The sequence below is a fragment of the Pseudomonas putida genome, from assembly GCF_050989985.1.
Classification (GTDB): Bacteria; Pseudomonadota; Gammaproteobacteria; order Pseudomonadales; family Pseudomonadaceae; genus Aquipseudomonas; species Aquipseudomonas putida_AI.
On sequence record NZ_CP158815.1, the window covers coordinates 57,672 to 905,000 of the forward strand.

The following is an 847,329-nucleotide window of genomic DNA, read 5'->3' on the forward strand; positions in this document are numbered from 1 at the left end:
CTCATTTTCTTGGCGATGGTCTGCATCGGCTTGCTGTCGCCGTCGTTGGTCCGGCCGCCTTCTTCCTTGCGGAATTCGGTCAGTTGCTTGGCGACGTATTGAGCGTGCTGGCCGCCCAGATGCGGGAAGCCGGCAGCGGCGTTACCCGCGCCGTTTGGCGAGTGGCAACCGGTGCAGGCGGGCATGCCCTTGGCCAGGTCGCCGCCACGGAACAGCGCTTCACCGCGTGTGACGACTTTAGGATCGGCGGCGCCGACACTGCCTTTCTGGCTGGCGAAGTAGGCGGCGATGTCCGCCAGGTCCTGATCGCTCAGGTTGGTCAGCAGGCCGGTCATTTCCAGAACGGTGCGCTTGCCCGACTTGATGTCGTGCAGTTGCTTGGTCAGGTAGCGTTCACCCTGGCCCGCCAGTTTTGGAAAGTTTGGCGCCATGCTGTTGCCATCCGGGCCATGACAGGCGCCACATACGGCGGCTTTTGCCTGGCCTGCGGCGGCGTCACCAGGTTTTACTGGCTCACCTGCGGCATAGGCAGCGCCGGAGATCCCCACGGTCAACAGCAGACTCACGATCAGTTTGTTCATCAGCTAATCCAACTACGGCTAAGGGTTAAGAGTTATGGACCGGGCTTACTCGCTCATCCACTGGATGATGGCTCGGTAATCCTCGGCACTGCAGTCCATGCACAAACCACGCGGCGGCATCGCCTTGAAACCCTGGGTCACGTGTTGCACCAGCGTCTCCATACCTTTCGCCAACCTCGGCGTCCAAGCTTCCTGATCGCCCTTTTGAGGCGCCATGGGGAGTTGGCCGGAATGACAGGCACCACAAACACGGTTGTACACAGCTTCCGGATTCTGTGTAGCCTGAGCGCTGTAAAGCGGTATCAGGACACCGGCAGCTAGCAGCCATTTCGTCATAAAACGACCTTTTCAGGGTTGAGAGCGTGCTGCGTTCTAGTGCGCAATCTAGGTCTGTCGCTCTCGTGAACTTCGTCCTACGCTGGGACAAAGCGCACACAAAATCTGCGGCATTATATACTGGCGTCACTGAAACGGAAGCGACACCGCTTGCCGGGCCCATTCCAGGCGCCGCCCACATCGGAAATCCCATGCAACTCAAGAATCCCATCCTCGGTCTGTGCCAACAGTCTACCTTCATGCTCAGCGCCGCCAAAGTCGACCAATGTCCGGATGACGAAGGTTTTGAAGTCGCCTTCGCCGGGCGTTCCAACGCCGGCAAGTCCAGTGCTCTCAACACCCTGACCCATGCCAGTCTGGCGCGAACCTCGAAAACGCCGGGGCGCACGCAACTGTTGAATTTCTTCAAGCTAGACGATGAACGCCGTCTGGTCGACCTGCCGGGCTACGGTTATGCAAAAGTCCCTATCCCGCTCAAGCAACACTGGCAGCGTCACCTCGAGGCGTACCTGGGCAGCCGCGAGAGTTTGAAGGGTCTGATTCTGATGATGGATATCCGTCACCCGATGACCGACTTCGACCTGTTGATGCTTGATTGGGCCATCGCCAGCGGTATGCCGATGCACATTCTGCTGACCAAGGCGGACAAGCTGACCTATGGCGCGGCCAAGAACACGCTGCTCAAGGTTCAGTCGGAAATCCGCAAGGGTTGGGGCGACGCTGTGACGATCCAGTTGTTCTCGGCGCCAAAACGCATGGGGCTGGAAGAGGCCTACACCGTGCTGGCGGGCTGGATGGAACTGGCGGATAAAGGCGCCGAAGCAGAGGCGCAGTAAGGCTCGGGAACTGCCTGCGGTGCGCCCCGGGCAGTTTTCTACGGGCAAAAAAAACCCCGGACTTCTATGGGGAGGGGGAAGTTCCGGGGTTCAAGTTCTAGACCGCTAGGGCGGGGTCCAGATATCTGCCAACACTTAACACAACATAGGAGCATCGAAGGGCTTCACCAGCCATTCAGTATCTCTGAGTGGTGCTTCTTCAGATTAGTTCAGATTTTTTTTCAATGTCTTTGGAATTGACAGACGGATTTTCCGGACTAAGGACCTTTTGGCGGTCCGGCGCGGCACTATGCCGCAGCCAAACTCAAGGATTTCGGGCCTTCCGAGGGTGTGTCGGGCGCTTTGACTACGACTGACACACCGCTGAGAGCAAGCTCACGCCTGAAAATTAGCCGACAGACGGCTTAGTGAGCCTCATCCCAATTGTTTCCCACGCCGACTTCGACCAGCAGTGGAACATCCAGTTTCGCCGCGCCACTCATGTGAACGCGAATTTCATCGCGAACCTGATCGACCAGATCCTCACGCACCTCCAGCACCAATTCATCGTGCACCTGCAGGATCACCTTGGCGTCGAGCCCGGACGACGTCAGCCAGTTATCCACAGCCACCATGGCTTTCTTGATGATGTCAGCCGCGGTGCCCTGCATCGGCGCATTGATCGCCGTGCGTTCGGCGGCGGCGCGTTCCTGTGGTTTGTTTGAGTTGATGTCCGGCAGGTACAACCGGCGGCCGAAGAAGGTCTCCACATAACCTTGGTCCGCCGCCTGGGCGCGGGTGCGGTCCATGTACTCGCGCACACCCGGATAGCGGGCGAAGTAGGTATCGATGTAGGCCTTGGCGGTCTTGGTATCGACGCCGATGTCCTTGCCGAGCTTTTGCGCGCCCATGCCGTAGATCAGGCCAAAGTTGATCGCCTTGGCGCTGCGGCGCTGATCGGAGGTCACGTCGGCCAGTTCGACCTTGAACACCTCGGCAGCGGTCGCAGTGTGCACGTCCAGATTGTGGCGGAAGGCATTCATCAGGCCTTCGTCCCGGGACAGGTGCGCCATGATCCGCAGTTCGATCTGCGAATAGTCCGCCGCCAGCAGCTTGTAGCCGGCCGGAGCCACGAAAGCCTGGCGGATGCGCCGGCCTTCAGCGGTGCGCACCGGAATGTTCTGCAGGTTCGGATCGCTGGACGACAGGCGCCCGGTAGACGCCACCGCCTGGTGGTACGAGGTGTGAATCCGCCCGGTGCGCGGGTTGATCTGCTCCGGCAGGCGGTCGGTGTAGGTGCTTTTGAGCTTGCTCATGGAACGGTATTCCATCAGCACCTTGGGCAGCCGATAGTCTTCCTCGGCCAGCTTGGCCAACACTTCTTCGGCGGTGGACGGCTGGCCCTTGGCGGTTTTCTTCAGCACCGGCAGGCCGAGTTTCTCGTAGAGGATCACGCCCAGTTGCTTGGGCGAACCGAGGTTGAACTCTTCGCCGGCAATTTCGAAGGCTTCACGTTCCAGCGCGACCATCTTGTCGCCCAGCTCGATGCTCTGCACCCCGAGCAGCGCGGCATCGACGAACGCACCCTGGCGTTCGATGCGCGCCAGCACCGGCACCAGCGGGATTTCGATGTCGGTCAGTACGCTGGCCAGGCTCGGAATGGCGCTGAGCTTTTCGAACAGTGCTTCATGCAGGCGCAGCGTGATGTCGGCGTCTTCGGCGGCGTAGGGGCCGGCCTGTTCCAGCGCGATTTGATCGAACGTCAGTTGCTTCACACCTTTGCCGGCAATGTCCTGGAAACTCACGGTGGTGTGGTGCAGATATTTCAGCGCCAGGCTGTCCATGTCATGGCGAGTGGCCGTGGAGTTGAGCACATAGGATTCGAGCATGGTGTCGAAGGCGATGCCGCGTACGGTGATGCCGTTCGCCTGATCGCCGCCGATGGCGCAGTTGGCCAGGATGTTCATGTCGAACTTGGCGTGCTGGCCGACCTTGAGTTTGTTCGGGTCTTCCAGAATCGGCTTGAGGGCGCGCAGGACGGTGTCCCGATCCAGTTGCTCAGGCACGCCGATGTAGGAATGGGTCAGGGGAATGTAGGCCGCTTCGTTGGCCTGCACCGCAAACGAAACGCCCACCAGCTGCGCCTGTTGCGCGTCGATGCCGGTGGTTTCGGTGTCGAAGGCGAACAGTTTGGCGTTGTTCAGCTTCTCCAGCCAGACGTCGAAACGCGCCTGGTCGAGGATGGTCTCGTAGCGGGTTTCAGACGTTGCCGCCGGCGCTTCGGCCTCAACGGCGCTGAACAGGTCGACCACTGGCTCCGGCTCGGCAGCCGTGCTCAGCTCGACGCGCTTGGCATCGCGTTGCAAGTCGTTCAGCCAGCTCTTGAATTCCAGCAGGTTGTAGAGCTCGGTGAGTTTGACCGGGTCTTCCGGACCCATTTGCAGGTCATCGAGGCCGATCTCCAGCGGCACATCGACCTTGATCGTCGCCAGCTGATAGGAGAGGAACGCCATCTCCTTGTGTTCTTTGAGCTTGGCCGGCAGGGTCTTGGCACCGCGGATCGGCAGGGTTGGAACGATATCGAGCTGCGCGTAGAGTTCGGTCAGGCCGCCATTCACGCCCACCAGCAGGCCGGAAGCGGTCTTTGGGCCAATGCCCGGAACGCCCGGGATGTTGTCGGAAGAATCGCCCATGAGCGCCAGATAATCGATGATCTGCTCGGGAGCGACGCCGAATTTCTCCTTCACGCCCTCCACGTCCATGCTGCTACCGGTCATGGTGTTGACCAAGGTAATGTGCCCGTCGACCAGTTGCGCCATGTCCTTGTCGCCGGTGGAGATGATCACCGGGCGATTGGCCGCGGCGCTGCTGCGGGCCAGGGTACCGATCACGTCGTCGGCTTCGACGCCTTCGACGCACAGTAGCGGAAAGCCCAGGGCGATCACGCTCTGGTGCAGGGGCTCGATCTGAACGCGCATGTCGTCAGGCATGCTCGGACGGTTGGCCTTGTATTCGGCGTACATCTCATCGCGAAATGTCCCACCCTTGGCGTCGAAAACCACGGCGAACGGGCTGTCCGGGTACTGCTTGCGCAGACTCTTGAGCATGTTCAACACGCCCTTGACCGCACCGGTCGGCAGGCCTTTGGAGGTGGTCAGCGGTGGCAGCGCGTGAAAGGCGCGGTACAGGTAAGAAGAACCGTCCACCAGGACGAGGGGGGCTTGGCTCATGAGCAGGATCAACCTTTTCGGCGGGTCCGGCGCTAGAATAGCGGGACCGTTGACGACAAAGGGACAAGGTTATCATGCGCACACTAAATCGCCTGTTGCTGGCTGGGTTGTTTGCAATCGCACCATTGGCCGTGATGGCGGCAGACGATGCGCCAACACCGGAACCGGATGTAACCATTCGCACGGAAGGCGACAATACGATCAAGGAATATCGCCAGAATGGCTTTCTGTATGCCATTCAGGTCACGCCGAAAGGCGGCAAGCCGTACTTTCTGGTGCGCGCCGATGGATCGGACGGTAACTTCATCCGCTCGGATCAGCCGGATATGCTGATTCCGTCGTGGAAGATTTTTGAGTGGAAATAGTTTCCTAATTTCAATTGGCGCTGGCTCGCAAGCGGCGCCCGTACTGGCAGCTTAAACATGTCTGTGTTCACCCCCCTGGCTCGGCCCGAGCTGGAAACCTTTCTCGCCCCTTATGGCCTTGGCCGCCTGCTTGATTTCCAGGGGATTGCCGCCGGTAGTGAAAACACCAATTTCTTTATCAGCCTGGAGCAGGGCGAATTTGTCCTGACACTGGTCGAGCGCGGCCCGGTCCAGGAGATGCCGTTCTTCATCGAACTGCTCGATGTCCTGCATGAAGCCGACCTGCCGGTGCCTTACGCACTGCGCACCACCGATGGCGTGGCGTTGCGCGAACTGGCGGGCAAGCCGGCGCTCCTGCAACCGCGCCTGGCCGGCAAGCACATCAAGCAAGCCAACGCGCAGCACTGCTCTCAGGTGGGGGAGTTGCTGGCGCATCTGCACCTGGCGACCCAGGCCGACAACATGATCAAGCGCAAGACCGATCGTGGCCTGGACTGGATGCTGGAGGAGGGCACGCAGTTCCTGTCGCACCTCGATGCGGAGCAGAAAGCGCTGCTGGAGCGAGCGCTGGATGAAATCACCCTGCAGAAAGAGAAAATCCTGGCCCTGCCTCGCGCCAACATCCACGCGGATCTGTTCCGCGATAACGCGATGTTCGAAGGCACGCACCTCACCGGGTTGATCGACTTCTACAACGCCTGCTCGGGGCCGATGCTCTACGATGTGGCGATTGCCTTGAATGACTGGTGTTCGGACGACGACGGCTTGATCGACGGACCTCGGGCGCGGGCATTGCTGGGTGCCTATGCCGCGCTGCGTCCGTTTACCGCCGCTGAAGCCGAGCTGTGGCCGACCATGCTGCGGGTGGCGTGCGTGCGGTTCTGGTTGTCGCGCTTGATCGCGGCGGAATCCTTCGCCGGGCAGGATGTGTTGATTCACGATCCGATGGAGTTCCAGCTGCGGTTGGCGCAGCGGCAGGCTGTTAGCATCCTGTTGCCTTTCGCCCTTTAAATTGTGGCGAGGGAGCTTGCTCCCGCTGGACTGCACAGCAGGCCCTTTTTTGGGGCCGCTTCGCTGCCCAGCGGGAGCAAGCTCCCTCGCCACAGTGTTATTGCGTTAACTAAAGCGACTCCAGGCACCCCGCCAGATCATTCCCCAACTTCTCCAGCACCTGCTCATACCCCTGGGCAGTCGCCGGCGTGTACCCGCCCAGCGCATCCAGCTCCGCCAGTTTCACCGGCAGCCCGGCCACCAGGGTTTCCGCCAGGCGCGGGCGCAATGGTGGTTCGCTGAACACACAGGTCTTGCCGACTTCCTGCAACCGCGCGCGCATTGCCGCGACGTGCTGGGCTCCTGGCTGCACTTCCGCGGCCACGCTGAACACGCCGGTGTGCTTGAGGCCATAGGCATCTTCGAAGTAGTCGAAGGCTTCGTGGAAGACGAAGTAGGGTTTGCCTTCAATACCGGCCAGACGTTTCTTCAGGCGCAGGTCGAGGGCGTCGAGGCGATCATCAAAGGCCTTGAGGTTGCTTTCATAACGTGTCGCGTTGGCAGGATCGGCTGCGCTGAGGTCGGCAGCCATTTTCGCCGCGATCACCCGGGCGTTGACTGGCGACAGCCACAAATGCGCATCCAGGCTGCCTGGACGGTGATCGTGGTCGTGTTCGTCGGCTTCTTCGGCGTGGGAGTGACTGTCTTCGGCGAAACGGCGCAGTTTCATACCGGGCAAGTCCTGCACGGCGACGCTGGGCAGCGAACGACCGTTGAGCACGCGAGGCAGGAAGCCTTCCATGTCCTGCCCAATCCAGTACAGCAGATCCACCGACTGCACCTTGCGCACATCGGAAGGCCTCAAGGCATAGTTATGCGGCGAAGCGCCGGGTGGCAGCAAGACCTCCGGAATCGCCACGCCATCCTGTACGGCGGCGGCGATCAACTGCAGCGGCTTGATGCTGGTGAGGACCCTGACCTCGGCTTGCGCCTGACCGATCAGCAGAAAACTTGCGATAAATGCGACAAAGATAGAAAAAAGTCGGGGCACGATGAACACTCGGAGAGGCGAGAACGGGTAACATAATAACGTCTCTCACCAAACTCGTCGCCGCTCATGCCTAAAACTCCGATTGCCAGTCGCCCCCATGACCACTCTCATTGCGTGCACAGCGCTTTGTCCGAGGCCGATGCTCTGTGCGAACGACAGGGCCTGCGGCTGACGGCCTTGCGCCGGCGGGTGCTGGAATTGGTGTGGCAAAGCCACAAGCCGCTGGGCGCCTACGACATTCTCGCGGTGCTCAGCGAACAGGACGGCCGACGCGCCGCGCCGCCGACGGTGTACCGCGCGCTGGATTTCCTCCTGGAAAACGGCCTGGTGCACCGTATCGCCTCGCTCAACGCCTTCATCGGCTGCAATCACCCGGAGCACGCGCACCAGGGCCAGTTCCTGATCTGCCGCGACTGCCACGCCGCCATTGAACTCGAACAGAAATCCATCAGCGACGCGATCATCGCCAGCGCCGCCGATGTCGGGTTCGTCGTCGAAGGTCAGACCGTCGAAGTGGTCGGTCTCTGCTCGGGTTGCCAGGGGGCTTGATGAGCAATGCGTTGATCCGTCTGCAGCAGGTCGCTGTCACGTTCGCCGGGCAGCCCGTGCTGGATAACATCGAACTGAGCGTCGAGCCCGGGCAGATTGTCACCCTGATCGGCCCCAACGGTGCCGGCAAGACCACGCTGGTACGTGCCGTGCTGGGGCTGTTGAAGCCCGACAGCGGTACGGTCTGGCGCAAGCCGAAACTGCGTGTCGGCTACATGCCGCAAAAACTGCATGTCGACCCGACCCTGCCGCTCTCGGTCCTGCGTTTCTTGCGCCTGGTGCCGGGTGTCGACCGTGCCATGGCCCTGTCCGCGCTCAAGGAAGTGGGTGCCGAGCACGTCATCGACAGCCCGGTGCAAAGCGTCTCCGGCGGCGAAATGCAACGTGTCCTGCTGGCTCGTGCGCTGTTGCGCGAACCGGAACTGCTGGTGCTCGATGAGCCGGTACAAGGCGTCGATGTGGCCGGCCAGGCCGAGCTCTACAGCCTGATCACTCGCCTGCGCGACCGTCACGGCTGCGGCGTGTTGATGGTTTCCCACGATCTGCATCTGGTGATGAGCACAACCGATCAAGTGGTGTGCCTCAATCGCCACGTCTGCTGCTCCGGCCACCCCGAGCAGGTCAGCGGTGATCCGGCATTCGTCGAACTGTTCGGAAAAAACGCACCCAGCCTGGCGATCTATCACCACCATCACGACCACGCCCACGATCTGCACGGCTCGGTGGTCAAGGCGCCCGCGTCGGGCCATAACCATGTGCACGGAGACAACTGCAAGCATGGCTGATTTCTTGCTCTACGCCCTGCTTGCAGGTCTGGCCTTGGCTGTGGTCGCAGGCCCCTTGGGGTCTTTCGTGGTCTGGCGGCGCATGGCCTATTTTGGTGACACCCTGTCCCACGCGGCGCTGCTGGGGGTGGCGTTGGGCTTCTTGCTGGATGTCAGCCCAACCGTTGCGGTCACCGTGGGCTGTCTGCTGCTGGCGGTGCTGCTGGTGACGTTGCAACAGCGCCAACCGCTGGCGTCCGACACGCTTTTGGGAATTCTCGCACCGAGCACCCTCTCTCTCGGTCTGGTCGTACTAAGCTTCATGCACGAAGTACGGATCGACCTGATGGCCTATCTGTTCGGCGACCTGCTTGCGATCAGCCCGACCGATCTGGCCTGGATCCTCGGTGGCAGCGCGGCGGTGCTGGTGTTGCTGGTGACCTTGTGGCGGCCATTGCTGGCCATCACCGTGCATGAAGAACTGGCCAGGGTCGAAGGCCTGCCCGTGGCGGGGTTGCGCATGGCGCTGATGTTGCTGATCGCCGTAGTGATTGCCGTGGCGATGAAAATCGTCGGTGTCTTGCTGATCACCTCGTTGCTGATCATCCCGGCGGCTGCGGCACAACGTCACGCCCGCTCGCCGGAGCAGATGGCGCTGGGTGCGAGCCTGCTGGGTATACTGGCCGTGTGTGGCGGGCTTGCATTGTCATGGTTCAAGGACACCCCGGCCGGTCCGTCCATAGTTGTGACGGCCGCCGCACTGTTTCTGCTGAGTTTTGTTCTGCCCCGTCGAGGGGTGTAGACTTGCTCGCTTTTTGCGCAATTAGAGAGTCGCAGGAATGAAGCTGTTCACCTCCCGTTATGTGCTCCTTGTCGCATTTTCCCTGCTGCTGGGTGCATGCCAAAGCACGCCACCGGCCGCCGAGACCCCGGACGCGCGGGCCACGGCCATTGCCCAGCTTGAGCAAAGCCTGGCCAGTAGCGAACTGGCGACGGCCGAAGATCAACTGGCCGCTTTGCAGGCTGAATCGCCCAACGATCAATCCCTGGAGCAATACCAGCGGCAATTGGCCGAAGCGTATTTGATGCGCAGCCAGATCGTGCTGCAAAAAGGCGACGTCAACGCCGCTGCCACGGCCCTGGCCCGTGCCCGCGCACTGATGCCCAAGGCGCCCGCGCTGACCGGAGGCGTCAACGGCGCCGTCGCGCAAGCGCGCAAAGCCGAACTGGATAAAGCCGAAGCGGACCTGAAGTCTGCCGAAGCCAAGCGCAAGGCCAAGGTCATCGACCCGGAAGCCGAGAGCACCACGGTGAAGCTGAAAATCACCGATATGGGCAAAATGCGTCGTCAATTGGATGCTATTGCCGCCGATGTGGTGAATTTCCAGTGCGATGTGAGCATCCAGGTGCCGCGTACCGATGATTATCCATGGTTGGCTAACTTGCTGACCAAGCGGGTGAACAAGCTGGATCCGCAGTTCGATTTGAAGCTGGAGCGACAGATTGATCGCAGCGTTCCGGCGCAGATGGTTCTCAGCCCCCGTAAACAACCTTAAAAGCTTCGCGAGCAGGCTCGCTCCCACAGGTTTATGTAGACCTTGTGGGAGCGAGCCTGCTCGCGATGGCGTCCGCCCGGATAACAATATTCTCAGGCCGGAATCCCCTTGGCCTTCGGCTCCCTCTCCCAAACCCGATGCTGCCCGATCGCGGCAAAAAACGCCTTGAACACCTTGGCGTCTACCCCGACAAGCAACCCGGCATCCACCTCCAGCTTCAACACATCCAGCAACTGCTTCGCCTCACCATGCAAGGCGATCGCTTTCAGGTGCTTGTAAGCCTCCAGCAGGTAATGCAACGCCACGCCGTCACCGCTCAATGCCTTGATCGATGCAGCGCCCCCGGGCACGAACACCGCATCGAACGCCACTGACGGCAAACCTTCCATCGACGCATCCACCGGCAACGACTTGCCGTCGGCGGTTTTCACCGGCGCTGAGGTCGGGCCGAGCAATTTTACGTGGGCACCTTCGGCCTTCAGCGCTTTCTTCATTGCCTCAATCGCTGCCCCGTCGACGCCATCGGCCGCCAGGATCGCGACTTTGCGGGTCTTGATATCGGCGGGCAGCAAATTGGCCTGGCTCAGGGCCGGCGAGCGTTCGAGGGAAGTTTTCGCAACCTTGACCGTCCCGGCCTTTGGCACCGGCAAGCCCAGGTTCTGCGCGACTCGCCTGGCCAGTTCCAGATCAATGTTGGCGAGGATTTCATTGACCTGCCTCGCCCGGATGGACTCGCGCTCGACCTTGCCCAGCTCAAAGCTGTAGGCGGCAATGATGTGTTCCCGTTCATGCTCGCTCATGCTGTGGAAAAACAGACGCGCCTGGGAGAAGTGGTCGCTGAACGATTCGCTGCGTTGACGGATTTTGTTGGCGTCGATGCGCTCGTGGTAACTCTCGAAACCGCCGTCGGCCGCCGCAGGCGGGGTCTCTTTCGGCCAGCCGTTATCGATGGAGTTCGGCTCGTAGGCCGCGCGTCCCTTGTCGATTGTGCTGCGGTGCTGTGCGTCGCGCTGGCCATTGTGGACAGGGATCACCGGACGGTTGATGGGGATCTCGTGAAAGTTCGGCCCACCAAGTCGGCTGATTTGCGTGTCGGTGTAGGAAAACAACCGACCCTGCAGCAACGGATCGTTGGAGAAGTCGATTCCCGGGACGATATGCCCCGGGCAGAACGCAACCTGTTCGGTCTCGGCAAAGAAATTGTCCGGGTTACGGTTGAGGATCATTTTGCCCAAGGGCGTGATCGGCACCAGTTCTTCCGGAATCAGCTTGGTCGGATCGAGGATGTCGAAATCGAAAGCGTGTTCGTTCTCTTCCTCCACCACCTGAACGCCCAACTCCCACTCCGGGTAATCGCCCATCTCGATGGATTCCCAGAGATCGCGGCGGTGATAGTCGGTGTCCTTGCCCGCCAGCTTCTGGGCTTCATCCCACACCAGCGAACAGGTCCCGGCGGTGGGGCGCCAGTGGAATTTGACGAAGCGCGATTTGCCTTCGGCATTGATCATGCGAAAGGTATGAACGCCAAAGCCCTGCATGCTGCGCAGGCTTTTCGGGATCGCCCGGTCGGACATGGCCCAGATCACCATGTGCGCCGACTCCGGCTGCAATGAAACAAAGTCCCAGAAGGTGTCGTGGGCCGAACCGCCGGTGGGCATTTCGTTGTGCGGTTCGGGTTTCACCGCGTGGACGAAATCGGGAAACTTGATGGCGTCCTGAATGAAAAACACCGGCATGTTGTTGCCCACCAGATCGTAGACACCTTCGTCGGTGAAGAACTTCACGGCGAAACCTCGTACATCGCGCACGGTATCGCCTGACCCGCGCGGCCCCTGCACCGTCGAAAAGCGCACGAACACCGGGGTTTTTTTACCCGGGTCCTGCAGGAAGCCGGCCTTGGTCAGCGCGCTATGGTTTTCGTAGGCCTGGAAGTACCCGTGGGCCCCGGTGCCGCGGGCATGCACGATGCGTTCGGGGATGCGTTCATGGTCAAAATGCGTGATCTTTTCACGCATGATGAAGTCTTCCAGCAGCGAAGGCCCGCGAGCGCCGGCCTTCAGCGTGTTCTGATTGTCTGCCACCTTCACGCCTTGATTGGTGCGCAGGGCCTGGCCTGTGGCATCGCAGCGGAATGTTTCCAGGCTGTCGAGCTTGGTGTTGGTGTTGCTGCGGTCCAGGGTATCGGTCCCGGCCAGTTCGCTCTTGGGTGCGGCAGGCTTTTTGGTACTCATCGGGCATGACTCCTCAGGCTGATTCGAGTTGCCTAAGTAGTGACTGATGAGGTTTTTTGGCGTTCCTTTTATCTGACCTTTGATCGCGTTATTGCCAAAACGCTGGATGAAAGCGAAATAAATGCTAAGAACCTCTATACGGACAGGCTAAAATGCGCGCCCGGCTAACCGCTGATCCTTTTCCAACGCGCCCCACAAGGTTCGCTACGTGATCGAGTTTCAAAACGTCCATAAAACCTACCGCGTCGCCGGTAAGGATATCCCCGCCCTGCACCCGACCAATCTGACGATTGAGAACGGCCAGGTCTTCGGCCTGATCGGCCATTCCGGTGCGGGAAAAAGCACCCTGCTGCGTCTGATCAACCGCCTGGAAAACTCCAGCGGCGGCAAGATCATCGTCGACGGCGAGGAAATCACCGCGCTCGACGCCAACGGCCTGCGCCGTTTCCGTCAACAGGTCGGGATGATTTTCCAGCACTTCAACCTGCTGGCTTCCAAGACCGTGGCCGACAACGTCGCGCTGCCGCTGACGCTGGCCGGTGAAATGTCCCGCAGCGACATCGACCGGCGCGTTGCCGAGTTGTTGGCGCGGGTTGGACTGTCCGATCACGCCAACAAGTACCCGGCACAGTTGTCCGGTGGGCAGAAGCAGCGCGTCGGCATTGCCCGCGCCCTGGCCACCAAGCCGAAAATCCTGCTGTGCGACGAGGCCACCAGTGCCCTGGACCCGCAGACCACCGCGTCGGTCCTGCAATTGCTGGCCGAGATCAACCGCGAACTGAAACTGACCATCGTGTTGATCACCCATGAAATGGACGTGATCCGCCGGGTCTGCGATCAGGTCGGCGTGATGGACGCTGGCGTGATCGTCGAGCAGGGTTCGGTGGCCGATGTGTTCCTGCATCCGAAGCATCCGACCACCAAGCGCTTCGTACAGGAAGACGAGCAGATCGACGAAAGCGAACAGCGTGACGACTTCGCCCATGTGCCCGGTCGCATCGTGCGTCTGACCTTCCAGGGCGAAGCGACCTACGCGCCATTGCTGGGTACCGTCGCCCGCGAAACCGGCGTGGACTACAGCATCCTCGCCGGTCGCATCGATCGCATCAAAGACATCCCTTACGGGCAACTGACCCTGGCCGTGACCGGCGGTGACATGGAAGCGGCTTTCGCCCGCTTCACCGCGGCCGACGTCCACATGGAGGTGCTGCGCTAATGGAAGCCCTGATGAGTTTCTTCTCCAACATCGACTGGTTCGAAATCTGGCTGGCCACCGGCGACACCCTGCTGATGCTCGGCGGCTCGCTGCTGTTCACCGTATTGCTCGGCCTGCCGCTGGGTGTGCTGCTGTTCCTGTGCAGCCCGCGCCAGTTGCTGGAAGCCAAAGGCGTCTACGCGATGCTGTCGCTGGTGGTGAACATCCTGCGTTCGCTGCCGTTCATCATTCTGCTGATCGTGATGATTCCGTTCACCGTGCTGATTACCGGCACCTCGCTGGGTGTCGCCGGTGCGATTCCGCCGCTGGTGGTCGGCGCCACGCCTTTCTTCGCGCGACTGGTGGAAACCGCGCTGCGTGAAGTGGATCGCGGCATCATCGAAGCGACCCAGGCTATGGGCGCGACCACCCGGCAGATCATCACCAACGCGTTGTTGCCGGAAGCCCGTCCGGGTATCTTCGCGGCGATTACGGTGACAGCTATTACACTGGTTTCCTACACGGCGATGGCCGGTGTGGTGGGCGCCGGTGGCCTGGGTGACCTGGCGATCCGTTTCGGCTACCAGCGTTTCCAGACTGACGTGATGGTGGTCACTGTGGTCCTGCTGCTGGTGCTGGTACAGGTCCTGCAAACCGTCGGCGACAAGCTGGTGGTGCACTTCTCTCGTAAATGATTGTTTTCGTACATTGCAAATGAGCCGGCCATTCGCTGGCAGGCGCCGAGACGGGCGCCTCACATGGAGTTAGCTGAATGAAAAAACTACTCGTCGCGTTCGCTGCCGCAGCAGCCTTTTCCGCCCACGCCGACACCCTGACCGTAGCCGCCACCCCGGTACCGCACGCCGAGATCCTCGAGTTCGTGAAGCCGGCCCTGGCCAAAGAAGGCGTCGACCTGAAGGTCAAGGTCTTCACCGACTACATCCAGCCGAACGTGCAGGTGGCCGAGAAGCGTCTGGACGCCAACTTCTTCCAGCACCAGCCGTACCTCGATGAGTTCAACAAGGCCAAGGGCACCAACCTGGTATCGGTTGCCGGCGTACACCTGGAGCCGCTGGGCGCTTACTCCAGCAAGTACAAGAAGCTGGACGAGCTGCCAAGCACCGCCACCGTGGTGATCCCGAACGATGCCACCAACGGCGGCCGCGCGCTGTTGCTGCTGGACAAGGCTGGCGTGATCAAGTTGAAGGATGCGAACAACATCCTGTCGACCGTCAAGGACATCACCGAGAACCCGAAGAACCTGAAGTTCCGTGAACTGGAAGCCGCGACCATCCCGCGCGTGCTGACCCAGGTCGACCTGGCGCTGATCAACACCAACTACGCGCTGGAAGCCAAGCTCGATCCGGCCAAGGACGCACTGGTCATCGAAGGCAGCGACTCGCCGTACGTGAACATCCTCGTTGCCCGTCCGGACGACAAGGACAGCGAAGCGATGAAGAAACTGGTTGCTGCACTGCACAGCCCGGAAGTGAAGGCATTCATCGTCGAGAAGTACAAAGGCGCGGTGGTGCCGGCGTTCTGATCTGCTGATGTAACGAAAAAGGGGACGCCATGAGCGTCCCCTTTTTATTGCCTGAAATACGGACCCTGTGGGAGCGAGCTTGCTCGCGATGGCGGTGTGTCAGACAACAAATATGCCGGATGTGCGGGCCTCATCGCGGGCAAGCCCGCTCCCACAGGTTCGGCGGTGTTTTTACGGCCGTTTGAGCATCACCGGCAACTGCGCCACCAGCTTCACGTTGTTCAACGGTGCCCGGATAAATCCGCGCTGCGTCCCGTCCGGGCCGATCACCGCGAGGTTACCGCTGTGATCCACCGTGTAGTTCGGCTTGCTGGTATCGGCTGGAATGAACGGAATGCTCACCGCATTGGCGACTTTCTGCAGTTCATCGGTGGAAGCAGGTGTCAGTCCGATGAACTGCGGATCGAAGTAGCCCAGGTACTGCTTGAGCTGCTTGGGCGTGTCGCGATTGGGGTCGACGCTGACCAGGATGATCTGCAACTTGTCCACAGCCTCCGGCGGCAGTTCGCTCTTGATCTGGCGTAGCTGGGCGAGGGTGGTCGGGCAGATGTCCGGGCAGAAGGTGTAGCCGAAGAACAGCAGGCTCCACTTGCCCTTGAGCTCGTTGATCGCCACCGGCTTGCCGTCCTGGTCGGTCATGCTCACATCCGGCAGATTGCGGCTTTGCGGCAGCAGGATGATGCCGGCATCGATCAATGCCGTCGGGTCGCCCTGGCCTTTGCCCGAGAGCACTTTGTTGATGGTCAGGCCCAGGACCAGTGCAATCAGGGCGACAAGGATGAAGACGGTTTTCTGGGTACGAGTCATAGGTTCAACATCAGGTAGTGGTCTACGAGCAGGGCGATAAACAGCAGGAACAAGTAATAAATAGAGTACTTGAAGGTGTTGATCGCCGCGTGCGGCCGAGTGCCACGGTACAGCACCACGGCCCATTGCAGAAACCTTGCGCCAAGGCCGGCGGCACAAATCAGGTAGAGCAGGCCGCTCATGTGGATCGCGTAGGGCATCATGCTCACGGCCAGCAGCGCGCCGGTGTAAAGCAGGATGTGCACCTTGGTGTAATGCTCGCCGTGGGTGACCGGCAGCATCGGGATGTCGGCCTTGGCGTATTCCTCTTTGCGATGGATCGCCAGCGCCCAGAAATGCGGTGGGGTCCAGGCGAAGATGATCAACACCAGCAACAGCGGTTCGGCGCTGACGTGGCCGGTGGCGGCAGTCCAGCCGAGCAGTGGCGGGGCGGCGCCGGCGAGGCCGCCGATGACGATGTTCTGTGGTGTCGCGCGTTTCAGGAAGCCGGTGTAGATCACCGCGTAACCGAGCAGGGACGCCAGGGTCAGCCATGCCGTCAGTGTGTTGGTGAACGCCAGCAGCAACGCCTGGCCCAGCACCGCCAGCACCAGGGCGAACGTCAGTGCCGCCGCCGGTGAAACCCGCCCTTCGGCCAATGGCCGCTTGTGGGTGCGGGCCATCACCGCATCGATTCGCCGATCCACCACATGGTTCACCGCCGCCGCACCCCCGGCACACAAGGCGATGCCCAGGTTGCCGAACACCAGCACGGTCCAGGGCACGCCGGCGCGGGTTGCCAGGAACATCCCGACCAGCGAGGTGATGAGCATCAGCACCACCACCTTGGGCTTGGTCAGCTCCAGGTAGTCCCGCCAGATCGCCTGGCTGGGGCGCTCGCCAATCAGAATCGCCATGGCATCTCTCCTTTTATTGTTATGGGCCCGGCTGAATGTTTACGCGGGCGCAAGCGCCAGCGTGTCGGCTGCGTGACCCGCACCAGGCTGGTTCGCGCGTGATAATTGACCAGCACCATCGTCAGCAGCAGCGCCGCGCCGCCGGCGTTGTGCGCCACGGCCACGGGCAGCGGCAGATGAAACAGCACGTTGCTGATGCCCAGGGTGATCTGCGCGGTCAACGCGACCAGCACCAACCCCGCAAGCCGCGTCATGCCGACGACTTTCAGCTGCCAGGCAAGGCCCAGCAGCACCAGCGTCACCAGCAATGCACCGATGCGATGGGTCAGGTGAATCGCCGTGCGGGCATCGCTGTCCAGCTGGCCGCCGAGGTAATTCGGGCCGATGTGTTGGGTCAGGTGGAAGCCGTTGGCGAAGTCGGCCGGGGGCAGCCATTGGCCGTGGCAGGTGGGGAAGTCGATGCACGCCACGGCGGCATAGTTGGAGCTGACCCAGCCGCCGAGGGCGATCTGCCCGATCACCAGCAACAGCCCGGCGGTGGCCCAGTACTGCAAGCGGCGTGGCACCGTCAGCGCCGGCAGCACCCCGGACAGCCGCAACGTCAGCAGGAACAAAAGACTCAAGGTGGCGAATCCACCGAGCAAATGCCCGGTCACCACCTGCGGCCAGAGTTTGAGCGTCACCGTCCACATGCCGAAGGCTGCCTGGGCGAACACCACCCCCAGCAGAAACAACGGCAGCTTCACCGGTTGCCCCGGATGCCGCCGATGCACCCAGGCGCGACCGGCCAACACGGAAATCAGCAGGCCGAGGGTGCCGGCGAAGTAGCGATGGATCATCTCGTTCCAGCCCTTGTGGGCTTCCACCGGTGCCTCCGGGAAATGCAGTTCGGCATGGGCCAGCTGGGCTTCGCTTTTCGGCACGCTGATGAAGCCGTAGCAGCCGGGCCAGTCCGGACAGCCCAGGCCAGCATGGGTCAGGCGGGTGTAGGCGCCGAGCAACACCACAATCAGCGCCAGCAGGGTGGCAAACAGCGCGAGGCGAAATCCAGGTTTGGCCATGACGATGCCCTTATCCGATGTTCGACAGTTTCAGCAGGTGGCGCAGGTCGTTGAGCAGGTCCTTGCCCTTGACCGAGGGGTCGTAGCGCAGCACCAGGTTGCCGTGGGGGTCGACGATCCACAGGTGCGGCAGGGTCTGCTCCGTCGAGGTTTTGCGGTACGTGCCCAAATCCAGCGGATAACGCTGCAACTGTGGGTACTCGCGGGTCAGCTTGGCGTCGTAGTCGCCGCTCAGTGGCTGGGCCGTGGCGATGGCGTGGCTGGCGCGCGAGGCATCCTTGCCCAGGCCGATCTGAATCTGCCGGGCCAGATACACCAGTTGCTGACAGTCCACGGCGCACTCCTGCGGCGCGGTCACCAACAGCTGCCAGCGCTGCTCATCGGCTTGCACGCCAAGGTCGGCGCGGGACTGGCCGTTGCCGATCAGCTCGCCGTGATAGCTGCGGCCCTCCGGCACCCAGAACTGCAATTTGTACATGCCGGTGGCGAGGATCATCGGGCCGATCACCCCGAGCAGGATCAGCAGCAGTTGGATGCGTCCCTTGCGCCGGGTCGCCGGCGTTTTGGCCTCAGACATGCTGGGTGGATTCATGGCCGCTCCCATGGTGTTTCTCCTTTGCGTTGTGCCAGCCGAGGTACAGATAAAGGCCGAGCAGGGCGATCGACATGGCGAACCACTGCACGGCATAAGCGATATGTTTTTCCGGGCCCATGGCGACCACCGGCCAATCGGCCTGGTAAGTCGCGGGGCCGGTTTCTGCGCGTAATTCGTAGGTAAAGCCGTCGCGGTCCAGGGCGGTCCAGAGTGCTTTCGGATCAACTGCCGTCAGCAGTTTTGGCCAGGTGCTGGTGCTCGGGTCGGCGTGAAGCTGGAAGGCTGCACCGGGGGATACGTAGACCCAGGCGTCGAGGCTCAGGACTTCAGTGGGTGTGGTGAATTGCGGCGGGGTACGGCGGTCCGGCCAGGGTAGCCAGCCGCGATTGACCAGCAGCCATAACCCCGTTGCCTGATCCTGAAACGGTTGCAGCAACTCGACCCCGACCTTGCCGCCACGCTGGCGGTTATCCAGCAACAGGCTGTGGGCGGCGTCGAATTGGCCGTGCAGGCGTACTCGACGGAAAGCCGGGTCTGCGCTGTGTTGCAGTTCGGTGCTGGCCATCGGCTCGGCGGCCCGGCGTTCGGCGTAGCTTTGCAGCAGCGCGCTTTTCTCCGCGCCCCGGCTCAATTGCCAGAACCCGAGCGACACCAGGAGCGGCAGCAAAAGGGCGACCACCAGCGTCGGCACAATGCCCGGCCGAAAGCGCTTCATGGCGTGGCCAGAAAGTCGGTCAGCGCGATAGCTATACTCAAATGCATCGCTTGTCCCCCGGAGTTTCCCCATGCTCAAAGCAGCTATCGTCCTGATGCTGATTGCCACGGTTGTCAGCCTGTTCAGCGGCCTGTTTTTTCTGGTCAAGGACGACAGCCGTTCGAACCGCCTCGTCATTGCCTTGAGTGTCCGTGTTGCCCTGGCCGCCGTTACCGTGGGCTTGATTGCCTGGGGTTTTTTCAGCGGCCAGCTTGTCTCTCACGCGCCGTGGTAACTGTAGGAGCGAGCAAGCTCGCTCCTACAGCACGTAAACGAAAACGAACAACCCGATCCACACCACGTCCACGAAGTGCCAATACCAACTCGCCGCCTCGAAGCCGAACTGATGCTCGTTGTCGAAGTGCCCGCGCATGATCCGCATCAACATCACGAACAGGATGATGGTGCCGATGGTCACGTGGGCGCCGTGGAACCCGGTGAGCATGAAGAACGTGGCGCCGTAGATGCCCGAGCCCAGGGTCAGGCCCAGTTCGCGGTAGGCGTGCATGTATTCTTCGGCCTGGAAGCCGAGGAACGCGCAGCCCAGCAGCACGGTGATCGCCAGCCACAGTTTCAACGCGCCGCGATGGCCTTTTTTCAAGGCGTGGTGGGCGATGGTCACGGTGACGCTGGAGCTGACCAGCAACACGGTGTTGAGCAGCGGCAGGCCCCAGGGGCTGATGACTTCCTTGGGCGGCGGGAAGAGTTTGGAGTCGGGGTTGTCCAGCAGCGGCCAGGTCCACTGGAAGTTCGGCCACAGCATATGGGCAATGCCCTTGGTGCCTTCACCGCCAAGCGCGGGCCCGGCAATGTGGCGCACATAAAACAGGGCGCCGAAGAAGGCGATGAAGAACATGACCTCCGAGAAAATGAACCAGCTCATGCCCCAGCGGAACGAGCGGTCCATCTGCGCGCTGTACAACCCGCTGCGGCTTTCCTTGATCACCGTGCCGAACCAGCCGAACAGGATGTAGGCCAGCATCAGGCCGCCAACGAAAAAGATCAGCGGACCGTGGGATTCCGGCCGCGCGGCCTTCAGATCGTTGAACCAGGTGCCCAGGCCGAACATGGTGACGAACATCCCGACGGTGGCGATGATCGGCCATTTGCTCTGGGCCGGAACGTAATAGTGCTCATGAGTTGCCATTTATTGTTCTCCTTATCGGGCACGCTCAACCGCCAGTGTTTACTGCGACCGGTGGATGTCGGGCGGTGATATCGAACAGCGTGTAGGACAGCGTCAAATGCTTCACATCCTTGGGCATGTCACGGTCAACAATGAAACGCACCGGCATTTCTATTCGTTCACCGGGCTGCAGCACTTGCTGGGTAAAGCAGAAGCATTCGGTCTTGTGGAAGTACGCCGCCGCAGCGCTCGGTGCGATGCTCGGCACGGCCTGAGCACTCATCGGGCGATCGGTGGGGTTGTGTGCGATGAAGATCATCTCGTTCACTGCCCCCGGGTTGGTCGTCAACTCTTCGCCCTTGGGGTAGAAATCCCAGGGCATGTCGGCGGAGTTGGTCGACAGGAACTGCACGCGGACCTGCCGCGAAGCGTCCACCGTCTGCTCGCCCTCGTACTGCCCGGCAGTCTTGCCGTTGATGCCGAACGCCTTGCACATCACGTCGTAGATCGGCACCAGGGCAAACCCGAAGACAAACATCGCCACCACCACCAGCAACAGGCGGGTGACGAGTTTTTTCAGTGAAATCGAGTCAGCCATGATTTCAGATCTCCGCGCCAAACCCTGTAGGAGCGAGCATGCTCGCGATGGTCGTTAACGATGACGCTGGGGGCCTGAAACCCCACGGCGCTCTCGGGTTTTTCGCGAGCATGCTCGCTCCTACAGGGGTGGCGACAGCCAAGGTGTTCATTTCACTTCCGGCGGCGTAGTAAAGGTGTGGTAAGGCGCCGGTGACGGAATGCTCCACTCCAGACCTTCAGCCCCATCCCAGGGCTTGGCCGGTGCAGGCTCGCCGCCGCGGATGGTCTTGATCACGATGAACAGGAAGAAGATCTGCGTGGAGCCGAACAGGAACGCGCCGATCGACGACACCATGTTGAAGTCGGCGAATTGCAGGTTGTAGTCCGGAATCCGTCGCGGCATGCCCGCCAGCCCTACGAAGTGCATCGGGAAGAAGGCCATGTTCATGCCGATGAACGACAGCCAGAAATGCAGCTTGCCGAGGGTTTCGTCGTACATGTGGCCGGTCCATTTCGGCAGCCAGTAGTACGCCGAGGCGAAGATGCCGAAGATCGCCCCAGGTACCAGTACGTAGTGGAAGTGCGCGACCACGAAGTAAGTGTCCTGGTACTGGAAGTCCGCCGGGGCGATGGCCAGCATCAGGCCGGAGAAACCGCCGATGGAGAACAGGATCACGAACGCCACCGCGAACAGCATCGGCGTCTCGAACGTCAGCGAGCCCTGCCACATGGTGCTGGCCCAGTTGAACACCTTCACCCCGGTCGGCACCGCGATCAGCATGGTGGCGTACATGAAGAACAGCTCGCCCACCAGCGGAATGCCCACCACGAACATGTGGTGCGCCCAGACGATGAACGACAGGAACGCGATGCTCGCCGTGGCGTAGACCATTGAGGTGTAGCCGAACAGCGGCTTGCGCGAGAACGCCGGGATGATCGAGCTGACGGCGCCGAAGGCCGGCAGGATCATGATGTACACCTCGGGGTGGCCGAAGAACCAGAACACGTGCTGGAACAGTACGGGGTCACCGCCACCGGCCGCGCTGAAGAAGCTGGTGTGGAAGTGGATGTCCATCAGCATCATCGTCACGCACCCGGCCAGCACCGGCATTACCGCGATCAGCAGGAACGCGGTGATCAGCCAGGTCCAGACGAACAGCGGCATTTTCATCAGCGTCATGCCGGGGGCACGCAGGTTGAGGATGGTGGCGATCACGTTGATCGCCCCCATGATCGAACTGATCCCCATCATGTGGATGGCGAAAATGAAGAAGGTCACGCTTTCCGGCGCATAGGTGGTCGACAGGGGGGCGTAGAAGGTCCAGCCGAAGTTGGGACCGCCTCCGGGCATGAACAGCGTCGACACCAACAGCAGGAAGGCTGCCGGCAACAGCCAGAAGCTGAAGTTGTTCATGCGTGGCAGGGCCATGTCCGGCGCACCGATCATCAGCGGCACCATCCAGTTGGCTAGGCCGACGAAGGCTGGCATCACCGCACCGAAGACCATCACCAGGCCGTGCATGGTGGTCATCTGATTGAAGAATTCCGGCTGGACGATTTGCAGCCCGGGCTGGAACAGCTCGGCGCGAATCACCATCGCGAACGAGCCGCCGAGCAGGAACATGCAGAATGCAAACCACAGGTACAGCGTGCCGATATCCTTGTGGTTGGTGGTCAGCACCCAGCGCATCAGGCCTTTGGCGGGGCCGTGGGCGTGGTCGGCATGACCATGGTCATCGATGACGGCGCTCATGGCCTGTCTCCTGTCAACGAATGGGCTGGGCGGGCCGGGGCGCGTAGCCCCGACCGGTTGCTTGTGTGCGCAATGGACCGGGTCATTTGCTTTCCGCCTGTTTCAGCTCCAGCACTTCTTTCGGCGTGACCATGTCGCCCTTGTTGTTGCCCCAGGCGTTACGTTCGTAGGTCACGACGGCCGCGATATCGACTTCCGACAACTGCTTGCCGAACGCCGCCATGGCGGTGCCGGGCTTGCCGTGGAAGACCAGGCTCAGGTGGGCTTCTTTCGGTCCGGTGGCGATTTTCGAGCCCTTGAGTGCCGGGAACATCGGCGGCAGGCCCTGGCCTTCAGCCTGGTGACAGGCCACGCAGGTGGTGTGATAGACCTTGTCGCCACGATCCTTGAGCTCGTCGAGCGTCCATTCCTTGCTGGTCAGCTCTTTGAGTTGCGCGGCTTCAGCCTTGCGATCGGCCAGCCATTTTTCGTAGTCGGTCTTTTCCTTGACGTCGACCACGATCGGCATGAACCCGTGATCCTTGCCGCACAGCTCGGCGCACTGGCCACGGTAGAGGCCGGGTTTTTCGATGCGGGTCCAGGCTTCGTTGACGAACCCGGGGATCGCATCGCGCTTGACCGCGAAAGCCGGGACCCACCAGGAGTGGATCACGTCCGCGGACGTCACGAGGAATCGCACTTTGGCGCCAACAGGCAGCACCAGTGGCTTGTCGACCTCGAGCAAGTAGTGCTCGCCCTTGGTTTCCTTGTTGTGGATCTGATCGGCGGGGGTAGTCAGGTTGCTGAAGAACTCGACGTCCTGGCCCAGGTATTTGTAGTGCCACTTCCACTGATAGCCAGTGACCTGGATATCGATATCCGGCTCACTGGCGTCGTACATCTTGATCAGGGTCGCAGTCGCGGGAATGGCCATGACCACCAGAATCACAAAGGGCACGACGGTCCAGAGGATTTCGACGGTTGTACTTTCATGAAATTTTGCGGCGACCTGCCCGGTCGAGCGGCGATGCAGAATCATCGACCAGAACATGGCGCCGAAGACGATGATGCCGATCACTACACAGATCCAGAAAATGGTCATGTGCAGGTCAAATACAGCGTGACTGATTTCAGTCGCTCCAGGCGCCATATTCACAGTCCAGGCCGCTTGCGCCGGGCTGAAAATCGACCACAACAGGAGGCCCATCCAGACATGTGGATGTCGCATCATTGCGGGTTCCCCTTATCGTTCTTGTTATCCCGCCGGCTTTCACCTGCGGCAAGGGAGCGGCTGCATCAGACTACGAACTTGAATTGCCGGGCCTTGCTGCAGTTGCAGTCGGGCGTCATCAGCTAACTCCATTCATGAGCGAGTATAGACAGCGACTCTCACCTCGCAATGTGAAGGCGTAAATCATCTGAAACAGCATTAACTTGCTTTGCAGGCCAAGATAGGAGAAGGATGCAGACGAGTGGTGGCAAACCGATATAACGGGGGCGTCTCAAGGATGAAACAATTATGACAAATGCGTCTTAGCATTTTTCGTAAGCCAGCTAAGTTATGTCTTCCCTATTTCATTGCCTTGTTTCCTGGAGTTTTCATGAACACCGCCGCATTGCGCGAGCAGATCCAAAAAGCCCAACAACACGAAGCCGAAACCGGCCTGCTGACCCGTCAACTGGAAAGCAAACTGCCTCATCTACACCCGGCGATCCAATTGCCGGAAGCCGATGCCAACGGCGTGCTGACGCGTTTTGTCGCCGCCTACATCGACGAAGTGCCTGATCTGCTGGAAGCAGCCAATGAAGTCGCTAGGGAAGCGGGTATCGAGTCGCAGATCAAACCGGTGCTGAAAATTGCCGAGCAGTATTTCCTCCAGCCGCCAGCCATCATGGCCGGCCACGTGGGGCTCGACAGCCTGCTGGATGAAGCTTATCTGGCGCACCGATTCGTCGAAGAGGTCAACGACCTGTACATCAAGCATTTCGGCCAGCCATTGATCCCCCTGGACATGACGGTCGCCAATTTGATTGCGCACCAATTGATCGGTGAGGAATTTGCCAACCAACTGGACGAGGCGGTGCATCACGCCGTGGACGAGATGCTCAACGACGACAGCTTTGCGCTGGAGTCGGTAGAGGCCTACCGCGAGAAACTCAGCAGCCCGGACACCGGTGCGGCGTGGAAGCGCTGGCCGTGCATGTCCCGCCGTTTGGGCGTGGGCCTGGAGCTGGATCAGACCGTGGCTTGATCTACCTCTGAACCTGTGGGAGCGAGCCTGCTCGCGATTCAGACGACGCGATTTGTCAGGCAGACCGCGTTATCGTTCATCGCGAGCAGGCTCGCTCCCACAAGGAGACTTAGCCCGCCGCGCCGATACCGATGTTAGTCCGCACCCGCCCCTCCAGCCTGCGCTTCAACCCTCGCGATTCGATCAACAGCTTCGAGCCCTTGGCCGCATTCGCCCGACCCCATTCCTCCAGCAACTCCAGGCACGAGTGATCGATGTAGCTCAGGTTATTGAGCGGCACGTGCACTGTTGCACCTGGGGGAATGCTGCCCAGCACCTGGGTCAGCGCCGGTACTTTGAGGAAGGTTGCCGCGCCCGTCAGACGCAGTTCCATTTCACCGGCCTGGGGCAAGTCGATCAGGCTGATTTTCAACCGTGAAGCCTTCAGCGCCAGTTTCACCAGGGTCAGGCCGAAACCGATCAGAACGCCGGTCAGCAAGTCGGTGAAGATGATCGCCAATGCCGTCGCGGCGTAAGTGAACATCGGCATCCGGCCATAGCGACCCAAACCGCGGAAGGCCTTGAGATCCACCAGTTTGAAACCGGTGTAGACCAATACGCCCGCGAGGCTCGCCACCGGAATGCTTTGCAACACGCTCGACAGCAGCAACACGAACCCCAGCAGCCACAGGCTGTGGAAGATCGTCGAGTAGCGGGTCGTGGCGCCGGCCTGCACGTTGGCCGAGCTGCGCACGATGACTCCGGTCATCGGCAAAGCGCCGAGCATCCCGCACAGCATGTTGCCCACCCCTTGCGCCGACAGTTCACGGTCGAAGTCCGCACGCTGACCGCTGTGCATGCGATCCACGGCCGCTGCGGAGAGCAGGGTTTCAGCGCTGGCGATGAAGGCCACGGCGAAAGCGGCGATCAGCAGGGCGGGATCGGCCAGGTTGAGCAGATCGGCCGGTTTGAGCCAATCGATGGCTTGCGCCAGATTGGCTGGAACTTCGACCCGTTTCACCGGCAATGCCAGAAGCAGACTGGCGATCGTCGCCAGGCCCACCCCGAGCAACGCCCCGGGAATGAAGCGCAGCGAATGCGGACGCAGTTTTTCCCATAGCCACATCACGGCGATGGTCGACAGCCCCAGCAGTCCGGCCTGCCAGCCAAACGACGGCAGCGCCTGGGCCACTGCACCGGGGAAGGCCGTGAGGTTATCCAGGCCAGAGGGCTTCGGCGCGGCGTCGAGCATCACATGCACCTGTGATAGCACGATCAGCACGCCAATCCCGGCGAGCATGCCGTACACCACCGCAGGCGCCGTCACCCGGAACCAGCAGCCGAGCTTGAATCGCCCGGCCAGCAATTGCAGAAAGCCGGCCAGGAGCAGGATCGGCCCGAGCATGGCCACACCATGCTGGCGCACCAGTTCGAACACCAGCACCGCCAGACCCGCCGCCGGGCCGCTGACTTGCAACGGAGAACCCGCCAGCCAGCCCACGACCAGGCCACCGATGATCCCGGTGATCAGGCCTTTGGCAGGGGGCAGCCCCGAGGCGATGGCAATGCCCATGCACAAGGGCAGGGCGACCAGAAACACAACCACCGAAGCCAGCAGCTCCCGTGGCAGAACAGCTTTGAGTTGAGCAGCACGCATGGTGATTCTCCCGAAGTTTTCTTCAGGCGTGGCAAGGCCGGACCGCTGAATCAGCGGCCGGCATCAAACCACACGGATTTTTTAGGAGGACTTAGAAGCGCGCTTTGGGCGTCGCCATCGGAATCGGCAGGCTGCCATCAAGCGGCAGGAAACGACCCTGATCCGCGTCGTAGGCTTTGATCTTGCTGGATTCGATGTCGTAGACCCAGCCGTGGATGAACAGTTGACCGTTCGCGATGCGCGAGGCTACCGAGGGGTGGGTGCGCAAGTGTTGCAGTTGAGCGATGACATTTTCCTCGGTGAGGACATGCATGGTCTCGTTTTCGTCGGCGCAGTTGCAGTTGTCGTGCACCATGGTTTTCGCCACTTCCGCATGCTGCAGCCAGGCTTTGACCGTGGGCATTTTTTCCAGGGTGTGAGGGTTGAGCACTGCCCGCATCGCACCGCAATCGGAATGGCCGCAAATGATGATGTGCTGCACGCCCAGTGCCAGTACCGCGTACTCGATGGCCGTGGAAACGCCGCCATTCATCTGCCCGTAAGGCGGGACGACGTTGCCGACGTTACGGGTGACGAACAGATCGCCGGGAGAGCTGTGGGTGATAAGTTCGGGAACGATGCGCGAGTCAGCGCAGGTAATGAACATCGCCCGAGGCGTTTGGGCCGTGGCGAGTTTCTTGAAGAGCTCTTCCTGCTGCGGAAAGACCTCATGATGAAAATGCAAAAAGCCGTCAACGATATGCTTCAACGCTGCATCGGCGGTTTCCACCTCGGGCTGGGTGGAGGCCGACGCAGCCAACGGCTGTTTATCCTTGTCACTCATGATTCATCCTCTTTGGCGGGCTCAGGGAATTGTCCCGTTTGTCCGGCGTGAAGCCAGTGGCTGGTTAAAAAACATCCAGGTCATGGATCTCGACCCGTCAGTCACTCGATGAACAAGGTAGCGGCCGAATCTTAACTCAAACTGAATCAAAGGCTCTAGAACGTGTGTTCCAGGTCACAAAAAACGTGACCAGCCTAGCGATGGCGCCTGTTCCCCCGTACTCAAACATAGGCCAATTGTCCTCAAATCAGTGACATTTGGCGACCGGGCGGACAGAAGGCGTCGCAGTCCAGATTGAAACCTTCCCGTTGATTGAGTCCCAGGCGCTTGATGGTCTTGGCAAAACGTTGCGCCAGCAAGTCGGCAAACGGGCCTTCGCCACGCATCCGCGCACCAAAGCGACTGTCGTACAGTTCACCGCCCCGGCTCTGGCGAATCAGGCTCAGCACGTGCGCGGCCCGTTGCGGGTAGTGGGCCGCCAGCCATTCTTCAAATAGCGGAGCCACTTCCAGCGGCAGGCGCAGCATCATGTAGGCGGCGCTTTGCGCTCCGGCGGCATGGGCTTCGGTGAGCAGGCTTTCGAGCTCACTGTCGTTGATCATTGGAATCATCGGTGAGCACAGCACACCCACCGGGATCCCCGCGTCGCGCATGACCCGGATCGCCCGCAGCCGGGCCTTTGGCGCCGCGGCGCGAGGTTCGAGGATGCGTTTGAGTTCGTCATTGAGGCTGGTCAGGCTGATCATCACCGCCACCAGCCTGTGCCGGGCCAGTTCGGTGAGCAAATCCAGATCACGCAGAATCAGCGAACCCTTGGTGACGATGGTCACCGGATGGCGGTATCGCAGCAGCACTTCGAGGGTTTGCCGGGTGAGTTTGTATTCGCGTTCGATCGGTTGATAAGGATCGGTATTGGAGCCGAGGTTGATCGGCGCGCATTGATAACCGCGTTTGGACAGCTGTTGTTCGAGCACGTCCACGGCGTTGGTCTTGGCGATCAGCCTGGTTTCGAAATCCAGCCCTGGCGACATGTCCCAATAGGCATGGCTGGGGCGCGCATAACAGTAAATGCAGCCATGCTCGCAACCACGGTAAGGATTGATCGAGCGATCGAAGGGCAGGTCCGGCGAGTTGTTGCGGGTGATGATGGTCTTCGCCGTCTCGATTTGCACCTCGGTGCCCTGGGTCATCGGCACTTCCTGATACCAGCCGTCGTCCTCGGCCACCGAGCGGTTGGGGGCGAAGCGGTTGTGCGGATTGGTCGCGGTGCCGCGACCGCGAGGAGGCAGTGGGGTAGCCATCGGAGCGATCCTTTAACTGTATGCGCATACAGTATCCGAGGTTCGGCAGACAGGCCAGTGCCGTTCGGCACCCGAGGCATTTGCGATTGCGCTCATGTCACGACGGGAAACATAAGACTCGTAGTGTTCTGTTATTTCATCGTTACTCTTTTCAACGCACGAATTGGTCGTGCACTCATTATTAAAAGGATTTAAATAATGTCGACTTACAATCAGCGCGGTGTGTTTCTGCAGTTATTACGCCCTACTGTTAACAATCCAAAGGAAGTCAGGGTTTCCATGCAATTCGCACTCAAGGAAGAAGGCTACGACCCGGTAAACCGTGATGTCACCAGTACCTTGCTCGACTCGACCTTGCGCGAGGCCGTGTCGAACGATGGCGGCGTCACCTTTACGATAAGGGCCAACACCGATGTGGACGCCGATGGCGTTATCGACTTGCAGGACAAGGCGGTATTGGTGGGGTTGGCGAAGGCTTATACGAAGATCATTAATCCCTGATTCACCAAAAGTACCGTGCACTTTCAAGTGAATGAAACTGCATAAGCTGGAACATAAGAACGGCACGAACACTTCGTGCCGTTCTTGCATTTGATGGATATGTTTTTCAAATAAGCACAGATTAGGAATCCAGAAATTCACGATTCTTTGACAGTCACCTCACAGGCCCTTAACCAGCAAACCGTGAAACTGTACTCACTCATCCACATTTGCCAGGGTCGTCCGAGCATGCGCTTACCGCGTCTTTCATCTGCGGCGTTACTGCTGTCACTGTTTGCGTTTTTCAATCTGTCTGTGGTCCATGCCGACGACGCCACGGTGACCCGTCCAGCGGAGTGGGCGCAGCCCGTCGAAGCGCAATACAACCTGTTCCAGATGTCGCCAACGCTCTACCGAAGCGCGCTGCCGGACAGTGCCGCGGTGCCATTGCTGGAAAAGCTCAAGGTCGCCACCGTCATCAACTTTTTGCCCGAATCGGATTCGCGCTGGTTGTCCAACCCTGGCATCAACCAGGTGCAATTGCCTTATCGCACCAACCATGTGGATGACGCCGATGTACTCAAGGCGCTGCGTGCCATTCAGGAGGCCGAAACCAAAGGCCCGGTGCTGATGCATTGCAAGCACGGCTCTGACCGGACTGGCCTGATGGCGGCGATGTATCGGGTTGTGGTGCAGGGGTGGAGCAAGGAAGAGGCGCTGAGCGAGATGACCCGGGGTGGCTTTGGTGACAACGGTCACTTCAAGGATGGTGTGCGTTACATGATGCAGGCCGATGTCGAAAAGCTTCGCACGGCGTTGGTCAAAGGCGATTGCAGCACCAGCCCGTTCGCGGCGTGTTCAATGAAGAGCTGGTTCCAGTCGGCCCACGTGCAGTAATGACAGCGCAGTAATGACACCTTCCACTGCATTGCGCAGTGGAAGGTGGTTCTGACGGATTACTGCTGTTCGTCAGGCTTCTTTTTCAGCTTCGGGTTCGGGAAAAACTGCACCGCCTGAACCTTGGCATCCGCCACTTTCACCGCAGGTGTATTGACCCGCGTGCCCAATTCCTTGGGCACGGACAAACCTTGTTCATTCAGCGTGTCGGAGTAACCGCAGGCCACGCACTCGCGATGGGGCACGCTGTCTTCGCTCCACATCATCAGTTTGTCCGGCTCGCTGCAGGCCGGGCACACCGCGCCGGCGATAAAGCGTCGTTTGGTAATCACAGTACTCTCACTCATGCTGCGGCGCCTTCGCTCAGGCCGCTGTGGCGCAAGAGTGCGTCAATCGACGGCTCACGGCCACGGAAGTCGACGAACAGCACCATCGGCTCCTGGGAGCCACCACGCGCCAGGATCGCCTCGCGGAACGCGCGACCGGTGTCGGCGTTGAGCACGCCTTCTTCCTCGAACTTCGAGAACGCATCGGCCGACAGCACTTCGGCCCATTTGTAGCTGTAGTAACCGGCCGCATAACCGCCGGCGAAAATGTGCGCGAAGCTGTTGGGGAAACGGTTGTAGGCCGGTGGACGCATCACCGACACCTCGTCGCGTACACCTTCGAGCACTTGCAGCACGCTGCGGCCGTCGCCGTGGGTGGCGTGCAGTTCAAAGTCGAACAGCGAGAACTCCAGCTGGCGCACCATCATCAGGCCGGACTGGAAGTTTTTCGCCGCGAGCATTTTTTGCAGCAGGTCCTGAGGCAGAGGCTCACCGGTTTCGTAGTGACCGGAAATCAGGGCCAGGCCTTCCGGCTCCCAGCACCAGTTCTCCATGAACTGGCTCGGCAGTTCGACCGCATCCCAGGCCACGCCGTTGATGCCGGAGACGCCGGCATGTTCGACACGGGTCAGCAGGTGATGCAGGCCGTGGCCGAACTCGTGGAACAGGGTGGTGACTTCGTCGTGGGTCAGCAGCGCGGGCTTGCCGCTGTCGGCCGGGGTGAAGTTGCACACCAGGTTGGCCACCGGGCTTTGCAGTGCGCCTTGCGCGGTGCGACGACGGTCGCGGGCGCCGTCCATCCAGGCGCCGCCGCGCTTGTTGGCGCGGGCATAGAGGTCGAAGAAGAAGCGGCCGACGTGCTGGCCGTTTTCCTTGATTTCGAACAGGCGGACATCCGGGTGCCAGGTGTCGAAACCTTTTTGCTCGGCGATCTCGATGCCATAAAGGCGCTGGACGATGGCGAACAGGCCGCCCAGTACTTTATCGATCGGGAAGTAGGCACGCAGGGCTTCCTGGGCAACGCTGTAACGTTGTTCACGGAGTTTTTCGCCGTAGAAACCGCTGTCCCAGCTTTGCAGGTCCGGGCAGCCCTGTTCGGCAGCGTAAGCCTTGAGCTGTTGCAGGTCCTGAGCGGCGAACGGCTTGCTGCGCTTGGCCAGGTCGCGCAGGAAACTCAGCACCTGATCGCTGGATTCGGCCATTTTGGTCGCCAGGCTCAGCTCGGAGAAACTGCTGAAGCCCAGCAGCTTGGCAAGCTCCTGACGCAGGTCGAGGATTTCCTCCATGACCGGGCCGTTGTCGTTCTGACCGGCATTCGGGCCTTGATCCGACGCGCGGGTGCAGTAGGCGGCGTAGACTTCCTCGCGCAGCGCACGATCCTGGGCGTAGGTCATCACCGCGTAGTAGCTGGGGAATTCCAGGGTGATCAGCCAGCCGTCGAGGTCTTTGGCCTGGGCCGCGGCAGCCATTTGCGCCTTGGCCGAGTCGGTCAGGCCGGTGAGGGCTGCTTCATCGGTGATGTGTTTGGTCCAGGCCTGGGTCGCGTCCAGCAACTGGTTGGAGAAGCGGCTACCCAGCTCGGACAGCTTGCTTTGCACTTCGGCGTAACGCTTCTGTTCGGCTTCCGGCAGGTCGATACCCGACAGGCGGAAATCGCGCAGGGCATGTTCCAGGATGGTTTTCTGCGCCACGTCGAAACCGGCGGCTTCCGGGCTGCTGGCCAGGGCTTCATAGGCCTGGAACAGCTCGCGGTTCTGGCCCATCTCGGTGGAGTAGGCGCTCAGGGCCGGCAGGCAGGATTCATAAGCTTCGCGCAACTCGGCGCTGTTGCACACGGCATTCAGGTGGCTGACCGGGCTCCACGCAGCGCCCAGGCGATCATTGAGTTCGTCCATCGCCAGCACCAGGCCGGCCCAGGTCGGTTGTTTGCCCTGGGTCTTGAGGATCTCGATAATGGCGGCGCGGTTGTCAGCCAGGATCTGTTCAATGGCCGGTTGCACATGTTCGGCACGGATCGCGGAGAACGGCGGCAGGTCGTAGGACTGCAAAAGAGGGTTGTTCACGCTCACGGTTGACACCTTGGCTGGAAGAAACATGCAGCCATCTTAATTACAATCGACGTTCACCGCAGCTATCAGCGACAGAGAGAAACCCTATCGTGAACCTTCGCAAGTACCAGAACCACACGCCGTTGCTCGGCAAAGGCGCTTTTGTCGACCGCTCGGCCGTGGTGATCGGCGACGTCGAAATCGGCGAAGACAGCTCGGTCTGGCCATTGACGGTGATTCGTGGCGACATGCACCGCATCCGCATAGGTGCGCGCACCAGCGTGCAGGACGGTTGCGTGCTGCACATCACCCACGCCGGGCCGTTCAACCCCGATGGTTTCCCGCTGCTGATCGGTGATGATGTGACCATCGCCCATAAAGTCATGCTGCATGGCTGCACCGTGGGCAGCCGGGTGTTGATCGGCATGGGCAGCATCGTCATGGACGGTGCGGTGGTCGCCGATGATGTGATCATCGGCGCCGGCAGCCTGGTGCCACCGGGCAAGCGCCTGGAAAGCGGTTTTCTGTACGTGGGCAGCCCGGTGAAGCAGATCCGGCCGCTGACGGACAAGGAACAGGCATTTTTCACCTACAGCGCGGCGAACTACGTGAAGCTCAAGGACCTGCATCTGGCCGAAGGCTACGACCAGGCCTGACTTCGACGCACTTATTCAGGATTCAACATGCATTACCAAACCATTCTGTTCGACCTCGATGGCACCCTGACCGACCCGCGTGAAGGCATCACCCGTTCGATTCAGTTCGCCTTGAGCAAGCTGGGCATCGAAGAGCCCGACCTGACCAAACTCGAACACTTCATCGGGCCGCCGTTGTTGCAGGCCTTCATGCAGTTCTACGACTTTGACGAGGCCAAGGCCTGGGAAGCGGTGAATTTCTACCGTGAACGCTTCAAGGTTACGGGCCTTTACGAAAACCGCGTGTTCGACGGTGTCATGCCACTGCTGGAAACCCTTGGCGGGCAAGGTCGGCAGCTGTACATCGCGACGTCCAAGCCATGGGTCTTCGCCCGGGAAATCGCCCGTCATTTCGACTTCGCCAAGCACTTCAAAGTGATCTACGGCAGCGAACTGGATGGCACCCGTACCAACAAGGTCGAGCTGATTGCCCATTTGATGGCCGAAGAAGGCCTGGACCCGACTGACACCCTGATGATCGGCGACCGCAAACACGACCTTATCGGCGCGCGCAGCAACGGGCTGGATGCGGCGGCGGTGGGCTACGGGTTTGGCAGTCGGGAAGAACTCAGCGCTGAAGCGCCGGCCTGGCATTTCGAAACGCTGGAGGAGATGCATCAGGCGTTTTTGCGGCGGTAGTTAAATCGCTATCGCGAGCAGGCTCGCTCCCACAATGGACTTATGTTCACAAACCTGATGTGGGAGCGAGCCTGCTCGCGATGACGGCCTGTCAGCCATTGGTACTCTTTGATTCCGACAGTACTTTCAGTTCTTCCTTGCGCTTATCTGCCGACAATGCCCCAAGCTTTTGCGCTGCCGCATAAAACCTCACCCAATCCCCATCCATCTGCCTGAACAACGCCGCAAACGCCGGTACCCATTGGTCATAAAGCCCAAAGGGCAGAAGCCGCGCATTGTTCATCGGCGCATTGATCCACGCGTCATAACGTTTGTCGCCGGCCCATTGGCTATCGCGCAGTTGCCGGTACTCGCCGCGCAGGCGCTCGAACTCCGCCGCCTTGCGCTGGCGCATCTGGTCGGGTGGCAGTGGCAGGGTGTACAGCTGTTCCAGTCGGGAACGGGTGTCCAGGACCAGCTGGGTGAACTGGTCTCGCCGCTTCGCCTGGTCACCGTTGTCCGGCGGCAACCCGCGATAAGCACGCCATTGGCGGGTGCCTTCCTGCTCGACGAACGTGGCAAACGACTCGTTGAACTCGGTGTCGTCCTTCACATAAACACGCTGATGCGCCAGCTCATGAAAAATCAGCGTGGCCAGGCGCTCATCGCCCCAGTTCATCATCGAACTCATGATCGGATCGTTGAACCAGCCCAGGGTCGAATAGGCCTCGACGCCACCGATGGTCACATCCATGCCCTGCAGGCGTTGCAGCGCCGCTTCACCCCGCGCGGCACTCTGGCTGTAGTAGCCGCGATAGGCCACGCAGCCGGCGATCGGGAAGCAATGGTTCTGGGGCTTCAGGGAAAATTCCGGGGTGACGAACACGTTCCAGACCACATAGGGCCGGCCAATATCCACGTAGAACCGGTAGCTCTGGTTGTCCGGCAGATGCAGCTGCTGGCTGGCGAAGGTCCTGGCTTTTTGCGATTGGGCCAGGTGAGCGCGCAGTTTCTCATCCCGATGGTCGTCGGCGATGACCTCGGAAACCGGCTCCCTGGCCCGCAACAATTGCACCTGGCCACTGACCAATTGGCTGTAGTAGCTGACGGTGGAACAACCGTTGAGTAACAAAAGCAAAGCAGCCGGAAACAAAACGCGCAAAACGCGATCAAGTAACCCAAGGCTTGGACACGGCCTCATCAAAATAAAAAATCCCTGGAAAGTCTGCTCGCAAGACTATCCCGCCTGACTGGAGCTCCGCTATGCGCAAATTGATGCTCACGGGAGGCCTGCTGACGCTGGCCGGTTGTGCCGGGTTCGGCTTGCCTCATCATGATCCGACGCAAGCCTGGATTGATCTGGAATCCCATCAGGAAGATACGGCGCTGCTGGCGCTGGGGGTGGATAACAAGGCGACTACCGATAAACGCTACTTCCAGGTGCAGCCCGGTAGTCACGAGTTGAGGGTTCGTTATCAGTTTCCCGTGCAGCCGACCAATATCGGCCCGGACGCCAAGCCGCTGTGGCGTGATTGTCAGATGAACGTGAAATTCAGCGAATTCAACGCCGGGGAGCGCTATCAGTTACAGGCGGGGAATATCGGTTTTCGGCCTTGGGCCAAGCTATACGATCAGCAGCGAAGGGTGATTGGCCAAGGCACACCGGCAGGCTGCCAACGCACCTGATCGGCGCTATTCTGAATACTCGGTATTCAGGACATTCATCATGCGCAGGTTGATGCTGTTGCTCAGTGCAATCGCGGTTACCGGTTGTTCGGCGCCGATGCCCGCGGCCAATCCACAAAAGGCGTGGGTCGATTTTTCCACGCCATTTCCCAATGACAAATTGCTGATGGCCGAGCGGCTGGACGGCCAGCGAATGAGAGACGGGCGATATTTTGAGGTGGCCCCCGGTAGCCACGAATTGACCGTCCGCTTCGATTTCGAAGTGCCCAGTGGCGGCACTGACATGTTCGGCGGTTCAACGGAAAGGCTGTGCTACATGATCATCAAATATGACCATTTCGAGGCCGGCCAACGTTATCTGCTGCAAGCGCGCTCCATGGCGTTCACCCCCGAAGCCCGCCTGTATAACGCCAAGCATGAAATCGTCGCCGAAGATCGCCAGACCAACTGTGTGCCGTAAGGCAGTCAGCGGTCGTTTTTCTGGTAGATGATTTTCTTGGTGCCGTTTTCGCACGACCCCACGACCATGTTCTGATCGTGTACTTCACTGTTGGTGACAATCTCCAGGGTGTAGGACGTGACCCCACGGGCCTGGATCTTTGCTTCGATTTCGGCCTTGAGTTCTTCGCAGGGTTTCGGAGCCGCCATGGCCGAGGTAGCCAGTGCGCAGCAGATAACCGTCAAGGCAAAACGTTTCATGGTTGCAGCTCCCTTGAAGCAGCACGCAGGGTTTTGCGTTTTGGCTGCTGTCACTTATTCGACAACAAATTTGTAAACGCTGTTTTGCCTCAACGCAAAAAAAGATCGCAGCAGGCAGCAGTTCCTACGTGGGATCGCGTTTCCATGTAGGAGCTGCCGAAGGCTGCGATCTGTTCATTTCAACGCTTAACTGAGCAAAGTCGCTTCCAGGCTGATTTTCGCATTCAGCACCTTGGACACCGGGCAGCCTTCCTTGGCTTTTTTGCTCAACTCATCGAACTGTGCCTGGCTGGCGCCGGGGATCTTCGCCTTGAGGATCAGTTTTACCGCGGTGATCGCAAAGCCGCCTTCCACCTGGTCGAGGGTGACTTCGGCGTTGGTATCGATACTGTCGGCCTTGAGGCCTGCCTCGCCAAGGATCATGGAGAAGGCCATGGAGAAGCACCCGGCGTGGGCCGCGCCGATCAGTTCTTCCGGATTGGTGCCCTTGCCGCCTTCGAATCGTGCCTTGAAGCCGTAGGGCGCTTCCCTGAGCACGCCGGTTTCGGTGGAAATCGAGCCGATGCCGGTTTTCAGATCACCGGCCCAATGCGCCGATGCCTTCTTGATGATAGCCATGCCTGTCTCCTCGGGTTCCGGCGCAAAGTGTTGCGCCCGTGTGGTTGTCGGTTACAGGTTTCTGAGGATAGACCGTGGCGCAAAGTTCACTTGATCCGATTGACCTACTTCTTTGGTAGGAAATTTTCCCTGTGCTATTGAAACTCGGGTATATGCCCACATTGCATGAAACACGCTTTTGGATTCGGCAGGTTTTCGTTCGCAAGAAAAAACCTGCGCCCTCAATTGGAGAAGCAGGTTTATGAAACGACTGTCCGACATCAAGTTCTCGACCCTCGACCTGGTGCCCGTGAGAGAAAACGGCAGCGCGGCACAGTCGCTGCGCAATTCGCTGGACCTGGCGCAACACGTCGAGAAATTCGGCTACAACCGGTTCTGGGTCGCCGAACACCACAACATGGATGGCATCGCCAGTTCTGCGACATCGGTGTTGTTGGGGTATCTGGCTGGCGGCACGTCGACGATTCGCGTGGGGTCGGGCGGGGTGATGCTGCCCAACCACGCGCCACTAGTCATCGCTGAACAATTCGGCACGCTTGAAAGCCTTTATCCGGGGCGTATCGACCTGGGCCTGGGCCGTGCGCCGGGTTCCGATCAGCTGACCGCCCGTGCATTGCGCCGCGAGCGCTCCGGCAGCGCTGACGACTTCCCGGAGGATGTGGCCGAGCTGGTGCGCTACCTTGGCCCGCGTACGCCGGAGCAGCGTGTCATCGCGATGCCGGGGACCAATACCAACGTTCCGATCTGGCTGCTGGGCTCGAGCCTGTTCAGTGCGCAACTGGCGGGCGAGCGCGGCTTGCCCTACGCCTTTGCCTCGCATTTCGCACCGCGCTATATGCATGAAGCGATTCGCGTCTACCGCAATCACTTCAAGCCTTCAGCGGTTCTGGACAAGCCTTACGTGATGCTTGGTGTGCCATTGGTGGCCGCCGATACCGATGAGCGGGCCGACTACCTGGCGACCTCGGTGTTCCAGCGCATCCTCGCCCTGATGCGCGGCCAGAGCCTGGTGCAGCGTCCACCGGTGGAAACCATGAACGGCCTGTGGTTGCCCCATGAGAGAGAGGCGGTCATGGATTTCCTGGGCCTGGCGATGATCGGCAGCCCGCAGAAAATCCGCGCCAAGCTTGAAGTGCTGATCGAGCAGACCCAGGCCGATGAGCTGATTTTCACCTGCGACCTGTATGAACACGCTGATCGCCTGCATTCCTACGAGCTGTTGGCGCAGGTCATGAAAGGCTGAGGTTTTGCACGACTCATCACTGTGGGAGCGAGCCTGCTCGCGATGAGCCTGAGACCCTCGCGGGGTGTCAGGCCTCCAGCGTTATCGTTGGCGACCATCGCGAGCGAGCTCGCTCCTACAGGAGATTGTGAACTAGTGTTTGTAGACGATTTCCTTGGTGCCTTTCTCACAGGTACCGACGACTTTTCCGCCAGCTCCGGCGCCTTTGTCGACAATTTCCAGCGAATAATTGGAAACGCCCTTGGCATCGAGCTTTGCGGCAATCTCGGCTTTGAGTTCTTCGCAGGACTTGCCCTCAGCCAAGGCAGTGCCCGCCAGGCTTAACAAACCTATCGCCAAAATAAACTTCTTCATCAGTGGCATTCTCTGGTCGGATCAAAAGGGAGCATCCATCCTTCGGCCGGATTTGCTCATCTAGCGCTTCGCCATTCCCTACGGCACTCGGCCACCGCGCAAGTTCAGAAGACTAGACCAGCATCAGCTGCTGGCAATCCGGAACCCGACCTTGAGTGTCACCTGGAAATGCGCCGCCTTGCCGTCCTTGATATGTCCGCGAGTCTCGGTCACTTCAAACCATTCCATGTACTTGAGGCTTTTGCTGGCTTCGGCCAGTGCATTGTTGATCGCGTCTTCAATGCTGCTGGTGGACGAACCAACCAGCTCGACTTTCTTGTAGGTGTGATGGTCAGACATGGCGTTCTCCTTAGGGTGTGAAATACAGCCTAGCAGTGATTTTCTGACTTACTTCTGTCGGTCAGTCCCACAGGCAAGTTCACATTTACTGCACTTTCTCGAACCCCCGAAGTCCCAACCAACACACGCCACTCATCAACAATGCAGGAGAGCCACCATGGCCAACAGCTCGTTACGCAAAGCCTCATTGCAAAGCATGGAAGCGGAGATCGAGAGTCTGCTCAAGTCCCTGGAAAGCCTGAAGGACGACGCCTCGGACGAGTCGCGTAGAACCCTCAAGGTACTCAAAGGCAACGCCGAGAACGCGCTGAGGCATTCGCGCCACCTGCTCTCGGATGCTTATGAAGAAGTCAAAGTGAAGACCCGGGAAACCGGAATTGCCACCCGGGACTACGCCCAGGAGCATCCTTGGACGACGGCGGGTGTTGCCGTCGGTGCGCTGGGCCTGCTGGCGGCTTACCTGATGTGCAGACGCGGTAACTAATCCGTCTGGCGCAGCTCGTTCTTGAGCCACTGCGCCAGTTGCCGGGCGCGTCCGTCCGCGGCGCGCTTGGGCAACCACAGCGCCAATTGCGCCGGGGTTTCGCTGAAACCCCAGGGCGCCACCAGTCGACCGGCCTTCAAGTCCTCTGTCACCAGCGGCTCGGGGGCGATTGCCACGCCCAGTCCGGCCACGGCTGCCTCCAGCAAGTAATACAAATGCTCGAAACCCTGACCGTACTTCAACGCCTTGGCATCAAGGCCGCTTTGCTGTGCCCAGCTTGGCCAGGCTTGCGGGCGCGAAGTGGTGTGCAGCAATGATTCACCGAGCAGGGCGGTCGGCGGCGCGGTTTTGAGCCTGTCGTAGCCGACGAACCGGGGACTCATCACCGGGCCGATGCGTTCGCTGGCCAGTTCGAACACCTGCATGTCCGCCGGCCAGGGTGGCTCGGCGAACACCAGCAAGGCATCCAGCCCCGGACGCCGGGGATCGAGATCGCCTTCTCCGGCGGACAGATGCAGGCGCAAATCCGGCAGGTCAGCGTTCAGTCGGCCCAGGCGCGGAATGAACCAGCGGGCCAGCAGGCTGCCCGAACAGCCCAGCACGAAGGGCGCATCGGCGGTGCTGCGGGAAATGTCGGCGCATGCCGCGCGCAGGCGCTCGAAGGCTTCGGCGCTGGCATCCCGCAGGCGCATGCCGGCATCTGTGAGTTTGAGGCCGCGACCCTCCTTGGTGAACAGGCTCACTCCGAGGTGTTCTTCCAGCACCTTCAATTGCCGGCTCACTGCCCCATGGGTAACGTGCAGCTGTTCGGCGGCCTGACTGACGCTGTTCAATCGGGCAGTGGCTTCGAAGGCGCGCAAGGCGTTCAGCGGTGGCAGTTCATGGCTCATGGGATCTGTGAGTTTTCCTGACAGGTTGCAGCGATCTTATCGGTTTTCACCGTGCAGCGTCAGGGGTAGAGTGAAGCCCACTCTCTCTTCAAAAGCTGCATTTCACGCATTCAACTGGAGCGCCCCATGACCCAGACTAATCTGCGCAACGGCCCAGATGCCAACGGCCTGTTCGGCGCGTTCGGCGGCCGTTACGTCGCTGAAACCCTGATGCCGCTGATTCTCGACCTGGCCCGCGAATACGAAGCGGCCAAGGAAGATCCTGCATTCAAGGAAGAATTGGCCTACTTCCAGCGCGACTATGTCGGTCGTCCGAGCCCGCTCTATTTCGCTGAACGCCTGACCGAGTTCTGCGGCGGCGCGAAGATCTACCTCAAGCGCGAAGAGCTGAACCACACCGGCGCGCACAAGATCAACAACTGCATCGGCCAGATCCTGCTGGCGCGGCGCATGGGCAAGAAACGCATCATCGCCGAGACTGGCGCCGGCATGCACGGCGTGGCCACTGCAACCGTGGCTGCGCGTTTCGGTCTGCAGTGCGTGATCTACATGGGCACCACTGACATCGAGCGCCAGCAGGCCAACGTGTTCCGCATGAAGCTTTTGGGCGCTGAAGTGATCCCGGTGGTTGCCGGCACCGGCACCCTGAAGGATGCGATGAACGAAGCCCTGCGCGACTGGGTGACCAACGTCGACAACACTTTCTACCTGATCGGCACCGTGGCCGGTCCGCACCCGTATCCTGCAATGGTCCGCGACTTCCAGGCCGTCATCGGCAAGGAAACCCGCGACCAGCTGCAAGCCCAGGAAGGTCGCCTGCCGGACAGCCTGGTGGCGTGCATCGGCGGTGGTTCCAACGCCATGGGCCTGTTCCACCCGTTCCTCGACGACAAGAGCGTCGAGATCATCGGCGTTGAAGCGGCCGGCTACGGCATCGAAACCGGCAAGCACGCGGCGAGCCTCAACGGCGGTGTTCCGGGCGTGCTGCACGGTAACCGCACCTTCCTGTTGCAGGACGAAGATGGCCAAATCATCGACGCCCACTCGATCTCCGCAGGCCTGGACTACCCGGGCATCGGCCCGGAACACGCCTGGTTGCATGACATCGGCCGCGTTCAGTACACCTCGGTGACGGACGACGAAGCGCTCGCCGCCTTCCACCAGTGCTGCCGCCTGGAAGGGATCATCCCTGCGCTGGAAAGCGCCCACGCCCTGGCCGAAGTGTTCAAGCGTGCCCCAGCTCTGCCGAAGGATCACCTGATGGTGGTCAACCTGTCCGGTCGTGGTGATAAAGACATGCAGACCGTAATGCACCATATGGAACAGTCCCAGCAGGAGAAACACTGATGAGCCGCCTGCAAACGCGTTTTGCCGAACTCAAGGAACAGAACCGCGCCGCCCTGGTGACCTTCGTCACCGCTGGCGACCCGGGCTACGACACTTCCCTGGCAATCCTCAAGGGCCTGCCCGCCGCTGGCGCCGACGTCATCGAACTGGGCATGCCCTTTACCGATCCGATGGCCGATGGCCCGGCGATCCAGCTCGCCAACATCCGTGCCCTGGGTGCCAAGCAGAATCTGGCGAAAACCCTGCAGATGGTTCGTGAGTTCCGCAAGGACAACAACGAAACGCCGCTGGTGCTGATGGGTTACTTCAACCCGATCCACAAGTACGGCGTGCCACGTTTCATTGCCGAAGCGAAGGAAGCCGGTGTCGATGGCCTGATCGTGGTCGACATGCCGCCCGAGCATAACGGCGAGCTGTGCGACCCGGCCCAGGCTGCCGGTCTGGACTTCATCCGCCTGACCACCCCGACCACTGACGACGTGCGTCTGCCAACCGTGCTCAACGGCAGTTCCGGCTTTGTTTACTACGTGTCCGTGGCCGGTGTGACCGGTGCTGGCGCGGCGACGCTGGAGCACGTCGAAGAGGCGGTGGCTCGTCTGCGTCGCCATACCGATCTGCCGATCAGCATCGGTTTCGGGATCCGTACACCGGAGCAAGCGGCGAACATCGCGCGTCTGGCCGATGGTGTGGTGGTGGGTTCTGCGCTGATCGACCAGATCGCCAACGCAGCCACTCCAGAGCAGGCGGTGGACGGTGTTCTGAGCCTGTGCTCGGCACTGGCCGACGGCGTACGTAAGGCCCGTGTCAGCTGAGAGTAAAGTTCCTGATACAGAGGAATTAGAGCCTCCAGACACAGACTAAGCAGCAAGACCGAGGGCTTCAGGACTACGTTCTGAAGCCCTTTTTGCTGTAAGTGTTGCGAGGAAAGTCCGAATGAAAATGCCGAAACGTCTGATTGCCAGCCTGGGCGTGCTGATGCTCAGTGCGACCCCGTTGCTGCACGCCAGTGCCGATCAACGCGACGATCACGACCACGGCGGCCCGCAGGGCCATTACGAACACCACGATGACGATCACCGAGATGGGCAGGACCATCATCGCGGCGGGCCACCGCCACGGGACTTCGGACCGGTCCGTCAGACCATTCACGATCACCGCGACTACTTCGTGCGCGGCGCACCTCCACCGCCCGGTATCTACGTGGTCCGGGGTCAACCCTTGCCTCATGGTTACTACGGCGAACGCCTGGATAATCGCGCCTTGAGCCGGCTGCCGTATTACCAGGGCTATGAGTGGCGACGTGCGGGCAGCGATATCGTTCTGATCGCGGTCGGCACCGGGATCGTCTATGAGGTGTTGCAGGGCGTTTTGTACTGAGCAGGAATTGAACCGATGGATGTATTCCTACGCGAGTGTAGGAATGCTTAGGTGTAAATTCGTGACTTGGTAGTCATCAGCGTCAAAAAGCAGTCCATCTTCCGCTAAGTAAACGCGATAGTGGCTTTATTGCCTTCGCTCGCTACAATGCGCCGGCCGTTCATTTTTCTCTTGAGGCTTGCGCATGAAATTTCGTTTTCTGCTGTGGATGCTGGGTTTGTTGATGGGCAAGGCGAGTCGCACCAATCCTGCGTTTCAGCAGCAGTTGGGTGACAAGGAGCTGGTGTTCCAATTGCAGACCCTGGACGGGAAGGTGGCACGACATTTCCGGGTGAAGGATCAGCGCATCACCAGCAAGGGCGGGGTGTATGCCGAGCCTGCGTTTGCCATTGCCTTCAAGGACGCGGCCTATGGCTTTGCCACGATGCAGGCGAAGAACAAGCAACTGGCGTTCATGACGGGGATTCAGGACAAGTCGATTCAGATCAAGGGCAACCCGGCGCTGGTGATCTGGTTCCAGGGGTTGACCAAGTACTTGAAGCCGAAGAAGGCCAAGCCCAAGGCTTGAGACAGTCAGTTAGACCGGGGTGAATTCATCGCGAGCAGGCTCGCTCCTACAGGTTCCAGATGGTCCTTGTGGGAGCGAGCCTGCTCGCGATTGTTTTTAGCTCTGGGAAAACTGCGAAGCCAGTTCGCGCAACAGCACCTCGGCTTCGAGGACTTTGCTGACCACGTCGTTGGCTTTTTCGCGGCTCAGGCCCAGACGTTCCAGCAGGGCGTCGGGGATGTCCTCGTCCGGGCCCGACCCGATGCCACGGCTGCGCAGCAGGCGCACCGACAGGCACACCAGGTTCGGGTACTCGGCGAAAGCGCCGTCGTAAAGAGGGTCGTGCTGGAAGCGCAGCGCGGTGGCCAGTTCTTCGGGCATGTCCCAGAAACGCATCAGCCACGAACCGATCTGCTCACGGCTGATACCCAGCAGGTGCTGCTCGATATAGCTGTGGCACAGGTGTGGGTTGACCTCCAGATGGCGACAGATCAGCGAGAAGTGCGGCGGGAACACATGGGCCAGCAGCAGGTAACCGAAGTTGTGCAGCAGACCTGCCAGGTAGGTCAGGCCGGCTTCCGGGCGCTGGGTGCGCGGCATGGCGCGGGTCAGGCCTTCGATGACGGCGGCGGTGTAGATCGATTGCTGCCAGTACGGCGTGCTGTGTTGCGGGTGGTCCTTGGGCAGGCTCAGGGTTTTACCCAGGGCCAGGCCCAGCGCCAGATTGATCACCAAGTCGAAACCCAGCACCCGCACGATGGCGTCTTCCACCGAGCGGATCTTGCCCGGCGAGGCGTAGTACGGCGACGCGGCCCAGCTCACCACTTGGGCTGCGAGCGCCGGGTCGGTTTCGACCACGCCGGTGATGTCGTCGATGGTCGCGTTGGGGTCGACACGCAGCTTGATGATCTTCTGTGCGGTTTCGGCCAGCGGCGGAATTTCGATGGTCGCTTCCAGGCGTTGCTGAATGCGCCGTGCGGTGAACGCCTGAACCGCCTGGGTGATTTCCTCGCGGTCATCATCGGGGCGATCCAGGTTCGGGCGAATACTGCTCAGCGGCTCACCGAAATTGGCGGCGCTGGCCTTGTTGAGCATGGACTTGAAGGCTTCGCTGGAGATCTCCAGCAGTACTTCCGGCTCCCCCGAATTGACCAGCACTTTCGGCTCGCGCAGCAGGCTTTCTTCGTACAGGCACGGGGCGCTGGTGAGGGCCGGCATGCCCGGCAGCAGGCTCAGGTTGTGCTTGCCGAGCATCTTGATCAGGCGCTCGGTCGAGACGGCAGTCAGGCGACGGCCAGTGAGTTCGGTCAACCGGTTGAGGTCGAGCAACTGGCTCTGCGGGAACAGCACCATCAGCGAGCCGACGGCGTCGTCGAGGAGCACAGCCTGGACCTTGCGCGCCGGATTCAATCCGTGATGGTCGAGCACTTCTTCATAGGCAATGCCCAGCTTGTCCAGCAGCATCCGAATGACCGACGGAGTGTGCGGGGTAGCGGGTGCAAGGGCAGCTTCGGTCATGGTCTGTATCCGTACTAAAACAATTGCAGGAGTATAACCAGCTTGCTCATGCCCATCCTCCAGAAACTGAGACGGTGCTCACACTTGTCCATATTGCTGCCCGTGGCGCAGCCAGCGGTCGAGTAATGGGCTCACGTGATCCGGCCAGCGTTCGAGCAAGGCTTGGGCTGCGTCGCGTACCGCGGGCAGCAGGTCGGCGTCGCGCATCAGGTCGGCGACCTTGAATTGAAGCAGACCTGTCTGCCGCGTGCCGAGCATTTCACCCGGGCCGCGCAGTTCGAGGTCTTTTTCGGCGATGACAAAGCCATCGTTGGTTTCACGCATGATACCCAGGCGCTGACGGCCGATCTGCGACAGCGGTGGATGGTAGAGCAGTACGCAATGGCTGATCGCGCTGCCTCGCCCGACGCGGCCGCGCAACTGGTGCAGCTGCGCCAGCCCCAGGCGTTCCGGGTTTTCGATGATCATCAGGCTGGCGTTGGGCACGTCCACGCCGACCTCGATCACGGTGGTCGCCACCAGCAGCTGCAAGTTGCCGGCCTTGAATTCGGCCATGACTGCGGCCTTCTCGGCGGGCTTCATGCGACCGTGGATCAGCCCGACCTTCAACTCGCCCAGCGCGGCGGTCAGGTCTTCATGGGTGCTTTCGGCGGCCTGGCAGGTCAGCTCTTCCGATTCTTCGATCAGTGTGCACACCCAGTAGGCCTGGCGCCCTTCGGCACAGGCGCTGCGCACCCGCTCGATGACTTCGACGCGGCGGGTGTCGGTGATCAGCACGGTGTTGACCGGGGTCCGGCCAGGGGGGAGTTCGTCGAGGATCGAAGTATCGAGGTCGGCGTAGGCGCTCATGGCCAGCGTGCGCGGGATTGGCGTGGCCGTCATGATCAACTGGTGCGGGCACATGCGTCCGCCGACACCTTTCTGGCGCAGAGCCAGCCGCTGCTGCACGCCGAAGCGGTGCTGCTCGTCGATGATCACCAGCGCCAGATTCTTGAATTGCACCTCGTCCTGAAACAGCGCGTGGGTGCCCACCACCATCGGTGTGCCGCCAGCGATCTGCTCCAGCGCGGCGGCGCGGTTCTTGCCCTTGAGCTTGCCGGCCAGCCACGCCACTTCAATGCCCAGTGGTTCGAGCCAGCGCTTGAAGGTGATGAAGTGCTGCTCGGCGAGAATCTCGGTGGGCGCCATCAGCGCCACTTGATAGCCAGCTTCCAGTGCCTGCAATGCGGCGAGGGCAGCGACTACGGTTTTACCCGCGCCGACGTCGCCCTGAATCAGCCGCAGCATGGGCTCGCGCTGACTCAGGTCGTAGGCAATTTCATTGCCCACCCGTTGCTGGGCGCCGGTGGGGTTGAACCCCAGGTTGGCCAGGTATTTGGGCGGCAACTGCGTGGCTTTGGGCATGGCCGGTGCGCGCAGCGAACGCATGCTTTCGCGCAGGCGTTGCTGGGACAATTGATGAGTGAGCAATTCTTCAAAGGCCAGGCGGTGCTGGGCCCAGTGATGCCCGAGGGCCAATTCGTCGACATCGGCATCGGCGGGCGGGTGGTGCAGATAACGGATCGCATCGGCCAGCGGTGCCAATTGGTAATCGCGGGCCAGTTCGGTCGGCAGCCAGTCGGGCAGGCTGGTGGGGCCGAGCATGGTCAGGGTCTGCATGCACAACTGACGAAGGCGTTGCTGGGTCAGGCCTTCGGTGAGCGGATATACCGGGGTCAGGGTTTCATCCACGGGCGGCGGTTCGTCGCCGGAGATGGCGCGATATTCCGGGTGGTAGATTTCCAGCCCCGAGGCGCCAGGTCGTGCTTCGCCATAGCAGCGAATCCGAGTGCCGCGCTTGAGGCCTTCCTTCTGCGCGTTGCTGAAATGGTAAAAGCGCAGGCTCAGCCCGCCGGTGCCATCCTGCAGGCGCACCACCAGGCTGCGGCGACGGCCCATCACCACGTCGGCACCGCTGACGGTGCCTTCGATCACGGCGTCCTGCCCAGGGCGCAGCGCACCGATCGGCACCACGCGGGTGCGGTCCTGATAACGCAGGGGCAAGTGAAACAGCACGTCCTGGAGATTCTCCAGGCCGACCCTGGCCAGTTTTTCGGCCATGGCTTCGCCGACGCCCTTGAGCGCCGTCACCGACACTTGCGACAACTCGGTCATGACGCTTGCTTAGCCCGCCACCACCTGCGCGGACGGCTTGGCCACCGAGCACAGGCGAATGGAGTCAGCGAGGATTTCAATGGCCTTGGGGCGCGGGAAGCTGGCGCGCCAGGCGATCGCCACCGTGCGATAGGGCGTTGGTGCCGACAGCGGCCGGACTTCGATCACGCCAGGGGCATAGTGATGACTGTCGACCGCCGACAACGGCAGGATCGACACGCCCAGGCCGGAGGCAACCATGTGGCGAATGGTCTCCAGCGAGCTGGATTCCACCGTGGTGTGCTTGGCACCGTCGTTGCCCTTGGTCAGGGTCGGGCAGGCTTCCAGGACCTGATCGCGGAAGCAGTGGCCTTCGCCCAGCAACAGCAGGCTCTTGTCGTTGAGCAGGCTGGCGTCGATGGATTCCTTCTGGGTCCACGGATGCTGGGCCGGCATCAGGACATAGAACGGCTCGTCGTAGAGTTGCAGCGTCAACACGTCGGCTTCGTTGAACGGCAGGGCGATGATGATCGCGTCGAGTTCGCCGTTGCGCAGCTTGTCGCGCAGCACGTGGGTGAAGTTTTCTTCGATATACAACGGCATCTGTGGGGCGACCCGGTGCAGTTGCGGAATCAGGTGGGGAAACAGATAGGGGCCGACGGTATAGATCGCGCCGACTTTCAGCGGTGCGGTCAGCTGGTTCTTGCCGGCCTGGGCCAGTTCGCGAATGCCCTGGGCCTGTTCCAGCACCTTTTGGGCCTGGGCAACAATGCCTTCGCCGACCGGGGTCAGGCGCACGGCGCTTTTGCTGCGCTCGAAAATCAGCACACCGAGTTCGTCTTCAAGCTTTTTCACACCCACCGACAGGGTCGGTTGGCTGACGTGGCAACGCTCGGCCGCGTGGCCGAAGTGCTGCTCTTGGGCGAGGGTAACGATGTAGCGTAATTCTGTAAGAGTCATAGCAAGCGTCCATGAAGTTGCGGGCCAAGCATACCGGCTGCAATCGATAGACGCACGTTATCAGAAGGTATGTGTCGGGTGACACCGGGCAATGCTTGTTTGCCGCTGGCAGATAGGTAAAAGGCACCTTTCGGTGCCTTTTGGGGATTCTGTATACGCCGCAAAACTCTGTAGGAGCTGAGCTTGCTCGCGATGGCGGTGATCAGTCAACGATAATGCTGAATGATATGGCCTCATCGCGAGCAGGCTCAGCTCCTACCGGGTCATGCGTTTATGTTTAACGCCGGTGTTTGTCTATCGAGTAGACAAAGGGTGCAACAATCTCAATCGAGCCGTTGGTAAGCATGTGTGCCGGTGGTTTTGGCAGCGGCTGGGCGCGGCGGATCATGTCCAGGGTGGCCCGGTCCAGATCGGCAGTGCCTGAGGCGCCCACCAGCTCGAATGACAAGACATTGCCTTCGGCATCCACTACGAAACGCAGGCGGTTCATGCCTTCCTTGCCCCGGGCCTGAGCGCTGGCCGGGTACTTCTTGTACTTCTGCAGGTGCGCGAGCAGAGTGCCTTCCCAACTGGCCTTGGCGGCGACTTGAGCAGCTGAAGGACCCGGCGCAGGTGCGGCGGATTTTTCAGTCGGTGCCGGCGTCGGTGGCGCTTCGCTCGGTTTGGCTTCGGAAGGTTTTTCCTTCGGCGGCTCCGGCTTCTTCTCCACCGGCTTGGGCGGTTGCGGCTTGGGCTTTGGCTTGACCGGTTTCGGAACGGCGATCTCGGCCTTCGGCGCTTCGGCGAGTTTCGGGATCGGCAATTCTTCAACCGGAGCCGGTGGCTGCGGTGGGGTGACGACCTTCGGCGGTGCAGGCGGTGGCGGGGCCGGGACCGGTGCCAGCTCGACCATCATTGCCTGGGGCGGCAATTCGATGGGCGGGCGGGCGGTCCAGTTCACGGCCAGCGCGATGGCCAGCGCGTGAACGCCCAGCACAATGGCCAGGCTACCGCTGTAACGCGTCAGCTTATGGCGCGTTGTGATCATTTCTTGACTGCCGACTCGAGCCCAACCAAACCAACCTTCAGGTAACCGGCCGAGCGCAGGTTGTCCATCACGCTCATCAGGTCGCCGTAATCCACGCCTTTATCGGCCTGGAAGAAGATCGTCGTGTCTTTCTTGCCCTGGGTCTTGGCGTCGAGCGTGGCGCCGAGTGCTTCGGCCTTCACTTCGTCGTCGCCCAGATACAGGCGCTGGTCAGCCTTGACGCTGAGGAACACCGGTTTCTCGGGCCGCGGCGCCGGTTTGGCGGTAGAGGCGGGCAGGTCGACCTTGATGTCCACGGTGGCCAAGGGTGCCGCCACCATGAAGATGATCAGCAGCACCAGCATCACGTCAATGAACGGCGTGACGTTGATTTCGTGGTTTTCGGACAGATCGTCGTCTGCCCCTTCTTTCAAATGCAGGCCCATGGCCGATTACCCCACTTTCACCATGTGCGGTTGCGAGCTGCGCTCAGGCTGGTGATCGAGGTCACGGCTGACCAGCAGCAGGACTTCTGCCGACGCGTCGGACACCTGCGCCTTGTAACCGGCGATTGAGCGGGCAAACACGTTGTAGATCACCACCGCAGGAATCGCTGCGACCAGGCCCAGCGCGGTCGCCAGCAGGGCTTCGGCGATGCCTGGAGCCACGACGGCGAGGTTGGTGGTCTGGGTTTTGGCGATGCCGATGAAGCTGTTCATGATGCCCCACACGGTACCGAACAGACCGACGAACGGCGCGGTGGAACCAATGGTGGCGAGCACGCCGGTGCCGCTGCTCATGTTGCGACCGCAGGCTGCTACCAGGCGCTCAAGACGGAAGCTGACGCGTTCCTTGATGCCTTCTTTTTCCCGGGCGCTGGCCGACAGGTGCATTTCTTCCAGAGCGTCGTGCACCAGCAGATTGGCGAGGGTGCCTGGCTTGGTGGCGGTAGCGCTGGCTTCCTTGAGGGTGGCGGCTTTTTTCAGGTGTACGATCTCGGTGCGCAGGCGACGCTTGGCGCCCATGAGCTCGAGGCCTTTGGCGATCCAGATGGTCCAGGTGATGATCGAGGCGATGGCCAGGCCGATCATCACGGTTTTCACGACGACATCGGCATTCTGGTACATGCCCCACGGCGACAGGTCATGGGCCATGCCCAAGGTGTTGTCGGCTTCGAGGACTTCAGGCGCGTTTTCACCGAGGGCTTCTTGAGCCGGTGCGGCCTGGGTCGGGTCGGTTGCGGCGGGAGCGGCAGGGGTGGCATGGTCGGCTGGCGCCGCAGCGGTGGCCTGCGTGGCCGGTGCCTGAGCGTCAGCGAAAGCGGCAACCGGTGCCAGCATCAGGCTGAGAAGCAGGGCGGCCATGGCGCTCCAGGCGCGAGGTCGTTTGGTTGGCGAAGCGAAGGTTTGGTTGCGTGTCATGCTGGCCGGACCTGAGATAGAAAAACGATGGTGCTCTTCCAGGCCTCGTAAGGCCGAGAACAAAAGTGGCGCGTATTATTGCAAGTAATTCTTGTTAACAAAAGTAATAGAGTCTCTTTTTTTCCTGTACTGCTAGCCGCTCGTCCAGTGCCAGCGCTAGTCTGTCCGTTTCCAAGGGGAGTTTTCTGATGTCCGTGCCTTCTGTTTTGATCGCCGGTTGCGGTGATGTCGGCAGCCGTCTTGCCACGCAATTGCTGGCCGGTGGCTGGGAGGTTCATGGCTTGCGGCGCGATGTTTCACGCCTGCCTGACGGGGTGATCGGCGTAGCCGGCGACCTGTTCAACAAGGATTGCCCGGCGACCTGGCCGATTGGCGCGGTGGATTACCTGGTGTATTGCGCGGCCGCCACCGATCACGATGAGGCGGGCTACCGCGCCGCTTACATTCAAGGCTTGCAGCATGTACTGGAGTGGCTGGACGACTACGGACAAGTGCCCAATCGGCTGTTGTTCGTTTCCAGCAGCAGCGTCTACGGCCAGCAGCAGGGCGAGTGGGTCGACGAGACGTCGCCGGCAGTCGCGTCCGGCTATTCAGGGCGGGTGATGCTGGAAGCCGAGCAGATTGCACTGGATAGCGACATCCCGGCCAGCATCGTGCGGTTGACCGGTATCTACGGTCCGGGGCGTGAGTGGTTGCTGACCCAGGTGCGCCGGGGTTATCGCGTGGCGGTAGATCCGCCGTTGTATGCCAATCGAATCCATGCCGACGACGCCGCCGGCCTGTTGGCGTGCCTGCTTGAAGCGGATCGACGTGGCGTGGCGCTGGATGATGTCTATATCGGTGTCGATGACGCGCCGGCCGCGCTGGCGGATGTGGTGGGCTGGTTGCGCGAATACCTGGGTGTGACGGAGTGGGCGGAGGACGCCAGTGTGCGTCGCACCGGGAGCAAGCGTTGCAGCAATGCGCGAGCGAAGGCGTTGGGGTGGGAGCCGAAGTATCCGAGTTTCCGCGAGGGGTATGCGGCGATCCTTGAGGGGCGCTGCTGACTTCTATTCTCCCCATAACAACTGTGGGAGCGAGCCTGCTCGCGATAGGTCTTAACATTCAACATCATCGTTGACTGTTACACCGCCATCGCGAGCAAGCTCGCTCCCACATGGGGTCTACTTTGCAGTTAGATCCGGGTTATTGCTTCTCGAGCAACCACTTGCGATCACCCGGCGTGAACTGCGGCTGCTCATCCGCCAAGGCGGTGTTCACGGCCTGGAAAATTTCCAGCTCCTTGCCTTTGCGCGCAAAGATCCATGGGTTTCCCTGGCCATTGAGTTGCAGCCACATGTTGTCGTTGCCGCCGCTCATCGAGGCGCAATCACCGGCCAGGCACAACGCATAGCGATCAGCCCCTTGCAGGCCAGTCACCTGGCCGTCGGCCAGGAACTGCACGGTTGCCCCTTCACCGGGGCCGCTGATGATTTTCCAGCTGCCGCCCATGTAGGCCGAGTACAGCGCGCGTTCAAAGCTGGCACCGATCGGTGCGCCATCGGGCACCGGGATCAGCGCGCGATCGAAGACCTGGGCAGGTTCGTTTTCAGTCGCGGCCTGGCTCAATTGCTTGCCGTCGCGCTTCAGTTCACTGCCGGAACTGCCATAAAAGTCGATTTTCCAGGCGCCGGACTCTTCGCCCGACAGCTTGCCGTCGACATTCTCAAAACCATTGGTATAGCGGGCCTGACCGGCCTTGGTGTTGACGTCCCATTCCAGGTTAGGACCATAGGCCTGGAGCGCTTCGCGCAGGGGAACGCCCTTGGAGGCTGCATCGATCGCCACCTGATTGATCCAAGTGCCGCTGATATCACGGTCGGCAGGGTCGCTGGCACAACCGCCCAAAAGCAGGGCGAGCAGCGAGAGAGCAAGCGCTTTGCGCATGGTGGAATCCTTTCAAGCTTTACTTTACAGCAGAGCGGTGGCGCAGCCCGGGGCTGCGCCGGACACATTATTCGATGACCAGGATGGCATCCATTTCAACCTGTGAACCCTTTGGCAGGGCTGCGACGCCGATGGCGGCGCGGGCTGGGTATGGCTGTTCGAAGTATTTGCCCATGATCTCATTGACCTTGGCGAAGTGGCTCAGGTCGGTGAGGAAGATGTTCAGTTTGACGATGTCCTTGAACGAGCCACCGGCAGCTTCAGCCACGGCCTTGAGGTTCTCGAACACCTGGACGGTCTGGGCTTCGAAGCCTTCGACCAATTCCATGGTTTTTGGGTCCAGAGGAATCTGACCCGACATGTAAACGGTGTTGCCAGCCTTGATCGCCTGGGAGTAAGTACCGATGGCGGCCGGGGCCTTGTCGCTGGTGATAACAGTCTTGGTCATGTATGACTCCTTGTAATGGATGGATGGCTACGCACGCATGCGGGTGATGCGAATCACCCCGGTCAGGGCGCGCAGTTTCTTGATCACGCGAGCCAGGTGCACGCGGTCGTGCACGCTGACCACCAGTTGGACGACGCTGATGCGACCATCACGCTCGTCCATGCTGATTTTCTCGATATTACCGTCTGCCGCGTTGACGCTGCTGGCCAGCAGGGCGATCAGGCCGCGCTGGTGTTCCAGCTCGACGCGCAGTTCGACATTGAATTCGCCGGTGACATCCTTGGCCCACGAGAGCTGGATGCATTTTTCCGGGTTGTGGCGGATTTCACTGATGTTGCGGCAATTGTCCAGGTGCACAACCATGCCCTTGCCGGCGGACAGATGGCCGACAATCGGGTCGCCCGGGATCGGCGTGCAGCACTTGGCGTAACTGAGCACCAGGCCTTCGGTACCGCGAATCGCCAGCGGGCCTTCCGGGCTCGGCAGCTGTTCGCCTTCGCCGAGCAGCCGGCGCGCCACGACATAGGCCATGCGATTGCCCAGGCCAATGTCTTCCAGCAGGTCTTCAGCCAGTTCGAGGCGATATTCGGCGAGAATGGCCTTGATTCGCTCGGCCGGGATTTTTTCCAGCGAGCTGTCGAAGCCGTTGAGGACTTTGTTCAGCAGGCGTTCGCCCAGGCTGATGGACTCGGAGCGGCGTTGCAGTTTCAGCGCGTGACGGATGTGCGTGCGCGCCTTGCCGGTCACCACGAAATTGAGCCACGCCGGGTTCGGACGTGCGCCCGGAGCGCTGACGATCTCGACCGTGGAGCCACTTTGCAGCGGCTCGGACAGCGGTGCGAGACGACGATTGATCCGGCACGCGATGCAGCTGTTGCCCACGTCGGTGTGCACCGCGTAAGCGAAGTCGACCGCCGTGGAGCCTTTGGGCAGCTCCATGATTCGGCCTTTGGGCGTGAACACGTAGACCTCGTCCGGGAACAGGTCGATCTTCACGCTTTCAATGAATTCCAGCGAGTTGCCGGCGCGTTGCTGCATCTCCAGCACACCCTTGACCCACTGGCGGGCGCGGGCGTGAGTGCCTTTTGGCTGCTCGTCGCCACTGGATTTGTACAGCCAGTGGGCGGCGATGCCGTTGTTGGCCATCTCTTCCATTTCGCGGGTGCGGATCTGGATCTCGATCGGAACGCCGTGCATGCCGAACAGCGTGGTGTGCAGCGACTGATAGCCGTTGGCCTTGGGGATCGCGATGTAATCCTTGAAGCGACCCGGCAGCGGTTTGTACAAATTATGAACAGCACCAAGCACGCGGTAGCAGGTATCGACCTTGTCGACGATGATCCGGAACGCGTAGACGTCCATGATTTCGTTGAAGGCCCGACGCTTGCCGCGCATCTTCTTGTAGATGCCGTAGAGGTGTTTCTGGCGACCGCTGACCTCGCCCTGGATGCCGTCGACGGCCAGGCAGTGGCTGAGGGATTCTTCGATCTTGTTGACGATTTCCTTGCGATTGCCCCGGGCGCGCTTGACGGCCTGGTAGATACGCGCGGAACGCATCGGGTGCATGGCCTTGAAGCCGAGGTCTTCGAACTCTATGCGGATGGCGTGCATGCCCAGCCGGTTGGCGATGGGCGCATAGATTTCCAGGGTTTCCTTGGCGATGCGTCGGCGTTTTTCGCCAGACAGCACTTCCAGTGTGCGCATGTTGTGCAGGCGGTCGGCCAGCTTGACCAGGATCACGCGAATATCGCGGGCCATGGCCATGGCCATTTTCTGGAAGTTTTCGGCTTGTGCCTCGGCCTTGGTCTCGAAGTTCATCTGGGTCAGTTTGCTGACCCCGTCGACCAGTTCGGCCACGGTTTCACCGAACTGCGCTTGCAGCGCTTCCTTGGCGATACCGGTGTCTTCGATCACGTCATGCAGCATGGCCGCCATCAGGCTCTGATGGTCCATATGCATGTCGGCAAGAATATTCGCAACCGCGAGTGGGTGCGTGACGTACGCCTCACCGCTACGACGGCGTTGACCGTCGTGGGCTTGTTCGGCGTAGAAATACGCTCGGCGGACCAGGTTGACCTGGTCTTTGCCGAGGTAGGTCGATAAGCGATCGGCGAGGGCGTCTATGCTCGGCATGATGTCTCCTGCCAAAAGCTGTGATCCCGCGCCGTGCTACGTCGACCAGGCATAGGCTTAGACGGCCTCGTTGGACTCGTCCTCGAATGCAGCAAAAAGCGGTTCATCTTCAACGATTTCGGCTTCGGCGATAGCGGCGTAGTCGATCAGGCCTTCAGCGATTTCACGCAGGGCGACAACGGTAGGCTTGTCGTTTTCCCATGCTACTTTCGGCTCTTTGCCGCCGGTGGCCAGTTGACGGGCACGCTTGGTAGAGAGCATGACCAGCTCAAAGCGGTTATCCACGTGTTCTAGGCAGTCTTCAACGGTTACGCGGGCCATGGTCTTCCTCGTAGCAAATGCAATATGCGCGCTGCCCGGATGGGCGAGCGGACTCGACAGTTTAAAAAATCACCAGCGATTAGGGAAGCGCTGATTTTTTGATCAAGCCCTTCAACGCGCTGCAAGTGCCAATGTAAAGCCCTCGCAGCGGTTTTGGGAAGAGCGGATCAGCCCAACAATTCAGCCAGCAATTTGCCGTGGCGCTGCTGTTGACGCTTCTGCTGCAGCTGATTGGCACGGAAAATCGCTTTCAAATCGTGCAGTGCGTGGGCGAAATCGTCGTTGATGATCAGGTAGTCGTAATCGACGTAGTGGCTCATTTCGCTGACGGCTTCACGCATCCGGCCATCGATGATCTCGTCGCTGTCCTGGCCACGGTTGGTCAGGCGCTGGTGCAAGGCCTGCAACGACGGCGGCAGAATGAAGATCGAGCGGGCCTGAGGCATCAGCTTGCGCACTTGCTCGGCGCCCTGCCAGTCGATTTCCAGAATCAGGTCATGGCCTTCATCCAGTGTCTGCTGCAGGTGGCTTTGCGAGGTGCCGTAGAGATTGCCGAAGACTTCGGCGCGCTCGAGGAAGTCCCCGTGCTCGATCATCTTCACGAATTCGCTGCGGTCGACGAAGTGATAGTTCACGCCGTTCACTTCACCGGGGCGCATGGCGCGGGTGGTGTGGGAGATCGAGACGCGGATCTCCGGATTGGCGTCGGTCAGGGCCTTGACCAGGCTGCTTTTGCCCGCGCCGGAGGGGGCGGAAATGATGTACAGGGTGCCGGTGCTGTGGGTCATGTCAGGTATGCCTTACTCAATATTCTGCACTTGTTCGCGCATCTGCTCGATCAACACCTTGAGGTTGACCGCTGCCTGGGTGCTGCGCGGATCGAAGGCCTTGGAGCCCAGTGTGTTGGCCTCGCGGTTGAGCTCCTGCATCAGGAAGTCCAGGCGCCGCCCGGCCGCGCCGCCGGATTTGAGCACCCGGCGAACTTCGATGATGTGAGTGCTCAGGCGGTCCAGTTCTTCGGCGACGTCGCTTTTTTGCGCGAGCATGACCATTTCCTGCTCCAGGCGCTGCGGGTCCATCTCGGCCTTCATGTCGGCGAAACGGTCGAGCACTTTCTGGCGCTGGGTGGCGAGCATCTGCGGAACCAGTTCCCGCAGGGTTACCACGTCTTCTTCGATGGATGTCAGGCGATCGTCGATCAGCCGTGCCAGCTCCGCGCCTTCGCGCTCGCGGCCGGCCTTGAGCTCCTTGAGTCCCTGGTTGAAGAGTGCCAGCGCTTCAGCGTTCAAGGCTTGCGGGTCGGTTGCGTCGCCCACGAGCACGCCGGGCCAGGCCAGCACTTCCAGGGGGTTCAGCGCTGCCGGATTCTTGATCAGGCTGGCGACGGTCTCGGCAGCTGCGACGAGTTGCGCGGCGCGTGCCTGATCCACTTGCAATGGTTTACCGGTATTTTCTTCAGTGAAGCGCAGGGTGCATTCGAGCTTGCCTCGGGACACGCCCTGGCGCAGCGCTTCGCGGACGGCGCCCTCGAGATCGCGAAAGGACTCCGGCAGGCGCACGTGGGGTTCCAGGTAGCGGCTGTTGACCGAGCGCAGCTCCCAGCTCAGGGTGCCCTGGACGCCGGCTTTCTCGACGCGGGCAAAGGCGGTCATGCTGTGCACCATGGAGGCACCTCGCAATGCAGATCGGCCAGAATCTGGCGTTCCGGGGATCCGATATGAATGAATTAAAGCCGACTGGCAGCAAAGGCGCAGGATTGTAGCGCAGTGCGGCAGGTGCGCCCAAACACAGGTAGTGACAAAGAGCTGCAGGTCGTCGGCGACAGGCTGTTCAGAGCCTTTGCTCGTCGGAGGATTTTTTTAGAAGTGCCCACGGGTGGCTGGCGGCTCTATAATGCTCCGCAGTTTTCCGTCCCCGTACAGGTATCCCTTATGAAACGTCCAAGTGGTCGCGCTGCCGATCAGCTCCGCTCGATCCGCATTACCCGCAACTACACCAAACACGCCGAGGGATCTGTACTGGTCGAGTTCGGTGATACCAAGGTCATCTGCACCGTCAGCGTCGAAAACGGCGTGCCGCGGTTCCTCAAGGGCCAGGGCCAGGGCTGGTTGACCGCCGAGTACGGCATGCTGCCGCGTGCCACCGGCGAGCGTAACCAGCGTGAAGCGAGTCGCGGCAAGCAAGGTGGCCGTACCCTGGAAATCCAGCGCCTGATCGGCCGCTCCCTGCGGGCTGCGCTGGATATGTCAAAGCTGGGCGACGTTACCCTGTACGTCGACTGCGACGTGATCCAGGCCGACGGTGGAACGCGTACCGCGTCCATCACCGGTGCCATGGTTGCCCTGGTCGATGCGTTGAAAGTGATCAAGAAGCGCGGCGGCCTGAAAGGCGGCGACCCGCTCAAGCAAATGATCGGTGCGGTTTCCGTCGGCATGTACCAGGGCGAACCCGTACTCGACCTCGACTATCTTGAAGACTCGGCCGCCGAGACCGACCTGAACGTGGTGATGACCAGCACTGGCGGCTTCATCGAGGTTCAGGGTACCGCCGAAGGCGCGCCGTTCCAGCCTGAAGAGCTGAACGCCATGCTGGAACTGGCGAAAAAAGGCATGAACGAAATCTTCGATCTGCAAAAGGCTGCACTGGCTGACTGATCGGATGGCCACAGGCAAGGAGGACGCCATGAGTGACGAGCAACAACTGCTTCCCACCCCGAGTAAAGAAGTCCGGCAGTGGGCGATGTTTTGTCACTTGTCCGCCTTGCTGGGGATCTGGATTCCGTTCGGCACTTTGATCGGCCCGCTGGTCCTGTGGCAAATGAAGCGCGAGATGGACCCGTTCATCGATGCCCAGGGCAAGGAAGCGCTGAATTTTCAGATTACCGTGGCTATCGCTTCCGCCATCAGCTTCCTACTGATGGTGGTGATCATCGGGTTCTTCCTGTTTGGCTTGATCGCCATTGGCGCGCTGGTGCTGACGATCATTGCCGGGGTGAAGGCCAATGACGGGTTGCCTTACCGGTATCCGTTCACCTGGCGGTTGATCAAATAACGAGCAATCGTCACCCACAAAAAAGCCGACATCGCTGTCGGCTTTTTTGTGTCTGTCGCTTAAATGGTCAGCGTCCAGTCGTAGTCCACGATCAACGGCGCGTGCTGCGAGAACCGTGGCTGACGTGGCAGGCGTGCGCTGCGTACGAAGCGGCGCAGGCCCGGCGTCAGGATCTGGTAGTCGAACCGCCAACCGAGGTTGAGCATTTCGGCCTGCTCGGTGTCCGGCCACCAGCTGTACTGGTCGCCTTCGCGGCTGACTTCGCGCAAGGCATCGACGTAGCCCATGTTGCCGACAATTTCGTCCATCCAGGCACGTTCAGGTGCCAGGAAGCCCGGAGATTGCTGGCTGTCGCGCCAGTTCTTGATGTCGAGCTTCTGTTGCGCCACGTACAGCGAGCCACAATAAATGTACTCGCGGCGTTTGCGCCGTTGCTTGTCCAGGTACTTGGCGAAGTCGTCCATGAGCTTGAACTTCTGGTTCAAGTCCTCATCGCCGTTCATACCCGATGGAAGCAACAAGGTTGCAATACTGACTTTGTCGAAATCGGCTTGCAGGTAGCGCCCGTAGCGGTCGGCCGTCTCGAAACCGAGACCGCTGATGACAGCCTTCGGCTGCAACCGCGAGTACAAAGCCACGCCACCTTGGGCGGGGACTTCGGCGTCGCAGGCATAAAGGAAGTATCCATCCAGTTGGAAGGCTGGATCGTCCAGTTCAAAGGCGGAGGCACGGGTGTCCTGCAGGCAGATGACGTCGGCATTCTGTGCCTGCAGCCAACTGAGCAAACCTCGCTCGACTGCAGCCTGAATACCATTGACGTTCACACTGATGATCCGCATAAATGGCCCCAAAAATCGCGTGCGTGTATGATACACGGCGTCAAGCTAATTAGCTAAATCCGTGGTATTTGGGGTTTTTTTCATGCAAGCGTATCAGCGCGATTTCATTCGTTTTGCCATCGATCGCGGCGTTTTGCGCTTCGGTGAGTTCACCCTGAAGTCCGGGCGTACCAGTCCCTACTTCTTTAACGCCGGGCTGTTCAACTCGGGTTCGGCCCTGGCGCAACTGGGGCGTTTCTACGCTGCAGCCATTGCCGAAAGCGGCATTCCCTTCGACGTTCTGTTCGGTCCGGCCTACAAGGGTATTCCCTTGGCGGCGACCACCGCCGTGGCGTTGGCCGAGCATCACAACCGTGACTTGCCGTGGTGTTTCAACCGCAAGGAAGCCAAGGCCCACGGCGAAGGCGGGAGCCTGGTGGGTGCTCCGCTGACCGGCGACGTGCTGATCATCGACGACGTGATCACGGCTGGCACCGCTATCCGTGAAGTGATGCAGATCATCGCTTCGCAGGATGGTGCCAAGGCAGCGGGCGTATTGATCGCCCTGAACCGTCAGGAGCGTGGCAACGGCGAGCTGTCGGCGATCCAGGAAGTGGAGCGCGACTTCGGCATTCCGGTGATCAGCATTGTTTCGTTGAACCAGGTGCTTGAGTTCCTGGCTGACGATCCACAGCTCAAGCAGCATTTGCCGGCCGTCGAAGCCTACCGCGCTCAGTTCGGCGTTTAGCACACGCGGCCCCTGTAGGAGCGAGCATGCTCGCGATGGAAATCGGGGCACCGCGGGTTGTCAGGCAGCCCGCATTATCGTTCACGACCATCGCGAGCATGCTCGCTCCTACAGGGGAGTGCAGGCAAAAAAAGACCCCGCTCAGCCAGGCTGAGCGGGGTCTTTTTGCATCCGCTATCGCTTAGTGACGCTTGCGATTACTGATCAGGGTGCCCACGCCGGTATCGGTGAAGATCTCCAGCAGGATCGCATTCGGCACGCGACCGTCGATGATAAGCGAGCTGCCCACGCCACCCTGAACCGCTTCCAGCGCGCAACGGATCTTCGGCAGCATGCCGCCGTAGATGGTGCCGTCGGCGATCAGATCGTCGACCTGTTGCGTGCTCAGACCGGTCAGGACCTTGCCCGACTTGTCCATCAGGCCGGCGATGTTGGTCAGCAGCATCAGCTTCTCGGCTTTCAGCGCCTCGGCCACTTTACCGGCGACCAGGTCAGCGTTGATGTTGTACGACTCGCCGTTTTCGCCAACGCCGATCGGCGCGATCACCGGAATGAAATCGCCTTTGACCAGCAGGTTCAGCAGGTCGGTGTTGATCCCGACCACTTCGCCGACGTGACCGATGTCGATGATTTCCGGCTGGGTCATCTCCGGGGTCTGGCGGGTGACGGTGAGCTTTTTCGCGCGAATCAGCTCGGCGTCTTTACCGGTCAGGCCGATGGCGCTGCCGCCATGACGGTTGATCAGGTTGACGATGTCCTTGTTGACCTGGCCGCCGAGGACCATTTCCACCACGTCCATGGTTGCGGCGTCGGTGACGCGCATGCCATCGACAAAATGGCTCTCGATCGACAGGCGCTTGAGCAGATCACCGATTTGCGGACCGCCACCGTGAACCACCACCGGGTTGATGCCGACGGCCTTCATCAGCACGATGTCGCGGGCGAAGCCGGTTTTCAGCTCCTCGCTTTCCATCGCGTTGCCGCCGTATTTGATCACCAGTGTCTTGCCGACATAACGGCGAATGTAAGGCAGCGCTTCGGACAGGACCTTGGCGGTGTTGGCGGCGGCTTCGCGTTCGAGGGTCATTCAGGGCTCCGGGTGAATCAGAACGGTAGTTGGAGATCAGGTGCAACACGCTTCAACTGGACGTGGAAGACGTCCTTGATGCGCGAAAGTTCTGCCTCGTCATCGGCCTCGAAGCGCAGTACCAGCACCGGAGTGGTGTTGGATGCGCGAACCAGGCCCCAGCCTTTGGCATAGTCGACTCGCACGCCGTCAATGGTGGTCAGGTCGGCGCCTGCGCCCCACTGCGCGTCATGCAGTGCATCAATGATGCTGAATTTGCTCTCTTCGGTCACATGGATATTGATTTCCGGCGTAGAAATATCGTTCGGGAAGGTGGCGAACAGCTCTTCCGCGGTGGATTTTTCCTTGCTGAGGATCTCCAGCAACCGTGCGGCGCTATAAATGCCGTCGTCGAAACCGAACCAGCGCTCCTTGAAGAAGATGTGCCCGCTCATTTCGCCGGCCAGCAGGGCGCCGGATTGCTTCATTTTCTTTTTGATCAACGAATGACCGGTCTTCCACATTAACGACCGGCCACCGTATTCCTTGATCAGCGGTGTCAGGCGGCGGGTGCATTTGACGTCGAAGATGATCTCGGCGCCCGGGTTGCGCGCCACCACGTCGCGGGCGAACAGCATCAGCAGGCGGTCGGGATAGACAATGCTGCCAGTGTTGGTCACCACACCGACGCGGTCGCCGTCGCCGTCGAAAGCCAGGCCGATGTCAGCTTTGGTTTCCTTGACCTTGGCGATCAGGTCGACGAGGTTCTCGGGCTTGCCCGGGTCCGGGTGGTGGTTCGGGAAGTTGCCGTCGACTTCGCAGTACAGCGGGATGACTTCGCAGTTCAGTGCTTCGATCAGTTGCGGAGCAATCACCCCGGCAGCGCCGTTGCCGCAGTCCACCACGACTTTCAGGCGGCGGGCCAGCTTGATGTCCTGAACGATTGTGGTGGTGTAGCCGTCGAGAATTTCGACTTTGGTGATGCTGCCTTTGCCGCTGCTCAGGTTGTTGCTCTTGAGGCGGTCGTGCAGGGCCTGGATCTGTTCGTTGGCCAGGGTGTCACCAGCGATGACGATCTTGAAGCCGTTGTAGTTCGACGGGTTGTGGCTGCCGGTCAGCATCACGCCGGACTTGCCGGCCAGTACGTTGGCGGCGTAGTACAACGCAGGCGTCGGCACCAGGCCAACATCGCTGACATGGCAACCGCTGTCGGCCAGGCCCTGGATCAATTGCTCCACCAGCTCCGGGCCGGAAAGGCGACCGTCGCGGCCGACGGACACATTGGGCTCGTCCTGGGCCAGACTCTGGGCACCGATGGCGCGACCGAGCCAGTAAGCCGTCTCAGCGTTCAGAAATTCCGGGACGGTGCCACGAATGTCGTAGGCGCGAAAAATACTGTCGGGGAACTTGGGGGCGACGCGGGCGGGGGTGCTCATCTGCGGAAATGCTCCATCTTGAAAGTGGCTGGACCTGCCATCGAATCATTCGCTGGCAGGTTCAAACTGAAGGTATGACGGCGTTTTTCACAGAGAGTTCGTGGTGCGAAAAGGCCATGCCACCACCACAGTGCAGAAATCAGCACAAATTTTGTGGCGAGGGAGCTTGCTCCCGCTTGAGCGCGCAACGCTCACAAAATTATTGGGCCGCTGCGCAGCCCTGCGGGAGCAAGCTCCCTCGCCACAGTCAGATCAATGGCTGCCGGAATGGCCGAAACCACCGGTGCCGCGCTGGGTCTCGACGAACTCTTCGACCATCTCGAAATGGGCCTGAACCACCGGCACCAGCACCAGCTGTGCCAGGCGTTCGCCTACGGCCATGGTGAAGTCGGTCTGGCCACGGTTCCAGCAGGACACCATCAGCGGCCCTTGGTAGTCCGAGTCGATCAGGCCGACCAGGTTGCCCAGCACGATGCCGTGCTTATGGCCCAGGCCGGAGCGCGGCAGGATCAGGGCGGCGAGGCTCGGGTCGCCGATGTAGACCGACAACCCGGTCGGGATCAGCACGGTCTCGCCCGGCTTGATCACAATGTCTTTTTCCAGCATGGCGCGCAGGTCCAGGCCGGCGGAGCCTGGGGTGGCGTATTGCGGCAGCGGGAATTCGGTACCGATGCGAGGGTCGAGGATCTTGGCTTGCAAAGCGTGCATGTAAATTAAACCTGGTTCAGTCGTTCAGCGATGAAAGTGATCAGCTGGCGAGCAATCTTGCTCTTGCTGGTCTGGGCGAAAAGTGTGGCGTGAAGGTCGCGGTCGATCACGCTGCAGGCGTTCTCTTCGCTATTGAAGCCAATGCTCGGGTTGGCGACGTCGTTGGCGACGATCAAATCGAGATTCTTGTCCTTCAACTTGCGGGCAGCGTAGTCGAGCAGGTGTTCGGTTTCGGCGGCGAAGCCGACACTGAATGGGCGGTCTGGGCGTGTGGCGATGCTGGCCAGAATGTCCGGGTTGCGCACCATTTGCAGCAACAAGCCGTCGCCGTTCGTAGGATCTTTCTTGAGTTTCTGTGGCGCGACGACTTCCGGGCGGTAATCCGCAACCGCTGCCGAGGCGATGAACAGGTCGCAAGGGATCGCGGCTTCGCAGGCGGCGAGCATGTCGCGGGCGCTGACCACGTCGATACGGGTGACGCGATCCGGGGTCGGAAGGTGCACCGGGCCAGTGATCAGGGTCACCCGGGCACCGGCTTCCACCGCGGCTTCGGCCAGGGCGAAGCCCATTTTTCCGGAGCTGTGGTTGGTGATGTAGCGCACCGGGTCGATGTTTTCCTGGGTCGGGCCAGCGGTGATCAGCACATGCTTGCCGGTCAGCGCCTGGCGCTTGAAGCAATCCGCGGCGAGCTGCGCCAGGTCGGTGGCCTCGAGCATGCGACCCAGGCCGACATCGCCGCAGGCCTGGCTGCCGGAAGCGGGGCCGAAGACTTTCAGGTCGCGGCTTTCAAGGGTTTGCAGGTTGGCCTGGGTGGCCGGGTCGCGCCACATGGCCTGGTTCATCGCCGGAGCCACGGCGACCACCGCATCGGTGGCCAGCACCAGCGTGGTCAGCAAGTCGTCGGCAATGCCTTGGGCCAGCCGGGCGATCAGATCGGCGGTGGCCGGGGCGATCAGTACCAGATCAGCCCATTTGGCCAGCTCGATGTGGCCCATGGCCGCTTCAGCGGCCGGGTCCAGCAGGTCCAGGTGCACGGGGTGCCCGGACAGAGCCTGCATGGTCAGCGGGGTAATGAATTCGGCGCCGCCACGGGTCATGACCACGCGCACTTCCGCGCCCTGGTCCATCAGGCGGCGAACCAGGTCGGCGCTCTTGTAGGCGGCAATGCCGCCGCCGACGCCCAGAACAATGCGTTTCCGATACAGCCGCTGCATAGGCCTGCCTTTCAATTCGTTGGTGACAAGCGTGGCGAAACCCCCTCCCCAGGGTGAATTCGCCCGCAAAAAAGATGGGCTACGATATCACAGCGACCGCTATGGAACAGCGGGGCCCACAGACAGGGAGGTGCTATGAGTATTCGCGATTGGCCGGCGGCGGAACGGCCGCGGGAGAGGTTGTTGAAGTTGGGATCGGCCAGTCTTTCGGATGCGGAGTTGCTGGCGATTTTTTTACGAACCGGCGTGTCCGGCAAAAGCGCCGTTGATCTGGCGCGCTACCTGTTGACGGAGTTTGGCAGCCTGCGCGCGCTGCTCGAGGCTGATCAAGCAGCCTTCAGCACACATTTGGGGCTTGGGCCGGCAAAGTTTGCTCAATTGCAGGCCGCTCAGGAAATGAGTCGCCGACATTTGGCCGAGCGTGCACGGAAAAAGCCGACGCTGGAGAATCCGCACACGGTTCGTGAATACCTGAAATCGATGCTGCGTCACGAGCGTCATGAGGTGTTCGGCTGCCTGTTTCTGGACTCCAAACACCAGGTCCTGACCTTTGAGGCGCTGTTTCGCGGCTCCATCGACAACACCAGCGTTCATCCACGCGAGGTGGTCAAGCGCGCTTTGGCACACAATGCCGCGGCCCTGATCCTCTGCCACAACCATCCGTCGGGCAATTCCACCCCCAGCCAAGCCGATCGGGTGCTGACCAAGCGCCTGCAAAAGGCGCTTGAGCTGATCGATGTGCGGGTGCTTGACCATTTCATCATCGGTGACGGTGATCCGCTTTCGATGGCTGAGTACGGGTGGATGTAGGTCTGGCGGGGGGAATGCAGAACCCTGTGGGAGCGAGCCCGCTCCCACAGGTTTGGTGGTGGCGCTGTTATTTGATGTTGACCTTCGAATAGTCCTGCCGCCCGAACGGGCTGACCGAATAACCCTCGACATCCTTGCGCGTCAGGGCGAATGCCGTCGGGTGTGCCAGGGGCAGCCACAACGCCTGTTGCTGGATCTGCGCCTGGGCCTGTTCGTAGAGCTTGGTGCGCACACCTTGCTCGCCGGTGGTCTTGCCGGCACTGATCAGCTTGTCCAGGTCCTGGTTGCAGTAGCGGGCGAAGTTGGTACCCGACTTGACCGCGGCGCAGGAAAACTGCGGTGTGAGGAAGTTGTCCGGGTCGCCGTTGTCGCCAGCCCAGCCCATGAACAGCAAATCGTGCTCACCGGCCTTGGCGCGGCGGATCAGTTCGCCCCATTCGATCACGCGAATCTCGGCCTGAATGCCGATTTCCGCGAGGTCCGACTGCAACAGCTGTGCGCCAAGGCTCGGATTGGGGTTCAGCAAGCTGCCCGACGGACGCGTCCAGATGGTGGTCTGGAAACCGTCCTTCAGCCCGGCCTTGGCCATCAATGCCTTGGCTTTCTGCACGTCATGGGAGTAGCCAGGCAGGTTTTTGGCGTAGCTCCAGGTGTTCGGCGGATAAGGACCGTTGGCAGGCTCTGCGGTGTCTTCGAACACGGCTTTGACGTAGTTGGCCTTGTCGAAAGCGAGGTTGATCGCCTGGCGTACTTCAGGCTTGTCCAGCGGTGGGTGCTGACTGTTGATGCCGACGAACGCGGTCATGAACGCGTCAGTCTTTTCCACCTTCAGTGTCGGTTCTTTCATCGCAGCCTGTACGTCCAGGGGCTTGGGCGACAGGGCGATCTGGCATTCATTGCGGCGCAGCTTCTGCAGGCGCACGTTGGCGTCCGGCGTGATGGCGAAGATCAGCGGGTCCACCGACGGCTTGCCGCCGAAGTAGTCCGGGTTGGCCTTGTAGCGAACCGAGGCGTCCTTCTGGAAGCGCGTGAAAACAAACGGACCAGTGCCGATTGGCTGGCTGTTGAGCTTGTCCGTCGCGCCGGCCTTCAACAGTTTGTCGGCGTACTCGGCCGAATAGATCGAGGCAAAACCCATGCTCAGGGTCGCCAGGAAGGTCGAGTCGGCGTGATCGAGGGTGAAACGCACGGTCAGCGGGTCAAGAGCGTCGATCTTCTTGATGAGCGCCGGCAATTGCATCGATTGCGCGTGGGGGAAGCCGCTCTGGGCGACTTGGTGCCACGGGTTGGCCGGGTCGAGCATGCGGTCGAAGCTGAACTTCACATCTTCGGCGGTCAGTTCGCGGGTCGGGCTGAAGTAGTCGGTGCGGTGGAATTTCACCTGCGGGTGCAGCTTGAATACATACGTCAGGCCATCGGGACTGATTTCCCAGCTGTCGGCAAGACTGGGGACCACTTTGCCGCTGGCTGTGTCGAAGTCCACCAGACGGTTCATCAGTACGTCGGCAGAGGCATTGGTGGTGGTCAGCGAGTTGTACTGCACCACATCGAATCCTTCCGGACTGGCCTCGGTGCAGACACTCAAGGCAGCTGCCTGGGCCAAAGGGCTCAGCAGAAGAGGGGCGAGCAACAGGGGTAGAGCAGCGAGGCGCATGGTCGGATTCCTTTACAGATCGAAGGCCCATCTGCAAGTGCAGTCTGGAAAAGGCTTACCCTAGTGGGCTGCCTTGCAAATGACTATCCCCTTTTTCATTTTGAGTGGACTATAGGCGCCTGTTTTTGCTGTGCCCGGTTGGGAAACCCGCGATTACGGTGTCGAGTGGATTTTCTGCGACGAGCGGTCGAAATCCCCCATAGCCCTTATCCAAAGCGCTTGAGGCGGGAAAAACCGGGTTTTTATCGATTCATGGCACAGCGAATGTTGTTGCTCTCCAGTCTTTCTGGTATAAAGCAGCGCTCTTTTCTAGGGGCCCGGTTCCTTCACTGTAGGTGTAGCCGGTAAGACCTCTAAAGAATCGCGGCGCCTGGCGCCACAATGACTAGAGATTAAGCGGCCAACCCATGCCGGGTTGGGCATGTGGTTTTAGAGGGCTGAGGCATGTCTAGAGTATGTCAAGTTACCGGTAAGGGTCCGGTGACTGGGAACAACATTTCCCACGCAAACAACAAAACCCGTCGTCGTTTCCTGCCGAACCTGCAGCATCACCGCTTCTGGGTTGAAGAAGAGAAACGTTTTGTGCGTCTGCGCGTATCTGCCAAAGGCATGCGTATCATCGACAAGCGTGGCATCAGTGTCGTGCTGGCCGAACTTCGTCGCGATGGCAAGGTTTAAGGGAGCTAATCATGCGTGAATTGATTCGTTTGATTTCGAGCGCCGGTACTGGTCACTTCTACACTACCGACAAGAACAAGCGCACTACTCCGGACAAAATCGAGATCAAGAAATATGATCCGGTTGTTCGCAAGCACGTGATCTACAAGGAAGGCAAAATCAAGTAATTGATTTTTCCCGACTTACGAAAAAGGCCCGTATCGCAAGATACGGGCCTTTTTTGTTGCCTTCTGGTTATGCATTGCCTGTCAGTACCTCATCGCGAGCAGGCTCGCTCCCACAATGTCCGGGTTCACTCTGATCCCCTGTGGGAGCGAGCCTGCTCGCGATAGCGCCGGGTCAATCAACGCAAATGCTCAGGCCTTCTGCTCAAACGCCACATAGACCTTGCGGCAAGGCTCCAGCACTTCCCAGGTGCCCCGGAAGCCTGCCGGGATGACGAAGCGATCACCGACCCGCAGCGTCTTGGCGTTGCCATCGAGGTCGCGCAGTACGGAAACACCCTGCAGGATTTCGCAGTATTCGTGTTCGGTGAAGTTCACTGTCCAGTGGCCGACGGCTCCTTCCCACACGCCGGTGTTCAACTGGCCGCAAGGGCTGTTGTAGTGGTTGTACACCGCTTGCTCGGGATCACCCTTGAGCACTTTCGCCGGGTCGGGGCGATAGCGTTCGGCGGCGGTGGTGGCCTGGCTGAAGTCGACGATGTTCTGGATGCTCATTGTTGTATTCCCCCGTCATTGCGGTGCGAGTGGTAAGTGTCCGGTCATGCCAATACTGTTCCTTTTTGACGGCATCTGTTGCTGTCATGCTGCGTTGCCGCTCCTCGCCATAGCGGGCTATGACTCGTCGCGGCGCCTTGCCTGACATCAACAGCTGCTCGTCAAAAGAGGAACGTATTGGCAAGACCGGACACGGATAGATCCAAAGTCTATGTTTATTAAATTGAACGTCGCAAGGCCGTTTGCCGGCCTTATGTCAAATATATTGAAACTTTACCGGCCGCTGGTTTAGGGTGGCGGTTGCCCTGGGCCGAAGACAGGCTGGCCGGGCGGAATTCCTGACAGCACCCGCGAAGAGCGCGGGTGTCGTATTCAATAAGAGGAGGACACTCGTATGACCACCCTGACTCGTGCCGACTGGGAACAAAAGGCTCGCGACCTGAAGATCGAAGGCCGCGCTTACCTCAATGGCGAGTACACCGATGCCGTTTCCGGCGAGACTTTCGAGTGCATCAGCCCGGTCGATGGCCGCCTGCTGGGCAAGATTGCCAGCTGCGACGCCGCCGATGCCCAGCGCGCTGTGGAAAACGCTCGCGCCACTTTCAATTCCGGCGTCTGGTCTCGCCTGGCGCCGACCAAGCGCAAAGCCACCATGATCCGTTTCGCCGGCCTGCTCAAAAAGCACGCCGAGGAGCTGGCCCTGCTTGAAACCCTGGACATGGGCAAGCCGATCAGCGACTCCCTGTACATCGACGTTCCCGGCGCGGCGCAAGCCTTGAGCTGGAGCGGCGAAGCCATCGACAAGATCTACGACGAAGTGGCAGCCACACCGCACGACCAACTGGGTCTGGTGACCCGTGAGCCGGTGGGTGTAGTTGCCGCCATCGTGCCGTGGAACTTCCCGCTGATGATGGCTTGCTGGAAGCTGGGCCCGGCACTGTCCACCGGTAACTCGGTGATCCTCAAGCCTTCGGAAAAATCCCCGCTGACCGCCATCCGCATCGCGGCACTGGCTGTCGAGGCCGGCATTCCGAAAGGCGTGCTGAACGTGTTGCCGGGCTACGGCCACACCGTCGGCAAGGCCCTGGGCCTGCACAACGACGTCGACACCCTGGTATTCACCGGTTCGACCAAGATCGCCAAGCAACTGATGATTTACGCTGGCGAGTCGAACATGAAGCGCATCTGGCTGGAAGCCGGTGGCAAGAGCCCGAACATCGTGTTCGCCGATGCCCCGAACCTGCAAGAAGCCGCCGAAGCCGCTGCGGGCGCCATCGCCTTCAACCAGGGCGAAGTGTGCACCGCCGGTTCGCGTCTACTGGTGGAGCGCTCCATCAAGGACAAATTCCTGCCGCTGGTGATCGAGGCCCTGAAAGCCTGGAAGCCGGGCAACCCGCTGGACCCGGCGACCAACGTCGGTGCGCTGGTCGACACCCAGCAGATGAACACCGTGTTGTCCTACATCGAATCCGGTCACGCCGACGGTGCCAAGCTGGTGGCCGGTGGCAAGCGTACCCTGCAGGAATCCGGCGGTACCTACGTTGAACCGACGATTTTCGATGGCGTGAGCAACGCGATGAAAATCGCCCAGGAAGAAATCTTCGGGCCAGTCCTGTCGGTCATCGAATTCGACAATGCCGAAGAAGCCGTCGCCATCGCCAACGACACGCCATACGGCCTGGCCGCTGCGGTGTGGACCGCCGACATCTCCAAGGCTCACCTGACCGCCCGGGCGTTGCGTGCCGGTAGCGTCTGGGTGAACCAGTACGACGGCGGCGACATGACGGCACCGTTCGGTGGCTTCAAGCAGTCCGGCAACGGTCGCGACAAGTCGCTGCACGCGTTCGACAAGTACACCGAACTGAAGGCGACCTGGATCAAGTTGTAAGCTCGTGAGGGAGTCCGGTGGTAAGCCGGACTCCTGAACGACGCAGATCCCTTGTGGGAGCGGGCTTGCTCGCGAAGGCGCCATGACAGTCAACATTGATGTTGGATGTAATGGCCTCTTCGCGAGCAAGCCCGCTCCCACATTTGCTTTGTGTCGCCTGTAAAAAATCAATATCCACAGGAGCGTGGAACATGCGTTGGGCGACGTATTTCGCCGTGTTGGCGTCTGTCTTGAGTGTCGGCCTGGCCCTGGGTGTCAGCATGCCGCTGGTGTCGTTTCGCCTGGAAAGCTGGGGATATGGCTCGTTTGCAATCGGTGTGATGGCGGCGATGCCTGCCATCGGCGTGCTATTGGGCGCGAAAATTTCCAGTCATCTGGCGGCGCGCCTCGGCACGGCCAACCTGATGCGCCTGTGCTTGTGGGGTGGGGCTTTATCCATTGGTTTGCTGGCGCTGTTGCCAAGCTATCCGGTGTGGCTGGCGCTGCGCTTGATGATTGGCGTGGTCCTGACTCTGGTGTTCATCCTGGGCGAGAGCTGGATCAACCAGCTGGTGGTCGAGGAGTGGCGCGGCCGACTGGTGGCGCTGTATGGCAGCAGCTACGCGCTGAGCCAGCTGGCCGGGCCGATTCTGCTGGGCGTGCTGGGCACCGAACATGATTACGGTTTCTGGGTTGGCGTTGGTTTGCTGGTGGCGGCTCCCTTCCTGTTACTGGGGCGCAGCGGTGCGCCCAGCAGTGAATCCTGCAGCGTGACCTTTGGTGATTTGCTGACGTTCTGCCGCGGTTTGCCGGCGATCGCCTGGGGGGTATCGCTGTTCGCAGCGTTCGAAGCCATGATCCTGACGCTGTTGCCGGTCTACTGCCTGCGCCAGGGCTTCACCACGGAAATCGCCCTGGCGATGGTCAGTACGGTAGTGGTGGGCGATGCCTTGCTGCAGTTGCCCATTGGCGCGCTGGCGGATCGCGTGTCGCGGCGTACGTTGTTTACTGGCTGCGCGATGGTCCTGCTGGTATCGAGCCTGGCCATCCCGTTGCTGATCGACACACTGCTGATCTGGCCGTTGTGGGTGCTGTTCGGTGCCAGTGCCGGCGGCTTGTTCACCCTGTCGCTGATCCTCATTGGCGAGCGCTATCGCGACGACGCGCTGGTTCGGGCCAATGCGCACATTGCGCAGCTGTGGGGAATCGGTTGCCTGCTCGGGCCGTTGATCGCCGGAGCCGGCAGCCAATGGATCAGCGGGCATGCCTTGCCGTTGCTGATGGCGGCGGGGGCGTTCGGGTTGGTGATTCTGGTGTCGCGCCAGGGGGCTTTTGGCGCGGCTCCAGAGCCGGCTTAAAAACAAACATCAAAAGATCGCAGCCTTCGGCAGCTCCTATAGTTGAAATGCGATCTTCTGTAGGAGTTGCCGAAGGCTGCGATCCTTTAAAGCATCCGCTCAAGCCCGACGGTATTGCTGAACCAGGCATTGAAGCGGCGCCACCAGTTGCCGGGCTCCCTGGTCAGTGTGTGCATTTTGCCGTCGTCTTCGGTGACCCAGACAACCTGGCCGTTTTCCAGTTTCACTTGATAACTCAGGGCTGGCGCCATGCCCTGTAGTGCCAGTTCGCGGACGCGGGCTGCGAGCTCGGGGCTGTCCACCAGCACGCCCACTTCGGTGTTCCACAGCGTCGAGCGCGGATCGAAGTTGAACGAGCCGATGAAGGATTTTTGCTCATCGAAGACGATCGCCTTGCTGTGCAGGCTGGAGTCGGATTCGCCATAGGATCTGCTGGAAAACAGGCGCGGTCCGCTACCGCCTTCATCACCGGGTTGGCGGCGCAACTCGAACAACTGCACGCCGTGCTCCAGCAGCGCCTTGCGGTACGGCGCATAGCCGCCATGCACCGCGGGTACGTCCGTGGCTTCCAGGGCATTGGTCAGCAGTCGCACCGAGACCCCGGCATCGGCGCGCCCGGTCAGGTAGACCAGTCCGGGTTGGCCGGGTACGAAATAGGCCGAGACCATGACCAGCTCTTTGCTGACGCGATTGAGCTCAGGCGCCAGTTGGGTGGTCAGCAGTAATTGCGAATCGGGCTCGTCCTTGGCCAGCACCTTGCTCGGCGCATCCCACAGCGCCTGGTTCCAGGCCCAGATCAGCTCCTTGCGCCAGGCCTCCAGGCGCGGGTCGGTGGCGAACTTAATCAGCTGTTGATAGAGCGCGTGGTTCTGCTTGCGGGACTCCTCCAGGGATTGCTCCAGCCGGGTCCGGGTGTTTTCCAGGTCCCTGGCCGTCGGCTTGCTGGATACGAACGCGTCGATCGGTTTGCTCAGGGCGCTGTTCCAGTATTGGTCGAAGCTGTGCCCCAACTGCTCGGCGACCGGGCCGACGCCCAATATGTCGATGTCGGTGAAGTTCAGCTTGGGTTCCGCGTCGAAGTACTCATCCCCCAGATTGCGCCCGCCGACGATGGCCATGCTGTTGTCGGCCAGCCACAACTTGTTGTGCATGCGCCGGTGCTGTTGCGAGAGGTTGAACAATCGCCCCATGGTGCGCGTCACACCGGTGCTGCGCCCAAGATGCAGGGGGTTGAACACGCGAATCTGGATTTTTGGATGCGCGGCCAGGGTGGCGATGGTGACGTCCTGGCCATCACTGGTGGTGTCGTCGAGCAGGATGCGCACGCGCACGCCGCGATCGGCGGCCTTGAGCAGTTCTTCCACCAGCATTCGCGTACTGATGCCGTCATGGACGATGTAGTACTGCAAATCGAGGCTGCGCTGGGCGTTGCGAATCAGCTCGGCGCGGGCGGTGAAGGCCTCGGTGCTGTCCGACAGCAGGCGAAAGCCTGATTTGCCTTCGTGGGTCGCGGCCTGGGCCTGGACCGAACGGCCAAAGGCCGAAGCGCTCGCCGGCAACGCCTGGCTCGGCTCGCGCTGCACGTCATGGCTGGCGCAACCACCAAGGAACGAAGCAATTAACAACAGAGTGATCAGGGGCTGTCTGACTCTCACGTAGGATCGTTCCGATTGGCGGATGTTGGCATATGGATGCTGGTCTTCGCAGAAAGGTCAGTCGGTCAGCCCATCGGTCTCCGCCAGCAGTCTGATGGCTGCGGCGCCGACCTTGCGCACGGCTTCTTCAATCTGTGCCGTTGGTTTGGCAGCGTAGTTCATGCGCAGGCAATTGCGGTATTTGCCCGAGGCGGAAAAGATACTGCCGACGGCAATCTGTACGCCTTGGTCGTGCAAGTCACGATTCAGTTTCAGGGTGTCGAAGCCTTCCGGCAGTTCAACCCAGAGCATGAAGCTGCCCTGCGGACGGCTGGCGCGGGTGCCGGCGGGAAAGTAGCGGGTGACCCAATCGATCATCATGTCGCGATTGCGCTGGTATTGCGTACGCATCCGCCGCAAATGCGGCTCGAAGTGGCCGCCTTTGATGAATTCGGCGATGGCAATCTGCGGCTGCGGCGCGGTGGAGCCGGTGCTGATGTATTTCATGTGCAGCACCCGTTCCAGATAGCGACCAGGCGCCACCCAGCCAATGCGCAGGCCGGGTGCGAGGGTCTTGGAAAATGAACTGCACAGCAGGACGCGACCATCCTCGTCGAAGGATTTGATCGTGCGTGGGCGCGGATAGGTGTAGGACAGTTCGCCATACACATCGTCTTCGATGATAGCCACGTCAAAACGCTGGGCGAGCGTCAACAACGCGCGTTTGCGCGACTCCGGCATGATGTAGCCCAGTGGATTGTTGCAGTTGGGAGTCAACTGTATGGCCTTTATCGGCCACTGCTCCAATGCCAGTTCCAATGCATCCAGGCTGATCCCGGTGAGCGGGTCGGTGGGGATTTCCAGGGCCTTCATGCCCAGCCCCTTGAGGGTCTGCATGGCGCCATGAAAGCTGGGCGAGTCCACGGCCACGATGTCTCCCGGCTCGCAGATCGCGCGGATGCTGGTGGACAGCGCCTCGTGGCAACCGGTGGTCACCACCAGGTCGCCGGGGCCCAGTTGGCATCCGGAATCGAGCATCAACCGGGCGATCTGTTCGCGCAGTTCCAGGTGCCCGTGAATGTTGTCGTAATACAGGCCGGGCATGTCCTGCCGCCGGCTCAGTTGCGCCAGCCCGCGCAATAGAGGCTTGAGGGTCGGCGTGGTGATGTCGGGCATGCCCCGGCCCAGTTGCACCACATCCTTGCGTGGTACCGCGCGGATCAGCTCCAGCACCTGGTCCCATTGCGAAATGTCCACCGGCCGCTGGGCCGGACGACCCACCGCCGGCAGTTCCGGCAGCTCGCGCCCCACCGGTACGAAATAGCCCGACTTGGGTTTTGGCGTGGCCAGCCCGCTGTCTTCCAGCATGCGGTAGGCCTGCTGCACCGTACTGAGGCTGACCCCATGCTCCACGCTTAACGCCCGTACGGACGGCAGCCGGTCACCGGGGCGATAGAAGCCCTGTTCGATACGCGTGCCGAGCAATTCGGCGAGGTTGACGTAGAGGGTCATGGCGCAGCCTCGATAAAGGTGGTTCGGCTAACCAGTACAGATGGGGCAGAAAATCAGGATTCAGAGCCGGAATCGGCAAATCTGTATGGAAATAATACAGTTTCGTTGGATCTGTAATGCTTTTCGCCGTCCGCGCATCATGAAACCTCTGGCTACCCAAGTAAACAGGAGCATTCAAGATGAACGGTTTGAGCGATGTGCGGCTGACGTTACGCAGTCAGGAACTGGAGATCGGGCAAAGGGACAACGCTCGCCATGCGCCAATGCGCAATGCGCCGTCCGGCCTGAGTCGCTGGGACCTGTTCTGGCAACGCCTGCACACGCGCAAGGCGTTGCTGGCCCTGACACCCGAACAGCTCAAGGATATCGGGCTGACTCGTGAGCAGGCGCGGGAGGAGGGGCTCAAGCCGTTCTGGAGGATTTGATCTTTGTGGTGATCATTAGATCCATTCGCGAGCAGGCTCGCTCCCACAGGAGATCAATTGTGGGAGCGGGCTTGCCCGCGATGAGGTCCTGGAGGACACCGCCAAATTTTCAGACCAACTCTTTAAACCGATGCCACAACATCCCCAACGCCAACAGCGGCGAACGGAAATGCCGGCCACCCGGGAATGTCATGTGTGGGACCTTGGCAAACAGATCGAACCCGCCGCTTTGCTGCCCGCTGATGGCCTCGGCCAGCAACTGTCCGGCCAGATGCGTGGCATTCACTCCATGACCGGAATAGGCCTGGGCGTAATACACGTTTGGCTGATCCTTGAGCCGGCCGATTTGCGGCAGGCGGTTGGCACCGATACCGATCATGCCGCCCCACTGGTAATCGATCCGCACATCGCCCAGCTGCGGGAAGACCTCCAGCATCTTCGGGCGCATGTAGGCCGCGATGTCTTTCGGGTCGCGCCCTGAGTAATGGCAGGCGCCCCCGAACAGCAAGCGGCGGTCGGCCGAGAGTCGGTAGTAGTCCAGCGCCACCCGTTGATCGCAGACCGCCATGTTCTGCGGCAGCAGCGAGTGCGCCAGTTCCTCGCTCAGGGGCTCGGTGGCGATGATGTAGCTGCCGGCGGGCAGCACTTTGCCGCTCAGTTCCGGGTTGAGTTCGTTGAGGTAGGCGTTGCAGCCCAGCACCAGCGTCCTGGCGCGGACCGAGCCTTGCGCGGCATGCACCCGGATCTCGGGGCCGTAATCGATTCGGGTGACCGCCGATTGTTCAAATAACATCACACCCAATTGCTGCGCAGCGGCCGCTTCGCCCAACGCCAGGTTCAGCGGGTGCAGATGCCCGGAGCCCATGTCGATCAAGCCACCCACATAGCGATCGGAGCCCACCACCGTGCGCATCTCGTTGGGTTGCAGCAGCCGGGTTTCGTAGCGATAGCCGAGGCTGCGCAGTTCTTCGGCGTCTTCGGCGAAGCCTTCGAGGTCGCGGGGTTTGTTGGCCAGGTCGCAGTAACCCCAGGTCAGGTCGCAGGGGATCTGAAAACGCTCGACCCGTCGTCGAACGATTTCCACCGCTTCCAGGCCCATGAGTTTCATCTGGCGTACACCTTCGGTGCCGATGACGTTGGCAAACTGATCGAGGCCGTGACCAACCCCGCGAATCAGCTGCCCGCCATTGCGCCCGCTGGCGCCCCAGCCGATTTTCCGGGCTTCTAGCAGCACCACGCTGAGCCCGCGCTCGGCCAGTTCCAGCGCCGTGTTCAGCCCCGAAAACCCGCCGCCGACCACGCACACATCGGCCACCACATCGCCCTTGAGCGTCGGGTAATCCGGCTGCGGCAGGCTACTGGCGGCGTAGTAGGAGGCAGCGTGCTGGGCACCGGGATTCATGGGCGTCATCCTGATTCTTGTGTTTAGAAAACTTGACGGAGAATAAGCCGGACCTTTGCGGGCGGGCAACATTGGTCGGTTGCCGCTGTCTGGATCGCGGCTTTTGCCGCAGAATCACAGGCTGTTCCGATACCGGTCGATGTCTCGATGAGCTGCAACAGTCAGAAAATCCGTACGCTGCGCCAGCAGATCCCTTCGTTTGAGTGCGTGCCCGGCTGCCACGATTGCTGCGGGCCGGTGACTACTTCTCCGGAAGAAATGTCGCGCCTGCCGCGCAAGACCCGGGCCGAGCAGGAAGCGGCCATGGAAGAACTCAATTGCGTGCACCTGGGACCCAATGGCTGCACAGTGTATGACGAGCGACCGTTGATCTGCCGGCTGTTTGGAACCACTCAGACCTTGCCGTGCCCCAATGGGCGGCGGCCGGTGGAGTTGATTCATCCGCGGGTCGAGAAGCAGATATTCGAGTACATGGCTTCGAACCGGCAGGTGCTCGTTTAAGCGTCAGACCGAGTCGCCTGCCTTCGCGAGCAGGCTCGCTCCCACAGTTGATCTTCGGTGGCCACAAATCCCGTGCGCGACACGAACCCATTGTGGGAGCGAGCCTGCTCGCGAAGAGGGCCGAACAGGCGCCATAAAAACTCAATCCGGAATCGGCAAACTCAAGCTCTCCTTCACCTCTTCCATCACGATGTAGCTCTTGGATTCGCGCACATGGGGCAGCTTGAGCAGGATGTCCCCCAGCAGCTTGCGGTAGGACGCCATCTCGGAAATCCGAGCTTTCACCAGGTAGTCGAAATCCCCTGATACCAGGTGGCACTCCAGCACATGGGGCAACTTCAGCACCGCGCGTCGGAACTCCTCGAAAGTATCGCCGGATTTGTAGTCGAGGCTGATCTCGACGAACACCAGCAGACTACCCTTGAGGTGCTGCGGATTGAGCCGCGCGTTGTAGCCCATGATGATCCCTTCGCGCTCCAGGCGCCGGACCCGCTCGGTGCAGGGCGTGGTCGACAGCCCGACCTTTTCCCCAAGCTCCGTAAAGGAAATACGCCCGTCCGCTTGCAGGATCCGCAGGATGCTGCGGTCGATCTTGTCCAGTTCCCGCTTGGTTTGCGTGTTGGTACGCATAGGGGATGCGCCTCCGTGAAAAGGGTTTTTGCCGAGAATTGTCGCCAAATATAGGCGCTTATATAGTGAAAATCACTGCTGAATCTTTTTTAAACTGCGCGCATCTAAAGCTTTGTATTACACACGTCAGCGGTCAGCCGCGATGAGGATATGAAAATGCGCGTTATGGTCTTGGGTAGCGGCGTCATCGGTGTCACCAGTGCCTATTACCTGGCCCGTGCCGGGTTTGAAGTGGTGGTGGTCGACCGGCAGCCGGCTGCTGCCATGGAGACCAGTTTCGCCAACGCCGGGCAGGTATCGCCGGGTTATGCCTCGCCGTGGGCCGCGCCAGGCGTGCCGCTCAAGGCCATCAAGTGGCTGTTGCAGCGCCACGCACCGCTGGCGATCAAGGCCACTGGCGACATCGACCAGTACCTGTGGATGGCGCAGATGCTGCGCAACTGCACCGCCAGCCGTTATGCGGTGAACAAGGAGCGCATGGTCCGCCTGTCCGAGTACAGCCGTGACTGCCTCGACGAACTGCGCGCCGAAACCGGCATCGCCTACGAAGGCCGCAGCCTCGGCACCACCCAACTGTTCCGCACCCAGGCCCAACTGGACGGCGCCGCGAAAGACATCGCCGTGCTGAAAGAGTCCGGTGTGCCATTCGAATTGCTCGACCGCGAAGGCATTGCCCGCGTTGAGCCGGCCCTGGCCAGCGTCACCAATATTCTCTCTGGCGCCTTGCGTCTGCCGAACGACCAGACCGGCGACTGCCAGATGTTCACCACCAAGCTCGCGCAAATGGCTGCGAAACTGGGTGTGCAATTCCGTTTTGGCCAGGATATTCAACGCCTGGACTTCGCCGGCGACCGCATCAATGGCGTGTGGATCGATGGCAAGCTGGAAACCGCCGACCGCTACGTGCTGGCCCTGGGCAGCTACTCGCCGCAACTGCTCAAGCCGCTGGGCATCAAGGCACCGGTGTATCCGCTCAAGGGTTACTCCATGACCGTGCCGATCACCAACCCGGCCATGGCTCCGACCTCGACCATTCTCGACGAGACCTACAAGGTCGCGATCACCCGTTTCGACAACCGCATCCGTGTCGGCGGCATGGCGGAGATCGCCGGTTTTGACCTGTCGCTGAACCCGCGTCGCCGTGAAACCCTGGAGATGATCGTCAATGATCTTTATCCTCAGGGCGGCAACCTGGCTGAAGCCAGCTTCTGGACCGGCCTGCGTCCGACCACTCCGGATGGCACGCCAATCGTCGGTGCCACACCGTTCAAGAACCTGTTCCTGAACACCGGTCACGGTACGCTCGGCTGGACCATGGCTTGTGGTTCCGGTCGCCTGCTGGCGGATCTGATGGCGAAGAAAAAGCCGCAGATCAGCGCCGAAGGCCTCGATATTTCCCGCTATGGCAGCAAGAGCCCGGAAGCTGCCAAGCATGTCAGCCCGGCACCGGCTCACCAGTAATTGCACAAGCGGTCGGCTGTGGCCGCTTTACCCCAAGCCAGTCAGATAGATCCCTCTCCCGGCGCTACTGGCGGTTCATCGCCGCCAGCCAGTGCCGGTTTTTCTTCCCAACGACCGACCAGAAGTCTGCCGCCATGCGTCCTGCCCGTGCCCTGATCGACCTTCAAGCCCTGCGTCACAACTACCAGATCGCCCGTGAAGTCACGGGTGCCCGCGCCCTCGCGGTGATCAAGGCCGATGCCTATGGTCATGGCGCGGTGCGTTGCGCCCAGGCGCTCGAAGCCGAGGCCGATGGTTTTGCCGTGGCCTGCATCGAAGAGGCCTTGGAGCTGCGTGCCGCGGGCATTCGCGCTCCGGTGTTGCTGCTGGAAGGTTTCTTTGAAGCCGATGAGCTGTCGCTGATCGTCGAGCATGATTTCTGGTGCGTGGTGCATTCGCTGTGGCAGCTCGAAGCCATCGAGAAGGCGGCATTGAGCAAACCGATTGTGGTCTGGCTCAAGCTCGATTCGGGCATGCATCGGGTGGGGCTGCATCCGAAGGATTATCAGGCCGCATATCAGCGCCTGCTGGCGAGCGGCAAAGTGGCGAAGATCGTGCTGATGAGCCACTTCGCCCGCGCCGACGAACTGAACTCCCAGGCCAGCGCTGAGCAGGTCGCAGTGTTCGAAGCGGCACGCCAGGGGCTGTCGGCCGAGGTCAGCCTGCGCAACTCGCCAGCGGTGCTGGGTTGGCCGCAGATTCCGAGCGACTGGGTGCGTCCGGGCATCATGCTCTACGGCGCTACCCCGTTCGAAGAAGCCAACGCCGTGGCTTCGCGCCTGCAACCGGTAATGACCCTCGAATCGAAAGTGATCAGCGTGCGTGAGCTGCCGGCCGGCGAGCCGATCGGCTATGGCGCGCGCTTCATCACGCCCAAACCGATGCGCGTAGGTGTGGTGGCCATGGGTTACGCCGATGGCTACCCGCGGCTGGCGCCTACCGGTACGCCGGTACTGGTGGCCGGGCAGCGCAGCCAGCTGATCGGTCGGGTATCGATGGACATGCTGTGCGTCGATTTGACCGATATCCCCCAAGCCGGCCTGGGTTCCACCGTCGAGTTGTGGGGCAAAAACATCCTGGCCAGCGACGTCGCGATCGCGGCCGGCACGATCCCCTACCAGATCTTTTGCAACCTGCGCCGTGTGCCAATGCTCTATTCCGGGGACTGACGCCGGGCGGTACGAACCGGAAGTCGCCTGACCGCACAGGATTCAGGTCGAGGTGTTGTAAATACTGAACGCTGTCGCCATGATAACGATCAATATTTCAACAACCCTGATTCCTGGAGGCGCAAGCTTTGGACGTCGGTGAACGACTGCAATCGATCCGTAAGCTCAAAGGGCTTTCCCAGCGTGAACTCGCCAAACGTGCGGGCGTGACCAACAGCACCATTTCGATGATCGAAAAGAACAGCGTCAGCCCCTCGATCAGTTCGCTGCGCAAAGTGTTGGGCGGGATTCCCATGTCCATGGTCGAGTTCTTTTCCGAAGAAATCCTCCAGGAAAAACCGACCCAGATCGTCTACAAGGCCAACGAGCTGATCGACATTTCCGATGGCGCCGTGACCATGAAGCTGGTCGGCCGGGCTCACCCGAGCCGGGCAATCGCATTCCTCAATGAAATCTACCCGCCTGGCGCCGACACCGGTGACGAGATGCTCACCCACGAAGGCGAAGAGACCGGCATTTTGGTGGAAGGTCGGCTTGAGCTGGTGGTCGGGCTTGAAACTTTTGTGCTCGAAGCCGGCGATAGCTACTACTTTGAAAGTACCAAGCCGCATCGTTTCCGTAATCCGTTCGATGCGCCGGCGCGACTAATCAGCGCAGCTACACCCGCGAATTTTTAAGAAAAGAGGCGCCCTGCCAGTATGGCCGAGGCCCCGAGCCGTTTTACCGTTGCGCAACAAAACCCCTTCGACTTTGGGGTTGTTTCAGTGTCGCGGGCTAACCGCTATACTTGCGCCCGCCTGCGAACCGTGGCCGTAGGCGTGACTAGCCACCATTGAGGGTGAACGCGTGAACCTAATTATGAAAATGCTGGCCGCACCAGCAACCGTATTGGCCCTCTGGGCTGTCAGCGCTCAAGCTGCGACGAATGACGACATTGCCAAACGCCTTGAGCCAGTCGGCCAGGTTTGTGTACAGGGCAAGGAATGCAAGGGGATGGAAGTGGCTGCCGCCGCAGGTGGCGGTGGTGCGAAAACCCCGGATGAAGTGATTGCCAAACACTGCAACGCTTGCCACGGCTCCGGCCTGCTGGGTGCACCGAAAATCGGTGATGCCGCAGCCTGGAAAGAACGTGCCGATCACCAGGGCGGCCTCGACGGCATCCTGGCCAAAGCCATTACCGGTATCAATTCGATGCCGCCTAAAGGCACTTGCGCCGACTGCTCCGATGCAGAGCTCAAAGGCGCTATCCAGAAGATGTCCGGCCTGAAATAAGCCGATACCTTCAGCCAAAAAGCCGCTTTCGAGCGGCTTTTTTGTGCCTGCGATGTCGATGAACGCCGCGGCCCCATGTAGGAGCGAGCTCGCTCGCGATGGTCGTCAACGATGACGCAGGGAAGCCTGACACCCCGCGGTGCCTTCTGATTCTTCGCGAGCAAGCTCGCTCCTACAGGGGGCATTGGCGGCCAAATGGTTTTAAGGCTATTCAATGCAGCAAAGACCCGGCAAGCTCGGTCCAACCCTACGTCATGGAATGCAAGGGAGGTCCCGATGGTGCAGCTGTGTTCTATCGAGCAGGCGGTCGATGAGGTGTTGGCGCGTTTGCCGGCACATATCCACATGGGCCTGCCCCTGGGGCTGGGCAAGCCCAACCCTTTCGTCAACGCGCTGTATCGGCGAGTCGCGCAGTTGCCGCAGCGGCAGCTGACGGTCTATACCGCACTGTGCCTGGGGCGCCCGGCCTTGGGCGATGGCTTGCAGAAGCGCTTTCTCGAACCTTTCCTGGAGCGGGTTTTCGGTGATTATCCGGAGCTGGATTTCCTCGCCGACCTGCGCCGCGATCAGTTGCCGGGCAACATTCATATCCAGCAATTCTTCATGCAGCCCGGCAGCCTGCTCAACAGCGCCACGGCCCAGCAGGACTATGTCAGCAGCAACTACAGCCACGCCGCGCGGGATATCAATGCCGCCGGTTTGAACCTGGTGGCGCAAATGGTCGCCAGCCATGCCGATCATCCCGATCGCCTGAGCCTGAGTTGCAACCCGGACATCACCCTAGATCTGTTGCCGATGATCGCCAGGCGCCGGACCGCCGGGGAGACGATCCTGATGGTCGGCCAGGTGCACAACGACTTGCCCTATATGCCCGGCGATGCCGAGGTGGGCATCGACACCTTCGACCTGCTGATCGATGAAAAGGACAACAGCACGCTGTTTTCCACGCCGAACATGCCGGTGGGCTTCCAGGACCACTTCATCGGTTTGCACGCCAGTACGCTGGTGCGCGATGGCGGCACCCTGCAGATCGGCATCGGCTCCATGGGCGATGCGCTGACCGCAGCATTGCTGGCGCGTCAGGCGGATAACGATGGCTACAAGTCGCTGCTGGCGCAGGTGAACCTGAGCCCGTGGGCGCAGTTGATCGAGCGCGAGGGCGGCCTCGAACCCTTCGCCCGGGGCCTGTACGGTTGCAGCGAAATGTTCGTCAACGGCCTGCTGGTGCTGGCCGATGCCGGCATTGTACGGCGCAAGGTCTACCCGGATGTGGCGACGCAACATCAGGCGAATGCCGGCACCCTGGATGAAGCGGCGCAGACCGATGGCATCTCGGTACACGGCGGCTTCTTCCTCGGGCCGCGCAGTTTCTATGAACGGCTGCGCGACTTGCCGCACGGCAAGCACCGCGAATTCAACATGACCCGCATCAGCTTCATCAACGAACTCTACGGCCAGGAAGAACTCAAGCGCTTGCAGCGCCTGGATGCACGGTTCATCAACACCGCGTTCACCATGACCCTGCTGGGCGCCGGCGTGGCGGACCAACTGGAGGACGGGCGGGTGCTCAGCGGCGTCGGGGGGCAATACAACTTCGTGGTGCAGGGGCACGCGCTGCAAGGCGCGCGCTCGGTGTTGCTGCTGCGCAGCTGGCGCGAGTCGGGCGGCGACGTCAGTTCCAACATCGTCTGGGAATACGGCCACTGCACGATCCCACGGCACCTGCGGGACATCGTGGTCACCGAATATGGCATCGCCGATCTGCGCGGCAAGACCGATGCGGCGGTGATCGAAGCGCTGCTGAACATCACGGATTCACGGTTTCAACCGGGGCTGACCGAGCAGGCGCAGAAGGTCGGCAAGCTGCCCGGGGATTTTCGTCTCGATCCGCGCTTCACGGACAACCACCCGCAGCGATTGCAGGGCATTCAGGCGCGGCATGCGCATCTGTTTCCCGAGTATCCGTTGGGGAGTGATTTCAGTGAGGTGGAGAAGGATTTGTTGCGGGCGCTGAACTGGCTCAAGAGCAAGTTCAAGCTGAGCGAGATGTTGGAGCTGGGTAAAGCTGCGCTGGATGCACCGCCGGCTTCGGAGTTTCCCGGGCATCTGGAGCGGATGCAGCTGAGCAGTCCGGATGGCCTGAAAGAGGACCTGTATCAGCGATTGCTGCTGACGGGCCTGAAGGCCACCGCGCAATAACGGGCTACCCAAAACCTGTAGGAGCCGAGCTTGCTCGCGATGAGGCCATAACATTCAACGTCAATGTCGGCTGCCCGGCCGCCATCGCGAGCAAGCTCGGCTCCTACAGGGATCGAGGCGTTATTCGATGAAAGTCACAACGCCACCGGCCAGCGACTTCACGCGTGCCAACGACTCAACGCGATAACCCTGCGAATCCAGCTCTGCACGGCCGCCCTGGAACGACTTCTCGATCACGATGCCCAGGCCCGCCACGGTGGCGCCGGCCTGCTTGATGATCGAGATCAGCGCCTGGGACGCCTTACCGTTGGCCAGGAAGTCGTCGATGATCAGCACGCGGTCGCTGCTGGTCAGGTGGCGCGGGGAGATGGCCACGGTGCTTTCGGTCTTCTTGGTGAACGAGTACACGGTCGCCGACAGCAGGTTTTCAGTCAGGGTCAGGGACTGTTGCTTGCGGGCGAAGATCACTGGCACGCCGAGGTTCAGACCGGTCATGATCGCCGGGGCGATGCCCGAAGCTTCGATGGTGACGATCTTGGTGATGCCCGAATCCTTGAACAGCGTGGCGAATTCGTCGCCGATCAGCTTCATCAGGGCCGGGTCGATCTGGTGGTTCAGGAAGGCGTCGACCTTCAGGACCTGGTCGGAAAGCACGATGCCTAGTTCGCGGATTTTCTGGTGCAATGCTTCCATGAAGCTGTCCTCATTTGGCGCTTTTTGCGCCGAAGGTCTAGTAAAAAGTGGTCAATTCTAGCGCTTTAACATCGCGCGTATATCTGCCAATGCGTTATTACCGCGAACGGCTTTAACCTCGGTCGGGGTGTCGTCATTGCCTTCCCAGGCCAGGTCGTCCGGTGGCAGCTCATCGAGGAAGCGGCTGGGCGCGCAGTCGATGATTTCGCCGTATTGCTTGCGTTTGGCAGCGAAGGTGAAGGCCAGGGTCTGGCGCGCGCGGGTAATGCCCACATAGGCCAGGCGGCGTTCCTCTTCGATGGTGTCGGCTTCGATGCTGGAGCGGTGCGGGAGGATTTCCTCTTCCATGCCCATGATGAACACGTAGGGGAATTCCAGGCCCTTGGAGGCATGCAGGGTCATCATCTGCACGCCTTCGGCACCGTCTTCCTCTTCCTGCTGGCGCTCCAGCATATCGCGCAGCACCAGCTTGCCGATGGCGTCTTCGACGGTCATCTCGCCGTCTTCGTCTTTTTCCAGGGTGTTCTTCAAGGCTTCGATCAGGAACCAGACGTTGCTCATCCGGTAGTCCGCGGCCTTGTCGCTGGAGCTGTTGGTGCGCAGCCAGTTCTCGTAGTCGATGTCCATGACCATGCTGCGCAGGGCGGAGATCGGGTCTTCGCCGGCGCATTGCTCGCGGACCCTGTCCATGAAGCGCTTGAAGCGCGACAGGCGATCGGTGAAGCGGCTGTCCAGGTGCTCGCCCAGGCCGATCTCGTCGGTGGCGGCGTACATCGAGATCTTGCGTTCGGTGGCGTAGTTGCCGAGCTTTTCCAGGGTCGTCGAGCCGATTTCCCGGCGCGGGACGTTGATCACCCGCAGGAAGGCGTTGTCGTCGTCCGGGTTCACGATCAGGCGGAAGTAGGCCATCAGGTCCTTCACTTCCTGGCGTCCGAAGAAGCTGCTGCCGCCGGACAGGCGATACGGCACCTGGTGGTGCTGCAGCTTCAGTTCGATCAGCTTGGCCTGGTAGTTGCCGCGATAGAGGATCGCGAAATCGCTGTAGGGGCGATCGGTGCGCAGGTGCAGGCTGAGGATCTCCATGGCCACGCGCTCGGCTTCGGCGTCTTCGTTGCGGCAGCGGATCACGCGGATCTCGTCGCCGTGGCCCATTTCACTCCACAGCTGCTTTTCGAATTCGTGGGGGTTGTTGGATATCAGCACGTTGGCGCAGCGCAGGATGCGGCTTGTGGAGCGGTAGTTCTGCTCCAGCATCACCACTTTCAAGGACGGATAGTCTTCCTTGAGCAGCATCAGGTTTTCCGGGCGTGCGCCGCGCCAGGCGTAGATCGACTGGTCGTCGTCGCCCACCACGGTGAACTGGTTGCGCGTGCCGATGAGCATTTTTACCAGCAGGTACTGGCTGGCGTTGGTGTCCTGGTATTCGTCCACCAGCAGGTAGCGCACCTTGTTCTGCCACTTTTCCAGGATGTCGGCATGGTCTTCGAACAGCTTTACCGGCAGCAGAATCAGGTCGTCGAAGTCCACGGCGTTGAACGCCTTGAGCGTGCGCTGGTAGTGGGTGTAGACGATGGCGGCGGTCTGTTCCTTGGGGTTGCGCGCGTTTTCCAGGGCCTGGGCCGGCAGGATCAGGTCGTTCTTCCAGGCGCCGATCATGTTCTTGATCTCGTCGACGCCGTCGTCGCCCGAGTATTCCTTCTGCATGATGTCGGTCATCAGGGCCTTGACGTCGGTCTCGTCGAAGATCGAGAAGCCCGGCTTGTAGCCCAGTCGCGCGTGTTCCTTGCGGATGATGTTCAGGCCCAGGTTGTGGAAGGTGCAGACCGTCAGGCCACGGCCTTCGCCGGCTCGCAGCAGCGTCCCGACCCGTTCCTTCATCTCGCGCGCGGCCTTGTTGGTGAAGGTCATGGCGACGATGTACTGGGCGCGGATGCCGCAGTTCTGGATCAGGTGCGCAATCTTGCGGGTGATCACGCTGGTCTTGCCGGAGCCTGCACCGGCGAGCACCAAAAGAGGGCCGCCGACGTAGCTCACGGCCTCTTGCTGCCGGGGATTGAGTCGGGACATAGGTAAATTCAGGGGTCAGTCACGAAATGGGCCGGCATTTTAACAGGCTCAGAGAATTGTGCTGCTCTCTCCGACTTGTGACGCATAACGCGATCTCTAATTGCCGGTTTTGATACTTTCACGCAGGATGCGCAAGGAATTTAGGGCTAATGTTCGTAATTCCGGATACAAAGGCCTCGTTTGATAAGTGATGTCATTTGGTCATTGCCTATCAGATCGGCATAATGCCTGTCGCCTACATCTTTGCAGAGTCTAGGGAGCTAGCTTGTCTACGCCTGTCGAACCCTTGCGTTTGCTGCTATTGGCCGAAGAGCCAGCGTGGGCAGCGTTGTTGCGCGAGTGTCTGGCTCCGATGGGGAGCTCGGCCGTGCTCATCAGCGCGCCGAGTTGGGAGTCGGTCAGCAGTCTGTTCGATGACAACCGCAGCGCGGTGTTGTTGACGATCCCGGCCCTTCAGCCGGCGCCGGGCCGTTGCTGTCTGCCAACGGTGCTGCTGCTCGAACACGAGCCCCTGACCCCGCCCGACGGTGTAAGCGACTGGCTGGTACGCGACCATCTCGACCCTGTCATGTTGCGCCGGTGCCTGCGCCATGTGCGTGAGCGCGGCGTACTGGAAACCACGCTGCAGCGTCTGGCCGAACAGGACCCGCTGACCGGCATCGCCAATCGCCAGGGCTTCCAGACCTTGCTCACCGCGCGCCTGGCGGAAAACGACGGCCGCGGCCTGGCACTGGGTCACCTCGATCTCGACAACTTCCGTTATGCCAACGATGCCCTCGGCCACCAGGCCGGTGACCGGCTGATCCTGCAAGTGGTCGCGCGGCTCAAGAGCCAGCTCGAGGCTGGCGATCAGCTGGCGCGGTTGGGCAGCGACGAATTCGCCTTGCTTATCGACACCCGCCGCGCGCCGCAGCGTGCCGAATGGATGGCCGAGCGCATCACCGAAGCGCTGGCCGAGCCCTATTGGGTCGATGGCGAAAGCCTGTTGATCGGCTCCAGCCTGGGCATCGCCCACGCCCGTGCCCAGGCCGGTGCCGACCCGCTGATGTGGCACGCCCACATCGCCATGCAGCAGGCCAAGAGCACCCAGGGCTGCACCTTTCACATATTCAACGAGCGCATCAACCGCAACGCCCGCAGCATCGCCGACCTCGAAACCGAGCTGCGCCGGGCGTTGCGCCGCGATGAGCTGGAACTGCATTACCAGCCACGGCTGAACCTTGAGGACGGCCAGATCGTCGGCCTCGAAGCCCTGGTGCGCTGGCGCCATGCCGAGCGTGGCCTGCTGCCACCGAGCGAGTTCGTGCCGCTGGCCGAGCAGAGCGGTTTGATCGTGCCGTTGGGTTACTGGGTGATTTCCCGGGCCTTGCGCGACATGCAGGCTCTGTTGGAACTGGGACTGCCACCGTTGCACATGGCGATCAACCTGTCGTTCCGCCAGTTCCAGGACAGCCAGCTGCTGTCGACCCTGAGCCGGCTGATTGCCGAGCGCGGTGTCGAAGCGCAATGGCTGGAATTCGAACTGACGGAAACCGCGGTCATGCGCCGCAGCGATCTGGTCAAGCAGACCATGGACGCCCTCGGGCGCCTGGGTGTGCGCTTCTCCCTCGACGATTTCGGCACCGGGTTCTCCTCGTTCGTGCACCTCAACAGCCTGCCGATCACCTTGCTGAAGATCGACAAGAGCTTTGTCGGCGGTATGGAACAGCGCGAAGAGAACCGCAAGCTGGTCCACGCCATGATCAACCTGGCGCACAACCTCAACCTCGAAGTGGTTGCCGAGGGTGTGGAAACGCCTGAGCAAATGGAGTTGTTGCGCGGGTTTGAGTGCGATCAGGTGCAGGGATACCTGATCAGCAAGCCGCTGGCGCTGGCCGAACTGGTGGAATACCTGATGTTTGGCAGCAACCAGCAGCCGGCCCTGGAAGTAGTTGTTTAAGCCAAAACCTGTGGGAGCGAGCCTGCTCGCGATAGCGGAGTATCAGTCGATATCAATGCTGACTGACACGGCCTCATCGCGAGCAGGCTCGCTCCCACAGTGATCTCAGTCAGGCTGGGCGACCTCGAAGCGCTGCTCTGACGTCGTGTCGCGCTTGATCATCCGCTTCATCTTCCACTCAAACGCCAGCGTCAGGCTCACCGCCGAACACGCCAGTCCCAGCGCCAGTCCCCACCAGACGCCCGTCGGCCCCCAGTGCAGGTGGAACGCCATCCACCACGCCGCTGGCGCGCCAATCAGCCAGTAACAGGCCAGGCCCACCAGGAACGTGGTCTTGGCATCCTTGAGCCCGCGGATGCAGCCCATGGCGATGGTTTGCGTGCCGTCGAACAGTTCGAACCACGCCGCCACCGCCAGCAGGCTCACGGCCAGGTTGATGACCTCGCGAAACGCCGGGTCGTTGTGGTCCAGGAACAGGCCGATCAACTGGTTCGGCAACAACCAGAACACCATCGCAAAACACAGCATCGCCGCCGCACCGAACGCGATGCCGACCCGCCCGGACAGTCGCGCATCCTGCAGTTGCCCGGCGCCGTAGTGCTGGCCGATGCGCATGGTGATCGCATAGGAAATCCCCGCCGGCACCATGAACGCCACCGATACGATTTGCAGGGCGATCTGGTGCGCCGCCAGTTGCGTACTGCCCATGGTGCCCATGCACAGCGCCGCGAAAGCAAACAACCCGACCTCCACGGCGTAAGTGCCACCAATGGGCAGGCCCAGGCGCCACAGTTCCTTCAGGTACTGACGGTTGAGTTTCAGCAGCCCATGCCGCAGCGGATAGGCGTCGTAAGCTGGGTGCCGGCGAATGTGCCACGCCAGCGCCAGCGCCATGAGGTTGGCGACAATCGCGGTGACCAGGCCGATACCCGTCAAGCCCAGCTTCGGCAGGCCGAACATCCCGGTAATCAACGCGTAGTTGAGCAGGAAGTTGGCCGCCGTGCCGCCCAGGCTGATGACCATCACCGGCGTCGCCCGGCCGATGGCGCTGGTGAAGCCGCGCAAGGCCATGAAGGTCAGGTAGCCGGGCAGGGCGAAGGGCAGGAACACCAGGAATTGCCCGGCGGCCTGAACGTTGCTTTCGGTCTGGCCGAACAGCAGCAGGACCGGCTTGAGGTTCCACAGCAGCAACCCGCCGCCCAGCGCCATCAGCCACGCCAGCCACACCCCGGCCTGGGTCAGCCGGGCTGCGCCGAGAATATCGCCCGCGCCCTGACGGATCGCCACCAGGGTGCCGACCGCGGCAATCACGCCAATGCAGAAAATCGACACGAACGAATAGCTGGCCGCACCCAGCGAACCACCGGCCAGCGCCTCGGGACTCAGGCGCGCCATCATCAGGGTGTCGGTGAGGACCATCAGCATGTGCGCCAACTGCGAGGCGATCAGCGGCCCCGACAACCGCAAAATGGCCCAGAGTTCAATACGTGCTGGATGTTGCATAGTCATCACGCTCTGTAGGAAAAGTCGACAGGAAAGGGTCGATTCTCGGCGCTCTGCGGGGTTTGCACAAAGGGATAAAAAGGATGGATGGCATGATTCAAACTCATGCTGGAAAGTTTCTGCTAGGGTGGCCGAACCCCGGTGCAGGAGCTTTTCCCTATGTCACGTCGTCTTCCTCCCCTGTATGCCCTACGCGCATTCGAAGCGGCGGCTCGGCACAGTTCGTTCACCCGCGCCGCCGAAGAGCTGTCGATTACGCAAAGTGCGGTCAGTCGGCATATTCGTACCCTCGAAGAACATTTCGCCTGCCGCTTGTTTCACCGCAGTGGCCGCCACCTGCAGTTGACCGAATCGGCCCGCTTGCTGTTGCCGGGAATTCGCGAGGGCTTTACCGCTCTGGAGCGTGCTTGCAACACCTTGCGCGCCGAGGACGACATCCTGCGCATGAAAGCCCCGTCGACCCTGACCATGCGCTGGTTGCTGGCGCGCTTGAGTCGCTTCCGCCATTTGCAGCCGGGCAACGAGGTGCAACTGACCAGCGCCTGGATGGATGTCGATTCGGTGGACTTCAACGATGAGCCGTTCGATTGCGCGGTGCTGCTGAGCAACGGCCATTTCCCGCCGGACTGGGAGGCGAGCTACCTGTTTCCCGAGGAGTTGATCCCGGTGGGCGCCCCGAACCTGCCGAGCGATCAGCCGTGGGATGCCACGCGCCTGGCCAACACCGAGCTGCTGCACCCGACGCCGGACCGGCGCGACTGGCGCAACTGGCTGGAGCGCATGGGCCTGGCCGAGCAGGTGTCGCTCAAGGGCGGGCAGGTGTTCGATACGCTGGAGCTGGGGATGATCGCCGCCGCGCGGGGCTACGGGGTGTCCATGGGCGATTTGCTGATGGTGGCCGAGGATGTCGCCCAGGGGCGATTGAGCCTGCCGTGGCCAACGGCGGTCGCCAGTGGCGAAAAGTATTACCTGGTCTGGCCGAAAACCCGCCCTGGCGGTGAGCGCATGCGCCGGCTCAGCGACTTCCTGCAAAGTGAAGTCCGGGCCATGGAATTGCCGGATGTCGTGCACCTGAGCTGAATCGATAGAGCCGCCGCAACGGCGGCCTTTCGCTATATCCCGGTCAATTACTCAAGTATTGCCGTGAGCCGCCGAAAATCTGCTCGTGGGACCATCGTGCAGGTCCGACGCTTCACCCTAATTATTAGAAATTTTGCTGAGTGCGCGCTGCGATCAGGATGATCCGGCTGCTCGGCCAGGAGCCGTCATGTCTCAACCCCGTGCCCGGATCGCTTCACAGCTTGGCCTTGCGCTTGCCGTGATACTGGCGATTGTCATCACCGGCAGTACCCTGTTCGCCCTGCGCTCGCTGGACACTGCCAACCTCGCCACCCGCGAAGAGCACCTGGCCAGTGAAGCCCGGTTGCTGGCCGATCAGCTGAGCACCTTCCACGGTACGTTGCGTGAAAGCACCCAGCGTCTGGCGGGGCTGTTCGAGAAGCGCTTCACGGGTGGGCTGAGCGTGCATCCGGATGAGCCGGTGACCGTGGCGGGCGTGCAGACACCGGGCCTGCACCTGGGCAGCGAAGTGCTGAACAACAACTTCAAGGAAGTGGACGAGTTCAAGCAAATGACCGCAGGCGTGGCCACGGTATTCGTGCGCAGCGGCGAAGACTTCATTCGGGTCAGTACCAACGTCAGCAAGCAGGACGGCAGTCGTGCAATCGGCACCGTTCTGGACCATGCGAACCCGGCTTACGCGCGCTTGATGGCGGGGCAGAGTTTCGTGGGCCGGTCCCTGCTTTTTGAGCGCCTCTACATGTCGCAATACACCCCGGTGCGGGACAGCAGCGGCAAGGTCATTGCGGTGCTGTATGTCGGCTTCGATTACACCGACGCGCAGAAAGCCCAGTTCGAAAACCTCAAGCGGTTCCGCATCGGCCAGACCGGTTCCCTGGCGCTGCTCGACGAGCAGAACAAATGGCTGGTGCCAATTGCCGGTGTTGAGGCGCTGGATCAAGCGGTCCCGACCGTTGTGGCACTGGCGAAAACTCCTGGCAAGGGTGACTTCTGGAGCGACAAGGCCGAAGACTTCTACAGCATCGTGGTGCCGTTCGAAGGTGGGCCGTGGTCGGTCGTGGCGAGCATGCCAAAAAGCGAAATCAGCGCCGTGACCTGGAGCGTGGGCCTGCGCCTGGCCATTGGCAGTTTGCTGGCGATGCTGCTGGCGGTTGGTGCGGCGGTCTGGCTGTTGCGCAGCAAACTCGCGCCGCTGGGGGATCTGGTGCGTCAGGCCGAAGCCTTGGGCGCCGGTGACCTGAGCGTGCGTCTTGGCGTATCGAGCAACGACGAAATCGGCCAGTTGGCCCGGGCTTTCAACCAGATGAGCCAGGCGCTGTCGACCATGGTCGAGCACATCCGCAATGCCTCGCTGGAGGTCAACAGCCGCGCCCAGGCGTTGTCTGGTTTGTCCGGTGGCGCCTATGAAGGGATGGAGCAGCAGTCCGGCGAAATCACCAGCATGGCCGGGGCCGTGGAAGAGTTCAGCGCGACGTCTTTGAACATCGCCGACAACATGGGCAACACCCAACGCCTGGCCCAGGACAACGCCCGACAAACGCAGATCGGACGCACCTCCATGGACGAAGCCTCTTCGTCGCTGGAGCAGATCGCGGGCGCCTTGAACAGCACGGCGACGGTGATCAATACCCTGGGGCAGCGCTCTCAGGAAATCGGCGGCATCGTGGGGGTGATTACCGCGATTGCCGATCAGACCAACCTGCTGGCGCTCAATGCTGCGATCGAAGCAGCCCGTGCCGGTGAGCAGGGCCGTGGTTTCGCGGTGGTTGCCGATGAGGTTCGTAACCTGGCTTCCCGTACCCGTGAAGCCACCGACGAAATCTCCGGCATGATTCAAAGCATTCAGCATGAGACCGGCAACGCCATCAGCACCATGGAGCAGGGCAATGTGTTGATGCAGGAGGGCCTGTCGCGCAATGCCAACGTCGCCGCAGCGTTGGCGCGCATCGACGAACAGAGCCGCTCGGCCGGCCAGCAGTTCGCCGCGATCACCACCGCCACCCAGGAGCAGAGCAGCACCGCGACCTTGCTCAGCAGCAACTTGCAGAGCATTGCGCTGGCCAACAGTGAGCAGCGTGAGGTGGTTTCCAACCTGGCGGTGACGGCCAAGGAACTGGAGAAGCTGGCGGCGGACTTGCGGTCCGAGGTTGACCGGTTTCGGTGAGGCATCCTTGAAATAGCGTTCGCGAGCAGGCTCGCTCCCACAGAAGATCTTTGGCGATGCCGAGTTCCATTGTGGGAGCGAGCCTGCTCGCGATTGGGGCAACTCGGTCTCCATCTACTGAGTGGCCGGCCGATACTGCAACGCCTCGGCCAGATGCTCCCGGCTGATGTTGTCGACCTTCTCAAGATCCGCCAGCGTCCGCGCCACCTTGAGCAACCGATGCGCCGAACGCAACGACAGGGTCAGTCGCTCACAGGCGGATTCCAGCCAATGCTCATCGGCTGTGGATAACTTGCAGTGTCTTTTTAACCCCGGCAGATCGAGGAAGGCATTCGCGCAACGCTGGCGTTTCTGCTGGCGTTCGCGCGCGTCGCAGACCAGTGCCGCAGCGCTGTGGCTGTCGTCTCCGGCCTTGGGGGCAGGGTTCAATGCTGTGGCTTCCCGGGCAACCGTCAGGTGCAGGTCGATGCGATCGAGCAGCGGCCCCGACAGCTTGTTGCGATAGCGCTGAACCATGTCTGGTGTACACGAACAGCGGCCAGTCGGCTCGCCAAGATATCCACAGGGGCAGGGATTCATCGCCGCCACCAGTTGAAAGCGCGCCGGAAAACGCACGCGCTCCCTGGCCCGGGAAATCACGATATGACCCGACTCCAGTGGCTCTCTTAAAACCTCCAGCACCTTGCGATCAAATTCCGGAAGCTCATCCAGAAACAGCACGCCGTGGTGGGCAAGGGTGATTTCACCGGGTTGCGGTTTTGAACTGCCGCCGACCAGCGCCGGACCGGACGCGGAATGATGGGGCTGGCGGAACGGTCGCTGCGGCCAATGGGTCAGCGGCGCACCACTGGCGACCGACTGAATCGCCGCCACCTCCAGGGCTTCACCCTCGGTCAGCGGCGGCAGCAAACCCGGCAATCGACTGGCCAGCAAGGTTTTGCCCGTTCCCGGCGGCCCACTGAACAGCAGGTTATGCGCCCCCGCCGCCGCAATCAGCAGCGCGCGCTTGGCCGCCATTTGGCCCTGTACCTCATTGAGATCGGGATAGGGTTTGGCGGCGTGGATCAAGCCGTCCGAGACATAGGGCTCGACCGGCGTATGCCCGTTGAAATGCGCCACCGCTTGCAGCAAGTGATCCACTGCAATCACCTTCAGCCCCGACGCCAGGCACGCCTCCTCGGCATTCGCCCGGGGCACCACCAGCGTGCGTCCGGCCTTGCGCGCCGCCAGCGCCGCCGGCAATACCCCGCGCACCGGTCGTACCTCGCCGGACAATGCCAGCTCGCCAAGGCATTCCACATCATCGAGCGTCAACGTTGGCACCTGCACACTCGCCGACAGAATCCCCAAGGCAATGGCCAGATCGAACCGTCCGCCATCCTTGGGCAAATCCGCCGGCGCCAGATTCAACGTGATGCGCCGCGCCGGAAACTGCAGTCCCGAATTGATGATCGCGCTACGCACCCGATCCTTGCTCTCCTTCACCGCCGTTTCGGGCAAGCCGACCATGGTCAGTGACGGCAAGCCATTGGCCAGGTGGACTTCGACGGTAACAGCGGGAGCATCCACGCCAATCTGGGCGCGGCTGTGGACGATGGAGAGAGACATGGTCGTTCCTTGAAATGACGAGGGGCCGCTTCCTGCGGTTTTTCAAGGGTAGTCGGGGGAGGGGATGCTGGCGGGGAGGTTGCGCAGGCAGACTTTCACTGGATGTAACTGCCACCCGCGGGAGCGAGTTCGCTCCCACAGGGACTGTGGTGTTATTCGGTGGGCGGGTTCAGCTTCGCTTCCATTTCCGCCACTTTCGCTTCGAGGCTTTCCAGGCGAGCGCGAGTGCGGGCCAGCACCACCATCTGACTATCGAACTCTTCACGACTGACCAGATCCAGTTTGCTGAAAGCGCTTTGCAGCAGCATTTTGAACTGGCTTTCGATTTCGGCTTTCGGCAGTGGAGTGTCGCCGCTGAAAAGGCGGGAGGCGGTGCCGGTCAGGGCGTCGAGGAAGTCTTTGGGCGCGAGCATGGGGAAAGGTCCTGGAAACAATGGCGAGCAGTGTATCACGCACTGTCTATAGTCAATTTCGCGGGCAAGGGATGCACGCTTTTCGCGCATGCGGATGGACGGCGTCGCACCGTTGTTGTGCGTATCGTGTTGGCTGTTGTGGCGAAGTGGTAGCCATCAACCGACAAAGGCTTGAAAACTATGAATTTTGTAGAGATGGCAAGCTTTCTGCTTAGACACAGGTAACCCATGCACTGATGCAGTCGCTGTGACGAATGCAGTGCGCCAGGCGCAACGCGGGGAGCGTTTCGCAAGGAGCGGTTAGCTGGCGTCGGATGGGCGGGTAAGGCCGACGATGCGTTACAAAGCCAGGCACTGCGCTTAGACTTGAGACGGGTTTGTTTTCCTGGGGCAAGTCCACCAATTCGGGAGAGAGTTTTCATGAAGCTAGTCACTGCCATCATCAAGCCGTTCAAGCTGGACGACGTACGCGAGTCGCTGTCCGAGATCGGCGTGCAGGGCATTACCGTCACTGAAGTCAAAGGCTTTGGTCGGCAGAAGGGTCACACCGAGCTGTATCGCGGCGCGGAATACGTGGTCGATTTCCTGCCCAAGGTGAAGATCGACGTCGCCATCGACGACAAGGATCTGGACCGGGTAATCGAGGCCATCACCAAGGCTGCCAACACCGGCAAGATCGGTGACGGCAAGATCTTCGTGGTCAATCTGGAACAGGCGATTCGCATCCGTACCGGCGAAACCGATACCGACGCCATCTAAGCCGCCACAAACCCAACGCCCCAGGAGAAAACAATATGACTCTGCGTAAATTCGCAGGGCTAGGAGCCCTGTTGTCCATCGTAATGCCCGGCCTTGCTCTGGCGGCAGACGAAGTGGCGGCCCCAGTCCTCAACTCCGGCGACACCGCCTGGATGTTGACCTCGACAGCTCTCGTGCTGTTCATGACCATTCCCGGCCTTGCGCTGTTCTACGGCGGCATGGTTCGGTCGAAAAACATTCTTTCCGTGATGATGCAGTGCTTCGCCATTACCGGTCTGATCAGCATCCTGTGGGTCATTTATGGCTACAGCATCGCGTTCGACACCACCGGCATGGAGCAGGGCGTCGTCAACTTCAACTCCTTCTTCGGCGGCATGGGCAAGGCCTTCCTCGCCGGCGTCACGCCAGCCAGCCTGACCGGCCCCGCGGCGCTGTTCCCTGAAGCGGTGTTCATCACCTTCCAGATGACGTTCGCCATCATCACCCCGGCGCTGATCGTCGGTGCCTTCGCCGAGCGCATGAAGTTCTCCGCGATGCTGGTGTTCATGGGCATCTGGTTCACCGTGGTGTATGCACCGATTGCGCACATGGTCTGGTCCGGCAACGGCGGCCTGATGTGGGACTGGGGCGTGCTCGATTTCGCTGGCGGCACCGTGGTGCACATCAACGCCGGTGTGGCCGGCCTGATCGCCTGCCTGGTACTGGGCAAGCGTAAAGGCTTCCCGACCACCCCGATGGCCCCGCATAACCTGGGCTACACCCTGATGGGCGCCGCGATGCTGTGGATCGGCTGGTTCGGTTTCAACGCAGGCTCGGCAGCTGCCGCCAACGGCACCGCCGGCATGGCGATGCTGGTGACTCAGATCGCAACGGCCGCTGCGGCACTGGGCTGGATGTTCGCCGAGTGGATCACCCACGGCAAACCGAGCGCACTGGGCATCGCCTCGGGTGTGGTTGCCGGCCTGGTCGCCATCACTCCGGCGGCTGGCACCGTAGGCCCGATGGGCGCTCTGGTGATCGGCCTTGCGGCGGGCGTGGTGTGCTTCTTCTGCGCGACTACCCTGAAACGCAAAATGGGCTATGACGACTCGCTGGATGCCTTCGGCGTGCACGGTATCGGCGGTATCCTCGGCGCGATCCTGACCGGTGTTTTCGCTGCACCGTCCCTGGGTGGCTTCGGCACCGTGACCGACATCGCGGCACAAGTCTGGATTCAGTGCAAAGGCGTTGGCTTCACCGTTATCTACACCGCGATCGCCACCTTTATCATCCTCAAAGTGCTGGATGCAGTGATGGGCCTGCGGGTTACCGAAGAAGAAGAGGCAGTCGGCATCGATCTGGCGCTTCATAACGAACGCGGCTACAACTTGTAAGCACGCGCATGTAAAAACTTGCCCGGCTTGCCGGGCATTTTTTTGTCTGCGATTTGTCATTGCGGGTGCAGCTGAAAGGTTTTTTCCGACAGCTTTTTGAACGTTTACGCGGGGTGATTTTCTACGGTCAAAGGCTTGAGCGTTCCAAGGGATATTAGGGCCTTTGTTTTTTCCCAGAGCGCGCTAGAATGCGCCCCGAACGTGCGGAGAACTGTATGTGGCAACAGACTCTGATAACCCTGCGGGCGAGGCCCCGGGGCTTTCATCTGGTAACGGACGAGTTACTCGCCGGCCTGCCCGAACTCAAGGCATGTCGGGTCGGTCTGTTGCATTTGTGGCTACAGCATACCTCGGCGTCGTTGACCATCAACGAGAACGCCGATCCGGCGGTACGTCGCGACTTCGAACGATTTTTCAATCGTCTGATCCCACAAGGAACAGTCGGCTATGAGCATAACGACGAAGGCCTGGACGACCTCCCGGCGCACTTCAAGGCCAGCGTGCTTGGCTGTCAGATCAGTCTGCCGATTTCGGCGGGCCGACTGGCGTTAGGGACCTGGCAAGGCGTTTACCTGGGCGAGCACCGTGATTTCGGCGGTGCCCGTAAAGTCCTCGCCACCTTGCACGGTGAGGAGGCATGAACCGCTGGTCACCAGCGGTTATTGAATTTTTCCGGCGGCCTTCGACAGATAGCTAAGCTGGGCTATAACTAATCTGCTTTTCGCAAGTCATGAGGTAGAACATGAGCGACGATGATCTGGAAAACGACGACCTCGAAGTAGGCGACGACGACGAAACCGAAGAAGGTCTGGAAGCAGCGGCGGAAGACGTCGCTGAAGATGATGGCGGTGATGCACCCGTCCCGACCGCCAAAGGCAAGGCCAAGGCTGCGGTATCGGTCGATGAGCTGCCGAGTGTCGAGGCCAAGAACAAAGAGCGTGACGCTCTGGCCAAGGCTATGGAAGAGTTCCTGGCCCGTGGTGGCAAGGTGCAGGAAGTGGAGGCCAATGTGGTCGCCGATCCGCCCAAGAAGCCTGACAACAAGTACGGCAGCCGGCCTATCTGAGCCTGCTGCGCGCTGACTGAAAAAGCCCGCCGTCGCTGCGGGCTTTTTCATGCCTGTCACAAAATTCTGAATTCGACACGATCCTGTGGGAGCGAGCCTGCTCGCGATGAGGCAGGCACATCCATCATCGATGGCGCCTGGCCCACCGCCATCGCGAGCAGGCTCGCTCCTACAGGGTTTTGTGTCAGGCGGACATGGAGTTCCACAATGCCAACAACGCCGGCAACTCGGTCAGGCTGCGAATCTCGGCATCCGGCAAGCGTTCGGCTTCCCAGACCTTTCCCGCCGGGTTGAACCAGATTGCCCGCAGCCCCGCTTGCTGGGCGCCGGCAATGTCATCGCCCGGATGATCGCCGATATGCACTGCGGTCTCAGCGGTTGCACCACCGCGCTGCAAGGCCTCATGGAACAGTCGCGCATCGGGCTTGGCGATGCCGATGTCTTCGGCACACAAGGCAAACTTGAAGTAATCCGCCAGGCCCAACCGGCGTACATCGGCGTTGCCGTTGGTGACGACGCCCAGGGCGTAATGGTTGGCCAGCACTCGCAGCGTCGGTTGCACCTCCGGGAAGATCTCCAGCTGATGCCGGGCATGCAGAAACACTTCGAAGCTGCGCTCGGCCAGGTCCGATGCTTCGGCCTGGGTATAACCGGCTTCTTCCAGGGCCAGGAACAGGACGCGCCGGCGCAGGGCACTGATGCGGTACTTGAGGCCGGGTTCGCGGCTCAGGATGCGCTCGCGAATGGCCCACAGGTGTTCCACCGGAACCGCGCCCAGGTTGGGTGCATGCTCGGTCAGCCATTCACGCAATACGGCTTCGGCGCTGACGATCACCGGGGCGGTGTCCCACAGGGTGTCGTCGAGGTCAAAGGTGATGAGTTGGATCGTCATGAATCGTCGCCTTTAATGCGTTTGGCCCGTGGATGGGCACTGTCGTAGACCGAAGCCAGGTGCTGGAAGTCCAGGTGGGTATAGATCTGCGTGGTCTTTATATCCGAGTGGCCGAGCAGTTCCTGCACCGCCCGCAGGTCCTGGGAGGACTCAAGCAAATGGCTGGCGAAGGAATGTCGCAGCATGTGCGGGTGCAGGTTTTGCCCCAGTTCGCGCTCTCCCGCCGCCTTGACTCGCACCTGTATCGCCCGTGGGCCGAGTCGTCGGCCTTGCTGGCTGACAAACACCGCGTCGTCCGCCGGGTTGGCCAGTGCACGCAAGGGCAACCATAACTCCAGCGCTTCGCGCGCCTTCTTGCCCACTGGCAGCAGGCGGGTCTTGCTGCCCTTGCCGAGTACTTGAACCATGCCATCAGCCAGATCGAGCTGATCCAGGTTCAACCCGGTCAGCTCCGACAGGCGCAACCCGGAGGAGTAAAACAGCTCGAGAATCGCTTGGTCGCGGCGCGCGAGGAAATCATCTTCGACCCCGCCTTCCAGCAGTTGCAGCGCACGGTCGGTGTCGAGGGTTTTCGGCAGCCGGCGTTCGCCCTTGGGCGGCGCCAGGCCATTGGCCGGGTCGTGATCGCACAGGCCTTCGCGGTTCAGATAGTGATAGAGCCCGCGTACCGCCGACAGCAGGCGCGCCAGGCTGCGGGATGATTGGCCCTGGGCATGCAGGCGGGCGATCAGGCTGCGCAGGCGCTGGATGTCCAGGGCTGCCCAGCTGCCGATGTTCTGTTTGACACACCAGCCCAGGACTTTATCGAGATCGCGACGGTAGGCCGACAGCGTATGCGGCGACACCTGCCGCTCACTGCGCAGGTGTTCGCAGTAAGCGTCCAGTTGCCGTTCCATGATCAGCGTACCGAGCGCAGGGAGCTGTTGATCCGTGGCAGCACGCGGCCCATGACTTCGGCGATGTAGCTCAGGAACAGCGTGCCCACCGAACTCTTGTAGTGCTGCGGGTCACGGCTGGCGATGGCCAGGATGCCGTGGACGCCCTGATGGGTAATGGCGACGACGGCGGTGGAGCCGATCTGCTTGCGCTGTTCTTCGCCGAACAGGAAGTCCAGTTCGTGCTCGCGCAGGCTGCCGCTGACGCTCTTGTCTTCCTGCAACAGGCCGCCAATGGCCACCTGTGCTTCGGCGTGAGTCACCCAGCGGCCCACCGGCATGGCGTTGTCGCCGAGCAGGATGAGGCTGACGAAGGGGACCTGGAAGTCCTGGCGCAGGCTGTCTTCGACGCTCATCACCACGTCTTCCAGGGTGTTGGCGTCCATCAGTGCGAGGATCAGGCGGCGGGTCTTTTCGAAGAGTCGATCGTTGTCCCGGGCCACGTCCATCAAGTGCGAAAGACGGTGGCGCAACTCGATGTTGCGGTCGCGCAGAATGGTCAACTGCCGTTCCACCAGGGACACGGTATCGCCGCGTCGGTGGGGAATGCGCAGAGCCGGGAGCAGTTCTTCGTGTTCGACGAAGAAGTCCGGATGAGCCTCCAGGTACGCGGCAATCGCCGCCGCCTCCAGGCTTTCGGACGCTGATTCGTCGGGCTGTCGGGCGGGTACCTGAGGCTTATCGGTCATGGCTTTGGCTCACTCAAAGACGCACTTGTCCTTCGTATACACGCACTGCCGGGCCGGTCATCAAGACCGGTTGGCCGGGGCCTGCCCATTCAATGGACAGGCGCCCGCCTGGCAGGTCGATCAATAGCGGCGAATCCATCCACCCCTGGCTGATCGCGGCTACCGCGGCGGCGCAGGCGCCAGTCCCGCAGGCCTGGGTTTCCCCGGCACCGCGCTCCCAGACGCGCAATTGCGCACGATTGCGGTCGATGACCTGGATGAAGCCGACATTGACCCGTGCCGGGAAGCGCGGGTGATGTTCGATCTTCGGTCCCAGTTCATGCACCGGTGCATTGTTGATATCGCTGACGCGCAGCACGGCATGGGGGTTGCCCATCGACACTGCGGCCAGATCGACCGGCGTACCGTCGACGTCAACCTGATAACTCAGGGCCTGTTCGGCGGCCTGGAACGGAATGTCCGCAGGCACTAGGCGCGGGGCGCCCATGTTGACGCCAATCTGCCCGTCGTTGCGCACATCCAGTTCGATGATGCCGCTTTTGGTTTCAACGCGGATCTGCTTCTTGGCGGTCAGGCGCTTGTCGAGCACAAAGCGGGCGAAACAGCGGGCACCATTGCCGCACTGTTCCACTTCGGAACCGTCGGAGTTGAAGATCCGATAACGGAAATCCACGTCCGGGTTGCTCGGTGCCTCGACGATCAGCAACTGGTCGAAACCGATACCGGTATGCCGGTCGCCCCACAGCTTGGCGTGCTTGGGCAGAATGTGCGCGTGCTGGCTGACCAGGTCGAGAACCATGAAGTCATTGCCCAGGCCGTGCATCTTGGTAAAACGCAGCAGCATGGTTTTACTCCGGCAGCAGGCTTTCGCCAGCAAACAACTCGGCTACCGTTTCACGGCGACGCACTTCAAATGCCTGATCACCGTCCACCAACACTTCGGCGGTACGGCCGCGGGTGTTGTAGTTGGAGCTCATGACAAACCCATAGGCGCCCGCCGAGTGCACGGCCAGCAGGTCGCCTTCTTCCAGGGCCAGCTCACGCTCCTTGGCCAGGAAGTCACCGGTCTCGCAGATCGGGCCGACGATGTCGTAGGTGCGGGCAGCGGCGTTGCGCGGGCGCACGGCAGTGACGTCCATCCAGGCCTGGTACAGCGCCGGGCGGATCAGGTCGTTCATGGCCGCGTCGACGATGGCGAAGTCCTTGTGTTCGGTGTGCTTGAGGTACTCGACCTGGGTCAGCAGCACGCCGGCGTTGGCCACGATGAAGCGGCCCGGTTCGAATACCAGCGCCAGGTCACGACCGTCGAGACGCTCGCGCACAGCCTTGATGTAGTCGCCGGCCAATGGCGGCTCTTCATCGCGATAACGCACGCCCAGGCCGCCACCGAGATCGATGTGGCGCAGGTAGATGCCGCAATCGCTCAGGCGATCGACCAGGCCCAGCAGGCGGTCGAGGGCATCGATGAATGGCGGCAGGGTGGTCAGTTGCGAACCGATGTGGCAGTCGACGCCGACCACTTCCAGGTTCGGCAGCTGCGCGGCACGCACGTACACGTCTTCGGCGTCGGCGATGGCGATGCCGAACTTGTTCTCTTTGAGACCGGTGGAGATGTACGGGTGAGTGCCGGCATCGACGTCCGGGTTCACGCGCAGCGAGATCGGTGCGCGAACGCCCAGCTCGGCGGCCACTACTTGCAGGCGTTCCAGCTCGTCGGTGGATTCGACGTTGAAGCAGTGCACGCCGACTTCCAGTGCGCGACGCATGTCGTCACGGGTCTTGCCGACGCCGGAGAACACGATCTTGTCGGCGCTGCCGCCAGCGGCTAGTACGCGTTCCAGCTCGCCACGGGAAACGATGTCGAAACCGGCGCCCAGACGCGCCAGGACATTCAGTACGCCCAGGTTGGAGTTGGCCTTGACTGCGAAGCAGACCAGGTGCGGCATGCCGGCCAGCGCATCGGCGTAAGCCAGGTATTGGGCTTCGATGTGGGCACGGGAGTAAACGTAGGTCGGTGTACCAAAGCGATCGGCGATAGCAGACAGGGCAACACCTTCCGCGAACAGTTCACCGTCACGGTAGTTAAAAGCGTCCATGATGTTCCCTTATTGGTAGACGTCGTGCTTGTGCTTGGACGACTGCTTCTGCGAAGACTGGGCCTGCTGTGCAGGGTCCTGGTCTTCGTCGGGCAGGTACAGCGGGCCTTTTTGACCGCAGGCCGACACAAGGCAGGCAACCGCGACGAGCGCAGCAAGGGAAGAGATCAGGCGCTTCATGGCGAAATCCTTGAAAATGCATTAATTGGGCCGGAGTATACCGGCCACCCGGCAGATTGCCTATGCGAGGGGGCTCCCGTCCGGCGGGGCTCGCCAATGCCGGTCGGTATCGTCCAGGCCCTGTGGGAGCGAGCCTGCTCGCCAAAGCGGTGGATCAGTCAGCCATAATGTTGAATGGACTGGCGCCTTCGCGAGCAGGCTCGCTCCCACAGGTAGAGCTTCCTGGGCGTTATTCTTTGCAATCGACGGGGCTCGGCCGTATCTTGCGGCGCTTGAACCTGATCAGACACTTTTTGAGGTTGCCGTAATGAGTTTGTCCGAAGCGCGTTTCCACGATCTGGTCGATTCCACCCAGCAAACCCTGGAAGACATCTTCGAGGACAGCGACCTGGATATCGATCTGGAGAGCTCGGCCGGTGTGCTGACCGTCAAGTTCGAAAACGGCACTCAGTTGATCTTCAGCCGCCAGGAACCTCTGCGGCAGTTGTGGCTGGCGGCGGTATCCGGTGGCTTCCACTTCGATTACAACGAAGAGAGCGAGCGCTGGATGTGCGACAAGAGCGAAGAGCAGCTGGGTGAAATGCTTGAGCGCATCGTCCAGCAGCAGGCCGGTGTCGAGTTCGATTTCGAAGGCCTGTAACACGTGACTCAGCCAGCTCCGGTCCGCCCGCCCAAGCCGCTCTACAGCAATGTCAGCCCGGCAGTACCCTCGCCCTGTTGCGGTGTGTGTCGCCTGGACGAACACAAGGTCTGCCTGGGATGTTTCCGCCATGTCGAAGACATCCGCGAATGGCGTTCGGCGGATGACGAGCGGCGGCGGGTGATTTGCCTCCAGGCTTCAGATCGCAAGCACGCCGCCGATCCGCTGTAGGAGCCGCCGGGTGGCAGCTTGTATATTTTTTGAGCTGTGATAGTGTCCGGATATGCCTCAACCCATCGAGGCTTGTGAAAACCCCGCCTTGTTTTTGGCGGGGTTTTGCTTTTTTCGCGCAGAAGAAAGGAGTCTGCCCTGATCATGACCGCACCTTCCATCACCCTTACCCGTCTGGACGTTCAGCGTCTGGAGCGTCTGATCGACACGCTGGATGAAACACTGCCGGGCGTTATTGCACTGCAAACCGAGCTGGATCGCGCCGATACGCTGGTGGGCCACGATGAAGTGCCGCCTGACGTCGTCACCATGAATTCCCGCGTTCACTGCCGTGAGGAAAGCAGCGGCAAGGACTATCACCTGACTCTGGTTTACCCGAAGGACGCCAATGCCGACGAAGGCAAGGTCTCGATCCTGGCACCGGTGGGCAGCGCGTTGCTGGGCCTGAAAGTCGGTCAGCACATCGACTGGCCGGCACCCGGCGGCAAGACCCTGAAACTGACTCTGCTCGCAGTCGAATCGCAACCGTCCAATGGTGGCGATTACAACGTTTGACCACGCCTCACACCTGATCGAGCGCCTCGTTCAATGCGCGCTCCAGGTCCGCCTTGTAACGCAGATACAAATTGCTGGATCCCTGACCGTCACCGAGCAGACCCGACAGGTCCAGATCGGTGATGTAGCAGCGGTAGCGTTTGGTCTCGCGGCGTTGTTCGACGATTTCCCTGGCGACCACGCTGAACAGCTGGTCGCCATGCTCCAGCTCTGAAAACTCCCGCTGATTGCAATACAAGGTGACCTGCACCTCGCCGGGCGCGGCCTTGCCGACGATCGCCTGCACGTCATAGAAGGGTTTGTTGGCCGGCGTGTGCGGCGCCGGCCGCGCTTCAACGCGGCGCGCCCGGGCGGAACCTGAAGGCAGGAGCTGGTAATACAAGGTTTCCAGGCTGCGGGGCTGAGCTGACTCCATGGGCAGCAAGGCGTCGCGCCGGTACTGGATCGATTGCAGGAACCGCTGCAGCGGCACCAGCAGGCTTTGCTCGTCATGCCATGGCAACCGTTGCTGCCACAACGCATTGAATTCATCGAGCACGTACAGCTCGGCCTGATCTTCGTTGATCCGGTAGAACACCTGAATGCTGTCTGGTTGGCCCATGGGCAGCAACAGGGCGAGGTCGTGGTCTTCCAGGGCCATCGGATCCAGGTGCAGCGGGCTGTAACTGGCCAGTTCCTCGCTCAGGTAATCGACCAGCGCCGGCAGCGTCGGCAAGGCGACATGGTTGACCTGGCCCGGCACCAGCTCCAGCACGTGATAATGCTGCTGGACCTGGATCAGGTAGCGGTGATTGAGCTTGCTCAGCAACAGGTTCTGCGCCGTATCGAGGATGCCTTCCACGCGCTGCGCGATGAATTGCGCGCGGTTGTGGCAGAAGCAGCGCACGCGCAGTCGGGGTTGCTGCGGACCGTCGGGCAGGTTGTTGAGGTAATCGCGCAGGCAGTCGAGAAGAGCGTGGGGGCCATCGAAGCGATTGACCAGCACTTCGTTCCAACTGTTGAGCGTGACCTGATCCAGGGTCAGCACCAGATTTTCCCGGACCCCCGCATAGCTCAGGGAGTCGGTGCGCTCGGTGGTCATCAGAATGTTCAGATCGCGGTGGTGTTTGAGCGGGTCGACACCGACGTTCACCAGAATCAGCACTTCGCTGGGGACGCTGGCCCGCAGCAGGGGCTCTTCGTCCACGGTCGGCATCGGCAGGGGGATGCTCTGTTGCAGGCTGCCGAGCAGGTTGAACAGTTCGAACTCGCTCAAATCGCTGCTGCCCGGATGCAGGGCCAGGCGGGTGCTGCTGTCGATCACGCCGTTGCGGTGACACCAGCTGAGTAGCTCGAGCAACTGGCGGCTGCGCTTGATCGGCGCGAAGTGCTCCCACTCAAGGGCGGTCAGGCTGCCGTTGTACAGGCCCCACTGAGATTGTCCCTCTTCACGTTTGTTCGGCGCATGCACCAGCGTCAGGGTGTCTTCCGCCAGATCCGGGGCAATGCCGGGATTGATGAACTCGACCTTGTCCGCCTTGCGCTCGAAAGCGGCATACAGACGCCGACCGAGTACGCTGAGGTCGCGTTTATTGATCAGGCTGACGGTTTGTTCCTGGCGGGCGAACTGGGTCAGGAAGCGGTAGCTGTAATTGAGTTCGTTGACCAACGCCCGCCGCTCGGAACTGACCTGGCGGACTTTCCACTGGCTGCGGCTGTCGAGCAGGGCCAGTTGCCGATGATCCCAGTGCCATTCATGGGCCAGGCGCTCCAGCAGCGAGCGCTGCCAGCTCTGGGTGCGCGTGCTGCCGGTGAGCTTGCGATTGACCTTCAGGTACAGCGCGCGGCGTACCAGTTCCAGACGCTCCGGTTCGTTGCGGGCAATGAGGTATTCCTCGATACGCCGGTAAACGACAACGTACGGGTCCAGTTCATCGAGGTCGAGCCGGTTGGCGAACACCGCCTGTTTGAAACGCAGGCTCAGGCATTGGACCCTCGGGTGTTCGCTGGCGTACACCTCGGTCAACAGCAGCTTGAGCACCGACTTGTAGGGTGACTCGATCCCCTTGAACAGCTGCCACAGGCCCGCGCCGATGAATTCCCCGGGCGGGATGAAGGCCAGGTTGCCCAGGTCGAGGGTTTCGTCGGCACGGATGAAGCGCTTGGAAATCAGCGTATGGGTGTAGCGGTCATAGCTGGACTCTTCATAGACCGGTACCAGCCACCAGATCGGAGTGCGCCCGGCCAGCCAGATCGCGGTGCGATAGAACTCGTCGAGCAGCAGGTAGTGTTGCGTGGTGCCGCAATTCTCGGAGCTGAGTTGATTGTCGCGCTCACCCCGTACGAATCGGACCGGGTCGATCAGGAAGAAATGCGCCTCGGCGCCCTGACTGGCCGCCCAGGCTTCCAGCAGCTGGCATTTCTTGCGCAGTTCGTTGAGTTCGTTCTCGCTCAAGTCCGGGCTGTGGCACACCCACACGTCCATATCGCTCTGGTCGGCCTGGGCCAGGGTGCCGAGGCTGCCCATCAGGAACAGGCCGTGAATCGGGCGCGGCGGGTTGCTGCCGTGGCGAGGCTTATAGGTAAACGAACGGGTCAGGCGCTGGGCTTCGGCCAGGAGGTTGGCGTCAGGTTCGAAATTCGACAGTCCGGCCGGGGTGCTGCCCGAAACATAGCCTGGCAACAGCGGATGATTGACGTGGAAAAACAGCGGCAGAAGGCTCAGTACGCCTTGCTGGCGAGTCGACAAACCCTCCATGGCGCGGGCCATGCGGCCTTCGTTGAGCTTCAGGAAGCGGGCGCGCAGCTGGCTCAGGACCTTGCGGTCGATGCCCTCGTCCAGGTCGGGGCGGATTTCATGGTTGCGGGTCATGTCAGCTCAAACCGGCTCGCAGGGCTCGGACGTGGGGCTCTCGGGTGGTGGCAGTTTAGCCTCTCGGCCCGGGGACATTTAAGCTGATTCTGTTTTTTTGACGTCAGATTTATAACGTTGGAAAAGGTCAGCCAGCTGAGTAGGCCCACGGATATCCCATGTCGGGCTTTCCGTGGGCGATACAGCGAAATTCAGGCCGTTTCCTGAGCGCGAAGAATGGTCAGGACGGTTTGTACGTTTTGCGCGGCATCACGCCCCAGGCTGGTCAGGTAACCACCATCGGGCTGGCTGGTAAGTTCTTTTTCGTACAGGCGCTGGGCAGCCGCAATGGCTTTGGGGGCGGCAGTGTGATGAATTTTCAAACCTTCCTGGGAACTGTCCAGGTTGAAGAGTGCGAGGATTTCCAGTTCGGCAACCAACTCAGGGGTAAGCGACATAAGGACTCCAGACTTTCTAGGAATTAGACGACAGCGCCCCTAAGGTGAACCCGCTTGTGCGGCATGTCCAGTGCTCGCAGCAGCCTTTTTTCTCACTTGTAGGAGCGAGCTTGCTCGCGATGGTCGTGAACGATGACGCTGGAGCCCTGACAGCCCACGGCGGTCTCAGGTTTTTCGCGAGCGAGCTCGCTCCTACAGGTTCGGGACTTTGGTTTACTTCTTCTCAGGTGGCAATTCTGGCAAGGCGCGCAACGCGGCTTCATACCATTCGGTGTTGAACGCGCGGTCTTCTTCGAGGATCGCGTCGATTTCTACCGCCAAAACGTGGGCCATCAGGTTGAGGATTTCCTCCCGCTCGTAACCCACCAGCGTCAACTTGTTGAACGTTGCCTTGGCCGCTGGCGGATTGTCGCTTTCGATCTGGTTCTCGATAGCTTCGATCAGCGTGTTCTCGGCGAACTCTTCTTCGTCGATGTCGTCTTGATTGTTATCGGGGGTTGGCTCGCTCATGGCAGGCTCCTCAAGGAAAGGTGGCCAGTTTACCTGCATTCAAGTCCGTGATGCTGCTGGCAAGAAAGGCTCGAGCGATCTATAAACAGGCACCGCCCACCCCGCACGGCCTGGAGGCTTTGTGATGATTCAGCTTTACGGATTCTCCGTCAGCAACTACTACAACATGGTCAAGCTGGCGCTGTTGGAAAAAGGACTGCCTTTCGAAGAAGTGCCGTTTTACGCCGGCCAGTCCCCAGAGGCTCTGGCCATCAGCCCTCGCGGCAAGGTCCCGGTGCTGAAAACAGAGCAGGGCTTCATCAATGAAACCATGGTGATCCTCGAATACATCGAGCAGAGCCAGAAAGGCACGCCGCTGCTGCCGAGCGATGCGTTCGAGCGCGCACAAGTGTTGGCGCTGGCCAAGGAAATCGAGCTGTACATCGAACTGCCCGCGCGCGCCTGCTATCCCGAAGCGTTTTTCGGCGCAAAACTGCCGGATGCAATCAAGGAAAAGACCAAGGCCGAGTTGCTGCTGGGCATCGCGTCCCTGGGCCGGCACGGCAAGTTCAGCCCCTATGTGGCGGGCGAGCGCTTGAGCGTGGCGGACCTGTATTTCCTGTACAGCGTGCCGCTGGCCTGTGGGGTGGCGAAAAAGCTGTTTGATATCGACCTGTTGGCAGAGCTGCCAGCGGCCAAGGCGCTGCTGGAGCGTCTGGGGGACAATCCGAACGTTCAGCGGATTGCGGCGGACAAGGAAGCGGCGATGCCGGCGTTCATGGCGATGATTGCGGCCAAGAAGTAAGGCTTTCAGTGCACTTGAAACAGTAATCGCGAGCGGGCTCGCTCCCACAGGGTTTATACCTCAACCCTGTGGGAGCGAGCCCGCTCGCGATGCTTTTAGCGGCTGGCGAGCAACGCCTGGCCACGCACGACGGCAGCTTTCACCTGGGTCGGTGCAGTGCCGCCAATGTGGTTGCGGGCATTGACCGAACCTTCCAGGGTCAGCACGGCGAATACGTCCTGATCGATCTGGTCGCTGAACTTGCGCAGCTCTTCGAGGCTCATTTCCGCCAGGTCCTTGCCGCTTTCCACGCCGTATTTCACGGCATGGCCAACGATTTCGTGGCAATCACGGAACGGCAGGCCACGACGCACCAGGTAGTCGGCAAGGTCGGTGGCGGTGGAGAAACCGCGCAGGGCCGCTTCGCGCATGATGGCGTGCTTGGGCTTGATCGCCGGGATCATGTCGGCAAAGGCTCGCAGGGAATCGCGCAGGGTGTCGGCGGCGTCGAACAGCGGTTCCTTGTCTTCCTGGTTGTCCTTGTTGTAGGCCAGGGGTTGGCCTTTCATCAGGGTCAGCAGGCCCATCACCGCGCCGAATACACGACCCGTCTTGCCACGCACCAGCTCTGGCACGTCCGGGTTTTTCTTTTGCGGCATGATCGAGCTGCCGGTGCAGAAGCGGTCTGGCAGATCGATGAACTGGAATTGCGCGCTGGTCCACAGCACCAGCTCTTCGGAGAAGCGGGACAGGTGCATCATCGCGATGCTCGCGGCCGAGCAGAATTCGATAGCGAAGTCACGATCGGACACGTTGTCCAGGGAGTTGCCGCCGACGGCTTCGAAGCCCAGCAGCTGAGCGGTGTATTCGCGGTCGATCGGGTAGGTGGTGCCGGCCAGTGCGGCGCTGCCCAGCGGCATGCGGTTGGTGCGCTTGCGGCAGTCGACCAGGCGCTCGTAGTCGCGGCTGAGCATTTCGAACCAGGCCAGCATGTGGTGCCCGAAGGTCACCGGCTGCGCGGTCTGCAGGTGGGTGAAGCCCGGCATGATGCTGCCGGCTTCGCGCTCGGCCTGCTCCAGCAGGCCTTTTTGCAGGCGGGTGATTTCGCCCAGGATCAGGTCGATTTCGTCGCGCAGCCACAGGCGGATGTCGGTGGCGACCTGGTCGTTACGGCTGCGGCCGGTGTGCAGCTTTTTACCGGTTACGCCGATGCGGTCGGTCAGGCGCGCCTCGATGTTCATGTGCACGTCTTCGAGGTCAATGCGCCAGTCGAACTGGCCGGCCTCGATTTCACCCTGGATGGTCTTCAGGCCATCGATGATGCTGTCGCGCTCGGCATCGGTCAGCACGCCGACCTTGGCCAGCATGGTGGCGTGGGCGATCGAGCCCATGATGTCGTGGCGATACAGGCGCTGGTCGAAGGTGACGGAGGCGGTGAAGCGGGCGACGAAGGCGTCGACGGGTTCACTGAAGCGGCCGCCCCAGGACTGATTGGTCTTGTCAGTGCTCATGAATTCGCTCGTATCGGCTGTAGAAAGATGGCGTTGAAAGCTGCGGCGGATAATAACAGGGTTGCCAGGGCTGTCGTTGACACTGGTCGACTGGTTTTCACCCCGCGCTCCTGCGGTTTTCCCTGTTGGCGCAACGATATTTTCCGATTGAGCAATATCGTCCCGGCAACCGTCTACAGTTGGACAGTAGGATCAGCGCACTTCTCGGTGCGGATACTGACTATAAGAAGAGGGGGTGTTCATATTGCGTAACAGCAAACCCTGTGGCGATCCATCGCCAAAGCGGGCCTGGACCGTCAATTGCCCGGCATTTGAAAATTTTGCTGCCGGACGAGCGGCACTTTTTGACGCTCGCGCTAGTCTTAGCGTGGATCGCGGTGACGGACGTCACTTCACCTGTCTACGCTATCCTTGTGCGAGACTCACGCAGGAATCCAGCGCAATATGAATGTCCTGATCGTTGATGACGACCCTATTGCCCGCGAGCGCCTGAGCCGAATGGTTGGCGAACTCGAGGGATACAGTGTCCTGGAGCCTAGCGCCACGAATGGCGAAGAAGCGTTGGCACTGATCGACAGCCACAAGCCGGATATCGTTTTACTCGATATCCGCATGCCCGGCCTCGATGGCCTGCAGGTGGCCGCGCGATTGTGCGAGCGCGAAACCCCGCCCGCCGTGGTGTTCTGCGCAGGAACCGATGAATATTCCGAGGGAGCCTTACAGGCCAGCGCCGTAGGCTATCTGGTGAAGCCGGTGAGAACTGAACAGTTAAATGACGCGTTGAAAAAAGCCGAACGCCCCAATCGCGTTCAACTCTCCGCCCTGACCCGGCCGGCGGCCGAAAGTGGCAGTGGCCCTCGCAGCCATATCAGTGCGCGCACCCGCAAGGGGATCGAGCTGATTCCCATCGATCAGGTGGTCTACTTCATCGCCGACCACAAATACGTGACCTTGCGCCACGAGTCGGGCGAAGTGCTGCTGGATGAACCGCTCAAGGCCCTGGAGGACGAGTTCGGCGAACGTTTCGTGCGTATACACCGAAATGCCCTGGTCGCCCGCGACCGCATTGAACGCCTGCAGCGCACGCCTTTGGGACATTTCCAACTGTTCCTCAAGGGCTTGAACGGCGATGCATTGATCGTCAGCCGGCGCCATGTGGCTGGCGTGCGGAAAATGATGCAACAGCTTTGATTCGCGGGTTGCATGTGAATCCCACACCCGATTCCCGGACATCCGGGGCCCGGGAGGCCGAGTAGTTTCTGATACAAGTCAAAGTGGATTTGGCTGAGCTGTTATCATCTGCCGTATCTATTCAGTACGGATTGATCCATGTCCACTCGCCAAATCCGCATCGCCACCCGTAAAAGCGCTCTTGCCCTGTGGCAGGCCGAATACGTCAAAGCCCGTCTGGAAGAGGCCCATCCGGGCCTGCTCGTGACCCTGGTTCCGATGGTCAGTCGCGGCGACAAGCTGCTCGACTCGCCGTTGTCGAAAATCGGCGGCAAGGGCCTGTTCGTCAAGGAACTGGAAACCGCGCTGCTGGAAAACGAAGCCGACATCGCCGTGCACTCCATGAAGGACGTGCCGATGGATTTCCCCCAGGGCCTGGGCCTGTTCTGCATCTGCGAGCGCGAAGACCCGCGTGACGCCTTTGTCTCCAATACCTTTTCCAGCCTCGATGCGTTGCCTCCAGGCAGCATCGTCGGCACCTCGAGCCTGCGTCGCCAGGCGCAATTGCTGACCCGTCGCCCGGACCTGGAAATCCGCTTCCTGCGTGGCAACGTCAACACACGCCTGGCCAAGCTGGATGCGGGCGAGTACGACGCGATCATCCTGGCGTCCGCCGGTTTGATCCGCCTGGGTTTCGAAGATCGCATCACCTCGGCCATCAGCGTCGACGACAGCCTGCCGGCCGGTGGCCAGGGCGCGGTAGGTATCGAGTGCCGCAGCGCCGACAGCGAAATCCACGCCCTGCTTGCACCGCTGCATCACCAGGACACCGCCACCCGCGTGACTGCCGAGCGCGCCCTCAACAAACACCTCAATGGCGGCTGCCAGGTGCCGATCGCCTGCTACGCCGTGCTGGAGGGCGAGCAGGTCTGGTTGCGCGGACTGGTGGGCGATCCGAATGGCGGCCTGCTGCTCAGTGCCCAGGCGCGTGCGCCCCGTGGCGATGCTGAGGCCCTGGGCGTGCAAGTGGCCGAAGACCTGTTGAATCAGGGCGCCGCCGACATTCTCAAGGCGGTATATGGCGAGGCAGGTCACGAGTGACGGGCTGGCGCCTGCTGCTGACGCGTCCGGCGGATGAGTCGGCGGCGCTGAGCACTGTTCTGGCGGAGCAGGGGATTTTCAGCAGTAGCTTGCCGCTTTTGGACATCGTGCCAATCCCTGCCTCTGACAAAATGCGCGAAGTGGTCCAGGGACTGGATCGCTACTGTGCGGTGATCGTGGTCAGCAAGTCTGCTGCGCGGATCGGCGTCGAACTGCTCAATCGGTTTTACCCGCAGACGCCACCCGTGAAGTGGTTCAGCGTTGGCGCGGCGACGGCGCAGATTCTTGAGGATCGCGGCCTGGATGTGAGCTTTCCCAAGGATGCCGATGACAGCGAAGCCTTGCTTGAGCTGGCGAACCTGCGCAGTGCCATCGCCCGGCCTGATCCTCGAGTGCTGATCATGCGTGGGGAGGGCGGTCGCGAACTGCTGGCTGAGCGCTTGCGCGAGCAAGGTGCTAGTGTCGATTATCTGGAGCTGTACCGCCGCGAGCTGCCGCAATACCCGGCGGCGGCACTGCCGGAACGGATCCGCGCGGAACGCCTGAATGCACTGGTGGTCAGCAGTGGACAGGGTTTTGAGCACCTGCATCAATTGGCTGGCGATGCCTGGCCGCAATTGGCGCGGTTGCCGTTGTTTGTACCGAGTCCCAGGGTTGCCGAGCTGGCACGTGCCGCCGGTGCCCTGACAGTTGTGGATTGTCGTGGCGCCAGTGCCGCGGCTTTGCTGACGGCGTTACGGGAGCATCCCGTACCCGTTTCCTAATGCAAAGGATGGATACGTGAGCGAAACAGCCTTGCCTAAAGAAGACGTCCGGCCAGTGCTTGATGCGCCGATTGAAACTCCACCACCTGCCGTAGAGCCGCGCCGAGGCAATGGGCTGGCCGTCGTCGCCCTGTTGCTGGGTGCTGCCGGTGTTGCGGTGGGCGGTTGGGGAGTCTGGCAGGTGCGCCACTTGCAGGCGACCAATCAGCAGCAGTTGAGTCAGGTGCAGGCTTTGAGCGATGAGGCGCAAAGCCTGAAACTCAATGATCAGCGCCTGAGCGCGCGTCTTGAGCAACTGCCCGCTGCCGATGTGCTGGAAGAGCGCAGCCGCCTGGTCGTCCAGTTGCAGGGCGATCAGCAACGACTCAATCAACGCCTGGAAACCGTCCTTGGCGCCAGCCGCAAGGACTGGCGCTTGGCCGAGGCCGAGCACTTGCTGCGCCTGGCCAGCCTGCGCCTGTCTGCGTTGCAGGACATCAGCAGCGCCCAGGCCCTGGTGCAGGGGGCTGACGATATTCTTCGCGAGCAAAACGACCCGGGCTCCTTCGCCGCGCGCGAACAGGTGGCCAAAACCCTGGTGGCGTTGCGCAGCACCGATCAGCCGGACCGCACCGGGTTGTTCCTGCGCCTGGGCGCGCTGCGCGAGCAGGTGGTTGGCCTTACCGAGCTGGCTCCCGAATACAAGGACCGGGGTGAATCCCTGCTGGGCCTGACCGCCGACGGTGACGGCGCCAGTCGCTGGGCGCAATGGTGGGATCAGATCTCGCGCTACATCCGCATCGATTTCAACGCCGATAAAAACGTCCGACCGTTGCTCGCCGGGCAGAGTTTGAGCCAGGTACGCCTGGCCTTGAGCCTGGCGCTGGAACAGGCGCAATGGGCCGCGCTCAACGGCCAGGCCGCGGTTTACAGCCAGGCCCTGGACGAGGCGCGTGACGTGCTCGCGAACAACTTCAATCCGGACAACCAACAGAGCAAAGTGATGCTTGAACAGGTGGCAGAACTGAGCAAGCAACCCGTCACCGTGGTCACCCCTGACATGACCGGCACCCTGAGCGCGGTGCAGGGCTACCTGGAGCGTCGCAACGTCAACGCCGAGGACTCGGTCAAACCGCTGGCCAAGCCTGCCACGAGCACCGTGCAGGAGGCCACGCCATGAAGCGCCTGTATGTGATCCTGTTTCTGGTCATCGCCGCCGCCGCGGCGCTGGGGTTGGCGATTGCCGAGCATTCCGGTTACGTGCTGATCGCCTATAAAAGCTTCCGTTACGAGTCGAGTCTGTGGGCGACATTGGCCCTGGTGGCGGTGCTGTGGCTGGTGTTCTGGGGCATCAAGACGTTGATCGAGCTGGTGCTGACTTCCGGCGGTGTGGTCAATCCCTGGTCGCGGCGCAACCGCAGTCGCCGGGTGCAGGTGGCGATCGAACACGGCCAACTGGACCTGGCGGAAGGTCGCTGGGCCAGTGCGCAACGTCACTTGCATCGGGCCGCAGAAGCCGAACGCCAGCCGCTGCTCTATTACCTCGGCGCTGCCCGCGCCGCGAACGAACAGGGACACTACGAAGAGAGCGACAACCTGCTGGAGCGTGCGCTGGAGCGCCAGCCGCAGGCCGAGCTGGCGATTGCCTTGAACCATGCGCAATTGCAGACCGATCGTGGCGATACCGACGGGGCGCTGACGACACTGCAAGCCATGCGTGAGCGTCACCCGCATAACGCGCAGGTGTTGCGCCAGCTGCAGCGTTTGCATCAGCAGCGCGGCGAATGGTCGGCGGTAATTCGCCTGTTGCCGGAATTGCGCAAGGACAAGGTCCTGCCCGCGGCTGAATTGGCGGAGCTTGAGCGCCGTGCCTGGGGCAAGAATCTGTCCCTGGCGGCGCAGCGGGAAGAGGACGGGACCGTCGGCCTGCAATCGCTCAAGGATGCCTGGCAGCAACTGACGTCTGCTCAACGCCAGGAACCGCAGCTGGTGCTCGCCTACGCCGAGCAACTGCGACAACTGGGGGCACAGGTCGAGGCTGAAGAGGTCTTGCGCACAGCCCTCAAGCGCCACTATGACAGTCATCTGGCGCGCCTCTACGGGTTGGTTCGCGGCAGCGACCCGGCGCGTCAGTTGCACCTTGCCGAGGGCTGGCTCAAGGAGCATCCCGCCGATTCCGGCCTGCTGCTGACCCTGGGTCGTCTGTGCCTGCAAAGCAGCCTGTGGGGCAAGGCCCGTGACTATCTCGAAAGCAGCCTGCGCATGGAACGCAACCCGGAGGCCTGCGCCGAGCTGGCGCGGCTGTTGGCGCAAATGGGTGATACCGAGCGCAGCAACCAACTGTTCCAGGAAGGTCTGGGCTTGCTGGATGAGCGCTTGCTCGCGGCGCCGTTGCCGGTACCCGTACGCGCGTGATTGTTGGTCCTTGTAGTCGCGGGTTACGCCAGCGGCTACAAGGAAATGTGTGGTTTTGAGTGGTGAAATTCGCTCTGTTTTTACCTTCCTACAGCGTCTTCAGCAGAGTCCTACAAAGGGCTGCACCAAATCCTTCAGCGTGCGTTGGGAATTCCCTACATCTCTGCTGAAGTGTCCCAGGCAGGCCGCCTTGAAACGCCAGATCGCTTTCCTCTACCGTAGCCGTCGGTCTTAATTGTTACGGAAAAGCCATGTCTTTGGCCTGCACACGCTCCTTGTTTTTCACGGTCTTCGTTGCGGGCGCCCTGGTCCTGGGCGTGTCCTACTATCTGGAATATTCCGTCGGCCTCAACCCCTGTGGCTTGTGTCTGTTGCAACGGGTTTGCCTGGCGCTGTTGACTGGCACCTGCCTGATGGCGGCGGTGCAGGGGCCCGGTCGACTCGGCTCTTCTCTCTATTGGTTGCTTGGTCTTCTCTGCAGTCTTGCGGGTACGGTCACCGCAGGGCGGCAGGTGTTGTTGCAAGGCAATCCGGCGCATCAGTTGGCAGCCTGTGCTTCAGATCTCTCGGACCTGTTCGCCGGCAAGTCATGGTTCTGCGTTGTGCAGCAGATGTTCAAAGGCTCTTTCGACTGCACCCAGCGCTCCTGGACTCTGCTGGATCTGAGCATCCCCGAATGGAGTTTGCTGTTCTTCGTCGCGATGTCGATTCTTGGTGTTTATCAGCTATTGCGCCTTGTCTGGATCGCCATGCGGTGACCGCTCAGCGGCGAGTCGTCGCACCCGGCCCTGTTGAATGATTAAACACTTGTATGAACATTATCTCCTGCGTACCTTGAAGCCTCAGTCGTGCGGGCATAATCTGGCCCGCACGTGTCATTGGAAATATGTCGCTCGATGACGCTCTGCCCCGAACGCCCATGACAAGAGGCAAACGGGCATAGAGCAGCTGACCCACAAGGGAAGAGAGATCACCATGCTCGAAAGTTGTCAGAATGCACAGGAACGCTGGGGTGGAGTGCACCTGCTGATCGATCGCTGGTTGCAGGAGCGTCGAGAACTGATCGGGGCCTATGATGCGCTTGGCGCAGAGCCTGCGGCTCTGAGTGAAAGCCGCAAACCCCTGCAGGAGTTCTGCGGCGTGCTGGTCGATTACGTATCGGCCGGTCACTTCGAAATCTACGAACAGCTGACGGGAGAGGCCAAGGCCTTCAACGACAAGCGCGGCCTGGAGCTCGCCGAGACGATCTATCCGCGCATCGATGTCATCACCGAGAAGCTCCTGGCGTTCAATGACCTGTGTGATGAAGGCAAGTGCGTCGCGGAGAAATTCAAGGAGCTCGGCGGCCTGTTGCACGAACGCTTCGAACTGGAAGACTGCCTGATCGAAGTGCTGCACACCGCCCACAAGGAAGCAGACTCGGTTCAGGTCTGAAGCACTTCCCGCAAGACACGAAAACGGTGCGCCATGGCGCACCGTTTTTCATTTGTGCGATCAGCCGGTCGCGCCGCGCAATTCGACTTCAAATACCAGGGGCGTGAACGGTGCGATCAGGTCCCCTGCACCGTCGGCGCCATAGGCCTGCGCCGATGGAATCACCAGGCGCCATTTCGCGCCGACCGGCATTTGCTGCAGCGCACTGCGCCAGCCACTGATGACGCTGTCGAGACTGAACCACTGCGGCTGATTGTTCTGATCGAACACGGTGCCGTCAGGCAGGCGTCCGATGTACAGCACCTGCACCTTTCCGTTCGGTCCGGCCTTGGCACCATTACCCGGTGCCAATTCCGTCAGCAGTATTCCATCTGCCAGTTCACGAACGCCGGGCTTGGCTTTTTCCTCGGCCAGAAAACGTTTTTCGTTTTCCACCGCCAGTTCGTTTTCCGGTGCCGGTGCCTGCATTGCAACCCGGGCTTCGTGCTCGGACAGAATCTGTTCGATCTGCTCGTCTTTCAATGCCAGTGGCTTGCCTTGATAGGCCTGCTGCAACCCTTCGACCAGAGCCTTGAGTTGCAGATCCGGAACCTCCTGGCGCAAGCGTTCGCCGAGGCTTGCACCGAGACTGTAAGCGAGATCGTGAGCGTCATTTTCCTGGGTTTTTTCGGCGGCCTGGGCCGCGGAAAAAATCACGCACAGCGATAAAAAAAGATAGCGCGACATGGGCACTCTCCGACCTGAAGTGCGGGCGATTATGCCAGTGTGAATGTGCTTAACGGTGAACTGCTTTTGCGCAAGCGCAGAAGTTTTTCACTCCTTTGCAACAGGACGCTTTCGATAGTGTCAACATGCCCTAGCGGCGGTTGCAGCAGAGGTCTAGTATGAGCCGCACTCACTTCAGCCAGGAGGTAAACCATGTCGGCCACCAAGAAGCCAGTAAACACTCCGTTGCATCTTCTCCAACAACTGTCAGGCAGCTTGCTCGAGCACCTCGAAACTGCCTGTTCCGAAGCCTTGGCTGATGCTGAAAAACTGCTCGCCAAGCTGGAAAAACAACGCGGCAAAGCACAGGAAAAATTGCACAAATCCCGCACCAAATTGCAGGACGCGGCAGCGGCCGGCAAGGCCAAGGCGCAAGCCAAGGCCAAGGATGCAGTGAAGCAACTCGAAGACCTGCTTGATGCTCTGAAAGAACGTCAGTCGGACACTCGCGGCTACATCCTGCAACTCAAGCGTGACGCTCAGGAAAGCCTGAAACTGGCCCAGGGCGTTGGTCGTGTTCAAGAGGCTGTCGGCAAGGCACTGTCCCTGCGTGCGGCCAAGTCTGCTGCGGCTCCTGCGAAGAAAGCCGCTGCCAAACCGGCTGCTGCAAAAGCACCGGCCAAGCCTGCCGCCAAACCGGTTGCCAAAGCACCGGTGAAAGCCGCAGCGAAACCTGCTGCCAAACCAGCGGCGAAAAAACCGGTTGCTGCCAGCGCTGCCAAACCAGCTGCTACTGCAGCGGCCAAGCCGGCTGCCAGGCCAGCCGCAGCTAGAACTGCTACCGCCAAGCCTGCTGCAAGAACCGCTGCCGCGAAACCCGCCGTGGCAAAAACTGCAGCGGCCAAACCAGCTGCAAAACCAGCCGCCAAACCAGCTGCAAAACCAGCTGCAAAACCTGCAGCTAAAACAGCTGCTGCGAAGCCGGCTGCCAAGCCTGCCGCGGCTAAAACCGCCGCCAAGCCAGCTGCAAAACCGGCCGCTAAACCGGCAGCGAAAACAGCTGCGGCCAAACCAGCAGCCAAGCCAGCCACTGCGGCAAAACCTGCTGCGGCCAAACCAGCAGCCAAGCCAGCCACTGCGGCAAAACCTGCTGCGGCAAAACCAGCAGCCAAGCCAGCCGCTGCCGCAAAACCAGCCGCTGCCAAACCGGCTGCCAAGCCAGTTGCAGCGAAGCCTGCAGCCAAGCCAGCTGCGAAACCTGCCGCCGCAAAACCTGCAGTGAAAAAACCGGTCGCTGCCGCCAAGCCGGCCCCGGCCCCGACAGCTGCTGCCAAGCCAGCAACGCCTGCGACGCCAGCACCTGCTGCTCCGGCCGCAGCTGCGCCAGCCGTCACCACCTCGACAGCCACCACTGCTCCAACGCCAGTGGCACCGTCGAGCGCCACCACCCCAACCAGCGCTTCCTAAGTGCCGGTTACCGCGACGCGCAGCTGATGCAGCGCGTCGCGGTGCAGGTGTGCGGCGTCTGTCGCCACACCTTCAAGCCAAGGCGATAAATCGCTCGCTTCATCCTGCTGCCAGCCCCGCGTCGACTGCTCCAGTCGCACGATCAAATGCCGTTCGGCTTCCAGTTCCAGTGCCTTCACTTTTTCGCGCAGTGCATGAAGATCGCCATCGCCCGTGGCGGCGGATTTCCATTGCATGCGCAATTCCCGCAACGGCTGCACCACAGTGGCGTCCCAGGGCTCCGTCACGCTGCGCAGTTGCTGCAAGCGTTGCGCATTGCAGGCAACGCCTCGCCGGCCCAGCCACGCCGCACACAGCAGCAGGCACACATTGACCCCCGCCGATTGCAATTGCAGGCAGGCCTGTTCAACGCCCGGGCGGGCGTAGACGGAAAGGGAAAAGCTCCACAGGTCAGAGGACATAGTGCTACTCGCGCCAGTTGCGAGCGAAGCTGGTAGACTCCGCCGCCATTATGATTCGACTTCAGAACCTGACTTTACAGCGTGGTCCGCAACGTCTGCTAGAAGACGCCGAGCTGACCCTGCACGCCGGCCAGAAAGCCGGCCTCATCGGTGCCAACGGCGCCGGCAAATCGAGCCTGTTCGCCTTGCTTCGCGGTGAACTGCATCCGGACTCGGGTGATTGCTTCCTGCCGGCCGACTGGCGTATCGCCCACATGCGCCAGGAGGTCGATACCCTCGAACGCCTGGCGGTCGACTACGTGCTCGATGGCGACCTGCGCCTTCGCCAGGTGCAACGCGACCTGGCGGCCGCCGAAGCGGCCCATGACGGTGCCGCACAGGCCCGCCTGCACTCGGAACTCGACAGCGCCGACGGTTATACCGCCGATGCCCGGGCACGCAAGCTGCTGGCCGGCCTTGGGTTCACCAACGAGCAGATGGATCGCCAGGTCGGCGATTTCTCCGGTGGCTGGCGGATGCGCCTGAACCTGGCGCAGGCCCTGATGTGCCCTTCGGACCTGCTGCTGCTCGATGAGCCGACCAACCACCTGGACCTCGACGCCATCATCTGGCTCGAAGAGTGGCTCAAAACCTATCCCGGCACCTTGATGCTGATCTCCCACGACCGGGATTTCCTCGATGCCGTGGTCGATCACGTGGCCCACGTCGATCAGCGCAAGATCACCCTGTACCGCGGTGGCTACAGCGCTTTCGAGCGTGCCCGTGCCGAGCGTCTGGCCCAGCAACAGCAGGCCTACGAGAAGCAGCAGGCGCAGCGCGCGCACATGGAAAGCTACATCGCCCGCTTCAAGGCCCAGGCCACCAAGGCCCGCCAGGCCCAGAGCCGGATCAAGGCGCTGGAGCGGATGGAAGAGCTGACTGCCGCCCATGTCGATTCGCCGTTCGACTTCGTCTTCCGCGAATCGCAGAAAATCTCCAGCCCGCTGATCGATCTGTCCGATGCCCGCCTGGGCTACGGCGAGAAGACCGTGCTGGAAAAGGTCAAATTGCAACTCACCCCCGGCGCGCGGATCGGTTTGCTCGGTCCGAACGGCGCGGGTAAGTCGACCCTGATCAAGAACCTGGCGGGCGAACTGTCGCCGCTGGCCGGCCGGCTGAGCCGTGGCGAAAACACCGTCGTCGGTTACTTCGCCCAGCATCAGCTCGATTCCCTCGATTCCAAGGCCAGCCCGTTGCTGCACTTGCAGCGCCTGGCGCCGACCGAACGTGAACAGACCCTGCGCGATTTCCTCGGCGGGTTCGACTTCCGTGGCGCGCGCATCGACGAGCCGGTACTGAATTTCTCCGGTGGCGAGAAAGCGCGCCTGGCCCTGGCGTTGATCGCCTGGGACCGACCGAACCTGTTGCTGCTCGACGAACCGACCAACCACCTGGACCTGGAAATGCGCCTGGCGCTGACCATGGCGCTGCAGGAATTCAGCGGTGCGGTACTGGTGGTCTCCCACGACCGTCATCTGCTCAAGAGCACCACCGATAATTTCTTCCTGGTGGCCGACGGCAAGGTCGAAGAGTTCGATGGTGACCTGGAGGATTACACCCGTTGGCTGGTGGATTACCGTCAGCGCAACGCGCCGGTCAGCAACACGCCGGTCAACCCGGACAAGACCGACAAGAAGGCCCAGCGTCAGGCCGCGGCCGCCTTGCGTCAGCAGTTGGCACCGCACAAGCGTGAGGCCGACAAGCTCGAAGCCGAGCTGGGCAAGCTTCACGAGAAGCTGGCGAAAATCGATGCCAGCCTCGGCGACAGCGATATCTACGAGCCGCTGCGCAAGAACGAGTTGCGTGACCTGCTGGCAGAACAGGCCAAGCTGAAGGTGCGCGAAGCGGAGCTGGAAGAAGCCTGGATGGAAGCCCTGGAACTGCTGGAAAGCATGCAGGCGGAGCTGGAGTCGCTGTCCTGATGGACGCGTTCAGGCTGCCGTTGCCGGCGGTGTGGGTCGAGCCGATCTGGCTCGGCGTGCAAATCCTGCTGATTCTGCTGGCCGGCTACCTGACCCAGCGTTTCGTGGCCCGGGTCCTGACTCGCCTGGGCGAGCGCTACCCGTTCCCGCCGCAATTGCTCATGCCCCTGCGTGGCGGCCTGCGCTGGCTGATCATGGGCAGTGCGCTGATCTTCGTGCTCGAACGCCTCGGGGTTTCAGCCACGGTGCTGTGGACGGCGCTTTCTGGTTTTGTCGCGGTCGCTGCAGTGGCTTTTTTCGCCATGTGGAGCGTGCTCTCGAACCTGCTGTGCTCGGTCCTGATCTTCACCGTTGGCCCGTTCCGCCTCGGCGATGTGGTCGAACTGGTGGACACCACCGACAAGCCTGGCGTGAAGGGGCGGGTGGTGGCGATCAATCTGCTGTACACCACGCTGATCGAGGCTGAAGAGCTTGGTACCGGCAGTGCCATGGTGCAGGTGCCCAATAGCCTGTTCTTCCAGCGCTCGGTGCGGCGCTGGCGTGGGACCGATGTATTTCCTTCCAGCGGGTTTGAGAAATAAGCCTTCTGTTTTCTGATCGATCGCCATCGCGAGCAGGCTCGCTCCCACAAGGTTTCTGCATTCACTGAAGATCTACTGTGGGAGCGAGCCTGCTCGCGATGGGGCCCGGAAGCTGCAAACGCTGGTCGGCAACCGCAACATCCTGCAAAAAATCGGTAGTCATCCGCCCAAAGCCGCATTAGCTTAGGTGTTTGTCACGAGTCTGAGTCGAGGTGTGCAATGGAGCTTCAAACATGGCTGGCGTTTTTTGCCGCCTGCTGGGTGATCAGTCTTTCTCCCGGTGCCGGCGCCATTGCGTCGATGTCCAGCGGTCTGCAATACGGTTTCTGGCGTGGCTACTGGAACGCCCTGGGCCTGCAATTGGGCCTGGCGCTGCAAATCGCCATTGTCGGCGCCGGTGTGGGCGCGATTCTTACCGCGTCGGCCACCGCCTTCTATGCGATCAAATGGTTCGGTGTGGCGTACCTGGTTTACCTCGCCATCAAGCAATGGCGCGCACTGCCCAGCGACATGAGCGATGAGGCGGCCATCCGCCCGATCGGCAAGCCGCTGGTGCTGGTGTTCCGTGGTTTTCTGGTGAACATCAGCAACCCGAAAGCCCTGGTGTTCATGCTCGCGGTATTGCCTCAGTTCATCGACCCGCACGCGCCACTGCTGATCCAGTACCTGATCATCGGCGCGACCATGATTTGCGTCGACCTGATCGTCATGGCCGGCTACACCGGGCTGGCGTCCAAGGTGTTGCGCCTGCTGCGCACGCCCAAGCAGCAAAAGCGCATGAACCGTACCTTCGCCGGGCTGTTCATTGGCGCGGCAGCGTTCATGGCGACACTGCGCAAAGCAGCGGTCTGAATCGTCAGGCACAAAAAAGGCGACCCTTCGAGGTCGCCTTTTTTTTGCTCACCGCAGGATGACCGGTGCCTCGTCCGCCGGCAGGTTGTCGCGCAATGGCGCCTGCGCAGGCTGTTCGTTACCACTGCCGAGCTGCTGGCTCAACTGCGCCGCCACGTCTTCGCCCAGTGCCTTGTAGACCTTGCGAACCACGTGTGGACGGCTCAGCGATACCTGATGTCCCGGCGCTGACGAGCGCGGGTGTAGACAAAGCTTGAGTGAAAATCATTGAGAGGGAACAATATGTTACTTCGTGTTTCCAAATGAGATTCATTCATGATTGCCCGCTCCCGTTTCCTGGCCTGGCTGGTCGCGCCGGTGTTCGCCCTATGCAGTCTCAACCTGCTGGCCGACACCGTGGAAGGCGCACCGCAAGCCCTGCATTTACTCGACTACATCGGTGCGGACTACCCGCAAGCGGTGCAGGCAGGCAAGGTCGTCAACGAGTCCGAATACCGCGAGCAACTGGAGTTCGTCCAGGCGGTGCAAGGCCTGGTGGGCGCCATGCCGGCCAAGCCGGAAAAAGCCGGGCTGGAGCAGGGCATCGACACACTGCGCGGTGCGATCACTGACCGCCAGGGCGGCGCGGATGTCGCCCGCCAGGCACGGCAGCTGGGGGCGAAACTGGCCGTGGCCTATGAAGTGAGCCAGGCGCCGATCATCACCCCGGACCCGACCCGTGGCGCGCCGCTTTACGCGCAGAACTGTTCGGTGTGCCACGGCGATACCGGCGCGGGTGACGGCCCGGCGGGCGTGGGCATGACGCCGCCACCGGCCAATCTGCGCGACAACGCGCGGCTGGATCACCTGAGCCTGTACGCGATCTACAGCACCCTGGGGCTGGGTGTTGAAGGCACTGACATGCCGGCCTTCGCCGATCAGCTGGACGATCGTCAGCGTTGGGACCTGGCCACTTACATCGCCAGCTTCAGCGCCGGTCCGGCGCCTGCCGGCAGTGACAAGGTCTACAACATTGCCGATCTGGCCCGCCAGACCCCGGCCGAGGTGCAGGCTGTCGACGGCCCGCAAGCCGCCGCGATCTTCCGCGCACAGCGGGCGCAACCGCCGCAGGTCAAACGTGGCCCGGCGCAGTTGCTCGACTACACCGCAGCGACCCTGGACAAGAGCATCGCCGCCTACCGTGCCGGTGACCACGATCAGGCCTACGACCTGTCGGTGGCGGCGTACCTCGAAGGGTTCGAACTGGTCGAGAGTTCCCTCGATAACGTCGACACCAACGTGCGCAAGGACACTGAGAAATCACTGATGGCCTACCGGCAGTCGTTGCAGGACGGCCTGCCGATGGAACAGGTCGAACAGCGCCTGGACGCGGCCAAGGCCAAGCTGAAGACCTCTGCCGGTTTGCTCGGCAGCGATGGCTTGAGCTGGTCTCTGAGCTACATTTCCGGCTTGTTGATTCTGCTGCGCGAAGGCCTGGAAGCGATTCTGGTGCTGGCGGCGATCCTCGCCTTCCTGCGTAACACCGGCCAGCAATCGGCGGTGCGCAGCGTCAACGCCGGCTGGGGCCTGGCGCTGTTGGCGGGCCTGGGCACCTGGGCGTTGGCGGCGTATGTGATCGATGTCAGCGGTTCGCAGCGTGAACTGCTTGAAGGCGCGACGGCGTTGTTCGCCAGCGTCATGGTGCTGTGGCTGGGCGTGTGGATGCACGACCGTCGTCATGCCGCAGCCTGGCAGGACTACATCAAGAGCAGCCTGGTGGGCGGCGGCGGGCGTTTCGGCTTTGCGATCCTGGCGTTCTTCTCGGTGTATCGCGAACTGTTCGAAGTGATCCTGTTCTACGAAACCCTGTGGCTGCAGGCAGGCCCTGCTGGCCACGACGCGGTACTGGCCGGCGGTGCGACGGCGCTGGTGCTGCTGGTCGGCCTGGCCTGGGTGATCCTGCGCGGCTCGGCGAAACTGCCGTTGGCGCTGTTCTTCAGCATCAACGCCGGCTTGCTCTGCGCCTTGTCGGTGGTGTTCGCCGGGCATGGCGTGAAGGCGTTGCAGGAAGCGGGGATCTTCGGCACGCGGCCGGTGCCGTTCTTTGAGTTCGATTGGCTGGGGATTCATGCCGATGCCTATTCGCTGAGTGCGCAGGCGGTGGCGATCATTGCGATTGTGGTGCTGTATGGCCGCAGTCGGGTGGCTGAGAAGCGGCGGGTGCAGGTTTCTTAAGAGCATTCGCTTCGCTCATATTCGCGGGCAAGCCACGCTCCCACAGGTTTAGCGTTAACCTTGTGGGAGCGAGGCTTGCCCGCGATGCTTTTTAGAAGAGGAAAACCTGATGCGCGTATGGATCGATGCCGACGCCTGCCCCCGGGCGGCCAGGGATCTGGTGGTGAAGTTCGCCCTCAAGCGCCAGTTCGAAGTGGTGATGGTGGCCGGTCAACCGCAGAACAAACCGGGCCTGGCCCTGGTGAAACTGATCGTGGTGCCGAGCGGTCCGGATGCGGCCGACGACTACCTGGTGGAGCACGCGGTGCCGGGCGAACTGGTGATCTGCAGCGATGTGCCGCTGGCTGATCGCCTGGTGAAAAAGGGCGTTGCTGCGCTGGACCCACGGGGCAAGGAGTTCGATGCGCAGAACATGGGTGACCGGCTGGCGGTGCGTAACCTGTTTACCGACTTGCGCGAGCAGGGGCAGATGAGCGGCGGACCGGCGCCGTTCGGGGAGCGTGAGAAGCAGGCGTTTGCCAATGCGCTGGATCGGATTCTTACCAGGCTGACCCGCAAAGCCTGAACCTTGCAACGAATCCTGTGGGAGCGAGCCTGCTCGCGATGGGGTCGGCACATCCAACATCAGCGTTGACTGTCAGGCCGCCGTCGCGAGCAGGCTCGCTCCCACAGGGAGGGGTGTCAGGCGTCGTTTTCGTGGGTCAGTTCGAGTACGCGGTCGACCAGTTTGTTGATGCCTGACGCGGCTTCGCTGATCGATTGGGCCAGCATGTAGGCCGGGGTGCTTACCAGTTTGCGCGCCTTGTCTTCGACGATGTCGCTCACGGCACAGTCCTTGTGGGTAGCCCCCATCTTGTTCAGGGCGGCGGCGGTGTCGGCGTCGTTGCCGATGGTGCAGGTCACGCCCGGGCCGTAGATCTTCGCCGCCAGGGCTGGCGAAATGCAGATCAGGCCGACGGGCTTGCCGGCTTCGGCGAAGGCTTCGGTCAAGGCCAGCACGTCCGGTTGTACGGTGCAGCCGGTGCCTTCGACGGCGAAGTTGGAAAGGTTCTTGGCTGATCCGAAACCGCCGGGAATGATCAGCGCATCGAACTCTTCGACATCTGCCTCACGGATATCCATGACCTGGCCCCGGGCAATGCGCGCCGATTCCACCAGTACATTGCGCGACTCGGGCATTTCTTCGCCGGTCAGGTGATTGATGACATGCAGCTGCGCGATGTTCGGTGCGAAACACTGCACCTGGGCACCACGCTGGTCCAGGCGCAGCAGCGTTATCACGCTCTCGTAGATCTCGGCGCCGTCGTACACGCCACAACCGGAAAGGATCACTGCAACTTTTTTGCTCATGGGCTTTTCTCCAGATTCATGGCGTTAAATGTCCACTAATTTGTCACTCGTTGCCATAGGGTTATTTCGCGACTACACATAGCATCTGTCCCTAAAAATTCCGTTCAGGACGCCTTATGGACTTCATTCTGTACGCGGTGCCGTTTTTCTTTGTGCTGATTGCCGTCGAACTGCTGGCCGACCGTTGGCGCGGGGTCAGCAACTATCGAGTGGCGGACGCGATCAACAGCATCAGCACCGGCGTGCTGTCGACCACCACGGGCCTCTTGACCAAGGGCGTGGGGCTGCTGACCTATGGGTTTGCCCTCAAGCATCTGGCGCTGTTCGAGCTCTCGGCGGACAGCGTCTGGGTCTGGATCTTTGCCTTCGTCTTCTATGATTTCTGCTACTACTGGCTGCATCGCATGGGCCACGAACGCAACATTCTCTGGGCAGCGCATTCGGTGCATCACCAGAGCGAGGACTACAACCTCTCCACCGCCCTGCGCCAGACCAGCACCGGGTTTTTGTTGAGCTGGATCTTCTACCTGCCCATGGCCGTGGCTGGCGTGCCGCTGCTGGTGTTTGTCAGTGTTGCCGCGCTGAACCTGCTGTACCAGTTCTGGGTGCACACCCGGCATATTCCCAAGCTCGGCTGGTTCGAATGGTTCTTCGTTACGCCGTCCAATCATCGGGCTCACCATGCACAGAACGCTCTCTACATGGATCGCAACTACGGCGGCGTGTTCATTATTTGGGACCGTCTGTTCGGCTCGTTCCAGGAAGAAGACGACAACGAACCGGTGATTTTCGGCGTGACCACGCCGCTGGCGAGCTGGAACCCGATCTGGGCGAATGTGCAGTTCTACGCGCAGTTGTGGGCCGATGCGCGACGCACCGAAAGCACCTGGGACAAGCTGCGGATCTGGTTCATGCGTACCGGCTGGCGGCCGGCGGATGTGGCGGCCAGGTACCCGATCCACAAACCGGACCTGAGTCAGTTCCACAAATTCGAAGTGCCGCTGGACGGGCGCCAGCAGATTTACGTGCTGCTGCAGTTCTGCGTGTACATCGCCCTGGGCAGCTATCTGATGAACCTGGAGCCGCACCTGTCGACGCCGGCCCTGGTACTGGGCTGGGGAGCGGTGGCGCTGGGGTTGTTCGTGTTGGGCGTGGCCCTGGAAAATCGCCCGTGGGCGTTGAAGCTGGAGTTGCTGCGGCTGGTGTCGAACGTGCCGCTGGTCTGGCTGGCGCCGGTGGTGGGGCTATGGCCGGCCAGCGCGGTGGGCTGGGTCGGCCTGCTCAGCTATAGCCTGCTCAGCGGCATCGGTCTCTATTGCTGCAGAAACCGTTTCACTCGGCTGGCGTCTTAGGTTCGCCGACCTGACTGGCCTTCTGCTCGTCGGCATAGACCTGTTTGGCCAGGCGCGCATTCTTGAAGCGGCGGCGCAGCCACAGGCCGACGCCCAGGATCAGCAGGGCACCCAGCACCCACAGCTCGTACTTCTTGATGCTGCCGAGCATGCCTTCCAGTACCGCACCGAAGTGATAGGCGGCCGCCGCCAGCGCGGCCGCCCAGATCGCCGCACCAATGCCGTTGAGCAGCAGATAACGTCCCGGTGGGTAGCCCGACAGGCCGATCGCCACCGGCATCACCGTGCGCAGGCCGTAAACGAAACGGAAGCTCAGGACCCAGATGTCCGGGTGTTTGCGGATATGCTCCAGCGCCCGGTCGCCCATCATTTGCCAGCGCGGTTTGCGCGCCAGCAGCTTGCGCCCGTGCTTGCGTCCCAGGAAGTACCACAGCTGATCGCCGGCATAGCTGCCGAAGAACGCCACGACCACCACTAGGTTGATGTCCATGTATCCACGGAACGCGAGGAAGCCTGCGAGTACCAGGATGGTTTCGCCTTCGAAGAATGTGCCGAGGAACAGGGCAAAGTAGCCGAAGTCATGCAGAAATTGTTGGAGCATTGTCTGGGTGCTGGCGAAATGAACGCGCAGCCTAACCCTTCGTACACATTCAGGAAAGTGTCCAAATGTGTCTCGACGTGAACATTTCCTACAACGACAATGGAATGCGGCTACGTGTCACAGGATGCACACAACTGTAATACCTTCGTCATAATGGCCGCTTATAACTGTCACGCTCGCCCGTACGCGCGGGCTCAGGAGTCTGCCGTGAGCTTTACCCCCGCCAACCGTCTGTTCCCCGCAACCCGCCTGCGCCGCAACCGCCGTGACGATTTCTCGCGTCGCCTGGTCCGTGAAAACGTCCTGACCGTCGATGACCTGATTCTGCCGGTGTTCGTGCTGGATGGTGAAAACCGCCGTGAAGCGGTGGCCTCGATGCCGGGCGTCGAACGCCTGACCATCGATCTGTTGCTGGAAGAGGCGGCCAAGTGGGTCGAGCTGGGGATCCCGGCGCTGGCGCTGTTCCCGGTGACGCCGTCGGAACTCAAGTCGCTGGACGCCGCCGAAGCCTGGAACCCGCAAGGCATCGCCCAGCGCGCCACCCGTGCCCTGCGCGCGCAATTCCCTGAGCTGGGGGTGATCACCGACGTCGCGCTGGACCCGTTCACCACTCACGGTCAGGACGGCATTCTCGACGAAGAAGGCTATGTGCAGAACGACATCACCGTCGATGCACTGGTCCGGCAGGCCCTGTCCCACGCTGAAGCCGGCGCGCAGGTGGTGGCGCCGTCGGACATGATGGACGGTCGCATCCAGGCGATTCGCGAAGCCCTCGAAGTGGCCGGACACGTCAATGTGCGGATCATGGCCTACTCGGCGAAGTACGCCAGCGCCTACTACGGCCCGTTCCGTGATGCGGTCGGTTCGGCGCTGAACCTGGGCAAGGCCAACAAGGCCTCCTATCAGATGGACCCGGCCAACAGCAACGAAGCCCTGCACGAAGTGGCGGCGGACTTGTCTGAAGGCGCAGACATGGTCATGGTCAAGCCAGGCATGCCGTATCTGGACATCCTTTGCCGGGTCAAAGAAGAATTCAAAGTGCCGACTTTTGTTTATCAAGTCAGCGGCGAATACGCCATGCACATGGCCGCGATCCAGAATGGCTGGTTGAGCGAAGGGGTTATTCTCGAATCCCTGACCGCTTTTAAACGCGCAGGCGCTGATGGCATCCTGACGTACTTTGCCGTTCGCGCAGCTCAATTGTTACGAGAGCAAAAATAGCCCTCCCAGGAACATTCGATGAATACCGAAGGACTCACTGAAGTTGCCGTAAAAGATGCTCAACCGATTGTGGAGCAAATCGACGAAACCCCGCCGGAGCTCGAGCCCGCTCCGCCCGCGGCGGTAGCCGAGGTCGCTGCGGCGACACCGGCGGCGATTGCCATTCCCGGCCTGGATGACAGCAGCCTGTACATCCATCGCGAGCTGTCTCAACTGCAGTTCAACATCCGCGTGCTGGAACAGGCGCTGGACGAGTCCTATCCGTTGCTGGAACGGCTGAAGTTCCTGCTGATCTTCTCCAGCAACCTGGACGAGTTCTTCGAAATTCGCGTCGCCGGCCTGAAGAAGCAGATCACCTTCGCCCGTGAACAGGCCGGTGCCGACGGCCTGCAACCGCATCAGGCCCTGGCCCGCATCAGCGAACTGGTGCACGGTCACGTCGACCGTCAGTACGCGATCCTCAACGACATTCTGTTGCCGGAGCTGGAAAAACATCAGGTCCGCTTCATCCGTCGCCGTCAATGGACGACCAAGCTGAAAACCTGGGTCCGCCGCTATTTCCGCGACGAGATCGCGCCGATCATCACCCCGATCGGCCTCGACCCGACTCACCCGTTCCCGTTGCTGGTGAACAAGAGCCTGAACTTCATCGTCGAGCTCGAAGGCATCGACGCCTTCGGTCGCGATTCCGGCCTGGCGATCATCCCGGCGCCCCGCCTGCTGCCGCGCATCATCAAGGTTCCGGAAGAGGTCGGCGGCCCTGGCGACAACTATGTATTCCTGTCGTCGATGATCCACGCTCACGCCGATGACCTGTTCCAGGGCATGAAGGTCAAGGGCTGCTACCAGTTCCGTCTGACTCGTAACGCCGACCTGGCGCTGGACTCCGAAGACGTCGAAGACTTGGCCCGTGCGCTGCGCGGCGAGTTGTTCTCCCGTCGCTACGGTGATGCGGTGCGTCTGGAAGTGGCCGACACCTGCCCGAAACACCTGTCCGATTACCTGCTCAAGCAGTTCAACTTGAGCGAGACCGAGCTGTATCAGGTCAACGGTCCGGTGAACCTGACGCGTCTGTTCAGCATCACGGGCCTGGACAGTCAGCGCGAACTGCAGCACCTGCCGTTCACCCCGCAGATTCCGAAGCTTTTGCAGAACAGCGAAAACATTTTCAGCGTGATCAGCAAGCAGGACATTCTGCTGCTGCACCCGTTCGAATCCTTTACCCCGGTGGTCGACCTGTTGCGCCAGGCCGCCAAGGACCCGCACGTGCTCGCGGTGCGCCAGACGCTGTATCGCTCCGGCGCTAACTCGGAAATCGTCGATGCGCTGGTGGATGCCGCGCGTAACGGCAAGGAAGTCACCGCGGTGATCGAGTTGCGGGCACGGTTCGACGAAGAGTCCAACCTGCAACTGGCCAGCCGCCTGCAAGCGGCCGGTGCGGTGGTGATCTACGGCGTGGTCGGCTTCAAGACCCACGCCAAGATGATGCTGATCCTGCGCCGCGAGGCCGGTGAGATCGTGCGTTACGCGCACTTGGGCACGGGTAACTACCACGCCGGCAACGCCCGCCTGTACACCGACTACAGCTTGCTGACTTCCGACGATGCCTTGTGTGAAGACGTCGGCAAGCTGTTCAGCCAGTTGATCGGTATGGGCAAGACGCTGCGCATGAAGAAGCTGCTGCATGCGCCGTTCACCCTGAAGAAGGGCATGCTCGACATGATTGCCCGCGAAACCCAGTTCGCCCTCGACGGCAAGCCGGCGCACATCATCGCCAAGTTCAACTCGCTGACCGATCCGAAGATCATCCGCGCGTTGTACAAGGCCAGCCAGTCGGGCGTGCGCATCGACCTCGTCGTACGGGGCATGTGCTGCCTGCGGCCGGGCATCGCCGGGGTCTCCCACAATATCCACGTGCGCTCGATCATCGGCCGATTCCTGGAGCACACCCGGGTCTTCTATTTCCTCAACGGCGGCGAAGAGCAGATGTTCCTGTCCAGTGCCGACTGGATGGAACGCAACCTCGACAAGCGCGTCGAGACTTGCTTCCCGGTAGAAGGCAAGAAGCTGATCATGCGGGTCAAGAAGGAGCTGGAGCTGTATCTGACCGATAACACCCACAGCTGGAGCCTGCAGTCGGACGGCCGTTACATCCGCAACACGCCAACCGGCAACCAGAACCCGCGCAGCGCCCAGGCGACCCTGCTCGAGCGTTTGGGCAGCCCGATCCTGCCGGTCAGCAGCTGACCTGCGGATTTGCGGCAATGAAAAAGGCGATCCCGAGGGATCGCCTTTTTTGATTCCACACTATCCATTGTGGGAGCGAGCTTGCTCGCGATGGGCGTGAACGATGACGCGTGTTGCTTGGATAAACGCGGCACCTGCAGGTTTTTCGCGAGCGATCGAGCGTCGACCGGCTGCTCCTACAGGGGGAGTCAGCGTACGTTCAAGACGATATCCACGCGGGTCAGCCATTCCGCTTCGATGGCGAAGTCGGCCTGGGTCAGCTGGTTGTCCTCCAGCCAGTGTTCCGGAAATACCACTTCCAGGCTGTTGCCTTTGGCGTTGAGTTCCACCTGAGGCATGGCTTGAGTGCCGCGGATGTGATGGAACAGGATCGCGAAGCGCAGCAGCACGCACAGGCGAATCAGCTTGGTGCCCTCGTCGCCGAAATCGGCAAACCTGTCCTTGGGAATGTTGCGGCGATGGCCACGCACCAGCAGCGCGAGCATCAACTGGTCTTCACGGGAGAATCCGGCGAGGTCCGAGTGTTCGATCAGGTAGGAACCGTGCTTGTGGTACTGATAGTGGGCGATGTCCAGGCCCACTTCATGGACCTTGGCCGCCCAGCCGAGCAGTTCGCGCCAGACGCCGTCTTCCAGGTCCCAGTCCTTGGCCACCTGGTCGAAGGCATGCAGGGCCTTGCGTTCGACTCGCGCGGCCTGTTCCAGGTCGACGTGGTAGCGCTCCATCAGCGAGCTCAGGGTGCGTTCGCGCACGTCCTCATGATGATGGCGGCCCAGCAGATCGTAGAGCACGCCTTCACGAAGCGCGCCTTCGCAGTGGTCCATGCGTTGCAATTCAAGGGAGTCGAAGATGGCTTCAAGAATCGCCAAACCGGCGGGGAAAATCGCGCGGCGGTCAGGCTTGACGCCTTCGAAGTCGATTTTCTCCACATCGCCGAGCTTGATCAGTTTGCGCTTGAGCCAGGCCAGGCCTTCGGCATTGACCTCGCCTGAACCTTGACCGCCAGCCTTCAGTGCCAGGCCGATGGCGCGGATGGTGCCCGAGGAGCCGATGGCTTCATCCCAGGTCAGGCGGTGCAGGGCGTGTTCGATGCTCATGATCTCCAGGCGCGCCGCGGTATACGCCTGGGCATAGCGGGCCGGGGTGATCTTGCCGTCCTTGAAGTAGCGCTGGGTGAAGCTCACGCAGCCCATTTGCAGGCTTTCGCGCAGCAGCGGTTCGAAGCGCTGGCCGATGATGAACTCGGTACTGCCGCCGCCGATGTCGGCGACCAGGCGTTTGCCCGGCGTGTCGGCGAGGGTATGGGACACGCCGAGGTAAATCAGACGCGCTTCTTCACGACCGGAGATGACTTCCACCGGATGGCCGAGGATCTCTTCGGCTCGATGGATGAATTCGGCGCGGTTGCGGGCTTCACGCAGGGCGTTGGTCCCCACGATTCGCACGGCGCCGGGCGGCATGCCGTTGATCAGTTGGGAGAAACGCTTCAGGCAATCGAGCCCGCGCTGCATGGATTCTTCGCTGAGATGGCGTTCTTCGTCGATGCCGGCGGCCAGCTGAACCTTTTCCCCGAGACGTTCGAGAATGCGGATTTCGCCGTTCTGGGCCTTGGCCACGACCATGTGAAAACTGTTGGAGCCCAGGTCGATCGCGGCGATCAGGGACAGATTCTTGGCTTGGGATTGCGGCATGGTCAGGGTCTCGGTCGATAACCCTGACATCGTGCCACGATCAAAGGCTGGCGCCAACGCGCAGTGTACAAAGCCTTGATCCTGAGCAGTCTCTCGGTGACCGTTGCCCGGTCAATCGTGGACAGGCTCGCTCGCACAGGCTTTTGTGCGGTCCTGGGCAAGAAACCGCTGGCCGATCCAGCTGAGCAACTGACGGGTCATCAAGGCCATGCACAGGTACATCAGCGTGGTCAGCGCGTAGGTTTCAAAGGCGTGCAGGTTGCGCGACTGAATGATGTTGGCGGCGAAGCTCAACTCTTGCGTGGCGATCTGCGAACACACCGCGGAGCCGAGCATAACGATGACGATCTGGTTGCTTAAAGCAGGCCAGGCGTTGTTCAGCGCGGGAAGTAGCATGCCATGGCGCCAGGCTTCGGAGCGAGTCATCGCCAGGGGCGCGCCGGCTTTCAGTGGTGCCCGGGGAAGTGCCTGGATGCTGGTGTGGATAATTTCGCTGGCATGCGCGCCCAGGTTGATCACCATGGCCAGTACTGCAGCCTGCCACCCGGAGATCGGCACGCCGAGTGACGGCAGGCCAAAAAAGATGCACAACAACTGCATCAGGAACGGCGTATTGCGGATCAGCTCGTCATAAACGCCAAAAATGGCCGCGAAGGGGCGAATGTTCCACGCGCGGATCAACGCGCCGATGATGCCGATGCTCACCCCGAGTACTGCGCCGATGACCGTCAGTTCGAGGGTGGACAGCGCACCGCGCAACAGCAGATCGGTGTTGTCCGCTATCGGCAGGAAACCGGATGGATTAGCCATAGCGTGTCCTCGAATCGGCCAGGAGTGATCTCTGCGATTCGATAGAGCACGTGCCATGCCAGCGTGCGTGCGGCCGCGTGGCTTGGGCTCTTCGCTTATTGAATGGTCACGGGATTGCACCGCAATGGCGCATCGATTGTCCGTATCGAGCGCCTTTGGGGCCGGGATACGGAATCGACCGTTCATCCGGACCGAGCGGTCATGATGAGCCGCCAAAGCGCCTCATTGCACGACCTGGGCTATACACAGACTCATGAAACACCATAGCGAGACTCAATCAACTGCACCTTCCTGAACGAGGGAAGGGCGGCTATGATGGGCCACGTTTTTTTGCTTACAACCCTGGAGAATTCCATGAGCAGCGATCTTATCAAACACGTTAGCGACGCTAGCTTCGAGGCCGACGTACTCAAGGCTGAAGGCGCTGTACTGGTCGACTACTGGGCTGAATGGTGCGGCCCTTGCAAAATGATCGCTCCTGTTCTGGACGAAATTGCAGAGACTTACAAAGGCAAGCTGACCGTTGCCAAACTGAACATCGACGAAAACCAGGAAACCCCTGCCAAGCACGGCGTACGTGGTATCCCGACCCTGATGCTGTTCAAGAACGGCAACGTTGAAGCGACCAAGGTCGGCGCACTGTCGAAATCGCAACTGGCAGCTTTCCTCGACGCCAACATCTAAGCGTCGTTGTAGCCTGTCATGCAAAAGGCCCCGCATATTGCGGGGCCTTTTCGTTATAGAGGGCTAGACGCTCCCAAACTCAAGTGATACATTCGGCCCCGCACTGGTTTCTCCATTGCCCCCTGCTAGCCGTCGCCGACGCTCTCCTTTTCGAATAAGTACGCGATCCTGTCGCCTTCTCCGCGGCGCGGCCTCATTAAGCCAAAAGCTTAATTTCCCCCCTCCATAAATGATTACGTCATTCCTATATGAATCTGACTGAACTCAAGCAAAAGCCGATTACCGAACTGCTCGAATTGGCCGAACAGATGGGCATAGAAAATATGGCCCGTTCGCGCAAGCAGGACGTGATTTTCTCCCTGCTCAAGAAGCACGCGAAAAGCGGTGAGGAAATCTCCGGTGATGGCGTGCTGGAGATTCTCCAGGACGGCTTCGGCTTCCTCCGCTCTGCAGACGCCTCCTATCTCGCCGGCCCAGACGACATTTACGTCTCGCCGAGCCAGATCCGTCGCTTCAACTTGCGCACCGGTGACACCATCGTTGGCAAGATCCGCCCTCCAAAGGAAGGCGAGCGTTATTTCGCGCTGCTCAAGGTCGACACCATCAACTTCGACCGCCCGGAAAACGCGAAAAACAAGATTCTCTTCGAGAACCTGACCCCGCTGTTCCCGACTGTGCGCATGAAGATGGAAGCCGGCAACGGTTCCACCGAAGACTTGACCGGTCGTGTGATCGACCTGTGCGCCCCGATCGGTAAAGGCCAGCGCGGTCTGATCGTTGCACCGCCGAAAGCGGGCAAGACGATCATGCTGCAGAACATCGCCGCGAACATCGCGCGTAACAACCCTGAAGTTCATCTGATCGTGCTGCTGATCGACGAGCGTCCGGAAGAAGTAACCGAAATGCAGCGCACTGTGCGCGGCGAAGTGGTTGCCTCGACGTTCGACGAGCCGCCAACCCGTCACGTGCAGGTTGCCGAAATGGTGATCGAGAAGGCCAAGCGCCTGGTCGAACACAAGAAAGACGTCGTGATCCTGCTCGACTCCATCACCCGTCTGGCACGCGCCTACAACACCGTGATCCCGAGCTCCGGCAAGGTGCTGACTGGTGGTGTCGATGCCCACGCCCTGGAGAAGCCGAAGCGTTTCTTCGGCGCCGCGCGCAACATCGAAGAAGGCGGCTCGCTGACCATCATCGCCACCGCGCTGGTTGAAACCGGCTCGAAGATGGACGAAGTGATCTACGAAGAGTTCAAGGGCACCGGCAACATGGAGCTGCCTCTGGACCGCCGTATCGCTGAAAAACGCGTCTTCCCGGCCATCAACATCAACCGTTCCGGTACTCGCCGCGAAGAGTTGCTGACCGCCGACGACGAGCTGCAGCGCATGTGGATTCTGCGCAAGCTGCTGCACCCGATGGACGAAGTGGCTGCCATCGAGTTCCTGGTCGACAAGCTGAAAACGACCAAGACCAACGATGAGTTCTTCCTGTCGATGAAGCGCAAGTAAGTCGATAGCTCAGCAAAAAGCCGGGGAAACCCGGCTTTTTGCTATCTGATTTTTGATCAACAGGCAGTTCGTGGTTCTGATGCGTCAGGTTCGGCGCTAAACTGCCTGCCCCCGAACGCCACGGCCAACACGAGGCTCACGCATGCAGTATCGCGACTTGCGCGACTTTATCAGCGGGCTGGAACAGCGCGGTGAACTCAAGCGCATCCAGGTTCCGGTGTCCCCAGTGCTCGAAATGACCGAGGTCTGCGACCGCACCTTGCGCGCCAAGGGCCCGGCCCTGCTTTTCGAGAAACCGACCGGTTTCGACATCCCCGTCCTCGGCAACCTGTTCGGCACCCCCGAGCGCGTCGCACTGGGCATGGGCGCCGAAGCGGTGAGCGAACTGCGCGAGATCGGCAAGTTGCTGGCGTTCCTCAAGGAACCTGAGCCTCCGAAGGGTTTGAAGGACGCCTGGTCCAAGCTGCCGATCTTCCGCAAGATCATCTCGATGGCACCCAAGGTCGTCAAAGACGCGATCTGCCAGGAAGTGGTCATCGAGGGCGAAGATGTCGATCTCTCGAAGCTGCCGGTGCAAACCTGCTGGCCGGGCGATGTCGCCCCCCTGATCACCTGGGGCCTGACCGTCACCAAAGGTCCAAACAAGGACCGCCAGAACCTTGGTATCTACCGTCAGCAGGTGATTGGCCGCAACAAGGTCATCATGCGCTGGTTGAGCCATCGTGGCGGCGCGCTGGATTATCGTGAGTGGTGCGAGAAGCATCCAGGTCAGCCGTTCCCGGTGTCCGTGGCGCTGGGCGCCGACCCCGCGACCATCCTCGGCGCGGTGACCCCGGTGCCCGATAGCCTCTCCGAGTACGCCTTCGCCGGCCTGCTGCGCGGCAATCGAACCGAACTGGTGAAATGCCGCGGCAACGACCTGCAAGTGCCTGCCACGGCCGAGATCATCCTCGAAGGCGTGATCCATCCGGGCGAGATGGCCGATGAAGGTCCGTACGGTGACCACACCGGTTACTACAACGAAGTCGACAGCTTCCCGGTGTTCACGGTCGAGCGCATCACCCACCGTACCAAGCCGATCTATCACAGCACCTACACCGGCCGGCCGCCGGATGAGCCGGCGATTCTCGGCGTGGCGCTCAATGAAGTGTTCGTGCCGATCCTGCAGAAGCAGTTCCCGGAAATCACCGATTTCTACCTGCCGCCCGAAGGCTGTTCGTACCGCATGGCCGTCGTGACCATGAAGAAGTCGTATCCGGGGCACGCCAAGCGGGTAATGCTCGGTGTCTGGTCGTTTTTGCGACAGTTCATGTACACCAAGTTCGTTATCGTCACCGACGACGATATCAACGCCCGGGACTGGAACGACGTGATCTGGGCCATCACCACGCGCATGGACCCCAAGCGCGACACGGTGATGATCGAAAACACGCCGATCGACTACCTGGACTTCGCTTCGCCGGTGTCCGGCCTGGGCTCGAAGATGGGCCTGGACGCCACCCATAAGTGGCCAGGGGAAACCACGCGCGAGTGGGGCCGGGTGATCGTCAAGGACGACGCCGTGACCCAGCGGATCGATGCCATCTGGAATCAGTTAGGAATAGATTGATGCGTGTAACCTTGCAGCCCTCCGGTGCAGTGCTGGACATTCAGCCCGGTGAGCGAATCCTCGATGGCGCACGCCGCCTGGGCTATGAATGCCCGCAAAGCTGTCGTAACGGCAATTGCCACGTATGCGCTGCACTTCTGGTGGAGGGTCGGGTTCAGCAGGCCGGCCTCGTGCGTGACCATGGCGAGTTCTACACTTGCATAGCAGAGCCGCTGGAAGACTGCATCGTGCTGTGGGATGGCGTGCTCGCGCTGGGAGAATTGCCGGTGCGCACCCTGTCGTGTCAGGTCACCAGTTGCACCGAAGTCGGCGGTGATACCTGGCGCGTACGTCTGCGGGCGCCGGCGGGCAAGCCACCCCGTTATCACGCTGGCCAGTACCTGATGATTCATCGGGACAACGGCGACAAATCGTCCTTTTCCCTGGCCTCGGCACCTTCCGCCGGGCGGGATCTGGAAATCCACGTGCTGGCGCGTGAAGCCAGTGCACTGAATTTGATTGAGCAATTGCAACGCGACTCGATGGTGCGGATCGATATGCCATTTGGCGATGCTCACCTGGCCGAGTTGCCGGAAGGCCCGTTGGTGCTGATTGCCGCAGGCACCGGCATGGGCCAGATCCATGGCCTGATCGAGCATTGCCGTGCCGAAGGTTTCAAGCATCCGGTGCATTTGTATTGGGGCGTGCGTCGTCCGGAAGACTTTTATGAAGTCGAACACTGGGATGAATGGCTGAAACTGCCGAATCTGTTTCTGCACAAAGTTGTCAGCGATCAATGCGGCTGGCAGGGGCGTTGCGGCATGTTGCACGAAGCGGTGTGCGAAGACTTCCCCGATCTCAAGGCCTTGCACGTATACGCCAGCGGCTCGCCGGCGATGGTCTACGGCACGCTGGATGCGCTGGTCGAGGCGGGGATGGATGCTCATCAGATGCGCGCCGATGTGTTTGCGTACGCACCCAGGTCCTGATACTGCCCCGCCCCCTGTAGGAGCGAGCTTGCTCGCGATGGACTCAAAAACACCGCGGGCACCCTGACTGCCCGCGTAATCGTTAACGACCATCGCGAGCAAGCTCGCTCCTACAGGTTTATAACCCCCTATATAGCCCATCGGTATTTATGAAATCTTATAAATGTCGGTAAGTTATATATCGTTCAAGTAATTAATTAAGAACTGCGCCAAGGCACTTAAATTACTTGAAATCAATGTGCCTTATTGTTTCGGCAGTGCGTTCTATTTAGTAACTGTTTACTCGCGGGGAGCTGAACGCTATTCGCCATGAGCGCCATCGAATCTTCATTTCTGAACCTGGCTTACCCTCCGCGCCTCGATCTGGGGCCGCAGCTCACGCACGAACAATTGCTCAGCTCGATGCAATCGACCATGGCTCGTCACAAGGGCGGGCCGGTGTGGCTGTTCGCCTATGGGTCACTGATCTGGCGCCCTGAATGCACGGCGGTTGAACGCGTTCGCGGACGCGTGCATGGCTACCATCGCGGTTTGTACCTGTGGTCGCATGAGCATCGTGGCACCCCGGAAATGCCCGGGCTGGTGTTCGGTCTGGATCGTGGCGGCTCTTGCAGCGGTTTCGCTTACCGTCTGCCGGAAGAACAACTGGATGCTTCGCTGTATGCGCTATGGAAGCGTGAGATGCCGTTCCCGTCGTATCGCCCGCACTGGCTCAATTGCCGGCTTGAAGACGGCAACCAGGTTCAGGCATTGGGATTCGTTCTGGAGCGACACTTGCCCAGCTACGCAGGCAACCTGCCGGATCACGTGTTGAGCCACGTGTTCGAAAACGCTTGCGGGCGCTACGGCACGACGCGCGACTATGTCGAGCAGACCGCCCAGGCCCTGCGGAGCCACGCCATGCCAGACCGGAATCTGGAGGCGCGGCTCAAGCGCTGCAAATCAAAAGCTGATCAGGCGAGCGCTTCGCGGGTCTGACTGGCCGCTTGCTTGTGCCACAGGGTTGGCGCAAGGAAGGCCATCGACAGCAGGCAGGCGCCGATGAGCAGGACGAAACCGCCGTCCCAGCCGAAATGGTCCACGGTGTAGCCCATCGCTGCACTGGCCGCGACCGAACCTCCCAGATAACCGAACAGACCGGTGAAGCCCGCGGCGGTGCCGGCGGCTTTCTTCGGTGCCAGTTCCAGTGCCTGCAGGCCGATCAACATGACCGGGCCATAGATCAGGAAGCCGATGGAGATCAGCGCGATCATATCGACCGTCGGGTTGCCGGCAGGATTGAGCCAGTACACCAGGGTCGCCACGGTTACCAGCGCCATGAACACCATGCCGGTTAGGCCGCGGTTGCCACGGAAGATCTTGTCCGACATCCAGCCGCACAGCAGCGTGCCCGGAATACCGGCCCACTCGTAGAAGAAGTAGGCCCAGGATGTCTTGTCCACGGTGAAGCCCTTGGCTTCCTTCAAGTAGGTCGGCGCCCAGTCCAGCACGCCATAGCGCAGCAGGTAGACAAAGACGTTGGCCATGGCGATGTACCAGAGCATCTTGTTGCGCAGCACGTACTTGACGAAGATTTCCTTGGCGCTGAATTCCTTCTCGTGGCTGGCGTCGTAGCCTTCCGGATAGTCATTCTTGTACTTCTCGATGGGCGGCAGGCCGACCGATTGCGGCGTGTCGCGCATGGTGATGAAGGCAAAAATCGCCACCGCCATAGCTACCGCCGCCGGCACGTAGAACGCCGCGTGCCAGTCGTTGAACAGGCCCATGCCGATCAGGAACAGCGGGCCGATCAGGCCGCCACCAACGTTGTGCGCCACGTTCCACAGCGACACCACGCCGCCGCGTTCCTTCTGCGACCACCAGTGCACCATGGTCCGGCCACTGGGCGGCCAGCCCATGCCCTGTGCCCAGCCATTGATGAACAGCAGGACGAACATGATGGTCACGCTGGACGTTGCCCAATGCGCAAAACCGAAAATGAACATCACCGCAGCGGAGACCATCAGGCCGAACGGCAGGAAAAAGCGCGGATTGGAGCGGTCGGACACGATCCCCATGAGGAACTTGGACAGGCCGTAGGCAATGGCGATCGCCGACAACGCCACGCCCAGCTCGCCACGGGTGTAACCCTCTTCGATCAGGTAGGGCATGGCCAGGGAGAAGTTTTTGCGCAGCAGGTAGTAACCGGCGTAGCCGATGAAGATGCCGGCGAAGATCTGCCAGCGCAGGCGTCGATAAGTGCTGTCTATTTTTTCTTCAGGCATGGGCGCCTGATGTGCAGCAGGGCGAAAGAAAGCAAACATTCAAGAGCTCCAAATTTCTTGTTTTTACTGCGGATGCGAATATTACAGTTTCGTTACCGAAAATAGCAGCGGTTCGCATTGCTGAAAATGCGGAAATGTTGGAAAGCGAGCGTTGCTTTACGAACATGTCGCACAGGCATAAATGGGGGGCGTGTAGGAAGAGTTACCCATGACCGCAGTAAGCGTCTGGTCCTTCCGGAGTAAGTCAGAATTTTGGGAAATGTCCTGCGCGGTTACAGGAAGTCATGATCTTCAGCCCATTGCCATTGATCTCTAGCCTTTTGTGCTGTTGCCAGGCCTGGCAATTCAGGTGCGAAAGGGAGGTGTTATGCGGTGGGTCGTTTGTGTGGTTTTGCTGATTTTGTTGTCTGTGGAAAGCAGGGCAGGAGATGTGTTTTTGATTCCGGAAAACAATCCCAAACCGGTTTATCCGCCGGCACTGCAACGAGCCGGGATCATCGGCGAAGTTCGGGTCGGGTTTACGGTCCATGCCAATGGCACGATCAGCAAAGTGAAAATTCTGAAAAGTGACCATCCTGATCTGACGGAGGCAGCCCGGGTTGCCATGGAGCAATGGCGGTTCAAGCCGTGGGCGGTTGAGGGGGGCAAGCCTTCTGAGCAGGACGTGACTGCGCCAATGATCTTTGGATTCGACGTGTATCTGCCGATGGACGTCAATCAGTCGCTCAAGAAACTGAAGTGTCGCGACGTTAATGAAACCTTCGTTCGTCTTCCGGAGCACAAGTGGGCCGACTCCGCACCGTTTCACTACACCCGAGCCTATCTGTCGAATTCGTTCTCCTCAGCGACATTGTCGCAGGAGCGGCGTCTGGGGCTGATAGCGAAGATGAACCGGATGGTGCCCACCATCGTCAGGCAATGCCTGAGCAGCCCGGGCTCCAGGTATGCGAGGTTTTTACCGAAGGATATTCGCGAGTTGCTTTAGTTTTGCTCGGGTCTGGACCGCGTTGAATGAAGTCCAGACCCTCAGGTTGGCTTAGCGAACCTGCACCACCACTTTCCCGACCGCCTTGCGCTGGCCAAGATCATTGATGGCTTGTGCTGCATTGCTCAACGGATACACCTGCGACACCAGCGGCTTCAACTTGCCTTCGGCAAACCAGCCAAACAATTGCTGGAAGTTCGCCGCGTTGTCCTGTGGCTGACGCTGGGCGAACGATCCCCAGAACACGCCGACCACGGCAGCGCCTTTGAGCAGGGCGAGGTTCACTGGAAGCTCGGGGATGCGACCGCTGGCGAAACCGACCACCAGCAGGCGGCCATTCCAGGCAATGGCGCGGACGGCCTGGTCGAACAGGTCGCCGCCCACCGGATCGTAAATGACGTCGGCACCCTGGCCATCGGTCAGGCGCTTGATTTCATCCTTGAGGCTGGTTTCGCTGTAGTTGATCAACTCGTCCGCGCCGGCGGCCTTGGCCACGGCCAGTTTTTCGGCGCTGCTGGCGGCGGCGATCACCCGGGCACCCATTGCCTTGCCGATTTCCACCGCCGCAAGGCCCACACCACCGGAGGCACCGAGCACCAACAGGGTTTCACCCGGTTGCAGGTTGCCGCGCTGCTTCAGGGCGTGCATCGAGGTGCCATAGGTCATGCTGAAGGCGGCTGCGGTGTTGAAGTCCATCGAGGACGGGATCGGCAGTACGTTGTAGCCCGGTACCGCGACCTGTTCGGCAAAGCTGCCCCAGCCCGTCAGGGCCATTACCCGGTCGCCGACTTTCAGATGACTGACTTTTTCACCCACCGCACTGACCACGCCGGCCGCTTCGCCACCCGGGGAAAACGGGAAGGGCGGCTTGAACTGGTACTTGCCCTCGATGATCAGCGTGTCGGGGAAATTCACCCCGGCGGCGTGCACGTCCAGCAGGATTTCATTCTTCTTCGCGACAGGACTGGCGACGTCTTCCAGCACCAGCGATTCGGCAGAACCGAAGGCTTTGCACAGCACGGCTTTCATCAGGGCTATTCCTTTGGGAGAGATGGCCGATAAGTGTAGGTGTGTGAGTCGACGGGTCAACGAGCATACCCGCCCCTGATAGCCAGCCATAAGCTTGTGCTTGAGCAGCGGGTCGTTATGCTAGGCCGCAAACCGGATGAGGAACGAACAGTGAAAGCGTGGATTGTGTTGATGATGGCCCTGTCTCTGCCTGCGGCAGCGATGGCCGAGGAAGCGGCGGAAAATGCAGCGCCGAAGGTCAATTACATCACCCTGAGCCCGCCATTCGTGGGCAACTATGGGCTCGATGGCACACCCAAGCTCAAGGTGTACAAGGCTGATGTGGCGCTGCGGGTCACCGGCGACGAAGCGACCAAGGCGGTTAAGGCCAACGAGCCCTTGATTCGTAATCAGCTGGTGGCGCTGTTTGCCCAACAGACCACCGAGACGATGAACAACGTCGAGGCCAAGGAAAAATTGCGTCAGGAAGCGCTGAAGCAAACCCAGCAGGTCATGAATGACGAAACCGGCAAGCCGGTGGTTGAGGACTTGTTGTTCAACAACCTCATCATTCAATAAGAATTCTGTTGTCCGGGCGGGCCCTATCGCGAGCAGGCTCGCTCCCACAGGGGATCTTCAGTGAATGCAGATCCAGTGTGGGAGCGAGCCTGCTCGCGAAAGCATTCTGAAAGTCGCCGAAGGTCTCACGGTTTAAGCGCAATCACCGCCGCCCACTGCTCCGCCGTCACCGGCATCACCGACAGCCGCGAGCCCTTCTGCACCAGTGGCATCTCCGCCAGCGCGGTTTGCTGCTTCAGATAATCCAGCTTCAACACCCTGGAAAACGTCTCGACATGCGCGACATCAATCGCGCTCCAGGCGTTTTTCTCGAGGCTTGCCTTTGGATCGAAGTAGTGGCTTTCAGGCTCCAGCGCAGTTGGGTCCGGGTATGCGGCTTCGACGATCTTGCCGATCCCGGCAATCCCGGGCTCCGGGCAGCTTGAGTGATAGAAGAAGAACTCGTCCCCCACTGCCATGGCCCGCAGAAAATTACGCGCCTGATAGTTGCGAACCCCGTCCCAGCGCGCTTTGCCGAGCTTTTCCAGGCCCTTGATCGAGAGCTCGTCGGGCTCGGATTTCATCAGCCAATAGGCCATGGTTTGGCTCCTTGCGAGGTGTGTGGACAGGTTGTCCGGCAATTTTATGACAAACCGACAGTCGGTTGACGCCAGCATTTGCGTGCAGGTTCACGTTGTCGCAAAATGCCGGCCTTCAATGCTTGACGCTGCTGCACGGCCTACAAATGGAAACCGCTGCTGTCATCGTATAGATATGCCTTTGGGGGGCAGTCGATGAAACGCAAACCGGATTTACTATGGATTTTGGTTATTTTGTTTGGCCTGGGCGTCGTGACCACTGGCTATGCCCAGAGCCTGTGGAACAGCAAGACCGATGCACCGGTTGAAGTCTCGCAGCTGCAGCAACAATCGACTGCCTTCAAGCGCTGATCCCTGCCTTCGACGCTGCTGACCCGCAGTGGTGTCTAGTCTGCGAAGTACCAGGCCTTGTCCGTGACCGTTCCCTGCAGCGGCACATCCCAGCTCGCCTGAGCCAATCGTTCTACCTTCTGACATTCATGAGCCAGTCCCAGTAGCGTCGGTTTGCGCCAGTCATTGCGGCGCGCCAGATACGCCAGGCTGCGATCATAGAAACCGCCGCCCATCCCCAGGCGCCCACCGACGTCGTCAAATCCCACCAAGGGTAAAAGCACCAGGTCCAGCGCCCAGACTTTGCGTTGCCGGGCGAGGTTGTGCCGGGGTTCCAGGATGCGGAAACGGTTGGGTTTGAGTTTTTCGCCGGGGCGAATGCGCTGGAACACCATTTTGGTCCGTGGCCACGCACTGAGCACCGGCAGATAGGTGGCCTTGCCCCGACGCTGGGCGGCGCGCAGCAGCAGGCGCGGATCGATTTCACCGTCGGTGGGCAGATAAAGAGAGATGTGGCGGGCGCGGCGGAACAGCGGTTGCTGGGCCAATTGCTTGTACAGCCCGCGAGCGGCCTGGCGCTGCTGACTGGCTGTCAGTGCGCGGCGGGCCTTGCGCAGCATGCGTCGAAGTTGCGGGCGGGGAAGCAGCGCAGGTTCGTTCATGGATTCAGGGCTTCGGCAGTGTGGATACACGAAGCGTATCCGTAAAAAAGCCGATGCCGGTATAAAAACCGGCATCGGCTTGGAATCAGGCTCCCCGAATGTGCCGCTGTCGACTTAGCCCTTGAACCCGAGAGTTCAAGGTGGAAGACGCAGTAGGCTTTAAGGCTTTCCGTCTAGCGGACATGCACACCAGCCCAACGTGCAACTTCCAGGGTATAGCAAATCGGCTCAGGGACGTCGTCAACTGGCAAGCACCCCAGGGAGTGATGGGAGTATACCCCATGCGCAACAGTGAATCAGCCTTTGGTGACGTCCGGATCGGTAGAGAGCACCAGATCGACGCGATCGAGCAGGTCACGCACCTGTTCGCGGGTCGAGCCGCTGACCTGAATATCGGGGCTGTCCTGCTTGTGCAGCAGATCATGGGTGATGTTCAGCGCGGCCATGACGGCAATGCGATCGGCGCCGATGACTTTGCCGCTGCTGCGGATCTCGCGCATCTTGCCGTCCAGGTAACGGGCGGCGCTCACCAGGTTACTGCGTTCTTCCTGGGGACAGATGATTGAATATTCTTTGTCGAGGATCTGCACGGTGACGCTATTGCTTGAACTCATGAGTCTTGCTCCAGGGCCTTGAGGCGCGAAATCATCGATTCGACCTTACGCCGGGCGATTTCGTTTTTTTCAATGAGGTGAGCGCGTTCCTCGCGCCAGGTTTTTTCCTGTGCCAGTAAGAGTCCGTTTTGGCTCTTAAGTTGCTCGACTCGGGTAATCAGCAGTTCGAGTCTGGCCATCAGCGCTTGCAGGTCGGTGTCTTCCATTGTGTCCACTGTTCGTCTGATGGGTGGTAGCGGGCAGTCCATCGTAGGAGCGAGCATGCTCGCGATGGTCGTCAACGATAACACTGGGCCTCTGACACACCGCTGCGTTATCGGGCTCATCGCGAGCAAGCTCGCTCCTACAGGGGTAGTCGATGTAGGATACAAGGCCTTCATTCTAGACATAGCGCCGTCTGGCGCCTAGCTGCCCATGCCCATGCCCATTCAGAATTCTCCGTACCAAGCCTTCGCCACCCTGCTGACTTCCAGCGGCCACAATGTTTCGCCCGCCGAATTGCACGGCCTCCTGCTCGGACGCAGCTGCGCCGGTGCGGGTTTCGATCACGAGAGCTGGCTGGTTGATGCCGCCGAGCTGCTGGAAACCGAACCGCAGGACAACGTTCGCGCGGCGCTGATCGGCCTGCAAGAGATGGTCAAGGGCGAACTCACCGGCGAAGACGTCACCGTCGTCCTGTTGCTGCCAACCGACGATGCCCCGCTTGCCGACCGCGCCGCTGCACTGGGCCAATGGTGCCAGGGTTTCCTCAGCGGTTTCGGCCTGAACTGCCGTGACAGCAGCATGCTGAGTACAGAGGCCACCGAAGTGCTGCAGGATCTGGCAGCCATTTCCCAGGTGCAGGACGCCCTTGAAGAATCCGAAGACGGCGAAACCGACTATATGGAAGTGATGGAATATCTGCGTGTCGCGCCGCTGTTGCTGTTCTCCGAAACCCGAAAAGCGGAAGAACCGGCGGCCGCCAAGCCGTCGCTGCATTAATCAACGCCAGGGAACGCCATCTGCCCATGATTCATATCCCGAAATCGGAATACGGCCGTCGCCGCAAGGCCCTGATGGCGCAGATGGAACCCAACAGCATTGCCATCCTGCCCGCCGCCGCGGTGGCCATCCGCAATCGTGATGTCGAGCACGTCTACCGCCAGGACAGCGATTTCCAGTACCTCAGCGGCTTTCCCGAGCCACAGGCTGTCCTGGTCCTGATCCCGGGGCGCGTACATGGCGAATACATCCTGTTCTGCCGCGAACGCAACGCCGAGCGAGAGTTGTGGGACGGCCTGCGCGCCGGGCAGGAGGGCGCGATCCGCGATTTCGGCGCCGACGACGCGTTCCCGATTACCGACATCGATGACATCCTGCCGGGCCTGATCGAGGGCAGGGATCGGGTGTATTCGGCCATGGGCAGCAACCCGGAGTTCGATCGCCACTTGATGGAATGGATCAACGTGATCCGCTCCAAGGCGAACCTCGGCGCCCAGCCGCCGAACGAATTCGTTGCCCTGGATCACCTGCTGCATGACATGCGCCTGTATAAATCGGCGGCAGAAGTGAAGGTGATGCGCGAAGCCGCGCGGATATCCGCCCAGGCCCACGTGCGTGCGATGCAGGCCAGCCGGGTCGGGTTGCATGAATTCAGCCTGGAAGCCGAGCTCGATTACGAGTTCCGCAAGGGCGGGGCGAAGATGCCGGCCTATGGCTCGATCGTCGCGGCGGGGCGCAACAGCTGCATCCTGCATTACCAGCAGAATGACGCCGTGCTCAAGGACGGCGACCTGGTACTGATCGATGCCGGTTGCGAAATCGACTGCTACGCCAGCGACATCACCCGTACCTGGCCGGTCAACGGCAAGTTTTCCGCCGAACAGAAGGCGATCTACGAACTGGTGCTCGCCGCCCAGGAAGCGGCGTTTGCCGAGATTGCCCCGAACAAACACTGGAACCAGGCCCACGAAGCCACGGTTCGAGTGATCACCACCGGTCTGGTGGAGTTGGGTTTATTGCAGGGTGAGGTCGATGAGTTGATCGCCAGCGAAGCCTACAAAGCGTTTTACATGCACCGCGCCGGTCACTGGCTGGGCATGGACGTGCATGACGTTGGCGAATACCGGGTCGGCGGCGAATGGCGGGTGCTGGAAGTCGGCATGGCGCTGACCGTGGAACCGGGTATCTACATCGCGCCGAACAACCAGAACGTGGCGAAGAAATGGCGCGGCATTGGTGTGCGCATCGAGGACGACGTAGTGGTCACCAAAAGCGGCTGTGAAATCCTGACCAATGGCGTGCCGAAAACGGTCGCCGAGATCGAGGCCCTGATGGCCCAGGCAAGGACGCAAGCAGCATGAGTCGATTCAACCTGGCAATCATCGGCGGCGGTCTGGTAGGCGCGAGCCTGGCAATGGCATTGCAGGCCGGGGCGAAAGCCCGTGGCTGGAAGATCGTGCTGATCGAGCCATTTGCCCCGGGCGAAAGCTATCAGCCCAGCTACGACGCACGCTCCACCGCCTTGTCCTTTGGCTCCCGGCAGATCTATCAGCGGTTGGGCATCTGGCAGGAAATCTCCCGCCGCGCCGAACCGATCAAGCAGATTCACGTCTCCGACCGGGGGCGTTTTTCCACGGCGCGACTGTCGGCGATGGAAGAAGGCGTCCCGGCGCTGGGCTACGTGGTGGAAAACGCCTGGCTCGGCCAATGCCTGTGGCAAGGCCTGGACAAGGACGTGATCCATTGGCATTGCCCGGCAGAAGTCACGCGCATGGAGCCGCTCACCGACGGCTACCGGCTGACGCTCAATGATGAAACCACCCTCGATTGCGACCTCGCGGTGCTCGCCGATGGCGGCCGCTCGGGCCTGCGCGAGCAGCTGGGCATCGGCATCAAGAAGCGCTCGTACAACCAGAGCGCCTTGATCGCCAACATCACCCCGAGCGAAGCCCACGACGGCATGGCGTTCGAGCGTTTCACCGACGATGGCCCGATGGCGCTGCTGCCTTTGCCGGACAACCGCTGTGCCCTGGTCTGGACCCGCCTGGGTATGGACGCGCAACGTTTGGCCGCGCTCGATGAACGCAGTTTTCTCAGCGAGTTGCAGGGCGTATTCGGTTATCGACTGGGCAGCTTGAAGCAGGTCGGCGCGCGCCACCTGTACCCGCTATCGCTGGTGGAAGCCGAAGAACAGGTGCGCCCGCATCTGGCGATTCTCGGCAACGCCGCGCACAGCCTGCACCCGATTGCCGGCCAGGGTTTCAACCTGTCCCTGCGCGATGCCCAGGCCCTGGCCGATGCGTTGCTCGCCAGCGGACAGCCGTTGGGCGACTTCGCGACCCTGCAGGCCTATCGTGAGCATCAGCGTCTGGATCAGAACCTGACCGTCGGCTTCTCCGATCAGGTCACGCGCCTGTTCGGCAGCAAACAGCCACTGGTTTCCCTGGGACGCAATCTCGGGCTGCTGGGCCTTGATCTGTTGCCGCCGGCCAAGCGCTGGTTCGCCCGGCAGGCCATGGGACTGGGTACGCGTCCCAATGTCTAAGTGGTTGATCAATACGCTTGGCAAGGCAAGATTGCTCCGCTGGATGACGAACATTTACCCCCCGTACTTTGGCGCCGGGGTTCGGGTGCGGCATATCAGCGATGACTTTCGCGACATCCAGGTCTCCATGGGCCTGGGTTGGTACAACCGCAATTACGTCGGCACGCAGTTCGGTGGCAGCCTGTATTCGATGGTCGATCCGTTTTTCATGCTGATGCTCATGGAGAACCTGGGGCGTAACTACATCGTCTGGGACAAGGCCGCCGACATCGATTTCATCGCACCGGGCAAGGGGCCGGTGTACGCCCGCTTCAATATTGACGACACCTTGCTCGACGAAATCCGCCGGCAGACGGCCGATGGCCAGAAGTACCTGCCGCAATTGCAGGTCGATATTCACGACGGCGCCGGCCACCTGGTGGCGCGTGTTGGAAAAACCCTTTACGTGCGGCTCAAGCCGCAAGCGAGACAGGCTTAAAGCATGGAAATGCGCGCAGATCTGCTGATTGTCGGAGCCGGAATGGTCGGCAGCGCCCTGGCGCTGGCGTTGCAGGGCAGCGGGCTGGACGTCCTGCTGCTGGACGGCAGCCCCCTGAGCGTCAAACCCTTCGATGCCCAGGCCCCGTTCGAGCCGCGCGTGAGCGCGTTGTCTATCGCCAGCCAGCGGATTCTCCAGCGCCTGGGTGTCTGGGATGGCATCGCCGGCCGGCGTAGCAGTCCCTACAGCGACATGCAGGTCTGGGACGGCAGCGGCACCGGGCAAATCCACTTTTCGGCGGCCAGCGTGCATGCCGATGTGTTGGGCCACATCGTCGAAAATCGCGTGGTCCAGGACGCCTTGCTCGATCGTTTGCACGACTGCGACCTCGGGTTGCTGGCCAATGCCCGCCTTGAACAGATGCGCCGCTCCGGCGACGACTGGCTGCTGACCCTGGCCGATGGCCGCACCTTGCGCGCGCCGCTGGTGATCGCGGCCGATGGTGCCAATTCAGCGGTCCGGCGCCTGACCGGCATGGCGACGCGGGAATGGGATTACCTGCATCACGCGATCGTCACCAGCGTGCGTTGCTCGAAACCTCATCAAATGACCGCCTGGCAACGCTTTACCGATAACGGCCCGCTGGCATTCCTGCCGCTGCAGCGAGACGGCCAACACGACTGGTGTTCGATCGTCTGGTCGACCACGCCGAGCGAGGCCGAACACCTGATGGCGCTGGATGAAGAGGGATTCTGCAAGGCACTGGAGCGGGCCTTCGAAGGCCAGTTGGGCAGTGTGCTCAGCGCCGACCCGCGTCTTTGCGTGCCACTGCGCCAGCGCCACGCCAAGCGCTACGTGGCCGAAGGCCTGGCACTGATCGGCGACGCGGCACACACCATTCACCCGTTGGCCGGGCAGGGCGTGAACCTGGGTTTCCTCGATGCCGCGGTGTTGGCCGAAGTGCTGTTGCAGGCGGCCGGTCGAGGTGAGCGTCTGGCGGATGTGAAGGTGCTCAGCCGCTACGAGCGTCGCCGCATGCCCCACAACCTGGCGCTGATGGCGGCAATGGAAGGTTTCGAGCGGCTGTTCCAGGCCGATCCGCTGGCCGTGCGCTGGCTGCGCAATACCGGGCTGAAGCTGGTCGACCGGATACCCGAGGCGAAGGCGCTGTTCGTACGCGAGGCGCTGGGGCTGACCGGGGAATTGCCGGCGCTGGCCAAGGCCTGAGATCTTCATTGAAGCAAATGCCCTCTTCGCGAGCAGGCTCGCTCCCACATTGGAATAATTACAACTGTGGGAGCGAGCCTGCTCGCGAAGGCGTCGGTACAGTCACCATACATCCCTTACCATGCAACATCTGGTAACTCCTCCGCGAACTGTTCGATTGAGAACGTAAATGTGAGTCCTTATCATTTGGCCTCATTTTTTCAATCGAGAGACCGCTCCCATGTTGGTACCGAAGCGTCTGCTGACCGCACTGGCCCTCACCTTGATCGGCAGTACCGCCGCCCAGGCAGCCGACGAGGTGGTGGTCTACTCCTCGCGTATCGACGAGCTGATCAAGCCGGTCTTCGATGCGTACACCGCCAAGACCGGCGTGAAGGTGAAGTTCATCACCGACAAGGAAGCGCCGCTGATGCAGCGCATCAAGGCCGAGGGCGAGAACGCCACCGCCGACCTGCTGCTCACGGTTGACGCCGGTAACCTCTGGCAAGCCGAACAAATGGGCATCCTCCAGCCGTTCACCTCGAAAACCATCGACGCCAACATTCCGCTGCAATACCGCGCCGCTTCCCACGCCTGGACCGGCCTGAGCCTGCGGGCGCGCACCATCGCCTACTCCACCGACCGGGTGAAGCCGGGCGAACTGACCACCTACGAAGCGCTGGCCGACAAGAACTGGGAAGGCCGCCTGTGCCTGCGCACGGCCAAGAAGGTCTACAACCAGTCCCTGACCGCCACCATGATCGAAACCCACGGTGCCGAGAAAACCGAGAAAATCCTCAAGGGCTGGGTCAACAACCTGTCCACCGATGTGTTCTCCGATGACGTCGCGGTACTGGAAGCGATCAATGCCGGGCAGTGCGACGTCGGCATCGTCAACACCTACTACTACGGTCGCCTGCACAAAGAGAAACCGGACCTGCCGGTGAAGCTGTTCTGGCCGAACCAGGCGGATCGTGGCGTGCACGTGAACCTGTCGGGCATCGGCCTGACCAAACACGCCCCGCATCCGGAGGCGGCCAAGGCCCTGGTGGAGTGGATGACCACGCCTGAGGCGCAAAAGATCTTCGCTGACGTCAACCAGGAATTCCCGGCCAACCCGACCGTGAAACCCTCTGCGGAAGTCGCTGCCTGGGGCGAATTCATCGCCGATACCTTGCCTGTTGAAGTGGCGGGTAAGCGCCAGGCCGAGGCAATTCGCATGATGGATCGGGCTGGCTGGAACTGAGTCGCCCGCTATACTGCGCCCCGCCTATGCGGGGCGTTTTGTTTCCGACCCTGTAGGAGCGAGCCTGCTCGCGAAAAACGCCAACGTTAACGCGGGGTGCCTGATCGTCCGCGGTGTCGCGACGTTCATCGCGAGCAGGCTCGCTCCTACAAGGGTTTCTGTCGTAATTTCTATCCGTTAGAGAGCTTTCCCTTGGCCCACCCCGCCCAACGCCGCTGGTACCCCCTGGTCTTCGCCATCGCTGCGCTGGTCCTGCTGCCCCTGAGTGTCCTGCTGCTGTCCTGGCAATCGGTCGATCACCAGATCTGGTCACACCTGTGGGAGACGCAGATGCCGCGCCTGCTGGGCAACACCCTGACCCTGGTGCTGGGCGTTGGTGTCGGTGTGACGGTCCTCGGGGTGAGCCTGGCGTGGCTCACCAGCCTCTGCGAATTCCCCGGTCGGCGCTGGCTGGACTGGGCGTTGATGCTGCCCTTCGCGATTCCGGCCTATGTGCTGGCTTTTGTCTTCGTCGGCCTGCTGGATTTCGCCGGTCCCGTGCAAACGCTGCTGCGTGAATGGTTCGGCACTGGCCTGCGCTTACCGCGTGTGCGTTCCACGGGCGGGGTGATTCTGGTCCTGGTGCTGGTGTTCTATCCCTACGTTTACCTGCTGGCGCGCACCGCGTTCCTGGCCCAGGGCAAAGGCCTGATGGAAGCGGCGCGGGTGCTGGGGCAGTCGCCATGGCAAGCGTTCTGGCGGGTGGCGATGCCGATGGCGCGGCCCGCCATCGGTGCCGGCGTGGCATTGGCGTTGATGGAAACCCTCGCGGATTTCGGTGCGGTCTCGGTGTTCAATTTCGACACCTTCACCACGGCTATCTACAAGACCTGGTACGGGTTTTTCAGCCTTTCCACCGCCGCGCAACTGGCCAGCCTGTTGCTGTTGGTGGTGATGGTGGTGCTGTACGGCGAGCGTCGCGCCCGGGGTGCCAATCGGGCGAGCAACGAGCGACCACGGGTCAAGGCGCTGTATCACCTGCGGGGCATCAAGGCATTGTTGGCCACGGCCTGGTGCGGTCTGGTGTTCGCCTGCGCGTTCGTGATTCCAATACTGCAATTGCTGGCGTGGTTCTGGCAGCGCGGGCGCTTCGACCTGGATGAGCGGTACACCGGCCTGATCGTCCACACCCTTTACCTGGGTGCGATGGCCGCGTTGATCACTGTCAGTGTCGCCCTGGTCCTGGCATTCGCCAGGCGGCTGGCACCGACCCGGGGAATCCATGCCGGGGTCAGTCTGGCGAACCTTGGTTATGCCTTGCCCGGTTCGGTGCTGGCGGTGTCGATCATGCTGGCGTTCAGTTATCTGGATCGCGAACTGGTGATTCCGCTGTCCGGCTGGCTCGGTGGCGCCGGCAAGCCATTGCTGCTGGGCAGCTTGTCGGCATTGCTGCTGGCCTATCTGGTGCGCTTTGTCGCCGTGGCATACGGACCGTTGGAAAGCAGTCTGGCGCGTATACGGCCATCTTTGCCCGAAGCGGCACGTAGCCTGGGTGTCAGTGGGCCGCGACTGTTTTTCAAAGTGTATCTTCCGTTGCTGCTGCCCGGCTCGCTGAGCGCCGCGTTGCTGGTGTTTGTCGACGTGCTCAAGGAAATGCCCGCGACCCTTCTGATGCGGCCGTTTGGCTGGGATACGCTGGCGGTGCGGATTTTCGAAATGACCAGCGAAGGGGAGTGGGCGAGGGCCTCTTTGCCGGCACTGACCCTGGTCCTGGTCGGGCTGTTACCGGTCATCGGATTGATCCGGCGTTCAGCGCATCAAAACAGCTAGGTGCCAGTCCTACACCTTGCGGCTACAATGCGCGGCATTCGGTGCGGTACGTCTGACAGAAGAAGTAGTAAAAATCGGCTGTAAGCCCTTTGTTTCAAGGCTTTCACTCGATAGAGCTCTCGCCCGCACCTTCGCCACGCCCGGAAGGAGAAACCCATGGGACAGCGTACGCCTCTGTATGACCTTCATCTCGCCCTCGGCGCGAAGATGGTCGATTTTGGCGGTTGGGATATGCCCCTGCATTACGGATCGCAGGTCGAGGAACACCATGCGGTGCGCCGCGATTGCGGTGTTTTCGATGTATCCCACATGACCGTGATCGACGTCGATGGCTCCCATGCCAAGGTCTGGCTCCAGCACCTGCTGGCCAATGACGTCGAGCGCCTGCACAGCCCTGGCCGTGCCTTGTACAGCACCATGCTCAATGAGCGCGGCGGCATCGTCGACGACATGATCGTCTACCGCCTGGACGAGGGTTATCGTCTGGTGGTCAACGCCTCCACCCGCGATCAGGACCTGGCGTGGATGCAGGCCCATCTCGCCGGCTTCGATGTGCGGCTCAGCGAGCGCTCCGAGCTGGCGATGCTGGCCATTCAAGGTCCCCACGCCCGGCAGAAGGTCGCCGAACTGGTGAACCAGTGCCGGGGCAATCTGATTCAGCTGCTCAAGCCCTTCGAAGGCCTGCCTGACGGCGACTGGTTCTTCGCGCGCACCGGCTACACCGGGGAAGACGGCCTGGAAATCATCCTGCCGGCCGATCAGGCGCCGGGATTCTTCAATGATCTGGTAGGTGCGGGTATTTCCCCGATCGGCCTTGGCGCGCGGGATACCCTGCGGGTGGAAGCCGGCATGAACCTGTACGGCCAGGACATCGATCAGCAGGTGTCACCGCTGGTCTCCAACATGGCCTGGAGCATTGCCTGGGAACCGGCTTCCCGCCAGTTCATCGGGCGCACCGCATTGGAAGCGGAGCAGAGCGGTGGCGTACAGCACAAACTGGTGGGTCTGGTCCTTGAAGAGCGCGGGGTTTTGCGCGCTCATCAAGTGGTCCGTATCGCCGATGTTGGCGAAGGGGAGATCACCAGTGGTAGTTTCTCTCCTACGCTTAGCAAGTCGATTGCGCTGGCGCGCGTGCCAATGGCAACTGCCGACCGCGCGGAAGTGGAAATCCGTGGCAAGTGGTACCCGGTCCGAGTGGTCAAACCGACCTTCGTCCGCCATGGCAAAACCCTGATCTAATCTTTCTGGCGGACCTTGTCCGCTGACCATTTTCCTGAGGACACAGAACATGAGCGATATCCCTGCCGACCTGCGTTTTGCCGAAAGTCACGAATGGGCGCGCCTGGAAGCCGACGGCACCGTTACCGTGGGCATTAGCGATCACGCACAGGAAGCGCTGGGCGATGTGGTGTTCGTCGAGTTGACCGAAGTAGGAAAAGTCTTCGCGGCCGGTGATCAATCCGGAGTGGTGGAGTCGGTTAAAGCGGCATCCGACATCTATTCCCCGGTATCCGGTGAAGTGATCGCGATCAACGAAGCGCTGGGCGGCTCGCCGGAGCTGCTGAACTCCGACCCGTACGGCGCGTGGATCTTCAAGCTCAAGCCAAGCAACACCGCTGAGCTGGACAAGCTGCTGGATGCGGCCGGTTACAAGGCTGCCATCGGCGAATAAGCCTTGAGCGTCACCCCAAAGCCCCGACCTGTCGGGGCTTTTTTGTGGGCGACGCACCGCCGCTGCCACGGGTTCTTATGGATTTAGAACGGCCTTCACCGCGGCCACCGACCGCTCGACATCCGCTTTGCTCATGGCCGAAAACATCGGCAAGGAAACGATCAGGCGTCCCACGCGTTCGGCTGTCGGGAACATGCCCTCCTTGAAACCGCGCTCGCGGTAAAGGCTCAACAGATGAATCGGCGGGTAGTGATAGCCGATACCCACACCCAATGCCTGCATCTGCTCCATGAAGGTCGCTCGTGCCGGCTTGCCATCGTGGCGTTCCGGCAATACCAGCTGGAACAAATGCCAGTTGCTGTTCTCGAAATCCGCCGGGGGCAGTTGTGCTCCGTACCGGGCCTGGAAGTCCTCGCCAAAGCAGCTGAAGTAATGTTTGGCCAATTCGCGCCGATGAGCGGTGATCGCTTCGATATGGGCAAATTGCCCCAGGCCAATGGCCGCTGCAACATCGGTCATGTTGAACTTGCCGCCCAGCACATCGACGTCCAGGCCATCGAAGCCGCTGCGGGTTACGCCTTGCAGTCGGTACTTTTCCGCCAGCTTTGCTTCTTCGGCATTGTTCAGAACAAGGCAGCCGCCCTCCGACGAGGTGACGTTCTTGTTTGCCTGGAAACTGAACGACACGAAATCACCGGTAGAGCCAATGCGCTGACCGTTCCAGCTTGAACCCAGCGCCTGGGCCGCATCTTCCAGTACCCGCAGCCCGTGCTTGTGCGCCAGGGCATACAGGCGCGTCATGTCCACGGGCAGGCCGGCCAGGAACACCGGAATGATGGCTTTGGTGCGCGGGGTGATGGCGGCTTCTAGCTGCGCCAGGTCGATATTGCGGGTCACGGGATCGATGTCGGCAAATACCGGCGTGGCCCCGACTTCGAGAATGACGTTGGCGGTCGCCACCCAGGAAATCGGCGTGGTGATCACTTCGTCCCCCGGCCCGATGCCGGCGATGCGCAGGGCGATTTCCATGGTGCAGGTGCCGGAGTTGAACGTGCGCACCGGGCGTCCGCCAAAGTACTCCGACAGTTGTGCTTCAAAGGCCTGAACCTTGGGTCCGCTGGTGATCCAGCCGGAGCGCAGCACCTCGCCGACGGCCGAAATGGTGGCTTCATCGATGGTGGGTTTGGAAAAAGGCAGGAACGGCAGTTGGCTCATAAATCTGGACACCCGATCAGCGGAGATTAAGTAGGCGCGAGCATGATGGGCCCGATTGCCTGGCGGTGCCAAGCCATCCGTATCGGCACCGGCTGCTATGCTGGTTTGACCGTGTTGCATCGACGCTGAGCGCCAGTCAAGAGAGAGCCCGTCATGTCCCAGTTGCCGTCCTTGAGCCAGTTACGCGACCCCAATGCCTTTCTTCGCCGTCACCTCGGGCCGGATGCCGCCGAGCAGCAGGCGATGCTCGACAGCCTTGGTCTGGGCAGCCGGGTCGAGTTGATCGAACAGACGGTACCGCCGGGCATTCGCCTGAACCGGGCACTGGATCTGCCACCGGCCCTCGACGAGGAAGCCGCGCTGGCCAAGCTGCGAGGTTATGCCGAGCAGAACCAGATCTGGACCAGTCTGATCGGCATGGGCTATCACGGCACCCTCACTCCGGCCGTCATTCTGCGTAACGTGCTGGAAAATCCCGGCTGGTACACCGCTTACACGCCCTATCAACCGGAAATCGCCCAGGGTCGGCTCGAAGCCCTGCTGAATTTCCAGCAATTGACCATCGACCTCACCGGACTGGAACTGGCCAACGCCTCGCTGCTGGACGAAGCCACCGCAGCGGCGGAAGCCATGGCCTTGGCCAAGCGGGTCGCCAAGTCGAAAAGCAATCTGTTCTTCGTCGATGAAAACTGCCATCCGCAAACCATTTCCGTGGTGCAGACCCGCGCCGAAGGTTTCGGTTTCGAGCTGATCATCGACGCTGTGGATAACTTGAAACAGCACCAGGTGTTTGGCGCGCTGCTGCAGTATCCCGACACCCATGGTGAGATTCGCGACCTGCGCCCCTTGATCGATCACCTGCATGCCCAGCAGGCGCTGGCGTGTGTCGCCGCCGATCTGCTGAGCCTGCTGCTGCTGACTCCGCCCGGGGAGCTGGGGGCCGATGTGGTATTCGGTTCCTCCCAGCGCTTTGGTGTGCCGATGGGCTACGGAGGGCCGCACGCGGCCTTTTTCGCCAGCCGCGAGGAGTTCAAGCGAGCGATCCCCGGCAGGATCATCGGTGTGTCGAAAGACGCCCGTGGCAACGTTGCCCTGCGCATGGCCCTGCAAACCCGCGAGCAACATATCCGTCGGGAAAAGGCCAACTCGAACATCTGTACCGCGCAAGTGCTGCTGGCCAACATCGCCAGTTTCTATGCGGTGTACCACGGGCCGGAAGGGCTCAAGCGCATTGCCCAGCGGGTGCACCGGCTGACCTGCATCCTCGCCGCAGGCCTTGAGCGCAAAGGCATCAAGCGCCTGAACCAGCATTTCTTCGACACCCTGACCCTGGAAGTCGGCGGCACCCAGACCGCGATCATCGACAGCGCCCAGTCCGCACAGATCAACTTGCGCATCCTGGGCCGCGGGCAGTTGGGCCTGAGCCTCGACGAAACCTGCGACGAAACCACAGTGGCCCGGTTGTTCGATGTGTTCCTCGGTGCCGATCATGGGCTCAAGGTCGAAGAACTGGACGCTGAAACCCTGGTTGGGGGCATCCCCGCTGCGCTGGCGCGAACTTCGCCTTATTTGCGGCATCCAGTGTTCAGCGCCCACCACAGCGAAACCGAGATGCTGCGCTACCTCAAGCAGCTGGAAAACAAGGACCTGGCGCTCAATCAATCGATGATCCCGCTGGGCTCTTGCACCATGAAGCTCAACGCCACCAGCGAGATGATTCCCATCACCTGGCCGCAGTTCGCCAACCTGCATCCGTTTGCCCCGAAAGAGCAGGCCGTCGGTTATGCGTTGATGATCGAGGAACTGGAGCGCTGGCTCTGCGCGATCACCGGTTTCGACGCGATCTGCATGCAGCCCAACTCCGGTGCCCAGGGTGAGTACGCGGGGTTGCTGGCGATACGCAAATACCACGAGAGTCGCCACGAGGGCGGGCGTGATGTCTGCCTGATTCCATCCTCGGCCCACGGCACCAATCCGGCATCGGCGCAGATGGCCGGGATGCGTGTGGTAATCGTCGAATGCGACGAGGCCGGCAACGTCGATCTGGATGACCTGAAAGACAAGGCCGCGCAAGCTGGCGACAAGCTCGCCTGCCTGATGGCGACCTATCCGTCGACCCATGGCGTGTACGAAGAAGGCATCAGCGAAATCTGCGAGGTTATCCACAGCCATGGCGGCCAGGTGTACATGGATGGCGCCAACCTCAACGCTCAGGTCGGGCTGGCGCGGCCAGCGGACATTGGCGCCGATGTGTCCCACATGAACCTGCACAAGACCTTCTGCATTCCCCATGGCGGTGGCGGACCGGGCATGGGACCGATTGGCGTGCGCGCGCATCTGGCGCCGTTCGTGGCCAATCACCCGGTGGTGCCGATCGATGGGCCGCTGGCGCAGAACGGTGCGGTCAGCGCTGCGCCTTGGGGCAGCGCTAGCATCCTGCTGATCAGTTGGATGTACATCGCCATGATGGGCCCGCAACTGGCCGACGCCAGCGAGGTGGCGATCCTCGCGGCAAATTATCTGGCGCGGCATTTGTCCGGCGCCTTTCCGGTGCTCTACACCGGGCGCAACGAGCGGGTGGCGCATGAGTGCATTCTCGATCTGCGTCCGCTCAAGACGCTGACCGGCATCAGCGAGGAGGACGTTGCCAAGCGCCTGATGGACTATGGCTTCCATGCGCCGACCATGTCGTTCCCCGTGCCGGGAACGCTGATGGTCGAACCTACCGAAAGTGAGTCCAAGGCCGAGCTGGACCGGTTTATCGGCGCGATGCTGAGCATCCGCGCGGAGATCACCGAAGTGCAAAACGGCAACTGGCCCGCCGAGGACAATCCGCTCAAGCGCGCACCGCATACCCTGGCTGATATCACCGGGATCTGGGAGCGGCCTTACAGCGTCGAGCAGGCCGTCACGCCGGATGCACACACCAGGGCCCACAAGTATTGGCCGGCGGTGAACCGGGTGGACAATGTTTATGGGGACCGGAATCTGTTCTGTGCGTGTGTGCCGCTGGATGAGTACCGCTGATCCTTCAGGCAGCACAAAACAATGTGGGAGCGAGCCTGCTCGCGAAAGCGGTAGGTCAGTCGACGAATCTGTTGACTGTTAAACCGCATTCGCGAGCAGGCTCGCTCCCACAGGGGATTTTCGTAAACCATGAAAAAATGCCGCTCATGTGAGCGGCATTTTCGTTCAGCAAGAAGGCTTATTCCGAAGCCACGGCATTCTTCGCCAGGATCGCGTTCGCCAGTTCCATGTCCGTCGCCTGCAGGCCCGGGTTGTCGGCGCGGACTTTCTGCATCGCCGCTTCCAGGTACGGACCGCGGATGCCGCCATCGCTGGCGACGTAGCTGCTGGCATCATCCTGGGCGGCGACGATCAGCTTGTGGTCCTTGAACGTCAGGTAGGTCGATCCGGTGGTCGCACCGGAGGTAAGAACGTTACGCCAAAAGCTATCAGCCATCGCCGAACCGACAGGCAGGGACAACAGGGCGATGGTGGCGACAGCAAGTTTGAAACGCATGATGGGTGACTCCACTATTTAATCTACGCCCTTGGATTGTCTGCCCCTTACCGAGTTCCGTCCCCCCGCGTCTACTTCTGCTCGCTCTGCGGCGTGACGCGCAGCACCTCTTCGACCGTGGTCAAACCGGCCGCCACTTTCTGCGCACCGGACAGTCGCAAGCTGCGCATGCCCTCCTTGAACGCCTGGCGCCTCAGCGCCGTCAGATCGGTGTCGGGACTGATCAGGGCTTTCACGCCGTCGGTCAATTGCATGATTTCGTACACCCCGGCGCGGCCGTGGTAGCCGGTGTCGCGGCATTCCAGGCACCCGATGGCCCGTTGCGCGTTGGTGGGCAATGGTGCCTGCCAAGGCCGGGTCAGGGTCTGCCAGTCTTCCTCGCCCAGGGTTTGCGGGGCCTTGCAGTGTGGACACAAGGTTCGCACCAGCCGCTGGGCCATGACGCCAAGTACCGTGGCCTTGATCAGGTAATGCGGCACGCCCAGTTCCAGCAGGCGGCTGATGGCGCTCGGGGCGTCGTTGGTGTGCAGGGTCGACAGCACCAGGTGGCCGGTGAGGGCCGCCTGGATCGCCATCTCGGCGGTTTCGAGGTCGCGGATCTCGCCGATCATGATGATGTCCGGGTCTTGCCGCATCAGCGCGCGTACCCCGGAAGCAAAGGTCAGGTCGATGTTGTGCTGGACCTGCATCTGGTTGAAGGCTGGCTCGACCATTTCAATCGGATCTTCGATGGTGCAGAGGTTGACCTCCGGCGTCGCCAGTTTTTTCAGCGTGGTGTACAGCGTGGTGGTCTTGCCGGAACCGGTCGGCCCGGTGACCAGGATGATGCCGTTGGGCTGGCGGGTCATGTCCTGCCAGCGGCGCAGGTCGTCGGTGGAAAACCCGAGCTGGTCGAAATCCTTGAGCAGCACCTCGGGGTCGAAAATTCGCATGACCATTTTTTCGCCAAAGGCGGTCGGCAAGGTCGACAGCCGCAACTCCACTTCACCGCCGTCCGGGGTCTTGGTCTTGACCCGGCCGTCCTGGGGTTTGCGCTTTTCCGCGACGTTCATCCGGCCCAGGGTTTTCAGGCGGCTGACGATGGCCATGCTCACCTGCGGCGGGAATTGATAGACGTTGTGCAATACACCGTCGATGCGAAAGCGCACCGTGCCCTGCTCGCGCCGGGGTTCGATGTGGATATCGCTGGCGCGCTGTTGAAAGGCGTACTGGAACAGCCAGTCGACGATGTTGACGATATGCGCGTCGTTGGCGTCCGGCTCCTGGTCGCTGGCGCCCAGGTTGAGCAACTGTTCGAAGTTGCCCAGGGTGTTGATCTGCTGCTCACCGTTGCTGGCCCCGGTGACCGATTTGGCCAGGCGGAAAAACTCCACGCTGAAGCGCTGGATGTCCACCGGATTGGCCACCACACGTTTGATCGGCAATTTCAGCACGTGGGTCAGGTCCGCCTCCCAACTGCTGACATAGGGCTGGGCGCTGGCCACGGTCACGGCTTCGCGGTCGATGGATACCGCAAGAATCTTGTGGCGTTGGGCGAAGGCGTAGGACATCAGCGGCATGACGGCCGCGACGTTGATTTTCAGCGGGTCGATACGCAGGTAAGGCTGGCCCGCCTGCTGGGACAGCCACAGGGTCAGATTTTCCAGGTCGTGGTGTTTGCCGGGGCGGCTGAGGTCGTCCAGCTGTTGGCTGGCGATGAACTCCAGAGGATGCATCTGGCCGTGGGCGGCGTGGCGGCGACGGGCATTGAGCGCGTGTTCGGCCGAGTCCTGGCTGATGTAGCCCTGGGTGACCAGTTCACGCAGTACATCATTGAGATCCAGCCAGCGGTCCTGAATGGCGAGTTGAACGGACATGCGGGCTCCTTTTAGACACAAGTGCGCAAAGGATAGTCGTGGCGCTACAGACCGTTGGGCCACTACCCGATGAAGCCGTATCGATATTTTTCAGCCAGCAGCCTGAGCCGCTTCAACCCAGTCGACGTCTGCGGCTTGCAGTTCAACCGAACAGACGCTGATCAGGTTGCGCAGTTTCTGCGCAATCACCTGGGCGCGATGCCAGCTCAATCCGTCGATGACCACCTCGATGCTCAGGCTGTCTGCCTGGCGTTGCACGTTCACGTGTTGCGGCGTCAGGAACTGCAAGGCGAACAGGTTGAGTGCGCGACACAGCAGATCGGGTTCGGCATCGGCCAGCATTTGATAGCGAACGCGACAGTGCGCGTTGCTGGCATTCCAGACATCGACGCGGGTGGGTGGGGTATTCACGGCTTCCAGGTGCGGCATGTTTGCTCTCCAAAATCACTGGAGAAATATTTACATTCGGCGGCGGGTATTTCTTATCTAAGATAAGCGCTTTCAGGGCTCCATCGAATCAATCAATTCCTTAAATCATCAGTCGAAGGTTTTTTTATGCAAAGCGAGCTGGACGGTTACGACCGCAAGATCCTGGCGTTGCTGCAGGAGGACGCTTCGCTCTCCAGTGCGCAGATCGCCGAGCAGGTGGGACTTTCGCAGTCGCCGTGCTGGCGGCGGATTCAACGGATGAAAGAAGAGGGGATCATTCGCGCTCAGGTGACTTTGCTCGATCGCAAGAAAATCGGCCTGAACACGCAGATTTTCGCCCAGGTCAAACTCAACGCCCACGGGCGTTCGAACTTCACCGAATTTACCGAAGCGATTCGCGGCTTTCCCGAAGTGCTGGAATGCTACGTGTTGATGGGGGCGGTGGACTTCATGCTGCGGATCGTCGCGGCGGACATCGAGGCGTATGAGCGATTCTTTTTCGAGAAGCTGTCGCTGGTGCCGGGGATTCAGGAGGTGAATTCGATTGTGGCGTTGTCGGAGATCAAGTCGACCACCAGTTTGCCGGTTTGAAGCATTGCGGTGAATTTGCGGGCCTCATCGCGGGCAAGCCTTGCTCCCACAGGTTTGAGTCGATCGCCAGATTTTGGCTCGACACCGACACTGTGGGAGCAAAGCTTGCTCGCGATAGCGGTATTACAGGCGCAGTAGGGTTTTCCAGGCACGGTTCTGATACACCGCAATCGCCTGCTGCTTGCGCGCATCGAGCAATTCGTCAGTGATCGTCGGTTCGTTGGCCAGTTGCGCCAGTTTGTTCAGTTCGCCGTACAGACGATCCATTTCCGGAATGTCCAGCACGTTGCGCGCGTGGTGCAGCCAGACCTGGATGCGTTCGATACGCGGCAGTTGCTCGGCCAGGTCTTCAGGTTGCTGCTGGTAGCGTTGCAATTGCAGCGAAGTGGCTTCCTCGCTCAACAGGCGCGGCAGCCAGCTGCTCAGTTGCGCAGCGCCCTGGCGATTGCCACGGGTGTTGCGGTCGGCGGCCCAGGTACGGGCGAGCAACCAGCGCGAGGTGTTCAGCGAGAACTGGCCCCAGCGCGGGTCTTCGAGTTCTTCGAGGAATTGTTCCGGCGCGGCCTTGCGCACGTCTTCATCGTCCACACCGGCCTGGACCAGCGGGCGCCAGTCTTCCAGCAGGGCGTCCAGGGCGACGCGCAAGTCGTGGGTCGCTTGACGCGGCGCGGCTTGACCCAGGCTGCTGAGCAGCGCACGCAATTCGGCCAGGCTTTCGACCCAGTCCTGCAGCAGGCGCCAGTGACCGTTGAAGCGATACTGCTCGGCCAGACGCTGGCTGCTACCCAGCAAATGCCAGCTCAGCGCGGCGAATGCCTCGTCCAGCGGGGTTTCGGCGGTGAGTTGCGGGGCTGGCAGGCTCAGCGAATAGCTGTTGGCGTCGTACAGGCGATAGCCGCGTTCGGCCTTGCTGATATCGCAAGGCATCAGGGCCAGTTTCTCTGCCAGTTCGGCGGCCAGTTCCAGCAGCGCGGCGGGCTCGCCTTCGCGCAGTTCCAGTTCCAGTTCGCAGATCTCTTCTTTCTGCTTGCCGACCACTACGTGGCCCAGGTCCAGTGCGGCTTCGATGACCACTTTGGCCTTGCCACGGCCCCAGGCGATTTCGGCGCGTTCGCGGACGAAGTCGGTGGTGAAGATGGGCTTGAGGGTTTTCTTGTCCAGCTCGGCCAGCGCTTCGGGCCAGCATTCGCCGTCGAGCTTCTTCAGGTCGAGCTTGGCTTTTGGCAGGTGCCAGTCGTATTCGTTACGCACCGACAGGCCCGCGACGCTCTGGCCGCGAGTCTTGAGGGTCTGGATCACTTCTTCGCCATCCTTGCGCAGGCGCAGGGCGACTTTGGCGTGGGCCAGGTCGCGATCGGGCGTGTCGAAGTATTGATTCATCAGTTCGCGGCGTTCCCAGCCCGACTTGATGCGTTTTTTCAGGAGGGGGTGCTCGCGCAGGGCGGCGAGGGTTTCGCGGCTGACGCGGAGTTTGATTTCGGTTTCTTTCTGCATGGCCGGAAAATCCAGGATCGGGAGCGCAGCCGGGGGGAAGGTGTGGCTGCCAAGGTCGTGCAGTGTACAGGACTCGACCCGGCTTCGCCGTGCGACGGTTTATTCCTGTCGCCGGATGGTTCTATGATGGACTTCAATTCGGGGGTTGGAGTCTGTGATGCCTTTGCCGTCCATGAAAGATCAGTTCGCTGCGCTGATCGCTGCACCGTCCGTCAGTTGTACCCAGGCAAGTCTCGATCTATCCAATCGTCCGGTCATCGACCTGTTGGCCGCATGGCTGGGAGACCTGGGTTTTACCTGCGACATCCAGCAGGTCAGCCCCGGCAAATTCAATTTGCTCGCCACTTTCGGCTCGGGCCCCGGCGGCCTGGTGTTGGCCGGGCACAGTGACACGGTGCCGTTCGACGGTGCCTTGTGGCAGACCGATCCATTGAAGCTGACTGAAGTCGACGGTCGCTGGGTGGGTTTGGGCGTTTGCGACATGAAGAGTTTTTTCGCCCTCGCCATCGAAGCGGTCAAGCCACTGCTCGATCAACCGTTCAAGCAACCGCTGCTGATCCTCGCCACCTGCGATGAAGAAAGCTCGATGTCCGGCGCCCGGGCGCTGGCGCAAGCGGGGCGGCCATTGGGCAGGGCGGCGGTGATCGGCGAGCCGACCGGGCTCAGGCCGATCCGCATGCACAAAGGCATCATGATGGAGCGCATCGATATTCTCGGGCAAAGCGGCCACTCCTCGGACCCGCGCCTGGGCCACAGCGCCCTGGAAGCCATGCACGATGCCATCGGTGAACTGCGCGGCCTGCGCCTGTTGTGGCAGCGCGAGTTCCGCAATCCGCAGTTTGGCGTACCGACGCCCACCCTGAATTTCGGCTGCATCCATGGTGGCGACAACCCTAACCGCATCTGCGGGCAGTGTTCGCTGGAGTTTGACCTGCGACCGCTGCCGGGCATGGACCCCAAAGTCCTGCGCGCCGAGATCCTGCAGCGGCTCAAGCCGGTTGCCGAGCGGCATCAGGTCAAGATCGACTACGCGCCGCTGTTCCCCGAAGTGCCGCCATTCGAGCAGGCCGAGGATGCGGAGCTGGTACGGATCGCCGAAAAGCTCACCGGCCACAGTGCCGAAGCGGTGGCATTCGGCACCGAAGCGCCTTATCTTCAGCAGCTTGGTTGCGAGACAGTGGTGCTCGGCCCCGGCGATATCGCCTGCGCCCACCAGCCGGGAGAATTCCTCGAAATGTCACGTTTGCAGCCTACGGTGCATCTATTACGACAGTTGATTGAACATTACTGTCTGAAACCCGTGCAGATGGCATCTGGTTGAATGCAATCAATGTGGGAGCGAGCCTGCTCGCGATGAGGCCTGCAGTCGACATCAATGTTGTCTGTCCAATCGCCATCGCGAGCAGGCTCGCTCCCACAGAAGTTTGTGCATTGCCCGGGCAGCCGTTTAAATTGCCAGTACCCCAACCCGTATTCATGAGGAGAGCGCGCGTGTCGCCAAGCCTGTTCCGACGATAACCACCAGCCTGCTGTGCGTTTTCTGTTCGCCCTTTTTTTCGGCTGCTATTTATTACAGGCCCAGGTTCATGCCCGAATACGTCAATTGGCTTCGTCACGCTTCGCCTTACATCAACGCCCACCGCGATTGCACCTTTGTCGTCATGCTGCCCGGCGACGGCGTAGAGCACTCCAACTTCGGCAATATCGTCCACGACCTGGTGCTGCTGCACAGCCTGGGCGTGCGTCTGGTGCTGGTTCACGGCTCCCGCCCGCAAATCGAGGCGCGCCTGGCCGCCCGTGGCCTGACCCCGCACTATCACCACGGCATGCGCATCACCGATGCCGCGACCTTGGAATGCGTGATCGATGCCGTCGGCCAACTGCGCATCGCCATCGAAGCGCGGCTGTCGATGGACATGGCGTCCTCGCCGATGCAGGGCTCGCGCCTGCGGGTGGCCAGCGGCAACCTGGTGACCGCACGGCCGATCGGCGTGCTCGAAGGCGTCGACTACCACCACACCGGCGAAGTGCGCCGGGTCGACCGCAAGGGCATCAATCGCCTGCTCGATGAACGTTCCATCGTGCTGCTGTCGCCCTTGGGTTACTCGCCGACCGGTGAAATCTTCAACCTCGCCTGTGAGGACGTCGCCACTCGCGCGGCCATCGACCTCGGCGCGGACAAGCTGCTGCTGTTCGGCGCTGAGGAAGGTTTGATCGATGAGCATGGACGTCTGGTGCGCGAGCTGCGTCCGCAACAGGTGCCGGCGCATCTGCAGCGCCTGGGCAGCAACTATCAGGCGGAGCTGCTGGATGCGGCGGCCGAAGCCTGTCGCGGCGGTGTGGCCCGCAGTCATATCGTCAGCTACGCCGAGGACGGCGCGCTGTTGACCGAACTCTTCACCCGCGACGGTGGCGGTACGCTGGTGGCCCAGGAGCAATTCGAAGTGGTGCGCGAAGCGGCCATCGAAGACGTGGGTGGGTTGCTGGACTTGATCAGCCCGCTGGAAGAGCAGGGGATTCTGGTGCGGCGTTCACGCGAAGTACTGGAGCGTGAGATCGAGCAGTTCAGCGTGGTAGAGCGCGAAGGCATGATCATCGCCTGCGCGGCGCTGTATCAGATTGCCGATTCCGATGCCGGTGAGCTGGCCTGCCTGGCGGTGAACCCGGAGTACCGTCACGGCGGTCGCGGTGATGAGCTGCTGGAACGCATCGAAACCCGCGCCCGTGCTCAAGGGCTGAAAACCCTGTTCGTCCTCACCACCCGCACGGCCCACTGGTTCCGCGAACGCGGCTTTGCGCCGAGCAGTGTGGAGCGCCTGCCGTCGGCGCGGGCGTCGTTGTACAACTACCAGCGTAATTCGAAGATCTTCGAAAAAGCCCTCTGACCGAGGTGCTTTCATCGCGAGCAGGCTCGCTCCCACACAGGTTCAGCCGACAAACCCTGTGGGAGCGAGCCTGCTCGCGATCGGTTGCGAAGCAACCGTGAACCATCACTCCGTGACGAACTTCGCACTGACATAGGGCGAATAATCCGGCAGCACCGTCTCCACCTTCCCTTGCTCCTTCAAGAACTTCGCCGTCTCGCCAATCGCCTTGGCCGTGCCGCCAGCGAGCAGCGCGCCGGTCTGTTGCGCCTTGGCATCCGGGAACGCGGAGCCGGCCAGCAATTCCGGCACATCGGCGGCGTTGGCACCGGTCAGTTTGGCGATTTTCTGCACCGGCACGGAATCCGCCGTCCAGCTGTCTTTATGCGCCGCATAGTCAGCGAATGAGTCCAGGGTCACCTTGGCGAATTTCGCCACCACCTCCGGGTGCTTCTCGGCGTAATCCTTGCGCGCCACCCAGACCTCGAAGGTCGGCGCGCCCCACTGGCCGACCTGGGCGGCGTCAGTCAAGGTCTTGCCAGTCTTGCGAATTTCCCCAAGCGCGGGCGACCAGACGAACGCACCATCAATATCCCCGCGTTTCCAGGCCGCGGCGATTTCCGCCGGTTGCAGGTTCACCACTTTGACTTTCGAGGTGTCCAGGCCCCAATGCTTCAGCGCACCGAGCAGGCTGTAGTGGGAGGTGGAAACGAACGGAGTGGCGATGGTCTTGCCGATCAGATCTTGCGGTTTATCGATACCGCTGCCGTTACGCACGACCAGCGCTTCGGCGGCATTGATCTGCGCGGACACGATGAACGCCACGATCGGCAGGTTGCGCGATGCGGCGGCGGCCAGTGGGCTGGAGCCGAGGTTGCCGATCTGCACGTCGCCCGACGCGATGGCGGTGACCACCTCCGGGCCGCTATTGAAACGACGCCAGTCGATTTTCTCGCCGATGGTTTTTTCATACAGACCATCGGCCTGGGGGACTTTGCTCGGATCGATACCGGTTTGGTAGCCGACCGTGAGGTTGGCCGCCTGGGCGGTAAAAGAAAATAACAGCGACACACAAACTGTAACAATTGGTCTGGATAGTGCGCGTCTGGTGGTCATGGCGTTGTCCTTTTCGAATGGTTTTGTTTCAGAATTGCTTCTAAACCTAATCGATATAAGAAACGCAAAATAAATAACATTTAGGAATTAGCTTATTAGTCACCCGCTCTATTCTGAGGGGGTGCAGGAACAGTGAGCTAAATACCTAAATGGTATTAGAAAAAAAGACATCCGATCTTTTCAGGTTTGTGACAAATTCATGACCCTGCATGGACCAAAAAACCGGGGATTAGACTATGGTCGTAGACACACAAAGTTACGATTGACTTGTGAGTCACCGTCCGGCGCTAATCGCGCATCTTTGGATTTCGGGCATTTGACCTGGAACCAGGACTACAAGAATTAGAGACGAGAGGAGCTTAACAATGAACAAGTCCACCTTGGCCTTGGCCGTGGCCTTTGGGGTTCTGGCGCAGCAGGCAGGCGCCGCAGGTTTCATCGAAGACAGCAAGGCATCTGTTAGTTCGCGTACCTATTATTTCGACTCGGACAAGCGTGAAGGCGCCAGCACTCCTGCCAACCGTCAGCGCGAAGCCGCTGAAGGTCTGAAGTTCGATTACCAGTCGGGCTTCACCCAGGGTGTGGTCGGTTTCGGTATCGACGCTCAGGCACTGGTCGGCATCCACCTGGATGGTGGCAAGGGCCATCACCCGGACAGCAACTCCTTCTCCCCTAGCGATTCCGATGGTTCTGCAGAGAGCTCGTGGAGCCGTGCAGCGGCCAACGTCAAGGCACGCTTCTCGAAGACAGAGGCCCACGTCGGTGGCGCTCTGCAGCCGAACATGCCGATCCTGATCGCGAACGACAGCCGTGTGCTGCCACAGACCTTTGAAGGTGGCACCATCACCTCGAAGGAAATCGACAACGTCACCTTCAACGTCGGTCAACTCGAGCACGCGACCGGTCGCGCCTCCTCGAACAGCACCGGCCTGTCTGTGGCTGGCGCAACCAAGGACAGCAACCAGTTCCGTTATGCCGGTGCTGACTGGAAGGTCACCAAAGACCTGTTGCTGCAGTACTACTTCGCGAACCTGGAAGACTTCTACAAGCAGAACTTCCTCGGCCTGGTGCACGTCTACCCGATCGCGCCTAACCAGTCGTTCAAGACCGACATTCGCTACTTCGACAGCAGCTCCGATGGCAAGAACAGCAGCGGTCAGGCTGGCTATCAGTTCAACAACAACGCCGGCTTTGCCAAGACCCCGGGCGAGGTCGATAACAAGACCTGGAGCGCCACGTTCACCTACACCCTGGGTGGCAGCGCATTTCTGCTCGGTCATCAGCGTGTCAACGATGACGGCGGCTTCGTCTTCCTGAACCAGGGCAACGTTGTCGATGGCAATGGTCGTCCTGAAGGGGCCGGCGGCGCCAGCTTCTACTCCTTCACCGATGCCACCGTGGGCAGCTTTATCCGTGCCGGTGAAAACACCACCTACGGTCAGTACTCCTATGACTTCGCCTCTCTGGGCGTGCCAGGTCTGAAAGCTTCGGCTGCTTACCTGTACGGTCGGGACATCAAGGCCACCAACGGCGTGGGTGATGACCTGAACGAGCGCGAAACCGACCTGCGTGTGGACTACGTGATCCAGACCGGTCCGCTGAAAGGCTTTGGCACCACGCTGCGTCACGGTATGTACCGTGGCAACACCAGCACCCTTGATGAAGACCAGACCCGCCTGATCTTCAACTACACCTACAGCTTCATGTAATCAGTCGCTGTGAAAAGAGCCTCGTCTACGGACGGGGCTTTTTTTTGGGTCAGCTTTTTTATTCCATAAAAGTAACTATTGATGATTTTTTATTCTTTTTAGATTTTTACGCAAACGCCTACAGTAAGCCCACCTGAACCGCAGGCCGCGCATCACCCCAGTTCACCCCCGTTTCACCCTCCGATCACCACGACTACAGGAATCGGTTTGCTTGCCGATATCTTTTCTGGTCGGACATCGTACGACTGTTTATATTCCATCTCGATATAAATAAGGATCGAGTGATTCATTTCGGTTTTATGAACAGGTATGCTGCGCCGCCCAAATTTTGAGGGGTACGCGTTTTCAGGGGTAAATCACTGCGGATTCGTGGTGCAGGTCATACGAATCAAGGATCCAGGGCATTCGACCCCGGACCACAAAAACTAGAAACATTAGGAGCGAAGCAATGAACAAGTCCACCTTGGCCCTGGCTGTGGCCGTAGGGGTTTTGGCGCAGCAGGCAAGCGCCGCCGGTTTCATCGAAGACAGCAAGGCCACTCTGGGTCTGCGTAACTTCTACATCAACACCGACTACCGCGACGGCGCTGCCAATCCGAACAAAAACGAAGAATGGGGCCAAGGCTTCGATCTGCGTTTCACTTCGGGCTACACCCAAGGCACCGTTGGTTTCGGTATTGATGCGATCGGCCTTTTGGGCGTGAAGCTGGATTCGGGGGGCGGCACCAATGGTGCGAGCAACAACTCTTACGGCGGCACGGTTTTCCCGAGCAAGTCCAACGGCGAAGCGGTTGATGACTTCTCCAGCCTGGGCCTGACTGCCAAGGCCAAGATCTCCCAGACCGAGCTGAAGCTGGGCACCCTGATGCCAAAACTGCCGGTAATCGTGTCCAACGACGGCCGTCTGCTGCCACAAACGTTCCAGGGTGGCCAGATCACCTCCGGCGAAATCAAGGACCTGACGCTGGTCGGCGGTCAGCTTGAGCACGCCAAGGGTCGTAACTCCAGCAACAACGAAGAACTCTCGATTGCCGGTGCCAACAGCCGCACCGCTGCCGGTCGCGACAGCAACAAGTTCATCTACGGTGGTGGTGACTACAAAATCACCAAGGACCTGACTGCCCAGTACTACTACGGCAACCTGGAAGACTTCTACAAGCAGCACTTCCTGGGCCTGACTCACAACTGGGCAATCGGCCCGGGCGTACTGAAATCCGACCTGCGCTACTTCAACAGCCGTGACGACGGTGCCAATGGCCACGATCCGTTCTACTACACCACGGGCAACTACAACGCGCCTAGCGGTAAAGGCAAGGTCGACAACAACCTGTACAGCGGCCTGTTCCTGTACTCCGTTGAAGGTCACACCTTCGGTGGCGGTTACCAGGTCAGCAACGGCAGCAGCGACTTCCCGTTCCTGAACCAGGGTGACGGTGCGTCGGCCTACATCATCACCGACATGCAAATCCAGAAGTTCGCCCGTGCCGGCGAGAAAACCTGGCAAGCACGCTACTCGTTCGATTTCGCCAAGGTCGGCGTACCAGGCCTGACGGCTGGCGTGATCTACCTGCACGGCGACGACATCGATACCGTCAACGCTGCCGGTCGCCAGGCGGTCAACAACGCTTCCGAGTGGGAACGCGACCTGACCGTGGGTTATGTCGTGCAGTCCGGCGCCCTGAAGAACCTTGGCGTGATGTGGAAAAACGCCACTTGGCGTACCGACCTGCCGAACACCCGTTCCCAGGATGAAAACCGCCTGATCGTCAGCTACTCGATCCCGCTGCTGTAACAGCTTGTAGGAGCGAGCTTGCTCGCTCCTACAAAAAAAAGCCCCGCCCGGCATCGCGCCGAGCGGGGCTTTCGCGTTTCGAGGCGGGGTCACCCCCGTAATCCCGCCTTGAAACTCCCTTTTTGCAGCAACTCAAGGCCTTCTCGAACCTTGTGGGTGATGTTCGGCGCGATGGCTGATCGCGTCCAGTGAACAGATGTTTAATATTTCTTCTAGGTCTAAATAAATCGATATTTATTCTTTTTAATAGATAAGAAATGCAGGCACAGTTGGGCTCAACAAGCACTCAAAAGGAGCAGCACCATGGGCCTCAGACTCGGCGATATCGCCCCCGATTTCGAACAGGATTCCAGCGCCGGAACCATCCGTTTCCACCAGTGGCTGGGCGATAGCTGGGGTGTGCTGTTCTCCCACCCGGCCGACTTCACGCCGGTGTGCACCACCGAACTGGGCTTCACCGCCAGGCTCAAGGATGAATTCGCCAAGCGCGGGGTCAAGGCTATCGCGCTGTCCGTCGACCCGGTGGATTCGCACCACCGCTGGATCGAAGACATCAACGAAACCCAAAACACGGTCGTCAACTTCCCGATCCTCGACGATGCCGACCGCAAGGTCTCGGACCTCTACGACCTGATCCATCCCAATGCCAACGACACCCTGACCGTGCGTTCGCTGTTCGTGATCGACCCGAACAAAAAGGTGCGGCTGACCATCACCTACCCGGCCAGCACGGGCCGCAACTTCAACGAAATCCTGCGGGTGATCGATTCGCTGCAACTCACCGATAACTACAAGGTGGCCACCCCGGCCAACTGGCAGGACGGTGACGAGGTGGTGATCGTGCCGTCGCTCAAGGATGAAGAGGAAATCAAACAGCGCTTTCCCAAGGGCTATCGCGCGGTGAAGCCTTACTTGCGCCTGACGCCGCAGCCGAATCGGTAATCCATACATGTGTGGTGTGGCAGCTGCCGCCATCGCGAGCAGGCTCGCTCCTACAGTGATACGCGATCAATTGTGGGAGCGAGCCTGCTCGCGATAGCGGTGGATCGGGCACCGAAGAATCCAGATTGAACCAATCCATAAAGCAGGGGGACTTCAGGCCGTTTCGACGGCCTGTTTTTTTGCCTGGAGAAAATCGACACGCATATTTCTTTAACGAATAACCAAATGAATAAATATGATTTATGGATATATAAATCAGCTGTTAAGGTCACTCCATTGAAGCGAGATCGCAAACCGCGAATCGCCAACAACGTTCAAGGAATTGTCTGAATGCTGGTTGTCTCACTCGGTGGCAGTCCCAGTCAGCGCTCCCGTTCAGGGGTGCTGCTGGAGCGCTCCAAAGGTTGGTTGCAAGGGCAAGGTGTGGAGGTAGTGAGTTACCAGGTACGGGACTTCCCGGCCGAAGACTTGCTGCATGCGCGCTTCGACAGCCCGAAGGTGCTCGACCTGCTGCAACAGATTGAAAACGCCGATGGCCTGCTGATCGCCACCCCGGTGTACAAGGCGTCTTTTTCCGGTGCGCTGAAAACCGTGCTGGACCTGCTGCCTGAGCGCGCCCTGAGCCACAAGGTGGTGCTGCCGATGGCCACCGGAGGCAGCATCGCTCACATGCTGGCAGTGGACTACGCGCTCAAGCCGGTGTTGTCAGCCCTGAAAGCCGAGGAATTGCTCCAGGGGATTTTTGCGGTCGACAGCCAGATCGCTTATGGCGAAGGCAGTGCCGCGGCGCAACTTGCTCCCGAACTGGAGCAACGATTGAACGAGTCGCTGGAGCTGTTTTTCCACGCCATGGCGCGACGCCCCAAGCCGCTTGATCCACAGCTGTTGAATGATCGTTTGTTAAGTGCTCGCTGGAGCATTTGAGCCTTACACGAAACACGCCTCATCCAAAAATTGAAGTACTGGCCTTACTCGCCCGCCAACGGGCAAGCAGGTGCAGCCAAAACCCAACTGCAAAAAGGAGAGCGCCATGCGCCCTGTCATTTTGCGTCGCGGTCTGGTCGCTCTGTTTGCTGCGGCTGTAACCTTCGGCGCCATTACTCAAGCTCAAGCTGAAACCCTGCGAATCGGCTATCAGAAATACGGCACCCTGGTGCTGCTCAAAGCCAAGGGCACCCTGGAAAAACGCCTCGCCGCTCAAGGCGTGGATGTGCAATGGACTGAATTCCCCGGCGGCCCGCAACTGCTTGAAGGCCTGAACGTCGGCTCCATCGACTTCGGCGTGACCGGCGAAACCCCGCCAGTGTTCGCTCAAGCGGCCGGCGCGGATCTGCTCTACGTCGCCTACGAACCGCCAGCGCCTCACAGCGAAGCGATCCTGGTGCCGAAAGATTCGCCGATCAAATCCGTGGCCGAGCTCAAGGGCAAGAAAATCGCCCTGAACAAAGGCTCCAACGTGCACTACCTGCTGGTTCGTGCACTGGAAGACGCCGGCCTCAAGTACACCGATATCCAGACCGTATTCCTGCCACCGGCCGATGCCCGTGCGGCGTTCGAGCGCGGCAGCGTCGACGCCTGGGTCATCTGGGACCCGTACCAGGCCGCCGCCGAACAGCAACTGCAAGCGCGCACCCTGCGCGATGGCCAGGGCATCGTCGACAACCATCAGTTCTACCTGGCGACCAAGCCTTACGCGCAAAAGAATCCCGAGGTGATCAAGACCCTGGTGGAGGAAGTGCGTGGCGTCGGCGAGTGGTCCAAAGCCAACCCGCAAGACGTGACTCAACAGGTGTCGCCACTGCTTGGCCTGCCGGCGGACATCACCCTGACTTCGGTTAAACGCCAGGGCTACGGTGCGCTGTTCCTCACCCCGGAAGTGGTCGCCGCGCAGCAGAAAATCGCCGACAGCTTCTACCAGCTCAAGCTGATTCCCAAGCCGCTGAGCATCAAAGACGTGATCTGGACGCCACCGGCGGCCGTTGCCAAAGCTCAGTAAAGACAGCCCCGTAATCGATTTCCAAGGAGACCACTCCATGAGCCTCAATATCTTCTGGTTCCTGCCAACCCACGGCGACGGCCATTACCTTGGCACCGCCGAAGGCGCCCGAGCCGTTGACCACGGTTACCTGCAACAAGTCGCGCAAGCGGCGGATCGCCTGGGCTTCGGCGGGGTGCTGATCCCTACCGGTCGCTCCTGCGAAGACTCGTGGCTGGTGGCGGCGTCGCTGATTCCGGTGACCCAGCGCTTGAAGTTTCTTGTCGCCCTGCGCCCCGGGATCATTTCCCCGACGGTGGCGGCGCGTCAGGCGGCGACCCTCGATCGTTTGTCCGGCGGGCGTGCGCTGTTCAACCTGGTGACCGGTGGCGATCCGGAAGAATTGGCCGGCGACGGTCTGTTCCTCAGCCACGAAGAGCGCTATCAGGCTTCGGTGGAATTCACCCGCATCTGGCGTCGGGTACTGGAAGGCGAAACCGTCGATTACGACGGCCAGCACATCAGTGTGAAGGGCGCCAAGCTGCTCTATCCGCCGATCCAGCAACCGCGCCCGCCGCTGTATTTCGGTGGCTCGTCAGAAGCGGCGCAGGACCTGGCGGCAGAGCAGGTGGAAATGGTCCTGACCTGGGGCGAGCCGCCAGCTGCCGTCGCCGAGAAGATCGAGCAGGTGCGCGCCAAGGCCGCCAAGCTCGGGCGTACCGTGCGCTTCGGCATTCGTTTGCATGTGATCGTGCGTGAAACCAATGCCGAGGCCTGGCAAGCGGCGGATCGACTGATCTCGCACCTGGACGACGACACCATCGCCCGGGCCCAGGCTTCCCTGGCGCGCTTTGATTCGGTAGGCCAGCAACGCATGGCTGCGCTGCATGGCGGCAGTCGCGACAACCTGGAAGTCAGCCCCAACCTGTGGGCCGGTGTCGGTCTGGTGCGTGGCGGTGCCGGGACGGCGCTGGTGGGTGACGGTCCGACCGTGGCCGCTCGCGTCAAGGAATACGCGGATCTGGGCATCGATACTTTCATCTTCTCCGGTTATCCACACCTGGAAGAGTCGTACCGTGTCGCCGAGCTGCTGTTCCCGCACCTCGATGTCGAGCGTCCGGAACTGCCGAAGAGCGCGGGTTACGTCAGCCCGTTTGGCGAGATGGTGGCCAACGACATTCTTCCCAAAGCGGCGTCCCAGAGCTGAGGCGCGCCATGAAGAAGATCATTCACAGCCTCGCGCCCTGGGCGTTGCCGGTGTTGCTGCTGGCGGTATGGCAGTTGTCGGTGTCGGCGGGCTGGTTGTCGACGCGGATTCTGCCGGCGCCCATCGCGGTGATCGAAGCCGGCATCAGCCTGGTACGCAGCGGCGAGATCTGGACGCACCTGGCAATCAGCGGCTGGCGCGCCGCGCTGGGCTTCGCCATCGGCGGCAGTATCGGTCTGGCTCTGGGCTTCATCACCGGCCTGTCGAAGTGGGGCGAACGCCTGCTCGACAGCTCGGTGCAGATGATCCGTAACGTGCCGCATCTGGCGCTGATTCCACTGGTGATCCTGTGGTTCGGCATCGACGAGTCGGCGAAGATTTTCCTGGTGGCTCTGGGCACCTTGTTCCCGATCTACCTCAACACCTATCACGGCATCCGCAACGTCGATCCGGCGCTGGTGGAGATGTCCCGCAGCTATGGCTTGTCCGGTTTCAGCCTGTTCCGCCAAGTGATTCTGCCGGGCGCGTTGCCTTCGATCCTGGTCGGCGTGCGCTTCGCCCTGGGCTTTATGTGGTTGACGCTGATTGTCGCCGAAACCATTTCCGCCAGCTCCGGCATCGGCTACCTGGCGATGAATGCCCGGGAGTTCTTGCAGACCGATGTGGTGGTGCTGGCGATCCTGATGTACGCGGTGCTGGGCAAGCTGGCCGACCTCGCGGCTCGCGGACTTGAGCGTGTGTGGTTGCGTTGGCACCCGGCCTACCAGGTCGCCAAGGGAGGTGCCGCATGACCGCTCAACAACCTCCACGCCTGCTGCGCGGGATTCCGCTGGCGGTGCGCAAGCTGCAAAAAACATTTGGTTCGCGGCAGGTGCTGCGCGAGATCGACCTGCACATACCAGCCGGTCAGTTCGTTGCAGTGGTCGGCCGCAGTGGCTGCGGCAAAAGCACATTGCTGCGTTTGCTGGCCGGTCTCGACCAGCCCACGGGCGGCCAGCTGCTGGCCGGTTCCGCAGCGCTGAGCGAGGCGCGGGAAGACACTCGATTGATGTTTCAGGAAGCGCGTCTGCTGCCCTGGAAAAGGATCATCGATAACGTCGGCCTGGGGCTCAAGGGCAACTGGCGACCCCAGGCACTGGAGGCCTTGGAAGCGGTCGGCCTGGCGGATCGCGCCAACGAGTGGCCGGCGGCCTTGTCCGGCGGACAGAAGCAGCGTGTGGCACTGGCTCGCGCACTGATCCACCAACCGCGCCTGCTGCTGCTCGACGAGCCGCTGGGCGCGCTGGATGCCCTGACCCGTATCGAAATGCAGCAGTTGATCGAACGACTCTGGCAGCAGCACGGTTTCACGGTGTTGCTGGTCACCCATGACGTCAGTGAAGCGGTGGCGATTGCCGATCGGGTGATCCTGATCGAAGACGGCGAAGTCGGCCTCGACCTGCACGTGGAACTGCCGCGCCCTCGGGTTCGCGGTTCCCATCGGCTGGCGGCGCTGGAAACCGAAGTCCTCAATCGCGTGCTGTCACTGCCCGGCCAACCGCCGGAACCGGAACCTGTTTCACCCTTGCCTACGCAGTTGCGTTGGGCCCAATAACTCAAGCCTTATCCAACGACAGGAATCAACATCATGACTATCAAAGCCATCAACGTGCGTAACCAGTTCAAAGGCTCCATCAAAGAAATCGTCCTCGGCGACGTGCTGTCGGAAATCGACGTACAGACCGCCTCCGGCATCGTCACTTCGGTCATCACCACCCGCTCGGTGAAAGAGCTGGAACTGGCCGTGGGCAGCGAAGTGATCGCCTTCGTGAAATCCACCGAGGTGTCGATCGCCAAGTTGTAAGCCTGTGCGTAAACGACAACCCCGGAGGGTTTGAGCCCTTCGGGGTTTTTTATGTGCTTTTTTCAGTGGCTCGGCGGTGCGCCCATCGCGAGCAGGCTCGCTCCCACATTGGAGCGCGGTCAAATGTGGGAGCGAGCCTGCTCGCGAAGAGGTCTGTGAAGCCAGCAAAATTCTCAGGCGGGAATGTTGCGCTTTGGCAGGTAGGGCGGCAGATAAAGCCCCAGATACGCATCAAACACCCGCATCCCTTCCTCTGCCATGCGCGGGGTGATCTGACCGTGCTGTTGCACCGAGCGGGCATAGACGCGGTCGCCAAGTTCCATGGCCAGGGCAAACACATCGACATCCCCCGGCAGCCTCGGCAGCTCGAAATGGTGATCGAACAGTTTGTGCATCAGGTCGCCCAGTTCGATGTCGTGCTGACGGTCGGCCTGGGTGACTTCGGTGAGGCCGTGCTGGGCGAGGATCAACTGGCGGGCGGCGGCGTCGGCACCGTAGATATCCAGCATGCGCTGTTCCACCAGGCGCGACAGGTCACGCCAGCTGTTGAGCGTCTGGTGGTCGATGGGCGCTTGCAGGCAGGCGCGGAAGGCGGCGTGGACATCGGCGGTCAGCGCTTCGAGCAGGGCCGGGACGCTGGCGAAAAAGTGATAGACCGAGGAGGGCGGGATCTGCGCGCGCTCGGCGACGCTGTAGATCGATAGACTGGCCACGCCCTCGGCCGCCAGCAGCGTGCGTGCCGCATCGAGAATCGAGTCGATCCGGGCCTGGCTGGCTGCGCGGGGTTTGCGGGGGCTGGCTACGCGTGTCATGGGAGTCTCCTGCGGGGCAGGGGGCATTGTACGAGGCGGGTTGTGTGTTGTCTTGTCGGCCGCCATCGCGAGCAAGCTCGCTCCCACATTGGACTGCGCCCGTCCAGGCAACGCGATCAACTGTGGGAGCGAGCCTGCTCGCGATCCGCCAAAGGCGGCCATAAAAAAAACGCCGCTGGCTGATTCAGCCAACGGCGTTTTTCATTACGGCAGTGCGCTTACACGGTATGCAGATACCAGTTGTACTCAAGGTCGGAGATGGAGTGTTCGAACTCCTCCAGCTCGCTCTCTTTGCACGCGACGAAGATATCGATGTACTTCGGATCGATGTACTTGGCCATGACTTCGCTGTCGTCCAGCTCGCGCAGTGCATCGCGCAGGTTGTTCGGCAGGCTCTGCTCGTTCTGCTCGTAGCTGTTGCCTTCCACCGGAGCGCCCGGTTCGATCTTGTTGACCAGACCATGGTGCACGCCCGCCAGGACCGAAGCCATCAGCAGGTACGGGTTGGCGTCGGCGCCGGCTACACGGTGTTCCAGGCGCACCGCATCGGCGGAGCCGGTCGGAACGCGCAGGGCCACGGTGCGGTTGTCCAGACCCCAGCTTGGCGAATTCGGCACGTAGAACTGTGCGCCGAAACGACGGTACGAGTTGACGTTCGGGCAGAGGAAAGCCATCTGCGCCGGCAGGGTCTCGAGCACACCGCCGATCGCGTGACGCAGCGCGGCGTTCTGCTCGGGATCCTCGCTGGCAAAAATGTTTTTGCCATCTTTGTCGAGCACCGAGATGTGGACATGCAGACCGTTACCCGCCTGGCCTGGATAAGGCTTGGCCATGAAGGTGGTGTCCATCTCATGGTCGTAGGCGATGTTCTTGATCAGACGCTTGAGCAGGACTGCGTAGTCGCAGGCCTTGATCGGGTCGGCCACGTGGTGCAGGTTCACTTCGAACTGCGCCGGGGCACTTTCCTTGACGATGGCGTCGGCCGGAATGCCTTGCTCTTTCGCACCTTCCAGAATGTCCTGGAGGCAGTCGACGTATTCGTCGAGGTCGTCGATCAGGTAGACCTGTGTCGAGTGCGGGCGTTTGCCGGAAATCGGCGAACGAGGCGGCTGTGGACGGCCGTTCACGTTCTCCTGGTCGATCAGGTAGAACTCCAGTTCGAACGCGGCGCAGATGGTCAGGCCCAGCTCGTCGAACTTGGTCACGACTTGTCGCAGGACTTCGCGCGGGTCGGCGAAGAAAGGATCACCTTCGAGTTCGTGCATGGTCATCAGCAGTTGCGCGGTCGGGCGCTTCTGCCATGGCTCGTTGCACAGGGTATCGGGGATTGGATAGCAGATTCGGTCAGCATCACCGATGTCCAGGCCCAGGCCGGTGCTTTCCACCGTTGAACCATTGATATCCAGAGCAAAAAGAGAGGCCGGCAGGTTGATGCCTTTCTCGTAAACCTTGTGGAGGCTGGTGCGTTCGATGCGCTTGCCGCGCACCACACCATTCATATCCGCAATCAGAAGGTCAACGTACAGAACCTCAGGATGTTCCTTAAGGAACGCGTTCGCTTCGTTGAGCTGAACGGCACGCGGGGGTACCGACATGATGCAACACCTTTGTTGTTAAAAATATCAATCATTGATCTTTTCGGATTCCAGTCAACCCGAACGGCATGCCGAAGTCAAGCGAGGCCTTTTTTGCCCTCAAAAAGGGCTCGTGTGGCTTTTTTGAGGCACTTTGGGGCGTTTTTATAGCCTTCCACGCTATGGCTTGCGCAGGCTTGAGCGGGCCGTGTTGTATTTTTTACGGGGGTGTTGTGTAAAAAAATGAACAAGGCTAAGCTCGGATCAAACCCATAACAGCAATAATACCGGGGTGCTTCATGTCTCGCCTGCCGATAATCGGCGTCACCGCCTGCTCTGCGCAGAACGGTTTGCATGCTTATCACATCCATGGCGACCTTTTGGTCGGCACCCGGGCCTTCGCGGCCAAGGGCCTGTCGGCAATCCCCGCTTTCCCGGCTAAAGGATCATCCCCGTCCGTTATTCTGGACGGCTTCGATGGCACACCCATTACGGTTACTCCATTCAATATAGAACCGATTCACAATAGCGGCTCGGCCTTCGTGCAGGGTTCCGCTCTCGATTCTGCACGCCCTGTGTTTGCCGGGCTGTCCGCAAATCATTCGATGGCCTGTGGTAGATACACATTTCAACGCGACGCCGATGCGTCAAACATCGCCTGACACGCGGGTGTCAGGAAACTCAAAGCCTAGAGGCATTTATGAGTAACAACCTCGACCAGCTCACCGATTGGCTGAAAAGCCACAAGATCACAGAAGTCGAATGCATGATCGCTGACTTGACCGGGATTACCCGGGGCAAGATTTCGCCGACCAACAAATTCATCGCCGAAAAAGGCATGCGCCTGCCCGAGAGCGTGTTGCTGCAGACCGTGACCGGCGATTACGTCGAAGACGACATCTATTACGAACTGCTCGACCCGGCCGACATCGACATGATCTGCCGTCCCGACCAGAACGCGGTGTATCCGGTGCCATGGGCCATCGAGCCGACCGCCATCGTTATTCACGACACCTACGACAAGCAAGGCAACCCGATCGAGCTGTCGCCGCGCAACGTGCTCAAGAAGGTCCTGAAACTCTATGCCGACAAGGGCTGGCAGCCGATCGTGGCGCCGGAAATGGAGTTCTACCTGACCAAGCGCAGCGACGACCCGGACTATCCGCTGCAACCGCCGATCGGCCGTTCCGGACGCCCCGAAATCGGTCGCCAGTCGTTCTCCATCGAAGCGGCGAACGAATTCGACCCGCTGTTCGAAGACGTCTACGACTGGTGCGAACTGCAGGAACTGGACCTCGACACGCTGATCCACGAAGACGGCACGGCGCAGATGGAAATCAACTTCCGTCACGGCGATGCGTTGTCCCTGGCCGACCAGATCCTGGTGTTCAAGCGCACCATGCGCGAGGCCGCGCTCAAGCATGACGTGGCGGCGACTTTCATGGCCAAGCCGATGACCGGCGAGCCGGGCAGTGCCATGCACTTGCACCAGAGCATCATCGACATCGAGACCGGCAAGAACATCTTCTCCAATGAAGACGGGACCATGAGCCAGCTGTTCCTGCACCACATCGGTGGCCTGCAGAAACTGATTCCCGAGCTGTTGCCGCTGTTCGCGCCCAACGTCAACTCGTTCCGCCGCTTCCTGCCGGACACCTCGGCGCCGGTGAACGTGGAGTGGGGCGAAGAGAACCGCACCGTGGGCCTGCGGGTTCCGGATGCCGGGCCACAAAACCGTCGGGTGGAAAACCGCCTGCCGGGCGCCGATGCCAACCCGTATCTGGCGATCGCCGCGAGTCTGTTGTGCGGCTACATCGGCATGGTCGAAGGCATGAACCCGAGCGCACCGGTGGTGGGCCGTGGTTATGAGCGCCGCAACCTGCGCCTGCCGCTGACCATCGAAGACGCACTGGACCGCATGGAAAACAGCTCGACCATCGAGAAATACCTGGGCAAAAACTTCATCACTGGCTACGTCGCGGTCAAGCGGGCCGAGCATGAAAACTTCAAGCGCGTCATCAGTTCGTGGGAACGGGAATTCCTGCTGTTCGCCGTCTGATGCGCCGGGCGCTGTCGATGTCAGGCAGCGTTTTTACCTGATTTTTTTAGGAGACTTGTATGACCAGCAACAACCCGCAAACCCGTGAATGGCAAGCCCTGAGCAACGATCACCACCTGGCCCCGTTCAGCGACTTCAAGCAGCTGAAAGAGAAAGGCCCGCGGATCATCACCAATGCCCAAGGCGTTTACCTGTGGGACAGCGAAGGCAACAAGATCCTCGACGGCATGGCCGGCCTGTGGTGTGTGGCGGTCGGCTACGGTCGCGAAGAGCTGGCAGATGCCGCCAGCAAACAAATGCGCGAACTGCCGTACTACAACCTGTTCTTCCAGACCGCTCACCCACCGGCACTGGAACTGGCCAAGGCCATCGCCGATATCGCGCCGAAAGGCATGAACCACGTGTTCTTCACCGGTTCCGGCTCCGAAGGCAACGACACCATGCTGCGTATGGTTCGCCACTACTGGGCGATCAAGGGCCAGCCGAACAAGAAAGTCATCATCAGCCGCAAGAACGGCTATCACGGTTCCACCGTGGCCGGCGCGAGCCTGGGCGGCATGACCTACATGCATGAACAGGGCGACCTGCCGATCCCGGGCATCGTCCACATCGCCCAGCCGTACTGGTTCGCCGAAGGCGGCGACATGACCCCGGAAGAGTTCGGTATCTGGGCCGCCAACCAGCTGGAAGAGAAGATTCTGGAAGTGGGCGTCGACAATGTCGGTGCCTTTATCGCCGAGCCGATCCAGGGCGCCGGCGGCGTGATCATTCCGCCAGACACCTACTGGCCGCGCATCAAGGAAATCCTCGCCAAGTACGACATCCTGTTCGTGGCTGACGAAGTGATCTGCGGTTTCGGCCGTACCGGCGAGTGGTTCGGCAGCGATTTCTACGACCTCAAGCCCGACATGATGACCATCGCCAAAGGCCTGACCTCCGGCTACATCCCGATGGGTGGCCTGATCGTTCGCGATGAAGTGGTGGCGGTGCTCAACGAAGGCGGCGATTTCAACCACGGCTTCACCTACTCCGGTCACCCGGTGGCGGCGGCTGTAGGCCTGGAAAACATCCGTATCCTGCGCGACGAAAAAATCGTCGAGCGTGTGAAGTCGGAAACGGCACCGTATTTGCAGAAACGTTTGCGCGAGCTGAACGATCACCCGCTGGTGGGTGAAGTGCGTGGAGTGGGACTGTTGGGGGCCATCGAACTGGTTCAGGACAAGGCCACGCGCAAGCGCTACGAAGGCAAGGGCGTGGGCATGATCTGCCGGCAGTTCTGCTTCGATAACGGGCTGATCATGCGCGCCGTGGGCGACACCATGATCATCGCGCCACCGCTGGTGATCAGCAAAGAAGAAGTCGATGAGTTGGTGACCAAGGCCCGTAAGTGCCTGGACCTGACCCTGAGTGCATTGCAGGGCTAAGTGCTAGGCTCTGAGCGGGATACATGAAACTTTCGCTCGGGGCATCCTTAAACGGCGGCCTTTCCTTGAAAGACCGCCGTGGATCTTGCCAGACTAGCCGCGGTTCCAGTTGTCCGGGTTCGGCCGCTGAACAAAGTGGTTCAAAAAAAGAAAAATTTGGAGCATTAACGCATGAAGGCATTAGGAAAAAAGCTTGCTGGCAAGACTCTCCTCGCCATGTCCCTGATGGGCGTGATGGCGGGTGCGGTCCAGGCGGACGACAAGGTGTTGCACGTCTATAACTGGTCCGACTACATCGCTCCGGACACCATCAAGAAGTTTGAAGACGAGTCGGGCATCAAAGTTGTCTACGACGTCTTCGACAGTAACGAAACCCTGGAAGCCAAGTTGCTGGCAGGCAAGTCCGGCTACGACATCGTCGTACCGTCGAACAACTTCCTGGCCAAGCAGATCAAGGCCGGCGTTTACCAGAAGCTGGACAAGTCCAAGCTGCCTAACTGGAAAAACCTGAACACCGACCTGCTCAAGGCCGTATCGGTCAGCGACCCGGGCAACGAGCACGCTTTCCCTTACATGTGGGGCTCGATCGGCATCGGCTACAACCCGGAGAAGGTCAAGGCTGCACTGGGCGCCGACGCTCCAGTCGACTCCTGGGACCTGATCTTCAAGCCTGAAAACGCCGCCAAGCTGAAATCCTGCGGCATCAGCCTGCTGGATTCGCCAACCGAGATGATTCCGGTGGCGCTGCACTACCTGGGCCTGCCTACCGACAGCCAGAAGCAGGACGACATCAAGAAAGCCCAGGACCTGATCATGAAGGTTCGTCCTTCGATCGCTTACTTCCACTCGTCCAAGTACATCTCCGACCTGGCCAACGGCAACATCTGCGTGGCCGTGGGTTACTCGGGCGACATCTATCAGGCCAAGTCCCGCGCTGCTGAAGCCGGTGACAAGGTAAAAGTCAGCTACAACATTCCGAAAGAAGGTGCAGGCAGCTTCTACGACATGGTCGCCATCCCTAAAGATGCCGAAAACGTCGAAGGCGCCTACAAGTTCATGACCTTCCTGCAGAAGCCGGAAATCATGGCTGAAATCACCAACGCCGTGCGTTTCCCGAACGGTAACGCGGCCGCCACGCCACTGGTTGATAAAGACATCACCAGCGACCCGGGCGTTTATCCACCGGCTGAAGTGCTGGCCAAGCTGTACGCAATTGCCGACTTGCCGGCTGCGACCCAGCGCATCATGACCCGCACCTGGACCACCATCAAATCCGGTAAATAAGCCGGTTTGAAGCAATAACCTGTTGTCGTCGTCCGGGCGACGGCGGCAACAGGATTGGTTAAATGACAGAAAGTTTTGCTGGAATGGTTTTTCGAGGGTAAGTTGCGCGCCGGTTTTGTTGCCAGGCAGCCATGGCTGTCATGTAACGCGGGGCAACTTGGGCCCAACTAATTTTAGAGGACCTCCACTTGCCTATTTCTTCTTTGTTGCGCAATGCCATGTTGCTCGGCGCCGGACTGACGCTTGCCGCCAGTGTCCAGGCTGCCGGCACCGTGCATATTTATAACTGGTCCGATTACATCGGCGAGACCACCCTGGCCGACTTCCAGAAAGAGACCGGGATCAAGCCGGTCTACGACGTGTTCGACTCCAATGAAACCCTGGAAGGCAAGTTGCTGGCCGGGCGTACCGGATACGACGTGGTCGTGCCGTCCAACCACTTCCTGGGCAAGCAGATCAAGGCCGGCGCTTTCCAGAAGCTCGATAAGTCTCTGCTGTCGAACTACTCCAACCTCGACCCGGTTCTGCTCAAGCGTCTTGAGCAGAACGACCCGGGTAACCTCTATGCCGTGCCGTACCTGTGGGGCACCAATGGCATTGGTTACAACGTAGACAAGGTCAAGGCAGTACTGGGTGTCGACAAGATCGATTCCTGGGGCGTGCTGTTCGAGCCGGAAAATATCAAGAAGCTGCACAGCTGTGGCGTAGCGTTCCTGGATTCGGCTGATGAAATGATGCCGACCGTGCTCAACTACATGGGCCTGAATGCCAACAGCACCAACCCTGACGACTACAAAAAGGCCACCGACAAACTGCTCTCGGTGCGCCCTTACGTGACCTACTTCCACTCCTCCAAATACATCGCGGACCTGGCCAACGGCGACATCTGCGTGGCGATCGGTTTCTCCGGCGACATCTTCCAGGCCAAACACCGTGCCGAAGAAGCCAAGAAAGGCGTGAACATCGCCTACTCGATTCCGAAAGAGGGCGGTGCGCTCTGGTTCGACATGCTGGCGATTCCAAAGGATTCGAAAAACGTCAAGGAGGCCCACGCCTTCATCAACTATTTGCTGAAGCCTGAGGTGATTGCTCAGGTCAGTGATTACGTCGGCTACGCCAACCCTAACCCTGGGTCGGACAAACTGATGGAACAGTCCATTCGCACCGACGAAGCGGTTTATCCACCGCAAGAGGTGCTCGACAAGACCTATGTGTCGATCGAGTTGCCGCCGAATATCCAACGCTTGATGACCCGCAGCTGGACCACGGTCAAGACGGGCAAATAGCTTCAAGGCTCAAACTATCCAGGTTGGCTCACCTTGAGCGAACCGCACTCTTTTTTTTGGGAGTTTCGTAAATGGCAGTTGCCTCCGGCGCCTATAAGAAAGCCCTCGAGGGCGACCAGTCACCTAAGCAGGTGCTGGTCAAAATCGACCGGGTCACGAAGAAGTTCGACGAGACGATTGCCGTGGACGACGTGTCCCTGGAAATCAAGAAAGGCGAGATTTTCGCCCTGCTCGGCGGTTCGGGATCGGGCAAATCCACTCTGCTGCGCATGCTTGCCGGCTTCGAGCGTCCGACCGAAGGGCGGATCTTCCTCGACGGTGTAGACATCACCGACATGCCGCCCTACGAGCGGCCGATCAACATGATGTTCCAGTCCTACGCCCTGTTCCCGCACATGACCGTGGCGCAGAACATCGCCTTCGGCCTCAAGCAGGACAAACTGCCTGCCGCCGAGATCGATGCCCGCGTGGCGGACATGCTCAAGCTGGTGCAGATGACCCAGTACGCCAAGCGCAAGCCGCATCAGTTGTCCGGCGGCCAGCGTCAGCGTGTGGCCCTGGCCCGCTCCCTTGCCAAGCGTCCGAAGCTGTTGCTGCTCGACGAACCGATGGGTGCGCTGGACAAGAAGCTGCGCTCGCAAATGCAGCTGGAACTGGTAGAGATCATCGAGCGCGTCGGCGTGACCTGCGTCATGGTGACCCACGACCAGGAAGAGGCCATGACCATGGCCGAGCGCATCGCGATCATGCACCTGGGCTGGATTGCCCAGATCGGCAGCCCGATCGACATCTACGAAACCCCGACCAGCCGCCTGGTCTGTGAGTTCATCGGCAACGTCAACATTTTCGACGGCGAAGTGATCGAGGATGCCGAGGGTCACGCGACCATCACCTGCAAGGACCTGGATCGCCAGATCTATGTCGGCCACGGCATCAGCACCTCGGTGCAGGACAAGTCCGTGACCTACGCGATCCGTCCGGAAAAACTGCTGGTGACCCCGACCCAGCCGACCTGCGAGTACAACTGGTCCAGCGGCAAGGTTCACGACATCGCCTACCTGGGCGGGCACTCGGTGTTCTACGTCGAACTGCCGAGCGGCAAGATCGTCCAGTCCTTCGTCGCCAACGCCGAACGCCGTGGCGCACGTCCGACCTGGGGTGACCAGGTCTATGTGTACTGGGAAGACGACAGCGGCGTGGTACTTCGCTCATGAACATGCGCAAATTCAAACGCCGCCTCAATCGAATAATTCCCGGTGGCCGCCAGCTGGTCATCGGGGTTCCTTTCGTCTGGCTGTTCCTGTTCTTCATGTTGCCGTTCTTCATCGTTCTGAAGATCAGCTTCGCCGAAGCCGACGTGGCCATTCCGCCGTACACCGAAATCTACAGCTACGCCGAGCAGAAGCTGCAAGTGCTGCTCAACCTTGGCAACTACGCCATGCTCAGCGCCGACGAGTTGTACATCTCGGCATACCTGGGCTCGTTGAAGATGGCGTTCTTCAGCACCCTTCTGTGCCTGTTGATCGGCTACCCGATGGCCTACGCCATCGCCAGTGCCCGCAAAGAGCTGCAAACGGTGCTGGTGCTGCTGATCATGATGCCGACCTGGACCGCGATCCTGATCCGCGTGTATGCGTGGATGGGCATCCTCAGCAACAACGGTCTGCTCAACGGTTTCCTGATGAGCATGGGCTGGATCAGCGAACCGCTGCAGATCCTCAACACCAACCTGGCGGTGTACATCGGCGTCGTGTATTCGTACCTGCCGTTCATGATCCTGCCGCTGTACGCCAACCTGGTTAAACACGACGCAAGCCTGCTGGAAGCCGCATCCGACCTGGGTTCGAGCACCTTCAACAGCTTCTGGAAGATCACCATTCCACTGTCCAAGAACGGCATCATCGCCGGCTGCATGCTGGTGTTCATCCCGGTGGTGGGCGAGTTCGTGATCCCTGAGCTGCTCGGCGGTCCGGAAACCCTGATGATCGGTAAAGTGCTCTGGCAAGAGTTCTTCAACAACCGTGACTGGCCGGTGGCGTCCGCCCTGGCGGTGGTGATGCTGGCGATCCTGATCGTGCCGATCATCCTGTTCAACCGCAGTCAGGCCAAGGAAATGGAGGGTAAAGAATGAAACGCTTCCGTTTCTCCAGCCTGATGCTGGTACTGGGTTTGCTGTTCATCTACCTGCCGATGCTGATCCTGGTGATCTACTCGTTCAACGCCTCGAAACTGGTGACGGTGTGGGGCGGCTGGTCGATCAAGTGGTACGTCGGCCTGATGGACAACACGCAACTGATGGGCTCGGTGGTGCGCTCGCTGGAAATCGCCTGCTATACGGCGATTGCAGCGGTGGCACTGGGTACCCTGGCGGCGTTCGTCCTGACCCGCATCACCCGCTTCAAGGGTCGCACGCTGTTCGGTGGCCTGGTCACCGCGCCGCTGGTGATGCCTGAGGTGATCACCGGTCTGTCGCTGTTGCTGCTGTTCGTGGCCATGGCGCAGATGATCGGCTGGCCGCAGGAACGCGGCATCGTGACGATCTGGATCGCTCACACCACGTTCTGTGCGGCGTATGTGGCGGTGGTGGTGTCGGCGCGCTTGCGTGAGCTGGACCTGTCCATCGAAGAAGCGGCCATGGACCTGGGTGCCAAGCCGTTCAAGGTGTTCTTCCTGATCACCATCCCGATGATCGCGCCATCGCTGGCGGCGGGCGGCATGATGTCCTTCGCCCTGTCGCTGGATGACCTGGTGTTGGCCAGCTTCGTGTCGGGCCCGGGTTCCACGACCCTGCCGATGGAAGTGTTCTCGGCGGTGCGCCTGGGCGTGAAGCCTGAGATCAACGCCGTGGCCAGTCTGATTCTGTTGGCGGTATCGCTGATGACCTTCCTGGTCTGGTTCTTCGGCCGTCGCGCCGAGGAAGCGCGCAAGCGTGCGATCCAGCAAGCCATCGAAGAAGGCGCAGCCGACTCCTGGAAACAACCGGACGTGCGCCGCGCGCAAGCGCCGGAAGCGGCTTGAGCCTCAAATTGGGTTGACCACACTTTTGTGGCCAACCCAAATCCCTGTGGGAGCGGGCTTGCCCGCGATAGCGGAGTGTCAGTCGACGAATATGTCTCTGACACACCGCCATCGCGAGCAAGCTCGCTCCCACAAGTTTTTTTGTGCTCAGGAAACCCAGGGCGAGCTGCGGATGACCTCGACGAAGTTCATCGGCTTGAACCCCGGCTCCTGCTCCACCAGCACATCCGTCTTGACGTTGCCGAACGTCGTCTGCGGACGATGGCGCAAGCCGTTGGCAAAGGCGCAGATGATGCACTCCTTGAACCCTTCACCCCGTGGATGCGCATGCACCACCGCTTCGCGCTGCACGGTGGGGAACGCCGCGTAGTCCATGCCCAGCACGTCCATTTCAACGCCGGCCGTCACCAGCGCCACGGTCGGGCGCAGGTGTTGCGGTACACCCGGCGTGGTGTGCAGGGCGATCGACAGCCACACCTGCTCGATATCGTCATCACTGAAACCGTAAGGCTTGAGGAACGCTGCCGCCGCGTTGGCACCATCGACTTCAAAGCGCTCGGTGTCGCTGCGATAACCCTCCACCAGGCCGATGTCATGGAACATTGCGCCGACGTACAACAGCTCCGGATTGTAGGCCAGCTGCTTGCGTTCACCGCTCAACGCACCGAACAGAAACACCCGGCGCGAGTGGTGGTAGAGCAGGTCGGATTCGACGTCGCGGATGTATTCGGTGACGGCATTGGCCAACGTACTGTCAGGGATTTTGATACCGGCAATGGTGGTGCTCATGGGGGCTTCCTCGTGGTGAACGCCGGGGCGGCGCTGAGGGTTTCAGTGTGTTCGCGCACCCCAGGGCGGACAATCGATCCATGGCTGCGATCCCGGCCAATGAGCATCCATATCGTGCCAACCTCGCTTGTTGGCCACCGATTGGCTAGGGTTGCACGCGTGCCCTCTGTAGGAGCGAGCCTGCTCGCGATGCACGTGAGGGCGCCACGTTGATTCAGGCAGCCCTCGTCATCGTTGACGTCCATCGCGAGCAGGCTCGCTCCTACAAGGGGGTGTGCTCAGGTCCATAGAAGGCGATTAGTGTCATGAGTAAAACCGTTGCCATCGTCGTATTCGCCGGCGTCCAGTCGCTGGATGTCACCGGTCCCATGGATGTGTTTTCCGAGGCCAATCGATTCCTCGCGCCCGAGGATCACTATCGGCTGGAGGTGATTGGTGTCGAGCGTGGAGTGATGGCATGTTCCAACGGCCTGGCGCTGAACGCCCACCGGCATTTCAGCGAGGCGTTGGAGGCCTATGACTTGCTGTTGGTCGCCGGCGGACCGCAATTGCCGTTCATGGATTTCGGGGCGACGTTCGATGCCTGGCTGCGCGATGCCTGCGTGCGGGCGACGCGTTTTGGCTCGATCTGCAACGGCGCCTTCATGCTTGCCCGCGCCGGGTTGCTGGAAGGGCGCACGGTGACGACCCACTGGGATGACGCTGCGGCACTGGCGATGCTATGCCCGTCGACCAGGGTGGAAGCTGATCGCCTGTACGCGCAGGATGGCGAGCTCTACACCTCGGCCGGCGTCACAGCGGGGATCGACCTGTCGTTGTACCTGCTGGGCCGCGATCACGGCCCTGACGTGGCGCTGAGCGTGGCCAAGCGGCTGGTGGTGTTCACCCAGCGTTCGGGTGGCCAGTCACAGTTCAGCCCGTTCCTCACGCCCCACGCCGAACCGACTTCAGCGGTGGCCATGGTCCAGCATTACGTGTTGGCCAACCTGACCGGCGACCTGACCATCGCCGACCTGGCCAACGCCGCGAACATGAGTGCACGCAACTTTTCCCGGGTGTTCGCCAAGGAAGCGAAAGTCACCCCGGCCGAGTTCGTCGAACGGGCGAGGGTGGATGCGGCGCGGGTGATACTGGAGAGCACCAATGCGCCGCTCAAGACCGTGGCGTATCAATGCGGATTCCGCGATGCCCAGCACATGCGCAGTGTGTTCAACCGAAGGCTGGGGGTGACACCGCAGCAGTTCAGGCAGAACTTTACGGCGATGGTTTGAGTCATGAATCTTCGCTGTTGTTGAGGGCCTCATCGCGAGCAGGCTCGCTCCCACAGTGGTTCGGTGTAAGCAATGCCAATGTGGGAGCGAGCCTGCTCGCGATAGCGTCAGCCCGGCCAGCAAAAATCTATTGCCCCGACCGCGCCGGCAGAAGCTTCAACGTACTGCGAGTATTGGCCGTCACCTCTTCATCATTGAGATGCGCCTGGAAGTAAACCCCTTCGATGTACGCCTCGGCCTGATCGTCATAGTGGCTGTCGAACAGCACACCACTCTGGCCCACCGGGTTGACGGTCAGGCTGTGGGTCGGGTCGGCGAAGTCGATCAGGCGTCGGGTCGAAGGGCCATAGGTCACCGGCCACGGTGCCGGGCCGATCTTCGCCGACAGGTTGTTCGGTACTTCATGGGTGCCGGGTGCGGCGAACGGACCGATGTTGAACAGCCGGTCCAGCGGCTTTTGCTGGCCCAGCGGATGGCCGTGGGTCAGGGTGTGCGCCTTGCCCCATTGCCATTGCGTGAAATCCGCACCAAACGTGTTCTTGAGGTGGGCAATGCTGGCCTGCCATGCCGCCTTGACCGTATCGGCGCGGGATTCCTTGCCGAGGGTGTTGCGGTTGTCCCACCAGGGTGAATCAGGGTTGGCTGCCAGCCTTGGCAGCGCGGCGTCGATCACGCGAGTCGAGAGCAGGGTTTCGAAGAAATCATCGCCCAGTTCATCGTGCATCGTCGCGTCAGCCAGATTGAACAGGAACTGGTTGAACAGCGTGGCGTTGAGCGAGTCCAGTGGGTAATCGCCTTTCCACTGGGCCAGTTGTTCCACCAGTTTCAATTCGGCGGGATCGGTCACCACGCTGCGCAGCACCGGAATCAGCGGTGCCAGCAAACGCGGACCGTAGCCTGTGGTGGTGCCCAGTTGCAGGGCCTGGCTGGACTCCAGATTCCATTTGACGTTCTTGTCGCCGAGCTGATGGTTGAGCTGCTGGCCCCGGTCGGCCAGGTTGTAATAGCCGGGGATCTCCATGCCCGTCGGTGACAGCGGCTGGAAATTCGCCGAGACGATGTAACCCCGCGTCGGGTTTTCTTCCTGGGGGTTGGCACTGAACGGGTAGAAGCCATCCTTGTCGGCGTCGCTGGTGCTGCCGTCGAGAATGAACCACGGCCGCACACCTGCCGGGCGTTTTGGCAGTTGTGCCGCAGCCCACCAGCCGATGTCGCCCTTGGCGTTGGCCCAGACGATGTTCAGGCCAGGCGCCTGGACTTTAGCCGCGGCGCTGCGGGCCTTGGCCAGCGTATCGGCGCGGTTGAGCTGGTAGAAGCCTTCAAGAATCGGGTTCTGGGATTCGAGAAACGCCCACCACATGGCAATGGGGGTTTTGCCGACGCTCTTGCCCAGTGCATCGTTGACGATCGGGCCGTGGGGCGACTGGCGCAGCACCAGCGTCACCGGGTCCTGGCCCTTGACCGCGATCTGCTGTTCGCTTGTCACCATGTCCACCCATTTGCCGCGGTACCAGACCTGATTGGGGTTGTCCGGGTTGGTCTTTTCGGCAATCAGATCCAGGTCATCGTTCTGGAACATGGTGATGCTCCAGCCGAAATCCCGGTTCATGCCCAGCGAGGCAAACGGCATCAGCGACTGATAGTGGCCATAGAGCTCGAAGCCGGGCATCGAGAGGTGTGCTTCGTACCACACCGACGGCGCGGAAAAGCGAATATGCGGGTCACCCGCCAGCAGCGGCTTGCCACTTTTGGTGCGACTGCCGGCCACGGCCCAGGCGTTGCTGCCCTCGAATTGCGGCAGGCCGTTGTCGGCCAAGGCCTGCTCGCTCAGGCGGGCGAGGGCGTTGAGGTCCTTCCAGTCGACACTGGCCAGTGCTGGCGCGGTGTCGCTGTCGTGGCTGGTCAGCACGCCCTTTGGCTGCCAGTCGAGATCGAACACGCTCAGGTAGTCGGCGCCGAGTTGATCACGCACGAAGGTCAGCAGCGGTTCGGTGCGGAATGCCGCGGCAAAGCTGTAGGCCATGTAGCCGGCGATGCTGATGGTGTCCTGCGCGGTGAAAGGGCGTTTCGGGATGCCCAGCACATCGAACTCCACGGGTCTGGCGTGGCTGTCCTGATACTGGTTGATGCCATCCAGATAGGCCTGCATGGCGATGAAGGTGGGCGATTGTTTATCCAGGTTCGCCAGGTAGGTTTCGGCGCGTTCGCGAATGCGCAGGCTGCGCATCAGCTTGTCGGTGTCGAGCAGTTTCGGGCCGAGCACTTCGGCCAGCTCGCCACGGGCCAGGCGACGCAGGACTTCCATCTGGAACAGTCGGTCCTGGGCATGGACGTAACCCAGGGCGCGGTACAGGTCGGGTTCGTTTTCGGCACGGATGTGCGGCACGCCCCGCTCGTCGTAGCGCACGGTGACCGAGCCTTGCAGGTGTTGCAGTTCCACCATGCCCTGACGTGTCGGTTGCTTGCTGTAGAGGTATCCGCCGGCTCCTGCGGCGAGCGCGGCGATCAGCAATCCGAGAACGGTCAGGCTACGTTTCATGGTGACTCCTTGTTGTTATGGGTGGCAGCAGTTCCCTGGTGCCACTGTTTAACACGGCTCACAGAATGTATGCATCGCCCGTAGGAGGGATTCGCGGCGCGGGGTTTGACCTTATCGGGTGGTGTCGACCGGCCAGGGGCAGTAACACCCCACCGCGAGTGTGTGCGTGGCACTCACCGGGCGACCTTCGTTCAGCGCCTTGAGGATCGGCTCGATAAAGCTGTTGCTGGAGTTGCAGGTCAGGCCTTCGCTGTAGGGGCCGAAGTACGCCAGTTTGCCGCTGCGGTCCCAGATCGCCACGGCGGGGCTGGCGGGGATCTGCTCGGAACCGGGCAGGATGTCGAGGGTTTTCAGGCTGCTCAGGGTGTTCGGCAACTGGCCGTGGCTGCCGGCTTTTTGCACCGAATAGAATTCGACGCCCTGGGGACGGTATTGCTCGACCAGTTCGCTCAGGTGTTGTTGATTGCCGACATTGCACGGGCAGGCCGGGTCCCAGAAATGGACCAAGCGAATAGCGCCAGGGCCGGCAAGGGTGTCGGGAAGTCGCAGCGGATCGCCGGAGAACAGCGCCGTGTGCTCGCTGAACGCGCGCAGATAGCGCCCCTGGAACCAGTCATAGGCCGCCCACAGGACCGCGGCGCACAGCAGGGCAAGCAGGCTGATAAACAGGGTGGCGCGCAAGGGCGATCGCATGGGTTCAATCCTCGAAGGTCGGCTAGCTTGCCATGCTTGCCGCGACAGATGAATATCGCAGATCAATCAAGCCCGTTTTGCCCCCCTGGAATCGCTCATGTCCGCCACCTTCGACCCTGATCAACTGCGCGCCAGCCTGCGGCCCCTGACCGAAGGGCAGCCATTGTCTGCGCAGGCGCTGGCCTATCAGCGGTTTTACGGGCTGGACTTTTCCTCGCGTAACGTCAGCAGCCGGCTGGGGCGGTTTCAGGTCGACGGTTATGAATTGGTCAGTCAGGTCTGGTGGCCCGAGCGGCCGAAGGCGACGCTGTTTGTCATCCACGGTTTCTACGATCACACCGGCCTCTATCGGCATGTGATCGAGTGGGCGCTGGAGCAGGACTTTGCTGTCATCGCCTGCGATTTGCCGGGGCATGGGCTGTCCAGCGGCGAGCGGGCCAGCATCAGGGACTTCGCCGAGTACCAGGACACCTTGCAAGGGCTGTTTGCCGAAGCGCAGTCCCTGGGCCTGCCGCAACCGTGGCACCTATGTGGACAGAGCACCGGCGGGGCGATCGTGATCGATCACGTGTTGCATGCGGGGGCGGACAGTCCGGCCCAGGGCCAGGTGATCCTGTTGGCGCCGCTGGTGCGGCCGCGCTCGTGGGGTTGGTCGCAGCTCAGTTATTACCTGCTCCGGCCATTCGTCAAAGCCATCGCCCGGCGCTTCAGTGAAAACTCCAACGACCCGGCTTTTCTGCCATTCCTGCAGGCCGACCCCTTGCAACCGCTACGCCTGCCGACGGCATGGGTGGGGGCGTTGGCGCGCTGGATCAAGCGCGTGGAAGCCGCGCCGGCCAGCCCCCGGCGACCTCTGGTTGTGCAGGGGCAGGCGGACATGACGGTGGATTGGCAGCACAACCTGGAGGTGTTGAAAGCCAAGTTTGATCGGCCCCAGGTGTTGATGCTGCCAGAGGCGCGGCATCATCTGGCGAATGAGGCGGCAGTGTTGCGCGGGGAGTTTTTCGGGTTTTTGAGCAAGCGGATCAAGGGCAGGAATCTTTAGCGGCTTTGATGGCCCCATCGCGAGCAGGCTCGCTCCCACAGTGGTTCGGTGTAAACAGATCCATTGTGGGAGCGAGCCTGCTCGCGATGGCGGTTTGTAAGGTGCCGAAAGTTACTGGCTCAGGTTCGAATTGCTCTGCCCCACCGCCAATCCCGCCTTGATCGCCGCCAGCGCCGCCTGATAATAAGCCTTGCCCTCGGCCGACTCGGCAAAGGTGGCGAACTCTTCCAGCTCTTCATCCGACAGATCGCGATAGACGTACAACAGGGTGTTGTTCAGGTCGCTGCCGATCTGGTCCATCAGGCGCTGGCGTTGCCCGTTCAACATCCCCTGGGCCTGGCCTGCACCGAGCAGGCCGGGAATCATCGAACTCAGGCTGTCGGCGGCCACACCGGCGATCGCCAGGCTGACTTCGGCGCCGGCCTCGCGTGCGGGCAACGCCTGGGCCAGGTGGCCGATGATCAGCAGGCGGCTGTCGCTGGCCGTCATCTTTGGCAGGCCCTTGGCGTTTTTTGCCAATTGATCGCGGCGGGTCGCCAGCAGCTCGGCGGCCACGATCTTCTTGCCCAGCGGGGTCTGGAAAAACGCCAGGGCAGGCTTGGGGTCGGCGAGGTTCTTGCGCAATTGCGCTTCGGCGCGCTGGTCTACGGCCTTGGGATCGAAACGCTGGTTGCTGTTGTTGACCAGGGCCTGGAACACCGCTGGCGGCAGGCTGCTCTGGTAGCGTTGTTGGGCTGCGGAGAGGGCGTCGTTGAAATGCGCGCGTTGTTCCGGCCAGCCTGCGACCTTGTACAACTGGTCGTGGCCGTCTGCCCAGGCGGGCAAAACGCAGAACATCAGCAGAGAGAAAAGCAAACGGCGCATAGGGACTCCTGTCAGCAGGCGACTATTCTCCGTGTGGCATACGGTCTTGTCGAGAATTCGTATCAACCCGCCGCGTGGCTCTGTCGGATTTTCAAGCGCGGGAATACTATGCGCGCCATGCAAATATCTTCTGATCACCCATTGCTGTTACGAATCGTCGATGACCTGGCTGCCAATGGCTGGTCGCGGCAAAATATTTTCCTGCCTCTGGATCTGACCCGCGCGCTGGCGGCCGAGTGCCGTAAACGCAATGCCGAGGGCGAGCTGGCGCCGGCGGCGGTCGGGCGCGGGCCTTCCACGGAGATTCGCGAGGGGATTCGTGGCGATCACATCCAGTGGATCGAGCCAGGCCAGGCCGAGTCCTGCGACAGCTACCTGAACCTGATGGACAGCCTGCGCGAAGCGATGAACCGCCACCTGTTCCTGGGCCTGGAAGATTTCGAGTGCCATTTCGCGATGTACCCGCCCGGCGCGTTCTACCTCAAGCACGTCGACCGTTTCCGCGATGACGACCGGCGCACGGTGTCGGCGGTGGTCTACCTCAATGACACCTGGCTGCCGGAGCACGGTGGTGAGTTGCGCATGTACCTGGACGAGGATACGCAACACGATGTGCTGCCGACCGGCGGCTGCCTTGTGGTGTTCCTCTCGGGTGACGTGCCCCATGAAGTCCTGCCGGCGACCCGTGATCGTCTGTCATTGACCGGCTGGTTCCGGCGTCGCGGCAACGAGCCGTTCTGATCATGCAGAAAATCCTGGTCAGCCGTTGCCTGCTGGGTCATCGCGTCCGTTACGACGGCGGTGCCAGCGGGCCGTTCGATCAATTGCAACTGTGGCTCGACGAAGGTCGGGTCGTGCCCTTGTGCCCGGAAGTCGCCGGAGGCTTGCCGACACCCCGGGCGGCCGCGGAGATTCCGGGCGGGCAGGGCGCGCAAGTGCTGGATGGGCAGGCGGCGGTGATCACCACCGAGGGCGTCGACGTCAGCGCGCAGTTTCTCTCCGGGGCCCGGCAAGCTCTGGAACTGGTGCAAAAGCATGACATCCGCATTGCCGTGCTCAAGGCCAACAGCCCGTCCTGCGGTAATCGGCTGACCTATGACGGGACCTTCAGCGGGGTGAAGGTCAGTGGCGAAGGGGTGACGGCGGCGTTGCTCAGGCGCCATGGGGTGCTGGTGTTCAGTGAGCTGGAATTGGCTGAGGCGGCGCAGGCTTTGGCAACACAGGACCGACAATCACCATAAAACCCTGTGGGAGCGAGCCTGCTCGCGATGGCGGCTCAACGTTCAACAATTGTGTCGACTGTTACTCCGCTATCGCGAGCAGGCTCGCTCCCACAGTGGGTTCCTCATTGGTATCAGGGCTTCGGCATCTCACCCGATTCCGCCCCAAACCACTTCTCCTCCAGCGCCTGCATGCGGCCATCGGCCTTGATCCGCTGCAACGCGTTTTCCAGGCTGGCGTGAAACGCCGGGTTGCCCTTCTGGAACGGTATCGCCAGGTTCACCGTCGGGGAGGCCTTGGGCTTTGCTTCTGTCAGCGACTGCACCAACAGGATGGACTGCGGTTGCTCGTCTTTCTGCGCGATCAATTGCGCGCTGGTGCGAATGTAAGGCTCGCTGAAGTCGAAACGATCCGTGAGCGCCGGGGTCTGTGTAATGTGATTGATGGCGATGTCGTACTTGCCGCTTTCAACACCGGTCAACAGATCGTTGGTGTCGGTGACGACAAAGTCGGCGCGCACATCCAGTTCGTTGGCCAGCAATTGACCCAGTTCGACTTCGAAGCCTTCCAGCTTCTCGTCTTTCTTGAAATTGAACGGGGGGGTATTAGCCTCAAGGGCGATGCGCAGTTCGCCGCGGTCGTTTACATCGTCAATCAGTTCGGCGTGAGCCAATGGGCTCAAAAGGGGTAGCAGGCAGATCAGGCCAGGCAGAAAGCGCATGGTCACTCCTTGAATTCATTATTGCGACGCTCTGGTTCAGGCTCGCTTTGCTATGGTTGTCGAGTGCCTTCGACAACGATTGACCATGAAGTTGTGATGGTCACGGGAATTTTACGTAAAAACTGGAGAAGAGAATGAAAACCTTTATGTCACGTGCTGCCTTGGCTGGCCTGTTGATGGGTGTTTCCGTGCTGGCCAGTGCTACGCCGGCGCCGAAGGGTGCCGAAGTGTCCATCGTTTCTCCCAAGGACGGCGGCACGGTTCCGCAGACCTTCGTGGTCAAGTTCGCTGTTGAAAATGTTTCGCTGGCACCTGCGGGCGACCCCACCAAGAACACCGGCCATCACCATTTGCTGGTCGACGTCGACCAGTTGCCGGCCGCCGGCCAGCCGATTCCGAACGATGCCAACCACCTGCATTTCGGCAAGGCGCAGACCCAGGCCGAAGTGACGCTGAAACCGGGCGAGCACACCTTGCAACTGGAGTTGGGCGACGCCAACCACCTGCCGTTCGATCCGCCGATCCTCTCGGAGAAAATCACCGTCCACGTCAAATGACGCGCGGATGAAAAAAGGGAGCCATCAGGCTCCCTTTTTTTGTCGCTCAAGTCGCTATCAGAACAGTACGCGGCTACGGATGGTGCCGTTGACGTGCTGCAGCTTCTCTTGCGCCAGTTCCGAGTATTCGGCGTCTACGTCGATAACCACGTAGCCGACTTTCTCGTTGGTCTGCAGGAACTGACCGGAAATGTTGATGCCGTTTTCGGCGAAGACCTTGTTGATCTCGCTCATCACACCCGGGATGTTCTCGTGGATGTGCAGCAGGCGGTGCTTGCCAGGGTGAGCCGGCAGGGCCACTTCCGGGAAGTTCACGGACGATACCGAGGTACCGTTGTCGCTGTACTTGACCAGCTTCTCGGCCACTTCCAGGCCGATGTTGGCTTGCGCCTCGGCGGTGGAACCACCGATGTGCGGGGTCAGGATCACGTTGTCCAGGCCACGCAGCGGGCTTTCGAACTCTTCGTCGTTGGAGCGTGGCTCCACCGGGAATACGTCGATGGCCGCGCCGATCAGGTGCTTGTCCTTGATGGCGTCTGCCAGGTGGTCCAGCTCGACCACGGTGCCGCGCGCGGCGTTGATCAGGATGCCGCCCTTCTTGATGGCGCGGATTTCCTTCTCGCCGATCATCCACTGGGTCGCAGCGGTTTCCGGAACGTGCAGGGTCACGATGTCGGACATGCCCAGCAGTTCGTGCAGGTTGGCGACCTGAGTGGCGTTGCCCAGAGGCAGCTTGGTCACGGTGTCGTAGAAGTAAACCTGCATGCCCAGGCCCTCGGCCAGGACCGACAGTTGGGTACCGATCGAGCCGTAACCGACGATGCCCAGCTTCTTGCCGCGGATTTCGAAGGAGTTGGCCGCGCTCTTGATCCAGCCGCCACGGTGGCAGGAAGCGTTCTTCTCAGGGATGCCGCGCAGCAACAGGATCGCTTCGGCCAGTACCAGCTCGGCAACGGAGCGGGTGTTGGAGTACGGGGCGTTGAACACGGCGATACCGCGCTCGCGAGCCGCTTCCAGGTCAACCTGGTTGGTGCCGATGCAGAAGCAGCCGACAGCGACCAGCTTCTTCGCGTGATCGAAGATCTCTTCGGTCAGTTGAGTGCGCGAGCGAATGCCGATGAAGTGAGCATCAGCGATCTTTTCCTTGAGCTGGGCATCCGGCAGAGAACCTGTGAGGTACTCGATGCTGGTGTAGCCCGCCGCCTTGAGGACGTCGACAGCCGATTGGTGGACGCCTTCGAGAAGAAGGAACTTGATCTTGCTCTTATCGAGAGAAGTCTTGCTCATCTGCGTAAACCTGTATCCCGGAGAAAAATGGCAGGGAAGGGAGCAGCCCGGAGCTGACCCGGACGGCAGGAAAGCCGTCGCCGCAGAACAGCCGTTGGGCACTATCCTGCGGGGTCGGTATGCTAGCATACGCGCCCTGCTAAACACTCATTCCTGCGACGTGAAGCGTTCTCAGGATGACCATGAATTGTTCGAGAGTTCTGTCGATGACCAATCCTGCCCTGATTGAAGAACTGAAGACCCTGGTCGAGCCTGGCAAGGTATTGACCGATGCCGACTCCCTGAATGCTTATGGTAAGGATTGGACCAAGCACTTCGCCCCTGCCCCGAGCGCCATCGTCTTTCCCAAGACTACCGAGCAGGTCCAGGCCATCGTCCTGTGGGCCAACAAGCACAAGGTCGCGCTGGTGCCGTCCGGCGGTCGTACCGGGCTTTCCGCCGCTGCCGTGGCCGCCAATGGCGAAGTCGTTGTCTCCTTCGACTACATGAATCAGATCCTCGACGTGAACCTGACCGACCGCACCGCCGTTTGTCAGCCAGGCGTGGTGACCGAGCATTTGCAGAACGTGGCCGAAGAAAAGGGCCTGTACTACCCGGTGGATTTCGCTTCGGCAGGTTCCAGCCAGATTGGCGGCAACATCGGCACCAATGCCGGCGGAATCAAGGTAATTCGCTACGGCATGACCCGTAACTGGGTCGCCGGCATGAAAGTCGTGACCGGCAAGGGTGATGTGCTGGAACTGAACCGCGACCTGATCAAGAACGCCACCGGCTACGACATGCGCCAGCTGTTCATCGGCGCCGAGGGCACCCTCGGTTTTGTCGTCGAAGCCACCATGCGCCTGGATCGTGCCCCGAAAAACCTTACCGCGATGGTCCTCGGCACCGCCGATTTCGATTCGATCATGCCGGTACTGCACGCATTCCAGAGCAAGCTCGACCTGACCGCCTTCGAATTCTTCTCCGACAAGGCCCTGGCCAAGGTCATGGCGCGCGGCGACGTACCGGCGCCGTTCGAGTCCGATTGCCCGTTCTACGCGCTGCTGGAATTCGAAGCGACCACCGAAGAAGTGGCCAACCTCGCCCTGGAAACCTTCGAGCACTGCGTGGAGCAGGGCTGGGTGCTGGACGGTGTGATGAGCCAGAGCGAAACCCAGCTGCAGAACCTGTGGAAGCTGCGCGAGTACATCTCGGAAACCATTTCCCACTGGACGCCGTACAAGAACGACATTTCGGTCACCGTGTCGAAAGTCCCGGCTTTCCTGAAGGAAATCGACGCGATCGTCGGCGAACACTATCCGGATTTCGAAATTGTCTGGTTCGGCCACATTGGCGACGGCAACCTGCACTTGAACATCCTCAAGCCGGATAACCTGAGCAAGGACGAGTTCTTCGCCAAGTGCGCCACCGTCAACAAGTGGGTGTTCGAAACCGTCGAGAAATACAACGGTTCGATCTCCGCCGAGCACGGCGTGGGCATGACCAAGCGTGATTACCTGGCCTACAGCCGCTCGCCGGTCGAGATCGAGTACATGAAAGCGCTCAAGGCCGTGTTCGACCCGAACGGCATCATGAACCCGGGCAAGATTTTCGCTGTTTGACTTTCGCATCCAAGAGCTACGAACCAGGAGTCGGTCCATGAGCTATCAGCACCAGTATGTCGACGGTACGCGTATTCATTTCCCGCTGGGGAAAGTGGTGTGCATCGGCCGTAACTACGCCGAACACGCCAAGGAACTGGACAACCCGGTGCCTACCGAGCCGCTGTTGTTCATCAAGCCGGGCAGTTGTGTCGTGCCGCTGGAAGGTGGCTTCAGCATTCCGACCGATCGTGGTTCGGTGCATTACGAAGCGGAAATCGCGGTGTTGATCGGCAAGCCGTTGTCGACCAAACCGAGCCGTGAAGAAGTGCTCGACGCCATCTCCGGTTTCGCGCCGGCCCTGGACCTGACCCTGCGCGACAAGCAGGCCGAGCTGAAAGCCAAGGGCCTGCCCTGGGAAATCGCCAAGTCCTTCGACGGCGCGGCGGTGATCGCGCCGTTCGTGTCCGGCAGCACCTTTGCCGACCTGACCGACATCGGCATTCGCCTGACCATCAACGGTGAAGTTCGCCAGGACGGCAACAGCAGCGTCATGCTCAACCCGATCGTGCCGATGATCCAGCACATGGCCGGGTGCTTCTCGCTGCAGGCCGGTGATGTGATCCTGACCGGCACGCCGGTTGGCGTCGGGCCGCTGAATGTCGGCGATGAACTGGTGCTGGAGCTGCCAGGCGTGAGCCGTTTTACCAGTAGCGTTCGTTAGAACGCCACTGAACCCTGTGGGAGCGAGCCTGCTCGCGAAGAAGGCGTGCCAGTCGACATAAATGTTGTCTGATACTCCGCGTTCGCGAGCAGGCTCGCTCCCACAGTGGATTTGTGATTGCCTGCAATTTCCCGATTTTTTCACAGGGTGTCTGGATAATTCTCAGACTTCCCCATGCCTGATTTTCTGGAATCCATTCTCTGATGGCCACTCAACCGCTTTCCACGCTTAAATCTACCCGCCGCTCGCGCTTCGCCTTGCGTTGGTACACCTGGCTGTTGCTGCTGGCAGTGGTTGCCTATGGCCTGGCGTTCGCCATGCATTGGGATGATCGAGGCGTGCTGTGGGTGAAGGAGCGTTTCGAAAGCGCCGCCGAGAAGCAGCAGAGCGTCTGGCTGCCGGACTATCACGCGGTGATCGACGCCAAGCTGCTGCCGGGCATGGAAAGGGACGAGGCATCGGATGTGGCCTACGATCCCCAGACCAAAACCCTGTTTTCGGTGATGGGCAAGAATCCGTTCCTGGTCGAGCTGAACCTGCAGGGCGATGTGCTGCGCAAGATGCCGCTGGTGGGCTGGAGCAACCCGGAAGGTGTCACCGTGTTGGGCAACGGACTGCTGGCGATTGTCGATGAGCGCGATCACCTGATCACTATCGTCAAGGTCGATGCCGATACTCGCGAGCTGAACATCGCCAATTTCCCGAAATATGATCTCGGCCCTTCGAAAGACCAGAACAAGGCATTCGAAGCCATCACCTGGGATTCGAGCAATCAGCAACTGCTGCTGGGTGAAGAACGTCCGCCGGCGCTGTTCACCTGGAAAAGTGACGGCAAGGCCCTGAGCGGTGACAAGATCAAGCTTGCCAGTCACGCACTGGACGTTCGCAACCTGTCGGCCCTTGCCATCGATCCGCGTACCGGTCACATGCTGGTGCTGTCCGCCGACTCGCACCTGCTGCTGGAACTGGACAAGAAGGGCGAGCAGGTCAGCTTCATGACCCTGCTGCACGGCTTCAACGGTCTGAAAAACACCATCCCACGCGCCGAAGGCGTGACCATGGACGAGGCGGGCACGATATACATCGTGAGCGAACCGAACCTGTTCTACCGTTTCGAAAAACAGAAGTAATCTCCGCGCCCCCTGTAGGAGCTGCCGAAGGCTGCGATCTTTTGACTTTGCCTTTAAAAAATCAAAAGATCGCAGCCTCCGGCAGCTCCTACACAGGCGTGTTTATTTCGGTTTATGACCATTAAGCTTTAATTCAGACAGGCGTGATATTTCATCCGCCTGTTTTGACTCCGAGCTTGTGCCCATGCGTCGATTTGCCCGCCCCAAACCGCTGATTCTCCTAGTGTTGATGATTGCGCTGATCCTGTCGGTCGCGATCGGTCAGTACCTGCGCCTGTTCGAGCGCGCCTGGTTCAACCTCAATACGCTTTGGCAGCCGGTGAATGCTCAATCCATTGGACTGGATCAGTACCGAGTGGTGCTGGAGGGGCAGGTCATTGATGGGCTGGACGATGATGTTTCGGCGCTGACCTACGATCCGATTCGCAAAAGCCTGTTTACCGTCACCAACAAGAACTCAGAGCTGATCGAACTCTCCCTCGATGGCAAGATTTTGCGCCGGGTTGCGCTGGTCGGGTTTGGCGACCCGGAAGCGGTCGAGTTCATCAGCGCCGACACTTACGTCATCACCGACGAATACCAGCAGCGGTTGATCAAGATTCATCTGGAGCAGGACACCACCTTTCTGGACGCCGCGGATGCGGAACAGATGACCCTCGGCTTGCATATGGGCGGCAATTTGGGTTTTGAGGGGCTGGCTTACGACTCGGTGGGCAAGCGCCTGTTTGTCGCCAAGGAGCGCGACCCGATGCTGATCTACGAAGTGCACGGGTTTCCGCACTTCAATCCGGAAAAATCCTACGCGGTACACGTTATCAACAACCCCAAGCGTGATGCCGGGATGTTCGTACGCGACCTGTCGAGCCTGCAATATGACGAGCGCAGTGGTCACTTGCTGGCGCTGTCGGATGAATCGCGGCTGGTTCTGGAGCTGGATGTGGACGGGCGACCGCTGAGCACTATGTCGTTGAGAAAGGGGCGCCAGGGGTTGCAAAAGACCGTGCCGCAGGCGGAAGGGATCGCCATGGATGACGACGGTACGATGTACCTGGTGAGTGAGCCGAATCTGTTTTACGTCTTCAGGAAGCCACCACAACCCTGACAGACCCCGCAAAAACAACTGTGGGAGCGAGCCTGCTCGCGATGGGGCCCTAACATTCAACATCTCTGTTGGCTGTTACACCGCTATCGCGAGCAGGCTCGCTCCCACAGGTTTTGCTTTTGTTGGCTTAGTTAGCGCGCAGGGTTTTCACGCCTTCACTGGTCCCCAGCAACAGCAAATCCGCCGGCCGCGCCGCGAACAGGCCGTTGGTAACCACGCCAACAATCGCGTTGATCTGCGTTTCCAGCTCCACCGGGTTGGTGATTTGCATGTTGAACACATCGAGGATGATGTTGCCGTTGTCGGTCACTACGCCTTCGCGGTAGACCGGGTCGCCGCCCAGCTTGACCAGTTGGCGGGCCACGTGGCTGCGGGCCATCGGAATCACTTCCACCGGCAGCGGGAACGCGCCGAGCACCGGTACCAGCTTGCTGGCGTCAGCGATGCAGATGAAAGTCTTGGCCACGGCCGCGACGATCTTCTCGCGGGTCAGCGCCGCGCCGCCGCCCTTGATCAGGTTCAGGTGCTCGTCGCTTTCATCGGCGCCGTCGACGTAGAACTCCAGGTCGCTGACTGTGTTCAGTTCGTACACCGGAATGCCGTGGCCCTTGAGGCGGGCGGCAGTGGCTTCGGAGCTGGCGACCGCGCCATCGAACGCACCCTTGTGCTGGGCCAGGGCGTCGATGAAGCAGTTGGCGGTGGAGCCGGTGCCGACCCCGACGATGCTCTTGTCGTCGAGTTTCGGAAGGATGAAGTCGACGGCGGCCTGGGCCACTGCCTGTTTGAGTTGATCCTGGGTCATGCGGGCTCCGAGGTGTCGAAGGGGGGAAACGAGAGGCCAGCATTATAGGCCTCGGGGCGGGGAAGGTCATTGCCCGATTGGCATATTCGGCAGAGCGACGCGGTCCCCGTGGGAGCAAAGCTTGCTCGCGATGTTCGTGAACGATAACGCGCATATCCAGATACCCAGCGGCGCTCCAGGGTTTTTCGCGAGCAGGCTCGCTCCTACAGGGTGGTCGCCCGCCCAAAAGCCGGGTTAGACTCCTTGGTCCCGCCCAACCCGCTCAGTGATGCTTTCCGATGCTTGAACAGTACGTCAAAAAGATCCTCACCTCGCGCGTTTATGACGTTGCCGTAGAAACCCCATTGCAGACTGCCCGCCAGCTCTCCGAGCGGCTGGGCAATGAGATTTGGCTCAAGCGCGAAGACTTGCAGCCGGTGTTCTCGTTCAAGATTCGCGGCGCGTACAACAAACTCACGCAGCTGAGCGACGAAGAGCGCGCCCGTGGCGTGGTCACGGCTTCGGCGGGCAACCATGCCCAGGGCCTGGCGCTGGCTGCGAAGGTATTGGGTGTGAAGGCGACCATCGTCATGCCCAAGACCACCCCCGAGATCAAGGTCGAAGGCGTGCGTTCGCGTGGCGGCAAAGTGGTGCTGCACGGCGACTCGTTCCCCGAAGCCCTGGCCTACTCGCTGAAGCTCGTCGACGAAAAGGGCTACGTCTACATTCATCCCTATGACGATCCCCACACCATTGCCGGGCAGGGCACGGTGGCCATGGAGATTCTGCGCCAGCATCCGGGGCGCCTGGATGCGATTTTCGTTCCGGTGGGTGGTGGCGGCCTGATCGCCGGCATCGCGGCGTACGTCAAATACCTGCGCCCGGACATCAAGATCATCGGTGTCGAGCCGGACGACTCCAACTGCCTGCAAGCCGCCATGGCCGCGGGCGAGCGCGTGGTGCTGCCGACCGTGGGCATCTTCGCCGACGGCGTGGCGGTGGCGCAGATCGGTCAGCACACCTTCGATATCTGCAAGGACCACGTCGATGAAGTGATCACCGTCAGTACCGACGAGATCTGCGCAGCGATCAAGGATATCTACGACGATACCCGCTCGATCACTGAACCTGCCGGCGCCTTGGGCGTGGCCGGGATCAAGAAATACGTCGAGCAACGCGGTGTCACCGGGCACACCTTCGTCGCCATCGACTCCGGCGCCAACGTCAACTTCGACCGCTTGCGCCATGTGGCCGAGCGCGCGGAGCTGGGCGAGGGCCGCGAAGCCATCATCGCCGTGACCATTCCCGAGAAACCGGGCAGCTTCAAGGCGTTCTGCGAAGCCATCGGCAAGCGCCAGATCACTGAATTCAACTACCGCTACAACACCGGCAGCGAAGCGCACATCTTCGTCGGCGTGCAAACGCACCCGGACACCGACCCGCGCAGCGCACTGATCGCCAGCCTTGGCGAGCAGGGTTTCCCGGTGGTCGACCTGACCGACAACGAACTGGCCAAGTTGCACATTCGCCACATGGTCGGCGGTCGCGCGGCGCACGTGGTGGATGAAGTGATCCTGCGCTTCGAGTTCCCGGAGCGTCCGGGGGCCTTGTTCAACTTCCTCAACAAACTCGGCGGGCGCTGGAATATCTCGATGTTCCACTACCGCAACCATGGCGCGGCGGATGGTCGTGTGGTCGCGGGGCTGCAGGTTCCCCATGACGAGCGTCATCTGGTGCCGGCGGCGCTGGAAGAAATCGGTTACCCGTACTGGGATGAAAGCGACAACCCGGCCTATCAGCTGTTTCTTGGCTGACCGGCTACGCTGAGGGGCAACGCATAAGGAGATCGAACCATGGAAACCTTAACTGCCCTCAAGACGGCGCACATGGTGGCGACGGTGGTTGTGCTGCTTTGCGCGCTGGGCCTGGGGGTCTGGGTCTGGCGCACCAAGCGTAATGGCGACGCGACGGCTCCGAGCCGCACCTTGCAAAGTCCGCGTGTGTTCATCTGGCTGTTGATGGGGTTGGCGCTGCTGAGCATGCCATTCACCGGATGGTGGATGGTGCATCTGGTGGGCTGGCCGCTGGGGCAAACCTGGCTGCTGGCCTCGAGTGTGCTGTACACCGTGGCGGCGCTGGCGTGGTTCTGGCTGCTGGTGCGGTTGAACAAAGTGCGCAAGACGCCGGGTGGCGTGGGCAAGTTCAGCTTTGCCTTGGCGTTGTTCAGCTTTGTCTGCTTTGTCGCCATTGCCGGGTTGATGGGTGCCAAGCCGGTTTGATGCCTTAACCTGTGTCGCCCCATTCGCGAGCAGGCTCGCTCCCACAGGGGGGGTGCGTCGATCGCAAATCCACTGTGGGAGCGAGCCTGCTCGCGATGGCGTAATCAGTCGCGCAACGAAATCACCGGCCAGCCACGCTTCTCGGCCTCAGCCCGCAGATTCGGATCCGGATCAACCGCCACCGGATTCGCCACCTGCTCCAGCAGTGGCAGGTCATTCATCGAGTCGCTGTAGAAGTAGCTGTCCTCCAGGTTGTACCCGGTCTCCTCCAGCCAACGATTGAGTCTCGTCACCTTGCCCTCACGGAAGCACGGCACGTCGGTGCTGCGCCCGGTGTAGCGGCCATCGACCATTTCGCATTCGGTGGCGATCAGGGTGTCGACGCCCAGGCGCTCGGCGATGGGGCCGGTAACGAAGCGGTTGGTGGCGGTGATGATCACCAGCTTGTCGCCAGCATCACGGTGTTTGGCCAGCAGTTCGAAGGCCTTGGGCAACATCAGTTGGTCAATGCAGTCGCGCATGAACTCGTTGTGCCACTGGTCCAGCGTGGCCATTTCTGTACGGCCCAGGACTTCCAGGCAGAAGTTCAGGTAGGCGGCGTTATCCAGCTTGCCAGCCAGGTAGTCCTGATAGAACTCGTCGTTGCGCGCCTTGTAGGCCACAGGGTCGAGGAAGCCGCGTTCACACAGGTAATCGCCCCAGGCGTGGTCGCTGTCGCCGCCCAGAAGCGTGTTGTCCAAGTCGAATAAAGCCAGCCGCATTGCAGTTACTCGCTGAAAAGTCTGTAGAAAGGCGTCCAGAATACGGACTTTTCACAAGAGTGCACATAAGGTAAGACGGCGCGTTGCTGCCCTCACGACCTTTGTGGAACAATGCGGCGACATGCGTTTGCGAGGTTGTTGCCGTGATCGACCCCGATGGTTTTCGTCCTAATGTCGGGATCATTCTTACGAATGATGCCGGCCAGGTGCTATGGGCTCGCCGAATCAATCAAGATGCCTGGCAGTTTCCTCAGGGCGGGATCAACCCCCAGGAGACGCCGGAAGACGCCTTGTACCGCGAGTTGAACGAAGAAGTGGGCCTGGAGCGCGAAGATGTTGAAATACTCGCCTGCACCCGGGGCTGGTTGCGCTATCGTTTGCCGCAACGTCTGGTCAGGACGCACAGCCAACCGCTGTGCATCGGCCAGAAACAGAAGTGGTTTCTCCTGCGCCTGATCTCCAACGAGCAGCGGGTGCGGATGGATTTGACCGGTAAACCGGAATTCGATGGCTGGCGCTGGGTCAGCTATTGGTATCCGCTGGGCCAGGTGGTGACATTCAAGCGCGAGGTGTATCGACGCGCTCTCAAAGAGCTTGCCCCGCGCCTTTTAGCGCGCGACTGACGACGGAGTTCGACCCCGAGCCATGCTCAATACGCTGCGCAAGATCGTCCAGGAAGTTAACTCCGCCAAGGATCTCAAGGCGGCGTTGGGGATTATTGTGTTGCGCGTCAAAGAGGCCATGGGCAGCCAGGTCTGCTCGGTCTACCTGCTTGACCCCGAGACCAACCGTTTCGTGCTGATGGCCACCGAGGGCTTGAACAAGCGCTCGATCGGCAAGGTCAGCATGGCCCCCAATGAAGGTCTGGTCGGCCTGGTCGGCACGCGTGAAGAACCCCTGAACCTCGAAAACGCCGCGGATCACCCGCGCTACCGCTACTTCGCCGAGACCGGCGAAGAACGCTACGCCTCGTTCCTCGGGGCGCCGATCATTCACCACCGTCGCGTCGTCGGCGTGCTGGTCATTCAACAGAAAGAACGCCGCCAGTTCGATGAGGGTGAAGAAGCCTTCCTCGTGACCATGAGCGCGCAGCTCGCCGGCGTTATCGCCCACGCCGAGGCCACCGGCTCCATCCGCGGCCTGGGCCGTCAGGGCAAGGGTATCCAGGAAGCCAAGTTCGTCGGCGTACCGGGTTCGCCGGGTGCTGCGGTGGGTACGGCCGTGGTCATGTTGCCACCGGCCGATCTGGACGTGGTGCCCGACAAGACCATCACCGACATCGACGCCGAGCTGGGGCTGTTCAAGACCGCCATCGAAGGCGTGCGCGCCGACATGCGTGCCCTGTCCGCCAAGCTCGCCACCCAGTTGCGCCCGGAAGAGCGCGCCCTGTTCGACGTCTATCTGATGATGCTCGACGATGCGGCGCTGGGCAGCGAAGTGACCACCGTGATCAAGACCGGGCAATGGGCCCAGGGTGCCCTGCGTCAGGTGGTGACCGATCACGTCAACCGCTTCGAATTGATGGACGACGAATACCTGCGTGAGCGGGCGTCGGACGTCAAGGACCTGGGTCGTCGGCTGCTCGCCTACCTGCAGGAAGAGCGTCAGCAGAATCTGGTCTACCCGGAAAAAACCATTCTGGTCAGCGAAGAGCTGACGCCGGCGATGCTCGGCGAGGTGCCGGAAGGCACGCTGGTCGGTCTGGTTTCGGTACTGGGTTCAGGCAACTCCCACGTTGCGATCCTGGCGCGAGCCATGGGCATCCCGACGGTGATGGGCCTGGTCGACCTGCCATACGCCAAGGTCGACGGCATCGAACTGATCGTCGACGGTAACCGTGGCGAGGTGTACACCAACCCCGGTGAAGTGTTGCGCAAGCAGTTCGCCGAAGTGGTGGAAGAAGAGAAACAACTGGCCCTGGGCCTCGATTCCCTGCGCGACCTGCCCTGCGTGACCACCGACGGCCACCGCATGCCGTTGTGGGTCAACACCGGCTTGCTGGCGGATGTGGCGCGTGCACAGAAGCGCGGCGCCGAAGGTGTCGGCCTGTACCGCACCGAAGTGCCTTTCATGATCAACCAGCGCTTCCCGAGCGAGAAGGAACAGCTGGCGATCTACCGCGAGCAGCTTGCCGCGTTCCACCCGCAACCGGTCACCATGCGTACGCTGGATATCGGTGGCGACAAGGCGCTGTCGTACTTCCCGATCAAGGAAGACAACCCGTTCCTCGGCTGGCGCGGCATTCGCGTCACCCTCGACCACCCGGAAATCTTCCTGGTACAGACTCGCGCCATGCTCAAGGCCAGCGAAGGCCTGAACAACCTGCGCATCCTGTTGCCGATGATCTCCGGCACCCATGAGCTGGAAGAAGCCCTGCATTTGATCCACCGTGCCTGGGGCGAGGTGCGCGACGAAGGCTGCGACGTGCCGATGCCGCCCGTGGGCGTGATGATCGAGATTCCGGCGGCGGTGTACCAGACCAAGGAATTGGCGCGGCAGGTGGACTTCCTGTCGGTCGGCTCCAACGACCTGACCCAGTACCTGCTGGCCGTGGACCGCAACAACCCGCGGGTGGCCGACCTCTACGACTACCTGCACCCGGCGGTGCTGCAAGCCCTGCAAACCGTAGTGCGCGACGCCCATGCCGAAGGCAAGCCGGTGAGCATCTGCGGCGAGATGGCGGGTGATCCGGCGGCGGCGGTGCTGTTGATGGCGATGGGTTTCGACAGCCTGTCGATGAACGCCACCAACTTGCCGAAGGTGAAGTGGATGCTGCGCCAGATCAACCTGGGCATGGCCAGGGAATTGCTGGCCCAGCTGATGACCATCGACAACCCACAAGTGATCCACAGCTCGCTGCAACTGGCGCTGAAGAACCTTGGGCTGGCGAAGATGGTCAACCCGGCTGCGGTCAAGGCTCTCTAAGCCTGCGGCGGCCCTATCGCGAGCAGGCTCGCTCCCACAATGGATCTCCCGTGTGTTGAAGATCCCTGTGGGAGCGAGCCTGCTCGCGATGAGGTCCGCCCGGACAGCGCAAAACTAAAGCCTGATCTCCACCTCCCCAAGATGCCCGCCATACGGCCCGAAACTCCTTTCGACCAGATGCCGAGCACCGTCGGCCTGCACAATCAGCGCCGTACTCGCCCGGGTCCCATAGCTCTGGCTGGCAATGAACACACTCGACAGCAGTGTCTCGGTGGCCAATCCCACCCCGGTGTCCGGCAGATCCGCAGCCGGCGCTTGCTGCGCATCGGCGAGTAATGCCAGCAACGCCTGAGGTTGCGGATCGTCGAGCACTTCGCTCAGCGCGGCTTTGGCCTTGAGCAATTTCGGCCACGGCGTATCCAGCCCCGCATTCGACAGCCCATACACGCCCGGTGCCAGCATCACCGCTTCCGATTCCCGGGCATTGAAGTGCCAGAGCTCATGGCTGTTGCCCACCAGTAGATTAAATCCGCCATATTCCGGCGAACGTGCAACAACGTCGCTCAAATAGTCATCAATTGGCAGTTCGCCGGTGAGAAAGCGCGCGACCAGTTCACCCCGGGACTTGCGCCCCGGCGGCCGCTGCGGATCGCGGATATTGGTCAGCGCGGCAAAGCGCCCGTGGCTGCCGACACCGAGCCAGGTGCCGCCGGCCTCCAGGTCGCGGCCGGCGTATACCTGCGGCGACTCAGGCCATTGCGCCAGCGGCAGGGTGGGGCGTGCATAGAATTCGTCGCGGTTGGCCGCCACGATCAGCGGCTGGGCATGCCCCGGTCGCCAGGCGAAAACAATCAGGCACATAAGGTGGTCCTTGTGTGTTTTTTGCCCACTCTACGCAGTCATCGTGCGGGTATCCATCGCCATCCAGTGGAGCCCGAGGCCATGCATCCGTTACCATGCCGCTCCGGTTTTGGGGTTGGGTGGGGAAACAGCATGGAATTTCTGCTCTATCTGGCGCTCGGCGCTTGTGCCGGTGTGCTGGCCGGGCTGTTTGGCGTGGGCGGCGGGATCATCATCGTTCCAGTGCTGGTGTACAGCTTTACCTTGCAGGGTTTCGATCAGTCGATCCTGACCCACCTCGCCGTCGGTACTTCGCTGGCGACCATCATCTTCACTTCGGTGAACGCAGTGCGCGAGCACCATCGTCGTGGCGCCGTGCGCTGGCCGATCTTCGTGTGGATGACGGTTGGCATTCTGATCGGTGCCGGATTCGGCGCCCTGACCGCCGAAGCGATTTCCGGACCCAACCTGCAAAAAATCATCGGTGTCTTTGCCCTGGTGATCGCCGCGCAACTGGCGCTGGACGTCAAGCCCAAGGCCAGTCGAACCGTGCCGGGCAAACTCGGCCTGACCGTGGCCGGCAGTGTGATCGGCTGGGCTTCGGCGATTTTCGGGATTGGCGGCGGTTCGCTGACCGTACCGTTCCTGACCTGGCGCAGCGTGCCGATGCAGCAGGCCGTCGCGACCTCGTCGGCCTGTGGCCTGCCGATCGCTTTTGCAAGTGCATTAAGTTTCATGATTCTGGGCTGGCACGATCCCCTGCTGCCGGCCCATAGTCTCGGTTTTGTTTATTTGCCGGCGCTGCTGGGCATTGCCCTGACCAGCATGGTGTTTGCCCGCATCGGCGCGCGACTGGCGCACAAGCTGTCGCCAAAGTTGCTGAAAAGGCTGTTTGCCGCTTTGCTGTTCTGCGTCGGCCTGAGTTTCCTGTTCTGACGCACGACACAATCCTGGCTTAATCCTGAGGTGGCAGCGTCGCCCGGGTATTTTGAAGATTTGAACGCTTACAAGGAGTCGCAATGCTGCCTTACCCGCAGATCGATCCGGTGGCCCTGGCCATCGGTCCGCTGAAAATCCACTGGTACGGGTTGATGTACCTGATCGGCATTGGCGGCGCCTGGCTGCTGGCGTCCCGCCGCCTGAACCGCTTCGATCCGACCTGGACCAAGGAAAAACTCTCCGACATGGTGTTCTGGATGTCGATGGGGGTGATCGTCGGCGGACGCCTGGGCTACGTGCTGTTCTACGATCTGCACGCCTATCTGGCTAACCCGACCCTGATCTTCGAGGTCTGGAAAGGTGGCATGTCGTTCCATGGTGGTTTCATCGGCGTGATGCTGGCGGCGCTGTGGTTCGGCAAGAAGAACAACAAGTCGTTCTTCCAGCTCATGGACTTCGTCGCGCCAATGGTGCCGATCGGCCTGGGCGCCGGGCGCATCGGCAACTTCATCAATGCCGAGCTGTGGGGCAAGCCGACCGACGTGCCGTGGGCGATGATCTTCCCGCCGTTCAGTGATCCGGCGCAGTTGCCGCGCCACCCGTCGCAGCTGTATCAGTTCGCGCTCGAAGGCGTGGCACTGTTCCTGATCCTGTGGCTGTTCTCGCGCAAGCCACGGCCGACCATGGCAGTGTCCGGCATGTTCGCGCTGTTCTATGGCATCTTCCGATTCATCGTCGAATTCGTCCGCGTCCCGGACGCGCAGCTGGGCTATCTGGCCTGGAACTGGCTGACCATGGGCCAGGTGCTGTGCGTGCCGATGATCCTCGGCGGTCTGTTGCTGATCTGGCTGGCCTATCGCCGTGCACCGGCAGCGCCCGCGGCAGCCGTATAAATTCGAACCCCGCAGCGGCTGCTGCGGGTTCAAGGACACAGGTAACTCATGAAGCAATATCTCGAACTGGTCGCCCACGTCATCAAGAACGGCACCAAGCAGGCCAACCGCACTGGTGTGAACACCATCAGCTTTCCCGGCGCGATGCTGCGTTATGACCTGCAGGAAGGTTTCCCGGCGATCACCACCCGCAAGCTGGCCTTCAAATCGGCCATCGGCGAAATGTGCGGTTTTCTGCGTGGCGTGAACAACGCCGCTGAATTCCGCGCGCTGGGCTGCAAGGTCTGGGACCAGAACGCCAACGAAAACGCGCAATGGCTGGCCAACCCGTTCCGTCAGGGCGAAGACGACCTCGGCGAAATCTACGGCGTGCAATGGCGCAAATGGCCGGCGTACAAACAGATTCCGCGCAGCAACCAGGCCGCCATCGAGCAGACGCTTAAGCAGGGCTATCGCCAGATCGCCGAAGGCGAGGAAGACGGCCAGGCCTATGTGGTGCTGTACAAGGCCATCGATCAGGTGCGTCAGTGTGTCGACACCATCATCAACGACCCGGGCAGCCGCCGCATCCTGTTCCACGGCTGGAACTGCGCGCAGCTCGATGAAATGGCCCTGCCGCCGTGCCACCTGCTGTACCAGTTCCACCCGAATGTCGAGACCAAAGAGATCTCTCTGACACTCTACATCCGCTCCAACGACCTGGGCCTGGGCACGCCGTTCAACCTCACCGAAGGCGCTGCCCTGCTGAGCCTGATCGGGCGCCTGACCGGCTACACGCCGCGCTGGTTCACCTATTTCATCGGCGACGCCCACGTCTACGAAAACCACCTGGACATGCTCAACGAACAGCTCAAGCGCGAGCCGTTGCCGGCGCCGAAGCTGGTCATCAGTGACCGTGTGCCGGAGTTTGCCAAGACAGGTGTCTATCAGCCGGAATGGCTGGAGCTGGTAGAGCCGGGCGACTTCTCGCTGGAAGGCTATGAGCACCATGCGCCGATGACGGCGCCGATGGCGGTCTGAAGCCAAACACCAATCAATTGTGGGAGCGAGCCTGCTCGCGATAGCGGTTTATCAGTCACATCATTGTTGGATGTGCCACCGTCATCGCGAGCAGGCTCGCTCCCACATTTGTTTTTGGGTGAGGCTTAATGGCCGTGACTACGCCCCACATGCGAATGCTCCACCTCCGTCGCCACCACCCCGCCACTCACTTCCAGCCGCTGCAAAATCCCGCATTGATCGATTTCCGGCCCTTCGCCGCAGCGTTGGCGCAGGTCGAGCAGTTGCGTCTGTAGCGCCAGCAGCCCGTCGATCCGTGCCTTGACGTGATGAATGTGTTCGTCGATCAGCGCATTGACGCTTTCGCACTGGTCCTGCGGGCTGTCGCGAAAGGCCAGCAGGCTGCGGATCTCTTCCAGGGTCATGTCCAGGGTGCGGCAGTTGCGGATGAAGGTCAGGCGTTCGGCGTGGGCCTGGGTGTAGACGCGATAGTTGCCTTCGCTGCGGGCCGGTTCCGGCAGCAGGCTTTCGCGTTCGTAGTAGCGGATCGTTTCTACCGCGCAATCCGTGAGTTTCGCCAGCTCTCCGATCTTCATGACGATGATCTCCAAAAAGGGTGCTTGACCCTATAGTCGCTACAGGGTCTTTACTTGGCAACAGGTACTCTTATGGACGAAACCAATGAGCGATTCCCTGCATGTTCACAAACCCGGCGACGGGCACGATCACAGTCACAAACTGCAGCCTGTGCACAAACATTCCCACGGCGGTGATTCCTGCTGTTCCTCCAAGGCTGCAGCGCCTGCGCTGATCCGGTTGAGCGAAGCGCCCAGCGCCGATGCGCGGCGCAGCAACTTCCGCATCGAGGCCATGGACTGCCCGACCGAACAAACGCTGATTTCGAACAAGCTAGGAAAACTGACCGGCGTACAGCAGCTGGAGTTCAATCTGATCAATCGGGTGCTCGGTGTGACCCATAATCTCCCCAATACCGTACCTATCATTGATGCCATCCAGTCCCTCGGCATGCAGGCCGAGCCGCTGGAAGAAGGTGTCGAACCACCGGCCCCGGCACCTGAAAAGAAACACTGGTGGCCCCTGGCGCTTTCCGGCGTAGGTGCGCTGCTGGCCGAAGTGATCCACTTCACCGGTGTCGCGCCGAACTGGGTGGTGGCGGTCATCGCCCTGGTCTCGATCCTCAGCGGTGGCCTGGGTACCTACAAAAAGGGCTGGATCGCCCTGAAGAACCTCAATCTGAACATCAACGCGCTGATGAGCATCGCGGTGACCGGCGCGATCCTCATTGGCCAGTGGCCGGAAGCGGCGATGGTGATGTTCCTGTTCACCGTGGCCGAGCTGATCGAGGCTCGCTCGCTGGACCGCGCGCGCAACGCGATCAGCGGCCTGATGCAGATGACGCCGGAGCAGGCCACGGTGTTGCAGGTCAATGGCAGTTGGGCCGAACAGGATGTGAAGAGCGTCGATCCTGGCGCCCGCGTGCGGGTGAGGCCCGGCGAGCGCATCGCGTTGGACGGTGAAGTGCTCAGCGGCAGCTCCACCATCGATCAGGCGCCGATTACCGGGGAAAGCCTGCCGGTGGAGAAAACCGTCGGCGACAAGGTGTTCGCCGGCACCATCAATCAGGCCGGCTCGCTGGAATACGCGGTGACCGCTGCGGCTAGCCATTCGACGCTGGCGCGGATCATCCACGCCGTGGAACAGGCCCAGGGTGCGCGGGCGCCGACCCAGCGATTCGTCGATCAATTCTCGAAGATCTACACCCCGGCGGTATTTGTGCTTGCCTTGGCCGTGGCGCTCATTCCACCGCTGTTCATGGGCGCTGCCTGGTTCGACTGGATCTACCGCGCGCTGGTGCTGCTGGTAGTGGCTTGCCCGTGCGCGCTGGTGATTTCCACCCCGGTGACTATCGTCAGCGGCCTCGCTGCGGCGGCGCGCAAAGGCATTCTGGTCAAGGGTGGCGTGTATCTGGAGGGCGGTTTCAAGCTCGACTATCTGGCGTTGGACAAGACCGGGACCATCACCCACGGCAAACCGGTGCAGACCGACTACCTGCCGCTCGACCCGACCGCCGAAGCCACGGCTCCGGCCCTGGCGGCAGCACTGGCCGGGCGTTCCGATCACCCGGTATCGCTAGCCATCGCCAATGCCGCTGTGGATAAACAGCTGGCGCAGCTGACTGTGGATAACTTCCAGGCGCTGGGCGGTCGTGGGGTACGCGGCGATATCAACGGCCAGACCTTCCACCTGGGTAACCATCGACTGGTCGAAGAGTTGGGCCTGTGCTCGCCCGCACTGGAAGAAAAACTGTTCGCGCTGGAGAAACAGGGCAAGTCCGTGGTGCTGCTGCTCGACCGGTCCGGCCCGTTGGCGCTGTTCGCCGTGGCGGACACGGTCAAGCAAACCAGCCGAGAAGCCATCGGCCAATTGCACGAGCTGGGGGTGAAAACCCTGATGTTGACCGGCGACAACGTCCATACCGCCCAGGCGATTGCGGCGCAGGTGGGTATCGATCAGGCCCGGGGCGATTTGCTGCCGACTGACAAACTGCAAGCCATCGAAGCGCTGTATGCGCAGGGGCACCGCGTCGGCATGGTCGGTGACGGCATCAACGACGCGCCGGCGCTGGCGCGTTCCGAGATCGGTTTCGCCATGGCCGCCGCCGGTACCGATACCGCCATCGAAACCGCCGATGTCGCCCTGATGGACGACGATCTGCGCAAAATCCCGATGTTCATTCGTCTGTCGCGGGATACGTCGAGCATCCTCAAGCAGAACATCGCGCTGGCGCTGGTCATCAAAGCGATCTTTCTTGGGGTAACCTTCGCCGGGCTCGCTACCATGTGGATGGCAGTGTTTGCCGACATGGGCGTGAGCCTGTTGGTGGTGTTCAACGGTTTGCGCCTGCTGCGCAAATAGACGAAGAGGGATGGTTGTGCTGAGTGCCGAGCTGAAGGCGTTTTACATGGTTGCCCGCCTGGGCAGCATTACCCTGGCAGCGAAGAAGCTCGGCCTGAGCCAGCCCACGGTGACCACCCAGATCCGGCATCTGGAAAGCCAGTACTCGGTGGAGCTGTTCTACCGTGGCGGCCGCCGCCTGAGTGTCAGCGAAGAGGGCGCGCGGCTGCTGCCGATGGTCAAGGCGCTGATGCAACAGGAAGCCGACATCGAGTTTTTCCTGCGCAACAGCGGTCAGGTCCAGGGCACGTTGCGCATCGCCGCCACAGCGCCGTATTACATCCTCGACCTGGTAAAAACCTTTCGCGAACGCCTGCCCCAGGTGGAAGTGTCGGTGGAGATCGGCAATTCCCAGCAGGTGCTCGAAGCGTTGGAGGAATACCGGGTCGATGTCGCGGCGTCCTCGCAGTTGCTGGAGGATGCGCGGTTGATTCGGCGGGTGCTCGGCAGCGATCCACTGGTGCTGGCGGTGCATCGCAATCACCCGCTGGCGGTGCACAACCATGTGCCCCTGAGCGCATTGGCCGGGCATACCTTGTTGATGCGTGAGCCGGGCTCGACCACCCGACGCATGACCGAAGAGTTGCTGGCAGGCGCGGGGGTGAATCTGGGGCCGTTGCTGGAGATTGGCAGCCGGGAGTCGATCCGCGAAGCGGTGTTGCGCAACATCGGCATCAGCCTCATCGCCCGCCAGGAAGTGCCCCATGACCCGCAGCTGCGGGTGCTGACCATCGAGAATGCGCCCTTGTTGCCGGAGTATCTGTACTGTCTCAAGGAGCGAAAGAACGCACGCTTGCCGGCGGCTTTTCTTGGGGTGGCGCAGGAAATGTCTCCGGCCTGAGATCTTCATTGCCTTCACTGGCCCCATCGCGAGCAGGCTCGCTCCCACAGTTGACGGCGTTCCTCTGTGGGAGCGAGCTTGCTCGCGATGGCGGCAGTTCAGGCCACACAAAACCTGAACCAAAATCCGCGAATACCACTATCGGCCGTTTTTGCCTCACTGCCATATGACGGACGCATTACAACTCTAGGATGGCCTGCATCTGTTAGATGAGGTCCGTCCATGAACAACTCGATCGCCACTGCCCTGACCAATCCCGGCGCGCCCATGAAAGTACGCGGCGTGCACAAGCGTTTCGGTGCCTTCACCGCGCTGGATAACGTGTCCCTCGACGTGGCGGCCGGTGAGCTGGTGTGCCTGCTCGGGCCTTCCGGGTGTGGCAAGACCACCTTGCTGCGCTGCATCGCCGGTCTTGAGCGCCAGGATAGCGGCGAGTTGTACCTGGGCGATCGCGACGTTTCCGACCTCGCACCTCAAGCCCGGGACTACGGCATTCTGTTTCAGTCCTACGCCCTGTTTCCCAATCTCACCGTCGAAGCGAACATTGCCTACGGCCTGGCCAACGCCAGCCGCGACGAAGTGCGCCAGCGTGTCGCGCAGATGCTCGAACTGGTCGGCCTGAGCGGTAGTGAAAAAAAGTACCCGGGCCAGTTGTCCGGCGGTCAGCAGCAACGGGTCGCACTGGCCCGGGCCCTGGCGCCCGCGCCGTCGTTGTTGTTGCTGGACGAACCGATGTCGGCCCTCGACGCCCGCGTGCGCGAGCACCTGTGCACCGAGCTGCGCCAGCTGCAACGGGAGCTGGGCATCACCACCCTGATGGTCACCCACAATCAGGACGAGGCCATGCTGATGGCCGACCGCATTGCCGTGATGAACAACGGCAAGGTCGAGCAGTACGCCACGCCGCAGGAAATCTACAACCGCCCGGCCACGCCGTTCGTGGCGGAGTTCGTCGGCCAGGGCAACTGGTTGCCGTTCGACAGCGGCAGCGACAGCCACGCCCGGGTCGGCGGGATGAACATGCGCCTGGTCGACGGCAGCGCCAAGACCAGCTCCGGCCGTCTGTTCTGCCGTCCGGAGGCGATCAACGTCAACCCGCTGGTGCACGAAGAAAACCTGTTCCCGGCCAAGGTTCGCGAAATCACCTTCCTCGGCAACCGCTGCCGCATGAGCTTCGAACTTGACCATCTGCCGGGCCACGCCTTGCTGGCCGAGCTGGCGCCGGAAGCCATGCCGCGTCTTGGCGCGCAGCAAATCATGGTCGCCTTGCCACCGCGCAGCCTGCAGGTGTTTGCCTGATGAGCGCGAACATCGCACTGCCGCTGCCGCGCAAGCAGGTTCGGCAGGCTTCTCGTGCCGAAATCGGCGACCGGATTTTCGTGGTCGGCGGTAAAGTCCTGCTGCTGGTGCTGCTCGGCGTCGCCGTATTGATGCCGTTGCTCGCCATCTTCTGGCGTGGCTTCAGTTCCGAAGCCGGGCAGGGTGGTGGATGGGTCGCAGCGAGGGAGCTGGTGACCAGTGCCAACTTCCACTGGCTGCTGGGCAATAGCCTGAAGGTTTCCCTCAGTGTCGCGGCCATCGTCGTACCGCTGGCCTACCTGTTTGCCTACGCCCTGCAACGCACCTTGATTCCGGGTAAAGGCATCTGGCGCGGCATTTCGCTGCTGCCCCTGATGGCGCCGTCGATGCTGCCCGGTATCGCGCTGGTTTATCTGTTCGGCAACCAGGGCATGCTGCGCGGTTTGCTCTCGGACAATATCTACGGCTTCTGGGGCATTGTTCTGGGTGAGGTCATCTACACCTTCCCACATGCCTTGATGATTCTGCTGTCAGCCCTGTCCCTGGCCGATGCGCGTCTGTTCGATGCCGCTTCCAGCATGGGCGCCAGTCCTGCCAAGGCCTTTCGCAGCATCACCTGGCCGGCCACCCGTCAGGCAGTGTTCGCCGCGTTCTGCCTGGTCTTCACCTTGACCATCACCGACTTCGGCGTGCCCGTGGTGGTCGGCGGTGACTATCAAGTGCTGGCGCTGGAAGCCTACAAGGCCGTGGTCGGCCAGCAGCAGTTCGGTCGCGGCGCCTTGATCGGCATGGTGTTGCTGTTGCCGGCGCTGTTCAGTTTTGGCGTCGATGCCTGGTTGCGTCGCCGTCATGGCGACTCCATGAGCGGTCGGGCGCAGGTCTTCAAACCGGCACCCTCGAACATGCGTGACGGCTGCTACCTGGGCATCGTGCTGCTGATCTGCGCCGCGTTGCTGCTGGTGTTCGGCATGGCGGTGTTCTCGTCCCTGGTGAAATTTTGGCCCTACAACCTGTCGCTGTCGCTCAACCATTACCAGTTCAACGACACCGCGGGCGGTGGCTGGCTGGCCTATGGCAACAGCGTGAAGATGGCGTTGTACACGGCGCTGATCGGCAGTGCGCTGATTTTCACCGGCGCCTACCTGATGGAAAAAAACCGGGGCCAGCGCGGCCTGAATCTGACCCTGCGCATGCTCAGTTTCGTACCGATGGCAGTGCCGGGCCTGGTGCTTGGCCTGGGTTACGTCTTCTTCTTCAACCTCACCGGCAACCCGCTGCACGTGTTCTACGGGAGCATGACTCTGCTGGTGGTCTGCACCATTGCTCACTATTTGACCACTGCCCAGATGACCGCCACCACGGCACTGCGCCAGCTCGACGCCGAGTTCGAAGCCGCCGCGCTGTCGCTGAAGGCGCCGCTGTATCGGCACTACCTGCGGGTCACCGTGCCGATCTGCCTGCCGGCGTTGCTGGACATCGTGCGCTACCTGTTCGTCTCGGCCATGACCACCGTCTCGGCGGCGATCTTCCTCTACAGCCCCGACACCATCCTCGCGGCGGTGGCGGTGCTGAACATGGACGATGCCGGCAACGTCGGCGGCGCGGCGGCGATGTCGACCCTGATTCTGTTCACCTCGGCGGGTGTGTCCCTGCTGCTGGCCTGGGCTTCGCGCGGTTTGCTGCGCCGCTCCCAGGCCTGGCGGCAGACCGCGCCCGGTCATTGATTGCCTGCTCCTAAAACCAAAAGCCCCTCAACTCAAAAACAGGAAAAGATCATGTTCAAGCCTATGGCCCTGGCCGCTGCTGTCCTCACCGCTTTCAGCCTGAACGCTTTTGCGGCAAAAACCGAGTTGACGGTGTACACCGCCCTCGAATCCGAACAACTGAAGACCTATAAAGAAGCCTTCGAGAAAGCCAACCCGGACGTCGAGATCAAGTGGGTACGCGATTCCACCGGCATCATCACTGCCAAGCTGCTGGCCGAGAAGGAACGCCCACAGGCTGACGCGGTGTGGGGCCTGGCCGCTTCGAGCCTGGCGATCCTCGATCAGCAAGGCATGCTGCAAAGCTACGCGCCAAAAGACCTGGGCAAGATCGGCGGCAACTACCGCGACGCCGCCAACCCGCCTGCCTGGGTCGGCATGGATGTCTGGGCCGCGACCATCTGCTTCAACACCGTCGAAGCCGAGAAGCAGGGCCTGACCAAGCCAGTGAGCTGGCAGGACCTGACCAAGCCTGAGTACAAGGGCAAGATCGTCATGCCGAACCCGGCTTCGTCCGGCACCGGTTTCCTCGACGTCAGCGCCTGGTTGCAGACCTTCGGCGAGAAGCAGGGCTGGCAGTACATGGACGACCTGCACCAGAACATCGGCCAATACGTTCACTCCGGCTCCAAGCCGTGCAAACTGGCGGCGGCGGGTGAATTCCCGATCGGCATTTCCTTCGAATACCCGGCCGTCCAACTCAAGCGCCAGGGCGCGCCGCTGGACATCATCCTGCCGAAGGAAGGCCTGGGCTGGGAGATCGAAGCCACCGCCGTGATCAAAGGCACCCCGCATGAAGACGCGGCGAAGAAACTCGCCGACTTCTCCGCCAGCCCGCAAGCGATGGAGCTGTACAAAGAGAACTTCGCCGTACTCGCCCAACCGGGCATCGCCAAGCCGCAGACCGAATTGCCGGCCGACTATGAGCAGCGTTTGATCAAGAACGACTTTGCCTGGGCCTCGAAGAATCGTGACGAGATCCTGACCGAGTGGCGCAAGCGCTATGACGGCAAGTCCGAGAAAGTGGCGGCCAAGTAAGATCTTCGTCGGCTGACAGGGCCTCATCGCGGGCAAGCCCGCTCCCACAGGGATTGTTGGTGTTCACGCAATTTGTGTCTCACCGAAAAACCTGTGGGAGCGGGCTTGCCCGCGAAAGCGGTCTACGATTCACCACACATCCCACTTCATCGAGAGACTTCTGATGAACCCCAACGAACAAACCGTCGCCAGGGTCTTCGCCCTGTACGAGCGCTTTGGCGATGCCGATTACATCGGTGAGCCGGTATCGCAGATCGAGCACATGTCCCAGGCCGCGCAGTGCGCAATGGCCGAAGGCTTCGATGACGAAGTGGTGCTCGCCGCATTCTTCCACGACATCGGACACATCTGCGCCGAAGGTGCGGAAAACATGGGCGGCTTTGGCGTGGTCAGCCATGAACGGCTGGGCGCCGACTACCTGCGCAGCGCAGGTTTCAGCGAACGCATGGCGCGCCTGGTGGAGTACCACGTCCAGGCCAAGCGCTACTTGACGCTGAGGGAGCCGGGTTACTACGACCGCTTGAGCGAGGCCAGCCGCCGTACGCTGGAGTATCAGGGCGGGGTGATGACCAACGCCGAAGCCGATGCCTTCGAGCAGGACCCGTTGTGCGAAGTGAGTCTGCGCATGCGCCAGTGGGATGAACTGGCCAAGGAGATGCACGTGCCGGTGATTGATCTGGGCATCTTGAAGGAAAAGGCGGCGCGTTTGTTGGCTGTATAAAACCTCTGGACCGAGGCGCGGCTTTCGCGAGCAGGCTCGCTCCCACAGGGAAATGCGATCAACTGTGGGAGCGAGCCTGCTCGCGAAGGGGCCAGTTCAGACACGACAGTGTTTATAGTTGCCCCGCCAATTCCTCAACTTGCTCCTGCCGCTCCGCCTGATTCAGCTTCGCGTGGGCATTCAACGACGACCACTGCGGATGCGCCCGCGCTTTGGTCAGGGCTTCCGGCAGCTTGCCTTCGCGCCAGGTCTTGTCCTGAGGCGTGGCGACTTGAATGCTGTCCATCGCCGCATGGCCACGGGCATCCAGCGCTTGCAGCAGTTGACGCTGCCGCAGCGCCAATAGCCGCAGCACATTGTCATCGACGGTCAGTTCACGCTGCCCCTTGATCTTGCCCAGCAAGCGACTGCCATAACTGCGCGCCGTTTGCAGGGCGCCACCGGCGATGGCTCCGGCCAGGGCGGCGGCGCCGAGGGTAATGCCCCCCACCAGCAAGTCGACCCCGGCCCCGGCGGCTGCGCCGGCTGCGATCCCGCCACCTACCCGCACACCCAATTGCTTGAGGGTTTCCGGGTTGAACAGATCATCGCCCCAGCGACCGTCCAGCAGCGGCAAGTCACTGGCCGCCGCGTCCTGCGGGCGGAAGGCATAGAGCTTGAGCAAGGCTTCGACGCAACGCTGTTCCCGCTGGCGAACGGCTTTGCGCAGCTCGCTGATGGCCTGCTGTTCTTGTTCCGCATCGCTGACCACGCTGCGCCGGCAAGCAGCGCAGTCGATCAACAATTCGGCGATCAACCGCGCCGCACTCTGCTGCCGCGCCTGGCGTTGCGCCTGTTGATCGGCAATCAACCGCTCCAGCTGCGGGCGGGCGTGTTCGAGCAGGAGCGCGAGGCTTTCATAGAGTCGGCGTTCGCCATCCTCCGGAGGCGCCACGCTGTCGAAACGCACCAGCGCATGCAGGCCCAGACGCGCCAGCGCTTCACGCCACGCCGGTTCGCGGTGATTGTCGCTGCTGACGAAATTCAGCACCGGCAGCAGTGGTTTTCCACAGCCAGCCAGCACTTCAAGTTCATCGCGGTACTTGGCCAATACCGGCTCGCGGGCGTCGATCACATAGAGGCCGGCATCGCAGGTCAGCAGCTGCCGCAGCACCTTGGCTTCCTGTTCGAAACGCTGCCGCGCTTCGCTGCCTTCAAGGAAGCGCGCCAGTCGTGCCGGACCGTCCAGGCGTTCGCCGGGGCGCTCAAGGCGTTCGAGATAGTCGAGCAGGGCGATGGCGTCTTCCAGCCCTGGCGTGTCGAACAGGTCGAGCAAGGGCTCGCCGTCCACGGATAAACGAGCACCCTCTACATGCCGCGTGGTGCTGGGGCGATGGGAGACTTCGCCGAAACCGACATCGCGGGTCAGGGTGCGCAGCAAGGAGGTTTTGCCGACGTTGGTGTGGCCGACCACGGCGAGTTTCAGAGGTTTAGTCATGACCCGTCTCCAGCCAATTCAACGGCGCGCTGTCGGCAAAGGGCAGTTCCAGCTGTTGCAGGGCGGCATGCCAATCACCGAGGCGGTCGGCATCCAGCGCTTCACCGGGCGGCGCCTGCAACAGCCAGACGCGGGTGGCGCTGGCGTTGCGGGCCAGCTCGGCGATCAACGCCAGGCTGCCGCGATCCGGCGAGCGCCTTGGATCGCAGGCAATCGCCAGGCGGGCCGGGGGAAAACGGCTCAACTGTTCGAGCAATTTGTGCCGCGATTCGCGGCTGTCGAGGATGCCGGCATTGCTGACATTTTTCGGCAGTTGCGGCGGCCATGGGCGCTCGTCGTCCAGTTCGATGGCCACCAGCAATGCACCTTCGCTCTGCGCTTCGCTGACCCCGCTTTCGACCCGGTGAAGTTGCTCGGGCGCCGCATCGCTGATGCCCAGGCGTTCGCTGGTGGGCATCAGGCGCTCGCGCAGTTGCGCGTAGCCGGGCAGGTTCAAATCGAGCTGCAAGGCGGCGCGACCGGTTTTCCAGCGCCACAGGCAAAACAGCGCCAGCAGCAGGCGCGGCAATACGCCGTAAACCAGCAACACCCCAACCAGCCAGGCGGCCCAGGCCTGCCGGGCGCTTTCGATGTTCAGCGCGGCATCGCCACTGGCGCGGATCATCTCGACCGAAGGCACGCTGAAGCCGAGCAGGGCCGGCAGGGCGCCGAGGCCTTGGGTCATGGTGATAAAAGTATCCGCGCCGAGGATGGTGGTTTCCCAGACGAAACCGTAGCGCCGGGTAGCCATCAACGTCAGCAGCATCACCAGCGCACTGAGCATCGCCAGCAGCCACAAGCCATTGACCAGCACGCCGATGGCCCAGCGATTGAGCTTCTGTCGTTGCAGCAACAAGAGCAGGGCGGGTGCCAATTGCGCGGCCTTGGCGTCCCGGGCGAGTTTTTCACTGAGCCACAGCCACAGGCGCCCGAGGCTGGCGCCGTGTTCGCCGGCAAACACCAGGCCGAACGCCCAACTCAACAGCAGGATCAGATTCAGTCCAAGGAGGCTGCCCAAGGCCCAGAACACATTGACCGGCGTCTGTCCGTCACCCAGTGCGGCGAACGCAAGGCCGGCGCCGCTGACCACGGCCAGCACCGCCAACACGAGCAGGGCCAGTCGCGCGCCTTGCAGCCAATGCATGAGCGCGCTGCTCAAGCCATCCCGTTCGGCCAGCCACAGGGCACGGCGTTGAATGCGTGTCGATAGATCGCCGCCGGCGTTGCGGGCCAGGCGATTGGCTTCCAGATCTTCCAGGGGCCCGGCGTGTTCTTCGCGCAGGCGGATGGTTTCTGTCAGCCATAGGTTATTCAGTTCAGTCACGCGGCATCCCGTCGCTTAATTGAGCTGTGAGCATAACCGCTGTGGCGCTTGTCGGGGTGAGTTGCGGGATGTTGAGCCTCTGGTATCCTCGCCAGCATGAAAAAAACACTTACTCTTAGTCTGATCGCAGCTCTCGGTGAAAACCGTGTGATTGGCGTGAACAACACCATGCCTTGGCACCTGCCGGGCGATTTCAAATATTTCAAAGAAACAACGCTCGGCAAGCCGATCATCATGGGTCGCAAGACCTGGGATTCCCTTGGGCGTCCGCTGCCGGGGCGTCTAAACATCGTGGTTAGTCGCCAAGCCGAACTGCAGTTGGAAGGGGCGGAGGTTTATCCGTCACTAGAAGCTGCGGTGGTTCGGGCTGAAGAGTGGGCTCGTGAGCAGTGTGTCGACGAAGTAATGCTAATTGGTGGAGCGCAGTTGTATACGCAAGGTCTGCCACACGCTGATCGGTTGTACCTTACTAGTGTTGCGTTGAGTCCAGAGGGTGATGCGTGGTTCCCGGAATTCGATTCGAAGCAATGGAAACTGGTATGGGACAAGCCCAATCCGACTGAAGGCGACAAACCGGCGTATACATTTGAGGTTTGGGAGAAAGCCTAAAAGCATCGCGGGCAAGCCTTGCTCCCACAGGGTTTGAGTCGTACGCAATATTTGCGGTCGACATTAAACCTGTGGGAGCAAGGCTTGCCCGCGATAGCAATCTATCTAACGACGCTTAAGCGTGAGCCAACGCCGAATGCTCATCCGCCTCCAGCAGTTCCTTATCCGTCTGCTGCATCACCTGGCTGGTAATCGCACCAGCCGTGATCGAACCACTCACGTTCAACGCCGTGCGCCCCATATCGATCAACGGCTCGACCGAAATCAGCAACGCTACCAGTGACACCGGCAAACCCATCGCCGGCAGCACGATCAGCGCGGCAAAGGTCGCACCGCCACCCACCCCGGCCACTCCGGCCGAACTCAAGGTCACAATCGCCACCAGCGTCGCGATCCACAGCGGGTCCAGCGGGTTGATGCCCACGGTCGGCGCCACCATCACTGCCAACATCGCCGGGTACAGGCCGGCGCAACCGTTCTGGCCGATGGTCGCGCCGAACGACGCGGCGAAACTGGCGACCGACTGCGGGATGCCCAGGCGGCTGGTCTGTGCTTCGATGCTCAACGGAATGGTCGCGGCGCTCGAACGGCTGGTGAAGGCGAACGTCAGTACCGGCCAGATCTTGCGGAAGAAACGCAGCGGATTGATCCCCGCCGCGGACACCAGCACGCCATGGACGACAAACATCAGGCCCAGGCCGATGTAGGACACCACCACGAAACTGCCGAGCTTGATGATGTCCTGCAGGTTGGAACCGGCCACCACTTTGGTCATCAGCGCCAACACACCGTACGGCGTCAGCTTCATCACCAGACGCACCAGGCGCGTCACCCAGGCTTGCAGGGTGTCGATGGCGTTGATCACTTTTTGACCTTTTTCCACGTCATCCTTGAGCAGTTGCAGCGCTGCGACACCCAGGAAGGCGGCGAAAATCACCACGCTGATGATCGACGTCGGCTTGGCCCGCGCCAGATCGGCGAACGGGTTTTGCGGGATGAACGACAACAACAGCTGCGGCACATTCAGGTCGGCGACCTTACCGGCGTAATCGGACTGGATGATTTGCAGGCGGGCCAGTTCCTGGGTGCCAGCCACCAGGCCTTCAGCCGTCAGGCCGAACAGGTTGGTCAGGCCGATGCCGATCAGCGCCGCGATGGCGGTGGTGAACAGCAGCGTGCCGATGGTCAGGAAGCTGATTTTGCCCAGCGACGTCGCATTGTGCAGACGGGCCACGGCGCTGAGGATCGAGGCAAACACCAGCGGGATGACGATCATTTGCAGCAACTGCACGTAACCGTTGCCCACCAGATCGAACCAGCCGATCGAAGCTTTGAGCACTGGGTTGCCGGTACCGTAGACCGTGTGCAGCGCGACACCGAAGACCACGCCCAGCACCAGGGCGAGCAGGACTTTCTTTGCCAGACTCCAAGTGGTGTGGCGGGTTTGTGCCAGGCCCAGGAGCAGGGCGAGGAACACCAACAGATTGAGAATCAGCGGCAGATTCATTGGAACTCCCATTAGACATGTGCCAGCTGCCTTCCGGGGCAGCTGCGAACCGGCAAGCCTAACAGCTTGAAATCTAATGAATTAATATCAAAAACGACTTGAAACTGTCGTTTTTGGAATAAGAGGGTGTCGCCCTCAGGGATGCATCTGGCGCGAAGGGCATGATGACGGTCGCTGACAGACGAGGACTGTCACACATATTTGTTAGCGTCGATGTCTTTCACTCAGGGAGATTTTGCCGATGAAGTTCGCACCGAATTTGCTCGCTGCCGCACTTTGCCTGGGCCTCGCCAGCCAGGCATTCGCAACGGATTTGAAGCACTGGCCGGCCGATCAGGCCAAGGCGCTGGACGCGATGATCGCGGCCAACGCCAACAAGGGTAACTACGCGGTGTTCGACATGGACAACACCAGTTACCGCTACGACCTCGAAGAGTCGTTGCTGCCGTTCATGGAGAACAAGGGCCTGATCACCCGCGACAAGCTCGACCCCTCCCTGAAGCTCATTCCGTTCAAGGACACCGCCGACCACAAGGAAAGCCTGTTCAGCTACTACTACCGCCTCTGCGAAGTCGACGACATGGTCTGCTACCCATGGGTCGCCCAGGTGTTCTCGGGCTTCACGCTCAAGGAACTCAAGGGCTATGTCGATGAGATGATGGCCTCCGGCAAGCCGGTGCCGGCCACTTATTACGAAGGCGATGTGGTCAAGAAACTCGACGTCAACCCGCCGAAGATCTTCACCGGCCAGCAAGAGCTCTACAACAAGCTCATGGAAAACGGTATCGAGGTCTACGTGATGACCGCCGCCTCGGAAGAGCTGGTGCGCATGGTCGCGTCCGATCCGAAGTACGGCTACAACGTCAAGCCGCAGAACGTGATCGGCGTGTCCCTGCTGCTCAAGGACCAAAAGACTGGCGAGCTGACCACCGCACGCAAGCAGATCACCGCCGGCAAATATGACGAGAAGGCCAACCTCGGCCTGGAACTGACCCCTTACCTGTGGACCCCGGCGACCTGGATGGCCGGCAAGCAGGCTGCGATCCTGACCTACATCGATGAATGGAAGAAACCGGTTCTGGTCGGCGGCGATACCCCGAGCAGCGACGGCTACATGCTGTTCCACAGCGTCGACGTGGCCAAGGGCGGCATCCACCTGTGGGTCAACCGCAAGGACAAGTACATGACCCAGATCCAAGGCATGATGGCCAAGAACGCCGCGGCCCAGGCCAAGGAAGGGTTGACGGTGACGGCGGACAAGAACTGGGTGATCGTGAAGCCTGAAGAGATCCAGTAAGGATCTGGATCCCCTGTAGGAGCGAGCATGCTCGCGATGGTCGTTAACGATAACGCTGGGTGCCTGACACCCAGCGGCGTTCTTCAGTCCATCGCGAGCATGCTCGCTCCTACAGGGGAAAGGTGAAAGGTGACCGGTAGAAACAAAATACCCCGCACTCGGCGGGGTATTTTTTTGTGCGACGGTTAAGGCTTACAGCCCGTCCAGCATCGCCTTGTTACGCACAGCACCCTTGTCGGCACTGGTCGCCAGCAGGGCGTAGGCCTTCAGGGCGGTGGTCACTTTACGTGGACGCACTTCCACTGGCTTCCAGCCTTTCTTGTCCTGCTCGACGCGGCGCGCGGCCAGTTCTTCGTCGCTGATCAACAGGTTGATCGAGCGGTTCGGAATGTCGATCAGCACTTTGTCGCCGTCCTGCACCAGACCAATCGCGCCACCGGCAGCGGCTTCCGGCGAAGCGTGGCCGATGGACAGGCCCGAGGTGCCGCCGGAGAAACGGCCGTCGGTGAGCAGGGCGCAGGCTTTGCCCAGGCCCTTGGATTTCAGGTACGAAGTCGGGTACAGCATTTCCTGCATGCCCGGGCCGCCTTTCGGACCTTCGTAGCGAATGATGACGATGTCGCCTTCCTTCACTTCGTCGGCGAGGATGCCGCGCACTGCGCTGTCCTGGCTTTCGAAGATCTTGGCGTTGCCTTCGAACACGTGGATCGACTCATCGACGCCCGCGGTCTTCACTACGCAACCGTCCAGCGCGATGTTGCCGTACAGCACGGCCAGGCCGCCTTCTTGCGAGTAGGCGTGCTCGACACTGCGGATGCAGCCGTTTTCACGGTCGTCGTCCAGGGTTTCCCAACGGGTCGACTGGCTGAACGCGGTTTGCGTCGGGATGCCTGCGGGACCGGCCTTGAAGAAGTGGTGTACCGCTTCGTCGTTGGTCTGGGTGATGTCCCACTTGGCGATGGCTTCTTCCATGCTGCGGCTGTGGACGGTCGGCAGCTGGGTGTGCAGCAGGCCGCCACGGGCCAGCGAGCCGAGGATGCTGAAGATCCCGCCGGCGCGGTGCACGTCTTCCATGTGGTACTTCTGGATGTTCGGCGCGACCTTGCACAGTTGCGGCACTTTGCGCGACAGGCGATCGATGTCGCGCAGGTCGAAGTCGATCTCGGCTTCCTGGGCGGCGGCCAGCAGGTGCAGGATGGTGTTGGTCGAACCGCCCATGGCGATGTCGAGCATCATGGCGTTTTCGAACGCCTGGAAGTTGGCGATGTTGCGTGGCAGCACCGACTGATCGTTCTCGCCGTAGTAACGCTTGCACAGCTCGACGATGGTGCGGCCGGCCTGCAGGAACAGCTGCTCGCGGTCGCTGTGGGTGGCCAGGGTCGAACCGTTGCCCGGCAGGGCCAGGCCCAGGGCTTCGGTCAGGCAGTTCATCGAGTTGGCGGTGAACATCCCGGAGCACGAACCGCAGGTCGGGCAGGCGCTGCGCTCGTACTCGGCAACCTTCTCGTCAGAAGCGCTGGAGTCGGCGGCGATCACCATGGCGTCAACCAGGTCCAGACCGTGGCTGGCCAGTTTGGTCTTGCCGGCTTCCATCGGGCCGCCGGACACGAAGATCACCGGGATGTTCAGGCGCAGGGCGGCCATCAGCATGCCGGGGGTGATCTTGTCGCAGTTGGAAATGCAGACGATGGCGTCGGCGCAGTGGGCGTTGACCATGTACTCGACGGAGTCGGCAATGATCTCGCGGCTCGGCAGCGAATAGAGCATGCCGTCGTGACCCATGGCGATGCCGTCATCGACCGCGATGGTGTTGAATTCCTTTGCCACGCCGCCGGCGCGTTCGATCTCGCGGGCGACCAGTTGGCCCAGGTCCTTGAGGTGGACGTGGCCCGGTACGAACTGGGTGAAGGAGTTGGCAATGGCGATGATCGGCTTTTTGAAGTCGTCATCTTTCATCCCCGTGGCGCGCCACAGAGCGCGGGCACCGGCCATGTTGCGGCCGTGGGTGGATGTTTTCGAGCGGTAATCAGGCATGAAGCACTCCGGGCGGCTAATCAGGTATCAAAAGGGAAGTGAGCTTCTAGTGACGTCTGGAGTACTCGGAAATGGCCGTGTGTCCATAGGTTGCCGATAACTTTGCGGGATCGCCGCGCGCTTCAGCTTGAGCTCATAAACCCGCCGGGGATGACTGGCGATGAATGTTCGCGATTCTACACGGCTGGCGGCTGGAGGGAATGCCCGCAAGCGTGGCGGCAGCATTCACAAGACGTGCGGACAGCTCTTTGTAGGAGCGAGCTCTGCTCGCGATGAACCTGAGAGCGCAACGGGGTGCCAGGTTGTCAGCGTTATCGTTGACGACCATCGCGAGCGAGCTCGCTCCTACAGTTCTGGGTGCGTGCTAGAGCCACATGGCATCCCATAGCGGGTAGTCACCTACGTGAGTGACCAGTCCGGCCCGCAGAGGGTTGGCGATGATATATCGGGCTGCTGCTTTTAGATCCTCCTCGTGACGCAGGGCTCGGTCGAAGTAGCCCTTTTGCCATACGGGAGCACACAAGTCTCGCTTCCGATTGATGAGACGTGCACAACGGGATTTAGTGGTCTGCATCAGTTTCGGCAAATCACCGTTATGCAATTCGACCAGCCAGTGAAAGTGATCTGGCATGACCACCCAAGCTATAGACGTGGCATTGCCGTCTTCTTGAGCTTTTCTGAACTCATTCACGACTAATCGCCCCACGCGCCAATCCTGGAAGATTGGTTGTCGCTCGTAGGTGACGGCTGTCAGCAGATAAATGCGTCCGGATTCCGAGTGGCGGCCGGTGCGTAAGCGGTGGGCTTTTGGCTTGCTGGACATTCCGTTGTCCTCTTCTGTGATTTGAAGAGAAACGGTAGGTGTGGGGTGGGAGGTTGTCGTTACGACAGTGGGTCAGGATATGTCTAGCACCCTGTAGGAGCGAGCTCGCTCGCGATGAATCCAAAGACGCCGCTGGGTGTCAGGCTTCCAGCGTTATCGTTGACGTCCATCGCGAGCAGAGCTCGCTCCTACAGAGGACTGGGTTGTTAGCTGTTAGGCAGCAACCGGCAAGTAATGCTCTTGATATAACGGGTTTCCGGGATTGCCGGATGCACCGGATGATCCGGACCCTGGCCGCCGCGTTCCAGCATCTGGATGTTGCGGTCCAGGTGGCGGGCGCTGGTCAGGAGGATGTTTTGCAGGTCGTCTTCCGGCAGGTGCATCGAGCAGGAGGCGCTGACAAGGATGCCGTCCTTGGTCAGCAGGCGCATGGCTTGCTCGTTCAGGCGGCGGTAGGCGCCTTCGCCATTCTTCATGTCTTTCTTGCGTTTGATGAAGGCAGGCGGGTCGGCCACGATCACGTCGAAGCGTTCTTCGCTGGCTTTCAGTTCCTTCAGGGCTTCGAAGACGTCGCCTTCGATGCAGGTCATCTTGTCGGCGAAGCCGTTCAGGGCGGCGTTGCGCTCTACACCGTCGAGGGCGAAGGCCGAGGCATCGACGCAGAACACTTCACTGGCACCGAATGCGGCAGCCTGAACGCCCCAGCCGCCGATGTAGCTGTACAGGTCCAGAACGCGCTTGCCCTTGGCGTAAGGTGCCAGGCGCGCGCGGTTCATGCGGTGGTCGTAGAACCAGCCGGTTTTCTGGCCCTGAATGACCGGGGCTTCGAATTTCACGCCGTTCTCTTCCAGCGCCACCCACTCCGGCACCAGGCCGAACACGGTTTCGACGTAGCGGGTCAGGCCTTCGGCGTCACGGGCGGCGGAGTCGTTCTTGAACAGAATGCCGCTTGGCTTGAGCACCTGGGTCAGTGCCGCGATCACGTCGTCTTTATGGGCTTCCATGGTTGCCGAAGCGATCTGCACCACCAGGATGTCGCCGAAACGGTCGACCACCAGGCCCGGCAGCAGGTCGGAATCGCCGTAGACCAGGCGGTAGAACGGCTTGTCGAACAGGCGATCGCGGATCGACAGGGCCACGTTCAGGCGATGCACCAGCAGCGACTTGTCCAGCGGCAACTTGATGTCGCGCGACAGGACACGGGCGCAGATCAGGTTGTTCGGGCTCATGGCAACGATGCCCAGCGGCTTGCCGCCGGCGGCTTCGAGGATCGCCTGATCGCCGGCCTTGAAACCGTGCAAAGGCGTAGCGGCTACATCGATTTCGTTGCTGTAGACCCACAAATGACCGTTACGCAGACGACGGTCGGCGTTGGCTTTGAGGCGCAGGCTAGGCAGGGACATGACGTCGCTCCGAAAAAAAGAGCGGGAGTATAACGCGTTGCAGGGCGGGCGGGTTCGACAGTAGACATGTGGTGAGGAACAGGTAACCCGAGATTTGGTATGTCGGATCCAACTTTTAGAAGCTAGAATCTGCCCCTGGCCCAGAGTGTGTACTTATGTCCCAAGAGTTGACTCCCGAACAGATCCATCAATCCCTGCAAGGCATCAGTGTGCCTGCCCAACCGCAGATCATGGTGGATCTGCAGATGGAGCAGTACATGCCCGATCCGGATCTGGACGTGATTGCGAAGCTGATTTCCCAGGATCCGGGGCTCTCCGGTTCCTTGCTGAAAATCGTCAACTCGCCGTATTACGGTTTGAGCAACAAGATCGCCTCGATCCAGCGCGCCGTGAATCTGTTGGGCAGTCGCTCGATCATCAACCTGATCAACGCGCAGTCGATCAAGGGCGAAATGAATGACGAAACCATCGTCACCCTGAACCGCTTCTGGGACACCGCGCAGGACGTGGCGATGACCTGCCTGACCCTGGCCAAGCGCGTTGGCGTGCAGGCGGGCGACGAAGCCTATGCCCTGGGCCTGTTCCACGACTGCGGCGTGCCGCTGATGCTCCAGCGTTTCCCCGACTACATGACGGTGCTGGAACAGGCTTATGCCAACGCCGGTCCTGATTGCCGGGTGGTGGACACCGAAAACAAGGCGTTCAACACCAACCACGCCGTGGTCGGTTATTACACGGCCAAGTCCTGGCGCCTGCCGGACCACGTTTCGGCCGCCATCGCCAACCACCACAACGCCCTGGCGATCTTCAGCGATGAGTCCTCGCGCCACAGTTCGCTGAAGAACCTGCTGGGCATCCTGAAGATGGCCGAACACATCTGTGCCTCCTACCGAGTGCTGGGCAGCCAGACCGAGGACCATGAGTGGGAGACCATCGGGCCTCTGGTGCTCGATTACGTCGGTCTGTCCGACTACGACTTCGAAAACCTCAAGCAAACGATCCGCGAGCTTGGCGCTCACCGCTGAGTGGCGGGATCTTCCTGTATTTCCAGGTCTCGACCAGAGCGCCTGATGTAGAGAATCGCCATGCCTGAACTGCCAGAGGTCGAAACCACCCGCCGCGGCATCGCCCCGCATCTGGAAGGCCAGCGCGTCAGCCGGGTGATCGTGCGTGACCGTCGCTTGCGCTGGCCGATTCCCGAGGACCTGGATGTGCGCCTGTCCGGCCAGCGCATCGTGCTGGTGGAGCGACGCGCCAAGTACCTGCTGATCAACGCTGAAGTCGGCACGTTGATCAGCCACTTGGGCATGTCGGGGAATTTGCGTCTGGTGGAGGTCGGCACGCCTGTAGCCAAGCACGAGCATGTGGACATTGAACTGGAGTCCGGCCTGGCCCTGCGCTACACCGATCCACGCCGGTTTGGCGCGATGCTCTGGAGCCTGGATCCGCTCAACCATGAACTGCTGATTCGCCTGGGGCCGGAGCCGCTGACCGACCTGTTCGACGGCGAACGTCTGTTCCAGCTGTCCCGCGGGCGTTCGATGGCGGTCAAGCCGTTCATCATGGACAACGCAGTGGTAGTGGGCGTGGGCAACATCTACGCGACCGAGGCGCTGTTTGCCGCCGGTATCGACCCGCGTCGCGAAGCCAAGGGCATTTCCCGCGCGCGGTATCTGAAGCTGGCGATCGAGATCAAACGCATCCTGGCCGCCGCCATCGAGCGCGGTGGCACCACGTTGCGGGACTTCATTGGTGGTGACGGCCAGCCGGGTTACTTCCAGCAGGAACTGTTCGTGTATGGCCGCGCCAATGAGGCATGCAAGGTCTGCGGGACGCAATTGCGGGAAGTGAAGCTGGGGCAGCGCGCCAGCGTCTTTTGCCCACGCTGCCAGACCTGAATGACCGACGGTCTATAGTCAGTGTTCTGACTGTCTCGCCGAAGGACCGTGCCATGAAGCTGCATAAAACCCTCGCCTTCGCTCTGTTGTTGAGCGTCGGCACTTCAGTCGCCGCCAGCAACGGCAGCGGCGATCCGCTCTACACCATCCATAATCCGCCGGCATACGCCATGATCGGCGATCTGCTGATCGCCCGGCCTTTGCTGGTGGTGGCGACGGTGATCGGTGCAGGGGTGTTTGTCGTGTCGTTGCCGTTCACTGCAATGGGTGGTGGCGTGGGTGATGCGGGGCAGGCGTTGGTTGTGGACCCGGCGAAAGCGGCGTTCGTGCGGTGTCTGGGGTGTATCGGGGAGGGGTTTGAGCAGACGGAGTGAGTCAGTGGCATCATTACTGGGGCTGACGGACTCATCGCGAGCAGGCTCGCTCCCACAGGGATACGCATTTCAACTGTGGGAGCGAGCCTGCTCGCGATGGGGGTGCGACAGACGCCAGATGTATCAAGCCTTACCGGTAATCTTCCGGTACTTCTCCATCAACTCCTCTTGAGTCTCCGGATGGGCTTCGTCCAGGGGGATGCAATCCACCGGGCAGACCTGCTGGCACTGTGGTTCGTCGTAGTGGCCGACACACTGTGTGCACAGGTTAGGGTCGATCACGTAGATCTCTTCGCCTTGGGAAATGGCGGCGTTCGGGCATTCAGGTTCGCAGACGTCGCAGTTGATGCAATCGTCGGTGATGATCAGGGACATGCTAACTCCAGCCGGGGCGGCGAGCCCGGGCGCAATAAATCAATGCGCGTAATTGTGCCGCATTGGCGCCCGCTGTGCACGCGGGCGCCGATTGAGCGGTGGTTACTTCTTGAAGCGCAGGGTCAGCGCGTCCGCCACCGCAGGGTGCACGAACTTGGTGATATCGCCGCCCAGGGCTGCGATTTCACGGACCAGCGTCGAGGAAATGAACGAATAACGCTCGGACGGGGTGAGGAACAGGCTTTCCACGTCCGGAGCCAGTTGCCGGTTCATGTTGGCCAGCTGGAATTCGTATTCGAAGTCCGAGACTGCGCGCAAGCCACGCAGGAACACGTTGGCGTTCTGCTCTTTGGCGAAGTGCGCCAGCAGGGTCGAAAAGCCGACGACTTCAACGTTCGGCAAATGCTTGGTGACCTCGCGAGCCAGTTCAACACGCTGTTCCAGGGGGAACAACGGGTTTTTCTTGGGGCTGGCGGCGACGGCAATGATCACGTGATCGAACAGGCGCGAGGCGCGTTCGACCAGATCGCCATGGCCCTTGGTAATAGGGTCGAAGGTACCTGGGTACAACACTCGGTTCATCGCGGCGTCCTGGCGGGAGTGCGTTGGGGAGTCGGATGGTATCGCAGCCTTATCGGTCGGCCAAGTCGACTGTTGGGTAAGAAAGCACTATAGACGATGGGAATGTTCGTTGTTTTCATGGGTTTTTTAAACGTTCGGCCAGGGAAGTCGCCAGTTGCGCCGTCAGTCCATAGACCGACAATTGCGGGTTTGCGCCAATGCTGGTGGGGAACAGCGAGCCGTCATGAATCGACAGGTTGCCCAGCTGATGATGCCGGCCGAGGCTGTCGGCCACCGCACTTTTCGGGTCTTCGCCCATGGCACAACCGCCCATCACATGGGCGCTGCCGAGCCGTGTGCGGTACAACTCAAGGCTGAGCCCGTCGATCAGGGTGCGTGCTTCGCCCAGGGTTTTCACATAGCGCGCATCGGCGTGCATCGGCATCACGGCCCTGGCGCCACCGGCGAACTGGATCTCGGCCATGCTGTGGAAGGCCCGGCGCAAACCGTCCCGGACATACGGTGAAACCTGGTAATCGAGTACCGGTGAGCCATCGCCGCGCAGTTCGACGTTGCCGCCGGGGCTGTCCGGATGGAAGCCGTCGCGCAGCAACGCGAGCATGGCGTGGGTGTGCGGCAGGTTGGCCATGTGTTGCGCATTTTCCTGGCCGAAACCGCCGAGCAGCGTGGTGGCCAGCGCCGGGTGCAGCGGTGGGACCTCCAGCTTGTAGCCGATCTTGCCGGTGGTGCCGTCCTGCCATTGGAAATGGTCGGAGTAGATCGATTGCGGGGCGCCATAGAAGGGGTTGATCACTTCGTCGAACTGCCCGGCGGACATGTTCACCAGATGCAGAAAGGTCCGTTTGCCCAGCCGTTCATGGGGGTCCGGCGCATCGGAACGCAGCAACAGCGCCGGACTGTTGATCCCGCCGCCGGCCAGCACGTAATGCCGCGCCTTGACCGTGATGCGCCGGCCGGTGGGCTCGACGCAGCGTGCATCCATGGCCACGCATTGCACCCCGGTGACTTTGTCGCCGGTGATCAGCAGTTTCTCGGCTCGGGCCAGGTAGAGCAGCTCGCCGCCTTGCTCCAGGGTGGCCGGGATGGTGGTGACCATCATCGATTGCTTGGCGTTGGTCGGGCAGCCCATGCCGCAGTAGCCGAGGTTCCAGCAGCCGCGCACATTGCGCGGGATGACATGCCAGCTGTAGCCGAGCTGTTCGCAACCCTTGCGGATCACGTCGTTGTTGGCATTGGGCGGAACCATCCAGGGTGCGACACCCAGGCGCTGCTCCATTTTCTCGAACCATGGCGCCATATCCGTCGGGCTGTGTCCCTTGACGTTGTGCTCTTTGGCCCAGTGTTCCAGGGTCGGCTGCGGCGTGCGGAAACTGGACGTCCAGTTGATCAGTGTGGTGCCGCCCACGGCCCGGCCCTGAAGGATGGTGATGGCGCCGTCCTTGCTCATGCGGCCGATGCCTTCCTGGTAGAGGCTGCTGTAGGCCTGGTCTTCGAGCAGTTTGAAGTCGCTGCTGGTCTTGAGCGGACCTTCCTCGATCAGCAGCACCTTGTAACCGGCCGCGCTGAGGATTTCCGCCGTGGTCCCGCCACCCGCACCGCTGCCAATGATCGCCACATCCGCTTCGAGGGCCAGGTCCTGGGTCAGTTGCGAGCCGTCATGGGTTTTCCAGCCACGGGCCATGCCTTCGCGGAACGGGTCGGGTACGGGCATTGTTGTGATCTCTTATTGTTTTGAGTTTGGTGGTGATGCGGCTGACGCTATCGCGGGCAAGCCACGCTCCCACAGGTTTCGAGGTTGCCCATCCTTTTGTGAACGACTCAAACCCTGTGGGAGCGTGGCTTGCCCGCGAATGGGGCGACTCGGTCTCAAACTGTAGGCGGCCCGGGATACCCGCAATGCACCCACGACTCCTTGCGCCCATACCAGGCCATCATCACCAGTTGCAGCAATGAGCTGTGGCCCATGCGCAGCAGGCTCAGCGAGCTGTTTTCCCAGCGATCGAGAAAACGCCGGATCTCATCAGCGCTGGCGTTTTCCCAGCTGCCCCAGATACCGGTCAGCGGTCCGCGAGTCACGGCCATGCCCAGCACATCGAACAGCTGGCGGGTCAGCTTGAGCATTTCCGGCGACAGGTGATCGAGGTTGTAGTCCAGGCTTTTCAACGTGCCGTCGATGGCTGCGGGCATGCGTTCGGCGGTCACGGCACCGTCGAGCAGCACCGGAATCAGCGCGCGCAGAAACAGCAGGTCACCACCGCGCAGCGCCGCGAAGCCGCTCTCCGGGATGCTCGATGAGCAACCACTCAAGCTTGCGCCCAGGCCGGCGGTGGCGAGAAAGGCGCTGGCGCCCAGGCTGAACTTGAGCAGGCCGCGCCGTGACAGCGCGGGAGTTTCGGACAGGCTTTGGCCCATTATTGTTTTTATCCGTTGGCGTTGAGCGTTAGCGAATGAACAGCTTCTGGATCAGCTTCTGAATGGATTTGCCGTAAGGCGGGTAAATCAGTTTCGCCGCGTTGAAGCGCTGTTTGACCAGCACGCCCTTGGCCTTGCTGAAAGTCAGGAAGCCCTCGTGGCCGTGGTAATGGCCCATGCCCGAGGGGCCGATGCCGCCGAAGGGCATGTCGTCCTGGGCGACGTGCAGCAGGGTGTCGTTCAGGCACACGCCGCCGGAATGGGTTTCGTGGAGCACGCGCTGCTGTTCGCGTTTGTCGTAGCCGAAGTAATACAGCGCCAGTGGGCGAGGGCGCTGGTTGATGTAGGCAAATGCCTGGTCAAGATTCTCGTACGGCACGATCGGCAGCAGCGGGCCGAAGATTTCGTCCTGCATCACCGTCATGTCGTCGGTGACATTGAGCAGCAGGCTATGCCCCATGCGACGTCCCTGCCCCTGGTCAAACAGTGGAATCAGCAGCGCGCCCTTGCTGGTGGCATCGCTGAGGTAGCCGTTGAGCCGCGTCAGTTGTCGGTCATTGATGATGGCGGTGTAGTCCGGGTTGTCAGCCAGCGTCGGATAAAAGCCGCGGACCACCTGGCGATAGGTCTCGACGAACTCTTCGATGCGGTCGTCCGGCACCAGAACATAGTCCGGGGCCACACAGGTCTGCCCTGCGTTGAGGGTCTTGCCGAAAGCGATGCGTTCGGCGGCGTCTTGAAGGGGCACATCGCGGGACACGATGGCCGGGGATTTGCCGCCCAGTTCCAGGGTGACGGGGGTCAGGTTCTCCGCTGCCGCGCGCATTACGTGTTTGCCGATGCTGGTGGCGCCGGTAAACAGCAGGTGATCGAAGCGCAGCCTGGAAAATGCCGCCCCGATATCGGACTCGCCCAGCACCACGCAAACCAGGTCTTCGGGGAAGACTCGAGCCAGCAGTTGCTTCATCAGCAGGCCGGTGGCGGGGGTCGATTCACTGAGCTTGAGCATCACCCGATTGCCCGCCGACAGCGCGCCGACCAGTGGGCCGATGGCGAGATAGAGCGGGTAGTTCCACGGCACGATGACCCCGACCACGCCCAGCGGTTGATAGACCACTTTGGCCGAAGCCGGCTGGAAGGCCAGCCCGACCTTGCGCCGCGACGGGCGCATCCAGCCCTTGAGGTGTCGGCTGGCGTAATGAATGCCGTGCAGGCTGGGCATCAGCTCGGCGAGCAGGGTTTCGTCGGCGCTGCGGTTGCTGAAGTCCTGGCTGATCGCATCGATCAGGGCCTGGCGTTCGCTGTCGAGCAGGTCACGCAGTGCCTTGAGCCATTGCAGGCGCTGGGCCGCAGGTGGCATCGGGTTGGCGGCGTAAGCGGCGCGCTGCGCGTCGAACTGTGCCTGGAGCTCCGCCAGTGGTTGCTGCAGATCTTGCAGGTAGGAAATTTCAGCAGTCATGGTCGGCTCCGTTTTTATTTTATTGAAGCACTTTTTAGAGTCTATGCTCTATAAAGTCAAATGACACACCGGCGCAGCTTTATTTATCCCTCTGCGGATAGGTCGTAAGATGCCCGTCAACGCACTCTGAATTTAAGCTCAAGCCATGGCCCCAAGGATAAAAACCAGCGAGCGCATCGTGCAGAACAGCCTGGAGCTGTTCAATCAACAGGGCGAGCGCAGCATCAGTACCAACCATATTGCTGCCCACATGGAGATTTCTCCGGGCAACCTGTACTACCACTTCCCCAACAAGCAGGCGATTATCGCCGTGCTGTTCAGCGAGTACGAAAGCCTGGTGGACAGCTTCCTGCGCCCGCCCCAGGGGCGAGCGGCCACGGTCGAGGACAAGCGCTTCTACCTCAAGGAACTGCTCTCGGCCATGTGGCGATATCGCTTCCTGCACCGCGACCTCGAGCATCTGCTCGACAGCGACAGCGAGCTGGCCGCGCGTTATCGGCGCTTCTCTCAACGCTGCCTGATTCAGGGCGCGGCCATCTACAAAGGGTTTGTCGCCGCCGGCATCCTGACCATGGACAAGGTGCAGATCGAATCCCTGACCCTCAATGCCTGGATCATCCTCACGTCCTGGGTGCGCTTTCTGTGCACCACGCGGGAGAACTCCAGCCACCTCAGCGAGCAAGCGATCAAGCGCGGCGTCTACCAGGTGCTGGTACTGGAGGCCGGGTTCGTCACGGATCAGGCCCGTGATGAGGTCAATGCGCTGTTCGAAGAGTTTTACGTGCCGCTGGCGCAGGCGCTGGAAGAAGCCGTGAACTGAAGCTGTGAACTGACGCCGTGAATTGAAGCTGTGAATTGAAAAGTGCAGTAGGATCCAGACCCGGTTTAATCACAGGAGCCCGTTATGCCCATTGCGCAATTGATCAGCCCGCAAGCGTTGGACCTGAAAAAGGAGCAGCCGGGGCTGGTGATTCTGGATTGTCGTTTTGCCCTCGAAGACCCGGACTACGGTCAGCGCAGCTACGCCGAAGGTCATATTGCCGGGTCGAGTTTTGCTGATCTTGAACGTGATCTGAGTGGGCTCGTGGTCAAGGGCGTGACCGGACGTCATCCATTGCCCGAGCCTGCCGAGCTGATCGAGCGCCTGCAAGCCTGGGGCATCAACAACGACAGCGAAGTGGTTTTGTACGACGACGGCCCGGGTGCCTATGCGGCGCGGGCCTGGTGGTTGCTGGCGTGGCTGGGCAAGCGTGACGGTGTGTTCATTCTCGACGGCGGGCTCAAGGCCTGGCACGCGGCGGGTTTACCCTTGAGCCTGGATCCGCCATCGATCACGCGCGGCACCTTTAGCGGAACGGCGGACCCTTCGTTGCTGCTCAGTGCCGAACAATTGCACAAGCGTCTGCACCAACCCGAGCTGACCTTGATCGACGCCCGCGCCTTGCCGCGTTTCAAGGGCGAAGTCGAACCGATCGACCCGGTGGCCGGGCATATTCCCGGCGCGCAATGCGCGGCTTTCACCGACAACCTGGGCAGCGACGGGCGCTTCCTGCCGGCTGAGCAGCTCAAGCAGCGGTTCAGTGAAAAACTGGCGGGTCGCTCGCCGAACGATCTGGTGGCGTATTGCGGTTCCGGCGTGACGGCTTGCCACAACCTGTTTGCCCTGTGCCTGGCGGGTTATCCGCTGGGGGCGTTGTATGCCGGATCGTGGAGTGAGTGGATCAATGATCCTGCGCGCGGGATTGCCACCGGCGCCTGATCCCCACAATCTTTTCCTGTGGGAGCGAGCCTGCTCGCGATAGCGGAGTATCAATCGACTGAGATGTTGACTGACACGCCGTCATCGCGAGCAGGCTCGCTCCCACACTGGAAATGTGTCGTCAGTGATTGCCGCGCACTTCGATACGCCCCCGGCCCCACCCCATACACCTGCTTGAACTGCCGACTCAGATGGCTCTGATCGGCAAACCCCAGCTGTGTCGCCACCTCCAGTGGCAAACACCCGCTCTGCAACAACGCCCGTGCCCGGGCGATGCGTTGCTGCATCAGCCAAGTGTGCGGCGGCATGCCCGTCGCGCGGCGGAACACCCGGGCGAAATGGAAGGGCGACAGATTCACCGCCGCTGCCAGTTCTTCCAGCGAAGGCGGTGCCGCCAGTTGTGCGTGCAGCAGCTCCTTGGCCCGGGTCACCGCGCGATGTTCCTTGCCCGGTTTGCCGGCTTCGCCAACCGCCGCATGACGCTGCAACAACGACAACATCAGTTCGCGCCAGGCTGTCTGCTGTTGCAGCGCGGTGGCCGGGCTTTCCAGCAGGCGATGCAATTGGCAGAAACCGCTCACCAGGTCCGGATCGCGGTACAGCGTGGCGCCGAAGGCCGGCAGGCGGTGGGTCGGCAGTTCGAGTTCGGCCAACAGTGAGGTGATCTGCCGGCTGTCCGGATAAAACGCCCGATACAGCCAGCCATCTTCCGTGCCTTTGTGGCCGGTGTGCAGCTCATCGGGGTTGATCAACACCAGCGTGCCGCTGCCCGCCAGGTGCTCGGCACCGCGATAACGGTAGCGCTGGGCACCGGCCATGATCATGCCGATCACATAACCTTCATGCACATGGGGCGCGAATCGGTGTTCGATGTAGCGCGCCGACAGCAATTCAATCCCGGCCAGCGGCGCCGTTTGCCAGAAACGGATCGACTCGCCCTGATTGTCATCCATGGCTTAGACGAACCTCACGGTGTCTGGGCCCACAGTGCTCAGCCATTGCGGTATGCGCCGTTCCAGGTAGTAACCCGGTTGCCTGACCGAGCCGTCGACGAATCCGACATGCCCACCCTTTGCCTGCAGTTCGAACTGCGTGGAGGGCGACAGCTCCTCGGCTTGCGGCAGGCTGTGGGGAAAGACGAAGGGGTCGTCGGCGGCCTGGATGATCAGGGTCGGGGTGCGGATTTCCCCCAGGAAATAGCGGCTCGACGCCCGGCGGTAGTAGTCCTCGGCATCGAGGAAGCCGTTCAGTGGCGCCGTCACCCGGCCATCGAAATCCCAGAAGGTGCGCAGGTTTTCCAGTGAGCCCAGGGCTGCCAGCGTGGCCAGGCCATCTTCACGACCGTCATGCTGGAACTGGCGTTGCTTGTTCTTGATGTAGGCCAGCATCTCGCGCATGAAATGCGCCTGATAGACCTTGGAGAAGCCCTGGCCGATGCGGTCCGCGCACTGGTCCAGGCGAAACGGCACCGACACCGCGACCGCACCGAGCACGCCGCTGTCGCTGCCGGTCTCGCCCAGATGCTTGAGCAGAACATTGCCACCCAGGGAATAACCCACCGCATACAGCGGCGCCAGTGGCCGTTTGGCCCGCAGATGGCTGATGGTTTCGGCAAGGTCTTCGCTGGCGCCGGAATGGTAGCTGCGCGGCAGCAGATTGGGTTCGCCGGAGCAGCCGCGCCAGTTCAGCGCGACGCTGGCCCAGCCGCGGTCGCCAAGCGCCTTCTGCATCCCCGCCACGTAAGGCGAATTCGAAGAACCGGTGAGCCCGTGCAGCACCAGCACCAAGGGCGCTTCGGCGCTGTGGGGGCCGTGCCAGTCAAGATCCAGGAAGTCACCGTCCTCGAGCCACAAGCGTTCGCGCTCGCGCTCGATATGCGTGGTCTTGCGCCACAGCGGTCCCCACAAGGTCTGCAAGTGCGGGTTGCCGAGGCCGAAGGCGGGAGTGAAGCGTTCAGACAGATGGGACACGATTGTTCTCAAAGCAGGCGCGTACCCGGATCCAGGTGCGCGCCTTGTTCAGGCCGGTCGATCAACCGGCGATCTCTGCCATACGTTGCCACAACGAATAATAGACTCGCCCGGACTTTTGCTCCCGGTGCAGGCGCCAGTTGCCTGGCAGGCCGAGCGTCGACGGCGCGGATTCGCTCTCGGTGTATACCCACGCATCTTCGGCCAGCCACTGCCGCTCTTCGAGCAGCTTGCACACGGCTGGCAGCAGATTCTGGTTGAACGGCGGGTCGAGGAACACCAGGTCATAAGCCGTAGCGGGCTGGGTTTCCAGGTAGCGCAGGGCGTCGGCGGTCTGCACGTGACCGGTGGTGCAGCGCAGTGTGCCCAGGTGTTCCTTCAGGCTGGACACCGCAAGGCTGCTGGCATCCAGCGCCTGGCCCGTGGCGGCACCACGGGACAAGGCTTCAAGAAACAGCGCGCCACTGCCGGTGAACGGGTCGAGCACCTTGGCGCCGGGCACGTAGGGTGCGAGCCAGTTGAACAGGGTTTCACGCACCCGGTCCGGCGTCGGGCGCAGGCCCGGGGCATCGGGGAAGCTCAGTTTGCGGCTGCGCCATTCGCCGCCGATGATGCGCAGCTGGTTCACGCCGTTGTGCACGGGCTTTTTGGATTTCGATTGAGTGGCCATTAATGCTCCGGAACCCCGAGCGGTTGCTCGGCGGGTTTATCAGAAGGGGCCGGTAACGGCTTTTGCGGCACGGTCGGGCCAGCGCTGACGATGACCATTTTGTCCGTGCTCAAGTGTTTGTTCAGTGCGGCTTTGACTTGCTCGACCGTCAGGTTCTGCGACTGCTGCATGAAGTCTTCGAGGTGACTCAGCGGCAGATTATAGAAGCCGATCGCCCCGAGCTGACCGACGATATCGGCGTTGCTGGCGGTGGACAGCGGGAAGCTGCCGGCCAGTTCGCGCTTGGCGTCGTCGAGTTCCTTTTCGGTAGGGCCCGTCTTGAGGTAGTCGGCGAGGACGTCCTGCACCAGCTTCAGCGTGCCTTCGCTCATTTCGGCGCGGGTCTGCAGGTTGATCATGAATGGACCGCGCGCCTGCATAGGGGTGAAGCCCGAATATACGCCGTAGGCCAGGCCACGCTTCTCGCGCACTTCGCTCATCAAGCGGGTGCCGAAGCCGCCACCGCCAAGGATCTGGTTGCCCATGGACAGTGCCGCGTAATCCGGGTCGTCACGGTCGATGCCCAGTTGCGCGAGCATCAGGTTGGTCTGCTTGGACGGAAACTCGATATGGCCGATGCTGGCCTTGGGCTCAGCCGGCTGGGCAATTTTCGGCAGGGCAGGACCTTTGGGCAGGGCGGCGGAGACCTGTGCGGCTATGGCTTCGGCCTCGGCGCGGGACAGGTCGCCGACCAGCGCGATCACCACATTGCCCGCGGCGTAGGCTTTCTGATGGAACGCCCGCAGTTGCGCGAGAGTGACGGTCGGAACGCTTTTGGCCGTGCCATCGCTGGAGTGGGCGTACGGATGATCGCCATACAGACGGTTCATCAGTTCAAGGCTGGCCAGTTTGCCGGGGTTCTGTTTCTGGTATTCGAAGCCGGCGAGCATCTGGTTCTTGATGCGAGCAAACGAGTCATCGGGGAAAGTCGGTTTGCCGACGACTTCAGCGAACAGCTTCAAGGCAGGTGTACGTTTGTCCACGGCGCTGAGGCTGCGCAAGGACGCAACGGCCATGTCCTTGTAGGCACCGTTGCCGAAGTCGGCACCCAGGCCTTCAAAACCCTGGGCAATAGCGCTGACGTCCTTGCCGGCCACGCCTTCGTTGAGCATGGCGTTGGTCAGCAGCGCCAGGCCGGGAGCGTCGCCGTCCTGGCTGCTGCCGGCGGCGAAGATCAGGCGCATGTCGAACATGGGCAGCTCTCGGGCCTCGACGAACAGCACCTTGGCGCCTTCGGCGGTGTTCCAGGTCTGCACATCGAGTTTGCGGTGGCTCGGCGCCTTGCCGTTGAGCTCGTTCAGCGATTGCAGTTTCTGGCTGGCCTTGGCCTTGTCCAGTGCTTCGCTGGCCACGGACTCGCCCGTTTTGGAGAAATAGAAGGCAGCGGAGCCGATCAGGGCCACGGCGATCAGGCCAAGCAAGGCCAGGCGCGGTTTTTTATGTTCACTCATGAGGCGTCTCCTCCGGCAGTACATGGGCGACGCTGAGACGTTCGCGGGTGAAATACAGCTTGGCGGCGTTCTGAATGTCTTGCGGGGTCACGCTTTCCAGGTCGGCGAGCTCGGTGTCCATCAACTTCCAGGACAGCCCGACGGTCTCCAGTTGGCCGATAGCGGTGGCCTGGCTGGTGATCGAGTCACGCTCGTAGACCAGGCCGGCGATGACCTGCGCACGCACGCGCTCCAGTTCTTCAGCGGACGGTGCAGTGGTTTTCAGCTGTTCGAGCAGCTTCCACAAACCGGCTTCGGCCTGTTCGATGGTTTTCTTCTTCTGGCTGTTGGGGGTTGCCGACAGGCTGAACAGGCTGTCGCCACGGGTATAGGCGTCGTAGCTCGACGAGCCGCCGGACACCAGCTCCTCGCCACGTTCCAGCTGCGTTGGGATGCGCGCGCTGTAGCCGCCGTCGAGCAGTGCCGAGATCAGGCGCAAGGCATTCACCGAGCGTTTGTCTTCGGCGGTGGCGATGCTCGGTACGTTGAACGCCAGCATCAGGCTGGGCAGCTGCGTCTTGACGTGCAGGGTGATCTGACGCTCGCCGGGCTCGGCCAGCTCCAGCGGAATCTTCGCCGGTGGCACATCGCGCTTGGCGATCGGGCCGAAGTAACGCTGGGCCAGGGTTTTGACTTCGTCCGGGGTCACGTCGCCGACCACCACCAGCGTGGCGTTGTTCGGTACGTACCAGGATTCGTACCAGTGACGCAGCTCCTGGACTTTCATGCGATCCAGGTCGGCCATCCAGCCGATGGTCGGCGTGTGGTAGCCGCTGGCGGGATAGGCCATGGCCTTGAAGCGCTCGTAGGCCTTGGCCATCGGCTTGTCGTCGGTGCGCAGGCGGCGCTCTTCCTTGATTACTTCAATCTCGCGAGCGAACTCGTCGGGCGGCAGGCGCAGGCTGGCCATGCGGTCGGCTTCCAGTTCGAAGGCCACGGCCAGGCGGTCGCGGGCCAGCACCTGGTAATAGGCGGTGAAGTCATCGCTGGTGAAGGCGTTCTCTTCGGCGCCGAGGTCGCGCAGGATCAGCGACGCTTCGCCGGGGCCAACTTTCTCGCTGCCCTTGAACATCATGTGTTCCAGGGCGTGGGACAAACCGGTCTGACCCGGCGTCTCGTAGCTGGACCCCACCTTGTACCAGACCTGGGAAACCACCACTGGCGCGCGATGGTCTTCGCGCACAACGACCTTCAAGCCGTTGTCGAGGGTGAATTCGTGCGTGGGTTGTGGATCGGCAGCCAGGGCCGAGAGGGGCAGACAAACTGTGCTGAGCAGCAGGCCTGCGGCGCGGCGGGCTAGAGCATTCATTCGTTTTTAAACCTGTTGGGCTGCCCGCTTGGTCTTAGCGTCTGCGGGCGAGAGGGTGCTAGGATACTGATCCGTTTTAGCGGCGGCCACGCCTATCAGGCCTTTATGCTTGATCAGGTTGAATGGGTTTGCGACGAAAGGTGGATATTTATCAACCGATTTCTGCTTTTTCGCCGATTTTGCTGCTTTAGTCCATTGATAAATCGATTCCTTGAGGTGCTGTCCGCTCCTCGACAACATGTTGCGCGTGAACAAGCTGGATCAATCGCAGTCTGTTCTGCATCGAATATTTATTACCGGGGCGCCCATTGGCGCGTCGCTACCGTGAGATAGCCGTCCTCCATGTTTGGTTCCAACGACGACAAGAAGACCCCAGCTGCGGCTGGCGAGAAAAAAAGCCTGTTCGGATGGCTGCGCAAAAAGCCGCAGGAACCCGTCGTCGAACAGCCACAGCCCATTCCCGAGCCGGCTCCCGCGCCGGTTATAGACGCAGCACCTGCGCCAGTGGTGCAGCCAGTTTCCGAACCTGTGCCACAACCGGTGGCAGCTGAGCCGGCCGCTGTGGTCGAGCAGCCTTTGACGCCATCCGCCCAGCCGTGGCTGACCTTGCCGGTGGCGGAAGAGCCGGTGGCACTGGTCGAAGACGATCTGGCGCCGCACGTTACCCCACCGATTCCTGCGCCGACCGCGTTTGCACCTGAGCCGGTACATGCACCGGCTGCAGCTCCGGTTGTCCAGGCCGAGCCTGCACCTGTTGTTCCCGAACCCGTGATTCCTGCTGCTCCGATTGTCCAGGCAACGGCACCGGTCGCAGCCCCAGTCGCTCCTGTCGAAGCGCCCATCGAAAAGCCGGCCGAGCCACCGCGCACCGAAGAAACCAAGACCGGTTTCTTTGCCCGCCTCAAGCAAGGCTTGTCCAAGACCAGCGCCAGTATTGGCGAAGGCATGGCCAGCCTGTTCCTCGGCAAAAAAGCCATCGATGACGAACTGCTCGATGACCTGGAAACCCGCCTGCTGACCGCTGACGTCGGCGTTGAAGCCACATCGGTGATCATCCAGCGCCTGACGCAGAAGGTCGCGCGCAAAGAGCTGGCCGACTCCGATGCGCTGTACAAATCCCTGCAAGGCGAGCTGGCGGCGATGCTCCGGCCTGTCGAGCAACCGCTGAAAATCGCCTCGCAGAACAAGCCGTTCGTGATTCTGGTCGTTGGCGTCAACGGTGCCGGCAAGACCACAACCATCGGCAAACTGGCGAAGAAGCTGCAGCTGGAAGGCAAGAAAGTCATGCTCGCCGCCGGCGACACCTTCCGCGCCGCCGCGGTGGAGCAATTGCAGGTCTGGGGCGAGCGCAACAAGATCCCGGTCATCGCCCAGCACACCGGCGCCGACTCCGCTTCGGTGATTTTCGATGCCGTGCAGGCCGCCAAGGCCCGTGGCATTGACGTGTTGATCGCCGACACCGCCGGTCGCCTGCACACCAAAGACAACCTGATGGAAGAGCTGAAGAAGGTTCGCCGGGTGATCGGCAAGCTCGACGCCGATGCTCCCCACGAAGTGCTGCTGGTGCTCGACGCCGGCACCGGCCAGAACGCCATCAACCAGGCCAAGCAATTCAACCAGACCGTCGAACTGACCGGCCTGGCGCTGACCAAGCTCGATGGCACCGCCAAGGGCGGGGTGATTTTTGCCCTGGCCAAGCAATTTGGCTTGCCGATCCGCTATATCGGCGTCGGTGAAGGCATCGACGATTTGCGCACCTTTGAAGCTGAACCCTTTGTCCAGGCACTGTTTGCCGAGCGGGAGCGTTCATGATTCGTTTCGAACAGGTCGGTAAGCGCTATCCGAACGGTCACGTCGGCTTGCATGAGCTGAGCTTTCGAGTCCGTCGTGGCGAGTTTCTGTTTGTCACCGGCCATTCCGGCGCCGGTAAAAGCACCCTGTTGCGGCTGCTGTTGGCCATGGAACGCCCGACCAGTGGCAAGCTGCTGCTTGCCGGGCAGGACCTGAGCACTATCAGCAACGCACAGATTCCGTTCCTGCGCCGACAGATCGGTGTGGTGTTCCAGAACCATCAGTTGCTGTTCGATCGCACTGTGTTCAACAACGTCGCGCTGCCATTGCAGATCCTTGGCCTGTCCAAGGCCGAGGTCGCCAAGCGTGTGGATTCGGCCCTGGAGCGCGTTGCGCTGTCGGACAAGACCGACCTGTATCCCGGCGACCTGTCCACCGGCCAGCAACAGCGCGTCGGCATCGCCCGCGCCATCGTTCACCGCCCGGCATTGCTGCTGGCGGACGAACCGACCGGTAACCTCGACCCGCGTCTGGCGGCGGAGATCATGGGTGTCTTCGAAGACATCAACCGCCTGGGCACCAGTGTGCTGATCGCCAGCCACGACCTGGCACTGATTGCGCGCATGCGCCACCGCATGCTGACGTTGCAACGCGGTCGATTGATCGGCGACGGGGAGGCCGGAGTATGAGTGCGACACGCAGTCCAAAGGTTTCCGAGCGCGTGGCCCCCAAGGCCGCCGATCCGCAGCCGGCGAAGAAAAAACATGACGACGATGACGGTCCGGACTTCGCCACGCTGTTCCGTGCCTGGATCGAAAGCCATCGCGCCAGCATGGCCGACAGCTTGCGTCGACTGGGCAAGCAGCCCATCGGCAGCTTTTTCACTTGCATGGTGATGGCGGTCGCCTTGAGTTTGCCCATGGGGCTGTCACTTTTGCTAAGTAACGTCGAGCGTCTTGGCGGGTCCTGGCAGCGTGCGGCGCAAATTTCCCTGTACCTGCAACTCGAAGCCAGCCCGACTGAAGGCGAAGCGCTGCGTGAGCAGATCAAGGGCATGCCCGGTGTGGCCGATGCCGAATATGTGGGGCGCGATCAGGCGCTGGAAGAGTTCCAGCAGCAGTCCGGCCTGGGTGAGGCGCTCAAGGAGCTGCCGGAAAACCCGCTGCCCGGCGTGGTGCTGGTGACGCCGAAGGAAGTCGACAAGCCGACCCTTGAAGCATTAAGACAAAAACTTTCCGAATTGCCCAAGGTGCAGCAAGCGCAGCTTGATCTAGTCTGGGTCGAGCGTCTGGCAGCCATCCTCAAGCTGGGCGACCGGTTTGTCTTCGGTCTGACGGTGCTTCTGGTTTCTGCATTACTTTTGGTGATAGGCAATACCATTCGTCTTCATATTGAAAACCGCCGCACAGAGATAGAAGTGATTAAACTCGTCGGCGGCACTGACAGCTATGTGCGCAGGCCCTTCCTTTATATGGGCGCGCTTTATGGCTTTGGCGCGGGGATTCTGTCCTGGGGCGTTTTGGCGTTCGGCCTTGACTGGCTGAACGACGCGGTGGTGGGACTGGCCGGTTTGTACGGCAGTGATTTTGCGCTGGCCGGAGTGCCAGCTGCCGATGGTCTGTCTCTCTTGCTTGGCGCGGTATTGTTGGGGTATATCGGTGCGTGGATTGCAGTCGCTCGCCACCTGCGGGAGCTGGCACCAAAGTAATATCATTTTGCTCGTATTGACCTTTTCGTTTTTTTGGGAACTTGTTCTTCGGTTTCCGGTCAATTTTCGCAGTGCTTAACTGCACGAGTTTGTAAGTCGGAGGTTTTTTCGTATGACCAATTCTTTGCAGCCTGCATATGCTCTGGTCCCGGGTGCGAACCTGGAGGCTTATGTGCACACGGTAAACAGCATTCCATTGCTGTCGCCGGAGCAGGAGCGTGAACTGGCCGAGAGTCTCTATTATGAGCAGGATCTTGAGGCGGCTCGGCAGATGGTGCTCGCCCACCTGCGTTTTGTCGTACATATCGCCCGTAGCTATTCCGGCTACGGTCTGGCTCAGGCTGACCTGATCCAGGAAGGTAACGTCGGTCTGATGAAGGCTGTAAAACGTTTCAACCCGGAAATGGGCGTGCGTCTGGTTTCGTTCGCCGTGCACTGGATCAAGGCTGAAATCCACGAATTCATCCTGCGCAACTGGCGCATCGTGAAAGTTGCCACCACCAAGGCCCAGCGCAAGCTGTTCTTCAACCTGCGCAGCCAGAAGAAGCGTCTGGCCTGGTTGAATAACGAGGAAGTGCATCGCGTGGCGGAAAGCCTCGGTGTAGAGCCGCGGGAAGTGCGCGAGATGGAAAGTCGCCTGACCGGCCATGACATGGCCTTCGATCCGGCTGCCGAAGCTGACGACGACAGTGCTTTCCAGTCGCCGGCCAACTATCTGGAAGACCACCGGTACGACCCGGCCCGTCAACTGGAAGACGCGGACTGGAGCGACAACTCCAACCACAACCTGCACGAAGCGCTGGAAGTGCTGGACGACCGTAGCCGTGACATTCTCTACCAACGCTGGTTGGCGGAAGAAAAAGCCACGCTGCACGACCTGGCGCAGAAGTACAACGTGTCGGCCGAGCGTATTCGCCAGCTTGAAAAGAGCGCGATGAACAAGCTCAAGTTGTCGATTGCCGCATAACCTGCGCAAAAGGCAATAAAAAAGCCCCGATCATTGATCGGGGCTTTTTTGTTTGTGCCTATTTCTATGTGGCCCAGGACCTGTGGGAGCGGGCTTGCCCGCGATGGCGTCGTGTCAGCCACCACATCAGTCGCAGATACACCCCGATCGCGGGCAAGCCCGCTCCCACAGGGATATTCGATGTCCGAAAAATTTGTGCCCGACTACTGAGACCACGGCGCCCGGCGGGAGTCATTCAACCCCACCAGATAGCTGTCACCACCAAGCTGGCTCATCTGCCGCCGTATCCAGCCTGCCCGCCGCGCAACATAAGAGGTCGGATGGCTGGCGCTCCATACTCGCGGGTTCGGCAGTACGGCGGCCAGCAAGCTCGATTGCTGGCGACTGAGACCTTTTGCGCTGGTGCCGAAGTGATGCCGCGCCGCCGCTTCCGCACCAAACACCCCATCATCCCACTCGGCGCTGTTCAGATAGACCTCAAGAATCCGCTGCTTGGGCCATAACACCTCGATCAAAGCGGTAAACCAGGCCTCCAGCCCCTTGCGCAGCCAGCTGCGACCGGACCACAGGAACAGGTTTTTCGAGACTTGCTGGCTCAGTGTGCTGGCGCCTCGAACCGAGCCACCCAACTCGTTGTGAGCCAATGCGGCGCGGATCGCACCAATATCAAAACCCCAATGCTCAGGAAATTTCTGGTCCTCGCCAGCAATCACCGCGACCTTCAGGTCGTCGGAGATTTCTTCCCAGGGCTTCCAGGTGCGTTGCAGGTCGATGGGCTCGCCATCGATCCAGGATTCGATCTTGCGCTCGACCATCAGCGCCGTGCCCGGCGGCGGCACCACGCGAAAAATCAGCACCAGCAATACGCTGCCGCCCATGAACCAGAGCACGGCCTTGGTGAAACGACGGAAATAGATACGCAGCATAGAGATGGCTTGGCCGAACCCGTTGAGCGGGCCATTATACAGACCCTGTTGATCGAGTCTGACTGGAGTTCTTCATGCTGCGTGGCTTTCTGATGCTGGCCGCTTTTTTCGGCTTCACCGGTGTCGGCCTTGGGGCGTTTGCCGCCCACGGCCTGAAAAACCGCCTGAGCCCCGAGTACCTGGCGATTTTCCACACCGGCGTCACCTATCAACTGGTGCACACCCTGGCGCTGCTGGGTGTCGCGCTGCTGGCCACGCAGATTCCCGGCCGCCTGGTCACATGGGCCGGCGCATCCTTCGCCATCGGCATCCTGCTGTTCTCCGGCAGCCTGTATGTGCTGACGCTCACCGGTTTCAGCAAGCTCGGCATCGTCACCCCGTTCGGCGGCCTGGCCTTCCTCGCGGGCTGGCTCTGCCTGGGTCTCGCCGCCTGGCGCCTGCCGCTGACCGCTTGACGCTTGTTGCTGACCTTTAGGTCACGATCGGGCTAGAATGCCAGCCCTTTAAAATGATGGCGGCATTACGCATGCGCATTCAGTTGAACGGCGAATCCTTTGAACTGCCCGACGGTGAAACCGTTGCGGCCCTGCTGACCCGTCTGGAACTGACCGGACGCCGTGTGGCGGTCGAGCTCAATCTGGATATCGTCCCGCGCAGTCAGCATGCAGACACCACGCTCAATGACGGCGACAACGTCGAAGTCGTGCATGCCATCGGTGGCGGCTAGCCGTCAGGCCCGCATGGGCCGAGAATTCTGCAAGACCCTCACCCCTCAAGAGGATTTCCCATGAGCATCGTTCGTAGCGACAAGCCTTTCGTTCTGGCCGGTCGTACTTACCAGTCGCGTTTGCTGGTTGGTACCGGCAAATACCGTGACATGGAAGAAACCCGCCAGGCCATCGAAGCCTCGGGTGCCGAGATCGTCACCTTCGCCGTGCGCCGTACCAACCTGGGCCAGAACGCGGGCGAACCGAACCTGCTGGATTTCCTCTCGCCGGATCGCTACACCTTCCTGCCGAACACCGCCGGTTGCTACGACGCTGTGGAGGCCGTGCGCACTTGCCGCCTGGCCCGTGAGCTGCTCGATGGCCACAACCTGGTGAAGCTGGAAGTGCTGGCGGACCAGAAAACCCTGTTCCCCAACGTGATCGAAACCCTCAAGGCCGCCGAATCGCTGGTCAAGGAAGGCTTCGACGTGATGGTCTACACCAGCGATGACCCGATCATTGCCCGGCAACTGGCGGAAATCGGCTGCATCGCCGTCATGCCGCTGGCCGGTCTGATCGGTTCGGGCCTGGGGATCTGCAACCCGTACAACCTGCAGATCATCCTCGAAGAAGCCAAGATCCCGGTGCTGGTGGATGCCGGTGTCGGCACCGCGTCCGATGCCACCATTTCCATGGAACTGGGCTGTGACGCCGTGCTGATGAACTCGGCCATCGCCCACGCCCAGCAGCCGATCATGATGGCTGAAGCCATGAAACACGCCATCGTTGCCGGCCGCCTGGCGTACCTCGCCGGCCGTATGCCGAAAAAACTCTACGCCAGCGCCTCTTCGCCGCTGGATGGTCTGATCAAGTAAGAGCCATTGATGACTGAATCGAACGACACGCCTATCCAGACGGAAGAAGGCGACGAGCGCCAACACCGCCGCATCAAGAGTTTCGTGATGCGTGCCGGGCGCATGACCGAAGGCCAGCAACGTGGTCTGGAGCAGGGTGCGCCGCTGTACGTGCTGCCCCTGGCCGATGCACCGGTGGATTACGACCAGGTGTTCGGCCGTTCGGCACCGCGTTCGCTGGAAATCGGCTTCGGCATGGGCCATTCGCTGCTGGAAATGGCTGCCGCTGCGCCGGAGCAGGACTTCATTGGCGTGGAAGTTCACCGTCCGGGTGTTGGCGCGCTGCTCAATGGCGTGCTGACACAAGGCCTGACCAACCTGCGAGTCTACGATTGCGATGCGATCGAAGTGCTCAACCGTTGCGTGGCCGACAACAGCCTCGATCGCCTGATGCTGTTTTTCCCGGATCCATGGCACAAGAGCCGTCACCACAAGCGCCGCATCGTTCAGGCTTCCTTCGCGGAGCTGGTGCGCAGCAAGTTGAAGGTCGGCGGAATTCTGCACATGGCCACCGACTGGGAACCGTACGCCGAATACATGCTTGAAGTGATGAATGTCGCGCCGGGTTATCGCAACCTGGCCGAAGACGGCAAGTGCGTACCACGCCCGGCCGAGCGCCCGATCACCAAGTTCGAACGCCGTGGCGAACGTCTTGGGCATGGGGTTTGGGATTTGAAGTTCGAGAAGCTGGCGTAAAACCTGTGGGAGCGAGCTTGCTCGCGATGAGGCCATAACATTCAACATCAATGTTGGCTGTCAGGCCGCCATCGCGGGCAAGCCCGCTCCCACAGTGATTTTTATGTGGTTTGAGATCAGCGGCGGTCTGCAACGACGCCGATGAGCACCAGCACCACCAACAGCACCGGCGCCAAGCTGTAGTTGTTGAACTGGCTCAGGCCTTTGACGACCCACGGCGTGGCATAGATCAGCGCCGCGCCGCTGCCGATCATGCACAGCAGGGCCATCAGCGGAACGCGCAAGGCGCCGGCGATGCTGCCCAGGCGTTGCTCGACCCAGCCTTTGAAATCCGCACCGAACAGCACCAGCAGGCAGCCCACCAGGGCCAGGGCGATTTCCGAGAGATTACTGCGGCTCCAGCGAGACACGGTGGCGAGCAGGTCGAGTATCAAATCCATTCGATTTCCTTAGGTCAGAAAATTCTGCAGCAAGTCGTTGAGGAAGAGTTGTCCGCGCTCGGTGGCCACCAGACGTGACGGTTCGACCTGCAACAGGCCGCTTTGTTCGGCTTCGCGGCGGCTTTCGGCGAGACTCTCCAGGGGCATTCCGGTTCGCTCCGGGTACAGTCGCGCTTCGACGCCTTCAGTCAGGCGCAGGGCGTTCATCAGGAACTCGAACGGCATTTCATCATTGGCCAGCGCCTTTTCACCGGCCTGAAAGCTCTTCTCCGGGTTGAGGTAGTCCTTTGGCAATCGGGTCTTCCAGGTGCGCACGATGCGCCCGTCCGGATGACTGAGCTTGCCATGGGCGCCGGCGCCGATGCCGATGAAGTCGCCAAAGCTCCAGTAGTTGAGGTTATGTCGCGCCGCGCGACCAGGCTGGGCGTAGGCCGACACCTCGTATTGCACGTAACCGTGTTCTGCCAGCAACGCCTGCCCGGCCTCCTGAATGTCCCACAGCGTGTCGTCTTCCGGCAGCGTCGGCGGCTGGTTCCAGAACACCGTGTTCGGTTCCAGGGTCAGTTGATACCACGACAAGTGTGTCGGTTTCAGGGCGATGGCTGTGCGCAAGTCGTTCAAGGCGTCATCCAGGGACTGATCGGGCAAGCCGTGCATCAGGTCCAGGTTGAAGTTGTCGAACCCGGCCTGACGCGCCATGCCGGCCGCTCGCACCGCTTCGTCGCCATTGTGAATTCGCCCCAGCGCCTTGAGTTTTTCCTGCTGGAAGCTCTGGATGCCGATCGACAGGCGATTGATGCCCAGCGCCCGGTAAGCCACGAACTTATCCTGCTCGAAGGTTCCCGGATTGGCTTCCAGGGTGATTTCGATGTCGTGGGCAAACGGAATTCGCTGTTCGACGCCCTTGAGCAGGCGGCCCAGGGCTTGAGCACTGAACAGGCTGGGTGTGCCGCCGCCGAAGAAAATCGAACTGAGTTCGCGGCCGTAGACCGCATGCAGATCCTGATCGAGGTCAGCCAGCAGCGCGTCCACATACTCTTCTTCCGGCAGTACGGGACTGGCGGTGTGGGAGTTGAAGTCGCAATAAGGGCATTTGCGTACGCACCACGGGATGTGGATGTACAGCGCCAGGGGTGGCAGCACAGGCAGGGCCGCCCGAGGCGATTGGGCGTCGCCGCCGAAGATCAGCGGCGACGCGGATGATTCACCGGTCATTTCAAGCCCAGACGCTGGCGCAGCAGATCCATTGCACGGGCGCGGTGACTGATCTGGTTCTTGTCGCCCGGGCTCAGCTCGGCGCTGGAGCAATCACGCTCAGGCACCCAGAACAGCGGGTCGTAGCCAAAACCGTGTTCGCCACTGGCCTGGGTGAGGATGCGACCGTGCCACAGGCCTTCACAGAGGATCGGCAGCGGATCATCGGCGTGACGCACCAGCGCCAGCACGCAGACGAACTGCGCGCCACGTTCGGCTTGCGGCACATCCTTGAGCGCGTCGAGCAGCTTGGCGTTGTTCGCCGCATCGCCCTTGCCATCGGCATAACGCGCCGAGTAGATGCCCGGCGCGCCGCCGAGGAAGTCCACCGCCAGTCCCGAATCGTCGGCCAGTGCCGGCAAGCCGGAAATGCGCGCGGCATTGCGGGCCTTGAGGATGGCGTTCTCGACGAACGACAGACCGGTCTCTTCAGGCTCGATGTTGCTGAACTCGCCGATCGAGCGCAGCTGCACCGACTGACCGAGCATGGCCTGGAGTTCCTTGAGTTTGCCGGCGTTGTGGCTGGCCAATACGAGTTGCGTGAAGTTGATCATTCGCCGGGGAAGAGCTCTTGGTTGAAATTGATGGTGTTGATTTTGTCACCGGTCTGCACCTTGATGTCGAAGGTGCGGGTTTCCTGCTGTTCCACCGGGTATTGGGCGATGTAGTAGATCGCGCCTTGCTCGGTGATCTGGCGGAAGTTCAGGTTCACGCTCTGGCTGGTCAGGTCCTTGACCGTGCCGCTGATCTGGGCCATCTGCGGCTTGCCGTCCTTGAGTACCGAAATGTTGATCACGCCCTGGTTTTTGCTGCGCGTGAGTTGCGCGGCCTTGGCGATGTCCGGTGTCAGGAAGGTGGAGTTGAAGGTGTTGTAGTGCACCGTCGTGTCGCCAAAGACTTCCTTGCGATCACCCTTGATCGCATCGGCGGCCATGGCTGTGACGCTCAGGCAGGCGGTGAGTAGAAACAGCGCTAGACGACCCATGATCGTTCTCCTCGAATTAAGGTGGTCAGACCGCGACCTTGTGGTCTGCAAGTCCCGGGCTGCTGACGCGGTAAATGCCGATCTCACCTAACAGATTAGGCCATAGCTTACTGGCCCACCCGTGCCGATGCTGTTGATCCACGGCAAGCCGATCAATGACCTTCGCTTCACGTTCGCGACACAAGGCTTCAAAGTCGGCGAAGGTGCAGAAGTGGATGTTCGGCGTGTTGTACCAGGTGTACGGCAGGAACTCGGAAACCGGCATCCGGCCCTTGCTCGCCAGGTACCAGCGGCAGCGCCAGTGACCGAAATTCGGGAAGGTGATGATGCATTGGCGGCCAACCCGCAGCATTTCGTCGAGGATCTTGTCCGGGTAGTGCACCGCTTGCAGCGCCTGGGTCATGACCACGATGTCGAAGCTGTTGCTGGCGAAGTTACCCAGGCCCTTGTCCAGGTCCTGCTCGATGACGTTGATGCCCTTGGCCACGCACTCGGCGATGTTGTCCGCATCGTTTTCCAGGCCATAACCAGTGACTTGCTTGTTGTCGCGCAGCCAGGTCAGCAGTTCGCCGTTGCCGCAACCGAGGTCGAGCACGCGGCTGCCGGCGGGGATCCATTCCTGGATGATTTCCAGATCAGCTCTCATGGCTATCTCACAACGTAATTCGGTTCATGTAGTGGGCAAACGCCTGCAAGTAGCGCGGAATCGGAATCAGGAAGGCGTCGTGGCCTTGCGGTGCGTCGATTTCCAGGTAGCAGACGTCCTTGCGCGCAGCCATCAATGCGTCCACCAGTTCCCGCGAACGGGCCGGGGAGAAGCGCCAGTCGGTGGTGAAGGACATCACGCAGAACTTGGCGGTGGCGTTGGCGAACGTCTTGGCCAGGTCATCGTCGAAGTTGGCCGCCGGATCGAAGTAGTCCAGGGCCTTGGTCATCAGCAGGTAGGTGTTGGCGTCGAAACGCCCGGAGAACTCCTCACCCTGATAACGCAGGTAGCTTTCGACCTGGAACTCGACGCTGTGGAAGTCGTAGTTGAGCTTTTCGCTCTTGAGGCCACGGCCGAATTTCTCGCCCATCGAGTCGTCGGACAGGTAGGTGATGTGCCCGACCATCCGCGCCAGCATCAGGCCGCGCTTGGGGATCACGCCCTGCTCCTGGAACGAACCACCGTGGAATTCCGGGTCGGTGAGGATCGCCTGGCGCGCCACTTCGTTGAAGGCGATGTTCTGCGCCGACAGCTTGGGCGCCGAGGCGATGGCCAGGCAGTGACGGATACGGTCAGGGTACGTGATGCTCCATTGCATCGCCTGCATGCCACCCAGGCTGCCACCGATCACGGCGGCGAATTGGGCGATGCCGAGGCGATCGGCCAGGCGCGCCTGGCTGTGCACCCAGTCTTCCACGGTCAGCACCGGGAAGTCGGCGCCGAACGGCTTGCCGGTCTCCGGGTTGATGCTGCTCGGTCCGGTGGAGCCGTTGCAGCCGCCGAGGTTGTTCAGGCTGACCACGAAGAACTTGTTGGTGTCGATCGGCTTGCCGGGGCCGATGCAGCTGTCCCACCAACCGGGCTTGCGGTCTTCGGGGCTGTGGAAGCCGGCAGCGTGGTGGTGGCCCGACAGCGCGTGACAGATCAGCACGGCGTTGCTCGCCGTGGCGTTCAGCGTGCCGTAGGTTTCGTAAATCAGGTCGTAGGCTGGGAGCGAACGACCGCAGGCCAATGCCAGGGGTTCGCTGAAGTGCGCCACTTGCGGCGTCACCAGACCAACAGAATCGGGGGGAAAGGCAGCTGGCATCGACCCTGCTCTCGTTGAAATGAGGCGTAAGTCTAAAGACCGCTGGGGTTAGCGGCAAGCAAAGGCCGGGCCTGATTGCATTCAGCTAAAGCCGGGCGCTGCAATCGCGAGCAGGCTCGCTCCCACAGGGAAATGCATTCCATTGTGGGAGCGAGCCTGCTCGCGAAGAACGATGACGCGGTGTAACGGATCAGATCAGGCCAAACAGCTCACGCGGCATCACCGCGTAGTAGGCCAGGCGCGGGATCAGCCAGCTTTGCAGCAATTGCAGCGCGATGAAGGCGAAGATCGGCGAGATGTCGAGGCCGCCCATGTTCGGGATGATCCGGCGGAACGGCGCCAGGACCGGCTCGGTGATCTGCTGCACCAGTTCCGCACCCGGGTTGTGGCTGCCCGGAGCGACCCAGGACAGGATCACGCTGATGATCATTGCCCAGAACAGAATCTTCAAAAACAGCGCGAAGATGCCGATCAGCGACCATGGCACCAGGAACAGTGCATCGACCGAATAGCCATTGAGCAACAGGATCACCGCGAACAGCACCATCTGCACCAGCAGGGCCAGGACCAGCGACGACATGTCCAGGCCGAACATGCTCGGAATCACCCGGCGCAGCGGCTTGAGCAGGGGTTGCGTGGCTCGCACGACGAACTGGCAGAGCGGGTTATAGAAGTTCGCTCGCACCAGTTGCAGGATGAAGCGCAACAGCACGATCAGCAGATACAGGCTGCCCAGGGTTTGAATCACAAAAATGGCAGCGTCATTGAGTCCGAGCATTATTGATTCCTTTTTAAGTGCTGATTAGCGGCCAAGTTGCTCAGCCATCTCGGCGGAGCGGTGCGCGGCGGCGCCCAGTGCTTTTTCGACCAGTGCTTCAAAACCGCCGGCCTGGAACGACTTGATCGCCGCTTCCGTGGTGCCCGCAGGCGAGGTGACGCGACGACGCAATTCAGCAGCATCGACGTCGCTGGACACAGCCATGTGCGCGGCGCCCAGGGCGGTCTGCAGGGTCAGTTGCGCGGCGACATCCGCTGGCAGGCCGAGCTTCACGCCGGCAGCGGTCATGGCTTCGATCAGCAGAAAGAAGTAGGCAGGGCCGGAACCCGAGACGGCGGTGACGGCATCCAGTTGCTGCTCTTCATCCAGCCACAGGGCAATGCCGACAGCCGACAGGAGTTCCTGGGCCTGTTGGCGCTGTTCGGCGCTCACCTGGGCGGTGGCGAACAGGCCGCTCACGCCCTGGCGCAGCAACGCAGGGGTGTTGGGCATGCAGCGCACGATCGGCTGGGCGCCGAGCCAGTTGTTCATGCTGGCGCAGGTGATACCGGCGGCAATCGAAACCACCAGTTGCCCGGGCTTGAGGCTTGGGCGAATGGCTTCGCAGACGGTTTTCATCGCCTGGGGCTTGACCGCCAGCACCACCACATCGGCGCCTTCGATGGCCTGGGCATTGTCGGCGAACACTTCGATGCCATGCTCGGCGCTCACACGGGCACGGGTTTCATCACCCGGATCGCTGGCGCGGATCTGCGCGGCGTCCAGGCCCTTGGCCCGCAGGCCGCCGATCAGGCTGGCGGCCATGTTGCCGGCACCGATAAAGGCAATACGCGTCTTGCTCATGTCAGGTCCTTATAAAGAAAGTATCAAGGCTGGCCGTAGTCGCGGGCGCCAAACAGGGCGGTACCGATACGGACCCAGGTGGCGCCCTGGGCGATGGCCGACTCAAGGTCGTGGCTCATGCCCATGGAAAGTGTGTCGAGTGGCAAATTCAGGCTGGCTTGCAGGCTTTGCACGGCCGCGAAAGCCGCGTCCTGTGAGGCGCGATCTTCCGTCGGCTCGGGAATGGCCATCAAACCGCGCAACTTCAGTCGCGGAAGGGCGCTGATGGCATTGGCCAGGGCCGGCAGGTCGGCCGGGGTGCAGCCGGACTTGCTGGCTTCACCGCTGACGTTGACCTGGATGCAGATGTTCAAGGGCGGCAGATCGGCAGGGCGTTGCTCGGACAGGCGTTGTGCGATTTTCAGACGATCCACGGAATGCACCCAGGCGAAGTGCTCGGCGATAGCGCGAGTCTTGTTCGACTGAATGGGGCCGATGAAGTGCCAGATCAAGGGCAGGTCGGCCAATTCCAGCTGCTTGCTCAGGGCCTCTTGCAGATAGTTTTCACCAAAGTCGCGCAGGCCGGCGGCATAGGCTTCGCGCAGGTCTAGCGAGGGTTTGGTCTTGCTCACGGCCAGCAGTTGGACGCTATGTTCATCACGGTTGGCGGCGAGGGCAGCAGCCCGGATGCGCGAACTAACCAGTTGAATGTTGTCTGCTATGGTGGACATTTAAGAGGCGCCAGCGGGTCTGAGGTTGGCGGCATTCTACTGGAATTGAGAGGTGCTATGGATATCACTGAGCTACTGGCGTTCAGCGCCAAACAAGGAGCTTCCGACCTGCATCTGTCCGCCGGCCTGCCGCCGATGATCCGCGTCGATGGCGATGTGCGCCGCATCAACCTGCCGGCGCTGGACCACAAGGAAGTCCAGGCGCTGATCTACGACATCATGAACGACACCCAGCGTGTGGACTTCGAAAAGCATCTGGAAACCGACTTCTCCTTCGATGTGCCCGGCGTGGCGCGATTTCGGGTCAACGCGTTCAACCAGAGCCGTGGCGCCGGTGCGGTGTTCCGTACGATCCCGTCGAAAATCCTGAGCATGGACGAGCTGGGCATGGGCGACGTGTTCCGGAAAATGACCGACGCTCCCCGCGGCCTGGTACTGGTGACCGGCCCGACCGGCTCCGGCAAGTCCACCACCCTGGCGGCGATGATCGACTACCTGAACAACCACCGCCATCACCATATCCTCACCATCGAAGATCCGATCGAGTTCGTCCACGAATCGCGCAAATGCCTGATCAATCAGCGTGAAGTCCATCGTGATACCCGCAGCTTTGCCACAGCCCTGCGTTCGGCCCTGCGTGAAGACCCGGACGTGATTCTGGTAGGCGAGATGCGCGACCTGGAAACCATTCGCCTGGCGCTGACTGCCGCCGAAACCGGTCACCTGGTATTCGGCACGTTGCACACGACGTCGGCGGCGAAAACCATCGACCGCATCGTCGACGTGTTTCCGGGGGACGAAAAGTCCATGGTGCGCTCGATGCTCTCCGAATCACTGTTGGCGGTGGTATCGCAGACGCTGGTGAAGAAAATCGGCGGCGGGCGCATTGCCGCCCACGAGATCATGCTCGGCACATCGGCGATCCGTAACCTGATCCGTGAGGACAAGGTGGCGCAGATGTATTCATCGATTCAGTCGGGTGGGTCGCTGGGGATGCAGACGCTGGATATGAGCCTGAAAGACCTGGTGACCCGGGGATTGGTCAGTCGCGAGCAGGCAAGGGAGAAGGCGCGGTCGCCGGATAACTTTTGAGGAAGGGTTGCGGTGCTTTCAAGGGCCTCATCGCGAGCAGGCTCGCTCCCACATGGATCACATCAATCCTGTGGGAGCGAGCCTGCTCGCGATGGGGTCATCATGTCGATGAAGGTGTTGCGATCAGCGCTGAACAACCCGCATCGCGTTCTGTTCTTTTGGCAGAACCCGCTTGGCAACCACGTAGTGGTTTTCCCAGTACGGTTTCTTCAAGGTATCGATGCTGACCGACTTGCCACGGCGAGGCGCGTGGATGAAGCGGTCGTTGCCCAGGTAGATGGCAACGTGATTGACTCGGCGGCTCTTGATGTTGAAGAAAATCAGGTCGCCCGGCTTCAGGTCTTCGCGATCGACTTTCTCGCCGTGACCGCTGGCCATGGCATTGGAAGTACGTGGCAGGTCAAAGGTGGCGTCGTTGAACGCGTATTTCACCAGGCCGCTGCAATCGAAACCTTTGCTCGGGCTGCTGCCGCCCCAGCGGTACGGTGTACCGAGGACGTTCACGGCGCGGCTCAACACGTTGCTGCTTTCCTTGCTCGCCATGGGCGGAACCAGGCCGCTTTTGTTGCTGACCAACTCTGGAGCTTGTTTGGTCGATTTCTTGCTTTTGCTCGAAGGGGCAGAAGCATGGGATTTTGGGGTGTAACCATTAACGTTCGGAAGACGTTGCTCACGATTGGTGGCGTGGGCGGCCAGTGGCAATAATAGGCAAATGGTTAGCCATGTCTTGAAAAATGGACGCATTAGGCAAGGCTCGTATGGGTTAGCGCGAAACTTTATAACAGCTTTTTTTGGCATCTCGAGGCCGTTGGTCGATTCCACTTGGGTCTAAAGGAGCCCAAAATGCGGCAAATGGACGCAATTGTCGGACAGGAGTCAGGTGCTACAAGGGTTTGACGGGGGGCAAGGTAGCACTTGCCATCTGTCGGCTACTCGTAAAAAAGTCACAAAGATTTAAAGAATATTTATCTATCGTATGAATTGAGGTCATTCATGAACCCCTATCAGCAATCCGCTGCGCAGCAAGACACTCACAGCAAAGTGATCGGTTATCTGCTGTGGATTTTCGGGTTTACCGGGGCTCACCGCTTCTATTACGGCAAGCCGGTGACCGGGACGATCTGGTTCTTCACCTTCGGCTTGCTGGGGATTGGCTGGCTGATCGACGTCTTCCTGATCCCGGCAATGGACCGTGAGGCAGACCTTCGGTTCACCGCCGGCCCTATCGAATACAACGTGGCGTGGATTCTGCTGACGTTTCTCGGGGTTTTCGGCGTGCACCGGATGTATCAGGGCAAGTGGATCAGCGGCTTGATCTACCTGTTGACGGGCGGGTTGTTCGTCGTGGGGGTGCTGTATGACTTCTGGACGCTGAATGACCAGGTTTCGCTACGTAACGCCCAGCGACGCTGATTAATGTGGCGAGGGAGCTTGCTCCCGCTGGGTCGCGAAGCGGCCCCAATAGATGGGCCTGCTGCGCAGTCCAGCGGGAGCAAGCTCCCTCGCCACGGAGTCTTACGCCTGGTGGCTGATCCGCCCATCCACCAGGGTGTAACGCACCACGCCCGGCAGGCTGTGACCAATGAACGGGCAGTTCTCGCCCTTGGACAGCCACGTCTCACCGGCCACGGTCGAGGCCGTCGGGTCGAACAGCACGATGTCCGCCGCACCACCCACGGCCAGGTTGCCCACCGGCAGGCGCAATGCCTGGGCAGGGCCGGCGCTGAGGCGTGCCAGCAGCGTCGGCAGATCCAGCAATCCATCCTCTACCAGGGTCATCGCCAGCGGCAGCAGTAATTCAACGCTGCTGATGCCCGGTTCAGTGGCGCCGAACGGTGCCAGCTTGGCGTCCCGCTCGTGGGGTTGGTGATGGCTGGAAATGGCCGAGACCACTCCGGATTTGACCGCTTCGCGCAGGCCGTCACGGTCGGCGCGAGTGCGCAGTGGCGGCTGGACGTGATAGAGGCTGCTGAAGTCGATCAGAGCTTCATCGGTCAGGATCAGCTGATACAGCGCGACATCCGCCGTGACCTTCAAGCCACGGGCCTGGGCCTGGGCGATCAGGGCCACGCCGCGAGCACTGGTGAGCTGGCTGAAGTGCGCGCGCACGCCAGTCTGCTCAACCAGCAGCAGATCCCGGGCCAGGGCCACGGTTTCGGCGGTTTCCGGAATGCCCGGCAAGCCGAGGAAGCTGGCGGTCGGGCCTTCGTGGGCCAGGCCGCCATCGGCGAGGTCGTGATCCTGGGAGTTGAAAATCACCGTCAGGTCGAAGGTCGCCGCGTATTCCAGCGCCCGGCACAGGGTCCGGGTATTGCGGAAGCTCTCCAGGCCGTTGCCGAAGGCCACGCAGCCGGCATCGCGCAGGGCGACCAGTTCGGCCAGCTGTTCGCCGTCCAGGCCTTTGCTCAAGGCGCCGATCGGGAACACCTTGGTGTTGCCGGCCTCGCGGGCGCGGTCGAGGATCAGTTCGGCCACGGCCGAGGTGTCCAGCACCGGTTTGGTCTTTGGCGGGCAGCACAGGCTGGTCACGCCACCGGCCGCGGCGGCACGGGTTTCGCTGACGATCGAACCTTTGCGGCTGTAACCCGGCTCGCGCAGGGCGACATTGAGGTCAACCAGGCCAGGCGCGGCCACCAGGCCTTTGGCGTCAATGGTGTCGACAGCGACAAAACCGGCTGGCGCGGCGCCAATGGCGACGATCTTGCAGGCTTCGATGTGGATATCGGTGTTCTGGTCCAGGCCGCTGGCCGGATCGATAACGCGGGCGCCAAGAATACTGAGCTTCACTGCACGTTCTCCTGCTCGAATTGGCGCTGCGCAGTCTGCCCGCTCATGGCCATGGATAGCACCGCCATGCGAATCGCGATGCCGTAGGTCACCTGGTTGAGGATTACCGAGTGCGGGCCGTCGGCCACCGCCGACTCGATCTCCACGCCGCGGTTGATCGGCCCGGGGTGCATGACGATGGCATCGGGCTTGGCGCCGGCCAGGCGAGCGGTGGTCAGACCGAACAGGCGGTAGAACTCGCCTTCGCTCGGCAGCAGGCCGCCGGTCATGCGCTCACGCTGCAGGCGCAGCATGATCACCACGTCGACGTCTTTCAGGCCTTCGGTCATGTCGGTGTAGACCTTCACGCCGTATTGCTCGATGCCGATCGGCAGCAGGGTTTTCGGGGCGATGACGCGGATGTCCGGGCAACCCAGGGTTTTGAGGGCCAGCATGTTCGAGCGCGCGACCCGCGAGTGCAGGATGTCGCCGACGATGGCCACCGACAGATTCTCGAAACCGCCCTTGTGCCGGCGGATGGTCAGCATGTCGAGCATGCCCTGGGTCGGGTGCGCGTGACGGCCGTCGCCGCCGTTGATGATCGCCACTTGCGGGCACACGTGTTCGGCGATGAAGTGGGCGGCGCCGGAATCACCGTGGCGCACGACGAACATGTCGGCGGCCATGGCTTCCAGGTTGCGCAGCGTATCGAGCAGGGTTTCCCCCTTGCTCGCCGACGATGTCGACACGTTCAGGGTGATCACGTCCGCCGACAGGCGCTGGGCCGCCAGTTCGAAGGTGGTGCGGGTGCGGGTGGAGTTCTCGAAGAACACGTTGCACACGGTCTTGCCGCGCAGCAGCGGGACCTTCTTGACCGCCCGGGCACCGACTTCGAGGAAGGAGTCGGCGGTGTCGAGGATTTCCGTCAGCAACTCGCGGCGCAAACCGTCGAGCGAGAGGAAATGGCGCAGCTGGCCCTGGTCATTGAGCTGCAGCGGGCGCTTGGTTTCTGGAGGCGTCATCGCAATGGGACTCTCAATAGGGCGAATTAAAGGGCGAGGTCTTGTACTTCGAGCTCAAGCTCAGGGCCGGACAGCTTCACCCGTTCGTTGGCGGCCAGGGACAGGGTCGCACCCAGCACGTTCGGGCGGATCGGCAGCTCGCCGGCGTCCAGGTCGAGCAGGCACACCAGCGTCACGCTGGCCGGGCGACCGTAGTCGAAGAGTTCGTTCATGGCGGCGCGGATGGTCCGGCCACTCATCAACACGTCATCGATCAGCACCAGGTGCTGGCCTTCGATTTCGAACGGCAGGGCCGAGGGGCGCACTTGCGGGTGCAGGCCGTTCTGGCTGAAGTCGTCGCGGTAAAAGGAGACGTCGAGCGTGCCGAGGGGCGAGTCGCTGCCCATCTCCTTGAGCAGGGCCTGGGCGACCCAGACGCCGCCGGTACGAATACCGATATACCGTGGTTCGCTGATGCCACGTTTGGCCAGGTAGGCGTCAAGCCGGATCGCCATCTGGCTGATCAGTTCGGCGGGATTGGGCAGGCTCATGGTTGCTCCTTCTTGGGCCCGAAGCCGGTGATGCCTGAGTGGCTCGGGTTATCACTAAAAGAGCCGCTAGGCGGCTCTTCCGGGTTAAGTGCATCAGGTTTCGAACAGGGCGCCGTTTTCGTCGAGCCAGCCTTGCAGCAGCAGGGCGGCGGCGATGGCATCGACCGGGTTGTCACGGTAGCTGCCTTTCTGTCCACCACGGGCCAGACGCTCGCCCTTGGCTTCGAACGTGGTCAGGCGTTCATCGTGGGTATAGAAGGGCAGGTTGAAGCGGCCATTGAGACGGCGCGCGAACTTTTCCGCGCGGGCGCACATGTCGCTGGGCGTGCCGTCCATGTTCAGTGGCAGGCCGACCACCACGGCGTCGGGCTTCCATTCCTTTATCAACGCATCGACCTTGTCCCAGTCGGGAATGCCGTTCTGCGCTTTCAGGGTGCACAGTTCGCGGGCCTGGCCGGTAACGACCTGACCGACTGCCACGCCGATGGATTTGGTGCCGTAGTCAAAACCCAGGATCAGCCGCAGGGCCATCAGGCGTGCCCCGCCTGGCTGGTGAGCAGGCTGAGGTTGACGCCAAGGTGTTTGGCCGCCGCTTCCAGGCGCAGCTCGCTGCTGGTGTTGAACAGGATGTCGGCGTCGAACGGGCAGGTCAGCCAGGCGTTCTGGGCCAGTTCGGCTTCCAGCTGCCCGGCTTCCCAACCGGCGTAGCCGAGGGCGATCACGCTTTTCGACGGGCCGACGCCATCGGCAATGGCGAACAGCACGTCCTGGGAGGTCGACAGGGACAGCTGATCTTCCAGATCAACGGTGGCCTGGTAGCTTTGCCCCGAAGGATGCAGGACAAAACCGCGATCGGTCTGGACAGGGCCGCCGATGAAAATCGGTACATGCTGAGTGAGCGCTGGCGGTTCGACATCGGGCCGCAGCTGCTCAAGGATATCGGCCAGGTTCAGGTCCTGCGGACGGTTGACCACCAGCCCCATGGCGCCATTGGCCGTGTGCTCGACGATGTAGGTCAAGGTGTGCGCAAAGTTCGGGTCGACCATGTGAGGCATGGCGATCAGGAAGTGATGCTTGAGGTAGCTGGGGCTGACGTTTTTCATGACCGCTAGTGTGGCGTTCGAGGGGCGAACTGACAAGCTGGGGATGCACAGGAATTCCCTGATAACGACGCGGATCACTGTAGGAGCGAGCCTGCTCGCGATGGTGTATCAGCTGCAGTTGTGTCGACTGACACTCCATCGCGAGCAGGCTCGCTCCCACAAGGGAAATTCTCAGGGCTTCAGTTGCTGGAAAGTCTGTCCCCGCGGGCAAACTTCCAGGTACGGATGATTTCCAGGCGATCGATGTCCGACAGATCGCCCGTAAACGGCGCGAACGGCGCGGCCAGGCGCACGATGCGCTGGGCGGCCTGGTCCAGCAGCGGCTGTCCGGAGGACTCCAGCACCAGCACTTCATACAGCGAGCCATCGCGGTTGATCGAGACCATCAGGCGCAAGTTGCCGTAGATCTGCTTGCGCCGGGCTTCGTCGGGGTAATTGAGGTTGCCGATGCGTTCGACCTTCTTGCGCCATTCGTCCTTATACCAGGCGCCCTTGTCGCGCATGGTCGAGGCGGCGCTCAGGCGGTGAATGCGCGGGCGCTTGGCGTAGAGCTGCTGTTCGTTGGCCAGCTCCGCTTCCAGGCTGGCGATGTCGCTGGACAATTGCTCGCTGTCGAAGGTCGGCGCGGCCACTTCAGGCTTGGTGGCGGGCTTGGGCTCTTCGGTCTTGGTGGCGGCCTTTTTCGGCTTCGGCGCGACGGTGGTCACGGCAGCCTTGGGCGCGGTCTCCTGCACTTCGGGCTTGGCCGCAGGCGGTGGCGTGACTTTCTGTACCTTGTTGTCCTGGAAAGGCGCGACCTCGGTGGTCTTGGGGATGGCCTTCTTATCCAGGGTGCCGCTGCCCTGCTGATTCTCCTGGGCGAGGAAGTCGGCTTTCTCCGGCTTCTTTTCGCTTTTGAAGGTGGCGAGGGTGATTTCCAGGGTTCTGCTGATCTGCTTGGGCTCGACCACCGTGAAGCCGACGCCCAGCAGCAGCGCCAGGTGCACCAGTGCTGCCAGAAACAGGGTAAAACCGAGGCGATCGGCCGGGCGCACGCCACGATGGGCGAGTTCGGCAGGCAGATCGGAAGGGAGGGTCATGGCAAAAAAACCAACATCGCGTTTTTCACAGGCCGGGCATGATAACGCAATGTTGGTTTTAAGCTTCAAGCTTCAACGGGTAAGCGACAAACTGTTTGTCACGCCTTTCTGGCTTGCAGCTTCTTGTCGATCGCGTCCATGAGCATGCCGCCGATGTCGGTACCGAAGGCGTTGTCGATCTCGCGGATGCAGGTCGGGCTGGTGACGTTGATTTCGGTCAGGTGCTCGCCAATCACGTCCAGGCCCACGAACAGCAGGCCTTTCTCGCGCAGGGTCGGGCCGACTTGTGCGGCGATCCAGCGATCCTTCTCGGTCAGCGGGCGGGCTTCGCCACGGCCACCGGCGGCGAGGTTGCCACGGGTTTCGCCAGCGGCCGGAATGCGCGCCAGGCAGTAATCCACAGGCTCGCCGTCGATCATCAGGATGCGCTTGTCGCCGTCCTTGATGGCCGGCAGGTAGGCCTGGCCCATGATCTGCTGGGCGCCGAGGACGGTCAGGGTTTCCAGAATCACCGACAGGTTCGGGTCGCCTGCACGGTGACGGAAGATCGACGTGCCACCCATGCCGTCCAGTGGCTTGAGGATCACGTCGCCGTGTTTGGCGGCGAATTCACGCAGCACGTCGGCGCGGCGGCTGACCACCGTCGGCGGCGTGCACTGCGGGAACAGCGTGGCGAACAGCTTTTCGTTGCAGTCACGCAGGCTCTGCGGCTTGTTGACCACCAGCACGCCGGCGCTTTCGGCCTGTTCGAGCAAATAGGTGGAGTAAACGAACTCCATGTCGAACGGCGGATCCTTGCGCATCAGGATCACGTCCAGGTCGCTGAGCAGGGCATCTTGCTCGGCTTCCAGTTCGAACCATTTTTCCGGGTTGGCGAATACCTTGAGCGGACGCATGCGCGCTCGAGCCTGGCCTTCGGCCTGGTAGAGGTCGCGCTGTTCCATGTAGAACAGTTCCCAGCCGCGCTTCTGCGCGGCCAGCAGCATGGCCAGCGAGCTATCCTTTTTATAGGAGATGCTGGCGATAGGGTCCATGACAATCCCGACGCGAACGCTCATGGGGTTTTCCTCGAAAGTTGGGGGCCAAGTCGACTCCTGTAGGAGCGAGCTTGCTCGCGATGGACTTCAGGACACCGCGCTTATCCAGCCAGCACGCGTCATCGTAGGCGACCATCGCGAGCAAGCTCGCTCCTACAAGGATCAGGCTATAAAAGTGGCGTCAGAGTGGCGCCGAGTGTGTTTGCGGTCAAGGAAAAACCACTGCACCGGCCGGCCGATAGATTGGTATTGGAGACTGTGCTAAAAAGGCTGCCAAGCGGTACTGGCCCTTGAGTATCAAGGGCTTCGAGCCTTCCGGTTACCGGAAATGGACAAATAGATTCGCAAAGGCGACGGCAGAGCATTTATGGAACAGCACCCCAGCGCCTTGAAGGTTATGGTGATCGACGATTCGAAGACGATTCGCCGCACCGCCGAAACGCTGCTCAAGAACGTGGGTTGTGAGGTCATCACGGCCATCGACGGTTTCGATGCCTTGGCCAAGATTGCCGACAACCATCCCGGCATCATCTTCGTTGACATCATGATGCCGCGCCTGGATGGCTATCAAACCTGCGCCCTGATCAAGAACAACAGTGCATTCAAGTCCACGCCAGTGATAATGCTGTCCTCCAAGGACGGGCTGTTCGACAAGGCCAAGGGACGCATCGTCGGTTCCGATCAATTTTTGACCAAGCCTTTCAGCAAGGAAGAACTGCTGAACGCGATCCAGGCCCATGTTCCGGGCTTCGCCGCCGTTTTGCCGCAGTAAGACACCTACAGTGACGCTCGGCCAACGGGCCCTGCGTCGACAAGAATGGGGAAGACCATGGCACGTATCCTGATCGTCGATGACTCGCCGACCGAAATGTACAAACTGACCGGCATGCTGGAAAAGCACGGTCATGAAGTATTGAAAGCCGAAAACGGCGCGGACGGCGTGGCCCTGGCCCGCCTGGAAAAGCCCGACGCGGTGTTGATGGACATCGTGATGCCCGGCCTCAACGGGTTCCAGGCGACCCGCCAGCTGACCAAGGACCCCGAAACCGGGCACATCCCGGTCATCATCATCACCACCAAGGATCAGGAAACCGACAAGGTCTGGGGCACACGCCAGGGCGCGAAGGATTACCTGACCAAGCCGGTCGACGAAGAAACCCTGCTCAAAACCCTGAACAACGTACTGAACGGTTGATCGTCCGGTCATGACCGAATCGCTGACGGCTTTCGAGTTGCTGCTGCAGATCGACCAGCGCTGTCGACTGCTGGCGGCCGACTTGCCGTCGCAGCCGACCCGGCAGGATCACTGGAGCGGCATCGGTTTTCGCTTGGGCGATCACTGGTACGTCGCGCCCATGAGCGAAGTCAGTGAAGTGCTGCATGAGCCACGCTTTACCCAGGTGCCGGGGGTGAAATCCTGGGTCAAGGGCGTGGCCAACCTGCGTGGGCGCTTGCTGCCGATCATGGATTTGGGAAGCTTCCTGGGGCACGAACTGTCGACCGCGCGCAGGCAACGGCGGGTGTTGGTGGTGGAGCATCAGGAAGTGTTTGCCGGGCTGATGGTCGATGAAGTGTTCGGCCTCCAGCATTTCGCCCGGGACAGCCTGGAGCCGGTCGACACGCTGGATGGCCCGATTGCACCGTTCATTCAGGGGCGGTTCGAGCGCGAGCAGAGTTGGCAGGTGTTCAGCCCGTTTGCACTGGCGCAGTCACAAGGGTTCATGAACATCGCGGTGTAGTCGGGATATTGGCAAACCCTGTGGGAGCGAGCTTGCTCGCGATGAGGTCGGCACACTCGACATCTTTGTCGGCTGATACACCGCTATCGCGAGCAAGCTCGCTCCCACAGGTTCTTCAGCAGTCTTGGAAGGTGTGGTTAACAGGCGAAGACCGATGATAAAAGCTAAAACAGGCAAGCCAATGGAAGGGTCGCGCAGTCGTTCGCAGATCATCGCGCTGTTCATCGCGCTGATCATTTTCATCATGTTGCTGTTCGCCAACTTCGCGTACCTCAACACCCAGGCCACGTACGACAAACAGTACATCGGCCACGCCGGCGAACTGCGCGTGCTGTCCCAGCGCATTGCCAAGAACGCCACCGAAGCCGCCGCCGGCAAGGCCGCGGCGTTCAAATTGCTCAGCGATGCGCGCAACGATTTTGCCCAGCGCTGGAGCTATCTGAAAAAAGGCGACCCCTCCACCGGCCTGCCTCCGGCACCGGCAGCCGTGCGCCCGGAAATGCGCGCGGTGCAACTGGACTGGGAACGCCTGCTGAAAAACACCGACGCCATCCTGAGCAGCGAGCAGACCGTGCTGTCGCTGCATCAGGTCGCCGCGACTCTGGCCGAGACCGTGCCGCAGTTGCAGGTCGAATACGAAAAAGTGGTGGAAATCCTCCTGCAACGTGGCGCTCCCGCTGCCCAGGTGGCCATGGCCCAGCGTCAATCGCTGCTGGCCGAGCGCATTCTGGGGGCGGTGAATACCGTGTTGTCCGGCGATGAAAACTCGCAGCAGGCCGCCGACGCCTTCGGTCGCGATGCGGCGCGTTTCGGCCAGGTACTCAATGGCATGCTGTCCGGCAATGTGGCACTGCGGGTCAGTCAGGTCGAAGACCGCGATGCCCGGGCACGCCTGATGGAGATTTCCGAACTGTTCGAATTCGTCTCCGGTTCAGTGGATGAAATCCTTGAAACCTCGCCCGAGCTGTTCAAGGTTCGCGAGTCGGCCACCAACATCTTCAGCCTGTCGCAAACCCTGCTCGACGAGGCGTCGCACCTGGCCAGCGGTTTCGAAAACCTCGCCGGCGGGCGCGATACCGACACCATCGGCGGGTATGTGCTGGGCCTGGCGGCGCTGGCGTCGATCATCCTCATCGGCATGGTCATGGTCCGCGAAACCAATCGCCAGCTGCGTGAAACCGCCGAGAAAAACGAACGCAACCAGAACGCGATCATGCGGCTGCTCGATGAAATCGAGGATCTGGCCGACGGCGACCTGACCGTCACCGCCTCGGTGACCGAAGACTTCACCGGCACCATTGCCGACTCGATCAACTATTCCGTGGACCAGTTGCGCGACCTCGTGGCGACCATCAACCTGACCGCCGGCCAGGTCGCCGCCGCCGTGCAGGAAACCCAGGCCACCGCCATGCACCTGGCGCAGGCCTCGGAGCATCAGGCCCAGCAGATTTCCGAAGCCTCGACAGCGATCAACGACATGGCCGAATCCATCGACCAGGTGTCGGCCAACGCGGCGGAGTCCTCGGCGGTAGCCGAGCGCTCGGTGGAAATCGCCAACAAGGGTAATGAGGTGGTGCATAACACCATCCACGGCATGGACAACATCCGCGAGCAGATCCAGGACACCGCCAAGCGGATCAAGCGCCTGGGCGAGTCTTCCCAGGAAATCGGCGACATTGTCAGCCTGATCGATGACATTGCCGATCAGACCAACATCCTCGCTCTCAACGCGGCGATCCAGGCCTCCATGGCGGGCGATGCCGGGCGCGGTTTTGCGGTGGTTGCCGACGAAGTACAGCGGCTGGCGGAGCGTTCTTCGGCGGCGACGCGGCAGATCGAGACGCTGGTGCGGGCAATTCAGACCGACACCAACGAAGCGGTGATTTCCATGGAGCAGACCACCACTGAAGTGGTGCGCGGCGCGCGTCTGGCGCAGGATGCCGGTGTGGCCCTGGAGGAAATCGAAGGCGTATCCAAGACCCTCGCGGCGCTGATCCAGAGCATTTCCAACGCTGCACAACAACAGACGTCGTCTGCCGGCCAGATTTCCCTGACGATGAACGTGATCCAGCAGATCACCTCGCAAACCTCGTCCGGCTCCACCGCCACCGCCGAGAGCATCGGCAACCTGGCGAAAATGGCCAGCCAGCTGCGGCGTTCGGTGTCCGGTTTCACCTTGCCGGCGACCAAGGCGCCGGTGACGGACAATGCTTGAACGCCTGCGGGCGCATGCCATTTGAATGATGCAACGTGACTGAAGCGAAAAGTGGAGTGGTTATGGGTGATCGGCACGACTATGTGGCCCTCGAATGGGTCAAGGGCGAGATTGCCGAAACGCTGAAGCAGGCTCATCACGCGATCGAAATCCAGCTTGATGACCCGCAGGCGACGCACGCCCTGAGCGATTGCCTGGCGTGCATCCATCAGGTTCACGGCAGTTTGCAGATGGTCGAATTCTACGGCGCGGCCCTGCTCGCCGAAGAGATGGAACACCTGATCGTCGCCCTGCAGAACGACCGCGTCAGCCATCGTGACGAAGCGCTGCACCTGATGCTGCAAGCCCTGGGGCAACTGCCGATCTACCTCGACCGGGTGCAGGGCGCGCGCCGTGACTTGCCGCTGGTGGTGCTGCCATTGATCAACGACCTGCGCAGCGCCCGTGGCGAAAGCCTGTTGTCGGAAACCAGCCTGTTCAGCCCGCAACTGCCGGACTTGCCGCCACTGGACGCCGAGACCCTGGCGTTGCTGGAGCCGGCTGATCTGCCCAACGTGCTGCGCAAGTTGCGACAGATGCTGCAAATGGCCCTGGTCGGCCTGCTCCGCGAGCAGGATGACGACACTCACCTCGGTCTTCTGGCCAAGGTGTTCTCCCGCCTCGAAAGCCTGTGCGGCAATGCGCCCCTGAGCCCGCTGTGGCAGGTCGCTTCGGCGCTGGTCGAAGGCATGCGCGGCGGCGCGATCGCCAACAGTCCGGCCTTGCGCAGCCTGTTCAAGGACGCCGACAAGGAACTCAAGCGCCTGCTCGAACAGGGCATGCCCGCCATCAATCAACCGGCGCCGCCGGAGCTGCTCAAAAGTTTGCTGTTCTACATAGCCAAGGTCGAACACCCCACCGGGCAGATACTGATCATGAAAGATCGCTACGGACTGGATGACGCGCTGCCCGACAGCGCAATGGTCGATGAAGAACGCGCACGGCTCGCCGGCCCCGACCGCGATGCCATGCGTTCGGTGCTCGCTGCATTGTGCGAAGAGTTGGTGCGGGTCAAGGAGCGCCTGGACCTGTTCGTGCGCAGCGACCGGCAGCATGCCTCGGATCTCGACAGCCTGCTCGCGCCTTTGCGGCAAATCGCCGACACCCTGGCGGTGCTGGGTTTCGGCCAGCCGCGCAAGGTCATCATCGACCAGTTGGCGGTGGTGCTGAGCCTTGCCCAGGGCCAGCGCACCCCCGATGACGCGACCCTGATGGACGTCGCCGGGGCCTTGCTCTACGTCGAAGCGACCCTGGCCGGCATGGTCGGTACCGTGGAGCCCGAGAGCCAGGAGGAAGGCCGCCTGCCGACCACCGACCTGACGCAGATTCATCAGATCGTGATCAAGGAAGCCCGCATCTGCCTGCAGCAGGCCAAGGACATGATCGTCGACTACATCGACGCCGACTGGGACCGTCAGCATTTGCAGCCACTGCCTGCCCTGCTGACCCAGGTGCGCGGTGCGCTGGCGATGATTCCCCTGAGCCGCGCGGCGGGCCTGGTCGAAACCTGCAATCACTTCATTCGCGAACATCTGCTGCTCGACCCCGGCCAGCCCGACTGGCAGGAACTGGACAGCCTGGCCGACGTCATCGCCAGCCTCGAGTATTACCTCGAACGCCTCAACGATGACCCGGAAGCGCCGGGCGAGCAGTTGCTCGACATCGCCGAACAAAGCCTGGCGACACTCGGCTTCTTCCCTAACGAACAGCCCAGCGAACAACAGGTGCCGGTGCTGGAGGATGTGCTCAGCCCCAGTGAAGCGCAGAGCTTGCAACAACAGCAGGAGCTGGATGCCTCGGCCGTCGCCCGGTCCCTGGCCGATGTATTGGCCAGTCCCGTATCCGCCCTCAATCCTCCGGCCCGGAACACGCCGGGCAGCCTCTTGCCGCCACCGGCCGACGAAGAGCCGGTGGACGATGAACTGCGCGAAGTGTTCCTCGAGGAAACCGACGAAGTCCTGGAAATCCTTCGCGAGTACCTGCCTCGCTGGTCGATCAACCCTGACAATCGCTCGGCCCTGAGCGAACTGCGTCGCGCCTTCCACACCCTCAAGGGCAGTGGCCGGATGGTGCGCGCGCTGGTGATCGGCGAACTCGCCTGGACGGTGGAAAACCTGCTCAACCGCGTGCTTGAAGGCAGCGTCGAACCGGGTGCCACGGTGCAGCAACTGATCGGCGATGTGTTGCGCCTGCTGCCGGAACTGGTGGCCGAGTACGCCGCCCATGCCCAGCGTCAGCGCAGCGATGTCGATCAGTTGGCGGCCCGCGCCCATGCGCTGGCCAATAGCGAAGAGCCGTTATCCGATGAGGACACGCAGGACGTCTCGGCGCTGGATCCGCTGCTGCTGGAGATCTTCCGCAAAGAAGCGGAAACCCATTTGAGCAGCCTCAATCGCTTCCTCGACGAGACCGCCGATCACCTGCCGTTGCAGGCCAGTGATGCCTTGCTGCGAGCTCTGCACACCCTCAAGGGCAGCGCTTCGATGGCCGGGGTCTTGCCGATCGTCGAGCTGGCGGTGCCGCTGGATCAGCTGGTCCGGGAGTACAAGGCTCACCAGATCCCCCTGGACCTGGACGAAGTCGACGTGCTGCTGGAGGCCGAAGGCCTGTTCCGTCTTGGCTTGCGCCAGCTGAAAAAAGATCCGCTGGCCGAGATCCCCCATGCACGCGACCTGATCGAACGGACCCGGGCGATGCTCGCCGAACGCCTGCAAAGCCTGCTGGATGTGCCCAGCGACGCCCCGCGGATCAAGCGTGATCCGCAATTGATCAACAACTTCCTGGCCCAGGGCATGGACATCCTGCTGGACGCCGAGAGCCTGCTGCAGCGCTGGCAGCAGCACCCCGGCGAACGTCAGGAACTCAGTGCGCTGCTGGACGAATTGACCACGCTGGGCGAAGGCGCGCATCTGGCCGACCTGCATCCGGTGGATGAACTCTGCGAAGCCTTGCTTGATCTCTACGGTGCCGTGGAGGAGAGCAGCCTGGCGGTCAGCGAAACGTTTTTCCGGGAAGCGCAAAGTGCCCACGAAGCGCTGATCGACATGCTCGACGAACTGGCCGCCGGCCAGGAAGTCAGCCCCCGTCCGGACCGGGTTCGGGCCTTGCAAGGCTTGCTCAATGAAAGCCTCGATCCCTCGGCCATGGGCCTGATTCGCAGTGACGGCAGCCGGACCCTGAGCATTCGCGAACTGGGCGATGCCACCGCTGAACTCGAAGCCACATTCCCCCCTGTGGGAGCTGAAAACACTCTCCCCCCTGTGGGAGCGAGCCTGCTCGCGATGGACGTCAACGATGACGCGTTTTCATTGGAAGAACGCGGTGCCGGTGAGTCCATCGCGAGCGAGCTCGCTCCTACAAGGGATAGTGAGCTGGATGAAGAGATCGTTTCGATCTTCCTCGAAGAAGCCGTGGATATCCTCGACAGCGCCAGCCAGGCCTTGCATCGCTGGTTGAGCGAGCCGCAAAACGCAGCCCCCCTGTCGTCCCTGCAACGGGACTTGCACACCCTCAAGGGCGGCGCGCGGATGGCCGAGGTCGAGCCGGTCGGCGATCTGGCCCATGAGCTGGAAGGTCTCTACGAAGGCCTGGTGGATCGCCGCTACAACTACAGCGAAGCGCTGGCGCAATTGCTGCAACACAGCCATGACCACTTGGCGCAGCAGCTTGAGCAGTTGCAGCGCCACCAGTCGCTGGACGACCCCGGTGAACTGATCGAGGCCATCCACGCCTTCCGCCATGGCCATGGCAGCCCCGCCGAGGTGATTGAGCAAGAGCCCGACGACGCGCCCCATCACGACAGCGATTTGCTGGAGATCTTCCTCGAGGAAGGTTTCGACATCATCGAGAGTTCCGGCGCGGCGCTGTTGCGCTGGCAGGCCGAACCCTCGAACCGCCAGGAAGTGGAAACCCTGCTGCGCGACCTGCACACCCTCAAGGGCGGTGCGCGCATGGTGGAAATCACGCCCATCGGCGATCTGGCCCATGAACTGGAGTTTCTCTACGAAGGCTTGTCCACCGGCCTGCTCAAACCCACGGGCGCGTTGTTCGAGCTGCTGCAACGCAGCCATGACCGGTTGGCGCAAATGCTCGACGCGGCGCGCGCCGGGGAACCGTTGCCACCGGCCGACCGGTTGCTCGATGCGATCAGGAATTTCAGTCATCCCTCAGTCCCCGAAGCGCCAGCAGCGGCAGCGGCTGTGTCGCCCGTCGTGGTCAAGACCGAAGCGCCGTTGCAGCCGGCGGATGTCGGTGCGGACATGGTCAAGGTCTCGGCGGAGTTGCTCGACGACCTGGTCAACCTGGCAGGCGAGACGTCGATCTTCCGTGGGCGGATCGAACAGCAGGTCAGCGATGCGCAGGTGGCGTTGAACGAGATGGAAACCACCATCGAGCGCATGCGTGATCAGTTGCGCCGCCTCGACACCGAAACCCAGGGCCGGATCCTCAGCCGGCAACAGGACGCCGAGCGCCTGGGTTATGAGGAATTCGACCCGCTGGAGATGGACCGTCACTCACAGTTGCAGCAACTGTCGCGAGCCTTGTTTGAGTCCGCCTCCGACTTGCTCGACCTCAAGGAAACCCTCGACCGGCGCAATCAAGACGCGGAAAACCTGTTGCAGCAACAGGGCCGCATCAACACCGAATTGCAGGAAGGCCTGATGCGCACGCGCATGGTGCCGTTCGAGAGAATGCTGCCGCGCCTCAAGCGTATCGTCCGCCAGGTGGCGAGCGAGCTGGGCAAGGACGTGGAGTTCATCGTCGGCAACGCCGAAGGCGAGATGGATCGCAACGTGCTCGAACGCATGGCGGCGCCACTGGAACACATGCTGCGCAACGCCGTGGACCACGGCCTGGAATCCGCCGAGGTGCGGGTCGCGGCGGGCAAGCCGGCGCAGGGGCGGATCACCCTGGATCTATTGCGTGAAGGCGGCGACATGATTTTCGACATCCGCGACGACGGCGCTGGCGTACCGCTGGATGCCGTGCGGCGCAAGGCGGTCAAGCGCGGTCTGATCGATCAGAGCAGTGAAATCAGCGACCGCGATGTGTTGCAGTTCATCCTGCAACCGGGGTTTTCCACCGCCGAGAAAATCACCCAGATCTCCGGACGCGGCGTCGGCATGGACGTGGTGCATGAAGAGGTGCGGCAACTGGGCGGCAGCATGAGCATCGACTCTGTGCCGGGGCAGGGCGTGCATTTCCGGATCCGCCTGCCGTTCACCGTGTCGGTCAACCGGGCGCTGATGGTGCAATGCGGTGAGGATCAGTATGCGATTCCGCTGAACACCATCGACGGCATCGTTCGCGTGCTGCCCAACGAACTCGAAGGGCATTTCCGCCTCGATCCGCCGACCTATGAATACGCCGGTCAGCGCTATGAACTGTGCTATCTGGGCGAGCTGCTGAAAACCTGTCCCCGGCCCAAACTGCTGGGCCAGAGCCTGCCGCTGCCGGTGCTGCTGGTGCAATGCAACGAGCGCCACATCGCGGTACAGGTCGACGCCATGGCCGGCACGCGGGAGATCGTGGTCAAGAGCCTCGGCCCGCAGTTCGCCGCCGTGCAGGGCGTTTCCGGGGCCACGATTCTGGGCGATGGCCGGGTGGTGCTGATTCTCGATCTGCTCGCACCGATCCGCGCCTTGCAGGCCCATGTGCCGCAACGCACGCCCGTCCACGAAAGCGAATTCGAACCGCAAAAGCCGCTGCTGGTCATGGTGGTCGACGATTCGGTCACGGTGCGCAAGGTCACCAGCCGTCTGCTGGAACGGCATGGCATGAACGTGCTCACGGCCAAGGACGGCGTCGACGCCATGCAGCTGCTCGAAGAGCACCTGCCGGACATCATGCTGCTGGACATCGAGATGCCGCGCATGGACGGTTTCGAAGTGGCGACCCAAGTGCGCAACGATGAGCGCTTGCAGCACCTGCCCATCATCATGATCACGTCCCGTACCGGGCAGAAACACCGCGACCGGGCCATGGCCATCGGCGTCAACGACTACCTCGGCAAGCCGTACCAGGAATCGGTACTGCTCGAAAGCATTGCCCTGTGGAGCAAAACCCATGCATGAGCGGCGCCTCAACCCGCGCAGCATCAACCTCACCGGCCTGCTGCTGCCCCTGGCCGACCGCAACCTGATCCTGCCCAACGTCGCGGTGGCCGAGCTGATCGACTACCAACCCGCGGCTTTCGACCTCGACACACCGCCCTGGTACCTCGGCCGGGTCACCTGGCGCAATCGACAGATTCCCCTGCTCAGCTTCGAATCGGCCTGCGGCAACAAAATCGTCATCGGCGAGCGTGCACGCATCGTCATCCTCAACGCACTGGGTGGCCGGCCTGAACTGAAATTCATCGCAATGCTGGTCCAGGGCATTCCACGTTCGTACAAGCTCGACAGCCAGTTGAGCTATGTGGATGTGCCGTTGTGCCCGCTGGAACAGGCGGCGGTGCAGGTGGCTGACCAGGTGGCGAAGGTGCCGGATTTGATGGCGCTGGAGGAGTTGTTGGTGGAGGCAGGGTTGACCTGATTGGCCCCTTCGCGAGCAGGCTCGCTCCCACAGTGGAATGCATTTCAAATGTGGGAGCGAGCCTGCTCGCGAAGACGGCCTTCAATTCGCCAAAGACCTGTCTGCTAAACCTTGGCCTCAGCCAACACCTCATGCTGATCCAGCGCCCGCTCCACCAACAAATGCACCCCATCGGCCATCCTGCTCAGCGCCAAGGCGACAGAGCGACGCGAACCCTCCACATCGTCCGCCAGATCCGCCGCGATGGCACTGATCGACAGCAGGTCTTCGGAGGCGTTGGCCAGCAGCGCTTCGGTGCCGATATTGGGAGAGACGGCGAAGAGCTGAAATTTTTGGCGCCTGGCCGGTTTTTCGTGAGAGGGCGGGAAGTAGTGGGAGAAGGCGCGGTCGGCGGCTTCCTTGAGTTTCTCGGCTTCGAGGGGATCGGTGTCGGATTCTGGGGGATTGGGAGTGACTTTGAACATAGAGAATCTCCGTCTAACGAGTTTTAACTGCTCCCTTGGGTTCCAATCGAAGGGGTGGCAGCTGTACGCAGGTTGGAACCCGGGGTAAACGGACAAAACCCGGCAGACCAGAAGGTCTCCCGCGCACAGCCGCCATAACGGAGTGCACACATTCAAGGTGCGCAAGCATACGTTATGAAGGGCGCTTTTGCGTCGTCTACACCCCGGGGTTCCAAGCCCGGTCGCTGAATTTGCAGCGACACCCAAAACGATAAAGACCCGCGCAAAAGCCCACCAGTCAGCGGGCTCCGGCATTGTTGTAGGTCGCGACGCAAGAATGCGTAGCCGCACACCGCTCCTGCGGACAAGCTTTTAAACAAAAACCTCAAGCGTTCCTCGCCACGAAGGTTGCTGATACTGAATTGACGATTACCAAATTGGGACCGATCGGTCCTCTTTTGGGACTCATTGATCAATACATTCAGGCATTGAAGATTGCGGTGGCTGTGCTTGCCCGCAAAGGCGCCAGTGCTGACATTGAGATAAAGGCCGACTACCTATCAGTTCTGCTAGTGGACACATTCAGCGAACCGGTTGAATCTGGATGCCTGCACCAAGGAGCAGCAGGAACCCAGCCTATGCCTTCAAACACCCGAAACATCCTTTGCCGTTATTACTACGATGCACTGGATAGTCTGATTGGCTTGAATCGGACGGGGCAGGATGATCTGCAGCGGTTTTACTGTAAAAGCCGGCTGGCCACGGAAATTCAGGGCCAGACGCAGACCACAATAATGCAGCAGGGTGATCAGATATTGGCGCAACAGCAACGAATGGGCGGTAGTGTAGAAACAGACCTATTGGCTACCGATACGCAGCGTTCTGTATTGCATGCGGTCGGTCAGCGGCCGCGCCCTCGTATTGTTTATGGTCCATATGGATATCATCCCGCTGAGAGTGGTTTAACTAGTTTGTTGGAGTTTAATGGTGAGCGGCGGGATACGGTCACCGGATGTTATTTATTAGGCAATGGGCATCGGGCGTTTAGCTCGGTATTGATGCGTTTTAATAGTCCGGATCGTTTAAGTCCGTTTGATAAGGGTGGGTTAAATGCTTATTGCTACTGTTCCGGGGATCCAGTTAATCGAAGTGATCCAACCGGGAGAGCCTTCAATTGGGTAAGTGAACTGCCTAGTTCTTTTAAATTTAAGCAGTTGAATGACGTGGTTAATGCAAAAAAACCTTGGTTCATGTTAGATACTATGGAGATTGATTTAATTAAGGATCTTTACGGACCCCCTGATCCATTTAGAAAATTCCTTGAAGTTCAACCTGTGCGGAGAGTTGCAGCAAAGTTTAATCCTCGCGCCCATTCGCGAGTAGAAGGGCAGCAAAAAAATTGGGCGACACCGAGAAGTTTAGGGCAGCTAAGTAACGATTCAATAGATGGGAGAATGTATGTTGGTGCCCCCCAGAATCTTAAAAAATATATGGATAAAAATTATTATCGTAATGAATTGTCGGCAGGATATTTGGAAGCTCGAAAGAGAAAAATAACACCTGATATGGTGGCAGTTAATTCGTCGTCGACATTACAGAATAATGAGGGCTTTATGTCTTTGGCCCTGGCCCCGGATTTGTCTAGAAGTATCAGGTCATTTGATTATCTGAAAAGAGATTTAAAGCAAGTTGCCGAAAATGTTAGAAACGGTCTATTACCCTAACCGTAACAATCCACCACTGCGCTTGATTGATCCCCCGCACCCAACCCTCCTACTGTGACCCCCACGACAGCGAACCCGTGGAGTGGTCATGACAACAACAATATCCCCCGACTCGCGATGGACGCGGCGGCGCAGCGAAAAGCAGCGGCGTCTGGCGTTGGTCAAGGGCCTTGCCGATGGTGCGGTGTTGCCCACCGAGAACATCGTGGCCGCGCTGGAAGCGTTGATCCTGCCCGGCGACCGAGTGGTGCTCGAAGGCAACAACCAGAAGCAGGCGGATTTTCTTTCCCGCTCGCTGGTCAAGGCCGATCCGGCCAAGCTGCATGACCTGCATATGATCATGCCCAGCGTCGGGCGCTCCGAGCATCTGGATCTGTTCGAACGCGGCATCGCCCGCAAGCTCGACTTTTCCTTCGCCGGCACCCAAAGCCTGCGTATCAGCCAGTTGCTCGAAGACGGCCTGCTGGAAATCGGCGCGATCCACACATACATCGAACTTTATGCGCGGCTGGTGGTGGACCTGATTCCCAACGTGGTGCTCTCGGCCGGTTTCATGGCCGACCGCGCTGGCAACATCTACACCGGGCCCAGCACCGAAGACACTCCAGCATTGATCGAACCGGCGGCCTTCAGCGACGGCATCGTCATCGTCCAGGTCAACCAGTTGGTGGATGACGTCAGCGACCTGCCTCGGGTCGACATCCCCGCGTCCTGGGTCGATTTCGTGGTGGTGGCGGACAAGCCGTTCTACATCGAGCCGCTGTTCACCCGCGACCCACGGCACATCAAGCCGGTGCACGTGTTGATAGCGATGATGGCGATTCGCGGGATCTACGAGAAACACAACGTCCAGTCCCTGAACCACGGCATCGGTTTCAACACCGCCGCCATCGAACTGATCCTGCCCACCTACGGCGAATCCCTCGGCCTGAAAGGCAAGATCTGCCGCAACTGGACTCTCAACCCGCACCCGACATTGATCCCGGCGATCGAAAGCGGCTGGGTCGAAAGCGTGCACTGCTTCGGCACCGAACTGGGGATGGAAAACTACATCGCCGCCCGGCCCGACGTGTTCTTCACCGGGCGCGACGGCTCCCTGCGTTCCAACCGGATGTTCAGCCAGCTGGCCGGGCAATACGCGGTGGACCTGTTCATCGGTGCCACGCTGCAAGTCGATGGCGACGGCCATTCCTCCACCGTGACCCGTGGTCGTCTGGCCGGTTTCGGCGGGGCGCCGAACATGGGCCACGACCCGCGCGGTCGTCGCCACGGCACGCCGGCCTGGCTCGACATGCGCCACACCGATGTCGCCGAGCCGATGCTCGAACGCGGCAAGAAACTGGTGGTGCAAATGGTCGAGACCTTCCAGGAAGGCGGCAAACCGACCTTCGTCGAGACCCTCGATGCCATCGACGTGGCGAAGAAAAGCGGGATGCCGCTGGCGCCGATCATGGTCTACGGCGACGACGTCACCCACCTGTTGACCGAAGAAGGCATCGCCTACCTGTACAAGGCCCGTTCGCTGGAAGAGCGCCAGGCGATGATCGCCGCCGTGGCCGGGGTGACCGCCATCGGCCTGCGCCATAACCCCAAAGACACCGCGCGCATGCGCCGCGAAGGCCTGATCGCCTTGCCCGAAGACTTGGGCATCCGCCGCACCGACGCCACCCGCGAGCTGCTCGCCGCGAAAAGCGTGGCCGATCTGGTGGAGTGGTCCGGTGGCCTCTACAACCCGCCCGCCAAATTCAGGAGCTGGTAATGCACGCATTCAACCTGCAACCGAAAACCCTGACCCTGGCCGAGCGCCTGGCAGACCTGGCGGTGGACGCGCTGATCGACGAAGCGGACCTGTCGCCGAAGCCGGCACTGGTGGACCGTCGCGGTAGCGGCGCCCATACCGATTTGCACCTGGGGCTGATGCACGCTTCGGCGCTGGCCCTGTGGCCGGCGTTCAAGGAAATGGCCGAGGCCGCGATCGAGATTGGCGAGATAGGCCTGCCACTGCGCGAAGCCATTGGCCTGATCGGCCGTGAAGGCGAGCAAGCGATGCTCGCCACCACCGACGGTGTGAACACCCACCGTGGCGCGATCTGGGCCCTGGGTCTGTTGGTGGCTGCCGTGGCCCTTGAGCCCGAGTCCAGCGCTGCCGGTTCCATCGCGTTGCGCGCCGCACGCCTGGCCTTGCTTGATGATCGCCATGCGCCGCGCCCGCTCAGTCACGGCGCACAAGTTGCCCAGCGCTACGGTGCGCGCGGCGCCCGTGAAGAAGCGCAACTGGGCTTCCCGGCGGTGATCGAACGCGCGCTGCCGCAACTGCAACGCAGCCGCGCCGCCGGCCATGGCGAGCAGAACGCCCGGCTCGATGCGCTGCTGGCGATCATGACTCGGCTGGCCGACACCTGCGTGCTGTACCGCGCCGGGGAAGAAGGCCTGCACACCATGCAGCGCGGTGCCCAGGCGGTACTTGATGCGGGCGGCAGTGCCAGCCTCGCCGGGCGTCGTCGACTGCATGAGCTGGACCAACAACTGATCGCCTTGAATGCCTCGCCCGGTGGCGCTGCCGACCTGCTCGCAGCCTGCCTGTTCATCGACCGTATCGGGTCGGGCGACAGCCTCATCCACTGCCTTTCATAAAGGGAAGCTTCTTGATGGAAACCCTGTCTTTTGAATTCCCCGCCGGGCAGCCGCCACGCGGTCGCACACTGGTGGGTTGTGTCGGCTCGGGCGACCTGGAAGTGCTGATCCAGCCCGGCCAACCCGGCAAGCTGACGATCACCGTACAGACCTCGGTCAATGGCAGCGAACAGCGCTGGCAGCACCTGTTCGCGCGGATGTTCGACGGTCAGGTGCCGGCGGCGATGGACATCGATATCCACGATTTCGGCGCCACGCCCGGTGTCGTGCGCCTGCGCCTGGAACAAGGCTTCGAGGAGATCGGCCATGACTGACAGCGCCGCGTTGCTCAACAAGCACAGCTTCATCGAACTGGGTGCGCGGCAACGGGCGAAAGCCCTGCTCGATGCCCGCACCTTTCGTGAATTGATCGATCCGTTTCAGCGGGTCATGTCGCCCTGGTTGTCTCGTCAGGGCGTGGTGCCGCAAGCCGATGACGGCGTGGTGATCGCCAAGGGCAGCATCGACGGTTTGCCGGTGGCGATCGCCGCCATCGAAGGGGCTTTCCAGGGCGGCAGCCTCGGTGAAGTCGGTGGGGCGAAAATTGCCGGCGCGCTGGAACTGGCCGCCGAAGATAACCGCAACGGCATTGCCACCCGCGCCGTACTGCTGCTGGAAACCGGTGGTGTGCGTTTGCAAGAAGCCAACCTTGGGTTGGCGGCGATTGCCGACATCCATGCGGCGATTGTCGAGCTGCGCCAGTACCAACCGGTGGTGGGCGTGATTGCCGGCAGCGTCGGCTGCTTCGGCGGCATGTCGATTGCCGCCGGGTTGTGCAGCTACCTGGTGGTGACCCAGGAAGCGCGCCTGGGTTTGAACGGTCCGCAGGTGATCGAGCAGGAAGCCGGGCTTGAGGAATATGACTCTCGCGACCGCCCCTTCATCTGGAGCCTGACCGGTGGCGAGCAACGCTTCGCCACGGGACTGGTGGATCGCTATGCCGGGGACGACGTCGCGCAGATCCGCCAGCAGGTCAGCGAGTTGTTCAAGCTAGGTCTGCCGGCGCAGCAACGCAGCGCCCAGGCCGATCTGTACCTGCAACGGCTGGCGCAGCTGGATGCCGAACCGCAAATCGAACCGGCCACGGTTCGCGACCTGTATCAAGGAGCGCGCTCATGAGTTCGTATTCCCTTCGCGGCCTGCACTGGTTCAACGCGCTGGCTGCCGATGCCAAGCCTGTTGCTGGTTTGCCGGCCTCGCTGAAAGTGGCCGATGGCTTGTTGGGTGATCAGGCTGCGCGCTTTATCGCCGTGGTGGCCGATCCCGACAACCGTTTCGTCCGTGCCCGCAACGGCGAGGTCGGTCTGCTCGAAGGCTGGGGCCTGGCCAAGGCGGTGGATGAAGTGATCACCGCCGACCGGGACAAACCGCACAAACGCGCGCTGATCGCCATCGTCGATGTGCCGAGCCAGGCTTACGGTCGTCGCGAAGAAGCCCTCGGCATTCATCAGGCGCTGGCAGCAGCGGCGGACAGCTATGCCCGCGCGCGTCTGGCCGGGCATGCCGTGATCGGGTTGCTGGTGGGCAAGGCCATGTCCGGGGCGTTTCTGGCGCACGGGTATCAGGCCAATCGCCTCATCGCCCTGCGCGATCCGGGAGTGATGGTGCATGCCATGGGCAAGGCCTCGGCGGCGCGGGTGACCCTGCGCAGTGTCGAGGAACTGGAAACCCTGGCCGCCAGCGTGCCGCCGATGGCCTATGACATCGACAGCTATGCCAGCCTCGGCTTGCTCTGGGAAACCCTGTCGGTGGAACAGATCGAAACGCCAACCGTCGCTGATGTCAGCCGCGTGACCGAGTGCCTGATTCAGGCGATAGGCGATGTCGCCGGCAGCGGCCGTGACCTGAGCAGCCGCTTGGGTGCCAGCAACCGCGCGGCGTCGAGCCATGTTCGCCAATTGCTGAGAGAGCAGTGGTGAGCACGCTCATGGCCCATGACCTGCTCTGGGGAATGTCCCCGGAGCAGCTGCCGGCGGATGCGCCTGCCTGGGTGATCGAGTCGATCAGCCAGGGCCAGCCGGTGGTGGTGCGGCGTGCCGTGTCGACGCCGGGGCAGGTGGCAGTCGGCGTGCGTGGGCGTTTGCGTGAGCAGCGTTACGCAGCGTCTATGGCGATCGATTCGGTGTCGCGCCGGGTGCAGCCGGAACAGCTGTGTCATGTCGACATCGACCGGGATTTGCCGGCCGTACGGGCGCTCAAGCAATTGCGTCCGATGCTCGACCATTGCGGTTGGACATGGGGTGTCAGCGGCAGTGCCGGGTTTGAATTGGCCAGTGGTTTTGCAGCGCTCCACGAAGGCAGCGACCTGGATCTGATTCTGCGTGTTCCACAGCCAATGCCCCGTGCCCAGGCACAGGCGCTGGTGGCGCGGCTCGATGGGGCGGCGTGCGTGGTGGACATGCAATTGCAAACCCCGTTCGGTGCCGTGGCCTTGCGCGAGTGGGCCGGTTCTTCGAGTCGCGTGCTGCTGAAAAACGCCCGTGAAGCCTGTCTGGTACTCGATCCATGGAACCCGCAGGAGCAAGCAGCGTGAGCAGCTTGTTGGTGTTTCCGGGGCAGGGTGCGCAGCAGCCGGGCATGCTCCAGCGTGTGTCGCGTGAAACCCTGAACGAGGCCAGCGATGTACTCGGTGAAGACGTCTCGCGGCTGGATTCTGCCCAGGCATTGCAATCGACGCGGGCGGTGCAGCTGTGCCTGTTGATCGCGGGGGTGGCGGCTGCGCGGCAGCTGGCGATGCCGGCGGATTACGTCGCCGGGTTGTCCATCGGCGCTTATCCGGCGGCGGTGGTGGCCGGCGCCCTGGGTTTCAGCGATGCGCTGCATCTGGTCAGCCTGCGTGGCGAGCTGATGCAGCAGGCTTATCCACAGGGCTATGGCATGACCGCGATCACCGGGCTCGAACTGGCGACGGTGGAGGCTTTGCTGGCGCAGGTTCACCGCGAGGATTCACCGGTTTACCTGGCGAACATTAACGCCGATAACCAGGTGGTGATCGCCGGCAGCGACGGCGCGATGAAGGCGGTGGCGGATCTGGCGCGAAGCCGCGGTGCCGGCCTGGCCAAGCGTCTGGCAGTGAGTGTGCCGTCGCACTGTCCGCTGCTGGAAACGCCCGCGAAAACCCTGGCCGAAGCGTTCGCCCGCGTGACGCTGCAAACCCCGAAAATCGGCTACCTGAGTGGCAGTCGCGCACGGCCGATCATCAACACTGAAGCCTTGCGCGACGACCTGGCTTTCAACATGTGCCGCGTGGTGGATTGGCGCGGCACCGTACAAAGCGCTTATGAGCGCGGCGTACGTCTACACATCGAACTGCCGCCCGGTGCGGTGCTGACCGGGCTGGCGCGCCGGGTGTTCGAGCAAGGGACCGTGATGGCTTTCGACGGTGCCCGGCTCGATACCCTGCAGGCGCTGTTGCGTGAGGAGGGTAGCCGCCAACCCTAGACCACCCGACTTAAGGCCTTCGAACAACAAAAACAACATTCGACGATGCACTTTGAGGACAACAACAATGATTATTTACGGTGTGGCGCTGTTGGCGATTTGTACGCTGGCAGGGGTGATCATGGGTGACATGCTCGGCGTGTTACTGGGCGTCAAATCCAACGTCGGCGGGGTCGGGATCGCGATGATCCTGCTGATCTGTGCGCGGCTGTGGATGCACAAGCGCGGTGGCATGACCAAGGATTGCGAGATGGGCGTCGGCTTCTGGGGCGCCATGTACATTCCGGTGGTGGTGGCGATGGCGGCCCAGCAGAACGTGGTCACGGCCCTGCACGGCGGCCCGGTGGCGGTGCTGGCGGCGATCGGTTCGGTGGTGGTCTGCGGTTGCACCATTGCCTTGATCAGCCGGACCCACAAGGGCGATCCCTTGCCCGATGAGCCGGAGCCAGTAACCCCGGTCGCCGCGCCAGCAGGAGGTCGCTGATATGTGGGATCTCATCGAGAAAGGTCTTGAACATAACGGTCTGGTCACTGCATTCGCCTTCGTCGGCGTGATCATGTGGGTGTCGGTCATTCTGTCGAAACGCCTGACTTTCGGGCGAATCCACGGCTCGGCGATTGCCATCGTCATCGGCCTGGTGCTGGCCTGGGTCGGCGGCACCCTGACCGGCGGGCAAAAAGGCCTGGCGGACCTGACGCTGTTCTCCGGCATCGGTTTGATGGGCGGCGCCATGCTGCGGGACTTCGCCATCGTCGCTACGGCGTTCGAAGTGCAGGCCACCGAAGCGAAAAAGGCCGGGTTGATCGGCGTGATCGCGCTGCTGCTGGGCACGGTGCTGCCGTTCATTGTCGGGGCATGCATGGCCTGGGCGTTCGGTTATCGCGACGCGATCAGCATGACCACCATCGGCGCGGGCGCGGTGACTTACATCGTGGGGCCGGTGACCGGCGCGGCGATTGGCGCGAGCTCGGATGTGATGGCGCTGTCGATTGCCACGGGTCTGATCAAGGCGATTCTGGTAATGGTCGGCACACCGGTGGCGGCGCGCTGGATGGGCCTGGATAACCCACGGTCTGCGATGGTGTTCGGTGGCCTGGCCGGGACTGTTAGCGGGGTGACAGCGGGCCTGGCGGCGACGGATCGGCGGCTGGTGCCTTATGGGGCGTTGACGGCGACCTTCCATACCGGGCTTGGGTGCTTGCTGGGGCCTTCGGTGTTGTACTTCATTGTTCGCGGGATTGTTGGCTGATCCGGTAACTGTTTTTTGTGGCGAGGGAGCTTGCTCCCGCTGGGCTGCGCAGCAGCCCCAAGATCTACCACTGGGGTGTATCAGTTAAATCCGGTGGCCTGATTTTGCGGGTGCTGCGCACCCGAGCGGGAGCAAGCTCCCTCGCCACAACGTTTCAAGCCTGCCGATTGGCATACATCCGACACTCAGCCAGCAACGCCAGCAAGTTCGGATCCCTCTCCTTGGCCTTGAGAAACACCACGCCAATGTGCTGCTGCAACCGGTACTGTTCCTGCAACGGAATCAGCTTCACCCGGTTCTCGTACACCGCAGCGATCCTTCCTGGCAGCAACGCATAACCCACACCTGAACTGACCATGCTCAGCAGGGTGAAGATGTCATTGACCTGCATCGCCACCTTCGGCTCGAACCCCGCCTGGCTGAACACCCGATTGCCGTCCTGATGTGTGGCGAAGCCCTGGGTCAGGGTGATGAAGGTTTCGTCGCGTACTTCCGCCAGATCCACTTCTCGGCGATGGGCAAACTTCGAGTCGGCCGGGGTGGCCAGGAAGATGTCGTCGGAAAACAGCGGGAGATGCTCCAGGTCCGGGTCGTTGATGCTGTCGTCCAGGGACACCAGGATCGCATCGACTTCCATGTTCTTGAGCTTGTACAGCAGGTCGAAGTTAGAGCCGAGAATCAGGTCGATGTTGAGTTCGCTGCGGCGGATTTTCAGGCCCATGATCAGTTGCGGCACGGTCTTCACCGTCAGCGAATACAGGGAACCCAGCTTGAAGCGCTCGGCGGAAAACCCCGCGGCTTCGCGAGTCAGGCGCACGCTTTCGACCACGTCATGAATCAGCTTCTGCGCCCGCTCTTCCAGCACATAGGCGCTTTCCAGCGGCGTCAGGTTGCGGCCTTCGTGCTTGAACAGCGGGCAGCGCAGGGCGCTTTCCAGGGAGTGGATCGCGCGGTGCACGCTGACGTTGCTGGTCTGCAACTCGGCGGCCGCGCGGGCCAGGTTGCCGGTGCGCATGAAGGCGAGGAACACCTCGAGCTTTTTCAGGGTCAACTCTTCGTCGATCAGCATGGGGCGGACTCTTTTTGGAATGATCCGATTGTGCCCTTTAAACGCGGACCTTTGTAGGAGCTGAGCTTGCTCGCGATGGCGGTGTTTTTGTCAGTATTGAGTTGTCTGTCACACCGCCATCGCGAGCAAGCTCAGCTCCTACAGGGGAGGGCGTTGTTTCTGAAACATTGCGCTTTTAGGCTTGATGCCTGAGCCTTGCGATTTCGAGGGGTAGGCAACCGATGTATCACGGGGAAAAACTGAACGCCTGGACGCATCTGGTCGGGGCGGTGGCGGCGTTTGTCGGCGGGGTGTGGCTGATCGTTGTCGCCAGCCTCGACGGCAGTCCGTGGAAGATCGTCAGCATGGCGATCTACGCCTTTACCTTGCTGGTGCTGTACAGCGCTTCGACCGTGTACCACAGCGTGCGCGGGCGCAAGAAAGCGATCATGCAGAAGGTCGATCACTTCTCGATCTACCTGTTGATCGCCGGCAGCTACACACCGTTCTGCCTGGTCACGCTGCGCGGGCCTTGGGGCTGGACGCTGTTCGGGATCGTCTGGGGGTTGGCGCTGATCGGCATCCTGCAGGAAATCAAACCGCGCTCGGAAGCGCGGATTCTGTCGATCGTGATTTACGCGGTGATGGGCTGGATTGTGCTGGTGGCGGTCAAGCCATTGCTCGCCGCGCTGGGCGCCGCCGGTTTTACCTGGTTGGCGCTGGGTGGTGTGTTTTACACCGTGGGCATCATCTTTTTTGCCCTCGACGACCGTTTGCGTCATGCCCACGGGATCTGGCATTTGTTCGTGATTGCCGGGAGTCTGCTGCACTTTGTGGCGATTTGGTTTTATGTCCTCTGAGGCAGGCTGTGACTTCCCTTGTAGGAGCGAGCCTGCTCGCGATTGCGGTGGATCAGTCAATGGTGATGTCGGCTGAACTGACGCCTTCGCGAGCAGGCTCGCTCCTACAGTTGTTTTGTGATCATGTTCAAGAGGGGCTTGGGATCAGGCGATCCAGTTGTTCCTGAGCCCGGCGACTGAAGATCTGCAACAGGTCGTTCAGCGTATGGGGCGGCGGTTCGCTCGCGCGGGTCACGGCGTATAGGGTGATGGGCAGCGGCGGTGCCAGGGGACGGATGGTCGTTGCCGAGGGAGACGCACCGAGGGCCGTGAACGGGTCGATCACTGCCAGCCCGGCGCCGGACTCCACCATCGCCCGCGCCAGTGAATAGGTCTGTACGGCGATTCGCACCCGGGGTGGAGGCTCGACCGCTTCGAGGTAACTGTCCAGTCGCGCGGCCAAAGGGTCGGCGCTCGATAATCCAATCAACGGCGCACCCGCCAACGCCATCAGCGGCAGCGGCTGGCCGATCTCTTCGGCCGGCCAATGACCCTTGGGCGCCAGCGCCACCAGCACACCAGAAGCCAGGGCCTGGGCCTTGAGCCCCGGATGGTCCGGTCGCTGCAACGTCAGGGCGACATCCACTTCGCGCATCAGCAGGTTCTGCACCAACTCGCGGCTATGGGCGCTGGACAATTCGCAGGCAATGTCCGGGTAGCGCCCGGTCCACTCGTGAATGGCCGGCGGCAGCAGCGACAGGGCCAGTGCCGGGGTGGCGCCGACGCGCAGGCTGTGGCCCGGTTCACGGCGCAGGCTTTGCGCCAGGCGCCGCACACCTTGCAGGCTCTCGCTGACCTTATCGACCTCACGTTCCAGTTCCAGCGCTTCGGGCGTGGCCTGCAGCTTGCCGCGAACCCGCAGGAACAGCGGAAAACCCAACTGCTGCTCGGCGTGCTGCAACACCTTGGTCACCGCCGGCTGGGAGACGTGCAGCAACTGCGCGGCGGCGCTGATCGACCCGGTCTGGCGGATCGCCTGGAAAATCTCGATGTGACGAAGGCGCATGGCGAGTCCATAACCTTTGTTTATGGGTTGGCCATCTTTATTCATTGTTCGCCGCCTGTCACCTGGCTCTAACCTCGGCCTGGTCTTCACCACGGTATTAAGGACGGACATGGCTCAGCGTGTGTGCATCATCGGCGGCGGCGTGATTGGACTGGCAACGGCCTATGCGCTGGTGCGCGACGGCTTCGATGTGACGGTGATCGAAGCCCGGGACTCGCTGGGCAGCCAGACCAGTTTCGCCAATGGCGGCCAGCTCTCCTACCGCTACGTTGCACCGCTGGCCGACGCCGGTGTGCCGCTGCAGGCCATTGGCTGGATGCTGCGCGGCGATTCGCCGTTGAAGCTGCGTCCGCGCCTGGACCTTGCGCAGTGGCGGTGGATGGCCTCATTCCTCGCCGCGTGCCGCAGCTCGGTCAACCGGGAAAACGCAGCGCATCTGTTGCGCCTGGCGCTGCTGAGTCAGGAGACGCTCAAGCACTGGCGCGAAGACGATGGGCTGGCCGGCTTCCAGTGGCGACGCAACGGCAAGCTGGTGACCTTCCGCAGCCCCGACAGCTTCGAGCATGCGCGCAACAAGCTGGCCGACCCACAACAACAGCAGGTGTTGTCGGCTGCCGAGTGCGCGCAGCTTGAACCGGCACTGGCCGAGGGCACTTTTGCGGGCGGGATTTATACCCCGGACGAAGAGGTCGGCGATTGCCACGCCTTCTGCCAACTGCTGTCCGCTCGGCTGACGGCTTCCGGGCGCTGTGAGTGGCGGATGGGGCAATCGGTGACCGGCATTCGCCACGCCAATGGCAGCGTCAATGCCATCGAACTGGGCGAACAGGTGCTGACTGTCGATCAACTGGTGATCGCCGCCGGCCACCGCAGCCCACTGCTCAATCTCCCTGGTCTGCATCTGCCGCTGTACCCGCTCAAGGGCTACAGCCTGACCGTGCCGATTGGCGCCGGCCAACGGGCGCCGGAGGTGAGTATCACCGACTATGACCGCAAGATCGTCTACGCCCGCATCGGCGAGCAATTGCGGGTGGCGGCGATGGTCGACATCGTCGGCTTCGACCCCGCCGTAGACCCCAAGCGCCTGGCGCTGATCAAGCGCCAGGCCCGCGACACCTTTCCCGATGCCGGCGACTACGATGCCGCCGTGGAATGGGCCGGCATGCGCCCGGCGACGCCCAGCGGTGTGCCGCTGCTGGGGGCCACGGCGTATCGCAACCTGTGGCTCAACCTCGGCCACGGCGCACTGGGCTTCACCCTCGCGTGCGGCAGTGGACGCTTGCTCAGCGAGCTGATTGGCCAGCGCCAACCTTCCATCGACCTGCACGGATTCAATCACCGTGCCGCGTGAATTCCCGTCTCACAAGAGGACTCAGTCATGACCCTTCAACGTCTGCACAGCAACCCGCGCCTGTCTGGCGCCGTGACCTTCGGCGACCTGGTATTTCTCTCCGGCCAGGTGCCGGGCGACGCCCCGGATGCCGGTGGCCAGACCCGCGAAGTGCTGGCAAAGATCGACGCCTTGCTGGCTGAGGCCGGCAGCGACAAGGATCACCTGCTCAGCGCGACCATTTACCTGAAAAACATCACCGAGGATTTTGCCGCGATGAACGAGGTCTGGTCGGCCTGGCTATCGCCGGGGCAGGCCCCCAGCCGGACTACGGTGCAGGCCGAATTGGCGCGACCGCAGGTGCTGGTGGAGATCACCGTCATCGCGGCACGCATCTGAAATTTCCAACACCCACAACGGAGAATAACAATGCAAAAAATCACGTTGCTCGCCTGCACCCTCGGGCTCCTGCTCGGCAGTCAGGTCCAGGCCAATGAGGCGCCGCTGACCGGCACCCTGGGCAAGATCGCCAGTAGCCATAGCATCACCCTGGGGTATCGCGATGCGTCGGTGCCGTTCTCTTACGTGGGGGATCAAAGCGGCAAGCCGATGGGCTATTCGGTGGATCTGGCAGGCAAGATCGTCGAGCGTATCCAGCAGCAACTGGCGCTGCCGGATCTGAAGGTGAAGTACAACCTGGTGACCTCGCAGACGCGCATTCCGTTGGTGCAGAACGGCACGGTGGACCTGGAATGCGGCTCCACCGGCGTGACCGCCGAGCGCCAGAAGCAAGTGGCGTTCTCCTACGGTTTCATCTACGTCAAAGGCCAGTTGCTGACCGCCAGGGACAGCGGCATCAAGAGCTTCGCCGACCTGCGCGGCAAGAATGTGGTGACCACCGCGGGCACCACCAACGAGCGCTTCCTGAAAAGCTACAACGTCGATAACAAGATCGACATGTTCGTGATCAGCGCCAAGGACCACGGCGAGGCATTCCAGATGTTGCAATCGGGTCGCGCGGCGGCGTTCTACATGGATGACGCGCTGCTCTACGGCGAGCGCGCCAAGGCCCATGATCCGCACAAGTGGGTAGTGGTCGGGGAGGAGCAGTCGCGGGAGATCTACAGCTGCATGGTGCGCAAGGACGATCCGCAGTTCCTCGCGCTGGTCAACGGCGCGCTGAGTGACCTGTACAGCTCAGGCGAGATCAACGGCATTTACCAACGCTGGTTCGAACAGCCGATTCCACCAAAAGGCCTGAACCTGGAATTTCCGATGACCAGCGAGCTGAAGGCGATCATCGCCAAACCGGTGAGTGATCCGGTGCAGTAGTTATCTGCGGTGTTGCTGTAGACCGCGCCGCGGCCATCGCGAGCAGGCTCGCTCCCACATTTGAAATGCGTTCCCTGTGGGAGCGAGCCTGCTCGCGATAGGGCCCTAGAAATCACCCCAAAGCTGTTGGGCTACAGATAGCGCCACAACCGGCGCGGTTTCTGTGCGCAGTACTCGCGGCCCAAGGCGTGCCGCGTGGAATCCGGCGCCTTTGGCCTGCTCGACTTCCGCATCCGACAACCCACCCTCCGGACCAATCAGGAAGGCCAGGCTCGATGGCTTGGCATGACTGACCAACGGCTCGGCCACCGGGTGCAGCACCAGCTTGAGGTCCGCATTGGCGTGCTTCAGCCAATCCGCCAGCAACACCGGCGGATGAATCACCGGCACCCGCGAGCGGCCACACTGTTCGCAGGCGCTGATCGCCACCTGGCGCCAGTGCAGCAGGCGTTTGTCGGCGCGTTCGTCCTTCAGGCGCACTTCACAGCGCTCGCTGAAGATCGGAGTGATTTCGCTGACGCCCAATTCGGTGGCTTTCTGGATCGCCCAATCCATCCGCTCGCCACGGGACAGCCCCTGGCCGAGATGAATCTGCAACGGCGATTCGACCTGGCCGGCGAAGCTTTCATCGATCTGTACCACGACGCGCTTCTTGCCGACTTCGACCAGCCTGGCCCTGAACTCGTGACCTGAGCCGTCGAACAGCTGCAGCGCATCGCCCTCGGCCATGCGCAGCACCCGGCCGATGTAGTGGGCCTGGGCCTCAGGCAGTTCGTGCTCGCCAGTGCTCAGGGGGGCGTCGATAAAGAAGCGGGACAGTCTCATTTCTGGTCTCTGCAAAGGTGTGAATCATTTGAATCGGTGTTGACTGCAATCGCGAGCAGGCTCGCTCCCACAGGTATTGCGCTGTCCCTGTGGGAGCGAGCCTGCTCGCGATGGGGCCGGCCCGAACACCACAGAAACTCAGCCCGGATCACGGAAACCCGGGTGAAAGTCCTTCGGCACCGCCACGCTCACGCTATCGCGGGTGGCAATGTCGATGCCTTCGCTGGCCACCTCGGCCAGGAAATCGATCTGCTCCGGAGTGATCACATAGGGCGGCAGGAAATACACCACGCTGCCCAGCGGCCGGAGCAAGGCACCGCGTTCCAGCGCATGCTGGAAAACTTTCAGGCCCCGGCGCTCCTGCCACGGATAGGCCTCTTTAGTGGCCTTGTCCTTGACCATCTCGATCGCCAGCACCATGCCGGTCTGGCGAATCTCGGAAACGTTCGAATGCTCGGCCAGATGCGCCGTGGAGGAGGCCATGCGCGCGGCCAGGGCCTTGTTGTTCTCGATGACCTTGTCTTCTTCGAAGATATCCAGCGTCGCCAACGCCGCCGCGCACGCCAGCGGGTTGCCGGTGTAGCTGTGGGAGTGCAGGAAGGCGCGCAGGGTCGGGTAATCGTCGTAGAAGGCGCTGTAGACCTCGTCTGTGGTCAGGCACGCCGCCAGCGGCAGGTAGCCGCCGGTCAGGGCCTTGGACAGGCACAGGAAATCCGGGCGGATGCCGGCCTGTTCGCAGGCGAACATGGTCCCGGTACGACCGAAGCCCACGGCGATTTCGTCGTGGATCAGGTGCACGCCATAGCGGTCGCAGGCTTCGCGCAGCAGCTTGAGGTAAACCGGGTGGTACATGCGCATGCCGCCAGCGCCCTGGATCAGCGGCTCGACGATCACCGCCGCGACCGTGTCGTGGTGCTCGGCCAGGGTCTGTTCCATGGCGGCGAACATGTTGCGCGAGTGCTCTTCCCAGCTCATGCCCTCGGGGCGCAGGTAGCAGTCCGGGCTCGGCACCTTGATGGTGTCCATCAACAGCGCTTTGTAGGTTTCGGTGAACAGCGGCACGTCGCCCACCGACATCGCCGCCATGGTTTCGCCGTGGTAGCTGTTGGTCAGGGTGACAAAGCGCTTCTTGTTCGGCTGGCCGCGGTTGAGCCAGTAGTGAAAGCTCATTTTCAGCGCGACTTCGATGCACGACGAGCCGTTATCGGCGTAGAACACCCGGTTCAGGCCTTGCGGCGTCATCTTCACCAGGCGCTCGGACAATTCGATCACCGGTTGATGGCTGAAGCCGGCGAGGATCACGTGTTCCAGCTGATCGACCTGATCCTTGATGCGCTGGTTGATCCGCGGGTTGGCGTGACCGAACACGTTGACCCACCAGGAACTGACGGCATCGAGGTAGCGCTTGCCTTCGAAATCCTCCAGCCAGACGCCTTCACCGCGCTTGATCGGGATCAGCGGCAGCTGTTCGTGGTCTTTCATCTGGGTGCAGGGATGCCACAACACTGCGAGATCGCGTTGCATCCACTGATTATTCAGGCCCATTTTCACTCTCCTCGAGGCTGTCCGTGACACAGGCGGACATACAGTCGCGCAAGCCTATGCAATGCGTGCCCTGCGGACAACCCATTGTGTCGATTGAGCTACTTTGCATCGGGCGATAGACGTTGCTGGCGAGCGTCTGAAGCCTGACGTATCCTTCGCGCTTCTTTGAGCCGCCTGGCTCGCAAAACCGTTATTTCCCATGTGTTTTTCCGGAGTTCGCTGAATGTCTGTCGGTTGGCTGCGCGCCTGTGCGCTGGTGATGTTGGGGCTGTTCAGCGTGTCTGCGCTGGCCAAGGATAAAACCGCGATTGTCGTCGGTGGCGGGGTCGCGGGCCTCACGGCTGCCTATGAACTGCAAAACAAGGGCTGGCAGGTCACGCTGCTGGAAGCCAAGCCGAGCCTGGGCGGACGTTCGGGCATGGCCACCAGCGAGTGGATCGGCAACGACAAGACCCAGCCGGTGTTGAACAAGTACGTATCGACCTTCAAGCTGAGCACCACGCCGGCTCCGGAGTTCGTGCGGACCCCGGGCTACCTGATCGACGGCGTGTACTACAGCGCTGCCGACCTGGCCACCAAGGACCCGGTCACCGCGGACGCGCTCAAGCGCTACGAGAAAACCCTCGATGACTTGGCTCGCTCGATCGAAGATCCGCTGAACCCGGCGGCCAACAACACGTTGCACGCCCTGGACCAGATCAACGTGTCCGGCTGGCTCGACAAGCAGAACCTGCCGCCGACCGCGCGCCAGTTGATCAACCAGCAGATCCGTACCCGCTACGACGAACCTTCGCGCCTCTCGCTGCTGTACTTCGCCCAGCAGAGCCGCGTCAACCGTGGCGTCTCTGACCGCGACCTGCGCGCTTCGCGTCTGGTTGGCGGCAGTGCGGTGCTGGCCCAGGCCTTCGTCAAGCAGCTGAAAACCATCAAGACCGATTCCCCGGTCTCGGCCATCATCCAGGACAAGGACGGTGTCACCGTCAAGGCCGGCAGCGTCGGCTATCAGGCGGACTACGTAGTCCTGGCTGTGCCGTTGCGCGCTCTGAACAAGATCCAGATGACCCCGGCGCTGGACGCCCAGCACCTGGCCGCGATCAAGGGCACCAACTACGGCTGGCGCGACCAGATCATGCTGAAGTTCAAGACGCCAGTGTGGGAAAGCAAGGCGCGCATGTCGGGCGAGATCTACAGCAACACCGGTCTGGGCATGTTGTGGATCGAACCGGCCCTGAAGGGCGGCGCCAATGTGGTGATCAACCTGTCGGGCGACAACGCGCGTGTGATGCAGGCCTTCGGCGACAAGCAGATGGTCGATCAGGTACTGATCCGCCTGCACACGTTTTATCCACAGGCGCGCGGTTCGTTCACCGGCTATGAAATCCGCCGATACAGCACCGACCCATCGACCGGTGGCGCCTACCTGGCCTTCGGTCCGGGCCAGATCAGCAAGTTCTGGCGCTTGTGGGAACGTCCGATCCAGCGCGTAACCTTTGCCGGCGAACACACTGACACCCTGTACCCGGGCACCCTGGAAGGCGCGCTGCGCAGCGGCCAGCGTGCGGCCGGTCAGGTTGAAGACCTGGCGGCGGGCAAGTCGTTCGAGCCGGCGAAAGTGGTTCCTGCGGCTGCTGCGGTGGCTGGCGCGGGTGCCGTGGCGGCGAAGAAGGGCAACTTCTTCACCAACCTGTTCGGTGGTTCGGATGACGAGAAGAAGCCGGAACCGGTCAAGGCGCCAGAGCCGGTAGCTCCGGTTGCTCCAGCACCTGCCCCGGCTCCGGCTCCTGCCCCTGCTCCGGTCGAGGCACCGAAGCCTGCGGCACCGGTGAAGGCCGAGCCCGCCAAGAAAGCTCCAGCCAAGGCGCCGGCGAAAAAGCCGGCAGCCAAGACCGAAGCGAAAAAGGCCCCGGCCAAGGCTCCGGCAAAAAAGACTGAACCGGCGAAGAAGCCAGCGGCCAAACCGGCGGCGACCACTGAGACCAAGGCTTAGTAACGTTCAGGTGTAAAAAAAGCGCGGCCCGAGGGTCGCGCTTTTTTTTGCCTTGCCTACCGCCTTCCCAGGCAAACCCGCGAAGAAGGGCGGTTTGGCCACGACAAAATTCCGGCTTGGCGCTAACACCTCGTCAAACTTTCGCCTTTAATCTTTCCTTAACTCACTCATTTCAGACTCTTGATCGCATTTCTCGATATTTCAAAGCGAAATTTTCGGCTTTAATTCGATAGGTAAATCGATAGTCTTGGCCCAGCACTTACAGGAACCCGGCAATGCAGCTACGTAACTCTACATCCCGCTACGGCTGGATCAGCATCTTCATGCACTGGGGCGTGGCCTTGGCCGTATTCGGTCTGTTCGGCCTTGGGCTGTGGATGGTCGATCTCGGCTACTACGATCCGTGGCGCAAGGCAGGTCCGGATCTGCACAAGAGCATCGGTCTGATTCTGCTTGCGGTCATGGTGCTGCGGGTGTTGTGGCGCTTCATCAGCCCACCGCCGCCAACCCTGGCCAGCTATAGCCCCATGACCCGGCTGGGCGCCAAGTTCGGCCATATTTTCCTGTACCTGTGTCTGTTCGCTGTAATGATTGCCGGTTACCTGATTTCCACCGCAGAAGGTGTCGGGATACCGGTGTTTGACTGGTTTGAAGTGCCTGCGCTGGTTTCCGGACTACCGGACCAGGCGGACAACGCCGGTGTGATTCATCTCTATCTGGCGTGGGCGCTGGTGATTTTTTCCGGCCTCCATGCGTTGGCAGCACTGAAGCACCACTTTATCGACCGCGATGTGACCCTCAAGCGCATGCTGGGTCGCAAAGCCTGAAGTTCAACCTCGACTCCAAAGGAAAACAAAGTATGTTGAAAAAGACTCTGGCCGCTCTGGCAATCGGTTCGGCGCTGTTCGCCGCCGGCAATGCAATGGCCGCCGACTACGTGGTCGACAAGCAAGGCCAGCACGCCTTCGTTAACTTCAAGATCAGCCACCTGGGCTACAGCTACATCACCGGTACTTTCAAGGACATCGACGGCAAGTTCAATTTCGACGCTGCCAAGCCTGAAGACAGCAAGATCGAGTTCAACGTCAACACTGCCAGCGTGTTCACCAACAACGCCGAACGTGACAAGCACATCTCCAGCAAAGACTTCCTGAACGGCACCAAAGCGACGTTCGTTTCCACCAGCGTCAAGCCAACCGGCAAAAACGCCGCAGGCAAAGACACTGCTGACGTGGCTGGTGACCTGACCATCCTGGGCGTGACCAAGCCGATCGTGGTCAAGGCCACTTTCGTGGGTGAAGGCAAGGATCCATGGGGCGGCTACCGTGCCGGCTTCGAGGGTACTTTCAGCCTGAAGCGCTCTGATTTCGGCAAGATGATGGACCTGGGTCCACAGTCCGACGCGGTCGACATGTACGTTTCGTTTGAAGGTGTCAAAGCGAAGTAATTTTCGCGCCTGACAAAAAACGCCCGCGCTCTCCGAGCGCGGGCGTTTTTTATTGCGCGCCGAAACCTGTAGGAGCAAAGCTTGCTCGCGATGGGCGCACCTCGGTTTCTGTTGTGTCCCCGAAGACACCATCGCGGGCAAGCCTTGCTCCTACAGGTTATTGGTGACCCATAAAAAATGCCCCGGACCTTTCGGTACGGGGCATTTTTCATTTCAGCGACAACTCAGCGATTGCGGGTCAGCAACGCCGGCTTTTCGCCACGCGGACGGGTTGGCAGTTGATCCAGCTGCTCAGGCGTCGGGAAGCGGTCAGCCTTGGACTCCTTGTGCATGATCTTCGGCGCATTGCCGCGAGGGTTCTGCACTGCCGGTTCCGAACGGGACTGGTCGTCGCGAGCCGGACGGCGATTGCGCGAGTCTTCGCGACGGGCCTGGCCGTCACGTGGTGCGCCGTTGCGTGGACCGTTGCGCTTGCCCGCTGGCGTGCTGCTGGTGCCATCGCTGCTGCGCGGACCATTCTGGCGACCCTGTGGCTTGCCGCCACGTGGCGCGCCGGTACCTGCGGCTGCGCCTTGTGCCGGAGCACCCGGACGACGGCCACGGCCTTGGGCCGGTTTCGGTTGCGGTACGTAGTCGATACGGTTGCCGAAGTTGTCGATATCGTCGTCCAGGAATTCGTCCGGGGCACGATCAGCGGCGGCGCGCGGTGGCTGGCTTGGCTGGCGCTGTTCGCGAGCCGGGGTGCCTTCCCGTGGTTTTTGCTGACGGGCCGGGCGTTCACCGCGCTCGGTTTTCTCACCGGAGCCGGATTTTTCCTTGCCTTTGTCCTTGCCCTTGTCCTTGCGACCGCCACCGCTGCCGTTCGGACCCTCACCGCGCGGACCGCGGGCATTGCGCGGGTTGCGCATGTCCGGACGTTCGCGGGCTTCCGGTTTTTCGGCTTCCACGGCGCTGGCATCGAAGCCCATCAGGTCGCCGTCGGCAATTTTCTGCTTGGTCATGCGTTCGATGCTTTTCAGCAGTTTTTCTTCGTCCGGGGCGACCAGCGAGATGGCTTCGCCCGAACGACCGGCACGACCGGTACGGCCAATGCGGTGCACGTAGTCTTCATCGACGTTCGGCAGTTCGAAGTTGACCACGTGAGGCAACTGGTCGATGTCCAGGCCACGGGCAGCGATGTCGGTGGCGACCAGGATGCGTACCTGGTTGGCCTTGAAGTCGGCCAGGGCCTTGGTGCGCGCGTTCTGGCTCTTGTTGCCGTGGATTGCCACGGCCGGCAGGCCATGTTTGTCCAGGTACTCGGCCAGGCGGTTGGCGCCGTGTTTGGTGCGGGTGAATACCAGCACCTGTTCCCAGGCACCGGCGGTGATCAGGTGGGCCAACAGCGCACGCTTGTGGCTGGCGGGCAGGCGGAACACGCGCTGCTCGATGCGCTCGACCGTGGTGTTCGGCGGCGTGACTTCAATGCGTTCCGGGTTGTGCAGCAGCTTGCCGGCCAGGTCGGTGATGTCCTTGGAGAAGGTCGCCGAGAACAGCAGGTTCTGCCGTTTGGCCGGCAGACGGGCCAGGACTTTCTTCACGTCATGGACAAAGCCCATGTCGAGCATGCGATCGGCTTCGTCCAGCACGAGGATTTCCACGTGGGACAGGTCGACGCTGCCTTGGCCAGCGAGATCGAGCAGGCGGCCAGGGCAGGCCACCAGCACATCCACGCCACGGGACATGGCCTGAACCTGCGGGTTCATGCCGACGCCGCCGAAGATGCAGGCACTGACGAATTTCAGGTCACGGGCATAGACCTTGAAGCTCTCGTGCACTTGCGCGGCGAGTTCGCGAGTAGGAGTCAGGACCAGTACGCGCGGCTGGCGCGGGCCGTGACGCTGGGATTTGTCCGGGTGACCGTTGGGGAACAACCGCTCCAGAATCGGGAGGGCGAAACCGCCGGTTTTACCAGTACCTGTCTGTGCCGCGACCATCAGGTCGCGACCTTGCAACACGGCGGGAATGGCCCGCTGTTGCACCGGAGTAGGCTCGGTATAGCCCGCATCTTCGATGGCGCGGACCAAGGCCTCGGAGAGACCGAGGGAAGCAAAGGACATGAGTAATCCTGTTTTAGTTAGGGCTTGGCCCAATGGGAGTCTTGCCTGGCGCGAATGGCGTTCAAGAGGACGCAATCCCGTCCGGTCCTGCTGGGTTTCGAAAGCTCGTCTGGAGCGCTCGCGCGGGCTGAAAAGCTGCGCTGTAGCGGGGTCGAGATGCCTAGAACGATTCCGAGCGTCCGGGCGTAAGCCTGGCGGGAAGGCCGGAGTATAACAGAGCAATCACTGCGCGCCGCTTTCCTGCTGCTCAACGGTTTTCGAGCGGATGGCGGTGGCATTGGCGGCGTTCGCTGCGCTCGCCGGATCGGACGGTGCAGCGCCGTAGCGGGCGCTCAGTTCCGCATAGGCCGGTTCGCGCTTGAAGCGCTTGAGCTCGGCGCCGAAACGCTGGACCAGCAAATCCATCCCGGCATTGCGGCGCACCGCCAGAAACTGGCTCTGCTGGCTGATGATGGTCGGGTTCTCGGTGATCCTGTCGCGGATTTTCAGCTCGTCGAGCAAATGCTGGCCGACCCGGCGATCGGTGATCAGGAGGTCGATCCGCCCGCGCAGCAGCTTGCCGAAGTTGGCTTCATGGCTCGGCGCCGGTTCGCGGGTGAACAGCGTCGATTCCCTGAAATCCTCGCTATACAGGTAACCCGGCGAAGTGCCGATCGTCAGGCCGCGCAGTTCGTCGAGGGTGCGAAAGGGGTGAGGGTGCGCATTGGCGTAGAACATCACGAACTGCACTTGCGAGAGCGGTTCGCTGGGGTAGAGCAGGGTCGCGTCGCGTTCGTCGCTGTGAAAAATGTCCAGCGCGCCGTCGGCCTGGCCGGTTTCAAGCATCGACAGGCAACGTTTCCATGGCAGGAACTGCCACTCCACTTCGATGCCCAGGCGCTTGAAGACGATGGCCGTGGTTTCGTAGTCCAGCCCCAGGGATTTGCCGTTTTCCTCGTAGACGTAAGGCGCCCAGGGTTCGGTGACGATGCGCAGTTTCTCGCCCCGGGCAGCGAAGCTCAGGCAAGTAAAAAGTACAACGGTCAGAAGCTGGGAAATGACAGGCATCGCCTGAGGTTAGTACGCGGGGCGCCTAATGAGAAGCTCTGGCTTGCATGTTTCACCCTGACTTGAGCAGATTGGGCGCGACGTCTCTATTTGCTCGGCGAATTGAGCAAGTGTTCATGGATCGCCGTGCGTCGACGCCCGAGAATCATCCGGACCAGACGGTGAGTGAACCAGTGCTCCAGCAAATGCTCGCACACGGGCGTACCGACGCGTTCCTTCTGGTTTTGCAGCGCCTTTTCCCACCAGACCGGACCGCAGGCCCTGTCGAATTCGTTTGGATGGTCATAGCAGCCATAAAGGATTTCGCGAACGAACTGACGCAAATGCACGGGCAACGCCAGGGTGATGAGCTTGTAGAGCAATCGCTGGGAACGGGGTGGGCGTGGAAGCCGATCCGTTACGCGGTGGGTATCGTCCAGGGCGGCAGCGCTGGTCGGTTGCGCGGCATGTTTGGCGACCCAGGCCTGGACCTTGGCCCGAAACAACTGCTTGCGGCTCCAGTAATGATGGATCAGGTCCGGGCACTTTCGGATCTCCAGCGTGCGGTAGGCAGCGACCGCCAGGCAGAACTCCTCAAGGGTGTACGCGCCGCTTGCGGAAGGGTACAGCTCGTCGATCAGGGCGATCGAGTGATCCAGTATGTGGGCATCCTTTTGGTGCAGACCGATGACGCCGGAGTTGAGCAACATCATCTTGTCGTCCGCCAGGCCTCTTTCCTGGAGGGTGGCCGCCAGCGTGCTGTAGAGCAGGTTTTCTTTGTTGTTGCCGTAGGTGGTGTAGTAGTCGTTGCACAGTAGCGTGCCGGGCTGCACGCGTTCGAACAAGGCGAGCGGCGAGCAATGGAAAAAGGTGTCGGTGTCGATCAATAACGCGATTTCGGACTCTTGCAGCACCGTGCGCAGGGCGACATGTTTGGCGCGAAAGTGATAGCCATGGGGTTCGTTCCAGCGACGGCGTGTGGCCTCGTCGAGCGTTCGAACGCGAACCGGCAGTTTCTCGTAGGGCTGCGGGTTGTCACTGAAAACCTGAATGTCCAGTGCGACGTCCGGCGTTTCCCGCAGCCGGGCCAAGGCACTGGCAATGCTGAAGACGGCTTCCTGGTGATAGGTTTCGGAGCCGAAAACCAGGTAGACGAGTTGCGGGCGTGGTGTCGAAGGCGTCATTGCTAGAACTTTCCATGGTTACTACTTAAAAAAAGACCCTCCGAAGAGGGTCCTTGTTCCTGCGGGATAACGATCAGCGGGGAAGCTTCAGGTTATTCCACACAGCCAGGCTGGCATCGGCCTGATTCAGGGTATAGAAATGCAGCCCTGGTGCGCCGCCTTGCAACAAACGCTCACACATTTCGGTGATGACTTGCTCACCGAAGCGCTGAATGTTCTGGGTGTCGTCGCCATACGCTTCCAGCTGCTTGCGGATCCAGCGCGGGATTTCCGCACCGCAGGCGTCGGAGAAACGCGCCAGTTTGCTGTAGTTGGTGATCGGCATGATGCCCGGTACGACCGGAATGTCGACGCCCAGCGCCTGTACGCGATCTACAAAGTAGAAGTAGCTGTCGGCGTTGAAGAAGTACTGGGTGATCGCGCTGTTGGCGCCGGCCTTGGCCTTGCGCACGAAGTTGGCGATATCGTCTTCGAAGTTGCGGGCTTGCGGGTGCATTTCCGGGTAAGCGGCGACTTCGATGTGGAAATGATCGCCGGTCTCTTCACGAATGAATTCGACCAGATCATTGGCGTGGCGCAGTTCGCCGCTGGCCATGCCCATGCCCGAAGGCAGGTCACCACGCAAAGCGACGATACGGGTAATGCCGGCAGCCTTGTACTGGCTCAGCAGGCCGCGCAAATCTTCCTTGCTGTCACCCACGCAGGACAGGTGCGGTGCGGCAGGGATTTTGACTTCGCTTTCGAGCTGCAACACGGTGTTGAGGGTGCGATCACGGGTCGAACCGCCTGCGCCGTAGGTGCAAGAGAAGAAATCAGGGTTGTACGTGGCCAGCTGACGGGCAGTGGCGAGCAGCTTTTCATGCCCAGCATCGGTCTTTGTAGGGAAGAACTCGAAGCTGTAGCGACGATCTTGGGACATGGTCATATCCTTGGAAACGCAAGAACCAGCGAAGCAACACATGTTCCATGTGGGAGCGAGCCTGCTCGCGAAGAGGGTTCATCATTCAACGTTGATGTCGACTGATGCAACGCTATCGCGAGCAGGCTCGCTCCTACAGGAAGAGCGAACAATCGCTGCCTGTTAGTAGCGGTAAGCGTGCGGCTTGAACGGACCTTCGACGGTCACGCCGATGTAGTCGGCCTGGGTCTTGGTCAGTTGAGTCACGACGCCGCCGAAACCGCGGACCATTTCCAGGGCCACTTCTTCGTCGAGTTTCTTCGGCAGTACTTCAACGGTCAGGCGCTCGGCTTTCTGAGCTGGCGACAGGTCGGCGTACTTCTGGCCGAACAGGAAGATCTGCGCCAGAACCTGGTTGGCGAACGAACCGTCCATGATGCGGCTCGGGTGACCGGTGGCGTTGCCCAGGTTCACCAGACGGCCTTCGGCCAGCAGGATCAGGTAGTCGTCGTTCTGTGGGTCGAAGCTGCCAGCACCGGTACGGTGGATCTTGTGTACCTGTGGCTTCACCTCTTCCCATGCCCAGTTCTTGCGCATGAAAGCGGTGTCGATTTCGTTGTCGAAGTGGCCGATGTTGCAGACAACAGCACGCTTCTTCAGAGCCTTGAGCATGTTCGAGTCGCAAACATTGACGTTACCGGTGGTGGTCACGATCAGGTCGATCTTGCCCAGCAGCGCTTTGTCGATGCTTGCTTCGGTGCCGTTGTTGATGCCGTCGATGAACGGCGAAACCACTTCGAAACCGTCCATGCAGGCCTGCATGGCGCAGATCGGGTCGACTTCGGAAACCTTGACGATCATGCCTTCCTGACGCAGGGACTGAGCGGAGCCCTTGCCTACGTCACCGTAACCGATGACCAGCGCTTGCTTGCCGGACAGCAGGTGGTCGGTGCCGCGCTTGATCGCATCGTTCAGGCTGTGACGGCAGCCGTACTTGTTGTCGTTCTTGCTCTTGGTCACCGAGTCGTTGACGTTGATGGCCGGGATCTTCAGTTCGCCCTTGGCCAGCATGTCCAGCAGACGGTGAACGCCGGTGGTGGTTTCTTCGGTCACGCCGTGGACGCGATCCAGGACCTGCGGGTATTTCTTGTGCAGCAGCTCGGTCAGGTCGCCGCCGTCGTCGAGGATCATGTTGGCATCCCAAGGCTGACCATCCTTGAGGATGGTTTGCTCCAGGCACCACTCGTACTCTTGCTCGGTTTCACCTTTCCAGGCGAAAACCGGAATACCGGCAGCGGCGATGGAAGCGGCAGCCTGGTCCTGAGTCGAGAAAATGTTGCAGGACGACCAGCGTACTTCGGCACCCAGGGCAACCAGGGTTTCGATCAGCACGGCAGTCTGAATGGTCATGTGGATGCAGCCGAGGATCTTCGCGCCCTTGAGCGGTTGCTCTTCGGAGTACTTGCGGCGCAGACCCATCAGGGCCGGCATTTCGGATTCGGCGATGATGGTTTCGCGACGGCCCCAGGCAGCCAGGGACATGTCGGCGACTTTGTAATCGGTAAAATCTGCAGGCGTGGTTACAGCGCTCATGAAGAGCCTCCATTCGTAGTTATGCGAATGGGCGCCGTTGTGCGTTTAGTGTCGGGCCGGTCAGGCCTGGCAACGCCCCATCCGAGCCTGACAGGTTTTACCTGCTGCAGCGCCCCTCGGACAGGTGGCGGGAAAACGGTAGCAAGTGGAAGTTACCGTTTTGAAACGGGGGCGATTATAGCCGTCTATGCTGATCTTCCAAAGGGTTTCTGTCGGTCAATGTTCGAACGGTAATAGTGGCTATAGAAGATGCCAAATAGAGCTCTGGCAAAAGCTCTGCCATGATCCCGGGCATCTATCGGAAAGACGCTCAGGAGTGCATATGAATTTCCACACCCGCAAATGGGTCAAGCCCGAAGACCTCAACCCCAATGGCACGCTGTTCGGTGGCAGTCTCCTGCGCTGGATCGATGAAGAAGCGGCGATCTACGCCATCGTCCAGCTGGGCAATCAGCGCGTCGTCACCAAGTACATTTCCGAAATCAACTTCGTCAGCGCCTCGCGCCAGGGCGACATCATCGAGTTGGGCATCACCGCTACCGAGTTCGGTCGCACCTCGATCACCCTGACCTGCGAAGTGCGCAACAAGATCACCCGCAAAAGCATCCTGACGGTCGAGAAGATGGTCTTCGTCAACCTCGGCGAAGACGGCTTGCCCGCCCCGCACGGTCGGACCGAGATCAAGTACGTCAAGGACCAGTTCAAGGACGAGGCCAGCGTCGAATGACGCGCCCCCTGTAGGAGCGAGCATGCTCGCGATGGACTCGAGAACCCCGCTGGGTGTCAGGTGCCCAGCATTATCGTTAACGACCATCGCGAGCAGGCTCGCTCCTGCACAGAACGGAATGCCCGCCGCACAGGTCGTAGCTAAATAACTCGCCACCGGTGATACGGCCATGACTACGTCCCCAGAAGGCAAGACCCCCGGCCTCTCGCCCAAGGAAAAGCACGAAGTCGAGAAAAGCCAGCCACCGCGCGCGGCGGTGCTGCACGAAATCATCCGAACCCAGGGCGATCAGGAACTTGAGCGCAGCATTGCCGCGCTGTGGTGGTCGGCACTGGCCGCCGGCCTGACCATGGGCCTGTCGCTGATGGCCATGGGTTTGCTCAATTCCCGCCTGCCGGATGGCGAAGGTTTCAAGGTGATTGCCAGTTTCGGCTACTGCGCCGGGTTTCTCGCGGTCATTCTCGCCCGCCAGCAACTGTTCACCGAAAACACCCTGACAGCTGTCCTGCCGATCATGAGCAAACCCACGCTGGGCAACTTCGGTCGGTTGCTGAGGCTGTGGACAGTGGTACTGGTGGGAAACCTCTGCGGCACCTTGCTGGTAGCCTATGTGATGCTCGAACTGCCGATTTTCGACAGCAAGACGGACCTGGCCTTCCTCGACATCGGTCGCAAGGTCATGGAAAGCGACCGCAGCCAGATGTTCTCCAAGGGCATTATTTCCGGCTGGATGATTGCCACCATGGTCTGGATGATTCCGTCCATGGAGAGCGCCAAGATGTGGATCATCATCCTCATCACTTATTTCATGGCGCTGGGCGATTTCACTCACATCGTGGTCGGCTCGCTGGAGGTCTCGTACCTGGTGTTTGCCGGTGAATTGCCGTGGAAGGATTTCTGGCTGGTGTTCGCGGGGCCCACGCTGGTGGGGAATATCATCGGCGGCAGCTTTATCTTCGCGCTGATCAGCCATGCGCAGATTCGCAGTGAAAGCGGGCCACCGAAAAATTCGGCGGATCAGGGCGAAGAACCCGATCCGCAGAAGCTCAAAAAATAGCCGGCATCAAGTCGATGCATTGAACGCCAGGATGCTGCGGCGCTGGCGGTAGATGAAGTACAGGGCTGTCAGCACCGTCAACCCGCTGACCAGCGCGCCGGTCCAGGGCAAGTCCGCCAGGTCCGCGCCGCTGGCGACCACCAGGCCGCCGATCCACGCGCCGGTCGCATTGCCCAGGTTGAAGGCGCTCTGGTTCAAAGTTGAGCCGAGATTGGGCGCTTCGTGGGCCTGATCGATGATCAGCAATTGCAGAATCGGGCACAGCGCGAAGGCAAAAATCCCCCACAACACCAACGTAATCGCAGCCGGGACCACCGAGTGGCTGGTCTGGGTGAAGGCGGCCAATACCAGCACCACGGCCATCGCCATGCCCACCAGTGAAGGCAGCAGGCGACTGTCCGCCAGGCGCCCGCCGAGCATGCTGCCCCCGGTCAGGCCCACGCCGAACAACAGCAGCATGATGGTCACGCCATGGGGGCTGACGCCGGTGACGTCCTGCAGGATCGGGGCGATGTAGGTGAAGACGCTGAACAGGCTGGTCGATGCCAGCACACTCATGCCCAGCGCCATCAACACGTTGAGCTTGCCCAGGACCTTGAACTCGCTGGCGAGGTTGGCCTTGTCCATGGCGATGTTTTTCGGCAACCAGAGCCACTGGGCAATCGCAGCGATCACGCCGATCACCGACACGGCCCAGAACGTCGAGCGCCAGCCGGCAAATTGTCCGAGTGCCGTACCCAGGGGCACGCCCAGCACGTTGGCCAGGGTCAGGCCGGTGAACATCATGGCAATCGCCTGGGCCCGTTTGTTCGGTGCAACCAGCCCGGCGGCAACCACCGAACCGATACCGAAAAACGCGCCATGGCACAGTGCGGTCACCACGCGGGCGGCCATCAGCGTGGCGTAGTTGGGAGCCAGGGCGCAGAGCATGTTGCCGAGGATGAACATCAGGGTCATGCCCAGCAGCGTGGCCTTGCGCGGCATGTTGGCGGTGCCCACCGCAAGGATCGGCGCGCCGAACACCACGCCCAGGGCGTAGCCGGTAATCAATAGCCCGGCATGGGGAATGCTCACCGCGAGGTCGCGAGCGACGTCGGGCAACAGGCCCATGATGACGAATTCAGTGGTGCCGATGCCGAACGCGGCAACGGCGAGGGCAAGCAAAGCGAGTGGCATGCGCAAGGTCTCTGTCGGTAGTCTTGACGCTGTGATCAGGCATACGCATGCCGACGGCCATTCTCGGCGAGAGCGGCCAAAGGCAGATTTTATTGGAATTAGTCTGTGCGCAACTGAGTGCGGCGTGGTCGGTTGCAGTATAAACAGCTGCTGACATATCGCGAATCAATTCTCTGTGCCCAACTTGTAGGAGCGAGCCTGCTCGCGATGGTCGTCAACGATGACGCGGGTTGTCTGGATAAACGCGTTGTCTTGAAGTTCATCGCGAGCAGGCTCGCTCCCACAAGGGAGTTGTGGGGACTACAAAAAGGAGTGTGCCGTGCTTGCGACGGCTCTGGTGTTGGTGGCGGCGCTGTTGCATGCGGCGTGGAATACCCTGATCAAATTCAGCGCTGAGCGGTTGCTGGTGGTGGCCTGCATGGACAGCGTGGCGATGTTGTTTGTCCTCGTGATGCTGCCATTCGTGGAGCTTCCCCCGGTTGAAATCTGGCCGTGGATTCTGGCCTCGGCGGCGTTCGAGTTGCTCTATCGCTACCTGTTGATCCAGGCCTATCGGGTCGGCGACCTTGGGCTGGTCTATCCGCTGATGCGCGGGTTATCGCCGCTGGTGGTGCTGGCGCTGACCCTGATCTTTGCCGGAGAGGTACTGACCCATCAGCAGATCTTCGGGATCCTGTTGATTCCGCTGGGCATGCTGTGCCTGCTGTGGCAGGGCGGAGGCGGTGCGCGCCTGCCGTGGTCGATGCTGCCGGTGGTGGCATTGATCGGCCTGTGCATCGGTTGCTACACCTTCATCGATGGCCAGGCGCTAAGGCGCTGGTCGCATCCACTGGACTACCTGGTCTGGGTGACGCTGCTCAGCGCCTGGCCGTTCCCGTTGCTGGCCTGGGCGCGCAAGCGACCGGCGTTCAGGTTGTTCTGGCGCGAGCAGTGGCGATTGGGCCTGGCGGTCGGGTTATGCGTGTTGTTCAGCTACGCTCTGGTGCTGTGGGCCATGCAGCTGGGCTCGATTGCCGAAGCGGCGGCCTTGCGTGAGATCAGCGTGATTCTGGTGGTGCTGTTCGGCATGCGTTACTTGAAAGAACCTTTCGGCCGGCCACGGCTGCTGGCCTGTGGGCTGGTGTTGATCGGCATGCTGGTGATGAAATTCTGACTGCTCTGAAACCTGAAGAAGGGACTGCGTTATGACGGTTGCTCTGTGGTGCATTTTGGTCGCGATCTTCCTGCCCTATGTCTGTACGGGCATCGCCAAGGCCAGTGGCGGTTATCGCCTGCAAGACAACCATGACCCCCGGGACTTTCTCGAATCGCTCAATGGTTTTGCTAGGCGTGCCCATGCGGCGCAATTGAACAGCTTTGAAGTGACCCCGGCGTTTGCCGCAGCGGTGATCGTGGCGCACCTTGTGGGCAATGCCGAGTTAGTGACGATCAATGTGTTGGCGGTTTTGTTCATTACCAGTCGGCTGCTGTACATCATTTGCTATCTGGCGGACTGGGCGGTGTTGCGGTCGTTGGTGTGGTTTTTGGGGATGGGGTTGATTGCGGCGTTTTTTGTTGTGTCAGTCTGAATCTTCATTGCCGATAAGGGCCCCTTCGCGAGCAGGCTCGCTCCCACAGTTGGATCTTTTTCAAACACCAAATCTGTGTTCGCTGAAGATCGATGTGGGAGCGAGCCTGCTCGCGATGGCTATCTAACAACCAACTTTTGACTCAGGGCTTGGTCTTCTCTGCATCGGCGACCTGAGGCACCTGCGGCAGCGCCGCGCCTTTGGGCCACAACATCCAGATCTGTCCCTGCTGCTTCATGTCTCCGGCCAGTTGTCCGGCTGCATCACCGGTGCCCCAGAACAGATCCGCGCGGACCTCGCCGGCAATGGCGCCGCCGGTGTCCTGTGCCGCCACGGGTCGCACCAGCGCACTGCCATCCGGGCGGGTTGTGGATAACCACAACAGGCTGCCCAACGGAATCACCTTGCGATCCACCGCCGCGCTGTAGCCCGCCGTCAACGGCACGTTCAACGAGCCGCGAGGGCCTTCGTTGCTGTCGGGGTTGCGGGTGAAGAACACATAGCTCGGGTTGCTGCCCAGCAGCTCCGGAATGCGCGACGGATTGGCCTTGGCCCAGGCGGCAATGGTGCCCATGGTCACGTCTTCTTTCTTCAGTTCGCCTTGCTCCACCAGCCAGCGCCCGATCGGCCGATACGGGTGGCCGTTCTGGTCGGCATAAGCGATGCGCAACTGGCGACCATTGTCGAGCTGGATACGCCCCGAGCCCTGGATTTGCAGGAATTGCAGGTTCATCGGGTCGGTCAGCCAAGCCACCACCGGTGCCTTCACCCCCTTGGTTTCAATCGTTGCCGCATCGTCATAGGGCTTGAGTACCCGGCCTTCCAGCCGGCCGCGCAGGCGTTTGCCCTTGAGTTCCGGGTAGATGCTGTCGAGGGAGACGATGATCATGTCTTCGGGCACGCCGTACACCGGGATGTTGGCGCTGGCGGTCTGGGTCAGGCTGCCGGGGTAGACCGGCTCGTAGTAACCGGTGATCAGGCCGTTGGGGTTGTCGTTGGCGGCGCGCAGGCCGTAGACGTCGAGGTTCTGCTTGAGGAAGCCACGAATGTCACCAGCGGTTTGCGGCACGTTGGCCGCTGCCGCACAGGTGCCGCCCCAGACCGGGTCGGCCTTGAGTCGCGTACAGGCGCTGCGCCACGACCCGAAGCCGGCGACGAGGTCGTTGTCGGACACCGTCGGCAGAGCTTCCCATGTGGCGGCGGAGTAGGTGGCCAGTGCGTGGGTTTTCGGTGGTTGTTTTTCGCCACCGGTGCAACCTGCGAGCAGGGCCACCATCGGCAGGGTCCAGCTCAGGTTGCGACGCCAGGCCTTGAATCGGCTGTTCATGGAGTAATTCCTTTGCCGGTTGCCTGGGTGCTCCATGCGCTCAGGCAATCCGTATTAATGTTAGGGCTATTGGTGTTTGCCGAGGACGCGAGGATACTGGCCGCCGTTTCCCGTGACCTGAAGCCACCATGACTCTTAAAAGACTTTCTGTTGTATTGCTGGCCTGCCTGACGTTGTCCGCGTGCGGCGGGGTCGACCCCAATTCGCCGCTCGGCCAACGCAAGGCCATTTTCAAGCAAATGCTCAAGACGGGCGAAGACCTGGGTGGCATGTTGCGTGGCCGTATTCCGTTTGACGGCCCCAAGTTCGCCGAAGGCGCGGTGAAGCTCGACGGCCTGTCCCATGAACCCTGGAAACATTTCCCGCAGGTGCGCGAGGAAGACCACACCAGTGCGAAAAGCGATGTATGGGAACAGCAGGCACGCTTCCAGGCAATGGCCCGCGACCTTGAAAGCGCCACCGGTGAATTGGTGATCGCCAGCCGGATCCAGCCCTACAAGGCCAGCAATCTGGGGCCGGCGGTGCAGAAGGTCGAGGATGCTTGCAGTGCGTGTCATAAACGGTTTCGGGATCATTGATTGGCAGTGCCTGTCTTGACGCCATCGCGAGCAGGCTCGCTCCCACAGGGTATGCGGTTGACTGTAGGAGCGAGCCTGCTCGCGATGGCTGATTCGGCAACACCAACGATCCGTGTTCCTATGTGTACTTACTTATCCAGCTCGTCGACCGCTTCCTGCAATTCCTTGCGGGACTCGGCGAGTTTGTCCTTGCGCTTGTTGATCTTCTCCGGATCGCCTTTTTTCATGGCCTTGTCCAGGTCGGCCTGACGCCGGCTGACTTCGTGCTTGGCCTCGAGCACCTTGTTTTCCCGTTCTTTCTTCAGCGAAGCGTCGGTGCAATTGGCGGTGACTTCGCTCAGGGCTTTTTCCAGGCCGGCCTGCTGATCGGCGTTGCCGTGGGACTTGGCCAGTTCGATCTGATTGATGATGCCTTGCTTCTTGGCGGCACAGCCCGTCAGCCCCGGCGCTTCTTCGTCGGCCATCAACGGGGTGGCCAGTACGCTGCAAAGGGTCAACAGGGCGAGCGGTGAAAGAAATTTCATAAAAGCTCCATGTGAAAAAGGCATTCGGTTCGCTGCGGCGATGGCTTGTTTGAACTCATTGGTGAGGGTGGGTTCCCAAGCCTGAAAGCATGGTCGGTTGCTGGAAGCCGTCAATCCCGGCCTCTCTTAATGTTTCACTCAAGGCCAGGACCTGCGGGTCGCGGAAAAATGCGCTCAATTGCGCGGCGCGTCCCGGACCGATCCCGGCTTGCGCCTGCCATTGTCCGATGTCTCGTTGCGCCAGGGCCTGCCATGAATCCGCAAGGCGTGCCTGACCTGTCGGGGGCATGCCCAATGCCTTGAGCCAACGGGTGAAAGGGCGCTGGCGGGCATTGTCGAAACTGGTCGAAAGGCGCGCGGCACTGCGCGCGCCCAAGCCGTCAATGTTAGCAAGCTCTTGGGTATCGAGGGTCAACCAATCCAGCAGACCGTTCAGGCGGCCTGCCTGGAGCAGTTTTTCCCAGGTGCCTGGGCCGACATGGTGCAGCGCCAGCCCCTGTTTGCCACTGAGCCAGGTCAGGCGTGCGAGAAACTGGCTTTCGCATCCCTGTGTCGGCTGCCAGCAACTCAATGGGTGAAAATCCGTGGCTCGGGGCACGTTCATTTCAGCGCGCTCGGTGCTGCGCAGCACCACGCTGTCGAGTCTGGGAATGGTCAGGCCGGCCAGGCTGATGGCGACCTGATCCCCCGGTCGTATGTCCAGCGCCTGCCAGCGCTGCAGGGAGCTTACGCTGACGCGTTTGATTTGCCGGTCATCCAGCATCACCGGCATCAGTTCCAGCACTGGGGTGATCCGCCCGGTGCGGCCAACCCTGAAGTGAACCTTGCGCACTTCGGCCAGTGCCTGGGCGTAGGGATATTTCCATGCAACGCTCCAATAAGAAGGTTTGGCTTGCCAGCGCTCAGCCGGCGGGCGTTGTGCCTGGCGCAGGACGATCCCGTCGCTGGCAAATGGCAGGGGTGAGCGATACCAGTGATCGCGCCAACGCTGCGCATCGACCAGCGTGCTGACCGGTTGGCTGAACACGGTGGTGTCGGGAAAACCCAGTTCCTTAAGTATTGCGGTGCGTTCTGGCAAGCTCGCCGGGCCCTGTGGCCAATCCCAGGCAAACAGGCCTATCGCGCTGGCCTGATCTGCACTCAATGTCTTTCGAGCCATCAGGCCAGCGACAGTGGCGCGGGCATTGAGGCTGCCGGCCCGGGCCTGAACATGCTCGGTCAGGCGCCAGTAGAGCTCACCTTGCACCAGTAGATCCTGTGGTTGTGTCAGTTGCTGAGGAACGGCAGCAATCTGGCGTACCGAAGCCGTCCAGTCCTGGCCCTGCGATCCGTCGCCGCGACTGATCGCCTGGGCCAGCAGACCCTTGTGGTAAATCAGGGTCACGGCAACACCGTCAACCTTGGGCTGCGCCCAGACGTCCTTGCGATGGCGCAGCCACTGTTCGACGGCCTTCTCATCGTGCAGCTTGTCCAGGCCGGTATGGGCGACAGGATGAACAACCGTGCCGCGCGCCGTACGCAACGGATCAGCGGCTGCCCCGATATTGAAGCATTGTCGCCACTGGGCAAGGCGCGCGCGGGACTGGTCGTAGAGTACGTCGGCGACCAGGGACTTTCCTTCGCGGTGATAGCTGTCGTCCCAGAGATCGATCTGATTTTGCAGGGCGGTGAGTTCGGTCGCGGCGCGTTCGGGTGGCCAGTCGGGGCATTGGGTGGCGTTGGCGCTCAGGCAGGAAAGGGACAGCAGGCAGGTGAGAAACAGGCGCGGGGAGAGGGGCATCGCGAGCGTCCTTGCTCAGTGGGGAGCTTGAAGGCTAGGTCAGTTTGGAGGGCGCGAAGAAAGGGTGTTTTGCGGAATATTTTTGTTGGCTTGTAGTGCCTCATCGCGAGCAGGCTCGCTCCCACAATGGAATGCGGTCGACTGTGGGAGCGAGCCTGCTCGCGATGGCGGCGACGCGGTGCAAAGCCAAAAGCAAAAAAAGCCCCGCACGGCAAAACCGTGCGGGGCTTTTGGTACTGCGAGGGAAGTCTTACAGGCCGGCAGCAGAACGCAGGGCGTCGGCGCGGTCGGTTTTTTCCCAGGTGAAGGTGGTGAAGGTATCGTCACCGACAGTCTTGGTGCCCGGGATGCGACCGAAGTGGCCGTATGCCGCGGTTTCCTGATACATCGGGTGCAGCAGGTCGAGCATTTTGGTGATTGCGTATGGACGCAGGTCGAACACTTCGCGGACCAGTTTGATGATCTTGTCATCGCTGATCTTGCCGGTGCCGAAGGTGTTCAGCGAGATCGAAGTCGGCTGGGCCACACCGATGGCGTAGGACACCTGAATCTCGCAGCGCTCGGCCAGGCCGGCGGCAACGATGTTCTTGGCCACGTAACGACCGGCGTAGGCCGCCGAACGGTCAACCTTCGATGGATCCTTGCCGGAGAACGCGCCGCCGCCGTGACGGGCCATGCCGCCGTAGCTGTCGACGATGATCTTGCGACCGGTCAGGCCGCAGTCGCCCACCGGGCCGCCGATAATGAACTGGCCGGTCGGGTTGATGTGGAACTGGGTGTCCTTGGACAGCAGTTCGGCAGGCAGTACGTGCTTGACGATCAGCTCCATCACGCCTTCGCGCAGGTCGCTGTAGGACACTTCCGGGTTGTGCTGGGTCGACAGAACAACAGCGTCGATACCGACAACCTTGCCGTTTTCGTAACGGCAGGTCACTTGCGACTTGGCGTCCGGACGCAGCCACGGCAGCAGGCCGGATTTACGGGCTTCGGCCTGACGCTGCACCAGCTGGTGCGAGAAGGTGATCGGTGCCGGCATCAGCACGTCGGTTTCGTTGCTGGCGTAGCCGAACATCAGGCCCTGGTCGCCGGCGCCCTGATCTTCAGGCTTGGCACGGTCGACACCCTGGTTGATGTCAGGGGATTGCTTGCCGATGATGTTCATCACGCCGCAGGTCGCACCGTCGAAGCCGACGTTGGAGCTGGTGTAGCCGATGTCGGTGATCACGTCACGAACGATCTGTTCCAGGTCGACCCAGGCCGAAGTGGTGACTTCGCCGGCGATGATCGCCACGCCCGTTTTCACCAGCGTCTCGCAGGCCACGCGGGCGAACTTGTCTTCAGCGATGATTGCGTCCAGCACCGCGTCGGAAATCTGGTCGGCGATTTTGTCCGGATGCCCTTCGGACACGGACTCGGAGGTGAAAAGGGAGTATTCGCTCATCTCGATGTTTTCCTGAAATTACCGATGGTGAGTGTCGCCAGCCGGCCGCTGAAAGTGGCGGACCTGAATCTGGAAACCATTACGTAAGCCTACATAGAGGCTTTCCCCGGGAACGAGTCCCGCAGCGGTGGCCCAACGGGCCAGATCGTCCTGTTCAAACCCCAGCCAGAGATCACCGCAGGCCTCCTTGGCCCAACTCTGGTTGTGGCTGCATAACTCTGTCACTAACAGGCTACCGCCTGGTTGCAGCAAGTTGGCCATGTGCTTGAGCGCATCGGCCGGCGCGGCGAAGTGGTGCAGCACCATGTTCAGCACCACGCAATCGGCCTTGAGGCTCACGCCGTTCAAGGCATCGGCCAATTGCAGGGTGACGTTTTCCAGCGCCTGGCGTTCGCACACTTGGCGCGCCAGTTCGAGCATCGCCTGGCTGTTGTCCAGCGCCGTGACCTGGGTGAAGCGGCGCGCCAGTTCCGGCAGGAAGGCACCGTCTCCGGGGCCGACTTCGATGGCGGTCGCGCCTTCGCTGAAACTCAGCTTTTCGAGCAGGGCCACCACGCTGTCGCGGTATTGCGGCAGGCCGGCGATCAGGTCTTGCTGGGCGCGAAACTTCTCTGCAACCCGTGCGAAAAAATCCTGACTGGCCGCTGCCCGTTGCCCATGGACCTGAGCGATCCGCGACTGGACATCGGCAGGCAGCATCAGCTCATCCACTTCTTCCAGCAGGGCCGCGTGCAACTTGCCACCCGGCAGATCAGTGTGGGGCAGGGCGCGACGGTAAAAAATCGCGTTGCCTTCACGGCGGGTCGCCACAAGGTCGGCCTGGGCCAGTACCTTGAGGTGATGACTCATGCCCGACTGGCCGATGCCGAAGATCTGCGCCAGTTCCAGCACGCCAAACGAATCGTTGGCCAGTGCGCGCAAGACATTCAGGCGCAGCGGATCGCCGCCGGCCTTGCAGAGGGCCGCCAGCTCATCGCAATCGTCATGGCGAATGGAAGGCACACGTAGGTTCATAAGGCCGGCAGTCTAGTCACGCACTGGTAGCACCGCAAGCGCAATATCAAAAAGTTTTGATATTGCTCGATAGATGGCACTTCCAGGCGTTAGCTTCAGTCAACAAACGGAAGGCGGAAAGGTTTCACCCACCGAAACCGCCGTTATCGATTGGAAAAACGCCTCCAGATGACTATCTGTCATTGCCCCGAGGCGGCTCGGTGAGGGAAAATGCTCGCCTTTTTTCCGTTTCGTTTTATTCACTCTCGATTCAGACCCGCAGGAGAACAGCGATGCCTAGCCGTCGTGAGCGCGCCAACGCCATTCGTGCCCTCAGCATGGATGCCGTGCAAAAAGCCAACAGCGGCCATCCCGGTGCCCCTATGGGTATGGCGGATATCGCCGAGGTGCTGTGGCGCGACTACCTCAAGCACAACCCGAGCAATCCATCGTTCGCCGACCGTGACCGCTTCGTGCTGTCCAACGGCCACGGCTCGATGCTGATCTACTCGCTGCTGCACCTGACCGGCTATGACGTCACCATTGATGACCTCAAGAGCTTCCGCCAGCTGCACAGCCGCACCCCGGGTCACCCGGAATTCGGCTACACCCCGGGCGTTGAAACCACCACTGGCCCGCTGGGTCAGGGTCTGGCCAACGCCGTGGGTTTTGCCCTGGCGGAAAAAGTCCTGGCGGCGCAGTTCAACCGCCCGGGCCACAACATCGTCGACCACCACACCTACGTGTTCCTGGGTGATGGCTGCATGATGGAAGGCATTTCCCACGAAGTCGCTTCCCTGGCCGGTACCCTGGGCCTGGGCAAGCTGATCGCCTTCTACGATGACAACGGCATCTCCATCGACGGCGAAGTCGAAGGCTGGTTCACCGATGACACGCCGAAGCGTTTCGAGTCCTACAACTGGCAAGTGATCCGCAATGTCGACGGTCACGACCCGGAAGAAATCAAGACCGCGATCGAGACCGCCCGCAAGAGCGAGCTGCCGACCCTGATCTGCTGCAAGACCACCATCGGTTTCGGTTCGCCGAACAAGCAAGGCAAGGAAGACTGCCACGGCGCCCCGCTGGGTGACGCGGAAATCGCCCTGACTCGTGCTGCGCTGAAGTGGAACCACGGTCCATTCGAAGTCCCGGCCGACATCTATGCCGAGTGGGATGCCAAGGAAGCCGGTCGCGCCGTCGAAGCCGAGTGGGACCAGCGTTTCGCGGCCTACTCCGCAGCCTTCCCGACCGAAGCCAACGAGCTGATTCGTCGCCTGAGCGGCGAACTGCCGGCTGACTTCAGCGAAAAGGCCGATGCCTACATCGCCGAAGTGGCTGCCAAGGGCGAAACCATCGCCAGCCGCAAAGCCAGCCAGAACGCCCTGAACGCGTTCGGCCCGCTGCTGCCTGAATTCCTCGGCGGTTCGGCTGACCTGGCCGGCTCCAACCTGACCCTGTGGAAAGGTTGCAAAGGCGTCAGCGCTGAAGATGCCAGCGGCAACTACATGTACTACGGCGTGCGCGAGTTCGGCATGACCGCCATCATGAACGGTGTTGCCCTGCACGGCGGCCTGGTGCCTTACGGCGCGACCTTCCTGATGTTCATGGAATACGCCCGCAATGCCGTGCGCATGTCGGCGCTGATGAAGCAGCGTGTGATCCACGTCTACACCCACGACTCCATCGGTCTGGGCGAAGACGGCCCGACTCACCAGCCGATCGAGCAGCTGACTGCCCTGCGCAGCACCCCGAACCTCGACACCTGGCGTCCAGCCGATGCCGTTGAATCGGCGGTGAGCTGGAAGCACGCGCTGGAGCGCAAGGATGGTCCTTCGGCCCTGATCTTCTCGCGTCAGAACCTTGCGCACCAAACCCGTGATGCCGGCCAGATTGCCGATATCAACCGTGGTGGCTACGTGCTCAAGGACTGCGCAGGCGAGCCTGAGCTGATCCTGATCGCGACCGGTTCGGAAGTCGGCCTGGCCGTTCAGGCCTTCGACAAACTGACCGAGCAGGGCCGCAAGGTGCGTGTGGTTTCCATGCCTTGCACCAGCGTGTTCGATGCCCAGGACGCCGGCTACAAGCAATCGGTCCTGCCGCTGCAGGTCAGCGCCCGTATCGCCATCGAAGCTGCCCACGCCGACTACTGGTACAAGTACGTTGGCCTGGAAGGTCGCGTGATCGGCATGACCACCTACGGCGAGTCGGCGCCTGCGTCGGCCTTGTTCGAAGAGTTCGGCTTCACCCTGGAAAACATCCTGGGTCAGGCTGAAGAGCTGCTGGAAGACTGAAACACAGCGCGGCGGTTTCAGGACTGCCGCGAACCCCTGTAGGAGCGAGCCTGCTCGCGATGGTCGTTAACGATAACGCTGGCTGTCTGGATAAACGCGTTGTCCTGAAGTCCATCGCGAGCAAGCTCGCTCCTACAAGGGTTGTGTTGTTAACGAGAATTCGTTTGCCTGCGTCTATCGAGAACCCCCATGCCTCAACCGCGTCCCTACAAAGTTGCACTCAACGGCTACGGCCGCATTGGTCGTTGCGTCTTGCGTGCGTTGTTCGAGCGAGGCGACAAGGCCGGGTTCGAGATTGTCGCGATCAACGATCTGGCCGACATGGCCAGCATCGAATACCTGACACGCTTCGACTCCACCCACGGGCGCTTTCCCGGTGAGGTGAAGGTCGACGGCGACTGTCTGCATATTAATGGCGACTGCGTGAAGGTCCTGCGCAGTGCCACCCCTGAAGGCATCGATTGGGCGTCCCTGGGCGTCGATCTGGTGCTGGAATGCTCCGGTGCCTATCACACCCGCGAAGACGGCCAGCGTTTCCTCGACGCCGGTGCGCCACGGGTGCTGTTTTCCCAGCCGATGGCCAGCGAGTCGGATGTCGACGCCACCATCGTCTACGGCGTGAACCAGGAGTGCCTGACCGGCGATGAGTTGCTGGTATCCAACGCCTCCTGCACCACCAACTGCGGCGTGCCGCTGTTGCGCCTGCTGGACCAGGCCATTGGCCTTGAGTACGTGTCGATCACCACGATTCACTCGGCGATGAACGATCAGCCGGTAATCGACGCCTATCACCACGAAGATCTGCGCCGTACCCGCTCGGCGTTTCAGTCGGTGATCCCGGTGTCCACCGGTCTGGCGCGAGGTATCGAACGCCTGCTACCGGAACTTGCCGGGCGAATTCAGGCCAAAGCCGTACGTGTGCCGACGGTGAACGTGTCCTGCCTCGATATCACGATGCAGACGGTGAGTGATACCGACGCCACCGAGGTCAACCGGATCCTGCGCGAGGCTGCCACCAGCGGCCCGCTCAAAGGTCTCCTGGCCTACACCGAGCTGCCGCACGCAAGCTGCGATTTTAACCACGACCCACATTCGGCGATCGTCGATGCCAGTCAGACCCGTGTTTCCGGCCCCCGGCTGGTGAACATCCTGGCCTGGTTCGACAACGAATGGGGTTTTGCCAACCGAATGCTGGACGTTGCAGAGCATTATCTGCAAACAGCGAATCCAACATCTGCTCTCTAAATCAGTAACCCAGGAAATGCGACCCATGACCGTGTTGAAGATGTCCGACCTCGATCTGCAAGGTAAGCGCGTACTGATCCGCGAAGACCTCAACGTCCCAGTCAAGGACGGTGTTGTCACCAGCGATGCGCGAATCCTGGCTTCGCTGCCGACCATCAAGCTGGCCTTGGAAAAAGGTGCGGCAGTGATGGTTTGCTCGCACCTTGGCCGTCCAACCGAAGGCGAGTTCTCCGCCGAGAACAGCCTCAAGCCAGTCGCCGACTACCTGAGCCGCGCCCTGGGCCGCGAAGTGCCGCTGGTCGCCGACTACCTGGGTGGTGTCGAGGTCAAGGCCGGCGACATCGTGCTGTTCGAAAACGTGCGCTTCAACAAGGGCGAGAAAAAGAACGCCGATGACCTGGCCCAGCAATACGCCGCCCTGTGCGACGTGTTCGTGATGGACGCCTTCGGCACGGCACATCGCGCCGAGGGTTCGACGCATGGTGTAGCCAAGTTCGCCAAAGTCGCCGCCGCAGGCCCTCTGCTGGCAGCCGAGCTGGACGCACTGGGCAAGGCCCTGGGCAACCCGGCCAAGCCAATGGCCGCCATCGTTGCCGGTTCCAAGGTCTCGACCAAACTCGACGTGCTGAACAGCCTGAGCCAGATCTGCGACCAGCTGATCGTCGGCGGCGGCATCGCCAACACCTTCCTGGCGGCTGCCGGTCACCCGGTCGGCAAATCCCTGTACGAGCCAGACCTGCTGGACACCGCCCGTGCCATCGCCGCCAAGGTCAGCGTGCCGCTGCCGGTGGACGTGGTGGTTGCCAAGGAATTCGCGGAAAGCGCCGAAGCCACAGTGAAACTGATCGCCGACGTTGCGGCCGACGACATGATTTTGGATATCGGCCCGCAAACTGCGGCCAATTTCGCCGAACTGCTGAAATCGTCGAAAACCATCCTGTGGAACGGCCCGGTGGGCGTGTTCGAATTCGACCAGTTCGGTAACGGCACCAAAGTGCTGGCCCAGGCCATTGCGGACAGCGCGGCGTTCTCCATCGCTGGCGGCGGCGACACCCTGGCGGCCATCGACAAGTATGGCGTTGCCGAGCAAATCTCCTACATTTCTACCGGTGGCGGCGCGTTCCTCGAATTCGTCGAAGGCAAGGTGCTGCCAGCCGTCGAAGTCCTGGAAAGCCGGGCCAAGGCCTGAAGGTCTCCCGTTTGACCAGGCAGGGAGTGTTTACATGGTCAAGACGTTTGCGCTGTTGATCGTCGCGGGTTCATTGGCGGCTTGCGGGAGTAACCCGAAAGCCCCCGAGGTGCCCGAGACGCGTGCACAGGACAAGGGCTGCTACCAGGCCGACTGGCAGGCGGAAACCAATCCGGTGCTCAACAAGCGTTCCGGGCCTGACGGCCTGGACAAATACGAGACACAGACTCCCGCCAAGGAACATGGCTGTCCTTGACGGGTCTGACTCTTTACTCAGGGCCGGCGGCGTGCGCTGCCGGTCGAGGGACACGGATGAAAGGATTGATCGCCGTTACGGCGCTGGCACTGCTGGCCGGGTGCGCCAACTTGAACCCGTTCCAGTCGTCCGCCCCGGCAGACAACTGGACCACCTGGACCTGCGACAGCCAGGCCAAAGTGGTTTGGCGCTTCACCGATGACAGCCGCAAGGAAGTCGAGGTACGCCTCGGTGGTGCCGATCAGGTCTACCGCCTGAAGCAGGAACCGGGTGCGTCGGGCTCGCTGTACAGCGACAACATGCTGGCGTTTCACATGAAAGGTGAGGAAGGCCTGGTTTACTGGGTCGCCACCAATGATTTGATTGGCCGCGGTTGTAAGGCGCAATAAACGCAAGGCGCTGCACCTGTAGGAGCGAGCATGCTCGCGATGGTCGTTAACGATAACGCGGGCTACCTGAATGCCCATGTTGTCCGGGCCACCATCGCGAGCGTGCTCGCTCCTACAGGGGGGGGCGCGAGTAACACCGAATCCGCAGTCCGGGCTCAACCCCCGATCTGCAATAACTTGAATAGCCGCCGCCGCTCCGGCAGGCTGGCACGATTAACGACTTCAACCGGGAGAGACCCTAACAATGGCACTTATCAGCATGCGCCAGATGCTGGACCACGCAGCCGAGTTCGGCTACGGCGTTCCAGCCTTCAACGTCAACAACCTTGAGCAGATGCGCGCCATCATGGAAGCCGCTGACAAGACTGACTCCCCGGTGATCGTCCAGGCCTCGGCCGGTGCTCGCAAATACGCCGGCGCCCCGTTCCTGCGTCACCTGATCCTGGCGGCAATCGAAGAATTCCCGCATATCCCGGTGTGCATGCACCAGGACCACGGCACCAGCCCTGACGTCTGCCAGCGTTCCATTCAACTGGGCTTCAGCTCGGTGATGATGGACGGCTCCCTGGGCGAAGACGGCAAGACCCCGACCGACTACGACTACAACGTCCGTGTTACCCAGCAAACCGTGGCCATGGCTCACGCCTGTGGCGTATCGGTAGAAGGCGAGCTGGGCTGCCTGGGTTCGCTGGAAACCGGCATGGCCGGTGAAGAAGACGGCATCGGCGCCGAAGGCGTTCTGGACCACAGCCAGATGCTGACCGACCCTGAGGAAGCGGCTGACTTCGTCAAGCGCACCCAGGTCGACGCGCTGGCCATCGCCATCGGCACCAGCCACGGCGCCTACAAGTTCACCAAGCCACCTACCGGCGACGTGCTGGCGATCGACCGCATCAAGGAAATCCACAAGCGCATTCCGAACACTCACCTGGTGATGCACGGTTCGTCTTCGGTTCCGCAAGAGTGGCTGGCAATCATCAACCAGTACGGCGGCGACATCAAAGAGACCTACGGCGTACCGGTTGAAGAAATCGTCGAAGGCATCAAGCACGGCGTGCGCAAGGTCAACATCGACACCGACCTGCGCCTGGCATCCACCGGCGCCATGCGTCGCCTGATGGCCACCAACCCGAGCGAGTTCGACCCGCGTAAATTCTTCGGCGCCACCGTGACCGCCATGCGCGACGTGTGCATCGCACGTTACGAAGCATTCGGCACCGCCGGCAACGCCTCGAAAATCAAGCCGATCTCCCTGGAAGGCATGTACCAGCGTTACTTGAAAGGTGAGTTGAACGCCAAGGTCAACTAAGCCTTCAGCGTTCTGGCTACACAAAAAACCCGCAGAAATGCGGGTTTTTTTATGGGCGATGGATTCGTAGTCACCGCATTCACTGTAGGAGCGAGCCTGCTCGCGATCAGGCCATGTCAGTCGACAAAGGTGTTGAATGACAGAACGCTATCGCGAGCAGGCTCACTCCTACAGGTTTTACAGCTATTTATTGTGATCAATATCCAGCTTGCTGAACGTCACCTTCCCGCCCTCGCTGGTGTACCCGGTGTTGTCCTGCACATACACCCCGGCCTTGAAATACAGCGGTTTGTCGCGCCATGTCGCACTGATGTTGGTGTCCCATTGATAGCCTGCGGCGCTGATACCCAGGGCGCCTCCCGGGCTCAGGTGGATGAGATAGGAAAACTCCCGGTCCAGTTTCACGCCGGTGGCAATAATGATCACGCGGCCTTCAGCGTCATCGGGATGCATGCGTACCTTGGCGACGATGTTGCCGGTCTCGGTCTTGGTTTTGTACTGGTACTCGACCTTCACTAATGGCTTTTGGCTTTCATAGGCATGAATCTGGCCTATGACGATCTTGCCCGAGCTGGGAACCTGATTCACCGTGAGGGTGGCCCGCAAGGTGTTGTCGGCGTCCGGGTAGTACCAGTTTTTCAGGGTGCCGTTACTGTAGGTTTCCCGAAGTTCGGTGCGCGGATAGATGGCGTTCTCAGTGCGAGAACCCGTTACCGGAGCCCAGAAAAACAGGGTGCCGGTGTCGGAATGGAAATATTGATTCTTGTAGCCGTTGACCAGCTTGGAGGTTTCAACGGTGTACGGCGGGCTGCCGACTGGGACGCTGAGGTTCCAGGATGCGAGGTCGATCATTTGGAGAAGCTTCCACGATTTTTTGCGGCACAGGCGTACCAGAAGCTCTAGCACGCGCCTTTGAGGGCGGCCTTTATAAGCGTAGAAGACTTTTTTGTTAATGCTGGCATTGACAAAACTATGGCGTCAAACAACTGTTAAAAGGCCATCTCTCACGGTTTTACTGGCTTTCAGGCATGACCGTTAGTCGGTAAATTAATACCTTGGTAAATGATGGCGCACTGACAGCTTCAGCTTTTTTGGATCCACGTCTAGAGTGAAGCCTTAGTATCTGTCCGGTTTTCACGAGAAACCGGCCTGTCGTCCCGAACAAAGAGAAGCAGCATGGAATGCGCGCAACCCCCGCCAATTGACGGCAACTCAACGTTACTGATCGTCGACGATTACCCTGAAAACCTGATCAGCATGCGCGCGTTGTTGCAGCGCCAGGACTGGCAGGTCATCACCGCTGCCTCGGGTTTCGAAGCGCTCAGTCTGTTGCTCGAACACGATATCGACCTGGTTCTGCTGGATGTGCAGATGCCGGGCATGGATGGTTTTGAAGTGGCGCGCCTGATGCGCGGCAGCCAGCGTACCCGCCTGACACCGATCATTTTCCTGACCGCCAACGAGCAGTCCCAGGACGCGGTGATCAAAGGCTATGCCAGCGGTGCCGTGGATTATCTGTTCAAGCCGTTCGACCCGCAGATTCTCAAGCCCAAGGTGCAGGCGTTGCTGGAACACCAGCGCAATCGCCGGGCCTTGCAGCGCCTGAGTCATGATCTGGAGGTCGCTCGCGCCTTCAATGCCTCGGTACTCGACAATGCTGCCGAAGGCATCCTGGTGGTGAACGAGGATGGCCTGATTCGCTTTGCCAACCCGGCGATGTCGCGCCTGCTCAATGCCACGGTGCAGGAGCTGCAGGGCAAGGAGTTCCTCGATTTCATGCAAAAGCCGCACATCCCGGTGTGGGCGGAATCGGATCTGCTGAACGGTTACAAGCGCGGCGAGACCTATCGCCTGCACGATGCATTGCTGCGTACCGCACGGGGGCAGCAGGTTCCCGTAGCCCTGTCCTGCGCGCCGCTACCGGCGGAGCAGCGTGCGATGGTGGTGACGGTGCTGGATATGTCGGTGGTGCGTCACCTGCATCAGCAACTCGAATTCCAGGCGGTCACCGACCCGCTGACCGGCCTGCTCAATCGACGCGGTTTCTACCAGACCGTGGAAAACCTGCTGCTGCGCAGTGAGCACACCGACAGTGCTTGGGTGTTGATGTACCTGGACCTCGACGGCTTCAAGCGGGTCAATGATTCCCTCGGTCACGACGCCGGCGATCGCGTACTGCGTTGGGTGTCCGAGCAATTGAAGGCCTGCCTGCGGCCATTCGACATTCTGGCGCGCATGGGCGGTGATGAGTTCACGGCGCTGCTCGACCTGGAGTTCCCCGAGCAAGCGTCGAGAATCGCCGAGAAGCTGATCGAGCGGGTCTCAATCTGTCAGCAGATCGACGGCCTGGATATCGCCCTGGGGGTGAGCATCGGCATTGCCACCTACCCCGATTGCGGGGCCAATCTGGATGGGTTGTTGCGGGCATCCGACATCGCCATGTACGAAGCCAAGCGCGCCGGTCGGCAGCAATACCGCTTCTACGATCACGAAATGAACGGCCGCGCCCGCTCCCGGCTGATGCTCGAAGAAAGCGTGCGCACCGCCATCGAGAATCGTGATTTCAATCTGGTCTATCAGCCGCAGGTGGCCATTGCCGACGGGCGGATTCGTGGCTTCGAAGCCTTGTTGCGCTGGCAGCACCCGAGTGTCGGCGATGTGCCGCCGGGGCTGTTTCTGCCCTTGCTGGAGGAGGCGCGGTTGATCAGCCGCCTGGGCAGCTGGATTTATCAGCGCGGTGCCGGGCAGCGCAAGGCCTGGGAAACCCTGTTTGCCGAGGACCTGGTGCTGGGTGTCAGCTTGAGCAGCACGCAGTTCTCCATGCCCAATCTGGTCACCGAATTGCGCCAAGTGCTGGAGCGCCACGGCCTGCAACCCCGTCACCTGGAAGTCGAGGTGACCGAGGAGGCCTTGATGCGCCACCCGGAGGAGACCCGCAAACAGCTGCGATTGCTGCGCAACCTGGGGGTCAGGGTGGCGCTGGATGATTTCGGTTCCGGGCCGTGCTCGCTGGCACATTTGCGCGATCTCGAACTGGACACGCTCAAGCTCGACCGTCATCTGATCGCGCGGTTGCCGGAGTCCTCGCGGGACGCGGCACTGGTGTGCAATGTCATCGAGTTGTGCAGGCAGTACGGCATGCTGGTGATCGCCGAAGGCGTGGAAACCCTGGCGCAATACGAGTGGCTGCAAGCCAATGGTTGCGAGTATGTGCAGGGTTTTCTGGTGGCACGGCCGCTGATGGCCGAAGAAGCCGATCGCTTTGTCCAGCCTTTCGACTGGAGCGCGTTGAGCCGTTGAATTCGCTACACTGGCGACCTTTTCGTCATGTGTGTTGCTTGCGATGACCGCGTTGAAATACCTCCAGGCTTATCCTGCTTCGTTGCAGGATCAGGTGCGCCAGCTGATCGCCGAAGGTCGGCTGGGCGACTACCTGAGCAAGCGCTACCCCGAGCAGCATGGCGTACAGAGCGACAAGGCGCTGTACACCTATGCCCTGGATCTCAAGCAGGAATACCTGCGCAACGCCCCGGCCATCGACAAGGTGCTGTTCGACAACCGCCTGGATCTGACCCATCGCGCCCTTGGCCTGCACACCACGATCTCGCGGGTGCAGGGCGGCAAGCTCAAGGCCAAGAAGGAAATTCGCATCGCTTCGCTGTTCAAGGAAGCGCCCGCCGAATTCCTGAAAATGATCGTGGTTCACGAGTTGGCGCATTTCAAGGAATCCGATCACAACAAGGCGTTCTACAAGTTGTGCGAGCACATGCTGCCGGGCTATCACCAGATTGAGTTCGATGTGCGGGTGTACCTGACCTGGCGGGATTTGTAGGCGCTGGCGAAGGCTGCGATCTTTTAAGGAGCATGAATGGACGTAAGCAAGACCAAGAGCAGCTTCTATCGTCGCCTGTATGTGGCGTACCTGATCGATAGCGGGCTGGCCAGCAGTGTCCCGGCATTGACCGAAGTCACCGGCATGCCCCGGCGCACGGCCCAGGACACCATCGCCGCGCTGGCGGATCTGGATATCGTCTGCGAGTTCGAGCAGGAAGAAGGTGCGCGCAACCATGCCGGGCGCTATCGGATTCGCGACTGGGGGGCGATCGATCGCGGATGGATCGAGCGGCATTTGCGGCAGATCAAGGCGGTGCTTGAGTACCCCTGAAATTCTGTGGTGTCTGATCCGGCGCCTTCGCGAGCAAGCCCGCTCCCACAATTGATCTCGGTCGTACACAAATTTTGTGGCCGCTGAAGATCAACTGTGGGAGCGGGCTTGCTCGCGAAGAGGGACTTATGAGCGACGCATTCCTATATGCGGAATACCATCCTCGACATACTCCTCACCCGCCACCACAAACCCGTACCGCCCGTAGTACCCCTGCAAATGCGCCTGGGCCGAGAGGTAGATCGGCATGTCCGGCCAGCGCTTCTCCGCCTGTTTCAGCGCCTGCTCCATCATTTCATGCCCCAGGCCCTGACCACGGCTCGCGGGCGAAGTCACGACCCGTCCGATCACCACGTCACCGCCCTGTAGTTCGGGGTCGAGCAGGCGCAGGTAGGCCACCAGTCGATCCTCTTCCCAGGCCATCAAGTGGCAGGTGTCACCTTCCAGATCCTGGCCATCGATATCCTGATAGAAGCATTTCTGCTCAACGACAAACACCTCGGCACGCAGCTGCAAAATCTCATACAGCTGCTGTATGCCCAGATCACTGTGGTGCTTGCAGACCCATTCAATTGTCATGTTCTGATTCCCGGAAAACGTCCCCGAGATACTAAGCGCCCGAACGATGGATGTCTTTATGGCGGAGAAATCTGTGACAAAGACCAAAATGCCATCATTCATTTCGCGCGACACCAGCTTCTTTGTGTAATCTGGATTCCAGCGATGTGCAGTGGCTTCAATGAACCAATGTTTTGTGCCTGGGCGTGCCGGTAAGGGGCTTGGAGTTTTAGCTGAAATCACGTCGGGCAGCCCGCCCGCTAAGGATTTTCGAGCATGCCGCGATTGCATCGAATCGTTGCTCTGATCGGATTGATGTTGCTGGTACAAGTGGCAGCGGCGGAAAAATTGCGCCTGGTGGCGGATGCCTGGCCGCCTTTTACTGACGCCACGCTGGTCAATGGCGGGTTGGCCACGGACATCGTCAGTACCGCGCTGGCGCGAGCCGGCTATGCCAGTGATTTTGAACAGGTGCCCTGGGCCCGGGCCATGCTGGGCCTGGGGGAAGGTCGTTATGACGTGCTGGTCAACGCCTGGTACACCGACGATCGCACCCGGCTCGGGCAGTTTTCCAGCGAATACCTGGTCAACCGCATCCGGTTCATCAAGCGCAAAGATGCGCCGATCGAATACAACAACCTGCAGCAACTGCACACCTACCCGGTGGCGATCGTGCGCGGTTATGCCTATTCGCCGGCGTTCGATGCCGATGAGTCACTGCAGAAAGTGCCTGTGCACAACTTCGCGCTGGCCGTGCGCATGGTCGCCGCCGAAAGGGTCAAGCTGACGCTGGAAGACGAATACGTCGCCCGTTATTACCTGGCCCGCGAATCCGCCAAGGTGCGCAATGCCGTGGAGTTCCTGCCCAAGCCGCTGAGCGAGAACAGCCTGCATATCCTGGTCAGCCTGAAGAATCCCAAGCATGAACAGATCGTCGCCGGTTTCGACCGGGAGATCGCCAGGATGAAGGCGGATGGGAGTTATGCGCGGCTGCTCAGGCAGCATGGGATGTAGAGGAGCAGCTGCAAGCAGCAAGTGCCTGGTGATGCAGTGTCTGATCTGACGCTATCGCGAGCAGGCTCGCTCCTACATTGGAATGCGTTCCCTGTGGGAGCGAGCCTGCTCGCGATGACGTCAGCGCCGTCACCGAAAATCTCAATCCTGACTCGTATCCTTGATCAAATGCGCCGCCAGCGTCCGCAACGGCCCCAGTTGCCGGCAGATCAGCGCCAGTTGCGTCTGCACCAGCCGCTGGCCTTCATCGATCTCATCGGGCATCTGCTCGAGCTCATTGGCCAGCGCTTCTTCCTCGTCGCTCTGGATCGCAATGGCGGATTTACTGGCCAGCCCCTGGGCGATTTCGTCGATGCTGGCCGCCAGCCTCGCCCCGGCGCCTTCGATCAATTGCTCGCGCACGTCCGCAGGCAGCTGGGTTTCCCGGTGTGCGCCCAGGCCTGACAAATAGCTGAGCAGGGTGTGCGAGAGCACCAGGAAGCGGAAACCGACATCTGCCTCCTTACGAAAATGCCCCGGTTCCATGAGCATGTTGGCCAGGGTGGTCGACAGTGCCGCATCGGCGTTGTGTGCGTTGCGGCGGGCCAGGCGATACGCCAGGTCGTCGCTCTTGCCCGCGGCGTACTGCCGCATGATCTGGCGCAGGTAGATGCTATTGCAGGTCAGGGTGTTGGACAGCACCTTGTTCAGGCTTCGGCCCTGCCAGTCCGGCAGGAACAGCAATACCATCAGCCCTGCGATCAGGCTGCCGAGCAAGGTATCGAGCAACCGTGGCAGGAACAGCCCGTAACCGTCGCCGACCTGGTTGAAGCAGAACAGCACCATCAGGGTGATCGCCGCAGTCGCCAGGGTGTAGCGAGTGGTGCGGTTGGTGAAGAACACCACCCCGGCGGCAATCGCGAAACACGACTGGATCAACGGGTTGGGGAATAGGTCGAACAGCGCCCAGGCCAGGGTCAGGCCGATGGCGGTGCCGATGATCCGCTGGCCGAGTTTGCGCCGGGTGGCCCCGTAGTTCGGCTGGCAGACAAACAGCGTCGTGAGGATGATCCAGTAACCCTGGGACGGGTGGATCAAATGCACCATGGCGTAGCCGATGCTCAAGGCCAGGGGCAATCGCAGGGCATGGCGGAACAGCAACGAAGTCGGCGTCAGCTGCGTGCGCAAGCGCACCCAGACGTCCCTGAGGTTGCGTGGCGAACGGTCGAGCAGGCTGCTGTCGGTGGCGTCGGCCAGGGCATCGGGGTTGCTCGCATCACTGAGCAGTCGGTCGAGGGTGGAAAGGTTCGCCGACAACGCCCGCAACGAACGCAGCAAGCCGCGCCAGGCCGGGTTGCTCTGGATGCGCAGGTGTTCGAGGGAGGCATGCAGGTCGCCCAGGGCTTCGGCGAAGCTGGCGTCATAGACGAAGGGCTGGCGCATCTGGATCGATTCGGCCAGCGCCCGGCAAGCCTTGCCTTGCTGGCGCAACAGGCGCTGGCAGCGGAACAGCACATCGCTGTGGAAAAACGCCTCGGCCAGGGCGTTGTAAGGGTAGTGCGAAGAGCTGGCGCGTTCGTGGATGTCCTGGGCGAGGAAATACAGTTTCAGGTAGCGGCTCAGTTTCGAGCCCGGACGACTGTTGCCGACCCGGTGCAGGATGATTTCCTTGGCGGCGTTCAGCGCGGCCACCACACGACCGTTCTGTTGGGCCAGTTCCAGTCGCCGCGCTTCTACGTCCATCTGCCGGATCGGTTCGAATAACGACGATTTCAACTTCAGGTAAAAACCCAGCTCGCGAAACAATCGCGCCAGGCTTTGCTGCACCGGCTGATTGGAAAACAGGGCCTGCCACAGCACCGAGAGCGCTCCGTACCAGGCCGCGCCGGCCACCAGCAGCAGCGGCTCGTGCCAGACGTCGATGACCGCGCCACCGCGCTGGTCCACGCCGATCATGGTGTACACCGACAGGATCAGCGTCGCCGAGGCAATCGCGCCATAGCGTTCGCCCAAGGCGCCGAGCATCGTCAGGCCAAAGCTGGCGAGGGCGAAAGCGAAAATGAAGATGATCGGGTAGGGGAACAGCAGTTCCACCGACAACGAGGCGACGGCGAAACACACCAGGGTCACGGCCAACGCATTGAGACGGCCTTGCCAGCTGTCGTCGGTCTCGGCCAGGGCGCTGGCGATAATCCCCAGGAACAACGGGATCAGCAGCCCCATTTCATCCTGATACCAACACAGCGCCATGGTGCCGGTCAGGGCGATGAACACCCGCACGCTGTAGCTGAATTTATCCAGCGCCCAAAGGCGACGCAGAGACTGACGGAACGAGGTCGATGACATGAAGTGCGAAGGCCTTCCGAGGCGATGCCGCTAAATTGAGCCAGTAATGACGCCGACGCAATGGCGGCGATCACATCGGGCAGCAAAATCTGTTCCTTTATCGATCAATGCACATTTCATGTGGGAGCGAGCCTGCTCGCGATGGCGGCCTGTCAGTCAACATCTCTGTTGAATGTTATGGCCTCATCGCGAGCAGGCTCGCTCCTACAGGTACAGCGGGGTGTCAGACGTACTGCGCGGCCGCATAGCCCGAAGCCCAGGCCCACTGGAAGTTGAAGCCGCCCAGGTGCCCGGTCACGTCCAGCACTTCGCCGATGAAGTACAGGCCGGGGCTTTTCAGCGATTCCATGGTCTTGGACGAGACTTCGTTGGTGTTCACGCCACCCAGGGTCACTTCGGCAGTGCGGTAGCCTTCGGTACCGGCGGGCACGACTTTCCAGCTCGCCAGTTTTTCGGCGATATCGGCGATTTCCGCGTGGGTGTACTGCTTCATCGGCTTGGACACGAACCAGTTGTCCGCCAGCAGGTTGGCCATCTTCTTGGTGAAGATTTCGCCAAGCAGGGTTTTCAGCTCGCTGTTGGGGCGTTCGGCCTGTTGCTGCTGCAGCCAGGTCGGCACGTCGTGGTCCGGCATCAGGTTGATTTCAACGGTGTCACCGGATTCCCAGAACGAGGAAATCTGCAAGATCGCCGGGCCACTGAGGCCGCGGTGGGTGAACAGGATGTTCTCGCGGAAACTCTGGTCGTTGCAGCTCACCAGGCAATCCACCGAGGTACCGGACAGCTCGGTGCACAGCGCCTTGAGCTGATCGGTGATGGTGAATGGCACCAGGCCGGCACGGGTCGGCAGCAGTTCGTGGCCGAATTGCTTGGCCACTTGATAGCCGAAACCGGTGGCGCCCAGGGTCGGGATCGACAGGCCGCCGGTGGCGATCACCAGGGATTCGCACGTGACCTGACCGAGGGTGGTGTCCAGCAAGTAGCCTTTTTCGAGCTTCTCGATGGTCTGGATCGAGGTGTCCAGATGCAGGCTGACGCCGGCCTGATCGCACTCGTTCAAGAGCATTTCGAGGATGTCGCTGGACTTGTTATCGCAGAACAACTGGCCGAGTTTTTTCTCGTGGTAGGGCACGCCGTGCTTGGCCACCAGGCCGATGAAGTCCCACTGGGTGTAGCGCGCCAGGGCGGATTTGCAGAAGTGCGCGTTCTGCGAGAGGAAATTGCCTGGCTCTGTGTACATGTTGGTGAAATTGCAGCGCCCACCGCCCGACATCAGGATTTTCTTGCCGGCCTTGTTGGCATGATCGAGCAACAGCACCTTGCGCCCACGGCCAGCGGCGGTCAGTGCACACATCAACCCAGCGGCGCCAGCGCCAATGATCACGACTTCGGTAGAGCGCAAAACGGTGTCCTCTCAGTGTTCACCACAAAACAAACTGTGGGAGCGAGCCTGCTCGCGATGAGGCCGGCACATTCAACATAGTTGTTGTCTGACAGGCCGCCATCGCGAGCAGGCTCGCTCCCACAGGGGATCTTCGTCGGTTGGAAGATCGCTTACAAAATACGCACGCGCAACGACCGGCCCTTGATCTTGCCGTCGTTCAGGCGCTGCAAGGCCTGTTTGGCGATGCCGCGTTCCACGGCCACGTAGGCCTGGAAGTCGAAGATCGCGATCTTGCCGACCTGGGTGCCGGGAATCCCGGCATCGCCGGTCAGTGCGCCGAGGATGTCCCCCGGACGTACCTTGTCCTTGCGGCCCGCGGCGATGCACAGGGTGCTCATCTGTGGCAGCAGCGGGCCACCGCCCTGGGACTTGAGGTTGTCCACCTGATCCCAGGTCAGCGGAGTCTTTTGCAACTCTTCGATGGCCTGTGCGCGCTGCGCTTCGGACGGTGCAACCAGGCTGATTGCCAGGCCTTTTTCACCGGCGCGGCCGGTACGGCCAACGCGGTGGATGTGAATTTCCGAATCCCGGGCCAGTTCGACGTTGATCACCATGTCCAGGGAATCGATGTCCAGGCCACGCGCGGCAACGTCGGTGGCCACCAGCACGGAGGTGCTGCGGTTGGCGAACATCGCCAGCACCTGGTCGCGATCACGCTGTTCCAGATCGCCGTGCAGGCCGACCGCAGAAATACCCTTGGCGGTCAGGTGATCAACGGTTTCCTGAACCTGCTGCTTGGTGAAGCAGAACGCCACGCAGGACGCCGGGCGGAAGTGGCCGAGGACCTTGGTCACGGCACTCATGCGGTCTTCCGGGGAGATTTCGTAGAAGCGCTGCTCGATCTGCGTGTCGTCGTGGAACGCCTCGGCCTTCACTTGCTGCGGGTTGCGCATGAACTTCGACGCCAGTTGCTTGATGCCCACCGGGTAAGTGGCGGAGAACAGCAGGGTCTGGCGACGCTCCGGGGCCTGCATGATGATTTCTTCGATGGAATCGTAGAAACCCATGTCGAGCATGCGGTCGGCTTCGTCGAGGATCAGGGTGTTCAGGCCATGGAGTACCAGCGAACCCTTGCGCAGGTGCTGCTGGATACGGCCCGGCGTGCCGACGATGATGTGCGCGCCGTGCTCCAGCGAAGCGATCTGCGGGCCCAGGGACACGCCGCCGCACAGGGTCAGGACCTTGATGTTGTCTTCGGCACGGGCCAGGCGGCGGATTTCCTTGGCCACCTGGTCGGCCAGCTCGCGGGTCGGGCACAGGATCAGTGCCTGGCAGCCGAAGTAGCGCGGGTTGATCGGGTTCAGCAGGCCGATGCCGAACGCCGCGGTCTTGCCGCTGCCGGTCTTGGCCTGGGCGATCAGGTCCATCCCCTTGAGGATCACCGGCAAGCTCTGCGCCTGGATCGGCGTCATCTGGGTATAACCGAGGGAATCGAGGTTAGCCAGCATGGCGGCGGACAGCGGCAGAGTATTAAATTCGGTGGCGATGGTGGTCACGGGACTGGCCTGCAAAACAAAATGTCGCGCAGTGTACCAGCCTCTGGCCATTAACCTCGAAAGTTCTGGACGAACGCAAAACCTGTGGCGAGGGAGCAAGCTCCCTCGCCACAGGTGCTCTGATCAATGTTCGATGTGTTGTTCCGGACTTCTGACGCGCCGTCCGTCTTCCTTTGAAAGCTGGGAAAAGATCGTCGCAGCGAGCATCGCCATGATGCCAACGGTCACGAACGTCAGCTGGAACGCGCCTAAAACCGTGTCCACGCCATCATTTCCAATCTCCGCCGTGAAGCCGCCAAGCAGCGCACCCGCGCATGCAACGCCCAGGCTCAACGACAATTGCGCCACCACCGACAGCAAGCTGTTGCCGCTGCTGGCGCTGGCGTCGTCGAGGTCGATCAGGGTCACGGTGTTCATCGCGGTGAACTGCAGGGAGTTGATCGCCCCGAGGATCGCCAGCAAACACAGCAGCAGCCAGTACGGCGTCTGCTCGCTGACCAGGCCCATGCTCGCCAGCATGATCCCCAGCGCCAGGGTGTTGCCGGTCAGCACGATGCGGTAGCCCAGGCGTTCGATCAGCGGTCGAGCCACCCACTTGGCGATCATCGCCGCAGCGGCCAGCGGCAGCATGCTCATCCCCGCCTGGGACGGCGAATAGCCCAGCGCCACTTGCAGCAGCAACGGCACGAGGAAGGGCAGGGCACCGCTGCCGAGCCGGGCGAACAGGTTGCCGAGAATGCCCACGGCGAAGGTCCGGGTCTTGAACAGTGACGGCGCAAACAACGGGTTGTCGATGTGGCCGGCGCGCAGCCAGTAAGCCGCCAGACAGGCCATGCCGCCGAACAGCAACAGCATCACCCGCAGGTGCGGCAGGTGCAGTTCGCCCAGGCCTTCCATGGCGATGGTGATCAGGATCATCGCCGCGCCGAACAGCACGAAACCGAGGCTATCGAATCGGGTGCGCTCGGTGCCGCGCAGGTCCGGGATGAATTTCCACACCGCATAGCAACCGACCACGCCCACCGGCAGGTTGATCAGGAAGATCCAGTGCCAGGTCAGGTACTGCACCATCCAGCCGCCCATGGTCGGGCCAATCAACGGGCCGAGAAGGCCGGGGATGGTGATGAAACCCATGATCCGCACCAGCTCCGAGCGCGGGTAGGCACGCAGCACCACCAGCCGCCCGACCGGCAACATCAGCGCGCCCCCCAGGCCCTGAATGATTCGAGCGCCAATCAGTTGGGTCAAGCTGCTCGACATCGCACAGAGCAATGAGCCGATGCTGAACAGCAGAATCGCGCTGAAGAAGATTTTTTTGGTGCCGAAGCGATCGGCGATCCAGCCGGAGGCCGGGATCAACAAGGCGACGGTGAGCATGTAGGCGATGATCACGCCCTGCATGCGCAACGGGTCTTCAGCCAGGTCCGCGGCCATGGCCGGCAGGGCGGTGTTGAGGATAGTCCCGTCGAGGGACTGCATGAAGAAAGCAATGGCGACGACCCACGGCACCCAGCGGGCGGTGACAGCGTCGAGAGGCGGGCGGTTGGGCATGGGACCTCTTGTCAGTGTGAATCAGGGCGTCCGTGGTGGCTCTATCGCGAGCAGGCTCGCTCCCACAGGATTTTCACCGTCCATGTGGGAGCGAGCCTGCTCGCGATGCTTTTAAAGGGTCAAGGTCAACCGGCTGACCAGCGCCCCCGGCAACAGCGCCGAAGCCGTCGCGCGCTGGCTGTAGGTACTCGCCGACAGCAACATCTCCCGCTCTTGCGTCAACGCCTCGAGCTGCGAACCGAGCAGGCTGAAGGCACTGTCGTCGAAGCGCATGGTGCTGACCGGCGCCTGGATTTCGCCGTTCTCGACCCAGAAGGTCGCGAACCGGGTCATGCCGGTAAGGCGTGCCGCCGGTTGATCCGAGAAGTTCAGGTACCACAGGTTGCTGATGTACAGGCCCGTGCCCAGCTGCTTGAGGATGTCGGCCTCGGCTAGGGTTCCCGCCTGCATGTTCAGGGCGCTGGGCCATTCGCCGGCGCTGGCGCCGTTGGCGGTCAGGCCGTATTCGGCAGCGCTGCGCGAGCCGACCAGTTGTGCCCCGGCCTTGCCCTCGACGATCAGCTTGAGATCGCTGCGCGGGTAGCCTTCATCGGAGAACGCCGGGCTCAAAGAACCACTGACTTTCTCATCCAGCGACACCAGCGGGCTGAAACATTGATCGCCGCCATACAGCTTCTGCAACGGGCTGCTTTTGCTGGCAATCGACTGCGCCGAAAAACCACCCCAGCACAGCATGCCCATGATTTCTTCCAGCGCCGCTGGCGCCAGGTACGCGCGGTACTGACCCGGCGCCAGGGTGCGCAGCGGTCGCCCGAGGAATTCAAGCTCCTGGCGAGCCTGCTGGAAGCGCCTGGCGAATGCCTCGCTGTTCCAGTCATGCCCGGCATAGCTGGCTTTCACCGCCTGGCCATTTTCGTGGAACAGGCTGAAGTCGAAGTTGAAACTGTTGGCCTGATGCCAGCCGAACGCCCCGGAGGAACTGGCAAAACCACGGCTGATGGGACCGGCGGCGTAGAAACCGACCAGGTCCAGGCCTTCGGCGGCACGGGTGATTTCGCCAACCACCTGCTCGGTGTCCGGCAGCGGATGCTCCTGCACATTGCTGCTTTGCCAGCCGTTGTAATTGAGCAGCAGGTACGGGTCCTGCGGCAGCAGCGGCAGGGTATCGCGCAGTTGTTGCAGGCCTTCGGCCAGGCGCTGTTGATCCACCTGCGGATCGCCGGACAGGGTGATGTCGAGGTCGGCGTGACGACCCTCATTGATCAGTTTCAGAACGATGCTCGCCTGCTGCACCTGCCCGGCCTGTCGCACCCTGGCGTGGTTGAAACGCACGAAGGCCGACGATTCGGCGGCATAAGCAAGGGTGAACTGTTCCGGTTCGCGCAGGGCCTGGCGCAGGCCATTGACCAATGCCTTGAATGCCTCGCCCTGGTTTTTCGAGGTGCTCGCATGAGTACTCATCAGGCGTCTCCTCCAAACACATCAACGTTGCTGAACACGCAGGCCGGCGACGCATGGCCGACGCGGATCACCTGGTTCGGTTCGCCCTTGCCGCAGTTCGGTGTGCCCAGGACCTTGAAGGTGCTGGCATCGCCGACGGCGCTCAGGCTTTTCCAGAACTGCGCGGAAACCCCCCGATAATTCGGGTTCTTCACCACGCCCTTGAGTTCGCCGTTCTCGATCAACTGGCCCCATTCGCAGCCGAACTGGAACTTGTTGCGGGCATCGTCGATGGACCACGAGCGGTTGGTGCTCATCAGGATGCCGTGTTCGATGTTGCCGATCAGTCGTTCCAGCGGTTGATCGCCCGGCTCGATGTTGAGGTTGGCCATGCGATCGATCGGCGGACGGTTCCAGCCGCAGGCGCGGCTGTTGGCGACGCCGGAAAGGCCCGCGCGAAATTGCGACAGCGCACCGCCCAGCGGGCGCAGCAACAGGCCTTCACGGATCAGGAATTGCTTGCTCGCGGCGGTGCCGTCGTCGTCATGGCCGTAGCTGGCGAGCTGCTCGGGAATGTCCGGGTCGAAGGTCACGTTGAGCAGCGGCGAGCCGTATTGCAGGTGCCCGAAGTCTTCGGCCTTGACGAAGCTGGTGCCGGCGTAATTGCGCTCGTCGCCCAGGATGCGGTCCAGTTCCAGCGGGTGGCCGATGGATTCGTGGATCTGCAGCATCATCTGGTCGGGCATCAGCAGCAGGTCGCGCGGCCCTTGCGGGGTGTTCGGCGCGAGCAGCAATTGCAGCGCCTGGTCGGCGACTTTCGGGCCAGCGCCGATCAGGCCGCAACGGCTGATGACATCGGCGCCGCCCTGCTGGCCGAAGTTCTCGCGGCCCAGGCTGCGGGTCTGGCTGTCGTTGCCGTCGTAAGCGGTGACGTCCAGGCCCGGGTAGACGAAACGCTGGGCCTGGCGCAGCTCGGCGCCGGCGCTGTTGAGGTAGATCTGCTCGACGTGGGTGATACCGATGCTCACCTGCCAGTTCACCAGGCGCTCGTCCTTGGGCACGGCGGCGGATTCGGCGCCGAGCAGTTCATAGCACTCGCTCAGGGACGGGAACGGCTGGTCGAGGTTCGGCGAAAAATAATCCGCCCGGTCGCCGGAGACCGCTTGGTCGCGCAGGTCCAGCAAGGCGTGGGGCTTGAGCCGGCGCGCCTGGTGTTCGGCGCGTTCGAGGGCGGCCTGCAGGCCTTGTTGCGACAGGTCATTGGTCGCGGCGTAGGTTTCGACGCCGTTGACCCGTACGGTCAACATCGCGCCTTCGTCACGGCGCAGGCTCGGCGGTTCGGCGACGTTCTTGCGTACCGACAGGTATTGGCCGGACTCGCGTACATAACGCAGGGAAAAGAATTCAGCGCCCGTGCGCAACGCAGCGAAGCGCTGCTTGAGCTGGGGGTGGAAATCGAACATTCGGGGGACCTCCTTGGTGTGGAGCATCGGTGCTGCGAGGGAGGGGGTGAAACGATTGCGTGGCGCTAGAGTAGGCCTGCGAGGGGGGAGGATCAAGCTTGAAGCGGTAGAGGTGTGTCGTTTGTGAGGGCCTCATCGCGGGCAAGCCCGCTCCCACAGTTATCGAGGTTGGATCACAAATCTGCAATCCAACCCGGGACCTGTGGGAGCGAGCTTGCTCGCGATTGCGGTCGACGCGGTATCAAGCCGGCTGGGCGACTTCCCGCACCGGCTTGCCCTTCACCGGCGCATCACCGGCCACATAGTAGGCGGCCTTGCTGCGCGGCAGCGGCTGGCGGCCACGGATCTTGTCGGCGATTTTCTCGGCCATCATGATCGTCGGCGCGTTCAGGTTGCCGGTGGTGATGATCGGCATGATCGAGGCATCGACCACGCGCAGGCCTTGCATGCCGTGCACGCGCCCCTGGCCATCGACCACCGCCATCTCGTCGGTGCCCATCTTGCACGAGCAGGACGGGTGGAACGCGGTTTCGGCGTGCTCGCGGATGAACTTGTCCAGCTCTTCATCGGTTTGCACTTCGATGCCCGGGCTGATTTCGCGGCCACGGAAGGCGTCCAGTGCCGGCTGCTGCATGATTTCACGGGTCAGGCGGATGCCGTCGCGGAATTCCTGCCAGTCCTGCTCGGTGGCCATGTAGTTGAACAGAATGCTCGGGTGCTGGCGCGGGTCCTTGGATTTGACCTGGATGCGACCGCGGCTCGGCGAACGCATGGAGCCCATGTGCGCCTGGAAGCCGTGCTCCTGCACACCGTTGCTGCCGTTGTAGTTAATCGCGACCGGCAGGAAGTGGTACTGGATGTTCGGCCATTCGAATTCCGGACGGGTGCGGATGAAACCGCCGGCTTCGAACTGGTTGCTGGCGCCTATGCCGGTGCCGTTGAACAGCCATTCGGCACCAATGGCCGGCTGGTTGTGCCACAGCAGCGACGGGTACAGCGACACCGGCTGGGTGCAGGCGTACTGCAGGTACAGCTCAAGGTGGTCCTGCAGGTTTTCACCGACGCCCGGCAAGTTGTGGACCACCGCAATGTCGAGGCTTTCCAGCAGTTTCTTCGGGCCGACACCGGAACGTTGCAGGATCTGCGGCGAAGCGATAGCGCCGGAGCACAACAGCACTTCCTTGCGCGCCTTCACTTCAACGCGCTCTTCGGCGGCGCCCACCAGGTAACGCACGCCGACCGCACGCTTGCCTTCGAACAGGATCTTGTCGGTCAGGGCGTGAGTGACGATGGTCAGGGTCGAACGCTTCTTGGCCACGTCCAGGTAACCACGGGCGGTGGAAGCACGGCGGCCTTTAGGCGTCACGGTGCGGTCCATCGGGCCGAAGCCTTCCTGTTGGTAACCGTTGAGGTCTTCGGTGCGCGGGTAACCGGCCTGCACGCCGGCTTCGACCATGGCGTGGAACAGCGGGTTGTTGCCGGCTTTGGGCGTGGTCACGCTGACCGGGCCTTCGCCACCGTGGTAGTCGTTCGGGCCGATGTCACGGGTTTCCGCCTTGCGGAAATACGGCAGGCAATCGAGGTAGGTCCAGTCTTCCAGGCCCGGCAGTTTCGCCCAGCCGTCGTAGTCCATCGCGTTGCCGCGGATGTAGCACATGCCGTTGATCAGCGAGGAGCCACCCAGGCCCTTGCCGCGACCGCATTCCATCCGACGACCGTCCATGTGCGGCTCCGGATCGGTTTCGTACGCCCAGTTGTAGCGACGGCCTTGCAGTGGGAACGCCAGGGCGGCCGGCATCTGCGTGCGGAAGTCCATGCGGTAGTCCGGGCCGCCCGCTTCGAGCAGCAGGACGGTGACGCCAGCGTCTTCGGTCAGACGGGTCGCCAGGGTGTTACCGGCCGAGCCGGCACCGATGATGATGTAATCGAATTCTTGGGACATTGAATGCACCCTCTTTGAAGTTGGTCAGGTCAGGCCCCGGCGAGTGCTGCGCACTCGATCGCGAGCAGGCTCGCTCCCACAAGGATTGGGGCTGCCACAGATTTGCTGGACGACGCGAAACCTGTGGGAGCGGGCTTGCCCGCGAAGAGGCCCTCGCAGGCAATACAAGACTCGGGTCTTAGAACACCGAGACGTAATCGCCCAGTTCGACCTGTACCGATTTGATGCGAGTGAAGTTGTTCAGCGAGCTGATGCCGTTCTCACGACCGACACCCGACTGCTTGTAGCCACCGACCGGCATCTTGGCGTCGGACTCGCCCCAGGCGTTGATCCAGCAGATACCGGCTTCCAGTTGATGAATGATGCGGTGGGCGCGGTTCAGGTCTTTGGTGACCACACCGGCGGCCAGGCCGAAGTCGGTGTCGTTGGCGCGGCGGATCACTTCTTCTTCGGTTTCGTAGCTGAGGATCGCCATAACCGGGCCGAAGATTTCTTCGCGAACGATGGTCATGTCGTCGGTGCAGTCGGTGAACACGGTCGGTGCCACGAACGCGCCCTTGGCGAATGCGCCGTCAGTCAGACGCTCGCCGCCGCACAGCACGCGTGCGCCTTCTTCCTTGCCCTTGGCGATGTAGCCCAGCACGCTTTCCATGTGGGCGAAGCTGACCAGCGGACCGAAGTTGGTGTTTTCGTCTTCCGGGTTGCCGATGCGGATGCGCGCGACGCGCTCGGCGATCTTGGCTTCGAAGGCAGCCTTCATGTGGGCCGGTACGAACACGCGAGTGCCGTTGGTGCAGACCTGACCGGAGCTGTAGAAGTTGGCCATCATCGCGGTGTCGGCGGCGCGATCCAGGTCGGCGTCGTCGCAGATGATCAGCGGGGATTTGCCGCCCAGTTCCATGGTCACGTCCTTGAGCGAGGAGCTCGAAGCGCTGGCCATGACTTTCTTGCCGGTGTCGGTGCCGCCGGTGAACGAGACTTTCTCGATGCGCGGGTGCTCGGTCAGCCAGGTGCCGACTTCGCGGCCGCTGCCGGTCAGGACGTTGAACACGCCTGCAGGCAAGCCGGCTTCGGTGTAGATCTCGGCCAGTTTCAGGGTGGTCAGCGAGGTGACTTCGCTTGGCTTGAAGATCATCGCGTTACCGGCGGCCAGGGCCGGTGCGGATTTCCACAGGGCGATCTGGATCGGGTAGTTCCATGCGCCGATACCGGCCACGACGCCCAGCGGCTCGCGACGGGTGTAGACGAACGAAGTGGTGCGCAGCGGAATCTGCTCGCCTTCGATGGCCGGCACCAGGCCTGCGTAGTACTCCAGCACGTCGGCGCCGGTGACGATGTCGACGTAGCGGGTTTCGGAGTAGGCCTTGCCGGTGTCCAGGGTTTCCAGGGCAGCCAGTTCGTCGTTGCGCTCACGCAGGATTTCCACGGCGCGACGCAGGATGCGCGAACGCTCCATGGCGGTCATGGCGGCCCAGATTTTCTGGCCCTTTTCGGCGCTGACGACAGCGCGCTCGACGTCTTCCTTGGTGGCACGTTGCACTTTTGCGAGGACTTCGCCGTTAGCCGGGTTGATGGCTTCGAACGTGGCGTCGCTGCCAGCGTCGGAGTAAGCACCATCGATGTAGAGTTTTTGCAGTTCGAAACGGGCCATAAAGTCCTCGCAAGTGCATCAGTTGATTGGCTCGAATCAGGGGTTGAGCGTTCTGTGCGCTCTAACTCACCCGCTTGGCCAGTTGGAAATCCATGTATTCGTAAGCGATCTGTTGCGCCTGCTCGGTGTCGAAAGCGTCTCCCGACAGCGCACCGCGCAACCACAATCCGTCAATCAACGCAGCCAGGCCACGGGCCGCACTGCGCGCATCTTCGAGCGGCAATACGCGGCGGAACTGGCAGCACAGGTTGGAATACAGGCGGTGATCGTTGATCCGCTGCAACCTGTGCAAAGACGTCTGGTGCATGCTGGTGGCCCAGAAGGCCAGCCAGGTTTTCATTGCCGGGCCATTGACCTGGCTGGCGTCGAAGTTGCCTTCGATGATCACCTGCAGATGCGCCCGGGGGCTGTCATCTTTCAGCGCCTGACGGCGCGCGGTGACGTTCTCGCTCAGGACGCTCATCAGGTACCCCATGGTGGCGGCGATCAGGCCATTTTTGTCCTGAAAGTAGTGACTGATGATTCCGTTGGAGACACCGGCCAGACGGGCGATCAGCGCAATGCTGGCGTCCCCCATCCCGACCTGATCGACAGCCTGCAAAGTGGCTTCGATCAATTGCTGGCGGCGGATGGGTTGCATACCGACCTTGGGCATCTTGCACATCTCCTTAAGCCCTTCCGGCAGTCGTCGAACGGCTGTCGGCTTGTGGGCCAGTCTATTTTGTTTTGATTGAACGTTCAATCAACAAAGAATAAGATCCGCGACAATTCGTCGCTGTTACCGGTTTTACCGACACGTAAATGGCGGCAAACCGACATCCGAAAAAGCTCGAAACCTGTACGCCACGGCGTCCAGAGGGTTCGGGCTTTTTTCCGGCTGTCTTTATATCACCCACCGGTCGGCTGCCCACTTACCGATTGGTCGGGTAACACATTGCCTTGCGTTCTTCTCTCGCACTGCCCGGAGCATCTGTGCCATGAGTTCTGCCTCGCTAATAAAGACCCCACCGGAAAAGGTGACGGTCAACGGTTGGGTGTTCTACACCTCGACCGCGTTGATTCTATTGTTGACCGCCATTCTGATCATCGCCCCGCAAGAGGCCGGCAGAATGCTGGGTACGGCGCAAGCCTGGTTGTCCCGCAGCTTCGGCTGGTACTACATGGTGGTGATTGCCGCCTACCTGATCTTCGTTGTCGGCCTGGCGTTTTCGTCCTACGGCAAACTGAAGCTGGGCAGCAAGGACGACACCCCGGACTTCAGCTACGGCGCCTGGGCGGGGATGCTGTTCTCCTCGGGTATCGGCATTTCGCTGCTGTACTTTGGCGCTTCCGAACCTTTGGATCACTATTTCAACCCGCCGGAAGGCGTGGCTGGCAGCAACCTGGCGGCACGTCAGGCGGTTCAGCTGACGTTCCTGCACTGGGGCCTGCATGGCTGGGCGATCTACGCACTGGTCGGTTTGGCGGTGGCGTACTTTGCCTACCGTCACAACCAGCCACTGGCATTGCGTTCGGCGCTGTATCCGCTGGTGGGCGAGCGTTGGGTCAAGGGCGCGGCCGGTCATGCGGTGGACGGCTTCGGCATGTTCGTGACCTTGCTGGGTCTGGTGACCAACCTGGGGATTGGCTCGCTGCAAGTGTCCTCGGGCCTGGAAAACCTGTTCGGCATGGAGCACAGCAACACCAACCTGCTGATCGTGATCATCGTGATGAGCACCGTGGCGACCATCGCTGCCGTGTCGGGCGTGGAAAACGGCATTCGTCGCTTGTCCAACCTCAACATCGTGCTGTTCAGCGGCCTGCTGATTTTCGTGCTGCTGTTCGGTCCCACCCTGCACCTGCTCAACGGCTTCGTGCAGAACGTCGGTGACTACCTCAACGGTGTGGTTCTGAAGACTTTCGACCTCTATGTCTATGAAGGCGACAGTGAGAAGTCCGACCGCTGGCTGGGCCTGTGGACCCTGTTCTACTGGGCCTGGTGGATTTCCTGGGCCCCATTCGTAGGCATGTTCGTCGCACGTATTTCCCGTGGTCGCACGGTGCGTGAAATGGTCGCTGGCGTGCTGCTGATTCCGCTGGGTTTCACCCTGGCGTGGCTGTCGATCTTCGGTAACTCGGCTCTGGACCTGGTGATGAACCACGGGGCGGTGGAGCTGGGCAAGACGGCTCTGGAACAGCCGTCGATGGCGATCTACCAATTGCTGGAGCATTACCCGGCGTCGAAGGTGGTGATCGGCGTCTCGATTTTCGTCGGTTTCGTGCTGTTCCTGACCCCGGCGGATTCCGGCGCGGTGATGATGGCCAACCTGTCGTGCAAAGGCGGCAACGTCGACGAAGACGCCCCGCACTGGCTGCGGATTTTCTGGTCGGTGGTGATCACCCTGGTGACCATCGGTCTGCTGTTCGCCGGTAACTTCGAAGCCATGCAAACCATGGTGGTGCTGGCGGGCCTGCCGTTCTCGGTGGTGCTGGTGTTCTTCATGTTCGGCTTGCACAAGGCCATGCGCCAGGACGTGCAGATCGAGCAGGAGCAGGCGGAGCTGGCGGCACGCGGTCGCCGTGGTTTCAGCGAGCGTCTGACTCAGCTGGACCTGCAACCGAGCCAGTCGGTGGTACAGCGCTTCATGGACAAGCACGTGAGCCCGGCGCTGCAGGATGCGACCGCGCAAATGCGTGCCCAGGGTCTGGAAGTGCAAACCCTGCTGGGCAAGTCCAAGCGTTGCATGGGCGTACGTGTCGAGATGGAAGAGGGCAACCCGTTCGTCTACGAAGTCAGCCTGGACGGCTACCTGGCCACGCCGACCGAATCGGCGCAGTCCGATGAGGCACGCCAGCGCTACTACCGCGCCGAGGTGTACCTGCACAACGGCAGCCAGGATTACGACCTGATGGGCTTCACCCAGGATCAGATCACCCGTGACGTGCTCGATCAGTTTGAAAGCCATCGGCAGATGCTGGGTCGGGTGTCTAGCTAAGTTGTGAAGTGATGCGGTGACGCTGTTGTGGCGAGGGAGCTTGCTCCCGTTGGGTTGCGAAGCGACCCCAAGAATTTGTGAGTGCTACGCACTCAAGCGGGAGCAAGCTCCCTCGCCACAGTTGTCAGTATTCCAAGCCAAAAGATGCAGACACAAAAACGCCGCGATCTCTCGCGGCGTTTTTGCATCTGCTGCCTTACCCCAGGTTCTTTCCGAGGATCCCGAAGCCATCGGCAGATGCGTGGTCGGGTGTATAGCTGAGTTGTAAGTGGCGCGGTGTTTCTGTCTGAAGCACCGCGCCGTATTCATCGCGAGCAGGCTCGCTCCCACAGTTGACCGCATTCCAATGTGGGAGCGAGCCTGCTCACGATGGGGCCATCAGCCGCAAAGCAGATTGACCCGATGGCCCACAAACAAAAACGCCGCGATCTCTCGCGGCGTTTTTGCATCTGTTGCCTTACCCCAGGTTCTTGCCGAGCAGTGCGTGGTACAGCTCGCTGTCGCCGAGGATCCCGACCACGTGGTTGTTGTCGTGCAGTACCAGCTTGTTGCCGGTCTGGTAGCGAATCTGCAGCGCGTCGCGCATGCCGATGTTCGAGTCCACCAGGGTCGGGCGACGGCCCAGGCCTTCGACGGCTTGCCCCGGCACCCAATTCTGCAGGTCCATCACCGATCCGTTCTTGCGAGCACCCTTGATGGTGTTGCCTTCGGCCAGGTCGAGCCACGAATCGCCGCCCGGATCCAGGCACACCGAACCGTTGATGCGCTTGCAGTTGTCCAGGGTGCGCATCAGGCTGCGACCGCAAAGCACGTTCAGCGGGTTGGTGTGGGCCACGAAGGTCCGCACGTAGTCGTCCGCCGGGTTGAGGACGATTTCCTCCGGCTTGCTGTACTGGATGATCCGGCCGTCTTTCATGATCGCGATACGGCTGCCGAGCTTCAGGGCCTCATCGAGGTCGTGGCTCACGAACACGATGGTCTTGCTCAGCTTGCGCTGCAGTTCCAGCAGTTCGTCCTGCAGGCCCTGGCGGATCAGCGGGTCGAGTGCCGAGAACGGTTCGTCCATCAGCAGGATGTCGGCGTCCATCGCCAGCGCGCGGGCCAGGCCCACACGCTGTTGCATGCCGCCGGACAGCTCATCGGGTTTCTTGTTGCGCCATTGGGTCAGGCCTACCAGTTCAAGCTTGTCGTCGACCAGTTTCCTGCGTTCCTTCTCCGGCCGGCCCTGCATTTCCAGACCGAAACTGATGTTCTCGCGCACCGTCAGCCAAGGCATCAGGGCGAACTTCTGGAACACCATCGCAATGCGCTTGGTACGCATCATTTTCAGTTCGGCGGCCGAGCAGGAGGCAATGTTGACCTGCTTGCCTTCGTGCTCGACGAACAGCTTGCCGCGGCTGACGGTGTTGAGGCCGTTGATGCAGCGCAGCAGGCTGGACTTGCCGGAACCGGACAAGCCCATCAGCACGCAGATCTCGCCTTTTTCGATATCCAGGCTGGCCTTTTCGACGCCCACGATCTGGCCGGTCTTTTTCAGGATCTCACTGCGGGTCAGACCCTGGTCCAGCAGCTTGAGTGCCTCGCGCGGATCCTTGGTAAAGATCACGTCCACGTCTTCGAAGCGAATTATGCTCATGCGTCACCCCCTACTTTGGCGTCGGGTTGTTTGCAGATACGGTCGAGCATGATCGCCAGCAGTACGATCGCCAGGCCCGCTTCGAAGCCCAGGGCGATATCAGCAGTGTTCAGTGCGTTGACCACCGGTTTGCCCAGTCCGTCGGCGCCCACCAGTGCCGCGATCACCACCATCGACAGCGACAGCATGATGCACTGGGTGATGCCGGCCGCGATGCTCGGCATGGCGTGGGGCAGTTCGATCCTTGTGAGCAGTTGGCGACGCGAGCAGCCGAAGGCTTTGCCGGCGTCCATCAATTCTGCGGGCACATCGCGGATGCCCAGGTAGGTCAGGCGGATCGGCGCGGCAATGGCGAACACCACCGTGGAGATCAGGCCCGGGACCACGCCCAGCCCGAAGAGGGTCAGGGTAGGAATGAGGTAGACGAAGGTCGGTACGGTCTGCATCAGATCGAGTACCGGACGCATTAAAGTGTAGAACATCGGCTTGTGCGCGGCGACGATGCCCAGCGGCACGCCGATGACCACGCAGACCAGGGTCGCGAACATCACCTGGGCGAGGGTTTCCATGGTTTCCTGCCAGTACCCCAGGTTGAGGATCAGCAGGAAGGAGGCGATTACAAAGGCGGTCAGGCCCCATTTGCGTTGGATGAAATGGGCCAGAAGGGCGATGAGGCCGATCAGGACCAGCGGGTTGAACCAGGTCAGCGCAAACGTCACGCCGTGGATCATCGTTTCCAGTGTCACGGCAATGGCGTCGAAGGTGCTGGCGCCGTGTTGCGTCAACCATTCGACGAAGCTCGCGATGTGCTGGCCTAAAGGGATTTTCTGATCAATCAGCATGGTAGTGAACGTCCGCATGCAAGGAAATAAACAGCCCGGACGGCAGCGCCGTCCGGCATAAGCGGTGCTCTTTAATTCAAGGCGTATTCAACTTGGCTTTCACGGCGTCCAGGCCAGGTTTACCGTCAATGGTGGTCACGCCAGCGAGCCAGGTATCGAGCACCTGTGGATTCTTTTTCAGCCAGGCCTTGGCGGCCGCGTCAGGCTTCATCTTGTCGTCCAGGATGTTGCCCATGAGTTCGCTTTCCATGTCGACGTTGAACTCCAGGTTTTTCAACAACTGGCCCACGTTGCTGCATTCCTCGGCGTAACCCTTGCGGGTGTTGGTCGCCACGGTGGCGGCGCCGAAATCCGGGCCAAAGAAATCGTCACCACCGGTCAGGTATTGAATCTTGAAGCGCTTGTTCATCGGATGCGGCGCCCAGCCGAGGAAGACCACGGCGGTGTCGCGTTTCTGTGCGCGGTCGACCTGGGAAAGCATCCCCGCTTCGCTGGATTCGACGACCTTGAAGCCGGCGTCCTTGAGGCCGAAGGCGTTCTTGTCGATCATCGTCTGGATCAGGCGGTTGCCGTCGTTGCCCGGTTCGATCCCGTAGATCTTGCCGTCGAGTTCTTTCTTGAATTTGGCGATGTCGGCGAAGTCATGCAGCCCTTTGTCGTACAGGGCTTGAGGTACCGCCAGGGTGTACTTGGCGCCCTTGAGGTTGGTGCGCACGGTGTCCACGGTGCCGGCATCGCGGTAGGCCTTGATGTCGTTTTCCATGGTCGGCATCCAGTTGCCGAGGAAGATGTCCATGTTCTTGCCGTCGGCCAGGGACTTGTAGGTCACGGGAACGGAAATCATGGTGGTCTTGGTCTTGTAGCCCAGCGCGTTGAGTACGACGCTGGTGGTAGCGGTTGTCGCGGTGATGTCGGTCCAGCCGACATCGGAGAAGTTCACGGTACTGCATTGTGCCGGTTCGGCGGCTTGGGCCAGAACAGGCAGGCTAAGCATGGCGGCCAACAACAACGACGGGGAACCTTTCATGAATGGACTCCTTGGTGTTTTTTTTTGGCAGTGTTCCGACTTGGACTACCGCACTTATAGGTTGCGGTTGGGTGGCGTTCTTGTGACAGCTCTACCGCAGCGCCTTTGCAATCGAGTCGAATAAGATCATGTACCAGTGAAAATCTGACGCCTACAGGGTGCGTCGTAACCAGTACAGGGATGGTCGCTTCCAGTGTCGGTGACGTCGTTTACAGATTTTTTCAGCCCCTTTACCCCCTTCCGTACCGCCAAAAACCGCGAAAACATGGCGTAAAACGCACACGGCGTTCGTGGACAAGAGTGCGTCGGTTAGAGACGTCGAACGACACGACAAAAGCCGGATGATGCGGCCATCCCGGCGGATTGCAGCTTGAGCGTAGCAGCTCCGCCACCGGGCGCTTCGGCGCCCGGAGTTGGCTCATCCAGGAGTTCGGCAGTAATGGCTATCAGTGTTTTCGACCTGTTCAAAATCGGCATCGGCCCTTCCAGTTCGCACACCGTGGGACCCATGCGCGCGGCGGCGCTGTTCGTGCAGGATCTGCGCGAGCGCGGGCTTCTGGAGCAAGTACGGCGCGTCGAAGTCCAGCTCTATGGATCCTTGTCCGCCACCGGCATCGGCCACGGCAGCGACAACGCCGTGATCATGGGCCTGATGGGCGAGTGGCCGGACGCGATCGATCCGTCGCAAATCGGCATCCGCATCGCCACCCTGCGCGAAACCGACACACTGTTGCTCGACGGTCGCCTGGAGGTGCCTTTCGTCTGGGCGCGGGACATGCGCCTGATCGACGAAAACCTGCCGTTCCACCCCAACGCCATGACCCTGGTCGCCGAAGGCGATGACGGTGAGCTGCATCGCGACACTTATTACTCGGTGGGCGGCGGATTCGTCGTCGATCAAGCCCAGGCTTCCAGCGGTGTCGTCGATCTGGACAGCACCGTATTGCCTTACGATTTTTCCAGCGCCGCGGAGCTGCTCGAGCTGTGCAAGAAGCACAACCTGAGCGTGGCCGAATTAATGCTGGCCAACGAGAAGGTCTGGCGCAGCGAAGAAGAAATCCGCAGCGGCCTGATGAAGCTTTGGCGCGCCATGCAGGATTGCGTCGAGCACGGCCTCAAGCACGAAGGCATCCTGCCCGGTGGCCTGAACGTGCGCCGCCGTGCGGCCAAGTTGCATCGCAGCCTGCAGGAGCTGAACAAACCCAATGTGATCGGTTCGACCTTGAGTGCGATGGAGTGGGTCAACCTCTATGCATTGGCGGTCAACGAAGAAAACGCCGCCGGCGGGCGCATGGTCACGGCACCGACCAATGGCGCGGCAGGGATCATTCCGGCGGTGTTGCACTATTTCATGAAGTTCAGCGAAGACGTGACCGACGCCAATGTCGTCGACTACTTCCTCGGTGCGGCGTCGGTGGGGATCCTGTGCAAGAAAAACGCCTCGATCTCCGGTGCCGAAGTCGGTTGCCAGGGCGAAGTGGGTTCGGCCTGCGCCATGGCGGCGGCCGGCCTGGCGCAAATCCTCGGCGCTACGCCGGAGCAGTTGTGCAACGCGGCGGAAATCGGCCTTGAACACAACCTCGGCCTGACCTGCGACCCGGTGGGCGGCCTGGTGCAGGTGCCGTGCATCGAACGCAATGCGATTGCCGCGGTGAAAGCGATCAACGCGGCACAGATGGCGCTGCGGGGCGATGGCCAGCACTTCATCTCGTTGGACCGGGTCATTCGCACCATGCGCGATACCGGCGCCGATATGCATGACAAATATAAAGAGACATCGCGGGGTGGGTTGGCGGTTAGCGCCGTAGAGTGCTGATACCGCGTTGAATCCTTCGCGAGCAGGCTCGCTCCCACAGGGGAATGCGATCAACTGTGGGAGCGAGCCTGCTCGCGAAGGGGCCAGACCAGTCAAAACTGCGCGCAAATCGAACACCCGCACCAAAACGCGCCACCTTTTAGCGCGTCGCTCACAGATAAATGGCTTCCCCGGCGGTCGGGTACAATGGCTGCTACTACCGCCCGTCACCCGTGCCTTGGGTGACACTCTTTCCAGGCTGCCCGCAGCCCAGTTCCCACAAGTGCTACCGAATTGCTCACAGCTTGTGAGCCCAGGCACTTGCCAGCCCTGATGGCCATTTAAGTCCCCACACCTTGCGTGTCATATATAGACACATTCCGACGTCGTTTTTAGGAGTTATTGAACGCACATTCAAATTTAGGCATGGCAATTGCTCTGTCATTACTAAAGCCCGTCTCCCACGCGAGAACGATGGCAATAACAAGAGCCTCCGCCTGAGGCCATCACCTGCTTGTGTGAGGAGACACCGCGATGACGTCGTTCAACTCCGGGGCCCAACCCCAGAACCGTGCGCCTCAATCCATCGGCTTTCTGCTGCTGGACAATTTCACGCTGATTTCCCTGGCTTCCGCAGTCGAACCACTGCGCATGGCCAACCAGCTGTCCGGTCGCGAGTTGTATCGCTGGACTACCCTCACAGTCGATGGCGGCCAGGTCTGGGCCAGCGACGGTCTGCAGATCACCCCTGACGCCTCGATGCACAAGGCACCTCCCATGGATACCGTGATCGTCTGCGGCGGTATCGGTATCCAGCGCACTGTTACCCGCGAACACGTTTCATGGCTGCAAAGCCAGGCGCGTCAGTCCCGTCGCCTCGGCGCGGTCTGCACCGGCAGCTGGGCCCTGGCTTGCGCCGGCCTGCTGGACGGTTTCGATTGCAGCGTGCATTGGGAATGTCTGGCGGCGATGCAGGAAGCGTTTCCACGGGTCGCCATGAGTACCCGCCTGTTTACCCTCGACCGTAACCGTTTCACCAGTTCCGGTGGTACCGCGCCGCTGGACATGATGCTGCACCTGATCAGCCGCGATCATGGCCGCGAACTGTCCGCCGCGATCTCGGAAATGTTCGTCTACGAGCGCATCCGCAACGAACAGGATCACCAGCGCGTGCCGCTCAAGCACATGCTGGGCACCAACCAGCCGAAGCTGCAGGAAATCGTCGCGCTCATGGAGGCCAACCTCGAAGAGCCGATCGACCTCGACGAGCTGGCGGTGTACGTCTCGGTGTCCCGTCGTCAGCTGGAGCGGCTGTTCCAGAAGTACCTGCACTGCTCGCCGTCGCGTTACTACCTCAAGCTGCGCCTGATTCGCGCACGGCAGCTGCTCAAGCAAACGCCGATGTCGATCATCGAAGTGGCGTCGGTGTGCGGCTTCGTGTCCACGCCGCACTTCTCCAAGTGCTACCGCGAATACTTCGGCATTCCACCGCGTGACGAGCGCGTTGGCTCCAACACCACGCAGCAAGTGGCGATGATGCCGCTGCCGCAGGCGCTGGTACTGTCGCCGCTGTCCGGGCCGCTGTCGGCGCTGAGCCAGGCGCGTAATGAGTCGACTTTCGCCAGCGTAAGGCTCTAAACCGGAGAAACCTCATCGCGAGCAGGCTCGCTCCCACAGGGTTGAAGTGATCCCTGTGGGAGCGAGCCTGCTCGCGATTGTATTTAACGGGGAGTGTGGCTCTGCTGGTACTCGGCCAATGCCGGCAGCAGTTGCTTGTCGATGGCCTGGCGCACGGCCGGCAGGATGGTCGCGCTGCTGGTGTACATCTGCTTGACCATGGTGCGCAGCACGATGGCCCGTTCGTTGTTCAGGCCGCGCACCGCGAACTCGCAAGCCTGCTCGGCCGTGGCGCCATTGGGTACTTGAAAACCCAATGAAATGAGGTGGCCCAACAGGTCTTCCTGGTCTATCAAATCGGCGTGCATCATGGCGCTAATCCTTCTTCTGGGAACGGTGTCGTGGCTCGATTCTGGTAGTGGCATGCAGTGGCATCAAGGGCGATTTGTCGCAATGTCATAACTGACTATGAGCACGTCGTTTTCGAGCATCTTTACCGTATGGGGAGTGGGCAAACTGGACTCAGCTCGCTTCACGAAGGTTTGGTCACCCTAGCGCGGCAGCTCCTCAACAGTACCCTCTGCCTCGATCCTGTCACGGCTTGATCGGGGTTTTTTTTGCCTGTGAATCCTGGGGAAATGAGTTGTCTGGACTGGCGCCATCGCGAGCAGGCTCGCTCCCACAGAGATTGCAAATAACCTGTGGGAGCGAGCCTGCTCGCGATGAACGATGACGCGGTTTAGCGCTGCAGCACGAGGATGCGCGACAACAACTCATCCCGATCGACATAGCAGCCTTGGAAATGCCGCGCTCCGGTTGCAGGATCGAAGGCGTTACGGGCATGCAGGGTGCGGCGGTTGTCGAAGCACCAGAGCTCGCCCGGATTGAGCCTTTGCATCACGCGAAAGCGCGCCTCGCGGGTCATGGCAATGAAACGGCGATAAGCGCGGTAGAGCTTGGGCATATCGTCTATCGATGCATCGAACGGGCCGCGCAGAAAGTTGGCCATGCGGATTTCCGACACGTTCCCCAGGGCATCCAGAGCGATGATCGGCGCCAGGCAGCGGTAGTCGCTGTGGCGGTCCTTGTTGCGAAACTCCACCGGGATCTCGCACAGGCTTTTGAACGACTCGGGATCTTCCCGGCGCAGGGCGTCGGCGATGGCAAAACCGTCGACAAAAATACTCTCGCCACCTGTCGCGTCGTTGACCAGGCAATGCAGGAATTGCAGCCCCGGTTGCAGCTCGCGGGTCGGCAGATCGGTGTGCAACGGCAGGTTGAAAGCGGTGTAGGCGTTGCTGTCGGCATCGGCCTTGGATTGCACGTTGAACAGCACGCCGAAATTGCTCTCGCGGATGAAGGAAATGCGCTGGGCGATCAGCTTCAGCGAGCCGGGTTCGGTGGGTACGCCGCGCACCTGGGTCAGGCCGATGTCGCGCACGGCCAGCAGCCATTGCAGCAGCGCGTCGTTATCGGTCATCAGTGCCTGATACTCGAACACCGGCAGCGTCAGATCGCTGTGCCAGAGCCTGGCACTGGGTTTGGCGGCCAGGCGTTCGGCGCGGGATTCATCGTCGTAGGCGTGGGCTCGCAGCCAGCCCGGGTCGAAGCGGCTGAGGTGACCGTCCTGCCACTCAATGCGCAGACAACCTTCGGCGTCGACGCTGCACTGTTCAGGGACCACATCTTGCGCAACGTCGACGATTTCCAGCACCTGCTCGCGGGTCACCGTGTAGACGCATTGCGGGCACGGGCAGTTGTCCCGCAGCCATTGATGATGGAAGGGGCTGACACGTTGATCGGCCCACTTCACCAGAACACGATCCGCCATCGCCTGCACGCCTGTCAGCGCGCTGATCAACGGATAAGTACGGAAGTCGGCAAAAGCGGCGGCGGTGTTCATGCAATCTCCTTGTTATTTTTTTGTGGGTAATGCGATCACTCGGCCAATGTACTCGGGAGTTGGCAAATCGGCCTGTTCGGCGACGATGGCTTGCAGTTTGCCCAGGGTCAATTCGCTGAACGGTGTGGAGCGCGGCCCGGCGAGGTCGACGTGCAGCAGCATCTGCTCGTTGCCCGCCAGTTCCTTGTCGTCACCGGCCAGGTGCAGGCTGTGGTAGAGGTGCAGGCGCTTGCTGTCGTGGCCGATGATCTGGGTGCGCACTTCGACATCGGCGTCGAGTTTCACTTCATGCAGGTAGTTGAGGTGCAGTTCCAGGGTGAACAGCGAGTTGCCGCTGGCTTCGCGGTTGTTGCTGTCCATCCCCAGGCGATCCATCAGCGCGTCGGTGGCGTAGCTGAAGATCAGCAGGTAGAAGGCGTCGCGCAGGTGGCCGTTGTAGTCGACCCAGTCGGGGATGATGCGGGTTTGGTAGGTGGTCAGTGCGGGCATGTCTTGGCATCCGGAATATGTGGTGGCTGGACGGCCGTCATCGCGAGCAGGCTCGCTCCTACAGGGGAACGCATTCCAATGTGGGAGCGAGCCTGCTCGCGATGGGGCCGTACCTGCGGGCTCGTTACTCGCTGAACGCCATCCCGTGCTTCTCTTTGGTGGCCTTCACCGCATCCAGCACCGCCATCAGGCAGTCATCACGATAGCGCTCCAGCGCCGCAATGCTGTGTTTGCCCAGTTGATCACTGGTGCCGTCCACCACGTCGTCGATCAGTTTGTCAGTCAGCTCAGGCGCCGGCAGGTAGGTCCAGGGCAACTGCAGGGCCGGGCCGAACTGTGCCATGAAGTGACGCATACCGGCATCGCCACCGGCCAGGGTGTAAGTCAGGAACGTGCCCATGAACGACCAGCGCAGGCCGGCGCCGAAACGGATGGCGTCGTCGATTTCACCGGTGGTCGCCACACCGTCGTTGACCAGATGTAGCGCCTCGCGCCACAGCGCTTCGAGCAGGCGGTCGGCGATGAATCCCGGGACTTCCTTGCGCACGTGCAGCGGGCGCATGCCGAGGGATTCGTAGACTTTCATGGCCGCTTGCACAGCTTCGGGCGCGGTGTTCTTGCCGCCGACCACTTCCACCAGCGGCAGCAGGTAGACCGGGTTGAACGGGTGACCGACCACGCAGCGTTCCGGGTGGGTGGCACTCTCGTAGAACTCGCTCGGCAGCAGGCCGGATGTACTGGAGCCGATCAGGGCGTTGGGCTTGGCCGCGGCGCTGATTTTGCTGTGCAGGTCCAGTTTCAGCTCAAGGCGTTCGGGGGCGCTTTCCTGGATGAAATCGGCATCGCGCACGCATTCTTCGATGGTGGCGACAAAACGCAGGCGATCCTGCGAGGCGCCGGGCGCCAGGCCTTTTTTCTCCAGCGCACCCCAGGCATTGGCGACGCGTTTGCGCAGCGCCGCTTCGGCACCGGGCGCCGGGTCCCAGGCCACCACATCGAGGCCATGGGCGAGGGCGCGCGCGACCCAGCCGCTGCCGATGACACCGCTGCCCAGGGCTGCGAAGGTTTTGATTTCGGTGATAAAGCTCATGGCAACTTCCTGAATTTGGCTCAAAAAACTGTGGGAGCGAGCCTGCTCGCGATGACGTCGGTGCATCCGATACATCTTTGAGTCAGGTGAACCGCTATCGCGAGCAGGCTCGCTCCCACAGGGGGAAATGGGTGATGGGCTTAGCCGCGCTGCTTCAGGCCCATCTTCTTGCGGCCTTCAGCCGGGGTGAGTACCCGGGCACCAAGGCGGCTGAGGATTTCGCCGACGCGCTCGACCAATTGGCCGTTGGTCGCCAGCACGCCCTTGTCGAGCCACAGGTTGTCTTCCAGGCCGACCCGCACGTTGCCGCCCAGCAGCACTGCTTGCGCCGCCATTGGCATCTGCATGCGACCGATGCCGAAACCGGCCCAGACCGCGTCGGCCGGCAGGTTGTCGACCATGGCTTTCATGGTGGTGGTGTCGGCCGGCGCGCCCCACGGGATGCCCAGGCACAGCTGGAACAGCGGGTTGTCGAGCAGGCCTTCTTTCATCATCTGCTTGGCGAACCACAGGTGGCCGGTGTCGAAGATTTCCAGTTCGGCTTTCACGCCCAGTTCCTGGATGCGTTTGGCGCCGGCACGCAGTTGCGCCGGGGTCGAGACGTAAATGGTGTCGCCATCGCCGAAGTTCAGGGTGCCGCAATCGAGTGTGCAGATTTCCGGCAGCAGTTCTTCGACGTGGGCCAGGCGGGTCAACGGGCCAACCAGGTCAGTGTTCGGGCCGAACTCCATCGGGTTTTCGCCAGCGCCGATTTCCAGGTCGCCGCCCATGCCGGCAGTGAGGTTGACGATGATGTCGACGTCGGCTTCGCGAATGCGCTCCATCACTTCGCGGTACAGTGCCACGTCACGGCTGAACTTGCCGGTCTGCGGGTCGCGAACATGGCAGTGAACCACGGTGGCACCGGCCTTGGCGGCTTCCACGGCGGCAGCGGCGATTTGTTTCGGGGTGACCGGCACGTGTGGGCTCTTGGCGGTCGTGTCGCCAGCACCGGTGAGTGCGCAGGTGATGATGACGTCGTGGTTCATTTGGCGGTTCCTTACAGGCGAGTGCTTTTTAGGTAAATGCTTCTGGGTGAAAAGCAGGGCGTAGCTGTCCCGTTCGCAGCCCGTCGGGGCTGCGAATCGGTGGTTCAGTCGAGGGTTATTTGGCGGTCAGCTTCAGGTTTTCAGCGGCCGGCTTGCCATCGAAGGTGGTCACGCCTTCAAGCCAGCGCTGCTTGTCTTGCGGGTGATCCTTGAGCCATTGCCGGGCCGATTCGAAGGCGTCCTTGTGATCCAGCAGCGGCTGCATCATCCGGCTCTCGTCTTCGGCGGTGAAGGTCAGGTTGCTCAGCAATTTGCCGATGTTCGGGCACTGTTCGGCGTAGGTCGGCGCGGTAACGGTCCAGACGGTGGCCATGCCTTCGTTCGGGCCGAGGGCGTCGTCGCTGCCGGTCAGGTAGGACATCTTGATGTTGACGTTCATCGGGTGCGGCGCCCAGCCGAAGAACACCACGGCTTCGTTGCGGCGTACGGCGCGATCCACCGCGGCGAGCATGCCGGCCTCGCTGGATTCGACCAGCTGGAACTTGCCCAGGCCGAACTGGTTCTTGGTGATCATCGCCTTGATCTGGGTGTTGGCGCCCGAGCCTGGCTCGATGCCGTAGATCTTGCCGCCCAGCTCTTTTTCGAACTTGGCGATGTCGGCGAAGGTTTTCAGGCCCTTGTCGTAGAGGTAGGTCGGCACGGCGAGGGTGGCGCGCGCGTCTTTCAGGCTTGGCGCTTGCAGCACCTTGACCTGGTTGGCGTCGACGAACGGGGTGATGGTCTGGGTCATCAGCGGGTTCCAGTAACCTGTGAACAGGTCCAGGCGCTGATCGCGGATGCCGGCGAAGATGATTTGCTGGGAGGCGCTGGTTTGTTTGGTGTTGTAGCCGAGTCCATCGAGCAATACCTGGGTCATTGCACTGGTGGCGATCACGTCGGTCCAGTTCACCACGCCCATGCGCACGTTCTGGCAGGAGGCGGGGTCGGCGGCCATGACACTGGCGCTCAGAAAAGCGGTACCACTGAGTGCAAGAACACAGCTGCTGATCAGTCGTTTCATTCTCGGGTTCCTCGGCAGTTTCGTTATTGTGGGTCCGGTCGTCTTTGTGCGCCGGTGGATGTCACGTTACGCAGCTAATGTGGCACGAAAGCGCACTGCGGCGACCGACTCTTGCACTGCAGCGACCTGCCCCCTTGAATGCCGGTTGCAAGTGGCGTATCAACGTCCTCACGCTACCCGCCCGTCTATCGAGTGCGCCATGTCCCAGGATTTCTATTTCTTGTTGATGCCGGGTTTCTCGGCCATTGGATTCATCTCGGCCATCGAGCCATTGCGGGTTGCCAATCGCTTTCGTGGCGAGCTCTATCGCTGGCATGTTTTGAGCGCCGATGGCGGGGCGGTGTTGGCCAGTAACGGGATGTCGGTCAACGCCGATGCGGCGCTGGAGCCATTGAAGAAAGGCGCGACGCTGCTGGTAGTCGCCGGCTTCGAACCGCTGAAATTCGCCACCCCGGCCCTGGAGCACTGGCTGCGTCGCCTGGACAACGAAGGCGTGACCCTCGGCGCCATCGACACCGGCAGTTTCATCCTTGCCGAAGCCGGCCTGCTCGACGGCCATCGCCTGACCCTGCACTGGGAAGCCATCGATGCCTTCAAGGAGTCCTATCCACAGCTCAGCGTCACCCAGGAGCTGTTCGAAATCGACCGTCGACGCATCACCTCCGCCGGCGGCACGGCTTCCATCGACCTGATGCTCGACCTGATCGCCCAGGCCCATGGTCCGGAACTGGCGATCCAGGTCAGCGAGCAATTCGTACTCGGCCGCATCCGCCCGCGCAAAGACCACCAACGCATGGAAGTCGCCACGCGATATGGCATCAGCAACAAGAAACTCGTTCACGTGATTGGCGAGATGGAACAGCACAGCGAACCGCCGCTGAGCACCCTGGAACTGGCGGAATCGATCAAGGTCACTCGCCGGCAACTTGAGCGCCTGTTCCGTTTGCACCTGAACGACACACCGAGCAATTTCTACCTGCGCCTGCGACTGGAGAAAGCGCGGCAATTGCTGCGCCAGACCGATATGAGTGTGCTGGAAGTGAGCATCGCCTGCGGGTTTGAATCGCCGTCGTATTTCACTCGCAGCTACCGGGCGAAATATGAGCGGTGTCCGCGGGAGGATCGGCGGACCGCGAAGGCCTGAGCAACGCATATTCCTGTGGGAGCGAGCCTGCTCGCGATAGCGGTCTGTCAGTCACATTGATGTAGACCGATGCACCGCTATCGCGAGCAGGCTCGCTCCCACAGTTTTGTACTGTGGCGTTTGAAATTACTTCTTCATCAACGCCGAACAAGCCGCCTTATAAGCCTCATGCTGATACTTGTTCAGCGTCTGCGGCAGCTCAAAGTTGTGCTTCTTGGCCTGCGCATTGATGGTCTGCGGCGACAGCAGCGTCACCTCGCAATTCTCCAGCAACTGCAAAACCCCTTCGATCTTGAACGTCGTCGGCCCGCCAGCGAATTCACCTTTCTTGCTGCGCTTCTTGATCGCGATTCGATCTATCGAATTCTCACGGACAAACGACGCCACCTGAGCGGCAAAGACTTTGACGTTGGCGGCTTCGTCGTCATCGTCCAGGGCGATTTTCTTGGTGGCGAGCGCGACGTGATTCAACGCCTGACCCTCCAGGTTGGCCACGGCGATGATCGCTTCGCTGCCTTTGATTTCGATGCCGCAGATTTTCATTTCGATCCCTTTAACAAGAAGTTGTGTGCAGCCTACAGCTCTAGTTGATTGGCAGTGATACCAAACGCCGCGGCAATTTTTTCGCGAGTGGCCTTCCGGGGTTTCGCGACGGTCTCTTGCTGGGCAAAGGCCGGTTGAGAAATACCCATGCGTTTGGCCACTTCATCCTGCGTAAGGTTCAAGTGCTCGCGCCATGCGCGGATCGGCGTTGCGCCGTCGACGATGCGGCTGACCACTTCATGAGGGATCAGGTCGGGCTCGATTTTCTGCGCCAGGTACTGCGCGTAAGGAATAACCACGAACGCCGGGTTTCCGTCTGCGTCGTTGATGATTTGAACGTCAGTAGGTGCGTTCATCGCGTTTCTTGACCTCTTGAATACTGATCACTTTGATTGCGCCGTCCCAATCAAACATGACTCGATAGTTACCCACTCGAAGTCGATAGGCGTAGTCATGACCGACCAGTGCTTTGACATTGCCTGCTTCGGGCATGTCAGCCAGCGCAGCGACGGCATCACGTACGTGGATCTGGTGGGCGGAGTGCAATTTCAGAAGCTGCTTAACGGCCTTTCGAGTCCAGTGAATGCTGTTCATGGGAGAATATAAGTCTTTTATAAGATTTGCGAATCTTTACTTATATTTTCGCGTCGGCCAATCAATGAAGGGTGTCGGGATGTTGCCCGATCAATTGAGCCGGCTCCGATGCGGCGAGGCCTCTGTAAGGCTGATCAGCCACGTTTGTGGGAAAGATCATATTTGTGAGGGCGAATGCTGGCGGCGGGTGCCAGCATCCGACATAAGAGCGGCATCACTCCTGCCCAATCGACTCCAAGAACTCCGACCGGTCGTCGCTCATCCGCGCCACGCAATCATTTTGCGCGATGGTGAATGCCTTGCTGCCGGCGGTGGCGGGGAAGGCTTCGATGGCGCAGTCGGCGTCGCGGGTTTTCTGCCATTGCTGGTGGGCGGCCTTGATTTTGGCGGTGATGTCAGCCAATTGCGCCGGGTTCTTGCCGTAGAGCGACTGCATGCGCTCGTTCAGGCTTTTGGTGTTTTCGTTGAGCAGGTCTTCAGCGGTGCTTTTGCTGAAAGCCGAGCATTCCAGGGTCTGGACGTCGTTTTCGACTTTGTCGCAGGGATTGTCGTCGGCCTCTTCCGCAGCCTGTACGCCAGTCGCAATCAGTGCCAAAGCCAGCAAGATCGATTTCATTCAAGTCGCCCTACATCAAGAGATGCGGCGAATTCTGGCCCAAGCGGGCGGCCTTGAACAGGTCGTGAATCGTGCCTGGCGACGACCCTTTGTCGCGGATTGACGCTTTCGGCAATTCCCCTGTCGTTTTTGCACCGGGTCGCCAAGGCCCTCAGGCATATGCTGGCTCCAAAGCGCCGGCAGACGATTCGGCGCATGAATCGCCAATAAGGGGACAGCCTGATGAGCCCAGCCGAACTGCACGCCGACAGCATCGTTATCGACGGTCTGATTATTGCCAAATGGAACCGTGAGCTGTTCGAAGACATGCGCAAGGGCGGTTTGACCGCGGCCAACTGCACCGTGTCGGTGTGGGAGGGCTTCCAGGCCACCGTCAACAACATCGCCGCCAGCCAGAAACTGATCCGCGAGAACAGCGATCTGGTGATGCCGGTGCGCACCACCGCCGACATCCGCAAGGCCAAGGAACAAGGCAAGACCGGGATCCTCTTCGGCTTCCAGAATGCCCACGCGTATGAAGACCAGATCGGCTATGTCGAGGTGTTCAAGCAGCTGGGCGTCGGTATCGTGCAGATGTGCTACAACACCCAGAACCTGGTCGGCACCGGCTGCTACGAGCGCGATGGCGGCCTGTCGGGCTTCGGTCGTGAAATCGTTGCCGAGATGAACCGCGTCGGTGTGATGTGCGACCTGTCCCACGTCGGTTCCAAGACTTCCGAAGAAGTCATCCTCGAATCGAAGAAACCGGTCTGCTACTCCCACTGCCTGCCGTCGGGTCTCAAAGAGCACCCGCGCAACAAATCCGATGAAGAACTGAAGTTCATCGCCGACCACGGCGGTTTCGTCGGCGTCACCATGTTCGCGCCGTTCCTGGCCAAGGGCATCGATTCGACCATCGACGACTACGCCGAAGCCATTGAATACACCCTGAACATCGTCGGTGAAGACTCCATCGGCATCGGCACCGACTTCACCCAGGGTCACGGCCAGGAGTTCTTCGAATACCTGACCCACGATAAGGGCTACGCCCGCCGCCTGACCAGCTTCGGCAAGATCATCAACCCGCTGGGCATCCGCACCGTCGGCGAGTTCCCGAACCTGACCGAGACCCTGCTCAAGCGCGGCCATTCCGAGCGCGTGGTACGCAAGATCATGGGCGAGAACTGGGTCAACGTCCTGAAAGACGTTTGGGGCGAATAAGCCGCCGCACCTCTGAATCCTTTCCCCCGGCCGTCCGCGCCGGGGGCAACACCAAAATTTTTCTGGAGTTAAGTTTCCATGGCCAAGATCGCCCCGCAATTGCCTATCGAAGTCGACAGCGAGACCGGTGTCTGGACTTCCGACGCCCTGCCGATGCTGTACGTACCGCGTCATTTCTTCGTCAACAACCACATGGGCATCGAGGAAGTGCTGGGCGCCGAAGCCTATGCCGAGATCCTCTACAAGGCCGGCTACAAGTCCGCCTGGCACTGGTGTGAAAAGGAAGCTGAATGCCACGGCCTGGAAGGCGTCGCGGTGTTCGAGCACTACATGAAGCGCCTGTCGCAGCGCGGCTGGGGCCTGTTCAAGATCCAGGACATCGACCTCGACAAAGGCACCGCCAGCGTCAAGCTCGAACACTCGGCGTTCGTCTACGTCTACGGCAAGGTCGGGCGCAAGGTCGACTACATGTTCACCGGTTGGTTTGCCGGCGCGATGGACCAGATCCTCGCCGCTCGCGGCAGCAAGATTCGCACCGTGGCCGAGCAAGTCTACGGTGGCTCCGAAGAGGGCCACGAAGACGGCTTGTTCATCGTCAAGCCGTTGTAAGTCGAGGAACCCGCCATGGCTTTCGAAGCAATGTTCCAGCCGATCCAGATCGGCAAACTGACCATCCGCAACCGCGTGCTCAGTACCGCGCACGCCGAGGTCTACGCGACCGACGGCGGCATGACCACCGATCGGTACGTCAAGTATTACGAAGAGAAGGCCAAGGGCGGGATCGGCCTGGCGATCTGCGGCGGCTCGTCCGTGGTAGCCATCGACAGCCCGCAGGAGTGGTGGAGCTCGGTGAACCTGTCCACCGACCGTATCATTCCGCACTTCCAGAATCTGGCCGACGCCATGCACAAGCACGGCGCCAAGATCATGATCCAGATTACCCACATGGGCCGACGTTCGCGTTGGGATGGCTTCAACTGGCCGACGCTGATGTCGCCGTCCGGCATCCGTGAACCGGTGCACCGCGCCACCTGCAAAACCATTGAGCCGGAAGAAATCTGGCGGGTGATCGGCAACTACGCGCAGGCTGCACGCCGCGCCAAGGCCGGTGGCCTGGACGGCGTCGAACTGTCGGCCGTGCATCAGCACATGATCGACCAGTTCTGGAGCCCTCGGGTCAACAAGCGTACCGACGAATGGGGCGGCACCTTCGAAGGCCGCATGAAGTTCGGCCTGGAAGTGCTCAAGGCCGTGCGCGCCGAAGTCGGTGATGATTTCTGCGTGGGCATGCGTATCTGCGGTGACGAGTTCCACCCGGACGGCCTGTCCCACGAGGACATGAAGCAGATCGCCAAGTATTACGACGACACCGGCATGCTCGATTTCATCGGCGTCGTGGGCTCGGGTTGCGACACCCACAACACCCTGGCCAACGTGATTCCGAACATGAGTTATCCACCGGAGCCGTTCCTGCACCTGGCGGCCGGTATCAAGGAAGTGGTCAAGGTTCCGGTGCTGCACGCGCAGAACATCAAGGACCCGAACCAGGCCACCCGTATTCTGGAAGGCGGTTACGTCGACATGGTCGGCATGACCCGCGCGCACATCGCCGACCCGCACCTGATCGCCAAGATCAAGATGGGCCAGGTCGACCAGATCAAGCAGTGCGTCGGCGCCAACTACTGCATCGACCGTCAGTACCAGGGCCTGGATGTGTTGTGCATCCAGAACGCGGCGACCTCCCGTGAATACATGGGCCTGCCGCACATCATCGAGAAAACCACCGGCAAGAAACGCAAGGTGGTGGTGGTCGGTGCAGGTCCTGCGGGGATGGAAGCCGCTCGTGTGGCGGCCGAGCGTGGCCACGACGTGACCCTGTTCGAGAAGAAGGAGTTCATCGGCGGGCAGATCACCACGGCGTCGAAAGCGCCGCAGCGTGACCAGATCGCCGGTATCACCCGCTGGTATCAGCTGGAACTGGCGCGTCTGAAAGTCGACCTGCGCCTGGGCACCGCGGCGGATGCGCCGACCATCATGGACCTGCGTCCGGACGTGGTGGTGCTGGCCGTTGGCGGTCACCCGTACCTGGAACAGAACGAACACTGGGGCGCCGCTGAAGGCCTGGTGGTCAGCAGCTGGGATGTGCTCGATGGCAAGGTGGCTCCGGGCAAGAACGTGCTGGTTTACGACACCATCTGCGAATTCACCGGCATGTCGACCGCCGACTTCCTCGCCGACAAGGGCAGCCAGGTCGAGATCGTCACCGATGACATCAAGCCGGGCGTGGCGATCGGCGGTACGTCGTTCCCGACCTACTACCGCAGCATGTACCCCAAAGAAGTGATCATGACCGGCGACATGATGCTGGAGAAGGTCTACCGCGAAGGCGACAAGCTGGTGGCGGTGCTGGAAAACGAATACACCGGCGCCAAAGAGGAGCGGGTGGTGGACCAGGTGGTCGTGGAAAACGGCGTGCGTCCGGATGAAGAGATCTACTACGCGCTGAAGGAAGGTTCGCGCAACAAGGGCCAGATCGACGTCGAAGCCCTGTTCGCGATCAAGCCGCAGCCATGCCTGGAACAGAGCGGTGACGGCTACCTGCTGTTCCGCATCGGTGACTGCGTGGCCCAGCGTAACGTACACGCGGCGATCTACGACGCGTTGCGGCTGTGCAAGGATTTCTAAGAGCTTGTAGATAACCCCTGTAGGAGCGAGCTCGCTCGCGATGGATTTGAAGGCGCCGCGTTTTTCCAGAAGACACGCGTCATCGTTAACGACCATCGCGAGCAAGCTCGCTCCTACAGGGAATCGAGCAAGGCATCCAGGTAGTTTGGCCTGCAAGACCCTGCGGTCTTTGGGAGCTCCACCATGTTGAACACCCTTCTTCCAATCCTGTTGTTCGCTGCCCTGGGCCTCGCGGTTCTGGGCGCGTTGCGGCGGGTGGCCATGTGGCGTCGGGGCCGGGCCTCGAAGGTCGACCTGATCGGCGGCCTGTTCGCCATGCCCAAGCGCTACATGGTCGACTTGCACCACGTGGTCGCGCGGGACAAGTACATCGCCAATACCCACGTGGCCACGGCCGGTGGTGCGGTGGCGTCCATCGTGCTGGCCATCCTCGTGCATGGTTTCGGCCTGCATAACCGCATCCTCGGCTACGCACTGCTGCTGATGTCGGCGGTGATGTTCGTGGGTGCGATCTTCGTTTATCTGCGTCGACGCAACCCGCCTTCGCGTCTGTCGAAAGGCCCGTGGATGCGCCTGCCGAAAAGCCTGCTGGCGTTCTCGGCGTCATTCTTCCTGGTGACCCTGCCGGTGGCGGGCATCCTGCCGGAGAACTTCGGTGGCTGGCTGCTGGCGGTGATTCTCGGCATCGGTGTGCTGTGGGGTGTGTCGGAACTGTTCTTCGGCATGACCTGGGGCGGGCCGATGAAGCACGCCTTCGCCGGTGCCCTGCACCTGGCCTGGCACCGTCGCGCCGAACGCTTCGGCGGCGGTCGTTCCACTGGCTTGAAACCGCTGGACCTGGAAGACCCTGCCGCGCCGCTGGGCGTGGAAAAACCCAAGGATTTCACCTGGAACCAACTGCTCGGCTTCGACGCCTGCGTGCAGTGTGGCAAGTGCGAAGCGGCGTGCCCGGCGTTCGCCGCCGGTCAGCCACTGAACCCGAAAAAACTCATCCAGGACATGGTCGTCGGCCTGGCCGGCGGCACTGACGCCAAGTTCGCCGGCAGCCCCTATCCGGGCAAAGCCATCGGCGAACACGCGGGCAATCCGCATCAACCGATCGTCAACGGTCTGGTGGATGCCGAAACACTGTGGTCGTGCACCACCTGCCGCGCCTGCGTCGAGGAATGCCCGATGATGATCGAGCACGTCGATGCCATCGTCGACATGCGTCGCCATCTGACCCTGGAAAAAGGCGCGACCCCGAACAAGGGCGCCGAAGTCCTGGAAAACCTGATCGCCACCGACAACCCGGGCGGTTTCGCGCCGGGCGGGCGGATGAACTGGGCGGCGGACCTCAACCTCAATCTGATGAGCGAGAAGAAATCCACCGACGTGCTGTTCTGGGTCGGCGACGGTGCCTTCGACATGCGCAACCAGCGCACCCTGCGTGCCTTCGTCAAAGTGCTGAAAGCAGCGAAAATCGATTTCGCGGTGCTGGGCCTTGAAGAACGTGACAGCGGTGACGTGGCCCGTCGCCTGGGTGACGAAGCGACCTTCCAATTGCTGGCCAAGCGCAACATCCAGACTCTGTCCAAATACAGCTTCAACCGCATCGTGACCTGCGATCCGCACAGCTTCCACGTGCTGAAAAACGAGTACGGCGCCTTCGATGGCAACTACCTGGTGCAGCACCACAGCACCTACATGGCGGAAATCATCGACGCCGGCGCGCTGAACCTCGGCCAGCACAAGGGCGACAGCGTGACCTATCACGACCCGTGCTACCTGGGCCGCTACAACGGCGAGTACGAGGCACCGCGCCAGGTGCTGCGCGCCCTCGGCATCGAGGTCAAGGAAATGCAACGCTCCGGTTTCCGTTCGCGCTGCTGCGGCGGTGGCGGCGGCGCGCCGATCACCGACATTCCGGGCAAACAGCGTATTCCCGACATGCGTATGGAAGACATCCGCGAGACGGGCGCCGAACTGGTGGCCGTGGGTTGTCCACAGTGCACCGCGATGCTCGAAGGCGTGGTCGAACCACGGCCGTTGATCAAGGACATCGCTGAACTGGTAGCTGACGCGCTGCTGGAGGACCAGGCCCCAAAGTCGTCCAGCCCGGCCAAACGTGAACCTGCGGAGGTGCACTGATGAGCGACATTATCCGCCGCGACCCCCGCGCCGAATGGATCGCCCGTAACCGCCTGCACCCGCTGCACGCGGCCATGCAGCCGGCGCAACACAGCTGGATGGGGCCTAATGGCGTCATCCGCAAGAACCCCCATGGCATCGGCTTCATCGGGCCGAACGGGATCAAACGTATTGACCGCAGCGGCGCGCAACAGGGCGGGTCGGCCAAGCGCTCGGCCGCAGTTGAAGTGCAATTGCCGCTGCATCAGGTGCCTGCGCCGGCGTTCTACATCAGCGTGGTGCCGGACATGGTCGGTGGCCGCTTGAGCAGTCACGACCGCGATTTGCTGGGCCTGGCTCATCAACTGGCCGGCAAGGACGGCGCGGTGCTGGCGGTGGTGTTCGGCGAACACAAGGAAAGCGCCTTTGCCACGGCCGGCGTCGACCGCCTGCTGGTGCTCGAAGGCGAAGAGTTCAGCGGTTATGCACCGGAACAACGGGTCCAGGGCCTGCGGGCTGTGGATAACCAATTCAGCCCGCGTCACTGGCTGCTGCCGGACAGTCGCAGCGGTGGCGGCGAATTGGGTCGACGCTTTGCCGCAGCCCTGGGCGAACGCCCGGCCACGCGGGTCTGGCAGGTCAAGGACGAGACGTGCACCGGCCGTGCCGGCGCCGGCTTGCAAGACCTTGCCCGTCCGATGGCGCGCCTGATCCTGGGTGCCGTCGAATGCGCCGAGCCGGTCAGCGAAACCCGTCACGAAGCCTTGCCGGTGGAGTTATCCACAACCGTCGCGCGCAGCTTGTCGCGCATCGAGGATCTGGGCGCGGTGGCGGTGGACCCGGCAGCTATTCCCATGGCCGAAGCGGAGTTCATTTTCTCCGGCGGCAACGGCGTCAAGGACTGGGATCTGTTCCACCAGACCGCTGCGGCGCTGGGGGCCACCGAAGGTGCCTCGCGGGTGGCGGTGGACGATGGCTTCATGGCCCGCGACCGTCAGGTCGGCGCGTCCGGGACCTGGGTCACCGCACGGGTCTACGTGGCGGTGGGGATTTCCGGGGCGATCCAGCACCTGCAAGGCATCGGTGCCTGCGACAAGGTGGTGGCGATCAACCTCGACCCTGGCTGCGACATGATCAAACGGGCCGACCTGTCGGTAATCGGCGAGAGCGCCGAGATTCTTCGAGCCTTGATCGCGGCGGTAGAGGCTTACCGCAACGACGCCAAGCGCGATGCGGCTTAAGGGAAGGAAAGGGTTATGAGCACGAAAATCATCAGCCTGGTGTCCATCGGCGCCCACCCGACCTCTGGTCGTCCGCGTCGCGCGGATCAGGATGCGCGTGCGGTGGAATTGGGTCTGCAGCTGGCTGGGGATAACTTGCAGGTGCTGCATGCCGGCGATGTGGCCGAGCCTGCGCTGCGGGCTTATCTGGGCATGGGCCTGGAACAGCTGCACGTGCTGGAACAGCCCCAGGGCGCGGATGCGCTGCCGGCGTTGACCAGCTATCTGCGCGATGCCGGGGCCCAGGTGGTGCTGACCGGCAGCCAGGCCGAAACCGGCGAAGGCTCGGGCATGCTGCCGTTCCTGCTGGCCGAAGGCCTGGGTTGGCCGCTGGTGGTGGGGCTGGCCCAGGTCGAATCCATCGACGGCGGTTCGGCGCTGGTGCTGCAAGCCTTGCCCCGCGGCCAGCGTCGTCGGCTCAAGGTGCGCCTGCCGTTTCTGGCAACTGTGGATAACGCCGCGCCCAAGCCACGGCAGAGCGCCTACGGCCCGGCCCGGCGCGGGTTGTTGCAGGCCGATGAGGTGGAAGTGGTCGACGATGAATTGCTGGCGGTGGCCACCCTGCAACCGGCCAAGCCACGACCCAAACGCCTGAAAGTGATCAAGGCCAAGAGCGGCGCCGACCGGATGAAAGCCGCAACGGCGAAAGCCAGTGGCGGAGGGGGACAAGTGCTCAAGGGCGTTACGGCGCAAGCTGGGGCTGAAGCGATCCTCAAACTTCTGATCGAAGAAGGCGTGGTTCGCTAAATCTCCTGTAGGAGCGAGCCTGCTCGCGATGGTGGTCAACGATGACGCGGGATGCCTGAATGACCTCTGTGTCCTCAGGTTTTTCGCGAGCAGGCTCGCTCCTACAATGTTCATCTCCCACCGTATGTGCGCATGACCAGAATAAATGGGGAAACAATGGCAGTTGAATTTCGTTCTGCGGTCCGCGCGGATGCGCGGGAGATTGCGCGGTTGTTCCAGATTTCATCCGAAGGCGCTTCAGATTACATCTGGAGCCAGATCGCAGAGCCCGGCCAGGATCTGCTCGACGTAGGCGCCATCCGCTACGCCCGTGACGATGTGGATTTTTCATACCAGAACTGCCTGATCGCCGAAGCGCACGGGCAGGTCATCGGCATGATGCACAGCTACGTGATGCGCCACGACCCGTTCGCCGAGCCGGTCACCGATCCGGTGCTGGCGCCCTACGCGACCATGGAAATCCCCGACACCCTTTACATTTCCAGCCTCGCCCTGCATGAAGGCTGGCGCAATCAGGGCCTGGGCAAGCAGTTCCTCGCCTACGCCTACGACCGCGCCAACCAGCTGGGGCTCAATGGCCTGAGCCTGATCGACTACGCCGCCAACACCGGCGCCCGGCGCTTCTACGAGCGTCATGGGTTTCGTGTGGTCGATACCTGCCAGATCACGCCACATCCGATGATTCGGGTGACGGGTGAGGCTTACCTGATGTACCGGCCTTAGCGGACTAGCAGAACTGATAGTGTCGGCTTTGACGGCGGTTTGTTAGGGTATCGGTCATTCAATTACCGTGCTCGGCAGCCCGGCTGGTCAGTGCTTCCAGTGCTGAATCAGGCATGTCGCAGCGGGTAGATCAGGTCTCACCACGGAGGCTGCCGATGTCCAATTCCCGCGCGAATCAACCAGCGAAGCAGCCTGCTGTGGCGCAGCAGCGACTGTCGCGAGCCTTCTTGTTGGCGCCCGACTTTCAGCAAAGCATTCTCGCCGTGCAAGACGGCACTCGGCTTGAACCGTTCGCCTATTCCCCTTACGGATTTCAAAGTGGCCTGCGGCAGGCCACGACGCATCTGGGCTTCAATGGACAGCTCAAGGAGCGTCCAACCGGGTGGTATCACCTGGGCAATGGTCATCGGGTCTATAACCCGATACTGATGCGATTCCACAGTCCGGATCGGTTGAGTTCGTTTGGTAAGGGGGGGATGAATGCGTACGCCTATTGTCAGGGGGACCCGCTCAACTACACGGACCCTACTGGTGAATTCATGGCAAGTGCTTTACCGATCATTCAGCGAGGTCTGACTGTTGCACTGCACACCGTGACTCCGGCGGCGCTTATCTTCGGGCCCAAGGCTTCTGGAGTCGCCTTGCAGGCTACTCGTGTCAGTTTGGCCGGGTCTATCACCACTGCTGCGGGGGCCGTCATGCAGCTGGCGGGATATCCAGTCGGAGCAATTGTTGGCGCGGCAGGGACAACCGCCCTGGTGGCTGGCGCGGCAACGCGCGGTGCTGTCGCGCTCAAGAACGCTTACCAGGCCAACAGGTTGTGGACAACTGTGAAAGAAAACGTCAAAACAATCGTGGGTTGGCCTGCCTCTGCGAAACCACTCAAATCCCCAACTACGTTGACGTCCGTAATATCGGAGAACCCTCCCGATACACTTAAAAATATAAGAGACTCACAATGATTGGCTAATGTCGGTGAGCACCCAGCGAGCCACATTGAGCTACATTTTCATGGTGCGCTGGTCAGGGTGCAGCACGCGGTCAGGGAGCTTTCTGAGGTTCAGCGCTTGTTCATAAAACCTGGTTTTTATGAGTGGGTTGGCCATGAAGCCGCTGACGCGATTGCTCCTTGCCTGGGTCGTCCTGGTGTCCACGGGACTGCTGGCCGCTAACCGGCCGAACGCGCCTGAGCCGCGCGTCTTGCCCGAACCGGGCTTCTATCAATGGTTGGCCTCCGAGCAAGGGCAGAACGCCTCCCTGGCGCAATTGCGCGCGCATTGCGACCTTGTGCCGGACCCCGGGAAAAACCTCGACTGCTCAGTGACGGTGATCGCCCGGATATTCGAGCTCAAGGCCGCCAACCAGTTGCCGGATTACTACCTGGCGATCAAGCGCCGGCACGCTCGGGCCATACAGGCTGACCCGGAGCTGAAAATCCTGTTCTCGATGTTCGGCGATCAGTCCCTGGCCACGTTGCGCGCGACGGGGGATTTCGCGGTCAAGCGCGCAGCCGGGCGCCAGGTGCTGAAGATTCATCCGTACGCCAGCGACCATTTCATTGCGCAAGAGGTGCTGCCCTTCATCGATGTCAGTGACGCCAATGGACATTCGGCGCGCTTCGTCCTCGACACCGGCGCTCCGCAAACCCGGGTCAATATCGACACCGCCAGGTCGATGGGGATCAGGCTGTTAACCGACTCCCATTACGCCTACAGCACGTTTTACGGCGAGAGCAATGTCTCGGCCAGGCTGGGCGTCATCGAGTCGCTGAGGATCGGTGCAAGCGAATTCAGGAATGTGCTGGTGTTCGTCAGCGATCGAGACAACCTTTTGGGGCTGGACCTGATCAGCAAGCTGGGGCCGCTGAAAATCACCCGCAAGACCCTGGAACTCAACCCCTTGCCTGCCGCGCGCTGCGACTCACCGATTACCTACACCCGCATGGATCTCAACCAACGCCTGACCATCGCCGCCAGCCTGGATAACCGCTCGACCCAGGCAATCGTCGATACCGGCAATGTTGATTACCTGACCTCGGCCTTGCCCGGTGAGCAAATCAATGTGGTGCAGGCACTGACCCCTGGAGTCTCCCCGATCGATACGGCCGAAAGGCAACGCTTCCAAACCTTCAAGGGCGTGCTGAACCTGCCCGGCCACAGCCTGCCGATCACCTACAGGTACTACCCGGGCTTCACCATCCCGCCGTCCTGGGTGAGGGGGCGGTATGTGCCGTCGGTTCTGTTGGGCTGGCGAGCGTTCGATGACTTTGATTTGAATCTGGATATCGAGGCGGGGCGCTCGTGTTTTAACAAGGTTTGAAGACGCGAGGCCATTTTCGACCTGTTTACCCACAATCCCTGTTGGCGGTTCTGTGGATAACGTGTTCACCCCTTGCCCGACCCCTTGCAGATCAGGGGCTGCAGGCCGAAGATCAAAAAACAACCAGCCTAAGCTGCGGTTTTACATGGGTTTTTTCAGAGGATAAGTGCAGGACTTGCCCCCAATCTCTGTTGGCGCTTCTGTGGATAAGATGTTCGCTTACCGCTACAGCCCTTATAAACCGTGGCTTTCGAAGGATTGGTTAAAAAACGTCCAAACTGCCGGTTCTGGCCAGTTCTGCACCCCGGGAACGCAGGAAACTAGCGGTCTCCAGCGGTTTTCCACAATACCCGTGAAGTTGCCCCCAAAGTCTGTTGGTGCTTCTGTGGATAAGGTGTTCGCCATACGCTGCAAGCTACGAATTACGTGCCCTGTAGAGGTTTGATCAATAAATGATCAGGTGCCGGATAAAACCCTGCTTCTGAATAAGTCACGGATTTTCTTCAGTTTTCGGGGAGAAATTTTGCGAGCTTTCCACAGTTGTCCCCATTTGCTGTGGGTGGAGATGTGGATAACTTGTTTGCGGAAGGCTGGGAGCCTTATGGGGTATAGCGCTGAACGGAATAGATCATATTTCGTACAGTTATTTGTAGGAGCAGCCGGTCGACGCTCGATTGCTCGCGATGGACGTGAACAATAACGCGGGGAGTCAGGCAATCCGCGGTGTTTATGCAAACATCGCGAGCAAGCTCGCTCCCACATGGGTTCTGTGTCGAACACCAATATGGGAGCGAGCCCGTTCGCGATGTGTTTTTGATGGATCAACCGCTAACGGCAACCCCTTTGAGGTACGGCGCAGGCTCGGCGCCCAGGTTGTTCAACATGCGACCGCTGTACCAATCGATGAAGTTCACCACACCGAACTCATAGGTCTTGGAGTACGGACCTGGCTGGTAGGCGGTGGAGTTGATGCCGCGCTGGTTTTCTTCGGCCAGGCGACGGTCCTGGTCGTTGGTGGCGTCCCAGACCTGGCGCATGCGCTCCACGTCGTAGTCCACGCCTTCCACAGCGTCCTTGTGCACGAGCCACTTGGTGGTGACCATGGTTTCCTGGGCGCTGATCGGCCACACGGTGAACACGATGATGTGGTCGCCCATGCAGTGGTTCCAGGAGTGCGGCAGGTGCAGGATGCGCATCGAGCCCAGGTCCGGGTTCTTGATGCGGCCCATGAGCTTGGCGCAGCCCTGTTTGCCGTCCATGGTCATCGACACGGTGCCCTTGAGCAGCGGCATGCGCACGATACGGTTACGCAGGCCGAAGCTGGCGTGGGCGTAAGGGATCTTCTCGGCTTCCCAGGCAGCGGCGGAGGCGGCGACGTGGTCCTTGAACGCCTGGTCGGCGCGCGGGTCGGTCACGTCGTCCCATTCCAGCAGGGTTTTCAACAGTTCAGGGTGCGAGCCGCCACAGTGGTAGCACTCGCGGTTGTTTTCCAGCACCAGTTTCCAGTTGGCCTTTTCCATCAAGGTGGTTTGCACCGCCACCTTGGTGTTTTCCATGTCGTACGGTTCCATGTAATGGGTGAGCGTCGCCAGGAACTCATCGATGGCCGGCGGGTTTTCCGCCAGGCTGATGAAGATGTAGCCGCCGGCGGTTTTCACGTTCACCGGTTTCAGGCCGTATTGCTTCATGTCGAAGTCGGCACCCATTTCGGTGCCGGCGAACAGCAGGCGACCGTCGAGCTCATAGGTCCACTGGTGGTAGTGGCAGACCAGTTTGGCGACCTTGCCCTTGTCGCTGGTGCACAGGCGCGAGCCACGGTGACGGCAGACGTTATGGAAGGCATGGACCACGCCATCGGCGCCGCGGATCACAATGATCGGGTTCTTGCCGACCTGCAGGGTCATGTAGTTGCCCTTGGCCGGGATCTCGCAGGTCATGCCGGCGATCAACCACTCTTTCTGGAAGATCTCCTGCATGTCGATTTCAAACAGGCGCTCGTCGGTGTAGAACGGCTGCGGCAGCGAGAAGGTGCGCTCGCGCTCTTGCAGCATCTGCGCGGTGGCCTTGCGTGCGGGTTCCAGCGGATCGCCCAGGCTCAGGGTAGTAGTGACGTCCATCGTTTAATCCTCAGGGCCATCTGCGTGGCCGGCGAAAGTGGCTAATCAGGTCTGCTGTTCAGGGTTGCTACGCAAGGTGTAAAGGTCGTGTCTTGGTATGGGGCGAGTGTGGGGCCGGCGCGGGCCAGAACCTTATCCATGGGCGACATGATGCAATCTGTTCCCGACGCGCAAGCCCCGGTGGTTGGCGGCTGGTCGCGATAAGCATGTCAATGTCGCAGATAGGTAAATGGGTGGTTCGCGCTATACGCAGAATCGCCATCATGAAGGCCGACAGTCGGCCGTGGAGATCAGCATGTCCAACAACTTCCTGAACCCTGTAACTACACAGACCTGGGCCAATGGCCGGCACATCGTCCGTTGCGTCAAAGTCATCCAGGAAACCTGGGATGTGCGCACCTTCTGCTTCATGGCCGACCAGCCAATCATGTTTTTCTTCAAACCGGGGCAGTTCGTCACCCTGGAGCTGGAGATCGACGGTCAGCAGGTCATGCGCTCCTACACCATTTCCAGCTCGCCGTCGGTGCCTTACAGCTTCTCGGTGACCATCAAGCGCGTACCGGGCGGCAAGGTCTCTAACTGGCTGCACGACACCCTGCATGAGGGCTACGAACTGGCGGTGCACGGTCCGGTCGGGCTATTCAATGCCATGGACTTCCCGAACCCGAAGGTGCTGTACCTCAGCGGTGGCGTGGGAATCACGCCGTGCATGTCCATGGCCCGCTGGTTCTTCGACACCAACGGCAATGTCGACATGGCGTTCATCCACAGCGCCCGCTCGCCCAAGGACATCATTTATCACCGCGAGCTGGAGCACATGGCGGCGCGGATCGAAAACTTCAGCCTGCACCTGATTTGCGAAAAACACGGTTTCGGTGAGCCATGGGCCGGCTATCGCGGCTACCTGAACCACAAGATGCTGGAACTGATGGTCCCTGACTTCCTCGAGCGCGAAGTGTTCTGCTGCGGCCCGACGCCGTACATGAACGCGGTCAAGCGCCTGCTGGAAAACGCCGGCTTCAACATGAAGCACTACCACGAGGAATCCTTCGGCGCGACCCCGCCCGAGGCCCGCGCAGACGCCGTGGAGCATGCCGAGCAGGCCGCCGAGGCGCCGGAGGTGGCTGAGTCGGATCTGCACCAGGTGGAGTTCACCGCCTCGGGCAAGAGCATTCGCGTGGCACCGGGCGAGACCGTGCATGCGGCAGCCGCCAAGGTCGGCCTGATGATCCCGAAAGCCTGCGGCATGGGCATCTGCGGCACCTGCAAGGTGCTCAAGCTGGGCGGCGAGGTGGAGATGGATCACAACGGCGGGATCACCGAGGACGACGAAGCTGAAGGGTTTATCCTGTCGTGCTGCAGCATTCCGAAGGGGGATGTGCGGATCGAGTACTAAGCTCGCCGAATACCCCTGTGTAGGAGCGAGCATGCTCGCGATGAACGTCAACGATAACGCTGGCAGCCTGATGCCCCGCGTTGTTCTGTCGACCATCGCGAGCATGCTCGCTCCTACAGGTTTTTGTGGTGTTTCAGTCGATAAACAGGTCGGGCATCAGCTTGTCGCTGCTGCCTTGGGCGAAGCGATAGTGCTCGAACTCGGTCGCGCCGTTTTCCCGCAGTACCTCTTCATCAATCAACAACCGCCCGGTCAGGCTGCGCTCGGTGCTGCTCAAGATCATATGGGCGGCATCCGCCATGATTGCGGGCGTGCGCGCATGCTTGAACGACTCCCGCGACCCCAGCTGAAATTCGATCGCCGCCGTGGCGATCATGGTCTGTGGCCACAGTGAATTGACGCTGATCCCGTAATTGCTGAATTCCTCGCTCATGCCCAGCGTCAGCATGCTCATGCCGTACTTGGTGACGGTGTACGGGCTGTATTGGGCGAACCATTTGGTCGCCAGGTTCAGGGGCGGCGACAGGTTGAGGATGTGGCCTCTGGACTGTTTCAGGTACGGCAACGCGGCCTGGCTGCACAGCAGAACCGCGCGAGTGTTGATCTGATGCATCAGGTCGAAGCGCTTGAGCTCAATGTGCTGAACCCCGGTCAACTTGATCGCCCCCGCGTTGTTGACCAAGGCATCGATGGCGCCGAAGTGTTCGTTGGCCTGGGCCAGGGCTCGATGCACGGCCTCTTCATCACGCACATCGACCTGCAGGGCCAGCGCCTTGCCACCGGCGGCCTCGACTTCCCTGGCCACGCTATGGATGGTGCCCGGCAATTTGGGGTGCGGTTCGGCACTCTTGGCGGCAATCACGATATTGGCGCCATCGCGCGCGGCACGCAGCGCGATCTCACGCCCAATCCCGCGGCTGGCACCGGTAATGAACAGGGTTTTGCCTTGCAATGACATGCGTACGCTCCTGATTGTTGTTGTCTGTACGGCTCGCCAGACAATGTAGACCAAGACTTCAGGAGCGAACGAGCAGGAGGGAATGCGTCTGATCGTTCCCACGCTCTGCGTGGGAATGCAGCCCGGGACGCTCCGCGTCCCAGCCGCACCGCAGATCGCAGCGATGCACGTCAGAACCAGCGCTGAATCTCGATCAGCCCTTCCATCCCCGCGTAGTTCCTTGCACTCGAATAACGCCAATGCTCCGGCAAGTCCACATACCCACGTTTCACGGGGTTGTTGTGGATGTACTCGAGTTTCTGGCGCATCACCGTTTCGCTATAAACCATTTCTGCATGCGAGCCTTCTTGCCACAGCTGATACACCCGATCCTGCTTATGTGCCCGTTTGCTGAAGCGCAGCCGTTGTAATGCTTTTTCCGCACCTTTGCTTTGCAGGTCATTGATGATCTGGCGGGGCGGTGAAGGATTTGAACTGGCTCAGACATTTGCTGAGGTCAGGCGCTTGGGCAACGAAGTGCAGATGGTTTTCCAGGATCACATAGCCAAACAGCTGCAGGTTGTGATGGGTTTGCTGATAACACCAACAATCGAGCAGGTGGTCGACAATATAGGGACGGATGAACAGCGGGAGCCATTCCATGAGGGTGCAAGTGAGGAAGTGGGGTTTGTCAGGCTCAGTGATGGAGTAACGGCTTCTACCCATGGGATTCGTCCTTGAATCTTGTGGTGAGGTGAGATGGAACGCGGAGCGTCCCTGGAGGCATTCCCACGCGGAGCGTGGGAACGATCATCATTGGTTCTGGAGTGTTAGTGGGACATCACTTCGCGGATGTCCCGCGCCAGCTCACGCACGCGCTCTTCTTCGGTATCCCACGAGCACATGAAGCGTGCGCCGCCCTTGCCGATGAAGGTGTAGAAGCGCCAGCCCTTGGCGGTCAGGGCGGAGATGGCCGGTTCCGACAGTTGCAGGAACACGCCGTTGGCCTGCACCGGGAACATCAGTTCCACGCCCGGGATGTCGCTGACCAGCTCGGCCAGCAGTTGCGCGCAGTGGTTGGCGTGGCGGGCGTATTTGAGCCAGGCGTCGTTTTCCAGGATGCCGACCCAGGGCGCGGACAGGAAGCGCATCTTTGAAGCCAGCTGCCCGGCCTGTTTGCAGCGATAGTCGAAGTCTTCGGCCAGGTCGTGGTTGAAGAACAGGATCGCCTCGCCCACGGCCATGCCGTTTTTCGTACCGCCAAAGCACAGCACGTCGACGCCGGCCTTCCAGGTCAGGTCGGCCGGGGAGCAGCCCAGGAAAGCGCAGGCGTTGGAGAACCGTGCGCCATCCATGTGCAGGTGTAGGCCCAGTTCCTTGCAGGTGGCGCTGATGGCGCGCACTTCATCCGGGGTGTAGACGCTGCCGACTTCGGTGGCCTGGGTCAGGGTCACGACGCGGGGCTTGGGGTAGTGGATGTCCTGGCGCTTGAGTGCGACTTCACGGATCGAGTCCGGAGTCACCTTGCCGTTTTCGGTGCGGGCGATCAGCAGCTTGGAGCCGTTGGAGAAGAATTCCGGGGCGCCGCATTCGTCGGTTTCGACGTGGGCGGTTTCCGAGCAGATCACGCTGTGGTAACTCTGGCACAGCGACGACAGGGCCAGGGAGTTGGCGGCGGTGCCGTTGAAGGCGAAAAACACTTCGCAGTCGATTTCGAACAGCTTGCGGAAATCGTCGGACGCGCGGGCGGTCCACTCGTCGTCGCCATAGGCGCGCTGGTGGCCATGGTTGGCCTGTTCCATGGCAGCCCAGGCTTCAGGGCAAATACCGGAATAGTTGTCGCTGGCGAATTGTTGGCTCTTGTCTGTCATGGCCTGCTTCCGTGGTCGAGGCGCCTATGGTGAAGCGTCTCGTGGTCAATGAGGGTGGGCACTCTACCGAAGATCGTCCGGGGAGCGCACGGGATGTCACTGTCAGAAAATTACGCGGGATGCCGGGCAATTATGCACGTGGAGATGCACTTGACACAGCGCGACGGTGCACTGGATTTGCTCAAGTGGCTGGCACTGCTGTGCATGGTCCTCGATCACCTGCGCTATGTCGGTTATTCCGCCGATTGGCTCTATGTGCCGGGGCGTCTGGCGTTCCCCTGGTTCTGCCTGGCGATGGCAGCGAACCTGGCGCGCACGCCCGTCACGACAAGCGGTCAATGGCGCTACCTGGGTTGGCTGGCGCTGTTCAGCGCGGTCAGCGAAATGCCCTATCGGCTGTTCCTTCCCAACCCCGACACCTTGAATGTGCTGCCAACGCTGGCGCTGGGCCTGCTGGTGGTGCGTGGCTGGCAGGTGCACAGTCTTCAGGCGCGGCTGCTGGCGGTCGCGGCACTGCTGGTGGCTGTGCTGTTTGCGTCGCGGCTGATGTTCGGATTCTTCGGCGTGCTGTTGCCGCTGGCGATGTTGCTGGTGATCCGTCGCCCCTGGTATTTCGCCCTGCTGCCGGGGGTGGTGTGCCTGGCCGCCAATCAATGGCAGGTGCTGTATTACTCCATTCGCCTGGGCAATCACGTGGCGCTGGCGGCGGTTGCCACTTGTCTGATTGCGCCATGGTCGGGGCTGTTCCTTTTGCGACACGCCCGGGGCGTAAAACCGCCACCGATGCGGCGCTGGGCGTATGCCTTGTATCCCTTGCATTTCCTGATTCTGCTCGCATTGCGACAGGCAATCGCCTGACCCTGTGGGAGCGAGCCTGCTCGCGATGACGGCGGCACATCCAGCTGCAATGCCGCCTGTCCCGCCGCAATCGCGAGCAGGCTCGCTCCCACAAGGGTTCCGGGCAAGATTGCGGACAGTGGTTGCCCGGCGTTTTCAGCCCATGTCGTAAACGCACCTTTGCGTGGCGCCCATAGGCATTTGACCTATCTGCCTCGGTCATACCATCGCTATCAAAGGGCACTGGCGTAACGTCAGTGCCTTACCGAGACGAATGGCGCATAGATGCCGCTGGGAGAGACGCGATGTTCAGCAAGCAAGACCAGATCCAGGGTTACGACGATGCACTGCTGGCGGCGATGAATGCCGAAGAGCAACGTCAAGAAGATCACATCGAGCTGATCGCGTCAGAGAACTACACCAGCAAGCGCGTGATGCAAGCGCAAGGCAGCGGCCTGACCAACAAGTACGCCGAAGGTTACCCGGGCAAGCGTTACTACGGCGGCTGCGAGCACGTGGACAAGGTTGAAGCCCTGGCCATCGAACGCGCCAAGCAACTGTTCGGCGCCGATTACGCCAACGTCCAGCCGCACTCCGGTTCCTCGGCCAACAGCGCCGTGTACCTGGCCCTGCTGCAAGCCGGCGACACCATCCTGGGCATGAGCCTGGCCCACGGCGGTCACCTGACCCACGGTGCCAAGGTGTCGTCCTCGGGCAAGCTGTACAACGCCGTTCAGTACGGCATCGACACCAAGACCGGCCTGATCGATTACGACGAAGTCGAGCGCCTGGCCGTCGAGCACAAGCCGAAGATGATCGTGGCCGGCTTCTCCGCCTACTCCAAGACCCTGGACTTCCCGCGCTTTCGCCAGATCGCCGACAAGGTGGGCGCGCTGCTGTTCGTCGACATGGCCCACGTGGCCGGTCTGGTCGCTGCCGGCCTGTACCCGAACCCGCTGCCATACGCCGACGTGGTCACCACCACCACCCACAAGACCCTGCGCGGTCCACGTGGCGGCCTGATCCTGGCCAAGTCCAACGAAGAAATCGAGAAGAAGCTCAACGCCGCGGTATTCCCCGGTGCCCAGGGCGGCCCGCTGATGCACGTGATCGCCGGCAAGGCCGTGTGCTTCAAGGAAGCGCTGGAGCCAGGCTTCAAGGCCTACCAGCAGCAAGTGATCGACAACGCCCAGGCCATGGCGAGCGTATTTATCAAACGTGGCTACGATGTAGTGTCCGGCGGTACCGATAACCACCTGTTCCTCGTCAGCCTGATCCGTCAGGGCCTCACCGGCAAAGACGCGGACGCAGCCCTCGGTCGCGCCCACATCACCGTGAACAAGAACGCCGTGCCGAACGATCCACAGTCGCCGTTCGTCACCTCCGGCCTGCGCATCGGCACCCCGGCGGTGACCACTCGCGGCTTCAAGGTTGCGCAATGCATCACGCTGGCCGGCTGGATCTGCGACATCCTCGACAACCTCGGCGATGCCGATGTCGAGGCCAACGTTGCGCAGCAAGTCTCGGCCCTGTGCGCAGACTTCCCGGTTTATCGCTGAGTGCGGTTTTGGAGTAAATGACTATGCAACGCTACTCAGGCTTCGGCCTCTTCAAACACTCCCTCAGCCACCATGAAAACTGGCAGCGGATGTGGCGCACACCGACCCCTAAAAAGGTCTACGACGTGGTCATCGTCGGCGGTGGCGGGCACGGTCTGGCGACCGCCTACTACCTGGCCAAGGAGCACGGCATCACCAACGTGGCCGTGGTCGAAAAGGGCTGGCTGGGCGGCGGTAACACCGCGCGCAACACCACCATCGTTCGCTCCAACTACCTGTGGGACGAGTCGGCGCACCTGTACGAACACGCGATGAAACTGTGGGAAGGCCTGTCCCAGGACCTGAACTACAACGTGATGTTCTCCCAGCGCGGCGTCTACAACCTGTGCCACACCCTGCAGGACATCCGTGATTCCGAGCGTCGGGTCAGCGCCAACCGCCTCAACGGCGTGGACGGCGAACTGCTCAATGCCAAGCAGGTTGCGGACGAGATTCCGTACCTGGACTGCTCCAAGAACACCCGTTATCCGGTGATGGGCGCCACCGTCCAGCGTCGCGGCGGCGTGGCCCGTCACGATGCCGTGGCCTGGGGCTTTGCTCGTGCCGCCGATGCCTTGGGCGTGGACCTGATCCAGCAGACCGAAGTGATCGGCTTCCGCAAGGAAAACGGCGTGTGCATCGGTGTCGAAACCAACAAGGGCTTCATCGGCGCCAAGCGCGTCGGCGTGGTCACCGCCGGTAACTCCGGGCACATGGCCAAGCTGGCCGGTTTCCGTCTGCCGATCGAATCCCACCCGCTGCAAGCGCTGGTGTCCGAGCCGATCAAACCGATCATCGACAGCGTGATCATGTCCAACGCCGTACACGGTTACATCAGCCAGTCCGACAAGGGCGACCTGGTAATCGGCGCCGGTATCGACGGCTACAACGGCTACGGCCAGCGTGGTTCGTACCCGGTGATCGAGCACACCATCCAGGCCATCGTCGAGATGTTCCCGGTCCTGTCGCGCGTACGCATGAACCGTCAGTGGGGCGGCATCGTCGACACCACCCCGGACGCGTGCCCGATCATTTCGAAAACTCCGGTACCGAACATGTTCTTCAACTGCGGTTGGGGCACCGGTGGCTTCAAGGCAACACCTGGCTCGGGCAACGTGTTTGCCGCGAGCCTGGCCAAGGGTGAAATGCACCCGTTGGCCGCACCTTTCTCCATCGACCGTTTCCACAACGGTGCGTTGATCGATGAACACGGCGCTGCTGCGGTTGCCCACTAACAGGAGAAATCCCCATGTTGCATATCTTCTGTCCTCACTGCGGCGAACTGCGCTCCGAAGAGGAATTCCACGCATCCGGCCAGGCGCACATCCCGCGTCCACTGGACCCGAACAGCTGCACCGACGAGGAGTGGGGCGACTACATGTTCTTCCGCGATAACCCTCGCGGCCTGCACCACGAGCTGTGGGACCACGTTGCCGGTTGCCGTCAGTACTTCAACGTCACCCGCGACACCGTGACCTACGAGATTCTCGAAACCTACAAGATCGGCACCAAGCCACAATTCACCGACAAGACCGATAGCCCGAAAGCGGCCAGCACGGCTCTGGGAGAGAAGGTATGAGCCAGATCAATCGCCTGTCCAACGGCGGACGGATCGACCGCAACAAAGTTCTCAGCTTCACCTTCAACGGCCAGAGCTACAAAGGCTTCGAAGGCGACTCGCTGGCCGCTGCACTGCTGGCCAACGGCGTCGACATCATCGGTCGCAGCTTCAAGTACTCCCGTCCGCGCGGCATCTTCGCCGCCGGTGCAGAAGAGCCGAACGCGGTGCTGCAGATCGGCGCCACCGAAGCCACGCAAATCCCGAACGTACGTGCCACGCAACAAGCGCTGTACCAGGGCCTGGTCGCCACCAGCACCAACGGCTGGCCGAGCGTGAACAACGACATGATGGGGATTCTCGGTAAGGTCGGCGGCAAGCTGATGCCACCGGGCTTCTACTACAAAACCTTCATGTACCCGCAATCGTTCTGGATGACCTACGAGAAGTACATTCGTAAGGCCGCAGGTCTTGGCCGTTCGCCGACCGAGAACGATCCGGACACCTACGACTACATGAACCAGCACTGCGACGTGCTGATCGTCGGCGCCGGCCCTGCCGGCCTAGCAGCTGCACTGGCCGCTGCGCGCAGCGGTGCCCGTGTGATCCTCGCCGATGAGCAGGAAGAGTTCGGCGGCAGCCTGCTCGACTCCCGCGAGAGCCTCGACGGCAAACCTGCCATGGAGTGGGTTGCCAGCGTCATCGCCGAGCTGAAGAACACCCCGGACGTGCTGCTGTTGCCGCGCGCCACGGTCAACGGCTACCACGACCATAACTTCCTGACCATTCACGAGCGCCTGACCGATCACCTCGGCGACCGCGCACCGATTGGCCAGGTGCGTCAGCGCATCCACCGCGTGCGTGCCAAGCGTGTGGTGCTGGCGACCGGCGCTCACGAGCGTCCACTGGTCTACGGCAACAACGACGTGCCGGGCAACATGCTCGCCGGCGCTGTTTCGACCTACGTTCGCCGCTATGGCGTGGCACCGGGCAAGAAGCTGGTGCTGTCGACCAACAACGATCACGCCTACCGCGTGGCCCTGGATTGGCTCGATGCCAGCCTGCAAGTGGTGGCCATCGCCGACGCCCGCAGCAACCCTCGCGGTGCGCTGGTGGAAGAAGCGCGCGCCAAGGGCATTCGTATCCTCACCGGCAGCGCCGTGATCGAGGCCCGTGGCAGCAAGCACGTCACCGCTGCCCGCGTTGCCGCGATCGATGTGAAAGGCCACAAGGTCACAAGCCCAGGCGAATGGCTCGAGTGCGACATCATCGCCAGCTCCGGCGGCTACAGCCCGGTGGTTCACCTGGCTTCGCACCTGGGTGGCAAGCCGATCTGGCGTGAAGACATCCTCGGTTTCGTACCGGGCGAAGCACCGCAGAAACGCGTGTGCGTCGGTGGCATCAACGGCGTCTACGGCCTTGGCGATTCCCTGGCCGATGGTTTTGAAGGCGGCGTGCGCGCAGCCAGCGAAGCCGGTTTCGGTGCGGTCGAAGCGACCTTGCCCAAAGCCCTGGCCCGTCTGGAAGAGCCGACCCTGGCGCTGTTCCAGGTGCCCCATGAAAAGAACACCGCACGGGCGCCGAAGCAATTCGTCGACCTGCAAAACGACGTCACCGCCGCCGCCATCGAACTGGCGACCCGCGAGGGCTTCGAGTCGGTCGAACACGTCAAGCGCTACACCGCGCTGGGCTTCGGTACCGATCAGGGCAAGCTGGGTAACGTCAACGGCCTGGCCATTGCCGCCCGTTCGCTGAACGTGACCATCCCGCAGATGGGCACCACCATGTTCCGTCCGAACTACACGCCGATTACCTTCGGCGCCGTGGCCGGCCGTCACTGTGGGCACATCTTCGAACCAGTGCGCTACACCGCCCTGCATCAATGGCACCTGAAAAACGGCGCCGAGTTCGAAGACGTCGGCCAGTGGAAACGTCCGTGGTACTTCCCGAAATCCGGTGAAGACATGCACGCCGCGGTCAAGCGCGAATGCAAGGCAGTGCGCGACAGCGTCGGCCTGCTGGACGCCTCGACCCTGGGCAAGATCGACATCCAGGGCCCGGATGCGCGCGAGTTCCTCAACCGCGTGTACACCAACGCCTGGACCAAGCTCGACGTGGGCAAGGCGCGTTACGGCCTGATGTGCAAAGAAGACGGCATGGTGTTCGACGACGGCGTGACTGCATGCCTGGCCGACAACCATTTCGTCATGACCACCACCACCGGTGGCGCGGCCCGCGTACTGCAATGGCTGGAGCTGTACCACCAGACCGAATGGCCGGACATGAAGGTGTACTTCACTTCCGTGACGGATCACTGGGCAACCATGACCCTGTCCGGGCCGAACAGCCGCAAGCTGCTCAGCGAAGTCACCGACATCGACCTGAGTAACGAAGCCTTCCCGTTCATGACCTGGAAGGAAGGCGAGGTTGGCGGCGTGCCGGCGCGGGTGTTCCGGATCTCGTTTACCGGTGAGCTGTCGTACGAAGTCAACGTGCAGGCCGACTATGCGATGGGCGTGCTGGAAAAAATCGTCGACGCCGGCAAGAAGTACAACCTGACGCCGTATGGCACCGAAACCATGCACGTGCTGCGGGCCGAGAAGGGCTTCATCATCGTCGGCCAGGACACTGACAGTTCGATGACCCCGGACGACCTGAACATGGGCTGGTGTGTCGGTCGCACCAAACCGTTCTCGTGGATCGGCTGGCGTGGCATGAACCGCGAAGACTGCGTGCGTGATCAGCGCAAGCAGCTGGTGGGCCTCAAGCCGATCGACCCGAATGTATGGCTGCCGGAAGGTGCGCAACTGGTGTTCAACACCAAGCAGGCGATCCCGATGACCATGGTCGGTCACGTGACCTCCAGCTACCTGCACAACTCCCTGGGCTATTCGTTTGCCATGGGCGTGGTCAAGGGCGGCCTGAACCGCATGGGTGAGCGTGTGTTTGCGCCACTGGCGGACGGCAGCGTGATCGAGGCGGAAATCGTTTCTTCGGTGTTCTTCGATCCGAAGGGCGAGCGCCAGAACGTTTAATGGCCTTGGATCCTGTGGTGAGCCTGCTGCCGCTTTCGCGAGCAGGCTCGCTCCCACAGGAGATCGGGTAACCCTTGTAGGAGCGAGCCTGCTCGCGATGGCGGCGGGGCTGCCACCACAAGGGCCGGAACCAACAGAATTCAGAACAGGTGCTTTATGACCGCAGCCAATGTTTACCAACAACGCCCAACCAACGGCGCCAAGGCCGAGTCGTCGCTGCATCACGCCGACCTCGCCAGCCTGGTGGGCAAGGGTCGCAAGAGCGCCGGCGTGACCGTGCGCGAGAAAAAACTCCTCGGCCACCTGACCATCCGTGGCGATGGCCATGACGCCGCGTTCGCCGCCGGCGTGCACAAGGCGCTGGGCATCGAATTGCCAAGCGCACTGACCGTGATCGTCAAGGGTGAAACCAGCCTGCAATGGATGGGCCCGGACGAGTGGCTGCTGATCGTCCCGACCGGCGAAGAATTCGCCGCCGAGAAAAAACTGCGCGAAGCGCTGGGCGACCTGCACATCCAGATCGTCAACGTCAGCGGTGGCCAGCAGATCCTCGAACTGAGCGGCCCGAACGTGCGCCAGGTACTGATGAAGTCCACCAGCTACGACGTGCACCCCAACAACTTCCCGGTGGGCAAGGCCGTCGGCACGGTGTTCGCCAAGTCGCAACTGATGATCCGCCACACCGCCGAAGACACCTGGGAACTGCTGATCCGTCGCAGCTTCTCGGATTACTGGTGGTTGTGGCTGCAGGATGCTTCGGCTGAGTACGGCCTTAGCGTTCAGGCATAAAGCTGATCGTTCCCACGCTCTGCGTGGGAATGCATCCCGGGACGCTCTGCGTCCCTAAAAAGAGGCGCTCCGCGTCCCAAGAGCGGACGCAGAGCGTCCATGGCGGCGTTCCCACGCAGAGCGTGGGAACGATCAGAGGAAAACACTATGAGCCGCGCCCCAGACACATGGATCCTGACCGCCGACTGCCCCAGCGTACTCGGCACCGTGGACGCGGTGACCCGCTTTCTGTTCGAGCAGGGCTGCTACGTCACCGAACACCACTCCTTCGACGATCGGCTCTCGGGCCGTTTCTTCATTCGTGTGGAGTTTCGCCAGCCTGACGGCTTCGACGAGCAGTCATTCCGCGCAGGCCTGGCCGAGCGCGGCGAAGCCTTCGGCATGGTCTTCGAGCTGACCCCGCCGCACTATCGGCCGAAAGTGGTGATCATGGTGTCCAAGGCCGATCACTGCCTCAACGACTTGCTCTATCGCCAGCGCATCGGCCAGTTGTCGATGGACGTGGCAGCGGTGGTGTCCAACCACCCGGACCTCAAGCCGCTGGCCGATTGGCACCAGATTCCCTACTACCACTTCCCCCTGGACCCGAACGACAAACCGTCCCAGGAGCGCCAGGTGTTGCAGGTGATCGAAGAGGCCGGCGCCGAACTGGTGATCCTTGCCCGCTACATGCAGGTTCTGTCGCCGGAGCTGTGCCGCAAACTCGATGGCAAGGCCATCAATATCCACCACTCCCTGCTGCCGGGTTTCAAAGGCGCCAAGCCTTACCACCAGGCCTACAACAAGGGCGTGAAACTGGTCGGTGCGACGGCGCATTACATCAACAACGACCTCGACGAAGGGCCGATCATTGCCCAGGGCGTCGAGGTGGTGGATCACAGTCATTACCCCGAAGACCTGATCGCCAAGGGGCGGGATATCGAAGGCCTGACCCTGGCGCGGGCCGTGGGTTATCACATTGAGAGAAGGGTGTTCCTGAACGCCAATCGTACGGTCGTTCTCTAGATCGCCATCGCGGGCAAGCCCGCTCCCACAGGGGGCGGGATGAACACAAAATTTGTGAACGACACAAAACCTGTGGGAGCTGGCTTGCCAGCGATGAGGCCCTTACAGGCAACACAAGACAAGAAACAGCATCTGTACCCGAGCACTTAACGCGCTGCCTGCCTGGGCAACGCGGATCCATAAAAACAACAGCGAGGTGAAAGCATGTCTGGCAATCGTGGTGTGGTGTATCTCGGCGCTGGCAAGGTCGAAGTACAGAAAATCGACTATCCGAAAATGCAGGACCCGCGCGGCAGAAAGATTGAGCACGCGGTCATTCTGCGCGTGGTTTCCACCAACATCTGTGGTTCCGACCAGCACATGGTGCGCGGCCGTACCACCGCTCAAACCGGTCTGGTCCTGGGCCACGAGATCACCGGTGAAGTGATCGAGAAAGGCCGCGACGTCGAAAATCTACAGATCGGCGACCTGGTTTCCGTACCGTTCAACGTGGCTTGCGGGCGCTGCCGTTCCTGCAAGGAAATGCACACCGGCGTGTGCCTGAGCGTTAACCCGGCACGTCCGGGCGGCGCCTACGGCTATGTCGACATGGGTGATTGGACCGGTGGCCAGGCTGAATACGCCATGGTGCCGTACGCCGACTTCAACCTGCTGAAACTGCCTGATCGCGATCGCGCGATGGAAAAAATCCGCGACCTGACCTGCCTCTCCGACATCCTGCCGACCGGTTACCACGGCGCTGTGACTGCGGGCGTTGGCCCAGGCAGCACCGTGTACATCGCCGGTGCCGGCCCGGTCGGCCTGGCGGCTGCCGCTTCCGCTCGCCTGCTGGGCGCGGCAGTGGTAATCGTCGGTGACGTCAACACCGTGCGCCTGGCCCACGCCAAGGCCCAGGGCTTCGAAGTCGCCGACCTGTCCCTCGACACCCCGCTGCACGAGCAAATCGCCGCGCTGCTGGGTGAACCGGAAGTGGATTGCGCCATCGACGCCGTAGGCTTCGAAGCCCGCGGCCACGGTCACGACGGCGTGAAACACGAAGCCCCGGCCACCGTACTCAACTCGCTGATGGGCGTGGTACGGGTTGCCGGCAAAATCGGTATCCCTGGCCTCTACGTCACTGAAGACCCGGGCGCCGTGGACGCCGCCGCGAAAATGGGCAGCCTGAGCATCCGTTTCGGCCTGGGCTGGGCCAAATCCCACAGCTTCCACACCGGCCAGACCCCGGTGATGAAGTACAACCGCCAACTGATGCAGGCGATCATGTGGGATCGCATCAACATTGCCGAAGTGGTGGGCGTGCAGGTGATTAGCCTGGATCAGGCGCCGGAAGGTTACGGCGAGTTCGATGCGGGCGTGCCGAAGAAGTTTGTGATTGATCCGCATAAGTTGTTTAGTGCGGCGTAAGGGGGCAAGCAAGGAAAAGGGCGACTTAGTGTCGCCCTTTTTACATATCAGGCTTCTCGGATTTCAATGTTCAATTTTTCATGGATGTTATTTCTTGAATCTCTGGGTCGTGGGCGAGGAGAGGCAGGGCTTGGGTTTGTTCCAATGTTCAAAGAACGTTGATTTAACACGTCGATGGCGATCTCGGTAAGTTCTGAGTAATTCGTGTTTGTTGAAATTTGAAGCGAGTCTCCAAACCGCTCTATCACTCTTCGGTGACTTGCGATTATCTCTCGGCTGGCCGATGTATTACGACCAGGCTTGTGCGGCGGTGTAGGGGGGGAAGGGGAATAAGAAGGGGGCGGGCTTGCTGCGTCGTCGATATTTTTAGGTTGGCGATTTTTTCCGAATTGCGTACGCGAGAACATTGGGCCTACATTAAATTCTTCCGTTTTTCTATAGCTACCTTTAAGCCAATCTGCTGTTGCAGGCTTGGTGCTTTTCCTTGCAATCGTCTGTGATGACTTCCAGAACTTCAATTTCTGAAGTGAAAAAACAAATGCATGACCGGTGCGGTCGTTTCTATTTATCGGGTCTCCCCCACAATACGCATAGGTATTCAACCCACCATCCCCAAACGGACTCCAACTGTCCGGGCAGTTAAACCGCATCAACACTGGATTGAATGGTCGATGATGCCCATTCCCCAACAAATACCACCCCGTCACTGGATCCGCTCGTTCGCCGTTGAACCCGAGCAGGCTGAGCAAGCGGCCTCCAGTAAGGCAGTGACCATAGGGCATGTAGACGAAAGCATGGGGCTGCTTGGCGTCGAGCAAGGTCAGCACCGAACGCTGTTGATCGGTGGCGAGCAAGGATGTTTGCGCCGCCGCGCTGCCTTGGCGCTGTTGCTGCGCGAGCAGTTGATCGCCGTGCTGCATGATCGAATGCTGCACCGTGCCTTGAATCTCGGTGGCAAGGCGGTCTCTCAGGTAAAAGCGCTGGGTGCTTGCCTGCCCCGAAGTTTCGTATGCAACCAGTCGATCCAGTGGGTCATACCGATAGCTGCGGAGCAGATTCATGCTTTGACGTAGCATTGGCCGGACTCCCGGATAACTCCATCGATTCAGAAGTTACTCTGGCGCAATCAGCCGAAACTGCCTACTAGCAGAACTGATAGGGTCACAACGCCGCCAATGCACCTTGATAAAGAACCGGCCCCGTCGGCTGCCCGGTCGGCGAGCCACCCTTGGGTTCAAGGCTGACCGCCAGCGCAATCGGTTTGCCGATCAGCGCTTTCTGCGTATCGCTCAGTTCAACCTTGCCTTTGCCTCCCACCGGAATCACGCCGAGGGAAATGGGTTTGCCGCCCACTGGAATCGCCCACAGTTCCAGGCTCTGTCCCGGCTCGATGGCTGCCAATGTCAGCGGCTCGATTTGCAGGTAATTCTCGTGGGCCTGAACCCGCAACGCCGGCTGCGCGTCGGCGCTGATCAGGGTGGCGCTGTAGCGGGCGGTGTCGCGGTTGTAGATCACGCCCAGGGTCACGGCGATTACCACCGAGCACACTGCGACTGTCACGCGCAGCCAGTTCCAGAACGGGCGCTTGCGCGGCACATGCAGTTCCTGCGGCTCGATGCGTGCCGTAATGCCTTGCCAGACCCGCTCCGGCACGGGTTGCTCGGGGAGCGCATCGGTCAGGCTCGCGAGGCTTTCCTGCCATTGCGCCAGTTCCACACGCAGCGCGGCGTCCTCCAGCAACAGCTGTTCGAAACGTCGGCGCGCAGAAGGGGGCATCAGCCCGATGGCGTAGTCGGCGGCGAGGGTGCGGCGCAGGGTCGGGGTTTGATAGTTCATGATTCAAGGCACCTGCGCAGGCGCTCCATGCCGCGGCGGATCCAGGACTTCACTGAACCCAAGGGCGCCGCCAAGTATTCGGCAAGTTCAGCGCACGACAGTCCCTGAAAGTACGCGACTGTGATCGACTGGCGCTGCATGCCTTCAAGGCTGTCCAGGCAACGGTTCAAGGCGCTGGCTTCGCGGGCGCTGCTCAATTGGTCGTGCGCCGAGGGGCTTTCATCCACCAGCGCCTGTTCTTCAAGATCGCCCAGCGGCCGGTCGCGGTGTTTGCGCAACTGGTCGATGGCTTGATGGCGGGTGATGTTGATCATCCAGGTCAAGGGCGCCGACAGGTGCGCTTCATAGCGCGAGGCGTTGTTCCAGATGCGCACGAAGCTTTCCTGCAGCACTTCTTCGGCAAGGTCCGCGCGCCCCATGAAGCGCAGGGCCACACCATGCAAGCGCGGGCCGACGCTTCGATAAAGCGTCTCGAAAGCGCGGCGGTCGCCCAGCGAGCACTGGGCCAGGAGCTGCCGCAGCTGATCGGCGTCGGCGATGGGAGTCACGGTTCTCCAGGCACACGAGGCGGGTTGTGTGAGGGCTGAGGTTAGTTCACGGCGCAGGGTTGTTCCATTCACGGTCAGGCACCCCGGCAAACCCGCCGACCCCGATGCACGGGGTCGGCGGCGCGGTTCAGCTCTTTGGCATCAGCACTTTGTCGATGACCTGTATCACGCCGTTGGACTGGTACACGTCATAGGTGGTGATGTCGGCGACGTCACCTTTTTCATCTTTGATGGTGATGTTGTGCGGGCCGTTCATCATCGCCCACAGCTTGCCGCCGGCGACGGTGGTGAGTTCGGCCTTGCCGCCACCGGCCTTGATCTTCTCGGCCAGGGTCGTCATGTCGAGTTTGCCGGCGACTACGTGGTAGGTGAGGATTTTGCTCAGGGTGGCCTTGTTTTCCGGTTTCAGCAGCGTATCGACGGTGCCGGCGGGGAGGGCGGTGAAGGCTGAGTTGACCGGTGCGAACACGGTGAACGGGCCTTTGCCCTTGAGGGTATCGACCAGCCCGGCGGCTTTCACGGCGGCGACCAGGGTGGTGTGGTCGGCGGAGTTGACCGCGTTATCGACGATATCCTTGCTCGGCAGCATGGCCTGGCCACCGACTGTCACGTTGTCGTGGCTCATGGTGGCTGCTTGCGCGGTGTTCAAGGCGAATGCGCCGCCAAGGGCCAGGGTCAGCAGGCTGGCAATCAGCGGGGTTTTGATCGAAGTGCGTTTCATGGGGGTGATCCTCGGGTGGGGAATCGGCCAGGAGTGTCTGTCCGTGATTGATATACGTGCGTGGGGGCGGACTGGATGCAGCGTCCGGAAATTATTTCTGTGTCTGATCCCTGACCCTTGTAGGAGCGAGCCTGCTCGCGATGGACGTAAGGCCAACACGTTGATTCAGGTAGTACGCGTTATCGTTGGCCACCATCGCGAGCAAGCTCGCTCCTACAGGGGATGGGTGGTTGGGAACAATGTTCGGGCATGCCAGTCCAACGCACAGTTTTTCGCCGCCCATTTCCGGGCGGTTTTCATTGAGGGTGTCTGGATGAAGTTTTCCCGCGGTTTTGCACTGGCATCGCTCATGACCCTGGCGGCCAGCCCGGTCTTTGCCCAGTTCAGCCTGAGCGATGCGGCCAATGCCATTTCCGGCATGAAAGGCGAGAACGCAGCCACGCAGGCTGCGCCGACTTCGGAGACCGCAGACCTGCTGGGCGCGCTTAGCCAGTTGAACGTGACGCCGCAACAAGCCATCGGCGGTGCCGGGGCGATGCTCGGCTTGGCGAAGAACCAGCTGAGTTCGACCGACTACTCGGAGCTGGCCAAAAGCGTGCCGGGCCTCGACATTTTGTCCGGTGGCGGAGAGCTTGGCGCCCTCGCCGGGTTACTCGGGGCCACCGGTCAGGCGGCCGGGCTGAATAACGCATTGGGCAACGTCAAGGACACCGACGATTTGAACAATGCCTTCAGCACCCTGGGCATGGACACCGGCATGGTTGGCCTGTTTGCCCCGGTGATCCTGCAATACCTAGGGCAACAGGGCGTCACTGGTTCGCTGCTGCAGAGCCTGGGCGGCATCTGGGGCACCGGCTCTGCAATTGCCACCGGCAGTTGATCAGCGGCTTTCGGCGCGCAATGCGTCGATGCGCCGGTCCTTCTCGGTCCAGAGCTGATTGACCCAGTTCTGGACCGTTTCACGAAACGCCGGATCGTTTTCGTAATCGCCCTGCCACAGGGCCGGGTCGAGTTCGCGGGTGTGGATGTCGATGATGATCCTCGGCACGTTGCCGCTGAGCAAATCCCAGAACCCCGGGATCTTCTGCTGCGGATACACCACCGTCACGTCGAGGATGGCATCGAGCTGTTCGCCCATCGCCGCCAGCACGAACGCTACGCCGCCGGCCTTGGGCTTGAGCAAATGGGTAAAGGGTGACTGCTGCTGAAGCCGTTTGGCCTCGGTGAAGCGGGTGCCCTCCAGATAGTTGACCACGGTCACCGGCTGGCGCTTGAACAGTTCGCAAGCCTGCTTGGTGATTTCCAGGTCCTTGCCCGCCAGTTCCGGATGTTTGGCCAGAAACGCCTTGCTGTAGCGCTTCATGAACGGGTAATCCAGCGCCCACCACGCCAGGCCCAGGAACGGTACCCAGATCAGTTCTTTCTTGAGGAAGAATTTGAAGAATGGCGTGCGCCGGTTGAGTGTCTGGATCAGCGCCGGGATATCGACCCAGGATTGGTGGTTGCTGATCACCAGATACGAGGTGTCGCGACGCAGGTCGTCACCGCCACGAATGTCCCATTGGGTGGGGATGCACAGGCGGAAGATCAGCTTGTCGATTTCCGACCAAGTCTCGGCGATCCACATCACCGCCCATGAGGCGTAATCGCGCAAACGGCCGGGCAGGACCAGTTTGAGCAGGGCGAATACCATCAACGGCCCGATCAGGGTCAGGGTGTTGAGCAGAAGCAGCAGGGTCACGAAACTGCCGGTGAGCAGGCGGCGCATAGGAAACTCTTGGAAACGTTTAGGCGCGCCATGATAAGTGGCTTCGGGCGGCAGGCCAAATCGGGGGTGACGAATGTTTCACCTTCGGATCGTTAATCTTCTGGTATCGATCGTTCCCACGCTCTGCGTGGGAATGCCTCAACGGACGCTCTGCGTTCGGCTTCTGATGGGACGCGGAGCGTCCCTGGCTGCATTCCCACGCAGAGCGTGGGAACGATCTATTCAACAACAGTCTAAAATTGCGCTGCCCATCTCCCAAGGATCCCGACCAAGTGAAATCCCTCCTCGCACTGCTGTCCCTCATCGCCCTGCCGGTCATGGCCGCCGAGCCCACCCTCTACGGGCGCTACGAATACATCGCCCTGCCGGAAATCGGCGGTGAAGTGCTCAAGGCCAAGATGGACACCGGCGCCCTGACGGCGTCGCTCTCGGCCAAGGACATCGAAACCTTCACCCGCGATGGCGAAGACTGGGTGCGTTTCCGCCTGGCGACCAAGGACGCGAGCAACAAGGTCTACGAACACAAGATTGCGCGGATCAGCAAGATCAAGACGCGTTCCGAGGAGGACGAGGACGAAGAAGTGGCGGCGCCGACCAAGCGGCCGGTGGTTGATCTGGAGCTGTGCCTGGGGGACGTCAAGCGCACGGTTGAGGTGAATTTGACCGATCGCAGTAGCTTCAATTATCCGCTGTTGATTGGGGCGAAGGCGTTGCGTGAGTTTGGGGCGGCGGTGAATCCGGCGAGAAGGTTTACGGCTGACAAACCCGATTGCTGATTACCGGTTTGATTCCAATTCGTCGGGCCTTTTGTGGGTACTCGATTCTTATATTCCCAATGAGAGAGTTTTCCGTTCGGCTCTCTCTCACTCAGCGTGAATTATTCTCCTCTGATCTTGATCGCAGCCTCCACAAAATCTTTCGCATTGAAGCCTCCGGTTTGACTTGCTCCATCTATGCGAAGTGTTAACAAGTATGAAGTGGAGCGTTCTAATTCTTTGGTATTGTTTAGTTGGTTTAGCTTTAAAATTCTTAAGTCGTATTCGCTCAGCTGGGCGTAGTAGGGGTTTTTTGGGTTTAACAGTTCGTGGTTTATGTTTCTGTTATTTAAAAGTGTTCTGAGGTGCGAGTCAGCATTGTGTAGGTATTGGAGAGTATCTTCTCCAGTGGCGATCGGGTTTAAATGAATGGGTTTGTTTTGTCTGGAAAGGGCGCTAGCAACAACCGCCTCGGGGGTAGTGTTTTTCGCATTGGCAAGTATTTTAACTTTGTCCTTTCCTCCGAAAAGTGCCGTGGTGTGATTGAGTGCATCTGATAAATGAATTTTTCTGAGATTTGCATCTTTCATGAGTAAATAAGTATTTAGAAATACGTCATCAAACAGTTTGGCTGCTATAAGATAATGTCCCGTTGGGTCTTTCTGGTTGATAGGGTTCCCCGCGCAATACGTATAGGCATTCAAGCCCCCTTTCCCGAACGGACTCCAACTATCCGGGCTATTAAACCGCATCAACACCGGATTGAACTGTCGATACCCTTTCCCCAAATGATAATGCCCGGTCAGCGGGTCGGGTAGTTCGCCGCTGAACCTAAGCTGGCTGAGCGAGCCATTATCCCGTGGGTGATGACCATAGGGGGTGTAGGTGGTGGGCTCAAATCGATTTGCGTCAATGGCCTTAAACACTGAGCTCTGTAGGTCGGTTGCCAGCAGAATTGTTTTGCGTGAACGCGTAGACATTAACTGAACTCCGAGCAAGGTCCATGAAGCAGGGCCCTCTCAGCATCTGACCTTTTTAGCCATCTGCCTACTATCAGAACTGCTAGCTCCTACAGACCACACCGCTGATTGATCCTTGCCAATTGACGCCGATTCCCCCTTGGTTCACCGTTCGCCCATTCCACTGCCGGGCTCGGATGCCATGCCTCATATCCTGATTGTCGAAGACGAAGCGGCGATTGCCGACACGCTGATTTTTGCCTTGCAGGGCGAAGGCTTTACCACTACGTGGCTGAGCCTCGGCGCCGCCGCGCTTGAGCATCAGCGCCAGATGCCGGCGGATCTGATCATCCTCGACATCGGCCTGCCGGACATCAGCGGTTTTGAAACCTGCAAGCAGCTGCGGCGCTTTAGCGAAGTGCCGGTGATGTTCCTCAGCGCTCGCGACGGTGAAATCGATCGTGTGGTGGGGCTGGAGATCGGTGCCGACGACTATGTGGTCAAGCCGTTCAGTCCTCGCGAAGTGTCGGCGCGGGTTCGGGCGATTCTCAAGCGCATGGCGCCGCGGGCAACGGTGGAGCAGGAACCAGCGCTGTTTCGCATCGACAGTGAGCGGGTACAGATCAGTTATCGCGGTCAGCTGCTGACCCTCACCCGCCACGAATTCCGCCTGCTGCAATGCCTGCTCGAACAACCCGAACGCGTCTTCAGCCGCGAGCAATTGCTCGATGCGCTGGGCGTGGCAGCCGACGCCGGGTACGAGCGCAGCATCGACAGCCACATCAAGAGCCTGCGCGCCAAACTGCGGCTGGTGAAGGCCGACGCCGAGCCGATCCAGACCCATCGTGGCCTCGGCTACAGCTACAGTCCGAGGCACAGCTGATGCCGCTGGGAATCCGGATCTTCCTGGTCTATGTGCTGTTCATTGGCCTGACCGGCTATTTCGTGCTCAACACCGTGATGGAAGAGATCCGCCCCGGCGTGCGCCAGTCCACCGAAGAAACCCTGGTCGACACCGCCAACCTGATGGCGGAAATCCTGCGCGACGACTTCAAGGCCGGCACCCTCAACCAGAACCGCTGGCCGGAACTGCTCAAGGCCTACGGCGAGCGACAACCGGCGGCGAACATCTGGGGCCTGGCGAAGAATCAGGTCAACCACCGCATCTACGTCACCGACGCCAAGGGTATCGTGGTGCTCGATTCCAGCGGCGTGGCGGTGGGCCAGGATTACTCGCGCTGGAACGACGTTTACCTGACCCTGCGCGGCCAATACGGCGCCCGCTCAAGCCGCAGCGACCCAGCGGATGCCAACTCATCGGTGATGCATGTCGGCGCGCCGATTCGCGATAACGGGCAGATCATCGGTGTGGTCACCGTGGCCAAGCCCAACGCATCGCTGCAGCCATACGTGGACCGAACCGAACGTCGGCTGCTGGCCTACGGCGCCGGGTTGATTGGCCTGGGTCTGTTGTTCGGGGCGTTGCTGTCTTGGTGGTTGAGCCGGGCACTGCGTCGATTGACTGTTTATGCGCAGGCGGTGAGCGAGGGCCGCCGGGTTGAGGTGCCGCATTATCGCGGTGGTGAGCTGGAGCAACTGGCGACGGCGGTGGAGCAGATGCGCACGCAGCTGGAGGGCAAGGCCTACGTCGAGCGTTACGTGCACACCCTGACCCATGAATTGAAGAGTCCGCTGGCGGCGATTCGCGGCGCGGCGGAGTTGCTGCAAGGCGAAATGCCGTTGGCTCAGCAGCAGCGCTTTGTAGGCAACATTGATCACGAAAGTGCGCGGATGCAGCAGTTGATCGAGCGGTTGTTGAACCTGGCGCAGGTTGAACAGCGCCAGGGGCTGGAGGAACGCGTAGAGGTGCCATTGGCCGCGTTGGTGAATGAGTTGCTCAATGCCCAAACAGCGCGAATTCAGGGCAAGGAACTGCGCGTGGAACAAAGGATTCCATCGACCGTGGTGTTGATCGGTGAGCCGTTCCTGCTGCGGCAAGCCTTGGCAAATCTGCTGGAGAATGCCCTGGATTTCACCCCGGCCCGGGGCGTGTTGCGATTCACCGCCGAGCGGATTGGCGAGCAGGTCGAGTTCGCACTGTTCAATCAGACCGAGGCGATTCCCGACTACGCGTTGCCGCGATTGTGCGAGCGTTTCTACTCGCTGCCGCGACCGGAGAGCGGGCGCAAAAGCACCGGGTTGGGGCTTAATTTTGTCGAGGAAGTGGTCAAGTTGCATGGTGGGGTGATGAGCATTGGCAATGTTGAAGGTGGCGTGGAAGTCAGGTTGCGCCTGGCTTAGGACCGTGTCGCGGCCAATCGCGAGCAGGCTCGCTCCCACAATGGATCTCCTGTGAATACAGATCTCATGCACATCACAGATCAACTGTGGGAGCGAGCCTGCTCGCGAAGGGGCCCGTTCAGTCTCCACACAATCTCCACATTCCCCCCATAAAGCCACCACACACCCACCCCAGACTCTCTCCATCCAAAACAGGGAGAGTCCCATGAACCGAAATCTGACCTTGAAACTCGGGGCCATCGCCCTGCTGATTCTGCTGTTGCTGATCCCGCTGTTGATGATCAACGGTGTGATCCAGGACCGCCAGCAACTGCGCGATGGCGTGCTCGAAGACATCGCTCGCAGCTCCAGCTACAGCCAGCAATTGAGCGGCCCGCTGATGGTGGTGCCGTATCGCAAAGTGACGCGCACCTGGAAGCTCAACGAAAAAACCAGCCAGCGCTATCAGGAGCTCGGCGAAGAGCGCGGCCGGTTGTACTTCCTGCCGGAGCGCTTCGAACTCGACGGCCAGGTGCAGACCGAACTGCGCGCCCGGGGGATTTATCAGGCGCGGCTGTTCCATGCCGACAACCGCATCAGCGGCCATTTCTCGCTGCCGGCACAACTGGGCATCAAGGAAGACTTTGCCGATTACCAATTTGACCAGCCCTTCCTCGCGGTTGGCATCAGTGACATTCGCGGCATCGAGAATGCCTTGAAACTCGAACTCAACGGCCAGCGCCTGGACTTCATTCCCGGCAGTCAAGTCGGCTGGCTGGGCGAGGGCGTCCACGTGACGCTGCCGGCCCTGGACGCCAGGCAAAACACCGAACTGGATTTCGGCTTCGACCTGAAGCTGCAAGGCACCGGCCAGTTGCAGATCCTGCCGGTGGGCAAGACCAGCAAAGTCTCGCTGGCCGCCAACTGGCCGCACCCCAGCTTCATCGGTAACTACCTGCCGGCCCAGCGCGAAATCACCGATCAGGGCTTCAGCGCCAATTGGCAGACCTCGTTCTTCTCCACCAACCTGCAAGAGGCCTTGAACAGCTGCGTATCCCGTAGCAGTTGCGAGGGATTTTCTGCCCGCAGTTTCGGCGTGAGCTTCATCGACCCGGTGGACCAGTATTTGAAAAGCGACCGGGCGATCAAATACGCACTGCTGTTCATCGTCCTGACCTTCGCCGGTTTCTTCCTCTTCGAAGTGCTGAAAAGCCTCGCGGTACATCCTGTGCAATACGCGTTGGTCGGTGTGGCGCTGGCGTTGTTCTATCTGCTGTTGCTGTCGTTGTCCGAACACATCGGCTTTGCCCTGGCGTATTTGCTGTCTGCGGGCGCCTGTGTGTTGTTGATCGGGTTCTATGTCTGCCACGTGCTGCGCAGCGTGTGTCATGGCCTGAGTTTTTCGGCGGGGTTGGCGGCGTTGTACGGGCTGCTTTATGGCTTGTTGAGTGCCGAGGATTACGCGTTGTTGATGGGGTCGTTGTTGCTGTTCGGGTTGCTGGGTGTGTTCATGGTGCTGACGCGCAAGCTGGATTGGTATGGGGTTGGGCAGAAGGCGGCCAAGCCGTTGGCGTTTGATATGGGAGAGGTGGAATGAGCCGGTCGGTGGGGTTGCGGGAGGATCAGCGGGAAGGGGAGGTGTTGGCTATGCGGATTGCGGTGTTGTTTCCCGTTGATAGACTGAGGTTCTATCTAGCGCCGGCTCGCTCTAATAAGGGCAAGGGCAAGGGCAAGGGCAAGGGCAAGGGCAAGTAGAAGAAAGCCAAAATAAAGAGCGGATTTATTTCTCTGTAAATTCTAAATAAATCTGTCCCATTATTTGTTCCCGTATTCGCTAGTATTTCATTGTGATCTGACTGATTTATTGGCTTCGAATTAAAAACAGAGTAATGCTCGGGTCATGTTTTTCGCGTTTTAAAGTTTTTCTAAATTGCTTTAGTTTGGTGAGTTGATTCATTTCGTCTATGACTTTTTTGTGAAGTGAGTCTATATTAGTTGGCAAGCGCTGGATCATTTCTAACACCTCAGCGTCTTGGAATGAAGGCGGTTTAACGGCTGCGGCTGCGTTGTATGATGGAGGGAGGGCTGGATTACTTGATAAGTCTGCCGAAGCTGCTTGATTGTCCAGATAATGTTTGTTTTGTCTGTCAATGAAGTCTGTAGAGTAATTTTCAAGTTGTTCTAATTTCGATAGGTGTTTTTTGTTTTTGATGATTGATTTTTCTAGGATTTTTATATCGTGGGTCGCATGTTCTATGTGTGTGGTTACAATGGATTTTTTTCTGCCGAATATATTGCCTAGTCCTTTGAGCATGTTGTATGCGTGACCGGTTGGATCCGCTCGATTTATCGAATCTCCTTCACAATATGCATACGCATTCAAACCACCTTTTCCAAACGGACTCCAGCTATCTGGATTTAAGAATCTCATCAATATGGGGCTGTATACTCGATAGCCATTGCCGAGCAGATAACAGCCTGTCATTGACTCCCGAAGTTCGGCATTAAACCGAAGCTGGCTTTGCAGCTCATCTTCCGTTGGGCTATCACCGTACGGGGTGTAAGCAGTGGCGTGATTTCTGGTCGGATCAAAAGCATTCAACACCGAATTTTTCTGATCCGTTGCGAACAAAATAGTGTTACGAGATTGCGTAGGCATTGGCTGATCCCCGACCTCAAACTCAAAAGAACTGGTTTCAGTGTCGGAGTATTTCCAGCCTTTGCCTACTATCAGAACTGCTAGTCTTTTGCCCTTGCCAATTCAAACCTTCGGCATCGTCGCAATCATCGAAGGCCGCTGGCTCACTTCGAAATACCACGCCGCCAAGTGCGGATTCGCCTCGCGCCACTCCAGATCCGGGTGGCGCAAATCCAGGTAACCCAAGGCACAGGCCACGCTGATCGCGGCCACGTCGAAATGGCAGGTCAGCTCGGCGATCGCATCTTTTTCCAGCAGCGCCAGGGTGCGGCGGATTTTGTCGCGTTGGCCGTCGAGCCAGGCGTCCCAGTGTTTTTCCGGGGCGCGCAGGGCGACTTCGTAGCGGGTCAGGACGGCGGCGTCCATGATGCCGTCGGCCATCGAGGCCAGGGTCAGGCGACGCCAGCGGGCGGAGCCTTCGCGGGGGATCAGCGGGTTGCCGACGTGCTGGTGGTCGAGGTAGTCGAGGATCACCCGGCTGTCGTGGATGACGTTGCCGTCGGCCAGGCGCAGGGCGGGGATTTTGCTCAGGGGGTTGTCGTCGATCAGGGCCTTGTCCGGGTCGACTGGCGTGAGTACGCAGTTCTGCAGGGCCACGCGGTCCTGTTGACCGGTTTCGTGCAACAGCACCATGACTTTACGAACGAACGGGGAGAGGGAGTTGTGGTACAGGGTCATGCTCGGAGCGGACATGGCAGCGTCTCGGTCGGTGGCGGAGTCGAGGCAGCATAGCGCGTTGATGCGATTGCTCAACACCACTAAGAAACACGGCCCCCCCTGTAGGAGCGAGCCTGCTCGCGATGGTCGCCAACGATGACGCTGGCGGCCTGACACCCCGAGGCGCTCTCGGGTGCATCGCGAGCAGGCTCGCTCCTACAGGGTTCAACGGCGTTGCAAGAGACCCCGCAAGGCAATGACAGCGGGAATGCCCAGCCCCAGCCAACTCAGGGCGTCCCATACACCATCGCCAAGCAGCGCGGCGAACAGCCCTGCCGCGGTGAACAGGGCAATGACGGTCGGTGTGCCGAAGACCTTCCAGAAGTTCGACTGTCGCGGTTTCATGCCACGCTCTCCGCTTTTTCCAGCACGGGTTTCGTCGCCTTGCGCCGCACCACCCACAGGTAGACCCCGCTGCCGAGGACGATGATCGTCAGCACATCCAGCGTGGCCCAGAGGACTTGCATCGGCATGCCGCCGTAGTCACCGAAGTGCAGCGGCTGGGACATGCCCATGGCGTCCATGTACCAGGGGCGCTCGGCCACGGCGGTGACTTGCAGGGTGCTGGCGTCGATCAGTACCGGTGTCAGCAGGTGCGAGGTCAGGTGGGTGCTGCCTTTCATGAACACCGCGTAATGGTGCTCACTGGAAAAACGGGTGCCGGGGAAGGCGATGAAGTCGGGCTGCATGCCCGGCGCAACATCCCTGGCGATGTCCAGCAAGCGAGTGGCCGGTGCCAGTTGCGCCAGCGGCGGCGCGTCGCGATACGGCGCAACCATCGCGCTCAGGCTCTCGTTGCGCCAGGCAGCGATGATCAGATCGGCACAGGCGCTGATCACGCCGGTCACGCCCACCACCAGCGCCCAGGTCAGGGTCACCACGCCAATCAGGTTATGCAGGTCGAGCCAGCGCAGGCGGGTGGATTTGTCCTGGCGCACGGTGGCGAATTTCAGGCGACGCATGAACGGCAGGTACAGCACGGTGCCGGAGACAATCGCCGCGACGAACAACAAGCCCATGAACGCCAGCAACAACTTGCCCGGCAGCCCGGCGAACATGTCCACGTGCAGGCGCAGCATGGTCATCATGAAACCGCCGTTGGCCGACGGGGTTTCCAGCGCCTCGCCGGTGCGGGCATCGAGCATGAAGGTATGGGACGAGTTCGGCTCCGTGCCGGCGGTCGCCGCCATGATGGTCAGTACGGCATTGGGCTCATCGTCCTCGAAGCCGAAGTACTGCATGACTTCGCCGGGGCGATGCTTCTCGGCCGCCGCCACCAGCTGCTGCAGATCCAGGCGCGGGGTGTCCGCCGGCATGTCCTTCACTTGTGGCGCATCGCCCAGCAGATGGTCGATCTCGTGGTGGAAGATCAGCGGCAGGCCGGTCAGCGCCAGCAGCAGCAAAAACACCGTGCAGATCAGGCTGGTCCAGGTGTGGACGAAGGACCAGCGGCGAATTGTTTTACTTTTCATTTCATAGCCTCCAGAAATACCAAAGCCGTCCATGAAGGACGGCCTGGGTACCGGGCGTGTCAGATCAAGCCGTTACCACTTGTAGGTGGCACTGGCGACAACGCTGCGTTCATCGCCGTAGTAGCAGTAGAACCCGTCGCAAGTGGAGAGGTAGTCCTTGTCGAACAGGTTGGTTGCGTTGACGGCCAGCGATGCACCTTTGAGGCTGTTGTCCAGGCGGCCGAGGTCGTAGTGAACCGCCGCGTCGAACACGGTGTAGGCGTTTGCCTTGCCCAGCTCGGTGTTGGCCTGGTCGCCATAGGTGTTGCCGGTGTAGCGAACGCCGCCGCCGATCCCGAAACCGTCCAGCACGCCGTTGTGCCAGGTGTAGTCGGCCCACATCGAAGCGGTCTGGTTCGGCATCAGTTGCAGGCGGTTGCCCTTGAACGCGCCGTCTTGCACTTCGGATTTGGCCAGGGTGTAGGCGGCAGTCAGCTTGAGGTTTTCAGTCACGTCGGAGACGGCTTCCAGCTCCAGGCCCTTGACCTTCACTTCACCGGTCTGGCTGGTGACCGGAATGCCACCGATGTTGTTGGTGACCGAGACGTTTTTCTGGGTCAGGTCATACACCGCGGCGGTCAGCAAGGTGTTGCTGCCCGGTGGCTGGTACTTGATACCCAGTTCCCACTGATTGCCTTCGGTCGGCTTGAACGATTCGGTGGTGGAGGTATCGGCGTTGCTCGCCGGCTGGAACGATTCGGCGTAGGACAGGTACGGCACGAAGCCGTTGTCGAATACGTAGCTGATCGCTGCGTTGCCGCTGAAGTTCTTGTTGCGGTCGGTGTTGGTGGCATCGCCCTTGTTGAAGAACTTGGTGCTGGTGTGAACCCAGTCTTCACGACCACCCAGGGTCAGGCGCCATTGATCCAGGGCCATCTGGTCCTGCACGTACAGGCCGGTCTGGTAGGTCTTCTGGTCGTAATCGTAGAAGGCCGACGAGCGTGGCGGACGCACGATTGGCAGGCCATAGACCGGGTTGTTGACGTTGGTGGTCAGGCCGTCACCGAAGATCGAGGTGTAGTTGGTGTTGGTGCGCTGGTGATCGAGGCCGATCAGCAGGGTGTGGCGGATGTCGCCGGTGGCGAAGTCAGCCTGCATGTTGTTATCCACGGCGAACTGACTGATGTCCTCGTCGGTCGTGGTGCTGGTGCGGCCAACGTTGCCGTCGGCATCGACCTGGGTGAACGGGTAGGCGCCGGGGGTGAGGGCCTGGAAGGACAGGTCCGACTTGGTGTAGCGCAGGTTCTGGCGGAACTGCCAGACATCGTTCAGGCGATGTTCAAAGGCGTAGCCCAGCGCGTAGTAGGTGCGGTCGTAGAATTCCCAGTCCGGGTCGCCCAGGTTCTTGTGATGGGAAATTTCGCCCAGCGGCGAATGGATCTTGGTGCCCTGGATCGGACGGAACTGGCTGGTGATGCCGGTATCGTCACGGGTGAATTGGGTGAGCAGGGTGAGACGGGTGTCGTCGTCGATGTTCCAGGTCAGGCTTGGCGCGATGTTGTAGCGCTTGTCGTCGATATGGTCGATGGGTGTGCCGCCATCGCGCACCACACCGCTGAGGCCGTACAGGAACTGGCCTTCATCGTCGATCTTGCCGGTGCTGGCGAAGTTGATCTGGCGATGGTTGTCGCTGCCGTATTGCAGCTGGATTTCATTGCTGGATTCGGCGCTTGGACGACGGCTGACCATGTCCAGCAAGCCACCCGGCGGGGTCTGGCCATAGACGGACGAGGCCGGGCCGCGCAGCACCGCCAAGCGATCGAGATTCCAGGTTTCCTGCTTCGGGTTGGCATACACGCCCTTGGGCAGCGGCAGGCCATCGAGGAACTGGGTCGGTTCGAAACCGCGTACGCGCAACCAGTCGGCGCGCGTGTCGCTGCCGAAGCTGGCGCCGGTGGTGCCCGGCAAGTAGCGCACGGCGGCGTCGAGGGTGTGCACGTTGCGATCGTCCATCTGTTCGCGGGTCACGACCGAAATCGAGCGCGGGGCTTCAACCAGTGCGGTGTCGGTCTTGGTGCCGGCAGCGGTGCGCTTGGCCACATAACCTTCCACCGGGCCCCAGGCGCTCTCGGTGCTTTCGACGCCGATCACGCTGGTCGCCGGCAGGGCCAGCGAGCCTTCAGGGACTGCCACCAGGGTGTAGGTGCCGCCGCTTTGCTCCAGTTGCAGGCCGGTACCGCGCAGTGCTTCACGCAGGGCGCCGGCGGCATCGAACTGGCCGTTGACCGGGGCGGAGGTCTTGCCCGCCGCCAGCGACGGGTTCAACGACAGGGCGAGGCCGGCCTGGCTGGCGATCTGGTTCAGGGTGCTGGCCAGCGGCGCGGCCGGCAGGTTGTAGGCACGAACGCTGGACGCCTGTTCGGCGGCGATCAGTTGGCTGCTGGCCACTGGGGTGCAAAGGGCAATGGCGACCGCCAGCAAACTGGGGCGCAACAAGGTGTCTAGCGAACGGGACATACAGCGGCTCCTGAAAGTGAATACTTCTCAATTGCCTAGGTGCCGGACGAGATCTGAAAAGTGATAGGGCTGGATGAAAATAATTTCGATTCAGTATTCCAAGCCGGTTTTTGTAAGGAGGTTTGGGGGCCTCATCGCGGGCAAGCCTTGCTCCCACAGGTTTTGTATTGACCAGTCATTGTGTGCACGACACAAAATCCTGTGGGAGCAAGGCTTGCCCGCGATGGCGTCCATCCAGACACCATCAAATCAAGGCTTGGCCTCGGTCTTCGCCGCCACCGTCACCCACCACTGCGTGTGCTGTTCGATCTGCACCGGCAGGGTTGGCAGGAGGGCGTTGAGGGCCAGGTTGGTGTCTTTGAGCGGGAAGCTGCCGGTGATGCGCAGGTCAGCGACCTCCGGCGTCACGCCCAGGTGCCCGCGACGATAGCGACCCAGTTCCTGGACCAGATCTTCCAGCCGCGCGTTGTCCACCACCAGCATTCCCCGGGTCCAGGCGTCTGCGCCGGCGTTCACGGCCAGGATCGGCCCGAGGCCGTCGTTGCGGATCAGCACCTGCTGGCCTTCGCGCAGAATCTGTTCTGCCTGGCTCGATTCCGGGTGGGCGGCCACCGCCGATTGCAGCACGCTCAGGCGCGTGCCTTGCTCTTCACGCTTGACCAGAAACCGCGTACCCAGCGCACGCATGCTGCCTTCGCGGGTTTCGACGATGAACGGCCGGGCATCGCCGTGGCCGGTTTCGACGAGGATTTCCCCTTCCTGCAGCACAACCAGCCGCTGCTTCTCGTCGAAGCGCACATCCAGGGCGCTGTGGGTATTGAGGTTGATCAAGGTGCCGTCGGTCAGGCGAATGGTGCGTTGCTCGCCAGTGGCGGTGCGCTGGTCGGCCAGCCAGTAGTCCACCGGCAGATAGCGCTCGCCGGCGAACAACACCAGGCCAATCACCGCGACCACGCTGGCCACGCCGCTGCCAAGCTGGCGCACCCGGCGGCGAATGCCTTCACGCGATTGCAACAGGGCCGTTCGGGCCGGGCCGCTGGCCACGCTGAAACGCTGGTCGAGCATGCCCAGCTGGCGCCAGGCGCGAGCGTGTTCCTCGTGGGCGGCGTGCCATTTGGCGAATTCTTCGCGCTCCACCGGGTTGGCCGAGTCCAGGGACAATTGCCAGGCGATGGCGGCATCGAGCACCCGCGCCGACACCGGTTTGGAACTGGCCGGGCTCATGTCGGCTCCCCGTACAAGGCGATGTAGCACTGACGGATGCCCTGGGCCAGGTACTGGCGCACACGGGGCACCGACACGCCCAGGCGTTCGGCGATTTCCCCATGGCTGAGGCCGTCCAGGCGGTTATAGAGGAAGGCTGCCCGGGCCTTGCTCGACAGCTTGCCGAGCAGGCGGTCGATGTTTTTCAGGTCTTCGAGGATCATTTGCTGTTCTTCCACCGACGGTTGCTCGGCTTCGGGAATCAGCATCAGTTCGGCGAGGTAGGCCTGTTCCAGCGCGGCACGGCGGAAATAGTCGAACAGCAGGCCCTTGGCGATCGCCACCAGAAACGCCCGGGGTTCGCGCGGTTCCTTGAGATCCTCACGGCCCAGCAAGCGCACGAAGGTGTCCTGGCTCAGGTCCTCGGCGCGTTGCGGGCAGGTGACATTGCGCCGAAGCCAGCCCAATAGCCATCCGCGATGGTCGCGATATAACGCACCGACGAGCTCACTTTGAGGGCTTGGGATTGACGACACGCCGCATCACCGATTGGGAAAGGTTAACTAACGAGAATTGTTCGCGATTGTGTCAGAGGCGGGGGAGGTAAAGCAATTGGCGTTGGTCGGGTGTTTTTTTGGGGGGAGGTGGGCAGGTTGACCGCGTTATCGTTCATCGCGAGCAGGCTCGCTCCCACACTGGATCTTTGTCATACATCAGATCCCTGTGGGAGCGAGCCTGCTCGCGATGGCGCCGGAACGGGCAATGAAGATTTAGAAAGAGGGTGTTTGCTGCCGCCGCCGCCACTGTCCCAACCGCTGCTGCAAATTCAACGGGCTGTGAATCTGCTGCTGCCGCGCCCGGCTGAACAGGATCAGCGCCAACTCCGCGGTAGCCAGGGCATCGGCGCTGGCGTTGTGGCGTTCGAACACCTCCAGCTTGAACCAGTCGATCCACTCGTCCAGCCCCGCTTCGCGGATGTTGGCCTGCGGGCACAGCAGCGGGGCGATTTCCGCCACGTCCAGAAAGGTGTGCTGCAACTTGTAGCCCAGGTGATCTTTCAGGGCGCGGCCGAGCATGTGCTGGTCGAATGGCGCATGAAAGGCCAGCAACGGGCTGTCGCCGACAAACTCCATGAACTCGAGCAACGCTTGCGCCGGGTCACTGCCATTGGCAATCGCACTGGGCCCCAGGCCGTGAATCAGCACGCTGGGGCCTAGTTTGAGTTCGGCGCATTGCAGGGTGCGTTCGAACTGTTGGCTGAAATCGATCGCGCCATCTTCGATCACCACCGCGCCGATGGACAGCACCCGGTCCTTGTTCAGGTTCAGTCCCGTAGTTTCCAGATCCAGCACCACCCAGCGCTGTTCGCGCAGGCTGCACTCGCCCAGCGCGGTGGCCGTCGGCAAGCGTTGCAGGCGCTGTTGCAGCTCGCCGGACAGACTCGGACCGGCGGGGCGTAGCCATGAAAACAGGCTCATAGTTGATACCGCAGTGCCAGACTGCTTTGCAGGCGCTGGGCCTGGCGCAGGGATTCACGCAGGATGCGCCGGTCCAGGTGATTGAGGCTGTCCGGGTCGACCCGGTTGGAGTAGGGCAGGTTCTCGCGGGTCTGGAGTTGATGTTGCTGCATGCGGGTTTGCTGGATGAAGTGATAGGCCTCTTCGTACGCGGCGCCATCGAGCGGTTCTATGACTTCTTTATCCACCAGCCGGCGAAAACGCTCCAGCGTGTTGTTGGCCTCGATGCCGTGGGCCAGGGCCAGCAACCGGGCGCCGTCGACGAAGGGCGCCAGGCCCTGGATCTTCAGGTCCAGAGTGGCTTTGTCGCCATTTTTGCGCGTCAGCACGAACTCGCGGAAACGCCCTACCGGCGGACGATTGCGCAGCGCGTTTTCGGCCATCATGCGCTGGAACAGACGGTTGTCGCCGACCTGATCGAGAATCGCGCGACGCAATTGTTCGCAGCCTTGCTCACTGCCCCAGACCACGCGCAAATCGAAATAGATGCTCGAACCCAGCAGGTTTTCCGGCGTCGCCTCGCGAATGAACGCGGCAAAGCGCCGGGCCCATTCGACCCGTGACAGGCACAGCTCGGGGTTGCCGGCCATGATGTTGCCCTTGCACAGCGTAAAGCCGCAGAGCGCCAGGCTCTGATTGATCTGGTGGGCGATGGGTAGCAGCTTTCCGCGAATTTCCGCCGCGTGGGCCGCGTCCCGGGCTTCGAACAGAATGCCGTTGTCCTGGTCGGTGTGCAGCGTCTGCTCGCGGCGGCCTTCGCTGCCGAAGCACAGCCAGCTGAACGGCACGCCGGGGTCGCCTTTTTCCGCCAGGGTCAGTTCGATCACCCGGCAGACGGTGTGGTCGTTGAGCAGGGTGATGATGTGGGTGATCTGGGTCGAAGAGGCGCCGTGGGCGAGCATGCGCTCCACCAACTGACCGATCTCGCCACGGATCGCCACCAGGTTCTCCACGCGCTGGGCGCTGCGGATGGTGCGGGCCAGGTGCACCAGATCGACTCGTTGCAGGGAAAACAGATCACGCTCGGACACGACGCCGCACAGGCGCTGATCCTTGACCAGGCAGACGTGGGCGATATGCCGCTCGGTCATGGCAATCGCCGCATCGAATGCGCTGTGATCCGGGGACAGGTAAAACGGCGCCTGAGTCATGTGTCGCTCGATGGCCTCGGCGAAGTCACCCGTGCCGTTGGCCACCACATGACGCAGGTCGCGCAGGGTGAAAATCCCCAGCGGCGCCTTTTGCTCGTTGACCACCACAATGCTGCCGACCTGTTGCTCATGCATCAGGGTCACGGCTTCACGCAGGGGCGTGGCGGGGCTGCACGTCACCGGATGGCGCATGGCTAAATCGCCCAGGCGGGTATTGAGTGAATACTGGGTGCCCAGGGTTTCCACGGCCTTTTGCTGGACTTGCTGGTTGACCTGATCCAGCAGGCTGCTCACGCCGCGCAGGGCAAAATCGCGGAAGGTGTGGGAAATGGCGAAGAGTTTGATGAACGCCAGCTTGTTCAGCTGTAGGCAAAAGGTGTCTTCGGCGGCCAGGTGTTCGGTGCGCGTCGCCCGCTCGCCCAGCAACGCAGCGAGGGGGAAGCATTCGCCGGTGGTGATTTCGAACGTGGTTTCGGTGCCGCCCTTGGCCGAATGCGGGCGCTCGCCCACCACCCGGCCCTGTTTGACGATGTAGAAGTGCTCAACCGGGCCGTCGGCGGGCTTGATGATGCTCTCGCCGGGGGCATAAAAACGCAGCTGGCATTGCTCGACCAGGTACGCCAGGTGGGCGTGTTCCATCTGGTTGAAGGGCGGGAAACGCTGTAGGAATTGCAAAGTGCCCTGGATGTTCTGCAACACCGCGGTTTTCCCTGCCTGTGTGAAGGCGTCCGCTTTACTCATAACCATTACCGCAGTCTTTTTTGGATTTGTTGTCGTCGGATGACTCACCCATGGTCGACCCCTGCGGCCAGAGTGCCCATTGGACGTAAGTCTAGGTAGGCAATGTGTGCGTCGGAATGTCGGAAGATCCTTACTCAAATGCAGGAAAATTCCCTCGAGCCGGCTATTGGAAAATTATCCGACGAAGTGCACATTGAAGGTCTGCTTAGTGATGTCTCACCACTGTGCCAGGGAAATGTACTGATCATGTAGAGAACGCCATGTCCGACCACGATATTTTGAGTGACGCCGAGCGCGAAGCGCTGAGTGCCGTCATGCTGGAACCCGACCTGCCGCCGCAGCGGGTACTGATCGTAGACGACGACAAGGACGCCCGAGAATTACTGTCTGAGATTCTGGCCCTGGATGGCATACGTTGCATGACTGCGGCCAGCGGTGAAACCGCACTCAAGATGCTCGAAGAGAAGCCTTCGATAGGCCTGGTGATTACCGATCTGCGGATGGGTAACGTCGATGGCCTGGACCTGATCCGCCAGGTGCGCGAGTCGGTGCGGGCGGCGATGCCGTTCATCATTGTCTCGGGTGACGCCGACGTGAAGGACGCCATCGCGGCGATGCATTTGAGCGTGGTGGACTTTCTGCTCAAGCCAATCGATACCGCCAAGTTGCTGGGGTTGGTCAAGCATGAGTTGGGGATGGATTTGTAGCTCTGAGGGCTTTTGTGGCGAGGGAGCTTGCTCCCGCTGGTGCGCGAAGCGGCCCTTTGCAGACTTCCAGTCAAATCTCATTCGCTGACTTTACGACTGCTTTGCAGCCGAGCGGGAGCAAGCTCCCTCGCCACAGAAGCAGCGATAAATAAAAAAGCCCTGATCTTTCGATCAGGGCTTTTTCATGTCCGGCATCAACGCTCAGTTACAGGCCATTGGCAGCCTTGAACTCGCGACGACGACGGTGCAGGACCGGCTCGGTGTAGCCGTTCGGCTGCTTGGTGCCTTCGATCACCAGTTCGACCGCCGCCTGGAAGGCGATGTTGCTGTCGAAGTTCGGTGCCAGTGGGCGGTACAGCGGGTCGTTGGCGTTCTGACGGTCAACCACCGGCGCCATGCGCTTGAGGCTTTCCATCACTTGATCCTCGGTGACGATGCCGTGACGCAGCCAGTTGGCGATGTGCTGGCTGGAGATACGCAACGTGGCACGGTCTTCCATCAGGCCGATGTCGTTGATGTCCGGCACCTTCGAGCAGCCAACACCCTGATCGATCCAGCGCACTACATAACCCAGGATGCCCTGGGCATTGTTGTCCAGTTCGTTCTTGATCTGTTCGGCGGTCCACTGCGGGTTGACCGCCAGCGGGATGGTCAGGATGTCGTCCACCGACGCGTGGGCACGCTTGGCCAGTTCGGCCTGACGGGCGTACACGTCGACCTTGTGGTAGTGCAGCGCGTGCAGCGCGGCGGCGGTTGGCGAAGGCACCCAGGCGGTGTTGGCGCCGGCCAGCGGGTGAGCGATTTTCTGTTCCAGCATCGCCGCCATCAGGTCGGGCATCGCCCACATGCCTTTACCGATCTGCGCACGACCTTGCAGGCCGGTACTCAAGCCGATATCGACGTTGGAGTTCTCGTAGGCGCCGATCCATTTTTCCGCCTTCATGTCGGCCTTGCGCACCATCGGGCCGGCTTCCATGGAGGTGTGGATTTCGTCGCCGGTGCGGTCGAGGAAACCGGTGTTGATGAACACTACACGCTCGCTCGCTGCCTTGATGCAGGCCTTGAGGTTGACCGTGGTACGGCGCTCCTCGTCCATGATCCCGACTTTGAGGGTGTTGCGCGGCAGGCCCAGCACGTCTTCGATGCGCCCGAACAGCTCGTTGGTGAACGCGGCTTCTTCCGGGCCGTGCATCTTCGGTTTAACGATGTAGACCGAGCCGGTACGGGTGTTTTTGCGCGAGGTGTTGCCGTTTAGGTTGTGCATCGCTGCCAGAACAGTCACCAGGCCGTCGAGGATGCCTTCCGGCACTTCGTTGCCGTCTTTGTCCAGAATCGCGTCGATGGTCATCAGGTGACCGACGTTACGCACGAACAACAGCGAACGACCGTGCAGGCTCAATTGGCTGCCGTCGACCGCGGTATAGGTGCGGTCGGCGTTCATGGTACGGGTGAAGGTCTTGCCGCCCTTGGCGACTTCTTCCGACAGGTCGCCCTTCATCAGGCCGAGCCAGTTGCGGTAGATCACCACCTTGTCGTCGGCATCGACGGCGGCGACGGAGTCTTCGCAGTCCATGATGGTGGTCAGCGCGGCTTCCATCAGGATGTCTTTGACGCCGGCAGCGTCGGTCTGGCCGACCGGGGTGCTGGCATCGATCTGGATTTCGAAATGCAGGCCGTTGTTTTTCAGCAGGATCGCGGTCGGTGCCGAGGCATCGCCCTGGAAGCCGATCAACTGGGCGTCGTTGCGCAGGCCGGTGTTGCTGCCGCCTTTGAGGGCGACCACCAGTTTGCCGTCAACGATGGAGTAGCGGGTGGAGTCGACGTGGGAGCCGGCAGCCAATGGCGCCGCTTCGTCGAGGAAGGCGCGGGCGAAGGCGATGACCTTGTCGCCGCGAACCTTGTTGTAGCCTTTGCCTTTTTCCGCACCGTCAGCTTCGCTGATGGCGTCGGTGCCGTAGAGCGCGTCGTACAGCGAACCCCAGCGGGCGTTCGAGGCGTTGAGCGCAAAGCGGGCGTTCATCACCGGTACCACCAGTTGCGGACCGGCCATGCGGGCGATTTCTTCATCGACGTTTTGCGTCGTAGCCTGGAAATCGGCCGCTTCTGGCAGCAGATAACCGATGTCTTGCAGGAAGGCTTTATAGGCCTTCGGGTCGTGCACCTGAGCTGTCCCAAGAGCTTTGCGTTCCTGGTGCCAGGAGTCGATACGAGCCTGGAAATCATCGCGTTTGGCGAGTAGGGCTTTGTTCTTCGGCGCCAGGTCGTGAATGACCTTGTCGGCACCGGCCCAGAACTGCTCGGCGGTGAGGCCGGTTCCGGGAATGGCTTCGTTGTTCACGAAGTCGAACAGGACTTTGGCGACCTGCAGGCCACCGACTTGAACGTGTTCAGTCATTGCTTGCCTCACTCTGCTCAGCTATTTCGCTTTTCAGCTCTTCAATTTAACAATGAAGCCTTCGGCCATTTAAACCACAAACCCCTCTACCAGTACATGCCGTTTTCGGGCGGCTGGGTTGGGACCAATCAACGGCTTGGGGCCTTGCTGACAGGGCTTTCAGGGTTGCGAACGTGCCTGCGGCAGACATCGATCCAACGTTATGTAGTGCGCGCCGAGGCATACTACATGATCAATTGCGGTTGTGAAAATTAGACTAATTACGTCGTTCTGCGACCCTGTGACGCATTGCGGTCACAGTGCGGGGCTGGATGTTCTCAAAAAACTGGATGATTGTTCCAGTTAAATATCAAAGTTGTACACATAATCTTTTCCAGTCGCTGATGAGCGGCGCGCTTGTGGCGAGGGAGCTTGCTCCCGCTCGGCTGCGGAGCAGTCGCAAAATCAGCCTGTGCGATCTCTCTGAATAAGATATGGGGGGCCGCTTCGCGCCCCTGCGGGAGCAAGCTCCCTCGCCACAAAGAGCCACGCCGTACTGAATTTATCTGCTTGCCTATACTTGTTTTTCCATAACAAAAGACATGACCTGAGGGCTGCGCCATGGATCACCTCGTACTCACGGTTTTCGCCCCGGACAAGCCCGGGCAGGTTGAGCGCATTGCCCAATGCATTGCCGAGCAGGGCGGCAACTGGCTGGAAAGCCGGATGTCGCGCATGGCCGGACAATTTGCCGGGATTCTTCGGGTGGGGGTTCCGGCCGAAGCCTACGATTCGCTGGTGGATGCCCTGCAGGGGCTGTCGGCCCACGGCATTCGCGTGTTGATCGCCGAAAGCAGCATCGAACAATCCTGTACCTGGAAACCCATTGCCATGGAGCTGGTGGGCAACGATCGCCCAGGGATCGTGCGGGACATCACTCGGCTGCTGAGCGAACAGGGGGTCAATCTGGAGCGACTGGTGACGGAAGTACGGCCGGCGCCGATGAGCAGCGAGCCGCTGTTTCACGCCGAAGCGATTCTCGCGGTGCCGCTGACGCTGTCGCTGGACGTGCTGCAATCGCGCCTGGAAACCCTGGCCGACGACTTGATGGTGGAGTTGGTACTGCGCAGCGAACTCTGATCGGGTTATCCAGTTTAAACGTGCACCTGCCTGTGGATAACCTGTAGAGACTACCCGCCAGGCCACGCCAATCGTGGCTTGGCGCAAGTTGATCAAAAAACCGCCAACATTCAGTGACTTGCGCACAAACGCCGGGGATCACGCTGTGGATAACCTTGGGAAGGAACGATGCAGGCCACGTGGACCGTGGCCTGTAGAAGGTTGTGCGTTTTTTGATCAGTTGCGGCTGCGCAGACTTATCCACGCATCGATGCTGTAAACCGCAAGACCTGCCCAGATGAAGATAAACGCCACCAGGGTGCTGGAGGACAAGTGCTCGCCAAACAGCAGCACGGCTTGCAGCAACACCAGCGTCGGCGCCAGGTACTGAAGGAAACCCAGGGTGGTGTAGGGCAGATGCCGCGCGGCAGCGTTGAAACACACCAGCGGCACCAGCGTCACCGGCCCTGCGGCCACCAGCCACCAGGCTTCGGAGGTGGTCCAGAACGCGGCTTGAGCGCTGTGGGCCGTCGGATTGAACAGCAACCACGCCAGGGCGATGGGCACCAGCATCCAGGTTTCCACCACCAGGCCCGGCAGGGCCTTGACCGGTGCCTGCTTGCGGATCAGTCCGTAGAAACCGAAGCTCAGCGCCAGCACCAGTGACACCCACGGCAGGCTGCCGACCTGCCAGACCTGCTGCGCCACGCCAACGGCCGCCAACCCCACCGCAATCCACTGCATGCGCCGCAGCCGTTCGCCGAGAATCAACATGCCCAGCAGCACGTTCACCAGCGGGTTGATGTAGTAGCCGAGACTGGCTTCAAGCATGCGTCCGTTGTTCACCGACCATACATAGGTCAGCCAGTTAGCCGCGATCAGGGTGCCGCTCAAGGCGAGGATCGCCAGGCGGCGCGGGTTCTCGCGCAACTCACGCCACCAGCCCGGATGCTTCCAGACCAGCAGCAACAAGGCGCCGAACAGCGCCGACCAGAGCACGCGGTGGATGATGATTTCCACCGCGGGCACGTTGGCGATGGCTTTGAAATAGAGCGGGAAAAGTCCCCAGATGATGTAGGCGGTCAGGCCCAGTATGTACCCGAGGCGCGGGTTGGCAGCTTGCATGCAGTGTCCTTGCTTAGGCAGCTAACAAAGGAGGGATTGTAGGGAGATTTACCTGCGCATGTCCCGCGCAAATAAGTTGGCTGATTGAGAGAACAATTCATGTGGGAGCGAGCCTGCTCGCGATGGCAGTTATAGATTCAGCACATCAGCGACAGGTACACCGTCATCGCGAGCAGGCTCGCTCCCACATTGAATCCCTGCAAGTCAGAAGAGTTTGAGCGGCTCTTCATTGAGCGCCGCCAGTTGCTCGCGCAACGCCAGCACCTGGTCCCCCCAATAGCGCTCCGTGCCGAACCACGGAAAACTGCGCGGGAACGCCGGGTCGTCCCAGCGGCGGGCGAGCCAGGCGCTGTAGTGCATCAGGCGCAAGGCGCGCAGGGGTTCGATCAGGGCCAGTTCCCGCGGGTCGAAGTCATGGAACTCGTTGTAGCCGTCCATCAGTTCCGACAACTGCCCCAGGCATTCCTGCCGATTACCCGCCAGCATCATCCAGATGTCCTGCACCGCCGGGCCCATGCGGCAGTCGTCGAGGTCGACGATGTGGAACATCTCGTCGCGGCACATCATGTTGCCGGGGTGGCAATCGCCGTGCATGCGGATGTTCTGATGGGGCGTGTCGTTGTAGGCATCTTCCACACGCTTGAGCAGATCCCGGGCCACGGACTCGTAGGCCGGCAGCAGGCTGCGGGGGATGAAATCGCCTTCGAGCAAAGTCGCCAGCGAATCATGGCCGAAGTTTTTCACCGCCAGGGCTTCGCGGTGCTCGAAGGGTTTGGTTGCACCGACCGCATGCAGGCGACCGAGCAGTTGCCCCAGGCGGTACAACTGATCGAGATTGCCCGGCTCCGGCGCGCGACCGCCGCGACGGGGGAACAGGGTGAAGCGGAAACCGTTGTGTTCGTGCAGGGTTTCACCGTTGTGAATCATCGGCGCAACCACCGGCACCTCGACCTCGGCGAGCTCGAAGGTGAACTGGTGTTCCTCCAGGATCGCTTCGTTGGTCCAGCGCTGTGGGCGGTAGAACTTGGCGATCAGCGGCTCGGAGTCTTCGATGCCGACTTGATACACGCGATTTTCGTAGCTGTTGAGCGCCAGAATACGGGCGTCACTCAAAAAGCCGATGCTTTCGACGGCATCGAGCACGAGGTCTGGGGTGAGGGTTTCAAACGGGTGGGCCATGCTGACTCCTGCGCGCAGCAGGCTGCTGCGTCCGGCCAGGCATGGTAGCGCAGAAGAGGCTGTTTTAGGGGGTGAGATGGGTGGTGATTGCGCCGGCGCTATCGCGAGCAAGCTTTGCTCCCACAGGTCAAATACGCTTCCTTGTGGGAGCAAAGCTTGCTCGCGAAGGGGCCAGATCAGGCGCCGATGATCCCGCCGTCTTCACGGGAAATGGCAATCACCGAAGATCGCGGTTTGCCATTGGGCAGGTGCTCGGGAAAGGTCGAGCCACCGTTTTCGCCCGGATGCTGAATCCCGACGAACATCGTTTTGTGGTCCGGAGAGAAACTGATCCCCGTCACTTCGCAACCGATCGGCCCGACCATGAACCGGCGAATCTCACCGCTTACCGGGTCGGCGCAGAGCATCTGGTTGTTGCCCATGCCGGCGAAATCACCGGCGTTGCTGACATCGCCGTCGGTCTGGATCCACAGCCGCCCGGCATCATCGAACGCCAAGCCATCGGGGCTGTTGAACATGTTCTGTGGCGTGATGTTCGACGAACCGCCCTTCGGCGTGCCGGCATGCACGTGCGGATTGCCAGCGACCACGAACAGATCCCAGGCGAACGTGTGGGAGGCGTGGTCGTCGCGGTCGGTGCGCCAGCGCAGGATTTGCCCGTAGACGTTCTTTTCCCGCGGATTCGGCCCGCCCACCGGTTGCCCTTCTTCGCCACGCTTGGCGTTGTTGGTCAGGGTGCAATAGACCTGACCGTCCTTGGGGCTGACCACGATCCATTCCGGGCGATCCATGCGCGTGGCCTTGACCACGCTGGCGGCCAGGCGTGCGTGAATCAGCACTTCGGCCTGATCAGCGAAACCGCTGCTGGCGTCGATGCCGTTCTTGCCGTGGGTCAGTTCGATCCATTCACCCTGGCCTTTCGGATGATCGGCATTGCCGTCGCCCGCGTCGAAGCGCGCCACGTACAGGGTGCCATGGTCCAGCAGGTCGCGGTTGGCCTTGGGATTTTGCAGGTCGATCTTGTCGCGGCTGACGAATTTGTAGATGAACTCGCCGCGCTCATCGTCGCCCATGTACACCACGGCATGGCCGTCGCTGGTTTGCGCGATGGCTGCGTTTTCATGTTTGAAGCGTCCCAGCGCCGTGCGCTTGACCGGGGTCGATTGCGGATCGAACGGATCGATCTCGACCACCCAGCCGTGGCGATTGAATTCGTTGGGATTGTTCGCCAGATCGAAGCGCGCATCGTGCTGATGCCAGTTGATCTCTTTGCTGGTTGCCACGGCGCCGTAGCGTTTCTGCGCGGGGTCGAACTTCTGCTCGGCATTGGTGCTGCCGAAACAATCGGTGAAGTTCTCTTCACAGGTCAGGTAGGTGCCCCACGGCGTCTTGCCATTGGCGCAATTCTGGAAGGTGCCCAGCACTTTTTTACCTTGCGGATCGGCGCTGGTTTTCAACAGGTCGTGACCGGCAGCCGGGCCGCTGAGGGCAATCGGCGAGTTGCCGTGGATGCGCCGGTTGTAGCGCGAATCCTGCACGAACTGCCAGTGACCGTTTTTTCGCTGAACTTCGAGCACTGTCACGCCTTCGGCGGCCAATGCCTTGCGCACTTCTTCGGCCGATTTCGGCATGCCGCCATGGGGGTAGAGATAGCGGTAGTTGGTGTATTCGTTGTTGATCGCCATCAGCGCCCGGTTTTTATCGCCGGGGAAGGGGAACAGGCTCATGCCGTCGTTGTGGTCGCCGAACTGCACTTCCTGATGCTCGGCGCTGCCGTTGCCGCTCGGGTCGAAGGCCGGGCCATTCTTGTGCAGGGGTTGTCCCCAGCTGATCAGCACCGACGACTTGTAGCCGGGCGGCAGAGTGATGCTGTCGGTGGTGGCGGCGGGAATGCTGGGGAAACCCAGCAAGGTGCCGGTGCCGGCGTTGACACTGGCGGCCAGCACGCTGCGGCTCAACAGATTGCCGCCCAGAAACATCGCGGCGCCGCACAGGGCACCGGCGCTGATGAATCCACGGCGGCTGAGGCCGACCATCTGTTCGAGGTCGGTGGGTTGGTTATCTTCCAATAGGCTCACATCAGGCTCCCTGCGGTTTTTGCAGTCACCTTAAAGATGCTCGATGAACGTTTTGTTGCAGTTGTTTGACGAAGCCTGGAGTCAGAGCGGCGTGCCGAGCAGCACGTTGGACGGCGAGAACTGGACGCCCACCGGTTTGCCGGCGCCCAGGCTTCGGGATCGCAGATGCTCTGGTTCGGCCAGGGCGCAGAGTGTCTGGCCATTGGGCAGGGCGATGCGCACTTCGCTGGGGCCGTTTTCGGCGTCGAGAATTTCTTCGATCGTGCCTTTGAGAAAACTGTATCCCGGTGTTGCCTGATCTTCGGCCGCCAGGATTTCCAGCCACCCGGCCTTGATCAGGGCCACCACTTGCACGCCAATCTGCAGCTCCAGGCGCAGGGTGCTGTCGTGGGTGATTTGCGCATCGATGCTCAGGCCTTCGGCCAACGCCAGGCGGATCCTGTCGTTGTGGCCCTGGGTGTCGATGGCGGCAATCGTGCCGTGCAACTGATTGCGCGCGCTGGTCCTGAGCATCAAGCGCCCGAGCAAGTCGAGGTCGCTGGCATCTTCGGCCGCTTCCAGCACCTGCGCCTGCAACGCTTGCAGCTTTTGGTACAGGCGCAAAACCCGTTCGCCTTCGCTGGACAGCCTGGCGCCGCCACCGCCCTTGCCGCCGACGCTACGTTCGACCAGCGGTTTTTGCGCGAGGTTGTTCAGCTCATCAATGGCATCCCAGGCCGCCTTGTAACTCAGCCCCGCACTTTTCGCCGCACGGGTGATCGAGCCCTGTTCGGCAATGTGCTGCAACAGAGCGATGCGTTGCGGACGGCGGGCGATGTGTTGGGACAACAACGTAGGCAGGGACATGACGGGACGCTTCGGGCTGTGACGATGGAGAGGACGTTGGCGGCTGAAAGCCCGGGAGTCAAGTCCGCCACGATCCTTGTGGGAGCGAGCCTGCTCGCGAATGCGGATTAACATTCAACATTGAAGGCGGCTGTTACACCGCTATCGCGAGCAGGCTCGCTCCTACAGGGTTCTGCGTTTACAGGTCAAACGGTGTCGCCGGGTTTTGGGGTACGAGCCAGGCAGTAGACGTCGACCCGTGCCGCACCTGCGTCCATCAGCAAGCGAGCCAATGCCTGGGCCGTGGCGCCGGTGGTCAGCACGTCGTCCACCAGTGCCAGGTGCCGTCCCTTGATTGATGCGTCGGGCGCCAGCGCGAAAGCATTGCGCAGGTTTTTTCTTCGTTCGTTGGCACTGAGCGTTTGTTGCGCTCCAGTGTCCTGGGTTCTGAGCAACAGCCGATCATCGCAAGGCAATTCGAGGTGGGTGCCGAGCCAGCGCGCGAGCATCGCGGCTTGATTGAAACCCCGCTGGCGCAATCGCCGGGTGGCCAGCGGCACGGGAAGCAGCAGATCGGGTTGCGGCAGATCGTCATCGAAGCGATGTCGTAACGCCTGGGCGAGCAGCTCGGCCAGCAGGTGGCCAAACGGCCACTTCGCGCTGTGTTTGAAGCGGGTGACCAGGCTGTCTATCGGAAAGCTGTAGGTCCAGGGTGCAATCACCCGGTCAAAGGCCGGCGGTTGCTGCAGGCATTGGCCGCAGGTCATATCCGGGCCGGGCAGCGGCAGGGCGCAGGTCTGGCAATGATCGCCGAGCCAGGGGAGTTCGGTTTCGCAGGCTGTGCACAGGGGAACAGTGCTATCGGCGGGTTCATCGCAGAGCAAACAGGATTGTTCGTTTTTTAACCAGATGTAAACCTGTCCTTTGTATCGTGGTTGACAGTGCATCGCTCTTCCTTAAATATGCCGAACATCCGTGTCGTGACTGTGGTTATTCCATGCCCCAGTCGCTTGCCCAGCATAAAACCGTGCCCTGCATAAAAGAAAGGTAATGCCCATGAGCGCCAGCACCTCTGCAACCCTTCGTCATGACTGGTCTTTGGCCGAAGTCAAAGCACTCTTTGTCCAGCCATTCAACGACCTGTTGTTCCAGGCGCAGACCGTGCACCGCGCGCATTTCGACGCCAACCGCGTCCAGGTTTCCACGCTGCTTTCGATCAAGACCGGCGCCTGCCCGGAAGATTGCAAATACTGCCCGCAGTCCGGTCACTACAACACCGGCCTGGAAAAAGAAAAGCTGATGGAAGTGCAGAAGGTCATCGAAGAGGCCGCTCGCGCCAAGGCCATCGGTTCGACCCGTTTCTGCATGGGCGCGGCGTGGAAACACCCGTCCGCCAAGGACATGCCCTATGTGTTGAAGATGGTCGAAGGCGTGAAGGCCCTGGGCCTGGAAACCTGCATGACCCTCGGTCGCCTCGATCAGGAGCAGACTGAAGCGCTGGCCAAGGCTGGCCTGGATTACTACAACCACAACCTCGACACCTCGCCGGAGTTCTACGGCAGCATCATCACCACCCGCACTTACAGCGAGCGTCTGCAGACCTTGGCCTACGTGCGTGATTCGGGGATGAAGATTTGCTCCGGCGGCATCCTCGGCATGGGCGAGTCCCTCGACGACCGCGCCAACCTGCTGATCCAGCTGGCCAACCTGCCGGAGCACCCGGAGTCGGTGCCGATCAACATGCTGGTGAAAGTGGCCGGTACGCCGCTGGAAAACGCCGAAGACGTCGACCCGTTCGACTTCATCCGCATGCTCGCCGTAGCGCGGATCCTGATGCCCAAATCCCACGTGCGCCTCTCCGCCGGCCGCGAAGCGATGAACGAGCAGATGCAGGCCCTGGCTTTCTTCGCTGGCGCCAACTCGATTTTCTACGGCGAAAAACTGCTGACCACCGCCAACCCGCAGGCCGACAAGGACATGCAACTGTTCGGGCGCCTGGGGATCCAGCCGGAAGCTCGTGAAGAGCACGCTGATGAGGTGCATCAGGCCGCGATTGAGCAGGCGCTGGTGGAGCAGAAGAGCAGCGAGCAGTTCTATAACGCGGCTGTTTGAAGCCTGTATGCATTCCTCTGATGGAATGCAAAACCTTCTGTAGGAGCGAGCCTGCTCGCGATAGGGGCGTATCAGTCGACATCTTCATCGGATGTCGGTCCGCTATCGCGAGCAGGCTCGCTCCCACAGGGGGAATATGTGTCATTTGAAGTCGAGGCCTGCATGTCTTTCGATCTCGCCGCACGCCTGGCTGCCCGTCGTGCCGAAAACCTCTACCGCCAACGTCCGCTGCTCGAAAGCCCGCAAGGCCCGCAAGTGGTGGTCGATGGCCAGCCGTTGCTGGCGTTCTGCAACAACGACTACCTGGGCCTGGCCAATCACCCGCAAGTGATTGAAGCCTGGCGCGCTGGCGCCGAGAAATGGGGCGTCGGTGGCGGCGCGTCGCATCTGGTGATCGGACACAGTGGCCCCCATCACGCTCTGGAAGAAGCTCTGGCGGACCTCACCGGCCGGCCGCGCGTGCTGCTGTTCACCACCGGTTACATGGCCAACCTTGGTGCCGTCACCGCGTTGGTGGGGCAGGGCGATACCGTGCTCGAAGACCGCCTCAACCACGCGTCGCTGCTCGATGCCGGCCTGTTGTCTGGCGCGCGCTTCAGTCGCTATCTGCACAACGATGCGGCGAGTCTCGCCTCGCGCCTGGAGAAAGCCACCGGCAATACGCTGGTGGTCACCGACGGTGTGTTCAGCATGGACGGTGATATCGCCGACCTGCCGGCGTTGGCCCGGGAAGCCAAGGCCAAGGGCGCCTGGCTGATGGTCGACGATGCTCACGGTTTTGGTCCCCTGGGTGCCAACGGTGGCGGCAGCGTCGAGCACTTCGGCCTGGGCCTGGACGATGTGCCGGTGCTGGTCGGCACCCTCGGTAAAGCGTTCGGCACTGCCGGGGCCTTCGTCGCCGGCAGCGAAGAGTTGATCGAAACCCTGATCCAGTTCGCCCGCCCTTACATCTACACCACCAGCCAGCCTCCCGCCCTGGCATGCGCCACGCTGAAAAGCCTGGAGCTGCTGCGCAGTGAACACTGGCGCCGCGAACATTTGCAGACCCTGATCCGCCAGTTCCGCCAAGGTGCCGAGCAGATCGGCCTGGAGCTGATGGACAGCTTCACGCCGATCCAGCCGATCATGATTGGCGACGCTGCACGCGCGGTGCGCCTGTCGCAGATGCTGCGCGAGCGCGGCCTGATGGTGACCGCGATCCGCCCGCCGACCGTGCCGGCCGGCAGCGCCCGTTTGCGCGTGACCCTGACCGCCGCCCACAGCGAAACCCAGGTGCAGCTATTGTTAGAGGGATTGGCCGATTGTTTTAAACAACTTGGATCGGAGCCACGCGATGCGTGATCGACTGATTCTGCTACCCGGTTGGGGCCTCGGAATTTCCCCGATGGAACCCTTGGCGGCGGCCTTGCAGGGCCTGGACGAGCATCTGCGTGTGGAAATCGAGCCATTGCCGGAACTGGAGTCCAGCGACCCTGAAGAATGGCTCGACGAACTCGATTCGACGATCCCTCAGGACGCGTGGCTCGGCGGCTGGTCCCTGGGCGGCATGCTGGCCTCGCGGCTGGCGGCCCGCCGCGGCGATCGTTGCTGCGGTTTGCTGACCCTGGCGAGCAATGCGTCTTTCGTCAGCCATGAACAGTGGCCGAGCGCGATGCCTGGCGAAACTTTCGATGCATTTCTGGCCGGCTGCGCGGCCGACCCGCGCATGACCTTGAAACGTTTTACGCTGCTCTGCGCACAGGGCGCCGAAGACTCGCGGGGGTTGTCGCGGTTGATGCTCGGCGGTGCGCCCCACAGTTCAGCGCAGGTGTTGATGAACGGCCTGGAAGTGCTCGCGCAACTGGATACCCGGCAAGCCCTGCAGGCTTTTCGCGGTCCGCAGTTGCACCTGTTCGCCGGCCTTGATGGCCTGGTACCCGCCGAAGCGGCTGGCGACTTGCTGTCGCTGCTGCCGGATGTAGAGATCGGTCTGATTGAACAGGCCAGCCACGCGTTCCTGCTGGAGGACCCCCACGGTGTGGCGGGGGCGATCCACGCTTTTTTGCATGAGTCCGGCGATGAATGATTTATCCCTTCCCTTTCCAAGGCAACCCGGCGCTTTGCCCGACAAGCGTCAGGTAGCCGCCTCCTTTTCCCGTGCCGCGCAAACCTACGACAGCGTGGCCGAGTTGCAGCGCGATGTCGGCAGCCAGTTAATGAGCCGCCTGCCCGCTGATTTTGTGCCGGGACGCTGGCTGGACCTGGGCTGCGGTACCGGGCATTTCAGTCGTGCGCTGGCGCAGCGGTTCCCCGAGGGGCAAGGGCTGGCGCTGGACATTGCCGAGGGCATGCTCAATCACGCCCGGCCATTGGGTGGTGCCACACACTTCATCGCTGGCGATGCCGAGCGTCTGCCGTTGACTGATTCGACCTGTGACCTGATCTTCTCCAGCCTGGCGGTACAGTGGTGTGCGGACTTCGCCTCTGTGCTGAGCGAGGCCCATCGCGTGCTCAAGCCTGGCGGAATCTTCGCGTTTGCTAGTCTGTGCGTGGGCACGTTGTTTGAACTGCGTGACAGCTGGCGGCAGGTCGATGGCATGGTGCACGTCAATCGCTTCCGTGAGTTCGCGGTTTATCAACAGTTATGCGCGGCCAGCGGCTTGCAGGCGCTGAGTCTGCAGACTTGCCCCCACGTGTTGCATTACCCGGATGTGCGCAGCCTGACCCATGAACTCAAGGCATTGGGCGCGCACAACATTAACCCTGGCCGGCCGGGCGGACTGACTGGCCGGGCGCGGATTTTGGGTTTGATTGAGGCTTACGAGCAGTTTCGACAGGCCCAGGGCCTGCCGGCGACTTATCAAGTGGTGTACGCCGTTATGGAGAAACCCTTATGAGCGCAGCCTATTTCATCACCGGCACCGATACCGATGTCGGCAAGACCACGGTAGCCGCCGGATTGCTGCATTCCGCGCGGTCAGCGGGCCTGAGCACGGCGGCGGGCAAGCCGGTGGCTTCCGGTTGCGACGTGACGCCCAAGGGCCTGCGCAATGCCGATGCGCTGGCGCTGTTGGCGGAATGTTCGCTGCCGTTGACTTATGCACAGGTCAACCCGCTGGCGTTCGAACCGGCCATCGCACCGCACCTGGCGGCGCGGGAGGCGGGCGTGGCGCTGACGGTGCAGTCGCTGTTGACCCCCATGCGACAGATCCTCGACATGCAGGCCGATTTCACCCTGATCGAAGGCGCCGGTGGTTGGCGCGTGCCTTTGGCCGATCAGGACAATCTGTCGGACCTGGCCATGGCCTTGGGTTTGCCGGTGATCCTGGTGGTGGGCGTGCGGCTGGGGTGCATCAGCCACGCGTTGCTGACTGCCGAAGCGATTGCCCGGGACGGTTTGCAGTTGGCCGGCTGGGTGGCCAACATCATCGATCCTAAGACTTCGCGCCTGGAAGAAAACCTCGCCACCCTGGCCGAACGCCTTCCGGCGCCGTGCCTTGGGCGGGTGCCGAAACTCAAGGGTGTCACGGCCGAAGCGGTGGCCGAGCATCTGCAACTGGATCTGCTGGATTAAATTTTGCCTATGGCAAGGCACTGTGCCATTAGTGTTTTTGACGGGCCTTTCAGCCACAGGTCTGCTTCAATAGCCGCTGTTGATCCTTCACAAGGACGAGTTCTCCCATGGAAATCTCAGGAAGCACCGCTTTTTATGCCGGTCTGAGCACTATTCAGACAGGGCAGAACCGCGTCGATCAGGCCGCCGGGCAGATCGCCAACAACACCATCGAGCGTTCGGTCACCAGCCAGTCCTCCGAGGTTCAGGCCGAGCGACTGCGTTCGGTCGATCGCAGCCAGCAATCGGACGTGACCAGCAACATGCTGGAGATGGCGCAGGGCAAATTCCAGGTGGAATTGGGGGCGAAAGTCGCCAAGGCTTCCGACGAAGTGCTCGGTACGCTGATCGATACCTTTGCCTGATCAATCGCTGAGCCCGCACCACTGACGCCGCGAACCTTCGCGGCGTTTTTCATCGTAAGTCCTTATTTGCAAACTATTCTTTCCTTGATGGCGTGTTGCCTGGGCAACGGCGTTGCATCGCTGCGCGCGCCGTATGGCAACTGGCGATGACGGACGGCCAAAGATCGATGCTTGACAAGAATTAAGCGTAAACGTATGTTTCAAACAACTGTTTGACCGTCATAACAATCCAACGCGGTCGCTCATCCCCGGTTACATCAGCAGAGGTTTATCGCTATGCCTGACTACAAGGCCCCCTTGCGTGATATTCGCTTCGTACGTGACGAACTGCTTGGCTACGAAGCGCACTATCAGAGCCTTCCGGCCTGCGCGGACGCAACGCCGGACATGGTTGACGCCATTCTCGAAGAAGGCGCCAAGTTTTGTGAGCAGGTACTGGCTCCGCTGAACCGCGTGGGCGACCTCGAAGGCTGCACCTGGAGCGAGTCGGGCGTTAAGACCCCGGCCGGTTTCAAGGAAGCCTACAAACAATTCGTCGAAGGCGGCTGGCCAAGCCTGGCCCACGACGTCGAGCACGGCGGTCAAGGCCTGCCGGAATCCCTAGGGCTGGCCATCAGTGAAATGGTGGGTGAGTCCAACTGGTCGTGGGGCATGTACCCGGGCCTGTCGCACGGTGCGATGAACACCATCTCCGAGCACGGCACTCCCGAGCAGCAAGAGGCTTACCTGACCAAGCTGGTATCCGGCGAGTGGACCGGCACCATGTGCCTGACCGAACCGCACTGCGGCACCGACCTGGGCATGCTGCGCACCAAGGCCGAACCTCAGGCCGACGGTTCCTACAAAGTTTCCGGCACCAAGATCTTCATCTCGGCCGGTGAACACGACATGGCCGACAACATCGTCCACATCGTGCTGGCCCGCCTGCCGGATGCTCCGGCTGGCACCAAAGGCATCTCCCTGTTCATCGTGCCGAAATTCCTGCCCAATGCAGACGGCACCGTCGGTGCACGCAACGCCGTGACCTGCGGTTCGATCGAACACAAGATGGGCATCCACGGCAACGCCACCTGCGTGATGAACTTCGACGAGGCCACCGGTTTCCTGATCGGCCCGGCGAACAAAGGCCTGAACTGCATGTTCACCTTCATGAACACCGCACGCCTGGGTACCGCGCTGCAAGGTCTGGCCCACGCCGAAATCGGCTTCCAGGGTGGCCTGAAATACGCTCGCGATCGCCTGCAAATGCGCTCGCTGACCGGCCCGAAAGCACCGGACAAGGCTGCTGACCCGATCATCGTGCACCCGGACGTACGCCGCATGCTGTTGACCATGAAGGCGTTCGCCGAAGGCAACCGCGCAATGGTCTACTTCACCGCCAAGCAAGTCGACATCGTCAAATACGGCGTGGACGAAGAAGAGAAGAAGAAAGCCGACGCACTGCTGGCCTTCATGACTCCAATCGCCAAGGCCTTCATGACCGAAGTCGGTTTCGAATCGGCTAACCACGGCGTGCAGATCTACGGCGGCCACGGCTTCATCGCCGAGTGGGGCATGGAGCAGAACGTTCGCGACAGCCGCATTTCCATGCTGTACGAAGGCACCACCGGCATCCAGGCACTCGACCTGCTGGGCCGTAAAGTGCTGATGACTCAAGGCGAGGCCCTGAAAGGCTTCACCAAGATCGTGCACAAGTTCTGCCAGAACAACGAAGGCAACGAAGCCGTCAAGGAATTCGTCGCACCGCTGGCTGCACTGAACAAGGAATGGGGCGAACTGACCATGAAGGTCGGCATGGCCGCCATGAAGGATCGCGAAGAAGTCGGCGCGGCTTCCGTGGACTACCTGATGTACTCCGGTTACGCCTGCCTGGCTTACTTCTGGGCCGACATGGCGCGCCTGGCTGCCGAGAAACTGGCTGCCGGCACCACCGAGGAGGCGTTCTACACCGCCAAGCTGCAGACCGCGCGCTTCTACTTCCAGCGCATCCTGCCGCGTACCCGCACTCACGTTGCAACCATGCTGTCGGGCGCCAACAACCTGATGGACATGAAAGAAGAAGACTTCGCGCTGGGCTACTAAGGCCTGACGCAGTTCTTCAAAGAAAACCGCCGCTCCTTCGGGAGCGGCGGTTTTTTTTTGCGCCATCGTCAGGCCTTGTTCACCACGGGGTAGGGGCCAGTGGTCCGGCACCCGTAGGGACCGCGGAACCTTCGCCGTTGCGAATGAACGGAAGATGCCAGAAGTCATTAGGAACGATTGGATCGCCCGGCTTGACGTTTTCCGGAAAGATGAACTCGAACACCGGAGCCACGTATTGCCCCGCGATCAGCCCATTGGCCACTGGAGATTGACTGGCGAGGCAGTTGTCCACAAGGGCCTGTGACAGATTGTTCGGGTCCGGAACGCACATTGAGCGCGCCATCACCCGCAGGGTCCGGGTCGGCTGGCTGAGCAGTCCGGTTGGCGCCTTGCTTGCCCGCAGCCTGGCACGCTGTGGTTGAGCACCGGTGTTCTGAGTGGTAATGCCGCCCGACACACCACGGCAAGTCGCTGCCAGGGTCAGTGCGGGATTGCATTCACCGGTCATCTCATAAGGGGTCACCCAACGGTTGTGTTCCACGCCGTTGTTGTCCACATCGATCAGGTAAATATCCACCGGCGTCAGGATGTCGGTTGTCGATGTCTCAAGGAACAACCGGTCCTGGGTTTCCTGCGCCACGCCGCTGACGGCTACCGGGTTGGGATCGGCACTGCCGATGCCGAATTCGCCGATGGACAGGTAGCTGGGCTGCGAACCGGGCTGCGTGTAGATACCGACGTTGGCTTCGATGGTGTGGGCAGAGATGAAGTCCGGAGTTCCGGATGTCGTGGACTTGAACAGGGTGCCGGAATAACTGATGAAGTCGCCCACTTCGAAAGGCGCTTGCTGGCGCGGATCAGGATCCGTCGGAAGCCTTGTCGCGTCGCCTACCGCTTTCATGACGAACTGGCTGCAAAAGACCTGGCCCAGCGCAGGTGGGCTCAATTCGCCGCTGGCCGGCAGCGGACTGACACCGGCCTGGCTGAAATTGCGGCAGTTATTGGTCGTGGTCGGTGTCTTGGCCAATGGCCGGTTTTTCTGCGGGCACGCAGCGTCATCGGCGCCACGTGGTACACACATGGGAAAGCCGGTGGCTGCGTGAATGGTCGGGTTGGCATCATCCACGGAGAAGCGCGGGTCTGCGGTCCGGACTCGGCCGAAGCGTCCATTCGGGTCGTTGATCTGCAGTATCGTGGGCTGCGGCGAGTTGGTGCTGGCCACCTCGATATTGCCAGTGTCCAGGTCGATCCGACTGATGTAGCCGCTGCCTGTCTGGGTTGTCTGTTGGGAGACATCGATCAACCCGGCGATTTGTTTGCCATTGACGGTATTGCCCACCACGTGGATCTCGAACGATGGGTAGGCAGGCCGGGTGCTATTGAGCCCCAATGCTCCACCGTTGACGAAATCGCGCCAGCTCAGGGTATTGGCCGGCATCTGGATGATCATGTTGCAAGGGACGGTAATGGTTGTGCCATTGACCACAATCTTGCCGCCACTGCGCTCCGCCGGGACGGTAGCCCCTGGGCAGGTTTCGGCGGGGGAATCTACCGTCATGTCCTGGATAAAGCCTGTGACGTCGAAGCCGTGAATCGCAGTAGCATCCGTGAAGACGGGATCGGGCAGCGTGGGTGTGGCGAATGGCGCCACCGCCCCTTTGGTAGGGGGCTTGGCGGTACCGCCACCACCACCGCCGCCGCCTCCTCCGCCCCCAGGCGCGCCTTTCGCGGCATAGGCCGCTCCCCCGCCAAGGAGCATTGCCAGGGCGACCGCACTGGCGATCAGTGCGGGGCGACTGATGCCGCCGCTCAATCGTTTTGGGATTTGAGGCGCGGCTAGCGATTTCATTTTTGCAAATAGGTTCATGGTTCTCTCCAGAGCAATGCAGGACCAGTTGCCGGCCAATCGCTTCACAGTTCTGTTGATGCGCTGAATCCTGCGCAAAAAAGCGCAAAACTGTGAGTGTCGGATGGGGCTCGTTCAACGGCAAAAGCGCCTGTGGGCAATCGGCACTTGCCGCTTTGATACATCCAACCTGCGATGCATCGGCCGGTTACGGACGCAATCGCGAGAAACCTTTCCTTGAGCCTGAGGCGTGCAAAGCAGGTGTCGTGCCTGTTCTGAAACATTTGGACACAAATGGCCGCCAGCGCGCGGAGAATGCGGGCTGCACGAAAATGCAGGAAAGTGCGCGCAACATGGCCGAATGGAGATTCACCAATATAGGGGGGGATATATACCCAAGTTTGGGAAGTGCGAAGGGAAGTTGATGTATTCGCTGGGTGGTATTTGTCCTGAGTAGTAAATGAGAACTGTTGCTTACATGTACTCCGCGTAAATGAGAATTGCAAGTAAAAATTTCCTTAGTGATAGTCGTAAAGTATTTTTTTGGAGAAGAAAATAAAAAAGCCATAGCTCACGCGGTGCAACTTGTGCACGCGTGAAATGGCTTGTTTATAGAGTCGTAATCTTTGGTTGTCTTGGGTGGCAATGGAGCTTGTAAATACTTGCACCTGCCAAAGTGGGTTGGTTGCAATTGGGTGGCCAGCTCGCCAATTTCAATCTGAATAAATATTTTCTTTAAAAACAATGAGATAGTTGTTTTTTATTATTGAGGTAACGCCAGGTTTGGGGTGTATGACCCAAAAGTGGGGGAAGTTCACCAAAGTTGAGTAAGAGTGCAGTTATGAACTTCGTAGCTGTCTTTGCTATGGCGAAAAAAAGTTTGCTTTTTTACTGTCGAAATCTTTTGTTACAGCTAAAGTGGCCTTAAGCACCTTCTTTGGTGCGACCGAGCAATTAATAAAAAACCTGAGCCAAGAGTGTGCATTGCCAGGTAAACCTCGCCTTGCCGATTCATGTCGAGTTGGTGTGACTGTTCGTGCAAGTCGCAAGATTCATGGCCGATAGTTCATCTCGCAACAGGGCAACCACGGAGCCTGGCTACTCCGTACTGAATCGGGAACGCCATCATGCTTAAGTACATGAGCACCTTGAGATCCACCCGCTTGGCCTGTGCGATAGCGATAACGCTGTCCGCTATGGGCCTGCCTGTCATGAGTGCCTGGGCGGCTGATGCGCCCGGGACGGTTCCACCGGCACTGGATGTGCCGATGCTGCAATCGCTGCGCGGCATGAGCCCACCTGACCCCTCGGGCACCGAAGGCGGGCGCAAGGTCGATCTGATGACCGACTATGTCCTCAATCGCTCGGCGGCGATTCTCCTGGGCAAGGCCCTGTTCTGGGACATGGAAGTCGGCAGTGATGGCTCCACCGCTTGTGCGTCCTGCCACTATCACGCCGGGGTGGATCACCGCACTACCAACCAGATCAACCCAGGCCAGGCCAACACCAACGCGAACGTCGCCTCTATTTTCAACAAACCCTTCACGGCCTCCGACATTCCCGGTGACGTGCCGTCCTACACCACCAAATCCGGGGGCAAGGGCGGCCCGAACTATCTGCTGAAGAAAGCCGACTTCCCGACCCACGTGCTGTCCAACCCCCTGGATCGCAATTCTCCCATCGTTTATTCCACCGACGATGTGGTCGGCTCGCAAGGCGTGTTCGACGCCAACTTCGTCAAGCCCAACCAGGCGCGTTTCGACAAGTGCATCCAGCAACCGGACGGGATCTTCCAGGTCGGCGGCATCAATGTGCGGCGCAGTACCGGGCGCAACGCGCCGTCGGTGATCAACGCCGCGTTCAACGTGCGCAACTTCTGGGATGGCCGGGCCAACAACGTGTTCAACGGCTTCTCGCCTTTCGGTAACCGCGATCCGGATGCCGGGATCTATGTGACCAAGGACAACAGCGGCGTGGCAAGCAAGGTGCGCCTGGCACTCAAGGATGCCTCCGCCGCATCGCAAGCGGTCGGCCCTCCCGGCAGCGCCGTGGAAATGTCCTGTGGCGGGCGCACCTTCGCTGACATCGGCCGGCGCATGCTCGACACGCTGATGCTCAAGCAACAGCGGATTTCGTCCACCGACTCGGTGCTGGGGCCGGTGTCCGGTGCACGTCGGCCAACGTATCGCGAGCTGATCAAGAACGCGTTCCAGCCACGGCTGTGGAACGCCACGCAGCAAGTGTCGGTGGGAGGCGCGCCCTACACCCAGATGGAGGCCAACTTCCCGCTGTTCTTCGGTCTGGCGATCCAGATGTATGAAGCCACGCTGATATCCGATCAGGCGCCGCTGGATGCCTATCTGAACGGCGATCAGACAGCCATGAATGCGCAGCAGGTGCAGGGCCTGAATCTGTTCCTGGGCAAGGGCAAGTGCGTCAGTTGCCACGGCGGTGCGGAGCTGACCAACGCCGCCAGCCGCTTGCTGTTCCACCCTCGCGAGCGCATTGAACGCATGGTGATGGCGGACGGCCTGACCACGCTCTACGACAATGGTTTCTACAACACCGGCGTGCGTCCGACCTCGGAAGATCTGGCGGTGGGTGGTTCGGATGCCTGGGGCAACCCGCTGTCCTTCACTCGTGAGTACAACACCCAGCTGCAGGGCGGAAACATCCCCGACCCGCTGGACGTCGATGTCTGCACCTTCGAAGCGCCGCTGAGCGCAGCGATCCCTTGCGATGCGACGCTCAAGCCCAACGTCAACTTCCGTGACTCGGTCGATGGTGCGTTCAAGACACCGACACTGCGCAACATCGCGCTGACCGGCCCGTACTTCCACAACGGCAGCCGCGCCACGCTGCAGCAAGTCATGGAGTTCTACAACCGCGGCGGCGACCGGCGTGGCGAAGATGCCAGCAACACCACTGGCTTCGAGCATCCGGCGGTCAATCAACACAACGGCTCCAACCTTGATCCGGACATGTCTCCACTGAACCTGACCCAGGATGAGATCGATGCCCTGGTCAAATTCATGGAGGTCAGCCTGACCGATCCGCGAGTCGCGTGGGAACGGGCGCCGTTCGATCATCCGTCGCTGGTGCTCGCACAGGGCGCGAAGGGTGATGAAAACTCGGTCGGGCAAAAACCGGCCAGTCCGAAGATCACCACCCGGCAAGCGCAGGACGCCGAATTTCAGCTCAAACCCATCGGTGCTGAAGGTCGCCCAGCTTTAGAGGGGCCATTGCAACCGTTCAATAACGATCTGCCACAGTAATCCCCTTGCGTCACTGGCGGCCGACGGTCGCCAGTGACGCTTTTTTTCACAAATGCCTCAGTATTTCACTCAGCAATTCAAGGCTTCTGCCGTTACAGTAGTTGGCACATTGCCATCTATTGATCTGACGGGTCGGAGCTTTACCCTTGCCGCGTTCTTCCGCTGTACGTTTCAGTCATTTCCTACCGTCATTGCTGTTGTTGCTGGCGGGGCTTGCCGCCGCGTACGTCAAGGATCTGAACGTTTTCTTCACCTCGCTGTTCAACGTTCTGCCGACCCTGGTCCTGCTGCTCGGCGGTGCTTATTGCGCGGTTTACCGACGTCAGCGCGAACTGTTTCTGATGGTCACGGTGTACACCGCCTACTTCCTGCTCGACACCCAGACTGACTATTACCGCGACAACGGCAAAGTGCGCGAAGACGCCGCGGTGGTCTTCCATTTGTGCTGTCTGCTGTTGCCGCTGCTGTTTGGCATATTCGCTGCGTGGCAGGAGCGAACTCACCTGTTCCAGGACATGGTGGCGCGTTTCGCGGTGTTGCTGGCGGTGGGTAGCGTCGCGCTGGGCCTGGAGCAAAGTTACCCACAGGCGTTGCTGATGTGGCTGTCGGAGATCCGCTGGCCAGCCTTGCACGGCGCCTGGATGAGCCTGATCCAGCTGTCGTACCCGGTGTTCATCGCTTCCTTCCTGCTGCTGGCCTGGCAGTACTGGCGCAATCCCCGGCCGCTTCACGCCGCTCAACTGGTGGGTTTGCTCGGGCTGTTCTGGATGCTGCCGAAAACCTTCATTCTGCCGTTCACCCTGAACATCATGTGCAGCCAGGTCATGCTGATGATCGCTGCCGCCGTCGCCCATGAGGCCTATCAAATGGCCTTCCGCGATGAGCTCACGGGGATTCCGGGTCGTCGTGCCTTGAACGAACGCATGCAACGGCTTGGACGCACCTATGTGCTGGCCATGAGCGACGTCGACCACTTCAAGAAATTCAACGATACCCATGGCCACGATGTCGGCGACCAGGTGTTGCGACTGGTGGCCAGCAAGCTGTCGAAAATCGGTGGCGGCGGCAAGGCGTATCGCTATGGCGGTGAGGAATTCGCCATGGTGTTTGCCGGCAAGACCCTTGAAGAGTGCATGCCGCATCTGGAAGTGATCCGTGAATCCATCGCTAACTACCTCATCCACCTGCGCAATCAGGAAAACCGTCCGCAGGATGATAATCAGGGGCGTCAGCGTCGTTCCGGGTCCAATGCTTCGAGCGTGTCGGTGACTGTCAGTATCGGCGTCGCCGAACGGGTTGAGCAGCGCACCCCTGAAGAGGTGCTCAAGTCGGCCGACCAGGCGCTCTACAGTGCCAAGGGCGCCGGGCGTAACTGCGTGATGGCCTTCGGTCAGACGCGGCGCGGCGCCGTACGAACGGATGCCGCTACGGTTGAGTGATGATGGCGCATTCAGCGTCTGGACTGTGATTGTGAGGCGTGGTTGGCGGCAGTAGGTTGGAAAAATCTGCTGACGGAGAAACGACCATGCCCGAGTACAAAGCTCCCCTGCGCGACATGCGCTTTCTGATCGACCACGTCTTCGACTTTCACGGCAACTACGCAGCGCTGGGTGCCAGCGACGCCAGCCCGGACATGATCAGTGCGATCCTCGAAGAAGGGGCGAAATTCTGCGAGAACGTGCTGTCGCCGCTTAACCGCAGCGGCGATGAAGACGGCTGCCATTTCGACAATGGCGTGGTGACCACGCCCGCAGGTTTCAAGCAGGCTTTCGCACAATACGTAGAGGGTGGCTGGCACGGGCTGGCGGCCGATCCGGCCTACGGCGGCCAGGGGTTGCCGAGCTCCCTGGGGCTGGTGATCAGCGAAATGATCGCTTCCAGCAACACCTCCTGGGGCATGTACCCCGGCCTGACCCACGGCGCCATGTCGGCCATCCACGCCCACGGCACTGAAGAGCAGAAACAGACCTATCTGAGCAAACTCACGGCCGGCCAGTGGACCGGCACCATGTGCCTGACCGAAGCCCATTGCGGTACCGACCTGGGCATCATCAAGACCCGCGCCGTGCCCCAGGCCGACGGCAGTTACGCGATCTCCGGCAGCAAGATTTTCATCTCCGCCGGTGAGCACGACATGAGCGACAACATCATTCACCTGGTGTTGGCGAAATTGCCGGATGCACCAGCCGGCACCAAGGGCATTTCGCTGTTCATCGTGCCAAAGTTCCTGCCCGATGCTGCGGGCGAAGCCGGGGAGCGCAATGGCGTGTCCTGCGGTTCCATCGAACACAAAATGGGCATCAAGGCCTCGGCCACCTGCGTGTTGAACTTCGACGGCGCCAAGGGCTTCCTGATCGGCGAGGCGAACAAGGGCCTGAACTGCATGTTCACCATGATGAACCACGCGCGGCTGGGCACTGGCATGCAGGGGTTGTGTCTGGGCGAGGCGAGCTTCCAGGGTGCGATCAAGTACGCCAACGAGCGCTTGCAGATGCGTGCGCTGACCGGACCGAAAGCGCCGGAAAAAGCCGCCGATCCGATCATCGTTCATCCCGACGTGCGCCGGATGTTGCTGACCATGAAAGCCTTTAACGAAGGCAACCGTGCACTGACTTATTTCACCGCACAGCTGTTGGATGTCGCGCATCTGAGTACGGATGAAACGGCGCGCCAGGACGCCGAAGACCTGTTGGCGTTCCTCACGCCGATCTGCAAGGCCTTCATGACCGAAACCGGCCTGGAGGTGACCAACCACGGTATGCAGGTGTTTGGCGGCCACGGCTTCATTCGTGAGTGGGGCATGGAACAACTGGTTCGCGATTGCCGTATCGCGCCGATCTATGAAGGCACCAACGGCATTCAGGCGCTGGACCTGCTAGGACGCAAAGTCCTGGGCAGCCAGGGCAAATTGCTGCGGGGCTTCACCAAAATCGTCCACAAGTTCTGCCTGGCGAACGCCGGTCACCCGCAACTGGCCCCTTACGTTTCGCAGCTCAACGAGCTGAATCGACAATGGGGTGAACTGACCACCGGGATCGGCATGGCCGCGATGAAAAATCCTGACGAGGTGGGTGCCGCATCGGTGGACTACCTGATGTTCAGCGGCTACATCATCCTCGGCTACCTGTGGTTGCGCATGGCGCTGGTGGCGCAGGCGCAGCTGGAGGATGGCAGCGGAGACGCCGATTTCTGCCGAGGCAAACTGGCGACCAGCGAGTTCTACTTCAAGCGACTGTTGCCACGCACCGCCTCGCATCGCGCGGCCATCGAGGCGGGGAGCGATTGCCTGATGCAGTTGCCGGCGGAGTTGTTCGCACTCTGACACTACCCCCTTGTAGGAGCGAGCTTGCTCGCGAAAAACCGAAGGGCGCCGCTGGGCACCTGGTTTTACGCGTTATCGTTCACGACCATCACGAGCAAGCTCGCTCCTACAGTTCTTGCGTTTTCCTCTGCATACCTCGGTGACTAAAAATAACAAAACAGTCATGTGTCGACCCTATGTGTCGCAAAAGTTGTTGGGTTACACTCGGACACATCCAACGCACCATTCCTGTGAATCACCTGTATTAGATCTTGCGAGGTTTGCCATGGCTGACTACAAAGCGCCCCTGCGCGATATGCGCTTCGTCCTCAATGAAGTATTCGAGGTCGCCAAACTCTGGGCCGAGTTGCCGGCGCTGGCCGATACCGTCGATGCTGAAACCGTCGAAGCCATTCTCGAAGAAGCCGGCAAGGTCACCAGCAAAAGCATCGCGCCCTTGAGCCGCGCGGCTGACGAAGAGGGTTGCCACTGGGCGGAAGGCGCCGTCACCACGCCGGCCGGTTTCCCACAGGCTTATCAGACCTACGCTGAAGGCGGCTGGGTCGGCGTCGGTGGCGATCCGGCCTACGGCGGCATGGGCATGCCCAAGGCGGTGTCGGCCCAGGTCGAAGAGATGGTCAACTCCGCGAGCCTGTCGTTCGGCCTGTATCCGATGCTGACGGCCGGCGCCTGCCTGTCGATCAACGCCCATGCCAGCGAAGAGCTGAAAGCGGCTTACCTGCCGAACATGTACGCCGGTATCTGGGCCGGTTCCATGTGCCTGACCGAGCCGCATGCCGGCACCGACCTGGGGATTATCCGCACCAAGGCCGAACCTCAGGCCGACGGTTCCTACAAGGTCAGCGGCACCAAGATTTTCATCACCGGCGGTGAGCACGACCTGACCGAAAACATCATTCACCTGGTACTGGCCAAGCTGCCGGACGCTCCGGCGGGACCGAAAGGCATTTCGTTGTTCCTGGTGCCGAAGTTCCTGGTCAATGCCGATGGCAGCCTGGGCGCGCGTAACCCGGCCAATTGCGGTTCCATCGAGCACAAGATGGGCATCCAGGCGTCCGCGACCTGTGTGATGAACTTCGACGAAGCCGTGGGTTATCTGGTGGGCGAGCCGAACAAGGGCCTGGCGGCGATGTTCACCATGATGAACTACGAGCGCCTGGGTGTCGGCATCCAGGGCCTGGCCAGCGGCGAGCGCTCCTACCAGAACGCCGTCGAATACGCCCGTGACCGTCTGCAGAGCCGCTCGCCGACCGGTGCGCAGAACAAGGACAAAGTGGCTGACCCGATCATCGTCCACCCGGACGTGCGTCGCATGCTGCTGACCATGAAAGCTTCGAACGAAGGCGGCCGTGCATTCTCCACTTACGTGGCCATGCAACTGGACACTGCCAAGTTCAGCGAAGACGCTACCACCCGCAAGCGCGCGGAAGACCTGGTGGCCCTGCTGACCCCGGTGGCCAAGGCGTTCCTGACTGACCTGGGCCTGGAAACCACGGTTCACGGTCAGCAGGTGTTCGGCGGCCACGGCTACATCCGTGAGTGGGGCCAGGAACAACTGGTGCGCGACGTGCGTATCACCCAGATCTACGAAGGCACCAACGGCATTCAGGCGCTGGACCTGGTCGGTCGTAAGGTTGTGGGCAGCGGCGGGGCGTTCTACAAGCTGTTTGCCGACGAGATCCGTCACTTCACCGCGACCGCCAGTGCTGATCTGGCCGAGTTCACCAAGCCGCTGAACGATGCGGTGACCACCCTCGACGAATTGACGGCCTGGCTGCTGGATCGGGCGAAAGCCAACCCGAACGAAATCGGCGCGGCGTCGGTCGAGTACCTGCAAGTGTTCGGATATACCGCCTACGCCTACATGTGGGCATTGATGGCCAAGGCGGCTTTGGGCAAAGAAGCCCAGGACGATTTCTACGCCAGCAAGCTGGGGACGGCGCGGTTCTACTTCGCCCGCCTGTTGCCGCGGATTCACTCGCTGAGCGCGTCGGTCAAGGCGGGTAGCGAGCCGCTGTTTTTGCTGGATGCAGCGCAGTTCTGAGGATGTAACGTCATGTAAGCATTCTCTTACATGACGTGCTGCTTATCTCCCATAGTAGCGAATTGGATCCACCGCTAATCTACTTCACATGGACGTAGCGCAGGAAGCGCAAAGCAACAACACGGACACGTAGGATTCTGCCAGGGCGGCGGAGTGAAATGGATGTCAGGGAAACAGTCTGCAAAACCCCGCTTCGGCGGGGTTTTCTTATGCCTGCGAAAAAGTGTTTATCGCTCAGGCGCGCTATTCAAAGCGTTCATCCGGCCCATTCATCACTTCCTCAAGCAAGGTGCGCAGCAACGCCAGCGAGGCCTGTTGCCGTTGTACATCCCGACACACCAGCCCGACTTTCAATGGCACCCGTGGCTCGGTCAGAGGTTTCCACAATAGTTCTTTGTTGCCGTGGGCCTTTTGTGAGCGCCCAGGCAGCACGGTTGCCAGCCGTGTGTGCGGCAGGCTGCCAAGAATCCCCGCCATGTTGTTCAGTTCGGCCTGCACCTGCGGCCGCCTGCCCAGGTTCGTCAACTGCGCCTGCCAGATCTGTCGCACCTGAAACTCCTCGCCCAACAGCAGCATCGGCAACTCGGCGGCCTGGCTCATGGACACTTTCTTGAATTCCCGCAACGGATGATCCGCCGGGATGACAAGGGTCAGTTCATCTTCGTACAGCATCACGCCGTGCAGTCCCGGTTGCCGGGGTGGCAAATAGCTGATGCCGATATCCAGCGAGCCATTGAGCAGCCGGCGCTCGATATCCAGCCCCGACAATTCATAGATCTGCACCACCAGATGCGGCTGCTCCTTGCGCAGCCGTTCGAGCATTTGCGGTACCAGGCTGGTATGCACGGTCTGCAAGACACCGATGGCCAGGGTACGCAGCGCTTGCCCCTTGAAATTGCCCAGTGCTTCGCGGGCCCGTTGCAGGCCGTCGAGCAAGGGCAGGGCATGGTTGTAGAGGGTGTGCGCCGCCAGCGTCGGCAACAGGCGCTTGCTGCTGCGTTCGAAGAGGCTGACATCGAGAGTCTGTTCGAGATGACGGATCTGCTGGGACAACGCTGGCTGAGAGATGGACAGGCGCTCGGCGGCGCGGCCCACGTGGCCTTCTTCATACACCGCGACGAAATAGCGGAGTTGCTTGAAATCCATAAGAAATACTTATCGAAAATGCTCGTAAATCGAAATGGCTCAACGCCCTGTCTGAGCCTAGTCTAACCGTATTCACAAGGCTTACAGGGCCACAGAGCGCGATGAATACCGTTTGTTTCGATGGTGTTTGCATAGGCAAGACAGAAAATCTCCAACGGAGGCTGAATCCATGAGTCTGTTCAGCCTGCGTCGTCATTCACCAAGCCTGGATGATCTGGTGGCGAACGCTGCTTTCCCATCCGCGCACGACACGCTTTCCAGCGAGTGCCTCATGCCCAGCGTCGAACGGCCGCAACAGGTGTTCGTCCGCGGCCAGGGTTCATGGTTGTGGGACAGCGACGACCGTGCGTACCTGGACTTCTCCCAAGGTGGCGGCGCCAACAGCCTCGGCCACAGCCCAAAGGCACTGGTCAGCGCGATCAGCGCACAGGCCCAGGCGCTGATCAATCCCGGCTTCGGCCTGCATAACCGTGGCATGCTCAATCTCGCCGGGCAGCTCTGCGCCAGCACCGGCAGCGATCAGGCGTACTTGCTCAACAGCGGCAGCGAGGCCTGTGAGGCGGCGATCAAACTGGCGCGCAAATGGGGCCAACAGCAGCGCGGCGACGCATCGCGGATCATCGTTGCCAGCAATGCCTGTCATGGTCGTAGTCTGGGGACGATTTCCGCGTCAGACAGTTCGGCGCAGATCAACCGCTTCGAGCCGCAGCTCCCGGGTTTCAGCCATATGCCGTACAACGATCTTCCCGCGTTGCACGCTGCCGTGGATGAGCGGACGGTCGCGATCATGCTTGAACCGATCCAGAGCGAAGCCGGGGTGATTCCGGCCACGGCGCACTACCTCAAGGGTGTCGAGCGCCTGTGTCGCGAACTGGGCATCCTGCTGATCCTCGACGAAGTGCAAACCGGTATCGGTCGCTGCGGTACTTTGCTCGCGGAACAGTCCTACGGCATCCGGGCCGATATCGTCGTGCTCGGCAAGGGGCTGGGCGGTGGCGTGCCGCTCGCGGCATTGCTGGCCCGGGGCAAGGCCTGCTGTTTCGACGCCGGCGAAATGAGCGGCACTCATCATGGCAACGCGTTGATGACCGCCGCCGGGATCGCCGTGCTCGACAGCGTGCAGGACAAGACCTTTCTGAATCATGTCGGAGAAGTCGGCCAGCACCTGCGTGAAGGGCTTAAGCGCTTGTCCCATCGTTATGGTCACGGTGAGTTGCGCGGACAAGGCCTGCTCTGGGGCCTGACCCTGTCCGACGATTGCGCCGACGCCGTGGTCAAGGCGGCGTTGCACGAAGGCCTGCTGCTCAACGCCCCGCAACCCGACTGCCTGCGCTTCACCCCGGCGCTGACCGTCAGCAAGGCCAACATTGACGAAATGCTCCTGCGCCTGGCCCGCGCCTTCTCCCGAGTCCGCACCGCGCAATTGCAGTGCCGCAAAGGCATCGCCGTCTGACCGGACACGCCCTGCACTCATTCCCGAACCGTCTCGCGGTATAACGCACGCCCCATGCCTGATTCTTTTGGCGTGGGGCGTTTTTTTGTGGCCGGGTTTTGCTAACGGCGATTTCGGCTTGAGTGGTTGCCCGATCGATGGCTTTTTAGAGGAGCGTCGGCAAGGAACGCCGGTGCCATCGCAACAACATTGTTGTTGCGATGCCTTTGAGTTCTATACCACCTGGTGGTATGTTTTTGGAAGGGATGCCAATGTCACCAAGGCTGTTCAAGACAAAACGTTTTGCAATGCAGGCTGCGAAGGCATGGATCGGTGATGACGAACTTCGAGAGGCATTCGCCGAGATGCTCAGGGGGCAGGCGGTCGATCTTGGTGGTGGAGTCTGGAAGAAACGGTTGAATGCCAATCGGCATCGGTCGATTGTTCTGGCAAGGGGAGGAGGTTACTGGGTTTTCCAGTTCCTTTACGCCAAGAAAGACCAAAGCAATATCAGTCAGGCCGAATTGATCGCATTCCGAGACATGGCGAAGGACTACCAGGGCCTGACAGGTTGGCAAGTCCAATACTTACTGGATACGAAGGAGTTTACGGAGATATTTCATGAGTAAGAAATTCAAAAGTGAAGCGTTTGAGTCGATCCACGAATCGGCTAGCGCCCTGTATGCCATCGGCGCAATCAGCAAGGCGACCATGCGCAAGTTCGATGAATCATGTCTTGCCACGGTCCCGGATGAAATCTCGCCAGAGCAGATCAAGGCATTGCGTGAGCGCAACAATGTCAGCCAGCCGGTCTTCGCCCGCTACTTGAACACCAGCCCTTCCACTGTCAAACAGTGGGAAGCAGGAGACAAACACCCAAGCGGCATGGCGTTGAAACTGTTGAGCATTGTTCAAAAGCATGGCCTGGAAATACTGGCCTGACTGATTTGGCTGAACCCTGACCTGCAGCACAGGTCGATTGCTTATGGCTCGCCCGAGCCGACTTCAATCAGGAGCTGAGCCCATGGATTTCATTCGCATCATCATCGCCATTCTGTTGCCGCCGTTGGGTGTGTTTCTGCAAGTGGGATTTGGCGGGGCGTTCTGGCTGAATATTCTTTTGACGTTGTGCGGCTACATCCCGGGGATCGTGCATGCGGTGTATATCATCGCCAAGCGTTGAGTTCGGCTGCGTCGGATAGATCGCTTTCGCGAGCAGGCTCGCTCCCACACTCGATCTTCGGTGAGCACAACATGCGTGCACAACAGGGATCAAATGTGGGAGCGAGCCTGCTCGCGATGGGCGCGCCGCAACTTGCGACATCAGTTCCCCTGATCCATCACCCGCCGATAAAACAACCATTCCTGCTCCAGCGCATGGGCCTGGTTGCCTGCCTGGCGGAAGCCGTGGCGTTCCAGCGCGTAGTAATGCGCCTCGACCAGAATGCCTTTGTTCTGCAATGCCTCGACCATATCGCGGGTTTGCTGTGGCACGACCACGGCGTCCAGTTCCCCCTGAAAGAAGATCACCGGCACGCGAATGTTGCCCGCATGCAGCAAGGGCGTGCGTGCGGCGTAGCGTTGCGCGTCGCGTACGGGATCGCCGATCAGCCAGTCGAGGTAATCGCTCTCGAACTTGTGGGTGGCGTGGCCCAGTGCAATGGGATCGCTCACGCCATAGAGGCTGGCGCCAGCACGGAATACATTGTGGAAAGCCAGCGCGCACAGCGTGGTGTAGCCACCGGCGCTGCCGCCGCGAATGAAGGCCTTGTCGCCATCGATCAGGCCGCGTTCGGCCAGATGCCTGACCGCCGCGCAAGCGTCTTCGACATCGACGTCTCCCCAACTCAAATGCAAAGCCTGACGATAGTCGCGGCCATAGCCACTGCTGCCACGGTAGTTGAGATCGGCGACGGCGAACCCTCGCTGTGCCCAGTACTGGATGCGCGGGTCGAGCATCGGATAGCACGCCGAAGTCGGGCCACCGTGGATGAACACCACCAGCGGCGGTTTCGCTTCGCCGGTCATTGCCGGGTAGAAGAATCCGTGGGCCTCACCCGCACCGCTTGGATAGCGCAGGGTTTGCGGGCGGCTGATCTGTTCAGCGGGGAGCGGTGCGTTACCACCGGCCAGTACCTTGGTCTCACAGGTGTGGCGGTCGATGGCGATCACCGCCGGGGAACTGATCGGTGATGCCGCAATGCAGTAAATAAATCGCTCATCCAGGGCGAGGCTGCGGAAGCGGCTGTAGTCACCGGTGAATTCTTCACAGCGGGTGCCACAGATACCCAATCGACCAAAACCGTCTTCGGTCCAAGTCGCCAGATAGCGGTTTTCGCTCAGCGGCAGCCAGGTGCAGCCACCGAGTTGCCAGGGCGCCGGGCCATGATCGGCCGCCGCGCTCGGTAACGGGATCAGGCCGTTTGCCGATTCCATCCAGGGCTGCCAGTAGCCGTCACGATCGGTCAGGCAAAACAGCTGGCCGCTGCTGTCAAAGCGTGGTTGTTGCAGCGACTCCTGCGCTTTATCGCCGGCCACGCAGCGAGCCGCACCGAAGCTGCCATCGTCCTGACGTTCGGCAACCATCAAGCGGGTCGCGGTCCAGGGTTGATCCGGGCGAGTCCACTCGATCCAGGCCAGGCGTCGCGAGTCCGGACTGAGGGTCGGGGCGGCGTAGAAATCGGCGCCTTCGACCAGCAGATGGCGCTTGCCGTCAGCCAGGTCGATCGCCACCAGGCGATGCCGGTCGCGGTTTTCTTCAACCGCCAGCACCTGGCCATTGCTGAACTGCAAGTCGCCGTAGCGGCACACACCGGTTGTCAGCACTTCGGGTGTTTCGCCTTTCAACGATTGCCGATAGAGCTGCTGATCGGCTTCGTTGACGAACACCACGCCCTCGTCCGTCAGACAAAACGCGCCACCGCCATATTCGTACACCCGACTGCGCACGCTGTAGCCCAGCGGCGTCAGACAACTCGCTGCACCGTCGCACCAATGCCAGATACGACAGGCCGCGTCCTCCGGTCGATACTCGTTCCAGAACAGGCCCTTGGGACCTGCTTGCAACTCGGCAAAATCGATGCCGGCAGCAACGGCCCTGGCGGCACTGAAGGGTTCAGCTTTTGGCGATGAGGCGTGAATTTCGTTCATTGCGAAAGGCCAGTTGTTCGATGGACTGGGTGGCGTGCCTGGCTTCTTCGCGAGCCTTGAGGATCACGTCGTGATGGGGCGACTTGCTGCACACCGGGTCGGCGTTGCTGGCGTCACCGGTGAGCATGAAGGCTTGGCAGCGGCAGCCGCCGAAGTCTTTTTCCTTTTCGTCGCAGGAGCGACAGGGTTCGGGCATCCAGTCGTAACCGCGGAAACGGTTGAAGCCGAACGAGTCGTACCAGATGTGCTGCATGCTGTGGTCACGCACGTTGGGAAACTGCACCGGCATCTGTCGGGCGCCGTGACAGGGCAGTGCGGTTCCGTCCGGCGTCACGGTCAGAAAAATACTGCCCCAGCCATTCATGCAGGCTTTCGGACGTTCTTCATAGTAGTCCGGTGTGACGAAAATCAGTTTGCACGGGTGCCCCTGGGCTTCGAGCCGGGCGCGGTATTCGTTGGTGATGCGTTCGGCGCGGACCAATTGCTCTCGGGTAGGTAAAAGCCCGACTCGGTTGAGCTGGGCCCAACCATAGAACTGGCAGGTGGCGAGCTCGACGAAGTCCGCTTCAAGGGCGATGCACAGCTCGATGATCCGGTCGATCTGGTCGATGTTGTGCCGATGGGTGACGAAGTTCAGCACCATCGGGTAGCCGTGGGCCTTCACCGCGCGGGCCATTTCCAGCTTCTGTGCGAAGGCCTTTTTCGAGCCGGCGAGCAGGTTGTTCACCTGTTCGTCGCTGGCCTGGAAACTGATCTGGATGTGGTCCAGGCCCGCCTTCTTGAAGTCGCTGATCTTCTGCTCGGTCAGGCCGATGCCGGAGGTGATCAGGTTGGTGTAGAACCCAAGCCTGCGCGCCTCGGCGATCAGCTCGGCGAGGTCCTGGCGCACCAGCGGTTCGCCACCGGAAAAGCCCAGTTGCGCGGCGCCCATTTCCCGGGCTTCGCGAAATACCTTGATCCACTGCTCGGTACTCAACTCCTGGCCTTGCGTGGCGAAGTCCAGCGGGTTGGAGCAGTACGGGCATTGCAGCGGGCAGCGATAGGTCAGCTCGGCCAGCAGCCACAGCGGCAGGCCGATTTCAGGCTTGGGCGGTAACTTGTCTGACGCGATTTCAGGCAAGTTCGATCCAGTGCTGCGCACGGGCGACCTCCATGAATTGCTCGATGTCGTCACCAAGTTCCGGCACGCCGGGGAACTGTTGGTCGAGTTCGGCGATGATCGCCGCGACATCGCGCCGGCCATCGATCAGGCCGCCGATCAGTGCGGCGCTTTCATTGAGTTTGATCATGCCTTCCGGGTACAGCAGCACGTGGCCTTTTTGTGCCGGTTCGTACTGGAAGCGGTAGCCGGGACGCCAGTTCGGGGTCTTGCTGCGATCGAAACTCATAGGGTGATTCCTTTGTGCCAGACCCGTTGCCCGGTCACGCTGTGATAGGGCGGGCGATTGAGTTCGTAGGCCATGGTCATGGCATCGAGCATGCTCCAGAGAATGTCCAGTTTGAACTGGAGAATCTCCAGCATGCGCTCCTGGCCGTCCCGTGTCCTGTAGTGCTGCAACGTAATCGCCAGACCGTGCTCGACATCCCGCCGCGCCTGGCCCAGACGCGTGCGGAAGTACTCATAGCCGGCCGGGTCGATCCATGGGTAGTGCTGCGGCCAGCTGTCCAGGCGCGACTGGTGGATCTGCGGTGCGAACAGTTCGGTCAGCGAGCTGCTGGCGGCTTCCTGCCAACTGGCGCGGCGGGCGAAGTTGACGTAGGCGTCGACGGCGAAGCGCACCCCAGGCAGTACCAGTTCCTGCGAGCGCAACTGATCCGGGTCGAGTCCGACCGCCTGGCCCAGGCGCAGCCAGGCTTCGATGCCGCCGTCCTCACCGGGGGCGCCGTCATGGTCGAGCAGGCGTTGAATCCACTCGCGGCGGATCTCGCGGTCGGGGCAGTTGGCGAGAATCGCGGCGTCTTTCAGCGGGATATTCACCTGGTAGTAAAAGCGGTTGGCGACCCAGCCCTGGATCTGCTCGCGGCTCGCCCGGCCTTCGTACATCGCCACGTGGTACGGGTGGTGGATGTGGTAGTAGGCGCCCTTGGCGCGCAGGGCGGCCTCGAATTCGACGGGGGACATTGGGGTGTTGGTCATTACTTTTCTCCGGGTACAACCGGTGGATTCCTGGGTGTCTGCTCGGGCCTCATCGCGGGCAAGTCGAATCGTCGCACCGCCGCTCCCACAGGTTTGTGTACGCCACAGATCCTTGTGGGAGCTGGCTTGCCAGCGATGGGGCCATCCGCTACAGCACGATACTCATGCCGTCATACGCCACTTCAACCTGCCGCCGTTCCAGCTCCGCTCGCTGCGGCGAATCCTCATCGAGAATCGGATTGGTGTTGTTGATGTGGATAAGCACCTTGCGCTGGCGAGGCAGTTTTTCCAGCACTTCGAGCATGCCGCCGGGGCCGTTCTGCGCCAGGTGGCCCATCTCCCGGCCGGTGCGGGTGCCGACGCCACGGCGCTGCATTTCATCGTCGTCCCACAGCGTGCCGTCCACCAGCAGGCAATCGCAGCCGGCCATGATCTCCAGCAATGACGCATCGACCTTGCCCAGCCCCGGCGCATAGAACAGCTTGCCGCCGGTGTTGAGGTCCTCGACGATCAGGCCGATGTTGTCGCCCGGATGCGGGTCGAAGCGGTGCGGCGAATAGGGTGGCGCGGCGCTGCGCAAGGGCAGCGGGGTAAGGCGCAGGTTGGGGCAGGCCGGGATGCTGAAGCTCTGGTCCAGTTCGATGCGGTTCCAGCTCAAGCCGCCGTTCCAGTGGGTCAGCATGTTGAACAGCGGGAAACCGCTGCTCAGATCCTCATGGACCATGTCGGTGCACCAGACCTGATGCGGGCAACCTTCGCGCAGCATGAGCAGGCCGGTGGTGTGGTCGATCTGGCTGTCCATCAGGATGATCGCGCTGATGCCGGTATCGCGCAGGGCGCGGCCCGGTTGCATCGGGGCGAAGCTCTGGAGTTGCGCGCGGATGTCTGGGGAAGTGTTGCACAGCACCCAGTTCACACCGTCATCGGAAATTGCGATGGACGACTGGGTCCGCGCCCTGGCACGCAGGCTGCCGTTGCGAAAACCGGCGCAGTTCACGCAGTTGCAGTTCCATTGGGGGAAACCGCCGCCGGCGGCGGAACCTAGAATCTGGACGAACATGGAGGCTCCATCTCAACGCTGAAAATAAAACGCCTCGGGATCACCGAGGCGTTGAACTGCATGCCTGTCAAAGCAGAGATTAGCGGCTGGCGAAGTACATGGTGACTTCAAAGCCGATACGCAGGTCGGTGTAAGCAGGTTTGGTCCAGGCCATGGGAGCGCTCCTTGGGGTGATGAGACAGTTGAGACCTATACATATAGTCCACCTCCAACCGGAGATGTTCAGATAGTTAGGCAGCTATGTTACTCAAAATTTCGGGCAAGGGGCGCAAAATGTTCTAAATGGTTAACGATGGTTCCGGTATCGGTCATGGTGCCGTTTGCCAGGGTGCACCCGGGCACGCCCCACTGGACAGACAGCGCCACCCGCCATCGGCTTGCATGAGGCGCCCGGCGGCGGCGATGAGCGCCGGGCGATCCATGGTCGATATTGCCTCGGGCAGCTGCACCAGATAATCCGACGAGTGGCCAGCCAGCTTGCCCTGCCATAGCAGTTCGGCGGCCTGGGCGAAGGGCAAGGCGCTGCTGGCGAATTGATCGGCCAGGGCTTGGCGTTGGGCCAGGAAGTCGGCGTCATCGATGCCTTGAATCATCTGCGGCAACCCATTGAGAAATTGCTCGATGTGTTGCAAAAGATCCAATGGTGGGACGTTCGGCGATTGCACGCCGAACAGCAGAGCGGTTTGTCCATGCATCTGGCGCAAGGAACTGAACACTGCGTAACCCAGTTGCAATTCCACGCGCAGGCGCTGGTAGAACGGCGTCTGACAGAGGTGGGCCAACAGGCGCCACGCGGCTTCGTCAGACATGTCGCAGGAAGCTGACGGACAGAACAGCAGCAGGGCGTGTTCGCTGGAACCGGTGTCCAGGGTGCTCCAGAGTCGCTGCCCATGGATGGAAGGTGGTGTCGATTGATTGTCCGGTGTGCCGGGGATGCGGCTCAAACCCAGGCCCATGGCCGCCTGGGTCTGAGACGACAGGCCGATTCCCAGGCCGTCCCAGCGCGCGTTCGACCAGAGTTGCTGCGGGTCAGATGAGTCATCGGTCCGCTGCAACATGTGGGTCGGCAATGCCTTGAGCAGTTGCCGGATCGGCATCAATGCAGGCGCATCTTGTGGGAATTGGGTGTCAGGATTCGTCAGCGTTTTCAGCGCGTGTTCCAGCACGCTGGACATGGGTTCCTGAAGGCCGGTCATCTTCAGTAGCCATTCGTTGCCTGAAGCGCTGAACGAAACCTCCACTCCCGCCTGCCAGGCTTCCTCGCACAGTGGTTGCAGGCTGCTTTCCAGTCGTGACTGGAGGCGGGCTTCCGGGGCCGAGTCCAGACGCCAGCGCAAATACAACGCCCCTTCGGCATGGTTATCCGGTAATGCCTGGCTGAATTGCATCGGCGAGCGTTCGCGACGGCTGCGGGAACGATCCTGGGCGAAAGTGCGCAGGCCACGGTGGGCGCTGGTCTGGCCGCGAATCAAAGCCGCGTTGGGTGCTGGCGCTTCAGTGCGCAAGAAAGGATTGGGCGTCGGCAGCTGCCATTGGCCAGTCACGTTATCCACAGCACCGAGTTGTTGCAGGATGACCCTGAGGGCGCTCACACCCTGTTCAGATAGCCCGGTTTCCCGTTGCTCGCAATCCAGTCGTGCCAGCTGCAATGCGCTGCTGACTTGCTGCTGGCATTGGAGCAGGGCGGCATATTCGTCGCGCAAATCGCTCCAGTTTTGCCGGGCGAAGAACCCCAGCCAATCCAGCAGATGCTCACGAATCGCAACGGGTTGCCCGCTGGCGTTCAGGGTGAGTTCAACGTGGAGCAGGGCCTGTCCGCCGAATGCATACACGACTGCCGCTTTGAGGCTGTCGGCCAAACCTTCGCTGCGTAGTCGGGCCAGCAGCCCGCCGGGTTTCGCGGCATTCAGCCAATGGCAAAGGAACGCCAACGCTTCAGAGGCTGAGTCGGGCAGCGCTTCGAGCGCGAACAACAGGTCCAGGCGGCGCTCGTTCAGCTGTTGATAACTTTTCTGCGCACTGCTCATCAAAGGCGCAGGCGCTTGTTGCGGGACCAGGCTGCCTTGGGGAATGGCATCGGCAAATGCCTGGGCCAGCAGCTTCAATTCTTCGAGCGGTTGAGGACCGGCCAGGCTCAGCGTCATTTGCCCGGACTGATAAAACCGCTGATGGAAACCCTTCAGCGCCTGCTGAAATTCCTCTTGTTGCACGGGCAGGCTGTCGCGGTTTCCAGCATGAAAACCCCTCAGTGGATGAGCGTCGGACAGCCCACCGAACAACGCCAACTGCTGTTGGGCTGCCGCATCCTGCGACCAGGCGAAAAATTCCGCGTGCAGCACTTCCCGTTCCCGCTGCTGATCGTCCGGATTCATACGGGGATGGGCGAGCATGTCCGACAGACGCTCCAGCCCGCCGCTGAACGCCTGGGTCGGCAATTCGAAGAAGTAGTCGGTGTTGCGCTCACTGGTCCGCGCGTTCAATTGCCCGCCATGACCTTGAACGTAGGCCATCAGCCCCTGATTCGCGGGAAAACGCTCGGTTCCCAGAAACAGCAGATGCTCAAGAAAGTGCGCCAGTCCCGGCCAGGCCAACGGAACATCATGGCTACCGGCGGCGACCCGCAATGCTGCAGCGGCTCGTTTCAGATCGGGCGCATGGCGCAGTGTCACCCGCAGACCGTTGGCCAGGGTTTCAGTGTGTGGGCGAGGGGGATTGGGCGCAGGCATGGGCACTTCCAGAACAGTGAAGTGCCAATGCTAGCGGATTAGCGCTTGTTCAGCGCGGCGTAAAGCTCGGGACGGCGGTCGATCAGGTAACGATTGGCACTGCGGGATTTGTCCATCAATTGACGATCCAGCTCACCGACAATCAAGGCTTCATCGAGGCCGGCCTGGGCGATGCGGCTGCCGTCCGGTGCGGCGATGCTGCTCCGGCCGCAGTACTGGATATCGCCTTCCTGTCCGCAGTAATTGGCATAGGCCACGTAACACTGGTTTTCGAAGGCACGGGAACGCACGGTGACGTCGGCGATGAAATCAAAGGGGATCATGTTTGCCGTTGGCACCAGGATCAGCTCGGCGCCTTCGATGGCCAGGCGCCGGGCGTTTTCCGGGAATTCCAGGTCGTAGCAGATCAGGAAACCGAGCTTCCAGCCGTTGAGTTCGACGACCGGAAATTCGTTGGTGCCGGGGCTGAACATCGAGCGGTCGAGGTCGCCGAACAGGTGCGTCTTGCGGTAATTGCAGACGCGCTCACCCTGGGCGTCGATCAACTGCACGGCGTTGTAGATCTGTCCGTCCTCGGTGCGTTCGGGATAGCCATACAGGATGGCGATCCCGGTGGACCGGGCGATGCGCGCGACCTGCTGTGCCGACTCACCGTTGTGCACTTCCGCCAGCACGCTGACGGCGTCCAGGCCGATGTTGTAACCGGTCAGGAACATCTCCGGCAGCACCAGCAGATCGGCGCCTTTGGCTTCCTGCGCCAACTGCTGCAGGCGTTGCAGATTGCCGGCGACGTCCAGTGGCAACGGTGGACATTGGTAAAGGGCTACGCGCATCAGGGATTCCTCTTACTCAGGCAGGGCGATCGGGCCTATCTCTTTGAACACATCACCCGGGCCCGGGTTCTCTTTATGTGTCGCTCCGCCGAAGTGTTTCATTATGCCCCACACCGCGTTAAGTGATGTCTGCACCGCACCTTCGACCCAGGCCGGCGTCCACGAAACGTCGTCGCCGGCGATGAAAATCCCGCGCTGCTCGGCTGGCATGTCGTCCTGCATGAAGTGAGCGTACATGCGCTGGTTGTAGCGGTAGTGACCGGGCAGGGCGCCTTTGAAGGCACCGAGGAAGTGCGGGTCGGCTTCCCAGGACACGGTGATCGGATCGCCAATGATCCGCGCCGCGATATCGACTTTCGGGTAGATCTTCTTCAACGCATCCAGCGCCAGCTTCACGCGTTTTTCCACAGGATGCGGCAACATTTTCAACGCGTCACTCATCCACGAGTACGACAGGCAGATCACCCCCGGTTTGTCGTCACCGTTGTCGAACAGGTAGGTGCCGCGGGTCAGGCGATCGGTGAGGGTCATGCTCATCAGGTCGCGGCCGGTTTCCGGGTCCTTGTCCTTCCAGAACGGGCGGTCGACCATCACGAAGGTTTTCGACGACTGCATGTAGCGGGTACGGTCCAGGGCCATCCACATCTTTTGCGAGAACAGGGTTTCTTCGCATTCGATCTGGGTGGTCAGCAGCCAACTCTGGCAGGTGGTGAGCACAGCGGCGTATTCGCGGGTGTCGCCATTGTTGTCGGTGACCGCAAAACGGCCGCCCGGTGCGTGGGCGATTTTTTTCACGCCGGAGCGCGGGGCGCCTCGGTGCAGCGACTTGAGGCTGGTGCCTTCTGGCCAATGCACGCAGCGCTCCGGCACATGGCGCCAGATGCCTTGTGGCACTTGTTCCACACCGCCGACCACCAGGTGTTGGTGATCATCGCAGTTGGTCATCACCACGCGGAAGATTTCCAGCATCGAGTTGGGGAAGTCCGAGTCCCAGCCACCAGTGCCGAAACCGACCTGGCCGAACACTTCGCGGTGATGGAACGACAGTTTGGCGAAGGCCTTGGACGTAGCGACGAAGTCATAGAAAGTGCGGTCGTCCCACAGTGGCACGAGGGTGTTCCACAGTTCCTTGAGGCGCGGTACGTCGCGGTCGCGGATCGCTTGCTGGATGTCGGAGAACTGCGAGCCGGCTTCCAGGGCGTCGGCCCAGGCGTCAGCCACTTCCTGGAACAGTGCAGGAAGATCCGCCAGTTTCTGTGCGTAATGGGTTTTACCTTCCAGGTCGATAACGGTGCTGCCGGAAGCCGGCGTCAGCGGGTTCGGGAAGGGCTTGGTTTCCAGGCCCAGCTTGTCAACGTAGTGATAGAACGCGGTGGACGACACCGGAAAACGCATGCCACCCAGCTCGGCGACGATGCCATCAGTGCCGTTGAACGCTTGGGAACGCAGACGACCACCCAGCTTCGAAGCCTCATACACGACGGGCTTCAGGCCAAGTTTCATCAGTTCGTAAGCCGCCACCAGGCCGGCGATACCGGCACCGACAATCGCCACTTCGGCACCGTGATTGTGCTCGGGAATGCTGCCCAGGCCGGCCGGGTGTTCGATCCAGTCGTCGAAAGCGAAAGGAAAGTCCGGGCCGAAAATGGTGACTGGTTTTTTACCGTCTGCAGGGTGGCGATTGTTCTTGTTCATGGCTGACCTTACTGGTATCCGGACGCGGGGGGCGCGTCTGAGTATAGGAAAAGATGCGAGCCATTCTAGAGAGCGTGGAATACGTTAATAAGACGCAAAGTGTCGTCGTTTTGCAGTTAAATAGATCAATATGACGAGTTTGCTATGCAAACTGACAATGAAACCCCCGTGGGAGCGAGCCTGCTCGCGATGGCGTCAGTTCAGGCACCCGCTACTGCCGGATTGAAAACTCAAACCGGCTGCCCCCGATCAATCTTGCTGCTCAGGATGATGGACGTCGTGGTTTTCTCCACCCCATCCACACTGCCAATTTGATCCAGTAACTGGTCCAGTTGCTCCGGCGAGTCCGTACGCAGCCACGCCACATAATCAAATTCGCCACTTACCGCGCACAACTGCTGCACCTGTGCCATGGCGCTCAGTCGACGCAACACTTCCTTGCCGGAGCGCGGCTGCACGGTGATCCCCACATACGCCTGCAACCCACCATCCACCACCCGCTGACCCAGGCGCACGCCGTAGCCGGTGATCACTTTGGCTTTCTCCAGCCGCGCCAGACGCGATGTCACGGTGGTGCGGGCAATGCCCAGTTGCCGGGCGAGCATGGCCACGCTTTCACGGGCATTGATCTGCAAGGCGGCAATCAACTGGCGGTCGATTTCGTCGAGAACGGGCGGGCGAGTGTCAGGCAAAGGGGCGTCTCCAGCGGCACGGATCGGTGGATGAGCATGTTACAGGCACATCCCGCACAGCGGATGTTTCATCTGAATTGATGACCGTTCGTGCCATTTTCGGCTGCGACAATTTGCCATAAGTAACTAGGTAGTACATTATTCCGTGCTTGTCACAAATGGGGATAAATACCGACATGAACAATTCTGGGGCTGCCGCCGGCAGCAAATGGTTGCTGGTAGGGCTGGGTGTCCTGATCGCGTTGATCGGGCTCGGCTTGGCCGGCGGCGGTGGTTATCTGATCACCTTGGGCGGCAGCTGGTACTTCCTGTTGATGGGCCTGGCGATGCTGGCCTCCGGTCTGCTGATCGCTCGGCGCAAGCCGCTGGGCGCATGGCTGTACGGCGTGGCGTTGATCCTGACTGCGATCTGGGCCGTGTGGGATGCCGGCCTGGAGTATTGGCCGCTGGTTTCGCGGGTACTGACGTTCGCCGTAATCGGCCTGGTGGTTGCGTTGATCTACCCGACACTGGTTCGCGCTTCGGGCGCGACGGCGGGTCGTGGCGCCTACGGCCTGGCAGGTGTTCTCGGCCTCGGCGTCGTCGCAACGATGGCCTACATGTTCGTGCCGACCCACGTGGTCAAGGCCTCCAGCGAACCTGCAGTCACACCGGTTACCCCGGGTACCGAGCAGAAAGACTGGGCGCACTGGGGCAATACCACCGCCGGCAATCGCTTTGCCGCTCTGGACCAGATCAACAAGGGCAACATCGACAAATTGCAGGTCGCCTGGACCTTCCGCACCGGTGATATCCCGCAAAGCACCGGCGCTGGCGCCGAAGACCAGAACACCCCGCTGCAAATCGGCGATACGGTCTACACCTGCACCGCCTACGGCAAAGTTTTCGCCCTCGACGCCGACACCGGTGCCCAGCGCTGGAAGTTCGACCCACAAGGCACTGCGCCCAACTGGCAGCGCTGCCGTGGCCTGGGCTACTCCGAGACTCCGGTGTCTTCGGACAATCAGCCAACAGCCTGTGCGAAACGTCTGTTTCTGCCGACAGGTGATGCGCGTCTGATCGCCATCAATGCCGAAACCGGCAAGCATTGTGAAGACTTCGGCAACCAGGGCACCGTCGATCTGACCACCGACATGGGTGAAGTGAAGCCCGGTTACTACCAGCAAACCTCAACGCCACTGGTCGCTGGCGACGTAGTGATCGTTGGCGGACGAGTGGCCGATAACTACTCCACCGGCGAACCGCCGGGTGTGGTGCGTGCCTACGACGTGCGCAGCGGCGAACTGGTCTGGGCGTGGGATCCGGGTAACCCGAACACCACCAAACGTCCTCCGGCCGGTGAGACTTATACCCGGGGTACGCCGAACGTGTGGTCGGCCATGTCCTACGACGCCAAACTGGGTCTGGTCTATCTGCCGACTGGCAACGCCACCCCGGATTTCTTCGGTGGTCAGCGCACTGAATTCGATGACAAGTGGAACTCCTCCATCGTCGCCCTGGATGTGAAAACCGGTCAGGTGCGCTGGCACTTCCAGACCACGCACCACGATCTGTGGGACTTCGACTTGCCGGCGCAACCGCTGCTGTACGACGTGCCGGACGACAAGGGCGGCATGCAACCCGCGCTGGCGCAAGTCACCAAGCAGGGCGAGATCTTCCTGCTCAACCGCGAAACCGGCGTGCCCATTGCTCGCGTTGAAGAGCGCCCGGTGCCGCAAGGCCATGTGCCTGGCGAACGCTACTCGCCGACTCAGCCGTTCTCGGTAGACATGCCGTCCATCGGCAACAAAACCCTGACCGAGTCCGACATGTGGGGCGCCACCCCGTTCGACCAACTGATGTGCCGCATCCAGTTCAAAGGCATGCGCCACGAAGGCGTCTACACCCCGCCGGGCATGGACCGCGCCCTGCAATTCCCGGGTTCTCTGGGTGGCATGAACTGGGGCAGCGTCTCGGTTGATCCGAACAGCAACTACATGTTCGTCAACGACATGCGCCTGGGCCTGGCCAACTACATGATCCCGCGGGATAAGATCGGCGCCGGGGCCAGCGGCATCGAAATGGGCGTAGTACCGCAGGAAGGCACGCCGTTTGGCGCCATGCGCGAACGCTTCCTCTCGGCGGTCGGCATTCCGTGCCAGAAACCACCGTTCGGCACCATGTCCGCCATCGACCTCAAGACCCACAAACTGATGTGGCAAGTCCCGGTCGGCACCGTGCAGGACACCGGCCCGCTGGGCATCCGCATGCACCTGCCGATCCCGATCGGCATGCCGACCCTCGGCGCATCCCTGGCCACCCAGTCGGGCCTGCTGTTCTTTGCCGGCACCCAGGACTTCTACCTGCGCGCCTTTGATACCGGCAACGGCAACGAGATCTGGAAATCGCGTTTGCCAGTGGGCAGCCAGTCCGGGCCGATGACCTACGTGTCACCGAAAACCGGCAAGCAGTACATCCTGCTGGCGGTGGGTGGTGCGCGTCAGTCGACGGATCGTGGGGACTATGTAATTGCCTACGCATTGCCCAAGTAAGGGCTGAAATGCAGGTAAGAAAAAGCCGCGCGATTGCGCGGCTTTTTTCTGTGTGAGAATTCTGCAGAGCTACAGTCACTCGTAGTCGAATGGAGAGCCGACGCGATGGAAACCAAGAAGATGCTTCCCGCTGTACGGGACCATGCCTTGCAGATTGCCCAGCACGAAATGGGGCACTACGTTGTGGCGCGGGCGCTGGGTTTTGAAACGGGGGGCGTGACCCTGACAGTGACCATGGACCTGCGCCACAAAGGGGGCGCCTCCATCAGTCTGGTGCGGCCCATTTCGTCGATGCAAGCCATGAAGCAATACCTGGAAGCCCGAATGATGGTCCTCTTCGCGGGCGCCATGGCGCAGACATTGCCTTCAGCGCAGACACGGGAAAAACGTGTCGATAAAACCAAAGCGGTTGCCATCCTCAATGGTGCGTTTGGCGCGGAGCGGGATGACGCAAAGATCCGGGAGTTGCGGCAGTTGCTGCGCAACTTGACCTATCCCGATACGGATCCGGCGGCGTGCGACAGCATCACGGCCGAGCTTAAGGCGATCAATGATCGGCTATGGTTGCGAACCCAAGAGATCGTCGAAGCGCTGGCCGAGACCATTACCGACCTCGGGAAGGCATTGGTAGAACGCATGGCCCTTGTGGAGCAGTGGGGCAGACCGGCGGATACCTATGAGGTAGTGATGACGGGGGAGATGCTGGAGCGGTTGCAGGTGGTGCAGGTGATTGCATCGTCAGATATCCAGTCTGCAGACTGAAAGCGCCGAAACCTCAGGGCTCGCTCCGTTCTACCCGCTACCTACGGCTGTCTTTGCCGGGCGAACAGGCCGGCACGTCAGCGCCTTCACCGCATCATCAATTTCCGCTTTGCTCATTGAGGTCAGATTGTGCGCGACTTAGACGTGGAAACCATCGCTAACAATTGCTGAGAGGGTCAGGGTAGCCAGTCACCCATAGGAGCTCATACATTTATTACTTTGAGGTTATATTCCTTTGGTGGCATATTTGTATGAAGTGGGACGTTGAATATACCGATGAGTTTGAAACCTGGTGGAATCGCCTCGACGACGCTGAGCAGGACTCGGTTCAGGCTACGGTCATGTTGCTGGGCGATGAAGGACCGCACTTGGGTTTTCCATACACCAGCGATATCGAGGGCTCGCGGCATGGCAACCTCCGTGAGTTGCGGGTGCAACACACTGGCAGGCCTTACCGTGTGCTGTATGCCTTTGATCCGCGTCGATGCGCGATCCTGCTGATCGGGGGTGACAAAACCGGTCAGGATCGTTGGTATCTGGAGCATGTACCTTTGGCTGAGCGTCTATACGACGAGCACTTGGAAACATTGAAAAAAGAGGGCAAAGACAATGGCTAAGAAATTTGCTGATTTGGTGGCACAGCGCTCTCCAGAGTCTCAAGTGCGCGTCGACGCACTACACAAAAAACTGCGAGCCGAAATGCCGTTGCACGAGTTGCGCCAGGCTCAGGCATTGAGTCAGGACACGCTGGCCAAGACGCTGCATGTCAACCAGGCAGCAATCTCCAAGATGGAGCGGCGTACCGACATGTACATCAGCACGTTGCGCAATTACATCCGCGCTATGGGCGGTGAACTGGAAATCATCGCAACCTTCCCCGAGGGGCAGGTAAAGATCGAGAACTTTGCCAACTGAGCAGCCAGACACGAAAAAGCCGCGCATTGCGCGGCTTTCTTGTTTGGTGGGCCCACACGGACTTGAACCGTGGACCAAAGGATTATGAGTCCTCTGCTCTAACCAACTGAGCTATAGGCCCCAGTAGGTCGCGGATTATAACGACGGTTTCGCGGCTGTGCTATCCGAAAAATCCAATACGGCTGTACGAAGAAACGTCGCGGCGAACTCGTCCGGGGGCAGGGGCAGGCTGACGATGTAGCCCTGGATCTGCTCGCAGCCCTCGTAGGCCAGGAATTGCTGCTGCGCCTGGGTTTCGACGCCTTCGGCAATCACGGTGAATTGCATGCTTCGGCCAAGTGCGATGATGGCGCGCACGATGGCGACGTCGTGGGGGTCATCCGGCAGGCCGCGTACGAACGATTGGTCGATCTTGAGGATGTCCAGCGGCAGGCGCTTGAGGTAGCTCAAGGACGAGTAGCCGGTGCCGAAATCGTCGATCGCCAGCTGTACACCCAGGTGCTTGAGCTGATGCAGTACCGTCAGCGCTTCTTCGGCCTGGCTCATGATGAAGTTTTCAGTGATTTCCAGTTGCAGCAGGCCGGGCTTGAGGCGGTAGTCCTTGAGCAATTGTTCGATGCGGCCGAGCAGGTTCGGCTGACGCAGCTGGGCGCCGGCCAGGTTGACCGACAGCGGGCCCAGTCCCACGTAGCTCTTGTTCCATTCGTGCAGTTGTCGGCAGGCGGTCTCCAGTACCCAGTCGCCGATCTGCAGGATCATGCCGTTTTCTTCGGCCAGGGATATGAAGTGCTCCGGTGGCACGTCGCCAAAGGTCGGGTGGCGCCAGCGGATCAGCGCTTCTGCGCCAACCAGGCGGTAGTCGTCGAGGCTGATCTTCGGTTGGTAGTACAGGTGCAATTCGTTGCGTTCGATGGCGCGGCGTAACTCATGCTCCAACGCCACGCGTTCGCTGGCTTGGGCGGTGAGGTCGCAGGTATAGCTTTCGACCCGGTTACGGCCCTTGGCTTTGGAGCGGTACATCGCCGCGTCGGCGTTTTTGATCAGCGTGGCCACATCGCTGCCGTCCTGTGGATACAGGCTGGTACCAATACTGGAGCTGATGAAGAATTCGTGTTCACCGGCCTGGAACGGTGCGGTGAAGCAGTTGAGCAGCTTGTTGGCGATGTTATCGGCATCGCTGGGCTGTTGCAGACCGGGCAGCAGGATGATGAATTCATCTCCGCCCAGCCGCGCCACGGTGTCGATGTCGCGCAGCTGTTCCTTGAGGCGCACGGCAATGCCCTTGAGTAGCAGGTCGCCAACAGGGTGGCCGAGGCTGTCGTTGATGTGTTTGAAACGGTCCAGATCGAGGAACAGCACCGCGCCCTGGCCGCCGTTTTCTCGCTGGGTGTTGAGCGCGGTCTGCAAACGGCTTTCGAACAGCGTGCGGTTGGGCAGGCCGGTGAGCGGGTCGTGGTGCGCCTGGTAGTCGAGTTTGGCCTGGGCGTGCTTGAGGCTGGAAATGTCTGCGAACACGGCGACAAAGTGGGTGATGAACTTGTCCCGGTTACGCACGGCGCTGATGGTCAGCCAGCTGGGGTAGAGCTCGCCATTCTTGCGTCGGTTGGAGATCTCGCCCTGCCAGTGCCCTTCGGCGGTCAGTTGATGCCACATCGCGGCGTAGAACGCGCTGTCATGCAGGCCCGAGGCCAAGAGGCGCGGCGTATGACCCAACGCTTCGCTTTCGCTGTAGCCGGTGATCTCGGTAAAGGCGCGGTTGACCGCGCTGATGTGCTGCTGGGTATCGGTGATCAACACGCCTTCAGCGGTGCTTTCGAATACCGTGGCGGCCTGTTGCAGTTTTTCCTGCATCAGGTGGCGCTCGGTAATGTCCCGGGCAATTGTCAGCATGCAGTCTTCATCGCCGATCGGTAGCGGGCGACTGGATACCTCGCAGAGGCGGATCTGCCCGTCGCTGCGGCGGATGTGGCAGCTGAAATCGCGCACGAAACCGTCGCGGTGCAACAGGTCGAGCATCTGCTTGCGTTCGTTAAGGTTGACCCATATCCCCAAGTCCAGCGCCGAGCGATCCACCGACATCGCGCTGTTGAACCCGGTGATGCGGCTGAAACCTTCATTGACCTCCAGCAGCAAGCCATCGCTCTGGCGCGACAGCAGCAAGCCATCCGGAGAGGCGTGGAAGGCCTTGGCGAATTTTTCTTCGGAGGTTTGCAGTTGCTGCTGGGTTTCCTTGAGCTGAGTGATGTCGCGCACCACCACGACCAGGGCCGGGGTGGTATCGAGATCGAAGGGTTCGGCCGAGATCAGGCCGGTAAACACCTGGCCGTTGCTGCGGCGAAAGGGCATCTCCAGGTTGCGGATGCTGCCGGCCTGCAGACGCTGCAACAGGCCTGGTCCGACGCCGGGAATACCCCAGATGTTGAGGTCGGTGGCGGTCAGGCCGATGACGTCTTCGGCCTTGAGGCCGATCTGTTCCTCGAACGCTTCGTTGACTTCCAGCAGGCAGCCGTCGGAGAGCCGGGCGATCACCAGTATGTCCGGGCATTGCTGGAACACCGAGGCAAACTTCTGTTCCGACAGCCGCAGCGCTTCTTCGGTGCGCTTGGCTTCGCTGATGTCGATCATCAGCCCGCGCATCACCGGTTCGTGGCCGTGCTCGATCAGGCTGACGATATCGCGAACCCACAAGCAACGACCGTCGGCGGTGATTACCCGGTAATCGAGGCTGTGATCGCGCCCGGCCAGTACCTCGTGATCGCAGAAGCTCTGCGCACGGGTGAGGTCCGCGGGGTGAATGATGTTGCGCCAGAAGCCCGGAATCAGCCAGTGAGAGAGGGGGTAACCGAGAAGATCCTCGGCGTGCGGCGAAACATAGCTGTAGGTGAAGTCGCTCATTCGCGCTTCCCAGGCGATGGCCGACAGACTCTCCACCAGGCCGCGGTAGTGATACTCGCTACTGCGAAGTTCCTGCTCCAGGTCAACTCGACGGGCGATTTCCGAACTCAGTCGGCGATTGACCCGGATAACGCCTGCCAGAACGGTGACCAGCAGCAGTAATCCCGGCAGGCCATAGACCACCAGGTCGGACCAGAAGGTTCGATGATCGAGGACGTTACCGACCCAATGCTCCTGAATGGAGCTGATTTCTGCCGGAGTCATGTCCGCGAGGACTTTATCCAGGATGCCGACCAGTATTTTGTTGTCCCGTGGCACGCCCATAGCCAACTGATAGCGATAAGGCGTCTCGCCGCTCACGTAGAGGCCATCCAGCTTGAGCTGGCGCAGGCTCCAGACGCTGGAAGCCAGATCCCCCACCACGGCGTCCACTTCATCAGTGGCCAGTGCCTGTAGGGCCGAGCTGACATTGGGCATGGCCACCAAATTCAGGTCGGGATTGTGGGTGCGCAGCAGCTCGTGGGGGGCATAGTTTTCCACCACTGCAATCTTCAGGCCGTACAGCTCCTCGATCTTGCGCGGTTGAGGGCCGCCGACGTGGGCCAGGATAACAATCGGGAAATCCAGGTAGGGGCGGGTGAACGACAGGAAAGCCTGGCGTTCCGGAGTCGACATGATGCCCGGCAAGAGGTCCAGCTTGCCTTGTTTGGCCTGATCCAGCACGACCGTCCAACTGACCGGTTCTATGGGGGTGAGTTTCACCGCCAATCGCTGGCGGATCAGGTCGATATAGTCTGCTGCAAGGCCCTGGTAACGCCCATGATCGTCACGAAACTCAAAGGGTGGCCAGGACGCATCTACACCCAGGCGCAAGTCCGGGTGGGCCGCCAGCCAGCTACGTTCTTCGTCGGTCAGAGTCAGTGCGCCAGCCGTTGCGGTCCAGGTCATCAGCGACAGTAAAAAAAGCACAGTCGACAGTCTGGGCATTACGGTCTCGTTATGGCACGGGGATTGTTTCGAGTGTAGACGGGCAAATCGGCGGGGGGGTAGGGCGGGGGGATTTAATCTTCACAAAACAAAACCCCCGGCCTGGGCCGGGGGTTTTGTGATTACTCGTCGAGGAAGGAGCGCAAATGCTCGCTTCTCGTCGGGTGGCGCAGCTTGCGCAGTGCCTTGGCTTCGATCTGACGAATCCGCTCACGGGTCACGTCGAACTGTTTACCCACCTCTTCAAGCGTGTGGTCGGTATTCATGTCGATACCGAAGCGCATGCGCAGTACCTTGGCTTCACGAGCGGTGAGGCCGGACAGTACTTCGCGAGTCGCTTCCTTGAGGCTCTCAACGGTCGCAACATCGATTGGCGACTGCATGGTCGAGTCTTCGATGAAGTCGCCCAGATGGGAGTCTTCGTCATCGCCGATCGGGGTTTCCATGGAGATCGGCTCTTTGGCGATCTTCAATACCTTGCGGATCTTGTCCTCAGGCATTTCCATGCGTTCGCCCAGTTCTTCCGGCGTCGGTTCGCGACCCATTTCCTGCAACATCTGGCGGGAAATACGGTTGAGCTTGTTGATGGTCTCGATCATGTGCACCGGAATACGGATGGTGCGGGCCTGGTCGGCGATCGAGCGAGTGATCGCCTGACGGATCCACCAGGTGGCATAAGTCGAGAACTTGTAGCCGCGACGGTATTCGAACTTGTCTACCGCTTTCATCAAGCCGATGTTGCCTTCCTGGATCAGGTCGAGGAATTGCAGGCCACGGTTGGTGTACTTCTTGGCGATGGAGATCACCAGACGCAAGTTCGCTTCCACCATCTCTTTCTTCGCGCGGCGGGCCTTGGCCTCACCGATCGACATGCGACGGTTGATGTCCTTGATCTCGGCGATGGTCAGGCCGGTTTCGGCTTCCAGCGCGGTCAGCTTCTGCTGGCAACGAACGATGTCCGGTTGCAGGCGGGCAATGGCTTCAGCGTATTTGCTCTTGCCTTTGGCTAGTGCGTCGGTCCAGCTTTCGTCGATTTCATTGCCCGGGAACTGGCGCAGGAAATCGGCACGCGGCATACGTGCATCACGAACGCAGAGCTGCATGATTGCGCGCTCTTGCTGGCGCAGACGATCCAGGGCACTGCGTACACGCTCAACCAGGCCTTCGTACTGCTTCGGCACCAGTTTGATCGGCATGAACAGCTCGGCCAGGGCCAGCAACTCGGCAATTGCGGCCTTGTTGTGACGACCGTGCTTTTTCAGGGCCTTGCGGGTGATGTCCATCTGATCGGCCACAGCGCCAAAGCGTTGTGCAGCGATGATCGGATCCGGACCGCTTTCGGCTTCTTCCTCGTCATCCGAGCTTTCAGCGTCTTCGTCGTCGTCGGAGTCGTCCGCTTTTGCGGCCTTCTCGTCGATCGGCGGAGGTACTTCGGCCGGAGGTGGCGCAATGCCGTCGTCCGGGTCGATGTAACCGCTCAGAACGTCGGACAGGCGGCCGCCTTCGGTGGTGACGCGAGTGTACTCGGAGAGGATGTGCTCAACCGTGCCAGGGAAGTGCGCGATCGCGCTCATCACTTCACGGATGCCTTCTTCGATACGCTTGGCGATTTCAATTTCGCCTTCACGAGTCAGAAGCTCCACTGTACCCATTTCGCGCATGTACATGCGCACCGGGTCAGTGGTGCGGCCGATATCGGTCTCGACCGCTGCCAGCGCAGCGGCTGCTTCTTCCGCAGCGGCCTCGTCGGTATCGGCGTCGGCCAGCATAAGGGCGTCCGCATCCGGAGCAACCTCGTGTACGGGGATCCCCATGTCGTTAATCATGCGGATGATGTCTTCCACCTGCTCCGGATCTGAAATATCCTCGGGCAGGTGGTCATTGACCTCGGCGTAAGTCAGGTAACCCTGCTCACGACCCAGTTTGATCAAATCGATAATACGAGACTGCTGTTGCGCTTTTCCGGACATAACACCCTATCCACTGAAGGTCTTGGCGGGCAAAAAACAAGCCGAGGATTATACCTGAGCTATGACCTCACGCGCCAGTTGAGGTCGGGTTTGATGCGGAAACATTCTGTTTTAAGAGGTCTCGCATCTGTTTTGCTATCTGGGATTGCTCTTCAGCCGATAAACCCGGCTGCCTTGCTTTCTTGATGAGTTCGTCGAGGGTCTGCGTATGTTGGCTCGCGGATAACCTAGTAATGGTGTCTAAAAACTGCTGTTCAAGGTTGTCGCCGTCAATTAACCACTCTTTTTCTGCGAGTGCTTTCAACAGGCGTCCTTGCTCTGTGCCATGCCAGCGAGCCATCAACTGAATTGAGTTTAGCTTAGGATTTTTCTGGACCGCCTCGATCAGGGCGATCAGTACCTGAGCGTAGGTGTTGCTCTCGTTGGCAAAATGATCGGCGCTCTCGACCTTGCCGGCCAGTTTCGGGTAGTGGATCAGCGTACGCAGGGCAATCAGCGTCGGTGCTTCTACCGCTACGGGCGTGCGTGGGGCATAGGATTCATCTCGATCACCGCGCTTACCGTTTTTGCTCCAGGGTTTCTTTTCCCATTTCTTGCCGCCGGCACCCGGTTTCTTGGGCGTCCATTCCTGCTGGGGCGCGTAAGCCTCCTGAGGCTGGTGGAAGTCGGAGTAATCCGGCATGGCGTCATAATCCATGCCTGGGTCATAGGCTGGCGGCGCATCCTGGGGCGCGCTGTGCACCAGCTGGCTGACGGCCTCACCGCTCAACCCCGTGATTTCCATCAGGCGCTGGCGCATCAGGGCGCGCAGGTTGGCCCCTGGTACCTTGTCGATCAACGGTGCAGCGAGGGTTGCCATGTGGGCCTTGCCCTCGAGGGAGCGAGGGTCGGCTTCTTCGGTCAGTTGCTGGAAGAAATAATCGGCCAGCGGCTGTGCATGCTGATTGATTCGCGCGCGGAAGGCGTCGGTGCCTTCGGAGCGGATCAGCGTGTCCGGGTCCTCGCCTTCGGGCAGGAACAGGAAGCGCGCGCGGCGGCCATCCTGCAGGCTCGACAGGGTCGCTTCCAGGGCTCGCCAGGCGGCATTACGGCCAGCCTGATCGCCGTCGAAGCAGAACAATACGTTGGGCACGACGCGGAACAATCGCTTCAGGTGTTCTTCGCTTGTGGCGGTGCCCAGGGTCGCGACGGCATTGCGCAGGCCTTGCTGGGCCAGGGCAATAACGTCCATGTAGCCTTCGACGACGATGATTTCATCGAGGTTGCGGTTGTTCTTGCGTGCCTCAAACAGGCCGTAGAGTTCCTGGCCCTTGTGGAATACCGGGGTTTCAGGGGAGTTCAGGTACTTGGGCTTGTCGTCGCCCAGTACTCGGCCGCCAAAGGCGATGATGCGGCCGCGGCTGTCGCGAATCGGAAACATCACGCGATCGCGGAAGCGGTCATAGCGTTTGCCGGTTTCGGCGTTCTCGATCAGCAGGCCGGCATCGATCATGGCTTTTTGCTGCAGGGTGTCGCTGCTCAAGTGTTTGAACAGGTTGTCCCAGCCCGGTGGGGCGAAGCCGAGGCCGAAGTCCCGGGCGATTTCACCCGTCAAACCACGACCCTTCAAATAATCCACGGCGGCCTTGCGCGCCGGATGGCTTTTCAGGGCTTGGCGGTAGAAGTCGGCGGCGGCTGTGAGCAGCGGGTACAGCGGCGAATCAGTCGGCTGCCGCGGTTTTTGCCGGCGGCCACTTTCTTCGCGGGGGATTTCCATGCCAGCGGCTTTGGCCAGTTCTTCGACAGCCTGGGGAAAGTCCAGGTTGTCGTGGTCCATGATGAAACCGAGGGCGTTGCCGCCAGCGCCGCAGCCGAAGCAGTAGTAGAACTGCTTGTCGGGGCTCACGCTGAAAGACGGTGTTTTCTCTTTGTGAAACGGGCAGCAGGCCGTGTGATTCTTGCCGGCTTTCTTCAATTGCAGGCGCGAGCTGACCACATCGACGATGTCGGTGCGGTTCAGAAGGTCGTCAATGAAGCTCTGGGGAATTAGCCCGGCCATGGCGTTCTCGTCGTCTGCGCTGAAAGGAGCCCTTTACGATGGGCGGTCGAACGCGGGTCATTGTTTGAGGCGCGCAAGATGTGCGGCTCGACCGGTGTCGTCTGCGTAATCGCTGTCGGGAAGTGTATCTGCCGAAAATCCACTGACATTAATACCTATCAGTATTCGACTATTTGAAAGTGTTTCGCTGAATCCGGCTGCGACCGGTCATCGGTCTCGGATAGCTCATCTTTTGGCACGCAAGAAGGTGCCTTGGGCTGATCGTCGTGAGAGGAATCAGTGGGTGTGCTCGTCAGTAGCCTTGGAAGGCCCGTCAGAAAAGACGTGCACCGCTGGCAATAGAGCCAGGTCTGACGCGGTGAAGCAGATTTGTCTCGGTCGCATCTGCGGCTTCGACGGTGAAGCATCAAGCGTTTTACGCAAATGCCATAAGCCCGGCTGAGGGCCGGGCTTGGCAGAAGCTTGCTACGATCGTCTGTGTATTAGTACAGACGAACGGCGCGGCGCTGTTCGCGCTGAACTTTCTTGGCGTGACGCTTAACAGCAGCAGCTGCTTTGCGCTTACGCTCAGAAGTTGGCTTCTCGTAAAATTCGCGGCTACGAACTTCAGCCAGTACACCGGCTTTTTCGCAGGAGCGCTTGAAACGACGCAGAGCTACGTCGAAGGGTTCGTTCTCTTTTACTTTGACGGCTGGCATCCAGAGCTACCTTCATTCATTACCGGGGTCAACATCCTCGCGGCAAAAGAGCACTTGAAGACGTCGGTTTTTAAGGGTTGCGGATGTTAACCCCTCGTGGCTCGGAATGCAAAGCCTCTGATCGAAAACCGCTGGTCGGGGCATCACGCGACGACTATTATGCGCGCCTTCGAATTCAGCCTAAACAAGGCGCAAACCCATGCTAGTACTGGGATTAGAAACTTCTTGCGACGAAACCGGCGTCGCACTTTACGACAGTGAGCGCGGTCTGCTGGCCGACGCACTGTTCAGTCAGATCGACCTGCACCGCGCCTATGGCGGTGTCGTGCCGGAGCTGGCCTCGCGCGATCACGTCAAGCGCATGCTGCCCTTGATTCGTCAGGTGTTGGCTGAAGCCGACTGTGTCCCGACCGAGATCGACGCCATAGCCTACACCGCGGGTCCCGGGCTGGTCGGCGCATTGTTGGTGGGGGCTTCCTGTGCCCAGGCGCTGGCCTTTGCCTGGGGTATTCCGGCGCTGGGCGTGCACCATATGGAAGGCCACTTGCTGGCGCCGATGCTGGAGTCGCAACCGCCGCAATTCCCGTTCGTCGCTTTGTTGGTGTCGGGAGGCCATACGCAACTGGTTCAGGTCGACGGCATCGGTCAATACACACTGCTGGGCGAGACTCTGGATGACGCCGCGGGTGAAGCTTTCGACAAGACCGCCAAGATGATGGGCCTCAACTATCCGGGCGGCCCGGAGATCGCTCGCCTGGCCGAACAAGGGGTTTCGGGGCGATTCACCTTCCCGCGTCCAATGTGCGATCGCCCTGGCCTGGACTTCAGCTTCAGCGGCTTGAAAACCTTTGCGCTGAACACCTGGCAACAGTGCGTGAGCGCCGGGGACGACAGCGAGCAAGCCCGTTGCGACATCGCGCTGGCGTTCCAGCAGGCCGTGGTGGAGACTTTGACCATCAAGTGCAAGCGTGCCCTCAAGGCGGCCGGCATGAAGAGCCTGGTGATCGCCGGGGGCGTGAGTGCCAACAAGGCATTGCGCACTTCCCTGGAAAAGATGCTTGGCGATATGAAAGGCAATGTTTTCTACGCTCGCCCACAGTTCTGCACCGATAACGGCGCCATGATCGCGTTCGCCGGCTGTCAGCGCTTGCAGGCCGGTCAGCAGGAAAGCCTGGCGATCAGCGTGCAGGCCCGCTGGCCGATGGAGCAGTTGTCGGCGTTGTCATGAGCGGCACTCACGTCTGGCATCTAGAAATGCCGTTCGCGCCCGGCGAACAGGTCGCGTAGATTGCCGCGATGGCGCCAGACGATCAGTCCCGTGAGCGTCGTCATGGGCAGCAGTGCCGCCGGTTCCTGCCAGGCCAGCAAGGGCAGGGTCAGCGGCGTGGCGATCAGGGCGGCCAGCGAGCTGGTGCGGGTCAGGTAGAACGTCAGCATCCAGGTGCAGACGGCCAGCAGGGCAGCGGGTGGATACAGGCCCAGCAGCATCCCGGCAGCGGTGGCGACACCTTTGCCGCCGCGAAAACGGAAGTACAGCGGGAACAGATGGCCGATGACCGCGCAAACGCCGATCCAGGCCTGATCTTGCAGCGAAAGCCCTGCAATGCCGGCGATCAGCACGGGTAGCAGGCCTTTGCAGAGATCGCCCAGTAAAGTCAGGATGGCGAGTTTCTTGCCGGCCAGGCGCAACATGTTGGTGGCTCCGGCATTGCCCGAACCACTCATTCGCGGATCGGGGTTACCCGTCAGGCGGCTGAGCAAAATGGCGAAGGACAGAGAGCCGAGCAGGTAGGCGAGGATCGCCAGTAACCAAAACATGCTAACTATTCCGGGCGAGGACGCCCTGATTCTAACGGCGCAATGCGCCCTTGTCGTGTAGCGGAGAAAAGTGCTTGGACAGAGTGTTTATCGAGGGCCTGGAAGTCGACACCGTGATCGGTGCCTACGACTGGGAGCGAGGCATCCGACAGTGCTTGCGTCTTGATCTGAGTTTCGCCTGGGATAACCGTCCGGCCGCGGCCGGTGACGATCTGACCCTGGCGCTTGATTACGCCAGTGTTTCGTCCCGCATCCAGGCCTTTGCCGAGCAGGCGCAGTTCCAGCTGGTCGAGACCTTCGCCGAGCGTCTGACCGAAACGTTGATGAGCGAGTTCAAGATCACCTGGATGCGCCTCAAGCTGACCAAGCCAGGTGCTGTTCCTGCCGCTACCGGTGGCGTGGGCGTGGAGATCGAGCGCGGATGTCGCTGACTCATGTGTACCTCGGGCTCGGTAGCAATATCGAGCGCGAATCCCATTTGCAGGCCGGCCTGGATGCCCTGGCGGGCTTTCTGGTGGATATCCAGTGCTCGCCGGTCTTCGAAAGCCAGCCGGTGGGGATCAAGAGCGGGCCGTTCTTCAATTTCGTGGTCTCGGCCTTCACTGATCTGCCACTGATGGAGCTGGATCGCCGGCTGAAATTCATCGAAGCCGACAACGGTCGCTACGCGCCGGACCGCAAGGGTTTGCCACTGGATATCGATGTGCTGCTATTTGGCGATCTGGTGGGTAACTTCGATGGCCTGGTTCTGCCGCGGGCCGAAATCCTGAAAAATGCCTTTGTGTTGTGGCCGCTGTCACTGATTGCGCCGGATCGGGTGCATCCTGGCGTAGGAAAAAGCTTTGCAGCTCTGTGGAGTGAGGCGCAGATTGATCAGGTGCTGGCGCCGGTGGCTTTCGAGTGGCGTGGTGAGCAGCTGACGCCTTCTGATTTGATCTGATCCGGCTGACGCATTCGCGGGCAAGCCCGCTCCCACAGTATTTGCACTGTTCTTGAGGGGAGCGGGGTTGCCCGCGATTCAATTCAGGCGGACGCGGCCTCTTTGTAGGCCTTCAATGCCTTGAGCCGCTCCCGTTTGATCGCCTCACCCAGCTCCGGCCCTTTGAACCCCTTCTCCAGTAACGGCTGAACCGCGACACCCCGGGCAGCATTCGCTGCTCCGCGCAAGTAATCCGCCTGTGGATAACTTCTATCTTCCAACCCTTTGCGGCCACGGGCATCCATCTCGCACGCCGCGATGAACTCCTCAAAGCGCTGCGGCCGACGATAGACGTCGAAGCTTTGCAGCAGCTCCAGCAAAGTCGATGGTTTCAACTCCAGGGCACGATGGCCATGGGTGTGGTATTCGCCCACCAGAAGCGCCAGTTCCTGGCAGTCCCTCGGCGCCTTGAAGCGTTCATTGACGGCCTTGATCAGCTTTAGTCCCTTGAACTCGTGGGCGATATGCCGTGGCCATTCTTCTTCCGGCGTCAGCCCCTTGCCCAGATCATGTAGCAGGCAGGCCCAGCGTACTGTCAGCGGTTGTTTGTGCCGGGCTGCCTGCTGCAGCACGCTGAGGGTATGCACGCCGGTGTCGATTTCCGGGTGGTGATCTTCCGGTTGCGGCACCCCAAACAGCGCATCGACCTCCGGCATCAACACCTTGAGTGCGCCACAGGCGCGCAGCACTTCGATGAACACCTGTGGCTGATTTTCCATCAGGGCTCGGGAGATTTCCTTCCAACTGCGTTCCGCAGTCAGGGCTTCAAGTTCCCCGGATTCGCTGAGTTGGCGCATCAGTTCCAGAGTTTCAGGGGCGACTGTGAAACCCAATGCCGCATAACGTGCAGCAAAGCGGGCAACGCGCAGGACCCTGAGTGGATCTTCGGCAAACGCAGGGGAAACGTGACGCAGAATGCGCGCTTCGAGGTCGCGCTGGCCGTGGTAAGGGTCGGTCAGATTCTGTTGATCGTCCTCGGCCATGGCATTGATCGTCAGATCACGCCGGATCAGGTCTTCTTCGAGGGTGACTTCAGGGCTCGCGTGAAAAGTGAACCCGCCGTAACCGCGCCCGCTTTTGCGTTCGGTCCGGGCGAGGGCGTACTCCTCACCCGTCTTGGGGTGAAGAAACACCGGGAAATCCGCCCCAACCGGGCGAAAGCCCTGGGCGAGCATTTCTTCGGTCGTGGCGCCGACCACGACCCGATCGATGTCGGTGACCGCCAGTCCCAGCAGGCGATCGCGTACCGCACCGCCAACTTTATAGATCCGCATAAAAAACCTCCGTTAGCTCGACAGGATAACCGTTGCGTCGAGCTTTCGGAGGCTCATGCGGGATCAAAGATGGATGACGGCCAGGTCCAGTCGGCCGTAATCACCTTCGGCATGTTCACTTTTTGGTGGTACATGGTGGGTTTTCATCACCTGCTCCCCTTGCAGGGTTTCCAGATGAATGTCGAAGCCCCAGAGGCGGTGCAGGTGTTTGAGCACTTCCTCGGTGGACTCTCCCAGCGGTTTACGGTCGTGTTGTTGGTGGCGCAGGGTCAGGGAGCGATCGCCGCGGCGGTCGATGCTGTAGATCTGCACGTTGGGTTCGCGATTGCCCAGGTTGTACTGGGCAGCCAGGGTTTCACGGATGATCCGGTAACCACCTTCGTCGTGAATCGCTGGAACCAGCAGATCGTCCTTCTGGTCGTCGTCGAGGATGCTGAACAGTTTCAGGTCGCGGATCACTTTGGGTGACAGGTACTGCAGGATGAAACTCTCATCCTTGAAGCTGCTCATGGCGAACTTGATGGTCGACAACCAGTCGCTGCCGGCAATTTCCGGGAACCAGCGACGATCTTCTTCCGTCGGCTCTTCGCACATGCGCCGGATGTCACGGTACATGGCAAAGCCCAGGGCGTATGGGTTGATACCGCTGTAGTAGGGGCTATCAAAGCCAGGCTGGAATACCACGCTGGTGTGGGACGTCAGGAACTCCATCATGAAGCCGTCCGTGACCAGGCCTTCGTCGTACAGATCATTCATCAGGGTGTAGTGCCAGAATGTGGCCCAGCCTTCGTTCATGACCTGAGTCTGGCGTTGTGGATAGAAATACTGGGCGATCTTGCGCACGATGCGCACGATTTCCCGCTGCCACGGTTCCAGTAGCGGCGCATGTTTTTCGATGAAATAGAGGATGTTTTCCTGTGGTTCGGCGGGGAATCGCGCGTTGTCCTTTTCGCTGTACTTGTCCGCGCCTTTTGGAATGGTGCGCCACAGGTCATTGATTTGTTTCTGCAGGTGTTCTTCCCGGTCTTTTTGCCGGCGACGTTCTTCTTCGGCGGAAATCGGATACGGGCGTTTGTAACGGTCGACGCCGTAATTCATCAGGGCGTGGCAGGAATCGAGCAGGTCCTCTACCGCGTCGATGCCGTGGCGCTCCTCGCACTGCATGATGTACTGCTTGGCGAACACCAGGTAATCGATGATCGAACTGGCGTCGGTCCAGGTGCGGAACAGGTAGTTGCCCTTGAAGAAACTGTTGTGCCCGTAGCAAGCATGCGCCACGACCAGCGCCTGCATGCAGATGGTGTTTTCCTCCATCAGATAGGCGATGCACGGGTCGGAGTTGATGACGATTTCGTAAGCCAGCCCCATCTGGCCGCGGGTGTAGGACTTTTCGGTGCTGAGGAAATGTTTGCCGTAGGACCAGTGGTGATAACCCAGCGGCATGCCGACAGAGGCGTAGGCGTCCATCATCTGTTCGGCGGTGATCACTTCGATCTGGTTAGGGTAGGTGTCGAGGGCATAGCGAGCCGCGATACGACTGATTTCACGGTCGTAGGCCTGGATCAGCTCGAACGTCCATTCGGAGCCGGTGGAAATGGGTTGGCGCTTCTGCTCTTTGGCGGTCATGTCACTAACCTGCGCTGGAAGAGTTCACGGAAGACCGGGTAGATATCTCCGGCCGAGACCAGTTGTTGCTGGGCAAAAGTGTCGGAAAAGGCTTCGGCAATGCGCTCGTACTCGAACCACAGGGCCTGATGTTCGCGCGGGGTGATCTCGACATAAGTGTAGTACTGCACGAACGGCATGATCTGGTTGATCAGGATGTCGCGGCAGATCGGCGAGTCATCGTTCCAGTTGTCACCATCGGATGCCTGGGCCGCATAGATGTTCCATTCATTGGCGGGGTAGCGCTCGGCCATGATCTCCTGCATCAGTTTCAGGGCGCTGGAAACAATGGTCCCACCCGTTTCGCGGGAGTAGAAAAACTCCTCTTCATCCACTTCGCGGGCGCTGGTGTGGTGGCGGATGAACACTACGTCGATCTTGTCGTAGTTACGCTTCAGGAACAGATACAACAGGATAAAGAAGCGCTTGGCGATGTCCTTGGTAGCCTGGGTCATGGAGCCAGACACGTCCATCAGGCAGAACATCACCGCCTTCGAGCTGGGGTTGGGTTGCTTGATGAGCAGGTTGTATTTGAGGTCGAAGGTATCGAGAAATGGCACGCGATGAATGCGGGCGCTGAGTTTTTCGATTTCGGCTTCGAGTTTCTGGATATCGCCGAAATTGTCCGGCTCTTCCTGCTTGATTCGCAGAAGTTCTTCCTTGGCTTCGCGTAGTTTCGCGCGGCTGCTGCCGGACAGGGCGATGCGCCGCGCATGGGCTGAACGCAGCGTGCGGATGATGTTGATCCGCGACGGGTTACCTTCGTTGCTGATCCCGGCACGCACAGTCTTGAACGTGTCGGTACCGGTCAGGTTGCGTTTAACCAGATTGGGCAGTTCAAGGTCCTCGAACATGAATTCGAGGAATTCCTCCTGGGTGATCTGGAAGACGAACTCGTCCATCCCTTCACCCGAATTACCGGCCTTGCCTGGGCCTCTGCCACCACCACCTCCCGGCGGACGTGCAATGTGCTCGCCGCTGGTGAATTCCTTGTTGCCGGGGTGTACGACGGTCTGTTTGCCGCCGCGACCATGGTGAAGCACCGGCTCATCGATGTCGCGGCCGGGAATGCTGATTTGCTCGCCGTGTTCCATATCCGTGATGGAGCGCCGGCTGACTGCCTCTTCGACGGCCTTTTTGATGTGGTCACGATAGCGCCGAAGAAACCGCTGACGGTTCACCGTGCTCTTGTTCTTGCCATTGAGACGTCGGTCGATCACATAGCTCATGACTGCTCCTTAGAAGCTGTCCCGAAAGGGGCGAGCGATCAGGCAGCACGCCAAGTGCCAAGGGATGTACACGCTCCCCCAAGCGCTGCGGATACTGCATGAGCCTCGCTACCGACTTTCGAACACCTTCCAGAGGCCTGTGTAGCAGAAAATGCGTAAACAGGCCTCCGGCTGACGACAACCGGTCTTGCCGGCGGCGGGTTACTGGGACTTTCTGACCCGCAGATACCACTCGGACAGCAGTCGTACCTGTTTGTCGGTGTAGCCTCGCTCGACCATCCGTGTGACAAAGTCGTTGTGTTTCTGCTGGTCTTCTTTGCTGGCCTTGGCATTGAAGCTGATGACCGGCAGCAGGTCCTCGGTGTTGGAGAACATTTTCTTCTCGATGACCACCCGCAGTTTTTCGTAGCTGAGCCAGGTCGGATTCTTGCCGTTGTTGTTGGCCCGGGCGCGCAGTACGAAGTTGACGATTTCGTTGCGGAAGTCCTTCGGATTGCTGATGCCGGCCGGTTTCTCGATCTTTTCCAGTTCCTCGTTGAGTGCTACGCGATTGAGGATTTCGCCGGTTTCCGGGTCGCGGTATTCCTGGTCCTGGATCCAGAAGTCGGCGTACAGCACGTAACGATCGAAGATGTTCTGCCCGTACTCGCTGTAAGACTCGAGATAGGCGGTCTGGATCTCCTTGCCGATGAATTCGATATAGCGCGGTGCCAGGTACTCCTTGAGGTAGCGCAGGTAGCGTTCGCGGGTTTCCGCCTGGAATTGTTCCTGTTCGATCTGTTGTTCCAGCACGTAGAGCAAGTGCACCGGGTTGGCGGCGATTTCGTGCGGATCGAAGTTGAAGACCTTCGACAGGATCTTGAACGCGAAGCGGGTCGACAGACCGTTCATGCCTTCGTCGACACCGGCATTGTCGCGGTACTCCTGGATCGACTTGGCCTTCGGATCGGTGTCCTTGAGGTTTTCGCCGTCATACACGCGCATCTTGGAATAGATGTTCGAGTTTTCCGGCTCCTTCAGGCGAGAAAGTACGGTGAACTGCGCGAGCATCTTCAGCGTGTCGGGAGCGCAGTGAGCCTTGGCCAGAGAGCTGTTGAACAGCAGTTTGTCGTAGATCTTCACTTCGTCGCTGACCCGCAGGCAGTACGGCACTTTGACGATGTAGATCCGGTCGATGAACGCTTCGTTGTTCTTGTTGTTGCGGAAGGTATGCCATTCCGATTCGTTGGAGTGGGCCAGCAGGATCCCGGTAAACGGAATCGCCCCCAGTCCTTCCGTACTGTTGTAGTTGCCTTCCTGGGTAGCAGTCAGCAATGGGTGCAGCACCTTGATCGGTGCCTTGAACATTTCGACGAATTCCATCAGGCCCTGGTTGGCCCGGCACAGTGCGCCCGAGTAGCTGTAGGCGTCGGCGTCGTTCTGCGGGAATTCTTCCAGTTTGCGAATATCGACCTTGCCCACCAGTGCCGAGATGTCCTGGTTGTTTTCATCTCCCGGCTCGGTTTTGGCCACGGCGATCTGGTTGAGGATCGACGGGTAGAGTTTGACTACGCGGAACTGACTGATGTCGCCACCGAATTCGGCAAGGCGCTTGGTGGCCCAGGGCGACATGATGGTGTTCAGGTAGCGACGTGGAATGCCGAAGTCTTCCTCGAGAATGGCGCCATCTTCAGTGGCGTTGAACAGACCCAGAGGGGATTCGAAAACCGGCGAGCCCTTGATCGCGTAGAAGGGCACTCTTTCCATCAGTTGTTTGAGTTTCTCGGCCAGGGACGATTTACCGCCACCGACGGGGCCGAGCAGATAGAGGATCTGTTTCTTTTCTTCCAGGCCCTGAGCGGCATGGCGGAAATACGACACGATCTGGTCGATGCATTCTTCCATCCCGTGGAAGTCTTCAAAGGCCGGATAGCGGCGGATTACCTTGTTGGAGAAGATCCGCGACAGCCTCGAGTTGGTCGAGGTGTCGAGCAACTCGGGCTCCCCGATGGCCAGGAGCAGGCGCTCGGCGGCGGAAGCGTAGGCGCTACGGTCCTTTTTGCACAGTTCCAGATACTCTTGCAGCGAGAATTCTTCCTGGCGTGTGGACTCGAAACGTTGTTGGAAGTGGCTAAAGATACTCATGACGTCACCTCGCTCGATACGTGGAGCCGACGCCGGATCACTCAGTCGATGCTGGCAGCAACCGAACAGGCAGTCGCTGTTTACCCCCCAGAAACCTTCCGAAGCTGACTACTCCGAAAGCTACTCCCGATGATCCGCGCGCCGGTGTACCGGCTCTCCCCTGTTTTGGATGGCCTGCGCTTAAGGATAGTTGGGAATTCGGGAGGTAAAGGCGAGATACGCAATTAGTTGTGACTGACCGTTCGTCTGCCACCGCGCCAGCCCGCGCAAGCCGGGGGCTTGCGCGTTACAAAAAAATTATTCGGAAGTGCCTTGCGCAGTTTCCGAAGGAAAAGTCGTACGCCACAGCTCAAAACCGCCATCCATGCTGTAAACGTCGGAGAAGCCCTGGCTGATCAGGTAGGCGGCTGCACTCTGGCTGGAGTTGCCGTGATAGCAGACCACCACGGTCGGTGCATCGAGGTCGGCGGCGCGAATGAAGTCAGAGATCGAGTGATTGTCCAGATGCTTCGAGCCGCTGATGTGCAGGGCGGCATAGGTGGCAGGGTCGCGAATGTCGACCACGACTGCACCTTGTTCGCGCAGGTCATGGGCCTCTTGCGGGGGAATACGTTTGAATTCGCTCATGGCGGGCTCCTGTGGCTCGGCTGAAAGCGCAGTCTAGCGCGGGGCGCTGGCTGGCGATGGTTCGGGAATGAGTGGGGCGACTGCTGGCTTGGCGGCATGGCCATGCTCATCGCATTTGCAGGACAGGCGTTCACCGGTGTCGACATTCATCAGGGTCAGCGCGCCGCCCCAGACGCAGCCGGTGTCGAGGGCCGAGATGCCCGGTTCAAGGACTTTGCCTTCCAGTGCGGCCCAGTGACCAAAAATGATGTTCACATCCTTGGTCTTGCGGTCCTTGTGCTGGAACCAGGGCTTGTAACCCGGCGGTGCGCTGTCGAGGCCTTCCTTGCTCTTGAGATCGAGCTTGCCTTCGGCCGTGCAGAAGCGCATCCGGGTGAAATAGTTGGTGATCACTCGCAGGCGGGTCACGCCCTTGAGGTCGTTGTCCCATTTCGCCGGGTCGTTGCCGTACATGCCATCAAGATAGGGCGGAAACAGGTTGTCATCACGCAAGGCTGTCTCGACCTCGGCGGCGTATTTCAAGGCCTTGCGCAGCGACCACTGCGGCGGAATGCCGGCATGGACCAGGGCGATATTGCGCTGTTCGTCGTAATGCAGGAGCTTCTGCTGGCGCAGCCAGTCGAGCAACTCGGCACTGTCGGGGGCATCGATAATCTCGCGAAGGGTGTCGGCTTTCTTCAGGCGTTCGATATTGCGCCCGGCTGCCAACAGATGCAGGTCGTGGTTGCCGAGGGCGCATACCAGAGACTCGCGGATGCTATAGAGGAAGCGCAACGTATCCAGCGACTGCGGGCCGCGGTTGACCAGGTCGCCCACCAGCCATAGACGATCTTTTGCCGGATCGAACGCGACTTGTTTGAGCAGGCATTGCAACGCTTCAAGGCAGCCTTGCAGGTCGCCGACCGCGTACGTCGCCATCAGTGCAGGGCTCCGGGCACCGCCAGGCGGAACGGAGCGATGATGGCGTCGAAATGCTTACCGTCATCGGCAATCATCTGATAGCTGCCCTGCATGGTGCCCACCTTGGTGGTCATGACAGTGCCGCTGCTGTAGGTGTGGCTCTTGCCAGCCTCAATCAGCGGCTGCTGGCCAACCACGCCTGCACCGCGAACCTCTTCGACATGCCCGTCGCCATCGGTGATGACCCAGTGCCGTGATAGCAGTTTGGCCGGAATCAGGCCATTGTTTTGCACGGTGATGGTATAGGCGAAGGCAAAGCGGTCTTGTTCGGGTTGCGATTGTTCTGCCAGATAGCGGGTGACGACGCTGACGTCGACCTGATAACGAGGATCGGACATGCAAGGGGCCTTAAAAACTAAGCGGGACGCGGGGCGTAGCTGATAGAGATCAGTCTAGGCCAAGTATCGGGTAGTAAACCAGACATGAGCGCTGGTGTCCTACCCGATAGCGCTTGAGACCTGTCAGGCGTCAGCAGCCTTCTGTTGGGACTGCTCGCTGAGTTTGTCCGCCAGGCGCACGAAGGCGGCCAGATCCAGCTGCTCGGGACGCAAGCTGCCATCGACGCCGGCGGCTTCGATTTCAGCATTGCTCAGCAGCAACTTGAGAGTGTTGCGCAGGGTCTTGCGGCGCTGGTTGAAAGCTTCGCGCACAACGCGCTCCAGCAAACGATGGTCTTTGGCCGGGTGCGGCAGTACGGCGTGGGGCACCAGGCGCACAATGGCCGAGTCGACTTTCGGTGGCGGGTTGAACGCGCCAGGGCCGACATTGAACAGATGCTCAACCCGGCAGTGGTACTGGACCATGATCGACAAACGACCCCAGTCGCCACCACCCGGCCCTGCCGCCAGACGCTCAACCACTTCCTTTTGCAGCATGAAGTGCATGTCGCGAATCAGGTGCGAGTTGTGCAGGAGGTGGAAGATCAGCGGGGTGGAGATGTTGTAGGGCAGGTTGCCAACCACGCGCAGGCTGCTCGGTGCTGCGTTCAGGCTGTTGAAGTCGAACTTCAGCGCATCGCCCTGATGCAGATTGAAGTTGCTCTTGCCGGCGAACTGTTGGTTCAGGATCGGAATCAGGTCCTTGTCCAGCTCGACAACGTCAAGTTGGGCGCCACTGCCGAGCAAGCCGGCGGTCAATGCACCCTGGCCCGGGCCGATTTCCAGCATCCGGTCATCGGGTTTGGCATGAATGGAGCGCAGGATCCGGTCGATAACGCCGGCATCGTGCAGAAAGTTCTGGCCAAAGCGTTTGCGCGCCTTGTGTTGGTATTGCTCGGTCATAAACGGGTCTCGGCCATCTGGTAGGCGGTTTCCAGGGCGACTTGCAGGCTGCCGGTATCGATCTTGCCGCTGCCGGCCAGGTCCAGGGCAGTGCCATGGTCGACCGATGTGCGGATGATTGGCAAACCGAGAGTCACGTTGACGGCAGCGCCGAAGCCTTTGTATTTCAGCACAGGCAGGCCCTGGTCGTGGTACATCGCCAGCACTGCGTCGCAGTGCTCCAGATATTTGGGGGTAAACAGCGTGTCGGCGGGCAGGGGGCCGCGCAGGTCCATGCCTTCGCCGCGCAGGCGCTCTAATGTGGGTTCGATGATATCGATTTCTTCATGGCCCAGGTGTCCGCCTTCGCCGGCGTGGGGATTAAGTCCACATACCAGGATGCGTGGCTGGGCGATGCCGAATTTTTCTTGCAGGTCGGTATGGAGGATTCGCGTGACCCGCTCCAGACGCTCCGGTGTGATTGCATCGGCAATCTCGCGCAGCGGCAGGTGAGTGGTGACCAGGGCCACGCGCAATCCGCGAGTGGCGAGCATCATGACCACTTGAGCGGTGTGGGTCAGGTCGGCGAGAAACTCCGTGTGCCCGGAAAAGGCAATCCCGGACTCATTGATCACACCCTTGTGCACGGGGGCGGTGATCATCCCGGCGAAATGCCCGTCCAGGCAGCCTTGGCCCGCTCGGGTCAGGGTTTCCAGAACGAAAGCGGCATTGGCCTTGTCCAGTTGCCCGGCAACGACCCTGGCGTTCAGCGGTGTATCCCAGACATACAGGCTTTTGGCGGGCGCAGGGGCGTCTGGCCAGCTGTCCGGCGTGACCGGCAACAAATCGACTGCCACACCCAGTTGCGCGGCCCGCTCAAGGAGCAGGTCGCGGCTGGTAATGGCAATCAGGGGATGTGGCTGGGCTTGCGAGGCGAGCAGCAGGCATAGGTCTGGACCTATGCCGGCCGGTTCGCCGGGTGTCAGCGCGAAGCGTTTGGGTTTCACTGCGCTGCCTGGTCGGCGCCAGGGAGTTTGATTTCCACGTACGCTTCGTCACGGATCTGACGCAGCCAGGTTTGCAGCTCTTCGTCGTATTTGCGGTTACGCAGTACGGTCATTGCCTGCTGCTCACGCGCCTGGGTGGTGCTGTCGGTGGCGCGACGGCCAAGGACTTCCAGTACGTGCCAGCCGTATTGGGTCTGGAACGGCTTGGACAGCTGACCTTGTGGGGTCTTGGCCATCACATCGCGAAATTCGGGGACCAATACACTCGGGTCGATCCAGTTCAGGTCGCCGCCGTTGAGGGCCGAACCCGGGTCTTCCGAGAAGCTTTTCGCCAGTTCGCCGAAATCTTCACCCGACTGGATGCGGGCATAGAGCGACTCGGCCAGGGCCTTGGTTTTGGCCTCGTCACGGATCGGGCTCGGTTTGACCAGAATGTGCCGTACGTGCACTTCATCACGCACCTGAGCTCCACCGCCACGCTTGTCGGTGACCTTCAGGATGATGAACCCACCCGGTGTGCGCATTGGCTGGGTAATGTCACCCACGGCCATGGTGCTCAGCAAGCGATCGAAGGGTGGTGGCAACTGAGCGGCTTTGCGCCAGCCCATGTCGCCGCCTTCCAGTGCCGTTTCACTGGCGGATTTGGCAATGGCCAACTGACCAAAGTCAGCGCCTTGCTTGAGCTGCTGGTAAACCGCGTCAGCCTGTTTCGCGGCTGCCTGAATCGCGTCGGAGCTTGCGCTCTCTGGCGTAGGAATCAGGATGTTGGCCAGTCGGAACTCTTCGGACAGCTGCATCTTGCCCAAGTCGGAAGCCAGGAAGTTCTTCACTTCCTGCTCGGTGACCTGGATGCGCTCTGCCACACGGCGCTGGCGTACACGGCTGATGACCATCTCGCGACGAATCTGCTCACGGGCGTCGTCGTAAGACAGGCCATCGCGAGTCAGGGCTGCGCGGAATTGCTCGACCGACATGTTGTTACGCTGGGCGATGGTGCCGACAGCCTGGTTCAGTTCTTCATCGGTGATGCGAATGCCGGAACGCTCGCCGATCTGCAATTGCAGATTCTCGACGATCAGGCGTTCAAGTACCTGCTGTTCCAGCACGCTGGCTGGTGGTACGGCCGAGCCACGCTTGGCGATGGTTTGCTGGACTTCATGAACCCGTTGATCCAGTTGACTCTGCATGACCACGTCGTTGTCGACGATGGCCACCACTTTATCGATGGACTGTACTGCGGCGCTGGCCGCAGTAGTCAGGAACAGCGCGCCCAGCATCAGCGGGCGCAGACAATCAGAAAGCTTGGTCTTCACGTTCACGATAACCTTGAATGCCTTTGTCGAGGAAACTCTCTACTTTCGAGCCGGTAAGGCCGCCGAGTCCCTTCAGAACAATTTGGAGGAAGACGCCATGGTCGCCTTTTTCGTTTTGCGGTGCTTCCTGGCTGAATTCGTCATAGGAAACCCAGTAACGATTGATCAGGCGCAGTTTCCAGCAGCAGTTGTCGTACTCGAAACCACCGAAGGCTTCCAGTGTACGGTTGCGGTTGTAGTCGTACTGCCAGCGGCTGATGGCGTTCCATTGCGGCACGACGGGCCAGATCACCGAGAAGTCGTGCTGTTCGATCTTGTAGTAGTCCTTCACGTAGCCAGGCTGGCCTGGAACGCCGTAGTCGCCGCCGCCGACCTGCCATGTACCGGTGTTCTGGTCATATCGAACCTGGTCGTTACGATAGCGATAACCGGCGTTGATGACCTTGTTCGGGTTGTCTTCAGGCTGGTAATGGAACATCGCACTGCCCGAGCGAGGGCTGCGGCTGTCCGGGTCCCAGTTGTAATCGGCCGTGGTGCGCCAATCGCGGTTCCAGCGATATTCGTATTCCAGCGCGTACGGAGAAACGCCGGACTTGGCGTCATCCCGATCGTCGAAGTTGATGCCTGGCAGCTGGACTTTGCGATCCGCGAAGTACAAGGCCTGACCAACGCTGATGCGCTGACGTTCGAAGCCGTTGTCTTCGATCCAGCGGCTGGTTACGCCAAGCGACAGTTTGTTCTCGTCGCCGACACGGTCGGAGCCGGAGAAGCGGTTGTCGCGGAACAGCGACGCATAGCTGAAGGTGTATTCGCTGGTGTCGAACACAGGAATGTCTTCCTGGTCCTTCTCTGGCACGTAGAGATAGAACAGGCGTGGCTCAAGTGTCTGGCGGTAGTTCTTGCCGAACCATTGAGTATTGCGATCGAAGTAAAGGCCGCTGTCGATACTTGCAATTGGGACGCTACGGTTCTGATTGCTGCTGAAGGTACCGTTAAGCTTGTCCTGCTGTGCGCTCTGCAATGCGATGTCGTTTTTGCCGATGCTGTCGAGGTCAAGCTGGTACTGCGTGTACTGGTACTTGAGCTTTGGCGTCAGGAAGCCATAGGTCGCTTGCATCGGCATACTGACGGAGGGTGCAAGGTTCAGGCGATCGCCATTGGCGCGTGCCAGGCCTTGAACGTTGGTGTCCAGGCGCGGCTCAACAGTGCCATCTTCGTTAGTGAAGTTGCCGTTTTTCAGGTCCCGGTCGAACCGCACGAGTTCAGTGTTGTAGGCAAAGTTCAAGCCACCCGGATGATCCGGCAGCGCACCGTCGAAAGTGATCTGCGGCAAACGATCATACGGCGTGATGTTCGAAACGGTCGCCAGCTGATAGGCCTGGGCGTTGACACGTGCGGTATAGCTGTCGCCACGGTAGGTGACGGAGCCCTGCTGGTTCACATAGTCGGCGCTTTTCACACCGATCTGATCAGTTTGCAGGTCCTGGAAGTAATAAGGATCGCTGATCTTGGTGTAATCGACTTGAGTGAAAACGCGTGAATCCAGACCACCCTTGTGCTGCCAGTTATACATGTAGCGGTTTTTTTCGTAGTCGGACTGTAGCTTGCGATCGGTGTCCTCGTCGTTGAGGTACGCGGCACCGAACTGACCCTCGCTGGATTTGGTCAGGTAACGGAACTCACCTTCCATCAACAGGCCATGTTTGGCCATATAGCGCGGATACAACGTGGCATCGTAGTTCGGCGCCAGGTTGAAGTAGTACGGCGTGACCAGCATGAAGCCGGTGTCGCTGCCGGTGCCGATGGTCGGCGGCAGGAAGCCGGACTGACGACGGTCGTCGATCGGGAAATAGATGTATGGCGTGTACAGGACCGGAATGTCCTTGACCCGCAGTGTCACGTTGGTCGCGGTACCGAAGCCGGTGGCCGGGTTCAAGGTGATGTTGTTGCCCTTGAGCTGCCAGGCATTGCTGTTCGGTTCGCACGTGGTGTACGTGCCGTCCTTGAGGCGGATGATCGCGTTCTCGGCACGTTTGGCATACAGCGCGTTACCGCGGATACGGGATTTGTGCATCACGTATTCGGCGTTGTCGACCTTGGCTTCACCGGTGTCGAGTTGTACATCGGCATGGTCGCCGACGATCAGTGCACCGTTGTCGCGAATGCGCACGTCGCCATTCAGCTCGGCACGGCTCTCGGCCTGGTACAGGCTCGCCTCGTCGGATTCGACCTGCATGCTGCCTTGACGCAGTACGACGTCACCGGCCAGGGTGCCGACCTGATCTTCGGAGTTGTAGCGCGAGGCTTTCGCGCCGATAAAGGTTGGTGCGTCACTTTTATTCGTCTTGTCATTCATGCCAGGACGAATCGGTTCGATATAGGAACCAGAGCAGTAAGGGCCGGTTTCGGCCAATTGGGCTGCTGTGAGTTGATCGCGGGGAACCCAGTCGAGGTGACTGTAGTCTTCGCTACGCGACTTCAGGCCGCGGCCCTTGGACTCGGTGACGAGTACAGGCTTGGCGCCAGTGTCTTCGCTGGAGCCGCTTTCGGCGGAAGCTTCACCCGTGGCGGAAACGGCACTGCCGTCATGCACCGGACGCGGAGGCAATGCAGCCGCTGGCGTCTTTGGCGAGCAGTCCCAGGCGCCCGAAGCAGAGACTGAGCAGTCATACTGTTCGCCGGCGACCACGAAGGAAGTAGCTAGAGGTTGCAAGGCCAGCAGACTGCCGGTTACCAACAACGGAAATTTTTTACGAAACGCGGGGGATTTCAATGCCATCTTATTAGTCCGGGCTTCCTGCGTGCCATCTGCCCGCGGTGTGGGCCGCACGCCTCTCGATGGTCTGAAAAAGATGCTGGATAATAAAGCATGACCCGCTTGACGGCTAGCGCCGTCGGAGACCCTTGCAATGCCTGACCAAGATGTACGTTTGCAACACCTGAAAGTTTGGCTCGATGAACAGTTGGCGATCCTTTTTGCAGAACAGAATTGGGGTGCCGTACCCCCGGCCACATTGACCGCGGCCAGTAGCGACGCGAGTTTCCGGCGTTATTTCCGTTGGGAGGGTGGGGGCAGAAGTTTCGTTGTCATGGACGCGCCACCGCCCCAGGAAAACTGTAAACCCTTCGTGGATATCGCCTTTTTGCTGGCGAAATCCGGAATAAATGTGCCGAAAATTTATGCCGAAGACCTCGAGCGCGGATTTCTTTTGCTCAATGACCTCGGCAACAAGACGTACCTGGACGTGATCGACGGCGAAAACGCCGACGATTTATTCAACGACGCCCTCCAGGCACTGCTGGCTTTTCAACAGCTGCCGATGGTTGCGCCACTGCCCAGTTATGACGTGGCGCTGCTGCGCCGAGAGCTGGAACTGTTCCCTGAGTGGTACGTCAAGCGCGAACTGGGCATCGAATTCGACGCGGCCCAGCAAGTGCTCTGGCAGCAGGTCAGCGATCTGCTGATCGACAGCGCCCTGGCCCAGCCGAAGGTCCTGGTGCACCGCGACTACATGCCGCGCAACCTGATGCTCAGTGAGCCGAATCCTGGCGTGCTGGATTTCCAGGACGCGGTCTACGGTCCCGTGACCTATGACGTGACCTGTCTGTTCAAGGATGCATTCCTCAGCTGGCCCGAAGAGCGCGTGCGCGCCTGGCTGGAGCGTTATTGGCAACAGGCCGCTGCCCTGAATATTCCTGTGCAACCGGAGCTCGAAGACTTCCTGCGTGCCAGTGACCTCATGGGCGTGCAACGTCACCTGAAAGTGATCGGCATCTTCGCCCGCATCTGCCACCGCGATGGAAAACCGCGCTACCTGACCGATGTTCCGCGTTTCTTTGCCTATATAGATGCAGTGATTGCCCGTCGTCCCGAACTCGCGGAGCTGGACGTATTGCTGGCCAGTTTGCGTGCCGGAGTGAAAGCATGAAGGCGATGATTCTGGCGGCAGGCAAAGGCGAGCGCATGCGTCCGCTGACGCTGACCACGCCAAAACCGCTGGTTCGCGCGGGCGGGGTGCCGCTGATCGAGTATCACCTGCGGGCGCTGGCCGCTGCCGGCTTTACCGAAATTGTGATCAACCATGCCTGGCTCGGTCAGCAGATCGAAGATTACCTGGGTGATGGCTCGCGTTATGGCGTGAACATCCAGTACTCGGCGGAGGGGGAGCCGCTGGAAACCGGCGGTGGGATTTTCCGTGCGTTGCCGTTGCTGGGCGATGAAGCTTTCGTCGTGGTCAATGGCGATATCTGGACTGATTACGACTTCAGTGTGCTGCATCAGCCCATCGTCGGCCTGGCTCATCTGGTGCTGGCCGAGAACCCGGCGCATCACCCGTCCGGGGATTTCCAGTTGATGGGCGGGCAGGTCCGCGATGGCCAGCCGGGCACTAACAATCTGACCTATAGCGGCATTGCCGTGCTGCACCCGCAGCTATTCGAAGGTTGCTCGGCGGGTGCGTTCAAACTGGCGCCCCTTCTGCGTAACGCGATGGCGACTGGGCAAGTGTCCGGCGAACGCCTGAACGGGCAGTGGGTCGATGTCGGTACGCACGAGCGTCTGGCCGAGGCTGAAGCACTGATTGAAGCGAGACGCTGACATGCTGTGGCCAGGGACTCTGATTGGAGCCGGAGCAGGCTTTGCCATTGCCAGCATTCCGGGGGCCATGCTCGGCGCTTTGTTGGGCCAGGCGCTGGATCGACGCCTGCATTTGCAGAGTTGGGCGCATCTGCTGGAAAGGCTTGGTGGTCGCCCCGTCCTGCGCAACGATGAATTGCTCTTCGTTCTGCTGGGACGGCTGGCCAAGTGCGATGGGCGCGTAGTGGATGGTCATATCCAGCAGGCGCGCCAGGAAATGCGCTCGCTGGAAATGAACGAATCGGCTCAGCGTCGGGCAATTGCTGCGTTCAACCGCGGCAAATCAGGCAATGACCGGTTGCGCGGATACTTGCGTCGCCTGAGCGCTCAGCCCCATGCGGCCGAGGGTGTGTTGCGCGCTTGTTGGCGCATGGTCTGGGCTGATGGCCGGGCAGGCAGCGGTGAGCGTGAGTTGATCGCGCAATGGGGCAAATGGCTGGGCTGGACGCCGCATCAGGTGCAAGCGCTGGCGACGGATTATGAGCCGCACAAGCGTGCGCAAGTCAGCGGTGCCGTGACTTACCAGGAGGCCTTGCGACTGCTGGGGGTGTCTGCCACCACTGAGCCTGCGCAGATAAAACGTGCCTATCGGCGGCTGCTCAGCCGTCATCATCCGGACAAGATCGCAGGCAGCGGAGCGACGGCGTCGCAGGTGCGCGAGGCGACCGAGAAAACCCGGGAACTGCACAATGCCTACACATTGATTCGTCAGCGGCGGGATTTTCGCTAAAACAATCATAGGCATGTTGTTTTTGAGGACGCCTTCGCGGGCAAGCCACGCTCCCACAGGTCTTGTGTCGATCACATAAGTTGCGTACGACTCAGATCCTGTGGGAGCGTGGCTTGCCCGCGATGATGACGACCCGGTCTTTCAGTCCGCCGCATTCTGCGGATTCAACCAACCCCGCACCCGGCGCACCAACTGCTCCTGCTGCGCCTTGGCATCTCCCGGAAGCGCCTTGAGCGATACCTGGCTGAACGCCGAGGACTTCAAGCGCTTGCTGGCCTGCAGGCGATCCAGCGCTGCATTGCGGTCCAGCGCTTTATCCACATAGAAAATGTCTGCGGTGGGCAGCTTCAGGGTTGGTGCGAGCTCATCCAGTTCTGGCTTGGCCTGGACGGGTGTCTGCGCGGCGACCATGACGAACCGCTCGACTTGCGAAGTCTGTTTCTCGCTCAGATAACGCGCAGCCCAATAGGCGCCGGTTCCATGACCCAACACGACGATGCTGCGAGCGCTTTGCTGTTCGGCGAATGCGATTGCCGCGTCGATGCGGGTGAAGATTCGCTCGGCATCCGCCTTGGCCTGTTCCTCGCTGGTTTCGGCAACGGGCTTGTCAGCGACCTCGGCCTCGCCGCCGGTCACTTGTTCGATGGGAGCGGCGGTCGTCGAATCCTTGCTTGCGGTATCTGGAGCCTTGGGCGCTGGCGGCACTTCGACAACGCGTGGCGCGATGGCATCGCTTTGCAGGTCCGGCAAGGTGATACTCAGGCTGCTCCACTGGGTGTTCGGCAAATTGCGTCGCAACGGACCAATTACTTGAGGCCAGTCAGCCGTTTCGCCGGCGCCGGGAATGATAATCACCGCACCTTTGGGGTCGGGAGTGTTGGCCGGTTTCCACAGGGCCAGGAAGGTGTCGTTGCCCGCTTGCAGTTGTTGCTGCTCCTGGGCCGGGATTTTTCGTTCCAGTGCTGCCGCTTCTTCCTGGCTACGCTCGGGCAGTGGCTGACGCTCCGCCGGTTTTTCTTCGGCGGGCTTTTCGGTGGCGTCAGGGGTGGCGGCTGGCACAGGGTCGGCAGCCTCGACGGAAAAAGCCCATGGCAGAATCAGCGACAGGCACAATGCTGGCAGTGCCAGGCGGTAGACAGGGGGCATCGGATATTCCAGGCCAGAAGTGATTCCGGCAGCCTAATGGGTTGGTCAGTATTTGTCAGTGTGTGAGAGTTCGATGAAGCATTTTCGCTGCCTGTGGGTTATCGGCTGTTTGTGGTTTCCCTTGATGGGCTGGGCGGCAGTCGTGCCCCCGGCGCACGTTGCTGTGTTGTCGCCCAGACAACAGCAATGGCTGGCGCAGCAGAGCGAATTGCGTGTGGGACTGGTTCTGCAAGCACCCTACGCGCAATACGATCGCCGCCTGCAGCGTCTTTCCGGAGTCAACGTCGAGGTCATGAAGTGGCTCGCCAAGGCGCTCAAGGTCGAGTTGAGCTGGCGTAACTTTCCCGACATCGAACAGCTGGAAGCCGCGGCACGTGCCGGTGAAATCGATATCGCCCCGGGCTTGACCCAAACCCCTGGCGGACTGCGCCTCTGGCAGTTTTCCGACCCGTACATGCGGGTACCGCAACTGGTGGTCAGCGACCAGAAAAGCACTGGCGCGGTGGAGCTGGAAAAACTCGACAGCCAGACCCGTGTCGCCGTGCGCATGCCCAGTGCTACCGCCGAATACCTGCGCAGCAATTACCCACACCTGAACCTGCAAGGTGTTCCGATCGAGCGTCAGGCGTTGCAACTGTTGTTGAGCCAGCAAGCCGGGTACGCCGTGGTGGATGAAGCGCAATTGGGTCGGCTTTCCAGTGAGCCTGAATTCGCCGGGTTAGTGGTGGTCGGCGATATCGGGCTGCCGCAACTGCTACGCGTGGCGACCCGGCGCGATAAGCCGGAACTGGCCGGAATCGTCGAGACCGCGCTGCGGGCAATCCCGGCCAAGGATCTGGAAAAACTGCACGACCAATGGCTGCAACCCAAATATCCGCGGCTCAGCGAGTCGCCAGGGTTTTGGCAGAATCTGTGCCTGCTGCTCCTGGTGCTGGCGCTGAGCAGTATGGCCATCGTCTATTGGCAGCGCCGTCAGCAACGCAGCCTGGAGCAGCGACTGGCGGCGGCGCAGGAGGACATTGCCTTGCGCGCCGCCAGCGAAGAGGCTCTGCGACTCACCCAGTTCTCCATCGACCAGAGCACCGTCGGCATCCTCTGGGTCAACTGGGACAGCCACGTGCGTTACGCCAACCGCGCCGCCGAAGCCATGCTGGGGTATCCAGCCGGCGGGATCATCGACCGGCCGCTGATCGACTTCGAGCCCGGCCTGCACATGGACCGCTGGCTGAACTTGTGGAAAAGCGCCCGGGCCAGCGACGAGTCCCCGCAGAGCTTCGAAACCAATTGCCTGCGTGCCGATGGCAGTGTCCTGCCGGCGGATGTCTCGCTGAGCTTTCTGCGCTTTCGCGATGGTGAGTACCTGGTGGTCTACCTCACCGACGTGACCGAGCGGCGCCGCGCCCTGGCCGCGTTGCAGGAAAGTGAAGCACGGCTGCAAGGCATCGCGGCGAATGTGCCGGGCCTGGTCTTTCGCCTCGAGCGGGCGCCGGGGTCGGGACAGATCGACTTTGCCTACATCAGTGAAGGCAGCGAAAGCCTGGTGGGCTACTCGCCGGCCACACTCGCTCATCGCGATAAAGGCCTGCGCAGCCTGGTGCACCCGGACGACAAGGCCAGTTATCACCAGACCCAGGACCATGCGTTGGACACCGACAGCGACTGGTCGTGGCAAGGGCGAATTCTCACGCGCCAGGGCGAACAGCGCTGGGCGGAAATCAAGGCGATTACCCGGCAACTGGAGGACGGTGCCTACGTATGGGACGGCATTGTCTGGGACATCAGCGAAAGCAAGCGCATCGAGCTGGAGCTGGCCAGCTCCCGGGAGCAGTTGCGGGAACTGTCCGCTCACCTGGAGAGCGTGCGCGAGGAAGAAAAGGCCCGAATAGCCCGGGAAGTTCATGACGAGCTGGGTCAGATGTTGACTGTGTTGAAGCTGGAAACGTCCATGTGCGAACTGGCCTACGCGCAGCTCGATCCCGGGCTGAACGAGCGCTTGAACAGCATGAAGCGTCTGATTGCCCAGCTGTTCCAGCTGGTGCGTGATGTGGCGACGGCGTTACGCCCGCCGATTCTCGACGCAGGCATCGCCTCGGCCATCGAGTGGCAGGCCCGCCGCTTCGAGGCGCGTACGCAGATTCCGTGTCTGGTGCAGGTCCCGGACAATTTGCCGGTGCTCAGTGATGCCAAGGCCGTCGGCCTGTTTCGAATCCTTCAGGAAGCGCTGACCAATGTCATGCGGCACGCCCAGGCGCATACTGTTGAACTGACACTGACCCTTGAGGGCGACGAACTGTGTCTGACCGTTGCCGATGATGGCGTAGGATTTGTCGCAGCGACTGAGCGGCCGACTTCCTTTGGGTTGGTCGGCATGCGCGAGCGCGTGCTGATCATGGGCGGGCAATTGTCGCTTGAGAGTGAGCTGGAAGAGGGCACGACACTGATCGTGCGTGTGCCGTTGGATGAGGAGAAGTAAGTGATCCGTGTACTGGTAGCCGAAGACCACACCATCGTCCGTGAAGGCATCAAGCAGCTGATCGGCCTGGCCAAGGACCTGCAAGTGGTAGGGGAGGCGAGCAATGGCGAGCAGTTGCTCGAAACCTTGCGGCATGTGCCTTGCGAAGTGGTGCTGCTCGATATCTCCATGCCGGGGGTGAATGGCCTGGAGGCGATTCCACGGATTCGCGCGCTGAACAATCCGCCGGTGATCCTGGTGCTGTCGATGCACGACGAAGCGCAAATGGCGGCCCGGGCGTTGAAGGTCGGCGCTGCCGGCTACGCGACCAAGGACAGTGATCCGTCCCTGCTGCTGACGGCCATCCGCCGGGTCGCGGCGGGCGGGCGATACATCGATCCGGACCTGGCGGACCGCATGGTCTTCGAGGTTGGCCTGACCGATTCCCGGCCGTTGCACTCATTACTCTCGGAGCGTGAGTTTTCCGTGTTCGAGCGCCTGGCCCAGGGCGCCAACGTCAACGACATCGCCCAGCAGCTGGCGTTGAGCAGCAAGACCATCAGCACCCATAAGGCGCGGTTGATGCAGAAGCTCAACATCACCTCTCTGGCCGAACTGGTGAAGTACGCCATGGAGCACAAGCTCCTCTAAAGAGTGCCGGAAAACCTGTGGGAGCGAGTTTGCTCGCGATGGCGTCTTGTCAGGCAACGCATGCGTCAACTGGCCGGGCCTCATCGCGAGCAAGCTCGCTCCCACAGGAATCTCTGAGTCACAGCGATAGCAGACTTATCCAATAACGACAGTCACCCCGGCCGCCTTTGCCTGGTCTTTCGGCTGGCAGCTAGTCGTTTGCCACTGCGTTTGCCTTTACATATGTCAAAACGCGCCATCCTTGTAGGGCAATCCCTACCCCCAACCTTCCATCCGGCTGAGGCGATTCTCTCCTGCGGCCCGATTTGCGCAGGTCCCAGCGTCCACTAGGCTTAGTCCACAGCAGTCATCACAACAAAGGTGTGGGTATGAGCCAGGTCGATTCAAGTACAGGGGCCAATGATGTTCTGGTCAGCTTTCGTGGAGTGCAGAAGAGCTACGACGGCGAGAACCTGATCGTCAAAGACCTCAACCTGGATATTCGCAAAGGCGAATTCCTCACCCTGCTCGGGCCGTCCGGCTCCGGCAAGACCACCAGCCTGATGATGCTCGCCGGTTTCGAAACACCGACGGCGGGCGAAATCCTGCTGGCCGGGCGTTCCATCAACAACGTGCCGCCACACAAGCGTGACATCGGCATGGTGTTCCAGAACTACGCATTGTTCCCGCACATGACCGTCGCCGAGAACCTGGCGTTTCCCCTGACCGTACGCGGCCTGAACAAGAGCGAGGTCAGCGACAAGGTCAAGCGCGTGTTGAACATGGTGCAACTCAACAGCTTTGCCCAGCGCTATCCGGGGCAACTGTCCGGTGGTCAGCAGCAGCGTGTGGCACTGGCCCGCGCGCTGGTGTTCGAACCGCAACTGGTACTGATGGACGAACCCCTCGGCGCCCTCGACAAACAGCTGCGTGAACACATGCAGATGGAAATCAAGCACCTGCACCAGCGTCTGGGCGTGACCGTGGTCTACGTGACCCACGACCAGGGCGAAGCCCTGACCATGTCCGACCGCGTGGCCGTTTTCCATCAGGGCGAGATCCAGCAGATTGCGCCTCCGCGCACCTTGTATGAAGAGCCGAAAAACACCTTCGTCGCCAACTTCATTGGCGAAAACAACCGTCTCAACGGACGTCTGCACAGCCAGACCGGCGACCGCTGCATAGTCGAGCTGGGACGTGGCGAGAAAGTTGAAGCGCTGGCGGTGAATGTCGGCAAGACCGGTGAGCCGGTGACTCTGTCCATCCGTCCGGAGCGAGTGAGCCTCAATGGCTCCAGCGACCAATGCGTCAATCGCTTCTCCGGGCGAGTCGAGGAATTCATCTATCTGGGCGACCACGTCCGGGTTCGCATGGAAGTCTGTGGCAAGACCGACTTCTTCGTGAAACAACCGATTGCCGAGCTTGATCCTGCGCTCGCGGTCGGTGACGTGGTTCCGCTTGGCTGGCAGGTCGAGCACGTTCGCGCGCTCGACCCGATTCTAGAGGCGAACTGATCGCCCCGGCTTCAACAACACAAACCCTGCACGTGGAGAGAACAATAAATGTTGAGATCCCTGAAATTCACCGCTCTGGCACTGGGCCTGATGGGGGCGGCGGGCGCAATGGCCGCAGGCCCGGACCTGACCGTGGTGTCCTTTGGCGGCGCAAACAAGGCTGCGCAAGTCAAAGCCTTCTATGCACCGTGGGAAGCGGCAGGCAACGGCAAGATCGTGGCGGGCGAATACAACGGTGAGATGGCCAAGGTCAAAGCCATGGTCGACACCAAGAGCGTGTCCTGGGACCTGGTAGAGGTTGAATCTCCAGAACTGTCCCGCGGTTGCGATGAAGACATGTTCGAGCAACTCGACCCTGCGCTGTTCGGCAAAAACGAAGACTACGTCAAGGGCGCCATCCAGCCATGTGGCGTGGGCTTCTTCGTGTGGTCGACCGTGTTGGCCTACAACGCCGACAAGCTGAAAACCGCACCGACCAGCTGGGCGGATTTCTGGGACGTCAAACAGTTCCCGGGCAAGCGTGGCCTGCGTAAAGGCGCCAAGTACACCCTGGAATTCGCACTGATGGCCGACGGCGTTGCGCCGAAAGACGTCTACAAAGTGCTGGCCGGCAAGGACGGTCAGGACCGCGCATTCAAGAAACTCGATGAACTCAAGCCAAACATCCAGTGGTGGGAAGCCGGCGCACAACCGCCGCAATACCTGGCCTCCGGTGACGTGGTCATGAGCTCGGCCTACAACGGCCGTATCGCTGCCGTGCAGAAAGAAAGCAACCTGAAAGTGGTATGGAACGGCGGCATCTACGACTTCGACGCATGGGCCATTCCAAAAGGTCTGGATAAAGCACGTGCTGACGCGGCGAAGAAATTCATCGCCTTCTCGGTGCAGCCGCAGCAGCAGAAGACCTACTCGGAAAACATCGCCTACGGCCCGGCCAATACCCAGGCTGTTCCGCTGCTGGCCAAGGATGTCCTGAAAGACATGCCGACCACCCCGGAAAACATCGCCAACCAGGTGCAGATCGACGTCAGCTTCTGGGCTGACAACGGCGAGCAACTGGAACAGCGCTTCAACGCCTGGGCTGCCAAGTAAGACCGCACCGCGGGCTTACGCTGTAGGAGCGAGCCTGCTCGCGAAGACGTCAGCACATTCAGCAACATTGTTGACTGACACTCTGTTTTCGCGAGCAAGCCCGCTCCCACATTAGGGTTGTGTGCATTAAACGATCGAGGTGGTTTCCCGCCTCTGCAATGATCAAAAGATTTCCGGAGTACGCCATGGCTATCGCCGTTCCCGTGAACGCGGGCACTGACCCCACCTTGAAGCAGCGGCTCAAGCACGCCGAGCGGGTCAACCGCTGGAAGGCCCAGGCCTTGATCGCGCCGCTGGTGCTGTTTCTGTTGCTGGTGTTCCTGGTGCCGATCGTGGCGCTGCTCTACAAAAGCGTAGGTAACCCGGAAGTGGTCGGCGGCATGCCGCGCACCGTGTCGGCCATCGCCAGCTGGGACGGCCGAGGCCTGCCCGCTGAACCGGTTTACAAGGCGGCGGCCGAAGACCTGGCCGACGCCCGCAAGAATCAGACCCTGGGTGATCTGTCCAAGCGCCTGAACATGGAACTGGCCGGATATCGCAGCCTGCTGACCAAAACCGCCCGTGCCTTGCCGCTCGCCACTGAGCCTGCCTCTTATAAAGAAGCGCTGGAAGGTCTCGACGAGCGCTGGGGTGATCCGGCCTACTGGCAGGCGGTGCGCCGCAACACCAGCAGCATCACCCCGTACTACCTGCTGGCCGCCGTCGATCACCGGATTGACGACCTCGGCGAACTGGCCCCGGCCACTCCGGACCAGGCGATCTACCTGGACATCTTCGCCCGCACCTTCTGGATGGGCCTGATCATTACCGTGATCTGCCTGGTGCTCGCCTACCCATTGGCTTACCTGCTGGCGAACCTGCCATCGCGGCAAAGCAACCTGCTGATGATTCTGGTGCTGTTGCCGTTCTGGACGTCGATCCTGGTGCGTGTCGCGGCGTGGATCGTGCTGTTGCAATCGGGTGGCCTGATCAACAGCGGCCTGATGGCCATGGGTATCATCGATAAACCGGTGGAGCTGGTGTTCAACCGCATCGGTGTCTACATCTCGATGGTGCACATCCTGCTGCCGTTCATGATCCTGCCGATCTACAGCGTGATGAAAGGCATCTCGCCGACCTACATGCGTGCGGCGATTTCCCTGGGCTGCCACCCGTTCGCCAGCTTCTGGCGGGTGTACTTCCCGCAGACCTATGCCGGTGTCGGCGCCGGTTGCCTGTTGGTGTTCATCCTCGCCATCGGCTACTACATCACCCCGGCGTTGCTGGGCAGCCCGAACGATCAGATGGTCAGCTACTTCGTCGCCTTCTACACCAACACCAGTATCAACTGGGGCATGGCGACCGCCCTTGGCGGCCTGCTGCTCCTGGCGACCGTGGTGCTTTATCTGATTTACAGCTGGCTGGTGGGCGCGAGCCGCCTGCGCCTGAGCTAAGGGGAGAATGAAATGCTGAGTCCTTATATGTCGCCCATTGAGCGGGTGTGGTTCTACAGCTTGCGGATTCTCTGCGGCCTGATTCTGTTGTTCCTGATTCTGCCGGTGCTGGTGATCATTCCGCTGTCGTTCAACTCCGGCAGTTTCCTGGTGTACCCGCTGCAGGGCTTCTCGCTGCAGTGGTACCACGACTTCTTCGCTTCGGCGGAGTGGATGCGGGCACTGAAGAACAGCATCATCGTCGCCCCGGCGGCGACCGTGCTGGCCATGGTCTTCGGCACATTGGCGGCGATTGGCCTGACCCGTGGCGACTTCCCGGGCAAGGCGCTGGTGATGGCGCTGGTGATTTCGCCGATGGTGGTGCCGGTAGTGATCATCGGTGTGGCCAGCTATCTGTTCTTTGCGCCTTTGGGCCTGGGCAACAGCTTCTTCTCGCTGATCGTGGTCCATGCGGTGTTGGGTGTGCCGTTCGTGATCATCACGGTGTCGGCGACCTTGCAGGGGTTCAACCACAATCTGGTGCGGGCGGCTGCGAGCCTCGGGGCTTCGCCGCTGGTGGCGTTCCGTCGGGTGACTTTGCCGTTGATTGCGCCTGGGGTGATTTCCGGTGCGTTGTTCGCTTTCGCTACATCGTTCGACGAAGTGGTGGTGACGCTGTTCCTTGCCGGTCCCGAGCAAGCAACCCTGCCACGGCAGATGTTCAGCGGCATCCGCGAAAACCTCAGCCCGACCATCGCCGCCGCCGCGACGCTGCTGATCGCCTTCTCGGTGTTCCTGCTGCTGACCCTGGAGTGGCTGCGTGGGCGCAGCGAAAAACTGCGTACCGCGCAGGCCTGAACCACACGCCGACCCATTGTAGGAGCGAGCCTGCTCGCGATGAACCTGAGAGCGACGCGGGCATCTAGAACGCCTGCGTCATCGTTGACGTCCATCGCGAGCATGCTCGCTCCTACAGGTGTTTTGTGTGGTGTTCGGGAGAGTGCTTCATTCACGACCTGAATACCAGCCAACCCAAAATCCCCAGCTACTCTTGTGCCCAGCTCCCACATCTATAAGAGGCTGCGCACATGAGTCTTTCCTCCTTCAAAATCGCTCACAAACTGATCACCGGTGCCGGGGCCATCGAGCAACTTGCCGCCGAGCTGACACGCCTGGATATCGACAATCCACTGATCGTCACCGATGCCGCGCTGGTCAAGTCCGGCACGGTCGAGCTGGCGCTGGCGCAGTTGGGGGGACGGACCTGCGAAATTTTCGACCGGGTGCTGCCCGACCCTGAAATCGCCATCGTCGAAGATTGCATGCGGGTTTATCGCGAAGGCGGGCATGACGGATTGATCGGCCTGGGGGGCGGCAGCGCCATCGACATCGCCAAAAGCGTGGCGGCGTACGCCGGATACCACGGCCAACTGGAGGATCTGTTCGGCATCGACCAGGTGCCGCGCAAGGGCCCGCCGCTGATCGCCATCCCGACCACGGCCGGCACCGGTTCGGAAGTGACCAACGTGGCGATACTGTCGGACAAGGTCGCGCAATTGAAGAAGGGCATCGTCAGCGACTACCTGTTGCCGGACGTGGCGCTGGTCAGCCCGCAGATGACCCTGACCTGCCCGCGCAGTGTCACTGCCGCCAGTGGCGTCGATGCGCTGGTGCATGCCATCGAGTCCTATCTGTCGGTCAATGCCTCGCCGATTACCGACGCGCTGGCCATTGGCGCGATCAAGTTGATCGCCAGGGCACTGCCCAAGGCCTACGCCAACCCGTCCAACCTGCAGGCCCGTGAAGACATGGCCACCGCCAGCCTGATGGCCGGTATGGCGTTCGGCAATGCGGGTGTGGGCGCGGTGCATGCGCTGGCGTATCCGCTGGGTGGGCGCTTCAACATTGCCCACGGCGTCAGCAATGCGCTGTTGCTGCCCTATGTCATGACCTGGAACAAGATGGCCTGCGTCGAACGCATGCAGGATATTGCCGAGGCCATGGGGATCAAGACCGCTCATCTGAGCGCCAATGACGCGGCCGATAAAGCCGTGGAGGCCATGCGCGAGTTGTGCGCCGCCGTGGAAATCCCCGCCGGGCTGCGTTGCTTTGGGGTTCCTGAGGATGCGATACCGGCGATGGCCGTGGAGGCTGCGGGGATCGAGCGGCTGATGCGCAACAATCCGCGCAAACTGAGCGCTGTCGATATCGAGAAGATCTATCGCGCGGCCTATTAGGCAAAGCCCAATCATCGCGGTCACGGTGCGCGCGTCAAAGCATGAGGTATACAATGCGCGCCATCGTGATTTGGCTCAAAAAAGGTGCGTCATGCAGCCCTTCGTAATTGCTCCGTCGATTCTCTCCGCCGACTTCGCCCGCCTGGGTGAGGAAGTGGACAATGTCCTGGCCGCCGGCGCCGACTTCGTGCACTTCGATGTCATGGACAACCATTACGTACCCAACCTGACCATCGGCCCGATGGTTTGCTCGGCGCTGCGCAAGTACGGCGTCACCGCGCCGATCGACGCGCACCTGATGGTCAGCCCGGTGGACCGCATCGTCGGCGACTTCATCGAAGCCGGCGCGACCTACATCACCTTCCACCCGGAAGCTACCCAGCACATCGACCGTTCCCTGCAACTGATCCGTGAAGGCGGCTGCAAGTCGGGCCTGGTGTTCAACCCGGCGACTCCGCTGGACGTGCTCAAGTACGTGATGGACAAGGTCGACATGATCCTGCTGATGAGCGTCAACCCGGGCTTTGGCGGGCAGAAGTTCATTCCCGGCACCCTCGACAAGCTGCGCGAGGCGCGGGCGTTGATCGACGCTTCCGGCCGTGACATCCGCCTGGAAATCGACGGCGGCGTGAATGTGAACAACATTCGTGAAATCGCAGCGGCGGGTGCCGACACCTTCGTCGCTGGCTCGGCGATCTTCAATGCACCGAACTACCAGGAAGTCATCGAGAAGATGCGCTCCGAACTGGCACTGGCTCGCCCATGAGTGGTTTCGAGCAGTTGTTCCCGGGCAGCCTGCCAAAGCTGGTGATGTTCGATCTGGATGGCACGCTGATCGATTCAGTCCCGGATCTCGCGGTGGCTGTGGATAACATGCTGCTCAAACTCGGTCGCCAACCTGCCGGCATCGAATCGGTGCGCGAGTGGGTTGGCAACGGTGCGCCGGTACTGGTGCGTCGTGCGCTGGCCGGTGGCCTTGACCATTCGGCGGTCGACGATGCCGAAGCTGAAAGCGCGCTGGAAATCTTCATGCAGGCCTACGGCGAAAGCCATGAGCTGACCGTGGTCTACCCGGGCGTGCGCGACACCCTGAAATGGCTGCACAAGCAGGGCGTTGAAATGGCGCTGATCACCAACAAGCCGGAGCGCTTCGTCGCGCCGCTGCTGGATCAGATGAAAATCGGCCGTTATTTCCGCCTGATCATCGGCGGCGACACCCTGCCGCAGAAAAAACCGGACCCGGCCGCGCTGTTTTTCGTGATGAAAATGACCAACATCCCGGCCTCGCAATCGTTATTTGTCGGCGATTCGCGCAGTGATGTGCTGGCGGCGAAAGCCGCCGGGGTCAAGTGCGTGGCCTTGAGCTACGGCTACAACCATGGCCGGCCGATTGCCGAAGAGTCGCCGGCATTGGTCATCGACGATCTGCGCAAGCTAATTCCCGGTTGCCTGGACCCGGCCGCTGAGATAACGTTGGCCGACGCTGTTCAACCCCCTTCTGGAAACGCCATCGTGGTGGTCACTCGCAAACTCTGGATGAAAGTCATCAAGGCCCTGGCCCGTTGGCGTTGGCGCGCCTGACTTTTACCTGGCCGGTCATCCGGCGCGTTTGCATACCTGACTGTTAGCTCCTCAAGCCACGAGGCACATCATGATCCGCGAAGAATTCCTGCGTTTGGCCGCTGCCGGCTATAACCGCATCCCGCTTGCCTGCGAAACCCTGGCCGACTTCGACACGCCGCTGTCGATCTACCTGAAACTGGCCGACGAACCCAATTCCTATCTGCTCGAATCGGTGCAGGGCGGCGAAAAATGGGGTCGTTACTCGATCATCGGCCTGCCGTGCCGCACTGTGCTGCGGGTTCACGATCACCACGTCAGCGTGACTGTCGATGGTGTCGAGACCGAAAGCCATGACGTGGAAGACCCGCTGGCGTTCGTCGAAACCTTCAAGGCCCGCTACAACGTGCCGACCATCCCTGGCCTGCCACGCTTCAACGGCGGTCTGGTGGGTTACTTCGGCTACGACTGCGTGCGTTATGTGGAGAAGCGCCTGGGCAAGTGCCCGAATCCGGATCCACTGGGCGTGCCGGACATCCTGCTGATGGTGTCCGATGCGGTCGTCGTGTTCGACAACCTCGCCGGCAAGATGCACGCGATTGTCCTGGCCGACCCGGCCCAGGAAGACGCTTTTGAGCAAGGTCGCGCGCGTCTGGAAGAGCTGCTGGAGAAACTCCGTCAGCCGATCACTCCGCGCCGAGGCCTGGATTTCAGCAAGCAGCAATCGGCTGATCCGGTGTTCCGTTCCAGCTTCACCCAGGACGATTACGAAAAAGCCGTCGATACCATCAAGGAGTACATCCTGGCCGGTGACTGCATGCAGGTCGTGCCGTCCCAGCGCATGTCGATCGACTTCAAGGCCGCTCCCATCGATCTGTACCGCGCGTTGCGCTGCTTCAACCCGACGCCGTACATGTACTTCTTCAATTTCGGCGATTTCCACGTCGTCGGCAGTTCGCCGGAAGTGCTGGTGCGGGTCGAAGACAATCTGATTACCGTGCGCCCGATTGCAGGCACTCGCCCGCGCGGAGCCAACGAAGAGGCTGATCTGGCGCTGGAAAAAGACCTGCTGTCGGATGCCAAGGAAATAGCCGAGCACCTGATGCTGATCGACCTGGGTCGCAACGACACCGGCCGTGTGTCGGAAGTCGGCTCGGTGAAGCTCACCGAAAAAATGGTCATCGAGCGTTATTCCAACGTGATGCATATCGTGTCCAACGTCACCGGCCAATTGAAGGCCGGCCTGACAGCGATGGATGCGCTGCGGGCAATTCTGCCGGCGGGCACCTTGTCCGGTGCGCCGAAGATCCGAGCGATGGAAATCATCGACGAACTGGAGCCGGTCAAGCGCGGTGTCTACGGCGGCGCCGTCGGCTACTTCGCCTGGAACGGCAACATGGACACCGCCATCGCGATCCGCACGGCGGTGATCAAGAATGGCGAACTGCACGTACAGGCCGGTGGCGGCATCGTCGCCGACTCGGTGCCGGCGCTGGAATGGGAAGAGACCCTGAACAAGCGCCGCGCGATGTTCCGTGCCGTGGCCTTGGCTGAACAAACTCCGCAGGGCTGACCAATGAGCGTTGCCCGTCTGCCGGCCGCCTTGAACGATCAAGCGCTGGACGCGGCGGGCCACTCATTCGAAGGCCGTATTAGTAGTCAGTGAATTCTAGAGGTTCTGAACGCCATGTTGCTGATGATCGATAACTACGACTCTTTTACCTACAACGTTGTGCAATACCTTGGTGAGCTGGGCTCCGAGGTCAAAGTGGTGCGCAACGATGAACTCACCATTGCCGAAATCGAAGCCCTCAACCCTGAGCGCATTGTCGTTTCCCCTGGCCCTTGCACCCCGACTGAAGCCGGTGTCTCGATCGACGTGATCAAGCACTTTGGTGGCAAACTGCCGATTCTCGGTGTCTGCCTTGGCCACCAGTCCATCGGCCAGGCCTTCGGTGGCGATGTGGTCCGCGCCCGCCAGGTCATGCACGGCAAGACCAGCCCGGTGTTCCACGAAGACAAGGGCGTCTTCGAGGGGCTGAACAATCCGTTGACGGTTACCCGCTATCATTCATTGATCGTCAAGCGCGAAACCTTGCCTGACTGCCTGGAGTTGACCGCCTGGACCCAGCTCGAAGACGGTTCGATTGACGAGATCATGGGCCTGCGTCACAAAACCCTGAACATCGAAGGCGTGCAGTTCCACCCCGAGTCGATCCTGACCGAGCAGGGCCACGAACTGTTCGCCAACTTCCTCAAACAAACCGGCGGCACGCGCTAAGGACCTTTCATGAATATCAAGACAGCCTTGAGCCGTATCGTCGACCAACTCGACCTCAGCACCGAAGAAATGCGCGATGTGATGCGCGAAATCATGACCGGGCAGTGCACGGACGCGCAGATTGGCGCGTTCATGATGGCCATGCGCATGAAGAGCGAAAGCATCGATGAAATCGTCGGCGCGGTATCGGTGATGCGTGAGCTGGCGGACAAAGTCGAACTCAAGACCCTCGACGGCGTTGTCGATGTGGTGGGCACCGGCGGTGACGGTGCCAATATTTTCAACGTGTCGACCGCTTCTGCCTTTGTGGTTTCGGCGGCCGGCTGCACCGTGGCCAAGCATGGCAACCGTGCCGTATCGGGCAAGAGTGGCAGTGCCGACTTGCTGGAAGCGGCCGGCATCTATCTCAACCTGACTCCGGTACAAGTGGCGCGCTGTATCGATAACGTCGGTATCGGTTTCATGTTCGCCCAGACCCACCACAGTGCCATGAAGCACGCTGCCGGCCCGCGCAAGGATCTGGGGCTGCGTACCTTGTTCAACATGCTCGGCCCGCTTACGAATCCGGCCGGTGTGAAACATCAGGTGGTGGGCGTGTTCACCCAGGCGTTGTGCCGGCCACTGGCCGAAGTGCTGCAGCGTCTGGGCAGCAAGCATGTGCTGGTGGTGCATTCCAAGGATGGCCTGGACGAGTTCAGCCTGGCCGCGCCGACCTACGTGGCGGAGCTGAAAAACGACCAGATCACCGAATACTGGGTCGAGCCGGAAGACCTGGGCATGAAAAGCCAGAGCCTGCATGGTCTGGCGGTAGAAAGCCCGGCGGCTTCCCTTGAACTGATTCGCGATGCATTGGGCAAGCGCAAAACCGAGAACGGTCAGAAAGCAGCCGAAATGATCATGCTCAATGCCGGTGCCGCGTTGTACGCCGCTGATCACGCCAGCAGTCTCAAAGAGGGCGTTGCCCTGGCGCACGATGCGCTGCACACAGGTCTGGCTCGGGAGAAGCTCGAGGAACTGGGCGCATTTACCGCGGTATTCAAAGTGGAGAATGAGGGATGAGTGTACCGACGGTTCTGGAAAAAATTCTGGCGCGCAAGGTCGAGGAAGTTGCCGAGCGTAGCGCTCGAGTAAGCCTGGCCGAGCTGGAAAATCTGGCCAAGGCGGCCGATGCACCCCGCGGTTTTGCCAAGGCGTTGCTGGCTCAGGCCAAGCTGAAACAGCCGGCTGTCATTGCCGAGATCAAGAAAGCATCGCCGAGCAAAGGCGTGATCCGCGAGAACTTCGTTCCTGCCGATATCGCCAAAAGCTACGAGAAGGGTGGGGCTACCTGTCTTTCGGTGCTGACCGATATCGATTACTTCCAGGGCGCCGATGCTTATCTGCAACAAGCTCGCGCGGCCTGCAAACTGCCGGTGATCCGCAAGGACTTCATGATCGATCCGTACCAGATCGTCGAAGCCCGTGCGCTGGGCGCCGATTGCGTGCTGTTGATCGTTTCCGCTCTGGATGACGTGAAAATGGCCGAACTGGCCTCCGTGGCCAAAGGCGTCGGTCTTGATGTGCTGGTGGAAGTCCACGATGGTGACGAGCTGGAGCGGGCCCTGAAAACCCTCGACACGCCATTGGTTGGTATAAACAACCGCAACCTGCACACCTTCGATGTCAGCCTGGAAACCACCCTCGACCTGTTGCCACGCATTCCTCGCGATCGTCTGGTGATCACCGAAAGCGGCATTCTCAATCGTGCAGATGTCGAACTGATGGAAATCAGCGACGTTTACGCGTTCCTGGTGGGTGAAGCGTTCATGCGTGCCGAGAGCCCGGGTACCGAGTTGCAGCGGTTGTTCTTCCCCGAGCGTGGCGTTCCTGTCAGCGGCTCGACCCTCGACTGATCAATCGTGGATTGAGTCGACCCGATCGCGAGCAAGCTCGCTCCCACATTGGATCTCTGGTGTTAGCCTGAAACCTGTGGGAGCGAGCCTGCTCGCGATGACAACATAAGATGCACCACAGACAACCCGTCCTATGGAAAGCCTTATGACCTCACCCATCTCCCTGACCATCGAAGCCGGCCTGCAAGCCGAACAGGATTTGCTGGCGTCGGTCTGTGCCGGCAACGCTGAATTCGGCCTGCTGTTCTGGCAGCCAAGCGATCGGGCACTGGTCATGCCGCGCCGTTTGAATCGCCTGTCCGGTTTTGATCACGCTTGTGAAATCTCCGCCGCTGCCGGCTGGCCTGTGCTGTTGCGCGAAACCGGTGGCGAACCGGTGCCGCAATCGGCGTCGACGATCAATATCGCCCTGGTTTACGCACCGCCACGCAGCGAAGGTGACTTGAACCGCATTGAGTCCGGATACCGGCGTTTGTGCGATCCGATCTGTGATCTGCTGGATGAGCTGGGTGGGACTTCGTCGCTGGGTGAAATCGACGGGGCGTTTTGCGATGGCCGTTTTAACGTCAATCTCGATGGGCGCAAGATGGTCGGCACTGCCCAGCGCTGGCGCCAGAGTCAGGGCGGTCAGCGCCCGGTAGGGCTGGTGCACGGTGCAATGCTGGTGGACAACGAGCGTGAATCGATGGTCGCAGCGGTCAATCGTTTCAACGAGGCATGCGGTCTGGAGCAGCGGGTGCGTGCCGAAAGCCACATCGCCCTGCACGAGAAGTTCACGGCGCCAGAAGCTCTGGCACGACTCGATGAACTTTATCGACTGATGCTGGCGCAGATGTTCAGCGGCTAGGTTTGCGAGCTCATCGCGTACCGAACACCACCATGGTCTTGCCCTTGACGTCCACCAGGTTGCGTTCCTCCAGATCCTTGAGCACGCGACCGACCATCTCCCGCGAACACCCGACAATCCGGCCGATTTCCTGGCGCGTCACCTTGATCTGCATGCCGTCGGGGTGAGTCATTGCGTCGGGCTGCTTGCACAGTTCCAGCAAGCAGCGAGCAACTCGGCCCGTTACGTCGAAAAAGGCCAGGTCACCCACCTTGCGAGTGGTATTGCGCAGGCGCTGTGCAATTTGTCCGCTCAAAACGTAAAGAATGTCGGGATCCTGCTGCGACAGTTCGCGGAATTTCGCATAGCTGATTTCCGCGACTTCACATTCGACCTTGGCGCGCACCCAGGCGCTGCGTTCCTGCTCCAGGCCTGCCTGTTCAAACAGACCCAGCTCACCGAAGAAGTCGCCGGCATTGAGGTAGGCGATGATCATTTCCCGTCCGTCGTCATCCTCAATCAGGATCGTGACCGAACCTTTGAGGATGAAGAACAGCGTTTCGGCGCGGTCGCCGGCACAAATGATGTTGCTCTTGGCCTGATAGCGGCGGCGCTGGCAATGCATCAATAGCTTGTCGAGATTCTTGATCTTGGGTGTGGGGGTAATAGCAACCATGGTTGTATCCCGAAAAAACTGCACGGTGTGTTTGGTTTTTTTATGAGTTGTGGAGGCTGCGGCAAAGTTGGCAATGCGTCAGCGAATTGGCGTCAGCTTAACAGACACTTCCGGCAATATTCGAGAAATTACCTACAAGGCCGGAGCTTATGTCCTAGGAAGCCGGGCACTGTCAATCACGGGGCCTGTGCTAAGCTGGCGACCCTTTTTTATACAGTGGAGTCTTGGCGATGAAGGCACGCATCCAATGGGCTGGCGAAGCCATGTTCCTCGGCGAATCCGGCAGCGGTCATGTCGTGGTCATGGACGGTCCGCCCGATGCCGGCGGTCGTAACCTGGGTGTCCGGCCGATGGAAATGCTCCTGCTGGGGGTTGGCGGTTGCAGCAATTTCGACGTGGTCAGCATTCTCAAGAAGTCGCGCCAGGCGGTCGAAAGCTGCGAAGCTTTCCTCGAAGCCGAGCGTGCAACCGAGGATCCGAAAGTCTTCACCAAGATCCACATGCACTTCGTGGTCAAGGGCCGCGGGCTGAAAGAAGCCCAGGTCAAGCGCGCCATCGAGCTGTCCGCCGAAAAGTATTGCTCGGCGTCGATCATGCTGGGCGCCGCGGGTGTCGAGATCACCCACGACTACGAAATCATCGAGCTCGGTTGAACCGACATTCAACTATCATAAAAGCAGTGCAGACTCTGGCGATCCCCTGCTGACGTCTGCATAATGCGCCACTTTTTTCAGGGTAGTGGCCCGTCAGCCGACAGGCCGCGCATCCGAACAGACAACCAAAATCGCCATCGCGAAGAGGTGTTAACCGTCCTACGCAGGTGCGTCGTTCGCATCTGACGGGCATGCTTGATCACGCGGCCGGGCCGCAATACATAGAGAGTTTTTAACGGTGAAAAGCAAACTCAAGCTCCACGGGTTCAATAACCTGACAAAGACCTTGAGCTTCAACATCTATGACATCTGCTACGCGGAAACCCCGCAAGACCAACAGGCTTACGTCGAGTACATCAATAAAGAGTACAACGCCAAGCGCCTGACGCAGATCCTCACGGAAGTTGTCGATATCATTGGTGCCAACATCCTGAACATTGCCAGTCAGGACTACGAGCCGCAGGGCGCCAGCGTCACGATTCTGATTTCTGAAGAGCCGGTCACGCCGACGGAAAGCCAGATCGAAGAATCCCCGGGTCCATTGCCCGAAATCATCCTGGCCCACCTCGACAAGAGCCACATTACGGTGCACACCTACCCGGAAATCCATCCGGACGACGGTATTGCCACCTTCCGTGTGGATATCGACGTGTCGACGTGCGGGGTCATTTCACCGCTCAAAGCGCTCAACTTCCTGATTCATCAGTTCGATTCGGACATCGTGACCGTGGACTATCGCGTGCGCGGCTTTACCCGTGACGTTGAAGGCAAGAAACACTTCATCGACCACGAGATCAATTCGATCCAGAACTATCTCTCCGAAGACACCCGCGACGCGTACCAGATGACCGACGTGAACGTGTATCAGGAAAACCTGTTCCACACCAAAATGCTGCTGAAGAACTTCGAACTGGATAACTACCTGTTCGGCGACGCCACCAGCAACCTGTCGACCGAGCAACGTACTCAGGTGACCGAGCGTGTGAAACACGAAATGCTCGAGATCTTCTACGCTCGCAACATGTCGAACTAAGATCTTCGAACACAAAAAAGGCGACTCCCTCACGGCAGTCGCCTTTTTCATTTCTATCGCAGTCCCCTTGCGGGAGCGAGCCTGCTCGCGATAGCGGTTTGCTGAACGACGCTGATATCAGATCCGATACGTACTCTTGGTCATCACCTTGGCCATCAAGCTCATCCCGAACTTCACCGGTGCCGGAAAGCGGAAACCGCCAGCCTCCAGTGCGCTTTCGGCATGCTGCTCTTCATCGATGCGCATCTGTTCCAGGATCGCCCGGGACTTTTCATCTTCCACCGGCAGTTGCTCAAGGTGCTCGTTCAAGTGCTTGCACACCTGATCTTCCGTCGCTGCGACGAAACCCAGGCTGACCTTGTCGCTGATCAGTCCTGCGACTGCGCCAATCCCGAAAGACATGCCATAGAACAGCGGATTGAGAATGCTGGTGTGGCTACCCAGTTGGTGAATGCGTTGCTCGCACCAGACCAGATGATCGATTTCTTCTTCGGCGGCATGTTCCATTGCAGCCCGCACCTGCGGCAGCTTGGCGGTAAGGGCCTGTCCCTGGTACAGCGCCTGAGCGCAGACTTCACCGGTATGGTTGATGCGCATCAACCCGGCCACGTGGCGGGTATCTTCGTCGCTCATTTTGGCGTCCGGCTGCACGATGGCCGGGGATGGACGGTACGGCTGACCGCTGGAAGGCAGCAAGGTCCGCATCGCGGCATCGGCTTGTAGCAGAAGGCGGTCGATTGGCGAGTAGTGACGTTGGGTAGTCATGCTGACCTCCGGAGGAATCTCGGCGGCCAGTTTAACCCAATCGGCCGGGGAAGGTTTGCCTTGGGTCATTGTGTAGCGGGGATGTTTCCGTTTGATTGAGCTTGCTTGCGATGAACTTGAGAGCAGCGCGTGCAGTCAGGAAGCGCGCGTTATCCTTAACGTCCATCGCGAGCATGCTCGCTACCGAGTTCTGAGCAATCAGCCCGGTGGCCAGTGCATCTGACGCTGCCCAAGCACGTGCATATGAATGTGATAGACGGTCTGGCCGCCTTCTTCATTGCAGTTCATCACCACGCGAAAGCCTTTTTCACAGCCCAATTCCAGGGCCAGGCGTTGTGCAGTGAACAGAATGTGTCCCGCCAGTGCCTTGTCGTCTTCGGTCAGGTCGTTCAAGGTGCGCACCGGTTTTTTTGGAATCACCAGAAAATGCACCGGTGCCTGTGGGGCGATGTCGTGGAAGGCCAGTACCTGGTCGTCCTCGTAAATGATCTTCGCCGGGATTTCCCGGTTGATGATCTTGGTGAACAGAGTATCCACAGCTGTTTTCTCCGTTGTTTGGGCTGGCCTGAGTGTACCCACAGGGACTACACCAGCCCAGTGTTTTGCCGTAAGACAATTCAGCGTGGGCAGTAGGCTTTGTTTACCATGCCGACGATTGTCCGGATCAGCCAGCGTGAGCCGAAGCGGGGCAGGGCGGCAAACCAGCGGTTGCGACGCCCGGGAATAATGATTGCGCGATTCTTGTCCAGCGCCCGAACGGTATAGAGCGCGACTTCTTCGGGGCTCATCAGCAGTTTGCTGTCGGCCAGTTTGTCTGCGTTCAACTGCGCTTTGCGGAAAAAACCGGTACGGGTGGGGCCGGGGCACAGCACCGAAACCTTGACCGCACATTTTTTCAGTTCGACGCGCAAGCCCTCGGAAAAGTGCAGCACATACGCCTTGCTCGCGTAATAGGTGCTCATCCAGGGCCCGGGGTGGAAGGCCGCAACCGAAGCGACGTTCAAAATCTGCCCGCCGCCCTGCAGCGCCATGCTGTTGCCGATGGCGTGACACAAGCGAGTGAGTGCCAGGATGTTCACTTCGATCAGGTCTTGCTCGGTCATCCAGTCCTGGGCCAGGAATGGTCCGCAGGTACCGATCCCGGCGCAATTCACCAGCAAGTCGATCTGCCGGTCGCCTTCTTCCAGTTCCAGCAGAAAGCCGGACAGGCGCAAGGGTTCGCCCAGGTCGCAGGCGCGGAACAACACTTCCACACCAAAACGTTGGGTCAGTTCAATCGCAATACTTTCCAGCTGATCACGCTGTCGGGCCACCAGTATCAGGCTGCGGCCACGCCGGGCCAGCGCCTCGGCCATCGCCAGGCCAATGCCGCTGGAAGCGCCGGTGATCAGAGCGTAACGGGTCATGCAGTTCTCCATCGCAACAGCTCCGCGCTGCACCGCAGGTGTCACGGGCAGGGAGCGCTGTTCATTCTTGCGCAGAGTCTACAGGTGGCTGGGCTTGTTCGGCTGCATCATCGGCTGAATTTGCCGGGGATTGGGTTTCCACTTCGATTTCTTCGGTGGTCACAGGAGCGCTCTGATAGCTGCTTTCCAGATCGCTTTCGTATTCCTGCTGGATCGCGGATATCCCGCCCATCATTGCGCCGACGAATACCAGGCCGATGAGCACGACCCATAGTGAACACAGCACTTTGACTGCTGTGGTGTTGGGCGGGGGAGGCGGGCCGTAACGGTTGGCGCCGGTGTTGCCGGGCACGACCATAATCACCAGCGGGAAGAAACTGCCCACGAAGGGGACGAAATTCAATAGCCAGAGCCAACCCGACCAGCCAATGTCGTGCAGGCGCTGTACGGTGAACAAGATGCTGACAACAACGAACGCGAGAAACAGGAAAAACGCAAAAATGCCGCCGATGATCAGGCCGGTGGTCGAATCGCTGCTGACCAGTCCGAGGCCGATGAGTGCGAATATGCCAACAATTGGCAGCGTCACCAGACTCAGGACCAGGGTCCAAGCCAGGAAACGCAGACGGCCGATCCGTCCTTCAACGCTGAACGGCTTGAGTGTGGCGAACGCTGCCAACTGCTCGCCGACATCGGCCCGTGGCGGGGCGTAGGGTGATTCGGGTTCTGCCGGGCCAGTCTGGGGCGAGGAGTGGTGAGCGTCGGACAGGTTGAGCTCGATCAAGGTTACTGGCTCGATTCGGGCATCGATACCGGCGTTCTTCAGAGCCTGGAGGTAAGCCTGTGCATCGGACTGTGTCAGGTCGCGCTTGAGTATCACCGCGTGACCATTGAACAGCCGCTCGACGGCAGCGACATCGCTCTTGTAGAGCGCGGCGACGTTGAGTTTGGCGGTATTGATATCAACACCCGGCAAGAGCGTGCCGTCGAATACGATGTTGAAACGGTTGTCACTCATTGCCCAGGCATCCTTGTCGCGAGTTTTCATCCATGGAGTGTAGGGCCAGCCGGAACGGCCGGCCCGATTCTTTCAGCGTGGCCAGCGCTGCCGAAGTTGTGCGGCCTGTTCCAGGGCTGTGCGGTATTCGCTGTCGAGACGTGCGACCAGCTCCTCGATACTCGGCAAATCATCGATTTCACCGACGCCCTGACCGGCGGACCACACGGTTTTCCAGGCCTTGGCTTCGTCACTCAGCGGTTTGAGCTTGGAGCCGAAGTTGACCTCACCTTTGTTTTGCAGCGCCAGCATGTCGAAACCGGCGGCTTCCAGGCTCTGGCGCATGAAACTGGCGGGAACGCCCGACACGGCTGGAGTGTGGATGATGTCCGCGGCCTTGGAGCTGAGCAGCATTTCTTTATAGGCTTCGGGCGCATGGCTTTCGGCGGTGCCGATAAAACGCGTGCCGAAGTAGGCAAGGTCCGCACCGAGCAGTTGGGCCGCGAGAATTTCGTGGCCGTGGTTCAGACACCCGGCCAGCAGCAGCGTCTTGTCGAAGAACTGGCGGATCTCGGCGATGAGCGAGAACGGGCTCCAGGTCCCCGCATGCCCGCCCGCACCCGCGGCGACGGCGATCAAACCATCCACTCCGGCCTCGGCGGCTTTCTCGGCATGGCGGCGGGTCGTCACGTCGTGGAACACCAGGCCGCCGTAACTGTGGACGGCATCGACCACTTCTTTCACGGCACCCAGGCTGGTGATCACGATTGGCACTTTGTGTTCGATGCAGATAGCAAGGTCCGCCTGCAGTCGCGGATTACTATTGTGGACAATCAAGTTCACCGCGTACGGCGCCGGATTCTCCAGTGTCGCCAGTCCGGCTTCGATTTCTTCCAGCCATGCCTTGAAACCGCTGCTCTCGCGCTGATTGAGCGCAGGAAAGCTGCCCACCACGCCATTGCGGCAGCAGGCGAGGACCAACTGCGGGTTGGAGATCAGAAACATCGGCGCAGCTACCACGGGCAGGCGCAAGCGTTGATCGAGCAAAGCGGGTAGCGACATTGGAATACCCCGGGGTGAGTGATGACTGTTGGGTTTAGAACGGCCGGACGACGACCAGAATTACGATAGCCAGCAATATCAGAACCGGTACTTCATTGAACCAGCGATAAAAGACATGGCTGCGGGTGTTCTCGCCACGGGCAAAACGCTTCACCTGGGCACCGCACATGTGGTGGTAACCAATCAGCAAAACGACCAGGGTCAGCTTGGCATGCATCCAGCCACCCTGGCTGAAATAGGCGCCGGGGTTGAGGCTGATCAGCCAGCCACCGAAGATCAGGGTTGCGATCATCGCCGGGCCCATGATGCCGCGATACAGCTTGCGCTCCATGACACTGAAGCGTTCCTTGCTGATCGTATCCTCGCTTTGTGCGTGATAAACGAACAGGCGCGGCAGATAAAACAGACCGGCAAACCAGCATACGACGCTGATGATGTGAAAAGCTTTGAGCCATAGATAAAGCATTTTTGGTTATTCCCAGGTTCACGGTAGCCGGGATAGTAGAGGCTTGAGCGTCCGCACGTCACCTTGCCGGTTGTCGCAGGCGCGCGCGGCCCCTATTATCGACGGCTTTCCAGTGGGTTCGTTGAGGGCAGGTTTATGGTCAAGGTCGGTATCGTCGGCGGCACGGGTTACACAGGTGTCGAACTGCTGCGTCTGTTGGCACAGCATCCGCAAGCTGAAGTGGTTGTCATCACTTCCCGATCCGAGGCTGGCCTGGCCGTGGCCGACATGTATCCGAACCTGCGAGGCCACTACGACGGCCTGGCGTTCAGTGTTCCGGACATCAAAACCCTGGGTGCGTGCGACGTGGTGTTCTTCGCAACACCTCACGGCGTTGCCCATGCCCTGGCGGGTGAGTTGCTGGCAGCCGGAACCAAGGTTATCGACCTGTCCGCGGACTTCCGCCTGCAAGATGCGGACGAGTGGGCCAAATGGTACGGCCAGCCGCATGGCGCGCCGGAGCTGCTGGACGAAGCGGTCTACGGTCTGCCGGAAGTCAATCGCGAACAGATCAAAAAGGCACGCCTGATCGCTGTGCCGGGCTGCTATCCGACAGCGACGCAGTTGGGTTTCCTGCCGTTGCTTGAAGCGGGTCTGGCGGATGCTTCGCGTCTGATCGCTGACTGCAAATCCGGCGTCAGCGGTGCCGGCCGTGGTGCTGCTGTAGGTTCGTTGTATTCCGAGACGTCGGAAAGCATGAAGGCTTACGCCGTCAAAGGGCACCGTCACTTGCCGGAAATCCGTCAGGGTCTGCGTCGTGCTGCTGGCAAGGATGTCGGCCTGACCTTCGTTCCGCACCTGACACCCATGATCCGCGGCATTCATTCCACGCTGTATGCAACGGTCGTTGATCGCTCGGTCGATCTGCAGGCGCTGTTTGAAAAGCGTTACGCCAATGAGCCGTTCGTCGACGTGATGCCGGCCGGCAGCCATCCGGAAACCCGCAGTGTACGTGGTGCCAACGTTTGCCGGATCGCGGTGCATCGTCCGCAGGATGGTGATCTGGTTGTGGTGTTGTCGGTGATCGACAATCTGGTCAAAGGTGCGTCGGGCCAGGCGGTTCAGAACATGAACATCCTGTTCGGGCTGGATGAGCGTTTGGGTCTGTCCCATGCGGGCATGTTGCCGTAACGCTTTACCGCACAGAGCAAAAAGGCCCGTTGACCGGGCCTTTTTGCATTCCCGGCCGACGATTGGGCTGGTTGATATACCATAACAATAGTTGACCGATTTTCTAGGACAAGCGGATAATGCGCGTCATCACGCAATATGACGGCGTAACGCCGGGAGATAGTCAGCATGAGCGTCGAATCCTTCACCCCCACGGCTTTGCAATTCACCCACGGTGCCGCGCACAAGGTGAAGAGCCTGGTCGATGAAGAGGGGAATGATCGCTTGAAGCTGCGCGTATTCGTTACGGGCGGCGGTTGTTCAGGTTTTCAGTACGGCTTCACCTTCGATGAAGAAGTGGCCGATGACGACACCATCGTCGAGCGCGAAGGTGTGAGTCTGGTTGTCGATCCGATGAGCTTCCAGTACCTGGCAGGTGCCGAGGTGGATTATCAGGAAGGTCTGGAAGGTTCGCGTTTCGTCATCAAGAACCCGAATGCGACCACTACCTGTGGTTGTGGTTCTTCGTTCTCGATCTGATCAGCGCGCCTGTATCAGCAAAACGCCGCATGGCCTCACGGTCATGCGGCGTTTTGCTGTCTGGCGTTCAGGCAGGGTAAATGGCGCCCAGCACGCGCAAGCCCCGGGCGCCAGTGACACTCGGGCGATTGGCTGCGATGCCTTCGAGACAACAGTGGGCCAGCCACGCGAAGGCCATGGCTTCAACCCAGTCCGGGTCTACGTCATAGGCGGATGTGCTGCTGACTTTTGCATTGGGCAGCAGGCTGGCCAGGCGGTTCATCAGCGTAGTGTTGTGTGCGCCGCCGCCGCAGACCAGCAATTCCTGTGTGTGTGCCTGTGCGCTTTGTAGCGACTCGATGATGGTCTGTGCGGTCAGCTCAAGCAGTGTTGCCTGCACATCGTTGGCAGCAAAAGTCGGCAGCTGCGAGAGGTGCTGCATCAGCCATGGCAAGTTGAACACTTCGCGACCTGTGCTTTTCGGGCCTTTTGTCACAAAGAACGGATCACTGAGCAGTGCCTTCAGCAGGATCGGCTCGACCTTGCCGGTGGCGGCCCATTGGCCGTCGCGATCGTAGTTTTCGCCCCGTTGCTGGTGAATCCAGGCATCCAGCAGCACATTCCCCGGGCCGCAATCGAAACCGGCCACAGGTTTGCCGGGTTCGATCAGGCTGAGATTGCTGAAGCCGCCGATATTCAGTACGGCACGGTTGCCGGCCCGCTCCTCAAACAATGCCTCGTGAAAAGCCGGTACCAGCGGTGCACCTTGACCGCCGGCGGCGACGTCGCGGCTGCGGAAGTCGCTGACCACCGTGATACCGGTCAGCTCGGTCAGTAGCGCGGGGTTGCCGACTTGTACCGTGAAACCTCGCGCCGGTTCGTGGCGGATGGTTTGCCCATGACTGCCAATCGCGCGAATGTCTTCAGGTTTGAGGTGTTGTTGAGTCAGGAGGGCGTTAATCCCCTGTGCCGCCAGTTTCACCCAGTTTTGCTGGGCGATGGCAGAGCGGGCGATCTCGTCCGGACCGCTGGCGCACAAGCCAAGCAGCTCTGTGCGCAGGGAATCGGGCATGGGTATGTAGTGTGTGGCTATCAGCCGGATCGCCGGGTCCTGCTCGATCAGCGCAATGTCCAGGCCATCGAGGCTGGTCCCGGACATCACACCTATATAGAGCGCCATGGCTTAACGCTTGCTCGAAGCCAGTTGGGTGGCTTTTTCCTGGTCCATGCGCGCCATCAGCGGCTGGCTTTGCGCGAGGAAGCGCGCGCGCTCGGCCTTGGAGATCGGGTCGGCCATTGCCACTTTTTGTCCCAGCGGATCAACGTGTACGCCGTTAACCTGGAACTCATAGTGCAGGTGCGGGCCGGTAGAAAGGCCGGTCGTGCCAATGTAGCCAATCACCTGGCCCTGTTTGACGTTGCTGCCAGTCTGGACGCCTTTGGCAAAGCCTTGCATGTGGCCATAGAGCGTACGGTAGGTATTGCCGTGCTGGATGATCACGGTGTTGCCATAACCGCCGCGACGGCCAGCCAACAACACTTTGCCGTCGCCGGCGGCCTTGATTGGCGTGCCGCGAGGGGCGGCGTAGTCGACACCTTTATGGGCGCGGATCTTGTTCAGGATAGGGTGCTTGCGGCCCATCGAGAACTTCGAGCTGATGCGGGCGAAGTCAACCGGGGTGCGGATGAACGCCTTGCGCATGCTATTGCCTTCAGCTGTGTAATAGCTGCTGTTGCCTTGTTTGTTGGTGTAACGCACGGCGGTGTAGGTTTTGCCGCGGTTGGTAAACCGTGCGGACAGGATCGGGCCGTTACCGACAGCTTTACCATTGACCACCTTCTGCTCGTAGATCACATCAAATTCGTCACCCTGGCGAATGTCCTGGGCGAAGTCGACGTCATAGCCAAACACGTTGGCCATATCCATGGTCAGGCTGTGGGACAGGCCGGCACGAGCGGCAGACTGCGACAGCGAACTGTTGATCACGCCATGAACATAGGCGGAGCGCACTGTCGGCTTGGCAGTGATGCGATTGAACGTGTAGCCCTTGTCGTTTTTGGTCAGCGAAATGGTTTCGAGGTCGCTGACCTTGCTGTGCAGGTTGGTCAGTTGGCCGTCGGGGTTCAGTTCAAACTCCAGTTTCTGGCCATGTTTGAGCTGGCTGAACTGCTTGGCTTGCTTGTCGCTGGCCAGTACTTCATGCACCGAAGTGGCCGGAAGACCGACCTTCTCGAACAGGGTGGAAAGGGTATCGCCTCTGGAGACGATCACTTCCCTGTGATTTGGTGCCTTCTTTTCTTCCACTACCGGCGCGGGGGTGGCCTGAGCGGTTTCCGCGGCCTCTTCTGCGCTGTTGTCGATCTGCGCAAAAGGCGACTCGGTCGGCTCATTTGTGGCTTGAACAGCTTCGGCGGCGTCTTGTTCTTGTGTCAGTTGATCTGCAGGGCTTTCCAGTTCAAGACTCAGGGTCGTCTTTTTGGCTTCAACATCACTGGAAGGAAATACCAGAAGCGCCAGGCTCAGAAGGGCGGCGATGCCGCTCGCAGCAAGCAGGTGGGTCTTCGGGTAAAGCGGTGGCGCTTTAGACGATTCTTTGGTCATAAGTAATTTTTGACTTTGAAAAAGATGAATTGGAAAAGATGAATGACATGATGAATATGAAATAACTGTATAAAATATAACCAAATCATCATTGAAGCAAGTCTGCGGGCAGTCTGTTCGCGGATAGGTGTCCGTGCGCCGGGCAAACTTTGTATTTGACGCGCGTTCTTGTATGGTTGGGTCCCTTTGAATCTGAGTCTTGCGGGTCTGTTATGAAGTCGGTTGAAGAGCAGCTAGCGCTGATCAAACGTGGTGCGGAAGAACTGTTGGTCGAGTCCGAGCTGATTGAAAAGCTCAAGCGTGGCCAGCCACTTCGTATTAAGGCAGGCTTCGATCCGACCGCGCCGGATTTGCACCTGGGGCATACCGTGCTTATTAATAAGCTGCGCCAGTTCCAGGAGCTGGGGCATCAGGTGATCTTCCTGATCGGCGACTTCACCGGAATGATTGGTGATCCGAGCGGCAAGAGTGCGACGCGCCCACCGCTTACTCGTGAGCAGGTTTTGGAGAACGCCGAGACCTACAAGACTCAGGTTTTCAAGATTCTTGATCCTGCCAGGACAGAAGTGGCATTCAACTCCACCTGGATGGATCAGATGGGGCCGGCTGACTTCATTCGTCTGACTTCGCAGTACACCGTGGCGCGGATGCTCGAGCGCGACGACTTCGACAAGCGCTACACTACCAATCAACCGATCGCCATTCACGAGTTTCTCTATCCCCTGGTTCAGGGGTATGACTCGGTTGCCTTGCGCGCGGATGTCGAGCTGGGTGGTACCGATCAGAAGTTCAACCTGTTGATGGGGCGCGAACTGCAGCGCAGTTATGGCCAGGAGGCTCAGTGCATTCTGACCATGCCTTTGCTCGAGGGGCTGGATGGCGTTAAGAAGATGTCCAAGTCCTTGGGCAACTATGTGGGCATTCAGGAAGCGCCTGGTGTGATGTACAGCAAGCTGGTGTCTATTCCTGATGCGCTGATGTGGCGCTATTTCGAGCTACTCAGCTTCCGTAGCATGGATGAGATCAATGCCTTCCGCGCTGATGTGGAGGCGGGGGCCAATCCGCGGGACATCAAGATCAAGCTGGCTGAAGAGATTGTCGCGCGTTTCCATGGTGACGAGGCTGCGGCCAATGCTCACCGTGCAGCTGGTAATCGTATGAAGGATGGCGAGTTGCCGGATGATCTTCCGGAAATTGAGCTGACTGCTACCGAGGATATGCCCATCGCGGCTGTTCTTAATAAAGCGGGTCTGGTGAAAAACTCGGCTGTGGCTCGGGATCTTCTCGGTTCGGGTGGTGTGCGTGTGGATGGCGAAGTCGTAGATCGCTCCTTTATGTATGTGCTGGGTGCGACCCATGTGTGTCAGGCCGGGAAGAAGGCATTTGCGCGTATTTCGCTTAAATCCGAATAATCTGAAATTAAGTGTTGACGGCGAATTTTAGATCTCTATAATTCGCCCCACTTCCGGCGCAGCCGAAACGGAAAACTCCTTGGTAAACAATGAGTTACGCAGTTTTGACGGTCAGGTGCTTCAGTTCATCGAGGCCCGCAGGAAGTTGAAAAAGAGGTGTTGACAGCAGCGAGTAACGCTGTAGAATTCGCCTCCCGCTGACGAGAGATCGAAAGCGCAAGTGGTTGAAGTTGTTAAGGATTCCTTGAAAACTTCTGAAAATAATCACTTGACAGCAAATGAGGCTGCTGTAGAATGCGCGCCTCGGTTGAGCAAAGCGCTTAACCAACCGCTCTTTAACAACTGAATCAAGCAATTCGTGTGGGTGCTTGTGGTGTCAGACTGCTAGTCAACAGATTATCAGCATCACAAGTTACTCCGCGAGAAATCAAAGATGTAACCAACGATTGCTGAGCCAAGTTTAGGGTTTTCTCAAAACCCAAAGATGTTTGAACTGAAGAGTTTGATCATGGCTCAGATTGAACGCTGGCGGCAGGCCTAACACATGCAAGTCGAGCGGATGAAGAGAGCTTGCTCTCTGATTCAGCGGCGGACGGGTGAGTAATGCCTAGGAATCTGCCTGGTAGTGGGGGACAACGTTTCGAAAGGAACGCTAATACCGCATACGTCCTACGGGAGAAAGCAGGGGACCTTCGGGCCTTGCGCTATCAGATGAGCCTAGGTCGGATTAGCTAGTTGGTGAGGTAATGGCTCACCAAGGCGACGATCCGTAACTGGTCTGAGAGGATGATCAGTCACACTGGAACTGAGACACGGTCCAGACTCCTACGGGAGGCAGCAGTGGGGAATATTGGACAATGGGCGAAAGCCTGATCCAGCCATGCCGCGTGTGTGAAGAAGGTCTTCGGATTGTAAAGCACTTTAAGTTGGGAGGAAGGGCATTAACCTAATACGTTAGTGTTTTGACGTTACCGACAGAATAAGCACCGGCTAACTCTGTGCCAGCAGCCGCGGTAATACAGAGGGTGCAAGCGTTAATCGGAATTACTGGGCGTAAAGCGCGCGTAGGTGGTTTGTTAAGTTGGATGTGAAAGCCCCGGGCTCAACCTGGGAACTGCATTCAAAACTGACAAGCTAGAGTATGGTAGAGGGTGGTGGAATTTCCTGTGTAGCGGTGAAATGCGTAGATATAGGAAGGAACACCAGTGGCGAAGGCGACCACCTGGACTGATACTGACACTGAGGTGCGAAAGCGTGGGGAGCAAACAGGATTAGATACCCTGGTAGTCCACGCCGTAAACGATGTCAACTAGCCGTTGGGGACCTTGAGTCTTTAGTGGCGCAGCTAACGCATTAAGTTGACCGCCTGGGGAGTACGGCCGCAAGGTTAAAACTCAAATGAATTGACGGGGGCCCGCACAAGCGGTGGAGCATGTGGTTTAATTCGAAGCAACGCGAAGAACCTTACCAGGCCTTGACATCCAATGAACTTTCCAGAGATGGATTGGTGCCTTCGGGAACATTGAGACAGGTGCTGCATGGCTGTCGTCAGCTCGTGTCGTGAGATGTTGGGTTAAGTCCCGTAACGAGCGCAACCCTTGTCCTTAGTTACCAGCACGTAATGGTGGGCACTCTAAGGAGACTGCCGGTGACAAACCGGAGGAAGGTGGGGATGACGTCAAGTCATCATGGCCCTTACGGCCTGGGCTACACACGTGCTACAATGGTCGGTACAGAGGGTTGCCAAGCCGCGAGGTGGAGCTAATCCCACAAAACCGATCGTAGTCCGGATCGCAGTCTGCAACTCGACTGCGTGAAGTCGGAATCGCTAGTAATCGCGAATCAGAATGTCGCGGTGAATACGTTCCCGGGCCTTGTACACACCGCCCGTCACACCATGGGAGTGGGTTGCACCAGAAGTAGCTAGTCTAACCTTCGGGGGGACGGTTACCACGGTGTGATTCATGACTGGGGTGAAGTCGTAACAAGGTAGCCGTAGGGGAACCTGCGGCTGGATCACCTCCTTAATCGACGACTCAGCTGCGCCATAAGCTCCCACACGAATTGCTTGATTCATTGAAGAAGACGATAGAAGCAGCCCGAAATTGGGTCTGTAGCTCAGTTGGTTAGAGCGCACCCCTGATAAGGGTGAGGTCGGCAGTTCGAATCTGCCCAGACCCACCAATTTTGTGTGGGAAACGCCTGTAGAAATACGGGGCCATAGCTCAGCTGGGAGAGCGCCTGCCTTGCACGCAGGAGGTCAGCGGTTCGATCCCGCTTGGCTCCACCACTACTGCTTCTGACGTATAAAGCTTAGAAATGAGCATTCCATCGAAGGATGGTGAATGTTGATTTCTAGTCTTTGACTAGATCGTTCTTTAAAAATTTGGGTATGTGATAGAAAGATAGACTGAACGTTACTTTCACTGGTAACGGATCAGGCTAAGGTAAAATTTGTGAGTTGCTCTTAGAGCAATGCGAATTTTCGGCGAATGTCGTCTTCACAGTATAACCAGATTGCTTGGGGTTATATGGTCAAGTGAAGAAGCGCATACGGTGGATGCCTTGGCAGTCAGAGGCGATGAAAGACGTGGTAGCCTGCGAAAAGCTTCGGGGAGTCGGCAAACAGACTTTGATCCGGAGATGTCTGAATGGGGGAACCCAGCCATCATAAGATGGTTATCTTGTACTGAATACATAGGTGCAAGAGGCGAACCAGGGGAACTGAAACATCTAAGTACCCTGAGGAAAAGAAATCAACCGAGATTCCCTTAGTAGTGGCGAGCGAACGGGGACTAGCCCTTAAGTGGCTTTGAGATTAGCGGAACGCTCTGGAAAGTGCGGCCATAGTGGGTGATAGCCCTGTACGCGAAAGTCTCTTAGTCATGAAATCGAGTAGGACGGAGCACGAGAAACTTTGTCTGAATATGGGGGGACCATCCTCCAAGGCTAAATACTACTGACTGACCGATAGTGAACTAGTACCGTGAGGGAAAGGCGAAAAGAACCCCGGAGAGGGGAGTGAAATAGATCCTGAAACCGTATGCGTACAAGCAGTGGGAGCAGACTTTGTTCTGTGACTGCGTACCTTTTGTATAATGGGTCAGCGACTTATATTCAGTGGCGAGCTTAACCGAATAGGGGAGGCGTAGCGAAAGCGAGTCTTAATAGGGCGTTTAGTCGCTGGGTATAGACCCGAAACCGGGCGATCTATCCATGGGCAGGTTGAAGGTTAGGTAACACTGACTGGAGGACCGAACCGACTACCGTTGAAAAGTTAGCGGATGACCTGTGGATCGGAGTGAAAGGCTAATCAAGCTCGGAGATAGCTGGTTCTCCTCGAAAGCTATTTAGGTAGCGCCTCATGTATCACTGTAGGGGGTAGAGCACTGTTTCGGCTAGGGGGTCATCCCGACTTACCAAACCGATGCAAACTCCGAATACCTACAAGTGCCGAGCATGGGAGACACACGGCGGGTGCTAACGTCCGTCGTGAAAAGGGAAACAACCCAGACCGTCAGCTAAGGTCCCAAAGTTATGGTTAAGTGGGAAACGATGTGGGAAGGCTTAGACAGCTAGGAGGTTGGCTTAGAAGCAGCCACCCTTTAAAGAAAGCGTAATAGCTCACTAGTCGAGTCGGCCTGCGCGGAAGATGTAACGGGGCTCAAACCATACACCGAAGCTACGGGTATCATCTTCGGATGATGCGGTAGAGGAGCGTTCTGTAAGCCTGTGAAGGTGAGTTGAGAAGCTTGCTGGAGGTATCAGAAGTGCGAATGCTGACATGAGTAACGACAATGGGTGTGAAAAACACCCACGCCGAAAGACCAAGGTTTCCTGCGCAACGTTAATCGACGCAGGGTTAGTCGGTCCCTAAGGCGAGGCTGAAAAGCGTAGTCGATGGAAAACAGGTTAATATTCCTGTACTTCTGGTTATTGCGATGGAGGGACGGAGAAGGCTAGGCCAGCTTGGCGTTGGTTGTCCAAGTTTAAGGTGGTAGGCTGAAATCTTAGGTAAATCCGGGGTTTCAAGGCCGAGAGCTGATGACGAGTTACCCTTTGGGTGACGAAGTGGTTGATGCCATGCTTCCAAGAAAAGCTTCTAAGCTTCAGATAACCAGGAACCGTACCCCAAACCGACACAGGTGGTTGGGTAGAGAATACCAAGGCGCTTGAGAGAACTCGGGTGAAGGAACTAGGCAAAATGGCACCGTAACTTCGGGAGAAGGTGCGCCGGTGAGGGTGAAGCACTTGCTGCGTAAGCCCACGCCGGTCGAAGATACCAGGCCGCTGCGACTGTTTATTAAAAACACAGCACTCTGCAAACACGAAAGTGGACGTATAGGGTGTGACGCCTGCCCGGTGCCGGAAGGTTAATTGATGGGGTTAGCTAACGCGAAGCTCTTGATCGAAGCCCCGGTAAACGGCGGCCGTAACTATAACGGTCCTAAGGTAGCGAAATTCCTTGTCGGGTAAGTTCCGACCTGCACGAATGGCGTAACGATGGCGGCGCTGTCTCCACCCGAGACTCAGTGAAATTGAAATCGCTGTGAAGATGCAGTGTATCCGCGGCTAGACGGAAAGACCCCGTGAACCTTTACTATAGCTTTGCACTGGACTTTGAATTTGCTTGTGTAGGATAGGTGGGAGGCTTTGAAGCGTGGACGCCAGTTCGCGTGGAGCCATCCTTGAAATACCACCCTGGCAACTTTGAGGTTCTAACTCAGGTCCGTTATCCGGATCGAGGACAGTGTATGGTGGGTAGTTTGACTGGGGCGGTCTCCTCCTAAAGAGTAACGGAGGAGTACGAAGGTGCGCTCAGACCGGTCGGAAATCGGTCGTAGAGTATAAAGGCAAAAGCGCGCTTGACTGCGAGACAGACACGTCGAGCAGGTACGAAAGTAGGTCTTAGTGATCCGGTGGTTCTGTATGGAAGGGCCATCGCTCAACGGATAAAAGGTACTCCGGGGATAACAGGCTGATACCGCCCAAGAGTTCATATCGACGGCGGTGTTTGGCACCTCGATGTCGGCTCATCACATCCTGGGGCTGAAGCCGGTCCCAAGGGTATGGCTGTTCGCCATTTAAAGTGGTACGCGAGCTGGGTTTAGAACGTCGTGAGACAGTTCGGTCCCTATCTGCCGTGGACGTTTGAGATTTGAGAGGGGCTGCTCCTAGTACGAGAGGACCGGAGTGGACGAACCTCTGGTGTTCCGGTTGTCACGCCAGTGGCATTGCCGGGTAGCTATGTTCGGAAAAGATAACCGCTGAAAGCATCTAAGCGGGAAACTTGCCTCAAGATGAGATCTCACTGGAACCTTGAGTTCCCTGAAGGGCCGTCGAAGACTACGACGTTGATAGGTTGGGTGTGTAAGCGCTGTGAGGCGTTGAGCTAACCAATACTAATTGCCCGTGAGGCTTGACCATATAACACCCAAGCAATTTGCGAACTCGAAAGAGGCCAGATTGCGGTGTGTGAAGACGCAATGAGCCGAAAGTTCGCACAACACACAAAGCTGTCACATACCCGATTCGCTGGAACGTCGATAGACGCGTCAGCTCAAGAATTTCTTGACGACCATAGAGCATTGGAACCACCTGATCCCATCCCGAACTCAGAAGTGAAACGATGCATCGCCGATGGTAGTGTGGGGTTTCCCCATGTGAGAGTAGGTCATCGTCAAGATTAAATTCCGAAACCCCAATTGCGAAAGCAGTTGGGGTTTTGTTTTTGCGCGCGAGAAAAGTTCGTTTCGCCACATTTCTATGCAACTGCTCTGGGCGTGGCTATTATGCGGGCCTCATTGTGAGGCGAGACTTGCATGCTGACGTTGTTAAAGCTTCTTAAGGATGGCCGATTCCATTCGGGCCAGGCTCTAGGTTCTGCCTTGGGTGTCAGTCGCAGCGCTGTATGGAAGCAGCTTCAGCAGCTGGAGGCTGAGCTGGGGTTGTCTATCCATAAGGTGCGAGGACGCGGCTATCAGTTGGCTGCGCCACTGACTCTGCTTGATCCTGCTGAGATCGGGAGAATGGCGCCATCCTGTGATTGGCCTGTCCAGGTATTCGACTCAATCGATTCTACGAATGCTGAGGCCTTGCGGGCTATCGAGCGGCTTCAGGCTGCGCCCTTTGTGGTGCTCGCCGAGCGGCAGATGGCCGGTCGCGGGCGACGTGGTCGGAAATGGGTGAGTCCGTTCGCTGAAAACATTTACTACAGCCTTGTGTTGCGTATTGAAGGTGGAATGCGCCAACTGGAAGGCCTGAGCCTTGTTGTAGGGCTTGCTGTCATGCAGGTCTTGCGCGAGCTTGGTGTTTTGGGTGTGGGTTTGAAGTGGCCTAACGATGTTCTGGTCGGCCAGAAGAAGATTGCCGGGATATTGCTTGAGTTGGTTGGAGATCCTGCTGATGTGTGCCATGTGGTGTTAGGTGTCGGTATAAATGTGAACATGCAGATGGCTGACGAGGTCGACCAACAGTGGACATCCATGCGCTTGCAGACCGGCATAGCGTTTGATCGTAATCGTTTGGTTGCTGATCTAGGGGTGATGCTCCAGAAATACCTGGGGCGACATCGGGCCGGCGGTTTTTCAGCGATCCAGGCCGAGTGGGAGCAGAATCATCTGTGGCAGGGGCGTGCGGTATCGCTGATTGCGGGTGTCAATCAAATCGATGGTGAAGTGCTGGGTATCGATAGTCAGGGCGCCTTGCGTCTGAAGGTGGATGGTGTGGAAAGGCTCTTTAGCGGCGGCGAGCTCAGCCTGAGGTTGCGCAATGATTCTTGAGCTTGACTGCGGAAACAGCTTCATCAAGTGGCGCGTACTCAATGCGAGTGCTCGTCTAGTGGTGGGAGAAGGTGTTGTCGATTCCGACCTTGCGCTGTTGGAGGCTTTGAAGGCGCTCAATGGTTTGTCTCTCAGGTTTTGTCGGTTGGTGAGTGTCCGGACTACCGAAGAGACCGGTGTCTTGATTGCTCTGTTAAAGGCGTCCTTTGATATTTCGGTGGTCTGTGCTGCTCCGTCACGCGAGATGTCCGGTGTTCGTAATGGCTATGAGGAGTTCGAGCGGCTGGGGCTTGATCGCTGGCTCGCTTTGATGGGTGGGTATCACCTGGCTGCGGGTGCGTGTCTGGTGTTGGATTTCGGCACTGCGGTTACAGCTGACTTTGTTGCTGCGAGCGGTGAGCATCTTGGTGGATTCATATGTCCAGGGATGCCGCTGATGCGAAACCAGCTCCGTACTCACACTCGTAAAATTCGTTATGGCGACCTCGCTGCCGAGCGCGCGCTGGAAAGTCTTGTTCCGGGTCGAACAACAGTTGAGGCGGTTGAGCGCGGGTGTCTGCTGATGTTGCGGGGGTTTGTTCTCACTCAGCTTGAACTGGCGCGTAGCTATTGGGGGGAGGACTTTACGGTCTTCCTTACGGGTGGTGATGCGTCTCAGGTGTCGGAGATTGTGCCTGAGGCCAGAGTGGTTCCGGATCTGGTATTCGTTGGCTTGGCGATGGCCTGTCCTTTGTCCTGAGGTTCTCTATGCGCTGGTTGTTTCTGTTGCTGCTTGTTCTCAACGTCTTTTATTACATCTGGCATCAACAAGAGGCTCCTCTGCGAGCAAAGGATGTAACGCCCTTGAGCTTGTATCGAGGGGGGCAGCAGGACATCCGGCTTCTGAGCGAGGCGCCTGATGCAGCAAGGGACAAAGGCAAGGCAGCTCAGTCGGATGTCGGGTGTCTGTACCTGGGTGGTTTCGCCCGCCAGGACATCGCTCAAGGGCTTGAGCGCAGGCTGACGGGTATGGAGGTCAAATTTCAGTCGCTGCCGAAGGTGGGATCTGAAAGCGCGACTTACTGGGTGCGTGTGGCTCCGGAAAGCAGGCGCTGGCTCGATGACCTGCAGCTGCAAAACCTTTCTAAAGAATTCAATGAGTTAAAACATAAAATAATGCCTTGCGAGGGGGTTGCGCCCACCGAATAGTTTGCATAGAATGGCGCCCGCTCCACAGCGAAGACCTTAAACGGAAAACGATGTGAGGCGAGTCAACGCAGCTAAGCTCAGGATTTTAATGAGAAAATGCTTGACAGAAGGCTGGCATAGTATAGAATGCCGGCTCGCTTAGGAGGGGTTCCCGAGCGGCCAAAGGGATCAGACTGTAAATCTGACGTCTACGACTTCGAAGGTTCGAATCCTTCCCCCTCCACCATTTTAGCGAGAGCTGCAAGCCTCGCGGGTATAGTTTAGTGGTAGAACCTCAGCCTTCCAAGCTGATGATGCGGGTTCGATTCCCGCTACCCGCTCCAAGTTTGCAGGTTTTGCGCGGTGTTACGCTCTTGTAGCTCAGTTGGTAGAGCACACCCTTGGTAAGGGTGAGGTCAGCGGTTCAAATCCGCTCAAGAGCTCCATATAACAAGGCAGATATGAAAATATCTGCCTTTGTTTTAATGGCCTGCAGTGGCTGTGTCGCATTTTGGTTGTGATGCCTCTGGTGTCAAGAAGTGCTGATTCAGCTAGGTCATTGAGTAGGTTGTTGTAAAGTCTCCTTCGGGCCGGCATAATGGTCGGCCTGATTTTGTTTTAGGTCAGTAGCTCAATTGGCAGAGCGACGGTCTCCAAAACCGTAGGTTGGGGGTTCGATTCCCTCCTGACCTGCCAGATTCACCCGGTGTGTCTGGCTTTCTTTTCACAGGATCTTCATAGATGACTCCTAAAGCTGAAGCTCAAGGCTCTCGCTTCGATCTGCTCAAGTGGCTAGCGGTAGTCGCTTTGGTGGTTGTTGGCGTTGTTGGCAATCAGTACTTCTCTGCTTCGCCGATCCTGTACCGTGTGCTTGCTTTGCTCGTGATTGCTGCTGTAGCTGCCTTTGTAGGCCTGCAGACAGTTAAGGGCAAGTCTTTCTTTGTGTTGGTCAAGGAAGCGCGCACCGAAATTCGTAAAGTCGTATGGCCGACTCGCCAGGAAACCACGCAGACCACGTTGATCGTTGTGGCTGTTGTTCTGGTTATGGCGTTGCTGTTGTGGGGGCTTGACTCCCTGCTCGGCTGGCTTGTTTCCTTGATTGTCGGTTAAGGGTGTCCCGTGGCTAAGCGTTGGTATGTTGTTCATGCTTACTCGGGTTACGAGAAGCATGTAATGCGTTCGTTGATCGAGCGCGTAAAGCTGGCTGGCATGGAAGATGGCTTCGGCGAGATTCTGGTTCCCACTGAAGAAGTGGTTGAAATGCGTAATGGCCAGAAGCGCAAAAGCGAGCGCAAGTTCTTTCCAGGCTATGTGCTGGTTCAGATGGATATGAACGAGGGTACTTGGCACTTGGTCAAGGATACTCCCCGTGTGATGGGCTTTATTGGTGGGACTGCCGATAAGCCTGCGCCGATTACGGACAAAGAAGCAGAAGCGATTCTGCGTCGAGTTGCGGACGGTAGCGATAAGCCCAAGCCGAAGACGTTGTTCGAACCGGGTGAGACGGTGCGTGTCAATGACGGTCCATTCGCCGATTTTAATGGCGTTGTAGAAGAAGTTAACTACGAAAAGAGCCGGATCCAAGTCGCAGTGCTCATTTTCGGTCGCTCTACTCCGGTAGAGCTAGAGTTCAGTCAGGTCGAAAAGGTCTAACTGGACAGGCATCCCAACCCCGCAGCCCTAGGCTGTGGGGTTTTGTCGTCACTGGGATAAACGCGCAAGTAACCGGGGAGCCTTTCGAGGCGTTTGAACCCGTAATTGGAGTGCCTCATGGCCAAGAAGATTACCGCTTACATCAAGCTGCAAGTGAAGGCCGCTCAGGCTAACCCAAGCCCACCTGTTGGTCCTGCTCTGGGTCAGCACGGCGTGAACATCATGGAGTTCTGCAAGGCTTTCAACGCCCGTACTCAGGGTCTTGAGCCAGGTCTGCCGACTCCAGTGATCATCACTGTTTACAGCGACCGTAGCTTCACATTCGAAACCAAATCCACCCCTGCTTCGGTTCTGCTGAAGAAGGCGGCCGGTCTGACCAGCGGTTCCGCTCGTCCGAACACCGTTAAGGTTGGCACCGTGACCCGTGCTCAGCTGGAAGAAATCGCGAAAACCAAAAACGCGGATCTGACTGCAGCTGATATGGAAGCAGCCGTGCGTACTATCGCCGGTTCTGCTCGTAGCATGGGCCTTAACGTGGAGGGTGTGTAATGGCTAAGCTGACCAAGCGTCAAAAGGCTATCGCCGGCAAAATCGAAGCAGGCAAGGCCTACAACATTGTAGACGCTGCTGCATTGCTGGCCGAGCTGTCGACTGTCAAGTTCAGCGAGTCGTTTGACGTTGCTGTAAACCTGGGCGTTGACCCACGTAAATCCGACCAGGTCGTTCGTAGCGCTACTGTGCTGCCACACGGCACTGGCAAGACCGTTCGCGTTGCAGTGTTCACCCAGGGCCCAGCTGCTGAGGCCGCTCTGGCTGCCGGCGCTGACCGTGTAGGTATGGACGAACTGGCTGCCGAAATGAAAGGTGGCGACCTGAACTATGACGTAGTAATTGCATCCCCTGATGCGATGCGCGTTGTAGGTCAACTGGGTCAGATCCTCGGTCCACGTGGCCTGATGCCTAACCCTAAAGTCGGCACCGTAACTCCAGACGTAGCTACCGCGGTTAAAAACGCCAAGGCTGGTCAGGTTCGTTATCGCACCGACAAAAACGGCATCATCCACACTTCCGTTGGCAAGATCGGCTTCGATGCCGTCAAGCTGAAGGAAAACGTTGAAGCCCTGATCGCTGACCTGAAGCGTATCAAGCCAGCTTCCTCGAAAGGTATCTACGTCAAGCGCGTAACCCTGAGCACCACTATGGGCCCAGGTCTGGTTATCGATCAGAGCTCGCTGGACGCGTAAGACACGAATTGGCGCGAGTGATCGCGTCAATTGAAAAAATTGGGGTCCCTGCCTGGCGGGGGCTATCCAAGACCGTAGGCGGCGAAAGTCTTAAACCACAAGCCTACGCAGATGGTGCTCCCGGTTCTTTACCGAATCAGACACCAAAACGACATCCGGTTCCGACTGGATGAAACGGTAACAAGCAGGAGTTAAACCCGTGGCAATTAAACTCGAAGACAAGAAGGCCATCGTCGCTGAAGTCAACGAGGCTGCCAAAGTCGCTCTGTCCGCTGTCGTGGCTGATGCCCGTGGCGTAACAGTAGGCGCAATGACCGGACTCCGTAAAGAGGCTCGTGAAGCTGGCGTTTACGTACGCGTTGTACGTAACACCCTGCTCAAGCGCGCTGTTGCTGACACTGAATTCAGTGTCCTCAACGACGTGTTCACTGGCCCTACCCTGATCGCTTTCTCCAACGAACACCCGGGCGCTGCTGCTCGTCTGTTCAAAGAGTTCGCCAAGGGTCAGGACAAGTTCGAGATCAAGGCAGCTGCGTTTGATGGCAAGTTCCTTGCCGCTAACCAGATCGACGTGTTGGCTACTTTGCCGACCCGCGACGAAGCTATTGCGAAACTGATGAGCGTGATCCAAGGCGCTACCAGCAAGCTGGCTCGTACCCTGGCAGCCGTTCGCGACCAGAAAGAAGCTGCTGCAGCCTAAGGCGCAGTCGAATCTTTCAAAATCATATGTTTAATTTGATGGCTGCGTAAGCTGTCACCCCAATACAGGATTCAAGTCATGTCTCTGACTAACGAACAAATCATCGAAGCAATCGGCCAGAAAACCGTTCTGGAAGTTGTTGAGCTGATCAAAGCAATGGAAGAAACCTTCGGCGTGACCGCTGCTGTTGCTGCTGCTGGTCCAGCTGCTGCTGCCGCTGTTGTTGAAGAGCAAACCGAGTTCAACGTTGTTCTGGTTGAAGCCGGCGAGAAGAAAGTAAACGTGATCAAGGCAGTTCGTGAACTGACCGGTCTGGGCCTGAAAGAAGCCAAAGAGAAAGTCGACGGCGCTCCTCAGGTTGTAGCTGAAGGCGTTTCGAAAGAAGCTGCTGAAGACGCTAAGAAGAAGCTGGAAGAAGCAGGCGCTAAAGTCGAGCTGAAGTAAGCATCGACTTTGCTCCTCCAGCCCGAGCGTCAAGCGAAAGGCTGATGGCTGGTGGCTTATGCCACCGGCCTTTTTCCGTTATTGGCAGTCGACTGGGTCGATTCTGGTAACGAGCTGTACCACCCGATGTGGTGGCGCAAACCATGGGGTTTGCACGATTTTCTGGCTACTCCCGTCGGGAGGGCCAAACAAGCAGGTGACCAAGCTGGGGAACGCTGATGGCTTACTCATACACTGAGAAAAAACGTATCCGCAAGGACTTTAGCAAGTTGCCGGACGTCATGGATGTGCCTTACCTCCTGGCCATCCAGCTGGATTCGTATCGTGAATTCTTGCAAGCGGGAGCGACTAAAGATCAGTTCCGCGACGTGGGCCTGCATGCGGCCTTCAAATCCGTTTTCCCGATCATCAGCTACTCCGGCAATGCTGCGCTGGAGTACGTCGGTTATCGTTTGGGCGAACCGGCATTTGATGTCAAAGAATGCGTATTGCGCGGTGTAACTTACGCCGTACCTTTGCGGGTAAAAGTGCGCCTGATCATTTTCGACAAAGAATCGTCGAACAAAGCGATCAAGGACATCAAAGAGCAAGAAGTCTACATGGGTGAAATTCCCCTAATGACTGAAAACGGTACCTTCGTAATCAACGGTACCGAGCGTGTGATCGTTTCCCAGCTGCACCGTTCTCCGGGTGTGTTCTTTGACCACGACCGTGGCAAGACGCACAGCTCCGGTAAGCTGTTGTACTCCGCGCGCATCATTCCTTACCGCGGTTCGTGGCTGGACTTCGAATTCGACCCGAAAGACTGCGTATTCGTGCGTATCGACCGTCGTCGCAAGCTGCCTGCATCGGTACTGCTGCGCGCGCTCGGCTATACCACTGAAGAAGTGTTGGACGCGTTCTACACCACCAACGTTTTCCACCTTTCCGGCGAAACGCTCAGCCTAGAGTTGGTGCCTTCGCGTCTGCGTGGTGAAGTGGCTGTTCTGGACATCCAGGACGACAATGGCAAGGTCATCGTTGAGCAGGGACGCCGTATTACCGCGCGTCACATCAACCAGATCGAAAAAGCCGGCATCAAGATGCTGGACGTGCCTCTGGATTACGTCCTGGGTCGTACCACCGCCAAAGCTATCGTGCATCCTGCTACAGGCGAAATCCTGGCTGAGTGCAACACCGAGCTGAGCACCGAGATCCTGGCAAAAATCGCCAAGGCCCAGGTCGTTCGCGTTGAGACGCTGTACACCAACGACATCGACTGCGGCCCGTTCATCTCTGACACTCTGAAGATTGACTCCACCAGCAACCAACTGGAAGCGCTGGTCGAGATCTATCGCATGATGCGTCCTGGCGAGCCGCCAACCAAAGACGCTGCCGAGACCCTGTTCAACAACCTGTTCTTCAGTCCTGAGCGCTATGACCTGTCTGCGGTCGGCCGGATGAAGTTCAACCGTCGTATCGGTCGTACCGAGATCGAAGGTTCGGGCGTGCTGTGCAAGGAAGATATCGTCGCGGTACTGAAGACCCTGGTCGACATCCGTAACGGTAAAGGCATCGTCGATGACATCGACCACCTGGGTAACCGTCGTGTTCGCTGCGTAGGCGAGATGGCCGAAAACCAGTTCCGCGTTGGCCTGGTACGTGTTGAGCGTGCGGTCAAAGAGCGTCTGTCGATGGCTGAAAGCGAAGGCCTGATGCCGCAAGACCTGATCAACGCCAAGCCAGTGGCTGCGGCTGTGAAAGAGTTCTTCGGTTCCAGCCAGCTGTCCCAGTTCATGGACCAGAACAACCCGCTGTCCGAGATTACCCACAAGCGTCGTGTTTCCGCACTCGGCCCAGGTGGTTTGACTCGTGAGCGCGCCGGCTTTGAAGTTCGTGACGTACACCCGACTCACTACGGTCGTGTATGCCCGATCGAAACGCCGGAAGGTCCGAACATCGGTCTGATCAACTCCCTGGCTGCGTATGCGCGCACCAACCAGTACGGCTTCCTCGAGAGCCCGTACCGCGTGGTGAAAGACGCTCTGGTCACCGACGAGATCGTATTCCTGTCCGCCATCGAAGAAGCTGATCACGTGATCGCTCAGGCTTCGGCCACGATGAACGAGAAGAAATACCTGGTCGATGAGCTGGTAGCTGTTCGTCACTTGAACGAGTTCACCGTCAAGGCGCCAGAAGACGTCACCTTGATGGACGTATCGCCGAAGCAGGTAGTTTCGGTTGCAGCGTCGCTGATCCCGTTCCTCGAGCACGACGACGCCAACCGTGCGTTGATGGGTTCGAACATGCAGCGTCAAGCTGTACCAACGCTGCGTGCTGACAAGCCGCTGGTCGGTACCGGTATGGAGCGTAACGTAGCTCGCGACTCCGGCGTTTGCGTCGTAGCTCGTCGTGGCGGCGTGATCGATTCCGTCGACGCCAGCCGTATTGTTGTTCGTGTTGCAGATGATGAAGTCGAAACCGGCGAAGCGGGTGTCGACATCTACAACCTGACCAAATACACCCGCTCCAACCAGAACACCTGCATCAACCAGCGTCCGCTGGTGCGTAAGGGTGATCGGGTTCAGCGTAGCGACATCATGGCCGACGGCCCGTCCACCGACATGGGTGAACTGGCTCTGGGTCAGAACATGCGCATCGCGTTCATGGCATGGAACGGCTTCAACTTCGAAGACTCCATCTGCCTGTCCGAGCGTGTAGTTCAGGAAGACCGTTTCACCACGATCCACATTCAGGAACTGACCTGTGTGGCGCGTGACACCAAGCTTGGCCCAGAGGAAATCACTGCGGACATCCCGAACGTGGGTGAGGCTGCACTGAACAAGCTGGACGAAGCCGGTATCGTCTACGTTGGTGCTGAAGTTGGCCCGGGCGACATCCTGGTTGGTAAGGTCACTCCGAAAGGCGAGACTCAGCTGACGCCGGAAGAAAAACTGTTGCGTGCGATCTTCGGTGAGAAGGCCAGCGACGTCAAAGACACCTCCCTGCGTGTGCCGACCGGTACCAAGGGTACTGTCATCGACGTTCAAGTCTTCACCCGTGATGGTGTAGAGCGTGACAGCCGTGCCCTGTCGATCGAGAAGAGCCAGCTCGACGAGATCCGCAAGGACCTGAACGAAGAGTTCCGTATCGTTGAAGGCGCTACTTTCGAACGTCTGCGTTCCGCTCTGGTCGGCCACAAAGCCGAAGGCGGCGCCGGTCTGAAGAAAGGTCAGGAAATCACCGACGAAGTCCTCGACGGTCTCGAGCATGGTCAGTGGTTCAAACTGCGCATGGCTGAAGATGCTCTGAACGAGCAGCTCGAGAAGGCTCAGGCTTACATCGTTGATCGCCGCCGTCTGCTGGACGACAAGTTCGAAGACAAGAAGCGCAAGCTGCAGCAAGGCGATGACCTGGCTCCGGGCGTGCTGAAGATCGTCAAGGTTTACCTGGCAATCCGTCGTCGCATCCAGCCGGGCGACAAGATGGCCGGTCGTCACGGTAACAAAGGTGTGGTCTCCGTGATCATGCCGGTTGAAGACATGCCGCACGATGCCAATGGCACTCCGGTCGACGTTGTTCTCAACCCGCTGGGCGTACCTTCGCGTATGAACGTTGGTCAGATCCTTGAAACCCACCTGGGCCTCGCGGCTAAAGGGCTGGGCGAGAAGATCAACCGCATGGTCGAAGAGCAGCGTAAAGTTGCTGAGCTGCGCACCTTCCTGGATGAGATCTACAACCAGATCGGTGGCCGTAACGAAGCGCTGGATACGTTCTCGGACCAGGAAATCCTGGATCTGGCTCAAAACCTGCGCAACGGCGTACCAATGGCTACTCCGGTATTCGACGGTGCCAAGGAAAGCGAAATCAAGGCCATGCTCAAACTGGCGGACTTGCCAGAGAGCGGCCAGATGCAGCTGACCGACGGCCGTACCGGCAACAAGTTCGAGCGCCCGGTTACCGTTGGCTACATGTACATGCTGAAGCTGAACCACTTGGTAGACGACAAGATGCACGCGCGTTCTACCGGTTCGTACAGCCTGGTTACCCAGCAACCGCTGGGTGGTAAGGCGCAGTTCGGTGGTCAGCGTTTCGGGGAGATGGAGGTCTGGGCACTGGAAGCATACGGTGCCGCTTACACTCTGCAAGAAATGCTCACAGTGAAGTCGGACGATGTGAACGGTCGGACCAAGATGTACAAAAACATCGTGGACGGCGATCACCGTATGGAGCCGGGCATGCCCGAGTCCTTCAACGTGTTGATCAAGGAAATTCGTTCCCTCGGCATCGATATCGATCTGGAAACCGAATAACACGTGACGCGAATCGAGAGCGGGGCAGGATAGCCCGCTCTCTGCTCCGCCAGGAGGAAAGGCCTTGAAAGACCTACTGAATTTGCTGAAAAACCAGGGTCAAGTCGAAGAGTTCGACGCCATCCGTATCGGATTGGCATCGCCTGAGATGATCCGTTCGTGGTCGTTCGGTGAAGTTAAAAAGCCGGAAACCATCAACTACCGTACGTTCAAACCTGAGCGTGACGGTCTGTTCTGCGCCAAAATCTTTGGCCCGGTAAAGGATTACGAGTGCCTGTGCGGTAAGTACAAGCGCTTGAAACACCGTGGTGTGATCTGCGAGAAGTGCGGCGTTGAAGTTGCACTGGCAAAAGTTCGTCGTGAGCGCATGGCGCACATCGAACTGGCCTCGCCGGTTGCCCACATCTGGTTCCTGAAATCGCTGCCGTCCCGTATCGGCCTGCTGATGGACATGACCCTGCGTGATATCGAGCGTGTTCTCTACTTCGAGAGCTATGTCGTTATCGATCCAGGCATGACCACCCTTGAAAAAGGTCAGCTGCTGAACGATGAGCAGTACTTCGAAGCGCTGGAAGAGTTCGGCGACGATTTCGATGCCCGCATGGGTGCCGAGGCTGTCCGCGAACTGCTGCACGCTATCGATCTGGAGCACGAGATTGGCCGTCTGCGTGAAGAGATTCCGCAAACCAACTCCGAAACCAAAATCAAGAAGCTGTCCAAGCGTCTGAAGTTGATGGAAGCCTTCCAGGGCTCCGGCAACCTGCCAGAGTGGATGGTGTTGACCGTTCTGCCGGTTCTGCCGCCAGATCTGCGTCCACTGGTTCCGCTGGATGGCGGTCGCTTCGCGACTTCCGACCTCAACGATCTGTATCGTCGAGTGATCAACCGTAACAACCGTTTGAAGCGCCTGCTTGATCTGTCCGCGCCGGACATCATCGTGCGCAACGAAAAGCGTATGTTGCAGGAAGCTGTCGACGCACTGCTCGACAACGGTCGTCGTGGCCGCGCTATCACCGGTTCCAACAAGCGTCCTCTGAAATCCTTGGCTGACATGATCAAGGGTAAGCAAGGTCGTTTCCGTCAGAACCTGCTCGGTAAGCGTGTTGACTACTCCGGTCGTTCGGTAATTACCGTAGGTCCGACCCTGCGTCTGCACCAGTGCGGTCTGCCGAAGAAAATGGCTCTCGAGCTGTTCAAACCGTTCATTTTCGGCAAGCTTGAAATGCGTGGTCTCGCGACCACCATCAAAGCGGCCAAGAAGATGGTCGAGCGCGAACTGCCGGAAGTTTGGGACGTTCTCGCTGAAGTGATTCGTGAACACCCGGTTCTTCTCAACCGTGCACCGACCCTTCACCGTCTGGGTATCCAGGCGTTTGAACCGGTTCTGATCGAAGGTAAGGCTATCCAGCTGCACCCGTTGGTCTGTGCTGCGTACAACGCCGACTTCGACGGCGACCAAATGGCCGTGCACGTACCGCTGACACTGGAAGCCCAGCTGGAAGCGCGTGCGTTGATGATGTCGACCAACAACATCCTTTCGCCAGCGAACGGTGAGCCGATCATCGTTCCTTCGCAGGACGTTGTATTGGGTCTGTACTACATGACTCGTGAAGCGATCAACGCCAAGGGCGAAGGTCGTGTGTTCGCGGATCTTCAGGAAGTTGACCGTGTGTTCCGTGCCGGCGAAGCCGCACTGCACGCGAAAGTCAAAGTTCGGATCAGCGAAACCGTCAACGATCGTGATGGTGGCAGCGTGACCAACACTCGCATCGTCGACACCACTGTCGGCCGTGCGCTGTTGTTCCAGGTTGTGCCAAAAGGCCTGTCCTACGACGTCGTCAACTTGCCGATGAAGAAGAAGGCGATCTCCAAGCTCATCAACCAGTGCTATCGCGTGGTTGGTCTGAAAGAGACCGTGATCTTCGCTGACCAGTTGATGTACACCGGTTTTGCCTATTCGACCATTTCCGGCGTTTCCATCGGTGTTAACGACTTCGTTATCCCGGATGAAAAAGCTCGCATCATCGGTACTGCTACCGACGAAGTGAAAGAGATCGAAAGCCAATACGCTTCTGGCCTGGTTACCCAGGGCGAGAAGTACAACAAGGTGATCGACCTCTGGTCCAAGGCGAACGACGAAGTTTCCAAGGCGATGATGGCTAACCTCTCGAAAGAGAAAGTCATCGACCGTCATGGCGACGAAGTGGACCAGGAATCCTTCAACTCGATGTACATGATGGCCGACTCGGGTGCGCGGGGTTCTGCTGCGCAGATCCGTCAGCTCGCCGGTATGCGTGGTCTGATGGCCAAGCCGGACGGTTCCATCATCGAGACGCCGATTACTGCGAACTTCCGTGAAGGTTTGAGCGTACTTCAGTACTTCATCTCCACTCACGGTGCTCGTAAGGGTCTGGCGGATACCGCATTGAAGACTGCGAACTCCGGTTACCTGACTCGTCGTCTGGTAGACGTGGCGCAGGATCTGGTTGTGACCGAGATCGATTGCGGCACCGAGCATGGCCTGCTGATGACTCCGCACATTGAAGGCGGTGACGTTGTAGAGCCACTGGGTGAGCGCGTACTGGGTCGTGTTATCGCCCGTGACGTATTCAAGCCTGGTACCGAGGACGTCATCGTTCCTGCTGGCACTCTGGTTGACGAGAAGTGGGTTGAATTCATCGAGCTGAACAGCATCGACGAAGTGATCGTGCGTTCGCCGATCAGCTGCGAAACCCGCTACGGCATTTGCGCCAAGTGCTACGGTCGTGATCTGGCTCGTGGTCACCAGGTGAACATCGGTGAATCGGTCGGCGTTATCGCTGCCCAGTCCATTGGTGAGCCGGGTACCCAGCTGACGATGCGTACGTTCCACATCGGTGGTGCGGCAAGCCGGACCTCCGCGGCCGACAGCGTTCAGGTGAAGAATGGCGGTACCGTTCGTCTGCACAACCTGAAGCATGTTGAGCGAGTAGATGGTCACCTGGTAGCAGTGTCCCGTTCCGGTGAGCTGGCTATCGCTGATGACTTCGGTCGTGAGCGCGAGCGCTACAAGCTGCCGTATGGTGCTGTTATTTCGGTCAAGGAAGGTGACAAGGTTGATGCTGGCGCAATCGTCGCCAAGTGGGACCCGCACACTCACCCGATCGTTACCGAAATGAAAGGTACCGTGACCTACGTGGGCATGGAAGAAGGCATCACGATCAAGCGTCAGACAGACGAATTGACCGGTATGACCAACATTGAAGTGCTCGACCCTAAAGATCGTCCAGCTGCTGGCAAGGACATCCGTCCGGCCGTGAAGATGGTTGACGACAACGGCAAGGATCTGTTGCTGCCTGGTACTGACGTTATCGCTCAGTACTTCCTGCCAGCCAACGCCTTGGTCGGTGTAGCGGACGGTGCGAAAATCGCGATCGGTGATGTTATCGCTCGTATTCCGCAAGAAACTTCGAAGACCCGTGACATCACCGGTGGTCTGCCGCGTGTTGCTGACTTGTTCGAAGCTCGTCGTCCGAAAGAAGCCTCGATTCTGGCTGAAGTCAGCGGCACCATCGCGTTCGGTAAAGAGACCAAAGGCAAGCGCCGCCTGGTTATCACCCCGAACGACGGTAGCGATCCGTATGAAGAGCTGATTCCGAAGTGGCGTCACCTGAACGTCTTCGAAGGCGAGCAAGTGAACCGCGGCGAAGTTATCTCTGACGGTCCAAGTGATCCACACGACATCCTGCGTCTGCTGGGTGTGAGTGCACTGGCCAAGTACATTGTTAACGAGATCCAGGACGTTTACCGTCTGCAAGGCGTGAAGATCAACGACAAGCACATCGAGACCATCCTACGTCAGATGCTGCGTAAAGTTGAGATCTCCGAGTCCGGCGATTCCAGCTTCATCAAGGGCGACCAGATGGAACTGACTCACGTACTGGTAGAGAACGAGCGTCTGAGCGCGGAAGACAAGTTTGTCGCCAAGTTCACCCGCGTTCTGCTGGGTATCACCAAGGCGTCCCTGTCCACCGAATCGTTCATCTCGGCGGCTTCCTTCCAGGAAACCACTCGCGTACTGACCGAAGCGGCGGTAACCGGCAAGCGCGATTACCTGCGCGGCCTGAAAGAAAACGTGGTCGTGGGTCGTCTGATCCCGGCCGGTACCGGTCTGGCTTATCACAGCGAGCGTAAGCGTCGCCGCGATGCAGACAAACCGTTGCGCGTAAGCGCCAGTGAAGTGGAAGCTGCACTGACCGAAGCGCTGAACTTGAGCGGTAACTGAGTTCTGCGGTAAATGAGCGTAAGGCCCTGGTCGCTCCGTTCATCGAATCGAGACAATTTGTCGAGGTTGGATGAGCGGGGAGGGCGGGGCCTTGCCTTGACTGGGGGCAGGATCCTCTTTAGACTCTTGTACCCCTAAATTTGGCGGGGATTCGTTCCTGCCATTTTGCTTTTCTTGCAAGACAATAGCGTCGCAAGACAACAGTGGAGCTAGTAGATGGCAACTATCAACCAGCTGGTACGTCAGCCGCGTAAGCGTATCGTCGAGAAATCCGACGTGCCTGCGCTGCAGAACTGCCCGCAACGTCGTGGCGTGTGCACCCGTGTGTACACCACTACGCCGAAAAAACCTAACTCGGCACTGCGTAAAGTATGCCGTGTGCGTCTGACCAACGGTTTCGAGGTTTCCTCGTACATCGGTGGTGAAGGCCACAACCTGCAAGAGCACAGCGTGGTACTGATCCGCGGCGGTCGTGTAAAAGACTTGCCAGGTGTTCGTTACCACACCGTTCGCGGCTCCTTGGATACTTCCGGCGTTAAAGGCCGTAACCAGGGTCGTTCGAAGTACGGTACCAAGCGTCCGAAGTAATCGGCCGCTCTGCAGTTATCTATTTTATTGAGTCGATAAGAGTAAGGTCGGGCACGCATCTTTCGAGATCTGTTCCGAGCTAACCTGAAGACCGTTTGAGGGCTTATCAATGCCAAGACGTCGCGTAGCAGCAAAGCGTGAGATTCTGGACGATCCGAAATACGGAAGCCAAATCCTCGCCAAATTCATGAACCACGTTATGGAAAGCGGCAAGAAAGCCGTTGCCGAGCGTATCGTTTATGGTGCCCTGGAAACCGTTGCGGCTCGTAAGACCGGCACCGATCCCCTGGAACTCTTCGAAAAAGCACTCGACGCCATCGCTCCGCTGGTCGAAGTGAAGTCGCGCCGCGTTGGTGGTGCTACTTACCAGGTTCCGGTCGAGGTTCGTCCTTCCCGTCGTAACGCTCTGGCAATGCGCTGGTTGGTAGACTTCGCCCGTAAGCGTGGCGAGAAGTCTATGGCTCTGCGTTTGGCTGGCGAGCTGCTGGATGCCGCTGAAGGTAAAGGTGCTGCAGTTAAGAAGCGTGAAGACGTGCACCGTATGGCTGAAGCTAACAAGGCTTTCTCGCACTACCGCTTCTAATTTTAGCGTCACTAATTTTGCGAGGGCTTTATGGCTCGTACTACACCGATTAATCGCTACCGTAACATTGGTATCGTAGCTCACGTGGATGCTGGTAAAACTACCACCACCGAGCGCGTCCTTTTTTACACCGGCAAAAGTCACAAAATGGGCGAGGTGCATGACGGCGCCGCGACCACAGACTGGATGGTGCAGGAGCAGGAGCGTGGTATTACCATTACTTCTGCTGCAATTACCACGTTCTGGCAGGGTTCCGACAAGCAGTTCAAGGACCAGTACCGCTTCAACGTCATCGATACCCCGGGTCACGTAGACTTCACTATTGAAGTTGAGCGTTCCCTGCGCGTACTCGACGGCGCGGTCGTTGTGTTCTGTGGTACTTCGGGTGTTGAGCCTCAGTCCGAAACCGTATGGCGTCAAGCCAACAAATACGGTGTTCCGCGTCTTGTTTATGTAAACAAGATGGACCGTGCTGGCGCTAACTTCCTGCGCGTGATCGGTCAGATCAAGCAGCGTCTGGGTCACACTCCGGTGCCGATTCAGTTGGCTATCGGTTCCGAAGACAACTTCCAGGGTCAGATCGATCTGATGACCATGGAAGCGGTTTACTGGAACGATGCTGACAAGGGTACCAAGCCTCGTCGTGAAGCTATCCCTGCTGAGCTGCAGGAACTGGCTGAAGAGTGGCGCAACAACATGGTAGAGGCTGCGGCTGAAGCCAGCGAAGAGCTGATGAACAAGTACCTCGAAGGGGAAGAGCTCTCCATCGACGAAATCAAGGCTGCTCTGCGTCAGCGTACTATCGCTGGTGAGATCGTCTTGGCTGTTTGCGGTTCTTCCTTCAAGAACAAGGGTGTTCCCCTGGTTCTCGACGCCGTTATCGACTTCCTGCCTGCTCCAACCGATATTCCAGCCATCAAGGGTACTGACCCGGATGACGAAGAGCATCACATGGAGCGTCATGCGGACGATGACGAGCCGTTCTCGGCTCTGGCGTTCAAGATCGCTACCGACCCATTCGTGGGTACCTTGACTTTTGTCCGTGTTTACTCGGGCGTGTTGAACTCCGGCGACGGCGTTATCAACTCGGTCAAAGGCAAGAAAGAGCGTGTCGGTCGTATGGTGCAGATGCACGCAAACAACCGTGAAGAGATCAAGGAAGTTCGCGCTGGTGACATCGCGGCCCTGATCGGCATGAAGGACGTCACCACTGGTGAAACCTTGTGCAACGCTGATAAGCCAATCATCCTGGTTCGCATGGACTTCCCGGAGCCGGTTATTTCGGTTGCCGTAGAGCCTAAGACCAAGGATGACCAGGAAAAAATGGGTATCGCACTGGGCAAACTTGCTCAGGAAGACCCTTCTTTCCGCGTCAAGACTGATGAAGAGACCGGTCAAACGATCATCTCTGGCATGGGCGAGCTGCACCTGGACATCCTGATCGACCGGATGCGCCGCGAGTTTAACGTCGAAGCCAACATCGGTAAGCCTCAGGTTTCCTATCGTGAGAAGATCACGAAGAACTGCGAAATCGAAGGCAAGTTCGTTCGTCAGTCCGGCGGTCGTGGCCAGTTCGGTCATTGCTGGATCCGCTTCGCCCCTGCCGAAGAGGGCCAGGAAGGTCTGGTGTTTACGAACGAAGTGGTAGGTGGTGTGGTTCCTAAGGAATACATCCCGGCTATCCAGAAGGGTATCGAGGAGCAGATGAAGAACGGCGTTGTCGCCGGCTATCCGCTGATCGGTCTGAAGGCAACCGTGTTTGATGGTTCTTACCACGACGTCGACTCCAACGAGATGGCGTTCAAGGTGGCTGCTTCCATGGCGACCAAGCAACTGGCCCAGAAGGGTGGCGGTGTGGTGCTTGAGCCGATCATGAAGGTAGAGGTTGTTACACCTGAAGACTATATGGGTGACGTGATGGGCGACCTTAACCGTCGTCGCGGCATGATTCAGGGTATGGAAGATACGGTCTCCGGCAAGGTAATTCGCGCCGAAGTTCCGCTGGGTGAGATGTTCGGTTATGCAACCGACGTTCGCTCCATGTCCCAGGGTCGCGCAAGTTACTCTATGGAATTCGAGAAGTACTCTGAAGCTCCGTCGCACATCGTCGAAGCTATTGTTAAAAAATAAGGCTTATTCGGCCCCCCTTTAGGCAAGGAGTTAATTGTCGTGGCTAAAGAAAAATTTGATCGTTCCCTACCGCACGTAAACGTTGGCACCATCGGTCACGTTGACCATGGTAAAACCACTCTGACCGCTGCTTTGACTCGCGTCTGCTCCGAAGTTTTCGGTTCGGCCGTAGTTGAATTCGACAAGATCGACAGCGCTCCAGAAGAAAAAGCTCGCGGTATTACCATCAACACCGCACACGTTGAGTACAACTCGAACATTCGTCACTACGCTCACGTTGACTGCCCAGGTCACGCTGACTACGTGAAGAACATGATCACCGGTGCTGCCCAGATGGACGGCGCGATCCTGGTTTGCTCGGCCGCTGATGGTCCGATGCCACAAACTCGTGAGCACATCCTGCTGTCTCGTCAGGTAGGCGTTCCGTACATCGTGGTTTTCCTGAACAAGGCTGACCTGGTAGACGACGCTGAGCTGCTGGAACTGGTTGAGATGGAAGTGCGCGATCTGCTGAGCACTTACGACTTCCCAGGTGATGACACTCCAATCATCATCGGTTCCGCTCGTATGGCGCTGGAAGGCAAAGACGATAACGAAATGGGCACTACCGCTGTTAAGAAGCTGGTAGAGACTCTGGACAGCTACATCCCAGAGCCAGAGCGTGCTATCGACAAGCCGTTCCTGATGCCAATCGAAGACGTATTCTCGATCTCCGGTCGCGGTACTGTTGTGACCGGTCGTATCGAGCGCGGTATCGTTCGCGTTCAAGACGCTCTGGAAATCGTTGGTCTGCGTGACACCACCACCACCACCTGCACCGGTGTTGAGATGTTCCGCAAGCTGCTGGACGAAGGTCGTGCTGGCGAGAACTGCGGCGTTCTGCTGCGTGGTACCAAGCGTGACGACGTTGAGCGTGGTCAGGTTCTGGTTAAGCCAGGTTCGGTTAAGCCGCACACCAAGTTCACCGCAGAAGTTTACGTTCTGAGCAAGGAAGAAGGCGGTCGTCACACTCCGTTCTTCAAAGGCTACCGTCCACAGTTCTACTTCCGTACTACTGACGTGACTGGTAACTGCGAGCTGCCAGAAGGCGTTGAAATGGTAATGCCAGGTGACAACATTCAGATGACTGTTACCCTGATCAAAACCATCGCGATGGAAGACGGTCTGCGTTTCGCTATCCGTGAAGGCGGCCGTACCGTTGGTGCTGGCGTTGTAGCCAAAATCATCGAGTAATCTCGTTACTGAGATGGCTTTGATGCTTTGAAAAAGCCCCCGCTCAGCGGGGGCTTTTTTATTGGGTTGACACCTATCTGGGGCGTCTATAGAATTGCGCCTCCTTTTAACGGGCGTATTGCGCCCGGTGGGAATAGCAGCCGGAGTCTGAAATCCAATGCAAAATCAGCAAATCCGTATCAGGTTGAAGGCTTTCGACCATCGCCTGATCGACCAATCAACCCAGGAAATCGTGGAAACCGCGAAACGTACTGGTGCTCAAGTGCGTGGTCCAATTCCACTGCCTACCCGTAAAGAGCGGTTCACCGTTCTGGTCTCCCCGCACGTCAACAAAGACGCGCGTGACCAGTACGAGATCCGTACTCATAAGCGCGTTCTGGATATCGTCCAGCCAACGGATAAAACCGTTGATGCACTTATGAAGCTTGATCTTGCGGCCGGTGTGGAAGTGCAGATCAGCCTCGGCTAAGACTCGGTCTTGGTCGTGTAACGCTCTGAAATGGGCGGCCATAGCGGGTGAAAGCCCCGTACACTCATGAGGTTTACAACATGACTATTGGTGTAGTCGGTCGTAAAGCGGGTATGACCCGTATTTTCACCGAAGAAGGTGTCTCCATTCCGGTCACGGTCATTGAGATCGAGCCGAATCGCGTCACCCAGTTCAAAACTGAAGAAACCGATGGCTATCGTGCAGTGCAAGTCACTGTCGGCGAGCGTCGTGCTTCGCGTGTAACAGCAGCTCAGGCTGGCCACTTCGCCAAGGCGAACGTTGCCGCTGGTCGTACCGTATTGGAATTCCGTCTTGAAGAAGGCGAGTACCAGGCCGGCGATCTGATCAAAGCTGAAATCTTTGCCGCTGGTCAGCTGGTTGATGTAACCGGTCAGTCCAAAGGTAAAGGCTTCCAGGGTACGATCAAGCGTTGGAACTTCCGCGGGCAAGATAATACCCACGGTAACTCCGTATCCCACCGCGTTCCAGGCTCTATCGGCCAGTGCCAGACTCCTGGTCGTGTATTCAAGGGCAAGAAAATGTCCGGTCATATGGGCGCTGAGCGCGTGACCGTGCAGTCCCTTGAAGTAGTGCGCGTGGACGCTGAACGCAATCTGTTGTTGGTCAAGGGCGCTGTTCCTGGCGCTACTGGCGGCAACGTGGTTGTACGTCCAGCAGCCAAGGCTCGCGGTTAAGGGGAAGCTGACATGCAATTAAATGTAAATGACGCTCAAGCGATCGAAGTTTCCGAACTGACATTTGGCGGCGAATTCAACGAGACGCTGGTTCACCAAGCAGTCGTGGCCTACATGGCTGGCGGCCGTCAGGGTAGCAAGCAGCAAAAGACCCGTTCCGACGTTTCCGGTGGCGGCAAGCGCCCATGGCGTCAGAAAGGTACTGGCCGTGCTCGTGCCGGTACTATCCGTAGCCCAATCTGGCGTGGCGGCGGTACCACTTTCGCAGCTCGTCCTCAGGATCACTCTCAGAAGCTGAACAAGAAGATGTACCGCGCAGCAATGCGTTCCATCCTTGCTGAGCTGGTGCGTACTGATCGTCTGGTTGTGGTTCAGGATTTCGCTGTTGAAACACCGAAAACCAAAGACCTGCTGGGCAAACTGAACAACATGAGCCTGACCGACGTTCTGATCGTGTCGGACGCTGTTGATCAGAACCTGTACCTGGCTGCTCGCAACCTGCCGCACGTTGATGTCCGTGATGTGCAAGGTTCCGATCCAGTTAGTCTGATCGCATACGACAAGGTGTTGATCACCGTGTCGGCCGTGAAGAAATTCGAGGAGCTGCTGGGATGAACCAGGAACGCGTATTTAAAGTTCTGCTTGGCCCGCACGTTTCCGAGAAGGCTACGGTTCTGGCAGACAAGAAAGGCCAGTTCGTTTTCAAGGTTGCTACTGATGCAACCAAGCTGGAAATCAAGAAGGCCGTCGAAAGCCTGTTCAGCGTGAAAGTAGAGCGCGTTACTACCCTGAACGTTCTGGGTAAGAGCAAGCGCACTGCTCGCGGTCTGGGCAAGCGTAATGACTGGAAGAAGGCAGTTATCTCCCTTCAGCCAGGCCAAGATCTCGATTTCAGCAGCAGTGCTGAGTAAGGAAGGGGTGCATCATGGCAATCGTTAAATGCAAACCGACTTCCCCTGGCCGCCGTTTTGTGGTCAAGGTGGTCAACCAGGAGCTGCATAAAGGCGCTCCTCACGCACCGCTGCTCGAGAAGAAATCGAAGTCTGGTGGTCGTAACAACAATGGCCGTATTACCACTCGTCACGTTGGTGGTGGTCATAAGCAGCATTACCGTCTGGTCGACTTCCGTCGCAACGACAAAGATGGCATCGCTGCCACTGTCGAGCGTATCGAATACGATCCAAACCGTACTGCTCACATCGCTCTGCTGCTGTACGCAGATGGCGAGCGTCGCTACATCATCGCCCCTAAAGGCGTGAGCGCTGGCGACCAGCTGATCGCAGGTGCCCTGGCGCCGATCAAGCCGGGCAACGCTCTGCAACTGCGTAACATTCCAGTTGGTAGCACCGTACACGGCATCGAATTGAAGCCAGGTAAAGGCGCTCAAATCGCTCGTTCCGCTGGTGCTTCGGCTCAGCTGATCGCTCGTGAAGGTGTCTACGTGACCCTGCGTCTGCGTTCTGGTGAGATGCGTAAAGTGCTGGCTGAATGCCGTGCGACCCTGGGCGAAGTCTCGAACTCCGAGCACAGCCTGCGTTCGCTGGGTAAAGCTGGTGCCAAACGCTGGCGTGGCGTTCGCCCAACCGTTCGTGGTGTTGCCATGAACCCGGTTGATCACCCGCATGGTGGTGGTGAAGGTCGTACCTCCGGTGGTCGTCATCCGGTATCGCCATGGGGCTTCCCGACTAAGGGCGCGAAGACTCGTGGTAATAAGCGTACCGACAAAATGATCGTCCGTCGTCGCAAGTAAATAGAGGGATACGACAGTGCCACGTTCTCTGAAAAAAGGTCCTTTTATCGATCTTCACCTACTGAAGAAGATCGAAGTGGCGGCGGAGAAGAACGATCGCAAACCAGTGAAAACCTGGTCGCGCCGTTCGATGATCCTGCCACAAATGGTCGGTCTGACCATCGCAGTACACAACGGTCGTCAGCACGTCCCAGTTCTCGTGAACGAAGACATGGTCGGCCACAAACTGGGCGAGTTCGCCGGTACCCGCACTTATCGCGGGCACGTGGCAGACAAGAAAGCCAAGCGTTAAGGGGTTAGGAAATGGAAGTAGCCGCTAAGTTGTCGGGCGCTCGAATCTCCGCCCAGAAAGCCCGCTTGGTCGCCGACCAGATCCGCGGGAAGAAGGTGGGCGAAGCGCTCAACCTGTTGGCTTTCAGCAGTAAGAAAGCCGCCGAGATCATGAAGAAAGTGCTGGAGTCGGCCGTAGCCAACGCCGAGCATAACGAAGGCGCAGACGTTGATGACCTGAAGGTCAGCACCGTTTTTGTCAACGAAGGGCGTTCGCTGAAGCGCATCATGCCGCGTGCCAAAGGCCGTGCTGATCGCATCGTCAAGCGGTCTTGCCATATCACTGTCAAGGTTGCTGACAAGTAACGGAGTCGAAGAGATGGGTCAGAAAGTACATCCCATTGGCATTCGCCTGGGAATCGTCAAGGAGCACACCTCCGTCTGGTACGCAGACGGTCGGACTTATGCGGACTATTTGCTCGCAGATCTGAATGTGCGTGAGTATCTCCAAGACAAACTAAAAAGCGCGTCCGTAAGCCGTATCGATATCCATCGTCCGGCCCAAACTGCACGCATCACCATCCACACCGCTCGTCCAGGTATCGTTATCGGGAAGAAAGGTGAAGATGTTGAGAAGCTGCGTCAGGACCTGACCAAGCAAATGGGTGTGCCTGTGCACATCAATATCGAAGAGATCCGCAAGCCGGAACTCGACGGTATGCTGGTTGCGCAGAGCGTAGCTCAGCAGCTGGAGCGTCGCGTTATGTTCCGTCGCGCAATGAAGCGCGCAGTACAGAACGCCATGCGCATTGGTGCCAAAGGCATCAAAATCCAAGTGAGCGGTCGTCTCGGCGGTGCTGAAATCGCACGTACTGAATGGTATCGCGAAGGTCGTGTGCCACTGCACACCCTGCGTGCCGACATCGACTATGCCAACTACGAAGCTCACACCACCTACGGTGTGATCGGTGTAAAGGTTTGGATCTTCAAAGGCGAAGTAATCGGTGGTCGCCAAGAAGAGCTGAAGCCACAAGCACCAGCGCCTCGTAAAAAAGCTGCTAAGTAAGGGGTACGCCAAATGTTGCAACCAAAGCGTACGAAGTTCCGCAAGCAGATGACCGGCCACAACCGTGGTCTGGCACTGCGCGGTAGCAAAGTCAGCTTCGGCGAGTTCGCGCTGAAGTCTGTTGCTCGTGGTCGTCTCACCGCTCGTCAGATCGAGTCAGCGCGTCGTGCTCTGACCCGTCACGTAAAACGTGGCGGCAAGATCTGGATCCGTGTATTCCCGGACAAGCCTATTTCCAAAAAACCACTCGAAGTTCGGATGGGTAAAGGTAAGGGTAACGTCGAATACTGGGTTGCCCAGATTCAGCCAGGCAAAGTCCTGTATGAAATCGAGGGTGTTTCTGAAGAGCTGGCGCGTGAGGCTTTCGCCCTGGCTGCTGCAAAGCTGCCGCTCGCCACCTCCTTTGTTAAACGGACGGTGATGTGATGAAAGCGAATGAACTTCGTGAAAAATCCGCACAGCAGCTGAACGAGCAACTGCTCGGCTTGCTGCGCGACCAGTTCAATCTGCGCATGCAGAAAGCAACTGGCCAGTTGGGGCAGTCTCATCTGCTCTCGCAAGTTAAGCGTGACATCGCTCGCGTGAAGACTGTGCTCAACCAGCAGGCAGGTAAGTAATCATGGCTGAAGCCGAAAAGACTGTCCGTACGCTGACTGGCCGTGTTGTCAGCGACAAGATGGACAAAACCATCACCGTTCTGATCGAGCGTCGCGTTAAGCACCCGATCTACGGTAAATACGTTAAGCGTTCGACTAAGCTGCACGCGCACGACGAAACCAATCAGTGCCACATCGGCGACAAAGTCACTATTCGTGAAACTCGTCCTTTGGCCAAGACCAAGTCTTGGGCGCTGGTTGATGTTCTCGAACGCGCTGTGGAAGTCTAAGGACTAGGGGTCGGAGAAATTATATGATTCAGACTCAATCCATGCTCGATGTGGCCGATAACAGCGGCGCTCGCCGCGTTATGTGCATCAAGGTGCTGGGTGGCTCCCATCGTCGTTACGCTGGTATCGGTGACATCATCAAAGTAACCGTCAAGGAAGCAATTCCTCGCGGTAAAGTGAAAAAAGGCCAAGTGATGACTGCTGTTGTAGTCCGCACTCGTCACGGCGTACGTCGTGCTGATGGCTCCATTATCCGCTTTGATGGCAATGCTGCTGTTCTGTTGAACAACAAGCAAGAGCCGATCGGCACCCGTATCTTTGGGCCAGTGACCCGTGAACTTCGTACTGAGAAGTTCATGAAGATCGTCTCGCTCGCCCCAGAAGTGCTGTAAGGAGATCCGACATGCAAAAGATTCGTCGTGACGACGAGATCATCGTGATCGCCGGCAAAGACAAAGGTAAGCGCGGTAAGGTGCTGAAGGTTCTTGCTGACAACCGTCTGGTTGTTGGTGGTCTGAACCTGGTCAAGCGTCATACTAAGCCTAACCCGATGTCGGGCGTACAGGGCGGTATCGTCGAGAAAGAAGCGCCACTGCACGCTTCCAACGTCGCCATCTTCAACGGCGAAACCAACAAGGCTGACCGCGTTGGTTTCAAAGTAGAAGACGGTAAGAAAATTCGTGTCTTCAAGTCGACCCAAAAAGCGGTTGATGCTTGAACACTGCTAGGTAGAAGACCATGGCACGACTAAAAGAGATTTACCGGAAGGAAATCGCACCGAAACTTAAGGAAGAACTTAAGCTTTCGAACGTGATGGAAGTTCCGCGCGTTACCAAGATCACCCTGAACATGGGTCTGGGCGAAGCGATCGGCGACAAAAAAGTCATCGAGCACGCTGTTGCTGACCTGGAAAAGATCACCGGCCAGAAAGTCGTTGTGACCTACGCTCGCAAATCCATCGCTGGCTTTAAAGTCCGTGAAGGTTGGCCGATCGGCGTCAAAGTGACCCTGCGCCGTGAGCGTATGTACGAGTTCCTGGATCGTCTGCTGTCGATCTCCCTGCCTCGGGTTCGCGACTTCCGCGGCCTGAATGCCAAGTCCTTCGATGGTCGTGGCAACTACAGCATGGGCGTGAAAGAGCAGATCATTTTCCCGGAAATCGACTACGACAAGATCGATGCTCTCCGCGGTCTGGACATTACCCTGACCACCACTGCCAAGAACGATGACGAAGGCCGCGCTCTGCTGCGTGCTTTCAAATTCCCGTTCCGCAACTGATTGGAGTAGGAAAATGGCCAAGAAGAGCATGAAAAACCGTGAGCTGAAGCGTCAGCTCACCGTTGCCAAGTACGCCGCCAAGCGTGCAGCGCTGAAAGCTATCATCGTCGATCTGAACGCAAGTCCAGAAGCGCGTTGGGAAGCTACCGTAGCTCTGCAGAAGCAACCACGTGACGCCAGCGCTTCGCGTATGCGTAACCGTTGCCGCCTGACCGGTCGTCCGCACGGCGTTTACCGCAAGTTCGGCCTGGGCCGTAACAAACTGCGTGAAGCGGCAATGCGTGGTGACGTACCAGGTCTGGTTAAAGCCAGCTGGTAAGCACTGTCAAAGTCTCGGCGCTCAGGTTCGCAAGATCCTGACCGCCGGTGGCCTTGAATCTGAATCAAGCCCCTTATGGGGCTTGATTCATTTCTGGGGTGTGTCTAGAATACCCGGCTCGCCTGAGCCCGTGTTTTTCATGCCCGGAGATTCTCGGCGACACGTAGTAGCCGCAAGGCTAATTTTTCTGTATTAGGAGCGTCTAGCCCATGAGTATGCAGGACCCGTTAGCGGACATGCTAACTCGAATCCGTAATGCCCAGATGGCTGAAAAGTCCGTCGTAAGCATGCCATCTTCCACGTTGAAGGTAGCTGTTGCCAAAGTCCTGAAGGACGAAGGTTACATCGCGGGTTATCAGATCAGCAGCGAAACCAAACCACTGCTGTCTATCGAGCTGAAATACTTCGAAGGCCGTCCGGTTATCGAAGAAGTCAAGCGCGTTAGCCGTCCAGGCCTGCGTCAGTACAAGTCCGTCGAAGATCTGCCGAAAGTTCGTGGCGGTCTGGGCGTGTCTATCGTCTCCACCAACAAAGGTGTGATGACTGATCGTGCTGCGCGCGCTGCCGGTGTCGGCGGCGAAGTTCTTTGCACTGTGTTCTAAGGGGGGATAAGCATGTCTCGCGTCGCTAAGAACCCCGTTAAGCTGCCAGCCGGCGTCGAAGTAAAATTCGCAGGCCAACAGCTTTCGGTGAAGGGTGCCAAGGGCACTCTCGAACTGAACATCCATTCGTCCGTTGAGATCGTTGAAGAAGCTGGTGAGTTGCGTTTCGCTGCTCGCAACGGCGATCAACAGACTCGCGCAATGGCCGGTACCACTCGTGCGCTGGTTAACAACATGGTCCAAGGCGTAAGCCAAGGCTTCGAGCGCAAGCTCCAGCTGGTCGGTGTTGGTTACAAAGCGCAAGCAAAAGGCACAGTGCTGAACCTGGCTCTTGGCTTCTCGCATCCAGTGGATTACGAACTGCCGGCAGGCATCACCGCTGAGACTCCTAGCCAGACCGATATCCTGATCAAGGGCATCGACAAGCAGCTGGTAGGTCAAGTGGCCGCCGAGATCCGCGACTTCCGTCCACCAGAGCCGTACAAAGGCAAAGGTGTGCGCTACGCGGACGAAGTCGTCCGTCGTAAAGAAGCCAAGAAGAAGTAGGGCATAGCAAATGACCGACAAAAAAGTTACTCGACTGCGTCGCGCTCGCAAAGCACGCCTGAAAATGCACGAACTCGAAGTCGTGCGTCTCTGCGTGTTCCGCTCTTCGCAGCACATCTACGCCCAGGTCATTTCGGCCGACGGCAACAAAGTCCTGGCAAGTGCCTCGACTTTGGATAAAGAACTGCGTGATGGTGCTACCGGCAACATCGACGCGGCCACTAAGGTTGGCCAGCTGGTCGCTACGCGTGCTAAGGCCGCTGGCGTCTCGCAGGTGGCTTTCGACCGCTCTGGCTTCAAGTACCACGGCCGCGTTAAGGCGCTGGCTGATGCTGCTCGTGAAGCTGGGCTGGAGTTCTAAGTTATGTCAAATAACGACCAAAAGCGCGACGAAGGCTACATCGAGAAGCTGGTTCAAGTTAACCGCGTAGCCAAAACCGTTAAAGGCGGCCGTATCTTCACTTTCACCGCGTTGACCGTGGTTGGTGATGGTAAAGGGCGTGTTGGCTTCGGCCGTGGCAAGTCGCGTGAAGTGCCTGCTGCGATCCAGAAGGCAATGGAAGCTGCTCGCCGCAACATGATCCAGGTTGATCTGAACGGCACCACACTGCAGTACTCAACGAAGTCCGCTCACGGCGCTTCGAAGGTTTACATGCAGCCTGCTTCTGAAGGTACCGGTATCATCGCTGGCGGCGCTATGCGTGCCGTTCTCGAAGTTGCTGGCGTTCAGAACGTTCTGGCCAAGTGCTATGGCTCGACTAACCCGGTAAACGTGGTTCACGCCACTTTCAAGGGTTTGAAAGCAATGCAGTCTCCTGAATCCATTGCCGCCAAGCGTGGCAAAAGCGTCAAGGAGATCTTCTGATCATGGCTACCGTTAAAGTTACGCTGATCAAAAGCATGACCGGCCGCATCCCTAACCACAAACTGTGCGTTAAGGGTCTGGGTCTGCGTCGCATCGGTCACACTGTAGAAGTTCAAGATACTCCCGAGAATCGCGGGATGATCAACAAGGCTTACTACATGCTGCGTGTCGAGGGTTAATCGATGAAACTCAATGATCTGAGTCCAGCGCCGGGTTCCCGTCGCGAAAAGCATCGTCCGGGCCGTGGTATCGGTAGTGGTTTGGGTAAGACTGGTGGCCGTGGTCACAAAGGTCAGACTTCCCGCTCCGGTGGCACCATTGCTCCAGGCTTTGAAGGCGGTCAACAGCCGCTGCATCGTCGCCTGCCGAAGTTCGGTTTCGTTTCCCTGAAAGCCATGGACCGCGCAGAAGTGCGTCTGTCCGAGCTGGCTAAAGTGGAAGGCGACATCGTCACCGTGCAGTCCCTGAAAGATGCCAACGTGATCAACGTCAACGTACAGCGCGTGAAAATCATGCTGTCCGGTGAAGTGGCTCGCGCTGTTACCATCGGAAAGGGAATCGGCGCCACCAAAGGTGCGCGTGCGGCTATCGAAGCAGCTGGCGGCAAGTTCGAGGAATAAATGGCTAAGCAAGGTGCTCTCTCTGCGCTCGGCAAAGGCGGTATGTCTGAACTCTGGGCTCGTCTGCGTTTTCTGTTCCTGGCGATTATCGTCTACCGAATAGGCGCACACATCCCGGTTCCAGGTATCAACCCGGACCGACTCGCGGACCTGTTTCGACAGAATGAGGGGACCATTCTTAGCTTGTTCAACATGTTTTCCGGCGGCGCGCTGGAGCGGATGAGTATCTTTGCACTGGGGATCATGCCGTACATTTCGGCATCGATCATCATGCAGCTCATGACCGCTGTCAGCCCGCAGCTGGAGCAGTTGAAGAAGGAAGGTGAAGCTGGCCGTCGCAAGATCAGCCAGTACACCCGCTACGGCACTGTCGTCCTCGCTCTCGTTCAGGCTATTGGCATGTCCATTGGCTTGGCGGGGCAGGGCGTAGCGTTCACTGGTGACTTTGGCTTCCATTTCGTCGCGGTATCCACTTTTGTGGCTGGTGCGATGTTCATGATGTGGCTGGGTGAGCAGATTACTGAGCGTGGTGTTGGCAACGGTATCTCGATGTTGATTTTTTCGGGTATCGTCGCCGGTCTTCCGAGAGCGATTGGGCAGTCTTTCGAGTCTGCGCGTCAGGGTGATATCAACATCTTCGCCCTGGTTGCCATCGGTTTGCTGGCAGTAGCGATTATCGGTTTCGTGGTGTTCATTGAGCGTGGTCAGCGTCGTATTGCTGTTCACTACGCCAAGCGTCAGCAAGGCCGCAAGGTCTTCGCTGCGCAGACCAGCCACTTGCCGTTGAAGGTGAACATGGCCGGTGTTATTCCGGCCATTTTCGCGAGCAGCATCTTGCTGTTCCCGGCTTCGTTGGGTGCCTGGTTCGGCCAGTCTGAAGGTATGGGCTGGTTGCAGGACATCTCGCAGTCGATCGCTCCTGGTCAGCCGTTGAATATTCTGCTGTTTAGTGCAGGGATTATTTTCTTCTGCTTCTTCTATACGGCGTTGATGTTCAATCCGAAAGACGTAGCGGAAAACCTGAAGAAGTCCGGTGCCTTTATTCCGGGTATCCGTCCAGGTGAGCAGTCCGCGCGCTACATTGATGGCGTTCTGACTCGCTTGACCATGTTCGGTGCTCTTTACATGACGGCCGTCTGCCTGCTGCCCCAGTTCCTGGTGGTTGCAGCCAACGTTCCGTTCTACCTTGGCGGGACCTCGTTGCTGATCGTGGTCGTGGTTGTGATGGACTTCATGTCCCAAGTACAATCGCACCTCGTTTCGCACCAGTACGAATCCCTGATGAAGAAAGCCAACCTGAAGGGTTACGGCAGCGGCATGTTGCGCTGAGTACCCATAAGGTTCGAGGAGTTGGTGATGAAAGTTCGTGCATCGGTGAAAAAGCTGTGCCGTAACTGCAAGATTATTCGCCGCGAAGGTGTTGTTCGAGTAATTTGCAGCGCGGAACCGCGTCACAAACAGCGCCAAGGCTGAGTGTGATTGTGCTTCAAGCCCGGCAGCTAGTGCGCTGCCGGGTTGATTATTTGTTATTACAGCGATATTATCTCGCGCCCTATTTCTTGGCTTCCGGGGCGTAGGTAGCTGTCAATTGGAGTCCCACTGAATGGCCCGTATTGCAGGCGTTAACATTCCAGATAACAAGCATACTGTTATCTCGCTGACCTACATCTATGGTGTTGGTCGCACGACTGCGCAGAAAATCTGTGCAGAGACTGGGGTAAACCCAGCAGCAAAGATCAAAGATCTGAGCGACGAGCAAATTGAACAGCTGCGTGGCGAAGTGGCGAAGTTCACCACTGAAGGTGACCTGCGTCGCGAAATCAACATGAAAATCAAGCGCTTGATGGACCTCGGTTGCTATCGCGGTCTGCGTCATCGTCGTGGTCTGCCAGTACGCGGTCAGCGTACCAAGACCAACGCGCGTACCCGTAAAGGTCCGCGTAAGCCGATCCGCAAGTAATCGCCCCAGCGAATCGACAGGAATTTAATCATGGCAAAACCTGCTGCTCGTCCTCGTAAAAAAGTTAAAAAGACAGTGGTTGATGGCATCGCCCACATCCATGCTTCTTTTAACAACACCATCGTGACCATCACCGACCGTCAAGGTAACGCTCTTTCCTGGGCTACCTCCGGTGGTTCGGGTTTCCGCGGTTCCCGCAAGTCCACCCCGTTTGCTGCTCAAGTAGCTGCTGAACGTGCTGGTCAAGCTGCGCTGGAATACGGCCTGAAAAACCTCGACGTAAACGTCAAGGGTCCAGGTCCAGGTCGTGAATCCGCAGTCCGCGCTTTGAACGGCTGTGGCTACAAGATCGCCAGCATCACCGACGTGACGCCAATCCCGCACAACGGGTGCCGTCCGCCGAAGAAGCGCCGCGTGTAATCCAGGAGATTGTAAAGAATGGCTCGTTACATTGGTCCAAAATGCAAACTCGCTCGTCGCGAAGGCACCGATCTCTTCCTGAAGAGCGGCGTGCGCGCGATCGAATCGAAGTGCAACATTGAAGCAGCACCTGGTATCCACGGCCAGCGCCGCGGTCGCCAGTCCGATTACGGCACCCAACTGCGTGAAAAGCAGAAGGTCCGTCGTATCTACGGCGTTCTCGAGCGTCAATTCAGCGGCTACTACAAAGAAGCTGCTGGCAAGAAAGGTGCAACTGGCGAAAACCTGCTGCAACTGCTCGAATGCCGTCTGGACAACGTTGTATACCGTATGGGCTTTGGTTCGACTCGTGCCGAATCCCGTCAGCTGGTATCGCACAAGTCGATCAGCGTAAACGGCAAAACCGTTAACGTTCCGTCCTACCAGGTTCGTGCTGGTGACGTGGTTGCTGTTCGCGAGAAAGCAAAAAACCAACTTCGCATTGTCCAAGCTCTCGATCTGTGTGCCCAACGTGGCCGCGTAGAATGGGTAGAAGTAGACACTGAGAAGAAGTCGGGCGTTTTCAAGAACGTTCCAGCTCGCAGTGATCTGTCCGCCGACATCAACGAAAGCCTGATTGTCGAGCTCTACTCCAAGTAAGGGCTAGAAAATAGGTGCATCCATGCAGATTTCGGTAAATGAGTTCCTGACACCCCGCCACATTGATGTGCAGGTTGTCAGTCCAACCCGCGCCAAGATCACTCTCGAGCCTCTCGAGCGTGGTTTCGGCCACACCCTGGGCAACGCGCTGCGCCGCATCCTGTTGTCCTCAATGCCCGGCTGTGCAGTAGTCGAGGCCGAGATTGACGGTGTGCTCCACGAGTACAGCGCCATCGAAGGTGTACAGGAAGACGTAATTGAAATCCTGTTGAACCTTAAAGGTCTGGCTATCAAGCTGCATGGCCGTGACGAAGTTACGCTGACCTTGTCGAAGAAGGGTTCGGGGGTGGTTACCGCTGCCGATATTCAGCTGGATCATGATGTCGAGATCGTTAATCCCGATCACGTAATCGCTAACCTGGCGTCTAACGGCGCCCTGAACATGAAGCTCGTAGTAGCTCGTGGTCGTGGTTATGAGCCGGCAGACTCGCGTCAGAGCGATGAAGACGAAAGCCGCAGCATTGGTCGCTTGCAGCTTGACTCTTCGTTCAGCCCGGTTCGCCGTATCGCATACGTGGTGGAAAACGCCCGTGTCGAACAGCGTACTAACCTGGACAAGCTGGTTATTGATCTGGAAACCAACGGTACTCTGGATCCTGAAGAGGCTATCCGCCGCGCTGCAACCATTCTGCAACAGCAGTTGGCTGCGTTCGTCGACCTCAAAGGTGACAGCGAACCAGTGGTAATCGAGCAGGAAGACGAGATCGATCCGATCCTGCTTCGCCCGGTTGACGATCTGGAACTGACTGTACGTTCGGCTAACTGCCTTAAGGCGGAAAACATCTACTACATCGGCGACCTGATTCAGCGTACCGAAGTAGAGCTGTTGAAGACTCCGAACCTTGGCAAGAAATCCTTGACTGAAATCAAGGACGTTCTGGCCTCCCGCGGTCTGTCCCTCGGCATGCGCCTCGACAACTGGCCGCCTGCAAGTCTTAAGAAGGACGACAAGGCGACTGCCTGATCGTCGTAATCACCGAACGTAGTGTTTGGTAAGGAATGAACCATGCGTCATCGTAAAAGTGGGCGTCACCTGAGCCGCACCAGCTCGCACCGCAAGGCCATGTTCCAGAACATGGCGGTGTCGCTGTTCGAGCACGAGCTGATCAAAACTACTCTGCCAAAAGCCAAAGAACTGCGCCGCGTTGCCGAGCCGCTGATCACTCTGGCCAAGACAGACAGCGTTGCTAACCGTCGTCTGGCTTTCGACCGTACTCGTTCGAAAGCTATCGTAGGCAAGCTCTTCAACGACCTGGGCAAGCGTTACGCTACCCGTGAGGGTGGCTACCTGCGCATCCTCAAGTGCGGTTTCCGCGCTGGCGACAACGCGCCTATGGCGTACGTCGAGTTGGTTGATCGTGCTACCGGTGGTGAAGCTGTATCCGCTGAGTAAGACGTCAGTCTGAAACGAAAAAACCGGGCCTAGTGCCCGGTTTTTTTGTGCCCGGTTTTTGGGTGTAAAGCCGAAACTGCATCCGATATCACTTTGTATTGGTTATTTCTATCGATTGTTATCAGCTAATGAATTAGCTGGTGTCATGTTCATCGTCAATACTTCCTTTCAGCCGATTAGCCGGCAGTTCAAGACCGATAAAGGAAGAGATCGCATGAGCCAAAACAAGATGCTTACCACTGCCAGTGGCGCTCCTGTCGCTGATAATCAGAATTCCCGTTCAGCCGGCCCGCGTGGCCCGCTGTTGCTTGACGACTTCCATCTGATCGAGAAGTTGGCGCACTTCAACCGTGAGAACATTCCTGAGCGTCGTGTACACGCTAAAGGCTCAGGGGCCTACGGTACGTTCACCGTTACACGTGATATCACCCAATACACCAGCGCCAAGCTGTTTGAGGCAGTCGGCAAGCAAACACCGACCTTCCTGCGATTTTCCACAGTAGGTGGTGAGCGTGGTTCGGCTGATACCGAGCGCGACCCGCGTGGCTTTGCGTTGAAGTTCTACACCGAAGAAGGCAACTGGGACATTGTAGGTAACAACACACCAGTGTTTTTTATCCGCGATCCTTTGAAGTTCCCGGACTTTATTCACACCCAGAAACGTCTGCCGCAAAGCAACCTTAAAAGTGCGCAAGCGATGTGGGACTTCTGGTCGCATTCTCCCGAAGCGCTGCACCAGGTCACGATTCTGTTCTCGGACCGTGGCATCCCTGATGGCTATCGACACATGCACGGCTTTGGCAGCCACACCTACAGCCTGATCAGCGCCAAGGGCGAGCGGCACTGGGTCAAGTGGCACTACAAGACCAAACAGGGAATCAAGAACCTGGCCCCGGCAGAGGCCGCTCGCCTGGCAGGTACCGATCCGGACTACGCACAGCGCGACCTGTTTGAAGCCATCGAGCGCGGCGACTTCCCGAAATGGAGTGTGTGCATCCAGCTCATGACCGAGGCCCAGGCCGCCGCGCACTACGAAAACCCGTTCGACGTGACCAAAACCTGGTCGCAGAAAGAGTTTCCGTTGATCGAGGTCGGTGAGCTGGAGCTGAACCGTAATCCGCTCAACTACTTCGCAGAAGTCGAGCAGGCTGCGTTCGGCCCAAGCAACATGGTGCCTGGTGTGGGTCTGTCGCCGGATCGAATGCTGCAGGGCCGGGTCTTCGCCTACGCCGATGCGCACCGCTATCGTGTGGGCACCAATCACCAGCAACTACCGGTGAACGCCCCACGTAGCTCGGTCAACACTTACCAGCGCGATGGTTCGATGGCGTTCGGCACCAACGGTGGCGCCGCGCCGAACTACGAACCTAACAGCTACGTCGATTCGCCAAAGCAGACGCCTCATTACGCCGAGCCGCCGTTGGCTCTGAGTGGCGAAGCCAATCGCTATGATCATCGCGAAGATACTGATTACTACAGCCATGCAGGCGCGCTGTTCCGCCTGATGAGTGATGAGCAGAAGGCGTTGCTGGTCAGCAACATCGCAGGTGCGATGGCAGGCGTATCAAGCGACGTCGTCGATCGTCAATTGCAGCATTTTTTCAGGGCTGACCCGGCGTATGGAGAAGCAATCGCAAAGCTGCTCAATGTACAGCTTAACGAAGTCTAAATGAGAAGCAGAACCGCCCTTATTTGGGCGGTTTTTTGCGTTATTTAAGCTGCTTTTCTCAGAACATCTTCGCTTTTATTGCGTTTGGCGAGTGACGATACGGCGGAGTTGGTTCAAACTACAGACTTTCAAGCAGGGAGATGTAGGGCGATGAAAGGCCACCCAGACGTTATCGATTACCTCAACACGTTGCTGACCGGCGAGCTGGCCGCGCGTGATCAATATTTCGTGCACTCGCGCATGTATGAGGACTGGGGTTTCACCAAGCTCTACGAACGAATCAACCACGAGATGGAAGAGGAAGCGGGGCACGCTGACGCACTGATGCGCCGCATCCTGATGCTCGAAGGCACACCACGCATGCGTCCCGATGATCTCGATGTCGGTACCACGGTGCCGGAGATGCTCGAAGCGGACCTGCGTCTTGAGTACAAAGTGCGCGCCGCCCTCTGCAAAGGCATTGAGCTCTGCGAAAAGCACCAGGACTACATCAGCCGTGAAATCCTCGAAGTCCAGCTCAACGACACCGAAGAGGATCACACCTATTGGCTGGAGAAGCAGTTGGGCCTGATCAAGTTGATCGGTATCCAGAATTATCTGCAATCTCACGCCTGATTCATCCAGGTACAAAAAAGCCCCGATCACTCTTGAAGTGACCGGGGCTTTTTCATGGGCCTGAGTCAGGCTCTATCACGCTCCAGAAGCGGTTTGAGGTAATAGCCGGTATGAGACTGCTTCATCTCGGCGACTTCCTCAGGTGTGCCGACCGCGATGATCTGGCCACCTTTGGAGCCACCTTCCGGCCCAAGGTCCACCAGCCAGTCGGCGGTCTTGATCACGTCCAGGTTGTGCTCGATCACCACCACTGTGTTGCCGTGGTCGCGCAATCGATGCAACACGTCGAGCAATTGCTGGATATCCGCGAAGTGCAGGCCGGTTGTCGGTTCGTCGAGGATATACAGGGTCTTGCCGGTATCGCGCTTGGACAGCTCGCGGGACAGCTTGACCCGTTGAGCCTCGCCTCCGGACAGTGTGGTCGCCGATTGCCCCAGCTTGATGTAGGACAGGCCGACGTCCATCAGCGTCTGTAGCTTGCGCGCCAGGGCCGGTACAGCATCGAAGAATTCCCGGGCTTCCTCGATGGTCATCTCGAGGGTCTCGTGAATGTTCTTGCCTTTATATTTGATCTCCAGCGTCTCGCGGTTGTAGCGCTTGCTCTTGCAGACATCGCACGGCACATAGATGTCCGGCAGGAAGTGCATCTCCACCTTGATCAGGCCATCGCCCTGGCAGGCTTCGCAGCGCCCGCCCTTCACGTTGAAGGAGAAGCGACCAGGACCATAACCGCGAGAGCGGGACTCCGGAACGCCGGCGAACAGTTCGCGGATCGGCGTGAAAAGCCCGGTGTAAGTCGCCGGGTTGGAGCGCGGCGTGCGCCCGATCGGGCTTTGGTCGATATCGACGACTTTATCCAGATGCTCCAGGCCCTTGATGCTGTCATGAGGGGCCGCTTCGAGAGTCGTTGCACCGTTCAGCGCTGTGGCGCTCAAGGGGAAAAGCGTGTTGTTGATCAGCGTCGACTTGCCCGAGCCGGATACGCCGGTCACGCAGGTCAGCAGACCGATCGGGATATCCAGATCGACGTTGCGCAAGTTGTTGCCACGGGCGCCCTTGAGCGACAGCGACAGCTTCTTGTTCCGTGGTGTGCGCTTGGCCGGAACTTCGATTTTCACCCGGCCCGACAGGTACTTGCCGGTCAGCGAATCCGGATGCGACATCACCTCGTCCGGGGTGCCCTGCGCGACGATATTGCCGCCGTGGACGCCAGCCCCAGGACCGATGTCCACTACATAGTCGGCCAGGCGAATGGCGTCCTCGTCGTGCTCGACCACGATCACCGTGTTACCGATGTCGCGCAGGTGCTTCAGGGTGCCCAGCAGCCGGTCGTTATCACGCTGATGCAGGCCAATCGAAGGCTCGTCAAGGATGTACAGGACGCCGACAAGGCCAGCGCCGATCTGGCTGGCCAGGCGAATACGCTGGGCTTCACCGCCCGACAGCGTATCCGCGCTGCGGTCCAGGGAGAGATAGTCGAGGCCGACGTTGACCAGGAACTGCAGGCGCTCGCGGATTTCCTTGAGGATCTTGTCGGCAATCTCGCCACGACGGCCGGTAAGAGACAGCCCGCCGAAATAATCGCAGGCATCGCCGATTGGCAGATTGGTCACGGCCGGCAGGTTTTTCTCGCCCACCCAGACATGCCGCGCCTCACGCCGTAGACGGGTGCCTCGGCAGTCCGGGCAGGATTGGGTGCTGAGGAACTTGGCCAGTTCTTCGCGCACCGAAGCCGATTCGGTTTCGCGATAGCGACGTTCCAGGTTCGGCACGATGCCTTCGAACGGGTGCGAGCGTTTGACGATGTCGCCGCGATCGTTCAGGTATTTGAAGTCGACGTTCTGCGAGCCGGTGCCGTGCAGAATCTGCTTCTGCTGATCGGCCGGCAGTTCACCGAACGGCACTTCCAGGCTGAATTTGAAGTGGGAAGCCAGCGACCCGAGCATCTGGAAGTAATAGACGTTGCGCCGGTCCCAGCCGCGAATCGCGCCTTCGGCCAGTGTGAGTTCACCGTTGACCAGTCGCTTGATGTCGAAGAACTGCTTTACCCCCAGGCCATCGCAGGTCGGGCAGGCGCCGGCTGGATTGTTGAAGGAAAACAGTTTTGGTTCGAGTTCGCTGATGGCATGGCCGCAGATCGGGCAGGCGAAGCGTGCGGAGAAGATCATCTCTTCGCCCGGCTCGTCGTCCATCGGTGCCACCAGCGCAATCCCGTCCGCCAGCTTCAGCGCGGTCTCGAAGGATTCGGCCAGGCGCTGTTGCAGGTCGGCACGCACCTTGAAACGGTCCACCACGACGTCAATGGTGTGTTTTTTCTGTTTGTCGAGCTTGGGCGCTTCGTCCAGCTCATAGAGCTTGCCGTTGATCCGGGCACGAACGAAACCCTGGGCGCGCAGCTCTTCGAAGACCGACAGGTGTTCGCCTTTGCGCTCACGGATCACCGGGGCCAGCAGCATGAGCTTGCTGCCCTCGGGTTGGGCGAGGACAAGGTCCACCATCTGGCTGACGGTCTGCGCTTCCAGCGGGATGTCGTGGTCCGGGCAACGCGGGATGCCCACGCGCGCATACAGCAGACGCAGGTAGTCGTAGATCTCGGTGATGGTGCCGACCGTCGAGCGCGGGTTATGCGAGGTCGACTTCTGTTCGATGGAGATGGCCGGTGACAGGCCTTCGATGGTGTCGACGTCGGGCTTTTCCATCATCGACAGGAATTGACGGGCGTAGGCTGACAGCGACTCGACGTAGCGGCGCTGGCCTTCGGCGTACAGTGTGTCAAAGGCCAGCGAAGACTTGCCGGAGCCGGACAGGCCGGTGATGACGATCAGCTTGTCCCGTGGCAGGGTCAGGTCGATGTTTTTCAGGTTGTGGGTTCGAGCCCCACGAATCAGGATCTTGTCCAAGGTGGCCTCGCTTGGCGGGCGTCGAAAACGTAGGAGTATACGGCCAAATACTGGATGGATGCACACTATCGAATGATGTCATTACAGCCTTTGATGAAAGGTCTTTCATCTACGCGCGGCAAAGCGTCGCGATATACCCAGCCAATCGATGGGACTGGTAGAATCGCCGCCGGTTCACATGAGGTTTTTCCATGCACGATCCCCACAGCGAACGCATGAGTGGCAGCGAGACCCGCGCGGCGAGTGGTCTGGCCCTGGTGTTCGCCTTCCGTATGCTGGGCATGTTCATGGTGTTGCCGGTACTGGCGACCTATGGCATGGACCTGGCGGGAGCGACCCCGGCCCTTATCGGGCTGGCGATTGGCGCTTACGGCCTGACCCAGGCGATTTTCCAGATTCCTTTTGGCATCATTTCCGACCGAATCGGCCGGCGCCCGGTGATTTACCTGGGGTTGGTGGTCTTCGCCCTTGGCAGCGTGCTGGCGGCCGGTGCCGATTCGATCTGGGGCGTGATCGCCGGTCGCATCCTGCAAGGCGCCGGGGCGATTTCCGCCGCGGTCATGGCCTTGCTGTCGGATCTGACCCGTGAGCAGCATCGGACCAAGGCCATGGCCATGATCGGCATGACGATCGGTCTGTCGTTCGCCGTGGCGATGGTAGTGGGTCCTTTGCTGACCCGAGCTTTCGGCCTGTCCGGACTGTTCATCGCCACAGGCGGCATGGCGTTGTTCGGCATCGTGATCGTTATGTTCATGGTGCCGCGCTCCACGGGCCCCTTGCAGCACCGTGAGTCCGGCGTCGCGCGCCAGGCATTGATGCCGACGCTCAAGCACCCGGACCTGTTGCGCCTGGACCTGGGCATCTTTGTGTTGCACGCGATGCTGATGTCTAGCTTCGTCGCCCTGCCGCTGGCGCTGGTCGAAAAGGCGGGGCTGCCAAAGGAGCAGCACTGGTGGGTGTACCTGACCGCGTTGCTGATTTCCTTCTTCGCCATGATCCCGTTCATTATCTACGGCGAGAAGAAACGCAAAATGAAACGAGTTTTGCTCGGCGCCGTCATGACGCTGATGTTCACTGAGCTATTCTTCTGGCAGTTCGGCGACAGCTTGCGGGCTCTGGTGATCGGTACGGTGGTGTTCTTCACCGCGTTCAATCTTCTGGAGGCTTCTCTGCCGTCGCTGATCAGCAAGGTTTCACCGGCTGGCGGCAAGGGCACGGCGATGGGGGTCTATTCCACCAGTCAGTTCCTCGGATCGGCATTGGGCGGGATACTCGGCGGCTGGTTGTTCCAGCACGGCGGTTTGTCGGTTGTGTTCCTGGGATGCGCCGGTCTGGCTGCCCTCTGGCTGGCCTTTGCTGTTACCATGCGTGAACCTCCCTACGTGACAAGCCTGCGCTTGCCGTTGTCGCCCGAGGCGATCCGCGAAGCGGGTCTGGTAGAGCGCCTGAAGGCCGTCGTAGGGGTAACAGATGCGGTGATCGTCGCGGATGAAGCGGCGATTTACATCAAATTGGACACCGAACTATTGGATCGCACCACCCTGGAAAACCTGGTGAACAACCCGGCCGGGGCAGCGTGCGTAGCCTAGGAGAACGTAATGGCCCGTGGGGTTAACAAAGTCATATTGGTAGGCACTTGCGGCCAGGATCCTGAAGTTCGTTACCTGCCGAACGGCAACGCCGTGACCAACCTGAGTCTGGCGACCAGCGAACAATGGACCGACAAGCAAACCGGTCAGAAAGTCGAAAAGACCGAATGGCACCGTGTATCGATGTTCGGCAAAGTGGCGGAAATCGCCGGTGAATACCTGCGTAAAGGCTCGCAAGTCTACATCGAAGGCAAGCTGCAGACCCGCGAGTGGGAAAAAGACGGCATCAAGCGTTACACCACCGAAATCGTGGTCGACATGCAAGGCACCATGCAATTGCTGGGCGGCCGTCCACAACAGGGCGACCAACAAGGCGGTGGCAACAACTACCAGCAATCCGCGCCACGCCAGCAGGCTCCTCGCCCGCAGCAGTCAGCACCGCAGCAGCGTCCAGCGCCACAACAGGCCGCTCCGCAGCCAGCTCCGGATTTCGACAGCTTTGATGACGATATCCCGTTCTAAGCAAACGCTTGGAACAAAACAAAGCCCGGCATTCCCAAAAGGATGCCGGGCTTTTTGTTGTCTGTGATTTTCAGTCGAGGATCAGGTGCGGCAAGAACCGGCTCGAATCCTTGGTGATCAGACTGTTGTCTTCCCGTACACCGATGCCCGCCGCCTGGTCGCCGATGACCCAGGAGCCAATCAGCGTATAGCTGTCGTCGAACTTCGGAAGCGGCGCGAATTCCTGCAGGATGAATGGCGCATCCGTGTAGGGCCCATCCTCTTTCACGATCAGGCCGTCAGCGGTTTGCAACTCGATGTTGGCGCCTTCCCGGGAGAAGAACGGTTTGCGCACCCAGCCTTTGGGCACCGTTTTGCCGGGTTCAGTATCCAGGTGGGCCGCCAGCAGGTTCGGGTGGCCTTTATTGAATTCCCACAGCAGCGGCAGGATGCCTTTGTTGGAAATGATCGACTTCCACGCAGGCTCGAAAAACTGCGTGTCACTCTGGGCAATTGCTGCGCCAAAGGGTTCGTGGAAGATGAACTCCCAGGCATGCAGCTTGAACAGGTGAGGAATCCAGCGATCTTCCAGGTCAACGAAACGCCCGTCACGGGTGAGCCCAATGTCTTCGAGATCGATGTGCCGTGATTCGATGCCGACCTTTTCTGCGATCAGGCGCAGGTAGTCGGTGGTGCCTTTGTCTTCGACCGAGCCTTTCATCGACGCGAAGTAGAACGGCTGCTTGAGCTGAAGTTGGGCGAAGGCCTGATGCAGTTTGGTGTCGATGCTGTTGAACTGATCGGCATCCCTGGGCAGCAAGCCGCGTTCGATGCATTGTTCCAGCCAGCCCCATTGAAAAGCGGCGGCCTCATACAGGCTGGTGGGGGTGTCGTAGTTCAGCTCCAGCAGCTTGGCGGGGCCGGTGCCGTTGTAGGAAAAATCCATGCGCCCGTACAGATGCGGATGGCCTTCGAGCCATGACGTGCGTATCAGGTCGTAGAACGGTGCGGGGATGCTCAGACGCTCCAGCAGCTCTTCGCTCTGGACCACGCGGGCCACCAGATCCATGCACATTTCATGAAGCTCGGTGGTCGGGTCTTCGAGATCGTTTTCGATCTGCTTGAGGCTGAACTGGTAATACGCGCTTTCGTCCCAGTAGGGTTCATCGTCGATGGTATGGAACAGAAAGCCGAGGCTCTCGGCGGTCTTTTTCCAGTCATGCCGCTGTGCGCAGTGGATTTTCTTCATGGCCCGGCTTCCTTAACTGCTCGATCCGCCGCCCCAGCCGCTGCGGGCACTGGCTTTGCTGCCGAAGCCGCCACGGGAGGTAGAGGAGGCCACTGATATCGGTTTGCTGGACGAGCGGGGGCTCGAGGTGCTGTAGCCGCTACCGTATTTCGCCTGGTTGGACCGGGTGAAAGTCGTGCCCTTGGCAATCCGCTGGCTGAGTGTCGAAGAACCGTAACTGCCGCGATCATCGCGATAGCGATACACCGGCTCGGAGTAGTAGCTGTTGCGGTTGTTGCTCAGCATGTTGCCGATCAGCAGGCCGGTCAGCAGGCTGCCGGTGGAGAACCCCGAGCCGCCATTGTTGGCTTCGGATGCAGGCAGCTGTGCCCGCGCAGCGTCAACCTGGGATTGAGTGATCTGGCCGTCCGCCGTCAGCTCAAAGCCGCCCAGCCTTGGGACGAACTTGCCGGCCGAGTCCTGTTGGCACCAGTCGGCAACGAAGTCGGCGTCGCAATCGGCCTGGCTGTCGTACACCGGGGCGATGCGGCGATGCTCTGCCAGGGCGGTCATGTAGGCGTCGGAGCACACGTCCACCGGGAGTTTTTCATCGGCGCACTGCTGAACGGACTGGAAGTTGTACTTCTTCTGTACCGAGTAGGTTTTTTCCGTTGGCCCGCAGCCTGATATCGCCATGGCGACCGACGCGGCCAGCGAAAGCTGTACGTACTTGCTTCGTTTCATCCGGATCTCCGCGCGGTCAGTTCTGGGAAGGGGTCATGCACGCGGCGTTCAACATGCCGACGCTGATGGCCACTGCCGCCACATAGATACCCGCCGCGATTTCACCTTTTTGAATACGTTCGGACGCGCCCTTGAGCACCAGGCTGGTCAGCAGAAACGCCAGCAACTGGACGAAAGCGGCGATCACTGCCCAAACCACGAAGTCGAGGATGCTGATCGAGTAGGCGATGACATTGCTGGCCGGAATGGCGAACCCGATGATCGCGCCACCGAGGGCGATTGCCGCGGCGACGTTGCCCGAGCGGATCAGTTCGAATTCCTTGTGGGGCGTGATTCGGGTGTAGATGAACTGGAACAGCGCGAACAACACGGCGGCGCCTGCAAGGTACGAAACAAAACCGAGCACGGCGGCTTTGTTCAGCGAAATGGAGAGTGCTTCGAGCATGGATAACGTCCTGTTTAAAAAATAGTCAGATCGGTGGTGTACAGCGAGATGCCCTGCGATGTGCTCAGACTGATGGTGCCTTCCGCATCTTCTTCAACGGAAAACAGCAGGAACTCCCGGCGATTGGTCAGGCCTGTTTCGCGGGCGTAAAGCATCGAGTGGTGCTCGATGCGGTAGGTCTCATTCTGGTTGCTCAGGTTTTCGCTCAACGCCACCAATTCCGTCTGGCCTGCCTCCGTGCCCCATTCGCGGGTGTACACGACGCCGTCGTGGGTGTAGGTCGGCAAGCCGATCAGGCTGTCGGGACCGGCCAGTTGTCGCAGCTGCGCTTCACTGTTGATGGTGATGTAGTCGAGGTAATTGAACAGGATCACCGACTCGATCTGGCCTGCGATATCGCCGGTGGTGTGCACCTGCAGCCAATGGTCTTCGTCGTTCAGGTAATAGCGTGACAGCCAGGTCGATTGACCGAGTTCAATGGTGCCGGCGCTCCAGATCTGCTGGGACTCGGGGATAGCCACGGTGGTTTTGCCGTCGAGCAGCAGTTTCAGGGTCGAATCGAACAGCACGCCCTTGCCGAACGCCAGGCCCAGCGGGCCGGTGAGCGCTTCATTGAAGGGCACGCTGTCGTTGGCGATCCACTTGGAGTTCGAGTTCGGGGACTCAAGCCCCATAAACTTTTTAAACCATCCCATTGAAACCTTCCTTGAGGGGGGAGGCGATGCAGGCGCGTTCCCTCGAATCGGCAAAATAAAAGAAGGGCAATCAATGCCCTTCCCGTTGTGCGGTTGCCAGTTAATTTACTCGGCTGATTGTTTTTTCAGGCGCTCGAGAATGGCGTTGGCGCTGCCGGCGTCCGGGGTGATGCCGGCCTCGCGCAGTTTGCGTTCCAGATCGTTGCCGCTCGAAGCATCGGCCAGTTCATCCTGGGCACTCAGCTCAGCCGCGCGCTGCTGTTGCTTGGCTTGCAGGCGATTGAGGGTACCGACCGCGGTTTCCAGCTTGCCGTTGGCGCCGCCACTGGCGATCGAAGCGCTGACCTGGGCTTTCTGCACGCTTTCGCGGGCCTTGGCCATGTCCACTTGCTGGCGCAGGCTCTTGATCCGCGCTTCTGCCTTGTTGATGTCCTTGCGCATGTTGTCTGCGTAGGTGCCGAACTCGGTGGCCTGCTTTTGCTCGGCATCCAGATCATTGGTCAGCGTCGAAATTGCCTCGGCCACTTCCAGGGCCAGGTCTTCGCGGTTGGCCTGGATCGCGGCCAATGCCTTGGATTCCAGGTCCTTGATCTTGGCGTTGTACTCGCTCACGCGATCGGCCGAGAGTTTGTGTTTGGCCATGATGGTCACCAGCTCGCGCCGGGCATTGGCCAGGGCGCTGTCGGCGTCGCGGATTTCCTGGTCGAGAATGCGCAGGGCCTGCTGGTCGACGATGGCTTCGCCGACTTCGCTGGCGCCGCCGCGCAATGCGGTGAACAACTTGCTCCAGATGGACTGAGTCATTGGATATTCCCTGTTTGCGAATGGCTTGGAAGAGGATTACTTGAAGAAGTGTTCGAAGGCTTCGCTGGCGCGATGCACGTTGTCCACCAGGGTTTTGATCTCGGTGACCACGTTGGTCAGGCTCGAGTCGGAGCTCAGTGCGCCGAACATGTTGTAGACGGTCTGCCCGTTCGGCATGGATTCGATACCGATCGAGGACAGCGGGAACAGCTCCCGGCTGCGCAGCACGGCATCATTGAAGGCGCGCACGTCGCTGATCGATTCGATGTCGATCAGTACGGTGTCGACAATGATCTGCTCGCCAACCACTGCGACGTAGATCGGCAGGCCGCCAAATTCGTTCATTTCCAGCTTGATGCTGGATTCGGAGCCTTGAACGAGGGTGAGGGTGATTTCTTGCGATACCACTTCGTCCAGAGCCTGAAGGGCGGTGAACAGGCGATCGATGGACCAGTTGTTACCTGCGCTCATGTAATTCTCCGACATGAATGAGCCAGCCAGAATCGGTTGGCGTAGCTGTTGCTCCATTTGCTTGAGCAGGCTTCGATTTTCGGGAAGCACCCAAGCCTCGTGTTTTACATATCCGGCGGCGGCAAGTCCGGCGCGCATCTGCTTCATGTAGAAGCTCGACGGCTTTTTCGTGGACGGTTTCGAGCGCTCTTCCTTGCGACTTGCCGGTTCGTTCCCGGGCCCGGCAGATGCACCTGCTGGAGAGCTGCTTTTCATGGTGCCGACTCCGTTATGAAACTCACGCGTGAAAACACTACAGTCAATTCTTGTCGCTCACAATGGCTCACGCGTGAGATTTTTCAGACGCAAAAAAAGGCCAGTAGCAGGTATCGGGCTACTGGCCTTGCGGGTTTGCGGCGTCGATCAGTGCGCCGGTATGCCTGTGTTTCAGAGGCTGGCGGACAGGAACTCGTCGGTGGATATCACCTTGGCGTAGGCAAAGCCCAGCGCCGACATGAACGCAGCATGCACATGAGCCGCCGGAACGGTCAGGCCATTGAACTCCAGATCGCGAGAGGCACAGGCGTCATGGATCACCGTGACGCTGTAGCCCAGATCGTTGGCGGCCCGGGTGATACCGTCGATGCACATGTGGCTCATGCTACCGGCCACCACCAGTTCCTTGATGCCTTGCTCGTCGAGGATCGACTGCAACTCGGTTTCGCGGAACGAGTTGACGAAGTGCTTGAGCACCACTGGCTCGTTGGCCTGGTTGAGGACTTTGGGGTGCAGTTTTGCGCCTTCGGAGCCCGGGGTGAAGAAGGGGGCGGCGTCGGAAGTGAATTCGTGGCGAATGTGCACCACCGAATCGCCGGCCTCGCGAAAGGCCTTGAGCAGGCGCACGGCGTTGTCTGCGGCGGCATCGGCGCCGGCCAGCGGCCACTTGCCTTGGGGGAAGTAGTCGTTCTGGATATCAACTACGATGAGTGCTTGCTTGGCCATGACTGTTTCCTCGAAGTGCGGTTTGGGTGTGGAATGAAGTATTGGCGCTGGCGCGCTTGGCGGGGATTGGCCGCACCGACAATAGAAGGGGGAAAACTGACAATGGATGCACAAAGGGCAATCGTCGAACTGGGCGTGTTGATCTATCCCGGCGCCCAGATGGCGGCGGTGCATGGTTTGACCGACCTGTTCGGGGTGGCCAACCGGATCGCCGCCGAGCACCAGACGGCGCAACTGCCGTTACTGCGCGTCAGCCATTGGCGGGTCGATGGCGACCAGGCCCCGGTACGGGTGTATGACAGCCACGGCAGTGCGGACGGTGCATTGGTGGCGGTGTTGATCCCGCCGTCGATTGCCGGGTTCAGCGAAGGCCAGGCACCCCGGGCTTTGCTTGACTGGCTTCGGCAGCAGCACGCCAATGGCGCGACCCTGGGCGGTGTGTGCGTAGGTTCGCTGCTGTTGGCCGAAAGCGGTTTGCTCGACGGTCGTAGCGCCACGACCCACTGGACCTCGGCCAAATCCTTCGCCGAGCGTTACCCGGCAATCAAGCTCAAGGCCGATACACCCATCGTCGATGACGGCGACCTGATTACCACCGCCGGGCTGATGGCCTGGTCGGAACTCGGCCTGCGCATGGTCGATCGCCTGCTGGGCCCGAGCATCGCCACCGGCACCGCGCGTTTCCTGGTGGTGGAGCACAGCGACAGCGCCAGTGAATGCGGCAGCAACTTCGCGCCGATCCTCAGCCATGGCGACGCCTCGATTCTCAAAGCGCAGCACTGGCTGCAAAGCACCGGTGCCACCGATGTGTCGCTGACGGCGATGGCCGAGCGCGCGGGGCTGGAGGAGCGCACGTTCCTGCGACGCTTCCGCGCGGCCACCGGGCTCAAGCCCACGGAGTATTGCCAGCACCTGCGAGTGGGCAAGGCGCGGGAGATGCTCGAATTCACCAACGGCACCATCGATCACATTGCCTGGACCGTGGGCTATCAGGACCCGGGGGCGTTTCGTTCGACGTTCAAGAAAATCACCGGGCTGGCGCCGAGTGATTACCGGTCGCGGTTTGGGGTCACTCCAACGGCAGCGACCCGCTAGACGCCACACCCTCAATCCCCTGTGGGAGCGAGCCTGCTCGCGATTGCGCCAGCACATTCAATGCGATTTGCCTGATGTACCGCCATCGCGAGCAGGCTCGCTCCTACAAGTCGTGCAAATTGCCTGATATCTGAACGCCCTCGTGCAGAATCAAACAGGCCTCATGCCATCACTGCTCACCCAACCGCCTGATTTGAAAAGCCTCTGCCTGCCCCTCCGATTGGCCTGATCCCTGCACCCCTTCAACCACATTCATCCAGCACCGATTGAAGGGGGACGCATGACCCCAACAAACTCCAGAAAGCTGGTGGTCGCCCATTCCGTGCGCCCCGATGCGCCGCAGCATGAAGTGCAGACCAACCGCGCGCTGGCCAAATGGCTGGCGCAGATTCTCGGGCTCAAGTTTGGCGGCAGTCATGACCCGCAGCAGCATCGCGGCAAGGACCTGTACGTGCTGCCCACCCAGACCCTGGTGGGCGCTGCCGCCGCCCGGGAGTTGGCGGTCAAGGGCCCGGAGGATCTGTGGGGCGGCTACGTCGAACATGACTTCATCTGCACCAAGGCCATCACCCATGGCCTGTTGAATTGGCAGGCCCATGCGCCACCCGGCTGGGCACCGCTGTTTTCCGAACGGGTGCGCGGTGTCGTACTCGATGGCCTCAGCGTGTTTTCCCTGGAGGATGCGCGGCCCGCCGCGGAGCATCTGCTCTATAACGGCCCGATCCGCCTCAAGCCGATTCACGCCTGCGCCGGGCGCGGCCAGGAAGTGATCGACAGTCTCGACCGTTTCGACGAAATCCTCGCCCGGCCCGAAGCCAGAAAACTGTTCACCGAAGGCGTCGTGCTCGAGCAGGACCTGGACCGCGTCGTCACCCACAGCGTCGGTCAGAGCTTCTTCGGCAACAAAGTGCTGAGTTACTGCGGTGACCAATACCTGACCCAGGATGCCGAGGGCGAAGAGGTGTATGGCGGCTCGAATCTGTTAGTGGTGCAGGGTGGCTATGACAATTTACTGAAGCTCGATCTTGCCGATGACGTGCGTCTGGCAATCCAGCAGGCGCAAGTCTTCGACGGCGCCGCGGATGAAGCCTATCCGGTTTTCTTTGCCTCTCGGCGCAACTACGACATCGCCCAGGGCATCGACTGCAACGGCAAACAACGCAGCGGCGTGCTCGAACAATCCTGGCGCATGGGCGGGGCCAGCAGCGCCGAAGTGGCAGCCTTGCAGAGTTTCGTCAACGACCCGCAGATGCGCGCGATTCGGGTGTCCAGCGTGGAGACCTATACCGATCAGCCGCTGCCGGTGGACGCCATCGAGGTGTACCGGGGACCTGCGGAGAACAGTGAATTCCTACTCAAGTATGTGACGGTCAAACCCTATGACGGCTAGAAGCGAAAGCATTCAAATCGACATTGATGACGAACAGATGAGCGGGACCTTTCTCAGTCCCAAATCGAAAGTCCCCGGTGTGCTGTTCGTGCACGGCTGGGGTGGTAGCCAGGAGCGGGACCTGGAACGGGCCAAGGGCATCGCCGGCCTGGGCTGTGTGTGCCTGACCTTCGACCTGCGTGGCCACACCGGCGGCACCGGCATTCCGCTGAGCCGGGTGACTCGCGAAGATAATCTGCGCGACCTGCTGGCGGCCTACGATCGCCTGCTCGCGCATCCGGCGCTGGATACGTCGGCGATTGCCGTGGTGGGCACCAGCTACGGCGGTTACCTGGCCTCAATCCTCACGTCGCTGCGCCCGGTGCGCTGGCTCGCGTTGAGGGTGCCGGCGCTGTACCGCGACGATAAATGGCACACGCCCAAACGCGATCTGGACAAGCTCGATTTGCGTGATTACCGCAGCACGCTGGTTCGCGCCGACAGCAATCGGGCGCTGCATGCCTGTTCGCAATTCACCGGGGACGTGTTGCTGGTCGAGTCCGAAACCGATGACTACGTGCCCCACGCGACCATCATGAGTTACCGCGCCGCATGCCAGCAGACTCACTCGCTGACGCATCGCATCATCGACGGTGCCGACCACGCCCTGAGCGACCCGGTTTCACAACAGGCCTACACCTCGATCCTCGTGGACTGGATCACGGAAATGGTGGTGGGGGAGCGGTTGAGCATTATTCAGTCCAAGTGATTGGTGGTGGTTTTTCGGACGCCATCGCGGGCAAGCCTTGCTCCCACAGGAGATCGACACAAGTCCTGTGGGAGCAAGGCTTGCCCGCGATGGCGGTATCCCAGACACCAAACATCACTTGGGCTTTTTGGCAATCCGCAACGACTTGGCCTTGGCCTCCACCACCAGGTACATCACCAGGGTGATCAGCAGCGGCAGCAGGAAATAGATCGCCCGATAAGCCAGCAACCCCGCCACCAGGCTGCCGCGCGATACCTCGTGTTGCAGCAAGGCCACGAACACCGCTTCCAGCACTCCGAGCCCGGCCGGTATGTGGGTGATGACCCCGGCGATGGCGCTGATCAACAACACACCCAGCACCAGCGGGTAATCGAGTTTGCTCGGCAGCAGCGTGAAGATCACCGCTGCCATCAGCGACCAGTTCAGGGCCCCGAGAGCCAGTTGCAGGATCGCCATGTGCAGCGACGGCAGGTTGATTTCCACGCCGCGAATGGCCCACTCCCGCCGCTTGGAAAAGCGGCACGCCGCCAGATACCCCGCACTCACCAGCAGCAACAACACACCGACCCCTTGCAGCGCGTCGCTGCTCAGCTTCCAGCCCGGCGGCATGCGTACCAGCCCGCTGCTGAAGATCGCACCGGCAATCACCATGTAGCCGAACCAGTTGGTGGCCAGGCTCAGGCCGAGGATTTTCGCGATGTTGCTCTTGCTCACACCGAGCCGCGAATACAGTCGATAGCGCATGGCAATGCCGCCGACCCAGGCGCTCAGGTTGAGGTTGAAGGCGTAGCTGATGATCCCCACCGGCAGGATCTGTTTCCACGTCAGGTCCTGGCGGATGTAGGTGCGGCCAATCAGGTCGAAACAGGCGTAGACCAGAAAACTCGTCAGGGTCAGCCCGGCGGCGATGAACAGCGTCCGGTGCTTGAACTCTGTCAGCGTCTGCAACACTTCCGCCCATTCGATGCGCGAGGCGAACATCGTCAGCAGTACGATCAGTGCCAGGAAAAACAGCATCGTCAGCGGTCGTTTCCAGCGGCTCAAACGCGACTTGGCCGGGTGCGCGACGTGGGGCGTCGCGTGTGCGTCAGTGTGGCTCATGATGATCGCTCCCGGTCGGTGAGGCGTACGCTTTCAGGCGTGGTTTATGCGCCGGCAGCCAGCCGGCCCATGCCGGGAAGTGGCGCAGGAAGTGGAACACCAGAAAACCCATGGTCATGTGCCAGATTCGCCCGCGCGGAGCCTTGTCCACCGACATCAGTTTGCAGTGGTTGTCGGTGAGTTCTTCGAGCCGCTCGAACAGGTCACGATTGAACGCATGGTCACGGATCAGCACGTTGGCCTCAAGGTTCATCGACAGGCTCAACGGATCGAGATTGCTGGAGCCCACCGTGCTCCAGTCTTCGTCCACCAGCGCGACCTTGCCGTGCAGCGGGCGATCGCAATATTCGTAGATCTTCACCCCGGCCCTGAGCAGGTAGTCGTAGGTCATGCGCGCCGCGAGTTTGGCCACCAGCATGTCGGGCTGGCCTTGCAGAATCAGACGCACATCGACACCCCGCCGGGCAGCGTTGCGGATCTCGCGCAGCAGTCGGTAACCGGGGAAAAAGTAGGCGTTGGCGATCACCACGCGCCGTTGCGCGGTGCGCAAGACATGGCGGTAGATCTCCTCGATGTCGGTCGAATGCTCGTTGTTATCGCGGTACACCAACCGCACCTGACCATCATGATCATTGATCACCAGTTCCGAGCGCCGCTGACGGCGCCGTTGCCACCAGTATTTGGCGCGAGCGGGACGACCGCATTGCAGCAGGGCGAAGTGATGGATGTCGGCGACCGCCGGGCCCTGGACTTCCACCGAATAGTCCTGCTTGGCCTCGGGGCCGAAGTCGGCCAGATGATCGCCGGAAAAGTTGATTCCGCCGATGAAGGCGATGGCCCCGTCCACGACCACGATCTTGCGGTGCAGGCGGCGGAACCAGTTGGTACGGATGCCCAGGCGCCTGGGGGCCGGGTCGAACATCTGCAAATGCACGCCGGCACCGCTCAGGGCCGTGAGATAGCCGGTGCTCAGTTCGCCGCAGCCGAATCCGTCGAAGCTGGCGGTGACGCGCACGCCGCGTTGCGCCGCGTCGATCAGCACGGTTTTCAGCTCTTCGCCGACCTTGTCCTCGAACACGATGAAGGTTTCCAGGAGGATCTCGGTCTTGGCCTGGCGCATCGCCTCGAACACCCGCGGGAAATAGGCTTCGCCGTTTTCCAGCAGTTCGACGCGGTTGTTGCCTTGCCAGCGGTACTCGACATCCACTGCCGCAGGCGTATTGGTCGGCGGCGAGGCAATCGATTCCACGGTGGTTTTTTCCATCGGCGAGGTGCTCATAGCTCGATCTCCACCGACAGCGGAGCGTGGTCGGAAAGGTGTGACCAGGGCCTCGTCGTCAGCACCTGTGCAAGGCTGGCCCTGAGGTGGCGCACGTAGATGCGGTCCAGGCGCAACACCGGCAAGCGTGCGGGGAAACTGCGGGCCGGCTTGCCATGTTGCTCGGCGAATACTTCGCGCAAGCCGAGGGGCGTGAGCAGGCGATCGGAGCGCTGGCGCCAGTCGTTGAAATCCCCGGCGACGATGACGGGTGCATCGTCCGGCAGTTCCTTCAGCCGTCGTACCAGCAGCTTGAGTTGCGCGTTGCGATGGGTTTCGCGCAGGCCCAGGTGAACGCAGATCGCGTGTACTTCGGGACCGTCGCCGGGTAGGCGCAGCACGCAATGCAGAAGGCCGCGGTTCTCGTGGCCGCTGATGGAGACATCGAGGTTTTCGTGACGCACGATCTGGAATTTCGACAGCAGCGCATTGCCGTGATCGCCGGCCGGATAGACCGCATTGCGCCCATAGGCGAACTGCGGCCACAGGGTGTCGGCGAGGAATTCGTATTGCGGCATCGCCGGCCAATTGTCGTAACGCTTGGGGTGCTGTTCGTGGGTGCCGTGGACTTCCTGCAAAAACACCACATCGGCCGAGACACTGCGCACCGCTTCACGCAGTTCCGGCAGGATGAAGCGCCGGTTGAGCGCGGTGAAACCCTTGTGGGTATTGACCGTCAGCACCCTGAAGCGATGCACCGTGGTGTCGATGGCCGCTTGCTCGTCGGTGACGCCGACCGGTTCGCGGATGCTCATGGCAGCGCTCCTTCGGTGGCGGGTTCCCCGGGGGTGGTGGCCAGGTTCCGGTGGAGATCAAAACGCTCCAGCAGACGGCGCGCATCGAAGGGCGCGCGGACTTTGACTTCGTTGTCGAAGTAGCAGAACACTTCGCGGGATTTACGTACCCTGGCTTTCTGCCGGGGGGCGATCAGATGCGGATCACTGGGTTGCCGTCCTTGATGCCAGGCCTCGATCCGCTCGGCCCAGTGGTGCAGGGCCTGGGTGGTGTAACCGCTGGCGTAGAGCTCCTCGGCGCCGTGCAGGCGCAGGTAGACGAAGTCGGCGGTGATGTCTTCGCGATACGGCCATTTTCCTGCGGTGTCGGCGATGACCAGCGCGGTGTTGTAGCGTTTGAGCAGGCGGACAAAGGCCGGATCGATGAAGCTGTCGTGGCGGATCTCCACGGCGTGGCGCACAGGTTTTTTCTTGTAGGCGCCAAGGCTTTCATGGCCATTGATGTGCGAGTCGTGCTGACGGGCGAACGCGGCGGCCTGTTCGGTGTCGTCAGGCAGTTGTTCAAGAAAGGACTCGAACAGTTCGGCGTCGAATTTGAAGTTGGGCGGGAACTGCCAGAGGATCGGTCCGAGCTTTTCCCGAAGTTCCAGGACCCCGGAGGCAAAGAAGTTCGCCAGGGGTTTGTGCACGTCGCGCAGGCGTTTGACGTGGGTAATGAAGCGCGGCGCCTTGACGCTGAACACGAAGTGATCCGGGGTTTCGGCATACCACTGGGCATAGCGCGCAGGCCGTTGCAGGGCGTAGAACGATCCGTTGATTTCAATGCTGTTGACCGCCCGCGACGCGAACTGCAACTCGCGTTTGCGGGGCAAACCCTTTGGGTAGAAGTACCCCCGCCAAGGCGTGTAGCGCCAACCTGAAATACCGATATGAATCGCCGCCATGCCGCCTCCCGTCCGAGTGCCCCATTCCTTTGCTGACTGTGGGGTGGAGGCGAAAGTTTCGGTGGGGCTACGGACGGTAAGACTGCTATGGAACACAACAAACCCAATGTGGGAGCGAGCCTGCTCGCGAAAGCGGCGTTTCAGTCACATCAATGTTGAATGTGCTGCCGTCTTCGCGAGCAGGCTCGCTCCCACAGGGATGATCAGTGGCCGACTACGACGCGAGTCGAGCTTTCGGCATACACCGGCCCCAGTCGATCCAGGCGACCACTCCACGCAGTCAACGCCAGCGCCACCAGCACCACCAGCCCGCCAATCCACGCGGTATGGATCAAGCCCATGTGCGCCACGATCAAGCCGCCACCCCAAGCACCACCGGCAATCCCGAGGTTGAACGCGGCGATGTTCAGGCCCGAAGCCACGTCCACTGCACGCGGGGTGTGATGTTCAGCCTGGCGCACTACATACACCTGCAGCCCCGGCACATTACCGAACGCCACGGCGCCCCAGACCAGCACGGTGGCCAGCGCCAGCCATGGATTGCCGGCGGTGAAGGTCAGTGCGAACAGCACGGCGGCGAGCAGGGCGAAGATAATTTTCAGGGCGCTGATCGGGCCGCGCTTGTCGGCCAGTTTGCCGCCCCAGATGTTGCCGACCGCGACCGAGACGCCATACACCAGCAACACCAGGCTGACCGTGCCGGCGCTGAAGCCCGAGAGGTCCTGAAGGATCGGCGCCAGGAAGGTGAAGGCGATGAACGAGCCACCGTAGCCGATGGCGGTCATGGCGTACACCAGCAACAGCCGGGGTTGCTTGAGCACCTGCAATTGCTGCAACAGCGACGCGGGTTTGCTGTGGGCGATGTTTTTCGGCACGTAGAGCAGGCTGCCGATAAAGGCGATCACGCCCAATGCCGACACGGCGAGGAAGGTTTCACGCCAGCCGAAGTGCTGACCGATGAAGGTCCCCAGCGGTACGCCGGTGACCAGCGCCACGGTCAGGCCGGTGAACATGATGGCGATCGCGCTGGCGGCTTTTTCCTTGGGCACTAGACTGGTGGCGATGGTCGAACCGATCGAGAAAAACACCCCGTGGGCCAGGCCGGTCACGATGCGCGCCAGAATCAGCGACTCGTAGCTCGGGGCTTTCCAGGCCAGCAGGTTGCCGAGGGTGAACAGCACCATCAGCGACAACAGCAGCAGTTTTCGCGGGACTTTGCCGGTCAGGGCCGTCAACACCGGGGCGCCGACGGCGACACCCAATGCATACAGGCTGACCAGCAGGCCGGCTGACGGCAGGCTGACCCCGAGGTCGGTGCCGATGGTGGGTAACAGGCCAACGATGACGAACTCGGTCGTCCCGATGGCAAAGGCGCTGAGGGTCAGCGCGAGCAAGGCAATGGGCATGGCTGCAACTCCGGTGGGTTGATTCGATGGAGCGCAGTGTCGGGGTTTGGGTCGTGCGGAAAAATATAGGGATAGGCATTTGATATTTGCGTGGTGGTCAAATATCGCCAGGGCTTTGCAATACCTGTGGCGAGGGAGCTTGCTCCCGCTGGAGTGCGAAGCGCTCCCGAAACCGACCGGCTTGATTGATCGATTTGTGACTGCTTCGCAGCCGAGCGGGAGCAAGCTCCCTCGCCACAGAAGCGCGTGGCACATGATCATTTACGGGCCAACACCGAACTTGCCGGCCATTTCCCGATCAGTTCCTTACAGTCTCATCCAAGGGAGCGCGTGCTTTGATCAAGCTCAAGACCGCGATATTACTGGGGGCGCTGCTGTTTCTTGGCAGCGAGGAACTGGAGGCCGCGACGATTCCGGGTGTGCCGGCCTCCGCCGCGACACCGCCGGCGCATCCGCAACCGCTGGTGGAAGGCGGGTTGTTGGGCGCCATCAGTACGAGCCTCGATGAGGTACAGGAAAAGCTCGATCTCAACGAGGACCTGCTCGATGCCTGGCGTTTGCGTGCCGACCGCGCGGCCGATGAAGTCGATCAGTTGGTCAATCGGCCATCGGCCCGTTCGGCGTGGAGCGTGGCCGGCGATTTCCTGTTGCTGACCGCTGTGTGGGCCGGGGCCTTTGGCCTGCTCTGGATGTTCGGCAAGTCGTTGACCGAGCGTCTGTGCCGCCATCGCCTGCTGCTCAGTCGAGAGCGCGGCCAGGCATTGCTGGGGTATGTGCTGCCCTACAGCATTCCGGCGGTGATCAGCCTGCCGCTGACCCTCTATGCCAGCCACTGGCTGCCGGTCTCGGCCGGTCGGGCGCTGGCCTTGTGTTTCGCCTATGCCACCAGCAGTGGCGTGTTTGCCGCGTCATTGGTGATGTCGCTGGTGGTGCTGTTCAATTCCGGTCATAAGCGCAGGGCGGTGGGGATCATTCGCCAGGACAGCCCACGGCCGCTATTTGTCATCGGTTTTCTGGTGGCCCTGAGCGATGCCCTGACCAGTCCGCAGATCGCCCACCAGCTGGGCAGCAATCTCACCAGCAGCATCGCGGTGTTTACCGGTCTGGCGGCAACGATTTCCTTCGGCCTGCTGGTGTTTCGCATGCGTCGGCCCGTGGGCCAGATGATCCGGATTTTGCCGTTGGCCCAACGGCGATCGCAGCCGGCCTTGCGCGAGACCCTGCGGATCTTTTCCGGGCTCTGGTACTGGCCGATCCTGTTGATGGTGCTGGTTTCGGTGATCAACCTGATCAGCGTCAGCGCTGACAATCAGCAGGTCCTGCGCAGTGCGCTGTTCACCACGATCTTGTTGATCGCGACGGTGTTCCTGAGCACCACGCTGCACCACCTGTTCAAGTCGCGCAACGAAGCCGACGTGCGCCGAAGCAGCGCCTACAAGGAACGCTTCCTCAACCTCTCCCACGCCTTGCTGCGCATCGCCATGGCCATCGTGTTCATCGATATCCTGGGGCGCATTTGGGGCGTGTCGCTGTTCGAGTTTGCGGTGAGCAATTCGGTGGGCCGGGCGATCAGCGATTCGCTGAGCCACATCGGTCTGATTTTCCTGGTGACCTGGATGGTCTGGGTGGTGCTCGACACCGCGATTCAGGAAGCCCTGAAGCCACCGGCCAACAAGCGCTCGGCGCGCCAGCCCAGTACCCGGGTCAAAACCATCCTGCCGCTGCTGCGCAACGCGATCAAAATCATTCTGGTGGTGATCTGCGCAATCACCACCATGGCCAACCTGGGGATCAACGTCGCGCCCTTCCTGGCCGGTGCCGGGGTGATAGGGCTGGCGATCGGTTTCGGTTCCCAGCAACTGGTGCAGGACGTGATCACCGGCCTGTTCATCATCATCGAAGACACCCTGTCCATTGGCGACTGGGTGGTGCTCGACTCCGGGCACGCCGGCACCGTTGAAGGCCTGACCATCCGTACCTTGCGCCTGCGCGACGGCAAGGGTTTCGTGCATTCGGTGCCGTTTGGCCAGATCAAGGCGGTGACCAACCAATCCCGGCAATTTGCCTATGCGTTCTTTTCCGTGCAGTTCACCTACGACACCGATGTCGACAAGGCCATCGAGCTGATTCGCGAGGCCGGGCATTCGATCAGCAGCGATCCGTTCCTCAAGTACAACCTGCAAGGGCCGCTGGATGTGTTCGGGGTCGACAAGATGGATCTAAACGGCGTGGTGCTAACGGCGCAGTTCCGCACCGTGTCGGGTGGGCAGTACGCGGTCAGCCGGGCGTTCAACCAGCGCTTGAAAAAGCTTGTGGATAACAGCCCGTGGGTGCATTTCGCGCAGACTTATCCACAGCAGGTGTTAATGCCCAGGCATGCGGAACCGCTGCTGGATGGCGCGGTTGAGGCGCAGCATTCGGCGGTGTTGATGCCGGATCGGCCGCGGCCTCAGTAGTTGTGGTGGCTGGGATGGCCTCATCGCGAGCAAGCTCGCTCCTACAGGGGAGCGGTGCACACAATCCATTGTAGGAGCGAGCCTGCTCGCGATGAGGCCGGCCCAGACAACATCAATGTCGGATCAGCTTGCTCCGCACTTCAGCCATCACCGGCTGATCCAGCTCCAGCCAGAACAGCGGCTTGCCGGCAATCTCCGCCGCCACCGGCACTCCATCGCGATACACCAGTCGATTACTCGCCAGCGCCGGTACTTTCGCACCGGGCAGCAGGGTGCCGGCCAGGTTCAGCGGATCGACCCCGCACACGGCGATCAGACTGCCGTCATGGGGGCGGCGGCGTACTTCGCGCAGCAGCGGGATCGCCTCGGGCAGCGCGAATTGTTCACCCGCCAGACCGCTGACAAAACGCCCGCCGCGAATCTCGCCCCGCGCCTCCAGTCGATGGAAGGTGCGCAGCAGTTCGCGCCAGCTCGGCAGCCAGTCGGCCTCACGTTCCAGCAGGCGCCAGAACACCACGCCATAGCGGCGCAGCAAGGTCATGGCGACATGTTCCAGGGTCTCGGCGGGAGTGGCCGGCGGGCGCGGGTTGTCCGTTACCGGCGCTGGCGCGCCGCGTCGCAGCAACGCCCAGCGCCCGGCATCGTCCATGCCACCGATGAACGCCCCGCGCCCGCGTCGACTGCTGCGATTCTGGCGCTTACTGGCCGGGGTGATCAGCGCCCGCAGCCCGGCGAAGCTGTCGGCATTCACCAGCCCGGCGCCCACCAATTCCTGCAAGGCGATTTCCAGTTCGGTGCGTAGCACATGGGCTTCGTGGGTCAGCTCATCGAAAAACAGCGCGCCGTGCTGGCGCAGCGCCTCGTAGACTTTTTGCGTTTTCGGCGACAGCTCGCTGACCGGCGTCTGCTCGGTCAAATCGCTCCACAGCCCGACGCGGTTGCGCGGCAACAGCACAATGGGCGTGCTGCGCAATGCACTGCTGGCGCTCGTGTTGCGCGCGGTGAGTCGGGTCCAGACCAGCTTGCCGCTGCGACACAGCTCATCCAGCCAGCTCGCCGAATAGTCCTTGATGCGTGCCGGCAGAATGTCGCTGTCCCAGGCCGACGCGGCGGCGGGGTAGCCTTCGAACTGCGCGATGATCGACGGCAACACCGCGCTGCCCTGGCCCTGGCTGGCGCCGGACAGATGCTGCCAGTCGAACAGGAAACGCATGAAGTCCTGCAGCGCCACGGGCTCGATTTCCCGGCGCAGACGCTTGACCGTGTAGCGATGAATCCGCGCCAGTAAATGCCGCTCGCACCATTGTTCCGCTTCGACGCCCGGAATGAAGCGGCCCCGCAACACGTAACCCTCGCGTTCCAGTTGCGCCAACGCCTGGGCGACTTGCCCTTGTGGCAACCCCAGTGGTTCGGCAATCGCCTTGAGCGGCAGCGGCGCAAATGCGCTGAGTCGTGCGCGAATCACTTCCAGCACCGCTTCGTCCCTTTCCCAGGGCTCGTCGAATCCGGGCAAGGCTTGCACGGCCGGCCACACAATGGCCTGTGGATAAATCGCCTGCAGGCAGCTCAGCCGTTCCCGGGCCAGCCACAGCGATTGATCGAGACGACAGGCGCGCCCGCTGGCGGCCAGGGCATTCAACCATTCGAGCCAGTGCGGATGGGCCGCAGCTTCAGCATCGGTGATGCACGCCAGGCTCATGAGCGCCTCGTGCATTTCATCGGCGCCACCGGGTGCCGGCCAGGCTTCCTCGCCCACGGCGGTGATGGCATCGACGTCCAGCGCGCCGAGGTCGTCCGTGGATTGCGGGTCGCTCCAGCGGCGGTTGAGCACGGCCTGGGTACGGCGCTCTTCCAGCGGTGCATCGTCGAGAAAGGTGTAGGGGCGGGCGCTGAGAATTTCCGCGGCCAACGGCGACGGCGCCGGCAGATCGCGGCTGATCAGGCGCACCTGGCCCTGTTCCATGCGCCGCAACAACGCCAGCCAGCCTTCGCTGTCCATGGCCTCGTGCAGGCAGTCGTCGAGGGTTTGCTCCACCAGCGGATGGTCGGGAATCTCGCGTTCGCCGGCGAGGTTTTCCACGCAGGCGATCTGATCGGGAAACACACTGGCGATCAGGTCCTCGCTCTTCATCCGCTGGATCTGCGGCGGGACTTTACGCCCACCCGAATAGCGCGGCAGGGCCAGGGCGACCCCGGCATTCCAGCGCCAGCGCACGCCGAACAGCGGTGCATCGAGCACGGCCTGGATCAGGATGTGCTCGGCGCTGTTGCTGTGCAGGTAGCGCCAGACGTCGTCCAGTTCGAAGCTGTGGCTGGTGGACAGCGACAAAACGATCGCATCTTCACTGGCGGCGGCCTGCAATTCGAAGTTGAAGTTGCGGCAAAAGCGCTTGCGCAGGGCCAGGCCCCAGGCGCGGTTGATGCGACTGCCGAACGGCGTATGGATGATCAGCTGGGTGCCGCCGGACTCGTCGAAAAAGCGCTCCATCAGCAAGGTGTCCTGGGACGGCAGGGCGCCGAGGGCCTGACGTGCGCGGGCCAGGTATTCCACCAGTTGCTCGGCGCTGGCGATGTTCAGGCCAAGGGTGCCGGTCAGCCAGTCGAGCGCCGGTTGCAGATTGCCCGGCGAATCGCCCAGCAGCTCATCGAGTCGGGCTTGCAGGCGTGCGACGGCAAACGACAGTTCCGCGCTGCGCCCCGGCGCCTCACCGAGCCAGAACGGAATGGTCGGCGGCTGCCCTTGGGCGTCCTCGACCCGGACCTTGCCGGTTTCGACCCGCAGGATGCGGTACGAGGTATTGCCCAGCTGGAACACATCGCCGGCGATGCTTTCCACGGCGAAGTCTTCGTTGACGCTGCCGATGTTCAGCCCCTGGGGTTCGAGCAGCACGCTGTAGTCGGCGTTGTCCGGAATGGTCCCGCCGCTGGTCACCGCCGTCAGCTTGCTGCCGCGCCGCCCGCGCAGGGTGCGGTTGACGGCGTCGCGATGCAGGTAGGCGCTACGGATGCCCTGTCGCCCGTTATAGCCCTCGGTGAGCATGTGCAGCAGCGCCTGATAGTGGTTTTCGTCGAGCGCGGCGTAGGGCGTGGCCCGACGCAACATCTCCAGCAACCCGGCCTCGGGCCATTCCTGGCAACTCACCTCGGCGATGATCTGCTGAGCCAGCACGTCCAATGGCGCCTGCGGGATCTGCAAGGTGTCCAGTTCGCCCCGGCGCACGCAATCGAGCAGCGCCGCGCATTCGATCAGGTCGTCACGGGTGGTGGCGAACAGGCGGCCTTTTGGGGTGCCACCCACCTGGTGTCCGGACCGACCCACTCTTTGCAGAAAACCGGCAATCGAGCGCGGCGAGGCGATCTGGCAAACAAGGTCTACGTCGCCGATGTCGATGCCCAGTTCCAGCGAGGCCGTGGCGATCAGCACTTGCAGCTCGCCACGCTTGAGCCGCTGCTCGGCGTCCAGACGAAACTCCTTGGCCAGGCTGCCATGGTGGGCGGCGACGGCGTCCTTGCCCAGGCGTTCGCTCAGGTGGCGGCTCAGGCGTTCGGCCAGGCGTCGGGTGTTGACGAAAATCAGCGTGGTGCGGTGTTCGCGAGCGAGGGCGGCGAGGCGGTCGTAGACCAGTTCCCAGACATCGTTGGCCATCACCGCCGACAACGGCACGGGCGGTACTTCGATGTCCAGGTCCCGTGGGCGGGCGTGGCCGATGTCGATGATGTCGCAGGCACGATCGCGGCCGACCAGAAAGCGCGAGACCGCTTCGATGGGTTTTTGCGTGGCCGACAGGCCGATGCGTACCAGCGGTTCGGCGCACAGGGCCTGCAAGCGCTCCAGGCTCAGGGCCAGGTGGCTGCCGCGCTTGCTGGCGGCGATGGCGTGGATTTCGTCGACGATCACCGTGCGCGTGGTCTTGAGCATCTGCCGCCCGGAATCGGAGCCGAGCAGCACGTAGAGGGATTCCGGGGTGGTGACGAGGATGTGCGGCGCGTTCTTGCGCATCGCCGAGCGTTCTTTCTGCGGGGTATCGCCGGTACGCACCGCCGTGGTGATCTGCAATTCGGGCAGGCCCATCACGCGCAACTGCTCGGTGATACCCGCCAGCGGATTTTGCAGGTTGAGCCGGATGTCGTTGGACAGCGCCTTGAGCGGCGAGACGTAGACCACCAGGGTTTCGTCAGGGAGACCTTCCGGCAGATTGTCGGGGTGGGCCAGGCCGCGATGCACCAGATCGTCGATGACCGCGAGGAACGCGGTCAGGGTCTTGCCGGAGCCGGTGGGCGCGGCGATCAGGGTCGAGCGGCGCTGGCGGATCAGCGGCCACGCCCGGGCCTGGGCGGCGGTGGCCGTTGCGAAGGTGTTGCTGAACCAGGCGCTGACGGCAGGGTGGAAGCCGTCCAGGGCACTGTCTGCGGGGATGGGCAGGTTCATGAAGCCAGTTATGCGGGGGAGGGCGGGAAGATGCAAGTACCGCTCAATACCTTCGCCGGCCTTTAGGGCCTCTTCGCGGGCAAGCCCGCTCCCACAGGGATCTTCAGCGGCCGCAATTCTTGTGAGCAATGCAAATCACTGTGGGAGCGAGCTTGCTCGCGATGGGGCCATCAGCAGCACCACAAACCCCGGACATCTACACTTTACGGATGACGGTTGCGCACTAAACCCGCAAAATGCAACGATTCCGGCAACTATCGACGACATCGCCCACAAGCGCTGTCGATAAAACCATTGTTCCAATCAGACTGGGCCTGCTGACTTTATGCGAATGCGCCTTATGTTACTGGGCGGCGGAAATGCCCTTGGGCAGGCGCTGATTCGCCTCGGTGCAGAGGAAGACATCGGTTTCCTCGCCCCCCGCCCGCCGCAAGACGGCTGGGATGCCGCGAGCCTGACCCAACTGCTCGACGACACCCGACCGGATGCGTTGATCAATCTCGCCTACTACTTCGACTGGTTCCAGGCCGAAGCGGTCAGCGAGCAGCGCCTGGCCGGGCAGGAGCGGGCGATCGAGCGTCTGGCCGAACTGTGCCAGCATCACAATATCGTTCTGCTGCAGCCTTCGAGCTATCGGGTATTCGACGGCTCCCGCGCTACCGCCTACAGCGAAAAGGACGAACCGGTTCCCCTGGGCCTGCGCGGCCAGGCGTTGTGGCGGATCGAGCAGAGCGTGCGCGCCACGTGTCCGCAGCATGTGCTGCTGCGTTTCGGCTGGCTGCTCGATGACAGCCCCGATGGCACCCTGGGGCGTTTCCTCGGTCGGGCCGAGCGCCCGGAAGAGCTGTTGCTGGCCGACGATCGCCGAGGCAACCCGACGCCGGTGGACGACGCGGCCCGGGTGATCATCTCGGTGCTCAAGCAACTCGACTGCGCGGCGCCATTGTGGGGCACCTATCACTACGCCGGGCATGAGGCGACCACGCCGCTGGCCCTGGGGCAGGCGATCCTCACCGAAGCCCGTGCCTTGCACCCGCTGGCCATCGAAGCCCCCACCGCCCAGGCTCACGCTGCGCGCGAGGACGCTGCCGAAGAGCCGCAACACGCGGTGCTGGCCTGCAAGAAAATCCTCCACACCTTCGGTATCAAGCCACGCGCCTGGCGTGCGGCCCTGCCGGGGTTGCTGGACCGTTTCTACCGGCACGGCTGACGTAAAACTGTAGGAGCGAGCCTGCTCGCGAAAAACGCAAAGGCGCCGCTGAGGATCAGCTTTCCCGCGTCATCGTTGACGACCATCGCGAGCAGGCTCGCTCCTACAGAAAAAACCAAGCATAGAAAAAGGCGCCCATCAGGCGCCTTTTTTTACAGCTCGTTCCCACCACGTGAACGATTTTTAGAACTTGTAACCCACACCCACCATGTAGACGAATGGATCGGCATCCACGTTCACCCGTGCCCGGGTACCCGGTGCGACGGCGTTGTTTTCCACGGTCGCGCGGGTGTCGATGTCGATGTAGCGCAGTTGGGCGTTGAGCAGGATGTTGTCGGTCAGCATGTAGTCGGCACCCACCTGCCAGGCCATGCCCCAGGAGTTTTTGGTGTTGAAGTTGCTGAAACTGTTGGCGCGCGCCTCGCTGCTCAGGTGTTCGTCGTACATCCAGGTGTAGTTGACGCCTGCACCGACATAGGGCTGGAACGCAGACTTGGGATTGAGCGGGTAGTACACCAGGCTCAGGGTCGGCGGAAGTTGATTGAAACTGCCGAGCTTGCCGTTGGCTGCGCTCAGGGCGGTGCCCTTGAGTTTTACGTCATGCTCGAATGGCGTGGCCGCCAGCAACTCGATGCCCAGGTGATCGGTGATCATGTAGGCGAAGTTCAGGCCCAGTTGCGTGTCGCTGCTCAACGTCGCCTTGCCGCCCAGATCGGCACCGCTCAATGGACCCTGATCGACCTTGACGGTGGAACTGTCGGTATTGGGGTCGACGGTGATCGCACCGGCACGCAAGAGGATGTCGCCTTTTTCGTGGGCGTGGGCGAGCGGGGCTGCGAGCGCGAGGGCAAACAGCGTGGCGCCGAGCAAGGACTTGTTCATGGGGGCTCCAAAGGACGTTAAAAATTTTTGATGTCCAATGGTAAGCCGCCTAACGATTCGGTCTTTTGACTCAGCTCAAGAAAACGGTGATGGGTTGCCTATTCAGGTATTTCTGATGACCCCATCGCGAGCAAGCCCGCTCCCACAGGTGATCGCTGAACCCTGTGGGAGCGGGCTTGCCCGCGATGGCGTCCTGACTATCAACACATGACTGCCAGATTCACTCCGGCAATTCATACATATAAATCTTGTCCGCATCCATCTGATACCCGGCATCCGCCAGTTCGCTGGTGGACGCCTTGACCTGCATCGCCCCTTCGACCCAGTACGGTTGATACAGCTCGTCGACTTTCACGCCCACCTCGCTTTTGACGTGCACGATCTGGTTCGACGGCGGTGGCGGGACGTGGATGCAGGCGCCGAAATACGGCACCAGCAGGAACTCCGTGGTGCGGCCTTCCTCATTCACTTCCAGCGGCACGATGTAACCCGGCAAGCGAATGTCCTGACCGTCGAGGGCTTTGACCACCGGGGCGTTGGGCATGCTCTGCTTGGCCGCTGGCGCCGATTCGGCGGACAGCGCATCGCTCATCTTCGACAGGTCGTGCAGCGGCGTCATGTCCGGCACTTCCGGCATGGCGTCGGGCGGGATCATTTCCGACCAGGTCAGCTCCTTCGGCTCGGCTGCCCATAGCGGCAGGGCGACCAGCATCAACAGCGCAAGCAGAGCGCGGGGCATTTTCAACATCCTCATAAACGGATCGACAGGCCATCGGCCAGGGATTGGCGATAGGCGCGCCAGGCCGGCACGCTGCCCATCAGCAGGGCGGCGAGCAGAATGCCAGCAAGCAGCGTCCATTCATACTCGCTCGGCCATGCCAGCGGCAGATACAGCCCGTAATTGGCTTGCACGTAGCCCTGGGCGGCGGCGATGCACACATACAGCAGCGCCAGGCCGGCGACCACGCCCGCGAGCGCCAGGGCAAACGCCTCCAGCACCAGCAAGGTCGCGATGTGCCAGGGGCGCGCGCCCACCGATCGCAGAATCGCCATTTCGCGGCGGCGCTCGTTGAGGCTGGTGAGAATCGCCGTGAGCATGCCGATCAGCCCGGTCAGCACCACAAACAGTGAAACCACGAACAGGGCTTTTTCCGCAGTGCCCATCAGGCTCCACAACTCTTGCAGCGCCACGCCCGGCAGAATCGCCAGCATCGGTTCGCCACGAAATTCGTTGATTTCACGCTGCAGGGCAAAGGTCGAAATCTTGTTGTTGAGGCCGAGCATGAACGCGGTGATGGCTTGCGGCGTGAGGTCCATGTTGCGCGCCTGATCGGCACTGACCCGACCGTTGCCACGGGCCGGTACGCCGTTGTGCCAGTCGATGTGAATCGCTTCCATGCCGCCAAGGCTGATGTGCAGCGTGCGGTCGACTGGCGTGCCGGTGCGCTTGAGAATGCCGACCACGGTGAACGGCTTGTCGTCATGCTTGACCAGGCTGATGGCGGCCACGCCATGGGCCAGCACCAGTTTGTCGCCGAGCTTGTAGTGCAGGGCATCCGCCACTTCGGCACCGAGCACCACTTCAAACGGATCGCTGGCGAAGGCACGGCCATCGGCCAGTTCCAGGTGTTGCTGGCGGCCGTACTGGTAATGCTCGAAGTAGGCTTCGGTGGTGCCCATCACCCGATAACCGCGATGGGAGTCGCCCAGGGACATCGGGATCGCCCACTTCACCTTCGGATCGTGGGCGAAGTGTTCGAAACTGTCCCAGCGGATATTGTTGGTGGCGTTGCCGATGCGGAACACCGAATACAGCAACAGGTTCACCGAGCCCGAGCGCGCGCCGACGATCAGGTCGGTGCCGCTGATGGTGCTGGCGAAGCTGGCCTTGGCTTCGGTGCGCACCCGTTCCACGGCCAGCAGCAGGCAGACCGACAGGGCGATGGCGAACGCAGTGAGGATCGCGGTGAAGCGGCGGTTAGCCAGACTGGCCATGGCTAGACGAAACAAATACATCTCAGACCTCTGCGGATGTGGCGGCGCGATTGAGCTCGGCCAGCGACAGGTGGCGATCGAACAGCGGCGCCAGACTCTGGTCATGGCTGACGAACAACAGGCTCGAACCGGCTTCGCGGCATTCGGCGAACAGCAGGCGAATGAAGTTCTCGCGGGCGTCGTAGTCCAGGGCGGAGGTCGGTTCGTCGGCAATCACCAGTTCCGGCTGGCCGATCAGGGCACGTGCGGCGGCCACCCGTTGCTGCTGGCCGATGGACAGCGAGTCGGCGCGGCGGCTGAGGATGTGTTCATCCTTCAAGCCCAGGTGCGCGAGCAAGGTCGCGGCGGCGTTGTCGACGCTGCCGTGGCGCTGTTTCGCCCGTTCGGCTCGCAGCTTCGAGAAATGGCAGGGCAGTTCGACGTTTTCCCGTACCGAGAGAAACGGCAGCAGGTTGAACTGCTGGAAGATGTAGCCGGTGTGATCGACGCGGAAATGGTCGCGGGCACCGGCCGACAGTTGCGTCAGCTCCTGGCCGAGCAGGCGGATGCTGCCGCGATCGGGCTTCTGCACACCGCCGAGCAGGCCGAGCAGGGTGGTCTTGCCGCTGCCGCTGGGGCCTTTGAGAAACAGGGTTTCCCCCGGCTCCAGGCGGAAGGCCGGGATGTCCAGCAGCGGCGGGTGACCGGGCCAGCTGAAGCCCAGGTCGGACAGTTCGATGAGTGCTTGGGTCATGTGAAACCGGTCAGGTGATAGGTGAGCCCCTGTAGGAGCGAGCTTGCTCGCGATAAACGCACAGACGCCGCGTTCAGTCAGGATGACCGTGTTTTCGTTCACGACCATCGCGAGCAAGCTCGCTCCTACAAGGGGATCTACGTGAATTTAGAATTTGAGGGCAGCAGCCTTGGCCGTGACTTCAACCCCCTGCTGTCCGTTCGGGCCGATCAGTTGTACCTGAATTTTCTGGGTGGCCGGGAATGTGTTGAAGATATTCGCCAGGTCCAGGGTTTTCAGCGCGTCTGGCTTGGCGCAGGTGAAGTGGTAGTGGGCGTGGATTTCGCTGTGTTCGTGATGGTGCTCGCCCTTGGCGTCTTCGTCGTGATCGTCATCATCATCGGCGTCGGGTTTGTCGCCGAACAGCGGGCTATTAAGCTCCTGATCCGACACCACGCATCCCGCGGCCTTTGGCAGGTTGAACAGCGCCAGCGGATTTTCCAGCTGAGTACGGGCTGCGACCACCTTGACCTTGTCGGCATCGGTGGTGGCGGCATGTTCGAAGCCCACCAGGTTCATCGCCGGGCTTTCCAGTTCCAGCTCAAGGTTCTGGCCGTCCAGCGCCGCGTTCAAGCGCCCGACGCCGTGTTCATGGGCGCCGAGGCTGCCGTGCTCATGGTCGTGGTCATGCTCGTCGGCCGCGTGAGCGACAGCCAGCGGCAACAAGGCAAACGGCAAAGCGAGCAGCAGACGACGCATGGTGAGTCTCCGGAAAGTAAAATGAAAGAAATGTTATGTAATCTTATAACGTAAGCGCGGAGAGTTTGACTGCCTGCTTGGCGTTGCACAAGACCCATGGGAGCATGCAGCGAAGAAATATTCGGGAGCAGACCCATGTTGCGAATTCGCGGAAGCATCGGCGAGTGGCCGGTGGATTTGACGCTGGAGATGGATGACGCCGATTGGGCACGGCTCGGCGCGCAGTTGCAGGTGGAGAAAACCGAGGCTGTTGCCACGCCGGCCAAGCCGCTGAATCAGGATGATGCGTTGTGGCAGATCGCCAGGGACCTGCTGCGCAAGGCCGGGCAGTTGAGCGGGCCGGATCTGCTGGATCAGCTCGAAGGGCTGACCGGTAGCGCGGTGTCGGGCAAGCGCCTGCTGGTGCGCTTGCGCCATAGCGCGGATGTGAAAGTGGAGAGTGGTGCGGATACGCCGATTTACCACTGGGTCGAATAGTTGCTGTAGGAGCGAGCTTGCTCGCGAAAAGCTCAAGGACACCGCGTTCATTCAGGATGGCCGCGTTATCGTTCGCGGCCATCGCGAGCAAGCTCGCTCCTACAGGGGGCGTTTAATACAGCGCGGCAAACAACTTGCGACGGTAGGTGGTCACCAGCGGGTGATCATTGCCCAGCAGTTCGAACACCTGCAGCAGGGTCTTGTGCGGCAAGCCTTCGCTGTAGCCGCGATTGCGCATGAACAGCTTGAGCAGGCCGTCGAGCGCTGCCTCGTACTGCTGGCGGGCCAGTTGCTGAACCGCAAGCTGATAGACCGCTTCATCGTCCAGCGGGTCTTTCGCCAGGCGCGCCTTCAAGTCGGCGGCGTCGGGCAAGTCCTTGGCCTGGCCGAGAAACTTGATCTGTGCCTTCGCGCCCGCCAGGGCAGCCTTGTGCTCATCGGTCTTGACCGCGTCGAGCACGGCTTGCGCTTCGCCCAGTTCACCGCGTTCGGTGAGGCAGCGCGCGTAAAGGATCAGCGCGCGGGCATTGGTGTTGTCTTCGCCCAGCAGGACTTTGAGGATGGCTTCGGCGTCGGCGAAACGGCTGTCATCGAACAGTGCCTGAGCCTGTTCGAGTGGGTCGGCAGCGGCGGGCGGTGGCATCTGGACATGGGGTTCGAGCAGGGCGCGAACGGCAGACTCAGGCTGCGCACCGGCAAAGCCATCGACCGGCTGGCCGTCCTTGAACAGCACCACCGTCGGCAGGCTGCGGATGCCAAAGCGGGCGACGATGTCTTGCTCGACGTCGCAGTTGACCTTGGCCAGCAGCAACTCGCCCTGATAGCTCTCGGCGATGGTCTGCAGCATCGGCATCAGCACTTTGCAAGGCGCACACCATTCGGCCCAGAAATCCACCAGAACCGGTTTGTGGAAAGAGTTCTCGATCACCGACTGGTCGAAATCGGCAGTCGTGGCGTCAAAGATGTACGGCGTTTGCTGACTCATGGGGGATCTCTTGGGAGCGTGAATGGCGCAACTATACGGCCTGGTGGGGTGTGGCCGGAAGCAGGGTGGCCTTTGAGAGGTGTATTGCCTGACAGGACGCTTTCGCGAGCAGGCTCGCTCCTACAGGGAATTTGTACACGCCGCAAAACCACTGTGGGAGCGAGCCTGCTCGCGATGCTTTTCAGCCGCGCCGCGCGTGGTACAGGCTCACATGCCGAAATTCCTCCGGCTCGCACAGATCCGGCAGGGTCATGGCCTCGAGCATTTCGATGCGCCGATACAACGGATGACGGAAATCCCGTACCCGCGAATCCGCCACCAGCGCTTCGCGGCCACGGCTGAGAAACTCGTCGAGCAGCGGCAGGTTCGCCCGGTCGTACAGCACATCCGCCACCAGGATCAGATCGAAGCGGTCGGCCTCGGCGAAAAAATCCGTCGAATAGCTGAGCTGTACATCGTTGAGTTCGGCATTCGCCCGGCAGGCGGCAATCGCCAGTGGGTCCAGGTCACAGGCCACCACTTCCAGCGCCCCGGCCTTCACCGCGGCAATCCCCGCCACGCCGGAACCGGCACCAAAATCCAGGACCCGCTTGCCTTTGACCCACTCGGGGAACTCGGCGAGGTAGCGGGCCACCGCCAGGCCGCTGGCCCAGCAGAAACTCCAGTAGGGCGGTTCATGCAGGATGCGCCGGGTTTCTTCCGGGCTGAAGGCGCGGTCCATGTTGTCGCCGTCGATCAGCCACAACTTCAGCTCGGTGTCCGGCAAGTCGCACGCGACCAGGCGTGCATCGCCAAGCAGTTCGCTCAAGGCTTGTTGCAGGTCAAGCGGTGTACTCATGGGGCTTTGACGAATTGCAGTTGGCCCAGCGCCTGGGTGGTGGGCTGGGTAATCAGTTGCGACGGCAGATGCAGGATCAGTTGGCCGGACTGGCTGGCGCGGCCACGCAGCTCAACGCGCTGGCCGACCGGAAAGGCGTCCGGGTTGAAGCGCAGGTGAAACGGCAATACCTGATTGGTGCCGATCAGGCTCGAACTGGCGAGCAACTGTTGCGGGCGGTCCTTTTCGTCGATCACCAGCAGCGCCAGTTCGACTTCGGCGCCGGCCGGCACGCCTTGCAGGGTGCCGCTCAACTCACGCTGATAGGCGGGCAGCGGGCCGAGTTCGGCGGCTTCCCGGGCTTTCTTCTGTGCTTGTTGCGGGGCAGGGCCAGGCGTTGGCGGCTGAGGCTGGGGTGCATCGCTGCTGCAGGCCACCAGAAGGCTGAAAACGCTGAGCAATACGAGCGGGCGTAACGACATGGGCAGCTCCGGAAACGTGAAATCCATGGATCGACAGATCATGCCGTCTGTATACCGTAAAGCCTATGGCTTGTCTTGCCACCGGGATGCGCTACCATGGCCCTCCCTTTTTTTGTTGCCTGCCACCATGCACTGTCCCTTCTGCGGTGCCAACGACACCAAGGTCATCGACTCGCGTCTGGTCGCCGAGGGCGAACAGGTGCGCCGCCGGCGTGAATGCCTGGCCTGCGGCGAGCGTTTCACGACGTTCGAAACCGCTGAACTGGTGTTGCCGCGCCTGATCAAAACCGACGGCAGCCGCCAGCCGTTCGACGAAGAAAAACTCCGCGCCGGCATGCAGCGCGCGCTGGAAAAGCGCCCGGTGAGTGTCGAGCGTCTCGAATCGTCGCTGGTGCATATCAAGCACAAACTGCGCGCCACCGGCGAGCGCGAGGTCAAGTCCCTCGTGGTGGGTGAGCTGGTGATGACCGAGCTGAAAAAGCTCGACGAAGTCGCCTACATCCGTTTCGCTTCCGTGTATCGCCGCTTCCAGGACCTCAACGAGTTCCGCGAAGAGATCGATCGCCTGGCCCGTGAGCCGGAGAAAGAATGACCACGCCTGCAGAGCTTGCCATCCTCGACGCCCACTACATGGCCCGCGCGCTGGAGCTGGCGCGCCGCGGCCATTACACGACCCACCCCAACCCGCGGGTCGGTTGCGTGATCGTGCGTGATGGGCAGGTTGTCGGCGAAGGCTGGCACGTTCGCGCTGGCGAACCCCATGCCGAAGTCCACGCCCTGCGCGCCGCCGGTGAGCTGGCCCGAGGCGCGACCGCCTATGTGACCCTTGAACCTTGCAGCCATCATGGCCGCACGCCGCCCTGCGCCGATGCGCTGGTGAAAGCCGGTGTGGCGCGGGTCGTGGCGGCGATGCAGGACCCGAACCCGGAAGTCGCCGGTCGCGGCCTGCAGCGCCTGGAACAGGCCGGTATCGCCACCGACAGCGGCGTGCTCGAAGGCGAGGCGCGCAAGCTCAATGAAGGTTTCCTCAAACGCATGGAGCACGGCTTGCCCTTTGTGCGGGTCAAGCTGGCCATGAGTCTGGACGGCCGCACGGCGATGGAAAGCGGCGAGAGCCAATGGATCACCGGCCCGGCGGCGCGTTCAGCGGTTCAACGCCTGCGTGCCCAGGCTAGTGCGGTGCTGACGGGCGCCGATACCGTGCTCGCGGACAATGCCCGCCTGACCGTCCGCGCCGAGGAGCTGGGCCTGGATGCCGAACAAACCGCGCTGGCCATGAGCCGGCCGCCGCTGCGCGTGCTGGTCGACGGTCGCCTGCGGGTCCCGCCGGATGCACCGTTCTTCAAGGCGGGCCCGGCGCTGGTGGCCACTTCCATGGCGGTGGAAGAGCAACACGCCAATGGCCCGGAATGTCTGATCGTGCCTGGCGACGATGGCCAGGTCGATTTGCGTCAATTGCTGGTCGAGTTGGCCAATCGTGGCATCAACGAGGTGTTGGTCGAAGCCGGTCCACGGCTGGCTGGCGCTTTTGCGCAGCTCGGGCTGGTGGATGAGTTCCAGATTTTCGTGGCAGGCAAATTCCTGGGCTCGACCGCCCGGCCTTTGCTGGACTGGCCGCTCGCACAAATGAAGGATGCGCCGGCGCTCAAAATCACTGAAATTCGCGCGGTGGGCGATGACTGGCGGGTCATTGCCATTCCTTTGCCAGCGGCGAGCGTATAATTTCCGGCCATCGCAATAGCGCTGGCACTGTTCTCGAGGAGAACCCCATGTTCACCGGCATCATCGAATCCATCGGCAGTATCCGTGCATTGACGCCAAAAGGCGGAGATGTGCGGGTCCATGTAGAAACCGGCAAGCTCGACCTGAGCGACGTCAAACTGGGCGACAGCATCGCGGTCAACGGCGTATGCCTGACCGCCGTTGAATTGCCGGGCAATGGCTTCGCGGCGGACGTCAGCCGTGAAACCCTCGACTGCACCGCCATGAACGACCTGAAAAGCGGCAGCCCGGTCAACCTTGAAAAAGCCCTGACCCCGACCACTCGCCTGGGCGGGCATCTGGTCAGCGGCCACGTCGATGGCGTGGGCGAAGTGGTTGCCCGCACCGAGAATGCGCGGGCCGTGGAGTTCCGCATCCGCGCCCCGAAAGAACTGGCCAAGTACATCGCCCACAAAGGTTCGATCACCGTCGACGGCACCAGCCTGACCGTGAACGCGGTCGATGGCGCCGAGTTCCTGCTGACCATCATTCCGCACACTCTCACCGAAACCATCATGGCGTCGTACCAGCCGGGTCGTCGGGTGAATCTGGAAGTGGACTTGCTGGCCCGTTACCTGGAGCGCCTGTTGCTGGGCGACAAGGCCGCCGAGCCAACCGCCGGCAGCACCATCACCGAAAGCTTTCTGGCCGCCAACGGCTATCTCAAATCCTGACTGAAGGGGGTGCCTTGTGGCGCTCAATAGCATCGAAGAACTGGTTGAAGACATCCGCCAAGGCAAGATGGTCATCCTCATGGATGACGAAGACCGCGAGAACGAAGGCGACCTGATCATGGCCGCCGAGTGCTGCCAGCCCGAGCACATCAACTTCATGGCCAAGCATGCCCGTGGCCTGATCTGCATGCCGATGACCCGCGAGCGCTGCGAAACGCTCAAGCTGCCGCTGATGGCGCCGCGCAACGGTTCCGGTTTCGGCACCAAGTTCACCGTATCGATCGAAGCGGCCACCGGCGTGACCACCGGCATTTCCGCCGCCGACCGTGCCCGCACCGTGCAGGCGGCCGCTGCGAAAGACGCCAAGGCAGATGACATCGTCAGTCCCGGCCACATCTTCCCGCTGATGGCTCAGGCCGGCGGCACCCTGGCCCGTGCCGGCCACACCGAGGCGGCCTGCGACCTGGCGCGCATGGCCGGTTTCGAGCCGAGCGGCGTGATCTGCGAAGTGATGAACGACGACGGCACCATGTCCCGTCGTGCCGAACTGGAAACCTTCGCCGCCGAACACGGCATCAAGATCGGCACTATCGCCGACCTGATTCACTACCGGATGATCCACGAACGTACCGTTCAGCGGATTGCCGAGCAGCCTCTGGACAGCGAACTGGGCCAATTCAACCTTGTGACCTATCGTGATTCCGTGGAAGGCGACGTGCACATGGCCCTGACCCTGGGCAATGTCTGCGCCGAAGAACCGACCCTGGTGCGTGTGCATAACATGGACCCGCTGCGCGACCTGCTGATGGTCAAGCAGCCCGGCCGCTGGAGCCTGCGCGCCGCCATGGCCGCGGTGGCTGAGGCCGGCAGCGGGGTGGTGCTGTTGCTTGGTCACCCGCTCGATGGCGACGTGTTGCTGGCACACATCCGTGAAAACAGCGATCACCCGGCCGTGAAAAAACCGACCACCTACAGCACTGTCGGTGCCGGTTCGCAGATCCTGCGTGACCTGGGCGTACGCAAAATGCGCCTGATGTCGGCACCGATGAAGTTCAATGCGATATCCGGTTTCGATCTGGAAGTTGTAGAATACGTGCCCTCCGAATAATGACCGGTTGTTTCCGGCCCTGAATTCGCGGCAAATAAATCACTGAGGGACGCGTAGCAGACGCGTCCCGGCTCTTTAAGAGATCTATCGAATGACCCTGAAGACCATCGAAGGTACGTTCATCGCCCCTAAAGGCCGCTACGCTCTGGTAGTGGGCCGTTTCAACAGCTTCGTAGTTGAAAGCCTGGTCAGCGGTGCAGTCGATGCCCTGGTTCGCCATGGCGTGAGCGAAAGCGACATCACCATTATCCGTGCCCCTGGCGCCTTCGAAATCCCGCTGGTTGCGCAGAAAGTCGCTCAGAAGGGCGAGTTCGCGGCAATCATCGCCCTGGGCGCGGTCATTCGTGGCGGCACTCCGCACTTCGAATACGTGGCGGGCGAATGCACCAAGGGCCTGGCCCAGGTGTCCATGGAGTTCGGCGTACCGGTCGCTTTCGGCGTCCTGACCGTTGATTCCATCGAGCAAGCCATCGAACGTTCCGGCACCAAGGCCGGTAACAAAGGTGCTGAAGCTGCCCTGTCCGCTCTGGAAATGGTCAGCCTGCTGGCGCAGTTGGAGGCCAAGTGATTAGCGACGAAAGCGATCGTTTCAACCCGCGCGATCCAAAGCCTGCGGATGCCGGCAAGCCATCGAAAAGCGCCAAGCGTCGTGAAGCCCGTCAGCTCGCGACTCAGGCGCTGTACCAATGGCACATGGCCAAGCAGTCGCTGAACGAGATCGAAGCGCAGTTCCGGGTCGATAACGATTTCACCGATGTCGATGGCGCGTACTTCCGCGAAATCCTGCACGGGGTTCCGCAGTTCAAGACCGAAATCGACACCGCGCTCAAGCCTTGCCTGGACTTGACCATCGAAGAGCTGGACCCGGTTGAACTGGCGGTACTGCGCCTGTCCACCTGGGAACTGCTCAAGCGCGTCGACGTGCCGTACCGCGTTGTGATCAACGAAGGTATCGAACTGGCCAAGGTCTTCGGTTCCACCGACGGCCACAAGTTCGTCAACGGTGTGCTCGACAAGCTGGCTCCGCGTCTGCGTGAAGCTGAAGTGAAGGCGTTCAAGCGCTGATTGGCGCTTGTAACGTCGGCACGAAGCCATGGGCGAGTTTGAGCTGATCCGCAATTTCTTCGCCGCCGCGCCTTGTGCGCAGGGCGGCGAAGGCGTTGCCCTCGGGATTGGCGATGACTGCGCCTTGCTGGCTGTTCCTCCTGGGGAGCAGTTGGCGATTTCCACCGACACCCTCGTGGCCGGTGTGCATTTCGCAGACCCCTGCGACCCGTTTCTGCTCGGCCAGCGCTCGCTGGCCGTCGCGGTCAGCGATCTGGCCGCCATGGGCGCCACCCCCGTCGCCTTTACCCTTGCCCTGACCTTGCCGGCGGTGACCACCGACTGGTTGCAAGCCTATGCCCGTGGTTTGAATCACATGGCGCAAAGCTGCGGCGTGGCGTTGGTCGGCGGCGATACCACACGCGGCCCCTTGAGCCTGACCATGACCGTGTTCGGTCGGGTTCCGGGCGGCTTGGCGCTGACCCGTAGCGGCGCGCAGCCCGGCGATCTGCTGTGTGTGGGCGGCGAGTTGGGCAATGCGGCCGGGGCCTTGCCGCTGGTGCTTGGCCAGCGCACCGCCGAGCCGGCCATCGCCGAGCCGCTGCTGGCGCATTACTGGTCGCCGCAACCGCAGCTGGCGCTGGGTCAGGCGCTACGGGGCAAGGCCACTTCGGCGCTGGACATCTCCGACGGCCTGCTCGCCGATTGCGGGCACATCGCCTTGGCGTCGAACGTCGGCCTGCAGGTCGAGCTTGAGCGCTTGCCGCTGTCGGCTGCGCTGAGGGCTTTTCTCGGTCAGGAGGGCGCGCAAAACGCCGCCCTCAGCGGTGGCGACGATTACGTGCTGGCCTTTACCTTACCGTCCGTCGAATTGCCGGCATTGCTGGCCGAAGGCTGGCCAGTCCATGTGATCGGACGCGTGGTGGATGGGCAGGGCGTGACGCTGCTGGATGCGGACGGACAAGACATCACCCCGCAAACCCGGGGTTATCAACATTTTCGGGAGACACCGTGACAGACCATCCCAAGCAAGTCCCGGCGGAATTCGTACCGCCGTCGGTCTGGCGCAATCCATGGCATTTCCTCGCGTTCGGCTTCGGCTCGGGCACCCTGCCAAAGGCGCCGGGCACTTGGGGGTCGCTGGTTGCGCTACCCTTTATCCCGTTATGGCAGATGCTGCCCGATTGGGGCTACTGGCTGATGCTGGGCATCACCATGCTGTTCGGCTTTTGGCTGTGCGGCAAGGTGGCTGACGATTTGCGCGTGCACGACCACGAAGGCATCGTCTGGGACGAGATGGTCGGGATGTGGATCACCCTGTGGCTGGTGCCGGAAGGCTGGCAGTGGCTGCTGGCGGGGTTCTTGATGTTCCGCTTCTTCGATATTCTCAAGCCCTGGCCGATACGCTGGATAGACCGGCATGTACACGGGGGTGTCGGGATTATGCTCGATGACGTGCTGGCCGGTGTATTTGCCTGGTTGGCCATGCAGGGGCTGGTGTGGATGTTCGCCTGACCAGAGAGGTTAAAAGGCGTCAACCGGGAGATCTTTAACTGGGAGAATCAAGGATGGCTCTACGCGGTTTGATGGTGATGGTGCTGGCCTTGTTCTGCTCTTTCGCCCAGGCAGAGGAGGCCGCGACGACACCGTCCGTGATTCACCTGGCCAGCGAGGATTGGGAAGACTACACCGCCGCCAATGGCCAGGGATTGGGTTGGGACGTGCTGCGCAAGGTTTTCGAGCCGGCAGGCGTCAAGCTGGATATCCGCACCGAACCTTATCTGCGTTCCCTCGGTCTGGCCGAGCGTGGCGAAGTGGATGCCTGTGTCGGCTCCTATCGCGACGAGTCGCAGCAACTGCTCTATCCGCACTGGAATTTCGATACCGATCACATCTATGCCCTGGGCCTGGCCAGCAGTCCGGTACCGACACCGGAGACCCTGGGCGATTATCGACTGGCCTGGGTCCGCGGCTACGATTACCAGGATTACCTGCCCAACGTGCGCCACTACGATGAAGTGATCCGGCGCACGGGGATCGTTTCGATGCTGACCTACAAGCGCGTCGACTACTACATCGATGCGCTGACCGAAGTCGATTTCGTCCTCAGCCGAGCCAAGGATCCCTCCCAGTTCCGGCGCACCCATATTGCGGAGCTGCCGCTTTACCTGTGTTTCGCCAAGACACCCCAGGCCCGTACATTGATGGCCTTGTTCGATGAGCGCATGGAAAAACTGGTGAAAAGCGGCGAGTTGAAGCCGATTTTCGAGCACTGGAAACAGCCATATCCATTCGATACGCACTGATCCTTTGTGGGAGCGAGCCTGCCCGCGATGAGGGCGTGTCAGTCAAGGAATTGGTGACTGTCAGACCGCTATCGCGAGCAGGCTCGCTCCCACAGGGAGTTGGGGCAGCCAGATATCAAACTTCTTGATAGTTATCCTCGATAATTCAGCCTAAGCGTCGGCTGGAACCTGCTGTTACAATGCCGCCCAGCGAATCTTCAGTTTTTTTAGATCAGGAGCACACCGGTGCCTGTCGTTTTTGTCGCCGCTTCCAAGCTGCCAACGCCTTTTGCGCAATTCACCATGCACGGCTTTCTCGACGAAGCCACCGGCCGCGAGCACGTTGTGCTGAGCCTGGGTGAGATCGCCGACGGTGCCCCGGTACTCGGCCGGTTGCATTCCGAGTGCCTGACGGGCGACGCCCTGTTCAGCCAGCGTTGCGACTGCGGCTCGCAACTGGAGGCAGCACTGCAGGCCATCGCCCGTGAAGGCCGTGGCGTGTTGCTGTACTTGCGTCAGGAAGGCCGTGGCATTGGCCTTTTGAACAAGATCCGCGCCTACGAGTTGCAGGACGGCGGTGCCGACACCGTGGAAGCCAACGAGCGTCTGGGCTTTGCCGCTGACCAGCGCGACTACGCCATGTGCCTGCCGATGCTGGAGCACCTGGGCGTGAAGTCCCTGCGCCTGATGACCAACAACCCGCGCAAGGTCAAAGCCTTGACCGACATGGGCATCGTGGTGGCCGAGCGCGTGCCGCTGCACACTGGGCACAACCCGCACAACAAACTCTATCTGGCGACCAAGGCCAGCAAGCTCGACCACATGATGGGCAACGAGCATCAGGGCGAGGTAGATCGGGCGTGACCCGTGGCCAGGTGAGGCGGCGACTGACCGTCAGCTGGTGGCAATACTTTGCGCTGGCGCTGTTGCCGCTGTTCGTGATCAATGGCGTGTTCGGCCAAGGCGAGGCCATCCTGCCGGTGCTGGCGATGCCGTTTTTCATCGCTGGCGTGGCATCGATGTTTGTCAGCCTGAAGTTCTTCGGCCGCTACAAGCACGCGCTGATCGCCACGCAAAAAACCCTCGACACCCAGGAAGAGCCTGCGGCATGGATCAGCCTGGCCGCCAAGCGACGCATGGCGTTCCTCGCGGCCAGCCTGCCGGCGTGGATTGGTGCGCTGGCGGTGTTCGTCGGCCTTGAAGCCGTGCCATTGATGCTGCTGGCGCTTTCCACCGCCGTACTGTTTTACCTCTACCGTATCCCGCGCCAGCTGGCCTGATGCGTCCATTCTGGCTGGGCTGTTTGCTGCTGGCCTTCAGCCCTTGGGCAGCGGCAGTCGAACGCGTGGTCAGCCTCGCACCATCGCTCTCGGAAATCGTTGTCGAACTGGGCTCCGCCGACCTACTGGTGGGTGTGCTGGATGCCGGCGAACGTCCAGCCGAACTGAAGAACCTGCCTTCCGTTGGCCGCTACGGCCAGCTCGACATGGAACAGCTGCTGAGCCTGAAACCCGATTTGCTGCTGCTCTGGCCCGGTAGCGTCGGCCCGGCTCAGCGCGAACAGCTCAAGCGCTTGAACATCCCCACGTTCGTCGCCGAACCTCACAACTTTGCCCAACTCACCGCACAGATCGAAGCCATTGCCGAACAGCTCGGGCGAGCTGAGCGCGGGACGGCCTTGGCCACCGATTTACGTCGACGGCTGGGGGAACTGCGTCAGCGTTATCGGCGGGACCAGCCTTTGCACGGTTTCTACCAGGTCTGGGATCGGCCGCTGTACACCGTCGGCGGTGGGCAGATCATCAGCGACGCCCTTGATGTTTGCGGTGTCCGCAATGTGTTTGCCGATCTGGCGATTCCGGCGCCGCAAGTCAGCGTGGAGGCGGTGTTGCAGCGCAATCCCGAGGTGATACTGGCGGGAGATCAGGCTCAGCTGGAAGCGTGGAAGGCCTGGCCTCAAGTCGATGCGGTGGTTCACAAGCGGCTACTGCTGGTGACCGATAAAGGCCTGGAGCGGCCTAGCGGGCAGATGGTCGAGGCGACAGCCAAACTGTGCCAAATGATCGCGCCTGACCGTTGAGACCGAGGTGCGCCCATCGCGAGCAGGCTCGCTCCCACAGAAGGCACACTGACCTGTGGGAGCGAGCCTGCTCGCGATGGCGCCAGTCAAGACACCAAAAAATCCTGAGTTAAATCTCAGGCGTCCAGGTCACCCCAAACATCCACGCCCGACCTTCCTCGCGATACCCATACTGACTGCCTTCATGGCTGTACAACACCCGGCTGTAACCCTTGTCCAGCAGGTTATCCACCTTCATCTCCAGCTTGATCTCGCGATTGAGCTCCCAGCTGCTACGCAACCCCAACAACCCATAGCCGCCCAACGATTGCTGGTTGTTCAGGTCGTCATAGCTGCTGCTCACCGCTTGCCAGCTGGCGCCCAGGTCCAGGCGGTCGAACTGCCGATCCAGGTCCAGGCTCAAGGTGCGCCGCGCACGGCGGGCCAGGGTATGGCCGGTGTCGCGGTCGCGCGGGTCGATGATCGCCACGCCCAGGTTGCTCTGCCAGCCGAACAGCTCCTGCTTCAGGGCTGCCTCGAAACCGTTGATCCGCGCGGAGGCGACGTTTTCCGGGCGCGAGTTGCTGCCGAAGATGATCGCGTCTTCCAGGTCGGTCCGGTACAGCGAAGCCTCCAGGCGACTGTCCTCGGACAATTGGCTGCGCCATTGCAGTTCATAGCTTTTCGAGGTTTCGGGCTTGAGGTCCGGGTTGCTGAAATCCGGGTAATACAGGTCGTTGAAGGTCGGTGCACGGAAACCTTCGCTGTACGTCAGCAGCACATCGTTGTCCGGATTGAGCGGCAGGGTGAAGGTCCCGCTCCAGCTGTTCTGGCCGCCGAATTGCTGGTTCTGGTCACGGCGCAGGCCCAGTTCGGTCGAGAAGCTGTCGGTGTGGTAGCGATGCTGAACGAACGCCGCACGGTTCCAGCGGCTGTCTTCGTCGAAGGCCGTGCTGCTGTTGAGCCGGTCTTCGTACCAGTCGCCGCCGAGGATCAGGCTGTTGCGATCATTGAGGGTCAGGTCGTTCTGCCAGCTCAGCGAATCGCGATAGGTGTTGAACACACTGCGTTCGTCGCTGAGCTTGTCGAGGGTCTTTTCGCGGTTTTCGCTGTGACCGAACTCGATGCGGCTTTTCCAGATCTCATTGACCCGCGCGTCGACGTAGCTGCTGACGCTGCTCACATCGAATTCGCTGTAGGGCTGTTGCTGGACGGACTCGAAGGTATTCAGGTCGAAGCGGCCGAACGGGTTGTCGAACTCGCTCTTGCCACGGTTATCCAGCACGTTGGCGCCGATTTCGATGTCATCGTTCAAGGCATGGCTGAGGCTCAGGCTGAACGACTGGTTGCGATAGGCGTCATGGTCGCTATCGCTGGGATACGACTGATGGGTGCGATTGATCCCGGCGGTTTCATCGAGGCTGGCGCCAAGATTGAAACGGGTCTGCTCATCGCCGCCGGACAAGCCAAGGCTGCGTTCCCAGGTCTGATTGCTGCCCATGCCGACGTGCAACTGCGGGCGCAGGCCCGGCTCGCCGCCACGACGGGTGAAGATCTGGATGACACCGCCGATCGCGTCGCTGCCGTAAATCGCCGAGCGTGAACCGCGCAGCACTTCCACCCGCTCCACCTGTTCGATGTTGATGTGCTGCAGGTTGCTGTCGCCCGAGCTTGAGGTGCCGATCCGTTGGCCGTCCACCAGCACCAGGCTCTGCGCCGATTGCGTGCCGCGAATGTAGATGCCCGGCAGGCTGCCGCGCCCGCCGGTTTGCGCGACTTGCACGCCCGGAACCCGGCGCAGCAGATCGGTGACGCTGTCGGGTTGCAGGCGGTCGATGTCTTCGCGGGTGAAGACGGTGTTGGCGGCGCTGCTGTCGTTGCGTGCCTCGACCTGGCGGTTGGCGCTGATCAGCACGTCGGGCAGCTTCAGGGCCTGATCGCGTTCGAAGGTGTCGGCCAGCAGCGGGCCTGACGGCAGCAGGGTCAGCGTCAGGGCGAGGGAGAAGAATTTCAAGGGAAGTCCATGGCAGGTCTGGTGTGGCGCTAACAACTGTGGGAGCGAGCCTGCTCGCGATGAGGGTGTGTCAGTCAAGGAATTGGTGACTGTCAGACCGCTATCGCGAGCAGGCTCGCTCCCACAGGGTTTTGCATGTGTCTGGTGTTTAGATGTTGAGCAGTTGCAGGCGCTCGCGAATGGACGCCTCGATCCCTGCTTCATCCAGCCCACACTCGGCCAGCATCTGCGCAGGCTTTGCGTGCTCGACATAGCTGTCCGGCAAGCCCAGGTTCAGCATCGATTTGAGGATGTTTTCCCGGGCCAGGAACTCGCTGACCGCGCTGCCGGCACCGCCCATGATCGCGTTCTCTTCGACGGTCACCAGCAGCTCGTGGCTGGCGGCGATTTCACGCACCAGTGCTTCGTCCAGGGGTTTGACGAAACGCATGTCGACCACGGTCGCATCCAGGGTCTCGGCGACTTTCAGCGCCTCGGCCAGTTGCACGCCGAACACCAGCAGGGCGACTTTGCTGCCCTGACGGCGAATCACGCCCTTGCCGATTTCGATCGGTTCGAGGTTTTTCTCGATGGTCGCATTCGGGCCACTGCCACGCGGGTAACGCACGGCCGCCGGGCCTTCGAACAAGTGACCGGTGGTGAGCATCTTGCGCAGTTCGTTTTCGTCGCTCGGGGTCATCACCAGCATGCCGGGGATGCAGCGCAGGAACGACAGGTCGAAGCTGCCTGCGTGAGTCGGGCCGTCTTCGCCGACCAAGCCGGCACGGTCGATGGCGAACAGCACGTCGAGGTTCTGTACCGCCACATCGTGAATCAGTTGGTCATAGCCGCGCTGCAGGAACGTGGAGTAGATCGCCACCACCGGTTTCGCGCCTTCGCAGGCCATGCCGGCGGCGAGGGTCACGGCGTGTTGCTCGGCAATCGCCACGTCGAAATAGCGCTGCGGGAAGCGTTCGCTGAAGGCCACCAGGTCGGAGCCTTCCTTCATGGCTGGCGTGATGCCCACCAGGCGCGGATCGACCGCCGCCATGTCGCACAGCCATTCGCCGAACACACCGGAGTATTTCGGGCCGCTGGCTTTCTTCGGCGCGGCGGCAGGAGCGTTCAGGGGTTCGAGCTTGGTGATGGCGTGGTAACCGATCGGGTCGACTTCCGCCGGGGCGAAGCCTTTGCCTTTCTTGGTGACGACGTGCAGGAACTGCGGGCCTTTAAGGTCGCGCATGTTGCGCAGCGTGGCGATCAGGGTCGGCAGGTCGTGGCCATCGATCGGGCCGATGTAGTTCCAGCCCAGCTCTTCGAACAGCGTGCCGGGCACCAGCATGCCCTTGGCGTATTCTTCGGTGCGACGGGCGATTTCCCAGGCGCCGGGCAGGCGTGACAGCACTTTCTTGCTGCCTTCGCGCATGCTCGCGTAGGTGCGGCTGGAAAGGATTTTCGCCAGATAGTTCGACAGGCCGCCGACGTTGCGCGAGATCGACATGTCGTTGTCGTTGAGGATCACCAGCATGTTGGCGTCCACTTCCGGCGCATGGTTCAGCGCTTCGAACGCCATGCCGGCGGTCAGGGCGCCGTCGCCGATCACGGCGATGGCCTTGCGATCGCTGTTCTGCAGGCGGGCGGCAATGGCCATGCCCAGCGCGGCGCTGATCGAGGTGCTGGAGTGGCCGACGCCAAAGGTGTCGTACTCGCTCTCGGAGCGGCGCGGGAAAGCGGCGACGCCGTCCTTCTGGCGCAGGGTGCTCATGCGCTCGCGACGATCGGTGAGGATCTTGTGCGGGTAGGCCTGATGCCCCACGTCCCACACCAGCCGGTCGTCCGGGGTGTCGAAAACGTAGTGCAACGCGATGGTCAGCTCGATCACGCCCAGGCCGGCACCGAAATGCCCACCGGTCTGACCGACCGTGTAGAGCAATTCCAGGCGCAACTCATCGGCCAGGGTTTCCAGCTCGGCTTCGCCTAACCGGCGCAGGCCGTCCGGCGTGTTCGCGCGGTCCAGCAGGGGCGTGGTCGGGCGCTTGCGGGGAATCTCATGAAACGTCGTGGGCATCAGGCGAATCGTTATAGGTATAAAAGATGCGGCAGTTTACCTGATGCATCGGTCCCTGCCCACGCGTTGGTCTTTTTTGGCGAATACGCCGTCAGTTGCGGCGATCGACGATGTAGCGGGCCAGATCGCGCAGGGGCTCGGCGGCCGCGTCAAACGGTCGCAGCGCGTGCAGCGCCTGATCGCGCAGCTCCAGGGCGTAGGCCTTGGCGGCGTCGAGACCGAGCAAAGCCGGGTAGGTCGGCTTGTCGCGGGCGATGTCGGCGCCCTGGCGTTTGCCCAGGGTGGCGGTATCGCTTTCAACGTCGAGAATGTCGTCCTGCACCTGGAACGCCAGGCCGATGGCCTGTGCATAAGTCTTCAGGGACTTGAGTTCGTCCTTCTCGGCACGGCCACTGGCCAGGGCACCGAGTTGGACGCTGACTTCGATCAGCGCGCCCGTCTTGTGGCGATGCATCTGTTCCAGCGCTTTCTGATCGAGCTTCAGTCCGACCGAGCCCAGATCGATGGCTTGACCGCCGACCATGCCTGCCGGGCCTGCGGCTTGGGCCAGGGCAGTGACCATTTGCAGGCGGATGTCGGCATCCAGGCTGCTCAGGCGCAAGTCGAGCAGGGCGCTGAACGCCAGGCTCTGCAAGCCGTCACCGGCGAGGATCGCGCAGGCTTCGTCGAATTTCTTGTGGGTGGTCGGCTGGCCGCGACGCAGATCGTCGTCGTCCATGGCCGGCAAATCGTCGTGCACCAGCGAATAGGCGTGGATCAGCTCCACCGCGCAAGCCGCGCCGTTGGCTTGTTCGGCCTTGCCGCCCAAAGCTTCGCAAGCGGCATAGGCCAGCAGTGGACGCACGCGCTTGCCGCCGTTCATCACGCTATAGCGCATGGCTTCGTAGAGCCGTGCCAGTTCCGGCAAAGGCGCATGGAACAGGGTTTCCAGGGCCGCATTGACACGGGCCTGGCTGGTCGCCGAGTACGCTGCAATCATTCTGGTTGATCCGCGTCGAAGGGTTCCTCGGCCAACTCGCCATCACGCTCGAGCAGCACCTGAACCTTTTGCTCGGCTTGGGCCAGCGCCGCCTGGCAATCGCGAGTCAGCCCGATGCCCTGCTCGAAAGCGGTCAGCGAGTCTTCCAGCGACAATTCACCGTTCTCCAGACGCTCCACCAGCGTTTGCAGGTCAGCGAGGGACTGTTCGAAATCCAGTGCAGCTTTTTTGCGGGCCATGGCGGCAATTTCCGGTAGACGTTAAACCGGCGCGACACTAGCAGATAGGGGGTTTATGGGCAAATGAGCGGGGGGCGGCCACCATTTCCTGGGCGGAGCTGGAACTTTGGCCTTGACCTCCTGTAGGAGCGAGCCTGCTCGCGATGGTCGTGAACGATAACGCGGGAAACCAGATGCCCAACGATGCCCTGGTTTTTTTCGCGAGCGAGCTCGCTCCTACAGAGAACAGTCGAGCCCGACGCACGAATTATTCGGCTCATTTCGTGAGCCGAATAAAGACGCTAATCGGCTCACCGCCCATCAACAACCGTGAATCGAGCCACAATGTAGGATGTATCTGATTGTTTGTAGCGGACGGAGTGACTAACCTTCGCGCCATTGATGACCCGACAGTCGCGGGTTTTTCAGACGAAACGCAGTAACCACATCTGTAACGCGCCGAGGATCAGGCGCAAGGTTTCGTCAGGCATGGCAGGAGGCGTCACATGCGTTCATTTCTTTTGCTGCTGATCGGGCTGGCCTGTGCGCAGGCTTTCGCTGCGCCAAGTGCCGATCTGTCGGAGCCGGTGGGTGGCTGGCGCTTCAACGGACTGCTGGATCGCACGGAAAATCCACAGGTCGCCTACCCCACGCCGCCCATCGACCGGGGCGTGCAGCGCAATCGCACGATGATCCAGGGCCAGCTCAAGGCTCTCGGCACCCAGCGCGGCCCCCACACTTTGGCGGTCAATGGCAATCCACTGAACCTGTACACCGACGACCAGGGGCGTTTCGCCCGGCCCTATGCCTTCGGTGCCGGCTCCAACAGCGTCGAAGTGCGCAGTGCCGAAGGTCAGTCGCTCAAGCGCGTTCAATTCTATGAAGCCAACAATTTGCGCACGCCGGCGCGGATTCGCGTGGTGCTGGGTTGGGACGACCCGAAAGCCGAACTCGACCTGCACATCATCACGCCCGACGGCCAGCATGCATTCTGGGCGCGGCCGGCGATGAGCAACGGCGGTGGCCTCGACCCGGATGGTGTGGATGGCCCCGGCCCGGAAATGTTCACCATGACCGCGCCGCTGCATGGCACCTATCTGGTTTACGTGAACTATTGGGGCAACTTCGGCAGCGGCGGCTATAACTTCGATGAGGCCAGCAACCAGAACGAGGTGATCACCTCGCAGATCAATCTGGTGCTCAACGAAAACACCGTCGACGAAAAACGCGAGACCTTCATCGTGCCCTTGCGCGCCATCGGCGACCTGCTGCTGGTCAAGACTTTCAACTATTGAGCATCCCGCACCACGGATGATTTGGGTTTGTATTCATGAGCGATAGCACTGATTTGCCGGCCGTACCGCCAGCGGCCGAAACACCGGGCGTCAAACCGTCCCGGCGCTGGCCGGCCATTGTGGTCGGGCTTTGCCTGGTGGCGGGCGTGGCCGGTGGCATGGGCTGGCTGATGCATAAACGCACAGCCCCGGCGCCGCAGTTGGCAGCGGAAAAACTCGGGATGAGCCGCCCCGATGCCCTGCTGGAAACCCGGTCCCTGAGCCAGTTGCCCAAGGACCTGTTGGCGGTGCCGTTCCTCAAGGAAACCCTGACCGAAGATTTCGTCTTCTATTACGAAACCCATGCCGATCGCCTCGGTTTGATCGGCAGTCTGCGGCGAATCATTTACGAGCATGACCTGAAGTTGCAGGACACGCTGATCGAGCAACTGTTCGATCAGCCGGCCGACATCGCGCTGTGGCGCGGAGCGGATGGGCGGCTCCGGGATTTCCTGCTGGTGATGGATCGCGGCGGCCTGGCCAAGGTGCTGGAGCCGCTGGCGAAAGTGGCGCTGGATGACTCGCAGCTGAGCAAGATCGCCGATGTGAAAGTCGGTGCCGATGACGTGGCGCTTTATCAGCTCACCTACAACGCGGGCAGGGCGCTGCTGTTCGCGTCCCATGGCGACAAGCTGGTGGTGCTGTCGAATCCGACCCGGTTCGTTGATCCGCAAAGTGGCGCGACGCCAGCGTCGGGCAGCGTCTCGCCCCAGGCCATCGCGGCGTTGCTGGGCGGTGAAAAGCTGTTCCCGGAAGCCTTCGGCCTGCAACCCCGTGCGCCAGAGGTCAAGCAGCGGCTGTCGGTCAATGCCAGTGTATTGGCCATGGGATATCAGCGCTTTATCCCGAATTTCGCCGGCCTGCGCTTCGACATGGACGACAAGGGTTGGCACAGCTTTCTGGCGATGGACGAGCTGGATAACCAGCCGGATTTCGATTTCAAGCCGATCTGGCAGGCCATGCCCATGGGCGCCAGCGCATGCGTGGCCTTGCCCCTGGCCGCCGAACAACAGAAACCGCTGCTGGTCAAACTCGGTGCCGAAGAGTCCGCAGCCCAGGCGATGACCGAGCACATGGCCGGCGCGGCGGGGCTGTGCTGGTACGCCGATTCGCGGCTGTACACACCGTTGCTGGTGGCCAGCCTGAATGACAAGGACAGCGCGAAACTCGACGGTGATCTGGGCAAGCTGTTCGGTTCGATGGTGGGCGCCTACGAAGCCAACGTCGACGAGCATGTCTTCCCGGTGGTCGAGAAGCAGGAAGGTCAAAGCCATCAGTGGCAGCGCCAGGTCAGCTCCAACTTCGGACCTTATAAGGCCGGGGATGCCGAGAATCCCGACGCGATCAGCGGCAAGGCGTTCATGCGCGTGAGCCTGGCGCGGCACGGCTCGACGCTGCTGTTTTCCCTTGATGACAAGCTGGTGGACAAGGCGCTGGGCACCCTCGACAAACGCTTCCCGCCGATGGCCGATGTGGTGCCGAAAGACCTGCTGATGCCGATCTATTTCGGCCCGGACTCCATGGCGCAACTGATGCAGCAGGAAACCCTCGACAGCCTGCCGCAAGACATGGAGCCGGTGTTCTACAACGCCGCGAAAACTTACCTGATCCCTAAATTGCGCACCCTCGGTGGCTACGGCAAGTACGCCTTGACCCTGCCCGAAGGCAGTGAGCCCGACGGTCACTGGCAATGGCTGCCGCTGACGTGGAAGGCACTGTGACGAAATCGATGCGAGTCTTTGGCCTGCTGGCGCTGATGCTGGCGGGGCAAGCCTTGGCGCTCGAAACACCGGCGCTGGATGTGCAGCAATCGCAGATCTTCCGCGCCTGGTTCGTGCGCATCGCCCAGGAGCAGCTGAGCCAGGGCCCGAGCCCGCGCTGGTATCAGCAGGATTGCGCCGGGCTGGTGCGTTTCGCTGCCAACGAGGCACTGAAAGTCCACGACGGCAAATGGCTGCGCAGCAATGGCCTGTCCAACCGCTACCTGCCACCTGAGCTGCAATTGAGCGATGCCCAGCGCGGTCTCGCCCAGCAATGGCAACAGGGCGGCGGCAAGGTCGGGCCGTACGTCAACGCCATCAAATTGATCCAGTTCAACAGTCATCTGGTCGGCCGTGACGTGGCCCAGGCCCGACCCGGTGACCTGATGTTTTTCGATCAGGGCGATGACCAGCACCTGATGATCTGGATGGGTCGCTACATCGCCTATCACACCGGCACCACCACCCCCACTGACAACGGCATGCGTTCGGCAAGCCTGCAACAACTCATGACATGGAAGGACACCCGATGGATACCCGATGCAGCCAACCCCAACTTCATCGGCGTCTATCGACTGAATTTTCTCTCCCAATGATCGGTGCCCGCATGCTGCGTTTTCTGCCTCTGCTGTTGCTTCTGGCGCTGCCGTTTTCCGCTAGCCGGGCTGAAGACACGGTCGAGCCGAGCGGCTACACCCCGGTGGCCGGGGAAAGTTTTTTTCTGCTGGCCGACAGCAGTTTCGCCAGCGACGAACAGGCGATGGTGCGCCTTGAAGCCCCCGGCCGCGACTATCGCCGGTTCCGCATGGAGCCCTACGGCGGCGCGGACATCCGCGTGTATCGCATCGACAAGCCGCTGGATTTCCTCAAGCGCCAGAAGAACCTGCACCGCGTGGTCAGCGATGGCCAGTTCAAGGGCGAGGGCCTGTCGAACACCCTGGCGTACCTGTGGGACAACTGGTACCGCAAATCCCGTCGGGTGATGCAGCGGGCGTTTTCCTACGAGTCGCGTAAACAAGTCACCGAAGAAGTGCCGGAACTGAAGATGGGCAACGCCATGGCCGCGCCAACGCCCTACGACGCGCAACCCCAATTCGCACTGATTCCCGGTTTGCCGGTGGTCAGCCAGTTCCGCTATCCGCTGTGGGAAGCCAAGCCGATCCAGCCACCGCCAGGGGTGAACCTGGCCGGGTCTTCCAGCGAATTCGTCAGCGTCGCGCCGGGCAACGTCTACATTCCGTTGGGCCAGTTGAAGCCGGGCCTTTATCTGGTGGAAGCGCTGATCGGCAAGTACCGCGCGACCACCATGGTCTTCGTCTCCAACACCGTGGCGGTGAGCAAGATTGCCGGTGATGAATTGCTGGTGTGGGCCGCGCGCAAACACGAAGGCAGTTCTGTGCCCAAGGTCGATGTGCTGTGGACCGATGGCCTGGGTGTGATGAGCAGTGGCGCCACCGATGCCGACGGATTGCTGCGGCTCAAACACGTCAGCCCCGAGCGTTCGTTCGTGATCGGCGAGGACGAGGAGGGTGGGGTTTTCGTCTCGGAAAACTTCTACTACGACAGCGAAATCTACGACACCAAACTCTATGCCTTCACCGACCGCCCGCTGTATCGGCCGGGGGATTGGGTGTCGCTGAAAATCGTCGGTCGCGAGTTCAAGAATGCGCGAGATTCGGTGCAACCTGCCGCCGCTGATGTCAGCGTGACCGTGCTGGATGCGACCGGTACAGCGTTGCAAAGCCTGGACTTGAAACTCGATTCCAAGGCCGGCACTCAAGGGCGTTTCCAGTTGCCGGACAATGCGGTGGCCGGTGGTTATGAGCTGCGTTTCAACTACAAGGATCAAACCTACAGCAGCGCCTTCCGCGTGGCCGAATACATCAAGCCGCACTTCGAGATTTCGCTGAACCTGGCCAAGCAGGATTACCGTACCGGCGAGCCGGTGAAAGGCAATCTTGTATTGCTGTACCCGGACGGCAAGCCGGTGGCCAACGCCAAACTCAGCCTGAGCCTGCGGGCCCAGCAGCTGTCGATGGTCGACAACGAGTTGCAGTACCTGGGGCAATTTCCGGTGGAGCTGACCAGCACCGAATTGACCACCGACGCCAAGGGCAACGCCACCCTCGATCTGCCAGCCGCCGAGAAACCGAGTCGCTACATGCTCACTGTGTTTGCCAGCGATGGCGCGGCGTATCGGGTCAAGACCACCAAGGAAATCCTCATCGATCGCGGTGCGGCGAATTTCCGCTTGAGCGCGCCACAGCGTTTCAGCGCGGTGGGGGACAAGGTTGCGTTCAGCTATGCCAATGAAAGCGAGCAAGCCGCAACGGTGGTGCCGAGCAGCTACGGCTGGGTGCGCCTGGAAGACCAGAGCACCGGCGAAGGCAAACTGGCGCCGACCGATAAAGGTTTTGCGCTGGCTTTCGAGCGGCCAGGCACTTACAACCTGACGCTCCGGGATGACCACGGCCGGACCCTCGGCGCGGCCGGGCATTCCGTCACCGGTGATGGTGTCAAAGCCGTGCCCGGCACGGTGGAAATCGTCCTCGACAAACCCGAGTACAAGGCGGGCGATGAAGCGCTGGCGTTGATCACCTTCCCCGAGCCGGTCAGCGATGCCTTGCTGTCGCTGGAGCGTGACAAGGTCGAGGCCACTGCGCTGCTGTCCAAAGGCGGCGACTGGCTGAAAATGGAGAAACTCAGCGACACCCAATACCGCGCCCGCATCCCGGTGAAGGACAGCTTCACGCCGAACCTGACGTTCTCGGTCCTGTACACCAAGGGCGGCCAATACAGTTTCCAGAACGCCGGGATCAAGGTGGTTACTCCGCAGATCGACGTCGCCATCGCCACCGACAAGGACACCTATCAACCCGGTGACACCGTCACCGTGGACCTGATCACGCAGTTCGCCGGCAAGCCGGTCCCGGCGCATCTGACGGTCAGCGTGGTTGACGAAATGGTCTATGCGCTGCAACCGGAAGTGGCGCCGACCATCGACCAGTTCTTCTACCACCCAAGGCGCAACAACGTGCGCACCAGCGCCAGCCTGTCGTTCATCAGTTATGACGTCGCGCTGCCGGGCAGCCCCGGTGCGCCGGGCAAGGCCAACCGCAGTGAGCGCGGGGTGAAGGTGCTGGAGCGACCGCGTCGCGAAGACGTCGACACCGCCGCCTGGCAACCGGAGCTGCTCACCGATGCCAATGGCAAGACCCGTTTCACCTTCAAGATGCCGGACTCCCTGACCCGCTGGCGCATCACCGCCCGGGCCATCGCCGATGACGGCGCAGTAGGGCAGAAGAAGCAGTTCCTGCGTTCGGAAAAACCGCTGTACCTGAAGTGGAGCGGGCCGAGCAAATTCCGCGCGGGGGACAAGCCGGATCTGGGCGTGTTTGCCTTCAGTCAATCCGAGAGTCCGGTCAAGGCAGAACTGGTGACCCACTACGCCGGTGCCGAGCAGCGCATTCCTGTCACGCTCAACAGCGGCATCAACTACATCCCGCTGCCGCCATTTGTCCTGGCTTCTGGCGAGTGGGCCGCCGAACTGCAGCAGGACGGCAAAACCGCGGATGCCCTGGCCGTGCGCCTGACCGCAACCGGCGAGGGCTGGCAGGTCACCCAGAGTCAAAGCCTGGACGTGGCCACTGGTGACACACCGCTGACCTTGCCGGCAGATGCCACGGACATCCGCCTGCGCCTTGATGACAGTCCGCAGGCGCTGTTCCGCTTGGCACTGGATGACTTGCTGAGCTACCCGTACGGCGGCGTCGAACAGACCGCCAGCCGTTTGCTGCCGCTGAGCATTGCTTACCCGACCCTGTCGGCGAACCCGCAGATTCGCGATCGCCTGCGTCTGATCATGCAGAACAGCCGCCTGCGCCTGGTGCAGATGGCCGGGCCGTCGGCGAGTTTTACCTGGTGGGGCATGGACGGCGAGCCGGATGCGTTCCTCACCGCCTACGCCTATTACGCCGACTGGCACGCCAGCCAGGTGCTGGAGTTGAGCCTGCCGCCGGAGCATTGGCAACGGGTGCTGGAGGTCTACGCCAAGCAGGCGAAAAACACACCGTTGTTGCAACGCGCGTTGATCCTGTCGTTCTCCCGGCAGATGCAGTTGCCGGTGAACACACTGCTTAGTGGTTTGATGGACGATCTGGCGCAAGCGGGCGAGGGCAGTGCCGCGAACATGCTGGAGACCGGGGACGACAGCCTGGTGATGGGCGATCCGGATTCGGCCCTCGGTCTGGCCGCTGCGCGAGTGTTGACCGCTTCCCTGGCGCGTCAGGCCAAGGTGACTGTGCCGGATGCTTTCAGTCGGCAATTGGCCGGCGCGCAACAGCGCCTGGCGGTCAGCTCCCATCCGTTTGCCGAGGCGTTGAACCTGTCGCTGCAGCCTTTCGATCAGGCCCGCGCGACGGCATTGCTGCAACGGCTGCTGCCGCAACAATCGACGCTGGAACGTGCATTGGCACTGACCTGGTTGCAACGCAGCATCGAGCAGGCCTCGCCGACGATCGCACTGGCGCCGGGTGAGGGCTGGAAGAAAAAATACGGAGATAGCGGTGAGATGTATTGGACCTGGCAGGGTGCTTCGCCGGTGCCGGCGGTGCTGTCGCTGACCGGCACGCAAGAGCGCCCGCTGCGGGCCGCGCTGAGTTTCCAGACCCGCCAGCCGCCGGTTGACCCGATGGCCGTCACCATCACCCGTCGCCTGTCGCGACTGGTGCCGGGCGAAGAGGCCTTCACCTTCAAACTTCAGCCGGTCGGCACCACGCCGCTGTCCAGCGACAGCCTGTACTTGGACGAAGTGATCCTCACCAGCAAGGCCGCCAAACCCCTGCGCTATGGCCTGCTCGAAGTGCCGTTGCCACCGGGCGCCGATGTCGAGCGCACCACTTGGGGTATCAAGCTGATGGGCAAGCCCGGAACGGAACCCTCGGCGCTGGAAAAGGCTCGTTTCGAACCGGGACAACTGGCCTATGCGGTGCCCGTGGATGCGCTGAGCGGTGAATTGCGTTTGCGGCATCTGGTGCGCTTCTCGCAGAAGGGCCAGTTCAACCTGCCGCCGGTGCGATTCACTCAGGTGTATGCGCCACAGCATCAGGCCCAGGAGCAGAAACCGGCGCTCGGTCAGGTGACGGTTCACTGACATGCTCCGCACTCTGGTCGGCTGGTTCCTGTGCTCGATGACTGCGTTGGCAATGGCGCAGGGCGAGCCGCTGCACCTGGCGTTCAAGGGCGAGTTGCTGTCCCTGAGCCAGACACAGCTGCTGTCCCGCGAACCCTTGTCGGACACTTTGCAAACGCCGCTGGGCAGTGTGTGGAAGCTGTTCGTCTATGCCTGGCTGGTGGATACCGGGGCGCGCGAGCCGGCCTATGAGTGTCGCGGGCAGTCGAAAGAGGAAGTGTATTGCTGTAGCGCGGGCGGCAAGGTCGAGCGCGATCAGGCGTTGGTGAAGTCCTGCGGGCTGTATTTCGAGCCGGCGCGCCTGGGGATTTCCGCTGCGCACTGGCGAGACTATTGGCAAGCGCGACAGGCACCGCAGTGGTTGCTGGACTTGCCGTCGTTGCAGCCGGCGACACGGGTGCCGGTGGCGGAGCTGATACAGATGTTGGCGGCGATGCCGGCACAGGATCAGGCGCGGCGCGTGCTGCTCGATGTGGTCTTGAGCGCTGCTGACGGCAACGTCGTGGGTGAGCTCGGCAGCCGGCTGCGGGTGAAAACCTGGAGCTGGCTGGGGGATCAGGACGCGGCATCGCGTCAGGGCGGCTTCGCGGGCTGGACCGCAGACGGCACGCCGATCTGGGCCGGTGGACGCGGGACCAGTCAGCGGGTACTGCGTGATTACGCAACGGCGCTGGCGGCGGTCGTGCCTGTTCAATGGCCGGTGGATGCGGGACGTTGTGTCGAAGTCAGCCTGTTCTCCCGCTATCCGCTCAAGCGCGTGCTGGCGGGCAACCGCGAAGTGGCTGCGGGGCCGTTGCATGGTGACTATCGGGTGGAATTCGCCAACGGTAACCAGCTCGATATCCACAGTGACGGTGAATTGTTTCTGGTCAAGGACAAGCTCGTCGCCCGCCTGGATCGCGAAGAGTACGTTGCCCGCGTACTGCAACGCGAAGCCACCCCCGAGCCCGTCGAAGCAGCCAAAGCCCTGGCCGTGGCGATCCGCACCTATCTGCTGCAAAACGCCACGCGCAACGGTGAATGCCTGAGCATCGACGACAGCAGCCAGCGCCAGCGTGTCGCTCCGCGCCCGGCCAGCATTGACGCGCGGGATGTCGCTGCCTGGACCAGTGATCTGGTGCTGGCCGGCAGCAGCGTCACCTACCACTCCGATCAACCCGGCCCGGACAAGCTGTCCTGGCAGCAAGCCGTCGAGCAGGCCAATGCCGGCCAACGCTACGACGCCATCCTGTTGCACGCCTACCCGCGCGCCAGCCTGAGCCGCTGGGACAATCCGGTGGCCTCCTGCGAAGCCTTGCCCGCCGCACAGGACTGGCTGCAAAAACAGCGTCGAGGCTGGCGTTCCCGTCTCGAAAGCGAAGCCGGTTACAACGAAGTCAGCACCTTCGCCGTTTGCCGCCTGGCGTTCGGCCGGCCCTATGTCGATCGCGAGCGCCAGCGCATCTACGTGCGAGGCGTGCTGTCGCTGCAGGACCGTCTCGACCTGACCCACGAATACCTGCACCTGGCATTTGAAGCCCACCCAAATGGCCAGGATGAAACCTACATCGAAGGCCTCGCCCGCCACCTTTTGCTGGAATAGCCCATGACACTTCGTTTTCCACAGGTCTTGCTGTTGCTCTGCGCGTTCACGGCGTTATCGCCGGCGATGGCCGAAAACGGCGTCAAACTCGACAGCCCGATCGGCGGCTGGCGCACCGGCGCACCCGAAGGCGAGGGCGAAAACTTCCGCCAGACGGTCAACTACCCGGCTTCCTCGGTCAACACCCCGGCCGGCCAGGCCAACACCGCCCGCATCAACGGCCAGATCAAGGCCACGCCCAAGAGCAACGATCCAGGCCGACTGATCGTCAACGGCGTCAGCATGCCCCTGAAAATCGACCCCGCCGGCCGCTTTGATCGCCCGTTCTCCTTCCCCAATGGCAGCAACAGCGTCGAAGTCCGCAGCCCCGATGGCTTACAACGCCACCGCACGCAATTCCTGAATGCCAGCGGTGGAGCAACCCCCGCCAAGCTTCGGGTGTTGCTGGCCTGGGACAGCGACGGCACCGACCTGGATCTGCACCTCATCACTCCCGACGGCGCGCACATCTGGTACGGCGACCGCATCGCCCCCAACGGCGCGGCCCTCGACGTCGACGTCACCACCGGCTACGGCCCGGAAATCTTCGCCATGCCCGCGCCGATCAAGGGACAGTATCTGGTGTATGTGAACTATTTCGGGGGCGGGTATCGCAGTGATGAAGAGGGGCAGGAGGATGCAGTTCAGCCGCTGACTACGGCGCAGGTAACGGTGATTACCGAGGAGGGGACGCCGAGCGAGAAGATGGAAACGTTTCTGGTGCCGATGCGGGCGGTGGGGGAGCTGACGTTGGTTAAGGGGTTTAGTTATCCGTGAGGGGGCTGGACGATGACGTGTTTTTTTCAGGCATTAAAAAGCCGGCTTGTGGCCGGCTTCTTGGGGACTGGCTTGGTTCATTTTTGGTAAACCTCGCCAGCCTTTAAAACGTACATCCGGATCTTGCGTCCGGCTGTGGGACTCGGCGAGAAAGTCATCTGCCTTGTCGGTGCGATCAGAGCCGCCTGGCGGGTCGATGCGCAAATGTGGGGCGCATCATACTGATTTTTTGAGGGAATTCCCAGTTTGACGTGTGGTTCGGATCCATGTGGTAGCCGACACAGGCTGCGTCGGCGACTACAAGCATCCCGAGATCTACAGGAACGGCACCTCCGGTCTGCGTTTGTTCAGCGTCGACCACCAGAACACCCAACCCAACACCCTGATGTTTTGTTCTTCGATCTGTGCGGCCCTGAAGATCTCGTCCGGGTACTGTTCGCGATTATGGCTGCGTAATCGCAGCGCATTCCCCGGCATTCGGTGCAGGTATTTGATTCGCAGCATGCCGTCATGCTCGATGGCGTAGATCTCGCCATCGACAATCTGGGTCAGGCCGCGGTCGATGGCCAGGATTGAGCCGTCTTCGATACGTTCGGCCATGCTGTTGCCGATCATGCGGGCGCAGATGGCGTCGGCGTGGTTGATTTCCAGCGAGTCGAGGTGGCTGCGGGGCAGCCGGACGGATTGGCCTGGGTCTTCGATGACGTGGGTTTTGCCGGAGCCGGGGGCTGTGGCGGTTTCCTTGAAGAGGGGGAGATCGATGTCGGTGGGCTCGATGACCGTGTAGACGCCGCGAATGGCCTGGGCATCGAAGGTATTGCCGGCTTCGTCGTGCAGGCGCAGGTGTCGGGCGTCTTTGGGGCCTTCGCCGGTTTTCAGCCATTCACTGTTGATGGACAGCTTTCTGGCGACTTCTTCCATGTAGTGAGCGGGTACACCGCGGGTGTACCAGTTATGGACATTTTGCGGGGCCGTGTTCAAAAACTCGGCAAACCCTGTTGTCGTGATGTTCGCTATCCCAAGGAGCGCTTTGAATCGGGGGCCGCTAGTGTTCTTTTTCATGAACGCGAGTCTACTGGCGAGGCCTGGGCCTTTGAATAAACGCGGCGTTCAAATTTCGAGGGAAATTTAAGACTGGATGTAAGACGTGCTTGAGGAATTTTAAACAGAAAATCACTGATGCAAGCTGTCTTAAACAGAGTGTTTAACGGACCTTTTCCAATGCCCACAAAAAACCCCGGATCACCGGGGTTTTTCTTGAAGCTCGCAGCTCAAGGCTGGCAGCTGCTCTTAGCCTTTATAGGCCGCAACCGACTTGGTGATCGCAGCACGGGCGGCGTCTGCGCCGTCCCAGCCTTCGATCTTCACCCATTTGCCTTTCTCGAGATCCTTGTAGTTCGCGAAGAAGTGCTCGATCTGCTGGATCAGCAGTGGTGGCAGGTCGGTGTATTCCTTCACGTCGACGTACAGCTGGGACAGCTTGTCGTGTGGGACTGCAATGACTTTGGCATCGCCGCCGCCATCGTCGGTCATGTTCAGGATGCCGACTGGACGAGCGCGGATCACGGAGCCTGGAGCAACCGGGTAAGGGGTCACGACCAGCACGTCGAGGGGATCACCGTCGTCAGCCAGGGTGTTCGGGATGTAACCGTAGTTGGCCGGGTAGAACATTGGGGTGGCCATGAAACGGTCAACGAACAGGCAATCGCTGTCTTTGTCGATTTCGTATTTGATCGGCGCGTGGTTGGCCGGAATCTCGATCGCGACGTAGATGTCGTTCGGCAGGTCTTTGCCAGCCGGAATCTTGCTGTAGCTCATTGGGCGATGCCCCCGTAGTTGACCAAAAAGTGGCGGCGATTATAGGCATATTCCCGTGTCGACGCCATGTACCAGAAGTCGTGTAGACCTTAGTCGTGGGCCCGGTAGACCGGATCTTCAGCCAGAAGTTGCCGAAGGCGGGCCAGCGGGTCCTGTCGATAGAACAGTTTCAGCTGTTCATACACCTGTGGATAAGCCTCGTGCAGCAAATCCGGGGCGCTGAAGAAGTATTCGCTGGTGACGGCAAAGAACTCGGCTGGATTCTCCGCTGCATAGGGGTCGATGGCGGTCTCGGCGTCCGGATTGCGCTCCAGTTGCCGGTCGAGATCGTCATAGGCCTCTTGCATGACCCTGGCCCAGTCGCTGACCCGCATGTCGGCGTGCAGCGGTGGCAAACCGTTGGCATTGCCGTTGAGCATGTCGAGCTTGTGCGCCAGTTCATGGATCACCAGGTTGTAGCCTTCCCAGCCGCCACTGGCCATCACGCCAGGCCAGGCAAGGATGATCGGACCCTGCTGCCAGGCTTCGCCACTGTGTTCGGCGTCCCATTCGTGTTCGACGCCGCTGGCGTCACGATGGCGCTGGGGGCTGAGGAAGTCGTCGGGGTAGAGAATGATTTCGTGAAAGCCCTGATACCAGTTCAGATCGCCCAGGTGCAGCAAAGGCAGTTGCGCCTGGGCGGCGAGCAGCAGGCGTTGTTCCTGATGCAGTTCGACACCGGGCAGGGCGGTCAGGTGTTTATCTTCCAGAAACAGGACGCAGGCTTCGCGCAGCCATCGGTCCTCGGCGGCGCTGATGCCATCAAGAAAGCTCAGGTGCTGGCGTACCCGTTGCCACGTATCGTCGGCAATCGGGTATTTGGCCAGGGTGCGCCGGCGTCGCCAGGTGCTAAGCGACCACATGTCGAATCAATGTGTTTCGGCTTTGGAGTTCGAACCACCGAAGCGGTTGCGCAGCACGCCGATGATCATCGGGACCAGCGACAACAGAATGATGCCGACCACCAGCAGGGACAGGTTGGACTTGATGAACGGTACATTGCCGAAGAAGTAGCCGAGGGTGACCAGGCCGCCGACCCAGAGGATGGTGCCCAGCACGCTGAAGGCGAAGAATCGCGGATAAGGCATTTTCCCCACGCCGGCGACGAAGGGTGCAAAGGTGCGGATGATGGGCAGGAAGCGCGCCAGGGTCACGGTTTTGCCGCCATGCTTGTCATAGAAATCGTGGGTTTGTTGCAGGTAGTCGCGACGGAAGATCTTCGAATTCGGATTGCTGAACAGTTTTTCACCCGCCGTTCGTCCGATGATGTAGTTGGTGCTGTCGCCCAGAATCGCCGCGAGCATCAGCAAGCCTCCCAGCAGCACCGGGTCCATGCCGCCGCCGGCAGCTACGGCGCCGGCGATGAACAGCAGGGAGTCACCCGGCAGGAAAGGCATTACCACCAGGCCGGTTTCACAGAAAATCACCATAAACAGGATGGCGTAGATCCATGCCCCGTAGTTGGATACGAGCATGTCGAGGTAGACGTCGAGATGCAGGACGATATCGATCGGGTTGAAATCCATGGAAAGCACCTGTGGTAACGACCCGACTCAGCAGGCCTGTGCGGATGACTTCGCGTAAGGCCTACAGTCAGATGTAGTTTTTCTTACAAGTCGGAAAGGTCGGCATTATACGATTTGAAAAGTGAAAAGAGCGTCGAGATTGTAGCGGGGGATGTCGGTGGGATAGTTGGCAGTCTGATGACAATTAATAACCCTGTCGATGCCGTGACCCTGTAGGAGCGAGCTTGCTCGCGATGGACAACAAAACACCGCGGGGTGTCAGGCAGCCAGCGTTATCGTTGACGACCATCGCGAGCAAGCTCGCTCCTGCATGGGGCGGGTGAAGCGCTACAGCTTGTCGCTGATCGGCAGCACGTAGTTCTTGAACTCGGTGTCTTCCTTGAACCCGATGGATTCATAGGTTTTCTGCGCGACTGCGTTGTTGCTGCTGGTGGAAACGCGCATACGCACGGCGTTGGTTTCCTTGGCCATTTTCTTCGCGGTACGAATCAGATGATCGGCCACCAACTGGCGACGGGCGTCCTCGGCGACGTAAATGTCGTTGAGGATCCAGACACGCTTGAGCGAAAGCGAAGAGAAGCTTGGGTACAACTGACAGAAACCCATCAGTTTGTTGTCGTCATCATCGGACAGGGCCAGGTAGATGACCGATTCCTTACGGCGCAGGCGTTTCTCGAGGAAAGCCCGGGACGAGTCCGGATACGGCAGGGAACCATAAAACTCGCGATATTTGACGAACAACGGGGTCAGCAGATCCAGGTGTTCGAGGGTCGCTTGAATAATCCGCATGGTAGGTCTCGTCTTCAAGTGGCTGTCTTGCGTGCTTGGACGGCGACGGGGAACTCTGGAGGCCGTGGATCCGATCCTGCCTCAAACTGGAACGAAAGTGCAACGCGCAAGCGGCTCAGGCCTGCGGCGAGCTGAGCAGGAAATTGCCTTTCATGTCCGAGCCCGAATCCTCCTCCAGCGTGTGAATCTGCGCTTCGTCCTTCAGATTGACTCCCGACAGCTGCCGACGACAGGCTTCGCGCATCAAATACAGCAGACGGTGTGCCGCCATGCCGTAACTCAATCCCTCAAGGCGCACGTTAGAGATGCAGTTGCGGTAGGCGTCCGTCAGGCCGACCCTGGGATTGTAGGTGAAATACAAACCCAGGCTGTCTGGAGAGCTGAGGCCAGGGCGTTCGCCAATCAGGATCACCGTCATTCGGGCGCCCAGCAGTTCGCCGATTTCATCTGCGACGGCGACGCGGCCCTGTTCCACCAGGACAATCGGGGCGACGCTCCAGTTTTCAGCACGGATGTGCTCTTCCATGCGCGCCAGAAATGGCAGGGTATGCCGGTGAACCGCCAATGCTGACAACCCATCGGCCACCACTATGACCAGATCGACGCCGCCCGGGTGGGCCGAAGCGTAATCGCGCAGGACCTGGGCGGAGTCGGTACTCAACTTGCGCCCCAGATCGGGGCGTTGCAGATAACTGTTTCGATCTGGCGCTGCACTGTGCAGCAACAGGCTGTCCTGCCCGCGTTCAGCCAGTTGCGAGCGCAGACTTGCGTGGTCGAACGGCAAATGCACCGCATCCCGTGCCTGGGCATGGGCGTATTGAAAATCCAGCTGTGCGCGGGTCGGCATGCTGGTACCGGTGCGGCCCAGGGCAATTCGTGCCGGCGTCAGGCGCCGCAGTTCCTGCCAGGGGTTGTGCGGATCGAAGGGTAGTTTTTCCATATCAACACTCATCCCAATTGCGCCAGGGCGTGGCGAAAGGCCGGTGGCAGGCTGTTGCCGAACAGTACCTTGCCGTCCGCCTGGGTAAAAATGCCCATTTTTGCCAGCCACGCCTCGAATTCCGGTGCCGGCTTGAGCCCCAGGGTCTGCCGGGCGTAAAGCGCGTCGTGGAAAGACGTCGTCTGGTAGTTGAGCATGATGTCGTCGGAACCGGGGATGCCCATGATGAAGTTGATCCCGGCCACGCCCAACAGGGTCAGCAGGGTGTCCATGTCATCCTGGTCGGCTTCGGCATGGTTGGTGTAACAGATGTCGCAGCCCATCGGCACGCCCAGCAGCTTGCCGCAGAAGTGGTCTTCGAGGCCGGCGCGGATGATTTGTTTGCCGTTGTAGAGGTATTCCGGGCCGATGAATCCTACGACGGTATTCACCAGAAACGGGTTGAAATGTCGTGCTACCGCGTAGGCCCGGGTTTCACAGGTCTGTTGATCGATGCCATGGTGGGCGTTGGCCGACAGGGCGCTGCCCTGACCGGTTTCGAAATACATCAGATTCTGCCCGAGCGTGCCGCGATTGAGGCTTAAGCCCGCGTCGTAACCTTCCTTGAGCACGTTCAGATTGATGCCGAAGCTGGCATTGGCCGCCTCGGTGCCGGCAATCGACTGGAAGACCAGATCCAGGGGCACGCCGCGATTCACGGCTTCGATGGAGGTGGTGACGTGAGTCAGCACGCAGGCCTGAGTGGGAATCTCGTAGCGCTGGATGATTGCGTCGAGCATTTCCAGCATGGCGCAGATCGAGGCGATGCTGTCGGTGGCCGGATTGATGCCGATCATGGCATCGCCATTGCCGTGCAGCAGGCCGTCGAGAATGCTCGCGGCGATACCGGCCGGTTCGTCGGTCGGGTGATTCGGTTGCAGGCGGGTGGACAGGCGTCCGCGCAGGCCGAGGGTGCCGCGAAATTGTGTGATCACGCGGATTTTCTGCGCCACCAGGACCAGATCCTGCACGCGCATGATTTTCGAGACGGCGGCTGCCATCTCCGGGGTCAGGCCGGGAGCGAGCGCACGTAGGGTCTGCTCATCGGCTGCATCGCTGAGCAGCCAGTCGCGGAAGCCGCCGACGGTGAGGTGGCTGACGACGGCAAAAGCCTGCCTGTCGTGGGTGTCGATGATCAGCCGGGTGACTTCATCGGCTTCATAAGGAATCAGCACTTCCTGAAGGAAGTGGCTCAGCGGAATGTCGGCCAGCGCCATCTGCGCGGCCACGCGCTCGCCATCATTGAGGGCGGCGACACCGGCCAGAAAGTCCCCGGAACGCGCCGGACTGGCCTTGGCCATCACTTCCTTGAGGCTTTCGAAGCGATAGGTCTGGGCGCCGACGGAATGGGCGAATACGGCCATGGGCTGGTGTCCTCCTGATATTGGATGTTGAACTTCGGATGCAAGGCCCGAGCCAGAGCGTTCAGGCAATGTGCATGTCAGGACGCCATCGCGGGCAAGCCCGCTCCCACAAAGTTATGGGTCAGCCATCAAAAATGGAATCATCCGATAACCCTGTGGGAGCGAGCCTGCTCGCGATGGCCGATCTAGGGCGACACGGAGATATCCGTGCCGCCCCGATCCTTAGAAGAAGCCCAGCGGATTGATGTCGTAGCTCACCAGCAGGTTTTTGGTCTGCTGATAGTGATCGAGCATCATTTTGTGGGTTTCACGGCCGACGCCGGACTTCTTGTAACCGCCGAACGCGGCGTGCGCCGGGTAGAGGTGGTAGCAGTTGGTCCACACGCGACCGGCCTTGATGGCGCGGCCCATGCGATAGGCGCGGTTGATGTCGCGGGTCCAGAGGCCGGCGCCCAGGCCGAACTCGGTATCGTTGGCGATGGCCAGGGCTTCGGCTTCGTCCTTGAAGGTGGTGATGCTCACCACCGGGCCAAAGATTTCTTCCTGGAACACGCGCATTTTGTTGGTGCCCTTGAGCAGGGTCGGCTGGATGTAATAGCCGGTTGCCAGGTTGCCCTCGAGTTTTTCCACCTTGCCGCCGGTCAGCAGCTCGGCGCCTTCACCCTTAGCGATTTCCAGGTACGACAGGATCTTGTCGAATTGCTGTTCGGACGCCTGGGCGCCGACCATGGTGTCGGTGTCGAGCGGGTCGCCGCGTTTGATCTGCAGGACCTTCTTCATCACCACTTGCATGAATTCGTCGTAGATCGATTCCTGAACCAGTGCACGGGAAGGGCAGGTGCAGACTTCGCCCTGGTTGAAGAACGCCAGCACCAGGCCTTCGGCGGCCTTCTCGATGAAGGTCGGTTCTGCCTGCATGATGTCTTCGAAGAAGATGTTCGGCGATTTGCCACCCAGCTCCACGGTGGACGGAATGATGTTTTCCGCCGCGCATTTCATGATGTGCGAGCCGACCGGGGTCGAGCCGGTGAAGGCGATCTTGGCGATGCGCTTGCTGGTGGCCAGGGCTTCACCGGCTTCTTTGCCGAAGCCTTGCACGACGTTCAGCACGCCCGGTGGCAGCAGGTCGCCGATCAGTTCGACCAGCACGCTGATGCCCAGCGGGGTTTGCTCGGCCGGCTTGAGCACCACGCAGTTACCGGCAGCCAGGGCCGGAGCGAGTTTCCAGGCGGCCATCAGGATCGGGAAGTTCCACGGAATGATCTGCCCAACCACCCCCAGTGGTTCATGGATGTGGTAGGCCACGGTGTTGCCGTCGATTTCGGCAGCGCTGCCTTCCTGGGCGCGCAGGCAACCGGCGAAGTAGCGGAAGTGGTCGGCGGCCAGCGGGATGTCGGCGTTGAGGGTTTCGCGAACGGCCTTGCCGTTGTCCCAGCTTTCGGTGAGCGCCAGGGTTTCCAGGTTCTGTTCGATGCGATCAGCGATTTTCAGCAGGATCAGGGAGCGCGCCTGGACGGACGTGGCGCCCCAGGCATCAGCCGCCGCATGGGCAGCATCCAGGGCCTTGTCGATGTCTTCGGCCGTGGAACGGGGGAATTCGGCAATCGGTTGGCCATTCACTGGCGAGGTATTGGTGAAGTACTGACCTTTGACAGGCGCGACGAACTCGCCGCCGATGTAGTTACCGTATTTGGCCTTGAACGAAACGATAGCGCCTTCAGTACCGGGGTGAGCGTAACGCATGATGTATCTCTCCTTGCTTTTGTGCTTATAGGGAGGACGCGCATGTGCGCTGCATTAAGCGTAGAGCAAAGGTCGGGCCACCGCCTCGCAGGTCAGGCAAATCAAGGCCTTGCGTGATTTTTGTCGGACCAGCGGGCGGCTTCCGTGACGCTTTCGGTACAGCCGCCGTGACAGTTTGTACCGTTTATGGCACAGCCTGTGACCGGGCAGTCTTGCCAGTGTTGCAATGCGCACTGGCCTGGAGGATGCTCAGGCCTACCCAACCCGGCTGGGAGAACAATAAGAAATGCACGACAACCATTTGAGTCGCCATGCCCGTCAGGTCTTGACCGTTGCCCAGGGCAAGACCCATTTGCACGGCCCCGGCAGCGACCCTTCCATCGCCCGCTCCTGGTTGCGTTGTCTTGAGGACTATCATCTCGATCCGGCCCTGACCATGGCACCCACCGTGCTGGAGCATGGCCGCGTCCTCGAAAGCCGCGAACGCCTGCAGCAGGTGCTGCACATTGCCGGCAATGAAATGACCAGCCTGCACCAGCAGCTTTCCGGTTCCGGGCATGCAGTGCTGTTGACCGATGCCCGGGGCGTGATCCTCAACTGCGTTACCGCGCCCACCGAGCGGAAAATTTTCGAGCGCGCCGGGCTGTGGCTCGGTGCCGACTGGAGTGAGGCCTGCGAAGGCACCAATGGCATCGGCACCTGCCTGGTGGAGCGCCAGGCACTGACGATTCATCGAGACGAACATTTCCGTGGACGTCATACCGGCCTGACCTGCTCGGCGAGCCCGGTGTTCGATCCCCATGGCGAACTGCTGGCGGTGCTCGACGTGTCCTCGGCGCGACACGACGTATCGCGCCAGAGCCAGTTCCATACCATGGCCCTGGTCAATCTTTCGGCGAAGATGATCGAGAGCTGCTACTTCCTGCGTTATTTCGAAAACCAATGGCTTCTGCGTTTTCATCTGCAAGCCGAGTCCGTGGGGCTGTTCAGCGAAGGCCTACTGGCGTTCGACGGCGAAGGGCGCATCTGTGCGGTCAACCAGAGTGCGTTGAACCTGTTGGGGCATGCCCGCGGTGGCTTGCAGGGCCAACCGGTGGAGGCTTTTTTCGACTGCGGGCTGGATGAGTTGCTCGGTCGCGCCAGCCTTGATGCCAGTGCCAGTTGGCCACTGCGTACCCGCGACGGGCGGCGATTGTTCGCGGCCTTGCGCGGGCAGCCGCGGCGCGTGCCGGTGCCTTTGGTGCCGGGCCCGATCGTTGAGGAGCGCTCGCAGCTGTCGGGTATTTGCTTGGGCGACGCTGCGTTGCAGACGGATTTCCGCAAGGCCCTGCGTGTGTACGAACGGGATGTACCGCTGCTGATCAACGGAGAAACCGGCTCGGGCAAGGAAGCGTTCGCCAAGGCTGTGCATCAAGCCAGCCAGCGCGCCGACAAAGCCTTTGTTGCCCTTAACTGCGCGGCCATTCCCGAAAGCCTGATCGAAAGTGAGTTGTTCGGCTATCGCGGCGGCAGTTTCACCGGTGCGCGCAAGGAAGGCATGCGCGGCAAGTTGCAGCAGGCCGATGGCGGCACCCTGTTCCTCGATGAGATCGGCGACATGCCCCTGGCGTTGCAGACGCGACTGTTAAGGGTGCTGGAAGATCGCCAAGTGGTGCCCATCGGTGGTGAGCCGCAGGTAATCAATGTGCGAATCATCAGTGCCACGCACCGCAATCTGCTGGAACGGGTCGAGGAGGGCAGTTTTCGCGAAGACCTGTATTACCGGCTCAATGGCCTGGAAGTCGCGCTGCCGGCGCTGCGTGAGCGCAGTGACAAATCGCAACTGCTGGATTTTTTGCTCACCGAAGAGGCGCGCGGAGAAACCGTGCTGATCGACGAACCGGCGCGCCAGGCCTTGCTGGCCTTCGCCTGGCCGGGCAACGTTCGCCAATTGCGCAATGTGTTGCGCACCCTGGCGGCGTTGTGCGACGGCGGGCGGATCGGTCTGGAGGATTTGCCGGCGATGATCCGTCAGGCACGGCCGCCGGTTGTGCAACCCGTTGACGTTGAGGGGTCCGAACGCCCGCTGGACGATGCCGAGCGATTGGCGTTATTGAATGCGCTGGAGCACACGCGTTGGCATATGACGCATACGGCGCAACAGCTGGGTGTCAGCCGCAACACCCTTTATCGCAAGCTTCGTAAGCACGGGATAGCCCGTTAGACCATCGCGAGCAGGCTCGCTCCTACAGAGGCTTGGCTGTCCTTGTGGGAGCGAGCCTGCTCGCGATGGCGTCCCTGGATCAGAAACACAAGGTGCGAACTTCCCCTCCCTAAGCTAACCTGCGGCCATGTTTTACGAGGTCGACTATGCACATTCATATTCTTGGTATCTGCGGCACTTTCATGGGTTCGATGGCGGTTCTGGCCAAAGAGCTGGGCCATCACGTGACGGGCTCCGATGCCAACGTCTACCCGCCGATGAGCACTCAGCTCGAGGCCCAGGGCATTGAGCTGACCCAGGGCTATGACCCGGCGCAGCTCGATCCGGCACCCGACCTGGTGGTGATCGGCAACGCCATGTCCCGCGGCAATCCGGCGGTGGAATATGTGCTGAACAAAGGCCTGCCCTATGTCTCCGGCCCGCAATGGCTGGCCGATCATGTCCTGCAAGGGCGTTGGGTACTGGCCGTGGCCGGTACTCATGGCAAGACCACCACCAGCAGCATGCTTGCCTGGGTGCTGGAGCACGCCGGCATGAGCCCGGGCTTCCTGATCGGCGGCGTGCCGCAGAACTTCTCGGTATCGGCACGACTGGGCGGTACGCCGTTTTTCGTGATCGAAGCCGACGAGTACGACAGTGCGTTTTTCGACAAGCGTTCCAAGTTCGTTCACTACCGTCCGCGCACGGCGATCCTGAACAACCTGGAGTTCGATCATGCCGATATCTTCCCCGATCTGCCGGCTATCGAGCGGCAATTCCACCATCTGGTGCGGACCATCCCCAGCGAAGGCCTGGTGATTCACCCGACCACCGAGCCGGCGCTGCAACGCGTCATCGAAATGGGCTGCTGGACACCGGTACAAACCACCGGCGCCGGTGGTCAGTGGCAGGTGAAGTTGCTCAGCGAGGACGGTTCGGCCTTCGAAGTAATGTTTGAAGGGGTATCCCAGGGCGTGGTCGAGTGGGACATGACCGGTCAGCACAACGTCGCCAACGCCCTGGCCACCCTGGCAGCGGCGCGCCATGTCGGTGTGGTGCCCGCCATGGGTATCGCGGCATTGAGCGCATTCAAAAGCGTGAAGCGCCGCATGGAGAAAGTCGCGGAGGTGCATGGCATCACCATCTATGACGATTTCGCTCACCACCCGACCGCCATCGCCACCACCCTCGACGGCCTGCGCAAGCGCATTGGCGATGCGCCGTTGATCGCGATTATCGAGCCGCGCTCCAACTCCATGAAACTCGGCGCGCACCGTGACGGTTTGCCGGAAAGCGTGGTCGATGCCGACCAGGTGATCTGGTATGCGCCGCCCAACCTCGGCTGGGACCTGGCAGGCACTGCTGCGCTGTGCACCGTGCCGTCGATTGTCAGCGATTCGCTCGAAGGCATCATCGAGCGGGTGAAAAGCCAGGCACAACCCGGCACGCACGTGGTGATCATGAGCAATGGCGGCTTCGGCGGCCTGCACGGCAAACTCGCTGAGGCGCTGAAATGAACAACGGCCCGGACCGCATCACGCTGGCAATGACGGGGGCTTCCGGCGCCCAGTACGGCTTGCGTCTGCTCGATTGCCTGGTGCGTGACGACCGCGAAGTGCACTTTCTGATTTCCAAGGCAGCGCAGCTGGTGATGGCCACCGAAACCGATGTCACGCTGCCGGCCAAACCGCAAATGATGCAGGCGTTCCTCACCGAATACACCGGTGCGGCTGCCGGGCAAATTCGGGTGTATGGCAAGGAAGACTGGATGTCGCCGGTGGCCTCTGGCTCCGGCGCACCGGCGGCGATGGTGGTGGTGCCGTGTTCCACGGGGACCCTGTCGGCGATTGCGACCGGTGCCTGCAACAACCTGATCGAACGGGCTGCCGACGTCACCCTCAAGGAGCGGCGCCAGTTGATTCTGGTGCCCCGCGAGGCGCCGTACTCGAGCATTCATCTGGAGCACATGCTCAAGTTGTCGAACATGGGGGTGACGATCCTGCCGGCATCGCCGGGTTTCTACCACCAGCCGCAAACCATCGATGACCTGATCGATTTTGTCGTGGCGCGCATTCTCAACCTGCTGAACATTCCCCAGGACATGCTGCCGCGTTGGGGCGAGCACCATATGAGCAGCGATGAATAAACTTCTGATTCTGGTGCTGGCACTGCAGTTGGCTGGCTGCGCCACTGCGCGGACCCTGGATGCCGCCAAACCGGGCGCACCGGTGGTGTATGCCGGGACGCGACTGGACCTGTATGCAATGAATGGCGGCTGCTGTGCGAAGGATCGTTTCGGCGCCGAAGCACCGAGCTATCCGGGTGTCGATCTGCCGGCCAGTGCGTTGCTCGACACCTTGTTGCTGCCGTTGTCGCTGCTGACGGTGCTGGGCGTGAACTTCCAGGCGACGGGTGGGATGTAAAAGAAAAAGATCGCAGCCTTCGGCAGCTCCTACAGTGGGTACGCATTCCAACTGTAGGAGCTGCCGAAGGGTGCGATCTTTTGACTTACTTGCCCAGTTTCCTCAACTCATCCGATTCCACAATCCGCACCCCATCCTGCTCCTCCAGCGCCAGGCGCCACATGGCGCGGGCCAGTTGGCAGGCTTCGATGCCGTGGTACTTGCCGGGTATCAGTCGTGAAAGGGGGCCGGCGACTTTCTCCCCCAGTCGTGGTTCGAGTCGTTCTCCCAGCAGCAGCGAGGGGCGGCAAATGGTCAGCTGTGGCCAGTCCTGCGCCCGCAACGCGTATTCCATCTCGCCCTTGACTCGGTTGTAGAGAATCGAGGATCGGCGATCGGCCCCCAATGCACTGATCACAATCAGATGCCTCGCGCCCATCTCCCTGGCACGCTTGGCAAACGCCACGACCATGTCCAGATCCACCGCGCGAAACGCCTGTTCCGAGCCCGCCTGCTTGATGGTAGTACCCAGGCAGCAGTAGGCGATATCGACGCGGCCGCTCAACTGCGGCAGGAACATCGCTGGGTCGCCCACCGGGTTTTCCAAGTGCGGATGCCTGGCCAGTGGCCGGCGTGAGGGGGCCAGTACCCGCGTAATCGTTGGCTCATTGAGCAAGCGATCGAGCAAGTGTTCACCGGTCAGGCCGGTGGCTCCGGCAAGCAATACGTGCTGAGGCGTCAAGTACATAGTGTTTCTCCCTTGATACTCTTCAGCTTAGTTGGTCTTTGCGTCCTTGCTGTCAATCGAGACACTTTGCAGGGCTTTGCGTGCTTGCTGCTTGCGTAGCAACTGCCAGTGCGACAGCACGGTTTTAGGCGCCCAGATCTGCGGTTCAGAGGCCTCGTAGCCATCGGCCAGCTCACGCTCGGCAACCGTCGCTTTGGCCCGTTTGAAGGCTTGCTCCAGGTCGTCGGTCTGGTTCAATGCCTGGGCGAACAGGGCGTCGCCGAAGTAGGTGAAATTGGCTTCTTCGGAGCAGCCGAAGGACACTCGGTCGGCCCGCGATGCGGTCATGATCAGGGTGCGTTCGTCCTTGAGGGCGGGAATGAAACCGCCGGAATAGCAGGCCGAAATCACAATAATCTTGTCGCGGTTTTTCAGCGGGGCGAGCACCGTTGCCAGTTCATCGGCCGGCAGGTCGGCCAGCTCCATGCGCGGCTGGTCGAGCACCAGTTCATGCTCACTGGTGCCGTGGCTGGACAGGTAGATGAAAATCAAGTCTTCCGGGCCGCTGCGTTCGGCCAGGGTCAGCGCCGCACGGCGCAGATTTTCCCGGGTGGCCATCGGCCGGTCGCCGAGATGATCGCGATGGTTCACCAGGCGGATCTGGCCAAAGGCGCCGAAGCGGCTGGTGAGCATGTTGGCGACGTAGTCGGATTCGCGCAGGAACACGCTCTGCTTGCCGTCGCCGCCGAGGGTCAGGCTGTATAGCTCGACTGCCGGAGTCGAGGCTGGCACGTTTCCTAGCGCGTCTTCAAGCAGGCGACCCTGGGCCAGCAGGCCGAGTTCGAGGCTGTCAGGCAACAACTTGCCTTCGGCGTCACGCACCCTTTGACCATTGACCCACATGCCGCTGAGCACGGAGCCATCCGTCAGCACCAGGGTGCCGCGACCGGAGTAGGTGTCGCTGTCGAATTGGCCGATGTAGAAGCTGCCGTCGGCGAGGTTCAGGCGGCCCTGGCCACTGAAGCGCCAATCGTTGAAGTGGCCGATGTAATGACTGCCATCGGCGCCGATCAGCTCGCCCTTGCCGTTGAGCGAACCTTCCTTGAATTGGCCGAGCCAGACATCGCCGTCAGCGTTTTCGTAGCGGCCCTTGCCGTTCAGTTGATTGTTCTTGAAACTGCCGACATAGATGTCGCCGTCAGCGCTGTTGAATGTTCCGTTGCCTTCCAGCTGGCCGTCGACGAAGTGCCCGGTGAACTGATTGCCATTGCCGTCACCGCGCTGGCCTTCGCCATTGGGCTTGCCGTGGGCGAACTGGCCCTGATAGGCGCTTCCGTCTTCGAGCTCTAGGCGCCCGAGGCCTGAGTACTGGTCGGCCTTGAACTCGCCCCGGTAGGTCATGCCGTTTTCTTTGAGGGTGCCTTCACCGTCGCGTCGACCGAGCTTGAAGCCGCCGTTGTAGCTGCTGCCATTGGTGGTGAGGCTGCCCTGGCCATCGAACAGGCCCTGATTGAACTTCCCGCGGTAGACCTCGCCGTTGCTGCCGTGCCATTCGCCCTGGCCATGCCATTGGCCCTTGTCGAACTCGCCGGCGTACCAGCTGCCGTTGGGGTAGTCGATGCGGCCCTGGCCTTGCAACAATCCATCGACCAGATCACCACGATAGCGACCGCCGTCCGGCAGGCGGGCATCAGGGGGTAACGGTGATTCACCGTCGCCGCATGCGGTGAGCATCAGGGTCAAGGCAAGGAGTGCAAGTGAGCGCATAGCGGGTTCCGGGCAATTAGGCGACCGAGTATGCCGCAGCTATGTGTCGTTATACAGCCGGTATATATAGCGGCGGGCGCGAAACAGCAGGTGCTGCTTCGCATCCGGGAAGGTTTACACGAAGCAGAGCGACAAAGGTTCGGCGATGTACGCTGGCTTGTCCGAGCCTTCGATTTCCAGGGTGGTGGTGGCCTTGAGCAGCCATTGACCAGGTTTTTTCTCGGTCACTTCAGTCAGGTCGACCTTCAGGCGCACTTTCGAGTTGACCTTGACGGGCTGAATGAAGCGCACGCTGTCCAGGCCGTAATTGACCACCATCTTCAGGCCTTCAGGAACGACGAGGATGTCCTCCATCAGTTTCGGAATCAGCGACAGCGACAGGAAGCCGTGGGCGATGGTGCCGCCAAAGGGTGTTTGCGCGGCCTTGACCGGATCGACGTGGATGAACTGATAGTCCCCTGTGGCTTCGGCGAACAGGTTGATGCGCTCCTGATCGATCGTGAGCCATTCGGAACGTCCAAGTTCCTTGCCGACATAATCTTTGAGCTCTGCAACTGGAACAAAGGGCATTGAGACTCTCCTTGGGTTCATCGGTTTTTATGGTTTTGAGCCGTGGGAATTTGGACCCCCGGCTTACCACTGTAGATCAACATTGTTAATTCCTGTGGTCAACCGACCATGCTTTTGGCGAATGCCGGTGTATATGGCAGGCATGTTTATAATGCTCGGCCCGTAATGGCGGGTGACGGGTTCTGCGGGAGATGAAGGATGTTGTTACGTGGCCTGACATGGCTGGTGCTGTTTCAATTGCTCGGCACCGCGATCAACCATTTGTTTTTACCGGTCCTGCCGGGGCCGATTGTCGGCCTGCTGCTGTTGCTGGTGTTCTTGATCAGCCGCGGTCAGGTCGGTGAACCGCTGAACCTGGCGGCCGGCAGCCTGCTGCGTTATTTGCCTCTGCTGCTGGTGCCGCCGGCAGTGGGTGTAATGGTTTACGCCAGGGACATTGCGGCGGATTTCTGGGCCATCGCCGGTGCGCTTGTGTTATCGCTGCTGCTGTCCATGGCCTTCGCGGGGGTGTTGATGCAACGCATGATCAAGCGCCACGCTCACCCTGGCGAGGATCGCCAATGACCCTCGACTGGAGCGGCGCCTGGACGTCGGTCATACATCATCCGTTGTTCGGCATTGGCATTACCCTGGGCGCCTACCAACTGGTGCTCGCGGCTTTCGAGAAAACCCGCTGGATCTTTTTGCAGCCGGTGCTGGTCTCCATGTTGCTGGTGATCGGTGTGCTGGTGGGCTGCGGGCTGACCTATGCCGAGTACCGCAAAAGCACCGAGATCCTCAGCATCCTGCTGGGTCCGGCCACTGTCGCGCTTGCCGTGCCGCTGTACTTGAACCTGCGAAGGATTCGGCAGTTGTTCTGGCCGATATTTACTACGCTGGTGATAGGCGGGGTCGTCGCCACCAGCATGGGCGTGCTGCTGGGTTGGTGGTTCGGCGCCGAGCACATGATTCTGATGACCATGGCGCCCAAATCGGTGACTTCGCCGATTGCCATGCTGGTGGCCGAGCAGATCGGCGGTGTCGCGGCGCTGGCGGCGGTGTTCGTGTTGATCACGGGGGTGATTGGCGCGATCTTCGGTCCGAGCCTGTTGACCCGGCTCGGCGTCCACAGCCCCGAGGCGCGTGGCATGGCGCTGGGCATGACGGCTCATGCGGTCGGCACGGCAGTGGCGATGCAGGAAAATGAAGAGTGCGGTGCCTTCGCGGCGCTGGCGATGAGTCTGATGGGCGTGGCCACGGCGGTGTTGCTGCCGTTGGCGGTGTCGATGGTGGTTTAAGGAAATGTCTATGAGTCTGCCGCTTTTTCCGCTGAACACGGTGCTGTTTCCGGGCTGCATCCTCGATCTGCAGATTTTCGAGGCGCGCTACCTGGACATGATCGGGCGCTGCATGAAACAGGGCGGCGGCTTTGGCGTGGTGTGCATCCTCGATGGCGAAGAGGTCGGCATCGCGCCGGCGGGTTATGCACTGGTCGGCTGCGAAGCGCTGATCACCGATTTCAAGACCCAGGAAAACGGTTTGCTGGGGATTCGGGTGCAGGGCGGTCGACGCTTTCACGTACTGCGTACCGAAGTGCAGCGCGATCAGCTGATCGTCGCCGAGGTCGAGTGGCTGGAAGATGAGCCGGAGCAACCGCTGCAGGATGAAGATGCCGATCTGGTAGCACTGCTCAAGGCCCTGGCGGAACACCCGATGGTCGAAGCGCTGAACATGGGCACCGAAGCGGTCGGGCAACAGTCGCTGGCTAACCAGCTTGCCTACTTGCTGCCGTTCGCTGAGCTGGACAAGATCGACCTGCTGCAACTCGATGACCCGCAGCAGCGACTGGATGCGATTCAGGCGCTGCTCGATGAGTTGCAGGGTGAGTTGTTCGCCTGACGCTCGCTAAAGGATCGCAGCCTGCCGCGGGCTGCGATCTTTTTATCTTCAGTACGCATATCTCAACATCGTATGCGGCAAATGCCGCAACACGAAGAATCCGAACAGTGCCACCAATGCCGGCAGCACCAGCCACCAGACCTTGGGCGGCAAGGCGTTGAGTGACGTGCGGCGCTGAATTAGCCCAAGGCTGGCCGCACAAACACAGGCCGCCAGCATCGCGCCCGCCAGCACATCCGTTGGCCAGTGCGCACCGAGGTATACCCGCGACAGTGCAATCGCCAGCGCCGGCAGGCAGCCCACCAGCAGCCAGGTCAGGCGCATCCGTGGCGGTTGCCCGCGGCCGGCGAGGACGGCGAGGGTGAGGAACAGCGCGAACGACCCCGAGGCGTGACCACTGGGCATGCTGTAGCTGCTCAGTGGGTCGCTCAATACTTCCGGGCGCAGGCGGGCGAAAAAGTGTTTGGTCACGGTGTTGCCCAATGCCGTGAACAGCAGGGTGCTACAGGCGAAAACCGCGTGGCGCCATTGACGGGTAACCAGCAGCAACACGACCAGCAAGACGCTGAACATCAGCATGTTGCGAAACTCACCGATCAGCGTGAACACCACGGCCACTTCATCGAGCATCGGGCTGCGATGCTCCTGCACCAGCGTCATTAGCCCCTGGTCGAGGGCGCTCAGATGCGGATAGCCGAAAAACAGTGCAGTCAGGATCAAAAAGCTCATCCCGGTAATGAACAGGGTGGCTTTGCGGTGCTTGCGCAGACTGCTGGTAGCGCTCAGCCCCACCATCAGGGCAATGCTGGCGGCGACGACACCGGCCTGGGGCCAGAAGCCTTCGGGCAGCGGTAAGCGAATCGCCGCGCCGGTGGCCCAGCCTGGCAGCAGGTAGGCCACCGACCAGCCGGCACCGGCCAGAAGGCTGACGGCGAAGAAACGTGGGAAGGGCATGTCGAACATGCCGGCGACCATGGGCAGCATGGGGCGCAGGGGGCCGATGAAACGACCGACCAGCAGACTGGCGATGCCATAGCGCTGGAAGTACGCCTCGGCCCCGGCGATCCATTCCGGGTGATGACGCAAGCCTGGCAGGCGCCGGATGTTCTGGTGGAAGTGGCGCCCGAGGAAATACGACACCACATCGCCGAGCACGCCGGCCACGAAACCCAGCAGCAGCGTTTCACTCAACGACAGCGCGCCGCTGCCGGCCAGTACCGCCACGGCGAACAACAGCACGGTGCCAGGTACGATCAACCCGGCAATCGCCAGGCACTCGACGAAGGCCACGATGAACACCGCTGCCGCCAGCCATTGCGGGTTGACCGTCAACCAGCCGGTCACGCTATCGAGCCATGGGCCCATAAAAACAACTCCATTGAATGTTCAAATGCATCTTGTGGGAGCGAGCCTGCTCGCGATTACGGTCATTCAGTCACATTGATAATTGATGTGCCGCCGTCATCGCGAGCAGGCTCGCTCCTACAGGGAATTCCTTTTGCTTCAGATCCGGTCAGGACAGCACAAAATAATCGCGATTTTCGACCTGCCCCCGTCGCAGCGGGTTCCGCGTGCACCAGGCCGCATAGGCGGCGTCGACGAAGCGGTACATCAGGTGTTCGTCACGGCCATGGGGGATGCCCAAACGCGTGGTCTGGATGATATGGGCGGGTGTCTGGCCGACGTCTTCCACCAGCAGCACCTCGTGATCGAAACGCTTGGCATCCCAGACCGGAACCTTCAAGCCCAGCGCTTTGCACAGCAGGGTTTGCCCCGCGCAGAGTTTCTGCGACGGGCGAGGGCGGCCCTGGGCATCGGGATTGTTGAGTAGCATCTGCGCCAGGCTCGCCGGCCCGCTCAGTTCGTCGACCCACGGGTAGGCGGATTTGATCAGCACCGCGTTGCCCGGGCCCTGGGCGCTGAAGTTCAGGGAATCGCCGCCACGGGAGTAATACATATAGATGTGCCCGCCATCCAGAAACAAAGCCTTACGCTTTTCTGTGTAACCCAGGGAGGCGTGGCTGCCCTTTTCGGCAAGGTAATAGGCTTCGGTCTCGATGATTCGCACGCTGAGCCACAAATCACCGACTCGATGACGAATGACCTTGCCCAATAAATCGCGGGCCAGAATTTGCGGGTCTCGGTCGAAAAACGCGTCCGGCAGCCCCGTGGGCAGGCTTGCTGCGGATGCTCGAACAGTCAGGTCGGTCATGGTGAACGGTGTTTATCAGGGCTGATAGTGCGCTGATGATAACAATTTGCGCCTTAATCCCGGCTGAACGTCGGCAAATCGACCTCCATTTCGACCATCCGCCCGTCACCGCTGTTAGTCGGGAGTCGCGACAGCTATAATCTGCCGCTTTATTCTTTACCAAGCCCTTTTCAAAGACCACGCCAGACCATGACTGAGTCCGTTCTTGACTACATGACCCGCCTGGGTCGCGCTGCCCGCGAGGCTTCCCGCGTCATCGGCCGTGCCAGCACTGCGCAGAAGAACCGCGCGTTGCAGGCTACCGCCAACGCGCTGGACGCTGCCCGCGCCGAACTGAGCGCTGCCAATGAGCTGGATTTGGCAGCCGGCCGCGCCAATGGTCTTGAACCTGCGCTGCTCGAGCGCCTGGCACTGACCCCGGCCCGGATCGACGGCATGATCGTCGGTTTGCGCCAGGTGGCGGCATTGCCGGACCCGGTCGGCGCGATCCGCGACATGAGCTACCGGCCGTCGGGGATTCAGGTCGGCAAGATGCGCGTGCCCCTGGGCGTGATCGGGATCATCTACGAGTCCCGGCCGAACGTGACCATCGACGCCGCCAGCCTGTGCCTGAAGTCCGGTAACGCGACCATCCTGCGTGGCGGCTCTGAAGCCATTCACTCCAATCGTGCGATCGCTGCCTGCATCCAGCGTGGCCTGGCCGAAGCCGATCTGCCGGCGGCTGTGGTGCAAGTGGTCGAAACCACTGATCGGGCTGCCGTTGGCGCTCTGATTGCCATGCCTGAATACGTTGATGTCATCGTGCCCCGTGGCGGTCGCGGCCTGATCGAACGCATCAGTCGTGATGCCCGCGTTCCGGTGATCAAGCATCTGGACGGCATCTGCCACGTTTACGTCAGTGCCAACGCCGACCTTCCAAAGGCCCAGCGAATCGCATTCAACGCCAAGACTTACCGCTATGGCATCTGCGGCGCGATGGAAACCTTGCTGGTCGATCAAGTCGTTGCCAAAGATTTCCTTCCGGCGATGGCAGCCCAGTTCCGCGAAAAAGGTGTCGAACTGCGTGGCTGTGAGCGCACGCGTGCGATCATCGATGCGCTGCCGGCCACCGAAGAAGACTGGAATACCGAATATCTGGCGCCGATCCTGTCGATCCGTGTGGTCGAAGGGCTGGAGCAGGCCATCGAGCACATCAACCATTACGGCTCTCATCACACCGACTCGATCGTCAGTGAACATCAGGGTGAAACCCGGCGTTTCGTTGCTGAAGTCGATTCGTCGTCGGTGATGATCAACACCCCGACCTGCTTCGCCGACGGCTTCGAATACGGATTGGGTGCCGAGATCGGCATTTCTACTGATAAGCTGCACGCCCGCGGCCCGGTGGGTCTCGAAGGCCTGACCTGCGAGAAGTACGTCGTGGTCGGCGATGGCCAGCTGCGCGGACAGGAGTCGGTCTGACTTGGGCGACCTCGACCCGTCGGCTCCGGTAACCGCCAGCGCGCCTCGCCCCGCACGCATCGGTGTACTGGGCGGAACGTTTGACCCGGTGCACATCGGCCATTTGCGCGGTGCGCTGGAAGTCGCCGAAGCGCTGGCACTCGATGAGCTGCGCCTGATACCCAGTGCCAGGCCACCTCATCGGGATACGCCGCAGGTGTCGGCGAAGGACCGTCTGGCGATGGTCGAGTGCGCGGTGGCCGGTGTGGCGCCGTTGGTGGTGGATGCCCGCGAATTGCAGCGGGACAAGCCGTCCTACACCATCGATACCCTGGAGTCGATGCGCGCCGAAATGGCCGACGAGACCCAGGTTTTTCTACTTTTGGGCTGGGACGCATTTTGCGGCCTGCCCACTTGGCATCGCTGGGAAGAGTTGCTCCAGCATTGCCACATCCTGGTGCTGCAACGCCCGGATGCCGACAGCGAACCGCCGGATGCCTTGCGCAACCTGCTGGCGGCGCGCTCGGTGAGCGACCCGCTGGCCCTGAAGGGGCCGAGCGGACAGATTGCATTCGTCTGGCAGACACCGCTCGCGGTATCCGCCACCCAGATCCGTCAACTGCTGGCCAGCGGTAAGTCGGTACGTTTCCTGGTGCCCGACGCGGTCCTGGCCTACATCGATGCGCACGGTCTTTACCGTGCGTCGAACTGAACAAGGCGTGCTTCACTGATACGCACCGACGTGTCGCCAAGCCGCCGAATACATGAGCAAAACGAGTTTTATATGACCAACAACGACGTAAACAAAGTTAAGCGCAAAGGCACATTCAAGAGTGCCCCGCTGCCTGAGCCGGTTGCTACCAACGAGCCGCTCAACGGTGACGAGCTGGTCAAGGTTGCCGTTGCAGCCCTGGAAGATGTCAAGGCGCAGGACATCCAGATCATCGATGTTCGCGACAAGCAGAGCATCACCGACTACATGATCATCGCCACCGGTACCTCCAATCGCCAGATCAACGCGATGCTCGACAAGGTTCGCGAAGAAGTCAAAAAGAAAGGCGCCCGTCCGCTGGGTGAAGAAGGCAAGGGCGACAGCGACTGGGTGCTGCTGGACCTGGACCTGGTGATCGTGCACATGATGACCGCCTCGGCTCGCCAGTTCTACGACCTGGAGCGCCTGTGGGCCGGTGCCGAGCAGAGCCGTGCGGCGGATGCCAAGCACCACAGCCCGGAAAACACCCACGAGCATTTCACCAAGCTCAACAAAGACCAGCAGTAAGGTAACGCTGTGCGACTGCGACTGATCGCCGTCGGTTCCCGCATGCCCAAGTGGGTGGAAGAAGGCTGGCATGAGTATGCCAAGCGTCTTCCGTCCGAGCTGGCGCTGGAACTGGTGGAAATACCGCTCAATACCCGTGGCAAGAACGCCGACGTGGCGCGCTTCATCCGTCAGGAAGGCGAAGCCATGCTGGCCAAGGTCGGGCAGAACGAGCGTGTTGTCACCCTCGAAGTCCACGGCAAGCCCTGGAGTACCGAGCAACTGGCGGTCGAACTCGATCGCTGGCGGCTGGACTCGCGCACGGTGAACTTCATGGTCGGCGGCCCCGAAGGGCTGGCGCCTGAAGTCTGTGCCCGCGCCGATCAGCGCTGGTCGCTCTCGCCACTGACGTTGCCGCATCCACTGGTGCGCATTCTGATCGGTGAACAGCTGTATCGTGCCTGGACCGTGCTGTCCGGCCACCCTTATCACAAGTAGTTCTGCCCCCCATGAGCCAACCGATCCGCATCAAGGACCACGAAAAAGACGCCCGTCTGGTGCGTGGCCGCGTCGTGTTCGGGGCAATTGCGGTGGTGACACTGATTGGCGTGCTGATTGCTCGCCTGTATTTCCTGCAGGTGATCCAGTACGACTACCACTCGACCCTGTCGGAAAACAATCGCGTCCATGTGCAGCCGATCCCGCCGACGCGTGGGTTGATTTACGACCGCAACGGCGTGGTGATCGCCGATAACCGACCGAGTTTCAGCCTGAGCATGACCCGCGAGCGTTCGGGCGACTGGCAGCAGGTGCTCGACGTGATTGTCGAGGTGCTGGAGCTGACGCCCGAGGATCGGGTGATCTTCGAGAAGCGCATGCGCCAGGGGCGCCGGCCGTTCGAACCGGTGCCAATCCTGTTCGAGCTGACTGAAGAACAGATCGCGCGAATCGCCGTCAACCAGTTCCGGTTGCCGGGGGTGGAAGTGGTTGCGCAACTGGTTCGTCACTATCCCCAGGGCGCGCATTTTGCGCACTCGGTGGGCTACATGGGGCGAATCAACGAGAAAGAGCTCAAGTCTCTGGACCCGGTCAGTTATAGCGGCACACATCAAATCGGTAAAACCGGCATCGAGCGCTTCTACGAGTCGGAGCTGCATGGCCAGGTGGGGTACGAGGAAGTCGAGACCAACGCTCGGGGCCGTGTATTGCGGGTGCTCAAACGCACCGAACCGGTTTCCGGCAAGGACATCGTCCTGAGCCTGGACATCAAGTTGCAGGAAGCCGCCGAAGCCGCGCTCGGCGGTCGTCGTGGTGCGGTGGTGGCCCTGAACCCGAAAACCGGCGAGGTGCTGGCGATGGTCAGCCAGCCGAGCTTCGATCCGAACCTGTTTGTCACCGGCATCAGCTCCAAGGCCTACGCCGAGCTGCGCGACTCGATCGACCGGCCGCTATTCAACCGCGTGCTGCGTGGTCTGTATCCGCCGGGCTCGACGATCAAGCCGGCGGTGGCGATCGCGGGCCTGGACGCGGGCGTGGTGACGGCCTCGAGCCGAGTGTTCGACCCGGGCTACTACATGCTGCCCAACTACGACCACAAGTACCGCAACTGGAACCGCACCGGTGATGGCTTCGTCGACCTCGACACCGCGATCATGCGTTCCAATGACACTTACTTCTACGACCTGGCCCACAAGCTGGGGATCGATCGGCTGTCGTCGTACCTGTCCAAGTTCGGTATCGGCCAGAAGGTTTCCCTGGACATGTTCGAGGAGTCGCCGGGGCTGATGCCGACCCGTGAATGGAAGCGCGCGACCCGCCGCCAGGCTTGGTTCCCGGGCGAAACGCTGATTCTCGGGATCGGTCAGGGCTACATGCAGTCGACCCCGTTGCAGCTGGCCCAGGCCACGGCGCTGGTGGCCAACAAAGGTATCTGGAATCGCCCGCATCTGGCCAAGACCATCGAGGGCGAGAAGCCGGTGGATCACAATCCGATGCCGGACATCATCCTGCGCGACCCGTCTGACTGGACCAAGGTCAACCACGGCATGCAACAGGTAATGCACGGCGCCCGCGGTACGGCGCGCAAGGCTTCGATCGGCGCGCAATACCGCATCGCCGGCAAGTCCGGTACTGCCCAGGTGGTCGCGATCAAGCAGGGCGAGAAGTACGACCGCTCGAAAGTCCAGGAGCGCCATCGCGACCACGCCTTGTTCGTGGGCTTTGCGCCCGCCGACGATCCGGCGATCGTGGTGTCGGTGATGGTCGAGAACGGTGAGTCCGGCTCCGGCGTCGCGGCCCCGGTGGTGCGTCAGGTCATGGACGCCTGGCTGCTGGATCAGGACGGTCGCCTCAAAGCCGAATACGCCAGCCCTACTAGCGCGGAGGCTACCGCCCGTGATGAATAATTTTGATCGCATGCTCTCCAGCGAGGATGTGATGCGCCGTCGCGCGACGCTTCTGCAACGCATGCATATCGACGGTGTGTTGCTGATCCTGCTGCTGACGCTTGCCGCCGGCAGTCTGTTCGTCCTGTATTCCGCCAGTGGCAAAAGCTGGGATCTGCTGGCCAAGCAGGCCACTTCATTCGGCATCGGCCTGGTGTCGATGATCGTCATCGCCCAGTTCGAGCCACGTTTCATGGCCCGTTGGGTACCGGTTGGCTACGTGATCGGCGTGCTGTTGCTGGTGGTGGTGGACGTCATGGGCCACAACGCCATGGGCGCTACGCGCTGGATCAACATTCCCGGGGTCATCCGTTTCCAGCCGTCGGAGTTCATGAAAATCCTGATGCCGGCGACCATTGCCTGGTATCTGTCCAAGCGCACCTTGCCACCGCAGCTCAAGCATGTGGGCATCAGTCTGATGCTGATCGGCATCCCGTTCATTCTGATTGTGCGCCAGCCGGACCTTGGCACCTCGTTGCTGATTCTGGCCGGCGGTGCATTCGTGCTGTTCATGGGCGGGCTGCGCTGGCGCTGGATTCTCAGCGTGCTCGCCGCCGCCGTGCCCGTGGCCATCGCCATGTGGTTCTTCATCATGCACGACTACCAGAAGCAGCGGATCCTGACGTTCCTCGATCCGGAAAGCGATCCGTTGGGCACTGGCTGGAACATCATTCAGTCCAAGGCGGCCATCGGTTCCGGCGGCGTATTCGGCAAAGGCTGGCTGCTGGGTACCCAGTCGCACCTGGACTTCCTCCCGGAAAGCCATACCGACTTCATCATTGCAGTCATGGGCGAAGAGTTCGGTCTGGTCGGTATCTGTGCGCTGTTGCTGATTTATCTGCTGCTGATCGGTCGCGGGCTGGTGATTACCGCCCAGGCTCAGACGCTGTTCGGCAAGCTGCTGGCGGGCGCCTTGACCATGACGTTTTTTGTTTATGTTTTCGTCAACATCGGCATGGTCAGTGGCCTGTTGCCGGTGGTGGGGGTGCCGTTGCCGTTCATTAGCTACGGAGGAACTTCGCTGGTGACGCTGCTGTCAGCGTTTGGGGTTTTGATGTCGATCCATACCCATCGCAAGTGGATCGCGCAGGTTTGAATAAGGTGAAGAGTTCAATGCAGGTAATGCGTGGCTGGGCGACTCGATATGCGCCGTGGGTCGGCCTGGTAAGCATCCTTGGCAGCGCGCAGGAAGCGTTGGCCGGCGATTACGAAGGTTCGCCCCAGGTGGCCGAATTCGTGGGTGAAATGACCCGCGACTACGGGTTTGCCGGCGAACAGTTGATGGGCGTGTTCCGCGAAGTCGAGCGCAAACAGTCGATCCTGGACGCGATTTCCAAGCCCGCCGAACGGGTCAAGCAGTGGAGCGAATATCGCCCGATGTTCATCACCGATGCGCGCATCGCCCGTGGTGTGGACTTCTGGCGTCAGCACGAAGCGGTGCTCGCCCGGGCCGAGCAGGAATATGGCGTGCCGGCGCAGGTCATTGTTTCGATTATTGGCGTCGAGACCTTTTTCGGTCGCAATACCGGCAATTACCGTGTAATCGATGCCTTGTCGACCCTGGGTTTCGACTATCCTCCTCGTGCCGAATTTTTCCGCAAGGAATTGCGTGAATTCCTGTTGCTGGCCCGGGAAGAGCAGGTTGACCCCTTGACCCTCAAGGGTTCCTACGCCGGTGCCATGGGCCTGCCGCAGTTCATGCCCAGCAGCTTTCGCGCCTACGCAGTGGATTTCGATGGTGACGGCCACATCAATATCTGGAACAACCCGGATGATGCGATCGGTAGCGTCGCCAGTTACTTCAAGCGTCACGGCTGGGTCGCCGGAGAGCCGGTGGTCAGTCGCGCCGATGTGCGGGGCGAGCAGGTGGATGAAGGTTTGACCACCGGTATCGAACCCACCAAAACCGTCGGAGAGTTGCGGGCCCTGGGCTGGTCAAGTCATGATGCGCTGCGCGATGATATGCCGGTTACCGCTTTTCGCCTTGAGGGCGACAATGGCCCTGAATACTGGATGGGCCTGAAGAATTTTTACGCAATCACGCGATATAACCGCAGCGTGATGTACGCCATGGCCGTACATCAACTGTCTGAACAGCTGGTCCAAGCACGGGGCGTCAAGTAATGCGGGCATTGCCTATGAGTAAACCCCTGAAGCTGATGGCATTTGCCGCGTTGGCAGTGCTGGTCGCCAGTTGTTCGACCAGTCGCTCGCCGACGCAGAAGAACTCCAGTGCCGTGCGCTCTGCGCCAGGGCTGGACATCAATCGCGCTCACAAGGATGGCGCTCCCTGGTGGGACGTCGACGTTTCGCGTATCCCGGACGCCACGCCGACTTTGCACACCGGTCCGTACAAGGCCAACCCCTACACCGTACTGGGCAAAACCTATTTCCCGCTGCAGGAATCCAAGACCTACGTGGCCTCGGGCACGGCGTCCTGGTATGGCACCAAGTTCCATGGGCAGAACACCGCCAATGGTGAGGTCTATGACCTGTACGGCATGAGTGCCGCCCACAAGACCCTGCCGCTGCCGAGCTATGTCCGGGTTACCAACCTGGACAACAACCGCAGCGTGATCCTGCGGGTCAACGACCGCGGGCCGTTCTACTCCGACCGGATCATCGACCTGTCCTATGCCGCCGCCAAGAAACTTGGTTATGCCGAAATCGGCACTGCCAGGGTCAAGGTCGAAGGTATCGACCCGCAGGCCTATTGGGCGGCGAAAGGCCGTCCGGCGCCTTTAATGCTCAACGAGCCGCAAGTCGCGCAGAATAGCGCCCCGGCGATTACGGCTTCGGCCGGCACCGTCGAGCAATGGACGCCGCCACCGCAGCAACATGCCGCCGCCGTTGTCCCTGTACAGCTTGCGGACGCAAAAAAAAACGCTTCTGCACCAGCCTCTGGCCAGTATCTGCAGGTGGGCGCGTTCGCCAACCCGGACGCTGCAGAGCTCCTGAGGTCGAAGCTCAGCGGGATGGTGAGCGCTCCGGTGTTCATCAGCTCGATCGTACGCAATCAACAGACGCTGCATCGGGTGCGCCTGGGGCCGATCGGAACACCGGGTGAAATCCAGCAAGTGCAGAACAGCGTACGCCTGGCCAATCTTGGTTCGCCGAGCGTGGTAACAGAGTAAACGTAGGACTTGATTGACGGTTCATCAGCGATTTCGCGAGATGAACCAGGTTGTTGGCTCGTCGAAGAACAAAAGCCCGGCAAGGGTGACTTGAGTGAGCAACTGAATACGCGACGGCCCGTTAGAAGGCCGTCTGATTAGTTTTGCCTTTGGGCAGTTTCCATTAGCGATTTCGAGAGACGGATGAACATCACCACCTTTGCCAAACGCCTGTGCCTTCTAGTCCCGCTGCTCCTCTCACCCGCCGCGTTCGCGGCCGAGATGATGCCGTCGCCACCGCAACTGGCCGCCAAGGCCTATGTGCTCATGGACGCCAGCAGCGGCAACGTGCTGGTTGAAAACAATGGTGACCAGCGTCTGCCGCCAGCCAGCCTGACCAAGCTGATGACCGCGTACATCGCGACTCTGGAAATCCGTCGTGGCCAGATCGGCGAAAACGATCCGGTGACCGTCAGCGAAAACGCCTGGCGTACCGGCGGTTCGCGGATGTTCATCAAGGTTGGCTCTCAGGTGACCGTGAGCGACCTGCTGCACGGCATCATTATCCAGTCGGGTAACGACGCCAGTGTTGCGCTGTCCGAGCACATCGCAGGCAGCGAAGACGCGTTCGCCGACCTGATGAACAAAACCGTCGCCGACCTGGGCATGACCAATACCCACTTCATGAACCCGACCGGTCTGCCAAACCCTGAGCACTATTCGTCGGCTCATGACATGGCCGTACTGGCTCGCGCGATCATCCACGAAGACCCGGCTCACTACGCGATCTACTCGCAGAAAGAGTTCTTCTGGAACGGCATCAAGCAACCGAACCGTAACCTGCTGCTGTGGCGTGACAAGACCGTCGACGGTCTGAAAACCGGTCACACCGACGAAGCCGGCTACTGCATGGTGTCTTCCGCCGTGCGTGATGGCATGCGCCTGATCGCCGTGGTATTCGGCACCAGCAGCGAAGTGGCTCGCGCCGCCGAAACCCAGAAGCTGCTGACTTATGGCTTCCGTTTCTTCGAAACCCAGACCTTCTACCAAAAAGGCACCGAGCTGGCCCAGGCTCCTGTCTGGAAGGGCGCCACCAACCAGGTCAAGGCCGGTCTGGCTGAAGACCTGACCATGACTCTGCCAAAAGGCCAGCTGAAAAAGCTCGCCGCCAGCATGACCATGAACCCGCAACTGGTTGCGCCAATCGCCAAGGGCGACGTGATCGGTAAAGTCGAAGTCAAACTGGAGGACAAGGTGGTGCACAGCGCTGATCTGATCGCTCTGGACGGCGTCGAAGAGGGTGGTATCTTCCGCCGCATGTGGGATAGCATCCGTCTATTCTTCTACGGCTTGTTCAACTGATAGTGTGCACCTGCATGGCCCCGCGCTCATCCGGCGTGGGGCTATGCCCGTCGCCACGGCTTACGCTTACGAGGCCGTTACGCCATGACCGATACTGAAGTAAAGGCTCCCAAGATCGAATTCCCTGCCAACGATTACCCGGTTAAGGTGATCAGCGATACGGGTGTGGGCAACAAGGACAAGATCATCGACATCGTCCGCAAACACGCAAAGATCAACGATGAGCGTGTGGACGAGCGTCAAAGCAGCAACGGCAAGTACACCACGATTCAGTTGCACATCGTCGCTACCGACCAGGACCAGCTGTACAACATCAACAGCGAACTGCGGGCTACCGGCTTCGTGCACATGGTGCTGTGATGTCCGCGACATTGGGCTTTCGCGAGCTCGGTCAGATGGCATACGAGCCGGTCTGGCATGCCATGCAACGCTTTACCAACGAACGCGGCAGCGATGCCGCCGACGAGATCTGGCTAGTCGAGCACCCGCCGGTCTTCACCCAGGGCCAGGCCGGCAAGGCCGAGCATTTGCTGCTGCCGGGAGAAATCCCGGTGGTGCAGGTCGATCGCGGCGGCCAGGTGACGTATCACGGCCCCGGGCAACTGGTGGCCTACCTGTTGCTGGACGTGCGCAAGCTGGGTTTTGGCGTGCGTGATCTGGTGACCCGCATGGAATCGTGCCTGATCGAGCTGCTCGCCAGTTATGGCGTGACGGCTGCGGCCAAGCCCGATGCGCCGGGTGTGTATGTCGACGGAGCGAAAATCGCATCTCTGGGTCTGCGGATCCGCCATGGTTGTTCCTTTCACGGCCTGGCCCTGAACGTGGACATGGACCTTGAACCGTTTCGACGGATTAATCCCTGCGGCTATGCCGGGCTGGCGATGACCCAGCTGAGCGATCACGCAGGATCGATTGAATTTGCCGAGGTAAGTGCCCGGCTGCGTGCGCAGCTCGTCAAACACCTCGACTACGCTGAGCAGACGACCCTCACGGGCGGAATCGACTGATATGACTACTGATGCAGTGCAAACCGTAATCCCGACGCTTGATGTCTCCGAGCGCCCGGCCCCGCGTCCCAAGGTTGAAGCCGGCGTCAAGCTGCGCGGCGCCGAAAAGGTTGCACGCATCCCGGTAAAGATCATTCCGACCACTGAGTTGCCGAAGAAGCCTGACTGGATTCGTGTACGCATTCCGGTGTCCCCGGAAGTTGACCGCATCAAGTCGCTGTTGCGCAAACACAAGCTGCACAGCGTGTGCGAAGAGGCGTCCTGCCCGAACCTGGGCGAATGCTTCTCCGGCGGTACCGCGACCTTCATGATCATGGGTGACATCTGCACCCGTCGCTGCCCGTTCTGTGACGTAGGCCATGGCCGTCCGAAGCCACTGGATGTCAACGAGCCGGAAAGCCTGGCCATCGCCATTGCCGACCTGCGCCTGAAGTACGTGGTCATTACCTCGGTAGACCGTGACGACCTGCGCGACGGCGGTGCCCAGCACTTTGCCGACTGCATCCGTGAAATCCGCAAGTTGTCGCCGAACGTACAGCTCGAAACCCTGGTGCCGGACTACCGTGGCCGCATGGACATCGCGCTGGAAATCACCGCCGCCGAGCCGCCGGATGTGTTCAACCACAACCTGGAAACCGTGCCGCGCCTGTACAAGGCTGCGCGTCCGGGCTCGGACTACCAGTGGTCGTTGACCCTGCTGCAGCGTTTCAAGCAAATGATGCCGCACATTCCGACCAAATCCGGCCTGATGCTGGGCCTGGGCGAAACCGACGACGAAGTCATCGAAGTCATGAAGCGCATGCGCGAACACGACATCGACATGCTGACCCTGGGCCAGTACCTGCAGCCGTCCCGTAGCCACTTGCCGGTCCAGCGCTTCGTGCACCCGGATACCTTCGCCTGGTTTGCCGAAGAAGGTTACAAGATGGGCTTCAAGAACGTTGCTTCCGGTCCGCTGGTACGTTCCTCGTACCACGCCGACGAACAGGCAAAGCTGGTCAAGGCCGAGCTGATTTCGTCCTGATAGCCACGCAGCAATGAAAAGGCCCGCAAGGCTTTGAGTCTTGCGGGCGTTTTTTTGTCTGGCACAAAGCAATGACGAAGCCTCTTCTGTTTGTCTTCGTTCCTGACTACTGTGTGTTGAAGTTTTCACCCAGGGAGATTCATGGATGACCGCTCGACCGATTCACACCCTTCGTCCTCACACCCCGGTCCCGGCCTTACCGTCGGAGGGACTGATCGGCGTCATCGCGCCTGCAGGCCCCGCCCCGCTGGACACCGACAAAGCCGTGCAATGGATGCGCGCCCGCGGCTATTCGCTGAAGATTTTTCCGGGTGTCTACCAGAAGGAGGGCTACCTGGCCGGCAGTGACGAAGTACGCCTGAATGACCTGCATGGGGCGTTCGCCGACGAGGAGGTCGATGCCATCATCTGCCTGCGCGGTGGTTACGGCACGCCGAGGTTGCTTGATTGCCTCGATTTCGAACTACTGCGCAACAATGCCAAGCCATTCATCGGCTACAGCGACATCACTGCGTTGCATCTGGCGATCAGTCGCTATGCAGGCTTCGTGACTTTCCACGGCCCGCTGCTCAATGCTGATTTACTGGGGGACAGGCAAAAGCCCACCGAGCCTTCGTTTTTCAGCATGCTGCGCGGCCAGATGAAGTCAGGCAGCGTGCTGACGCATCCCGTGGCCTACCCGTTGACGACCATCGAACCAGGAATCGCCCACGGGCGCTTGCTGGGGGGCAATCTGTCGATGATCGCTGCGACCATGGGTACGCCTTACGAGATTGATGCCGAGGGCGTCATCCTGTTCATCGAGGACATCAACGAGCCGCTGTATCGTATCGACCGGCTTCTGACGCATCTGCGTCTGGCGGGCACCCTGGGCAAGCTGCGCGGGGTCTTGGTGGGCGATGTGGCGGGTGTGGAGGTGCCGGCGCTGGAACGGTTGCTCAAGCAGACATTCGAGCCATTGCGAATTCCGGTGCTGTCCGGATGGCGTAGCGGGCATTGCGACCCGAACCTGACATTGCCCATGGGCGCGCTGGTCAGGCTGGATGCGGGTAACAAGGAGTTGGTGTTGGAGCAGGATGTGGTGATCAAGCAGTAGATCGTTGGCGCCTGATAGTCAGTCTTCGCGAGCAGGTTCGCTCCCACATTTGATCGCATTTCGAGGCCGGAGTGCGGTTACCTGTGGGAGCGAGCCTGCTCGCGATGCTTTTTAGCGGTTACGCAAACTTTCCAGCAACTTGTGCGTTGGATACCCGTCCGCCGGCCAGCCAAACGACTGCTGCGCGCTACGGATCGCCTTGCGGGTATTGGCGCCGATAATCCCGTCTGCGGTGCCCGCGTCGTAATTCTGAGCACTCAGCAGATTTTGCAGTTCGATCCGCTCGGTGCGGCTCAGGGGCAAATCATCTTTTGGCCAAGTGCCGCTGATCAGGCCAGCGCCATGGAAGCGCTGGGACAACAAGCTCACACCCAGTGCATAGGACGACGAGTTGTTGTACTTAAGGATCGCACGGAAGTTATCCAGCACCAGGAACGCCGGGCCACGATACCCGGCCGGCAGCAGCAAGGCTGCGGACAATTGTTCCGAACCTGGCGGGACCTGGCCGCCGTTGGGCAGGGTTATGCCCAGCTGGCGCCATTCAGCGACGCTTTTGCGAATGGTGCCGTCGGCCAGCAAATAGTTGAAGCCGCCGGGCAGTTGCACTTCAAAGCCCCAAGGCTGGCCTTTCTGCCATCCGGAGCTTTGCAGATAGTGCGCGGTCGAGGCCAGGGCATCGGTGGAGCTGCCCCAGATATCGCGGCGGCCATCGCCATCGAAGTCGACAGCGTGGGTGTTGTAGGTGGTTGGAATGAACTGGGTCTGGCCCATGGCGCCAGCCCAGGAACCGAGCATTTTCTCGGGCTCGATATCACCCTGTTGCAGAATCTGCAGCGCGGCGATCAATTGCGCGTGGGCAAAGGCCGGACGGCGACCTTCATAGGCCAGGGTCGCCAGCGAATTGATTACGGATTTGCTGCCTTGGAACTGACCGAAGTTACTTTCCATGCCCCACACGGCGACCAGTGCCTCGCGGTCGACACCGTAGCGCTGTTCGATGCTCTGCAGGATGCCATCGTATTGGCTGATCAGCGACTGCCCCTTGCGAACCCGCAACGGTGACAGGGCGCCATCGAGGTATTCCCACACCGGGCGGGTGAATTCCGGCTGGCTGCGATCGGCACGGATCACACTGGGGTCGAAACTGACATTGGCGAATGCGCGGTCGAACAGATCGGGGCGAATACCGGCGGCCAGGGCATCCTTGCGGAAACCCGCCTGCCATTCGGCGAAGGTCTGGGTCGGCTGGATATCGAGGTTTTCACCACTCGGAACCACGGGTGCAACAACGGCCGGGGCGGTGGCGATCGGGGGCGTCTGAAGCTGCTGTGCGTCGGCGGCGGTAGGTTTTTCCGCGCAGGCGACTAGCAAAATGAGGCTGGAGGCAGCGATCAATTGGCGCAGGTGCCAACGACGGGAAAGACTGAAGGGCATGCACGGGTCCAGAGAATTCGAATCAGGTGCAGACCTTAACATGTTGAGCGGATGCTTGCCTTTTCAGGCCACCAGAAAGTAAGAAGCCTCCCAGCTGTCAGACTGGAAGGCTTCGCGGCGGTAGCTGCCTTTGCCCTTGCCGGCTCGTTCCTGACGGCTGCGGAACAGTGGCTGGGCGATGATGGATTTGGCCTTGTTATGGCCATGCTTTGATGGCTTTTTGCTCATGATGGACTCTCACAGGTGGATGGTTTTTGCGGGGCAAATCATCTGCTCAAGTGAGAGTTCTGTCTAGTCCCTACATTACGTAGGACCTTTCGGTCGAATGGCTTACTCGGCAGGCAACGACAGCCGCTGACCGGCCATCAGCAATGTCAGGCGACTCAAACTCATCCACGGCGAGCCCGCCGCCTGGCCTTTGATCTGCGCATCAATGCGCTGTGCTTCGAGCAGCAGCTGTGCCCAGCGTGGCGCTGAATAGCGTTGCAGGGCTTTGCTCATCAGCGGCTTGCGCTTGTCCCAGACCGGTGGCTTGGCTTGGCTGAAAGCCTTGTCCAGCGGCGTGCCCTGGCTGTATTGCAGGGAGATGTTGGCCAGCAGGCGCAGCTCCCGGGACAGGGCCCAGAGAATCACCGGTGGCTCGACGCCTTCGCCGCGCAAGCCTTCGAGCATGCGCAAGGCGTGGGCCGCCTCACCGTTGAGAATCGCATCGGTCAGCCCGAAGACATCGAAGCGGGCGCTGTCGGCGACAGCTGCCTGCACGGTTTCGATGGTGATCTGACCGCCTTCGGCCATCAGCTTGAGCTTCTCGATCTCCTGGGCGGCTGCCAACAGGTTGCCTTCCACTCGTGCGGCAATCAGCTCGACGGCATCCTGGCTGGCGGAAAGACCGACCTGGGACAAACGCTGGCGGATCCAGCCTGGCAACTGGCTGGCATCCACTGGCCATATCTGCACGAACTGAGTCTGCTGGCCTTCGACGAGCGCCTTGCCCCATTTGGTTTTCTGCGCGCTGCCGTCGAGCTTCGGCAGGCTGATCAACAGCAAGGTGTCCTCGGCCGGTCGCGAGCAATATTCGATGAGCGCGGCGGCGCCTTTGTCACCGGGCTTGCCTGAGGGCAGGCGCAGCTCCAGAAGACGCTTTTCGGCGAACAGCGACATGCTGGCCCCGGCCAGCAGCAGAGTCCCCCAGTCGAAATTGGCATCGGCGGCAAACACCTGGCGTTCGTCAAAGCCCTGCTGGCGAGCGGCGGAGCGAATGGCGTCGGCAGCCTCCTGGCACAGCAGCGGATCATCGCCACTGATGACATAGACGGGCGCGAGGGTGCCTTGCAGGTGCTTGGCGAGTTGGGCGGGAGCGAGCTTCATAAGAGAGGGCGAACGGGGCGCCTGAGCGCCCCGTAAGTCTTACTGCTGCGGGATTTCGAGAGGCGACTGACGCGGCGTATCCGCTTCAGCCTTCTGCGCAGCTTCCAGGGCCGCGGCTTCTGCCTTGGCGCGGGCTTCGGCGGTCTGCTGCAACTGGGCCAACTGAGTCGGCGTGAGCTGCTGCAGGCGCAGCATCATGCGTTGAACCAGTTCGCGACGCATGTCCTTGCGGGCATCAGCGGCTTCCTGGTCGGAACCCACCAGGTTGTTCCCGTCGTGGATGAAGACCTTCTGCACTTCGAGCTTGTCACTGATCAGCGACAGGTTGCCCTGGCCGAGAATGCTGTAGTTGAGCACGGTGTTCAGTTGATATTCGCCAGTACGGCCAGCCCCTGCGTAGCTGAGGATGCGCTGGGTTTCCTGCTCATCAGTGAGGTCAAGCTTGTAGGGGGCGCCGGTATAGACCTTGACGCCGCTGCTATCGAGCACCTGACGCAGTTGCGTCACCGTTTCGCCATAGGCATTGCGGGCGCTGACGTCGAGTTCCTTGATCGCCAGTTCGGTGGTGCCGGTGCCGCGCAGCTGGAAACCGCAGGCGCTCAACAGGACCGCAAGGCCCATCACCAGCAAGTTGCGTTTGATCATTGTGTTGCTCCCCTTGAAACCATGTGGGCCGTTCAAGCGGCCCGAAAGGTTTAACTCGGCGCCAGGCTCGGCCTGGCGCCTGATCCAATTAGCTGGCGACGATGTTGACCAGTTTCCCGGGCACCACGATCACTTTGCGAATGGTCAGACCGTCAACGAAACGCAGCACGTTTTCGTTGGCACGGGCGGCCGCTTCGATTTCTTCGCGGGTTGCGCTGGCGGGCATATCGATCTGGCCGCGCAGCTTGCCATTCACTTGAATCACCAGCTGCAGGCTGTCCTGTACCAGAGCGCTGTCATCCACGACCGGCCAGCTGGCGTCGATCACAGGATCGGCGTGGCCCAGTCGATGCCACAGTTCATGGCTGATGTGTGGCGTGATCGGAGCCAGCAGCAAGGTCACGGCTTCGAGGCCTTCCTGAACCAGTGCGCGATCCTGTTCGGTCGCTTGCGCGGCTTTTTCCAGCACGTTCATCAGCGTCATCACCTGAGCGATGGCGGTGTTGAATTTGTGGTTCTGGCCGACGTCGTGGCTGGCCTGCTTGATAGCCAGGTGAATCGAGCGACGAATGGCTTTCTGCTCGTCGTTCAGGCTGGCGACGTCCAGTTTGCCCGGCAGGCCCTGGGTGACGTGTGCCTGCGCCAGGCGCCAGACGCGCTTGAGGAAGCGGTGCGAGCCTTCCACGCCGGAGTCGGACCATTCGGCGCTCATGTCCGGTGGCGAGGCGAACATCATGAACAGACGGCAGGTGTCTGCGCCGAACTGGTCAATCATCGACTGTGGGTCGACGCCGTTGTTCTTCGACTTGGCCATCTTTTCGGTGCCGCCGATTTCCACCGGCAGGCCGTCTGCGATCAGCTTGGCGCTGATGACCTTGGCCTTGCTGTCGCGCTCGAGTTCGACGTCCGCCGGGTTGTACCAGGTGTAGGCACCGTTGGCTTCGCGACGATAGTAAGTCTCGGCGACCACCATGCCCTGGGTCAGCAGGTTCTTGAACGGCTCGTTGGAACTCACCAGGCCTTCGTCGCGCATCAGCTTGTGGAAGAAGCGCGCGTAGAGCAGGTGGAGAATGGCGTGTTCGATACCGCCGATGTACTGATCCACCGGCAACCAGTGGTCGGCCGCGGATTTTTCCACCAGGCCACCTTCGAAGTGCGGCGAGGCATAGCGGGCGTAGTACCACGACGACTCGACGAAAGTGTCCATGGTGTCGGTTTCACGCTTGGCAGGCTGGCCGCATTTCGGGCAGCTGCACTCGTAGAACTCGGGCATGCGCGCCAGCGGCGAACCGGCGCCGTCCGGCACCACGTCTTCCGGCAGCACGACCGGCAACTGGTCTTCCGGCACCGGCACATCACCGCAGCTGCCGCAGTGGATGATCGGGATCGGGCAGCCCCAGTAGCGCTGGCGGCTGATGCCCCAGTCGCGCAGGCGGAACTGGGTACGCGAGGCGCCGAGGTTTTTCTTGATCAGGGCTACTTCGATGGCATCGAAGGCGCCGGTGAAGTCCAGGCCGTCGAACTCGCCGGAGTTGATCAGCGTGCCGTGTTCGCCGTAGGCCTCCTGCCATGGGGCAGGATTGGTCTCACCGGAGCTGGTGCGCACCACGGATTTGACCGGCAGGTTGTACTTGTGGGCGAATTCGAAATCGCGCTCGTCGTGAGCAGGCACGGCCATTACCGCGCCGTCGCCGTAGTGCATCAGCACGTAGTTGGCGACCCAAACCGGCAGCTTTTCGCCAGTCAGCGGGTGCTCGACGAACAGGCCGGTCGGCAGGCCTTTTTTCTCCTGGGTGGCGACGTCGGCTTCGGCGACGCTGCCGCTCTTGCATTCGGCGATGAACGCTTGCAGCTCAGGATTGTTCTGTGCAGCCAGGGTGGCCAGGTGGTGTTCGGCGGCCACGGCGACGTAGGTCGCGCCCATCAGGGTATCCGGACGGGTGGTGAAGACTTTCAGGGTGCCGGTTTCGCCGATGGAATCGACGTTGTACGGGAACTGCACTTCCATGCCGCGGGATTTGCCGATCCAGTTGCGCTGCATGGTCTTGACCTGCTCAGGCCAGCCAGTCAGTTCGTCGAGGCTCTCCAGCAGCTCATCCGCGTAGGCGGTGATCTTGAAGTAGTACATCGGGATTTCGCGCTTCTCGATCAGCGCGCCGGAACGCCAGCCGCGACCGTCGATCACCTGCTCGTTGGCCAGTACGGTCTGGTCGATCGGGTCCCAGTTCACGGTGCCGCTTTTCTTGTAGATCACGCCTTTTTCGAACAGGCGAGTGAACAGCCATTGTTCCCAGCGGTAGTAATCCGGCTTGCAGGTGGTCACTTCACGGGACCAGTCCACCGCCAGGCCCAGGCTGCGCAGCTGGGATTTCATGTAGGCGATGTTCTCGTAGGTCCACTTGGCGGGCGCTACGTTGTTCTTCATCGCGGCGTTTTCCGCCGGCATGCCGAAGGCGTCCCAACCCATGGGTTGCAGGACGTTCTTGCCTTGCATGCGCTGGTAGCGGGAGATCACGTCGCCGATGGTGTAGTTGCGCACGTGCCCCATGTGTAGCTTGCCGCTGGGGTAAGGGAACATCGACAGGCAGTAGTAGGTTTCCTTGCCTGGCTGTTCACTGACTTCAAAGGACTTTTGCTCGTCCCAGAACGACTGGGCGGCGGCTTCGATTTCACGGGGCTGATATTGTTCGTGCATGGCTACTTTTGAACTGAATAGGGGTGGCCCAATCCTCTTCAATGCAACGCTGGACGGTGAAGGCGCCGATTCGGCGTTTTCGATGCCCAGCCGAGCTGGAAGTGGAGTTACAGGAAGCGCCGTAGCATACATGACCGCACTCGGCCGAGGGAAACCCTGATTGCTGCCGCGCGTCTTGCCAAAACCGCTGCGAGGGCCGTTGGTCGCGGCGTTCAGCCGGTTTGTGCATGGAAGCTAAGCTCTTATTTGGGGAGTAGGTCTTATCTTCCAATGAGGTGAGGGATGGTTGAGTCACAGCAAAAAGCTACAAAACCGGAGCTGTACGAAAGACTGATCGATCGTCTGGGCTTGGCGCTGGAAGCGGCAAAAACCGCCAGCCGGCTGCGTGATGAACGTCCGCTGGAACTGGAGCTGCGTGGTTTGAGCCCCGCAGAGTTCGCTCTGGTCAAGGCGTACCTGGATCGCAGCGAACGTGAGACGCACGGATGCTTGTCCGAAGCCGTGAAACAACTCGACGCACCACGTTCTGCCAAGGTCATCTGGCTCAAGGACAAAGTACCTGGCAGAGACGCGGTAAAGGTCCGGTCTCTGCAGTTCAAGTAAGGCACAGAGCCATGCTCAATGGTTTTTTGCAGCATAGTCCTTCCGTATTTATTGTCGCATTGCGTCAACCCACTTAGGCTTCGGGCATCTTCATGGAGATGCTCGATGCCTTTTCGTTATTTCGTGAAACACCTTTTGATGCCGCCCGGCATTCTCATCCTCTTGCTGATCCTTGCCTGGTGGTTGCGCCGCTCAAGACCGCGGCTTGCAGGCTTGTGCTTTGCCCTGGGACTGGGCGGATTCTGGCTGATGAGCCTGCCGGTAATGGTGCAGTGGGGGGCGGAGTTACTTGAACGTGAGCCACCGCTGGCTCGCGACGAATGGGCAACCCTGGGGCAGCGTGCCGATGCAATCGTGGTGCTGGGGTCGGGGCGTGAACAGGGTGATCTGGCCTGGGATGCTGACCAGCCCACCGGTGTCGGCCTGGAGCGCCAGCGCTACGCGGCGCGATTGGCCAAGGCATCGGGCTTGCCGGTACTGACCAGCGGAGGGCTGCATTACGGCGCACCGCCCAGCGAAGCACAGATCATGGCGGATTCCTTGCGCGACGATTTCGGCGTGATGGTGCGTTGGCAGGAAGCGCAAAGCCGCACCACCTGGGAAAATGCACAATTGACGGCGCAGGTGCTGCTGCCTGAAGGCATCAAGCGCGTAGTGGTTGTGACATCGGCGGCGCATATGCCGCGAGCGGTCTGGAGCTTCAGGAAGGCCGGGTTTGAGGTCGTGCCGGCACCGGTCGGGTTCCTGGGCCAGAACAACAGCGAAGTGTTTGGCGGCTGGATGCCGGAGTTCAAGGCAATCTGGCGCAGCGGGCAGTTGATGAACGAGGCGGTGGGGCAGGTCGGATATTGGCTTTTTTACCGTTGAAGGCAAAAGATCGCAGCCTGCGGTCGTTCTCCACAGGCTGCGATTTTTTTCTAGACGGTCTTGGCCATCCGGCTGGCAATCAACGCCCAGCCAAACAGAACCACACAAATGATGATCAACGGCCAAGAACGCCACTGCAGGTAAGGCGTGAGGTCGTGCATCGGCACCACTTCGCCATACAGGATGCCGCGTTCGAACTGCGGGATCTGCGCCGTGATCTGGCCAAACGGGTTGATCAGGCCGGTAACGCCGTTGTTGGTGGCGCGGATCATCCAGCGACCGGCCTCCAACGCGCGCATCTGCGCCATCTGCAAATGTTGCAAGGGGCCGATGGACGTACCGAACCAGGTGTCGTTACTGATCGTCAGCAACAGATCGCTTTGCGCGGCGAGGCCTGCGGCAAACTCCGGATACACCACTTCGTAGCAGATGAAGGGCGCGATCTGGTAGCCCTTGGCTTGCAGCATGGCCTGGTCGGCAGGGCCGCGGGCAAAGTCCGACATCGGCAGATCGAAGAACGCGATCAAGCCGCGCAGGACATCCTGCAATGGAACGTATTCGCCGAACGGCACCAGTTTCTGCTTCAGATAAGTGCCATCGCCTTCGCCGACCACGGTAATGCCGTTGAAGAAGCGCTTCTCGTGATGCACGACTTCGCGGATCGGGACGCCGGTGATCAGGGCGGATTTACGCTCTGAGGCGAAGCTTCCCATCATGTCCAGATAGCCCTGGGCGGACTCCTTGAGTACCGGGACCGCGGTTTCCGGCCAGATCAGCAGGTCGACGGGTTTCGAGCTGAAGCTCATGTCGCGGTACAGCGCCAGCTGTGCATTGAGCTGCGCCGGGTCCCATTTCATGCTCTGTTCGACGTTGCCCTGGATCGCTGCGACGCTCAGCGGCGCGCCCGATGGACTGGTCCAGGCATGGTGCTTGAGCGCCATGCCGGCGATCCATGGGCCGACTAGCAATACGGCGCCTATCGCGATGAAACCCTTGCGGCCCGTGCGAACCAGGCGCATGCCGTTGTAGATCAGCGCGGCCGTCAAGGCGAGGGTAAAGGAAATCAGCCACATGCCACCGACAGGCGCGAGACCGGTCAATGGTCCGTCGAGTTGGCTGTAGCCGGAATAGAGCCATGGGAAACCGGTAAGGAACCAGCCGCGGAACGCCTCCTGGGCCACCCATAGCGCGGCAAAGGCTAAGGCGTCGGCCAGTGGAGCTTCGTTGCGGCGCAGCCAGCGCGCCCAGACCCAGGCGGGCAGGGCAAAGAACCAGGCAATCGCCGCGGTGAACAGCAACATCAGGAGCCCGGCCAGCAGAACCGATGCGCCACCGAAGTGGTGGATGCTGTAGTAGATCCAGCTGGTACCGGCACCAAACAGGCCGAAACCGAAGCACCAGCCGCGGCCAAGGGCCTGGCGAGGACTCAGCTCACGCAAGCCGGCATAGAACAAGCCGACCGCCAGCAATGCCAGCGGCCAGATGTCGAAAGGCGCCAGGGCCAGGGTGGTGATTGCACCGGCCGCCACGGCCAGCAAGTTACCGGGCCAGCCGGGGCGGGTTGTCCAGCGCATTTCAGTCCTTAGATTCAGCGGGCGATAGGCGTGAGTCGCAGCAAGTGAATCCGACGGCTGTCGGCATTCAGGATGCGGAAACGGTAGGTGCCGATTTCAGTGATTTCGTTGCGTTTTGGCAAGTGCCCGAATGCACTCATCACCAGGCCACCCACGGTATCGAATTCGTCGTCGGAGAATTCGCTGTCGAAGAACTCGTTGAAGTTCTCGATCGGTGTCAGGGCCTTGATCAGGAAGTCACCGCTGGGCAGTGGCTTGATATAGCTGTCTTCTTCGACATCGTGCTCATCCTCGATGTCGCCGACGATCTGCTCCAGCACGTCCTCGATGGTCACCAGGCCCGCCACGCCGCCGTATTCGTCGATGACGATGGCCATGTGATTGTGGTTGGCGCGGAATTCGCGCAGCAGCACGTTCAGGCGCTTGGATTCCGGTACGAACGTGGCCGGGCGCAGCAGGTCCTTGATGTTGAAGCTGTCGCCGTTCTCCTTGAGGATCAATGGCAGCAAGTCCTTGGCCAGCAGCACGCCCATCACGTCATCGTGGCTTTCGCCGATCACCGGGTAGCGGGAGTGGGCCGAGTCGAGCACGGCAGGCAGGAATTCGCGGGGTGTCTGGGTCGCCTTGATGCTGATCATCTGCGAGCGCGGAACCATGATGTCCCGTACCTGCAGGTCTGCAACCTGGATGGCGCCTTCGACGATGGCCAGCGCTTCGCTGTCCAACAGTTTGTTCTGGTGTGCGTCGCGCAGCAGCTCCAGCAGCTCCTGGCGGTTCTTCGGCTCGTGGGCAAAAGCCTGGGTCAATTTACCCAGCCAGGACTTCTGCCCGTTGCTCGATCGATCTTCGCTCATAGCGATTACTCTGAATCCTTTGTTGTCACTGTTCGGAATGTTTAGTTTTCGTCGTCCGCGTACGGATCGGGAAAGCCCAGTTCTGCAAGCAAGGTGCGTTCCAGTGCTTCCATTTCTTCTGCTTCGTCGTCCTCTATATGGTCGTAACCGAGCAGATGCAAGCAGCCGTGAATCACCAGGTGCGCCCAGTGGGCCTTGAGTTCCTTGCCTTGTTCGGCAGCCTCGCGCTCCACCACGGCAACACAGATCACCAGGTCGCCCAGCAGCGGAATGTCGAGAAACTCGTCCGGCACATCCGCCGGGAATGACAAGACGTTAGTTGCGTAATCCTTTTGCCGCCAGGTGTGGTTCAGCTCGCGGCCTTCGGTCTCGTCGACCAGGCGAATGGTCATCTCCGAGTCGGCGGTGCGCTGGCGCAGCGCCAGCTCGCACCATTGGCGGAACTCGGCTTCGCTTGGGGCGCTGGCTTGTGTCGCGATTTGCAGATCAAGCTCAAGCATCGCGGCGGTTATCCTTGGCGGCTTCATCGGCCACACGGGTTTCGAAGCGCTCGTAGGCTTCGACAATGCGCTGTACCAGCGGATGGCGCACCACGTCCTTGGGCTGGAAGTGGGTGAAGCTGATGCCAGGCACGTCTTTCAACACTTCGATCACGTGGTGCAGCCCGGACTTGGTGCCGCGTGGCAGGTCGACCTGGGTGATGTCACCGGTGATGACCGCCGTGGAGCCGAAGCCGATCCGGGTCAGGAACATCTTCATCTGCTCGACGGTGGTGTTCTGGCTTTCGTCGAGGATGATGAAACTGTTGTTGAGCGTCCGGCCACGCATGTAGGCCAGCGGCGCGACTTCAATGACCTGGCGTTCGATCAGCTTGGCGACGTATTCGAAGCCGAGCATTTCGTAGAGCGCGTCATAGAGCGGGCGCAGGTACGGGTCGATTTTCTGGCTGAGGTCGCCGGGCAGGAAACCGAGTTTTTCCCCGGCTTCGACCGCAGGGCGAACCAGCAGGATGCGGCGGATCTGCTCGCGCTCCAGGGCATCCACCGCGCAGGCAACGGCCAGATAGGTCTTGCCGGTGCCGGCCGGACCGATGCCGAAGTTGATGTCGTTACCGAGGATTTCCTTCACGTAGCGCTGCTGATTCAAGCCGCGAGGGCGAATCATGCCTTTTTTGGTGCGCAGGGCGACGGCGGCTTCCGCAGGCGAGTGGTTGTCCAGTTCTTCGACGGCAGATTCCTGCAGGAACAGGTGAACCATGTCCGGCGACAGCTCGGTACCCTTGGTTTCCCGGTACAGGCGGCGCAGGAGGTTTTCCGCGGAGGTGGTGTGTTTGCGCTCGCCGATCAGCTCGAACTGGTTGCCGCGGTTGCGGATCTCAATGGTCAGGCGCTTTTCGATCAGGCGCAAATGCTCGTCGAATTGCCCGCACAGATTGGCGAAGCGGCGAGCCTCGAAGGGCTCGAGGATGAAACGATGCGGTTCTATGGGTGCGTTCAAGGTCGTATTTAGCCGCCCTGGGGCAATAGTGATGAAATCAAGGATAACGCCAGTGGCGTGGGTGCGAAAGCTCTTAAATAATCCAGCGCCAAACACCATCCCCTGTAGGAGCGAGCCTGCTCGCGATGGCGGCGTGACAGTCGACACGTGTACTGAATGTCAGATCGCAATCGCGAGCAGGCTCGCTCCTACAGTGGGGCACGGTGTTATTGGATCAGCGAACCGCGCAACGAATGCGGCTGGGCCGCGTCAATGTGCACGTCGGCGAACTGACCGATCAGGGTCGGATTGTCGCAGCGGAAATTGACGATACGGTTATTCTCGGTCCGGCCTTGCAGTTCGCCGGGGTCCTTTTTCGAATAATCGGTGACCAGGATGCGCTGGATCGAGCCGACCATTTGTCGGCTGATCTCGAAACCTTGCTGGTTCAGGCGATGTTGCAGGGCGTTGAGACGCTCTTTTTTCAGCTCTTCCGGCGTGTCATCGGCCAGATCGGCGGCCGGGGTGCCTGGGCGCTGGCTGTAGACGAACGAGTAGGAGAAGTCGAAACCGACGTCCTGAATCAGCTTCATGGTCTGTTCGAAGTCTTTTTCGGTCTCGCCCGGGAAGCCGACGATAAAGTCCGAACTGATGCAAATACCTGGCACGGCGGCGCGCAGCTTGCGCAGTTTGGACTTGTATTCCAGGGCGGTATGGTTGCGTTTCATTGCCGCGAGGATGCGGTCCGAGCCCGACTGCACCGGCAAGTGCAGGTGCTTCACCAGTTCAGGCACTTCGGCATGGGCCTGGATCAGGCTGTCGGAGAATTCCAGCGGGTGCGAGGTGGTGTAGCGGATACGGTCGATGCCATCGACGGCGGCCACCACGCGGATCAGTTCTGCCAGGTCGGCCAGGCGACCGTCATGGGTGGCACCGCGATAACCATTGACGTTCTGCCCCAGCAGCGTCACTTCGCGCACGCCGTTTTCGGCCAGGTGAATGATCTCGGCGATCACGTCGTCGAACGGGCGACTGACTTCTTCGCCGCGGGTGTACGGCACCACGCAGAAGGTGCAGTACTTGCTGCAGCCTTCCATCACCGACACGTAGGCGCTGGGGCCGTCGATGCGCGGTTCGGGCAAGTGGTCGAATTTTTCGATTTCCGGGAACGAAACATCGACTTGCGGCAATTTGCTGATGCGCGCGGCGTCGATCATTTCCGGCAGGCGGTGCAAGGTCTGCGGGCCGAAAACCACGTCGACATAGGGGGCGCGATCGCGGATGGCGGCGCCTTCCTGGCTGGCCACGCAACCGCCGACGGCGATCACCATGTCCGGATTGGCCAGCTTCAGTTCGCGCCAGCGACCCAGTTGCGAGTAGACGCGATCCTGGGCACGTTCGCGGATCGAGCAGGTGTTGAGCAGAATCACGTCGGCGTCTTCAGCGCGAGCGGTCACTTCCAGGGCCTGGTGTTCGCCCAGCAGATCGACCATGCGCGAGCTGTCGTACTCGTTCATCTGGCAACCGTGGGTTTCGATATAAAGCTTCTTGGCCATGGAAAAGGGTCATCACGTGATTCGAAGAACCGCGCATTATAGGGAACATGTTCCCCGGTTCCTACCGCTGCGCGTCCGGTGGCTATGTTATAGTTCGCGCCCTATTTTTATCCCCCGATGTGTTGCCCGCCCACCATGACCAAACGTGAAGCTCCAATCTACAAGGTGATTTTCCTCAACCAGGGCCAGGTGTTCGAAATGTACGCCAAGCAGATCTATCAGAGCGATCTGTGGGGCTTCCTGGAAGTGGAAGAATTCGTCTTTGGCGAGCGTACGCAAGTGGTCGTCGACCCGAGCGAAGAGAAGCTCAAGGCGCAATTCGAAGGCGTGGTGCGCAGTTTTGTGCCGATGCACTCGATCGTGCGTATCGACGAGGTCGAGCGTCTGGGGACTCCGAAAATCAGCGAAGCCCGCGCCGGGGTCGGTAACGTGATGCCGTTTCCGATGCCGATGCCTGAGAAGTAAGCCTCAAGACCGCGTCGCTCCAATCGCGAGCAGGCTCGCTCCCACATTTGTTCTGTGTATGACGCAAATCAACTGTGGGAGCGAGCTTGCTCGCGATTGGGGCCAGCCAGAACAATGCAGAGGTCAGGGAAGGGGCGAAAAGGGCGTCCGCCCATCGGCACTCTGCAGTTCCATCAGGTATTTGCGGAAAATCTGCCCGAGTACCTGGGTGGCGACTTCCAGTTCTTCGCGGGGCATTTTCTCGGTGACTTCGTCGGCCGTATCCAGTGCGTCTTCAGCGCCGTTGACCGCAGCCATTTTCAGCAGGATGTAAGCCTGAACATTGTTGGCCGGTACGCCTTCGCCGTGGAAGAACATGGTGCCGAGTTTGAATTGCGCCTGGGCGTGGCCTTGCAGCGAGGCCTTTTCGAAATAGCTCAGGGCTTGATTGAGGTCGCGCGGCGCGTTTTTGCCTTCGTAGTAGAACTCACCCAACTCGTATTGCGCCTGTGCATCCCCTTCATCCGACGCTTTCTGGCAGGCGGCGATGGCCTGTGCCAGGTCTTGCGGCTGGGTATTGAGGGTGCAGCGACCCATCGCTGGGATCAACAACGAGTTACCGCCTGCTTGTGCGAGCGCGAGCAGGGGCTGAAGGAGCAACAGGCAGCCCATTGAAAGGGCGCGGCCGGTGCGGTTCATGGGAATCGACTTACCTCTGAAGGGCGCGCGGACCCAACGAGGGGATCCAATAAGCGCGCATTATGAAATAAGCAGGGCCAACCTTACAAAGTCTTTACTCGTTTTTCTGCTGCGTGGGAAATATATCGCCCGGTTTACTGGGGATTATGGACAGACGCGTAGGAAAAAAAGCGGGAGTGTAGGTGAAAGCTGACGCTGGCAATGGCCAACGTCAGCGGCACAGCGTTATTTCAATGCAGCGAAGGCGCGCTCGGCGGCGTCCAGGGTCAGTTTCAGCTCGGCTTCGCCGTGGGCGATCGAGGTGAAGCCGGCTTCGAAGGCGCTTGGTGCCAGGTACACGCCGCCTTCGAGCATCAGGTGGAAGAAGCGGCCGAACAGGGCGGCATCGCTGGCCATGACGTCATCGAAGGTGACGATGTCGTCAGCACCGCTGAAGTACAGACCGAACATGCCACCGGCTTGGGTGGTCACGAACGGAATGCCGGCGGCATCGGCGCGCACTTGCAGGCCGTCGAGCAGGCGAGTGGTGTAGTCGGTCAGCTCGGCGTGGAAGCCCGGGCGGCTGATCAGGCGCAGGGTGGTGAGACCGGCGGCCATGGCCAGCGGGTTACCCGACAGCGTGCCAGCCTGGTAAACCGGGCCGAGCGGAGCGATGCGCGACATGATTTCGCGATTGCCGCCGAAGCAGCCCACTGGCATGCCGCCACCGATAATCTTGCCGAAGGTCGTCAGGTCTGGCGTTACGCCGTAGTGCGCCTGGGCGCCGCCGAGAGCGACACGGAAACCGGTCATCACTTCGTCGAAAATCAGTACCACGCCATGCTTGTCGCACAGGCTGCGCAGGCCTTCGAGGAAGCCAGGGGCCGGCGGTACGCAGTTCATGTTGCCGGCCACCGGCTCGACGATGATGCAAGCCACGTCCTGGCCGACTTCGGCGAGCATGCTTTCAACGGCATCGATGTCGTTGAACGGCAGGGTCAGGGTGTGCTTGGCGAATGCCGCCGGTACGCCGGCCGAGCTTGGTACGCCCTGGGTCAGCGCACCGGAACCGGCTTTCACCAGCAGGCTGTCGGAGTGACCGTGGTAGCAGCCTTCGAACTTGATGATGCTGTCGCGGCCGGTGAAACCACGGGCCAGGCGGATCGCGCTCATGGTCGCTTCGGTGCCGGAGCTGACCATGCGCACCATCTCCATCGATGGCACCAGCGAGCAGACCAGGTCCGCCATCTGGGTTTCCATCTCGGTCGGCGCGCCATAGGACAGGCCGTGTTCCAGCTGCTTGCGCACCGCGTCCAGTACGTCGGGGTGACTGTGACCGAGGATCATCGGGCCCCAGGAACCGACGTAATCCACATAGCGCTTGTTGTCTTCGTCGGTGACGTAGGCGCCTTCGGCGTGCTTGAAGAACAACGGCGTGCCGCCAACGCTTTTGAACGCACGAACAGGCGAGTTCACGCCGCCGGGAATGTGTTTTTGGGCATTGGCAAACAGGGTTTCGGAACGAGACATGATCGGGCTCTCAAATCAGATTTTCAGTAATTCGTTGAATGCGCGAGCGCGGCGGGTCACTTCAGCCGTGCTCTCGGCGCCAAACAGGCCATGCACCACAGCCAGCAGATCAACCCCGTGGGCCACCAGCGGGGCCGCATTGTCGAGGGTGATGCCGCCAATCGCGCAGATCGGCAGATGCAGTTGCTGGCGGGCCTTGTCGAGCAAGTCGAGGCTGCAGGTCGGGGCGCCGGGCTTGGTATTGGAGTTGAAGAAGCGACCGAAGGCGACATAGCTGGCGCCTTCCCTGGCAGCCTGTTCTGCGAGCTCGAGTTGCGCGTGGCAGGTCGAGCCGATGATGGCCTTCGAGCCCAGCAACGCGCGGGTTGGCGACAGTGGGCCATCGGTCTGGCCCAGGTGCACACCGACGTTCAGGCGAGCCGCCAGCTCGGCGTCATCGTTGATGATCAACTGCGTCTTGTAGCGCTCGCACAAATCACGCAAGGCTTCGGCTTCTCGCAGACGACGGGCAGCATCGCTGCTCTTGTCGCGGTATTGCAGCAGGGTGACGCCGCCTTCCAGCGCGGCCTCCACATACGACAGGAATTTGCCGGCCAGCAGCTGGCTGTCGGTAATGGCGTACAGGCCACGTAGTTTCATCGGGCAGGCCCCTTGGCGTTACGAGCAGAAGTCCAGTGGCAGGCGGCGCGGCACGAACTGGCCTTTGCCCAGTTGCTCGGCATCGCGCAGGGTGCGCCACGTGTAGTTGAGTGCAGTCTGTACGGCGCTGGCGAGGTTTTCACCCTGGGCCAGACGACCGGCCAGGGCGCTGGCCAAGGTGCAGCCGGAACCGTGATAGCTGCCGGGCAGGCGCTGGCAGGTATAGGTTTCGCGCAGGCCGTCGCGGCTGTACAGGCGATTGTGGATTTCGGTTTCGTCGCCGTGACCGCCGGTGATCAGCAGGTGTTTGACGAACGGCAGGAGTTTTTCGGCGCACTCGTCCGCGGTGCCTTCGGGCAGTTCGGCGAGGATTCGAGCTTCAGGAAGGTTAGGGGTGGCGATGATCGACAGGGGCAGCAGGCGTTCGCGCATGGCGTAGCCGACTTCGTCCTTGCCCAGTCGCCCGCCGCCGCCGGCGCGCAGCACCGGGTCGCAGACCACTGGCAGATGCGGGTTCGCCGAAAGCAGTTCGACAACGGTGTCGACCATTTCCAGGGAACCGAGCATGCCCAGTTTGACCGCGGCGACTTCGGAATCGTTGAGTACGGCGTTGGCCTGGGCCAACACCCACTCACGGTCGAGGACGCGGAAGTCAGTGACATTGACCGTGTCTTGCACGGTCAGGGCGGTGACGGCCGGAGCCGCATGGCAACCCTGAGCGAGCAGGGCTTCGATATCTGCCTGCAAGCCGGCGCCACCACTTGGGTCGTGGCCGGAGAGACAGAGGACAACGGGGCGTGAGCTGTAGATATTCATGGTGCGCGAGCTTACCACCAAACATCTTTTTTCGGGTGCGTGCGCCGTCGCACGCCAGTCAAAAGACCTTTCTGACCGACCCAACAGCTCTATCTCAATAATCTTCGCTGGAACGCCCGTTCTAGAGCCTTTGCAGGAAAAATTTCTGTAGTGTTCAATGGCCATCAGCCGCTATGCTAGAGTGGATCCAAATCAATAACAGGTAACACCGGTTTCGCGTCTGCTCAAAAGGAATGGGGGGCTTCCTGACAAAACCGGAAAGAGCCACGCTGGGGCATAAATGCGCTATTTGTTGATGTTGCTGTTGTGTTTGCCCCTCCTGGCAAACGCCGTCGAGTTCGATGAGCTCACTCAAAGCCTCCCCCTGGGCCGGACTCTGCAAGTGTTCGAGGACGCTGACGGCCAGGCGACCATCGATGACGTGCGCAACCAGGCCGCTGCCGGCAACTTCAAGCAACATGACAAGGCCACCCTCAACGCCGGGTATTCGCGTTCGGTGTTCTGGCTGAAGATCGACCTGCATTACCGCCCGGCCAATCCGGCGGCGCAACGGACCTGGCTGCTGGAGCTGGCCTACCCACCGCTCGATCACCTCGACCTGTATGCGCCCGATGCGGCCGGCCACTATCAATTGGTGCGCCAGACCGGCGATGCCTTGCCGTTCGCCAGCCGCGAGATTCGCCAGAACAATTACCTGTTCAATTTGAATTTCGTCCCAGACCAAGCACAAACCGTCTATCTGCGCCTGCAGAGCCAGGGCTCGATCCAGGCACCGGTCACGTTGTGGTCGAGCACCGCGTATCTCGAAGACCAGCCCGTGCGGCTGTACGTGCTGGGCCTGATCTATGGTGTGCTGCTGGGGATGCTGGTTTACAACCTGTTCATCTATCTGAGCGTGCGCGACACCAGTTACCTCTATTACATCTTCTATATCGCCTCGTTCGGCCTTTATCAGCTGTCGGTGAACGGCGCGGCGGTTCAGTATTTCTGGCCGGACAACCCCTGGTGGGCGAATGCGGCCACTCCGTTTTTCATTGGTTGCGCCGGGCTGTTCGGCAGCCAGTTTGCCCGCAGTTTCCTGCAGACGGCCTCCTTCAGCCGCTGGCTGGATCGCCTGTTGCTGGCGCTGGTGGTGTTCAGTGCCCTGGTGGTCGGGTTGTCGCTGATGACCAGCTATGCCCTGGCCCTGCGCCTGGCGACGGCGCTGGCACTGGCCTTTACGATAGTGATTTTTGCCGCGGGGATTTTCGCCTGGCTGCGCGGGCTTCGGGTTGCGCGTTATTTCATCATCGCCTGGTCGGCGTTTTTGCTCGGCGGCATCATCAATACCCTGATGGTGCTGGGCTACCTGCCGAACGTGTTCCTGACCATGTACTCCAGTCAGATCGGCTCGGCCATCGAAGTGGCGCTGCTGTCCCTGGCCCTGGCCGATCGCATCAATGCCATGCGCGAACAGCAAGCGCAGACCCTGTTCGATGCCGGGCAAAAACTGGAAGTCCTCAACCAGCAGCTTGCGCGCAGTAACCAGTTGAAAGACGAATTCCTCGCGACCCTGACCCACGAGCTGCGCACACCCATGAACGGTGTGATCGGTTCGCTGGAGCTGATGCAAACCGTCGAGATGGATGCAGAGCTGGAGCAATACCAGCAGACGGCCGCCGGTTCGGCGCGGGACATGATGCGCATGGTCAACGGCATTCTGACGCTGACTGAGTTGCAGGCCGGCAAGCTCACCGCTTGCGCCTCGACCTTCAGCCTGCGTGGCGTGGTCGACGCATTGCGCCTGCAGTTCGATGGCAATGCAGCTGGCAAGTCGCTGGACTTCAAGGTCGACGTGGCGCCGAACGTGCCGGATCGCCTGCACGGCGACAGTGCGAAGTTGGTGCAATGCCTGGAGTGCCTGCTCGATAACGCCATCAAATTCACCCGGGTTGGCGGCGTGGCGCTGCGGGTGAGTGCGAAAACGGTAAAACCGGATCGACTGGCGTTGACCTTTGCGGTGATCGACACCGGTATCGGCTTCACCGATCTGGGCGAGGCAACGCTCTATCAGCGTTTCTTCCAGCTCGACGGTTCGATGACCCGTGAGTATGGCGGCCTGGGCATTGGCCTGGCGATCTGCCGACAACTGATCGAATTGCTCGGCGGTCGCCTGACACACCGTTCCGAACCCGGACGTGGCAGTCGTTTCCAGCTGGACGTCGAGTTTGATGCCCCGGCAAGCGAATCCCCCGCGGCGCCCCTCATGACCCGGGATTTCTCGCGTTTGCGACTGCCGCAGGACTGCAAGGTGTTGCTGGTGGACGACAACAGCATCAATCAACTGGTGATGCGCGGCATGTTGCTCAAGCTGGGGTTCCGGGTAAGAACCGCCGACAACGGCAGTGCAGCCCTCGACCTCCTGCAACGGGAAACCTTCGATGCCGTGCTGCTCGATTGTCAGTTGCCGGCGCAGGAAGGCGAGTCGATCTGTTGTCAGATCCGTGCGTTACCCGGTTGCGCCGAGCTGCCGGTGTTCGTGATTGCCCTGAGTGTGAATCGAGAGCGCTGTCCGACCGGTGCGCTGATCGATTATTTGAGCAAACCGGTGAAATTCGAAGATTTGCAGGCGGCGCTCTATCGCCGTGTGCTCTGCTCGCAACAGGGCGAAAGCGCCGGCAGTTAGGCAGGTATGACACTTTGTTCGGCCAGGGCGCGGTGCTTAACTGAAGTCCCTTGGCTGACCAAAGGAGCCCCGCCATGAACCTGCATCAGTTCGCCGAAACCCACGAAGTGACCAATCAGCCACCCTCGCTGGATGGCGCCAACCTGTATCGCATTGATTTGCCATTGCAGGAGTGGTCGCGGCGCTTCGGAGCCGGTTGGGCCGAGTCGCGGATCGAGGCGTATGGCGCTCTGGCCGGCGGGCCGCTGATGGAAGCGGGGTTTCTGGCCAATCAGAACAAGCCGGTGTTCAACAGCCACGACCGTTATGGCCATCGGATCGACCTGGTGGAATTTCATCCCGCCTATCACCAATTGATGCGCACGGCCATCGAACATGGCCTGACCTCTCTGCCCTGGGCGCATCCGCAGGACGGCGCCCATGTCGCCCGCGCCTCCATGACGTATTTGCACAGTCAGGCCGAGGCCGGCAGCGGCTGTCCGTTGACCATGACCTTTGCCAGCGTCCCGGCGATGCGCCTGCAACCGGATCTGGCTGAAAAATGGCTGTCGAAGATCCTCTCAACCGAATACGACCCGCGCAACGTCGGCATGGCATACAAGGCCGGCGTGACCATCGGCATGGCCATGACCGAGAAGCAGGGCGGCACCGATGTGCGGGCCAACACCACCAAGGCATTCCCGGTGGGAGCCGGTGGTCCCGGCCAGGCCTATGAGCTGGTGGGGCACAAATGGTTCTGTTCGGCGCCGATGTGCGACGCTTTCCTGACCCTGGCCCAGACCGACAAAGGCCTGACCTGTTTCCTGCTGCCGCGCCATCGCCCGGATGACACGCGCAACCAGTTTTATATCCAGCGGTTGAAGAACAAGCTGGGCAACTGCTCCAACGCCTCCAGCGAGGTGGAGTTCCGCGGCGCCCTGGCGTGGATGGTCGGCGAAGAAGGGCGCGGTGTGCCGACCATCATTGAAATGGTCGCCATGACCCGTTTCGATTGCATGGTCGGTTCCAGTGCCTTGATGCGCCAGGCATTGACCCAGGCCAGCCATCACTGTGCGCACCGTTCGGTCGGCGGCAAGCGGCTCAGCGAACAGCCATTGATGCAGAACGTGCTGGCCGACCTGGCGCTGGAAAGCGAAGCGGCACTGGCCTTGAGCCTGCGCATGGGCCGGGCGCTGGATCATCTGGATGATTCGCAGGAGGCGAAATTCGCGCGGCTGGTGACGGCGGTGGGCAAGTACTGGATCTGCAAGCGGGCGCCAGCAATGATCAACGAAGCTGCTGAATGCATGGGCGGTGCGGGCTATGTTGAAGACAGCATCCTGCCGAGGCTGTACCGCGAAGCGCCGGTCAATTCGACTTGGGAAGGTTCAGGCAACGTGCAATGCCTGGACGTATTGCGTGCCCTGTCGAAAGAGCCAGGCGTGCTCGATGCGCTGTTCAGCGAGATGGGCGACGGTCATGGCGACAAGCGCCTGGCGGCGCACATCAGCCAGTTGCAGGCGGCGTTCAAGGACACCGGTGACATTCAGTATCGCGCCCGGCAGCTGACTGAAGACATTGCCCTGGGGCTTCAGGCCAAGCTGTTGCTGGAGGCGGGTAATTCGGCGGTGAGTGACGGGTTTATTGCCAGTCGTCTGAATGGCGGTGGCCGGGTTTACGGGGCGTTGCCGCGTGGGCTGGATGTTGAGGCGATTGTCGCCCGGTCGACGCCGCAAGGCTTCTGAACAACGCGGCCCCTGTGGGAGCGGGCTTGCCCGCGATGACGGATGTGCAGTCACCATCTTCGGTGCCTGACACACCGCTATCGCGGGCAAGCCCGCTCCCACAGGGTTTATCTGTGTCTCATATATTGAGGCGCATCCAGCACACCACTGTTCCCGTGAAGCGACGATGCAGGCAAGATGAAGCTCTGCAAGTCAGAACACAGGATGCTGATCGTGACCGAAGCTTTTATTGTCGTTCAAACCGCCGAGCAAGCCGTGGATCAGCTTGCGTATCTCCATAACCGTGCCACCACCGCGCTGAGTCAGGCGCTCAAGCGCTATCTCAAGGATCGTATCGAGCCGGACGCCGAGCAGCGGGCGATGTTTCGTTATCCCGAGCTGCGCCTGACCTACCACTGCCAGGGCGAAGTCCCGCAGACCACTCGCGCTTATGCCAAGGTCCAGCTGCCGGGTACCTACCGGGTCACCGTCACTCATCCCACCGCTTTCCGTAAGTACCTGCTCGAACAGCTGGTACCGCTGATGCACGACTTCACCGTGACCGTGGAAGTCGGTATCAGCGAGCAGAACATCCCTTATCCGTACGTGGTCGAGCAGGGCGATGAGCTGGCCGGCTCCGGCGTCACCGCTGCGGTGCTGGCGCGGGTATTCCCGAGTACCGACCTGTCGGCCGCGAGCGATGGCATTGCCGATGGCCTGTACGATTGGGAGAACACTGATCCGCTGCCCCTGGCCTTGTTCGACGCGGCGCGGGTGGATTTCTCCCTGCGCCGTCTGGTGCATTACACCGGCAGCGACTGGCGCCACGTACAGCCGTGGATTCTGCTGACCAACTACCACCGCTATGTCGACCAGTTCATCGTCCATGGCCTGGAACGTCTGCGCAGCGATCCGCGTTTTGTGCGCATGGTGTTGCCGGGCAACGTGATCATCGAAAAGAGCATGGACCACGGCGAAGCCTCGGCGATCGCCGCCGGTGTGGTCTGGCACCGATACCAGATGCCGGCCTATCACCTGATCGCCACCGATGGCCACGGCGTGACGCTGGTGAACATCGGCGTCGGCCCGTCCAACGCCAAGAACATCACCGACCACCTGGCGGTGTTGCGTCCGCATTGCTGGTTGATGATTGGCCACTGTGGCGGCTTGCGTCAGTCGCAAACCATCGGCGACTACGTGCTGGCACACGCTTACATGCGCCGCGACGGGATTCTCGATCGCGTGGTGCCGCCGAACATTCCGATCCCGGCCCTGGCTGAAGTCCAGATGGCCTTGCAGCAGGCGGCGGCGAACATCACCGGCGAGAAGGGCGACGAACTGAAAAAACGCCTGCGCACCGGTACCGTGCTGACTTACGACGACCGTAACTGGGAGCTGCGCTGGGCCCAGGAGCGTCCGCTGATCAACTTGTCCCGCGCCGTGGCGGTGGACATGGAAAGCGGCACCATCGCCGCCCAGGGTTATCGCTTGCGGGTGCCTTACGGCACTTTGCTCTGCGTCTCGGACAAGCCGCTGCACAGTGAAATCAAGCTGCCGGGCTCGGCCAACGCCTTCTATGAACGCGCGGTCAGCCAGCACTTGAAGATCGGCCTGGAAGCTGTGGACCTGTTGCGCACCGAGCTCAACTCGCTGCACTCGCGCAAACTGCGCAGCTTCGACGAACCGCCGTTCCGCTGATTTGCCGATGGTCATTTAACGGTCGGGCTACTAGCATTAGCAGCCCTGACCGTTAGATGTTCCTTTCCCATGTCCCGTCCCCAACGACCTGTTTCCCGCCGTCCCGGTGCGAAACCTTCTTCACCATCCTCAGCTCCACGCCGTGTCGCCAAGGCGCCGCCGGCCGAGCCGAAGTTGATCCTGTTCAACAAGCCATTCGATGTGCTGACGCAATTCAGCGATGGCGAAGGGCGGGCGACGCTCAAGGACTTCATCGATGTTCCGGGAATCTACCCGGCAGGGCGGCTGGACCGTGACAGCGAAGGGTTGCTGCTGCTGACCAACGACGGTCAGCTTCAGGCGCGCATTGCCGACCCGAAACACAAGCTGGCCAAGACTTATTGGGTGCAGGTCGAAGGCGAACCGAGCGCCGAGCAGTTACAGCGCTTGCGTGATGGCGTGGAGTTGAACGACGGCATGACCCTGCCCGCCGAAGCGCGGCAGCTGGACGAGCCTGAACTGTGGCCGCGCAATCCGCCGGTGCGTTTTCGCAAAAGCGTGCCGACGAGTTGGCTGGAACTGGTGATTCGCGAAGGTCGCAACCGGCAAGTGCGGCGCATGACGGCGGCAGTCGGCTTGCCGACGTTGCGGCTGGTGCGGGTCAGGATCGGTGACTGGACGATCGAAGGGCTTGATCAGGGCCAGTGGAAAGAAGTGCCGGCGCGCTTATAGCGTGCCGGTTTCGATCAGGCCGATGACCACGCTTTTGATCACGAATGCCGCGACGCCCAGGCCGAGAACGAAGAACAGGATGAACGAGCCAAAGCGCCCGGCCTTGGATTTCTTCGCCAGATCCCAGACGATAAAACCCATGAAAATGATCAGGATGCTGACCAGTCCGGTCATCATCCACTCTTCGAATACTGCAGGATCCATTGGACAACTCCAGCGCGGGCGGGGCTAAAAGGGCGCGGCGAGTATAAGGCATGGCGGGCGGGTGCAGTGCTGGCCTGCGGCGGTGTGTCGCAGCTATTCGTCGGTCTGCCTCAAACTGTAGGAGCGAGCTTGCTCGCGATGGATTTGAAGACTACGCGTTCAATCGGGAAGCACGCGTTATCGTTGACGACCATCGCGAGCAAGCTCGCTCCTACAGGTGATGTGTCAGTTGCGCAGATGAGTCAGCGGCAGTTCTGTGCTGTTGAGCACCTGGTTCAACACAAAGCTGGAGCGCACACTGGTCACGCCTTCAATTCGCGTCAGGTGACCCAGCAGCAGTTTCTGGTAGTGGTCCATGTCCGGCACCACGACCTTGAGCTGATAGTCGGCATCCATCCCGGTGACCAGGCTGCATTCGAGCACCTGTGGCAAGGTGCGGATGGCCGCTTCGAAGTTCTCGAAACGCTCCGGGGTGTGTCGGTCCATGCCGATCAGCACGTACGCGGTCAGGCTCAGGCCCAGCATCTTGCGGTCGAGCAGGGCGACCTGGCGGGAAATGTAGCCGTCGTCTTCCAGTTGCTTGACCCGACGCGAGCAGGGTGAAGGTGACAGACCGATGCGTTCGGCCAGCTCCTGATTGGAAATGCGCGCGTCACGCTGCAATTCAGCCAAAATGCTCAGGTCGTATCGGTCGAGTTTGCTCATCAAACAGTTCCTTGTTGTAACTATTGCGGCAGATTATCTATCCAGGGTTAAAAATTGCGCAAGTAATGTTTATTTGAGCAATCTTCGCAATCCTCTGCCGGCGCTCCGGGCCTATTCTTATCACCAGAATCACTGCTCGGACAAACAGTCCAGTGCGGCTCGCCCAAACAGGCCAGCTGCGGTCGCCACCCCCACAGGGGATGAGCCGGCCCCCGAGCTACACACTGTCCAGAAGACGGCGTGAGGTGAGCCGACGTCAAAAGCGTCGAGCACGGACGAAGTTCTCAAGGGGAGGCCGACGGGTCTCCCCTTTTTCTTTGCCCAAAATTTGATGCGCTGAATTAAAGAGCAGCCCTCAATAAATAAGTTGCGCGACTGATAACCTGATGCAGAACCGGCCCATGCATTTCCAGTCTTATGTACAAACGCGGTTCGCTTCATTGTAGGAGCGAGCCTGCTCGCGATGGTCGTTAACGATAACGCGTGCTTCCTGAATAAACGCGTCGCGTTTGAGTCCATCGCGAGCAGGCTCGCTCCTACAGAATCCATACCCTCAGTGAGGAACAGCATGAAGTCGCGCATCTGGCGTTTGGCCGGTGTTGGTTTGTTGTGTTTGAGTGTCACTGCGCCGTCGCTCGCCGACGAGCAGAACCGTGGCCCCGATGGCGGGCAGCACGGCGATGGTGGTCATCAGGGCGGCAATCAGGGCCGTGGTGGCAACAATCAGCCGCGCCAGCAGAACAACGACATCATTCGCGGGGATAACAGCCGCCAGTTCGAGCGCGACGGTCGTCAGAACAATGGCCAGAATCAGAACAACGGCCAATGGCAGAGCCGTCCGCAGCCCGACTTCAACAACCCGATTCGCTCGCCGCCACCTCCACCGCAACTGCCGGCCAATGACCTGCCGATCCAGCCACGTCCCGACGCCGTGCAACAGACCCAGCCGCCACGGCGTGGCTACTATCAGGACCAGCCACGGAACAATTATCCAAACCAGCAGTGGGGCGGCTATATCGGTGCGCCTTCCAATGACAACCATTGGCAGGGTCGCCCCAGCGGTCACGGCAATGGCTGGGGACCCGGTCCGAGGTATCAGCCGGGGTATGTGATCGATCGTTTCCCGGAGCGCGACTACCGCGTGCCCTATGGCGGTCGTGATTATTTCTACTCCGGTGGCTACTGGTATCGCCCGCAGGGCCAGCGTTATGTGGTGGTGCAACCACCGCGTGGGATCCGCGTTCAATACCTGCCTGATTACGCCCAACAGGTCCTGATCGGCGGTTCGGTGTTGTTCCTGGCGGCGGGCTCCTATTACGCCTATCAGGAAAGCACTCAGGACTACATGGTGGTCGAGCCGCCCGGCCAACCGATGGCGAGCGCCAATGGTATTGACGTGGAGGCTTACCCAACCAACGGCCAGACGCCCGAGCAAGTCAATCAGGATGGCTACGACTGCTATCGCTATGCGGTCGAACAGAGTGGTTTCGACCCGCGGGTGGACACCTATCAACCGGATCCGCAGGTGGTGCAAACCTACCGTCAGGCCCAGGGCGGTTGCCTGAGCTCTCGCGGCTATCGCGTGTCGTTCTGAGCCCTGGCGGCTTTCACCACTTCCTGCGGGTCGGCGTGCACCAGCACTTCGGCCCGCGGGTAGGCGGCGTGAATCGCATCGGCGGCCTGGTCGCTGATGCCGTGGGCCACCGATAGCGTCAGCTCACCGGGCAGCTCAAGGTGCAATTGCACAAACCACTGGTTGCCGGAAATCCGGGTGCGCAAGTCATGGGCGCCCAGAACCCCCGGCACGCTGCACGCCAGCTCCAGCATGTGCTGGCTGACATCCGGCGGCAGTTCTTCATCCATCAGCACCGCGAAGCTTTCCCGGGCGATTTGCACGGCGCTCCAGAGGATGTACACCGCGATCCCCAGGCCGAACCAGGCATCCACCTGATGCAGGCCAAAACTGGCGAGCACCAGCGCCACCAGAATGCTGCCGTTGAGCAACATGTCCGAGCGGTAATGCAGGGAGTCGGCCCGCACCGCGTTGGAGCCGGTGGCCTTGACCACGCGATGTTGAAACATCAACAGCGCCAGGGTCAGGCCCAGCGAGAACACAATCACCGCGATGCTGACCCACGGCGCGCCCACCGGTTCCGGATGCTTGATCCGCTCGAACGCCTGCAACGCAATCAGCACCGCACTGCCACCGATGAACAGCGCCTGCGCCATGCCGGCCAGCGACTCGGCCTTGCCATGCCCGTAACGATGATCGTCATCGGCCGGGCGCAAGGCGTAATGCACCGCCAGCAGGTTGAGCAGGGACGTCACGCCGTCGAGCGCCGAGTCGGTGAGCCCGGCGAGCATGCTCACCGATCCGCTCAGCCACCAGGCGATAGCTTTGGCGATGACCAGCGTGCAGGCCACCGCCACCGAGGCACGGGTCGCCAGCCGCAGCAGGCGGGCGTGTTCGGAGCTGGAGATCATGAGTGCGGTTATTCCTTTATGTGCACCGATTACGCGGCAGGTTGCAGGCCAAGCGTGGCCAGTTGCTGGGTGCTGCCCTTGTGCTGGATCAGGCGCGGGTCATCCAGCGGGAGGCTGCGGCCTGTTTCACGTTCCAGAATAGTCTGCAACTTGAGGTTATCGACCTTGCCGTCGGCACCGATGGCTTCCTTGAGTTTTTCCGGGGCCACGTAGGCGGTCTCGCCTGGAGCGAAGTAAATCGCGCCAGTGGCGAAGTCCACGGCAAAGGCGATCAGGCCGGGGATGATGTAGAACAGCAGGCCCACGGCATCGAGCACGGCAATGGCCGGGTCGATCTTGCCGTCGATCTGGCCACGGCGATCGGGGTAGAAAATCGAGCCGCACGCGGTCACTTGGGTCAGAAGTGTTGCGATCAATACACCGCCAATCAGGCGAAAGGGAGCACGCATATGAAATCTCCTTGGGTAATCTCGAAACGAAACGTCGTCGGTATGAATTAAGACCCTGACGAACGCCTGGCAGTTCGCCGTTATACTCGCCGCTCTGTTTGGGAGCCAGCATGATTTCTTTGCCGATCGATGAAGTTTTACCCGCCCTGCGTGAAGCCCTCGCGACACGCCACGAAGCCGTGCTCGAAGCGCCGCCCGGCGCCGGTAAAACCACCCGCGTGCCGCTGGCCTTGCTCGATGAACCGTGGCTGGCCGGGCAGACCATCCTGATGCTCGAACCGCGCCGCCTGGCAGCGCGGGCGGCGGCGGAACGGCTGGCCAGTGAATTGGGCGAGAAGGTCGGCGAAACCGTGGGCTATCGCATTCGGCTCGACAGCAAGGTCGGCCCCAATACCCGTATCGAAGTCGTCACCGAGGGCATCCTCACCCGGCGCTTGCAGGACGATCCGGCGCTGGAAGGCGTGGGTCTGCTGATCTTCGACGAATTCCACGAACGCAGCCTTGACGCCGATCTGGCCCTGGCCCTGAGCCTCAATGGCCGGGAGCTGTTGCGTGACGATCAACCGCTGAAAATCCTGTTGATGTCGGCAACCCTGGAAGGTGAACGCCTGGCCGGTTTGCTGGACGATGCGCCGATCCTGCGCAGCGAAGGCCGCATGTACCCGGTGGCGATGCGCTGGGGCCGGCCGTTCCAGGCCGGTGAATTCATCGAGCCACGGTTGGTGCAAACCATCCTCGAAGCCTTGCACGACGAAACCGGCAGTGTGCTGGTGTTTCTGCCGGGGCAGGCGGAAATCCGTCGTGTGCATCAGCAACTGGCCGACGCGCTGGGCGACAGCCCTCAGGTGTTGCTGTGCCCGCTGCACGGTGAACTGGACCTGGCCGCGCAACGGGCGGCGATCGATCCGGCGCCGGCAGGCAAGCGCAAAGTGGTGCTGGCCACCAACATTGCCGAGACCAGCCTGACCATCGACGGCGTGCGCGTGGTGGTCGATGCCGGGCTGGCGCGAGTGCCGCGCTTCGATCCCGGCAGCGGCATGACCCGCCTCGACACGCAGCGGATTTCCAGGGCCAGCGCCACGCAACGCGCCGGTCGGGCCGGGCGCCTGGAGCCGGGCGTGTGTTATCGCCTGTGGTCGCAGGATCAGCACGAGCAACTGGCGGCCTATGGCAGTGCGGAAATTCTTTCCGCGGATCTCGCCGGGCTGGCGTTGCAGCTCGGCCGCTGGGGCGTGTCGCCCGGGCAACTGGTCTGGCTCGATGTGCCGCCCGCTGCCGCGTATGCACAGGCACAGGATCTGCTCGAACGCCTGGGCGCACTGGAGGGCGAGACCCTGACTCGCCACGGTCAGGCCATGGCCGAATTGCCGGCGCATCCCCGTATCGCCCATTTGCTGTTGCGCGGGCAGGCGCTGGGATTGGCGGACATGGCTTGCGATGTCGCGGCGCTGCTCGACGAGCGCGATATTTTGCGCGGTGCCGGTGCCGATCTGCACAGTCGCCTGGTGCTGTTGTCCGGCGAAGAACGGGCCGCTCGTGCTGCCCAGGGCGGGGTTCAGCGTGCGCGGCAACTGGCGCGGCAGTATCGCGGGTATCTGCGTGGCAAGGCGGCACAGCCGGTGAGTGATCCGGATCATCCGCGCTGGCTGGGTGCCTTGCTGGCGCTGGCCTATCCCGATCGTGTCGCCCAGCAGCGCCGTGCCGGGGGCGCCGAGTATCGCCTGGCCAATGGTCGTGCTGCGCTGTTCACCGAAGCCGACAGCCTGATGAAGCAACCCTGGCTGGTCATCGCCGACCTCGGCAGCTGTCAGGGCCAGCGTGAGGAGCGGATTTACCTGGCGACGGATTTCGACCCGACGCTGTTCGACTCGGTGCTCGCCGAGCAGGTGCGCTGCGTCGATCAGCTGGATTGGGACGAGCGCGAAGGCGTATTGCGTGCCGAGCGACAGCGCAAGGTCGGCGAGCTGATCCTCAGCCGCGAACCGCTGACCGGCCTCGACGAAACCGCCCGCAGTCAGGCACTGGTGAATCTGGTGCGGCGCAAGGGCCTGGAGTTATTGCCATGGACACCGGAACTGCGGCAGTGGCAGGCACGGGTCGCACTGTTGCGCCAACTGGATCTGGACGGTAAGGGCGACAGCGAATGGCCGGATGTCAGCGACACCGCATTACTGAAAAACCTCGAACACTGGCTGATGCCGTACCTGGGCAAAGTCTCGCGGCTCAGTCATTTCGCCAATCTCGACTTATCCAGCATCGTCCACAACCTGCTGCCGTGGCCGTTGCCGCAACGGCTCGACGAACAGGCACCCCACCATCTGAGCGTGCCATCGGGCTCATCGATTCGCCTGGATTACAGCGAGCAACCGCCAATTCTGGCGGTGCGCTTGCAGGAGCTGTTCGGCCTGGCAGAAACCCCACGCATCGCCGGTGGCCGGCAAGTGGTCAAGCTGCACCTGCTGTCCCCGGCACGGCGCCCGGTGCAGGTGACCCAGGATCTGGCGAACTTCTGGCGCAGTACCTACGCCGAGGTAAAGAAGGACTTGAAAGGGCGGTATCCCAAACATTATTGGCCGGATGATCCATTGGTGGCTGAAGCCACTGCCCGCGCCAAGCCGCGCAAGTAACCCTGACCCTGTAGGAGCGAGCTTGCTCGCGATGAACGTCAACGGTAACGCTGGAAACCTGACACCCCTCGGCGTTCTCGGGTTCATCGCGAGCAAGCTCGCTCCTACAGGTATCCAACCAGCGCTACCCATTTTTTTCCTTCCCCAAAGCCACAAAAAACCTGCTTTCTCCCTTTCCCGTGCATGAACAGAATACAAATCCACCTGCACAGCAAATCCAAGGAGTGAGCCATGACGTTCTCAATTATCGGGCGCTGCCCTGAAACCGGGCAGCTCGGTATTGCCATCAGCTCTTCGAGCATTGCGGTCGGTGCGCGTTGCCCTTGGGCGCGGGCGGGGGTCGGTGCGGTGTCCACGCAGAACATCACGCTGCCGGCGTTGGGGCCGCAGATTCTGGATCTGCTGGAGCATCAGCACCTGGAGGCCGAGGCGGCGCTGGACAAGGCGCTGACGTCCAATGGCTGGAGCCAGTACCGGCAGGTCACGGTGATTGACGCGTCGGGGCGAATTGCCTGTTTCAGCGGCAAGGAGTCGCTGGGTGTGCACAACGCCGTGAAAGGCGAACAGTGTGTCGCGGCAGGCAATCTGCTCAGCGATGTGCGCGTGATCGAAGCCATGGTCGCGGCGTTCGAGGCCGAGCCTGGACAACTGGCGGATCGCTTGTTGGCGGCGATGCAGGCGGCCATGGCCGCCGGTGGCGAGGCCGGGCCGGTTCATTCCGCGGCGCTGAAAGTGGTCGGCGATTACACCTGGCCCATCATCGACTTGCGGGTCGACTGGGCCGAGGAAGACCCGATCGGCCAACTGCACTGGCTGTGGCAGGCATATCGACCGCAAATGCAGGATTACCTGACCCGCGCACTCAACCCGACGGCGGCGCCAAGCTACGGAGTGCCTGGGGATGAGTGAGGTCTCCAGCCGCGACTTGCTGGAGCGCTTGATTGGCTTCGCCACCGTCAGTCGCGACTCCAATCTGCAACTGATTCGCTTCATCGAGACTTACCTGGCCGGGCATGGCGTACAGAGCGAATTGTTCTTCAACGACGAAGGCACCAAGGCCAATCTGTTTGCCAGCATCGGCCCGCTCACGTCCGGTGGCGTGGTGCTGTCGGGACACACCGATGTGGTGCCGGTCGACGGGCAGGCCTGGACGGTCGATCCGTTTCGTCTGAGCGAAAAGGACGGACGCCTCTACGGGCGCGGCACGGCGGACATGAAAGGCTTTATCGCCTCGGTGCTCGCGGCAGTGCCGGCCTTTGTGCAGCGCCCGCTTCGGGTGCCGGTGCACCTGGCGTTTTCCTACGATGAAGAAGTGGGGTGCCTGGGTGTCCGGCCGATGCTTGCCGAGTTGCAGAAGCGGCCGTACAAACCCGCGCTTTGTCTGATCGGCGAGCCGACTGAACTCAAACCCGTGCTCGGTCACAAGGGCAAGCTGGCGATGCGCTGCGAAGTGCGCGGTGCCGCCTGCCATTCGGCTTATGCGCCCTACGGGGTCAATGCGATCGAATATGCCGCGCAGCTCATTGGCCGGCTGGGCGCCATCGGTGAGCAACTCGCTCATCCCGATCACCATGACTCGCGTTTTGATCCGCCGTATTCCACGGTGCAAACAGGGGTGATCAAAGGGGGCAGGGCGCTGAACATTGTGCCTGCCGAATGCGAGTTCGATTTTGAAGTGAGGGCTTTGCCGAACTTCGATGCCCAGCAGGTGGCCAGCCAGTTGCAGGCTTATGCCGAGGAGCAGCTGCTGCCCAGGATGCGGGCGGTGCAGGCGGACACCGACATCAAGCTGCGCCCGCTGAGTGCCTACCCCGGTCTGGCGACCTCGCCCGAGAGCGAGGCGGCGCGCCTGCTGGCGATCCTAAGCCAGTCTTCGGATTTTGGCACAGTGGCCTTTGGCACCGAGGGCGGTCTGTTCGACCAGGCCGGAATCCCCACGGTGGTCTGCGGCCCGGGCAGCATGGATCAGGGGCACAAGCCTGACGAGTTCATTGCGCTGGAGCAGTTGGCAGGCTGTGATGCGATGCTGATTCGGTTGGCGGACTACCTGTGTGATTAAGGACGCGAACGGTTTGCGGGTTTCCCGCGACCTTGTAGGAGCGAGCCTGCTCGCGAAAAACGCTCAGACAGCGCAGTCATTCAGGCAGCACGCGTTATCGTTGACGTCCATCGCGAGCAGGCTCGCTCCTGCAAAGGGAGTGCGCTGCCTGGTTTTTTTGGGGCCGGGTCAGGGTTGGTTTTGCCTGGCAACCTTCTGGCTCAACTGCTCCCGGCAAAAGTCCACGAACAATTGCGCAGGCTTGGTCAGTTGATTGCGCTTGAGGCGGGCGGACGCCAGGCCGGAGGTTGATACCGGTTCCTTTATATCGACAGTGACGACCTTTTTCCCGTCGTAAGTGCATTCCGAATGCGGGCGGGTCACCAGGATCGAGAACCCGAATCCCTGGCCGACCATGCCCCGCACCATCTCGATCGAAGGCGAGCTGAACACGATGTTCGGCGTCAGTTCCAGCTCGTGGAACAGGCTGACAAAGTAGGTTCGGCTCGGTTGCACATCGAGAAGAATCATCGGCTCGCCGCACAGATCCCTCAGCGAAACCTCTTTCTGGTCGGCAAAGCGGTGGCCTTCAGGCAGCAGGACATAGGGCTTTTGCGGTGGCATCAGTGGCGTGGTTTCTATGGTGCTGTCGAGCCCGTGATCGTAGAGAAAGGCCACGTCGAAAGTGCCGGCGGTCAAGCCTTGCACCAGATCCTGCTGCTCGCCGTCGCGAATGCGGATGTCCACGCCCGGGTAGAGTTTGCGAAAGCCGGCGATGAGCTGTGGCAGATACAGCGGGGCGACGGTCTCGAAGCAGCCGATGTCGATTTGCCCGGACACCGTGTCGTTATCCGCCAGCGCGTTCTGCTCGAACTCCCGGGCCATTCGCAGCAGCTCCTGGGCCTTGTGGTAGAAGCGTGTGCCGGTGGGCGTCAGGGAAACGCCCTGGGCATGGTGGCGGATGAACAGCTGGACGTTGAATGACTCTTCCAGGCTCTTGATCGCCGTCGACACCGACGGTTGCGCGATATACAGCTGCCTCGACGCCTCCGCCACGCTGCCGGCCTCGACCGTGGTCACGAAGTACTTGAGTTGCCGCAAGGTATAGGAAGCCACACGCACCTCTTTGTGTTCTTGTTCGCGGTGAAAGCCAGGATGGCTGCGGTCGCGCGAATGCGTGACTGAACCTTACCTTATGCCGGTTCCGGGCTGGTTGGGCCCTTGCCCAGTTTTTTCTTATGTCCCGAGCATATTTTTAATAATTTTCCTCTGCGCACGGTTGCCGCACTATCTCTACATCCTCCGCAAACAAGCCGACCACCCTGGCAGGCGGGCAGCAAGCGTAGCGTGTTCGACCTCTGGCCGCTCACTTGAAGAGGGTGCGAATCAAAAACAACAAGATGTCCTCGCGCGGATTGTCATTCGCGTATTTACGGCCGCGTGGTCGTGACTGCCTCAGTAACTAATCACAACTAAAAAGTGAGGGAGCTTCTATGTTCAAGTATTCGTCTTCAAGCGTTACAGCGTTCACTGGATTAACCGCGTTACTTGTATTCACAGTCCCGGTCGCTGCTCATTCTGAAAGCCTGACGGTTATTTCGTTTGGTGGAGCGACAAAGGCCGCGCAAGAGGGCGCCTATTTCAAACCCTTCGAAAAAAGTGGCGCCGGCAAAGTTGTAGTCGGCGAATACAGTGGCGAACTTTCCAAAGTCAAAGCCATGGTGGATGTGGGTCAGGTCAGTTGGGATGTTGTCGAAGTTGAAAGCCCCGAACTGCTGCGCGGATGTGAAGAGGGTTTATTCGAGAAACTGAACCCGGCGCTGATCGGCGAAGCCGGCAATTACTTGCCAGGTGCGGTGAGCGAGTGCGGGGTGGCCAGTTACGTATGGTCGATGGTGCTCGCCTACAACTCGAGCAAGGTAGGCGCGGCGCCGACATCCTGGGCTGCGCTGTGGGATCTGCAGCAGTATCCGGGCAAGCGCGGCCTGCGCAAAGGCGCCAAATACACGCTGGAAGTGGCGCTGCTCGCCGATGGCGTCAAACAGGCAGACCTCTACAAGGTGCTGGGCACCAAGGAAGGCGTGGATCGGGCTTTCCGCAAGCTTGACCAGATCAAGCCCTCGATCCAGTGGTGGGAGGCCGGAGCACAACCGCCTCAATGGCTCACAGCCGGTGACGTGGTGATGTCTGCCGCCTACAACGGGCGTATCGCAGTGGCGCAAAAGGAAGGCTCGAAACTGGCGATCTCCTGGAACGGCCACCTTTACGATCCTGACCACTGGGCAATCGTTCGTGGCAGCCCGAACAAGGCGCTGGCCGAGCGCTTCATCGTATTCGCCAGTCAGGCGAGCGGGCAGAAATCCTTCTCGACCCAGATCCCCTACGGCCCGATCCGCAAGGATGTGCTGGCGCAGCTGCCGGCCGACACCCTGGCCCAGCTGCCCACTGCCCAGGCCAATCTGGCCGAAGGGCAACTGGTGGATGCCACGTTCTGGGTCGATCACGGCGAAGAACTCGAGGAACGCTTCAACGCCTGGGCGGCACGTTAAACCGCTCAATCCGCCGAGCGTGCTCAGGGACGAGCAGGATCTTCATTCCATCAGGAGAACACGATGACAACTGACTACAAACCCCAGCGCGAAACCAGCGACTATCAGGCCGGCGACGCCGCCCACCACATTCACGCCTTTCTCGATCAGAAGGCGCTGAATGCCGAAGGCCCGCGCGTCATCGTCGGTGGTTCACGCCTGCACCTGTGGGACAACGACGGCAATCGCTACCTCGATGGCATGTCCGGCCTGTGGTGTACCAATCTGGGCTACGGTCGCAAGGATCTCGCCGCCGCGGCGACCCGCCAGCTGGAGCAGTTGCCGTACTACAACATGTTCTTCCACACCACCCACCCGGCAGTGGTCGAGCTTTCCGAGCTGCTGTTCAGCCTGCTGCCCAAGCATTACAGCCATGCGATCTACACCAACTCCGGTTCCGAAGCCAACGAGGTGCTGATCCGCACGGTACGCCGCTACTGGCAGATTCTCGGCAAGCCGCAGAAGAAGATCATGATCGGTCGCTGGAACGGTTATCACGGCTCTACCCTGGGCGCCACCGCGCTGGGCGGCATGAAATTCATGCACGACATGGGGGGTGTGATTCCCGATGTCGCGCACATCGATGAACCCTACTGGTTCGCTCATGAGGGTGATCTGACTCCGGCGGAGTTTGGCCTGCGTGCAGCACAGCAGTTGGAAAGCAAAATTCTCGAACTGGGCGCCGAGAACGTCGCGGCTTTCGTCGCCGAGCCGTTCCAGGGCGCCGGCGGCATGATCTTCCCGCCGGAAAGCTACTGGCCGGAAATTCAGCGCATCTGCCGCAAGTACGACGTGCTGCTGTGTGCGGACGAGGTGATCGGTGGCTTCGGGCGTACCGGCGAGTGGTTCGCCCACCAGCACTTCGATTTCGAGCCGGACACCCTGTCCATTGCCAAGGGCCTGACCTCGGGCTACATCCCCATGGGCGGCCTGATCCTGAGCCGGCGCATGGCCCAGGTGCTGGTCGATCAGGGCGGTGTCTTTGCCCACGGCCTGACCTATTCCGGCCACCCGGTGGCCGCTGCGGTCGCGATCGCCAACCTCACGGCACTGCGCGATGAAGGCGTGGTCACCCAGGTGAAAACCGACACCGGTCCTTATTTGCAGCAGTGCCTGCGCGAGGTGTTTGGCAATCATCCGCTGGTGGGTGAGATCCAGGGGACGGGGCTGGTGGCCGCGTTGCAGTTCGCGCAGGACAAGGCGACCCGCAAGCGCTTCGACAACGAGGGCGATATCGCCTGGCGCTGCCGCACCATCGGTTTCGAGGAGGGAGTGATCATTCGCTCGACGATGGGCCGGATGATCATGGCCCCGGCATTGATCGCGACCCGGGGTGAAATTGACGAACTTGTTTCCAAGACCAAGATTGCCGTGGATAGAACAGCCCAGGAAATTGGCGTGCTTTAAACAATAACTGTAGGAGCGAGCCTGCTCGCGATGGTCGTCAACGATAACGCGAGCTTGCTGGTTAAATGCGATGTTCTTGAGAGCATCGCGAGCAGGCTCGCTCCCACAAGATCAATTGAATATCCAGTTTTGCGGTTAGTTAGTTTTTTCATGGGCAACAACTACAAAAATCATATTTTCGCTATTTGCATTTACTGAACACAATAAATGCACCCCGCCAGCAAAGTTAAAACTGCGGAACTTGTTTATTTAACGGCTGATCCGTCGCGATTTGGTGCGCCATATTCGCCTCTATGAAGGACACAAGCATGACAACTAAAAAGATAGAAATAGATACGCTTGTTGTCGGAGCCGGCCAGGCTGGCGTCGCCATGAGTGAGCACTTGAGCAAGCTGGGCGTTCCGCACCTGGTTCTGGAGCGCAACCGCATTGCTGAAGCCTGGCGCACCGGGCGCTGGGATTCCCTGGTGGCCAACGGCCCGGTCTGGCATGACCGCTTCCCCGGCCTGGCCTTCGAAGACCTCGAACCCGATGCCTTCGCCTCCAAGGATCGCGTGGCGGCTTATTTCGAAGCCTATGCCGAGAAGTTCGAAGCGCCGATCCGTACCGGCGTCGAAGTCAAAAAAGTGGTACGCAACGCTGGTCGGCCGGGCTTCACCATCGAAACCTCCGAAGGTGTGATCGAGGCCAATCGCGTGGTGGCGGCGACCGGTCCGTTCCAGCGCCCGGTGATTCCGCCGATTGCTCCGAAAGACAGCCCGATCCAGCAAATTCACTCAGCCGAGTATTTCAACCCGCAGCAACTGCCCGAGGGTGGCGTGCTGGTGGTGGGAGCCGGCTCTTCCGGGGTGCAGATCGCCGATGAATTGCAGCGCGCGGGCAAGCAGGTCTACCTGTCGGTGGGCCAGCATGACCGTCCGCCCCGGGCCTATCGCAACCGCGATTTCTGCTGGTGGCTGGGGGTGCTCGGGCTCTGGGATGCCGAAGTCATGCAGCCCGGCCGTGAGCACGTGACCATCGCGGTCAGCGGTGCCCGTGGTGGCAACACCGTCGACTTCCGCGAACTCGCCCGGCAAGGCGTGACGCTGGTGGGTCTGACCAAATCCTTCAACGATGGCGTGGTGACCTTCCAGCAGGATCTGGTGCAGAACGTTGCTGCCGGAGACGAGAACTACCTGTCGCTGCTGGATGCGGCGGATGCCTACGTCGCGCGCAACGGCCTTGATCTGCCGGAAGAGCCTGAAGCCCGGTTCATGCTGCCCGACCCGGATTGCATGACTAACCCGATCCTGGAGCTTGATCTGGCCGAAGCGGGCATCACCTCGATCATCTGGGCGACCGGCTACGCCGTCGATTACAGCTGGCTGCAGGTCGATACCTTCGACGACAAGGGCAAGCCCCGCCATCAGCGCGGCGTGTCGAGCGAACCGGGGATCTATTTTGTCGGGCTGCCGTGGCTGTCGCGGCGCGGGTCGAGCTTCATCTGGGGCGTCTGGCACGACGCCAAGCACGTCGCCGGCCACATTGCCACCCAGCGCCAGTACCTCGAGTACCGGGATCCTTCGCAGCGCTAGGCCGCCATCAACCATCCATTTTCAGGGGAATCTTTCGATGCCTACTCACACGCGTATTCGCATGTTCAACACCCGCGACACCTATCCCAACCAGGCGCTGGATAACGACCTTTGCCAGGCCGTGCGGGCGGGCAACACCGTGTATGTCCGCGGCCAGATCGGCACCGATTTCGAGGGCAACCTGGTGGGCCTCGGCGACCCGGCGGCCCAGGCCGAGCAGGCGATGAAAAACGTCAAGCAACTGCTGGAAGAGGCGGGCAGCGATCTTTCGCATATCGTCAAAACCACCACCTACATCATCGACCCGCGCTACCGCGAGCCGGTTTATCAGGTGGTGGGCAAGTGGTTGAAGGGCGTTTTCCCGATCTCCACCGGGCTGGTGATTTCAGGGCTCGGGCAGCCGCAATGGTTGATGGAGATCGATGTGATTGCGGTCATTCCGGACGATTGGAAGGCGAGTTGAATATCGGATTCGGCGAGGTCCTTGTGGGAGCGAGCCTGCTCGCGATAGCGGCGGGTCAGTCAACATTGATATCGAATGTGACGCCGTCATCGCGAGCAGGCTCGCTCCCACAGGTTTAAGGCGTCAGGGCGACGCCGGCAGGAGGAACCGCGCAATCACCGGCAAGTGATCGGAGATCCGCAAGGTATCGTCCTGCCTGACCGTCGCTTCCACCCGTTTGATACGCGGGCTGTAAAACAGGTAATCGACGGTGCGATCCGGACCGCTCAGGCCGGTGTCATTCGGATAGTGAGTCAGCCAGCGGGCGCGATCGATGCCGCTGGCTTCGTTGTTGGTGGGGATCATCGGGTATTTGTCCCACAACACATGCAGGGCGCTGTCGGCGGAGTAGGGCGTTCGCTGCTCATCGGGCAGGCGCTGGTATTGCCCCAGGGGCAGCAGATTGAAATCGCCACCGATCAGCCACGGCGTACCGCGGCTTTCAAACTTGTCGAGGACCTTGGCCACGGCCGAGACCTGCGCTTGCAAGTTCTCGTCGGGTTGCGTCACACGGTCCAGGTGAGTGTTGAGCACGGCCACCTGGCCGCCGTCGTTCAACGGCAGGTAGGCCGCCAGCAAGGCGTTTTTCGGTTGGAACTGGCGACTGACCAGATTGGCTTTCGCCACCGGCAATTGCAGGCGCTGGGCGTGATCGATCTGAAAGCGGCTCAGGGTTGCCAGTTGCCGGCCAACGCTGCCGAAGATATGCGGATCGGGGACAAAATCAGCCTTCCAGTCGTAGGCCGAGACACTGCACGGGTATAGGTCGGCGACCCGTTCATGCAGCAGTTTGAGCTGGTTCTGGTAATCGCTGGCCTTGGCGCCATCGTCGAGTTCCTGCAGCAGCACGATGTCGGGCTGCTCGTCGCGAATCACCCGCGCCACTTCATCGAGGCTGAAGGCCATGTCTTCGGGGGTGGGGGAATCGTCGGTGCCGTTGGCCAGGTCGTTCCAGAACACGTAGCGCTTGCCCGCCAGGTACTGGACGTTCCAAGTCATGACCTTCAGCGCCTGGCCAGGTGCCAGGGTCGGTGCCCGGGTGCTGCAACTGACCGGCAGCACCTCCCGGGCGCCGGGGCGCCAGGTCAGGCTGTAAATCGTCAGGCCGATCAGGACAATTGCGATCAACAATCCCAGCAAGGTGTAGCGCAGCAGTCGGGTCATGGCTCGGCTTATCGCGTTACGAAAATTATCCCCGAGCATACCCGACTGACGAGCGGTCGCCCAAGGTCAGAGTGGCCTGTCGATTTTTTCCGGTACATCGCCGATCAGCATGAACAGGCGGAACAGCACCACGCTGGTGAACAGTTGCAGGAAGCTGTGGGCACTGTCGATCAGCAGCGAAATCACCGGGTTCTGCGGCTCGGGGTAGACCGCCAGTGTCGCGCCCTTGAGCAGCCACAACGGCCCCATCACGCACAGGATGCACACCAGGATGCGCATGAAGTGACCACGGGTCAGGCGCAGGCTTTCCTTCATCGCCGCCAGTGGCGACAGGCCACGCAGCACCAGCAGGTATTCGCCGAAGGCCAGGGTCACCATCAGCCAGATGCCCGGCAGGAAGTACAGGGAAAGACCCAGCAGAATCAGCAGGGTATTGAGGGCCGTCAGCAAGGCGAAGCGCGGCCACAGGTAGGCCGAACGCGACAGCAGCTCGCGGTTGCTGGGCGATTCGCCACGGCTGCGGGCATCGAGGAACAGAATCAGCGCAGCGGTGTACAGCGGATACACCAGCAGGCCGACGATCACACTGATGCCGGGGAAACTGTCCGGCTCGGTGGAGTGGTCGACCACCTGTTGCAGCAAGGCTTCGATGATGACAAGCGGCAGGCACAGTTGCACGATCTGACCCAGATTGCGCTTGAAGAAATACAGAGAGTCACGCAGTACGTCGAACGGGTTCATCAGTCGGTATCGCAGGTGGGAAGCAGTGGCCCACTTTAACCGATGAAGAGCGGGAGGGCGCAAACGTAAACGTTCGGTAAAGGCCATTGAAACAACTTGTTTCAGCCTCCATTAAGGTCGGGCACCTTATCCTCAAGTGGAAAAGGTCAACGATTTCCCCGGCAATCTACGAGGTCGCCATGAATAGCGAAGAACAAACCCTGATCGATGGACTGTTTTCCCGGCTGCAACAGGCCGAAACGGACTCAGCCCCGCGCGATGCCCAGGCTGAGGCGCGGATCAAGGAACACCTGACTCGCCAGCCGGCGGCAGGTTATTTCATGACCCAGGCGATTCTGGTGCAAGAGGCGGCAATCAAGCGCCTCGATGAACAGAACAAACAACTGTCCCAGCAAATCCAGCAGTTGCAGGCCGATCTGCAACAGGCCCGGGCGCAGACTGCAGCGCCGGCACCAAGCAGCGGTGGCTTCCTGTCGAGCATTTTTGGCGGCGGTTCCCGCGATCCACAGCCTGCGCCGACCCCGAGCGCTCCGGTGTCGAGCGGTGGCGGCTGGCGCGAGCCGGGGCGGTCCTCGTTCAATTCGCAGCCACCGCAGCAGAACTTCGGTGCGCCACAGCAGAACTATCAACAGCCGGGCTATGCACCCCAACAGCAGGCTCCGTCAGCCGGCAGCAGCTTCCTCGGCGGCGCCCTGAAAACCGCGGCCGGCGTGGCAGGTGGCGTGATGCTGGCCCAAGGCATCAGCAGCCTGTTCAGTCACAATCAGCAACCGCAGGAAATCGTCGAAGTCATCAAGGAAGAGCCAGCCCCCGTTAATGATCAAGGGCTCAACGACCACGGCAACAATGGCTGGGGCGACGACCAGCGCATGGCCGGTAACGATTCCTGGGGCAATGACCAGGGCGGTTTTACCGACGCCGACTACAACGATGACAGTTCATCGTTCTTTGGCGGCGACGACGACTCCTTCGTCTGATTCCGCGAACCCGTGGCGAGGGAGCTTGCTCCCGTTGGGCTGCGCAGCAGCCCCCTTCTTTCGAAACAGAGAGCGGGGGCCGCTTCGCGACCCAGCGCGAGCAAGCTCGCTCGCCACAGGTCGTTATCCCACAGGTTGCCATTCGTCCGGAGCGCTGCGGCGCTCCGGGCCGATTATTCGCGGAATCCTCCTTCAGACTGGCATACTGGGCGCCTTTTCGGGCCTGGGGCCTGATCCTGCCTGCGCTCTGATGAAGGTGTCCGGTGAAAAAAATCGCAGTGTTCGCCGATGTCCAGAACCTCTATTACACCGTGCGCCAGGCTTACGGGTGTCACTTCAACTATGCCGCCCTGTGGGCTGAAATCAGCAAGCAGGGGCAGATCGTCGAGGCCTACGCCTACGCGATCGATCGCGGCGACAGCAAACAGCAGCAGTTCCAGCAGATCCTGCGCAACCTCGGCTTCACCGTGAAGCTCAAGCCCTACATCCAGCGCAGCGACGGCTCCGCCAAGGGCGATTGGGACGTGGGCATTACCCTCGACATCATGGACGCGGCGGATCATGTCGACGAAGTGGTGCTGGCTTCCGGCGATGGGGATTTCGACATGCTGCTCGAGCGCATCATCAGCAAACATGGCGTGCAGGCAGTGGCCTATGGTGTGCCGGGCCTGACCGCCAATTCGCTGATCCGCGCCGCCAGCCGCTACGTGCCGATCGAAGGCGCGTTGCTGCTCAAGAATTGATTTTTACGGAGTTGAAACAGGTTTGGAACGCATTGCAGTCATCGACTTTGAAACCACCGGGATCGCCCCGAGCAGCAGCTGCCGCGCCACGGAAATTGCCGTGGTCATCCTCGAACAGGGGCGCATCGTCGAGCGTTACCAGAGCCTGATGAACGCCGGCGTGCGCGTTCCGGCCTTCATTGAACAGCTCACCGGCATCAGCAATGCCATGCTGCGCACCGCGCCGTCGGCGGAACAGGTGATGAATGAGGTCAACGAATTCGTCGGCACCACGCCCTTGCTGGCGCACAACGCAGCGTTCGACCAGAAGTTCTGGGATTTCGAACTGGGGCGGATCAAACGCACCCGCCTGCAGAACTTCGCCTGCTCACTGCTGCTGGCCCGCCGCCTGATGCCCGCCGCGCCCAACCACAAGCTCGGCACCCTCACCACCTTCGCCAACCTGCCCCACACCGGCAAGGCCCACCGGGCCATGGCCGACGCCGAGATGGCGGCCAACCTGACCGCGCACCTGGCTGATGAGCTGCGGGAGAAACACGGGGTGCGCGAGCTGTCCCATGATTTGCTGTGCAAATTGCAGAAAGTGCCGGCGGCAAAGGTGGGCGAGCACCTCAAGCGGTATTGCGGGTTCTAAGAGCGCCGCCCCCCTGTAGGAGCGAGCATGCTCGCGATGAACCCGAGAACAACGCGGGGTTTCAGGTTTCCCGCGTTATCGTTGGCGAGCATCGCGAGCATGCTCGCTCCTACAGAGGGTTACTTTCCGTTCACTTCCAGTTGCCCCAACGGCACCCGCTTCTCGATGGCACTGGACAACACAATCGACGTCTTGCTGAACCCGAACGTGGCGATCCGGTTGATCAGGTCCTCCAGCTCCGGCATCGAACCCACCGCGGCCTGCATGATCACGCACGGATCGCCGGTGACCCGGTGGCATTCGGTCAGTTGCGGGATTTTGATCAGGTCATCGTAGGCTTTCTGGTTGCCATGCTGGTTCAGACGCAGTTCGATGACGCACTGGATCGGCAACCCCAGCTTGGCCATGTCGACTTTCGCCTGGTAGCCGGTGATCACGCCGCTGGCTTCGAGTTTGGCCACGCGCTCGGCCACGGCCGGGGCGGACAGGTTGACCTTGCGCGCCAGGTCGGCGTAGGACGCGCGACCGTTTTCCAGCAGGGCGCTGAGCAGCATGCGATCGTACTTGTCCATCGCGTTGACTCCTGAAGAATGACCGACTTTCGAAACGACGGTTTATAGCCATCAATCCCGTGTTTTGAAAAGTGTACCGGCGCTTTAAACAAGTTTTGTAACTTATTATTCGCCGCCGGCCTTTTTAGAATAGCTGTTCACTTGTCCTGCCTGTGAGCTGCCCCCATGCCTGGCCTTCGTCGCTTTCCCTTACCCCTGATCGCTGCCTTTTTCGCCTTGTATGTGATTTGGGGTTCGACTTACCTGGTGATCCGTATCGGCGTGGAGTCGTGGCCGCCCTTGTTGCTGGCCGGTATCCGCTTCGTGATCGCCGGCAGCTTGATGTACGGCTTCCTGCGCTGGCGCGGGGCACCGGCACCGACCTGGGCGCAATGGAAAGCCGCGGGCATCATCGGCGTGTTGCTGCTGGCGGGCGGCAATGGTGGGGTCAGCGTGGCCGAGCACATGGGCGTGGCTTCCGGGGTGGCGGCGCTGGCGGTGGCGACGGTGCCACTGTTTACCCTGCTGTTCGGTTATTTCTGGGGCACGCGCAATACACGTCTCGAATGGGCCGGGATTGTCCTCGGGCTGATCGGCATTGCCATGCTCAACCTCGGCTCCAACCTGCAATCGAGCCCCTTGGGCGCGACCTTGCTGATCCTGGCGGCGGCCAGTTGGGCGTTCGGTTCGGTCTGGAGCAAGCATCTGCCATTGCCCCAGGGGGCGATGGCCAGTGCCGTGGAAATGCTGGTCGGTGGCGTGGTGCTGTTGATCGGCAGCGCCGCCAGTGGCGAGCATCTGCAGAAGATGCCGCCCATCGAAGGCTGGATTGCGCTGGCCTACCTGACGATCTTCGGCTCGATTATCGCCTTCAACGCCTACATGTACCTGTTGAAGCATGTACGGCCGGCGGCGGCCACCAGCTATGCCTACGTCAACCCGGCGGTGGCGGTGTTGCTGGGGATCGTGTTTGTTGGCGAGACCATCGGTATCGAGGAAGCGCTGGCGATGCTGGTGATCATCAGCGCCGTGGTGCTGATTGGCCTGCCGCAATGGCGCAAGGCGCCGCAGCCGCCAGTGGCGAAGGTCGTGCCGCCCGTGGTGTCGGCGGAATCCCGTGTGAATTAGGGTAAACTGCGCGCCATTGCACACTTGTTTTGCACACTGTGTTGAAAAACCCGCGCTGAATTTTCCTACGGTACTTCCATGACTTTCGCCACCCTTGGCCTGATCGACCCCTTGCTGCGCTCCCTCGAGAAGCTCGGCTACCAGACTCCGACGCCGGTTCAGGCGCAAGCCATTCCGGCGGTGCTGGCCGGTCGCGACCTGATGGCCGCCGCCCAGACCGGCACCGGCAAGACCGCCGGTTTCGCCTTGCCGCTCCTGCAATTGCTGGCCATGGAAGGGCCGAAAGTCGCCGCCAACTCGGTGCGCGCGCTGATTCTGGTGCCGACTCGCGAGCTGGCCGAGCAGGTTCACGAAGCCGTGCGCCAATACGCCGAGAACCTGCCGTTGCGCACCTATGCGGTGTACGGCGGCGTCAGCATCAACCCGCAAATGATGAAGCTGCGCGGCGGCGTGGACCTGCTGGTCGCGACCCCGGGCCGTTTGCTCGACCTGTTCCGCCAGAACGCGCTGAAGTTCAATCAGCTGCAAACCCTGGTGCTGGACGAAGCCGACCGCATGCTCGACCTGGGTTTCTCCGAGGAACTGGCGAGCATCTACAAGGCGCTGCCGAAAAAGCGCCAGACACTGCTGTTCTCCGCGACCTTCTCTGATGACATCCGCCTGCTGGCCGGGCAAATGCTCAACGACCCGCTGAGCATCGAAGTCAGCCCGCGCAACGTGGCGGCCAACACCGTCAAGCAATGGATCGTGACGGTAGACAAGAAGCGCAAGCCGGAACTGTTCGTGCACTTGATGCGCAAGGGCAAGTGGAAGCAGGTGCTGGTGTTCGCCAAGACCCGTAACGGCGTGGATGCGCTGGTGGAAAAACTCCAGGGCCTGGGCATCAATGCCGACGGCATCCATGGCGACAAGCCGCAAGCGACGCGTCAACGCGCACTGGATCGCTTCAAGGTGGGCGAAGTGCAGATCCTCGTGGCGACCGACGTCGCCGCCCGTGGCCTGGACATCGAGGACTTGCCGCTGGTGGTCAACTTCGACCTGCCGATCGTGGCCGAGGACTACATTCACCGCATCGGGCGTACCGGGCGCGCGGGCTCGACCGGCGAGGCGATTTCCCTGGTGTGCGCCGATGAAGTGAATCTGCTGTCGGCCATCGAGATGTTGACCCGCCAGACCCTCAAGCGTCAGAACGAACCGGATTTCGAGCCTGAGCACCGAGTGCCGGAAACCGATGCCAGTGGCCAGGTGATCAAGAAGCCGAAAAAACCGAAGAAGCCGAAAACGTCCGGTGGTGGCGGCAAGCGCAACCTGGGCAAGTGGGTGGACAGCGGGGACGCCATGCCGGCGGAGCCGTCGGTCAAGCCTGTGCGTAAAGTGCCGGTGTTCAATACGGGGCCGCGCAAGCGTAAGCCTTGATTAGCTGCGGCGTCTGTTAAGCCGCCATCGCGAGCAGGCTCGCTCCCTCAGGGGATTTTGTGAACGACACAGATCCAATGTGGGAGCGAGCCTGCTCGCGATGGGCGCGCCGCGGTCTTCAGCCCTTGCGCCGCAACCACTCCACCATCCCCAACCCCGCCGCACGCCCACTGGCGAAACACGCGGTCAGCAGATAGCCCCCCGTCGGCGCTTCCCAATCCAGCATTTCCCCCGCGCAAAACACGCCAGGCATCTGCTTGAGCATCAATCGCTCATCCATCGACTCGAACAACACACCGCCAGCACTGCTGATGGCTTCGTCCAGAGGCCGAGTCTTGACCAGCGTCAGGGGCAGGGCCTTGATCGCCCGGGCCAGCAACGCGAGGTCGGCGAAGGTTTCGGCAGAGGTCAGCTCTCGCAGCAGCGCGGCCTTCACGCCATCGATGCCGAGTTGGCTGTGCAGGTGCTTGGCCATCGAACGTGAACCACGGGGTTTGCTCAACGAGGCCAGGATTTTATCCACAGGCCGGCCGGGCAGCAGGTCGATGTGCACCGTGGCGCTGCCATTGCGGTTGATCGCTTCACGAATCGGTGCCGACAGCGCATAGATCAGACTGCCTTCGATGCCGGTGGCGGTGATCACGCATTCGCCGAGGCGTGGCACATCGTCGTTGAGGCCGATGGCGACGTTCTTCAGCGGGGCGCCGGCGAATTTGCTGAGCATCAACTCGCTCCAGGCCTGCACTTCGAAGCCGCAATTGCTCGGTTGCAGGGGCGCCGTTGCTACGCCGCGCTGCTCCAATGGCAGCATCCACGCACCATCCGAACCCAGGCGCGCCCAACTGCCGCCGCCGAGGGCGAGCAGGGTGGCGTCGGCCTGAACGGTTTTTTCGCCGTCGGGGCTGTGGATAAGCAAATTGCCCTGTTCATCCCAGCCGACCCACCGATGGCGGGTGTGGATAACTACGCCACTGTCGCGCAGGCGCTTGAGCCAGGCCCGCAGCAAGGGCGCGGCTTTCATGTCGGTGGGGAATACCCGGCCGGAGCTGCCGACGAATGTTTCGATGCCCAGCTCATGAATCCACTGGCACAACACGTCGGCCCCGAAGCCGCGCAGCAGTGGGGCAATCTGCGGGGCGCGCTCGGCGTAGCGAGAAAGGAAGGCGGGGTAGGCTTCGGAATGGGTGATGTTCATGCCACCGACGCCGGCCAGGAGGAATTTTCGCCCGACCGAAGGCATGCCGTCGTACAGGTCGACCTTGATCCCGGCCTGGCTCAACACTTCGGCCGCCATCAGACCGGCGGGGCCACCGCCGATGATGGCGACTTGGGAAGAGGAGGGTGTTGAAGGCTGGGTCATGGCGTGCGCTGCGGTCTTGGCGAGATAAGCCGCGCATTCTAGCAGCCCCGCCCTCTGTAGGAGCGAGCATGCTCGCGATGGACTCGCGAAGAACGCGGGGTGTCAGGTTTCCCGAGTTATCGTTGGCGACCATCGCGAGCAAGCTCGCTCCTACAGGGATCGGTGGTGTGTTTGAAAGGGTGATCAAAAAATGATCAGCACTCTGTAGCCCATGCGCAGCATGGCCCGTAGTCCCTTTCGCTCAGGTTATCCACAGGCGGTTCCACAGCCACTGTGGGTAAAGCATCCACAACTCAGTGACAGCCTGATGACTGCCAGACGCGCTGCGCGCTGTGATGGAGGATGCCATGGCGTCGCGCCAGGGCTTTGCGGTCCTTGCTGTAGCCGCCACCGATCACCCCGACCACCGGAATATCGCGACCCAGGCAATGGCGCATGACGCTTTCGTCCCGGTCAGCGACGCCCTGGTCGGTCAGCTTCAGGTAACCCAGGGCGTCGTCCTTGTGCACATCGACACCGGCGTCATACAGCACCAGGTCGGGCTGATAGAGGGGCAGCAGGTAGTTGAGCGCATCGTCTACCACCTGCAAGTAATCGGCATCGCCCATGCCATTGGGCAAGGGGATATCCCAGTCGCTTTCGGCCTTGCGTGCAGGAAAATTCTTTTCGCAATGCAGGGAAACGGTAATCGCCTCCGGGGTGTTGTGCAGGATGCGTGCAGTGCCATCGCCCTGGTGCACGTCGCAGTCGAAGATCAACACGCGGTTGACCCGGCCGCTGGCCAGGAGGAAATGGCTGATCACCGCCAAGTCATTGAAGATGCAGAACCCGGCCGGATAGTCGTAATGCGCGTGATGGGTGCCGCCCGCCAGATGGCAGGCCAGGCCATGCTCCAGCGCTTGCTCGGCCGCCAGCAGGGAACCGCCGACCGCCCGCACCGTACGCCGGGCCAGAGCTTCGCTCCAGGGCAGGCCGAGACGCCGCTGATCTTCGCGGGACAGCTCGCCACTCATGTAGCGTTCGATATACGAAGGGTCATGGGCGAGCGCGAGAATCTCCGGCGGGCACAGTTGCGGACGCAGCAGGTCGGCGTCACGGGTCAGCCCGCTTTCCACCAGGTGATCGCGCAGCAGGCGGAACTTGTCCATGGGGAAGCGGTGATCCGCCGGGAACTCGGGGCTGTAGTCTTCGTGATAAATCAACGGCAGGGGCATGGCTGAATTGTCTGGCTGTAAGGCAGATAGGACCGAGTGAAGGATCCTACCAGCGTTGTAGACTGGCGGCATGGAAATGGGGGAAAGGTCTGATGGAACCGATACTGGAACTCGAAAGTGCGCGACTGCTGATGCGACAGTGGCGTGACGAAGATTTACCGGAATTTGCGGCGATGTGTGCCGATCCACAGGTCATGCGCTATTTTCCTGCGCCCCTGAGCCGGCTGGAAAGCGCTTCGATGATCGGTCGGATTCGCGGTCATTTTGCCGAGCACGGTTTCGGCCTCTGGGCGCTGGAGCGCAAGGACAGTGGCCAGTTCATCGGTTTTACCGGGCTCGGCGTGGTCGGGTTCGATGCGCCGTTCACCCCGGCCGTCGAGATCGGCTGGCGCCTGGCGCGGGAGCACTGGGGCCTGGGTTATGCCAGTGAAGCGGCCTGGACCGCTCTGCGTTGCGGGTTTGATCGTCTGGCCGTGGACGAAATCGTTTCGTTCACCGCCGACAACAACCTGCCATCGCAGAAAGTCATGCAGGCCATCGGCATGCACCACGATCCGGTCGATGACTTCGAGCACCCCCGGCTCGAGGTCGGCCACCCCCTGCGTCATCATGTGCTCTACCGCATCAATCGTGAACAATGGCTGCAAACCTTGCATGGATAAGCTGACACGGACGTTTACAATGGGCCACATGTTGGCCCGGGCCAGAATTTGAATCGACCGACGCAGCCTGAACTGCGCGGCGTTGTGTTGAGTGAGGAGAGTCTGAATGAGCCAAGTGTTGGAAGATCTGGTTGACCTGCTGACCCTTGAGCCGATCGAGGAAAACCTGTTCCGTGGCCGCAGCCAGGACCTGGGGTTTCGTCAGTTGTTCGGCGGTCAGGTGCTCGGCCAGTCGCTGTCAGCGGCCAGTCAGACCGTTGAAGAAACGCGCCATGTGCATTCGATGCATGGCTACTTCCTGCGTCCGGGCGATGCCGGGTTGCCGGTGGTGTACCAGGTTGACCGGGTCCGCGATGGCGGCAGTTTCAGCACGCGCCGAGTGACGGCCATCCAGAAGGGACACCCGATTTTTACTTGCAGCGCCTCCTTCCAGTACGACGAAGAGGGCTTTGAGCACCAGTCGCAAATGCCGCAGGTGGTCGGCCCGGAAAACCTGCCGTCGGAGCTGGAACTGACCCAGCAGCGCGCGCACCTGATCCCCGAGAAGATGCGCGAAAAACTGCTCTGCCCGAAGCCGATCGAGTTTCGCCCGATCACCGAAAAAGATCCCTACAACCCCGAGCCTTCCGATCCGATCAAGTACGTCTGGTTTCGTGCCGACGGCGCGCTGGCCGACTCGCCGGCGCTGCATAAATACCTGCTGGCCTATGCCTCGGACTTCGGCCTGTTGACCACCTCGATGCAGCCCCATGGCAAATCGGTCTGGCACAAGGACATGCAGGTCGCCAGCCTCGACCATGCGCTGTGGTTCCACAAGGATCTGCGCGCCGATGACTGGCTGCTCTATGCGATGGACAGCCCGTGGGCCGGCAACTCCCGCGGTTTCTCCCGTGGCAGCGTATTCAACCGCGCCGGGCAACTGGTGGCCTCGGTCACTCAGGAAGGCCTGATTCGCCACCGCAAGGATTGGGCATGAGCCTGGCCGACGTACGCCATTGGGTGTTCGACATGGACGGCACCCTGACCGTCGCCGTGCACGACTTCGCCGCGATTCGCGTCGCACTGGCGATCCCGCCTGAAGACGACATCCTCACGCACCTGGCGGCGCTGCCGGCCGATGAAGCCGCGGCCAAGCATGCGTGGTTGCTGGAGCACGAGCGGGATCTGGCGCTGGGCTCCAAGCCTGCGGCGGGAGCAGTCGAGCTGGTGCGTGAACTGGCCGCGCGCGGCTACCGGCTGGGCATTCTCACGCGCAATGCCCGTGAGCTGGCGCACGTCACGCTGGAGGCCATTGGTTTGGCCGACTGCTTCGCGGTGGAAGATGTGCTCGGCCGTGATGAAGCCCCGCCCAAGCCGCATCCAGGTGGTTTGCTGAAACTGGCCGAGGCCTGGAATGTGCCCACCAGCGAGATGGTGATGGTGGGGGACTACCGCTTCGACCTGGATTGCGGGCGAGCGGCGGGGACGCGCACGGTGCTGGTCAACCTGCCGGATAATCCGTGGCCTGAGTTGACGGATTGGCATGCGGCGGATTGCGTCGAGTTGCGCAAAATGCTTTCGGCTTGAGGGCCTCATCGCGAGCAGGCTCGCTCCCACAATGGAATGCGATCAACTGTGGGAGCGAGCCTGCTCGCGATGGCGTCAGATCAAACACCTCAAATCTCACTGCCCAAACAACGCCTTCTGCCCCTCAGGCGAAGTAAACATCCCATCCCCGTTATGCCCCACACCCGGCACTTCAATCAGCTGCTGGTTCAACCCTTGCGGTGCCAGCCGCTTCAGATAGTCGAAATAAAAACGTCCGCGAGCCAATCGGTAAGGACCCTGGGCCTTGGCCTCGCAGCGCTTGTCCAGCGCCGGATGATTCGGGTCGATGTCCTGCTGCCCCAGCAGGTAAACGATGTCGCGCTTGAGGTATTTTTCCTGCAGCTGTGCGGCGGTTTCTCCTGCGCCGTAGGCAGGTAGATCCGTCAGGCCGTACTTCCAGCGATTGAAGTCCGGGCAGGCCGCGTGATTGAACGCCACGGGCCGGCGTTCATCGAAATACGTATAGGAAGACGGGTTGGCGATCACGTAGCGCATCTGCACGCCAGCGGCGTCAAGTGCCGGTTGATCGTGGCCCAGCAACGCGTAGCGCTGGACGACCTGGGCGCCGCCGGAGTGACCGGCGATGACGATTTGCTTCACGTCCGGAAACTGCTGGCGATCACTCAGCCGGGCGACGATTTCATCGAGCGCCTCAAAGGAACTCAGGCGAAACGGCGCGGTGGATTCGCCGCCGGCCATCCATTCATTGCCTTGCCAGCGCAATACCGTGTCGGCCACGGGATGCTGGGCGACGTCCATTTCATTGAGAAATTGCGGCGCTATCACCAGCGTGGTTGCGCTTTGCCCGGCCAGTTCGGCCGCGTGTTCGGCGCTTTGCAGGTAGGTCTGCGCATTGCGCAGGCGACCGTGGACGATGATCAGCACACGTTCGATTTTGCTCGGAGCGGGGCTGATGCCTACGGCGATCTCGCCCGATTTCAACAACAGGCGCCCGGGGCTGATTTCCTTGACCCCGTGCTCATCAGCCCAAGTACTTGTGAAAGGTCCTGCACAAGTGAACAGCAACGCCAACAACCATTTTTTCATCTACAGATTTTTCGTCGCAAAGGTATCGCACTGGCCAACCTGGCCCTGGGCGAATCCGGTTTTGAACCAGCGCACCCGTTGCGCTGACGTACCATGGGTAAACGAGTCCGGCACCACGCGGCCCTGACCCTGTTGCTGCAAACGATCGTCGCCAATGGCATTGGCGGCGTTCAGTGCTTCTTCGATGTCGCCCGGTTCCAGCCAGTTCAAACGCTTCTGCGCATGGTTGGCCCAGACACCGGCCAGGCAATCGGCTTGCAGTTCCTGACGGACCAGCAAGCCACCGTCGCCTTCCATCTGCCGGCCCTGTTGACGAGCCGCCTGAATTTTCGCCGAGACGCCGAGCAAGGTCTGCACATGGTGTCCGACTTCGTGAGCGATCACGTAGGCCTGGGCGAAGTCGCCGGCGGCGGAAAATCGTTGCGACATCTCCTGGAAAAACGCCATGTCCAGGTAGACCTGCTGGTCCGCCGGGCAATAGAACGGACCGGTCGCCGAGGTGGCCAGGCCACAGGCCGAGTTGACGCGATTGCTGAACAGCACCAGGGTCGGGTCTTTGTATTGCCGGCCGCCCTGCTGGAAAATCTCGCGCCAGGTGTCTTCGGTGTCGCCCAGGATCGAGCGCACGAATTCGGCCCCTTCATCGTTGGCCGGCGGCGTCTTGCGGGTCTGGTTGCCGGCCGGTGCCGACTGCTGCATTTGCCCGGTGAGCTGGCCGAGAATCTGCAAGGGATCCTGGCCGGTGATCCAGCCGATCCCGACAATCAGTAGAATGGCCGTCAGGCTCAGGCCCTTGCCGCCACCGAAACGCATCCCGCCACCACCACCGCCGGTGTCATCGCCGCGGGCATCGACCACGTTGTCGCTGCGCCGGCCTTTTCTCCATAGCATGTGGGAATCCTCTTCTGTTCTGGGTCAAGCTTCGTGCGATGAGTGTTGCTGCCAAGTAGGAGCGGCGCCAGTCCGGTCGTCAGACAGTCCTGGGCGCCGCAGGTTCGGCAAAGGGCGGGATATGAGCGGTTTCGATGACGGGCGGGTTCTACAGGTCAGCGGCGGCGAAGGTGTCGCATGCGTCTATTCGGCCAGTGTCAAAACCACTTTTGAACCAGTTCACACGTTGCTCCGAGGTGCCGTGGGCGAACGCCTCCGGCCTGACGAGGCCGTTTCGCAGGCGTTGCAGGTTGTCGTCACCGAAGGTCGTGGCGGCATGCAGCGCGGCTTCGATATCACCCGGTTCCAGCCAGTCCAGGCGTTGCTGCGCATGGTGCGCCCAGACGCCGGCCAGGCAATCGGCCTGCAATTCCCCGCGCACCTCAAGGCCGCCATCGCCGGTGACGGGATTGTCGTCCAGCAAGGCCTGTTCGAGCGCAGCGGAAATACCCAGTTCCAGTTGCACGTGATGGCCGATTTCGTGAGCAATGATGTAGGCCCGCGCAAAGTCGCCAACCACGGAATACTGCTGCTCCAGCCGCGCGAAGAATGTCAGGTCGAGATACACCTGTTTATCGCTCGGGCAATAGAAGGGACCCGTGCCGGAACTGCTGAAACCACATCCTGAACTCACGCCCTGTTCAAACAGCGTCAGTGAGGGAGGGGCATAGTGCCGTTCCGATTGGGCAAACAGCTTTTTCCAGGTGTCCTCGGTCTCACCCAGTACGGACTGGACGAACTTCAGTTGCCGATCTTCGGCGGACTCGATGGCGAGGGAGGGGGCGGATGGATTGAGAATATCAGGGGCGAGTGGCGTGTCACTCAGTGTCGAGTAAAGGCCTGCGCTGGCCAGGGCAATGACGGCCAGGCCTGCGCCGAGCGTTTTCCCTGTGAGTGTGCGGGCGTCCTTGCCCTGCCGAGTGTCGTTGACGTTGTCGCTGGGTCGGGCTTTTTTCCATAACATTTTTGCTGTCTCTCATGGATTGATGGGGCGGATATCGCCGGGTCCATGAATAGCCGCATTGAAAAAGCACGGTGGGATAAATGTGTAAGGGGTGGTGAGACCTCGGCCGCCCTGACGGCTGGCCGAGGCTATTTCCCCATTACTCGTCGAACGCGTCCCACACGGGCGCGAAGTCCGGGTTCACTTGGCGTTCGCGCTTGGACAGCCCGGCGATCAAACGACGATCTTCATCATCGAGTTGCACGTCGAGCGCCGCCAGATTGGCCCTCTGGTTGGCCTCACTGCTGGCCTTGGGAATGGCAGCCACATTCGGTTGGTCCAGCAGCCATTTGAGTGCGACCTGGGTCGGCAGCACAGCGTGTTTGGCGGCGATCTGCTGGATAGCCGGAATCTGCGACACCTTGTTGCGTGCCAGCGGCGTGTAGGCCGTCAGGGCCATGTCGTGTTGGCGGGCGTAGTTCAGCAGGGCGTTTTGTCCGAGCAGGACGTGGTACTCGACCTGGATCGCTGACAGCGGTATGCCCAATTCCTCGACGACTTTGCGCAGCAGCGGCAGCGGAAAATTCGCCACGCCGATGTTGCGCGCAAGCCCCTGTTCCTTGAACGACACCAGGGTGTCCAGCGTGCGCGGCAGATCCCAATCGGTGGTGGGCCAGTGGAGCATGAACAGGTCGACGTAATCGCTGCGCAGTGCCTTGAGGCTGCGATCCATGGAGTGGCGCATGGCATCGGGTTGCAGTTGGTCCCACCAGACCTTGGTGGTCACGTGGATCTGGTCCCGTGGCGTCGGACTGTTCGCCAGCGCCTGACCGACCGCGTCTTCGTTGTTGTAGGCCGCCGCCGTATCGATATGTCGATAGCCCAGTGCGAGGGCCTGTTCCACCGCGCGGGTGCATTCCTCGCCCAGCATTGGCCAGGTGCCGAGGCCGAGTTTTGCCATGTTCAATCCCTGTGCATTAACGATGTGCTGCATGCTCGATCTCCTGTTCGTAAGCGGTAATGCCGGCAATGTGGCGGGCGGCGATGTAGCCGAAGGTCAGCGCCGGACCGATGTTGATGCCCCCGGCCGGATAGTGCCCGCCCATGATGCTGGCCATGTCGCCCCCGGCCGCGTACAGCCCGGCGATGGCCTGGCCCGAGTCGTCGAGGACCTGGGCATGGGGGTTGACCTTGAGCCCGGCAAAGGTGCCAAAACAGCCGGGCTGGACCTTCACGGCATAGAACGGGCCTTTTTCGATTGTGGCGACGCAGGGGTTCGGCTGCTGCAACGCATCACCCTGTTTGCGGTTGTAGGGCGTCGAGCCTCGGCCGAATTGCGGGTCTTCGCCATGGCGTGCATGGCGGTTGTAGTCCGTTACTGTGGTGCGCAAGCCAAGGGGATCGATACCGCAGGCCTGCGCCAATTCCTCAAGGGTTTTACCGGTCTTCAGATAGCCGCTGCGGATAAAGGGTGACAGCGGTACGGGAAACGGCCGGGAGATGCCCAAGCCATAACGCCGTTGGAAGTCGTGATTGCAGATCAGCCAGGACGCGACTTCTTCTCCCGCTGGCGCGGCGGCGACCATGGCGGTGACGTAGTCGTAATAGCCGTTGGCTTCGTTCACGAAGCGCTGGCCGTTGCTCAGCACGCCGATGATCCCGGGCTTGCCGCGCTCGATGATGTGGGGAAAGTGACCGATGCTGCCGTCGCTGTGAGGCACCCGGGAAACCGGTGCCCAGGCGACGGGGGACTGCATGTCTGAATCGACCTCGGCGCCGACGCGCTCACCCAGGCGCAAGCCATCGCCAGACACGCCCAAGGGCGGCAGCGCCAGGTGCTCATGGCCGGTGGGTGTGCGCGGGAACAATGCCTTGCGTCGCTCGATGTCATTGGCGAAGCCGCCCGCCGCCATCACCACGGCCTTGCGCGCCTTGATCCGCACCGAGCCCTTGGCGGTGCTGACGATCGCGCCGCATACCCGGTCGTGTTCCCGCAGCAAATCGGTGACGGGCGCCGACTCCCAGAGCAACACGCCAAGGTCTTCTGCGGACTTGGCCAGGCGCGCCACCAGCGCCACACCGTTGACCAGTTGCATCGCCTGGCCATGGACGGCGAGGTCGAGCAGATGGCGGGTAAAGCGCCGGGTGACATGCCAGGCGGCGGATAGCGAGCGGGTCAGGTTGAGAAACGCGCCGAGGTCCGCGCCGGCCATGATCGGCATGCCCATGAAGGACGTTTCGCGCATGGTTTTGCGCAAGCGCTTGAGCAGTTTGCCGACCTTTCTGGCGTCGTAGGGCGCAGCGATCACCGAGCGTCCACCGGTACCGGCGCCGGGCGTGTCGCCATGGATATCGGCAATGGCGTTGCCGTCGGCGAATTGCAGCGAGGTGTGCCGTTCGAAGAACGCCACCATCCGTGGCCCGGCCTGGAGAAAGGCATCGATCATCGGCGCATCGAAGCGCTCGCCCAATTCGTGCCGCAGGTAGGTGCGTGGCAGTTCGACGTCTTCGACGATCCCGGCGCGTCGGGCCAGTGGATTGCACGGCACCCAGGCCCAGCCGCCGGACCAGGCCGTGGCGCCGCCGAACACCGGGTCTTTCTCGACCACGATCACTTTCAGGCCATGCCACGCCGCCGTCACCGCCGCCGACAAGCCGGCCGCGCCGGAGCCGACGATCAGTACGTCGCAGTCAAGGTTCGGCAGAAAGTGCGGTTCGGCAGGCATGGTTCGGGCTCCAGCGATCTAATTATTTTGGAATTTGATTCCAGAAAATATAGGAAGTGGTTTCGAAGCAGGCAAGGGCAATGGCGCTAAAGCGGGCGGTTATCGGACAGTCAGTTCCAGATTTCGTGTTCTGCCGGTTGTCTTCTAGAATCGAGCAAATTTTGCCTGGAGACGCCCATGGCCGGCAGTCAGATCGAACGTGTTTTCAGTGTGCTTGAAAGCCTCACCAGCGACCCGCGTGGTCTGCCGATGCAGACCCTGGCCGAGCAGCTGGACATCCCCAAAAGCGCCACCCACCGCCTGCTCGCCGAGCTGATTCGCCTGGGGTATGTGCGGCAGAACCCGGAGAACCTGCGGTATCACCTGTCGACCAAACTGGTGGCCATGGGCTTTCGATACCTGTCGAGCAGCGGCGCCGATATCGTGCAGCCGGTGCTTGACCGACTGGCGCAGGAAACCGGCGAACTGGTGCGCCTGGGCGTCATCGAGGGCGAGCGGCAGACCTGGATCGCCAAGTCCCAGGGCGCCCGTTCCGGCCTGCGTTACGACCCGGACATGGGGCGTGACGCGCCGCTGTTCTATACCGCTTCCGGCCATGCCTGGCTGGCGTGCATGAGCGATGCCGAGGCGTTGTCACTGGTGGAGCGCCAGGCGGTGGACCTGCCTGTGGAGTTGGGGCCGAATGCGCCGCGATCGAATATCGAACTGCTCGAACGCCTGCGCCTGGCGCGGGAGCAGGGCTACGCCTGCGTCGAGGAAAGTTCGGCGGTGGGCACTTCGGCGATTGCCGCGGTGGTGCGGCATCCGGGGGATGGGCGGGTGATCGGCGTGCTGAGCATCGCCGGGCCGAGTGCGCGGATGCCGGGGGCGCGTTTGCATGAACTGGCGCCGTTGTTGTTGGCGTTTACCGATGAATTGTCGGCGGCCAGTCTGGCGTCGGAGTTGTTCAGCTAAACCACCAACATACCTCTACTGTAGGAGCGAGCCTGCTCGCGATAGCGATCTGACAGTCACTGTAGTGTGGGCTGACATGACGCATCGCGAGCAGGCTCGCTCCTACAGTGTTTTAGGGTGGGCGAATCGATGGTGTGCGCTGTTCGCACACTTTTGTAGTTGGTCTGTGTAAGAAACTGGAACTAGGTTCTAAATTGTTGGAATTCACACCTCCCACAATAACCACAAGAGGACCGCACCATGAGTTCGCCCCTTCGCATCGCCTTGATCGGTGCTGGCAACATGGGTCAGCAGCATTACCGGCATTTGAATTCCCTGACAGAGGCGACGCTGTGCGCCGTGGCCGATCCCGGTCCGCAGGCCGCCGAGATCGCGGCGCAATGGGGTGTAGCCTGTTTCGCCGATCACCGCCGGATGCTGGAGCAGGCCAGGCCAGACGCCGTCATTGTCGCCAATCCGAATAATCTGCACGTCAGCACCGCCCTCGACTGCCTGGCCGCCGGGGTACCGGTGTTGCTGGAAAAACCGGTCGGCGTACACATGGATGAAGTCCGCGAACTGGTGACCGCCGTGAAGAACAGCGGTGTGCCTGTGCTGGTGGGGCATCATCGTCGTCATAACCCGCTGATCGTCCGCGCCCATGAACTGGTGCACAGTGGTGCCCTCGGCCGCTTGACCACGGTCACGGCGCTCTGGCAGTTGCGCAAGCCCGACAGTTATTTCGAAACCCCGTGGCGTCGTGAAGCCGGGGCAGGGATGTTGCTGACCAACCTGATCCACGACCTCGACCTGTTGCGCCATTTGTGCGGCGAAGTGCGTCAGGTCCAGGCCATTACCAGCAATGCGATCCGCGGGTTTGCCAATGAGGATTGCGCGGCGGTGCTGCTGCAGTTCGACAATGGCGCGCTGGGTAGCCTGACCGGCTCCGATGCGGTGGCGGCGCCCTGGAGCTGGGAGCTGGATTCGGGGGAGAACCCGGTGTATCCGCCTCAGGCCGACCAACCCTGCTATCTGTTGGCCGGGACCGGCGGGGCGCTGAGCATTCCGCAACTCAAGCGTTGGCACTACACCGAGGCCGATGGCGGCTGGCACCAACCCTTGCAGACGACCCAGGAACCCTTCACTGCCGATGAAGCGCTGCGTGTGCAGTTGCAGCACTTCGTGCGTGTCGCGCGTCGGGAGGTCGAGCCGCTGGTGAGCGTCGCCGACGCCGCGCGGACGCTGGCGCTTATCGAAGCCATTCGCCAGGCCGCCGAAACCGGCCAGGCTTGCACACCTTCACGGATCGAGGACTGACCATGAACGAGCGGATCTTTTCCCTGGCCAGCCTGACCGTGCTGGAGTTGTCACCGCCGGACATGGTCGAGGTGGCGGCCCGGGCCGGTTACAGCCACGTCGGCCTGCGACTGGTGCCGGCGACGCCGGAGGAACATCATTTTTCTTTGGTAACGGACAGCGACTTGCTTCGCCAGACCCAGGCGCGTCTGCGCGACACCGGCATCCGTGTATTGGATGTGGAAATCCTGCGGCTGAAACCGGAAACCGTCGTGGCCGATTTCGAACGAATCCTCGCGGTAGGTGCCGAACTGGGTGCCAGCGAGTTACTGGTGGCTGGTAACGACCCTGACGAGCGACGACTGACGGAAAACTTTGCCCGGCTGTGCGACCTGGCCGCGCCTTATGGGCTGCATCCGCATCTGGAGTTCATGCCCTGGACCGATGCACGCGATCTTGTGCAAGCCGTGCGCATCGTCGAGGGTGCCGGGCGCGAAAACGGTGCAGTGCTGGTGGACGCTTTTCACTTCGACCGCTCCGGTTCGCAGCTGGAAGATCTGGCCAGGGTCGCCTCGTCACGGTTACGGTATGCGCAGTTGTGTGATGTCGCCGGGCCAAGGCCTGCGGACATGGCCGAGATCTTGCGTCAGGCGCGCAACGAGCGACGTTTTCCCGGTGAAGGCGATTGCGATTTGTCGGGGTTGTTGAGTTGTTTGCCAGCTAACATTCCACTGAGCCTGGAAATTCCCACGGTACGACTGCTGGAGCAGGGTGTGAGTGGGTTGGACCGGGCCCGGATGGCGTTGGACAAGACCCGGGATTTGTTGGCGCGGCTGTAAACGGTGCTGCGCACCTATCACCTGTAGGAGCGAGCCTGCTCGCGATGGACGAAAGAACTCCGCTGGGCATCAGGCACCCCGCGTTATCGTTTGCGACCATCGCGAGCAGGCTCGCTCCTACAGGAGAAGCTTTTGACTTTATGTAAGGACCCCCAATGACCGTCAGCACCCCGCTTTCCGGCGTCAATCAGCCCTTCAAAGGGATTCTGCTGATCGTTGTCGCAACCTTCCTCTTTTCCACGCATGACGCCATCTCCAAATACCTGTCCGGGTTCTATCCGATTGTCATGGTGGTGTGGGCGCGTTATGTGGTTCACACCCTGTTGATGGCAGGGATTTTCCTGCCGCAATCCGGAGTGGCCGTTCTACGCACCCGGCGACCGCTGCTCCAGGTGATCCGCGCATTGTGCCTGTTGGGTACCAGCCTGTTCTTCACCACGGGCCTGATGTACATCCCGCTGGCCGAAGCCACATCGGTCAACTTTCTCGCGCCGGTGCTGGTCACCGCGTTGTCGGTGCCGCTGCTCAAGGAACGGGTGACGCGGGGGCAATGGCTGGCGGTGATTTGTGGTTTCAGCGGGGTGCTGATCATCGTTCACCCCGGTGGTGATTTGTTCACCCCGGCGGTGCTGCTGCCTTTTTGTTCGGCGCTGTTTTTCTGCTTCTATCAGTTGCTGACGCGCAAGCTCAGTGAGATCGACAGCCCGACCACCAGTAACTTTTTTGCCGGGTTGTGCAATACCCTGGTCATGAGTGCGCTGGTGCCGTTCTTCTGGCAGGTGCCGACGCTGGTCCATGGCGCGATGATGCTGGCGCTGGGGGCCTGCGGGATGACCGCGCACCTGTTTCTGACCCAGGCCTTCCGCCATGCGGCGCCGGCCTTGCTGGCGCCGTTCAGTTATTGCCAGATCGTGTTTGCCGGCCTGCTGGGCTGGTGGCTGTTCTCCCATACGCCGACCCTGACCACAGTGATCGGTATCGCCGTGATCTGTTGCAGCGGGCTGGCGGCGGCCTGGCAGCAAAGCCGCAAATAGAAGTTCACCGATAAAAAACTGTAGGAGCGAGCCTGCTCGCGATGACGGTGGGTCAGGCAACATCAGTGTTGAATGACAATCGGCAGGCAAAAAAAAGCGCGGGCCCGATAACGGGCCCGCGCCGAGGGAACATCACTCTTCTGCGGTCGGAATCTTGCGCGGTGCCATGAAGTACAGCCAGGTCAGCGCGATGAAGTACATCGCCGGAATCAGGGTGAACAACACGGTGTAGTTGTTGTTGGTGACGGTCAGGATGTGGCCGACCAACTGAGTCATGAACATCCCGCCGATCGCGGCGCACATGCCACCGAACCCGAACACCGTACTCATCATGTGCTTGGGGGTGTAGTCCATCACCAGGCTCCAGATGTTCGCGGTCCAGGCCTGGTGCGCACCGATGGCCAGGGAAATCGCGAACACCGCTACCCACAGGTTGCTGGAGCCGGCCGCGATGATCACGCCGATGATGCAGCAGGCAAACAGCAGCATGGACATCAGGCGTGCCTTGATCGGGTTGACGCCGCGGCCGATCAGGAACGAGGACAGGATCCCGCCGCCGACACTGCCGAAGTCGGCGGTGAGGTAAATGATGATCAGCGGAATGCCCATCTGGGTCACGTTGATGCCCAGGTTGTATTGCTGGTTGAGGAACGGTGGCAGCCAGTACAGGTAGAACCAGAACACCGGCGCGGTGATCGAGTAGGCGAGGGCGAAGGCCCAGGTGCCGCGCATGCGCAGGATTTTCGAGAAGGGCACGCGGGTCTGTTCCGGTTCGACTTCGTTCTGGATGTAATCCAGCTCCGACTGTTTAACGGTCGGGTGCTCTTCCGGGTTGAAGTACTTCAGGCCCCAGCACACCAGCCAGATACCGCCCAGTGCCGACATGCAGATGAACGCGGCCTGCCAGCCCCAGGCATGGAGGATCAGCGGCAGCAGCATCGGCGTGAACATCGCACCTACGTTGGTCCCGGCATTGAAAATACCGGTGGCCACGGCGCGCTCGCCGGCCGGGAACCACAGGCGCGTGGTTTTCACGCAGGCCGGGTAGTTGGCGGCTTCGGTCAGGCCGAGGATAAAGCGGCAGACCATGAAGCCGGCGGCCGATGTGGCCAGGCCGTGGGCGCCGGTCGCCAGGCTCCAGAGCAGCACGGCGCAGAAGAACACGCGCTTGACGCCGACCCGGTCGATCAATCGGCCTTGCAGCACGAAACCGATGGCATAGCCGACCTGGAACCAGAAGTTGATGTTGGCGTAGTCCATCGCCGTCCAGCTCATTTCCTTGGCAAGGATTGGCTGCATGACGCCCAGGGCGGCGCGGTCGATGTAGTTCAGGGTGGTGGCGAAGAACACCAGCGCCAGCATGCCCCAACGGGTCTTGCCGACGGCCATGGCGCCGCGGATTTTGTCGCCGATGCCGCCAGTGGCGACGCCCATGGCCGGAGCCATGCGAGAGCTTTGAGTAGGATTCATCTGGGCCATCCGTTCAATGACTGACAAGCGAAGCTCGTCTGGACTTCAAGGGCACGTGATCAATCGATGGCGAAGGGCGCAGGACTGATCGGCTGGTTTCGTCGGCTGACGGGTTATTCAGCGAGCGGCACGGTGATGCCGGCGGTGTGCGGGGTTCGGATGGACGCCAGGCAGGGCGTAATGACGGTGGTGGGAGCAAACAAGGCGTTTAATGAGCGCATGAGCGTATACCCGTTTTTTGAAATTTTTATGTGGTGTTCTGGGTCTGGTTACCTGAGGCCGGCGGTTTGAAACCGGCTTCAATGTGGTGTTGATGTTGCGCAGTGAACAAAAAATCGTCAATTCGCCAAGGGTCATTTTGTTCGATAATCGAACACAAAACTAACCGGGTAGTACACTTTAAATTGCTGTGCGCGCTTGTGGGGCCAATAATTCATCCCAGATAAACGCGATCCCTGCACCAGCGTGCAATGCCCCTAACAAGATTGCCTCCACCACCGGGAGCCGAACCATGCAGCGTTCCATTGCCACCGTATCCCTGAGCGGTACCCTGCCGGAAAAACTCGAAGCCATTGCCGCCGCCGGCTTCGATGGCGTCGAGATTTTCGAGAACGACCTTCTCTACTACGACGGCAGCCCGCGGGAAATTAAACAGATGTGCGCCGATCTCGGGATCGCCATCACCCTGTTTCAACCGTTCCGGGATTTCGAAGGCTGCCGCCGTGACCGCTTGTCGCGCAACCTGGAGCGAGCCGAACGCAAGTTCGACCTGATGCAGGAATTGGGCACCGACCTGGTGCTGGTGTGCAGCAACGCCTCTGCGGATTCGGTAGGTGATGAACAAATTTTAGTCGATGATTTGCGCCTGCTGGCTGAGCATGCCGGCGCACGCGGGTTGCGCATCGGCTATGAGGCATTGGCCTGGGGCCGGCATGTGAACACTTGGCAACAGGTGTGGAACATCGTCCGTCAGGCCGATCACCCAAGCCTCGGTGTGTTGCTCGACAGTTTCCATACGCTGTCGCTCAAGGGCGATCCGAGCGCCATCGCCGAGATCCCCGGCGACAAGATCTTCTTCGTGCAAATGGCCGACGCGCCGATCCTTGCCATGGACGTGCTGGAGTGGAGCCGGCATTTCCGCTGCTTCCCCGGCCAGGGCGAGTTCGACCTGCCGGGCTTCCTCGCGCCGATCATCAAGAGTGGCTACACCGGGCCGCTGTCGCTGGAGATCTTCAACGACGGTTTTCGCGCCGCACCGCCACGGGCCAACGCCGCCGACGGTCTGCGTTCCCTGCTGTACCTCGAGGAAAAGACCCGCCAGCGCCTGGAGCAAGAGGCCAATCCGCCGGCCAATCGCGACATCCTGTTCGAAACGCCCACTGCCAGCGAATACAACGGCGTCGAGTTTCTCGAGTTCGCCGTGGACGAAAGCCTGGGCGCCAAACTGTCCCACTGGCTGGAGCGCCTGGGCTTCGCCAAGGCCGGACAGCATCGCTCAAAGAGCGTCAGCCTGCTGCGCCAGGGCGATATCAACCTGATCCTCAATTCCGAGCCTTACTCGTTCGGCCACAGCTTCTTCGAGGCCCACGGCCCATCGCTGTGCGCCACCGCCGTGCGGGTCAAGGACAGTGCCAGCGCCCTGGCCCGGGCCGTGGCCTACAAAGGCCAGCCCTATCGCGGATTGGTCGGCCCGAACGAACTGGAACTCGCCGCCGTGCGCGCGCCGGATGGCAGCCTGATTTACCTGGTGGACCAGGACGCCGACGTTTACGGCACCGACTTCAACCTGGTGCCAGACGCCGCGACCAACGGTGGCTTGAAGCGCATCGACCACATGGCCATGGCACTGCCCGCCGACAGCCTCGACAGCTGGGTGCTGTTCTACAAGAGCCTGCTGGATTTCGAAGCCGATGACGAAGTGGTCCTGCCCGACCCCTATGGTCTGGTGAAAAGCCGGGCCCTGCGCAGCCGGGACAGTTCGATCCGCTTGCCGCTGAACATTTCCGAGAACCGCAACACCGCGATCTCACATGCGCTGTCGAGTTATCGAGGTTCCGGTGTGCATCACATCGCCTTCGATTGCGACGACATCTTTGCCCAGGTCAGCCGGGCGAAAGAAGCGGGGGTTCCGCTGCTGGATATCCCGCTCAACTACTACGACGACCTGGCGGCGCGTTTCGATTTCGACGATGAGTTCCTCAGCGAACTGGCCTATTACAACGTGTTGTACGACCGCGATGCCCAGGGCGGCGAGCTGTTTCACGTGTACACCGAGCCGTTCGAAGGGCGCTTCTTCTTTGAGATCATCCAGCGCAAGAACGGCTATGCCGGTTACGGTGCGGCGAACGTGGCGGTGCGCCTGGCGGCGATGGCCAAATCACGAAGTGGCGCCGCCCGTCAGGCAAAGTTGTAGGAAAATCGTAATCGCTTCGACAATCCGCTGCCGCACGGCTTCCTTCACCGTGCGGCGCGGCTCATAATCGCCAGCTTGTGCATGATGGCCGTGAGCCCGCAATGACGATGACTTCAGACTTCTCCGCAATGCCCGGGCAGCCAGTTGCCGAACCGCGCAAGAGTCGCAAGAACAACCCGGAAAAAACCCGCGAGAACATCCTGCAAGAGGCGATTGTCGAGTTCGTCCAGCAAGGGTTGTCCGGTGCTCGCGTCGATGCCATCGCCGAGCGCATCCATACTTCCAAGCGCATGATCTATTACTACTTCGGCAGTAAGGAACAGCTCTACGTCGAGGTTCTGGAAAAGCTCTACGGCGATATCCGCAGTACCGAAAATCGCCTGCACCTGGCCGAATTGGCGCCGGTGGATGCGATTCGGCGGCTGGTGGAATTCACCTTCGATCACCATGACCGCAACGTCGATTTCGTGCGGATCGTCAGCATCGAGAACATTCACAACGCCGAGTATGTGAAGCAGTCCGATGCCATCAAGGCGATGAACAACACCATCCTCGATTCATTGGGCGAGATTCTGCGTCGCGGCGCCGAGCTGGGCGTGTTCCGCGGCGGTCTTGATCCGTTGGATGTGCATTTGCTGATCAGTTCGTTCTGCTTCTATCGCGTGTCGAACCGTCATACCTTCGGTGAGATTTTTCAGATCGACCTGCCGGACGAAACGATCAAGCAGCGTCATCGCGAGATGATCTGCGAGTCGGTTCTGCGCTACCTGCAGGCCTGATCTGTGGCGAGCGAGCTTGCTCGCGCTTGAGTGCGTAGCACTCACAAAGTAATGGATTGTTTCCAATATTTTGGGGCCGCTGCGCAGCCCAACGCGAGCAAGCTCGCTCGCCACAAAAGAAGGTTCAGCCATTCATGCTCTGAAAGTGCGCCAGCATCCGCTGCGCATCCGGCACCACGCCGCTGAACAATTCAAACGCCTTCACTGCCTGAAACACCGCCATGTTGCCGCCATCCAGCGTGCGGCAGCCCAAGGCGCGGGCATTGCGCAACAGCTCGGTTTCCAGTGGGAAATAGACAATCTCCGCCACCCACAACTCGGCGCGCAGCAACTCGACCGGGACCGGCGTTCCCGGCAGTTTCTTCATCCCCATGGGCGTGGTGTTCACCAGGCCGTCAGCCTCGCTCAAGGTGCCAGCCAGGTCATGGCCGGCCACTGCGCGGCCCTCGCCGAAATGCTGATTGAGGTTGTCCGCCAGACTCTGGGCGCGGCTGGTGTCCACGTCGAAAATGCTCAGTTGCCGTACGCCTTCGCTCAGTAGCGCGTGGGCTACCGCCGCGCCGGCGCCACCGGCACCCATCTGGACGACACGTTCAACGGCAACGCCCTTCAGACCCCGGCGAAAACCCTCGGCAAATCCCAGGCAATCGGTGTTGTGGCCGATGCGTTTGCCGTCCTTGAGCACCACGGTGTTCACCGCGCCGATGCCGCGAGCTTCCGGCGACAGTTCGTCCAGCAGCGGGATGATCGCCTGCTTGCACGGGAAGGTGATGTTCAGGCCGGTGAAGTTCATGCGTTCGGCGGCCGTCAGCAGTTCGGACAGGGCGTTGCTGTCCAGTTGCAGCTGATCGAGGTCGATCAGGCGATAGAGGTAGCGCATGCCCTGGGCGTCGCCTTCATGTTCGTGCAGTGCGGGAGTGCGCGAAGCCTGGATGCCGGCGCCGATCAGGCCGGCCAATACTGTTTGATTCTGGTTCACGATGTTCACCCTTTCAGACGTTGGCTGAAGTGCTCCAGCGCCAGGCGATAGCCGTGGCTGCCGAACCCGGCCATGACTGCGGTGGCAATGGCTGACACGAAGGAATGGTGGCGGAAAGGCTCACGGGCGTGAACGTTGGACAGGTGCACCTCAATCACCGGCAATTCGCTGGCGACCAGCGCATCGCGGATGGCCACCGAGGTGTGGGTCCAGGCGGCGGGGTTGATCACGATCCCAGCACAACGGCCGCGAGCGCCGTGAATCCAGTCGAGCAGTTCGCCCTCATGGTTGGTCTGGCGAAACTCCACCGCCAGGCCGAACTCTTCGGCGGCACGGGCGCACAGCGTTGAAATGTCGGCCAGGGTTTCATGGCCGTAGGTCGCCGGTTCACGGGTACCCAGCAGGTTCAGATTGGGGCCGTTGAGCACCAGAATGATGGGGGACATCGAATTTTCTCCACTTATTATTTTTGGCATTGGCCAGGATTTCAGCCTGTGGAGATAAATTGTACTAGATGGTTAATTTGGTCAATTGAAGCGGCGGTCCGTGGGCTATTTGTGTGCGGTGATCGAACATTAGAAACAGTTCGCAGCCTTCGGCAGCTCCTACATGTGTACGCCAATCCCTGTAGGAGCTGCCGAAGGCTGCGATCTTTTAACGAGGCAGATGCTCAACCAGAAAATCGATGAACGCCCGCAATCTCAACGGCATGTGGCGGCTTTGCGGATAGAGCAAGGTAAACGGCCGCGAGCGTCCGGAATAGGGTTTGAGCACTTCCACCAGCGAGCCGTCCGCCAGTTCTTTTTCGACGATGAAACGATAGGTTTGAAACAGCCCCGCGCCGTGTTTCGCCAGGGTCACGCCCCCCAATACGTCATCGGAACAGACGAAATTGCCCTCGGCGAGAATTTCGCGCTCCACACCCTTGTCATTGAACAGCCAGGCGATGCGCCGCCCACTGCTGGGCAATTCGTACTGAATGCATTCGTGCTGTTGCAAGTCATCGAGGGTTTGCGGCGTGCCGGCCTGCTTGAGGTACTCGGGGCTGGCGATCATCACCAGCGCGGCGTCCTCCAGTGGCCGCGCAATCAGGCCGGAATCCGGAATCGCCCGCACGCGAATCGCCATGTCATAGCCTTCGCCAACAAAATCGATATTGCGATTGCTGATATGCGACTCGACCTTCACCGCCGGAAAGCGAGCGCGAAAGGCCGGCATCAACGGCAGGATCCGGTGATGGGCATAGGTGGTCGGGATACTGATGCGCAAGGTGCCGGACGGCACTTGTTGCTGCCCCATGACTTCCCGCTGGGCTTCCACCAGCTGCGCCAGGGCCTGGCGGCATTCTTCGTAGTAGCGCCGACCACTGTCGGTCAGCTTGACGCTGCGCGTGGTGCGCGCAAACAGCCGCACGCCCAGGCGTTCTTCCATGCGCGACACCGATCGACTCACGGCCGCCGGCGTCACGCCCGCCACCAACGCCGCAGCGGTAAAGCTGCCAGCCTCGGCGGCCAGGCAGAACAGCTCGATGCTGCCCAATTGAAGATCGTCGAATTGTCGCTGCATGATTGATTACACCAGGGATCAAATGAAGTGTGGATTCAGTATTTATCAGATGCCGGCGCGCGGATACAGTGACGCTCCACAGGTCAGCCTTTCTTATCCACCGAGCAGGAGATGCAGCATGCCTTTCGTCAGCGTTCGTATTACCCGTGACGGCGTGACACGGGAACAGAAAGCCCAGGTCATCGCCGAAATCACCGAGACCCTGCAACGCGTCCTCGGCAAACCGCCGGAACTGACTCACATCGTGATCGAGGAAATCGACACTGATAACTGGGGGTACAAGGGCATTACCACGACTGAGTTTCGGAAGAATCAGCCGGGATGATGTCGCAGAAAGGCAAGACAGCCGTCCTTGTGACGGCTTTTTTGTGTGCGCAGAGAAAGGATTACTAACGATTTTTCAAGGTTGCCCCGCGAATGCTCAACAGCCTGAACGCTAGGCTCAACTGCGTATTTACAGTCCGATGTTCAGCACCAGTGATCGGAATCTTCCAGGGAATGGCGAGTCCTCGGATTCATTAACCTAACGGATGGGTTAGCATGAGAGTATGCAGCTACAAAGGGCTTTCGATAGTGATCCTGTTGCGTGACGAGCATTGTCCGCCTCACGCGCATGTGGATGCCGGCACGTGGAGTGCGGGATTCAGGTTCAGCTTCTGGCACAACGGTGTCGAACTCTGGGATGTGGTCCCGCTCTCGCGACGCCCGCCCTTGGCGGTGCTTGGGGGTTTGCGTCAGTCGCTCAAGCAGCCTGTCCATTTGCTGCGTGCTCGTGGCATCTGGTGGCGAAAATTGCAGACGGTTTGTCTTGAAAATCAATTGTGGGACTGGCACAGCAACGAAGTTGCTGCAGTGAAAAGAGTCGTCAGCACGACCAACATGATTGGATCGGCTCGCTACGAACCTGAAACGAACACGACACGGCTGTCCCTGATAGGTGCACAGGAATGTGTGGAGATCGAGTTATGAAAACGGTGAAGGTAAAGGATCAGGCTGATAGGCCAGTGACCGAAAGTCGCCTGGATGAAGCCATTAAGCGTGGGCAATTGCGTAGAAACTGCAGTCTGCAAGCGACGGCCGTCAATTTTATTGACCCGTGCCTGGCCGTCAGCTTCGAAGATGGCAGCGGCGTCTTGCTGCCCGTTGCGAATTATCCTGAGTTCGATGATTTCGAGGCCGAGGATTTTGCCGGGCTGACCATCGGTTTCGCCGGTACCGCACTGTGCCATGAAGCCAAAGACCTGGATGTTTCCATTGCCGGCATGATCTCGGCGAGCCAGTCATTAATGGCCATGGCCGCCTCGGTGATTGCCTCGCGCAATGGTCGCCAGAGCAGCGCCGCCAAAGCTGAAGCCGCCAGGGCCAATGGCAAGAAAGGCGGGCGGCCACGCAAGGCCGATGTGGTGCTTTGAGCGCTCACAAAAAAGCCGTCGTGATGACGGCTTTTTTGTGTGTGATATCTGCAATCACCGCCGAGTCAACAACACTCCCGACTCCATGTGATGCGTCCACGGGAACTGGTCGAACATCGCGCATTGGGTGATGCGGTGGGTGTCGTGCAGTTGGGCGATGTTGGCCGCCAGGGTTTCCGGGTTGCAGGAGATGTACAGGATGTTGTCGAAGCGCCGGGTCAGTTCGCAGGTGTCCGGATCCATGCCGGCGCGGGGCGGGTCGACGAAGACGCTGCCGAATTCGTAGCTTTTCAGGTCGATGCCGTGCAGGCGACGGAATGGCCGTACTTCGTTCAGCGCTTCGGTCAGTTCTTCGGCAGACAGGCGCACCAAGGTGACGTTATCCACAGCGTTTTCGCTGAGGTTGCTCAGCGCCGCGTTTACCGAGGTCTTGCTGATTTCAGTGGCCAGCACTTTGCGCACGCGGGTCGCCAGCGGCAGGGTGAAGTTGCCATTGCCGCAATACAGTTCCAGCAAGTCGTCCGTACGCTCGCCCAGCGCTTCGAATGCCCAGTTGAGCATCTTCTGGTTCACCGTGCCGTTGGGCTGGGTGAACGCGCCTTCCGGTTGGCGGTAGCTGAAGGTACGGCCGCCGACTTCCAGTTTTTCCACCACGTAATCGTGGCCGATGACTTCGCGCTTGCCCTTTGAACGGCCGATGATGCTGACGTTCAGGTCGGTTGCCAGTTTCGTGGCCGCCGCGTGCCAGTGTTCGTCCAGCGGGCGGTGATAGCACAGGGTGATCATGGCATCGCCGGCCAGGGTGGTGAGGAACTCCACCTGAAACAGCTTGTGGCTCAGGGCCGAACTGGCCTGCCACGCGGCCTTGAGCTGCGGCATCAACTGGTTGATGCGCAGGCTGGCGATCGGGAACTCTTCGATCAGGATCGGCGTGCGCTTGTCTTCCTGGGAAAACATTGCGTAGTGGCGCTCGCCGGCCTCACGCCACAGGCGGAATTCGGCGCGCAGGCGGAAGTTCTGCAACGGTGAGTCGAAGACGACCGGCTGCGGCGCATCGAAAGGGGCCAGCAGGTCACGCAAACGCGTGACCTTGTCTTCGAGCTGAGCGGCGTAGGCCTGGGTATCAAAAGTCATGCGTTGAACCAACCGAGCTTGATCACGAACAGAATCGACAGAATCACCAGGGCCGGGTTCAGCTCTCGACCGCGACCGGACATCAGCTTGATGGCGGTCCAGGAAATGAATCCGAAAGCGATACCGTTGGCGATAGAGTAGGTGAACGGCATCGCCAGGGACGTGATTACGACAGGGGCGGCAACGGTGATGTCGTCCCAGTCTATTTCGGCCAGGCCGGAAGTCATCAGCACGGCGACGAACAGCAGCGCCGGTGCGGTGGCGAAGGCTGGAACGCTGGCGGCCAGTGGCGAGAAGAACAGCGCCAGCAGGAACAGGATCGCCACGACGATGGCGGTCAGGCCGGTACGGCCGCCGGCACTCACGCCCGCGGCGGATTCGATGTAGCTGGTGGTGGTCGAGGTGCCCAGCAGGGAACCGGCCATCGCCGCCGTACTGTCGGCGATCAGGGCGCGGCCCATTTTCGGCATGTGGCCGTCCTTGCCCATCAGGCCGGCGCGCTTGGCGACGCCGATCAGGGTGCCGGAGTTGTCGAACAGGTCGACGAACAGGAAGGCGAAGATCACGCTGACCAGACCAATGTCCAGCGCGCCCTTGATGTCCAGTTGCAGGAAGGTCGGTGCCAGCGAAGGTGGCATCGACATCACGCCGCCGAATGGGGTGAAGCCCATGACGATGGAGACGATGGTCACCACCAGGATGCCGATCAGCACTGCGCCGCGCACGGCGAGGGCTTCGAGGGCGACGATCAGGGCGAAACCGAGGGTCGCGAGGATCGGTGCCGGTTGTTTCAGGTCGCCAAGGCCGACCATGGTCGCCGGGTTGCTGACCACGATGCCGGCGTTGTGCAGGGCGATCAGGGCCAGGAACAGGCCGATACCGGCGGCGATCGCCGAGCGCAGCGGCAGCGGGATGCTGTTGATGATCCATTCACGGATGCGGAAGATCGACAGCAGGAAGAAGCACACGGCCGAGATGAAGACTGCACCCAGCGCCACTTGCCAGGTGTGACCCATGTGCAGGACCACGGTGTAGGTAAAGAAGGCGTTCAGGCCCATGCCCGGTGCGAGGGCGATCGGGTAGTTGGCGATCAGGCCCATCACCGTGGAGCCGATGGCGGCTGCCAGGCAGGTGGCGACGAAGACGGCGCCCTTGTCCATGCCGGTCTCGCCGAGGATGCTCGGGTTGACGAACAGAATGTAGGCCATGGCCAAAAAGGTCGTGACGCCCGCCAGAATCTCGGTGCGTACGTTGGTGTTGTGTGCCTTGAGTTGAAACAGCCTTTCCAGCATGTCTGCTCCCCGTGGCGCGCCCGGCGCCGTGAATGTATCGACCTCAACAGCAAAGCACAGACCACTGCAGGCGCCCGGGAATTTTCTGTGGGTCGGAAAAAGCCGCGCATCATACCAGCAGCACAGGGTTATGGCTGCTTATGGCGGTGATCGTCGTCGATGTTTTGCGTTTGGCCTGAGTCAGCCATACTGCGCGCCTGATTTCGGGGTGGGTATTTCATGAAAATGCGTCTGTTGACCTTGCTGGCAATGTTCCTGGGGGCACAAAGCGCCCTGGCGGCCCCAGCTCCACCTTTGACCCAGGTGAAAGTGCTGAAGGTCGAATCCCCTGGCTGTGGCTTCGAAAGCATTGACGAAGGCCAGACGCAGACCCGCTGCAATCACAGTGGTCCGAACATCCGGATCTACGTGCTGGAAGTGGGCTACGGCCGCAACCAGCCCCAGGTCGGGCTGGATGGTTTCGAGCTGAACGGCACCCGCACGCCGGTCTGTGCCTTCGATAACGGCAACCTGACCGATTGCGTTGCCGGTCGAAAAACCGTCGGCAATCTGTACATTTTCGATATGGCCGGCAAACAGGAAGGCACCTTCACCTTCAGCAATACCTCAATCAATGCGCCGGGCAACACGATGTCGACGCAGCTTTATATCAAGTAGTTTTACGTCGGGCAGAGGGGGCTCGAACAAGGGCAATCAAAGCTGACTACGCTTTAAGGACCCTCCTGTGGATTGCCCCCATGACCTTTAGAGCCTTGATTACCCTCGCCGAGGGCATTGATGACCTGCAAGCCGTCACCCTGATCGATGTATTGCGTCGCGCCAAAATAGAAGTGGTGGTGGCGAGCATTGAAGGACGACGCATGCTCACCTGCGCTCGTGGGACTCGCCTGACCAGCGATGCCATGTTGATCGACCTGCTGGCCCAGCCCTTCGACCTGATCGTCCTGCCAGGCGGCGCCGTCGGCGCGCAGCACCTGGCCGCCCACCAACCCCTGCAACAATTGATCAAGGACCAGTCTGCGGCCGGTCGCCTGTTCGCCGGCATCGCCGAAGCCCCGGCGCTGGCACTGCATGCATTTGGCGTGTTGCGCCAGCGGCGCATGACCTGCCTGCCCTCCGCCAGCCATCAACTCTCGGGCTGCAACTTCGTCGATCAACCGGTGGTGGTCGATGGCAACTGCATCACCGCCCAGGGCTCAGGCGCTGCGCTGGCATTTGCCCTGGCCCTGGTGGAGCAACTGTGTGGCAAGGCAACGCGCTCGACGGTGGCAGGGGAGTTGGTCGTCTAGCGCGCTCAAGCCCCGACTTTTTCTTCCGCGGGCACATGCATTCGGTCGCGCTGGGCCAGGGTCGGGAACAGTTTGATCCAGGTCCCGGTCACCACCAGCGTGCCGATCCCGCCCATGACCACCGCCGGAACGGTGCCGAACCAATGGGCGGTCAGGCCGGATTCGAATTCGCCCAGCTGGTTGGAGGCGCCGATGAACAGGCCGTTCACCGCGCTGACCCGGCCGCGCATTTCGTCCGGGGTTTCCAGTTGCACGAAAGATGCGCGAATCACCATGCTTATCATGTCGGCCGCGCCCAATACCACCAGCACTGCCAGTGAGAACCAGAACGAGGTCGACAGGCCGAAGGCGATGGTCGCCACGCCGAATACCCCCACTGCCGTGAACATCACCCGCCCGACATTGCGTTCCACGGCGAACCTGGCCAGAAACAGCGACATCAGCAGCGCACCCACCGCCGGTGCCGAGCGCAGCAGGCCCAGCCCCCAAGGGCCGGTGAGCAGAATGTCCTTGGCGAATACCGGCAACAGCGCCGTGGCACCGCCGAGCAGGACCGCGAACAGATCCAGGGAAATCGCCCCGAGAATATCCGGACGGCTGCGAATGAAACGGATCCCCGCCAGCAGCGAATCCAGGGTCGCCTTGCCCTTGTTCAAGGGTGTTTGCCGGGCCGGTAGATTGAGCATGAGCGAGCAGGCGATGACGTACAGCAGGACGGTCGGGCCATACACCCACACACTGCCAAAGGCATATAGCAGGCCGCCGAGGGCCGGGGCGACGATGGTTGCCGATTGCTGGGCCGATTGCGCGGCGGCCACGGCCCGGGGAAACAGGCCGCTGGGCACGATGCTCGGCAGCAGGGCCTGGGTGGTCGGCATCTCGAAGGAGCGGGCGGCGCCGAGCAGGAAGGCGAGGATGAAGATCATTTCCCGGGTGACATGGTCAGTCGCGCTGCCGATGGCCAGCGACAGGGCGATCAGCGCTTGCAGGGACTGGCAGATCGCCGCGACCTTGCGCCGGTCGTAGCGGTCCGCGACATGTCCGGTGTGCAGCATGAACAGCACTCGCGGCGCGAACTCCACCAACCCCACCAGACCCAGGTCGAGCACGTTGCCGGTCAGTTGGTAGAGGTTCCAGCCAATGGCCACAGTGAGCATCTGAAAACCGCTGGCGGTAAAAATCCGGGCCAGCCAGAACGCGAGGAAGGGACGGTGGTGACGTAGCAGCAAAGGCTCTTGGCTGGGCATTTGAAGGCATATCGGCAGGAAGGGAAGGGCGAGATTATCACCAACCTGTAACAGGAAGTTGCCACTAGTGAAAATTTCATTAGCCAGACATCGATTTCTGCAGCACAACAAATCCCTGTAGGAGCGAGCCTGCTCGCGAAGGCGGTGGTTCAGTTGATATCAACGTTGGGTGTGCCGACCGCTTTGCGAGCAGGCTCGCTCCTACAGAGGGATGTGTTTCTGCCTGTTACTCCGCCATGAGGCAACTTGTCACGCGGCAAAAGACCACGCAGTTCAACCCCGCAAATGGGACTACTCTTTCAACGTTGCTTGATCCAGATCAAAACCCTCAAGGGAGATGATCCGGCGGCCATAAGGCCAGACTCCCTGCGTAGCGATGCGTGTAAAAAAAGAACAAACAGAGATTCGCCACACTCCATACCCGTGGGGGCCGTGGATGCAGGCTTCCAGCCAGCAGCCGTATTACCTGACAGAGGAAGACTTATGTTCGGTTTAGAGGCACTTGATCTCGCCCGAATTCAGTTCGCGTTCACCATCTCGTTCCACATCCTGTTCCCTGCCATCACCATTGGCCTGGCGAGTTACCTGGCGGTACTCGAAGGCCTGTGGCTCAAGACCCACAACGACACCTACCGTGACCTCTACCATTTCTGGTCGAAGATCTTTGCCGTCAACTTCGGCATGGGCGTGGTCTCGGGGTTGGTCATGGCCTATCAGTTCGGCACCAACTGGAGCCGCTTTTCGGACTTCGCCGGTTCCGTTACCGGCCCGTTGCTGACCTATGAAGTACTCACCGCGTTCTTCCTTGAGGCGGGCTTCCTTGGGGTGATGCTGTTCGGCTGGAACAAGGTCGGGCGCGGCTTGCACTTTTTTGCCACGGTCATGGTCGCCATCGGCACGCTGATCTCGACCTTCTGGATTCTCGCGTCCAACAGCTGGATGCAGACGCCGCAAGGTTACGAAATCATCAACGGCCAGGTGATTCCTACCGACTGGCTGGCGGTGATTTTCAACCCCTCGTTCCCTTATCGTCTGATGCACATGGCCACGGCGGCCTTCGTTGCCACGGCGTTCTTCGTCGGCTCGTCCGCGGCCTGGCATTTGCTGCGCGGCAAGGACAACCCGGCGATCCGCAAGATGCTCTCGATGGCCATGTGGATGGCCTTGATCGTCGCGCCGATCCAGGCGGTGATCGGCGACTTCCATGGTCTCAATACCCTTGAACATCAGCCGGCAAAAATCGCCGCGATCGAAGGCCACTGGGAAAACAAAGGCGACGAGGCCACCCCGTTGATCCTGTTCGGCTGGCCGGACATGAAGGAAGAAAAGACCAAATTCGCCGTCGAGATTCCGTATCTGGGCAGCATCATCCTGACCCACTCCCTGGACAAACAGGTACCGGCGCTCAAGGAGTTCCCGCCTGAAGACCGGCCGAACTCCACCATCGTGTTCTGGTCGTTTCGGATCATGGTCGGCCTGGGTTTCCTGATGATCTTCACAGGCCTGTGGAGCCTCTGGCTGCGCAAGCGCGACACGCTCTACAGCTCACGCCCATTCCTCTACTTGGCGCTGTGGATGGGACCGTCCGGCCTGATCGCGATTCTCGCGGGCTGGTTCACCACGGAAATCGGCCGTCAGCCCTGGGTCGTCTATGGCCTGATGCGCACGGCGGATGCGTCTTCCAACCATAGCGTCATGCAGATGAGCATCACCTTGATCCTGTTTGTGGTGGTGTATTTCGCGCTGTTCGGTGCAGGTCTTGGCTACATGATGCGCCTGGTGCGCAAAGGACCGAAGATCGACGAGGGCAAGGAAACCAACGACGGTGGTCCCGGCCAGAAACGCACACCGGCACGTCCCCTGTCGGCCGCCGACGATCACGCCGATGCCGACCACACCGCGGCCAAGGAGATTTGAATCATGGGTATTGATCTTCCGCTGATCTGGGCCGTGATCATCATCTTCGGCATCATGATGTACGTCGTCATGGACGGCTTCGATCTGGGCATCGGGATCCTGTTCCCGTTCATTCCGGGCAAGACTGATCGTGACGTGATGATGAACACCGTCGCCCCGGTCTGGGACGGCAACGAAACCTGGCTGGTACTGGGGGGCGCTGCGCTGTTCGGGGCCTTTCCGCTGGCTTATTCGGTGGTGCTCTCGGCGTTGTACCTGCCGCTGATTTTCATGCTGATCGGGCTGATTTTCCGTGGCGTGGCCTTCGAGTTCCGCTTCAAGGCCCGAGACGAAAAGCGCCATCTGTGGGACAAGGCGTTCATTGGCGGCTCAGTCGCGGCCACCTTCTTCCAGGGCGTGGCGCTGGGGGCCTTCATCGATGGCCTGCCGGTGGTCGATCGTCAATTCGCCGGTGGCTCCCTGGACTGGCTGACGCCGTTCACCCTGTTCTGTGGCGCCGCGCTGGTGGTGGCCTATGCGCTGCTGGGCTGCACCTGGCTGATCATGAAGACCGAAGGCAAGCTGCAGGAACAGATGCATGACCTGGCGCGGCCTCTGGCGTTCGTGCTGCTGGCGGTGATCGGTATCGTCAGCATCTGGACGCCGCTGGCCCACGTTGAAATCGCCGAACGTTGGTTCACTCTGCCCAACCTGTTCTGGTTCCTGCCGGTACCGATTCTGGTGCTGGTGACCCTGTACGGTCTGATCCGCGCAGTCGCGCGCAATGCCCACTACACGCCATTCCTGCTGACGCTGGTGCTGATCTTCCTCGGCTACAGCGGCCTGGGGATCAGCCTGTGGCCGAATATCGTGCCGCCGTCGATCTCCATCTGGGATGCCGCCGCGCCGCCGCAGAGCCAGGGTTTCATGCTGGTGGGCACGCTGTTCATCATCCCGTTCATCCTGGGCTACACCTTCTGGAGCTACTACGTGTTCCGCGGCAAGGTCACCCATGAAGACGGTTACCACTAGTCTCCCGCCCCAAACCTGTAGGAGCCGAGCTCGCTCGCGATGGCGTCATCACAGACGCCATCGCCCTGAAAGAGGATCGACGCAGTGACCAATAAACCTTCCCTGCACGACATTCAAGAAGCCGAAAAAAAACCGCTGTGGCAGCGGCTTGGCTGGCTGGCCCTGATCTGGGTTGGCAGTGTCGGTGCGCTGTTCATCGTGGCCAGCCTGATGCGGATGTTCATGAACGCCGCCGGCCTGAGCACTCACTGAGACATCCCTCCCGCCGCCTTCGGGCGCGGACTTCCAACCCTCCGTCTGGAGGGTTTTTTTCAGGCTCGTTACTTGCGGGCCTTGAGGATCACGAACTTCGGCGTGGCCGCCACTTGCTCGACTCCACGGAACAGGCGCGCCAACTTGCTGTGATAACCCAGGTGACGGTTGCCGACGATGTACAGCGCACCGCCCACCACCAGCGCTTCGCGGGCTTGCTGGAACATCCGCCAGGCGAGGAAGTCACCGACCACTTGTTGCTGGTGGAACGGTGGATTGCACAGCACCACGTCCAGCGACTGGGGAGGCTGCCCGGCCAGGCCATCGCCAGGCCGTACTTCGACATCGCGCTCGCCCAGTGCGGCGTGCCAGTTTTCTGCGGCTGATTGCACGGCCATGAACGACTCGTCCACCAGCGTGTAGTGGGCTTGCGGGTTCTGCAGGGCACTGGCGATGGCCAGCACGCCATTGCCGCAGCCGAGGTCGGCCACACGTGCCGCGCCAAGGTTTTTCGGCAAGTGCGGCAGAAACGCCCGTGTACCGATGTCCAGGCCTTCGCGGCAAAAGACGTTGGCATGGTTGAGCAGTTCGATGGCGGGCGAGTCGAGGCGGTAACGCGTCGGATAAGGGGAGGTGGCCGGCGCCTGGTCTTGAGCCGTGGCAATCAGCAACCGGGCTTTCTTTACCGCCAGCGATGCCTGCACCGGGCCAATGTAGCGCTCAAGCAGATCACCGGCGGCACGCGGCAAATGCTTGATCATCGCCGCGGCGATCACTTGGGCTCCGGGCGCCAATTGACCTTGCAGGCGGATCAGTTGTTCTTCCAAAAGGGCCAGGGTCTTCGGCACCCGTATCAACACCCGGTCAAAGGGGCCTGCTGGCGTTTCGCTGGCGGGGATGGCCGGCACCGCGTCAAATGCCTGGCCATTGCGGACCAGATTCTTCTCCAATCCCTGGAAAGCCAGGAATGAATCGCCGCTGCTGGTCACGTCGACTTTGCCGACCAGACTGGCAGCCAATGCACCAAAACTGTCGTTGAGCACCAAAACCCGGGTATCGATCGAAGGCTGCTGTTCGGCCAGATGGTTGAGCAGGTATTCGTCTGCCGCATCAAAGGCTTGCAGCGGTTCGTTCTGCTGTTCGGGTTGACGGATCAGGTCGAGGCTGGCGAAAGGCGTTTCGAGCAAAGGCATGGGGTGGGGCTCTGGGTAATCAACGGGTTTCCCGCGCCCAGGGGCGTCGTAGCGGGCGTGGTCGTCCGAGTGCGTTGCGTCGTGGAAGACTCACACGTTGTCACTCTGGAGGAGACGCGGATGGTACGTTTTTTTGAGGCGGATTACCCGCAGGTTTTTCGGCTCAGCGCATCGCGTCGCTATTGAGATAGCCAGCCTTCACGGCGGCAATCACGGCCGAAACCTTGTTGTTGACCCCGAGTTTGCGGATGGCTTCCTGAACATGGAAATTCACGGTACGTGCGCTGATGTTAAGAATTCGGGCGCTCTCATACGCCGTTTTACCCACTGCGGCGAGTTTCAGCACGTCGATTTCCCGCGGCGATAAATTCGTCGCGCAGATTTTTTCCGGTTCCCTGGGCATCGTTTGAGCGACCAGATCATGCAAGTGACGCCCAATAAAGGTGGTGAAGCCAAGGTTTTCATACAGCTCCCACGCGCTGATCGGGCAATGGCTCCTGGCCACACTCACAATGCTGCACAAACCGCTTTCATCGTCGTGAACCGCTTGGGACCACCCGTGCTGTATGCCCTGCTGCTCAAGCGCGTTCCATATCCAGGGTGTATCGCGAAACAGATCTTCGCTCCATAGGACCGGCAAAGCAGATTGATTGCAATGGGCCACTACCGGGTCAGTGGTGACGAGTTTTTTTCTCTCATATTCACGGCTCCACGCGGCGGGATAATTGTTGAACAGCGGTGTATGAAAGTGCTCTGTTTTCGTCGGGCAAGTGGTTGAAAAGGCAAAAAATTTGAAGCCGATGTTTTTTATGAAGTTCAAAGAGATCTGGAAGGCATTCCCAAGTTCGGTTGTAGAGGAAATTTGTTCGAGTTGAGACTCCTTCCACCGTTCCATCACGGGCTCCGTTTTTATTGGTCTAAGCAGTTAATATTGGATCCAGAGTGTTTGCGTTTGGATTGTAGGATTGATCTTACAGTTGTGCTGAGATTTTTTTGAATTTATATCGAGCGGGAAGTAGAGGGTCTGGTTCTATGGGTGAGTATTCAGGAATGAGTATTTAGAACAGCACTATTGAATGTCATTGTTAATATCAAGTGTCCGGCTGGTAATTGTATGGTGCCATATGGCTATTATCTTTGTGCTCTATTGCACTTATTAAATGATAGGCATTTTCTCTAAAAGCACTACAAATCATCGGTGTTTAAGTCATGCGCTTTGCGAGACACTGCGGCCATGGTTTTCTTGGAGCCGCTCATGACCGCCAGTGAAGAGAAATTTACTCGCCAGACCTTGCTCGACGTCCAGCCGCTGACCCCGAACCTGTTTACTCTGCGCGCCACCCGGGATCCGGGCTTTCGTTTCCGGGCGGGGCAGTTTGCCCGACTGGGCGTCACCAAAGCGGACGGCAGCACCGTGTGGCGTGCCTATTCCATGGTGTCGTCGCCTTTCGACGAATTTCTCGAGTTCTTTTCCATTGTGGTACCGGGCGGTGAGTTCACCAGCGAATTGAGTCGGCTGGGCGTCGGCGATACGTTGCTGGTCGATCGCCAGGCCTTTGGATACCTGACGCTCGATCGTTTCGTCGATGGGCGAGACCTGTGGCTGCTATCCACCGGCACGGGCCTGGCGCCGTTTTTATCGATCCTCCAGGATTTCGAGGTGTGGGAGAAATTCGAGCGCATCATCCTGGTCTACAGCGTGCGCGAAACACGGGAGCTGGCCTATCAGGCGTTGATTGCAGGGCTGGCGCAGCGTGAATACCTGGCGGAATACGCGCACAAGTTGCAACTGATCAATACGGTGACGCGCGAGCAGCATCCAGGGGCCCTGAACGGACGGATTACCACGCTGATCGAAAACGGCGAACTGGAACGGGCGGCAGGCGTGGCGCTGACGCCCGAGCACTCGCGGGTCATGCTGTGCGGCAATCCGCAGATGATCGATGACACGCGCAAACTGCTGAAACAGCGAGACATGCACTTGAGCCTCAGCCGCCGACCGGGGCAGGTGGCGGTGGAGAACTTCTGGTAAACAACGGATTACCCCTACCTGTAGCGAGCAGGCTCGCGAACCACCAGATCCCCCTTGGTGAACGCTGGTTTTTCGCGAGCCTGCCAGCTCCGGCAGGTCAAGGGGCGGTCTTCAGGGCCGATCATTCTGGGCCTTGAGCAGATCGCGAATCTCACTCAGCAACTCTTCTTCCTTGGTTGGAACCGGCGGGGCGGAAGGTGCGACAGCTTCTTCGCGTTTCAGTTGGTTGATGGCCTTGACGCCCATGAAGATGGCGAACGCAACGATCACGAAGTCGATCAGGCTCTGGATGAATTTGCCGTAGGCCAATATCACTGCTGGGGTGTCTGCGGTGGCCGCCTTGAGCGTAATGGCCAGGTCACTGAAGTCCACCCCACCGATCAGCAGGCCTATCGGCGGCATGATCACGTCACCGACGAACGAGGTGACGATCTTGCCGAAAGCCGCGCCGATGATGATACCGACGGCCATGTCGACCACGTTGCCTTTGACCGCGAAGGCCTTGAACTCACTTATCACGCCCATAGGTTATTTCCTTGTTACAGATGAGGTTGGTGAAGGCAGTGTAAATCAGCAGGGCGCATCCTGCTTGAACGACTGCCTGAAGCGCTTGCCTGCAATCGACCGGAGGGGCGCCGGAAAGTTTAAATCAGAAGCGGTTCTAGGCGAGGTTATCGTTCTTTGTCCGTAATTCAGATAGAGCCGATTTCGCGTTCGAATCCGGATTTTAGTTGGACTTCGTCATTCGGCTCAATAAGTATGACGATTAATACTATTGGCATAATTTCTCTGGGCTATGAAGTGAGTGCTCTAAACTTAAACAGTAGGTTTATTTTTTGTGTGGATTAATTAACGTTTAGATTGCAGTTGAATTACAAGTGGAGTTATACGGTCGGAGTTTTGACTTGTAGGAGTTGTACAGGTTTCGTTGACGCTTTATAGCCTGTTAATAGCAGGGTCGACTTAAGTAACTTGTACAAGTTGTTTGTGTTTGGAATTGCGAAGCATTCTATTTAACTAGCCATTGGCTCTTACCTTCCTCGATCGTCCTGTATGCAAAGCCTCTGGATAACCGCGCGGGCTCATCTCGCCCGCCTGAGCTATCATCGCGGTTTTTGCCGGGGGTTCAGATGGCCAAGGCCAAGCGTATGTACGGCTGCACCGAGTGCGGCTCAACCTTCCCGAAGTGGGCCGGTCAGTGCAGCGAATGCGGCGCCTGGAACACGCTGACCGAAACCATGGTGGAAAGTGGCGGGGCTGCGGCCCCCACCGGGCGTACCGGTTGGGCTGGCCAACAGGCACAGATCAAGACCCTGGCCGAAGTCAGCGTCGAAGAAATCCCACGGTTCTCGACTGCTTCCAGCGAGCTGGATCGGGTACTGGGAGGCGGTCTGGTCGACGGTTCGGTCGTGCTGATTGGCGGTGACCCGGGTATCGGCAAATCGACCATTCTGCTGCAGACCTTATGCAACCTGGCCAAGAGCATGCCTGCGCTTTACGTCACTGGCGAAGAATCCCAGCAGCAAGTGGCCATGCGTGCACGACGCCTGGGCTTGCCGCAGGATCAATTGCGGGTCATGACCGAAACCTGTATCGAATCCATCATCGCCACGGCCCGCCAGGAAAAGCCCAAGGTCATGGTGATCGACTCGATCCAGACGATTTTCACCGAACAACTGCAATCGGCGCCGGGCGGTGTGTCCCAGGTGCGTGAGAGCGCGGCATTGCTGGTGCGCTATGCCAAGCAGAGCGGCACGGCGATTTTCCTGGTCGGTCACGTGACCAAGGAAGGCGCGCTGGCCGGTCCGCGTGTGCTGGAGCATATGGTCGATACGGTGCTGTACTTCGAAGGCGAGTCGGATGGACGCCTGCGTTTGCTGCGGGCGGTGAAAAACCGTTTCGGTGCGGTAAACGAACTGGGCGTGTTCGGCATGACCGACAAGGGCTTGAAGGAAGTCTCCAATCCTTCGGCGATTTTTCTGACACGTGCTCAGGAAGAAGTACCGGGCAGTGTGGTGATGGCAACGTGGGAAGGCACACGGCCGATGCTGGTGGAAGTCCAGGCGCTGGTCGATGACAGCCATTTGGCCAACCCGCGCCGGGTGACCCTGGGTCTAGATCAGAACCGTCTGGCGATGTTGCTGGCGGTGCTGCACCGTCACGGCGGTATTCCGACCCATGACCAGGACGTATTTCTCAACGTGGTCGGCGGTGTGAAGGTACTGGAAACGGCTTCGGACCTGGCATTGATGGCGGCGGTGATGTCGAGTTTGCGCAATCGGCCTCTGCCTCACGACCTGCTGGTGTTCGGGGAGGTTGGTTTGTCCGGCGAAGTGCGCCCGGTGCCCAGTGGCCAGGAACGTTTGAAAGAAGCGGCCAAGCACGGCTTCAAGCGTGCCATCGTACCCAAGGGCAATGCACCGAAAGAGGCGCCGCAGGGGCTGCAGATCATCGCGGTCACGCGCCTTGAACAGGCCCTCGATGCCTTGTTTGAATAAACGCGGTCCCCTGTAGGAGCTGCCGAAGGCTGCGATCTTTTGACTTTGATGTAAAAAGCAAAAGATCGCAGCCTGCGGCAGCTCCTACAAAAGGGGCCTCAAATTTCGATCAGAGCACCCAACTCCCGCTCAAGCTCCCGCTGGTCTCCCAGATTGAGCTCAATCAATCGCCGCAAGCGCTCGATGGATTCCAGGCTGATGTGGTGGCAGACAAATCCCAACTGACCCTGGTCTTCGTGGGTCAATTGCACTTCCATTTCGATATCGACGTCTTCGCTCAGATGAACGTCGACGAAAAAATCCTGCTGCGGGTCGCCCAGCCACGGTTCAGGTCGCTGGATCAGCAAACCCTTGAGAGATAGATCGATCAGCTTGACCGGCCAGACGAATTCCCCCTGGCTCAGCTCCGTTCTGGCATCGAACGCAATACGTTTGAAGCGGCGGCGATCGGCAGGGTGCTCGCTCATGGCGCAATCCTCTAGATGTTCGCTGACTATAGACCCGCATTGTTAGAACCTGCCAGCCAGTGCGGGGCTCTAGACCAACGTTGGGGTATGGCCTTTGCCGTCAGGAGAGCTAAACTCGGAGTGGCTGTCTTTCTGTCCACTCTGGCTGGAATAATAAAATGAAAAATAATAATAGCCCGCTACGCCACTTACCCTGGCTGGTGCTGGCAATCGTTGGAGCGTGCGCCCTTGGTGTAGTGGCACTGCGCCGAGGTGAGGCGATCAACGCCTTGTGGATTGTGGTCGCTGCCGTGGCCATCTATCTGGTTGCGTATCGCTACTACAGTCTGTTCATCGCTAACAATGTGATGCAGCTCGACCCGCGACGGGCCACCCCCGCCGTGCTCAACAATGACGGTCTGGACTACGTCCCTACCAACAAACACATCCTCTTCGGTCACCACTTCGCGGCCATTGCCGGCGCGGGGCCTCTGGTCGGCCCGGTATTGGCGGCGCAGATGGGCTACCTGCCCGGCACGCTGTGGCTGATTGCCGGCGTGGTATTGGCCGGTGCGGTGCAGGATTTCATGGTCCTGTTCATGTCCACCCGCCGCAACGGTCGTTCCCTGGGCGACATGGTGCGTGAAGAAATGGGTCGCATCCCCGGCACCATCGCGCTGTTCGGCTGCTTCCTGATCATGATCATCATCCTCGCGGTGCTGGCGCTGATCGTGGTCAAGGCCCTGGCCGAAAGCCCCTGGGGCATTTTCACGGTGATGGCGACCATCCCGATCGCGATGTTCATGGGCATCTACATGCGCTACATCCGCCCGGGCCGCATCGGTGAGATCTCGGTGATCGGCGTCGTATTGCTGCTGGCTTCGATCTGGCTGGGCGGGCAGATTGCCGCTGACCCGGTCTGGGCCAAGGCCTTCACCTTCACCGGTGTGCAGATCACCTGGATGCTGATCGGCTACGGTTTCGTCGCCGCGGTACTGCCGGTGTGGCTGATCCTGGCACCCCGTGACTACCTGTCGACCTTCCTGAAAATCGGCACCATCGTCGCCCTGGCCATTGGCATCCTGGTGACCATGCCCGAGCTGAAAATGCCGGCCCTGACCCAGTTCATCGACGGCACCGGTCCCGTATGGAAGGGCGGTCTGTTCCCGTTCCTGTTCATCACCATTGCCTGTGGCGCGGTATCGGGTTTCCACGCACTGATCTCTTCCGGCACCACGCCAAAACTGCTCGATAACGAGGTCAACGCCCGTTATATCGGCTACGGCGGCATGCTGATGGAATCCTTCGTGGCGATCATGGCCATGGTCGCCGCTTCGGTGATCGAGCCTGGCGTGTACTTCGCCATGAACAGCCCGGCGGCGGTGGTCGGCGGTGATGTGGTGGCGGTGGCGACCGCGGTCAGCAACTGGGGCTTCGCAATTACCCCGGACACGCTGCAAGCGGTAGCCCACGACATCGGCGAAACCACCATCCTGGCCCGTGCCGGCGGTGCGCCGACTCTGGCGGTAGGTATCGCGCAGATCCTGCACAGCGTGCTGCCCGGTGAAAACACCATGGCGTTCTGGTACCACTTCGCGATTCTGTTCGAAGCGCTGTTCATCCTGACCGCGGTGGACGCCGGTACCCGTGCCGGGCGTTTCATGCTGCAGGATCTCTTGGGCTCTTTCGTACCAGCGCTGCAGCGTACCGAGTCCTGGACCGCCAACCTGATCGCGACTGCCGGTTGCGTGGCCATGTGGGGCTGGTTGCTGTATCAAGGCGTGATCGATCCGCTGGGTGGCATCAACACCTTGTGGCCGCTTTTCGGTATCTCCAACCAGATGCTGGCGGGTATCGCGCTGATGCTTGGCACCGTAGTGCTGATCAAAATGAAGCGCCAGCGCTACATCTGGGTGACCTTGCTGCCAGCAACGTGGCTGCTGATCTGCACCACGACCGCCGGCTTCATCAAGCTGTTCGACGCCAACCCGGCGATCGGCTTCCTGTCGCTGGCGAAAAAATACAGCGATGCCCTGGCCAACGGCCAGATCCTCGCTCCGGCCAAGGACATCACGCAGATGCAGCACGTGATCTTCAACGCCTACACCAACGCTACGCTGACCGCACTGTTCCTGTTCGTGGTGTTCAGCATCCTGTTCTATGCACTCAAGGTCGGCATTGCCTCCTGGGGTAAAAAAGAACGTACGGATAAAGAATCGCCCTTCCAGGCGCTGCCGGATGCGTGATCGAGGATTGCAGCATGTTCAATGACCTGAGTCGCCTCGGAAAATACCTCGGTCAGGCCGCGCGCCTGATGGTCGGCATGCCCGACTACGACAACTACGTCGAGCACATGCAAAACAAGCACCCGGACAAACCGGTGATGAGCTACGAGGCGTTCTTCCGCGAACGCCAGGAAGCCCGCTACGGTGGCAAGGGTGGGCCGAAGTGCTGTTGATTCGACCCTCGAATTAACAGCAACACCTGTGGGAGCGAGCCTGCTCGCGATGAACGCAAGGACAACGCGTGTATTCGGAAAGTACGCGTTATCGTTGACGTCCATCGCGAGCAGGCTCGCTCCCACATTTGTTTTTTGTTGAAACTTTAACCATGTGAATCAGGAGATCCAGTTTGTCCTCTCCCATCCCGGTCACGATCCTCAGCGGCTTCCTCGGCGCCGGCAAGACCACTCTGCTGCGCCACCTGCTTAAAGCCGAGCACGGCCTGAAAATCGCCGTGATCGAAAATGAATTCAGCGACGCCGGTATCGACACCCAGCTGTTGGGCGCAGAACCGGTACAAGTGATGACGCTGTCCAATGGCTGCGTCTGCTGCACCATTCACACCGACTTGACCAAGGCCCTGTACCTGCTGCTCGAACGTCTGGACAGTGGGGAAATCGCCTTCGACCGCCTGGTGATCGAATGCACCGGGCTGGCTGATCCGGCACCCGTGGCGCAGACCTTCTTCATCGACGAAGAACTGCGCGAGCGTTACATCCTCGACGGCATCATCACCCTGGTGGATGCGGCGCACGCCGAGCAGCACCTGACTCAAACCATCGCCCAGGCACAGATCGGTTTTGCCGACCGCTTACTGGTGAGCAAGCGCGACCTGGTGGACGAGTCGACCTTCAATGCCCTGAGCGAACGCCTGACCCGCATCAACCGCCGCGCACCCATTCGCGTGGTTGACCACGGCAAGATCGACCTGGCGGAAATGCTCGATGTGCGTGGTTTCAATCTCAATGCCGACCTGGGAGGCGGCGTGAGTTTGCGTCCGGTCAGTGCGGCGCCTTCCATCGATCGCATTTCCAGCCTGGTGCTGCGCACCGACAAGCCGCTGGATATCGACAAGCTCAGCGAGTTCATGAACGAACTGCTGGAGGACCATGGCAAGCAGTTGCTGCGCTACAAAGGTGTGTTGAACATTCTGGGCGAGCCGCGACGCATGGTGTTTCAGGGGGTGCTGAAGTTGTATGGATTCGATTGGGATACGGAGTGGGCGGAAGATGAAACGCGTGAAAGTGTAATCGTATTCATTGCCGACGATTTACCAGAGGAGAAAATTCGAGAGGGGTTTGCACGGGTGGCGGCGGAGTAAGGGTAGATAAATTTATCGAATCGATATCATCAAGCTAACAATGCCGCAGGAGCGGGCGGGTGATGTTCCGGTTTGTCCGTAACAATGACTTTCCGGAAACTTGATTGCTCGCTCCTGACGGTAATTTAAATCTTCGTTTATTTAATATTGTTATTGATGGGGTTGCCTGAGCTTCAATAAGGCACGTTTCGTTCAAGAATATTCAAGTTGAAACAAATGCCGTCTTCACCTGCATCGCCCAGATAGAGATGAGGTGATCCTCGGAATGTTCTGTCGCCGAGTCTTCCCGCGTTTCGTATCCTGAGCCAGACGGTGTGCTCAGGACCGGGTAAATCATCCAGTGTGATAATTCGGCCCTTGGGGTCGAGTATGTTGTAAGAGGTTGTCTTGCTCCCTGCGGCCGGGTACGCACCGAGCAGCTTCGAGGGGCCCATGCTGATGCAGTTCCAGTTGTAGGTTTTCGGAGACCGAACATACATCACGTAATAATCTTCGGCGCACCTGAAATAGAGTTCCAGGGGGGCGATTTTTTCTTTTTGATCATCTTTGCGAAAGCTTAAAAAGTTTGTGTGGTCTCGACGCTGTGGGGCACCGATGAAGTGTCCGCCACCGAACATTGTTTCGAGAACAATGACGGGATCGCCGTGGAGTATTTTCAAAAAGTTAAGTTGGTAGTTCGGGATTGTCAGTGTGGCTGTAAAGGATCGTCGTTGATCAATGCTCATGGGAAGTTCCTGATGATTGAGTTCAGGGAACTTATATTGGGTTGGTGATTGGGTGGTGTATTTAGTGTGGCAGCCTATTTCTGCAGGTTGGCTTTAAGTTGGTTCAGGGGCTGCAAGTTTTTGGTGGGTTTTAAATGTCATGAGGTTTTAAAATAATGAGCATAAAAAACCCGGCCGAGGCCGGGTTTTTCAATCTGACAACTTACAATCAGGCGCCGTATACCGGCAGCTTCTTGCAGATGGCTTTGACTTTCTCACGAACGGCGTCGATGACTGCTTCGTTGTTCAGGTCAGCCAGGATGTCGCAGATCCAGCCAGCCAGTTCCTTGCACTCGGCTTCCTTGAAACCACGAGTGGTCACGGCCGGAGTACCGAAGCGCAGGCCGGAAGTGACGAACGGGGAGCGTGGGTCGTTTGGCACGGAGTTCTTGTTCACGGTGATGAAAGCCTTGCCCAGAGCGGCGTCAGCGTCTTTACCGGAGATTTCCTGCTTGATCAGCGACAGCAGGAACAGGTGGTTCTGAGTACCACCGGAAACCACGTCGAAACCGCGCTCGATGAACACGCTGGCCATGGCCTGGGCGTTTTTCACCACTTGTTGCTGGTAGGCCTTGAACTCAGGCTGCAGCGCTTCCTTGAAGCAGATCGCCTTGGCAGCGATCACGTGCTCCAGCGGGCCACCCTGGGCGCCTGGGAATACCGCGGAGTTCAGCTTCTTCTCGATGTCGGCGTTGGCGCGAGCCAGGATCAGGCCGCCACGTGGACCGCGCAGGGTCTTGTGAGTGGTGGTGGTCACGACGTCGGCGAATGGAACCGGGTTCGGGTAGACACCAGCGGCAACCAGACCGGCCACGTGGGCCATGTCGACGAACAGGTAGGCACCGACCTTGTCAGCGATAGCGCGGAAGCGTGGGAAGTCCAGGATCTGCGAGTACGCAGAGAAACCGGCCACGATCATTTTCGGCTTGTGCTCGACCGCCAGGCGCTCGACTTCGTCGTAGTCGATCAGGCCGTTGGCGTCGATGCCGTACTGGATGGCGTTGTACAGCTTGCCCGAAGACGAAACGCTGGCACCGTGGGTCAGGTGACCGCCGTGGGCCAGGCTCATGCCCAGGATGGTGTCGCCAGCCGACAGCAGGGCCAGGTAGACGGCGCTGTTGGCTTGGGAGCCGGCGTGTGGCTGAACGTTGGCGTAATCGGCGCCGAACAGCTCTTTTGCACGGTCGATGGCCAGTTGCTCAACAACGTCGACGTACTCGCAACCACCGTAGTAGCGCTTGCCCGGGTAGCCTTCGGCGTACTTGTTGGTCAGTACCGAGCCTTGAGCTTCCATCACCGCAGGGCTGGTGTAGTTTTCCGAAGCGATCAGCTCAATGTGCTCTTCCTGGCGCTGAGCTTCTTGCTCCATGGCGGCAAAGAGATCGGCGTCGTACTTGGCAATAGTCAAATCACGGCTGAACATGGCGGTCCTCAAGGATCGGGGGCGGAAAAGGGGGGCATTCTAACCCAACGGGTTTTAGATGGCATATGAAACGGCATCATGTCGCAGACAAGTGGTGTTCATGCGGGGATTAGCGGTGATCGTGCCGTCCTCATCGCGGGCAGGCCCGCGCCCACAGGGACTGCGACGTCCTTGTGGGAGCGAGCTTGCTCGCGATTGGGGTATGAGGATCGCCGCAAAATTCAGTCGAACACGAACAACGCATCATTACTGAACTGCACTTCGAACCTGTCGGCCGGCATCGGGCGGCCGAACAGGTAGCCCTGAACCTCATCACAGCCGTGTTCCCTCAGGAAATCCAGCTGCTCCTGGGTTTCCACACCCTCGGCGATTACCGCCAGGTTGAGGCTGTGGGCCATGGCGATGATCGCCCGGGCGATCTGCGCATCCTGTTCACCCGACGGCAGGCCGTCGACGAAGGTGCGGTCGATTTTCAGTACATCGATCGGGAACTGCTTGAGGTAGTTGAGCGATGAGTAACCGGTGCCGAAGTCATCGACCGCAATGCTCAGGCCGAGGTTTTTCAGGCCATCGAGAATCTGCATCGCCTCGCTGACTTCGCGCATCAGGATACTTTCGGTCAGCTCCAGCTCCAGGCAGGCCGGCGGCAGGCCGGTGTCCTTGAGGATGGTGGCGATCCGCGTGCCGAGCTGGCCATCGGAGAACTGCCGGGCCGAGATGTTTACCGAGATTTTCGGCACCCGCACCTTGGCCTGATGCCAGGTCTTGAGCTGGCGGCAAGCCTCGCTGATGACCCAGTCGCCCACATCCACCACCAGGCCCAGTTCCTCTAGCACCGGAATGAAATCCCCCGGTGGCACCATGCCGCGGCGCGGATGGCACCAGCGCAACAGGGCTTCGGCACCGGTCAAACGTTTGCCATCGCCGCTGAATTGCGGCTGGTAGAACAGCGTGAACTCGTTCTGTTCCAGGGCATGGCGCAGGTCGCTTTCCAGTTCCAGGCGCTCCAGAGCACTGGCATTCATGTCCGTCTGATAGAACTGGAAGTTGTTTTTGCCGCGCTCCTTGGCGTGGTACATCGCGGTATCGGCGTTCTTCATCAACTGGCTGAGTTCGTTGCCGTCCTGCGGGCTCAGGGCAATGCCGATACTGGCCGTGACGAAGAACTCGCGGCCTTCGAGCACGAACGGCTTCACCAGGCCGGCGAGAATCTGTTCCGCCACGTGAATCGCCCGGTTCAAGGCGATTTCCCGGTTTGCCCGCGGTTGCAGGAGCAGGGTGAACTCGTCGCCGCCCATGCGCGCCACGGTGTCGTCATCGTCGACGCACTCGAGCAGGCGAGTGGCCATTTCCTTGAGCATGCGATCGCCGGCGGCATGGCCCAGGGAGTCGTTGATCGGCTTGAAGCGGTCGAGGTCGAGGAACATCAGCACCACCCAGGACTTCTGCCGCTCGGCCGCTTGCAGGGCGGTGTGCAGGCGATCCTGGAACAGCGAGCGGTTCGGCAGGTGTGTCAGGGCGTCGTAATAGGCCAGGCGGTGAATCCGTTGTTCACTGGCCTTGCGCTCGCTGATGTCACTGAAGAAGCACACGTAGCTGGCCAGGTCACCCTCGTCGTCCAGCACCGCTGTGATGCCGACCCAGGCCGGGTAATGCTCGCCGTTGCGCCGCTTGAGCCAGACTTCGCCTTCCCAGGTGCTGTTCTGGTTCAGTTGCTTGAGCACATAACGCAGATGGGCTTCCTGCTGTTCGTCGACCGTCAGCATGTTTGGCAACTGGTCGAGCACCTGTTCGACCGCATAACCGCTGACGCGGCTGAAGGCTTCGTTGGCCTGGACGATGTAGCCGGCCGGGTCGGTGATCAGGATCGCCGAGGTCGAGTGTTCGAATACCGTGGCGGCCATGCGCAGGTCTTTTTCGGCACGACGTTGCTGGCTGACATCGCGGCCGACACCGAGCACGCCTTCGAATGCGCCATGCTCGTCCCAGACCAGTACCAGCCGCAGCTCGATGGGGATCTTGCGTCCGTCGGCCCGCAGGCAGTCGAACAGGAACAATTGCGTTTGTACCTGGCTGCGCAACAGCGCCAGTTGCTCGGGTTGATCCAGCGCCTTGCTGACCCGCTCCATCAGGCTGTAAATGCCGGTCAGTTGCTGCGGGTTGGCGATGGTCGAATTCCAGCCGTTCTGGAAAATCCATTCGGCGTCATAACCCAACACGGCTTGCACCGAGGGGCTGACGTAGTTGAGGCTCAGGCGGTTGTCGGTCGAGATGATCACGTCGCTGATGCTTTCGGCGAGCATCCGGTAGCGCTGCTCGCTGTCACGCAGCGATTCACTGGCTTCGATCTGCTCGGTCACGTCCTTGGCCACGCCGATGATGCGGGTGACCTGGTTGTGCTTGTCGCGGGCCAGGGCCTGTTCGCGAATGTCGAAACGCCGCCATTCGCCGTTGCGGTGACGGAAGCGCAGCTGGCACTGCATCAGTTGGCTGTAGCCACCCTGGCGCTGGTGATGGCGCGAGCGGTGATAGAAGTCGGCGTCGTCGGGGTGCAGCAGGATTTCCCAGAAATACTCACCCATCTGCTGCAGTTCGGTGCGGTTGTACCCCAGGGTCTGGCCCAGATGGTGGTTGCTGAAAATCATTCGCTGGCTGATCACATCCTGCACGTACAGGTGATCGGGCACGGTACGCACCACATCGGACCAGAAGCCTTCCCGTTCCTGCAGCGACAGCTCCGTGAGCTTGCGGCTGGTGATGTCGGTGATGCTGAGGATCACCGCTTTGTTTTCCTCAGGGCTCTGCGGCAGGCGTAGCACCAGCCACAGGTGCTGGTCGCGGCCATTGGCGTCCTGGAGCTTGATCTCCAGCTCCAGTTGCTTCTGCTGGTTGAGTGTCGCTTCGAGCACCTGATTGCCGATGGCGCTGCCATCCAGCGGGCTGCCTTCGATCAGCAGGTCCCAGGCCTGTTCGCAGCTATTGACGTTGAGCAGTTGCAACGCCACTTGGTTGACTTCGGTAACGCGCAGCGCTTGCAGCAACTGCCGGCGTTGTTCCGGTTCCTGGAGCCATTCGCGCAGTTGCTCGTTGTTTTGCAGTCGGGCCTTGTCCAGGGCGGTCTTGAGGCCAGACATGTCGAGTACGCACAAGGCGACGCCCGTGCCTTCGAAAATCTCCTGATAACGCCGGCGACCTTCATGCAGTTGGCGCTGGCGCCGACGCATGTTCAGCAGGACGATAAAAGGCAGCATGGAAAAGGCCAGGCCCAGCAGGCATTTACCGATGAAGGCCGGCAGCAGATCTTCAAGCACCTGCTGGCGATCGAACAGCCCGCGCAGTTGCCAGTCGCTGCTGCTCAGGGGAACGGTCAGCACGCTGTTGCTCAGATCGTCCTGGGTCAGCGTGCCCGGGTTGACCAGGGGCAGCGCTTCATCGCGACTGATGATCTGGTGGTTGTAGCGGTTTTCCACCAGCCACTGCGGGCGGTTATCGGCGTCGCCGAGCTGGGTCAGGGACGAAAAAAACGTCGGCTTGAAGCGCAAGGCCCAGTAGCCACGGGTGCTGCCGCTGGCTTGATGCAGCAACAGATGCACGACCGAGCCATCGATGGCATTACTGAAGTAATGAGGCTGGGCATGACTGCGCCGGACCAGTTCGCTCAAGTAGTCGGCGTCTTCGCTGTTGCTCGCGCTGTCAGCGAGGATGATGCCCGATGGGCTGAGCAAGGCGAGGCTGATCAGGTCGGGCAGCGATTTTTGCAGCTTGAGCAGCAACTCCTGCTGTTCTTCGATGCCTTGCGGTTGTTCGACGATCGGCAGTAGGTTAAGGGCGATTCGTGCGTTGAGCGCCATGTTCAGGCTGACTTGCGTGGCAAGGTCGGCGGTGTAGTCGATGGTGTACTGGCGCTGGCTTTTCTGGGTTTCGCGCAGCTGGTCCAGCAGCTGCCAGAACATCAGCGCGAGCAGTAGCAGCACCAGGGTCGCCAGGGCGCTTTTCAGGGTTCCGCGCAGGGGCGAACCGTTCGCGGATGCCGGCGCACGAGTGGTCAGGGGCGGAGGGGCAATGGACAAACTGTAATCCTGCGGTTTGGCTGGACTGGCGCGACGTGCACTATAAGCCGGACGCCCGAAGGGCGGCTAGCATGCCTTGAGTTGTGGCAAAGTGCCAGCCCCGCTCGGCTGGACGGCCTCTCGTCATTCAGGTAGCTTTGCCGGTTACGCGGGAGCGTTCCAGCTCCTAGAATCAGACTTTTTTCAGCGTGCACGCTTCGGTCTCCATCGAGCGGTCTACGCGCACGGTCTGGCCCGGGCATCGCCTGCGCTCCAATCATTCATCAGTCACTGACCCTAGGTTCTCCATGGCTCAATACGTATTCACCATGCATCGGCTGGGCAAAGTTGTGCCGCCGAAGCGGGAAATCCTGAAAAACATCTCCCTGTCGTTCTTCCCCGGCGCCAAGATCGGCGTGCTCGGCCTCAACGGTTCGGGCAAGTCCACCCTGTTGAAGATCATGGCGGGTGTCGACACCGAGTTTGAAGGCGAAGCGCGTCCGATGCCGGAGCTGAACATCGGTTATCTGCCGCAAGAGCCACAACTTGATCCTGCCAAGACCGTGCGTGAAGTGGTCGAGGAAGCGGTCAGCGTGATCAAGGACGCCCAGGCGCGCCTGGACGAGGTCTACGCGGCCTACGCCGATCCGGATGCCGACTTCGACAAGCTGGCTGCCGAACAGGCCAAGCTGGAAGCGATCCTGCAGGCCAGCGATGGTCACAACCTGGAGCGCCAGCTGGAAGTGGCCGCCGATGCGCTGCGCCTGCCAGCCTGGGAAGCCAAAGTTGAGCATCTGTCCGGTGGTGAAAAGCGTCGTGTGGCCCTGTGCCGCCTGCTGCTGTCGGCCCCTGACATGCTGCTGCTCGACGAACCGACTAACCACCTGGACGCCGATTCCGTCGCCTGGCTGGAGCACTTCCTGCACGACTTCCCGGGCACTGTGGTCGCGATTACGCACGACCGTTACTTCCTGGACAACGTCGCTGGCTGGATTCTGGAACTCGACCGCGGCGCGGGCATTCCTTACGAGGGCAACTATTCGGGCTGGCTGGAAGCCAAGTCCGATCGTCTGGCCCAGGAATCCAAGCAGCAGTCGGCTCATGAAAAAGCCATGAAGGAAGAACTGGAGTGGGTGCGCAAAGGCGCCAAGGCCCGCCAGTCCAAATCCAAGGCTCGTCTGCAACGCTTTGAAGAAATGCAATCGCAGGAATTCCAGAAGCGCAGCGAAACCAACGAGATCTACATCCCGGCCGGTCCGCGCCTGGGCGACAAGGTCATCGAATTCAAGAACGTCACCAAGGGCTACGGCGATCGAGTGTTGATCGACAACCTGTCGTTCTCCATGCCAAAAGGCGCCATCGTCGGCGTTATCGGTGGTAACGGTGCCGGTAAGTCGACCCTGTTCCGCATGCTGATGGGCAAGGAAACCCCGGATTCGGGCTCCATCGAAATCGGCGAAACCGTGCAACTGGCCTGTGTGGACCAGAGCCGCGAAGACCTGGACGGCAGCAAGACGGTATTCCAGCAAATCTCCGACGGTTCCGACCAGATCCGCATCGGCAGCTACGAGATCCCTTCGCGTACCTACGTCGGTCGCTTCAACTTCAAGGGCGGCGACCAGCAGAAGTTCGTCAAGGACCTGTCCGGTGGTGAGCGTGGTCGCCTGCACCTGGCGCTGACGCTGAAAGAGGGCGGCAACGTCCTGCTGCTCGACGAACCGTCCAACGACCTCGACGTTGAAACCCTGCGTTCCCTGGAAGAAGCCTTGCTGGACTTCCCGGGCGCTGCCATTGTGATCTCTCACGATCGGTGGTTCCTTGACCGCGTGGCAACTCACATCCTGGCGTACGAAGACGACTCGCAAGCGGTGTTCTTCGAAGGCAACTACACCGAATACGAAGCCGATCGCAAAAAGCGCCTCGGCGAAGCGGCTGCCCAGCCGCACCGTGTACGGCACAAGAAACTGGCCTGATTTCAGGTTGGTTGCATGAAAAAGCGGAGCCTTCGGGCTCCGTTTTTTTTTGCGTTTTTTTCAGGGATACCGCGGTGAATCGATCGCGAGCAAGCTTTGCTCCCACAGGTTGAACGCGTACCCCTGTAGGAGCAAAGCTTGCTCGCGAAGACGGAGTCATTGGTGGTGCAGGGGCTGACTTGCAAATCCCTTTTTCGGTGCAAGAGTGGTCGATAATCGGACCGAATTTATATGCAATGCACCATTTAATTTCATAAAAGCGACATTTTGCGCTGTTCCAGTGCGTGAATCGTTTGTTACAGTCCGGCTCAAATTTTCCAACGACAATAAATTTGCCGAGACTTTTCCATGATCGAATCCGTTGAATCCTTCCTCGCCCGCCTCAAACAGCGCGACCCTGACCAGCCTGAATTCCACCAGGCCGTTGAAGAAGTTCTGCGCAGCCTGTGGCCCTTTCTCGAGGCCAACCCGCACTACCTGACCTCGGGCGTTCTGGAGCGGATCTGCGAGCCGGAGAGGGCAATCGTGTTCCGGGTATCCTGGGTCGACGATCATGGCAAGGTGCAGGTCAATCGCGGTTTCCGCGTGCAGATGAACAGCGCCATCGGCCCGTACAAGGGCGGTTTGCGCTTCCATCCTTCGGTGAATCTGGGCGTATTGAAATTCCTTGCTTTCGAGCAGACCTTCAAAAACTCACTGACCTCGCTGCCCATGGGCGGCGGCAAGGGTGGCTCGGACTTCGATCCGAAAGGTAAGAGCGATGCGGAAGTGATGCGCTTCTGCCAGGCCTTCATGAGCGAGCTGTACCGCCATATCGGTGCCGACGTTGACGTGCCGGCCGGTGATATCGGCGTCGGCGCCCGCGAGATCGGTTTCCTGTTCGGCCAATACAAGCGCCTGAGCAACCAGTTCACCAGCGTGCTGACCGGCAAGGGCCCGAGCTACGGCGGCAGCCTGATTCGTCCGGAGGCGACCGGCTTCGGTTGCGTGTACTTCGCCGAGGAAATGCTCAAGCGTCGCGGTGAAACCGTCGAAGGCAAGCGCGTGGCGATTTCAGGTTCCGGCAACGTCGCGCAATACGCGGTCCGCAAGGTCATGGACCTGGGCGGAAAAGTGATTTCGCTGTCCGACTCCGAAGGCACGCTGTATTGCGAAAGCGGTTTGACCGAGGAGCAATGGCAGGCGGTGCTGGAGCTGAAGAATGTCCAGCGTGGGCGTATCCGCGAGCTGGCTGGCCGCTTCGGCCTGGAGTTCCTCGCCGGTCAACACCCGTGGGGGCTGAGCTGCGACATCGCACTGCCGTGCGCCACCCAGAACGAACTGGACGCCGATGCCGCGCGAACCTTGCTGCGCAACGGCTGTGTCTGTGTGGCTGAAGGCGCGAACATGCCGACCACGCTTGAGGCGGTGGACCTGTTTATCGAGGCGGGGATCCTGTTCGCGCCGGGCAAGGCATCCAACGCCGGCGGGGTGGCCGTGAGCGGGCTGGAGATGTCGCAGAATGCCATGCGCCTGCTGTGGACCGGCGGTGAAGTGGACAGCAAGCTGCACGCCATCATGCAGTCGATCCACCACGCTTGCGTGCATTACGGCGAAGAGAACGGCCAGGTCAACTACGTGAAAGGCGCGAACATCGCCGGCTTCGTCAAGGTAGCCGAAGCCATGCTGGCCCAGGGCGTGGTCTAAGTCGGCTCGATGCGGATGATCTCGATCAACTGATCGCCGGCCGGGCGTTGCCACAGCACTTCATCATTGAGTTGTGCCCCGAGCAGCGCCCGACCCAGGGGCGAGCCCCAATTGATCAGGCCCTTGGCGGCCGCCGCCTGGTCTTCGCCGACCAGTTGCACGCGGCGCTCGGTGCCGTGTTCATCCGCGTAGGTGACCCAGCTGCCGATCTGCACCTTGCTGTTTGAAGTTGCAGCTGGAACCACCTGGGCACTTTGCAGGCGTTGAAGGAAATAACGTAAATCGCGCTCAAGGTTTGCCAGCAGCTGCTTGTCGGCCTGATCGCCGAGCGCCGATTGTTCGCCGTGCAGGGCCTGCAGCTCGGCGACCTTGTCCTGCAACTGGGCAAGGCCGGCGGGCGTGACGTAGTTGGGCTGCGCACTGACCTGACGTTCGACCGGCTGATCGGCTTGCGCGGCGGCGTTATCTTCATTGACGAAGGCGCGACTCATGGTTTCCTTCCGTTATAGGGTTTGGGCCATGGTTGCAGGCTTTTGGTTTCGGTGGATGTCTGTCAGCGACCTATGGCGAGTGATAGGCCCTGGCGGTGTCCTGGTCTTTTTGCTGTTGCCAGGCTTTTTCGCGCTCGTCCCGATGGCTGTTGTGATAGTCCTCGCGTTCCTGGCTCTCGCGCATGGCCTGACACTGGCGAAAGCCATCGCTCCAGCCTTCGGCGTAGATGTTGTCTTTCAGATAGCGCGGCACGTCTTTGCGAAACTCGCCGGTGATGGCTCCTGCGGCTTGCCGGCCACTGCTGCAGCCATCATCGAAACCATCGGCGAACGCTGGCGGATAACCCTTGGCAATCAGATCTTCGTGGGTTGTCTGGCAACCTGCGATCAACAGCAACACACCAACCACACCTGCACAACGCCACATCCTGGACTCCCGCACGGTTTAACGGCCTATATGGAAAGTCTAGGTGCGGGGTCGTCAGGTGTTTGTGCACGGGCTGTGAAAAATCCATTCAACAACACCGAACCCCTGTAGGAGCGAGCCTGCTCGCGATAGCGGTGGATCAGTGAGCATTGATGTCGGCTGACACACCGCCATCGCGAGCAGGCTCGCTCCTACAGGGGAAATAGTGGGGTTGTTGATCAATAGTGATACCACTTCACCTCAAGCATCACTTCATTCTCCGGCGTGGCCAGGTGGCTGAATTCGCGCTGGGCACTCAGGCGTAACCCGAGGTTGCGCGACAACTCCCACTGCTGATTCAGGCTCAGGCTGCGACGCACTTCGCCATTGGTAAAAAAGTCACCCTTGGTTTCCAGGCTCAAGTTGCCCAGCGGGTTTTTCCACAGCACGCCCGTGTTGAAACCCGCAGCGGGTGCGATGAAACCGGCGAAATCGTTGTTGTGCTCCACGCGCACCGTGCCCAGGGCGAAGCCCAGCATGTCGTCGGCCAGTTGCCACGTACCGCCGCCACCGCCGTTGACATGGCTGACCAGGTTCTCGTCGTCATGCTTGCCCGGTACCCGTTCCAGGCCGCCGGTGACTTGCCACGACAGTGGCTGCAGCAACTCGTTGCGTGGCGTCAGGGAGCGGATGGTGGCCAGGTCCAGTTGCTGCACCTGCCAGTCATTGCCTTCGTATTGGCGCAGTTTCAGTTGCAGGATCTCGATCTGCGCGCCGAGGGGAAAACTCTCGGAGTTGTCGTTGAGGTCGTGATAGGCCATGCGCAGGCCATATTCGCCAAAGGCACGGTCGCCTCGGGTGCCGATGCCGGCCTGCCAGGTGCGGGATTCGTGACCATCCTCGGGCAGGCCGGGTTGCGGGATGTCCAGTTCCGGTGCCGGGTTCTGGTTGATCGCCCGCAGAAGTTCGAAACTTCGCTGCGCCCGTGCCGGGTCACGTTCCTGGCCGTTGGCCCGATAGCGTTCAAGGCGATAGGCCGCGTCGATGATCAGCGCCTGGCGGTCCCGGGGTTGCGCCTTGAACGCTGGTGTTTGCAGTTGTTTTTGGTCGGCACTGACTTTCAACACCCACTGTTGTTCTTCATCGCTCAGTGGCTCGGCGCGACTGAGCAACTCCCTTTCACGGGATGGGCGGTACTGGATGGACTCCACCAGCCCGGCCTCTTTCACGGCCTTGACGGTGTCGGTGGGAATGGCGGTCAGCGGGAATTGTTCGGTCAGGCGCAAGCTCGGGCGCGCCACTTGCAGCAACTCCAGCAGGCGGTAGGAGCAGTTTTCGTCGAAGAAGAAGTAGTCGAACTGAATCTGTTTGAGCTCCCAGACATGCTCGACCATGCGCGCGGTTTCGGCCTGGGTCAGGTTCAGGCGGTACTCCCACAGGTCGCGGTTCTCCAGACTGCGGTATTCCGAGAGCTTTTCCTGGTACGGCACCAGCGCAAACAGGCCCGGATAGCCCCCCATCAAGCCTTTCCAGGCGTACAGGATGCTGTTGTCCGAACCTTCAATGTAGGCGCCGAAGTTGATCGCATAACTGAGCAGCGAGGTTTTGTCGCTCTGGACATCCGCCTGATCGATGCGCAGCAGGGTATGACCGAACATCGAGGACGGGCTGTTGAGGTAAGCCGCCGGGAAAATCATCACCGCGCTATGGGGCGAGACGTCCTTGAACCACTGCTTGAATTCAGTGCAGTCCGGCGCAGGCAGGTCGGTCAGGTTGAGCTGTGCTTTCAACCAGCGGGTACGTGCCGGATAGACGCATTGGGCATGTTGTTCGCCTGCACTGGCGGGGCCGTACAGGGCCTGCACGGTCGCGGCGAGTTCATGGTCGGGGTGGGCGTTGCCATCGGGCGCCAGGAAGAATTTCTTGTCGCTGACATAGCTGCGCCAGCCGCCGAGTTTGGCGGTTTCGTAGTGGCCCAGGGAAATCCAGAAGGGGTCGTTGGCCAATTGCTGCAAACGTTGATTGTCGATGAGTGGCGCGGCGGACAGCGGGGCGCAGACACAGAGCGCCAGCCAGGCGAGGCGTTTGAGCATAAGTGGCAACTTAAACAGGAAAAAATAAAGACCCGGCGCGGTTAATGCCGCTCTCTTGTAGGAGCTGTCGAGTGAAACGAGGCTGCGATCTTTTGATCTTTAAAAGCATCGCAGCCTCGTTTCACTCGACAGCTCCTACAGTTGATTGGCATTACCCAAAGAGGCGCTAGCCCAAAAAATAAAACCCGCTTCCCGAAAGAAGCGGGGCAGGGCCGAGCTTAAGCCTGCGTGGCGTACTTGGCCAGACGAGGGTCGTTCTTCAGAACGGCCATGGTGTTGGTATGCACATCTTCGGCGGTCACATCAGCCTTGCTGAAGATCTGCTGGAAGTGCTCGTGAGTGACGGCGGCGAAGTGCGCACGGTCTTCCGGCGCCACGCCCAGTACCACGGCGTAGGTCGTCAGCGCTTCGCCCTGACCCTTGGCCATGTCTTCGGACAGCTCGTTCATCATGCCATTCATGGCAAACCAGGATTTGCCGCCATAGGTCAGCGACGCGTTGGTGGAGCAACCGTTGGTGCCCGAGGTCATGCCGAAGGTTGCGTTACCGGAAGTGCCGTTGGTGGTGGATGCCAGGAAGTGAGCCGGAGTGCCACGCTGCCCTTCGAACAGCATGTTGCCCCAACCACAATCCGGGCCGCCTGGCGCCTGTGCCATGGCGTTGATGGATACAGCGGTGAAGAGAGTACCGAGAAGAATCCGTTTCATAGCTTTGTTCTCTTAGTGTGCAAACCAATGGACAAGGGGTCTGGCCCGGCTCAATACCCGACGGCGCCAGTTGGGCCGGTTATTAGTCCAGCCGCGCAGTTTGGAGTTTAGGCACGATCACGGGGTTCCGTGATTTTTTGCAGGGCATTCGCTGAAAACGGCGATTTGGCGCGGCTCTGCGCCGCGGTTTCCACTTGTCTATGCTTTGGTCTGAGGCGCTCCTTGCCAGTCAGGCACAGGCAGCGCCAGAATGCCGCTATCTGCCCCGCCTGATGTAAGGAAGCCCGATGCCTGATCCTGTTGCTGCCAGCTTGCGTCTAGCGCCTGAAGCGCTGACCCGTCCGTTTTCCGCTGAACAGTTCAGCTTCTCTACCACCAACGATCTGGAGCCCTTTCGCGGTGTGCTTGGCCAGGAACGCGCGGTCGAAGCCTTGCAGTTCGGCGTGGCCATGCCACGCCCCGGTTATAACGTTTTCGTCATGGGCGAACCCGGCACCGGCCGGTTTTCGTTCGTCAAACGCTACCTGAAGGCCGAAGGCAAGCGCCTGCAGACCCCGGCGGACTGGGTCTACGTCAATAATTTCGATGAAGCGCGCGAGCCCCGCGCACTGGAGCTGCCCTCGGGCACCGCCGGTACCTTCATCGGCGATATCAACGGCTTGATCGATAACCTGCTGGCCACCTTCCCGGCAGTGTTCGAACACCCGTCCTACCAGCAGAAAAAAAGCGCCATCGACCGTGCGTTCAACCAGCGCTACGACAAGGCACTGGACGTGATCGAGCGTCTGGCGCTGGAGAAGGACGTTGCGCTCTATCGTGACGCCAGCAACATCGCGTTCACCCCGATGCTCGAAGGCAAGGCGCTGGACGAGGCGGAGTTCGCCCAGTTGCCGGAAGCCGAGCGCGAGCGTTTCCACGATGACATTTCCGCTCTTGAAGAGCGCCTGAACGAAGAGCTGGCCAGCCTGCCGCAATGGAAGCGCGAGTCGAGCAATCAACTGCGCCACCTGAACGAAGAAACCATCACCCTGGCCTTGCAGCCGCTGTTGTCGCCGCTGTCGGAGAAATATGCCGAGAACGCGGCAGTCTGCGGTTATCTGCAGGCCATGCAGGTTTACCTGCTCAAAACCGTGGTCGAGCAACTGGTGGACGACAGCAAGACCGACGCCGTCGCCCGCAAACTGCTGGAAGAGCAATACGCCCCGAGCCTGGTGGTTGGTCACTCTGTCAGCGGCGGCGCGCCCGTGGTGTTCGAGCCGCACCCGACCTATGAAAACCTGTTCGGCCGCATTGAATACAGCACCGATCAGGGCGCGCTGTACACGACTTATCGCCAGTTGCGTCCGGGTGCCTTGCATCGGGCCAACGGCGGTTTCCTGATCCTTGAAGCGGAGAAAATGCTCAGCGAGCCGTTCGTTTGGGACGCGCTGAAGCGTGCCCTGCAGTCGCGCAAGCTGAAAATGGAATCGCCACTGAGCGAAATGGGGCGTTTCGCCACCGTCACCCTGACGCCGCAGCACATTCCGCTGCAGGTCAAAGTGGTCATCATCGGTGCCCGTTCGCTCTATTACACGCTGCAGGACCTCGATCCGGACTTCCAGGAGATGTTCCGCGTCCTGGTGGATTTCGATGAAGACATCCCGATGGTCGACGAAAGCCTGGAGCAGTTCGCCCAGCTGCTGAAAACCCGTACCTCCGAAGAAGGCATGGCGCCATTGACCGCCGATGCGGTGGCGCGTCTGGCGACTTACAGCGCGCGGCTGGCCGAGCATCAGGGGCGGTTGTCGGCGCGCATCGGCGATCTGTTCCAGCTGGTCAGCGAAGCGGATTTCATTCGCCATCTGGCGTCGGACGAAATGACCGACGCCGGTCACATCGAGCGGGCGCTCAAGGCCAAGGCAACCCGCACCGGGCGTGTCTCGGCGCGGATTCTCGACGACATGCTGGCGGGGATTATCCTGATCGATACCGCTGGCGCGGCGGTGGGCAAATGCAACGGCCTGACGGTGCTGGAAGTCGGCGACTCGGCCTTTGGCGTGCCGGCGCGGATTTCCGCGACGGTGTATCCGGGCGGCAGCGGCATCGTCGACATCGAGCGTGAGGTCAACCTCGGTCAACCGATCCACTCCAAGGGTGTGATGATTCTCACTGGATATCTGGGCAGCCGTTACGCGCAGGAATTCCCGCTGGCGATTTCGGCGAGTATCGCGCTGGAGCAATCCTACGGTTACGTGGATGGCGACAGTGCTTCTCTGGGCGAGGCGTGCACTTTGATTTCGGCACTGTCGAAAACGCCACTCAAGCAATGCTTTGCCATCACCGGTTCCATCAACCAGTTCGGCGAAGTGCAGGCGGTGGGCGGGGTCAACGAGAAGATCGAAGGCTTCTTCCGTCTCTGCGAGGCCCGTGGCTTGACTGGCGAGCAGGGCGCAATCATTCCGCACGCCAACGTGGCCACGCTGATGCTCGACGAGAAAGTGCTGGCCGCGGTGCGCGCGGGGCAGTTCCACGTCTATGCGGTACGCCAGGCCGATGAGGCGCTGAGCCTGCTGGTTGGCGAGCCTGCCGGTGAGCCCGACGAGAATGGCGAGTTTCCGGAAGGCAGCGTCAATGCGCGGGTGGTGGAGCGTTTGCGGGTGATCGCCGAAATGATCAGCGAGGAAGATCTGAAAGAGGCGGAGAAGGAGTTGGCCCAGGAAGCGCTGGCCGAAACCAAACCCGCCTGATAGTTACACCGACCCACTGTAGGAGCGAGCTTGCTCGCGATTGCGGCGTGTCAGTCAGCAAAAATGTTGACTGTCAGATCGCTATCGCGAGCAAGCTCGCTCCCACATTCGCACCCAGTCAAATCTGCGAAAGTGCCATCACTCTGGCGTCAATCTTCACACTATGACCGCTCGGCGCCTTCTGGTGTCGAAAAGCCTGCATCTCGAACTTTTCTTCTATTCTCTGCTCAAGGACAGAGACAGTAATCAGGATCGAAACAGCTTCCCGCGGAGGCTGAATACCGGATTTACCGAGGGTCGCCGCCATGTCGCGCAACCTCTGCCTCACCCGTCAGTGCCTGGGTCTTGTGACCCGTATCGAATGCGCCATCAAGCCGTTGGCTGGCGATACAGGCATGTGGACCTTACTCTTCGCCGCCGGAATGGCCGGCGAGCAACCTTCAGCCATCAAAGCCCAAGGCCCGTTTCATGGCCCCTTCGTGGCCGAATCCATCCTCGATACCATTGTTGAAAGCCTGACCCTTCACGGTTACGAGTTGGCCGACGACCCGCAGATCTGGTGCCTGCACCTGCAGGCCCAGCTACGGGAAATCAACGGGGGGCGTTGCCGCAGCGTCGGTGGTCCGGATTTCCGGCCCGAGCATTGACTGCGTTATTCGACCAGTTTGGTCATGTCGGCCTTGTCGAGTTTGACCTCGTAACCGTATTGCACGGTGGCGAGGTCAGTCCTTTGATAGGTTTCCAGGCGCGTGGGATGACCGTAGAAATAATGCACGGCAAATAGCGACGGGCCTTGCTCGCTCGCGTCATGATTGACCGCCAGAATTTCCTTGAGGTAATGCCCGCTGTCGTCCTTGGCGTAGAAGCGCCAGTCCTGCTCGGGAAACACTTTCAGATCCACCACCAGCGCATTGCCCTTGAGCTCCAGGCCCTTGGGCAGTTGGCGGGCGTCGATGCTTTGTTTGTCGATCGTGGCAAGGAACAGCGGGATGGAACCCACCGCATAGGCCGGCGTTTCCGGAAACAGATTCAAATCGTAAGTAATGGTGCCGCGCAGCGGATCGACCTGATAGGCCTCTGCTGGCAGTTCGATGGGCTCGTCGAGTTTGCCCTTGCTGTTCTCCGTGAAGAAACTCACCGGGCTTTCGCCGGGATTGAAGGATGTGCCGAGCAGTTCGTCATTGAAGGTCCTGAGGTGGCTGAATTCGATCCGTGCTGCACTCGGGTCGTCCACTGACTGACTGATGCTGACGTTATTTTTCAGTTGTTCCTCGGTCAGCGTCGCGCCCTTGAGCCAGCTCGGCGCCTGATCGTCGTACACCAGCACCGGCAAATCCAGGGGCTGAATGGTCTTTTGCGTCGTGTGGCGATCGAAGCGCCGTACCGGCAGGTTCAGGTCCCTGCGGGTAACTGTGACCGTCGAGAAGTCCAGCAGGCTGACTTCGAGGGTGTCGATCGATCCGTTGAAATAGACCTTCGAGTAATGGCGGGTCTGTTGCTTCTCGAAGGCGCGTTGTTCTTCATCGATCTGTGTTTCGAACGCTTCGCTCCAGCTTTTCTGCTGCTGCATTTTCGCCAGCTGACGCTGATAGAAGGCCACCTGGGCGGCGGTCTCGTTGATCGAGCCGGAGCGTGAAAGAAATTGTCCGGTGCTGTCGCGCGCCTGGGCAATCAGCGGGTTCAGCGACGTCTCGCCGATCTCCGCAGCCTGTGGCGCGCTGTTGTTGTATTCGATTTCCGCGTAGTTCTTGCCCAGTTTCACCAGGGTGACGCTGAGGTTGTCGTTGGTTCGGGTCTGGCCAACATCCTTTTTGCCGAGGTCGAAGCTGTAGAGCCGGCGGGGCGCGATGACTTCCACCTTGCCTTGCAGGCTGACCGGTTGCGGCTGGTTCTTGATGTCGACATCCAGGCCCTCGATGAATGGGTAGGTTACGGTCAGGTCATCGGGGTTGGTCAGGTTGGAGCTCGAGGGGCTCAACTGGATTCCGGGGTCGGTTTCCGACCATTCCGGTTGATAGGCAATCACGCGTTTGTTGCTCAGGGTGACCGACTGCCACTCCAGGCCGTGTGGGAAAAGGAACGTCGCCGGAATGCTGAAGTTGAAAGGAAACACCGGCTGCAGGTCGGTCAAATAGTCGGAGCTGGAATCTTTGTGCAGCACGAAAAGGCCGTTGATGTAGGTGTCGACCAAGGCCTGTGGCGTGGGGTAGTGCTTGAGGACGGCGAGGGCATCTTCACCGTACTCGGTCACCACCGGCTTGCTGGCGAGCCTGAGTTGCGCCCGTTCCAGCAGCAACAGCGAGCCACCGAGTTCGGCCACGGCGTCCTTGAGCTTCGGGTCGGAAATGGCATCCAGGGATTTTTCGAACTGCGCGGTCTTCTCCTCGAGGCTGACCTCATGCTTCTCGTCGCCGGGCGAGCAGCCGCCCAGCACGAGCGCCAGAAGGATTGCGGCACTGGTCAAAGGCAAACGCACATCCATTTCCAGTCTTCCTGTCCGATAACACTGAACTGTCAATGGTTTGGACACTAGCAGAAAAATTTCGACATACACGCGCAGGTGGCGGATTTACGGGCGGTTTATGGGGGCAACAAGCGGCTGTTATACTCGCGGCCATTTTCAGACCACGTGTGAGATTCAATGGAACGCTTTATCGAAAACGCAATGTACGCCTCCCGCTGGCTGCTGGCGCCGATCTACTTTGGCCTGTCCCTTGGGCTGCTGGCCCTGGCGCTGAAATTCTTCCAGGAGATCCTGCACGTTTTTCCCAACGTGTTTTCGATGCTTGAGTCGGATCTGATCCTGGTGCTGCTGTCGTTGATCGACATGGCGCTGGTCGGTGGTCTGCTGGTGATGGTGATGATTTCCGGTTATGAAAACTTCGTCTCCCAACTGGACATCGACGACAACAAGGAAAAGCTCAACTGGCTGGGCACCATGGACTCGTCTTCCCTGAAGATGAAGGTGGCGGCGTCCATCGTGGCGATTTCTTCCATCCACCTGCTGCGCATCTTCATGGATGCCAAGAACGTCGATCCACAGCATCTGCAGTGGTACGTGATTATTCACATGACGTTCGTGGTGTCGGCATTCGCCATGGGTTACCTGGATAAAGTGACAAAGCACTGATCGCTGTTCATGCCCGTTACCCGCCGCCCGTCTGTTGCAAAACAGACGGGCGGTGTCGTTTGTGGCTTGTGCTTTGATGCGTCGAGGCATATCCCTGTAGATAGTGATTCGCCACTGTGTGAGGTGCTTTCATGAACCTGCAAGAGCTGAATGCCTATGCCGTCGCCGGAAAGGTCGATGAGCTGAACCTGATTTCGATGGAAGGCGGTATCTACCTGCTGGAGGCGCGGATGCATGGCGCAGCCTATCCATTGAGCGATACACACGGCCACATGATGCACCTTCGCTCGGTCGAACACGCCCGCGATGTGCTGCGTTCCTTTCCCAAGTTGAACTTCAACCTCGTGCATCATTTGGTGCATGACGAGATGTGCGGGCTCGGTGGCATTGACGAGAGCCTGAAGGTGCCGATCGACCAACGCACTGCGCGACAGGTCTGACAGCCCTGATCAACACCATGGCATCTGTGCTAGTCTGCTGGCCCTTTTGGTTCCGGGCGCTCCGGGACGCGCTGTGCACGCACGGCAAGTTCCAGGGCCGTCCGCACAGCGGAGCAGTGTCATGTCCGAAGTAAATCTGTCCACCGACGAAACCCGCGTCAGCTACGGTATTGGCCGTCAGCTGGGCGATCAACTGCGCGACAACCCGCCACCGGGTGTAAGCCTGGACGCCATCCTGGCAGGCCTGACCGACGCTTTCGCCGGCAAGCCAAGCCGCGTTGGCCAGGAAGAAATGTCCGCCAGCTTCAAGGTGATCCGCGAAATCATGCAAGCCGAAGCTGCAGCCAAGGCTGAAGCAGCCGCTGGTGAAGGTCGTGCCTTCCTGGCTGAGAACGCCAAGCGTGACGGCATCACCACCCTGGCTTCCGGCCTGCAGTTCGAAGTACTGACTGCCGGCGAAGGCGCCAAGCCATCCCGTGAAGACACCGTGCGTACTCACTACCACGGCACCCTGATCGACGGCACTGTGTTCGACAGCTCCTACGAGCGTGGCCAGCCTGCAGAATTCCCGGTTGGCGGCGTGATCGCCGGCTGGACCGAAGCCCTGCAACTGATGAATGCCGGCAGCAAATGGCGCCTGTACGTGCCGAGCGAACTGGCTTACGGCGCCCAAGGCGTTGGCAGCATCCCGCCGCACAGCGTACTGGTGTTCGACGTCGAGCTGCTCGACGTTCTGTAATGCCTGGCCCGATTTCAGATCGGGCTAATGTGGGAGCGGGCCTGCTCGCGAATCGGTCTGACATTCAACACTGATGTTGTCTGGCATACCGCCTTCGCGAGCAAGCCCGCTCCCACTTTTTTTGCGGTGTTTTTCATATTTCGATCTTATGGTTCAGATCCTGCGAGGGGCGCAACGCCCGGGCATAGCAGAACAGGAACAGATTTCTCACCACTTCCTTGAGCACCACCGGCTCGTTCGAGCTCAAGCCATTGAGGTCCAGGTCTCCCTGATCCTGCAGCTCGCTCAAGGCTTCCTCTTCAAGTACTGCACAGACTTCCCCGGTTTCCCGATGCAGAATCCTCAGGTAAGGGTGTGGGCGGTCGAGCCAGGCATCGATCAAATAAGTCATGTCTCATCTCCATTGAATGATTTCAATGAGAATAATTCCTATTCAATAAATAGCAAGGGACGATTGGCGGATTGCAGGTTTTTCCGGGTAAAGATTGCGTAAGGTCAAAACGACTGGCGCTTTGCTATTGCGTGGGCTGGCTGGGTGAGGCGGGAGAGGGCGAGGCGCCATCCCGCGGCGGGCGCGGGATGGAATGCAGCGAAATCAGACTTTTCTGACGAACTCGGACTTGAGTTTCATGGGGCCGATGCCATCGATCTTGCAATCGATGTCGTGATCGCCGTCGCACAGGCGGATGTTCTTGACCTTGGTACCGACCTTGACCACCAGGGATGTGCCCTTGACCTTCAGGTCCTTGATGACGGTGATGGTATCGCCATCCTGCAGGACGTTGCCGACCGAGTCCTTTTTCACTGCGTCATCCGACGCCGCTTCGGCTTCACCGCTGGCGGACCATTCATGAGCGCACTCGGGGCAGATCAGCTGTGCGCCGTCTTCATAGGTGTATTCGGAATTGCATTTCGGGCAGGGAGGCAACGTGCTCACTAAGGCTCCTTGAATTCAGGATCGCTAAAAAGCGCACATTGTATAGGGTTTTAGGCGGGAGAGGGCGGAGCCGGAAAAACTGTGGGAGCGAGCCTGCTCGCGATAGCGATCTGAGAGTCAACATTTTTGCTGACTGACACGCCGCAATCGCGAGCAAGCTCGCTCCCACAGGAGGTGTTCGATATCAGTGCGTGCGGGCTACCGCAAATTCGCTCAATTCCACCAGTGCATCGCGATACTCGCTGGCAGGCAGCGCTTCGAGGCATTTGATCGCGCGGGCCACGTAATCGCGGGCCAGTTTTGCGGTGTACTCCAGCGAACCCGAGGCTTCCACGGCAATGCGGATGCTTTCCAAGTCTTCGATACCGCCTTTCTGGATCGCCTTGCGCACCAGGGCTGCCTGTTCCGGTGTCCCTTCGCGCATGGTGTAGATCAGGGGCAGGGTCGGCTTGCCTTCGGCCAGATCGTCGCCGACGTTCTTGCCCAGGGTTTCCGCGTCGCCCTTGTAGTCCAGCAGGTCGTCGACCAGTTGGAAGGCCACGCCCAGGTGGTCGCCAAAGGTGCGCAGGGCCTCGGCCTGTTCCGGCGTGGCTTCGCACAGGGCGGCGGCGCTGTGGGTCGAGGCTTCGAAGAGCATCGCGGTCTTGCCGCGGATGACTTCCATATAGGTTTCTTCGGTGGTGCTGGCGTCACGGACCTTGGACAGTTGCAACACTTCGCCTTCGGCGATGACGCGCGTGGCTTGCGAAAGAATCTTCATCACTGGCATGGAGCCCAGTTCGACCATCATTTCGAAGGAGCGCGAGTACAGGAAGTCGCCCACCAGCACGCTTGGGGCGTTGCCCCACATGGCGTTGGCGGTCGAGCGGCCACGGCGCATGCCGGACATGTCGACCACGTCGTCATGCAGCAGGGTCGCGGTGTGCAGGAATTCGATGGTCGCGGCGAGCAGGCGCAGGTCATCGCCTTCGCGGCCCAGTGCCTTGCCACACAGCAATACCAGTAAAGGGCGAAGGCGTTTGCCGCCGGCCGAGGTGATGTAGTCGCCGATTTTCGATACCAGCGGGACTCGGGAAGTCAGCTGCTTCTTGATGATGCCGTCGACGGCGCTAAAATCGTCCGCGACCGCGCGGTAGAAGGCTTGGGGTTGCATCAGCGACAGTCGCTCCAGAAGGGTTGCGCGGCATGCTAGGACCCACGTCCGGGCCTGTCAAGGCGCGATGGACGGCCTATTGCAAGGCGCTCGTGCCTTGCGTACAATCGCGCACCCTGAACTTCCTGGGCAGCACCTGCCTTACGCAATTGCAAGCGGCCTCCAGCCTCATGCAGCCATGCCAGCCAATACCTCTTCTTATAAAGAGCTGGGTGAGCAGGATTATCGGAGAAATACCATGTCTTATGCAGTAATCGTTACTGGCGGCAAGCAGTACAAAGTCGCCCCAGGTGAATACCTGAAGATCGAAAAACTGGAAGTCGCTACCGGCGAATCCGTTACCTTTGATCGCGTTCTGTTGGTTGCCAACGGTGACGACGTGAATATCGGCGCTCCAGTTGTTGCTGGCGCTACCGTTGTGGCTGAAGTGATCTCCCAAGGTCGTCACGATAAAGTCCGCATCATCAAGTTCCGTCGCCGTAAGCACCACATGAAGCGTATGGGCCACCGCCAGTGGTACACCGAGATCAAAATCACCGGTATTCAGGCTTAATTTCAGCCTAATTCCTCACTAGGAGAATTGAACTCATGGCACACAAAAAAGCTGGTGGTAGTACCCGTAACGGTCGCGACTCAGAAGCCAAACGCCTTGGCGTGAAGATGTATGGCGGCCAGGCTATCAAAGCAGGCAACATCATCGTGCGTCAGCGCGGCACCCAATTCCACGCTGGCTACGGCGTTGGCATGGGTAAAGATCACACTCTCTTCGCTAAAGTCGAAGGCGTGATCAAGTTCGAAGTAAAAGGCGCCTTCGGTCGTCGTTACGTGAGCGTTGTCGCAGCCTAACTGCGAGAATGCTGGAGAAGCCCTGTCTTGCGACGGGGCTTTTTCGTTTGTGGGGTGAGTCTCTTGCAAAGCTGTTTGTATGGGCTGTCGGCGTGCGATGCGGGTCGTGTTTTGGGGTCGCTGCGCTCATCTTTGCAAGAGTCTTATGTCTTAGTGTTTTTCGGCTCGTCCGTATGGCGAGAGGCGTTTTGTTATGAAGTTTGTTGATGAAGTATCGATCCGAGTAAAGGCTGGCGACGGCGGTAACGGTTGCATGAGTTTCCGTCGCGAAAAATTCATCGAAAACGGCGGTCCGAACGGCGGTGATGGCGGTGACGGCGGTTCCATCTACATGATGGCCGACGAAAACCTCAATACCCTGGTGGACTACCGTTACACCCGGCACTTCGATGCCGAGCGTGGCTCCAACGGTGGCAGCACCGACTGCACCGGCAAAAAAGGTGAAGACCTGGTCCTGCGCGTGCCAGTCGGTACCACCGTGATCGACTCCGCTACTCAGGAAGTCATCGGCGACCTGACCAAGGCTGGCCAGAAGCTGCTGGTGGCTCACGGCGGCTGGCACGGTCTGGGCAACACCCGTTTCAAATCCAGTACCAACCGTGCGCCACGTCAGACTACGCCGGGCAAGCCGGGCGAGCAGCGTGATCTCAAGCTGGAAATGAAGGTGCTGGCGGACGTGGGTCTGCTGGGTTTGCCGAACGCAGGCAAAAGTACCTTTATTCGCTCGGTATCGGCCGCCAAGCCGAAAGTCGCCGATTACCCGTTCACCACCCTGGTGCCAAACCTGGGCGTGGTCAGTGTCGATCGCTGGAAAAGCTTCGTGATTGCGGACATTCCAGGTCTGATCGAAGGCGCATCCGATGGTGCGGGCCTGGGGATTCGCTTCCTCAAGCACTTGTCGCGTACCCGTCTGTTGCTGCATCTCGTCGACATGGCGCCGCTGGATGAGTCCGATGCTGCCGAGGCGGCTGAAGTGATTGTCAACGAACTGACCAAGTTCAGTCCGTCCCTGGCTGAGCGTGATCGCTGGCTGATCCTGAACAAAAGCGACCAGATCCTCGAAGAAGAGCACGATGCTCGCGTCAAGGAAATCGTTGATCGCCTGGAGTGGACCGGTCCGGTCTACGTGATCTCGGCCATCGCCAAGCAGAACACCGAGCGCCTGTGTCACGACATCATGCGTTACCTGGAGGATCGTGCCGATCGTCTGGCGAATGATCCGGCCTACCGTGAAGAGCTGTCCGAGCTCGATCAGCGCATCGAAGACGAAGCTCGCGCCCAGTTGCAGGCGCTGGATGATCAGCGTGCTCTGCGTCGCAGTGGCGTCAAGTCCGTTCACGACATCGGCGACGATGATTGGGACGAAGAAGATGTGGATGATGAAGATGGTCCGGAAATCATTTACGTGCGTGACTGATCCGTTGCGATAAACTTAAGCGCCGCTCAATCGAGCGGCGTTTTAGTATCTGGAAATCGGTAGTCACGAATAACGTACGGGCAGCGCCGGGTCGCGCTGTCCTCGAGCTAAGGTTGAAGATGATGCGGAGCAAGGTGACGGGTGCGCAGCGTTGGGTCGTGAAAATCGGCAGCGCTTTGCTGACAGCGGACGGCAAGGGCCTGGATCGCGCGGCAATGGGTGTCTGGGTTGAACAGATGGTGGCCCTGCATGAAGCGGGTGTTGAGCTGGTGCTGGTGTCCTCCGGGGCGGTGGCGGCCGGCATGAGCCGTCTGGGCTGGACCTCGCGACCCAGTGCGATGCACGAACTCCAGGCTGCAGCTGCAATCGGCCAGATGGGGTTGGTGCAGGCCTGGGAGTCGAGCTTTGCCGAGCATGGCCGGCATACCGCGCAGATTCTGCTGACTCACGATGACCTGTCCGACCGCAAGCGCTACCTGAATGCCCGCAGCACCTTGCGCGCTTTGGTCGAGCTGAAGGTCATCCCGGTGATCAATGAAAACGACACTGTAGTCACCGACGAAATCCGTTTCGGCGATAACGACACGTTGGCGGCGCTGGTAGCCAACCTGGTCGAGGCGGATCTGTTGGTGATCCTGACGGATCGCGACGGCATGTTCGATGCCGATCCGCGCAACAATCCCGATGCCCAGCTGATTTACGAAGCGCGTGCCGATGATCCGACGCTCGATGCGGTAGCGGGCGGGACCGGCGGTGCGCTGGGGCGTGGCGGCATGCAGACCAAGTTGCGTGCGGCGCGTCTCGCGGCGCGTTCCGGGGCGCATACGATCATTGTCGGCGGGCGGCTGGAGCGCGTGCTGGATCGCCTCAAGGCGGGTGAGCGCATCGGTACCTTGCTTTCGCCTGAGCGCGGCATGCTGGCGGCGCGCAAGCAGTGGCTGGCCGGGCATCTGCAAACCCGTGGCACCCTGGTGCTGGATGCGGGGGCGGTGACGGCGCTGTCTGAGGGCAACAAAAGTTTGTTGCCGGTTGGGGTGAAGCTGGTTCAGGGCAGCTTCCGTCGCGGCGAGATGGTGGTGTGCGTGGCGCCGGACGGTCGAGAGATCGCCCGTGGCCTGGCTAACTACAGCGCCCTGGAGGCGCAAAAAATCATCGGTCAGTCGTCTGATGCGATCGTCGGTTTGCTGGGGTACATGGCTGAGCCGGAACTGGTTCACCGCGATAACCTGATACTGGTCTGAAGGAATATCTGAATGCGTATGGCAAAAGGATTGTTGGGGTTGCTGCTGGCGATGCCGTTGCTGGCTTCGGCCGAGGAAATCGGTCAGGTGTCGACGGTGTTCAAGTTTGTTGGCCCGAACGACCGAATCGTTGTCGAGGCATTCGATGATCCGAAGGTCGAAGGTGTGACCTGCTACCTTTCGCGCGCCAAGACCGGCGGTGTGAAGGGTGGCTTGGGTCTGGCTGAAGATCGCGCCGAAGCATCCATTGCCTGTCGTCAGGTCGGGCCGATCAAGTTCAGGGGTGAGCTGAAGGATGGGGAAGAGGTGTTCAAGGAGCGCACTTCCCTGGTGTTCAAGACCATGCAGGTGGTGCGCTTCCTCGACAAGAAGCGCAATACCCTGGTGTATCTGGTCTACAGCGATCGCTTGATTGAGGGCAGTCCGCAGAATGCGGTGACGGCGATTCCGATTTTGCCGTGGGCCAGCGCTCAGTAATTCAGGTGCATCAAAATAATGGGGGCTGATGCTCCCATTATTTTTGCCTTGGATTTATCAAATCGCAGGCAATAAAAAACCGACCCTGGGGTCGGTTTTTCAGTGAACGAGTCGCTTAGGCAGCAGCGGCAACGTTCAGGGCCTTGACGTGGCCATTCAGGCGGCTCTTATGACGAGCAGCTTTGTTCTTGTGGATGATGCCTTTATCGGCCATACGGTCGATAACAGGCACAGCCAGAACGTAAGCAGCTTGAGCTTTTGCAGCGTCTTTTGCGTCGATGGCTTTAACTACATTCTTGATGTAGGTACGAACCATGGAACGCAGGCTGGCGTTGTGGCTGCGACGCTTCTCAGCCTGTTTTGCACGTTTTTTGGCGGAAGGTGAGTTGGCCACCGTCGAGCTCCTCGAAAGACTTTTTAGGAAATAGCAAACAAAATAGGCCGCGAATCATGCCGATGAGTTGAAGTCTTGTCAAGGGCGCTTGAAACGTTCCGCTAAGTGGTAGGCGTGGTGCGACGGGATATTTCTTTCCGGCGTGTGACCTGTAAACTCGCGAGCTTTGGCTCTGTGCTGTTGCGGCGCGGAGTATCGCATAAGTAGGCGCGTAGTTCGCCTGCTGTTTATCGACAGGCACATACTTTTTCAATGAATCTGCTCAAATCGTTGGCCGCCGTCAGCTCTATCACGATGCTTTCCCGGATTCTCGGGTTTGTTCGTGACACCCTCATAGCGCGCACATTCGGCGCGGGAATGGCGACCGACGCCTTCTTTATTGCCTTCAAGCTGCCCAATCTGTTGCGGCGCATCTTCGCCGAAGGCGCTTTTTCCCAGGCGTTCGTGCCGATTCTTGCCGAATATAAAAGCCAGAAAGGCGATGAGGCGACACGAACGTTCATCGCTTACGTCGCGGGACTGTTGACGCTGGTGCTGGCGCTGGTGACGGTGTTGGGCATGCTTGCCGCGCCCTGGGTCATCTGGGTCACGGCCCCGGGTTTCACCAATACCCCGGAAAAGTTCGAGCTGACCTCGAGTCTGTTGCGGGTGACCTTTCCCTATATTTTGCTGATTTCCCTGTCTTCACTGGCCGGCGCAATCCTCAACACCTGGAACCGCTTTTCGGTGCCGGCATTCGTGCCGACCCTGCTGAACGTCAGCATGATCATCTTCGCGTTGTTCCTGACGCCCTATTTCGATCCGCCTGTCATGGCGCTGGGGTGGGCCGTTCTGGCCGGCGGCCTGGCACAGTTGCTCTATCAGCTGCCGCACCTGAAGAAAATCGGCATGCTGGTGCTGCCGCGGATCAACTTGCGCGATACCGGCGTCTGGCGAGTGATGAAGCAGATGCTGCCGGCGATCCTCGGGGTATCGGTCAGTCAGATTTCGCTGATCATCAACACCATTTTCGCTTCGTTCCTGGTCGCGGGCTCTGTCTCCTGGATGTATTACGCCGATCGCCTGATGGAGTTGCCGTCCGGGGTGTTGGGGGTGGCATTGGGGACAATTCTGCTGCCAACCCTGGCCAAGACTTACGCCAACAAGGATCGTCAGGAGTATTCACGGATCCTCGATTGGGGCCTGCGCCTGTGCTTCCTGCTGGTATTGCCTTGCGCCCTGGCGCTGGGGATTCTTGCCGAGCCGCTGACGGTTTCGCTGTTTCAGTACGGTCAATTCAATGCATTTGATGCTGCGATGACTCAGCGGGCGTTGATCGCCTATTCGGTCGGTTTGCTCGGGATTATCGTGATCAAAGTGCTGGCTCCGGGCTTTTATGCGCAACAAAACATCCGCACGCCGGTAAAAATTGCGATTTTCACCCTGGTAGTCACTCAGCTGTTCAACCTGTTGCTGATCGGTCCGCTGGCGCACGCCGGACTGGCACTGGCGATCAGTGCGGGAGCCTGTATCAATGCTGGTTTGCTCTTCTATCAATTGCGCAAACAGCAGATGTACCAGCCGCAACCGGGTTGGGCTAAGTTCGGCTTCAAGCTGGTGGTTGCGGTGACGGTCATGTCCGCCGTGCTGCTGGGCGGGATGCATTTTATGCCGGCTTGGGGCGAAGGGCAGATGCTTGAACGCTTCCTGCGCCTGGGCGCGCTGGTAGTCGCAGGTGTGGTGGCGTATTTCGGCATGTTAGTGTTGATGGGCTTCCGCTTGCGCGACTTCAATCGCAAGGCGCTGAGCTGAGGATAAACCCTCGATGAACACGGGCGGGCCGGCATTTTTGTCGGCTCGATTACTTTGGGTTGCGGTGTTGCCTGTCGTCGGCCGCCGGGTGTGGTTATAATCGACCACTTTATGAGCAAGAAGCGCGTTATGCAGCTGGTTCGAGGCCTCCACAATCTGCGCCCCCAGCATCGGGGCTGCGTCGCCACTATTGGCAACTTTGACGGTGTACACCGTGGCCACCAGGCTATCCTGGCGCGGCTGCGTGAGCGTGCGCTCGAGTTGGGCGTGCCCAGCTGCGTGGTGATTTTCGAACCGCAGCCACGGGAATTCTTCGCTCCCGACACCGCACCGGCGCGCCTGACCCGCCTGCGGGACAAATTACAGCTGCTGGCTGCCGAAGGTGTCGACCGGGTCCTGTGCCTGGCCTTCAATCAGCGGCTGAGCAAACTCAGCGCCAGCGAATTCGTCGATACCATTCTGGTGGACGGCCTCGGTGTGCAGCACCTTGAGGTCGGTGACGATTTCCGTTTCGGTTGTGACCGGGTAGGGGATTTCGATTTCCTGCAGCAGGCCGGCGTCATGCAGGGCTTTACCGTCGAGGCCGCGCAGACCGTCGAACTGGACGGCATCCGGGTCAGCAGCACCCAGGTGCGTAATGCGCTGGCCGCCGCTGACTTTGCCCTCGCCGAGCGCCTGCTCGGTCGCCCGTACCGGATTGCCGGTCGCGTGCTGCATGGCCAGAAGCTCGCGCGACAACTGGGGACACCCACTGCCAACATCCAGCTCAAGCGCCGTCGCGTGCCGTTTACCGGGGTTTACCTGGTCAACGTCGATATTGACGGCAAGACCTGGCCCGGTGTCGCCAATATCGGCGTACGGCCCACGGTCCAGGGTGATGGCAAAGCCCACCTGGAAGTACACCTTTTAGATTTTGCCGGCGATCTGTATGACCGGCGTTTAACGGTGGTTTTCCACCACAAGCTGCGCGAAGAGCAGCGTTTTGCCTCTCTGGAGGCGTTGAAAACGGCGATCAACGCGGACGTCGCCGCCGCCCGTGCACTAGCCGCACCTAGCGCCCATCGCTAATGAAGAGCCTTAAATGACCGACTATAAAGCCACGCTAAACCTTCCGGACACCGCCTTCCCAATGAAGGCCGGCCTGCCACAGCGCGAACCGCAGATCCTGCAGCGCTGGGACAGTATTGGCCTGTACGGAAAGTTGCGCGAGATTGGCAAGGATCGTCCGAAGTTCGTCCTGCACGACGGCCCTCCCTACGCCAACGGCACGATTCACATCGGTCATGCACTGAACAAGATTCTCAAGGACATGATCATCCGCTCGAAGACCCTGTCGGGCTTCGACGCGCCTTATGTCCCGGGCTGGGACTGCCACGGTCTGCCGATCGAGCACAAGGTTGAAGTGACCCACGGCAAGAACCTGGGCGCGGACAAGACCCGCGAACTGTGCCGGGCCTACGCCACCGAGCAGATCGAAGGCCAGAAATCCGAATTCATCCGTCTGGGCGTGTTGGGCGACTTCGCCAACCCGTACAAGACCATGGACTTCAAGAACGAAGCCGGTGAAATCCGCGCCCTGGCCGAAATCGTCAAGGGCGGTTTCGTGTTCAAGGGTCTCAAACCCGTGAACTGGTGCTTTGATTGCGGTTCGGCCCTGGCTGAAGCGGAAGTCGAGTACGAGAACAAGAAGTCCTCGACCATCGACGTGGCATTCCCGATTGCCGATGAAGCCAAACTGGCTGCAGCTTTCGGCCTGCCATCGCTGGCCAAACCTGCTTCGATCGTGATCTGGACCACCACCCCGTGGACCATCCCGGCCAACCAGGCGCTCAACGTTCATCCGGAATTCAACTACGCCTTGGTCGATATCGGCGACAAGCTGCTGGTACTGGCTGAAGAGCTGGTTGAGTCCTGCCTGTCCCGCTACGGTGTCGAAGGCTCGGTACTGGCCACTGCTCCGGGCTCGGCGCTGGAACTGATCAACTTCCGTCATCCGTTCTACGACCGTCTGTCGCCGGTATACCTGGCTGACTACGTCGAGCTGGGCGCCGGTACTGGCGTGGTTCACTCCGCCCCGGCCTACGGCGTTGACGACTTCGTGACCTGCAAGAAGTACGGCATGGTCAACGACGACATCCTCAACCCGGTTCAAAGCAATGGCGTGTACGTGCCTTCGCTGGAATTCTTCGGCGGCCAGTTCATCTGGAAGGCCAACCCGGCCATCGTCGACAAGTTGACCGAAGTCGGTGCGCTGCTGCACACCACGGTCATCGAACACAGCTACATGCACTGCTGGCGCCACAAGACCCCGCTGATCTATCGCGCCACCGCGCAATGGTTCATCGGCATGGACAAGGAACCAGCCAGCGGCGACACCCTGCGCCAGCGTTCGCTCAAAGCCATCGAAGACACCAAGTTCGTGCCGGCCTGGGGCCAGGCGCGCCTGCATTCGATGATCGCCAACCGTCCGGACTGGTGCATTTCCCGTCAGCGCAACTGGGGCGTGCCGATCCCGTTCTTCCTGAACAAGGAAAGCGGCGAACTGCACCCGCGTACTGTCGAGCTGATGGAAGAAGTCGCCAAGCGCGTCGAAGTCGAAGGCATCGAAGCCTGGTTCAAGCTGGACGCCGCCGAACTGCTGGGCGACGAAGCGCCGCAGTACGACAAGATCAGCGACACCCTGGACGTCTGGTTCGATTCCGGCACCACGCACTGGCACGTCCTGCGCGGTTCGCACCCGATGGGCCACGAAACCGGCCCGCGCGCCGATCTGTACCTGGAAGGTTCGGACCAGCACCGCGGCTGGTTCCACTCCTCGCTGCTGACCGGTTGCGCCATCGACAACCATGCGCCGTATCGCGAACTGTTGACCCACGGCTTCACCGTCGACGAGTCCGGCCGCAAGATGTCCAAGTCGCTGGGTAACGTCATCGCGCCGCAGAAGGTCAACGACACCCTGGGTGCCGACATCATGCGTCTGTGGGTGGCATCGACTGACTATTCCGGTGAGATGGCGGTTTCCGAGCAGATCCTGCAGCGTAGCGCCGACGCCTACCGGCGTATCCGTAACACTGCGCGCTTCCTGCTCTCGAACCTGACCGGCTTCAACCCGGCCACCGACCTGCTGCCGGCCGATGAAATGCTGGCGCTGGACCGTTGGGCCGTGGACCGCACCCTGCTGCTGCAACGCGAGTTGCAAGAGCACTACGGTGAATACCGCTTCTGGAACGTCTACTCGAAGATCCACAACTTCTGCGTGCAGGAGCTGGGTGGCTTCTACCTGGACATCATCAAGGACCGCCAGTACACCACCGGCGCCGACAGCAAGGCCCGTCGTTCGTGCCAGACCGCACTGTTCCACATCTCCGAAGCGCTGGTGCGCTGGATCGCCCCGATCCTGGCGTTCACCGCCGACGAGCTGTGGCAATACCTGCCGGGCGAGCGCAACGAATCGGTAATGCTCAACACCTGGTATGAAGGCCTGACCGAATTGCCGGAAGGTTTCGAGCTGGACCGTGCGTACTGGGACCGGATCATGGCGGTCAAGGTAGCGGTCAACAAGGAAATGGAAATCCAGCGCGCGGCCAAGGCCGTCGGTGGCAACCTGCAAGCCGAAGTGACGCTGTTCGCCGAAGACGCCCTGAGCGCCGACCTGGCCAAGCTGAGCAACGAACTGCGCTTCGTCCTGATCACCTCTACCGCCAGCGTTGCACCATTCGTGCAGGCGCCGGCCGATGCCGTGGTCACCGAAGTCAGTGGCCTGAAGCTAAAAGTGGTCAAGTCGGCTCACGCCAAGTGCGCCCGTTGCTGGCACTGCCGTGAAGACGTCGGCGTGAACCCGGAGCATCCGGAAATTTGCGGTCGTTGCGTCGACAACATCAGCGGCGCCGGCGAGGTCCGCCACTATGCCTAATGCCGTTGGCCGTTTCGGACGGCTGAGCTGGCTCTGGTTGAGTTTGCTGGTCCTGGTCATCGACCAGGCCAGCAAGTTCTACTTCGAAGGCAGGCTCCAGATGTACCAGCAGATCGTGATCATTCCCGATTACTTCAGCTGGACCCTGGCCTATAACACTGGCGCGGCGTTCAGCTTCCTGGCGGACAGCTCCGGCTGGCAGCGCTGGTTGTTTGCCCTGATTGCAGTGGTGGTCAGTGCGGTGCTGGTGGTCTGGCTCAAGCGCCTGGGACGCAACGAAACCTGGCTGGCCATCGCCCTGGCATTGGTGTTGGGCGGTGCGTTGGGCAATCTTTATGACCGCATTGCCTTGGGCCATGTGATCGATTTCATCCTGGTGCACTGGCAGAACCGCTGGTACTTCCCGGCGTTCAACTTTGCCGACAGTGCCATCACTGTGGGCGCTGTCATGCTGGCACTGGATATGTTCAAAAGTAAGAAAACCGGAGAAACCGTTCATGACTGAACAGGTATTGGCTGAACAACGTATCGGCCAGAACACGGAAGTCACCTTGCATTTCGCATTGCGCCTGGAGAACGGCGACACGGTGGACAGTACTTTCGACAAGGCCCCGGCGACCTTCAAGGTCGGTGATGGCAACCTGTTGCCAGGTTTCGAAGCGGCCCTGTTCGGTTTCAAGGCTGGGGACAAGCGTACCCTGAGCATCGAACCGGAAAACGCGTTCGGTCAGCCCAACCCGCAAAACGTGCAGATCATCCCGCGCTCGCAGTTCCAGAGCATGGACCTGTCACCGGGTTTGCTGGTGATCTTCAACGATGCGGCCAATACTGAATTGCCGGGAGTGGTGAAAGAGTTCGATGACGCGCAAGTGACTGTCGACTTCAACCACCCGCTGGCAGGCAAGACACTGACCTTTGACGTGGAAATCATCTCCGTCAAAGCGCTTTAACAGACTGTACGCGGTCAAAATGTGGGAGCGGGCTTGCTCGCGAAAGCGGTGTGTCAGACACCATACATGTTGGATGTCAGTCAGCATTCGCGAGCAAGTCGAATCGTCGCACCGCCGCTCCCACAATGGTTTTCACAGTTTTCGCTATTTCTTGCGCGCAAGACACGAGGCACAGCATGCAAATCAAACTCGCCAACCCCCGTGGCTTTTGCGCCGGCGTGGACCGGGCGATCGAAATCGTCAACCGCGCCCTGGAAGTCTTCGGGCCACCGATCTACGTGCGCCATGAAGTGGTCCACAACAAATTCGTCGTCGAAGACCTGCGCAATCGTGGCGCGATCTTTGTCGAAGAGCTGGATCAGGTGCCGGACGACGTCATCGTGATCTTCAGTGCCCATGGTGTTTCCCAGGCGGTGCGTAGTGAAGCTGCCGGCCGTGGCCTGAAAGTGTTCGATGCCACCTGCCCGCTGGTGACCAAGGTGCACATCGAAGTCGCGCGCTACAGCCGCGACGGTCGTGAGTGCATCCTCATCGGCCACGCTGGTCACCCGGAAGTCGAAGGCACCATGGGCCAGTACGATTCCAGCAATGGCGGAGCGATCTATCTGGTCGAAGACGAAGATGACGTCGCCAGATTGCAAGTCAAGAATCCGGAAAAACTGGCGTTCGTCACCCAGACCACCCTGTCCATGGACGATACCAGCCGCGTTATCGACGCCCTGCGTTCGCGTTTCCCGGCCATTGGCGGCCCACGCAAGGACGACATCTGCTACGCCACGCAAAACCGCCAGGACGCGGTCAAGCAACTGGCCGACGAATGCGATGTGGTGTTGGTGGTCGGCAGCCCCAACAGCTCCAACTCCAACCGCCTGCGTGAACTCGCCGAGCGCATGGCTACTCCGGCATACCTGATTGACGGTGCCGAAGACCTGCAAAAAAGCTGGTTCGACGGCGTGGAGCGCATCGGTATCACCGCTGGCGCTTCTGCACCGGAAGTGCTCGTACGTGGAGTGATCCAGCAATTGCAGGCCTGGGGTGCCACCGGCGCCGACGAATTGGCCGGTCGTGAGGAAAACATCACGTTCTCCATGCCTAAAGAGCTACGCGTCCGCTCCCTGCTCTGAGTCTTCTCCTCCTGTGCATAAAGCCTGTTCGATTTTCTTTTTGTTCAGGCTGACGCGGCCGCTCGGGGCCAGCACCACCTGGTGCAGGCTCAACGGTTCGCGTGTTGCGCATATATGCAATGTCCCCGCTTGAAAGCCTCCTCCTACGAGTTCTCCCAAACGGCCGAAGCGCACTGAAGTCCTGACATTTCGATTGCCGAAAACAGGTAATGCGATGCCGCTCCTGCGTTCGATCAACAGCGGGTTGCTGTCGTCCTCATGGCCCTTGCCGCTTAAATCCAGAATGATCCGCCAGCCCTGGCTCCAGTCGCCGTTCACGCCATGTATGACAACGGTCTGGCCGCGGGATATCGCTTCGCTTCTTGCACTGCGCATACCGCTGGCGAGTGACTTCGCCGCCTCCTCTCGATAATTCGATTCCACGACAGCCGCAAACGCCGGACTGACCAAATGCAGAACAATCCCGGCGATTGTCAGTCCCATGAGTAATTCGATCAGGCTGAAACCTCGTTGATACATGACACCTCCCTCCCTGGAGTGTGATGGCCCGTGCAATCCATGCACGAGTAATGGCGAAACAATCTCGTCTCGGCGCGCGAATGTTCTAGCGTGTAACAGCAGGTATAGCGGACGGCAACGGAGGGCACCGATGGGGCATCGTTCAAAAGGTTTCACGCTGATCGAACTGCTGGTCGCCATCGCGATTTTTCTGGTCCTGATCACCCTGGCGGTTCCGGCCTTCACCCGTTCTACGCAAATTACCCAGGCCGATACCGAGATGGGTGATTTGCAACGCGGCCTGAACTTCGCCCGCCTGGAAGCGATCAACCGAGGCGTCACTACGCGCGTGCGTCCCACGGCGGGTGGCAGCGTCTGGACCGGGGAACTGACGGTGTATGACGGTACGGGCACGCCGGCCAATGTATTGCGTGTTGTACCAGCGATGAGCAGCGGTGCCAGTCTGACGCTAACCTCAGGTGTTACCACCATCGACTTCAACAGCTTCGGAGGGCTGGCGTCTTCCTCCACGGCGGTGGTGATCAGTTATGTGCTGGGAGCACAGAGCAGGACGCTGAATGTGTGTTTGAACGGACGAATACTATTGGGTGGAAGTTGCGGATGAGGCATTGGAGCAAGCGTGCACAGGAAGGCATGACGTTGATCGAAGTCCTGGTAGCGTTGTTGATTTTGAGCGTGGGGCTGTTGGGGGCGGCGGCGTTTCAGCTGAACGCGCTGAAATACACCGACAGCGCGCGCATGACCAGCCAGGCCAGTTTTATCGCCTACGACATGATGGACCGCATTCGCGCAAACGCCGCCGCCGATTACACCGTGACACCACCCACATCGGGCAATCTGAGCGTCGCCCGGGATCAGGATCTCTACGATTTCACCAGCAACATCGTCAATTTCGGTGGCCCCACGGCCACTGGCAGCATTGCCCTCAATCAACGCGTGTACACCATCACCATCACCTGGGACGACTCCCGGGCCGCCAACAGTGCCAATACCCGTCGCAGCTTTGTGCTCACCAGTCGCGCGACCGTCGATCCGGTGGCGACGCCATGAGCCGCCAGAGAGGCTTCGGCCTGATCGAGTTGCTGATCGCCCTGACCTTGAGCCTGATCGTGGTGCTGGGCGTGGTGCAGGTGTTCATCGCCGCGAAAAACACCTTCGTCAGTCAGAACAGCGCTGCCGCCATCCAGGAAGATGCGCGTTTTGTCTTGAGCAAAATGATCCAGGAAATCCGCATGGTCGGAATGTTCGGCTGTCTGGGGACGATCACTGATGCCAGTTTGGGGGGGACCTTCAATGCCAGTCAGGTCACGCCCATCAGTTGGGATAACGCGAACCTGAGGTTGACCCTGGTCACAGCCGATGTCGGCAGCAGCGGTGGCGCGCCGACCTGGACGGTGGTTTCCGATTGCAGAAGCAGCGCGACGGCCTATTCCGACTTGCGCGCTCCTGCGACAGGGCAGCAGGCGTTTCCTATCCGACGGCTGATCTACAGCCTGAAAAACGGCCAGCTCACCATGGGCGTCGGCACCGGTACGCCGACCCAATTCGCACTGGTGGACAACGTCAGCGCCTTCAACGTGAGCTTCGGCCTCGCCAGTTCCGCCACCGATACGGCGGCCTCCAGTTACAGCAGCAACCCATCCGACCCGGCTCGCATCCGCAGCGTACGTTTGAGCCTGACCCTCACCGATCCCAACAACCGGGTGAGCAGCCAGACCTTCAATGTCGTTGCCGCCTTGCGCAACCGCTTGCCATGAGGGGAGGGCCGATGCGTATTCCTTCGATGGCGGCTTGCTCCCAACGCGGCATGGCGCTGCTGGTCAGCCTGGTGTTCCTGTTGCTGCTGACGCTGATCGGGATTTCCTCGATGCAGAACGCCACCCTGCAGGAAAAAATGGCCGGGAGCGTAAGCCTGCGCAATCAGTCATTCCAGGCAGCGGAAGCGGTGTTGCGGGTGGGCGAAAGCGCGGTGCAACTCGACAGTTATGCATTGGCGGTGTGTAGCGGTACGACGCAATGCGCACCACCGGCCGAGTCGGCCACGGTCAAGGCCGCCGGGCTCAACGCCACCTCGGGGGTGAACTGGATCGCCTCGGGCAATGGCTTTTATGGTGTGCAGAACATTGGCACCACCCTGACGGCGGTGAACGTGCCGAGCAACACCTCGGCAACGCTGTACCGCGTCACCGCCGTCGGTATCGCGGGCAGTTCGCGCAGCGTGGTGGAGAGTATTTATGCGAAGTACTGATCGGCGCGTGGGGCTTTGGCGGCTGCTGTGCGGTTTTGTGCTGGGGATGTACCTCTCGGCGCCGGTTCATGCCTTCACGCCTTCGGATTCGCCGCTGTTGAGCGCAGCCGCCGTGCCGCCGAACGTGATGCTGGTGATCGATGATTCGGGAAGCATGAACAACATCATCTGGGCATCGGGATTCGATCCCACCGTCAGCCGGGCGCAGATCGCGATATGCAATTCCAACAGCTCGTGCCTTGGTGGCCAGAGTCTGGACATGACAGATACCAACATTGCCCTGTCGAGCCTGAGTCGAGGCGGTTGCTCGACGGCTGGCAACTGGTACGGGTTTTATCGCGGGTTTCTCGGGCTGACCCCGGTTTGCCTGAGGCTGCCTGATCCGGTGGGTAATGGAAACACGCGCTACACCGCAAATTACCTGGCGTATCTGCTGGGGCTGGCCAACGGTTCCAACCGGGACTTCACCACGGGCGCCAACGCGATCCCCAATGATTACCGCATCAGCGTGGCACAGGACGTTTCAACCAATCTGGTAACCAGTAATCGCTCGCTGCGCATCGGCCTGGCCACCTTCAACCCGGCCACCAGCAGCAACCCGGGCAGCGGCGGCTTCATTGCCCGCTCGATCAGCGACCTGTCGGTGGATGCCAACTACAACGCGTTGATCAGCTCGATAAACGGCTTGAGTGCCGTGGCCAACACACCGTTGGCGGAAACCTATTACGAAGTGACGCGCTACATGCGCGGCATGGCGCCGTACTACAACTCGACACCGACCACCTACACCAGCCCGATTCAGTATCGCTGCCAGAAAAACTACGGGGTGGTGATTACCGATGGCTTGCCCACCTACGACAGGACTTTTCCCACCAATGATCCGCTCGGTGGCACCCGCCTGCCGAACTGGGACGGCAACAGCGCCAACGATGGCGATAACCTCAACGGTGACGGAGAAGGTGACACGCTCTACCTGGATGACATCGCCAAGTTCGCCTTCGACATCGACATGCGCTCCACCGGGACAGACCTGGCGAACAAGAGCTGGAACGCCGCGGACTTCCCCAAGCAGAACATGAACACCTACACCGTGGGTTTTACCGCGGCCAATCAGATGTTGTCGGATGCCGCCAGTTACGGTCAGGGCAAGTATTACCAGGCCACCGACAGTACCGGGCTCAACAGCGCCTTGTCCTCTGCCTTGAGTGAAATCACCTCCAAGGCCGGTTCCGGCGGCAGTGGAGTGACCAGCGGAACGATCCTCGCCAGTGGCACCAGTTACTTCCAGACCAGTTACGACCCCAAGGACTGGCGTGGCACGATCAAGGCGTTCGGTTTCACCGCCAGCGGAGCGGTTGATACAAGCTCCGTGTTGTGGACCACCGACACGGCCATCGTGCCCAGTGCCACGGCGCCGACTTACCAGTCCTGGAACAGCCAGACCAACGCGCCTGTCACCCTGGCCTACGCCAACTTTTCCACAGCCCAGCAGACAGTTCTCAATCAGGGCTTACTCACAGGCATCACGGGCGCCGATCTGGTGGAGTGGAGCAAGGGCACCAACAAGACCGGCCTGAAGATACGCAGCGTGCTGCTGGGGGATATCGTCAACTCGCCGCTGGTACTGGCATCCCCGACGGAGAAAACCGCCTCCGATCTGTCGGGAGACACCTCGTACAGCACTTATCTGGCGACCAAGGCGGCCAACATGAATACCAGTCTGGTGGTCAACGCCAATGACGGCTTCGTCAGCGTGATCAATTCCGGCAACGGCGCGCGGCGTTTTGCCTACATGCCATCCAGTGTGTTGCCTTCGCTGCGCGTTATCGCCGATACCGCCTACATCAACGGTGTCAGTCACAAGTTTCTGGTGGACGGGCAGGTGGGGGTTTTCGATGCCCAGCTCAACAGTGCCTGGAAAACCCTCGCGCTGGGCGGGACGGGCGCGGGTGGGCGGACCTTCTATGCCTTGCAACTTTTCGATGCCTCGGCGGGAAATGCAATCAAGGCCTTGTGGGAAATCAGCGCCCCGGCCACGGCCAGTACAGCGAACGCTTTCAATGATCTGGGTTATGCCTATGCGCGTCCTGAAGTGGCACGCTTGGCCGACGGTCGATGGGCTGCCTTCATTTCCAACGGTTACGGCAGCAATTCCGGAGTGGCCGCGTTGTACGTGGTGGACATCCGTGACGGCTCGCTGATCAGGAAAATTGTCATCGACAGTACCGAGACCACTAACGGTTTGTCTTCGGTCAAGCTCAGGGTCAACTCGCAAAACGTGGTGCAGGCGGCTTATGGTGGTGACCTGAAAGGGCGGCTGTGGAAGTTTGACCTGAGCAGCACCAGTACCGACAGCTGGGGCGTGGCCTTTTCCGGCAAGCCGTTGTTTACCACCGCTGGAGGCACCACCCAGCCGATTACCGCGCAGCCTTTGCTGGCGGACAATTCGCTGGGGGGCAAACAAATATTCGTGGGTACCGGCAAATTCAACGAGACCGCGGATAAAACCAACAAGGATTTGCAGGCGTTCTACTCGGTGTGGGACGCGGAGGGTGGTTCCGGGCAGATCACTACGTCTGCGCTGCAGGCTCAAGCGGTGACCGGTGTGTTCTCGGGCAGCGCCGGGCAATTCATCACCACCAGTCAGAATGAGGTGACTTATCCCGCGGAAAAGGGCTGGTACCTGCCGTTGGTGTATAACAACGCGCTGACCGGTGAGCGAGTGATCAACCAGGCCAGCCTGGTACTTGGCCGGATCGTGTTTACCACGGCCAGCGTCGACACCACCGACCCCTGCGCGAGCTTCGGGACCGGCAAGCTGGTCGAGCTCGATGCGTTCAGCGGTAAGATGCTCAACTACGCGGTGCTCGACACCAACAACGACGGAGTGGTCGACAGTACTGACACGATCTCCAGCGGCGTGGTCTTTACCGGGGGCATCCCGACCCTCAACGCCATCGTCAATGGCGCGACCCGCAAGATCGTGAACGATTCCAGTGGCGGCATCACCACACTGGTGGAAAAATCCGGCGGCGGCAGCCGTCGCATCATGTGGCGACAAATACAGTAAGCGAGAGTTGAGGCATGCACAGATCCAACCGCGGTTTTACCCTGATCGAAATCATGATCGTGATTGCGATCATCGGGATCGTCATGACCATTGCCGCCCCGAATTTCACCGAATACCTGAAAAAGGGCCGACGTGCCGAAGTCGCCGGCCTGCTGTCCGAACAGGCGCAGATCCTCGAGCGCTTCTATTCACAGAAAAACGTCTACACCGGGGCGACCGGCCTGAGCGGTGGCAACGACTACTACACCATCAACCAGACCCTCACCGACCAGACGTTCCTGCTGACGGCCGTACGCAAGTCGGGCACGAGCATGGCGACGGACAAGTGCGGTGATTTCACCATTGGCAACACCGGTGTCCGGGGCATGGTCAACGCCACTGCCGGCCTGACCACCAAGGATTGCTGGGGTCGTTGAGTTTTCTTTTTCGGGCTCCTTCTGCGCCCCTCTGTCTATTTATCGGTTGGTTCAATACATGATCAGGCAACAGCAAGTAGTGATTGTCGGCGGTGGGGTCATCGGCCTGTTGACGGCATTCAACCTGGCGTCAGAGGTGCAGAGCGTTGTGCTGCTGGACCGTTCCAGTGTCGGCCAGGAGTCTTCCTGGGCAGGGGGAGGCATTGTTTCGCCGCTTTACCCATGGCGCTACAACCCGGCGGTCACCGCATTGGCCCATTGGTCCCAGGATTTTTATCCACAGCTGGGCGAGCGTCTGTTCACCGCCACTGGTGTCGACCCCGAGGTGCACACCACCGGCCTGTATTGGCTGGACCTGGATGACGAAGCCGAGGCACTGGCCTGGGCTGCGCGGGAGAACCGTCCGCTGCGGGCTGTGGATATCTCGGCTGCTCATGATGCCGTGCCGGTATTGGGTGGCGGGTTTTCCCGGGCGATCTACATGGCCGATGTGGCCAACGTACGAAATCCGCGACTGGTGAAATCCCTCAAGGCGGCGTTGCAGGCGCTGCCGAACGTGACGATTCATGAGCAGTGCGAAGTCAGCGGCTTTGTTCGCGAAGGCGAAAAAGTGCTCGGCGTGCAGACGTCCACTGGCGTGATCCACGGCGATCAAGTGGTCCTGACCGCCGGCGCCTGGAGTGGCGACTTGCTCAAAAGCCTGGGCCTTGAACTGCCCGTCGAACCTGTGAAAGGTCAGATGATTCTCTACAAGTGCGCGGCGGACTTTCTGCCGAGCATGGTGTTGGCCAAGGGGCGTTATGCGATTCCCCGCCGCGACGGGCACATCCTGATTGGCAGCACCCTGGAGCATGAAGGCTACGACAAGACGCCGACCGACTCGGCGCTGGAAAGCCTTAAGGCTTCGGCGGTGGAGTTGATTCCAGCGTTGGCGAATGCCGAAGTGGTGGGACATTGGGCCGGCTTGAGACCAGGCTCGCCGGAGGGCATTCCCTACATTGGCCAGGTGCCAGGCTTTGATGGGCTGTGGCTCAACTGCGGGCATTTCCGCAACGGCCTGGTGCTGGCGCCGGCGTCGTGCCAGTTGTTCGCCGATGTGATGTTGGGCAGGGAGCCGATCATTGATCCGGCGCCGTATGCGCCGACCGGGCGGATCTAGCCTTAAGGTGTTTGGCGTCTGTGGGATCGCTTTCGCGAGCAGGCTCGCTCCCACAAGGGCACTGCAAAACTCTGTGGGAGCGAGCCTGCTCGCGAAGGGGCTCAATCCAAACCCAGTTTCTTCAGCCTGTAGCGCATCGAGCGAAATGAAAGATTCAACCGCTGAGCCGCCGCCGTGCGGTTCCAGCGGGTCTCTTCCAGCGCCTGCAGAATCAACTGGCGTTCGACGTTTTCCAGGTACGCCTCCAGGTTGTCGATCTGCGTAAGATCCGGCACCCCGGCTTCTGCAGCGCAATTCCCTTCGGCCAGGCGCAGGTCGCCGGCTTCGATCTGTTTGTTCTCGCACAGCGTATGAGCCCGTTCGAGCATGTTCTCCAGTTCCCGGACATTGCCCGGAAAACGATAGCTTTTCAGCGCCTCAAGAGCTTGTGGGTGAAGCTTTGCCACAGGTTGGCCGGTGTCTGTCGCCAGGCGCTTGAGCACATGGTTTGCCAGGGGTTCGATATCGTCGCGGCGCTCGCGCAAGGGCGGCACCCGCAGTTCGATCACGTTCAGGCGATAGTACAGATCCTGGCGGAAGCGCTCGGCCGTCACTTCGGCGGCGAGGTCTTTGTGGGTGGCGCAAAGGATGCGCACATCGACAACCACTTCCTGTTGCCCGCCGACGCTGCGCACGGCTTTCTCCTGAATCGCCCGCAGCAATTTGACCTGCATGGGCAGTGGCAAGTCAGCCACCTCATCGAGGAACAGGGTGCCGCCATGGGCGGCCTGGAACAGTCCGGGTTTATCTTCGATGGCGCCGCTGAAGCTGCCTTTGCGATGGCCGAAAAACTCGCTCTCCATCAGTTCCGACGGGATGGCGCCGCAATTGACTGGAACGAAGGGCTGGTTGGCCCGTGGCCCGCGGTCATGGATCAGGCGTGCAACCAACTCCTTACCACTGCCGGATTCTCCGCTGATGTACACCGGCGCCTGGCTGCGCGCCAGTTTGTCGATCTGCTTGCGCAGGTTGCGCATGGGCAGGGAATCGCCCAGCAAGCGACGATCGATGGCAATGCCCGGGGCGGGCAGGAGCAGGGCGCTGGTGACCAGTTCCCGCAGTCGCGCGAGGTCCACCGGCTTGGTCAGGAAGTCGAACGCACCGGCCTTGAGTGCGTTGATCGCGGTATCGACGTTGCCATAGGCGGTGATCATCGCCACGGGCACGTTCGGGTAGCGCTGCTGGATATGCTGTACAAGCTCCAGGCCTGTGCCGTCCGGCAGGCGCATGTCGGTCAGGCACAGATCGAATGCCTCGCGCTTGAGCAAGGCCAGGGCCTCGCCAGCGTTTCTGGCACTGTAGGTATCGATCTTCATCCTTCCCAGGGTGATTTCCAGGAGTTCGCGGATGTCCGGTTCGTCATCGACAATCAGGACTTTTTGCCGTGGGCTCATGTTCAACTTTGTTTCCGTCCGTGAGCAAAGGTGATACGAAAGCAGCCGCCGCCTTGGCGTGGTTTGAAGTCTAGGCGGGCCTGGTTGCTTTCGCACAGCTCACGGGACAGATAGAGCCCCAGGCCAGTGCCTTGATGGCTGGTGGTGAAGAACGGCTCGAACAGTTGCGCCTGATGGTCGGGGGCGACACCGGGGCCGTCGTCGAGGATTTCGAGTATGGGCAACTGGCTCTCGGCATCGATGAACAGCTCCAGCCAGACCTGGGCGATGTCGTGATCCTGGGCGCTGTGGCGCCAGGCATTGCGTATCAGGTTGTCGAGAATCTGGTTCAACTGGTTCGGGTCCATCAGGGTCGTGAAGTCCCCGGAAGCGATGTGTAGATGAATGCGCTGGCGCTCGGTCGCGCCCTCTCTGATTTCAGTGACGAATTGTTCCAGCCACGGCTTCAGGTCCAGTCGTTGCGGGACGGTTTGCTGGCGGCGGGACAGTTGCAGGACGTTTTCGATAACCCGATTCATTCGCTGAGAGTGATCTTGAATAATCTGAGTCAGACGTTGATCCGCACTGCTCAGTTCCTCAGATTCTCGCAATAACTGCGCGGCGTGACTGATAGCGCCCAGTGGGTTGCGGATTTCATGGGCGATACCGGCGGTCAGGCGCCCCAGGGCGGCGAGTTTCAGCTGCTGGGCCTGTTGGGCTATCTGGGCCAGGTCTTCGAGAAACACCAGGGTCTGGTGCTGGGGGCTTGGGTCCAATGCAATGAAGCTCGGTTGCAGATCGACGCCACTGCCGGCGATTTTCAGGCTCTGGGGGCGCAGCGTCGGGTTGCTCAGCCACAGCTCCAGACGTTCGACCAGGGCGGGAAAATGCTCATCGATCAGGCAGCCTTCCAGATGGCCGCTGCCGAGCAGTGATCGGGCGCTGTGGTTAGCCAATTGCACGCGCCGTTGTTCGTCGAGCACCAGGATCCCGGTGCGCATGCGTTGCAGGATCAGCGCATTGAGCGCCTCCAGGCCGACGACTTCACTGGCCTTCTGCTCGGCCAGGGTTTCACTGACTTCCAGGCGCCGGATCAGGCCTTGTACCAGCAACGCCGCGGCAAAGCACAGGGCGCCATGGGTGCCGACCTGTAGATAATCATTCGGACTGGGAGTGTGGCTGAGGCTCAGCAGAAAACTCGAGCCCACGATGCCGAGCGCACCGACCGCGGCAATCAACAGACCGATGCGCCTTCGCAGCAAGGTGTTGCTGATGGCCACCGACACAATCAGCAAGTTGCCAATGGCGCTGGCCACACCGCCGCCGGCGTAGAACAGGACGCTCAGCAGCAAGACATCGAGAAGCGACAGACTGAACAGTTGTGCCGGGTGCCGGGTGTTCTCGAAGAAAACCACCAGCAGGATATTCAGCACCAGGTACAACCAGCTGCCAGTGCGCAGCAGATCGTCGTTGGCTGACGTCAGCAACCGGTTGTCCATGTTGCTGGAGATCAGCAGCACCAGAATGATGCCGACGCTTAAACGGTAGAGATGATAAAGGCGCAGCAGCCGCTGGGCCTGTTTGTCGCCGTGACTTAAGGTCTCAGCGACCACTGGAACCGGGGCCTTGCTCCAGATGAGCCTGGCTGCAATACCATTGTTGTTGAAAGCTGACGGCGCGATCGCGCGGCAGGTGCACGCCACAATGGGCGCAGCGGACCATCGGTGCCGCTTCCAGCTCGGCAGGTGACTTGGGTACTGCTGCCTGGCCTTTGAACTTGCGCCAGAACCACACTGCGGCGGCAATCACCGCGATCCAGAATAATAGACGAAGCATGATGAGCTGCTTTTTGACTGATGAACCGGCAGTTTAGCCAAGGTCATGACGGGCGCACAGGGCAAATGCGCGCGACAGAAAATGCGCAATAAAAAAGGGAGGCCCGAGAGCCTCCCTTTTGCGTACAGCCGGTCGTATCAGTCGAACACGCCGAAAGTCATGTAGCTGAACCACGAACGGTCTTCGTTGTTGCCTTCCGCTTCATGGTTTTCTTCTTCGATCACATCACCGTCCGAGTTTTTAGGCTTGAGCTCGCTCGGAATCGCGTCCTTGGCGTCCTGGAACTGCTTCTGCACGTCCTGGTTGGCGCGGGTTTCTCCCGGTGGCAGCGGCGGACGGGATTCGATCAGGCCCAGCGTGGCCTTGCTCAGCCACGAACGGTTGTCGGCTTCGGCGACCGTCGGCACGAACTGGCCATCGACCAGCGTCGGGTGGTTCGGGTAGTTGAGCTTCAGGGTTTCGAGGCTGGTGGCCGCCAGTTCGTCCAGGTGCAGACGCTGGTAGGACTCGGTCATCACCGCCAGGCCGTCACCGACCGAAGGGGTTTCCTGGAAGTTTTCCACAACGTAGCGACCACGGTTCGCGGCGGCGACATAGGCCTGGCGGGTCAGGTAGTAGTCGGCAACGTGAATTTCGTAGGCAGCCAGCAGGTTGCGCAGATAGATCATGCGCTGCTTGGCGTCTGGGGCGTAACGGCTGTTGGGGAAGCGGCTGGTCAGCTGGGCGAACTCGTTATAAGAGTCGCGCGCGGCGCCCGGGTCACGCTTGGTCATGTCCAGCGGCAGGAAACGGGCCAGCAGGCCGACGTCCTGGTCAAACGACGTCAGGCCCTTTAGGTAGTAGGCGTAATCGACGTTCGGATGCTGTGGGTGCAAGCGGATGAAACGCTCGGCAGCGGCTTTGGCGGCTTCTGGCTCGGCGTTCTTGTAGTTGGCGTAGATGAGCTCGAGTTGAGCCTGATCAGCATAACGACCGAACGGATAACGCGATTCCAGAGCCTTCAGCTTGGCAGTGGCGCTGGTGTAGCTGTTGTTGTCCAGATCTGCCTGGGCCTGCTGGTACAGCTCGACTTCACTCAGGTTTTCGTCTACGACTTCCTTCGATGAGCACGCAGCGGTCAATGCGAGGATGGCGATCAGCAGCAGGTGTTTCACTTGCATGGCGGCTTGCGTCCCTATGACGGCCGCTGTCTTGGGCGTGGCCGTCCTGTTATGATGAGCGCCCCGTTGAATAGCCTCGGGGCAAAAGACGCCGTATTTAACCACAAGCGCGCAGCCGAAACCAAAGGCTGTGCCGACGCCTAGTCTGAGCATGTCCGATAAAATTGAACTCCGCGCAGAGGTGCCGTCCGAATTGGGCGGCCAACGCCTCGATCAAGTCGCCGCACAATTATTCGCAGAGCACTCGCGCTCGCGCCTTTCCGCCTGGATCAAAGACGGCCGCCTGACTGTGGATGGGGCGGTTATCCGCCCGCGAGACATCGTTCACGGCGGCGCCATTCTTGAGCTGACCGCCGAGCAGGAAGCTCAAGGGGAGTGGGTCGCTCAAGACATTGACCTGGATATCGTCTATGAAGACGACGACATCCTGGTGATCAACAAGCCTGCAGGCCTGGTGGTGCATCCCGCCGCCGGTCATGCTGATGGCACTCTGCTCAACGCCTTGCTGCACCACGTACCGGACATCATTAATGTGCCCCGTGCCGGTATCGTGCACCGTCTGGACAAGGACACCACCGGTCTGATGGTGGTGGCCAAGACCATCCAGGCGCAGACCCAGCTGGTAGCACAGTTGCAGAGCCGCAGCGTCAGCCGTATCTATGAATGCATCGTGATCGGTGTGGTGACAGCCGGCGGCAAGATCAACGCGCCGATCGGTCGCCACGGCCAGCAGCGTCAACGCATGGCTGTAATGGAAGGTGGCAAGCAGGCCGTCAGCCATTACCGGGTGCTGGAGCGCTTCCGCTCTCACACTCACGTGCGGGTCAAGCTGGAAACCGGTCGTACGCACCAGATTCGCGTGCACATGGCCCACATCAACTTCCCGTTGGTCGGAGACCCGGCTTACGGCGGTCGATTCCGCATCCCGCCTGCAGCCAGCCAGACCATGGTCGAGTCGTTGAAAAACTTCCCGCGCCAAGCCCTGCATGCACGATTCCTGGAACTGGATCACCCGACCACCGGTAAGCGCATGAGCTGGGAGTCGCCATTGCCGGAAGACTTCGTCTGGTTGCTGACCCTGCTCAAGCAAGACCGTGAGGCGTTTGTCGGATGAGTGACTGGCTGATTCCAGACTGGCCCGCGCCGGCCGGGGTCAAAGCCTGTGTCACCACCCGTGCGGGCGGCGTCAGCCTGGCGCCGTTCGACAGCCTCAATCTGGGCGATCATGTCGACGACAGCCCCGAGGCGGTCGCCGAAAATCGCCGTCGTCTCACCGAGCATTTCTCCATGCAACCGGCCTGGTTGAAGCAGGTCCACGGGATTGCCGTGGCGCATGCCGACCCAAGCCAGGTTGCCACTGCCGACGCCAGCTGGACGTCGACACCGGGTATCGCCTGTGCGGCGATGACCGCCGATTGCTTGCCGGTGTTGTTCTGCGACCGTGCCGGCACTCGTGTGGCAGCCGCCCATGCTGGCTGGCGCGGACTGGCGGCGGGTGTACTGGAAGCGACACTCGACACCCTGGCCGTAGCCCCCGAAGACGTGCTGGTCTGGCTTGGCCCGGCCATTGGCCCGCAAGCGTTTGAAGTGGGCCCGGAAGTGCGCGAGACCTTCGTTGAGCAGTTGCCTGAGGCTGCCGAAGCCTTCGTGCCGAGTCAAAACGAAGGCAAGTTCATGGCCGACATCTATATGTTGGCGCGCTTGCGTCTGGCAGTTCGTGGTGTCACCGCTGTTTATGGCGGCGGCTTCTGCACCGTGACCGATCCTCGCTTCTTTTCTTACCGCCGAAGCCCACGCACCGGCCGCTTTGCCTCCCTGATCTGGCTTTAGTGCCCTATCTCACGAAGCCTGTTCCTTTTTGACGGCGTCTGTTGCCGTCATGCTGCGTTGCCGCTCCTCGCCATAGCGAGCTATGACTCTTCGCGGCGCCTTGCCTGACGACAACAGCCACTCGTCAAAAGAGGAACGCCTTCGTGAGATAGGGCACACGCTAGACTTGCCTGACCTGCATCAACGTCACGACGCTTGAAACTCCCAGAATCGACCGCATCTACTGCGGTATCTGGCAGGTTTCTTCATTCAGGATGTTCTATAGGTCCGGCCTGCTCAAAAGGAAGGTGACCCATGCGTATAGATCGTTTAACCAGCAAATTGCAGTTAGCTTTATCCGACGCCCAATCCCTGGCCGTCGGTCTTGACCATCCCGCCATCGAGCCGGCGCATCTGATGCAGGCCCTGCTCGAACAACAGGGCGGCTCGATCAAGCCCCTGCTGATGCAGGTGGGCTTTGACGTCAACAGCCTGCGTAAAGAGCTGACCAAAGAGCTCGACCAGCTACCGAAAATCCAGAATCCGACCGGCGACGTCAACATGTCGCAGGATCTGGCGCGCCTGCTCAATCAGGCCGATCGCCTGGCCCAGCAGAAGGGCGACCAGTTCATTTCCAGCGAGTTGGTACTGCTCGCCGCCATGGACGAGAACAGCAAGCTTGGCAAGTTGTTGCTCGGCCAGGGCGTGAGCAAGAAAGCGCTGGAAAATGCGATCAACAACCTGCGCGGTGGCGAGGCGGTCAATGACCCCAACCACGAAGAGGCGCGCCAGGCCCTGGATAAATACACCGTCGACCTGACCAAGCGCGCCGAAGACGGCAAGCTCGATCCGGTGATTGGCCGTGACGACGAAATTCGCCGGACCATTCAGGTCCTGCAGCGCCGTACTAAAAACAACCCGGTCCTGATCGGTGAGCCTGGCGTCGGTAAGACCGCCATCGCCGAAGGCCTGGCCCAGCGCATTATTAATGGCGAAGTGCCGGATGGCCTGAAGGGCAAGCGTCTGCTGTCGCTGGACATGGGGGCGCTGATTGCCGGTGCCAAATACCGCGGCGAGTTCGAAGAGCGGCTCAAGGCTTTGCTCAACGAGCTGTCGAAGCAGGAAGGGCAGATCATCCTGTTCATCGATGAGCTGCACACCATGGTCGGCGCGGGCAAGGGCGAAGGCTCGATGGATGCCGGCAACATGCTAAAGCCCGCCCTGGCGCGTGGCGAGTTGCATTGCGTCGGTGCGACCACGCTCAACGAGTACCGCCAATATATAGAGAAGGATGCGGCCCTCGAACGTCGCTTCCAGAAGGTCCTGGTGGACGAGCCGAGCGAAGAAGACACCATCGCCATCCTGCGTGGCCTCAAGGAGCGTTATGAGGTTCACCACAAGGTGGCGATTACCGACGGCGCGATCATCGCGGCGGCCAAGCTCAGCCATCGCTACATCACGGACCGTCAGCTGCCCGACAAGGCCATCGACCTGATCGACGAAGCCGCCAGCCGCATCCGTATGGAAATCGACTCCAAGCCGGAAGTGCTGGACCGTCTGGAACGCCGCCTGATCCAGTTGAAGGTGGAATCCCAGGCGCTGAAGAAAGAAAGCGACGACGCGGCGAAGAAGCGCCTGGAAAAGCTGCAGGACGAAATCGCTCGTCATGAGCGTGAGTATTCGGATCTCGAAGAAATCTGGAACTCGGAAAAAGCCGAGGTGCAGGGTTCTGCGCAGATCCAGCAGAAAATCGAACAGTCCCGTCAGGAACTGGAAGCGGCCCGTCGAAAAGGCGATCTGAACCGTATGGCTGAACTGCAGTATGGGGTGATCCCGGACCTGGAGCGCAGCCTGCAAATGGTCGACCAGCATGGCAAAAGCGAAAACCAGTTGCTGCGCAGCAAGGTGACTGAAGAAGAGATCGCCGAAGTCGTATCGAAGTGGACCGGCATTCCCGTGTCGAAAATGCTCGAAGGCGAGCGCGAAAAACTGATGAAGATGGAAAGCCTGTTGCACCAGCGTGTGATTGGCCAGGAAGAAGCGGTGGTCGCGGTGTCCAACGCGGTGCGGCGTTCCCGTGCCGGGCTGGCTGACCCGAATCGCCCAAGCGGTTCGTTCATGTTCCTCGGCCCGACCGGTGTGGGTAAAACCGAGCTGTGCAAGGCGTTGGCCGAGTTCCTGTTCGATACCGAAGAGGCGATGGTGCGCATCGACATGTCCGAGTTCATGGAGAAACATTCCGTGGCTCGCCTGATTGGCGCGCCACCGGGCTATGTGGGCTATGAAGAGGGCGGCTACCTGACCGAGGCGGTGCGTCGCAAGCCTTACTCGGTGATTCTGCTGGACGAGGTCGAGAAGGCGCACCCGGATGTGTTCAACATCCTGCTGCAAGTGCTCGAAGACGGTCGCCTGACCGACAGCCATGGCCGCACGGTGGACTTCAAGAACACCGTGATCGTCATGACCTCCAACCTGGGCTCGGCGCAGATCCAGGACCTGGTCGACGATCGTGAGGCCCAGCGTGCGGCGGTAATGGACGCGATTTCTTCGCACTTCCGGCCGGAGTTCATCAACCGGGTCGATGAAGTGGTGATTTTCGAGCCGCTGGCTCGGGATCAGATCGCTGGCATTACCGAGATCCAGTTGAGTCGTCTACGCAGTCGCCTCACCGAGCGTGAGCTGAAGCTGGAGCTGAGCCCCGAGGCGATGGATAAGCTGATCGCCGTAGGGTATGACCCGGTGTATGGCGCACGGCCGCTGAAACGTGCGATCCAGCGCTGGATCGAAAACCCGTTGGCGCAGCTGATTCTCTCCGGTCGATTCATGCCGGGAGACACGGCGAAGGGCACGGTGGAAAACGACGAAATCGTTTTCAACTGAGCCAAAACGGCGCCAAAGAAAAGGAGGCCTTGCATTGCGAGGCCTTTTTTTCGCCAGGCTGTTGAAGTTAAAGGAAAAGGCTTGTAAAGTGCGCCCCGCAGTAAGTCACCCGCCAGGGTTTCCGCTCCCCAAGCAGGAATCCAAAATAAGTTGCAAATCATTAACTTGAAAGCAATTTAGGGGGTTGACAGAGGTTCTGAAGATTGTAGAATAGCGCGCCTCAGACACACGAACGCAGCGATGCGAACGAGTCGAAGAGAACGCAGTAAAGCTTCACCGTTGTAAATTGAAATGTGTAGTTCCGTGATAGCTCAGTCGGTAGAGCAAATGACTGTTAATCATTGGGTCCCAGGTTCGAGTCCTGGTCACGGAGCCAATTTCAAACCGGGGTATAGCGCAGTCCGGTAGCGCGCCTGCTTTGGGAGCAGGATGTCAGGAGTTCGAATCCCCTTACCCCGACCATTTTTGGGTCGTTAGCTCAGTTGGTAGAGCAGTTGGCTTTTAACCAATTGGTCGTAGGTTCGAATCCCACACGACCCACCATTTTTGAGACCAGTTCGCTGGAATCGAATCTTAAGATCAGACGCCAAAAGCTCTGTTCGCAGAAGGCGCCTCTCGAAGGTGCCTTTTTTTTACCGGGGTATAGCGCAGTCCGGTAGCGCGCCTGCTTTGGGAGCAGGATGTCAGGAGTTCGAATCCCCTTACCCCGACCATATTAAAAATCCTCGTATCGAAAGATACGGGGATTTTTTTTGCGTTCAAAAAATGCAGATCGCATCAAGTCATCGTACAACTTGCCGATAACGAGCTGTCGGGGTTCAGCCCTCCACTCAAGCCATAAAAAAACAAAGGCGCTCGTTATGTTTCTTCGTCAGTTGAATATTGCCCCCCGTGCCGCATTGGGGTTTGCCTTGATCGCAGTGCTTGTGGCGCTGCTCGGGATTTTTGCCCTGGGGCAGATGTCGAGTATCCGCGAGAGCGAAGTGGCGGTGGAGAAACAGTGGCTGCCGAGCATTCGCGGCGGTGACGAGATTCGCGAAATCATGCTGCGCATTCGCACCATCTCCCTGCGCATGGCCCTGGACCAGGACCCGAAGAACATCGCGCAATACCGCAGCCAGATGGATACCCGGGACAAGGAGCTGAGCGAGAAAATCGCCGCCTACGACAAGCTGGTCACCTCGGCTGAAGGCAAGGCGTTGTATGACCAGTTCAAAAACACCTTCACGGCCTATCGCGCCGGCATTGCTCAATCATTCACCCTGGCCGAACAAGGGCGTCGCGACGAATTGACCAAGCTGTTGCTGGTCGACATGAAAACCGTGGTCGACGGTTCCGGCAAGCAGCTCAATGACCTGGCGGAACTGTTCACTCGGCAGGTCGCCGCCGAAAGCGAAAAATCCAGGGATCACTACGACACCTCACGCACGATCGTCAGCCTGTTTATCGCCCTTGCGGCTCTGGCGACCGTCGCCCTGGCCCTTTTGCTGACCCGCAGCATCGTGCGCCCGCTGAGCGACGCGGTGACCGCCGCTGAGCATGTGGCCCAAGGCGACCTGACACGTCCGATCGAAACCCGTGGCAATGATGAAGTCAGCCGTTTGCTCAAGGCATTGGCGACCATGCAGCAGAACCTGCGGGAAACCTTGCAGGGCATCAGCGGTTCCGCCACCCAACTGGCGACCGCTGCCGATGAACTGAATGCCGTCACCCTCGACAGCACCCAGGGCCTACAGCAACAGAACAACGAAATCGAACAGGCGGCCACCGCCGTCAATGAAATGACCAGTGCCGTTGAAGAGGTCGCGCGCAACGCTGTGTCTACCTCCGATGCCACTCGCCAATCCAGTGAATCGGCGCACCTGGGGCAGGAACGGGTCAGCGAAACGGCCAGTGCCATCAGTTCTCTGTCCGACGATGTACAGAGCACCAGTGAGTTGGTGCAGTCCCTGGCCAATCAGTCTCAGGATATCGGCAAGGTTCTGGATGTGATTCGTGCCATCGCCGAACAAACCAACCTGCTGGCACTCAACGCAGCCATCGAGGCGGCGCGGGCGGGGGAGAGCGGCCGAGGGTTCGCGGTGGTGGCCGATGAAGTGCGGGCCCTGGCTTACCGGACGCAGCAATCGACCCAGGAGATCGAGCAAATGGTGCAAGGCATGCGCAACGGATCGAGCCTGGCCCTGGATGCCATGAATGCCAGCGCCACCCGAGCCGCCAGCACGCTGATCCTGGCCGAGCGCGCAGGTGAGGCGCTGCAGACCATCACGGCGTCCGTGCATGAAATCCACGAGCGAAACCTGGTCATCGCCAGCGCAGCAGAAGAGCAGGCGCAAGTGGCCCGGGAGGTCGATCGCAACCTGGTGAACATTCGTGACTTGTCGGTGCGCTCCGCGGCAGGGGCGGATCAGACCAGTGCTTCGAGCCATGAGTTGTCGCAACTGGCCAATGCACTGCAGGGGATGGTGCGACGTTTCAGGGTGTAACTCGGTCAGGTAAAAAATGTGGGAGCGAGCCTGCTCGCGAAGGCGCCAGTCCAGTCGACATCAATGTCGCCTGAAAGTCAGCATTCGCGAGCAGGCTCGCTCCCACAGGTGTACCTACATCAGTGCAACTTGAGCCGTGGCTCAGTACCGCGCCCGATCTTGCTGCCCAGCATCAGCATGGCCGTACGGAACCAACCGTACAGCGCCATCTGGTGCATGCGGTACAGCGACACATAGAACATCCGCGCCAGCCAGCCCTCCAGCATCACGCTACCGGTGAGGTTGCCCATCAAGTTACCCACAGCGGAAAAACGCGACAGCGAGATCAGCGAGCCGTAATCGGTGTACTTGTACTCCGGCAACGCCTTGCCTTCGATCCGCAGCTTCAGTGACTTGGCCAGCAGCGATGCCTGTTGATGCGCGGCCTGGGCCCGTGGCGGTACGTTTCGGTCACTGCCCGGTTGCGGGCAGGCGGCGCAGTCGCCGAAGGCGAAGATGTTCTCGTCGCGGGTGGTTTGCAGGGTCGGCAGCACTTGCAGTTGATTGATGCGGTTGGTTTCCAGGCCGTCGATATCCTTGAGGAAGCCCGGCGCGCGAATCCCCGCCGCCCAGACTTTCAGGCCGGCGTTGATCACTTTGCCATCGGCGGTGATCAGGGCATCGGCCGTCACTTCGCTGACGGCAGCATTGGTCATGACGTTGACCCCGAGCTTCTCCAGGGTTTTATGCACAGGCCCGCCAATGCGCTCCGGCAGGGCTGGCAGTACCCGAGGCCCGGCTTCAATCAGGGTGATGTGCATGTTTTCCGGTTTGATCCGGTCCAGCCCATAGGCTGCCAGTTCGTGGGCGGCGTTGTGCAGCTCGGCGGCCAGCTCGACCCCTGTGGCACCGGCACCGACGATGGCCACGCTGATTTGCTCGACCTCGTCGTTTTGCCCGGCATGGGCACGCAGGTAGTGGTTAAGCAATTGCTGGTGGAAGCGTTCCGCCTGTTTGCGGGTGTCGAGGAACAGGCAGTGCTGCGCCGCGCCCTGGGTGCCGAAATCGTTGGTGGTGCTGCCGACGGAAATCACCAGCGTGTCATACGGCACTTCCCGCGCAGGTACCAGCTCCAGGCCGGCTTCGTCATAGGTGGCGGCCAGCTGGATTTTTTTCTGCGCCCGATCGAGCCCGCTCATGCGCCCCAGCTGGAACTCGAAGTGGTTCCATTTCGCCTGGGCGACGTAGTTGAGTTCGTCTTCGGAGGAGTTCAGGGATCCGGCGGCCACTTCGTGCAGCAGTGGTTTCCAGATGTGGGTCAGGTTCGCGTCGACCAGCATCACACTGGCCGTGCCGCGCTTGCCCAGAGTCTTACCCAGACGGGTAGCCAACTCCAGACCGCCGGCGCCGCCGCCGACAATAACGATACGATGGGACATGGGGATAACTCGCAAGGCTAAAAGAAATCGGTGCGGTTACCCGAGCGAGCGCAAGGCAGCTCATAGCGTCAGGTAACTGATAAATCGGCTCAACAGGCCCAGGCCAATGGTCACTGCCAACACCAGCACAAGGAGCATCCACGGCCGGAATGGCCGGCGCTCGACTCGATGCTGGGACAGCTGCAGGTACTCTTCGACATGCTTTTGGTCTTCGGGGTTCAGGCGGCTGGTCATAAAGCCCTCGTCAGGTAGACGTTGCTGAATGTGTAGAAGCTACAGGCAGATTTAGCGAACGATGAACGGAGCATAGCCGGTGTCAGGAATGGGCTCGACGCTCACCGTGTCGTCCAGGCGAATGATGCCACTTTGTAACACTCGTGCAGTGATTCCGCCATGTCCGCGTACCGCCTGAAAGGTCCCGACCCCCAGATTGTTTTCGAGGCGCGCACAGGGCTGGCACCAGCCGGTGGTCTCGAACATCGCCTGGCCAATGCGGAAGCGCCGGCCCTTGAGGCTGAACAGGTTGATTCCACTGATAACGAGATTACGCCGCAGATCTTCAGGCGTGACCGGCTGATCGTCCGGGCGCCCCATCAGCGAGCTGATCACCGCCAGGTGCTCCCACTGAATCAGCGTGACCTGCCGTGCGTTGCGCACCCCGGGTCGGGCGTGATCGCCGGTCAGGCCAGCCTCCAGCCGAGCCTCCACGGCGTCCAGTTCCATCATCGAGGCGCGCGACTGGGGCCGCACACCGATCCAGCGCACGCGTCCCAGTTGTGGCACCTCGGCAATCAATGTCTGCAATGGGCTCACAGACTGATCCCGACATCGAAAACAATGCTGCGCCCCAGGTTGCTGCGCAGGAAGTCCGGCGCGTCGGGGTGCGCGAACAGTACGCGGGCGAAAGTCGGCCCCACCAGCGACAGAGAGCGCCAGCCCTGGCGAAGATATTCGGTGGGGGGTGGAAAGTGGCTGTTGAGGTCCAGCACTTCGCGTTTGAGGCTGGCGAACGCGATGATGTCCAGTTCCCCCAGATCCATGCCGCGTTCTTTGTAGTTATGCGCTTTTTTGCGCAAGGTCGGCGCCAGTCGCAGCAAAAACTCGTTGGCCGGGATGCGTCGTGGCTTGGCTTCGCGCCGCACCAGTTGGCTGAGGGAAAACGCGCTGCGCCGGCGTTGCAGTTCGTCCCGCCATTCATCGTTGAGGCGCCGACCTTCATCGAGGACGAAAAACACCTCGAAACTCGCATCGCGGAACAACACGTCCGGCGGCTCTCCGGCCGGGGTGAACTCGTCGGCGCGGTAAGGAATGTTCAAGCCTTGCAGCAGGCGCTGGCAGACCCAACGCTCACGCTCCCATTTGCGGGCATTGGACAGGAAGGCGTTGGCCTGCTCGGCCGCGATGGTCAGCAGGCGTAAGTAATCTGAATCATCCATAGGCCCAAGCTTAGCGCTCAAATGTGATCGCAAAGAAAACACTTTGTCGCGCAACTGCAAATCCATGCGCGACGCCCCCCACCCGCAAAAGCCCAAAACCTCTCTGCACAAAACGGATAGCGATCTGCGCAGCACGGATATTGACCTGCTTCTGGCACCTCTAGCATCGGCGGCACGGACGTTCGCCGTCTTACCGACGATCTGAAAAACAACAACAAGAGATAAACGCCATGCGCAAGATCGATGTACATGAGGTTATCGACAAGGCCCGTTTCAACCGCTTTCACTGGATGGTGCTGTTCTGGTGTGCCCTGATCATCATCTTCGACGGTTACGATCTGGTGATCTACGGCGTGGTTTTGCCGATGCTGATGAAAGAATGGGGGCTCAGTCCCCTGCAAGCGGGGGCGCTGGGCAGTTATGCACTGTTCGGCATGATGTTCGGCGCGCTGTTCTTCGGGCCGCTGTCCGACAGGATCGGTCGCAAGAAAGCCATCACCATTTGCGTGATGCTCTTCAGCGGTTTCACCGTGCTCAATGGTTTCGCCAGAAACCCTACGGAATTCGGCCTCTGTCGCTTCATCGCCGGCCTGGGCATCGGCGGTGTGATGCCCAATGTCGTGGCGCTGATGAACGAGTACGCGCCGAAGAAGATCCGCAGCACCCTGGTGGCGATCATGTTCAGCGGCTACTCGGTGGGTGGCATGCTCTCCGCGGGGCTGGGCATCGTGCTGATTCCGAGCTTCGGCTGGCAGTCGGTGTTTTACGTGGCGATCCTGCCGCTGCTGCTGTTGCCGTTGATCATGTACTTCCTGCCCGAATCGGTGGGCTTCATGTTGCGCCAGGGGCGCCATCAGGAGGCGCGCGGCGTCCTGCAACGAATTGAACCGTCCTACGTCGCGCAGGCCGACGATCAACTGCACATGAGCGAAGTGAAGGGCAACGGCACGCCGGTGTTGCAGCTGTTCCGCGAGGGGCGCGCGTTGCGCACGCTGATGCTGTGGCTGGCGTTCTTCTGCTGCCTGTTGATGGTTTATGCCTTGAGTTCCTGGCTGCCGAAACTGATGGCCAATGCCGGCTATAGCCTGGGTTCGAGCCTGTCGTTCCTGCTGGTGTTGAACTTCGGTGCGATTTTCGGTGCGGTGGGCGGCGGTGTGCTGGGGGATAAACTCAACCTGCCACGGGTTTTGGCAGCCTTCTTTGCCGTGGGTGCGGTGTCGATCACGTTGCTGGGCTTCAACAGCCCGATGCCGGTGTTGTACCTGCTGATCGCGATTGCCGGCGCCACCACCATCGGCTCGCAGATTCTGCTGTACGCCTGTGCCGCACAGTTCTATTCCATGACCATCCGCTCCACCGGCCTGGGCTGGGCGTCGGGCATCGGGCGCAATGGCGCGATCGTCGGTCCGCTGCTGGGCGGCGCCTTGCTCGGGATCAGCCTGCCGCTGCAGCTGAACTTCATGGCGTTTGCCTTGCCCGGCGCGATTGCCGCCGTCGCCATGACCGTGTTCGCCGTCAGCAGCCGACGCAGTGTCGGGCAGTCACTGGACTCACAAGCGGCTTCGCCTGAAAGCGCAGTTGGCGAGGTGTCATGAACAGCTTGCTTCGGGATTTTTCCCTGTCTGCGGCCGTCGCAGGATTTATCGCCACGGTGATTTCCTACGCCGGTCCCCTGGTGATCATTTTCCAGGCCGCCGATGCGGCCCACTTGTCGCGGGAAGTGCTGTCGTCGTGGGTCTGGGCGATTTCCATCGGCAGCGCCGTGCTCGGTATCGGCTTGAGCCTGCGCTATCGGGTGCCGGTGATCATCGCGTGGTCCGCACCGGGCTCGGCGTTGCTGGTGGCGCTGCTGCCGGGGATCTCCATGCCGGAAGCGGTGGGCGCCTACCTGGTCAGCAGCCTGATCGTGTTCCTGGTGGGGATCTCGGGGGCGTTCGACCGGATCATCGGCAAGCTGCCGGCAGCGGTGGCCGCCGCGATGCTGGCGGGGATCCTGTTCAGCTTCGGAACCGGGCTGTTCGTCTCGTTGCAGAGCAAACCGACACTGGTGCTGGCGATGTTTGCCACTTACCTGATCGGTAAACGGCTGGTGCCGCGTTACGCCGTGCTGCTGGTCCTGCTGGTGGGATGCTCGATGGCATTTCTCGCCGGCGATCTGCACCGCGAAGCGCTGGTCATCGGCTTGGCCACGCCGGTGTGGATCACCCCGGCGTTCAGCCTGAGCGCGACGCTGAACATCGCCTTGCCGCTGGTGATGGTGGCGCTGACCGGTCAGTTCGTTCCCGGCATGGCGGTGTTGCGCGCCAGCGGCTATGCAACGCCGGCTGGCCCGATCATCGCCAGCAGTGCCCTGGGTACGGCGTTGTTGGCGCCGTTCGGTTGCCATGGGCTGAACCTGGCGGCAATCACCGCGGCCATCTGCACGGGTCGCGAGGCCCATGAGGATCCCGGCAAACGTTATGTGGCCGGGGTCGTGGGGGGCTTGTGTTACCTGGTGCTGGGCATCTTCGGCGCGACGCTGGTTTCGCTGTTCTCGGCGTTCCCCAGGGAACTGATCGCGGCGCTGGCGGGGCTTGCGTTGTTCGCCGCGATCGCGGGTGCACTGGCCGGTTCGATGGCAGTGCCGAGTGATCGCGAGGCGGCTCTGGTGACCTTTCTCACCACGGCCTCGGGCATGTCGCTGTTGGGGCTGTCCGCGGCTTTCTGGGGGCTGATTTTCGGCATGGTCACCCACTTGATCCTGAACGCCAGTCGTCCCGTCACCCGCAGCCAAGGCGCTGCGACAAAAGCAGTTCTTCCTGTCGATCAATAACAATAAGAGACAAAACGATGAAACAGATTTTTCCAGCAACCGGTTCCGTGTTGTCCCTGGCGCTCGCCTCCAGTTTTTCCAGCGGCGCAACAGCTGCCGAGAAAGGCTTCATCGAGGACACCACCGCTACCTTGCAAGCGCGCAATTACTACTTCAGCCGGGACTATTCGGACATCGTCGGGGCCAACCAGCAATCGAAGGCCGAAGAGTGGGCGCAAGGTTTCATCCTCAACGTCAAATCGGGTTACACCCAGGGCACCGTCGGGTTCGGTGTGGACGTGATCGGCCTGCTGGGCCTCAAGCTCGACAGCAGCCCGGACCGGGTCAACACCGGTTTGCTGCCGGTGCAGGATGACGGGCGCGCGCCGGATAACTACAGCCGTCTGGAGGGCGCGTTGAAAATGCGTTACTCCAAAACCGAGCTGAAGGTGGGGGAGTTGCAACCCAACTTGCCGGTGTTGGTCTTCAGCGATATCCGTCTGCTGCCGCCGAGCTACCAGGGCGCGAGCATCACCTCCAATGAGATCAATGGCCTGACCCTGCAAGGTGGCCATCTGAGTTCAACGAGCCTGCGCAACGAGGCGGGCGACGAAAAAATGCAGGCCATGCTCGGTCACGTACCGCAACGTCAGGTCAGCAGTGACGGCTTCAATTTTGCCGGTGCCGATTACGTCTTCAACGAGAAGCGCAGCTCGGTCAGCGCCTGGTACGGGCAACTGGAAGACATCTACAACCAGCGGTTTCTTGGCCTCAAGCACAGCGAGCCGATGGGGGACTGGGTTTTGGGCGCCAACCTCGGCTATTTCGATTCCCGCGAGGACGGTAAGAAACTGCTGGGCAACATCGACAACCAGGCGTTCTTTTCCCTGCTGTCGGCCAAGCGCGGTGGTCACACCTTTTACGTCGGGTATCAGGCCATGTACGGCGACACCGCTTTCCCGCGGGTCTTTGCCAACATCTCGCCACTGGGCAACGAGGTGCCGACCTATGAGTTTGCCTTCACCGACGAGCGCTCCTGGCAGGCGCGCTACGACTATGATTTTGCCGCCCTCGGGGTACCAGGCCTGACCAGCACGGTGCGTTACATTTCCGGCAACAACGTCGACACCGGCAAGGGTTACGAAGGCAGGGACCGCGAGCGCGATCTGGATATCGGTTATGTCCTGCAGAGCGGCAGTCTCAAGGGCCTCGGCATCCGTGTGCGCAATGCCATGGCGCGCTCCAACTACCGCAGTGATATCGATGAAAACCGCCTGATCCTGTCCTACACATGGACCCTGCTATGACTGGCTGATCACAGGTTGCTGGTGCAATCGCCCATGACCTCGTAGGTCACGCGGTGGCTCTGGCCCTGATGATCCACGTACACCATGGTCGCCGGGACCACGCCACACGCAGTCGCGGTGTCTGATACCGACACTACCCTGGCAATGTCCAGCGGCTGCGCGGGGTTGTAGGTGACGGCGGAAGGCGGGTTGCCGGCGGCTATGGCAGAGGTGGCGACAAGGGTCAGAAACAGGCTGATCAAGACTTTCATGTTGGCGTGCGTCTTTTGGGTTTCGATGGTTCAAGTCTAGTGATTGCCACAGGTGGATAAAGGGGCGCACGCCTGATACAACCTTACATAAAATGTAACAGTGACTACCCCCGAGGGAGGCTTATGGATTTGCTTAACAACTTGCGGGTGTTCGTCCGTGTCGTGGACTGCGCAAGTTTCACTGCGGCCGCGGATGCGCTGGAACTGTCCACCGCACAGGTGTCCCGACTGGTCGCGGACCTGGAGCAGCATGTACAGGCCCGCCTGTTGCAACGCACCACGCGCCGCTTGAGCCTGACCGAGGCCGGCGAGCGATTTCTGCTGCGCAGCCGACTGATTCTCGAAGAAATGGAAGAGGCAACGGCCGAGGCCCGCGGCGCTCATCTCAAACCCAGCGGGCGGTTGCGGGTACACACCATGAACGGCCTGGGGGTGTTGATCACGCCGCTGATAGCCCGTTACAGCGAGTTGTATCCCGATGTGGTGTTCGAACTGACCCTGTCGCAACGCAATCCGGATCCTTTGGAGGACGGGCAGGACGTGGTGATTTCCATTGCTCACGAACTGGCCGATTCGCAGTTCGTCGGCCAGCCCATCGGGCAGATCTACAGTGTGCTTTGCGCGTCCCCGCAATACCTGCAACGCCAAGGCGTGCCGGATGCTCCGCTGGCGCTCAACGACCATCGGTGCTTGCGCATGATCGACCCGTTGTACGGTGATCAGTGGGTGTTCGAGGACGATGAAGGGGAGCAGGCGGTCAACCCGGCCATGACCTTTCAGTGCAACGTTGCCGAGTCGATGGTCAAGGCTTCCGAGGCCGGGATGGGGATCAGCCTGATTCCGTTCTACACCGCCACGCGCTCTCTGGTCGACGGCACCTTGCTGCGTCTGCTGCCGGCCTATCGTCCCCGGCAGCGCAATGTGTATGCACTGTACCCGTCGCGACGCTTCCTCGATGCCAAGGTCCGCACCTGGGTGGATTTTCTCAAGGTGGAGTTGCCCGGATTGTTCGCCGAACATGAGGCGGTGATGAACGATTCCCGGTACTGGGCGTGAACTCGAAGGCCGTGCAACGGGCGGTGTAGACTGAGGGCCCGTTCTCGTTCGGCAAGCCAAGGGAGTAAGCCTGGCCATGATCGGCGTCGAGTTGCTGTCACCCGAAACCCTCACGCTGGGTTGGCTGATCTATGTACCGGTACTGATCTGGGCGATCTGCCGTGCGCCCTGGGTCGAATTGTTTACCGACAGCCGTCGTCAGCATCAGGTACTCGGCACGGTCTTCGCGCTGTTTTTGCTGTGGCTGGTGCGACGGGATTTCGATACCGGGGTGTCCTACCACTTCATCGGCATGACAGCGGTGACCCTGTTGCTCGACTGGCCGCTGGCAATCGTCGGTGGGCTGGTGGCGCAAGCGGGGCTGGTGCTGCTGGGGCGTCAGGACCTGACGGCGATGGGGGTCAATGGCGCACTGTTCATCCTGTTGCCGGTGCTGGTCACCGAGTGCTGTGCGATTGCGGTCGAGCGCGCGCAGCCGCGCAATCTCTTCGTGTATATCTTCGTTTCCGGTTTCTTTGCCGCGGCCCTGTCGGCGTTGCTGTGCCTGTTGCTGGCGCTCACGGTGCTGTGGTTCGACGAGCGATTCGTCATGCCCTACTGGCTCGAGGATTTCGTCGGCTACTTGTGGCTGATCATTTTTCCCGAGGCGTTCATCAACGGCATGGTGGTCAGCGCGCTGGTGGTGTTTTGTCCGGAATGGCTGGAAACCTTCAATCGCACACGCTATCTGTCCGCGCCGTGGAAGGACGACGATCCCAGGTCCTGACTCGACCCAAGCCTGGAATCGTCGGTGCTTCCCGGTACCCGATATCAGTGATGGCGGGGTTCGAAATCGCCGCTGAACAGTTCGTCCTCGGCATCCGGGGCCACTGGGATCTTGTGCTCTTCCGAGGCCCACGCGCCCAGGTCGATCAGCTTGCAACGGTCGGAGCAGAACGGCCGGTACAGGCTCTCGGGGCTCCACTCCACTGGAGCGCCGCAGGTGGGGCATTCGACGGTTGGATACTGGCTCATGACTGGCCTCCAGGCAAAGTAAGGTAAAAGTGATGCAGGCGTTCGACCTCGCTGTGCAGCCAGGCGAGGTCGCGATCGTTGACTATCACCTCGTTGGCATGGCTTACGCGATCCTGACGGCTGGACTGGGCCTTGAGGATCGCCTGGACCTGCTCTTCGCTGGTCTGGTCACGCTGCAAGGTGCGTTCGATCTGCAATTGTTCGGGGGCATCGATCACCAGCACTCGCTGGGTCATGGCGTACTGGCCGGATTCGATCAGCAGCGGTGAAACCAGAATGGCGTAAGGTGATTTTGCCAGTGCCAGGTGATGAGCGATTTCCTCGGCGATCAACGGATGCAGCAAGGCTTCGAGCCAGCGGCGTTCATCCGCGACCTCGAAGATCAATTTACGCAGGGCCGCGCGATCCAGTTGACCGTCGGCCTGCAACACGCCGGGGCCAAAGTGTTCGGCGATTTTCGCCAGCGCCGGACGGCCCGGCTCAACCACCCAGCGCGAGGCATGATCGGCATCGACCACGTGCACGCCCAGGTCGATGAAATGCTGGGCAGCGGCACTTTTTCCGCTGCCGATGCCGCCGGTGAGGCCGAGAATCCAGGGTTTTTGCGCAGGGGTATTCATTTCAAACCGACAAACTGCCAATAGAAGTCGGTTATTTGACCACCCCAGAGCATGGCAATCCAGCCGGCAATCGCCAGATAGGGGCCGAAGGGGATTGGCGTCGAGGTTTTTGCCCGGCGCAGACGCAGGTAAATCACGCCGATGATCGCCCCTACAAAGGATGAAAGCAGGATGGTCAGCGGCAAAATCTGCCAGCCGCCCCAGGCTCCGAACATCGCCAGCAGCTTGAAATCGCCGTGACCCATGCCGTCCTTGCCGGTGAGCAGCTTGAACAGCCAGAACACTGACCACAGCAGCAGGTAGCCGGCAGCCGCACCCCATAGCGCGTCATGCAATGGCACGAACAGGTCGAGGCTGTTGACGATCAGCCCCAGCCACAACAGCGGCAGCACCAGCACATCGGGCAGCAGTTGATGCTCGGCGTCGATCTGGCTCATGGCCAACAAGCCCCAGGTCAGCAGCAGCGCCATGCCGGCTTGCCAGCCGAAGCCGAAATGCCAGGCCACGAACGCCGACAACAGGCCGCAGGCCAGTTCGGTCAGCGGGTAGCGTTTGCTGATGGGCGTCGCGCAGGCCGAGCAGCGTCCACGCAGAAACACATAGCTGATGACGGGAATGTTCTCCCAGGCGCGAATCCGGTGCTCGCAACTCGGGCATTGGGAGTGAGGCAGCAGAAGATTGAAGCTGGGCAGCGGTGTTTCATTGGGCAGCCCGAGGATTTCATGGGCCTGCACGCGCCATTCGCGCTCGAGCATCTTCGGCAGGCGCCAGATCACCACGTTGAGAAAGCTGCCGACCAGCAGCCCCACCAATCCGGCGATTGCCACGAATGCCAGCGGGTAGAGCGTCATGATTTCGTTCAATGGCATGTCAGATCGTCGACCCGAGTTGGAAGATGGGCAGGTACATCGCAACCACCAGGCCGCCGACAATAACACCCAGTATCACCATGATGAACGGTTCCATCAGGCTGGTGAGGCTGTCGACCATATTGTCCACTTCGTCTTCATAGAAGCCGGCGACCTTGTCCAGCATGTCATCCAGTGCACCGGACTCTTCGCCAATGGCGGTCATCTGAATCGCCATGTTCGGAAAAAGGCCGGAAGCGCGCATGGAAAAATTCAATTGCATGCCCGTCGAGACGTCCTGCCTGATACGCAGCACGGCACGCTTGAACACCACATTACCGGCGGCGCCAGCCACGGAATCCAGGGCTTCGACCAGGGGCACGCCAGCGGCGAAGGTGGTCGACAGGGTGCGGGCAAAACGGGCCACGGCGGATTTGTACGTCAGGGCGCCCACAAGCGGCACTTTCAGCAGCCAGGCATCCACGCGATCACGGAAACCCTGCGACGTCTTGAGCCCGTGGCGCACGGCCAGGATCGCCACGATCAAGGCGCCGAGCATGGCCCACCACCACTCCTGCATGAAATGCGACAGGCCGATGACCATCACGGTAAATGCGGGCAATTGAGCGCCAAAGCTTTCGAACACCGACTGAAATTGCGGCACCACTTTGACCAACAGAATCCCCGTGACAATGGCGGCGACGAATATGACCGCCAGCGGGTAAGTCATGGCCTTCTTGATCTTGGCCTTGAGGGTTTCGCTCTTCTCCTTGTAGGTCGCCACCCGCTCCAGCAGGGTATCCAGGGCTCCGGCCTGCTCACCGGCATCCACCAGGTTGCAGTACAACTCATCGAAGTATTTGGGTTTTTTGCGCAGGGCCGCGGCGAAGCTGTTGCCGGCCGCAACTTCCTGCTTGACCTCGTCCACCAGCGTGCGCATGGCCGGGTTTTCGAAGCCTTCGCCGATGATGTCGAACGACTGCAGCAAGGGCACGCCGGCCTTCATCATGGTCGCCATCTGCCGGGTGAACAGGGCTATGTCCTTGGCTTTGATGGCCTTGCCCAGGTTGAGCAGGGAGGGGGATTTCTTGCGAACCCTGCCGGGGTTGATGCCTTGCTTGCGCAGTTGCGCCTTGATCAATGCAGGGTTTTGGCCGCTCAACTCGCCCGTGACTTTCGTGCCTTTGCGGTCGGTGCCTTCCCAGGCGTAGGTGCTGGTTTTTGCTGCTTTGACCGCCATGTTCAGTCCTTGGTGACCCGGTTGATTTCTTCAAGGCTGGTGATGCCTTGCATGGCTTTGTGCAAGCCTGAGGTGCGCAAGTCATTGAAGCCGTCCTTGCGCATCTGCTCATCGATTTGCAGTGCGTTGCCTTCGGCCATGATCAGTCGCTGCAAGTCCGGCGTGTTCTTCACCACTTCATAAATCCCCACGCGACCCTTGTAACCGCCGTTGCAGTGTTCGCAACCCACCGGCCCATAGATCGTAAAGGTACCGATGCGTTCCTCGGGGAAGCCCTCTTTGAGCAGCGTCTCGTGGGGTATGTCGAGGGCAGCCCGGCAATGGCTGCAGAGTTTGCGCGCCAGGCGCTGGGCGATGATCAGGCTCACGGAAGTCGCGATGTTGAAACCCTGGATACCCATGTTGTGCAGGCGGGTCAGGGTTTGCGCGGCGCTGTTGGTGTGCAGGGTCGACAGCACCAAGTGCCCGGTCTGGGCGGCCTTGATGGCGATTTCCGCGGTTTCCAGGTCGCGGATTTCGCCGACCATGATCACGTCCGGGTCCTGGCGCAGGAACGAGCGCAGCGCCTGGGCGAAATCCATGCCTTGTTTGGGATTGACGTTGACCTGGTTGATGCCTTCCATGTTGATTTCCACCGGGTCTTCGGCGGTGGAGATGTTGATGTCCACGGTATTGAGGATGTTCAGGCCGGTGTAGAGCGACACGGTCTTGCCGGAGCCGGTGGGGCCGGTCACCAGAATCATCCCCTGAGGCTGCTTGAGCGCGTCCATGTACAACGCTTGCTGGTCGGGTTCGTAACCGAGGGCGTCGATCCCCATTTGCGCGCTGGACGGATCGAGGATCCGGATCACCACTTTTTCGCCCCACAGGGTTGGCAGGGTGTTGACCCGGAAATCGATGGATCTGCTCTTCGACAGGCGCATCTTGATCCGCCCGTCCTGGGGCTTGCGCCGTTCGGAGATGTCGAGGCTGGCCATGACCTTCAGCCGCGCCGCGATGCGGCCGGCCAGCTGGATCGGCGGCTTGGCGACTTCGTGCAGGATGCCGTCGGTGCGTACGCGCACGCGGTAGTTTTTTTCGTAGGGCTCGAAATGCAGGTCGGAAGAGCCGCTCCTGATCGCGTCGAGCAGCATCTTGTGAACGAAGCGCACCACCGGCGCGTCATCGGCATCCTGGCCGACGATGGCGTCCTGTCGGTCATCGGTTTCGATGTCCACGCCTTCGAGGTCAACGTCCCCTATGTCTTCAAGGCCGCTGCCATGGGTATCGAAGAATTTTTCGATCGCGTCGCTGAGCTTGTCTTCTTCGACCAGGATCGCTTCGGTACTCAGCCCCGTACTGAACTGAATGTCGTTGATGGCCTGGTGATTGGTCGGGTCGGAAATCCCCACGAACAACTTGTTGCCACGACGCCAGAGCGGCAGGGCGTGATGCTGGCGCACCAGTTTTTCGCTGACCAGTCCCTTGGGTTGGGTTTCCTTGTCGAGGTGGTTGAGGTCCATCAAGGCCATGCCGAAGTGCTCCGACGCAATCTCGGCGACCTGGCGGCTTTTCACCAGTTTGTTCTGCACCAAATAGCTGACCAGCGAGATGCGATTGCGTTGGGCTTGTTGCGACGCCTGTTGCGCGCTTTTGTCGGTGAGCAGTTCGGCCAGGACCAATTGCTTGGCCAGGCCGCTGAGGGTGATGTCATTCATTGGGAATCCGGGGCAAGACCGTTGGATGACTTATAGCCTAGTCAAGCGATGGAGCCAAACCAGCGCCGGCCAAGTGACAAAAAGTGTCAGATAGTGCGGTTCCTGGGGCCTGGCAGGGCGTTGCTGCGGCCCCGTGCCCCCGCCAGTTGGGCGTGCGGGGCTTGGCATGGGCTGTGCTGACACAGTTTCAGATCATGAGATTTCGACTCATGCACGGAGGCTGTCTATGAAGACTCAAAAAGGTTTTACGCTAATCGAGCTGCTGATCGTGGTGGCAATCATCGGGATTCTGGCGACGTTTGCGATTCCGGCTTATTCCAAGTATCAGGCGCGGGCGAAGGTGACGGCGGGGGTCGCGGAGCTTTCGGCGCTGAAGGTCAACTATGAGGATGCGGTCAACTCCGGTACGGCGGCCCCTCCTGCCACGACATTTGCCCCAGGCGGTGATACTCAGAACTGCGCCATTACCGCTGCCACCGGCACTGCGACCGGGATGATTTGCACGTTGAAAGGCGCTCCAGCTGTGATTTCAGGTGCGACCGTCACGCTGTCTCGCGACGCCACCAAGGGCTGGACATGCTCCACCAGTGTTTCGGCGGATTATGCGCCTAAAGGCTGCACAGCCAGCGGCACGTAACGATCCGTTTCTAATAAATGAAATGCCCCGTCTTTCAAAGGACGGGGCATTTTTGTTCCAGTGCCAATGTAAAAGAGAAAACTTCCCACAATTCATGGCTTTAGGCCTTCTTCAAAAACGGCAACTTGCATGTAGAGAATGTTCAGGTCATGCATTTTGCACGACTTTTAAATTTATGTGATTTTATAACTTGTTGATTTATAAGGATTTGTTGGTTGTCTCAAACTTGGCACAGCGTTCGCAATATCTCTGGCAACCCTGCTGAAATGACACCCAGCAGACTTTCCAGAAAAACAGGAGTTACTCGTATGAAGAAGTTCGCTATCGCTGCCGCTACTGCTACCGCGCTGACCCTGACCATGGCCAATGTTGCGTTCGCACAGACTCAAGCCACTCAGGCGCCAATGACTCTGGCAGCCGGTGAAATGACCAAAGCCAAGGAAGCCACTTCCGATACCTGGATTACCACCAAAGTCAAAAGTGACCTGGTTACCGAAAAAGGCATTCCTGGCACTGACATCAAAGTTGAAACCAACAAAGGCGTTGTGTCCCTGTCGTCCACCACTGCAGTGACTGAATCTCAGAAAGCTACCGCCGTGGCGATCACCAAAAAAATCAAAGGCGTCAAGGCGGTCTCCGCTGACGGCCTGAAAGCCGAGTAAGGCAAGGCTTCTCGCCTGGACTGGGAGAAGGCGCGACAGGCGGGCCAAGGTATACGCCTGTCGCATCTTGAGGAGTTCATGCGAACGGCCACAAGGATGTGGCCATTACAGGCCCCGGCATTCGTGTCGGGGCCTGTTCTATTGTGTGCAGCTCAAAACAACTGTGGGAGCGAGCCTGCTCGCGAATGCGGACTGTCAGCCAAACCAATGTTGGATGTCAGTCCCTCATCGCGAGCAGGCTCGCTCCCACAGTTTGATCTTTGTAAGGCTCAGTTCCCGCGTTTGCTGGTGATCTGTGTCAGGCGATTACCCTCGAACCGCAGGTACTGATACATCCCGTTGTTCGGCCCGTAAGTCCATTCCTCGACCGGAAACTCTTCCCGCCGGTTGGCACTGCGCTTGTAGCCCAGCAGATCGCGGCTGACCGGTTCGCCGCATTTTTGCAGCACTTCGCCCGCACGGTCGCCGACGCTGACCAATTGGCTGCCACAGCGCAGCGTGTCCGTCGCGGATGCCTGGCTGGCGCCCATTGCCAACAGCAGCGCCAGCAACAGGCGTTGGCCCATCATTCGGCGTCCAGATGCAGGGGCGTGATGACCTTGCCGTCTTTTTCCGCTTCGCCCAACTGGGCATCAATGAAGTACACGCGATCGTCAGCCAGTTGGCCCTTGTCCACCAGGTAATCCTTGATGCTGCTGGCGCGGTCCTGGCCCAGCTGGCGCAACAGCGCTTCGCTGGAACTCCAGGACTGGATCACGCCTTCGCGCATCTTCGCCGTGCGTTCTTCCTTGCCCAGGTCCTTCCATTCGGCAGGGGGCTGAGCCTTCAGTCGCGTGCGGTAGATCCCTTCCAGCAGCGGGCCTTTCTCGTTCTCTGGCACCTGCAGCATGGACGCCTGGGCGGGAACCTTGTCGCCGCGACGCTGGAGCATTTTGTAGTAGTTGTATTGATACTCACGTTCCAGGCGCTGCTCGGCAATCAGTGGACCGTCGCTGCTCTTGGCGGCGGTGCCTTCGATCTCCAGGCGCAGGGCCGGACGTTCCTTGAGGGCGTTGGACAACTTGACCAGCGCTGCCTCGGCGTCCTTGCTCAGGTCGCTTGAACCCGGTGCGAACGCCACGGTGCCCAGGTCCTCAGAGCCACTACCGGCCACCAGGCCACCAATGAGTTTGAACGGTGCTGCCGCCGCCTTGACGATCAGGTTGCGCAGGGTCTGCCAGACAATCGGCATGACGCTGAACTGCGGGTTGTTCAAGTCGCCGGACACCGGCAGTTCGATGGAAATCTTGCCGTCGACATCCTTGAGCAAGGCAATCGCCAGTTTCAGCGGCAGGCTCACCGCGTCGGGGCTGTCGACTTTCTCACCCAGTTGCAGTTGCTCTACGACCACCTTGTTTTCGGCCTGGAGCTGGCCCTTGGTGATCTTGTAGTGCAGGTCGAGATTGAGCCGTCCCTTGCGGATGCGATAGCCGGCGAATTTGCCGGAGTAGGGCGTCAGGGTGGTCAGTTCCACGCGCTTGAAGCTGGTGGCGATGTCGAGGCTGGCCATCGGGTCGAAGGGGTTGACCGAGCCTTTGATGGTCACGGGTGCATAGCGATCGACCTTGCCCTTGACGTCGACGCTGGCCGGTTTGGCCTGACGACTGTCGATGGTGCCGATCTGGCCGTTGAGTTCTTGAATGGCGGTGGCAAAGTTCGGGGTCAGGCTGAAGTCGGCGAAGTTGGCCGAGCCGTCATTGATGACGATGCCGCCGATATGGATGGCCAGCGGTTTTTCCTTGCTTGCAGGCTTGGCTGCCGCTGGCTTGGCCCCGGAATCCGCCGGTTGAGGAATCAGCAGGTCATCGATGTTGGTGGTGCGATCATCGTTGATCATGAACCGCGCATAGGGTTGCAGCAGGTTGATCTTGTCGATCGACAGGCTGTCGCCATGCTGATAATTCAGGCCATCGACCACCACCTGCTGCCACTTGAGGAAGTCGCGGGTTTTCAGGGTGTCGAGGGTGTGCAACTGATCGATCTGGGCGCGGCCGGTGACGCTGAGGGCCAGGGGCTCGGTGTTCTTGAGGTTGACCGCCAGATCGCTGCCGAGCATGCCGCTGCGCAGTTCCAGGCGCATGAACGGGTTGATGTAGGACTGGGCGACGCGCAAGTCGATGTCGCTGGTTTTCACGTTGAGCCTGGCAGTGACCGGCGCCAGGTTGACTTCGCCTTCGGCCATGAGCTTGCCCTGCTTGCCCACGCCGGTGTCGAGCTTGAGCTGGAAGGGCGAGCCATTGAGGCTGTCGAACTTCTGCAGGTCGAGATTCAGCGGGCCCAGTTCCAGGGCCACGGCAGGTTGTGCTTTGCGGTCGGCAAGGTGCACCTGGTAATTGCGCAGTTGCACGTCGTTCAGCAATACCTGCCAGGGTTTGGCGGCGGGTGCCGGTTCGGGTTTGGGTGAGTCTGCCGCCGCCGGAGTGCTGGCCGGTTCGGCGTCAGCCTTGGCTTTGGCCTTCGGCTTGGAAGGTTGGCTGGCGAACAGCTTCTGCCAGTCGAGTTGGCCGTCGGCTTCCAGGGCTGCCCAGGTTTCCAGTTTATTGCTGCGGATCTTACCGACGACGACTTGCTGTTTCGCCAAGTCGATTGTGGTTTCGCTGACATCCAGTCGCTCGAGCTTCACCAGCGGCCGACCGTCAGGGGCCTTGATGGCGAAGGGTGCGATGGTGGTCGAGACGTTGCTCAGCAGCAGTTGGGTTTCCTTGGACAGGTTGAGCTTGTAGTCGGTGCTCAGGCTGATGACACCGTCTTCGAGCACCAGTGGCACCGCATCGCGCACGTAGGGCCAAAAGGCTTTCATCTTGCCGTCGGTGAGCTTCAGCTTGCCTTCGGAGGCAAGTGGGATGAGGCTGAAGTTGCCGGTCCAGTCGATCTGCCCACCATGCGGGCCGATGGCCGAAAGGGTCATGTCGGCGCTGTCTTCGGGCAGGGTGCTGAGATTCTTCAGTTCGAAATCGAGTTTGTCGTAGATGAATTCGATCGGTTCGCTGGGGCGCTCATCCAGAAAATGCACGCCACCGCCCGCCAGCTTGATGCTGTCTATGCGCAGCGGGAACGGCTTGGCGTTGGGATCGGCGGGGGTCGGCTCGCTCGGTGGCAGCTTGAACAGGCCGAGCAGGTTGAGCTTGCCGTCCTTGCCGAAGATCACCTCGGTTTTGGATTTCTCCAATTCGATTGCCGACAAATGCAGCGCCTTGGTCCAGAGGCTGTCGAGGCTCAGATCGGCATACAGGCGTTCGAAGCCGACCTGTTCCTTGCCCGGCTCGCCAATTTTCAGGCCCCAAAGGGTCACTTCAAGGCTGAACGGGTTGAGTTCGATTCGCTGGAGTGTGGCGGGCGTCGTGGCGTAGTTGGCCAACTGTTGGTTGGCGACGCGCAAGGCGATGCCCGGCAAAATCAGAAAGCCCAGCAAGCTGTAAAGGGCCAGTGCAGTCAACAAGGCGCCCACGGCGCGAATCAATCCTTTGTACATGCGTGGCTTCATCTGTCTGAATCGGAGTGCCTTGGAGTATGGCACGCGTTTCCGGTTCCGAAACAATCGCCCTGCGATGAACAATCAGATTTGTCTGACACAAATCAAAGCTGAAGGATCAGGGTTTTCAGCGGTGGTTGCTGGTCCATGGACGGGAAGTCAGCGCCCGGATTCATCACCGTCCACTCACGCACGGGCCGCCCGGCTTTCTCCGCGCAACGCAAAACCTGTTCGCACCAATCGTCCATGCTGACTTTTGCCAGGTTGTTGCAGCAGATCAGCACGCCGTTGTCGGCGGTGGCCAGCAGCGCCGGCTTCAGCAGGCTCTGGTAGTCGCGCAACAGGTCGACGGTGCCGAACGCACTCTTGGCCCAGGCGGGAGGGTCGAGCAGCACCAGGTCGTACTGGCGTTGTTCCAGGCGCTGATAGCTCGGCAATTTTTGCCCGCGACGCTGGCTGATCGGCAGGCCGGCCAGTTGGCGGATTGCGGGGAAATAATCGGACTGGATGAATTCCATGGTCGGCAACTGCGGGTTGAGCTGGCCGTTTTCACGACCGACCGCCAGGTTGCCCTCGGCGAAGTCCAGATTGCACACCTCGCTGGCCCCTCCGGCCGCGGCACTGAGGCCGACACCACAGGTGTAGGCGAACAGGTTGAGCACGCTTTTGTTCTTGCTGTGCGCCTTGACCCAGCCACGGGTGTTACGCAGATCGAGAAACAGCAGTGGATCCTGCCCGGCATGACGCCCGCGTACCCGGTAATTGAGGCCCCATTCGTGGCCGATCAGGTCCTGCAAGGCGGCTTCTTCGGCGCGGTAGACGCGGTCTTCGCGGTCAATGCGTGAATTGCCGCCGGAGCGGTCGTTGTAGACCAGCAGGCTGTCCAAGCCCAGGTGCTGATTGACGATCTCGTGCAGTTGCAGCAGCACATCGCGCTCCAGCGTCTGGTGAAAGCTCTGCACCATCAATTGCGGGCCGTAGCGGTCGATGGTCAGGCCCCCGGCGCCTTCCTGGCTGCCATGGAACAGGCGATAGCAATCGGTGCCCTGGCTGTGCAGTTCGGCCAACAGGTCCTGGCGGCGTTCGAGGGCGGCGCGCAGCGCCTGATTCAAGGAAGACATGCTGGGCGCCTTGCAGGTGGGAATTTGGCGCGGGAGTTTAGCAGCTTGGCAGGCTACCGAGTTGCTGCCATCGCGAGCAGGCTCGCTCCCACAGGAGATTTTTGTTGTTCACAGAACCCATGTGGGAGCGAGCCTGCTCGCGATGCGTTTCAGGTCAACAACCCCATCCGCCGTTTTGCCCGCTGCACCGAACCATTACGCACCGCCCAGCGCAGCATCGGCGCGCTGCGGTTGACGCTGGCGCGGATCAGCTTGCGTTGCAGCGGGCTCTGGCTGACGCCGAGCAGGTCGCTGGCCCAATCGGGCAGCAGGTCGATTCCGGCCTGCATCATCAGCCCGCCGAAAGGCTTCGCCAGACGGCTCGGGGACGGCGCGTTCAACAACAGCCGCAAGACTTCGCGACTGCGCTCGTCACACAGCAGTTGCGGCCTGATGCGCTCGAGATAATCGGAAATTTCCTGCCGGGAACGGGGAACGTCACGGGCTCCCAGGCGCTCGGCGACCAGGGCGATTTCCGCGTAATAGCGGTCCTGGTCCGCAGGAGACAAACCCGGGTTGCGATAGCGCAAATGCGCGGCGAGAAAGTTGCTGACTTCGGCCACATGCACCCAGGTCAGCAACTCGGGATCGCTGGCGGCGTAAGGCCGGCCATCGGGCGCGGTACCGGTGATCTGCAGGTGGATGGTGCGGACTTTCTCGATCAGCCAGTCGGCATCCTGACGCGAACCGAAGGTGGTGCCGGAAATGAACTGGCCGGTGCGCCGCAACCGGCCGAGCATGTCTTCGCGGAAATTCGAATGGTCCCACACGCCGGACAGGGCCAGCGGGTGCAGGGCTTGCAGCATCAGGGCGCTGATACCGCCGATGAGCATGCTGCTGAAGTCGCCGTGTACCTGCCAACTGATCGAGTCAGGCCCGAACAGACCGGGATCGCCCTTGGGGTTTTCCAGGTCGAGTTTGCCCAGGGACAGGCCGGTCAGGCTCATGATTTGGGTTTCGATGCGACTGCGGATGAATTCCATGGGATCCCTGTAGGAGCGAGCTTGCTCGCGATGGACGTTAACGATAACGCGTGTTTCCTGAATATACGCGGTGCGCTTGCGTTCATCGCGAGCAAGCTCGCTCCTACAAAGGGCAGTACGTCATTGGTTCAGGCGTTTATCGATCAGGCCCTGCACCACGCTCGGGTCGGCCAAGGTCGAGGTATCCCCCAGGCTGTCCAGTTCGTTGCAGGCGATCTTGCGCAGGATGCGCCGCATGATCTTCCCGGAACGGGTTTTCGGCAAGGCCGGCGCCCACTGGATCAGGTCCGGTTTGGCGAAGCTGCCGATCTCCTTGCTGACCATCGCCAGCAGGTCCCTCTTCAAATCGTCGCCGGTTTCCACGCCGTTCATGGGGGTGACGAAGGCGTAGATGCCCTGGCCCTTGACGTCGTGTGGGTAACCGACGACGGCGGCCTCGGCGACGCTATCGTGCAGCACCAGGGCGCTTTCTACCTCAGCGGTGCCGATGCGGTGCCCGGACACGTTGATCACATCGTCGATGCGCCCGGTGATCCAGTAGTCGCCATCTTCGTCGCGGCGGGCGCCGTCACCGGTGAAGTAGTAGCCGGGGTAGGGTTTGAAATAGGTGTCGACCATCCGTTTCGGATCACCATAGACGGTGCGGATCTGCGCCGGCCAACTGGATTTGATCGCCAGCACGCCGCTGCCGGCGCCTTTGATCTCCTTGCCTTGCTCGTCGAGCAGCACCGGTTGCACACCAAACATGGGTTGCGTGGCGCAGCCGGGTTTGATCCGTTGGGCGCTGACCAGGGGGCTGAGCATGATGCCGCCGGTTTCGGTCTGCCACCAGGTATCGACAATCGGGCAACGCTCTTCGCCGACCGTGTGGAAGTACCACTCCCACGCTTCCGGGTTGATCGGCTCACCGACGGTGCCGAGCAGCCTGACGCTGGCGCGTGAAGTTTCCTTCAGCGGCTCGGGGCCTTCGCGCATCAGGGCGCGCAGGGCGGTCGGGGCGGTGTAGAAAATATTCACCTTGTGCTTGTCGATGACTTGCCAGAAGCGCGAGACGCTCGGGTAGCTCGGCACGCCTTCGAAGATCAGGGTCGTGGCGCCATTGGCCAACGGGCCATAGACGATGTAGCTGTGGCCGGTGACCCAGCCGACATCGGCAGTGCACCAGAAGACTTCGCCGTCGCGGTAATCCAGCACGTATTTGAACGTCATCGTCGCTTGCAGCAGATAACCGGCGGTGGTGTGCAGCACGCCTTTGGGTTTGCCGGTGCTGCCGGAGGTGTAGAGGATGAACAGCGGGTCTTCGGCATCCATCGGCTCGGGCGGGCAGTTGTCGTCGACATCGCGCAATGCCTGGTGATACCAGATGTCCCGGCCTTCGGCCCAGTTCACCGGGTTCTGTGTGCGCTCGACCACCACCACGGTGCTGACGTTCGGGCAACTTTGCAGGGCCTTGTCGACGTTCTGTTTCAACGGAACGAATTTGCCTCCGCGCACGCCTTCATCGGCGGTGATCACGGTGCGGCAATCGGCATCGAGAATGCGATCGCGCAGGGAATCGGGGGAAAAGCCGCCAAACACCACCGAGTGCACCGCACCGATGCGCGAGCAGGCGAGCATGGCGTAGGCCGCTTCGGGGATCATCGGCATGTAGATGCACACGCGGTCGCCTTTCTTCACGCCACGGCTCTTGAGCACGTTGGCCAGGCGGCAGACGTTGTGATGCAGTTTTTTGTAGGTGATCTGGGTGGACTCGGCGGGATCGTCGCCTTCCCAGATGATCGCGACTTGATCGCCGCGTTGTTCCAGGTGCCGGTCGATGCAGTTGTAGCTGACATTCAACTTGGCCCCGGCAAACCAGCTGGCTTCACCGGTTTTCAGGTCATAGCGCTGGACGGTGTCCCAGGGGGCGATCCAGTCGAGGAACCGGGTGGCTTGTTCGGACCAGAACTGACTGGGGTGTTCGACGGATTCACGGTACAGGCGGTGGTAGTCGTCTTGACTCAGTTGTGCGGCCCGGCGGACGGCATCGGCTTTGGGGAACGTGCTGATATCGAACATGACGGTTCCTTATTCTTGTTTTGCGACAAAGATAAAGATGCGCCGAGAAGTGGAAGGGTTCAACCCGGACGCCGCAGCAAGTGTAGGCGGCGTAAAACGACTGTGGGAGCGAGCTTGCTCGCGATGGCGGCGCAACATTCAACACAAGAGTCGACTGTCAGGCTGCTATCGCGAGCAGGCTCGCTCCCACAGGGGTAGCAATGTGGCTCTGGCTTATCCGCGGTGACGACCACGGAAGTAGTTGATCAGGCCTTGAGTGGACGGATCTTCAGCCGCCGTTTCCTCGGTGCCGACCAGGCGGTTGTAGACGCCCTTGCCCAGTTCCTTGCCCAGCTCCACGCCCCACTGATCGAAGGCGTTGATGCCCCAGATCACGCTTTGCACGAAGACCTTGTGCTCGTACATCGCCACCAGCGCGCCGAGGCGGCGAGGGCTGATGCGCTCGACCACCAGGGTATTGCTCGGACGGTTGCCCGGAATCACCTTGTGCGGTGCGAGCTTCTGCACGTCGGCCTCGCTCATGCCCTTGTCGCGCAGTTCGGCCTCGGCTTCGGCCAGGGTCTTGCCGAGCATCAGCGCCTGGCTCTGCGACAGGCAGTTGGCGTACAGCCACTGGTGGTGGTCGGCCACCGGGTTGAAGCTGACGATCGGCACGATGAAGTCGGCCGGGATCAGTTGGGTGCCTTGGTGCAGTAACTGGTGGTACGCGTGCTGACCGTTGCAACCCACGCCACCCCAGATGACCGGGCCGGTGTCGGTGGATACCGGCTGGCCGTCCTGACGCACGCGTTTGCCGTTGGACTCCATGTCCAGCTGTTGCAAGTGCTTGGTGATGTTGCGCAGGTAGTGGTCGTACGGCAGGATCGCGTGGCTTTGCGAGCCCCAGAAGTTGCCGTACCAGACGCCGAGCAGCGCCAGCAGCACCGGCATGTTCTGTTCGAACGGCGCGCTCTGGAAGTGCTGGTCCATGGTGTAGGCACCGGACAGCAGCTCCTTGAAGTTCGACATGCCGATGGCCAGGGCAATTGGCAGGCCGATGGCGGACCACAGCGAGTAACGCCCGCCGACCCAGTCCCACATCGGGAAGATGTTCTCTTCACGGATACCGAATGCGACGGCCGCGGCGTTGTTGCTCGATACCGCGATGAAGTGACGATGCAGCTCAACTTCCGAACCACCCTGAGCCAGATACCAGGCGCGGGCGGCCTGGGCGTTTTTCAGGGTTTCGAGGGTGTTGAAGGATTTCGACGAAACGATGAACAGCGTGGTCTCGGCGCGCAACTTCATGGCCAGCTCGTGGAACTCGCTGCCGTCGATGTTCGCCAGGTAGTGGCAGCGCACGCCTTTCTGGGCATAGGCCAGCAGGGCTTCGGACACCAGCTCGGGGCCGAGGAACGAGCCACCGATACCGATGTTCACCACGTCGGTGATCGGCTTCTCGGTGTAACCGCGCCACAGACCGTCGTGGATACGGCCCACGAGGTCGGTGATCTGATTCAGTACCCGGTGCACTTCAGGCATCACGTTGACGCCGTTGACCGACAGCTTGTCGCCGACCGGACGGCGCAGTGCGGTGTGCAGCGCAGGGCGACCTTCGGAGGCGTTGACGATCTCGCCATCGAACAGCGATTTGATCGCGCCCTTGAGGTCGACTTCGTTGGCCAGGCCCACCAGCAGGTTGCGGGTCTCGGCGTTGATCAGGTTCTTCGAATAGTCGAGAAACAGGCCGCAGCTGCTGAGGGTGAATTGAGTGAAACGCTGCGGATCGGCATTGAAGGCCTCGCGCATGCTGAAATCCTGCATGGCTTGGCGGTGGTCATTCAACGCCTGCCAGGCGGGCAGAGCGGTAACGTCATGAGGAGTGCGGTAGTACGCCATCGCTGCGGGTTTCCTTATTACTTGAACGGCCTTTTGAACACGAAAAATCCCGGAGCGCTGTGGGTGGTCGCCCCGGTCACCTGCGTCGACACGATTTCATGGCGCAGGGCGACTACAGTAAACCCCGCGCAATGATCTGTCTTGACTTTGTCTGACCCGTTTCCGGTACTTTTTTAACATCCAGGTTAGAAACAGTCCGACAAACGGATAAGGCAGGGCTCGGATCAGGCGACCTGGACCGGAATTGCGTTGCTAGTGTGGCTCAGTTCATTGCCCGGTGCCATGTAGAGCATGCGCGGCTTGAAGTTGAGCAATTCGGCTTCGCTGTAGTGAGCGTAGGCGCAGATGATCACGCGATCGCCCACTTTGGCCTTGTGAGCTGCGGCACCGTTGACCGAGATCATGCGCGAACCTTCCTCGCCACGAATGGCGTAGGTGGTGAAGCGTTCGCCATTGTCGACGTTGTAGATCTGGATCTGTTCGTATTCACGGATGCCGGACAAATCCAGCCATTCGCCATCGATGGCGCAGGAACCTTCGTAATCGAGTACAGCGTGGGTGACTTCGGCGCGATGCAGCTTGGCTTTGAGCATGATGGCGTGCATGAGTGTTTCCCAGGTTGGAATCGAACAGTGGGCGGTTGGGGCCCGGTGGATTTAGAGGCGCAGCAGGTCCCTTGTGGGAGCGAGCCTGCTCGCGATGAGGGTCTGACATTCAACAAGATTGTCGACTGTCAGACCGCTATCGCGAGCAGGCTCGCTCCCACAGGAAAGGTGTGCAGCTATCTAGACGGGGGTGTCGAGGTTCAGATGCAGGTTGTCGATCAACCGCGTGGTGCCGAGGAACGCTGCCACCAGGATCACCAGGTCCCGATCTTGCGCCGTCGCCGGGCGCAACGTCAGGGCGTGGCGGATTTCCAGGTAATCGGGACGCAGGCCAGCGGCTTCGAGCTGTTTGATCTGCGCAGCGATCAGCGCCGGGAAATCCCGTTCGCCCTGTTTGATCGCCTCGGCAATCTGGCTCAGGGTGCGATAGACCACAGGCGCGGTGGCGCGCTGCTCTTCGCTGAGGAAGCCATTGCGCGACGATAACGCCAGGCCATCGGCCGCCCGAACGGTGGGCTCGCCAATGATCTGGATCGGCATGTTCAGGTCATGCACCAGGGCGCGGATGACCGCCAGTTGCTGGAAATCCTTCTGGCCGAAAATCGCCAGGTCCGGCTGGACCATGTTGAACAGCTTGCTGACCACGGTCGCCACGCCTTCGAAGTGCCCCGGGCGGCTGGCGCCGCACAGGCCTTCGGACAATTGCGGGACGCTGACACGAGTCTGGCCGGCCATGCCGTCGGGGTACATCTCTTCGACCGTTGGCGCGAACAGCAGGTCGCAACCGGCCTCGAGCAGTTTTTCCTGATCCGCGGCGAGGGTGCGCGGGTATTTGTCGAGATCTTCGCCGGCGCCGAACTGCAGCGGGTTGACGAAAATGCTCGCGACCACGAAGTCCACCCGCTGGGTGGCCTTGGTGACCAGCGCGATATGGCCGCTGTGCAGGTTGCCCATGGTCGGCACGAAGCCTATGCGCTTGCCTTCGCTACGGGCGCGGGCGACGGCGGCCCGCAGTTCGCGTACGGTTTTTACGGTGTTCATGCAGAGAATCCATGTTCGATGCCAGGGAAGGTCGCCGCCTTGACTTCAGTGACGTAGGCACTCAGGGCGCCGTGAATGCTCTCTTGGCCGTCCATGAAGTTCTTCACGAATTTGGGCACCCGACCGGTGATGGACAGGCCCAGCATGTCGTGCAGGACCAGTACCTGGCCGTCGGTGCGATGGCCGGCACCGATACCGATCACTGGAATGCTCACAGCCTGGGTGATCTCTTCGGCCAGTTCGCTCGGCACACATTCGAGCAGCAGCATCGCCGCGCCGGCCTGTTCCAGGGAAATCGCATCGGCACGCATCTGTCGTGCCTGGTTTTCATTGCGACCCTGGACCTTGTAGCCGCCGAGGATGTTCACCGATTGCGGCGTCAGGCCCAGGTGTGCGCACACCGGGATACCGCGCTCGGCCAGCAGGCGAATCGAATCGGCCAGCCACAACGCGCCTTCAATCTTGACCATATGCGCACCGGCCTGCATCAACAGGGCGCTGTTGGTCATGGCTTGTTCGGTGGTGGCATAGGCCATGAAAGGCAGGTCGGCAAGGATCAGGGCATCGGTGTTACCGCGCTTGACCGCCGCCACGTGGTAAGCCATTTCGGCGGTGGTGACCGGCAGGGTGCTGTCGTGGCCTTGCAAAACCATGCCGAGGGAGTCGCCCACCAGCAGCACTTCGACGCCAGCCTGGTTGCAGGCGTGGGCGAAGGTCGCGTCATAGCAGGTCAGCATGGTGATCTTTTCACCTTTCTGCTTGAGGCTCTGGAGCGTGGTCAGGGTGATGGCTGGCATGTCAAAAAATCCTCGTTCAGGCGCTCTGGAAACTACTGCGAGTAACGCGCGTGATTCGTCATCTACTCAGGCGCACGGTCTTTTGTCGTGCTTATAAGGCCTGGATTGCGCCCTTTTAGTGCCGTGTTGACGGCAGCGGGACGCCTATAGTCGTGAGGAGAACCCGGGAAGTCAATTGCGTGTGTTACCGCATTGTTACGTCGGGGGTGTTACCGAAGGGGACTGATGCGATTCAGCAGTCCTGGTCTTTTGTTCGACACAAAACACCTGTGGGAGCGGGCTTGCTCGCGAATGCGGTGTGTCAGTGAAAATTGATGTCGACTGACACACCGTATTCGCGAGCAAGCCCGCTCCCACAAGGGTTTTGTATTAATTTGTAGTGATACGTTCCAGGCCGACGAACGGGCAGGCTTCGAGCATGTTGGCCAACGTGCGGCCATCGGCCAGGCGAAGATCCGCAGGCGCCAGTTCAGCCAGTGGATACAGAACGAAGGCACGTTCCTGCATATGGTAGTGCGGGACCTTGAGGCGGGGCTCGTCTATCAGGCGATCACCGAACAACAGGATATCCAGGTCTAGCGTACGCGGGCCCCAGCGTTCGAGACGCTCGCGGCCCTGTTCGTTCTCGATGGCTTGCAGCGCATCGAGCAGGTCCAGCGGAGCGAGAGTGCTGTCGAGGGCGGCGACCGCGTTGGTGTAACGCGGTTGGCCGGGGAGCAGTGAGTCGCTTTGATAGAAAGCGGAGACCCCGACCAGTCGCGATTGCGGCAGCCGTGCCATGGCGGCAACGGCGCTGCGCAGCTGTCCGGCAGGTTCAGCCAGGTTGCTGCCCATGCCGATGTAGATGCGTTCCATGGATTACTCGCCGCTACCCGATACGCCTGCCGCACGTTTGCGCTTGGAGCCGCCGCTGCGACGGCGTTTGCGCGGTGCGCCGGTGCCTTCTTCCTTGCCGCTGAGTTCGCGAATCATTTCGCGGCGCTCATTTTCGTTGGCGTCCTGATAGTCCGTCCACCATTCGCCCAGGCCATCGGTCTGCTCGCCTGCGCTCTCGCGCAGCAGCAGGAAGTCGTAGCCGGCACGGAAGCGCGGGTTGTCCAGCAACAGGTCAGCACGTTTGCCGCTACGGCGCGGCAGGCGTTCCTGCATGTCCCAGATCTCGCGGATCGGCATGGTGAAGCGTTTTGGAATCGCGATGCGCTGGCACTGTTCGGCAATCAGTTCGTGTGCCGCTTCCTGCATCGCCGGAATCGGCGGCATACCGCGCTCTTGCAGGCGCAGTACACGCGCCGGCAGGGCGGGCCACAGCAGGGCTGCAAACAGGAACGCCGGTGTTACCGGTTTGTTCTGCTTGATGCGCAGGTCAGTGTTGATCAGCGCTTCACTGATCAGGGTGTGGGTGTAGGTCGGGTTGTATTCCAGGGCCTCGGTACTGGCCGGGAACAGCGGATCGAACAGCTGCAGGTCGACCAGCATCTCGAACGTATCCGCGGCGTAACCGGACAGGAACAGTTTGAGGACTTCTTCGAACAGACGGGCCGCCGGAATTTCCCGCAGCATCGGCGCCAGGTCGCGAATCGGCTGGGCGCTGTGCTTTTCGATGCCGAAATTCAGCTTGGCCGCGAAACGCACGGCCCGCAGCATGCGCACCGGGTCTTCCTGATAGCGTTGCTTCGGATCGCCGATCAGGCGGATCAGGTGATTGCGAATGTCGTGCACGCCATTGGCGTAGTCTAGGATTCGCTCACTGACCGGATCGTAATACAGGGCGTTGATGGTGAAGTCGCGACGTTGCGCGTCCTCTTCCAGGGTGCCGTAGACGTTGTCGCGCAGGATGCGCCCGCTCTCGTTGCGGGAAGACTGATTGCTGTCTTCTTCCTCTTCGTTTTGCGGGTGATTGGCGCGGAAGGTCGCGACTTCGATGATTTCGCGACCAAAGTGGATGTGCACCAGCTTGAAGCGGCGACCGATGATTCGCGCGTTACGGAATTCGGCACGGACCTGTTCAGGAGTGGCGCTGGTGGCGACATCGAAGTCTTTGGGCGTGATGCCCAGCAGCATGTCGCGCACGCAACCGCCGACCAGATAGGCCTGGTAACCGGCGCCCTGCAGACGTTCGACGATATTGACCGCGTAACGGCTGAATTGCGCCTTTTGCAGCGAATGTTGGCCGCTGTTGAGCACTTCAGGCGTGCTGCGAATATGTTGCGTGCGACGCACAGGTGTACGGAATGACTGGAACAGCTTCTTCAGCATGGGATGCACTGTTTGAAGGAATGTTCGGCCAAAAACGAAGAATGACCGCATGATGGGCGGGGATTCTAGCATTTAGTCGGGGGATGGTGTAGGACGCAGCAATATGAGCTGTAGGAGGAGGCTGGAACCCAGAAACTACAAGGGGAGCCGAAGCTCCCCAAGAAGTAGTTGCATGCTCTATTTTTGTTATTGGTTTCGGGCTTCTTGTTTTTGTTGAGTGCCCACGCCATGAAGCTTCCTTCATGACCCTCCCAATCGGGAGCCAAGAGCAAACGGATTGCTTTGGTCGCTGAATTGCAGTGATCTTTCGATCCAACCAGTACAGGCTCTGTCTTAAGACAGTTTTTTGTTGTTCTCGGCCTGGTCGTGGGGCAAGCCCCAAATACAACGCCTCTCCAAAAGAATCAGTTAGCTGCGCCTCTCGCCGTCTTGTTTTTATTGTGCGTGAGTCGATTCGTCTTATTTTTATTGTCTTGTGCATTGCTTGTTATTGTTCTTGTACCAAACATATAGCAGGGTGCGTGCCAACTTTTGCAAACCCCAATAAAACAAGGGGTTGGGCGTGCCAGGCAGGTTTCTCAGGGCGAAAAAAAGCCGGGGTTTCGTTACCGTAAGCCCCGGCTTTTGTTACGTAAAACATCTGAGGTAACAGTTTTTTCACGAAGTCACGTGTTACCCGCACATCAGACAGCTGCGGTTCAGCTCTCGCTGGCCACCCCGGTCTTGCGGCGCGGAATGCCCAGACGCTGACGACGCTCCCACAGGCATTTGCGGCTGACCCCAAGCTTGCGGGCCAGTTCGGTTTCGGTCATGTGGTCCTGATGCTCGAGCACGAAGTGCTGGAAGTAATCTTCCAGGGACAAGTCTTCGGTCGGCTCATGGTTGCTGTTGGCGGCGTTGCTGGCGCCCTGTTGTGGGGGCAGGCCGATGAACTCGTCGTCCTCCAGATCACCCAGTTCGATGTCGATACCCAGCAGCTCGGCGGAAATTTCCGGGCTCTCGCACAGGATCACTGCACGCTCCACTGCGTTTTCCAGCTCACGAACGTTACCCGGCCATGAATAGTGGCGGATGGCTTGTTCGGCGTCCGGGGCGAATTTCAGGTCAGTGCGGTTGATCCGAGCGCTCTGCCGCGCAAGGAATGCATTGGCGATTTCGTTGACGTCGGCACCACGCTCGCGCAGGGCCGGCAACTTCAGGGCAATGACGTGGAGGCGGTAGTACAAGTCCTCACGGAACTGGCCGATCTTTGCCAGGTTCTTCAGGTCGCGGTGGGTCGCAGCGATCAGGCGCACATCGACTTTTTGCGATTGCACCGAGCCTACCCGGCGAATTTCGCCTTCCTGCAGTACCCGCAACAGTCGGGCCTGGGCTTCGAGTGGCAGTTCGCCGATTTCGTCGAGGAACAGAGTGCCACCGTCCGCTGCTTCCACCAGGCCGGCACGCCCGGCGCTGGCACCGGTGAACGCACCTTTTTCGTGGCCGAACAGCTCGGACTCGATCAGGCTTTCCGGAATGGCCGCGCAGTTCACCGAAATCATCGGTGCCTTGGCCCGTTTGGACAGGTTGTGCAGGGCGCGCGCCACCAGTTCCTTACCGGTACCGGACTCGCCCTGGATCAGAACGTTGGAATCGGTGGGTGCGACTTTGCGGATCTTGCCGTAGAGGTCTTGCATCGGCGGACAGGAGCCGATGATGCCGATCTCGCCATTGCTGTTGTCGGTGCCCGATTTAGCCGCACCATTGGCGGCTTTGCCGGCCGCTGGTTCGCTGTTGGCTCGCAGCGATTGGCGATCGCGCAGGATCCGCGCGACAGCCTGGAGCATTTCGTCGTGATCGAAAGGCTTGGCGATGTAGTCCACCGCGCCCATCTTCATCGAGTCCACCGCCGAGCGCAGGCTGGCGTAGCTGGTCATGATCAGTACAGGCGTACCCTGGCCGAGTTTGATCAATTCGGTGCCCGGTGCGCCCGGTAGGCGCAGGTCACTGACAATCAGGTCGAACGTGGGAATGGTGAAGCGTTCTTGTGCTTCCTGCACGGATCCGGCTTCGCTGACCTGGTACTGGTTGCGTTCCAGCAGGCGGCGCAAGGCAGAGCGGATAATGGTTTCGTCTTCGACGATCAAAATGTGCGGCATTGATTCGATACTCTCGACGGTCTCAGTTCACAGCGGACGTCGCTTCGACATGACGCGGTAGTGTCACCCGGATACGGGTGCCGCGTTGGCTCTGAACATCAGCCGGGCTGTCGATGGTGATTTGTCCATAATGCTCTTCAACGATGGAATAGACCAGTGCAAGGCCCAGACCGGTGCCTTCGCCAGGGTCCTTGGTGGTAAAGAAGGGTTCGAACAATCGGTCCATGATGCTCGCCGGAATCCCGCTGCCTTCGTCTTCCACGATCAGGTCGACCGTGTGTTCGCCGGCTTCGCTCTTGACCCGCACTGCGCTGCCCGGAGGCGAGGCGTCACGGGCGTTTGAGAGCAGATTGATCAATACCTGGGCGAGTCGTTGCGGGTCGCCTTCGACCCAGTGTTCGGGGTCGCACAGGTTGTAGAACTGCACTTCGAAATTGCGCCGGTTCAGGGCCAGCAGGCCGATGGCGTCCTGGGCGACCTCCGCCAGACAAACGGCTTCGTCGCTGTGCTGATGGCTGCCGGCATGGGCAAAGCTCATCAGCGATTGCACGATGCGTGACACGCGTTTGGTCTGTTCGAGGATCTGCCCGCTGATTTCCTTGAGTTCGCCGTCTTCTTCACGCTCTTCGCGCAGATTTTGCGCCAGGCACGCGATCCCGGTGATCGGGTTGCCGATTTCATGGGCGACGCCAGCCGCGAGGCGGCCGATGCTGGCCAGGCGCTCGGAATGCACCAGCTTGTCTTCGAGCATCTGTGTTTCGGTCAGGTCTTCCACCAGCAGCACCAGGCCACTGTTGCCGGGAGCAAGCGGCTCGTCGATCGCTGCTTTGTGCAGGTTCAGCCAGCGGGTCTGGCCGTCGAGGGCCAAGTGTTGTTTGTGCAAGTGTTCGTCCGGGACGTTGATGAAGCCTTGCAGCAGATCCTTCCATGGGGCGGCAATGGTGCTCAAGCGCGAGCCGACCACCCGCTGTGCAGCGATCCCGGTGAGTTCCTCCATGGCCTTGTTCCACATGAGGATTTCCTGGTCCTTGGCCAGCGAGCAGACGCCCATCGGCAATTCCTGCAGCGTCTGGCGGTGGTAGCGACGCAGGGCATCGAGCTCGGCGGCCAGGCCGGTCAGGCGCGAGTGGTAGTCCTCGAGTCGGCTTTCGATGAAGTGGATGTCCTCGGTGACATAGTTTTCGCCGCCGGCCTTATAGGGCAGGAATGTTTCGACCATGTCCTGGGCAACGCTCGGCCCCATCAGGCCGGAGAGGTTGGCCTCGATGCGGTCACGCAAACGGCGCAAGGCATATGGCCGGCGCTCGTCGAACGGCAGGTAGAGATCGCGCAGGGCCTGCTCGACTTCCTTCTGCGCAGCCTTCGCCCCCAGCGGTTTGGCAAGCTGGGTGGCGAATTCCTGAGGCGAAGCGGCGTGCAGTTCGCGGCGCTGCGGGCGACGCACATTGTCCACGGCGCAGGCCTCGGCAGCGCTGGCCTCCTCGGTACTGGCGTTGGTGAACAGCGAGATCAGGGTGAACATCAGCACGTTGGCGGCCAGCGAGGCGATTGCCGCCATGTGCCAGCTGGTGTCGTCCAGCACGTAAATCATGTTCAGCAGCGGAATATAGAAACCCTGCAGATTGCCCACCAGCGGCAGCAGCATGGTCACCAGCCAGACCAGGATGCCTGCCAGCAGGCCGGCGATGAAGCCGCGGCGGTTGGCGGTCGGCCAGTACAGGACCGAGAGTACGCCCGGCAGGAACTGCAAGGTGGCCACGAACGCGACGATGCCGAGGTTGGCCAGGTCCTGCTCCGCGCCCAGCAGCAGGTAGAAACCGTAGCCGGCCATGATGATCGCGACGATCAGCGCCCGGCGCGTCCACTTTAGCCAGCGGTAGATATTGCCCTCCGCCGGCGGTTGGTATAGCGGCAGTACCAAGTGGTTCAGGGCCATGCCCGACAAGGCGAGGGTGGTGACGATGATCAGGCCGCTGGCGGCGGATAGCCCGCCGACATAGGCCAGCAGCGCCAATGCCTGGCTGTTGGCGGCGATGCCGATGCCGAGGGTGAAGTATTCCGGGTTGGTGGTGGCGCCGAGTTTCAGCCCGGCCCAGAGAATCAGCGGCACTGCCAGGCTCATCAGCAGCAGGAATAGCGGCAGGCCCCAACTGGCGCTGACCAGCGCGCGCGGATTGAGGTTTTCGGTAAAGGTCATGTGGTACATGTGCGGCATTACGATCGCCGAGGCGAAGAACACCAGCAGCAGCGTGCGCCACGGGCCTTCCTGCAGCGGAGTGTGCAGGGCGGCGAGGGCGGTTTGGTTTTGCAGCAGCCACAGTTCCAGTTGTTGCGGGCCGTCGAATACGCCGTAGAGCGCGTAAAGGCCCACGCCGCCGAGGGCGATCAGCTTGATCACCGATTCGAAGGCAATCGCAAACACCAGCCCTTCATGTTTCTCGCGGGTGGCGATATGCCGGGAACCGAAGAAAATCGTGAACAGGGTGATCAGGGCGCAGAAACTCAGGGCGACACGATGCTGCACGGGTTCGCGGGTGAGGATGCCGATCGAGTCGGCCACCGCCTGAATCTGCAACGCCAGCAGCGGCAGAACACCGATCAGCATGAAAATCGTGGTCAGCGCACCGGCCCAGGTACTGCGGAAACGGAACGCGAACAGGTCGGCCAGGGATGACAGCTGATAGGTGCGGGTGATCTTGAGGATCGGGTAGAGCAGCACCGGCGCCAGCAGAAATGCCCCGGACACGCCCAGGTAGCTGGACAGGAAGCCATAGCCGTACTGATAGGCCAGGCCCACGGTGCCATAAAACGCCCAGGCGCTGGCATAGACGCCCAGCGACAGGGTGTAGGTGAGCGGGTGGCGAATGATCGCCCGGGGGATCATGCCCCGTTCGCTGATCCAGGCCACGCCGAACAGCACCGCCAGGTACGCGGCGCTGATCAGGATCATCTGGGTCAGGCTAAAGCTCATCGGCATCTTTTTGGCTCTGCAGGATGAAGGTCACGACGATCAGGATCAGCCAGAGCAGATAAGGGCGATACCAGGCGCCAGTGGCGTCGATCCACCAATCCATGATGGCCGGGGAAAACAGATAAATCCCCACTACCAGGAGCAGGACCAAGCGATAGATGTACATCCCGGCCTCTCTTTTTATGCCTGTGCCCGAAAACGTGCGGCGATGGTAACGGATGGGTGCGCCACTGCAAGCCTGTTCACTGTAGCTGTGCCTCGGGCAGGCTCAGTGTGCGCGGGATCAGGCTGGCATCCCAGTGGGCGATCCCCCAGGCCAGCACTTCCCGGGGCGTGGCGTAAGCCAGTTCGGCACCGGGCGCCTGCCCCAGGGCGCGCAAGGCTCGGAGCAACAGGGGCGTGGCCTGGTCTTCGGTCAATGGCGGCGAGCGGTAGGACTTGCCGAGCTTGTTGCCGTCGGGCTGGGTAATCAGCGGAATGTGCAGGTAACGCGGTTGGCGAAAGCCGAGTAATTCCTGCAGGTAGAGCTGGCGTGGCGTGGAGTCGAGCAGGTCGGCACCACGCACGATATCGGTGATGCCCTGCCAGGCATCGTCGAGCACCACTGCCAGTTGATAGGCATAGAGCCCGTCGCGGCGGCGAATCACGAAATCGCCGACATCGCGCCCCAGGTGCTGATGGAATTCACCTTGCACGCGGTCAATGAAGTGATAATCCAGCTCGGGAACGCGGATCCGGATCGCGGCATCATTCACGTCATGACCGGCATTGCGACACAGCCCCGGATAGATGCCGTGGTACGGCTCCAGCTGCTTGCGCGAGCAGGTGCAGGCATAGGCCAGGCCGTGATTGAACAGGCGATTGAGTACTTCCGCGTAGGCCTCATGCCGGTCACTTTGCCGGACCATCTCGCCATCCCACTCGAAGCCATAGCTTTCCAGCGCCTTGAGAATCGCTGCCTGGGCACCGGGTTCTTCGCGAGGCGGGTCGAGGTCCTCCATGCGCATCAGCCAGCGACCGCCGACCGAACGCGCGTCGAGGTACGACGCCAGTGCGGCGACCAGCGAACCAAAGTGCAGGTGACCGCTGGGCGTTGGGGCGAAGCGCCCGATGTAGGAGGATTGGGGGATGGCAGTCATGAATGCATTTAAAGCCAAAAAAACATCAGAAACAAAAACGGAGCGTTCTCACGCTCCGTTCTTCATTCAAGTCGCCATTACTTGCCGACTTGTTTTTCCTTGATTTCCGCCAGGGTCTTGCAGTCGACGCACATGTCGGCGGTAGGGCGGGCTTCCAGACGCTTGACGCCAATTTCGACGCCGCAGGACTCGCACCAACCGTACTCTTCGTCTTCGATCAGTTGCAGCGTCTTGTCGATCTTCTTGATCAGCTTGCGCTCACGATCGCGGGCTCGCAGTTCGAGGGCGAACTCTTCTTCCTGGCTGGCACGGTCTGCCGGGTCCGGGAAGTTGGCTGCTTCGTCCTTCATGTGATCAACCGTGCGGTCGACTTCCTGCATCAAGTCCTGCTTCCACTTGTTCAGGACCTTGGTGAAGTGTGCGCGCATGGGCTTGCCCATGTACTCCTCGCCCGGAGATTCTACGTAGGGTTCGAAGCCGCTGATTGGCTGTTGCTTTGCTTGGGTGGACATGAAATAGACCGCCTCTACTCTTGTAATCCATCTGCGCAGGATTGTTCCATCACCGGCACCCGCCGGCCCTGCGGCTGCAAGCGGGCGAACTTACCAGATCGAATCAGGCCGCGCTACTCCCGGATGTCGAGGCCGCGGTCTGTGGCGCTTGCCGATGGTGGCAAAGCGCTGTCTGGTGGCTCTGGAGCCCTGATCAATTATTGATTTTAGTCAAACCTGGGGCGCGCGCCCGAGTCGTTTCGGGTCTGGTCATACGGCTCTGACCGCTTTAGGTACTCGCTCGTTCCTGCGCTTGGGTAGAATCGATTCTTTTCTTCGTTGAAGGAAGGCCAATGGCTCAGTCCTATAGTGCTCGCAGTCGCGCGATCGAACCTTTTCACGTCATGGCGTTGCTGGCGCGGGCCAATGAATTGCAGGCCGCCGGCCGGGATGTGATCCACCTGGAAATCGGCGAGCCGGACTTCACTACCGCCGAGCCGATCATTCGCGCCGGCCAGGCCGCCCTGGAGTCGGGCAAGACCCGCTACACCGCCGCGCGCGGCATTCCCGAGTTGCGAGAGGCCATTTCGGGCTTTTATCAGCAGCGCTACGGCTTGAACATCGACCCGCGGCGCATCCTGATCACCCCTGGCGGTTCCGGTGCGCTGTTGCTGGCCAGTGCCTTGCTGGTGGATCCGGGCAAGCATTGGCTCCTGGCGGACCCGGGTTACCCCTGCAACCGGCATTTCCTGAGGCTGGTGGAAGGTGCCGCACAGCTCGTTCCTGTCGGACCGGATGTGCGTTATCAATTGACCCCGGACCTGATCCAGCGTCATTGGGATCACGACAGTGTCGGCGCATTGGTGGCCTCTCCGGCCAACCCGACAGGGACTATCCTCACTCGCGACGAGCTGGCTGACCTTTCTGCCGCCATCAAGCAGCGTCACGGTCATCTGGTGGTGGACGAGATCTATCACGGCCTGACCTATGGCACCGATGCGGCCAGCGTGCTGGAAGTCGACGACAGCGCCTTCGTGCTAAACAGTTTTTCCAAATATTTCGGCATGACCGGCTGGCGACTGGGTTGGCTGGTGGCGCCCGACGCGGCGGTCAATGAGCTGGAGAAGCTCGCACAAAACCTCTACATCAGCGCGCCAAGCATGGCTCAACATGCAGCGCTGGCCTGCTTTGAACCAGCGACCATCCGCATTCTCGAAGAGCGCCGCGCCGAGTTCGGCCGTCGGCGGGATTTCCTGCTGCCAGCCCTTCGGGAGTTGGGTTTCGGCATCGCCGTGGAACCAGAGGGCGCGTTCTACTTGTATGCGGATATCAGCAAGTTCGGCGGCGATGCCTTCTCGTTCTGTCGACATTTCCTCGAAACCGAGCACGTGGCATTTACCCCGGGACTCGACTTTGGCCGTTATCAGGCCGGCCACCATGTGCGATTTGCCTACACGCAAAGCCTCGAGCGTTTGCAGGAAGCGGTGGAGCGTATCGGCCGTGGTCTGCGGAGCTGGCAAGGCTGATGCGCTTTCATCCTCCCCTGGAAGAAGGTCGCCTGATTCGCCGTTACAAGCGTTTTCTTGCCGATATCGAAACCGTTAGCGGCGAGTTGCTGACCATTCACTGCCCAAACACGGGTTCGATGCTCAATTGCCAGGTCGAAGGTGGGCAGGTCTGGTTCAGCCGCTCCAATGATCCCAAGCGCAAGTTGCCCGGGACTTGGGAGATCGGCGAAACCCCGCACGGCCGGCATTTTTGCGTCAATACCGGTCGTGCCAACACGCTGATTGAAGAGGCGCTGCGTGCCGGGGTTATCGCCGAACTGAACGGCTTTACCGAGCTCAAGCGCGAAGTGGCGTACGGTCAGGAAAAGAGCCGGATCGATTTCCGTCTCGAATACCCTGACGGCCCGGCCTATGTGGAAGTCAAAAGTGTCACGCTGGGCTTCGACGGTGTGGCGGTCGCAGCTTTTCCCGATGCGGTTACCCAGCGTGGGGCCAAGCATCTTCGCGAGTTGGCCCATCTGGCTCGGGAGGGTGTTCGTGCCGTGCAGCTGTACTGCGTGAACCTGACCGGGATCGACGCAGTGCGCCCGGCCGAAGAGATCGACTCGGCCTACGCCCAGGCCTTGCGTGAAGCGGTGGCATGCGGTGTTGAAGTGCTGGCCTACGGCGTGCGCCTGACCCATGAAGAGATGGTGGTGGATCGGCGCCTGGAAGTGTTGCTCGGCGGTTAAAGGCTGATCCAGATGCCCTGCGCATCCTCGCGGCATTCGACCTGGGTAAGCGATTGCCCCGCGCAAGGGCCGGCGACGCATTCACCGTCCTCGATCAAAAACAGGGCGCCGTGGGTGGCGCACTGGATCAGGCTGTTGCTGGGGTCCAGGAACTGGTCGGGCGTCCACTCGAGCCCGACACCCCGGTGCGGGCAGCGATTGATGTAGACATAAACCTGGCCGGCCCGACGCACGGCGAACAGCTTTTGCCCATCGATGTCGAAGCCACGGCTGCTGGCGTCGGCCAGTTCAATGCCCGTACACAGAAATTTCATGCCTATCCTCAGGGCGTGCAGTCATGACCGGAATGTCCGGGCTTGACTCGCAAATGCAAACGATTATCAAATTGATGGCTTGTCCATATAGATGCAGGTGCCAGGTGCACAGGATACTTGGCCCGCTGCTCTGATGCCCGGTAAACCCTTGAAGGAAGCTGTTTATGCGCCTGAGTATCCGCATTGCTGCGCTTTGTGTCGGACTTTTCGCCAGTCATCACGCTGCCGCGGAGGAACTGCCGCAACGTTGGGTGAGTGCCGGCGGTGCGCTCTCGGAGTGGGTGTGTGTATTGGGCGGCGAGGCGAAACTGGTCGGGGTCGATACCACCAGTCAGCATCCGGCGTCACTGAAAACCCTGCCCAGTATTGGTTATCAACGACAGCTGTCGGCAGAAGGGGTGCTGAGTTTGCGGCCGCAGATACTGGTCGGCACCGAAGAAATGGGACCGCCGCCGGTGCTTTCGCAGATTCGCAGTGCGGGGGTAAAGGTGGAGCTATTTTCGGCGCAGCCGGATCTGACGACGCTGCAGAACAACCTTCGGCAGCTGGGCAGGCTGCTCGGTGCTGAAGACAAGGCGGAGCAAGCGCTGGCCACTTATCAACAGGCACTGGAGCAGCAGAAGGTCTGGGTAACTCGTGCACAACTGAAGCAGCCATCACCGGGGGTGTTATTGGTGCTCGGACACGCCGGCGGAAAACCACTGATCGCAGGCAAGGACACTGCCGCTGACTGGTTGCTGCAACAGGCCGGCGGGCGCAACCTTGCAACCCATAGCGGGTACAAGCCGTTTTCCAATGAATCACTGGTGAGTCTGGATCCTGATGTGCTGGTTTTCGCCGACCGTGCGCTGAGCGGTAGCGCGGCCCGTGCGGCGTTGTTCAAGGAAAACCCGATTCTCGCCTCGACCCGTGCGGCCAGGAATGATCGTGTCATCGAGCTTGACCCGACTCTGCTGGTGGGCGGTTTGGGTCCGCGACTGCCGGAGAGTCTGAAAAAGCTGTCCGAGGGTTTCTATCCCGATACCGCTGGCCAATAAACCTGAGCCGTTGCTGCCTGGAAGGGGCGACGGCTTTTTCATGGGCAAAAAAAGACCCGGCAAGAGCCGGGTCAAATAACCGTGATTAGCCTGATGAGGAGATAATCTGAGAGTCCGAACCAAGGGCTTTTCAGAATATCGACCAGTCTCGCGACCAGTTGTGATAATCATATCGATTCTCATTACCAAGTCAACAAGTGATTTTTGCTTGGCTTGATATGTGTCGCACGATCCTGTTAAGCCCTTGTATTCATTGACTATCGGGTTGTCGTTTTTAGTGATCTGCCAGGTGCCGGAACAAAAAGCGCCTTTCTCTCAAATCTTGTGGCGTGACGAGATGGCCTCCAGTTGTTTATTCAACGCCTCTTTGCGCTCGGCCGGAATGTCGTTCCAGTGCACGTCCATCAGGGCGCCTTCAATTGCATACAACAACACCTTGGACGCCCGAAAACCGCGCGTGCGCACAGCCCGGTAAGCGTCCACCGCCCCCAGGCGACGCAAGTCCGAGGCGCTGTGAATGCCCACGGCATGCAGCCACTGCGCCGACGTCTTGCCAAGATTCTTCAGGTGTTGCAGTTCATCATTCATCAAGCCTCCTTGCGATGGCCGAATGGTGCGTGGGCAAGCCTCTCAGGAGTGTAGCCATCAGTAGGAAAAGCGTTATTGTTTGGTCGTTTTCGACGCAAACGCTTCTAAGGGGCGGGAGTTTGCGATGGAGATAAAGTCTGCGAATCACAGATGAAAGGAAGGGAATAGACGAGATTTTTGGGTAAATCGTCCCGAAGTCTGGTGCGAGGGCGGGGGCACCAGACTTGTCAATTCACGCTATGGCTCAGCGGGTGCGATAACGCAGGCGAGTTCCGAAGTTCATCGACATCAGGATTTCGTCGGCGCTGAGTTCTACCGGGAAGTACGCACCTGAAATCTGCGCATGGCCCAGGCTCGCGCCTTCCAGCGTAGCGTTGCGAAAGTCGATGCCGCGCAAATCAGCCGAACGGAAATAGGCATCGGTAAAGTCGACGCCGTCGGCGTTCAGTTCCCGCAAGTCCAGGCCACGGAAGTCACCACCCACCATATCAATGGGGCCATCCTTGGGGCGTTCCTTATTGAACCCTGTGATGTCGTCTTTGTGCAGCAAGGCATAAAGCGGGGTATCGAGAAGCTTCGGCTGGCTCATGGCATATCACCTGTTGGTTTTATGACGCCAGTATAATGCCACTATTTGGCAGCCGTGAAGCGAGCGGGGCTCCACGGCTGAAAATAGTTTTTTACAGGCCTGGCAGGCGCTGGCGAATCTGTGCCACGACAGTGTCGAGCGTTCCGGTTTCATTGGTCTGAACGCGTTTGCTGTAGAGGATTTCTGCTGGCGTCAGGGCTTCGCGACTCGCTTGCTGGGCTTCGATGACTGCCAGCGTGGCGTCGGATGGGTCGGTCTTGTCTGCCTGGCGCTGGGCCAGCCAACTTTCGATAACGGCTTTTGGCGCTTCGCAGTCCAGAATCAGGAACGGGGTACCTGTGGCTTCTGCGATTTTCGCCGCGCTGATGCGCTGGTCATGCTTGAGGTAAGTGGCGTCGATTACCACCGGGAAACCGGCGTGCAGGATGACGGCGGCAATTTCATGCAGGCGGTTGTAGGTCGCGGCGCTGGCGTCAGCGCTATAAATGCCGGCTTGTACGTCGTTGGCGACGGTTTGCTCGCCGAACAGACGTTTGCGTTCTACGTCTGACCGCAGGCGAACAGCACCCAGCGCTTCTACCAGTCGCATTGCCACATGGCTTTTGCCGACAGCGGAAACACCGTGGGTAATGGCCATGAAGCGCGAAGGGATGGTGCTGTAGCTTTCTGCCAGGTTGGCGTAGGTGCGGTACTGGCGCAGGGTGGTGGCGCGCTGCACTGCGGTGGCGTCCGCCGGCATGCTGAACAGGGTGACTTTGGCACGAACCAGTGCGCGGTAAGCTTTATAGAAGTTGAGCAGCTCCAGCCCCTGGTAGTCGCCGGTCAATTCCAGATACTGGCTGATGAAGCGGCGGGCCAGGCATTTCAGGCCGCGATCTTCCAGGTCCATTGCCAGGAAGCCGGCGTCGGCATACACGTCAGTGAAGCGGAAGGGTTCGTTGAATTCGATGCAGTCGAAAATCACCACCTTGCCATCGATCACCGTGGCGTTACCCAAATGAATGTCGCCATGGCATTCGCGGATGAAGCCGTCAGCCTTACGCTGGCTGAGCGCGGGCTTGAGGCGGTCAAAGCTGCTTTCGGCCCAGGCTTGCAGGGCGTCGAGTTGCAGCAGGTCGGCCTTGTCGTTGAGGAACGGACGAATCTGCTCGAAGTTCTGCCGTACCGGGGCCATGACGCTGTCGGGTGTACCTGCGTCGTGTTCGGCCGGCACCTTCGGGGCGTTGAGGTGGAAGCGGGCAATTTGAGTTGCCATTGCATCGATGTGCGAAGGAGTCAGCTCGCCGTTGGCCTGTAGCGTGCTGAGCAGGCCGTCCTGCGGGAACTGGCGCATTTTCAGCACGTACTCGATGGCCGGGCCGTCGCCACCCAGTTGCGGGGCTTCGGCGCTGCCGGTCACCGGCAACACTTCCAGGTACAAGTCGTCGGTCAGGCGCTGGTTCAGGCGCAGCTCTTCGCCGCAGAAATGCTCGCGTGCTTCGAGGGTGGTGAAGTCGAGGAAGCCGAAGTTGACCGGTTTCTTCACTTTATAGGCATAGGGGCCGGTGAGCAGCACCCAGGAGATATGGGTCTCGATGACCTTGAAGCCGTCTACCGGGTGCGGATAGAGGGCCGGGTTTTGCAGAGCGGCGATCAGGGACTGGCTCACGGGGGTGATCCTTTAGAGTCGGGGGAAAATTCAGGTCGTCATTATGGCGGCTAGCCAGCTCAACGCAAACTCGGAGGGCTCCTGTTGAGTATGAATAAAGTGCGTATAATCCGCCGCCATGACACGTACTCGAACCCCCCGTACCCCCAAAAAACCACCCTCCCGAGGCCTGCGGCCGTGGCTGGGCTGGGCCCTTAAACTCAGTCTGGTCGGCCTTGTGGTGCTCGCCGGATTCGCGGTTTACCTCGATGCCATCGTGCAGGAAAAGTTTTCCGGCAAGCGCTGGACGATCCCGGCGAAGGTATACGCGCGTCCGCTCGAGCTGTTCGTCGGACAAAAGCTCAGCCGGGACGACTTTCTGACTGAACTCGATGCCTTGGGCTACCGGCGTGAAAGCGTGAGCAATGGCCCCGGCGCGGCGGCGGTCAATGGCAATACCGTCGACTTGAATACCCGCGGCTTCCAGTTCTATGAGGGCATGGAGCAGGCACAACCGGTGCGTGTGCGGTTCTCCGGCGACTATGTCGCCGAGCTCTCGGCGACGAACGGTTCGAAGCTCTCCGTGGTGCGCCTGGAACCACTTTTGATCGGCGGGATTTACCCGAAGAATCTCGAAGATCGCATTCTGATCAAGATCGATCAGGTCCCGCCGTATCTGTTGGAAACCCTGGTCGCCGTGGAAGACCGGGATTTCTACAGCCATTGGGGCGTTTCGCCCAAGTCGATTGTACGAGCCATCTACGTCAACACCTCTGGCGGCAAGATGACCCAGGGTGGCAGTACGCTGACGCAACAGCTGGTCAAGAATTTCTACCTGACCAGCGAGCGCAGTCTGAGTCGCAAGCTCACCGAAGCCATGATGGCGATGTTGCTTGAGTTGCATTACGACAAACGAGAAATTCTTGAGGCTTACCTCAATGAGGTGTTCGTTGGTCAGGATGGTCAGCGGGCGGTGCATGGTTTTGGCCTGGCCAGCCAGTTCTTCTTTGGGCAGCCATTGTCCGAATTGAAGCTGCATCAAGTCGCGATGCTGGTGGGCATGGTCAAGGGTCCGTCCTACTACAACCCGCGTCGCAATCCTGAGCGGGCGCTGGAACGGCGCAATCTGGTGCTCGATGTGCTTGAGCAGCAAGGCGTCGCCACCGCCGAGCAGGTCGCTGCAGCGAAAAAAATGCCGTTGGGAGTGACGACGCGAGGAAAATTGGCGGACAGCTCCTTCCCGGGCTTCCTCGATCTGGTCAAGCGTCAACTGCGCGAAGACTATCGCGACGAAGACTTGACCGAAGAAGGCCTGCGGATTTTCACCAGTTTCGATCCGATCCTGCAGATGAAGGCCGAAGCCTCCGTCAACGACACCTTCAAGCGCCTGGCCGGGCGCAAGGGTTCCGATGATGTTGAAGCGGCGATGGTCGTCACCAACCCGGAAACCGGAGAAGTCCAGGCCATGATCGGCAGTCGCCAGGCCAGTTTTGCCGGTTTCAACCGGGCACTGGATGCGGTGCGGCCAATCGGCTCGCTGATCAAGCCGGCGGTCTATCTGACAGCGCTGGAGAAACCGAGCCAGTACACATTGACCAGTTGGTTGTCGGACGAATCCTTCTCGGTCAAGGGTGCGGACGGCCAGGTGTGGAAGCCGCAGAACTACGATCGACGTAGCCATGGCACCGTGTTCCTTTATCAGGGCCTGGCGCATTCCTACAACCTGTCGACCGCGCGTCTCGGCCTGGCGGTGGGTGTCCCGAATGTGCTCAAGACCCTGGGGCGTCTCGGTGTGAGCCGCGAGTTCCCGGCCTTCCCGTCGATGCTGCTGGGCGCCGGTGGCATGACGCCGATCGAAGTGGCGACCATGTACCAGACACTCGCCAACGGTGGCTTCAATACCCCAATGCGCGGTATTCGCAGCGTACTGACTGCCGAAGGCGAGCCGCTCAAGCGGTATCCGTTCCAGATTCAGCAGCGTTTCGATCCGGCTTCCATTTACTTGATCCAGAGCGCCATGCAGCGAGTGATGCGCGAGGGTACCGGTAGCTCCGTATATAACGTGCTGCCGAAAACCCTGACGCTGGCGGGCAAGACCGGTACCAGTAACGATTCCCGCGACAGCTGGTTCGCCGGTTTCAGCCAGGATTTGTTGGCGGTGGTCTGGTTGGGTCGCGACGACAACGGCAAGACCCCGTTTACCGGTGCAACCGGTGCGCTGCAGGTCTGGACCAGCTTCATGCGCAAGGCGGACCCGTTGCCGCTGGACATGCCGCAGCCGGATAATATCGTTCAGGCCTGGGTCGATTCACGGACCGGGCAAGGCTCGGATGCCAACTGCCCAGGCGCTGTGCAGATGCCGTATATTCGCGGCAGCGAACCGCCTCCCGGTGCCGCTTGTGGTGGTGATAGTCCTACCCCCGGCGAAACGGTGATGGATTGGGTCAAAGGCTGGATGAATTAAGCAAAGAGGGTTTCAAGTGAACAAGTGGTTGATTCCAGCGGTTACCGCCGTGGCTTTGCTCAGCGGTTGCTCCACCGTACAACGTGGTTCGATTCCGGTTGTCGACTCCGGCACCGCGGTCTCCAACAGCGAGCGGGTTTCGGCGAACGGTGGCTACCGCCAGACGACGGTCAAACGTCCTGCGCAAGCCCAGGTTCAGGAGATTCCGCAAGGTGATACCGGCGTCGTGGTAATGGTGCCAGGTGGTGGCGCAACGACGTCGACACCGATCAGCACGACGCCGATTACTCCGGGTCCGATCAGCTCGGGTCCTATTACCCCGGGGCCGATTGATACTTCGCCGGTGCAGTCCGCGCTGATCAATCAGGGCAGCTACAGCATGCCGTCGACTCCGAGCGGGATTCCGTCTGCCAGCGCCGGTGGCCTGTCCGCCGACGAACAGTTGGACGGCCCGGTACTGGCGCTGCTGACAACCGCTCAACAGCAGCAATCCAGTGGCGACCTCAACGGCGCTTCTTCCAGCCTGGAGCGCGCCCAGCGTGTCGCTCCGCGCGAGCCGCAAGTGCTTTATCGCCTGGCGCAGGTACGCATGGCCCAGGGCGATGCACCTCAGGCCGAGCAGTTTGCCCGTCGTGGCCTGACTTTCGCCACTGGACGTCCGGCGCTTCAGGCCAGCCTCTGGGAGCTGATCGCCCAGGCCCGTGAGAAGCAGGGCGATTCCTCTGGCGCGGCACTGGCCCGTCAGAAAGCCAAGGTTTCGTCGTAATGGATTCGCGCTTTCCAAAAATTGCCGATCATTTGCTGCTGATCGAGCGTGAGTTGCGACTGCAAGGCTGGTGGGACGAAGTGTCGCCATCGGTCGAAGCGCTCTCCAGTGTTGAGCCCTTTTCGGTCGACACGCTGGACTTCGAGCAATGGTTGCAGTGGATTTTCCTGCCGCGCATGAAGGCGATCCTCGAACAGGATCTGCCCTTGCCAAATGCGTCGGGGATCCAGGAAATGGCAGAAATGGTCTTCGCTTCCCGTAACGTCCAGGGTAAGGATCGGCAGCTGCAAGTATTGCTCAAGCAGTTTGATCAACTGATCAGCGCATCCCGCTGACTTTCGGTCCCTTGCAGGAGCCAAGCACATTTGGCTCCTGCGGGTGTTACTGGCAGTTATCCGTTATTTGTTTCTGCGTTTCATCCAGGCGCTCTTTTCGCTGAGCCTCGTCCAGGCGACGCAACTCTCCATCTACTTCCTCCCTGAGCCGCGGATTGTTTTGCAACTGCGCCAGGTTCGTTCGCGCTTGTTCACAAAACGTTTTCAGTTCTGCCTGCTGCTGGGCAACCTGTCTTTTCACATCTTTGTCGATGGCCTGTTGATCGCCTATCGTCCCACTGCTTGTGGGGGGAGCTGGTTTGGTAGCGGGCTGGGAGGGGGTTACCACAACAGTGGCTTGCTGGCCCTGGGGTGGTTGCGCATCGAAGTGGGTAACACCCTGGGCGTCGACCCATTTGTAAATCGACGCGGCAATGCTCAAGGGGCTGACGCAAATCAGCAGGCTGGCGGTCAGGAACAGCGCTCGCATGTCATTTCCTTATATCGGGTTGCGCAATTGAAGCTAACACACTTGCGGTTTCGCGGTTTTTTCTTGCTTTCTCATGTGCTTACTTCAATAAAGCACAGACACGACTTGACTTGCAGGGGACGAAACAGAAGAATCCAAAGTCCGCTGTAGAGGGACTGCCAGAAGCAGACCCACTCAGCAGATCATGAGGCGCACATCCGCGCCGACCTGCTACACCCGCAACGCGTTACCTCGCGCTGGGTGGGAAAGGCCCGCAACACTTGGGACGATCCCAATACTTGCTCAGTCAGTGCTGACGTAGTCGGCGACCACCGTCGCTCATGCTCTGCTGAGAAGTAAACCTATTAAGACCCGTCCCATTTTTCGTGGGCGGTATTCTGGCGTTTTAGAGGTGGACAACGTGGAGCTTTTATCTGGCGGTGAAATGATCGTCCGCTTCTTGCGTGACGAAGGCGTCAAGTATATCTATGGGTACCCGGGTGGTGCCGCACTGCATATCTACGACGCACTTTTTAAAGAACCGACTGTTCAACATATTCTCGTCCGTCATGAGCAGGCAGCCACTCACATGGCTGACGGCTACGCGCGTGCCACCGGCAAGGCGGGTGTCGTACTGGTGACCTCCGGTCCCGGCGCGACCAACGTCATTACCGGTATTGCCACGGCGTACATGGACTCCATTCCGATGGTGATTCTGACCGCCCAGGTGCCAAGCACCATGGTCGGTACCGATGCATTCCAGGAAACCGACATGATCGGTATCTCCCGGCCGATCGTGAAACACAGCTTCATGATCAAGCATGCCTCGGAAATCCCGGAAGTCATGAAGAAAGCCTTCTACCTGGCGCAATCCGGTCGTCCAGGTCCGGTCGTTGTCGATATCCCGAAGGACATGACCAACCCGGCCGAGAAGTTCGAATACGTTTTCCCGAAGAAAGCCAAGCTGCGTTCCTACAGTCCGGCAGTTCGTGGCCATTCGGGTCAGATCCGCAAAGCCGTGGAAATGCTGTTGGCAGCCAAGCGGCCGGTCATCTATGCCGGTGGCGGTGTGATCATGGGCAATGGATCCGCTCCGTTGACCGAATTGGCACAGCTGCTGAATGCGCCGGTTACCAACACCCTGATGGGGCTTGGTGCCTATCCAGGCATGGACCGTCAGTTCCTCGGCATGCTGGGTATGCACGGCAGCTACACCGCTAACCTGGCCATGCACAACGCCGATGTGATCCTGGCAGCTGGCGCACGTTTCGATGATCGCGTGATCAACGGACCGTCGAAATTCTGCCCGAATGCCAAGATCATCCACATCGACATCGATCCTGCATCCATCTCCAAGACCATCAAGGCCGACGTGCCTATCGTAGGTCCGGTGGAAAGCGTGTTGACCGAAATGGTCGCCACCTTCAAGGAGATCGGTGAGGTTCCTGGCAAGGAATCGGTTGCCAACTGGTGGAAGCAGATCGAAGAGTGGCGCGGCGATCGCGACATGTTCCCTTACAACAAGGGTGACGGCAGCATCATCAAGCCTCAGACCGTGATCGAGACTCTTTGTGAAGTGACCGGTGGCGACGCCTATGTTTCCTCCGACGTGGGCCAGCACCAGATGTATGCGGCGCAGTACTACCGCTTCAACAAGCCGAACCGCTGGATCAACTCCGGTGGCCTGGGCACGATGGGCTTCGGTTTGCCGGCGGCAATGGGTGTGAAACTGAACTTTCCGGATGCTGATGTCGCCTGCGTGACTGGCGAAGGCAGCATCCAGATGAACATCCAGGAACTGTCGACCTGCCTGCAGCATGATTTGCCGTTGAAGATCATCCTGCTCAACAACGGTGTACTGGGCATGGTTCGTCAGTGGCAGGACATGAGCTACGGCGCGCGACACTCGCATTCCTACATGGAATCGTTGCCGGACTTCGTCAAATTGGCCGAAGCCTATGGTCACGTAGGCATGCGCATCACCGACTTGAAGGATTTGAAGCCGATGATGGAAAAAGCATTCGCGATGAAGGATCGCCTGGTGTTCCTTGATATCCAGGTTGATGCCAACGAGCACGTCTATCCGATGCAAATCAAAGACGGCTCGATGCGCGATATGTGGCTGAGCAAGACGGAGCGTACCTAATCATGCGTCACATTATTTCCTTGCTTCTGGAAAACGAACCCGGCGCTTTGTCTCGCGTAGTCGGCCTGTTCTCGCAGCGCAACTACAACATCGAAAGCCTGACCGTGGCACCAACCGAAGACCCGACCCTGTCGCGTCTGACGCTGACCACCGTGGGCCACGATGAGATCATCGAGCAGATCACCAAGAACCTGAACAAACTGATCGAAGTGGTCAAATTGGTCGACTTGTCGGAAAGTGCTCATATCGAGCGCGAACTGATGCTGGTCAAGGTCAAGGCTACCGGCGCCCAGCGCGCCGAGATCAAGCGCACCACCGATATTTACCGTGGACAGATCGTCGACGTCAGCGCCAGCGTTTATACCGTTCAACTGACCGGTACCAGCGACAAGCTCGACAGCTTCATTCAGTCCATCGGCACCGCTTCGATTCTGGAAACCGTCCGCAGCGGCGTTACCGGCATTGCTCGCGGCGACAAAGTACTCAGCATCTAACCAAATTAGCGAATGGCCTGAACGGCCTGGATATATAGGGGAAATTCATGAAAGTTTTCTACGATAAAGACTGCGACCTGTCGATCATCCAGGGCAAGAAAGTTGCCATCATCGGTTACGGTTCCCAGGGTCACGCTCAAGCGTGCAACCTGAAAGACTCTGGCGTAGACGTTACCGTTGGCCTGCGTAAAGGTTCGGCTACCGTTGCCAAGGCAGAAGCCCACGGCCTGAAAGTAACTGACGTTGCCAGCGCTGTTGCAGCTGCCGACCTGGTCATGATCCTGACCCCGGACGAGTTCCAGTCCTCCCTGTACAAGAACGAAATCGAGCCGAACATCAAGAAGGGCGCTACCCTGGCCTTCTCCCACGGTTTCGCGATTCACTACAACCAGGTTGTGCCGCGCGCTGACCTCGACGTGATCATGATCGCGCCGAAGGCTCCAGGCCACACCGTACGTTCCGAGTTCGTGAAGGGCGGCGGTATCCCTGACCTGATCGCTATCTACCAGGACGCTTCGGGCAACGCCAAAAACGTTGCGCTGTCTTACGCTGCAGGCGTGGGTGGCGGTCGTACCGGCATCATCGAAACCACCTTCAAGGACGAGACTGAAACCGACCTGTTCGGCGAACAAGCCGTTCTGTGCGGCGGTACCGTTGAGCTGGTCAAAGCCGGTTTCGAAACCCTGGTTGAAGCTGGCTACGCGCCGGAAATGGCCTACTTCGAATGCCTGCACGAACTGAAGCTGATCGTTGACCTCATGTACGAAGGCGGTATCGCCAACATGAACTACTCGATCTCCAACAACGCCGAGTACGGCGAGTACGTGACTGGTCCTGAAGTGATCAACGCCGAATCCCGTCAGGCCATGCGCAACGCCCTGAAACGTATTCAGGACGGCGAATACGCCAAGATGTTCATCAGCGAAGGTGCTACCGGCTATCCTTCGATGACCGCCAAGCGTCGTAACAACGCCGCTCACGGTATCGAAATCATCGGTGAGCAACTGCGCTCCATGATGCCGTGGATCGGTGCCAACAAGATCGTCGACAAAGCTAAAAACTAAGTCTGACGCTTGTACGAAAAACGCGGCTTAGGCCGCGTTTTTTCGTTTGTATGGCCGGTTCTGGTATAAAGCTGCATCGTTTGCGAGGCGAACTGACGTCGCAGGCACCTGTCGAAACTTTCCACCCCGTTGCAAGGTATTGTTCATGAGCGAACGTCCCGAAGAGCCAAACAAGGTCTCTGACGCCGAAAGCCTGCTGCCCATCGATGAACATGTCGAAGAAGGGCATGATGCTGAAGGCCGTAAAGTCCGACATCGTGGTATCTATCTTCTGCCAAATCTTTTCACCACTGCGAACCTGTTCGCAGGGTTCTACTCCATCATCAACTCCATGAGTGCCCAAAGTGCCTTGAGCGCGGGTGACTCGATTGGCGCGAGCAAGTATTTTGCCTTCGCTGCCATCGCGATTTTCGTCGCCATGGTGCTCGACGGCCTCGACGGCCGCGTTGCCCGTATGACCAATACCCAGAGCGCCTTTGGTGCCGAGTATGACTCGCTGTCGGATATGGTCGCTTTCGGTGTCGCGCCGGCATTGCTGGCTTTTGGTTGGGCATTGGGTGACATGGGCAAGGTCGGCTGGATGGTCGCCTTCATTTATGTGGCAGGCGCGGCGTTGCGTCTGGCGCGCTTCAACACTCAGGTCGGCACGGCTGACAAACGCTACTTCATCGGTCTGGCCAGCCCAGCGGCCGCCGGAGTGGTGGCGGGAATTGTCTGGGCGTTCAGTGATTACGGCATCCAGGGTTCCAAGATGTCCTTCCTGGTGGCACTGATGGTTGCGGCTGCGGGGATGCTGATGGTCAGCAACATCAAGTACAACAGCTTCAAGGAGCTGGACCTGAAAGGGCGCGTGCCTTTCGTGGCGATCCTTGCTGTGGTGCTGGTGTTCGCGGTGGTGTTCAGTGATCCGCCGCGCATTCTGCTATTGGTTTTCCTTGCCTACGCAGCATCCGGTCCGGTGCAATATCTGTTACATCTTCGTCGGCGCAAAAGCGTCGAGTGATGTAATTTCCCTCATACTCCGCAGTCTGTTGGTGCATCTGTTCTCCAATGCTGCGGAGTAGTCATGCTGATCAAAGTCCCCAAAGCATCCGATTGCCATGAGTCGGATATCACGCCCGAATCCATCTATCTTTCTCGACGTCATGTATTGGGTGCTGCCGCAGCCGGTATTGCCGTGAGCGCGCTGCCGCGATGGGCGAGTGCTGATGAGGCGGCGCGTTATGCGGATGTCGAGCCTGGCAAGGCACCTTCCTGGTTCAGTGAGAAACTTCCTTCTACCAAGTGGGGGGCGGTTAACGTCAAGGATGAGGCGATAACCCCCTTCAAAGATGCAACCCACTACAACAACTTCTATGAGTTCGGCACTGACAAAGGCGATCCGGCTGCCAATGCCGGTTCACTGAAGACCGAGCCATGGACTGTGGTGATCGATGGTGAGGTGAACAAGCCGGGGCGGTATGCGCTGGAAGACTTCATGAAACCTTACCAACTGGAGGAGAGGATCTACCGCCTTCGTTGTGTGGAAGCATGGTCGATGGTCATTCCGTGGATGGGCTTCCCCGTTTCGGCATTGCTTAATCAGGTGGAGCCCACATCGAAAGCCAAATTCATTCGCTTTGAAACACTTGAGGACCCCAAGAGCATGCCGGGGCAACGTTCAGGGTTTGCCTTGATCGACTGGCCTTATGTGGAAGGGTTGCGGCTTGATGAGGCGATGAATCCATTGGCGATTTTGGCGGTGGGGATGTACGGGCGTGAGTTGCCGAATCAGAACGGAGCGCCGCTGCGTCTGGTTGTGCCGTGGAAATACGGCTTCAAAAGCATCAAATCCATCGTGCGAATCAGTCTGGTGAGTGAGCAGCCGAAAACGACCTGGCAGAGCATTGCCTCGGATGAGTATGGCTTTTATGCGAATGTGAACCCTACGGTCGATCATCCTCGCTGGACACAGGCTCGTGAGCGTCGCCTTCCGAGTGGTCTCTTTAAGCCGAACGTGCGTGATACGCAGATGTTCAACGGCTATGCGGATGAGGTGGCTTCTCTATATGCAGGGCTCGATCTGCGGAAAAACTACTGATGCGATATCCACGTTGGCGTGTGGGTGTTTTCGTGGCTGCATTGCTTTGGCCGCTGCTATGGCTATATCAGGCCTGGGAAGATGCATTGGGACCAGACCCGGGCAAGGTGCTGGTTGACCGGTTGGGGTTGGGGGCGCTTGTTTTATTGCTCATTACATTAAGTATGACGCCGCTGCAGAAACTGACGGGATGGGCGGGGTGGAATGCCGTCCGGCGACAGTTGGGGCTGTGGTGTTTTGCTTATGTGGTTCTGCACTTGAGTGCCTATCTGGCATTCATTCTTGGCTTTGATTGGTCGCAGCTGGGGGTTGAGCTGCGCAAACGGCCCTACATTATTGTCGGTGTGTTGGGTTTTTTGTGTCTGATGGCGTTGGCCGTTACTTCCAATAGATACAGTCAGCGGCGACTGGGGTCGCGTTGGAAAAAGCTTCACCGCTTCGCATATCTGGTTCTCGGGCTTGGATTGCTACATATGCTCTGGATTGTGCGTGCCGATCTTAAGGAGTGGGTGATCTATGCGGCTATCGGTGCGTTGTTATTAGTGTTGCGTCTACCGCCAGTAGCCCGGCGAATACCCCGTTTATTGGCTAAAAAGGCATTTCTGCCAGAAAAGCGTAATTAATGGTTGACGGCAGATTCTGGAGGCCTATAATTCGCCCCACTTCCGGCGCAGCCGAAACGGAAAACTCCTTGGTAAACAATGAGTTACGCAGTTTTGACGGTCAGGT

Annotated in this window: 792 protein-coding genes, 11 tRNA genes, 3 rRNA genes, 1 other RNA gene, 6 pseudogenes and 1 riboswitch (1 of these 814 cut by a window edge); of the genes and pseudogenes, 451 read left to right on the forward strand and 362 right to left on the reverse strand. The window is 60.5% G+C overall.

Annotated elements, in window-relative coordinates; translation table 11 throughout:
• Together ABTV29_RS00260 and ABTV29_RS00265 are read right to left on the reverse strand one after the other, a co-directional pair.
• Positions 1-581: the 5' portion of a c-type cytochrome gene (locus ABTV29_RS00260; RefSeq protein WP_433768291.1), read on the reverse strand. The gene continues 49 nt to the left of window position 1, outside the view; the window shows 581 of its 630 coding nt (coding positions 1-581); it begins with the start codon at positions 579-581; its stop codon lies off the left edge, out of view.
• A 45-nt stretch (positions 582-626) separates the two neighbouring features.
• Positions 627-917, reverse strand: a complete 291-nt coding sequence (locus ABTV29_RS00265) for a c-type cytochrome (protein ID WP_433768292.1) — start codon at positions 915-917, stop codon at positions 627-629.
• A gap of 191 nt (positions 918-1,108) precedes the next feature.
• Here ABTV29_RS00265 and yihA point away from each other — a divergent pair, with 191 nt between their 5' ends.
• Positions 1,109-1,753 carry a ribosome biogenesis GTP-binding protein YihA/YsxC gene (gene yihA, locus ABTV29_RS00270; protein WP_433768293.1) on the forward strand — a complete coding sequence of 215 codons (645 nt, stop codon included), beginning with the start codon at positions 1,109-1,111 and terminating at the stop codon, positions 1,751-1,753.
• A gap of 404 nt (positions 1,754-2,157) precedes the next feature.
• On the opposite strand, the gene polA is transcribed toward yihA, so the two are convergent.
• Positions 2,158-4,962 carry a DNA polymerase I gene (polA, locus tag ABTV29_RS00275; protein ID WP_433768294.1) on the reverse strand — a complete coding sequence of 935 codons (2,805 nt, stop codon included), beginning with the start codon at positions 4,960-4,962 and terminating at the stop codon, positions 2,158-2,160.
• A gap of 74 nt (positions 4,963-5,036) precedes the next feature.
• Here polA and ABTV29_RS00280 point away from each other — a divergent pair, with 74 nt between their 5' ends.
• Both ABTV29_RS00280 and ABTV29_RS00285 read left to right on the forward strand, forming a co-directional pair.
• On the forward strand, positions 5,037-5,327 hold the full coding sequence (locus ABTV29_RS00280; protein WP_433768295.1) for a DUF2782 domain-containing protein: 291 nt from the start codon (positions 5,037-5,039) through the stop codon (positions 5,325-5,327).
• 57 nt (positions 5,328-5,384) lie between these two features.
• Positions 5,385-6,338: a homoserine kinase gene (locus ABTV29_RS00285; protein WP_433768296.1), complete on the forward strand. Its 954-nt coding sequence runs from the start codon at positions 5,385-5,387 to the stop codon at positions 6,336-6,338.
• Between the two features lie 109 nt (positions 6,339-6,447).
• Here ABTV29_RS00285 and ABTV29_RS00290 read toward each other — a convergent pair whose 3' ends face one another.
• Positions 6,448-7,368, reverse strand: a complete 921-nt coding sequence (locus ABTV29_RS00290; protein ID WP_433768297.1) for a zinc ABC transporter substrate-binding protein — start codon at positions 7,366-7,368, stop codon at positions 6,448-6,450.
• Positions 7,369-7,434: 66 nt separating this feature from the next.
• On the opposite strand from ABTV29_RS00290, the gene zur reads away from it, so the two are divergent.
• From zur to ABTV29_RS00310, 4 genes are read left to right on the forward strand one after another with little or no spacing between them, the layout of a single operon-like run.
• On the forward strand, positions 7,435-7,917 hold the full coding sequence (zur, locus tag ABTV29_RS00295; RefSeq protein ID WP_433768298.1) for a zinc uptake transcriptional repressor Zur: 483 nt from the start codon (positions 7,435-7,437) through the stop codon (positions 7,915-7,917).
• Positions 7,917-8,702 carry a zinc ABC transporter ATP-binding protein ZnuC gene (gene znuC / locus ABTV29_RS00300; protein WP_110965583.1) on the forward strand — a complete coding sequence of 262 codons (786 nt, stop codon included), beginning with the start codon at positions 7,917-7,919 and terminating at the stop codon, positions 8,700-8,702. The genes zur and znuC overlap by 1 nt, the downstream gene beginning before the upstream one ends.
• Positions 8,695-9,483, forward strand: coding sequence for a zinc ABC transporter permease subunit ZnuB (gene znuB, locus ABTV29_RS00305; RefSeq protein WP_077044027.1), 789 nt, complete (start codon positions 8,695-8,697; stop codon positions 9,481-9,483). The genes znuC and znuB overlap by 8 nt, the downstream gene beginning before the upstream one ends.
• A gap of 37 nt (positions 9,484-9,520) precedes the next feature.
• Entirely contained in the window at positions 9,521-10,237 is a 717-nt protein-coding gene (locus ABTV29_RS00310; protein ID WP_433768299.1) for a PA5502 family lipoprotein, read from the forward strand.
• 92 nt (positions 10,238-10,329) lie between these two features.
• On the opposite strand, the gene katE is transcribed toward ABTV29_RS00310, so the two are convergent.
• Positions 10,330-12,468: a catalase HPII gene (katE, locus tag ABTV29_RS00315; protein ID WP_433768300.1), complete on the reverse strand. Its 2,139-nt coding sequence runs from the start codon at positions 12,466-12,468 to the stop codon at positions 10,330-10,332.
• 208 nt (positions 12,469-12,676) lie between these two features.
• Between katE and ABTV29_RS00320 the strand changes: the two genes are divergently transcribed.
• The 3 genes from ABTV29_RS00320 to ABTV29_RS00330 all read left to right on the forward strand — a co-directional run bounded on the left by ABTV29_RS00320 (position 12,677) and on the right by ABTV29_RS00330 (position 15,206).
• Positions 12,677-13,684, forward strand: coding sequence for a methionine ABC transporter ATP-binding protein (locus tag ABTV29_RS00320; protein ID WP_433768301.1), 1,008 nt, complete (start codon positions 12,677-12,679; stop codon positions 13,682-13,684).
• On the forward strand, positions 13,684-14,358 hold the full coding sequence (locus ABTV29_RS00325) for a methionine ABC transporter permease (RefSeq protein WP_433768302.1): 675 nt from the start codon (positions 13,684-13,686) through the stop codon (positions 14,356-14,358). Before ABTV29_RS00320 ends, ABTV29_RS00325 begins: the two co-directional genes overlap by 1 nt.
• Positions 14,359-14,435: 77 nt before the next feature.
• Positions 14,436-15,206 (forward strand): MetQ/NlpA family ABC transporter substrate-binding protein, encoded by a 771-nt coding sequence (locus ABTV29_RS00330; protein ID WP_433768303.1) that lies wholly within the window; start codon positions 14,436-14,438, stop codon positions 15,204-15,206.
• A 171-nt stretch (positions 15,207-15,377) separates the two neighbouring features.
• Here ABTV29_RS00330 and ABTV29_RS00335 read toward each other — a convergent pair whose 3' ends face one another.
• From ABTV29_RS00335 to ABTV29_RS00355, 5 genes are read right to left on the reverse strand one after another with little or no spacing between them, the layout of a single operon-like run.
• Positions 15,378-16,013 carry an SCO family protein gene (locus ABTV29_RS00335; RefSeq protein WP_433768304.1) on the reverse strand — a complete coding sequence of 212 codons (636 nt, stop codon included), beginning with the start codon at positions 16,011-16,013 and terminating at the stop codon, positions 15,378-15,380.
• Complete coding sequence (gene cyoE / locus ABTV29_RS00340) at positions 16,010-16,909, reverse strand: heme o synthase (protein WP_433768305.1); 900 nt, start codon at positions 16,907-16,909, stop codon at positions 16,010-16,012. Before cyoE ends, ABTV29_RS00335 begins: the two co-directional genes overlap by 4 nt.
• On the reverse strand, positions 16,897-17,970 hold the full coding sequence (locus tag ABTV29_RS00345) for a COX15/CtaA family protein (RefSeq protein ID WP_433768306.1): 1,074 nt from the start codon (positions 17,968-17,970) through the stop codon (positions 16,897-16,899). Before ABTV29_RS00345 ends, cyoE begins: the two co-directional genes overlap by 13 nt.
• Before the next feature lie 10 nt (positions 17,971-17,980).
• Positions 17,981-18,574, reverse strand: coding sequence for a hypothetical protein (locus ABTV29_RS00350; RefSeq protein WP_433768307.1), 594 nt, complete (start codon positions 18,572-18,574; stop codon positions 17,981-17,983).
• Entirely contained in the window at positions 18,540-19,280 is a 741-nt protein-coding gene (locus ABTV29_RS00355; RefSeq protein ID WP_433768308.1) for an SURF1 family protein, read from the reverse strand. The genes ABTV29_RS00350 and ABTV29_RS00355 overlap by 35 nt, the downstream gene beginning before the upstream one ends.
• 70 nt (positions 19,281-19,350) lie before the next feature.
• Between ABTV29_RS00355 and ABTV29_RS00360 the strand changes: the two genes are divergently transcribed.
• Complete coding sequence (locus ABTV29_RS00360) at positions 19,351-19,554, forward strand: twin transmembrane helix small protein (protein WP_110965572.1); 204 nt, start codon at positions 19,351-19,353, stop codon at positions 19,552-19,554.
• 24 nt (positions 19,555-19,578) lie between these two features.
• On the opposite strand, the gene ABTV29_RS00365 is transcribed toward ABTV29_RS00360, so the two are convergent.
• The 4 genes from ABTV29_RS00365 to coxB all read right to left on the reverse strand — a co-directional run bounded on the left by ABTV29_RS00365 (position 19,579) and on the right by coxB (position 23,987).
• Positions 19,579-20,466: a cytochrome c oxidase subunit 3 gene (locus tag ABTV29_RS00365; protein ID WP_433768309.1), complete on the reverse strand. Its 888-nt coding sequence runs from the start codon at positions 20,464-20,466 to the stop codon at positions 19,579-19,581.
• Between the two features lie 25 nt (positions 20,467-20,491).
• Complete coding sequence (locus ABTV29_RS00370; protein ID WP_433768310.1) at positions 20,492-21,043, reverse strand: cytochrome c oxidase assembly protein; 552 nt, start codon at positions 21,041-21,043, stop codon at positions 20,492-20,494.
• A 147-nt stretch (positions 21,044-21,190) separates the two neighbouring features.
• Entirely contained in the window at positions 21,191-22,777 is a 1,587-nt protein-coding gene (ctaD, locus tag ABTV29_RS00375; RefSeq protein ID WP_433768311.1) for a cytochrome c oxidase subunit I, read from the reverse strand.
• An 82-nt stretch (positions 22,778-22,859) separates the two neighbouring features.
• Positions 22,860-23,987: a cytochrome c oxidase subunit II gene (gene coxB, locus ABTV29_RS00380; RefSeq protein ID WP_433768312.1), complete on the reverse strand. Its 1,128-nt coding sequence runs from the start codon at positions 23,985-23,987 to the stop codon at positions 22,860-22,862.
• A gap of 370 nt (positions 23,988-24,357) precedes the next feature.
• On the opposite strand from coxB, the gene ABTV29_RS00385 reads away from it, so the two are divergent.
• Positions 24,358-25,008 carry a hypothetical protein gene (locus ABTV29_RS00385; protein WP_077046261.1) on the forward strand — a complete coding sequence of 217 codons (651 nt, stop codon included), beginning with the start codon at positions 24,358-24,360 and terminating at the stop codon, positions 25,006-25,008.
• Positions 25,009-25,117: 109 nt separating this feature from the next.
• On the opposite strand, the gene ABTV29_RS00390 is transcribed toward ABTV29_RS00385, so the two are convergent.
• The 3 genes from ABTV29_RS00390 to ABTV29_RS00400 all read right to left on the reverse strand — a co-directional run bounded on the left by ABTV29_RS00390 (position 25,118) and on the right by ABTV29_RS00400 (position 28,768).
• A complete protein-coding gene (locus ABTV29_RS00390; RefSeq protein ID WP_433768313.1) occupies positions 25,118-26,644 on the reverse strand; it encodes a SulP family inorganic anion transporter in 1,527 nt (508 codons plus the stop codon).
• Positions 26,645-26,735: 91 nt separating this feature from the next.
• Entirely contained in the window at positions 26,736-27,467 is a 732-nt protein-coding gene (locus tag ABTV29_RS00395; protein ID WP_433768314.1) for a carbonic anhydrase, read from the reverse strand.
• A gap of 242 nt (positions 27,468-27,709) precedes the next feature.
• Positions 27,710-28,768, reverse strand: a complete 1,059-nt coding sequence (locus ABTV29_RS00400) for a PA0069 family radical SAM protein (protein ID WP_433768315.1) — start codon at positions 28,766-28,768, stop codon at positions 27,710-27,712.
• Between the two features lie 198 nt (positions 28,769-28,966).
• Here ABTV29_RS00400 and ABTV29_RS00405 point away from each other — a divergent pair, with 198 nt between their 5' ends.
• Together ABTV29_RS00405 and ABTV29_RS00410 are read left to right on the forward strand one after the other, a co-directional pair.
• Entirely contained in the window at positions 28,967-29,269 is a 303-nt protein-coding gene (locus tag ABTV29_RS00405; protein WP_433768316.1) for a hypothetical protein, read from the forward strand.
• A gap of 228 nt (positions 29,270-29,497) precedes the next feature.
• Positions 29,498-30,145 carry a dual specificity protein phosphatase family protein gene (locus ABTV29_RS00410; protein ID WP_433768317.1) on the forward strand — a complete coding sequence of 216 codons (648 nt, stop codon included), beginning with the start codon at positions 29,498-29,500 and terminating at the stop codon, positions 30,143-30,145.
• A 59-nt stretch (positions 30,146-30,204) separates the two neighbouring features.
• On the opposite strand, the gene ABTV29_RS00415 is transcribed toward ABTV29_RS00410, so the two are convergent.
• Together ABTV29_RS00415 and prlC are read right to left on the reverse strand one after the other, a co-directional pair.
• On the reverse strand, positions 30,205-30,492 hold the full coding sequence (locus ABTV29_RS00415) for a YheV family putative zinc ribbon protein (protein ID WP_433768318.1): 288 nt from the start codon (positions 30,490-30,492) through the stop codon (positions 30,205-30,207).
• Positions 30,489-32,540 (reverse strand): oligopeptidase A, encoded by a 2,052-nt coding sequence (gene prlC / locus ABTV29_RS00420; RefSeq protein WP_433768319.1) that lies wholly within the window; start codon positions 32,538-32,540, stop codon positions 30,489-30,491. The genes ABTV29_RS00415 and prlC overlap by 4 nt, the downstream gene beginning before the upstream one ends.
• Before the next feature lie 89 nt (positions 32,541-32,629).
• Here prlC and ABTV29_RS00425 point away from each other — a divergent pair, with 89 nt between their 5' ends.
• A complete protein-coding gene (locus tag ABTV29_RS00425; protein WP_433768320.1) occupies positions 32,630-33,175 on the forward strand; it encodes a gamma carbonic anhydrase family protein in 546 nt (181 codons plus the stop codon).
• 27 nt (positions 33,176-33,202) lie between these two features.
• The gene (locus ABTV29_RS00430; protein ID WP_433768321.1) at positions 33,203-33,853 is read left to right on the forward strand and encodes an HAD family hydrolase; all 651 of its coding nucleotides are present in this window, start codon (positions 33,203-33,205) and stop codon (positions 33,851-33,853) included.
• A 91-nt stretch (positions 33,854-33,944) separates the two neighbouring features.
• On the opposite strand, the gene ABTV29_RS00435 is transcribed toward ABTV29_RS00430, so the two are convergent.
• Positions 33,945-35,036: an aminopeptidase gene (locus ABTV29_RS00435; protein WP_433768322.1), complete on the reverse strand. Its 1,092-nt coding sequence runs from the start codon at positions 35,034-35,036 to the stop codon at positions 33,945-33,947.
• A gap of 59 nt (positions 35,037-35,095) precedes the next feature.
• Between ABTV29_RS00435 and ABTV29_RS00440 the strand changes: the two genes are divergently transcribed.
• Both ABTV29_RS00440 and ABTV29_RS00445 read left to right on the forward strand, forming a co-directional pair.
• Positions 35,096-35,518 (forward strand): hypothetical protein, encoded by a 423-nt coding sequence (locus ABTV29_RS00440; protein ID WP_433768323.1) that lies wholly within the window; start codon positions 35,096-35,098, stop codon positions 35,516-35,518.
• A gap of 40 nt (positions 35,519-35,558) precedes the next feature.
• The gene (locus ABTV29_RS00445) at positions 35,559-35,978 is read left to right on the forward strand and encodes a hypothetical protein (protein WP_433772089.1); all 420 of its coding nucleotides are present in this window, start codon (positions 35,559-35,561) and stop codon (positions 35,976-35,978) included.
• A gap of 5 nt (positions 35,979-35,983) precedes the next feature.
• Here the strand turns inward: ABTV29_RS00445 and ABTV29_RS00450 are convergent, their stop codons facing one another.
• Positions 35,984-36,217 carry a DUF1161 domain-containing protein gene (locus tag ABTV29_RS00450; protein WP_433768324.1) on the reverse strand — a complete coding sequence of 78 codons (234 nt, stop codon included), beginning with the start codon at positions 36,215-36,217 and terminating at the stop codon, positions 35,984-35,986.
• Between the two features lie 186 nt (positions 36,218-36,403).
• Entirely contained in the window at positions 36,404-36,835 is a 432-nt protein-coding gene (locus tag ABTV29_RS00455; RefSeq protein WP_433768325.1) for an OsmC family protein, read from the reverse strand.
• Between the two features lie 241 nt (positions 36,836-37,076).
• Here ABTV29_RS00455 and ABTV29_RS00460 point away from each other — a divergent pair, with 241 nt between their 5' ends.
• Positions 37,077-38,078 carry an LLM class flavin-dependent oxidoreductase gene (locus ABTV29_RS00460; RefSeq protein ID WP_433768326.1) on the forward strand — a complete coding sequence of 334 codons (1,002 nt, stop codon included), beginning with the start codon at positions 37,077-37,079 and terminating at the stop codon, positions 38,076-38,078.
• A gap of 132 nt (positions 38,079-38,210) precedes the next feature.
• Here the strand turns inward: ABTV29_RS00460 and ABTV29_RS00465 are convergent, their stop codons facing one another.
• Together ABTV29_RS00465 and ABTV29_RS00470 are read right to left on the reverse strand one after the other, a co-directional pair.
• Positions 38,211-38,432 (reverse strand): DUF1161 domain-containing protein, encoded by a 222-nt coding sequence (locus ABTV29_RS00465; RefSeq protein ID WP_433768327.1) that lies wholly within the window; start codon positions 38,430-38,432, stop codon positions 38,211-38,213.
• A 123-nt stretch (positions 38,433-38,555) separates the two neighbouring features.
• Positions 38,556-38,771 carry a dodecin gene (locus tag ABTV29_RS00470; protein ID WP_090327193.1) on the reverse strand — a complete coding sequence of 72 codons (216 nt, stop codon included), beginning with the start codon at positions 38,769-38,771 and terminating at the stop codon, positions 38,556-38,558.
• A gap of 157 nt (positions 38,772-38,928) precedes the next feature.
• On the opposite strand from ABTV29_RS00470, the gene ABTV29_RS00475 reads away from it, so the two are divergent.
• A complete protein-coding gene (locus ABTV29_RS00475) occupies positions 38,929-39,255 on the forward strand; it encodes a DUF883 family protein (RefSeq protein ID WP_433768328.1) in 327 nt (108 codons plus the stop codon).
• Here the strand turns inward: ABTV29_RS00475 and ABTV29_RS00480 are convergent.
• Entirely contained in the window at positions 39,252-40,145 is an 894-nt protein-coding gene (locus ABTV29_RS00480) for a LysR family transcriptional regulator (protein WP_433768329.1), read from the reverse strand. The genes ABTV29_RS00475 and ABTV29_RS00480 overlap by 4 nt on opposite strands.
• Positions 40,146-40,271: 126 nt before the next feature.
• Between ABTV29_RS00480 and trpB the strand changes: the two genes are divergently transcribed.
• The 4 genes from trpB (at position 40,272) to ABTV29_RS00500 (ending at position 43,437) form a co-directional block, all read left to right on the forward strand.
• Positions 40,272-41,492: a tryptophan synthase subunit beta gene (gene trpB, locus ABTV29_RS00485; RefSeq protein WP_433768330.1), complete on the forward strand. Its 1,221-nt coding sequence runs from the start codon at positions 40,272-40,274 to the stop codon at positions 41,490-41,492.
• Positions 41,492-42,304 carry a tryptophan synthase subunit alpha gene (trpA, locus tag ABTV29_RS00490; RefSeq protein WP_433768331.1) on the forward strand — a complete coding sequence of 271 codons (813 nt, stop codon included), beginning with the start codon at positions 41,492-41,494 and terminating at the stop codon, positions 42,302-42,304. The genes trpB and trpA overlap by 1 nt, the downstream gene beginning before the upstream one ends.
• A 121-nt stretch (positions 42,305-42,425) precedes the next feature.
• A complete protein-coding gene (locus ABTV29_RS00495) occupies positions 42,426-42,869 on the forward strand; it encodes an anti-virulence regulator CigR family protein (protein ID WP_433768332.1) in 444 nt (147 codons plus the stop codon).
• Between the two features lie 184 nt (positions 42,870-43,053).
• Complete coding sequence (locus tag ABTV29_RS00500) at positions 43,054-43,437, forward strand: helicase (protein WP_433768333.1); 384 nt, start codon at positions 43,054-43,056, stop codon at positions 43,435-43,437.
• Positions 43,438-43,533: 96 nt separating this feature from the next.
• Here ABTV29_RS00500 and ABTV29_RS00505 read toward each other — a convergent pair whose 3' ends face one another.
• The 6 genes from ABTV29_RS00505 to exbB form a co-directional block, all read right to left on the reverse strand.
• Positions 43,534-44,934: an HDOD domain-containing protein gene (locus ABTV29_RS00505; protein WP_433768334.1), complete on the reverse strand. Its 1,401-nt coding sequence runs from the start codon at positions 44,932-44,934 to the stop codon at positions 43,534-43,536.
• Between the two features lie 78 nt (positions 44,935-45,012).
• Positions 45,013-47,088, reverse strand: a complete 2,076-nt coding sequence (recG, locus tag ABTV29_RS00510; protein WP_433768335.1) for an ATP-dependent DNA helicase RecG — start codon at positions 47,086-47,088, stop codon at positions 45,013-45,015.
• Between the two features lie 9 nt (positions 47,089-47,097).
• The gene (locus ABTV29_RS00515) at positions 47,098-48,027 is read right to left on the reverse strand and encodes a hydrogen peroxide-inducible genes activator (RefSeq protein ID WP_175387272.1); all 930 of its coding nucleotides are present in this window, start codon (positions 48,025-48,027) and stop codon (positions 47,098-47,100) included.
• A gap of 277 nt (positions 48,028-48,304) precedes the next feature.
• Positions 48,305-49,054, reverse strand: a complete 750-nt coding sequence (locus tag ABTV29_RS00520) for an energy transducer TonB family protein (protein ID WP_433768336.1) — start codon at positions 49,052-49,054, stop codon at positions 48,305-48,307.
• Positions 49,051-49,479, reverse strand: coding sequence for a TonB system transport protein ExbD (gene exbD / locus ABTV29_RS00525; protein WP_175375798.1), 429 nt, complete (start codon positions 49,477-49,479; stop codon positions 49,051-49,053). The genes ABTV29_RS00520 and exbD overlap by 4 nt, the downstream gene beginning before the upstream one ends.
• Before the next feature lie 6 nt (positions 49,480-49,485).
• On the reverse strand, positions 49,486-50,454 hold the full coding sequence (gene exbB / locus ABTV29_RS00530) for a tonB-system energizer ExbB (protein ID WP_433768337.1): 969 nt from the start codon (positions 50,452-50,454) through the stop codon (positions 49,486-49,488).
• A gap of 188 nt (positions 50,455-50,642) precedes the next feature.
• Between exbB and ABTV29_RS00535 the strand changes: the two genes are divergently transcribed.
• Complete coding sequence (locus ABTV29_RS00535) at positions 50,643-51,500, forward strand: SDR family oxidoreductase (RefSeq protein WP_433768338.1); 858 nt, start codon at positions 50,643-50,645, stop codon at positions 51,498-51,500.
• A gap of 139 nt (positions 51,501-51,639) precedes the next feature.
• Here ABTV29_RS00535 and ABTV29_RS00540 read toward each other — a convergent pair whose 3' ends face one another.
• The 6 genes from ABTV29_RS00540 to ABTV29_RS00565 form a co-directional block, all read right to left on the reverse strand.
• The gene (locus ABTV29_RS00540; RefSeq protein ID WP_433768339.1) at positions 51,640-52,380 is read right to left on the reverse strand and encodes a hypothetical protein; all 741 of its coding nucleotides are present in this window, start codon (positions 52,378-52,380) and stop codon (positions 51,640-51,642) included.
• Positions 52,381-52,447: 67 nt separating this feature from the next.
• Positions 52,448-52,828 carry a RidA family protein gene (locus ABTV29_RS00545; RefSeq protein ID WP_110965535.1) on the reverse strand — a complete coding sequence of 127 codons (381 nt, stop codon included), beginning with the start codon at positions 52,826-52,828 and terminating at the stop codon, positions 52,448-52,450.
• A 27-nt stretch (positions 52,829-52,855) separates the two neighbouring features.
• Complete coding sequence (gene spoT, locus ABTV29_RS00550) at positions 52,856-54,961, reverse strand: bifunctional GTP diphosphokinase/guanosine-3',5'-bis pyrophosphate 3'-pyrophosphohydrolase (RefSeq protein ID WP_433768340.1); 2,106 nt, start codon at positions 54,959-54,961, stop codon at positions 52,856-52,858.
• Positions 54,962-55,018: 57 nt separating this feature from the next.
• Positions 55,019-55,282 (reverse strand): DNA-directed RNA polymerase subunit omega, encoded by a 264-nt coding sequence (gene rpoZ / locus ABTV29_RS00555; protein WP_007921129.1) that lies wholly within the window; start codon positions 55,280-55,282, stop codon positions 55,019-55,021.
• A 167-nt stretch (positions 55,283-55,449) separates the two neighbouring features.
• Entirely contained in the window at positions 55,450-56,070 is a 621-nt protein-coding gene (gmk, locus tag ABTV29_RS00560; RefSeq protein ID WP_077046302.1) for a guanylate kinase, read from the reverse strand.
• A gap of 12 nt (positions 56,071-56,082) precedes the next feature.
• Positions 56,083-56,946 carry a YicC/YloC family endoribonuclease gene (locus ABTV29_RS00565; protein ID WP_433768341.1) on the reverse strand — a complete coding sequence of 288 codons (864 nt, stop codon included), beginning with the start codon at positions 56,944-56,946 and terminating at the stop codon, positions 56,083-56,085.
• Between the two features lie 267 nt (positions 56,947-57,213).
• Between ABTV29_RS00565 and rph the strand changes: the two genes are divergently transcribed.
• Together rph and ABTV29_RS00575 are read left to right on the forward strand one after the other, a co-directional pair.
• The gene (gene rph / locus ABTV29_RS00570; protein ID WP_047535109.1) at positions 57,214-57,936 is read left to right on the forward strand and encodes a ribonuclease PH; all 723 of its coding nucleotides are present in this window, start codon (positions 57,214-57,216) and stop codon (positions 57,934-57,936) included.
• A gap of 28 nt (positions 57,937-57,964) precedes the next feature.
• The gene (locus ABTV29_RS00575; RefSeq protein ID WP_433768342.1) at positions 57,965-58,333 is read left to right on the forward strand and encodes a DUF4870 domain-containing protein; all 369 of its coding nucleotides are present in this window, start codon (positions 57,965-57,967) and stop codon (positions 58,331-58,333) included.
• 59 nt (positions 58,334-58,392) lie between these two features.
• On the opposite strand, the gene ABTV29_RS00580 is transcribed toward ABTV29_RS00575, so the two are convergent.
• Complete coding sequence (locus ABTV29_RS00580; protein WP_110965529.1) at positions 58,393-59,172, reverse strand: exodeoxyribonuclease III; 780 nt, start codon at positions 59,170-59,172, stop codon at positions 58,393-58,395.
• An 82-nt stretch (positions 59,173-59,254) separates the two neighbouring features.
• Between ABTV29_RS00580 and pyrE the strand changes: the two genes are divergently transcribed.
• Positions 59,255-59,899 carry an orotate phosphoribosyltransferase gene (gene pyrE / locus ABTV29_RS00585; RefSeq protein WP_011336558.1) on the forward strand — a complete coding sequence of 215 codons (645 nt, stop codon included), beginning with the start codon at positions 59,255-59,257 and terminating at the stop codon, positions 59,897-59,899.
• A gap of 181 nt (positions 59,900-60,080) precedes the next feature.
• Here pyrE and argB read toward each other — a convergent pair whose 3' ends face one another.
• The 4 genes and pseudogenes from argB to coaBC all read right to left on the reverse strand — a co-directional run bounded on the left by argB (position 60,081) and on the right by coaBC (position 64,323).
• On the reverse strand, positions 60,081-60,986 hold the full coding sequence (gene argB, locus ABTV29_RS00590) for an acetylglutamate kinase (RefSeq protein ID WP_110965528.1): 906 nt from the start codon (positions 60,984-60,986) through the stop codon (positions 60,081-60,083).
• Positions 60,987-61,003: 17 nt separating this feature from the next.
• Positions 61,004-62,407 (reverse strand): annotated as a pseudogene (locus tag ABTV29_RS00595) (phosphomannomutase/phosphoglucomutase); the annotation flags it as partial.
• Positions 62,408-62,653: 246 nt separating this feature from the next.
• Positions 62,654-63,109, reverse strand: coding sequence for a dUTP diphosphatase (dut, locus tag ABTV29_RS00600; protein ID WP_110965526.1), 456 nt, complete (start codon positions 63,107-63,109; stop codon positions 62,654-62,656).
• 5 nt (positions 63,110-63,114) lie between these two features.
• The gene (gene coaBC / locus ABTV29_RS00605; protein ID WP_110965525.1) at positions 63,115-64,323 is read right to left on the reverse strand and encodes a bifunctional phosphopantothenoylcysteine decarboxylase/phosphopantothenate--cysteine ligase CoaBC; all 1,209 of its coding nucleotides are present in this window, start codon (positions 64,321-64,323) and stop codon (positions 63,115-63,117) included.
• Positions 64,324-64,458: 135 nt separating this feature from the next.
• Between coaBC and radC the strand changes: the two genes are divergently transcribed.
• Positions 64,459-65,133, forward strand: a complete 675-nt coding sequence (gene radC, locus ABTV29_RS00610; RefSeq protein ID WP_433768343.1) for a RadC family protein — start codon at positions 64,459-64,461, stop codon at positions 65,131-65,133.
• 67 nt (positions 65,134-65,200) lie between these two features.
• Here the strand turns inward: radC and ABTV29_RS00615 are convergent, their stop codons facing one another.
• Complete coding sequence (locus tag ABTV29_RS00615) at positions 65,201-66,787, reverse strand: ABC transporter substrate-binding protein (RefSeq protein WP_433768344.1); 1,587 nt, start codon at positions 66,785-66,787, stop codon at positions 65,201-65,203.
• A 444-nt stretch (positions 66,788-67,231) separates the two neighbouring features.
• On the opposite strand from ABTV29_RS00615, the gene rpmB reads away from it, so the two are divergent.
• Together rpmB and rpmG are read left to right on the forward strand one after the other, a co-directional pair.
• The gene (rpmB, locus tag ABTV29_RS00620; RefSeq protein WP_003177273.1) at positions 67,232-67,465 is read left to right on the forward strand and encodes a 50S ribosomal protein L28; all 234 of its coding nucleotides are present in this window, start codon (positions 67,232-67,234) and stop codon (positions 67,463-67,465) included.
• An 11-nt stretch (positions 67,466-67,476) separates the two neighbouring features.
• Positions 67,477-67,632 carry a 50S ribosomal protein L33 gene (gene rpmG, locus ABTV29_RS00625; RefSeq protein WP_003177274.1) on the forward strand — a complete coding sequence of 52 codons (156 nt, stop codon included), beginning with the start codon at positions 67,477-67,479 and terminating at the stop codon, positions 67,630-67,632.
• Positions 67,633-67,821: 189 nt separating this feature from the next.
• Here the strand turns inward: rpmG and ABTV29_RS00630 are convergent, their stop codons facing one another.
• On the reverse strand, positions 67,822-68,184 hold the full coding sequence (locus tag ABTV29_RS00630; protein WP_433768345.1) for a cupin domain-containing protein: 363 nt from the start codon (positions 68,182-68,184) through the stop codon (positions 67,822-67,824).
• Between the two features lie 394 nt (positions 68,185-68,578).
• Between ABTV29_RS00630 and ABTV29_RS00635 the strand changes: the two genes are divergently transcribed.
• Positions 68,579-70,072 carry an aldehyde dehydrogenase gene (locus ABTV29_RS00635; protein ID WP_433768346.1) on the forward strand — a complete coding sequence of 498 codons (1,494 nt, stop codon included), beginning with the start codon at positions 68,579-68,581 and terminating at the stop codon, positions 70,070-70,072.
• 191 nt (positions 70,073-70,263) lie between these two features.
• Positions 70,264-71,409 (forward strand): MFS transporter, encoded by a 1,146-nt coding sequence (locus tag ABTV29_RS00640; protein WP_433768347.1) that lies wholly within the window; start codon positions 70,264-70,266, stop codon positions 71,407-71,409.
• Between the two features lie 86 nt (positions 71,410-71,495).
• Here ABTV29_RS00640 and ABTV29_RS00645 read toward each other — a convergent pair whose 3' ends face one another.
• A complete protein-coding gene (locus ABTV29_RS00645; protein ID WP_433768348.1) occupies positions 71,496-73,064 on the reverse strand; it encodes a phospholipase D family protein in 1,569 nt (522 codons plus the stop codon).
• A 57-nt stretch (positions 73,065-73,121) separates the two neighbouring features.
• Entirely contained in the window at positions 73,122-74,555 is a 1,434-nt protein-coding gene (locus ABTV29_RS00650; RefSeq protein WP_110965518.1) for a PLP-dependent aminotransferase family protein, read from the reverse strand.
• Positions 74,556-74,734: 179 nt separating this feature from the next.
• Between ABTV29_RS00650 and ABTV29_RS00655 the strand changes: the two genes are divergently transcribed.
• Positions 74,735-74,980, forward strand: coding sequence for a DUF1127 domain-containing protein (locus ABTV29_RS00655; RefSeq protein ID WP_433768349.1), 246 nt, complete (start codon positions 74,735-74,737; stop codon positions 74,978-74,980).
• Between the two features lie 109 nt (positions 74,981-75,089).
• Here the strand turns inward: ABTV29_RS00655 and ABTV29_RS00660 are convergent, their stop codons facing one another.
• A complete protein-coding gene (locus tag ABTV29_RS00660) occupies positions 75,090-76,391 on the reverse strand; it encodes an NAD(P)/FAD-dependent oxidoreductase (protein ID WP_433768350.1) in 1,302 nt (433 codons plus the stop codon).
• Between the two features lie 138 nt (positions 76,392-76,529).
• Here ABTV29_RS00660 and ABTV29_RS00665 point away from each other — a divergent pair, with 138 nt between their 5' ends.
• Positions 76,530-76,883, forward strand: coding sequence for a YkgJ family cysteine cluster protein (locus ABTV29_RS00665; RefSeq protein ID WP_433768351.1), 354 nt, complete (start codon positions 76,530-76,532; stop codon positions 76,881-76,883).
• 141 nt (positions 76,884-77,024) lie between these two features.
• Here the strand turns inward: ABTV29_RS00665 and ABTV29_RS00670 are convergent, their stop codons facing one another.
• Complete coding sequence (locus ABTV29_RS00670; RefSeq protein ID WP_095194410.1) at positions 77,025-77,513, reverse strand: Lrp/AsnC ligand binding domain-containing protein; 489 nt, start codon at positions 77,511-77,513, stop codon at positions 77,025-77,027.
• A 156-nt stretch (positions 77,514-77,669) separates the two neighbouring features.
• On the opposite strand from ABTV29_RS00670, the gene dadA reads away from it, so the two are divergent.
• From dadA to ABTV29_RS00695, 5 genes are all read left to right on the forward strand, one after another.
• Positions 77,670-78,974, forward strand: a complete 1,305-nt coding sequence (gene dadA / locus ABTV29_RS00675; protein WP_433768352.1) for a D-amino acid dehydrogenase — start codon at positions 77,670-77,672, stop codon at positions 78,972-78,974.
• A gap of 134 nt (positions 78,975-79,108) precedes the next feature.
• The gene (gene alr / locus ABTV29_RS00680; protein WP_433768353.1) at positions 79,109-80,182 is read left to right on the forward strand and encodes an alanine racemase; all 1,074 of its coding nucleotides are present in this window, start codon (positions 79,109-79,111) and stop codon (positions 80,180-80,182) included.
• Positions 80,183-80,310: 128 nt separating this feature from the next.
• Entirely contained in the window at positions 80,311-80,859 is a 549-nt protein-coding gene (locus ABTV29_RS00685; RefSeq protein ID WP_007947433.1) for a cupin domain-containing protein, read from the forward strand.
• Between the two features lie 181 nt (positions 80,860-81,040).
• Positions 81,041-81,454, forward strand: a complete 414-nt coding sequence (locus ABTV29_RS00690) for a c-type cytochrome (protein WP_433772091.1) — start codon at positions 81,041-81,043, stop codon at positions 81,452-81,454.
• A gap of 276 nt (positions 81,455-81,730) precedes the next feature.
• Positions 81,731-83,653 (forward strand): acetyl-CoA hydrolase/transferase C-terminal domain-containing protein, encoded by a 1,923-nt coding sequence (locus ABTV29_RS00695; protein ID WP_433768354.1) that lies wholly within the window; start codon positions 81,731-81,733, stop codon positions 83,651-83,653.
• Positions 83,654-83,773: 120 nt separating this feature from the next.
• Here the strand turns inward: ABTV29_RS00695 and ABTV29_RS00700 are convergent, their stop codons facing one another.
• Positions 83,774-84,346, reverse strand: coding sequence for a xanthine phosphoribosyltransferase (locus ABTV29_RS00700; protein ID WP_433768355.1), 573 nt, complete (start codon positions 84,344-84,346; stop codon positions 83,774-83,776).
• Between the two features lie 57 nt (positions 84,347-84,403).
• A complete protein-coding gene (gene rep / locus ABTV29_RS00705; RefSeq protein ID WP_433768356.1) occupies positions 84,404-86,413 on the reverse strand; it encodes a DNA helicase Rep in 2,010 nt (669 codons plus the stop codon).
• 265 nt (positions 86,414-86,678) lie between these two features.
• Between rep and ABTV29_RS00710 the strand changes: the two genes are divergently transcribed.
• Positions 86,679-88,352: a putative bifunctional diguanylate cyclase/phosphodiesterase gene (locus ABTV29_RS00710; protein ID WP_433768357.1), complete on the forward strand. Its 1,674-nt coding sequence runs from the start codon at positions 86,679-86,681 to the stop codon at positions 88,350-88,352.
• A gap of 105 nt (positions 88,353-88,457) precedes the next feature.
• On the opposite strand, the gene ABTV29_RS00715 is transcribed toward ABTV29_RS00710, so the two are convergent.
• Positions 88,458-89,855, reverse strand: coding sequence for a NorM family multidrug efflux MATE transporter (locus ABTV29_RS00715; protein ID WP_433772093.1), 1,398 nt, complete (start codon positions 89,853-89,855; stop codon positions 88,458-88,460).
• Positions 89,856-90,014: 159 nt separating this feature from the next.
• Here ABTV29_RS00715 and ABTV29_RS00720 point away from each other — a divergent pair, with 159 nt between their 5' ends.
• Together ABTV29_RS00720 and ABTV29_RS00725 are read left to right on the forward strand one after the other, a co-directional pair.
• Positions 90,015-90,935, forward strand: a complete 921-nt coding sequence (locus ABTV29_RS00720; RefSeq protein WP_433768358.1) for a LysR substrate-binding domain-containing protein — start codon at positions 90,015-90,017, stop codon at positions 90,933-90,935.
• A 187-nt stretch (positions 90,936-91,122) separates the two neighbouring features.
• Positions 91,123-93,099, forward strand: coding sequence for a methyl-accepting chemotaxis protein (locus ABTV29_RS00725; protein WP_433768359.1), 1,977 nt, complete (start codon positions 91,123-91,125; stop codon positions 93,097-93,099).
• Positions 93,100-93,213: 114 nt separating this feature from the next.
• On the opposite strand, the gene ABTV29_RS00730 is transcribed toward ABTV29_RS00725, so the two are convergent.
• Both ABTV29_RS00730 and ABTV29_RS00735 read right to left on the reverse strand, forming a co-directional pair.
• Positions 93,214-94,707: a YifB family Mg chelatase-like AAA ATPase gene (locus ABTV29_RS00730; RefSeq protein ID WP_433768360.1), complete on the reverse strand. Its 1,494-nt coding sequence runs from the start codon at positions 94,705-94,707 to the stop codon at positions 93,214-93,216.
• A gap of 152 nt (positions 94,708-94,859) precedes the next feature.
• Positions 94,860-95,120 carry an accessory factor UbiK family protein gene (locus ABTV29_RS00735; protein WP_433737799.1) on the reverse strand — a complete coding sequence of 87 codons (261 nt, stop codon included), beginning with the start codon at positions 95,118-95,120 and terminating at the stop codon, positions 94,860-94,862.
• A 420-nt stretch (positions 95,121-95,540) separates the two neighbouring features.
• Here ABTV29_RS00735 and glnK point away from each other — a divergent pair, with 420 nt between their 5' ends.
• From glnK to sutA, 4 genes are all read left to right on the forward strand, one after another.
• Positions 95,541-95,879 carry a P-II family nitrogen regulator gene (glnK, locus tag ABTV29_RS00740; RefSeq protein WP_002555808.1) on the forward strand — a complete coding sequence of 113 codons (339 nt, stop codon included), beginning with the start codon at positions 95,541-95,543 and terminating at the stop codon, positions 95,877-95,879.
• Between the two features lie 35 nt (positions 95,880-95,914).
• Complete coding sequence (locus ABTV29_RS00745) at positions 95,915-97,252, forward strand: ammonium transporter (RefSeq protein ID WP_433768361.1); 1,338 nt, start codon at positions 95,915-95,917, stop codon at positions 97,250-97,252.
• A gap of 215 nt (positions 97,253-97,467) precedes the next feature.
• Positions 97,468-97,893 carry a secondary thiamine-phosphate synthase enzyme YjbQ gene (locus ABTV29_RS00750; protein ID WP_433768362.1) on the forward strand — a complete coding sequence of 142 codons (426 nt, stop codon included), beginning with the start codon at positions 97,468-97,470 and terminating at the stop codon, positions 97,891-97,893.
• 101 nt (positions 97,894-97,994) lie between these two features.
• Complete coding sequence (sutA, locus tag ABTV29_RS00755; RefSeq protein ID WP_007980816.1) at positions 97,995-98,318, forward strand: transcriptional regulator SutA; 324 nt, start codon at positions 97,995-97,997, stop codon at positions 98,316-98,318.
• 184 nt (positions 98,319-98,502) lie between these two features.
• Here the strand turns inward: sutA and ABTV29_RS00760 are convergent, their stop codons facing one another.
• From ABTV29_RS00760 to lptM, 6 genes are read right to left on the reverse strand one after another with little or no spacing between them, the layout of a single operon-like run.
• Entirely contained in the window at positions 98,503-99,210 is a 708-nt protein-coding gene (locus tag ABTV29_RS00760; RefSeq protein ID WP_433768364.1) for an HAD family hydrolase, read from the reverse strand.
• The gene (gene xerC / locus ABTV29_RS00765) at positions 99,207-100,106 is read right to left on the reverse strand and encodes a tyrosine recombinase XerC (RefSeq protein WP_110965499.1); all 900 of its coding nucleotides are present in this window, start codon (positions 100,104-100,106) and stop codon (positions 99,207-99,209) included. Before xerC ends, ABTV29_RS00760 begins: the two co-directional genes overlap by 4 nt.
• Before the next feature lie 2 nt (positions 100,107-100,108).
• Entirely contained in the window at positions 100,109-100,834 is a 726-nt protein-coding gene (locus ABTV29_RS00770) for a DUF484 family protein (protein ID WP_433768365.1), read from the reverse strand.
• A 13-nt stretch (positions 100,835-100,847) separates the two neighbouring features.
• Entirely contained in the window at positions 100,848-101,678 is an 831-nt protein-coding gene (gene dapF / locus ABTV29_RS00775) for a diaminopimelate epimerase (protein ID WP_433768366.1), read from the reverse strand.
• Between the two features lie 4 nt (positions 101,679-101,682).
• Positions 101,683-102,930: a diaminopimelate decarboxylase gene (gene lysA / locus ABTV29_RS00780; protein WP_433768367.1), complete on the reverse strand. Its 1,248-nt coding sequence runs from the start codon at positions 102,928-102,930 to the stop codon at positions 101,683-101,685.
• Positions 102,931-102,939: 9 nt separating this feature from the next.
• The gene (lptM, locus tag ABTV29_RS00785; RefSeq protein ID WP_433768368.1) at positions 102,940-103,110 is read right to left on the reverse strand and encodes an LPS translocon maturation chaperone LptM; all 171 of its coding nucleotides are present in this window, start codon (positions 103,108-103,110) and stop codon (positions 102,940-102,942) included.
• 307 nt (positions 103,111-103,417) lie between these two features.
• Between lptM and cyaY the strand changes: the two genes are divergently transcribed.
• From cyaY to rnk, 3 genes are all read left to right on the forward strand, one after another.
• Positions 103,418-103,750, forward strand: a complete 333-nt coding sequence (cyaY, locus tag ABTV29_RS00790; protein ID WP_433768369.1) for an iron donor protein CyaY — start codon at positions 103,418-103,420, stop codon at positions 103,748-103,750.
• Positions 103,751-103,753: 3 nt separating this feature from the next.
• The gene (locus tag ABTV29_RS00795) at positions 103,754-103,981 is read left to right on the forward strand and encodes a DUF1289 domain-containing protein (RefSeq protein WP_433768370.1); all 228 of its coding nucleotides are present in this window, start codon (positions 103,754-103,756) and stop codon (positions 103,979-103,981) included.
• Between the two features lie 144 nt (positions 103,982-104,125).
• Positions 104,126-104,536: a nucleoside diphosphate kinase regulator gene (gene rnk / locus ABTV29_RS00800; protein WP_433768371.1), complete on the forward strand. Its 411-nt coding sequence runs from the start codon at positions 104,126-104,128 to the stop codon at positions 104,534-104,536.
• Positions 104,537-104,543: 7 nt separating this feature from the next.
• Here rnk and ABTV29_RS00805 read toward each other — a convergent pair whose 3' ends face one another.
• The 3 genes from ABTV29_RS00805 to ABTV29_RS00815 form a co-directional block, all read right to left on the reverse strand.
• Positions 104,544-107,387 carry a class I adenylate cyclase gene (locus tag ABTV29_RS00805; RefSeq protein WP_433768372.1) on the reverse strand — a complete coding sequence of 948 codons (2,844 nt, stop codon included), beginning with the start codon at positions 107,385-107,387 and terminating at the stop codon, positions 104,544-104,546.
• Between the two features lie 191 nt (positions 107,388-107,578).
• Entirely contained in the window at positions 107,579-107,824 is a 246-nt protein-coding gene (locus ABTV29_RS00810; RefSeq protein WP_433768373.1) for a TIGR02647 family protein, read from the reverse strand.
• Between the two features lie 213 nt (positions 107,825-108,037).
• Positions 108,038-108,334, reverse strand: a complete 297-nt coding sequence (locus ABTV29_RS00815) for a hypothetical protein (RefSeq protein WP_433768374.1) — start codon at positions 108,332-108,334, stop codon at positions 108,038-108,040.
• Between the two features lie 124 nt (positions 108,335-108,458).
• On the opposite strand from ABTV29_RS00815, the gene ABTV29_RS00820 reads away from it, so the two are divergent.
• Positions 108,459-109,118, forward strand: coding sequence for a glutathione S-transferase (locus tag ABTV29_RS00820; RefSeq protein WP_433768375.1), 660 nt, complete (start codon positions 108,459-108,461; stop codon positions 109,116-109,118).
• Between the two features lie 95 nt (positions 109,119-109,213).
• Here the strand turns inward: ABTV29_RS00820 and argH are convergent, their stop codons facing one another.
• The gene (argH, locus tag ABTV29_RS00825) at positions 109,214-110,608 is read right to left on the reverse strand and encodes an argininosuccinate lyase (protein WP_433768376.1); all 1,395 of its coding nucleotides are present in this window, start codon (positions 110,606-110,608) and stop codon (positions 109,214-109,216) included.
• 325 nt (positions 110,609-110,933) lie between these two features.
• On the opposite strand from argH, the pseudogene ABTV29_RS00830 reads away from it, so the two are divergent.
• From ABTV29_RS00830 to rsd, 8 genes and pseudogenes are all read left to right on the forward strand, one after another.
• Positions 110,934-111,056, forward strand: a pseudogene (locus ABTV29_RS00830) (sensor histidine kinase); the annotation flags it as partial.
• Positions 111,053-111,799: a LytR/AlgR family response regulator transcription factor gene (locus ABTV29_RS00835; protein WP_433768377.1), complete on the forward strand. Its 747-nt coding sequence runs from the start codon at positions 111,053-111,055 to the stop codon at positions 111,797-111,799. The pseudogene ABTV29_RS00830 and the gene ABTV29_RS00835, both read left to right, overlap by 4 nt.
• Positions 111,800-111,937: 138 nt before the next feature.
• On the forward strand, positions 111,938-112,879 hold the full coding sequence (hemC, locus tag ABTV29_RS00840) for a hydroxymethylbilane synthase (protein ID WP_433768378.1): 942 nt from the start codon (positions 111,938-111,940) through the stop codon (positions 112,877-112,879).
• Positions 112,876-113,643 carry a uroporphyrinogen-III synthase gene (locus ABTV29_RS00845; protein ID WP_433768379.1) on the forward strand — a complete coding sequence of 256 codons (768 nt, stop codon included), beginning with the start codon at positions 112,876-112,878 and terminating at the stop codon, positions 113,641-113,643. The genes hemC and ABTV29_RS00845 overlap by 4 nt, the downstream gene beginning before the upstream one ends.
• Positions 113,644-113,659: 16 nt before the next feature.
• Complete coding sequence (locus tag ABTV29_RS00850; RefSeq protein WP_433768380.1) at positions 113,660-114,802, forward strand: uroporphyrinogen-III C-methyltransferase; 1,143 nt, start codon at positions 113,660-113,662, stop codon at positions 114,800-114,802.
• A complete protein-coding gene (locus ABTV29_RS00855; protein WP_433768381.1) occupies positions 114,799-116,037 on the forward strand; it encodes a heme biosynthesis protein HemY in 1,239 nt (412 codons plus the stop codon). The genes ABTV29_RS00850 and ABTV29_RS00855 overlap by 4 nt, the downstream gene beginning before the upstream one ends.
• A 251-nt stretch (positions 116,038-116,288) precedes the next feature.
• Positions 116,289-116,795 carry a disulfide bond formation protein B gene (locus ABTV29_RS00860; RefSeq protein WP_433768382.1) on the forward strand — a complete coding sequence of 169 codons (507 nt, stop codon included), beginning with the start codon at positions 116,289-116,291 and terminating at the stop codon, positions 116,793-116,795.
• Positions 116,796-117,012: 217 nt separating this feature from the next.
• A complete protein-coding gene (gene rsd / locus ABTV29_RS00865; protein ID WP_433768383.1) occupies positions 117,013-117,471 on the forward strand; it encodes a sigma D regulator in 459 nt (152 codons plus the stop codon).
• Positions 117,472-117,531: 60 nt separating this feature from the next.
• Here the strand turns inward: rsd and ABTV29_RS00870 are convergent, their stop codons facing one another.
• Positions 117,532-118,197 carry an FKBP-type peptidyl-prolyl cis-trans isomerase gene (locus ABTV29_RS00870; protein ID WP_433768384.1) on the reverse strand — a complete coding sequence of 222 codons (666 nt, stop codon included), beginning with the start codon at positions 118,195-118,197 and terminating at the stop codon, positions 117,532-117,534.
• Between the two features lie 192 nt (positions 118,198-118,389).
• On the opposite strand from ABTV29_RS00870, the gene ABTV29_RS00875 reads away from it, so the two are divergent.
• The gene (locus tag ABTV29_RS00875; protein ID WP_433768385.1) at positions 118,390-119,643 is read left to right on the forward strand and encodes an AlgP family protein; all 1,254 of its coding nucleotides are present in this window, start codon (positions 118,390-118,392) and stop codon (positions 119,641-119,643) included.
• Here the strand turns inward: ABTV29_RS00875 and ABTV29_RS00880 are convergent.
• Entirely contained in the window at positions 119,640-120,104 is a 465-nt protein-coding gene (locus ABTV29_RS00880; RefSeq protein ID WP_433768386.1) for a TIGR02444 family protein, read from the reverse strand. The genes ABTV29_RS00875 and ABTV29_RS00880 overlap by 4 nt on opposite strands.
• A 50-nt stretch (positions 120,105-120,154) precedes the next feature.
• On the opposite strand from ABTV29_RS00880, the gene ABTV29_RS00885 reads away from it, so the two are divergent.
• The 3 genes from ABTV29_RS00885 to ABTV29_RS00895 all read left to right on the forward strand — a co-directional run bounded on the left by ABTV29_RS00885 (position 120,155) and on the right by ABTV29_RS00895 (position 123,498).
• Positions 120,155-122,065, forward strand: coding sequence for an ATP-binding cassette domain-containing protein (locus ABTV29_RS00885; protein WP_433768387.1), 1,911 nt, complete (start codon positions 120,155-120,157; stop codon positions 122,063-122,065).
• The gene (locus ABTV29_RS00890; RefSeq protein WP_433768388.1) at positions 122,065-122,646 is read left to right on the forward strand and encodes a mechanosensitive ion channel domain-containing protein; all 582 of its coding nucleotides are present in this window, start codon (positions 122,065-122,067) and stop codon (positions 122,644-122,646) included. Before ABTV29_RS00885 ends, ABTV29_RS00890 begins: the two co-directional genes overlap by 1 nt.
• A 219-nt stretch (positions 122,647-122,865) precedes the next feature.
• Complete coding sequence (locus ABTV29_RS00895; protein WP_433768389.1) at positions 122,866-123,498, forward strand: LysE family transporter; 633 nt, start codon at positions 122,866-122,868, stop codon at positions 123,496-123,498.
• Between the two features lie 48 nt (positions 123,499-123,546).
• On the opposite strand, the pseudogene ABTV29_RS00900 reads toward ABTV29_RS00895, so the two are convergent.
• Positions 123,547-123,714: pseudogene (locus ABTV29_RS00900) on the reverse strand (penicillin-binding protein activator LpoB); the annotation flags it as partial.
• A 99-nt stretch (positions 123,715-123,813) separates the two neighbouring features.
• Between ABTV29_RS00900 and ABTV29_RS00905 the strand changes: the two are divergent.
• Positions 123,814-125,712: an FTR1 family protein gene (locus ABTV29_RS00905; RefSeq protein WP_433768390.1), complete on the forward strand. Its 1,899-nt coding sequence runs from the start codon at positions 123,814-123,816 to the stop codon at positions 125,710-125,712.
• 109 nt (positions 125,713-125,821) lie between these two features.
• A complete protein-coding gene (locus tag ABTV29_RS00910) occupies positions 125,822-126,277 on the forward strand; it encodes a YaiI/YqxD family protein (protein ID WP_433768391.1) in 456 nt (151 codons plus the stop codon).
• A 116-nt stretch (positions 126,278-126,393) separates the two neighbouring features.
• Here the strand turns inward: ABTV29_RS00910 and elbB are convergent, their stop codons facing one another.
• A complete protein-coding gene (gene elbB / locus ABTV29_RS00915; RefSeq protein WP_433768392.1) occupies positions 126,394-127,062 on the reverse strand; it encodes an isoprenoid biosynthesis glyoxalase ElbB in 669 nt (222 codons plus the stop codon).
• Between the two features lie 116 nt (positions 127,063-127,178).
• Here elbB and ABTV29_RS00920 point away from each other — a divergent pair, with 116 nt between their 5' ends.
• Entirely contained in the window at positions 127,179-128,414 is a 1,236-nt protein-coding gene (locus ABTV29_RS00920; RefSeq protein ID WP_433768393.1) for a sterol desaturase family protein, read from the forward strand.
• Here the strand turns inward: ABTV29_RS00920 and ABTV29_RS00925 are convergent.
• Positions 128,395-129,015, reverse strand: coding sequence for a DedA family protein (locus ABTV29_RS00925; RefSeq protein ID WP_433768394.1), 621 nt, complete (start codon positions 129,013-129,015; stop codon positions 128,395-128,397). The two genes, ABTV29_RS00920 and ABTV29_RS00925, sit on opposite strands and share 20 nt — an antisense overlap.
• A 207-nt stretch (positions 129,016-129,222) precedes the next feature.
• On the opposite strand from ABTV29_RS00925, the gene hemB reads away from it, so the two are divergent.
• Positions 129,223-130,236, forward strand: coding sequence for a porphobilinogen synthase (gene hemB / locus ABTV29_RS00930; RefSeq protein ID WP_223456495.1), 1,014 nt, complete (start codon positions 129,223-129,225; stop codon positions 130,234-130,236).
• 18 nt (positions 130,237-130,254) lie between these two features.
• A complete protein-coding gene (ppk1, locus tag ABTV29_RS00935; RefSeq protein WP_433768395.1) occupies positions 130,255-132,483 on the forward strand; it encodes a polyphosphate kinase 1 in 2,229 nt (742 codons plus the stop codon).
• Between the two features lie 188 nt (positions 132,484-132,671).
• On the opposite strand, the gene ppx is transcribed toward ppk1, so the two are convergent.
• Positions 132,672-134,174, reverse strand: a complete 1,503-nt coding sequence (gene ppx, locus ABTV29_RS00940; protein WP_433768396.1) for an exopolyphosphatase — start codon at positions 134,172-134,174, stop codon at positions 132,672-132,674.
• Positions 134,175-134,285: 111 nt separating this feature from the next.
• Positions 134,286-134,984: an amino acid ABC transporter permease gene (locus tag ABTV29_RS00945; protein ID WP_433768397.1), complete on the reverse strand. Its 699-nt coding sequence runs from the start codon at positions 134,982-134,984 to the stop codon at positions 134,286-134,288.
• 354 nt (positions 134,985-135,338) lie between these two features.
• Here ABTV29_RS00945 and trxA (ABTV29_RS00950) point away from each other — a divergent pair, with 354 nt between their 5' ends.
• The 5 genes from trxA (ABTV29_RS00950) to ABTV29_RS00970 all read left to right on the forward strand — a co-directional run bounded on the left by trxA (ABTV29_RS00950) (position 135,339) and on the right by ABTV29_RS00970 (position 140,731).
• The gene (trxA, locus tag ABTV29_RS00950) at positions 135,339-135,668 is read left to right on the forward strand and encodes a thioredoxin TrxA (protein ID WP_003206727.1); all 330 of its coding nucleotides are present in this window, start codon (positions 135,339-135,341) and stop codon (positions 135,666-135,668) included.
• 248 nt (positions 135,669-135,916) lie between these two features.
• A complete protein-coding gene (gene rho, locus ABTV29_RS00955; RefSeq protein WP_003206716.1) occupies positions 135,917-137,176 on the forward strand; it encodes a transcription termination factor Rho in 1,260 nt (419 codons plus the stop codon).
• Positions 137,177-137,318: 142 nt separating this feature from the next.
• The gene (gene ubiD, locus ABTV29_RS00960; protein WP_433768398.1) at positions 137,319-138,785 is read left to right on the forward strand and encodes a 4-hydroxy-3-polyprenylbenzoate decarboxylase; all 1,467 of its coding nucleotides are present in this window, start codon (positions 137,319-137,321) and stop codon (positions 138,783-138,785) included.
• Entirely contained in the window at positions 138,785-139,753 is a 969-nt protein-coding gene (locus ABTV29_RS00965) for a CDP-6-deoxy-delta-3,4-glucoseen reductase (protein ID WP_433768399.1), read from the forward strand. Before ubiD ends, ABTV29_RS00965 begins: the two co-directional genes overlap by 1 nt.
• 309 nt (positions 139,754-140,062) lie before the next feature.
• Positions 140,063-140,731 (forward strand): gamma-glutamylcyclotransferase, encoded by a 669-nt coding sequence (locus ABTV29_RS00970; RefSeq protein ID WP_433768400.1) that lies wholly within the window; start codon positions 140,063-140,065, stop codon positions 140,729-140,731.
• Here the strand turns inward: ABTV29_RS00970 and glpT are convergent.
• Positions 140,707-142,056, reverse strand: a complete 1,350-nt coding sequence (glpT, locus tag ABTV29_RS00975; RefSeq protein WP_433768401.1) for a glycerol-3-phosphate transporter — start codon at positions 142,054-142,056, stop codon at positions 140,707-140,709. The genes ABTV29_RS00970 and glpT overlap by 25 nt on opposite strands.
• Positions 142,057-142,384: 328 nt before the next feature.
• Between glpT and ABTV29_RS00980 the strand changes: the two genes are divergently transcribed.
• On the forward strand, positions 142,385-143,002 hold the full coding sequence (locus tag ABTV29_RS00980) for an energy transducer TonB (protein WP_433768402.1): 618 nt from the start codon (positions 142,385-142,387) through the stop codon (positions 143,000-143,002).
• A gap of 51 nt (positions 143,003-143,053) precedes the next feature.
• Here the strand turns inward: ABTV29_RS00980 and ABTV29_RS00985 are convergent, their stop codons facing one another.
• On the reverse strand, positions 143,054-144,031 hold the full coding sequence (locus ABTV29_RS00985) for an NADPH:quinone oxidoreductase family protein (protein WP_433768403.1): 978 nt from the start codon (positions 144,029-144,031) through the stop codon (positions 143,054-143,056).
• 150 nt (positions 144,032-144,181) lie between these two features.
• On the opposite strand from ABTV29_RS00985, the gene ABTV29_RS00990 reads away from it, so the two are divergent.
• The gene (locus ABTV29_RS00990) at positions 144,182-144,589 is read left to right on the forward strand and encodes a flagellar basal body-associated protein FliL (RefSeq protein WP_433768404.1); all 408 of its coding nucleotides are present in this window, start codon (positions 144,182-144,184) and stop codon (positions 144,587-144,589) included.
• Between the two features lie 125 nt (positions 144,590-144,714).
• On the opposite strand, the gene ABTV29_RS00995 is transcribed toward ABTV29_RS00990, so the two are convergent.
• The gene (locus ABTV29_RS00995; RefSeq protein ID WP_433768405.1) at positions 144,715-145,167 is read right to left on the reverse strand and encodes an EVE domain-containing protein; all 453 of its coding nucleotides are present in this window, start codon (positions 145,165-145,167) and stop codon (positions 144,715-144,717) included.
• Between the two features lie 195 nt (positions 145,168-145,362).
• Here ABTV29_RS00995 and ABTV29_RS01000 point away from each other — a divergent pair, with 195 nt between their 5' ends.
• Entirely contained in the window at positions 145,363-145,518 is a 156-nt protein-coding gene (locus ABTV29_RS01000; RefSeq protein WP_433768406.1) for a hypothetical protein, read from the forward strand.
• A 35-nt stretch (positions 145,519-145,553) separates the two neighbouring features.
• On the opposite strand, the gene ABTV29_RS01005 is transcribed toward ABTV29_RS01000, so the two are convergent.
• From ABTV29_RS01005 to ABTV29_RS01020, 4 genes are all read right to left on the reverse strand, one after another.
• The gene (locus ABTV29_RS01005; RefSeq protein WP_433768407.1) at positions 145,554-146,159 is read right to left on the reverse strand and encodes a 5-formyltetrahydrofolate cyclo-ligase; all 606 of its coding nucleotides are present in this window, start codon (positions 146,157-146,159) and stop codon (positions 145,554-145,556) included.
• An 87-nt stretch (positions 146,160-146,246) separates the two neighbouring features.
• Positions 146,247-146,425: non-coding RNA, 6S RNA (ssrS, locus tag ABTV29_RS01010), on the reverse strand.
• 30 nt (positions 146,426-146,455) lie between these two features.
• Positions 146,456-146,773 carry a cell division protein ZapA gene (locus ABTV29_RS01015; protein WP_433768408.1) on the reverse strand — a complete coding sequence of 106 codons (318 nt, stop codon included), beginning with the start codon at positions 146,771-146,773 and terminating at the stop codon, positions 146,456-146,458.
• Complete coding sequence (locus ABTV29_RS01020; RefSeq protein WP_007982902.1) at positions 146,770-146,979, reverse strand: TIGR02449 family protein; 210 nt, start codon at positions 146,977-146,979, stop codon at positions 146,770-146,772. Before ABTV29_RS01020 ends, ABTV29_RS01015 begins: the two co-directional genes overlap by 4 nt.
• 214 nt (positions 146,980-147,193) lie before the next feature.
• Here ABTV29_RS01020 and ABTV29_RS01025 point away from each other — a divergent pair, with 214 nt between their 5' ends.
• The 9 genes from ABTV29_RS01025 to gcvH all read left to right on the forward strand — a co-directional run bounded on the left by ABTV29_RS01025 (position 147,194) and on the right by gcvH (position 156,710).
• The gene (locus ABTV29_RS01025; RefSeq protein WP_433771710.1) at positions 147,194-147,754 is read left to right on the forward strand and encodes a YecA family protein; all 561 of its coding nucleotides are present in this window, start codon (positions 147,194-147,196) and stop codon (positions 147,752-147,754) included.
• Between the two features lie 26 nt (positions 147,755-147,780).
• Positions 147,781-149,115 carry a Xaa-Pro aminopeptidase gene (gene pepP / locus ABTV29_RS01030; protein WP_433768409.1) on the forward strand — a complete coding sequence of 445 codons (1,335 nt, stop codon included), beginning with the start codon at positions 147,781-147,783 and terminating at the stop codon, positions 149,113-149,115.
• A complete protein-coding gene (ubiH, locus tag ABTV29_RS01035; RefSeq protein ID WP_433768410.1) occupies positions 149,112-150,299 on the forward strand; it encodes a 2-octaprenyl-6-methoxyphenyl hydroxylase in 1,188 nt (395 codons plus the stop codon). Before pepP ends, ubiH begins: the two co-directional genes overlap by 4 nt.
• On the forward strand, positions 150,292-150,777 hold the full coding sequence (locus ABTV29_RS01040; protein ID WP_433768411.1) for a DUF4442 domain-containing protein: 486 nt from the start codon (positions 150,292-150,294) through the stop codon (positions 150,775-150,777). Before ubiH ends, ABTV29_RS01040 begins: the two co-directional genes overlap by 8 nt.
• 9 nt (positions 150,778-150,786) lie before the next feature.
• Positions 150,787-152,004 (forward strand): 2-octaprenyl-3-methyl-6-methoxy-1,4-benzoquinol hydroxylase, encoded by a 1,218-nt coding sequence (locus ABTV29_RS01045; RefSeq protein ID WP_433771712.1) that lies wholly within the window; start codon positions 150,787-150,789, stop codon positions 152,002-152,004.
• A gap of 220 nt (positions 152,005-152,224) precedes the next feature.
• The gene (locus ABTV29_RS01050) at positions 152,225-153,229 is read left to right on the forward strand and encodes an extracellular solute-binding protein (protein ID WP_433768412.1); all 1,005 of its coding nucleotides are present in this window, start codon (positions 152,225-152,227) and stop codon (positions 153,227-153,229) included.
• 192 nt (positions 153,230-153,421) lie between these two features.
• Positions 153,422-155,038, forward strand: a complete 1,617-nt coding sequence (locus tag ABTV29_RS01055; RefSeq protein ID WP_433768413.1) for an ABC transporter permease — start codon at positions 153,422-153,424, stop codon at positions 155,036-155,038.
• A gap of 156 nt (positions 155,039-155,194) precedes the next feature.
• The gene (gene gcvT, locus ABTV29_RS01060) at positions 155,195-156,277 is read left to right on the forward strand and encodes a glycine cleavage system aminomethyltransferase GcvT (RefSeq protein ID WP_433768414.1); all 1,083 of its coding nucleotides are present in this window, start codon (positions 155,195-155,197) and stop codon (positions 156,275-156,277) included.
• A gap of 49 nt (positions 156,278-156,326) precedes the next feature.
• On the forward strand, positions 156,327-156,710 hold the full coding sequence (gene gcvH, locus ABTV29_RS01065; protein WP_433768415.1) for a glycine cleavage system protein GcvH: 384 nt from the start codon (positions 156,327-156,329) through the stop codon (positions 156,708-156,710).
• 75 nt (positions 156,711-156,785) lie between these two features.
• Here the strand turns inward: gcvH and ABTV29_RS01070 are convergent, their stop codons facing one another.
• Positions 156,786-157,925: a DegT/DnrJ/EryC1/StrS family aminotransferase gene (locus tag ABTV29_RS01070; RefSeq protein ID WP_433768416.1), complete on the reverse strand. Its 1,140-nt coding sequence runs from the start codon at positions 157,923-157,925 to the stop codon at positions 156,786-156,788.
• 153 nt (positions 157,926-158,078) lie between these two features.
• Here ABTV29_RS01070 and gcvP point away from each other — a divergent pair, with 153 nt between their 5' ends.
• A complete protein-coding gene (gcvP, locus tag ABTV29_RS01075; RefSeq protein ID WP_433768417.1) occupies positions 158,079-160,952 on the forward strand; it encodes an aminomethyl-transferring glycine dehydrogenase in 2,874 nt (957 codons plus the stop codon).
• Positions 160,953-161,130: 178 nt separating this feature from the next.
• Here the strand turns inward: gcvP and ABTV29_RS01080 are convergent, their stop codons facing one another.
• From ABTV29_RS01080 to ABTV29_RS01090, 3 genes are all read right to left on the reverse strand, one after another.
• Positions 161,131-161,448, reverse strand: coding sequence for a DUF2388 domain-containing protein (locus ABTV29_RS01080; RefSeq protein ID WP_433768418.1), 318 nt, complete (start codon positions 161,446-161,448; stop codon positions 161,131-161,133).
• 71 nt (positions 161,449-161,519) lie between these two features.
• Positions 161,520-163,304, reverse strand: a complete 1,785-nt coding sequence (locus ABTV29_RS01085; RefSeq protein ID WP_433768419.1) for a GspE/PulE family protein — start codon at positions 163,302-163,304, stop codon at positions 161,520-161,522.
• Between the two features lie 90 nt (positions 163,305-163,394).
• Positions 163,395-163,733, reverse strand: a complete 339-nt coding sequence (locus tag ABTV29_RS01090) for a hypothetical protein (protein ID WP_433768420.1) — start codon at positions 163,731-163,733, stop codon at positions 163,395-163,397.
• Positions 163,734-163,859: 126 nt separating this feature from the next.
• Here ABTV29_RS01090 and ABTV29_RS01095 point away from each other — a divergent pair, with 126 nt between their 5' ends.
• A complete protein-coding gene (locus ABTV29_RS01095; protein ID WP_433768421.1) occupies positions 163,860-164,324 on the forward strand; it encodes an Lrp/AsnC family transcriptional regulator in 465 nt (154 codons plus the stop codon).
• Positions 164,325-164,447: 123 nt separating this feature from the next.
• On the opposite strand, the gene ABTV29_RS01100 is transcribed toward ABTV29_RS01095, so the two are convergent.
• Entirely contained in the window at positions 164,448-165,818 is a 1,371-nt protein-coding gene (locus ABTV29_RS01100; RefSeq protein ID WP_433768422.1) for an inorganic triphosphatase, read from the reverse strand.
• 157 nt (positions 165,819-165,975) lie between these two features.
• On the opposite strand from ABTV29_RS01100, the gene argE (ABTV29_RS01105) reads away from it, so the two are divergent.
• Positions 165,976-167,139, forward strand: a complete 1,164-nt coding sequence (gene argE / locus ABTV29_RS01105; RefSeq protein WP_433768423.1) for an acetylornithine deacetylase — start codon at positions 165,976-165,978, stop codon at positions 167,137-167,139.
• Positions 167,140-167,404: 265 nt separating this feature from the next.
• Positions 167,405-168,703 (forward strand): amino-acid N-acetyltransferase, encoded by a 1,299-nt coding sequence (gene argA, locus ABTV29_RS01110; protein ID WP_095196287.1) that lies wholly within the window; start codon positions 167,405-167,407, stop codon positions 168,701-168,703.
• A gap of 105 nt (positions 168,704-168,808) precedes the next feature.
• Here the strand turns inward: argA and tauA are convergent, their stop codons facing one another.
• A complete protein-coding gene (gene tauA / locus ABTV29_RS01115; RefSeq protein ID WP_433768424.1) occupies positions 168,809-169,798 on the reverse strand; it encodes a taurine ABC transporter substrate-binding protein in 990 nt (329 codons plus the stop codon).
• A gap of 365 nt (positions 169,799-170,163) precedes the next feature.
• On the opposite strand from tauA, the gene ABTV29_RS01120 reads away from it, so the two are divergent.
• The 9 genes from ABTV29_RS01120 to ABTV29_RS01160 all read left to right on the forward strand — a co-directional run bounded on the left by ABTV29_RS01120 (position 170,164) and on the right by ABTV29_RS01160 (position 179,266).
• Positions 170,164-171,507, forward strand: coding sequence for an OprD family outer membrane porin (locus ABTV29_RS01120; protein ID WP_433768425.1), 1,344 nt, complete (start codon positions 170,164-170,166; stop codon positions 171,505-171,507).
• 448 nt (positions 171,508-171,955) lie between these two features.
• The gene (locus ABTV29_RS01125; protein ID WP_433768426.1) at positions 171,956-173,299 is read left to right on the forward strand and encodes an OprD family porin; all 1,344 of its coding nucleotides are present in this window, start codon (positions 171,956-171,958) and stop codon (positions 173,297-173,299) included.
• A gap of 303 nt (positions 173,300-173,602) precedes the next feature.
• On the forward strand, positions 173,603-174,241 hold the full coding sequence (locus ABTV29_RS01130) for a peroxiredoxin (protein WP_433768427.1): 639 nt from the start codon (positions 173,603-173,605) through the stop codon (positions 174,239-174,241).
• 330 nt (positions 174,242-174,571) lie between these two features.
• The gene (ssuE, locus tag ABTV29_RS01135; RefSeq protein WP_433768429.1) at positions 174,572-175,165 is read left to right on the forward strand and encodes an NADPH-dependent FMN reductase; all 594 of its coding nucleotides are present in this window, start codon (positions 174,572-174,574) and stop codon (positions 175,163-175,165) included.
• 106 nt (positions 175,166-175,271) lie between these two features.
• Positions 175,272-176,237: a sulfonate ABC transporter substrate-binding protein gene (locus ABTV29_RS01140; RefSeq protein ID WP_433768430.1), complete on the forward strand. Its 966-nt coding sequence runs from the start codon at positions 175,272-175,274 to the stop codon at positions 176,235-176,237.
• Positions 176,238-176,274: 37 nt separating this feature from the next.
• The gene (gene ssuD / locus ABTV29_RS01145) at positions 176,275-177,423 is read left to right on the forward strand and encodes an FMNH2-dependent alkanesulfonate monooxygenase (RefSeq protein ID WP_025112025.1); all 1,149 of its coding nucleotides are present in this window, start codon (positions 176,275-176,277) and stop codon (positions 177,421-177,423) included.
• 8 nt (positions 177,424-177,431) lie between these two features.
• Entirely contained in the window at positions 177,432-178,214 is a 783-nt protein-coding gene (gene ssuC / locus ABTV29_RS01150) for an aliphatic sulfonate ABC transporter permease SsuC (RefSeq protein WP_433768431.1), read from the forward strand.
• Positions 178,211-179,017 carry an aliphatic sulfonates ABC transporter ATP-binding protein gene (gene ssuB / locus ABTV29_RS01155; protein ID WP_110965424.1) on the forward strand — a complete coding sequence of 269 codons (807 nt, stop codon included), beginning with the start codon at positions 178,211-178,213 and terminating at the stop codon, positions 179,015-179,017. The genes ssuC and ssuB overlap by 4 nt, the downstream gene beginning before the upstream one ends.
• A 33-nt stretch (positions 179,018-179,050) precedes the next feature.
• Complete coding sequence (locus ABTV29_RS01160; RefSeq protein ID WP_007967989.1) at positions 179,051-179,266, forward strand: TOBE domain-containing protein; 216 nt, start codon at positions 179,051-179,053, stop codon at positions 179,264-179,266.
• A 173-nt stretch (positions 179,267-179,439) separates the two neighbouring features.
• Here the strand turns inward: ABTV29_RS01160 and ABTV29_RS01165 are convergent, their stop codons facing one another.
• Both ABTV29_RS01165 and ABTV29_RS01170 read right to left on the reverse strand, forming a co-directional pair.
• Entirely contained in the window at positions 179,440-180,078 is a 639-nt protein-coding gene (locus ABTV29_RS01165) for a TetR/AcrR family transcriptional regulator (RefSeq protein ID WP_433768433.1), read from the reverse strand.
• Positions 180,079-180,296: 218 nt separating this feature from the next.
• A complete protein-coding gene (locus tag ABTV29_RS01170; protein WP_433737712.1) occupies positions 180,297-181,673 on the reverse strand; it encodes a glutamine synthetase family protein in 1,377 nt (458 codons plus the stop codon).
• Between the two features lie 278 nt (positions 181,674-181,951).
• Between ABTV29_RS01170 and ABTV29_RS01175 the strand changes: the two genes are divergently transcribed.
• The 8 genes from ABTV29_RS01175 (at position 181,952) to ABTV29_RS01210 (ending at position 190,723) form a co-directional block, all read left to right on the forward strand.
• Positions 181,952-182,314 (forward strand): gamma-glutamyl-gamma-aminobutyrate hydrolase family protein, encoded by a 363-nt coding sequence (locus tag ABTV29_RS01175; RefSeq protein ID WP_433768435.1) that lies wholly within the window; start codon positions 181,952-181,954, stop codon positions 182,312-182,314.
• 38 nt (positions 182,315-182,352) lie between these two features.
• A complete protein-coding gene (locus tag ABTV29_RS01180) occupies positions 182,353-183,711 on the forward strand; it encodes a glutamine synthetase family protein (RefSeq protein ID WP_433768436.1) in 1,359 nt (452 codons plus the stop codon).
• A 59-nt stretch (positions 183,712-183,770) separates the two neighbouring features.
• On the forward strand, positions 183,771-185,135 hold the full coding sequence (locus tag ABTV29_RS01185; protein WP_433768437.1) for an aspartate aminotransferase family protein: 1,365 nt from the start codon (positions 183,771-183,773) through the stop codon (positions 185,133-185,135).
• A gap of 171 nt (positions 185,136-185,306) precedes the next feature.
• Positions 185,307-186,419 (forward strand): polyamine ABC transporter substrate-binding protein, encoded by a 1,113-nt coding sequence (locus tag ABTV29_RS01190; RefSeq protein ID WP_433768438.1) that lies wholly within the window; start codon positions 185,307-185,309, stop codon positions 186,417-186,419.
• Positions 186,420-186,607: 188 nt separating this feature from the next.
• Positions 186,608-187,705, forward strand: coding sequence for a polyamine ABC transporter substrate-binding protein (locus ABTV29_RS01195; protein ID WP_433768439.1), 1,098 nt, complete (start codon positions 186,608-186,610; stop codon positions 187,703-187,705).
• 71 nt (positions 187,706-187,776) lie between these two features.
• Positions 187,777-188,919, forward strand: coding sequence for an ABC transporter ATP-binding protein (locus ABTV29_RS01200; protein WP_433768440.1), 1,143 nt, complete (start codon positions 187,777-187,779; stop codon positions 188,917-188,919).
• 35 nt (positions 188,920-188,954) lie between these two features.
• The gene (locus ABTV29_RS01205) at positions 188,955-189,836 is read left to right on the forward strand and encodes an ABC transporter permease subunit (RefSeq protein WP_433771714.1); all 882 of its coding nucleotides are present in this window, start codon (positions 188,955-188,957) and stop codon (positions 189,834-189,836) included.
• Entirely contained in the window at positions 189,833-190,723 is an 891-nt protein-coding gene (locus ABTV29_RS01210) for an ABC transporter permease subunit (protein ID WP_433768441.1), read from the forward strand. Before ABTV29_RS01205 ends, ABTV29_RS01210 begins: the two co-directional genes overlap by 4 nt.
• Positions 190,724-190,870: 147 nt before the next feature.
• On the opposite strand, the gene ABTV29_RS01215 is transcribed toward ABTV29_RS01210, so the two are convergent.
• Positions 190,871-191,512, reverse strand: coding sequence for an HD domain-containing protein (locus ABTV29_RS01215; protein WP_433768442.1), 642 nt, complete (start codon positions 191,510-191,512; stop codon positions 190,871-190,873).
• Positions 191,513-191,817: 305 nt separating this feature from the next.
• On the opposite strand from ABTV29_RS01215, the gene ABTV29_RS01220 reads away from it, so the two are divergent.
• Entirely contained in the window at positions 191,818-192,783 is a 966-nt protein-coding gene (locus ABTV29_RS01220) for a GlxA family transcriptional regulator (protein WP_433768443.1), read from the forward strand.
• A 127-nt stretch (positions 192,784-192,910) separates the two neighbouring features.
• Here the strand turns inward: ABTV29_RS01220 and ABTV29_RS01225 are convergent, their stop codons facing one another.
• Positions 192,911-195,322: a penicillin acylase family protein gene (locus tag ABTV29_RS01225; RefSeq protein ID WP_433768444.1), complete on the reverse strand. Its 2,412-nt coding sequence runs from the start codon at positions 195,320-195,322 to the stop codon at positions 192,911-192,913.
• Between the two features lie 111 nt (positions 195,323-195,433).
• A complete protein-coding gene (locus tag ABTV29_RS01230) occupies positions 195,434-196,015 on the reverse strand; it encodes a DUF6436 domain-containing protein (protein WP_433768445.1) in 582 nt (193 codons plus the stop codon).
• 97 nt (positions 196,016-196,112) lie between these two features.
• Between ABTV29_RS01230 and ABTV29_RS01235 the strand changes: the two genes are divergently transcribed.
• Positions 196,113-197,060 carry an alpha/beta hydrolase gene (locus ABTV29_RS01235; RefSeq protein ID WP_433768447.1) on the forward strand — a complete coding sequence of 316 codons (948 nt, stop codon included), beginning with the start codon at positions 196,113-196,115 and terminating at the stop codon, positions 197,058-197,060.
• Positions 197,061-197,171: 111 nt separating this feature from the next.
• On the opposite strand, the gene ABTV29_RS01240 is transcribed toward ABTV29_RS01235, so the two are convergent.
• A complete protein-coding gene (locus ABTV29_RS01240) occupies positions 197,172-197,924 on the reverse strand; it encodes a DUF2059 domain-containing protein (protein WP_433768448.1) in 753 nt (250 codons plus the stop codon).
• 108 nt (positions 197,925-198,032) lie between these two features.
• Between ABTV29_RS01240 and ABTV29_RS01245 the strand changes: the two genes are divergently transcribed.
• The gene (locus tag ABTV29_RS01245; RefSeq protein ID WP_433768449.1) at positions 198,033-198,665 is read left to right on the forward strand and encodes a 2OG-Fe(II) oxygenase; all 633 of its coding nucleotides are present in this window, start codon (positions 198,033-198,035) and stop codon (positions 198,663-198,665) included.
• 2 nt (positions 198,666-198,667) lie between these two features.
• The gene (locus ABTV29_RS01250; protein ID WP_433768451.1) at positions 198,668-199,165 is read left to right on the forward strand and encodes a DUF523 domain-containing protein; all 498 of its coding nucleotides are present in this window, start codon (positions 198,668-198,670) and stop codon (positions 199,163-199,165) included.
• A gap of 113 nt (positions 199,166-199,278) precedes the next feature.
• Here the strand turns inward: ABTV29_RS01250 and ABTV29_RS01255 are convergent, their stop codons facing one another.
• Complete coding sequence (locus ABTV29_RS01255; protein WP_433768452.1) at positions 199,279-199,866, reverse strand: transporter substrate-binding domain-containing protein; 588 nt, start codon at positions 199,864-199,866, stop codon at positions 199,279-199,281.
• Between the two features lie 134 nt (positions 199,867-200,000).
• On the opposite strand from ABTV29_RS01255, the gene ABTV29_RS01260 reads away from it, so the two are divergent.
• Positions 200,001-200,423 carry a DUF4399 domain-containing protein gene (locus ABTV29_RS01260; protein ID WP_433768453.1) on the forward strand — a complete coding sequence of 141 codons (423 nt, stop codon included), beginning with the start codon at positions 200,001-200,003 and terminating at the stop codon, positions 200,421-200,423.
• Positions 200,424-200,480: 57 nt separating this feature from the next.
• Here the strand turns inward: ABTV29_RS01260 and serA are convergent, their stop codons facing one another.
• Positions 200,481-201,710, reverse strand: coding sequence for a phosphoglycerate dehydrogenase (gene serA / locus ABTV29_RS01265; protein WP_433768455.1), 1,230 nt, complete (start codon positions 201,708-201,710; stop codon positions 200,481-200,483).
• A 206-nt stretch (positions 201,711-201,916) separates the two neighbouring features.
• Between serA and ABTV29_RS01270 the strand changes: the two genes are divergently transcribed.
• The 4 genes from ABTV29_RS01270 to ABTV29_RS01285 all read left to right on the forward strand — a co-directional run bounded on the left by ABTV29_RS01270 (position 201,917) and on the right by ABTV29_RS01285 (position 206,246).
• Positions 201,917-203,311, forward strand: a complete 1,395-nt coding sequence (locus ABTV29_RS01270) for an FAD-binding oxidoreductase (protein ID WP_433768456.1) — start codon at positions 201,917-201,919, stop codon at positions 203,309-203,311.
• 37 nt (positions 203,312-203,348) lie between these two features.
• On the forward strand, positions 203,349-204,014 hold the full coding sequence (locus ABTV29_RS01275) for a fumarylacetoacetate hydrolase family protein (protein WP_433768457.1): 666 nt from the start codon (positions 203,349-203,351) through the stop codon (positions 204,012-204,014).
• 203 nt (positions 204,015-204,217) lie between these two features.
• The gene (locus ABTV29_RS01280) at positions 204,218-205,144 is read left to right on the forward strand and encodes an SdiA-regulated domain-containing protein (protein WP_433768458.1); all 927 of its coding nucleotides are present in this window, start codon (positions 204,218-204,220) and stop codon (positions 205,142-205,144) included.
• A 184-nt stretch (positions 205,145-205,328) separates the two neighbouring features.
• Entirely contained in the window at positions 205,329-206,246 is a 918-nt protein-coding gene (locus tag ABTV29_RS01285; protein WP_433768459.1) for an SdiA-regulated domain-containing protein, read from the forward strand.
• A gap of 127 nt (positions 206,247-206,373) precedes the next feature.
• Here ABTV29_RS01285 and rpiA read toward each other — a convergent pair whose 3' ends face one another.
• Positions 206,374-207,048, reverse strand: coding sequence for a ribose-5-phosphate isomerase RpiA (gene rpiA, locus ABTV29_RS01290; RefSeq protein ID WP_433768460.1), 675 nt, complete (start codon positions 207,046-207,048; stop codon positions 206,374-206,376).
• 278 nt (positions 207,049-207,326) lie between these two features.
• On the opposite strand from rpiA, the gene ilvA reads away from it, so the two are divergent.
• Positions 207,327-208,841, forward strand: a complete 1,515-nt coding sequence (ilvA, locus tag ABTV29_RS01295; protein WP_121104196.1) for a threonine ammonia-lyase, biosynthetic — start codon at positions 207,327-207,329, stop codon at positions 208,839-208,841.
• Between the two features lie 39 nt (positions 208,842-208,880).
• On the forward strand, positions 208,881-209,306 hold the full coding sequence (locus ABTV29_RS01300) for a DUF2269 domain-containing protein (RefSeq protein ID WP_433768461.1): 426 nt from the start codon (positions 208,881-208,883) through the stop codon (positions 209,304-209,306).
• 104 nt (positions 209,307-209,410) lie between these two features.
• On the opposite strand, the gene ABTV29_RS01305 is transcribed toward ABTV29_RS01300, so the two are convergent.
• Positions 209,411-210,067, reverse strand: a complete 657-nt coding sequence (locus ABTV29_RS01305) for an HAD family hydrolase (RefSeq protein WP_433768462.1) — start codon at positions 210,065-210,067, stop codon at positions 209,411-209,413.
• A gap of 143 nt (positions 210,068-210,210) precedes the next feature.
• Here ABTV29_RS01305 and ABTV29_RS01310 point away from each other — a divergent pair, with 143 nt between their 5' ends.
• Entirely contained in the window at positions 210,211-210,690 is a 480-nt protein-coding gene (locus ABTV29_RS01310; protein WP_007897732.1) for an RNA pyrophosphohydrolase, read from the forward strand.
• A gap of 22 nt (positions 210,691-210,712) precedes the next feature.
• A complete protein-coding gene (ptsP, locus tag ABTV29_RS01315) occupies positions 210,713-212,992 on the forward strand; it encodes a phosphoenolpyruvate--protein phosphotransferase (RefSeq protein WP_433768464.1) in 2,280 nt (759 codons plus the stop codon).
• Between the two features lie 114 nt (positions 212,993-213,106).
• On the opposite strand, the gene ABTV29_RS01320 is transcribed toward ptsP, so the two are convergent.
• On the reverse strand, positions 213,107-213,853 hold the full coding sequence (locus tag ABTV29_RS01320) for an NRDE family protein (protein ID WP_433768466.1): 747 nt from the start codon (positions 213,851-213,853) through the stop codon (positions 213,107-213,109).
• Between the two features lie 132 nt (positions 213,854-213,985).
• Here ABTV29_RS01320 and ABTV29_RS01325 point away from each other — a divergent pair, with 132 nt between their 5' ends.
• The 3 genes from ABTV29_RS01325 (at position 213,986) to ABTV29_RS01335 (ending at position 216,684) form a co-directional block, all read left to right on the forward strand.
• Positions 213,986-214,768 (forward strand): sulfite exporter TauE/SafE family protein, encoded by a 783-nt coding sequence (locus tag ABTV29_RS01325; protein WP_433768467.1) that lies wholly within the window; start codon positions 213,986-213,988, stop codon positions 214,766-214,768.
• 83 nt (positions 214,769-214,851) lie between these two features.
• Entirely contained in the window at positions 214,852-215,664 is an 813-nt protein-coding gene (gene lgt, locus ABTV29_RS01330; protein ID WP_433768468.1) for a prolipoprotein diacylglyceryl transferase, read from the forward strand.
• 48 nt (positions 215,665-215,712) lie between these two features.
• A complete protein-coding gene (locus ABTV29_RS01335; RefSeq protein ID WP_433768469.1) occupies positions 215,713-216,684 on the forward strand; it encodes a thymidylate synthase in 972 nt (323 codons plus the stop codon).
• A gap of 125 nt (positions 216,685-216,809) precedes the next feature.
• Here the strand turns inward: ABTV29_RS01335 and cadR are convergent, their stop codons facing one another.
• A complete protein-coding gene (gene cadR / locus ABTV29_RS01340; RefSeq protein WP_433768470.1) occupies positions 216,810-217,259 on the reverse strand; it encodes a Cd(II)/Pb(II)-responsive transcriptional regulator in 450 nt (149 codons plus the stop codon).
• 85 nt (positions 217,260-217,344) lie between these two features.
• Between cadR and ABTV29_RS01345 the strand changes: the two genes are divergently transcribed.
• From ABTV29_RS01345 to ABTV29_RS01370, 6 genes are all read left to right on the forward strand, one after another.
• Entirely contained in the window at positions 217,345-219,600 is a 2,256-nt protein-coding gene (locus ABTV29_RS01345; RefSeq protein WP_433768472.1) for a heavy metal translocating P-type ATPase, read from the forward strand.
• Between the two features lie 16 nt (positions 219,601-219,616).
• Positions 219,617-220,480, forward strand: coding sequence for a LysR family transcriptional regulator (locus ABTV29_RS01350; RefSeq protein WP_433771715.1), 864 nt, complete (start codon positions 219,617-219,619; stop codon positions 220,478-220,480).
• 222 nt (positions 220,481-220,702) lie between these two features.
• A complete protein-coding gene (locus ABTV29_RS01355) occupies positions 220,703-221,779 on the forward strand; it encodes a putative 2-aminoethylphosphonate ABC transporter ATP-binding protein (RefSeq protein ID WP_433768473.1) in 1,077 nt (358 codons plus the stop codon).
• Positions 221,779-223,503 (forward strand): putative 2-aminoethylphosphonate ABC transporter permease subunit, encoded by a 1,725-nt coding sequence (locus ABTV29_RS01360; RefSeq protein ID WP_433768474.1) that lies wholly within the window; start codon positions 221,779-221,781, stop codon positions 223,501-223,503. Before ABTV29_RS01355 ends, ABTV29_RS01360 begins: the two co-directional genes overlap by 1 nt.
• A gap of 51 nt (positions 223,504-223,554) precedes the next feature.
• Positions 223,555-224,580, forward strand: coding sequence for a putative 2-aminoethylphosphonate ABC transporter substrate-binding protein (locus ABTV29_RS01365; protein WP_433768475.1), 1,026 nt, complete (start codon positions 223,555-223,557; stop codon positions 224,578-224,580).
• 163 nt (positions 224,581-224,743) lie between these two features.
• On the forward strand, positions 224,744-225,301 hold the full coding sequence (locus ABTV29_RS01370) for a phosphonate degradation HD-domain oxygenase (protein ID WP_433768476.1): 558 nt from the start codon (positions 224,744-224,746) through the stop codon (positions 225,299-225,301).
• Between the two features lie 112 nt (positions 225,302-225,413).
• Here the strand turns inward: ABTV29_RS01370 and ABTV29_RS01375 are convergent, their stop codons facing one another.
• Positions 225,414-226,778, reverse strand: coding sequence for a GTPase/DUF3482 domain-containing protein (locus ABTV29_RS01375; protein ID WP_433768477.1), 1,365 nt, complete (start codon positions 226,776-226,778; stop codon positions 225,414-225,416).
• Complete coding sequence (locus tag ABTV29_RS01380; protein WP_433768479.1) at positions 226,771-228,141, reverse strand: DUF2868 domain-containing protein; 1,371 nt, start codon at positions 228,139-228,141, stop codon at positions 226,771-226,773. The genes ABTV29_RS01375 and ABTV29_RS01380 overlap by 8 nt, the downstream gene beginning before the upstream one ends.
• A 96-nt stretch (positions 228,142-228,237) precedes the next feature.
• On the opposite strand from ABTV29_RS01380, the gene ABTV29_RS01385 reads away from it, so the two are divergent.
• Complete coding sequence (locus tag ABTV29_RS01385; RefSeq protein ID WP_433768480.1) at positions 228,238-228,750, forward strand: dihydrofolate reductase; 513 nt, start codon at positions 228,238-228,240, stop codon at positions 228,748-228,750.
• Positions 228,751-228,865: 115 nt separating this feature from the next.
• On the opposite strand, the gene ABTV29_RS01390 is transcribed toward ABTV29_RS01385, so the two are convergent.
• Positions 228,866-230,257 (reverse strand): L-cystine transporter, encoded by a 1,392-nt coding sequence (locus ABTV29_RS01390; RefSeq protein WP_433768481.1) that lies wholly within the window; start codon positions 230,255-230,257, stop codon positions 228,866-228,868.
• A gap of 241 nt (positions 230,258-230,498) precedes the next feature.
• Between ABTV29_RS01390 and ABTV29_RS01395 the strand changes: the two genes are divergently transcribed.
• Positions 230,499-231,554, forward strand: coding sequence for a haloacid dehalogenase-like hydrolase (locus tag ABTV29_RS01395; RefSeq protein ID WP_433768482.1), 1,056 nt, complete (start codon positions 230,499-230,501; stop codon positions 231,552-231,554).
• A 192-nt stretch (positions 231,555-231,746) separates the two neighbouring features.
• On the opposite strand, the gene ilvD is transcribed toward ABTV29_RS01395, so the two are convergent.
• The 3 genes from ilvD to ABTV29_RS01410 form a co-directional block, all read right to left on the reverse strand.
• Positions 231,747-233,588, reverse strand: coding sequence for a dihydroxy-acid dehydratase (gene ilvD / locus ABTV29_RS01400; protein WP_433768484.1), 1,842 nt, complete (start codon positions 233,586-233,588; stop codon positions 231,747-231,749).
• Positions 233,589-233,952: 364 nt separating this feature from the next.
• Positions 233,953-234,411, reverse strand: coding sequence for an REP-associated tyrosine transposase (locus ABTV29_RS01405; RefSeq protein WP_433768485.1), 459 nt, complete (start codon positions 234,409-234,411; stop codon positions 233,953-233,955).
• A 206-nt stretch (positions 234,412-234,617) separates the two neighbouring features.
• A complete protein-coding gene (locus ABTV29_RS01410) occupies positions 234,618-235,814 on the reverse strand; it encodes a class I SAM-dependent rRNA methyltransferase (RefSeq protein WP_433768486.1) in 1,197 nt (398 codons plus the stop codon).
• Between the two features lie 209 nt (positions 235,815-236,023).
• On the opposite strand from ABTV29_RS01410, the gene ABTV29_RS01415 reads away from it, so the two are divergent.
• From ABTV29_RS01415 to ABTV29_RS01425, 3 genes are read left to right on the forward strand one after another with little or no spacing between them, the layout of a single operon-like run.
• Positions 236,024-236,839, forward strand: a complete 816-nt coding sequence (locus ABTV29_RS01415; RefSeq protein WP_204354359.1) for an HDOD domain-containing protein — start codon at positions 236,024-236,026, stop codon at positions 236,837-236,839.
• 60 nt (positions 236,840-236,899) lie between these two features.
• Positions 236,900-237,712, forward strand: a complete 813-nt coding sequence (gene mutM / locus ABTV29_RS01420) for a bifunctional DNA-formamidopyrimidine glycosylase/DNA-(apurinic or apyrimidinic site) lyase (RefSeq protein ID WP_433768487.1) — start codon at positions 236,900-236,902, stop codon at positions 237,710-237,712.
• A 53-nt stretch (positions 237,713-237,765) separates the two neighbouring features.
• Positions 237,766-238,086: a multidrug transporter gene (locus ABTV29_RS01425; RefSeq protein ID WP_433768488.1), complete on the forward strand. Its 321-nt coding sequence runs from the start codon at positions 237,766-237,768 to the stop codon at positions 238,084-238,086.
• A 123-nt stretch (positions 238,087-238,209) separates the two neighbouring features.
• On the opposite strand, the gene ABTV29_RS01430 is transcribed toward ABTV29_RS01425, so the two are convergent.
• The 5 genes from ABTV29_RS01430 to ABTV29_RS01450 all read right to left on the reverse strand — a co-directional run bounded on the left by ABTV29_RS01430 (position 238,210) and on the right by ABTV29_RS01450 (position 242,914).
• Positions 238,210-238,461, reverse strand: a complete 252-nt coding sequence (locus ABTV29_RS01430) for a YfhL family 4Fe-4S dicluster ferredoxin (RefSeq protein ID WP_085723842.1) — start codon at positions 238,459-238,461, stop codon at positions 238,210-238,212.
• Positions 238,462-238,563: 102 nt separating this feature from the next.
• Positions 238,564-239,043, reverse strand: a complete 480-nt coding sequence (gene coaD, locus ABTV29_RS01435) for a pantetheine-phosphate adenylyltransferase (RefSeq protein ID WP_003176711.1) — start codon at positions 239,041-239,043, stop codon at positions 238,564-238,566.
• A gap of 115 nt (positions 239,044-239,158) precedes the next feature.
• On the reverse strand, positions 239,159-240,754 hold the full coding sequence (locus ABTV29_RS01440) for a GMC family oxidoreductase N-terminal domain-containing protein (RefSeq protein ID WP_433768489.1): 1,596 nt from the start codon (positions 240,752-240,754) through the stop codon (positions 239,159-239,161).
• A 155-nt stretch (positions 240,755-240,909) separates the two neighbouring features.
• A complete protein-coding gene (locus tag ABTV29_RS01445; RefSeq protein ID WP_433768490.1) occupies positions 240,910-241,455 on the reverse strand; it encodes a twin-arginine translocation pathway signal protein in 546 nt (181 codons plus the stop codon).
• Positions 241,456-241,483: 28 nt separating this feature from the next.
• On the reverse strand, positions 241,484-242,914 hold the full coding sequence (locus tag ABTV29_RS01450) for a coniferyl aldehyde dehydrogenase (protein ID WP_433768491.1): 1,431 nt from the start codon (positions 242,912-242,914) through the stop codon (positions 241,484-241,486).
• 145 nt (positions 242,915-243,059) lie between these two features.
• Between ABTV29_RS01450 and ABTV29_RS01455 the strand changes: the two genes are divergently transcribed.
• Both ABTV29_RS01455 and ABTV29_RS01460 read left to right on the forward strand, forming a co-directional pair.
• Positions 243,060-243,734: a TetR/AcrR family transcriptional regulator gene (locus tag ABTV29_RS01455; protein WP_433768493.1), complete on the forward strand. Its 675-nt coding sequence runs from the start codon at positions 243,060-243,062 to the stop codon at positions 243,732-243,734.
• An 84-nt stretch (positions 243,735-243,818) separates the two neighbouring features.
• Positions 243,819-244,673 carry a sulfurtransferase gene (locus tag ABTV29_RS01460; RefSeq protein WP_433768494.1) on the forward strand — a complete coding sequence of 285 codons (855 nt, stop codon included), beginning with the start codon at positions 243,819-243,821 and terminating at the stop codon, positions 244,671-244,673.
• A gap of 50 nt (positions 244,674-244,723) precedes the next feature.
• On the opposite strand, the gene ABTV29_RS01465 is transcribed toward ABTV29_RS01460, so the two are convergent.
• The 6 genes from ABTV29_RS01465 to ABTV29_RS01490 all read right to left on the reverse strand — a co-directional run bounded on the left by ABTV29_RS01465 (position 244,724) and on the right by ABTV29_RS01490 (position 250,406).
• Positions 244,724-245,626 (reverse strand): AraC family ligand binding domain-containing protein, encoded by a 903-nt coding sequence (locus ABTV29_RS01465; protein ID WP_433768495.1) that lies wholly within the window; start codon positions 245,624-245,626, stop codon positions 244,724-244,726.
• A 3-nt stretch (positions 245,627-245,629) separates the two neighbouring features.
• Positions 245,630-246,643 (reverse strand): hydrolase, encoded by a 1,014-nt coding sequence (locus ABTV29_RS01470; protein ID WP_433768497.1) that lies wholly within the window; start codon positions 246,641-246,643, stop codon positions 245,630-245,632.
• 61 nt (positions 246,644-246,704) lie between these two features.
• Entirely contained in the window at positions 246,705-247,313 is a 609-nt protein-coding gene (gene rsmD / locus ABTV29_RS01475; protein ID WP_433768498.1) for a 16S rRNA (guanine(966)-N(2))-methyltransferase RsmD, read from the reverse strand.
• Positions 247,313-248,803, reverse strand: coding sequence for a M16 family metallopeptidase (locus ABTV29_RS01480; RefSeq protein ID WP_433768499.1), 1,491 nt, complete (start codon positions 248,801-248,803; stop codon positions 247,313-247,315). Before ABTV29_RS01480 ends, rsmD begins: the two co-directional genes overlap by 1 nt.
• On the reverse strand, positions 248,796-250,151 hold the full coding sequence (locus ABTV29_RS01485; RefSeq protein ID WP_433768501.1) for a M16 family metallopeptidase: 1,356 nt from the start codon (positions 250,149-250,151) through the stop codon (positions 248,796-248,798). The genes ABTV29_RS01480 and ABTV29_RS01485 overlap by 8 nt, the downstream gene beginning before the upstream one ends.
• Positions 250,152-250,157: 6 nt before the next feature.
• The gene (locus tag ABTV29_RS01490) at positions 250,158-250,406 is read right to left on the reverse strand and encodes a hypothetical protein (RefSeq protein WP_433768502.1); all 249 of its coding nucleotides are present in this window, start codon (positions 250,404-250,406) and stop codon (positions 250,158-250,160) included.
• Between the two features lie 87 nt (positions 250,407-250,493).
• Here ABTV29_RS01490 and ftsY point away from each other — a divergent pair, with 87 nt between their 5' ends.
• The 4 genes from ftsY to rpoH all read left to right on the forward strand — a co-directional run bounded on the left by ftsY (position 250,494) and on the right by rpoH (position 254,617).
• Complete coding sequence (ftsY, locus tag ABTV29_RS01495; protein WP_433768503.1) at positions 250,494-251,963, forward strand: signal recognition particle-docking protein FtsY; 1,470 nt, start codon at positions 250,494-250,496, stop codon at positions 251,961-251,963.
• Positions 251,960-252,631 carry a cell division ATP-binding protein FtsE gene (gene ftsE, locus ABTV29_RS01500; protein ID WP_077046069.1) on the forward strand — a complete coding sequence of 224 codons (672 nt, stop codon included), beginning with the start codon at positions 251,960-251,962 and terminating at the stop codon, positions 252,629-252,631. The genes ftsY and ftsE overlap by 4 nt, the downstream gene beginning before the upstream one ends.
• On the forward strand, positions 252,628-253,650 hold the full coding sequence (gene ftsX / locus ABTV29_RS01505; protein ID WP_433768504.1) for a permease-like cell division protein FtsX: 1,023 nt from the start codon (positions 252,628-252,630) through the stop codon (positions 253,648-253,650). Before ftsE ends, ftsX begins: the two co-directional genes overlap by 4 nt.
• Before the next feature lie 112 nt (positions 253,651-253,762).
• The gene (gene rpoH, locus ABTV29_RS01510) at positions 253,763-254,617 is read left to right on the forward strand and encodes an RNA polymerase sigma factor RpoH (RefSeq protein ID WP_110965350.1); all 855 of its coding nucleotides are present in this window, start codon (positions 253,763-253,765) and stop codon (positions 254,615-254,617) included.
• A gap of 203 nt (positions 254,618-254,820) precedes the next feature.
• On the opposite strand, the gene mtgA is transcribed toward rpoH, so the two are convergent.
• The gene (mtgA, locus tag ABTV29_RS01515; protein WP_433768505.1) at positions 254,821-255,543 is read right to left on the reverse strand and encodes a monofunctional biosynthetic peptidoglycan transglycosylase; all 723 of its coding nucleotides are present in this window, start codon (positions 255,541-255,543) and stop codon (positions 254,821-254,823) included.
• A gap of 74 nt (positions 255,544-255,617) precedes the next feature.
• Between mtgA and ABTV29_RS01520 the strand changes: the two genes are divergently transcribed.
• From ABTV29_RS01520 to trmB, 4 genes are all read left to right on the forward strand, one after another.
• Positions 255,618-255,998, forward strand: coding sequence for a DUF423 domain-containing protein (locus ABTV29_RS01520; protein ID WP_433768506.1), 381 nt, complete (start codon positions 255,618-255,620; stop codon positions 255,996-255,998).
• 71 nt (positions 255,999-256,069) lie between these two features.
• A complete protein-coding gene (thiS, locus tag ABTV29_RS01525; RefSeq protein WP_162634911.1) occupies positions 256,070-256,270 on the forward strand; it encodes a sulfur carrier protein ThiS in 201 nt (66 codons plus the stop codon).
• Positions 256,271-256,330: 60 nt separating this feature from the next.
• On the forward strand, positions 256,331-257,125 hold the full coding sequence (locus tag ABTV29_RS01530) for a thiazole synthase (protein ID WP_433768508.1): 795 nt from the start codon (positions 256,331-256,333) through the stop codon (positions 257,123-257,125).
• A 9-nt stretch (positions 257,126-257,134) separates the two neighbouring features.
• Complete coding sequence (gene trmB, locus ABTV29_RS01535; RefSeq protein WP_433737641.1) at positions 257,135-257,860, forward strand: tRNA (guanosine(46)-N7)-methyltransferase TrmB; 726 nt, start codon at positions 257,135-257,137, stop codon at positions 257,858-257,860.
• 116 nt (positions 257,861-257,976) lie between these two features.
• Here trmB and ABTV29_RS01540 read toward each other — a convergent pair whose 3' ends face one another.
• The 9 genes from ABTV29_RS01540 to ABTV29_RS01580 all read right to left on the reverse strand — a co-directional run bounded on the left by ABTV29_RS01540 (position 257,977) and on the right by ABTV29_RS01580 (position 264,663).
• A complete protein-coding gene (locus tag ABTV29_RS01540) occupies positions 257,977-258,300 on the reverse strand; it encodes a DUF3392 domain-containing protein (protein ID WP_011336381.1) in 324 nt (107 codons plus the stop codon).
• Between the two features lie 9 nt (positions 258,301-258,309).
• Positions 258,310-259,515 carry a radical SAM family heme chaperone HemW gene (gene hemW / locus ABTV29_RS01545; RefSeq protein ID WP_433768509.1) on the reverse strand — a complete coding sequence of 402 codons (1,206 nt, stop codon included), beginning with the start codon at positions 259,513-259,515 and terminating at the stop codon, positions 258,310-258,312.
• Positions 259,512-260,108 (reverse strand): RdgB/HAM1 family non-canonical purine NTP pyrophosphatase, encoded by a 597-nt coding sequence (rdgB, locus tag ABTV29_RS01550; RefSeq protein ID WP_433768510.1) that lies wholly within the window; start codon positions 260,106-260,108, stop codon positions 259,512-259,514. The genes hemW and rdgB overlap by 4 nt, the downstream gene beginning before the upstream one ends.
• Entirely contained in the window at positions 260,105-260,539 is a 435-nt protein-coding gene (locus tag ABTV29_RS01555) for a DUF4426 domain-containing protein (RefSeq protein WP_433768512.1), read from the reverse strand. The genes rdgB and ABTV29_RS01555 overlap by 4 nt, the downstream gene beginning before the upstream one ends.
• Before the next feature lie 25 nt (positions 260,540-260,564).
• Positions 260,565-261,185, reverse strand: coding sequence for a methionine biosynthesis protein MetW (metW, locus tag ABTV29_RS01560; protein WP_077046059.1), 621 nt, complete (start codon positions 261,183-261,185; stop codon positions 260,565-260,567).
• Positions 261,186-261,192: 7 nt separating this feature from the next.
• On the reverse strand, positions 261,193-262,332 hold the full coding sequence (gene metX, locus ABTV29_RS01565; protein WP_433768514.1) for a homoserine O-succinyltransferase MetX: 1,140 nt from the start codon (positions 262,330-262,332) through the stop codon (positions 261,193-261,195).
• 190 nt (positions 262,333-262,522) lie between these two features.
• Positions 262,523-263,110, reverse strand: a complete 588-nt coding sequence (locus ABTV29_RS01570) for a YggT family protein (RefSeq protein ID WP_433768515.1) — start codon at positions 263,108-263,110, stop codon at positions 262,523-262,525.
• A gap of 24 nt (positions 263,111-263,134) precedes the next feature.
• Entirely contained in the window at positions 263,135-263,953 is an 819-nt protein-coding gene (gene proC / locus ABTV29_RS01575) for a pyrroline-5-carboxylate reductase (RefSeq protein WP_433768518.1), read from the reverse strand.
• A gap of 23 nt (positions 263,954-263,976) precedes the next feature.
• Positions 263,977-264,663 carry a YggS family pyridoxal phosphate-dependent enzyme gene (locus ABTV29_RS01580; protein WP_433768520.1) on the reverse strand — a complete coding sequence of 229 codons (687 nt, stop codon included), beginning with the start codon at positions 264,661-264,663 and terminating at the stop codon, positions 263,977-263,979.
• 57 nt (positions 264,664-264,720) lie between these two features.
• Here ABTV29_RS01580 and ABTV29_RS01585 point away from each other — a divergent pair, with 57 nt between their 5' ends.
• Positions 264,721-265,755 (forward strand): type IV pilus twitching motility protein PilT, encoded by a 1,035-nt coding sequence (locus ABTV29_RS01585; RefSeq protein WP_433768521.1) that lies wholly within the window; start codon positions 264,721-264,723, stop codon positions 265,753-265,755.
• Positions 265,756-265,878: 123 nt separating this feature from the next.
• Here the strand turns inward: ABTV29_RS01585 and ABTV29_RS01590 are convergent, their stop codons facing one another.
• Positions 265,879-266,499, reverse strand: a complete 621-nt coding sequence (locus tag ABTV29_RS01590) for a C40 family peptidase (protein WP_433768523.1) — start codon at positions 266,497-266,499, stop codon at positions 265,879-265,881.
• Positions 266,500-266,748: 249 nt separating this feature from the next.
• Here ABTV29_RS01590 and ABTV29_RS01595 point away from each other — a divergent pair, with 249 nt between their 5' ends.
• Entirely contained in the window at positions 266,749-267,168 is a 420-nt protein-coding gene (locus tag ABTV29_RS01595; protein WP_433768524.1) for an NINE protein, read from the forward strand.
• Between the two features lie 102 nt (positions 267,169-267,270).
• Here the strand turns inward: ABTV29_RS01595 and ABTV29_RS01600 are convergent, their stop codons facing one another.
• The 7 genes from ABTV29_RS01600 to gshB form a co-directional block, all read right to left on the reverse strand.
• Positions 267,271-268,542 (reverse strand): dihydroorotase, encoded by a 1,272-nt coding sequence (locus ABTV29_RS01600; protein WP_433768526.1) that lies wholly within the window; start codon positions 268,540-268,542, stop codon positions 267,271-267,273.
• Positions 268,539-269,543, reverse strand: coding sequence for an aspartate carbamoyltransferase catalytic subunit (locus tag ABTV29_RS01605; RefSeq protein WP_096514412.1), 1,005 nt, complete (start codon positions 269,541-269,543; stop codon positions 268,539-268,541). The genes ABTV29_RS01600 and ABTV29_RS01605 overlap by 4 nt, the downstream gene beginning before the upstream one ends.
• Before the next feature lie 26 nt (positions 269,544-269,569).
• On the reverse strand, positions 269,570-270,073 hold the full coding sequence (pyrR, locus tag ABTV29_RS01610; RefSeq protein WP_433768528.1) for a bifunctional pyr operon transcriptional regulator/uracil phosphoribosyltransferase PyrR: 504 nt from the start codon (positions 270,071-270,073) through the stop codon (positions 269,570-269,572).
• Between the two features lie 93 nt (positions 270,074-270,166).
• Entirely contained in the window at positions 270,167-270,604 is a 438-nt protein-coding gene (gene ruvX / locus ABTV29_RS01615; RefSeq protein WP_433768530.1) for a Holliday junction resolvase RuvX, read from the reverse strand.
• Positions 270,604-271,176, reverse strand: coding sequence for a YqgE/AlgH family protein (locus tag ABTV29_RS01620; RefSeq protein WP_433768532.1), 573 nt, complete (start codon positions 271,174-271,176; stop codon positions 270,604-270,606). Before ABTV29_RS01620 ends, ruvX begins: the two co-directional genes overlap by 1 nt.
• 179 nt (positions 271,177-271,355) lie before the next feature.
• Entirely contained in the window at positions 271,356-272,255 is a 900-nt protein-coding gene (locus ABTV29_RS01625; RefSeq protein ID WP_433768533.1) for a TonB family protein, read from the reverse strand.
• A 98-nt stretch (positions 272,256-272,353) separates the two neighbouring features.
• A complete protein-coding gene (gshB, locus tag ABTV29_RS01630; RefSeq protein ID WP_433768534.1) occupies positions 272,354-273,313 on the reverse strand; it encodes a glutathione synthase in 960 nt (319 codons plus the stop codon).
• 346 nt (positions 273,314-273,659) lie between these two features.
• Between gshB and pilG the strand changes: the two genes are divergently transcribed.
• The 6 genes from pilG to ABTV29_RS01660 all read left to right on the forward strand — a co-directional run bounded on the left by pilG (position 273,660) and on the right by ABTV29_RS01660 (position 283,819).
• Complete coding sequence (gene pilG, locus ABTV29_RS01635; RefSeq protein WP_056854372.1) at positions 273,660-274,064, forward strand: twitching motility response regulator PilG; 405 nt, start codon at positions 273,660-273,662, stop codon at positions 274,062-274,064.
• Positions 274,065-274,121: 57 nt separating this feature from the next.
• A complete protein-coding gene (gene pilH / locus ABTV29_RS01640) occupies positions 274,122-274,487 on the forward strand; it encodes a twitching motility response regulator PilH (RefSeq protein ID WP_096514418.1) in 366 nt (121 codons plus the stop codon).
• Positions 274,488-274,497: 10 nt separating this feature from the next.
• The gene (locus ABTV29_RS01645; protein ID WP_433768535.1) at positions 274,498-275,031 is read left to right on the forward strand and encodes a chemotaxis protein CheW; all 534 of its coding nucleotides are present in this window, start codon (positions 274,498-274,500) and stop codon (positions 275,029-275,031) included.
• Between the two features lie 154 nt (positions 275,032-275,185).
• The gene (locus ABTV29_RS01650) at positions 275,186-277,246 is read left to right on the forward strand and encodes a methyl-accepting chemotaxis protein (RefSeq protein WP_433768537.1); all 2,061 of its coding nucleotides are present in this window, start codon (positions 275,186-275,188) and stop codon (positions 277,244-277,246) included.
• A 62-nt stretch (positions 277,247-277,308) separates the two neighbouring features.
• Positions 277,309-283,359, forward strand: coding sequence for an Hpt domain-containing protein (locus ABTV29_RS01655; RefSeq protein WP_433768538.1), 6,051 nt, complete (start codon positions 277,309-277,311; stop codon positions 283,357-283,359).
• The gene (locus ABTV29_RS01660) at positions 283,352-283,819 is read left to right on the forward strand and encodes a chemotaxis protein CheW (RefSeq protein WP_433768539.1); all 468 of its coding nucleotides are present in this window, start codon (positions 283,352-283,354) and stop codon (positions 283,817-283,819) included. The genes ABTV29_RS01655 and ABTV29_RS01660 overlap by 8 nt, the downstream gene beginning before the upstream one ends.
• Before the next feature lie 104 nt (positions 283,820-283,923).
• Here the strand turns inward: ABTV29_RS01660 and ABTV29_RS01665 are convergent, their stop codons facing one another.
• Positions 283,924-284,283: a DUF6124 family protein gene (locus ABTV29_RS01665; protein ID WP_433768541.1), complete on the reverse strand. Its 360-nt coding sequence runs from the start codon at positions 284,281-284,283 to the stop codon at positions 283,924-283,926.
• A 401-nt stretch (positions 284,284-284,684) separates the two neighbouring features.
• Between ABTV29_RS01665 and ABTV29_RS01670 the strand changes: the two genes are divergently transcribed.
• From ABTV29_RS01670 to madM, 10 genes are all read left to right on the forward strand, one after another.
• The gene (locus tag ABTV29_RS01670) at positions 284,685-285,986 is read left to right on the forward strand and encodes an RHS repeat-associated core domain-containing protein (RefSeq protein ID WP_433768542.1); all 1,302 of its coding nucleotides are present in this window, start codon (positions 284,685-284,687) and stop codon (positions 285,984-285,986) included.
• A gap of 88 nt (positions 285,987-286,074) precedes the next feature.
• Positions 286,075-287,745 carry a malonate decarboxylase subunit alpha gene (gene mdcA / locus ABTV29_RS01675; protein ID WP_433768544.1) on the forward strand — a complete coding sequence of 557 codons (1,671 nt, stop codon included), beginning with the start codon at positions 286,075-286,077 and terminating at the stop codon, positions 287,743-287,745.
• Entirely contained in the window at positions 287,745-288,620 is an 876-nt protein-coding gene (locus tag ABTV29_RS01680) for a triphosphoribosyl-dephospho-CoA synthase (RefSeq protein ID WP_433768546.1), read from the forward strand. Before mdcA ends, ABTV29_RS01680 begins: the two co-directional genes overlap by 1 nt.
• A 14-nt stretch (positions 288,621-288,634) precedes the next feature.
• Positions 288,635-288,934 carry a malonate decarboxylase subunit delta gene (locus ABTV29_RS01685; protein WP_433768547.1) on the forward strand — a complete coding sequence of 100 codons (300 nt, stop codon included), beginning with the start codon at positions 288,635-288,637 and terminating at the stop codon, positions 288,932-288,934.
• Positions 288,927-289,778, forward strand: a complete 852-nt coding sequence (locus ABTV29_RS01690; RefSeq protein ID WP_433768548.1) for a biotin-independent malonate decarboxylase subunit beta — start codon at positions 288,927-288,929, stop codon at positions 289,776-289,778. The genes ABTV29_RS01685 and ABTV29_RS01690 overlap by 8 nt, the downstream gene beginning before the upstream one ends.
• Positions 289,775-290,578 carry a biotin-independent malonate decarboxylase subunit gamma gene (mdcE, locus tag ABTV29_RS01695; RefSeq protein WP_433768550.1) on the forward strand — a complete coding sequence of 268 codons (804 nt, stop codon included), beginning with the start codon at positions 289,775-289,777 and terminating at the stop codon, positions 290,576-290,578. Before ABTV29_RS01690 ends, mdcE begins: the two co-directional genes overlap by 4 nt.
• Positions 290,572-291,192 carry a malonate decarboxylase holo-ACP synthase gene (locus ABTV29_RS01700; RefSeq protein ID WP_433768551.1) on the forward strand — a complete coding sequence of 207 codons (621 nt, stop codon included), beginning with the start codon at positions 290,572-290,574 and terminating at the stop codon, positions 291,190-291,192. The genes mdcE and ABTV29_RS01700 overlap by 7 nt, the downstream gene beginning before the upstream one ends.
• Positions 291,189-292,100, forward strand: coding sequence for a malonate decarboxylase subunit epsilon (gene mdcH / locus ABTV29_RS01705; RefSeq protein WP_433768552.1), 912 nt, complete (start codon positions 291,189-291,191; stop codon positions 292,098-292,100). The genes ABTV29_RS01700 and mdcH overlap by 4 nt, the downstream gene beginning before the upstream one ends.
• Before the next feature lie 67 nt (positions 292,101-292,167).
• Complete coding sequence (madL, locus tag ABTV29_RS01710) at positions 292,168-292,584, forward strand: malonate transporter subunit MadL (RefSeq protein WP_433768554.1); 417 nt, start codon at positions 292,168-292,170, stop codon at positions 292,582-292,584.
• Position 292,585: 1 nt separating this feature from the next.
• Positions 292,586-293,350, forward strand: a complete 765-nt coding sequence (madM, locus tag ABTV29_RS01715) for a malonate transporter subunit MadM (protein ID WP_433768556.1) — start codon at positions 292,586-292,588, stop codon at positions 293,348-293,350.
• A gap of 154 nt (positions 293,351-293,504) precedes the next feature.
• On the opposite strand, the gene ABTV29_RS01720 is transcribed toward madM, so the two are convergent.
• Positions 293,505-294,419: a LysR family transcriptional regulator gene (locus ABTV29_RS01720; RefSeq protein WP_433768557.1), complete on the reverse strand. Its 915-nt coding sequence runs from the start codon at positions 294,417-294,419 to the stop codon at positions 293,505-293,507.
• Between the two features lie 221 nt (positions 294,420-294,640).
• On the opposite strand from ABTV29_RS01720, the gene trhA reads away from it, so the two are divergent.
• Positions 294,641-295,258 (forward strand): PAQR family membrane homeostasis protein TrhA, encoded by a 618-nt coding sequence (gene trhA, locus ABTV29_RS01725; protein ID WP_433768558.1) that lies wholly within the window; start codon positions 294,641-294,643, stop codon positions 295,256-295,258.
• Between the two features lie 127 nt (positions 295,259-295,385).
• On the opposite strand, the gene ABTV29_RS01730 is transcribed toward trhA, so the two are convergent.
• Complete coding sequence (locus ABTV29_RS01730; protein WP_433768560.1) at positions 295,386-296,303, reverse strand: LysR family transcriptional regulator; 918 nt, start codon at positions 296,301-296,303, stop codon at positions 295,386-295,388.
• A gap of 109 nt (positions 296,304-296,412) precedes the next feature.
• Here ABTV29_RS01730 and ABTV29_RS01735 point away from each other — a divergent pair, with 109 nt between their 5' ends.
• Genes ABTV29_RS01735 through ABTV29_RS01745 form a run of 3 tightly spaced genes read left to right on the forward strand, consistent with a single transcriptional unit; the run spans position 296,413 to position 298,965 of the window.
• Positions 296,413-297,654 (forward strand): D-amino acid dehydrogenase, encoded by a 1,242-nt coding sequence (locus ABTV29_RS01735; RefSeq protein WP_433768561.1) that lies wholly within the window; start codon positions 296,413-296,415, stop codon positions 297,652-297,654.
• 27 nt (positions 297,655-297,681) lie between these two features.
• Positions 297,682-298,032, forward strand: coding sequence for a RidA family protein (locus ABTV29_RS01740; protein WP_433768562.1), 351 nt, complete (start codon positions 297,682-297,684; stop codon positions 298,030-298,032).
• Between the two features lie 30 nt (positions 298,033-298,062).
• Entirely contained in the window at positions 298,063-298,965 is a 903-nt protein-coding gene (locus tag ABTV29_RS01745) for a transporter substrate-binding domain-containing protein (protein WP_433768564.1), read from the forward strand.
• Between the two features lie 105 nt (positions 298,966-299,070).
• Here ABTV29_RS01745 and ABTV29_RS01750 read toward each other — a convergent pair whose 3' ends face one another.
• Positions 299,071-299,790 carry a 16S rRNA (uracil(1498)-N(3))-methyltransferase gene (locus tag ABTV29_RS01750; RefSeq protein WP_433768565.1) on the reverse strand — a complete coding sequence of 240 codons (720 nt, stop codon included), beginning with the start codon at positions 299,788-299,790 and terminating at the stop codon, positions 299,071-299,073.
• A 138-nt stretch (positions 299,791-299,928) separates the two neighbouring features.
• A complete protein-coding gene (locus tag ABTV29_RS01755) occupies positions 299,929-301,335 on the reverse strand; it encodes an adenosylmethionine--8-amino-7-oxononanoate transaminase (RefSeq protein WP_433768567.1) in 1,407 nt (468 codons plus the stop codon).
• Between the two features lie 223 nt (positions 301,336-301,558).
• Between ABTV29_RS01755 and ABTV29_RS01760 the strand changes: the two genes are divergently transcribed.
• From ABTV29_RS01760 to ABTV29_RS01770, 3 genes are all read left to right on the forward strand, one after another.
• Positions 301,559-303,322, forward strand: a complete 1,764-nt coding sequence (locus ABTV29_RS01760; RefSeq protein WP_433768569.1) for a flavin monoamine oxidase family protein — start codon at positions 301,559-301,561, stop codon at positions 303,320-303,322.
• A gap of 275 nt (positions 303,323-303,597) precedes the next feature.
• Entirely contained in the window at positions 303,598-304,149 is a 552-nt protein-coding gene (locus ABTV29_RS01765) for a cytochrome b (RefSeq protein ID WP_433768571.1), read from the forward strand.
• 32 nt (positions 304,150-304,181) lie between these two features.
• Positions 304,182-304,769 carry a YceI family protein gene (locus ABTV29_RS01770; RefSeq protein WP_433768573.1) on the forward strand — a complete coding sequence of 196 codons (588 nt, stop codon included), beginning with the start codon at positions 304,182-304,184 and terminating at the stop codon, positions 304,767-304,769.
• A 224-nt stretch (positions 304,770-304,993) separates the two neighbouring features.
• Here the strand turns inward: ABTV29_RS01770 and ABTV29_RS01775 are convergent, their stop codons facing one another.
• From ABTV29_RS01775 to ahcY, 5 genes are all read right to left on the reverse strand, one after another.
• Entirely contained in the window at positions 304,994-306,868 is a 1,875-nt protein-coding gene (locus ABTV29_RS01775; RefSeq protein WP_433768574.1) for a DEAD/DEAH box helicase, read from the reverse strand.
• A gap of 222 nt (positions 306,869-307,090) precedes the next feature.
• Positions 307,091-307,915 carry a substrate-binding periplasmic protein gene (locus ABTV29_RS01780; protein ID WP_433768575.1) on the reverse strand — a complete coding sequence of 275 codons (825 nt, stop codon included), beginning with the start codon at positions 307,913-307,915 and terminating at the stop codon, positions 307,091-307,093.
• Between the two features lie 86 nt (positions 307,916-308,001).
• Entirely contained in the window at positions 308,002-309,078 is a 1,077-nt protein-coding gene (locus ABTV29_RS01785) for a hypothetical protein (RefSeq protein ID WP_433768576.1), read from the reverse strand.
• A gap of 73 nt (positions 309,079-309,151) precedes the next feature.
• Positions 309,152-309,997: a methylenetetrahydrofolate reductase [NAD(P)H] gene (metF, locus tag ABTV29_RS01790; protein ID WP_433768577.1), complete on the reverse strand. Its 846-nt coding sequence runs from the start codon at positions 309,995-309,997 to the stop codon at positions 309,152-309,154.
• Positions 309,998-310,159: 162 nt separating this feature from the next.
• Complete coding sequence (gene ahcY / locus ABTV29_RS01795; protein ID WP_433768579.1) at positions 310,160-311,569, reverse strand: adenosylhomocysteinase; 1,410 nt, start codon at positions 311,567-311,569, stop codon at positions 310,160-310,162.
• 22 nt (positions 311,570-311,591) lie between these two features.
• A riboswitch (S-adenosyl-L-homocysteine riboswitch) is annotated at positions 311,592-311,693 on the reverse strand.
• 198 nt (positions 311,694-311,891) lie between these two features.
• On the opposite strand from ahcY, the gene ABTV29_RS01800 reads away from it, so the two are divergent.
• Together ABTV29_RS01800 and ABTV29_RS01805 are read left to right on the forward strand one after the other, a co-directional pair.
• Positions 311,892-312,296, forward strand: a complete 405-nt coding sequence (locus ABTV29_RS01800) for an acyl-CoA thioesterase (RefSeq protein ID WP_433768580.1) — start codon at positions 311,892-311,894, stop codon at positions 312,294-312,296.
• A gap of 169 nt (positions 312,297-312,465) precedes the next feature.
• Positions 312,466-313,353 (forward strand): formate/nitrite transporter family protein, encoded by an 888-nt coding sequence (locus ABTV29_RS01805; RefSeq protein ID WP_433768582.1) that lies wholly within the window; start codon positions 312,466-312,468, stop codon positions 313,351-313,353.
• 6 nt (positions 313,354-313,359) lie between these two features.
• Here ABTV29_RS01805 and ABTV29_RS01810 read toward each other — a convergent pair whose 3' ends face one another.
• The gene (locus ABTV29_RS01810) at positions 313,360-314,529 is read right to left on the reverse strand and encodes an MFS transporter (protein WP_433768584.1); all 1,170 of its coding nucleotides are present in this window, start codon (positions 314,527-314,529) and stop codon (positions 313,360-313,362) included.
• A gap of 319 nt (positions 314,530-314,848) precedes the next feature.
• Here ABTV29_RS01810 and ABTV29_RS01815 point away from each other — a divergent pair, with 319 nt between their 5' ends.
• Both ABTV29_RS01815 and ABTV29_RS01820 read left to right on the forward strand, forming a co-directional pair.
• Positions 314,849-315,682, forward strand: coding sequence for an EamA family transporter (locus tag ABTV29_RS01815; protein ID WP_433768586.1), 834 nt, complete (start codon positions 314,849-314,851; stop codon positions 315,680-315,682).
• 31 nt (positions 315,683-315,713) lie between these two features.
• The gene (locus tag ABTV29_RS01820; protein WP_433768588.1) at positions 315,714-316,097 is read left to right on the forward strand and encodes an MAPEG family protein; all 384 of its coding nucleotides are present in this window, start codon (positions 315,714-315,716) and stop codon (positions 316,095-316,097) included.
• A 142-nt stretch (positions 316,098-316,239) separates the two neighbouring features.
• Here the strand turns inward: ABTV29_RS01820 and mltA are convergent, their stop codons facing one another.
• Positions 316,240-317,424, reverse strand: a complete 1,185-nt coding sequence (gene mltA, locus ABTV29_RS01825) for a murein transglycosylase A (protein ID WP_433768589.1) — start codon at positions 317,422-317,424, stop codon at positions 316,240-316,242.
• Positions 317,425-317,552: 128 nt separating this feature from the next.
• On the opposite strand from mltA, the gene ABTV29_RS01830 reads away from it, so the two are divergent.
• Positions 317,553-318,002, forward strand: coding sequence for a c-type cytochrome (locus ABTV29_RS01830; RefSeq protein ID WP_433768591.1), 450 nt, complete (start codon positions 317,553-317,555; stop codon positions 318,000-318,002).
• A gap of 128 nt (positions 318,003-318,130) precedes the next feature.
• Here the strand turns inward: ABTV29_RS01830 and ABTV29_RS01835 are convergent, their stop codons facing one another.
• The 4 genes from ABTV29_RS01835 to ABTV29_RS01850 all read right to left on the reverse strand — a co-directional run bounded on the left by ABTV29_RS01835 (position 318,131) and on the right by ABTV29_RS01850 (position 322,761).
• Positions 318,131-318,526 (reverse strand): DUF1090 domain-containing protein, encoded by a 396-nt coding sequence (locus tag ABTV29_RS01835; protein WP_433768593.1) that lies wholly within the window; start codon positions 318,524-318,526, stop codon positions 318,131-318,133.
• A gap of 55 nt (positions 318,527-318,581) precedes the next feature.
• Positions 318,582-320,306 (reverse strand): NAD-dependent DNA ligase LigB, encoded by a 1,725-nt coding sequence (ligB, locus tag ABTV29_RS01840; RefSeq protein WP_433768595.1) that lies wholly within the window; start codon positions 320,304-320,306, stop codon positions 318,582-318,584.
• Positions 320,307-320,556: 250 nt separating this feature from the next.
• Positions 320,557-321,747, reverse strand: coding sequence for a methionine adenosyltransferase (metK, locus tag ABTV29_RS01845; protein WP_433768597.1), 1,191 nt, complete (start codon positions 321,745-321,747; stop codon positions 320,557-320,559).
• Between the two features lie 18 nt (positions 321,748-321,765).
• Entirely contained in the window at positions 321,766-322,761 is a 996-nt protein-coding gene (locus tag ABTV29_RS01850; protein WP_433768599.1) for an ArsR/SmtB family transcription factor, read from the reverse strand.
• A 272-nt stretch (positions 322,762-323,033) separates the two neighbouring features.
• Here ABTV29_RS01850 and tkt point away from each other — a divergent pair, with 272 nt between their 5' ends.
• From tkt to fba, 6 genes are all read left to right on the forward strand, one after another.
• A complete protein-coding gene (gene tkt / locus ABTV29_RS01855) occupies positions 323,034-325,031 on the forward strand; it encodes a transketolase (protein WP_433768600.1) in 1,998 nt (665 codons plus the stop codon).
• A 189-nt stretch (positions 325,032-325,220) separates the two neighbouring features.
• On the forward strand, positions 325,221-326,276 hold the full coding sequence (gene epd / locus ABTV29_RS01860) for an erythrose-4-phosphate dehydrogenase (RefSeq protein WP_433768602.1): 1,056 nt from the start codon (positions 325,221-325,223) through the stop codon (positions 326,274-326,276).
• A 25-nt stretch (positions 326,277-326,301) separates the two neighbouring features.
• Entirely contained in the window at positions 326,302-327,465 is a 1,164-nt protein-coding gene (locus tag ABTV29_RS01865; RefSeq protein WP_433768604.1) for a phosphoglycerate kinase, read from the forward strand.
• Between the two features lie 34 nt (positions 327,466-327,499).
• Complete coding sequence (locus ABTV29_RS01870) at positions 327,500-327,721, forward strand: hypothetical protein (protein WP_433768606.1); 222 nt, start codon at positions 327,500-327,502, stop codon at positions 327,719-327,721.
• A gap of 56 nt (positions 327,722-327,777) precedes the next feature.
• Positions 327,778-328,110: an MliC family protein gene (locus tag ABTV29_RS01875; protein ID WP_433768608.1), complete on the forward strand. Its 333-nt coding sequence runs from the start codon at positions 327,778-327,780 to the stop codon at positions 328,108-328,110.
• Between the two features lie 244 nt (positions 328,111-328,354).
• Positions 328,355-329,419, forward strand: coding sequence for a class II fructose-bisphosphate aldolase (gene fba / locus ABTV29_RS01880; protein ID WP_007975467.1), 1,065 nt, complete (start codon positions 328,355-328,357; stop codon positions 329,417-329,419).
• Between the two features lie 183 nt (positions 329,420-329,602).
• Here fba and ABTV29_RS01885 read toward each other — a convergent pair whose 3' ends face one another.
• A complete protein-coding gene (locus ABTV29_RS01885; RefSeq protein WP_433768610.1) occupies positions 329,603-330,271 on the reverse strand; it encodes a polysaccharide lyase family 7 protein in 669 nt (222 codons plus the stop codon).
• Between the two features lie 324 nt (positions 330,272-330,595).
• On the opposite strand from ABTV29_RS01885, the gene ABTV29_RS01890 reads away from it, so the two are divergent.
• The 3 genes from ABTV29_RS01890 to ABTV29_RS01900 are packed head-to-tail and all read left to right on the forward strand — an operon-like array spanning position 330,596 to position 333,584.
• The gene (locus tag ABTV29_RS01890; RefSeq protein ID WP_433768612.1) at positions 330,596-332,719 is read left to right on the forward strand and encodes a putative bifunctional diguanylate cyclase/phosphodiesterase; all 2,124 of its coding nucleotides are present in this window, start codon (positions 330,596-330,598) and stop codon (positions 332,717-332,719) included.
• Between the two features lie 43 nt (positions 332,720-332,762).
• A complete protein-coding gene (locus tag ABTV29_RS01895; RefSeq protein ID WP_433768614.1) occupies positions 332,763-333,251 on the forward strand; it encodes a M48 metallopeptidase family protein in 489 nt (162 codons plus the stop codon).
• 36 nt (positions 333,252-333,287) lie between these two features.
• The gene (locus tag ABTV29_RS01900) at positions 333,288-333,584 is read left to right on the forward strand and encodes a winged helix-turn-helix domain-containing protein (protein WP_433768615.1); all 297 of its coding nucleotides are present in this window, start codon (positions 333,288-333,290) and stop codon (positions 333,582-333,584) included.
• Positions 333,585-333,710: 126 nt separating this feature from the next.
• On the opposite strand, the gene ABTV29_RS01905 is transcribed toward ABTV29_RS01900, so the two are convergent.
• Entirely contained in the window at positions 333,711-334,163 is a 453-nt protein-coding gene (locus tag ABTV29_RS01905) for a GNAT family N-acetyltransferase (RefSeq protein WP_433768616.1), read from the reverse strand.
• A gap of 255 nt (positions 334,164-334,418) precedes the next feature.
• Here ABTV29_RS01905 and ABTV29_RS01910 point away from each other — a divergent pair, with 255 nt between their 5' ends.
• Positions 334,419-335,156, forward strand: a complete 738-nt coding sequence (locus ABTV29_RS01910) for a substrate-binding periplasmic protein (RefSeq protein ID WP_433768617.1) — start codon at positions 334,419-334,421, stop codon at positions 335,154-335,156.
• A 141-nt stretch (positions 335,157-335,297) separates the two neighbouring features.
• Here ABTV29_RS01910 and yccS read toward each other — a convergent pair whose 3' ends face one another.
• From yccS to betI, 9 genes are all read right to left on the reverse strand, one after another.
• Positions 335,298-337,481: a YccS family putative transporter gene (gene yccS / locus ABTV29_RS01915; protein ID WP_433768618.1), complete on the reverse strand. Its 2,184-nt coding sequence runs from the start codon at positions 337,479-337,481 to the stop codon at positions 335,298-335,300.
• Positions 337,482-337,704: 223 nt separating this feature from the next.
• On the reverse strand, positions 337,705-338,883 hold the full coding sequence (locus ABTV29_RS01920; RefSeq protein WP_433768619.1) for an NAD(P)/FAD-dependent oxidoreductase: 1,179 nt from the start codon (positions 338,881-338,883) through the stop codon (positions 337,705-337,707).
• 152 nt (positions 338,884-339,035) lie between these two features.
• Entirely contained in the window at positions 339,036-340,373 is a 1,338-nt protein-coding gene (gene dbpA / locus ABTV29_RS01925) for an ATP-dependent RNA helicase DbpA (RefSeq protein WP_433771717.1), read from the reverse strand.
• Positions 340,374-340,544: 171 nt separating this feature from the next.
• A complete protein-coding gene (mdtD, locus tag ABTV29_RS01930; RefSeq protein WP_433768620.1) occupies positions 340,545-341,972 on the reverse strand; it encodes a multidrug transporter subunit MdtD in 1,428 nt (475 codons plus the stop codon).
• A 111-nt stretch (positions 341,973-342,083) separates the two neighbouring features.
• On the reverse strand, positions 342,084-343,433 hold the full coding sequence (locus ABTV29_RS01935) for a TldD/PmbA family protein (RefSeq protein ID WP_433768621.1): 1,350 nt from the start codon (positions 343,431-343,433) through the stop codon (positions 342,084-342,086).
• Complete coding sequence (locus tag ABTV29_RS01940) at positions 343,433-344,875, reverse strand: TldD/PmbA family protein (RefSeq protein ID WP_433768622.1); 1,443 nt, start codon at positions 344,873-344,875, stop codon at positions 343,433-343,435. The genes ABTV29_RS01935 and ABTV29_RS01940 overlap by 1 nt, the downstream gene beginning before the upstream one ends.
• Before the next feature lie 241 nt (positions 344,876-345,116).
• Positions 345,117-346,817 carry a choline dehydrogenase gene (gene betA, locus ABTV29_RS01945; RefSeq protein WP_433768623.1) on the reverse strand — a complete coding sequence of 567 codons (1,701 nt, stop codon included), beginning with the start codon at positions 346,815-346,817 and terminating at the stop codon, positions 345,117-345,119.
• A 178-nt stretch (positions 346,818-346,995) separates the two neighbouring features.
• Complete coding sequence (betB, locus tag ABTV29_RS01950) at positions 346,996-348,468, reverse strand: betaine-aldehyde dehydrogenase (RefSeq protein ID WP_433768624.1); 1,473 nt, start codon at positions 348,466-348,468, stop codon at positions 346,996-346,998.
• A gap of 61 nt (positions 348,469-348,529) precedes the next feature.
• The gene (gene betI / locus ABTV29_RS01955; RefSeq protein ID WP_175376611.1) at positions 348,530-349,123 is read right to left on the reverse strand and encodes a transcriptional regulator BetI; all 594 of its coding nucleotides are present in this window, start codon (positions 349,121-349,123) and stop codon (positions 348,530-348,532) included.
• Between the two features lie 379 nt (positions 349,124-349,502).
• Between betI and ABTV29_RS01960 the strand changes: the two genes are divergently transcribed.
• The gene (locus ABTV29_RS01960; protein ID WP_433771719.1) at positions 349,503-351,443 is read left to right on the forward strand and encodes a BCCT family transporter; all 1,941 of its coding nucleotides are present in this window, start codon (positions 349,503-349,505) and stop codon (positions 351,441-351,443) included.
• 457 nt (positions 351,444-351,900) lie between these two features.
• On the opposite strand, the gene choV is transcribed toward ABTV29_RS01960, so the two are convergent.
• The 3 genes from choV to ABTV29_RS01975 all read right to left on the reverse strand — a co-directional run bounded on the left by choV (position 351,901) and on the right by ABTV29_RS01975 (position 354,948).
• On the reverse strand, positions 351,901-353,079 hold the full coding sequence (gene choV / locus ABTV29_RS01965) for a choline ABC transporter ATP-binding protein (protein WP_433768625.1): 1,179 nt from the start codon (positions 353,077-353,079) through the stop codon (positions 351,901-351,903).
• Positions 353,076-353,921 (reverse strand): choline ABC transporter permease subunit, encoded by an 846-nt coding sequence (choW, locus tag ABTV29_RS01970; protein ID WP_433768626.1) that lies wholly within the window; start codon positions 353,919-353,921, stop codon positions 353,076-353,078. The genes choV and choW overlap by 4 nt, the downstream gene beginning before the upstream one ends.
• Positions 353,922-353,997: 76 nt before the next feature.
• Positions 353,998-354,948 (reverse strand): choline ABC transporter substrate-binding protein, encoded by a 951-nt coding sequence (locus ABTV29_RS01975; RefSeq protein ID WP_433768627.1) that lies wholly within the window; start codon positions 354,946-354,948, stop codon positions 353,998-354,000.
• Positions 354,949-355,387: 439 nt separating this feature from the next.
• Here ABTV29_RS01975 and ABTV29_RS01980 point away from each other — a divergent pair, with 439 nt between their 5' ends.
• Entirely contained in the window at positions 355,388-356,764 is a 1,377-nt protein-coding gene (locus tag ABTV29_RS01980) for an L-serine ammonia-lyase (RefSeq protein ID WP_433768628.1), read from the forward strand.
• Between the two features lie 513 nt (positions 356,765-357,277).
• Positions 357,278-358,381, forward strand: a complete 1,104-nt coding sequence (locus ABTV29_RS01985; RefSeq protein WP_110965267.1) for a GlxA family transcriptional regulator — start codon at positions 357,278-357,280, stop codon at positions 358,379-358,381.
• 83 nt (positions 358,382-358,464) lie between these two features.
• Here the strand turns inward: ABTV29_RS01985 and ABTV29_RS01990 are convergent, their stop codons facing one another.
• From ABTV29_RS01990 to choX, 6 genes are all read right to left on the reverse strand, one after another.
• The gene (locus ABTV29_RS01990) at positions 358,465-358,731 is read right to left on the reverse strand and encodes a hypothetical protein (RefSeq protein WP_433768629.1); all 267 of its coding nucleotides are present in this window, start codon (positions 358,729-358,731) and stop codon (positions 358,465-358,467) included.
• Positions 358,732-359,099: 368 nt separating this feature from the next.
• Positions 359,100-360,263, reverse strand: coding sequence for a gamma-butyrobetaine dioxygenase (locus tag ABTV29_RS01995; protein WP_433768630.1), 1,164 nt, complete (start codon positions 360,261-360,263; stop codon positions 359,100-359,102).
• Between the two features lie 12 nt (positions 360,264-360,275).
• The gene (locus ABTV29_RS02000) at positions 360,276-360,752 is read right to left on the reverse strand and encodes a thioesterase family protein (RefSeq protein ID WP_433768631.1); all 477 of its coding nucleotides are present in this window, start codon (positions 360,750-360,752) and stop codon (positions 360,276-360,278) included.
• A 124-nt stretch (positions 360,753-360,876) separates the two neighbouring features.
• On the reverse strand, positions 360,877-361,842 hold the full coding sequence (locus tag ABTV29_RS02005) for an L-carnitine dehydrogenase (RefSeq protein ID WP_433768632.1): 966 nt from the start codon (positions 361,840-361,842) through the stop codon (positions 360,877-360,879).
• Between the two features lie 140 nt (positions 361,843-361,982).
• Positions 361,983-362,870 carry a 3-keto-5-aminohexanoate cleavage protein gene (locus ABTV29_RS02010; RefSeq protein ID WP_110965262.1) on the reverse strand — a complete coding sequence of 296 codons (888 nt, stop codon included), beginning with the start codon at positions 362,868-362,870 and terminating at the stop codon, positions 361,983-361,985.
• A 115-nt stretch (positions 362,871-362,985) separates the two neighbouring features.
• Positions 362,986-363,930 carry a choline ABC transporter substrate-binding protein gene (gene choX / locus ABTV29_RS02015; RefSeq protein WP_433768633.1) on the reverse strand — a complete coding sequence of 315 codons (945 nt, stop codon included), beginning with the start codon at positions 363,928-363,930 and terminating at the stop codon, positions 362,986-362,988.
• 199 nt (positions 363,931-364,129) lie between these two features.
• Here choX and ABTV29_RS02020 point away from each other — a divergent pair, with 199 nt between their 5' ends.
• A complete protein-coding gene (locus ABTV29_RS02020) occupies positions 364,130-365,074 on the forward strand; it encodes a GlxA family transcriptional regulator (RefSeq protein WP_085716447.1) in 945 nt (314 codons plus the stop codon).
• 126 nt (positions 365,075-365,200) lie between these two features.
• Here the strand turns inward: ABTV29_RS02020 and ABTV29_RS02025 are convergent, their stop codons facing one another.
• The 4 genes from ABTV29_RS02025 to ABTV29_RS02040 form a co-directional block, all read right to left on the reverse strand.
• Positions 365,201-365,617 carry a DUF3010 family protein gene (locus ABTV29_RS02025; protein ID WP_433768634.1) on the reverse strand — a complete coding sequence of 139 codons (417 nt, stop codon included), beginning with the start codon at positions 365,615-365,617 and terminating at the stop codon, positions 365,201-365,203.
• A gap of 32 nt (positions 365,618-365,649) precedes the next feature.
• Positions 365,650-365,973 carry a helix-turn-helix domain-containing protein gene (locus tag ABTV29_RS02030; protein ID WP_160104923.1) on the reverse strand — a complete coding sequence of 108 codons (324 nt, stop codon included), beginning with the start codon at positions 365,971-365,973 and terminating at the stop codon, positions 365,650-365,652.
• Positions 365,957-366,211 (reverse strand): type II toxin-antitoxin system RelE family toxin, encoded by a 255-nt coding sequence (locus ABTV29_RS02035; protein ID WP_433768635.1) that lies wholly within the window; start codon positions 366,209-366,211, stop codon positions 365,957-365,959. The genes ABTV29_RS02030 and ABTV29_RS02035 overlap by 17 nt, the downstream gene beginning before the upstream one ends.
• A gap of 214 nt (positions 366,212-366,425) precedes the next feature.
• The gene (locus ABTV29_RS02040) at positions 366,426-366,827 is read right to left on the reverse strand and encodes a lysozyme inhibitor LprI family protein (protein ID WP_433768636.1); all 402 of its coding nucleotides are present in this window, start codon (positions 366,825-366,827) and stop codon (positions 366,426-366,428) included.
• Positions 366,828-367,049: 222 nt separating this feature from the next.
• On the opposite strand from ABTV29_RS02040, the gene ABTV29_RS02045 reads away from it, so the two are divergent.
• The 9 genes from ABTV29_RS02045 to ABTV29_RS02085 all read left to right on the forward strand — a co-directional run bounded on the left by ABTV29_RS02045 (position 367,050) and on the right by ABTV29_RS02085 (position 377,890).
• Entirely contained in the window at positions 367,050-368,027 is a 978-nt protein-coding gene (locus ABTV29_RS02045; protein WP_433768637.1) for a dipeptidase, read from the forward strand.
• A gap of 78 nt (positions 368,028-368,105) precedes the next feature.
• Entirely contained in the window at positions 368,106-368,636 is a 531-nt protein-coding gene (locus ABTV29_RS02050) for a DUF5943 domain-containing protein (protein WP_007975505.1), read from the forward strand.
• Positions 368,637-368,651: 15 nt separating this feature from the next.
• Complete coding sequence (gene dgcA, locus ABTV29_RS02055; RefSeq protein ID WP_433768638.1) at positions 368,652-370,712, forward strand: dimethylglycine demethylation protein DgcA; 2,061 nt, start codon at positions 368,652-368,654, stop codon at positions 370,710-370,712.
• A gap of 183 nt (positions 370,713-370,895) precedes the next feature.
• Positions 370,896-372,842 carry a dimethylglycine demethylation protein DgcB gene (gene dgcB, locus ABTV29_RS02060; protein ID WP_433768639.1) on the forward strand — a complete coding sequence of 649 codons (1,947 nt, stop codon included), beginning with the start codon at positions 370,896-370,898 and terminating at the stop codon, positions 372,840-372,842.
• Entirely contained in the window at positions 372,842-374,062 is a 1,221-nt protein-coding gene (locus tag ABTV29_RS02065) for an electron transfer flavoprotein subunit alpha/FixB family protein (protein WP_433768640.1), read from the forward strand. The genes dgcB and ABTV29_RS02065 overlap by 1 nt, the downstream gene beginning before the upstream one ends.
• 15 nt (positions 374,063-374,077) lie before the next feature.
• Positions 374,078-374,848, forward strand: coding sequence for an electron transfer flavoprotein subunit beta (locus ABTV29_RS02070; RefSeq protein ID WP_433768641.1), 771 nt, complete (start codon positions 374,078-374,080; stop codon positions 374,846-374,848).
• A gap of 156 nt (positions 374,849-375,004) precedes the next feature.
• A complete protein-coding gene (locus ABTV29_RS02075) occupies positions 375,005-375,571 on the forward strand; it encodes an N-acetyltransferase family protein (protein ID WP_433768642.1) in 567 nt (188 codons plus the stop codon).
• 155 nt (positions 375,572-375,726) lie between these two features.
• Positions 375,727-376,533, forward strand: coding sequence for an RHS repeat-associated core domain-containing protein (locus tag ABTV29_RS02080; RefSeq protein ID WP_433768643.1), 807 nt, complete (start codon positions 375,727-375,729; stop codon positions 376,531-376,533).
• 142 nt (positions 376,534-376,675) lie between these two features.
• Positions 376,676-377,890: a retropepsin-like aspartic protease gene (locus tag ABTV29_RS02085; protein WP_433768645.1), complete on the forward strand. Its 1,215-nt coding sequence runs from the start codon at positions 376,676-376,678 to the stop codon at positions 377,888-377,890.
• 821 nt (positions 377,891-378,711) lie between these two features.
• Here the strand turns inward: ABTV29_RS02085 and gbcA are convergent.
• Complete coding sequence (gene gbcA / locus ABTV29_RS02090) at positions 378,712-380,007, reverse strand: glycine-betaine demethylase subunit GbcA (RefSeq protein ID WP_433768647.1); 1,296 nt, start codon at positions 380,005-380,007, stop codon at positions 378,712-378,714.
• Between the two features lie 295 nt (positions 380,008-380,302).
• Here gbcA and gbcB point away from each other — a divergent pair, with 295 nt between their 5' ends.
• Positions 380,303-381,403: a glycine-betaine demethylase subunit GbcB gene (gbcB, locus tag ABTV29_RS02095; protein WP_433768648.1), complete on the forward strand. Its 1,101-nt coding sequence runs from the start codon at positions 380,303-380,305 to the stop codon at positions 381,401-381,403.
• A 133-nt stretch (positions 381,404-381,536) separates the two neighbouring features.
• Here gbcB and ABTV29_RS02100 read toward each other — a convergent pair whose 3' ends face one another.
• The 3 genes and pseudogenes from ABTV29_RS02100 to ABTV29_RS02110 form a co-directional block, all read right to left on the reverse strand.
• On the reverse strand, positions 381,537-382,361 hold the full coding sequence (locus ABTV29_RS02100; RefSeq protein WP_433768649.1) for an SDR family oxidoreductase: 825 nt from the start codon (positions 382,359-382,361) through the stop codon (positions 381,537-381,539).
• A gap of 170 nt (positions 382,362-382,531) precedes the next feature.
• Positions 382,532-383,066: pseudogene (locus tag ABTV29_RS02105) on the reverse strand (REP-associated tyrosine transposase).
• 104 nt (positions 383,067-383,170) lie between these two features.
• Positions 383,171-384,211, reverse strand: coding sequence for a low specificity L-threonine aldolase (locus tag ABTV29_RS02110; protein WP_433768650.1), 1,041 nt, complete (start codon positions 384,209-384,211; stop codon positions 383,171-383,173).
• Between the two features lie 144 nt (positions 384,212-384,355).
• On the opposite strand from ABTV29_RS02110, the gene ABTV29_RS02115 reads away from it, so the two are divergent.
• The 8 genes from ABTV29_RS02115 to fdhA all read left to right on the forward strand — a co-directional run bounded on the left by ABTV29_RS02115 (position 384,356) and on the right by fdhA (position 394,437).
• Positions 384,356-385,069 (forward strand): TraX family protein, encoded by a 714-nt coding sequence (locus ABTV29_RS02115; protein ID WP_433771721.1) that lies wholly within the window; start codon positions 384,356-384,358, stop codon positions 385,067-385,069.
• Between the two features lie 284 nt (positions 385,070-385,353).
• The gene (glyA, locus tag ABTV29_RS02120; RefSeq protein ID WP_433768651.1) at positions 385,354-386,607 is read left to right on the forward strand and encodes a serine hydroxymethyltransferase; all 1,254 of its coding nucleotides are present in this window, start codon (positions 385,354-385,356) and stop codon (positions 386,605-386,607) included.
• Positions 386,608-386,630: 23 nt separating this feature from the next.
• On the forward strand, positions 386,631-387,881 hold the full coding sequence (locus ABTV29_RS02125; protein WP_003206307.1) for a sarcosine oxidase subunit beta: 1,251 nt from the start codon (positions 386,631-386,633) through the stop codon (positions 387,879-387,881).
• Positions 387,882-387,895: 14 nt separating this feature from the next.
• Entirely contained in the window at positions 387,896-388,225 is a 330-nt protein-coding gene (locus ABTV29_RS02130) for a sarcosine oxidase subunit delta (protein WP_007980417.1), read from the forward strand.
• Positions 388,222-391,239 carry a sarcosine oxidase subunit alpha gene (locus ABTV29_RS02135; protein WP_433768652.1) on the forward strand — a complete coding sequence of 1,006 codons (3,018 nt, stop codon included), beginning with the start codon at positions 388,222-388,224 and terminating at the stop codon, positions 391,237-391,239. Before ABTV29_RS02130 ends, ABTV29_RS02135 begins: the two co-directional genes overlap by 4 nt.
• A gap of 156 nt (positions 391,240-391,395) precedes the next feature.
• Positions 391,396-392,028 (forward strand): sarcosine oxidase subunit gamma, encoded by a 633-nt coding sequence (locus ABTV29_RS02140; RefSeq protein WP_433768653.1) that lies wholly within the window; start codon positions 391,396-391,398, stop codon positions 392,026-392,028.
• A 147-nt stretch (positions 392,029-392,175) separates the two neighbouring features.
• Positions 392,176-393,033 carry a formyltetrahydrofolate deformylase gene (purU, locus tag ABTV29_RS02145; protein ID WP_433768654.1) on the forward strand — a complete coding sequence of 286 codons (858 nt, stop codon included), beginning with the start codon at positions 392,176-392,178 and terminating at the stop codon, positions 393,031-393,033.
• 204 nt (positions 393,034-393,237) lie between these two features.
• Positions 393,238-394,437 (forward strand): formaldehyde dehydrogenase, glutathione-independent, encoded by a 1,200-nt coding sequence (gene fdhA, locus ABTV29_RS02150; RefSeq protein WP_433768655.1) that lies wholly within the window; start codon positions 393,238-393,240, stop codon positions 394,435-394,437.
• A 47-nt stretch (positions 394,438-394,484) separates the two neighbouring features.
• Here fdhA and ABTV29_RS02155 read toward each other — a convergent pair whose 3' ends face one another.
• The 4 genes from ABTV29_RS02155 to ABTV29_RS02170 form a co-directional block, all read right to left on the reverse strand.
• On the reverse strand, positions 394,485-395,513 hold the full coding sequence (locus ABTV29_RS02155; RefSeq protein WP_433768656.1) for an RHS repeat-associated core domain-containing protein: 1,029 nt from the start codon (positions 395,511-395,513) through the stop codon (positions 394,485-394,487).
• Positions 395,514-395,598: 85 nt separating this feature from the next.
• Entirely contained in the window at positions 395,599-396,273 is a 675-nt protein-coding gene (locus ABTV29_RS02160) for an anti-sigma factor (protein WP_433768658.1), read from the reverse strand.
• Positions 396,270-396,893 carry a sigma-70 family RNA polymerase sigma factor gene (locus ABTV29_RS02165; RefSeq protein WP_433768659.1) on the reverse strand — a complete coding sequence of 208 codons (624 nt, stop codon included), beginning with the start codon at positions 396,891-396,893 and terminating at the stop codon, positions 396,270-396,272. The genes ABTV29_RS02160 and ABTV29_RS02165 overlap by 4 nt, the downstream gene beginning before the upstream one ends.
• Positions 396,894-396,948: 55 nt before the next feature.
• Positions 396,949-397,542: a fasciclin domain-containing protein gene (locus ABTV29_RS02170; RefSeq protein ID WP_433768660.1), complete on the reverse strand. Its 594-nt coding sequence runs from the start codon at positions 397,540-397,542 to the stop codon at positions 396,949-396,951.
• A 313-nt stretch (positions 397,543-397,855) separates the two neighbouring features.
• Here ABTV29_RS02170 and ABTV29_RS02175 point away from each other — a divergent pair, with 313 nt between their 5' ends.
• Positions 397,856-398,422, forward strand: coding sequence for a DUF2780 domain-containing protein (locus ABTV29_RS02175; protein ID WP_433768661.1), 567 nt, complete (start codon positions 397,856-397,858; stop codon positions 398,420-398,422).
• On the opposite strand, the gene ABTV29_RS02180 is transcribed toward ABTV29_RS02175, so the two are convergent.
• Complete coding sequence (locus tag ABTV29_RS02180; RefSeq protein ID WP_433768662.1) at positions 398,423-399,310, reverse strand: acyltransferase; 888 nt, start codon at positions 399,308-399,310, stop codon at positions 398,423-398,425. It lies immediately after the preceding gene.
• A gap of 272 nt (positions 399,311-399,582) precedes the next feature.
• Here ABTV29_RS02180 and ABTV29_RS02185 point away from each other — a divergent pair, with 272 nt between their 5' ends.
• Entirely contained in the window at positions 399,583-400,086 is a 504-nt protein-coding gene (locus ABTV29_RS02185; RefSeq protein ID WP_433768663.1) for an ATP-dependent zinc protease family protein, read from the forward strand.
• Positions 400,087-400,187: 101 nt separating this feature from the next.
• Here ABTV29_RS02185 and ABTV29_RS02190 read toward each other — a convergent pair whose 3' ends face one another.
• A complete protein-coding gene (locus ABTV29_RS02190; protein ID WP_433768664.1) occupies positions 400,188-401,045 on the reverse strand; it encodes an RHS repeat-associated core domain-containing protein in 858 nt (285 codons plus the stop codon).
• A gap of 181 nt (positions 401,046-401,226) precedes the next feature.
• Here ABTV29_RS02190 and creB point away from each other — a divergent pair, with 181 nt between their 5' ends.
• The 3 genes from creB to creD all read left to right on the forward strand — a co-directional run bounded on the left by creB (position 401,227) and on the right by creD (position 404,901).
• The gene (gene creB / locus ABTV29_RS02195) at positions 401,227-401,907 is read left to right on the forward strand and encodes a two-component system response regulator CreB (protein WP_433768665.1); all 681 of its coding nucleotides are present in this window, start codon (positions 401,227-401,229) and stop codon (positions 401,905-401,907) included.
• Positions 401,907-403,325, forward strand: a complete 1,419-nt coding sequence (gene creC, locus ABTV29_RS02200; protein WP_433768666.1) for a two-component system sensor histidine kinase CreC — start codon at positions 401,907-401,909, stop codon at positions 403,323-403,325. Before creB ends, creC begins: the two co-directional genes overlap by 1 nt.
• A gap of 205 nt (positions 403,326-403,530) precedes the next feature.
• A complete protein-coding gene (gene creD / locus ABTV29_RS02205) occupies positions 403,531-404,901 on the forward strand; it encodes a cell envelope integrity protein CreD (protein WP_433768668.1) in 1,371 nt (456 codons plus the stop codon).
• 264 nt (positions 404,902-405,165) lie between these two features.
• On the opposite strand, the gene ABTV29_RS02210 is transcribed toward creD, so the two are convergent.
• The 9 genes from ABTV29_RS02210 to ABTV29_RS02250 form a co-directional block, all read right to left on the reverse strand.
• Positions 405,166-405,963: an RHS repeat-associated core domain-containing protein gene (locus ABTV29_RS02210; protein WP_433768669.1), complete on the reverse strand. Its 798-nt coding sequence runs from the start codon at positions 405,961-405,963 to the stop codon at positions 405,166-405,168.
• Positions 405,964-406,065: 102 nt separating this feature from the next.
• The gene (locus ABTV29_RS02215) at positions 406,066-406,695 is read right to left on the reverse strand and encodes a glutathione S-transferase (protein ID WP_433768670.1); all 630 of its coding nucleotides are present in this window, start codon (positions 406,693-406,695) and stop codon (positions 406,066-406,068) included.
• Between the two features lie 189 nt (positions 406,696-406,884).
• Positions 406,885-407,064: a hypothetical protein gene (locus tag ABTV29_RS02220; protein WP_433768671.1), complete on the reverse strand. Its 180-nt coding sequence runs from the start codon at positions 407,062-407,064 to the stop codon at positions 406,885-406,887.
• Positions 407,061-408,191, reverse strand: a complete 1,131-nt coding sequence (locus ABTV29_RS02225; RefSeq protein WP_433768672.1) for a PepSY-associated TM helix domain-containing protein — start codon at positions 408,189-408,191, stop codon at positions 407,061-407,063. The genes ABTV29_RS02220 and ABTV29_RS02225 overlap by 4 nt, the downstream gene beginning before the upstream one ends.
• A 72-nt stretch (positions 408,192-408,263) precedes the next feature.
• Positions 408,264-410,687, reverse strand: coding sequence for a TonB-dependent siderophore receptor (locus tag ABTV29_RS02230; protein WP_433768673.1), 2,424 nt, complete (start codon positions 410,685-410,687; stop codon positions 408,264-408,266).
• Between the two features lie 249 nt (positions 410,688-410,936).
• On the reverse strand, positions 410,937-411,911 hold the full coding sequence (locus ABTV29_RS02235; protein ID WP_433768674.1) for a FecR domain-containing protein: 975 nt from the start codon (positions 411,909-411,911) through the stop codon (positions 410,937-410,939).
• Positions 411,908-412,426: an RNA polymerase sigma factor gene (locus tag ABTV29_RS02240; RefSeq protein ID WP_433768675.1), complete on the reverse strand. Its 519-nt coding sequence runs from the start codon at positions 412,424-412,426 to the stop codon at positions 411,908-411,910. Before ABTV29_RS02240 ends, ABTV29_RS02235 begins: the two co-directional genes overlap by 4 nt.
• Before the next feature lie 234 nt (positions 412,427-412,660).
• Complete coding sequence (locus ABTV29_RS02245) at positions 412,661-413,368, reverse strand: 3'-5' exonuclease (protein WP_433768676.1); 708 nt, start codon at positions 413,366-413,368, stop codon at positions 412,661-412,663.
• Positions 413,365-415,299 carry a putative nucleotidyltransferase substrate binding domain-containing protein gene (locus ABTV29_RS02250; protein WP_433768677.1) on the reverse strand — a complete coding sequence of 645 codons (1,935 nt, stop codon included), beginning with the start codon at positions 415,297-415,299 and terminating at the stop codon, positions 413,365-413,367. The genes ABTV29_RS02245 and ABTV29_RS02250 overlap by 4 nt, the downstream gene beginning before the upstream one ends.
• 260 nt (positions 415,300-415,559) lie before the next feature.
• Here ABTV29_RS02250 and ABTV29_RS02255 point away from each other — a divergent pair, with 260 nt between their 5' ends.
• Positions 415,560-416,006 carry a response regulator gene (locus ABTV29_RS02255; protein ID WP_433768678.1) on the forward strand — a complete coding sequence of 149 codons (447 nt, stop codon included), beginning with the start codon at positions 415,560-415,562 and terminating at the stop codon, positions 416,004-416,006.
• Positions 416,007-416,211: 205 nt separating this feature from the next.
• Here the strand turns inward: ABTV29_RS02255 and ABTV29_RS02260 are convergent, their stop codons facing one another.
• Positions 416,212-418,401 (reverse strand): malate synthase G, encoded by a 2,190-nt coding sequence (locus ABTV29_RS02260; protein ID WP_433768679.1) that lies wholly within the window; start codon positions 418,399-418,401, stop codon positions 416,212-416,214.
• Between the two features lie 600 nt (positions 418,402-419,001).
• Between ABTV29_RS02260 and ABTV29_RS02265 the strand changes: the two genes are divergently transcribed.
• Positions 419,002-419,520 (forward strand): glycine cleavage system protein R, encoded by a 519-nt coding sequence (locus tag ABTV29_RS02265; protein ID WP_433768680.1) that lies wholly within the window; start codon positions 419,002-419,004, stop codon positions 419,518-419,520.
• Between the two features lie 216 nt (positions 419,521-419,736).
• Here the strand turns inward: ABTV29_RS02265 and rarD are convergent, their stop codons facing one another.
• The 5 genes from rarD to ABTV29_RS02290 form a co-directional block, all read right to left on the reverse strand.
• Positions 419,737-420,624, reverse strand: a complete 888-nt coding sequence (gene rarD / locus ABTV29_RS02270) for an EamA family transporter RarD (RefSeq protein ID WP_433768681.1) — start codon at positions 420,622-420,624, stop codon at positions 419,737-419,739.
• A 204-nt stretch (positions 420,625-420,828) separates the two neighbouring features.
• Positions 420,829-421,803 (reverse strand): serine/threonine protein kinase, encoded by a 975-nt coding sequence (locus ABTV29_RS02275; RefSeq protein ID WP_433768682.1) that lies wholly within the window; start codon positions 421,801-421,803, stop codon positions 420,829-420,831.
• Between the two features lie 176 nt (positions 421,804-421,979).
• Positions 421,980-423,881, reverse strand: a complete 1,902-nt coding sequence (locus ABTV29_RS02280; RefSeq protein ID WP_433768683.1) for a PhoX family protein — start codon at positions 423,879-423,881, stop codon at positions 421,980-421,982.
• A gap of 81 nt (positions 423,882-423,962) precedes the next feature.
• Positions 423,963-424,727, reverse strand: a complete 765-nt coding sequence (locus ABTV29_RS02285; RefSeq protein WP_433768684.1) for a TOBE domain-containing protein — start codon at positions 424,725-424,727, stop codon at positions 423,963-423,965.
• 185 nt (positions 424,728-424,912) lie between these two features.
• Positions 424,913-425,653 (reverse strand): ComF family protein, encoded by a 741-nt coding sequence (locus ABTV29_RS02290; RefSeq protein ID WP_433768685.1) that lies wholly within the window; start codon positions 425,651-425,653, stop codon positions 424,913-424,915.
• Positions 425,654-425,762: 109 nt separating this feature from the next.
• Here ABTV29_RS02290 and bioB point away from each other — a divergent pair, with 109 nt between their 5' ends.
• The 7 genes from bioB (at position 425,763) to ABTV29_RS02325 (ending at position 432,857) form a co-directional block, all read left to right on the forward strand.
• On the forward strand, positions 425,763-426,818 hold the full coding sequence (gene bioB / locus ABTV29_RS02295) for a biotin synthase BioB (RefSeq protein ID WP_433768686.1): 1,056 nt from the start codon (positions 425,763-425,765) through the stop codon (positions 426,816-426,818).
• 162 nt (positions 426,819-426,980) lie between these two features.
• A complete protein-coding gene (bioF, locus tag ABTV29_RS02300) occupies positions 426,981-428,159 on the forward strand; it encodes an 8-amino-7-oxononanoate synthase (RefSeq protein ID WP_433768687.1) in 1,179 nt (392 codons plus the stop codon).
• A complete protein-coding gene (locus tag ABTV29_RS02305) occupies positions 428,152-428,883 on the forward strand; it encodes an alpha/beta fold hydrolase (RefSeq protein ID WP_433768688.1) in 732 nt (243 codons plus the stop codon). Before bioF ends, ABTV29_RS02305 begins: the two co-directional genes overlap by 8 nt.
• Positions 428,876-429,694 carry a malonyl-ACP O-methyltransferase BioC gene (gene bioC, locus ABTV29_RS02310; RefSeq protein ID WP_433768689.1) on the forward strand — a complete coding sequence of 273 codons (819 nt, stop codon included), beginning with the start codon at positions 428,876-428,878 and terminating at the stop codon, positions 429,692-429,694. The genes ABTV29_RS02305 and bioC overlap by 8 nt, the downstream gene beginning before the upstream one ends.
• Complete coding sequence (gene bioD, locus ABTV29_RS02315) at positions 429,691-430,371, forward strand: dethiobiotin synthase (protein WP_433768690.1); 681 nt, start codon at positions 429,691-429,693, stop codon at positions 430,369-430,371. The genes bioC and bioD overlap by 4 nt, the downstream gene beginning before the upstream one ends.
• 107 nt (positions 430,372-430,478) lie before the next feature.
• Positions 430,479-430,775 (forward strand): pyrroloquinoline quinone biosynthesis protein PqqE, encoded by a 297-nt coding sequence (locus tag ABTV29_RS02320; protein WP_433768691.1) that lies wholly within the window; start codon positions 430,479-430,481, stop codon positions 430,773-430,775.
• 276 nt (positions 430,776-431,051) lie between these two features.
• The gene (locus ABTV29_RS02325) at positions 431,052-432,857 is read left to right on the forward strand and encodes a phenylacyl-CoA dehydrogenase (RefSeq protein WP_433768692.1); all 1,806 of its coding nucleotides are present in this window, start codon (positions 431,052-431,054) and stop codon (positions 432,855-432,857) included.
• Between the two features lie 79 nt (positions 432,858-432,936).
• On the opposite strand, the gene ABTV29_RS02330 is transcribed toward ABTV29_RS02325, so the two are convergent.
• Positions 432,937-434,724 (reverse strand): hypothetical protein, encoded by a 1,788-nt coding sequence (locus tag ABTV29_RS02330; protein ID WP_433768693.1) that lies wholly within the window; start codon positions 434,722-434,724, stop codon positions 432,937-432,939.
• Positions 434,725-435,830: 1,106 nt separating this feature from the next.
• Between ABTV29_RS02330 and ABTV29_RS02335 the strand changes: the two genes are divergently transcribed.
• From ABTV29_RS02335 to ABTV29_RS02350, 4 genes are all read left to right on the forward strand, one after another.
• A complete protein-coding gene (locus ABTV29_RS02335; RefSeq protein ID WP_433768694.1) occupies positions 435,831-437,978 on the forward strand; it encodes a cytochrome-c peroxidase in 2,148 nt (715 codons plus the stop codon).
• Between the two features lie 146 nt (positions 437,979-438,124).
• The gene (locus ABTV29_RS02340; protein ID WP_433768695.1) at positions 438,125-439,417 is read left to right on the forward strand and encodes a GGDEF domain-containing protein; all 1,293 of its coding nucleotides are present in this window, start codon (positions 438,125-438,127) and stop codon (positions 439,415-439,417) included.
• An 86-nt stretch (positions 439,418-439,503) separates the two neighbouring features.
• On the forward strand, positions 439,504-441,300 hold the full coding sequence (locus tag ABTV29_RS02345; protein WP_433768696.1) for an acyl-CoA dehydrogenase C-terminal domain-containing protein: 1,797 nt from the start codon (positions 439,504-439,506) through the stop codon (positions 441,298-441,300).
• A gap of 265 nt (positions 441,301-441,565) precedes the next feature.
• Complete coding sequence (locus ABTV29_RS02350; protein WP_433768697.1) at positions 441,566-443,344, forward strand: acyl-CoA dehydrogenase C-terminal domain-containing protein; 1,779 nt, start codon at positions 441,566-441,568, stop codon at positions 443,342-443,344.
• A gap of 243 nt (positions 443,345-443,587) precedes the next feature.
• On the opposite strand, the gene ABTV29_RS02355 is transcribed toward ABTV29_RS02350, so the two are convergent.
• Positions 443,588-444,490: a LysR family transcriptional regulator gene (locus tag ABTV29_RS02355; protein WP_433768698.1), complete on the reverse strand. Its 903-nt coding sequence runs from the start codon at positions 444,488-444,490 to the stop codon at positions 443,588-443,590.
• A 169-nt stretch (positions 444,491-444,659) separates the two neighbouring features.
• Between ABTV29_RS02355 and ABTV29_RS02360 the strand changes: the two genes are divergently transcribed.
• The 4 genes from ABTV29_RS02360 to ABTV29_RS02375 all read left to right on the forward strand — a co-directional run bounded on the left by ABTV29_RS02360 (position 444,660) and on the right by ABTV29_RS02375 (position 447,105).
• Positions 444,660-445,943, forward strand: coding sequence for an aspartate aminotransferase family protein (locus tag ABTV29_RS02360; RefSeq protein WP_433768699.1), 1,284 nt, complete (start codon positions 444,660-444,662; stop codon positions 445,941-445,943).
• A 251-nt stretch (positions 445,944-446,194) separates the two neighbouring features.
• On the forward strand, positions 446,195-446,551 hold the full coding sequence (locus ABTV29_RS02365) for a type II toxin-antitoxin system RelE/ParE family toxin (RefSeq protein ID WP_433768700.1): 357 nt from the start codon (positions 446,195-446,197) through the stop codon (positions 446,549-446,551).
• Positions 446,544-446,864, forward strand: a complete 321-nt coding sequence (locus tag ABTV29_RS02370) for a helix-turn-helix domain-containing protein (protein ID WP_433768701.1) — start codon at positions 446,544-446,546, stop codon at positions 446,862-446,864. The genes ABTV29_RS02365 and ABTV29_RS02370 overlap by 8 nt, the downstream gene beginning before the upstream one ends.
• A gap of 82 nt (positions 446,865-446,946) precedes the next feature.
• Positions 446,947-447,105, forward strand: coding sequence for a YqaE/Pmp3 family membrane protein (locus ABTV29_RS02375; RefSeq protein ID WP_003228885.1), 159 nt, complete (start codon positions 446,947-446,949; stop codon positions 447,103-447,105).
• A 140-nt stretch (positions 447,106-447,245) separates the two neighbouring features.
• Here the strand turns inward: ABTV29_RS02375 and ABTV29_RS02380 are convergent, their stop codons facing one another.
• From ABTV29_RS02380 to ABTV29_RS02425, 10 genes are all read right to left on the reverse strand, one after another.
• Entirely contained in the window at positions 447,246-449,072 is a 1,827-nt protein-coding gene (locus tag ABTV29_RS02380; RefSeq protein ID WP_433768702.1) for a prolyl oligopeptidase family serine peptidase, read from the reverse strand.
• A complete protein-coding gene (pqqE, locus tag ABTV29_RS02385; protein ID WP_433768703.1) occupies positions 449,038-450,213 on the reverse strand; it encodes a pyrroloquinoline quinone biosynthesis protein PqqE in 1,176 nt (391 codons plus the stop codon). Before pqqE ends, ABTV29_RS02380 begins: the two co-directional genes overlap by 35 nt.
• Positions 450,185-450,460, reverse strand: a complete 276-nt coding sequence (gene pqqD / locus ABTV29_RS02390; protein ID WP_433768704.1) for a pyrroloquinoline quinone biosynthesis peptide chaperone PqqD — start codon at positions 450,458-450,460, stop codon at positions 450,185-450,187. The genes pqqE and pqqD overlap by 29 nt, the downstream gene beginning before the upstream one ends.
• Positions 450,457-451,209 carry a pyrroloquinoline-quinone synthase PqqC gene (gene pqqC, locus ABTV29_RS02395; RefSeq protein WP_433768705.1) on the reverse strand — a complete coding sequence of 251 codons (753 nt, stop codon included), beginning with the start codon at positions 451,207-451,209 and terminating at the stop codon, positions 450,457-450,459. The genes pqqD and pqqC overlap by 4 nt, the downstream gene beginning before the upstream one ends.
• A gap of 148 nt (positions 451,210-451,357) precedes the next feature.
• The gene (gene pqqB / locus ABTV29_RS02400) at positions 451,358-452,269 is read right to left on the reverse strand and encodes a pyrroloquinoline quinone biosynthesis protein PqqB (RefSeq protein WP_433768706.1); all 912 of its coding nucleotides are present in this window, start codon (positions 452,267-452,269) and stop codon (positions 451,358-451,360) included.
• A gap of 79 nt (positions 452,270-452,348) precedes the next feature.
• A complete protein-coding gene (gene pqqA / locus ABTV29_RS02405) occupies positions 452,349-452,423 on the reverse strand; it encodes a pyrroloquinoline quinone precursor peptide PqqA (protein ID WP_003444522.1) in 75 nt (24 codons plus the stop codon).
• A 154-nt stretch (positions 452,424-452,577) separates the two neighbouring features.
• Entirely contained in the window at positions 452,578-454,995 is a 2,418-nt protein-coding gene (gene pqqF / locus ABTV29_RS02410) for a pyrroloquinoline quinone biosynthesis protein PqqF (protein ID WP_433768707.1), read from the reverse strand.
• Between the two features lie 38 nt (positions 454,996-455,033).
• Complete coding sequence (locus ABTV29_RS02415; RefSeq protein WP_433768708.1) at positions 455,034-455,828, reverse strand: carbon-nitrogen hydrolase family protein; 795 nt, start codon at positions 455,826-455,828, stop codon at positions 455,034-455,036.
• Between the two features lie 12 nt (positions 455,829-455,840).
• Positions 455,841-457,523, reverse strand: a complete 1,683-nt coding sequence (locus ABTV29_RS02420) for a flavin monoamine oxidase family protein (protein WP_433768709.1) — start codon at positions 457,521-457,523, stop codon at positions 455,841-455,843.
• A 230-nt stretch (positions 457,524-457,753) separates the two neighbouring features.
• Complete coding sequence (locus ABTV29_RS02425) at positions 457,754-458,215, reverse strand: Lrp/AsnC family transcriptional regulator (protein ID WP_007980298.1); 462 nt, start codon at positions 458,213-458,215, stop codon at positions 457,754-457,756.
• Positions 458,216-458,391: 176 nt separating this feature from the next.
• On the opposite strand from ABTV29_RS02425, the gene ABTV29_RS02430 reads away from it, so the two are divergent.
• From ABTV29_RS02430 to ABTV29_RS02445, 4 genes are all read left to right on the forward strand, one after another.
• Complete coding sequence (locus ABTV29_RS02430) at positions 458,392-460,746, forward strand: glucose/quinate/shikimate family membrane-bound PQQ-dependent dehydrogenase (protein WP_433768710.1); 2,355 nt, start codon at positions 458,392-458,394, stop codon at positions 460,744-460,746.
• 105 nt (positions 460,747-460,851) lie between these two features.
• Positions 460,852-461,508 carry a peptidase M41 gene (locus tag ABTV29_RS02435; RefSeq protein ID WP_433768711.1) on the forward strand — a complete coding sequence of 219 codons (657 nt, stop codon included), beginning with the start codon at positions 460,852-460,854 and terminating at the stop codon, positions 461,506-461,508.
• A 251-nt stretch (positions 461,509-461,759) separates the two neighbouring features.
• Positions 461,760-462,125: a type II toxin-antitoxin system RelE/ParE family toxin gene (locus ABTV29_RS02440; protein ID WP_433768712.1), complete on the forward strand. Its 366-nt coding sequence runs from the start codon at positions 461,760-461,762 to the stop codon at positions 462,123-462,125.
• Complete coding sequence (locus tag ABTV29_RS02445) at positions 462,118-462,423, forward strand: XRE family transcriptional regulator (RefSeq protein ID WP_433768713.1); 306 nt, start codon at positions 462,118-462,120, stop codon at positions 462,421-462,423. The genes ABTV29_RS02440 and ABTV29_RS02445 overlap by 8 nt, the downstream gene beginning before the upstream one ends.
• 44 nt (positions 462,424-462,467) lie before the next feature.
• Here ABTV29_RS02445 and ABTV29_RS02450 read toward each other — a convergent pair.
• The 5 genes from ABTV29_RS02450 to rpsU all read right to left on the reverse strand — a co-directional run bounded on the left by ABTV29_RS02450 (position 462,468) and on the right by rpsU (position 471,011).
• Positions 462,468-462,544 (reverse strand) — tRNA-Ile (locus ABTV29_RS02450).
• A gap of 14 nt (positions 462,545-462,558) precedes the next feature.
• A complete protein-coding gene (locus ABTV29_RS02455; RefSeq protein ID WP_433768714.1) occupies positions 462,559-466,305 on the reverse strand; it encodes a bifunctional diguanylate cyclase/phosphodiesterase in 3,747 nt (1,248 codons plus the stop codon).
• A 122-nt stretch (positions 466,306-466,427) separates the two neighbouring features.
• Positions 466,428-468,275, reverse strand: a complete 1,848-nt coding sequence (gene rpoD, locus ABTV29_RS02460; RefSeq protein ID WP_433768715.1) for an RNA polymerase sigma factor RpoD — start codon at positions 468,273-468,275, stop codon at positions 466,428-466,430.
• 67 nt (positions 468,276-468,342) lie between these two features.
• Entirely contained in the window at positions 468,343-470,313 is a 1,971-nt protein-coding gene (gene dnaG, locus ABTV29_RS02465) for a DNA primase (RefSeq protein WP_433768716.1), read from the reverse strand.
• 482 nt (positions 470,314-470,795) lie between these two features.
• Positions 470,796-471,011: a 30S ribosomal protein S21 gene (rpsU, locus tag ABTV29_RS02470; RefSeq protein WP_002551877.1), complete on the reverse strand. Its 216-nt coding sequence runs from the start codon at positions 471,009-471,011 to the stop codon at positions 470,796-470,798.
• A 199-nt stretch (positions 471,012-471,210) separates the two neighbouring features.
• Between rpsU and tsaD the strand changes: the two genes are divergently transcribed.
• Positions 471,211-472,239 carry a tRNA (adenosine(37)-N6)-threonylcarbamoyltransferase complex transferase subunit TsaD gene (gene tsaD / locus ABTV29_RS02475; protein WP_433768717.1) on the forward strand — a complete coding sequence of 343 codons (1,029 nt, stop codon included), beginning with the start codon at positions 471,211-471,213 and terminating at the stop codon, positions 472,237-472,239.
• Between the two features lie 20 nt (positions 472,240-472,259).
• On the opposite strand, the gene plsY is transcribed toward tsaD, so the two are convergent.
• On the reverse strand, positions 472,260-472,829 hold the full coding sequence (gene plsY / locus ABTV29_RS02480) for a glycerol-3-phosphate 1-O-acyltransferase PlsY (protein WP_433768718.1): 570 nt from the start codon (positions 472,827-472,829) through the stop codon (positions 472,260-472,262).
• Positions 472,830-472,903: 74 nt separating this feature from the next.
• Here plsY and folB point away from each other — a divergent pair, with 74 nt between their 5' ends.
• Complete coding sequence (gene folB, locus ABTV29_RS02485; protein ID WP_433768719.1) at positions 472,904-473,260, forward strand: dihydroneopterin aldolase; 357 nt, start codon at positions 472,904-472,906, stop codon at positions 473,258-473,260.
• The gene (gene folK / locus ABTV29_RS02490) at positions 473,251-473,769 is read left to right on the forward strand and encodes a 2-amino-4-hydroxy-6-hydroxymethyldihydropteridine diphosphokinase (RefSeq protein WP_433768720.1); all 519 of its coding nucleotides are present in this window, start codon (positions 473,251-473,253) and stop codon (positions 473,767-473,769) included. Before folB ends, folK (ABTV29_RS02490) begins: the two co-directional genes overlap by 10 nt.
• Before the next feature lie 83 nt (positions 473,770-473,852).
• Here the strand turns inward: folK (ABTV29_RS02490) and ABTV29_RS02495 are convergent, their stop codons facing one another.
• The 11 genes from ABTV29_RS02495 to ABTV29_RS02545 form a co-directional block, all read right to left on the reverse strand.
• Positions 473,853-475,082 (reverse strand): multifunctional CCA addition/repair protein, encoded by a 1,230-nt coding sequence (locus tag ABTV29_RS02495; RefSeq protein WP_433768721.1) that lies wholly within the window; start codon positions 475,080-475,082, stop codon positions 473,853-473,855.
• A gap of 63 nt (positions 475,083-475,145) precedes the next feature.
• The gene (locus ABTV29_RS02500; RefSeq protein WP_433768722.1) at positions 475,146-476,708 is read right to left on the reverse strand and encodes a SpoVR family protein; all 1,563 of its coding nucleotides are present in this window, start codon (positions 476,706-476,708) and stop codon (positions 475,146-475,148) included.
• Positions 476,705-477,976 (reverse strand): YeaH/YhbH family protein, encoded by a 1,272-nt coding sequence (locus tag ABTV29_RS02505; RefSeq protein ID WP_110965177.1) that lies wholly within the window; start codon positions 477,974-477,976, stop codon positions 476,705-476,707. Before ABTV29_RS02505 ends, ABTV29_RS02500 begins: the two co-directional genes overlap by 4 nt.
• A gap of 201 nt (positions 477,977-478,177) precedes the next feature.
• Positions 478,178-480,100: a PrkA family serine protein kinase gene (locus tag ABTV29_RS02510; RefSeq protein ID WP_110965176.1), complete on the reverse strand. Its 1,923-nt coding sequence runs from the start codon at positions 480,098-480,100 to the stop codon at positions 478,178-478,180.
• Positions 480,101-480,397: 297 nt separating this feature from the next.
• Positions 480,398-480,727: a thiosulfate sulfurtransferase GlpE gene (gene glpE, locus ABTV29_RS02515; RefSeq protein WP_433768723.1), complete on the reverse strand. Its 330-nt coding sequence runs from the start codon at positions 480,725-480,727 to the stop codon at positions 480,398-480,400.
• A gap of 33 nt (positions 480,728-480,760) precedes the next feature.
• Positions 480,761-481,645, reverse strand: coding sequence for a symmetrical bis(5'-nucleosyl)-tetraphosphatase (locus tag ABTV29_RS02520; protein ID WP_433768724.1), 885 nt, complete (start codon positions 481,643-481,645; stop codon positions 480,761-480,763).
• Positions 481,645-482,025: a Co2+/Mg2+ efflux protein ApaG gene (apaG, locus tag ABTV29_RS02525; protein WP_110965173.1), complete on the reverse strand. Its 381-nt coding sequence runs from the start codon at positions 482,023-482,025 to the stop codon at positions 481,645-481,647. Before apaG ends, ABTV29_RS02520 begins: the two co-directional genes overlap by 1 nt.
• A 123-nt stretch (positions 482,026-482,148) precedes the next feature.
• Positions 482,149-482,967, reverse strand: a complete 819-nt coding sequence (gene rsmA / locus ABTV29_RS02530) for a 16S rRNA (adenine(1518)-N(6)/adenine(1519)-N(6))-dimethyltransferase RsmA (protein ID WP_433768725.1) — start codon at positions 482,965-482,967, stop codon at positions 482,149-482,151.
• Positions 482,964-483,953, reverse strand: coding sequence for a 4-hydroxythreonine-4-phosphate dehydrogenase PdxA (gene pdxA / locus ABTV29_RS02535; RefSeq protein ID WP_433768726.1), 990 nt, complete (start codon positions 483,951-483,953; stop codon positions 482,964-482,966). The genes rsmA and pdxA overlap by 4 nt, the downstream gene beginning before the upstream one ends.
• Positions 483,950-485,266, reverse strand: coding sequence for a peptidylprolyl isomerase SurA (surA, locus tag ABTV29_RS02540; RefSeq protein ID WP_433768727.1), 1,317 nt, complete (start codon positions 485,264-485,266; stop codon positions 483,950-483,952). Before surA ends, pdxA begins: the two co-directional genes overlap by 4 nt.
• Positions 485,247-488,045, reverse strand: a complete 2,799-nt coding sequence (locus ABTV29_RS02545) for an LPS-assembly protein LptD (RefSeq protein ID WP_433768728.1) — start codon at positions 488,043-488,045, stop codon at positions 485,247-485,249. The genes surA and ABTV29_RS02545 overlap by 20 nt, the downstream gene beginning before the upstream one ends.
• Positions 488,046-488,175: 130 nt before the next feature.
• On the opposite strand from ABTV29_RS02545, the gene ABTV29_RS02550 reads away from it, so the two are divergent.
• From ABTV29_RS02550 to ABTV29_RS02560, 3 genes are read left to right on the forward strand one after another with little or no spacing between them, the layout of a single operon-like run.
• On the forward strand, positions 488,176-489,195 hold the full coding sequence (locus ABTV29_RS02550; protein WP_433768729.1) for an aminoglycoside phosphotransferase family protein: 1,020 nt from the start codon (positions 488,176-488,178) through the stop codon (positions 489,193-489,195).
• Positions 489,192-489,863, forward strand: a complete 672-nt coding sequence (gene murU, locus ABTV29_RS02555) for an N-acetylmuramate alpha-1-phosphate uridylyltransferase MurU (protein WP_433768730.1) — start codon at positions 489,192-489,194, stop codon at positions 489,861-489,863. Before ABTV29_RS02550 ends, murU begins: the two co-directional genes overlap by 4 nt.
• Position 489,864: 1 nt before the next feature.
• Positions 489,865-490,632 carry a TerB family tellurite resistance protein gene (locus ABTV29_RS02560; RefSeq protein WP_433768731.1) on the forward strand — a complete coding sequence of 256 codons (768 nt, stop codon included), beginning with the start codon at positions 489,865-489,867 and terminating at the stop codon, positions 490,630-490,632.
• Between the two features lie 141 nt (positions 490,633-490,773).
• On the opposite strand, the gene ABTV29_RS02565 is transcribed toward ABTV29_RS02560, so the two are convergent.
• Entirely contained in the window at positions 490,774-491,778 is a 1,005-nt protein-coding gene (locus tag ABTV29_RS02565; RefSeq protein ID WP_433768732.1) for an alpha/beta hydrolase family protein, read from the reverse strand.
• Positions 491,779-491,851: 73 nt separating this feature from the next.
• On the opposite strand from ABTV29_RS02565, the gene ABTV29_RS02570 reads away from it, so the two are divergent.
• From ABTV29_RS02570 to ABTV29_RS02635, 14 genes are all read left to right on the forward strand, one after another.
• Complete coding sequence (locus ABTV29_RS02570) at positions 491,852-494,251, forward strand: PAS domain-containing sensor histidine kinase (protein ID WP_433768733.1); 2,400 nt, start codon at positions 491,852-491,854, stop codon at positions 494,249-494,251.
• On the forward strand, positions 494,252-494,881 hold the full coding sequence (locus ABTV29_RS02575; RefSeq protein ID WP_110965164.1) for a response regulator: 630 nt from the start codon (positions 494,252-494,254) through the stop codon (positions 494,879-494,881).
• 368 nt (positions 494,882-495,249) lie between these two features.
• Complete coding sequence (locus ABTV29_RS02580) at positions 495,250-496,374, forward strand: ABC transporter ATP-binding protein (protein WP_433768734.1); 1,125 nt, start codon at positions 495,250-495,252, stop codon at positions 496,372-496,374.
• Positions 496,375-496,422: 48 nt separating this feature from the next.
• Positions 496,423-497,466: an ABC transporter substrate-binding protein gene (locus ABTV29_RS02585; RefSeq protein ID WP_433768735.1), complete on the forward strand. Its 1,044-nt coding sequence runs from the start codon at positions 496,423-496,425 to the stop codon at positions 497,464-497,466.
• A 185-nt stretch (positions 497,467-497,651) separates the two neighbouring features.
• Complete coding sequence (locus ABTV29_RS02590; RefSeq protein ID WP_433768736.1) at positions 497,652-498,899, forward strand: ABC transporter permease; 1,248 nt, start codon at positions 497,652-497,654, stop codon at positions 498,897-498,899.
• A 12-nt stretch (positions 498,900-498,911) separates the two neighbouring features.
• Entirely contained in the window at positions 498,912-499,736 is an 825-nt protein-coding gene (locus ABTV29_RS02595) for an ABC transporter permease (protein WP_433768737.1), read from the forward strand.
• 230 nt (positions 499,737-499,966) lie between these two features.
• Positions 499,967-501,115: an iron-containing alcohol dehydrogenase gene (locus tag ABTV29_RS02600; protein WP_433768738.1), complete on the forward strand. Its 1,149-nt coding sequence runs from the start codon at positions 499,967-499,969 to the stop codon at positions 501,113-501,115.
• Positions 501,116-501,206: 91 nt separating this feature from the next.
• Positions 501,207-501,881: a ribulose-phosphate 3-epimerase gene (rpe, locus tag ABTV29_RS02605; RefSeq protein ID WP_033044299.1), complete on the forward strand. Its 675-nt coding sequence runs from the start codon at positions 501,207-501,209 to the stop codon at positions 501,879-501,881.
• Positions 501,878-502,696 carry a phosphoglycolate phosphatase gene (locus ABTV29_RS02610; protein ID WP_433768739.1) on the forward strand — a complete coding sequence of 273 codons (819 nt, stop codon included), beginning with the start codon at positions 501,878-501,880 and terminating at the stop codon, positions 502,694-502,696. The genes rpe and ABTV29_RS02610 overlap by 4 nt, the downstream gene beginning before the upstream one ends.
• 70 nt (positions 502,697-502,766) lie before the next feature.
• The gene (trpE, locus tag ABTV29_RS02615; RefSeq protein WP_433768740.1) at positions 502,767-504,248 is read left to right on the forward strand and encodes an anthranilate synthase component I; all 1,482 of its coding nucleotides are present in this window, start codon (positions 502,767-502,769) and stop codon (positions 504,246-504,248) included.
• 114 nt (positions 504,249-504,362) lie between these two features.
• A complete protein-coding gene (locus ABTV29_RS02620; protein WP_433768741.1) occupies positions 504,363-504,956 on the forward strand; it encodes an aminodeoxychorismate/anthranilate synthase component II in 594 nt (197 codons plus the stop codon).
• 9 nt (positions 504,957-504,965) lie between these two features.
• Complete coding sequence (gene trpD, locus ABTV29_RS02625; RefSeq protein ID WP_433768742.1) at positions 504,966-506,015, forward strand: anthranilate phosphoribosyltransferase; 1,050 nt, start codon at positions 504,966-504,968, stop codon at positions 506,013-506,015.
• A complete protein-coding gene (gene trpC / locus ABTV29_RS02630; RefSeq protein WP_431757549.1) occupies positions 506,012-506,848 on the forward strand; it encodes an indole-3-glycerol phosphate synthase TrpC in 837 nt (278 codons plus the stop codon). The genes trpD and trpC overlap by 4 nt, the downstream gene beginning before the upstream one ends.
• 145 nt (positions 506,849-506,993) lie before the next feature.
• Entirely contained in the window at positions 506,994-507,695 is a 702-nt protein-coding gene (locus ABTV29_RS02635) for a lipoate--protein ligase family protein (RefSeq protein ID WP_433768743.1), read from the forward strand.
• Positions 507,696-507,705: 10 nt separating this feature from the next.
• Here the strand turns inward: ABTV29_RS02635 and crp are convergent, their stop codons facing one another.
• On the reverse strand, positions 507,706-508,350 hold the full coding sequence (gene crp, locus ABTV29_RS02640; protein ID WP_110965151.1) for a cAMP-activated global transcriptional regulator CRP: 645 nt from the start codon (positions 508,348-508,350) through the stop codon (positions 507,706-507,708).
• Positions 508,351-508,580: 230 nt separating this feature from the next.
• Here crp and ABTV29_RS02645 point away from each other — a divergent pair, with 230 nt between their 5' ends.
• Both ABTV29_RS02645 and speD read left to right on the forward strand, forming a co-directional pair.
• Complete coding sequence (locus ABTV29_RS02645) at positions 508,581-509,003, forward strand: OsmC family protein (RefSeq protein WP_008061600.1); 423 nt, start codon at positions 508,581-508,583, stop codon at positions 509,001-509,003.
• Positions 509,004-509,241: 238 nt separating this feature from the next.
• Complete coding sequence (gene speD, locus ABTV29_RS02650) at positions 509,242-510,036, forward strand: adenosylmethionine decarboxylase (protein ID WP_433768744.1); 795 nt, start codon at positions 509,242-509,244, stop codon at positions 510,034-510,036.
• A 117-nt stretch (positions 510,037-510,153) separates the two neighbouring features.
• Here the strand turns inward: speD and coq7 are convergent, their stop codons facing one another.
• The 6 genes from coq7 to hemJ all read right to left on the reverse strand — a co-directional run bounded on the left by coq7 (position 510,154) and on the right by hemJ (position 514,732).
• Complete coding sequence (gene coq7, locus ABTV29_RS02655) at positions 510,154-510,801, reverse strand: 2-polyprenyl-3-methyl-6-methoxy-1,4-benzoquinone monooxygenase (protein ID WP_433768745.1); 648 nt, start codon at positions 510,799-510,801, stop codon at positions 510,154-510,156.
• A gap of 198 nt (positions 510,802-510,999) precedes the next feature.
• Positions 511,000-511,338, reverse strand: coding sequence for a histidine triad nucleotide-binding protein (locus ABTV29_RS02660; RefSeq protein ID WP_008027110.1), 339 nt, complete (start codon positions 511,336-511,338; stop codon positions 511,000-511,002).
• Positions 511,339-511,418: 80 nt separating this feature from the next.
• Positions 511,419-512,207: an SDR family NAD(P)-dependent oxidoreductase gene (locus tag ABTV29_RS02665; RefSeq protein WP_433768746.1), complete on the reverse strand. Its 789-nt coding sequence runs from the start codon at positions 512,205-512,207 to the stop codon at positions 511,419-511,421.
• Positions 512,208-512,268: 61 nt separating this feature from the next.
• Complete coding sequence (locus tag ABTV29_RS02670; protein WP_433768747.1) at positions 512,269-513,225, reverse strand: DUF805 domain-containing protein; 957 nt, start codon at positions 513,223-513,225, stop codon at positions 512,269-512,271.
• Between the two features lie 72 nt (positions 513,226-513,297).
• Positions 513,298-514,266 carry an NAD(P)H-dependent flavin oxidoreductase gene (locus tag ABTV29_RS02675; RefSeq protein WP_433768748.1) on the reverse strand — a complete coding sequence of 323 codons (969 nt, stop codon included), beginning with the start codon at positions 514,264-514,266 and terminating at the stop codon, positions 513,298-513,300.
• 34 nt (positions 514,267-514,300) lie between these two features.
• The gene (hemJ, locus tag ABTV29_RS02680; RefSeq protein ID WP_433768749.1) at positions 514,301-514,732 is read right to left on the reverse strand and encodes a protoporphyrinogen oxidase HemJ; all 432 of its coding nucleotides are present in this window, start codon (positions 514,730-514,732) and stop codon (positions 514,301-514,303) included.
• A 135-nt stretch (positions 514,733-514,867) separates the two neighbouring features.
• On the opposite strand from hemJ, the gene argC reads away from it, so the two are divergent.
• Together argC and erpA are read left to right on the forward strand one after the other, a co-directional pair.
• Positions 514,868-515,902 (forward strand): N-acetyl-gamma-glutamyl-phosphate reductase, encoded by a 1,035-nt coding sequence (argC, locus tag ABTV29_RS02685; RefSeq protein ID WP_020798783.1) that lies wholly within the window; start codon positions 514,868-514,870, stop codon positions 515,900-515,902.
• A gap of 168 nt (positions 515,903-516,070) precedes the next feature.
• Complete coding sequence (gene erpA, locus ABTV29_RS02690; RefSeq protein ID WP_007906865.1) at positions 516,071-516,421, forward strand: iron-sulfur cluster insertion protein ErpA; 351 nt, start codon at positions 516,071-516,073, stop codon at positions 516,419-516,421.
• Positions 516,422-516,488: 67 nt separating this feature from the next.
• Here the strand turns inward: erpA and ABTV29_RS02695 are convergent, their stop codons facing one another.
• Both ABTV29_RS02695 and ABTV29_RS02700 read right to left on the reverse strand, forming a co-directional pair.
• Positions 516,489-517,580 carry an anhydro-N-acetylmuramic acid kinase gene (locus ABTV29_RS02695; RefSeq protein ID WP_433768750.1) on the reverse strand — a complete coding sequence of 364 codons (1,092 nt, stop codon included), beginning with the start codon at positions 517,578-517,580 and terminating at the stop codon, positions 516,489-516,491.
• Positions 517,581-517,583: 3 nt separating this feature from the next.
• Positions 517,584-519,002 carry a peptidoglycan DD-metalloendopeptidase family protein gene (locus ABTV29_RS02700; protein WP_433768751.1) on the reverse strand — a complete coding sequence of 473 codons (1,419 nt, stop codon included), beginning with the start codon at positions 519,000-519,002 and terminating at the stop codon, positions 517,584-517,586.
• A gap of 212 nt (positions 519,003-519,214) precedes the next feature.
• On the opposite strand from ABTV29_RS02700, the gene tyrS reads away from it, so the two are divergent.
• The 55 genes from tyrS to bfr all read left to right on the forward strand — a co-directional run bounded on the left by tyrS (position 519,215) and on the right by bfr (position 561,637).
• Positions 519,215-520,414 carry a tyrosine--tRNA ligase gene (gene tyrS / locus ABTV29_RS02705; protein ID WP_433768752.1) on the forward strand — a complete coding sequence of 400 codons (1,200 nt, stop codon included), beginning with the start codon at positions 519,215-519,217 and terminating at the stop codon, positions 520,412-520,414.
• Between the two features lie 490 nt (positions 520,415-520,904).
• A 16S ribosomal RNA gene (locus ABTV29_RS02710) occupies positions 520,905-522,441 on the forward strand.
• Positions 522,442-522,521: 80 nt separating this feature from the next.
• Positions 522,522-522,598 (forward strand) — tRNA-Ile (locus ABTV29_RS02715).
• 30 nt (positions 522,599-522,628) lie between these two features.
• Positions 522,629-522,704: transfer RNA gene (locus ABTV29_RS02720), tRNA-Ala, on the forward strand.
• Between the two features lie 243 nt (positions 522,705-522,947).
• Positions 522,948-525,841 (forward strand): 23S ribosomal RNA (locus tag ABTV29_RS02725).
• Between the two features lie 143 nt (positions 525,842-525,984).
• Positions 525,985-526,100 (forward strand): 5S ribosomal RNA (gene rrf / locus ABTV29_RS02730).
• Together the 16S, 23S and 5S rRNA genes with 2 tRNA genes alongside form the textbook arrangement of a ribosomal RNA operon.
• 136 nt (positions 526,101-526,236) lie before the next feature.
• Positions 526,237-527,196 (forward strand): bifunctional biotin--[acetyl-CoA-carboxylase] ligase/biotin operon repressor BirA, encoded by a 960-nt coding sequence (gene birA, locus ABTV29_RS02735; RefSeq protein WP_433768753.1) that lies wholly within the window; start codon positions 526,237-526,239, stop codon positions 527,194-527,196.
• On the forward strand, positions 527,186-527,935 hold the full coding sequence (locus ABTV29_RS02740) for a pantothenate kinase (protein WP_433768754.1): 750 nt from the start codon (positions 527,186-527,188) through the stop codon (positions 527,933-527,935). Before birA ends, ABTV29_RS02740 begins: the two co-directional genes overlap by 11 nt.
• An 8-nt stretch (positions 527,936-527,943) precedes the next feature.
• Positions 527,944-528,384, forward strand: a complete 441-nt coding sequence (locus tag ABTV29_RS02745) for a hypothetical protein (RefSeq protein ID WP_433768755.1) — start codon at positions 527,944-527,946, stop codon at positions 528,382-528,384.
• Positions 528,385-528,525: 141 nt separating this feature from the next.
• Positions 528,526-528,610, forward strand: a tRNA-Tyr gene (locus ABTV29_RS02750).
• A gap of 23 nt (positions 528,611-528,633) precedes the next feature.
• Positions 528,634-528,707: transfer RNA gene (locus ABTV29_RS02755), tRNA-Gly, on the forward strand.
• Between the two features lie 26 nt (positions 528,708-528,733).
• A tRNA-Thr gene (locus ABTV29_RS02760) sits at positions 528,734-528,809 on the forward strand.
• A gap of 174 nt (positions 528,810-528,983) precedes the next feature.
• Positions 528,984-529,059 (forward strand) — tRNA-Trp (locus ABTV29_RS02765).
• A gap of 45 nt (positions 529,060-529,104) precedes the next feature.
• Complete coding sequence (gene secE / locus ABTV29_RS02770) at positions 529,105-529,473, forward strand: preprotein translocase subunit SecE (protein ID WP_433768756.1); 369 nt, start codon at positions 529,105-529,107, stop codon at positions 529,471-529,473.
• 9 nt (positions 529,474-529,482) lie between these two features.
• Positions 529,483-530,016, forward strand: a complete 534-nt coding sequence (gene nusG, locus ABTV29_RS02775; RefSeq protein ID WP_007957598.1) for a transcription termination/antitermination protein NusG — start codon at positions 529,483-529,485, stop codon at positions 530,014-530,016.
• 117 nt (positions 530,017-530,133) lie between these two features.
• Entirely contained in the window at positions 530,134-530,565 is a 432-nt protein-coding gene (rplK, locus tag ABTV29_RS02780; RefSeq protein WP_007933726.1) for a 50S ribosomal protein L11, read from the forward strand.
• Positions 530,565-531,260, forward strand: a complete 696-nt coding sequence (gene rplA, locus ABTV29_RS02785; protein WP_166226257.1) for a 50S ribosomal protein L1 — start codon at positions 530,565-530,567, stop codon at positions 531,258-531,260. Before rplK ends, rplA begins: the two co-directional genes overlap by 1 nt.
• A 199-nt stretch (positions 531,261-531,459) precedes the next feature.
• Positions 531,460-531,960, forward strand: a complete 501-nt coding sequence (rplJ, locus tag ABTV29_RS02790) for a 50S ribosomal protein L10 (RefSeq protein ID WP_038998480.1) — start codon at positions 531,460-531,462, stop codon at positions 531,958-531,960.
• A gap of 78 nt (positions 531,961-532,038) precedes the next feature.
• Positions 532,039-532,404 (forward strand): 50S ribosomal protein L7/L12, encoded by a 366-nt coding sequence (rplL, locus tag ABTV29_RS02795; RefSeq protein ID WP_007957596.1) that lies wholly within the window; start codon positions 532,039-532,041, stop codon positions 532,402-532,404.
• Between the two features lie 218 nt (positions 532,405-532,622).
• Positions 532,623-536,696, forward strand: a complete 4,074-nt coding sequence (rpoB, locus tag ABTV29_RS02800) for a DNA-directed RNA polymerase subunit beta (protein WP_433768757.1) — start codon at positions 532,623-532,625, stop codon at positions 536,694-536,696.
• 64 nt (positions 536,697-536,760) lie between these two features.
• Positions 536,761-540,960, forward strand: a complete 4,200-nt coding sequence (gene rpoC / locus ABTV29_RS02805; protein WP_433768758.1) for a DNA-directed RNA polymerase subunit beta' — start codon at positions 536,761-536,763, stop codon at positions 540,958-540,960.
• A 216-nt stretch (positions 540,961-541,176) separates the two neighbouring features.
• Positions 541,177-541,548, forward strand: a complete 372-nt coding sequence (gene rpsL, locus ABTV29_RS02810; RefSeq protein WP_003186084.1) for a 30S ribosomal protein S12 — start codon at positions 541,177-541,179, stop codon at positions 541,546-541,548.
• 109 nt (positions 541,549-541,657) lie between these two features.
• On the forward strand, positions 541,658-542,131 hold the full coding sequence (gene rpsG, locus ABTV29_RS02815; RefSeq protein ID WP_007957592.1) for a 30S ribosomal protein S7: 474 nt from the start codon (positions 541,658-541,660) through the stop codon (positions 542,129-542,131).
• Between the two features lie 30 nt (positions 542,132-542,161).
• A complete protein-coding gene (gene fusA / locus ABTV29_RS02820; protein ID WP_433768759.1) occupies positions 542,162-544,261 on the forward strand; it encodes an elongation factor G in 2,100 nt (699 codons plus the stop codon).
• Positions 544,262-544,300: 39 nt separating this feature from the next.
• Entirely contained in the window at positions 544,301-545,494 is a 1,194-nt protein-coding gene (tuf, locus tag ABTV29_RS02825) for an elongation factor Tu (protein ID WP_010220303.1), read from the forward strand.
• 157 nt (positions 545,495-545,651) lie between these two features.
• Positions 545,652-545,963 carry a 30S ribosomal protein S10 gene (gene rpsJ / locus ABTV29_RS02830; RefSeq protein ID WP_003186070.1) on the forward strand — a complete coding sequence of 104 codons (312 nt, stop codon included), beginning with the start codon at positions 545,652-545,654 and terminating at the stop codon, positions 545,961-545,963.
• A gap of 80 nt (positions 545,964-546,043) precedes the next feature.
• Positions 546,044-546,679, forward strand: coding sequence for a 50S ribosomal protein L3 (rplC, locus tag ABTV29_RS02835; protein ID WP_433768760.1), 636 nt, complete (start codon positions 546,044-546,046; stop codon positions 546,677-546,679).
• A gap of 12 nt (positions 546,680-546,691) precedes the next feature.
• Complete coding sequence (rplD, locus tag ABTV29_RS02840) at positions 546,692-547,294, forward strand: 50S ribosomal protein L4 (protein WP_007924200.1); 603 nt, start codon at positions 546,692-546,694, stop codon at positions 547,292-547,294.
• Entirely contained in the window at positions 547,291-547,590 is a 300-nt protein-coding gene (rplW, locus tag ABTV29_RS02845) for a 50S ribosomal protein L23 (protein WP_002555488.1), read from the forward strand. Before rplD ends, rplW begins: the two co-directional genes overlap by 4 nt.
• Positions 547,591-547,604: 14 nt before the next feature.
• Positions 547,605-548,429 (forward strand): 50S ribosomal protein L2, encoded by an 825-nt coding sequence (gene rplB, locus ABTV29_RS02850; RefSeq protein WP_007924198.1) that lies wholly within the window; start codon positions 547,605-547,607, stop codon positions 548,427-548,429.
• Positions 548,430-548,445: 16 nt separating this feature from the next.
• On the forward strand, positions 548,446-548,721 hold the full coding sequence (rpsS, locus tag ABTV29_RS02855) for a 30S ribosomal protein S19 (RefSeq protein WP_002555486.1): 276 nt from the start codon (positions 548,446-548,448) through the stop codon (positions 548,719-548,721).
• 11 nt (positions 548,722-548,732) lie between these two features.
• Positions 548,733-549,065 (forward strand): 50S ribosomal protein L22, encoded by a 333-nt coding sequence (gene rplV, locus ABTV29_RS02860; protein ID WP_003103908.1) that lies wholly within the window; start codon positions 548,733-548,735, stop codon positions 549,063-549,065.
• A 13-nt stretch (positions 549,066-549,078) separates the two neighbouring features.
• Positions 549,079-549,765 carry a 30S ribosomal protein S3 gene (gene rpsC, locus ABTV29_RS02865; RefSeq protein ID WP_007970424.1) on the forward strand — a complete coding sequence of 229 codons (687 nt, stop codon included), beginning with the start codon at positions 549,079-549,081 and terminating at the stop codon, positions 549,763-549,765.
• A gap of 12 nt (positions 549,766-549,777) precedes the next feature.
• Positions 549,778-550,191 carry a 50S ribosomal protein L16 gene (rplP, locus tag ABTV29_RS02870; protein WP_003228729.1) on the forward strand — a complete coding sequence of 138 codons (414 nt, stop codon included), beginning with the start codon at positions 549,778-549,780 and terminating at the stop codon, positions 550,189-550,191.
• Positions 550,191-550,382, forward strand: a complete 192-nt coding sequence (gene rpmC, locus ABTV29_RS02875; RefSeq protein ID WP_002555481.1) for a 50S ribosomal protein L29 — start codon at positions 550,191-550,193, stop codon at positions 550,380-550,382. Before rplP ends, rpmC begins: the two co-directional genes overlap by 1 nt.
• Positions 550,383-550,384: 2 nt before the next feature.
• Positions 550,385-550,651, forward strand: coding sequence for a 30S ribosomal protein S17 (gene rpsQ, locus ABTV29_RS02880; protein WP_003176419.1), 267 nt, complete (start codon positions 550,385-550,387; stop codon positions 550,649-550,651).
• Positions 550,652-550,674: 23 nt separating this feature from the next.
• Positions 550,675-551,043 carry a 50S ribosomal protein L14 gene (gene rplN / locus ABTV29_RS02885; RefSeq protein ID WP_002555479.1) on the forward strand — a complete coding sequence of 123 codons (369 nt, stop codon included), beginning with the start codon at positions 550,675-550,677 and terminating at the stop codon, positions 551,041-551,043.
• Between the two features lie 11 nt (positions 551,044-551,054).
• Complete coding sequence (rplX, locus tag ABTV29_RS02890; RefSeq protein WP_003186046.1) at positions 551,055-551,369, forward strand: 50S ribosomal protein L24; 315 nt, start codon at positions 551,055-551,057, stop codon at positions 551,367-551,369.
• Positions 551,370-551,389: 20 nt separating this feature from the next.
• Complete coding sequence (gene rplE / locus ABTV29_RS02895) at positions 551,390-551,929, forward strand: 50S ribosomal protein L5 (protein WP_003210069.1); 540 nt, start codon at positions 551,390-551,392, stop codon at positions 551,927-551,929.
• 13 nt (positions 551,930-551,942) lie between these two features.
• Complete coding sequence (gene rpsN / locus ABTV29_RS02900; protein WP_022641375.1) at positions 551,943-552,248, forward strand: 30S ribosomal protein S14; 306 nt, start codon at positions 551,943-551,945, stop codon at positions 552,246-552,248.
• 209 nt (positions 552,249-552,457) lie between these two features.
• Entirely contained in the window at positions 552,458-552,850 is a 393-nt protein-coding gene (gene rpsH / locus ABTV29_RS02905; protein ID WP_003228724.1) for a 30S ribosomal protein S8, read from the forward strand.
• A gap of 12 nt (positions 552,851-552,862) precedes the next feature.
• Complete coding sequence (gene rplF, locus ABTV29_RS02910) at positions 552,863-553,396, forward strand: 50S ribosomal protein L6 (RefSeq protein WP_003194640.1); 534 nt, start codon at positions 552,863-552,865, stop codon at positions 553,394-553,396.
• 10 nt (positions 553,397-553,406) lie between these two features.
• Positions 553,407-553,757 (forward strand): 50S ribosomal protein L18, encoded by a 351-nt coding sequence (gene rplR / locus ABTV29_RS02915; RefSeq protein ID WP_003186037.1) that lies wholly within the window; start codon positions 553,407-553,409, stop codon positions 553,755-553,757.
• 3 nt (positions 553,758-553,760) lie between these two features.
• Positions 553,761-554,261 (forward strand): 30S ribosomal protein S5, encoded by a 501-nt coding sequence (gene rpsE, locus ABTV29_RS02920; protein WP_110965129.1) that lies wholly within the window; start codon positions 553,761-553,763, stop codon positions 554,259-554,261.
• Positions 554,262-554,263: 2 nt separating this feature from the next.
• A complete protein-coding gene (gene rpmD, locus ABTV29_RS02925; protein WP_003176408.1) occupies positions 554,264-554,440 on the forward strand; it encodes a 50S ribosomal protein L30 in 177 nt (58 codons plus the stop codon).
• 3 nt (positions 554,441-554,443) lie between these two features.
• Complete coding sequence (rplO, locus tag ABTV29_RS02930) at positions 554,444-554,881, forward strand: 50S ribosomal protein L15 (RefSeq protein WP_011336169.1); 438 nt, start codon at positions 554,444-554,446, stop codon at positions 554,879-554,881.
• Positions 554,882-556,210 carry a preprotein translocase subunit SecY gene (secY, locus tag ABTV29_RS02935; protein WP_003228718.1) on the forward strand — a complete coding sequence of 443 codons (1,329 nt, stop codon included), beginning with the start codon at positions 554,882-554,884 and terminating at the stop codon, positions 556,208-556,210.
• A 27-nt stretch (positions 556,211-556,237) separates the two neighbouring features.
• Positions 556,238-556,354, forward strand: coding sequence for a 50S ribosomal protein L36 (rpmJ, locus tag ABTV29_RS02940; protein ID WP_002555468.1), 117 nt, complete (start codon positions 556,238-556,240; stop codon positions 556,352-556,354).
• Between the two features lie 130 nt (positions 556,355-556,484).
• Positions 556,485-556,841: a 30S ribosomal protein S13 gene (gene rpsM, locus ABTV29_RS02945; protein WP_009045849.1), complete on the forward strand. Its 357-nt coding sequence runs from the start codon at positions 556,485-556,487 to the stop codon at positions 556,839-556,841.
• A gap of 30 nt (positions 556,842-556,871) precedes the next feature.
• Positions 556,872-557,261 carry a 30S ribosomal protein S11 gene (gene rpsK / locus ABTV29_RS02950; protein ID WP_002555466.1) on the forward strand — a complete coding sequence of 130 codons (390 nt, stop codon included), beginning with the start codon at positions 556,872-556,874 and terminating at the stop codon, positions 557,259-557,261.
• 18 nt (positions 557,262-557,279) lie between these two features.
• Entirely contained in the window at positions 557,280-557,900 is a 621-nt protein-coding gene (gene rpsD, locus ABTV29_RS02955; protein WP_122852423.1) for a 30S ribosomal protein S4, read from the forward strand.
• 22 nt (positions 557,901-557,922) lie between these two features.
• Positions 557,923-558,924, forward strand: a complete 1,002-nt coding sequence (locus tag ABTV29_RS02960; protein ID WP_007924176.1) for a DNA-directed RNA polymerase subunit alpha — start codon at positions 557,923-557,925, stop codon at positions 558,922-558,924.
• A gap of 42 nt (positions 558,925-558,966) precedes the next feature.
• A complete protein-coding gene (rplQ, locus tag ABTV29_RS02965) occupies positions 558,967-559,353 on the forward strand; it encodes a 50S ribosomal protein L17 (RefSeq protein ID WP_110965127.1) in 387 nt (128 codons plus the stop codon).
• 214 nt (positions 559,354-559,567) lie between these two features.
• A complete protein-coding gene (locus ABTV29_RS02970) occupies positions 559,568-561,022 on the forward strand; it encodes a catalase (RefSeq protein ID WP_433771723.1) in 1,455 nt (484 codons plus the stop codon).
• Positions 561,023-561,172: 150 nt separating this feature from the next.
• Positions 561,173-561,637 carry a bacterioferritin gene (bfr, locus tag ABTV29_RS02975; RefSeq protein ID WP_110965125.1) on the forward strand — a complete coding sequence of 155 codons (465 nt, stop codon included), beginning with the start codon at positions 561,173-561,175 and terminating at the stop codon, positions 561,635-561,637.
• Between the two features lie 65 nt (positions 561,638-561,702).
• Here the strand turns inward: bfr and uvrA are convergent, their stop codons facing one another.
• Positions 561,703-564,537 carry an excinuclease ABC subunit UvrA gene (uvrA, locus tag ABTV29_RS02980; RefSeq protein ID WP_433768761.1) on the reverse strand — a complete coding sequence of 945 codons (2,835 nt, stop codon included), beginning with the start codon at positions 564,535-564,537 and terminating at the stop codon, positions 561,703-561,705.
• A 191-nt stretch (positions 564,538-564,728) separates the two neighbouring features.
• On the opposite strand from uvrA, the gene ABTV29_RS02985 reads away from it, so the two are divergent.
• On the forward strand, positions 564,729-566,126 hold the full coding sequence (locus tag ABTV29_RS02985; protein WP_433768762.1) for an MFS transporter: 1,398 nt from the start codon (positions 564,729-564,731) through the stop codon (positions 566,124-566,126).
• A gap of 9 nt (positions 566,127-566,135) precedes the next feature.
• The gene (locus ABTV29_RS02990; RefSeq protein ID WP_110965122.1) at positions 566,136-566,648 is read left to right on the forward strand and encodes a single-stranded DNA-binding protein; all 513 of its coding nucleotides are present in this window, start codon (positions 566,136-566,138) and stop codon (positions 566,646-566,648) included.
• A gap of 70 nt (positions 566,649-566,718) precedes the next feature.
• Here ABTV29_RS02990 and ABTV29_RS02995 read toward each other — a convergent pair whose 3' ends face one another.
• From ABTV29_RS02995 to ABTV29_RS03025, 7 genes are all read right to left on the reverse strand, one after another.
• The gene (locus ABTV29_RS02995) at positions 566,719-567,876 is read right to left on the reverse strand and encodes a glutathionylspermidine synthase family protein (protein WP_433768763.1); all 1,158 of its coding nucleotides are present in this window, start codon (positions 567,874-567,876) and stop codon (positions 566,719-566,721) included.
• Between the two features lie 12 nt (positions 567,877-567,888).
• The gene (locus tag ABTV29_RS03000; RefSeq protein WP_433768764.1) at positions 567,889-568,599 is read right to left on the reverse strand and encodes a DUF1190 domain-containing protein; all 711 of its coding nucleotides are present in this window, start codon (positions 568,597-568,599) and stop codon (positions 567,889-567,891) included.
• A gap of 16 nt (positions 568,600-568,615) precedes the next feature.
• A complete protein-coding gene (locus ABTV29_RS03005) occupies positions 568,616-569,044 on the reverse strand; it encodes a DUF350 domain-containing protein (protein WP_433768765.1) in 429 nt (142 codons plus the stop codon).
• Between the two features lie 14 nt (positions 569,045-569,058).
• Positions 569,059-569,739: a DUF2491 family protein gene (locus ABTV29_RS03010; protein ID WP_433768766.1), complete on the reverse strand. Its 681-nt coding sequence runs from the start codon at positions 569,737-569,739 to the stop codon at positions 569,059-569,061.
• 105 nt (positions 569,740-569,844) lie between these two features.
• Complete coding sequence (locus tag ABTV29_RS03015) at positions 569,845-570,543, reverse strand: PspA/IM30 family protein (RefSeq protein WP_433768767.1); 699 nt, start codon at positions 570,541-570,543, stop codon at positions 569,845-569,847.
• A 36-nt stretch (positions 570,544-570,579) separates the two neighbouring features.
• Positions 570,580-571,269 (reverse strand): YjfI family protein, encoded by a 690-nt coding sequence (locus ABTV29_RS03020; RefSeq protein WP_433768768.1) that lies wholly within the window; start codon positions 571,267-571,269, stop codon positions 570,580-570,582.
• A 171-nt stretch (positions 571,270-571,440) separates the two neighbouring features.
• Positions 571,441-571,995, reverse strand: a complete 555-nt coding sequence (locus ABTV29_RS03025) for a cysteine hydrolase family protein (RefSeq protein WP_433768769.1) — start codon at positions 571,993-571,995, stop codon at positions 571,441-571,443.
• A gap of 102 nt (positions 571,996-572,097) precedes the next feature.
• On the opposite strand from ABTV29_RS03025, the gene ABTV29_RS03030 reads away from it, so the two are divergent.
• The 3 genes from ABTV29_RS03030 to ABTV29_RS03040 all read left to right on the forward strand — a co-directional run bounded on the left by ABTV29_RS03030 (position 572,098) and on the right by ABTV29_RS03040 (position 575,228).
• Entirely contained in the window at positions 572,098-573,090 is a 993-nt protein-coding gene (locus tag ABTV29_RS03030) for a GlxA family transcriptional regulator (protein WP_433768770.1), read from the forward strand.
• Between the two features lie 280 nt (positions 573,091-573,370).
• Positions 573,371-574,480, forward strand: a complete 1,110-nt coding sequence (locus tag ABTV29_RS03035; protein ID WP_433768771.1) for a DUF3182 family protein — start codon at positions 573,371-573,373, stop codon at positions 574,478-574,480.
• Entirely contained in the window at positions 574,470-575,228 is a 759-nt protein-coding gene (locus ABTV29_RS03040) for an alpha/beta hydrolase family protein (RefSeq protein WP_433768772.1), read from the forward strand. The genes ABTV29_RS03035 and ABTV29_RS03040 overlap by 11 nt, the downstream gene beginning before the upstream one ends.
• A gap of 114 nt (positions 575,229-575,342) precedes the next feature.
• Here ABTV29_RS03040 and ABTV29_RS03045 read toward each other — a convergent pair whose 3' ends face one another.
• From ABTV29_RS03045 to ABTV29_RS03065, 5 genes are all read right to left on the reverse strand, one after another.
• Entirely contained in the window at positions 575,343-576,329 is a 987-nt protein-coding gene (locus ABTV29_RS03045; protein ID WP_433768773.1) for a lysylphosphatidylglycerol synthase domain-containing protein, read from the reverse strand.
• Complete coding sequence (clsB, locus tag ABTV29_RS03050; RefSeq protein ID WP_433768774.1) at positions 576,316-577,608, reverse strand: cardiolipin synthase ClsB; 1,293 nt, start codon at positions 577,606-577,608, stop codon at positions 576,316-576,318. The genes ABTV29_RS03045 and clsB overlap by 14 nt, the downstream gene beginning before the upstream one ends.
• On the reverse strand, positions 577,605-578,402 hold the full coding sequence (locus ABTV29_RS03055) for an endonuclease/exonuclease/phosphatase family protein (RefSeq protein WP_433768775.1): 798 nt from the start codon (positions 578,400-578,402) through the stop codon (positions 577,605-577,607). Before ABTV29_RS03055 ends, clsB begins: the two co-directional genes overlap by 4 nt.
• Complete coding sequence (locus ABTV29_RS03060) at positions 578,399-579,325, reverse strand: DUF72 domain-containing protein (RefSeq protein WP_433768776.1); 927 nt, start codon at positions 579,323-579,325, stop codon at positions 578,399-578,401. Before ABTV29_RS03060 ends, ABTV29_RS03055 begins: the two co-directional genes overlap by 4 nt.
• 203 nt (positions 579,326-579,528) lie before the next feature.
• Positions 579,529-580,731: an MFS transporter gene (locus ABTV29_RS03065; RefSeq protein WP_433768777.1), complete on the reverse strand. Its 1,203-nt coding sequence runs from the start codon at positions 580,729-580,731 to the stop codon at positions 579,529-579,531.
• A 335-nt stretch (positions 580,732-581,066) separates the two neighbouring features.
• On the opposite strand from ABTV29_RS03065, the gene ABTV29_RS03070 reads away from it, so the two are divergent.
• Positions 581,067-583,187: a mechanosensitive ion channel family protein gene (locus tag ABTV29_RS03070; RefSeq protein WP_433768778.1), complete on the forward strand. Its 2,121-nt coding sequence runs from the start codon at positions 581,067-581,069 to the stop codon at positions 583,185-583,187.
• Positions 583,188-583,299: 112 nt separating this feature from the next.
• On the opposite strand, the gene ABTV29_RS03075 is transcribed toward ABTV29_RS03070, so the two are convergent.
• Positions 583,300-587,616 (reverse strand): Lhr family helicase, encoded by a 4,317-nt coding sequence (locus tag ABTV29_RS03075; RefSeq protein ID WP_433768779.1) that lies wholly within the window; start codon positions 587,614-587,616, stop codon positions 583,300-583,302.
• A gap of 325 nt (positions 587,617-587,941) precedes the next feature.
• On the opposite strand from ABTV29_RS03075, the gene ABTV29_RS03080 reads away from it, so the two are divergent.
• Positions 587,942-588,826: a sugar nucleotide-binding protein gene (locus ABTV29_RS03080; protein WP_433768781.1), complete on the forward strand. Its 885-nt coding sequence runs from the start codon at positions 587,942-587,944 to the stop codon at positions 588,824-588,826.
• 183 nt (positions 588,827-589,009) lie between these two features.
• On the opposite strand, the gene ABTV29_RS03085 is transcribed toward ABTV29_RS03080, so the two are convergent.
• The 5 genes from ABTV29_RS03085 to ABTV29_RS03105 form a co-directional block, all read right to left on the reverse strand.
• Positions 589,010-589,708 carry an OmpW/AlkL family protein gene (locus ABTV29_RS03085; RefSeq protein WP_433768782.1) on the reverse strand — a complete coding sequence of 233 codons (699 nt, stop codon included), beginning with the start codon at positions 589,706-589,708 and terminating at the stop codon, positions 589,010-589,012.
• Between the two features lie 220 nt (positions 589,709-589,928).
• Entirely contained in the window at positions 589,929-590,447 is a 519-nt protein-coding gene (locus ABTV29_RS03090) for a DUF3299 domain-containing protein (RefSeq protein WP_433768783.1), read from the reverse strand.
• 11 nt (positions 590,448-590,458) lie between these two features.
• Positions 590,459-591,724, reverse strand: a complete 1,266-nt coding sequence (locus ABTV29_RS03095) for an ABC transporter permease (protein ID WP_433768784.1) — start codon at positions 591,722-591,724, stop codon at positions 590,459-590,461.
• A gap of 1 nt (position 591,725) precedes the next feature.
• Positions 591,726-592,436 (reverse strand): ABC transporter ATP-binding protein, encoded by a 711-nt coding sequence (locus ABTV29_RS03100; protein WP_433768785.1) that lies wholly within the window; start codon positions 592,434-592,436, stop codon positions 591,726-591,728.
• 147 nt (positions 592,437-592,583) lie between these two features.
• Positions 592,584-593,174, reverse strand: a complete 591-nt coding sequence (locus tag ABTV29_RS03105) for a DUF2796 domain-containing protein (protein ID WP_433768786.1) — start codon at positions 593,172-593,174, stop codon at positions 592,584-592,586.
• A 135-nt stretch (positions 593,175-593,309) separates the two neighbouring features.
• Here ABTV29_RS03105 and ABTV29_RS03110 point away from each other — a divergent pair, with 135 nt between their 5' ends.
• Positions 593,310-593,651, forward strand: a complete 342-nt coding sequence (locus ABTV29_RS03110) for a hypothetical protein (RefSeq protein WP_433768787.1) — start codon at positions 593,310-593,312, stop codon at positions 593,649-593,651.
• 112 nt (positions 593,652-593,763) lie between these two features.
• Here ABTV29_RS03110 and trxA (ABTV29_RS03115) read toward each other — a convergent pair whose 3' ends face one another.
• From trxA (ABTV29_RS03115) to ABTV29_RS03125, 3 genes are all read right to left on the reverse strand, one after another.
• The gene (trxA, locus tag ABTV29_RS03115) at positions 593,764-594,636 is read right to left on the reverse strand and encodes a thioredoxin (RefSeq protein ID WP_433768788.1); all 873 of its coding nucleotides are present in this window, start codon (positions 594,634-594,636) and stop codon (positions 593,764-593,766) included.
• 181 nt (positions 594,637-594,817) lie between these two features.
• Positions 594,818-595,474: a class I SAM-dependent methyltransferase gene (locus ABTV29_RS03120; RefSeq protein WP_433768789.1), complete on the reverse strand. Its 657-nt coding sequence runs from the start codon at positions 595,472-595,474 to the stop codon at positions 594,818-594,820.
• On the reverse strand, positions 595,471-595,935 hold the full coding sequence (locus tag ABTV29_RS03125) for a YbaY family lipoprotein (protein WP_433768790.1): 465 nt from the start codon (positions 595,933-595,935) through the stop codon (positions 595,471-595,473). Before ABTV29_RS03125 ends, ABTV29_RS03120 begins: the two co-directional genes overlap by 4 nt.
• 127 nt (positions 595,936-596,062) lie before the next feature.
• Between ABTV29_RS03125 and nrdR the strand changes: the two genes are divergently transcribed.
• From nrdR to ABTV29_RS03185, 12 genes are all read left to right on the forward strand, one after another.
• The gene (gene nrdR, locus ABTV29_RS03130; RefSeq protein WP_162634909.1) at positions 596,063-596,527 is read left to right on the forward strand and encodes a transcriptional regulator NrdR; all 465 of its coding nucleotides are present in this window, start codon (positions 596,063-596,065) and stop codon (positions 596,525-596,527) included.
• Positions 596,524-597,657, forward strand: coding sequence for a bifunctional diaminohydroxyphosphoribosylaminopyrimidine deaminase/5-amino-6-(5-phosphoribosylamino)uracil reductase RibD (gene ribD / locus ABTV29_RS03135; RefSeq protein ID WP_433768791.1), 1,134 nt, complete (start codon positions 596,524-596,526; stop codon positions 597,655-597,657). Before nrdR ends, ribD begins: the two co-directional genes overlap by 4 nt.
• Before the next feature lie 47 nt (positions 597,658-597,704).
• The gene (locus tag ABTV29_RS03140) at positions 597,705-598,370 is read left to right on the forward strand and encodes a riboflavin synthase (protein WP_110965092.1); all 666 of its coding nucleotides are present in this window, start codon (positions 597,705-597,707) and stop codon (positions 598,368-598,370) included.
• Between the two features lie 16 nt (positions 598,371-598,386).
• Entirely contained in the window at positions 598,387-599,478 is a 1,092-nt protein-coding gene (ribBA, locus tag ABTV29_RS03145) for a bifunctional 3,4-dihydroxy-2-butanone-4-phosphate synthase/GTP cyclohydrolase II (protein ID WP_433768792.1), read from the forward strand.
• A gap of 91 nt (positions 599,479-599,569) precedes the next feature.
• Complete coding sequence (ribH, locus tag ABTV29_RS03150) at positions 599,570-600,046, forward strand: 6,7-dimethyl-8-ribityllumazine synthase (RefSeq protein ID WP_003228649.1); 477 nt, start codon at positions 599,570-599,572, stop codon at positions 600,044-600,046.
• The gene (gene nusB, locus ABTV29_RS03155; RefSeq protein ID WP_095197200.1) at positions 600,043-600,543 is read left to right on the forward strand and encodes a transcription antitermination factor NusB; all 501 of its coding nucleotides are present in this window, start codon (positions 600,043-600,045) and stop codon (positions 600,541-600,543) included. The genes ribH and nusB overlap by 4 nt, the downstream gene beginning before the upstream one ends.
• A gap of 28 nt (positions 600,544-600,571) precedes the next feature.
• On the forward strand, positions 600,572-601,537 hold the full coding sequence (gene thiL / locus ABTV29_RS03160) for a thiamine-phosphate kinase (protein ID WP_433768793.1): 966 nt from the start codon (positions 600,572-600,574) through the stop codon (positions 601,535-601,537).
• Positions 601,534-602,037, forward strand: coding sequence for a phosphatidylglycerophosphatase A family protein (locus ABTV29_RS03165; protein ID WP_433768794.1), 504 nt, complete (start codon positions 601,534-601,536; stop codon positions 602,035-602,037). The genes thiL and ABTV29_RS03165 overlap by 4 nt, the downstream gene beginning before the upstream one ends.
• 53 nt (positions 602,038-602,090) lie before the next feature.
• Positions 602,091-602,828 carry a substrate-binding periplasmic protein gene (locus ABTV29_RS03170; RefSeq protein WP_433768795.1) on the forward strand — a complete coding sequence of 246 codons (738 nt, stop codon included), beginning with the start codon at positions 602,091-602,093 and terminating at the stop codon, positions 602,826-602,828.
• 225 nt (positions 602,829-603,053) lie between these two features.
• The gene (gene ribA / locus ABTV29_RS03175; RefSeq protein WP_044465292.1) at positions 603,054-603,671 is read left to right on the forward strand and encodes a GTP cyclohydrolase II; all 618 of its coding nucleotides are present in this window, start codon (positions 603,054-603,056) and stop codon (positions 603,669-603,671) included.
• Positions 603,668-604,087: an MFS transporter gene (locus ABTV29_RS03180; RefSeq protein WP_433768796.1), complete on the forward strand. Its 420-nt coding sequence runs from the start codon at positions 603,668-603,670 to the stop codon at positions 604,085-604,087. Before ribA ends, ABTV29_RS03180 begins: the two co-directional genes overlap by 4 nt.
• Positions 604,087-604,887 (forward strand): cobalamin-binding protein, encoded by an 801-nt coding sequence (locus ABTV29_RS03185; RefSeq protein WP_433768797.1) that lies wholly within the window; start codon positions 604,087-604,089, stop codon positions 604,885-604,887. Before ABTV29_RS03180 ends, ABTV29_RS03185 begins: the two co-directional genes overlap by 1 nt.
• Positions 604,888-604,996: 109 nt before the next feature.
• Here the strand turns inward: ABTV29_RS03185 and ABTV29_RS03190 are convergent, their stop codons facing one another.
• The 4 genes from ABTV29_RS03190 to ABTV29_RS03205 form a co-directional block, all read right to left on the reverse strand.
• Positions 604,997-606,880: a TonB-dependent receptor domain-containing protein gene (locus tag ABTV29_RS03190; RefSeq protein WP_433768798.1), complete on the reverse strand. Its 1,884-nt coding sequence runs from the start codon at positions 606,878-606,880 to the stop codon at positions 604,997-604,999.
• A 148-nt stretch (positions 606,881-607,028) separates the two neighbouring features.
• A complete protein-coding gene (gene dxs / locus ABTV29_RS03195; RefSeq protein ID WP_433768799.1) occupies positions 607,029-608,927 on the reverse strand; it encodes a 1-deoxy-D-xylulose-5-phosphate synthase in 1,899 nt (632 codons plus the stop codon).
• 91 nt (positions 608,928-609,018) lie between these two features.
• Positions 609,019-609,906, reverse strand: coding sequence for a (2E,6E)-farnesyl diphosphate synthase (gene ispA / locus ABTV29_RS03200; RefSeq protein ID WP_433768800.1), 888 nt, complete (start codon positions 609,904-609,906; stop codon positions 609,019-609,021).
• Positions 609,903-610,145, reverse strand: a complete 243-nt coding sequence (locus ABTV29_RS03205; protein ID WP_007894317.1) for an exodeoxyribonuclease VII small subunit — start codon at positions 610,143-610,145, stop codon at positions 609,903-609,905. Before ABTV29_RS03205 ends, ispA begins: the two co-directional genes overlap by 4 nt.
• Before the next feature lie 485 nt (positions 610,146-610,630).
• Between ABTV29_RS03205 and ABTV29_RS03210 the strand changes: the two genes are divergently transcribed.
• Genes ABTV29_RS03210 through ABTV29_RS03235 form a run of 6 tightly spaced genes read left to right on the forward strand, consistent with a single transcriptional unit; the run spans position 610,631 to position 620,807 of the window.
• Positions 610,631-611,419: a YfaP family protein gene (locus tag ABTV29_RS03210; protein ID WP_433768801.1), complete on the forward strand. Its 789-nt coding sequence runs from the start codon at positions 610,631-610,633 to the stop codon at positions 611,417-611,419.
• Between the two features lie 35 nt (positions 611,420-611,454).
• Positions 611,455-613,179: a DUF2138 domain-containing protein gene (locus ABTV29_RS03215; RefSeq protein ID WP_433768802.1), complete on the forward strand. Its 1,725-nt coding sequence runs from the start codon at positions 611,455-611,457 to the stop codon at positions 613,177-613,179.
• Between the two features lie 8 nt (positions 613,180-613,187).
• The gene (locus tag ABTV29_RS03220; RefSeq protein WP_433771725.1) at positions 613,188-613,814 is read left to right on the forward strand and encodes a DUF1175 domain-containing protein; all 627 of its coding nucleotides are present in this window, start codon (positions 613,188-613,190) and stop codon (positions 613,812-613,814) included.
• A complete protein-coding gene (locus tag ABTV29_RS03225; RefSeq protein ID WP_433768803.1) occupies positions 613,811-618,370 on the forward strand; it encodes an alpha-2-macroglobulin family protein in 4,560 nt (1,519 codons plus the stop codon). The genes ABTV29_RS03220 and ABTV29_RS03225 overlap by 4 nt, the downstream gene beginning before the upstream one ends.
• A gap of 1 nt (position 618,371) precedes the next feature.
• Positions 618,372-619,991: a DUF2300 domain-containing protein gene (locus ABTV29_RS03230; protein ID WP_433768804.1), complete on the forward strand. Its 1,620-nt coding sequence runs from the start codon at positions 618,372-618,374 to the stop codon at positions 619,989-619,991.
• Positions 619,992-619,994: 3 nt separating this feature from the next.
• Complete coding sequence (locus ABTV29_RS03235) at positions 619,995-620,807, forward strand: YfaP family protein (protein ID WP_433768806.1); 813 nt, start codon at positions 619,995-619,997, stop codon at positions 620,805-620,807.
• Positions 620,808-621,122: 315 nt separating this feature from the next.
• On the opposite strand, the gene ABTV29_RS03240 is transcribed toward ABTV29_RS03235, so the two are convergent.
• From ABTV29_RS03240 to exaC, 8 genes are all read right to left on the reverse strand, one after another.
• Positions 621,123-621,869, reverse strand: coding sequence for a LexA family transcriptional regulator (locus ABTV29_RS03240; protein ID WP_433768807.1), 747 nt, complete (start codon positions 621,867-621,869; stop codon positions 621,123-621,125).
• A 228-nt stretch (positions 621,870-622,097) separates the two neighbouring features.
• Positions 622,098-622,625, reverse strand: coding sequence for an inorganic diphosphatase (gene ppa / locus ABTV29_RS03245; protein WP_003228599.1), 528 nt, complete (start codon positions 622,623-622,625; stop codon positions 622,098-622,100).
• Between the two features lie 89 nt (positions 622,626-622,714).
• Complete coding sequence (locus tag ABTV29_RS03250; RefSeq protein WP_433768808.1) at positions 622,715-623,527, reverse strand: zinc-dependent peptidase; 813 nt, start codon at positions 623,525-623,527, stop codon at positions 622,715-622,717.
• Between the two features lie 6 nt (positions 623,528-623,533).
• Positions 623,534-624,190: a DedA family protein gene (locus ABTV29_RS03255; RefSeq protein ID WP_433768809.1), complete on the reverse strand. Its 657-nt coding sequence runs from the start codon at positions 624,188-624,190 to the stop codon at positions 623,534-623,536.
• Positions 624,191-624,517: 327 nt separating this feature from the next.
• Positions 624,518-624,979 carry a GNAT family N-acetyltransferase gene (locus tag ABTV29_RS03260; RefSeq protein WP_433768810.1) on the reverse strand — a complete coding sequence of 154 codons (462 nt, stop codon included), beginning with the start codon at positions 624,977-624,979 and terminating at the stop codon, positions 624,518-624,520.
• Between the two features lie 115 nt (positions 624,980-625,094).
• The gene (gene eutC, locus ABTV29_RS03265) at positions 625,095-625,919 is read right to left on the reverse strand and encodes an ethanolamine ammonia-lyase subunit EutC (RefSeq protein ID WP_433768811.1); all 825 of its coding nucleotides are present in this window, start codon (positions 625,917-625,919) and stop codon (positions 625,095-625,097) included.
• An 8-nt stretch (positions 625,920-625,927) separates the two neighbouring features.
• Positions 625,928-627,322, reverse strand: coding sequence for an ethanolamine ammonia-lyase subunit EutB (locus ABTV29_RS03270; RefSeq protein ID WP_433768812.1), 1,395 nt, complete (start codon positions 627,320-627,322; stop codon positions 625,928-625,930).
• Positions 627,323-627,544: 222 nt separating this feature from the next.
• Entirely contained in the window at positions 627,545-629,065 is a 1,521-nt protein-coding gene (exaC, locus tag ABTV29_RS03275) for an acetaldehyde dehydrogenase ExaC (protein WP_433768813.1), read from the reverse strand.
• Positions 629,066-629,351: 286 nt separating this feature from the next.
• Here exaC and ABTV29_RS03280 point away from each other — a divergent pair, with 286 nt between their 5' ends.
• From ABTV29_RS03280 to ABTV29_RS03295, 4 genes are all read left to right on the forward strand, one after another.
• Positions 629,352-631,268 (forward strand): sigma-54-dependent Fis family transcriptional regulator, encoded by a 1,917-nt coding sequence (locus ABTV29_RS03280; RefSeq protein ID WP_433768814.1) that lies wholly within the window; start codon positions 629,352-629,354, stop codon positions 631,266-631,268.
• 146 nt (positions 631,269-631,414) lie between these two features.
• On the forward strand, positions 631,415-632,764 hold the full coding sequence (mpl, locus tag ABTV29_RS03285) for a UDP-N-acetylmuramate:L-alanyl-gamma-D-glutamyl-meso-diaminopimelate ligase (RefSeq protein ID WP_433768815.1): 1,350 nt from the start codon (positions 631,415-631,417) through the stop codon (positions 632,762-632,764).
• Positions 632,761-633,393: a flavin prenyltransferase UbiX gene (gene ubiX, locus ABTV29_RS03290; RefSeq protein ID WP_175377152.1), complete on the forward strand. Its 633-nt coding sequence runs from the start codon at positions 632,761-632,763 to the stop codon at positions 633,391-633,393. The genes mpl and ubiX overlap by 4 nt, the downstream gene beginning before the upstream one ends.
• Positions 633,386-633,670: a YceK/YidQ family lipoprotein gene (locus ABTV29_RS03295; RefSeq protein WP_433768816.1), complete on the forward strand. Its 285-nt coding sequence runs from the start codon at positions 633,386-633,388 to the stop codon at positions 633,668-633,670. The genes ubiX and ABTV29_RS03295 overlap by 8 nt, the downstream gene beginning before the upstream one ends.
• A gap of 85 nt (positions 633,671-633,755) precedes the next feature.
• Here ABTV29_RS03295 and ABTV29_RS03300 read toward each other — a convergent pair whose 3' ends face one another.
• The 3 genes from ABTV29_RS03300 to ABTV29_RS03310 all read right to left on the reverse strand — a co-directional run bounded on the left by ABTV29_RS03300 (position 633,756) and on the right by ABTV29_RS03310 (position 636,713).
• Complete coding sequence (locus ABTV29_RS03300; protein ID WP_433768817.1) at positions 633,756-634,397, reverse strand: oxidoreductase; 642 nt, start codon at positions 634,395-634,397, stop codon at positions 633,756-633,758.
• Positions 634,398-634,424: 27 nt separating this feature from the next.
• A complete protein-coding gene (locus ABTV29_RS03305) occupies positions 634,425-636,143 on the reverse strand; it encodes a C13 family peptidase (RefSeq protein ID WP_433768818.1) in 1,719 nt (572 codons plus the stop codon).
• Positions 636,144-636,257: 114 nt separating this feature from the next.
• The gene (locus ABTV29_RS03310) at positions 636,258-636,713 is read right to left on the reverse strand and encodes a MaoC family dehydratase (protein WP_224539560.1); all 456 of its coding nucleotides are present in this window, start codon (positions 636,711-636,713) and stop codon (positions 636,258-636,260) included.
• A 198-nt stretch (positions 636,714-636,911) separates the two neighbouring features.
• Here ABTV29_RS03310 and ABTV29_RS03315 point away from each other — a divergent pair, with 198 nt between their 5' ends.
• From ABTV29_RS03315 to ABTV29_RS03325, 3 genes are read left to right on the forward strand one after another with little or no spacing between them, the layout of a single operon-like run.
• Entirely contained in the window at positions 636,912-637,277 is a 366-nt protein-coding gene (locus ABTV29_RS03315; protein WP_433768819.1) for a CidA/LrgA family protein, read from the forward strand.
• Positions 637,274-637,990: an LrgB family protein gene (locus tag ABTV29_RS03320; RefSeq protein ID WP_433768820.1), complete on the forward strand. Its 717-nt coding sequence runs from the start codon at positions 637,274-637,276 to the stop codon at positions 637,988-637,990. The genes ABTV29_RS03315 and ABTV29_RS03320 overlap by 4 nt, the downstream gene beginning before the upstream one ends.
• Before the next feature lie 10 nt (positions 637,991-638,000).
• On the forward strand, positions 638,001-638,591 hold the full coding sequence (locus ABTV29_RS03325; RefSeq protein ID WP_433768821.1) for an LON peptidase substrate-binding domain-containing protein: 591 nt from the start codon (positions 638,001-638,003) through the stop codon (positions 638,589-638,591).
• Between the two features lie 48 nt (positions 638,592-638,639).
• On the opposite strand, the gene ABTV29_RS03330 is transcribed toward ABTV29_RS03325, so the two are convergent.
• Together ABTV29_RS03330 and ABTV29_RS03335 are read right to left on the reverse strand one after the other, a co-directional pair.
• Positions 638,640-639,956: a bifunctional DedA family/phosphatase PAP2 family protein gene (locus tag ABTV29_RS03330; protein ID WP_433768822.1), complete on the reverse strand. Its 1,317-nt coding sequence runs from the start codon at positions 639,954-639,956 to the stop codon at positions 638,640-638,642.
• 148 nt (positions 639,957-640,104) lie between these two features.
• Positions 640,105-640,803 carry a DNA-3-methyladenine glycosylase gene (locus ABTV29_RS03335; RefSeq protein WP_433768823.1) on the reverse strand — a complete coding sequence of 233 codons (699 nt, stop codon included), beginning with the start codon at positions 640,801-640,803 and terminating at the stop codon, positions 640,105-640,107.
• A 189-nt stretch (positions 640,804-640,992) separates the two neighbouring features.
• Between ABTV29_RS03335 and ABTV29_RS03340 the strand changes: the two genes are divergently transcribed.
• The 13 genes from ABTV29_RS03340 to ABTV29_RS03400 all read left to right on the forward strand — a co-directional run bounded on the left by ABTV29_RS03340 (position 640,993) and on the right by ABTV29_RS03400 (position 653,547).
• Complete coding sequence (locus ABTV29_RS03340) at positions 640,993-642,264, forward strand: glutamate-5-semialdehyde dehydrogenase (protein ID WP_433768824.1); 1,272 nt, start codon at positions 640,993-640,995, stop codon at positions 642,262-642,264.
• Positions 642,233-642,955, forward strand: coding sequence for a nicotinate-nucleotide adenylyltransferase (nadD, locus tag ABTV29_RS03345; RefSeq protein WP_433768825.1), 723 nt, complete (start codon positions 642,233-642,235; stop codon positions 642,953-642,955). The genes ABTV29_RS03340 and nadD overlap by 32 nt, the downstream gene beginning before the upstream one ends.
• 72 nt (positions 642,956-643,027) lie before the next feature.
• A complete protein-coding gene (rsfS, locus tag ABTV29_RS03350; protein ID WP_433768826.1) occupies positions 643,028-643,522 on the forward strand; it encodes a ribosome silencing factor in 495 nt (164 codons plus the stop codon).
• Between the two features lie 9 nt (positions 643,523-643,531).
• The gene (rlmH, locus tag ABTV29_RS03355) at positions 643,532-643,999 is read left to right on the forward strand and encodes a 23S rRNA (pseudouridine(1915)-N(3))-methyltransferase RlmH (RefSeq protein WP_110965050.1); all 468 of its coding nucleotides are present in this window, start codon (positions 643,532-643,534) and stop codon (positions 643,997-643,999) included.
• Between the two features lie 11 nt (positions 644,000-644,010).
• Positions 644,011-645,906, forward strand: coding sequence for a penicillin-binding protein 2 (gene mrdA, locus ABTV29_RS03360; protein WP_433768827.1), 1,896 nt, complete (start codon positions 644,011-644,013; stop codon positions 645,904-645,906).
• A 31-nt stretch (positions 645,907-645,937) separates the two neighbouring features.
• Positions 645,938-647,041, forward strand: coding sequence for a rod shape-determining protein RodA (gene rodA, locus ABTV29_RS03365; protein ID WP_433771727.1), 1,104 nt, complete (start codon positions 645,938-645,940; stop codon positions 647,039-647,041).
• A gap of 17 nt (positions 647,042-647,058) precedes the next feature.
• A complete protein-coding gene (gene mltB, locus ABTV29_RS03370; RefSeq protein WP_433768828.1) occupies positions 647,059-648,069 on the forward strand; it encodes a lytic murein transglycosylase B in 1,011 nt (336 codons plus the stop codon).
• Complete coding sequence (locus ABTV29_RS03375) at positions 648,069-649,079, forward strand: septal ring lytic transglycosylase RlpA family protein (protein ID WP_433768829.1); 1,011 nt, start codon at positions 648,069-648,071, stop codon at positions 649,077-649,079. Before mltB ends, ABTV29_RS03375 begins: the two co-directional genes overlap by 1 nt.
• A gap of 183 nt (positions 649,080-649,262) precedes the next feature.
• Positions 649,263-650,420: a D-alanyl-D-alanine carboxypeptidase family protein gene (locus ABTV29_RS03380; RefSeq protein ID WP_433768830.1), complete on the forward strand. Its 1,158-nt coding sequence runs from the start codon at positions 649,263-649,265 to the stop codon at positions 650,418-650,420.
• Between the two features lie 84 nt (positions 650,421-650,504).
• Positions 650,505-650,780 (forward strand): DUF493 domain-containing protein, encoded by a 276-nt coding sequence (locus ABTV29_RS03385; protein ID WP_077045559.1) that lies wholly within the window; start codon positions 650,505-650,507, stop codon positions 650,778-650,780.
• Positions 650,780-651,427, forward strand: a complete 648-nt coding sequence (gene lipB, locus ABTV29_RS03390; protein WP_433768831.1) for a lipoyl(octanoyl) transferase LipB — start codon at positions 650,780-650,782, stop codon at positions 651,425-651,427. Before ABTV29_RS03385 ends, lipB begins: the two co-directional genes overlap by 1 nt.
• Position 651,428: 1 nt before the next feature.
• Entirely contained in the window at positions 651,429-652,451 is a 1,023-nt protein-coding gene (gene lipA / locus ABTV29_RS03395; protein WP_110965044.1) for a lipoyl synthase, read from the forward strand.
• Between the two features lie 145 nt (positions 652,452-652,596).
• Entirely contained in the window at positions 652,597-653,547 is a 951-nt protein-coding gene (locus tag ABTV29_RS03400) for a S66 peptidase family protein (RefSeq protein WP_433768832.1), read from the forward strand.
• 111 nt (positions 653,548-653,658) lie between these two features.
• Here ABTV29_RS03400 and ABTV29_RS03405 read toward each other — a convergent pair whose 3' ends face one another.
• From ABTV29_RS03405 to leuS, 5 genes are all read right to left on the reverse strand, one after another.
• A complete protein-coding gene (locus ABTV29_RS03405; RefSeq protein ID WP_433768833.1) occupies positions 653,659-654,981 on the reverse strand; it encodes a lytic murein transglycosylase in 1,323 nt (440 codons plus the stop codon).
• Between the two features lie 63 nt (positions 654,982-655,044).
• On the reverse strand, positions 655,045-655,209 hold the full coding sequence (gene arfA / locus ABTV29_RS03410) for an alternative ribosome rescue factor ArfA (RefSeq protein WP_433768834.1): 165 nt from the start codon (positions 655,207-655,209) through the stop codon (positions 655,045-655,047).
• 102 nt (positions 655,210-655,311) lie between these two features.
• Positions 655,312-656,349: a DNA polymerase III subunit delta gene (gene holA / locus ABTV29_RS03415; protein ID WP_433768835.1), complete on the reverse strand. Its 1,038-nt coding sequence runs from the start codon at positions 656,347-656,349 to the stop codon at positions 655,312-655,314.
• 39 nt (positions 656,350-656,388) lie between these two features.
• Positions 656,389-656,994 carry an LPS assembly lipoprotein LptE gene (gene lptE, locus ABTV29_RS03420; RefSeq protein ID WP_433768836.1) on the reverse strand — a complete coding sequence of 202 codons (606 nt, stop codon included), beginning with the start codon at positions 656,992-656,994 and terminating at the stop codon, positions 656,389-656,391.
• Between the two features lie 88 nt (positions 656,995-657,082).
• Complete coding sequence (gene leuS / locus ABTV29_RS03425) at positions 657,083-659,689, reverse strand: leucine--tRNA ligase (protein WP_433768837.1); 2,607 nt, start codon at positions 659,687-659,689, stop codon at positions 657,083-657,085.
• Positions 659,690-659,971: 282 nt separating this feature from the next.
• Between leuS and ABTV29_RS03430 the strand changes: the two genes are divergently transcribed.
• On the forward strand, positions 659,972-660,292 hold the full coding sequence (locus ABTV29_RS03430; RefSeq protein WP_433768838.1) for a hypothetical protein: 321 nt from the start codon (positions 659,972-659,974) through the stop codon (positions 660,290-660,292).
• Positions 660,293-660,397: 105 nt separating this feature from the next.
• Positions 660,398-661,159, forward strand: a complete 762-nt coding sequence (locus ABTV29_RS03435; protein ID WP_433768839.1) for a YdcF family protein — start codon at positions 660,398-660,400, stop codon at positions 661,157-661,159.
• A gap of 50 nt (positions 661,160-661,209) precedes the next feature.
• Here the strand turns inward: ABTV29_RS03435 and lnt are convergent, their stop codons facing one another.
• The 5 genes from lnt to miaB form a co-directional block, all read right to left on the reverse strand.
• The gene (lnt, locus tag ABTV29_RS03440; RefSeq protein ID WP_433768840.1) at positions 661,210-662,733 is read right to left on the reverse strand and encodes an apolipoprotein N-acyltransferase; all 1,524 of its coding nucleotides are present in this window, start codon (positions 662,731-662,733) and stop codon (positions 661,210-661,212) included.
• Between the two features lie 14 nt (positions 662,734-662,747).
• A complete protein-coding gene (locus tag ABTV29_RS03445) occupies positions 662,748-663,587 on the reverse strand; it encodes an HlyC/CorC family transporter (RefSeq protein ID WP_175387922.1) in 840 nt (279 codons plus the stop codon).
• A 41-nt stretch (positions 663,588-663,628) separates the two neighbouring features.
• Positions 663,629-664,087, reverse strand: coding sequence for an rRNA maturation RNase YbeY (gene ybeY / locus ABTV29_RS03450; protein WP_433768841.1), 459 nt, complete (start codon positions 664,085-664,087; stop codon positions 663,629-663,631).
• Positions 664,080-665,084, reverse strand: coding sequence for a PhoH family protein (locus ABTV29_RS03455; RefSeq protein WP_433768842.1), 1,005 nt, complete (start codon positions 665,082-665,084; stop codon positions 664,080-664,082). Before ABTV29_RS03455 ends, ybeY begins: the two co-directional genes overlap by 8 nt.
• Before the next feature lie 206 nt (positions 665,085-665,290).
• On the reverse strand, positions 665,291-666,619 hold the full coding sequence (gene miaB / locus ABTV29_RS03460) for a tRNA (N6-isopentenyl adenosine(37)-C2)-methylthiotransferase MiaB (RefSeq protein ID WP_175387919.1): 1,329 nt from the start codon (positions 666,617-666,619) through the stop codon (positions 665,291-665,293).
• A gap of 135 nt (positions 666,620-666,754) precedes the next feature.
• On the opposite strand from miaB, the gene ABTV29_RS03465 reads away from it, so the two are divergent.
• Positions 666,755-667,084, forward strand: coding sequence for a DUF1820 family protein (locus ABTV29_RS03465; protein WP_047736335.1), 330 nt, complete (start codon positions 666,755-666,757; stop codon positions 667,082-667,084).
• 123 nt (positions 667,085-667,207) lie between these two features.
• Here ABTV29_RS03465 and ABTV29_RS03470 read toward each other — a convergent pair whose 3' ends face one another.
• The 4 genes from ABTV29_RS03470 to ABTV29_RS03485 form a co-directional block, all read right to left on the reverse strand.
• Positions 667,208-667,762, reverse strand: coding sequence for a tetratricopeptide repeat protein (locus tag ABTV29_RS03470; RefSeq protein WP_433768843.1), 555 nt, complete (start codon positions 667,760-667,762; stop codon positions 667,208-667,210).
• A gap of 225 nt (positions 667,763-667,987) precedes the next feature.
• Entirely contained in the window at positions 667,988-669,271 is a 1,284-nt protein-coding gene (gene hemL, locus ABTV29_RS03475) for a glutamate-1-semialdehyde 2,1-aminomutase (RefSeq protein WP_433768844.1), read from the reverse strand.
• A gap of 15 nt (positions 669,272-669,286) precedes the next feature.
• Positions 669,287-669,910: a thiamine phosphate synthase gene (thiE, locus tag ABTV29_RS03480; RefSeq protein WP_433768845.1), complete on the reverse strand. Its 624-nt coding sequence runs from the start codon at positions 669,908-669,910 to the stop codon at positions 669,287-669,289.
• A gap of 18 nt (positions 669,911-669,928) precedes the next feature.
• Positions 669,929-670,726, reverse strand: coding sequence for a hydroxymethylpyrimidine/phosphomethylpyrimidine kinase (locus tag ABTV29_RS03485; RefSeq protein ID WP_150701584.1), 798 nt, complete (start codon positions 670,724-670,726; stop codon positions 669,929-669,931).
• Between the two features lie 280 nt (positions 670,727-671,006).
• Between ABTV29_RS03485 and ABTV29_RS03490 the strand changes: the two genes are divergently transcribed.
• The 4 genes from ABTV29_RS03490 (at position 671,007) to ABTV29_RS03505 (ending at position 677,503) form a co-directional block, all read left to right on the forward strand.
• Complete coding sequence (locus ABTV29_RS03490) at positions 671,007-673,391, forward strand: 7TM diverse intracellular signaling domain-containing protein (RefSeq protein WP_433768846.1); 2,385 nt, start codon at positions 671,007-671,009, stop codon at positions 673,389-673,391.
• A gap of 74 nt (positions 673,392-673,465) precedes the next feature.
• Positions 673,466-675,115: an acyl-CoA dehydrogenase family protein gene (locus ABTV29_RS03495; protein ID WP_433768847.1), complete on the forward strand. Its 1,650-nt coding sequence runs from the start codon at positions 673,466-673,468 to the stop codon at positions 675,113-675,115.
• A gap of 177 nt (positions 675,116-675,292) precedes the next feature.
• Positions 675,293-676,792: an AMP nucleosidase gene (gene amn, locus ABTV29_RS03500; RefSeq protein ID WP_433768848.1), complete on the forward strand. Its 1,500-nt coding sequence runs from the start codon at positions 675,293-675,295 to the stop codon at positions 676,790-676,792.
• 69 nt (positions 676,793-676,861) lie between these two features.
• Positions 676,862-677,503 carry a pseudouridine synthase gene (locus ABTV29_RS03505; protein WP_110965025.1) on the forward strand — a complete coding sequence of 214 codons (642 nt, stop codon included), beginning with the start codon at positions 676,862-676,864 and terminating at the stop codon, positions 677,501-677,503.
• Here ABTV29_RS03505 and ABTV29_RS03510 read toward each other — a convergent pair.
• Together ABTV29_RS03510 and ABTV29_RS03515 are read right to left on the reverse strand one after the other, a co-directional pair.
• A complete protein-coding gene (locus ABTV29_RS03510) occupies positions 677,498-677,707 on the reverse strand; it encodes a DUF2788 domain-containing protein (protein WP_046815823.1) in 210 nt (69 codons plus the stop codon). The two genes, ABTV29_RS03505 and ABTV29_RS03510, sit on opposite strands and share 6 nt — an antisense overlap.
• A 225-nt stretch (positions 677,708-677,932) precedes the next feature.
• Positions 677,933-678,412, reverse strand: a complete 480-nt coding sequence (locus tag ABTV29_RS03515) for an Lrp/AsnC family transcriptional regulator (protein ID WP_042934386.1) — start codon at positions 678,410-678,412, stop codon at positions 677,933-677,935.
• Positions 678,413-678,980: 568 nt separating this feature from the next.
• On the opposite strand from ABTV29_RS03515, the gene ABTV29_RS03520 reads away from it, so the two are divergent.
• The gene (locus ABTV29_RS03520; protein WP_433768849.1) at positions 678,981-680,006 is read left to right on the forward strand and encodes a DUF6515 family protein; all 1,026 of its coding nucleotides are present in this window, start codon (positions 678,981-678,983) and stop codon (positions 680,004-680,006) included.
• On the opposite strand, the gene ABTV29_RS03525 is transcribed toward ABTV29_RS03520, so the two are convergent.
• The gene (locus ABTV29_RS03525) at positions 679,988-680,896 is read right to left on the reverse strand and encodes a cation diffusion facilitator family transporter (protein WP_433768850.1); all 909 of its coding nucleotides are present in this window, start codon (positions 680,894-680,896) and stop codon (positions 679,988-679,990) included. The genes ABTV29_RS03520 and ABTV29_RS03525 overlap by 19 nt on opposite strands.
• A 29-nt stretch (positions 680,897-680,925) precedes the next feature.
• Positions 680,926-681,345, reverse strand: a complete 420-nt coding sequence (locus ABTV29_RS03530) for a polyribonucleotide nucleotidyltransferase (RefSeq protein ID WP_433768851.1) — start codon at positions 681,343-681,345, stop codon at positions 680,926-680,928.
• A gap of 110 nt (positions 681,346-681,455) precedes the next feature.
• Here ABTV29_RS03530 and hrpB point away from each other — a divergent pair, with 110 nt between their 5' ends.
• From hrpB to argE (ABTV29_RS03545), 3 genes are all read left to right on the forward strand, one after another.
• Positions 681,456-683,972, forward strand: a complete 2,517-nt coding sequence (hrpB, locus tag ABTV29_RS03535) for an ATP-dependent helicase HrpB (protein ID WP_433768852.1) — start codon at positions 681,456-681,458, stop codon at positions 683,970-683,972.
• Between the two features lie 231 nt (positions 683,973-684,203).
• On the forward strand, positions 684,204-684,881 hold the full coding sequence (locus ABTV29_RS03540; protein ID WP_433768853.1) for a DUF1028 domain-containing protein: 678 nt from the start codon (positions 684,204-684,206) through the stop codon (positions 684,879-684,881).
• Positions 684,874-686,031 (forward strand): acetylornithine deacetylase, encoded by a 1,158-nt coding sequence (gene argE / locus ABTV29_RS03545; protein ID WP_433768854.1) that lies wholly within the window; start codon positions 684,874-684,876, stop codon positions 686,029-686,031. Before ABTV29_RS03540 ends, argE (ABTV29_RS03545) begins: the two co-directional genes overlap by 8 nt.
• Before the next feature lie 168 nt (positions 686,032-686,199).
• Here argE (ABTV29_RS03545) and ABTV29_RS03550 read toward each other — a convergent pair whose 3' ends face one another.
• Positions 686,200-687,126 (reverse strand): LysR family transcriptional regulator, encoded by a 927-nt coding sequence (locus ABTV29_RS03550; protein ID WP_433768855.1) that lies wholly within the window; start codon positions 687,124-687,126, stop codon positions 686,200-686,202.
• A gap of 377 nt (positions 687,127-687,503) precedes the next feature.
• On the opposite strand from ABTV29_RS03550, the gene ABTV29_RS03555 reads away from it, so the two are divergent.
• The 4 genes from ABTV29_RS03555 to ABTV29_RS03570 all read left to right on the forward strand — a co-directional run bounded on the left by ABTV29_RS03555 (position 687,504) and on the right by ABTV29_RS03570 (position 692,042).
• A complete protein-coding gene (locus tag ABTV29_RS03555; protein ID WP_433768856.1) occupies positions 687,504-688,559 on the forward strand; it encodes an ABC transporter substrate-binding protein in 1,056 nt (351 codons plus the stop codon).
• Between the two features lie 63 nt (positions 688,560-688,622).
• Complete coding sequence (locus ABTV29_RS03560) at positions 688,623-690,005, forward strand: aspartate aminotransferase family protein (RefSeq protein ID WP_433768857.1); 1,383 nt, start codon at positions 688,623-688,625, stop codon at positions 690,003-690,005.
• Between the two features lie 308 nt (positions 690,006-690,313).
• Positions 690,314-691,579, forward strand: a complete 1,266-nt coding sequence (locus tag ABTV29_RS03565; RefSeq protein ID WP_433768858.1) for a flavin-containing monooxygenase — start codon at positions 690,314-690,316, stop codon at positions 691,577-691,579.
• Between the two features lie 37 nt (positions 691,580-691,616).
• Positions 691,617-692,042: a RidA family protein gene (locus tag ABTV29_RS03570; RefSeq protein ID WP_433768859.1), complete on the forward strand. Its 426-nt coding sequence runs from the start codon at positions 691,617-691,619 to the stop codon at positions 692,040-692,042.
• Between the two features lie 123 nt (positions 692,043-692,165).
• Here ABTV29_RS03570 and ABTV29_RS03575 read toward each other — a convergent pair whose 3' ends face one another.
• Positions 692,166-693,245, reverse strand: coding sequence for an endonuclease/exonuclease/phosphatase family protein (locus tag ABTV29_RS03575; protein WP_433768860.1), 1,080 nt, complete (start codon positions 693,243-693,245; stop codon positions 692,166-692,168).
• Between the two features lie 66 nt (positions 693,246-693,311).
• Complete coding sequence (locus ABTV29_RS03580; protein ID WP_433768861.1) at positions 693,312-693,986, reverse strand: YciC family protein; 675 nt, start codon at positions 693,984-693,986, stop codon at positions 693,312-693,314.
• 179 nt (positions 693,987-694,165) lie between these two features.
• Between ABTV29_RS03580 and ABTV29_RS03585 the strand changes: the two genes are divergently transcribed.
• From ABTV29_RS03585 to ABTV29_RS03595, 3 genes are all read left to right on the forward strand, one after another.
• The gene (locus ABTV29_RS03585) at positions 694,166-694,963 is read left to right on the forward strand and encodes a DUF2076 domain-containing protein (protein WP_433768862.1); all 798 of its coding nucleotides are present in this window, start codon (positions 694,166-694,168) and stop codon (positions 694,961-694,963) included.
• A gap of 263 nt (positions 694,964-695,226) precedes the next feature.
• Complete coding sequence (locus ABTV29_RS03590; protein ID WP_096514962.1) at positions 695,227-695,706, forward strand: NYN domain-containing protein; 480 nt, start codon at positions 695,227-695,229, stop codon at positions 695,704-695,706.
• 22 nt (positions 695,707-695,728) lie between these two features.
• Positions 695,729-696,340: a 3'-5' exonuclease gene (locus tag ABTV29_RS03595; RefSeq protein ID WP_433768863.1), complete on the forward strand. Its 612-nt coding sequence runs from the start codon at positions 695,729-695,731 to the stop codon at positions 696,338-696,340.
• Between the two features lie 119 nt (positions 696,341-696,459).
• Here the strand turns inward: ABTV29_RS03595 and ABTV29_RS03600 are convergent, their stop codons facing one another.
• Positions 696,460-696,912, reverse strand: a complete 453-nt coding sequence (locus tag ABTV29_RS03600; RefSeq protein WP_433768864.1) for an Lrp/AsnC family transcriptional regulator — start codon at positions 696,910-696,912, stop codon at positions 696,460-696,462.
• A 165-nt stretch (positions 696,913-697,077) separates the two neighbouring features.
• Here ABTV29_RS03600 and yedA point away from each other — a divergent pair, with 165 nt between their 5' ends.
• Both yedA and ABTV29_RS03610 read left to right on the forward strand, forming a co-directional pair.
• Positions 697,078-698,019, forward strand: a complete 942-nt coding sequence (gene yedA / locus ABTV29_RS03605) for a drug/metabolite exporter YedA (RefSeq protein ID WP_433768865.1) — start codon at positions 697,078-697,080, stop codon at positions 698,017-698,019.
• Positions 698,020-698,097: 78 nt separating this feature from the next.
• Complete coding sequence (locus ABTV29_RS03610; RefSeq protein ID WP_433768866.1) at positions 698,098-699,435, forward strand: DEAD/DEAH box helicase; 1,338 nt, start codon at positions 698,098-698,100, stop codon at positions 699,433-699,435.
• Positions 699,436-699,553: 118 nt separating this feature from the next.
• On the opposite strand, the gene ABTV29_RS03615 is transcribed toward ABTV29_RS03610, so the two are convergent.
• Positions 699,554-700,795 (reverse strand): TIGR03862 family flavoprotein, encoded by a 1,242-nt coding sequence (locus ABTV29_RS03615; RefSeq protein WP_433768867.1) that lies wholly within the window; start codon positions 700,793-700,795, stop codon positions 699,554-699,556.
• 293 nt (positions 700,796-701,088) lie between these two features.
• Positions 701,089-702,009 carry a histone deacetylase family protein gene (locus tag ABTV29_RS03620; protein ID WP_433768868.1) on the reverse strand — a complete coding sequence of 307 codons (921 nt, stop codon included), beginning with the start codon at positions 702,007-702,009 and terminating at the stop codon, positions 701,089-701,091.
• Between the two features lie 92 nt (positions 702,010-702,101).
• Between ABTV29_RS03620 and ABTV29_RS03625 the strand changes: the two genes are divergently transcribed.
• The 3 genes from ABTV29_RS03625 to ABTV29_RS03635 all read left to right on the forward strand — a co-directional run bounded on the left by ABTV29_RS03625 (position 702,102) and on the right by ABTV29_RS03635 (position 704,237).
• A complete protein-coding gene (locus ABTV29_RS03625; protein WP_433768869.1) occupies positions 702,102-702,671 on the forward strand; it encodes a GNAT family N-acetyltransferase in 570 nt (189 codons plus the stop codon).
• Between the two features lie 106 nt (positions 702,672-702,777).
• Positions 702,778-703,647, forward strand: a complete 870-nt coding sequence (gene tesB, locus ABTV29_RS03630) for an acyl-CoA thioesterase II (protein WP_433768870.1) — start codon at positions 702,778-702,780, stop codon at positions 703,645-703,647.
• Positions 703,644-704,237, forward strand: a complete 594-nt coding sequence (locus ABTV29_RS03635; protein ID WP_433768871.1) for an HAD family hydrolase — start codon at positions 703,644-703,646, stop codon at positions 704,235-704,237. Before tesB ends, ABTV29_RS03635 begins: the two co-directional genes overlap by 4 nt.
• A 96-nt stretch (positions 704,238-704,333) precedes the next feature.
• On the opposite strand, the gene ABTV29_RS03640 is transcribed toward ABTV29_RS03635, so the two are convergent.
• The 5 genes from ABTV29_RS03640 to ABTV29_RS03660 all read right to left on the reverse strand — a co-directional run bounded on the left by ABTV29_RS03640 (position 704,334) and on the right by ABTV29_RS03660 (position 709,904).
• A complete protein-coding gene (locus ABTV29_RS03640) occupies positions 704,334-705,305 on the reverse strand; it encodes an alpha/beta hydrolase (RefSeq protein ID WP_433768872.1) in 972 nt (323 codons plus the stop codon).
• The gene (gene ypfJ, locus ABTV29_RS03645) at positions 705,306-706,196 is read right to left on the reverse strand and encodes a KPN_02809 family neutral zinc metallopeptidase (RefSeq protein ID WP_433768873.1); all 891 of its coding nucleotides are present in this window, start codon (positions 706,194-706,196) and stop codon (positions 705,306-705,308) included.
• A gap of 148 nt (positions 706,197-706,344) precedes the next feature.
• Entirely contained in the window at positions 706,345-707,199 is an 855-nt protein-coding gene (ypfJ, locus tag ABTV29_RS03650; protein ID WP_433768874.1) for a KPN_02809 family neutral zinc metallopeptidase, read from the reverse strand.
• A gap of 139 nt (positions 707,200-707,338) precedes the next feature.
• Positions 707,339-708,172: an aldo/keto reductase gene (locus ABTV29_RS03655; protein ID WP_433768875.1), complete on the reverse strand. Its 834-nt coding sequence runs from the start codon at positions 708,170-708,172 to the stop codon at positions 707,339-707,341.
• The gene (locus ABTV29_RS03660) at positions 708,156-709,904 is read right to left on the reverse strand and encodes an FAD-dependent oxidoreductase (protein WP_433768876.1); all 1,749 of its coding nucleotides are present in this window, start codon (positions 709,902-709,904) and stop codon (positions 708,156-708,158) included. Before ABTV29_RS03660 ends, ABTV29_RS03655 begins: the two co-directional genes overlap by 17 nt.
• 177 nt (positions 709,905-710,081) lie before the next feature.
• Between ABTV29_RS03660 and ABTV29_RS03665 the strand changes: the two genes are divergently transcribed.
• The 4 genes from ABTV29_RS03665 (at position 710,082) to ABTV29_RS03680 (ending at position 714,006) form a co-directional block, all read left to right on the forward strand.
• Positions 710,082-710,858, forward strand: a complete 777-nt coding sequence (locus ABTV29_RS03665) for an IclR family transcriptional regulator (RefSeq protein ID WP_433768877.1) — start codon at positions 710,082-710,084, stop codon at positions 710,856-710,858.
• Positions 710,859-711,098: 240 nt separating this feature from the next.
• Complete coding sequence (locus ABTV29_RS03670) at positions 711,099-712,154, forward strand: Gfo/Idh/MocA family protein (RefSeq protein ID WP_433768878.1); 1,056 nt, start codon at positions 711,099-711,101, stop codon at positions 712,152-712,154.
• Between the two features lie 2 nt (positions 712,155-712,156).
• Positions 712,157-712,972, forward strand: coding sequence for a sugar phosphate isomerase/epimerase family protein (locus ABTV29_RS03675; RefSeq protein ID WP_433768879.1), 816 nt, complete (start codon positions 712,157-712,159; stop codon positions 712,970-712,972).
• A gap of 155 nt (positions 712,973-713,127) precedes the next feature.
• Entirely contained in the window at positions 713,128-714,006 is an 879-nt protein-coding gene (locus tag ABTV29_RS03680; RefSeq protein WP_433768880.1) for a DMT family transporter, read from the forward strand.
• A 132-nt stretch (positions 714,007-714,138) separates the two neighbouring features.
• Here the strand turns inward: ABTV29_RS03680 and ABTV29_RS03685 are convergent, their stop codons facing one another.
• A complete protein-coding gene (locus ABTV29_RS03685) occupies positions 714,139-715,476 on the reverse strand; it encodes an MFS transporter (RefSeq protein ID WP_433768881.1) in 1,338 nt (445 codons plus the stop codon).
• A gap of 511 nt (positions 715,477-715,987) precedes the next feature.
• Between ABTV29_RS03685 and quiC the strand changes: the two genes are divergently transcribed.
• Together quiC and ABTV29_RS03695 are read left to right on the forward strand one after the other, a co-directional pair.
• Positions 715,988-717,889 (forward strand): 3-dehydroshikimate dehydratase QuiC, encoded by a 1,902-nt coding sequence (gene quiC / locus ABTV29_RS03690; protein WP_433768882.1) that lies wholly within the window; start codon positions 715,988-715,990, stop codon positions 717,887-717,889.
• A gap of 101 nt (positions 717,890-717,990) precedes the next feature.
• Entirely contained in the window at positions 717,991-718,668 is a 678-nt protein-coding gene (locus ABTV29_RS03695; RefSeq protein WP_433768883.1) for a TetR/AcrR family transcriptional regulator, read from the forward strand.
• Positions 718,669-718,792: 124 nt separating this feature from the next.
• Here ABTV29_RS03695 and ABTV29_RS03700 read toward each other — a convergent pair whose 3' ends face one another.
• The 3 genes from ABTV29_RS03700 to ABTV29_RS03710 all read right to left on the reverse strand — a co-directional run bounded on the left by ABTV29_RS03700 (position 718,793) and on the right by ABTV29_RS03710 (position 721,213).
• Positions 718,793-719,647, reverse strand: coding sequence for a shikimate dehydrogenase (locus ABTV29_RS03700; RefSeq protein ID WP_433768884.1), 855 nt, complete (start codon positions 719,645-719,647; stop codon positions 718,793-718,795).
• 5 nt (positions 719,648-719,652) lie between these two features.
• Positions 719,653-720,093 (reverse strand): type II 3-dehydroquinate dehydratase, encoded by a 441-nt coding sequence (aroQ, locus tag ABTV29_RS03705; protein ID WP_433768885.1) that lies wholly within the window; start codon positions 720,091-720,093, stop codon positions 719,653-719,655.
• Positions 720,094-720,301: 208 nt separating this feature from the next.
• Positions 720,302-721,213, reverse strand: a complete 912-nt coding sequence (locus ABTV29_RS03710; RefSeq protein WP_433768886.1) for a LysR substrate-binding domain-containing protein — start codon at positions 721,211-721,213, stop codon at positions 720,302-720,304.
• A gap of 118 nt (positions 721,214-721,331) precedes the next feature.
• Here ABTV29_RS03710 and ABTV29_RS03715 point away from each other — a divergent pair, with 118 nt between their 5' ends.
• From ABTV29_RS03715 to ABTV29_RS03725, 3 genes are all read left to right on the forward strand, one after another.
• Positions 721,332-721,538, forward strand: a complete 207-nt coding sequence (locus ABTV29_RS03715; protein ID WP_034148192.1) for a tautomerase family protein — start codon at positions 721,332-721,334, stop codon at positions 721,536-721,538.
• A 215-nt stretch (positions 721,539-721,753) separates the two neighbouring features.
• Positions 721,754-722,182 (forward strand): DUF4160 domain-containing protein, encoded by a 429-nt coding sequence (locus ABTV29_RS03720; protein ID WP_433768887.1) that lies wholly within the window; start codon positions 721,754-721,756, stop codon positions 722,180-722,182.
• The gene (locus ABTV29_RS03725) at positions 722,179-722,625 is read left to right on the forward strand and encodes a DUF2442 domain-containing protein (RefSeq protein ID WP_433768888.1); all 447 of its coding nucleotides are present in this window, start codon (positions 722,179-722,181) and stop codon (positions 722,623-722,625) included. The genes ABTV29_RS03720 and ABTV29_RS03725 overlap by 4 nt, the downstream gene beginning before the upstream one ends.
• A 54-nt stretch (positions 722,626-722,679) precedes the next feature.
• Here ABTV29_RS03725 and trmA read toward each other — a convergent pair whose 3' ends face one another.
• Both trmA and ABTV29_RS03735 read right to left on the reverse strand, forming a co-directional pair.
• Positions 722,680-723,759, reverse strand: a complete 1,080-nt coding sequence (trmA, locus tag ABTV29_RS03730) for a tRNA (uridine(54)-C5)-methyltransferase TrmA (RefSeq protein ID WP_433768889.1) — start codon at positions 723,757-723,759, stop codon at positions 722,680-722,682.
• Positions 723,756-725,051, reverse strand: a complete 1,296-nt coding sequence (locus tag ABTV29_RS03735; protein ID WP_433768890.1) for an NCS2 family permease — start codon at positions 725,049-725,051, stop codon at positions 723,756-723,758. Before ABTV29_RS03735 ends, trmA begins: the two co-directional genes overlap by 4 nt.
• Positions 725,052-725,270: 219 nt before the next feature.
• On the opposite strand from ABTV29_RS03735, the gene ABTV29_RS03740 reads away from it, so the two are divergent.
• Together ABTV29_RS03740 and ABTV29_RS03745 are read left to right on the forward strand one after the other, a co-directional pair.
• Positions 725,271-725,708, forward strand: a complete 438-nt coding sequence (locus ABTV29_RS03740; protein ID WP_433768891.1) for a DUF4879 domain-containing protein — start codon at positions 725,271-725,273, stop codon at positions 725,706-725,708.
• Positions 725,709-725,788: 80 nt separating this feature from the next.
• Positions 725,789-726,340: a DJ-1 family glyoxalase III gene (locus ABTV29_RS03745; protein WP_433768892.1), complete on the forward strand. Its 552-nt coding sequence runs from the start codon at positions 725,789-725,791 to the stop codon at positions 726,338-726,340.
• 5 nt (positions 726,341-726,345) lie between these two features.
• Here the strand turns inward: ABTV29_RS03745 and ABTV29_RS03750 are convergent, their stop codons facing one another.
• The gene (locus tag ABTV29_RS03750) at positions 726,346-727,587 is read right to left on the reverse strand and encodes an MFS transporter (RefSeq protein WP_433768893.1); all 1,242 of its coding nucleotides are present in this window, start codon (positions 727,585-727,587) and stop codon (positions 726,346-726,348) included.
• 483 nt (positions 727,588-728,070) lie between these two features.
• On the opposite strand from ABTV29_RS03750, the gene ABTV29_RS03755 reads away from it, so the two are divergent.
• The 3 genes from ABTV29_RS03755 (at position 728,071) to ABTV29_RS03765 (ending at position 730,767) form a co-directional block, all read left to right on the forward strand.
• Positions 728,071-729,504: a cytochrome ubiquinol oxidase subunit I gene (locus ABTV29_RS03755; protein WP_433768894.1), complete on the forward strand. Its 1,434-nt coding sequence runs from the start codon at positions 728,071-728,073 to the stop codon at positions 729,502-729,504.
• 3 nt (positions 729,505-729,507) lie between these two features.
• Positions 729,508-730,515, forward strand: coding sequence for a cytochrome d ubiquinol oxidase subunit II (gene cydB, locus ABTV29_RS03760; protein ID WP_433768895.1), 1,008 nt, complete (start codon positions 729,508-729,510; stop codon positions 730,513-730,515).
• 84 nt (positions 730,516-730,599) lie between these two features.
• Positions 730,600-730,767 (forward strand): DUF2474 domain-containing protein, encoded by a 168-nt coding sequence (locus ABTV29_RS03765; protein WP_433768896.1) that lies wholly within the window; start codon positions 730,600-730,602, stop codon positions 730,765-730,767.
• Between the two features lie 68 nt (positions 730,768-730,835).
• Here ABTV29_RS03765 and ABTV29_RS03770 read toward each other — a convergent pair whose 3' ends face one another.
• Both ABTV29_RS03770 and ABTV29_RS03775 read right to left on the reverse strand, forming a co-directional pair.
• Positions 730,836-731,960 carry a methyltransferase gene (locus ABTV29_RS03770; RefSeq protein WP_433768897.1) on the reverse strand — a complete coding sequence of 375 codons (1,125 nt, stop codon included), beginning with the start codon at positions 731,958-731,960 and terminating at the stop codon, positions 730,836-730,838.
• Between the two features lie 163 nt (positions 731,961-732,123).
• Entirely contained in the window at positions 732,124-732,855 is a 732-nt protein-coding gene (locus ABTV29_RS03775; RefSeq protein WP_433768898.1) for a helix-turn-helix transcriptional regulator, read from the reverse strand.
• Positions 732,856-733,215: 360 nt separating this feature from the next.
• Here ABTV29_RS03775 and ABTV29_RS03780 point away from each other — a divergent pair, with 360 nt between their 5' ends.
• Entirely contained in the window at positions 733,216-733,992 is a 777-nt protein-coding gene (locus tag ABTV29_RS03780) for a ferredoxin--NADP reductase (RefSeq protein ID WP_433768899.1), read from the forward strand.
• A 111-nt stretch (positions 733,993-734,103) separates the two neighbouring features.
• Here ABTV29_RS03780 and mscL read toward each other — a convergent pair whose 3' ends face one another.
• Complete coding sequence (mscL, locus tag ABTV29_RS03785; protein WP_433768900.1) at positions 734,104-734,517, reverse strand: large-conductance mechanosensitive channel protein MscL; 414 nt, start codon at positions 734,515-734,517, stop codon at positions 734,104-734,106.
• A 605-nt stretch (positions 734,518-735,122) separates the two neighbouring features.
• Between mscL and radA the strand changes: the two genes are divergently transcribed.
• Complete coding sequence (radA, locus tag ABTV29_RS03790) at positions 735,123-736,490, forward strand: DNA repair protein RadA (protein WP_433768901.1); 1,368 nt, start codon at positions 735,123-735,125, stop codon at positions 736,488-736,490.
• Positions 736,491-736,588: 98 nt separating this feature from the next.
• Here radA and ABTV29_RS03795 read toward each other — a convergent pair whose 3' ends face one another.
• Positions 736,589-736,957, reverse strand: a complete 369-nt coding sequence (locus ABTV29_RS03795) for a PilZ domain-containing protein (protein ID WP_433768902.1) — start codon at positions 736,955-736,957, stop codon at positions 736,589-736,591.
• A gap of 158 nt (positions 736,958-737,115) precedes the next feature.
• Between ABTV29_RS03795 and ABTV29_RS03800 the strand changes: the two genes are divergently transcribed.
• The 3 genes from ABTV29_RS03800 to yjiA all read left to right on the forward strand — a co-directional run bounded on the left by ABTV29_RS03800 (position 737,116) and on the right by yjiA (position 740,539).
• Positions 737,116-739,182: a carbon starvation CstA family protein gene (locus ABTV29_RS03800; RefSeq protein ID WP_433768903.1), complete on the forward strand. Its 2,067-nt coding sequence runs from the start codon at positions 737,116-737,118 to the stop codon at positions 739,180-739,182.
• 14 nt (positions 739,183-739,196) lie between these two features.
• Complete coding sequence (locus ABTV29_RS03805; RefSeq protein ID WP_077046022.1) at positions 739,197-739,394, forward strand: YbdD/YjiX family protein; 198 nt, start codon at positions 739,197-739,199, stop codon at positions 739,392-739,394.
• Between the two features lie 173 nt (positions 739,395-739,567).
• Entirely contained in the window at positions 739,568-740,539 is a 972-nt protein-coding gene (gene yjiA / locus ABTV29_RS03810; protein WP_433768904.1) for a GTPase, read from the forward strand.
• A gap of 173 nt (positions 740,540-740,712) precedes the next feature.
• Here the strand turns inward: yjiA and ABTV29_RS03815 are convergent, their stop codons facing one another.
• The 3 genes from ABTV29_RS03815 to ABTV29_RS03825 form a co-directional block, all read right to left on the reverse strand.
• Positions 740,713-741,264 (reverse strand): hypothetical protein, encoded by a 552-nt coding sequence (locus ABTV29_RS03815; protein ID WP_433768905.1) that lies wholly within the window; start codon positions 741,262-741,264, stop codon positions 740,713-740,715.
• A gap of 208 nt (positions 741,265-741,472) precedes the next feature.
• On the reverse strand, positions 741,473-742,726 hold the full coding sequence (glyA, locus tag ABTV29_RS03820) for a serine hydroxymethyltransferase (RefSeq protein WP_095942056.1): 1,254 nt from the start codon (positions 742,724-742,726) through the stop codon (positions 741,473-741,475).
• Between the two features lie 221 nt (positions 742,727-742,947).
• Positions 742,948-746,796 carry a sensor domain-containing protein gene (locus ABTV29_RS03825; RefSeq protein ID WP_433768906.1) on the reverse strand — a complete coding sequence of 1,283 codons (3,849 nt, stop codon included), beginning with the start codon at positions 746,794-746,796 and terminating at the stop codon, positions 742,948-742,950.
• A 287-nt stretch (positions 746,797-747,083) separates the two neighbouring features.
• Between ABTV29_RS03825 and ettA the strand changes: the two genes are divergently transcribed.
• The gene (gene ettA / locus ABTV29_RS03830; protein ID WP_433768907.1) at positions 747,084-748,748 is read left to right on the forward strand and encodes an energy-dependent translational throttle protein EttA; all 1,665 of its coding nucleotides are present in this window, start codon (positions 747,084-747,086) and stop codon (positions 748,746-748,748) included.
• A gap of 348 nt (positions 748,749-749,096) precedes the next feature.
• Positions 749,097-750,434 carry an NADP-specific glutamate dehydrogenase gene (gdhA, locus tag ABTV29_RS03835; protein WP_433768908.1) on the forward strand — a complete coding sequence of 446 codons (1,338 nt, stop codon included), beginning with the start codon at positions 749,097-749,099 and terminating at the stop codon, positions 750,432-750,434.
• Here the strand turns inward: gdhA and ABTV29_RS03840 are convergent.
• The 4 genes from ABTV29_RS03840 to ABTV29_RS03855 all read right to left on the reverse strand — a co-directional run bounded on the left by ABTV29_RS03840 (position 750,431) and on the right by ABTV29_RS03855 (position 754,131).
• Positions 750,431-750,925, reverse strand: a complete 495-nt coding sequence (locus ABTV29_RS03840) for a GreA/GreB family elongation factor (protein ID WP_433768909.1) — start codon at positions 750,923-750,925, stop codon at positions 750,431-750,433. The two genes, gdhA and ABTV29_RS03840, sit on opposite strands and share 4 nt — an antisense overlap.
• A gap of 70 nt (positions 750,926-750,995) precedes the next feature.
• Positions 750,996-751,352: a hypothetical protein gene (locus ABTV29_RS03845; protein WP_433768910.1), complete on the reverse strand. Its 357-nt coding sequence runs from the start codon at positions 751,350-751,352 to the stop codon at positions 750,996-750,998.
• A gap of 218 nt (positions 751,353-751,570) precedes the next feature.
• Complete coding sequence (locus ABTV29_RS03850; RefSeq protein WP_433768911.1) at positions 751,571-753,424, reverse strand: Lnb N-terminal periplasmic domain-containing protein; 1,854 nt, start codon at positions 753,422-753,424, stop codon at positions 751,571-751,573.
• A 218-nt stretch (positions 753,425-753,642) separates the two neighbouring features.
• Positions 753,643-754,131 carry a DUF3015 domain-containing protein gene (locus ABTV29_RS03855; RefSeq protein ID WP_110964961.1) on the reverse strand — a complete coding sequence of 163 codons (489 nt, stop codon included), beginning with the start codon at positions 754,129-754,131 and terminating at the stop codon, positions 753,643-753,645.
• A 287-nt stretch (positions 754,132-754,418) separates the two neighbouring features.
• Here ABTV29_RS03855 and ABTV29_RS03860 point away from each other — a divergent pair, with 287 nt between their 5' ends.
• Positions 754,419-756,857 carry a Lon protease family protein gene (locus tag ABTV29_RS03860; protein ID WP_433768912.1) on the forward strand — a complete coding sequence of 813 codons (2,439 nt, stop codon included), beginning with the start codon at positions 754,419-754,421 and terminating at the stop codon, positions 756,855-756,857.
• 118 nt (positions 756,858-756,975) lie between these two features.
• On the opposite strand, the gene ABTV29_RS03865 is transcribed toward ABTV29_RS03860, so the two are convergent.
• Positions 756,976-757,164 carry a hypothetical protein gene (locus ABTV29_RS03865; RefSeq protein WP_433768913.1) on the reverse strand — a complete coding sequence of 63 codons (189 nt, stop codon included), beginning with the start codon at positions 757,162-757,164 and terminating at the stop codon, positions 756,976-756,978.
• On the opposite strand from ABTV29_RS03865, the gene ABTV29_RS03870 reads away from it, so the two are divergent.
• The gene (locus ABTV29_RS03870; RefSeq protein ID WP_433768914.1) at positions 757,163-757,504 is read left to right on the forward strand and encodes a hypothetical protein; all 342 of its coding nucleotides are present in this window, start codon (positions 757,163-757,165) and stop codon (positions 757,502-757,504) included. The two genes, ABTV29_RS03865 and ABTV29_RS03870, sit on opposite strands and share 2 nt — an antisense overlap.
• A gap of 5 nt (positions 757,505-757,509) precedes the next feature.
• On the opposite strand, the gene ABTV29_RS03875 is transcribed toward ABTV29_RS03870, so the two are convergent.
• The gene (locus ABTV29_RS03875; protein WP_433768915.1) at positions 757,510-759,339 is read right to left on the reverse strand and encodes a hypothetical protein; all 1,830 of its coding nucleotides are present in this window, start codon (positions 759,337-759,339) and stop codon (positions 757,510-757,512) included.
• A gap of 159 nt (positions 759,340-759,498) precedes the next feature.
• Between ABTV29_RS03875 and ABTV29_RS03880 the strand changes: the two genes are divergently transcribed.
• The 3 genes from ABTV29_RS03880 to ABTV29_RS03890 all read left to right on the forward strand — a co-directional run bounded on the left by ABTV29_RS03880 (position 759,499) and on the right by ABTV29_RS03890 (position 761,166).
• Positions 759,499-759,987, forward strand: coding sequence for a TIGR00645 family protein (locus tag ABTV29_RS03880; RefSeq protein ID WP_433768916.1), 489 nt, complete (start codon positions 759,499-759,501; stop codon positions 759,985-759,987).
• A 131-nt stretch (positions 759,988-760,118) separates the two neighbouring features.
• Positions 760,119-760,427 (forward strand): DUF6482 family protein, encoded by a 309-nt coding sequence (locus tag ABTV29_RS03885; protein WP_433768917.1) that lies wholly within the window; start codon positions 760,119-760,121, stop codon positions 760,425-760,427.
• 121 nt (positions 760,428-760,548) lie between these two features.
• Positions 760,549-761,166, forward strand: a complete 618-nt coding sequence (locus ABTV29_RS03890) for an FKBP-type peptidyl-prolyl cis-trans isomerase (protein ID WP_433768918.1) — start codon at positions 760,549-760,551, stop codon at positions 761,164-761,166.
• Positions 761,167-761,299: 133 nt separating this feature from the next.
• Here ABTV29_RS03890 and ABTV29_RS03895 read toward each other — a convergent pair whose 3' ends face one another.
• From ABTV29_RS03895 to ABTV29_RS03905, 3 genes are all read right to left on the reverse strand, one after another.
• Positions 761,300-761,557: a PA4570 family protein gene (locus ABTV29_RS03895; protein ID WP_433768919.1), complete on the reverse strand. Its 258-nt coding sequence runs from the start codon at positions 761,555-761,557 to the stop codon at positions 761,300-761,302.
• Between the two features lie 204 nt (positions 761,558-761,761).
• Positions 761,762-762,103 (reverse strand): zinc ribbon domain-containing protein YjdM, encoded by a 342-nt coding sequence (locus ABTV29_RS03900; protein WP_008028840.1) that lies wholly within the window; start codon positions 762,101-762,103, stop codon positions 761,762-761,764.
• Between the two features lie 184 nt (positions 762,104-762,287).
• Positions 762,288-763,256, reverse strand: a complete 969-nt coding sequence (locus tag ABTV29_RS03905) for a polyprenyl synthetase family protein (protein WP_433768920.1) — start codon at positions 763,254-763,256, stop codon at positions 762,288-762,290.
• 238 nt (positions 763,257-763,494) lie between these two features.
• On the opposite strand from ABTV29_RS03905, the gene rplU reads away from it, so the two are divergent.
• The 5 genes from rplU to ABTV29_RS03930 all read left to right on the forward strand — a co-directional run bounded on the left by rplU (position 763,495) and on the right by ABTV29_RS03930 (position 767,237).
• On the forward strand, positions 763,495-763,809 hold the full coding sequence (gene rplU / locus ABTV29_RS03910; RefSeq protein WP_007950961.1) for a 50S ribosomal protein L21: 315 nt from the start codon (positions 763,495-763,497) through the stop codon (positions 763,807-763,809).
• A gap of 35 nt (positions 763,810-763,844) precedes the next feature.
• Positions 763,845-764,102 carry a 50S ribosomal protein L27 gene (gene rpmA / locus ABTV29_RS03915; protein WP_003281574.1) on the forward strand — a complete coding sequence of 86 codons (258 nt, stop codon included), beginning with the start codon at positions 763,845-763,847 and terminating at the stop codon, positions 764,100-764,102.
• A gap of 193 nt (positions 764,103-764,295) precedes the next feature.
• Positions 764,296-765,519 carry an Obg family GTPase CgtA gene (gene cgtA, locus ABTV29_RS03920; protein WP_110964952.1) on the forward strand — a complete coding sequence of 408 codons (1,224 nt, stop codon included), beginning with the start codon at positions 764,296-764,298 and terminating at the stop codon, positions 765,517-765,519.
• 122 nt (positions 765,520-765,641) lie between these two features.
• Positions 765,642-766,760 (forward strand): glutamate 5-kinase, encoded by a 1,119-nt coding sequence (gene proB / locus ABTV29_RS03925; RefSeq protein ID WP_175378863.1) that lies wholly within the window; start codon positions 765,642-765,644, stop codon positions 766,758-766,760.
• Between the two features lie 12 nt (positions 766,761-766,772).
• Complete coding sequence (locus tag ABTV29_RS03930; protein ID WP_433768921.1) at positions 766,773-767,237, forward strand: CreA family protein; 465 nt, start codon at positions 766,773-766,775, stop codon at positions 767,235-767,237.
• Between the two features lie 115 nt (positions 767,238-767,352).
• On the opposite strand, the gene rpsT is transcribed toward ABTV29_RS03930, so the two are convergent.
• Positions 767,353-767,631: a 30S ribosomal protein S20 gene (gene rpsT / locus ABTV29_RS03935; protein WP_007970922.1), complete on the reverse strand. Its 279-nt coding sequence runs from the start codon at positions 767,629-767,631 to the stop codon at positions 767,353-767,355.
• A gap of 252 nt (positions 767,632-767,883) precedes the next feature.
• On the opposite strand from rpsT, the gene murJ reads away from it, so the two are divergent.
• The 6 genes from murJ to ispH all read left to right on the forward strand — a co-directional run bounded on the left by murJ (position 767,884) and on the right by ispH (position 775,409).
• On the forward strand, positions 767,884-769,422 hold the full coding sequence (gene murJ / locus ABTV29_RS03940; protein ID WP_433768922.1) for a murein biosynthesis integral membrane protein MurJ: 1,539 nt from the start codon (positions 767,884-767,886) through the stop codon (positions 769,420-769,422).
• A 129-nt stretch (positions 769,423-769,551) separates the two neighbouring features.
• A complete protein-coding gene (gene ribF / locus ABTV29_RS03945; RefSeq protein WP_433768923.1) occupies positions 769,552-770,490 on the forward strand; it encodes a bifunctional riboflavin kinase/FAD synthetase in 939 nt (312 codons plus the stop codon).
• A gap of 13 nt (positions 770,491-770,503) precedes the next feature.
• A complete protein-coding gene (gene ileS / locus ABTV29_RS03950) occupies positions 770,504-773,335 on the forward strand; it encodes an isoleucine--tRNA ligase (protein ID WP_433768924.1) in 2,832 nt (943 codons plus the stop codon).
• The gene (lspA, locus tag ABTV29_RS03955) at positions 773,328-773,840 is read left to right on the forward strand and encodes a signal peptidase II (protein ID WP_433768925.1); all 513 of its coding nucleotides are present in this window, start codon (positions 773,328-773,330) and stop codon (positions 773,838-773,840) included. The genes ileS and lspA overlap by 8 nt, the downstream gene beginning before the upstream one ends.
• 7 nt (positions 773,841-773,847) lie before the next feature.
• The gene (gene fkpB, locus ABTV29_RS03960; RefSeq protein ID WP_433771730.1) at positions 773,848-774,285 is read left to right on the forward strand and encodes an FKBP-type peptidyl-prolyl cis-trans isomerase; all 438 of its coding nucleotides are present in this window, start codon (positions 773,848-773,850) and stop codon (positions 774,283-774,285) included.
• A gap of 176 nt (positions 774,286-774,461) precedes the next feature.
• Entirely contained in the window at positions 774,462-775,409 is a 948-nt protein-coding gene (gene ispH / locus ABTV29_RS03965) for a 4-hydroxy-3-methylbut-2-enyl diphosphate reductase (RefSeq protein WP_433768926.1), read from the forward strand.
• On the opposite strand, the gene ABTV29_RS03970 is transcribed toward ispH, so the two are convergent.
• On the reverse strand, positions 775,386-775,928 hold the full coding sequence (locus ABTV29_RS03970) for a GspH/FimT family pseudopilin (protein WP_433768927.1): 543 nt from the start codon (positions 775,926-775,928) through the stop codon (positions 775,386-775,388). The two genes, ispH and ABTV29_RS03970, sit on opposite strands and share 24 nt — an antisense overlap.
• A gap of 130 nt (positions 775,929-776,058) precedes the next feature.
• Between ABTV29_RS03970 and ABTV29_RS03975 the strand changes: the two genes are divergently transcribed.
• From ABTV29_RS03975 to thiO, 7 genes are read left to right on the forward strand one after another with little or no spacing between them, the layout of a single operon-like run.
• Positions 776,059-776,532 (forward strand): GspH/FimT family pseudopilin, encoded by a 474-nt coding sequence (locus tag ABTV29_RS03975; protein WP_433768928.1) that lies wholly within the window; start codon positions 776,059-776,061, stop codon positions 776,530-776,532.
• On the forward strand, positions 776,529-776,978 hold the full coding sequence (gene pilV / locus ABTV29_RS03980) for a type IV pilus modification protein PilV (RefSeq protein ID WP_433768929.1): 450 nt from the start codon (positions 776,529-776,531) through the stop codon (positions 776,976-776,978). Before ABTV29_RS03975 ends, pilV begins: the two co-directional genes overlap by 4 nt.
• Positions 776,975-777,685: a PilW family protein gene (locus ABTV29_RS03985; protein WP_433768930.1), complete on the forward strand. Its 711-nt coding sequence runs from the start codon at positions 776,975-776,977 to the stop codon at positions 777,683-777,685. Before pilV ends, ABTV29_RS03985 begins: the two co-directional genes overlap by 4 nt.
• 11 nt (positions 777,686-777,696) lie before the next feature.
• On the forward strand, positions 777,697-778,176 hold the full coding sequence (locus ABTV29_RS03990; RefSeq protein ID WP_433768931.1) for a pilus assembly PilX family protein: 480 nt from the start codon (positions 777,697-777,699) through the stop codon (positions 778,174-778,176).
• Positions 778,163-781,246: a pilus assembly protein gene (locus tag ABTV29_RS03995; protein ID WP_433768932.1), complete on the forward strand. Its 3,084-nt coding sequence runs from the start codon at positions 778,163-778,165 to the stop codon at positions 781,244-781,246. The genes ABTV29_RS03990 and ABTV29_RS03995 overlap by 14 nt, the downstream gene beginning before the upstream one ends.
• Before the next feature lie 14 nt (positions 781,247-781,260).
• Positions 781,261-781,662: a type IV pilin protein gene (locus ABTV29_RS04000; protein ID WP_433768933.1), complete on the forward strand. Its 402-nt coding sequence runs from the start codon at positions 781,261-781,263 to the stop codon at positions 781,660-781,662.
• A 58-nt stretch (positions 781,663-781,720) separates the two neighbouring features.
• Positions 781,721-782,821, forward strand: a complete 1,101-nt coding sequence (gene thiO / locus ABTV29_RS04005) for a glycine oxidase ThiO (protein WP_433768934.1) — start codon at positions 781,721-781,723, stop codon at positions 782,819-782,821.
• A gap of 101 nt (positions 782,822-782,922) precedes the next feature.
• Here thiO and ABTV29_RS04010 read toward each other — a convergent pair whose 3' ends face one another.
• The 4 genes from ABTV29_RS04010 to ABTV29_RS04025 form a co-directional block, all read right to left on the reverse strand.
• A complete protein-coding gene (locus tag ABTV29_RS04010) occupies positions 782,923-784,254 on the reverse strand; it encodes a sigma-54-dependent transcriptional regulator (protein WP_433768935.1) in 1,332 nt (443 codons plus the stop codon).
• A gap of 2 nt (positions 784,255-784,256) precedes the next feature.
• Positions 784,257-785,846: a sensor histidine kinase gene (locus ABTV29_RS04015; RefSeq protein ID WP_433768936.1), complete on the reverse strand. Its 1,590-nt coding sequence runs from the start codon at positions 785,844-785,846 to the stop codon at positions 784,257-784,259.
• Entirely contained in the window at positions 785,836-786,069 is a 234-nt protein-coding gene (locus tag ABTV29_RS04020; protein ID WP_433768937.1) for a PP0621 family protein, read from the reverse strand. Before ABTV29_RS04020 ends, ABTV29_RS04015 begins: the two co-directional genes overlap by 11 nt.
• A 137-nt stretch (positions 786,070-786,206) precedes the next feature.
• Positions 786,207-787,229 (reverse strand): outer membrane protein assembly factor BamD, encoded by a 1,023-nt coding sequence (locus tag ABTV29_RS04025; RefSeq protein WP_433768938.1) that lies wholly within the window; start codon positions 787,227-787,229, stop codon positions 786,207-786,209.
• Between the two features lie 151 nt (positions 787,230-787,380).
• On the opposite strand from ABTV29_RS04025, the gene rluD reads away from it, so the two are divergent.
• The 9 genes and pseudogenes from rluD to ABTV29_RS04070 form a co-directional block, all read left to right on the forward strand.
• Positions 787,381-788,343: a 23S rRNA pseudouridine(1911/1915/1917) synthase RluD gene (gene rluD, locus ABTV29_RS04030; RefSeq protein WP_433768939.1), complete on the forward strand. Its 963-nt coding sequence runs from the start codon at positions 787,381-787,383 to the stop codon at positions 788,341-788,343.
• Complete coding sequence (pgeF, locus tag ABTV29_RS04035) at positions 788,340-789,059, forward strand: peptidoglycan editing factor PgeF (protein ID WP_433768940.1); 720 nt, start codon at positions 788,340-788,342, stop codon at positions 789,057-789,059. The genes rluD and pgeF overlap by 4 nt, the downstream gene beginning before the upstream one ends.
• A gap of 294 nt (positions 789,060-789,353) precedes the next feature.
• Positions 789,354-791,918: an ATP-dependent chaperone ClpB gene (clpB, locus tag ABTV29_RS04040; protein ID WP_433768941.1), complete on the forward strand. Its 2,565-nt coding sequence runs from the start codon at positions 789,354-789,356 to the stop codon at positions 791,916-791,918.
• Positions 791,919-792,218: 300 nt separating this feature from the next.
• A tRNA-Asn gene (locus tag ABTV29_RS04045) sits at positions 792,219-792,294 on the forward strand.
• Between the two features lie 9 nt (positions 792,295-792,303).
• Positions 792,304-792,380 (forward strand) — tRNA-Pro (locus ABTV29_RS04050).
• Positions 792,381-792,385: 5 nt separating this feature from the next.
• Positions 792,386-792,461: transfer RNA gene (locus ABTV29_RS04055), tRNA-Lys, on the forward strand.
• A 93-nt stretch (positions 792,462-792,554) separates the two neighbouring features.
• Positions 792,555-792,631: transfer RNA gene (locus ABTV29_RS04060), tRNA-Pro, on the forward strand.
• Positions 792,632-792,778: 147 nt separating this feature from the next.
• A pseudogene (locus ABTV29_RS04065) lies at positions 792,779-793,501 on the forward strand (MCP four helix bundle domain-containing protein); the annotation flags it as partial.
• Positions 793,502-793,804: 303 nt separating this feature from the next.
• Positions 793,805-794,404: pseudogene (locus ABTV29_RS04070) on the forward strand (methyl-accepting chemotaxis protein); the annotation flags it as partial.
• 119 nt (positions 794,405-794,523) lie between these two features.
• Here the strand turns inward: ABTV29_RS04070 and ABTV29_RS04075 are convergent.
• From ABTV29_RS04075 to ABTV29_RS04090, 4 genes are read right to left on the reverse strand one after another with little or no spacing between them, the layout of a single operon-like run.
• Positions 794,524-795,822 (reverse strand): NAD(P)/FAD-dependent oxidoreductase, encoded by a 1,299-nt coding sequence (locus ABTV29_RS04075; RefSeq protein WP_433768942.1) that lies wholly within the window; start codon positions 795,820-795,822, stop codon positions 794,524-794,526.
• A 60-nt stretch (positions 795,823-795,882) separates the two neighbouring features.
• On the reverse strand, positions 795,883-796,056 hold the full coding sequence (locus ABTV29_RS04080) for a DUF3094 domain-containing protein (protein ID WP_007909875.1): 174 nt from the start codon (positions 796,054-796,056) through the stop codon (positions 795,883-795,885).
• A gap of 51 nt (positions 796,057-796,107) precedes the next feature.
• Positions 796,108-796,635: an MOSC domain-containing protein gene (locus ABTV29_RS04085; RefSeq protein WP_433768943.1), complete on the reverse strand. Its 528-nt coding sequence runs from the start codon at positions 796,633-796,635 to the stop codon at positions 796,108-796,110.
• Positions 796,632-797,258, reverse strand: a complete 627-nt coding sequence (locus ABTV29_RS04090; protein ID WP_057400461.1) for a DUF1780 domain-containing protein — start codon at positions 797,256-797,258, stop codon at positions 796,632-796,634. The genes ABTV29_RS04085 and ABTV29_RS04090 overlap by 4 nt, the downstream gene beginning before the upstream one ends.
• Positions 797,259-797,488: 230 nt before the next feature.
• Here ABTV29_RS04090 and ABTV29_RS04095 point away from each other — a divergent pair, with 230 nt between their 5' ends.
• The 3 genes from ABTV29_RS04095 to ABTV29_RS04105 are packed head-to-tail and all read left to right on the forward strand — an operon-like array spanning position 797,489 to position 801,356.
• Positions 797,489-798,853, forward strand: coding sequence for an aromatic acid/H+ symport family MFS transporter (locus tag ABTV29_RS04095; RefSeq protein WP_433768944.1), 1,365 nt, complete (start codon positions 797,489-797,491; stop codon positions 798,851-798,853).
• Positions 798,850-800,070: a benzoate/H(+) symporter BenE family transporter gene (locus tag ABTV29_RS04100; protein ID WP_433768945.1), complete on the forward strand. Its 1,221-nt coding sequence runs from the start codon at positions 798,850-798,852 to the stop codon at positions 800,068-800,070. The genes ABTV29_RS04095 and ABTV29_RS04100 overlap by 4 nt, the downstream gene beginning before the upstream one ends.
• Before the next feature lie 17 nt (positions 800,071-800,087).
• Entirely contained in the window at positions 800,088-801,356 is a 1,269-nt protein-coding gene (locus ABTV29_RS04105; RefSeq protein WP_433768946.1) for an OprD family porin, read from the forward strand.
• A gap of 8 nt (positions 801,357-801,364) precedes the next feature.
• On the opposite strand, the gene ABTV29_RS04110 is transcribed toward ABTV29_RS04105, so the two are convergent.
• On the reverse strand, positions 801,365-801,607 hold the full coding sequence (locus tag ABTV29_RS04110; protein WP_433768947.1) for a DUF2790 domain-containing protein: 243 nt from the start codon (positions 801,605-801,607) through the stop codon (positions 801,365-801,367).
• Between the two features lie 123 nt (positions 801,608-801,730).
• Here ABTV29_RS04110 and ABTV29_RS04115 point away from each other — a divergent pair, with 123 nt between their 5' ends.
• Together ABTV29_RS04115 and ABTV29_RS04120 are read left to right on the forward strand one after the other, a co-directional pair.
• The gene (locus ABTV29_RS04115) at positions 801,731-802,663 is read left to right on the forward strand and encodes a LysR family transcriptional regulator (protein ID WP_433768948.1); all 933 of its coding nucleotides are present in this window, start codon (positions 801,731-801,733) and stop codon (positions 802,661-802,663) included.
• A gap of 76 nt (positions 802,664-802,739) precedes the next feature.
• A complete protein-coding gene (locus ABTV29_RS04120; protein WP_433768950.1) occupies positions 802,740-803,429 on the forward strand; it encodes an energy-coupling factor ABC transporter permease in 690 nt (229 codons plus the stop codon).
• 44 nt (positions 803,430-803,473) lie between these two features.
• Here the strand turns inward: ABTV29_RS04120 and yacG are convergent, their stop codons facing one another.
• The 5 genes from yacG to pilB are packed head-to-tail and all read right to left on the reverse strand — an operon-like array spanning position 803,474 to position 808,082.
• Complete coding sequence (yacG, locus tag ABTV29_RS04125) at positions 803,474-803,677, reverse strand: DNA gyrase inhibitor YacG (RefSeq protein WP_433768951.1); 204 nt, start codon at positions 803,675-803,677, stop codon at positions 803,474-803,476.
• Entirely contained in the window at positions 803,674-804,297 is a 624-nt protein-coding gene (gene coaE / locus ABTV29_RS04130; protein ID WP_433768952.1) for a dephospho-CoA kinase, read from the reverse strand. Before coaE ends, yacG begins: the two co-directional genes overlap by 4 nt.
• Positions 804,294-805,166, reverse strand: coding sequence for a prepilin peptidase (locus ABTV29_RS04135; RefSeq protein WP_433768954.1), 873 nt, complete (start codon positions 805,164-805,166; stop codon positions 804,294-804,296). The genes coaE and ABTV29_RS04135 overlap by 4 nt, the downstream gene beginning before the upstream one ends.
• 1 nt (position 805,167) lies before the next feature.
• A complete protein-coding gene (locus ABTV29_RS04140) occupies positions 805,168-806,385 on the reverse strand; it encodes a type II secretion system F family protein (RefSeq protein ID WP_433768956.1) in 1,218 nt (405 codons plus the stop codon).
• Positions 806,386-806,387: 2 nt separating this feature from the next.
• Positions 806,388-808,082, reverse strand: coding sequence for a type IV-A pilus assembly ATPase PilB (pilB, locus tag ABTV29_RS04145; RefSeq protein WP_433768958.1), 1,695 nt, complete (start codon positions 808,080-808,082; stop codon positions 806,388-806,390).
• 226 nt (positions 808,083-808,308) lie between these two features.
• Between pilB and ABTV29_RS04150 the strand changes: the two genes are divergently transcribed.
• Both ABTV29_RS04150 and ABTV29_RS04155 read left to right on the forward strand, forming a co-directional pair.
• Complete coding sequence (locus tag ABTV29_RS04150; RefSeq protein WP_433768960.1) at positions 808,309-808,719, forward strand: pilin; 411 nt, start codon at positions 808,309-808,311, stop codon at positions 808,717-808,719.
• 308 nt (positions 808,720-809,027) lie between these two features.
• The gene (locus tag ABTV29_RS04155; RefSeq protein ID WP_433768962.1) at positions 809,028-809,381 is read left to right on the forward strand and encodes a BON domain-containing protein; all 354 of its coding nucleotides are present in this window, start codon (positions 809,028-809,030) and stop codon (positions 809,379-809,381) included.
• A gap of 269 nt (positions 809,382-809,650) precedes the next feature.
• Here ABTV29_RS04155 and ABTV29_RS04160 read toward each other — a convergent pair whose 3' ends face one another.
• The 16 genes from ABTV29_RS04160 to dksA form a co-directional block, all read right to left on the reverse strand.
• On the reverse strand, positions 809,651-809,947 hold the full coding sequence (locus ABTV29_RS04160; RefSeq protein ID WP_433771732.1) for a DUF2845 domain-containing protein: 297 nt from the start codon (positions 809,945-809,947) through the stop codon (positions 809,651-809,653).
• Positions 809,947-812,904, reverse strand: a complete 2,958-nt coding sequence (locus ABTV29_RS04165) for a DUF748 domain-containing protein (protein WP_433768963.1) — start codon at positions 812,902-812,904, stop codon at positions 809,947-809,949. The genes ABTV29_RS04160 and ABTV29_RS04165 overlap by 1 nt, the downstream gene beginning before the upstream one ends.
• A 92-nt stretch (positions 812,905-812,996) precedes the next feature.
• Complete coding sequence (locus tag ABTV29_RS04170; RefSeq protein ID WP_433768964.1) at positions 812,997-814,013, reverse strand: class I SAM-dependent rRNA methyltransferase; 1,017 nt, start codon at positions 814,011-814,013, stop codon at positions 812,997-812,999.
• Positions 814,014-814,162: 149 nt separating this feature from the next.
• A complete protein-coding gene (locus tag ABTV29_RS04175; RefSeq protein ID WP_433768965.1) occupies positions 814,163-815,035 on the reverse strand; it encodes an oxygenase MpaB family protein in 873 nt (290 codons plus the stop codon).
• Between the two features lie 120 nt (positions 815,036-815,155).
• Positions 815,156-817,093: an acetate--CoA ligase gene (gene acs, locus ABTV29_RS04180; RefSeq protein ID WP_433768966.1), complete on the reverse strand. Its 1,938-nt coding sequence runs from the start codon at positions 817,091-817,093 to the stop codon at positions 815,156-815,158.
• 213 nt (positions 817,094-817,306) lie between these two features.
• On the reverse strand, positions 817,307-818,971 hold the full coding sequence (pgi, locus tag ABTV29_RS04185) for a glucose-6-phosphate isomerase (protein WP_433768967.1): 1,665 nt from the start codon (positions 818,969-818,971) through the stop codon (positions 817,307-817,309).
• A gap of 224 nt (positions 818,972-819,195) precedes the next feature.
• Positions 819,196-819,576, reverse strand: coding sequence for an aspartate 1-decarboxylase (panD, locus tag ABTV29_RS04190; RefSeq protein ID WP_003228271.1), 381 nt, complete (start codon positions 819,574-819,576; stop codon positions 819,196-819,198).
• A gap of 180 nt (positions 819,577-819,756) precedes the next feature.
• On the reverse strand, positions 819,757-820,617 hold the full coding sequence (panC, locus tag ABTV29_RS04195) for a pantoate--beta-alanine ligase (protein ID WP_433768968.1): 861 nt from the start codon (positions 820,615-820,617) through the stop codon (positions 819,757-819,759).
• Entirely contained in the window at positions 820,614-821,414 is an 801-nt protein-coding gene (panB, locus tag ABTV29_RS04200) for a 3-methyl-2-oxobutanoate hydroxymethyltransferase (protein WP_433768969.1), read from the reverse strand. Before panB ends, panC begins: the two co-directional genes overlap by 4 nt.
• A gap of 369 nt (positions 821,415-821,783) precedes the next feature.
• Positions 821,784-822,269, reverse strand: coding sequence for a 2-amino-4-hydroxy-6-hydroxymethyldihydropteridine diphosphokinase (folK, locus tag ABTV29_RS04205; RefSeq protein ID WP_433768970.1), 486 nt, complete (start codon positions 822,267-822,269; stop codon positions 821,784-821,786).
• Between the two features lie 3 nt (positions 822,270-822,272).
• The gene (locus ABTV29_RS04210; protein WP_433768971.1) at positions 822,273-823,670 is read right to left on the reverse strand and encodes a polynucleotide adenylyltransferase PcnB; all 1,398 of its coding nucleotides are present in this window, start codon (positions 823,668-823,670) and stop codon (positions 822,273-822,275) included.
• A gap of 698 nt (positions 823,671-824,368) precedes the next feature.
• Positions 824,369-825,808 carry a sigma-54-dependent transcriptional regulator gene (locus ABTV29_RS04215; RefSeq protein WP_433768972.1) on the reverse strand — a complete coding sequence of 480 codons (1,440 nt, stop codon included), beginning with the start codon at positions 825,806-825,808 and terminating at the stop codon, positions 824,369-824,371.
• A 22-nt stretch (positions 825,809-825,830) separates the two neighbouring features.
• Positions 825,831-828,785: a sensor histidine kinase gene (locus ABTV29_RS04220; protein WP_162634904.1), complete on the reverse strand. Its 2,955-nt coding sequence runs from the start codon at positions 828,783-828,785 to the stop codon at positions 825,831-825,833.
• Entirely contained in the window at positions 828,769-828,945 is a 177-nt protein-coding gene (locus tag ABTV29_RS04225) for a hypothetical protein (protein ID WP_003176118.1), read from the reverse strand. Before ABTV29_RS04225 ends, ABTV29_RS04220 begins: the two co-directional genes overlap by 17 nt.
• Positions 828,946-829,021: 76 nt before the next feature.
• Positions 829,022-829,918: a tRNA glutamyl-Q(34) synthetase GluQRS gene (gene gluQRS / locus ABTV29_RS04230; RefSeq protein WP_433768973.1), complete on the reverse strand. Its 897-nt coding sequence runs from the start codon at positions 829,916-829,918 to the stop codon at positions 829,022-829,024.
• Between the two features lie 77 nt (positions 829,919-829,995).
• Positions 829,996-830,430: an RNA polymerase-binding protein DksA gene (gene dksA, locus ABTV29_RS04235; RefSeq protein WP_110964903.1), complete on the reverse strand. Its 435-nt coding sequence runs from the start codon at positions 830,428-830,430 to the stop codon at positions 829,996-829,998.
• Positions 830,431-830,762: 332 nt separating this feature from the next.
• Between dksA and ABTV29_RS04240 the strand changes: the two genes are divergently transcribed.
• A complete protein-coding gene (locus ABTV29_RS04240; protein WP_433768974.1) occupies positions 830,763-831,935 on the forward strand; it encodes a pyridoxal phosphate-dependent aminotransferase in 1,173 nt (390 codons plus the stop codon).
• Positions 831,935-832,648 (forward strand): DNA/RNA nuclease SfsA, encoded by a 714-nt coding sequence (sfsA, locus tag ABTV29_RS04245; protein WP_433768975.1) that lies wholly within the window; start codon positions 831,935-831,937, stop codon positions 832,646-832,648. Before ABTV29_RS04240 ends, sfsA begins: the two co-directional genes overlap by 1 nt.
• Here the strand turns inward: sfsA and ABTV29_RS04250 are convergent.
• Positions 832,645-832,962, reverse strand: a complete 318-nt coding sequence (locus tag ABTV29_RS04250; protein ID WP_433768976.1) for a Rieske (2Fe-2S) protein — start codon at positions 832,960-832,962, stop codon at positions 832,645-832,647. The genes sfsA and ABTV29_RS04250 overlap by 4 nt on opposite strands.
• 164 nt (positions 832,963-833,126) lie before the next feature.
• On the opposite strand from ABTV29_RS04250, the gene ABTV29_RS04255 reads away from it, so the two are divergent.
• Positions 833,127-833,999 (forward strand): heme/hemin ABC transporter substrate-binding protein, encoded by an 873-nt coding sequence (locus ABTV29_RS04255; RefSeq protein WP_433768977.1) that lies wholly within the window; start codon positions 833,127-833,129, stop codon positions 833,997-833,999.
• Between the two features lie 315 nt (positions 834,000-834,314).
• On the opposite strand, the gene ABTV29_RS04260 is transcribed toward ABTV29_RS04255, so the two are convergent.
• The 3 genes from ABTV29_RS04260 to ABTV29_RS04270 form a co-directional block, all read right to left on the reverse strand.
• Positions 834,315-834,587: a TfoX/Sxy family protein gene (locus tag ABTV29_RS04260; protein ID WP_096515175.1), complete on the reverse strand. Its 273-nt coding sequence runs from the start codon at positions 834,585-834,587 to the stop codon at positions 834,315-834,317.
• A 244-nt stretch (positions 834,588-834,831) separates the two neighbouring features.
• Positions 834,832-835,176: a pentapeptide repeat-containing protein gene (locus tag ABTV29_RS04265; protein ID WP_433768978.1), complete on the reverse strand. Its 345-nt coding sequence runs from the start codon at positions 835,174-835,176 to the stop codon at positions 834,832-834,834.
• A 91-nt stretch (positions 835,177-835,267) separates the two neighbouring features.
• Positions 835,268-836,824, reverse strand: a complete 1,557-nt coding sequence (locus ABTV29_RS04270) for a bifunctional aminoglycoside phosphotransferase/ATP-binding protein (RefSeq protein ID WP_433768979.1) — start codon at positions 836,822-836,824, stop codon at positions 835,268-835,270.
• 118 nt (positions 836,825-836,942) lie between these two features.
• Here ABTV29_RS04270 and mrcB point away from each other — a divergent pair, with 118 nt between their 5' ends.
• Genes mrcB through ABTV29_RS04285 form a run of 3 tightly spaced genes read left to right on the forward strand, consistent with a single transcriptional unit; the run spans position 836,943 to position 840,368 of the window.
• Positions 836,943-839,267, forward strand: a complete 2,325-nt coding sequence (gene mrcB / locus ABTV29_RS04275; protein ID WP_433768980.1) for a penicillin-binding protein 1B — start codon at positions 836,943-836,945, stop codon at positions 839,265-839,267.
• Between the two features lie 16 nt (positions 839,268-839,283).
• On the forward strand, positions 839,284-840,033 hold the full coding sequence (locus tag ABTV29_RS04280) for a tetratricopeptide repeat protein (protein ID WP_433768981.1): 750 nt from the start codon (positions 839,284-839,286) through the stop codon (positions 840,031-840,033).
• On the forward strand, positions 840,033-840,368 hold the full coding sequence (locus ABTV29_RS04285) for a YqcC family protein (protein WP_433768982.1): 336 nt from the start codon (positions 840,033-840,035) through the stop codon (positions 840,366-840,368). Before ABTV29_RS04280 ends, ABTV29_RS04285 begins: the two co-directional genes overlap by 1 nt.
• Positions 840,369-840,414: 46 nt before the next feature.
• On the opposite strand, the gene ABTV29_RS04290 is transcribed toward ABTV29_RS04285, so the two are convergent.
• On the reverse strand, positions 840,415-840,837 hold the full coding sequence (locus ABTV29_RS04290) for a DUF4124 domain-containing protein (protein ID WP_433768983.1): 423 nt from the start codon (positions 840,835-840,837) through the stop codon (positions 840,415-840,417).
• Positions 840,838-841,237: 400 nt separating this feature from the next.
• On the opposite strand from ABTV29_RS04290, the gene ABTV29_RS04295 reads away from it, so the two are divergent.
• The 6 genes from ABTV29_RS04295 (at position 841,238) to msrQ (ending at position 847,223) form a co-directional block, all read left to right on the forward strand.
• Positions 841,238-842,962: an acetolactate synthase 3 large subunit gene (locus ABTV29_RS04295; protein ID WP_110967932.1), complete on the forward strand. Its 1,725-nt coding sequence runs from the start codon at positions 841,238-841,240 to the stop codon at positions 842,960-842,962.
• A 2-nt stretch (positions 842,963-842,964) separates the two neighbouring features.
• Positions 842,965-843,456, forward strand: a complete 492-nt coding sequence (gene ilvN / locus ABTV29_RS04300; RefSeq protein ID WP_003205610.1) for an acetolactate synthase small subunit — start codon at positions 842,965-842,967, stop codon at positions 843,454-843,456.
• A gap of 47 nt (positions 843,457-843,503) precedes the next feature.
• Positions 843,504-844,520, forward strand: coding sequence for a ketol-acid reductoisomerase (ilvC, locus tag ABTV29_RS04305; RefSeq protein ID WP_003228216.1), 1,017 nt, complete (start codon positions 843,504-843,506; stop codon positions 844,518-844,520).
• Positions 844,521-844,665: 145 nt separating this feature from the next.
• Positions 844,666-845,523: a CDP-diacylglycerol--serine O-phosphatidyltransferase gene (gene pssA / locus ABTV29_RS04310; RefSeq protein ID WP_433768984.1), complete on the forward strand. Its 858-nt coding sequence runs from the start codon at positions 844,666-844,668 to the stop codon at positions 845,521-845,523.
• A 63-nt stretch (positions 845,524-845,586) separates the two neighbouring features.
• The gene (gene msrP, locus ABTV29_RS04315; protein ID WP_433768985.1) at positions 845,587-846,600 is read left to right on the forward strand and encodes a protein-methionine-sulfoxide reductase catalytic subunit MsrP; all 1,014 of its coding nucleotides are present in this window, start codon (positions 845,587-845,589) and stop codon (positions 846,598-846,600) included.
• Positions 846,600-847,223, forward strand: a complete 624-nt coding sequence (gene msrQ / locus ABTV29_RS04320; protein ID WP_433768986.1) for a protein-methionine-sulfoxide reductase heme-binding subunit MsrQ — start codon at positions 846,600-846,602, stop codon at positions 847,221-847,223. Before msrP ends, msrQ begins: the two co-directional genes overlap by 1 nt.
• The last annotated feature ends 106 nt before the right edge of the window (positions 847,224-847,329 follow it).

Excerpts from the sequence above, each read along its gene's own strand:
- ABTV29_RS03400 (WP_433768832.1), top strand. The coding sequence starts at position 652,597 with ATGACCGCTCGACCGATTCACACCCTTCGTCCTCACACCCCGGTCCCG.
- ABTV29_RS03850 (WP_433768911.1), bottom strand. The coding sequence starts at position 753,424 with ATGCTCAAACGCCTCGCCTGGCTGGCGCTCTGTGTCTGCGCCCCGCTG.
- ABTV29_RS00860 (WP_433768382.1), top strand. The coding sequence starts at position 116,289 with ATGTCTTTGGCCTGCACACGCTCCTTGTTTTTCACGGTCTTCGTTGCG.
- ABTV29_RS01570 (WP_433768515.1), bottom strand. The coding sequence starts at position 263,110 with ATGCTCGGACTCAATGACGCTGCCATTTTTGTGATTCAAACCCTGGGC.
- ABTV29_RS01390 (WP_433768481.1), bottom strand. The coding sequence starts at position 230,257 with ATGAATCTGCCGCTGATTCTCAATCTGTTGGTGTTCCTCGCCCTGCTC.
- ABTV29_RS00415 (WP_433768318.1), bottom strand. The coding sequence starts at position 30,492 with ATGAGTGAGAGTACTGTGATTACCAAACGACGCTTTATCGCCGGCGCG.
- ABTV29_RS02500 (WP_433768722.1), bottom strand. The coding sequence starts at position 476,708 with ATGACCGCCAAAGAGCAGAAGCGCCAACCCATTTCCACCGGCTCCGAA.
- pilB (WP_433768958.1), bottom strand. The coding sequence starts at position 808,082 with ATGAATGACATCACCCTCAGCGGCCTGGCCAAGCAATTGGTCCTGGCC.
- ABTV29_RS01740 (WP_433768562.1), top strand. The coding sequence starts at position 297,682 with ATGACCCTTCAACGTCTGCACAGCAACCCGCGCCTGTCTGGCGCCGTG.
- betI (WP_175376611.1), bottom strand. The coding sequence starts at position 349,123 with ATGCCCAAGGTCGGTATGCAACCCATCCGCCGCCAGCAATTGATCGAA.
- ptsP (WP_433768464.1), top strand. The coding sequence starts at position 210,713 with ATGCTCAATACGCTGCGCAAGATCGTCCAGGAAGTTAACTCCGCCAAG.
- metX (WP_433768514.1), bottom strand. The coding sequence starts at position 262,332 with ATGCCAGCTGCCTTTCCCCCCGATTCTGTTGGTCTGGTGACGCCGCAA.
- rsd (WP_433768383.1), top strand. The coding sequence starts at position 117,013 with ATGCTCGAAAGTTGTCAGAATGCACAGGAACGCTGGGGTGGAGTGCAC.
- ABTV29_RS01445 (WP_433768490.1), bottom strand. The coding sequence starts at position 241,455 with ATGGGCCAAAGCCTGTCCGAAACTCCCGCGCTGTCACGGCGCGGCCTG.
- ABTV29_RS03310 (WP_224539560.1), bottom strand. The coding sequence starts at position 636,713 with ATGCCCTTTGTTCCAGTTGCAGAGCTCAAAGATTATGTCGGCAAGGAA.
- ABTV29_RS00265 (WP_433768292.1), bottom strand. The coding sequence starts at position 917 with ATGACGAAATGGCTGCTAGCTGCCGGTGTCCTGATACCGCTTTACAGC.
- ABTV29_RS02455 (WP_433768714.1), bottom strand. The coding sequence starts at position 466,305 with ATGCCCAGACTGTCGACTGTGCTTTTTTTACTGTCGCTGATGACCTGG.
- ABTV29_RS01735 (WP_433768561.1), top strand. The coding sequence starts at position 296,413 with ATGGCTCAGCGTGTGTGCATCATCGGCGGCGGCGTGATTGGACTGGCA.
- rluD (WP_433768939.1), top strand. The coding sequence starts at position 787,381 with ATGTCCGATAAAATTGAACTCCGCGCAGAGGTGCCGTCCGAATTGGGC.
- ABTV29_RS00890 (WP_433768388.1), top strand. The coding sequence starts at position 122,065 with ATGGACGCGTTCAGGCTGCCGTTGCCGGCGGTGTGGGTCGAGCCGATC.
- ABTV29_RS01425 (WP_433768488.1), top strand. The coding sequence starts at position 237,766 with ATGAAGCTGCATAAAACCCTCGCCTTCGCTCTGTTGTTGAGCGTCGGC.
- rpsN (WP_022641375.1), top strand. The coding sequence starts at position 551,943 with ATGGCCAAGAAGAGCATGAAAAACCGTGAGCTGAAGCGTCAGCTCACC.
- ABTV29_RS03125 (WP_433768790.1), bottom strand. The coding sequence starts at position 595,935 with ATGTCGTTACGCCCGCTCGTATTGCTCAGCGTTTTCAGCCTTCTGGTG.
- ABTV29_RS00635 (WP_433768346.1), top strand. The coding sequence starts at position 68,579 with ATGACCACCCTGACTCGTGCCGACTGGGAACAAAAGGCTCGCGACCTG.
- ABTV29_RS02030 (WP_160104923.1), bottom strand. The coding sequence starts at position 365,973 with ATGAACGCACCTACTGACGTTCAAATCATCAACGACGCAGACGGAAAC.
- thiO (WP_433768934.1), top strand. The coding sequence starts at position 781,721 with ATGATCAGGCAACAGCAAGTAGTGATTGTCGGCGGTGGGGTCATCGGC.
- mltA (WP_433768589.1), bottom strand. The coding sequence starts at position 317,424 with ATGAACAGCCGATTCAAGGCCTGGCGTCGCAACCTGAGCTGGACCCTG.
- ABTV29_RS02745 (WP_433768755.1), top strand. The coding sequence starts at position 527,944 with ATGCGCTGGTTGTTTCTGTTGCTGCTTGTTCTCAACGTCTTTTATTAC.
- ABTV29_RS01455 (WP_433768493.1), top strand. The coding sequence starts at position 243,060 with ATGGCCCCAAGGATAAAAACCAGCGAGCGCATCGTGCAGAACAGCCTG.
- ABTV29_RS01430 (WP_085723842.1), bottom strand. The coding sequence starts at position 238,461 with ATGTCCCTGATCATCACCGACGATTGCATCAACTGCGACGTCTGCGAA.
- pepP (WP_433768409.1), top strand. The coding sequence starts at position 147,781 with ATGATTCATATCCCGAAATCGGAATACGGCCGTCGCCGCAAGGCCCTG.
- rpmB (WP_003177273.1), top strand. The coding sequence starts at position 67,232 with ATGTCTAGAGTATGTCAAGTTACCGGTAAGGGTCCGGTGACTGGGAAC.
- rplE (WP_003210069.1), top strand. The coding sequence starts at position 551,390 with ATGGCACGACTAAAAGAGATTTACCGGAAGGAAATCGCACCGAAACTT.
- ABTV29_RS04025 (WP_433768938.1), bottom strand. The coding sequence starts at position 787,229 with ATGCAAGTGAAACACCTGCTGCTGATCGCCATCCTCGCATTGACCGCT.
- ABTV29_RS02415 (WP_433768708.1), bottom strand. The coding sequence starts at position 455,828 with ATGCGCGTAGCCCTTTACCAATGTCCACCGTTGCCACTGGACGTCGCC.
- ABTV29_RS00715 (WP_433772093.1), bottom strand. The coding sequence starts at position 89,855 with ATGCAACATCCAGCACGTATTGAACTCTGGGCCATTTTGCGGTTGTCG.
- ABTV29_RS03330 (WP_433768822.1), bottom strand. The coding sequence starts at position 639,956 with ATGGGCCCATGGCTCGATAGCGTGACCGGCTGGTTGACGGTCAACCCG.
- ABTV29_RS04250 (WP_433768976.1), bottom strand. The coding sequence starts at position 832,962 with ATGAAATTTCTGTGTACGGGCATTGAACTGGCCGACGCCAGCAGCCGT.
- ABTV29_RS03725 (WP_433768888.1), top strand. The coding sequence starts at position 722,179 with ATGAAAACGGTGAAGGTAAAGGATCAGGCTGATAGGCCAGTGACCGAA.
- cydB (WP_433768895.1), top strand. The coding sequence starts at position 729,508 with ATGGGTATTGATCTTCCGCTGATCTGGGCCGTGATCATCATCTTCGGC.
- ABTV29_RS03575 (WP_433768860.1), bottom strand. The coding sequence starts at position 693,245 with ATGACCCGACTGCTGCGCTACACCTTGCTGGGATTGTTGATCGCAATT.
- ABTV29_RS01595 (WP_433768524.1), top strand. The coding sequence starts at position 266,749 with ATGAACCCCTATCAGCAATCCGCTGCGCAGCAAGACACTCACAGCAAA.
- ABTV29_RS02960 (WP_007924176.1), top strand. The coding sequence starts at position 557,923 with ATGCAGATTTCGGTAAATGAGTTCCTGACACCCCGCCACATTGATGTG.
- mutM (WP_433768487.1), top strand. The coding sequence starts at position 236,900 with ATGCCTGAACTGCCAGAGGTCGAAACCACCCGCCGCGGCATCGCCCCG.
- ligB (WP_433768595.1), bottom strand. The coding sequence starts at position 320,306 with ATGCCCCTCTCCCCGCGCCTGTTTCTCACCTGCCTGCTGTCCCTTTCC.
- ABTV29_RS02570 (WP_433768733.1), top strand. The coding sequence starts at position 491,852 with ATGAAGCATTTTCGCTGCCTGTGGGTTATCGGCTGTTTGTGGTTTCCC.
- ABTV29_RS03205 (WP_007894317.1), bottom strand. The coding sequence starts at position 610,145 with ATGGCCCGCAAAAAAGCTGCACTGGATTTCGAACAGTCCCTCGCTGAC.
- ABTV29_RS00855 (WP_433768381.1), top strand. The coding sequence starts at position 114,799 with ATGAAGCGCCTGTATGTGATCCTGTTTCTGGTCATCGCCGCCGCCGCG.
- serA (WP_433768455.1), bottom strand. The coding sequence starts at position 201,710 with ATGAGCAAGACTTCTCTCGATAAGAGCAAGATCAAGTTCCTTCTTCTC.
- ABTV29_RS03090 (WP_433768783.1), bottom strand. The coding sequence starts at position 590,447 with ATGCCCCGCGCTCTGCTTGCGCTGTTGATGCTGGTCGCCCTGCCGCTA.
- ABTV29_RS02585 (WP_433768735.1), top strand. The coding sequence starts at position 496,423 with ATGTTGAGATCCCTGAAATTCACCGCTCTGGCACTGGGCCTGATGGGG.
- ABTV29_RS02210 (WP_433768669.1), bottom strand. The coding sequence starts at position 405,963 with ATGCCTACGCAATCTCGTAACACTATTTTGTTCGCAACGGATCAGAAA.
- ABTV29_RS03875 (WP_433768915.1), bottom strand. The coding sequence starts at position 759,339 with ATGGATGTGCGTTTGCCTTTGACCAGTGCCGCAATCCTTCTGGCGCTC.
- ABTV29_RS01100 (WP_433768422.1), bottom strand. The coding sequence starts at position 165,818 with ATGCAGAAAGAAACCGAAATCAAACTCCGCGTCAGCCGCGAAACCCTC.
- ABTV29_RS01865 (WP_433768604.1), top strand. The coding sequence starts at position 326,302 with ATGACCGTGTTGAAGATGTCCGACCTCGATCTGCAAGGTAAGCGCGTA.
- dksA (WP_110964903.1), bottom strand. The coding sequence starts at position 830,430 with ATGTCCACCCAAGCAAAGCAACAGCCAATCAGCGGCTTCGAACCCTAC.
- aroQ (WP_433768885.1), bottom strand. The coding sequence starts at position 720,093 with ATGTCCCCCATCATTCTGGTGCTCAACGGCCCCAATCTGAACCTGCTG.
- ABTV29_RS03300 (WP_433768817.1), bottom strand. The coding sequence starts at position 634,397 with ATGTACTTGACGCCTCAGCACGTATTGCTTGCCGGAGCCACCGGCCTG.
- argB (WP_110965528.1), bottom strand. The coding sequence starts at position 60,986 with ATGACCCTCGAACGCGAAGCCGCCGCCAACACCGCCAAGGTCCTGTCC.
- metW (WP_077046059.1), bottom strand. The coding sequence starts at position 261,185 with ATGAGAGCTGATCTGGAAATCATCCAGGAATGGATCCCCGCCGGCAGC.
- ABTV29_RS03540 (WP_433768853.1), top strand. The coding sequence starts at position 684,204 with ATGACGTTCTCAATTATCGGGCGCTGCCCTGAAACCGGGCAGCTCGGT.
- ABTV29_RS03235 (WP_433768806.1), top strand. The coding sequence starts at position 619,995 with ATGACACTTCGTTTTCCACAGGTCTTGCTGTTGCTCTGCGCGTTCACG.
- ABTV29_RS03680 (WP_433768880.1), top strand. The coding sequence starts at position 713,128 with ATGACCGTCAGCACCCCGCTTTCCGGCGTCAATCAGCCCTTCAAAGGG.
- rplB (WP_007924198.1), top strand. The coding sequence starts at position 547,605 with ATGGCAATCGTTAAATGCAAACCGACTTCCCCTGGCCGCCGTTTTGTG.
- ABTV29_RS00360 (WP_110965572.1), top strand. The coding sequence starts at position 19,351 with ATGCTCAAAGCAGCTATCGTCCTGATGCTGATTGCCACGGTTGTCAGC.
- ABTV29_RS02995 (WP_433768763.1), bottom strand. The coding sequence starts at position 567,876 with ATGAAGAAAATCCACTGCGCACAGCGGCATGACTGGAAAAAGACCGCC.
- rpsU (WP_002551877.1), bottom strand. The coding sequence starts at position 471,011 with ATGCCAGCCGTCAAAGTAAAAGAGAACGAACCCTTCGACGTAGCTCTG.
- ABTV29_RS01905 (WP_433768616.1), bottom strand. The coding sequence starts at position 334,163 with ATGACAATTGAATGGGTCTGCAAGCACCACAGTGATCTGGGCATACAG.
- ABTV29_RS01995 (WP_433768630.1), bottom strand. The coding sequence starts at position 360,263 with ATGAACACCGCCGCCGCTTTTGCCGACTTCCGTACTTATCCGTTGATC.
- ABTV29_RS03975 (WP_433768928.1), top strand. The coding sequence starts at position 776,059 with ATGGGGCATCGTTCAAAAGGTTTCACGCTGATCGAACTGCTGGTCGCC.
- ABTV29_RS03845 (WP_433768910.1), bottom strand. The coding sequence starts at position 751,352 with ATGTGGCGTTGTGCAGGTGTGGTTGGTGTGTTGCTGTTGATCGCAGGT.
- ABTV29_RS01805 (WP_433768582.1), top strand. The coding sequence starts at position 312,466 with ATGACTACGTCCCCAGAAGGCAAGACCCCCGGCCTCTCGCCCAAGGAA.
- ABTV29_RS01210 (WP_433768441.1), top strand. The coding sequence starts at position 189,833 with ATGAAACGCTTCCGTTTCTCCAGCCTGATGCTGGTACTGGGTTTGCTG.
- ABTV29_RS01680 (WP_433768546.1), top strand. The coding sequence starts at position 287,745 with ATGCACGCATTCAACCTGCAACCGAAAACCCTGACCCTGGCCGAGCGC.
- ABTV29_RS02675 (WP_433768748.1), bottom strand. The coding sequence starts at position 514,266 with ATGTCGCTACCCGCTTTGCTCGATCAACGCTTGCGCCTGCCCGTGGTA.
- ABTV29_RS01320 (WP_433768466.1), bottom strand. The coding sequence starts at position 213,853 with ATGTGCCTGATTGTTTTCGCCTGGCGACCGGGGCATGCCCAGCCGCTG.
- rpsH (WP_003228724.1), top strand. The coding sequence starts at position 552,458 with ATGAGTATGCAGGACCCGTTAGCGGACATGCTAACTCGAATCCGTAAT.
- ABTV29_RS00750 (WP_433768362.1), top strand. The coding sequence starts at position 97,468 with ATGTGGCAACAGACTCTGATAACCCTGCGGGCGAGGCCCCGGGGCTTT.
- ABTV29_RS01140 (WP_433768430.1), top strand. The coding sequence starts at position 175,272 with ATGCGCCCTGTCATTTTGCGTCGCGGTCTGGTCGCTCTGTTTGCTGCG.
- ABTV29_RS04110 (WP_433768947.1), bottom strand. The coding sequence starts at position 801,607 with ATGAAAGTCTTGATCAGCCTGTTTCTGACCCTTGTCGCCACCTCTGCC.
- ABTV29_RS02435 (WP_433768711.1), top strand. The coding sequence starts at position 460,852 with ATGGAAACCAAGAAGATGCTTCCCGCTGTACGGGACCATGCCTTGCAG.
- pgi (WP_433768967.1), bottom strand. The coding sequence starts at position 818,971 with ATGGCGTACTACCGCACTCCTCATGACGTTACCGCTCTGCCCGCCTGG.
- rpsL (WP_003186084.1), top strand. The coding sequence starts at position 541,177 with ATGGCAACTATCAACCAGCTGGTACGTCAGCCGCGTAAGCGTATCGTC.
- ABTV29_RS01540 (WP_011336381.1), bottom strand. The coding sequence starts at position 258,300 with ATGGATTTGATACTCGACCTGCTCGCCACCGTGTCTCGCTGGAGCCGC.
- mdcA (WP_433768544.1), top strand. The coding sequence starts at position 286,075 with ATGACAACAACAATATCCCCCGACTCGCGATGGACGCGGCGGCGCAGC.
- murU (WP_433768730.1), top strand. The coding sequence starts at position 489,192 with ATGAAGGCGATGATTCTGGCGGCAGGCAAAGGCGAGCGCATGCGTCCG.
- panC (WP_433768968.1), bottom strand. The coding sequence starts at position 820,617 with ATGAACACCGTAAAAACCGTACGCGAACTGCGGGCCGCCGTCGCCCGC.
- ABTV29_RS00505 (WP_433768334.1), bottom strand. The coding sequence starts at position 44,934 with ATGACCGAAGCTGCCCTTGCACCCGCTACCCCGCACACTCCGTCGGTC.
- rep (WP_433768356.1), bottom strand. The coding sequence starts at position 86,413 with ATGTCCCGACTCAATCCCCGGCAGCAAGAGGCCGTGAGCTACGTCGGC.
- ABTV29_RS01730 (WP_433768560.1), bottom strand. The coding sequence starts at position 296,303 with ATGCGCCTTCGTCACATCGAGATTTTCCAGGCGATCCGCCAGACCGGG.
- ribH (WP_003228649.1), top strand. The coding sequence starts at position 599,570 with ATGACCCTGAAGACCATCGAAGGTACGTTCATCGCCCCTAAAGGCCGC.
- rpe (WP_033044299.1), top strand. The coding sequence starts at position 501,207 with ATGCAGCCCTTCGTAATTGCTCCGTCGATTCTCTCCGCCGACTTCGCC.
- ABTV29_RS02560 (WP_433768731.1), top strand. The coding sequence starts at position 489,865 with ATGCTGTGGCCAGGGACTCTGATTGGAGCCGGAGCAGGCTTTGCCATT.
- ABTV29_RS03105 (WP_433768786.1), bottom strand. The coding sequence starts at position 593,174 with ATGCGTCGTCTGCTGCTCGCTTTGCCGTTTGCCTTGTTGCCGCTGGCT.
- clsB (WP_433768774.1), bottom strand. The coding sequence starts at position 577,608 with ATGAGCACCTCGCCGATGGAAAAAACCACCGTGGAATCGATTGCCTCG.
- ABTV29_RS01300 (WP_433768461.1), top strand. The coding sequence starts at position 208,881 with ATGGAAACCTTAACTGCCCTCAAGACGGCGCACATGGTGGCGACGGTG.
- rho (WP_003206716.1), top strand. The coding sequence starts at position 135,917 with ATGAATCTGACTGAACTCAAGCAAAAGCCGATTACCGAACTGCTCGAA.
- ABTV29_RS01365 (WP_433768475.1), top strand. The coding sequence starts at position 223,555 with ATGTTCAAGCCTATGGCCCTGGCCGCTGCTGTCCTCACCGCTTTCAGC.
- erpA (WP_007906865.1), top strand. The coding sequence starts at position 516,071 with ATGAGCGTCGAATCCTTCACCCCCACGGCTTTGCAATTCACCCACGGT.
- ABTV29_RS00835 (WP_433768377.1), top strand. The coding sequence starts at position 111,053 with ATGAATGTCCTGATCGTTGATGACGACCCTATTGCCCGCGAGCGCCTG.
- folK (WP_433768720.1), top strand. The coding sequence starts at position 473,251 with ATGTCGCTGACTCATGTGTACCTCGGGCTCGGTAGCAATATCGAGCGC.
- rpsE (WP_110965129.1), top strand. The coding sequence starts at position 553,761 with ATGTCAAATAACGACCAAAAGCGCGACGAAGGCTACATCGAGAAGCTG.
- ABTV29_RS03225 (WP_433768803.1), top strand. The coding sequence starts at position 613,811 with ATGATCGGTGCCCGCATGCTGCGTTTTCTGCCTCTGCTGTTGCTTCTG.
- ABTV29_RS02070 (WP_433768641.1), top strand. The coding sequence starts at position 374,078 with ATGAGCACGAAAATCATCAGCCTGGTGTCCATCGGCGCCCACCCGACC.
- ubiH (WP_433768410.1), top strand. The coding sequence starts at position 149,112 with ATGAGTCGATTCAACCTGGCAATCATCGGCGGCGGTCTGGTAGGCGCG.
- ABTV29_RS02230 (WP_433768673.1), bottom strand. The coding sequence starts at position 410,687 with ATGTCCCGTTCGCTAGACACCTTGTTGCGCCCCAGTTTGCTGGCGGTC.
- ABTV29_RS01335 (WP_433768469.1), top strand. The coding sequence starts at position 215,713 with ATGAAGCAATATCTCGAACTGGTCGCCCACGTCATCAAGAACGGCACC.
- ABTV29_RS03170 (WP_433768795.1), top strand. The coding sequence starts at position 602,091 with ATGGCTCTACGCGGTTTGATGGTGATGGTGCTGGCCTTGTTCTGCTCT.
- ABTV29_RS02320 (WP_433768691.1), top strand. The coding sequence starts at position 430,479 with ATGGAAATCTCAGGAAGCACCGCTTTTTATGCCGGTCTGAGCACTATT.
- ABTV29_RS03210 (WP_433768801.1), top strand. The coding sequence starts at position 610,631 with ATGCGTTCATTTCTTTTGCTGCTGATCGGGCTGGCCTGTGCGCAGGCT.
- rpsQ (WP_003176419.1), top strand. The coding sequence starts at position 550,385 with ATGGCTGAAGCCGAAAAGACTGTCCGTACGCTGACTGGCCGTGTTGTC.
- ABTV29_RS00650 (WP_110965518.1), bottom strand. The coding sequence starts at position 74,555 with ATGACCCTCTACGTCAACCTCGCCGAATTGCTCGGCACGCGTATCGAA.
- ABTV29_RS00520 (WP_433768336.1), bottom strand. The coding sequence starts at position 49,054 with ATGATCACAACGCGCCATAAGCTGACGCGTTACAGCGGTAGCCTGGCC.
- ABTV29_RS01555 (WP_433768512.1), bottom strand. The coding sequence starts at position 260,539 with ATGGGTCGTCTAGCGCTGTTTCTACTCACCGCCTGCCTGAGCGTCACA.
- ABTV29_RS01370 (WP_433768476.1), top strand. The coding sequence starts at position 224,744 with ATGAACCCCAACGAACAAACCGTCGCCAGGGTCTTCGCCCTGTACGAG.
- ABTV29_RS02420 (WP_433768709.1), bottom strand. The coding sequence starts at position 457,523 with ATGAACAAGAACAATCGCCACCCTGCAGACGGTAAAAAACCAGTCACC.
- ABTV29_RS03220 (WP_433771725.1), top strand. The coding sequence starts at position 613,188 with ATGCGAGTCTTTGGCCTGCTGGCGCTGATGCTGGCGGGGCAAGCCTTG.
- ABTV29_RS03315 (WP_433768819.1), top strand. The coding sequence starts at position 636,912 with ATGTTGTTACGTGGCCTGACATGGCTGGTGCTGTTTCAATTGCTCGGC.
- ABTV29_RS01775 (WP_433768574.1), bottom strand. The coding sequence starts at position 306,868 with ATGTCCTTTGCTTCCCTCGGTCTCTCCGAGGCCTTGGTCCGCGCCATC.
- ABTV29_RS03085 (WP_433768782.1), bottom strand. The coding sequence starts at position 589,708 with ATGAACAAGTCCTTGCTCGGCGCCACGCTGTTTGCCCTCGCGCTCGCA.
- ABTV29_RS01450 (WP_433768491.1), bottom strand. The coding sequence starts at position 242,914 with ATGACTGCTGAAATTTCCTACCTGCAAGATCTGCAGCAACCACTGGCG.
- bioB (WP_433768686.1), top strand. The coding sequence starts at position 425,763 with ATGAGCGCCAGCACCTCTGCAACCCTTCGTCATGACTGGTCTTTGGCC.
- panD (WP_003228271.1), bottom strand. The coding sequence starts at position 819,576 with ATGCACGCCATCATGCTCAAAGCCAAGCTGCATCGCGCCGAAGTCACC.
- ABTV29_RS00615 (WP_433768344.1), bottom strand. The coding sequence starts at position 66,787 with ATGCGCCTCGCTGCTCTACCCCTGTTGCTCGCCCCTCTTCTGCTGAGC.
- ABTV29_RS03805 (WP_077046022.1), top strand. The coding sequence starts at position 739,197 with ATGTTCAATGACCTGAGTCGCCTCGGAAAATACCTCGGTCAGGCCGCG.
- ilvN (WP_003205610.1), top strand. The coding sequence starts at position 842,965 with ATGCGTCACATTATTTCCTTGCTTCTGGAAAACGAACCCGGCGCTTTG.
- ABTV29_RS04140 (WP_433768956.1), bottom strand. The coding sequence starts at position 806,385 with ATGGCGGTCAAAGCAGCAAAAACCAGCACCTACGCCTGGGAAGGCACC.
- ftsY (WP_433768503.1), top strand. The coding sequence starts at position 250,494 with ATGTTTGGTTCCAACGACGACAAGAAGACCCCAGCTGCGGCTGGCGAG.
- lipB (WP_433768831.1), top strand. The coding sequence starts at position 650,780 with ATGTCCGCGACATTGGGCTTTCGCGAGCTCGGTCAGATGGCATACGAG.
- ABTV29_RS03045 (WP_433768773.1), bottom strand. The coding sequence starts at position 576,329 with ATGAGCCACACTGACGCACACGCGACGCCCCACGTCGCGCACCCGGCC.
- ypfJ (WP_433768873.1), bottom strand. The coding sequence starts at position 706,196 with ATGCTATGGAGAAAAGGCCGGCGCAGCGACAACGTGGTCGATGCCCGC.
- ftsE (WP_077046069.1), top strand. The coding sequence starts at position 251,960 with ATGATTCGTTTCGAACAGGTCGGTAAGCGCTATCCGAACGGTCACGTC.
- ABTV29_RS02085 (WP_433768645.1), top strand. The coding sequence starts at position 376,676 with ATGAAGCCGCTGACGCGATTGCTCCTTGCCTGGGTCGTCCTGGTGTCC.
- ABTV29_RS00575 (WP_433768342.1), top strand. The coding sequence starts at position 57,965 with ATGAGTGACGAGCAACAACTGCTTCCCACCCCGAGTAAAGAAGTCCGG.
- mdcE (WP_433768550.1), top strand. The coding sequence starts at position 289,775 with ATGAGTTCGTATTCCCTTCGCGGCCTGCACTGGTTCAACGCGCTGGCT.
- ABTV29_RS01975 (WP_433768627.1), bottom strand. The coding sequence starts at position 354,948 with ATGAAAGGTTCCCCGTCGTTGTTGTTGGCCGCCATGCTTAGCCTGCCT.
- ABTV29_RS03120 (WP_433768789.1), bottom strand. The coding sequence starts at position 595,474 with ATGAGTACACCGCTTGACCTGCAACAAGCCTTGAGCGAACTGCTTGGC.
- ABTV29_RS01375 (WP_433768477.1), bottom strand. The coding sequence starts at position 226,778 with ATGACTAAACCTCTGAAACTCGCCGTGGTCGGCCACACCAACGTCGGC.
- ABTV29_RS01275 (WP_433768457.1), top strand. The coding sequence starts at position 203,349 with ATGAGCTATCAGCACCAGTATGTCGACGGTACGCGTATTCATTTCCCG.
- ABTV29_RS01785 (WP_433768576.1), bottom strand. The coding sequence starts at position 309,078 with ATGACGCCTTCGACACCACGCCCGCAACTCGTCTACCTGGTTTTCGGC.
- ABTV29_RS02495 (WP_433768721.1), bottom strand. The coding sequence starts at position 475,082 with ATGCGGATCTATAAAGTTGGCGGTGCGGTACGCGATCGCCTGCTGGGA.
- ABTV29_RS03865 (WP_433768913.1), bottom strand. The coding sequence starts at position 757,164 with ATGGCGGCGACCCTCGGTAAATCCGGTATTCAGCCTCCGCGGGAAGCT.
- ABTV29_RS01050 (WP_433768412.1), top strand. The coding sequence starts at position 152,225 with ATGTTGGTACCGAAGCGTCTGCTGACCGCACTGGCCCTCACCTTGATC.
- proB (WP_175378863.1), top strand. The coding sequence starts at position 765,642 with ATGCGGAGCAAGGTGACGGGTGCGCAGCGTTGGGTCGTGAAAATCGGC.
- coxB (WP_433768312.1), bottom strand. The coding sequence starts at position 23,987 with ATGATGCGACATCCACATGTCTGGATGGGCCTCCTGTTGTGGTCGATT.
- rplN (WP_002555479.1), top strand. The coding sequence starts at position 550,675 with ATGATTCAGACTCAATCCATGCTCGATGTGGCCGATAACAGCGGCGCT.
- pqqB (WP_433768706.1), bottom strand. The coding sequence starts at position 452,269 with ATGTTCGTCCAGATTCTAGGTTCCGCCGCCGGCGGCGGTTTCCCCCAA.
- argH (WP_433768376.1), bottom strand. The coding sequence starts at position 110,608 with ATGAGCACTGACAAGACCAATCAGTCCTGGGGCGGCCGCTTCAGTGAA.
- ABTV29_RS03905 (WP_433768920.1), bottom strand. The coding sequence starts at position 763,256 with ATGCAACCCCAAGCCTTCTACCGCGCGGTCGCGGACGATTTTAGCGCC.
- amn (WP_433768848.1), top strand. The coding sequence starts at position 675,293 with ATGAAGCTCTGCAAGTCAGAACACAGGATGCTGATCGTGACCGAAGCT.
- zur (WP_433768298.1), top strand. The coding sequence starts at position 7,435 with ATGCCTAAAACTCCGATTGCCAGTCGCCCCCATGACCACTCTCATTGC.
- ABTV29_RS00700 (WP_433768355.1), bottom strand. The coding sequence starts at position 84,346 with ATGGAAGCATTGCACCAGAAAATCCGCGAACTAGGCATCGTGCTTTCC.
- ABTV29_RS04090 (WP_057400461.1), bottom strand. The coding sequence starts at position 797,258 with ATGGATGATTCAGATTACTTACGCCTGCTGACCATCGCGGCCGAGCAG.
- ABTV29_RS01655 (WP_433768538.1), top strand. The coding sequence starts at position 277,309 with ATGGGTGATCGGCACGACTATGTGGCCCTCGAATGGGTCAAGGGCGAG.
- coaD (WP_003176711.1), bottom strand. The coding sequence starts at position 239,043 with ATGAACCGAGTGTTGTACCCAGGTACCTTCGACCCTATTACCAAGGGC.
- ABTV29_RS04120 (WP_433768950.1), top strand. The coding sequence starts at position 802,740 with ATGATCGGCGTCGAGTTGCTGTCACCCGAAACCCTCACGCTGGGTTGG.
- betA (WP_433768623.1), bottom strand. The coding sequence starts at position 346,817 with ATGTCCCAAGAATTCGATTACATCATCATCGGTGCCGGCTCGGCCGGT.
- madM (WP_433768556.1), top strand. The coding sequence starts at position 292,586 with ATGTGGGATCTCATCGAGAAAGGTCTTGAACATAACGGTCTGGTCACT.
- ABTV29_RS01190 (WP_433768438.1), top strand. The coding sequence starts at position 185,307 with ATGAAGGCATTAGGAAAAAAGCTTGCTGGCAAGACTCTCCTCGCCATG.
- miaB (WP_175387919.1), bottom strand. The coding sequence starts at position 666,619 with ATGGCCAAGAAGCTTTATATCGAAACCCACGGTTGCCAGATGAACGAG.
- metF (WP_433768577.1), bottom strand. The coding sequence starts at position 309,997 with ATGTCCCAAGATCGTCGCTACAGCTTCGAGTTCTTCCCTACAAAGACC.
- ABTV29_RS00665 (WP_433768351.1), top strand. The coding sequence starts at position 76,530 with ATGAGCTGCAACAGTCAGAAAATCCGTACGCTGCGCCAGCAGATCCCT.
- ABTV29_RS01990 (WP_433768629.1), bottom strand. The coding sequence starts at position 358,731 with ATGATGCACGCCGATTTGATAGACCAGGAAGACCTGTTGGGCCACCTC.
- ABTV29_RS01095 (WP_433768421.1), top strand. The coding sequence starts at position 163,860 with ATGCAAAGCGAGCTGGACGGTTACGACCGCAAGATCCTGGCGTTGCTG.
- ssuD (WP_025112025.1), top strand. The coding sequence starts at position 176,275 with ATGAGCCTCAATATCTTCTGGTTCCTGCCAACCCACGGCGACGGCCAT.
- ssuE (WP_433768429.1), top strand. The coding sequence starts at position 174,572 with ATGCTGGTTGTCTCACTCGGTGGCAGTCCCAGTCAGCGCTCCCGTTCA.
- ABTV29_RS01270 (WP_433768456.1), top strand. The coding sequence starts at position 201,917 with ATGACCAATCCTGCCCTGATTGAAGAACTGAAGACCCTGGTCGAGCCT.
- arfA (WP_433768834.1), bottom strand. The coding sequence starts at position 655,209 with ATGAGCAAAAAGCCATCAAAGCATGGCCATAACAAGGCCAAATCCATC.
- rpoZ (WP_007921129.1), bottom strand. The coding sequence starts at position 55,282 with ATGGCCCGCGTAACCGTTGAAGACTGCCTAGAACACGTGGATAACCGC.
- ABTV29_RS03445 (WP_175387922.1), bottom strand. The coding sequence starts at position 663,587 with ATGAGCGAAGATCGATCGAGCAACGGGCAGAAGTCCTGGCTGGGTAAA.
- argC (WP_020798783.1), top strand. The coding sequence starts at position 514,868 with ATGGTCAAGGTCGGTATCGTCGGCGGCACGGGTTACACAGGTGTCGAA.
- yccS (WP_433768618.1), bottom strand. The coding sequence starts at position 337,481 with ATGTCATCGACCTCGTTCCGTCAGTCTCTGCGTCGCCTTTGGGCGCTG.
- thiE (WP_433768845.1), bottom strand. The coding sequence starts at position 669,910 with ATGAAACTACGTGGCCTGTACGCCATTACCGACAGCCAGCTGCTGGCC.
- cgtA (WP_110964952.1), top strand. The coding sequence starts at position 764,296 with ATGAAGTTTGTTGATGAAGTATCGATCCGAGTAAAGGCTGGCGACGGC.
- epd (WP_433768602.1), top strand. The coding sequence starts at position 325,221 with ATGCCTCAACCGCGTCCCTACAAAGTTGCACTCAACGGCTACGGCCGC.
- ABTV29_RS03015 (WP_433768767.1), bottom strand. The coding sequence starts at position 570,543 with ATGACTCAGTCCATCTGGAGCAAGTTGTTCACCGCATTGCGCGGCGGC.
- mrdA (WP_433768827.1), top strand. The coding sequence starts at position 644,011 with ATGAGCCAACCGATCCGCATCAAGGACCACGAAAAAGACGCCCGTCTG.
- ABTV29_RS00390 (WP_433768313.1), bottom strand. The coding sequence starts at position 26,644 with ATGCGTGCTGCTCAACTCAAAGCTGTTCTGCCACGGGAGCTGCTGGCT.
- ABTV29_RS00535 (WP_433768338.1), top strand. The coding sequence starts at position 50,643 with ATGTCCGTGCCTTCTGTTTTGATCGCCGGTTGCGGTGATGTCGGCAGC.
- ABTV29_RS00470 (WP_090327193.1), bottom strand. The coding sequence starts at position 38,771 with ATGTCTGACCATCACACCTACAAGAAAGTCGAGCTGGTTGGTTCGTCC.
- ABTV29_RS03800 (WP_433768903.1), top strand. The coding sequence starts at position 737,116 with ATGAAAAATAATAATAGCCCGCTACGCCACTTACCCTGGCTGGTGCTG.
- ABTV29_RS00285 (WP_433768296.1), top strand. The coding sequence starts at position 5,385 with ATGTCTGTGTTCACCCCCCTGGCTCGGCCCGAGCTGGAAACCTTTCTC.
- ABTV29_RS02045 (WP_433768637.1), top strand. The coding sequence starts at position 367,050 with ATGAGCCCAGCCGAACTGCACGCCGACAGCATCGTTATCGACGGTCTG.
- ABTV29_RS02035 (WP_433768635.1), bottom strand. The coding sequence starts at position 366,211 with ATGAACAGCATTCACTGGACTCGAAAGGCCGTTAAGCAGCTTCTGAAA.
- lgt (WP_433768468.1), top strand. The coding sequence starts at position 214,852 with ATGCTGCCTTACCCGCAGATCGATCCGGTGGCCCTGGCCATCGGTCCG.
- ABTV29_RS01665 (WP_433768541.1), bottom strand. The coding sequence starts at position 284,283 with ATGTTCAAAGTCACTCCCAATCCCCCAGAATCCGACACCGATCCCCTC.
- ABTV29_RS00565 (WP_433768341.1), bottom strand. The coding sequence starts at position 56,946 with ATGGTGCACAGCATGACCGCCTTTGCCCGCGTCGAGAAAGCCGGCGTC.
- ABTV29_RS03620 (WP_433768868.1), bottom strand. The coding sequence starts at position 702,009 with ATGCCCCTGCCGTTGATTTATCACGAAGACTACAGCCCCGAGTTCCCG.
- ABTV29_RS01185 (WP_433768437.1), top strand. The coding sequence starts at position 183,771 with ATGACCAGCAACAACCCGCAAACCCGTGAATGGCAAGCCCTGAGCAAC.
- ABTV29_RS01750 (WP_433768565.1), bottom strand. The coding sequence starts at position 299,790 with ATGAGACTGTCCCGCTTCTTTATCGACGCCCCCCTGAGCACTGGCGAG.
- ABTV29_RS00500 (WP_433768333.1), top strand. The coding sequence starts at position 43,054 with ATGAAATTTCGTTTTCTGCTGTGGATGCTGGGTTTGTTGATGGGCAAG.
- ABTV29_RS02290 (WP_433768685.1), bottom strand. The coding sequence starts at position 425,653 with ATGCACTGTCAACCACGATACAAAGGACAGGTTTACATCTGGTTAAAA.
- ABTV29_RS00515 (WP_175387272.1), bottom strand. The coding sequence starts at position 48,027 with ATGACTCTTACAGAATTACGCTACATCGTTACCCTCGCCCAAGAGCAG.
- ABTV29_RS04155 (WP_433768962.1), top strand. The coding sequence starts at position 809,028 with ATGAAGAAGTTCGCTATCGCTGCCGCTACTGCTACCGCGCTGACCCTG.
- ABTV29_RS01720 (WP_433768557.1), bottom strand. The coding sequence starts at position 294,419 with ATGCTGATCGACGAAGAGTTGACCCTGAAAAAGCTCGAGGTGTTCCTC.
- ABTV29_RS03885 (WP_433768917.1), top strand. The coding sequence starts at position 760,119 with ATGAACCTGCAAGAGCTGAATGCCTATGCCGTCGCCGGAAAGGTCGAT.
- ABTV29_RS01225 (WP_433768444.1), bottom strand. The coding sequence starts at position 195,322 with ATGAAACGTAGCCTGACCGTTCTCGGATTGCTGATCGCCGCGCTCGCC.
- ABTV29_RS03995 (WP_433768932.1), top strand. The coding sequence starts at position 778,163 with ATGCGAAGTACTGATCGGCGCGTGGGGCTTTGGCGGCTGCTGTGCGGT.
- ABTV29_RS03635 (WP_433768871.1), top strand. The coding sequence starts at position 703,644 with ATGAGCCTGGCCGACGTACGCCATTGGGTGTTCGACATGGACGGCACC.
- ABTV29_RS03305 (WP_433768818.1), bottom strand. The coding sequence starts at position 636,143 with ATGCGCTCACTTGCACTCCTTGCCTTGACCCTGATGCTCACCGCATGC.
- ABTV29_RS04100 (WP_433768945.1), top strand. The coding sequence starts at position 798,850 with ATGAACAGCTTGCTTCGGGATTTTTCCCTGTCTGCGGCCGTCGCAGGA.
- ABTV29_RS01620 (WP_433768532.1), bottom strand. The coding sequence starts at position 271,176 with ATGAAAAACGTCAGCCCCAGCTACCTCAAGCATCACTTCCTGATCGCC.
- ABTV29_RS01800 (WP_433768580.1), top strand. The coding sequence starts at position 311,892 with ATGAATTTCCACACCCGCAAATGGGTCAAGCCCGAAGACCTCAACCCC.
- ABTV29_RS03490 (WP_433768846.1), top strand. The coding sequence starts at position 671,007 with ATGCGCTATTTGTTGATGTTGCTGTTGTGTTTGCCCCTCCTGGCAAAC.
- trpC (WP_431757549.1), top strand. The coding sequence starts at position 506,012 with ATGAGTGTACCGACGGTTCTGGAAAAAATTCTGGCGCGCAAGGTCGAG.
- gcvP (WP_433768417.1), top strand. The coding sequence starts at position 158,079 with ATGTCCCAGTTGCCGTCCTTGAGCCAGTTACGCGACCCCAATGCCTTT.
- ABTV29_RS02350 (WP_433768697.1), top strand. The coding sequence starts at position 441,566 with ATGGCTGACTACAAAGCGCCCCTGCGCGATATGCGCTTCGTCCTCAAT.
- ahcY (WP_433768579.1), bottom strand. The coding sequence starts at position 311,569 with ATGAGCGCTGTAACCACGCCTGCAGATTTTACCGATTACAAAGTCGCC.
- rplA (WP_166226257.1), top strand. The coding sequence starts at position 530,565 with ATGGCTAAGCTGACCAAGCGTCAAAAGGCTATCGCCGGCAAAATCGAA.
- ABTV29_RS02645 (WP_008061600.1), top strand. The coding sequence starts at position 508,581 with ATGAAGGCACGCATCCAATGGGCTGGCGAAGCCATGTTCCTCGGCGAA.
- dgcB (WP_433768639.1), top strand. The coding sequence starts at position 370,896 with ATGTTGAACACCCTTCTTCCAATCCTGTTGTTCGCTGCCCTGGGCCTC.
- ABTV29_RS01090 (WP_433768420.1), bottom strand. The coding sequence starts at position 163,733 with ATGCCGCACCTGGAAGCCGTGAATACCCCACCCACCCGCGTCGATGTC.
- ABTV29_RS03335 (WP_433768823.1), bottom strand. The coding sequence starts at position 640,803 with ATGACCGACCTGACTGTTCGAGCATCCGCAGCAAGCCTGCCCACGGGG.
- dapF (WP_433768366.1), bottom strand. The coding sequence starts at position 101,678 with ATGCTGCTGCGTTTTACCAAGATGCACGGCCTGGGCAATGACTTCATG.
- ABTV29_RS02050 (WP_007975505.1), top strand. The coding sequence starts at position 368,106 with ATGGCCAAGATCGCCCCGCAATTGCCTATCGAAGTCGACAGCGAGACC.
- ABTV29_RS00545 (WP_110965535.1), bottom strand. The coding sequence starts at position 52,828 with ATGACCAAGACTGTTATCACCAGCGACAAGGCCCCGGCCGCCATCGGT.
- ABTV29_RS01520 (WP_433768506.1), top strand. The coding sequence starts at position 255,618 with ATGCTGCGTGGCTTTCTGATGCTGGCCGCTTTTTTCGGCTTCACCGGT.
- purU (WP_433768654.1), top strand. The coding sequence starts at position 392,176 with ATGAGCCGCGCCCCAGACACATGGATCCTGACCGCCGACTGCCCCAGC.
- ABTV29_RS03430 (WP_433768838.1), top strand. The coding sequence starts at position 659,972 with ATGGTTGAGTCACAGCAAAAAGCTACAAAACCGGAGCTGTACGAAAGA.
- pilV (WP_433768929.1), top strand. The coding sequence starts at position 776,529 with ATGAGGCATTGGAGCAAGCGTGCACAGGAAGGCATGACGTTGATCGAA.
- ABTV29_RS03000 (WP_433768764.1), bottom strand. The coding sequence starts at position 568,599 with ATGAAACGAAGCAAGTACGTACAGCTTTCGCTGGCCGCGTCGGTCGCC.
- ppa (WP_003228599.1), bottom strand. The coding sequence starts at position 622,625 with ATGAGCTACAGCAAGATTCCGGCTGGCAAAGACCTGCCGAACGACATC.
- ABTV29_RS01255 (WP_433768452.1), bottom strand. The coding sequence starts at position 199,866 with ATGCGCTTTCTGCCTGGCCTGATCTGCCTGCTACCCCTTTTGAGCCCA.
- ABTV29_RS02160 (WP_433768658.1), bottom strand. The coding sequence starts at position 396,273 with ATGAACTATCAAACCCCGACCCTGCGCCGCACCCTCGCCGCCGACTAC.
- ABTV29_RS03505 (WP_110965025.1), top strand. The coding sequence starts at position 676,862 with ATGTCCCGTCCCCAACGACCTGTTTCCCGCCGTCCCGGTGCGAAACCT.
- ABTV29_RS04150 (WP_433768960.1), top strand. The coding sequence starts at position 808,309 with ATGAAGACTCAAAAAGGTTTTACGCTAATCGAGCTGCTGATCGTGGTG.
- ABTV29_RS02155 (WP_433768656.1), bottom strand. The coding sequence starts at position 395,513 with ATGCTACGTCAAAGCATGAATCTGCTCCGCAGCTATCGGTATGACCCA.
- pssA (WP_433768984.1), top strand. The coding sequence starts at position 844,666 with ATGAGCGAACGTCCCGAAGAGCCAAACAAGGTCTCTGACGCCGAAAGC.
- ABTV29_RS02665 (WP_433768746.1), bottom strand. The coding sequence starts at position 512,207 with ATGACCCGTTACGCTCTGATCACCGGCGCTTCCAGCGGCATTGGCCTG.
- ABTV29_RS00355 (WP_433768308.1), bottom strand. The coding sequence starts at position 19,280 with ATGAAGCGCTTTCGGCCGGGCATTGTGCCGACGCTGGTGGTCGCCCTT.
- tkt (WP_433768600.1), top strand. The coding sequence starts at position 323,034 with ATGCCTAGCCGTCGTGAGCGCGCCAACGCCATTCGTGCCCTCAGCATG.
- ABTV29_RS00745 (WP_433768361.1), top strand. The coding sequence starts at position 95,915 with ATGACTCTGCGTAAATTCGCAGGGCTAGGAGCCCTGTTGTCCATCGTA.
- znuC (WP_110965583.1), top strand. The coding sequence starts at position 7,917 with ATGAGCAATGCGTTGATCCGTCTGCAGCAGGTCGCTGTCACGTTCGCC.
- exbB (WP_433768337.1), bottom strand. The coding sequence starts at position 50,454 with ATGACACGCAACCAAACCTTCGCTTCGCCAACCAAACGACCTCGCGCC.
- ilvD (WP_433768484.1), bottom strand. The coding sequence starts at position 233,588 with ATGCCTGATTACCGCTCGAAAACATCCACCCACGGCCGCAACATGGCC.
- rph (WP_047535109.1), top strand. The coding sequence starts at position 57,214 with ATGAAACGTCCAAGTGGTCGCGCTGCCGATCAGCTCCGCTCGATCCGC.
- ABTV29_RS00580 (WP_110965529.1), bottom strand. The coding sequence starts at position 59,172 with ATGCGGATCATCAGTGTGAACGTCAATGGTATTCAGGCTGCAGTCGAG.
- ilvC (WP_003228216.1), top strand. The coding sequence starts at position 843,504 with ATGAAAGTTTTCTACGATAAAGACTGCGACCTGTCGATCATCCAGGGC.
- ABTV29_RS00335 (WP_433768304.1), bottom strand. The coding sequence starts at position 16,013 with ATGACTCGTACCCAGAAAACCGTCTTCATCCTTGTCGCCCTGATTGCA.
- gmk (WP_077046302.1), bottom strand. The coding sequence starts at position 56,070 with ATGACCCACAGCACCGGCACCCTGTACATCATTTCCGCCCCCTCCGGC.
- rdgB (WP_433768510.1), bottom strand. The coding sequence starts at position 260,108 with ATGATCAACTTCACGCAACTCGTATTGGCCAGCCACAACGCCGGCAAA.
- ABTV29_RS03095 (WP_433768784.1), bottom strand. The coding sequence starts at position 591,724 with ATGTATTTGTTTCGTCTAGCCATGGCCAGTCTGGCTAACCGCCGCTTC.
- ABTV29_RS03685 (WP_433768881.1), bottom strand. The coding sequence starts at position 715,476 with ATGAATCCTACTCAAAGCTCTCGCATGGCTCCGGCCATGGGCGTCGCC.
- ABTV29_RS01820 (WP_433768588.1), top strand. The coding sequence starts at position 315,714 with ATGACGGTTGCTCTGTGGTGCATTTTGGTCGCGATCTTCCTGCCCTAT.
- ABTV29_RS03780 (WP_433768899.1), top strand. The coding sequence starts at position 733,216 with ATGACCGCCAGTGAAGAGAAATTTACTCGCCAGACCTTGCTCGACGTC.
- ABTV29_RS02325 (WP_433768692.1), top strand. The coding sequence starts at position 431,052 with ATGCCTGACTACAAGGCCCCCTTGCGTGATATTCGCTTCGTACGTGAC.
- ABTV29_RS01850 (WP_433768599.1), bottom strand. The coding sequence starts at position 322,761 with ATGAACCTACGTGTGCCTTCCATTCGCCATGACGATTGCGATGAGCTG.
- ABTV29_RS01360 (WP_433768474.1), top strand. The coding sequence starts at position 221,779 with ATGAGCGCGAACATCGCACTGCCGCTGCCGCGCAAGCAGGTTCGGCAG.
- ABTV29_RS00350 (WP_433768307.1), bottom strand. The coding sequence starts at position 18,574 with ATGGGAGCGGCCATGAATCCACCCAGCATGTCTGAGGCCAAAACGCCG.
- ABTV29_RS01170 (WP_433737712.1), bottom strand. The coding sequence starts at position 181,673 with ATGTCGGTACCCCCGCGTGCCGTTCAGCTCAACGAAGCGAACGCGTTC.
- ABTV29_RS01460 (WP_433768494.1), top strand. The coding sequence starts at position 243,819 with ATGCCCATTGCGCAATTGATCAGCCCGCAAGCGTTGGACCTGAAAAAG.
- ABTV29_RS03625 (WP_433768869.1), top strand. The coding sequence starts at position 702,102 with ATGGAACCGATACTGGAACTCGAAAGTGCGCGACTGCTGATGCGACAG.
- thiS (WP_162634911.1), top strand. The coding sequence starts at position 256,070 with ATGCGCATTCAGTTGAACGGCGAATCCTTTGAACTGCCCGACGGTGAA.
- ABTV29_RS02020 (WP_085716447.1), top strand. The coding sequence starts at position 364,130 with ATGTCCCAGGATTTCTATTTCTTGTTGATGCCGGGTTTCTCGGCCATT.
- ABTV29_RS01465 (WP_433768495.1), bottom strand. The coding sequence starts at position 245,626 with ATGGATGACAATCAGGGCGAGTCGATCCGTTTCTGGCAAACGGCGCCG.
- proC (WP_433768518.1), bottom strand. The coding sequence starts at position 263,953 with ATGAGCAAGACGCGTATTGCCTTTATCGGTGCCGGCAACATGGCCGCC.
- ABTV29_RS01745 (WP_433768564.1), top strand. The coding sequence starts at position 298,063 with ATGCAAAAAATCACGTTGCTCGCCTGCACCCTCGGGCTCCTGCTCGGC.
- ppx (WP_433768396.1), bottom strand. The coding sequence starts at position 134,174 with ATGCCGCAATCCCAAGCCAAGAATCTGTCCCTGATCGCCGCGATCGAC.
- dgcA (WP_433768638.1), top strand. The coding sequence starts at position 368,652 with ATGGCTTTCGAAGCAATGTTCCAGCCGATCCAGATCGGCAAACTGACC.
- yacG (WP_433768951.1), bottom strand. The coding sequence starts at position 803,677 with ATGAGCCAGTATCCAACCGTCGAATGCCCCACCTGCGGCGCTCCAGTG.
- lysA (WP_433768367.1), bottom strand. The coding sequence starts at position 102,930 with ATGGACGCTTTTAACTACCGTGACGGTGAACTGTTCGCGGAAGGTGTT.
- rplF (WP_003194640.1), top strand. The coding sequence starts at position 552,863 with ATGTCTCGCGTCGCTAAGAACCCCGTTAAGCTGCCAGCCGGCGTCGAA.
- ABTV29_RS01000 (WP_433768406.1), top strand. The coding sequence starts at position 145,363 with ATGAAACGCAAACCGGATTTACTATGGATTTTGGTTATTTTGTTTGGC.
- ABTV29_RS02565 (WP_433768732.1), bottom strand. The coding sequence starts at position 491,778 with ATGCCCCCTGTCTACCGCCTGGCACTGCCAGCATTGTGCCTGTCGCTG.
- ABTV29_RS02345 (WP_433768696.1), top strand. The coding sequence starts at position 439,504 with ATGCCCGAGTACAAAGCTCCCCTGCGCGACATGCGCTTTCTGATCGAC.
- ABTV29_RS01180 (WP_433768436.1), top strand. The coding sequence starts at position 182,353 with ATGAGTAACAACCTCGACCAGCTCACCGATTGGCTGAAAAGCCACAAG.
- rpsJ (WP_003186070.1), top strand. The coding sequence starts at position 545,652 with ATGCAAAATCAGCAAATCCGTATCAGGTTGAAGGCTTTCGACCATCGC.
- ABTV29_RS03465 (WP_047736335.1), top strand. The coding sequence starts at position 666,755 with ATGACCAAACGTGAAGCTCCAATCTACAAGGTGATTTTCCTCAACCAG.
- fba (WP_007975467.1), top strand. The coding sequence starts at position 328,355 with ATGGCACTTATCAGCATGCGCCAGATGCTGGACCACGCAGCCGAGTTC.
- ABTV29_RS00905 (WP_433768390.1), top strand. The coding sequence starts at position 123,814 with ATGATTGCCCGCTCCCGTTTCCTGGCCTGGCTGGTCGCGCCGGTGTTC.
- ABTV29_RS03280 (WP_433768814.1), top strand. The coding sequence starts at position 629,352 with ATGCACGACAACCATTTGAGTCGCCATGCCCGTCAGGTCTTGACCGTT.
- ABTV29_RS00455 (WP_433768325.1), bottom strand. The coding sequence starts at position 36,835 with ATGGCTATCATCAAGAAGGCATCGGCGCATTGGGCCGGTGATCTGAAA.
- birA (WP_433768753.1), top strand. The coding sequence starts at position 526,237 with ATGCTGACGTTGTTAAAGCTTCTTAAGGATGGCCGATTCCATTCGGGC.
- ctaD (WP_433768311.1), bottom strand. The coding sequence starts at position 22,777 with ATGAGCGCCGTCATCGATGACCATGGTCATGCCGACCACGCCCACGGC.
- ABTV29_RS02505 (WP_110965177.1), bottom strand. The coding sequence starts at position 477,976 with ATGAGCTATGTGATCGACCGACGTCTCAATGGCAAGAACAAGAGCACG.
- ABTV29_RS01200 (WP_433768440.1), top strand. The coding sequence starts at position 187,777 with ATGGCAGTTGCCTCCGGCGCCTATAAGAAAGCCCTCGAGGGCGACCAG.
- trmA (WP_433768889.1), bottom strand. The coding sequence starts at position 723,759 with ATGACTTTTGATACCCAGGCCTACGCCGCTCAGCTCGAAGACAAGGTC.
- dbpA (WP_433771717.1), bottom strand. The coding sequence starts at position 340,373 with ATGCTGGCTAACCTCGATTCCCTCGGTTATACCCAGATGACGCCGATC.
- ispH (WP_433768926.1), top strand. The coding sequence starts at position 774,462 with ATGCAAATCAAACTCGCCAACCCCCGTGGCTTTTGCGCCGGCGTGGAC.
- ABTV29_RS00325 (WP_433768302.1), top strand. The coding sequence starts at position 13,684 with ATGGAAGCCCTGATGAGTTTCTTCTCCAACATCGACTGGTTCGAAATC.
- ABTV29_RS02740 (WP_433768754.1), top strand. The coding sequence starts at position 527,186 with ATGATTCTTGAGCTTGACTGCGGAAACAGCTTCATCAAGTGGCGCGTA.
- ABTV29_RS00925 (WP_433768394.1), bottom strand. The coding sequence starts at position 129,015 with ATGCTCCAACAATTTCTGCATGACTTCGGCTACTTTGCCCTGTTCCTC.
- panB (WP_433768969.1), bottom strand. The coding sequence starts at position 821,414 with ATGCCAGCCATCACCCTGACCACGCTCCAGAGCCTCAAGCAGAAAGGT.
- ABTV29_RS02235 (WP_433768674.1), bottom strand. The coding sequence starts at position 411,911 with ATGAGCCCGGCCAGTTCCAAACCGGTGTCGGCGCGGGTGCTCGATGCC.
- rplO (WP_011336169.1), top strand. The coding sequence starts at position 554,444 with ATGAAACTCAATGATCTGAGTCCAGCGCCGGGTTCCCGTCGCGAAAAG.
- ABTV29_RS03795 (WP_433768902.1), bottom strand. The coding sequence starts at position 736,957 with ATGAGCGAGCACCCTGCCGATCGCCGCCGCTTCAAACGTATTGCGTTC.
- ubiD (WP_433768398.1), top strand. The coding sequence starts at position 137,319 with ATGCAGTATCGCGACTTGCGCGACTTTATCAGCGGGCTGGAACAGCGC.
- ABTV29_RS01530 (WP_433768508.1), top strand. The coding sequence starts at position 256,331 with ATGAGCATCGTTCGTAGCGACAAGCCTTTCGTTCTGGCCGGTCGTACT.
- crp (WP_110965151.1), bottom strand. The coding sequence starts at position 508,350 with ATGGTTGCTATTACCCCCACACCCAAGATCAAGAATCTCGACAAGCTA.
- ABTV29_RS01770 (WP_433768573.1), top strand. The coding sequence starts at position 304,182 with ATGTTGAAAAAGACTCTGGCCGCTCTGGCAATCGGTTCGGCGCTGTTC.
- ABTV29_RS03695 (WP_433768883.1), top strand. The coding sequence starts at position 717,991 with ATGACGATGACTTCAGACTTCTCCGCAATGCCCGGGCAGCCAGTTGCC.
- secE (WP_433768756.1), top strand. The coding sequence starts at position 529,105 with ATGACTCCTAAAGCTGAAGCTCAAGGCTCTCGCTTCGATCTGCTCAAG.
- ftsX (WP_433768504.1), top strand. The coding sequence starts at position 252,628 with ATGAGTGCGACACGCAGTCCAAAGGTTTCCGAGCGCGTGGCCCCCAAG.
- ABTV29_RS03030 (WP_433768770.1), top strand. The coding sequence starts at position 572,098 with ATGGATGCACAAAGGGCAATCGTCGAACTGGGCGTGTTGATCTATCCC.
- ABTV29_RS02545 (WP_433768728.1), bottom strand. The coding sequence starts at position 488,045 with ATGGCATTGAAATCCCCCGCGTTTCGTAAAAAATTTCCGTTGTTGGTA.
- ABTV29_RS00735 (WP_433737799.1), bottom strand. The coding sequence starts at position 95,120 with ATGCTCGCGCCCAAAGACTTCCTCGACGCCCTGACCGGCACCGCCTCC.
- rsfS (WP_433768826.1), top strand. The coding sequence starts at position 643,028 with ATGACCAACAACGACGTAAACAAAGTTAAGCGCAAAGGCACATTCAAG.
- ABTV29_RS02360 (WP_433768699.1), top strand. The coding sequence starts at position 444,660 with ATGAGTCTGTTCAGCCTGCGTCGTCATTCACCAAGCCTGGATGATCTG.
- ABTV29_RS03385 (WP_077045559.1), top strand. The coding sequence starts at position 650,505 with ATGACCGATACTGAAGTAAAGGCTCCCAAGATCGAATTCCCTGCCAAC.
- glyA (WP_433768651.1), top strand. The coding sequence starts at position 385,354 with ATGTTCAGCAAGCAAGACCAGATCCAGGGTTACGACGATGCACTGCTG.
- ABTV29_RS02215 (WP_433768670.1), bottom strand. The coding sequence starts at position 406,695 with ATGTCCGCTCCGAGCATGACCCTGTACCACAACTCCCTCTCCCCGTTC.
- ABTV29_RS02595 (WP_433768737.1), top strand. The coding sequence starts at position 498,912 with ATGCTGAGTCCTTATATGTCGCCCATTGAGCGGGTGTGGTTCTACAGC.
- ABTV29_RS04000 (WP_433768933.1), top strand. The coding sequence starts at position 781,261 with ATGCACAGATCCAACCGCGGTTTTACCCTGATCGAAATCATGATCGTG.
- ABTV29_RS00985 (WP_433768403.1), bottom strand. The coding sequence starts at position 144,031 with ATGAAAGCCGTGCTGTGCAAAGCCTTCGGTTCTGCCGAATCGCTGGTG.
- elbB (WP_433768392.1), bottom strand. The coding sequence starts at position 127,062 with ATGAGCAAAAAAGTTGCAGTGATCCTTTCCGGTTGTGGCGTGTACGAC.
- ABTV29_RS00965 (WP_433768399.1), top strand. The coding sequence starts at position 138,785 with ATGCGTGTAACCTTGCAGCCCTCCGGTGCAGTGCTGGACATTCAGCCC.
- rplV (WP_003103908.1), top strand. The coding sequence starts at position 548,733 with ATGGAAGTAGCCGCTAAGTTGTCGGGCGCTCGAATCTCCGCCCAGAAA.
- pyrR (WP_433768528.1), bottom strand. The coding sequence starts at position 270,073 with ATGAGCCTGCCCAATCCCGCCGAACTGATCAGCCAGATGGCGATCCGG.
- ABTV29_RS03240 (WP_433768807.1), bottom strand. The coding sequence starts at position 621,869 with ATGAAAAAGAACACTAGCGGCCCCCGATTCAAAGCGCTCCTTGGGATA.
- mrcB (WP_433768980.1), top strand. The coding sequence starts at position 836,943 with ATGACACGTACTCGAACCCCCCGTACCCCCAAAAAACCACCCTCCCGA.
- ABTV29_RS03895 (WP_433768919.1), bottom strand. The coding sequence starts at position 761,557 with ATGACTTATTTGATCGATGCCTGGCTCGACCGCCCACACCCTTACCTG.
- rplD (WP_007924200.1), top strand. The coding sequence starts at position 546,692 with ATGCAATTAAATGTAAATGACGCTCAAGCGATCGAAGTTTCCGAACTG.
- ABTV29_RS00820 (WP_433768375.1), top strand. The coding sequence starts at position 108,459 with ATGATTCAGCTTTACGGATTCTCCGTCAGCAACTACTACAACATGGTC.
- ABTV29_RS03555 (WP_433768856.1), top strand. The coding sequence starts at position 687,504 with ATGTTCAAGTATTCGTCTTCAAGCGTTACAGCGTTCACTGGATTAACC.
- sfsA (WP_433768975.1), top strand. The coding sequence starts at position 831,935 with ATGCGCTTTCATCCTCCCCTGGAAGAAGGTCGCCTGATTCGCCGTTAC.
- dut (WP_110965526.1), bottom strand. The coding sequence starts at position 63,109 with ATGCACGCTTTGCAAGCCAAGATCCTCGACCCTCGCATCGGTACCGAA.
- ssuB (WP_110965424.1), top strand. The coding sequence starts at position 178,211 with ATGACCGCTCAACAACCTCCACGCCTGCTGCGCGGGATTCCGCTGGCG.
- ABTV29_RS03600 (WP_433768864.1), bottom strand. The coding sequence starts at position 696,912 with ATGGACAAGTACGATCGCATGCTGCTCAGCGCCCTGCTGGAAAACGGT.
- ABTV29_RS03985 (WP_433768930.1), top strand. The coding sequence starts at position 776,975 with ATGAGCCGCCAGAGAGGCTTCGGCCTGATCGAGTTGCTGATCGCCCTG.
- exbD (WP_175375798.1), bottom strand. The coding sequence starts at position 49,479 with ATGGGCCTGCATTTGAAAGAAGGGGCAGACGACGATCTGTCCGAAAAC.
- ABTV29_RS03970 (WP_433768927.1), bottom strand. The coding sequence starts at position 775,928 with ATGTATCAACGAGGTTTCAGCCTGATCGAATTACTCATGGGACTGACA.
- radA (WP_433768901.1), top strand. The coding sequence starts at position 735,123 with ATGGCCAAGGCCAAGCGTATGTACGGCTGCACCGAGTGCGGCTCAACC.
- ABTV29_RS02590 (WP_433768736.1), top strand. The coding sequence starts at position 497,652 with ATGGCTATCGCCGTTCCCGTGAACGCGGGCACTGACCCCACCTTGAAG.
- ABTV29_RS01760 (WP_433768569.1), top strand. The coding sequence starts at position 301,559 with ATGTCTGTCGGTTGGCTGCGCGCCTGTGCGCTGGTGATGTTGGGGCTG.
- ABTV29_RS03755 (WP_433768894.1), top strand. The coding sequence starts at position 728,071 with ATGTTCGGTTTAGAGGCACTTGATCTCGCCCGAATTCAGTTCGCGTTC.
- ABTV29_RS02335 (WP_433768694.1), top strand. The coding sequence starts at position 435,831 with ATGCTTAAGTACATGAGCACCTTGAGATCCACCCGCTTGGCCTGTGCG.
- ABTV29_RS00410 (WP_433768317.1), top strand. The coding sequence starts at position 29,498 with ATGCGCTTACCGCGTCTTTCATCTGCGGCGTTACTGCTGTCACTGTTT.
- ABTV29_RS03580 (WP_433768861.1), bottom strand. The coding sequence starts at position 693,986 with ATGAACCCGTTCGACGTACTGCGTGACTCTCTGTATTTCTTCAAGCGC.
- ABTV29_RS02225 (WP_433768672.1), bottom strand. The coding sequence starts at position 408,191 with ATGAAAAGTAAAACAATTCGCCGCTGGTCCTTCGTCCACACCTGGACC.
- ABTV29_RS00690 (WP_433772091.1), top strand. The coding sequence starts at position 81,041 with ATGAAAATGCTGGCCGCACCAGCAACCGTATTGGCCCTCTGGGCTGTC.
- ABTV29_RS00345 (WP_433768306.1), bottom strand. The coding sequence starts at position 17,970 with ATGGCCAAACCTGGATTTCGCCTCGCGCTGTTTGCCACCCTGCTGGCG.
- ABTV29_RS02100 (WP_433768649.1), bottom strand. The coding sequence starts at position 382,361 with ATGTCATTGCAAGGCAAAACCCTGTTCATTACCGGTGCCAGCCGCGGG.
- ABTV29_RS00720 (WP_433768358.1), top strand. The coding sequence starts at position 90,015 with ATGTCACGTCGTCTTCCTCCCCTGTATGCCCTACGCGCATTCGAAGCG.
- pqqD (WP_433768704.1), bottom strand. The coding sequence starts at position 450,460 with ATGAGTTTCGATCGCAGCAAGACCCCGAACTGGCGTCCCGGCTACCGC.
- ABTV29_RS03020 (WP_433768768.1), bottom strand. The coding sequence starts at position 571,269 with ATGAAAAGCAGCTCTCCAGCAGGTGCATCTGCCGGGCCCGGGAACGAA.
- lptE (WP_433768836.1), bottom strand. The coding sequence starts at position 656,994 with ATGATCAAACGCAACTTGCTGGTGATGGGCCTTGCGGTCCTGTTGAGC.
- ABTV29_RS02010 (WP_110965262.1), bottom strand. The coding sequence starts at position 362,870 with ATGAACCACGACGTCATCATCACCTGCGCACTCACCGGTGCTGGCGAC.
- nadD (WP_433768825.1), top strand. The coding sequence starts at position 642,233 with ATGGCCAGCTGCGCGGACAGGAGTCGGTCTGACTTGGGCGACCTCGAC.
- ABTV29_RS01280 (WP_433768458.1), top strand. The coding sequence starts at position 204,218 with ATGGCCACTCAACCGCTTTCCACGCTTAAATCTACCCGCCGCTCGCGC.
- ABTV29_RS02130 (WP_007980417.1), top strand. The coding sequence starts at position 387,896 with ATGTTGCATATCTTCTGTCCTCACTGCGGCGAACTGCGCTCCGAAGAG.
- ppk1 (WP_433768395.1), top strand. The coding sequence starts at position 130,255 with ATGAATACCGAAGGACTCACTGAAGTTGCCGTAAAAGATGCTCAACCG.
- ABTV29_RS03510 (WP_046815823.1), bottom strand. The coding sequence starts at position 677,707 with ATGGATCCTGCAGTATTCGAAGAGTGGATGATGACCGGACTGGTCAGC.
- ABTV29_RS01835 (WP_433768593.1), bottom strand. The coding sequence starts at position 318,526 with ATGAAATTTCTTTCACCGCTCGCCCTGTTGACCCTTTGCAGCGTACTG.
- ABTV29_RS00920 (WP_433768393.1), top strand. The coding sequence starts at position 127,179 with ATGGACTTCATTCTGTACGCGGTGCCGTTTTTCTTTGTGCTGATTGCC.
- ABTV29_RS02365 (WP_433768700.1), top strand. The coding sequence starts at position 446,195 with ATGTCACCAAGGCTGTTCAAGACAAAACGTTTTGCAATGCAGGCTGCG.
- trpB (WP_433768330.1), top strand. The coding sequence starts at position 40,272 with ATGACCCAGACTAATCTGCGCAACGGCCCAGATGCCAACGGCCTGTTC.
- ABTV29_RS04165 (WP_433768963.1), bottom strand. The coding sequence starts at position 812,904 with ATGAAGCCACGCATGTACAAAGGATTGATTCGCGCCGTGGGCGCCTTG.
- fdhA (WP_433768655.1), top strand. The coding sequence starts at position 393,238 with ATGTCTGGCAATCGTGGTGTGGTGTATCTCGGCGCTGGCAAGGTCGAA.
- ABTV29_RS02260 (WP_433768679.1), bottom strand. The coding sequence starts at position 418,401 with ATGACTGAACACGTTCAAGTCGGTGGCCTGCAGGTCGCCAAAGTCCTG.
- ABTV29_RS03140 (WP_110965092.1), top strand. The coding sequence starts at position 597,705 with ATGTTCACCGGCATCATCGAATCCATCGGCAGTATCCGTGCATTGACG.
- rsmD (WP_433768498.1), bottom strand. The coding sequence starts at position 247,313 with ATGGCCACTCAATCGAAATCCAAAAAGCCCGTGCACAACGGCGTGAAC.
- recG (WP_433768335.1), bottom strand. The coding sequence starts at position 47,088 with ATGACCGAGTTGTCGCAAGTGTCGGTGACGGCGCTCAAGGGCGTCGGC.
- ABTV29_RS01765 (WP_433768571.1), top strand. The coding sequence starts at position 303,598 with ATGCAGCTACGTAACTCTACATCCCGCTACGGCTGGATCAGCATCTTC.
- ABTV29_RS00495 (WP_433768332.1), top strand. The coding sequence starts at position 42,426 with ATGAAAATGCCGAAACGTCTGATTGCCAGCCTGGGCGTGCTGATGCTC.
- msrP (WP_433768985.1), top strand. The coding sequence starts at position 845,587 with ATGCTGATCAAAGTCCCCAAAGCATCCGATTGCCATGAGTCGGATATC.
- ABTV29_RS02670 (WP_433768747.1), bottom strand. The coding sequence starts at position 513,225 with ATGAGTGACAACCGTTTCAACATCGTATTCGACGGCACGCTCTTGCCG.
- ABTV29_RS01440 (WP_433768489.1), bottom strand. The coding sequence starts at position 240,754 with ATGCCCGTACCCGACCCGTTCCGCGAAGGCATGGCCCGTGGCTGGAAA.
- ybeY (WP_433768841.1), bottom strand. The coding sequence starts at position 664,087 with ATGCTTGAGCTTGATCTGCAAATCGCGACACAAGCCAGCGCCCCAAGC.
- ABTV29_RS03110 (WP_433768787.1), top strand. The coding sequence starts at position 593,310 with ATGTTGCGAATTCGCGGAAGCATCGGCGAGTGGCCGGTGGATTTGACG.
- ABTV29_RS00730 (WP_433768360.1), bottom strand. The coding sequence starts at position 94,707 with ATGTCTCTCTCCATCGTCCACAGCCGCGCCCAGATTGGCGTGGATGCT.
- ABTV29_RS01895 (WP_433768614.1), top strand. The coding sequence starts at position 332,763 with ATGACCGCGTTGAAATACCTCCAGGCTTATCCTGCTTCGTTGCAGGAT.
- ABTV29_RS02580 (WP_433768734.1), top strand. The coding sequence starts at position 495,250 with ATGAGCCAGGTCGATTCAAGTACAGGGGCCAATGATGTTCTGGTCAGC.
- pgeF (WP_433768940.1), top strand. The coding sequence starts at position 788,340 with ATGAGTGACTGGCTGATTCCAGACTGGCCCGCGCCGGCCGGGGTCAAA.
- ABTV29_RS01685 (WP_433768547.1), top strand. The coding sequence starts at position 288,635 with ATGGAAACCCTGTCTTTTGAATTCCCCGCCGGGCAGCCGCCACGCGGT.
- rpsM (WP_009045849.1), top strand. The coding sequence starts at position 556,485 with ATGGCCCGTATTGCAGGCGTTAACATTCCAGATAACAAGCATACTGTT.
- ABTV29_RS04010 (WP_433768935.1), bottom strand. The coding sequence starts at position 784,254 with ATGAGCCCACGGCAAAAAGTCCTGATTGTCGATGACGAACCGGACATC.
- rpsD (WP_122852423.1), top strand. The coding sequence starts at position 557,280 with ATGGCTCGTTACATTGGTCCAAAATGCAAACTCGCTCGTCGCGAAGGC.
- ABTV29_RS03080 (WP_433768781.1), top strand. The coding sequence starts at position 587,942 with ATGCGAATGCGCCTTATGTTACTGGGCGGCGGAAATGCCCTTGGGCAG.
- ABTV29_RS00660 (WP_433768350.1), bottom strand. The coding sequence starts at position 76,391 with ATGACGCCCATGAATCCCGGTGCCCAGCACGCTGCCTCCTACTACGCC.
- ABTV29_RS03055 (WP_433768775.1), bottom strand. The coding sequence starts at position 578,402 with ATGAGCATCCGCGAACCGGTCGGCGTCACCGACGAGCAAGCGGCCATC.
- ABTV29_RS02990 (WP_110965122.1), top strand. The coding sequence starts at position 566,136 with ATGGCCCGTGGGGTTAACAAAGTCATATTGGTAGGCACTTGCGGCCAG.
- folK (WP_433768970.1), bottom strand. The coding sequence starts at position 822,269 with ATGGAACGCATCTACATCGGCATGGGCAGCAACCTGGCTGAACCTGCC.
- ABTV29_RS03520 (WP_433768849.1), top strand. The coding sequence starts at position 678,981 with ATGAAGTCGCGCATCTGGCGTTTGGCCGGTGTTGGTTTGTTGTGTTTG.
- xerC (WP_110965499.1), bottom strand. The coding sequence starts at position 100,106 with ATGGAACGGCAACTGGACGCTTACTGCGAACACCTGCGCAGTGAGCGG.
- ABTV29_RS02370 (WP_433768701.1), top strand. The coding sequence starts at position 446,544 with ATGAGTAAGAAATTCAAAAGTGAAGCGTTTGAGTCGATCCACGAATCG.
- gdhA (WP_433768908.1), top strand. The coding sequence starts at position 749,097 with ATGATCGAATCCGTTGAATCCTTCCTCGCCCGCCTCAAACAGCGCGAC.
- glpE (WP_433768723.1), bottom strand. The coding sequence starts at position 480,727 with ATGAGCGAATTCAAACGTATTCCCCCGCAAGAGGCCCATGACCTGCGC.
- ABTV29_RS03570 (WP_433768859.1), top strand. The coding sequence starts at position 691,617 with ATGCCTACTCACACGCGTATTCGCATGTTCAACACCCGCGACACCTAT.
- ABTV29_RS03100 (WP_433768785.1), bottom strand. The coding sequence starts at position 592,436 with ATGACCCAAGCACTCATCGAACTGTCCGACCTGGGCTTCAGCTGGCCC.
- ABTV29_RS01070 (WP_433768416.1), bottom strand. The coding sequence starts at position 157,925 with ATGAGCCAACTGCCGTTCCTGCCTTTTTCCAAACCCACCATCGATGAA.
- ABTV29_RS03515 (WP_042934386.1), bottom strand. The coding sequence starts at position 678,412 with ATGAGCAAACTCGACCGATACGACCTGAGCATTTTGGCTGAATTGCAG.
- ABTV29_RS03735 (WP_433768890.1), bottom strand. The coding sequence starts at position 725,051 with ATGCTGGAAAGGCTGTTTCAACTCAAGGCACACAACACCAACGTACGC.
- creD (WP_433768668.1), top strand. The coding sequence starts at position 403,531 with ATGAACCGAAATCTGACCTTGAAACTCGGGGCCATCGCCCTGCTGATT.
- ABTV29_RS00875 (WP_433768385.1), top strand. The coding sequence starts at position 118,390 with ATGTCGGCCACCAAGAAGCCAGTAAACACTCCGTTGCATCTTCTCCAA.
- ABTV29_RS03250 (WP_433768808.1), bottom strand. The coding sequence starts at position 623,527 with ATGTGGTCGCTTAGCACCTGGCGACGCCGGCGCACCCTGGCCAAATAC.
- rpmG (WP_003177274.1), top strand. The coding sequence starts at position 67,477 with ATGCGTGAATTGATTCGTTTGATTTCGAGCGCCGGTACTGGTCACTTC.
- bioD (WP_433768690.1), top strand. The coding sequence starts at position 429,691 with ATGAGCGCAGCCTATTTCATCACCGGCACCGATACCGATGTCGGCAAG.
- eutC (WP_433768811.1), bottom strand. The coding sequence starts at position 625,919 with ATGGAAAAACTACCCTTCGATCCGCACAACCCCTGGCAGGAACTGCGG.
- ABTV29_RS01325 (WP_433768467.1), top strand. The coding sequence starts at position 213,986 with ATGGAATTTCTGCTCTATCTGGCGCTCGGCGCTTGTGCCGGTGTGCTG.
- ABTV29_RS00540 (WP_433768339.1), bottom strand. The coding sequence starts at position 52,380 with ATGCGCAAAGCGCTTGCTCTCTCGCTGCTCGCCCTGCTTTTGGGCGGT.
- secY (WP_003228718.1), top strand. The coding sequence starts at position 554,882 with ATGGCTAAGCAAGGTGCTCTCTCTGCGCTCGGCAAAGGCGGTATGTCT.
- ABTV29_RS04020 (WP_433768937.1), bottom strand. The coding sequence starts at position 786,069 with ATGCTTCGTCTATTATTCTGGATCGCGGTGATTGCCGCCGCAGTGTGG.
- ABTV29_RS01480 (WP_433768499.1), bottom strand. The coding sequence starts at position 248,803 with ATGAGTGAACATAAAAAACCGCGCCTGGCCTTGCTTGGCCTGATCGCC.
- ABTV29_RS00465 (WP_433768327.1), bottom strand. The coding sequence starts at position 38,432 with ATGAAGAAGTTTATTTTGGCGATAGGTTTGTTAAGCCTGGCGGGCACT.
- coaE (WP_433768952.1), bottom strand. The coding sequence starts at position 804,297 with ATGAATACCCCTGCGCAAAAACCCTGGATTCTCGGCCTCACCGGCGGC.
- ABTV29_RS01645 (WP_433768535.1), top strand. The coding sequence starts at position 274,498 with ATGACCGAATCGCTGACGGCTTTCGAGTTGCTGCTGCAGATCGACCAG.
- fusA (WP_433768759.1), top strand. The coding sequence starts at position 542,162 with ATGGCTCGTACTACACCGATTAATCGCTACCGTAACATTGGTATCGTA.
- ABTV29_RS02520 (WP_433768724.1), bottom strand. The coding sequence starts at position 481,645 with ATGGCGACGTACGCGGTCGGCGACCTGCAAGGCTGCCTTGAAGCGTTG.
- ABTV29_RS00870 (WP_433768384.1), bottom strand. The coding sequence starts at position 118,197 with ATGTCGCGCTATCTTTTTTTATCGCTGTGCGTGATTTTTTCCGCGGCC.
- ABTV29_RS01175 (WP_433768435.1), top strand. The coding sequence starts at position 181,952 with ATGTCTCGCCTGCCGATAATCGGCGTCACCGCCTGCTCTGCGCAGAAC.
- ABTV29_RS03325 (WP_433768821.1), top strand. The coding sequence starts at position 638,001 with ATGAGTCTGCCGCTTTTTCCGCTGAACACGGTGCTGTTTCCGGGCTGC.
- ABTV29_RS02440 (WP_433768712.1), top strand. The coding sequence starts at position 461,760 with ATGAAGTGGGACGTTGAATATACCGATGAGTTTGAAACCTGGTGGAAT.
- rplQ (WP_110965127.1), top strand. The coding sequence starts at position 558,967 with ATGCGTCATCGTAAAAGTGGGCGTCACCTGAGCCGCACCAGCTCGCAC.
- ABTV29_RS03530 (WP_433768851.1), bottom strand. The coding sequence starts at position 681,345 with ATGCGTGCTCCCTTTCGCCTGATTGGCGGTGTATTGATCGCAACACTT.
- ABTV29_RS01690 (WP_433768548.1), top strand. The coding sequence starts at position 288,927 with ATGACTGACAGCGCCGCGTTGCTCAACAAGCACAGCTTCATCGAACTG.
- ABTV29_RS02135 (WP_433768652.1), top strand. The coding sequence starts at position 388,222 with ATGAGCCAGATCAATCGCCTGTCCAACGGCGGACGGATCGACCGCAAC.
- ABTV29_RS02190 (WP_433768664.1), bottom strand. The coding sequence starts at position 401,045 with ATGTCTACGCGTTCACGCAAAACAATTCTGCTGGCAACCGACCTACAG.
- ABTV29_RS03565 (WP_433768858.1), top strand. The coding sequence starts at position 690,314 with ATGACAACTAAAAAGATAGAAATAGATACGCTTGTTGTCGGAGCCGGC.
- nrdR (WP_162634909.1), top strand. The coding sequence starts at position 596,063 with ATGCACTGTCCCTTCTGCGGTGCCAACGACACCAAGGTCATCGACTCG.
- ABTV29_RS03010 (WP_433768766.1), bottom strand. The coding sequence starts at position 569,739 with ATGGGATGGTTTAAAAAGTTTATGGGGCTTGAGTCCCCGAACTCGAAC.
- ABTV29_RS03715 (WP_034148192.1), top strand. The coding sequence starts at position 721,332 with ATGCCTTTCGTCAGCGTTCGTATTACCCGTGACGGCGTGACACGGGAA.
- ABTV29_RS02245 (WP_433768676.1), bottom strand. The coding sequence starts at position 413,368 with ATGAGCCTGTTTTCATGGCTACGCCCCGCCGGTCCGAGTCTGTCCGGC.
- ispA (WP_433768800.1), bottom strand. The coding sequence starts at position 609,906 with ATGATTGCAGCGTACTCGGCGACCAGCCAGGCCCGTGTCAATGCGGCC.
- ABTV29_RS03930 (WP_433768921.1), top strand. The coding sequence starts at position 766,773 with ATGCGTATGGCAAAAGGATTGTTGGGGTTGCTGCTGGCGATGCCGTTG.
- ABTV29_RS03525 (WP_433768850.1), bottom strand. The coding sequence starts at position 680,896 with ATGATCTCCAGCTCCGAACACGCCCGCCTGCTGCGGCTGGCGACCCGT.
- glpT (WP_433768401.1), bottom strand. The coding sequence starts at position 142,056 with ATGTTTGCTTTCTTTCGCCCTGCTGCACATCAGGCGCCCATGCCTGAA.
- ABTV29_RS00810 (WP_433768373.1), bottom strand. The coding sequence starts at position 107,824 with ATGTCGCTTACCCCTGAGTTGGTTGCCGAACTGGAAATCCTCGCACTC.
- hrpB (WP_433768852.1), top strand. The coding sequence starts at position 681,456 with ATGATTTCTTTGCCGATCGATGAAGTTTTACCCGCCCTGCGTGAAGCC.
- ABTV29_RS02080 (WP_433768643.1), top strand. The coding sequence starts at position 375,727 with ATGTCCAATTCCCGCGCGAATCAACCAGCGAAGCAGCCTGCTGTGGCG.
- spoT (WP_433768340.1), bottom strand. The coding sequence starts at position 54,961 with ATGCCGAGCATAGACGCCCTCGCCGATCGCTTATCGACCTACCTCGGC.
- hemC (WP_433768378.1), top strand. The coding sequence starts at position 111,938 with ATGTCCACTCGCCAAATCCGCATCGCCACCCGTAAAAGCGCTCTTGCC.
- ABTV29_RS01900 (WP_433768615.1), top strand. The coding sequence starts at position 333,288 with ATGGACGTAAGCAAGACCAAGAGCAGCTTCTATCGTCGCCTGTATGTG.
- ABTV29_RS03860 (WP_433768912.1), top strand. The coding sequence starts at position 754,419 with ATGCCTGATCCTGTTGCTGCCAGCTTGCGTCTAGCGCCTGAAGCGCTG.
- rpmC (WP_002555481.1), top strand. The coding sequence starts at position 550,191 with ATGAAAGCGAATGAACTTCGTGAAAAATCCGCACAGCAGCTGAACGAG.
- ABTV29_RS03990 (WP_433768931.1), top strand. The coding sequence starts at position 777,697 with ATGCGTATTCCTTCGATGGCGGCTTGCTCCCAACGCGGCATGGCGCTG.
- ABTV29_RS00980 (WP_433768402.1), top strand. The coding sequence starts at position 142,385 with ATGCGGTGGGTCGTTTGTGTGGTTTTGCTGATTTTGTTGTCTGTGGAA.
- ABTV29_RS03660 (WP_433768876.1), bottom strand. The coding sequence starts at position 709,904 with ATGCCTGCCGAACCGCACTTTCTGCCGAACCTTGACTGCGACGTACTG.
- ABTV29_RS01020 (WP_007982902.1), bottom strand. The coding sequence starts at position 146,979 with ATGGAAGACACCGACCTGCAAGCGCTGATGGCCAGACTCGAACTGCTG.
- ABTV29_RS03560 (WP_433768857.1), top strand. The coding sequence starts at position 688,623 with ATGACAACTGACTACAAACCCCAGCGCGAAACCAGCGACTATCAGGCC.
- ABTV29_RS00450 (WP_433768324.1), bottom strand. The coding sequence starts at position 36,217 with ATGAAACGTTTTGCCTTGACGGTTATCTGCTGCGCACTGGCTACCTCG.
- ABTV29_RS02375 (WP_003228885.1), top strand. The coding sequence starts at position 446,947 with ATGGATTTCATTCGCATCATCATCGCCATTCTGTTGCCGCCGTTGGGT.
- dxs (WP_433768799.1), bottom strand. The coding sequence starts at position 608,927 with ATGCCCACGACGTTTCATGAGATTCCCCGCAAGCGCCCGACCACGCCC.
- msrQ (WP_433768986.1), top strand. The coding sequence starts at position 846,600 with ATGCGATATCCACGTTGGCGTGTGGGTGTTTTCGTGGCTGCATTGCTT.
- ABTV29_RS01040 (WP_433768411.1), top strand. The coding sequence starts at position 150,292 with ATGTCTAAGTGGTTGATCAATACGCTTGGCAAGGCAAGATTGCTCCGC.
- ABTV29_RS03640 (WP_433768872.1), bottom strand. The coding sequence starts at position 705,305 with ATGAAAAAATGGTTGTTGGCGTTGCTGTTCACTTGTGCAGGACCTTTC.
- ABTV29_RS03065 (WP_433768777.1), bottom strand. The coding sequence starts at position 580,731 with ATGCCCATTGCCTTGCTCGCGCTGACCCTCAGCGCCTTTGCCATCGGG.
- ABTV29_RS04170 (WP_433768964.1), bottom strand. The coding sequence starts at position 814,013 with ATGTCTTCCTTGAATCAGGCGCTGCGCGCCGCCCTCGAACGCCGCCAG.
- ABTV29_RS01890 (WP_433768612.1), top strand. The coding sequence starts at position 330,596 with ATGGAATGCGCGCAACCCCCGCCAATTGACGGCAACTCAACGTTACTG.
- ubiX (WP_175377152.1), top strand. The coding sequence starts at position 632,761 with ATGAACAACGGCCCGGACCGCATCACGCTGGCAATGACGGGGGCTTCC.
- ABTV29_RS02265 (WP_433768680.1), top strand. The coding sequence starts at position 419,002 with ATGGATCACCTCGTACTCACGGTTTTCGCCCCGGACAAGCCCGGGCAG.
- ABTV29_RS04260 (WP_096515175.1), bottom strand. The coding sequence starts at position 834,587 with ATGAATGATGAACTGCAACACCTGAAGAATCTTGGCAAGACGTCGGCG.
- ABTV29_RS03215 (WP_433768802.1), top strand. The coding sequence starts at position 611,455 with ATGAGCGATAGCACTGATTTGCCGGCCGTACCGCCAGCGGCCGAAACA.
- hemJ (WP_433768749.1), bottom strand. The coding sequence starts at position 514,732 with ATGCTTTATCTATGGCTCAAAGCTTTTCACATCATCAGCGTCGTATGC.
- rplX (WP_003186046.1), top strand. The coding sequence starts at position 551,055 with ATGCAAAAGATTCGTCGTGACGACGAGATCATCGTGATCGCCGGCAAA.
- ABTV29_RS03855 (WP_110964961.1), bottom strand. The coding sequence starts at position 754,131 with ATGAAACGGATTCTTCTCGGTACTCTCTTCACCGCTGTATCCATCAAC.
- ABTV29_RS01025 (WP_433771710.1), top strand. The coding sequence starts at position 147,194 with ATGCCCATTCAGAATTCTCCGTACCAAGCCTTCGCCACCCTGCTGACT.
- rodA (WP_433771727.1), top strand. The coding sequence starts at position 645,938 with ATGCGCCGTCGCGCGACGCTTCTGCAACGCATGCATATCGACGGTGTG.
- lipA (WP_110965044.1), top strand. The coding sequence starts at position 651,429 with ATGACTACTGATGCAGTGCAAACCGTAATCCCGACGCTTGATGTCTCC.
- pilH (WP_096514418.1), top strand. The coding sequence starts at position 274,122 with ATGGCACGTATCCTGATCGTCGATGACTCGCCGACCGAAATGTACAAA.
- ABTV29_RS03745 (WP_433768892.1), top strand. The coding sequence starts at position 725,789 with ATGACCTTTAGAGCCTTGATTACCCTCGCCGAGGGCATTGATGACCTG.
- ABTV29_RS03880 (WP_433768916.1), top strand. The coding sequence starts at position 759,499 with ATGGAACGCTTTATCGAAAACGCAATGTACGCCTCCCGCTGGCTGCTG.
- katE (WP_433768300.1), bottom strand. The coding sequence starts at position 12,468 with ATGAGTACCAAAAAGCCTGCCGCACCCAAGAGCGAACTGGCCGGGACC.
- ABTV29_RS03005 (WP_433768765.1), bottom strand. The coding sequence starts at position 569,044 with ATGCTCGAAGCACTCTCCATTTCGCTGAACAAAGCCGCCGTGCTCGGT.
- ABTV29_RS01260 (WP_433768453.1), top strand. The coding sequence starts at position 200,001 with ATGAAAACCTTTATGTCACGTGCTGCCTTGGCTGGCCTGTTGATGGGT.
- ABTV29_RS00895 (WP_433768389.1), top strand. The coding sequence starts at position 122,866 with ATGGAGCTTCAAACATGGCTGGCGTTTTTTGCCGCCTGCTGGGTGATC.
- ABTV29_RS02005 (WP_433768632.1), bottom strand. The coding sequence starts at position 361,842 with ATGAGCTTTATCACCGAAATCAAAACCTTCGCAGCCCTGGGCAGCGGT.
- ABTV29_RS01980 (WP_433768628.1), top strand. The coding sequence starts at position 355,388 with ATGGCTATCAGTGTTTTCGACCTGTTCAAAATCGGCATCGGCCCTTCC.
- ABTV29_RS00695 (WP_433768354.1), top strand. The coding sequence starts at position 81,731 with ATGGTGCAGCTGTGTTCTATCGAGCAGGCGGTCGATGAGGTGTTGGCG.
- rplK (WP_007933726.1), top strand. The coding sequence starts at position 530,134 with ATGGCCAAGAAGATTACCGCTTACATCAAGCTGCAAGTGAAGGCCGCT.
- ABTV29_RS01870 (WP_433768606.1), top strand. The coding sequence starts at position 327,500 with ATGGTCAAGACGTTTGCGCTGTTGATCGTCGCGGGTTCATTGGCGGCT.
- ABTV29_RS01130 (WP_433768427.1), top strand. The coding sequence starts at position 173,603 with ATGGGCCTCAGACTCGGCGATATCGCCCCCGATTTCGAACAGGATTCC.
- ribD (WP_433768791.1), top strand. The coding sequence starts at position 596,524 with ATGACCACGCCTGCAGAGCTTGCCATCCTCGACGCCCACTACATGGCC.
- ABTV29_RS03665 (WP_433768877.1), top strand. The coding sequence starts at position 710,082 with ATGGCCGGCAGTCAGATCGAACGTGTTTTCAGTGTGCTTGAAAGCCTC.
- coaBC (WP_110965525.1), bottom strand. The coding sequence starts at position 64,323 with ATGCAGCGGCTGTATCGGAAACGCATTGTTCTGGGCGTCGGCGGCGGC.
- ABTV29_RS01395 (WP_433768482.1), top strand. The coding sequence starts at position 230,499 with ATGAAGTTCGCACCGAATTTGCTCGCTGCCGCACTTTGCCTGGGCCTC.
- cadR (WP_433768470.1), bottom strand. The coding sequence starts at position 217,259 with ATGAAGATCGGAGAGCTGGCGAAACTCACGGATTGCGCGGTAGAAACG.
- ABTV29_RS03320 (WP_433768820.1), top strand. The coding sequence starts at position 637,274 with ATGACCCTCGACTGGAGCGGCGCCTGGACGTCGGTCATACATCATCCG.
- ABTV29_RS01885 (WP_433768610.1), bottom strand. The coding sequence starts at position 330,271 with ATGATCGACCTCGCATCCTGGAACCTCAGCGTCCCAGTCGGCAGCCCG.
- ABTV29_RS02970 (WP_433771723.1), top strand. The coding sequence starts at position 559,568 with ATGAGCCAAAACAAGATGCTTACCACTGCCAGTGGCGCTCCTGTCGCT.
- rpoH (WP_110965350.1), top strand. The coding sequence starts at position 253,763 with ATGACCAATTCTTTGCAGCCTGCATATGCTCTGGTCCCGGGTGCGAAC.
- pqqF (WP_433768707.1), bottom strand. The coding sequence starts at position 454,995 with ATGCCTGCGCCCAATCCCCCTCGCCCACACACTGAAACCCTGGCCAAC.
- ABTV29_RS03740 (WP_433768891.1), top strand. The coding sequence starts at position 725,271 with ATGAAAATGCGTCTGTTGACCTTGCTGGCAATGTTCCTGGGGGCACAA.
- rplL (WP_007957596.1), top strand. The coding sequence starts at position 532,039 with ATGTCTCTGACTAACGAACAAATCATCGAAGCAATCGGCCAGAAAACC.
- rpmD (WP_003176408.1), top strand. The coding sequence starts at position 554,264 with ATGGCTACCGTTAAAGTTACGCTGATCAAAAGCATGACCGGCCGCATC.
- ABTV29_RS01660 (WP_433768539.1), top strand. The coding sequence starts at position 283,352 with ATGCATGAGCGGCGCCTCAACCCGCGCAGCATCAACCTCACCGGCCTG.
- gbcA (WP_433768647.1), bottom strand. The coding sequence starts at position 380,007 with ATGGACGTCACTACTACCCTGAGCCTGGGCGATCCGCTGGAACCCGCA.
- ABTV29_RS02985 (WP_433768762.1), top strand. The coding sequence starts at position 564,729 with ATGCACGATCCCCACAGCGAACGCATGAGTGGCAGCGAGACCCGCGCG.
- ABTV29_RS01590 (WP_433768523.1), bottom strand. The coding sequence starts at position 266,499 with ATGCGTCCATTTTTCAAGACATGGCTAACCATTTGCCTATTATTGCCA.
- murJ (WP_433768922.1), top strand. The coding sequence starts at position 767,884 with ATGAATCTGCTCAAATCGTTGGCCGCCGTCAGCTCTATCACGATGCTT.
- ABTV29_RS04175 (WP_433768965.1), bottom strand. The coding sequence starts at position 815,035 with ATGGAATTCATCCGCAGTCGCATCGAAACCCAAATCATGAGCCTGACC.
- ABTV29_RS03340 (WP_433768824.1), top strand. The coding sequence starts at position 640,993 with ATGACTGAGTCCGTTCTTGACTACATGACCCGCCTGGGTCGCGCTGCC.
- cyoE (WP_433768305.1), bottom strand. The coding sequence starts at position 16,909 with ATGGCGATTCTGATTGGCGAGCGCCCCAGCCAGGCGATCTGGCGGGAC.
- ABTV29_RS03720 (WP_433768887.1), top strand. The coding sequence starts at position 721,754 with ATGAGAGTATGCAGCTACAAAGGGCTTTCGATAGTGATCCTGTTGCGT.
- glnK (WP_002555808.1), top strand. The coding sequence starts at position 95,541 with ATGAAGCTAGTCACTGCCATCATCAAGCCGTTCAAGCTGGACGACGTA.
- ABTV29_RS00630 (WP_433768345.1), bottom strand. The coding sequence starts at position 68,184 with ATGAGCATCCAGAACATCGTCGACTTCAGCCAGGCCACCACCGCCGCC.
- ABTV29_RS01580 (WP_433768520.1), bottom strand. The coding sequence starts at position 264,663 with ATGTCCACCATAGCAGACAACATTCAACTGGTTAGTTCGCGCATCCGG.
- rplW (WP_002555488.1), top strand. The coding sequence starts at position 547,291 with ATGAACCAGGAACGCGTATTTAAAGTTCTGCTTGGCCCGCACGTTTCC.
- ABTV29_RS02550 (WP_433768729.1), top strand. The coding sequence starts at position 488,176 with ATGCCTGACCAAGATGTACGTTTGCAACACCTGAAAGTTTGGCTCGAT.
- ABTV29_RS02250 (WP_433768677.1), bottom strand. The coding sequence starts at position 415,299 with ATGAGTAAAGCGGACGCCTTCACACAGGCAGGGAAAACCGCGGTGTTG.
- ABTV29_RS02355 (WP_433768698.1), bottom strand. The coding sequence starts at position 444,490 with ATGGATTTCAAGCAACTCCGCTATTTCGTCGCGGTGTATGAAGAAGGC.
- ABTV29_RS02110 (WP_433768650.1), bottom strand. The coding sequence starts at position 384,211 with ATGACAGACAAGAGCCAACAATTCGCCAGCGACAACTATTCCGGTATT.
- ABTV29_RS01345 (WP_433768472.1), top strand. The coding sequence starts at position 217,345 with ATGAGCGATTCCCTGCATGTTCACAAACCCGGCGACGGGCACGATCAC.
- ABTV29_RS02220 (WP_433768671.1), bottom strand. The coding sequence starts at position 407,064 with ATGAAACCGCGACAGTCGAACTTCTGGAAGGTCTTCGGCACACCGACC.
- ABTV29_RS00400 (WP_433768315.1), bottom strand. The coding sequence starts at position 28,768 with ATGGCTACCCCACTGCCTCCTCGCGGTCGCGGCACCGCGACCAATCCG.
- ABTV29_RS03260 (WP_433768810.1), bottom strand. The coding sequence starts at position 624,979 with ATGCGGATTATTCAAGCGACCCTCGAACACCTGGATCTGCTGACCCCG.
- yedA (WP_433768865.1), top strand. The coding sequence starts at position 697,078 with ATGCCTGGCCTTCGTCGCTTTCCCTTACCCCTGATCGCTGCCTTTTTC.
- rpoB (WP_433768757.1), top strand. The coding sequence starts at position 532,623 with ATGGCTTACTCATACACTGAGAAAAAACGTATCCGCAAGGACTTTAGC.
- ABTV29_RS00385 (WP_077046261.1), top strand. The coding sequence starts at position 24,358 with ATGAACACCGCCGCATTGCGCGAGCAGATCCAAAAAGCCCAACAACAC.
- gbcB (WP_433768648.1), top strand. The coding sequence starts at position 380,303 with ATGTCCAACAACTTCCTGAACCCTGTAACTACACAGACCTGGGCCAAT.
- coq7 (WP_433768745.1), bottom strand. The coding sequence starts at position 510,801 with ATGACTACCCAACGTCACTACTCGCCAATCGACCGCCTTCTGCTACAA.
- ABTV29_RS03750 (WP_433768893.1), bottom strand. The coding sequence starts at position 727,587 with ATGCCCAGCCAAGAGCCTTTGCTGCTACGTCACCACCGTCCCTTCCTC.
- gcvT (WP_433768414.1), top strand. The coding sequence starts at position 155,195 with ATGGGACAGCGTACGCCTCTGTATGACCTTCATCTCGCCCTCGGCGCG.
- gcvH (WP_433768415.1), top strand. The coding sequence starts at position 156,327 with ATGAGCGATATCCCTGCCGACCTGCGTTTTGCCGAAAGTCACGAATGG.
- ABTV29_RS00770 (WP_433768365.1), bottom strand. The coding sequence starts at position 100,834 with ATGACCGATAAGCCTCAGGTACCCGCCCGACAGCCCGACGAATCAGCG.
- ABTV29_RS03040 (WP_433768772.1), top strand. The coding sequence starts at position 574,470 with ATGACGGCTAGAAGCGAAAGCATTCAAATCGACATTGATGACGAACAG.
- ABTV29_RS00640 (WP_433768347.1), top strand. The coding sequence starts at position 70,264 with ATGCGTTGGGCGACGTATTTCGCCGTGTTGGCGTCTGTCTTGAGTGTC.
- ABTV29_RS02115 (WP_433771721.1), top strand. The coding sequence starts at position 384,356 with ATGCACTTGACACAGCGCGACGGTGCACTGGATTTGCTCAAGTGGCTG.
- ABTV29_RS01125 (WP_433768426.1), top strand. The coding sequence starts at position 171,956 with ATGAACAAGTCCACCTTGGCCCTGGCTGTGGCCGTAGGGGTTTTGGCG.
- ABTV29_RS00725 (WP_433768359.1), top strand. The coding sequence starts at position 91,123 with ATGTCTCAACCCCGTGCCCGGATCGCTTCACAGCTTGGCCTTGCGCTT.
- ABTV29_RS02445 (WP_433768713.1), top strand. The coding sequence starts at position 462,118 with ATGGCTAAGAAATTTGCTGATTTGGTGGCACAGCGCTCTCCAGAGTCT.
- rplR (WP_003186037.1), top strand. The coding sequence starts at position 553,407 with ATGACCGACAAAAAAGTTACTCGACTGCGTCGCGCTCGCAAAGCACGC.
- ABTV29_RS04210 (WP_433768971.1), bottom strand. The coding sequence starts at position 823,670 with ATGCTGAAGAAGCTGTTCCAGTCATTCCGTACACCTGTGCGTCGCACG.
- ABTV29_RS00445 (WP_433772089.1), top strand. The coding sequence starts at position 35,559 with ATGCGCAGGTTGATGCTGTTGCTCAGTGCAATCGCGGTTACCGGTTGT.
- ABTV29_RS01160 (WP_007967989.1), top strand. The coding sequence starts at position 179,051 with ATGACTATCAAAGCCATCAACGTGCGTAACCAGTTCAAAGGCTCCATC.
- ABTV29_RS03230 (WP_433768804.1), top strand. The coding sequence starts at position 618,372 with ATGCTCCGCACTCTGGTCGGCTGGTTCCTGTGCTCGATGACTGCGTTG.
- trpA (WP_433768331.1), top strand. The coding sequence starts at position 41,492 with ATGAGCCGCCTGCAAACGCGTTTTGCCGAACTCAAGGAACAGAACCGC.
- sutA (WP_007980816.1), top strand. The coding sequence starts at position 97,995 with ATGAGCGACGATGATCTGGAAAACGACGACCTCGAAGTAGGCGACGAC.
- ABTV29_RS02000 (WP_433768631.1), bottom strand. The coding sequence starts at position 360,752 with ATGCCCGCACTGACCACCTACCAAACCCGCATCATCCCCGACTGGGTC.
- rplC (WP_433768760.1), top strand. The coding sequence starts at position 546,044 with ATGACTATTGGTGTAGTCGGTCGTAAAGCGGGTATGACCCGTATTTTC.
- ABTV29_RS03470 (WP_433768843.1), bottom strand. The coding sequence starts at position 667,762 with ATGAACCGCACCGGCCGCGCCCTTTCAATGGGCTGCCTGTTGCTCCTT.
- creC (WP_433768666.1), top strand. The coding sequence starts at position 401,907 with ATGCCGCTGGGAATCCGGATCTTCCTGGTCTATGTGCTGTTCATTGGC.
- metK (WP_433768597.1), bottom strand. The coding sequence starts at position 321,747 with ATGAGCGAATACTCCCTTTTCACCTCCGAGTCCGTGTCCGAAGGGCAT.
- thiL (WP_433768793.1), top strand. The coding sequence starts at position 600,572 with ATGGGCGAGTTTGAGCTGATCCGCAATTTCTTCGCCGCCGCGCCTTGT.
- mltB (WP_433768828.1), top strand. The coding sequence starts at position 647,059 with ATGCAGGTAATGCGTGGCTGGGCGACTCGATATGCGCCGTGGGTCGGC.
- ABTV29_RS01245 (WP_433768449.1), top strand. The coding sequence starts at position 198,033 with ATGCGCGCCATGCAAATATCTTCTGATCACCCATTGCTGTTACGAATC.
- ribF (WP_433768923.1), top strand. The coding sequence starts at position 769,552 with ATGCAGCTGGTTCGAGGCCTCCACAATCTGCGCCCCCAGCATCGGGGC.
- cyaY (WP_433768369.1), top strand. The coding sequence starts at position 103,418 with ATGAGTTTGTCCGAAGCGCGTTTCCACGATCTGGTCGATTCCACCCAG.
- ABTV29_RS02125 (WP_003206307.1), top strand. The coding sequence starts at position 386,631 with ATGCAACGCTACTCAGGCTTCGGCCTCTTCAAACACTCCCTCAGCCAC.
- ABTV29_RS03295 (WP_433768816.1), top strand. The coding sequence starts at position 633,386 with ATGAATAAACTTCTGATTCTGGTGCTGGCACTGCAGTTGGCTGGCTGC.
- ABTV29_RS04080 (WP_007909875.1), bottom strand. The coding sequence starts at position 796,056 with ATGACCAGCCGCCTGAACCCCGAAGACCAAAAGCATGTCGAAGAGTAC.
- ABTV29_RS01240 (WP_433768448.1), bottom strand. The coding sequence starts at position 197,924 with ATGCGCCGTTTGCTTTTCTCTCTGCTGATGTTCTGCGTTTTGCCCGCC.
- holA (WP_433768835.1), bottom strand. The coding sequence starts at position 656,349 with ATGAAGCTCGCTCCCGCCCAACTCGCCAAGCACCTGCAAGGCACCCTC.
- ABTV29_RS02180 (WP_433768662.1), bottom strand. The coding sequence starts at position 399,310 with ATGCGCCGCCTGCTCACCGGCAGTTTCGTGACCCTGCTGCTTCTGCTC.
- ABTV29_RS03495 (WP_433768847.1), top strand. The coding sequence starts at position 673,466 with ATGAACCTGCATCAGTTCGCCGAAACCCACGAAGTGACCAATCAGCCA.
- argE (WP_433768854.1), top strand. The coding sequence starts at position 684,874 with ATGAGTGAGGTCTCCAGCCGCGACTTGCTGGAGCGCTTGATTGGCTTC.
- ABTV29_RS03870 (WP_433768914.1), top strand. The coding sequence starts at position 757,163 with ATGTCGCGCAACCTCTGCCTCACCCGTCAGTGCCTGGGTCTTGTGACC.
- tauA (WP_433768424.1), bottom strand. The coding sequence starts at position 169,798 with ATGACCACCAGACGCGCACTATCCAGACCAATTGTTACAGTTTGTGTG.
- ABTV29_RS01605 (WP_096514412.1), bottom strand. The coding sequence starts at position 269,543 with ATGACGCCTCCAGAAACCAAGCGCCCGCTGCAGCTCAATGACCAGGGC.
- rnk (WP_433768371.1), top strand. The coding sequence starts at position 104,126 with ATGACCGCACCTTCCATCACCCTTACCCGTCTGGACGTTCAGCGTCTG.
- ABTV29_RS04255 (WP_433768977.1), top strand. The coding sequence starts at position 833,127 with ATGCGCCTGAGTATCCGCATTGCTGCGCTTTGTGTCGGACTTTTCGCC.
- ABTV29_RS00885 (WP_433768387.1), top strand. The coding sequence starts at position 120,155 with ATGATTCGACTTCAGAACCTGACTTTACAGCGTGGTCCGCAACGTCTG.
- ABTV29_RS02380 (WP_433768702.1), bottom strand. The coding sequence starts at position 449,072 with ATGAACGAAATTCACGCCTCATCGCCAAAAGCTGAACCCTTCAGTGCC.
- ABTV29_RS01405 (WP_433768485.1), bottom strand. The coding sequence starts at position 234,411 with ATGTCCAGCAAGCCAAAAGCCCACCGCTTACGCACCGGCCGCCACTCG.
- pilG (WP_056854372.1), top strand. The coding sequence starts at position 273,660 with ATGGAACAGCACCCCAGCGCCTTGAAGGTTATGGTGATCGACGATTCG.
- ABTV29_RS03060 (WP_433768776.1), bottom strand. The coding sequence starts at position 579,325 with ATGGCGGCGATTCATATCGGTATTTCAGGTTGGCGCTACACGCCTTGG.
- ABTV29_RS04135 (WP_433768954.1), bottom strand. The coding sequence starts at position 805,166 with ATGCCATTGAACGAAATCATGACGCTCTACCCGCTGGCATTCGTGGCA.
- rpmJ (WP_002555468.1), top strand. The coding sequence starts at position 556,238 with ATGAAAGTTCGTGCATCGGTGAAAAAGCTGTGCCGTAACTGCAAGATT.
- ABTV29_RS02255 (WP_433768678.1), top strand. The coding sequence starts at position 415,560 with ATGTCCGACCACGATATTTTGAGTGACGCCGAGCGCGAAGCGCTGAGT.
- ABTV29_RS00880 (WP_433768386.1), bottom strand. The coding sequence starts at position 120,104 with ATGTCCTCTGACCTGTGGAGCTTTTCCCTTTCCGTCTACGCCCGCCCG.
- ABTV29_RS01120 (WP_433768425.1), top strand. The coding sequence starts at position 170,164 with ATGAACAAGTCCACCTTGGCCTTGGCCGTGGCCTTTGGGGTTCTGGCG.
- polA (WP_433768294.1), bottom strand. The coding sequence starts at position 4,962 with ATGAGCCAAGCCCCCCTCGTCCTGGTGGACGGTTCTTCTTACCTGTAC.
- ettA (WP_433768907.1), top strand. The coding sequence starts at position 747,084 with ATGGCTCAATACGTATTCACCATGCATCGGCTGGGCAAAGTTGTGCCG.
- dadA (WP_433768352.1), top strand. The coding sequence starts at position 77,670 with ATGCGCGTTATGGTCTTGGGTAGCGGCGTCATCGGTGTCACCAGTGCC.
- pqqC (WP_433768705.1), bottom strand. The coding sequence starts at position 451,209 with ATGACCAACACCCCAATGTCCCCCGTCGAATTCGAGGCCGCCCTGCGC.
- ilvA (WP_121104196.1), top strand. The coding sequence starts at position 207,327 with ATGCTTGAACAGTACGTCAAAAAGATCCTCACCTCGCGCGTTTATGAC.
- ABTV29_RS00670 (WP_095194410.1), bottom strand. The coding sequence starts at position 77,513 with ATGCGTACCAACACGCAAACCAAGCGGGAACTGGACAAGATCGACCGC.
- ssuC (WP_433768431.1), top strand. The coding sequence starts at position 177,432 with ATGAAGAAGATCATTCACAGCCTCGCGCCCTGGGCGTTGCCGGTGTTG.
- ABTV29_RS00430 (WP_433768321.1), top strand. The coding sequence starts at position 33,203 with ATGCATTACCAAACCATTCTGTTCGACCTCGATGGCACCCTGACCGAC.
- ABTV29_RS04265 (WP_433768978.1), bottom strand. The coding sequence starts at position 835,176 with ATGAGCCAGCCGAAGCTTCTCGATACCCCGCTTTATGCCTTGCTGCAC.
- plsY (WP_433768718.1), bottom strand. The coding sequence starts at position 472,829 with ATGTTTTGGTTACTGGCGATCCTCGCCTACCTGCTCGGCTCTCTGTCC.
- lptM (WP_433768368.1), bottom strand. The coding sequence starts at position 103,110 with ATGAAGCGCCTGATCTCTTCCCTTGCTGCGCTCGTCGCGGTTGCCTGC.
- ruvX (WP_433768530.1), bottom strand. The coding sequence starts at position 270,604 with ATGGCCCTGCGGCTGATCCTGGGTTTTGACTACGGCACCAAATCCATC.
- ABTV29_RS01755 (WP_433768567.1), bottom strand. The coding sequence starts at position 301,335 with ATGGGCCTGAATAATCAGTGGATGCAACGCGATCTCGCAGTGTTGTGG.
- ABTV29_RS01045 (WP_433771712.1), top strand. The coding sequence starts at position 150,787 with ATGCGCGCAGATCTGCTGATTGTCGGAGCCGGAATGGTCGGCAGCGCC.
- bioF (WP_433768687.1), top strand. The coding sequence starts at position 426,981 with ATGTCTTTCGATCTCGCCGCACGCCTGGCTGCCCGTCGTGCCGAAAAC.
- ABTV29_RS03840 (WP_433768909.1), bottom strand. The coding sequence starts at position 750,925 with ATGAGTCGCGCCTTCGTCAATGAAGATAACGCCGCCGCGCAAGCCGAT.
- choV (WP_433768625.1), bottom strand. The coding sequence starts at position 353,079 with ATGAGCATAATTCGCTTCGAAGACGTGGACGTGATCTTTACCAAGGAT.
- ABTV29_RS02075 (WP_433768642.1), top strand. The coding sequence starts at position 375,005 with ATGGCAGTTGAATTTCGTTCTGCGGTCCGCGCGGATGCGCGGGAGATT.
- ABTV29_RS00805 (WP_433768372.1), bottom strand. The coding sequence starts at position 107,387 with ATGACCCGCAACCATGAAATCCGCCCCGACCTGGACGAGGGCATCGAC.
- znuB (WP_077044027.1), top strand. The coding sequence starts at position 8,695 with ATGGCTGATTTCTTGCTCTACGCCCTGCTTGCAGGTCTGGCCTTGGCT.
- ABTV29_RS01250 (WP_433768451.1), top strand. The coding sequence starts at position 198,668 with ATGCAGAAAATCCTGGTCAGCCGTTGCCTGCTGGGTCATCGCGTCCGT.
- ABTV29_RS00310 (WP_433768299.1), top strand. The coding sequence starts at position 9,521 with ATGAAGCTGTTCACCTCCCGTTATGTGCTCCTTGTCGCATTTTCCCTG.
- ABTV29_RS01015 (WP_433768408.1), bottom strand. The coding sequence starts at position 146,773 with ATGAGTTCAAGCAATAGCGTCACCGTGCAGATCCTCGACAAAGAATAT.
- ABTV29_RS03485 (WP_150701584.1), bottom strand. The coding sequence starts at position 670,726 with ATGAATATCTACAGCTCACGCCCCGTTGTCCTCTGTCTCTCCGGCCAC.
- ABTV29_RS02695 (WP_433768750.1), bottom strand. The coding sequence starts at position 517,580 with ATGGCGCTCTATATAGGTGTGATGTCCGGGACCAGCCTCGATGGCCTG.
- ABTV29_RS01085 (WP_433768419.1), bottom strand. The coding sequence starts at position 163,304 with ATGTCCGTTCAACTCGCCATTCAGGACCGCTGGCTGGATCTCAATGAT.
- ABTV29_RS02430 (WP_433768710.1), top strand. The coding sequence starts at position 458,392 with ATGAACAATTCTGGGGCTGCCGCCGGCAGCAAATGGTTGCTGGTAGGG.
- ABTV29_RS02175 (WP_433768661.1), top strand. The coding sequence starts at position 397,856 with ATGAAGTTTTCCCGCGGTTTTGCACTGGCATCGCTCATGACCCTGGCG.
- dnaG (WP_433768716.1), bottom strand. The coding sequence starts at position 470,313 with ATGGCCGGGCTAATTCCCCAGAGCTTCATTGACGACCTTCTGAACCGC.
- acs (WP_433768966.1), bottom strand. The coding sequence starts at position 817,093 with ATGTTCGATATCAGCACGTTCCCCAAAGCCGATGCCGTCCGCCGGGCC.
- gluQRS (WP_433768973.1), bottom strand. The coding sequence starts at position 829,918 with ATGACTGCCATCCCCCAATCCTCCTACATCGGGCGCTTCGCCCCAACG.
- ABTV29_RS03670 (WP_433768878.1), top strand. The coding sequence starts at position 711,099 with ATGAGTTCGCCCCTTCGCATCGCCTTGATCGGTGCTGGCAACATGGGT.
- trhA (WP_433768558.1), top strand. The coding sequence starts at position 294,641 with ATGTATCACGGGGAAAAACTGAACGCCTGGACGCATCTGGTCGGGGCG.
- clpB (WP_433768941.1), top strand. The coding sequence starts at position 789,354 with ATGCGTATAGATCGTTTAACCAGCAAATTGCAGTTAGCTTTATCCGAC.
- ABTV29_RS02610 (WP_433768739.1), top strand. The coding sequence starts at position 501,878 with ATGAGTGGTTTCGAGCAGTTGTTCCCGGGCAGCCTGCCAAAGCTGGTG.
- apaG (WP_110965173.1), bottom strand. The coding sequence starts at position 482,025 with ATGTCCGATCCTCGTTATCAGGTCGACGTCAGCGTCGTCACCCGCTAT.
- ABTV29_RS02065 (WP_433768640.1), top strand. The coding sequence starts at position 372,842 with ATGAGCGACATTATCCGCCGCGACCCCCGCGCCGAATGGATCGCCCGT.
- glyA (WP_095942056.1), bottom strand. The coding sequence starts at position 742,726 with ATGTTCAGCCGTGATTTGACTATTGCCAAGTACGACGCCGATCTCTTT.
- ABTV29_RS02635 (WP_433768743.1), top strand. The coding sequence starts at position 506,994 with ATGACCTCACCCATCTCCCTGACCATCGAAGCCGGCCTGCAAGCCGAA.
- tsaD (WP_433768717.1), top strand. The coding sequence starts at position 471,211 with ATGCTAGTACTGGGATTAGAAACTTCTTGCGACGAAACCGGCGTCGCA.
- ABTV29_RS04160 (WP_433771732.1), bottom strand. The coding sequence starts at position 809,947 with ATGGGCCAACGCCTGTTGCTGGCGCTGCTGTTGGCAATGGGCGCCAGC.
- madL (WP_433768554.1), top strand. The coding sequence starts at position 292,168 with ATGATTATTTACGGTGTGGCGCTGTTGGCGATTTGTACGCTGGCAGGG.
- ABTV29_RS00370 (WP_433768310.1), bottom strand. The coding sequence starts at position 21,043 with ATGGCTGACTCGATTTCACTGAAAAAACTCGTCACCCGCCTGTTGCTG.
- creB (WP_433768665.1), top strand. The coding sequence starts at position 401,227 with ATGCCTCATATCCTGATTGTCGAAGACGAAGCGGCGATTGCCGACACG.
- ABTV29_RS00815 (WP_433768374.1), bottom strand. The coding sequence starts at position 108,334 with ATGAGCGAGCCAACCCCCGATAACAATCAAGACGACATCGACGAAGAA.
- ABTV29_RS04220 (WP_162634904.1), bottom strand. The coding sequence starts at position 828,785 with ATGCCGATGAGCTTTAGCCTGACCCAGATGATCCTGATCAGCGCCGCG.
- choX (WP_433768633.1), bottom strand. The coding sequence starts at position 363,930 with ATGAAACGACTGATCAGCAGCTGTGTTCTTGCACTCAGTGGTACCGCT.
- ABTV29_RS02600 (WP_433768738.1), top strand. The coding sequence starts at position 499,967 with ATGAGTCTTTCCTCCTTCAAAATCGCTCACAAACTGATCACCGGTGCC.
- ileS (WP_433768924.1), top strand. The coding sequence starts at position 770,504 with ATGACCGACTATAAAGCCACGCTAAACCTTCCGGACACCGCCTTCCCA.
- mscL (WP_433768900.1), bottom strand. The coding sequence starts at position 734,517 with ATGGGCGTGATAAGTGAGTTCAAGGCCTTCGCGGTCAAAGGCAACGTG.
- bioC (WP_433768689.1), top strand. The coding sequence starts at position 428,876 with ATGAATGATTTATCCCTTCCCTTTCCAAGGCAACCCGGCGCTTTGCCC.
- ABTV29_RS00655 (WP_433768349.1), top strand. The coding sequence starts at position 74,735 with ATGAACGGTTTGAGCGATGTGCGGCTGACGTTACGCAGTCAGGAACTG.
- ABTV29_RS04290 (WP_433768983.1), bottom strand. The coding sequence starts at position 840,837 with ATGCGAGCGCTGTTCCTGACCGCCAGCCTGCTGATTTGCGTCAGCCCC.
- ABTV29_RS03675 (WP_433768879.1), top strand. The coding sequence starts at position 712,157 with ATGAACGAGCGGATCTTTTCCCTGGCCAGCCTGACCGTGCTGGAGTTG.
- ABTV29_RS01780 (WP_433768575.1), bottom strand. The coding sequence starts at position 307,915 with ATGCCTGTCATTTCCCAGCTTCTGACCGTTGTACTTTTTACTTGCCTG.
- ABTV29_RS03815 (WP_433768905.1), bottom strand. The coding sequence starts at position 741,264 with ATGAGCATTGATCAACGACGATCCTTTACAGCCACACTGACAATCCCG.
- rpmA (WP_003281574.1), top strand. The coding sequence starts at position 763,845 with ATGGCACACAAAAAAGCTGGTGGTAGTACCCGTAACGGTCGCGACTCA.
- argE (WP_433768423.1), top strand. The coding sequence starts at position 165,976 with ATGCCTTTGCCGTCCATGAAAGATCAGTTCGCTGCGCTGATCGCTGCA.
- quiC (WP_433768882.1), top strand. The coding sequence starts at position 715,988 with ATGCAGCGTTCCATTGCCACCGTATCCCTGAGCGGTACCCTGCCGGAA.
- ABTV29_RS01410 (WP_433768486.1), bottom strand. The coding sequence starts at position 235,814 with ATGTCCCTGCCTAGCCTGCGCCTCAAAGCCAACGCCGACCGTCGTCTG.
- ABTV29_RS01830 (WP_433768591.1), top strand. The coding sequence starts at position 317,553 with ATGACTCTTAAAAGACTTTCTGTTGTATTGCTGGCCTGCCTGACGTTG.
- ABTV29_RS00280 (WP_433768295.1), top strand. The coding sequence starts at position 5,037 with ATGCGCACACTAAATCGCCTGTTGCTGGCTGGGTTGTTTGCAATCGCA.
- trpE (WP_433768740.1), top strand. The coding sequence starts at position 502,767 with ATGATCCGCGAAGAATTCCTGCGTTTGGCCGCTGCCGGCTATAACCGC.
- ABTV29_RS03770 (WP_433768897.1), bottom strand. The coding sequence starts at position 731,960 with ATGCCTTTGCTCGAAACGCCTTTCGCCAGCCTCGACCTGATCCGTCAA.
- ABTV29_RS00405 (WP_433768316.1), top strand. The coding sequence starts at position 28,967 with ATGTCGACTTACAATCAGCGCGGTGTGTTTCTGCAGTTATTACGCCCT.
- ABTV29_RS03380 (WP_433768830.1), top strand. The coding sequence starts at position 649,263 with ATGAACATCACCACCTTTGCCAAACGCCTGTGCCTTCTAGTCCCGCTG.
- ABTV29_RS00970 (WP_433768400.1), top strand. The coding sequence starts at position 140,063 with ATGAGCGCCATCGAATCTTCATTTCTGAACCTGGCTTACCCTCCGCGC.
- exaC (WP_433768813.1), bottom strand. The coding sequence starts at position 629,065 with ATGCGTTACGCTCACCCCGGTACTGAAGGCGCTATCGTTTCGTTCAAG.
- lspA (WP_433768925.1), top strand. The coding sequence starts at position 773,328 with ATGCCTAATGCCGTTGGCCGTTTCGGACGGCTGAGCTGGCTCTGGTTG.
- ABTV29_RS03035 (WP_433768771.1), top strand. The coding sequence starts at position 573,371 with ATGACCCCAACAAACTCCAGAAAGCTGGTGGTCGCCCATTCCGTGCGC.
- ABTV29_RS01985 (WP_110965267.1), top strand. The coding sequence starts at position 357,278 with ATGACGTCGTTCAACTCCGGGGCCCAACCCCAGAACCGTGCGCCTCAA.
- rpiA (WP_433768460.1), bottom strand. The coding sequence starts at position 207,048 with ATGACCCAGGATCAACTCAAACAGGCAGTGGCCCAGGCCGCCGTCGAC.
- ABTV29_RS01935 (WP_433768621.1), bottom strand. The coding sequence starts at position 343,433 with ATGAGTACTCATGCGAGCACCTCGAAAAACCAGGGCGAGGCATTCAAG.
- ABTV29_RS03375 (WP_433768829.1), top strand. The coding sequence starts at position 648,069 with ATGCGGGCATTGCCTATGAGTAAACCCCTGAAGCTGATGGCATTTGCC.
- ABTV29_RS04095 (WP_433768944.1), top strand. The coding sequence starts at position 797,489 with ATGCGCAAGATCGATGTACATGAGGTTATCGACAAGGCCCGTTTCAAC.
- ABTV29_RS04240 (WP_433768974.1), top strand. The coding sequence starts at position 830,763 with ATGGCTCAGTCCTATAGTGCTCGCAGTCGCGCGATCGAACCTTTTCAC.
- ABTV29_RS03710 (WP_433768886.1), bottom strand. The coding sequence starts at position 721,213 with ATGCAGCGACAATTCGACGATCTTCAATTGGGCAGCATCGAGCTGTTC.
- ABTV29_RS01230 (WP_433768445.1), bottom strand. The coding sequence starts at position 196,015 with ATGCGATCGCCCTTGCGCGCCACCCTGTTTATCAGCCTGCTTGCCCTG.
- ABTV29_RS01810 (WP_433768584.1), bottom strand. The coding sequence starts at position 314,529 with ATGCCACTCGCTTTGCTTGCCCTCGCCGTTGCCGCGTTCGGCATCGGC.
- ABTV29_RS00460 (WP_433768326.1), top strand. The coding sequence starts at position 37,077 with ATGAAACGACTGTCCGACATCAAGTTCTCGACCCTCGACCTGGTGCCC.
- mtgA (WP_433768505.1), bottom strand. The coding sequence starts at position 255,543 with ATGCTGCGTATCTATTTCCGTCGTTTCACCAAGGCCGTGCTCTGGTTC.
- ABTV29_RS02305 (WP_433768688.1), top strand. The coding sequence starts at position 428,152 with ATGCGTGATCGACTGATTCTGCTACCCGGTTGGGGCCTCGGAATTTCC.
- ABTV29_RS03405 (WP_433768833.1), bottom strand. The coding sequence starts at position 654,981 with ATGCCCTTCAGTCTTTCCCGTCGTTGGCACCTGCGCCAATTGATCGCT.
- trxA (WP_003206727.1), top strand. The coding sequence starts at position 135,339 with ATGAGCAGCGATCTTATCAAACACGTTAGCGACGCTAGCTTCGAGGCC.
- ABTV29_RS01005 (WP_433768407.1), bottom strand. The coding sequence starts at position 146,159 with ATGAACGAACCTGCGCTGCTTCCCCGCCCGCAACTTCGACGCATGCTG.
- ABTV29_RS01650 (WP_433768537.1), top strand. The coding sequence starts at position 275,186 with ATGATAAAAGCTAAAACAGGCAAGCCAATGGAAGGGTCGCGCAGTCGT.
- ABTV29_RS03435 (WP_433768839.1), top strand. The coding sequence starts at position 660,398 with ATGCCTTTTCGTTATTTCGTGAAACACCTTTTGATGCCGCCCGGCATT.
- ABTV29_RS00365 (WP_433768309.1), bottom strand. The coding sequence starts at position 20,466 with ATGGCAACTCATGAGCACTATTACGTTCCGGCCCAGAGCAAATGGCCG.
- ABTV29_RS01875 (WP_433768608.1), top strand. The coding sequence starts at position 327,778 with ATGAAAGGATTGATCGCCGTTACGGCGCTGGCACTGCTGGCCGGGTGC.
- radC (WP_433768343.1), top strand. The coding sequence starts at position 64,459 with ATGAGTATTCGCGATTGGCCGGCGGCGGAACGGCCGCGGGAGAGGTTG.
- ABTV29_RS04225 (WP_003176118.1), bottom strand. The coding sequence starts at position 828,945 with ATGTACATCTATCGCTTGGTCCTGCTCCTGGTAGTGGGGATTTATCTG.
- ABTV29_RS01080 (WP_433768418.1), bottom strand. The coding sequence starts at position 161,448 with ATGCGTTTCAAACTTGCTGTCGCCACCATCGCCCTGTTGTCCCTGCCT.
- ABTV29_RS01220 (WP_433768443.1), top strand. The coding sequence starts at position 191,818 with ATGAGTAAAACCGTTGCCATCGTCGTATTCGCCGGCGTCCAGTCGCTG.
- rpsG (WP_007957592.1), top strand. The coding sequence starts at position 541,658 with ATGCCAAGACGTCGCGTAGCAGCAAAGCGTGAGATTCTGGACGATCCG.
- rplP (WP_003228729.1), top strand. The coding sequence starts at position 549,778 with ATGTTGCAACCAAAGCGTACGAAGTTCCGCAAGCAGATGACCGGCCAC.
- ABTV29_RS02140 (WP_433768653.1), top strand. The coding sequence starts at position 391,396 with ATGACCGCAGCCAATGTTTACCAACAACGCCCAACCAACGGCGCCAAG.
- ABTV29_RS03255 (WP_433768809.1), bottom strand. The coding sequence starts at position 624,190 with ATGGATTTCAACCCGATCGATATCGTCCTGCATCTCGACGTCTACCTC.
- rpsK (WP_002555466.1), top strand. The coding sequence starts at position 556,872 with ATGGCAAAACCTGCTGCTCGTCCTCGTAAAAAAGTTAAAAAGACAGTG.
- ABTV29_RS02040 (WP_433768636.1), bottom strand. The coding sequence starts at position 366,827 with ATGAAATCGATCTTGCTGGCTTTGGCACTGATTGCGACTGGCGTACAG.
- ABTV29_RS01940 (WP_433768622.1), bottom strand. The coding sequence starts at position 344,875 with ATGTTCGATTTCCACCCCCAGCTCAAGCAGCGCTTCGCTGCGTTGCGC.
- ABTV29_RS04105 (WP_433768946.1), top strand. The coding sequence starts at position 800,088 with ATGAAACAGATTTTTCCAGCAACCGGTTCCGTGTTGTCCCTGGCGCTC.
- ABTV29_RS03270 (WP_433768812.1), bottom strand. The coding sequence starts at position 627,322 with ATGGCCGTATTCGCCCATTCCGTCGGCGCCCAGACCTATCGCTTCGAA.
- hemW (WP_433768509.1), bottom strand. The coding sequence starts at position 259,515 with ATGACCGGTGAATCATCCGCGTCGCCGCTGATCTTCGGCGGCGACGCC.
- ABTV29_RS00330 (WP_433768303.1), top strand. The coding sequence starts at position 14,436 with ATGAAAAAACTACTCGTCGCGTTCGCTGCCGCAGCAGCCTTTTCCGCC.
- ABTV29_RS02275 (WP_433768682.1), bottom strand. The coding sequence starts at position 421,803 with ATGGCCCACCCGTTTGAAACCCTCACCCCAGACCTCGTGCTCGATGCC.
- ABTV29_RS00910 (WP_433768391.1), top strand. The coding sequence starts at position 125,822 with ATGCGCGTATGGATCGATGCCGACGCCTGCCCCCGGGCGGCCAGGGAT.
- argA (WP_095196287.1), top strand. The coding sequence starts at position 167,405 with ATGCCCGAATACGTCAATTGGCTTCGTCACGCTTCGCCTTACATCAAC.
- ABTV29_RS01355 (WP_433768473.1), top strand. The coding sequence starts at position 220,703 with ATGAACAACTCGATCGCCACTGCCCTGACCAATCCCGGCGCGCCCATG.
- ABTV29_RS02285 (WP_433768684.1), bottom strand. The coding sequence starts at position 424,727 with ATGTCCCTGCCTACGTTGTTGTCCCAACACATCGCCCGCCGTCCGCAA.
- mpl (WP_433768815.1), top strand. The coding sequence starts at position 631,415 with ATGCACATTCATATTCTTGGTATCTGCGGCACTTTCATGGGTTCGATG.
- tesB (WP_433768870.1), top strand. The coding sequence starts at position 702,778 with ATGAGCCAAGTGTTGGAAGATCTGGTTGACCTGCTGACCCTTGAGCCG.
- ABTV29_RS02170 (WP_433768660.1), bottom strand. The coding sequence starts at position 397,542 with ATGAAACGCACTTCGATCAAAACCCCGCTGATTGCCAGCCTGCTGACC.
- ABTV29_RS03075 (WP_433768779.1), bottom strand. The coding sequence starts at position 587,616 with ATGAACCTGCCCATCCCCGCAGACAGTGCCCTGGACGGCTTCCACCCT.
- ABTV29_RS00480 (WP_433768329.1), bottom strand. The coding sequence starts at position 40,145 with ATGAGCCATGAACTGCCACCGCTGAACGCCTTGCGCGCCTTCGAAGCC.
- trxA (WP_433768788.1), bottom strand. The coding sequence starts at position 594,636 with ATGAGTCAGCAAACGCCGTACATCTTTGACGCCACGACTGCCGATTTC.
- ABTV29_RS01165 (WP_433768433.1), bottom strand. The coding sequence starts at position 180,078 with ATGACACGCGTAGCCAGCCCCCGCAAACCCCGCGCAGCCAGCCAGGCC.
- ABTV29_RS02330 (WP_433768693.1), bottom strand. The coding sequence starts at position 434,724 with ATGAACCTATTTGCAAAAATGAAATCGCTAGCCGCGCCTCAAATCCCA.
- lnt (WP_433768840.1), bottom strand. The coding sequence starts at position 662,733 with ATGCGCTGGACAACCCGCCCCGGCTGGCCCGGTAACTTGCTGGCCGTG.
- hemL (WP_433768844.1), bottom strand. The coding sequence starts at position 669,271 with ATGTCTCGTTCCGAAACCCTGTTTGCCAATGCCCAAAAACACATTCCC.
- ABTV29_RS00440 (WP_433768323.1), top strand. The coding sequence starts at position 35,096 with ATGCGCAAATTGATGCTCACGGGAGGCCTGCTGACGCTGGCCGGTTGT.
- rsmA (WP_433768725.1), bottom strand. The coding sequence starts at position 482,967 with ATGACCGAGCAATACCAACACAAGGCGCGCAAACGCTTTGGCCAGAAC.
- ABTV29_RS01305 (WP_433768462.1), bottom strand. The coding sequence starts at position 210,067 with ATGCGGCTGGCTTTATTCGACTTGGACAACACGCTTCTGGGCGGCGAC.
- ABTV29_RS01910 (WP_433768617.1), top strand. The coding sequence starts at position 334,419 with ATGCCGCGATTGCATCGAATCGTTGCTCTGATCGGATTGATGTTGCTG.
- ABTV29_RS04115 (WP_433768948.1), top strand. The coding sequence starts at position 801,731 with ATGGATTTGCTTAACAACTTGCGGGTGTTCGTCCGTGTCGTGGACTGC.
- alr (WP_433768353.1), top strand. The coding sequence starts at position 79,109 with ATGCGTCCTGCCCGTGCCCTGATCGACCTTCAAGCCCTGCGTCACAAC.
- ABTV29_RS00760 (WP_433768364.1), bottom strand. The coding sequence starts at position 99,210 with ATGACGATCCAACTCATCACCTTTGACCTCGACGACACCCTGTGGGAC.
- ABTV29_RS01485 (WP_433768501.1), bottom strand. The coding sequence starts at position 250,151 with ATGAATGCTCTAGCCCGCCGCGCCGCAGGCCTGCTGCTCAGCACAGTT.
- rarD (WP_433768681.1), bottom strand. The coding sequence starts at position 420,624 with ATGCAAGCTGCCAACCCGCGCCTCGGGTACATACTGGGCCTGACCGCC.
- bfr (WP_110965125.1), top strand. The coding sequence starts at position 561,173 with ATGAAAGGCCACCCAGACGTTATCGATTACCTCAACACGTTGCTGACC.
- betB (WP_433768624.1), bottom strand. The coding sequence starts at position 348,468 with ATGGCCCGTTTCGAACTGCAAAAACTCTACATCGATGGTGCTTACTCC.
- ABTV29_RS00945 (WP_433768397.1), bottom strand. The coding sequence starts at position 134,984 with ATGGCTAATCCATCCGGTTTCCTGCCGATAGCGGACAACACCGATCTG.
- rpsC (WP_007970424.1), top strand. The coding sequence starts at position 549,079 with ATGGGTCAGAAAGTACATCCCATTGGCATTCGCCTGGGAATCGTCAAG.
- ABTV29_RS03615 (WP_433768867.1), bottom strand. The coding sequence starts at position 700,795 with ATGACCCAGCCTTCAACACCCTCCTCTTCCCAAGTCGCCATCATCGGC.
- ABTV29_RS02025 (WP_433768634.1), bottom strand. The coding sequence starts at position 365,617 with ATGAAAATCTGCGGCATCGAAATCAAAGGCAGCGAAGCGATCATCGCC.
- ABTV29_RS03185 (WP_433768797.1), top strand. The coding sequence starts at position 604,087 with ATGCGTCCATTCTGGCTGGGCTGTTTGCTGCTGGCCTTCAGCCCTTGG.
- choW (WP_433768626.1), bottom strand. The coding sequence starts at position 353,921 with ATGCTGATTGATCAGAAAATCCCTTTAGGCCAGCACATCGCGAGCTTC.
- ypfJ (WP_433768874.1), bottom strand. The coding sequence starts at position 707,199 with ATGTTATGGAAAAAAGCCCGACCCAGCGACAACGTCAACGACACTCGG.
- ABTV29_RS01235 (WP_433768447.1), top strand. The coding sequence starts at position 196,113 with ATGTCCGCCACCTTCGACCCTGATCAACTGCGCGCCAGCCTGCGGCCC.
- rpoD (WP_433768715.1), bottom strand. The coding sequence starts at position 468,275 with ATGTCCGGAAAAGCGCAACAGCAGTCTCGTATTATCGATTTGATCAAA.
- rplU (WP_007950961.1), top strand. The coding sequence starts at position 763,495 with ATGTCTTATGCAGTAATCGTTACTGGCGGCAAGCAGTACAAAGTCGCC.
- ABTV29_RS01215 (WP_433768442.1), bottom strand. The coding sequence starts at position 191,512 with ATGAGCACCACCATTGCCGGTATCAAAATCCCTGACAGTACGTTGGCC.
- gshB (WP_433768534.1), bottom strand. The coding sequence starts at position 273,313 with ATGAGCGTTCGCGTCGGGATTGTCATGGACCCTATCGCCAGCATCTCC.
- ABTV29_RS02700 (WP_433768751.1), bottom strand. The coding sequence starts at position 519,002 with ATGACCAAAGAATCGTCTAAAGCGCCACCGCTTTACCCGAAGACCCAC.
- ABTV29_RS03890 (WP_433768918.1), top strand. The coding sequence starts at position 760,549 with ATGTCCGAAGTAAATCTGTCCACCGACGAAACCCGCGTCAGCTACGGT.
- ABTV29_RS02510 (WP_110965176.1), bottom strand. The coding sequence starts at position 480,100 with ATGAGTATCTTTAGCCACTTCCAACAACGTTTCGAGTCCACACGCCAG.
- trmB (WP_433737641.1), top strand. The coding sequence starts at position 257,135 with ATGACTGAATCGAACGACACGCCTATCCAGACGGAAGAAGGCGACGAG.
- ABTV29_RS00995 (WP_433768405.1), bottom strand. The coding sequence starts at position 145,167 with ATGGCCTATTGGCTGATGAAATCCGAGCCCGACGAGCTCTCGATCAAG.
- ABTV29_RS03585 (WP_433768862.1), top strand. The coding sequence starts at position 694,166 with ATGAATAGCGAAGAACAAACCCTGATCGATGGACTGTTTTCCCGGCTG.
- ABTV29_RS01625 (WP_433768533.1), bottom strand. The coding sequence starts at position 272,255 with ATGACCCTCCCTTCCGATCTGCCTGCCGAACTCGCCCATCGTGGCGTG.
- ABTV29_RS03025 (WP_433768769.1), bottom strand. The coding sequence starts at position 571,995 with ATGGCCAAGCAAGCACTCATCGTAGTTGATATCCAGAACGACTACTTC.
- ABTV29_RS03655 (WP_433768875.1), bottom strand. The coding sequence starts at position 708,172 with ATGCAGCACATCGTTAATGCACAGGGATTGAACATGGCAAAACTCGGC.
- mdtD (WP_433768620.1), bottom strand. The coding sequence starts at position 341,972 with ATGCCCAACCGCCCGCCTCTCGACGCTGTCACCGCCCGCTGGGTGCCG.
- ABTV29_RS00475 (WP_433768328.1), top strand. The coding sequence starts at position 38,929 with ATGGCCAACAGCTCGTTACGCAAAGCCTCATTGCAAAGCATGGAAGCG.
- ABTV29_RS04285 (WP_433768982.1), top strand. The coding sequence starts at position 840,033 with ATGGATTCGCGCTTTCCAAAAATTGCCGATCATTTGCTGCTGATCGAG.
- tyrS (WP_433768752.1), top strand. The coding sequence starts at position 519,215 with ATGAAGTCGGTTGAAGAGCAGCTAGCGCTGATCAAACGTGGTGCGGAA.
- ABTV29_RS01385 (WP_433768480.1), top strand. The coding sequence starts at position 228,238 with ATGAAAAAAACACTTACTCTTAGTCTGATCGCAGCTCTCGGTGAAAAC.
- ABTV29_RS00395 (WP_433768314.1), bottom strand. The coding sequence starts at position 27,467 with ATGAGTGACAAGGATAAACAGCCGTTGGCTGCGTCGGCCTCCACCCAG.
- ABTV29_RS03775 (WP_433768898.1), bottom strand. The coding sequence starts at position 732,855 with ATGGAACGGTGGAAGGAGTCTCAACTCGAACAAATTTCCTCTACAACC.
- yihA (WP_433768293.1), top strand. The coding sequence starts at position 1,109 with ATGCAACTCAAGAATCCCATCCTCGGTCTGTGCCAACAGTCTACCTTC.
- ABTV29_RS02620 (WP_433768741.1), top strand. The coding sequence starts at position 504,363 with ATGTTGCTGATGATCGATAACTACGACTCTTTTACCTACAACGTTGTG.
- pyrE (WP_011336558.1), top strand. The coding sequence starts at position 59,255 with ATGCAAGCGTATCAGCGCGATTTCATTCGTTTTGCCATCGATCGCGGC.
- trpD (WP_433768742.1), top strand. The coding sequence starts at position 504,966 with ATGAATATCAAGACAGCCTTGAGCCGTATCGTCGACCAACTCGACCTC.
- ABTV29_RS04075 (WP_433768942.1), bottom strand. The coding sequence starts at position 795,822 with ATGTCCCATCGTATCGTTATTGTCGGCGGCGGCGCCGGCGGTCTGGAG.
- ABTV29_RS03610 (WP_433768866.1), top strand. The coding sequence starts at position 698,098 with ATGACTTTCGCCACCCTTGGCCTGATCGACCCCTTGCTGCGCTCCCTC.
- ABTV29_RS01585 (WP_433768521.1), top strand. The coding sequence starts at position 264,721 with ATGGATATCACTGAGCTACTGGCGTTCAGCGCCAAACAAGGAGCTTCC.
- leuS (WP_433768837.1), bottom strand. The coding sequence starts at position 659,689 with ATGCACGAACAATATCAGCCCCGTGAAATCGAAGCCGCCGCCCAGTCG.
- ABTV29_RS04215 (WP_433768972.1), bottom strand. The coding sequence starts at position 825,808 with ATGCCGCACATTTTGATCGTCGAAGACGAAACCATTATCCGCTCTGCC.
- ABTV29_RS01285 (WP_433768459.1), top strand. The coding sequence starts at position 205,329 with ATGCGTCGATTTGCCCGCCCCAAACCGCTGATTCTCCTAGTGTTGATG.